At 62.5% G+C, this 858,730-nt stretch carries 761 protein-coding genes, 5 tRNA genes, 2 other RNA genes, 85 pseudogenes and 2 riboswitches (1 of these 855 running past the window's edge); of the genes and pseudogenes, 403 read left to right on the plus strand and 450 right to left on the minus strand.

What is annotated here, in order from left to right; genetic code table 11:
* The 14 genes and pseudogenes from ACFXS9_RS25390 to ACFXS9_RS25455 form a co-directional block, all read right to left on the minus strand.
* Window positions 1-690, minus strand: partial view of an amino acid ABC transporter ATP-binding protein gene (locus ACFXS9_RS25390; RefSeq protein ID WP_392693279.1) — the 5' portion only. The gene continues 66 nt to the left of window position 1, outside the view; 690 of the gene's 756 nt are visible here — the first part of the coding sequence; its start codon is at window positions 688-690; its stop codon lies beyond the left edge, outside the window.
* Between the two features lie 2 nt (window positions 691-692).
* Window positions 693-1,361 (minus strand): amino acid ABC transporter permease, encoded by a 669-nt coding sequence (locus ACFXS9_RS25395; protein WP_392693282.1) that lies wholly within the window; start codon window positions 1,359-1,361, stop codon window positions 693-695.
* A gap of 8 nt (window positions 1,362-1,369) precedes the next feature.
* Window positions 1,370-2,053: an amino acid ABC transporter permease gene (locus tag ACFXS9_RS25400; RefSeq protein WP_392693285.1), complete on the minus strand. Its 684-nt coding sequence runs from the start codon at window positions 2,051-2,053 to the stop codon at window positions 1,370-1,372.
* A gap of 10 nt (window positions 2,054-2,063) precedes the next feature.
* A complete protein-coding gene (locus ACFXS9_RS25405) occupies window positions 2,064-2,963 on the minus strand; it encodes an NAD(P)-dependent oxidoreductase (protein ID WP_392693287.1) in 900 nt (299 codons plus the stop codon).
* A 46-nt stretch (window positions 2,964-3,009) separates the two neighbouring features.
* Window positions 3,010-3,687, minus strand: coding sequence for a FadR/GntR family transcriptional regulator (locus ACFXS9_RS25410; protein ID WP_392693290.1), 678 nt, complete (start codon window positions 3,685-3,687; stop codon window positions 3,010-3,012).
* Window positions 3,688-3,883: 196 nt separating this feature from the next.
* A complete protein-coding gene (locus tag ACFXS9_RS25415) occupies window positions 3,884-4,231 on the minus strand; it encodes a RidA family protein (protein ID WP_392693293.1) in 348 nt (115 codons plus the stop codon).
* Between the two features lie 18 nt (window positions 4,232-4,249).
* The gene (locus ACFXS9_RS25420) at window positions 4,250-5,371 is read right to left on the minus strand and encodes an NAD(P)/FAD-dependent oxidoreductase (protein ID WP_392693296.1); all 1,122 of its coding nucleotides are present in this window, start codon (window positions 5,369-5,371) and stop codon (window positions 4,250-4,252) included.
* A pseudogene (locus ACFXS9_RS25425) lies at window positions 5,368-6,784 on the minus strand (NAD(P)/FAD-dependent oxidoreductase). The gene ACFXS9_RS25420 and the pseudogene ACFXS9_RS25425 overlap by 4 nt, the downstream one beginning before the upstream one ends.
* Window positions 6,781-7,077, minus strand: coding sequence for a (2Fe-2S)-binding protein (locus ACFXS9_RS25430; protein ID WP_392693299.1), 297 nt, complete (start codon window positions 7,075-7,077; stop codon window positions 6,781-6,783). The pseudogene ACFXS9_RS25425 and the gene ACFXS9_RS25430 overlap by 4 nt, the downstream one beginning before the upstream one ends.
* Window positions 7,078-7,123: 46 nt before the next feature.
* Window positions 7,124-8,264: pseudogene (locus ACFXS9_RS25435) on the minus strand (NAD(P)/FAD-dependent oxidoreductase).
* A gap of 8 nt (window positions 8,265-8,272) precedes the next feature.
* Complete coding sequence (locus tag ACFXS9_RS25440) at window positions 8,273-9,079, minus strand: ABC transporter permease (protein ID WP_392693302.1); 807 nt, start codon at window positions 9,077-9,079, stop codon at window positions 8,273-8,275.
* Window positions 9,076-9,984, minus strand: coding sequence for an ABC transporter permease (locus tag ACFXS9_RS25445; protein ID WP_392693305.1), 909 nt, complete (start codon window positions 9,982-9,984; stop codon window positions 9,076-9,078). The genes ACFXS9_RS25440 and ACFXS9_RS25445 overlap by 4 nt, the downstream gene beginning before the upstream one ends.
* Complete coding sequence (locus tag ACFXS9_RS25450; RefSeq protein WP_392693308.1) at window positions 9,981-11,024, minus strand: ABC transporter ATP-binding protein; 1,044 nt, start codon at window positions 11,022-11,024, stop codon at window positions 9,981-9,983. Before ACFXS9_RS25450 ends, ACFXS9_RS25445 begins: the two co-directional genes overlap by 4 nt.
* Before the next feature lie 93 nt (window positions 11,025-11,117).
* Window positions 11,118-12,149: an ABC transporter substrate-binding protein gene (locus ACFXS9_RS25455; protein ID WP_392693311.1), complete on the minus strand. Its 1,032-nt coding sequence runs from the start codon at window positions 12,147-12,149 to the stop codon at window positions 11,118-11,120.
* A gap of 275 nt (window positions 12,150-12,424) precedes the next feature.
* Here ACFXS9_RS25455 and ACFXS9_RS25460 point away from each other — a divergent pair, with 275 nt between their 5' ends.
* Entirely contained in the window at window positions 12,425-13,342 is a 918-nt protein-coding gene (locus ACFXS9_RS25460) for a LysR substrate-binding domain-containing protein (protein WP_392693314.1), read from the plus strand.
* A 234-nt stretch (window positions 13,343-13,576) separates the two neighbouring features.
* The gene (locus ACFXS9_RS25465) at window positions 13,577-13,855 is read left to right on the plus strand and encodes a hypothetical protein (RefSeq protein ID WP_392693317.1); all 279 of its coding nucleotides are present in this window, start codon (window positions 13,577-13,579) and stop codon (window positions 13,853-13,855) included.
* On the opposite strand, the gene ACFXS9_RS25470 is transcribed toward ACFXS9_RS25465, so the two are convergent.
* On the minus strand, window positions 13,823-14,515 hold the full coding sequence (locus ACFXS9_RS25470) for a GntR family transcriptional regulator (RefSeq protein ID WP_392693320.1): 693 nt from the start codon (window positions 14,513-14,515) through the stop codon (window positions 13,823-13,825). The genes ACFXS9_RS25465 and ACFXS9_RS25470 overlap by 33 nt on opposite strands.
* A 112-nt stretch (window positions 14,516-14,627) precedes the next feature.
* Between ACFXS9_RS25470 and ACFXS9_RS25475 the strand changes: the two genes are divergently transcribed.
* The 6 genes from ACFXS9_RS25475 to ACFXS9_RS25500 are packed head-to-tail and all read left to right on the plus strand — an operon-like array spanning window position 14,628 to window position 20,848.
* The gene (locus tag ACFXS9_RS25475) at window positions 14,628-15,605 is read left to right on the plus strand and encodes a Bug family tripartite tricarboxylate transporter substrate binding protein (protein ID WP_392693323.1); all 978 of its coding nucleotides are present in this window, start codon (window positions 14,628-14,630) and stop codon (window positions 15,603-15,605) included.
* A gap of 54 nt (window positions 15,606-15,659) precedes the next feature.
* The gene (locus ACFXS9_RS25480) at window positions 15,660-16,799 is read left to right on the plus strand and encodes a mandelate racemase/muconate lactonizing enzyme family protein (protein WP_392693326.1); all 1,140 of its coding nucleotides are present in this window, start codon (window positions 15,660-15,662) and stop codon (window positions 16,797-16,799) included.
* A gap of 16 nt (window positions 16,800-16,815) precedes the next feature.
* Window positions 16,816-17,721 (plus strand): fumarylacetoacetate hydrolase family protein, encoded by a 906-nt coding sequence (locus ACFXS9_RS25485; RefSeq protein WP_392693328.1) that lies wholly within the window; start codon window positions 16,816-16,818, stop codon window positions 17,719-17,721.
* Window positions 17,714-18,673 (plus strand): NAD(P)-dependent oxidoreductase, encoded by a 960-nt coding sequence (locus tag ACFXS9_RS25490; RefSeq protein ID WP_392693330.1) that lies wholly within the window; start codon window positions 17,714-17,716, stop codon window positions 18,671-18,673. Before ACFXS9_RS25485 ends, ACFXS9_RS25490 begins: the two co-directional genes overlap by 8 nt.
* Window positions 18,674-18,681: 8 nt before the next feature.
* Window positions 18,682-19,821, plus strand: a complete 1,140-nt coding sequence (locus ACFXS9_RS25495; protein ID WP_392693333.1) for a mandelate racemase/muconate lactonizing enzyme family protein — start codon at window positions 18,682-18,684, stop codon at window positions 19,819-19,821.
* Complete coding sequence (locus ACFXS9_RS25500; RefSeq protein ID WP_392693335.1) at window positions 19,814-20,848, plus strand: Bug family tripartite tricarboxylate transporter substrate binding protein; 1,035 nt, start codon at window positions 19,814-19,816, stop codon at window positions 20,846-20,848. Before ACFXS9_RS25495 ends, ACFXS9_RS25500 begins: the two co-directional genes overlap by 8 nt.
* A 407-nt stretch (window positions 20,849-21,255) precedes the next feature.
* Here the strand turns inward: ACFXS9_RS25500 and ACFXS9_RS25505 are convergent, their stop codons facing one another.
* Entirely contained in the window at window positions 21,256-21,855 is a 600-nt protein-coding gene (locus ACFXS9_RS25505; protein ID WP_392693338.1) for a TetR/AcrR family transcriptional regulator, read from the minus strand.
* A gap of 202 nt (window positions 21,856-22,057) precedes the next feature.
* On the opposite strand from ACFXS9_RS25505, the gene ACFXS9_RS25510 reads away from it, so the two are divergent.
* Both ACFXS9_RS25510 and ACFXS9_RS25515 read left to right on the plus strand, forming a co-directional pair.
* Window positions 22,058-23,299, plus strand: coding sequence for an efflux RND transporter periplasmic adaptor subunit (locus ACFXS9_RS25510; protein WP_392693340.1), 1,242 nt, complete (start codon window positions 22,058-22,060; stop codon window positions 23,297-23,299).
* A 26-nt stretch (window positions 23,300-23,325) separates the two neighbouring features.
* Window positions 23,326-26,514: an efflux RND transporter permease subunit gene (locus ACFXS9_RS25515; RefSeq protein WP_392693343.1), complete on the plus strand. Its 3,189-nt coding sequence runs from the start codon at window positions 23,326-23,328 to the stop codon at window positions 26,512-26,514.
* Between the two features lie 620 nt (window positions 26,515-27,134).
* On the opposite strand, the gene ACFXS9_RS25520 is transcribed toward ACFXS9_RS25515, so the two are convergent.
* From ACFXS9_RS25520 to ACFXS9_RS25565, 10 genes are all read right to left on the minus strand, one after another.
* Window positions 27,135-29,249 carry an ATP-binding cassette domain-containing protein gene (locus tag ACFXS9_RS25520; RefSeq protein WP_392693345.1) on the minus strand — a complete coding sequence of 705 codons (2,115 nt, stop codon included), beginning with the start codon at window positions 29,247-29,249 and terminating at the stop codon, window positions 27,135-27,137.
* A complete protein-coding gene (locus tag ACFXS9_RS25525; protein ID WP_392693348.1) occupies window positions 29,246-30,352 on the minus strand; it encodes a hypothetical protein in 1,107 nt (368 codons plus the stop codon). The genes ACFXS9_RS25520 and ACFXS9_RS25525 overlap by 4 nt, the downstream gene beginning before the upstream one ends.
* Window positions 30,349-30,981: a peptidoglycan-binding protein gene (locus tag ACFXS9_RS25530; protein ID WP_392693351.1), complete on the minus strand. Its 633-nt coding sequence runs from the start codon at window positions 30,979-30,981 to the stop codon at window positions 30,349-30,351. The genes ACFXS9_RS25525 and ACFXS9_RS25530 overlap by 4 nt, the downstream gene beginning before the upstream one ends.
* A gap of 161 nt (window positions 30,982-31,142) precedes the next feature.
* Window positions 31,143-32,063 (minus strand): hypothetical protein, encoded by a 921-nt coding sequence (locus ACFXS9_RS25535; protein ID WP_392693353.1) that lies wholly within the window; start codon window positions 32,061-32,063, stop codon window positions 31,143-31,145.
* 1 nt (window position 32,064) lies between these two features.
* Window positions 32,065-32,364 carry a PepSY domain-containing protein gene (locus ACFXS9_RS25540; RefSeq protein ID WP_392693355.1) on the minus strand — a complete coding sequence of 100 codons (300 nt, stop codon included), beginning with the start codon at window positions 32,362-32,364 and terminating at the stop codon, window positions 32,065-32,067.
* A gap of 247 nt (window positions 32,365-32,611) precedes the next feature.
* The gene (locus ACFXS9_RS25545) at window positions 32,612-33,736 is read right to left on the minus strand and encodes a PepSY domain-containing protein (protein ID WP_392693358.1); all 1,125 of its coding nucleotides are present in this window, start codon (window positions 33,734-33,736) and stop codon (window positions 32,612-32,614) included.
* Window positions 33,737-33,836: 100 nt separating this feature from the next.
* Window positions 33,837-34,538 (minus strand): hypothetical protein, encoded by a 702-nt coding sequence (locus ACFXS9_RS25550; RefSeq protein ID WP_392693360.1) that lies wholly within the window; start codon window positions 34,536-34,538, stop codon window positions 33,837-33,839.
* A 1-nt stretch (window position 34,539) separates the two neighbouring features.
* Window positions 34,540-37,689 carry an efflux RND transporter permease subunit gene (locus tag ACFXS9_RS25555; protein ID WP_392693362.1) on the minus strand — a complete coding sequence of 1,050 codons (3,150 nt, stop codon included), beginning with the start codon at window positions 37,687-37,689 and terminating at the stop codon, window positions 34,540-34,542.
* Window positions 37,690-37,748: 59 nt separating this feature from the next.
* Entirely contained in the window at window positions 37,749-38,183 is a 435-nt protein-coding gene (locus tag ACFXS9_RS25560; RefSeq protein WP_057855784.1) for a hypothetical protein, read from the minus strand.
* Window positions 38,184-38,229: 46 nt separating this feature from the next.
* On the minus strand, window positions 38,230-41,355 hold the full coding sequence (locus tag ACFXS9_RS25565; protein WP_392693364.1) for an efflux RND transporter permease subunit: 3,126 nt from the start codon (window positions 41,353-41,355) through the stop codon (window positions 38,230-38,232).
* An 850-nt stretch (window positions 41,356-42,205) separates the two neighbouring features.
* Between ACFXS9_RS25565 and ACFXS9_RS25570 the strand changes: the two genes are divergently transcribed.
* Together ACFXS9_RS25570 and ACFXS9_RS25575 are read left to right on the plus strand one after the other, a co-directional pair.
* On the plus strand, window positions 42,206-43,906 hold the full coding sequence (locus ACFXS9_RS25570; RefSeq protein ID WP_392693367.1) for a hypothetical protein: 1,701 nt from the start codon (window positions 42,206-42,208) through the stop codon (window positions 43,904-43,906).
* Between the two features lie 227 nt (window positions 43,907-44,133).
* Window positions 44,134-44,433 carry a hypothetical protein gene (locus tag ACFXS9_RS25575; RefSeq protein ID WP_392693370.1) on the plus strand — a complete coding sequence of 100 codons (300 nt, stop codon included), beginning with the start codon at window positions 44,134-44,136 and terminating at the stop codon, window positions 44,431-44,433.
* A gap of 821 nt (window positions 44,434-45,254) precedes the next feature.
* Here the strand turns inward: ACFXS9_RS25575 and ACFXS9_RS25580 are convergent.
* Both ACFXS9_RS25580 and ACFXS9_RS25585 read right to left on the minus strand, forming a co-directional pair.
* On the minus strand, window positions 45,255-45,692 hold the full coding sequence (locus ACFXS9_RS25580) for a hypothetical protein (protein WP_392693373.1): 438 nt from the start codon (window positions 45,690-45,692) through the stop codon (window positions 45,255-45,257).
* A gap of 706 nt (window positions 45,693-46,398) precedes the next feature.
* Complete coding sequence (locus ACFXS9_RS25585) at window positions 46,399-46,824, minus strand: hypothetical protein (RefSeq protein ID WP_392700357.1); 426 nt, start codon at window positions 46,822-46,824, stop codon at window positions 46,399-46,401.
* A gap of 142 nt (window positions 46,825-46,966) precedes the next feature.
* On the opposite strand from ACFXS9_RS25585, the gene ACFXS9_RS25590 reads away from it, so the two are divergent.
* A complete protein-coding gene (locus ACFXS9_RS25590; RefSeq protein WP_392693376.1) occupies window positions 46,967-47,401 on the plus strand; it encodes a hypothetical protein in 435 nt (144 codons plus the stop codon).
* A 137-nt stretch (window positions 47,402-47,538) separates the two neighbouring features.
* Here ACFXS9_RS25590 and ACFXS9_RS25595 read toward each other — a convergent pair whose 3' ends face one another.
* Window positions 47,539-48,501, minus strand: coding sequence for an IS110 family transposase (locus ACFXS9_RS25595; protein ID WP_392693378.1), 963 nt, complete (start codon window positions 48,499-48,501; stop codon window positions 47,539-47,541).
* A 257-nt stretch (window positions 48,502-48,758) separates the two neighbouring features.
* Between ACFXS9_RS25595 and ACFXS9_RS25600 the strand changes: the two genes are divergently transcribed.
* Window positions 48,759-49,208 (plus strand): hypothetical protein, encoded by a 450-nt coding sequence (locus ACFXS9_RS25600; RefSeq protein ID WP_392693381.1) that lies wholly within the window; start codon window positions 48,759-48,761, stop codon window positions 49,206-49,208.
* Between the two features lie 56 nt (window positions 49,209-49,264).
* On the opposite strand, the gene ACFXS9_RS25605 is transcribed toward ACFXS9_RS25600, so the two are convergent.
* From ACFXS9_RS25605 to ACFXS9_RS25655, 11 genes and pseudogenes are all read right to left on the minus strand, one after another.
* A tRNA-Lys gene (locus ACFXS9_RS25605) sits at window positions 49,265-49,354 on the minus strand.
* Window positions 49,355-50,136: 782 nt separating this feature from the next.
* A complete protein-coding gene (locus ACFXS9_RS25610) occupies window positions 50,137-50,457 on the minus strand; it encodes an NIPSNAP family protein (RefSeq protein ID WP_392693384.1) in 321 nt (106 codons plus the stop codon).
* An 18-nt stretch (window positions 50,458-50,475) separates the two neighbouring features.
* A complete protein-coding gene (locus ACFXS9_RS25615; RefSeq protein WP_392693387.1) occupies window positions 50,476-51,627 on the minus strand; it encodes an ABC transporter ATP-binding protein in 1,152 nt (383 codons plus the stop codon).
* A gap of 13 nt (window positions 51,628-51,640) precedes the next feature.
* Window positions 51,641-52,480, minus strand: coding sequence for a carbohydrate ABC transporter permease (locus ACFXS9_RS25620; protein ID WP_392693390.1), 840 nt, complete (start codon window positions 52,478-52,480; stop codon window positions 51,641-51,643).
* Entirely contained in the window at window positions 52,477-53,352 is an 876-nt protein-coding gene (locus ACFXS9_RS25625; RefSeq protein WP_392693392.1) for a carbohydrate ABC transporter permease, read from the minus strand. Before ACFXS9_RS25625 ends, ACFXS9_RS25620 begins: the two co-directional genes overlap by 4 nt.
* A gap of 107 nt (window positions 53,353-53,459) precedes the next feature.
* Window positions 53,460-54,824, minus strand: coding sequence for an ABC transporter substrate-binding protein (locus ACFXS9_RS25630; RefSeq protein WP_392693395.1), 1,365 nt, complete (start codon window positions 54,822-54,824; stop codon window positions 53,460-53,462).
* 965 nt (window positions 54,825-55,789) lie between these two features.
* On the minus strand, window positions 55,790-56,494 hold the full coding sequence (locus tag ACFXS9_RS25635) for an ABC transporter ATP-binding protein (RefSeq protein ID WP_392693397.1): 705 nt from the start codon (window positions 56,492-56,494) through the stop codon (window positions 55,790-55,792).
* Window positions 56,487-57,270: pseudogene (locus tag ACFXS9_RS25640) on the minus strand (ABC transporter ATP-binding protein). Before ACFXS9_RS25640 ends, ACFXS9_RS25635 begins: the two are co-directional and overlap by 8 nt.
* Window positions 57,267-58,214, minus strand: a complete 948-nt coding sequence (locus tag ACFXS9_RS25645; protein ID WP_392693399.1) for a branched-chain amino acid ABC transporter permease — start codon at window positions 58,212-58,214, stop codon at window positions 57,267-57,269. Before ACFXS9_RS25645 ends, ACFXS9_RS25640 begins: the two are co-directional and overlap by 4 nt.
* Window positions 58,214-59,086: a branched-chain amino acid ABC transporter permease gene (locus ACFXS9_RS25650; RefSeq protein WP_392693401.1), complete on the minus strand. Its 873-nt coding sequence runs from the start codon at window positions 59,084-59,086 to the stop codon at window positions 58,214-58,216. Before ACFXS9_RS25650 ends, ACFXS9_RS25645 begins: the two co-directional genes overlap by 1 nt.
* A 311-nt stretch (window positions 59,087-59,397) precedes the next feature.
* Window positions 59,398-60,547, minus strand: a pseudogene (locus ACFXS9_RS25655) (ABC transporter substrate-binding protein).
* A gap of 764 nt (window positions 60,548-61,311) precedes the next feature.
* Between ACFXS9_RS25655 and ACFXS9_RS25660 the strand changes: the two are divergent.
* On the plus strand, window positions 61,312-61,656 hold the full coding sequence (locus ACFXS9_RS25660) for a radical SAM protein (RefSeq protein ID WP_392693403.1): 345 nt from the start codon (window positions 61,312-61,314) through the stop codon (window positions 61,654-61,656).
* Window positions 61,554-62,156 (plus strand): AmmeMemoRadiSam system radical SAM enzyme, encoded by a 603-nt coding sequence (gene amrS, locus ACFXS9_RS25665; protein ID WP_392693405.1) that lies wholly within the window; start codon window positions 61,554-61,556, stop codon window positions 62,154-62,156. Before ACFXS9_RS25660 ends, amrS begins: the two co-directional genes overlap by 103 nt.
* Before the next feature lie 807 nt (window positions 62,157-62,963).
* Here the strand turns inward: amrS and ACFXS9_RS25670 are convergent.
* The 4 genes and pseudogenes from ACFXS9_RS25670 to ACFXS9_RS25685 form a co-directional block, all read right to left on the minus strand.
* A complete protein-coding gene (locus ACFXS9_RS25670) occupies window positions 62,964-63,920 on the minus strand; it encodes a hypothetical protein (RefSeq protein WP_392693408.1) in 957 nt (318 codons plus the stop codon).
* A 377-nt stretch (window positions 63,921-64,297) separates the two neighbouring features.
* Window positions 64,298-64,459, minus strand: a pseudogene (locus tag ACFXS9_RS25675) (haloacid dehalogenase type II); the annotation flags it as partial.
* Between the two features lie 179 nt (window positions 64,460-64,638).
* Window positions 64,639-65,174, minus strand: a pseudogene (locus ACFXS9_RS25680) (glutamate cyclase domain-containing protein).
* Window positions 65,158-65,484, minus strand: coding sequence for a glutamate cyclase domain-containing protein (locus ACFXS9_RS25685; protein WP_392693411.1), 327 nt, complete (start codon window positions 65,482-65,484; stop codon window positions 65,158-65,160). The pseudogene ACFXS9_RS25680 and the gene ACFXS9_RS25685 overlap by 17 nt, the downstream one beginning before the upstream one ends.
* 255 nt (window positions 65,485-65,739) lie before the next feature.
* Between ACFXS9_RS25685 and ACFXS9_RS25690 the strand changes: the two genes are divergently transcribed.
* Together ACFXS9_RS25690 and ACFXS9_RS25695 are read left to right on the plus strand one after the other, a co-directional pair.
* Window positions 65,740-65,886, plus strand: coding sequence for a hypothetical protein (locus ACFXS9_RS25690; protein ID WP_392693413.1), 147 nt, complete (start codon window positions 65,740-65,742; stop codon window positions 65,884-65,886).
* A 1,190-nt stretch (window positions 65,887-67,076) separates the two neighbouring features.
* Window positions 67,077-67,898: a universal stress protein gene (locus tag ACFXS9_RS25695; RefSeq protein ID WP_392693416.1), complete on the plus strand. Its 822-nt coding sequence runs from the start codon at window positions 67,077-67,079 to the stop codon at window positions 67,896-67,898.
* 138 nt (window positions 67,899-68,036) lie between these two features.
* On the opposite strand, the gene ACFXS9_RS25700 is transcribed toward ACFXS9_RS25695, so the two are convergent.
* Window positions 68,037-70,253 carry a hypothetical protein gene (locus ACFXS9_RS25700; RefSeq protein WP_392693418.1) on the minus strand — a complete coding sequence of 739 codons (2,217 nt, stop codon included), beginning with the start codon at window positions 70,251-70,253 and terminating at the stop codon, window positions 68,037-68,039.
* Between the two features lie 84 nt (window positions 70,254-70,337).
* Here ACFXS9_RS25700 and ACFXS9_RS25705 point away from each other — a divergent pair, with 84 nt between their 5' ends.
* Window positions 70,338-70,520, plus strand: coding sequence for a hypothetical protein (locus ACFXS9_RS25705; RefSeq protein ID WP_392693419.1), 183 nt, complete (start codon window positions 70,338-70,340; stop codon window positions 70,518-70,520).
* A gap of 148 nt (window positions 70,521-70,668) precedes the next feature.
* Here the strand turns inward: ACFXS9_RS25705 and ACFXS9_RS25710 are convergent, their stop codons facing one another.
* The 8 genes from ACFXS9_RS25710 to ACFXS9_RS25745 all read right to left on the minus strand — a co-directional run bounded on the left by ACFXS9_RS25710 (window position 70,669) and on the right by ACFXS9_RS25745 (window position 79,516).
* Entirely contained in the window at window positions 70,669-71,019 is a 351-nt protein-coding gene (locus ACFXS9_RS25710; RefSeq protein ID WP_392693420.1) for a hypothetical protein, read from the minus strand.
* A 51-nt stretch (window positions 71,020-71,070) separates the two neighbouring features.
* Window positions 71,071-72,219 carry a hypothetical protein gene (locus ACFXS9_RS25715; protein ID WP_392693423.1) on the minus strand — a complete coding sequence of 383 codons (1,149 nt, stop codon included), beginning with the start codon at window positions 72,217-72,219 and terminating at the stop codon, window positions 71,071-71,073.
* Window positions 72,220-72,276: 57 nt separating this feature from the next.
* Window positions 72,277-72,996 (minus strand): ABC transporter ATP-binding protein, encoded by a 720-nt coding sequence (locus ACFXS9_RS25720; RefSeq protein WP_392693425.1) that lies wholly within the window; start codon window positions 72,994-72,996, stop codon window positions 72,277-72,279.
* 2 nt (window positions 72,997-72,998) lie between these two features.
* On the minus strand, window positions 72,999-73,772 hold the full coding sequence (locus ACFXS9_RS25725) for an ABC transporter ATP-binding protein (RefSeq protein WP_392693428.1): 774 nt from the start codon (window positions 73,770-73,772) through the stop codon (window positions 72,999-73,001).
* Window positions 73,769-74,794 carry a branched-chain amino acid ABC transporter permease gene (locus ACFXS9_RS25730; protein WP_392693431.1) on the minus strand — a complete coding sequence of 342 codons (1,026 nt, stop codon included), beginning with the start codon at window positions 74,792-74,794 and terminating at the stop codon, window positions 73,769-73,771. The genes ACFXS9_RS25725 and ACFXS9_RS25730 overlap by 4 nt, the downstream gene beginning before the upstream one ends.
* Before the next feature lie 2 nt (window positions 74,795-74,796).
* Entirely contained in the window at window positions 74,797-75,687 is an 891-nt protein-coding gene (locus ACFXS9_RS25735; protein WP_334367048.1) for a branched-chain amino acid ABC transporter permease, read from the minus strand.
* A gap of 76 nt (window positions 75,688-75,763) precedes the next feature.
* Window positions 75,764-78,055 (minus strand): hypothetical protein, encoded by a 2,292-nt coding sequence (locus tag ACFXS9_RS25740; RefSeq protein ID WP_392693434.1) that lies wholly within the window; start codon window positions 78,053-78,055, stop codon window positions 75,764-75,766.
* Between the two features lie 84 nt (window positions 78,056-78,139).
* A complete protein-coding gene (locus ACFXS9_RS25745; RefSeq protein ID WP_392693437.1) occupies window positions 78,140-79,516 on the minus strand; it encodes an ABC transporter substrate-binding protein in 1,377 nt (458 codons plus the stop codon).
* A 331-nt stretch (window positions 79,517-79,847) separates the two neighbouring features.
* Between ACFXS9_RS25745 and ACFXS9_RS25750 the strand changes: the two are divergent.
* A pseudogene (locus ACFXS9_RS25750) lies at window positions 79,848-80,239 on the plus strand (helix-turn-helix domain-containing protein); the annotation flags it as partial.
* A 321-nt stretch (window positions 80,240-80,560) separates the two neighbouring features.
* On the plus strand, window positions 80,561-81,364 hold the full coding sequence (locus ACFXS9_RS25755) for a cyclic nucleotide-binding/CBS domain-containing protein (RefSeq protein ID WP_392700005.1): 804 nt from the start codon (window positions 80,561-80,563) through the stop codon (window positions 81,362-81,364).
* Here the strand turns inward: ACFXS9_RS25755 and ACFXS9_RS25760 are convergent.
* A pseudogene (locus ACFXS9_RS25760) lies at window positions 81,245-81,529 on the minus strand (hypothetical protein); the annotation flags it as partial. The gene ACFXS9_RS25755 and the pseudogene ACFXS9_RS25760 sit on opposite strands and share 120 nt — an antisense overlap.
* 206 nt (window positions 81,530-81,735) lie before the next feature.
* On the opposite strand from ACFXS9_RS25760, the pseudogene ACFXS9_RS25765 reads away from it, so the two are divergent.
* Window positions 81,736-82,056 (plus strand): annotated as a pseudogene (locus tag ACFXS9_RS25765) (response regulator); the annotation flags it as partial.
* A gap of 260 nt (window positions 82,057-82,316) precedes the next feature.
* Here ACFXS9_RS25765 and pyk read toward each other — a convergent pair.
* Together pyk and ACFXS9_RS25775 are read right to left on the minus strand one after the other, a co-directional pair.
* The gene (gene pyk / locus ACFXS9_RS25770; protein WP_392693439.1) at window positions 82,317-83,735 is read right to left on the minus strand and encodes a pyruvate kinase; all 1,419 of its coding nucleotides are present in this window, start codon (window positions 83,733-83,735) and stop codon (window positions 82,317-82,319) included.
* A gap of 88 nt (window positions 83,736-83,823) precedes the next feature.
* Window positions 83,824-84,981 carry a DeoR/GlpR family DNA-binding transcription regulator gene (locus ACFXS9_RS25775; protein ID WP_392693442.1) on the minus strand — a complete coding sequence of 386 codons (1,158 nt, stop codon included), beginning with the start codon at window positions 84,979-84,981 and terminating at the stop codon, window positions 83,824-83,826.
* On the opposite strand from ACFXS9_RS25775, the gene ACFXS9_RS25780 reads away from it, so the two are divergent.
* The 10 genes from ACFXS9_RS25780 (at window position 84,968) to ribB (ending at window position 95,577) form a co-directional block, all read left to right on the plus strand.
* Window positions 84,968-85,762 (plus strand): hypothetical protein, encoded by a 795-nt coding sequence (locus ACFXS9_RS25780; protein WP_392693444.1) that lies wholly within the window; start codon window positions 84,968-84,970, stop codon window positions 85,760-85,762. The two genes, ACFXS9_RS25775 and ACFXS9_RS25780, sit on opposite strands and share 14 nt — an antisense overlap.
* Window positions 85,763-85,846: 84 nt before the next feature.
* Window positions 85,847-86,428: a hypothetical protein gene (locus ACFXS9_RS25785; protein ID WP_392693446.1), complete on the plus strand. Its 582-nt coding sequence runs from the start codon at window positions 85,847-85,849 to the stop codon at window positions 86,426-86,428.
* A 100-nt stretch (window positions 86,429-86,528) separates the two neighbouring features.
* On the plus strand, window positions 86,529-87,284 hold the full coding sequence (locus tag ACFXS9_RS25790) for a transketolase (protein ID WP_392700007.1): 756 nt from the start codon (window positions 86,529-86,531) through the stop codon (window positions 87,282-87,284).
* Window positions 87,281-88,243 carry a transketolase family protein gene (locus ACFXS9_RS25795; RefSeq protein WP_392693448.1) on the plus strand — a complete coding sequence of 321 codons (963 nt, stop codon included), beginning with the start codon at window positions 87,281-87,283 and terminating at the stop codon, window positions 88,241-88,243. Before ACFXS9_RS25790 ends, ACFXS9_RS25795 begins: the two co-directional genes overlap by 4 nt.
* Complete coding sequence (locus ACFXS9_RS25800) at window positions 88,240-89,742, plus strand: FGGY family carbohydrate kinase (protein ID WP_392693451.1); 1,503 nt, start codon at window positions 88,240-88,242, stop codon at window positions 89,740-89,742. Before ACFXS9_RS25795 ends, ACFXS9_RS25800 begins: the two co-directional genes overlap by 4 nt.
* A gap of 88 nt (window positions 89,743-89,830) precedes the next feature.
* Window positions 89,831-91,066: an ABC transporter substrate-binding protein gene (locus ACFXS9_RS25805; protein WP_392693454.1), complete on the plus strand. Its 1,236-nt coding sequence runs from the start codon at window positions 89,831-89,833 to the stop codon at window positions 91,064-91,066.
* Between the two features lie 6 nt (window positions 91,067-91,072).
* On the plus strand, window positions 91,073-92,017 hold the full coding sequence (locus ACFXS9_RS25810; RefSeq protein ID WP_392693456.1) for a carbohydrate ABC transporter permease: 945 nt from the start codon (window positions 91,073-91,075) through the stop codon (window positions 92,015-92,017).
* Entirely contained in the window at window positions 92,014-92,880 is an 867-nt protein-coding gene (locus ACFXS9_RS25815) for a carbohydrate ABC transporter permease (RefSeq protein WP_392693459.1), read from the plus strand. The genes ACFXS9_RS25810 and ACFXS9_RS25815 overlap by 4 nt, the downstream gene beginning before the upstream one ends.
* A gap of 5 nt (window positions 92,881-92,885) precedes the next feature.
* Window positions 92,886-94,400, plus strand: a complete 1,515-nt coding sequence (locus ACFXS9_RS25820; protein WP_392693461.1) for a DUF5060 domain-containing protein — start codon at window positions 92,886-92,888, stop codon at window positions 94,398-94,400.
* Window positions 94,401-94,500: 100 nt separating this feature from the next.
* The gene (ribB, locus tag ACFXS9_RS25825) at window positions 94,501-95,577 is read left to right on the plus strand and encodes a 3,4-dihydroxy-2-butanone-4-phosphate synthase (RefSeq protein WP_392693464.1); all 1,077 of its coding nucleotides are present in this window, start codon (window positions 94,501-94,503) and stop codon (window positions 95,575-95,577) included.
* A 3-nt stretch (window positions 95,578-95,580) separates the two neighbouring features.
* Here ribB and ACFXS9_RS25830 read toward each other — a convergent pair whose 3' ends face one another.
* Window positions 95,581-95,907 carry a hypothetical protein gene (locus ACFXS9_RS25830; RefSeq protein WP_392693467.1) on the minus strand — a complete coding sequence of 109 codons (327 nt, stop codon included), beginning with the start codon at window positions 95,905-95,907 and terminating at the stop codon, window positions 95,581-95,583.
* An 832-nt stretch (window positions 95,908-96,739) separates the two neighbouring features.
* On the opposite strand from ACFXS9_RS25830, the gene ACFXS9_RS25835 reads away from it, so the two are divergent.
* The 3 genes from ACFXS9_RS25835 to ACFXS9_RS25845 all read left to right on the plus strand — a co-directional run bounded on the left by ACFXS9_RS25835 (window position 96,740) and on the right by ACFXS9_RS25845 (window position 99,535).
* The gene (locus ACFXS9_RS25835) at window positions 96,740-97,171 is read left to right on the plus strand and encodes a tyrosine-type recombinase/integrase (RefSeq protein WP_392693469.1); all 432 of its coding nucleotides are present in this window, start codon (window positions 96,740-96,742) and stop codon (window positions 97,169-97,171) included.
* A gap of 439 nt (window positions 97,172-97,610) precedes the next feature.
* A complete protein-coding gene (locus ACFXS9_RS25840; protein WP_392693472.1) occupies window positions 97,611-98,654 on the plus strand; it encodes an LLM class flavin-dependent oxidoreductase in 1,044 nt (347 codons plus the stop codon).
* Window positions 98,651-99,535 (plus strand): pirin family protein, encoded by an 885-nt coding sequence (locus ACFXS9_RS25845; protein WP_392693474.1) that lies wholly within the window; start codon window positions 98,651-98,653, stop codon window positions 99,533-99,535. Before ACFXS9_RS25840 ends, ACFXS9_RS25845 begins: the two co-directional genes overlap by 4 nt.
* 24 nt (window positions 99,536-99,559) lie before the next feature.
* On the opposite strand, the pseudogene ACFXS9_RS25850 reads toward ACFXS9_RS25845, so the two are convergent.
* Window positions 99,560-100,466 (minus strand): annotated as a pseudogene (locus tag ACFXS9_RS25850) (LysR family transcriptional regulator).
* A gap of 150 nt (window positions 100,467-100,616) precedes the next feature.
* On the opposite strand from ACFXS9_RS25850, the pseudogene ACFXS9_RS25855 reads away from it, so the two are divergent.
* The 3 genes and pseudogenes from ACFXS9_RS25855 (at window position 100,617) to ACFXS9_RS25865 (ending at window position 103,927) form a co-directional block, all read left to right on the plus strand.
* Window positions 100,617-101,247 (plus strand): annotated as a pseudogene (locus ACFXS9_RS25855) (isochorismatase family protein).
* 242 nt (window positions 101,248-101,489) lie between these two features.
* Window positions 101,490-102,383, plus strand: a pseudogene (locus ACFXS9_RS25860) (monovalent cation:proton antiporter-2 (CPA2) family protein); the annotation flags it as partial.
* Between the two features lie 716 nt (window positions 102,384-103,099).
* Window positions 103,100-103,927, plus strand: a complete 828-nt coding sequence (locus ACFXS9_RS25865; RefSeq protein ID WP_392693477.1) for a Crp/Fnr family transcriptional regulator — start codon at window positions 103,100-103,102, stop codon at window positions 103,925-103,927.
* A 389-nt stretch (window positions 103,928-104,316) separates the two neighbouring features.
* Here the strand turns inward: ACFXS9_RS25865 and ACFXS9_RS25870 are convergent, their stop codons facing one another.
* A complete protein-coding gene (locus tag ACFXS9_RS25870; RefSeq protein WP_392693480.1) occupies window positions 104,317-104,523 on the minus strand; it encodes a hypothetical protein in 207 nt (68 codons plus the stop codon).
* A gap of 260 nt (window positions 104,524-104,783) precedes the next feature.
* A complete protein-coding gene (locus tag ACFXS9_RS25875; protein WP_392693483.1) occupies window positions 104,784-104,918 on the minus strand; it encodes a hypothetical protein in 135 nt (44 codons plus the stop codon).
* Between the two features lie 463 nt (window positions 104,919-105,381).
* Here ACFXS9_RS25875 and ACFXS9_RS25880 point away from each other — a divergent pair, with 463 nt between their 5' ends.
* The 4 genes from ACFXS9_RS25880 to ACFXS9_RS25895 all read left to right on the plus strand — a co-directional run bounded on the left by ACFXS9_RS25880 (window position 105,382) and on the right by ACFXS9_RS25895 (window position 106,860).
* Window positions 105,382-105,651, plus strand: a complete 270-nt coding sequence (locus ACFXS9_RS25880; protein WP_392693485.1) for a hypothetical protein — start codon at window positions 105,382-105,384, stop codon at window positions 105,649-105,651.
* Complete coding sequence (locus ACFXS9_RS25885) at window positions 105,644-105,940, plus strand: hypothetical protein (protein ID WP_392693488.1); 297 nt, start codon at window positions 105,644-105,646, stop codon at window positions 105,938-105,940. The genes ACFXS9_RS25880 and ACFXS9_RS25885 overlap by 8 nt, the downstream gene beginning before the upstream one ends.
* A gap of 46 nt (window positions 105,941-105,986) precedes the next feature.
* Window positions 105,987-106,271 carry a DUF1488 domain-containing protein gene (locus ACFXS9_RS25890; protein WP_392693491.1) on the plus strand — a complete coding sequence of 95 codons (285 nt, stop codon included), beginning with the start codon at window positions 105,987-105,989 and terminating at the stop codon, window positions 106,269-106,271.
* 274 nt (window positions 106,272-106,545) lie between these two features.
* Window positions 106,546-106,860, plus strand: a complete 315-nt coding sequence (locus tag ACFXS9_RS25895; RefSeq protein ID WP_392693494.1) for a hypothetical protein — start codon at window positions 106,546-106,548, stop codon at window positions 106,858-106,860.
* A gap of 594 nt (window positions 106,861-107,454) precedes the next feature.
* On the opposite strand, the gene ACFXS9_RS25900 is transcribed toward ACFXS9_RS25895, so the two are convergent.
* Complete coding sequence (locus ACFXS9_RS25900) at window positions 107,455-107,739, minus strand: usg protein (RefSeq protein WP_392693497.1); 285 nt, start codon at window positions 107,737-107,739, stop codon at window positions 107,455-107,457.
* Between the two features lie 265 nt (window positions 107,740-108,004).
* Between ACFXS9_RS25900 and ACFXS9_RS25905 the strand changes: the two genes are divergently transcribed.
* The 3 genes and pseudogenes from ACFXS9_RS25905 to ACFXS9_RS25915 form a co-directional block, all read left to right on the plus strand.
* Entirely contained in the window at window positions 108,005-108,322 is a 318-nt protein-coding gene (locus tag ACFXS9_RS25905) for a co-chaperone GroES (RefSeq protein ID WP_165123483.1), read from the plus strand.
* A gap of 136 nt (window positions 108,323-108,458) precedes the next feature.
* Window positions 108,459-110,108 (plus strand): chaperonin GroEL, encoded by a 1,650-nt coding sequence (gene groL, locus ACFXS9_RS25910; RefSeq protein ID WP_392693500.1) that lies wholly within the window; start codon window positions 108,459-108,461, stop codon window positions 110,106-110,108.
* Window positions 110,109-110,172: 64 nt separating this feature from the next.
* Window positions 110,173-110,314: pseudogene (locus ACFXS9_RS25915) on the plus strand (nickel-responsive transcriptional regulator NikR); the annotation flags it as partial.
* Between the two features lie 236 nt (window positions 110,315-110,550).
* On the opposite strand, the gene ACFXS9_RS25920 reads toward ACFXS9_RS25915, so the two are convergent.
* From ACFXS9_RS25920 to ACFXS9_RS25930, 3 genes are all read right to left on the minus strand, one after another.
* Window positions 110,551-110,847: a hypothetical protein gene (locus ACFXS9_RS25920; RefSeq protein ID WP_392700008.1), complete on the minus strand. Its 297-nt coding sequence runs from the start codon at window positions 110,845-110,847 to the stop codon at window positions 110,551-110,553.
* A gap of 193 nt (window positions 110,848-111,040) precedes the next feature.
* Window positions 111,041-111,400: a hypothetical protein gene (locus tag ACFXS9_RS25925; RefSeq protein WP_392693502.1), complete on the minus strand. Its 360-nt coding sequence runs from the start codon at window positions 111,398-111,400 to the stop codon at window positions 111,041-111,043.
* 139 nt (window positions 111,401-111,539) lie between these two features.
* Complete coding sequence (locus ACFXS9_RS25930; protein ID WP_392700009.1) at window positions 111,540-111,806, minus strand: methyltransferase domain-containing protein; 267 nt, start codon at window positions 111,804-111,806, stop codon at window positions 111,540-111,542.
* A gap of 785 nt (window positions 111,807-112,591) precedes the next feature.
* On the opposite strand from ACFXS9_RS25930, the gene ACFXS9_RS25935 reads away from it, so the two are divergent.
* The 3 genes from ACFXS9_RS25935 to ACFXS9_RS25945 all read left to right on the plus strand — a co-directional run bounded on the left by ACFXS9_RS25935 (window position 112,592) and on the right by ACFXS9_RS25945 (window position 116,160).
* Window positions 112,592-113,575 carry a GlxA family transcriptional regulator gene (locus tag ACFXS9_RS25935; protein WP_392693505.1) on the plus strand — a complete coding sequence of 328 codons (984 nt, stop codon included), beginning with the start codon at window positions 112,592-112,594 and terminating at the stop codon, window positions 113,573-113,575.
* A gap of 23 nt (window positions 113,576-113,598) precedes the next feature.
* A complete protein-coding gene (locus tag ACFXS9_RS25940; RefSeq protein ID WP_392693508.1) occupies window positions 113,599-114,954 on the plus strand; it encodes an FAD-binding oxidoreductase in 1,356 nt (451 codons plus the stop codon).
* 78 nt (window positions 114,955-115,032) lie between these two features.
* Window positions 115,033-116,160 carry an FAD-dependent monooxygenase gene (locus ACFXS9_RS25945; protein WP_392693510.1) on the plus strand — a complete coding sequence of 376 codons (1,128 nt, stop codon included), beginning with the start codon at window positions 115,033-115,035 and terminating at the stop codon, window positions 116,158-116,160.
* Between the two features lie 157 nt (window positions 116,161-116,317).
* Here the strand turns inward: ACFXS9_RS25945 and ACFXS9_RS25950 are convergent.
* Window positions 116,318-116,878: pseudogene (locus ACFXS9_RS25950) on the minus strand (ArdC family protein); the annotation flags it as partial.
* A 414-nt stretch (window positions 116,879-117,292) separates the two neighbouring features.
* Window positions 117,293-117,475, minus strand: a complete 183-nt coding sequence (locus ACFXS9_RS25955; protein ID WP_392693512.1) for a hypothetical protein — start codon at window positions 117,473-117,475, stop codon at window positions 117,293-117,295.
* Window positions 117,476-118,165: 690 nt separating this feature from the next.
* Between ACFXS9_RS25955 and ACFXS9_RS25960 the strand changes: the two genes are divergently transcribed.
* Window positions 118,166-119,692, plus strand: coding sequence for a hypothetical protein (locus ACFXS9_RS25960; RefSeq protein ID WP_392693515.1), 1,527 nt, complete (start codon window positions 118,166-118,168; stop codon window positions 119,690-119,692).
* Window positions 119,693-120,082: 390 nt separating this feature from the next.
* On the opposite strand, the gene ACFXS9_RS25965 is transcribed toward ACFXS9_RS25960, so the two are convergent.
* The 10 genes from ACFXS9_RS25965 to ACFXS9_RS26010 all read right to left on the minus strand — a co-directional run bounded on the left by ACFXS9_RS25965 (window position 120,083) and on the right by ACFXS9_RS26010 (window position 132,297).
* Window positions 120,083-120,158: transfer RNA gene (locus ACFXS9_RS25965), tRNA-Lys, on the minus strand.
* 179 nt (window positions 120,159-120,337) lie between these two features.
* Window positions 120,338-120,919 carry a Spy/CpxP family protein refolding chaperone gene (locus ACFXS9_RS25970; protein ID WP_392693518.1) on the minus strand — a complete coding sequence of 194 codons (582 nt, stop codon included), beginning with the start codon at window positions 120,917-120,919 and terminating at the stop codon, window positions 120,338-120,340.
* Between the two features lie 130 nt (window positions 120,920-121,049).
* A complete protein-coding gene (locus ACFXS9_RS25975; RefSeq protein ID WP_392693520.1) occupies window positions 121,050-122,375 on the minus strand; it encodes a TRAP transporter large permease in 1,326 nt (441 codons plus the stop codon).
* Window positions 122,372-122,947 carry a TRAP transporter small permease gene (locus ACFXS9_RS25980; protein ID WP_057847073.1) on the minus strand — a complete coding sequence of 192 codons (576 nt, stop codon included), beginning with the start codon at window positions 122,945-122,947 and terminating at the stop codon, window positions 122,372-122,374. The genes ACFXS9_RS25975 and ACFXS9_RS25980 overlap by 4 nt, the downstream gene beginning before the upstream one ends.
* A 120-nt stretch (window positions 122,948-123,067) precedes the next feature.
* Window positions 123,068-124,069: a TRAP transporter substrate-binding protein gene (locus tag ACFXS9_RS25985; RefSeq protein WP_334369796.1), complete on the minus strand. Its 1,002-nt coding sequence runs from the start codon at window positions 124,067-124,069 to the stop codon at window positions 123,068-123,070.
* Between the two features lie 1,171 nt (window positions 124,070-125,240).
* Window positions 125,241-125,702 carry a DUF302 domain-containing protein gene (locus ACFXS9_RS25990; protein WP_392693523.1) on the minus strand — a complete coding sequence of 154 codons (462 nt, stop codon included), beginning with the start codon at window positions 125,700-125,702 and terminating at the stop codon, window positions 125,241-125,243.
* A 72-nt stretch (window positions 125,703-125,774) separates the two neighbouring features.
* The gene (locus ACFXS9_RS25995) at window positions 125,775-126,497 is read right to left on the minus strand and encodes a cytochrome c biogenesis CcdA family protein (RefSeq protein ID WP_392693526.1); all 723 of its coding nucleotides are present in this window, start codon (window positions 126,495-126,497) and stop codon (window positions 125,775-125,777) included.
* A 67-nt stretch (window positions 126,498-126,564) separates the two neighbouring features.
* Window positions 126,565-126,957: a thioredoxin family protein gene (locus tag ACFXS9_RS26000; protein ID WP_392693528.1), complete on the minus strand. Its 393-nt coding sequence runs from the start codon at window positions 126,955-126,957 to the stop codon at window positions 126,565-126,567.
* A gap of 270 nt (window positions 126,958-127,227) precedes the next feature.
* The gene (locus ACFXS9_RS26005; RefSeq protein ID WP_392693530.1) at window positions 127,228-130,572 is read right to left on the minus strand and encodes an AAA family ATPase; all 3,345 of its coding nucleotides are present in this window, start codon (window positions 130,570-130,572) and stop codon (window positions 127,228-127,230) included.
* Window positions 130,573-130,737: 165 nt separating this feature from the next.
* Window positions 130,738-132,297, minus strand: coding sequence for a 2-isopropylmalate synthase (locus ACFXS9_RS26010; protein ID WP_392693532.1), 1,560 nt, complete (start codon window positions 132,295-132,297; stop codon window positions 130,738-130,740).
* A gap of 457 nt (window positions 132,298-132,754) precedes the next feature.
* On the opposite strand from ACFXS9_RS26010, the gene ACFXS9_RS26015 reads away from it, so the two are divergent.
* Window positions 132,755-134,239, plus strand: a complete 1,485-nt coding sequence (locus ACFXS9_RS26015) for a CHAD domain-containing protein (RefSeq protein ID WP_392700012.1) — start codon at window positions 132,755-132,757, stop codon at window positions 134,237-134,239.
* Window positions 134,240-134,373: 134 nt separating this feature from the next.
* On the opposite strand, the gene ACFXS9_RS26020 is transcribed toward ACFXS9_RS26015, so the two are convergent.
* The 12 genes and pseudogenes from ACFXS9_RS26020 to ACFXS9_RS26075 form a co-directional block, all read right to left on the minus strand.
* Window positions 134,374-135,300 (minus strand): polyphosphate kinase 2 family protein, encoded by a 927-nt coding sequence (locus ACFXS9_RS26020; RefSeq protein ID WP_392693534.1) that lies wholly within the window; start codon window positions 135,298-135,300, stop codon window positions 134,374-134,376.
* Window positions 135,266-136,277 (minus strand): annotated as a pseudogene (locus ACFXS9_RS26025) (branched-chain amino acid ABC transporter permease). The gene ACFXS9_RS26020 and the pseudogene ACFXS9_RS26025 overlap by 35 nt, the downstream one beginning before the upstream one ends.
* Complete coding sequence (locus tag ACFXS9_RS26030; protein ID WP_392693537.1) at window positions 136,274-137,155, minus strand: branched-chain amino acid ABC transporter permease; 882 nt, start codon at window positions 137,153-137,155, stop codon at window positions 136,274-136,276. Before ACFXS9_RS26030 ends, ACFXS9_RS26025 begins: the two are co-directional and overlap by 4 nt.
* Window positions 137,156-137,167: 12 nt before the next feature.
* Window positions 137,168-137,872 (minus strand): ABC transporter ATP-binding protein, encoded by a 705-nt coding sequence (locus ACFXS9_RS26035; protein WP_334383380.1) that lies wholly within the window; start codon window positions 137,870-137,872, stop codon window positions 137,168-137,170.
* A 2-nt stretch (window positions 137,873-137,874) separates the two neighbouring features.
* Entirely contained in the window at window positions 137,875-138,111 is a 237-nt protein-coding gene (locus ACFXS9_RS26040; RefSeq protein WP_392693539.1) for a hypothetical protein, read from the minus strand.
* Window positions 138,042-138,641: an ATP-binding cassette domain-containing protein gene (locus ACFXS9_RS26045; protein ID WP_392693542.1), complete on the minus strand. Its 600-nt coding sequence runs from the start codon at window positions 138,639-138,641 to the stop codon at window positions 138,042-138,044. The genes ACFXS9_RS26040 and ACFXS9_RS26045 overlap by 70 nt, the downstream gene beginning before the upstream one ends.
* 33 nt (window positions 138,642-138,674) lie before the next feature.
* On the minus strand, window positions 138,675-139,985 hold the full coding sequence (locus ACFXS9_RS26050) for an ABC transporter substrate-binding protein (protein ID WP_392693544.1): 1,311 nt from the start codon (window positions 139,983-139,985) through the stop codon (window positions 138,675-138,677).
* Window positions 139,986-140,084: 99 nt separating this feature from the next.
* The gene (locus ACFXS9_RS26055) at window positions 140,085-140,801 is read right to left on the minus strand and encodes an NUDIX hydrolase (RefSeq protein ID WP_392693547.1); all 717 of its coding nucleotides are present in this window, start codon (window positions 140,799-140,801) and stop codon (window positions 140,085-140,087) included.
* 40 nt (window positions 140,802-140,841) lie between these two features.
* Window positions 140,842-141,870: an ABC transporter substrate-binding protein gene (locus tag ACFXS9_RS26060; RefSeq protein ID WP_392693550.1), complete on the minus strand. Its 1,029-nt coding sequence runs from the start codon at window positions 141,868-141,870 to the stop codon at window positions 140,842-140,844.
* Window positions 141,871-142,785: 915 nt separating this feature from the next.
* On the minus strand, window positions 142,786-143,103 hold the full coding sequence (locus tag ACFXS9_RS26065) for a hypothetical protein (protein WP_392693553.1): 318 nt from the start codon (window positions 143,101-143,103) through the stop codon (window positions 142,786-142,788).
* Between the two features lie 1,048 nt (window positions 143,104-144,151).
* Window positions 144,152-144,940, minus strand: a complete 789-nt coding sequence (locus ACFXS9_RS26070; RefSeq protein WP_392693555.1) for an ABC transporter permease — start codon at window positions 144,938-144,940, stop codon at window positions 144,152-144,154.
* Window positions 144,940-145,767 carry an ABC transporter ATP-binding protein gene (locus ACFXS9_RS26075; protein WP_392693558.1) on the minus strand — a complete coding sequence of 276 codons (828 nt, stop codon included), beginning with the start codon at window positions 145,765-145,767 and terminating at the stop codon, window positions 144,940-144,942. Before ACFXS9_RS26075 ends, ACFXS9_RS26070 begins: the two co-directional genes overlap by 1 nt.
* Window positions 145,768-145,931: 164 nt before the next feature.
* Between ACFXS9_RS26075 and ACFXS9_RS26080 the strand changes: the two genes are divergently transcribed.
* From ACFXS9_RS26080 to ACFXS9_RS26090, 3 genes are all read left to right on the plus strand, one after another.
* The gene (locus tag ACFXS9_RS26080) at window positions 145,932-146,201 is read left to right on the plus strand and encodes a hypothetical protein (protein ID WP_392693560.1); all 270 of its coding nucleotides are present in this window, start codon (window positions 145,932-145,934) and stop codon (window positions 146,199-146,201) included.
* A gap of 179 nt (window positions 146,202-146,380) precedes the next feature.
* Entirely contained in the window at window positions 146,381-147,169 is a 789-nt protein-coding gene (locus ACFXS9_RS26085; RefSeq protein WP_392693563.1) for an ATP-binding cassette domain-containing protein, read from the plus strand.
* The gene (locus ACFXS9_RS26090; RefSeq protein ID WP_392693566.1) at window positions 147,166-148,725 is read left to right on the plus strand and encodes an ABC transporter permease/substrate-binding protein; all 1,560 of its coding nucleotides are present in this window, start codon (window positions 147,166-147,168) and stop codon (window positions 148,723-148,725) included. Before ACFXS9_RS26085 ends, ACFXS9_RS26090 begins: the two co-directional genes overlap by 4 nt.
* Before the next feature lie 179 nt (window positions 148,726-148,904).
* On the opposite strand, the gene ACFXS9_RS26095 is transcribed toward ACFXS9_RS26090, so the two are convergent.
* The 3 genes from ACFXS9_RS26095 to ACFXS9_RS26105 form a co-directional block, all read right to left on the minus strand.
* Complete coding sequence (locus ACFXS9_RS26095) at window positions 148,905-150,635, minus strand: sulfatase-like hydrolase/transferase (protein WP_392693568.1); 1,731 nt, start codon at window positions 150,633-150,635, stop codon at window positions 148,905-148,907.
* A 33-nt stretch (window positions 150,636-150,668) separates the two neighbouring features.
* On the minus strand, window positions 150,669-152,378 hold the full coding sequence (locus tag ACFXS9_RS26100; protein WP_392700014.1) for a sulfatase-like hydrolase/transferase: 1,710 nt from the start codon (window positions 152,376-152,378) through the stop codon (window positions 150,669-150,671).
* A 180-nt stretch (window positions 152,379-152,558) separates the two neighbouring features.
* The gene (locus ACFXS9_RS26105) at window positions 152,559-153,257 is read right to left on the minus strand and encodes a TetR/AcrR family transcriptional regulator (RefSeq protein ID WP_392693571.1); all 699 of its coding nucleotides are present in this window, start codon (window positions 153,255-153,257) and stop codon (window positions 152,559-152,561) included.
* A 110-nt stretch (window positions 153,258-153,367) separates the two neighbouring features.
* On the opposite strand from ACFXS9_RS26105, the gene ACFXS9_RS26110 reads away from it, so the two are divergent.
* Window positions 153,368-153,985 (plus strand): hypothetical protein, encoded by a 618-nt coding sequence (locus ACFXS9_RS26110; protein WP_392693573.1) that lies wholly within the window; start codon window positions 153,368-153,370, stop codon window positions 153,983-153,985.
* Here the strand turns inward: ACFXS9_RS26110 and ACFXS9_RS26115 are convergent.
* Together ACFXS9_RS26115 and ACFXS9_RS26120 are read right to left on the minus strand one after the other, a co-directional pair.
* Window positions 153,982-154,221, minus strand: coding sequence for a hypothetical protein (locus ACFXS9_RS26115; RefSeq protein ID WP_392693576.1), 240 nt, complete (start codon window positions 154,219-154,221; stop codon window positions 153,982-153,984). The two genes, ACFXS9_RS26110 and ACFXS9_RS26115, sit on opposite strands and share 4 nt — an antisense overlap.
* A 19-nt stretch (window positions 154,222-154,240) precedes the next feature.
* Window positions 154,241-155,093 (minus strand): annotated as a pseudogene (locus tag ACFXS9_RS26120) (SDR family oxidoreductase).
* Between the two features lie 455 nt (window positions 155,094-155,548).
* Between ACFXS9_RS26120 and ACFXS9_RS26125 the strand changes: the two are divergent.
* A pseudogene (locus ACFXS9_RS26125) lies at window positions 155,549-155,938 on the plus strand (DUF2336 domain-containing protein); the annotation flags it as partial.
* Window positions 155,939-156,053: 115 nt separating this feature from the next.
* Window positions 156,054-156,656, plus strand: a complete 603-nt coding sequence (locus ACFXS9_RS26130) for a DUF2336 domain-containing protein (protein ID WP_392700016.1) — start codon at window positions 156,054-156,056, stop codon at window positions 156,654-156,656.
* Window positions 156,657-156,716: 60 nt separating this feature from the next.
* On the opposite strand, the gene ACFXS9_RS26135 is transcribed toward ACFXS9_RS26130, so the two are convergent.
* Window positions 156,717-157,553, minus strand: a complete 837-nt coding sequence (locus ACFXS9_RS26135; RefSeq protein ID WP_392693578.1) for a LysR family transcriptional regulator — start codon at window positions 157,551-157,553, stop codon at window positions 156,717-156,719.
* Window positions 157,554-157,654: 101 nt separating this feature from the next.
* Between ACFXS9_RS26135 and ACFXS9_RS26140 the strand changes: the two genes are divergently transcribed.
* Entirely contained in the window at window positions 157,655-158,110 is a 456-nt protein-coding gene (locus ACFXS9_RS26140) for a PaaI family thioesterase (protein ID WP_392693580.1), read from the plus strand.
* Between the two features lie 528 nt (window positions 158,111-158,638).
* Here the strand turns inward: ACFXS9_RS26140 and ilvC are convergent.
* The 8 genes from ilvC to miaA all read right to left on the minus strand — a co-directional run bounded on the left by ilvC (window position 158,639) and on the right by miaA (window position 166,835).
* Window positions 158,639-159,658 (minus strand): ketol-acid reductoisomerase, encoded by a 1,020-nt coding sequence (gene ilvC / locus ACFXS9_RS26145; protein WP_213287708.1) that lies wholly within the window; start codon window positions 159,656-159,658, stop codon window positions 158,639-158,641.
* A gap of 146 nt (window positions 159,659-159,804) precedes the next feature.
* Window positions 159,805-160,413, minus strand: a complete 609-nt coding sequence (locus tag ACFXS9_RS26150; RefSeq protein ID WP_392693582.1) for a LysE family translocator — start codon at window positions 160,411-160,413, stop codon at window positions 159,805-159,807.
* 7 nt (window positions 160,414-160,420) lie between these two features.
* A complete protein-coding gene (locus ACFXS9_RS26155) occupies window positions 160,421-161,311 on the minus strand; it encodes an EamA family transporter (RefSeq protein ID WP_392693585.1) in 891 nt (296 codons plus the stop codon).
* A gap of 6 nt (window positions 161,312-161,317) precedes the next feature.
* Entirely contained in the window at window positions 161,318-162,013 is a 696-nt protein-coding gene (locus ACFXS9_RS26160; RefSeq protein ID WP_392693588.1) for a class I SAM-dependent methyltransferase, read from the minus strand.
* A gap of 2 nt (window positions 162,014-162,015) precedes the next feature.
* Window positions 162,016-162,558, minus strand: coding sequence for an acetolactate synthase small subunit (ilvN, locus tag ACFXS9_RS26165; RefSeq protein ID WP_392693591.1), 543 nt, complete (start codon window positions 162,556-162,558; stop codon window positions 162,016-162,018).
* Between the two features lie 25 nt (window positions 162,559-162,583).
* Complete coding sequence (locus ACFXS9_RS26170; RefSeq protein WP_392693594.1) at window positions 162,584-163,570, minus strand: threonine dehydratase; 987 nt, start codon at window positions 163,568-163,570, stop codon at window positions 162,584-162,586.
* Between the two features lie 175 nt (window positions 163,571-163,745).
* Window positions 163,746-165,521, minus strand: coding sequence for an acetolactate synthase 3 large subunit (locus ACFXS9_RS26175; RefSeq protein WP_392693596.1), 1,776 nt, complete (start codon window positions 165,519-165,521; stop codon window positions 163,746-163,748).
* Between the two features lie 327 nt (window positions 165,522-165,848).
* Window positions 165,849-166,835 (minus strand): tRNA (adenosine(37)-N6)-dimethylallyltransferase MiaA, encoded by a 987-nt coding sequence (gene miaA / locus ACFXS9_RS26180; protein ID WP_392693599.1) that lies wholly within the window; start codon window positions 166,833-166,835, stop codon window positions 165,849-165,851.
* Between the two features lie 18 nt (window positions 166,836-166,853).
* On the opposite strand from miaA, the pseudogene serB reads away from it, so the two are divergent.
* The 3 genes and pseudogenes from serB to ACFXS9_RS26195 all read left to right on the plus strand — a co-directional run.
* Window positions 166,854-167,749, plus strand: a pseudogene (serB, locus tag ACFXS9_RS26185) (phosphoserine phosphatase SerB); the annotation flags it as partial.
* 13 nt (window positions 167,750-167,762) lie between these two features.
* Window positions 167,763-167,999 (plus strand): DUF4160 domain-containing protein, encoded by a 237-nt coding sequence (locus tag ACFXS9_RS26190; RefSeq protein ID WP_392693602.1) that lies wholly within the window; start codon window positions 167,763-167,765, stop codon window positions 167,997-167,999.
* Window positions 167,980-168,226: pseudogene (locus ACFXS9_RS26195) on the plus strand (DUF2442 domain-containing protein). Before ACFXS9_RS26190 ends, ACFXS9_RS26195 begins: the two are co-directional and overlap by 20 nt.
* 3 nt (window positions 168,227-168,229) lie before the next feature.
* On the opposite strand, the gene ACFXS9_RS26200 reads toward ACFXS9_RS26195, so the two are convergent.
* The 10 genes from ACFXS9_RS26200 to ACFXS9_RS26245 all read right to left on the minus strand — a co-directional run bounded on the left by ACFXS9_RS26200 (window position 168,230) and on the right by ACFXS9_RS26245 (window position 177,690).
* Window positions 168,230-169,738, minus strand: coding sequence for a Do family serine endopeptidase (locus ACFXS9_RS26200; protein ID WP_392693605.1), 1,509 nt, complete (start codon window positions 169,736-169,738; stop codon window positions 168,230-168,232).
* A gap of 280 nt (window positions 169,739-170,018) precedes the next feature.
* Complete coding sequence (locus ACFXS9_RS26205) at window positions 170,019-170,219, minus strand: DUF2065 domain-containing protein (RefSeq protein WP_028350308.1); 201 nt, start codon at window positions 170,217-170,219, stop codon at window positions 170,019-170,021.
* A gap of 97 nt (window positions 170,220-170,316) precedes the next feature.
* On the minus strand, window positions 170,317-171,225 hold the full coding sequence (gene hflC / locus ACFXS9_RS26210; protein WP_392693607.1) for a protease modulator HflC: 909 nt from the start codon (window positions 171,223-171,225) through the stop codon (window positions 170,317-170,319).
* On the minus strand, window positions 171,222-172,364 hold the full coding sequence (gene hflK / locus ACFXS9_RS26215) for an FtsH protease activity modulator HflK (protein ID WP_392693610.1): 1,143 nt from the start codon (window positions 172,362-172,364) through the stop codon (window positions 171,222-171,224). Before hflK ends, hflC begins: the two co-directional genes overlap by 4 nt.
* Window positions 172,365-172,535: 171 nt before the next feature.
* Window positions 172,536-173,048 (minus strand): dihydrofolate reductase, encoded by a 513-nt coding sequence (locus ACFXS9_RS26220; RefSeq protein WP_392693612.1) that lies wholly within the window; start codon window positions 173,046-173,048, stop codon window positions 172,536-172,538.
* On the minus strand, window positions 173,048-173,533 hold the full coding sequence (locus tag ACFXS9_RS26225) for a GNAT family N-acetyltransferase (protein ID WP_392693615.1): 486 nt from the start codon (window positions 173,531-173,533) through the stop codon (window positions 173,048-173,050). The genes ACFXS9_RS26220 and ACFXS9_RS26225 overlap by 1 nt, the downstream gene beginning before the upstream one ends.
* A 19-nt stretch (window positions 173,534-173,552) precedes the next feature.
* Window positions 173,553-174,347, minus strand: coding sequence for a thymidylate synthase (locus ACFXS9_RS26230; RefSeq protein WP_392693617.1), 795 nt, complete (start codon window positions 174,345-174,347; stop codon window positions 173,553-173,555).
* A gap of 170 nt (window positions 174,348-174,517) precedes the next feature.
* Window positions 174,518-175,501 (minus strand): tripartite tricarboxylate transporter substrate binding protein BugD, encoded by a 984-nt coding sequence (locus tag ACFXS9_RS26235; protein ID WP_392693619.1) that lies wholly within the window; start codon window positions 175,499-175,501, stop codon window positions 174,518-174,520.
* A 115-nt stretch (window positions 175,502-175,616) separates the two neighbouring features.
* Window positions 175,617-177,182, minus strand: a complete 1,566-nt coding sequence (locus ACFXS9_RS26240) for a tripartite tricarboxylate transporter permease (protein ID WP_392693622.1) — start codon at window positions 177,180-177,182, stop codon at window positions 175,617-175,619.
* A 7-nt stretch (window positions 177,183-177,189) separates the two neighbouring features.
* Window positions 177,190-177,690 carry a tripartite tricarboxylate transporter TctB family protein gene (locus ACFXS9_RS26245; protein ID WP_392693624.1) on the minus strand — a complete coding sequence of 167 codons (501 nt, stop codon included), beginning with the start codon at window positions 177,688-177,690 and terminating at the stop codon, window positions 177,190-177,192.
* A gap of 389 nt (window positions 177,691-178,079) precedes the next feature.
* Between ACFXS9_RS26245 and ssrA the strand changes: the two genes are divergently transcribed.
* The 5 genes from ssrA to ACFXS9_RS26270 all read left to right on the plus strand — a co-directional run bounded on the left by ssrA (window position 178,080) and on the right by ACFXS9_RS26270 (window position 181,288).
* Window positions 178,080-178,436, plus strand: a transfer-messenger RNA (tmRNA) gene (ssrA, locus tag ACFXS9_RS26250).
* Window positions 178,437-178,580: 144 nt separating this feature from the next.
* A complete protein-coding gene (locus ACFXS9_RS26255) occupies window positions 178,581-179,096 on the plus strand; it encodes an SspB family protein (protein ID WP_057846960.1) in 516 nt (171 codons plus the stop codon).
* 71 nt (window positions 179,097-179,167) lie between these two features.
* Window positions 179,168-180,583, plus strand: coding sequence for a class II fumarate hydratase (gene fumC, locus ACFXS9_RS26260; RefSeq protein ID WP_392693626.1), 1,416 nt, complete (start codon window positions 179,168-179,170; stop codon window positions 180,581-180,583).
* A 262-nt stretch (window positions 180,584-180,845) separates the two neighbouring features.
* Window positions 180,846-181,034, plus strand: a complete 189-nt coding sequence (locus tag ACFXS9_RS26265; RefSeq protein ID WP_392700017.1) for a DUF4169 family protein — start codon at window positions 180,846-180,848, stop codon at window positions 181,032-181,034.
* Window positions 181,031-181,288: a ribbon-helix-helix domain-containing protein gene (locus ACFXS9_RS26270; RefSeq protein ID WP_057846962.1), complete on the plus strand. Its 258-nt coding sequence runs from the start codon at window positions 181,031-181,033 to the stop codon at window positions 181,286-181,288. Before ACFXS9_RS26265 ends, ACFXS9_RS26270 begins: the two co-directional genes overlap by 4 nt.
* Window positions 181,289-181,340: 52 nt before the next feature.
* On the opposite strand, the gene ACFXS9_RS26275 is transcribed toward ACFXS9_RS26270, so the two are convergent.
* Window positions 181,341-181,919: a tetratricopeptide repeat protein gene (locus ACFXS9_RS26275; protein ID WP_392693629.1), complete on the minus strand. Its 579-nt coding sequence runs from the start codon at window positions 181,917-181,919 to the stop codon at window positions 181,341-181,343.
* Window positions 181,920-182,188: 269 nt separating this feature from the next.
* Here ACFXS9_RS26275 and ACFXS9_RS26280 point away from each other — a divergent pair.
* Window positions 182,189-182,563: pseudogene (locus ACFXS9_RS26280) on the plus strand (ATP-binding cassette domain-containing protein); the annotation flags it as partial.
* A 106-nt stretch (window positions 182,564-182,669) separates the two neighbouring features.
* Entirely contained in the window at window positions 182,670-183,767 is a 1,098-nt protein-coding gene (locus ACFXS9_RS26285; RefSeq protein WP_392693631.1) for an ATP-binding cassette domain-containing protein, read from the plus strand.
* Here ACFXS9_RS26285 and ACFXS9_RS26290 read toward each other — a convergent pair.
* Window positions 183,764-187,413: pseudogene (locus ACFXS9_RS26290) on the minus strand (AsmA-like C-terminal region-containing protein). The gene ACFXS9_RS26285 and the pseudogene ACFXS9_RS26290 sit on opposite strands and share 4 nt — an antisense overlap.
* A 166-nt stretch (window positions 187,414-187,579) precedes the next feature.
* On the minus strand, window positions 187,580-188,812 hold the full coding sequence (locus ACFXS9_RS26295; RefSeq protein ID WP_392693634.1) for a cytochrome P450: 1,233 nt from the start codon (window positions 188,810-188,812) through the stop codon (window positions 187,580-187,582).
* Between the two features lie 108 nt (window positions 188,813-188,920).
* Between ACFXS9_RS26295 and ACFXS9_RS26300 the strand changes: the two genes are divergently transcribed.
* Entirely contained in the window at window positions 188,921-189,532 is a 612-nt protein-coding gene (locus tag ACFXS9_RS26300) for a TetR/AcrR family transcriptional regulator (RefSeq protein ID WP_334418138.1), read from the plus strand.
* 10 nt (window positions 189,533-189,542) lie between these two features.
* Here the strand turns inward: ACFXS9_RS26300 and ACFXS9_RS26305 are convergent, their stop codons facing one another.
* Window positions 189,543-190,844 (minus strand): MFS transporter, encoded by a 1,302-nt coding sequence (locus tag ACFXS9_RS26305; RefSeq protein WP_392693637.1) that lies wholly within the window; start codon window positions 190,842-190,844, stop codon window positions 189,543-189,545.
* Between the two features lie 207 nt (window positions 190,845-191,051).
* On the opposite strand from ACFXS9_RS26305, the pseudogene ACFXS9_RS26310 reads away from it, so the two are divergent.
* The 4 genes and pseudogenes from ACFXS9_RS26310 to ACFXS9_RS26325 all read left to right on the plus strand — a co-directional run bounded on the left by ACFXS9_RS26310 (window position 191,052) and on the right by ACFXS9_RS26325 (window position 197,140).
* Window positions 191,052-192,667 (plus strand): annotated as a pseudogene (locus tag ACFXS9_RS26310) (ABC transporter substrate-binding protein).
* Window positions 192,668-192,899: 232 nt separating this feature from the next.
* Window positions 192,900-194,639 carry an adenylate/guanylate cyclase domain-containing protein gene (locus ACFXS9_RS26315; RefSeq protein WP_392693639.1) on the plus strand — a complete coding sequence of 580 codons (1,740 nt, stop codon included), beginning with the start codon at window positions 192,900-192,902 and terminating at the stop codon, window positions 194,637-194,639.
* A gap of 43 nt (window positions 194,640-194,682) precedes the next feature.
* Window positions 194,683-195,606, plus strand: coding sequence for a hypothetical protein (locus tag ACFXS9_RS26320; RefSeq protein WP_392693641.1), 924 nt, complete (start codon window positions 194,683-194,685; stop codon window positions 195,604-195,606).
* A 94-nt stretch (window positions 195,607-195,700) separates the two neighbouring features.
* Window positions 195,701-197,140: a S8 family serine peptidase gene (locus ACFXS9_RS26325; protein ID WP_392693644.1), complete on the plus strand. Its 1,440-nt coding sequence runs from the start codon at window positions 195,701-195,703 to the stop codon at window positions 197,138-197,140.
* An 80-nt stretch (window positions 197,141-197,220) separates the two neighbouring features.
* Here ACFXS9_RS26325 and ACFXS9_RS26330 read toward each other — a convergent pair whose 3' ends face one another.
* Window positions 197,221-198,210: a hydroxyacid dehydrogenase gene (locus tag ACFXS9_RS26330; RefSeq protein WP_392693646.1), complete on the minus strand. Its 990-nt coding sequence runs from the start codon at window positions 198,208-198,210 to the stop codon at window positions 197,221-197,223.
* A 103-nt stretch (window positions 198,211-198,313) separates the two neighbouring features.
* Window positions 198,314-200,356, minus strand: coding sequence for an adenylate/guanylate cyclase domain-containing protein (locus ACFXS9_RS26335; protein WP_392693648.1), 2,043 nt, complete (start codon window positions 200,354-200,356; stop codon window positions 198,314-198,316).
* A gap of 197 nt (window positions 200,357-200,553) precedes the next feature.
* Here ACFXS9_RS26335 and ACFXS9_RS26340 point away from each other — a divergent pair, with 197 nt between their 5' ends.
* The 10 genes and pseudogenes from ACFXS9_RS26340 to ACFXS9_RS26385 all read left to right on the plus strand — a co-directional run bounded on the left by ACFXS9_RS26340 (window position 200,554) and on the right by ACFXS9_RS26385 (window position 208,536).
* Window positions 200,554-201,285, plus strand: coding sequence for a cytochrome c biogenesis CcdA family protein (locus ACFXS9_RS26340; RefSeq protein WP_392693651.1), 732 nt, complete (start codon window positions 200,554-200,556; stop codon window positions 201,283-201,285).
* A 116-nt stretch (window positions 201,286-201,401) separates the two neighbouring features.
* The gene (locus ACFXS9_RS26345; protein WP_392693654.1) at window positions 201,402-201,866 is read left to right on the plus strand and encodes a DoxX family protein; all 465 of its coding nucleotides are present in this window, start codon (window positions 201,402-201,404) and stop codon (window positions 201,864-201,866) included.
* Between the two features lie 90 nt (window positions 201,867-201,956).
* Window positions 201,957-202,331: pseudogene (locus ACFXS9_RS26350) on the plus strand (DUF255 domain-containing protein); the annotation flags it as partial.
* A gap of 358 nt (window positions 202,332-202,689) precedes the next feature.
* Complete coding sequence (locus ACFXS9_RS26355; protein ID WP_392693657.1) at window positions 202,690-203,742, plus strand: beta-L-arabinofuranosidase domain-containing protein; 1,053 nt, start codon at window positions 202,690-202,692, stop codon at window positions 203,740-203,742.
* A 492-nt stretch (window positions 203,743-204,234) separates the two neighbouring features.
* Window positions 204,235-204,498, plus strand: a complete 264-nt coding sequence (locus ACFXS9_RS26360; RefSeq protein WP_197520947.1) for a hypothetical protein — start codon at window positions 204,235-204,237, stop codon at window positions 204,496-204,498.
* Between the two features lie 195 nt (window positions 204,499-204,693).
* Entirely contained in the window at window positions 204,694-204,951 is a 258-nt protein-coding gene (locus tag ACFXS9_RS26365) for a hypothetical protein (protein ID WP_057846977.1), read from the plus strand.
* A 111-nt stretch (window positions 204,952-205,062) separates the two neighbouring features.
* Complete coding sequence (locus ACFXS9_RS26370; RefSeq protein WP_392693660.1) at window positions 205,063-205,968, plus strand: DUF692 domain-containing protein; 906 nt, start codon at window positions 205,063-205,065, stop codon at window positions 205,966-205,968.
* Window positions 205,965-206,750: a putative DNA-binding domain-containing protein gene (locus tag ACFXS9_RS26375; protein WP_392693663.1), complete on the plus strand. Its 786-nt coding sequence runs from the start codon at window positions 205,965-205,967 to the stop codon at window positions 206,748-206,750. Before ACFXS9_RS26370 ends, ACFXS9_RS26375 begins: the two co-directional genes overlap by 4 nt.
* 17 nt (window positions 206,751-206,767) lie before the next feature.
* Entirely contained in the window at window positions 206,768-207,556 is a 789-nt protein-coding gene (locus ACFXS9_RS26380) for a creatininase family protein (RefSeq protein ID WP_392693665.1), read from the plus strand.
* A complete protein-coding gene (locus ACFXS9_RS26385) occupies window positions 207,553-208,536 on the plus strand; it encodes a hypothetical protein (protein WP_392693667.1) in 984 nt (327 codons plus the stop codon). The genes ACFXS9_RS26380 and ACFXS9_RS26385 overlap by 4 nt, the downstream gene beginning before the upstream one ends.
* 66 nt (window positions 208,537-208,602) lie before the next feature.
* Here ACFXS9_RS26385 and ACFXS9_RS26390 read toward each other — a convergent pair whose 3' ends face one another.
* Window positions 208,603-209,301, minus strand: a complete 699-nt coding sequence (locus ACFXS9_RS26390) for an outer membrane protein (protein ID WP_392693669.1) — start codon at window positions 209,299-209,301, stop codon at window positions 208,603-208,605.
* A gap of 224 nt (window positions 209,302-209,525) precedes the next feature.
* Window positions 209,526-210,920: an FAD-binding oxidoreductase gene (locus ACFXS9_RS26395; protein WP_392693672.1), complete on the minus strand. Its 1,395-nt coding sequence runs from the start codon at window positions 210,918-210,920 to the stop codon at window positions 209,526-209,528.
* A gap of 145 nt (window positions 210,921-211,065) precedes the next feature.
* Between ACFXS9_RS26395 and ACFXS9_RS26400 the strand changes: the two are divergent.
* Window positions 211,066-211,552 (plus strand): annotated as a pseudogene (locus ACFXS9_RS26400) (thioesterase family protein).
* 22 nt (window positions 211,553-211,574) lie between these two features.
* On the opposite strand, the gene ACFXS9_RS26405 reads toward ACFXS9_RS26400, so the two are convergent.
* Entirely contained in the window at window positions 211,575-213,110 is a 1,536-nt protein-coding gene (locus ACFXS9_RS26405; RefSeq protein ID WP_392693675.1) for a helix-turn-helix domain-containing protein, read from the minus strand.
* 159 nt (window positions 213,111-213,269) lie between these two features.
* Between ACFXS9_RS26405 and ACFXS9_RS26410 the strand changes: the two are divergent.
* Window positions 213,270-214,113 (plus strand): annotated as a pseudogene (locus ACFXS9_RS26410) (class I SAM-dependent methyltransferase).
* A 78-nt stretch (window positions 214,114-214,191) separates the two neighbouring features.
* A complete protein-coding gene (locus ACFXS9_RS26415) occupies window positions 214,192-215,046 on the plus strand; it encodes an alpha/beta fold hydrolase (RefSeq protein ID WP_392693678.1) in 855 nt (284 codons plus the stop codon).
* A 39-nt stretch (window positions 215,047-215,085) separates the two neighbouring features.
* On the opposite strand, the gene ACFXS9_RS26420 is transcribed toward ACFXS9_RS26415, so the two are convergent.
* A complete protein-coding gene (locus tag ACFXS9_RS26420; protein ID WP_065749588.1) occupies window positions 215,086-215,259 on the minus strand; it encodes a DUF1328 domain-containing protein in 174 nt (57 codons plus the stop codon).
* A gap of 289 nt (window positions 215,260-215,548) precedes the next feature.
* On the opposite strand from ACFXS9_RS26420, the gene ACFXS9_RS26425 reads away from it, so the two are divergent.
* The 4 genes and pseudogenes from ACFXS9_RS26425 (at window position 215,549) to ACFXS9_RS26440 (ending at window position 221,168) form a co-directional block, all read left to right on the plus strand.
* A complete protein-coding gene (locus tag ACFXS9_RS26425) occupies window positions 215,549-218,212 on the plus strand; it encodes an ATP-dependent helicase (protein ID WP_392693682.1) in 2,664 nt (887 codons plus the stop codon).
* A 120-nt stretch (window positions 218,213-218,332) separates the two neighbouring features.
* Window positions 218,333-219,266 (plus strand): annotated as a pseudogene (locus ACFXS9_RS26430) (ABC transporter ATP-binding protein).
* Window positions 219,263-220,024 carry an ABC transporter permease gene (locus ACFXS9_RS26435; RefSeq protein ID WP_392693685.1) on the plus strand — a complete coding sequence of 254 codons (762 nt, stop codon included), beginning with the start codon at window positions 219,263-219,265 and terminating at the stop codon, window positions 220,022-220,024. Before ACFXS9_RS26430 ends, ACFXS9_RS26435 begins: the two are co-directional and overlap by 4 nt.
* 355 nt (window positions 220,025-220,379) lie before the next feature.
* Entirely contained in the window at window positions 220,380-221,168 is a 789-nt protein-coding gene (locus tag ACFXS9_RS26440; RefSeq protein WP_392693688.1) for a L,D-transpeptidase, read from the plus strand.
* On the opposite strand, the gene ACFXS9_RS26445 is transcribed toward ACFXS9_RS26440, so the two are convergent.
* The 3 genes from ACFXS9_RS26445 to ACFXS9_RS26455 all read right to left on the minus strand — a co-directional run bounded on the left by ACFXS9_RS26445 (window position 221,165) and on the right by ACFXS9_RS26455 (window position 224,377).
* Window positions 221,165-221,623 (minus strand): DUF6691 family protein, encoded by a 459-nt coding sequence (locus tag ACFXS9_RS26445; RefSeq protein WP_392693691.1) that lies wholly within the window; start codon window positions 221,621-221,623, stop codon window positions 221,165-221,167. The genes ACFXS9_RS26440 and ACFXS9_RS26445 overlap by 4 nt on opposite strands.
* A 3-nt stretch (window positions 221,624-221,626) precedes the next feature.
* Window positions 221,627-222,052, minus strand: a complete 426-nt coding sequence (locus ACFXS9_RS26450) for a YeeE/YedE family protein (RefSeq protein WP_392693694.1) — start codon at window positions 222,050-222,052, stop codon at window positions 221,627-221,629.
* 63 nt (window positions 222,053-222,115) lie between these two features.
* A complete protein-coding gene (locus tag ACFXS9_RS26455; RefSeq protein ID WP_392693697.1) occupies window positions 222,116-224,377 on the minus strand; it encodes a fused MFS/spermidine synthase in 2,262 nt (753 codons plus the stop codon).
* Window positions 224,378-224,622: 245 nt separating this feature from the next.
* On the opposite strand from ACFXS9_RS26455, the gene ACFXS9_RS26460 reads away from it, so the two are divergent.
* On the plus strand, window positions 224,623-226,224 hold the full coding sequence (locus ACFXS9_RS26460) for a phytoene desaturase family protein (protein ID WP_392693700.1): 1,602 nt from the start codon (window positions 224,623-224,625) through the stop codon (window positions 226,222-226,224).
* A 246-nt stretch (window positions 226,225-226,470) separates the two neighbouring features.
* On the plus strand, window positions 226,471-227,361 hold the full coding sequence (locus tag ACFXS9_RS26465; RefSeq protein WP_392693702.1) for a 50S ribosomal protein L11 methyltransferase: 891 nt from the start codon (window positions 226,471-226,473) through the stop codon (window positions 227,359-227,361).
* Window positions 227,362-227,365: 4 nt separating this feature from the next.
* On the opposite strand, the gene ACFXS9_RS26470 is transcribed toward ACFXS9_RS26465, so the two are convergent.
* Window positions 227,366-227,554: a hypothetical protein gene (locus tag ACFXS9_RS26470; RefSeq protein ID WP_392693705.1), complete on the minus strand. Its 189-nt coding sequence runs from the start codon at window positions 227,552-227,554 to the stop codon at window positions 227,366-227,368.
* Between the two features lie 189 nt (window positions 227,555-227,743).
* Here ACFXS9_RS26470 and ACFXS9_RS26475 point away from each other — a divergent pair, with 189 nt between their 5' ends.
* The 3 genes and pseudogenes from ACFXS9_RS26475 (at window position 227,744) to ACFXS9_RS26485 (ending at window position 232,051) form a co-directional block, all read left to right on the plus strand.
* A complete protein-coding gene (locus ACFXS9_RS26475) occupies window positions 227,744-229,579 on the plus strand; it encodes an aminopeptidase P family protein (protein WP_392693707.1) in 1,836 nt (611 codons plus the stop codon).
* A 346-nt stretch (window positions 229,580-229,925) separates the two neighbouring features.
* A pseudogene (locus ACFXS9_RS26480) lies at window positions 229,926-231,207 on the plus strand (multidrug effflux MFS transporter).
* A 313-nt stretch (window positions 231,208-231,520) separates the two neighbouring features.
* Complete coding sequence (locus ACFXS9_RS26485; protein WP_392693710.1) at window positions 231,521-232,051, plus strand: WG repeat-containing protein; 531 nt, start codon at window positions 231,521-231,523, stop codon at window positions 232,049-232,051.
* Between the two features lie 19 nt (window positions 232,052-232,070).
* On the opposite strand, the gene ACFXS9_RS26490 is transcribed toward ACFXS9_RS26485, so the two are convergent.
* The 21 genes and pseudogenes from ACFXS9_RS26490 to rsmH form a co-directional block, all read right to left on the minus strand.
* A complete protein-coding gene (locus ACFXS9_RS26490) occupies window positions 232,071-232,253 on the minus strand; it encodes a DUF4291 family protein (RefSeq protein ID WP_392693713.1) in 183 nt (60 codons plus the stop codon).
* Window positions 232,254-234,404, minus strand: a complete 2,151-nt coding sequence (gene ligA, locus ACFXS9_RS26495; protein WP_392693716.1) for an NAD-dependent DNA ligase LigA — start codon at window positions 234,402-234,404, stop codon at window positions 232,254-232,256. It lies immediately after the preceding gene.
* Between the two features lie 207 nt (window positions 234,405-234,611).
* The gene (recN, locus tag ACFXS9_RS26500) at window positions 234,612-236,300 is read right to left on the minus strand and encodes a DNA repair protein RecN (protein ID WP_392693719.1); all 1,689 of its coding nucleotides are present in this window, start codon (window positions 236,298-236,300) and stop codon (window positions 234,612-234,614) included.
* Between the two features lie 179 nt (window positions 236,301-236,479).
* Window positions 236,480-237,389: pseudogene (locus ACFXS9_RS26505) on the minus strand (outer membrane protein assembly factor BamD).
* A gap of 375 nt (window positions 237,390-237,764) precedes the next feature.
* Window positions 237,765-238,724 (minus strand): UDP-3-O-acyl-N-acetylglucosamine deacetylase, encoded by a 960-nt coding sequence (gene lpxC / locus ACFXS9_RS26510; RefSeq protein ID WP_392693722.1) that lies wholly within the window; start codon window positions 238,722-238,724, stop codon window positions 237,765-237,767.
* A 350-nt stretch (window positions 238,725-239,074) separates the two neighbouring features.
* Window positions 239,075-240,832, minus strand: coding sequence for a cell division protein FtsZ (gene ftsZ, locus ACFXS9_RS26515; RefSeq protein ID WP_392700019.1), 1,758 nt, complete (start codon window positions 240,830-240,832; stop codon window positions 239,075-239,077).
* 114 nt (window positions 240,833-240,946) lie between these two features.
* Window positions 240,947-242,264 (minus strand): annotated as a pseudogene (gene ftsA, locus ACFXS9_RS26520) (cell division protein FtsA).
* Window positions 242,261-243,250 (minus strand): cell division protein FtsQ/DivIB, encoded by a 990-nt coding sequence (locus ACFXS9_RS26525; protein WP_392693725.1) that lies wholly within the window; start codon window positions 243,248-243,250, stop codon window positions 242,261-242,263. The pseudogene ftsA and the gene ACFXS9_RS26525 overlap by 4 nt, the downstream one beginning before the upstream one ends.
* Before the next feature lie 309 nt (window positions 243,251-243,559).
* Entirely contained in the window at window positions 243,560-244,552 is a 993-nt protein-coding gene (locus ACFXS9_RS26530) for a D-alanine--D-alanine ligase (protein ID WP_392693728.1), read from the minus strand.
* A gap of 51 nt (window positions 244,553-244,603) precedes the next feature.
* Window positions 244,604-245,525, minus strand: a pseudogene (gene murB, locus ACFXS9_RS26535) (UDP-N-acetylmuramate dehydrogenase).
* A 2-nt stretch (window positions 245,526-245,527) separates the two neighbouring features.
* Window positions 245,528-246,931 (minus strand): UDP-N-acetylmuramate--L-alanine ligase, encoded by a 1,404-nt coding sequence (gene murC, locus ACFXS9_RS26540; protein ID WP_392693731.1) that lies wholly within the window; start codon window positions 246,929-246,931, stop codon window positions 245,528-245,530.
* A gap of 176 nt (window positions 246,932-247,107) precedes the next feature.
* Window positions 247,108-248,208: an undecaprenyldiphospho-muramoylpentapeptide beta-N-acetylglucosaminyltransferase gene (murG, locus tag ACFXS9_RS26545; protein WP_392693734.1), complete on the minus strand. Its 1,101-nt coding sequence runs from the start codon at window positions 248,206-248,208 to the stop codon at window positions 247,108-247,110.
* Between the two features lie 38 nt (window positions 248,209-248,246).
* The gene (gene ftsW / locus ACFXS9_RS26550; protein WP_392693737.1) at window positions 248,247-249,398 is read right to left on the minus strand and encodes a putative lipid II flippase FtsW; all 1,152 of its coding nucleotides are present in this window, start codon (window positions 249,396-249,398) and stop codon (window positions 248,247-248,249) included.
* A gap of 139 nt (window positions 249,399-249,537) precedes the next feature.
* Window positions 249,538-250,986 carry a DUF5107 domain-containing protein gene (locus tag ACFXS9_RS26555; RefSeq protein WP_392693740.1) on the minus strand — a complete coding sequence of 483 codons (1,449 nt, stop codon included), beginning with the start codon at window positions 250,984-250,986 and terminating at the stop codon, window positions 249,538-249,540.
* Between the two features lie 107 nt (window positions 250,987-251,093).
* Window positions 251,094-252,494 carry a UDP-N-acetylmuramoyl-L-alanine--D-glutamate ligase gene (gene murD, locus ACFXS9_RS26560; protein ID WP_392693743.1) on the minus strand — a complete coding sequence of 467 codons (1,401 nt, stop codon included), beginning with the start codon at window positions 252,492-252,494 and terminating at the stop codon, window positions 251,094-251,096.
* A 4-nt stretch (window positions 252,495-252,498) separates the two neighbouring features.
* On the minus strand, window positions 252,499-253,605 hold the full coding sequence (mraY, locus tag ACFXS9_RS26565; RefSeq protein ID WP_057847013.1) for a phospho-N-acetylmuramoyl-pentapeptide-transferase: 1,107 nt from the start codon (window positions 253,603-253,605) through the stop codon (window positions 252,499-252,501).
* A 182-nt stretch (window positions 253,606-253,787) separates the two neighbouring features.
* The gene (gene murF, locus ACFXS9_RS26570; RefSeq protein WP_392693747.1) at window positions 253,788-255,170 is read right to left on the minus strand and encodes a UDP-N-acetylmuramoyl-tripeptide--D-alanyl-D-alanine ligase; all 1,383 of its coding nucleotides are present in this window, start codon (window positions 255,168-255,170) and stop codon (window positions 253,788-253,790) included.
* Window positions 255,167-256,624: a UDP-N-acetylmuramoyl-L-alanyl-D-glutamate--2,6-diaminopimelate ligase gene (locus ACFXS9_RS26575; protein ID WP_392693750.1), complete on the minus strand. Its 1,458-nt coding sequence runs from the start codon at window positions 256,622-256,624 to the stop codon at window positions 255,167-255,169. Before ACFXS9_RS26575 ends, murF begins: the two co-directional genes overlap by 4 nt.
* A gap of 47 nt (window positions 256,625-256,671) precedes the next feature.
* Window positions 256,672-258,422: pseudogene (locus ACFXS9_RS26580) on the minus strand (peptidoglycan D,D-transpeptidase FtsI family protein).
* Window positions 258,419-258,810: pseudogene (locus tag ACFXS9_RS26585) on the minus strand (hypothetical protein). The pseudogenes ACFXS9_RS26580 and ACFXS9_RS26585 overlap by 4 nt, the downstream one beginning before the upstream one ends.
* A gap of 2 nt (window positions 258,811-258,812) precedes the next feature.
* Window positions 258,813-259,806 (minus strand): annotated as a pseudogene (gene rsmH, locus ACFXS9_RS26590) (16S rRNA (cytosine(1402)-N(4))-methyltransferase RsmH).
* Window positions 259,807-260,270: 464 nt separating this feature from the next.
* Here rsmH and ACFXS9_RS26595 point away from each other — a divergent pair.
* Window positions 260,271-261,137 (plus strand): N-acetylmuramoyl-L-alanine amidase, encoded by an 867-nt coding sequence (locus ACFXS9_RS26595; protein WP_392693753.1) that lies wholly within the window; start codon window positions 260,271-260,273, stop codon window positions 261,135-261,137.
* A gap of 38 nt (window positions 261,138-261,175) precedes the next feature.
* Here the strand turns inward: ACFXS9_RS26595 and ACFXS9_RS26600 are convergent.
* From ACFXS9_RS26600 to ACFXS9_RS26610, 3 genes and pseudogenes are all read right to left on the minus strand, one after another.
* Window positions 261,176-262,416: pseudogene (locus ACFXS9_RS26600) on the minus strand (RNA polymerase sigma factor).
* Between the two features lie 14 nt (window positions 262,417-262,430).
* On the minus strand, window positions 262,431-262,781 hold the full coding sequence (locus tag ACFXS9_RS26605) for a YciI family protein (protein ID WP_334383444.1): 351 nt from the start codon (window positions 262,779-262,781) through the stop codon (window positions 262,431-262,433).
* A gap of 153 nt (window positions 262,782-262,934) precedes the next feature.
* Entirely contained in the window at window positions 262,935-263,366 is a 432-nt protein-coding gene (locus ACFXS9_RS26610) for a PAS domain S-box protein (RefSeq protein WP_392693757.1), read from the minus strand.
* Between the two features lie 133 nt (window positions 263,367-263,499).
* Between ACFXS9_RS26610 and rnpB the strand changes: the two genes are divergently transcribed.
* Window positions 263,500-263,922: RNase P RNA component class A (gene rnpB / locus ACFXS9_RS26615), an RNA gene on the plus strand.
* 72 nt (window positions 263,923-263,994) lie between these two features.
* Here rnpB and ACFXS9_RS26620 read toward each other — a convergent pair.
* The 3 genes from ACFXS9_RS26620 to ACFXS9_RS26630 form a co-directional block, all read right to left on the minus strand.
* On the minus strand, window positions 263,995-264,723 hold the full coding sequence (locus ACFXS9_RS26620) for an alpha/beta hydrolase (protein WP_392693760.1): 729 nt from the start codon (window positions 264,721-264,723) through the stop codon (window positions 263,995-263,997).
* A 99-nt stretch (window positions 264,724-264,822) separates the two neighbouring features.
* A complete protein-coding gene (locus ACFXS9_RS26625; RefSeq protein WP_392693763.1) occupies window positions 264,823-265,788 on the minus strand; it encodes an AraC family transcriptional regulator in 966 nt (321 codons plus the stop codon).
* A gap of 103 nt (window positions 265,789-265,891) precedes the next feature.
* Window positions 265,892-266,608, minus strand: coding sequence for an alpha/beta fold hydrolase (locus tag ACFXS9_RS26630; RefSeq protein WP_392693766.1), 717 nt, complete (start codon window positions 266,606-266,608; stop codon window positions 265,892-265,894).
* A 148-nt stretch (window positions 266,609-266,756) separates the two neighbouring features.
* On the opposite strand from ACFXS9_RS26630, the gene ACFXS9_RS26635 reads away from it, so the two are divergent.
* Window positions 266,757-267,500 carry a sulfite exporter TauE/SafE family protein gene (locus ACFXS9_RS26635; protein WP_392693769.1) on the plus strand — a complete coding sequence of 248 codons (744 nt, stop codon included), beginning with the start codon at window positions 266,757-266,759 and terminating at the stop codon, window positions 267,498-267,500.
* Window positions 267,501-267,572: 72 nt separating this feature from the next.
* A complete protein-coding gene (locus ACFXS9_RS26640) occupies window positions 267,573-268,505 on the plus strand; it encodes a DMT family transporter (RefSeq protein WP_392693772.1) in 933 nt (310 codons plus the stop codon).
* Here the strand turns inward: ACFXS9_RS26640 and ACFXS9_RS26645 are convergent.
* From ACFXS9_RS26645 to ACFXS9_RS26655, 3 genes are all read right to left on the minus strand, one after another.
* A complete protein-coding gene (locus ACFXS9_RS26645; RefSeq protein ID WP_392693775.1) occupies window positions 268,458-270,359 on the minus strand; it encodes an ABC transporter ATP-binding protein in 1,902 nt (633 codons plus the stop codon). The two genes, ACFXS9_RS26640 and ACFXS9_RS26645, sit on opposite strands and share 48 nt — an antisense overlap.
* A 330-nt stretch (window positions 270,360-270,689) precedes the next feature.
* Entirely contained in the window at window positions 270,690-272,273 is a 1,584-nt protein-coding gene (locus ACFXS9_RS26650; protein WP_392693778.1) for a DHA2 family efflux MFS transporter permease subunit, read from the minus strand.
* Between the two features lie 52 nt (window positions 272,274-272,325).
* Window positions 272,326-273,624, minus strand: a complete 1,299-nt coding sequence (locus ACFXS9_RS26655; protein ID WP_392693780.1) for an HlyD family secretion protein — start codon at window positions 273,622-273,624, stop codon at window positions 272,326-272,328.
* Window positions 273,625-273,815: 191 nt separating this feature from the next.
* Here ACFXS9_RS26655 and ACFXS9_RS26660 point away from each other — a divergent pair, with 191 nt between their 5' ends.
* Window positions 273,816-274,457, plus strand: a complete 642-nt coding sequence (locus ACFXS9_RS26660) for a TetR/AcrR family transcriptional regulator (RefSeq protein ID WP_392693782.1) — start codon at window positions 273,816-273,818, stop codon at window positions 274,455-274,457.
* 26 nt (window positions 274,458-274,483) lie between these two features.
* Here ACFXS9_RS26660 and ACFXS9_RS26665 read toward each other — a convergent pair whose 3' ends face one another.
* Window positions 274,484-276,751, minus strand: a complete 2,268-nt coding sequence (locus ACFXS9_RS26665) for a TonB-dependent siderophore receptor (protein ID WP_392693784.1) — start codon at window positions 276,749-276,751, stop codon at window positions 274,484-274,486.
* 640 nt (window positions 276,752-277,391) lie between these two features.
* Here ACFXS9_RS26665 and ACFXS9_RS26670 point away from each other — a divergent pair.
* From ACFXS9_RS26670 to ACFXS9_RS26690, 5 genes are all read left to right on the plus strand, one after another.
* Window positions 277,392-277,739, plus strand: a complete 348-nt coding sequence (locus ACFXS9_RS26670) for a hypothetical protein (RefSeq protein ID WP_392700021.1) — start codon at window positions 277,392-277,394, stop codon at window positions 277,737-277,739.
* 176 nt (window positions 277,740-277,915) lie between these two features.
* Window positions 277,916-278,266, plus strand: a complete 351-nt coding sequence (locus ACFXS9_RS26675) for a KTSC domain-containing protein (RefSeq protein ID WP_392693787.1) — start codon at window positions 277,916-277,918, stop codon at window positions 278,264-278,266.
* Between the two features lie 81 nt (window positions 278,267-278,347).
* Window positions 278,348-279,031, plus strand: coding sequence for a TetR/AcrR family transcriptional regulator (locus tag ACFXS9_RS26680; protein ID WP_392693790.1), 684 nt, complete (start codon window positions 278,348-278,350; stop codon window positions 279,029-279,031).
* Window positions 279,028-281,718: a molybdopterin-dependent oxidoreductase gene (locus tag ACFXS9_RS26685; RefSeq protein ID WP_392693792.1), complete on the plus strand. Its 2,691-nt coding sequence runs from the start codon at window positions 279,028-279,030 to the stop codon at window positions 281,716-281,718. The genes ACFXS9_RS26680 and ACFXS9_RS26685 overlap by 4 nt, the downstream gene beginning before the upstream one ends.
* Window positions 281,715-282,638 (plus strand): FAD binding domain-containing protein, encoded by a 924-nt coding sequence (locus ACFXS9_RS26690; RefSeq protein WP_392693794.1) that lies wholly within the window; start codon window positions 281,715-281,717, stop codon window positions 282,636-282,638. The genes ACFXS9_RS26685 and ACFXS9_RS26690 overlap by 4 nt, the downstream gene beginning before the upstream one ends.
* 115 nt (window positions 282,639-282,753) lie before the next feature.
* Here ACFXS9_RS26690 and ACFXS9_RS26695 read toward each other — a convergent pair whose 3' ends face one another.
* Window positions 282,754-283,995 (minus strand): extensin family protein, encoded by a 1,242-nt coding sequence (locus ACFXS9_RS26695; RefSeq protein ID WP_392693796.1) that lies wholly within the window; start codon window positions 283,993-283,995, stop codon window positions 282,754-282,756.
* Between the two features lie 354 nt (window positions 283,996-284,349).
* A complete protein-coding gene (locus tag ACFXS9_RS26700; protein WP_392693798.1) occupies window positions 284,350-285,186 on the minus strand; it encodes a DUF2147 domain-containing protein in 837 nt (278 codons plus the stop codon).
* 291 nt (window positions 285,187-285,477) lie between these two features.
* Here ACFXS9_RS26700 and ACFXS9_RS26705 point away from each other — a divergent pair, with 291 nt between their 5' ends.
* Window positions 285,478-286,218 carry a DUF2147 domain-containing protein gene (locus ACFXS9_RS26705; protein WP_392693800.1) on the plus strand — a complete coding sequence of 247 codons (741 nt, stop codon included), beginning with the start codon at window positions 285,478-285,480 and terminating at the stop codon, window positions 286,216-286,218.
* Between the two features lie 172 nt (window positions 286,219-286,390).
* Here the strand turns inward: ACFXS9_RS26705 and ACFXS9_RS26710 are convergent, their stop codons facing one another.
* Both ACFXS9_RS26710 and asd read right to left on the minus strand, forming a co-directional pair.
* On the minus strand, window positions 286,391-286,903 hold the full coding sequence (locus ACFXS9_RS26710) for an NUDIX hydrolase (RefSeq protein ID WP_392693803.1): 513 nt from the start codon (window positions 286,901-286,903) through the stop codon (window positions 286,391-286,393).
* Between the two features lie 74 nt (window positions 286,904-286,977).
* Window positions 286,978-287,847, minus strand: coding sequence for an archaetidylserine decarboxylase (gene asd / locus ACFXS9_RS26715; protein ID WP_392700023.1), 870 nt, complete (start codon window positions 287,845-287,847; stop codon window positions 286,978-286,980).
* Window positions 287,848-287,881: 34 nt separating this feature from the next.
* On the opposite strand from asd, the gene ACFXS9_RS26720 reads away from it, so the two are divergent.
* Window positions 287,882-289,543: an aminotransferase class III-fold pyridoxal phosphate-dependent enzyme gene (locus ACFXS9_RS26720; protein ID WP_392693805.1), complete on the plus strand. Its 1,662-nt coding sequence runs from the start codon at window positions 287,882-287,884 to the stop codon at window positions 289,541-289,543.
* 208 nt (window positions 289,544-289,751) lie between these two features.
* Here ACFXS9_RS26720 and ACFXS9_RS26725 read toward each other — a convergent pair whose 3' ends face one another.
* The 3 genes from ACFXS9_RS26725 to ACFXS9_RS26735 all read right to left on the minus strand — a co-directional run bounded on the left by ACFXS9_RS26725 (window position 289,752) and on the right by ACFXS9_RS26735 (window position 292,294).
* Window positions 289,752-290,369, minus strand: coding sequence for a hypothetical protein (locus tag ACFXS9_RS26725; RefSeq protein ID WP_065749647.1), 618 nt, complete (start codon window positions 290,367-290,369; stop codon window positions 289,752-289,754).
* A gap of 120 nt (window positions 290,370-290,489) precedes the next feature.
* The gene (locus ACFXS9_RS26730; RefSeq protein WP_065749648.1) at window positions 290,490-291,179 is read right to left on the minus strand and encodes a class I SAM-dependent methyltransferase; all 690 of its coding nucleotides are present in this window, start codon (window positions 291,177-291,179) and stop codon (window positions 290,490-290,492) included.
* A gap of 59 nt (window positions 291,180-291,238) precedes the next feature.
* On the minus strand, window positions 291,239-292,294 hold the full coding sequence (locus ACFXS9_RS26735) for a glycosyltransferase family 4 protein (RefSeq protein WP_392693808.1): 1,056 nt from the start codon (window positions 292,292-292,294) through the stop codon (window positions 291,239-291,241).
* A gap of 130 nt (window positions 292,295-292,424) precedes the next feature.
* Here ACFXS9_RS26735 and ACFXS9_RS26740 point away from each other — a divergent pair, with 130 nt between their 5' ends.
* Window positions 292,425-293,825 carry a TAXI family TRAP transporter solute-binding subunit gene (locus ACFXS9_RS26740; protein ID WP_392693811.1) on the plus strand — a complete coding sequence of 467 codons (1,401 nt, stop codon included), beginning with the start codon at window positions 292,425-292,427 and terminating at the stop codon, window positions 293,823-293,825.
* 167 nt (window positions 293,826-293,992) lie between these two features.
* Entirely contained in the window at window positions 293,993-294,169 is a 177-nt protein-coding gene (locus ACFXS9_RS26745; protein WP_392693814.1) for a hypothetical protein, read from the plus strand.
* Between the two features lie 354 nt (window positions 294,170-294,523).
* On the opposite strand, the gene ACFXS9_RS26750 is transcribed toward ACFXS9_RS26745, so the two are convergent.
* Entirely contained in the window at window positions 294,524-294,730 is a 207-nt protein-coding gene (locus ACFXS9_RS26750) for a hypothetical protein (protein WP_392693815.1), read from the minus strand.
* 492 nt (window positions 294,731-295,222) lie between these two features.
* Between ACFXS9_RS26750 and ACFXS9_RS26755 the strand changes: the two genes are divergently transcribed.
* The 3 genes from ACFXS9_RS26755 (at window position 295,223) to ACFXS9_RS26765 (ending at window position 298,509) form a co-directional block, all read left to right on the plus strand.
* On the plus strand, window positions 295,223-295,402 hold the full coding sequence (locus tag ACFXS9_RS26755; protein ID WP_213287814.1) for a hypothetical protein: 180 nt from the start codon (window positions 295,223-295,225) through the stop codon (window positions 295,400-295,402).
* A 716-nt stretch (window positions 295,403-296,118) separates the two neighbouring features.
* Entirely contained in the window at window positions 296,119-296,793 is a 675-nt protein-coding gene (locus ACFXS9_RS26760; RefSeq protein ID WP_392693818.1) for a L,D-transpeptidase, read from the plus strand.
* A 147-nt stretch (window positions 296,794-296,940) separates the two neighbouring features.
* Window positions 296,941-298,509 (plus strand): DUF4403 family protein, encoded by a 1,569-nt coding sequence (locus tag ACFXS9_RS26765; RefSeq protein ID WP_392693821.1) that lies wholly within the window; start codon window positions 296,941-296,943, stop codon window positions 298,507-298,509.
* A gap of 186 nt (window positions 298,510-298,695) precedes the next feature.
* On the opposite strand, the gene ACFXS9_RS26770 is transcribed toward ACFXS9_RS26765, so the two are convergent.
* The 4 genes from ACFXS9_RS26770 to ACFXS9_RS26785 form a co-directional block, all read right to left on the minus strand.
* On the minus strand, window positions 298,696-298,911 hold the full coding sequence (locus ACFXS9_RS26770; protein WP_392693823.1) for a dodecin family protein: 216 nt from the start codon (window positions 298,909-298,911) through the stop codon (window positions 298,696-298,698).
* A gap of 197 nt (window positions 298,912-299,108) precedes the next feature.
* Window positions 299,109-299,651 (minus strand): PRC-barrel domain-containing protein, encoded by a 543-nt coding sequence (locus ACFXS9_RS26775; protein ID WP_392693826.1) that lies wholly within the window; start codon window positions 299,649-299,651, stop codon window positions 299,109-299,111.
* Between the two features lie 96 nt (window positions 299,652-299,747).
* Window positions 299,748-300,125: a PRC-barrel domain-containing protein gene (locus ACFXS9_RS26780; protein WP_392693828.1), complete on the minus strand. Its 378-nt coding sequence runs from the start codon at window positions 300,123-300,125 to the stop codon at window positions 299,748-299,750.
* Window positions 300,126-300,288: 163 nt separating this feature from the next.
* The gene (locus ACFXS9_RS26785) at window positions 300,289-300,483 is read right to left on the minus strand and encodes a hypothetical protein (RefSeq protein WP_057854958.1); all 195 of its coding nucleotides are present in this window, start codon (window positions 300,481-300,483) and stop codon (window positions 300,289-300,291) included.
* A 351-nt stretch (window positions 300,484-300,834) separates the two neighbouring features.
* On the opposite strand from ACFXS9_RS26785, the gene ACFXS9_RS26790 reads away from it, so the two are divergent.
* The 10 genes from ACFXS9_RS26790 (at window position 300,835) to ACFXS9_RS26835 (ending at window position 310,058) form a co-directional block, all read left to right on the plus strand.
* Window positions 300,835-301,368, plus strand: coding sequence for a transglycosylase SLT domain-containing protein (locus ACFXS9_RS26790; RefSeq protein WP_392693830.1), 534 nt, complete (start codon window positions 300,835-300,837; stop codon window positions 301,366-301,368).
* 215 nt (window positions 301,369-301,583) lie between these two features.
* A riboswitch (TPP riboswitch) is annotated at window positions 301,584-301,730 on the plus strand.
* Complete coding sequence (locus tag ACFXS9_RS26795) at window positions 301,718-302,731, plus strand: FAD-dependent oxidoreductase (protein ID WP_392693833.1); 1,014 nt, start codon at window positions 301,718-301,720, stop codon at window positions 302,729-302,731. (Overlaps the previous riboswitch by 13 nt.)
* Window positions 302,722-302,919 (plus strand): sulfur carrier protein ThiS, encoded by a 198-nt coding sequence (gene thiS / locus ACFXS9_RS26800; protein WP_028349567.1) that lies wholly within the window; start codon window positions 302,722-302,724, stop codon window positions 302,917-302,919. Before ACFXS9_RS26795 ends, thiS begins: the two co-directional genes overlap by 10 nt.
* Window positions 302,920-303,087: 168 nt before the next feature.
* Complete coding sequence (locus ACFXS9_RS26805; RefSeq protein WP_392693835.1) at window positions 303,088-303,870, plus strand: thiazole synthase; 783 nt, start codon at window positions 303,088-303,090, stop codon at window positions 303,868-303,870.
* Window positions 303,857-304,465, plus strand: a complete 609-nt coding sequence (locus ACFXS9_RS26810; RefSeq protein WP_392693837.1) for a thiamine phosphate synthase — start codon at window positions 303,857-303,859, stop codon at window positions 304,463-304,465. The genes ACFXS9_RS26805 and ACFXS9_RS26810 overlap by 14 nt, the downstream gene beginning before the upstream one ends.
* Before the next feature lie 141 nt (window positions 304,466-304,606).
* A complete protein-coding gene (gene thiC, locus ACFXS9_RS26815; protein ID WP_392693839.1) occupies window positions 304,607-306,505 on the plus strand; it encodes a phosphomethylpyrimidine synthase ThiC in 1,899 nt (632 codons plus the stop codon).
* A gap of 24 nt (window positions 306,506-306,529) precedes the next feature.
* Window positions 306,530-306,928 carry a hypothetical protein gene (locus ACFXS9_RS26820; protein ID WP_392693842.1) on the plus strand — a complete coding sequence of 133 codons (399 nt, stop codon included), beginning with the start codon at window positions 306,530-306,532 and terminating at the stop codon, window positions 306,926-306,928.
* A gap of 275 nt (window positions 306,929-307,203) precedes the next feature.
* Complete coding sequence (locus tag ACFXS9_RS26825) at window positions 307,204-307,437, plus strand: helix-turn-helix domain-containing protein (protein WP_392700025.1); 234 nt, start codon at window positions 307,204-307,206, stop codon at window positions 307,435-307,437.
* A 229-nt stretch (window positions 307,438-307,666) separates the two neighbouring features.
* Window positions 307,667-308,134 carry a hypothetical protein gene (locus ACFXS9_RS26830; RefSeq protein WP_392693844.1) on the plus strand — a complete coding sequence of 156 codons (468 nt, stop codon included), beginning with the start codon at window positions 307,667-307,669 and terminating at the stop codon, window positions 308,132-308,134.
* Window positions 308,135-308,636: 502 nt separating this feature from the next.
* On the plus strand, window positions 308,637-310,058 hold the full coding sequence (locus ACFXS9_RS26835) for a tyrosine-type recombinase/integrase (RefSeq protein WP_392693846.1): 1,422 nt from the start codon (window positions 308,637-308,639) through the stop codon (window positions 310,056-310,058).
* A 159-nt stretch (window positions 310,059-310,217) separates the two neighbouring features.
* Here the strand turns inward: ACFXS9_RS26835 and ACFXS9_RS26840 are convergent, their stop codons facing one another.
* The gene (locus ACFXS9_RS26840) at window positions 310,218-310,502 is read right to left on the minus strand and encodes a helix-turn-helix transcriptional regulator (protein ID WP_392693848.1); all 285 of its coding nucleotides are present in this window, start codon (window positions 310,500-310,502) and stop codon (window positions 310,218-310,220) included.
* Between the two features lie 169 nt (window positions 310,503-310,671).
* Between ACFXS9_RS26840 and ACFXS9_RS26845 the strand changes: the two genes are divergently transcribed.
* From ACFXS9_RS26845 to ACFXS9_RS26890, 10 genes are all read left to right on the plus strand, one after another.
* Window positions 310,672-311,379 (plus strand): hypothetical protein, encoded by a 708-nt coding sequence (locus ACFXS9_RS26845; RefSeq protein WP_392693851.1) that lies wholly within the window; start codon window positions 310,672-310,674, stop codon window positions 311,377-311,379.
* Between the two features lie 68 nt (window positions 311,380-311,447).
* Complete coding sequence (locus tag ACFXS9_RS26850) at window positions 311,448-311,690, plus strand: hypothetical protein (protein WP_392693853.1); 243 nt, start codon at window positions 311,448-311,450, stop codon at window positions 311,688-311,690.
* 102 nt (window positions 311,691-311,792) lie between these two features.
* Window positions 311,793-312,494, plus strand: coding sequence for a hypothetical protein (locus tag ACFXS9_RS26855; RefSeq protein ID WP_392693856.1), 702 nt, complete (start codon window positions 311,793-311,795; stop codon window positions 312,492-312,494).
* 91 nt (window positions 312,495-312,585) lie between these two features.
* Window positions 312,586-314,685 carry an AAA family ATPase gene (locus tag ACFXS9_RS26860; protein WP_392693859.1) on the plus strand — a complete coding sequence of 700 codons (2,100 nt, stop codon included), beginning with the start codon at window positions 312,586-312,588 and terminating at the stop codon, window positions 314,683-314,685.
* 321 nt (window positions 314,686-315,006) lie between these two features.
* Window positions 315,007-315,492: a hypothetical protein gene (locus ACFXS9_RS26865; RefSeq protein WP_392693861.1), complete on the plus strand. Its 486-nt coding sequence runs from the start codon at window positions 315,007-315,009 to the stop codon at window positions 315,490-315,492.
* A 38-nt stretch (window positions 315,493-315,530) separates the two neighbouring features.
* Window positions 315,531-315,698 carry a hypothetical protein gene (locus ACFXS9_RS26870; RefSeq protein ID WP_392693864.1) on the plus strand — a complete coding sequence of 56 codons (168 nt, stop codon included), beginning with the start codon at window positions 315,531-315,533 and terminating at the stop codon, window positions 315,696-315,698.
* Window positions 315,699-315,707: 9 nt separating this feature from the next.
* Window positions 315,708-316,094 (plus strand): hypothetical protein, encoded by a 387-nt coding sequence (locus ACFXS9_RS26875; protein ID WP_392693867.1) that lies wholly within the window; start codon window positions 315,708-315,710, stop codon window positions 316,092-316,094.
* Between the two features lie 268 nt (window positions 316,095-316,362).
* Window positions 316,363-317,166 carry a hypothetical protein gene (locus ACFXS9_RS26880; protein WP_392693869.1) on the plus strand — a complete coding sequence of 268 codons (804 nt, stop codon included), beginning with the start codon at window positions 316,363-316,365 and terminating at the stop codon, window positions 317,164-317,166.
* Entirely contained in the window at window positions 317,163-317,408 is a 246-nt protein-coding gene (locus ACFXS9_RS26885; protein ID WP_392693872.1) for a hypothetical protein, read from the plus strand. Before ACFXS9_RS26880 ends, ACFXS9_RS26885 begins: the two co-directional genes overlap by 4 nt.
* Window positions 317,401-318,195, plus strand: coding sequence for a hypothetical protein (locus tag ACFXS9_RS26890; protein ID WP_392693874.1), 795 nt, complete (start codon window positions 317,401-317,403; stop codon window positions 318,193-318,195). Before ACFXS9_RS26885 ends, ACFXS9_RS26890 begins: the two co-directional genes overlap by 8 nt.
* Before the next feature lie 333 nt (window positions 318,196-318,528).
* Here the strand turns inward: ACFXS9_RS26890 and ACFXS9_RS26895 are convergent, their stop codons facing one another.
* The gene (locus tag ACFXS9_RS26895) at window positions 318,529-318,759 is read right to left on the minus strand and encodes a hypothetical protein (RefSeq protein ID WP_392693877.1); all 231 of its coding nucleotides are present in this window, start codon (window positions 318,757-318,759) and stop codon (window positions 318,529-318,531) included.
* An 85-nt stretch (window positions 318,760-318,844) separates the two neighbouring features.
* On the opposite strand from ACFXS9_RS26895, the gene ACFXS9_RS26900 reads away from it, so the two are divergent.
* Together ACFXS9_RS26900 and ACFXS9_RS26905 are read left to right on the plus strand one after the other, a co-directional pair.
* A complete protein-coding gene (locus ACFXS9_RS26900; RefSeq protein ID WP_392693879.1) occupies window positions 318,845-319,846 on the plus strand; it encodes a hypothetical protein in 1,002 nt (333 codons plus the stop codon).
* A 114-nt stretch (window positions 319,847-319,960) separates the two neighbouring features.
* Window positions 319,961-320,143 (plus strand): hypothetical protein, encoded by a 183-nt coding sequence (locus tag ACFXS9_RS26905; protein ID WP_392700027.1) that lies wholly within the window; start codon window positions 319,961-319,963, stop codon window positions 320,141-320,143.
* 187 nt (window positions 320,144-320,330) lie between these two features.
* Here ACFXS9_RS26905 and ACFXS9_RS26910 read toward each other — a convergent pair whose 3' ends face one another.
* Window positions 320,331-320,576 carry a hypothetical protein gene (locus ACFXS9_RS26910; protein WP_392693882.1) on the minus strand — a complete coding sequence of 82 codons (246 nt, stop codon included), beginning with the start codon at window positions 320,574-320,576 and terminating at the stop codon, window positions 320,331-320,333.
* Window positions 320,577-320,644: 68 nt separating this feature from the next.
* Here ACFXS9_RS26910 and ACFXS9_RS26915 point away from each other — a divergent pair, with 68 nt between their 5' ends.
* On the plus strand, window positions 320,645-320,794 hold the full coding sequence (locus ACFXS9_RS26915) for a hypothetical protein (RefSeq protein WP_392693884.1): 150 nt from the start codon (window positions 320,645-320,647) through the stop codon (window positions 320,792-320,794).
* 141 nt (window positions 320,795-320,935) lie between these two features.
* Here the strand turns inward: ACFXS9_RS26915 and ACFXS9_RS26920 are convergent, their stop codons facing one another.
* A complete protein-coding gene (locus ACFXS9_RS26920) occupies window positions 320,936-321,112 on the minus strand; it encodes a hypothetical protein (RefSeq protein ID WP_392693887.1) in 177 nt (58 codons plus the stop codon).
* Window positions 321,113-321,721: 609 nt separating this feature from the next.
* Here ACFXS9_RS26920 and ACFXS9_RS26925 point away from each other — a divergent pair.
* Window positions 321,722-321,949 carry a hypothetical protein gene (locus tag ACFXS9_RS26925; RefSeq protein ID WP_392693889.1) on the plus strand — a complete coding sequence of 76 codons (228 nt, stop codon included), beginning with the start codon at window positions 321,722-321,724 and terminating at the stop codon, window positions 321,947-321,949.
* A 101-nt stretch (window positions 321,950-322,050) separates the two neighbouring features.
* Here ACFXS9_RS26925 and ACFXS9_RS26930 read toward each other — a convergent pair.
* Window positions 322,051-322,509, minus strand: a pseudogene (locus ACFXS9_RS26930) (SOS response-associated peptidase family protein); the annotation flags it as partial.
* A gap of 41 nt (window positions 322,510-322,550) precedes the next feature.
* Here ACFXS9_RS26930 and ACFXS9_RS26935 point away from each other — a divergent pair.
* The 3 genes from ACFXS9_RS26935 to ACFXS9_RS26945 all read left to right on the plus strand — a co-directional run bounded on the left by ACFXS9_RS26935 (window position 322,551) and on the right by ACFXS9_RS26945 (window position 323,761).
* Window positions 322,551-322,844: a hypothetical protein gene (locus ACFXS9_RS26935; protein ID WP_392693892.1), complete on the plus strand. Its 294-nt coding sequence runs from the start codon at window positions 322,551-322,553 to the stop codon at window positions 322,842-322,844.
* A 323-nt stretch (window positions 322,845-323,167) separates the two neighbouring features.
* On the plus strand, window positions 323,168-323,335 hold the full coding sequence (locus tag ACFXS9_RS26940; protein ID WP_392693895.1) for a hypothetical protein: 168 nt from the start codon (window positions 323,168-323,170) through the stop codon (window positions 323,333-323,335).
* A gap of 117 nt (window positions 323,336-323,452) precedes the next feature.
* Complete coding sequence (locus tag ACFXS9_RS26945; RefSeq protein WP_392693897.1) at window positions 323,453-323,761, plus strand: hypothetical protein; 309 nt, start codon at window positions 323,453-323,455, stop codon at window positions 323,759-323,761.
* Between the two features lie 18 nt (window positions 323,762-323,779).
* Here ACFXS9_RS26945 and ACFXS9_RS26950 read toward each other — a convergent pair whose 3' ends face one another.
* Window positions 323,780-324,445 carry an SOS response-associated peptidase gene (locus ACFXS9_RS26950; protein ID WP_392693899.1) on the minus strand — a complete coding sequence of 222 codons (666 nt, stop codon included), beginning with the start codon at window positions 324,443-324,445 and terminating at the stop codon, window positions 323,780-323,782.
* Between the two features lie 969 nt (window positions 324,446-325,414).
* On the opposite strand from ACFXS9_RS26950, the gene ACFXS9_RS26955 reads away from it, so the two are divergent.
* From ACFXS9_RS26955 to ACFXS9_RS26975, 5 genes are all read left to right on the plus strand, one after another.
* Window positions 325,415-325,726 carry a DNA -binding domain-containing protein gene (locus ACFXS9_RS26955; protein WP_392700029.1) on the plus strand — a complete coding sequence of 104 codons (312 nt, stop codon included), beginning with the start codon at window positions 325,415-325,417 and terminating at the stop codon, window positions 325,724-325,726.
* Between the two features lie 407 nt (window positions 325,727-326,133).
* Complete coding sequence (locus tag ACFXS9_RS26960; protein WP_392700031.1) at window positions 326,134-326,397, plus strand: DNA -binding domain-containing protein; 264 nt, start codon at window positions 326,134-326,136, stop codon at window positions 326,395-326,397.
* A 197-nt stretch (window positions 326,398-326,594) separates the two neighbouring features.
* Complete coding sequence (locus ACFXS9_RS26965) at window positions 326,595-326,747, plus strand: phage head-tail joining protein (RefSeq protein WP_392700033.1); 153 nt, start codon at window positions 326,595-326,597, stop codon at window positions 326,745-326,747.
* 309 nt (window positions 326,748-327,056) lie between these two features.
* On the plus strand, window positions 327,057-327,869 hold the full coding sequence (locus ACFXS9_RS26970) for a helix-turn-helix domain-containing protein (protein ID WP_392693902.1): 813 nt from the start codon (window positions 327,057-327,059) through the stop codon (window positions 327,867-327,869).
* A 71-nt stretch (window positions 327,870-327,940) separates the two neighbouring features.
* Entirely contained in the window at window positions 327,941-328,759 is an 819-nt protein-coding gene (locus ACFXS9_RS26975) for a 3'-5' exonuclease (protein WP_392693905.1), read from the plus strand.
* Here ACFXS9_RS26975 and ACFXS9_RS26980 read toward each other — a convergent pair.
* On the minus strand, window positions 328,750-329,013 hold the full coding sequence (locus ACFXS9_RS26980) for a hypothetical protein (protein WP_392693907.1): 264 nt from the start codon (window positions 329,011-329,013) through the stop codon (window positions 328,750-328,752). The genes ACFXS9_RS26975 and ACFXS9_RS26980 overlap by 10 nt on opposite strands.
* A 1,043-nt stretch (window positions 329,014-330,056) precedes the next feature.
* Between ACFXS9_RS26980 and ACFXS9_RS26985 the strand changes: the two genes are divergently transcribed.
* On the plus strand, window positions 330,057-330,680 hold the full coding sequence (locus ACFXS9_RS26985) for an SPFH domain-containing protein (RefSeq protein ID WP_392693910.1): 624 nt from the start codon (window positions 330,057-330,059) through the stop codon (window positions 330,678-330,680).
* A gap of 216 nt (window positions 330,681-330,896) precedes the next feature.
* Window positions 330,897-331,997: an alkene reductase gene (locus ACFXS9_RS26990; RefSeq protein ID WP_392700035.1), complete on the plus strand. Its 1,101-nt coding sequence runs from the start codon at window positions 330,897-330,899 to the stop codon at window positions 331,995-331,997.
* A gap of 209 nt (window positions 331,998-332,206) precedes the next feature.
* On the opposite strand, the gene ACFXS9_RS26995 is transcribed toward ACFXS9_RS26990, so the two are convergent.
* The 8 genes from ACFXS9_RS26995 to ACFXS9_RS27030 all read right to left on the minus strand — a co-directional run bounded on the left by ACFXS9_RS26995 (window position 332,207) and on the right by ACFXS9_RS27030 (window position 340,466).
* Entirely contained in the window at window positions 332,207-333,949 is a 1,743-nt protein-coding gene (locus ACFXS9_RS26995; protein WP_392700037.1) for an ABC transporter substrate-binding protein, read from the minus strand.
* A 129-nt stretch (window positions 333,950-334,078) separates the two neighbouring features.
* A complete protein-coding gene (locus ACFXS9_RS27000; RefSeq protein ID WP_392693912.1) occupies window positions 334,079-334,405 on the minus strand; it encodes a DUF2160 domain-containing protein in 327 nt (108 codons plus the stop codon).
* 2 nt (window positions 334,406-334,407) lie between these two features.
* Window positions 334,408-335,214, minus strand: coding sequence for a carbohydrate ABC transporter permease (locus ACFXS9_RS27005; protein WP_334369965.1), 807 nt, complete (start codon window positions 335,212-335,214; stop codon window positions 334,408-334,410).
* Window positions 335,214-336,116, minus strand: coding sequence for a carbohydrate ABC transporter permease (locus ACFXS9_RS27010; protein ID WP_392693914.1), 903 nt, complete (start codon window positions 336,114-336,116; stop codon window positions 335,214-335,216). Before ACFXS9_RS27010 ends, ACFXS9_RS27005 begins: the two co-directional genes overlap by 1 nt.
* Window positions 336,116-337,201 carry an ABC transporter ATP-binding protein gene (locus tag ACFXS9_RS27015; protein ID WP_213287831.1) on the minus strand — a complete coding sequence of 362 codons (1,086 nt, stop codon included), beginning with the start codon at window positions 337,199-337,201 and terminating at the stop codon, window positions 336,116-336,118. The genes ACFXS9_RS27010 and ACFXS9_RS27015 overlap by 1 nt, the downstream gene beginning before the upstream one ends.
* A gap of 12 nt (window positions 337,202-337,213) precedes the next feature.
* Window positions 337,214-338,353: an ABC transporter ATP-binding protein gene (locus ACFXS9_RS27020; protein ID WP_392693917.1), complete on the minus strand. Its 1,140-nt coding sequence runs from the start codon at window positions 338,351-338,353 to the stop codon at window positions 337,214-337,216.
* The gene (gene glpD, locus ACFXS9_RS27025; protein ID WP_392693919.1) at window positions 338,350-339,897 is read right to left on the minus strand and encodes a glycerol-3-phosphate dehydrogenase; all 1,548 of its coding nucleotides are present in this window, start codon (window positions 339,895-339,897) and stop codon (window positions 338,350-338,352) included. Before glpD ends, ACFXS9_RS27020 begins: the two co-directional genes overlap by 4 nt.
* 185 nt (window positions 339,898-340,082) lie before the next feature.
* Window positions 340,083-340,466: a RidA family protein gene (locus ACFXS9_RS27030; protein WP_392693922.1), complete on the minus strand. Its 384-nt coding sequence runs from the start codon at window positions 340,464-340,466 to the stop codon at window positions 340,083-340,085.
* Between the two features lie 129 nt (window positions 340,467-340,595).
* On the opposite strand from ACFXS9_RS27030, the gene ACFXS9_RS27035 reads away from it, so the two are divergent.
* Window positions 340,596-341,189 carry a LysR family transcriptional regulator gene (locus ACFXS9_RS27035; RefSeq protein WP_392693925.1) on the plus strand — a complete coding sequence of 198 codons (594 nt, stop codon included), beginning with the start codon at window positions 340,596-340,598 and terminating at the stop codon, window positions 341,187-341,189.
* A gap of 84 nt (window positions 341,190-341,273) precedes the next feature.
* Here ACFXS9_RS27035 and ACFXS9_RS27040 read toward each other — a convergent pair whose 3' ends face one another.
* Complete coding sequence (locus tag ACFXS9_RS27040) at window positions 341,274-342,200, minus strand: DMT family transporter (RefSeq protein WP_392693927.1); 927 nt, start codon at window positions 342,198-342,200, stop codon at window positions 341,274-341,276.
* Window positions 342,201-342,288: 88 nt separating this feature from the next.
* On the opposite strand from ACFXS9_RS27040, the gene ACFXS9_RS27045 reads away from it, so the two are divergent.
* Entirely contained in the window at window positions 342,289-342,894 is a 606-nt protein-coding gene (locus ACFXS9_RS27045; RefSeq protein ID WP_392693930.1) for a CGNR zinc finger domain-containing protein, read from the plus strand.
* On the opposite strand, the gene ACFXS9_RS27050 is transcribed toward ACFXS9_RS27045, so the two are convergent.
* Window positions 342,891-343,733, minus strand: coding sequence for a DeoR/GlpR family DNA-binding transcription regulator (locus tag ACFXS9_RS27050; RefSeq protein ID WP_392693932.1), 843 nt, complete (start codon window positions 343,731-343,733; stop codon window positions 342,891-342,893). The genes ACFXS9_RS27045 and ACFXS9_RS27050 overlap by 4 nt on opposite strands.
* 236 nt (window positions 343,734-343,969) lie before the next feature.
* Between ACFXS9_RS27050 and ACFXS9_RS27055 the strand changes: the two genes are divergently transcribed.
* Window positions 343,970-344,425, plus strand: coding sequence for a nuclear transport factor 2 family protein (locus ACFXS9_RS27055; RefSeq protein ID WP_392693935.1), 456 nt, complete (start codon window positions 343,970-343,972; stop codon window positions 344,423-344,425).
* Window positions 344,426-344,449: 24 nt separating this feature from the next.
* On the opposite strand, the gene ACFXS9_RS27060 is transcribed toward ACFXS9_RS27055, so the two are convergent.
* Window positions 344,450-344,638, minus strand: coding sequence for a hypothetical protein (locus ACFXS9_RS27060; protein WP_392693938.1), 189 nt, complete (start codon window positions 344,636-344,638; stop codon window positions 344,450-344,452).
* Between the two features lie 143 nt (window positions 344,639-344,781).
* Between ACFXS9_RS27060 and ACFXS9_RS27065 the strand changes: the two are divergent.
* Window positions 344,782-345,081 (plus strand): annotated as a pseudogene (locus ACFXS9_RS27065) (glycine zipper domain-containing protein); the annotation flags it as partial.
* A gap of 138 nt (window positions 345,082-345,219) precedes the next feature.
* On the opposite strand, the gene ACFXS9_RS27070 reads toward ACFXS9_RS27065, so the two are convergent.
* The 6 genes and pseudogenes from ACFXS9_RS27070 to ACFXS9_RS27095 form a co-directional block, all read right to left on the minus strand.
* Window positions 345,220-345,570, minus strand: coding sequence for an acyl-CoA thioesterase (locus ACFXS9_RS27070; protein ID WP_141686447.1), 351 nt, complete (start codon window positions 345,568-345,570; stop codon window positions 345,220-345,222).
* Between the two features lie 74 nt (window positions 345,571-345,644).
* Window positions 345,645-347,740, minus strand: a pseudogene (locus ACFXS9_RS27075) (3-hydroxyacyl-CoA dehydrogenase NAD-binding domain-containing protein).
* 2 nt (window positions 347,741-347,742) lie between these two features.
* Window positions 347,743-349,026 (minus strand): acetyl-CoA C-acetyltransferase, encoded by a 1,284-nt coding sequence (locus tag ACFXS9_RS27080; RefSeq protein ID WP_392693941.1) that lies wholly within the window; start codon window positions 349,024-349,026, stop codon window positions 347,743-347,745.
* Window positions 349,026-351,293 (minus strand): acyl-CoA dehydrogenase, encoded by a 2,268-nt coding sequence (locus ACFXS9_RS27085; RefSeq protein WP_392693944.1) that lies wholly within the window; start codon window positions 351,291-351,293, stop codon window positions 349,026-349,028. The genes ACFXS9_RS27080 and ACFXS9_RS27085 overlap by 1 nt, the downstream gene beginning before the upstream one ends.
* 252 nt (window positions 351,294-351,545) lie before the next feature.
* A complete protein-coding gene (locus ACFXS9_RS27090) occupies window positions 351,546-351,812 on the minus strand; it encodes a hypothetical protein (protein ID WP_392693947.1) in 267 nt (88 codons plus the stop codon).
* A gap of 264 nt (window positions 351,813-352,076) precedes the next feature.
* On the minus strand, window positions 352,077-353,318 hold the full coding sequence (locus ACFXS9_RS27095; RefSeq protein WP_392693949.1) for an SMP-30/gluconolactonase/LRE family protein: 1,242 nt from the start codon (window positions 353,316-353,318) through the stop codon (window positions 352,077-352,079).
* Between the two features lie 281 nt (window positions 353,319-353,599).
* Here ACFXS9_RS27095 and ACFXS9_RS27100 point away from each other — a divergent pair.
* Window positions 353,600-354,876, plus strand: a pseudogene (locus ACFXS9_RS27100) (serine hydrolase domain-containing protein); the annotation flags it as partial.
* Between the two features lie 42 nt (window positions 354,877-354,918).
* Here the strand turns inward: ACFXS9_RS27100 and ACFXS9_RS27105 are convergent.
* The 9 genes and pseudogenes from ACFXS9_RS27105 to ACFXS9_RS27145 all read right to left on the minus strand — a co-directional run bounded on the left by ACFXS9_RS27105 (window position 354,919) and on the right by ACFXS9_RS27145 (window position 364,919).
* Complete coding sequence (locus tag ACFXS9_RS27105) at window positions 354,919-355,695, minus strand: potassium channel family protein (protein WP_392693951.1); 777 nt, start codon at window positions 355,693-355,695, stop codon at window positions 354,919-354,921.
* Between the two features lie 88 nt (window positions 355,696-355,783).
* Complete coding sequence (locus ACFXS9_RS27110; protein ID WP_392693953.1) at window positions 355,784-356,776, minus strand: L,D-transpeptidase family protein; 993 nt, start codon at window positions 356,774-356,776, stop codon at window positions 355,784-355,786.
* 108 nt (window positions 356,777-356,884) lie between these two features.
* Window positions 356,885-357,517 (minus strand): flavin reductase family protein, encoded by a 633-nt coding sequence (locus ACFXS9_RS27115; RefSeq protein ID WP_392693955.1) that lies wholly within the window; start codon window positions 357,515-357,517, stop codon window positions 356,885-356,887.
* Between the two features lie 181 nt (window positions 357,518-357,698).
* A complete protein-coding gene (locus tag ACFXS9_RS27120; RefSeq protein ID WP_392693957.1) occupies window positions 357,699-358,307 on the minus strand; it encodes a TetR/AcrR family transcriptional regulator in 609 nt (202 codons plus the stop codon).
* 19 nt (window positions 358,308-358,326) lie between these two features.
* A complete protein-coding gene (locus tag ACFXS9_RS27125; RefSeq protein WP_392693959.1) occupies window positions 358,327-361,479 on the minus strand; it encodes an efflux RND transporter permease subunit in 3,153 nt (1,050 codons plus the stop codon).
* A gap of 31 nt (window positions 361,480-361,510) precedes the next feature.
* Window positions 361,511-362,616, minus strand: a pseudogene (locus ACFXS9_RS27130) (efflux RND transporter periplasmic adaptor subunit).
* Between the two features lie 268 nt (window positions 362,617-362,884).
* Complete coding sequence (locus ACFXS9_RS27135) at window positions 362,885-363,370, minus strand: hypothetical protein (RefSeq protein ID WP_392693961.1); 486 nt, start codon at window positions 363,368-363,370, stop codon at window positions 362,885-362,887.
* 68 nt (window positions 363,371-363,438) lie between these two features.
* Window positions 363,439-364,611 carry a winged helix-turn-helix domain-containing protein gene (locus ACFXS9_RS27140; RefSeq protein WP_392693963.1) on the minus strand — a complete coding sequence of 391 codons (1,173 nt, stop codon included), beginning with the start codon at window positions 364,609-364,611 and terminating at the stop codon, window positions 363,439-363,441.
* Window positions 364,612-364,688: 77 nt separating this feature from the next.
* Window positions 364,689-364,919 (minus strand): hypothetical protein, encoded by a 231-nt coding sequence (locus tag ACFXS9_RS27145; RefSeq protein ID WP_028349533.1) that lies wholly within the window; start codon window positions 364,917-364,919, stop codon window positions 364,689-364,691.
* A 467-nt stretch (window positions 364,920-365,386) separates the two neighbouring features.
* Here ACFXS9_RS27145 and ACFXS9_RS27150 point away from each other — a divergent pair, with 467 nt between their 5' ends.
* Entirely contained in the window at window positions 365,387-366,019 is a 633-nt protein-coding gene (locus ACFXS9_RS27150) for an OmpA family protein (protein ID WP_392693965.1), read from the plus strand.
* Between the two features lie 89 nt (window positions 366,020-366,108).
* Here ACFXS9_RS27150 and ACFXS9_RS27155 read toward each other — a convergent pair whose 3' ends face one another.
* From ACFXS9_RS27155 to ggt (ACFXS9_RS27185), 7 genes are all read right to left on the minus strand, one after another.
* Window positions 366,109-367,317 (minus strand): phospholipid carrier-dependent glycosyltransferase, encoded by a 1,209-nt coding sequence (locus tag ACFXS9_RS27155; protein ID WP_392693968.1) that lies wholly within the window; start codon window positions 367,315-367,317, stop codon window positions 366,109-366,111.
* 530 nt (window positions 367,318-367,847) lie between these two features.
* Window positions 367,848-368,279: a VOC family protein gene (locus tag ACFXS9_RS27160; protein WP_392693971.1), complete on the minus strand. Its 432-nt coding sequence runs from the start codon at window positions 368,277-368,279 to the stop codon at window positions 367,848-367,850.
* A 128-nt stretch (window positions 368,280-368,407) separates the two neighbouring features.
* A complete protein-coding gene (locus ACFXS9_RS27165; RefSeq protein ID WP_392693974.1) occupies window positions 368,408-369,145 on the minus strand; it encodes an enoyl-CoA hydratase/isomerase family protein in 738 nt (245 codons plus the stop codon).
* 44 nt (window positions 369,146-369,189) lie between these two features.
* Window positions 369,190-369,705 carry a cupin domain-containing protein gene (locus tag ACFXS9_RS27170; RefSeq protein ID WP_028349528.1) on the minus strand — a complete coding sequence of 172 codons (516 nt, stop codon included), beginning with the start codon at window positions 369,703-369,705 and terminating at the stop codon, window positions 369,190-369,192.
* A gap of 124 nt (window positions 369,706-369,829) precedes the next feature.
* Complete coding sequence (locus tag ACFXS9_RS27175; protein WP_392693977.1) at window positions 369,830-370,810, minus strand: D-2-hydroxyacid dehydrogenase family protein; 981 nt, start codon at window positions 370,808-370,810, stop codon at window positions 369,830-369,832.
* A 26-nt stretch (window positions 370,811-370,836) separates the two neighbouring features.
* Window positions 370,837-371,250 carry an FKBP-type peptidyl-prolyl cis-trans isomerase gene (locus tag ACFXS9_RS27180; protein ID WP_249734171.1) on the minus strand — a complete coding sequence of 138 codons (414 nt, stop codon included), beginning with the start codon at window positions 371,248-371,250 and terminating at the stop codon, window positions 370,837-370,839.
* A gap of 84 nt (window positions 371,251-371,334) precedes the next feature.
* Window positions 371,335-372,921 (minus strand): gamma-glutamyltransferase, encoded by a 1,587-nt coding sequence (gene ggt, locus ACFXS9_RS27185; RefSeq protein ID WP_392693979.1) that lies wholly within the window; start codon window positions 372,919-372,921, stop codon window positions 371,335-371,337.
* 192 nt (window positions 372,922-373,113) lie between these two features.
* Here ggt (ACFXS9_RS27185) and ACFXS9_RS27190 point away from each other — a divergent pair, with 192 nt between their 5' ends.
* On the plus strand, window positions 373,114-373,866 hold the full coding sequence (locus ACFXS9_RS27190) for a rhodanese-related sulfurtransferase (protein WP_392693982.1): 753 nt from the start codon (window positions 373,114-373,116) through the stop codon (window positions 373,864-373,866).
* Window positions 373,850-374,074 (plus strand): SlyX family protein, encoded by a 225-nt coding sequence (locus tag ACFXS9_RS27195; RefSeq protein ID WP_392693985.1) that lies wholly within the window; start codon window positions 373,850-373,852, stop codon window positions 374,072-374,074. Before ACFXS9_RS27190 ends, ACFXS9_RS27195 begins: the two co-directional genes overlap by 17 nt.
* 70 nt (window positions 374,075-374,144) lie before the next feature.
* Here the strand turns inward: ACFXS9_RS27195 and ACFXS9_RS27200 are convergent, their stop codons facing one another.
* Entirely contained in the window at window positions 374,145-374,366 is a 222-nt protein-coding gene (locus ACFXS9_RS27200; RefSeq protein ID WP_392693987.1) for a hypothetical protein, read from the minus strand.
* Between the two features lie 132 nt (window positions 374,367-374,498).
* Here ACFXS9_RS27200 and hemE point away from each other — a divergent pair, with 132 nt between their 5' ends.
* Window positions 374,499-375,545, plus strand: a complete 1,047-nt coding sequence (gene hemE, locus ACFXS9_RS27205) for a uroporphyrinogen decarboxylase (RefSeq protein WP_392693990.1) — start codon at window positions 374,499-374,501, stop codon at window positions 375,543-375,545.
* 161 nt (window positions 375,546-375,706) lie between these two features.
* Here the strand turns inward: hemE and ACFXS9_RS27210 are convergent, their stop codons facing one another.
* The 3 genes from ACFXS9_RS27210 to ACFXS9_RS27220 all read right to left on the minus strand — a co-directional run bounded on the left by ACFXS9_RS27210 (window position 375,707) and on the right by ACFXS9_RS27220 (window position 378,637).
* Window positions 375,707-377,320 (minus strand): GMC family oxidoreductase, encoded by a 1,614-nt coding sequence (locus ACFXS9_RS27210; protein ID WP_392693993.1) that lies wholly within the window; start codon window positions 377,318-377,320, stop codon window positions 375,707-375,709.
* Between the two features lie 106 nt (window positions 377,321-377,426).
* Window positions 377,427-378,200, minus strand: coding sequence for an enoyl-CoA hydratase (locus ACFXS9_RS27215; RefSeq protein ID WP_392693995.1), 774 nt, complete (start codon window positions 378,198-378,200; stop codon window positions 377,427-377,429).
* The gene (locus ACFXS9_RS27220; RefSeq protein WP_392693997.1) at window positions 378,197-378,637 is read right to left on the minus strand and encodes a MarR family winged helix-turn-helix transcriptional regulator; all 441 of its coding nucleotides are present in this window, start codon (window positions 378,635-378,637) and stop codon (window positions 378,197-378,199) included. The genes ACFXS9_RS27215 and ACFXS9_RS27220 overlap by 4 nt, the downstream gene beginning before the upstream one ends.
* Before the next feature lie 211 nt (window positions 378,638-378,848).
* Between ACFXS9_RS27220 and ACFXS9_RS27225 the strand changes: the two genes are divergently transcribed.
* Genes ACFXS9_RS27225 through ACFXS9_RS27260 form a run of 8 tightly spaced genes read left to right on the plus strand, consistent with a single transcriptional unit; the run spans window position 378,849 to window position 385,572 of the window.
* Window positions 378,849-379,577, plus strand: a complete 729-nt coding sequence (locus ACFXS9_RS27225; RefSeq protein ID WP_392694000.1) for a GntR family transcriptional regulator — start codon at window positions 378,849-378,851, stop codon at window positions 379,575-379,577.
* 52 nt (window positions 379,578-379,629) lie between these two features.
* The gene (locus tag ACFXS9_RS27230; protein WP_392694002.1) at window positions 379,630-380,601 is read left to right on the plus strand and encodes an ABC transporter substrate-binding protein; all 972 of its coding nucleotides are present in this window, start codon (window positions 379,630-379,632) and stop codon (window positions 380,599-380,601) included.
* A gap of 10 nt (window positions 380,602-380,611) precedes the next feature.
* A complete protein-coding gene (locus ACFXS9_RS27235; RefSeq protein WP_392694005.1) occupies window positions 380,612-381,367 on the plus strand; it encodes an ABC transporter permease in 756 nt (251 codons plus the stop codon).
* Window positions 381,346-382,143, plus strand: a complete 798-nt coding sequence (locus tag ACFXS9_RS27240; RefSeq protein ID WP_392694007.1) for an ABC transporter ATP-binding protein — start codon at window positions 381,346-381,348, stop codon at window positions 382,141-382,143. The genes ACFXS9_RS27235 and ACFXS9_RS27240 overlap by 22 nt, the downstream gene beginning before the upstream one ends.
* Window positions 382,144-382,150: 7 nt before the next feature.
* The gene (locus ACFXS9_RS27245) at window positions 382,151-382,951 is read left to right on the plus strand and encodes an ABC transporter permease (protein WP_392694010.1); all 801 of its coding nucleotides are present in this window, start codon (window positions 382,151-382,153) and stop codon (window positions 382,949-382,951) included.
* Between the two features lie 12 nt (window positions 382,952-382,963).
* Window positions 382,964-383,629: a polysaccharide deacetylase family protein gene (locus ACFXS9_RS27250; protein ID WP_392694013.1), complete on the plus strand. Its 666-nt coding sequence runs from the start codon at window positions 382,964-382,966 to the stop codon at window positions 383,627-383,629.
* Window positions 383,626-384,495: a fumarylacetoacetate hydrolase family protein gene (locus ACFXS9_RS27255; protein WP_392694016.1), complete on the plus strand. Its 870-nt coding sequence runs from the start codon at window positions 383,626-383,628 to the stop codon at window positions 384,493-384,495. Before ACFXS9_RS27250 ends, ACFXS9_RS27255 begins: the two co-directional genes overlap by 4 nt.
* Window positions 384,496-384,531: 36 nt before the next feature.
* Entirely contained in the window at window positions 384,532-385,572 is a 1,041-nt protein-coding gene (locus ACFXS9_RS27260; protein WP_392694019.1) for a uroporphyrinogen decarboxylase family protein, read from the plus strand.
* On the opposite strand, the gene ACFXS9_RS27265 is transcribed toward ACFXS9_RS27260, so the two are convergent.
* From ACFXS9_RS27265 to ACFXS9_RS27275, 3 genes are all read right to left on the minus strand, one after another.
* The gene (locus ACFXS9_RS27265; protein ID WP_392694022.1) at window positions 385,569-386,177 is read right to left on the minus strand and encodes a nuclear transport factor 2 family protein; all 609 of its coding nucleotides are present in this window, start codon (window positions 386,175-386,177) and stop codon (window positions 385,569-385,571) included. The two genes, ACFXS9_RS27260 and ACFXS9_RS27265, sit on opposite strands and share 4 nt — an antisense overlap.
* An 80-nt stretch (window positions 386,178-386,257) precedes the next feature.
* Window positions 386,258-386,527, minus strand: a complete 270-nt coding sequence (locus ACFXS9_RS27270) for a hypothetical protein (protein ID WP_392694024.1) — start codon at window positions 386,525-386,527, stop codon at window positions 386,258-386,260.
* Window positions 386,524-387,177 carry a DUF2778 domain-containing protein gene (locus tag ACFXS9_RS27275; protein WP_392694027.1) on the minus strand — a complete coding sequence of 218 codons (654 nt, stop codon included), beginning with the start codon at window positions 387,175-387,177 and terminating at the stop codon, window positions 386,524-386,526. The genes ACFXS9_RS27270 and ACFXS9_RS27275 overlap by 4 nt, the downstream gene beginning before the upstream one ends.
* A gap of 117 nt (window positions 387,178-387,294) precedes the next feature.
* On the opposite strand from ACFXS9_RS27275, the gene ACFXS9_RS27280 reads away from it, so the two are divergent.
* Complete coding sequence (locus ACFXS9_RS27280; RefSeq protein ID WP_392694030.1) at window positions 387,295-387,564, plus strand: hypothetical protein; 270 nt, start codon at window positions 387,295-387,297, stop codon at window positions 387,562-387,564.
* A 147-nt stretch (window positions 387,565-387,711) separates the two neighbouring features.
* Here ACFXS9_RS27280 and ACFXS9_RS27285 read toward each other — a convergent pair whose 3' ends face one another.
* The 5 genes from ACFXS9_RS27285 to ACFXS9_RS27305 all read right to left on the minus strand — a co-directional run bounded on the left by ACFXS9_RS27285 (window position 387,712) and on the right by ACFXS9_RS27305 (window position 391,016).
* On the minus strand, window positions 387,712-388,137 hold the full coding sequence (locus tag ACFXS9_RS27285; protein WP_392694033.1) for a DOPA 4,5-dioxygenase family protein: 426 nt from the start codon (window positions 388,135-388,137) through the stop codon (window positions 387,712-387,714).
* Window positions 388,138-388,201: 64 nt separating this feature from the next.
* Window positions 388,202-388,762 carry a carboxymuconolactone decarboxylase family protein gene (locus ACFXS9_RS27290; protein WP_392694036.1) on the minus strand — a complete coding sequence of 187 codons (561 nt, stop codon included), beginning with the start codon at window positions 388,760-388,762 and terminating at the stop codon, window positions 388,202-388,204.
* Between the two features lie 94 nt (window positions 388,763-388,856).
* Complete coding sequence (locus tag ACFXS9_RS27295; RefSeq protein ID WP_392700039.1) at window positions 388,857-389,381, minus strand: VOC family protein; 525 nt, start codon at window positions 389,379-389,381, stop codon at window positions 388,857-388,859.
* 144 nt (window positions 389,382-389,525) lie between these two features.
* Window positions 389,526-390,746 (minus strand): cytochrome P450, encoded by a 1,221-nt coding sequence (locus ACFXS9_RS27300; RefSeq protein ID WP_392694039.1) that lies wholly within the window; start codon window positions 390,744-390,746, stop codon window positions 389,526-389,528.
* A 60-nt stretch (window positions 390,747-390,806) separates the two neighbouring features.
* Window positions 390,807-391,016, minus strand: a complete 210-nt coding sequence (locus tag ACFXS9_RS27305; protein ID WP_028349502.1) for a ferredoxin — start codon at window positions 391,014-391,016, stop codon at window positions 390,807-390,809.
* A 152-nt stretch (window positions 391,017-391,168) separates the two neighbouring features.
* Here ACFXS9_RS27305 and ACFXS9_RS27310 point away from each other — a divergent pair, with 152 nt between their 5' ends.
* From ACFXS9_RS27310 to ACFXS9_RS27320, 3 genes are all read left to right on the plus strand, one after another.
* On the plus strand, window positions 391,169-391,807 hold the full coding sequence (locus ACFXS9_RS27310) for a TetR/AcrR family transcriptional regulator (protein WP_057844106.1): 639 nt from the start codon (window positions 391,169-391,171) through the stop codon (window positions 391,805-391,807).
* Complete coding sequence (gene nhaA, locus ACFXS9_RS27315; protein ID WP_392694043.1) at window positions 391,804-393,009, plus strand: Na+/H+ antiporter NhaA; 1,206 nt, start codon at window positions 391,804-391,806, stop codon at window positions 393,007-393,009. The genes ACFXS9_RS27310 and nhaA overlap by 4 nt, the downstream gene beginning before the upstream one ends.
* A 193-nt stretch (window positions 393,010-393,202) precedes the next feature.
* Window positions 393,203-394,057, plus strand: a complete 855-nt coding sequence (locus ACFXS9_RS27320) for a hypothetical protein (RefSeq protein WP_392694046.1) — start codon at window positions 393,203-393,205, stop codon at window positions 394,055-394,057.
* A gap of 85 nt (window positions 394,058-394,142) precedes the next feature.
* Here ACFXS9_RS27320 and ACFXS9_RS27325 read toward each other — a convergent pair whose 3' ends face one another.
* The 3 genes and pseudogenes from ACFXS9_RS27325 to nirB form a co-directional block, all read right to left on the minus strand.
* The gene (locus ACFXS9_RS27325) at window positions 394,143-396,800 is read right to left on the minus strand and encodes a molybdopterin-dependent oxidoreductase (RefSeq protein WP_392694048.1); all 2,658 of its coding nucleotides are present in this window, start codon (window positions 396,798-396,800) and stop codon (window positions 394,143-394,145) included.
* A 12-nt stretch (window positions 396,801-396,812) separates the two neighbouring features.
* The gene (gene nirD, locus ACFXS9_RS27330; protein ID WP_392694051.1) at window positions 396,813-397,148 is read right to left on the minus strand and encodes a nitrite reductase small subunit NirD; all 336 of its coding nucleotides are present in this window, start codon (window positions 397,146-397,148) and stop codon (window positions 396,813-396,815) included.
* A pseudogene (nirB, locus tag ACFXS9_RS27335) lies at window positions 397,145-399,604 on the minus strand (nitrite reductase large subunit NirB). Before nirB ends, nirD begins: the two are co-directional and overlap by 4 nt.
* Before the next feature lie 651 nt (window positions 399,605-400,255).
* Between nirB and ACFXS9_RS27340 the strand changes: the two are divergent.
* The 4 genes and pseudogenes from ACFXS9_RS27340 to ACFXS9_RS27355 form a co-directional block, all read left to right on the plus strand.
* Window positions 400,256-401,311, plus strand: a complete 1,056-nt coding sequence (locus ACFXS9_RS27340; RefSeq protein ID WP_392694053.1) for a nitrate/nitrite transporter — start codon at window positions 400,256-400,258, stop codon at window positions 401,309-401,311.
* Window positions 401,311-401,514: a hypothetical protein gene (locus ACFXS9_RS27345; RefSeq protein ID WP_392694056.1), complete on the plus strand. Its 204-nt coding sequence runs from the start codon at window positions 401,311-401,313 to the stop codon at window positions 401,512-401,514. Before ACFXS9_RS27340 ends, ACFXS9_RS27345 begins: the two co-directional genes overlap by 1 nt.
* Before the next feature lie 33 nt (window positions 401,515-401,547).
* Window positions 401,548-401,829, plus strand: coding sequence for a hypothetical protein (locus tag ACFXS9_RS27350; RefSeq protein WP_392694059.1), 282 nt, complete (start codon window positions 401,548-401,550; stop codon window positions 401,827-401,829).
* Window positions 401,735-403,024 (plus strand): annotated as a pseudogene (locus ACFXS9_RS27355) (protein kinase); the annotation flags it as partial. The gene ACFXS9_RS27350 and the pseudogene ACFXS9_RS27355, both read left to right, overlap by 95 nt.
* A gap of 306 nt (window positions 403,025-403,330) precedes the next feature.
* Here ACFXS9_RS27355 and ACFXS9_RS27360 read toward each other — a convergent pair.
* Both ACFXS9_RS27360 and ald read right to left on the minus strand, forming a co-directional pair.
* The gene (locus tag ACFXS9_RS27360) at window positions 403,331-404,767 is read right to left on the minus strand and encodes an NAD-dependent succinate-semialdehyde dehydrogenase (protein ID WP_057844112.1); all 1,437 of its coding nucleotides are present in this window, start codon (window positions 404,765-404,767) and stop codon (window positions 403,331-403,333) included.
* A gap of 301 nt (window positions 404,768-405,068) precedes the next feature.
* Window positions 405,069-406,168 (minus strand): annotated as a pseudogene (gene ald, locus ACFXS9_RS27365) (alanine dehydrogenase).
* Window positions 406,169-406,311: 143 nt separating this feature from the next.
* Here ald and ACFXS9_RS27370 point away from each other — a divergent pair.
* The gene (locus ACFXS9_RS27370) at window positions 406,312-406,785 is read left to right on the plus strand and encodes an Lrp/AsnC family transcriptional regulator (RefSeq protein WP_245309210.1); all 474 of its coding nucleotides are present in this window, start codon (window positions 406,312-406,314) and stop codon (window positions 406,783-406,785) included.
* A gap of 214 nt (window positions 406,786-406,999) precedes the next feature.
* Window positions 407,000-407,182 carry a hypothetical protein gene (locus tag ACFXS9_RS27375; RefSeq protein WP_392694063.1) on the plus strand — a complete coding sequence of 61 codons (183 nt, stop codon included), beginning with the start codon at window positions 407,000-407,002 and terminating at the stop codon, window positions 407,180-407,182.
* Between the two features lie 45 nt (window positions 407,183-407,227).
* Here the strand turns inward: ACFXS9_RS27375 and ACFXS9_RS27380 are convergent, their stop codons facing one another.
* Window positions 407,228-408,154: an SDR family NAD(P)-dependent oxidoreductase gene (locus tag ACFXS9_RS27380; protein WP_392694066.1), complete on the minus strand. Its 927-nt coding sequence runs from the start codon at window positions 408,152-408,154 to the stop codon at window positions 407,228-407,230.
* Window positions 408,155-408,247: 93 nt separating this feature from the next.
* On the opposite strand from ACFXS9_RS27380, the gene ACFXS9_RS27385 reads away from it, so the two are divergent.
* Window positions 408,248-408,688 carry a CBS domain-containing protein gene (locus tag ACFXS9_RS27385; protein WP_392694069.1) on the plus strand — a complete coding sequence of 147 codons (441 nt, stop codon included), beginning with the start codon at window positions 408,248-408,250 and terminating at the stop codon, window positions 408,686-408,688.
* Between the two features lie 95 nt (window positions 408,689-408,783).
* Here ACFXS9_RS27385 and ACFXS9_RS27390 read toward each other — a convergent pair whose 3' ends face one another.
* Window positions 408,784-409,248 (minus strand): YbhB/YbcL family Raf kinase inhibitor-like protein, encoded by a 465-nt coding sequence (locus ACFXS9_RS27390; protein ID WP_392694072.1) that lies wholly within the window; start codon window positions 409,246-409,248, stop codon window positions 408,784-408,786.
* 247 nt (window positions 409,249-409,495) lie between these two features.
* On the opposite strand from ACFXS9_RS27390, the gene ACFXS9_RS27395 reads away from it, so the two are divergent.
* Window positions 409,496-410,830 carry an erythromycin esterase family protein gene (locus ACFXS9_RS27395; protein ID WP_392694075.1) on the plus strand — a complete coding sequence of 445 codons (1,335 nt, stop codon included), beginning with the start codon at window positions 409,496-409,498 and terminating at the stop codon, window positions 410,828-410,830.
* Between the two features lie 2 nt (window positions 410,831-410,832).
* Window positions 410,833-412,167, plus strand: a complete 1,335-nt coding sequence (locus ACFXS9_RS27400) for a phosphoribosyltransferase family protein (protein ID WP_392694077.1) — start codon at window positions 410,833-410,835, stop codon at window positions 412,165-412,167.
* A 60-nt stretch (window positions 412,168-412,227) separates the two neighbouring features.
* Here ACFXS9_RS27400 and greA read toward each other — a convergent pair whose 3' ends face one another.
* Window positions 412,228-412,734, minus strand: a complete 507-nt coding sequence (gene greA, locus ACFXS9_RS27405; RefSeq protein ID WP_392694080.1) for a transcription elongation factor GreA — start codon at window positions 412,732-412,734, stop codon at window positions 412,228-412,230.
* An 869-nt stretch (window positions 412,735-413,603) separates the two neighbouring features.
* Here greA and ACFXS9_RS27410 point away from each other — a divergent pair.
* Window positions 413,604-413,837 (plus strand): DUF1127 domain-containing protein, encoded by a 234-nt coding sequence (locus tag ACFXS9_RS27410; RefSeq protein WP_392694083.1) that lies wholly within the window; start codon window positions 413,604-413,606, stop codon window positions 413,835-413,837.
* Complete coding sequence (locus ACFXS9_RS27415; RefSeq protein ID WP_392694085.1) at window positions 413,834-414,463, plus strand: LysE family translocator; 630 nt, start codon at window positions 413,834-413,836, stop codon at window positions 414,461-414,463. Before ACFXS9_RS27410 ends, ACFXS9_RS27415 begins: the two co-directional genes overlap by 4 nt.
* 920 nt (window positions 414,464-415,383) lie before the next feature.
* Here the strand turns inward: ACFXS9_RS27415 and ACFXS9_RS27420 are convergent.
* Together ACFXS9_RS27420 and ACFXS9_RS27425 are read right to left on the minus strand one after the other, a co-directional pair.
* Window positions 415,384-416,088 (minus strand): S1C family serine protease, encoded by a 705-nt coding sequence (locus ACFXS9_RS27420; protein WP_392694088.1) that lies wholly within the window; start codon window positions 416,086-416,088, stop codon window positions 415,384-415,386.
* 7 nt (window positions 416,089-416,095) lie between these two features.
* The gene (locus ACFXS9_RS27425) at window positions 416,096-416,617 is read right to left on the minus strand and encodes a trypsin-like peptidase domain-containing protein (protein WP_392694090.1); all 522 of its coding nucleotides are present in this window, start codon (window positions 416,615-416,617) and stop codon (window positions 416,096-416,098) included.
* Window positions 416,618-417,031: 414 nt separating this feature from the next.
* On the opposite strand from ACFXS9_RS27425, the gene ACFXS9_RS27430 reads away from it, so the two are divergent.
* Window positions 417,032-417,316 carry a hypothetical protein gene (locus ACFXS9_RS27430; RefSeq protein WP_392694092.1) on the plus strand — a complete coding sequence of 95 codons (285 nt, stop codon included), beginning with the start codon at window positions 417,032-417,034 and terminating at the stop codon, window positions 417,314-417,316.
* A 302-nt stretch (window positions 417,317-417,618) separates the two neighbouring features.
* Here the strand turns inward: ACFXS9_RS27430 and ACFXS9_RS27435 are convergent.
* The 7 genes and pseudogenes from ACFXS9_RS27435 to ACFXS9_RS27465 all read right to left on the minus strand — a co-directional run bounded on the left by ACFXS9_RS27435 (window position 417,619) and on the right by ACFXS9_RS27465 (window position 421,734).
* A pseudogene (locus ACFXS9_RS27435) lies at window positions 417,619-418,190 on the minus strand (hypothetical protein).
* Window positions 418,180-418,476, minus strand: a complete 297-nt coding sequence (locus tag ACFXS9_RS27440) for a hypothetical protein (RefSeq protein WP_392694095.1) — start codon at window positions 418,474-418,476, stop codon at window positions 418,180-418,182. Before ACFXS9_RS27440 ends, ACFXS9_RS27435 begins: the two are co-directional and overlap by 11 nt.
* Window positions 418,477-418,672: 196 nt before the next feature.
* Window positions 418,673-418,749 (minus strand) — tRNA-Met (locus ACFXS9_RS27445).
* 116 nt (window positions 418,750-418,865) lie between these two features.
* Window positions 418,866-419,251: pseudogene (locus tag ACFXS9_RS27450) on the minus strand (hypothetical protein).
* A 92-nt stretch (window positions 419,252-419,343) separates the two neighbouring features.
* A pseudogene (locus tag ACFXS9_RS27455) lies at window positions 419,344-419,984 on the minus strand (class I SAM-dependent methyltransferase).
* A gap of 21 nt (window positions 419,985-420,005) precedes the next feature.
* Window positions 420,006-421,204, minus strand: a pseudogene (gene mnmA, locus ACFXS9_RS27460) (tRNA 2-thiouridine(34) synthase MnmA).
* A gap of 254 nt (window positions 421,205-421,458) precedes the next feature.
* On the minus strand, window positions 421,459-421,734 hold the full coding sequence (locus tag ACFXS9_RS27465) for a hypothetical protein (RefSeq protein WP_392694098.1): 276 nt from the start codon (window positions 421,732-421,734) through the stop codon (window positions 421,459-421,461).
* A gap of 317 nt (window positions 421,735-422,051) precedes the next feature.
* Between ACFXS9_RS27465 and ACFXS9_RS27470 the strand changes: the two genes are divergently transcribed.
* From ACFXS9_RS27470 to ACFXS9_RS27505, 8 genes are all read left to right on the plus strand, one after another.
* Window positions 422,052-423,227: a flagellar hook-length control protein FliK gene (locus tag ACFXS9_RS27470; RefSeq protein ID WP_392694100.1), complete on the plus strand. Its 1,176-nt coding sequence runs from the start codon at window positions 422,052-422,054 to the stop codon at window positions 423,225-423,227.
* 10 nt (window positions 423,228-423,237) lie between these two features.
* Entirely contained in the window at window positions 423,238-423,936 is a 699-nt protein-coding gene (locus ACFXS9_RS27475; protein WP_392694103.1) for a flagellar hook assembly protein FlgD, read from the plus strand.
* A gap of 206 nt (window positions 423,937-424,142) precedes the next feature.
* Window positions 424,143-424,418, plus strand: a complete 276-nt coding sequence (locus ACFXS9_RS27480) for a DUF1153 domain-containing protein (RefSeq protein WP_002714638.1) — start codon at window positions 424,143-424,145, stop codon at window positions 424,416-424,418.
* A 173-nt stretch (window positions 424,419-424,591) separates the two neighbouring features.
* The gene (fliF, locus tag ACFXS9_RS27485) at window positions 424,592-426,220 is read left to right on the plus strand and encodes a flagellar basal-body MS-ring/collar protein FliF (RefSeq protein ID WP_392694126.1); all 1,629 of its coding nucleotides are present in this window, start codon (window positions 424,592-424,594) and stop codon (window positions 426,218-426,220) included.
* A gap of 1 nt (window position 426,221) precedes the next feature.
* A complete protein-coding gene (fliG, locus tag ACFXS9_RS27490; RefSeq protein ID WP_392694128.1) occupies window positions 426,222-427,307 on the plus strand; it encodes a flagellar motor switch protein FliG in 1,086 nt (361 codons plus the stop codon).
* Entirely contained in the window at window positions 427,307-427,933 is a 627-nt protein-coding gene (locus ACFXS9_RS27495; protein WP_392694130.1) for a FliH/SctL family protein, read from the plus strand. Before fliG ends, ACFXS9_RS27495 begins: the two co-directional genes overlap by 1 nt.
* A gap of 19 nt (window positions 427,934-427,952) precedes the next feature.
* Window positions 427,953-428,303 carry a flagellar motor switch protein FliN gene (gene fliN / locus ACFXS9_RS27500; protein ID WP_057847186.1) on the plus strand — a complete coding sequence of 117 codons (351 nt, stop codon included), beginning with the start codon at window positions 427,953-427,955 and terminating at the stop codon, window positions 428,301-428,303.
* Window positions 428,304-428,356: 53 nt separating this feature from the next.
* A complete protein-coding gene (locus tag ACFXS9_RS27505) occupies window positions 428,357-429,736 on the plus strand; it encodes a sigma-54 interaction domain-containing protein (protein ID WP_392694132.1) in 1,380 nt (459 codons plus the stop codon).
* Between the two features lie 84 nt (window positions 429,737-429,820).
* On the opposite strand, the gene ACFXS9_RS27510 is transcribed toward ACFXS9_RS27505, so the two are convergent.
* From ACFXS9_RS27510 to ACFXS9_RS27540, 7 genes and pseudogenes are all read right to left on the minus strand, one after another.
* Complete coding sequence (locus tag ACFXS9_RS27510) at window positions 429,821-430,000, minus strand: hypothetical protein (protein WP_392694135.1); 180 nt, start codon at window positions 429,998-430,000, stop codon at window positions 429,821-429,823.
* A gap of 65 nt (window positions 430,001-430,065) precedes the next feature.
* Window positions 430,066-430,650, minus strand: coding sequence for a flavin reductase family protein (locus tag ACFXS9_RS27515; protein ID WP_392694137.1), 585 nt, complete (start codon window positions 430,648-430,650; stop codon window positions 430,066-430,068).
* Window positions 430,651-430,657: 7 nt separating this feature from the next.
* Window positions 430,658-431,503 (minus strand): ATP-binding cassette domain-containing protein, encoded by an 846-nt coding sequence (locus tag ACFXS9_RS27520; protein WP_392694139.1) that lies wholly within the window; start codon window positions 431,501-431,503, stop codon window positions 430,658-430,660.
* A gap of 7 nt (window positions 431,504-431,510) precedes the next feature.
* Window positions 431,511-432,318: pseudogene (locus ACFXS9_RS27525) on the minus strand (ABC transporter permease subunit).
* On the minus strand, window positions 432,315-433,481 hold the full coding sequence (ssuD, locus tag ACFXS9_RS27530) for an FMNH2-dependent alkanesulfonate monooxygenase (RefSeq protein WP_392694140.1): 1,167 nt from the start codon (window positions 433,479-433,481) through the stop codon (window positions 432,315-432,317). The pseudogene ACFXS9_RS27525 and the gene ssuD overlap by 4 nt, the downstream one beginning before the upstream one ends.
* On the minus strand, window positions 433,478-434,431 hold the full coding sequence (locus ACFXS9_RS27535) for a sulfonate ABC transporter substrate-binding protein (RefSeq protein WP_392694141.1): 954 nt from the start codon (window positions 434,429-434,431) through the stop codon (window positions 433,478-433,480). The genes ssuD and ACFXS9_RS27535 overlap by 4 nt, the downstream gene beginning before the upstream one ends.
* A 24-nt stretch (window positions 434,432-434,455) precedes the next feature.
* A complete protein-coding gene (locus tag ACFXS9_RS27540) occupies window positions 434,456-435,406 on the minus strand; it encodes a sulfonate ABC transporter substrate-binding protein (protein WP_392694144.1) in 951 nt (316 codons plus the stop codon).
* 539 nt (window positions 435,407-435,945) lie between these two features.
* Here ACFXS9_RS27540 and ACFXS9_RS27545 point away from each other — a divergent pair.
* Window positions 435,946-436,923, plus strand: coding sequence for an ABC transporter substrate-binding protein (locus ACFXS9_RS27545; RefSeq protein WP_392700041.1), 978 nt, complete (start codon window positions 435,946-435,948; stop codon window positions 436,921-436,923).
* Window positions 436,924-436,984: 61 nt separating this feature from the next.
* On the opposite strand, the gene ACFXS9_RS27550 is transcribed toward ACFXS9_RS27545, so the two are convergent.
* Window positions 436,985-438,193, minus strand: a complete 1,209-nt coding sequence (locus ACFXS9_RS27550; RefSeq protein ID WP_392694146.1) for an LLM class flavin-dependent oxidoreductase — start codon at window positions 438,191-438,193, stop codon at window positions 436,985-436,987.
* Between the two features lie 198 nt (window positions 438,194-438,391).
* Here ACFXS9_RS27550 and ACFXS9_RS27555 point away from each other — a divergent pair, with 198 nt between their 5' ends.
* Window positions 438,392-439,507 carry an ATP-dependent RecD-like DNA helicase gene (locus tag ACFXS9_RS27555; RefSeq protein ID WP_392694149.1) on the plus strand — a complete coding sequence of 372 codons (1,116 nt, stop codon included), beginning with the start codon at window positions 438,392-438,394 and terminating at the stop codon, window positions 439,505-439,507.
* Window positions 439,508-439,608: 101 nt separating this feature from the next.
* Here ACFXS9_RS27555 and ACFXS9_RS27560 read toward each other — a convergent pair whose 3' ends face one another.
* On the minus strand, window positions 439,609-439,839 hold the full coding sequence (locus tag ACFXS9_RS27560; RefSeq protein ID WP_392694152.1) for a caspase family protein: 231 nt from the start codon (window positions 439,837-439,839) through the stop codon (window positions 439,609-439,611).
* Entirely contained in the window at window positions 439,799-441,301 is a 1,503-nt protein-coding gene (locus ACFXS9_RS27565) for a tetratricopeptide repeat protein (RefSeq protein WP_392694155.1), read from the minus strand. The genes ACFXS9_RS27560 and ACFXS9_RS27565 overlap by 41 nt, the downstream gene beginning before the upstream one ends.
* 260 nt (window positions 441,302-441,561) lie before the next feature.
* On the opposite strand from ACFXS9_RS27565, the gene msrA reads away from it, so the two are divergent.
* The 4 genes from msrA to ACFXS9_RS27585 all read left to right on the plus strand — a co-directional run bounded on the left by msrA (window position 441,562) and on the right by ACFXS9_RS27585 (window position 443,636).
* Complete coding sequence (msrA, locus tag ACFXS9_RS27570) at window positions 441,562-442,281, plus strand: peptide-methionine (S)-S-oxide reductase MsrA (protein ID WP_392694157.1); 720 nt, start codon at window positions 441,562-441,564, stop codon at window positions 442,279-442,281.
* 9 nt (window positions 442,282-442,290) lie between these two features.
* On the plus strand, window positions 442,291-442,701 hold the full coding sequence (gene msrB, locus ACFXS9_RS27575) for a peptide-methionine (R)-S-oxide reductase MsrB (protein WP_392694160.1): 411 nt from the start codon (window positions 442,291-442,293) through the stop codon (window positions 442,699-442,701).
* Between the two features lie 245 nt (window positions 442,702-442,946).
* Window positions 442,947-443,111, plus strand: coding sequence for a DUF3309 family protein (locus tag ACFXS9_RS27580; RefSeq protein WP_392694163.1), 165 nt, complete (start codon window positions 442,947-442,949; stop codon window positions 443,109-443,111).
* Window positions 443,112-443,354: 243 nt separating this feature from the next.
* Entirely contained in the window at window positions 443,355-443,636 is a 282-nt protein-coding gene (locus ACFXS9_RS27585) for a hypothetical protein (protein ID WP_057842144.1), read from the plus strand.
* 69 nt (window positions 443,637-443,705) lie between these two features.
* On the opposite strand, the gene ACFXS9_RS27590 is transcribed toward ACFXS9_RS27585, so the two are convergent.
* Complete coding sequence (locus tag ACFXS9_RS27590) at window positions 443,706-444,242, minus strand: DUF4112 domain-containing protein (RefSeq protein ID WP_213287941.1); 537 nt, start codon at window positions 444,240-444,242, stop codon at window positions 443,706-443,708.
* Window positions 444,243-444,520: 278 nt separating this feature from the next.
* Here ACFXS9_RS27590 and ACFXS9_RS27595 point away from each other — a divergent pair, with 278 nt between their 5' ends.
* The 4 genes from ACFXS9_RS27595 (at window position 444,521) to ACFXS9_RS27610 (ending at window position 445,804) form a co-directional block, all read left to right on the plus strand.
* Window positions 444,521-444,718 (plus strand): hypothetical protein, encoded by a 198-nt coding sequence (locus ACFXS9_RS27595; RefSeq protein ID WP_392694166.1) that lies wholly within the window; start codon window positions 444,521-444,523, stop codon window positions 444,716-444,718.
* Between the two features lie 14 nt (window positions 444,719-444,732).
* Window positions 444,733-444,933 (plus strand): hypothetical protein, encoded by a 201-nt coding sequence (locus tag ACFXS9_RS27600; RefSeq protein WP_334370061.1) that lies wholly within the window; start codon window positions 444,733-444,735, stop codon window positions 444,931-444,933.
* Window positions 444,934-445,282: 349 nt separating this feature from the next.
* Window positions 445,283-445,516, plus strand: coding sequence for a hypothetical protein (locus tag ACFXS9_RS27605; protein ID WP_392694169.1), 234 nt, complete (start codon window positions 445,283-445,285; stop codon window positions 445,514-445,516).
* A 9-nt stretch (window positions 445,517-445,525) separates the two neighbouring features.
* Complete coding sequence (locus tag ACFXS9_RS27610; protein ID WP_392694172.1) at window positions 445,526-445,804, plus strand: DUF6719 family protein; 279 nt, start codon at window positions 445,526-445,528, stop codon at window positions 445,802-445,804.
* A gap of 20 nt (window positions 445,805-445,824) precedes the next feature.
* On the opposite strand, the gene ACFXS9_RS27615 is transcribed toward ACFXS9_RS27610, so the two are convergent.
* From ACFXS9_RS27615 to ACFXS9_RS27625, 3 genes are all read right to left on the minus strand, one after another.
* On the minus strand, window positions 445,825-446,478 hold the full coding sequence (locus tag ACFXS9_RS27615) for a response regulator (RefSeq protein ID WP_392694175.1): 654 nt from the start codon (window positions 446,476-446,478) through the stop codon (window positions 445,825-445,827).
* Window positions 446,475-448,568, minus strand: coding sequence for an ATP-binding protein (locus ACFXS9_RS27620; RefSeq protein WP_392694177.1), 2,094 nt, complete (start codon window positions 448,566-448,568; stop codon window positions 446,475-446,477). The genes ACFXS9_RS27615 and ACFXS9_RS27620 overlap by 4 nt, the downstream gene beginning before the upstream one ends.
* Window positions 448,569-448,730: 162 nt before the next feature.
* Window positions 448,731-449,153: a DUF5413 family protein gene (locus ACFXS9_RS27625; RefSeq protein WP_392694180.1), complete on the minus strand. Its 423-nt coding sequence runs from the start codon at window positions 449,151-449,153 to the stop codon at window positions 448,731-448,733.
* Between the two features lie 402 nt (window positions 449,154-449,555).
* Here ACFXS9_RS27625 and ACFXS9_RS27630 point away from each other — a divergent pair, with 402 nt between their 5' ends.
* From ACFXS9_RS27630 to ACFXS9_RS27640, 3 genes are read left to right on the plus strand one after another with little or no spacing between them, the layout of a single operon-like run.
* On the plus strand, window positions 449,556-450,626 hold the full coding sequence (locus ACFXS9_RS27630) for a glycosyltransferase (RefSeq protein ID WP_392694182.1): 1,071 nt from the start codon (window positions 449,556-449,558) through the stop codon (window positions 450,624-450,626).
* The gene (locus ACFXS9_RS27635) at window positions 450,607-450,795 is read left to right on the plus strand and encodes a hypothetical protein (protein WP_392694185.1); all 189 of its coding nucleotides are present in this window, start codon (window positions 450,607-450,609) and stop codon (window positions 450,793-450,795) included. Before ACFXS9_RS27630 ends, ACFXS9_RS27635 begins: the two co-directional genes overlap by 20 nt.
* 32 nt (window positions 450,796-450,827) lie before the next feature.
* Window positions 450,828-451,877 (plus strand): glycosyltransferase family 4 protein, encoded by a 1,050-nt coding sequence (locus ACFXS9_RS27640; RefSeq protein WP_392694188.1) that lies wholly within the window; start codon window positions 450,828-450,830, stop codon window positions 451,875-451,877.
* 60 nt (window positions 451,878-451,937) lie between these two features.
* On the opposite strand, the gene ACFXS9_RS27645 is transcribed toward ACFXS9_RS27640, so the two are convergent.
* Window positions 451,938-453,059 carry a DUF2336 domain-containing protein gene (locus tag ACFXS9_RS27645; RefSeq protein WP_392694190.1) on the minus strand — a complete coding sequence of 374 codons (1,122 nt, stop codon included), beginning with the start codon at window positions 453,057-453,059 and terminating at the stop codon, window positions 451,938-451,940.
* 355 nt (window positions 453,060-453,414) lie between these two features.
* Here ACFXS9_RS27645 and ACFXS9_RS27650 point away from each other — a divergent pair, with 355 nt between their 5' ends.
* Together ACFXS9_RS27650 and ACFXS9_RS27655 are read left to right on the plus strand one after the other, a co-directional pair.
* Window positions 453,415-453,768: a hypothetical protein gene (locus tag ACFXS9_RS27650; protein ID WP_392694193.1), complete on the plus strand. Its 354-nt coding sequence runs from the start codon at window positions 453,415-453,417 to the stop codon at window positions 453,766-453,768.
* Between the two features lie 192 nt (window positions 453,769-453,960).
* Entirely contained in the window at window positions 453,961-454,089 is a 129-nt protein-coding gene (locus tag ACFXS9_RS27655; RefSeq protein ID WP_392694196.1) for a hypothetical protein, read from the plus strand.
* 122 nt (window positions 454,090-454,211) lie between these two features.
* Here ACFXS9_RS27655 and ACFXS9_RS27660 read toward each other — a convergent pair.
* Window positions 454,212-455,836: pseudogene (locus ACFXS9_RS27660) on the minus strand (hypothetical protein).
* Between the two features lie 37 nt (window positions 455,837-455,873).
* Entirely contained in the window at window positions 455,874-457,166 is a 1,293-nt protein-coding gene (locus ACFXS9_RS27665) for an adenylosuccinate synthase (protein ID WP_392694199.1), read from the minus strand.
* 291 nt (window positions 457,167-457,457) lie between these two features.
* Here ACFXS9_RS27665 and ybaK point away from each other — a divergent pair, with 291 nt between their 5' ends.
* The gene (gene ybaK / locus ACFXS9_RS27670) at window positions 457,458-457,931 is read left to right on the plus strand and encodes a Cys-tRNA(Pro) deacylase (protein ID WP_392694201.1); all 474 of its coding nucleotides are present in this window, start codon (window positions 457,458-457,460) and stop codon (window positions 457,929-457,931) included.
* 24 nt (window positions 457,932-457,955) lie between these two features.
* Here the strand turns inward: ybaK and ACFXS9_RS27675 are convergent, their stop codons facing one another.
* Complete coding sequence (locus tag ACFXS9_RS27675) at window positions 457,956-458,147, minus strand: hypothetical protein (RefSeq protein WP_392694203.1); 192 nt, start codon at window positions 458,145-458,147, stop codon at window positions 457,956-457,958.
* Between the two features lie 359 nt (window positions 458,148-458,506).
* Between ACFXS9_RS27675 and ACFXS9_RS27680 the strand changes: the two genes are divergently transcribed.
* The 6 genes from ACFXS9_RS27680 (at window position 458,507) to ACFXS9_RS27705 (ending at window position 463,720) form a co-directional block, all read left to right on the plus strand.
* Complete coding sequence (locus tag ACFXS9_RS27680) at window positions 458,507-459,436, plus strand: DMT family transporter (protein WP_392694206.1); 930 nt, start codon at window positions 458,507-458,509, stop codon at window positions 459,434-459,436.
* Window positions 459,437-459,714: 278 nt separating this feature from the next.
* Window positions 459,715-460,368, plus strand: coding sequence for a glycerophosphodiester phosphodiesterase (locus tag ACFXS9_RS27685; RefSeq protein ID WP_392694209.1), 654 nt, complete (start codon window positions 459,715-459,717; stop codon window positions 460,366-460,368).
* A 276-nt stretch (window positions 460,369-460,644) separates the two neighbouring features.
* Window positions 460,645-461,460 carry an MlaD family protein gene (locus tag ACFXS9_RS27690; RefSeq protein WP_392694212.1) on the plus strand — a complete coding sequence of 272 codons (816 nt, stop codon included), beginning with the start codon at window positions 460,645-460,647 and terminating at the stop codon, window positions 461,458-461,460.
* A gap of 104 nt (window positions 461,461-461,564) precedes the next feature.
* Window positions 461,565-462,719 carry an alpha-hydroxy acid oxidase gene (locus ACFXS9_RS27695; RefSeq protein WP_392700043.1) on the plus strand — a complete coding sequence of 385 codons (1,155 nt, stop codon included), beginning with the start codon at window positions 461,565-461,567 and terminating at the stop codon, window positions 462,717-462,719.
* A gap of 233 nt (window positions 462,720-462,952) precedes the next feature.
* Window positions 462,953-463,090 (plus strand): hypothetical protein, encoded by a 138-nt coding sequence (locus ACFXS9_RS27700; protein ID WP_392694215.1) that lies wholly within the window; start codon window positions 462,953-462,955, stop codon window positions 463,088-463,090.
* Between the two features lie 441 nt (window positions 463,091-463,531).
* Window positions 463,532-463,720, plus strand: a complete 189-nt coding sequence (locus ACFXS9_RS27705) for a hypothetical protein (protein WP_392694218.1) — start codon at window positions 463,532-463,534, stop codon at window positions 463,718-463,720.
* Between the two features lie 190 nt (window positions 463,721-463,910).
* Here ACFXS9_RS27705 and ACFXS9_RS27710 read toward each other — a convergent pair whose 3' ends face one another.
* Window positions 463,911-465,113: an alpha/beta hydrolase family esterase gene (locus tag ACFXS9_RS27710; RefSeq protein WP_392700045.1), complete on the minus strand. Its 1,203-nt coding sequence runs from the start codon at window positions 465,111-465,113 to the stop codon at window positions 463,911-463,913.
* Between the two features lie 5 nt (window positions 465,114-465,118).
* On the minus strand, window positions 465,119-465,538 hold the full coding sequence (locus ACFXS9_RS27715; RefSeq protein WP_392694220.1) for a CopG family transcriptional regulator: 420 nt from the start codon (window positions 465,536-465,538) through the stop codon (window positions 465,119-465,121).
* A 119-nt stretch (window positions 465,539-465,657) separates the two neighbouring features.
* Between ACFXS9_RS27715 and ACFXS9_RS27720 the strand changes: the two genes are divergently transcribed.
* Window positions 465,658-466,557 carry an alpha/beta fold hydrolase gene (locus ACFXS9_RS27720; RefSeq protein ID WP_392694223.1) on the plus strand — a complete coding sequence of 300 codons (900 nt, stop codon included), beginning with the start codon at window positions 465,658-465,660 and terminating at the stop codon, window positions 466,555-466,557.
* A 234-nt stretch (window positions 466,558-466,791) separates the two neighbouring features.
* Here ACFXS9_RS27720 and ACFXS9_RS27725 read toward each other — a convergent pair whose 3' ends face one another.
* The 4 genes and pseudogenes from ACFXS9_RS27725 to ACFXS9_RS27740 all read right to left on the minus strand — a co-directional run bounded on the left by ACFXS9_RS27725 (window position 466,792) and on the right by ACFXS9_RS27740 (window position 469,630).
* A complete protein-coding gene (locus tag ACFXS9_RS27725; RefSeq protein WP_392694226.1) occupies window positions 466,792-467,019 on the minus strand; it encodes a hypothetical protein in 228 nt (75 codons plus the stop codon).
* Between the two features lie 290 nt (window positions 467,020-467,309).
* Window positions 467,310-467,900 (minus strand): amino acid synthesis family protein, encoded by a 591-nt coding sequence (locus tag ACFXS9_RS27730; protein WP_392694228.1) that lies wholly within the window; start codon window positions 467,898-467,900, stop codon window positions 467,310-467,312.
* Window positions 467,900-468,767: pseudogene (locus tag ACFXS9_RS27735) on the minus strand (fumarylacetoacetate hydrolase family protein). Before ACFXS9_RS27735 ends, ACFXS9_RS27730 begins: the two are co-directional and overlap by 1 nt.
* A 161-nt stretch (window positions 468,768-468,928) precedes the next feature.
* Complete coding sequence (locus tag ACFXS9_RS27740; RefSeq protein ID WP_392694231.1) at window positions 468,929-469,630, minus strand: GntR family transcriptional regulator; 702 nt, start codon at window positions 469,628-469,630, stop codon at window positions 468,929-468,931.
* 97 nt (window positions 469,631-469,727) lie between these two features.
* Between ACFXS9_RS27740 and ACFXS9_RS27745 the strand changes: the two genes are divergently transcribed.
* The 6 genes from ACFXS9_RS27745 to ACFXS9_RS27770 all read left to right on the plus strand — a co-directional run bounded on the left by ACFXS9_RS27745 (window position 469,728) and on the right by ACFXS9_RS27770 (window position 475,151).
* Window positions 469,728-470,738, plus strand: a complete 1,011-nt coding sequence (locus tag ACFXS9_RS27745) for a zinc-dependent alcohol dehydrogenase family protein (protein ID WP_392694233.1) — start codon at window positions 469,728-469,730, stop codon at window positions 470,736-470,738.
* Window positions 470,739-470,790: 52 nt separating this feature from the next.
* Window positions 470,791-471,699, plus strand: coding sequence for a VOC family protein (locus ACFXS9_RS27750; RefSeq protein WP_392694235.1), 909 nt, complete (start codon window positions 470,791-470,793; stop codon window positions 471,697-471,699).
* A gap of 65 nt (window positions 471,700-471,764) precedes the next feature.
* A complete protein-coding gene (locus ACFXS9_RS27755; protein WP_392694237.1) occupies window positions 471,765-472,595 on the plus strand; it encodes a tripartite tricarboxylate transporter substrate-binding protein in 831 nt (276 codons plus the stop codon).
* 26 nt (window positions 472,596-472,621) lie between these two features.
* Window positions 472,622-472,774, plus strand: coding sequence for a hypothetical protein (locus ACFXS9_RS27760; protein ID WP_392694240.1), 153 nt, complete (start codon window positions 472,622-472,624; stop codon window positions 472,772-472,774).
* Between the two features lie 253 nt (window positions 472,775-473,027).
* On the plus strand, window positions 473,028-473,963 hold the full coding sequence (locus tag ACFXS9_RS27765; protein ID WP_392694243.1) for a DMT family transporter: 936 nt from the start codon (window positions 473,028-473,030) through the stop codon (window positions 473,961-473,963).
* Between the two features lie 261 nt (window positions 473,964-474,224).
* Window positions 474,225-475,151, plus strand: a complete 927-nt coding sequence (locus tag ACFXS9_RS27770; RefSeq protein ID WP_392700047.1) for a Bug family tripartite tricarboxylate transporter substrate binding protein — start codon at window positions 474,225-474,227, stop codon at window positions 475,149-475,151.
* Window positions 475,152-475,309: 158 nt separating this feature from the next.
* Here ACFXS9_RS27770 and ACFXS9_RS27775 read toward each other — a convergent pair whose 3' ends face one another.
* Window positions 475,310-476,995, minus strand: a complete 1,686-nt coding sequence (locus tag ACFXS9_RS27775) for a methyl-accepting chemotaxis protein (RefSeq protein WP_392694245.1) — start codon at window positions 476,993-476,995, stop codon at window positions 475,310-475,312.
* A gap of 254 nt (window positions 476,996-477,249) precedes the next feature.
* On the opposite strand from ACFXS9_RS27775, the gene ACFXS9_RS27780 reads away from it, so the two are divergent.
* The 4 genes from ACFXS9_RS27780 (at window position 477,250) to ACFXS9_RS27795 (ending at window position 481,716) form a co-directional block, all read left to right on the plus strand.
* A complete protein-coding gene (locus ACFXS9_RS27780; protein WP_065743479.1) occupies window positions 477,250-478,293 on the plus strand; it encodes a C-terminal binding protein in 1,044 nt (347 codons plus the stop codon).
* 75 nt (window positions 478,294-478,368) lie between these two features.
* Window positions 478,369-479,715 (plus strand): ABC transporter substrate-binding protein, encoded by a 1,347-nt coding sequence (locus tag ACFXS9_RS27785; RefSeq protein WP_392694248.1) that lies wholly within the window; start codon window positions 478,369-478,371, stop codon window positions 479,713-479,715.
* A gap of 155 nt (window positions 479,716-479,870) precedes the next feature.
* On the plus strand, window positions 479,871-480,827 hold the full coding sequence (locus tag ACFXS9_RS27790; protein ID WP_392694251.1) for a carbohydrate ABC transporter permease: 957 nt from the start codon (window positions 479,871-479,873) through the stop codon (window positions 480,825-480,827).
* A gap of 46 nt (window positions 480,828-480,873) precedes the next feature.
* Window positions 480,874-481,716 carry a carbohydrate ABC transporter permease gene (locus ACFXS9_RS27795; RefSeq protein WP_375293180.1) on the plus strand — a complete coding sequence of 281 codons (843 nt, stop codon included), beginning with the start codon at window positions 480,874-480,876 and terminating at the stop codon, window positions 481,714-481,716.
* Here ACFXS9_RS27795 and ACFXS9_RS27800 read toward each other — a convergent pair whose 3' ends face one another.
* The 6 genes from ACFXS9_RS27800 to ACFXS9_RS27825 form a co-directional block, all read right to left on the minus strand.
* Window positions 481,717-482,550, minus strand: a complete 834-nt coding sequence (locus ACFXS9_RS27800) for a TonB family protein (RefSeq protein ID WP_392694254.1) — start codon at window positions 482,548-482,550, stop codon at window positions 481,717-481,719.
* 5 nt (window positions 482,551-482,555) lie between these two features.
* The gene (gene exbD, locus ACFXS9_RS27805; RefSeq protein ID WP_392694256.1) at window positions 482,556-482,996 is read right to left on the minus strand and encodes a TonB system transport protein ExbD; all 441 of its coding nucleotides are present in this window, start codon (window positions 482,994-482,996) and stop codon (window positions 482,556-482,558) included.
* Between the two features lie 3 nt (window positions 482,997-482,999).
* The gene (gene exbB, locus ACFXS9_RS27810) at window positions 483,000-483,782 is read right to left on the minus strand and encodes a tonB-system energizer ExbB (protein WP_392694259.1); all 783 of its coding nucleotides are present in this window, start codon (window positions 483,780-483,782) and stop codon (window positions 483,000-483,002) included.
* Window positions 483,783-483,813: 31 nt separating this feature from the next.
* Window positions 483,814-484,329 carry a heme utilization cystosolic carrier protein HutX gene (hutX, locus tag ACFXS9_RS27815; protein WP_392694261.1) on the minus strand — a complete coding sequence of 172 codons (516 nt, stop codon included), beginning with the start codon at window positions 484,327-484,329 and terminating at the stop codon, window positions 483,814-483,816.
* Between the two features lie 13 nt (window positions 484,330-484,342).
* Window positions 484,343-484,678 carry an antibiotic biosynthesis monooxygenase family protein gene (locus ACFXS9_RS27820; RefSeq protein ID WP_392694265.1) on the minus strand — a complete coding sequence of 112 codons (336 nt, stop codon included), beginning with the start codon at window positions 484,676-484,678 and terminating at the stop codon, window positions 484,343-484,345.
* A 136-nt stretch (window positions 484,679-484,814) separates the two neighbouring features.
* A complete protein-coding gene (locus ACFXS9_RS27825) occupies window positions 484,815-487,184 on the minus strand; it encodes a TonB-dependent hemoglobin/transferrin/lactoferrin family receptor (protein WP_392694267.1) in 2,370 nt (789 codons plus the stop codon).
* Between the two features lie 262 nt (window positions 487,185-487,446).
* Here ACFXS9_RS27825 and hemP point away from each other — a divergent pair, with 262 nt between their 5' ends.
* From hemP to ACFXS9_RS27850, 5 genes are all read left to right on the plus strand, one after another.
* A complete protein-coding gene (gene hemP, locus ACFXS9_RS27830; protein ID WP_028349405.1) occupies window positions 487,447-487,653 on the plus strand; it encodes a hemin uptake protein HemP in 207 nt (68 codons plus the stop codon).
* 19 nt (window positions 487,654-487,672) lie between these two features.
* Entirely contained in the window at window positions 487,673-488,623 is a 951-nt protein-coding gene (locus ACFXS9_RS27835; protein ID WP_392694271.1) for a hemin ABC transporter substrate-binding protein, read from the plus strand.
* Entirely contained in the window at window positions 488,620-489,711 is a 1,092-nt protein-coding gene (locus tag ACFXS9_RS27840; RefSeq protein ID WP_392694273.1) for a FecCD family ABC transporter permease, read from the plus strand. The genes ACFXS9_RS27835 and ACFXS9_RS27840 overlap by 4 nt, the downstream gene beginning before the upstream one ends.
* On the plus strand, window positions 489,708-490,508 hold the full coding sequence (locus ACFXS9_RS27845) for a heme ABC transporter ATP-binding protein (protein WP_392694276.1): 801 nt from the start codon (window positions 489,708-489,710) through the stop codon (window positions 490,506-490,508). The genes ACFXS9_RS27840 and ACFXS9_RS27845 overlap by 4 nt, the downstream gene beginning before the upstream one ends.
* Before the next feature lie 114 nt (window positions 490,509-490,622).
* A complete protein-coding gene (locus tag ACFXS9_RS27850; RefSeq protein ID WP_392694277.1) occupies window positions 490,623-491,975 on the plus strand; it encodes an esterase-like activity of phytase family protein in 1,353 nt (450 codons plus the stop codon).
* A 147-nt stretch (window positions 491,976-492,122) separates the two neighbouring features.
* On the opposite strand, the gene ACFXS9_RS27855 is transcribed toward ACFXS9_RS27850, so the two are convergent.
* From ACFXS9_RS27855 to ACFXS9_RS27905, 11 genes and pseudogenes are all read right to left on the minus strand, one after another.
* Window positions 492,123-493,781, minus strand: a complete 1,659-nt coding sequence (locus tag ACFXS9_RS27855; protein WP_392694279.1) for a mucoidy inhibitor MuiA family protein — start codon at window positions 493,779-493,781, stop codon at window positions 492,123-492,125.
* Window positions 493,782-493,939: 158 nt separating this feature from the next.
* Complete coding sequence (serA, locus tag ACFXS9_RS27860) at window positions 493,940-495,529, minus strand: phosphoglycerate dehydrogenase (protein ID WP_392694281.1); 1,590 nt, start codon at window positions 495,527-495,529, stop codon at window positions 493,940-493,942.
* 138 nt (window positions 495,530-495,667) lie between these two features.
* Window positions 495,668-496,841: pseudogene (locus tag ACFXS9_RS27865) on the minus strand (phosphoserine transaminase).
* An 80-nt stretch (window positions 496,842-496,921) separates the two neighbouring features.
* Complete coding sequence (locus ACFXS9_RS27870) at window positions 496,922-497,116, minus strand: hypothetical protein (RefSeq protein WP_392694284.1); 195 nt, start codon at window positions 497,114-497,116, stop codon at window positions 496,922-496,924.
* Between the two features lie 257 nt (window positions 497,117-497,373).
* Window positions 497,374-497,844, minus strand: coding sequence for a GNAT family N-acetyltransferase (locus ACFXS9_RS27875; protein WP_392694286.1), 471 nt, complete (start codon window positions 497,842-497,844; stop codon window positions 497,374-497,376).
* Window positions 497,845-497,861: 17 nt separating this feature from the next.
* Window positions 497,862-498,452 (minus strand): glutathione S-transferase family protein, encoded by a 591-nt coding sequence (locus ACFXS9_RS27880; protein WP_392694288.1) that lies wholly within the window; start codon window positions 498,450-498,452, stop codon window positions 497,862-497,864.
* Window positions 498,453-498,533: 81 nt separating this feature from the next.
* Window positions 498,534-499,349 (minus strand): outer membrane protein, encoded by an 816-nt coding sequence (locus ACFXS9_RS27885; RefSeq protein WP_392694292.1) that lies wholly within the window; start codon window positions 499,347-499,349, stop codon window positions 498,534-498,536.
* Between the two features lie 213 nt (window positions 499,350-499,562).
* A complete protein-coding gene (locus ACFXS9_RS27890) occupies window positions 499,563-500,393 on the minus strand; it encodes an outer membrane protein (protein ID WP_392694295.1) in 831 nt (276 codons plus the stop codon).
* A gap of 290 nt (window positions 500,394-500,683) precedes the next feature.
* Window positions 500,684-501,943 carry an MFS transporter gene (locus ACFXS9_RS27895; protein WP_392694298.1) on the minus strand — a complete coding sequence of 420 codons (1,260 nt, stop codon included), beginning with the start codon at window positions 501,941-501,943 and terminating at the stop codon, window positions 500,684-500,686.
* 145 nt (window positions 501,944-502,088) lie between these two features.
* Complete coding sequence (gene glmM / locus ACFXS9_RS27900; RefSeq protein ID WP_392700049.1) at window positions 502,089-503,435, minus strand: phosphoglucosamine mutase; 1,347 nt, start codon at window positions 503,433-503,435, stop codon at window positions 502,089-502,091.
* A 210-nt stretch (window positions 503,436-503,645) separates the two neighbouring features.
* Entirely contained in the window at window positions 503,646-503,825 is a 180-nt protein-coding gene (locus ACFXS9_RS27905; RefSeq protein WP_392694301.1) for a hypothetical protein, read from the minus strand.
* Between the two features lie 104 nt (window positions 503,826-503,929).
* Here ACFXS9_RS27905 and ACFXS9_RS27910 point away from each other — a divergent pair, with 104 nt between their 5' ends.
* Window positions 503,930-505,066 carry an L-lactate dehydrogenase gene (locus ACFXS9_RS27910; RefSeq protein WP_392694303.1) on the plus strand — a complete coding sequence of 379 codons (1,137 nt, stop codon included), beginning with the start codon at window positions 503,930-503,932 and terminating at the stop codon, window positions 505,064-505,066.
* A gap of 168 nt (window positions 505,067-505,234) precedes the next feature.
* On the opposite strand, the gene ACFXS9_RS27915 is transcribed toward ACFXS9_RS27910, so the two are convergent.
* The 6 genes from ACFXS9_RS27915 to ACFXS9_RS27940 all read right to left on the minus strand — a co-directional run bounded on the left by ACFXS9_RS27915 (window position 505,235) and on the right by ACFXS9_RS27940 (window position 511,969).
* Window positions 505,235-505,861, minus strand: a complete 627-nt coding sequence (locus ACFXS9_RS27915; RefSeq protein WP_392694305.1) for a hypothetical protein — start codon at window positions 505,859-505,861, stop codon at window positions 505,235-505,237.
* A gap of 128 nt (window positions 505,862-505,989) precedes the next feature.
* On the minus strand, window positions 505,990-506,799 hold the full coding sequence (locus ACFXS9_RS27920; protein ID WP_392700051.1) for a shikimate dehydrogenase: 810 nt from the start codon (window positions 506,797-506,799) through the stop codon (window positions 505,990-505,992).
* A gap of 154 nt (window positions 506,800-506,953) precedes the next feature.
* A complete protein-coding gene (locus tag ACFXS9_RS27925; RefSeq protein WP_392694307.1) occupies window positions 506,954-509,002 on the minus strand; it encodes an elongation factor G in 2,049 nt (682 codons plus the stop codon).
* Window positions 509,003-509,237: 235 nt separating this feature from the next.
* On the minus strand, window positions 509,238-509,717 hold the full coding sequence (locus ACFXS9_RS27930; RefSeq protein ID WP_392694310.1) for a DUF992 domain-containing protein: 480 nt from the start codon (window positions 509,715-509,717) through the stop codon (window positions 509,238-509,240).
* A 314-nt stretch (window positions 509,718-510,031) separates the two neighbouring features.
* Window positions 510,032-510,550 carry a DUF992 domain-containing protein gene (locus tag ACFXS9_RS27935; protein WP_392694313.1) on the minus strand — a complete coding sequence of 173 codons (519 nt, stop codon included), beginning with the start codon at window positions 510,548-510,550 and terminating at the stop codon, window positions 510,032-510,034.
* Between the two features lie 216 nt (window positions 510,551-510,766).
* The gene (locus tag ACFXS9_RS27940) at window positions 510,767-511,969 is read right to left on the minus strand and encodes a pyridoxal phosphate-dependent aminotransferase (RefSeq protein ID WP_057842306.1); all 1,203 of its coding nucleotides are present in this window, start codon (window positions 511,967-511,969) and stop codon (window positions 510,767-510,769) included.
* A 192-nt stretch (window positions 511,970-512,161) separates the two neighbouring features.
* Between ACFXS9_RS27940 and ACFXS9_RS27945 the strand changes: the two genes are divergently transcribed.
* From ACFXS9_RS27945 to ACFXS9_RS27960, 4 genes are all read left to right on the plus strand, one after another.
* A complete protein-coding gene (locus ACFXS9_RS27945) occupies window positions 512,162-513,391 on the plus strand; it encodes a glycosyltransferase family 87 protein (RefSeq protein ID WP_392694316.1) in 1,230 nt (409 codons plus the stop codon).
* Between the two features lie 201 nt (window positions 513,392-513,592).
* A complete protein-coding gene (locus ACFXS9_RS27950) occupies window positions 513,593-514,246 on the plus strand; it encodes a glutathione S-transferase family protein (RefSeq protein ID WP_028350794.1) in 654 nt (217 codons plus the stop codon).
* A 191-nt stretch (window positions 514,247-514,437) separates the two neighbouring features.
* A complete protein-coding gene (locus ACFXS9_RS27955) occupies window positions 514,438-514,611 on the plus strand; it encodes a hypothetical protein (protein ID WP_176721808.1) in 174 nt (57 codons plus the stop codon).
* A gap of 71 nt (window positions 514,612-514,682) precedes the next feature.
* Window positions 514,683-515,843, plus strand: coding sequence for a PQQ-dependent sugar dehydrogenase (locus ACFXS9_RS27960; RefSeq protein ID WP_392694320.1), 1,161 nt, complete (start codon window positions 514,683-514,685; stop codon window positions 515,841-515,843).
* A gap of 24 nt (window positions 515,844-515,867) precedes the next feature.
* On the opposite strand, the gene ACFXS9_RS27965 is transcribed toward ACFXS9_RS27960, so the two are convergent.
* Window positions 515,868-516,218 carry a DMT family protein gene (locus tag ACFXS9_RS27965; protein ID WP_392694322.1) on the minus strand — a complete coding sequence of 117 codons (351 nt, stop codon included), beginning with the start codon at window positions 516,216-516,218 and terminating at the stop codon, window positions 515,868-515,870.
* 203 nt (window positions 516,219-516,421) lie between these two features.
* Here ACFXS9_RS27965 and ACFXS9_RS27970 point away from each other — a divergent pair, with 203 nt between their 5' ends.
* From ACFXS9_RS27970 to ACFXS9_RS27980, 3 genes are all read left to right on the plus strand, one after another.
* Window positions 516,422-517,234: a PAS-domain containing protein gene (locus tag ACFXS9_RS27970; protein WP_392694325.1), complete on the plus strand. Its 813-nt coding sequence runs from the start codon at window positions 516,422-516,424 to the stop codon at window positions 517,232-517,234.
* 89 nt (window positions 517,235-517,323) lie between these two features.
* Window positions 517,324-517,785 carry a GNAT family N-acetyltransferase gene (locus tag ACFXS9_RS27975; protein ID WP_392694328.1) on the plus strand — a complete coding sequence of 154 codons (462 nt, stop codon included), beginning with the start codon at window positions 517,324-517,326 and terminating at the stop codon, window positions 517,783-517,785.
* A 264-nt stretch (window positions 517,786-518,049) separates the two neighbouring features.
* Window positions 518,050-518,988: an aldo/keto reductase gene (locus ACFXS9_RS27980; protein ID WP_392694330.1), complete on the plus strand. Its 939-nt coding sequence runs from the start codon at window positions 518,050-518,052 to the stop codon at window positions 518,986-518,988.
* 142 nt (window positions 518,989-519,130) lie between these two features.
* On the opposite strand, the gene ACFXS9_RS27985 is transcribed toward ACFXS9_RS27980, so the two are convergent.
* Together ACFXS9_RS27985 and ACFXS9_RS27990 are read right to left on the minus strand one after the other, a co-directional pair.
* On the minus strand, window positions 519,131-520,375 hold the full coding sequence (locus ACFXS9_RS27985; RefSeq protein ID WP_392694333.1) for a DUF1501 domain-containing protein: 1,245 nt from the start codon (window positions 520,373-520,375) through the stop codon (window positions 519,131-519,133).
* On the minus strand, window positions 520,372-521,931 hold the full coding sequence (locus ACFXS9_RS27990; protein ID WP_392694336.1) for a DUF1800 domain-containing protein: 1,560 nt from the start codon (window positions 521,929-521,931) through the stop codon (window positions 520,372-520,374). Before ACFXS9_RS27990 ends, ACFXS9_RS27985 begins: the two co-directional genes overlap by 4 nt.
* 98 nt (window positions 521,932-522,029) lie before the next feature.
* Here ACFXS9_RS27990 and ACFXS9_RS27995 point away from each other — a divergent pair, with 98 nt between their 5' ends.
* The 5 genes and pseudogenes from ACFXS9_RS27995 (at window position 522,030) to ACFXS9_RS28015 (ending at window position 524,867) form a co-directional block, all read left to right on the plus strand.
* A complete protein-coding gene (locus tag ACFXS9_RS27995; RefSeq protein WP_392694338.1) occupies window positions 522,030-522,233 on the plus strand; it encodes a hypothetical protein in 204 nt (67 codons plus the stop codon).
* The gene (locus ACFXS9_RS28000; RefSeq protein ID WP_392694340.1) at window positions 522,230-522,916 is read left to right on the plus strand and encodes an HAD family hydrolase; all 687 of its coding nucleotides are present in this window, start codon (window positions 522,230-522,232) and stop codon (window positions 522,914-522,916) included. Before ACFXS9_RS27995 ends, ACFXS9_RS28000 begins: the two co-directional genes overlap by 4 nt.
* Before the next feature lie 25 nt (window positions 522,917-522,941).
* The gene (locus ACFXS9_RS28005) at window positions 522,942-523,259 is read left to right on the plus strand and encodes a hypothetical protein (protein ID WP_392694343.1); all 318 of its coding nucleotides are present in this window, start codon (window positions 522,942-522,944) and stop codon (window positions 523,257-523,259) included.
* A 1,014-nt stretch (window positions 523,260-524,273) separates the two neighbouring features.
* Window positions 524,274-524,468: pseudogene (locus ACFXS9_RS28010) on the plus strand (type II toxin-antitoxin system RelE/ParE family toxin); the annotation flags it as partial.
* A gap of 102 nt (window positions 524,469-524,570) precedes the next feature.
* A complete protein-coding gene (locus ACFXS9_RS28015; protein WP_392700052.1) occupies window positions 524,571-524,867 on the plus strand; it encodes an addiction module antidote protein in 297 nt (98 codons plus the stop codon).
* 200 nt (window positions 524,868-525,067) lie between these two features.
* Here the strand turns inward: ACFXS9_RS28015 and ACFXS9_RS28020 are convergent, their stop codons facing one another.
* The 6 genes from ACFXS9_RS28020 to ACFXS9_RS28045 form a co-directional block, all read right to left on the minus strand.
* Window positions 525,068-526,333 carry a hypothetical protein gene (locus ACFXS9_RS28020; protein ID WP_392694345.1) on the minus strand — a complete coding sequence of 422 codons (1,266 nt, stop codon included), beginning with the start codon at window positions 526,331-526,333 and terminating at the stop codon, window positions 525,068-525,070.
* 40 nt (window positions 526,334-526,373) lie between these two features.
* Complete coding sequence (gene uvrB, locus ACFXS9_RS28025) at window positions 526,374-529,091, minus strand: excinuclease ABC subunit UvrB (protein ID WP_392694348.1); 2,718 nt, start codon at window positions 529,089-529,091, stop codon at window positions 526,374-526,376.
* A gap of 356 nt (window positions 529,092-529,447) precedes the next feature.
* On the minus strand, window positions 529,448-529,639 hold the full coding sequence (locus ACFXS9_RS28030) for a hypothetical protein (protein ID WP_392694351.1): 192 nt from the start codon (window positions 529,637-529,639) through the stop codon (window positions 529,448-529,450).
* Between the two features lie 32 nt (window positions 529,640-529,671).
* The gene (locus tag ACFXS9_RS28035; RefSeq protein ID WP_392694354.1) at window positions 529,672-530,001 is read right to left on the minus strand and encodes a hypothetical protein; all 330 of its coding nucleotides are present in this window, start codon (window positions 529,999-530,001) and stop codon (window positions 529,672-529,674) included.
* Between the two features lie 147 nt (window positions 530,002-530,148).
* Window positions 530,149-531,369, minus strand: coding sequence for an NAD(P)-binding domain-containing protein (locus ACFXS9_RS28040; protein WP_392694356.1), 1,221 nt, complete (start codon window positions 531,367-531,369; stop codon window positions 530,149-530,151).
* A complete protein-coding gene (locus ACFXS9_RS28045) occupies window positions 531,359-532,264 on the minus strand; it encodes a LysR substrate-binding domain-containing protein (RefSeq protein WP_392694359.1) in 906 nt (301 codons plus the stop codon). The genes ACFXS9_RS28040 and ACFXS9_RS28045 overlap by 11 nt, the downstream gene beginning before the upstream one ends.
* Window positions 532,265-532,450: 186 nt before the next feature.
* On the opposite strand from ACFXS9_RS28045, the gene ACFXS9_RS28050 reads away from it, so the two are divergent.
* The 3 genes from ACFXS9_RS28050 to ACFXS9_RS28060 all read left to right on the plus strand — a co-directional run bounded on the left by ACFXS9_RS28050 (window position 532,451) and on the right by ACFXS9_RS28060 (window position 533,918).
* Complete coding sequence (locus ACFXS9_RS28050) at window positions 532,451-533,212, plus strand: TSUP family transporter (RefSeq protein WP_392694362.1); 762 nt, start codon at window positions 532,451-532,453, stop codon at window positions 533,210-533,212.
* 13 nt (window positions 533,213-533,225) lie between these two features.
* Entirely contained in the window at window positions 533,226-533,474 is a 249-nt protein-coding gene (locus ACFXS9_RS28055) for a hypothetical protein (RefSeq protein ID WP_392694364.1), read from the plus strand.
* Between the two features lie 165 nt (window positions 533,475-533,639).
* Entirely contained in the window at window positions 533,640-533,918 is a 279-nt protein-coding gene (locus ACFXS9_RS28060) for a hypothetical protein (protein WP_392694366.1), read from the plus strand.
* An 85-nt stretch (window positions 533,919-534,003) separates the two neighbouring features.
* Here the strand turns inward: ACFXS9_RS28060 and nhaD are convergent.
* A pseudogene (gene nhaD / locus ACFXS9_RS28065) lies at window positions 534,004-535,316 on the minus strand (sodium:proton antiporter NhaD).
* Window positions 535,317-535,741: 425 nt separating this feature from the next.
* Between nhaD and ACFXS9_RS28070 the strand changes: the two are divergent.
* A pseudogene (locus tag ACFXS9_RS28070) lies at window positions 535,742-537,354 on the plus strand (sensor histidine kinase).
* 7 nt (window positions 537,355-537,361) lie between these two features.
* On the plus strand, window positions 537,362-537,973 hold the full coding sequence (locus tag ACFXS9_RS28075) for a response regulator transcription factor (protein ID WP_392694369.1): 612 nt from the start codon (window positions 537,362-537,364) through the stop codon (window positions 537,971-537,973).
* Between the two features lie 157 nt (window positions 537,974-538,130).
* On the opposite strand, the gene ACFXS9_RS28080 is transcribed toward ACFXS9_RS28075, so the two are convergent.
* Entirely contained in the window at window positions 538,131-539,195 is a 1,065-nt protein-coding gene (locus tag ACFXS9_RS28080) for a universal stress protein (RefSeq protein ID WP_392694371.1), read from the minus strand.
* A 336-nt stretch (window positions 539,196-539,531) separates the two neighbouring features.
* Between ACFXS9_RS28080 and ACFXS9_RS28085 the strand changes: the two are divergent.
* The 3 genes and pseudogenes from ACFXS9_RS28085 to ACFXS9_RS28095 all read left to right on the plus strand — a co-directional run.
* Window positions 539,532-539,649: pseudogene (locus ACFXS9_RS28085) on the plus strand (IS5/IS1182 family transposase); the annotation flags it as partial.
* A 217-nt stretch (window positions 539,650-539,866) separates the two neighbouring features.
* Window positions 539,867-541,411, plus strand: coding sequence for a heme peroxidase family protein (locus ACFXS9_RS28090; protein ID WP_392694374.1), 1,545 nt, complete (start codon window positions 539,867-539,869; stop codon window positions 541,409-541,411).
* 230 nt (window positions 541,412-541,641) lie between these two features.
* A complete protein-coding gene (locus ACFXS9_RS28095; protein WP_392694377.1) occupies window positions 541,642-542,334 on the plus strand; it encodes a glutathione S-transferase family protein in 693 nt (230 codons plus the stop codon).
* Here ACFXS9_RS28095 and ACFXS9_RS28100 read toward each other — a convergent pair whose 3' ends face one another.
* Window positions 542,335-543,126, minus strand: a complete 792-nt coding sequence (locus tag ACFXS9_RS28100) for a crotonase/enoyl-CoA hydratase family protein (RefSeq protein WP_392694379.1) — start codon at window positions 543,124-543,126, stop codon at window positions 542,335-542,337.
* 89 nt (window positions 543,127-543,215) lie between these two features.
* On the opposite strand from ACFXS9_RS28100, the gene ACFXS9_RS28105 reads away from it, so the two are divergent.
* Complete coding sequence (locus ACFXS9_RS28105) at window positions 543,216-543,824, plus strand: TetR/AcrR family transcriptional regulator (RefSeq protein WP_392694382.1); 609 nt, start codon at window positions 543,216-543,218, stop codon at window positions 543,822-543,824.
* Window positions 543,825-544,112: 288 nt separating this feature from the next.
* Here the strand turns inward: ACFXS9_RS28105 and ACFXS9_RS28110 are convergent, their stop codons facing one another.
* A complete protein-coding gene (locus ACFXS9_RS28110; protein WP_392694385.1) occupies window positions 544,113-544,961 on the minus strand; it encodes a metal-dependent phosphohydrolase in 849 nt (282 codons plus the stop codon).
* Between the two features lie 374 nt (window positions 544,962-545,335).
* On the opposite strand from ACFXS9_RS28110, the gene ACFXS9_RS28115 reads away from it, so the two are divergent.
* From ACFXS9_RS28115 to ACFXS9_RS28140, 6 genes are all read left to right on the plus strand, one after another.
* The gene (locus ACFXS9_RS28115) at window positions 545,336-545,512 is read left to right on the plus strand and encodes a hypothetical protein (protein ID WP_392694388.1); all 177 of its coding nucleotides are present in this window, start codon (window positions 545,336-545,338) and stop codon (window positions 545,510-545,512) included.
* 224 nt (window positions 545,513-545,736) lie between these two features.
* Window positions 545,737-546,186 carry a nuclear transport factor 2 family protein gene (locus tag ACFXS9_RS28120; protein WP_392694391.1) on the plus strand — a complete coding sequence of 150 codons (450 nt, stop codon included), beginning with the start codon at window positions 545,737-545,739 and terminating at the stop codon, window positions 546,184-546,186.
* A gap of 402 nt (window positions 546,187-546,588) precedes the next feature.
* Entirely contained in the window at window positions 546,589-547,023 is a 435-nt protein-coding gene (locus tag ACFXS9_RS28125) for a nuclear transport factor 2 family protein (RefSeq protein WP_392694393.1), read from the plus strand.
* Between the two features lie 264 nt (window positions 547,024-547,287).
* On the plus strand, window positions 547,288-548,190 hold the full coding sequence (locus ACFXS9_RS28130; protein ID WP_392694395.1) for a hypothetical protein: 903 nt from the start codon (window positions 547,288-547,290) through the stop codon (window positions 548,188-548,190).
* A gap of 211 nt (window positions 548,191-548,401) precedes the next feature.
* Window positions 548,402-548,791 carry a hypothetical protein gene (locus tag ACFXS9_RS28135; protein ID WP_392700053.1) on the plus strand — a complete coding sequence of 130 codons (390 nt, stop codon included), beginning with the start codon at window positions 548,402-548,404 and terminating at the stop codon, window positions 548,789-548,791.
* 156 nt (window positions 548,792-548,947) lie between these two features.
* On the plus strand, window positions 548,948-549,085 hold the full coding sequence (locus ACFXS9_RS28140; RefSeq protein WP_392694398.1) for a hypothetical protein: 138 nt from the start codon (window positions 548,948-548,950) through the stop codon (window positions 549,083-549,085).
* A 42-nt stretch (window positions 549,086-549,127) separates the two neighbouring features.
* Here the strand turns inward: ACFXS9_RS28140 and ACFXS9_RS28145 are convergent, their stop codons facing one another.
* From ACFXS9_RS28145 to ACFXS9_RS28155, 3 genes are all read right to left on the minus strand, one after another.
* Entirely contained in the window at window positions 549,128-549,271 is a 144-nt protein-coding gene (locus ACFXS9_RS28145) for a hypothetical protein (RefSeq protein ID WP_197427265.1), read from the minus strand.
* Between the two features lie 142 nt (window positions 549,272-549,413).
* A complete protein-coding gene (locus ACFXS9_RS28150) occupies window positions 549,414-549,893 on the minus strand; it encodes a MaoC family dehydratase (RefSeq protein WP_392694401.1) in 480 nt (159 codons plus the stop codon).
* 2 nt (window positions 549,894-549,895) lie between these two features.
* A complete protein-coding gene (locus tag ACFXS9_RS28155) occupies window positions 549,896-550,357 on the minus strand; it encodes a MaoC family dehydratase (protein WP_392694404.1) in 462 nt (153 codons plus the stop codon).
* A 202-nt stretch (window positions 550,358-550,559) separates the two neighbouring features.
* Here ACFXS9_RS28155 and ACFXS9_RS28160 point away from each other — a divergent pair, with 202 nt between their 5' ends.
* A complete protein-coding gene (locus tag ACFXS9_RS28160; RefSeq protein ID WP_334383591.1) occupies window positions 550,560-550,853 on the plus strand; it encodes a DUF4282 domain-containing protein in 294 nt (97 codons plus the stop codon).
* A gap of 94 nt (window positions 550,854-550,947) precedes the next feature.
* Here ACFXS9_RS28160 and ychF read toward each other — a convergent pair.
* The 4 genes and pseudogenes from ychF to ACFXS9_RS28180 all read right to left on the minus strand — a co-directional run bounded on the left by ychF (window position 550,948) and on the right by ACFXS9_RS28180 (window position 553,913).
* Window positions 550,948-552,044: pseudogene (gene ychF / locus ACFXS9_RS28165) on the minus strand (redox-regulated ATPase YchF).
* Between the two features lie 39 nt (window positions 552,045-552,083).
* Window positions 552,084-552,689, minus strand: a complete 606-nt coding sequence (gene pth / locus ACFXS9_RS28170; RefSeq protein WP_392694407.1) for an aminoacyl-tRNA hydrolase — start codon at window positions 552,687-552,689, stop codon at window positions 552,084-552,086.
* Between the two features lie 21 nt (window positions 552,690-552,710).
* Window positions 552,711-553,432: pseudogene (locus tag ACFXS9_RS28175) on the minus strand (50S ribosomal protein L25/general stress protein Ctc).
* Between the two features lie 190 nt (window positions 553,433-553,622).
* Window positions 553,623-553,913 carry an accessory factor UbiK family protein gene (locus ACFXS9_RS28180; RefSeq protein ID WP_057842235.1) on the minus strand — a complete coding sequence of 97 codons (291 nt, stop codon included), beginning with the start codon at window positions 553,911-553,913 and terminating at the stop codon, window positions 553,623-553,625.
* A 197-nt stretch (window positions 553,914-554,110) separates the two neighbouring features.
* On the opposite strand from ACFXS9_RS28180, the gene ACFXS9_RS28185 reads away from it, so the two are divergent.
* The 4 genes from ACFXS9_RS28185 to pgeF are packed head-to-tail and all read left to right on the plus strand — an operon-like array spanning window position 554,111 to window position 557,597.
* Complete coding sequence (locus ACFXS9_RS28185; RefSeq protein ID WP_392694410.1) at window positions 554,111-554,845, plus strand: dienelactone hydrolase family protein; 735 nt, start codon at window positions 554,111-554,113, stop codon at window positions 554,843-554,845.
* Between the two features lie 12 nt (window positions 554,846-554,857).
* Window positions 554,858-555,703 carry a prolipoprotein diacylglyceryl transferase gene (lgt, locus tag ACFXS9_RS28190; protein WP_392694413.1) on the plus strand — a complete coding sequence of 282 codons (846 nt, stop codon included), beginning with the start codon at window positions 554,858-554,860 and terminating at the stop codon, window positions 555,701-555,703.
* Between the two features lie 8 nt (window positions 555,704-555,711).
* Window positions 555,712-556,833, plus strand: a complete 1,122-nt coding sequence (locus tag ACFXS9_RS28195; protein ID WP_392694415.1) for a class I SAM-dependent methyltransferase — start codon at window positions 555,712-555,714, stop codon at window positions 556,831-556,833.
* Window positions 556,830-557,597 (plus strand): peptidoglycan editing factor PgeF, encoded by a 768-nt coding sequence (pgeF, locus tag ACFXS9_RS28200; protein ID WP_392694418.1) that lies wholly within the window; start codon window positions 556,830-556,832, stop codon window positions 557,595-557,597. Before ACFXS9_RS28195 ends, pgeF begins: the two co-directional genes overlap by 4 nt.
* A 3-nt stretch (window positions 557,598-557,600) precedes the next feature.
* Here pgeF and ACFXS9_RS28205 read toward each other — a convergent pair whose 3' ends face one another.
* Window positions 557,601-557,798, minus strand: a complete 198-nt coding sequence (locus ACFXS9_RS28205; RefSeq protein WP_392694421.1) for a zinc-binding dehydrogenase — start codon at window positions 557,796-557,798, stop codon at window positions 557,601-557,603.
* A 91-nt stretch (window positions 557,799-557,889) separates the two neighbouring features.
* Between ACFXS9_RS28205 and ACFXS9_RS28210 the strand changes: the two genes are divergently transcribed.
* Window positions 557,890-558,465, plus strand: coding sequence for a hypothetical protein (locus tag ACFXS9_RS28210; protein ID WP_392700054.1), 576 nt, complete (start codon window positions 557,890-557,892; stop codon window positions 558,463-558,465).
* A gap of 171 nt (window positions 558,466-558,636) precedes the next feature.
* The gene (locus tag ACFXS9_RS28215) at window positions 558,637-559,590 is read left to right on the plus strand and encodes a ribose-phosphate pyrophosphokinase (protein WP_392694424.1); all 954 of its coding nucleotides are present in this window, start codon (window positions 558,637-558,639) and stop codon (window positions 559,588-559,590) included.
* A 111-nt stretch (window positions 559,591-559,701) separates the two neighbouring features.
* On the opposite strand, the gene ACFXS9_RS28220 is transcribed toward ACFXS9_RS28215, so the two are convergent.
* On the minus strand, window positions 559,702-560,517 hold the full coding sequence (locus ACFXS9_RS28220) for an SDR family NAD(P)-dependent oxidoreductase (RefSeq protein ID WP_392694427.1): 816 nt from the start codon (window positions 560,515-560,517) through the stop codon (window positions 559,702-559,704).
* A gap of 147 nt (window positions 560,518-560,664) precedes the next feature.
* Complete coding sequence (locus tag ACFXS9_RS28225; protein WP_247511783.1) at window positions 560,665-561,243, minus strand: 6,7-dimethyl-8-ribityllumazine synthase; 579 nt, start codon at window positions 561,241-561,243, stop codon at window positions 560,665-560,667.
* A 77-nt stretch (window positions 561,244-561,320) separates the two neighbouring features.
* Window positions 561,321-561,473: riboswitch (FMN riboswitch) on the minus strand.
* 245 nt (window positions 561,474-561,718) lie between these two features.
* On the opposite strand from ACFXS9_RS28225, the gene ACFXS9_RS28230 reads away from it, so the two are divergent.
* Window positions 561,719-562,636, plus strand: a complete 918-nt coding sequence (locus ACFXS9_RS28230) for a Bug family tripartite tricarboxylate transporter substrate binding protein (protein WP_392694430.1) — start codon at window positions 561,719-561,721, stop codon at window positions 562,634-562,636.
* A 78-nt stretch (window positions 562,637-562,714) separates the two neighbouring features.
* Here ACFXS9_RS28230 and ACFXS9_RS28235 read toward each other — a convergent pair whose 3' ends face one another.
* Entirely contained in the window at window positions 562,715-563,539 is an 825-nt protein-coding gene (locus ACFXS9_RS28235; protein ID WP_392694433.1) for an LON peptidase substrate-binding domain-containing protein, read from the minus strand.
* Window positions 563,540-564,097: 558 nt separating this feature from the next.
* Between ACFXS9_RS28235 and ACFXS9_RS28240 the strand changes: the two genes are divergently transcribed.
* From ACFXS9_RS28240 to proC, 3 genes are all read left to right on the plus strand, one after another.
* On the plus strand, window positions 564,098-564,343 hold the full coding sequence (locus ACFXS9_RS28240) for a YbjN domain-containing protein (protein WP_392694436.1): 246 nt from the start codon (window positions 564,098-564,100) through the stop codon (window positions 564,341-564,343).
* Entirely contained in the window at window positions 564,229-564,597 is a 369-nt protein-coding gene (locus ACFXS9_RS28245; RefSeq protein WP_392700056.1) for a YbjN domain-containing protein, read from the plus strand. Before ACFXS9_RS28240 ends, ACFXS9_RS28245 begins: the two co-directional genes overlap by 115 nt.
* Window positions 564,598-564,780: 183 nt before the next feature.
* Window positions 564,781-565,602, plus strand: coding sequence for a pyrroline-5-carboxylate reductase (proC, locus tag ACFXS9_RS28250; RefSeq protein ID WP_392694439.1), 822 nt, complete (start codon window positions 564,781-564,783; stop codon window positions 565,600-565,602).
* A gap of 77 nt (window positions 565,603-565,679) precedes the next feature.
* Here the strand turns inward: proC and ACFXS9_RS28255 are convergent, their stop codons facing one another.
* The 4 genes from ACFXS9_RS28255 to ACFXS9_RS28270 form a co-directional block, all read right to left on the minus strand.
* Complete coding sequence (locus tag ACFXS9_RS28255; protein ID WP_392694441.1) at window positions 565,680-566,075, minus strand: thioesterase family protein; 396 nt, start codon at window positions 566,073-566,075, stop codon at window positions 565,680-565,682.
* Between the two features lie 159 nt (window positions 566,076-566,234).
* On the minus strand, window positions 566,235-566,438 hold the full coding sequence (locus ACFXS9_RS28260) for a tautomerase family protein (protein ID WP_171710092.1): 204 nt from the start codon (window positions 566,436-566,438) through the stop codon (window positions 566,235-566,237).
* A 121-nt stretch (window positions 566,439-566,559) separates the two neighbouring features.
* Window positions 566,560-568,074, minus strand: coding sequence for a histidine--tRNA ligase (gene hisS, locus ACFXS9_RS28265; RefSeq protein ID WP_392694444.1), 1,515 nt, complete (start codon window positions 568,072-568,074; stop codon window positions 566,560-566,562).
* A 120-nt stretch (window positions 568,075-568,194) separates the two neighbouring features.
* Window positions 568,195-569,271, minus strand: a complete 1,077-nt coding sequence (locus ACFXS9_RS28270) for a branched-chain amino acid aminotransferase (RefSeq protein ID WP_392694447.1) — start codon at window positions 569,269-569,271, stop codon at window positions 568,195-568,197.
* A 347-nt stretch (window positions 569,272-569,618) separates the two neighbouring features.
* Between ACFXS9_RS28270 and ACFXS9_RS28275 the strand changes: the two genes are divergently transcribed.
* The 3 genes from ACFXS9_RS28275 to ACFXS9_RS28285 are packed head-to-tail and all read left to right on the plus strand — an operon-like array spanning window position 569,619 to window position 572,298.
* On the plus strand, window positions 569,619-570,167 hold the full coding sequence (locus ACFXS9_RS28275; protein WP_392694450.1) for a MarR family winged helix-turn-helix transcriptional regulator: 549 nt from the start codon (window positions 569,619-569,621) through the stop codon (window positions 570,165-570,167).
* Entirely contained in the window at window positions 570,164-570,904 is a 741-nt protein-coding gene (locus ACFXS9_RS28280) for a response regulator (RefSeq protein WP_392694452.1), read from the plus strand. The genes ACFXS9_RS28275 and ACFXS9_RS28280 overlap by 4 nt, the downstream gene beginning before the upstream one ends.
* A gap of 8 nt (window positions 570,905-570,912) precedes the next feature.
* Window positions 570,913-572,298 carry an ATP-binding protein gene (locus tag ACFXS9_RS28285; protein ID WP_392694455.1) on the plus strand — a complete coding sequence of 462 codons (1,386 nt, stop codon included), beginning with the start codon at window positions 570,913-570,915 and terminating at the stop codon, window positions 572,296-572,298.
* A gap of 149 nt (window positions 572,299-572,447) precedes the next feature.
* On the opposite strand, the gene ACFXS9_RS28290 is transcribed toward ACFXS9_RS28285, so the two are convergent.
* Window positions 572,448-572,990, minus strand: coding sequence for a DUF3617 domain-containing protein (locus tag ACFXS9_RS28290; protein ID WP_392694458.1), 543 nt, complete (start codon window positions 572,988-572,990; stop codon window positions 572,448-572,450).
* A gap of 102 nt (window positions 572,991-573,092) precedes the next feature.
* Window positions 573,093-573,398, minus strand: a complete 306-nt coding sequence (locus ACFXS9_RS28295; protein WP_392694461.1) for a hypothetical protein — start codon at window positions 573,396-573,398, stop codon at window positions 573,093-573,095.
* A 166-nt stretch (window positions 573,399-573,564) separates the two neighbouring features.
* On the opposite strand from ACFXS9_RS28295, the gene ACFXS9_RS28300 reads away from it, so the two are divergent.
* From ACFXS9_RS28300 to ACFXS9_RS28315, 4 genes and pseudogenes are all read left to right on the plus strand, one after another.
* Window positions 573,565-574,026, plus strand: coding sequence for a hypothetical protein (locus ACFXS9_RS28300; RefSeq protein WP_392694464.1), 462 nt, complete (start codon window positions 573,565-573,567; stop codon window positions 574,024-574,026).
* Window positions 574,027-574,149: 123 nt separating this feature from the next.
* Complete coding sequence (locus tag ACFXS9_RS28305; RefSeq protein ID WP_392694467.1) at window positions 574,150-574,842, plus strand: ribonuclease T; 693 nt, start codon at window positions 574,150-574,152, stop codon at window positions 574,840-574,842.
* A gap of 243 nt (window positions 574,843-575,085) precedes the next feature.
* Window positions 575,086-575,947: pseudogene (locus ACFXS9_RS28310) on the plus strand (23S rRNA (adenine(2030)-N(6))-methyltransferase RlmJ).
* A 262-nt stretch (window positions 575,948-576,209) separates the two neighbouring features.
* Window positions 576,210-576,425, plus strand: coding sequence for a cold-shock protein (locus ACFXS9_RS28315; protein ID WP_028350729.1), 216 nt, complete (start codon window positions 576,210-576,212; stop codon window positions 576,423-576,425).
* 170 nt (window positions 576,426-576,595) lie between these two features.
* Here ACFXS9_RS28315 and ACFXS9_RS28320 read toward each other — a convergent pair whose 3' ends face one another.
* On the minus strand, window positions 576,596-577,216 hold the full coding sequence (locus ACFXS9_RS28320; protein ID WP_392694471.1) for an outer membrane protein: 621 nt from the start codon (window positions 577,214-577,216) through the stop codon (window positions 576,596-576,598).
* Between the two features lie 222 nt (window positions 577,217-577,438).
* Here ACFXS9_RS28320 and uvrC point away from each other — a divergent pair, with 222 nt between their 5' ends.
* From uvrC to ACFXS9_RS28365, 9 genes are all read left to right on the plus strand, one after another.
* Window positions 577,439-579,505, plus strand: a complete 2,067-nt coding sequence (gene uvrC, locus ACFXS9_RS28325) for an excinuclease ABC subunit UvrC (protein ID WP_392694474.1) — start codon at window positions 577,439-577,441, stop codon at window positions 579,503-579,505.
* A 102-nt stretch (window positions 579,506-579,607) separates the two neighbouring features.
* The gene (gene pgsA, locus ACFXS9_RS28330) at window positions 579,608-580,222 is read left to right on the plus strand and encodes a CDP-diacylglycerol--glycerol-3-phosphate 3-phosphatidyltransferase (RefSeq protein WP_334417845.1); all 615 of its coding nucleotides are present in this window, start codon (window positions 579,608-579,610) and stop codon (window positions 580,220-580,222) included.
* Window positions 580,219-580,470 (plus strand): molybdopterin converting factor subunit 1, encoded by a 252-nt coding sequence (moaD, locus tag ACFXS9_RS28335; RefSeq protein ID WP_392694478.1) that lies wholly within the window; start codon window positions 580,219-580,221, stop codon window positions 580,468-580,470. Before pgsA ends, moaD begins: the two co-directional genes overlap by 4 nt.
* 6 nt (window positions 580,471-580,476) lie before the next feature.
* Window positions 580,477-580,944, plus strand: coding sequence for a molybdenum cofactor biosynthesis protein MoaE (locus ACFXS9_RS28340; protein ID WP_392694481.1), 468 nt, complete (start codon window positions 580,477-580,479; stop codon window positions 580,942-580,944).
* Entirely contained in the window at window positions 580,944-581,909 is a 966-nt protein-coding gene (gene prmB, locus ACFXS9_RS28345; protein WP_392694484.1) for a 50S ribosomal protein L3 N(5)-glutamine methyltransferase, read from the plus strand. The genes ACFXS9_RS28340 and prmB overlap by 1 nt, the downstream gene beginning before the upstream one ends.
* 104 nt (window positions 581,910-582,013) lie before the next feature.
* Complete coding sequence (locus ACFXS9_RS28350; protein WP_392694486.1) at window positions 582,014-583,360, plus strand: aspartate aminotransferase family protein; 1,347 nt, start codon at window positions 582,014-582,016, stop codon at window positions 583,358-583,360.
* Between the two features lie 102 nt (window positions 583,361-583,462).
* Window positions 583,463-584,044: a phage holin family protein gene (locus ACFXS9_RS28355; protein ID WP_392694489.1), complete on the plus strand. Its 582-nt coding sequence runs from the start codon at window positions 583,463-583,465 to the stop codon at window positions 584,042-584,044.
* A 188-nt stretch (window positions 584,045-584,232) separates the two neighbouring features.
* The gene (locus ACFXS9_RS28360; protein WP_392694492.1) at window positions 584,233-585,699 is read left to right on the plus strand and encodes an EAL domain-containing protein; all 1,467 of its coding nucleotides are present in this window, start codon (window positions 584,233-584,235) and stop codon (window positions 585,697-585,699) included.
* Window positions 585,700-585,714: 15 nt separating this feature from the next.
* A complete protein-coding gene (locus ACFXS9_RS28365; RefSeq protein WP_392694495.1) occupies window positions 585,715-586,569 on the plus strand; it encodes a TIGR01459 family HAD-type hydrolase in 855 nt (284 codons plus the stop codon).
* 167 nt (window positions 586,570-586,736) lie between these two features.
* Here ACFXS9_RS28365 and ACFXS9_RS28370 read toward each other — a convergent pair whose 3' ends face one another.
* The gene (locus ACFXS9_RS28370; protein ID WP_028350718.1) at window positions 586,737-587,132 is read right to left on the minus strand and encodes a response regulator; all 396 of its coding nucleotides are present in this window, start codon (window positions 587,130-587,132) and stop codon (window positions 586,737-586,739) included.
* A 484-nt stretch (window positions 587,133-587,616) separates the two neighbouring features.
* Between ACFXS9_RS28370 and ACFXS9_RS28375 the strand changes: the two genes are divergently transcribed.
* The 6 genes from ACFXS9_RS28375 to ACFXS9_RS28400 all read left to right on the plus strand — a co-directional run bounded on the left by ACFXS9_RS28375 (window position 587,617) and on the right by ACFXS9_RS28400 (window position 596,091).
* Window positions 587,617-587,775, plus strand: a complete 159-nt coding sequence (locus ACFXS9_RS28375; protein WP_392694498.1) for a hypothetical protein — start codon at window positions 587,617-587,619, stop codon at window positions 587,773-587,775.
* Window positions 587,776-587,955: 180 nt separating this feature from the next.
* Window positions 587,956-590,799 carry a peroxidase family protein gene (locus tag ACFXS9_RS28380; protein WP_392694501.1) on the plus strand — a complete coding sequence of 948 codons (2,844 nt, stop codon included), beginning with the start codon at window positions 587,956-587,958 and terminating at the stop codon, window positions 590,797-590,799.
* 185 nt (window positions 590,800-590,984) lie between these two features.
* The gene (locus tag ACFXS9_RS28385; RefSeq protein WP_392694504.1) at window positions 590,985-591,251 is read left to right on the plus strand and encodes a hypothetical protein; all 267 of its coding nucleotides are present in this window, start codon (window positions 590,985-590,987) and stop codon (window positions 591,249-591,251) included.
* A gap of 1,099 nt (window positions 591,252-592,350) precedes the next feature.
* Entirely contained in the window at window positions 592,351-592,659 is a 309-nt protein-coding gene (locus ACFXS9_RS28390; protein ID WP_392694506.1) for a hypothetical protein, read from the plus strand.
* A gap of 1,909 nt (window positions 592,660-594,568) precedes the next feature.
* Window positions 594,569-595,540: a bifunctional riboflavin kinase/FAD synthetase gene (locus tag ACFXS9_RS28395; protein WP_392694508.1), complete on the plus strand. Its 972-nt coding sequence runs from the start codon at window positions 594,569-594,571 to the stop codon at window positions 595,538-595,540.
* Window positions 595,537-596,091 carry a sugar O-acetyltransferase gene (locus tag ACFXS9_RS28400; RefSeq protein ID WP_392694511.1) on the plus strand — a complete coding sequence of 185 codons (555 nt, stop codon included), beginning with the start codon at window positions 595,537-595,539 and terminating at the stop codon, window positions 596,089-596,091. The genes ACFXS9_RS28395 and ACFXS9_RS28400 overlap by 4 nt, the downstream gene beginning before the upstream one ends.
* Window positions 596,092-596,191: 100 nt before the next feature.
* Here ACFXS9_RS28400 and ACFXS9_RS28405 read toward each other — a convergent pair whose 3' ends face one another.
* Complete coding sequence (locus tag ACFXS9_RS28405) at window positions 596,192-596,551, minus strand: RES family NAD+ phosphorylase (protein WP_392694514.1); 360 nt, start codon at window positions 596,549-596,551, stop codon at window positions 596,192-596,194.
* 9 nt (window positions 596,552-596,560) lie between these two features.
* Window positions 596,561-596,905 carry an antitoxin Xre/MbcA/ParS toxin-binding domain-containing protein gene (locus ACFXS9_RS28410; protein ID WP_392694516.1) on the minus strand — a complete coding sequence of 115 codons (345 nt, stop codon included), beginning with the start codon at window positions 596,903-596,905 and terminating at the stop codon, window positions 596,561-596,563.
* A gap of 247 nt (window positions 596,906-597,152) precedes the next feature.
* Between ACFXS9_RS28410 and ileS the strand changes: the two are divergent.
* The 6 genes and pseudogenes from ileS to arfB form a co-directional block, all read left to right on the plus strand.
* A pseudogene (ileS, locus tag ACFXS9_RS28415) lies at window positions 597,153-600,170 on the plus strand (isoleucine--tRNA ligase); the annotation flags it as partial.
* 561 nt (window positions 600,171-600,731) lie between these two features.
* Window positions 600,732-601,229, plus strand: a complete 498-nt coding sequence (gene lspA, locus ACFXS9_RS28420) for a signal peptidase II (RefSeq protein ID WP_392700058.1) — start codon at window positions 600,732-600,734, stop codon at window positions 601,227-601,229.
* Window positions 601,230-601,322: 93 nt separating this feature from the next.
* Window positions 601,323-602,036 (plus strand): hypothetical protein, encoded by a 714-nt coding sequence (locus tag ACFXS9_RS28425; RefSeq protein ID WP_392694519.1) that lies wholly within the window; start codon window positions 601,323-601,325, stop codon window positions 602,034-602,036.
* Window positions 602,037-602,199: 163 nt separating this feature from the next.
* A complete protein-coding gene (locus tag ACFXS9_RS28430; protein ID WP_392694522.1) occupies window positions 602,200-603,591 on the plus strand; it encodes a M16 family metallopeptidase in 1,392 nt (463 codons plus the stop codon).
* Window positions 603,513-604,958: a M16 family metallopeptidase gene (locus tag ACFXS9_RS28435; protein ID WP_392694525.1), complete on the plus strand. Its 1,446-nt coding sequence runs from the start codon at window positions 603,513-603,515 to the stop codon at window positions 604,956-604,958. The genes ACFXS9_RS28430 and ACFXS9_RS28435 overlap by 79 nt, the downstream gene beginning before the upstream one ends.
* 141 nt (window positions 604,959-605,099) lie before the next feature.
* A complete protein-coding gene (arfB, locus tag ACFXS9_RS28440; protein WP_392700060.1) occupies window positions 605,100-605,516 on the plus strand; it encodes an alternative ribosome rescue aminoacyl-tRNA hydrolase ArfB in 417 nt (138 codons plus the stop codon).
* A gap of 18 nt (window positions 605,517-605,534) precedes the next feature.
* On the opposite strand, the gene ACFXS9_RS28445 is transcribed toward arfB, so the two are convergent.
* From ACFXS9_RS28445 to ACFXS9_RS28455, 3 genes are all read right to left on the minus strand, one after another.
* Window positions 605,535-606,068: an RNA polymerase sigma factor gene (locus ACFXS9_RS28445; protein ID WP_392694527.1), complete on the minus strand. Its 534-nt coding sequence runs from the start codon at window positions 606,066-606,068 to the stop codon at window positions 605,535-605,537.
* On the minus strand, window positions 606,065-606,271 hold the full coding sequence (locus ACFXS9_RS28450) for a DUF2892 domain-containing protein (RefSeq protein WP_392694530.1): 207 nt from the start codon (window positions 606,269-606,271) through the stop codon (window positions 606,065-606,067). The genes ACFXS9_RS28445 and ACFXS9_RS28450 overlap by 4 nt, the downstream gene beginning before the upstream one ends.
* 175 nt (window positions 606,272-606,446) lie before the next feature.
* A complete protein-coding gene (locus ACFXS9_RS28455; protein WP_392694532.1) occupies window positions 606,447-606,737 on the minus strand; it encodes a hypothetical protein in 291 nt (96 codons plus the stop codon).
* 304 nt (window positions 606,738-607,041) lie between these two features.
* On the opposite strand from ACFXS9_RS28455, the pseudogene mutL reads away from it, so the two are divergent.
* Window positions 607,042-608,848 (plus strand): annotated as a pseudogene (gene mutL / locus ACFXS9_RS28460) (DNA mismatch repair endonuclease MutL).
* 150 nt (window positions 608,849-608,998) lie between these two features.
* Here the strand turns inward: mutL and rsmD are convergent.
* Together rsmD and ACFXS9_RS28470 are read right to left on the minus strand one after the other, a co-directional pair.
* Window positions 608,999-609,554 (minus strand): annotated as a pseudogene (rsmD, locus tag ACFXS9_RS28465) (16S rRNA (guanine(966)-N(2))-methyltransferase RsmD).
* Between the two features lie 7 nt (window positions 609,555-609,561).
* A pseudogene (locus ACFXS9_RS28470) lies at window positions 609,562-611,654 on the minus strand (pseudouridine synthase).
* Window positions 611,655-611,807: 153 nt separating this feature from the next.
* On the opposite strand from ACFXS9_RS28470, the gene ACFXS9_RS28475 reads away from it, so the two are divergent.
* Entirely contained in the window at window positions 611,808-612,266 is a 459-nt protein-coding gene (locus ACFXS9_RS28475; protein WP_247509412.1) for a nucleoside deaminase, read from the plus strand.
* Between the two features lie 112 nt (window positions 612,267-612,378).
* On the opposite strand, the pseudogene ACFXS9_RS28480 reads toward ACFXS9_RS28475, so the two are convergent.
* Window positions 612,379-613,283, minus strand: a pseudogene (locus ACFXS9_RS28480) (alpha/beta fold hydrolase).
* Between the two features lie 123 nt (window positions 613,284-613,406).
* On the opposite strand from ACFXS9_RS28480, the gene ACFXS9_RS28485 reads away from it, so the two are divergent.
* Entirely contained in the window at window positions 613,407-614,639 is a 1,233-nt protein-coding gene (locus ACFXS9_RS28485) for an acyl-CoA dehydrogenase family protein (RefSeq protein ID WP_392694535.1), read from the plus strand.
* Between the two features lie 131 nt (window positions 614,640-614,770).
* Here ACFXS9_RS28485 and purD read toward each other — a convergent pair whose 3' ends face one another.
* Complete coding sequence (gene purD, locus ACFXS9_RS28490) at window positions 614,771-616,048, minus strand: phosphoribosylamine--glycine ligase (RefSeq protein ID WP_392694537.1); 1,278 nt, start codon at window positions 616,046-616,048, stop codon at window positions 614,771-614,773.
* A gap of 169 nt (window positions 616,049-616,217) precedes the next feature.
* On the opposite strand from purD, the pseudogene xseA reads away from it, so the two are divergent.
* Window positions 616,218-617,836 (plus strand): annotated as a pseudogene (gene xseA, locus ACFXS9_RS28495) (exodeoxyribonuclease VII large subunit).
* On the opposite strand, the gene ACFXS9_RS28500 reads toward xseA, so the two are convergent.
* Window positions 617,833-618,666, minus strand: coding sequence for a dienelactone hydrolase family protein (locus ACFXS9_RS28500; protein WP_392694540.1), 834 nt, complete (start codon window positions 618,664-618,666; stop codon window positions 617,833-617,835). The pseudogene xseA and the gene ACFXS9_RS28500 overlap by 4 nt on opposite strands.
* A 184-nt stretch (window positions 618,667-618,850) precedes the next feature.
* On the opposite strand from ACFXS9_RS28500, the gene ACFXS9_RS28505 reads away from it, so the two are divergent.
* Window positions 618,851-619,078 (plus strand): DUF2093 domain-containing protein, encoded by a 228-nt coding sequence (locus ACFXS9_RS28505; RefSeq protein WP_057842324.1) that lies wholly within the window; start codon window positions 618,851-618,853, stop codon window positions 619,076-619,078.
* Here the strand turns inward: ACFXS9_RS28505 and lpxK are convergent.
* From lpxK to ACFXS9_RS28535, 6 genes and pseudogenes are all read right to left on the minus strand, one after another.
* Window positions 619,075-620,070 carry a tetraacyldisaccharide 4'-kinase gene (lpxK, locus tag ACFXS9_RS28510; RefSeq protein ID WP_392694543.1) on the minus strand — a complete coding sequence of 332 codons (996 nt, stop codon included), beginning with the start codon at window positions 620,068-620,070 and terminating at the stop codon, window positions 619,075-619,077. The two genes, ACFXS9_RS28505 and lpxK, sit on opposite strands and share 4 nt — an antisense overlap.
* Window positions 620,063-621,348 (minus strand): annotated as a pseudogene (locus ACFXS9_RS28515) (3-deoxy-D-manno-octulosonic acid transferase). Before ACFXS9_RS28515 ends, lpxK begins: the two are co-directional and overlap by 8 nt.
* Window positions 621,349-621,358: 10 nt before the next feature.
* Window positions 621,359-622,072: a lysophospholipid acyltransferase family protein gene (locus tag ACFXS9_RS28520; RefSeq protein ID WP_065743587.1), complete on the minus strand. Its 714-nt coding sequence runs from the start codon at window positions 622,070-622,072 to the stop codon at window positions 621,359-621,361.
* Window positions 622,069-622,317: a DUF4170 domain-containing protein gene (locus ACFXS9_RS28525; protein ID WP_392694547.1), complete on the minus strand. Its 249-nt coding sequence runs from the start codon at window positions 622,315-622,317 to the stop codon at window positions 622,069-622,071. The genes ACFXS9_RS28520 and ACFXS9_RS28525 overlap by 4 nt, the downstream gene beginning before the upstream one ends.
* Window positions 622,318-622,410: 93 nt before the next feature.
* Window positions 622,411-623,221: pseudogene (locus tag ACFXS9_RS28530) on the minus strand (inositol monophosphatase family protein).
* Window positions 623,208-624,608, minus strand: a complete 1,401-nt coding sequence (locus ACFXS9_RS28535) for a TldD/PmbA family protein (protein ID WP_392694550.1) — start codon at window positions 624,606-624,608, stop codon at window positions 623,208-623,210. Before ACFXS9_RS28535 ends, ACFXS9_RS28530 begins: the two are co-directional and overlap by 14 nt.
* A gap of 274 nt (window positions 624,609-624,882) precedes the next feature.
* Here ACFXS9_RS28535 and ACFXS9_RS28540 point away from each other — a divergent pair.
* Window positions 624,883-625,408: pseudogene (locus ACFXS9_RS28540) on the plus strand (DUF6101 family protein).
* Between the two features lie 195 nt (window positions 625,409-625,603).
* Here the strand turns inward: ACFXS9_RS28540 and ubiA are convergent.
* Together ubiA and ACFXS9_RS28550 are read right to left on the minus strand one after the other, a co-directional pair.
* Window positions 625,604-626,534, minus strand: a pseudogene (gene ubiA / locus ACFXS9_RS28545) (4-hydroxybenzoate octaprenyltransferase).
* Between the two features lie 10 nt (window positions 626,535-626,544).
* On the minus strand, window positions 626,545-627,198 hold the full coding sequence (locus tag ACFXS9_RS28550) for a hypothetical protein (protein WP_392700062.1): 654 nt from the start codon (window positions 627,196-627,198) through the stop codon (window positions 626,545-626,547).
* A 209-nt stretch (window positions 627,199-627,407) separates the two neighbouring features.
* On the opposite strand from ACFXS9_RS28550, the pseudogene ACFXS9_RS28555 reads away from it, so the two are divergent.
* From ACFXS9_RS28555 to ACFXS9_RS28580, 6 genes and pseudogenes are all read left to right on the plus strand, one after another.
* Window positions 627,408-628,159: pseudogene (locus tag ACFXS9_RS28555) on the plus strand (16S rRNA (uracil(1498)-N(3))-methyltransferase).
* Window positions 628,160-628,326: 167 nt separating this feature from the next.
* Window positions 628,327-629,492 (plus strand): annotated as a pseudogene (locus ACFXS9_RS28560) (ATP phosphoribosyltransferase regulatory subunit).
* Complete coding sequence (hisG, locus tag ACFXS9_RS28565) at window positions 629,489-630,466, plus strand: ATP phosphoribosyltransferase (RefSeq protein WP_392694553.1); 978 nt, start codon at window positions 629,489-629,491, stop codon at window positions 630,464-630,466. Before ACFXS9_RS28560 ends, hisG begins: the two are co-directional and overlap by 4 nt.
* 75 nt (window positions 630,467-630,541) lie before the next feature.
* On the plus strand, window positions 630,542-631,588 hold the full coding sequence (locus ACFXS9_RS28570) for a glycosyltransferase family 2 protein (RefSeq protein ID WP_392694556.1): 1,047 nt from the start codon (window positions 630,542-630,544) through the stop codon (window positions 631,586-631,588).
* Window positions 631,585-632,429 (plus strand): annotated as a pseudogene (locus ACFXS9_RS28575) (ChbG/HpnK family deacetylase). Before ACFXS9_RS28570 ends, ACFXS9_RS28575 begins: the two are co-directional and overlap by 4 nt.
* Window positions 632,430-632,561: 132 nt before the next feature.
* A pseudogene (locus tag ACFXS9_RS28580) lies at window positions 632,562-633,369 on the plus strand (DUF2076 domain-containing protein).
* Between the two features lie 220 nt (window positions 633,370-633,589).
* On the opposite strand, the gene ACFXS9_RS28585 reads toward ACFXS9_RS28580, so the two are convergent.
* Window positions 633,590-634,384 carry a L,D-transpeptidase gene (locus ACFXS9_RS28585; RefSeq protein WP_392694559.1) on the minus strand — a complete coding sequence of 265 codons (795 nt, stop codon included), beginning with the start codon at window positions 634,382-634,384 and terminating at the stop codon, window positions 633,590-633,592.
* A 309-nt stretch (window positions 634,385-634,693) separates the two neighbouring features.
* Here ACFXS9_RS28585 and ACFXS9_RS28590 point away from each other — a divergent pair, with 309 nt between their 5' ends.
* Window positions 634,694-635,464 carry a protein phosphatase CheZ gene (locus tag ACFXS9_RS28590; RefSeq protein ID WP_065743599.1) on the plus strand — a complete coding sequence of 257 codons (771 nt, stop codon included), beginning with the start codon at window positions 634,694-634,696 and terminating at the stop codon, window positions 635,462-635,464.
* A gap of 137 nt (window positions 635,465-635,601) precedes the next feature.
* Here the strand turns inward: ACFXS9_RS28590 and ACFXS9_RS28595 are convergent, their stop codons facing one another.
* Window positions 635,602-636,108, minus strand: a complete 507-nt coding sequence (locus ACFXS9_RS28595; RefSeq protein WP_392694562.1) for a hypothetical protein — start codon at window positions 636,106-636,108, stop codon at window positions 635,602-635,604.
* Window positions 636,109-636,442: 334 nt separating this feature from the next.
* Here ACFXS9_RS28595 and groES point away from each other — a divergent pair, with 334 nt between their 5' ends.
* From groES to ACFXS9_RS28610, 3 genes are all read left to right on the plus strand, one after another.
* Window positions 636,443-636,739: a co-chaperone GroES gene (gene groES, locus ACFXS9_RS28600; RefSeq protein ID WP_065731467.1), complete on the plus strand. Its 297-nt coding sequence runs from the start codon at window positions 636,443-636,445 to the stop codon at window positions 636,737-636,739.
* A 307-nt stretch (window positions 636,740-637,046) separates the two neighbouring features.
* Entirely contained in the window at window positions 637,047-638,693 is a 1,647-nt protein-coding gene (gene groL / locus ACFXS9_RS28605) for a chaperonin GroEL (protein WP_392694565.1), read from the plus strand.
* A 347-nt stretch (window positions 638,694-639,040) separates the two neighbouring features.
* Complete coding sequence (locus tag ACFXS9_RS28610; RefSeq protein WP_392694568.1) at window positions 639,041-640,240, plus strand: hypothetical protein; 1,200 nt, start codon at window positions 639,041-639,043, stop codon at window positions 640,238-640,240.
* Between the two features lie 114 nt (window positions 640,241-640,354).
* Here ACFXS9_RS28610 and ACFXS9_RS28615 read toward each other — a convergent pair whose 3' ends face one another.
* Both ACFXS9_RS28615 and ACFXS9_RS28620 read right to left on the minus strand, forming a co-directional pair.
* Window positions 640,355-640,825, minus strand: coding sequence for an SgcJ/EcaC family oxidoreductase (locus tag ACFXS9_RS28615; protein WP_334366714.1), 471 nt, complete (start codon window positions 640,823-640,825; stop codon window positions 640,355-640,357).
* 66 nt (window positions 640,826-640,891) lie between these two features.
* Complete coding sequence (locus ACFXS9_RS28620; RefSeq protein WP_392694571.1) at window positions 640,892-641,350, minus strand: cupin domain-containing protein; 459 nt, start codon at window positions 641,348-641,350, stop codon at window positions 640,892-640,894.
* A gap of 330 nt (window positions 641,351-641,680) precedes the next feature.
* Here ACFXS9_RS28620 and ACFXS9_RS28625 point away from each other — a divergent pair, with 330 nt between their 5' ends.
* Window positions 641,681-642,364 carry a hypothetical protein gene (locus ACFXS9_RS28625; protein WP_392694573.1) on the plus strand — a complete coding sequence of 228 codons (684 nt, stop codon included), beginning with the start codon at window positions 641,681-641,683 and terminating at the stop codon, window positions 642,362-642,364.
* Between the two features lie 13 nt (window positions 642,365-642,377).
* On the opposite strand, the gene ACFXS9_RS28630 is transcribed toward ACFXS9_RS28625, so the two are convergent.
* Complete coding sequence (locus ACFXS9_RS28630; protein ID WP_392694576.1) at window positions 642,378-642,791, minus strand: META domain-containing protein; 414 nt, start codon at window positions 642,789-642,791, stop codon at window positions 642,378-642,380.
* A 160-nt stretch (window positions 642,792-642,951) separates the two neighbouring features.
* Between ACFXS9_RS28630 and ACFXS9_RS28635 the strand changes: the two genes are divergently transcribed.
* Window positions 642,952-644,709 carry an adenylate/guanylate cyclase domain-containing protein gene (locus ACFXS9_RS28635; protein ID WP_392694578.1) on the plus strand — a complete coding sequence of 586 codons (1,758 nt, stop codon included), beginning with the start codon at window positions 642,952-642,954 and terminating at the stop codon, window positions 644,707-644,709.
* Between the two features lie 263 nt (window positions 644,710-644,972).
* Here ACFXS9_RS28635 and ACFXS9_RS28640 read toward each other — a convergent pair.
* Window positions 644,973-645,203 (minus strand): annotated as a pseudogene (locus tag ACFXS9_RS28640) (L-lactate permease); the annotation flags it as partial.
* Window positions 645,204-645,520: 317 nt separating this feature from the next.
* On the opposite strand from ACFXS9_RS28640, the pseudogene ACFXS9_RS28645 reads away from it, so the two are divergent.
* Window positions 645,521-647,262: pseudogene (locus ACFXS9_RS28645) on the plus strand (ABC transporter ATP-binding protein/permease).
* 12 nt (window positions 647,263-647,274) lie between these two features.
* Here the strand turns inward: ACFXS9_RS28645 and ACFXS9_RS28650 are convergent.
* The 6 genes from ACFXS9_RS28650 to ACFXS9_RS28675 form a co-directional block, all read right to left on the minus strand.
* Window positions 647,275-647,799, minus strand: coding sequence for an HPP family protein (locus tag ACFXS9_RS28650; protein ID WP_392694581.1), 525 nt, complete (start codon window positions 647,797-647,799; stop codon window positions 647,275-647,277).
* 67 nt (window positions 647,800-647,866) lie between these two features.
* Window positions 647,867-648,874 carry a TorF family putative porin gene (locus ACFXS9_RS28655; protein WP_392694584.1) on the minus strand — a complete coding sequence of 336 codons (1,008 nt, stop codon included), beginning with the start codon at window positions 648,872-648,874 and terminating at the stop codon, window positions 647,867-647,869.
* A 411-nt stretch (window positions 648,875-649,285) separates the two neighbouring features.
* Window positions 649,286-649,648 (minus strand): histone, encoded by a 363-nt coding sequence (locus tag ACFXS9_RS28660; RefSeq protein WP_392694587.1) that lies wholly within the window; start codon window positions 649,646-649,648, stop codon window positions 649,286-649,288.
* 219 nt (window positions 649,649-649,867) lie between these two features.
* Complete coding sequence (glcF, locus tag ACFXS9_RS28665; protein ID WP_392694589.1) at window positions 649,868-651,178, minus strand: glycolate oxidase subunit GlcF; 1,311 nt, start codon at window positions 651,176-651,178, stop codon at window positions 649,868-649,870.
* Window positions 651,175-652,413 (minus strand): FAD-binding protein, encoded by a 1,239-nt coding sequence (locus ACFXS9_RS28670; RefSeq protein WP_392694591.1) that lies wholly within the window; start codon window positions 652,411-652,413, stop codon window positions 651,175-651,177. Before ACFXS9_RS28670 ends, glcF begins: the two co-directional genes overlap by 4 nt.
* Before the next feature lie 308 nt (window positions 652,414-652,721).
* Window positions 652,722-654,215, minus strand: a complete 1,494-nt coding sequence (locus tag ACFXS9_RS28675) for an FAD-linked oxidase C-terminal domain-containing protein (RefSeq protein WP_392694594.1) — start codon at window positions 654,213-654,215, stop codon at window positions 652,722-652,724.
* A gap of 225 nt (window positions 654,216-654,440) precedes the next feature.
* On the opposite strand from ACFXS9_RS28675, the pseudogene cycA reads away from it, so the two are divergent.
* Window positions 654,441-654,832 (plus strand): annotated as a pseudogene (gene cycA / locus ACFXS9_RS28680) (cytochrome c-550 CycA).
* Between the two features lie 285 nt (window positions 654,833-655,117).
* Here cycA and ACFXS9_RS28685 read toward each other — a convergent pair.
* Both ACFXS9_RS28685 and ACFXS9_RS28690 read right to left on the minus strand, forming a co-directional pair.
* Window positions 655,118-655,411 carry an antibiotic biosynthesis monooxygenase gene (locus ACFXS9_RS28685; protein ID WP_392694597.1) on the minus strand — a complete coding sequence of 98 codons (294 nt, stop codon included), beginning with the start codon at window positions 655,409-655,411 and terminating at the stop codon, window positions 655,118-655,120.
* Window positions 655,412-655,538: 127 nt separating this feature from the next.
* Window positions 655,539-656,504, minus strand: a complete 966-nt coding sequence (locus tag ACFXS9_RS28690; RefSeq protein WP_392694600.1) for an alpha/beta fold hydrolase — start codon at window positions 656,502-656,504, stop codon at window positions 655,539-655,541.
* A gap of 263 nt (window positions 656,505-656,767) precedes the next feature.
* Here ACFXS9_RS28690 and ACFXS9_RS28695 point away from each other — a divergent pair, with 263 nt between their 5' ends.
* Entirely contained in the window at window positions 656,768-656,947 is a 180-nt protein-coding gene (locus tag ACFXS9_RS28695) for a hypothetical protein (RefSeq protein WP_028351545.1), read from the plus strand.
* Between the two features lie 221 nt (window positions 656,948-657,168).
* Here ACFXS9_RS28695 and ACFXS9_RS28700 read toward each other — a convergent pair whose 3' ends face one another.
* From ACFXS9_RS28700 to ACFXS9_RS28715, 4 genes are all read right to left on the minus strand, one after another.
* A complete protein-coding gene (locus ACFXS9_RS28700) occupies window positions 657,169-657,768 on the minus strand; it encodes a tetratricopeptide repeat protein (RefSeq protein ID WP_392694604.1) in 600 nt (199 codons plus the stop codon).
* A gap of 148 nt (window positions 657,769-657,916) precedes the next feature.
* The gene (gene ykgO / locus ACFXS9_RS28705; RefSeq protein WP_002718645.1) at window positions 657,917-658,042 is read right to left on the minus strand and encodes a type B 50S ribosomal protein L36; all 126 of its coding nucleotides are present in this window, start codon (window positions 658,040-658,042) and stop codon (window positions 657,917-657,919) included.
* Between the two features lie 256 nt (window positions 658,043-658,298).
* The gene (locus tag ACFXS9_RS28710) at window positions 658,299-658,748 is read right to left on the minus strand and encodes a MaoC family dehydratase (protein WP_392694606.1); all 450 of its coding nucleotides are present in this window, start codon (window positions 658,746-658,748) and stop codon (window positions 658,299-658,301) included.
* Window positions 658,749-658,762: 14 nt separating this feature from the next.
* Window positions 658,763-659,239 (minus strand): MaoC family dehydratase, encoded by a 477-nt coding sequence (locus ACFXS9_RS28715; protein WP_392694609.1) that lies wholly within the window; start codon window positions 659,237-659,239, stop codon window positions 658,763-658,765.
* Window positions 659,240-659,346: 107 nt separating this feature from the next.
* Here ACFXS9_RS28715 and ACFXS9_RS28720 point away from each other — a divergent pair, with 107 nt between their 5' ends.
* The 3 genes from ACFXS9_RS28720 (at window position 659,347) to ACFXS9_RS28730 (ending at window position 661,576) form a co-directional block, all read left to right on the plus strand.
* Entirely contained in the window at window positions 659,347-660,231 is an 885-nt protein-coding gene (locus ACFXS9_RS28720) for an amidohydrolase family protein (RefSeq protein ID WP_057841450.1), read from the plus strand.
* Window positions 660,232-660,342: 111 nt separating this feature from the next.
* Window positions 660,343-661,089 (plus strand): haloacid dehalogenase type II, encoded by a 747-nt coding sequence (locus tag ACFXS9_RS28725; RefSeq protein WP_392694613.1) that lies wholly within the window; start codon window positions 660,343-660,345, stop codon window positions 661,087-661,089.
* Window position 661,090: 1 nt separating this feature from the next.
* Complete coding sequence (locus ACFXS9_RS28730; protein WP_392694615.1) at window positions 661,091-661,576, plus strand: YbaK/EbsC family protein; 486 nt, start codon at window positions 661,091-661,093, stop codon at window positions 661,574-661,576.
* Here ACFXS9_RS28730 and ACFXS9_RS28735 read toward each other — a convergent pair.
* The 8 genes from ACFXS9_RS28735 to ACFXS9_RS28770 form a co-directional block, all read right to left on the minus strand.
* Entirely contained in the window at window positions 661,573-661,944 is a 372-nt protein-coding gene (locus ACFXS9_RS28735) for a hypothetical protein (protein WP_392694617.1), read from the minus strand. The two genes, ACFXS9_RS28730 and ACFXS9_RS28735, sit on opposite strands and share 4 nt — an antisense overlap.
* Before the next feature lie 125 nt (window positions 661,945-662,069).
* Complete coding sequence (locus ACFXS9_RS28740) at window positions 662,070-663,059, minus strand: tripartite tricarboxylate transporter substrate binding protein (protein ID WP_392694619.1); 990 nt, start codon at window positions 663,057-663,059, stop codon at window positions 662,070-662,072.
* Window positions 663,060-663,249: 190 nt separating this feature from the next.
* Window positions 663,250-664,626, minus strand: a complete 1,377-nt coding sequence (locus ACFXS9_RS28745; RefSeq protein WP_392694622.1) for an FAD-dependent oxidoreductase — start codon at window positions 664,624-664,626, stop codon at window positions 663,250-663,252.
* A gap of 37 nt (window positions 664,627-664,663) precedes the next feature.
* Window positions 664,664-664,912, minus strand: coding sequence for an oleate hydratase (locus ACFXS9_RS28750; protein WP_392694625.1), 249 nt, complete (start codon window positions 664,910-664,912; stop codon window positions 664,664-664,666).
* A gap of 22 nt (window positions 664,913-664,934) precedes the next feature.
* Complete coding sequence (locus ACFXS9_RS28755) at window positions 664,935-668,330, minus strand: ATP-binding protein (protein ID WP_392694628.1); 3,396 nt, start codon at window positions 668,328-668,330, stop codon at window positions 664,935-664,937.
* Between the two features lie 143 nt (window positions 668,331-668,473).
* Entirely contained in the window at window positions 668,474-668,932 is a 459-nt protein-coding gene (locus ACFXS9_RS28760) for a polyprenyl synthetase family protein (protein ID WP_392694631.1), read from the minus strand.
* A gap of 35 nt (window positions 668,933-668,967) precedes the next feature.
* Window positions 668,968-669,426, minus strand: coding sequence for a polyprenyl synthetase family protein (locus ACFXS9_RS28765; protein ID WP_392694634.1), 459 nt, complete (start codon window positions 669,424-669,426; stop codon window positions 668,968-668,970).
* A 741-nt stretch (window positions 669,427-670,167) separates the two neighbouring features.
* Complete coding sequence (locus ACFXS9_RS28770) at window positions 670,168-671,079, minus strand: LysR family transcriptional regulator (protein ID WP_392694637.1); 912 nt, start codon at window positions 671,077-671,079, stop codon at window positions 670,168-670,170.
* 115 nt (window positions 671,080-671,194) lie between these two features.
* On the opposite strand from ACFXS9_RS28770, the gene ACFXS9_RS28775 reads away from it, so the two are divergent.
* The 3 genes from ACFXS9_RS28775 (at window position 671,195) to wrbA (ending at window position 673,497) form a co-directional block, all read left to right on the plus strand.
* On the plus strand, window positions 671,195-671,947 hold the full coding sequence (locus ACFXS9_RS28775; protein ID WP_392694640.1) for an SDR family NAD(P)-dependent oxidoreductase: 753 nt from the start codon (window positions 671,195-671,197) through the stop codon (window positions 671,945-671,947).
* Window positions 671,948-672,021: 74 nt separating this feature from the next.
* Window positions 672,022-672,720: a pirin family protein gene (locus ACFXS9_RS28780; protein ID WP_392694643.1), complete on the plus strand. Its 699-nt coding sequence runs from the start codon at window positions 672,022-672,024 to the stop codon at window positions 672,718-672,720.
* Between the two features lie 177 nt (window positions 672,721-672,897).
* Entirely contained in the window at window positions 672,898-673,497 is a 600-nt protein-coding gene (wrbA, locus tag ACFXS9_RS28785) for an NAD(P)H:quinone oxidoreductase (protein ID WP_392694646.1), read from the plus strand.
* A 131-nt stretch (window positions 673,498-673,628) separates the two neighbouring features.
* On the opposite strand, the gene ACFXS9_RS28790 is transcribed toward wrbA, so the two are convergent.
* From ACFXS9_RS28790 to ACFXS9_RS28805, 4 genes are all read right to left on the minus strand, one after another.
* Window positions 673,629-673,820 carry a hypothetical protein gene (locus ACFXS9_RS28790; protein WP_334366689.1) on the minus strand — a complete coding sequence of 64 codons (192 nt, stop codon included), beginning with the start codon at window positions 673,818-673,820 and terminating at the stop codon, window positions 673,629-673,631.
* 168 nt (window positions 673,821-673,988) lie between these two features.
* Window positions 673,989-675,005: a glycosyltransferase family 2 protein gene (locus ACFXS9_RS28795; protein ID WP_392700063.1), complete on the minus strand. Its 1,017-nt coding sequence runs from the start codon at window positions 675,003-675,005 to the stop codon at window positions 673,989-673,991.
* A 133-nt stretch (window positions 675,006-675,138) separates the two neighbouring features.
* Window positions 675,139-675,996, minus strand: a complete 858-nt coding sequence (locus ACFXS9_RS28800; RefSeq protein WP_392694649.1) for an IS3 family transposase — start codon at window positions 675,994-675,996, stop codon at window positions 675,139-675,141.
* Window positions 675,993-676,394, minus strand: coding sequence for a transposase (locus ACFXS9_RS28805; protein ID WP_392694652.1), 402 nt, complete (start codon window positions 676,392-676,394; stop codon window positions 675,993-675,995). Before ACFXS9_RS28805 ends, ACFXS9_RS28800 begins: the two co-directional genes overlap by 4 nt.
* A 317-nt stretch (window positions 676,395-676,711) precedes the next feature.
* On the opposite strand from ACFXS9_RS28805, the gene galE reads away from it, so the two are divergent.
* The 3 genes from galE (at window position 676,712) to ACFXS9_RS28820 (ending at window position 678,483) form a co-directional block, all read left to right on the plus strand.
* Window positions 676,712-677,722, plus strand: a complete 1,011-nt coding sequence (gene galE / locus ACFXS9_RS28810; RefSeq protein WP_392694655.1) for a UDP-glucose 4-epimerase GalE — start codon at window positions 676,712-676,714, stop codon at window positions 677,720-677,722.
* A gap of 122 nt (window positions 677,723-677,844) precedes the next feature.
* On the plus strand, window positions 677,845-678,084 hold the full coding sequence (locus tag ACFXS9_RS28815; protein WP_057841461.1) for a DUF2171 domain-containing protein: 240 nt from the start codon (window positions 677,845-677,847) through the stop codon (window positions 678,082-678,084).
* Between the two features lie 60 nt (window positions 678,085-678,144).
* Window positions 678,145-678,483 carry a hypothetical protein gene (locus tag ACFXS9_RS28820; RefSeq protein WP_392694657.1) on the plus strand — a complete coding sequence of 113 codons (339 nt, stop codon included), beginning with the start codon at window positions 678,145-678,147 and terminating at the stop codon, window positions 678,481-678,483.
* On the opposite strand, the gene ACFXS9_RS28825 is transcribed toward ACFXS9_RS28820, so the two are convergent.
* Window positions 678,457-682,545: a GAF domain-containing protein gene (locus tag ACFXS9_RS28825; RefSeq protein WP_392694660.1), complete on the minus strand. Its 4,089-nt coding sequence runs from the start codon at window positions 682,543-682,545 to the stop codon at window positions 678,457-678,459. The two genes, ACFXS9_RS28820 and ACFXS9_RS28825, sit on opposite strands and share 27 nt — an antisense overlap.
* Window positions 682,546-682,924: 379 nt before the next feature.
* On the opposite strand from ACFXS9_RS28825, the gene ACFXS9_RS28830 reads away from it, so the two are divergent.
* The 5 genes from ACFXS9_RS28830 (at window position 682,925) to ACFXS9_RS28850 (ending at window position 686,274) form a co-directional block, all read left to right on the plus strand.
* The gene (locus tag ACFXS9_RS28830; protein WP_392694663.1) at window positions 682,925-683,098 is read left to right on the plus strand and encodes a hypothetical protein; all 174 of its coding nucleotides are present in this window, start codon (window positions 682,925-682,927) and stop codon (window positions 683,096-683,098) included.
* Between the two features lie 31 nt (window positions 683,099-683,129).
* Window positions 683,130-684,497, plus strand: coding sequence for an LLM class flavin-dependent oxidoreductase (locus tag ACFXS9_RS28835; RefSeq protein WP_392694666.1), 1,368 nt, complete (start codon window positions 683,130-683,132; stop codon window positions 684,495-684,497).
* 14 nt (window positions 684,498-684,511) lie between these two features.
* Entirely contained in the window at window positions 684,512-685,297 is a 786-nt protein-coding gene (locus ACFXS9_RS28840) for a fumarylacetoacetate hydrolase family protein (RefSeq protein WP_392694669.1), read from the plus strand.
* 86 nt (window positions 685,298-685,383) lie between these two features.
* Window positions 685,384-685,845, plus strand: coding sequence for a carboxymuconolactone decarboxylase family protein (locus ACFXS9_RS28845; protein WP_392694671.1), 462 nt, complete (start codon window positions 685,384-685,386; stop codon window positions 685,843-685,845).
* A 21-nt stretch (window positions 685,846-685,866) separates the two neighbouring features.
* Window positions 685,867-686,274 (plus strand): cupin domain-containing protein, encoded by a 408-nt coding sequence (locus ACFXS9_RS28850; protein WP_392700065.1) that lies wholly within the window; start codon window positions 685,867-685,869, stop codon window positions 686,272-686,274.
* Between the two features lie 39 nt (window positions 686,275-686,313).
* Here ACFXS9_RS28850 and ACFXS9_RS28855 read toward each other — a convergent pair whose 3' ends face one another.
* From ACFXS9_RS28855 to ACFXS9_RS28885, 7 genes and pseudogenes are all read right to left on the minus strand, one after another.
* A complete protein-coding gene (locus ACFXS9_RS28855) occupies window positions 686,314-687,171 on the minus strand; it encodes a D-amino-acid transaminase (RefSeq protein WP_065743676.1) in 858 nt (285 codons plus the stop codon).
* A gap of 156 nt (window positions 687,172-687,327) precedes the next feature.
* Window positions 687,328-688,059 carry an amino acid ABC transporter ATP-binding protein gene (locus ACFXS9_RS28860; protein ID WP_057841598.1) on the minus strand — a complete coding sequence of 244 codons (732 nt, stop codon included), beginning with the start codon at window positions 688,057-688,059 and terminating at the stop codon, window positions 687,328-687,330.
* Between the two features lie 64 nt (window positions 688,060-688,123).
* Window positions 688,124-688,816 carry an amino acid ABC transporter permease gene (locus ACFXS9_RS28865; RefSeq protein WP_392694675.1) on the minus strand — a complete coding sequence of 231 codons (693 nt, stop codon included), beginning with the start codon at window positions 688,814-688,816 and terminating at the stop codon, window positions 688,124-688,126.
* A gap of 2 nt (window positions 688,817-688,818) precedes the next feature.
* Window positions 688,819-689,550 (minus strand): amino acid ABC transporter permease, encoded by a 732-nt coding sequence (locus ACFXS9_RS28870; protein ID WP_392694678.1) that lies wholly within the window; start codon window positions 689,548-689,550, stop codon window positions 688,819-688,821.
* Between the two features lie 252 nt (window positions 689,551-689,802).
* Window positions 689,803-690,714, minus strand: a complete 912-nt coding sequence (locus ACFXS9_RS28875; protein WP_392694680.1) for an amino acid ABC transporter substrate-binding protein — start codon at window positions 690,712-690,714, stop codon at window positions 689,803-689,805.
* A gap of 43 nt (window positions 690,715-690,757) precedes the next feature.
* Complete coding sequence (locus ACFXS9_RS28880) at window positions 690,758-691,528, minus strand: substrate-binding domain-containing protein (protein WP_392700067.1); 771 nt, start codon at window positions 691,526-691,528, stop codon at window positions 690,758-690,760.
* Window positions 691,529-691,624: 96 nt separating this feature from the next.
* A pseudogene (locus ACFXS9_RS28885) lies at window positions 691,625-691,867 on the minus strand (LysR family transcriptional regulator); the annotation flags it as partial.
* Window positions 691,868-692,169: 302 nt separating this feature from the next.
* On the opposite strand from ACFXS9_RS28885, the gene ACFXS9_RS28890 reads away from it, so the two are divergent.
* The 4 genes from ACFXS9_RS28890 (at window position 692,170) to ACFXS9_RS28905 (ending at window position 696,806) form a co-directional block, all read left to right on the plus strand.
* Window positions 692,170-693,429: an FAD-dependent oxidoreductase gene (locus tag ACFXS9_RS28890; protein ID WP_392694682.1), complete on the plus strand. Its 1,260-nt coding sequence runs from the start codon at window positions 692,170-692,172 to the stop codon at window positions 693,427-693,429.
* A 271-nt stretch (window positions 693,430-693,700) separates the two neighbouring features.
* Window positions 693,701-694,669: a Bug family tripartite tricarboxylate transporter substrate binding protein gene (locus tag ACFXS9_RS28895; RefSeq protein WP_392694685.1), complete on the plus strand. Its 969-nt coding sequence runs from the start codon at window positions 693,701-693,703 to the stop codon at window positions 694,667-694,669.
* Between the two features lie 141 nt (window positions 694,670-694,810).
* Window positions 694,811-695,290, plus strand: coding sequence for a tripartite tricarboxylate transporter TctB family protein (locus ACFXS9_RS28900; protein WP_392694688.1), 480 nt, complete (start codon window positions 694,811-694,813; stop codon window positions 695,288-695,290).
* A 7-nt stretch (window positions 695,291-695,297) separates the two neighbouring features.
* Entirely contained in the window at window positions 695,298-696,806 is a 1,509-nt protein-coding gene (locus ACFXS9_RS28905; protein WP_392694691.1) for a tripartite tricarboxylate transporter permease, read from the plus strand.
* Window positions 696,807-696,840: 34 nt separating this feature from the next.
* On the opposite strand, the gene ACFXS9_RS28910 is transcribed toward ACFXS9_RS28905, so the two are convergent.
* Together ACFXS9_RS28910 and ACFXS9_RS28915 are read right to left on the minus strand one after the other, a co-directional pair.
* Window positions 696,841-697,494, minus strand: a complete 654-nt coding sequence (locus tag ACFXS9_RS28910) for a protein-L-isoaspartate O-methyltransferase (protein WP_392694693.1) — start codon at window positions 697,492-697,494, stop codon at window positions 696,841-696,843.
* Between the two features lie 425 nt (window positions 697,495-697,919).
* A complete protein-coding gene (locus ACFXS9_RS28915; RefSeq protein WP_392694695.1) occupies window positions 697,920-699,305 on the minus strand; it encodes a M20 family metallopeptidase in 1,386 nt (461 codons plus the stop codon).
* Between the two features lie 186 nt (window positions 699,306-699,491).
* Between ACFXS9_RS28915 and ACFXS9_RS28920 the strand changes: the two genes are divergently transcribed.
* Window positions 699,492-700,874: an LLM class flavin-dependent oxidoreductase gene (locus tag ACFXS9_RS28920; RefSeq protein ID WP_392694698.1), complete on the plus strand. Its 1,383-nt coding sequence runs from the start codon at window positions 699,492-699,494 to the stop codon at window positions 700,872-700,874.
* Between the two features lie 93 nt (window positions 700,875-700,967).
* Here ACFXS9_RS28920 and ACFXS9_RS28925 read toward each other — a convergent pair whose 3' ends face one another.
* On the minus strand, window positions 700,968-702,632 hold the full coding sequence (locus tag ACFXS9_RS28925) for a thiamine pyrophosphate-binding protein (protein WP_392694700.1): 1,665 nt from the start codon (window positions 702,630-702,632) through the stop codon (window positions 700,968-700,970).
* A gap of 610 nt (window positions 702,633-703,242) precedes the next feature.
* On the opposite strand from ACFXS9_RS28925, the gene ACFXS9_RS28930 reads away from it, so the two are divergent.
* The gene (locus tag ACFXS9_RS28930) at window positions 703,243-703,734 is read left to right on the plus strand and encodes a peptidoglycan-binding domain-containing protein (protein ID WP_057852028.1); all 492 of its coding nucleotides are present in this window, start codon (window positions 703,243-703,245) and stop codon (window positions 703,732-703,734) included.
* 334 nt (window positions 703,735-704,068) lie between these two features.
* Here the strand turns inward: ACFXS9_RS28930 and ACFXS9_RS28935 are convergent.
* Both ACFXS9_RS28935 and ACFXS9_RS28940 read right to left on the minus strand, forming a co-directional pair.
* Window positions 704,069-704,832, minus strand: a protein-coding gene (locus ACFXS9_RS28935; RefSeq protein ID WP_392694703.1) for an IS5 family transposase whose coding sequence is annotated in 2 segments (ribosomal slippage) — window positions 704,069-704,494 and window positions 704,497-704,832 — 762 coding nt in all. Because the reading frame shifts where the segments join, the coding sequence is not laid out codon by codon here.
* A 185-nt stretch (window positions 704,833-705,017) separates the two neighbouring features.
* Window positions 705,018-705,881: an alpha/beta fold hydrolase gene (locus tag ACFXS9_RS28940; RefSeq protein ID WP_392694706.1), complete on the minus strand. Its 864-nt coding sequence runs from the start codon at window positions 705,879-705,881 to the stop codon at window positions 705,018-705,020.
* 212 nt (window positions 705,882-706,093) lie between these two features.
* Here ACFXS9_RS28940 and ACFXS9_RS28945 point away from each other — a divergent pair, with 212 nt between their 5' ends.
* Window positions 706,094-707,845 carry a winged helix-turn-helix domain-containing tetratricopeptide repeat protein gene (locus ACFXS9_RS28945; RefSeq protein ID WP_392694709.1) on the plus strand — a complete coding sequence of 584 codons (1,752 nt, stop codon included), beginning with the start codon at window positions 706,094-706,096 and terminating at the stop codon, window positions 707,843-707,845.
* Between the two features lie 270 nt (window positions 707,846-708,115).
* Here the strand turns inward: ACFXS9_RS28945 and ACFXS9_RS28950 are convergent, their stop codons facing one another.
* Window positions 708,116-709,528 (minus strand): winged helix-turn-helix domain-containing protein, encoded by a 1,413-nt coding sequence (locus ACFXS9_RS28950; protein WP_392694711.1) that lies wholly within the window; start codon window positions 709,526-709,528, stop codon window positions 708,116-708,118.
* A gap of 173 nt (window positions 709,529-709,701) precedes the next feature.
* Between ACFXS9_RS28950 and ACFXS9_RS28955 the strand changes: the two genes are divergently transcribed.
* Both ACFXS9_RS28955 and ACFXS9_RS28960 read left to right on the plus strand, forming a co-directional pair.
* Window positions 709,702-709,941: a DUF1127 domain-containing protein gene (locus tag ACFXS9_RS28955; protein ID WP_392694713.1), complete on the plus strand. Its 240-nt coding sequence runs from the start codon at window positions 709,702-709,704 to the stop codon at window positions 709,939-709,941.
* Between the two features lie 248 nt (window positions 709,942-710,189).
* Window positions 710,190-711,005 carry a class I SAM-dependent methyltransferase gene (locus tag ACFXS9_RS28960; RefSeq protein WP_392694716.1) on the plus strand — a complete coding sequence of 272 codons (816 nt, stop codon included), beginning with the start codon at window positions 710,190-710,192 and terminating at the stop codon, window positions 711,003-711,005.
* A gap of 230 nt (window positions 711,006-711,235) precedes the next feature.
* On the opposite strand, the gene ACFXS9_RS28965 is transcribed toward ACFXS9_RS28960, so the two are convergent.
* From ACFXS9_RS28965 to ACFXS9_RS28975, 3 genes are all read right to left on the minus strand, one after another.
* Window positions 711,236-711,748, minus strand: a complete 513-nt coding sequence (locus tag ACFXS9_RS28965) for a GFA family protein (protein WP_392694718.1) — start codon at window positions 711,746-711,748, stop codon at window positions 711,236-711,238.
* Window positions 711,749-711,893: 145 nt separating this feature from the next.
* Complete coding sequence (locus ACFXS9_RS28970; RefSeq protein ID WP_392694720.1) at window positions 711,894-713,018, minus strand: alkene reductase; 1,125 nt, start codon at window positions 713,016-713,018, stop codon at window positions 711,894-711,896.
* 374 nt (window positions 713,019-713,392) lie between these two features.
* Window positions 713,393-714,889 (minus strand): aldehyde dehydrogenase family protein, encoded by a 1,497-nt coding sequence (locus ACFXS9_RS28975; protein WP_392694722.1) that lies wholly within the window; start codon window positions 714,887-714,889, stop codon window positions 713,393-713,395.
* Window positions 714,890-715,081: 192 nt separating this feature from the next.
* Here ACFXS9_RS28975 and ACFXS9_RS28980 point away from each other — a divergent pair, with 192 nt between their 5' ends.
* On the plus strand, window positions 715,082-715,933 hold the full coding sequence (locus ACFXS9_RS28980; RefSeq protein ID WP_392694725.1) for an SDR family NAD(P)-dependent oxidoreductase: 852 nt from the start codon (window positions 715,082-715,084) through the stop codon (window positions 715,931-715,933).
* 208 nt (window positions 715,934-716,141) lie between these two features.
* Window positions 716,142-717,412, plus strand: a pseudogene (locus tag ACFXS9_RS28985) (IS701 family transposase).
* Window positions 717,413-717,570: 158 nt separating this feature from the next.
* Here the strand turns inward: ACFXS9_RS28985 and ACFXS9_RS28990 are convergent.
* The 7 genes from ACFXS9_RS28990 to ACFXS9_RS29020 all read right to left on the minus strand — a co-directional run bounded on the left by ACFXS9_RS28990 (window position 717,571) and on the right by ACFXS9_RS29020 (window position 722,662).
* Window positions 717,571-717,777 (minus strand): hypothetical protein, encoded by a 207-nt coding sequence (locus ACFXS9_RS28990; protein ID WP_392694728.1) that lies wholly within the window; start codon window positions 717,775-717,777, stop codon window positions 717,571-717,573.
* Between the two features lie 94 nt (window positions 717,778-717,871).
* On the minus strand, window positions 717,872-719,071 hold the full coding sequence (locus ACFXS9_RS28995) for a hypothetical protein (RefSeq protein ID WP_392700069.1): 1,200 nt from the start codon (window positions 719,069-719,071) through the stop codon (window positions 717,872-717,874).
* A gap of 11 nt (window positions 719,072-719,082) precedes the next feature.
* A complete protein-coding gene (locus tag ACFXS9_RS29000) occupies window positions 719,083-720,123 on the minus strand; it encodes a hypothetical protein (RefSeq protein WP_392694733.1) in 1,041 nt (346 codons plus the stop codon).
* Window positions 720,124-720,351: 228 nt separating this feature from the next.
* Window positions 720,352-720,627: a YiaA/YiaB family inner membrane protein gene (locus ACFXS9_RS29005; RefSeq protein WP_392694736.1), complete on the minus strand. Its 276-nt coding sequence runs from the start codon at window positions 720,625-720,627 to the stop codon at window positions 720,352-720,354.
* Window positions 720,628-721,081: 454 nt separating this feature from the next.
* Window positions 721,082-721,498 carry a hypothetical protein gene (locus ACFXS9_RS29010; RefSeq protein WP_392694739.1) on the minus strand — a complete coding sequence of 139 codons (417 nt, stop codon included), beginning with the start codon at window positions 721,496-721,498 and terminating at the stop codon, window positions 721,082-721,084.
* A 150-nt stretch (window positions 721,499-721,648) separates the two neighbouring features.
* Window positions 721,649-721,924, minus strand: coding sequence for a YiaA/YiaB family inner membrane protein (locus tag ACFXS9_RS29015; RefSeq protein ID WP_057841492.1), 276 nt, complete (start codon window positions 721,922-721,924; stop codon window positions 721,649-721,651).
* Between the two features lie 42 nt (window positions 721,925-721,966).
* On the minus strand, window positions 721,967-722,662 hold the full coding sequence (locus ACFXS9_RS29020; protein WP_392694742.1) for a PspA/IM30 family protein: 696 nt from the start codon (window positions 722,660-722,662) through the stop codon (window positions 721,967-721,969).
* Window positions 722,663-722,764: 102 nt separating this feature from the next.
* Between ACFXS9_RS29020 and ACFXS9_RS29025 the strand changes: the two genes are divergently transcribed.
* From ACFXS9_RS29025 to ACFXS9_RS29050, 6 genes and pseudogenes are all read left to right on the plus strand, one after another.
* Window positions 722,765-723,403, plus strand: coding sequence for a TetR/AcrR family transcriptional regulator (locus ACFXS9_RS29025; RefSeq protein WP_392694744.1), 639 nt, complete (start codon window positions 722,765-722,767; stop codon window positions 723,401-723,403).
* A gap of 59 nt (window positions 723,404-723,462) precedes the next feature.
* Window positions 723,463-725,175 (plus strand): FAD-dependent oxidoreductase, encoded by a 1,713-nt coding sequence (locus ACFXS9_RS29030; RefSeq protein WP_392694746.1) that lies wholly within the window; start codon window positions 723,463-723,465, stop codon window positions 725,173-725,175.
* Window positions 725,176-725,241: 66 nt separating this feature from the next.
* Complete coding sequence (locus tag ACFXS9_RS29035; RefSeq protein ID WP_392694749.1) at window positions 725,242-725,712, plus strand: hypothetical protein; 471 nt, start codon at window positions 725,242-725,244, stop codon at window positions 725,710-725,712.
* A 120-nt stretch (window positions 725,713-725,832) separates the two neighbouring features.
* Window positions 725,833-727,341: a glucan biosynthesis protein G gene (locus ACFXS9_RS29040; RefSeq protein ID WP_392694752.1), complete on the plus strand. Its 1,509-nt coding sequence runs from the start codon at window positions 725,833-725,835 to the stop codon at window positions 727,339-727,341.
* Window positions 727,329-729,474 (plus strand): annotated as a pseudogene (gene mdoH / locus ACFXS9_RS29045) (glucans biosynthesis glucosyltransferase MdoH). The gene ACFXS9_RS29040 and the pseudogene mdoH overlap by 13 nt, the downstream one beginning before the upstream one ends.
* Before the next feature lie 130 nt (window positions 729,475-729,604).
* Window positions 729,605-731,368 (plus strand): adenylate/guanylate cyclase domain-containing protein, encoded by a 1,764-nt coding sequence (locus tag ACFXS9_RS29050; RefSeq protein WP_392694755.1) that lies wholly within the window; start codon window positions 729,605-729,607, stop codon window positions 731,366-731,368.
* A gap of 340 nt (window positions 731,369-731,708) precedes the next feature.
* Here ACFXS9_RS29050 and ACFXS9_RS29055 read toward each other — a convergent pair.
* Both ACFXS9_RS29055 and cpdR read right to left on the minus strand, forming a co-directional pair.
* Window positions 731,709-731,783, minus strand: a tRNA-Val gene (locus ACFXS9_RS29055).
* A 134-nt stretch (window positions 731,784-731,917) separates the two neighbouring features.
* Window positions 731,918-732,277 carry a cell cycle two-component system response regulator CpdR gene (gene cpdR, locus ACFXS9_RS29060; RefSeq protein ID WP_392694758.1) on the minus strand — a complete coding sequence of 120 codons (360 nt, stop codon included), beginning with the start codon at window positions 732,275-732,277 and terminating at the stop codon, window positions 731,918-731,920.
* Here cpdR and ACFXS9_RS29065 point away from each other — a divergent pair.
* The 4 genes and pseudogenes from ACFXS9_RS29065 to ACFXS9_RS29080 all read left to right on the plus strand — a co-directional run bounded on the left by ACFXS9_RS29065 (window position 732,276) and on the right by ACFXS9_RS29080 (window position 736,042).
* The gene (locus ACFXS9_RS29065; protein ID WP_392694760.1) at window positions 732,276-732,548 is read left to right on the plus strand and encodes a hypothetical protein; all 273 of its coding nucleotides are present in this window, start codon (window positions 732,276-732,278) and stop codon (window positions 732,546-732,548) included. The genes cpdR and ACFXS9_RS29065 overlap by 2 nt on opposite strands.
* Window positions 732,549-732,596: 48 nt before the next feature.
* Window positions 732,597-733,483, plus strand: a pseudogene (locus ACFXS9_RS29070) (N-formylglutamate amidohydrolase).
* A gap of 663 nt (window positions 733,484-734,146) precedes the next feature.
* The gene (gene hisN / locus ACFXS9_RS29075) at window positions 734,147-734,926 is read left to right on the plus strand and encodes a histidinol-phosphatase (RefSeq protein ID WP_392694762.1); all 780 of its coding nucleotides are present in this window, start codon (window positions 734,147-734,149) and stop codon (window positions 734,924-734,926) included.
* Between the two features lie 147 nt (window positions 734,927-735,073).
* Window positions 735,074-736,042, plus strand: coding sequence for a Bug family tripartite tricarboxylate transporter substrate binding protein (locus tag ACFXS9_RS29080; protein WP_392694765.1), 969 nt, complete (start codon window positions 735,074-735,076; stop codon window positions 736,040-736,042).
* A gap of 45 nt (window positions 736,043-736,087) precedes the next feature.
* Here the strand turns inward: ACFXS9_RS29080 and ACFXS9_RS29085 are convergent, their stop codons facing one another.
* Window positions 736,088-736,981, minus strand: coding sequence for a LysR substrate-binding domain-containing protein (locus tag ACFXS9_RS29085; RefSeq protein ID WP_392694767.1), 894 nt, complete (start codon window positions 736,979-736,981; stop codon window positions 736,088-736,090).
* Between the two features lie 185 nt (window positions 736,982-737,166).
* On the opposite strand from ACFXS9_RS29085, the gene ACFXS9_RS29090 reads away from it, so the two are divergent.
* Window positions 737,167-737,919, plus strand: a complete 753-nt coding sequence (locus ACFXS9_RS29090) for a sulfite exporter TauE/SafE family protein (RefSeq protein WP_392694770.1) — start codon at window positions 737,167-737,169, stop codon at window positions 737,917-737,919.
* Between the two features lie 4 nt (window positions 737,920-737,923).
* Here the strand turns inward: ACFXS9_RS29090 and ACFXS9_RS29095 are convergent, their stop codons facing one another.
* Complete coding sequence (locus tag ACFXS9_RS29095) at window positions 737,924-738,574, minus strand: LysE family translocator (protein WP_392700070.1); 651 nt, start codon at window positions 738,572-738,574, stop codon at window positions 737,924-737,926.
* Window positions 738,575-738,772: 198 nt separating this feature from the next.
* Here ACFXS9_RS29095 and ACFXS9_RS29100 point away from each other — a divergent pair.
* Window positions 738,773-740,583: pseudogene (locus tag ACFXS9_RS29100) on the plus strand (tetratricopeptide repeat protein).
* Window positions 740,584-740,740: 157 nt separating this feature from the next.
* A complete protein-coding gene (locus ACFXS9_RS29105; protein WP_392694772.1) occupies window positions 740,741-741,412 on the plus strand; it encodes a hypothetical protein in 672 nt (223 codons plus the stop codon).
* 34 nt (window positions 741,413-741,446) lie between these two features.
* Here ACFXS9_RS29105 and ACFXS9_RS29110 read toward each other — a convergent pair whose 3' ends face one another.
* Both ACFXS9_RS29110 and ACFXS9_RS29115 read right to left on the minus strand, forming a co-directional pair.
* Window positions 741,447-741,857 carry a GFA family protein gene (locus tag ACFXS9_RS29110; RefSeq protein ID WP_392694774.1) on the minus strand — a complete coding sequence of 137 codons (411 nt, stop codon included), beginning with the start codon at window positions 741,855-741,857 and terminating at the stop codon, window positions 741,447-741,449.
* A gap of 77 nt (window positions 741,858-741,934) precedes the next feature.
* Entirely contained in the window at window positions 741,935-742,882 is a 948-nt protein-coding gene (locus tag ACFXS9_RS29115) for an alpha/beta fold hydrolase (RefSeq protein ID WP_392694777.1), read from the minus strand.
* A gap of 248 nt (window positions 742,883-743,130) precedes the next feature.
* On the opposite strand from ACFXS9_RS29115, the gene ACFXS9_RS29120 reads away from it, so the two are divergent.
* Together ACFXS9_RS29120 and ACFXS9_RS29125 are read left to right on the plus strand one after the other, a co-directional pair.
* The gene (locus tag ACFXS9_RS29120; protein ID WP_028350462.1) at window positions 743,131-743,598 is read left to right on the plus strand and encodes an Hsp20 family protein; all 468 of its coding nucleotides are present in this window, start codon (window positions 743,131-743,133) and stop codon (window positions 743,596-743,598) included.
* A gap of 259 nt (window positions 743,599-743,857) precedes the next feature.
* Window positions 743,858-744,632: pseudogene (locus ACFXS9_RS29125) on the plus strand (alpha/beta fold hydrolase).
* 180 nt (window positions 744,633-744,812) lie between these two features.
* On the opposite strand, the gene ACFXS9_RS29130 reads toward ACFXS9_RS29125, so the two are convergent.
* Window positions 744,813-745,553 carry a hypothetical protein gene (locus ACFXS9_RS29130; protein WP_392700072.1) on the minus strand — a complete coding sequence of 247 codons (741 nt, stop codon included), beginning with the start codon at window positions 745,551-745,553 and terminating at the stop codon, window positions 744,813-744,815.
* 480 nt (window positions 745,554-746,033) lie between these two features.
* Here ACFXS9_RS29130 and gltB point away from each other — a divergent pair.
* Window positions 746,034-750,766, plus strand: a pseudogene (gene gltB, locus ACFXS9_RS29135) (glutamate synthase large subunit).
* A gap of 150 nt (window positions 750,767-750,916) precedes the next feature.
* Window positions 750,917-752,374 carry a glutamate synthase subunit beta gene (locus tag ACFXS9_RS29140; protein WP_392694779.1) on the plus strand — a complete coding sequence of 486 codons (1,458 nt, stop codon included), beginning with the start codon at window positions 750,917-750,919 and terminating at the stop codon, window positions 752,372-752,374.
* Window positions 752,375-752,585: 211 nt separating this feature from the next.
* Here the strand turns inward: ACFXS9_RS29140 and ACFXS9_RS29145 are convergent, their stop codons facing one another.
* Window positions 752,586-754,289, minus strand: coding sequence for an outer membrane beta-barrel protein (locus tag ACFXS9_RS29145; RefSeq protein WP_392694782.1), 1,704 nt, complete (start codon window positions 754,287-754,289; stop codon window positions 752,586-752,588).
* 194 nt (window positions 754,290-754,483) lie between these two features.
* Here ACFXS9_RS29145 and ACFXS9_RS29150 point away from each other — a divergent pair, with 194 nt between their 5' ends.
* Window positions 754,484-755,503 carry an SIS domain-containing protein gene (locus ACFXS9_RS29150; RefSeq protein WP_392694785.1) on the plus strand — a complete coding sequence of 340 codons (1,020 nt, stop codon included), beginning with the start codon at window positions 754,484-754,486 and terminating at the stop codon, window positions 755,501-755,503.
* 102 nt (window positions 755,504-755,605) lie between these two features.
* On the opposite strand, the gene ACFXS9_RS29155 is transcribed toward ACFXS9_RS29150, so the two are convergent.
* The 4 genes from ACFXS9_RS29155 to hemH form a co-directional block, all read right to left on the minus strand.
* Entirely contained in the window at window positions 755,606-756,157 is a 552-nt protein-coding gene (locus tag ACFXS9_RS29155; protein WP_392694787.1) for a carboxymuconolactone decarboxylase family protein, read from the minus strand.
* 75 nt (window positions 756,158-756,232) lie between these two features.
* Window positions 756,233-756,679, minus strand: a complete 447-nt coding sequence (locus ACFXS9_RS29160; RefSeq protein ID WP_392694789.1) for an NfeD family protein — start codon at window positions 756,677-756,679, stop codon at window positions 756,233-756,235.
* 36 nt (window positions 756,680-756,715) lie between these two features.
* Window positions 756,716-757,717, minus strand: coding sequence for an SPFH domain-containing protein (locus ACFXS9_RS29165; RefSeq protein ID WP_392694791.1), 1,002 nt, complete (start codon window positions 757,715-757,717; stop codon window positions 756,716-756,718).
* Between the two features lie 173 nt (window positions 757,718-757,890).
* A complete protein-coding gene (gene hemH, locus ACFXS9_RS29170) occupies window positions 757,891-758,925 on the minus strand; it encodes a ferrochelatase (RefSeq protein WP_392694795.1) in 1,035 nt (344 codons plus the stop codon).
* A 101-nt stretch (window positions 758,926-759,026) separates the two neighbouring features.
* On the opposite strand from hemH, the gene ACFXS9_RS29175 reads away from it, so the two are divergent.
* The gene (locus ACFXS9_RS29175; RefSeq protein ID WP_392694798.1) at window positions 759,027-759,425 is read left to right on the plus strand and encodes an MAPEG family protein; all 399 of its coding nucleotides are present in this window, start codon (window positions 759,027-759,029) and stop codon (window positions 759,423-759,425) included.
* A gap of 809 nt (window positions 759,426-760,234) precedes the next feature.
* Here ACFXS9_RS29175 and ACFXS9_RS29180 read toward each other — a convergent pair.
* From ACFXS9_RS29180 to ACFXS9_RS29195, 4 genes are all read right to left on the minus strand, one after another.
* Window positions 760,235-760,669: an acyl-CoA thioesterase gene (locus ACFXS9_RS29180; RefSeq protein ID WP_392694801.1), complete on the minus strand. Its 435-nt coding sequence runs from the start codon at window positions 760,667-760,669 to the stop codon at window positions 760,235-760,237.
* Between the two features lie 268 nt (window positions 760,670-760,937).
* Window positions 760,938-761,927 (minus strand): nickel/cobalt transporter, encoded by a 990-nt coding sequence (locus ACFXS9_RS29185; RefSeq protein WP_392700073.1) that lies wholly within the window; start codon window positions 761,925-761,927, stop codon window positions 760,938-760,940.
* 95 nt (window positions 761,928-762,022) lie between these two features.
* Entirely contained in the window at window positions 762,023-762,661 is a 639-nt protein-coding gene (locus ACFXS9_RS29190) for a DUF1007 family protein (protein ID WP_392700074.1), read from the minus strand.
* Between the two features lie 139 nt (window positions 762,662-762,800).
* Window positions 762,801-764,891 (minus strand): M3 family metallopeptidase, encoded by a 2,091-nt coding sequence (locus tag ACFXS9_RS29195; protein ID WP_392694803.1) that lies wholly within the window; start codon window positions 764,889-764,891, stop codon window positions 762,801-762,803.
* Window positions 764,892-765,067: 176 nt separating this feature from the next.
* On the opposite strand from ACFXS9_RS29195, the gene ACFXS9_RS29200 reads away from it, so the two are divergent.
* From ACFXS9_RS29200 to ACFXS9_RS29230, 7 genes and pseudogenes are all read left to right on the plus strand, one after another.
* On the plus strand, window positions 765,068-765,328 hold the full coding sequence (locus ACFXS9_RS29200; protein WP_392694806.1) for a hypothetical protein: 261 nt from the start codon (window positions 765,068-765,070) through the stop codon (window positions 765,326-765,328).
* Window positions 765,329-765,984: 656 nt separating this feature from the next.
* Window positions 765,985-767,126: pseudogene (locus tag ACFXS9_RS29205) on the plus strand (type III PLP-dependent enzyme).
* Window positions 767,127-767,242: 116 nt separating this feature from the next.
* Complete coding sequence (locus tag ACFXS9_RS29210; RefSeq protein WP_392694809.1) at window positions 767,243-767,848, plus strand: GNAT family N-acetyltransferase; 606 nt, start codon at window positions 767,243-767,245, stop codon at window positions 767,846-767,848.
* Between the two features lie 4 nt (window positions 767,849-767,852).
* A complete protein-coding gene (locus ACFXS9_RS29215) occupies window positions 767,853-768,008 on the plus strand; it encodes a hypothetical protein (protein ID WP_392694811.1) in 156 nt (51 codons plus the stop codon).
* 97 nt (window positions 768,009-768,105) lie between these two features.
* Window positions 768,106-768,495: a RidA family protein gene (locus tag ACFXS9_RS29220; RefSeq protein WP_392694813.1), complete on the plus strand. Its 390-nt coding sequence runs from the start codon at window positions 768,106-768,108 to the stop codon at window positions 768,493-768,495.
* A gap of 40 nt (window positions 768,496-768,535) precedes the next feature.
* Window positions 768,536-769,966, plus strand: coding sequence for a homospermidine synthase (locus tag ACFXS9_RS29225; protein WP_392694815.1), 1,431 nt, complete (start codon window positions 768,536-768,538; stop codon window positions 769,964-769,966).
* Window positions 769,967-770,170: 204 nt separating this feature from the next.
* The gene (locus ACFXS9_RS29230; RefSeq protein ID WP_392694817.1) at window positions 770,171-770,398 is read left to right on the plus strand and encodes a hypothetical protein; all 228 of its coding nucleotides are present in this window, start codon (window positions 770,171-770,173) and stop codon (window positions 770,396-770,398) included.
* A gap of 19 nt (window positions 770,399-770,417) precedes the next feature.
* Here ACFXS9_RS29230 and ACFXS9_RS29235 read toward each other — a convergent pair whose 3' ends face one another.
* The 8 genes and pseudogenes from ACFXS9_RS29235 to ACFXS9_RS29270 form a co-directional block, all read right to left on the minus strand.
* Window positions 770,418-771,158, minus strand: coding sequence for an acetoacetate decarboxylase (locus ACFXS9_RS29235; RefSeq protein ID WP_392694819.1), 741 nt, complete (start codon window positions 771,156-771,158; stop codon window positions 770,418-770,420).
* Window positions 771,159-771,257: 99 nt separating this feature from the next.
* Complete coding sequence (locus ACFXS9_RS29240) at window positions 771,258-771,995, minus strand: ABC transporter ATP-binding protein (RefSeq protein WP_392694822.1); 738 nt, start codon at window positions 771,993-771,995, stop codon at window positions 771,258-771,260.
* Window positions 771,985-772,719, minus strand: a complete 735-nt coding sequence (locus ACFXS9_RS29245; protein WP_392694824.1) for an ABC transporter ATP-binding protein — start codon at window positions 772,717-772,719, stop codon at window positions 771,985-771,987. The genes ACFXS9_RS29240 and ACFXS9_RS29245 overlap by 11 nt, the downstream gene beginning before the upstream one ends.
* A 130-nt stretch (window positions 772,720-772,849) precedes the next feature.
* Window positions 772,850-773,680, minus strand: a pseudogene (locus tag ACFXS9_RS29250) (branched-chain amino acid ABC transporter permease); the annotation flags it as partial.
* Entirely contained in the window at window positions 773,677-774,543 is an 867-nt protein-coding gene (locus tag ACFXS9_RS29255) for a branched-chain amino acid ABC transporter permease (protein ID WP_392700075.1), read from the minus strand. The pseudogene ACFXS9_RS29250 and the gene ACFXS9_RS29255, both read right to left, overlap by 4 nt.
* 51 nt (window positions 774,544-774,594) lie before the next feature.
* Window positions 774,595-775,839, minus strand: coding sequence for an amino acid ABC transporter substrate-binding protein (locus ACFXS9_RS29260; RefSeq protein ID WP_392694826.1), 1,245 nt, complete (start codon window positions 775,837-775,839; stop codon window positions 774,595-774,597).
* A gap of 90 nt (window positions 775,840-775,929) precedes the next feature.
* Complete coding sequence (locus tag ACFXS9_RS29265) at window positions 775,930-776,871, minus strand: dioxygenase (RefSeq protein ID WP_392694829.1); 942 nt, start codon at window positions 776,869-776,871, stop codon at window positions 775,930-775,932.
* Between the two features lie 231 nt (window positions 776,872-777,102).
* Window positions 777,103-777,414 (minus strand): hypothetical protein, encoded by a 312-nt coding sequence (locus ACFXS9_RS29270; protein ID WP_392694832.1) that lies wholly within the window; start codon window positions 777,412-777,414, stop codon window positions 777,103-777,105.
* A 265-nt stretch (window positions 777,415-777,679) separates the two neighbouring features.
* Between ACFXS9_RS29270 and ACFXS9_RS29275 the strand changes: the two genes are divergently transcribed.
* Window positions 777,680-778,570 (plus strand): SDR family NAD(P)-dependent oxidoreductase, encoded by an 891-nt coding sequence (locus tag ACFXS9_RS29275; RefSeq protein ID WP_392694835.1) that lies wholly within the window; start codon window positions 777,680-777,682, stop codon window positions 778,568-778,570.
* Window positions 778,571-778,736: 166 nt separating this feature from the next.
* On the opposite strand, the gene ACFXS9_RS29280 is transcribed toward ACFXS9_RS29275, so the two are convergent.
* From ACFXS9_RS29280 to ACFXS9_RS29325, 10 genes are all read right to left on the minus strand, one after another.
* Window positions 778,737-779,741 carry a WD40 repeat domain-containing protein gene (locus ACFXS9_RS29280; RefSeq protein WP_392694838.1) on the minus strand — a complete coding sequence of 335 codons (1,005 nt, stop codon included), beginning with the start codon at window positions 779,739-779,741 and terminating at the stop codon, window positions 778,737-778,739.
* A 10-nt stretch (window positions 779,742-779,751) separates the two neighbouring features.
* Complete coding sequence (locus ACFXS9_RS29285) at window positions 779,752-780,804, minus strand: CobW family GTP-binding protein (protein WP_392694841.1); 1,053 nt, start codon at window positions 780,802-780,804, stop codon at window positions 779,752-779,754.
* A gap of 54 nt (window positions 780,805-780,858) precedes the next feature.
* The gene (locus tag ACFXS9_RS29290) at window positions 780,859-781,728 is read right to left on the minus strand and encodes a metal ABC transporter substrate-binding protein (protein WP_392694844.1); all 870 of its coding nucleotides are present in this window, start codon (window positions 781,726-781,728) and stop codon (window positions 780,859-780,861) included.
* Window positions 781,729-781,730: 2 nt separating this feature from the next.
* Window positions 781,731-782,600 (minus strand): metal ABC transporter permease, encoded by an 870-nt coding sequence (locus ACFXS9_RS29295; protein ID WP_213289001.1) that lies wholly within the window; start codon window positions 782,598-782,600, stop codon window positions 781,731-781,733.
* Window positions 782,600-783,355 (minus strand): metal ABC transporter ATP-binding protein, encoded by a 756-nt coding sequence (locus ACFXS9_RS29300; RefSeq protein ID WP_392694847.1) that lies wholly within the window; start codon window positions 783,353-783,355, stop codon window positions 782,600-782,602. The genes ACFXS9_RS29295 and ACFXS9_RS29300 overlap by 1 nt, the downstream gene beginning before the upstream one ends.
* 2 nt (window positions 783,356-783,357) lie before the next feature.
* Window positions 783,358-783,543, minus strand: a complete 186-nt coding sequence (locus ACFXS9_RS29305) for a hypothetical protein (RefSeq protein WP_392694850.1) — start codon at window positions 783,541-783,543, stop codon at window positions 783,358-783,360.
* Window positions 783,544-783,690: 147 nt separating this feature from the next.
* The gene (locus ACFXS9_RS29310) at window positions 783,691-784,131 is read right to left on the minus strand and encodes a hypothetical protein (protein ID WP_065743836.1); all 441 of its coding nucleotides are present in this window, start codon (window positions 784,129-784,131) and stop codon (window positions 783,691-783,693) included.
* 59 nt (window positions 784,132-784,190) lie between these two features.
* Complete coding sequence (locus tag ACFXS9_RS29315; RefSeq protein WP_392694853.1) at window positions 784,191-784,784, minus strand: permease; 594 nt, start codon at window positions 784,782-784,784, stop codon at window positions 784,191-784,193.
* A 147-nt stretch (window positions 784,785-784,931) separates the two neighbouring features.
* Entirely contained in the window at window positions 784,932-785,318 is a 387-nt protein-coding gene (gene crcB, locus ACFXS9_RS29320) for a fluoride efflux transporter CrcB (RefSeq protein ID WP_392694855.1), read from the minus strand.
* 204 nt (window positions 785,319-785,522) lie between these two features.
* The gene (locus tag ACFXS9_RS29325) at window positions 785,523-786,125 is read right to left on the minus strand and encodes a superoxide dismutase (RefSeq protein WP_065743750.1); all 603 of its coding nucleotides are present in this window, start codon (window positions 786,123-786,125) and stop codon (window positions 785,523-785,525) included.
* 179 nt (window positions 786,126-786,304) lie between these two features.
* Between ACFXS9_RS29325 and ACFXS9_RS29330 the strand changes: the two genes are divergently transcribed.
* The 3 genes from ACFXS9_RS29330 (at window position 786,305) to ACFXS9_RS29340 (ending at window position 788,837) form a co-directional block, all read left to right on the plus strand.
* Complete coding sequence (locus ACFXS9_RS29330; protein WP_392694858.1) at window positions 786,305-786,844, plus strand: GNAT family N-acetyltransferase; 540 nt, start codon at window positions 786,305-786,307, stop codon at window positions 786,842-786,844.
* An 84-nt stretch (window positions 786,845-786,928) separates the two neighbouring features.
* A complete protein-coding gene (locus ACFXS9_RS29335; protein WP_392694861.1) occupies window positions 786,929-788,311 on the plus strand; it encodes an MATE family efflux transporter in 1,383 nt (460 codons plus the stop codon).
* 82 nt (window positions 788,312-788,393) lie between these two features.
* On the plus strand, window positions 788,394-788,837 hold the full coding sequence (locus ACFXS9_RS29340; protein WP_392694864.1) for a DUF2147 domain-containing protein: 444 nt from the start codon (window positions 788,394-788,396) through the stop codon (window positions 788,835-788,837).
* A gap of 88 nt (window positions 788,838-788,925) precedes the next feature.
* Here the strand turns inward: ACFXS9_RS29340 and ACFXS9_RS29345 are convergent.
* The 5 genes and pseudogenes from ACFXS9_RS29345 to ACFXS9_RS29365 form a co-directional block, all read right to left on the minus strand.
* Window positions 788,926-790,078, minus strand: a pseudogene (locus ACFXS9_RS29345) (DUF3095 domain-containing protein).
* Between the two features lie 89 nt (window positions 790,079-790,167).
* Window positions 790,168-792,036: a molecular chaperone HtpG gene (gene htpG / locus ACFXS9_RS29350; RefSeq protein WP_392694867.1), complete on the minus strand. Its 1,869-nt coding sequence runs from the start codon at window positions 792,034-792,036 to the stop codon at window positions 790,168-790,170.
* A 104-nt stretch (window positions 792,037-792,140) separates the two neighbouring features.
* Entirely contained in the window at window positions 792,141-793,646 is a 1,506-nt protein-coding gene (locus ACFXS9_RS29355) for an HlyD family type I secretion periplasmic adaptor subunit (protein ID WP_392694870.1), read from the minus strand.
* A gap of 2 nt (window positions 793,647-793,648) precedes the next feature.
* A complete protein-coding gene (locus tag ACFXS9_RS29360) occupies window positions 793,649-794,110 on the minus strand; it encodes a hypothetical protein (RefSeq protein ID WP_392694872.1) in 462 nt (153 codons plus the stop codon).
* Window positions 794,107-795,816, minus strand: a complete 1,710-nt coding sequence (locus ACFXS9_RS29365; protein ID WP_392700078.1) for a type I secretion system permease/ATPase — start codon at window positions 795,814-795,816, stop codon at window positions 794,107-794,109. Before ACFXS9_RS29365 ends, ACFXS9_RS29360 begins: the two co-directional genes overlap by 4 nt.
* Window positions 795,817-796,377: 561 nt before the next feature.
* On the opposite strand from ACFXS9_RS29365, the gene ACFXS9_RS29370 reads away from it, so the two are divergent.
* The 3 genes from ACFXS9_RS29370 to ACFXS9_RS29380 all read left to right on the plus strand — a co-directional run bounded on the left by ACFXS9_RS29370 (window position 796,378) and on the right by ACFXS9_RS29380 (window position 801,055).
* Entirely contained in the window at window positions 796,378-797,859 is a 1,482-nt protein-coding gene (locus tag ACFXS9_RS29370; protein WP_392694875.1) for a hypothetical protein, read from the plus strand.
* Window positions 797,860-798,121: 262 nt separating this feature from the next.
* Window positions 798,122-799,999, plus strand: coding sequence for an ethylbenzene dehydrogenase-related protein (locus ACFXS9_RS29375; RefSeq protein ID WP_392694877.1), 1,878 nt, complete (start codon window positions 798,122-798,124; stop codon window positions 799,997-799,999).
* Window positions 800,000-801,055 carry a 2Fe-2S iron-sulfur cluster-binding protein gene (locus tag ACFXS9_RS29380; protein ID WP_392694880.1) on the plus strand — a complete coding sequence of 352 codons (1,056 nt, stop codon included), beginning with the start codon at window positions 800,000-800,002 and terminating at the stop codon, window positions 801,053-801,055.
* Between the two features lie 55 nt (window positions 801,056-801,110).
* Here ACFXS9_RS29380 and ACFXS9_RS29385 read toward each other — a convergent pair whose 3' ends face one another.
* The 3 genes from ACFXS9_RS29385 to ACFXS9_RS29395 all read right to left on the minus strand — a co-directional run bounded on the left by ACFXS9_RS29385 (window position 801,111) and on the right by ACFXS9_RS29395 (window position 805,698).
* The gene (locus tag ACFXS9_RS29385) at window positions 801,111-801,917 is read right to left on the minus strand and encodes an MBL fold metallo-hydrolase (protein ID WP_392694883.1); all 807 of its coding nucleotides are present in this window, start codon (window positions 801,915-801,917) and stop codon (window positions 801,111-801,113) included.
* A gap of 73 nt (window positions 801,918-801,990) precedes the next feature.
* A complete protein-coding gene (ggt, locus tag ACFXS9_RS29390) occupies window positions 801,991-803,610 on the minus strand; it encodes a gamma-glutamyltransferase (RefSeq protein ID WP_392694886.1) in 1,620 nt (539 codons plus the stop codon).
* A 108-nt stretch (window positions 803,611-803,718) separates the two neighbouring features.
* Window positions 803,719-805,698: a primary-amine oxidase gene (locus tag ACFXS9_RS29395; protein WP_392694888.1), complete on the minus strand. Its 1,980-nt coding sequence runs from the start codon at window positions 805,696-805,698 to the stop codon at window positions 803,719-803,721.
* Window positions 805,699-805,850: 152 nt separating this feature from the next.
* On the opposite strand from ACFXS9_RS29395, the gene ACFXS9_RS29400 reads away from it, so the two are divergent.
* Window positions 805,851-806,795, plus strand: coding sequence for a helix-turn-helix domain-containing protein (locus tag ACFXS9_RS29400; protein ID WP_392694891.1), 945 nt, complete (start codon window positions 805,851-805,853; stop codon window positions 806,793-806,795).
* On the opposite strand, the gene ACFXS9_RS29405 is transcribed toward ACFXS9_RS29400, so the two are convergent.
* The 5 genes from ACFXS9_RS29405 to ACFXS9_RS29425 form a co-directional block, all read right to left on the minus strand.
* On the minus strand, window positions 806,792-807,835 hold the full coding sequence (locus tag ACFXS9_RS29405) for an NAD-dependent epimerase (RefSeq protein WP_392700079.1): 1,044 nt from the start codon (window positions 807,833-807,835) through the stop codon (window positions 806,792-806,794). The genes ACFXS9_RS29400 and ACFXS9_RS29405 overlap by 4 nt on opposite strands.
* 46 nt (window positions 807,836-807,881) lie before the next feature.
* The gene (locus ACFXS9_RS29410) at window positions 807,882-809,201 is read right to left on the minus strand and encodes a UDP-glucose dehydrogenase family protein (RefSeq protein ID WP_392694894.1); all 1,320 of its coding nucleotides are present in this window, start codon (window positions 809,199-809,201) and stop codon (window positions 807,882-807,884) included.
* 68 nt (window positions 809,202-809,269) lie between these two features.
* Complete coding sequence (locus tag ACFXS9_RS29415; RefSeq protein ID WP_392694897.1) at window positions 809,270-810,058, minus strand: FkbM family methyltransferase; 789 nt, start codon at window positions 810,056-810,058, stop codon at window positions 809,270-809,272.
* Between the two features lie 87 nt (window positions 810,059-810,145).
* Window positions 810,146-811,579, minus strand: coding sequence for a mannose-1-phosphate guanylyltransferase/mannose-6-phosphate isomerase (locus tag ACFXS9_RS29420; RefSeq protein WP_392700080.1), 1,434 nt, complete (start codon window positions 811,577-811,579; stop codon window positions 810,146-810,148).
* Window positions 811,580-811,618: 39 nt separating this feature from the next.
* Window positions 811,619-812,383, minus strand: coding sequence for a sugar transferase (locus ACFXS9_RS29425; RefSeq protein WP_392694900.1), 765 nt, complete (start codon window positions 812,381-812,383; stop codon window positions 811,619-811,621).
* A 539-nt stretch (window positions 812,384-812,922) separates the two neighbouring features.
* Here ACFXS9_RS29425 and ACFXS9_RS29430 point away from each other — a divergent pair.
* The 10 genes from ACFXS9_RS29430 to ACFXS9_RS29475 all read left to right on the plus strand — a co-directional run bounded on the left by ACFXS9_RS29430 (window position 812,923) and on the right by ACFXS9_RS29475 (window position 824,700).
* Window positions 812,923-813,066: a hypothetical protein gene (locus ACFXS9_RS29430; protein ID WP_392694903.1), complete on the plus strand. Its 144-nt coding sequence runs from the start codon at window positions 812,923-812,925 to the stop codon at window positions 813,064-813,066.
* Between the two features lie 80 nt (window positions 813,067-813,146).
* Window positions 813,147-813,881, plus strand: a complete 735-nt coding sequence (locus ACFXS9_RS29435) for a metallophosphoesterase family protein (protein ID WP_392694906.1) — start codon at window positions 813,147-813,149, stop codon at window positions 813,879-813,881.
* Window positions 813,882-814,008: 127 nt separating this feature from the next.
* Window positions 814,009-814,596, plus strand: coding sequence for a polysaccharide biosynthesis/export family protein (locus ACFXS9_RS29440; RefSeq protein ID WP_392694909.1), 588 nt, complete (start codon window positions 814,009-814,011; stop codon window positions 814,594-814,596).
* A gap of 362 nt (window positions 814,597-814,958) precedes the next feature.
* Window positions 814,959-816,314, plus strand: a complete 1,356-nt coding sequence (locus tag ACFXS9_RS29445; RefSeq protein WP_392694911.1) for an outer membrane beta-barrel protein — start codon at window positions 814,959-814,961, stop codon at window positions 816,312-816,314.
* The gene (locus tag ACFXS9_RS29450) at window positions 816,295-818,616 is read left to right on the plus strand and encodes an AAA family ATPase (RefSeq protein ID WP_392694914.1); all 2,322 of its coding nucleotides are present in this window, start codon (window positions 816,295-816,297) and stop codon (window positions 818,614-818,616) included. The genes ACFXS9_RS29445 and ACFXS9_RS29450 overlap by 20 nt, the downstream gene beginning before the upstream one ends.
* A 71-nt stretch (window positions 818,617-818,687) precedes the next feature.
* On the plus strand, window positions 818,688-820,013 hold the full coding sequence (locus ACFXS9_RS29455) for a VpsF family polysaccharide biosynthesis protein (protein WP_392694917.1): 1,326 nt from the start codon (window positions 818,688-818,690) through the stop codon (window positions 820,011-820,013).
* A gap of 19 nt (window positions 820,014-820,032) precedes the next feature.
* Window positions 820,033-821,106, plus strand: a complete 1,074-nt coding sequence (locus ACFXS9_RS29460) for a glycosyltransferase (RefSeq protein ID WP_392694919.1) — start codon at window positions 820,033-820,035, stop codon at window positions 821,104-821,106.
* On the plus strand, window positions 821,099-822,205 hold the full coding sequence (locus ACFXS9_RS29465) for an acyltransferase family protein (protein WP_392694922.1): 1,107 nt from the start codon (window positions 821,099-821,101) through the stop codon (window positions 822,203-822,205). Before ACFXS9_RS29460 ends, ACFXS9_RS29465 begins: the two co-directional genes overlap by 8 nt.
* Window positions 822,202-823,257 (plus strand): acyltransferase family protein, encoded by a 1,056-nt coding sequence (locus ACFXS9_RS29470; RefSeq protein WP_392694924.1) that lies wholly within the window; start codon window positions 822,202-822,204, stop codon window positions 823,255-823,257. The genes ACFXS9_RS29465 and ACFXS9_RS29470 overlap by 4 nt, the downstream gene beginning before the upstream one ends.
* Window positions 823,258-823,260: 3 nt before the next feature.
* Window positions 823,261-824,700: a lipopolysaccharide biosynthesis protein gene (locus ACFXS9_RS29475; RefSeq protein WP_392694927.1), complete on the plus strand. Its 1,440-nt coding sequence runs from the start codon at window positions 823,261-823,263 to the stop codon at window positions 824,698-824,700.
* Window positions 824,701-824,721: 21 nt separating this feature from the next.
* Here ACFXS9_RS29475 and ACFXS9_RS29480 read toward each other — a convergent pair whose 3' ends face one another.
* Window positions 824,722-825,822: an endo-1,4-beta-xylanase gene (locus ACFXS9_RS29480; RefSeq protein ID WP_392694930.1), complete on the minus strand. Its 1,101-nt coding sequence runs from the start codon at window positions 825,820-825,822 to the stop codon at window positions 824,722-824,724.
* Window positions 825,823-826,025: 203 nt separating this feature from the next.
* Here ACFXS9_RS29480 and ACFXS9_RS29485 point away from each other — a divergent pair, with 203 nt between their 5' ends.
* Genes ACFXS9_RS29485 through ACFXS9_RS29505 form a run of 5 tightly spaced genes read left to right on the plus strand, consistent with a single transcriptional unit; the run spans window position 826,026 to window position 829,695 of the window.
* Window positions 826,026-826,820 (plus strand): WecB/TagA/CpsF family glycosyltransferase, encoded by a 795-nt coding sequence (locus ACFXS9_RS29485; RefSeq protein ID WP_392694933.1) that lies wholly within the window; start codon window positions 826,026-826,028, stop codon window positions 826,818-826,820.
* Window positions 826,817-828,094 (plus strand): glycosyltransferase, encoded by a 1,278-nt coding sequence (locus ACFXS9_RS29490; protein WP_392694935.1) that lies wholly within the window; start codon window positions 826,817-826,819, stop codon window positions 828,092-828,094. The genes ACFXS9_RS29485 and ACFXS9_RS29490 overlap by 4 nt, the downstream gene beginning before the upstream one ends.
* Before the next feature lie 10 nt (window positions 828,095-828,104).
* Window positions 828,105-828,701, plus strand: a complete 597-nt coding sequence (locus tag ACFXS9_RS29495; RefSeq protein ID WP_392694938.1) for a glycosyltransferase family 4 protein — start codon at window positions 828,105-828,107, stop codon at window positions 828,699-828,701.
* Complete coding sequence (locus ACFXS9_RS29500) at window positions 828,701-829,285, plus strand: glycosyltransferase family 4 protein (protein WP_392700082.1); 585 nt, start codon at window positions 828,701-828,703, stop codon at window positions 829,283-829,285. The genes ACFXS9_RS29495 and ACFXS9_RS29500 overlap by 1 nt, the downstream gene beginning before the upstream one ends.
* Window positions 829,282-829,695, plus strand: a complete 414-nt coding sequence (locus tag ACFXS9_RS29505; protein WP_392694941.1) for a hypothetical protein — start codon at window positions 829,282-829,284, stop codon at window positions 829,693-829,695. The genes ACFXS9_RS29500 and ACFXS9_RS29505 overlap by 4 nt, the downstream gene beginning before the upstream one ends.
* A gap of 36 nt (window positions 829,696-829,731) precedes the next feature.
* On the opposite strand, the gene ACFXS9_RS29510 is transcribed toward ACFXS9_RS29505, so the two are convergent.
* Both ACFXS9_RS29510 and ACFXS9_RS29515 read right to left on the minus strand, forming a co-directional pair.
* Entirely contained in the window at window positions 829,732-830,553 is an 822-nt protein-coding gene (locus ACFXS9_RS29510) for a class I SAM-dependent methyltransferase (RefSeq protein ID WP_392694944.1), read from the minus strand.
* A 452-nt stretch (window positions 830,554-831,005) separates the two neighbouring features.
* The gene (locus ACFXS9_RS29515) at window positions 831,006-833,219 is read right to left on the minus strand and encodes a glycoside hydrolase family 113 (protein ID WP_392694946.1); all 2,214 of its coding nucleotides are present in this window, start codon (window positions 833,217-833,219) and stop codon (window positions 831,006-831,008) included.
* A 386-nt stretch (window positions 833,220-833,605) separates the two neighbouring features.
* Between ACFXS9_RS29515 and ACFXS9_RS29520 the strand changes: the two genes are divergently transcribed.
* Window positions 833,606-834,511 (plus strand): amino acid ABC transporter substrate-binding protein, encoded by a 906-nt coding sequence (locus ACFXS9_RS29520; RefSeq protein ID WP_392694948.1) that lies wholly within the window; start codon window positions 833,606-833,608, stop codon window positions 834,509-834,511.
* Window positions 834,512-834,550: 39 nt separating this feature from the next.
* On the opposite strand, the gene ACFXS9_RS29525 is transcribed toward ACFXS9_RS29520, so the two are convergent.
* From ACFXS9_RS29525 to ACFXS9_RS29540, 4 genes are all read right to left on the minus strand, one after another.
* Complete coding sequence (locus tag ACFXS9_RS29525) at window positions 834,551-835,144, minus strand: uracil-DNA glycosylase family protein (RefSeq protein ID WP_392694950.1); 594 nt, start codon at window positions 835,142-835,144, stop codon at window positions 834,551-834,553.
* 46 nt (window positions 835,145-835,190) lie between these two features.
* Window positions 835,191-836,033: a universal stress protein gene (locus ACFXS9_RS29530; protein ID WP_392694952.1), complete on the minus strand. Its 843-nt coding sequence runs from the start codon at window positions 836,031-836,033 to the stop codon at window positions 835,191-835,193.
* Between the two features lie 177 nt (window positions 836,034-836,210).
* Window positions 836,211-836,471, minus strand: coding sequence for a DUF4167 domain-containing protein (locus ACFXS9_RS29535; RefSeq protein WP_392694954.1), 261 nt, complete (start codon window positions 836,469-836,471; stop codon window positions 836,211-836,213).
* A gap of 1,003 nt (window positions 836,472-837,474) precedes the next feature.
* Window positions 837,475-837,551 (minus strand) — tRNA-Met (locus tag ACFXS9_RS29540).
* A 328-nt stretch (window positions 837,552-837,879) separates the two neighbouring features.
* On the opposite strand from ACFXS9_RS29540, the gene ACFXS9_RS29545 reads away from it, so the two are divergent.
* From ACFXS9_RS29545 to ACFXS9_RS29555, 3 genes are all read left to right on the plus strand, one after another.
* Window positions 837,880-839,487 (plus strand): GMC family oxidoreductase, encoded by a 1,608-nt coding sequence (locus ACFXS9_RS29545; RefSeq protein WP_392700084.1) that lies wholly within the window; start codon window positions 837,880-837,882, stop codon window positions 839,485-839,487.
* Window positions 839,488-839,711: 224 nt separating this feature from the next.
* The gene (locus ACFXS9_RS29550) at window positions 839,712-840,494 is read left to right on the plus strand and encodes an SDR family oxidoreductase (RefSeq protein WP_392694956.1); all 783 of its coding nucleotides are present in this window, start codon (window positions 839,712-839,714) and stop codon (window positions 840,492-840,494) included.
* Window positions 840,491-841,489, plus strand: a complete 999-nt coding sequence (locus ACFXS9_RS29555) for an NADPH:quinone reductase (RefSeq protein WP_392694958.1) — start codon at window positions 840,491-840,493, stop codon at window positions 841,487-841,489. The genes ACFXS9_RS29550 and ACFXS9_RS29555 overlap by 4 nt, the downstream gene beginning before the upstream one ends.
* Here ACFXS9_RS29555 and ACFXS9_RS29560 read toward each other — a convergent pair.
* Window positions 841,452-841,906: pseudogene (locus ACFXS9_RS29560) on the minus strand (DUF3775 domain-containing protein). The gene ACFXS9_RS29555 and the pseudogene ACFXS9_RS29560 sit on opposite strands and share 38 nt — an antisense overlap.
* A 117-nt stretch (window positions 841,907-842,023) precedes the next feature.
* Between ACFXS9_RS29560 and ACFXS9_RS29565 the strand changes: the two are divergent.
* The 6 genes from ACFXS9_RS29565 to ACFXS9_RS29590 all read left to right on the plus strand — a co-directional run bounded on the left by ACFXS9_RS29565 (window position 842,024) and on the right by ACFXS9_RS29590 (window position 846,758).
* The gene (locus ACFXS9_RS29565) at window positions 842,024-842,875 is read left to right on the plus strand and encodes an MBL fold metallo-hydrolase (protein ID WP_392694961.1); all 852 of its coding nucleotides are present in this window, start codon (window positions 842,024-842,026) and stop codon (window positions 842,873-842,875) included.
* A 256-nt stretch (window positions 842,876-843,131) separates the two neighbouring features.
* Complete coding sequence (locus tag ACFXS9_RS29570; RefSeq protein ID WP_392694963.1) at window positions 843,132-843,974, plus strand: fumarylacetoacetate hydrolase family protein; 843 nt, start codon at window positions 843,132-843,134, stop codon at window positions 843,972-843,974.
* A gap of 180 nt (window positions 843,975-844,154) precedes the next feature.
* Window positions 844,155-844,769, plus strand: coding sequence for a glutathione S-transferase family protein (locus tag ACFXS9_RS29575; RefSeq protein WP_392694966.1), 615 nt, complete (start codon window positions 844,155-844,157; stop codon window positions 844,767-844,769).
* A 23-nt stretch (window positions 844,770-844,792) separates the two neighbouring features.
* Window positions 844,793-845,092, plus strand: a complete 300-nt coding sequence (locus ACFXS9_RS29580) for a hypothetical protein (protein WP_392694968.1) — start codon at window positions 844,793-844,795, stop codon at window positions 845,090-845,092.
* The gene (locus ACFXS9_RS29585) at window positions 845,089-845,958 is read left to right on the plus strand and encodes an MBL fold metallo-hydrolase (RefSeq protein WP_392694971.1); all 870 of its coding nucleotides are present in this window, start codon (window positions 845,089-845,091) and stop codon (window positions 845,956-845,958) included. The genes ACFXS9_RS29580 and ACFXS9_RS29585 overlap by 4 nt, the downstream gene beginning before the upstream one ends.
* A complete protein-coding gene (locus ACFXS9_RS29590; protein WP_392694974.1) occupies window positions 845,955-846,758 on the plus strand; it encodes an enoyl-CoA hydratase/isomerase family protein in 804 nt (267 codons plus the stop codon). Before ACFXS9_RS29585 ends, ACFXS9_RS29590 begins: the two co-directional genes overlap by 4 nt.
* Window positions 846,759-846,765: 7 nt before the next feature.
* Here ACFXS9_RS29590 and ACFXS9_RS29595 read toward each other — a convergent pair whose 3' ends face one another.
* Entirely contained in the window at window positions 846,766-847,308 is a 543-nt protein-coding gene (locus ACFXS9_RS29595; protein WP_392694977.1) for a methylated-DNA--[protein]-cysteine S-methyltransferase, read from the minus strand.
* A 201-nt stretch (window positions 847,309-847,509) separates the two neighbouring features.
* Here ACFXS9_RS29595 and ACFXS9_RS29600 point away from each other — a divergent pair, with 201 nt between their 5' ends.
* A complete protein-coding gene (locus tag ACFXS9_RS29600; RefSeq protein ID WP_392694980.1) occupies window positions 847,510-848,334 on the plus strand; it encodes an alpha/beta fold hydrolase in 825 nt (274 codons plus the stop codon).
* 5 nt (window positions 848,335-848,339) lie between these two features.
* A complete protein-coding gene (locus ACFXS9_RS29605) occupies window positions 848,340-849,164 on the plus strand; it encodes an alpha/beta fold hydrolase (RefSeq protein WP_392694983.1) in 825 nt (274 codons plus the stop codon).
* A gap of 15 nt (window positions 849,165-849,179) precedes the next feature.
* Here the strand turns inward: ACFXS9_RS29605 and ACFXS9_RS29610 are convergent, their stop codons facing one another.
* On the minus strand, window positions 849,180-850,853 hold the full coding sequence (locus ACFXS9_RS29610; RefSeq protein ID WP_392694986.1) for an adenylate/guanylate cyclase domain-containing protein: 1,674 nt from the start codon (window positions 850,851-850,853) through the stop codon (window positions 849,180-849,182).
* Window positions 850,854-851,077: 224 nt separating this feature from the next.
* A complete protein-coding gene (locus ACFXS9_RS29615; protein WP_392700085.1) occupies window positions 851,078-851,533 on the minus strand; it encodes a carboxymuconolactone decarboxylase family protein in 456 nt (151 codons plus the stop codon).
* A 117-nt stretch (window positions 851,534-851,650) separates the two neighbouring features.
* Here ACFXS9_RS29615 and ACFXS9_RS29620 point away from each other — a divergent pair, with 117 nt between their 5' ends.
* The gene (locus tag ACFXS9_RS29620) at window positions 851,651-852,508 is read left to right on the plus strand and encodes a sigma-70 family RNA polymerase sigma factor (protein ID WP_392694989.1); all 858 of its coding nucleotides are present in this window, start codon (window positions 851,651-851,653) and stop codon (window positions 852,506-852,508) included.
* Here the strand turns inward: ACFXS9_RS29620 and ACFXS9_RS29625 are convergent.
* Window positions 852,501-853,319 carry a class I SAM-dependent methyltransferase gene (locus ACFXS9_RS29625; RefSeq protein ID WP_392694994.1) on the minus strand — a complete coding sequence of 273 codons (819 nt, stop codon included), beginning with the start codon at window positions 853,317-853,319 and terminating at the stop codon, window positions 852,501-852,503. The two genes, ACFXS9_RS29620 and ACFXS9_RS29625, sit on opposite strands and share 8 nt — an antisense overlap.
* 145 nt (window positions 853,320-853,464) lie before the next feature.
* On the opposite strand from ACFXS9_RS29625, the gene ACFXS9_RS29630 reads away from it, so the two are divergent.
* The 4 genes from ACFXS9_RS29630 to ACFXS9_RS29645 all read left to right on the plus strand — a co-directional run bounded on the left by ACFXS9_RS29630 (window position 853,465) and on the right by ACFXS9_RS29645 (window position 858,029).
* On the plus strand, window positions 853,465-854,139 hold the full coding sequence (locus tag ACFXS9_RS29630; protein ID WP_392694997.1) for a GntR family transcriptional regulator: 675 nt from the start codon (window positions 853,465-853,467) through the stop codon (window positions 854,137-854,139).
* A gap of 136 nt (window positions 854,140-854,275) precedes the next feature.
* Window positions 854,276-855,076 (plus strand): phytanoyl-CoA dioxygenase family protein, encoded by an 801-nt coding sequence (locus ACFXS9_RS29635; protein ID WP_392695000.1) that lies wholly within the window; start codon window positions 854,276-854,278, stop codon window positions 855,074-855,076.
* Window positions 855,077-855,232: 156 nt separating this feature from the next.
* Entirely contained in the window at window positions 855,233-856,546 is a 1,314-nt protein-coding gene (locus tag ACFXS9_RS29640; RefSeq protein ID WP_392695002.1) for an NAD(P)H-dependent oxidoreductase, read from the plus strand.
* 394 nt (window positions 856,547-856,940) lie between these two features.
* Window positions 856,941-858,029 (plus strand): TRAP transporter substrate-binding protein, encoded by a 1,089-nt coding sequence (locus ACFXS9_RS29645; protein WP_057841585.1) that lies wholly within the window; start codon window positions 856,941-856,943, stop codon window positions 858,027-858,029.
* 79 nt (window positions 858,030-858,108) lie between these two features.
* On the opposite strand, the gene ACFXS9_RS29650 is transcribed toward ACFXS9_RS29645, so the two are convergent.
* Window positions 858,109-858,717: a hypothetical protein gene (locus ACFXS9_RS29650; protein ID WP_392695005.1), complete on the minus strand. Its 609-nt coding sequence runs from the start codon at window positions 858,715-858,717 to the stop codon at window positions 858,109-858,111.
* Between the last annotated feature and the right edge of the window lie 13 nt (window positions 858,718-858,730).

Raw genomic sequence — 858,730 nt, forward strand, 5'->3', positions numbered from 1 at the left:
CGAGGCAGGCCCGGTTTCGTGAACTTTGCCGCGATGCATGAAGACGATCCGATCGGCGATGCTCCTTGCAAATCCCATTTCATGCGTGACCATCACCATGGTCATGCCATCGGCTGCGAGCTGTTCGATCACCTTCAGGACTTCGCCGGTCAGTTCGGGATCGAGCGCCGACGTCACCTCGTCGAACAGCATGACCTTGGGCTGCATGGCGAGCGAACGCGCGATGGCGGCGCGTTGCTGCTGACCACCGGATAGTTGCTCCGGATAGGCGTAAATCTTCTCTTCGAGACCGACCTGCGCCAGCACCTTGTGCGCCAGCGCTTTCGCTTCGGACAGACCTATTCGTTTCACCGAGCAAGGCGCCAGCGTGATGTTCTGCTCGATCGTGAGATGCGGAAACAGGTTGTAGCTCTGGAATACGATGCCGACATCCTGTCGCAGACCCCGCAGATCGACGTCTGGACGATCAACCCTGCGTCCGCAGACGGTGATCTCGCCGCCGTCGACCTTCTCGAACCGGTCGATGCAGCGTAGCGCGGTGCTCTTGCCAGAACCCGACCTGCCAATAATGGCAAGGACCTCGCCGCGCTCGACGGCAAAGCTCACGCCATCGAGCACCTTCAACGTGCCAAAGCTCTTTTGCACGTCGCGGAGCGACACGATGGGTGCGGAAGGCGCGGTTTGCTTCATGTTCAGGCCGGAGCGAGGTGAGTCCTGCCACGTCCCATCCGCCGCTCCAGCTTCTGGCTGAACAGGGACAGGGGATAGCACATGGCGAAATAGACGGCGGCGATGATGGCGTAGACGATGAATGGCTCGAACAGCGAGTTGTTGACGATCTGTCCTGAGCGCATCAGTTCGACGAAACCGACGACCGAAGCGAGTGAAGTGTTCTTGACGATCTGCACCATGAAACCGACGGTGGGCGGCGTCGCGATGCGGATCGCCTGCGGCAGGATCACCTTCATCATGCGCTGGGTTCGGCTCAGCGCCAAGCCTTCGGCCGCTTCCCATTGCGGTTTTGGAACGGACTGGATCGAGCCACGCCAGATCTCGCCGAGATAGGCGGCGACATAGAGGGTGAGCGAAGCGCCGGCGGCAGCAAGCGGCGACATCTTGAGGCCAATTGCTGCCAGTCCAAAATAGCCGAGGAACAGGATGACGAGGAGCGGCGTGCCCTGGATCAGTTGCACATAGGCGGCGCTGAGAAGTCGCACCGACTTGATTGGAGAGATGCGCGCGAGCGCGACCACGAAGCCGACGATACCGCCACCAACGAGCGCGATCAGGGAAAGCCCGATCGTCCATAGCGCGCCGTGGCCGAGGAAAAGCAGGTGGTTGATATTGAGATGTCCGCCCATGCCCTACCTCACAACGGCGTGCCAAGTTGGCGCTGGCGCGGAAACAGGACCAGGCCGAGCCCCCAGAAGCCCGCGCGCAGGACCAGCGACAGCAGAATGTAGAGCACGGCGACGATAATGTAGGTCTCGAACGCTCGATAGGTATCCGACTGGATGTAGTTGGCCACGGCCGTCAATTCCTCGGCTGATATCTGCGAGCAGACCGACGAGGCGAGCATCAACAGGACGAATTGGCTGGTCAGCGCCGGATAGACCTTCTCCACTGCGGGCAGCAGGATGATGTGCCAATAGATCTGGAAGCGCGAAAGGGCGAGCCCTTCGGCCGCCTCGATCTGCCCACGTGGGATGGCTTCGAAACCCGCACGCATAATCTCGGCAGTGTAGGCGCCGACATTGATCGTCAGGGCAACCACCGCAACGGTGAAGGCTGACAGCTTCAGTCCGATGCTGGCAAATCCGAAATAGACCAGGAATATCTGGACCAGCAGCGGCGTATTGCGGATGGCTTCCACGTAGACTTTGCAGATGCGGGCAATCAGCCGGCTATGGGTTCCGCGCCCTACGGCCGCAAGCGTGCCGAGAAGCGCGCCGGAAACCGTTGCGAGGAGCGCGAGTTCGAGCGTCAGAACGGCGCCTTCGAGAAAGTTCGGCCACCGTTCCAGCACCGCGGGAAAGTCGAGTTCGATGCTCATCGCGACAGGATCATCCAGTGCTCTGATTGGTCATGCGGTCGTAGACACGAAACAGGGCTTGATTGCCGTTCGCGCCTTCGCCGTGCGCCCGCGCGTCGACATATTGGCTGGTGACGAGTGCAGTTCCGGGCAGTGGCACGTTCAGTGCCTGCGCATGCTCGTGCACCAGCCTGAGGTCCTTGAGCATCAGGTCGATCCGAAAGCCGGCGCCAACGTCGCCTTCGATCATCGCCGGACCGAGCTTGTCCAACATCCAGGACGAGGCTGAGCCGCCCAACAGGACCCGGCGAAGCAAGTCCAGATCGACGCCGGAGGCGCGCCCCAAAGCGAGCGCTTCGCAAATTGCCTGGATGTTGATGCCGCAAATCAGTTGATTGCAGAGCTTGACCGTTTGTCCAGCGCCGGAAGCGCCGACATGCGTGATGGTGGTGCCCATCGCCCTAAAGAACGGTTCGGCCTTGTCGAAGGCTTCCGCTTCGCCGCCGGCCATGATCGACAGCGCCGCATTCTTGGCGCCGAGAGGGCCGCCGGACACCGGTGCATCGATGAAGCTGACGCCGGCCTGTCTCAGATCGCCATGGATGCGGCGGGCCGCGACCGGCGAGATCGTGCTCATATCCACGATGAGATTGCCGGGAGGCGGAAATTTCAAAAGGCCGTTCTCGCCATAGACCACCGCCTCGACATCGGGCGTGTCAGGCAGCATCGTGATGACGATGTCGGCATCACGCGCGGCGTCTGCCGCATGCTGCGCACGGGCGGCGCCGGCCTTCGCGACGTCTGCGACGGCGGCCTCGTTGAGGTCGAAGGCACGGACCGAGTATCCTGCCTTCAGCAGGTTGCGGACCATTTCCCGGCCCATCGTGCCAATGCCGATGAAGCCAACGCTTCCCTTGCCGTCCCGTCCCATCTATTCGCTCTCGTCTTATTGTTGTTCGATCGCGTTGCAGTCAGCGCTACGCCTTTCGGACATCGGTCCCGCCGACCAGCGCACGCCTGCGGTATTCATCGCCGATCTCGAAATGCTTTCGCAGCGTCGCATCGGCTCGTTCCGGATCACGTGCGACAACAGCTTCGAAGATGCGCCTGTGGTCGTCGACCAGATACGTCTTCATCGAAGGAAATGACTGCACGAGCTCGCGGCGGCTGCGATGCGAATGCGTCAGGAGCCCCGCCAACGAATTGTGAAGGACGGTCAGGGTTTCCGAATGTGAGGCGAGCACGATCGTGCGGTGAAATTCGAAGTCGGCCATGCCGCCCGCATCGGCCTCGTCGATCGTCGCTTCGATTTGCGCGAGCGCCCGCTGCAGACGTTCGAAATCGGCAATGCCGGCGCGCTCACAGGCGAGCCTGATCGCTTGGCACTCGATCGCGACGCGGGCCTGCATCACGTCGTCGAGCATGTCCGCCTGCTGGGCGAGCGCGAAGGTGAAGAAGTCATTGAGGACCGAAACGTCCGGCCGCGTCACAACGGTGCCGATGCGGTCGCGTATTTCGACGATGCCGAGCACGGTTAGCGCGCGCAACGCTTCGCGAACGATCGGTCGGCTGACACCAAGCTGACTTGCGAGTTCGCGTTCGGAGATCAGGCGGTCGCCGGGCTTGAGCGACCCTGCGAGCAGGCGCTCCCGCAAGAAGGCAAAAACCTTCTCGAATCCTTGTCTCCCTCGGCGGGCCGCGTGAGTTCCATCCCCGGTCCTATTGATCTGACCTTGGTCAGACCAGTAGGATGACCAGACCCTGGGCGTCAAGTCCTTTAATGGCGCAGCGGTACGGGCCTGGGCTATGGAGACGGAGGTCGGTCAGAAACGGGCATGCAGTCGTCAGGGCTCAGCCCTTCGCTGCGGTGACCACCACTTCGACCAAGGCGCCGCCGCCAAGATCGGCCACACCGACCGTTGCCCGCGCCGGCAGATCATCGCCGAAGAATTCAGTCCAGGCCGCGTCCATCTCCTTTTTCTTGGAGAGATCCGTCACGAAGATCGAGGCGCTGACGACGCGGGATACATCCGTTCCCGCTTCCTTCAGATAACCCGCAATCTTGCCGAGGATGTTGCGGGTCTGCTCGCCCATCGACACGCTGGTGTTGTCGGCAATCGTGCCGCCGACGAATACAAACCCGCTGGCTTCGACCGCGCGGTGCATGATCGGCGTGCGGATATTGCGGATGATGTTCATGATGTCCTCATCTTGGTTTTAGGGTGAGAAGGGATGAAAGCGGTCGATGCTGAGATCGCCGATCCGCGTCTGGGTGCCGCCGCTGACGACGAGTTCCGTCATCACGGCGCCAGCGCCGGGGCCAAGTTGGAAGCCGTGCAGCGAAAAGCCGAACTGATGAAAGAGTCCCGGATGGCGTCCACTCGGACCGAGTACAGGTAGCTCATCGCGCGTCCGCGCCTCGATGCCGGCCCAGGCGCGCACGATGGTGGCGCTGCGCATCACGGGGAAGAGCTCGAACACGGTACGTGCGCTCACGGCCAGACTGCGCCAGTCCAGCACGGTTTCATTTCGGTCCTGGTGCGGTGTCGCCAGATGCCCGCCGCCGATCAGCACGGTACCGTTGGCGAACTGTTTGAAGGAGAGTTTGCGGCCCCGCAGGATCACCACCGGATCGATGAAATGCGGCACGCGGGAAGTGATCATCAGCATCGGCGCCACCGTCTCAACCGGCACCGGCTCACCAAGCGCAGCGGCAATCCGGCCGGCCCATGCCCCGGCAGCATTGACGAGCACCGGCGCCGCATAGGTATTGGCGCCGACATCCACCCGCCACAGCCCGTCTTGCTTTCGAATGTTGGTCGCTGCCACACCTTCACAGACGGTTGCGCCGAGCGCGGCTGCCTTGCGGCGGAAGGCGGTGGTGGTTCTGGCTGGTTCGGCCGCGCCGTCGCGCCGCGACACCACGCCGCCAGGGCAGCTCTCGGCCACTGCCGGCACCAGCCGTCGCAGCTCCGGCCCATCGATCAGCTCCTCGTGGGTGAAGCCGAGCGCGTTCAGCTCGGCGACGCGCGCGCGACACGCATCGAATTCGGCGTCGTTTTCGGCGACCAGCACCTGGCCGTGACTTTCGAAGCCGCAGGCGTCGTCGACCAGTTCTTCGATCCGTTCCCAGATTCCCATCGAGCGGATCGCGAGCGGGATCTCGGCGATATGCCTTGCGAGTTGACGAACGCCGCCGGCATTCACGCCTGAGGCATGGCGGCCCGCATAATCTTTCTCGATCAGCGCCGGCTTCATGCCCGCGAGGCACACGTGAAGCGCGGTCGAGCATCCGTGGATGCCGCCACCGACGATGATGGCATCCGCGAGCTTCGTCATCCGCGCACCACCGCGTTGACGTCGGCCTCTGTCTTCGGCACCCCCGCTAACTCGGCGAGCGTGATCGGCTTGACCGGTGCGCGAAGCCGGTAATAGCCGATCTCCTGAGGTCTTGCCGCGGGCCTGCGCCATCAGTTCGGTGACGGTCAGACCGCAGAGCCGGCCCTGGCAGGGCCCCATGCCGGTGCGGCGATAAGCCTTGAGCTGGTTGGGACCGGTCGCACCGATCGCGACGGCATCGAGAACGTCCTTGGCCGTGACCTCCTCGCAGCGACAGACGATGGTGTCTCCTGAAGGGACGCGGAACTGCCGGGCCGGGCGGAATAGCGTGTCGAGGAAGGCACGACCGCGCTCGGCTTGGGCCAGCGCTGCCCTGAAGGTTGCCATCGGCGGGGGCTTGGTAGCAGCGGCGGGCGCCAGCGCTTCCACCGAAGCCCGTGCAGCGATACGGCCACGAACAACAGCGGCTTCGGCGCCGCCGATCCCGGCACCATCGCCAGCGATCGCGATGCCCTCGACCGATGTGTTACCGTCCTGATCGAGAACCGGCGACCAGCAGAGCTGCAAGTCGTCCCAACCGTGCTCGACCCCGGCCGCCATCGCAAGATTGACGTTTGGCACCACGCCGTGGTGAAGCAGCAACAACTCAGCCGGAATCGTCTCGTGTCGGCCGCCGACCGCATAGGTCACGGTTGCGAGCTGGCCGTCACCAGAGGCAACGAGTTCGTTCACTCCAGTGACTACTGGCACTTTCGCCCGCACTTCCCGCATCATGGCAAGGCCCTTAGCGAAATAGGGCGAGGTCATGAAGGCGAAGGCGTGGGGCAGCGCGGCAAAATAGTTTCGACGCTCGGTCGTATCGAGAACGCGGTCGATGCGGCCGCCAAGCCGCAGGATCTGCGCCGCGAGCAACCAAAGCAGCGGTCCCTGGCCGGCGATCACCGTCCGCCCATCCGGCACTAGCCCTGAGGACTTTAGCATCGTCTGCGCGGCGCCTGCGGTCATCACCCCAGGAAGGGTCCAGCCGGGAATCGGAAACGGTCGTTCAAGCGCACCCGTCGCCAGAATTACACGACGCGCCTTGACGAAGGACGACACGCCGCCGACCGACACACCGACCTCGAGATTCCGGTCAAGGCTCCAGACTGTTGCGCGCTGGATGATCTCGGCACTGCTCGATCGCACTGCGTCGACAGGGTCCGCGCCCGCCCAATAGTCGACGCCGAGGTAGTCGCGTTCGGTCACCGGGGTCGAGGTGATGGCGCGCCAGACCTGACCGCCGGGACCGGCATTCTCGTCGAGCAGCAGCGTCGACAGGCCGGCCTCGGCCGTGGTCCCAGCGGCGGCGAGCCCAGCCGGCCCTGCCCCGATGACCACGACGTCATAGCTATCGCGCTTGGGCGTAGCATTCATCGGCCGATCTCCCTCTTGCCCTTCTGGATCTCGATCTGCATGCCCTCGGCAACAGGCACCAGGCAGCCTTGGCGATTGCCGACACCATCGATCGTGACGAGGCAGTCGAAGCACACGCCCATCATGCAATAGGGCAAGCGCGGCGCGCCGCTCACTGCGGTCGCGCGGCGCACGTCACGGCCGCAAGCGAGCAGCGCAGCGGAAACCGTATCGCCCTCGCGCGCCTCGACAACGGCACCGTCCACGACGATGTGCACCGGTCTTCTATCGTCCTGATCGGATCGTTTGAACATTGCAATGCCTCTTCGCCGCTTCTCTCGCGTTCGGGTCGTGTCGATGTCAGTAGTAGCCGCTGCCTGTCGCAGCATGGTTCGCGTCGAAGCGGCGGGCCGAGAATGCGCCGACAAGTTCGGGCTCGAGCGCGCCTTGCGCCACCATCCGGGCAATCTCGAAGGCGTGGTTGGAGGCGAGCGTGACGCCGGAATGACAGCAGGTGACGAAAGCGCCCGGCGCGCTCTCCGACTGATCGTAGATCGGAAAGCCGTCCTGCGGCATCACGCGGATGCCGGACCAGGTCCGCACGACGTTCAGCCGGGCCAGATGAGGAAACATGCGCTGCGCGCGATCCGCCATCACGGCGCTCACCGAATGGTTCAGCGTGCGATCGTCGAGCTGATCTTCCTTGCTGTCGCCAATCATCACCGTGCCCTCATCGGTCTGGCGAATGGTGGTCAGCGGATGCGGCAGGAACGGCATGGTGCGCTCGGTCACCACGATCTGGCCGCGGGTCGGTCCCATCGGCGCCGACAGACCGACCATCGGTGCCAGCGATTGGTTGGCGTTGCCGGCGGAGAGCACGACCTTGCCGGCGCGGATCTCCCCCTGCGGTGTCGACAACCGGAATTCCCCGTCGCTCCGGACGATCGCCGAGACCGGCCGCTCAGGAAAATAGTCGACGCCGAACAACTTCAGCCCGGTGTGGAAGGCGCGGAAAGTGCGCAGTGAATTCACATGCCCGTCCAGCGGGCAGAAGCTGCCGCCCGATACCTCGGGGCCGATTAGCGGCAGCATCTTTCTGACCTCCGACGCCGAGAGCATCTCCATCTTGTAGTCAGCCGCGCCCACCTGATTGTGCATGCGCGTGACAAGCTGCGCGCGCTGGGCGAACTCGTCCTCGCCCAGGGTCAGGTGAAAGCCGCCATTCTGCTGCAGGGCGACGTCAAGCCCGGTCTGATCTTTCAATTCGGCAGCGAGCTTGCTCCAGGTTTCGGACGCCCGCACCGTCCAGCCGGTGTAGGCCGGCATCCCTAGCCCCTTGCTCTGCACCCAGACGAGCGCGAAGTTGGCCCGTGAGGCGCGCTTGGCGATGTCGCCTTCGTCGAGGACGACGACCTTTTTGGCCGAGCCGGCCAAGACCCCAGGCAATAGCGGAGCCGAGCAGGCCGCCGCCCACGACAGCGACGTCATATTCCTTTGGCATGGCTTCTCCTAGCGCCCTGGATCGCTCTTGCCGGCGAGTACGCGCTCGAGGCCGTAGAAGCGGTCGAGCAGGATCAGGGCGGTCATGGTGATCGCGATCACGCTGGCCGAGACCGAGGTCACCAGCGGATCGATGTTGTCCTGAATGTACAGGAACATGCGAACGGGCAGCGTCTCGGTCCCTGGCGTGGCCAGGAAAACGGTCATGGTCAAATCGTCGAAGGACTGAATGAAGGCCAGCGCCCAGCCGCTGATGACGCCTGGCAAGATCAGCGGCAAGGTCACGCGGCGAAACAACGTCCAACCGCCGGCGCCGAGCGAGACCGCCGCCATCTCGACAGAACGGTCCATGCCGGTTGCCGCGGCCAGCGTCAGCCGCAATGCGAACGGGAATACCACCACGACATGGGCGATGAGCAGGCCTGCGAAACTGCCGCCGATGCCGATCGCCGTGAAAAAGCGCAGGAAGGCGATGCCGAGCACGACATGCGGGATCATCAACGGCGACAGGAACAACGCTGCGACGGCGTCGCGACCTCGAAAACTGTAACGGGCGATCGCAAGCGCCGCCGGCACCGCAAACAGGAGCGCCACCAACGAGGACAGCGCACCTAAGCCGAGGCTTACCCAGAAGGCATGGACGAACTCGGGATAGCTCGCGATCTTCCTGAACCAGCGTAGCGAAAAACTGGTCGTGGGCAGCGACAGGTAGCCCTCGGGCGTGAAAGCGACGAGGCAGACCACCACGATCGGCGCCAGCATGACGACAACGAAGATCGTATGGAAGATGAGCGCGAGCGGACCGTTCGTCCTCATCGGAACACCTCGGCATAGCGTCGCTCGATCAGCGCATTGCTGCCGACGACGATCAGCACAAGCGCTACCAGCAGCAGGACCGCTACCGCTGCGCCGAGCGGCCAGTCCAGGGTGTTGAGAAACTCGTCATAAGCGAGCGTCGCCGCGACCTTGAGCCGGCGGCCCCCAATGATGGCGGGCGTCGCAAAAGCGCTGGCGGAAAGCGAGAAAACGATGATCGCGCCCGACAACACGCCCGGCATGATCTGCGGCAGAACGATGCGGCGAATGATCGTGAACGGGTTGGCACCGAGCGACAGGGCCGCGTTCTCGATTTGCGGGTCGAGGCGCTGCAGCGCGGTCCAGACCGACAGCACCATGAACGGCATCATCACATGCGCGAGTGCGATGACCATGCCGGTCTCGGTGAACATGAAGGGCAGCGGGGAGCCGATCAGCCCAAGCGACATCAGAAGCTTGTTGACGAGGCCATTGTTGCCGCCGAACAGCAGCGCCCAACCCAGCGTGCGCGCCACCACAGAGATCAGCAATGGACCAAGGATCACGAGCAGGAAAAAGCTCTTCCAGCGTCCGCTCATGCGGTTCAGGATGTAAGCCTCCGGCGCGCCGAGCAATGCGGTGATCAGCGTCGTCAGCAGTGCGATGCGGAAGGTCCGCCAGAACATCTCGGCAAAATAGGGATCGGTCGCGACTTCAATCCAGTTCTTGAGGATGAAGACCGGCTCGATGCCCTTGTACTGGCCCCAGTCGTGGAATGAGAGCATCACCGTCATGGCGAGCGGGATCACCAGGACACCGACGAACAGCATCAGCGCCGGCGCGGTCAGCGCCCATGGCGCGTGCCTGTCACGCGCGTCCACCGTCGCCGCAGTTCTCGCGGGAGTAATGTCGATGGCCGTGCTCATGCGGCACCTCCGGCGCTGCGCAGACTCATGTCTTCCGGCCGCCAGGCGAGCCGAACGGCCTCGCCCTCGGCGGGCTGCGGCTGGCCGTCGTTTTGGCGGATTACAATCACAGAGCCGCATTCGCTCTCGCACTGGAACAGCCAGTGATTGCCTTGGAAGATGCGGGTGGCAATCTTTGCCGCGAGTCCCGCGTCGCCGAAGCCGATCCGCTCGGGGCGGATGCTGACCGTAACCGGACCCGCGAGGCCAGCCGGTGCTGGCGCGCTCCAGGAGCCGGCGGTCAGTCGCCGTGGAGTAGCGGTAACGTCAATCGTCGCGGCGAAATCATTTGTCTTGCCGAGAAACTGGGACACGAAGGCCGAGGCCGGCCGCTCATACGTCTCCTGCGGTGTGCCGATCTGCTCGATGCGGCCCTGGTTCATCACCACGATCCGGTCGGACAGCGACATCGCCTCGTTCTGGTCGTGGGTGACGAGGATAGTGGTAGTGCCAAGATTGCGCTGGATCTGGCGCAGCTCGATCTGCATGTCCTCGCGCAACTTGGCGTCCAGATTAGATAGCGGCTCATCGAGGAGCAGCACGCTCGGCCGGATCACGAGCGCCCGGGCGAGCGCCACGCGCTGCTGCTGGCCGCCGGACATCCGCCGCGGAAAACGCTCCTCGTAACCGGCGAGTCCGACCATCGCCAGCGCGGCGCGGACCCGCTCGCGGCACTCGGCCCGCGCCACACGCCGCATCTCGAGGCCAAAGGCGACGTTCTCCGCCGCAGTCATATGCGGAAACAGCGCATAGCTCTGGAATACGATCCCGAGCCCGCGCTTTGCCGGCGGCACAGCGGTCAGGTCGCGTCCCTCGAGCCGGATCCCGCCACGCGAGGGATGGAGGAAACCTGCGATCATCTGCAGCGTCGTGGTCTTTCCGCAACCCGACGGACCGAGGAAGGAGACGAACTCGCCCTTGCCAACCCTGAGACTGAAGTCATCGACGACAGCCTGCGGGCCGAACTGTTTTGCAACACGGTCGAGTTCAAGAAAGGACATGAATGCTTCCGGGGCTACTAGCAAAGATCGATGGTAGACCTGCGGCGCTGCGTGGAAGCGCCAAAGTCCCGCCCGCCGGCGTCGAGCCTCAGCTCAGCGCTCGACCTCGCGATTCCACCGCTTGGTCCATTCTTCGCGCTTGTCGTTGATGATCGCCCAGTCTGGCGTATAGAGCTTTGCCGCGCGCTCGCCGATCGGCGCCATCTTGCCGAGCTCCGGCGGCACCACGACCGACTTCAGCACCGGGCCGTAGCCGTAATCCTTCAGCAACACGAGCTGTGTTTTCGGCTCGAGCAGCGTCTTGATGAATGCCGAGGCGAGCGGTGACGCGTTGGGCTTGGTGATCGGACAGGCGGTCGTCAGCAGCGTGGCCGCACCTTCCTTCGGATAGACGAAGTCGACGGGGAAGCCGGTGTTGGCAAAGCTCTGGACGCGAGCCGAACCCCACACGGCCAACACGGCTTGGCCGGACTGGAACAGTTCGGTCATCTTGCCTGGCGAGGGCTCATAAGCCAGCACATTGGGATTGACATCAGTCTTGATAATCTTAAAGCCGGCATCGGCGTTGGCTTCGCTGCCACTGTTCATCTTCGCAAGCATCAGCAACGTGTGCAGACCATACGTATTGTTGATGGGCGGAATGACGAGCTGCTTCTGGTACTTTGGATCCTTGAGATCGTTCCAAGAGGTCGGCGGCGCCCAGCCTTTCTCCGCGAAGACTTTGGTGTTGTACATCAGACCGGTCGCGACCAGACCAATGCCAACCGCGCGGTCGTCCTTGAAGCGCGCGGCCTCGTAGAGATCGGCAGGCAGGCCTTCGATCTTGCCGCAGAAGCCAAGCTGGATTGCCTGGTACATCGGACCGTCATCGACGATCGCCACATCGATCTGCTGGTTGCCCTTCTGAGCTTGTAACTTGGCAAGCGTATCTGTCGAGTTGCCGGCGACGTATTCGACCTTGACGCCGTTGCTCTGCTCGAAGCCCGGGATGACCTCGTCGCGGATCGTCTTCTCGAAGGAGCCGCCATAACCCGCGACATAGAGCGTCTTCTGCTGCGCCAAAAGCGGTGACGGGGCTAAGGCGAGGGTCGCGAGGGTCGCTGTCACAAGGCCGAGCTGCTTCATGTGAATCAATCTCCAATACCGTGCGAGGTGCACCCGGCGCGCAACCCCAATTCGACCGGCTCTAGTCCCCCTCCTCCGAGCAAAGCGCATGCATTCGCTCGTCGGCCTCGCGGCACGACGTGACGTCGCACCGCGCGGGAAATTTTGGGCGTCCGGGTCGCTGCCCAAAAAACTGGCTTTATCCAGCTCTGATGAAAAAGATCGCAGATCACCGCTTTCGCCGTCAATTAATAATGGCACCATCTGCATACCGAAATGTTATGGACGGAGCAGAGATGGCGCGGATCAATTCGCGGCAGGTCGAAGCCTTCCGCGCGATGATGCTGACGGGCAGCGTGACGGAGGCGGCAAAACTGATAGCCGTGACCCAACCGGCGGTAAGCCGGCTGTTGCGCGACTTTCAGGCGCTTCTCAAGATGAAGCTGTTCGAGAGACGCGGCAGCGGCCTTGTGCCGACGGCCGCCGCAACCGCGCTCTATATGGAAGTCGAACGCTCCTTCGTTGGACTCGAACGCATCACCGCGGCCGCTGAAGAGATCCGTAGCCGCCGGACCGGCACGCTGCGGATTGCAGCCCTGCCGGCCCTGTCCAACGGCTACCTGCCGCGGCTGGCTGGCGGTTTCCTGAAGGAGCGGCCGAACCTTAACCTGTCATTTTTCGGCGTCATCTCGCCGATCGTGATCGATTGGGTTTTGAACCATCAGTGCGACATCGGCTTTGCCGAGGTACCGATCGCTCATTCCGGTCTACCGTGCGTGCGATTGCCGGCGCCGGCTCGTGTTGCAATTCTTCCCGCCGGACACCGACTCGCGGCCAAGGCGACGCTGCAGCCACGCGATTTCGAAGGAGAGACCTTCGTGTCCCTGACGGCGGGATCGACCGGCCGCCATCTGATCGACCAAGCCTTCAATCGCGACGACGTCCGCCGAATTCTTCGAGTCGAGACCAGCCTGTCCGAAATCATGTGCGGGTTGGTCTCATCCGGCATCGGCGTGGCGATCTGCGATCCGTTTACGGCGCAGGAGTTCGAGGGCCGCGGCGTCGTGGCGCGCCCTTTTTCGCCGCGGATCGATTTCGAGTTCGCTGCAGTATTTCCGCCGCAGCGCAGTCCCTCACCTGTTGCCTTGGATTTGGTGGAGGTCATGCGGCAGGCGCTTGGCGAGTTGAGCAGGCTGCCCGTCGCCAAAAACTGATGGCGGTAGGGAGCCGAACGCCACTCAGCCTTTTGCGTCGCCATTGTCATCACGTTTGCTCCGCTCGTATATTGACCTGTACTTTGTGAGTACGGTCAACGGCAGATGGACCCAGTTCCCGCCCCGACTGCCGTGTGTCCGCGACTTTTCGAGATCTGGAGACGCCTTAGTGGCTCGTCTTCTTTCGATTGCGGGGATTGGCAACGCTAATATACGAGCGATCGCCGCTTAGCGTTGCCGGCTGAATGGCTTCCTCAAGCGGAGCGCGACGCCGCCTATGACAACAATGCGGCGGTAAAGAGCAGCGCAGCGCTGATCGCCGAACGAAGCCAGGCGTCCGAAACGCTGCGCGCCAGCCGCAAGTCCTTTCTAGCCATTTCGCGGAAATTCAACCGTGAGCACAATTTCGGCGCCGCCGCCATCGGCTCAACGGTTCTGAACGTCGGCAAGAGTTTCCAAGGCAAGCCTAGCGGCAAGCGACTAGACGGACGGGCGCCTCAACTGCCCCGTTGAATCTGCAAGACCGCCAAGATAGTGCGCGGCTTCGCTGATGTCGGCGACGATCTCACGCTCTGCGCCAGCCGCGTCACCCGCCATGATCGCCTTCAGCGCCGCGGTGTGATGATCCCACCCCTTCAAGAGCACGACATATTCGGGGATCACAAAGGACAGCACCGGGCCACAGCGCAGCCACATGTTCTCGATGGTCTCGACCAGCAGCGGGATGCCCGACATCGCGTAAATTCCGAAATGAAATTTTCGGTGATGCTCGAGATAACTTTCGAGCTTTCGCGCCTGGATCAGTGACTGCATTGTCGCAAGCCGCTCCTCAAGCCGGCGCAACGTGGCGTCGTCATGCCGCTGCAACGCGGCTTCGCGCGCCGCGCGTCCTTCGAGCGCGCAGCGCACCACCGTCAGATCCGCGAGCTCCTTGCGAGACAGGTTCGGCACGATCGCCGAATTGCGCGGTCCCTGCTGCAGTACGCCTTGCGCCACCAGGCGTGTGACGGCGTCGCGCACCGGTGTGATCGAAGTCCCGAAACTTTCGGCCAGTGCGCGCAAGGTCAGGACCGTGCCGGGCTCGAACTGCCCGGCCAGCAGCGCATCCCGCAACTGCGCGTGCGCCAGATCCCACAGCGGCTCACGCTCGATTCGTTTCAATGCCGTCGTCATCGGACGCTCGCTATCCCAGCGCGCGGCATGGCGCAAATTGACCTCTCAGCGAGGCGTATTGACCGGTCCATGTTGTTTGTTATAACAAACAACAAAACGGGAGGAAACAAAAATGCTCAAGTCCACCGCGATTATTCTGGCGTGCGCCATCGCCGCGTTCCCGGCCACCGCCGCCCAAGCCAAAACCACCTATCCGGCACGGGACATCACCTTCGTCGTGCCCTGGAATGCCGGCGGCTCGAACGACGTCGCGATCCGGGCCCTCGATCCGATCCTGCGCGAGCATGGCATCAAGCTCGTGATCGAGAACGTGGCCGGCGCCACCGGCACGATCGGCATGCGGCGGGTGGCGACCGCAGCCCCCGACGGCTACACGATCGGCATGGGCACGAGTTCGACGCTGGCGCTGATCGCGCAGGGCAAGACGCCGCTCACCAATGCGCAATTCACCCACATCGCCCGCGTCTCGACCGATCCGTTGATGTTGCTGGTGCCAACCAAGGCGGAGCAGAAATCCCTCGACGACTTCATCAAGCTCATGAAGGACAACCCCGACAAGGTGACGATCGGCACGCCCGGCAACTACAACCTCAACCACATTTTCGCGTCGATGACGGCGCGCGCCGCAGGCGTCAACTATGTCAACGTGCCCTACACCGGCGGATCGAAGGTGGTTGCCGACCTGCTCGGCGGACACGTCGCATCAGGCGTGCTCAAGCCGTCGGAAACCCTCGGACAAATCCAGGAAGGTCTGCTCAAGCCGATCGGCATCTTCGCGAACGAGCGGCTGGAGATGTTTCCGGATGTACCGACCTTCAAGGACCGGGGATACGACGTCTTCCCCTTCGGCCCCGTCGTCCAGATGGCCTATGTGGTTGCGCCGGCCAACCTGCCCGCCGATGTCAAGACCAAGCTCATCACCGCCTTCCGCGCGGCGATCCAAGATCCGCGCTTCAAGGAATTTTCCAAGAAGAACGCGTTCCTCGTCGATGACCTCACCGGCGAAGCCCTGACCAAGGAAGTCGACAGCGTCGCCAACGCGCTCGGCACCGTGGCGGCGCAGGTCTTCCCGAAGGACCAGAAAGAATAAGCGGCGACATCCCCGCCCTCCCGCTCCCTGCATCCCAGACAAAAGGCCACGCGCTTGCCCATCAAGAAAATCACCTGTCACCTCGTTGCAGCGCCGGTGCAGCGACCGTTCACTTCCTCGCGCGGCTGGCTCTACAAGACCCGCGGCACCTGCCTGGTCGAGATCGAAACCGACGATGGCATCGTCGGCTGGGGCGAATGCTACGGCCCCTCTGCCGTCGCCAAGGCCTTCATCGACACCCAGCTCGCGCCGCGCGTGATCGGCCGCGATCCGTTCGACATCGAGGTGATCTGGGAAGACCTCTATAACCGGATCAAGGACTACGGCCCGAAGGGCATGTCGATCGCCGCCATCAGCGGCATCGACATCGCGCTGTGGGACATCGTCGGCAAGGCCTGCAACAAGCCGGTTCACAAACTGATCGGCGGCGCGTTCCGCACCGAAGTCGATGCCTACGCCACAGGACTCTACTTCACCGACATGGACCGGCTGGTCGACGAGGCCGTCGAGGAAGCATCGGGCTATGTCAGGCAAGGCTTCAAGGCGATCAAGATGAAGATAGGCCTCGGCTCGATCAACCGCGATCTCGATCGCGTCAAGGCGGTGCGTGATGCCATTGGCCCCGACGTCAAACTGATGGTCGACGCCAATCATTGCCTGACCGTTCCGGCTGCGATCCGGCTTGGCCGCAAGCTGGAAGAACTCGATATCGAGTGGTTCGAGGAGCCGATCTCGCCGGAGGACATCGATGGGTATGTCGAGGTGTCGCGCGCGCTCGACATGGCGGTGGCAGGCGGCGAGAACGAATTCACCCGCTGGGGTTTTCGCGACGCTATCGTGCGCAAGGCGATGGACATCGTACAGCCAGACGTCTGCGCTGCCGGAGGCATCACCGAATGCAAGAAGATCGCGGCGCTTGCCTCGACGCATGGCGTCGAATGCGTGCCGCACGCGTGGGGCTCAGCGGTCGGTCTCGCCGCCACCATCCACTTCCTGGCGTCCATTCCGAACCTGCCGCCAAGCCTGTTTCCAACGCCGCCGATGCTGGAATTCGAGCAGGAGGAAAATCCGTTCCGCGATCATCTGGCCGTCGAGCCAATCCGCCAGATCAAGGGCACGATTGCGGTCCCGAACGGCGCAGGCCTCGGCATCGAGATCGATCGCGGCGTGATCGACCGCTATCGCATCGCCTGAACAGGTTGTTACAAGCATGAAATTCGTCAGCTTCAGCGAGCAGGGTTTTGTCCGCGCCGGCGTGCTGCTTGGGAATGGCGCCGGCGGGAACGACCAGATCGTCGATCTCGCGCATCCGTCGATGCGCGCGGCGCTGCGAGGCACGGCGCCGCAGATGCTGGCCTTGATCGAGGCCGGCCTCCCCGGCGCCGTCGAAAGCATCCGCGTGCACGGCCTGGCAGAGGCCGCAAAGCTTCCCATCACCTCCGTCACGCTGACGGCGCCGCTGCCCGAGCCACGACGTATCTTCGGCATTGCGCACAACTACCGCGACGCGCTGGCGGAGCGAGGTATGCCGCCGCCGGATAAACCGGTGCTGTTCATGAAAGCGCCGCGAACGATTACCGGAACCGGACAGCCCGTGGTTCTGCCGGCGGGAATCGGCAGCGTCACCTATGAAGCCGAACTTGCTGCCGTGATCGGGACCCGCGCCGAGTGTATCGGCAAGGACCGCGCGCTCGATCATGTCGTTGCCTATGGCTGCTTCAACGACATCAGCGCCAGCGCGATCATCAAGGCGGACGGCCATTTCGACCGCGGCAAGAATTTTGCGACGTTTGGGCCGTTTGGGCCGTATCTCGCCTCACGCGACGAAGTGAAGGACCCTCATGCGCTGGCCGTGTCGCTGAAAGTCGACGGCCGTGTGCTGCAGTCCGGTTCGACGCGGGACATGCTGTTCGACGTCGCCGATCTCGTCTCCTATCTGTCTGGGCTGCAGGCGCTCGAGCCCGGCGACATCATCGCCACCGGCACACCGGCCGGTGTGGCCGCCCTGCACAAGCCGCCGGCGTGGCTCAAGCCAGGCTCTACTGTCGAAGTCGAGGTCGAAAGCCTTGGCCGGCTGCGAAATCCGATTATCGAGGGACCTGCGCCAGATGCCTGACAAACCGATCGTCCTGCTGACCAATGCGATGCATCCCGACGGCGAAGCGATCCTCGCGCCGCATGTCCGCCTGATCGTCCCGCCCGACGCACGGCCGGAGACCTTGCGCGAATGGGCCAGGGATGCCGACGGCATCATCGTGCGCGCCAAGCTGCCGGACGACATCGTCGATCATGCGCCGCGCCTGAAGGGCATCGTCCGTCACGGCGTCGGCCTCGACTTCATCCCGGTTGCCGCCGCCACCGCGCGCGGCATCGCGGTGGCCAACCTGCCGGGAAGCAACACCAGCGCGGTGGCCGAATATGTGATGTCGGCCTTGATGCATCTGCGCCGGCCGCTGCAGCGGGTGGACGGACGCCTGCGCAGCGAAGGCTGGGCCGCTTCGCGCGCCACCGCCGACGGCCTGACCGAACTGAGTGGCTCGGTGCTCGGCATCGTCGGTGTCGGCACGATCGGCCGTCGGATTGCGAATATCGCACGCGACGGTTTCGGGATAACGGTCCTCGGCACCTCCCGCAAGAGATCGCTGCCCGCCGGCATCGAGGAAGTCTCGCTTCAAGACCTGTTCGCACGCAGCGATGCGATCGCGGTCTGCTGCGCGCTGACCGACGAAACCCGGGGCTTGGTCAGCCGCGAGCTTATCGCCCGGATGCGCCCGTCAGCCGTGCTGGTGAACGTCTCGCGCGGCGCCGTGATCGAGACGCCTGCCCTCATCGATGCGCTGCAATCGCAAAAGATCGGCGGTGCGGCGCTCGACGTGTTCGACGTTCAACCACTACCGTCGAACGACGCGCTGTTCGATTGTCCGAACCTGCTGCTGACGCCGCATACCGCGGGGATCACCGCCACGAGCGGCCGCGCGATGGCGGTCGGCTCGGCCGAGGAAATGCTTCGTATCCTGCGCGGCGAGCAGCTGCTCAATCTTGTCAATCCCGCCTACAGGGCGGCATGAGGTCCAACATGCGCATTACATCGATCAAGGCGGTCCCGATCTCCTACCGCGTACCGGAGGGACAGAACGTCAGGCTGGGCATCGGCCGCGCCGTGAAGCGCGACGCGGTGCTGGTGAAGGTCACCACCGACGAAGGCCTGACCGGATGGGGCGAGGCCCATCACGGCCGCTGCCCAGGCGCGATCGCCAAACTGATCGACACCACAATCTCGGAACTCGCCGTCGGCATGGATGCGATGAACGTCGTCGGTGTCTGGCAGCGCGTCTACCAGATGCAATTGGCGAGTCACGGCATGGGATATGCCGCCGCGATGGCCTTGAGCGGCCTCGATCTTGCTCTGTGGGATATCAGGGCCAAGGCCGCGGGCTGGCCGCTCTACAAACTGCTCGGTGGCGCTTCAAAACCGATCAAGGCCTATGCGGGCGGCATTTCGCTCGGCTGGCAGGAGCCGCAATCGCTTGCGCAGGAAGCCCTCGGCTATGTCGCGCAAGGATATCGGGCGATCAAGCTTCGCGTCGGCGACACTCCCCGCGACGATGTCGCCCGCGCAACCGCCGTCCGCGCAGCGGTCGGAGACGCCATCGAGGTCCTGGTGGACGCCAACACCGGCTACACCGTCGATGACGTGCGCCGGGTGATGCCGGCCTATGAGGAACTGCAGATCGGATGGCTCGAAGAACCATTCCCGGCGCAGGACTATCGCTCTTACCAGACGGCTGCATCGCTCGGCACCACGCCGCTGGCGGCCGGCGAGAATCACTACACCCGCTTCGAGTTCACACGCCTGATCGAAGACCGCGCCGTGAGCTTCGTGCAGCCGGACCTGTCCAAGACCGGCGGCGTCACCGAGGCGATCCGGATCGCCGGCATGGCCTACGCGTGGAAGCTGTCGTTCAATCCGCACACCTCGGCAACCGGCATCAACATGGCCGCGACCATCAACGTGCTCGCGGCCGTCGACCTCCCCGGATACTTCGAGGGCGATGTCGCCAGGCACAACCCGTTCCGCGACGAGGTCGGCGGCATCCCCTACACGCTCGACGCCGACGGACGCGTCAAGCCGTCGGAAACACCCGGGCTTGGCGTCGAGATCGATGAAGCCTTCATCAACGCCCATCCACTGATCGACGGACCTTGCTATGTCTGAAACGCAGCGGGCTGAAGTTACATCGAGCGCACTCCGTCTTGTTCACTTCGCCTGCCGCGCTCTCGTCGTTCTCCTCCTCGGCGGCGCCGCCGCATCGGCGCAGACCGCCCCAACACCGGCCGATCCGGACAATTACCCGAACCGGACCATCCGCTACATCGTTCCCTACCCGCCCGGCGGATTCAACGACACGCTGGCGCGGATCGTATCGCAAAAGCTCGGGGAAGCCTGGGGAGTTCCGGTCGTGGTCGAGAACCGACCGGGCGGCGGCACGCTGATCGCTACCGAAGCTGTCGCCAAGGCCGCGCCCGACGGTTACACCCTGCTCGGCGTCGCGTTTCCGTTCGGCGCCAATCCCAGCATCTACAAGAATCTCCCCTACGATACGGTGAAGGACTTCACGGCGCTGATCTTCGCGGGTCAGACGCAGAATCTCCTTGTCATGAGGCCCTCGATGCCGATCAATTCTGTCAAGGAGTTGATCGACTACGCCAGGAAGAATCCGGGCAAGGTCAGCTACGGCTCTACCGGCATCGGCTCGTCCAACCATCTCTCGATGGAATTGTTCAAGAGCATGGCCGGGATCGACATCGTGCACGTCCCCTACAAAGGCAGCGCGCCGATGGTGAACGATCTGCTCGGCGGGCACATCGATACCGCCTTCGACAACACGCCGAACGTATTGCCCCAGGTCAAGGCCGACAAACTGCGCGCGCTTGGCGTCAGCAGCAAGGCGCGCTCGGCGCTCGCCGCAAACGTACCGACGGTGGCGGAGGCCGGCGTTCCCGGATACGAAGTCACCGTGTGGTTCGGCATCGTCGGGCCCGCAGGCATGCGGCCGGAGATCGTACAAGAGCTGAATGCCGAGATGAACGCGATCTTCAAAATGGACGATGTGAAGCGCCGTTTCGTGGACCAGGGTGTCGAACCCGTCGGCGGAACGCCATCACAGTTCGCGGATCATATTCGCGCCGAGATCCAGAAATGGGCCAAGGTTGTAAAGGATGCCAACATTCAGCCGGAGTGAGTCTTGCATTGCGGCTCTGCATCGAAGGCGCAAGATCCTCGCCGATATCCTTGGGTCTGCGCGGACTTCAGATCGAAGGACATAGCTGTAGTGCGCCCACCAATATTGAACTCGAGAGGACAATGGGAGTAGCAGGCAATAGCCCCTGCGTGCCGAACGCAGTGCACGTGTTCTAAGTCATTGATCTTTCTCGCGTGACGGTCGATATCGCCCCGTTTTGTTCACGGTCATTTCACCCAATTCGTTGCGATTTCGTTGCGGCGGTTCTTAACGAGAACGGCGCTCGCTGGGAACACTTGGATCTTCGGAGACTTGGTGTGCTTCCTCGGACGCGGGGTAAGGTCCACCTCTCTTCCTCAGGTAACCCTCGTCCGTCGCGCAGTTCGGCTCGGCAAGAAGATGACCTCTCACGTTGTCGACTGTTCTTCGAAAACTTTGACGGATACGTTCGCCACTTGTCGCAACGCTTCGCGATCGGCGCCTGATGACGCCATCACGCCCATGCCGGCGGACACCGCCGAAAGATAGCGCGCCAGCGCGGCAGCGTCGGCGGTCTGCTTCAGATCGCCCTCCTTCTTCGCCCTGGCGAAGCGTTCGCGTAGCTGATCCTCGGTCAGTGCACGGCGCGCTGCGAGCTCGAAGGGAACGTTCTCCGAACCGGTACCGCAGGCAAGGCCGCCTTGCACGAGCAGGCAACCGGGCGGATTGTCAGGATCGGTCTGGATGTCCGCGGTCTCCATGAGCATCCGCTCCGCGACGTCGCGGGCGGTCGGCGCGCTCAAAACCCCCTCCATCCAGGCCGCGCGTTTGGCCGTGTACCTGTCGAGGGCAGCCTTCAGGAGACCTTCCTTATTTCCAAATGCCGCATAGAGGCTCGGCGGGTTAATGCCCATCGCCTCGGTAAGCTGGGCAACGGTCGCGCCCTCATAGCCATGTCTCCAGAAGACTTCCATCGCCTGATCCAATGCGGCATCGGCGTCGAATTCTCTCGGGCGTCCCATGGCCATTCGCGTTACTCCCTTGAGGCCGACGCCGTTTTCCGCTCGGCGTTCAATCCTCTAACCTTCTGATTTATCGTGGTTCTTTTATTTGATTTCCAGTCTTTCGGCTTGCGACATAAGATTTTCGTAGTGTGCAGTACATAAGTATCTTGCGGACCGCCGTCCAGCTCCACATCTGTAGCGAACACTACATTTATGGAGCGCGCAAATGCCCCCATCCGCCAATACCTCCCGTTCCGGTCGATTCCGACGCGTTGTCGGCGGCGTTGCCATTATCGGCGTCCTCGCGGCGGCCGGTTCGATCGCGAGCGGCCGCTATTTTCACGCGGCGAGGGCGACCACAGGGACCGCACCCGAACAGGCCGTCTCCGTCACGATCGCGGTGATCGAGCCGCGTCGGACCGCGCTGTGGGATGACTTCTCTGGACGTCTCGAAGCCGTCAACCGCGTCGAGCTCCGCCCACGCGTCGCTGGCGCAATCCTGTCGGCCAACTTTGCCGAGGGCGCGTTGGTGAAAGCTGGCGATGTCCTGTTCAAGATTGATCCCGCGCCCTACGCCGCCGAAGTGGATAAGGCCAGCGCGCAGCTCGAGGCAGCAAAAGCGCGTGCGATCTTCACTGCGAGCGAAGTCGAGCGCGGCGCGCAGCTCGTCGGCAACGCCGTCGTCACGCGGCGCGATTTCGATCAGCGCGAGAACGCCAATCGCGAAGCGATCGCCAATGTGAAGGCGGCCGAGGCGACGCTGCAGACTGCAAAGCTCAATCTGAACTACACCGAGGTCCGCGCACCCGTCGATGGCCGCGTCGGCAAGATCGAGGTGACCGTCGGAAATCTCGTGGCCGCAGGGACTGCCTCCCCGGTCCTGACCTCTCTTGTCTCTGTCAACCCGATCTATGCGAGTTTCGATGCGGACGAAGAGATCGTGCTGCGGGCGCTGAATTCCATTGCAGATAGTTCCGGCAAGCGCGGCAATCTTGATCAGATACCCGTCGAGATGACCACCTCCGGCGGCACATCGGCCAAAGGCCATATCCAGTTGATCGACAATCAGGTCAATGGCCAGAGCGGCACGATACGCGTCCGCGCGGTATTCCAGAACGAGGATGGCCGCCTCATCCCCGGCCAGTTCGCGCGGGTGCGGATGGGCCAGCCGCAGCAACAGACGCTGGTGATGATCGACGAGCGAGCCATCGGCACCGACCAAGATAAGAAGTTCGTTATGGTGGTCAGCGACGACAACCGCGCGGTCTATCGCGGAATAACGCTCGGCGGCGCCGTCGACGGGCTCCGCATCGTGACGGGTGGCCTAAAATCCGGTGACCGCATCGTCGTGAATGGCCTACAGCGGGTACGCCCGGGCGCGCTCCTGAAGACCGAAATGGCGGAGATGGGCTCGCGCGGCCCACAGCAAGCATCGAACGACAGCAACCAGCAAATCGTGCAGCGCTAACTACCCGCAGCGCTTGGGGCATAGCAATGAAACTCTCAAAGTTCTTCATCGATCGGCCGATCTTTGCCGGCGTGCTTTCGATCGTGATCTTCCTGGCCGGCCTAATCTCGCTCTTTGCCATGCCGATCTCGGAGTATCCGGACGTCGTGCCGCCCTCCGTGGTGGTGCGCGCGACTTACCCCGGCGCCAATCCGAAGGTGATCGCGGAGACAGTGGCAACGCCGATCGAGGAGCAAATCAACGGCGTCGAGAACATGCTCTATATGAGCAGCCAGGCAACCACCGACGGGGCGATGACACTGACAGTGACGTTCCGCCTCGGCACCGATCCTGACAAGGCGACACAGCTTGTGCAGAACCGCGTGCAGCAGGCCGAGCCGCGCCTGCCGGCGGTAGTTCGCCAGCTCGGCATTATCACCAAGAAGAGCTCGCCCGACCTCACCATGGTCGTGCACCTGCTGTCGCCAAATAACCGCTACGACATGACCTATCTCCGCAACTACGCGGTGCTGAACGTCAAGGACCGCCTTGCGCGGATCGACGGCGTCGGTGATGTTCAGCTCTACGGTGCCGGCGACTACTCGATGCGCGTCTGGGTCGACCCGCAGAAGGTCGCCGAGCACGGCCTGACCGCAAGCGACATCGTGAGGGCGATCCAGGCGCAGAACGTCGAGGCGGCCGCCGGCGTGGTCGGCTCCTCGCCGAGCGTCAAGGGCATCGACCTTCAGATGTCGGTCAACGCCGAAGGTCGGCTCGCGAGTGAAGAACAGTTCGGCGACATCGTGGTCAAGACCGGTTCGCGTGGCGAGGTGGTGCGGCTGCGCGACGTCGCGCGCATCGAATTAGGTGCGTCCGAATACGGCCTGCGCTCGCTGCTCGACAACAAACAGGCGGTGGCGATCCCGATCTTCCAGGCACCCGGCTCCAACGCGCTCCAGATCTCCGACCACGTCCGCGCCACCATGGCCGAGATCAAGAAGAACATGCCCGAGGGCGTATCCTACCAGATCGTCTACGACCCCACGCAGTTCGTGCGCTCGTCGATCGAGGCGGTGATCCACACGCTGCTGGAAGCGATCGCGCTGGTAGTACTGGTGGTCATCCTGTTCCTCCAAACCTGGCGGGCTTCCATCATTCCGCTCCTGGCCGTGCCAGTGTCGATCGTCGGCACATTCGCCGTGATGTACGTGTTCGGTTTCTCCATTAATGCACTCAGCCTGTTCGGCCTGGTGCTCGCGATCGGCATCGTCGTCGACGACGCTATCGTCGTGGTCGAGAACGTCGAGCGCAACATCGAGGCCGGGCTGTCTCCGCGAGACGCGACCTACCAGGCAATGCGGGAGGTCTCCGGCCCCATCATCGCGATCGCACTGGTCTTGATTGCCGTATTCGTTCCCCTCGCCTTCATCTCCGGCCTCACCGGGCAATTCTACAAGCAGTTCGCGCTGACGATCGCGATCTCGACCGTGATCTCCGCGGTCAACTCCCTGACGCTGTCGCCGGCATTGTCTGCGTTGCTGCTCAAGGGCCACAATGAGCCCAAGGACAGGCTGACCCTCATTCTGGAAAAAGGGCTCGGCTGGTTCTTCCGCGGCTTCAACCGCACCTTCGCGCGCGCCTCGGAAAATTATAGCGGCAGCGTGTCCAAAGTGATCTCCGGCAAGGCGGCGGTGATGGGCGTCTATCTGCTCCTGATCGGCCTGACCGCCCTGCTTTTCCAGCAGGTGCCGAGCGGCTTCGTCCCAGGTCAGGACAAGCAGTACCTCGTCGGCTTCGCACGCCTGCCCGACGGCGCCACGCTCGATCGCACCGAAGAGGTCATCCGCAAGATGAGCGACATTGCGCTGACGCAGCCCGGCGTCGAGAGCTCGGTGGCGTTTCCCGGCCTGTCGATCTCCGGTTTCACCAACTCCTCCAACGCCGGAATCGTGTTCTCTACCTTGAAGCCGTTCGACGAGCGCAAGGATCCCGCGCTGAGTGGCCACGCGATCGCGGCGGAGCTGAACAAGAAGTATGCCGAGATCCAGGAGTCCTTCATCGCCATGTTCCCGCCGCCGCCGGTCAACGGGCTCGGCACCATCGGCGGCTTCAAGCTCCAGATCGAGGACCGCGCGGGCCTCGGCTATGACGCGCTGAACGAGGCGACCAACGCGTTCATGGCCGCGATGCAGAAGGCGCCGGAAATCGCCGGCGTCTTCTCGAGCTTCCAGGTCAACGTGCCACAGTTGTTCGCCGACATTGACCGCACCAAGGCCTTGCAGCTCGGCGTGCCCGTGACAGAGGTCTTCAACACGCTGCAGATCTATCTGGGCTCGTACTACGTCAACGACTTCAATAAATTTGGCCGTACCTATTCGGTCCGTGTGCAAGCCGACGCGCCGTTCCGCGCGCGGGCCGACGACATCAGGCAATTGAAGGTGCGCTCGTCTTCCGGCGACATGATCCCGCTCTCGGCGCTCTTGAAGATCCGCCAGAGCGCCGGGCCTGAACGCGCGATCCGTTACAACGGTTTCTTGTCCTCCGACGTCAACGCCGCGGCAGCGCCCGGTTATTCCTCCGGCCAGGCTCAGGAAGCGGCCACGCGCATCGCCGCCGAAGTGCTACCGCCTGGCTTCGCTTTTGAATGGACCGACCTGACCTATCAGGAGTTCATCGCCGGCAACTCCGGCATCTGGGTTTTTCCACTCGCGATCCTCCTCGTGTTCCTGGTGCTGGCTGCGCTCTATGAGAGCCTGACCCTGCCCCTGTCGATCATCATGATCGTGCCAATGGGGTTGCTTGCCGCGATGTTCGGCGTCTGGATGTCGAAGGGCGACAATAACGTCTTCACCCAGATCGGATTGATCGTGCTGGTAGGATTGTCTGCCAAGAACGCGATCCTTATCGTCGAATTCGCGCGCGAACTGGAGTTCGCAGGTCGTTCGCCGATCCGGGCAGCGATCGAGGCAAGCCGCCTGCGGCTGCGTCCGATCCTGATGACCTCGATGGCATTCATCATGGGCGTCTTGCCCCTTGTGCTCTCGACCGGTGCCGGTTCGGAAATGCGCCGAGCCATGGGTGTCGCCGTCTTCTCTGGCATGATTGGCGTCACGGTGTTTGGCCTGTTCCTGACACCCGTGTTCTACGTTCTGTTGCGCACCGTCACGGGACTGAAGCCACTGACCAACCATTCCGCCAGTGTAGCGACCGGTCATGCGCCGGAGCCCGGTCGCTAATGCGGGGCACTCTGATCGAACGACGGGCAGTGGCTGGCCGCGGCCAAACGTCGAGCGCCCATAGGCCGAGGAACGCACGCGAGCCGCGGCCATTCGGCGCGGGGCAGAACGAGCCCCGCACGATCGACGAATAGATCAATCTCGACGAGTACGACCGGGCGTGTGTGCTCGCAATACGGCTTGCGACCATGCGGTGAGCGGCATTTCCAAACGCGCCAAAAAATTTGGAGGGAATGGAGTTGCTTACATAACGAACTCAGCAGCTTAAGGCTGGGGCGGGAGGGATCGAACCTCCGAATGGCGGAATCAAAATCAACTTGATTATCCAACGATTTCAAGGCGCATTTTGAAAAAAGGGCACGAAACACTATCCGTTTTCAATAGCTTGGTAGGCGTTTCCAAATAAGAAAGCAGCCCTCGCACAGAAGATCAGCCCAGAAAACCTGATGTAGCGAGGCTGCAGCCGCGTCGACTCCGAAGTGACACTCCAGTACGCAAACTTTTATGGAGCCGTTAATCAAAAGACATTCTGTTCTCCTTCCGCCGACGCGATCTATCTCGCCTCGGACGCGGTCAAAAGCAGCACGAGACGACAACAATCTTCCAGTCTGGCTGGCGCGTCATGGAAGTCGAGATGGCCTGCTAAACGGCAGGTTCGCGTTGCATGGTGGACAGAGGAATGCTCGGTCTTGTCGTCCTGCAGTCTTTTTCGGACGGGTGTTTGGAAGATGTGATCCCGTGCTCCGCATGCGGATGTAGGTCATTCGTGTCGAAACGCTTCGGCTGGCTCGAGCGCGGCGGCGCGCGAGGCGGGATAGACGCCGGACAGCAAACCGATCACTCCGCCTACGGCCGGAGCAAGCAAGGGAGCGATTGGGTCGAGCACCGGCGTCCAGACCTGATACGCCGAGACACCCACCACGATCAGCACGCCGACACTGGATCCGAGCAGTCCCCCCACGACGCCCATGGACGCGCTCGATGAGGAACTGTGAAGCGATGTGGCGACGAGTAGCGCCAATGGCGCGGCGCAGTCCAATCTCCGCCGTCCGCTCCATTACCCCCACCAGGGTGATATTTGCGATCCCGAGCGCGCCGACGACAAGCGACAGGCCGCCCAGCAGCAGGAACATCATATTGAGATCGGTTTGCACGTCATCGCGTACGCGACGCGGCTCCTGCGGCAGTTGCACGCGAAGCGTGCGCGGATCGTCCGGCCGCAGCGCCGCCCGCGCCTGCAGTGCGATCAGAGAAGCCGCACCGATCTTCGTCTCCACGACCACCATGCCGGGCCCGAATAGACTGAAATGCCGTCGCGCCGTGCCCTCGGGAATGATGACCGAACCAAGCAGTTCCGGCTTTCGCACCACATCACGGAGGATACCGATCACCAGATAGAGCTCGTCGCCGACATAGATCGCTGGCAGCCGCTCGACCCCAGCGATGCCCAGGCGACGCGCGGCATCGGGACCGAGGATCGCAACGCGCTCGGCGCGGGCAGAATGCCCCCCGTCGATAAACCGCCCCGAGGCGAGGTCGGCGCGCACCGCGCGGAACAAATCCGGCGAGGCGGCGCGCACCGCCAGTTTGAATGCGGTCTGATTGGCGGGATCCACCACCGGCGAGGCGCTGACGAGCATATCGTGGACATTGACGTCGCTGAGCAGGCCCGCGGCCACGACACCGTTCAGCCGGACCAGCCGTTCCGGCGCGTCCCATGGAATGGCGCGCGGATCAATCGTGCCGGTCGCCATTCCCGGCCGCGCCGTGATGAACAATTCCGTGGCTGCCAGTTGATCGAACTGACTGATGATGCGGTTACCGGCGGTTCGCGTCAGACCGATGGTGGCGACCAGCGCCGACATGCCGATCACGATGCCAAGCACCGTGAGCGCCATACGGGCCGGACGCGCGATCGCCCCGGCGATCGCCTCGGAGAGAAGATCGCGCATCGTGATCCCCGAAGCGACAATGCGCGCCCTGGATGGAGGCGGCAACGCCGTCTCGCTTCCACCAAACAGCTGGCCATCCTTCATGTTGACCCTGCGCGAGCCCCGGCATGCAACGTTTTCGTCGTGCGTGACGACGACAATCGTCATGCCATCCTTGTTGAGCTCGGAGAAGAAATCCAGGATCGACTCGGTGTTCTTGGAATCAAGATTCCCGGTCGGCTCGTCGCACAAGAGCAGGCTCGGTGATCCCATCAGAGCGCGGGCGATCGCCACCCGCTGACGTTCGCCGCCGGACAATTTGGAAGGCGGGAAATTTGCGCGATGCTCGAGGCCAACGCGGCGAATTTCCTCCATCGCCCGCTCGCGTCGCCCGCGCCCGGTGTGCCGGCGGTATACTTCCGCCAGCATGACGTTCTCGAGGACAGTGCGATAGGGCAGCAGGTGGAATGACTGAAAGATGAATCCAACGCGGCGGCTGCGCAGCCCGGCCCGCTCATTCTCGCTCAGCTTCGTCGTTTCGATACCATCAAAAACGTACTGTCCGCTGGTTGGCCGGTCGAGGCAACCGAGGATATTCAACAGCGTGGATTTCCCCGAGCCGGACGGACCGGTTATCGACAGCCATTCGCCGCGCCGCAACACGAGGTTGACATCGATCAATGCGTCGACAGCGGGATCGGTCCCGAATTGCTTGCACACTTTACGAAGGTCAAGGACATGGTCGGCTTCGACAGAAGCCGTCTTGATCGGCACCTCTGGCCGGATGTCCTCCATGAGCTTCATTTGACCGCCGCCGGCTCGGCCGTTTTATAGCCCACCACCACGAGTTGACCGGGCGCAAGTTGCCCATCGGGTGTGTTGACCTCGACATAGCCGCCCGTCGAAAGCCCCGGCTGCACGGTGACGTACTCCTGCTTGCCGCCGCGATCGACCAGTACGCGCGATGTTCCGTCGGCGGCAAGCGAGACCGCGCTGGTCGGCACCGCGGTGACCGCGCCCTTCGACGTTTCGATCGGGATAGTCAGCCGGACCGAAAACCCTGCCAGGAGCACAGGCGTGGTCTCCACCTTGACCCCGAGATAGAAGTGGTAACCGTCCACGCCGCGCGTGCCGGGTGTGGTCGCCACCGTCTCAACTACGCCGGTCGCCTTGATCCCAAGGGCCTGCTCGTCGATCGCAACTTTCATCCCGGGCTTCACCAACGGCGCGGCTTCAAGTGGCAGTTGCGAGTCGATGCTTAGCTGGTTATCGGTCACGCTCATAACCGGCCCGGAAGCATTGGCCGCGACCGTGGCGGTCACCTCGTGGACGCGAACCGGGAGCGACGGGATGAACACCACTTCGTCCGCTGGCACCTGCACCCCAAGCTTCGCGCGCGCGGCCGTGAACTCGGCGTTCAGCCGCTGTGCTCGTTCGCTCGCGACCCTGACGTCAAATTCAGCGAGTTCTTGCTGTTCCAGCGCTGCGCGCACGCTGCGCTCGCCTTCGAGGCGGGCCGCCTTCACGGCGCCCTCGGCGACCCGGATCCGTTCCTCGGCCAGCGCGGCCTCGCGCGCCGCGGTCTGAATCGCCAAATCGGCTTCCATCTTTGCCTTGCGCTGCGCGGCACGCGCCACTTTCAGCTTGGCCTCGGCCGCAGCACGCGCCGTTTCGGTCTGGCGCGGATCAAGAACGATCAGGGCACGATCGGCCATTTGCGTGGCGACATCGGCGCTGGCCGCGGTCGCCGAATGCGCGGCCCGCGCGCGTTCGGCTTCAAGCGCAAGCGATTTTCCGGCGCGCGCGTCCGCCAGCTGACGGTTGTCGCCAACGCGTGCCGCGCTGTCGAGAGAAGCCTGGCGCGTGTTCTGCTCCGCGATGGCCCGTGCAGCGGCGACCGCTTTCACCGCTGTTTCGCGCGTGGCCTCGGCCGCAAGCTGGGCGCGCGCGGCATCCGACCACCTCGCTCGAGCGCCGCGACGGCAGCGCGCTGCTCGCGGGTCGGTACGTACGGATCCCACCCGGCCCTCTTATACATGCGCTCGACCGCGGCGGATGTCTTCTCATCGTAATTGCCATCGACCGTGCCCGGATCGAAGCCAAGGCGAGCCAGGGCTTCTTCGAGTTGGCGGACGTCACCGCCGCTGGTTCCGGGCGCCATGTCGCGAAAAGCCGGTACCGCGCCGATGAGGACAAAGACCGGACGGCCGGATGCGGATAGAATCACCTCGCCTTCCCCAAAGTTCGTATTGGGTCGGGGTAACGACGAGATCAGTCCGGCGCCGCCCTTGACCGTGGAAGGCGCGATAGAAATCGGCTGCGGCAGCCCGAAGCGGACGGTGCCGCGGGTGACGACATCGGAACTCAATATCCGCGACTCCACGGGCACGAGAATCGCGGATGGCTCGGGGGCCGCCGTGCGCGCCGCGACCTCTGCCGGCGACTGGATCCTGGAGCCCATGTACCAGGCGCCAATCGCCATGCCGCCGACCACGCCCAGAATGGCCCAGAGAACGTTTACGCGCTTTGCGACCATGCCGTAGTCCCTCCCACCACCGACAGCGTGCGGGCCATCTTCGCAGGAAGCGTTGCGTCTGCCTTCGTCATGCGATGCGCTGCCAGGAAAGGAGATTACTCATAGGCGCCGATCGGGGAAAGTACGCAAGTGTACATCCTAAAGTGTACATCCTAACTGGTCTATTGCACCTTCCTGGAGAACAGCTCCTCCTGGATGCGCTCCTCGACCGGAGCCAACACCTCCTCCTGCATTTTGAAACTCCTGGCCGCGACCAGGCGCTCGTAATCCTGCAGTTTCCGTAGAGCGGCCTTCTGGTCCTGCGACATTTTGGAAACCAATAGCTTGCCACCCTCGGTCAGCGCGCTGAGCCGGTTCCGCAGGTCCGGTTCGATTTCGTCTGGATGGCCGTATTCGAAGCCGGCCTTCTTCATCTCCCGCTGCCAGAATCCAAGCGCGGCCTTCATCCGCGGATCCTTGTTGATCAGTGCATCCTGGGGATTGTAGTGGGTAGCCTTTAGCTGATCGGGTTTGAAAGTTTCAGCCAAAGCCTTGCGCGTGCAACCGCCGGTACGCGACAAATCCTCGATTTCCAGAGCGACCGCGAGGGTGTTGCTCACGTCATCTCCGAGCAACGCGCGATTGTAAGCGACCTGGTCTGCGGGGGAAAGCTTGCGGAAAATTTGCACATTGCGCTCGCCGAGACCGACGCGGGCGGGGCTGTAGCCGGTGGCGAGCTGAGGCGGCAGACCCGTGTAGAAGGTGGAGACGCCAAAGCCATGACGACTGACGAACTCCTCCTCACTAAGGCCTGGAAGATTTTTGTCCGCCGACATGCCCGCCCGCACCGTTTTGTGGTCGGCCGCGATGTACTGGAAGCCTTGTTCGCGCATGCAGCGGGCGATCAGTTCCTCAGTTTTCTCGATCGCCTGAACCAGTTCGCGCGGCGACAAGCCGAATTCCTCGGTGCCGAGGCCCTTCGGTGCCTGCGCCTGCGCCGCCGCTGTCGCTGGCGCGAGCAGGACGGCGAACAGGCCCATGTAAATTGCCCTCTTCATGGCGCTATCCTTTCCAATAACGAACCTCGTATCCAGCCGGTACATGTCAGTCCGTCCCGACAATCTTTCCGGTCTCGATATCGACGAAGACGTCCTTCTCGCCCTGCTCCGGTGATTGGATCTCGATCACGTAGACATTCTTGCCGCGCTTTTTCTCGATCGCCACGTCGGTGACTTCGCCGGGGATGCGTTCAAGCGCAATCTTCTTCGCCTGTTCTTCCGTGATCTTTGCCGCGGGCTGCGCACGCTCTTTCGAAGGGCCCGGTTGCTGCGCCTGCACGACGGCCACGGCTGGCGCAACAAGAAGAAGGCTGGCGAACAGGCACCAGTGGATCGTCCTCTTCATGGCGGTGTCCTTTCCGATCAAGAACCACATGAAATTCGTGTTCGGTTGTCCGCTGTCAGAATGTCCACGGACGCGCGTCTTTCTCGCCGTATTCGCTGGACGTTGCCTCCATCGCCATCTGTTGGCCGTTCGCTGAAGGCATCTGCAAGTCGGTGGAGCTGGTCTCGTCGCCGGTCAATCACCAGCGACGAGGGGCGCAGCTTTCGTATGCTCAGCACTCCACGGCCGTGGACGACGCGAACAACGGTTACTTATCCGTGCCCACCACCTTTCCCGATCCGATGTCAACGAAGACATCGGTTTCCACTCCGTCCTTTGCGGCAATGATCTCCACGGCGTAGACATTGTGTTTGCCGTATCGCTCGATCTTCATCGACGTGACCTTGCCTGGGACTTCCTTGAGTGCGGTTTGCGTCGCCTCCGACGAGCTGACTTTTGCAACCGGCGGCACAGTCTGCTTCCGAGGCTCCCGATGGTGTTTTCCAAAGCTCGCTATGTCCGTGCCGGGCAATGCGTCGGACGCAACCAGTTCACCATCCGAGGTGTCCTTGACGAGTCCCACTCCAGGGCACCACCACTTGTCCGTGATATCGGATGGATTGGTGAGGCTATACTCGCGTGTTCTCACACAATCCTTAAAGGTCCCGGCGGGAACGGTTATTGTGATCCCATCTTCCATGTTTTCCGTATAGCCATACGCCTCGGCCTCGTGCCCGTCGAAGATGTATTTGTCACCGACGGCAAAGCTCCCAGGCATCAGCAAGCCGGGCTCGGCGATACCGTTGCCATCAGGGTCGCCGACACGCCAGGTCCCGGCAAAGACCTTGCGTCCTACCTGGTCTATCTCCCAGCTCACTTCGCCGAACGTGTACATAGCGTTTGTTGCCTTATCCACGCAGAACCAGTTTTCCGCCCGCTGGTCCAATACGCCGTCGTAGAATTCCTCTTCCTGGACGACGCCACATTCGAACTTGCCAATACCCGGAACATCAAACGGTTCGGTCTTGTCGAGAACCTGGACTTCTATCCGTAAGAGTCCATGTGGATGGTTTGGATGCTCCATGATGTATCGAAAGCCTGGCCTCATCGGAAAATAGAGCGGGTGGTGTCCACTTGGGACCAGGTTTTCCGCCTTCAAGTTCCAGTCTTTGAGTGAGGAAAAATCGACCCGGGCGCCGCTCTGGGTGCGCCCTGGCTGATCCTTGAATTCCCGCGCCACAGCGCTGTCGCCATGCCAAGTGCCGCCGGCGAGCACGAGCCCGGCCGCGGTCAGAACCGTGGCCGTCGTGAGGGCGGCACGCCAGCGGGCGAGCGGGCCAGATCGCCAGCTCGTCGGCTTCATCTGTTTATCCAACGTCTGCTTGTCTAACATTGCGACCTCCCTAGAATTTGGGCGGTGGGTCCGACCCAAGGGCCGCCCAGGGTTAGTTGACGAACGGAAAGAAAGCACCGACGCTTCGGGTGGAACTGACTCATCGCGCCCTCGCAGTGGTGAAGCCGGCTTCGATGAAGGACCAATTGCCGTCCTTGGCGACGGTCCCGATCGCGAATTTGTAGGTCTGGCCGGCGCGCAAGAACCCTGCAGGTACCGTGAAGGATTTGGCCGAACCGGGCAGCAGTGCCCGGATCTCGTAGACCGAACCGGTTTGCTCGATAACGATGGCGCAGCCCTCGATCCCCTCCGGCACAGACCAGCGCAGGGTCAGCGCGGTGGCGGGCACGTCTTTCTGATCAGGCCGCGGATATTCGAATCCGGCAGGCTTTGGGAACACGTGACTCAACTGCGCCTCACCGCGCAGGCTTTCCCCTTTGGTCGTCGTCCCCTCAAAACGATATGCGCCCGCCGGGAAATCAGCGCGTACGATCCTATCGTCGTCGGGCTCTGGCGATTCGAGCGTGAGGCTGCGGATTCCCAGCTTCGAGTCCGGCGTTTTCAGCTCGATCACCGTACGCGCGCCCGGCGCCGATACCTTCAACGCAGCCAGGCCATCGTCCCCGCCGGTTGCCTCGAAACGAATTTCGGCATCGTGATCCTGTATATTGCGTTCGAGATGGACGGAGAGCTTTTCAAAGCGGCCATCCTCGGCCGCGGCTCCTGTCACCGGATACGCAAGAGCAGACAACGTCGCAGCGGCGGCGACAATCCAACCATTGTGGCGACGTACGGCTTTCATATCACGCGCTCCCGGATACTGGTGCCGGAACCGCCAGACGATCCGTCGACAGGCCCGTGCCGCGGCCGAAACGGAGATAAAATGCGGGTAAAATAAACAGGTTTAGGAGCGTCGATGTCACGAGGCCGCCCAGAATGACGACCGCCATCGGATATTCGATCTCGTGGCCCGGCAGGTCGCCGAAAATCACCAGCGGCAGAATCGCCAGCCCGGCGGCGCCGGTCGTCATCAGGATCGGCCGCAACCGCTCGCTCGCGCCGCGAAGCACGAGGTTCATGCCGAACGCCTCTCCCTCATGGCGTTCCAGATACTGGAAGTGGTTGATCATGATTATCCCGTTGCGGGCGGCGATGCCAAGCACGGTCAGGAAACCGATCAACGAGCCAAGAGAAATTACGCCGCCCGCGAGCCACGCCGCGAGGACGCCGCCCACCAGCGCCGAAGGAAGGGTGAGGAAACTGAGCGCGGCCAGACGCCAGCTATCGAAAGACTGTCGCAGAAGTATGAATATGCCGGCGAGCGCCAACAGGGCAAACAGTTGCAGCCGCTCGCGGGTGGCGCGCAGTTCCGCATACTCGCCTTGCAGCACCGCGTAATAGCCAAGTGGAAACGCCATCTTCTGCAGGCGCGACTGCACCTCCACGGCGACGGCGCCGAGATCGTGGCCCCGGACATTCGCCTGCACGTCGATCCGACGGGAGCTTGCCTCGCGCTTGATGGCATTTGGTGTCGGCTGAATGCTGACATCGGCCACCTCGGACAGCCGGACGCGCTGCCCGGTCGGCGTGTCAATCAACATGTCGCGGACCGATTCCATGCTGTGGCGGGCTTCCGGCGCGGTCCACACCTGCACGTCGTAGGTGCGTCCCTGGATGAAAATGTCGCCGACCTCGGTTCCGGCCATCAGTGACGCGGAGGCACGCCGGACATCACCCGGCTTCAGACCGTGGCGTTGTGCCTCGTCCAGCTTAACCGTCACCTGAATGTGCGGCACTTCGACCATCAACTCCTTGTGCAGGTTGACGAGGCCCGGAGTGTCCGCGAGTGCAGCGCGAACCTCCTCCGCCTTGTCCCTCAGTACCTCCAGATCCGGGCCGAAGATGCGGACGACGATCGCCTCGCCAGCCCCGGTCAGGACCTCGCGAATGCGTTCCTTCAGATAGGTCTGCACATCGCGGTAGAGGCCGGGATAGCCGTCCACCATTTCCTCGACCTTGGCATAGGTCTTGTCGTAGTCGGCGTCTTTGCTGATGCTGATCCAGTTCTCCCCGAAATGGACGCCGTAGACCTCATCGGCGGCGAAGGCCTGGCCAATATGGGCGCCGAAATTGCGTACACCCGGAATGGCGCGCAGTTCCCTGCTCGCGCGGGTCGTGATGCGCAGCATCTCGGGCAGCGACGTGTCGGGGGTGGTGACCCAGTGCATCAGGAAGTCGCGCTCCTTGAACGAAGGCAGCAGCGAGTGACCGAGCAGTGGCCAAACGCAGATCCCCACGAGCGTCACGACACCGACGGCGACATAGGCCGCGCGCGGCGTTCGAGTGGCCCGTTCCAGCAAGGGCGCGTAGCGGCGCTGCAGCCAGACGATTACCGGCGATTCGCGCCCTTCGAGCCGCGCGTTACGCAGCAGGAGGAGACAGAGCGCCGGCGTCACCGTCATCGCCACGACGAGCGAGGCTGCAATCGCGAGCACATAGGCCGTAATCAGCGGCTTGAAGAACGATCCAGTCAGGCCTTCCATGAACAGCACGGGCGCGACCGCGACGACCACGATGAGCGTAGCGTAGACGATCGGCGCCCGCACCTCGAGCGAAGCGTCCAGAATGATGCGCGCGGTGCTCCGCGCATCGCCCGCTCGCCGCGCGAGACGCAGGCGTCGCATGATGTTCTCGACGTCGATGATCGCGTCGTCGACGACGATCCCCAACGCGATCACGAAGCCCGCCAGCATCATCGTGTTGACGGTGGCGCCGGCCTGGAACAGGACGAGGCCCGCCGCGAGCAGCGACAGCGGAATGGCGACGATGCAGACGATCGCGGTGCGCAATTCGTAAAGGAAGATGAATATGATTCCCACGACCAGCACGCAGCCTAGCAATAACGCCCACGACAGATTGGCGATCGAGTCCTCGACGAAAGTCGCTGGCCGGAAGATTGTCGTGTCGATCTCAACCCCTGGAAGGCCGGGCTTCATCCTCTCCAACGCCTCCTCCACCCCGCGGGTGACGGCGAGCGTGTTGCCCCAGGGGAATTTTTCGACGATGAGCATGAGGCCCGGGCCGTCGTTGATAACGGCATCGCCAATCATGCCCTGCGGCGCGTAGACAAGATTGGCCACGTCGCTCAGCAATAGCGGCGGCTTCCCGGCCGGCTTGGTCACCGGCACCTTGGCCAGCGTCTCCGGCGTAACGCCGACGCCGACGAAGCGAAGTTGAAAGCGCTGATTGGGTGTTTCGACGAAGCCGCCGGTGCCGATATGCGCGCCGCGCGCATAGCGCAGCAGGCCAACGTCGAGGGCATCGGAAACCGCCTCCTGCACCTGGTCGAGCGTAACGTCCACCTCGGCCAAGCGCTTCGGATCAACCATGACCTGAAGCATCTTGAGCTGCTCGCCCCAGATCGCGACGTTCGCAACGCCGGGAACGCCGAGCAACCGCTGCCGGATGGTCCAGTAGGCGAGCATCGACAAGTCCATCACGGACTTGTCCTTTGAGGTAATGCCGACCTTCATGATCCGGCTGGTCGAGGACAATGGCGGCATCATGAAGGGCGGCGAGGCCCATGTCGGCAGGGTCTTGCTCGCGAGCGCCATCCGCTCGCTGACCAGTTGCCGCGCGCGGATTTCGTCGGCACCCGGCTTGAAGATCAGCAGGATCGACGACAGTTGCGGCACCGACTTCGACCGCATCACGTCGACGCCAGGGACGCCGTTGAGCGCGTTTTCCAGCGGCACCGAGACAAGTTGCTCAACTTCGGCGGATGAAAGCCCAAGACAGATGGTCTGGATCTCGACCCGCGGCGGCGCGAATTCCGGGAATACATCCACTGGCACGTCGCGCAGGCGCGCCAGGCCAAACCAGATCAGCACCACGCCGAGGGCGAGGACGAGATAACGAAAGCGCAGACTAGAGCCAATAATCAGCCTCATCATCGGAAAACATCCTCCCACTCGGGCCGAAGCCGCTGTGGAAAAACAATTTCGACGCGCAGCTAGTGACCTACCTTCACCTCTGTTCCGAAGACCTCCGGCACTCCCGCCGCAAGCACCTTCGTGCCGGCAGGTGGCCCGTCAGTCAGGTACACGTTGTCGCCCTTGATGGTATCGATCACCACCGCGCCGCGAACGAAGGTCAACGGATCGGCGCTGATATAGACCCACGTCTTTCCGGTCAGATCGTAGAGAACAGATGCGTATGGCACGATCCGGCGACCCGACGGATCGGCGCGCACCTCGTCAATGAGGATGCCGAGCCGTTCCGCCGCTTTTGGGGTGAGCGTGATCTTTTTGATCTTTGCGTCATTCGTGGCCTCGACCCGCGCGGGCGCGCTCTTCTTGACGTCCGACTCCGCGGCCGCGGCTGAGACACACGACGCGGCGAGGCAGGCGGTGGACGCCGCGACCATCAATACGCTGAAGCGCGCCATGAGATGTTTCTCCTTTTCACAACGTTCGAAGTGAAGCGCGCGGCGGTCATGACGCGGTCTCCATTTCAAGATCGAGCCGGTCGGCCGTCCAGCCGGCGCCGAACCGCAGGTAAAGCGCCGGCAGCACGAACAACGTTCCGAGCGTCATGGTAACGACGCCGCCCAAGACCGAGAGCGCGAGCGGGTGCGCGATTTCGAGTCCGGCGACATCACCCATGATCGCGAACGGAAGCACCAGCGCGAACGCTGTCACCGATGACGCGATGATGCTCGGGAACTGTTCCTGAACGCCGCGACGTACCAGCGTTTCGCCGAACGGCTCACCCTCGTTCAATTGCAGATGCTGGAAATGGGCGACCAGGCCGATGCCCTGCCGCACCATCAGTGCGAGCACCGCTGCCAGACCCAGCAGAGACCCAAGCGAGAAGTCACCGTCATTGATTGCGGTGGTAGCAAGACCGCCGAGTGCAGCGACCGGTACGCCGAGCAGCGACAGGGCGCTGAGTGTCCAACTGCGGAGCACCGCCTGCGTCAGCAGGAACATCAACACCGCCGCCGCCGCCATGTAGCTGTATATCGATCGCAGAGAAGCCCGCTGCTCCTTGTATTCGCCGAGCACCTCGGCACGGTGCTCGAACGGAAATGCGATCTGTTTGACATTCCTGGCGACATCGTCCGCCACATCGCCGAGCGCCCGCTCGTCCACTTTCGCGGACACATCGATACGACGCGAGGACCCCTGCCGCTGGATGATGCTGGTGGCCGGCGCGATGCGGACGTCCGCAACCTGAGCCAGGCGAACCTGAGACCCACTCTCGCTGTTGATCATCAGGTTCCGCACGTCATCGATGTTGTCGCGCAACTCCGGGCGCCCCCAGACAACCACGTCGAAAACCTTCTGGTCCTCGAAAAGCGCACCGACGGTGATGCCGCCGACCATCGCGGAGGTCGCCCTGCGGATGTCGCCCGGCTTCAGGCCGTAACCGGCCGCGCGATCGACATCGACCTTGACTTCGATCGAGGGTTCTTCGACCTGTAATTCGACCCTAGGATTTTCAATGCCGGGGATCTTCGCCATCAATGCGCGGATTTCCTCCGCCTTGGCACGAATGATCTCAAGGCTGTTGCCATAGACACGGACCGTGAGGCTATCCGGGTCACCGGTGAGCGCCTCGCGCAGCTTCGTGGACAGGTACGTCCCAAGCTTGCCGCGCATCCCGGGATAGGCGGTGATGGCAGCTTCGACGGCATCGACCGTTGTTTCGCGATCGGCCTTCGGATCGATGTTGACCCACACGTGCCCTGCATTGACGTCCGTCGCGCGTTCGCAGTTACAAAGCACCGCCCGTCCGAGATTGGCGAAGGCGTTCTGCACTCCGGGGATCTGCCGCAGGTCGCGGATCAGGTTCTCGGTCGATCGGGTCATCGCCTGCAGCGAGGTGCCGGGCGGGCCCTGCCATTCGATCAGCAAATCCGTCTCTCTGAAGCTCGGCACCATGTTGCGCTCGAGCGGGCTCCAGAGCGCGAAGCACGCGATCGCCGCCACGACGCAGGCGCCGACGCAAGCGAGCGGAGCATGGATGACGCGGCCGACAACCGAATCGAAAGGCCTGGCCAATCTATTGGTCACCCAACCGCCCGTCGGGGTCAGCGGAGCATTAGCAAGCAACACCGCGGCCAGCGCGGGGGTCACCATCAACGCCACCAGCATCGAGATGGACACGGCGGCGATATAGGCCCAGGCCATCGGCGCGAAGAACGCGGCGGACCGGCTCTGCATGAACAGAACGGGCAGCACCGCGAGCACGACGATCAGCGACGCGTACAGCATAGGTCGACGCGTTTCCAGCATCGCACGGACGACGACCATGAAGCCGGACCGACCGTCGCGTTGCGGCGCACGCAATCGGTGCAGCACATTTTCGACGTCGATAATACTGTCATGCACTATCACGCCGGACGCCATTAGCAGGCCGCCGACGACTATCATGCTGAGCGGGATTCCGGCGGCCTTTAACAGCAGTTCAGCACAAACGAATGACAATGATATCGCAGCCAGGGCGATAACTGCGGTCCTCCAGCTACTCATCAGAAGGACAAGCACGACGGCAGCCAGGATGATCGAAATGATCACGGCCTTACCCAGATTGCTGGTCGCGCGTTCGATGAAGCTCGCGGGATGGTAGATGGTCGTATTGATCTCGATACCGGGCAGCCCGGGCTTCAGCTCGTTGAGCGCGCGCTCAACGCCGCGAGTCACGTCCAACGTGTTGAAGCCGGGGAACTTCTCGATCGCCACCATCAGGCCGGGGTTTTCGCCGACGATGGCGTCTCCGATCAGCGCCTGATGCCCCTCCACGAGATAGGCGACTTCGCCGACGCTCGTGGTCGTGCCGCTGAGCGGCACCTTGGCGAAGGTACCCACGGTGGAGATCGGCAGCTGGTGACGGATGCTGAGCCGCTGGTTCGGCGTTTCGATGAAGCCGCCGGTGCCGGGCGTGGATGAGTTCAGGTAGGTGAGCGGCGAGGACCACACCGCCTCACCGGTCGTCTTGATCACCTGATCGAGCTTGACGCCCTTCTTGTTCAGATTTCGGGCATCGACAAGCACCTGCACCTGCCGCTCGCGCTGACCCCATATCGACACATTCGCTACACCCGGAACTCCGGCGAGACGCGGCGCGATATTCCAGCGCGCCTGAACGGACATGTCGATTAGCGAGACGGATTTCGAGCTCAGGCCGATGTTCATCACCCGGCTGGCCGAGGAGACCGGCTGAAGCATGGTCGGAGGGCTGGAGACGTTCGGCAGCGCATGCGCCTGCGTCAGCCGTTCCTGCACCATCTGGCGCGCTTTCATCAGATCGGTGCCGGGCGCGAAGATCATTTCGATCGTCGAAAGTCCCGCCATCGATTCCGACTGGATGACCTGAAGCCACGGCACGCCGTTGAGCAGGTCCGCCTCCAGCGGCACGGTAATCAGCGATTCAACCTCGGCGCTGGAGAGGCCAAGCGATTCAGTCTTCACGGTGAGCGAGGGCAGCGCCAATTCGGCGATGACGTCGAGCGGCTTGTTTCTGACGTCGATGGCGCCGACGATAAGCAGGCCCGAGGCGGCGACTACAATGAGGGTGCGCAAACGCACGCTAGAGGAAATGAGCCACGCCAACATTTCGACGCCCCCCCTCCCTTTGACCTCTAGTTGTATTTGACCTCTAGTTGAAATCGAACTCCTGAGTGGGCCCGTTGAATGCGGGATTTTCTGACCGCTGTGTCGCTCGTAGAGGCAACACAATTGTTCCCCCACTATTATTCCCCACGAGTCCGAATTCTTTGTCGGCCTTGCGCCGACTTTATTTCGGTCGTGCTAACGCCATAGTGAGGCTTCGCCGTAATCAAACTTCCGCAATGCTGCCTTTCGTGGACCAGACTGAGGACCAGATCAAAGCGAGTGGAAATTTTAAGTTGATGTTCTTGTGGGCACAATCCACCCATTTGGATTACATGCGGGTTCCAAATTGGGTCACGCGTGTTTACGCACTTACGCACTTTAGGGGGCTTTAGGTGGCAAAAACCCTACGGCCACTTGAAGTTGCCTGACAGCCGACGAGGCTGTTTGCAGCTCCTGCGTGTAATCTAGATACATCACTTTAGATATACCACTTCGTGGCGCTTGCGTAATTCGTCATCCGCGTCACTCTTATTCCAACATTGCTGGGGGGCTCCGGCAATTATTTGCTCCGTGCTGTTGAGTGGGGCTTTTGTCTGCAATCGGGTTGACGGATGAAACGCCGTTGAGACAATCTGATCTCCAGTGCGGAATTGCTATGAACGAGTTAGTTCGACCACGTGAGTGACGTCGAACTGCGGTAGTGATGGGGCCGCGCATGATCAGGGGTAAGCGGAATGAGCGCGTCGCCGGATCCGGGCGACGGTGGCACGCTGCAGAAACTGGCATCGTAAAGTCAACTGCGCACAGTTGGCGCTGCGACTACTCCCGGTACCCGCTGGCCTTTGGCGCTGTGCCGGCATTGTTCAGCCTCATGCTGTTTGTCCCTTCTTATGCCGCCGCCGCGGAGAGCGAGGACGTGGCAGCTCTCCGGCGCATGCTCGGGGAGCTAAAGGCGGAGAACCGCAAACTTTCCGAACGTCTCGGTGCCCTGGAGGGCGCGTCGGCGACGCGGCGTGTCAAGCCCGCTCCGGCGCAGCAACGTCCGGCACCTACCGCGACTATGGCGGCAGCCGCGCCCACGGTTGTTGTGGCGCCGCCCGTCGCTCCGCCCGCTCTGCCCGAGCCGGATTTGTCCGAAGCCGCAGCGAAGAGGCCGCTTAACGCGCGTATAAGAGATCTGGAGATCGGATGGGCGGCGAACGAGAACGCGACGCGCCAGATCATCCGGGACTCGCTCTCGAAGACCGGACCGAAGATCAATAACTTCCTCACGCTGAGCGGCGTGGTTGAAGGCCTGGCCTCGCGGACCGGCTCATTCACCGGCCCTACCCAGGAAAACCTGTCGCTGGGTACGGCAGAGCTCGATTTCGATATCAAGCTGAGCGACTGGTTGACCGGCGCTCTGGTTCTCCACTTCGACAGCGGCACTGGCGCGATATTCCCGACCGGGAATCAACCAGTGGTGCCGGCCAACATCGCTGGCGTAGGCGTGGATCGCTTCACGCTTGATCGGACTCACGTTACAGTTGGCGATCTGATGCAATTCCCGATCGCGGCCCGCTTCGGCGTGGAGGTTTTGCATTTCGGTACGTCTACGGGCGTGGCACGCCTGGATACGCTATCGATCGGCACTCCGCTGACAACCGAGGTGTTTGAAAACCGTCAGACGGCGGGAGGCCTGGAATTCGCATGGCCAACTCCACCGCGGCAGCCGCCGCCGGCACCCGTCGTTGTTCCACGCGTAAGTCCGTTGGTCGTCGCACCGGCGGTGAGACAACTCATGGGTTGGCTCGGCTACACCCCGCTGCCTGAGCGTCCGTTCCGGCCTACGCCAGTCACATTCCCCTTTGACCCGGCGCCCTTCTACGGCTCAGTCATGACCTACAAAGGCAGCGACAGCATCATACCCGGCCGAACGAAAATCGACGATTACAACGTCAGCCTCGGTTACCGGACAAGGGGCCATTGCGGCGTGCCGTATGACCAGTTGACGGATTCGCTGATTTGTCCATGGACCCTTGACTTCCATGTCGACTATAGCAGCTCCGTTTTCGAAAGCAGATTTCTGCATTCGTCTTATCTCCCGTTCCTGAGCCAGATCGGGCAGATTCCCGGAATGGCCGCGAGCCTCAAAACCAGTTTCGGCCCGTTCGCGTTCGTGGGCGAGGTGAATACAGCAATTCAGGACGCCAGGTTTGTCGATGGGTTCGGCATTGCGAGGAGCATGATGCCGATGACCTGGCAGGCCTCGATTGCCTACCAGTTCGACTGGAATCCGTGGGTACAGGAGATCGGCGCGCAAGGTGATTACATCTCGGTGGGATACTCCGGCAGCAAAGACATGGCCGGTGTGTCGATCTTGCAAAACGGCGTGCCAACCCGGATCGGATTCGTCCCGCAACACCGGCTCTTCCTTACCGGAGGCGAGTGGGTGATGGACGGGCTGAAGGTGGCCGTGGAATATTCAGCCAACTGGGACTATCCGGTGAGCGCCGGCGGGACAGGCAAAGTCGCGCATGGTTGGTTCGGATTGCTCCAGCTTAATTTCTGATCCGTCTTCGCCCAGCACTATAAGGACCTGCGTGCCGAGATCCCGGAAGCGATTGAGAATATCCCCCGGGGACGAGCAAGCCGCGTTAGTAGCAACGCGGCTGGTCGCGTTTAGCAGGCCTGCGCGCGGGCAACACCGATCTCATCGCCCGGATGTTCGAGGCCAAGGTTGAATCCCGGTACGCCGCGTCAGAGATCGATTGACTCGCCCAACCGAAGGAGAACTCCATGAAGGCCATCGCACTGGGCGCAATCGGTGCCGCGCTGCTCGCGTCCGCCGCTTCCGCCGCGCCCCTCAATGCGACGACGATCGGGTCCGCCGAAGTCTCCGGCGTCGATCAGGTCGGTCTGGTCTGCAACGAGTATTATGGACGCTGCTGGCGGACCCGAGGACCGCGCTATGTCCTGCGCTATTACTATGACCCCAGCTACTTCCCTGGCCGCGGCTACAACTACTACGCTGGCCCCGGCTACTACGATCGCAGCTACGGCTACGGCAGACCAAGGTTCATCATTCGCGGCTGGTAGCCAGCAAGAAGGACCACTCTCCGGTGCGAGCCCTTCTTACGGACAGTCGCTTCCAGACCTCCGGCAGAACGAGATAGCAAGGATCGCCCACACCGCGGTCGAGTTGCCGCCGATGCAGAGGGCGGATGCCTTCCGGCTCGGCAAATGTTCACTTATGATTTCATTGACGAGAGCAACCCTGTTCGCGTGATCGACGTGTTTGTCGATGCTCTCGATTTGGCTGAGATGCGCTTTGAGGGGACTGCGTCACTTGCATCGGCGACGAATAGGTGGCGAGCGAAATTGCGACATCTCTCTTCAAGAGGCAGCGGAATCGCCCCTTTCCAAATGAAGCAGTGAAGAAGGCGATTTTGATAAGCAATATCAACTGGCTGGGGCGGGAGGGATCGAACCTCCGAATGGCGGAATCAAAATCCGCTTGATTATTCTGCGATTTCAAGGCGCATTTGGAAAACGCTCTCTAGTAATTACCCAATGCTTGGCACCCATTTCCAAATGAAATGTTGAAAGGCCGCGATTTTCCGGGTCGGGCAAAGCCAACAATATCGCGGAAGCTCGAAATGTTATCGTGCGACGTAGGCTTTGTCCTCCGAAGGCAATCGTCACAAGTTCGAATCGTGTTGGCACGCCATTTCCAGCTTACCATGTCGCAGTTGGGCTGGTCTTGGTCACGGATTGGTCATTCCGAATTCCATCCGCCGAAGTGAGCCGGCCTTGGCGAGCACCGCCTTGCCGAAGACACGCTCTAGGTGGAGGCATCGGCGAACACGCAACGCCATTGGCGATGCTCGCACTGCAATCCGCCTCGTTGCAGGCGTCGTCTAGGCCTGTGTCGCGAGCGCTTGCTTCAGCGTCTTCGTCACCGGCAGATGGAACGGCAGATCGGTGTTTGTGTGGTGCCAGGCCATCGGAACCCTAATGTCGGTAGGAATGCGCTGCCGCGAGTTGAACTCTCCGAAGCCGTCGAGCGCACCCATGATGTCAATGACCTCGCTGAACTGCCGTGGCATGGCGATGCGCGCGCTGACCGTCACGACACGCGTGACCTTCGCCAGCCGGCCAACCCGGTCAGCGTCTGCGCCGCGCACCTCGAAGAGCGCTTCGGAAACGACGAGGTTGCCCTTTGAGTGCCCGATTAGCAGACCCGGCTCAAATCTCGTGATAAGCGAGACAAGCGTCTTCACGTCGAGACTGCGCCGAACCGTACCGAGCGTGTTGCCCCCTGTGGTCCCGATGAGCGTCTGCTGGCTCGGGCGCACTGGCCGTGTCAGGTCGTCTAGCCCACTCGAAGACGTGCCGCACCGAGTTCAACTGCCCGAAAAGGAAAAAGCCGCCTACCGCCTCTGTCATTAGATCCGATAGACCGTAGCCGGATACGACCGCGAGCACCGGCACACCGAGCGCATCGGCGGCGTTGCGCGCGAAAGCCGCCGCACCGAGAGCCGAGCTCCCGACCCCCCGCGACGGCGATCGCCGCGGGGGGCATGGTTGCCGCATCTGATCGGGCGAACTCGTCCATGTCCGCCCAGCTTTCGAGGAGACCCGAATCCGTCGGCCCCACCCTCAATATAGAACCCTCGCGTGCATAGCGGAGCGCAAGTCCGCTTGCCTCCTCGGGCGTCAGAACGCCGAGATCATAAAAGAAGTAGTCGAGGATGGCGTTGCGCTGTCGAAAGCCCTCGAGGCCAATTTCGCGAGCTGGTGCTGGCGCGATCACCTGTTTCGGCAGGCTGAAATTCCGCACGACCTGCGTATTCTGCGCCGGCATCACCGAGTTCGGCCTTCATTGTGTGAGAGGCCTCCCTGGCACTTTGCGATACGGCCCCTGCCCGGGCACTCCGATCAGCCTTCAGGCTGTCACTGACTTCGCCGACCTACCCGTCCTCAAGGTTGGATTTGGCCAGCGCCCCGGCCAGCGCGGCCCCGATGGCGAGGCCGACCGCACCAAGCACCAATGGCTGGTTTTCAAGCAGATCGGAAAGCGACGATTGCGCCTGCGTCGAACGTCGCGTCTTTGGCAACAAAGAAGCGAACAAGATTCGCGCCATAGAACCAGTGGATCGAGGAAGTATTGATGTCGACGGCCGCCGTCGGTGCCGCTGTCCCTATGACCCAGCGCACCATGTGGGAGCTGCGAACGTCTGGAGTGATTTCGTTGCCGTAAAGCCATTGCGGATAGGCCGTGAGCCCCATTTGCCAGCGGAAACGGCAGTTGATAAGGCGAATGGAGTGACGCGACGGCGGCGATCGAGCGTGAGCCCCAGTGATCTTGCCGTCGAGATTGGTGATTGCAGCAATCATCGCCGGCCAAGTCTGAGCTGGCGAATGTTCATCGGGAAGGCGGCACGCTTTGACGGAGGCGACGATCTCTTCAGCCTGGTTCTCCGGCACTATCAAATGCCGCGCGCGACGACTCGATCGCAGTCCGGTTCTCCATAGCCCAGCCGCTCAGAACTCTTAGAGGCTCAATGAGCGATCGACCGAGCGGAGTAAGGAGATCGACCACAAGACACAGCGTCTCTACGAGCAAGGCTTGTCGCTGTTCGCCAACCACAGGCTGAAGGATGGCACACGGGCTGGCTCGAAGCAGATCTCGGATTTCACGAGGGGTTTCGTGGACGCGGTGTATGCGAAGTTGCTCGTCGTCGAGGAAAAGGACGCAGATGGCAACATCGTAAGGCGAGAGCGCCGCCGCTTCGCGAACGCCGCGATGGTCGCCTACCGGCGGGCGTGGTTCGTCGGTCAGCGCGCCGAAGAAAAGAAGGTCCCAGCTATCAATCCATTCTCGCGCATGGGGCTGAAGGCGCGGGCGCCCGGTCAAGCGGTGCGCGACACGCCGACAGCGACCTGGGAAGAACTCGTCGCATTCCGGGCCGCCGCGAAGGGCCTTGGGTATAGCTCGGTCGCGACAGCCTCGCTTGTAACCTGGGAATGGCTGCAGCGGGAAGCAACTGTATTTTTGAAGTAGCCCGGTGATCGGCTGGCCTCAAGGCTGGCGCTGCGCGCCACCGCCTCCGGCGGCTGACGGCCTTGACCCCATCCGCTCACCGGTCTGTTGGGCCTGCAGGCGCTCGGCTGAATGCCGAGCGCGGGCTGGCACGCTCGTTAACCCACCGCATAGCGACTGGCATCCCATTTCTCGCGGCGCGCGATCATGATGTTAAGAATGACGATCAGCTTGCGCATGCAGGCGACCAGGGCAACTTTTGGCTTTTTGCCCTTGGCGATCAGGCGGCGATAGAAAGTCTTTAGCACCGGGTTGTGCCGGGTCGCAGCTCCCATGCAAGCCATGTAGAACAGATTGCGGACCTTGCGGCGTCCACCCTTGATCTGGCGCTCGCCCTGCCGTTTGCCGCTATCGTCATCGTACGGCGCGACGCCCAGCAAGGCGGAGATGGCCTCGTTGCTCACCTGGCCCAATTCCGGCATGGCTGCAATGAGGCCGGCCGAGGTGATCTTGCCAAGTCCCGGCACGCTCTCGATGATCTCGGCGGTTTCGGCAAAGTGCGGGCTGGCCTTGGTCAGGGCTGCGATCACAGCCTCAAGCTTGGCAACTTCGAGGGCGATCGCCTTCAAGAGCCGCTCATGCATTTTCTGCACCGGGATCGGCACGGTGTGCTCGCACCTGTTTTGCATCTGGGTCTGCTGCTCCAGCAGAGCCTGACGCGCATTGACGATCTGGACAAGCTCCTCGCGTGCCGCGTCATAGGCTTGGCCCCGAGCTTCGTCAAAGGTCTCGGCGAACCAGGCGATCATCTCCGCATCGATCGCATCGTTCTTGGCGAGCCGCCCGGCCGATTGGGCGAAGCTGCGCACCCGCTTCGGGTCGACGATCCGGACTTCGATGCGGGCCTCACGCAGTGCCTTGGCCCAGTCCCGTTCGTAGCCACCGGAAGCCTCCATGACTGCCTTGCCGACCTTGTGTTTGCGAAGCCAGCGGGTCAGTGCGCGCTGCCCCTCCGCGGTGCTCGGGAACGTCTGCCGTTGAGACAACGAGCGAATGCACGCATCCACCTTGTCCTTGGCCACATCGATACCGACGACAACGACCTCATTTTGTGCCATCATCCACTCCCTTCCTTGCTCGGTCCGGGCTCGAAGCCCATGCAACTGTTCGGGTTGAGGAAGACACCGGATCTGTCCCTCGCTCCCCGACAGGCTCTCAAGGCCTTTGAGCACGAACGGGCTCAGATCCAGCGACGGGCGGTTGGTCAGAACCGCCCGTTCGCACATTCTGGCAGATTTTGCGGACACAAGAGCTCGTCCTCGGCGCCTTCGAGGTCGCTCATTATCGACCGAAGGAGCGCCCGAACAGCGTAAGGATCATGCACCCCAAGAACGGCGAGGAAGCGTGGTGGCCGTTGTTCGATGAGGGCGGCGAAGCGCTCTTTCCGGAGCTGATGGCCGAACTCGACGAAATCAAGAAGACGACGGTCTCAGGTCTCGTTTTCCGGCGGGATCACGCGCACCGTAGATCTCGCACGCCACTGCCCTGGATCACCGAAAAGAAAGATCTTCGCTATCTGCGTGACGTGGTGAACGAAATCATCCGGTCCGCCGGTCTCCGAGAAGAACTGTCGTTCACCTCGTTCCGCCATGGTGGCTTTACAGAGGGAGCCGACAGCGACCTCACGGACGCTGAATTGCGCGCAGCCGGGCGGCACCGCTCCTCGAGGCAGCTCCCGACATATGCCAAGCGCACGCGCAAACAGCTAATTTCGGGCACGAAGAAGCGTCGCGAGGAGCGAACAAAGGCAGCCGGTTTGTCGGAATAGCCGCTGACCGCCTGTCGGAACGGCTCTCACGAGAGTCCCCAAGCTATTGAAAAGCTTGGTGGGCGCACCAGGGCTCGAACCTGGGACCCGCTGATTAAGAATCAGCCACGGGTTAAGAACAATCAATGACTTGCCGGTCGCACCCCTGGGCTTATCCGGCCGAAAATGGGTATCCGTCGCACGACCATAGTCCTCGGTTGCACTGGCTGTTATCGGAGCGGTCGGAACATTTATCCCCGGGGGAATCTTGCCATCTAAGTCGGGCCGAATATTACTCTCGCGATCCAAGTGGGGGAAGTCGCGGAACGCAACCACCGATACCGACATTCGCTGATGGTGGCGGTTTGAGGCGCTTGACGCGGACGCTCGAACTTCGGAAGCGGAATCAAAATCCGCTGAATAGGTGAGTAAAATCAATGAGCCTTCTGAATTTTCCTCTTCCGTTCGCACCTTGATAGCATTGGTGAATTTCCCGCGTTCCGGATGCCGCAGCCTGATATTGCACGAGCGATCGGACGAACGCCGCGGAGCAGTCCGGGAAGCGGCCCTATGATCTCGAATGGCTTCCGTTGGGATCGGCCCCGCGCCCGCCGCTCAGTAGACCGACTTCCGACTTCCAGGACAGCGGTTCCGGCGATCACAGCTCCTGGGATACTATGTCCCACTTAGCGGTGAGCTGTCGGGGGTTCGAGTCAGTGGTCCGCTACATCGCGAAACCCACCGTGCTGGAAGCACTGTTTTCTTACCGGAGGGCAGCTTAGCTCGCTACATGACGCCTTGATAGTCCGTCGAAAACCGCCGTTGGTTCGCGATCCGTCGCCGCCGGCGCCGAGCAAGCGCAGAGCGATACTCCACCCTTAATGCACGATATGAGTGCCGGTTTCGCCGCGCAACGCGGGCACCGCGTGATCGAGAATGATGGCTGTGATCACTTGATGGGTGAGAAGCTGACTGGCACCACGATCTTGTCCTCCTGGTAGAGCAGCGCCCCTAGTTCTTCGTTGCGCCGAAGAAACTCCTGCCAGTCGGGGTCGATGGCCATAGCCGCCCGGCGGCGCTGCCGCTCTTCAAGCGTATCGAAGCCCCAGAGGTGCACGACCTGGTTCAGCGGGCCGATCTCGGTTTGAAAGAAGCCGAGCAAGTTGCCGAGGTGTCGAAGCTGGACCGGCAAGCCGAATTCCTCATAGAGCTTGAGCCATTTGCCAAGTTTCAGGGGATGCATCGTGTAGGTGCGATGATCAATGACCATAGGATGTCCTCGCGATAGTCAGACGGCGAGCCGGTGCGCATGTTCCGGTGCCGCGGCGTCGCTTTCCAGCGGCGGCACCACGCGTTCGGTCTGGGGATCGATCAGGTGCATATGCCGAAGCTGCGCGCATAACCGTAAAGGCTCGCCGGCGCCGCGCACGCGGCCAGCGTCGCCGATAGCATTATGGGTGGCGCCAGCGAGCGTGAAGGTGATCAGGCTTGTGGCCCCCATCGGCTCGATGACGTCGACCACGCCATCCAGAAACTGGCAATCGTCATCTGGCGGCTCGGCACGGTCGGTGAGATGCTCGGGGCGCAAGCCAATCTCAACTTCAGCGCCCGCATAGGCGCGATAAGAGGCGAACCGGTCGCGTGGCAAAGCGATCGCAGCGCCGTTGCGCAGTTCAGCTCTCAATTCGCCCTTTTCGAGAACAAGTCGCGCCGCGATGAAGTTCATTTTTGGCGAGCCGATGAAGCCCGCCACAAACTTGTTCACCGGCGCCCGATAAACCGACATGGGATCGTCGACTTGCTCGATGCGCCCGCTGCGCATAACGACAATCTTGTCAGCCAGCGTCATCGCTTCGATCTGATCGTGCGTGACATAGACGACGGTGGTCTTGAGGCGCTGATGAATGCGCTTGATCTCGATCCGCATCTGAGCCCGCAATGCGGCATCGAGATTGCTCAGGGGTTCGTCTAACAGGAAGGCACGCGGCTCGCGCACGAGGGCACGACCCATCGCCACCCGTTGGCGCTGTCCACCCGAAAGTTGCCGCGGTTTGCGATCGAGCAAGGATTCGATCCCCAGCGTTGTCGCCGCCCGCTGCACCAGGCGTTCGCGCTCCGCCCGTGGAACGCCCTTCATTTTGAGGCCGAAGGCGAGATTGCTGCGCACTGTCATGTGCGGATAAAGCGCGTATGACTGGAACACCATCGCGATGTCGCGATCTTTCGGCGCCAGATGCTCCACCGCCTTGCCGTCGAAACGAATCGAACCCTCGCTGACGTCCTCCAGCCCGGCGATCATCCGCAGTGTCGTTGTCTTTCCGCAGCCCGAAGGACCAACGAGGACCGCAAACTCGCCCTCCGCGATGACGAGGTCGATGCCATGGATCACCGGGACACTGCCGAAGCGCTTTGTCAGTCTTTCAAGCCGGATCTCGGTCATGCGTTTGCGGTCCCTAGCCTTTCACGCCGCCACCGCCCCAGCCGGCGACGAGAAACTTCTGAATGTAAGAGAACACGATCACGACGGGAACAATCACCAGCATCCCGCTGGCCATGATCATTCCCCAATCGATGACGCTGGAATTGTAGAGATCGGCAATGCCAATCGGCAGCGTCTTCAATTCGTCGGAGGTGATCAGGATGCGAACGAAGATATAGTCGTTCCAGGCGAGGATGAACGTAAAGATGCCTGTCGCGATAATGCCCGGCAGTGCCATCGGAAGAACGACGTACAGAACAGCACGTCCACGATCGGCGCCATCAGTCAGCGCCGCCTCTTCCAGGTCAAGCGGGATACTCTGGAAGAAAGTACGCAACATCCATAACGCAAACGGCATGCTGAATGCCGTGTATCCGAGAACAAGGGCCAGATGGGTATTGGCTATGCCGAAATAGCGCACCATCACATAGAACGGAATGATGATCATGATGGGCGCGAACATGTAGGTGAACAGTATTGTCGCCGCCAGCGTCTCGCGGCCGCGGAAGCGGAAACGTGTCAGGCTGTACGCGCCGGGCGTGGCCAGGGCGAGCGTCAACAGCACCGTTGCGGACGCGACAACGACGCTGTTGCGGAAATAGTCGAGGAAGCGCGTCTCCTCAAACAGCCGCGCGATATTGGATAGCGTCGCCTGTTCGGGGAAGAAGCGCGGCGGCCAGTAGAACACCTCTTGCGACGGCTTGAATGCGGTCGCCGCCATCCATGCGAACGGGAAAGCTGTGAACAACAGCAACGCGATGATGGCCAGGGCGAGCGAAAAGCGCTGCAAAAAAAGCGCGGAACGGCGATTCATAGCTGTTCCTCTCGCCTGAACATCATGAAATAGACGGCAGCGAAGACCACCAGCAGCAAGAACATGACCACCGAGGCAGCCGCTCCCGTGCCCGCTTCATAGTAATGGAAGGCGCGCAGATAAGCGTAAACCGGCAAGGTGCGGATATATTTTTCCGCGCCGCCACCCTGGGTCATCAGCCAAACGGTGTCGAATTTGGTGAACATCCAGATCGTGCGAAGCAGCACGACGATGAAGAGAACCGATGCCAATTGCGGCAGCGTCACGTAAAGAAAGCGGCTCAATGGGCCCGCTCCGTCCACACGCGCCGCTTCATAGAGCTCGGTTGGAATGGTCTGCAGGCGCGCCAGGACCGCGAGAACGACAAAGGGAAAGAACTGCCATACCGAGATCAGGATCAGGGACGTCATGATGTAAGTGCGGCCCATCCAGTTGATCGGCTCGCCAGTCAGGCCGAGCTTCACCATGCCGTAATTGACGAGGCCGAACTGGTTGTTGAGCAGCCATTTCCAGAGGATCACCGCCACGACAGTCGGGATCACGTACGGGAAGAGGACGATCCCGCGCACCAGACTGCGCCCGGGGAAGTACTGATTGAGAGCGAGCGCCGCCCCTACGCCGATAATGATTTGGAGCGTAATCGTCGAAACCGAATAGACGACGCCGCGCCAGACGCTCTCGCTGAACTCAGGATCGGCGAGCAGGAACCAGTAGTTCTCCAGGCCGGCCCAGCTCTGCTGGGGAAAGAACGAATGCTTGTGATGCAGGCTCAGCCAAACCCCGTATAGGACAGGATAGAGTGTCAGCCCCGCCAGCAGGAGCATCGCCGGCAGCAGGAGCAGAATGCCAAGTCTCGCTTGGGAGGTCTGCACGCTGGCCGTTCGTCTGCGGTGGGGCGAATGCATGATGTGTAACTCAAAAGCGCGAGGCAGCGGCGGGTGGCGCCTTCGCCCCCCGCGCTTCCGGCCTCACGCGTGCTTCACCACTTGGCGTAGCCGGCTTTCTTGATCAGCGCCTCGGCACGAGTCTGCGCCTTGGCTGCGGCTTCTTCCGGTTTCTTTCCTTCCACTGCTGTTTCGAGCACCATGTCGCGGATGATGCCGGATCCGAGAACCTGCATCAGGTAAGGTTTGGTATTCAGGTCCTCGTATTCCACGACCAATGTCGGCCTGGCGAGATCGCCGTCGAGCGCCTCTTGCTGCACTTGCAGCCAGCCGCCCCAGCGCTTCACCATCGGGATTTCCTTATAAGCAGCCGACTGTCGAAGCGATTTGGTGATCGGGAAGAAGTGGATCGGCACCGACTTGATGTACTCGATATAGTTGTCGTCCCTATAGAAGTACTTCAGGAATTCCTTGGCGGCTTCCGGATTCTTCGAGCCCTTGAACAGCATCCAGGGCTCCTCATCGACTTGGACAGCGGGCTTGTTGCCGCTCGGTCCGACTGGCTTCATCCAGACATCGAAGTGATCTGTATTCTGCATCTCCTTGGGAACGTATTTCTCGATCAGCGACGCGCCGCGGCCATAGCCCTGGAACATCATTGCCGCCTTCTGGCCGTACATATTCGCGAACGTGTCGAGATAGCCGTGACCTTCCCATCCCGGCGGCAGCGCCGTGGTGAGCTCTTTCCAGAAATTCAGCAGCTCGATCATTTTCTTGTCGGTGAACAGCGGCTTGTTCTTGTCATCGAAGAGTTGACCGCCATTGGCCGCGATCAGCTCGCCAATGAGGATGTTGATGAATAAGTTGTCGCCCGGAATGGTGAGACCGTACACGTCCGGTTTGCCATCGTCGTTGGTGTCCATTGTCAGCGCTTTCGCGTTCGCGATGAGGTCGGACCAGGTCTTGGGTGCTTTCAAACCTTTTTGCTTTGCCCAATCGGCACGATAGATCAGCAGTGATGTACCGGCGGCATGAACGAGACCATAATATTTGCCGTCAGCTCTGCACACCTGCTTGATCTGATCCCAGACATTGCTCTCGCCAATGGCCTTCACCACGTCGTCGAGCGGCAGCAGCAGACCCTGTTGCTGCAGCGCTGTGCAAGTGATGGGTTGACCGTGTGAGAGCTCGGGTGGAGCGCCGGCGGCGAGTGCGGCCTGTATCTTTGGCTCCAGGTCGCCCCAGGCCAATGCTTCGGCCTCGATCTTGATGTCCGGATGCGCCTTCTCGAAGCGCCCGACGATCTCCGCCACCGCTTTCACCGAGGCCGGGTCGGTCTCGGTATGCCAAACCCGCACAACCTTGGTCTGGGCGACCGCCGCACCTGCCACAGTTCCCGCGAACAGAATGGCGCAGGTCACGCTCAGAGCCAGTTGTCGAACGCTTTCAATGCCCTGCATTGTCTCCTCCCATTTCTTTTCGGCAATGACGCTGCCCGTGCGGCCATCGGCGTTTCTGGTGCCGGTCTCGCCTGCGAGTGGACGGCTTGAACCACTTCGCATGCTCATCGTCGGTCTTGCCTCTGTTGACGACGATGTTAGGCGCCGGTCCTCAATCGGCGTGGCGCGCTTTTGGCCGCAATCAGCGTCAGCGTTCCGCGCTTCCGGCTGCGCGAGGATCGGCAGAATGTCTACGTGCGGCCCTGGGGCTGCAGAGCTGCGGGTGCTCCCAGCGTGATAATAGAGCATAGCACAGCGTATTGAGGTTCGTTGTGCCGAACGAAGTCCGGCCTTGCCGGATGACGCGGTGTCGCGGTGCACCAAGCTTCCTGCAATGGGCGGGCCATGCAAGCGATTTAGGGTCAGGAGAGCTGACCAATGCGTGACGACGACAACCGACTGGATTCGTTTGTCCGCTATCTTGCTTTAGAGGGGCGGCGCGCTGTTAGGAACGGTCACCCCGTTTGCGGCCCCCTTTGAGGGGCCTTAAACCTCTTCCATAGGCCATGGAAGAGGAGGATGAAGGTAAGGGCTTGCGCCCTCGGGGCCTTGGATAACCGACCCCGCACGATGTCATCTCCCGATTGCTGAAAGGCTCTGAGCGAGGAAAGTTCGCTCGGAGCCTTTGCACGTCCGCCGCCCCCTCAGCTACGGAATTCAATCTCGTCAGCTCGGCCTCGGTGATGGCGATCTCGCCCTCTATTTGTTTGATCGACAAGTTTGCTCGCGCGCCGACGGCTAATCGACGAACCCATTGCAACCGTGCTCGTCGCCTGTCGCGGCGCATGAGTTGGCTCCTGGCCCATATTCGAACGGCACTTTGATCGCCGCGAACTCCGCTCTTGGACTGCCTGCTGACGCGGATCCTCGACTAGGCTTGCCGATCACTAACTCTCCCGCACATTTCCACGCACGAAAGGTCCGCTTCAATCCGCGCCGAGATATGCCGCCTTGACCTTGGGATCGGACAACAGCACCGAGGCCGCGCCGGTCGAGGCGATGCGGCCGGTCTCGAGCACGTAGCCACGGTCGGCGATTTCGAGCGCGGCGGTGGCGTTCTGTTCGACCAAGAGCACGGTGATGCCGCTCGCCTTCAGCGACACGATGGCGGCGAGGATCTGGTCGACGAGAATGGGCGACAGCCCCAGCGACGGCTCGTCGAGCAACAGCAGTTTGGGTTTTCCCATTAGCGCGCGGCCGATCGCCAGCATCTGCTGCTGACCGCCGGACAGCCCGCCGGCGGCGAGGTGGCGCTTCTCGCGCAGCAGCGGAAACATCGCAAACACCCGCTCGCGGTCGCTCTCGATCTCGCCGTCGCGCCGCATGTAGGCGCCGAGCCGCAGATTGTCCTCGACGCTCAGGGGGCCGAACACCTGCCGCCCCTCCGGCGACTGCGTCATGCCGCGCTCCACCCGCCGGTGCGGCGACAGCTTGTCGACGCGCGTGCCGAAAAAGCGGATTTCGCCGCCGGTAATCGGCTGCACGCCCGACAGCGCGCGCAACAGCGTGGTCTTGCCGGCGCCGTTGGAACCGATCAGCGCCACCACCTCGCCTGTACGCACCTCGAGGCTGACGCCCTTCAGCACCTCGATGCGACCGTAAGCGCTGTGTAGGTTCGAAACCTCAAGCACGTGCCGCCCTCCTCGCCCCGTGTTTGCCCAGATAGGCCTCCAGCACCGCCGGATTGTCGCGCACTTCGCGCGGCGTACCTTCTGTCAGCGGCCGGCCGCGCTCCAGCACCAAGATCCGGTCAGAAATCTTCATCACCAGCTTCATGTCGTGCTCGACCAGCACCACCGCGATGCCTTTTGCAGCAATCCGACGCACCAGCTGATCGATCTCTTCAGTTTCCACTGCGTTGCAGCCGGCCGCCGGCTCGTCGAGCAGCAGCACGCGCGGCTCGGCGGCGAGCGCGCGGGCGATTTCGAGCCGCTTACAGGCGCCGTACGGCAGCGATCCGGCAAATTGATCGGCGCTGCCACGCAGGCCCACACCGTCGAGCAGCGCCAGCGCCACCTCGCGTGTTGAGCGGTTCTGCCGCGTCACCGACGGCAGCCGGAACAGGTCGGCGAACAGTTTGCAGGTTTCGCGCAAATGCCGCCCGACCATCACGTTCTCGGCGGCGGTCATGCGTTGGAAAATCTGCAGGTTCTGGAAGGTGCGCGACAGGCCGCGGGCGGCGAGCATGTCGGGAGCAAGGCCAGTGGCGTCCTCACCCATCAGCTCGACGCGCCCTTGATCCGCCTCGTGAGAGACCCGACACCACATTGAACAACGTGGTCTTGCCTGCGCCGTTCGGCCCGATGATGGAGAGAATCTGGCCCGCATCGACAGCGAAGCTGACGCCGTCGATGGCTTTGACGCCGCCGAACGAAATTCCGATGTTGCTGGCAGCCAGGATCGTCATGCGCGCTCCCGCCTTGCCAGCCATTTCGACGCGGTGGGCACGATGCCGTCGCGCATGAAGATCATCGACACGATGATGATCAGGCCGAGCAGCACATGCTCATACTCCTGGAACACCGTCAGCACCTGCGGCAGCGTGATCAGGACAGCGGCGCCGACGATGCTGCCGACCACCGAGCCGAGCCCGCCCAGCACCACCATGGTGACGAGCTCGACCGAGTGCAGGAAGCCGGCCTGATCCGGATTGATGAAGCCGTTCATCATGGCGAGCATGGAACCCGCCAGCGACGCATAGACCGCCGCAATAACGAAGGCCTGCAGCTTGAAGCGGGCGACGTCGATGCCGGCGACGCGCGCGGCGACTTCGCTATCGTGCAAAGCGCGAAAGGCGCGGCCGGTCGGCGTCTCGCCGAGATTGAGTGCGATCCAGGTGCCGACGACCAGCACGCTGCCGGAGATCCAGTACCAGGTGCTCGATCCGCTGGCGCGCCATCCGAACAGCGACAATTTTGCCACCGCCATGCCGTCCGGCCCGCCGGTCCAGCGGCTTTCGGTGGTGATCACCAGCGCCACCAGCACGCCGAGGCCGAGCGTCGCGATCGCGAGGTAATGCCCTTTCAGGCGCAGGACCGGACGGCCGACTAGCCAGGCCGACGCTGCCGAGATCACCGCGCCGATGAGCAGCGCACCCCACGACGGCAGGCCGAGATGCGCCGGCCCGATCGCAACCGCATAGGCACCGATGCCGAAGAACCCGGCGTGCCCGAGGCTGACCTGACCCGCCTGCCCCATCAGGATGTTGAGGCCGATCGCCGCGAACGCCGACACCCACACCAGCGATGCGACGCGAAAGTAATAGCTGGACGGAAACAGCAGCGGCAGCACGACCACGATCGCGGCCAGCACGATCAGCGTCACACTGCGATGGCCGAACCATGCCGGCATCAGACCCTCTCCACCACGCGCCGCCCGAACAGGCCCTGCGGCATGGCGAACAGCACGACGAGAATGACGATGAAGGCGAACGCATCCTTGTAGGTCGAGCTGATGTAGCCTGCCCCGAACGCCTCGAGCAGGCCGAGCAGGAGCCCGCCCGCCACCGCGCCGAGCGGATTGCCCATGCCGCCGAGCATCGCCGCAGCAAACCCTTTCAGCGCGAGTAGCGTACCGACATCATAGCTCGTCAGGGTGATCGGCGTGATCAGGATGCCGGCGATGGCGCCGATGGCCGCCGATCCGCCGAACGCCAAGGCCATCACCGTTGCGGTGTTGATCCCGACGAGGCGTGCCGCCAGCCGGTTCGCCGCGGTGGCGAGCACCGCCTTGCCGAGCACAGTGCGTTCAAGAAACGCGTACAGCAACAGGACGATCACCGCGGTGCCGCCGAGCACCCAGAAACTCTGCGGCTGCACCGCGGCGCCGAACAAATTGACCGGTGTGTCGCCGGAGAACGACGGCAGCTTGTGGAATTGCTTGTCGAAAAGGATTTGCGCCGCGCCGCGCAGCAGGATCGAAGCGCCTATGGTGATAATGATCAAAGTGACGGCGGAGGCGCCGCGCGCCGGCTCGATCGCAAGCCAATACAGCAGAAGTCCGACGGCAACGGCGGCGACAATTGCAATGAGCGCCGCGAGCGGTAGCGGAACGCCGGCGGCGGCAACAAACACTGTCACCATGCCGCCCAGCATGACGAACTCACCCTGCGCGAAATTGATCACGTCGGAGGCGTTGTAGACCAGCGTGAAGCCGAGCGCGACCAGCGCATAGACCGCGCCCACGGTCAGCCCCGACATCAGGAATTGGAAAAATTCGGCCATGACCCTCAGCGGCTCGCGTTGCCGCGCATTCAAGCATTGCGGTGGCCTCATCCTTCGAGACGGCGCTTCGTGCCTCCTCAGGATGAGGGTCTGGTGTCATATTTTCTGCGTCATACGCGGGCTTGCCCCGCGTATCCGTTTCTTGCAGCGCGCATCTGTCTTCTTGAATAAAGATGGATTGCCGGATCAAGTCCGGAAATGACGCACCAAATGCAGCGCGCTCCTTATTCCCTTATGGTGAAGCGCGCGGCGCGGCCGCGCGTCTCGAACCATGAAGCCGTTAGCCCTGGAGTCTCGAACGCGATCATGCTTCAGGTCCCCGGCGCCAGCAGGCTCCAGTCGCCGCCCTTGATTTCGAGCGTGCGGAACGCCGAGAGATCGAGCCCGAGGTGGTCGGTAGGCGACATGTTAACCACGCCGCCGGTGCCGACAAATCCCTTGGTCTTCTCGATTTCGTCGCGCAGCTTTTTTCGGGTCGGTCGAATTCGCCCGCTTCATGGCCTCGACCAAGATGAAGAGGCCGTCATAGGCATGGCCGCCGAAGGTCGAGACCGGCTGCTTCGTGGTGTCTTCATAGGTCTTCTTATAGTCGACCACGACCTTCTTCTGCGGATCGCTGTCCGGCAGCTTGTCACCGACAAGCAGCGCCGCGGCCGGCAGGCGCACGCCTTCGGCCGCCGGGCCTGCGAGCTCGATGAAGCTCTTCGAGGCCACGCCATGGCTCTGATAGAGCGGCGTCGCGGTCATGCCGAGCTGGGCGTAGTTGCGGGTCACGATCGCCGGGCCCTGGCCGAAGCCGGCATTGACCACCGCCTGGATCCCGGCGGTATTCTTGATCTTGGTCAGCTGCGCGGTCATGTCGCTGTCGCGCGGACCGTAGGTCTCTTCGGTGATGATCTGGATGCCGTAGTTCGGCGCCACCTTGGTGCACTGCGCCCGCATCGACGTGCTAAAGCCTTCAGTGCCGGAGATCATGGCGATCTTCGTCAGGTTGCGCTGCTTCAGGTTCTCGAAGATTTTTTCGCAGGCCATCCTGTCGGTGTGCGGCGTCTTGAAAACATACTTGCGGACCGGCTCGATGATTTCGATCGCGCCGCCGAGCGAAATCAGCGGCACCTGCGCTTCCTCGAACACCGGAATCATCGCCATGGTGGTGCCGGTGGTCGATCCGCCCACCATCGCCACGACTTTATCGTCCTCGATCAGCCGGGTGGCAAAGGTGCGTGCCTTGTTGGCGTCGCCGCCGTCGTCATAGATCACGAGCTCGATCTTCTTGCCGCCGACGCCGCCGGTGCTGTTGATCTTGTCGACGTACATCCGCAGCGTCTTGTCCTCCGGCTCGCCGAGGAACGAGGCTGGGCCGGTGATCGAGAGGATCGAACCGATCTTGATGGTCTGCTGCGCAAATGCGGGATGGCACAGCGCCAAGCCGAGCGCGCCGGCCGCAACAAGATGTTTCATGGCTGATAGCGGCGTCATGAATTCCTCCTGGTTTCGGGGCGCTCGTTTTTGCAAATGGCTTGCCCGGCGCATCCATTCGAGGGACGAGCGGCTTCCCTCCTCAATATAATATAATTGATCGAACGGATCAGCGCCGTCAGAAACTACTACGGTGGGCCGACGTATTTCCTTACGTCAACGGCCGGCCTCTTCGCCGGCAGCTCGGGATGTTCGCGCTTCAGTCGCTTCGCCGGCTTCATTCCCATCAGCAACTGAATTCACGAAAGGGATATATTCATTTTACCACCACGCGCGGTGCGCGCGAAGTGCCTACTCGATTGCACCTGCCCGGAGACGAACGACGCAGGTGCACCGCGCACACTGCGGCGCAGCAATTCATGAACTCATTAGTGAAGTTAGTGGTTCGATCTGAGCGCTGATTTCGCCAAGCAAAGCTTGATCGGCCTGCGAAGACGTTGTTCATCGGACATCGATCCGCCCGTGCAGGCGGCGCGCGGGGGAGAAGGCTTGCGCCACTGGCACGGAGGAACGTCGCCCGCGTGGGGGGCAATAATGCTGCAGCGGCGGGAGCGCTCTTGGACCTCAGCGGCCGAGATTGTCGACGGTTCGGCTTACGGTCTCCGCCGATCAGGAATAGAATGAACCAATGTCCGCGGGCGCTCGTGCCCCCGTAGGCGGGCCGGCTAGACGGCCGCTCCTCGGGGTTCTGTGTCGATCCAATAGAGAAGAAGCCACTGAACCACTATCTGCCCGGCACTCCCGTGGTGTCGTTCGGTACCGCAGGGTGCAACCTGACCTGCAAATTCTGCCAGAACTGGGACATCTCCAAGGCGCGAGAACTCGACCGGCTCCAGGACGCGGCCTCGCCGGAAGATATTGTCGAGGCCGCGATTGCCACGGGCTCGCGTTCCATCGCCTACACCTACAATGACCCCGTCATCTTCCTCGAATATGCCGTGGATGTTGCAAGGGTGGCGCGCCGGCGCGGGAGGAGCTTTACGCCTTCATGGACGCCGCCAATGTCGACCTCAAGGCGTTCACCGAGACGTTCTACAAGCGGCTGTGCACCGGCCATCTCGGCGCCGTCCTCGAAACGCTCGAGTATCTGAAGAACAAGACGAAGGTCTGGTTCGAGATCACAACGCTGCTGATCCCGGGTCACAATGACAGCCCGGAGGAGGTGAAAAAGCTGAGCGAATGGGTGATGACAAGGCTAGGACCTGACGTGCCGTTGCATTTCACCGCCTTCCACCCCGACTACAAGATGCTGGATCTGCCCCGTACGCCGGCCCTCACCCTGACGAGGGCTCGCGATATCGCCCGCGAGGTCGGGCTGCAGTTCGTCTACACCGGGAATGTCCATGATGAGACGGGCCAAAGCACGTACTGCCCGGGCTGCAGTGAGCGGATCATCGGCCAAGATTGGTATGAAATTACCACTTGGCGGCTCACCGGCGACGGTCGCTGCGGCATTTGCTCCTCCGCGATCCCCGGCTTGTTCGAGGCACGCCCGGGCAGTTGGGGGCGGCGGCGCGTCCCGATCCGGATCGGCAGCCGGCATGCGGATGTTGCAGGATCTTTGATAGGGGGCGGCGTGCAGCGACTCTAATCCTCGTCGCAAGCCTTTAAACTCCTTCCAATTTCCGATCATGTGAAGGGTTTCGGATGCCGGCCGCTTGAAGGACGGCGCCGCGAGTTCGGCGGCCGGCGTCCGAAAGCCTCCACAGGAGGAAACCGCGCTGGGGGGACGTAGGATGGTGCCGCGTGCGCGAGCTAAGTCGCGGCGCACCCGCAAACAACCTTCAGACGATCAGGAAGATCGCCCATGGGGATTTAATGTTCCGTGGCATCCGTACTTTCAATGGCTTGGCCGTAGCAAAAATAACACACCACACAATCTAGACGTGAGTTCACCGATGTTTGGATCGCGGAGGCAAACTAATCTCTCGCGACCTGGAAAGCCCGGAGCTATGTGAGCCGAAACTGTTTCGAGCTGCTCGTCAAGAGCATCACCGCATTTGTAATTCTGCTTGCATCGAGATCCTGGACTGGGTGCAATTAGCGACAGTGCGCACAATCGCGATCGAGAGTGCCCGGGGTTCGAGTTGGCTCTTGTGCAATGGTTGGTGCTCCGCCACGAACTCAAGAGTAGCACGTCTTCAATCATGGGATCATCGCGCGCAACGGGCAATTGCCCCGCTCGTCCGGATGCCTTGTCGCCTATTGCTTCGCCGTGGCGTCTGCCGCAGCGTCCTACCGCGCGAGCGGTTTAGTCCATTGCCCCCAAGCGGACGTTCCGCGCCAGTTAGTGCATACAGTTGGCGTCACCCCTGAGCTGCTCCAATAGCGCCTTGGCTTCCTTCAGAACCGGCGTGTCGAGGCCTTCGGCGAACCCAGCCGTAGATCGGCTACCTGGCTATGCTGCCGCGGGTCTCATCTTCCGATTGGCTTCCAGCCTTCGATCGACCAGTGCCACTATAGCATCGAGGGCGGGGTGCCTCATGCCCTTCTGCTTCGCGGCAAGTTGAACGAGCTTGTCCGCGCGCTCGATATTCGAGGCACCGTTGTTCAGGGCGCGGGCGGCAGAGGCGGGACGCGACAGGCTCTCCGCCGCCGCCGCGTACCTTTCGAAAGGCACCAATTCGTCACGCGAGGCACCAATCTTGACACATACGTCGAGCACGAAATCGTAGATGGAGCGCGACGCTTCCAGATCCGAATGAACGGCCTCCCGGGCGGTCCGCATTCCGTCCTCGGTTATGCACCGGTAGTTCCCGGCCATCAGCATGGCCCACTTGGCCAAGGGTACGAAGATCGAGTCATAGAACCGCAACTTCACCGGCAATTGTATCCTGCCCTCGGGAGCATCGAAGCGCGCGGCATCGATCTCCTTTTCCAACCGCCGCACGATCTCGTTCCCCTTCTCGAATTCCTCCCAGACTTCCGGCGCCGTATAAGCGGGCTTAAGCAGTTCGGAATCTATCCCAGGAACGCGCCTCATATAGGCAAACGGCGGCATGTTCATGATCGACATACACGGCACCCGCGATGTCGCCACAGCGTTCATAAGCTCCCGCACTCCGGGCGATCCATATTGGGGCTCCTGCATCGCAAGGCCGATGAGATCATATTCGCGAGGATCGACGTCCGTCGCTCTCGCGGCCGACACTCGGCCGGGCAGCTTGCGTGAATCGAGCTCGATGGGTTCGCTCCGGCCTCGGATCGGAATCCGAACACGAAACCCTTCGGAATTGATCAGATCTGCCTCGGTCGGAAGACAGACAAGTTTCACCGAATGCGCGCCGAGCAGAATCTTCGACGCGAGCAACGAACCGTATGAAGCGCCTAGGATGAGAATGTTGTATGTCGACATCGTCGGGTTTCCTTTGAGATCTTAGCTCGGATTCATCGCGGCCTGCTTTGTGCAAGCGGCCGGCTCGATGCCGCCGGTGCGGTGACGACATGCGGCACATCCGGCCGAACCGTGGCGACTGCAGCTGCGCCGGCCGACCGGATTCCTGGACCCCGAGGCGAACAGTACGGTCCAGTTGGCGGTTGGATCAACCCGCCAGCCTAACATCCCTACAGAAACGATGCCCGCGAAGCCGATACTCATTGATGACGTACGGCTGGTGACGCCTACCCGGGTACGGACGACCGTTTTTCGACAAGCGCCGAGAATCCGCGCACGCGATAATCCGGCGTCAAGCCGAGCTCATCCCTTTGCATGCGAAGCGCCTTGAACATCGTCTTGTTCATTATCCGCTCGAAGACCTTGGTGTCGTACTTCAGGCCTAGCGTCCTCAACGTATAGACCAGCGAGTCGCGGGTGACGACGGAAAAATCCTCGTAACGGCGCATCAGCGAGCGGTGCCAGGTATATCCGAGCTGCTTGGGCCGCCATTTCGCCGTACAGGGAAGGCTTCGTCCGGAGGGAGTCGCCGATCGGAGGCTCTCAAGGCGAACAGCTTCGCCCTTGATCGCTAGAATGGCCTATCAGCTTCAAGGTGATCAGCGCGCCTGCAACGCCACCACGGCGGAGATCTCTTCAAGAAGAGCCGCGTGCTGCTCCCAGGGTATGCTGTCGACACTCATCTGCGGTCGCCCGGGATTATCGACCGGCTGTCATCGACCGCCTGCCCGGTTTCCACCGCCGCCGAAAGGAGACGGTGATCCATATCGCGATCGAAATAACGCAGGAGAGCATCCCGCAACGCTGGCTTCGTGCAGGCCATTGCAGCAAGGAGCCCATACCCTCCCCAGTTCGACACGCCGGCGACGATGAACGAATCGACTGGAGTCGTCGCTGCGATCACCTTGCCATTGGGAATTCCGCTTTCGATGATTTCCTTGGGCAAGGATCCCATCCCAATCTCATTGCCCCGTCCCCGATGCGGATCGTGTACCAGCGACGCTTCTCGGCGGGGTCGCTAAAGAGAAGATGGAGCGGCCCTGTTTCGCGCGACATGTCCCATCCGTGCTCCCGGTGGGGCTTTCCATCCGAAGCCGGAGAAACCCGCTCTATTGCGATCAAGTGAGTGATCGGCCGATCGCCTACCTCTAGGTACTGCCGCAGGCGGAGAACCGAACTCTCCGTCGTCGACACGACCTCAAGATTGACGGGCATCGGCAGCGCATCGACCACGGCCCATACCGCCTTCACACGGTGTGTCGGTAATGACCGTTACCGGGATGCCCGCATTTGCGACGCCCGCGGCCAGCTGGGCCATTCCGCCGAGCCCGTCCGTTTCTGGAGAAGGCGGCTCCGCGTGCTGGATATAGAAGCCGGTAACGATGCCGACATGCGCGTTGGGCGTGTTCATGATGGCCTCTGCGGCGCGGGCAAGATTGCCTTTTGTCCACTCGGTCATCTGGCCGATATCGCGTTTGACTTTGCGCCCGATGATCGCCTCGATCCGGGCTATCGACTCGTTCACTGTATCCACCTCGACTTGCCTTCTCGAAGGTGCCGAGTTGGTATTGCTGGGTTTTTCCGGTCGCCTACACGATAACAGACCTGTTTGGAGAACAGCGTCCTCGCTCTGTTGCTTAGGAAAATCGCTCCCGGGAAACTAGGCCATCCTCTCCTGGGATGCCGAAAGCGAACAGGTCGACCTGCTCGCCGAGCTTTCCTTCGATTTATCGCGGAAGCCTGAGGGTCTGCTGCTGCTCGAGAGAGGAAGGCCTCAGACTTGGGCGTGCTCATCCTGTTCGACGGTGACAAGGAAGGTTCGCCTACTCCCGTGACCTGCAGCCAGGATAAGGTCATGATTGGTATCCGGGTCATTGACGCGCCAGCGATTAATGGCATCGGTCCTTCAGCTCCGTTCGCGTACTGAGCACAAACACCCGAATTTCCGAATGTGCCTACCCCTGGAGCTCATCCAAGGATAGTTCGTCAGGTTCGTGTTGGCTTCCGGGGATGGAATAGATCTTCGACGGACTGTTTCGGGTCGTTGATCCGAGAGCGGTCCTTGCGATCATTCTTCTGTGCTTCGAGCTTCTGCAGGAAACGGAACGCGGCGATCGGGTCGCGTGCCCCGATCAGCCGTGCTTGGTCATGCCGAAACCCTTTTGGCCGCTATGCATCATTTGATCACCAACGAAAGCTGTGCGGCTCATTTCCTGCACCCTGGAGTCGCCACCGGCGCCGACCTTCATGCGGTTCGCCGAAAGCACGATCAGAGAGAAAGGATAGCCCTGATCGTCAAAAGGCGCGAGGCCGGCACGGTCGGTTCGCGAGAGCAAAATGCTGCAGTGCGGCGCGCGGGGCCAGTTCGCCGCGCACGCCTGCGGACCTGTCGGGCCACGCGATCATCTTGAGGCCGGTCAGTGTGAGCACGAACTGGTCTTCCGAAAGGGCGGCACGACTGCGTCGGTTCGCGTTGAAGGCCGTCTTAGAATTGCAGGATCGCTGGTTGCTTTCGCGTGAATTGATGCGGTCCCCCACGTCGCTACGGGCGGTACGCGCTAGCGGCGCTGAGAGATTTCGTCCCCTTCGGCCCAAGGTGAGTTCTTCAACAATATCTGCCAGAAGCGAACATGAATTCCGCTGCCCCGATCATGGTCGGTGCGGCCAAACTTCCCGGCCCCACCCCACCCTCGCGCAGTTCTAGGCAACGATCCTCACCGGCATCAGGTTCACCGAAAATTACCGCCAATCTGGAAAATGTGTTCTCGCTTGAAGTTGCTCTTTGCGCAGCCCCGCAACACTTGCTGCTACACCTTCGCGCGAGAGGTCTTGCTGGTATCAAAGAACCACGATCGCGATTTCATCACTGGTGGTATGATCGCTGGCATCACCCGGTCGCCTGAAGACCTGATGGGAAGGGTAGTGCTTGAAGTCTCAGCCTGACCGTCATCTGGTGGCGGCCGGATGAGGAGTGTCTCGATAGCGTGCAGCGTGGACCCGCTTGCCCTTTACTCGAACCGGCACGCAGCTCCCGGGACGCGGGAATGGTGCACCAGTCGGGGAAGATAGACACTGGAATCAGTGTAGTTGCCTAATCACCTAACTGGAGGCATACACATGATCAAAGATATTCTTGTCAACCTGTCTTACGGGACATCGCAAGATGGCGTTTCCAATTACGCTGTATCGGTTGCGGAGACATTCGGCGCACACATCATGGGGACCGCCTTCTATCCGGCAGTGGTCGGTGGCGTTGACCTGTCGGCCAACTTTATTCGAGCCCAGCAAGCTGAAGCCCGAGAACACGCAGAGTCCGTGGCCACCGCGTTTGACGAGGCGACGCGTCGCGCCGGTGTTTCAGCCGAAACGCGCAGGATTGAAGCTGACATTGGCGACGTACCAAGCCAGTTTGCGCATATCGCAAGACGATTCGATCTTTCCGTCATTGGCCAATTTGAAAGGGACCGGGATCATCGAACCACGAATATCGTTATTGAGGCGGCGCTGTTCGAATCCGGAAGGCCGGTGCTCATCGTTCCTTTTATTCAGAAGGATCGCCTCAAACTCGATCATGTCATGGTGTGCTGGGATGGCAGCCGGGCAGCCGCGCGAGCGATCGCCGATGCCATGCCGTTTCTTACCCGCTCCGGCAAGACGAGTATTGTTGTTGCGGACACTCAGAGCGCCAAAAGCGCAGACCTTCCGGGTGCGGATATCGCGACCCATCTGTCCCGTCACGGAGTAAACGCCACGATTGAGCGCATTCCCGTCAGCAGGATCGACGTTTCAAATGCGATCCTGTCATATGCAGCCGATGCAGGTGCCGATCTCATTGTCATGGGCGGGTACGGGCATTCCCGGCTGCGGGAATTTATTCTCGGCGGGACGACACGCGGTATGCTTGCCTCGATGACTAAACCGACATTGATGTCGCACTGATCGGATATTCCTTGTTAAACCGACGGACATCAATGTGTGTCGAGACACGTCGCAAAATGTCGGGGTACCGCCGAAAGTTTCCCCAATTGACGGCCCGACCACCAGATTCCGGGAGAACCAATCCTTACGACCATGCCATCATCGATCGGATGCAATGACGACAGGAATACGGCGGATATCCGGGTTCATGACATTGCCGTTGACCGCGATGACAGCAAGCATGGTGTACTGGCCGGCCGGCAGCCGGCCGCCCAGATCGATCCGGAATGTCGCGTCGTCGCCGAGCAACGCGACATCGGCGAGCACGACTCGATCCTTGTCATCGATCACCACATAGCGACACTCCGGTGCGGCACGATTGCGCACGACGGGTGCGATCAACGGCAATGGCGTCCGCGCCAGGCGATAGCTTCGCTGGAATCTATCGATGATCTCGATCTCGCCCGAGAGCGTGACGCGGTCGCCATTCCATTCCACCCTGGTGACATAGCCGTGCCGCGGGATCGCGTAGGCGTCGTATGATCCCACGCCCAGCGGGTAGGTCAGATCCCGGAAAGCCTCGAGCGCGACATTGTCGGCCGACCATTTCTTCAGCCGGTACGGTCCATTGGTGACCAGGAAATGGCCGTGCTCGCGGTAGAAGGCCACGAGCGCCGCCCATCGCTTGCGCGCCTCGTCCGCAGTCACCAAGGATCGCAACGAGGCGGGGCGGTATGCGTCGCGCTCGAATGCCTCGACCAACGACACGAGCTTACGTTTGAGTTCATCAGAGCGGACCAGATCGAGCCACTCGATATTGCGGCGCAAGGCCTCTCCTTGCGAGAACGCCGCCCAGCCGCGGCTGACGGCCTCCTCCATGAGCGCGACAAGATGCCAGGGCAGCGTGCTCCAGGGCGGCGCCGCCAGAGCGTCCCGGTCCAAATTCTCAGACGCGATCGTCACATAGACGTCGACGAGCAACAGCTCGCGAACGAAGCTGATGTCGCCGACGCGGAACGTCTTTGAGGCGGTGTCCGTGCCCGCCACCCGCAATCCAGCTAGTGACTGGCGAAGGGGTGCGGTTGCCGCGTCGACGACGGGGTCGTAATGCCCCTCATCGCCCTCGCGGCGAACGCCCCACCGATACGCGAACATATAAGCATAGAGCAGATCGGCGACGGTCGTGCGTGAGCCGTCGTGAAAAGCCGAACCGAGCACACGGTAGGTCAATTTCGCGGCAGCAGACGTCCCCGGCCCGACCGACTGCAGCCGGCCGTCTCCCGGCTCAGGCAACACCGCGTCAGGAGGGACATCGATCGCCTCCGTCACGGCGGACGGCGGGGCGGATTCGCGCTGCTCGACGATGGGCTCCGCGGTGATGGACAGACCAACAAAGGTGTAGACGACCATGAGCGCAGTCAGCGGAACCTGCGAGCGCAGCGCGGCACCGCGCTCCGCTGTCACTCGGATCGCCTTGGTGTGGGCGAGATAGACCGCCGTGACATGCCCCGTCACAATAGCGACGACCGCCGCGTACCAGGCAAAGCGCGAGCCGATGATCGCGATATCAACGCGGTAGCCGGCCGTGCCGAAGAGATTCCAGCCCTTGCCGAACGGATCGGACGCGAGCGGCACGATGTACTGGCCCTGGATCAGCAGGAACACCAGGTAATGCGCCACGTGATAGCCGATGGCGATCGGGACGAGCGTCAGTGCGAAGCTGCGGGCAAGCTGCAGCGGCGAGCGGGCCATAAGCGTCGCCATGATCGCGCAGATCGCCAGGTAGGCGCCGAGGAACAAAAGCCAGAACCCTACGAGGCCGGCCGTCTTGATCGCGACCGAGTCGTGCGCGCCCAAGCCGGGGAGCGTGGCACGAAGCCAGCTTTCGAGGTTCGACCATGTCGAGGTGCCGATGAGCCCGTCATAAAGCACGGTCGAGAGCAGGAGCAACACGAACGCCATCATGGACGTCGAGACGGGTTCGTCGCCTAGCAGCCCCGCCCCGAATGGCCGAAGCAACAACTGCCGCACTTGCGGCTGAACCTTCGCCTGAGTCGGCGCGAAACGGGCGAAGGTGCCAAACACGATGGTGAACACCTCGCCGTGCTGCAGCCAGATGTCACGACCGAACACGAGCATTCCGATCAAGGTGAGGATCGAATACGCGGCGGCGAAACCAGCGATGTGGGCCGGCACGGCGGGGCTTGGGTAAACAAGCTCTATCCACGCAAAGGCGAGCAGCAGCAAGCACGCCGGCCAGACACCGAGCGCCGGCTGGTACGGCAGCCGTCGCGACAGTTCGGTGCCGGCGGCTAGCCGATAGAGCTGCTCCGCCCCTTCGAACAACGTTCGCCACGGATTGATCAGCCGCCACAAGTCTCCAGCGAAGGCCGATACATAGGCAAGGCCGACCCAGAAGATGATCCACACAAGCGTTGGCGCAATGTTGCGGTATGGATTTTGATCGCCGATGAACCCGGCGAGCACCGTGACAATGAATACGCCAAGCGCGACGAGCCGGAGCAAGAGAACAACACCTGGCAATGCGATCAGCCGGCCGGGTGCGGTGGCGAGCAGATCGACATGCGGGCCGCGACGGGTGGCCGGGGCATGACGAACGAACAGCCCGAAGACGACGAATGACAATCCGACCGCAGCGGCAGCTCCGAAAAGATAGAGCGAAAGCGGCAGCGGCAGGTCATAGCGCTGGCCGAAGCCGTGGGCGGCAGCAGGTGCCGCAGTGCCAAGAGCGATACACGCCGCTGCTGCAAGCGTCGGCAACACGGCGGCGCTACCGCGGATAGACCTCGATAAGGACAAGCGGTGGCTCATGATGGGAGGGGTTACCTGCGCGCTCGCGCGCATCATGGAGGTGGATAGGGAAGCGTCCGGTCGCGCGCGCCGTAAACTTCATTTCGGCAATCGCGCCAGCCTCGACTTTCCGCTCGATGTCATAGCCGTGCAGATGCAGGGTCAATGGCTGGTCGGTGGCCCAGCGTAGCCTGACCACGTCGCGCTGTTTGACGCGGATCAGGCGCATGTTCTGCGCCACCTGCCCGCGCTCGATCTTGAGGTCGAACGTCAGCTCCGCGGCTTGCACGCCCACGCTCGACGCGAGCGCACCCGCCATTGGCAGCAGCATGCGCCGGCGCAGTATAAGCGGAATTCGCAGCATGGACTTGCTCCGACGCATTCATCGACGCGGCTTGGACTCGACATCAGAGATGCGGTTGAACACCCAGTTCTCGTCATATGGCGACGGCACGGCTGCCGGGTCGCCGAGCGCGAACCACATCAGGCGGCCGAACGGGTCGGTAAAGCCTGCGATCGGATTCCACGCTGCCTGCGCCCGCCCGTCGACCCCAAGCGCGAGCCAGCCATTCCAGGGAAAATCCTTGAGCTTCACTGTGCGGATGAACATCGGCGAGTTGAAGCCTTCGTGGGCGTCGTACGCGACGTTCTCAATGCCAGCCGAGAACTCGGAATTGAAGTGTTCCCGCTTGACGGTGTAACCAGCGACGGTCTTGCGGCAGCCGCCCACCAGCGCGCCGACGAGGTCGCGCTCCAGATTGATGCGCTCGACAGCGCCGTCATAGTCGCCGGCCCGCAGGCGCTCGACATCGGATTCGATGCGACGCCGCCGCGCGGGATCGACAATTGCATCCACGAGCAGCCGATAGGCGGCAAACCAGCCGGTCCTGACCCAGCGCGGACCAAGCCAGCCGTTTAGCGCCACGCTCGCCGAGGCCACGAGGTCGTCGGCGCTCACCTGATTGATCGCGACATCCCAGTCGAATTCGCCGGCCTGCCATTCGGCACGAACGAGGCTTCTTGCCAGCGCGCCTACGGTCTTCACCTTCAACTCACCGACGATGGCGCCGGTTGCGTCAGTAGGGTTGCTGAGAAGGCGCGCCTTTGCGGCCGCAGCCAGATCGACGTGGTTGAGAAAATCGCCGTGAAACGGCGTGACCGGATAGGGATGCAGGATCAACTTGCCGGCCTTGCCGCCGATCTCGCGGATTACGGCCCGGGTAAGTGCACAGATGGACGCCTCGTCCCTCGCCAGCGGCGATACCGGATTCACACGAACAATCACGAACGAGCCGTGCGACTCGACAGCACTGATGGTCTCGGGAATCGCACCAGCAAATCGCGGCGTGCCGCCAACATAAGCATGCATCTTGCCGTCGCGAAGGAGGTCCGCCGCTCGCTCGGACGCCACGGTCGCGATCTCGATCTCATGGGGATAATAGGACGGATAGACCGGCAGCTCGTGGCCGCTGCGGGCCACGGTGATCGCGATGGACGTCATCGCGGCGATGAGGAGGCTGCGTCTGGTCATTGCGCCATCCGGAACGTTCAGACACTGCGTTTCGCAGTCGTGTCGGCTTGCGCACAGCTAGCCGCGCAACGCCTTCATCACTTTTTCGTCGGCGAGCGCTTCCCTCGGCGACCCGTGGAAGATGATCTCGCCACGGTCGATGGCATAGAGCCGGTCGCCGATGCGCGTCGCCGCACCCAGATTCGATTCCGCCATGAGGATGGAAACGCCCATCGCCTTGATCATCGTGACTGCCTCGGCAAAGCGATTGACTACGACCGGGGCCAGGCCCTCGAAGGCTTCGTCGAGCAACAACAGCGAAGGCGACAGCATCATGGCGCGCGCGATCGCCACCATCTTGCGCTGACCGCCGCTAAGGTGCAAGCCTTGACGCTGCAGCAGGTTCTGCACTTCGGGAAAGAGGCTGAACGTCTGGGCTTCGGGGTCTACCCGCTGACCGCCGTTACGGCGCTTGGCGACCTCATCGCCGAGCCAGCGGCTGATCATCAGGTTCTCGCTCACCGACAAATCGGGAAACACCCCGCAATCCTCGGGCGAATAGCCGATGCCACGTTTCGCCCGCTCGTGCGGCGGGAGCCTTGTCACGTCCTCGTCATCGAACAGGATCTGTCCGGTCCGGACGGGAAGAAATCCCATTATGCTCTCGATCGTGGTGGTCTTGCCCGCTCCGTTGCGCCCGACGAGGCACACCACCTCCTCCTTGTCGACGCGCAGCGACACGCCGTTGAGGATGTGGGCCGGGCCGCGGTAGGTATCGATCGCATTGACATCGAGCACGATCAATCCTTTCGTGAAAAGGCGTCGGCACCCAAAGAGCCGATCAGGATCATCGCGACCTGCTCATTCTTCCTGATCTCGGCGGGGGTGCCTTGGGCGAGAATCGCGCCCTGGTGCATCACGACGAGGCGATCGGAATATTTGAACACGACGTCCATGTCGTGCTCGATCACCACGGCTGTTATGCCCTCGCCGCGCACGACCGAAGCGATCGTGTCCATGATCTGGCCCTTGTCGCGCGTGCTCACCCCGCTCGTGGGCTCGTCGAGGAATAGGAGCTTGGGTCGCAGCGCATAGGCGAGCGCTACGTCGAGCAGCTTGCGCTCGCCTTGCGCGAGGCCGCGCGCAAGCTCGTTGCGCTTGCCGGCGAGCCCGAATTGGTCAAGCACCGCGTCGGCTTCCCGCGTCACCTCGCTGTCGCGGCGGGCGAGCGCCGCAATATTGCGGGTCTTGCCTTCGCGGGAAAAGATCGCCAGCGCGACATTGTCGAAGGCGGTGAGGTCGTCGAACAGATTCACGAGCTGGAAGCTGCGCGCAATTCCTGCCTTGACGCGCTGGGTCACCGAGGCGTTGCTAACGTCGTGGCCCTGGAAGATGATTTTTCCGGAATCGGCGCTGTAATATGCGCTCACTATGTTGCAGAACGAAGTCTTGCCGGCACCATTGGGGCCGACCAGCGAAATAAACTCGCCCTCCTCAATGGTCAGATTGACGTCGTCGACAGCATGCGTATCGCCGAAGTACTTCTTGAGATGGACCGTCTCGAGGAGGCTCATGAGGTCCTCCTGGTAAACCTGGCCGCAAGGCGCGCGGCCGTCCCCACGATGCCCGACGGTAGCGCTAACACCAGGACCACTAGCACTACGCCGAGCAGGAGCTGCCAATATTCCGTGCTCGCCACCGCATAGGTCTTGAGATAGTTGAACACCACAGCCCCGACGATCGGCCCGGTGAACGTCCGAAACCCGCCGAGCACGCTCATGAACACGATCTCGCCCGAGAACGGCCAATAAAGGATGTCGGGCGTGGTCAGCCCATTGAGCGGAACCCAGAGGATGCCGGCAAGGCCCGTGAACGCGCCCGATATGACGAACGCGATCCAGCGGTAGCGCCGCACAGATATGCCGATAAAGCTCGCGCGCGTCTCGTTGTCGCGAATTGCCTGCAGCGCTTTGCCGAACGGCGAATGCACGATGACCCACATGACAACCGTCGCAAGCGCGAACAGTCCAAGTACATAATAATAATAGGCGAAAACGAAGCGTTGGAACGAGCCGGGGCCGGCGAAGTTGACGAGACCGCCGAGCAGCGTGAGCTTGGCATAGGCGACGCGGATGCCGTCGGTGCCGCCGGTCACCCAGAAGAACTTGAAGGCAAGGCTCCACAACACCTGCGACAATGCCAGTGTCAGGATGCCGAAGAAGATGCGCGTGTGCCGTACGCACACGAACCCGAACAGCGCGGAGATGAGCAGCGTGCCCAGGAGCCCGCCGACGATGCAGAGCTCCATGGATTGCGCGCCGAGGTCGCGTACGACGAACGCAACCGTATAGGCGCCGGCGCCGAAATAGGCAGAATGGCCGAACGACAGGAGTCCAGTATAGCCGAGCAGCAGATTGAAGCCGAGCGCCGCGATGGCCATGATCAGGCCGTAGGTGAGCAGCACCGTCTGGTAAGGATCCACCAAATTCGGCAGCACCGCGAGCATAAGGAGTATTGCGATCGCAACTACGGCCGGCCGCCAACCAGACGGGCCAGTGCTCGTGATCACGCCCTTTTTTGCGACGGCGAGGCTCATCGTCATGCCCTCCCAAACAGTCCGGTCGGGCGAATGAGCAAGACCGCGGTCGCGATCAGGTAGAGCACGGCAAGCTCGATCTCGGGGAAGAACTGGATGCCGGCGGTGCGGACGAGGCTGACGATCAATGCACCGACCAGTGCGCCTTCGAGGCTCCCGAGCCCACCGATCACCACGACAACGAACGCCAAGATTAGGGCCTCAATGCCCATGCCGAGCACGGCGGCCTGCGCCGGCACCACGACCGCGCCGCCCAACCCGGCCATGAAGCAGCCGATGGCGAAGGCTTGCACGTAGACACGGCTGACATTGAGCCCGAGCGCTGCGGCCATGCGCCGATCCTGCGAAGTGGCGCGCAGGATGATGCCGAATTTGGTGCGGTAGATGATCCACCACAGGCCGAGAGCGGCGATCAGTCCAATGGCGATGACGAACAGGTTGTACGTCGGATAGAGCAGCCGGCCGATCGGGATGCTGCCCATGTGATCCATGATCGATCCGGCCGTGAGCGGCGTGCCGCCGAACAGGAATCTCATGGCGTCTTCGAGGATCATGAGCAGGCCGAACGTGATCAGCAGATGGTACTCCTCCGTCCGTCGGTAAAGCGGACGCAGCAGCGTGGGCTCGATCACCGCGCCCACACCCGCAATCGCGACGGCGCCGACAGGCAGCAGGAGCAGGAGGCCGGCAAGGCCGAGCGTGCCGCTCGCCGCATGGCCGACCGCGCCGCCGACGACCCAGGCCGAGACGTAGGCACCGAGCGCATAGAGCGCCCCATGGGCGAGATTGACGATGCGCATGACACCATAGATGAGGCTCAGGCCTGCGGCGATCAGAAACAAAACCGCAGCATAGAAGAATGAATTGAGCAATTGGATGATGAAGATCGTCACCGTTCTTCCTCACGCGATCTGCGGCGTCTCAGATCTCCTCACGCGAACTGCGGCGCCTCGGATTCCCTCCACTGTCTCAGTTACTCCGAAAGTCCATGCGGCCGATGGTCGGATTGATCGTGTTGCCGTCGAGAAAGATGGCCGTGAAGACTGTGTAATTGCCTGCCGGAAGATTCGGCGGCAGCGACACGGCAAAGCGTCCGTCGCCTTCCCGGCTCGCGCCCCCGGCTGCGACCACCATGCCATTCTCGCCGAGGAGAACGTACCGTGCCACCGGCCGGATCGGCAGCATCTCGCGCAGCGTGTCGCGCTTGAGCGCCACGCGAACGATGCGGCGATCGCGCTGCTGCTTGAGCGCGATCTCGGCGTCGGCCGTCACCAGAATGCGATTGCCGATGTGCTCGACCCGCGTCACAAACGCCTTGGCTGGATAGGCATAGAAGTCGAACGTACCAAGGCCAACCGGATATGTGAAATCGCGAATGACGTCGAATGTGTAGACGTCAGGCGAGAAGCTCCTAAGCCGGTAGGGACCATTGGTCACGAGCAAGTGGTTGTTGGCTTCGACGAATTGATCGAGCGCCTGCCAGCGTTCGGTCGCGGCTTGCGCGTTCACCAGGCTTTCGAGCGCCGCCGGTCGGTAGCCGGCCGCGGCGAATTCCTTGATCAACGCGCGCAGCTTGTCGCGCTGTGCAGGATCGCGCGCGAGGTCGAGCCACGGCAAATTGCGACGCTTGGCCTCGCTTTGCGAGAAAGCCGCGATTTCGCGCTCGACGGCGGCTTCCATCAGCGCCAGCACGTGCCACGGCACCGAGCTCCACGGTGGCGCCACCAGCGCATCCTCATGCTCGTCGGTCGGGATGGCGTCGACATAGACCTCCACGATTGGCGAGCGATAGGTAAAGACGAGATCAGCGATCGGGAGCTTCGATTCCTCCACGCGAATGACGCGGACACCCTTGAGGCGGTCCCGCATCAGGCTGGTCGCGGCGGAAACCTCGGCATCGAAGATCGCGGTGGTCGGCGAGCTACCCCATCGGTACGCAAAGGCGTAAGGGTAGATCAGGTCGGCGGTCTCCATTTCGCTGCCGTCCTGGAATGACGCTGCCAGAACGCGGTAGACGACTTTGGTCATTGCGCTCGCGGCGGCGCCGATCGGAACGAGCCGCCCGGTGCCGGGCTCCGGCACCAGGGCATCGGCGGGGACACGGATGGATTGCCGCGTCGATTGCTCCGTAGGCCGAACCTCCGCGCGATTGGGAGCCCACAGACTGTTGTATGGAACGGCCAGAAACGCATCGTCGCCGACGATCGCCCACACCAGCCGGCCGGGCGCGTCAGTGAACCCGGCAACCGGGTTCCAGGCTGCGGTCGCGCGGATGTCAATGCCCAGTCGGAGCCAGCCGTTCCACGGCAGATCCTTGAGCTTGAGCGTCCGCAGGACGACGGCTGAGTTGAATCCGAACTGCGAGTCGACCGCTATATTTTCGATCCCGTTGGAGAAGTCGTCGCTGTAGAACTCGCGCCGGAGCCGATAGCCAATCACCGCGCGGTCGCAACCGTGGGTCAGCTCCGTTATCAGGTCGCGTGTGATGTTGAGCCGCTCGGCCTGGTCCCTGTAGTCCGCCTCGACTAGCTGCCCATAGAGTTCGTCGGCATGTTTACGATCGGCCGCGCCGCTGACGGCAGGCTGCAGCAGGTGATAGGCCTGGAACCAGCCCTCCTTGATCCAGGGCGGTGCTGGCCAGGCATTAAAGCCGACGTTGGCGGCGCGCAGCACTTCGCTGACGGCCACCTCGTCGAAGCGGACGTCCCAGTTCGTCGGATGCAGTGCAAGTCGGTGAAGCACCATGTCCTCGCTGCCGGTGTTTTGCGCGCGCACGGCTAGCGAGGCACCCCCGTCTGCAGCAGCCCCCACGGTGGGCTTCGTGTCTGCGCCACGATCAACGTGACCGATGTAGTCCGCATGGTACGGTGTGATCGGGTAGCGGTGCGGAACCACGTCCGGATGCGACACCAGAGCATTCGCGGCATTTTCGATCGTGCGACAGCGCGCTTCACGCCCCTGCGCGCGCTGTGGATTGACGCTCACGGTGATGAATGAGCGCAGTGAAGCGACTGACTTGAGGTGCGACGGCGCCTCTCCTGAAAACTGCGGGGCGGCGCCGAGATGGGCGTGCAGCGGGTCCTTGGCGTTGCTGAATTCGCGGGCCGCCGCTCCGGGATCGAGCGGCTCGATACGGATTTCCTGCGGGTAGAACGAGGGATAGTACGGCACCTCATGCCCGGCCTGCGCCGCCGGTACGGTGGTGCACAGCAGCATCGCTGCGAGCGTGCCGCTTTGCATGAGGTGTCTGCGCACGGACATCACGACCCTCGAGGCAACGCCGGCCTTGCAACAAACCGACCACGCCCTCGCGGAACGAAGGCATGGTTGGTTGATGGGCAAGCTTCAGGCCACCTGTGGCCAAGTCTCCTTGATCCAATTGTAGGTCGCAGTCGGATCGTTGTGCGAGGTGCCCGGCTTCGGCCAGTTCGGCGGCGCCGTGATGTTGCGGATCGGGATCGTGATCATCCTGCCCGGATCGAGGATCTGGAACGGGTACTCGGCCACGTTCTTGCTGAAGCCGGTCACCGCGTCCTTGTAGCCCTGGTGATTGTCGGGCCGGATATAGAGATAGCCCGCCGCGGTCTCGAAATACATGCCTTCGAGCTGGCTGATGATCGCCTCTTCGTCCGGCCAGCCGCCGACGAGCCTGTTCGCTTTCTCGACCGCGGTACGGTACATATGAAGCGTGTGGTACGCGCCATCCGACTGGAAGTTTGGATACTCGTTCCAGCGCTTGAAATACTTCTCCACGAAGGTCTTGTTGGCCGGCCAGCGATTTCCCGGCGGAAAGGTGAAGTAGTAGTTGGAGTGGACGCCAGCGATGACACCTTCCGGGTGATCCTTGCCGATGGCGTGCGGCGCTACGCCGAAGGCGATCGTGCTCGCGAACTTGGCATTATTGAACATGCCATAGCGCAGCGCTTGTTTGTAAAGCGCCACGTAGTCGCCGCCCCACACCGACGACACGATCAGGTCGGGGTTCGACGACATCGTCTTTGTGATATGCGCTGTGAAGTCGGTCGTGCCGAGCTTCGGCCACCCTTCCGACACGACCTCGGCGCCGGGCACCATCTTCTTGTAGGCGATCATGAAATGGTCGAAGGCGTTGCGACCGTAAGAGTAGTCGGGATGGATATGGGCGATCTTCTTTGCGGTCGGCCAAGTCTGCGCCGCCGCGACCGCGCAGGTCACGCCGTCGGCCGACTGGATGTTGGTGATGCGGAACGCGAACTTCGGGTTCGGCACCGCCTTGTCCCACAAGAAGTCGGTGCAACCGTCAACGAAGATGGTGAGCAGACCGAGCTCCTCGGCGACCGGTCCGAGCGCGGGGGTATTGCCGCTCGATATGACGCCGGTGAACATGTCGATCTTCTCGGAGAGCTTCATGCGGCGAAGCTCTTTGACGTTGGCGTCGGTGCCGGCGTTCTCGTCCGCCGTGATGGTCTCGATCTTGCGCTTGCCGAGAATGCCGCCCTGCGCATTGATCTCCTCGGCGGCCAGGATATGGCCCTTGAGGGAGGGATCTCCGAGCACCGCGGCGGGGCCAGTGAGGAAGGTCATATGACCGAACTTGAGCGGGGTGGAGGGAATATTTCCCTTGGGTGGCCCGCCGACCTGCGCCACGGCCGGAGCTATCGGTGGCACTGAAGTTGCCGCCGTCGCCCCTACCATAATACCAAGGCTATTCAGGAAATTTCTGCGATTCACTTGCTGCGTCATGGACCGTCCTCCCTGTCGAGGGTCGGGTGCGACGCTCCCGCCACGCGCGGAGCACACATCTCCGGCCGCTTCGTGGCTTGTTACAACATGCTAGTCCCGCGGCGCCTCCGAGTAAATCAGCTTCCGCCGACTCTGAGCGCAGTCGGCTGTCGCTCCGGGCCGTGGCTAGGGCCCGGGTTTGTAGGCAAAGGTCATGTGACAACAAATCGCGCCGACGATCGGCGGTTGCCGCTTGTTGTGTGAATCGGCGCCCAGCACTAATCCTGCAGATGCGAAGTCGATCAAGCACTTAGGGCGCCGATCAGCGTCCGGACCCCCACACCGGATAACACGGCGCCAGATCGGTGCGTTCCATCTGCCCGGCCACGTGTTTGGCCTCGATGCCGGCTCGACCCATCGCCTGACGGCCGAAGGGATCGCGGATACGACCGTCCGGCTGGTCAAGCGCCGCAGCTTAGAGGCCGCCGCTGGATCGAACGTGCAGGTTGCTCACAACCTCTGGACCATGACCGCAGGCGATCTCCGGCACGCCGAAGACCCTATGCTGCTTCTTGGTGCAAGACCGCGATGGAAAAGGTTGCGACTTTCCTGCTCGAAATGGATCGCCGGCTCGCCAAGACCGGCATGATGGCCCTGCCGATGTGCCGCCGCGATATCGGCGACTATCTCGGTCTGACGCTCGAAACCGCGTCGCGCGCGCTTTCTCAACTCAGCGACCAGGGGGAGAATTTTGATCAGCGAACTTTCGTCGGCGGGTTGTTGCCGCTGCTTGGGCGTGAAGCTGGATCTTTGTCCGCCGGACAGTTGACTCATCTGGGGTCTCCAACCCGGAGGCTACGATACCAAGCGCGGCGCGATTAGCTCGCGGACAGCACCATACGGTCTGTCACACATCGTGGGATGTCGCCGACGTTGTACTTGCGCTTGCGAAAGCAATGAGAATACCGTCCGGCGTGAGATGGAAGCCTGGAGCATGTGGGTCCGCGGAGCAAGCCACCCTTGAGTACGCAAACCGGGATCTTCCGGCGCCTCGTACGCGACCATATGCGACCGCCGCCTGTTCGTGTTGCACCGAGCACGACGGTGGGCGAGGTCGTAAGCCTGATGACGGCGACGCCCGCGTCCTGTGCTGTCGTCATCGATGGTGCGGGCCGCCCCAGGGGCATCGTGACGGAACAGGACGTCGTGCGCCGGATCGCGTGGCGTACGGAGCCCGATCAAGGCGTCGAGTCGGTGATGACGTCGCCGGTCGTCGTGACGGGGGCCGACGACTACCTTTTCCAGGCCGTCGCCTTGATGCGCCGTAGCAAGCTTCGGCATGTTCCCGTCGTGGACTGGAGCGGAGCGATGATCGGCATGCTCGCCCTGGACGAAGCGCTCGCCTCTTTGTCGAGCGAGAGTATGTCGCTCATCGAGCAGCTCACGCACGAGGAGAGCGTCGAGGGCCTGCACCTCGTAAAGGAGGCGCAGGCCCAGCTTGCCAGCGCACTGTTGGACAACAACGTTCCGGCGCCGGAGGTGCAGTCGCTGCTCACGGAAATCAACAACGATATCCATCGGCGTGTCTTGAGACTAGTCGACGGAATGCGCCCGCGTAGCGTCCGACCTTGCGATCGCAAGACTCGCCCGCAATTCGTCCACCGCCGCTCTTTGCTTCGACATCGCCGCGACCGTAAGATCCCGAGCGAGTCGCGCCAGTACCTGCCCCTTTGCGACGACATGGCCCTCATCGACCGCGATCTCGGTCACAGTCAAGCCGCCGACCTCCGAGCTGACCGATATCTCACGCCAGGCGACGACGTTTCCGGTGGCGGTAATGGTCCTGGTGAGCTCAGATTTCTCGACTGATGCGGCGATCACCGTCATTGCCGCGGACGGGTCCTGCCCATGGGCAGCAGAATGGAGAAACAGGAAGGCCGCGATGGCAGCGATCCTCATGCGCCTGCGTTCGGTAACGGCAATCATTCTGCACCTTCCTCTGCGCTCTCTGTCAGCCGGAATCTTGTTTCGCATTTCGGCGATCGGCCGGCAGACGTCCGGTTAGAACGATAGCTTTGCTCGGGTAGAACAATTCGTGTCGAAGTGTCTCGGCGGGAAGCCGATTCATGTCGAAATATTGCTGGATCGACTGGAAGCCGCAATTCGTTACGAATCGTGGCTTCCATCGATCCCACTTCTCTGTAGAACATGCTTTCCGCAGCCATCCACGAACGACGGCCATGAGTGAACAAACGCCACAAATTCTTGTGGTCGACGACGATCCCGAGATTCGAAAACTGCTCGCCCGCTATGTCGAGGGACAGGCATTCCGTGTTCTGCTGGCATCGAGCTGCAGCGAACTCCGCGAGCGCCTGACAACCGATCGGATCGATCTTGTCGTTCTGGACGTGATGCTGCCGGACGGGTCTGGTCTTGATGCATGCAGAGACCTGCGGGCGAAACGGAACACCATCCCGGTCATTCTTCTGACGGCCCTCAAGGAAGATGTCGATCGTATCCTTGGTCTCGAGATGGGAGCCGACGACTATCTCGGTAACCCGATCGAACGGTTCTTCAACAAGATCAAGCAATGTCGGCGTATCGCGACCCGATATGACAAGCTCGCAGCCAACTACCTGGCGTTCGCCAAACTCGCATCAATCCGCATTTGGCTACGCGCTAATGAGTCCACGCCTAGCTGTTGAGTGAACACGTGCCGCACCATCTTTCGAAAGCGGAGGGTCACGCTTTCGGATCGTGTCGCCTGCGCTAGCTTGATGTCAACTTGACACATGCATTCGCGAGACCCGATTGCGACGCGCTATTTTGTGATCGCAACAACCCGAAGGTTGTTTGTCGTACCAGCCTGTCCGAAGGGTATGCCGGCGACCACGACGAGTAGGTCCCTGCTCGCTGCAAACTTTTCTTCGCACGCGAATGTGGTCGCGCGCTGAACCATCTCCTCGTAGCTCTGCACGTCCTCGGACAGCACGCTATGTGCACCCCAAAGCAGACAGAGGCGACGGGACACCTCGCGGCTCGGAGTGATTGCCAGGATCGGCAAGCTCGGCCGCTTGCGGGCGACGCGGGCGGCTGTGGTTCCGCTCGACGTATACGCGACGATCGCCGCGGCGTGGACGACCGAGGCGAGGTCTGCCGCGGCGGTGGCGACTGCATGCGGCGGCGTCTGCTCTTCGCTGGGCTGCGTCGCCTCGACGATCGAGCGGTACATCTTGTGCTGCTCGGTGCTCCCGATGATGCGATCCATCATCGCGACCGTCTCGCGCGGATAGCGGCCTGTGGCAGATTCTGCCGACAGCATCACAGCATCCGCGCCATCGTAAATGGCGGTTGCGACGTCGGAGACTTCGGCGCGTGTGGGCGTGGGCGCCGCGACCATGGAGTCCAGCATCTGAGTTGCGACGATGACAGGCTTTACGGCCAGGCGGCACGCGCGGACCAGTTCCTTCTGGCGGCCGGGCACATCCTCATCTGGAATTTCAACGCCGAGATCGCCGCGCGCCACCATGATGGCGTCGCAGAGCTGGATGATATCGTCGATCCGCTCGAGAGCTGCGGGCTTCTCGATCTTGGCCATCAGGCCGGCACGGTCGCCGATCAGGCTTCGCGCCTCGATGACATCGGACGGCTTCTGCACGAAGGACAATGCGATCCAGTCCACGCCGAGCTTGAGACCGAACTCGAGATCGGCGCGGTCCTTTGTCGTCAGCGGCGAAAGATCGAGTACTGTTCCCGGCAGATTGACGCCCTTGTGGTTCGAGATCGAGCCCCCGACGATGACTATGGCGTCGATAAAATCGTCGCCGACACCCGCGACGCGGACGCGAACCCTGCCGTCGTCGATCAGCAAATCGTGGCCAGGGGCGACGGCTGCAAAGATCTCCTCATGCGGCAGCGGAATGGATGTCCGGTCGCCCTCCGATCCGGTCAGGACGAAACGGATCGTCTCCCCAGCTTCAACCGCAATCTTGCCACCGCGCAAGGCGCCGACGCGGATCTTCGGGCCTTGCAGGTCCATCAGGATGCCGATCGGCCGCTTGACGTCCTGCTCCAGCTTGCGGATCGCCGCATGAACCCTGGCGTGATCATCCTGTGTCCCGTGGCTGAAGTTCAGGCGAAATGTATCGACACCCGCGAGAAATAGCTCCTTCAGCATATCCGGGGAAGAGCTGGCGGGGCCAACGGTTGCAACAATCTTGGCTCGTCGATGACGACGCATGGTTCACCTCGATCTTTCCGTGGGGGTTTCTCGGTCAACCTGCTTCAAGCAGATCAATTGCGGAGTGTCCGATCATGAACGCACCCGATCATGAAGCGATTATGATCTTGATACCCAACCGCTCGATCGCTTTTGCATCCGCGTCGGCAAGACCATCGTCGGTGATGAAGGCATGGATCAAATCGAGTCCACCGAGCCGGGTGAAAGAATTCCTATTTACTTTGGTGGAATCAGCGACGAGATAGACCTCATTCGAAGCCTTGATCATCGCTTGCTTGATCGGCAAGTCGGCGAAACTGGGATAGGTCAGGCCCGCTTCCACGGAAACACCGGCGGTAGCCAAGAAGAGCTTCGACGCGAAGATGTTCTCCAGATACTGCGCGGACTTTTCGCCGCTCAGCGATAGAGTCGGCGCCTTAAAGTGGCCACCAGGCATGTGGACTTCGAAGGAAGGAATGGCGCCGAGCGTGAGAGCAATATTGAGCGCGTTGGTGATGACCGTCAGGCTTTCCCGCTCGGTTAGATGATTGGCGACCTCCGTCGTCGTCGATCCGGCGTCCAAGATGATCGTCTCATGATCGTGAACTAGGCCAGCCGCGACTTTACCGATCTTTCGCTTCCGATCCATATTGGCAAGATGTTGAAGAGATAAGGTCTGCACCTGGTGCGGAACAGAATTCAAATAAGCGCCGCCGTGGTCGCGAGTTATAAATCCATCCTGTTCCAGGCGTTCGAGGTCCTGTCGTACAGTAACTTCTGAGACACCGAAGGCCGCGCTTAGGTCCCGCACCCTGGCGCTGCCTTCCTCCTGAAGCCATTCGAGAATCTTCGATCGGCGAGGCTCTGCAAGCAGGGCGCTACGAGGTTCCGCAGCGTCGCCCGATGCAGTTCGCCGCACCGCCTTCGGCGGCGTCCGCCCGCTCGCAGACAACTTTGTCCTACCCGCCATCGCTCTTTTTTCCCAGGAAACGAAGGATTTAGCCGCGTTTTCGCCGATTCGAATCCACGCCGGCCACCGGCCAGTGTCTGTCGGAGTGGGCAATTCGAGGACGGCAGAGTCATCGTAGAGATAGCCCGGTTGAGGCCTTCGGCCAAGCGTCATCGGAAAATAAAAGAACAAAATCGAAGAAATTCGAAAGCCAATATTGACGAAATGTAAGAATTCGTGCTTCTGTTCGACAAAATACGAAACAATCGGCGCTGGGATTTCCCGCCTCGAAGGGAGGAACCCGATGCGAGCCTTCAAGAAGCCCGTCACGCTCGGCCTGGTCGTTGGCAGCAGGCTCTTCTTTAACGGCGCTCCGGCCCTTGCGGCCCGCGAGCAGGCCGTTGCCCAGCTCGAAAAGCTTGGGATTGCGGTCAAAACCTTAGCTGCCGACGCTACCGACAACGGTGCTGTTCAGTCGCGCAAGGATGCAGCGCTTTATGGCGACTTTTTCCGGTCCCACCGGGATGACATCGACGGTCTTGTATTCCTGTTGCCGAATTTTGGAGACGAGGTGGCGGTCGCCGAATGCGTCTCCCGTGCCGCCCTCAATGTTCCGATCCTGCTGCAAGCGAGCAACGACGAAGTCGACAAGGTCGACGTCCAGCACCGGCGCGACGCCTTCTGCGGCAAGATCTCGGTCACCAACAACTTTTATCAGTACGGAATCCGCTTCACTGATACATCGCTTCACACGCTCGATGTCGATGGTGAGGTCTTCGGTGGGGATCTCGCCCGCTTCGCCGCAGTCTGCCGCACCGTTCGTGGACTGAAAAATGCGCGCATTGGCGCGATCGGCGCTCGTACGCCGCCGTTTCACACGATGCGTTACAGCGAAAAGCTGCTGCAGGCGTCTGGCATCACCGTCGTGACTGTCGATCTATCCGAAATCATTGCCGCAGCGTCGACGACGCTCTCGGAAGCCGATAGCGACGTCAAGGCGAAACTCGATGAGATCTTCGCTTACGGATCGATCCCCAAGACCATCAAGCGCGAGAACATTGCGAAGCAGGCCTGCTTTTCGATCGCTGTCGACCGCTAGATCGAGGAAAACGGATGCGACGCGTCCTCGATCCAGTGCTGGCGCAGCATTCAGGACAATTTCGGCTGCGCGTCTTGTCTTTCCATGAGCATGATGGGCGAGAAGCTCATGCCGAGCGCCTGCGAGGTCGACGTGATGGGCGCGATCTCCATGTACGCGCTCGCGCTTGCCTCCAAGGCTCCGCCAGCCATTCTCGACTGGAACAACAATTACGGCAGCGAGCGAGACAAGTGCGTCTGCACGCACTGCGGCAATTTTCCGAAGAGCTTCATCGGTGACACCCCAGAGATCTCCAATCTGGACGTACTCGGCGAGGTGATCGGTCGCGAGAAATGCTTCGGAGCCGTCAAGGGCAAGGTCAAGTCGGGTCCTATGACCTTCTGCCGGCTCTCGACGGACGATCGTCACGGCACGATCAAGGCTTACGTCGGAGAAGGGGCTTTTACGGACGATCCTTTCCCGATGGATGGTGGGATTGCGGTCACCACGGTTCCGAATCTGCGGTCCTTGCTGAGCTTCATTTCCCGCAACGGCTTCGAGCATCACGTCGCGATGGTGCGCGGCAAGCATGCCGCCATCGTCGAGGAGGCGATCGTCAATTATCTCGATTGGCCGCTTTATCGCCATGAACGGCCTGAGCCGGCCACCTCGCTTCTGGTTCGCTGAGCACCAGCACGATTTTCGGAGATTTTACGTGTCTACTTCTCATCCTCTCGCGGAATTGACGATTGCAAAGGCCCGTCAGATCCGGCGTCGTGCGCTCGGAATGGTCTACCGCGCCAAGCAGGGCCATCCGGGCGGCGATATGTCGGTCGCCGACATCCTGGCAACGCTCTATTTCGGCGTGCTTCGTCTCGATCCCGCCAGCCCCAACGATCCGAAGCGCGATCGCTTCATCCTGAGCAAGGGCCATTGCACCGGCGCACTCTATGCGACCCTGGCTGAGAAAGGCTTCTTTCCCGTCGAACAGCTCGACACGTATATGCAGCCGCTTTCGCGTCTGAACGGCCACCCCAATCGCAACTCCACGCCTGGCGTTGAGACCAACACGGGACCGCTCGGCCACGGCATGCCCGTCGCGGTTGGCGCCGCCATCGCCGGTCAGATCGACAACGCTGACTACCGCGTCTTCGTCGTGGTCGGCGACGGCGAGTTGCAGGAAGGGAGCAATTGGGAGGCGGCTCTCACAGCCGGTCACCGCAAGCTTGCCAACCTCACGCTTGTCGTGGATCGCAATGGCTTGCAGCAGGGCGCGCGCACAGAGGACACGGCCGCACTCGAGCCGCTGGCCGACAAATGGCGCGCCTTCGGCTGGGAGGTCGTCGAGGTCGACGGGCACGACCACGACGCCCTCCTGTCGATCTTCACCGCTCCCGCAACCGGAAGAACAAGACCTCTCTGCGTGCTCGCCCGGACGCACAAGGGGCAAGGAGTTTCGTTCATGCGCGATCAGGTTTCCTGGCATCACGGCGTTCCCAATCAAGCCCAGTACGAACTCGCACTTCAGGAGATTGGCCAATGAGCTCAGAAACCGCGGTGGCCGATCGTTACGATTGTCGAGAAGCGTTCGCGAAGACGATCGAAGCTCTGGCGGAGAATGACGAGCGGATCGTCGCGGTCGTCAACGACAGCGTCGGTTCCAGTAAATTGGTCGCCTTCCAGAAGCGATTTCCAAACCGCCTGATCAATGTCGGTATCGCGGAGCAGACCATGGTGGGCGTGGGAGCTGGCCTGGCAAATGGCGGCAAAGTGCCCTTCGTCTCCGGGGCGTCCTGCTTTCTGACGGCGCGTGCGCTCGAGCAGATCAAGGCGGACGTCGCCTACACAAACACCAACGTCAAGCTTTGCGGGATGTCGAGCGGCGTCGCCTATGGCGAACTCGGCCCGACGCACCACTCGATCGAGGATTTCGCGTGGCTGCGGCTTCTTCCGAATCTGACCATCATCGCACCTTCCGATCGTTGGGAGACCGAACAGGCCGTCAAGGTAGCGGCGGCCACCGAAGGGCCGTTCTTTCTCCGCATCAGCCGGATGCCCGTGCCCGATCTTGTTCGCCCCGCTGGCGCGGTCTTCCGTGCCGGAGCCGCCGAAACCATGAGGCATGGTCGGGATGCCGCGATCATCGCCAATGGCGTCATGGTCTCGCGCGCCATTGAAGCGGCGAACCAGCTCCTCGCGTTTGGGCTCGATGTTCGTGTCGTCAACATGGCTTCGGTCGCCCCGCTCGACGTGGAGGCGATCCGATCCGCGGCCGAAACCGGTGCGATCGTCACCGCAGAAGAGCATTCGGTGCGCGGCGGGCTTGGTGGCGCTGTGGCCGAAGTGGTGGCGACCTCATGTCCTTGCCGTCTGCGCATCCTGGGATTCCCCGGCTTTTTGCCGACCGGCTCTCCCGAATTCCTGCTGGAACGCTACGGTCTGACCGCAGACGGCATCGCTGCAGCGGTCCGTGAAACCTTCGAGGCGAGAAAAGCCGCATGACATCGGTTGTCCTCGCCATCGACCAGGGCACGACGAACACCAAGGCGCTCCTCATCGACGCTTCGGGTACGATTGTCGCACGCGCCTCGGTGCCGGTGGCGGTGACTCATCCCAAGCCGGGTTGGGCCGAACAGTCGGGCGAGGCGATCTGGCGATCGGTTCAGGCGGCGGTCAGCGAGTGTTTGACGATCCGGCCCGACGTCAAGCTCGCGTCCATCGGTATTACGAACCAGCGGGAATCCGTGTTGCTCTGGGATCGCAAGACCGGCGAGGCGCTGGGTCCTTGCGTTACCTGGCAATGCCGACGCTCGGCCGAGCGACTTGCGTCGCTGCGCCGCCCCGATGTGGAGGCGCTCGTAGCAAGCAAGACCGGGCTTGGCCTCGACCCGCTCTTTTCCGCCGCAAAGATTGGCTGGCTGCTCGATAACGTCCCCGACGCGCGGGATCGCGCGAAGGCCGGTAAAGTCTGCGCCGGGACCATCGACTCCTGGCTTCTTTCCAAACTCACCGGCGGCGTGGTGCACGCCACCGATTTCAGCAATGCATCTCGCACGCAGCTCTTCGACATCCAGCGACTGTGCTGGGACGAAGAACTTGGCCGGCTGTTCGATGCGCCGATCGAGCTGCTGCCGGAGACCTTGCCTTCTGACAGCGCCTTCGGCGTGACGATCTCCCAAGGCGCGATACCCCAAGGAGTGACCGTCGGTGCGATGATGGGGGATTCGCACGCGGCGTTGTATGGCCACGGCATTCGCGCGCCGGGAGCTGTGAAGGCTACCTATGGCACCGGCTCCTCGCTGATGACGCTCACCGAGCGGCCCATCATGTCGCGCAATGGCCTCTCGTCGACGATTGCGTGGGGTGCTGGCGGAAATGTCGCCTATGCTGTCGAGGGTAACATTTCGGTCTCGGGGCAAGCCGCAGCGTTTGCGACGTCGTTGCTCGGGTTACCTGACGAAGCTGCGTTGGCGCAGTTGGCGCAGACGGTGGATTCCAGCGATGGCGTCTTCTTCGTACCCGCCCTTGCGGGTCTTGGAGCCCCGCATTGGCGTGCCGACGTCCGGGGTCTGTTCACCGGCATGTCGCTCTCGACGCGGCCCGCACACTTCGCGCGAGCTACCCTGGAGGCCATCGCCTTGCAGATCCATGATGTTTTCGTTGCGATGCAGGCCGATCGCGGCATGCAGCTATCCGCCTTGTCGGCCGACGGTGGCGCTTCGCACAACGACCTCCTCATGCAGATTCAATCCGATGTTCTGCAAAGGCCCGTTCGTCGGAGCCGAGTGGCCGAACTCAGCGCGATCGGCGCCGGGATAATGGCCGGAATCCGCGTGGATCTCTGGAGTGAAGAGCACGCTCTCTCTCGATTGATCACGGAGGCCGATGTTTTCGCTCCGGGAACGGGAGAGGATCGGCGTGACCGGTTGGTTGCAGGATGGCGATCGGCAATCGACCAGGCCATCGCCGGCACCCGCGAAACAGAAAGGCGCGATGCGTGAGAGCTTGCCCTCGTCGCGGCGGGCGGGAAGCGGTCGAGCAGATCAAGAAAGGCGTTTTCCGAAGAAACTAAATCAACAGGAGGAGACTATGCGAACTTTCAAGTTTGGAATGGCTGCGGTCGGTGTTCTTACGTCTCTGATGACGGCGAGCGTAAGCGCGGAAGAGTTGGTGATTTGGACACGCACGAATGGCGTAGCCGAAGATAAGGCGTTGAAGCAGATCTTCTCGCAATTCGAGGCGGCCAACCCGGGCGTTACCATCAAAATGGAGACGCGTTCGGTTGATGAGCACAAGTCTGCTCTTCGCATCGCCGCTGCGTCGAAGGCCGGCCCCGACATCTACTACATGTGGGCAGGTCCCGGTCTCGGCGGCGAGTTCGTGAAGGCCGGAATGAGTGCGCCGGTCGACGAATACTACGCCAAGTACAAATGGAGCGATCGGCTTCGTCCGTTGGCCGACGCCTACACAACGCTCTATCCGCCGAACAGGCACGGCGTACCGTACCAGTTGAATGGAGAAGCGCTTTACTACAACAAGGAGCTGTTCAAGAAGGCCGGCATCACGCAGCCGCCGCAGTCCTACGACGACCTTCTGGCCGCCGCCGGCAAGCTTAAGCAGGCCGGCATCCCCGCAATTGCATTTGGCGGCAGCGTGAATTGGCACGTCATGCGCCTGATGGACGTTCTGCTCGAGACGAAATGCGGCGCTAAAACGCACGATGCGCTCAAGGCAATGACGGTGAAATGGAGCGAGACCGCGTGCGCGACCGACTCCTTCAACGAGTTCCATAAGTGGACGAGCGAATACACCCTGAAGCCCTTTATGAGCTACGACCAGACTCAGGCACGCAAGCTGTTCGAGGCCAACCGCGCTGCGATGATGCTGGAAGGCGATTGGATGGCGAACCAACTGCGCACGGAGACGAAGACCCCTCAGGATTACGGCGTCTTTCCGTTTCCGACCGGCACCGGGCGTCTCTACGGTTTCGGCGTGAACTACTACATCAATCCAAAGGGGAAGAAGGACCTCGCCGCGAAGTTCATGGACTATTTCGTCTCCGACAAGGTTCAGCAAGAGAACCTGGGATCGTTCGGACCGCTGGGTGTCAACAAGAACGTAGTGCCGAAGAACCCGGACGACTTCGACAAGGCGTGGTTCGAACTGTTCGACAAATACAAATCGAGCTTCGTCAACGGAGACCAGGGCTTTCCGTTGGACGTAACGACCGAATATTTTCGGGTCATTAACGCGATAGCGAGCGACACGCTGGAGCCCGGCAAGGCGGCTGCGACGTTGCAGTCATTCATCGACAAGAGAGGCTGAACTGTGGTGTCCGTCACGTCAAATAAGGCCTATCCGTTCAAGCGGAGTTGGCGGGATGGACTAACGTCGCCGCAGGCGCAGGGCTGGATACTGCTCGCGCCTGCGCTCGCGATCTACCTCGGGTTCGCGATGTACCCAATGGTCGAGGTGTTCGTTCTGAGTTTCCAGAAGTGGAATGGGCTTTCACCCACGCGTCCATTCGTGGGCTTTGCGAATTATGTGTTCATCTTCAGGGACGACCCCGTCTTCTGGATGGCGTTGCGCAACACCGTAAATTGGACGGCGCTCGCCGTCGTGATTCCGCCGTTCATCGGCTTCCTTCTTGCCTTGGCGTTGAACCAGGCGCTGCCCGGACGGAACGCACTCCGAGCGGTGTTCTACCTGCCGGTCGTGATCGCGCCGATTGCGGTCGCAACGATGTGGAAGTGGATGTACGACCCGTTTTTCGGGTTGTTCAACACACTCCTGACCGATCTTGGACTTCATTGGCTCATCGCCGACTGGCTGGGCGACAGACGGGTCGCGCTCTACTCGATCTTCGCCGGATACGTCTGGCAGCACGCTGGATTTTCGATGGTCCTGTTCCTCGCCGGGCTACAGGGCGTCTCGGATTCCTTGATCGAGGCAGCGCGGATGGACGGCGCGACCCGATTTCAAGTGCTCAGATACATAATTCTTCCGGCCCTCCGCACGACGACCACGGTCGTGATCGTGCTCTCCTTCATCCAGTCGTTGCGGGCGTTCGACATCGTCTATGGCATGACGCTCGGAGGGCCTGCTCAATCGACCCAGATGCTGGCCTTGTGGGCTTTCACACAATCGATGCAGATCCACGATTTCGGAAGAGGATCTGCAGTGGCGGTCGTGCTGCTTTTGATCACGATAGCGATCATCGTTCCATATCTCCTGTGGAGGGCAAGGATCGACAGGATGCAAGGAAGAAGCGCATGAGTGCCGGCGCATCTCCGTTCAGGCAAATGGGCAGCGATCGGGTGGATCCGGTACTGGTCATGCTGTGGATCGTGCTGATAGTTCTGGCGGCCATTTGGATCGCGCCGGCCGTATTCATCGTGTCGACTTCTCTGAAGTCAACACAGGAGGTGATGAGCGGCAGTGCATTCGCGGCTCCGACCGAATTTTACTGGCAGAATTACGCCTCGGCTTGGGAAAGAGGTCGGTTCAGCACCACATTCCTCAATAGCGTCATCGTTACCTTTGTGAAGGTCCCTATTGGTTTGGCCTTCTCGGCGATGGCCGCCTATACTCTCGCGCGGGTGCGCCTCCCCGGCAAAAAACCACTCTTTGCGATGTTCGTATTCGGAACGATGCTGCCCTTTCAGGTCATGCTCGCGCCGCTCTTCTCCGTTGTGAACAGCATCGGCGCGATCAATACCTTCATCGGTCTGTGGCTTCCGTATATCGCGTTTGGCGTGCCGTATCAGGTCTTCATTCTGCACGGGTTCTTCAAAGAGGTACCCGAAGAGTTGAGCGAAGCGGCGATCGTGGACGGCGCGTCGCATTTCACGATCTTCCGGCAGATATTCCTGCCGATCTCCCTACCCGTCCTCGCAGCCCTTTTCATTCTTGATTTCGTGGCGACCTGGAACGAGTTCGCGATGGCGCTCGTGATCCTGCTCAACAACAAGAATTGGACGCTGCCGCTGGCGCTCATGGGATTTCAGGGCGAGTTCGGCAGCGACTACGGACCGCTCAACGCAGCCATCGTCACGACCGTCGTGCCGGCGGTCGTCGTCTATCTGATCTTTCAACGCTATTTCGTCGGTGGGCTGACCGCCGGCGCCGTCAAGGAGTGAGCGTGATGCCTCAAGTCGCCCTGTGGGACGTTTTCGAATTCGAGTTGGAAGGAACGGATCTTCCCAATCCGTTCATCGACGCGTCATTAAGCGCCGTATTCTCGTTGGGCAACAGGAAAGTGATTGCGAAGGGGTTCTACGATGGGGATCGGACGTGGCGAATTCGATTTATGCCGGACACCGAAGGCGAGTGGCGGTTTGTTACGGAGTCAAACCAGCCAGAACTGAATGGTAGCGAGGGTTCCTTCGTGTGTGGACCTGCGCGGCCGGGCTTCCATGGACCGGTGCGGGTCAGAAATCAGTTTCACTTCGCTCACGCGGACGGAACACCGTATTTCCCGTTCGGCACGACCTGCTATGCCTGGACGCATCAGCCTCTCTCGATGCAGGACCAAACTCTGGATACCCTTCGTCATACGCGGTTCAATAAAATCCGCATGGGCGTATTCCCAAAGCACTACATCTACAACGATAATGAGCCGCTGATGCCGATGTTCGAGGTCGGTGACGACGGCAAGGAGGATTTCGACCGTCCCAACCTCTCTGCCTTCCGTCATCTCGATGCGCAGGTTTCGAAACTCCGAGAGATGGGCGTCGAGGCGGACATCATCCTGTTCCATCCCTACGACCGCTGGGGCTACTGCGCGATGGGCGAGGAGCGCGATACGCGGTATCTCCGCTACGTCGTGGCGCGTCTATCGGCCTATTCCAACGTTTGGTGGTCGCTCGCGAACGAATATGACTTTCTGCTTGACGCTAAGCCGGTCGAATACTGGGACCGCCTGTTCCATGTCGTGGAGGAGTGCGATCCCAATCGGCATGTGAAGTCGATCCACAACGGCAATCCAAGCATGAACTTCGACCACCGGAAGCCCTGGGTCGATCACGTATGCATCCAGAACTGGGACGTGAAGCGAACGGCTACCTGGCGCGATACTTGGGGGAAGCCGGTCATCAACGACGAGCCCGAGTACGAAGGCGACATTCCGCGGCCGTGGGGCAATATATCGGCGCAGGAACTAGTCAACCGCTTCTGGATCACGGTGATGCGGGGCGGCTACGCCGGTCACGGCGAAGCATTCATGCATCCGGAGGATTTGCTGTGGTGGGCGAAGGGTGGCGTGCTCCGTGGCGAAAGCTGGAAACGGATCGGATTCTTGCGCGATCTGCTCGAGCAGGACGTGAAGCGAGGCCTCACGCCGTACACGCCCGCGAATTCCCGCGGGGAATTCAACCGCGTTTCCGGCGCTCACGACGGCGGCGTCAGATACCTGTATTTTGGAGAGCATCAGCCTCGCGAATGGGCGGTCGGGCTACCGATGGAGGACGGCGATTACGACATCGATCTGATCGATACCTGGGAGATGACCATCACGCCCTTGGAGAAGGCGCCACTTCCGGTCTCGCCGGCTCTGCGTGGTCACCTCGGCGTCGTGCACAATGCTGAGCCGGAGGCAGCCTTCGGAATCCGCTTGCCCGGAAAGCCATGGCAGGCAGTCCGAGTGCGCACCCGAAAGTAGCACCGCGAGGGCTCCTGGGCGCGATGGGCTGGCCATTGCGCCCTTCCACGTTCTGGTCCATACCGCCCTTTCCTATCGAAATCCGAAGGCAGTATGGAAGATGGCGCATTCAATTCCCGAAGTACTGAAAGCTTTTGGCGCTGGTGAAATCGTGGTCGTGACCGACGACGACAACCGCGAGGGCGAGGGCGATTTGATCGTCGCTGCGTCGCTTTGTACTGGTGAGAAGATGGCCTTCATCGTTCGGCACACTTCGGGCATTGTGTGCGCACCTGTCACCAGCGAAGACGCCCGTCGGCTCCGTCTGGACCCGATGGTAGCGCACAATGATTCCAATTATTCGACGGCGTTCACGGTTTCGATCGATTACAAGCCGGGCATGACCACGGGCATCTCGGCCGAAGAGCGCACCGCATCGTGTCGCGCACTCGTCAATTCAAATGTCGGTCCCAACGATTTTGCTCGACCAGGCCACATTTTCCCGCTCATTGCTCGGGATGGCGGCGTATTGTTGCGCTCCGGTCATACCGAAGCGGCCATCGATCTCTGCAGGTTGTCGGGCCTACCGTTGGTCGGTGTTCTCAGCGAGCTGATGAACGATGACGGCACCGTCATGAAGGGCGCACAAGTAACTGCCTTTGCCGAGAAGCACAATCTTAAGCATGTGACGATTGCGGACATGATCGCCTACCGTCAGGCGCGAGAGAAGCTCATCGAGAGGGTGTCGTCATTCACGGTAGACAGCCCAATCGGTCCGCTTGAAGGGCATGCCTACCGTTCGCCGTTCGACTCGATTTATCATCTTGCCTTGGTTTACGGAAATATCGGCGACGGTAGGAACGTGCTGACCCGCTTCCACAAACCTAACATTGTGAAGGATCTCTTCAGAGGCCCGCAAAGGGTGCTGAAAGCTCTGGAGCACTTTGAGAAACGGAAATCCGGCGTGCTGGTATATCTCCGAGATGGGGCTGCTGGTGTCCCGGTCGAACCCCTGGCGGATCAAACTTCGGCGGATGCCGATCGGAATAGACAATGGCGGGAGGTCGGCGTTGGTGCGCAAATTCTACGTGATCTGGGCGTCTCTTCGATCTGCAACCTTTCCTCATCCATCCATGAGTACAAAGGTCTTTCCGGATTCGGTATTGAAATAATGGGAAGCGAGCCTTTTGAAGGCTAAAGGCTATTGCAATCCATGCCGCACGAATACAGCGCTAGGAACGAGCGCCCGGATTTTGCGGCTCAATGCCCGGGTCAGCACGTCCTTTACGTAGGTCGAGGCTAAGCGACCATCGACCGGTCGGTTGACGCCGCTTACCCAGTGCGCCGCGTCGCTGGTGAGAAAGGCGACCGCCGGTGCGATCTCGTCGCTGAGCATGCGGGCCACGGGTGCCGGCACCATCATTTCCATCGGCGCAACCGCGTCGCACCGGGTGAGCCAAGAACGGCCGCATTCGCTCCGGACCTTGTCGGTGCGGATCGTGAAGGGCTTGCCGATCAGTCGCAGCATCTGGCGGGTGAGGCGGCTGGCGCTTGAGGCGCAGTGGACGCCAGGCCGTAGCCATTATCTATCGCATCCCAGCCGGCCTGTTTGACGCAGTCAGCGTATTCTGCGCCGGCATCACCGAGTTCGGCCTTCATTGTGTGAGAGGCCTCCCTGGCACTTTGTGACACGGCCCCTTCCCTCACGCGTGACTTCGAGCGTCGCAAGCGTGATCGGCAGCTTGAAGCGCCGGCGTCCCGAACCCAGTTATCGCGCCGCATAGTACTGAAAAATCGAGAGTTCTGGCTTCATTCGACGCCGGTTATATCCGTTCGTTCCTGACGTAGTCGGGGTCATTCCGGGGTTGGCACTTGATGCAGAAATAGGTTTTCGACCAAAGCATTTCGGTTGATTGCGGGGCATGCAACCATCTCAAATTGCTTTTCAGGCGGTTGCTTAAGCGGTTGGAGTTGCCCTCCGAAAGCAGAGGTCACACGTTCGAATCGTGTCACGTGTCTCCCTTTCCGCGCTGTCTAAAATCGATGGCGGAGAGGGAGGGATTGCCGCGCCGATCACAGAAAGTCAATAAAATCAGGCATTTCTTGCAAGCCCGATGAGGTCGTGTGTACCAGTCTTGTGCCCCAGGGTCGAGTGGTATGGGGGCTTCGCAACCTGCCCTATGCCGTCGCTGCTCCAGTCAAGGTTCATTCGCCACTGTCGTTCAAGACTTGAGCTTAACCCTGCGCAGGTTGAGCTCTAACTGGGGCTCGTTTACTCCAAGAAGCCACCGTTGCTTCCTAAGCACGTCTGGTCGATCCGGACGAAACTCCAGATCGAGGGCCGTGCTCGCGATCTGGCCATGTTCAATTTGGCAATCGACAGCAAGCTTCGCGGCTGTGACGTCGTCGCAATCCGGGTCGAGGACGTAGCCGCTGGCGGATACACGGCGGATCGCGCGACAGTGCGGCAAAAGAAAACCGGGCGGCCTGTCAGATTTGAATTGAGCAAGCAGACCCGCTTGGCTGTCGATGATTATCCTAAAGGCCACCGGGGCAAACGATCTGGCGAGTTCTTGTTCACCGGCCATCGCGGCCCTGCCCGTAGCATGACAACCCGCCAGTATGCCCGCCTCGTCTCCGAGTGGATCGGCAGCGTAGGTCTCGACCCGAGGCTTTTTGAGACGCATTCCCTGCGCCGCACTAAAGCGACCTTGATCTATCGGCGGACGGGCAATCTGAGGGCTGTCCAGCTCTTGGTCGGTCATCGCTCGAGAACCCGGAAGAGTGGTTAGACCCTGCAACGCCGCTCGAAGCGATTAAGCCGTTGACGTGAATGAATACCGCGCGCCATCAATCCCGCCGTAAATTATGTCCGGGAGAAGACATCGAAAAGATCGAGTCTCCGCCTTAAGCCGTTCCGTGGCGCAGATCACGATTGCGAGAGGCGAAAGCGATGCCGGACATGGTTGGTTGCGGGACCTCGTGACCTCCAACCATGGCAGAGATTAATCGAGACGCGGTGTGTCTCGAGGGCGCCTGAGACCGCCGCTGCCGGCTGTTCCGCATTCTGCGACACAGCTTGTCAGCTTTCGGGACTACGGCCCGGTCAGCCGGAACCTTACGATCATACTTTATAGGACAACGGAGATGATGCCGCGTCGAGGCGCGCGTACGACGGACGCGCCCGCCGGAGGCCCAGCTGCAAGGAAGAATGAGGATCAAGGGACTTTGATGGAAATCGGTATAGACAGCTTCGCAGCAATCCTCCCTGATCCAGTAACGGGAACGCTGCCTTCGGCAACAGATCGCGTGGCCAGACTCATCGAGGAGGTCGAGGTTGCCGACCGGGTCGGGCTCGATGTTTTCGGGATCGGCGAACATCACCGCGCTGAATTCCTTGATTCCGCTCCGACGGTCATTCTGGCCGCCGTCGCCGCCCGCACCAGCCAGATCAGGCTGACAAGCGCGGTGACGGTCCTGAGCGCGGCTGATCCGGTCCGTGTCTTTCAGGAGTTCGCGACCCTTGATCTCATCGCCAAAGGCCGTGCTGAAATCGTGGTCGGCAGAGGCTCGTTCGTCGAGGCCTTTCCGCTGTTCGGCATGAACACGCGGGACTATGACGACCTGTTCGCCGAGAAGCTGGACCTTCTGCTGAAGCTTGGCGAGAAGACCCATGTCAAATGGAAAGGTCGTTTCCGCCCGGCGCTTGACATTCAGGGCGTCTATCCGCGGCCACATCAGCCGCGACTGCCTATCTGGGTTGGTGTCGGCGGTACGCCGCAGTCTTTTGCCCGCGCAGGCGCGCTGGGACTTCCGCTCATGGTTGCGATCATCGGCGGCAGCTTCGACCGCTTCCGCCCGCTCGTCGACCTTTATCGCGATACCGGCATCCGCGCCGGGCACAGCCCGGACAAGCTCACGGTGGGTGTGCATGCGATGGGTTTTGTCGGGGAGACCACGACGGCTGCCAAGGACGCATTCTTTCCAGGCTGGGCTCATCTGACGACGAAGATCGGCCGCGAACGCGGCTGGATACCGCCAACGCGCGAGCAATTCGAGCAGATGGCAAATCCGGGAGGCGCCTTTTTGATCGGTGATCCGGCAACAGTCGCTGCCAAGATGCGGCATGCGAGTGAAGTGCTTGGCGGCGTCTCGCGCATCACCTTCCAGATGAGCACTGCATCGCTTGAGACGGCAGCGATGAAGCGGTCGATCGAACTGCTCGGCATTGAAGTGGCACCTATTATTCGCGCGACGCATGGAAAGAAACAATGATTGAACTTTTGATTGAGCAGCGCCGCAGAAATCTCGGCGGCGGTATGAGCGTCGGTCGCGTGCTGCCGTTTGCGAAGCGCAGAATGGTCGGGCCGTTCATCTTCTTCGACCATATCGGCCCGCTGGACCTTGTGGCAGGAATTGACCGCAGTGTTGATGTGCGGCCGCATCCGCACATTGGCCTGTCCACCGTCACCTACCTGTTCTCCGGCGAAATCATGCACCGCGACAGTCTGGGCTATGCGCAGGCTATCCGGCCGCAGGAAGTCAACTGGATGACGGCTGGCAGCGGCATCACCCACAGCGAACGTCTCGAGAAGGCACGGGCCATTGGCGATCATCTGCACGGCATACAGGCCTGGGTCGCGCTGCCGACCGCTGATGAAGAGAGCGCGCCATCCTTTACTCACTATGAGGGCAACGATCTGCCTTCATGGAGCGACGGGGGCGTTCACGGGCAACTCATCGCGGGTAGCGCTTATGGCCTCACCGCAAGCGCGCGGACACACTCGCCGCTTTTCTACGTCCACCTGGAACTGGAGGCACGCGCAACGGCGGAGATTCCGTCCGCCTTTAGCGAACGAGCGGTGTATGTGGCAAAAGGCGAAGTTGAGATCGGAGGTGAGCGTTTGGTCGCGGGGCAAATGGCCGTCCTGAAACAGGGTGCTTCTTCCGTTAGTGCGACGCAGCCTTCAACAGTGATGGTGCTTGGCGGCGAGCCGGTGGGCGAGCGTTTCCTCTACTGGAATTTCGTTTCCTCATCCCAGGACCGGCTTCGTCAGGCGAGCGCGGACTGGAAGGCCGGTCGCATGAAGCTCCCTGATGCTGACGATCAGGAGTTCATTCCATTGCCTGAAGGCGATCCGGCCAAGCCTTCATAGGACCATTCAGCCCACCGGACCTCATTATTTTGCTTCGCACTTCTCGGCCCCGGCCACGTCCGGAGCATTCTCAAAGCACTCGATCATCATCTCGGTGAGCACACGTATCTTGCGCGTCGGATGCTGCCCGGGTGGCCGCACGACATAAATACCTGCCGGAGGAATCGGGTAGCGGGTCATCACAGGGACGAGCGCGCCTGACTCGAGATGTTCTTTCATCAATCCATCAGGAAGAGCCGCAATTCCACGGCCTGCCACTGCTGCGGCAGTGAGGGCAATGCCGTTGTCAGCCTTGAATCGGCCTTGCGGATTGATTGCGATGATCTTATCGCCGTCGGACACCTGCCACGTTTCAGTGCCTTGCATAAGGGCCTGATGCGTAAGGAGTTCGTCGGGCGTCTCTGGTGACCCATGCGCCTTGATGTAGTCCGGACTAGCGACCAGTCGACCGTAGATCGGCCCGACGCGACGTGCGAGCAAATTAGAATCCGGCAGATGGCCAACACGGACACCGCAATCGAATCCCTCTGCAATCAGATCGACAAAACGATCGCTGTAGGACGCGTGTATGTGCAATCCGGGGTGGCGCCGCGCCATCTCCGCAAATATAGGCGCAAAGTGGATCGGGCCGAACGAGAGCGGTGCGGCGATGCGTAATCGTCCGCGAAGGTCACCGGCCGGCATGACCGCTTCCTTCGCAACATCGATTTCAGCGCAGACCCTGGCTGCATAATCGCGAAACGTAGTACCGGCCTCGGTGAGGGCGGCACCACGCGTTGTGCGCGAAAGCAACTGGATCCCGAGGTCTGCTTCAAGGCGAGCGAGCCGCCGGCTAACGATCGACTTGGAAACGCCAAGCCGGTGGGGCGGCCGGCGTTATTCCGCCGGCGTCGGCAACCTCCACGAATGTACGCAAATCTTCGGTGTCCAATGACGCGACCCACACTAGTGTTCCTGATTCTGCGACACGGTGTGACGCATAACGGTTCTACCGTAGCGCAAATGGCACTGGCAACATCTATCACTCATATCGTCGCACATGACGAATGCCTCTCGTAACGCTGACAACAGAAGGATTCTTATGACATTTCGCAACGGCCTCGACTCACTGCTTCGTCCTCAAGACTCGGTGCTCGTTCTGATCGATCATCAGCCGTATCAACTGACAAATTTAAACAGCCATGATCCGCACGCCGTGGTCAACAACGCGGCGGCGTTGGCCAAGGCTGCCAAGGCTTTTGGTGTTCCCACAATCCTCACAAGCGTCATCGCGGAACGGGGCGGTCTTATCTTTCCGCACATTACTGATGTCTTCCCCGGCCAGGAAGTGATCGACCGCACCTTCATCAACACATGGGAAGACAAGAAGGTCGTTGAGCCGCAAGCAACTGATCATCGCTGGTCTGTGGACCGAAATCTGCGTCGCAATGCCGGTTATCCAGGCATTGGGCGAAGGGTGGGACGTCACGGTCATCACTGATGCATCGGGCGGTACCTCGGTGGAAGCTCATCAGGTGGCTATCCAGCGCATGATTGCAGCGGGCGCGAATATGATGACCTGGCTGGCTTTGGCGGCGGAATGGCAACGCGACTGGGCCCGGACCAAAACAGCCGGCAAGATGACGGACATTCTTATTCAGCACAGTGCAGGCAGTGGCATTGCCTATCTGTGGGAGCAGCAATTGCTCAAGACACCTGTACCGAAGAGCTGACGACGAAGAAAAAGGAACGTGATGCTGTCGATAAATCGTCTTGGCAATCAAGGCGTTCGGAGGAGCGTTCCTGAAACTGCAACACAGTGTCACAAATATAGGGCTATCGCAGCCTATTCGGCGGCCACACAACAGCAATGAAGGGATCGCGGCGCCGCCGGGCGCCGCGATCGACCTAATTCCCAACAGCGCCGCAGAGGAAACAATGACGCCTGCAACCATTTTGCTTCGACGTCAGCTAGATGGCTGAGGCGGACCTGGGGCAGACGATCGGACCGGCGGTCGTCCTGATGGCGGCGGCCGTCGTTGCAGTACCGCTTTTTCGCAGGCTCGGGCTTGGATCGGTGCAGGGCTATTTTGCAGCTGGCGTATTCGTTGGCCCGTCGGTCCTCGGGTTTTTCACCGACACCAACTCCATTTTGCATTTTTCGGAACTTGGCGTGGTGATGTTCCTGTTCGTGATCGGACTGGAGTTACGCCCGCAGAAGCTCTGGACGATGCGTGGCCAGATTTTTGGTCTCGGTCTCGTCCAGGTTGCCGCAGCCATTGCGGTTGTTGCGACGACGAGCACTCTGGTGTTCGACCTTTCCGCCCCGGCCGCCTTCATTGCCGGATCAGGTTTCGTCCTTTCCTCGACCGCCGTCATCATGTCGGTCCTGCAGGAGCGCGGCGAGATTTCAGGCCCGGGAGGCCAGCAATCGGTCGCAATCCTTCTGTTCGAGGACTTGATGATCGTGCCCCTGCTGGCGGTCGTCGCTTTCCTTTCCCCGTTGTCGCACGAGCAGGCGCGCATCAGCGATGTCGCGATAGCACTCGGCGCGCTGCTGCTGTTAGGCGTATCACGCTGGCTCCTGAACCCCTTCTTCGCACTGCTGGCAAAGGCACGGGCCCGCGAAGTCATGACAGCCGGCGCGCTGCTGGTGGTTTTCGGTGCAGCGCTGCTGATGGATGCTGCCCGCCTCTCTATGGCGATGGGGACTTTCCTCGCCGGGGTGATGCTCTCGAGTTCGAGTTACCGTCACCAGATCGAGAGCGATGTCGAGCCATTCCGTGGTCTGCTCATGGGATTGTTTTTCCTCGCTGTTGGCATGTCGCTCAATCTCTCGGTCGTAGCGGCAGAGTGGCAACTGCTATTGGGCCGGAGGCAGATAGATGGGAACGCCCGGCGCGAGCTCAAACCAGGGCTGTCCGAGTTGGAGTTGAAAGCCGAGCCGCCATGCTGTCCACTGCGTCGCGGCCCACATCGTGATCAGCACGATAGTCAAGACCAGGGCGACCTGGCCCCAAAGTATTCTGGTTGCGGACATGGGATCGAATATCAAATGAGTCCGTAATCCTCAGACAAGCCATCCTGCCGTTTGCGAGTATTTTCGGATATCCAGGCGAGCAGATTGGTGCGTCAGTCGCCGAGCGTCGTAGAAATCGCAGCCCGCACGTATCGCGAAAGGTGTGAAAGCGGACTTAGCCCTGGCATCGGGCGAGATAGTTGTCCCCCTGTCGCCTGCCGGTGGCCTGGGACGCAGCGCTTAGCTTCCTTGCGGTCGGCAGGTTGATCGGGCAGCTCCAACAGACTGGCGGCGTGAAGCAAAGCTCGCCGACAATCGAAGAGCTGATGTCGGCTTCACTTCCAGTAGCGGACAGTCCAACAGAGTGTTGGAATGTCCGCTTCGTGCCAGGAACGGACATCGGAGATGCCTTCGAGACTACGCGCCAGGCTCTAGAATTCAGGGTCGATGAGCGGGAAAAATGCTGAAAAAGTTGACGATTTTCCCCAATAATTCTGCCAAATATTGGCGTTTCGACTTCGAGGTTTACCCGACGAATTCCGACGGCTTTGCGCGGGGAGTATCTGATGAACTCGAGCAGCAACGCAGATTTTTCGACAATACTAAACCGCATTCTTGATACGGCGGCGGACAATCTCAGGATCGCAAAGATTCTGGTTCAAATGGGTCTCGATCCCAACAACATCACCTACGATGCCCTACTCAACCGGCTGCTAGAAATTGTGCTGGCCAACATCACGCTTGCCAATATGTTCGCTGTGATTGGTGCCACCTTTCTTGTAGCTACGTTGCTGATGCATACAATGGTGCCGCTGCGCATCGCGAACATGGTCGGCTGTACATTCTTCGTCGTCTTTGGCGCGCTCTCCGGAAGCGTCGGGACTTTTATCCTGTATCTGCTTTTCCTGCCGATCAATGCAATTCGCCTCCGCCAAATGCTCAAACTGATCAAGAGGGCACGCATAGCCACAGAGGGCGATACCTCATTGGAATGGCTCAAACCTTTCATGACCGAGCGCAAATATCGCAAGGGCGACAAATTGTGCAGCAAGGGCGATGCAGCCAACGAAATGTTTTTGATCATCACCGGAAAATTCCTGGTCACCGAATTCAGCGTAGAGCTTCCGCCTGGAAGTCTGATGGGCGAGCTTGGCTTCCTGACGCCGAAAAATCGACGGACGGCGACGATCGAGTGCATCGAGGGCGGCGATGTGCTGACAATTGAGTATGATAAGTTGCTGGAGATTTACTTTCAAAATCCGGAATTTGGTTATTACTTCCTCATCCTCACCAGTCACCGCCTGCTGGAGAATAATGCAAAGCTTGAAGAAATCATCGCACAGAACAAAATCGCACCGCCGATTGCAGTCGCGAGCGGTACGGTTGAACTTTAGAGGATGCTGAGCGAACAAGCCGATGTCCGCTAATCTGATGGTCCGGCCGTGCTCCTGCCCCGCCCGCGATACGCTTTGCAGCGGCGGCCAAATGCTCTCGATGTCGCAAATGGGTCATTCGCGTCGATCCCGACGGCATCCCAGCACGTCTCCTTTAGCGCCGCCAACGGACATCAGCCCATGGCCCGCGTAAAGGTGCCAGGATCGGCCATCCCGAAGCGGTCGGCAAACGGCCCAAAGCAATTGCTTGATTATTATCAAGCGGCCGGCAGGAACTCACATCCCGATCCAGCTACTTGTACGCGACCGCACCGCCCGACAGGCCCGCCAGCGAGAGGAATCTTGAAGTCTCGAAATTCGGCCTGCGGGACGCACAATGCGTTGCACGATCACCGATCAAGGTTGGGAACCCATTCCTCCGCGGTTGAGTCCCAATGATGGGTGTCGTCGAAGTGTTTCCAAAGTGGCCGCCTTGGTTTGCTTTCACCCTTCTCCCGTTCTGCGTTCAGCGCGCTGAGTTGGACGACGAGCGCCCCAGCCATCATCACCCATTCGCGAGCGCTATATCGGGAGTTCCATTTGATTGTCGCGAGCATCGGATGCCTCCTTCAAAGTAAGAAGCCTTTGCCATCTTAGCCCGGGCCAAGAACACAGGGATGTAAAGTACTTCACAGTCAGCCAACATCTTCGGCATAGCCGCGGGCGATCCTATCAGGTCATGCGTCTGGCGGGGCTGCCAGAGGGCTAAGTGTCCCAGATCATGTCCTCTCTAACCGGACATCATCGGCGAGGTCGGGCAGGTCCGAAAAGTGCCAATAGCAGCCAATCGTTGAGAGATTGACCGGTTCAACCGGAGCTATTTCTTTCTCCCTGGCATGAAGCTCGGCTGCCAGGTCGCGGCCTTTTGGCTGGGCGCCGCGGCGATGACCTTGACCTTTTCTTTCTTGGGCTTCTTGGCTTCGCGGTTGCCTCGTTGCTGGCTTTTGGCCATGGCAGTCTCCTCCTATTTTTCCGCCGCCGTGACGCGGCCGAGATTTTCGCGGGCCCCTTCATGGTTGTCACTGACCCGGTATTTCAGTTTAGGCATGGGGGACGGCCACCGCGATCACCACCATTGCAAGCAGCAGCGGGATCATGACGGGCGGTACAATCCACTCGGCCAGGCGAAACTGCCGCAAGGGGATGCTCCTCCGCTTTGTGGCGGGAGCGCGCGCGGCCCTCAGTCACCGGTGGATGCCGTGGGAAACGCGGTGATGGCTGACCCTACGCTGACGTTCCAGCAATAGCGAACGCCAAAACGCTTCGCGCCGGCCGCGGCAAGAGCGCGCAGGAAGCGACAAGGAACTGCCTCCATTCGCCGCGCGGCAAGAAAGCGATGGCTATTGTGGCGGAGGGGGCGCATGCTCCTCTGCGGGCAGCGCCGGCGCCGGCACTTTTGCGAAAGGCAGGCGCGCATGACCATCCGTTCCCGACGTGAAGTCGTCACCTTCAAACATCCGTTCCGGATCAGGGGCATCGATCGCCTGTTGCCCGCCGGCGCCTACGAGGTCGTCACCGATGAGGAGACGATCGAGGGCCTTTCGTTCGCGGCGTTCCGCCGCGTCGCCACCATGATCAAGGTGCCGGCGGAAGGCTCGCGCGGGTTGGCGATGGAGGTGGTCTCGATCGGCCCGGTCGATTTGTCGGACGCGCAGCGCATCTACGCGAGCATATCCGATGGCTGACGAACCGCTCGACCTTGACAGCCATCGCGGCATGGCGGCGCAGAGAGCGACTGACATCCGCCGCGCGGTGGCGGAAGTCGAGACCCATGCGCGGGAGTTGCGCGAACGGCGGACCGAGATCGAAGATCACCTGCTGGCGTTTCCCGCCGCGTCGTGGCCGGAGGCGGCCGCCAAGGCGCGCTACGTCCTGAAGCTGTATGTCGCAGGACTGGCGCCGGAAGACACAAGGCATCGCGACCTCGTCGCGGCCATCCTCGAGGACTTTGTCCGGCTCACTGAGCAGGGCTGAGGCAAACGACGGCTGCGATCGCGGCGCCGCGTCTAAGGAGTAGGACATGACGCTCACGCACGGACGCTTCATCAGTTACGAATACGACAGGATGGTGGTCCTGTTCTCGATGCTCGACGGCAACAAGGAGATTCCTTGCGCGGTCTCGACCTCCGCCATGGATGACATGGAAGGTGTGGTGCGAGCGAAAGCGAGCCCGCGCGAGGCTCAGTTCATGCGGCTGCGCGAGCGCATCGAAGCCTGCGCCAACGGCAAATATCAGGCGACCGAGTTCGAGGGCACGCCGCCCGGAATTGTCCTGTGCAGCATTGAGTTCCGAAAGCTGCGATAAAACCGCGCGGCTCGCGGCGACACATGGGGAAGTGCTGCCGTCGGGGTTAGCGACCGCTCCATGTGCTCGGCAGCACGCAAACGAACGCCCGCTGGCAGATCCGCTTGAGGCGGTTCATCTACATCGTCTCCCACAGCGGACGCGAAAGTTTCTAAGAGCTTCGGACTAGCCATAGGGTGGCTCAAGCCCTATATTATTAGTATCATTGATCGTAAAACGGCTTCAGTGACCGAGAGACCGTACCGTGCTCCCGCCGCCCAACAGGAGGGAGCCCATGAGTTCGATCATCTATCCATTGCATTTTCAGCGAAGGTTCGAGAGCCGCTGGGCTTCCAGAATGGCCAGCGAGCCGCGCCGCTCTCCATCACGAGGGACCAATACCTGCAGCTGCGGACAACTTGTCACTGCCCCGGTCAGTTCAACCTATTTGCCCACGGGGGTTGTCAACGAATGGCGGTGTTCGGCTTGCGGCAACAACTGGGAGACGATTGCTGATCCCGGCGTGGGCTCAACGAGCCAGCTCAATGAGCCATTGGCCAGCCTTGTGCTCGGCAGAGGCAGCGCGGCGGTGACAGAAGCCGCCCCATAAAGGCGGCTCTGACACATCGGCGAAAGAGCAGCGATTCGCACGGCTCGACCTGAAGCAAGGAGGCTCTTGTGAAAGGCAATATATTCAACAGCAAGGGTATTCACGTCGGCGCTATAGTGGGTCGAGAAATTTTCGACCGTAATGGTACGAAGCTATATGACCTCAAAGGGATCAACATCTACCGGCTGCCGAGTTGATTAGTCATCTAAATGACGCGAGCGGTTCGGACAAGCGGCTCGATAAAGCGACCGACCGCTTGTTCACGTAGTCTCCCCCAGGCGCGGACTGTGGATGCACGAGAGCACCACGCCGAATGTCCGATGGGGGTCATTTGCGTCTATTTGACCGGGCCACGGCGACTTCCGGTCTACCCCGGCGAACGGACATTGTCAGAATAGACGGGCATGTCTCAAAGGTTGCCAGATTCGGACTCATGCACCGCAACAAACAACTTAAATTATTCGATCACGTCGTTGGCGCCGGCGAACAGAAAATGCGGGCTTGTGATCTCGCTAAATTGGCCCGCGTGAAGAGCGTAAATTTCCCGAAAGCACATAAGCGACAGAGATCACCCCAAAGCTCTGCGCCCTCGCGTTAATGCAGGCGGAAGACACCGTCCACGGCGCGTAGTTCGGCAGGCTTGATCAGGTTGGAGTGCGCGACGGTGACCGCAAACAGCGGACCTTCGAGCTTTGTTTCCCAAAAAACGAGGAAATCCTTCAACGCCGGGAAATCCGGAAACATATCGTAGTCCTGCCAGACGTAAGTTTGCAGCAGCCAACGCCGATCCGGACGGCGATAAACGATTTCCGCTGTTGTCAGTCCGTAGCCTAAGACCCGCTTCCTGAAATCCTTGGAAACAGCATCTTTCTCGACCATGCCAACCTCCAGCCCAACTGAAGAGTAATGCGTGATTCTCAATTCGCCAGAAAGGAAAACGTTCAATAGGTCATAGCAATCAACGCGCTAGCAGCATGTTACTTCACTGCTAGCAGTTGCCCCTCCTCCGAGAAACTCAAGTCGCAGTGAAACATCGTGGGCCGAAGCCCTTGCGCCCCAGTGTCACTAGCTTATGTGAAGAGCGGCTAGCACTCGCGCATTGCGACTGCCAATCCAGAAAATCACAAAAGCCAAGGAGGACCGCATGAAATTCCGTCCGCTCCACGACCGTGTCGTGGTCAAACGCATCGATGCCGAAGATAAAACCGCAGGCGGCATCATCATTCCGGACAGTGCCAAGGAAAAGCCCTCGCAGGGCGAAATCGTCGCCGTGGGCCCGGGTGGCCGTGACGAAGCTGGCAAGCTGATCCCGATCGACCTCAAGGTCGGCGACCGCGTGCTGTTCGGCAAGTGGTCGGGCACCGAGGTCAAGATCGATGGCCAGGAGCTGTTGATCATGAAGGAAAGCGACATCATGGGCGTCCTAACCGACGTTCCGGCTGCCAAGAAGAAGGCCGCCTAACCGCACCCGCTCCCTCATCCTGAGGAACCGGCGCAGCCGGCATCTCGAAGGATGAGCTCCAAGCTCAACTCATCTCATCCTTCGAGACGCCCTCCGGGCTCCTCCGGATGAGGATCAGTTTCAAACGGAGATCATTATGTCAGCCAAAGAAGTCAAATTCGGCGTCGACGCCCGCGACAGGATGTTGCGCGGCGTTGAAATTCTCAACAACGCGGTCAAGGTGACGCTCGGCCCCAAGGGCCGCAACGTCGTGCTCGACAAGTCGTTCGGCGCTCCCCGCATCACCAAGGACGGCGTCACCGTCGCCAAGGAAATCGAACTCGACGACAAGTTCGAGAACATGGGCGCGCAGATGGTGCGCGAAGTCGCCTCGAAGTCCGCCGACGCTGCCGGCGACGGCACCACCACCGCGACCGTGCTCGCAGCTGCGATCGTCCGTGAAGGCGCAAAGTCCGTTGCCGCCGGCATGAACCCGATGGATCTGAAGCGTGGTATCGACATGGCGGTGGAAGCCGTAGTCGCCGACCTCGTCAAGAATTCCAAAGAGGTCACCTCGAACGAGGAAATCGCCCAGGTCGGCACCATCTCTGCCAACGGCGACGCCGAGATCGGCAAGTTCCTCTCCGATGCCATGAAGAAGGTCGGCAACGAGGGCGTCATCACGGTTGAAGAAGCCAAGTCGCTCGAGACCGAACTCGAGGTCGTCGAGGGCATGCAGTTCGATCGCGGCTACATCTCTCCCTACTTCGTCACCAACGCCGACAAGATGCGCGTTGAAATGGAAGATGCCTACGTCCTCATCAACGAAAAGAAGCTATCTCAGTTGAATGAATTGCTACCCTTGCTCGAAGCCGTGGTGCAGAGCGGCAAGCCGCTTGTAATTATAGCGGAAGACGTCGAAGGCGAAGCGCTTGCCACCCTCGTCGTCAACCGTCTACGCGGTGGTCTGAAGGTTGCTGCCGTGAAGGCTCCGGGCTTCGGCGATCGCCGGAAGGCCATGCTGCAGGACATCGCCGTTCTGACCGGTGGTCAGGCGATCTCGGAAGATCTCGGTATCAAGCTCGAGAACGTCACGCTGCAGATGCTCGGCCGCGCCAAGAAGGTGATGATCGACAAGGAAAACACCACGATCGTCAGCGGCGCCGGCAAGAAGGCCGACATCGAGGCGCGCGTGCAACAGATCAAGGCGCAGATCGATGAAACCACCTCGGACTACGACCGCGAAAAGCTGCAGGAGCGTCTGGCCAAGCTCGCAGGCGGCGTCGCGGTGATCCGCGTCGGCGGCGCGACCGAAGTTGAGGTGAGGGAGCGCAAGGATCGCGTGGATGACGCGATGCATGCGACCCGTGCAGCGGTTGAAGAAGGCATCGTGCCGGGCGGCGGCGTCGCCCTGCTGCGCGCCTCCCAGCATCTCAAGGGACTTCGCACCAAGAACGACGACCAAAAGACCGGCGTCGAAATCGTCCGCAAGGCGTTGTCGTATCCAGCCCGCCAAATCGCCATCAATGCTGGCGAAGACGGCTCGGTCATCGTCGGCAAGATCCTCGAGAAGGATCAATATTCCTACGGCTTCGACTCGCAGACCGGCGAATACGTCAACCTGATCTCCAAGGGCATCATCGACCCGACCAAGGTGGTTCGTGTGGCAATCCAGAACGCAGCGTCCGTCGCCGCTCTCCTGATCACCACGGAAGCCATGGTGGCCGAAGTGCCGAAGAAGAACGCCGGCGGTGGCGGCATGCCTCCGGGCGGCGGCATGGGTGGCATGGGAGGTATGGACTTCTAATTCCAACCGTTCAGAGCACAACAATAAGAAAGGCCCGGCAGCATGCTGGGCCTTTCTGCATTAGCTATACGTCCATCTCGACGACGATAGCTGCATGGAGGTGACCGCTCTCAAGGGATCAGGCGGAGACGTGCAGGACTTCGCCGATCATATTAGCCGCGCGTGGCGTCCGCTATGGCCGCGTGGCAATGATCCCAACCTCGGCTAAGAACAAAGCGCCCCCGAACGCACACTTGACGAGCGAGACGCCGGTGGTCCCATGTCCGTTCCGGGTCCAACAGGCGACATCGCGCGTGCACTCCTCTGGACAATTTCTGAGTGAAGACTTTGCCTTCACGAGTAACGGTCAAAGTGAACACGACTTTCCTTATTGGCGAGCGCAACGGCCGCCCTCTCGACGCCGTGCTTGCGCACGTAGCGGATGAGTAGCCTTTACGAACAACTACGCATCAGGTTCTATATTCACCAAAACTTCCCCGGCGATGATTTCGGGGTCTCCAAGATTAAGGTCAAACAGGCTTGCTTGAACAAACTCTAGTACTTTATCGTTCGCCGCATTGGCGCTTTCGCGCTCCTCGAATATCATCACAGCGACACCGACGCCCTCGCCCCCATCCAGTACATAATAAGATCTGAATCCGTGCGATTCCCTTAGGATCTGACCGATGCCGCTTTTGGCGCGGCGGGCAGCATCCGCAACCGAACGAACCTTGGTGTACTTTCGAATGAATATGTACATCAGGCCACCCATGCGTCTCAGTTCCAGCCCCCACGCATCAAAGCATATCGGGCCGCTGCTGGACTAGGGCCTACTTCCGAGATGGATCAATCGCGTCGTTTTGGTCGTCGGCCGACTACTTCAGGTCTTCCCCTGGAAACGGACATCGTCAGGGTCGTCTGCCATGTCTCAAAGGTGCCAAAGGCGGAAGTGATCAGCCAGTAGCATGCCCAGTAGCTACGTATGCTTCTTGGCGGAAGGAAAACCCGCCGCCCTCCAGCATTGCGCGATCTGAAAAGCTTGCGGTCTGCAAGGCAATCGTCTTGATCGCCGCCTGACGATCAGCCTCGTCTCGGTTACTCAATAGGGCCGCCATAGGCGTGGCGAGAAGTTGGAAGCTCACGTAGCCCAGCACCGACGGAAATGCGATCAGCTGCACCACGGTCTGGACTTCGACTTTGGCAAATCCCGCCTCAATTAACAGCTCTCGAAGCTCGTCCGGCGCGTTGAAGGAATGTTCGCCGCGTTTGACCTTGGATGCATTCAGCCCAAGGACGCGATCCAGTGCCAACACGAATGCGTTCGCACCCGGAGTTCGTTCTATCGGACTATAGACGCTGAGCGCGACGCGACCCGATGGCGACAGCATCCGGCGCATTTCGCGGAGAGCGCGGCCCTGATCCGGAAAAACTGCAATCCCAGCTGACAAAGAGCTAGGTCAAATTTGCGGCCGGGAATGGCAGATCGAGCGCGCTACCCTCGATCCAATCTATTGGCGCTCCCTCGCTTACTAGCGTCCGGGCAACCGCCAACATCCCCTTGTTCAGGTCCAAGCCGGTGACGTGTCCGTGCAGTAAGCGCCGGCTTGCCGAACGGGCGACAACCCCGGTTCCGCAGGCGACGTCGAGTACCTCTTCTTCGGCACTGGGCTGGGCTCGACCGACGAGATCATCTGCCCATTTTGCCGTAATCGCTGGCACCAAGTATTTTTCGTAAAGCTCTGGCGCACTACCGTCGAGTTGCGGCTCCTGCTTGCCCGCTTATAGCATCAGCATTCGCCGATTTCTGCTGTGGGTCATGTGTGGACGACGCCCGCGTTGCAAGAAGAATCTGACGTGCAGCTTGCGGTCGGGTGCAAGTCATGTGTCCGGCCTGTTTGCGCGGTACCATGACCGCTGGGCCCTGATGTAAATCCGCGGATCGGGTCCCAATCATTCGCACGGGCTTTGACGCCCATGACCCAGAAGCGGGTTTTCCCAATCGACGGCTCGACCGTTTCGCATCACGCCATCATCACCCTCGCAATTTGGTTGTCTTGCTCCGCTGTCGCCTCATCCTCTCATTGCCAAGCCTCTTCAGGCGGCGGCGGCAAGCTCCGGCGCTCGATAGTATCCTCCCTTGGCCACGATCGCCCAAGCGATGCATGCCACCTTGTTGGCAACCGCAACGGCGACGAACTTGGCCGGCTTCCGGTGATTCGTTGTTGAACGATCACCCTTTGACACATTCGATGTCGGGAGCGGGCGTCGTCCACCACATCATTCGCGTCGGGTTGACGGTACACCGACCACTTCCGTGGGCAAATCCAGGAACAGTGCCAGTAGCGGCATGGTGCGCAAGGGCCGATTCAGTTCGGCGTCAACCACCTTGCCCATTTCCCTCATTGTTCCCGTTGGCAGAATCCGTGGAGTGGTTGTCATTGCTGACATGGGTCCGAGATGCGATAAAGAGCTTCCGGCGAGTATCCCGGAGACAGGAGGCGGCGATGGCTACGCCGCGTGTGGTAGTGGTCGCGATGCCCTGCAACGAGGTCGTTGACGTGGGTGGCATCCTCGACATCTTCTATGCCGTCAACGAGCATGCCAGCCATAGCGGTGCATCCGACGCGGGCTACACCGTCGAGGTGGTGTCGCCGGTCGAGACTGTCTGTGCCTGGCCGGGGCTGCGGATCGTCGTCGATCGGTCGTACCGCGCCGTCCGTGGTCCCGTCGACACTCTGATCGTCACCGGGGTCGACGGGCCCGACGACGCGAGGCGCGACCCGGAGCTCGTGCGCTGGCTGGCGCGCATGGCACCGCGGACCCGGCGAGTGGTCGGGCTCTGTACGGGATCGTTCGTCCTGGCTGAGGCGGGGCTCCTGGAGGGCCGCAGTGCGACGACGCACTGGGCCTTTTGCGGCGAGCTGGCGCGGCGCTTTCCTGGCGTCAGAGTCCAGCCGAATCCCATCTACGTTCGGGACGGCAGTGTCTACACATCAGCCGGCGCCACGGCGGGCATTGATCTCGTGCTGGCGCTAGTGGAGGAGGACTTTGGCCGTCGCGTGGCCCTGGCAGTGGCCCAGTGGATGGTCATCTTCCTCAAGCGGCCGGGAGGCCAGGCGCAGTTCAGCGTCCAGCTCTCCACGCAGATGGCTGATCGCCAGCCGCTCCGCGACATGCAGGCCTGGGTCCTCGACCATCCCGGCGCCGACCTCTCCGTGGAAGCGCTCGCGCGTCGGGTGAACATGAGCCCGCGCAACTTCTTCCGCGTGTTCGTGCGCGAGGTGGGCATGACGCCGGGGTGTTTCGTGGAGCGCGTGCGCGTGGAGGCGGCCCGGCGGCTCCTTGAGGAGACATCGCGCGGTGTTCCGGACGTCGCGACCACGTGCGGGTTCGGGAGCCAGGAAACGATGCGCGTGGCCTTTCGGCGAACGCTGGACGTGAGCCCGAAGGGCTACCGGAGCCGCTTCCGCACGACCGCCGTGTCGTAAGAGATTCTCAAAGGAAAACAAAGATGATCAAGCAATGCGCGCTCGACGACTTCCGCTCCAAGCTTCGTGGCGATATCCTGCTTCCCCAGGACGCCGACTACGACGCTACCCGTCGGATCTTCAACGCCATGATCGACCGGCGGCCAGCCCTGATCGCCCGCTGTGCGAGCGCGGCCGATGTGGTCGCCTGCATCGGGTTCAAGCGGGCGGAGGCGCTCGAGATCTCCGTGCGGGGCGGTGGGCACAACGTGTCCGGCAAAGCGGTGTGCGACGGCGGGCTGATGATCGATCTCTCGCGGATGAAGGGCTGCCGCGTCGATCCCTTGAGGCGGAGGGTCCGCGCTGAGGCGGGCTTGACCCTCGCAGACCTCGACCGCGACTGTCAGGCTTTCGGCCTAGCCACGCCCACCGGCATTGTCTCCCCAACCGGGATCGCCGGTCTGACCCTGGGCGGCGGCATCGGGTGGCTCGGAGGCAAGCACGGTCTGTCGTGCGACAATCTTGAATCCGTCGACATCGTGACCGCGGACGGCCGCCTGCTGGTCGCCGCCCCCACCGAACATCCCGACCTCTTCTGGGCGGTGCGCGGCGGGGGTGCCAACCTCGGCGTGGTCACCTCCTTCGAGTACCGCCTGCACGAGGTTGGACCCGTGGTGGGCGGTGGAATCGCGTGGCCGCTTGCCCGCGCTAAGCACGTGCTGCCCTTCTACGACGAGTTCGCGCGCGCCTGCCCGGACGAGCTGAGCCTCAACGCCGGGTTCTTCACCGTGGAAGACGGTACCAAGGTGGTCGGCGTCAAGGTCGCGTGGATCGGTCCGCTAGACGTCGGTGAGCGGCTGCTCAAGCCGCTGCGGTCACTTGACAGTCCGGTCGCCGACGGCATCGCCCCCATGGGCTTCGTGGATTTGCAGCGGGGCGGTGATGGCGCGTTTCCACGCGGTCGCCGGCATTACTGGAAGGCGAGCTTCCTCCGCCGTCTCGAGCAGGGCGCGATCGACGTGCTGGTCGAGTTTACGGCCACCTGCCCCTCGCCGTACACACAGGTCGGTCTCCAGCAGATGCACGGGCAGGCGGCGCGGGTGTCCCCGACAGAGACGGCGTTCGCGCATCGTCACGACCAGTGGGACTGTCTCATTCTGACGCAGTGGGACGATGCCGCCGACGACGAGCGCAACATTCGCTGGACGCGCGAGCTGCACGCCGCACTGCGGCCGTGGGTGGAGGACGCGGTGTACGTGAACAACCTCGGTGACGACGAGGCCGACCGCGTTCGCTCCGCCTACGGCGCGAACTTCGACCGGCTCGTGGCCGTCAAGGCGAAGTACGACCCGGACAACTTCTTCAGAGGCAACCAGAACGTCGCGGAACATCGCATCTGATGCACGAGAAGCACGCATTGGCCTACAAGGCAGCAGTCCAGTCCTTCCTGGCACGCACCGTCAGCTGAGGCACGACTCATGGCCAAAGTCGAGCGCGTGCTGATTGTCGGTGGCGGACTGGCAGGCGTGGCGCTGATGATCGCCCTGCGTCAGCGGGGGCTGTCGGCCGCCATCGTCGAGCGGGGGAGCGACCGGACCGCGCCCGGCACCGGTCTGTACCTCATCGGTAGCGCGACGCGCGCCCTGCAGGCCCTGGGAGTCGCCGACGACGTTGCACGCAACGGCTGCGTCATCCGCACGCAACGCTTGTTCAACCATCGAGGCACGCGCCTCGCCTCGATCGACGCCGGAGCATTCTGGGAGCCATGCGGCCCATGTTTCGGGATCGCGCGCAGCGATCTGCACAAGCTGCTCACGCAACAGGCGGCAGGCTCGCACATTCGACTCGGCGTGACGGTGCAATCGCTTCGGCAGCATGAGGATCACGTCCGGGTTCAGCTGAGCGACGGCTCCTGCGAAACCTACGACCTCGTCGTGGGCGCGGACGGCATCCGGTCGTCCATTCGGCAATTGGAGTACGGAGACTTGGGCGTCGAGTTTCGCGGCCAGGTGGGATGGCGTTTCATTGTTCGTCGGCCGCCGGGTCTCGAAGGCTGGACGGTGTTTCTCGGCCCGCAGTCCGCATTCTTGATGCTGCCAATCGGCAATGAACTGGCATACTGCTACGCGGACAAGGCCAGTGCCCGGTCCATCCATGATCCTGCGCAAAGGAGCATCGAAAGACTCCGTGAAAATTTCGCCGCCTTCGCCAGTCCGATTCCCGAGGTTCTTGCCCGGCTCGAGCCAGCCGACCCGATCCATTTCTCGGCCATCGAGGAGGTCGCGCACCCCTGCTATGGCCAAGGACGCGTCGTGCTGATCGGCGATGCAGCCCATGCGATGTCGCCCAACATGGCGTGCGGCGCGGCGATGGCCTTCGAGGATGCACTGGTCCTGGCTGAGATTGTTTCGCGCGCGGGCGCCGCATCGGAAGTCGTCCCCGAGTTCGTCCGCAGGCGATCGGCGCGCGTGGGCTGGGTGCACCAACAGACCGATCGCCGAGACCATCTGCGCAGTCTTCCTCCGGTGATGCGCGACGTGTTCGTGCGCCTGCTGTCGGGCCGGCTTTACAGGGCCAACTATCGGCCGCTGCTGGCTCTTCCATAACCCATGAGATGCCTCCTCCCGCGAAGGAAGCGCAAGACCTCGCCCGAGCGCCGTGCAGCCCAGCTACTTGATTGGTCGGAAATCTTTGCACCTGGACACTTCGCCCCTGATGGTTTTTCTTCTGATGCAGGTCACTATCACCTAGCGGCGGCGTATCATAGAAGGCGCGATTGCCGCCAATGCGGAAGTCGATCCCGGTCGCCTTGATCAGGTATTCCACCTGTGGCTCGATCAGGCCTGGAGGCGGAGGCGGCGCCGTCGTTGCGATCTCCGAAGGCAAGTCGGCGCACTGATCCGTGTTGAAGACCGTGAAGCGCTTGAGGAATGGAATGGCCTGCGCTTCCTCACCGTTTTCGCTCGCGCGCCGCTTTTCCTCGGCCGGCACAAAGCGGTCGGCATAGACGACGGTGGTACCGCGCTCGCCCTTGCGGACGTGTCCGCCAAGCGACAGCGCCTGGCGGAAGGTAAGCCAGCTCTGACCGGTGAAACCGTGTTCGATGGCAGCCCCCCAGAGGATTAGAACGTTGATGCCGCTATATTGACGGCCGGTCGCGGCGCTTTTCGGCATGGCCAAAGAAGCCTTCGCCGCCGCGGTGCCCCAGGGCTGCACCCACGGCACTCGGCCGGCCTCAAGTTCAGCGATGATCTTATTGGTGATTTCGTCATAAAGGCTTGTCCGATCCTCACCGGTGCGCGCCCGAAGATAGTGTCTGGACATCGCGGATCTCCGCGACGGGCGCCGCGAGCCTCTCTCGCAGCCTGTAACCCGTCACTGCAAAACCCGCGCGACACTCTTACTCTCAGGCTCTAAGTGAGAGAATGCCAAATCTGCGACGCGGCCTGCCCTTCTGTCCCATGCCTCATGGAACTCGGCCTTGAGGTGCCTAGGGCCGCAGGCCCCGACCAGGCGTGCGCCAAGGGCGCATCGCCTCAACGGAAAATGGCACCCGCAGGAGCGTGAGCATAGCGACGCCGAAGGCGGCACGCGGGACCGAGTGCAGCGACGAGACCGGTTAAGAGGGTACCCGGGAACGGGGCAGTGATAGCGACGCCGGCATACTCCATGACGGCGGGCCAGCCCGATGCGGCGGAAGCCGCACGCGCAGGCGGAAGAATCCGCTAGTCGGAGGAACTAGATTTCTTCGCGCGCATTCGTCTGCGCGTCATAGATCCTGATCTGAAGCATGGGAAAACGTTTCTTCAGCTCTTCTCCACCCGTCCTGGCGCCGTCTCTGGTCGTAAATTCGGCTTTGAGTCGGCCGTCCACTTCAAGCGCGTAACCAGATGCCGGCAATTCATGGGTGGCTGCAACCATTTCATTCCCATTGTGCAGCAAGGTGGTTGGGAATGATGAGGTAGCGTGAGTCGCCCAAACCACGCTAGAGTCACCTGTGCAACTGTGGTGATCGGCCATCGCACGTTGTGGATTGGGTCAACTTCTCCTTACTTATCTCTTCTTCATAAACGCGGCGCGACGTGACGGCGCCGCTTGCATCCTGATTGCATTCCAAATTAGCCGAATTCCCTACGATTGGTGCGTGCGCTTTTCAACGTCGTTCTTGTCCGCTTCCATGTTCCATCGGCTTCGGTCAAAGGAGGAAAAAGTGACGCGGCGATGTGGACTTATGCATTTGCGCCCGCCGAATAGTCCACAGAGGTTGGCGCCCCCCTATTCTTCGACCGAGGTTGCGATGGCGATAGGCGTCTCACTGGACACTTTCTATCGCACGCGCCAAATCCGGCACGAGCGCGACGGCTTGCCAGCGCCGATTAGCGAACGCGGGCCACTTAAATGGGAACGTACTGGCTTTGACGCCTGGTTGACTCGGCATCACCCTATGCGGCCGAAGACGATCGCTAATGACACATTCGCGCCACCGCAGGCAGTTAGCGATGAAGAACATCGCGAGCGGCTGAGAACGGCCTATGGGGATCATGGTGCTTGACATTCAAGGTCGTGCTAGATTCCAATGAGTGCCTTCTTACTTCGGCACCGAGGCCTTCTATGGCCGATCCGAAATTTCCCTATGTGAAGTGGCGAGATGGTCGCCCGCGTTCATCGCATGGCGCTTATGCCAGGGCACTCGGCTTCGTGGACGCCGATCTGCGCCATCCTCCCTGCGATGAAAAGGGCCGCCCAGTCGGCGCGTGGTTCAACCTTCAGGAAGCCTCCGATTTTTCCGACAAACGAAGATCGGAGATCGAGGCGGCGCGCCGCGCTGGCAAGCTGCCAAAAAAGGTTACGGTTCGGAAGCGCGCCACGATCGAGGATCTTCTGGACGATTGGAGCAGATCGTCCGAGTTCAAGGCGTTATCGATCGCCTCGCAATCGTCCTATCGCAAGTGCATCTCCGCCATCCTCTACCGGCCGCAGACGCGCGAGGCAGCTGCGAAGATGCGTGCCGAAATCCGTGCAGCGAAGTTGCTTGGCGTGGCCGAGCCAGCGCGCGAGCTCGAGGTGATCGCGACCGCGACACCGTCGTCGATCGGCAAGCCGGAGCTCCGAGCGTTCTACAACTATGCGAAATCGGTACGCGGCCATCATATGGCTCTCGCGATGATCGCGACGCTCTCAGCAGCATTCACTTGGGGCCAGGAGAGCATCCTGTGGCGCCTCGGATCCAACCCGAGAGAGGGCATGGAGTTCGACCATCCAGACGGCCGCATCGTACTGGTCGCGATGCGGGAATTTTCCGCGTGGGTTGCCGCAGCCGATGCGATCGAACGGGCCTCTATCGGCGACAGCTTCTATCTCGCGCTGTTCACCGGCCAGCGCCAAACCGACCGTCTGATCATGCGTGACGAGGGTGACGTCGAAGGACGGCACGCGTTTCGGCAAAGCAAGACTGGCGAACTTGTCGACATCAAGGAGGCACCACAGCTCAGCGCACGGCTCAATGCCTCGCGCGCGCGAATAAAGGCGCTCAAGCTGCGGCTTAAGCTCGAGAAGGTGCCGCTCGAACTCGTCATCAGCGAGGACAATGGCGAGCCTTATGATGAGAGCACCTATCGCCATTGGGTATCGACCGCGCGCGCTGTCGCCGTGTTCGGCTTTCTCGCACGCAATACTGTACGCCAGGCGGTCGTCCGCGCGGAGCGACTGACCACCGAACTGATCAGAACAGTCGACACCCTGTTCGCGCCTTTCCCACTCGATGAAGAGAACAAGGCGAAGCGCGCCCGCGCGGTCGATCAGCGCGCGCGCGTGTTGGCGGAATGGCTGGATGCGCAGGCGGCGCGCGACAGCAATGGAGATGAGGCGGCATGGCGCCTGAAGCCGTGCCCGTCGCTGATGTTCGTCAATGGCGCCGGCGAACTCGACCAGAAACACGACCAGGACCTGCGCGATACCTGCGTAATGCTGCTCGATCGCGCAGGCTGCGACCTGCTGACGATCTGCGACATCACCGGGCACTCGTACCGAAGCGCGCAGACCATCGTGAAGCATTACCGTGCCCGCAACGCCGATCGCGCCGATGCCGGCATCGACCGACTGGAATTGCAGGTGCGCAAGGAAGGGATGAAAGGCTGATCGCCGACGGCCGAATCTCCTTTCGGCGGCGGCTTGCAGCCGTGCGAAGATGCTGTGGTGCTTAGCGTAGCAATATTCGGAATCCTCGGTGATGACGAACGCCATCTCGTCGATCGCCGATCGCCTTATCGAGCGCCATCAACGCCTCGCAACGCGGCCCGATCCCAGACTGGGGGCGCTCTGAGTGTAATTCCGAAGCCGGCTCGTCTGGTCCAAGCACACCCGACGGTGCGCGTCGCCCGCTTCTTCATAGGTGCCGACAAGAACGTTAAGAGGACTCCATCAACTCGTCGCACGGCGTGCGACGTGCGATCACAAAAAGCGTCGCACGTTCCCGTTTTGGTCAGCACTATATCCGGGAAAAAGTGTTGAATTCTCAGCGAGATGGCTTGGTGGGCGCACCAGGGCTCGAACCTGGGACCCGCTGATTAAGAGTCAGCTGCTCTACCAACTGAGCTATGCGCCCGGATATTTTAAGTCCGGCAAGCCTTCGCGAGAGGGCGTCGTTTAGCAAAGCGATCCCGGGATGTCCAGCAAGCTGGACGGAGTTTTCCCGGGGCTTTGGCTGAGCGCCGGAACGGCGAAAAGCCGCTGGATTTCAGCGGCTTCTGCCCATGTTCGGATCTGGCGCCGATCAGGGCCGCCTCAGAGCCGTTCGGGGCCGCCCCGGTCCGGGCCGCCGTCCCGGTCATACCTGTTCCGGTCATAGTCGCGATGGCGATCGAAGTCGCGGTCTCTGCCCATTTCGCGCTCGAACCGGTGATGGCGCCAGCCTTCCCCACCCCCGAACCTGTCCATACGGGTCAGGACGGCAAGCCGGCGTTTCTGGCTGTCATCCAACGTCTTGTAGAGCGGGTCGGCCGCGTCCGCGATCTTCTTCATCGCGGTAGCCGTTGCCGACATGGTCTCGGCGCGCTCACGCAGCCGCGTCACCGGATCGTCCGGCTTCTGCTGGGTGGAATCGTCCCGCATCCGCGCATTGGCACGATCGATTCTGAGCTTGGCGAGCTCCCGGACCGCGGCCTCGACCGGCGGCCACAGCTTTTCCTGGTCGGCCGTCAATTTGAGACCGGCATGGACGGCCGCGATCCGCGCGTCGGCATACGCCGCCCGATCCTCCGGGCTCATCCGCATATGGCCGTAGCCCCAATGGCGGTGCTGGGCATAGACGGCGGTCGAGCCGGCGATGGCAAGGACCGCGACGGCGGCGATGGTGAATTTCCTCATGCGAACCTCCTTGAAAGGTTGCATGAAGATGAGCCTGCGTCAGTCGGCGTTCAACTTAAGGATTGGCAAGGGACGCTTCCCTTACCAAGATGTAATGTGACACCGTTTGATCCACCGCAATGCGATATTGCTAGAGCATCCCCAACGCACGCGGCAGCCACAACGAGAGCTCCGGCACGTAGGTGACGATGCCGAGGAAGATCAGCATGGTCAAAAGCCATGGCCACACCGCGATCGTCAGTTCGGTGATGCCCATCTTGGCGATGCCAGAGGCGACGTAAAGGTTGAGCCCAACCGGCGGATGGCACATGCCGACCTCCATGTTGACGACCATCAGGATACCCAGATGCACCGGATGGATGCCGAGCTTGACCGCCACCGGAAACAGGATCGGTGCCATGATCAGCACGATCGAGGACGGCTCCATGAAGTTGCCGGCGAGCAGCAGCAGCACGTTGACGATAAGCAGGAAGATGATCCAGTTGACGCCGACCGAGGTGATCCAGTTTGCGATGTGCTGCGGAATGTTTTCGTTCGCCATCAGGAATGAGAACAGCACCGCATTGGTGATGATGTAGAGGATCATCGCGCTCATATTGGCCGAGCCGAGCAGCACCTTCGGCACGTCCTTGAGCGACATGTCGCGATAAACAAACACCGCAATCACAAAGGCATAGACCGCGCTGATCGCGGCCGCCTCCGTCGGTGTGAAAATGCCTGCATAGATGCCGCCGAGCACGATCACGATCAGCAGCAATCCCCACATGCACTTGCGGAACGCCGCGAAGCGCTCGCCCCAGCTCGCGCGCTGCAGCCGCGGATAGTCGTTCCTCCAGGCGCGGTAGAAGGTGGTCAATCCAAGCAGCGACGCCAGCATCATGCCGGGGATGACGCCGGCCATGAACATCTGGCCCACGGACGCCGACGATACCCGCTGGCCGGCGGGATCGAGCGCGATGCTGCCGCCGGTCGCCACGCAATAGATCACCATCACGATCGAGGGCGGGATCAGGATACCGAGCGCGCCTGATGTCGTGATGACGCCGGCGCCAAAGCGTTTCGGGAATCCCTGCTTGACCATCGCCGGCAGCATGATCGCGCCGATCGCGATCACCGTCGCGGGCGAGGATCCGGACACAGCGGCGAACAGCGCACAGGCCATGACGCCGGCAAGCCCCAGGCCGCCATACCAGTGCCCGACCATGGTGGTCGCGAAATTGATCATGCGTCTGGCGACGCCTCCATGGGTCAGGAAGTTGCCAGCGAGAATGAAGAACGGGATAGCCATGATCTCGAAATTGTCGATGCCGGTGAACAGCTTCAGCGCCACCGACTCGGTCGGCACATTCGTCATCGTGTAGATGACGGTGAGCACTGTCAGACCCAGCGCGATCGAGATCGGCATGCCGGTCAGCATCAGCAGGATCAGCAGTCCGAAGATGATGAAGGAGGTCATCGGGTCACCTCCGCGACGCCGGCACCGGGCGCATCGACGTCGACGCCCTCGACATGGGCATGGTCATGGTGCGGAAGTTCGCCGGTGAAGAAGTAATGATACGCGACCTGCAGGAAGCGGAAGCACATCAGGTAGGAGCCGAGCGGAATACAGAGGTAGACGAACCAGCTCGGGATCTCGAGGTCCGGCGACACCTGGTCGGTGTGGTAAAGCCCGTAGACGAAATGCGCGCCCATGGTGCCGATGACGGCGGTGAAGAAGGCCCCGCAAAGCAGCCCGAACAGCACGATCGCGTTCTTCCAGGGCGACCTGACCTGGTTGACCACGACGTCGACGCCGACATGGATACCGGTGCGGACGCCATAGGCGGCGCCGAACTTGGCGACCCACACGAACATGTAGATGCAGAGCTCCTGTGCCCAGGACAGGTTGATCGGGAACAGGATCGGAAACAGGAAGGGAACGCCGAGCAGATAGCGATGGCAGACGGCGAGGAAGATGATGAAGGTCGCGAGCGCCATCAGCGTCGCGATCAATATCTCCTCAAGCCGATCGAGGATGCGAAGCAGTATCAATGTCCCCCCTTCAGGTCAGGCTTTTGCGACGCCTCACCTTCCTTCGCGGCCGTGTGTTGCCGAGCCCCGACATACAAGGGCTTCCGTGCCTTGGCACGGAAGCCCGACAACATCGTTTCAGTTGGTTGCGCCTTTGGCTTCCTTCATGAACTCGTCAATCACCCCCTGGCCGACACGGCCGGCGACGTCCTTGTAGACTGACTCCATCGCCTTGCGCATGGCTGAGTCCTGCTCCGGCGTCAGCTTGATGATCTCGCTCTTGCCGGTCTTGACGATCTCGGCGAGCGCGTCGTCGTTTTCCTTCTGCGACTGACCGTTGCCATAGGCGGTGGCTTCCTTCATCGCCTTCTCGCACTGGGCGCGGATGTCAGCCGGCAGGCCATCCCAGAACTTCTTGTTCACGACCACGATGTAGCCGATATAGCCGTGATTGGTGTTGGTGATGTACTTCTGCACCTCGTGCATCTTCTGGGTATAGATGTTCGACCAGGTGTTCTCCTGCCCGTCGACGACGCCCGTCTGCAGCGCCTGGTAGACTTCCGAGAACGCCATCACCTGCGGGACCACGCCGAGGCCACGGAACTGGGCTTCCAGAACCTTCGAGGACTGGATGCGGAATTTCAGGCCGCGATAGTCGGCCGGCGAAATGAGCTTCTTGTTGGCGCTCATCTGCTTGAAGCCGTTATCCCAGTAGGCGAGACCGGTCATGCCCTTCGGCTCGAGCAGCTTGAGCAGCCTGGTACCCAGCGGTCCATCGGTGACCTTACGCACCGTGGCGAGGTCGGGCAGGATGTAGGGAAGATCGAACACCTCGAATTCCTTGACGCCGATCGGGCCGAACTTGGCGTTCGAGGGCGCCAGCATCTGCACCGCGCCGAGCTGCAGCGCCTCCAGCTCTTCCTTGTCCTTGTAGAGTTGCGAGTTCGGATAGACTTCGACCTTGACCTTGCCGTTGGTGTATTTCTCGGCCAGTTCCTTGAATTTCTCCGCCGCGAGCCCCTTCGGCGTGTTGGTCGCCACCACGTGGCTGAATTTGATCACGATCGGCGACTGCGCCGCGGCCGGTCCGATCAGAGTCAACGCCGCGATCGATGCCGCAGCCAAGATCAATTTGCGCATGTATCCTCCCAGACTTTTTGCAGAACGCGAATGAGACGTTCCGAGCTTGCATGCCAGTTGCATCAATACAGACAAGCCTGCCGAATTGCCATTGCCCGTTAGCAGGGGCCCTACCGCCGGATTTGCTGCGCTGCAAAATTCGACCAGTACCGGTGGTGAAAGATCGTGCCGAACCTAAGCAGGCCGCGTCCAATAAACCTTCGCTATGTCTGGTTTCCTCGGAACGAAAGGCTTGGCAGAGATTCTCGCCGCAGACGGTGAAGGACGAATTCCATCCACTCGTCGTCCCTGCCTCCGTGCGCAATCGCGCACTCGGCGCAGGGACCATAACCACCGTCGCCAATCGTTTTAGGAAAGTCGTCGACCATCGCGGCAAGACACCATCCGCCGCGGCGTATGGGTCTCCCGATGTGCAATTGCACATCTGAGATCGCGCTCGCAACGCTCGCTTGTCCAGGACGACGGGCCCATGATTCAATTTTCAAACAGCAAACACACATTCGCGATCTCGCGACGCATTGCGCCCGAGGTTTTCATCTTCTTTTGCCCCTCTGAAGATAGAAGGGCGCAGGGAAGACCGGGTGCTTGCCGCACCCGCGGTCTCGTGTGCAAGTGCGCAAAGCAAAAGCGCACACGAGCATACAGGTACAGCGGGAGCATCCCGGCCTTCCCTGCGCAATGGCCTTACGGCTTACTTCGTGCTCTTCCCGGAGAACGGCTCTTTTGCCTCCGTCGCCCCCGAGAAGCTTTGCTTCCAAAGGGCTTAACGCCAGCACCGCGGCGCCCGAACCACACGAGTTCGCCGTACGCTTCCTGCGCCTACGTCTTGCGCATTCCGCGTCCATCGCATCTCACCGCGCGTTCGTGACGATCGCGAGCGCCCCTCATCTGCGGTGAGACGGGCGGAGTTATGCGGCTGATTTGCCCCTCGTGTTAAGCGGAATATTTTTGATTCTTTCTGATTCCTGGGCTTGACACCATTTCTGAAAATCAGAAGTGATTTGCCCGTCGTGCCAATTGGTCGCGGACGTGCAATTGAAATTCCGCTTGCGCACGGCGCGAAGCAGTTTGCAGGTCGTAGTATCAGCCGCGGGCGTGATCCGAGCAGTGTTGCCACAACCATGCACTGATGAAGACTACGCTCCGCCAATGCGTGCGTCGGAGCCGGTATCTATTTCGTCGCCTCGTCCGTGATGTCGTTCAGAACCTTCGTAAACGCCGCGTAGTTGGGCGGGGTCTCCAGTCCATGCCGCGGATAGATTGTCTTATACAGATAGTCGGCTGAGTTATAAGACAGCCATACCTTGCCCTGGTCATCCTCCCAAACAAGCGCCTTCGGAGGATTGTCGATCGCCAGCAACGGCGTCTTCGCCATTACCGGCGTGCCGAGTTTCGGATTGCCGAAGATGAGTACCGTGCGCGGGCGCATATCGATGCCGAACTTCTTTCCCGCAGCGGCGTGGTCGATCTCGGTGAACACAATGAAACCTGCGCCCTCCCTTGATTTGACGGCCGCCTCAAACCGCGAAATCGTATCCTTCACCGAATGGTTGCTCGACTTCGTAATGATACCGTCATCCGCGAAAGCGGGGGTTACAAACAGGAGTGTCAAGAAAGCGACAATGAGTCTCATCGGACTTCTCCTAACTGGGTTTCCAATTTCAGGTAACCGGCACCACCCTTTGTATGCAACTCGCCGACGGGTCTAGAACCGCGTGGTCAAGTTAGTCAGCCATTCCGGCGAAACATCGACCAGGAATGCTTCGAGCGCCTTGTCCGCTCCCGAGATGACGAGCATGCCTGCGACGAGCAGCAAAAGACCGAGCGCAGATTTCATTCCGCTACCCGCAGCCAGCAATCGGCCGCGCCAGCGCGCCATCGCTTCCCGGGAAAGCCATCCCAACCCCAGCAATGGCAACGCCGCGCCGATGCCAAACGCGAGCATTGTCAGTGCCACCTGACCAAGATCCTTGCCCTGGGCGGCCAGCAACGACGCGGCGCCAAGCGTCGGCCCTACGCAAGGACTCCATACGGCGCCCAGCAGGACCCCGATCCAAAACTGTCCGGCTACACCGCTTGCGCGGCTCGTTGCCAGCCTGCTGTCGGCCCAATTTCCGATCGGGCCCGCTGCAACCGCGATCTGCGCCTGTAGCCGCGGAGCGACGAGCACGATGCCGACAAGCATGATCAGCATCGCCGCGACATAGCGCAGCCGGTCGGCATCCAATCCGATCGAGTGGCCGACCGTCGCCAGAAATAACCCGATGCCGGCAAACGAGAGGCACAACCCGGCAGCAAGCGCCAAAGGTCCGTGACGATGGCTCGATGCCGCGGTAGCCAGCACGATTGGAAGTATCGGGAGCACGCAAGGTGAAAGGATCGAGAGAATTCCTGCGAGAAACGCCAGAACTGCACCGCCGATCGTCATCGCCGCTTCCCCATCTCCAAGTCGCCTTTGCTCGAAGTCACCTTTGCCGGCACGCTCGACGACGAAGTCAGACGGCTTTTCCGACCATGGCGAAGATCGAATTCCGCTTGGTATCGCCGACCGAGCGGGCCGCTTCCTTGTCGCCCTTGAAGGCAATCAGCGTCGATTGCGCACGGACGCCGAACCGATTGAGCAGGTCCTTCTGGCTATCGAAATCGATGACGAAGTAGACGAGATCCTTAAACCTTGGATCAGCCCTCAGATCGCTCAGGATCGGGGCCTGCGCTTTGCAAGTCGGGCACCACGGCGCATGAACCGCAATCAGAATTGGCTTGCCGGCCTTCTGGGCCGCGGCGAACGCCTTGGCATCGAACGCATGCGCGCCCTCCGCGAAAACCGGCGAAGCGGCGAGCGTTCCGGCAGCGAGCACGGCTCCGAGCATTAATCTGCGGGTCAGCATGGTATTCTCCTTGTTGATCTGGATGAGTTTCGTTTCGGAGGCCGCAGATGTTACTTGTGCGCTGCAGCGGCCTGGGCTTCGCAGGGTTCCCAACTGGAGGTTCGAGGCAACCGCGGCAAAGGTTAGCGGCCTAGCGGAAAATTCTTATCCGTCGTCGCCGGACGGGCGGGTGTATCCAGACCGGGCATCGGGTCTGGAGAACAAGCCTTCAGGATGCCGGCGGCGCGTGCGGTCATCGAACGGTCCTGATGGATGGACACCACAGGAGCGTTACCGGAGCGCATCAAGCAGCGCCTTGGCCTCCCGCAGATCGGGAGTATCGAAACCTTCCGTGAACCAGCCATAGACCGGCGCGAGGAGATCATGGGACTGCCGCGGCTTGCCCTGATCACGCCATAGCCGGGCCAAGCTGGCGGTAGTGCGCAGCTCCAGGGCCCTGGCGCTCTGGCGCCTCGCCACGTCAAGCGCACGCCGAAAGCACGCTTCGGCTTCGATCCCGTCGCCGCCTCGCCTCGCCACCGTCAGTTCCCCAATCAAGCGATAGATTTCCGCCTCCCATCGCCGCTCGCCTGTCTCCTCGACAGCGGCCGCAGCTTCGGCCAGCGCATTCAATCCTTGCTCGATTTCTCCGGCGCGCGCCGAAGCTTCAGCCAGCAGCGCGAGATAAAAGGGCCGACGGATGCGCACGCCCGTCTGCCCAACGGCCGCGAGACCTTCACGAATCTCCGCGATCCCTTCCACAGCCTGACCGCGTACCGCTATCGCCCAGCCCCGAAAGATTCTCCCAGCCGCCTCCAAGTGCGGTGCGATGCCGTGCTCGGCGCACACCGCGACCGCGGCTTCCGCTTGCTCCCGGGCCGGCTCGGCTTCGCGCCGATGCTGGTAGATCATCGCTGCGAACACCAGGGCGAGAACAAGGCTAAAAGGATGCGACAGCTCCCGCGCCATGCTCACCGCTTCGCGCGCAGCGGCAAGCGCCTGCTCGGGGAAGCCAAGCGGCCACAGCGTGGCAGCCTCGGTGTATCGGTTGCAGACAGCCGCGTCGTGGCTGCCATAGAGGAATTTATGGGCACGGTACGCGTCCGGCCTATAGAGCGCCAATCCCGCCTCGAGATGCGCCCTGCACGCGGTCAGATCCGGGAGATTGAGAAGGGTTGTCCATGCGGCATGATGCGCCTGCAGGAGGAGCGCCGGATCTGTGCTCTGCCGCGCGAGTGCGAACAGCTCGTCCAGCAGATCGCGAGCCGTCTTAAACTCGCAGCGTTGCTGGTAAACGAGCCACAACCCCCAGCTCACGGTAAAGAGCTGCGCCACATCGCCGGCTTGCCGGCATAGGTCACGGGCACGCAGGTAGACTTGCTCCACCTCCGGTGCCGACCAGCTCTTGGTGCTGATCAGCACCGGCGCAAGCACGAGCTGCAGGTCGAGTTCGCGGCGGGCACGTTCCGCAGGCTCGGCGACCCGATCGATGAGCATCAGCCCCTTGCGGAGATGGGCGATCGCCTCCGCGTGTGCCGAGCGCTCGGCCGCGCGCTGGCCAGCCTTGCGCCAGTAGGTAACAGCGTCTTCCGTGAGGTCAGCCTCGGTGAAGTGGTGCGCCAGCACCTCTGGCTGGGTAGCCGCAATGTCCGGGAAGTTCCCCTCGAGCGCCCGGGCAATGCGCGCGTGCAGCGCCTGCCGCTTGCCGCGCAGCAACGTGCCATAGGCGGTGTCCTGAACGAGGGCATGCTTGAAGCTGTAAGCCGATGAGCCACGGCGGAAAATCAGTTGCGACGCGGCGAGCTGTTCAAGGGCCGACTGCAAGGGCACCTCCGGCAGCGGCGACACGGTCCGTATCAGATCGTCGGTGAACTCCCGGCCAATGGCGGCGCCGCTCTGGGCGACTTCTTTGGCTTCCGGACTGAGACGGTCGAGACGGGCGAGGAGCGAGGCGTGCAGGGTAGCTGGGACGGCGAGTGCACCCGGTGAGGTTCGCGAAAGCACGGCCTTGGCGTCCCCTTCGGCTCCCGCTTCTAGCACAGCCTTGGTCAGTTCCTCCACAAACAGCGGCACGCCGTCCGTGCGGTCGATGATCTCGTGGAGGACCGCGCTGGGCAGCACCTTGTCGCCAACCACCCGCTGTACGAGGGCCGCGGTGTCACGCCGGTTCAAGCGGCCGAGCGCCAGCATCGTGACGTGCGGCTGGCCGATCCACGGTGGCAAGAACTCCGGTCGGAAGGTGAGGAGTAGCAACACCGGCAGTTGCTGCACGCGATCGACCGCCACTTGCAGGAGCTCGAGCGAGGTCGGGTCGATCCAGTGCACATCTTCGAAGACCCACAGCACGGGATTGCGCCGAGACAGATCCTCCACTTGCCGGAGCAGCGCCTGGAGCGTGCGCTCCTTCTTCGCAGGCGGACTGAGCGATACCGGGCAGTAGCGGTCGGCGGGCAATGATAGCAGCTCGGCCAATAGCGGCATGGATTCGGTAGCGGTCGCTGAGGCCGTTAACAGCGCCTCGATTTTGTCGAGCCTGACCGCCGGTGGGTCGTCCCTGGTGAACCCGGCCGCCCGCTCCAGTTGCTTGATGACGGGGTACAGCGCGCTGCCCTGGTGGTGCGGCGAGCAGAAGCAGCGCAAGCGCGAGTACCGTTCGGCTTGCAGCTTCTCCTGGAGGGCCGCCACCAGTCGCGATTTCCCGACCCCGGGCTCCGCTGAGAGCAGCACCACCTGCCCCTCCCCAGAGGTCGCGCGCTGCCACCGGCGCAGCAGCAGTTCGAGCTCTTCCTCGCGGCCGACCAGTGGCGTCAGGCCGGCCGAATGGAAGGCTTCAAACCGGCTCTCGACGGCGCTCGACCGGAGCACCTGATAGGCTTGCACCGGCTGCGGAAAGCCTTTCATCGCGACCGTTCCGAGATCGCGGTACTCGAAAAGATCGCCCAGCAGGTGACGCGTCATGGGACCCACGACGATGGTGTTCGGCTCGCCAAGTGCCTGCAGGCGCGCCGCGAGGTTGGGCGTCTCACCCACCACGGCGCGTTCCAGTGCCTCGCCCGAGCCAGTGAGATCGCCGACCACGACCAGCCCTGTCCCGATGCCGATGCGGACCCGAAGACGCTCGGATGTTTGCAGTTGGTCGACGGCGTCGATGAGCGCCAAACCGGCGCGCACCGCTCGCTCGGCATCGTCCTCATGCGCCTGCGGGTAACCGAAATAAAGCAGTACGCCGTCGCCCATGTACTTCGCGACGAAACCGTCGAAGCGGGCGACCGTCTCAGCGACGCAGCGGTGATAGACGCCAATCACCTCACGCAGGTCCTCGGGGTCAAGACCAGCCGATAGCGCGGTCGAGCCGACGAGGTCGCAGAACATCACGGTGAGCTGCCGCCGTTCGGCCGAAGAGACCGCGCTCAAGCTTGGTGCCGGCGCGGCGCTCGAGTCTCCGGATGCTGAGGGCTTTGGCAGGCAAGCGGCCGCTTTCAATAGCTTCTTGCGCTGGCCAAGCGAGAGACCGAGCTTCTCCAGGTCCGCCTCACTCAGCTCAGGCAGGATATTGAGATCGACGTCGTTCGTCCGCAACACGGGTGCGAGTTGCACCAGGCCAAGCGGCACCAGCCAGCGCTCCAGCTCGTCCACGGCCTTTCTCCTGGCTGGTGTGGACTCTACCAGATCGAGCGTGTGCTCCAAAGTAACTTTGCCGGCTGCAGGGGCTCCAAAAGAAGCCGGCTCGGCCTCAGGCCGATAGTTCCGGGGCCGGTCTTTTGGACCGTCCCGGAATGGCGGAGGTGTGGTGTGGAACGTTCAGCCTGCCGCCGCCGCCGGCATGTCGCGCTGGCGCTTCATGACGATTTTGTTGAGCGCGCCGAGATAGGCCTTTGCGGAAGCGACCAGCGTATCCGGATCGGCGGCGCGCGCCGTCATCGAGCGGCCCTCGTGCGAGAGCCGCACCGAGACTTCGGCTTGCGCGTCGGTGCCTTCGGTGACGGCATGGACCTGGTACAGCTCCAGCTTTGCTTCGTGCGGCACCAGCGCCTTGATGCAGTTGAACACCGCATCGACCGGGCCGTTGCCTTCGGCCTCCTCGATCCTGATCTGGCCGTCGACGTCGAGCTTCATGGTGGCGCGCTGCGGACCATGGGTGCCGGCGATCACCGTCAGCGAGGTGAGCTTGATGCGATCGTGCGAAGCCGCCATTTCCTCGTCGACCAGCGCCTCGATGTCCTCGTCGTAGATGTCCTTCTTGCGGTCGGCCAGCGCCTTCATCCGCGCAAAGGCATCTTCGAGCTGGTTCGGGCCGAGCTTGTAGCCCATCTCTTCCAGCTTGTGCACAAACGCATGTCGTCCGGAATGCTTGCCGAGCACCAGCGAGGACTGCTTTAGGCCGACCATCTCGGGCCGCATGATCTCGTAGGTGGAGGCGTCCTTCAGCACGCCGTCCTGATGGATACCGCTTTCGTGCGCGAACGCGTTACGGCCGACGATCGCCTTGTTGTACTGCACCGGGAACGAGGTCGCCGCCGATACCAGCTTCGAGGCGCGCGTCAACTGCGTGGTGTCGATCTTGTTCCACCACGGAAACTTGTCGTTGCGCACGTTGATCGCCATCACGATCTCTTCGAGCGCAGCGTTGCCCGCGCGCTCGCCGATGCCGTTGACGGTGCATTCGACCTGGCGCGCGCCGCCGGCGATGCCGGCCAGCGAGTTCGCTACCGCCATGCCGAGGTCGTTATGGCAGTGGACGGAGAAGATCGCCTTGTCGGAATTCGGCACCCGCTCGATCAGCGTCTTCATGAAGTGGGTGTATTCCTCCGGCACGGTGTAGCCGACGGTGTCAGGGATATTGACCGTGGTGGCGCCGGCCTTGATGACGGCTTCGACGATCCGGCAGAGGAAATCCATCTCGCTGCGGGTGCCGTCCTCGGCCGACCATTCGACGTCGTCGATCTGGTTGCGGGCGCGGCTGACGTTGGCAATCGAGAGCTCGACCACCTGCTCCGGCGTCATGTTCAATTTCACCCGCATATGCAACGGCGAGGTCGCGATCACGGTGTGGACGCGGCCGCGCTTTGCAAACTTCACCGCTTCGGCGCAGCGATCGATGTCCTTGGGATGCGCGCGCGACAGGCCGGCGATCACGGCGTTCTTGGAGCGGCGGGCAATCTCGCTGACCGCCTGAAAGTCGCCTTCCGACGTGATCGGGAAGCCCGCCTCGATGACGTCGACACCCATGTCGTCGAGCATTTCGGCGACCTCGAGCTTTTCCTCGAACGTCATGGTCGCGCCCGGGCACTGCTCGCCATCGCGCAAGGTGGTGTCGAAAATAACGACGCGGTCCTTCTCGGACTTATTCGCTGATGTCATATGCTGAATTCCTTTTGGATCGTAGCGCCATCTCGCATGGACGCTGAAGGGTCTGGTGATCTCGCTCAAAACCCCTGAGTGCCCAGGCGCAAACGCCCAGACGGCCCTCAGGGGCCGATAAGAAGCAGAAGCCCGCCAAGAAGCAGGGTGGGCGCGGACGCAGCCGGAAGCGCAGGGGCAGCCTTGGCCGCTCCACCCCGAACCCCGTACCTCTCGCTGCGAATCAGCATTGCCAGACCCTTAGGACGCTCAAATCTCGGCCAAAACCATTGACGGTTCGTTGCCGGGACGGCGTTCCGGGGTTGTTCTAGACGAGAATTGCCGCCCGCCGCAATGCCAAAAAGAGGGTCAGAAACGGTGACCTAACGGCCAGGCATCCGGAAGCGCTTTCCGGCGTTACCAGCCTGTAGCGTCAGGCGAGCACCAAATGGCCGTCGAGACTGAAATTAAATTCCAGATGCCGCAGCGCAATCTCGGGGCATCTTCAAGATTGGCGGTGCGCGGCTGCAAAATTGGCAAGCACTCGGAGAGCGATCTGCTGTCGACCTACTTCGACACTCCGAAGCAGAAGCTGAAGCGGCATGGACTTCTGCTCCGGATAAGGCGAGCGAACGGCAAGCACGTTCAAACGATCAAGAAGACGTCCGGCGTTCAGTTCAGCCGCGGCGAGTGGGAAACCGAAATAGGAGGTCGTAGGCCCGATCTCGGCAAGGCGAACGGCACTCCACTTCAGGAGCTTGCTTCGAAGAAGCTGCGGCGCAAGCTGAAGCCGATCTTTGAGACCTCGGTGCATCGCATCACCTTGCCGGTCCGCACCAAGCGGAGCGAATTGGAACTGGCCATTGATCGCGGCAGAATCATCGCGGCAGGGCATACGAGGCGCATCGAGGAGATCGAACTCGAATTGAAAAGCGGACCGGCAACGGATCTGTTTCGCGTCGCGAAAGCTCTGGAGCGAAAGCTGGCGGCCGAGCTCTGTTTGAGAGCGAAGGCAGATCGGGGGTACGATCTCGTCAATGGCAACAGCACTCAAGCTGTCTTTGCCGAGCCGATCGAGCTTGACAGGCGGATGAGCGCAATCGAGGGTTTCCAGGCCATCGCCCGCTCCGCCCTTCATCATTTTTCCGGAAACGCCGATGCCGTCCGTAACCTTGATCCGGAAGGCGTGCATCAGATGCGCGTGGGCTTGCGCCGCTTGCGCGCAGCCATCTCGCTGTTTTCGAAGGCGTTGCCGGTGGCGAAGACCGAAGAGATCAGGACGGAGCTCAGGTGGCTGACAAACGAACTTGCGCCCGCCCGCGAGCTCCACGTCTTCCTGGAGGAGAGGATTGGCCCTGTCGCCCGCGAAATAGTACCGCAGCGGGGCGGCAAAGCTATCGCGAAGCAATTTGCCGATAAACGCGCTGAGGCGCTCGAGCAAGCCAGGAAGGCTGTCAATTCGCCGCGATGCCGCGCGCTGCTCGTCGATGTGCTCGAGTGGATCGAGGCGCAGCACAGCCGCACAAACGGCGCCAACAGCGAACTTGGCGAATTTGCTGCAGAGCTCCTGGATCGGCGCATCCGGAAAGCACAGAAGGACGGCGGAAAGCTGCAAGCGATGACGGCCCACGAGCGGCACAAGTTCCGGATCAGGATGAAGAAGATCAGGTACGCAGCCGAGTTCTTCGAAAGCCTATTCCGCAGCAAAGGCGAGCGAAAGACGCTCGCACGTCTATCGAAACATGCGAAGAAGATTCAGGATGCGCTGGGCTCGCTCAACGACTTCATTGCGGACCGAAAGATGGCGGCAGAGGCCGCGCTCCAGGCCTCACCGCAAGACAGGCGCGCCCGCGCCTTTGTTTCAGGCATTATCGTTGGCCGCGAGGATGAGCAGGCAAGGCCGCTCATGCAAGCGGCTGCAAAAGAACTGCGGGCGCTTCGCCATCTGTCCGCACTTGGCTGATACTTTTGGGGAAACGGCGGAGTGACCTGGCGGCCACGGCCGATCCCGTAGCCCGAGCTGTGAGGGAAGTACCGGCGGCAGGTTTCCCTCCCCCTAGCGGTGCTCATCTCACGCAGGATGTGATGAGCGCAGCTCTACGCACCCTGCTTTTTGGCCCCACCCTCCGCAAGCAGCGCCTCGCGCACTTTGGCGAATTCGCTGCGGTCGGCCTTGTCGACCTTTGGAAAATGCAGATCGAGTCTGTCGAGCGCGCTAACGATGGTCGAGCCGATCACGACGCGGGCGAACCATTTGTGGTCGGCGGGGACGACGATCCAGGGCGCTGCCTGCGAGGCGGTGTGGCGGATCATATCCTGGTAGGCGGCCTGGTATTTCGCCCACAGCGCGCGCTCGCCGATATCGGCCATCGAAAACTTCCAGTTCTTGGCGGGCTCTTCCAGCCGTTCGAGGAAGCGTTCGCGCTGCTCTTCCTTCGATACGTTCAGGAAAAACTTCAGGATCACGGTGCCGTTGCGCGCCAGGTAGCGCTCGATCGCGGAGATGTCTTCGAAGCGCTCCTTCCAGATGTTTTTGGTTACGAGTTGCGGCGGCAACTTCTGCCTGTCGAGAATTTCCTGGTGCACCCGCACCACCAGGCATTCCTCATAATAAGAGCGGTTGAAGATGCCGATCCGGCCGCGCTCCGGCAGCGCGACCATGCTGCGCCACAGGAAATCGTGGTCGAGTTCCTTGGCCGACGGCTGCTTGAACGAAGTGACCTCGCAGCCCTGCGGGTTGACGCCCTCGAACACGCTCTTGATCGCGCTGTCCTTGCCGGCGGCGTCCATGCCCTGGAAGATCAGCAGCAGCGACCAGCGGTCCTGGGCGTAAAGCTTTTCCTGGAAGTCGTTCAGTCGCCTACGATTGGCCTCGATGATCCTGGTCGCCCCCTCCTTGTCGAGACCGCCCCTCTCGTTGGTCTTGTGCGACTTCAGGTGAAAGTCGCCCGTTCCGTCGTAGCGGAACGGGACCACATAGGTTTTTAGTTCATCTGCCAGCGATGGCTGCGACTTCTTGCTCATGTGGTCTTGGGCTTCTTCGGTTGCGCCTTCAGTTTGTCAAGGACGCTACCAAGAATGCCCTTGGGCAGGAAGATGATGAAGACCACAAGCAAAACGCCGTAGACCAGGTTGTCCCAGCCGACCGCCTTGGTACCGAAACCGATCCGCAGCCCTTCCGCGAGCAGGATGGTGATGATGGCGCCGATCGTCGGTCCGAGCGAGACATAGAGCCCGCCGACGATGACGGCGAACACCATCTGCAGCGACACCGCAATGCCGCTGACCGTGTCCGGCGAGATGAACATCTGGTACTGGCAGTACAGCGCGCCGGCGAGCGCGGTCATCAAGGCGGAGATCAGCGTGATCTTGAGCTTTTCGGCTGTCACGTTGACGCCGGCCGCAGCCGCCGCGTCCTCGTCCTCCGAGATCGCCTCCATGGCGTAGCGGCTCATGCTGCGGTCGACCCAGCGCCAGATCAGAAGGCCCACCACCCAGACGCCGAGCGCGATCAGATACCACGTCGTCTTGTCGTCGAACTGCAGCGCCAGCAGCCCCTGGCCGCTGGGCGCGCGGTTCGGCGTGTAACCGAGCGAACCGCCGGTGTAATCACGCGTCGCGGTGATGACCTGCAGCACGATACCGGACAGCGCCAGCGTCACCAGCACGAAATAGTGCCCGGTGATGCGGAAGCGGAAGCAGGGATAGGCGACCACCAGCGCCAGCAAGCCCGCCGCCACCATGCTGAGCGGAATGCCGATCCAGGGCGTGATGTCGAGGTGGTTCCACAACAGCGCCGTGACATAGGCGCCGACGCCCATGAAGCCGCCATGGCCCAGCGACACCAGCCCGAAGCGGCCCATGATCGACCACGAAGTGTAGGCGAACGACCAGATCAGGATCAGCACCAGGATGTGCAGGTGATAAGGCTCACGATAGACGAAAGGCAGCGCGATCAGCGCAGCCAGTCCAACGGCCCAGGCGGTGTAGCGGGAATTCACGAGCGCCTCGCCAAAAGGCCCGCGGGCCGGATGAACATCATGACGATGAAGAAGGCAAAGGCCAGCACGTAACCCCATTCGAGGTCGGAGTACAGGCCGCCCAGCGAAATGATCTGGGCGAATACGAACGCCGCAATGAAACCGCCGACGAAATTGCCGAGCCCGCCGAGCACGCAGATCAAGAACGTGATCGGCCCAAACGACAGCCCGACGAACGGATGCACGTCATACTGCAGCACCAGCAGGCAGGCGGCGAGGCCGGCGAGCGCGCCGCCGAGCGCCGAGGTGATGAGATAGATACGCTTGGTATCGACCCCCATCAGCGACATGATCTGGCGATCCTGCGCAACGGCGCGGATCGCCGTGCCGGTATAGGTGCGCTTCATGAAGAAGTAGATCGCCAGCATGCCGAGCAAGGCGGCGACGAAGGCGAGCAGCCGCGAATAGCTGAAATGCATGTCGCCGATCGCCAGCACCGGCAGGCGGATACCGAGGTTGCGGAAATCGATGCCGAAAGCGACCGTGGCAAAGCTCTGCAGGATGAACAGCACGCCGCCGGTCGCGAGCAACTGGTTGATCGGCGGCGCGGTGAGCAGCGGCGCGATGACAATGTAATGCAGCAGCGCGCCAAGGGCTGCAACCAACAGGATCGCGAGTGGCGCTGCGACCCAATACGGCAGGCCGAACACCTGTACCATGTAGTACATGCCGTACATGCCGATCATGACCAGCTCGGCGTAGCAGATCCATGTGACGTCGATGACGCCGAAGATCAGATTGAGCCCGAGCGCCAAGAGCGCCAGCACGCCGCCGAGCAGGATGCCGTTGACCACGGCTTCCAGCAGATAGATGTCGAAGGTGTCGAGGAATGCCTGCATGCTCGCTTTGCCCTAAACGCCCAAATATGCCTGCTTGATCGTGTCGGTCTTCATCATCTCTTCCGACGTGCCGGACGCGCGGATGGTGCCGGCCTCCAGCAGGTACGCGCGATCGACCACCTTCAGTACCTGCTGCACGTTCTGCTCGACGATCAGAACCGTCAGCCCGCCCGAGCGAATTCGCTTCACCAGCTCGAACACCTGCTGCACCACGACAGGCGCGAGCCCTGCCGAGGGCTCGTCGAGCAGGAGCAATTTCGGATCCGACATCAGCGCGCGGCCGATCGCGCACATCTGCTGCTCGCCGCCCGACAGGGTGCCGGCCATCTGGCTGCGCCGCTCCTTCATGCGCGGAAACAGGTCGAACACGAATTCGAGCCGCTCGGCGTATTTGGCGCGCGCGCCCGGCATGTAGGCGCCCATCTTCAGATTGTCGTCGACGGTGAGCCGTGGAAACAGCCGGCGGTTCTCCGGCACGTGCGCAATGCCAAGGTCGACGATGCGATGCGCCGGCGTCGCCACGACGTCGCGCCCTTCCATCGTGATCGAACCTTCGGTGGGGCGGATCAGGCCCGAGATCACGCGCATCAGCGTGGTCTTGCCGGCGCCGTTCGGGCCGATCACGCCAACCGCCTCGCCAGCCCTGACCTCGAGATTGATGCCGAACAGCGCCTGGAAGCTGCCGTAACCCGCGTCGAGCGATCTGAGTTCGAGCATACTTACACCCCTGCCCGACGGCGCGCTTCCGCCGCCGCGGCCTGGCTCGAATCCGCATCCGTCCCGAGATAGACCTCGATCACCCGCGGGTCGCTCGCCACCGCGCTCGGCAGGCCTTCCGAAATCTTCTCGCCGTGATCGAGCACCATCACGCGATCGACCACCCGCATCAACACGCCCATGATGTGCTCGACCCAGATGATGGTGATGCCGAGCTCGTCGCGGATCTTGCGCAGCATGTCGGCGGCCTGATCCATCTCGTGCTCGTCGAGCCCGCCGAGGCTTTCGTCGGCGAGCAGAAGTTTCGGCCCGGTGGCGAGCGCCTTGGCGAGTTCGAGTTTTTCAGGCCGGCGGCACCTAAGCCATCGACGCCGGCGTGGCGGCTGGTCGGCAGGCCGACCATGGCCAGCGCGCGTTCGGCGGCCTCATCCGCGCGGGCGCGGCTGTGGCTGCCCTGGCCGTAATAGCCCGCGAGCGCCACATTCTCGAATATCGTGAGCCGGTGAAACGGCCGCGGGATCTGGAAGGTGCGGCCGATGCCGCCGTTGATAATGCGGTGCGGCGCCTTGCCCGCGATCTCCGTTCCGTTGAACACAATCGATCCCGCCGTCGGGATCAGCGTGCCCGACAGCATGTTGAAGATCGTGCTCTTGCCGGAGCCGTTCGGGCCGATCAGGCCGAGAATCTCGCCCTGCTCGACCCGGAACGACACGTTGTTAACAGCGGTGAAGCCGCCGAAGCGTTTCACCAATCCGTCTACCGTCAGCACTCCAGAACCTCCGCTTAGCCGTTTGCCCGGCTCTTACTGGTTGCTGAACGTGGTTCCCTTCGGCAGCGGCAGCACGGCCTCGCGCTGCGCCTGGCTCTTCGGCCACACCACATACGACTTATCGTCAACATACTGGATGACAACAGGGAACGAGCGTTCGTTCTGGCCGGCCATCTGGGTGCCCTCGCCGTGGAACTTGACGCCGAAGCCCAGCATGGTGCCGCCTTCGGGAATATCGGTCTCGAGCGCTGCCTTGCGCAACGCATCGGGATCGACGCCGCCATATTTCTTGATGGCGCGCGGCAGCACCTCGGTCAAAAATAGATAGGTGTTGGATGCCGCCATGCCGACATGCGCGGAGCGAATCGCGACGCCCGGCTTGGCCTTGTCGAACTCCTCGCCGACCATCTTGATGACGGGCGGCAGCTTCGGATCCATCGATTTCTGGTTGGCGAGCCAGATCGAGATCGGGTCGGTGTTGAAGACATAGTTGACGTCGGAGCCCAGACCTTCCTTCAGCTTCTCGTAGACGCCATAGCCCGCGCCGTGGCCGACGAGAGCAGCGAATTTCAGGCCCTGCTCGCGCGCCTGGCGGCCGAACAGGGTGATGTCGGGGTTGTAGCCGGTGTGGAAGACCACGTCGGGCCGGGCGCGCTTCAGTTTCGTCACCAACGAAGAAAGATCCGGCGCCGTGGCAGAATAGCCTTCCTTCAGCACGACGTTGAAGCCGGCCTTCTTGGCGCCGACCTCGTTGCCCTTCGAGACGTCGACGCCGTAGGCGCCGTCCTCGTGGATGATGGCAACGCGCAGATCCTTCGGCTCCTTGCCGAGCTTCGCCTTGGAATTCTGTGCGATGAAATCCATCGTCATCATGCCGAACTGGTCGCCGGAGGCTTGCGGCCGGAATACGTATTTGAAGTTCTTGTCGGCCAGCACCGCGGATGAGATGCAGGTCGTGATCCACATGAAGTTCTTGAGCTGCTCGACGCGCGCGGCCACCGGCACGCATTGCGCCGAGGAGAAGAAGCCGAGCAGCATGTTGACCTTTTCCTGCTCGATCAGCCGCACCGCCTCGTTGATCGCGACGTCGGGCTTGCTCTGGGCGTCGGCATAAACCGCTTCGACCTTGTAACCCTCGACGCCGGTCTTGGCGTACTGGTCGAGCATGATCTTGGCGCCGATATATTGCAGCTCCGAACCGCCGCCGGCGAGCGGGCCGGTCAGGTCGTAGATGACGCCGATCTTGATTTTCTTTTCCTGAGCCTCGGCGGAAATCGCCATCCCCAGCACCGCGATTGCGGCAGACAGTCCGACGAGAAGGCGTGCAGCTTTGCGCCCCGGCATGAAATTCTCCCTGGATTATTTTTTGTGCACTGCATTTTCTTGTTCTTGGTTGGCGCCTATCACATTGGTAGCGCGACCAGATGTCAAGCGCATTGCGCGTCATGGCCGGGAAGCGAGCTGCGCCTCGATGAACGCCGTGACAAAACGCGGCATTGCCGAATTCAGATCGCGCGCGCTGCGCACGACGTGAATGGCCGACAGTTCCGGTTGACGCTGCGAGGCGAGGTTGCGCTCGATCCGCTCGCGTAGATCGTCGCCCGGCATGTTGACGCGCAGGACGCGGATCATCGCGAGCGTAGGCCCGGTGTAGAAGCAATACCAATGCGGCTCGCTGTCGTATTCGCCGGGGGCAAGGCCGGTCTCTTCCTCGAGCTCGCGCGTGACGCTGCCGGATATATCGACCGCGCCGTCCCTGATATCGTCGAGGTCCGGCGTGCCTGACGGAAAATAGATGCGCCCGGCATTCGCCGTGTGCGGGCCCATCTCGCCGAGCACAAGGGCGCCATCGGCGCAGAGTAGCGCGCCCATGCCGAAACCGTTGAACACGCTCGCGTCGGGAAAGCCCCAGTCGCGCCAGGCCAGAAAACTGGCGAAGTCGGTTTCGAAATAGCTGGCGCTCAAACGGTCGCCTGAGAACACCGGGTTGCGCCCGAGCAGGACGCGGCCGTTCCACAATGTAGGCTTTTCGCGCTGTTTCTCGGAAAAATGCGCATCGATGTCCGCGCGCCGCGCTTCCGCGAACGGCCACGCCCACGTTTCGACCACAAGATCGAGCCTGCTGACGCGATGAAGGGCCGGAGGCCTCGTGCCATTCATCGCTTCACATCGCTCGATTTCACGCCGATCCTATCCCTTTTCACTTCGGATTGGCGCCCGTGGTTTTCCTGGCCTGCTCGACATATTTGTTGGTGTACGTCTTGGTCACGTCGATATTGGCTTTCGCCACCTCGGGCGAGCCTTCGCTGAACACGGCGAGCACCGCGTCGGCGCCCTTCGGGTCCATCAAACCGGTTTGCGAGTACATCGGGATCGTGTTCTTCAGCGCGGCGAGATAGAGCGCCTTGTCCTTGCCGACCATTCCCTCCGGCATCTTCGCCATGATCTCTTCCGGCGAATGCGAATGGATCCAGTTGAGCGTATTGACGATCGCGTTGGTGAGTGCCTGCACTTCCTTCTCGTGCGACTTGATCCAGGCCGTCGTGGTGTAGAGCGCACCGCCCGGATACTCGCCGCCGAACACGGCCAGCGTGTCCTTTTGCGAGCGGGTGTCGGCCAGTATCTTCAAATCCGGATAGCTGCCTTGCAAAACGGTGACGGACGGATCGAGCATCACGGCGGCGTCGATCTGGCCCTGCTGCATCGCCGCCACCGCGGTGGCCCCTAAGCCGACGCCGATCACCGCGGCGCTGGTCGGATCGAGGCCGTTCTTCTTCAACAGATATTTTAAGAAGAAATCGGTCGAGGAGCCCGGCGCGCTGACGCCGACCTTCTTGCCGGCCAGATCCTTGATTGATTTGATCTCGCTGGTGTGCGCGGGCGACACGACAAGCACCAGGCCGGGATAGCGGTCGTAGATCACGAAGGACTGCAGCTCCTGCTTCTTGGCAGCCAGGTTGACGCAATGGTCGAAATAGCCCGAAACCACGTCGGCGCTGCCGCCAAGCACCGCTTTCAGCGCGTCCGAGCCGCCCTTGAGGTCGACCAGTTCGACCGCCACGCCCGCCTTTTCATATTCGCCGAGCTGTTTGGCCAGCACCGTCGGCAGGTAGCACAGGCAGGCGCCGCCGCCGATCGCGATGGTGACCTTGCTTTGCGCTGCGGCAAATCCCGAGGTCAGTGTGAGCGCCAGCAGCGAAGCGGCCAGCCGGCCGAACAGTTTCTTCATGTGTTCCTCCATTCGTTGGCGGCAAGATAGAGCAGCGCAACCGCGTTGAGAAGGCGCCGCCGTTCCGGACGGACGCCCCCTCCTCCGTCAATTGCGAGGAGTGACAGCGACGAAGCAATCCAGATTGATTGATGTGGCTTACCGGACGTCCACTATGCCCGGATAGCGACCAAATTCCGCATCCCGGCGGAATGACGCGATGTGCCACAAGCCGACATAGGCCGTTGAGGGCCAGATGGCCTTTAGCAAATCTCGGCCTGCAGGATGGCTGGGCCATTCTAAACAATCGACGGGTCGCGTAATTCGGAAGGACTTGAAGTCCAAGGATGATGCGCGGAGCTACATCAACACTGTCTTGCGTTCGCAAGTGGTCGGTCGCTGAATGCTGAAGCTTTGCGACGACAGCACGCCGGCCATTGATACCATTGCCGGCGGGGCTGTGAACGGTCATCTTCGGCTTGATGCCCTTATTGATCAGGGCTGCTCTATATTGCCGGGATGGCGCCATGACCGCACAGGGTATTGGCCGCCACGATACATACGTCCCTCACCACGATAATCCCGCCCAGCTCCGTGCGGATAGCAACGTCCATCTCTATCATTGAAATCGTAACCGTGCGGACACTGGCCACTGCCCGGGCCACGGAATTGAGCTTGATGAATCAAAGAACCGCTGTCTGCAACGGATGGCGCCGTGTGCACGAGCATTGCGGCAAAAACTATGAGGGTACCTCGAAGCAACATGTTCGTCCTCCCAGTTTACCCACGATGCAAGCAGGTTAAGAAGAACGACACTTGTTCCGATTTGTTCCATCGCCCCGGCGGCAGCAAAGATGCAGATACTGAATATGGAGACTACATGATCAAGCTTACTGCCAAGCAAGCATCGTTCTGCAGGGAATACGGCACGCGCTATTAGATGACAGCACGGCGATGAGCGCGATCAAATTTTCGCCGATCGTCGATCGCGATCCAAGCACAAAGCCATGCCAGACCTAACGGCACGATCTCAAAGAGGAAGAGCTTCGGATACAATTTATCTTCGCGCAGCCAGCCAAACACGACTAGGTGCACCAAGAAAAACCATAGCGGAGGCAAGAACGCCAGCACCGAAAATAAGACCGCGCCGTTTCTGAAAAGTCCTCGTCCGAATTTCAACGCTGTTATCGCCGGCAACGTGCTGACGCAGGCAATGCCTAGGTACACTGACAAAATCACGAAAGAGCGCAACATGGAGACGTTCCGGCCTCAGTCCAGCTAATGAGGTTTGTAGTCAAGTCCGGTAAACGGAGCATGTTTTTCGTGTGCTCTCGACTAAACTACGATTAAGAGATTGTTTACCTTGGTGGATCGCTGAATAGCCCGCAGAAGTCCGCTACGGGTCAATTGCGTCATTTGGTCGTCGGCCGACTGCTTCCGGCCTTCCACTGGAAACGGACATCGTCAGGGTTGGTCGCCATGCATCAAAGGTGCCAAACAGCAGACTTCGACAGACCACCACGGAAGCGAGCCCAACGCGGTCGCCTGATCAGTCGCTCAGTCTGCCAAGAACCCACGTTCGGTTGAAGAACGGCTCGGCTCGGCCCGTACAGACGGAAATAGTCGAACCAGGATCTTGCCCGGGATCATGGCCACCAAATCGCGCGAGATTAGCCGCAGCGTCGCGACCAGCGCTACATGTCAACGCTAACTGATCCGCAGGGCTTGAACGTTTGGAGCGAGCGCCCGTGCAAGCACCCCTCATGTTTCTGGGCGTAGGCAAGCACGCCCATGACAATCAAAGCTAGCACGACCAATCCGGCTACTAAGTTCTGCGCCATGGCTGCCACTCCAGGTGAACTCATGAACAATGGCGACCGGCGCGGATCGTGGGGATTAACGCCGGGCAGCGCTCCCTCTCGAGGCTATTCCCTAACAGCCGACGTGACTACGGCTTAATCGTGTTCGCCTCGGGCCAGAGGCCGACATCGGGAGGAGGCTGGCGTACGGCCGCGCAGTCAGGCCTGGGCACGTTTAGTGCGGCAGCGCTTGCGCAGAAGGCCAAAGTCGTTCGTGAACCACGGGAGAAAATTCGGAGCATTAGCTGATTCACGGGAGCCATTGCGGCTTGATGGCGCTGCCGGGGATGTGATTCAAACTCGCAACTGGGGCCCTCGAATCAGGCGCTACGAACTCAGTGTTTATCAATGGACCGCCATCAAACGATGCTGCCAAACAAGCCGCGCGGCGTTCGACGCGTAAATGACCGTCGCGTGCTCAAGGCATCTTGACGGCAAGAGCGCTAGCCCCTGCCCTCCGCCGCCGCCGGCCGCCACACCAGAAGCCGCCGCTCGACCAGCGTCACGCCGAAGTCGATCAGGATGACGAAGGCGGACAGCACGAACATGCCAGCGAACACGGCCGCGACGTCGAACACGCCTTCGGCCTGCTGGATCAGGTAGCCGAGACCGGCCGCCGATCCCAGATATTCGCCGACCACCGCACCGACCACGGCAAAGCCGACCGCCGTGTGCAGCGAGGAGAACATCCACGAAAGCGCCGACGGCCAGTAGACGTGCCGCGTCAACTGCCGCTCGCTCATGCCGAGCATACGGCCATTGTCGAGCACGGTGTTCGAGACTTCCTTGACGCCCTGATAGACGTTGAAGAACACGATGAAGAACACCAGCGTCACGCCGAGCGCGACCTTGGACCAGATGCCGAGCCCCAGCCACAGCGTGAAGATCGGCGCCAGCACCACGCGCGGCAGCGCGTTGATCATCTTCACATAGGGATCGAACACCGCAGCGACGCGCGGCTGGCGTGCGAACCAGAAGCCGACCAGGACGCCAGCGACCGAGCCGATCACGAAGGCGAGAATCGATTCCCAGAGCGTGATAATCAGGTGCTTCCAGATCACGCCGGAGGAAAACCATTTGACGATCTGGCTGCCGACATCGATCGGGTTGGAAAAGAAGAACGGCGGTAGCAGGATTTTACCGAACACCGGCACCGTGGTGAGGAACTGCCACACCGCCAGGGCTACGACGGCGACCAGCAATTGCAATAGGAGCAGCGTCGAGCGGGACATCAGCCTGCCTCCGCACTTCGCGTGGATTGTACGTAGCCCTTCATCACTTCGTCCTTCAACACGCTCCAGATCTCCCGGTGCAGTTCGTGAAAGTCCTTCTCCATGCGGACTTCCGAAATATCGCGCGGCCGCGGCAGTTTTACCCGCCAGTCGCCGATGATGCGCGCGCTTGGCCCTGCCGACATGATCACGACGCGATCGGCCAGCGCGATCGCCTCTTCGAGATCGTGGGTCACAAACAGCACCGCCTTGCGGTCGGCGTTCCATAATTCGAGCAGCAGATTACCCATGATCTGCCTTGTCTGGGCGTCGAGCGGACCGAACGGCTCATCCATCAGCAATATTTTTGGATCACGTATCAGGACCTGCGCCAGACCGACGCGCTTGCGCTGTCCGCCGGAGAGCATGTGCGGATAGCGGTTGGCGAAGGCGCCGAGTCCGACCGACGTCAGCCAACCCTGCGCGCGCTGCAGCGCCTGTTCGCGCGGCGCGCCCTTGATCTCGAGCCCGATGGCGACGTTGTCGAGTGCGGTCTTCCAGGGAAACAGCGCATCGGCCTGGAAGAGATAGCCGGCCTCGCGGTTCAACCCGGTCAGCGGCTGGTCGAAGATTCTTACCGATCCCGCCGCCGGCCTCAAAAGCCCGGCTGCAACGTTAAGCAATGTCGATTTTCCGCAACCCGTCGGCCCCACGATGGCGACGAACTCGCCATCGGCGACGGACAAATTGGCCTTCTCCACGGCCGTATAGACGCGGTCGCCGGCCACGCGAAACGCCACCGTCGCATCGCCAAGCGCGACCGCTGCCGGCTGTGCGGTATCCGCCATGTTTTCTTCCCCAAAAGATTTGAACGGATGCCTTAGCCGCTACAAAGGATAAGTTCAACGCGGCGCTGCAACGCGGATCGGTCGCCCCAACATGCCTTCCAGAAGGGTACAGGTTGCTGCAAACTGCATAAGTAGCCTGCGATTCGTAGATGTCTTGGGGAGCCATGAACGAGACTTTGATATCCGCCTGCACCATGTTTCTCGTTCCGGCAACGCTTTTGTTTGGCGCTTTAGGTGTCGCGAACTCGTCCTTTCTCAAGATGCTCGTCTGCCTGCTTGGTCTAGGCACGGCAGGACTGTGGCTCTACCGGATATGGTGGTGGACCAACCTGTCTTTGATTGATCGCAGAACGGCACTTGGTCTTGCTGGCATGTATGCGGGCGCGTGGGTGGTGACATTCCTGGTGCAGTTGAAGAATGTATTCTCCCGCTGACTGAATCCGTATTGCTGAAAATCCTGTCAGTTTGAAGATAGGGGACCGGGCAAACCGTCGACCATCTCGAACCAATTGCTTCACAACAATGGGGGACTTGAAGTCCCACATTCGCGACCGGGCCATTTATCGGCTATCACTATACCCTTCAGGAACCGCCAAGGTTGGGACCGCGCCGAATGCCCGCCACGCCACTGATCGCCTATGCGCATGTCGGCAAGACGTTCGACGCCGGCCGCGTGGTGGCCGTCGACGACGTCTCGCTCGACGTCGCCGAGGGCGAACTCCTCGCCATCGTCGGTGGCTCCGGCTCGGGCAAGACCACGCTATTGCGGCTCGCCAATCGCCTGATCGAGGCTGACTCTGGCACCATCACGGTCGAAGGCGAGGATGTCCGCAACGTCGATCCGATCCTGTTGCGGCGGCGGATCGGCTATGTCTTTCAGAGCGGCGGGTTGTTTCCGCATCTGACCGTCGCCGGCAATATCGGCATCACGCCAAAGCTGCTTGGCACGCGGCCTGCCGAGATTTCCGTGCGGGTGGATGAACTGCTCGAACTTGTCAGGCTCGACCGCACGCCATATCGCGACCGGCTGCCGCATGAACTCTCCGGCGGCCAGCGCCAGCGCGTCGGCGTGGCGCGGGCGCTCGCCGCACGCCCGCGCATCATGCTGATGGACGAGCCGTTCGGCGCGCTCGACCCCTTGACCCGCGACGCGCTCGGCGACGATTTTCGCGAGTTGCACAAGAAACTTGGCCTGACCACCGTCATGATCACGCATGACATGACGGAAGCGATCCTGCTCGCCGATCGCATCGCGATCATGTGCGACGGGCGGCTGTTGGCGCAGGGCACGCCGGCCGAGCTTTCCAAATCCGACGACGCTTACGTCGGCGAACTCCTGCGCACCCCACGGCGGCAGGCCGAGCGGCTGAGTGCATTGCTTCCTCGCGAGGGTGCGGCATGAGCATCTTCGCCGATCCGCGCTGGGGCGAGGCGCTGGGCCATTTGCCCGATTATCTCGGCAACCACGTCCGCGTCAGCGTCGCCGCGCTGGTGCTGGGGTTACTCGTCAGCCTGCCGCTCGCGATCATCGCACGCCATCGGCCGGTGATGCGCGGCGGGCTGCTCGGGCTTGCCAGCATCGTGCAGACGGTGCCGGGGCTGGCGCTGCTGGCGCTATTCTATCCGCTGCTCCTGGCGCTCGCGGCGTTGTCGCTGTCATGGTTCGGCGTCAGTTTTTCCGCGTTCGGATTTTTGCCCGCGGTGCTGGCGCTGGCGCTCTATTCGATGCTGCCGGTGCTGCGCAACACCATCACCGGGCTGCAGGGCGTCGACGCTGCAATCCTGGAAGCGGCGCAGGGCGTCGGCATGACGCCGCGGCAATCGCTGTTCACGGTGGAATTGCCGCTGGCGCTGCCGGTGATGATGGCAGGCATCCGAACTTCGGCCGTCTGGGTGATCGGCACCGCGACGCTGTCAACGCCGATCGGCCAGACCAGCCTCGGCAATTACATCTTTGCAGGGCTGCAGACCCAGAACTGGGTGTTCGTGCTGTTCGGCTGCCTGGCCGCCGCGGTGCTGGCGCTCGCGGTCGATCAGTTGCTGGCGCTGATCGAAGGCGGCTTGCGCAACCGCAGCCGTTTTCGCGCGACACTGGGCAGCGTCGGCATTGCGGCGCTCGTCGCAGCCACGCTGACGCCTAACCTGGTGCGGCCGCAGACGAACTACATCATCGGAGCCAAGACTTTTGCCGAGCAGTACGTCCTGTCGGCCTTGATGTCGCAGCGGCTGAAGGAGACTGGGCTTTCGGCAACGACGCGCGAAGGTCTCGGCTCCAACGTGATCTTCGAAGCGTTGGCGGCTGATGATATCGACTTCTACATCGACTATTCCGGCACGCTGTGGGCCAACCAGTTTCACCGCACCGACATCAAGCCGCGTCAGGAGCTCGTGGCCGAGCTGAAGACGATACTAGCGAAGCAGAACATCACACTGCTCGGCGAACTCGGTTTCGAGAACGCCTATGCACTGGTGATGCCGCGCAAGCGCGCCGAGCAGTTGGGTATCCGCACCGTCGCCGATCTCGCCTTGCGCGCCGCAAACATGTCGATCGCCGGCGACTATGAATTCTTCTCGCGGCCCGAATGGGCCGCGCTACGCAGGGCCTACGGCCTGTCGTTCCGCGGCCAACGTCAGATGCAGCCGGACTTCATGTATGCGGCGGTCGCCTCCGGCGAAGTCGACGTCATCGCCGGCTACACCAGCGACGGGCTGATCGCGAAATACGATCTGGTGGTGCTCGGCGATCCCAGGCACGCAATCCCGCCCTATGATGCGATCGTGCTGCTCGCGCCGAAGCGCGCCAGTGACGAGGCCTTGCGCAAGGCGCTGGCCCCGCTGCTCGGCAGGATCGACATCGCCACCATGCGCGAAGCAAACCTGCGCGCATCCGGCAACGACGCCGCGAGTTCACCGGATGCGGTAGCGCAGTGGCTGTGGGAGAAGGTGGGGAAGAGGTGACTCGCTGTCATTGCTGTGTGCAACGGGGGTTGCTCGCCGCGGATTGGGGAGGAGATTTGCGTAATATGCGCGGCTCGTTCGGCGAATAGATGGTGGGGACGCGGAGCCTGTCATCGGGCGCGCATTTGCGCGACCCGGTGGCTTTGCCACCCTACGAGACCTCGCCATAACGGCGAACGTCAAAGCCCCTTGATCATGCCGGCGTCGATCAGAAGCCGGTTGAACCGGCGCGCCTCCGCGCCTTTCCTGCAGTCATAGAAGGCTCCCTTGCAGCGGAGCATGATGCTCTTCTGCTCTGCAAAGGTCGGATCGAGCGGGATGCCGGCGGCTTCCTGCAGCACGAGGGGGATGTACGCCGCGTCGAGCGTTTCGAGTGCCGATGACAGGTTGCGCGGCTGATAGTTGATGCCGTCGATAGCATAGTAGGTGGAGAAGTAGCGTGGATCGGCGGCCATCACCCGTTTCGCCAGCGTCGCCTGATCGATCCCGGGCTCCAGCATCTTTTGCGAGATCGCCGGCTGGTGATCGCCGAAACGCAGCACCAGGAATGACTGGTCCGGATAGTCGCGCTTCAGCCGCGCGGTGAATTCGCGATAGTCGTTGGCCGTCATGGTCTGGCGGCGAATGTATTCATCGACCTCCGCCGTGTTGCCCGGCGGCGTCCAGCCCGGCGGCGTCAGATCGGGCCGGTAGACGTCGGTCCAGGGAAAATGGTTGGCCGTGAGGTAGACGAACATGAAGACCGGCGCCTGCTGAGGCTGCTCGCGCGCAAACACCTTTAGCGCCTGATCGAAATAGAACTTGTCGGGCTGCATGTCCTGGTTCACGCCCATATCCGCCATGTCGACGAAATGGCCGACGCCGGCTCCCTTCTGGAAGGTGCGCGCGCCAAGGAAGTTGCCGTAGGTCGGATAGAGCGAGAAGGTCTTGTACCCGCAGTTCCGCAGCGCCTGTGGCAGTCCACGGGTCACGCGACCCGCGGTTATCCTCGTCACGTAGAACTTGAGATCGCCGAACGACCGCGCCGAGAGGCCCGTCAGCACGTTGAACTCGGTGTACCAGGTCGGACCGCCGGTTGCCTCCGCCATCATGGTGCGCTGCTTGCCGTCGATGGACTTGAAGTAGTCGGCATATCCCGCCGGCACCTTGATGCCTGGTGCGGACGTGATGTCGAAGCTCGACTCGTCGAGCAGCATGATAATGTGCGGCCGCTTTGCGTCGGCATCGCAGGCCGCGTCAGGCGGCAGCGCCGAAAGGCCGGCGGCGTGCGCTTCCCGTCCGAGGCGAAGCGGGGCGGTTGCCGGCGGATCGGCGTCGATCCATCCCGTCGAAGCCAGCCGCGACACCGCCACCACGCCCGAGCGCGCGAGACTGGAAATGTGGTTGATGCCCTGGAACGGTTCCCACGGCTGCTCGGGACATGCGACCGACATCGCCGATATCGATGCAATGCTGGCGGCCAGACCGATCAACGCCAGGCGTCGCCGCACCCGGAACGGATCGAAACGCCAGACCAGCCACAACAGCGGCACGGCAACGATCCCCGCCATGATCAACTGCGTCTGCAATCGCGGAAACACCGAGAGCAGAAACGAAAACGTATCACGGTCGACGATCAGGAAGTCGAGGAACGTCAGGGTGAGCTGCAGGATGCCGAATTTGAAGCGTGACAGCTCGATCAGGATCACGATGAGCGTCACTGCAATCGCTGCACAGATGCCGGGCCGCTGCAGCACGAGCAGCAGGAAGCAGTTCACGAAAACCCACGCCAGCATGGCCAGCGTGATCGCAAACGGCCCGTATTCGCTGGTGAGCAGGACCACGAGCCCCGCCAGATGGACGGCGATAATCAGGCCAGCCGGAACAAAGAACCGGGCGCCGCGCGATTCCGCGCGGATGCTTTCGCTCATTCCCCGTTCAGCGCCGGCCGACATGTCTCGTCTCTAGAGCCCTTTGATGAATCCTGCGTCGATCAATAACCGGTTGAACCTGCGCGCCTCGGCGCCATCCTTGCAGGCATAGAATACACCCTTGCAGCGGAGCATGATGTTCTTTTGCTCCTTGAACGAGGGGTCGAGCGGAATGCCGGCGGCCTCCTGGATCACCAGCGGCAGATACGGCGCGTCGATCGTGTCCATGATCGCGGAACTCTTCACCGGCTCGAAGTTGACGGCGTCGATCGCGTAATAGGTGGTGAAGTAGCGCGGGTCGTGGGTATCGAACTTGTGGGCGACCCTGGCTTCATCCAGGCCGGGATCGAGCAGGTTCGAGGAAAATTCCGGCTGATGGTCGCCGTAGCGGACGATCAGGAATGGCTGCGCCGGGAATTTCTTTTTCAGGCTGGCGATGAACGCCGCATAATCCCCGGCGCTCAATGTCTGGCGGCGCAGATATTCGTCGACGACGGGCTCGTTGCCGGGCGCGCGCCAGGACGGCAGCAGGTCGGGGCGGAATTTGGTTTGCCAGGGGAAATGGTTGGCGGCGAGATAGACGAACGTGAACAGCGGCGTGTTGGCCGGCTGCTCGGCGATCAGATTCACGGCCTTGTCGTAGAAGAAGCTGTCGGGCTCGATGCCCTTCGCGCCGAGCGCGCGTGCGTCATAAAAGTGCTGGATGCCGGTGGAGGTCTGGAAGCCACGCGCGCCCATGAAGGCGCCGTAGGCCGGGTAGAGCGAGATGGTGTTGTAGCCACAGCGGCGCAGCGCCAGCGGCAATCCGCGCTCGACCCGGCCCGAGGCGATGCGGGTGACGAAATAGGAGAAGCGGCCGAACGACCGCGACGACAGGCCGGCGAGCACGTTGTACTCGGCCATCCAGCTTGCGCCGCCGCTGCTCTCGGCCATGAACTTGCGCTCGCGGCCGTCAAAGGACTTGAAATGGCTGCCATAGCCCGGCGGCACCTTGACGCCGGCGGCCTGGCGGATGTCGAAGCTCGACTCGTCATGGATCATGATGATGTGCGGGCGGCGACCGGCCACATGACAGGAATCGACCAGCGGCACCTTCAGCCGCTCGGCGATCACGGCTTCCGATTCCATAAAGCCGTAATTGACGAAGTCGGAAACCGCGGTCACGCCCGAGCGGGCGAATTTGGAGAGATAGCCGTCGTCGTAATAGCCGCGCCAGGCTTCATCGGGCCAGACAGCGGAATAACCGGCCAGGCTTGCGAGACAGGCCAGCAGGCCGGCACTGGCCGGCAGGCGGCGGATGCGGAACGGATCGAGCCACCACAGCGCATACATCAGCGGCAGGATGACAAGGGATGCGCCGACCACGCTCCAGCGCAAGTTCGGAAAGATCGTGAACAGATACGCCGCGGTGTCGCGGTCGATCACCATCAGGTCGACGAAGTTCGCGGTCATTTGCACCACGTCGTGCTTGAGCCGCGACAGCAGCACCAGGACCACGACCAGCGTGAGCGACAGCGCGCCCGACAGCGCCGGACGCCGCAACAGCGCAATGAAGAAGAAGTTCAGGACGCCCCAGGCCAGCGCAAAGCCCATGCGGCCGCCGAAATCGGTTTCGGTGTGCAGCAGGAGCGCCAGCGCCGATATGTGCGGTGCAGCAACGGCGGAAAGGCGCCAGAAACCGATCGCGGCAAGCCCGGCGGCAAGGGTGGTAGCGGAGGGCCCTGGATTTGGCGCGGGCGCCATGGGGGAACGCAACATGACCCGGCGCAATGCAAAGCCTTGGCTGGCGACGACCAGGAGACGCACGACCCATCCGGAACCTGAGCCGCGTCACAAAAACGTAGTGGAATCGTCATGAACAGGCAATGAATTTGCCCTCGGGCGGACGTTTGCCGGCAGTCGTACGGCCGTTGAGCGCCATGATCAGGCCGGCCGTGGCCGGCTGGCTATCCCCTCGATAAAAAGATCCAGCACCGCCTCGGCGGTCCGCTCGGCCTCGGGGCCGGCCACGCCCCAGCGCGGAAAATGGCCGTCGATATTCATCCGGGCAAAACCATAGACCAGCGCCCGGCCGGCGATCTGAACCTGCTTGAGGTCGGCGCTGCGGAGCTGGCCCGCCGCAAAGGCTTCGGCCAGCGTTTGCTCGGTCAGCGCGATCAGTTCGGCATTGTCGCTGGAGATGGCGGCCGCCTGGTCGTGATCGAACAAGCGGCGGCTGGAAATGATTTCGAAATGGGTTGGGTTGCGCATCGCCCAGCGCAGATACGCGAGCCCGAGGCAGCGAAAGCGGCCCAGCGGATTACCGGCCGGTGCCGCGGCAAGCGCTGTCTCGATCTCGGCCCGGAACCGCCGCTGTGCCTCTTCCGCCACCGCCTGGATCAGGGCGTCGCGGCTTGGAAAATGCCGGAACGGCGCCCCCGGCGATACGCCGGCCCGGCGGGCGGCCTCCCGGACGCTGACCGCCTCCGCCCCGCCCTCGCCAACCAGTTGCAGCGCGGCGTCGATCAGGACGCGCCGGAGGTCGCCATGGTGATAGGGTCTTGGCGCGGCCGCACGCGCGGCGCGGCGGCGCGGCTTGGCGGTGGAGGATTTTGCGACGGAAGGCTTGGCTGACGGCCGCATGCCCTCTCCTACCATCACCAGGTCGTGAATGTAAGCATTGATTACACGGATTGACCTGATCCGTACAGCCAATGTAACTGGTGATTACATCAGCGGCCGGGGAGCAAAACATGCCGACACATCAAAAATGGTTCGAAGGCTGGCGGCTGTTCGCCCTGCTCGCGCTGACGCTGCTGGCCATGAGCATCTGGATCGCCGGCATGCGCGGCTTCGAGGTCGACGGCGTGCGGATGGTGATCCGCTTCACCGCGCGCACCTCGCTGTTGCTGTTCTGCCTCGCCTTCTCGGCCGCCGCCCTGGCGCTGTTATGGCCGAACGCCTCGACGCGGTGGCTGCGCCGCAATCGCCGCTATGTCGGCGTCAGCTTTGCAGCCTCGCACGCCATCCATGCAGTCGCCATCTTGGCCTTCGCCGTGATGGACCCGGTAGGCTATGCCGCGGCGACCTCGATCGCGTCCTACATTTTCGGCGGCATTGGCTATGCCTTCATCGTCGCGATGGCCGCGACCTCGTTCGACCGCACGGCCGCGGCGATCGGCGCACGCGCCTGGCGCCGGCTGCATCTCGTGGGCGGCTACTACCTGCTGTTCCAGTTCATGGTGTCGTTCGGCAAGCGGATTCCCGACATGCCGCTCTACGCGCTGTTCCTCATTCCACTCGTGGCGGTGTTCGCGCTGCGGATGATCGCGATGGCGCCGCGTGCCCAGGCGCCGGCACGGGCGGGCTAGTCGTCCTTCAGGTAAAACTTCCGTCCGAGCCGGCGGTGCACTGACATGACGGCGCGGTCGACGTCGCTGATCAGGCTGTCGCCGAGAACGACGTTGGGGATTTCCCAGTTCCGCCCCTCGCGGATATTGGGAAGCGCGCGCACGGCGGGGACGGACGCCGTTTCGCATCCCGGTTGGCTGCGAAGCGCCGCGTCGGCGATTTGCGTCAGCTCGGCTCTGTTCTTTCCCGTCGTCACTGGTGGCCGGTGCCTTTGCTCATCTTTGCGGCGTCAGCCCGAGGCGCTTGGCGACGATCCGGTCGAGGGTGCGCTTGGGCAACACCGCCGCCATGAACTGCCGCATCGGATCCGGCGCGATGACATAGCGCACCTTGGGATTGGGCCGCGTCAACGCTTCGAACACCTTCTCGGCGATCATCTCGGCCGGCAATCCGTTCGCACCGAGCTGCAACATGAAGGCGCGGATTTTCTCCAGCGCCGGGAAATACGGCGAGTTTTTGTAGGCGGAGATATCGACCTCTTCGGCCTTGCTCCAGATCGGCGTCTTGACCGCGCCCGGCGCAATGATGATGACGTCGATCCCGAACAGCATCAGTTCGCGGCGCAGGCTCTCCGACAGCCCCTCGATGGCGTGCTTGGAGGCGGAATAGGCCGAGGTCAGCGGATTGCCGTTCCTGCCGGCGACCGAGGAGATCATCACGATCCGCCCCTTCGGCCCCTTCAGGGCAGGATCGGAGGCCGAGCAGCGGCCCGAATGCCTGGGTCGCAATGATCGGGCCGATGAAATTGACCTCCATCTGGCGACGGAATTCGTCGGCGGCGAGTTCGAGCACGGGACCTGCGACCGCAATGCCGGCATTGTTGACGAGGCCGGCGAGCGTTTCGCCGCTGAGGGCGCCCCGGACCTCGCGCGCCGCCGCCAGCACCGCCGCTTCATCGGTGACATCGAAGATCAGCGGCGTGAAGTTCGTCCCGAACTCACGCTTGAGGCGGTCGGCATCGGCCTGCTTGCGCACGCTGCCGAACACGCGGAAGCCGCGGTCGAGCAAGAGCTTCGCACTGGCCCAGCCGATGCCGGTGGACGCGCCGGTGATGACAACAGATCTCATGACCTAAGCCCTTGTAAGAGGTTTAATGAAGTTCGTCGTGAAGGAATGCTTAAGCGCCGGCTCCATGGGCCTCCTCCGCGGGGTGCAGCCAGCCTTGACGGCGTCTTGTTCGGCAGATTGCTATTCGAATTTCCCGGGAACGGTTTGGTGAGGATAGCAGCCGGACCGGAATACCGGAAGCGGCGGCAGATGGCCGATCCGGCTCAACATCGGCGATTTATCGCGCGAAATCGCGGCATACGTCCCGATCGGATTGGTAAAGCAATTCGGAACGCAGAATTTGCAATGCGCAGGCCCTGCTTCGGCGTGCGTCTGTCCGCGACAAGCGGCCGATGCATTGCCCAATTCAGATGCAGTCGATCTGTATTCTACTGGGTCCCCGCCTTTAACGCAGGTGTAAGGCTCGGTTGGCCATTGTGGGCGCGAACCCTTCAACAACAGACAGGCTGCCCACAATGGTGCAACAGCCGGCGCACTCGATCATTGCCGAACTTGAAGATGCCGTCAGAGGCGGTTCATCCGCCAAGCGGGTGGAGACCCTGCGGCAGGTCACCGATCTCTTCCTCCATGACGGAGAACGCCTCAGCGACGACCAGGTCAAGGTCTTCGACGACGTGCTCTGCCTCCTGATCGCGCGCGTCGAGACGCGGGCGAAGGCCGAACTTTCCAAGCGGCTGGCGCCGCTCGACTACGCTCCGTTCGAAGTCATCCACCACCTCGCCTGGGACGACGAGATCGAGGTCGCCGGCAACGTGCTGGCCCATTCCAGCCGGCTCGGCACCGATGTGCTGGTCGAGATCGCCAGCAGCAAAGGACAGGATCACCTGCTCGCCATTTCCGGCCGCGCCGAACTGCCCGCGGCAGTGACCGACGTCATCGTCGACCGCGGCGAAGGCCAGGTGATCCGCAAAGCTCGCCAACAATGCCGGCGCCAAGTTTTCCGACCAGGGCTATTCCACCATCGTCGCCCGCGCCGGCGCCGACGACGAACTGGTCGAAATCCTCGGCCTTCGCGCCGATTTCCCGGCAAAGTTCATTGCGGACCTGCTGCGCCGCGCCAAGGACGCGGTTCGCGCCCGGCTTTTGGCCATCGCGCCGCCCGCGCTCCAGGAAGAGATCAAGCGGGTCCTGAACGAGGTCGCGCGCGAGGCACCGCCTCCGAGCCGCAGCTTCGGCGTTGCCGAGGAGCTCGTGAAGCTGATGAAGGGGCTGAACGAGCTCGACGATGCGGCGGTGTACAAATTCGCTGAAACGAACAAGTTCGACGAAGTGACGGTCGCACTTGCCGTCCTCAACGACATGCCGATCGAAATGACGGCGAAGCTGATGGAAGGGCCGCGCGCCGACCTGATCCTGATTCCCTGCCGCTCGGCGCGGCTGAATTGGCCGACGGTCGAGTCGATCCTGCGCAACCGGCCGGTCAAGCCTCCGATCAGCGAGCAGACGCTGGAGATCGCGCAACGCGATTTCCGCAAGCTGTCGATGGAGACGGCCCAGCGCACCGTCCGCTTCTGGCAGTTGCACAACAAGATCGAGAAAGAACCGATCATCCGGACGCATTGAGCGGTCGAATTGGGTCTTGCCTGTGCGCCGTGGTCGCGGCGCGCGCACGGTCCGAACCGGTCACCGGCCATACAGCGCGCGATCCAGCCAGCCGTCGGCGCCGCCTCGGACCCATTCAAAGCCGAGCCGCCGGGGTAAATCGACACCCTCGGGGCGAAGCATCCGCACCTCGGGATGCTCGAAACTATCCGGCATCAGACAGAAGCCGAGACCCGCCGCCACCATCGCGAGCGCCCGCGCATCGCTGTCCGTCTCGGCGACGACCTTCGGCCGCACCTTCCAGGCATCGAGAATGCGCGACGCCGACTGCAATTGCTCGCAATGTATGCGCACGATCAGGGGCTGGCCCGCCAGTATCTCAGGCGAGACTGGCCCGCGCGGAAATGAACGCGCCGAAACGGCCAGCGCCTGCCGATCCGCCGCCAATTCCAACTGCCGGTGGCCGCGTGCGGCCGATCCGAGCGCCGTCAGGACGACATCGTAGCGGCCATTGGCAAGCCGCTGCCGCAGCTTGGCGAGGGGCGCATCTTCGGTCCGCCACGACCGCCCCGGCTCGATTGCCCGCAACCGCTCAATGCATTGCGCCACGAATGCCGGCGCAATCGTCGGCAGAATTCCAAGCCGCAGCGGCCTGCCCGACGGCCTGCCGCCGGACGCCGCCTTGAGCCGTTCAGCCTGGCGCAAAATCGCCCGCGAGGTCTCCAGCACCTCTTCGCCCCTCGGCGTGAGCTTCACGCCACGCGCATGACGCTCCAGCAGTGCAGATCCCAGCTCGGCTTCAAGGGAGGCTATCGCGGCCGACAGCGTCGGCTGCGTGACGAAGGCACGGCGCGCGCCGGCGCTGAAGCTGCCCGCTTCGGCGACAGCCACGAAATACCTGATCTGCTTGAAGTCCATCCATAGAGGATATCTATAGCTCGATATCAGAGCAATCGCGATTGCCTAAGCCTCTCGCTGGTCCGAGCATGGCGCCGGTCAATGCAGCCGGGAGAGGATCGATGGATCATCCGAAACCGCAGATATCTGCGTACGATGCGATCCGCGAACTGGTCGAACGGGTCACCTATGCGCCCGGCTATACCAAGGCCGTCGGCACCAGGGTCGAGCACGCGGAACCCGGCCATGTCGTGATGTCGCTCACGAAAGGCGATGGTCTCGTGCAGGCGAACGGCTTCTTTCATGGGGGCGTCATCGCCGGGCTGGCGGACCATGCCGGCGGCGGGGCGGTCACCACGGCCATGCCGCCCGGCCGGTTCGCGGTGACCGTCAACCTCCAAGTCAGCTATCTGGCCCCGGCAAAGGGGGAGTCGCTGATCGCGCGCGCCCGCGCAATCCAGGTCGGAAGCACGATTGGCGTGGCGCATGTCGACGTGGCGTCGCTGGCCGACGGGACGGAGACGCCATGCGCGATGGCGATCGTGACGCTACGCGGCGTCGACTTCCCCGCCAAATAAAAGCCACGCTAGGTTGGAGACTGCGGTGCGTTCCGGTGACGGAACGTTGGTAGCTTTGGGAGACCGTGTGAGGGCCGGCTGATCCGGCACATGAAATGTTCGCAATGGCGAAAGTCGCCGCTGGCACTGCTATCTAGCGAACGCTATCTCGTTTGACGGACGAGAATGCACATTAAGCAACGGTGCTTCGACTCGGTAAACGCTGACGTTTCCGTCGCTAATGTAATTGTTGAGCTGCGCCCTGCCGAAGAATGTGGATGAAGCGTCAGTTCTTCGTTTGGGTTCTGCTGGTGCGCTCGGTGCTGCGCAGTGAAGGATGTGCTTGAAGCATCGATCCTTCAAGAAACGGCGAGACCGCTGTTGCGATCTCGCCGGATATAGCCGAGTAAGTTTTAAGATTTGGTGTTTAAGTACCAGCCCCTCCTCCTTAGGAGCCTGCGAAGCAGGCGCCTCGAAGGATGAAAGGCCGCTTGTGGCCTCATGGTTGAGACAGCGCTTGCGCGCCTCCTCAGCATGAGGGTCAGGCACTCAGTTCTTGGTCTTGTCGACCAGCGCGCCTTTCTTGATCCACGGCATCATGTCGCGGAGCTTGGCGCCGACTTCCTCGATCGGGTGCTGGGCGAGCTTGGCGCGGGTCGCCTTGAACGAGGTCTGGTTGACCTTGTTCTCCAGCATCCAGTCGCGGGCGAACTTGCCGGACTGGATGTCGTTGAGCACCCGCTTCATCTCCTTCTTGGTCTCGTCGGTGACGATGCGCGGGCCGGTGACGTATTCGCCGTACTCGGCGGTGTTGGAGATCGAGTAGTTCATGTTGGCGATGCCGCCTTCATAGATCAGGTCGACGATCAGCTTCACCTCGTGCAGGCACTCGAAATAGGCCATCTCCGGCGCGTAGCCGGCTTCGACCAGCGTCTCGTAGCCGCCCTTGATCAGTTCGACCAGGCCGCCGCAGAGCACCACCTGCTCGCCGAACAGGTCGGTCTCGCACTCTTCCTTGAAGGTGGTCTCGATGATGCCGGCGCGGCCGCCGCCGATCGCCGAGGCATAGCTCAAGCCCAGGTCATGGGCATTGCCGGAGACGTCCTTGGCGATCGCGATCAGGCAGGGCACGCCGCCGCCGCGCTGATATTCCGAGCGCACGGTATGGCCGGGGCCCTTCGGGGCGATCATCAGCACGTCGAGGTCGGCGCGGGGATCGAGCAGGTTGAAATGGACGTTGAGGCCGTGCGCGAATACGAGCGCCGCGCCCTTCTTCATGTTGTCGTGCAGGTGCTCGCGGTAGATGTCGCCCTGCAGTTCGTCCGGGGTCAGCATCATCACGAGGTCGGCCCATTTGGCGGCCTCGGCCACTTCCATCACCTTGAAGCCAGCCGCTTCCGCCTTCTTGGCAGAGGCCGAGCCCTTGCGGAGCGCAATCGCCACTTCCTTGACGCCAGAGTCCTTCAGGTTCAGCGCATGGGCGTGGCCCTGGCTGCCATAGCCGACGATGACGACCTTTTTGCCCTTGATCAGGTTCAGGTCGGCGTCGCGATCGTAATAAACACGCATGGTCGTTTCCTCAATCGATGGCCAAAAAGGGCCGGTTAATCAGGCATTTGGACAGGTGGGACCGCCGGTCGCCCGCGAATTTCCGGCGTTGTCTAGAGCATTTTCCCTCGAAGGGGAAATCCGTTTATGCATGGCGCGGCGCGGCATCATGCGTCCATGAAGACCGGGTAGAGCGAAGCCAGGAGCAGCACCGCCATCACGATATTGAAGGCGCGCACCGCCCGGCGGGAGGTCAGGATCGGCCGCAGCGCGGTCCCGAACAGGGCCCAGGCAGTGCAGGACAGGATGCCCAGGAGCAGGCTTAAGCCGACCTGGATCGCGATATTCCAGGGATAGGCGGCGATCGCCGCATAAGCGGTGATGGTGCCGATTACCATGACCCAGCCCTTGGCGTTGACCCACTGGAACATCGCCGCGCCCCAGAACGTCATCGGGCGGCCTTCGCGACGCTTGTCCTGATCCGCGGACGGCGGCTCGGACATCGCAATCGCCCAGGCCAGATAGATCAGGTAGGCCACGCCGGCATATTTCAGGATGGTCTGCAGCACCGGATAGGCGATGAAGATGGTCCCGAGCCCGAGACCAACCGCGCCGACCATGAAGGCAAAACCGACCGTGATTCCCATGATGTGCGGGATGGTTGGGCGAAAGCCGTAGGTGAGCCCCGACGACAGCAGCATGATGTTGTTCGGCCCCGGCGTGAAGAACATCACGGTGGCGAACATGATGAAGGCGATCAGCAGCGATTGCGACATGGGGGCCTCATGCGATCTTTGGCAGAACTTGTTTTTCTGAAGCCTTGGTAGGTTTGGACAGCAACATGACGGCGATGCCGCCGACCACGGTGACCATGCCGGCAAGCCGTAGCGGCCCAAAGGTTTCGCCGAACACGACGGTCGATGCAGCGGAACCAACGAACGGCACCAACAGCGCGAACGGCACAACCTGCGCCGCCGGATAATCCCGCAGCAGCCGGCCCCACAGCCAGTAGGCGATACTGGTTGAGATACCACCCAGGCCGATCATGCACATCAGGCCGGTCAGCGACATGTGGGTCAGCGCATACCAGGTCGGCTGCGGGCCGTTGCTGACCAGCGTCAGCGCAAACAGCGGAACCGCGGCAACCAGACACAGCCACGCGAACAGGTCGAACATCGGCACGCCCTGCGCATGCCGCAGCAGCAGGTTGCCGGCCGCGAAGCTGAGCGGCGAGATCATCAATATTGCGAAGGCGCTGACGCTGAAATCGTAGCCGACGGTGCCGCAGATCATCAGCAGGCCTGCGGTGGCGACAGCAATGCCGACCGTCTGCCCCGCGCTCGGCCGCTCGCGAAACAACAGCGCGGCAAAGCCGATCGTGAACAGCGCCTGGCTCTGCACGATCACGCTGGAGAGACCGACTGGAACGCCGCGCGCAATGGCAAAGGCCTGCGCGAGAAACTGGCCGAGGAACAGCGTGAAGCTGATCGCGACCAGCACCGTCCAGGAAACCTTGGGCCGCGCCACGAACAGGCAGGGCAAGGCCGCGATGGAAAAGCGCAGCGTCGTCATCAATTCCGGCGAAAACTCGTCGAGCGCGATCCGGCTGGCCACGAAAGCAAGCCCCCAGATCACCGCTACCAGCACGGCGATGCAAACATCGGCCGGTTTCATTTTTTTCTAGCTCTGTTGATCCGGCTTTGGTTTGCGCAGGATATAAGTGCCGTGCAGCGGCGCGTGGTAGTCGACCGATTCCAGCGTGAAGCCGATATCGGTCAGCATGCGCTCGATCACCCAGCCGAAGGTCGAGTACTCGTCGCGCATATGGGTGACCACGCCTTCGCGCTGGAAATCGTGGTTCTTGATGGTGAAATCGGCCCACTGCTCGACATCGCGCTCGGTGCCGTCGGGCATGCTGACGAATACAATGTCGCGCAGGTAGAAATTCGCGCCGGGCTTCAGCGCGGCATAGATCCTTGCCAGCGCCACCGCCTTCCAGAAGTCCGGCAGATGGTGCAGCGTGAATTCGCTGACGATCAGGTCGTAGGAATCCGGCTGGTAGGCAAAGCTCAATAGGCCTGCCGGCTGGGTGCGGATCGCTACCTTGCGGTCGCGGGCCTGGATATTGGCGAGCGCCAGCATCGCCGGCGAAATATCTATTGCGTCGACCTCGGCCCCCATCAACGCCGCTTCGCAGGCCAGTACACCGTTGCCGCAACCGATATCGGCCACGCGCCAGCCGCGCTGCACGCCGAGCATGGTGAGCGCAGCCCGTGCGCGCTCGTCGCTGTCGTCGTGCCGGTCGTAGATCGAGGCGACCGCCGAATCGAGCCCGAGCCGCCGCCTTTGAGTGTAATACCAGTCCCGCGCCAGCATGTTCACATCCCCTCAGGCCCGCGCCCGATCGCGGCAACGCCAGTGCGCGACACCTCGACAAGGCCGAGTGGACGCATCAGGTCGATAAATTGGCTGATCTTGGATGAATTGCCTGTGATCTCGAACACAAAACTCTCGGTCGTGGCGTCGATCACGCGGGCACGGAATGCGTCCGCCAACCGCAGCGCCTCGACCCGGCTGTCGCCGCGGCCACGCACCTTCACCATGGCGAGTTCCCGCTCGATCGAGCGGCCGGTAATCGTCATGTCGACGACGCGGTAGACCGGGATCATGCGGTCGAGTTGGTGCTTGATCTGCTCGATCACCGTCGGCGTGCCCGTCGTGACGATGGTGATGCGCGAGAGATGTTTGTGGCTCTCGGTCTCGGAGACGGTGAGACTTTCGATGTTGTAGCCGCGCCCCGAAAACAGGCCGATCACGCGCGCGAGCACGCCGGGCTCGTTCTGCACCAGCACCGAGAGCGTATGCGTCTCGTTGGGATCGTGGCGCTCTTCCAGGAAGTAGGCGGATGCGGGCTGGTTCATTGAGGTCCCCTTACATGTCCTCTCGTCACACCATCGCCCGTTGGGCGGCTGTAGCGGCATCGGTGCCGATCCATTTTCGAAACAGATCGAAATCGATATTGCCGCCGCTCAGGATCAGTCCGACCCGCTTGCCGGCGAGCTTCTGCTTTTCCTGCAGCGCGGCGGCCAGCGGGGCTGCGCCGGCGCCTTCGGCGAGGTTGTGCGTGTCGGTCCAGTAGGCGCGGACGGCGGCTGCGACCTCGTCGTCGGTCACCTGCACCATGCGCGCGGCGCCCTTGCGGATGATGGCGAATGCATCCGGATCGGGAATGCGCGTCGCCATGCCGTCCGCCAGCGTGTTGCTGGTTTCGGTGGTCACCACCGTGCCAGCCGCAAACGACAGTGCGTAGGACGGCGCTTCGGTCGACTGCACGCCGACGATTTCGGTTTTCAGCCCGAGCAGATCGCGCGCCATGATGCAGCCGGAGATGCCCGAGCCCTGCCCGATCGGCACATAGAGAATGTCGAGATCGGGCGCCGTCCGGAACAGTTCGAGCGCGTAGGTCGCGACGCCGAGCACCAGATCCGGATGGAACGACGGCACCATATGAAGGCCGGCGAACTGGGCACGGCGCTGGGCTTCTTCGGCGGCCGCCTGAAAATCCTCGCCATGCTCGACCAGTTCGGCGCCGAACGCGCGCATGGCGCGGTTCTTCTCCACCGAATTGCCCTTCGGCACGTAAATCACCGCCGGCACGCCGTGGCGCGAAGCCGCGAACGCGAGGCTCTGGCCGTGATTGCCGCGGGTGGCGGAAATGATCCCTGATATGTTCGGCCGCTCCCGCTTCAGGCGGTCGAGGTAGACCAGCCCACCGCGCACCTTGAACGCGCCGATCGGCGTGTGGTTCTCGTGCTTGACCACGACGCGTGTCCCCAGCCGTTCGCTGAGAAGCGGCCAGGCATGCGCCGGCGTTTGCGGCACCGCCTGCCCCACAATCTCATGTGCGCGTTCGAGCTCGGCGAGGTCAAACATGGGTTCTCGTCAACCTTCTCTCTTTTTGTCATCCCCGCGAAGGCGGGGATCCAGTATTCCAGAGGCGCTCGAGATCAGCGGAGACGTCCCAGCGTACTGGATCGCCCGGTCGAGCCGGGCGACGACAGCGGAATTTTTGTCTCGCGTCCTCATACCGAATCTTTGTCCCGCGTCCTCACACCAGCGCCTTGCCGCCGGCAAACGCCGCGGCGGTGGCTTCATCGGTTGCTTCCGCCGGCAGCAGCATTTCGTTGTGCGCCTTGCCGGACGGAATCATCGGGAAGCAGTTTTCCAGCGCGGCGACGCGGCAATCGAACAGCACCGGACGCTTGACCTTGATCATCTCCTTGAGCGCACCGTCGAGATCGCCGGGCTTGATCGCCTGGATGCCGACGCAGCCGAACGCATCGGCGAGCTTGACGAAATCCGGCAGCGCCTCGGAGTAAGAATGCGACAGCCGGTTGCCATGCAGGAGCTGCTGCCACTGCCGCACCATGCCCATGTACTGGTTGTTCAGGATGAAGATCTTGATCGGCAGCTCAAACTGAACCGCCGTCGACATCTCCTGCATCGTCATCTGCACCGAGGCATCGCCGGCGATGTCGATCACGAGGCTGTCGGGATGCGCGACCTGCACGCCGAGCGCTGCCGGCAGGCCATAGCCCATGGTGCCGAGACCTCCCGACGTCATCCAGCGATGCGGCTCCTCAAAACCGAAGAACTGCGCCGCCCACATCTGGTGCTGGCCGACCTCGGTGGTGATGTAGGTGTCATGGCCGCGCGTCGCCTCGAACAGCTTCTGAATGGCGTATTGCGGCAGGATGACGTCGTTGCTCTTCTTGTAGGCGAGCGAATTGCGCGCGCGCCAGGTGGCGATCTCCTGCCACCAGCTCTTGATGTCGGGCTTCTTCGCCTCCGCCCTGAACACCTGCAGCAGGTCGCCGAGCGCATTGCCGGCGTCGCCGATGATCGGCACGTCGACGCGGATGTTCTTGTTGATCGAGGAAGGATCTATATCAATGTGGATCTTCTTCGAACCCGGCGAGAACGCGTCAGTCCGGCCGGTGATGCGGTCGTCGAAGCGGGCGCCGACGCACAGCATGACGTCGCAACCATGCATCGTCATGTTGGCTTCGTAGGTGCCGTGCATGCCCAGCATGCCGAGCCAGTTCTTCCCCGTGGCCGGATAGGCGCCGAGGCCCATCAGTGTCGAGGTGATCGGAAAGCCGGTGACCTCGACCAGCTCGCGCAACAGCTTCGACGCCTCGGGTCCGGAATTGATGACACCGCCGCCGGAATAGATCACCGGGCGCTTGGCGGCAGCCAATAGCGCCACCGCTTTTCGGATCTGTGCCGCATCGCCTTTCACCCGCGGGGTATAGGACACATGCACGTCGGACTTGCGCGGCGGATGATAGGTGCCGACCGCAAACTGCACGTCCTTGGGCACGTCGACCACGACGGGTCCGGGACGGCCCGTGGTCGCAACGTAAAACGCCTCGTGCAGCACCTTGGCCAGATCGTTGACGTCGCGCACCAGCCAGTTGTGCTTGGTGCAGGGACGGGTGATGCCGACAGTGTCGCATTCCTGGAACGCGTCGTTGCCGATCAGATGGGTGGGGACCTGGCCGGTGATGCACACCAGCGGGATCGAATCCATCAGCGCATCCGTCAGCGGCGTCACCATGTTGGTGGCGCCTGGGCCTGACGTCACCAGCACCACGCCCGGCTTGCCGGTCGAGCGCGCGTAGCCCTCGGCGGCATGGCCTGCGCCCTGCTCGTGCCGTACCAAAATGTGCTCGACGTCGCTCTGCTGGAAAATCTCGTCATAGATCGGAAGCACCGCGCCGCCGGGATAGCCGAAGATGTGCTGGACGCCGTGATCGATGAGCGCGCGCACGATCATCGCGGCGCCGGTCATCTGATTGGAGTCGTTGCTCTTGTCGGTCATGGTCTGCTCCGGATGCGCTTGTCGGCGCGGCTTCTTTCGGTTGTCTGTTTTGGGAAATAAAAAAGGGCCCGAGAGGCCCCATGCACACCGCCTGAATTTGGATGGCCGCTAGCCATCCCCGGCGGTGTGCCTGGGTACGACGACGATAAGGATTTTGGTAATAATGTTACGCATTTTGCGGCTCGGACTTCCCAAAGGTTGCGCGGGTTATACCGTTCGGCCCCCGGAAGTCAAGGGACGCACGCTCTCGGCGCGATTTAGGCAGTGTAGCGGTGTTCCGGGCATTCGGCGAGGGGGAATTTTATGCGTGCAGCCATGCGAGCGTCGTTAGTCTGACGTCATTCCGGGATGGTCCGAAGGACCAGACCCGGAATCTCGAGATTCCGGGTTCGCATCTTCGATGCGCCCCGAAATGACGGTGCCAACCCACCCCCTCGCCGCCTCCGGCGTCACCCATTCGAACTCCGGCAGTTGATGCCGAAACCAGGTAAATTGCCGTTTTGCATAATGGCGGGTGTCGGCGCGGCCGGTTTCGGCGGCCTCCTCGCGCGTGATTTCACCCCCGAGGTGCCGGATCAGCGCCGGCACGCCATGGGCCTTCATCGCCGGCAGCAGGGGATCGAGCTTTCGGGCGGCGAGCGCTGCGACCTCGTCCAGCGCACCGGCGGCCAGCATCGCGCCGAATCGCGCATCGATCCGCGCGTATAGTTTTTCACGCTCAGGCGCCAGGAACAGCGCCGACACCTCGCTCCGAGGCAACAGCGGCGGCAGGCCCTCGCGATGCCAGTCCGGCAGCGCGCGGCCGGTGGCTTCCACGACTTCCAGGGCGCGGGCAATCCGGGTGCGGTCGCGCGGCTTCAGGCGCTCGGCGGAGACGGAATCGCGCCGCGCCAGTTCAGTGTGCAGCGCTTCGACGCCGTCGCGTTCCAGCCGCGTCCGAACGGCATCGCGAACCTCGGCGGGGATCGGCGGCACGGCGGAGAGACCGCGGGTCAACGCCTTGAAATAGAGGCCGGAGCCGCCGACGAAGATCGGCAGCCGCTTTTCCGCGCGCGCCTCTGCGAGCACCTTTCCAGCATCCGTCACCCACGCTCCGGCCGAGAAATTGACCGATGCGTCGACATGGCCGTAGAGCCGGTGCGGCACGCGCGCCTCCTCCTCCGGCGTCGGCCGCGCCGTGATGATGCGGAGATCGCGGTAGACCTGCATCGAATCGGTGTTGATGACGACGCCGCCGGTCTTTTGGGCCAATTCGAGCGCCAGGGCCGACTTGCCGCTGGCGGTCGGCCCTGCGATAAGCACGGCCTTGCTCAATCTAGCTGATACGCCTGCATGTCCCTGGTCGCCACCCTCATCTGCAATCCGGCCAACCCGGCGCTTGACACCACCGTCGTCGACGGCGCGCTGGCCGTTCTCCCTCGCCGGGAACGGCGCAATGGCTGTTCGACGAAGTGGCAGTCGACATTCCCTTTGACAGCCAGGTCAAGAGCCCGGACGAGATCAAAGCGATCGAAGCTCGCCTGCAACAGGCGCGCGGTGACCTGCCGATCGACATCGTCGTGCAGCCTGCCGCGTTCAGGCGCAAGAAGCTTTTTCTCGCCGACATGGACTCCACCATGATCGGCCAGGAATGCATCGACGAGCTGGCCGATTTCGCCGGGCTGAAGGCGCATGTCGCAGGCATCACCGAGCGCGCGATGCGCGGCGAGATCGAGTTCGAGCCGGCGCTGCGCGAGCGTGTCGCGCTCCTGAAGGACCTGCCGGTCAGCGTGGTCGATGAAGTCCTGGCAAAGCGCATCACGCCGACACCGGGAGGCCGCGAGCTGGTTTCCACCATGCGCGCCAACGGGGCCTGGACCTGCCTGATCTCCGGCGGCTTCACGCTGTTCACCAATGCGGTCGCGGCCAAGATCGGCTTCCAGGAAAACCGCGCCAATGAGTTGAAGGTGCTGGACGGCAAATTCAGCGGCGAGGTTGCCGAGCCGATCCTCGGCCGCGCCGCCAAACTGGCTACGCTGATCGAGCTTCGCGAATCCTTCGACCTCGACGAGATCGATACGCTGGTGGCCGGCGACGGCGCCAATGACCTCGGCATGATCCAGGCGGCGGGCCTTGGCGTCGCCTATCACGCCAAGCCGGCGGTGGCCGCCGCGGCCGCCGCGCGGATCGACTACGGCGATCTCACCGCGCTGTTGTACGCGCAGGGCTACCGGCGCGAGGAGTTTGTGGGGGATAGGCCAAATGCCCACCGTTTTGCGCTGGGGACCCTACCGCGCGTTCTTCTACTCGAACGAGCGCAACGAGCCGCCGCATATCCATGTCCGATCCGGCGACTACGAAGCCAAATGCTGGCTGCACGACCTATCAGTAGCGGTCAACGCGGGATTTCCTGCCCATGAAATCGGCGCTATTATCCGTCACTTGAGAACGCAACGCGATCTCCTCGAAGGCAAATGGCATGAGTACTTTGGAAATTGATGTCGGCGATATCAGGCCGGTCTCGGTTGCCTTCACCGCCGACGAACTCGTCGTGACCCTGGCGGACGGTCGCAAGATTGCGACGCCGCTAGCATGGTACCCACGTCTCCGCGATGCCAGCGCGGCAGCGCGGAAACTTCGAGCTCATGGCGATGGGCATTCACTGGCCGGAGCTCGACGAAGACCTCGGTATCGCCGGGATGCTCCGCGGCCGCCCGGCGACTTGAGCCCTACTGCACGCCGAGTGCCACGAACCGCAATTCGCCCTCGCCGTTCGACACCAATAGCAGCACCGATTTCTTGCCATCCTTCTTGAGCTGATCGACGCGCTTCTTGATGTCGGCGGCGCTGGCGACCGCTTCCTGCGCCACCTCGACGATGACGTCGCCGGCGGAGAGCCGCTTGTCGGCGGCGTCGGAAGAGCCGTCGACACCGGTGATGATGACGCCTTTCACGCTCTCCTTGATCTTGTACTTCGTACGCAGGTCCTTGCTCAGCGCGGCAAGATCGAGGCCGAGCGCCTTTTGCGTCACCGGCTTCTCGACAGGGTCTTCCTTGGTCTTGGCAGCAGCCTGCTGCACCTTTTCAGTATCCTCGAGGCGGCCGAGCGTAACCTTGCGGGTTTCCTCGTTGCCCTTGCGGATGATGACCACGTCGACTTCCTTGCCGACGGCGGTATCGGCGACGACGCGGGAGAGATCCTTCGGGTCCTTGACGTCCTTGCCGTCGAACTTGACGACGACGTCGCCGGGCTCGATGCCGGCAGGCTTGGCCGGCCCCTTGTCGTCGATGCCGGCGACCAGCGCGCCGCGGGCGGGCTTGATGTTGAGGCTTTCGGCGATCTCCTCGGTGACCTGCTGGATCCGCACGCCGAGCCAGCCGCGGCGCAATTCGCCGAACTGCCGGAGCTGATCAACTACGGCGGCCACTGTCTTCGACGGCACCGCGAAGCCGAGGCCGATCGAACCGCCGGTCGGCGAAATGATCAGCGTGTTGACGCCGACCACTTCGCCTTCGAGGTTGAACAGCGGCCCGCCGGAATTGCCGCGGTTGATGGAGGCATCGGTCTGGATGTAGCTGTCGTACGGCCCCTGGCTGATGTCGCGGTTGCGCGCCGACACGATGCCGGCCGTAACCGAGCCGCCGAGGCTGAACGGATTGCCGATCGCAATCACCCATTCGCCGAGCCGCAGCTTGTCGGAATCGCCGAACTTCACCGCGGTCACCGGCTTCACCGGCTTGAACTTCAAGACCGCAATGTCGGTCTTCTTGTCGACGCCGACCAGTTCGGCCTTGATCTTGGTGCCGTCGTTCATGATCAGGTTGATCTCGTCGGCATCCGCGATGACGTGATTGTTGGTGACGACGACGCCGGCAGCATCGACGATGAAACCGGAGCCGAGCGAATTGGTCTTGCGCGGCGGCTGCATTTCGCCGCTCTTGTCCCCGCCCTTGGGCACGGCGCCGCGCCGGTTCTTGAAGAAGTCGTCAAAAAATTCCTCGAACGGCGAGCCCGGCGGCAATTGCGGCATCGCATCCCTGCCGCCGCCCTTGACCTCCACGCTCTGCGAGGTCGAGATATTGACGACGGAATCGATCACCTTCTCGGCAATGTCGGCGATACCGTCCGGCCCGCGCGCGCTGGCCGGCACTGAAGCCAGCATGCTGGCGGCACCGAGCGAGATCGCAATCCCCATCAGGCGCAGGCGACTGGTCAAGGCGGGTTTGGCACCGGTCATGTCGGATCGTCTCCAAAGGCTCAGATTTGGGCCCACAGTGCGCCCGAATGGGTCCTAGGCGCAAGCATCTGCGCCTGACATTCCGGCGAAAAACGGGCGGCTCGCGGCTCACGATTTCGTTGGCGCCAGAGCTAGTTGCGGCCGTTGATTACCGTCATTCCGGGGCGCGAAGCGATTCTCCGATGTGCATTGCACGTCTGGAGAATCTTGAGATCCGCCGATGCGCCATTGCGCATCTGAGGACTGGTCCTTCGGACCATCCCGGGATGACGGAGGAACCTTACCGCCGCACGAACCAGATCAGAAGCAGGCCGACGACCGCCGAGACGATGCCGACGATCCGCAGGATATTGTCCGGCGTCGCCAATGCGCTTTTCATCGCCCGGCGCATCCAGGCCGGGCTGGCTGCAAACATCAGGCCTTCGAGCACAAAGAGGATGCCTACACCGATGAGGAAGTCGGCGAACGCAATGGACCTCATCGGATGGCATCCCCCCGCTATTCAAGCGCCTTTTGCTTTTGTGCCGGCGAAGCGGCCCCCGCTTCGCCGTAACCTGCGTAGTGTGCGGGCCGGCCGCTTAAGGCTTCGGCGCCGCAGCCGCGGCGGCCGCCGGCGGGTGGCCCGACGGATTGGCGAAGAAGCGGAAGAACTCGGAATCGGGCCGCAGCAGGAAACGGGTATCGTTGGAGCGGAGCCCGGTCTCATAGGCCGACATCGAACGATAGAAGGCGAAGAACTCCGCATCCCTGCCATAGGCCTCGGCGAACAGCCGGTTGCGTTCGGCGTCGCCCACGCCGCGCGTCTGCTCGGCGGTCGAATTGGCCTCCGCGACGATGACGGTGGCCTCGCGATCGGCCTTAGAGCGGATCTCCTGCGACTTCTGGCCGCCCTGGGCGCGGAACTCCGCCGCCTCGCGCTGCCGCTCGGTCTGCATGCGCTGATAGACCGCCTGGCTGTTGGCCTCCGGCAGATCGGCGCGGCGGATACGCACGTCGACCACCTGAATGCCGTACTGATCGGCCTCCCTGTCGAGTTGGTCGCGGATGCGCGTCATCAGGCCCTCGCGTTCGTCGCGCACCACATTGATGAAGTTGACCTCGCCCAGCACGCGGCGCAGTGCCGAGTTCAACAGCGTGGTGAGCTGGATGTTGGCGGCCTGGATCGAGCCGATGCTCTGATAGAAGCGCAGCGGGTTCTTGATCCGGTAGCGGGCGAAGGCGTCGACGACGAGCCTCTTCTGGTCCGAAGCAATGACTTCCTGCGATGGATTTTCCAGATCGAGTATGCGCTTGTCGATGCTGATGACGGTGTCGATGAACGGCGCCTTGAAGTTCAGGCCCGGCTCGGACACGACGTCAACGGGCCGGCCGAGCCGGACCACGAGCGCCTGCTCGGTCTGCGACACCGTAAAGATCGAGCTGTAGCCCACGATCACCACGGCGAACAGCAGGATCAGGGTGACAATACCTGTAACAGGGGACCTCATCGCGAGCCTCCCTGCTGCTGCTGCTGACCAGCCGTCGGCGGAGGACGGCGCGGCGTCAATTCACTGAGCGGCAGATACGGCACGATGCTCTGTGCCGAGTTGCCGCCGTCATAGACCAGCTTCTCGGATCCGCCGAGAATCCGCTCCATCGTCTCCAGATAAATTCGCTGCCGCGTCACGTCCTTGGCCTTGTTGTATTCCTCGAACACCTTCGTGAAGCGCGCGCTCTGGCCCTTGGCCTCGGCGATCGCCTGTTCCCTGTAGCCTTCGGCGACCTGCAGGATCTGCGCAGCGCGGCCGCGGGCGTCGGGGATGACGCGGTTGGCGTAGGTCTGCGCCTCGTTCTGCAGCCGCTCGAAGTCGGCTCGCGCGGCCTGCACGTCGCGGAACGAGTCGATCACTTGCGCGGGCGGGTCGACCTTCTGCATCTGCACCTGCGTGATCAGAACGCCGGATCCGTACGTATCCAGCGTCTTCTGCATCAGCTCGTGGACGGCCTGCTCGGTCAGATTGCGGGCGCCGGTGAGGATCGGCTGGATCTGCGAACGCCCGATTACCTCGCGCATCGCGCTTTCGGCCACCGCCTTCACGGTGCCTTCGGGATTCTGGATGTTGAAGAGGAAATTGCCGACGCCGTTGGGCTTGATCCGCCACAGCACCGTGAAGTCGACGTCGACGATGTTCTCGTCGCCGGTCAGCATCAGGCTTTCTTCCGGCACGTCCCGCATGGTGCGGCCGCGCCGCGCCGGGTCGTCGATCAGGCTCATGCCGATCGAAAGGGTGGAGACGCGCAGCGCCTTCGGCAGCAGCACGGTTTCTATCGGATAGGGCAGATGATAGTTCAACCCGGGTTCCACGGTGCGTACATGCTTGCCGAAGCGCAAGACGACGCCGAGTTCTTCCGACTGCACGCGGAAGAATCCGGACAATCCCCAGATCACCAGCGCGCCGGCCAGCACCAGCGCGATGCCCATGCCGCTGAAATAGCCGCCCGGCAGAAGCTGCTGCAGCTTATCCTGACCGCGCCGCAGCAGATCCTCAAGATCAGGTGGCCTCGGCCCGCCCGACTGCGGACCCGACCCCCACGGTCCCTTCGGACCCGGGCCCCATGGACCCCCACCTTGATTCTTCCACGGCATGCAAACTCTCCTCCGCGAAGGCCCGGGTCCGCCTGTTTTGGGCAGGATGCCCGGCCTCGCCTATCAGCCCGGCTTTATAGGGGAGCAACCGGGCCCTTACAACGCAAGCTTCCTGCACCAAGCAGCTATGCCTGACGCCATAATTGTCAATGTAAACATTGGTTAGCGAGGTTAACTCTGTCGGCGCCGACGAAATGTCACATAGGAGAAATCGACGCTATCGTCCGGACCGGCCGGATTCCGCACGCGCGCCACCTCTTCCCATGCGGTTGCATCGACTGCCGGGAAACGCGTATCGCCGTCGGGCCGGGCATGCACCTCGGTAATCTCCAGACGATCGGCGCTGTCCATCCATTGCGCGTAGATTTCCGCACCGCCGATCACGGCAATCTCAGTGGCGAAACGTCGCAGCGCATCGCCGGTGGCGATCGCCTTCGCATCGGCGAAGGAATGGGTAACCACTACGCCATCGGCGCGAAAACCAGCGTCGCGGGTGACGACGATATTGGTCCGTCCGGGAAGCGGCCGGCCGATCGAGACGAAGGTCTTGCGGCCCATGACGACAGGTTTACCCGAGGTCAGCGCCTTGAAGCGCGCCATGTCGGATTTCAGCCGCCACGGAATGGCACCCCTGGCTCCGATCACGCCGTTCTCGGCGGCAGCGACGACGAGAACTATTTCCATTACCGCTCCCCTTGCGCCAGCGCCGCGAGCGCCGGACCGCCGACCCGGCACACCGTCCACTCGTCCATCAAGACCGCGCCGAGCGACTTATAGAATTCAATCGACGGCGTGTTCCAGTCGAGCACCGCCCATTGCAAGCGCGACCAGCCGTTTACCACGCATTCCTTCGCGAGATGCACCAGCAGCGCCTTGCCAATTCCCTTTCCGCGCAGCGCCGGGCGAACGAACAGATCTTCCAGATAGATGCCGGAGCGACCGCTGAAGGTTGAAAAATTCCCGAACCAGACCGCGAAGCCGGCCGGCTCTCCGTCCCACTCGGCGATCTCGCAGAACAGGCGCGGAGTGGCGCCGAACAGCGCCGCATCGATACCGGCCTCGGTCGCTTCCACTTCGTGCAGCAGCTTTTCATATTCGGCGAGTTCGCGAACGAAGGACAGGACAAGTCCTGCTTCGCCCGGGCGCGCGCGGCGGATCGTCAGCGACATCAGATGCTCACACCGCTGGTCATATAGCCACTTCGGCCTTGATGTGCGGGTGCGGATCGTAGCCTTCGAGCGCGAAATCCTCGTAGCGGAACGCGAAGATATCCTTCACGTCAGGATTGATCTTCATGACCGGCAACGGCCGCGTCGGCCGCGTCAGTTGCAGCCGCGCCTGCTCGAGGTGGTTGGAGTAGAGATGCGCGTCACCCAGCGAGTGCACGAAGTCACCGGGCTTCAGCCCGGTCACCTGCGCCACCATCATCGTCAGCAACGAATAGGACGCGATGTTGAAGGGCACGCCGAGGAACACATCGGCCGAGCGCTGATAAAGCTGGCAGGAGAGCTTGCCGTTCGCGACATAGAACTGAAACAGGCAGTGGCAGGGCGGCAGCGCCATCTTGTCGACGTCGGCCGGATTCCAGGCGGTCACGATCAGCCGCCGTGAATCCGGGTTGCGCTTGATCATGTCGATGACGTTGGAAATCTGGTCGATGCTGCGCCCGTCCGGCGCCGGCCACGAACGCCATTGCGATCCGTAGACCGGGCCGAGATCGCCGTTTGCGTCGGCCCATTCATCCCAGATCGAAACGCCGTGATCCCTGAGATATTTGATGTTGGTGTCGCCGGCCAGGAACCAGAGCAATTCATGCACGATCGCCTTCAGGGGCAGGCGCTTGGTGGTCAGCATCGGAAAACCGGCCGAGAGATTGAACCGCATCTGATGACCGAAGATCGACAGCGTGCCGGTGCCGGTGCGGTCGTGCTTCTCCGCGCCGTCTGAGAGGATCCGTTCGAGCAGGTCGCGATACTGGTCCATGACTGGTGCTTCAGGCCTTTGTCGGAACGGCGAATTTAGCGACCAGACATCCGATCGACACGCCGATTCGGCTTCGCGCACCGATTATACCCGGAAAAATGATCATCCCGCCGCAAACGACAAGGGGCGGAACCCGCGTCCCGCCCCTCGCCCCGTCTCGTTTGGGTGGCCTAATTCAGCGGCTTAACCACCGCCGTCCACTTGGTGATCTCATTCTTCACCAGCGCACCCAGCGCGGCAGGGGTTCGATCGGCGGCAGGGGGAATCACGCTGCCGAGTTCGAGCAGGCGCTTGCGTACATTCTCGTCGTCGAGCGCCTTGACCACCGCGGCGTTCAACTTGGCGACGACATCCGGGGGCGTTCCCTTGGGCGCGAAGATCGCGTTCCATGCCTGGGCCTGGAAGGCCGGCAGACCGGCCTCGGCGGTGGTGGGAACATTGGGCAGCGACGGATTACGCTCCGGCGTCGCCACGGCATAGGCCTTGATGGTGCCGCCGTTGATCTGTGGCACGGCATTGACGATCTGGTCGCACATGTAGTCGACCTGACCGGCCACCAGCGCGTTCATCGCCGGACCGGTGCCATTGAAGGGAACGCCGATCGGCTTGACGCCGAGCACCGAGTTCAGCAGTTCGCACGATACGTTCGAGACCGAGCCGACGCCGGCATGCGCCGCGTTGACCTTGGCCTCGTTCGCCTTGACGTAGGCGATGAATTCCTTGAGGTCCTTTGGCGCAAAATCCTTGCGCGCCAGGATCAGGATCGGCGTGCCAGCGAGCAGTCCGACCGGCTCGAAATCCTTCTCCGGATGATAGGCCAGCTTGGGATAGAGCGGCACGGAAGCTGCATGCGTTCCCATATGCCCTGTGATCAGCGTATAGCCGTCATTGGCAGCCTTCGAGGCGCGCGTGGTGGCGGTAGTGCCGCCGGCACCGACCACGTTCTCGATGATGATGGTTTGACCGAGCGTCTGCGCCATATGGCCGGTGACGATGCGCGCGATGACATCGGTCGGACCGCCTGCTGCGAACGGCACGATCATGGTAATGTTGCGCGTTGGATAAGCTTGAGCCTGCGCTTGGGAAGAGAGAAACCCCAGTCCGGCAAGCGCGGCCAAGCAAGCGCTCGCAAGCGATCGACCGTAGCAATTCATTTTTGATCTCCTCCCGAAATCGTTGCAATGCCGAGCCCGCCGGCCGGCATATTCCATGGCATAGAAAATTAGCCCGAAGTCGACCAGACTTCGGGCTGCGGCGCACCGACGCAGGTCAGTTCTCCGATTCCACAAACACCTCGTCGCGCTTCTTACGCAGCGACGGCAGCACCGCAAGAACCAGCAACGCCGCTGCAATCGCCATCAGGATCGCCGACAATGGGCGCGTCAGGAAGACAGACCAGTCACCGCGTGAAATCAGGAGTGCGCGGCGCAGGTTTTCTTCCATCAGCGGCCCGAGCACCATCCCGAGCAGCAACGGCGCCGGCTCGAAATCGTGCTTGATCAGCCAGTAGCCGACCAATCCGAACGCACCAGCGATCATGACGTCGGTTGGCGCGTTGTTCACGGAGTAGATGCCGATACAGCAGAAAACCACGATCGAAGGGAACATCAGCCGGTAAGGCACCCGCAACAGCCGTACCCAAATGCCCACCAAAGGCAGGTTGATGATCAACAGCATCAGGTTGCCGACCCACATCGAGGCAATCATGCCCCACACCAGGTCCGGTTGTTTCTGCATCACCTGGGGACCGGGCACGATGCCGTGAATCGTCATTGCGCCGACCATCAGCGCCATCACCGCGTTCGGCGGAATACCAAGCGTCAGCAATGGAATGAACGAAGTCTGGGCTGCGGCATTGTTGGCACTCTCGGGCGCTGCCACGCCGCGGATTTCGCCATGACCGAACTTCGAGGGATCTTTCGCGACCTTCTTCTCAAGCGTGTATGCCGCGAATGATGCGATCACGGCGCCGCCGCCCGGCAGAATGCCGAGAATCGATCCGAGCACGGTGCCGCGCAGGATCGCAGGGGCCGTCTCCTTGAGATCCCTCCGCGTCGGCATCAGTCCCGACACCTTCTCCTGGACCAGCTTGCGATCGGTTTCGCCGCCGGCATCGAGATTGCGAATGATCTCTGCAAAGCCAAACAAGCCCATCGCCAGCGTGGCGAAACCAAGACCGTCAGCCAGTTCGGGAATGTTGAAGGCCATGCGAGACGCGCCGGTCTCGATGTCGGAGCCGACCATCGAAAGCAGCAGGCCGAGCACGATCATCGCGATCGCCTTCAGCACCGAGCCTTTCGCGAGCACAACCGCGAAGATCAGGCCGAGCACCATCAGCGAGAAGTATTCGGCAGGTCCGAACGCCAGCGCGATCCTGGTGAGCGGCGCGCCCAGCAGGGCAATCAGCACGGTCGCGACGCAGCCGGCGAAGAACGATCCGATCGCGGCGATCGCGAGCGCCGGACCGGCGCGGCCTCTTTTCGCCATCTGGAAGCCGTCAAGCGCGGTGACCACCGAGCCGGCCTCACCTGGAATATTGACCAGGATCGACGTGGTCGAGCCGCCATATTGCGCACCGTAGTAGATGCCTGCCAGCATGATCAGTGCGCCTACCGGGGGCAGGCCAAAGGTGATCGGCAGCAGCATGGCCACCGTAGCGATGGTGCCGATGCCGGGCAGCACGCCAACCAGCGTACCGACCAGTGCGCCGATCAGGCACAGCAGAATATTGACCGGGATCGGAATGGAAATTCCGCCAAGGAAAGCGGGTGTCCACTGCACGAACTGGAAAACGACGCCGAAGCCGAGTCCAAGATTTGAGAAGATATCTCCCATCGCGCCCTCACCGGATCATGAAAGTCGGCAGGAGCTGCAACGGCAGTCCGAGCGCGTATGGAAACAGCAGGCTGCAAAACGCCGTCAGGCAGACGGCAACGATCAGCGTCTCCGTCCACTTGGTTTCCGGTGACCCGCATGCCGCGATCAAGAAGGCGGCCATGGCGGCAAAGATCATTCCCATGGGTCTGATCGTGAAGGCAAACGTCAAAATCGCGATCGTCACGAAAAACGGTCCCCGCCAATGGTATTTCGCGAGATGGGGACCTTCGGTGACAACGCCGACGACGGTAATGAGGGCGCCTAGTCCCAGCAGCAAAAATCCGAACATCCGCGGCGCGGTGCCGGCGCCGAACGAAAATCCGCGCATGCCCTGCAGGTCGCTCGACGCCCAGAGGGCGAACGCGGCAATCGCCATCAAGGCAATTCCGCCGACAAACTCCTGCGGGTTGCGAACCCATTTCGGCATGATGGATTTGACCGGCGCATGGCCCGGCGTAGCATTCATGGATATCTCTCCTCCCCAAGACAGGCTTCTCGCCCGTTTGCTTGGATAACCTGGATACTTGTCCCGGAAACTGCCTAGCGACTTTCCTCAGACAACGCCAGCAAAACCCAAAGCACTCCAGCGCCGACGGTAAACGGGCCGGCCAAAGCCGCCATCAGACCCACAGATCGCAACTTTTGCGGTCGGAGCACTGCAGCACACGCGAGTGAATTGCCGATCACGTTACGATCCGCGCGGGGCGAGCGCCGGGATGGCGGCGAACAGCGCATAGTTCGTGCAATGAATGTGGCGGCACATTTTTGGAATCATCGAATCCATGGCGAAACCGCAACTGGACGATAGCAAACCGAAAGTGAGGTGCCATGTTCCCCTCCTGTTCAGCGCCCTTGGCCCTGTTTTTCTCCGAACCTGCACCCTATATTGGGGGTGCCGGTTCGCCGGCTATGGAAATAAATGACCGTCGCAATAAACCATTCGGACCCGGGGGCAGTACCCGGCGCCTCCACCCAAGCCCACCCACCCGTGGTGGGTTTCGGCGGGGGCGAACCAGGATCGACGAGGGCGTAAAGGACGAGTTTTTTCCCGGTATTGTTCCGCCGTTATCGGGCTATGCAATAGTTGCAAACGACAACTATGCTCCGGTTGCTCAGGCTGCGTAACGCAGTTTGAAAGACCGATCTAAAGTCCTAGCGGGTTAAGCTCCGCTAGGCGGGGTTCGGAGGCACCTGGCAACAGAAGCCTCCACTTAATTCTTTTCATTTCCGGCCGACGGGAGCCGTTGCTGCAAATTCGATCCGTCGCGCCTGCTGACCTGCGGCGCCCGCCGGGGTAGCATAGGGGCAAAGGGGCGAGTCGGGGGACCGGCGGCCATAAAACCTGACAGGACGACCATGGCGACCGATCACATCCGTTATGACGTGCTGGCGCGCGACGCGCTGCGCGGAGTGCTGCGCCGCGTGCTGGCTGACGCGGCCGAACACGGCCTGCCCGGCGAGCATCATTTCTTCATCACCTTCCTGTCCACCGCCGACGGCGTGAAGCTGTCGCCGCGGCTGTTGGCGCAATATCCGGAAGAGATGACGATCATCCTGCAGCATCAGTTCTGGGATCTGGTGGTGACGGAAGATCGTTTCGAAGTCGGCCTGTCGTTCGGCGGCATCCCCGAGCGGCTGGTGGTGCCGTTCGCGGCGATCAAGAGCTTCCTCGATCCGTCGGTGCAGTTCGGCCTGCAATTCGAGCCGTCGGAAACGGTGGCAGAGGCGCCCGCGGCGAAGGTGCCGGCGGTTTCCGCGCCGTCCGCCCTGCCCGTCGCCGCGCCGGAGCCCGCCGCGGAAATCGAGGATGAACCGGCAAAGACGAGCGAAGGCGCTGAAGTGGTGCGACTAGATCGTTTCCGCAAGAAATAATCTAAGCGCGAGAAACTCCGCTACGCTGTAGTGTACGCGTTCCGCCCTTTCGCGGCGCAACGGACATACGCATGGCTCGAGCAAAAACATCCGGAAACAAATCTACTCGTAGCGAGACCGACAGCTTCGGTCCGATCGACGTTCCCGCCGACCGCTATTGGGGCGCGCAAACCGAGCGCTCGCGACAGAATTTCAAGATCGGTCAGGACCGCATGCCGATCGCGATCGTCCATGCACTCGGTATCGTCAAGCTCGCCGCCGCCCAAACCAACCGGGAGCTCGGACTGCTCGATGCACGCAGAGCCAGCGCCATCATCCGCGCCGCACGCGAGGTGATCGAAGGCAAGCTCGACGATCACTTCCCGCTGGTCGTCTGGCAGACCGGCTCAGGCACCCAGACCAACATGAATCTCAACGAGGTGATCGCCAACCGCGCCAACCAAATGCTGGGCGGCGAACTCGGCGCCAAGAAACCGGTTCACCCCAACGACCACGTCAACATGAGTCAGTCGTCGAACGATTCATTCCCGACGGCGATGCATATCGCTGCCGCCGGACGCATCGTCGCCGACCTGATTCCGGCGCTTGACGAGTTGCATCGCGAATTGCGCAAGAAGGAAAAGGCGTTCGCCAAAATCGTCAAGATCGGGAGAACCCACACCCAGGACGCAACGCCGTTGACGCTGGGGCAGGAATTTTCGGGCTACGCCGCGCAGGTCGAAAGCGGGATCGCGCGGCTGCGAGCCGCGGTGAAGGAGCTGTTCCCGTTGGCGCAAGGCGGCACCGCGGTTGGAACCGGTCTCAACTCGAAGCCGAAATTTGCAAAACTGTTCGCCAGGCATGTCGCCAAAATCACAAGGCTGCCCTTCACCAGCGCACCGAACAAGTTCGAGGCGCTGGCTTGCAACGACGCCTATGTGCTGGTGCATGGCGCGATCAATTCGATGGCGACCGGTCTGTTCAAGATCGCCAATGACATTCGCCTGTTGGGTTCGGGCCCGCGTTCCGGTCTCGGAGAATTGATCCTGCCGGAAAACGAACCGGGCTCGTCGATCATGCCCGGCAAGGTCAACCCTACCCAGTGCGAAGCGATGACGATGGTCTGCTGTCAGGTGTTCGGCAACCAGACCGCCGTCACCGTCGCCGGCAGCCAGGGGCATTTCGAATTGAATGTTTACAAACCCGTATTAGCATATTGTATGATCCATTCCATTCAACTGCTGTCGGACGCGGCGCGCTCGTTCACCGAACATTGCGTGGTGGGCATCCGCGCCGACGAAAAGCGAATCCGCGAATTGATGGAGCGCTCGCTGATGCTGGTCACCGCACTGGCTCCCAAGATCGGATACGACGACGCGGCGAAGGTCGCCAAATCGGCACACGCGCGCGGCACGACTTTGAAGGAAGAGGCTGTGCGCCTCGGGTTTGTGGACGCCGCCGAATTCGAACGCCTGGTGCAGCCGGACAAAATGACACAGCCGGGCTGATCGCCCCCGGGAAACTACGGATGAGAGATATAAATTATGGATGATACCCGAAGAATGAGGTGGATCATCTATCGCCGTTGTGTTGACGCATGGTAGGAGCAGGAATTATTCGATTTTTCGCAGAGCGAAATGTATTTTTGATGCTATCAGAGCCGGCAGACGGGGATTCCTGAATGACCATCAAATTTGCTTGCGCACGATGCGACGTTTTTCCGCCCCATGAATCATCATGTCTTCGAGTCGCCGGATGATGGAGGCGAGCATGGGAGACGTGATTAATCTGAAGCGATTCAAGAAGCGTACCGAACGGGAACAATCGGCAAAGCAAGCCGATGCCAACCGCGCACGCTTTGGCCGGACCAAGATCGAACGCACGCTCGATGAACGTCGCAAGGATCGCGCCGGCGATCTTCTGGACCAGCACAAGCTCGAGGACGGAGACGCATCATGAAGTCGCCCGTCGTCAAACGTTCGATCGTCGTTGCCGGTCACAAGACCAGCGTCAGCCTCGAAGAAGCTTTCTGGAACGGGATGAAGGAAATCTCGGGCCTGCGCAACATGACGCTGTCCGAACTGGTCGGCGAGATCGACAGCAATCGCCAGCAGGGCAACCTGTCCTCGGCGATCCGCCTCTTCGTGCTCGACTATTTCCGTACCCGCGCCATGCCGGCCGCCACGCCGGACGCGCCGCGGCCGCAGGCGTAGGCCTCGATCAGGCGAGCGCGTCGCAACGCACCCGCCCTGTTACGTCATAAGCTCAATAAACGAGTCCGGTGCCGGGCGGCTTTTCGAGCGCCGCGGCCAGCGATCGATACTCCTCACAAGCCGTGCCGCAAATCGCCGCGATCCGCGTCAGATGATACGACGCCTGATCGCGATTGCCCTGCTCGACCTGCCACAGGCCGTAATACTGCCAGGTCAGCACGTGGTTCGGATCCGCCTTCAACGCGCGCTCGTACCAAGCCTGCGACAGCCTGTAGTCGCCGAGCTTGCGATAGGAATAGCCGATCAGATTAGCAACGTCAGCGCTATCGTCACGGCCGAGCGCCTTTAGCTGCTCGATGGCCCCAGCAAAGTCGTTGCGCTCATAGATCGTCGCATGCGCGGTGCGGTACCCCTGCCGAAACGCATCATCGTCGGCGCTCGACTGTTTGGGGGCCTTCTTCTTCGACTTCGAGGTCGATTTGGGAGCGGATCTGGTGTCCGGCGGCGGCGGCGGGCTGGCCGAAGGCGGGTCACCGCCGCCTCCTGCGGCAAAGGCCGGAACGGATGGCGGCGATGCGATCACAGCCATTGAAAACAACGTTAGCGTAGCGAGCTTGATTGCCGACTTCATATGCAAACCTCCGGGTTTCCTGCGTGAGCGCATCCATGGTCCAGCCGGAGGTAGAGACCCCGCCGCGAATGAAGTATTCCCGCCAGGCCGCGCGCAAACCGTTTGCACGCTGGCTGGACGAACGACGGCAATACGTATCTAATTGACGGTCGTTGCCGACGGAACCCGGCGAAAACCGGCTGAAGAAGCGTAGAGACCCCTGGAGAGAGAAATGGACATCGCAAAGCTGACCGCGCCTCGCGACCTCAGTCCATTTTCGGAAGCTCTCCATGCCTGCCTTTCTCGTTCTGGATTCCATTTGCCTCGCCACGCCTGACGGACGCCCGCTGTTCGACGGATTGACGCTCGCCATAGGGCGCGAGCGCACCGGGCTTGTCGGCCGCAATGGCTGCGGCAAATCCTCATTGCTGCGCCTGATTGCGGGCGAGATCGAACCTGCAGGCGGATCGCTGCAACGCATCGGCTCGATCGGCATGCTCGCTCAACTGACTGACGAACGGCTGACGACCGACGAAGCGCTCGGCGTCGCCGGCGACCTCGCCCGCCTGCGCCGGCTCGAACGCGGCGAAGGATCGCTTGATGACGCGACGGAAGCGGATTGGACGCTGGAAGCGCGAATACAGGCGGCGCTGGTCGAGGCCGGACTGCCGTCGCTGCCGCTCGATCGCCCGATCGTCTCCTTGAGCGGCGGCGAGCGAACGCGGGGTGGCGCTGGCGCGGCTTTTGATAGAGGCACCGGATCTGCTGCTATTGGACGAGCCGACCAACAATCTCGATGCCGACGGAAGGCAGGCCGTGGCGCAGATGCTCGAACGCTGGCAGGGCGGCGTGCTCGTCGCCAGCCACGACCGCACGCTGCTCGAACGCGTCGACCGCATCGTCGAACTGACGCCGGTCGGCGTCACCCTGTTCGGCGGCGCGTGGCCGGAGTTTGCAAAGGCGCGTGAGGCGGCGCGGGCCCGCGCCGCCGATGACCTCGACCGCGCCTCGGATGCCTTACGCAATACCGAGCGCGCAGTGCAGAAGGCGCGGGAAAAGAAGGCGCGCCGCGACAAGGCCGGCCGCGCCTGGCGCGCCAAGGGCATCGAGGACAAGATGTTCATGGACCGCGAGAAGGAGCGCGCCGAGAACAGCGCCGCGCGCGAAAGCGGGCTTGCCAGCCGCCTGCTCGGCGAGCGCACTGAAGCGCTGGAAATGGCCAAGGCGCACGTCGAGATCCTGACGCCGCTTTCGATCGATCTACCGCGCACCCATCTGCCCGGCGGCCGCGAACTCGTCGCCTTGAAAGACGTTGTGATGGCCTTTGGGGAGCGTCATCTGTTCGGACCGCTGTCGTTCGGGGTTCGCGGACCCGAGCGGATCGCCATCCGCGGCGCCAACGGTTCTGGCAAGACCACCTTGTTCCGCCTGCTCACCGGTGAGCTGAACCCCGCGAGCGGTGACATCGGCCGCCTCACCGACCGTATTGCCGTGCTCGATCAGCATGTCGGCCTGCTCGATCCCGGCTTAAGCATTCTCGACAATCTGCGGCGCCTCAATCCGGAACTATCGGCCAACGCGGCGCACGCCGCCCTGGCGCGGTTTGCGTTCCGTAACAAGGCCGCGCTGCAGATCGCGGCGACGCTGAGCGGCGGCGAGCGGCTGCGCGCGGGTTTGGCCTGCGTATTCGCGCGACCGCAGCCGCCTCTGCTCCTGCTGCTGGATGAGCCGACCAACCATCTCGATCTCGCCTCGATCGAGGAGCTCGAGGGTGCACTAAAAGGATTCGACGGCGCGCTGATCGCGATCAGCCACGACGAGGCGTTTCTGAAGGCGATCGGGATTAACCGGGAGATTGCGCTCGGCTAATTGGAGCGCGGCGGTGGATTGGCGAGCTGCGGTGTCAGCGCAAGCGGCGGGCGCGGCTTCGGCTTGGCGGCGCCGGGCGCCGGCCGGACGTCGATCGGCGGCGGCAGCGGCGCAACCTGCGGCTGGCCTGCGACAGGCGCCGGCGGCGCATTGACGACCGGCGGACGCGGCGCGGTCATCTTCTTCGCCGGAGGTCGCCGTGGGTCGCGCCCTTTGGCGCGACGACCGGCGCGCTCGGCACCGCCTCCGGAATCGGCAACTGCCCCTCCGTAGGCAGCACGATTGGCGGCGGCGACGGCGGCGGCGGCTCGCCGCGCTCGATGGCATCGAGCCTTCGCGTTTCGTGATCGATCGCACGCACCGCCAGCCACGAAGACAACGGGGCAACGTCGACGCTGCGGCTCAGCGCATCGGGCGTCCCTACGGCAAGCAGTTGAATCTCCGGACGCCCGGTCGTCATCGTCAGCGAAAGGGCGGCGCGGATATCGGCCTGATCGGCGGCGATATCGTATCCGCCGGATACAATGGCCCGCACGCCATTGCCGTCCAGCGTCGTCGCGCCGACGCGAAGCCGGCCGTCCCTGATGGTGAACGGGATTTGCGCCGAAGGCACCGCAAGCGCGCCGGCCGGAAGAGCGGATTCGACGATCTGCTTCAATCGGACGTCGTCCTTGGCCTGCCCGTTGTCATTGGCGCGCACCGCCACCTCGAAAGCGCGCGGATCGAGGCCTGATATCCTGGCCGCGTCCAGCGTCAGCGTTCCGCTGCCGGACAGCGCGCCCGCCAGCGCCGAGGCGCTGCGGCCCTGGGTTGTTAGCGTCACCTGCATCGACGCGCGGCCGGAAGGCATCGCGAGATTGCGATAGCGTAGCGTCGCGCCGTCGACACCGGAAAGCTGGACGCTCGCGTTCAAGGCAATTCCGTGCGCGCCCAGCCTTGCATCGATCGTGGCCGTGACATCGCCGCCGCCGATCTTGCCTTTGATGGCATCGAAGGTCAGCGACTTGCCGTCGCTCTTGATCACCCCGCTCACCGGCTGCAATTCGCTTCCGCCTGGAAGCAGGCCGCGCAACGCCTGAAACGCGATGCTGCCGCGCCAACCCTTCGCAATCCCGGGGCCGAGCGGCTCGGTGGCATCGTGTCCGGCGGCGCCGACCGCCAGGGCAAGAGCCGGCGTCAGCGCGAGCTGGTCGGCGCCGATCTCACCCTCGATCTCCTTCTCCTCGCCGAGCGTCACAGCCACGCGGCCGCGCAGGCGCGAACCGCCGACGCTGCTGTCGAGATCGTCGAAGGTGAGCTTGTTGCCGGTGAGCTGTACGCGCGAGGACAGGCCGATGTCCTGCGCCAGCGTATCCGCCGGTTTGAGATCGAGCAGCGGGGCGAAATCGGCGCTGCGAACTTTCAGGCCGAGAACGGCCTTTGCCTCCGGCGCCCATGGTTCGGCGGAGCCTTCCGCTTCGGCATCGAGTCCCGTTCCCGAGATCTTTGCCTTGAGCCGCAACGGCGCACCCCACGCACCCGTCGCGGTGCTCTCGAATTGCGCGGGACCATCGCCCACCGTGATGGCGCGATCGAAGCCGAGCAATGCCAGCAAGGTGCGTCCCTGCTCCGACGACAATTTCGAATCGATCCAGACCTCGCTGCGCTGGAGCGCGGCCAGATCGATGCCCTGGATCGCCGCGACGGCGGGTCTGGCGGTGATCGTGCTGGTGCCCTTGAGCAGCGGCGAGTCGAGTTCGGCCGTGGCGCGCGCCTGGACGCGATCGGACGGTCCGGCATTTTTGGTGAGATCGAGCGCCAGTTTCAGGCGCGCCGGACCCGGGCTCGTCCCCATCGCACTGAGCCGCGCGGCCAGCGGCGGTGAAAAGGGGAACGATCAGGCCGGTCAGCCGGCCGAGCGAGGCGGCGCTCGAATTGAGCGCGAACCATCCGGTCGCGTTGACGCGGTCGAAATTGCCCGCGCCGTCCAGCGTCACGCTTTCAAGCTCGCCGATCTTCAACTGCTCGAGCGATATCTTCGCCGGCGAGTAAGCCAGCCTGGCGAGCAACGGAGATAGCTCCTGGCCGGCGGAGGTGGCGCGGCCGATATCGAGCGAGAGCTTCCCCTCGTCCGGCCACTCGCCTTGCGGGCCTACAAGCGACCGCGCAAAGGCCGTGGCGGCATCCAGATCGAGACGCGCCGCTTTCAGTTCGGCATCGATCCGGGAGCCGTGATCGGCTTGCCGGTGCGACACCGCCACCCGTCCCTCCACCGTGCCGCCATCGATGTCGGCCTTCATGGTGTCGATGGCAAAGCCTTCGGGCGCCACGGTGATGTCGCCGCGCAGGCGAAGCGGCTTCTGGCTGCGATAGGCGGTATCGCCGCGGCCCTGCAGCCAGGTCAAGAGCGCGTCGGGATCGGAGGATCTCGACGCTGAGCGCGGCCTTGAAGCGGTCCGGCACAGCGCTCTTCGCGCCGGCCTCGCTGAGCGAAACCCTGGTCGCGCCGGGCGCGCGGAACTCCAGCCTGTGGACACGCCAGGATTTGGCATCGCCTTCGAGCTCGGCAGCGATGTCCTGCAATGGGCGCCCGCCGAGCATGACCTGCTCGGAGGCGAGTTCGATTTGCGCTGGGATCGGCAGATGCGGAATGACGGAGCTGAGCGCCTGCAGCGCCGGCAGCGCGCGAGCCGGCTCAGTCGAATTGTCTTTGCCATTTTCCTTGGCAACGAACCTGTCGGCATCGAGCTGACGTGCCGATAGCGCAGCGCGCAACAGCGGCGTCGCACCGAAACGGATGTCGCCGCTGCCTGCAAGCTTCAGGGCGCGCTCCTCGGCGCCATAGGTCACTTCGACCTGTTCGAGCCGCGCCGCCGAATAGTCGGACTTGATCTTCGCCGCGATACGCCACGGTGGATCGTTGCCCTTGCCCTTCGGGCCGGGAGGAGCGACGAGCGTTATCGCGCCTTCAAACCGCGGCGCGCGGGAATCGAAGTTCAGCAGGCCGTCGAGATCGATGGCGAGCGAGCGCTGGCCCGGATCGATATTGAGATGAACGCGGGTGCCGTTGCCCTCGGGACCCTGCCCCGAGGAGACCCGAAACGGATAGCGCGTGCCCGACAGCATGAAATTGCCGTCGCCGCGGATCGAACCGGCCAGCGAACGCACGTCGCCGCTGAAAGCGATGTCGTTCAGTTCGAGCGTAGAGCGGCTGACCGCATCATGCAGGGCGATGCGGCCGGTCAGATTGACCCGATCGATCGCCAGTGAACCCAGGTTGAACGCCCTGGTCGATGCCGGCCAGTCGATCCGTCCTCTGGAATCGAGGCCGAGATCGAGCGACATGCGGTTGATCGTCAATTCGGTGGCGCGCACCTCGCCGCGCATCAGCGAGCCCAGGCTGAATTCCACGTCGAGCTTGTCGGCACGAACCTTGCCAAGGTCGTTGACGCCGCCGACCACGACCGAGTGCAGTTGCAGCGACGGCGCCGGCAATAGGCGTGCGTCGAGCTTGCCGCCGACGCGCACCGGCGCGCCGATGATCTCGGCTCGCCTCCGCCTCGAATTGCGGCCGGAACTGGTTCCAGTCGATGAAATACGGCCCGACCAGCGCGGCGATCAGCGCAATGATAAAGGCGATTGCCAGGCCGAGCAGCGTCGTCTGCACGGTGTCTCCTCTTGAACGGCCCCGGCGTAGGCCACGCCACGTCGAACCCGGCCCCGGAGCAGCCCGGAATATAGAGAGAAGTACGGCGAAGTCACAGCGGCATGCTGACAGGAGCCGCCCAGCTCCGGATCGGCGGAGCCAAGGGCAAAAACCGCCCGTCGGGGCGTCACCAGCTCGCCGGCAGGCGCTTCAGGCCGCGCAGCACGAAGGTCGGCCGCCATTCCGCATTGACAGCGTCATCGAGCCGCAGGTCCGGTAGCCGGCGCAACAGGGTCGAGATCGCGATCTCGGCCTCGATCCGCGCCAACTGGGCCCCGAGGCAGAAGTGGATGCCCCCGCCGAACGATAGCGGTTTCACGTTGGGCCGGGTGATATCCAGCCGCTCCGGGTTATCAGGATAGACCGCCGGGTCGTGGTTGGCCGAGCCGAGCAGGCAAAGCACGCTCTCGCCCTTCGGGATGCGCTTTCCGCCTAAATCGTCGATATCCTCCAGCGCCACCCGGCCGGTCAACTGCACCGAGGAATCGTAGCGCAGGAACTCCTCGATGGCGTTGGTGATCAGTTCGGGCCTCGCCTTGAGCAGCGCGAGCTGGTCTGGATTGCGATGCAGCGCCAGCAAGCCGTTGCCGATCAGGTTGACGGTGGTCTCGTGGCCGGCGCCGAACAGCAGGATGATATTGGCGGTCAGTTCCTCATTGGTAAGCTTGCTGCCGTCTTCCTCGGCCTGCACCAGTTGGGTGATCAGGTCGTCGCCCGGGCTTTTGCGCCTGAGATCGAACAGTTGCTGGAAATACATCGCGGCCAGCGCGTTGCTGGAGTTACCCTGCTTGATCTCCTCCGGCGACAGCGGCACCGGATCGAGCAGGCGTCCGCCGTCGCGTGAACCCGTATAAAACGCCTCACGATGGTCCTCAGGGATACCGAGCATGTCGCAGATGATGGTGACCGGCAGGCGGAACGCGAAATCCTCGATCAGGTCCATCTGCCCCTGCGGGATGATGCGATCCAGCGTCTCGTCGACGACCTGCTGGATGCGCGGGCGCATGTCCTCGACCCGGCGCGCGGTAAAGGCCTTCACCACCAGTCCGCGCAAGCGGGTGTGGTCCGGCGGATCCTGCTGCAGCATCCAGTGGCTCATGCTGCGGAACACCGGCTCGTCCATGATCTTGGGGCCGTAGCGGCGGACGGTGCGCTCGACATAATCCTTGCCGAACCGCTTGTCGCGCATGACGAGGCTGACCTCGGCATGACGGCTTGCGACATACATCCCTAGCGGCGTCAGATGCACGGGATCGGTGGTGCGCATCCGCTCGTAATGCGGATAGGGGTTGCGAATGAATTCCGGGGCCAGCGGATTGAACAACGGCGCGCTACTGGCAGCCTGAACATGCTCGTTCATGGTGACCTCCTGCTGGCTGTGCGCCATTCAGCGCGTTTTTCCCGGGACCGATCGGTCGAAATTCGATACATCATTGTATTGAGTTGCATTTTCGCCTAAACTGGACAGATGTCAAGAGTGCGAACCAGACCCACAAGGGACGACACCCGCGAAAAGCTGTTCGAGGCGGCGGCGCGCGTGTTCGAGGAACAGGGCATTGGCGGCGCCAGCATCGAGGCGATTGCGGCGGCGGCCGGCTTCACGCGCGGGGCATTTTATTCGAACTTCAAGAGCAAGGACGAACTGATCATCGCTATGCTCGAGGATCACGTCGAGCAATCGATCGGACGCATCCGCGATCTGCTCGAGCGGCACAAGAACCTCGCCGACTTCATCGATGCGCTCAAGACCATGAATAGAAGCCAGCAGGATCCGCTCGGCCGCTCTCCCCTGCTGCACATGGAAATGATCCTGTTCGTGGCACGCGCCGAAAAGCGCCGGCCCGAACTTGCCAAGCGGCTGCGCGCCCGGCGAAAGCTGGTCACCGACATCATCGAGACCACGGCCAGGAACAGCGGCAGAACAACTATTCTCAATCCGCCATGGGCCGGCGCGCTGGTGCTGGCGCTGGAGGACGGCTTTCGTCTGCACCGCCTGATCGATCCAGAGACCACGCCGCCCGACAGCTTTTTTCGCGCCATCGGCGACCTGCAACGAGCGATGGGAATTTCATCGGCATGAGACGTTGCGGCTACGCCTGGTCGTGCTTGATTGGCGCCTTGTGCATTTGTCCCGCGACCGCCCTCACCTTGCCCGGCGATGCCTGCCAGATCGCCACCGCCGACAGGATGCTGACGGCAATGCCGAGCGCAAAGGCGAGCGTATAGCTGCCTGAAAGATCGTACAGCAGCCCGGTCGCCCATGGGCCCGCCGCACCTCCGGCCAGCGCCGCCAGCATGATGGTGCCGAAGATGCTGCCGTATTGCTTGCCCTGAAAGATTTCCAGCACCACCGCGCCCATGATCGAGGTCAGGCCATAGCCGAGCGCGCCCTGCGTGAAGATCATGAGATAGACCAAAGGCAGCACCGGCGCGAACTTCAAGGCGATCAGCGCGGCGAAGCAGATCGCAAAGCCGGCACAGCTTATCGCCCAGATCCATTCGCGGCCGATCCGGTCGGAGAGATGCCCGAGCCAGATCTGGCCCGGGATGCCGAGCAGGCTGACGACGCCGAGCGCCCATACCGCGACGTTGGCACTGAAGCCGATGTCGAGCAGGTATTTGGTCTGGTGCACCTGCACCGCGTACCAGACATACAGGCCACCGAAATAGCCGAGCGAAATCCACCAGAATCGCGCGGTGCGCAGCGCGCGGCGCAGTGTCCAGTCGGTGGCGGCCCAGACGGGATCGACGACGTTCGAGCGAGGCGCGGCCGATGTGGCCGACGGTGCCGCGTCGCCATCCGGCAACAGCCCGATATCCTCGGGCCGTTTCCGCAGCAGCAGGTTGATCGGCGCGAGCACGGCGAGCACCAGAATACCCATCGCGGTGCAGGCGGTGCGCCAGCCTGTCTGCTCGATCATGTGCTGCACCCACGGCAGCAAGGTCACCGAGCCGATGCCGACGCCGGCAAAGGCGAGCCCCATGGCGAGCCCGCGGCGGCGGATGAACCAGTTCGGCAGAAACAGCGATTGGCCGGAATAGCCGAGGCACACGCTGCCCGCGCCGACCAGCACGCCGATGGTGAGATAGAGATGCCAGGGCTGCGTCGTGAGCGGCGCCAGCAACAACCCGCCGCCCATCAGCGCAACGCCGAGCTCCATCACCGCACGCGGCCCGAGGCGATCCATCATGCGGCCGATCAGCGGGCTGATGCCGCCGGAAACCAAAAAGCCGAACGAAAACGCGCCCGCCGTGACGCCGCGATCCCATCCGAACTCGCCAATGATCGGCGGAAAGAACAGCGAGAACGCCGTCCGCGCATTGACGCCGATCGCCATGGTGACGAACGTCACCACAACGATCAGCCAGCCGTAGAAGAAGGGGAGATGCATGGGGGCAATTCTTTTGGCGCAAATGGAGGGGTTCGGCTCTTTGATAAGGCCGTGACCGGAAAACACTCAATGGTTATCCTACGTTCCGCCGGAGCGTAGCCCCCTGAGTTATGCACTATCATGAACTTGACGCTAGATGGACCTTGGTGGCTGACACCGCACGATGCTAATTAATCGGGATGGGCCAGACCCTGCGGGCTAGCATGCATGCATTCTCGGAGAGGTAACATGCTGTTTCGTCCTACCGTTTTTGCCTTGGCGGTCATTCTGTTTTCCGGGGGGCCCGGATCGACGCAGACTTTGCGATACGCCAATCAGGGAGACCTGAAGTCGCTCGATCCGTACACGCTCAATGAAGTCACAACCCTCGCCCATCTGGGCCACATCTATGAAGGACTGATAGCTCGCGATAAGAACTTAGAGATAGTTCCTGCTTTGGCGGAGAGCTGGGAAACGCCAGAGCCAACCAGATGGCGTTTTCACTTACGCCGCGGTGTGAAATTCCATAACGGCGACGACTTCAAAGCCGACGACGTCGTATTTTCGGCGAATCGAGTCCGGGCCAAGGGCTCCAACATGCAAACCCGCATGCCAGCGGAAGCCAAGGCAATAAAGGTCGACGACCACACCGTCGATTTTGTGCTGACAACCCCCGATCCCATTTTGATCACTCAATGGGCGGCTTGGTACATCATGAATAAGAAATGGGCGGAGGCGAACAACTCGTCGGACCCAACGCCGGCCTCCGCTACATCGCCAAGCTACGCATCGCTGCACGCAAACGGCACCGGGCCGTTCGTGGTAGAGAGCCACCAGCCTGGCGTCCGTACTGTGTTCAAGCGGAATCCGAACTGGTGGCGCAAACCTGTCGAGCATAACCTGGAGGAAATTGTCTTTACCCCGATCAAGTCTGACGCCACCCGCGTCGCGGCCCTACTCGCCAACAATGTGGACGTGATCGAACCGGTGCCGCTGCAGGACATCGACCGCATCAAAGCGAGCCCCAATGCTGGTGTGATTACCGGACCTGAGTTGCGCACGATCTTCCTGGGAATGGATCAGCACCGCGAAGAGCTGCTGTTCTCGAACGTGAAGGGCAAGAACCCATTCAAGGACATTCGTGTCCGTGAAGCCATGTTCAGGGCAATCGACGTCAATTTAATCAAGACACGTGTGATGCGCAACACGTCAAGGCCATCCACATTGATGATAGCGCCCGAGTTGTTCAAACTATCGGATGATTTCGTTCGTCCGTCGTTCGATCCAGAGCGTTCCAAAAGATTACTCGGCGAAGCCGGCTACCCGGACGGTTTCGAGGTGGGAATGGATTGCCCGAATGATCGCTACGTTAACGACGCTGATATCTGCCAGTCCGTGGTTGGCATGCTGGCGCGTGTAGGAGTGAAGGTCACTCTTTTGGCGCAACCCAAACAGCATTTCTTTGCCAAGGTGCTGAAGCAGGGGGCTTCAAAACATCATTCTATCTGTTCGGATGGGTTCCTACGACACTAGATGCCAACAGCGTGCTCTATGACCTTATGGGCTGCCGGGACAATCCGTCGAGCTCGCGCGGTGAAGCCAACCTTGGCGGCTATTGCAACAAGAAAGTTGATGAGTTGGCCGACAGGATGCGGGTCGAAATGAACGAGAACAAACGTAACGAGCTTGCCAAGCAGGCTTTCCAGATCGTTCTCGACGACTACGGCTACATACCGCTCCATCAGCAGCCACTGGCTTGGGGTGTGTCAAAAAAAATCAAACTGACCCCACGCGCCGACAACCAAGTGCTTCTGTATTGGGCACGAAGGGTTAGCAACGACTAGGAAGGGAACGGGTGACGCGCCCGGTCACCGTCGCGAGAAACTTCAAGAACGACATATTGCAAGGGTGCTGGAAAGCTGGCAGGCTATTAGCCTACGTTATGAGTCTGTGAAAGCGTAACGATAAAACCCGGGGGCAGTTATGCCACTTCCGGCGGAATTCGAGGCGAATACTTCTTCCCACGTTCTGCCTCCGCATGAGGAAGACGCCGTCGAAGTCCGGATTAGCCGACGGTTGGCAGCCGTCGCGTTCGTAGACGTCGTTGGCTACACCGCTTTGATGGCAAGCGATGAAAGTCATACGCACCTCCGATGGATGAAAATACTCAACGAGGTAATCCGTCCTCGTATCTCGCAATATCGTGGCAGGCTGGTCAAATTGACCGGCGATGGTGTCCTCGCCGAATTTTCCAGTGCTCTTGATGCGGTCGAATGGGCACAAGACATCCAACGATTGGTTCCGTCCGTTCAAATCGAGCGCAGCGGACAACCCCCGTCAATCGCCCTGCGCATCGCAATCAACGTGGGAGACATCATAGTCACTGAATCCGACATCTACGGGGACGGTGTAAATGTGGCTGCAAGGTTGCAGGAGCACGCCGAGCCCGGCGGCGTATTGTTGTCCGAGTCCGTGTATGATGTGGTGCGCGGCACTGTTGGCAGGTTCACGCGTGAGCTCGGCTATCTCAAACTCAAGAACCTGGAAAAACCAGTACGAGCTTATGCAGTCAGTGTAGACGCGCCGACGATCGTCGTTCCGAGTCGTCGCCATCGCGAGAGCCTCCCCTCGATAGCTGTTCTGCCGCTACAGAATCTTGGCGGTGATCCCGCAGATGACTATTTTGCCGATGGTATAGTTGAGGACATTATTGTTTCTCTAGCCGGCTTACGCGAACTTTTCGTGATCTCGCGTGCTTCGACCATCAAGTACCGCGGCAGTAACCCCGATCCTCGCGAGGTCGGCCAGTCTCTCGGTGCGCGCTACATTGTCTTTGGCAGCGTTCGTCGATCCGAGCGTTTAGTCCGGGTTTCGATCCAGGCATGCGACTCCGAAACGATGGAGACGCTATGGGGTGACGCGGTGGAAGTTGCCCCCGGCGAGCTGTTCGATCTTCAGGATCACATCGTCCGGAAGATAGTTGCCGGCATTGCGCCAAAGGTCCGCAACAGCGAACTACGCAACGCGATGCGGAAAAAGCCGGAAAGCTTCACCGCATATGACTACGCGCTCAGGGGCATACAGATTATCAACAGCCTCGACAAACAGACATTCCTGAAAGCGCGTGAATTCCTGAACAAGGCGATTGCCGAGGATCAACAGTTCGCCATGCCCGTCGCATGGGCGGCGCGGTGGCATAGCATGTACGTCGGTCAAGGCTGGTCCCCCAACCCGAACGAGGATGCGGCCAGCGCCGCTCAACTAGCCGCACGAGCGATAGAGCTGGATGGACAGAACGCGCTTGCCCTAGCCACTTTCGGTCACGTGAAGTCGTTTCTGTTTCATGAATACGATGGCGCGATGATATACCTTGATCGAGCGCTCGCTGCATGCCCCAACCACGCGGTTGCATGGATACTATCCAGCGCCACATTGAGCTATATTGGGGAGGCGGAGCAGGCAATCAGACGCGCAGAGCATGGTTTACGCCTTTCGCCGTTCGACCAGAATCTTTTCTACTTTTACATGTTTCTGAACCTCGCATACTACGCCAAGGGCGACTTTCGAGAGGCCGTGAAGTGGGGAAGGATGTCCTTTGAAGAGAACGCCTTGTACACTGCCAATCATAGAGTTTTGATCGCGGGCCTGGTTGGCCTGGGCCAAATGGAAGAAGCGCGTGAAGTCGCGGCCAAGCTGATTGAGTTAGAGCCGGAGTTTCGGTTGAAAACCTATGAAAGGACCCGGCAACCCTTTCGTCATGAACAGATCAAAGAGCGATTCATGCAGCATTTGAGAGCGGCTGGACTCCCGGAATGACCTGAGAGCGAAAATCAGCCGAGTGCAACGGGGGAGAAATGACATGAGATCATTTGGACCGGCTGACGGTGCTGATGGTGCAGACGGCGCAGATGGCGCCGACGGCGCAGATGGCGCGAATGCTTCAAGGCTAGGCATCGAGAAACCATCATTGATCCGGCCTATTGGCGTTTCACCGGCTCTAGCCAAGCTCGCAAACGAGAATTGGTTCAGGGGCAATAGATGGCCGCCTGCGGATCTTGCTGCACCATTCGCGAATACCGCTGCCGTGCGCTTCCCACCGAACGCATGGAGTGCGTTCCATTTGTCGATCGTTGTGCTCAGTGAATTTGTTCGAGTGCCGGGCTGGGATCAGTTCAACCTTCAGGCTGCGGAGCCTATTCCCGCGGGGGCAGCGCTGCAAGCTGAACTAAATGAGCTTCACGAGTTGGTGGACTATCGCCCGGGAGTCATGTCTGAGGCTTTGGCCCAGCGCGATAATATCTCCGTGTATTGGGCTGGCCTGCTGATGTATAATAAGTCTTCGCATCCTGCGACTTACTTGTTGACCCAAATCGCTCTACGTGTGGGCCAATTTCAGGCGATGCACTATAAATTCAATCCGGGCGGAGGGCTCCAGCCTCGGCCGCGTCCCTCTCAACTTTCACCTTCGCTGATGCCTCCGATCGATATCCCGGGCCACGCATCCTATCCAAGCGGGCACGCTACAGAATCGTACTTGTTGGCGGGCATCCTTGCGCGAGTCATGCCTGTTGCAGCTAGTACCGAAACAACCATCGGCGACCGTGATAGCACTCCGCTGCGGCGCCTTGCCGAGAGAGTGGCGCGCAACAGGGAAGTGTTGGGCCTGCATTATCCCTCCGATAGCCGGGCCGGAAAATTCCTCGGCGATCAATCTTTGACACTTCTGCTTAACTGCCCAACCGTTCTGCCTCTTATTATCGCTGCTAACGCGGAATGGCAGTGATTTCTCGCAAGCTACATTGCGACCTCCGGGTTCACTTGAGTACGGAGTCTTTCGGTGACGATGTCGATCGTTCAAAGCATAAGGAGCGACTGATATGATTCGGCAGGTAATCGTGGCCCGTCGCAGCGACTTTTCGAGTGCACTACCAGACGGGAGTGCGGCAAAGACCGACAGCTCAGGAGATGAAGAGCTATTTTTGAAGGTAAATGCGCTTCTGCGCAAACTGCTGGGTAATTACACGGGGCCATTAAGTATTCTTGGAATTCCTTTATTGGATTGGCAGGTTCAGCTCACGGACACACCGCGAGAGCTGCCGGTCCTCGAACAATTAGTTATTTCGATAGGTATTCCGGATTTGGAAGGTATTCCGGATTTGGACGGTTTGAACGAATTCCGTAAGGCGGTAGAGGACGCGAATAATACCGCACGCGATCAGGGAAAGCCCGAGCCTTTTTTCGGCGTGGGCGCCGATCTTCATCTCGCTGAATCAGAATATTTCTGTCCCGCAAACGTCGATCAGATTCTGTTCGGCGACAGAAATGCCGCCGCGTTGCTTACGAGATCCGGCGGCCTGGCGCAGCGGGGTTTAACCGGACGCGGTGTCAACATTGTTGTTATTGATCAAGGTTTTGACGCAGCGATGGTTCGGAACTTTGGCGGAGGGTTTGTCAACGGGACCGTCTGGCCAGGTACGACTACACGCGGTCATGGCTTGATGTTGGTTCGGAACATCGTCGATGCTGCGCCCGATGCAACGTTTTATGACGTACCGCTCATTCCGCCGAGAATTAGCAATGTGACGGGTTTCATTGGCAGCGCTTTGCATGTTTTTTATCAGCTAAAACTGCTCATCGAGTTCTTGCGTCAGTTGTCCATTCCTCCGTGGGACGGACCTTGGGTGCTTGTAAATGCTTGGTCGATTTTCGACCGCTCCACTGAGGCGCCGCCTGGCGATTACACAGAAAGACCAGGTCATCCACTCAACGCGGTCGTGGACGCGACGGTAGACGATTTGATCGATATCGTTTTTGCAGCTGGGAACTGCGGGCAGTTCTGTCCTGACCGACGCTGTGGAAAGCGCGACATTGGTCCTGGTAGCAGCATCTTTGGCGCAAATTCGCACCCGAGAGTGCTGACTACAGGAGCAGTTAGGACGGATGCTCGGTGGTTGGGAAATTCGTCGCAAGGACACGGACAGCTGTTACTTTCTCGGTGGAAGCCAGATCTGTGTGCTCCGAGTTCCTTTCGTGAGGTCGGCGATGCGTCCCTTGGTAATCTAGATGGAGCATTCGTTGGCAACACCGGGTCCCCTTATGTTGCAAGCACTGGCACATCGGCCGCCTGCGGATTGGCTGCGGGCATTGTCGCGGCAATTCGCAGCGGATGGGACCAAAGAATCCTTCACCCTGATGATTTGAAGCAAGCGCTCAACGACAATGCGCGCAAGACTGAAGGTCCAGGATGGAATGAGCGTCTCGGACACGGAATTATCGACGTGGAAGCCACTTTGCTAGCCTTAGAATCGAACGCATAGCAGAGAATTCGACAAGATCTATCGCGGATCCATCGTGACGGTCGTTCAAGGGGCGGGCGAGATCACAGCGGCGGCAGTAGTCACCGCTTCGTTACAGGACTCCGCTTCCAACGCTCGGCATTGACCCCGCCGGCCGGTACCTTGCCCGCAACAATGTCCTCCACCTGCCGCACCGTCTCCAGCGACTGGCTCTCGATCGCCGGCGGCGTCAGGCCGCCGATATGCGGGGTTGCGATGACGTTCGGTAGGCTTGCGAGCTCCGGCGACGGCATCTGGTCCAGCGCGCGGCCGACATCCATTGCGGCGCCGGCGATGCGGTTCTCGCGGAGCGCCGCTGACAACGCCGCCTCGTCGACGAGATTGCCGCGCGACAGGTTGATGAAGAAGGCGTGCGGCTGCATGCGGGCCAGCGCCGCCTGCCCGATCAGATTCTCTGTTTGCTCGTTGGCGACCGCGAGGCAGACGATGTAGTCGGAACGATCAAGCAGTTCGTCGAGCGGTACATGCCGGATCGCGGCATCGCTGACGGTCGCAAAGGGATCGGCGACCATGATCTCCATGCCCAACACCTTGGCGATGTCAGCCAGGTAACGGCCGATGCTGCCATAGCCGATGATGCCGAGGCGGCTGCCGGCCAACTGCCGGCCCATGATGACCTCCGGCTTGCGGCCGGCATGGTAGTCGGCGGTCGCACGTGAAACCCCGCGCGACAGATCGACCATGAAGCCGAGCGCGAGTTCGGCGACCGATTGAATGAAGCCGGGTCCGGCGCGTGTGACCAGAACGCCGGCGGCCGAAGCGGCTTCGACGTCGACGTTGCGGATGTCGACGGCGCAACGAACGAAGGCGCGCAAGTTCGGCAGCGCTGGAAATATCTCGCCCGGCCCCGCGGTGAGCCGGTCCGCCACGATGATATCGACATCGCGGGCGGCCTCGATCAAGCCGGCGGCATCGAGCGCGTCGCTTGCTTCATGCAGTTTCACCTGCGCGACGGCCTGCAGCCCGGCAAGACTACGGTCGCCGTAGTACTGGGCGCGCGACTGCGGCGTATGGGTCAACAGCACTTTCAACGCGGAACGGCTTCCCTATCGATCGCTGGCGAATGCAGCGTGAAGGCCGGCACATCTATGGCCAAACCGCCCCCGCAAGGCAAGGCGGCAAAGCCGCGTCGGGCTACTTGGTCCGCGCCACCGTCGTTCCGTCCCAATCTTCGCCGGCCGGATTTTCGAGCTGCTGCCTGCAGCGCTCGATCATTGTCACTGAGGCTGCATCGTGCTCGCGGATTTCCAGCACCTTCTCGAATGCGCCCATCGCAGCCGAGAAATCCCGCGCGCGCCAGGCGGCAAGGCCGGCCTCGTACGAAGCCACCCAGGCGGGTGCGCCGATATCGCCGGCCATATCAAGCAATTCATAGATCTGCAAACCACCCGCACGGCCATAGACCGCCAGCCGGTCGAGTTCGCGAACCACGATGCTCTTCCCGGCGAGCCTTCGCGTTTCGGGGCCGATGATGATCGTGGAGCCGTACACTTTGTTGGTGCTCTCCAGCCGGCTCGCAATATTCACGGCATCGCCGATCACGGTGTAGTTCAGCCGCACCTCCGATCCGATATTGCCGACCAGCATGTCGCCGGAATTGATGCCGATGCGGATCCTGACCGGCTGGCCGTAGTCGTCGACGAGACCTGCCTCTTCCACCGCGCGCCGGCACGCCAAGGCCGCCCGGCAGCAATCGACGGCATGATCGGGGTTGGGCGACGGCGCGCCCCAGAACGCCATCACGGCGTCGCCGATGAATTTGTCGATGGTGCCGTTCTGGTTTTGAATCTGCGCCGAGACGCAATCGAAATAGCGCGACAGCAGCGGGATGATGCGGTCGCCGAGCCGCTCCGATATGCCGGTGAAGCCGGCCAGATCGATGAACATCACGCTCATCGGCCGCACCGCGCCGCCAAGCCGCGCGCCGTTGCCGTCGCTGATCAGCCGTTTGACCAGATCGGCCGGAATGTATTTTCCGAAAGCGGCGAGCCCCTGCGCCATGTCGCTGATCGCGCCCGACAGGTTTCCGATCTCGGCCAGCCGCGACGGATGCCGCTGCACCTTGTCGAGGTCGAAACGCTCGACATGCCTGATCTCGTTCACCACCTTGATCAGGGGAGCTGCGATCAGGCGCTGGGCGAGCCACGCCGACAACAGCCCGGCAAAAACGATCAGGACCGCAAGCCCGATCAGCAGGTTTCGGATCGTCATCTGGACGGGTCCGAGAAATTCCGATTCCGGCACCACCGTCACCAGCGACCAACCCGGAAACGATATCGGCGTGATCACGGCCTGATAGGCCTTGCCGTCCCGCGTCACCGTCGTGTTGAACGGCTGGCCCTCGCCGGGTTCATAGGCGCTACCGGCGTTTCGGATCGCATCGACCGCGACCGGAAACAGCGGGTGATCGGTCTTCAGTGCCACCAGTTCGCTGGCATCAGGATCGGGCGAGGCCACCACCTTGCCGTCCCGCTCGAGAATGAAGGCGCCCGCGGATTTCCCGACCGTGAGCTGCGACAGAAAATTCGAGACGCGGGTCAGCTCAATGATGATCGCAACGACGCCGGCCGGTTTGTGATCGATTTCGATCGGGGCAGAAAAGGCCGCCGCCAGCCGCTCCCCGCGCGGATGCGTCGTCAGCGTCGACCAGTGTTCGTCGTTGGTCTCTTTGGCGACCCGAAACCATTCCTGCTCGATCACGGAATAGTCGGTGTCTTCGAACCAGCTCGCCTTGAGCCGAAGATCGTTACCGACGAATTCGTAGCGATTGATGCGCAAATTGCGGTCGGGCGTGATTTCGAGCATTTCGATGACGTTGTCGCCGAGCTTGTGCCCGGCAAAGAACGAGCCGTCTGGCCATCCGAATGCCACCCAGGATATCGTCGGTTGCGACAGCAACTGCGAGCGGAAAACGATCTCGCGTTTTCGGGCGTCGCGCGGGTCGAACACTTTTTCGGCCAGCAGCGTTCGCACCGACAGCATCGACGACCGCGCCTCTGAAGTGACCGACTGCAGTTCGTCGCTGACCGCGGATACGATCTGGTCGTTGATGGTGTTGGCGAGCGTCTGGCTGACCTGATGGGCGGTACGCCACCACAAAAGATGCACGCCGACGGCACTGACGACGATCGACGTCAGCACGAGGGCGGAAATGGCGGTGCGGATGCCGAGGCGCATGCGGGGTCTCGTTGACGGTCTGATTACCGCAATACGGGACCATACCAGCGTCTGTTTCGCCGGCGAGGCAATTTCGGCGCCCCGGACACGGCTCTGTGACCGCAGTTGAGCCGTAATGGCGACGAAACTTATCGATTGCCTGTTCCGTACAAGCGAAGACGGCGCTATGCCTTGCGGCAGTTCTCGAAGGTCATGCGATGCACGATGTTTCCATCCCGGCGGCCCTGATTGCCGGTCTCGTCAGCTTTCTGTCTCCCTGCGTGCTGCCGCTGGTGCCGCCCTATCTGATCTATCTCACCGGCGCGACCATCGAGCAGGTTGCCAATGCCGGACCGACGCAGGCATCAAAGCGCGCGGTGATGGCGTCGGCACTGATGTTCGTGCTGGGCTTTTCCACCGTCTTCGTGGCGCTTGGCGCCAGCGCCTCGCTGATCGGCGGCCTGATCCGCGCCTGGTCGGCGGAGCTCTCGATCGTGGCCGGCATCGTGATCATCATCATGGGCCTGCACTTCCTCGGCCTGACCCGGATCGGACTGTTGATGCGCGAGGGGCGGATGCCGATGCCGAAACCGGTCGGCCTCTGGGGCGCCTATGCCATGGGGCTCGCCTTCGCCTTCGGCTGGACTCCCTGCATCGGCCCCATTCTGGCGGCGATCCTGTCGATTGCGGCCGCCGAGGCCACCGTCACCAAGGGCGCCGGCCTGCTCGCGGTCTATTCGGCCGGGCTCGGAATCCCGTTCCTGCTGGCAGCCTTCATGATCGAGCAGTTCTCCTCGCTGTTTGCGCGGATGAAGCGGCACCTCGCCAAGGTCGAGCATGCCATGGGGATCCTGATGGTGATCACCGGCATCGGCTTCCTGACCGGCGCCGTCACCAACGTCAGCATTTGGCTGCTGGAGACTTTCCCCGCCCTGCAAAATTTCGGCTGAGGCCCCCGTAACGAGCGGGCCGGCGCCAACGAAACTCCTGTCAGGACCAGACTGCTGCCAACGCGGCCGCGACGTGACCGCAGGTCGCGGCGTCACGAAATCTCAAGGGGAGTCGCATGTATTCCATCGTCAATCTGCTCGTCCTGCTGCCCGCGCAGATCGCCTCGCACTTTTCCTGGGCCGGCCCCCTGATCATGCGGCTCATCGTCGGTTACACCTTCATGCTGGCCGGCTGGGGCAAGCTCAATCATCTGGCGCAGGTCACCGAAAACTTTATCGGCTGGGGCATCCCATTCCCCAACATCCTCACCCCCTTTGTCGCCGGCGTCGAATTTTTCGGCGGTGCCATGCTGATCCTCGGCCTGTTCACGCGAATCCCGGCCGCGATGCTGGCGGTGATCATGATTGTCGCCATCAAGTCGGCCAAATGGGGCGATGTCGACTCGCTGGAGACACTGCTCGGTTTTGAGGAAGCTGCCTACTTCGCCGGCTTCATGTGGCTTGCGATTGCCGGCCCAGGCGCGGCGTCACTGGACCGGCTGCTGCTGAATGCCAGCGGTCAGCCCAAAGCTTCAACCTGACACTCACAATCCCGTGACATCGGCCAATGCTTGAGCCCTGATCTCGCTGGCTGCGTAGCTGGAGAAAACGCCACGCTTCCGGGAGCCGCCATGAAACTCGTCCGCCTTGCCGCCTTCGCACTTGCCGCGCTAGTGGCATCGCCGTCGTTTGCTTCGGACGGGCCCAAATGGAGCGACTGGAGCGACGATCTGTTCGCCCGCGCGCAGGCCGAACAGCGTTTCGTCATCCTCGATCTCGAGGCCGTGTGGTGCCACTGGTGCCACGTGATGGAGAAGACGACCTACGCCAATCCCGAGGTCAGGGAATTGCTCGCCGCGAAGTATCTGCCGGTGCGGGTCGATCAGGACGCCAATCCCGATCTGTCGAGCCGCTATGGCGACTGGGGCTGGCCGGCGACCATCGTGTTCGGCCCCGACGGCACCGAGATCGCCAAGATCAGGGGCTATATCGAGCCGGAGCGCATGCAGGCGCTGCTCAAGGCGATCATCGACGATCCCACGCCCGGACCATCGGTCGGCGAAGCTTTTGAGGTGAAGCCGTCGACTTTCGCCTTCCTGGACAAGGAACAGCGCGCTGCGCTGATGAAGGATGTCGACGAAGCCTATGAGGAAAAACTCGGCGGCTGGGGCGAGAACCAGAAATACATTGACGCCGACAGCATGGACCTTGCGATCACCCGCGCCGAGTCCGGCGACGCCATGGCGGCCAAGCGCGCCCGGCAGACGCTCGATGCCGCCATCGCGCTGATCGATCCGGTCTGGGGCGGCGTGTACCAATATTCCGAAGCGGGCTCCTGGACGCACGCGCATTTCGAAAAAGATCATGTCGTTCCAGGCGCAATATCTCCGGCAATACAGCCAGGCCTATGCGCTGTGGAAGGATCCGAAATATCTTGCTGCCGCACGCAACATCGAACGCTATCTCGCGGCGTTTCTCAAGAGTCCGGACGGCGCGTTCTATGTCAGCCAGGATGCCGATCTCGACCACGACATCAACGGACACACATACTACGCGCTGTCCGACGGCGAGCGGCGCAAGCTCGGCATGCCGCGCATCGACAAAAACCTGTATGCGCGCGAAAACGGCTGGGCAATCTCGGGGCTTTCGGCCTACTACAACGTCACCAACGATCCGAAGGTGCTGGCGATCGCTGAGCGCGCGGCGAAATGGGTGATCGACAACCGCGCGCTCCCCGATGGCGGCTTCCGGCACGGTGAAAAGGATCGCGGCGGGCCATTCATCGGCGACACGCTGGCGATGGGCCAGGCCTTCCTCGATCTCTATGCCGCCACGGGAAACCGCGACTGGCTCACCTCGGCAGGGAAGGCCGGCGATTTCATCGCGACCTTCCACGATGAGGCCGGCGGCTTCGTGACCTCGAAGACGGCGGAAGGCAAAACCGGTGTGCTCGCCAGGCCCGCCAAGCTGATCGACGATCAGGTGCAGGTCGTCAGATTCATGAACCTGCTCAACCGCTACTTCGGCAACGACGCCTATCGCGAAGAGGCCGCGCACGCGATGCGTTACCTCGCCAGCGCCTCGGCCGGAATGATGCGTCCCCTGCCCGGCGTTCTGCTCGCCGACGAAGAACTCGCGGTTGAGCCCACGCACATGACGATCGTCGGACACAAGGACGACGCCCGCGCGAAAGACCTGCATGCGCTGGCTCGCGCGCTGCCGGCCCGCTACAAGCGTCTGGAGTGGCTCGATCTGCGCGAGGGCAAGCTGCCCAACCCCGACGTCGAATATCCCGATCTCGGCGAACCGGCGGCGTTCGCCTGCAGCAATCGCATCTGCTCGTTTCCGTCCTTCAACGCCGAGGAGTTGCGGGCCACGGTCGCGCAGATGGCGAAGCTGAAGCCTGTGCGGAGCTGAAGCATGAATGAAATTGGATCTGATTGTCCAACGAAGAAGGTGCGCTCCCTCTCCCGCTTGCGAGGGAGGGTTGGGGTGGGGGTGTCTCCGCAGGCGACCTGCCCGAGTGGAGAGAGCCCCCACCCGGCGCTTCGCGCCGACCTCCCCGCAAGCGGGAGAGGTAAGCGGGTCTGCGGCCAACTCATCTAACCAAAAATCATCATGCTGTAGTTGAACCAAATCGCTTGATGCAGTGCAACCAACCGCCGATATTCCCGCTGAGCAATCGCGCGACAAAAAAGAAAATTTTCTTTTGAAACTCTGTAACCAAATCGCCCCATCCCCCGTAGCTGGTTTCGGATGAGCACTCAAATCACGGAGACCTGACGTCCTCCGGCAAGCCACCGCGATCTGATGCCATCCCTCCCTTGCGTCAGCGGGGTCTGTGATCGAACGATCAACAGGTCTCACGGCGTTACTTTTTGTCTTCAAACAATCATCGAGGAGATCGTCATGAAGTTGAATTCCAAATCCGGCGCGACGCTCGCCGCTGCCGCCGCCACCCTGTTCCTCGCCGGCTCGGTGGTGTCGACGGTATCGACGCCTGCGAACGCCGCCCAGGGCAAGTGCATGGCCGGCAATGCCTGCAAGGGCCAGAGCGCCTGCAAGGGCGCGGCCAACGCCTGCAAGGGCCAGAACGCCTGCAAGGGTCAAGGCTTCTCGGCGACCTCCGAGAAGGCTTGCGCCGCCATGGGCGCCAAGTTCGTCAAGGGTTGATCGTTCCGATCAGGTGCAACGAGGGCCCGGCGCTTGCCGGACCCTCGTTGTTTCGACCCTGCGGTTAAATTAAAGTCGGCCTCGCGTGTAACTAAATCCAGACCCGCCACGTAGCTATCTCCGGGTGCAGTTTGTCGGCCGGAACTGTCGCGGCTTGCGGGCGATGCACCCTCACACTTCCTTTGGAGGATACAAATGAAGATGACCTCGAAGTCCGGCGCCACCCTCGCTGCCGCTGCAGCCACCCTGTTCCTGGCCGGCGCCACCGTGTCGACCGTGGCCTATGCCGCCGGCGAAGGTAAGTGCGTCGGCGCCAATGCCTGCAAGGGCCAGAGCGCTTGCAAGGGCGCCAGCAATGCCTGCAAGGGCCAGAACGCCTGCAAGGGGCAGGGCTTCTCGGCCATGACCAAGGAAAAGTGCGACGCCGCCAAGGGCAAGTATATGCCGTCTTAAGTCGCGGTCCGATCGAGGCCCGGTGTAGGCCGGGCCTCGCATCCATGCTAGGTTGACGGTGCAGTTTGGGACACGCCGCCGCACTTACGGCGCCGTTCGAGCGGAGACGAGATGAACGTCGCAAGCCGATTGCCAGATACTTCGGCGGCTGCGCTTGCAGACCGCCCGGTGACATCGGCCAAGCCGCTCTTCCTCGGCTTCGGTCTCGGCCTGCGCCACCAGCACTACGACGAAATCCTGAGCGGCAATCCGCCGATCGACTGGTTCGAGGTGATCAGCGAAAACTACATGTTGCCCGGCGGCCAGCCGCTGCGCACGCTCGACCGGATATGCGAACGCTACCCCGTGGTGATGCATGGCGTGTCGATGTCGATCGCCTCCACCGCCCCGCCGAACTTCGAATATCTGCAGGCTCTGAAGGATCTCGCCCGGCGCGTCGAGCCGAAATGGGTATCGGACCATCTGTGCTGGACCGGCGTGCACGGCAAGAACCTGCATGATTTGCTGCCGATCCCCTACACCAGGGAAGCGCTCGATCACGTCGTCAGCCGCGTCCAACTGGTGCAGGATTTTCTCGGCCGCGCCATCGTGCTCGAGAACGTCTCGACCTACGTGCAGTTCAGCAATTCCGAAATGACGGAATGGGAATTCCTCTCCGAGTTGTCGCGCCGCTCCGGATGCTGGCTCCTGTTCGACGTCAACAATGTCTATGTCAGCGCCTTCAACCACGGCTACGATCCCATGACTTTCCTCAACGGCATTCCGGCGGATCGCGTGGTGCAGTTTCACGTGGCCGGCCACAGCCACATGGGCACCCATATCATCGACACCCACGACCATCCGGTGTGCGAGGATGTCTGGGATCTCTATGCCGCGGCGTTGAAGCGTTTTGGCCGCGTCTCGACCATGATCGAGCGCGACGACAACATCCCGCCGCTCGACGAATTGTTGCTTGAGGTTGTCAGGACACGTGAGATGGCCGAGAAAATCTTGCCGAGGTGCACGCAGGCGGAATGAGCGATTTTGCGCGACAGCAAGCCGAGTTTCAGCGCGGCATCCTTGATGGCGACGATACGGTGCTGGCTGAAATCCTCGACAGCCCGCGCGAGAAGCGCGAAACGCTATTCGGCGTCTATCGCTACGCCTACGGTTCGCGGCTGGTCGAGGCAATGCGCAACGACCACGAACTGCTGCACCTTTATCTCGGCGACGAAATGTTCGACGAGATGGGGTATGCTTATGTCAAGGCGCGGCCATCAGCGCATCCGAACCTGCGCTGGTTCTCGCATGGCCTGCCGGAGTTTTTGAAATCGGCGAAGCCCTACTCGGACCATCCCGTACTGTCGGATCTGGCCGCGCTGGAAAAGGCGCTCAACGACGCCTTCGACGCCGCGGAAAGCAAGGTGGTCGAACTGGCCGACATGGCGCGCTTTGCGCCCGAGGCATGGTCGGGCCTGAGGTTTCTGCCGCATCCCAGTGCCTTCAGGCTCGATCTTGCAACCAATGCGGCTGCGATCTGGCTCGCGCTCAAGAACGACGAAACGCCGCCCGACGCGACCGCACTGGAGCAGCCGGCGCATCTTCTGATCTGGCGTCAGGACGTCACGCCGATGTTCCGCGAGCTTTCGGCGGAAGAGGCGATGATGTGGGATGAGGCCGCGAACGGCATTCCGTTCGGCGTGCTCTGCGAAATGCTCGCGACCTATGACGACCCCGACAGCGCGGCAGGCCGCGGCGCCGGCTATCTGCACGGTTGGATCACGGCGGGACTTTTGACGGATGTTTCCGTCGGCTCATGAAGAGGAGCGCTCGGCGAATGGGAACGGACACCGATCGCCACTTCATCGAGCGCATGCACTGGGACGAAGTCGCGCGGCGCATCGGTAGCGGTGCGGTGGCCATATTGCCAATCGGCGCCGCCGCCAAGCAGCACGGCTTCCACCTCCCGCTCAACACCGACCGCATCCAGGCCGAATGGCTCGCGGCCAGGATGGCGGAAAAGATCGACGCGCTGATCTGGCCGACGCTGACCTACGGCCATTATCCCGCCTTCGTCGAATATGCCGGCAGCAGCAGCCTGTCGATTTCGACCTTCGAGGCGCTGGTGCGCGAGATTGCGGGGCAGATTCTCGCCGGCGGAATTCCAAAGCTCTTGGTGCTCAATACCGGAATCAGCACGTTAGCCCCGGTCGATCGCGCACTGGCGCGCCTCGACAGCGAGCGGATCAGGCATCTGTGGATCCACGAGGGTCCGCGCTATCCGCGCGTGGCGAAGCAATTGGCCGAACAGAGCCATGGCAGCCATGCGGATGAACTGGAAACGTCGCTGATGCTGGCGCTGGCACCGCATCTGGTCGACATGACGCGCGCCGAAGCCAGCCCCGCCCGGAACCAGGAGACGCCGGGCGCACTGACGCCGTCGGATCCGTACTCACCAAATTACAGCCGCTCCGGCAGCTATGGCGATCCGACACGGGCGACATCGGCCAAGGGCGAAGCCTTGCTCGCCGCCATGCTCGGCGATCTCCACGAACAGGCCGCTTCGTTCATCGCGCAACGCCCAGGTGAGGAGCGGTCGGCCGCGGCCCAAACCGTGCTGCGATGAAAGCCGCCAGTGCATTTCGCTGGACCGTGGCCGCCGTGATCGTCACGACGTTGGCAAGCGCCATTTCGTTCCGCGCCGATGCGCAATCGGAATATATGCGCGACCGGATGCCCTACGACGCTTTCGACCGGCTGCCCAAAACCGATATTGAAGTGCCCGGCGGCATCATCCATGCCGCGTTCGCGCCGGGCGACTTCATGCTGCCCAGGGAAAAACTGCTCGACTGGATCAGGATGTCGGCCCGGGCCGTGACGACCTATTACGGGCGATTTCCCGTCAACTCGCTCCGGCTGCTCTTGGTGCCGGTGGATGGAGGCCGCATTCGCGGCGGCACGACGTGGGGCTATCGCGGCGCCGCCATTCGCATTCCGCTCGGCCGCGATTCAAGCGAGGATGTGCTGCGCCGCGACTGGGTGATGGTGCACGAGATGGTGCATACCGCCCTGCCCGACATGCCCGACCGCTACGCGTGGCTCTCGGAAGGATTGGCGGTCTATGTCGAGCCGGTCGCGCGGGTGCAGGCCGGAGACCTCAGCGCGCGGGAAATCTGGCAGGCGATGATGCGCGACATGCCGAAGGGGCTGCCGCAGGCCGGCGACCAGGGACTCGACAACACTGGCACCTGGGGGCGGAAGTATTGGGGCGGCGCGATGTTCTGCCTGCTTGCCGACATCGAGATCCGCAAGGCCACCAATAATCGCCTCGGCCTGCAGGACGCGATGCGCGGCGTACTCGCCGCTGGCGGCAATCATGAGCAGGACTGGCCGATCGAGCGCATTCTTGCAACCGCCGACAAGGCCGTCGGCGTCGACGTGCTGACCCGGCTTCACAACGAGATGGGGCCGAAGCCGGTAACGCCCGATCTCGCGGCGCTGTGGCGCGACCTCGGATTGAGGCGGGTTGGCGAAGATCTCGAGTTCGATGACACCGCGCCACTCGCAGCAATCCGCAAGGCGATCACCGCGCCGCCCGCACGATAAGACGCATGGAGAAGCGCGACAAGATGATCCGGCAGCCGACGCCGCCGGACCATTCTGAGCGAAGCATTAGAACCGATAACTGGCGCCCACGCGCACGAAGTGCATCTCGTTGCGGAATTCAGCCCGGGTGCGGTCCCGGCTGGACAGCGTGGCGCTGCCGTAATCGGCATAGAGATATTCACCGCGCGCGACCAGATGCTTGGTGAAAGCATACTCGATGCCCGCGCCTGCGATCAGCCCGGCCTTGACCTGTTCGTCCCAGATCGCCTGCTCCAGCGTGTCACACCCTCTCTGAACCGTATAGCGATAGCCGTTGCTGATGCTGGCCACGCCGACACCGACCGCACCAAAGGCGAGCAGGCGGTCGAACGCGTAGCCGGCGCGCAGGCGAGCGGAGCCGAACGCGCCGAATCTCGATAGCAACGCACTGTCGCCAAAGACGAGTTCGTCCTTTGACGAGGTGGACTTGCCCCAATCGAATTCGGCGCCGATGACAAAGCGGTTGACGAACTGATAGTTGTAGCCGCCGTAAACGCCGACGGCGAAGCCGCTCGCCTGTCCCTCCGCATGGCGGCACGCACCGTTTCGGCAGTAATCGGCAGCCCACGCCGCATACGCACCGCCGCCATAAACGCCCGCATAGAATCCGGTCCAGTTGTAGTGAGGCGAAGGCAGGTCCGGAATTCGGATTTCGGCAGCCTTCGCCGCCGGACCTGCCAGTAAAAAGCCATACGCGGCAACAATCTCCCAGGAAAGAAAACGCATTTAGCGCACCTCATCACGCACACACGCAACACATGTTGCGGAACCAAGCAGAAGAGGGCAGTTCAGGCGCGATGATGTTTAAGTCTGGCGGCGCGGTGTTGAAACGAGGCTATGTTTGGAACCAAACTTAGACGGCCGCCACAATATACAACCCTTGAGCGAACAACGTCGTTGCAGGCTTTCGCCCGCTACCAGCGGTTTCAACATGAAGGTGGCGGGCGCGTCTAGTTCACCGGCACGATCTTGCCGGGATTGAAAATGTTCTGCGGATCGAGCGCCTGCTTCAGCGCGCGCATGGCGTCGATCGCCTCGGGGCCGAGCTCGGCCTTGAGGTATTTTTGCTTGCCCTGCCCGATACCGTGCTCGCCGGTGCAGGTGCCGCCCATCGACTGCGCGCGTTCGACCAGGCGATGCATGAACTCTTCGCCGCGCGCCATTTCTTCCTTGTTGTCGACGTCGCAAACCAGCGAGCAGTGAAAGTTGCCGTCGCCGACATGGCCGACGATCGGCGACAGCAGGTTCAGCCGTTTCAGGTCCTCCTCGGTCTCGGTGACGCAATCCGCAAGCCGTGAAATCGGCACGCAGACGTCGGTGGCCACCACGCCCGCGCCGGGCCGCAGCGCCTTGACAGACCAATAGGCGTCATGCCGCGCCTGCCAAAGTTTTGTGCGGTCCTCGGGCTTGGTCGTCCAGGTGAAATCCCCGCCGCCGCATTCCTTGGCGATCTCGCCAAAATTCCTGGACTGTTCGGCGACCTCGACCTCGCTGCCGTGGAATTCCAATAGCAGCAACGGCGTCTCCGGCAGGGTCAGCTTGGAATAGGCGTTGCAGGCGCGTACCTGCTCGGCGTTGAGCAGCTCGATCCGCGCCAATGGAATGCCGGTCTGGATGGCCAGGATCGTGGCCTGGCAGGCGCCGCGCACCGTCTCGAACGAGCAGGCGGCGGCCGCGATCGTCTCGGGAATGCCGCGCAGCTTGATGGTGAGTTCGGAGATGATGCCAAGCGTACCCTCGGCGCCGACGAACAGATGCGTCAGATCGTAGCCGGCCGCGGATTTCTTCGCCCGCGTCCCCGTCGTGATGATCTCCCCGTCGCCGCGCACCACTTTCAGCGCCAGCACGTTCTCGCGCATGGTGCCGTAGCGCACCGCATTGGTGCCGGACGCCCGCGTCGCGGTCATGCCGCCGAGCGAAGCATCGGCGCCCGGATCGATCGGAAAGAACAATCCCTGGTCGCGCAGGTGCTCGTTCAGCGCCTTGCGGGTGACGCCAGGCTGGATCACGCAGTCTAGATCCTCCGCGTGAACTTCGAGAATCCGGTTCATGTCGCGCAGATCGATGCAGATGCCGCCCGCCGGCGCATTGACCTGGCCCTCCAGCGAGGTGCCGGTTCCAAAGGCGATCACGGGCACGCGGTGCTTGGCGCAGATCCGCACCACGTCCTGGATGTCGGCGGTTTCCTGCGCCATCACCACCGCGTCGGGCGGCTGGGTCGGCAGCCAGGTGGTGGTATGGGCATGCTGCTCGCGCACCGCCTGCGAGGTGATCAGCCGGTTGCCGAACCGCGCCGCCAGCGCCTCCACGGCGCTTGCCAAAGCCTGCGGTTCCGGCCGCTTCATACTACCCGATATCGTCGTCGCCACGCCAATTCCTCCCGAATTTGAGCGGACCGTGGCAAAGGATATAAGGGGGGTCAAGAGACCCGAAAAAACAAAGGGATGGATGATGACGACCAGTGCTGCCGACGAGGATAATTTGACGGATATGCCGCTGCCTTCAGTCCCGTTCCGTTCCTCGGTGATGCAGATCGAGCCGCAATGGATCGACTATAACGGCCACCTCAATATGGCCTATTACAACGTGATGATGGATCGCGCGATCGACCAGATGTGGCTGCAGCTCGGGATCGGACCCACCTACATGAAGGAGCGCCACGGCTCCACCTTCACCGCCGAAGCCCATGTTCGCTATTTGCGCGAGATCCACCTCGGCGATCCCGTCCAGATTTCCGTATATCTGTTGGCTGCGGACGAAAAACGCCTGCATACGTTCGAGGAACTGCGGCACGCGACCGAAGGCTGGCTTTCCGCCACCTCGGAAAACATGACGCTCCATATGGATATGAAGGAGCGGAAAGTGGCCCCGTTCCCGCCGGACATCCGCGCCCGCATCCAGGCGGTGGTCGTCGCACACGCCGCAGTCCCCCCGGCCTGTGGGTATCGGCCGCAAGGTCGCCATGCCTTCGAAATGATGCCTTCGAAATAGCGCCGCGTTCAGGCCGGCAGACCTGCCTCCTGCAGGGTTCCGACCACCAGATCACGGTAATCCTGCGGTAGCGGCGGCATACCCCGCTGCACCTCCGACACCGTGAGATCAGGATAGTGGTGACGCAGCGCCCCGAGACTGCGTCGGGCCTGCGGCCTTTGCCCGGCGAGCACGTGGGCCGGGCATAGCGTTCGATGCACCCAGCTTGCGGAAGGATGCTCGGCCAACGCCCGCTCTTGCCAGTACGCCGCCTCGGCATATTGGCCGGCCTTGAAATGAGCACAGCCGATCCCGACCATGCTGTTGAAGGCAAGCGGATCGTGTGGCGCCAGATCGAGCGCAATCTTCAAACGCTCGATCGCGGATTCCGGCTCGCCCTTATAGACGTCGATCCATCCGCTGCGGCTCCACGCCCAGACCGATCCACCGTCGACGGCGAGCGCCTTGCGGATGACCAGGTCCGCAGTATCGAGCTCCCCAAGCAACGTCAGCGCATTGCCGAGCACGGCAAGCACGGTGGCGTCGCCGTAAAGGGCCTGAGCCCGACGCGCCAGTTCGAGACTTCGGGACCTCTCTTCCACTGGCGCGGACGTGAAATGATAGACCGCGCGCTGAACATACGCCCAGGCCGCCAGCGCAGTGGCGAGCGGATGGGTGGGGTCCTGGTCCATCGCGCGCTCCAGCAATTCAAGCGCGCGGGCATTGCCGTCGGCATCGAGAGCGACAACGCCCGGCATCGCACGCAGCGCGAGATCGTGCGCGCTGAGGCCGGCCGCCGGCTTGTGCTGCGCGCGATCGATCTCGGCAAGGCGCAAACCTGACTGAAGCATCGCGGCGATCCTGATCGCGAGATGTTCCCCGGTAGAGGTTTCGTCGCGCAAGATATTGTTGGTACGGTGCGCCCAAATCTGACAACCGGTTTCGCTGTCGATCAGACGGAAGATCAGGCGCGCCTGTGCGCCCGATCCCCGGATCGTGCCGGTCAGATGGTAGCGTGCGGTCCTCGACCGGCTTGCCACCGAAATCCCTGCGCGGCTCAGAGCAACGAGAAGGTCATCGGCGATATCGGCTGCGATCTCCTTATACTCCGCAGCCGTTTCGATCGGCCCAAACGCCAGCATGGGCCGATCGCGCCGCGATACGAATAGCGAAGGCATCGCGCAGAGCGCGTCGGTGAGCACCTCCTGCCGCTTCAGCGTCTGCGACGGCGTTTCGCCATAGCGGCGGCGATACTCGATTGAAAACCGCCCGAAATGCGGAAAGCCGGAGCGCAGCGCCACGTCCATGATCTTGATATCAGGCGTACCCTGCAACAGCTCGCGACGGGCGCATTCGAGCCCGATCTCGCGAAGTGCAGCGCGCGGGGTCTTGCCGACGAAGCTAAGGAACTGCCGCTGCAGGGTTCTGCCGGATACACCGCCGATCGCGGCAAGCTCCGTCAGCCGCCAACCATGGCCGACATTGGCACGCATCGCGTCCAGCGCACGCCTGACGCCGCGCGGCAGCGCCGATGTCGCCGATGAAACGTTCTGGCCAGCAATCATCCGCAACTCCGAAGCCCCCTGGTGGTGTGTCCCGGGAATAGCGGAAAGGTTCACGTTCCGGATAGGCGTGTCGCGAACTGGATAGGCATCCGGCGGGCCCGGGGATTAAGCCGGCAGCACGCTGAAATCGGCAAATTCACCCGCTCAAAGGAGTAGAACATGGCTACATCCGCTGCCGCCCAAGCCCTGCAACCCGGCCAGATCGATCTTTCCGCCCTGAAAACCAAGCAACACGGCGCTTGGTCGTCCGGCGACTACGCCGTCGTCGGCACCACGCTGCAGATCGTCGGCGAAGAGCTGTGCGAGGCGCTCGACCTCCGGGCCGGCCAGAAGGTGCTCGACGTCGCTGCCGGAAACGGCAATGCGACGCTTGCCGCGGCGCGCCGCTGGTGCGACGTCGTTTCGACCGATTATGTACCGAGCCTGCTCGACCGCGGCCGGTCGCGTGCCTCGGCCGAAGGCCTGTTAGTCGAGTTCAAGGAAGCGGACGCGGAAGCGCTGGACTTCGGCGATGCGACCTTCGACGCGGTGCTCTCGACCTTCGGCGTCATGTTTACGCCGGACCAGGACCCGCGCGGCATCCGAACTTTTGCGGGTTTGCAAGAGCGGCGGCAAGATCGGTCTCGCCAACTGGACGCCGGAGGGCTTTATCGGGCAATTGTTCAAGACGCTCGGCAAATATTTGCCGCCGCCGGCGGGCGCGAAATCGCCTGCGCTGTGGGGTACCCAGGCGCGCATCACCGAGATGTTTGGAACGTCGGCCGCCTCCATCAAGGCCGAGAAGCGTCACTTCACGTTCCGCTACCGCTCGCCGATGCATTTTCTCGACGTGTTCAGGAATTACTACGGCCCGACGCTGAAAGCCTTTGCCGAACTTGATGAAACCAACCAGCGCCGCCTCGCCGATGACATCCTCGCGCTGATCGCGTCGATGAACCGCGCCGAGGATGGCACCATGGTGCTGCCGAGCGAGTATCTGGAAATCGTCATCGTCAAGCGCTGACGAAATCTGATCGTAAGACAGCGGCGGCCTGCGAAGGCCGCCGCTGGTTCGTAGCGTTCACGAGGAGCTTGGCCCGAGATGATTTTTGAGAGCCGTGGACCCATCGATTATCACGAAACCGGAACCGGCCCGACCGTCGTGCTGGTGCCGGGATCGTGCAGCACCGGCGCCGCCTGGCGGCCCGTCATGGCGCATTGGCCGAACCGGTTCCGTTGCGTGACAACCAGCCTGTTGGGCTATGGCGGCACGGCCGAGCGTCGCACTTCAGGCAATTCAGACATCGCGCATGAGAGTGAAATCATCGAGGCGGTGATCCACCGCGCAGGCGGCCCAGTGCATCTCGTTGGTCATTCCTTTGGCGGATTAGCCGCGCTTGCGGTCGCTCTGCGGCGGCGCGTTCCCCTGCTCAGCCTGACCATTGCCGAAGCTCCCGCCATGGAAATCCTGCGGGAAGCCGGAGAGATGACCCACTATGAAGCTTTCCGAAAGATGTCCGGCACTTATTCCGATGCCTTCAAGCGCGGCGAAACCGACGCGATCGCACGGATGATCGATTTCTATGGTGGCGCAGGCACGTTCGCTGCATGGCCTCAGCGCGTGCGCGACTACGCAGTCGAAACGACACCGGCGAATTTGCTGGACTGGGAATCAGCTTATGGTTTCCGCCTCACGCCCGCGTTGCTGGCGAGCGTTGCGGTGTCCACGCTTGTCATTTGGGGAAAAGACAGTCATCCGGCCGCAAGTCGGGCAAACGATGTGCTGGGCCGTTGCATCCCGAATGCCGTCCGCGCGACGATCGCCGGAGCGGCTCATTTCATGATTGCGACCCATTCGAAGCAATTCGCGGAACTGGTAGCCTGTCACGTCGGGCAGTCCAGTCTTGACCCATCCAGTCTTGGCCCATCCACGCTCGCACCGGCCGCCGCGCGCTAATTTGCGCGCGGCGCGATAGCTCGAAATTGTGCCGGCCTGCTAGACGTTGCTTCGGCCGCGCACCAGTCCGACCACCGCCGAGACCAGAAACAGGATCACGGCAATGAAGAAGATCGCCTTCGCGATTTCGACGGAGGCGCCGGCTATACCGCCGAAGCCCAAAACGCCCGCGATCAACGCGATGATCAGAAATGTAAGGACCCAGCTCAGCATGATACGACCTCGATTGGCTGTCGCTATCTCGATGGCGGCGGCTGAGCGTCACGCATCGACTGCAGGACCAATCCGGGTCGGTAATGTTGGTTCCGGCCGGCGGAATCGCGAAATTTGACCATTTCGGCGGAACAAAATCGCCGCAAAGCCGCGAAATCAGGCCGACAATCGCGACCGGATAAAACCTGTCAAAACGGCCGGACAGGCCCTATATGGCCCTTGATCCCTGCTATGAAGGCTCCCCTGTACCGCCTCACGGTGCCATCGTGGGGCCAAGACGATTCGAGAAATGACCGAGCCGAGCAAACTGCCCCATCACGGCGTCCCCGAGCACCAGCCTGCGGCTGGCGGCATCGCCGCGCGTGCGCGGGCCGCCGCTGGTCCGCAATATCTCAACGGGCTCAATCCCGAGCAGCGCGAGGCGGTCGAGGCGCTGGATGGGCCGGTTCTGGTGCTGGCGGGCGCAGGCACCGGCAAGACCCGCGTGCTGACCACGCGAATCGCCCATATCCTGAGCCAGGGCCGCGCGCGGCCGCATGAAATCCTCTCGGTGACTTTCACCAACAAGGCCGCGCGCGAGATGAAGCTCCGCCTCGGCCAGATGCTCGGCCAGGCCGTCGAAGGCATGCCGTGGCTTGGCACCTTCCACTCGATCGGCGGACGCATCCTCCGCATCCACGCCGAACTGGTACAGCTCAAATCCAATTTCACCGTGCTCGACGTCGACGATCAGGTCCGCTTGCTCAAGCAGCTCCTGCAGGCCGAGAACATCGACGACAAGCGCTGGCCGGCGCGCATGCTGGCCGGGCTGATCGACGGCTGGAAGAACCGTGGGCTGGCGCCCAGCCAGGTGCCGTCGGGGGAAGCCGCGATGTTCGGCAATGGCAAGGGCGGCAAGCTCTACGCCAGCTATCAGGAGCGGCTGAAAATCCTCAACGCCGCCGATTTCGGCGATCTGCTTCTCGAGAACATCCGGTTGTTTCGCGAAAACCCTGATGTGCTCAGGCAATACCAGAACCGCTTCAAGTTCATTCTGGTCGACGAGTATCAGGACACCAACGTCGCGCAGTATCTATGGCTTCGGCTGCTGTCGCAGGCGCCGTCGCGACCGGGCGTGCCGCTGTCGGCCATCATTCCGGGTGACCCAACCTCGCCCCGCTTGCGGGGAGAGCATAGTCGGCCTTCGGCCGACGTCCTTGAAGAACGCCGTGGCGAAGCCACGGCTACGGCGCAGAGCGCGCCGGGTGAGGGGGACTCTCCGCAGACTGAGCTCGCGGAGACGGCCCCTCACCCCAACCCTCTCCCCGTGAAGGACGGGGAGAGGGAGAGGACCGCCCCCTCCCCCAAAAACATCTGCTGCGTCGGCGACGACGACCAGTCGATCTATGGCTGGCGCGGCGCGGAAGTCGACAACATCCTGCGCTTCGAGCACGATTTTCCCGGCGCAAAAGTCATCCGCCTTGAACGCAACTACCGCTCCACCGGCCACATCCTCGCCGCAGCTTCCCATCTGATCGCGCACAACGAAGGTCGGCTCGGCAAGACGCTGCGCACCGAGGATGTCGACGGCGAGAAGGTCACCGTCACAGGTTCCTGGGATTCGGAAGAGGAAGCCCGCGCCATCGGCGAGGAGATCGAGGAGTTGCAGCGCGCCGGCGAAAACCTCAACGAGGTCGCGATCCTGGTGCGGGCCTCGTTCCAGATGCGCGAATTCGAAGATCGTTTTGTGACGCTCGGCCTGCCCTATCGCGTGATCGGCGGTCCGCGATTCTACGAGCGCGCCGAAATACGCGATGCGCTGGCCTATCTGCGCGTGATCAATTCGCCCGCCGACGACCTTGCCTTCGAACGCATCGTTAATGTCCCGAAGCGCGGGCTTGGCGACGCCACCGTGCAGTTGCTGCACGACCACGCCCGCAAGCGGCGCATGCCGCTGTTCGAAGCCGCGCGCGCCGTGGTCGAAACCGACGAATTGAAGCCGAAGGCGCGTGGCGCGCTGCGCGACCTCATCCTGCAGTTCGACCGCTGGCGCGCCCAGCGCGAGGTGACCGCGCACACCGAGCTCGCCGAAATCGTCCTGGACGAGAGCGGCTATACCGAGATGTGGCAGAAGGACCGCTCGGCCGACGCCGCGGGCCGGCTGGACAACTTGAAAGAACTGGTACGCTCGATGGAAGAGTTCGAGAACCTGCAAGGATTCCTCGAACACATCTCGCTGGTGATGGACCGCGACGGCGACGCCAGTGATGAAGCGGTGTCGCTGATGACGCTGCATTCGGCCAAGGGGCTCGAATTCGACAACGTGTTCCTGCCCGGCTGGGAGGAAGGCCTGTTTCCGAGCCAGCGCACGCTCGACGAACAAGGCCGTGCCGGCCTCGAGGAAGAGCGCCGCCTCGCCCATGTCGGGCTGACGCGCGCCCGTCGCCGCGCCAAACTCTATTTCGCCACCAACCGCCGCATCCACGGCACCTGGTCGACCACGATCCCGTCGCGCTTCCTCGACGAACTGCCGTCGGCCAATGTGGAGATCACCGAGTCCAAGGGCGGCTCCGGCTGGGGCGGCGCCGGCGGCTACGGCCCCTCGCGCTTCGACAATGTCGAATCCTTCGGCTCCAGCTACACGACGCCAGGCTGGCAGCGCGCGCAGGCCAATCGCAACCGCAGCCAGGGCGGCCGCAGCGGTCAGGCCCGCGGCGGTTTTGAGGAAAGCCAATCGTCGTTTTCCGGCGGCTTCTCCCGCAACAAGCGCGGCCCGATCGTAATCGAGGGCGAGCTGGTCGCGAAATCCACCGGCACGGTTTCAGAATTCTCGCTGGCCGATCGCGTCTTCCACCAGAAGTTCGGCTATGGCCACGTGGTGAAGATCGACGGCAACAAGCTGACGATCGCGTTCGAGAAGGCGGGCGAGAAGAAGGTGGTCGATAGTTTCGTGGAGCGGGTGCAAGGGCGATAATTTTTTCCCACGCGATTGCATAAGTAGCACAGCGTTCCTATCTCCCGGTTCCCACCCCTTCCCCGTCTCGAGCCGGCCGAAGCGCCGCTTCGACGCGGCCAAATTCCGTTTCAGATTGCCATGCTAGCGCCACCTCCCATCATATCCGTCTCAAACCTGTCAAAGACCTACGGCTCCGGCTTCAAGGCGCTGAACAACGTCAATCTGGACATCAAGCGCGGTGAGATCTTCGCTCTGCTCGGGCCGAACGGCGCGGGCAAGACCACGCTGATCAGCATCATCTGCGGCATCGCCAACTTGAGCGAGGGCCGCGTCTCCGTTGGCGGGCATGACATCAATAGCGACTATCGCGCGGCGAGGTCGCTGATCGGCCTGGTGCCGCAGGAACTGCACACGGATTCTGTTTGAAACCGTATGGGCGACCGTCAGCTTCAGCCGCGGCCTGTTCGGCAAACCGAAAAACCCGGCGCATATCGAAAAGGTGCTGAAGGACCTGTCGCTGTGGGACAAGAAGGATTCCAAGATCATCACGCTCTCCGGCGGCATGAAGCGCCGCGTGATGATCGCAAAAGCGCTGTCGCACGAACCGCAGATCCTGTTCCTGGACGAGCCGACCGCGGGCGTCGACGTCGAATTGCGCAAGGGGATGTGGGACGTGGTGCGCGGCCTGCAGGCCTCCGGCGTCACCATCATACTGACCACGCATTATATCCAGGAAGCCGAGGAGATGGCCGACCGGATCGGCGTCATCAACAAGGGCGAGATCATCCTGGTCGAGGACAAGGCCGGGCTCATGCAGAAGCTCGGCAAGAAGCAATTGACGCTGCATCTGCAGCAGAAGATCGACGCCCTTCCGCCCGCCCTCGCGCCCTACAAGCTTCACCTCTCCGAGGATGGCCGGCTGCTGACCTATGATTACGATACCAAGGGCGAGCGCACCGGGATCACCAGCCTGCTGAGCGACCTCCGCAATGCCGGCATCCACATCTCCGACCTCGATACCACCCAGTCTTCCCTCGAAGACATCTTCGTCAGCCTGGTGAGGGCGCCATGAATTACCGTGCGATCCGCGCCATCTATCTGTTCGAAATGGCGCGCACCTGGCGCACGCTGCTGCAGAGCATCGTCTCGCCTGTGGTTTCCACCTCGCTTTATTTCGTGGTGTTCGGCGCCGCGATCGGCTCGCGCATCACCGAGGTCGAGGGCGTCAGCTACGGCACTTTCATCGTGCCCGGCCTCGTCATGCTGTCGGTGCTGACCCAGAGCATCGCCAACGCCTCGTTCGGAATTTATTTTCCGAAATTCGTCGGCACCATCTACGAAATATTGTCGGCGCCTGTTTCCTATATCGAAATCGTGATCGGCTATGTCGGTGCGGCCGCGACCAAATCCATCATCCTCGGCTTGATCATCATGGCGACCGCCGCGCTGTTCGTGCCGCTGCACATCCAACATCCCCTGTGGATGCTCGCCTTCCTGGTGCTGACGGCGGTAACGTTTAGCCTGTTCGGCTTCATCATCGGCATCTGGGCCGACGGGTTCGAAAAGCTGCAGATGATCCCGATGCTGGTGGTGACGCCGCTGACATTTCTCGGCGGCAGTTTTTACTCGGTCAACATGCTGCCGTCCGGCTGGCGCACCATCACGCTGCTCAATCCAGTCGTATACCTGATCTCGGGCTTCCGCTGGAGTTTTTACGAGATCGCCGACGTCAGCGTAGGATTAAGCCTCGGCATGACGCTCGGCTTCCTCGCCATCTGCATGGTGCTGGTGTGGTGGATCTTCAGGACCGGGTACCGGCTGAAGAATTGACGCGTAGTGTCATTCCGGGGCGGCTCGCAGAGCCGAACTATGGTGCGCAATTGCGCACCTGAGAATCTCGAGATTCCCCGATGCGCAATTGCGCATCTGAGGTCTGGTCCTAACGGACCATCCCGGAATGACGGCCTCCAACTCTGTCGATGACAAGACCGCGCAGCGCGCAGCCGCTCGCGAAAATGTCAGCACTTTGCCGCCGATTGCGCCGTGCTGTGGCCTTGTTTGCGCCGTGGGACGCGTTAACGATTGCGGACGCAGGCCACTGGAACCAGTGCCGGTTTCCGGGCATATTGGATGCCGGGGACGGAGAGCCAGCGCTTGATACAGGGGCCTGGAGGCCAAAGGTAAAATGCGTTCCTTCCTCGTTGCCGTCACCGCCCTGACGCTGTTCGCCTCGGGCACCGCCCAAGCCAAAGTCGCCATAACAGTCGACAAGGACAACCAGCAGATGACCGTCGCCGTCGACGGCGTCGAGCGTTACCGCTGGCCAGTGTCTTCGGGTCTTCCCTCCTATGAGACTCCGAACGGCAGCTTCCGCGCCTTCCGGATGGAAGAGGACCATTACTCCAAGGAATTCGACGACGCGCCGATGCCGCATTCGATCTTCTTCACCAAGATCGGCCATGCCATCCACGGCACCGATTCCGTGAGCCGTCTCGGCAGCCCGGCCTCGCATGGCTGCGTACGGCTGTCGCGCGAGAATGCCGCGAAGCTGTGGGATCTGGTGAAGCAGGAAGGCGTGCTCAACACCACGGTGACGTTGACCGGCTCCTCCCAAGTCGCGCTCGCACGCAATCCGCGGCAGCGCTCCAACACGGCCGTCGCGCGTCGCGCGCCGCTGCCGCAATACGAGCAGCAACACGACGCCGCCGGCGATCCCGTCGTGATCACACCGCCGCAGCAGCGCGCCGCACCCGTGGCGCGGGCCGACGACGGCTACATCTATCCGGCCGACGGATCGTCCAACGAAGCGCGATACCCCGCGCCTGGCCGCCGCGTCTACGACACCCAGGCCTATCAGCAGCAACAGCCGCAATATTACGATAACCGCGGCTATGCGCCGGCGCCGCAAGGTTACTACTACCAGCCGCGGCAGCAATATTATCAGCAGCGCGGGCTGTACAACTATCAGGACTAGCCGTCCGTCGCGCTCGCGAGCAAGCGCTCGCGCTGCGCCGCCAGCCGCGACTGTCGCCAAGCGTCGTGAGCAATCATCCCTGCCGCCATCGCGGCGACGAAGACGATGATTCCGGGCGACAACGTCGCCAGGCTTTCCAGCGCCGGCCCCGGGCATAACCCGACGAGGCCCCAGCCGATTCCAAACAGCCCCGCGCCTGCGACCAGCGGCAGATCGATTCCCGATTTGCCCGGCCGAAAATATTGCCCGGCAAACCACGGCCGCGCGCTGCGGTCAGCCAACATGAAACCGGGCATCGACACAGCCAGCGCCGCGGCCATCACCACCGCGAGACTCGGATCCCACGCGCCGAAGATATCCAGAAAGCCAAGGACCTTCGTTGGCTGCACCATGCCCGAAATCAACAGGCCCGCGCCGAAGACCAGGCCGCACAACAAGGGAGCGATGATCCACATGGCTCAGCCTCCCAACGCATGATGGGTGATCGCGACGGTGACAACCGCCGTCACCATGAAGACGATCGTGGCGGCGATCGAGCGCAGCGACAGCCGCCCTATGCCGCAGATACCGTGACCGGAGGTGCAGCCGCCGCCGAGCCGCGTACCGAAGCCGACCAGCAGGCCCGCCACGACAATAACAGCCCAGCTCGATGGCAACTTGGGTTGCGCCATTCCGTAACCGATCAGGCCGGCGAGGATGGGCGCCAGAATGAGCCCGGCGACGAAGGCGATACGCCAGCCCTTGTCCTCGCCGCGCAAATTCAACAGGCCACTGAAGATACCGCTGATCCCGGCGATCCGGCCAGTCGACAGCATCAGCAACACGGCAGAAAGCCCGATCAGGGCGCCGCCGATTGCGGCCGATACGGGAGTGAAATTGGCCATCGTCGCTCCATCTGTTCAGGGCAGACCATGAACATAGGCGCACCCTGCCCGGCTGCAACTCGCCTATTCCTCGCCTTTTCTAAGCCGCCGCCACACCGCACCCAGCACATTGGAATAATCGTCGGTCCAGACCCGCTGGTTTTCCCTGGCTTCCGTCAGCGCCCATTGCTCTGACGATGCCAGCTTGCCGACGTCGGTCTCCTCCCTCGCCGAGACCACGACCGAGGTCGAGAAGATGTATTCACTGTCGCGCCCGGAATCCTCGCTGTAGACCCAGCTCTTCAAGTCGTTGGCATCGGCGATGCCGACGACCACGCTCGACAGCTCCAGATGCCGGTTGGAGACGTGCATCGCCACGGCGCCCTGCGGCGCCAGCTTGGACTTGTAGATTTCCATCGCCTCTTCGGTCGCCAGGTGAACCGGGATCGCATCCGACGAATAGGCGTCGACGATGATCAGGTCATAGACGCCGTCGGGCTCGCGCGCGAAGGTGAGCCGCGCATCGCCGATCACCGGCTGCATGTTCGGTTCGCAGACCTGGATATAGGTAAAATACTTTGGGTCGCGCGCGGTATCGACCATCGTCTGGTCGATCTCAAAGAATTTCCATTCCTCGCCGGGCTCCGAGGCGCAGGCCAGCGTGCCGGAGCCGAGCCCGATCACGGCCACGCGCAGCGGCGCGCCCTTGCGTTCCCGGATCGCCGTGATCGCCTGCCCGATCCCGCCGTCCCTGTAGTAGTAGGTGATCGGCTCCGGCTGGCCGGTAACCGGCGTGCCGTCGTCGTTCTTGAATTTCTCGGCGCCGTGGATCGTGGTGCCGTGCATCAGCACGTGATACTGGCCGTTCGGCGTCACCACGATCTTGTGGACGCCGAAGAAACTGCGCACCGTCTCGACCCGCCCGTCGTCGGAAGGATAGGCGCGCAGCAATACCAGCGCCACCACGACGGTCGCAAAGATCTTCCAGCGGTTGGCGTTGAGCGCCAGTGCCAGCAGCGCGGCCAGCACTCCGACTGCGCCGATCACCCACACGCGATGATCTTCGATCCAGTTGAACGTTTTGCCCGTCGACCAGGCCGGCGCCATCAACGCCACCGCCAGCACCGCAAGGAACGGCCAGTACCACGCGCTCCAGCGCGGCAGCCGTTCGCCGCCGGTCGGGCGGCACAGCGCCGCGAGCGCCAGCAGGATCGGGTACTCCGCGACCCATGAGAAGGTGAACGGCGCGATCAGGCCGGCAAAGAGGCCGCCGACCATGCCGCCGAACGACAGCGCGACATAGAAGCCGGTGAGATACTTCGCCGCCGGGCGCGTGCGCGCCAGTTCGCCGTGACAAGCCATCGCAATCACGAAGAAGCAGAACTGGTGCCCGCCGAGCGTCAGCAGCAGATTCTGTTCGCCGCCGAACGCGAGCAGCACCACGATGCCGGCGATCGCCAGCGGCTGCGCCAGCAACATCCATTTGTGCGGCAATAGCGGGCGCGACTGGAAGACGAGCACCCAGGTGAGGAGATAGAGTGACAACGGCAGCACCCACAATAGCGGCGCTGCGGCGACGTCGGTGGAAATATGGGCCGTCACTGCGATCAGCAGCCCCGACGGCACGGCCGCGAGGAATATCCAGCGGGCGCGCAAGATCCATGACGGCGCCGGCACGTCGCGATCGTCGGGCGCCAAGTTCAGTTCCGCCGCCCTCACTGGCGAGCGCAGCAGCAACACGCCGCAGATGGCAATCAGCACGATCAACAGGCCATAGCCGCCGGTCCAGATCAGGTTCTGCATGCGCAGGGTGAACATCGGCTCCAGCAGCACCGGATAGGACAACAGCGCCAGGAAACTGCCGACATTCGAGGAAGCGTAGAGGAAGTACGGATCGGGACCGTTGGGGTGGCCGGTGCGGACGAACCAGGCCTGCAGCAGCGGGTTGTTGGCCGCGAGCGCGAAGAACGGCAGGCCGATCGAAACCGCAAACAAGCCGAGCAGCCAGAGCGCATAGCCTGAATTCGGCGGATCGCCCCACCCGCTCGCGATCGACAGCGGCATCGTCAGCATCGCAACTGCGAGCAGCGCGAGATGAACCGCCACGGGAATCGTGCGATTACGCGCCTGCATCAAAAAATGCGCATAGGCATAGCCGCCGAGCAGCAGCGACTGGAAGAACACCATCGCCACCGACCAAACCGCCGGCGAGCCGCCGAGCCGCGGCAGCACCATCTTGGTGAACAGGGGTTGCACCGAAAACAACAACAACGCGCTGACGAAGATCGCAGCGGTATAGACGGTCAGCACCAGCCGGTTTCGCGAGGCAGACGGTTCAGAAATCATGAAAGCTCCGGCTTGAACCCGGCGGGAGCCGGCGGCGAGCATTCCGGCAGGTTGTGCCGGAAGCGCAGATAGAGCATATGGCAACATGACGGGCAATGCGGGATGAGATGTCGTTCCGGGGGCGATGCAAAGCATCGAACCCCAATGTGCAATTGCACATTGTGGAACCTCGAGATTCCGGGTCTTGTCCTTCGGACAATCCCGGAATGACGGGTTCAAACTAATCAAACCTTCTTGAAGCGGACATGAGCGAAACCGAAATCGTCATCATCGGTGCGGGGCATAACGGCCTCACCTGCGCGGCCTATCTCGCGATGGCCGGCCTGCGCGTGAAAGTGGTCGAGCGCCGCAAGGCGGTCGGCGGCGCCGCGGTGACCGAGGAATTCCATCCCGGTTTCCGCAATTCGGTGGCCGCCTATACCGTCAGCCTGCTCAACCCGCAGATCATCGCCGATCTGAGACTCGCCGAACACGGCCTGCGCATCGTCGAGCGCCGCGCGCAGAATTTTCTGCCCGCCCCCGACGGCAGCTATCTCCTGACCGGCGAGGGCCGCACCCGGCAATCGGTTGCTAAACTCAGCGAGCGCGATGCCGTCACGATCGAGGCCTTCTCGCGCGAACTGGAAGCCATCGCCGACGTGCTGCGACAATTCGTGCTGCGCGCGCCGCCGAACCTCGTCGAGGGCTTTGGGATCGGCGCGATCCGCGAGGCCTTCAACGCCGTCGGCACGGCCGGCATCCTGCGCAAGCTTTCGCTCGAACAGCAGCGCAGCCTGCTCGACCTGTTCACACGCTCGGCCGGCGAAATGCTGGACGAGCGCTTCGAGAGCGACCTGGTGAAGGCGCTGTTCGGCTTCGACGCCATCGTCGGCAATTACGCCAGCCCCTACGCCGCCGGCTCCGCCTATGTGATGCTGCACCATGCGTTCGGCGAGGTGAACGGCAAGAAGGGCGTTTGGGGCCACGCGATCGGCGGCATGGGCGCGATCACTCAAGCCATGGCGCGCGCGGCCCGCGGCTACGGCGCCGAGATCGAAACGGACGCCGGCGTGCGCGAGGTGATCGTCGAGGGCGGGCGCGCCGCAGGCGTCGTGCTCGACAATGGCGCGACCATCCGTGCCAAATACGTCGTCTCCGGCGTCAATCCGAAATTGCTGTATACGCGGCTGGTGCCTTCGGGCGCGCTGGCGCCGGAATTCCTCGAGCGCATCGCGCGCTGGCGCAACGCATCCGGCACGTTCCGGATGAATGTCGCGCTGAACGCGCTACCTTCCTTCACCGCCCTGCCCGGCGCCGGCGATCACCTCACCGCCGGCATCATTCTCGCACCCAGCCTCGGTTACATGGATCGCGCCTGGCAGGACGCGCGCAGCCATGGCTGGAGCCGCGAGCCGGTGGTGGAAATACTGATCCCCTCGACGCTCGACGACTCCCTTGCACCGGAGGGCCGGCATGTCGCGAGCCTGTTCTGCCAGCACGTCGCGCCGGAATTGCCGGATGGAAAGTCATGGGACGATCACCGCGAGGAGGTCGCCGACCTCATGATCGCGACGGTGGACAAGTTCGCGCCGGGCTTTGGCACAAGCGTGATCGGCCGTCAGGTGCTGTCGCCGCTCGATCTCGAGCGCCAGTTCGGCCTGCTCGGCGGCGACATCTTTCATGGGGCGCTGACGCTCAATCAATTGTTCTCGGCACGGCCGATGCTAGGTCATGCCGATTATCGCGGGCCGCTGAAGGGCCTCTACCATTGCGGCTCGGGCGCGCATCCCGGCGGCGGCGTCACCGGCGCCCCCGGCCACAACGCCGCGAAGGTGATCCTGGGCGATCACCGCGCCCTGTTCGGATAGGCAGAACGCAGTGGACAATATGGGATAAAGCCGGTGGGCAACGACGGGAGAAGCCTGTGGATTACTTGTTGATAACCCCGCGGCACGGCTGTGGAAGACATCGGTATGCTTCCGTCGATAACGGGTTGGCAACTTCCCCGCTCGGCTGTGGATAGGCGGTGGAGAGACACGACATGAAACTTGCTCAAATTTGAACGAAACGCCCATTCCCGATCATATCCTTCCCCGCTTTCGCCAGGTTCTTCAATGACTTCCCTCGCCTCCACACATCGCGTCCATTTTGCCGTCGGCGACGAGCACACAGCCAAGGGCGTCGTCGACGCCCTGACCGAAGTTTTCTTTGAGGGACAGGCCGCAATCGCCGCGTTCGAACGGCCGGATGGCCGATGGGACGTCACGGTGCATTTTGGCGAGCCGCCCGATCAGCCCCTGGTCCGCGAACTCGTTGCCAATGCGGCCGGCGCGGAAATCGCCGCGGGCGTCGCCTTCGATACGGTCGAGGCCAAGGATTGGGTCAAGGCCAGCCTTGAGGACCTCGTTCCCGTACCGGCCGGACGCTTTGTGGTCCACGGCCAGCATGACCGCGACAGGATCTCGCCCAACAAGCTCGGCATCGAGATCGAGGCGGCGCTGGCTTTCGGCACCGGCCATCATGGCACCACGCGCGGCTGCCTTCTGTTGCTCGATCATGTCCTGAAAGCCTGGCGCCCGCGGCGCGTGCTCGATCTCGGCACCGGCACCGGCGTGCTGGCGATTGCGGCGGCGAAAGCGCTGCACGAAAAGATACTGGCCAGCGATATCGATCCGCCCTCGGTGCAGGTCGCGCGCGACAATGCGCGGCTGAACGTATCGGGACATCTGGTGCGGGCGGTTCGCGCCACCGGCTTCTCGGCGCCGCAATTTGCGCAAGCCGCGCCGTTCGATCTGGTGCTGGCGAATATTCTGGCCAATCCGCTGCGGCAATTGGCGGGGCCGATGGCGCGGCATCTGGCGCCGTCCGCGCTGGTCATTCTCTCGGGGCTGCTGACGCATCAGGCGCCCGCCGTCATCGCCGCCTATCGCGTCCGTGGGCTGGTTCCCGTAAGGCATCTGCGCATCGACGGCTGGAGCAGCCTCCTGCTGCGCAAGGTGAGCTGAAATTCTAATCCGCTGGTCTGTGCCGGTTGCGGGCGACCGCGCCCTTCTCGCGCTTCAACGACCGCTTGACGCGTGCTTCCGCGAACCGGTCGAGGATCTGGACGATGACGCCACGCTGCTTCTTGTTGGCGACGGGCGGCGCGGGGCCGCGACGTTCCGGCGGTGAAATCTTCTCAAACGTGAAAGCAGGCATGGTGTATCCCCTCTTCGTTGAGTTGAAACACTCCTGGAGCTTCTCCCGGTATCTTGAGCTGAGCGGCTACACCGCAATCCGCTCCGTCCGACTAGCGCGGACCGACATATTGAAGCACAGATTATGCCAAATTGTGGCGGAGACTGCCGCATTGCGGACCGCTCCACCCAACCCTAAAGTGACCAGGCGATGTTCGAAGCCCATTTCCAGACATTCGAAGAACCCGAAGGCGGCGTGGCGCTGACTGCGCGGCTGGCCCGCTTCCGCGAGGAGCTGGCGCGGCGGAAGTTGACGGGATTCGTGGTTCCGCGCGCCGATCAGCAACAGAACGAATATGTCCCGGCCTCCGAAGAGCGGCTGGCCTGGCTGAGCGGCTTCACTGGTTCGGCAGGCATGGCGATCGTCCTGACGCGCGATGCCGCGGTTTTCGTCGATGGCCGTTATACGCTGCAGGCCGCCAAGCAGGTCGACCGCAAGGCCTGGCAAATCGAGCCGCTGGCCGATCCGCCGCCGGAGCAGTGGCTGACCAAGCACCTTGCGGCCGGCGACCGCCTCGGTTTCGACCCATGGCTGCACACTTCGGCGGCAGCCGAGCGTCTGGCCGCCGCCTGCACCAAGGCGGGGGCGGAACTGATTGCGGTCGAAACCAACCCGCTGGATTCGATCTGGACCGAGCGCCCGGCCCCGCCGCTCGGCCGCGTCACCACTCACGGCGTGCAGTTTTCCGGCGAGATCGAAGCCGAAAAACTCAAGCGCATCCGGCTGGAGATCAACAAGCTCGGCGTCGACGCGCTGGTGCTGTCGGACAGCCACGCGGTGGCCTGGACCTTCAACATCCGCGGCGCCGACGTCTCGCACACGCCGCTGCCCTTGTCCTACGCGCTGGTGCCGAAGGACGGCCGCCCCACCATCTTCATCGACCATCGCAAGCTGTCCAACCTGACGCGCGACCATCTCGAACAATCCGCCGATGTCCGGGAGCCCGACGCGCTGGTGCCCGATCTGACTGAGCTTGCGCGCAGCGGCGCCGCGATCGCGCTTGACAGCGCCACCGCCGCGGACGCGCTGAGCCGGCTGATCGCAGGCGCCGGCGGAAAACCGGTACGCGGCAACGATCCGGTGAGCCTGTTGAAGGCGGTGAAGAATATCACCGAGATCGAGGGCACGCGGACCGCGCACCAGCGCGACGCGGTGGCGCTGGCACGCTTCCTCGCCTGGATCGACCGCGAGGCGCCGTCGGGCGCGTTGACGGAGATCGATACCGTCGAGGCGCTGGAAACGTTCCGCCGCCAGACCTGCGCGCTGAAGGATGTCTCGTTTCCGACCATCGCCGGCACCGGGCCGAACGGCGCCATCGTGCATTACCGCGTCACCCGCAAGAGCAACCGGCGAATTTCGCCCGGCGATCTGCTGCTGATCGATTCCGGCGCGCAATATGAAGACGGCACCACCGACGTCACCCGCACCATCGCAATCGGCAATCCAACCGACGAAATGCGCGATCGTTTCACCCGCGTGCTGCGTGGGCACATCGCGATTACACGCGCGGTGTTTCCGGACGGCACCACCGGCGCGCAGATCGACTCCTTTGCGCGGCAATTTTTGTGGCAGGCCGGCCTCGATTTCGAGCACGGCACCGGCCACGGCGTCGGCAGCTATCTCTCGGTGCATGAAGGCCCGGCGCGCATCTCGAAACTCGGCACCACGCCCTTGAAGCGCGGCATGATCCTCTCCAACGAGCCTGGCTACTACAAGACCGACGCCTATGGCATCCGGATCGAGAACCTCGAACTCGTCATCGGCACCGATGTACCCGGCGCCGAGAAGCCGGTGAACGCGTTCGAGACGCTGACGCTGGCGCCGATCGACCGCCGCCTGATCGACGTGAACATGTTGAGCGCAACCGAGCTGAAGTGGCTCAACGACTACCACGAGCGCGTCAACCGCGCGGTGCGTCCGCACCTCGACGACAATGCCACGAAGCTGTGGCTGGACGAGGCGACGGCAGCGCTGCTGCCGCTTTAATCACTGCTGCCTCAAGCGGCCATAGGATGGGTGGAGCGCAGCGATACCCATCAATGCCAGTGCACGTGGTGAGACGATGGGTATCGCTGCACTCCACCCGTCCTACTTTCCACCAGTCGCCCCGGCGACGGCGGAGGATCCGGTACGCCGAGGCCCACCCTCTACAGCGATACGGCGTGGGCGCCGGACACAAAAACCGCGAAAACAACCCCATGCAAAGTAGACTCCGGCGGTCCAGCCTCCTGCCCGCCTCCCCAATTCAGCATGGCCGCATGCCAAAACATCCCTGTTCGCGCTGAGCCATCTGGTTAAGAGTCCGATCCAAGCAAAACAGGATCTGAACTGAATGCACGGCGTCGTGGGCAAGCCGCCCGGCGCGACGGACAATCATGCCGTCGTGACATCGAAAATCATGCTGCTGATGCTGGTGGCGATGACCGGCGTCGCGCCGATCTCGCTCTACATGCTGGTGCCGGCGCTGCCCGTGCTGGCGACGACGTTCGGTGGCGACATCTCGGTCGCGCAGATGACGGTGTCGCTCTACATGGTCGGCATCGCCTGTTCGCAGCTCGTCATGGGGCCGCTGTCGGACAAGTTCGGCCGCCGGCCGGTGCTGCTCGCAGGCCTTGCGCTCATGGTGGCGGCCAGCGCCGGCTGCTCGCTGGCGCAGACGCTGCCGCAACTGATCGCCGCGCGCTTCCTGCAGGCACTCGGCGGCGCGACCGGCATGGTGGTGAGCCGCGCCATCATCCGCGACCTCTACAGCCGCGACCGCATCAGCTCCATGATCAGCCTCGTGATCGCCGTCATGATGATGGCGCAGATGCTCAGCGCGCTGGTCGGCGGCCTCCTGGAGACCGCGTTCGGCTGGCGCGCCATTTTCTATTTCATCACGGCGGCTTCGCTCAGCGTCGCGGTCCTGATCGCGCTGGCGCTGCCCGAGACGCGCGCCGAACGCAGCGAGAGCAGCAGCTTCCGCGGCGACGTCGGCAAGCTGATGCGCAACCGCGCCTTCATCGGCTATGTGCTGTGCCAGGTGCTGGCTTCCCAGATCATTTTCATGTTCGCCGGCGGCGGGCCTTACATCGTGGTGACGCAGATGGGCCGAACCACGGCCGGAATATGGCGCGTGGTTCGCGACGACGGGATTTGCCTATCTGATCGGCAATGTGTTCTGCGTCCGTTTCGCGCCGCGGCATTCGCTGGAGAAGCTGATCTGGTTCGGGCTGGCGGTGCAATTCGGCGGCGCCCTCCTGAACCTCGCCTTGAGCATTGCGGGGATCAACCAGGCGCCGCTCTGGCTGTTCGGCACCCAGATGATCGTGATGGTCGCGAACGCCTTCGTCATGAACAACGCCGCGGCCGGCGCCATCAGCGCGCGTCCCGAGGCCGCCGGCACCGCCTCCGGCGCGATGGGCTTTCTGCAACAGGGCATCGGCGCGCTGGTCTCGCAATTCGGCGCCTATCTCGGCGGCCACTCCACGACCACGCTGCCGTTGACGGCGGCGATCTTCGCACTCTCGATCGCGTGTATCTCGGCGATGTTTTTCATCGTGCCGCGGCGGAAGGTCGTGGCCAGCGAGGAATTGGTGAAAAAGGCGGAGGAGGAAGAATCGGGGATGTTGTAGTCGCTGTCATTCCGTGGCGGCTCGAAGAGCCGAACCCGGAATTTCGAGATTCCGGGTCTGATCCTTCGGACCATCCCGGAATGACAGCGCTTAATACGATCGCGCGGTGCTTCAGCCCTCATTGCGAGCGCAGCGAAGCAATCCACCTCGTCTCGCAAAGAAAAATCAGTCCATTACGTTCTTACGCCGCAATGGATTGCTTCACTCGCAATGACGGCTGAATACAACCTGCCTCCTGCGAGCGTGCATCATGCCTGATTTTCTCAAGATCGTTGCGCTCGGCGTGCTGCTTGCACTTTCGTCCAAGCCGGTCATGGCGATCGACCAGGCGCCGGTCTTCGATTGCTGGGAGACCGAGCGCACGTTCAAGCAATGCGCGGTGACGGGCCCCGACGGGCGGCCGCGTTTGCAGCGATCTTATCTGGCTCGGCTTGGATATGACCGGGATGGGCTGGCCTCCGTCTTGTTGTTCAATGGGACTGACAAACGAAAAGCCCAATGGTTCTACGTTCGACGTGGCGTCATCCCTGTGCCGGTTGAATCAATGGACAACGGCCCGGACTATTTCGAGGATGGTCTCGCGCGATCGCGTGTCGGCGGGAAGATTGGGTACATCGACCGCAAACTCAATCTCATCATCCCGGCGGCGTATGACGGAGCCTATCCATTCAAGGATGGAGTTGCTGTTGTCTGCACGGACTGCAGGCTTGTCTTTGACAGCACTGTCACTGAAGGCGAGCGTAGCTGGTACGAGGGCGGGCAATGGGGACGCATCGACCGCAAGGGGCGCGTGGTTTCACCCTTTCGGCCGTGGGAGAAAGGTAAGCCCCTCGAATTCAACTGACGGCCGAGCTCTTGTGATTTTATCCGAAAGCCGAATCGTAGGGCCGCTCGACCGGCAATCTTGCCCGAGCCTGATCCAATTCATTGCGCCTGACCAAATCGCAAATCGCGCGCGCGCCGTCCGTAATGTCGGTGATCTTCCGTATCCATTGGTTGACGTAGAGGGAGACCGCCTCTGCACACAAAATAACATGAATGGCCACTCACTCCCCAATCAGCTTCAACCACTCATCTTCCGTCAACACCGGCACGCCGTGCTTCTTGGCTTCCGCGAGTTTTGAACCCGCGCCGGGCCCGGCGACAACGTAGTCCGTTTTCTTCGACACCGAACCGGTGGCCTTGGCGCCCAGCCGCTCGGCGGTGGCCTTGGCTTCGTCCCGCGTCATCTTTTCCAGCGAGCCGGTGAACACCACGGTCTTGCCGGCGACGGCCGAATTGCTCTTGGGCTTTTCGGCGTCAATGATCTCGCTGAGCTCCTCGACCAGCCGCTCGACGATGCCGCGGTTATGGCTTTCGCCGAAATAGGCGGCGACGCTCTTGATCACGGTGTCGCCGATCTGGTCGAGCGCATCCATCTCGGCGATGGTGTCCTCGTCGCCCTTGGCGACCTTGAGGCAGGCATCGTGGAAGGCGTCCCACGAGCCGTAGCCGCGCGCCAGCGCCAGCGCCGTGGTCTCGCCGACATGGCGCATGCCGAGGGCGTAGATGAAGCGCTCCAACGAAATGCGGCGGCGGTTCTCGATCGCGGCGAACAGGTTGCGCACCGAAGTTTCGCCATAGCCCTCGATCTCTTCGAGCTTCAGCCTGGCGTTGCGTTTCGGCAGCGTGAAGATGTCGGCCGGCTCCCGCACCCATTCGCGGTCGAAGAAGTATTGGAGCTGCTTCTCGCCGAGCCCGTCGATATCGAACGCCCGGCGCGACACGAACAGTTTCAGATGCTCGATCTTCTGGAACGGACAGGCGAACTCGCCGGTACAGCGGGCGCGCGAGCCTTCCTCGCCGGTTGCCGTCTCCTCGCGCACCACGTCGGTATGCAGCGGGCACGGGCACTTCTTCGGGAAGTGAAATTCCTTGGCGCCTCTCGGCCGCTTGTCGATCACGACGTCGACCACCTGCGGGATCACGTCGCCGGCGCGCTGGATCACGACGGTGTCGCCGAGCCTGATGTCGCGGCCCTCGCGCAACACTTCGCCCTTGTTGCCGATACCCTTGATGTAGTCCTCATTGTGCAGCGTGACGTTTTGCACGATCACGCCACCGACTCCGACCGGCTCCAGCTTGCCGACCGGCGTGAACGAGCCGGTGCGCCCGACCTGGATCTCGATGTCGCGCAGCACCGTCATGGCCCGCTCGGCCGGGAATTTGTGCGCGACGGCCCAGCGCGGCGTGCGCGAGACGAAGCCGAGCCGCTCCTGCCAATCGATACGGTCGATCTTGTAGACGACGCCGTCGATGTCGTAGTCGAGCTCGCCGCGCTGCTCCTCGATCTCGTGATGGAACGCGATCAAGTGCTCGACGGAGTGACAGAGTTTGGTCAGCGGATTGGTCTTGAAGCCGCAGCGCTCGAACCAGTGGATCATGCCGGTTTGAGTCTTTTCGGGCATCGCGCTCATCTGGCCCCAGGAATAGGCGAAGAAGCCGAGCGGGCGCGAGGCGGTGATGGAGGGGTCCTTCTGACGCAGCGAGCCAGCAGCCGAATTGCGCGGGTTTGCGAAAATGGTATCGCCTGCGGCCTTCTGGCGCTCGTTCAGCGCAAGGAACGCCTTCTTGGTCATGTAGACCTCGCCGCGCACCTCGCAGACATCAGGAACGTTGCGGCCTTTCAGCTTCTGCGGCACGTCTTCAAGCGTGCGGATATTTGCGGTGACGTCTTCGCCTTCCGCGCCGTCGCCACGGGTAGCGGCGGTGACGAGTTCGCCACCCTCATAGCGCAGCGACATCGATAGCCCATCGATCTTCGGCTCGGCGGAAAAGTTGATCTTGTCGTCGCTGAGTTTGAGGAAGCGCTCGATGCGGCCGACGAAGTCGAGCACGTCCTGTTCGGCGAAGGCGTTGTCCAGCGACAGCATCGGCACCGCATGGCGGACTTTCCTGAAGCGCCCCGATGGCGTTGCGCCGATCTTTTGCGATGGCGATTCCGCTGTAACGAGCTCGGGAAACCGCTTCTCGATCGCGTTGAAGCGCTGCCGCAAGGCGTCGTATTCGGCATCGCTGATGCTGGGCGCATCTTCCTGATAATAGCGCTTGTCGTGCCCTTCGAGCTCCAGCGCCAGCCGCATGTGTTCCACCTTGGCCTGCGCCTTGGTGAGCTTTCCGACGTCGGTGGGAGTTTTTGTTTTTGCTGTCTTGGCCATGGGTGTTGAATACGACGAAAGGAAGCCTAGAGGCAAAGTCGATCGCAGGTGCCGTGCCCCCGATGCGGCGCAGCGCCATAAGCGCGTTTACGCGCGTCTTCGACGCGCTATTGGCGGTGCGCTGCTGATCCGGGGCCCACGCCGGTGTGGGTCCCGGCTCTGCGGAACAGCACGAAGAGCGCTGCACCGCGTCCGGGACACGAGAAATCAGGCCGTCGCCGCCCTTAACAGCCGTTCCGCCGCCGCCCTCGCCTCGGCGGTGATCTCCGCCCCCGCCAGCATGCGGGCGATTTCCTCGCGGCGGTGGTCGGCGGCGAGCGCGTTGACGCGGGTGGCGACGCGCTTGCCCTTGTCGAGCGCGTCCTTGGAAATCAAAAGATGCTGGTTCGCCCTTGCGGCAACCTGCGGCGCGTGCGTCACCGCCATCACCTGGACCTGGCCGGCGAGCCGCGACAACCGCGCGCCGATCGCATCCGCCACCGCGCCGCCGACGCCGGTATCGATTTCATCGAACACCAGCGTGGGCGCCGAGCCGCGATCGGACAGCACCACCTTGAGCGCCAGCAGGAACCGCGACAGCTCTCCGCCGGAGGCGACCTTCATCAACGGTCCCGGCTTTGTCCCCGGATTGGTCTGGACCCAGAACTCGACGCGGTCGATGCCCTGCGGCCCCGGTGACTTCGCATCGGTGTCGACCTGCGTCATGAATTTCGCGCGCTCAAGTTTCAGCGGCGCGAGTTCGGCGTTGACGGCCTTGTTGAGTTTTTCGGCGGATTTGCTGCGGGCCGCCGACAGCTTCGCCGCCGCCGCGCCGTAGCGCTGGTCGGCCTCGGCAGCCGCGGCTTCCAGCTTCTTCAGCCGATCCGCACCGGCGTCGATCAATGCGACATCGGAGACGAATTTGGCGGCGAGTGCCGCCAGCCCATCGACCGGCGTGGAATATTTGCGCGAGGCGGCGCGCAGCGCAAACAGCCGCTCCTCGATCCGCTCCAGCTCGGCCGGATCGAAATCGGCCGCAACCAGCGCGGCGCTGAGATGCTGGTCGGCCTCTTCCAGCGCGTTGATCGCAATGTCGATCGCCTTCACCGCCGGCTCGACCAGCGTCGGCGAATTGGCGGCGCGGCGCTCGAGGCGGCGCACGGCCGCTGCCAGCGCCGGCACCGGCGAGTTGTGGCCGCCGACCGCCTCCTGCGCCTCGCGCAGGTCGCTGGCGATCTTCTCGCCCTGCATCATGGTGGTGCGGCGTTCGGCGAGCGCGGTCTCCTCGCCGTCCTTCGGCTTCAACGCCTTGAGCTCGTCGGCGGCGTGGCGCAAATAATCCGCCTCGCGCGCGGCGCGTTCCATGCTGGCGCGATGCTCATCGAGTGCCTGGTTGGCGGTGCGCCGCGCCTCCCACAGCGTCTCCAGCGCGGCGACTTCTTTCTCCAGCCCGGCAAAGGCATCGAGCAACTGCCGGTGCGTCGAGGCGTCGACCAGCGCGCGCTCGTCATGCTGGCCGTGAATTTCGACCAGCGCCGCGCCGACCGCCTTCAGGGTCTGCACGCTGATCGACTGGTCATTGATGAAGGCGCGGGTGCGGCCGTCGGCGAGCTGGACGCGGCGAAGAATCATTTCGCAAGAATCTTGAAAACTCGCGTCGTCGAGGCCGTTCTTGGAAAGGATCCTTGTCGCGGGATGGCCCTTGGGAACGTCGAAGGTGGCGGTCACCTGGCCCTGCTCTGCGCCATGGCGAACCAGGCCCGCATCACCGCGGCCGCCGAGCGCCAGCGCGAAGGCATCGAGCAGGATGGATTTGCCCGCGCCGGTTTCGCCGGTCAGCACAGCGAGGCCACGGGAGAATTCGATATCGAGCCGTTCGATCAGGACGATGTCGCGGATCGACAGACGCGCCAGCATGCGAAGTCAATTCCTAGTGGTCCGGTTCTAACATTCGCTCCCCGCTGGGGAGCCACTTTTGCGAATGTTAGAATCAAAAGGACCACTAGCAAATATCAAGCTGGTAGTGGAGCTTTATGGATTTGACATTCGCTTCACGAAGTCGCGGCAAGTATCGAGCGAATGTCAAATCCGCTCCACTACCCGAGACCCAACTTCTTGAAGGCCCTGGAAATATAGGACCCCTTGTTCTCGCTCGGCTCGAGACCGCCCGACTTTACAAGATTATAGGCGTCCTTGTACCAGCGGCTGTCAGGAAAATTGTGCCCAAGTACGGCTGCCGCCGTCTGCGCCTCGCCGACGATGCCGATCGCCATATAGGCCTCGGTGAGCCGCGCCAGCGCTTCCTCGACATGCCGCGTGGTCTGGTAGCGGGTGACCACGGTCTTGAAGCGGTTGATGGCGGCGGTGTAGTCGCGCCGTTCCATGTAATAGCGGCCGACGTCCATTTCCTTGCCGGCGAGCTGGTCGCGCGCGCCTTCGAGCTTGGCCTTGGCGGAGTTGGAGTATTCCGAGGTCGGATATTTGCGAATCACCTCTTCCAGCGCCGCGATCGCCTTTTTCGGTGCGGCCCTGGTCGCGAGAGATGTCCGGGATCTGGTCATAATGCGAGGCCGCGATCAGATATTGCGCGTAAGCCGCATCGGGGCTGCCGGGATGCAGTGTGACGTAACGCGTCGCTGCGCCGATGCAGCTATCGTAATCGCCGGCATTGTAGAAGGAGTAGGCCGACATCAGGAGCGATTTGCGCGCCCAGTCCGAATAAGGATGCTGGCGATCGACCTCCTCGAATTTCTTCGATGCCGCCTTGTTATCCTTGCGCTGGTTCATCAGGTACAAGCCCTCATTGTAGAGCTTGTCCGCCGGCTCCTCGTTGAAGGTATCGTCCTTGGCGGTGAACTTGTCCCACAGCGCGCCGGTGCCGCAGCCGCTCAAGGGAATGGCGAGCGCAATCAGGCCAGCCGCCAGCCGCAGCGACCGTGCGGCGCGAGCGAGGCTGGAGCGCCCGAGTGATTTGCCTGATTCGAGCGTCATACGCTGTGCCGACATGGAATCTGTGACCTGACGCCTTTGATGCGGTTGATGACTGAGCCCGCCCGTCCATGAACCGCGGTCATGGATGCCATATTCCCCGTGCCCCAAATTTCTTGAGCCCCAAATTCCTCGAGCCCAGCGTGTTTGGTGCCCAATTCTTCAAGGCCCAATTCTCCGAGGTCCAATTCTTCAATTGCGCTTGTGGTGCAACCGCAGGCCTCTGTAGCCGAAAATTGGTCCTCGACCAACCGAATACGCAGCCAATTCGCCCGGATTAAGGCGGCGGAACGGCGTCCTTATCAGTTGTGGTTACTACGGAAAACGCATGTGGGCGGCCCGAAAAGTCCGGCGTTCGGAAAGCCAAAAATCAACAGATTCCGCAAGCTAAAGTCAGGAAACGTCCGGACCATAGGCCGGGGCGATCATGCCGCCCACCATGCCTGCGCCGGCCTCGACATGGGCGCGGGGACGGCGTGCCGGTTCGGCCTCGACCACCCGCCAGGCGCTGCGATCGGCCAGCAGGGCGGTCAGCACGGCGTGGTTCAGCTTGTGGCCGCCACGTACCGAACGGTAGGCGCCGAGCAGCGGCAGACCAGCCAGGGTCAAATCACCGACCGCATCCAGCGCCTTGTGGCGGGCGCACTCATCGCTGAAGCGCAGCCCTTCGGTGTTGAGCAGGCGGGCTTCGTCGAACACCACCGTGTTCTCAAACGAGGCGCCACGCGCATAACCGGCGCTCCAGAGTCGCGCGACGTTGTTCATGAAGCCAAAAGTCCGGGCGCGGGAAATCTCGCGGCGGAAACTTTCGGGGCTTAGATCGATGGAATATTTCTGGCAGCCGATCATGGCGTTGTCGAAGGCGATCTCGACCTCGACGCGGAACCCGTTGCCATGCGGGCGCAATTCGCCAAAGCTGTCGCCGATCGCGACCTGCACAGGCTTCAGCACCTGAATGAAGCGGCGGGACGCCGACTGGGTGACGATGCCGGCTTGGTCGATAGCCGCAACGAAAGCCGCCGCGCTGCCGTCCATGATCGGAACTTCGGGGCCGTCGACTTCGATGATGGCGTTGTCGACACCCATGCCGCGCAGGGCAGCAAGGACGTGTTCGGCGGTGGAAACCAGCGGCCCCTCGCGGTCGCCAAGAACGGTAGCAAGGTCGGTGGCGGTTACGGAGGCGGCTACTGCGGGAACCTCGCGGTCGGCCTCATCCAGCCCGGTACGGACAAAAACAAAACCCGCATCCACAGGAGCAGGTCCAAGCGTAAGGCTGACAGGTAATCCGGAATGAACGCCAACGCCCGTTACGGTGGCTTGCGACCGAAGCGCGGTTTGGCGGCTGAATTTCATCGATAACTGCCCACTACCCGACTTAACCCAAAGACGGGAACCGCGCGCTAGCGCCGATTCGCGTTCTAGGCATCCCCAAGTCACGGCAGACCATAGTCATTGCCCTAAGGTGCACAACTCACGCTTCTTTACGGATTGTTACCCTATCTCTGCCGCATTCGCGCCAAGGGTTAACCAAACTCCGATACGGCCAGACGCTGTCCGAGCTTCGGTATCGGATCACGAAATGAACAATTAATCATTTAAAATCAGTTGGTTGGCCAGCCCGCTGAATCTCGGCACAAGCCAAAGAGAAGGGCCCCGACTATTCCAGCCGGGGCCCTTTGGATCACCTCGATTGTAACAAAAGCTCAGTTGGCTTGGCGTCGGAGGAAGGCCGGGATATCAAGATGGTCGTCGCCCTGTGGCCCCGGCGCAACAGGTGCCGGGCGGCCGTGGGCGTCCAGACCCTGCGGCGCCGGGCGCTTTGCATACTCCGATACCGGCTCGTGATTCGCCACTTGCTGGGCGACGGTGCGCTGCGGCTTGCGTTCGGGCAGCGGCGCCATCGACGGGCCGGAGGCACGTGCCGCGATCGGCGGCTCGGTCTCTTCGTCGCGGCGGCCGAGGCCGACATTGGCGAGCCGCTGCAACAGCGACAGCCGCGTCTTCTGCGGATGCTCCTCCTCAGGCTCGCCGCGGGCGTGCCGGATCTCGGCCTGGGCGGGCATCGGGAGGTCCTCGAACTTCGGCATCCGCGGCGTGCGGGCCGGCGGACGTTCGGCCGCCTGCGGGATGAAGGTTTCGGGCGCCGGCGCCTCCGGCTCGACGCGGGCGGCCTCCTTGTGATCCGGGAACAGCGTCGGCTTTTGTGCGATCGGGCGAACCGTGACGTCTCCATAGGAGGCTGGCTGGATCGGAGCCTGTTGCGGCGTCTCAACCGCCGCAGCAATCGCGGCAAGAGCTGCTCGCTCGACGTTGCCGCGCTGCGCCGGCGCGGCGGCAGGTGCCGCCGCCTGCGGCGCAGCCGCCGGCTCGAGCTTCTGGGCGCGTTCGGCCAGGCGCGCATTGTCGGCGCGCAGGCGAGCGGTCAGTTCGGCCAGCCGGTTGTCCGGCGAAGCGGTGATGGGAGTGGCGGTGGTGGCAGACGTGGTGCCGGTGGCACCGGTGCCCGCGTTGCGCGCAATCTGCGACTGGTCGATGCCGGTGGCGACCACGGAGACGCGGATGATGCCGTCGAGCGATTCGTCGAAGGTGGCGCCGACGATGATGTTGGCGTCCTGGTCGACCTCCTCGCGAATCCGCGTCGCGGCTTCGTCGACTTCGAACAGCGTGAGGTCCTTGCCACCGGTGATCGAGATCAACAGGCCGCGCGCCCCCTTCATCGAGCTGTCATCGATCAGCGGGTTGGCGATCGCGGCTTCGGCCGCGGTCAGCGCGCGCTTCTCGCCGGTCGCCTCGCCGGTGCCCATCATCGCCTTGCCCATTTCCCTCATCACCGCCCTTACGTCGGCGAAGTCGAGATTGATCAGGCCTTCCTTCACCATGAGATCGGTGATGCAGGCGACACCCGAATAGAGCACCTGGTCGGCCATCGCGAAGGCGTCGGCGAAGGTGGTCTTTTCGTTGGCGACCCGGAACAGGTTCTGGTTCGGGATGATCAAAAGCGTATCGACCACCTTGTGCAGCTCGGCGATGCCGGACTCGGCGGTGCGCATGCGGCGCTGGCCTTCGAAATGGAACGGCTTTGTGACGACGCCGACGGTGAGAATGCCCATGTCGCGCGCGGTCTTGGCAATCACCGGAGCGGCGCCGGTGCCGGTGCCGCCGCCCATGCCGGCGGTGACGAACACCATGTTGGCGCCCGAGAGATGGTCGCGCAGCTCGTCGATCACTTCCTGCGCCGCCGCCGCGCCGACATCAGGCTGGGACCCCGCGCCGAGGCCCTGCGTCACCTGGGTGCCCATCTGCACGATGCGCTGGGCCTTCGACATCGTCAGCGCCTGCGCGTCGGTGTTGGCGACGACGAAATCGACCCCCTGCAACCCGGCAGTGATCATGTTGTTGACGGCATTGCCGCCTGCTCCACCGACGCCGAAGACGGTAATCCGCGGTTTCAGCTCACTGATGTCAGGGGGGTCAGATTGAGTGCCATGGTTGCCTCTCTTACGACGCGCGCGTTGGTTCGCCCCGGCCGGCGGCCGCGGGATTTGGTGAAAATCGTTTGGTCACAGGACCGGTCATCAGAAGCCCTCCCGAAGCCATCGTCCGACCTTGCCAAAATAGCCGTCTGTCCCTGTCTTGAGCTGCCGCGTATGCCGCGGTTCGACGTGTTCAAGATGAGCGTATTGCGGATAGACCAGGAGGCCGGTGGGAACCGCGAACGAGGCGCTCTTGGCCTCGTTGGGCAGCCGGCCGAAACCGAGCGGGCGGCCGATCCGGACCGGCCGGTTGAGAATGCGCGTGGCGAGTTCGACGGTGCCGGTGAGCTGGGAAGCCCCGCCGCTCAACACAACCCGCGCCCTCGGCTCTGCCGCAAGGGGAATCCGCGAGCCGGTCCCGGACCATTTCAAAAATCTCCTCGGCGCGATGCCGGACGATGTTGGCAATCGTGGCGCGCGAGACGATCTGCGGGGCATCGTGTTCCTCGCCCGCCGTCGGTACAGACATCAGCTCGCGCGCGTCGGACCCGCCGGTCAGCACGGTGCCATATAACGTCTTGATTCGCTCGGCATCCGCAATGCATGCGCCGACGCCGCGTGCAAGATCCATTGTCACGTGCTGGCCGCCGAGCGCAAATCCGCTCGCGTGCACGAAGCGGCCGCCGGAATAAGTCGCAATCGTGGTCGATCCGGCCCCCATTTCGACCACGGCGGCGCCGAGATCGGCCTCGTCGTCGGTCAACACGGACAGGCCTGCGACATAAGGACCTCGCCGCCATGGCCTCGACGTTGAGGTGGCAGCGCTCGACCACCAGCATCAGGTTACGGGCGACGGTGGCGTCCGCCGTCACGACTTGCATGTCGACGCCGAACTGGCGCGCAACCATGCCGCGGGGGTCGCGGATGCCCTTGACGCCGTCCAGCGCGTAGCCGACGGGGAGCGCATGCAGCACCGTGCGGCCCTCGCCGGTGGCATGGCGCATGCCGGTGGAGGTCACCCGGGTGACGTCATCAGAGGTGACCGAGCCGCCTCTGATATCGGCGGCGGCCTCAACAAGCTGTCCTGCAGCCGGCCGCCGGAAACCGACAGCAATATTGATTCAACGCGGACCTTGGCCATGCGCTCGGCCAGCGCCACCGCCTGCCGCACCGCCTGCTCGCATTCGGCGAGATCGACCACGGCGCCCGCCTTGACGCCGCGCGACTGGATCTGGCTGTAGCCGATCAGTTCCACCGCATGGGTGCGGCCGCGCAGCGCGTCGCTCGGCGGCGACGGCTTGAGCCGCGCGATCATGCAGGCGATCTTGCTGGTGCCGACATCGAGCGAAGCCACCAGCGCCGTGCGCTTGTGGTCGACAGGACGTGTCTTCGGGGTCTGGTTGCGATCGAGGCCGGTCATGCTGAATCACCGGCCTTCTTCTTGGTCTTCTTGTCCTTGAACAGTTCTTCGCGGGCCTTGGCCGCCTCTTCCGACAATTGCACCGTCAGCCGGTCCGGCAGGCGCATGTCGACGGCGACGATGTCGCGCGAGAACAGCCTGTCCTCCTTGTCGAGCTTGCTCAACATGGCAAGCGCGTTGCCGACGTCGTTCTCCGGCAGGCGAATGTCGAGGCCGTCCTTCAGCCGCAAATTCCAGCGCCGTTCGCCGACCAGGATTGCAGCCTTGGTCACCGAGCGGACCTGCGGATAGCGGTCGAGCAGCGCGAGGAAATCACGGGCCCTGACATCGGCGCCCTTGCCCACAACCAGTGGCAGCGTCACGAAGCGGCGCGACACATAGGGTTCCAGCACCGCGCCGTCCTCGGAGATCACGGACAGCTTGCCGTCCTGCTGCCACAGCGCGAACGCCGTGCGCTCGACGATGTCGATCTGCAACTGGCCAGGATAAAGCTTCAGGATGGTCGCCTCTGATATCCAGGGGTTGGCCTTGAGCTTGTCGCGCACGGTGGCCGCGTCGAGAAACAACAGCGAGGAGCGGCCACTGACGCCGCCGATCGCGAGCACCTCGTCCTGGCTCAATTGCTTGCGGCCGTTGATGGCAACCTCGGTGATGCGGAAACCGGCTGAATTGGCCAGCGCATTGCGGGTATCGCTGAGCGCAACCATGAATTCGTCAACGTGACCGCCCTTGACGATGCCGAGGCCAGCGCTGCCGAGCAGCATCAGCACGGTCAAGGCAATGCCGGTACGATTCGGCAAATAGCGTTCGACCATAAGGACCAGGCGATTCGGCGGTTCGCGATCGATTATGGGCTTCGCCGGGACGCGGGCGCGACGGCCCAGCCGCTCGCGCAGCAGCACGACCGCTCCAATAGCGGCTGCTTTCAGGTCAGCCTGGGGCCCCACCGATCTCACCGACCGCGTGAGGCGTCCTGCACCATCCATTGCACGAGCCTGTCCAAGTGTTGTTCCCGCAAGCTTTTTTGCGGGTCCTGGCCCAGATGACGTCTCGGCGTTGCCGGACTTAAGTGCTGACCTGAAGTCGGAACAGCGCACCCCGGCAGCCAAGCGCCACATGCGCCGCCAGCGTTAACCTTCGTTCTTCCTGGTAAACAAAGTGTAAAAACGGGGGCTGGTGATGCGCTTTGACCCGTCTTTTGAGTGGTTTGCCGGACAATTCTTAGGATTTTAGCAACATTTCTCGTGGCGAGGTTAGTTCCGGGTTAACGGCCTGTTAACGGGCCGTCCGGCCGGTCACGCCCGCTCCCGGCTGCGGCGTTCGGCCAAGGCGATCTGATCCCGCAGGAAATCCGGAAACTCGATCCCCTGGGCCTTGAGCGCCTTCGGGTAGAGCGAGGCCGCAGTCAGCCCCGGCAAGGTATTGGTTTCGAGGTAAACCGGCCCGTTCGCCGAGACGATGAAGTCGGTCCGGGAATAGCCGCTGCAGGAGAGCGCTTTGTGCGCCCGCAGCGCCTGGTCCTGCAGTTGCGCAGTGATATCAGGGGAAAAGCGCCCCGGGCAGATCTCCTGAGTCGATTTGAGCAGATATTTGGCCGTGTAGTCGAAGGTGCCCTCCCCCGGGACAATCTCGATCGGCGGCAGCGACATCAACGCACCATCCGACTGCTCCAGCACGCCGCAAGTTGCTTCGACGCCCGCGATGAAGGGCTCGATCAGATATTCTTCGATTCTAGCGGCGTTGCGGACCGCGACCAGGTCCTGCTTGGCGTTGACGAAGATCAGGCCGTAGCTCGAACCGTCTCGCGCTGGTTTAGCAATCAGCCTGCCATATTCGGCAAAGGCAGCGTCAAGATTTTCCAGGGGTACGCCGGCCGGAGCCGCGACACCGGCAATCGCCGCAAACCGTTTCGCAGCGACCTTGTCAAAGGCGAGGTTCGACGATGCCGAGCCGGACCCGGTGAAGGGAATGCCGCGCATTTCGCACATCGCCTGCAGTTCGCCGTTCTCGGCACGGCCGCCGTGGAGCCCGAGCACCAGCACACGGTCTTCCGCGGTCGCCTTGTCGAGCGCCGCTTCCAGCGCGATACCGCAATTGCCCGGCTTGAATTCATCCTCGAAGGGACGCGAATGCTCGAGCAGCGCCTTCGAACTGACCTCGTGAACGGTGTCTGCCACATGCCAGAACCAGAGATCGGCTTCCGGCAACGCGCGGTGCAGCGCCTGCGCGGTCGCCACCGAAACCAGCCGCTCTTTATTGGTGCCGCCAAAGAGAATGGTCGTTCCCATCAGCCTTTACCTATCCGTCATTCCGGGGCGATGCGGAGCATCGACCGGAATCTATGCGGAAATCCCGATCCGCTTGATTTCCCAGTGCAGCTCTATGCCAGAATTCGCTTTAACCCGCTCGCGCACGGTTTCGCCCAGCGTTTCAATATCATGCCCGGTGGCGTTGCCGGTATTGATGAGGAAATTGCAGTGCATTTCCGAGACCTGCGCCCCGCCGACGCGAAGCCCGCGGCAACCGGCGGCGTCGATCAGTTTCCACGCGCTGTTGCCGGGCGGATTCTTGAAGGTGGAGCCACCGGTCTTTTTCGCGAATCGGCTGCGCGGTTTCGCGATGGCTCTGCACCTCGTTCATCCGGGCGCGAATGGCTTCGGCGTCCGTGATCTGCCCGCGAAAGCGCGCGGAGGTGAAAATGACTGATGGATCGACGCCGCTGTTGCGGTAGACGAACTTCATGTCGGCATTGGAGAAAACATGCTTTGTGCCGTCGCGGCCGATGCCGATCGCCTCGACCAGCACATCCTTGGTCTCGCTTCCGTTGGCACCGGCATTCATCCGCAAGGCGCCGCCGATGGTGCCGGGAATGCCGAAGAAGAATTCCATGCCGCCGATATTGGCGGCCGCCGCCGTTTCCGCCACGCGCTTGTCGAGCGCAGCCGTTCCCGCGCTCACGATATCGCCCGCGGCCCTGGTCTCGCCAAACCCCCGCGGCGACAGCCGGATCACCACGCCCGGCATACCGCCGTCGCGCACGATCAAATTGGAGCCGACGCCGACCACATAGACCGGCAATTCCTTCGGAAGCAGCTTTAAGAAATACGCGAGATCGTCTTCATCCGCCGGCGTGAACAACATTTGCGCCGGCCCGCCGACGCGAAACCAGGTCAACTCGGCGAGCGACTGGTTAGCCAACAGCCGCCCGCGCAATTGCGGCATCGCGGCTTTCAGATCGGAGGTGAGGTCGGGAAATGCCACTGTTACCCCAACGCCTTCAATTCGCCGGGCAGCGCGTAGGCCCATTGCGTGATGTTGCCGGCTCCTAAGCAGACGACGAGGTCGCCGGGGTTGGCGATGCCGCGGACGACTTTTGCGAGTTCCGTCGAACTCGGCAGCGGGATCACTTCACGATGGCCATGCGCGCGCAGGCCGAGCACAAAATGGTCGCGGTCGATGCCTTCGATCGGCGCCTCGCCGGCCGGATAGACCTCGGCGACGATGACCGCATCGGCATCGTTGAAGCAGGTACAGAACTCCTCGAACAGCGACTGCAGGCGGGTGAACCGGTGTGGCTGCACCACGGCGATGATCTTGCCGCCATAGGAATCGCGCGCAGCCTTCAACACTGCAGCGATCTCGACGGGGTGATGGCCATAGTCGTCGATCACGGTGACGCCGTTCCACTCGCCGGTGCGGGTGAAGCGGCGCTTGACGCCGCCGAATGCCGCGATTGCCTTGCGGATCGCTTCGTCGGAGATGCCGAGCTCGTGCGCCACCGCGATCGCTGCGGTCGCATTCGACGCGTTGTGCCGGCCCGGCATCGGCAACACGATGTCCGTTATCTCGTGCGTGGCCTCCGTCTTGCGGTTGCGGATGGCAACCTTGAACTTCGATCCGCCGGCGATCGGCGTCAGGTCCATCAGCCGCGCATCGGCCTGCGGGTTTTCACCGTAGGTGATGATGCGGCGATCCTCGATCCGGCCGACGATGCTCTGCACCACCGGGTGATCGATGCACATTACCGCAAAGCCGTAGAACGGCACGTTCTCGACGAAATTGCGGAACGCGTCCTGGATCGCCTCGAAAGTCTTGAAGTGATCGAGATGCTCAGGATCGACATTAGTGACGATGGCGACGTCGGTCGGCAGTTTCAAAAACGTGCCGTCGCTCTCGTCGGCTTCCACCACCATCCAATCGCCCGCTCCCAGCCGCGCATTGGTGCCATAGGCGTTGATGATGCCGCCATTGATCACGGTCGGGTCGAGATTGCCGCCATCGAGCAGCGCGGCGACCATCGATGTCGTCGTTGTCTTGCCATGGGTGCCGGCAATCGCGACGCAGCTTTTCAGCCGCATCAGCTCGGCCAGCATTTCGGCGCGACGCACCACCGGGATGCGCTGCGCGCGGGCCGCCATCAGCTCGGGATTGTCGCGCTTGATCGCGGTCGAGACCACGACCACATCGGCGCCGTCGACATTCTCGGCCTTGTGGCCGACCGAGACCTTGACGCCCTTCTCCCGCAGCCGCGCGACATTGCCGCTTTCGGAAGCGTCCGAGCCCTGCACGGTGTAGCCGAGATTGACCAGCACTTCGGCGATGCCGCTCATGCCGATGCCGCCGATCCCGACGAAGTGAATGGGTCCGATCTCGCGCGGCAGTCTCATGGGCTTGTCCTTGGCCGTCGTCGCCCGCCTTGTGCGCAATTGCGCATTGGGCGGGTCGATCCGATATTCCGCGAAGCCAGTATTCCTAAGAGCCAAGGCTCAAATCAGGCGCCGCGGCATACTGGATGCCCCGCTTTCGCGGGGCATGACAAGCGCTTTTTGAGCCGACGTGGACGTCAAATTCCCGCCGTTTTCATCACCAGATCGGCCAGCCGTTCCGCGGCATCGAGCCGGCCGACCTGGCGGGCGGCGGCGGCCATCGCGGTCAGCCGGGCGGGCTCGGCGGCAAAGGCAGAAATTTCGGCGGCCAGCCGGTCGGAGGTGAATTCTCCTTGCGGAATCCGCAAAGCGCCGTCCACCTTCGCCAATACGCCGGCATTGGCGAACTGGTCCTGGTCGATCGCCCCTGGCAATGGCACCAAAATCGAGGGCCGGCCGATCGCGGCGAGTTCCGCCACGGTGCCGGCGCCGGAGCGCGAGACCACGAGATGGCTGGACGCCAGCCGCGCCGGCAGGTCGGTAAAGAACGGCGCAAGCTCGGCCTTGATCTTGAGCCGGTCATAGATCGCTCGCACCCGCGCCATGTCTTCCTCGCGCACCTGCTGCGTCAGGACGATGCGGCTCCACAGCACCGGCTCGAGCCGTTCGATCGCACCCGGCACGATGTCGCTCATCACCCGCGCGCCCTGGCTGCCGCCGACCACCAGCAAGCGCAGCGGCCCGTTCGGTTCCGGAGTCGCAAACGGCTGCGCGGCGGCGGCAAGAATCGCCGGGCGCATCGGCGTGCCGACCGTGGTGGTCTTTCCCGCGAGCGAGGGATCGCGATCGAGCACGCCGGGTAGCGAGGTCGCGATCGCATTGACGCGCCTGGAGAGAAAACGGTTGGCGCGGCCGAGCACGGCGTTGGCATCATGAATGATGCCGGGCACGCCGAGCAGCCGTGCCGCGATCAAGGGCGGCAGCGTCGGATAGCCGCCGAAGCCGACCACGGCCGCGGGCTTCAGCCGCCGCACCAGGTTGAGCGCCACGCCCGTTCCGTAGCCGAGCATGATAATGGTGCGCGCCAGCGACAACGGATTACGGCCGCGCACGGTCTCGCTCGGCACCACGTCGATATTGTCGCGGGTAAAGAGCCCGCTATAGCGCAGCGCGCGAGCGTCAGTCGCAAGCCGCACGCGCAAGCCCCGCTTGATGAGCTCAACCGCGAGCGCCTCAGCGGGAAACAAATGGCCGCCGGTGCCGCCGGCAGCCAGCAGAATGAGGGGCGTGTTGTCCATGGCTTCAAATAGCCGACGCCGCAGCGCTAGTCACGCCCTCAGGCGTAGCCGCGCGCCACGCCGGCCGCGTTCATCGATTCCACTTCGGTGCGCGGGCGCTGCCGTGTCAGCGCCAGCATCATGCCGACGCCATAGGCCAGCGAAATGATCGACGAGCCGCCATAGGAGATGAAGGGCAGCGTCATGCCCTTGGCGGGGATCAGTTGCAGATTGACCGCCATGTTGATGGCAGCCTGCATCCCGAACAGGATCGCAAGTCCCGACGCCGCAAAGCGCGAGAACATGTCCTCGCTCGCGTAGGCCCGCGTCAGCGTGCGGATCACGACGAAGGCGAACAGCCCAACCAGCGCCAAGCACAGGATGATGCCGAATTCTTCCGCCGCCACCGCGAACACGAAGTCGGTGTGGCTGTCCGGCAGGCTGCGCTTGGCGATGCCTTCGCCGGGGCCGAGCCCGAACCAGCCGCCGTTCCAGAAAGCTTCCATCGCCATGTCGACCTGAAAAGTGTCGCCGGATGCCGGATTCAGGAAGCGCCTGATGCGGCCCGCAACGTGCGGAACCAGCAGATAGGCGCTGAACAACCCGGCCATCGCGACGCCGGCAAGGCCGGCCACCCAGATCATCCGCATGCCTGCGATGAAGAACAGCGCGCCCCACACCATCAGGATCAGCATGGTCTGGCCGAAATCCGGCTCCATCACCAGAAGCGCCACCAGCGTCAGCAGCAGCGCCATCGCCATCGAGGTCGCCGGCATTTCCGGCCGCTTGGTCGATTCCGCAAACAGCCATGCCGCCATCACGACGAAGGCGGGCTTGGCGGATTCGGAGGCCTGGATGTTGACGCCGAGCAGCGTGATCCAGCGCCGCGATCCCTTCACCTCCGCACCGAAGACGAGCGTCACGACGATCAAGAGAACGCTCACCACGAACACCAATAACGCAAGACGGCGGATCTGCCTGGGCGGCAGGAACGATACCCCAATCAGCACCAGGAGAGACGGCAGCAGGAACAGCATGTGCCGGCTGAAGAAGTGGAACGGATCAAGCCCGATCCGCGTCGCCACCGGCGGGCTCGCCGCCAGCGAGAGAATTACGCCACCCAGCATCAGCGCCATGATCGCGCCAAGCAGCAGCTTATCCACGGTCCACCACCAGTCCGAAAACGGGGTGCGTTGGTCACGGGCGAGCATGGGCGTCCCCAAAATGGCAGAGGTAACGCCCATTGGTGGCGCAGGATGGTTTATGGGGGTTAATGAGATGGGTAACTTTTGAGAGATCCGGCAGCGCCACGTAGGATGGGTGGAGCGAAGCGATACCCATCCAGTCAAATTACTTCATTTTTGTCTCGGCCGCGATCAGCTCTTTGCCGTCCATGGTCGTGATCGTCAGCCGCACCTGATCGCCGCTGCCGCCGGCAGGAAGCGGCGCAGAAATGCGATTTCCGTTCTTCGGGTCGGCTGTCACGGCGCCGTTGAACAACATCGCATCGCCGCGCTTCAAGGTTACGCGCAAAGGCGTGGCCGGTTCGATACTGAAGAACTGAAGATTCACTTCAGAAGCCATGGCTGAGAAATTGATCAGGATACTCTCGTTCGCATGCGTGACGTTGCTCATGCCGACGATCGGGCTGTAGGTCTCCGTAACAGACATTTCGCCCCGTGCGGGAAGCTTGGCGCGGTGGAAAAACTGGTCCGACACGCCCGCCCACAATTCGACGTAAGGCCGAGCTTCGCTCGGGCCCTTGCGTGCGTCGGTTTCGTTCGTGAACGACGGAAATCCCCACGTCCACATCTTCAGGCCGCGCGTGACCCTATTGTCCGCGATGCGGATGATCCCCTCCTCGTTGTCGTGATTGATCACACCCCAGAAGTTCCCGCCCTGCATATCGGGCGCCGCGTACGCGATGCCCATTGTTGGCCAGTTCTTGAAGTAGCGCAGTTTTTCGAAACGGCTCTTGCCCGGACCCAAACTCTCCTCGCCATCGGACAGATTGCTCGACCAGCCGGGCGTACTGTAGCTCTCTATCGGCGCGATGATTTCTGCGCCGCCGGTCGTCTTGGGGTTGTTCGGGTCCGATCCCGGCGCGAGCGTCGTGCACGTCCAGTATTCGTAATCGACCGCTTTCGGTTGCGGATTTTTCAGGACCACGCGCGCATCGAGCGCAGCGCGGTCCGCTTTCAGCGTGACGTAGTAAGTCGCTTCGATACCCGTCGATGCCTTGAGAAACTGCGTTGGTGCCGCCGAATACGCAAAATCATCCTTGAGCGACATCGATACCGTCACTTCGCCGGCACTTTCCCGTTCCACCTTGAAATCCCACGGCTTCAGCCATGTCTTGCCGTGCTCGGGATCGGGAAATGTGGGGAAGATGCCGCCATACACCATCAGCCAGTCGTAATAGAAAACGCCGGCCTTCATCCCGTAGGGCACGCCTACTTCGGTGCGATAAAGTTGTTCGTGGCCGGTCGGCTTGTAAATGATGGACAGAATGCGTCCGCCAAATTCGGGCAAGAGCGTTACCTTCAGATAACGATTCTCGAGCACGTAGGTCTTGAACGTGCGAGCGACGATGGTCTTCTTGTCGAGCGACCCGCTGACGAAACCGTTCTCCGCAGAGGTTGCGTACTGGACGGTGCTCCACGAAATCGTCGACTCGCTGAGAGACACTCCGTCGGACGCCAGCGCAGCGGCACCTACCACGCCATGAAACGCAACGATCACCGATAGGACTGCAACCGCGAAGCTGATACGGCGATGCGAGCGAGTATGGATTGCCATTTACGCCGCCCTCGAATGCGCGGGGTGTAGGATGGGTAGAGCGCAAGCGAAACCCATCAATCCGGTCGGGCAGCGATGGGTTTCGCTACGCTCTACCCATCCTACAATTAAACCACCGGCTTCACGCCGGGCATCGCCGTCACCAGATCGCGGAATGCGGCACCTCGGATTTCGAAATTGCGGTACTGGTCGAACGAGGCGCAGGCCGGCGACAACAGCACCACGGGATCGACGAGCCCTGACGCTTCGGCGTCGCGAGCGGCGTTGGCCACTGCCACATCGAGCGTCTCCGAAATCTCGTGCGGCACGCGCTCGCCCAGCGTTCCCGCAAACTCCTGCGCGGCCTCGCCGATCAGATAGGCTTTTCGGATGCGCGGAAAGTATTCGGCGAGCCCCGTGATGCCGCCCTGCTTCGGCTTGCCGCCGGCGATCCAGAAGATGTCGGCGAAGGACGACAGCGCATGCGCGGCGGCGTCGGCATTGGTGCCCTTGGAGTCGTTGACGAACAGCACGTTGCCACGGCGGCCGACCTGCTCCATGCGGTGCGCCAGCCCCGGAAAGCTGCGCAGACCGTTTTGCAGGGTATCGATGGAGATGCCCATCGCCAGCGCGCAGGCCGAAGCGCATGCCGCATTCTGCGCGTTGTGCAGGCCGCGCAGCGAACCGATGCCGCCCAGCCTTGCGATCTCGTTGCGCGCGCCGCCGGAGGCCTGCACGACGGTTTCGCGCTCGACATAGACGCCGTCGGGCAAAGGATTCCTCACAGAGATCCGCACCACGCGTTTTCCCGCCTGGTCGAGGCGATCGGCGATGTTGCGGCACCAGATGTCGTCGACGCCGACGATGGAGGTGCCCTGCGGCTGCACGCCGGCAACCAGCCGCGCCTTCACGGCGGCATAGTTTTCCAGCGTGCCGTGGCGATCGATATGGTCTTCGCTGACATTGAGGAGAATGCCGACGGAGGGATCGAGCGAGGGCGCGAGGTCGATCTGATAAGACGACATCTCGACGACGTGCACACGTCCCATCCGCGGCGGCTCCAGCGAGAGGATCGCGGTGCCGATATTGCCGCCCATCTGGGTATCGTAGCCCGCGACATCAATCAGATGCGCGATCAGCGCCGTCGTGGTGGACTTGCCGTTGGTGCCGGTGATGGCGACGAATGGCGCATCCGGCGCGTGACGGCGGCGCTCCCTGCAAAACAGTTCGATGTCGCCGATCACCTCAATGCCGGCCTGCTGCGCCATCAGCACGGACCAATGCGGCGCCGGATGCGTCAGCGGCGCGCCGGGGGTGAGGACCAGGGCCGAGAAATTCGACCACGACACCGTGCGCAGATCGGCCGTGGTGAAACCGGCGTGCGCCGCCTTGGCGACATTGTCGGCGCTGTCGTCGCCCGCGATCACTTCCGCGCCGCCGGCCTTGAGCGCGTGGCAGCTCGCCAGGCCCGAACCGCCGAGGCCGAAGACGGCGACCGTCTTGCCTGCGAAGGAAGTGATGGGAATCAAGCGATCACCGCAGCTTCAGCGTGGAGAGGCCGGCGAGTGCCAGCATCACCGAGATGATCCAGAACCGGATCACGATCTGCGGCTCTGTCCAGCCCTTCTGCTCGAAATGGTGATGCAGCGGCGCCATCCGGAACACGCGTTTTCCGGTCAGCTTGAACGAGGCCACCTGCACGATCACGGAGACGGCTTCCAGCACGAACAACCCGCCGATCACGGCGAGCACGATCTCGTGCTTCACCGCAACCGCCGTGGCGCCGAGCATGCCGCCGAGCGCGAGCGAGCCGGTATCGCCCATGAAGATCGAGGCCGGCGGCGCGTTGAACCAGAGGAAGCCGAGGCCCGCGCCAAGCACCGCGCCGCACAGCACCGCGAGCTCGCCGGTGCCGGCGACGTAGCGGATCTGCAGATAGTCCGAGAACACCGCGTTGCCGGTCAAATACGAGATCATACCGAAACTGGCGGCGGCGATCATGACGGGCACGATCGCAAGCCCGTCGAGACCGTCGGTCAGGTTCACCGCGTTGCCGGCGCCAACGATGACGAAGGCGCCGAAGATCACGAAGAACCAGCCGAAATTGATCACGACGTCCTTCAGGAAGGGCACCGCGAGCGAGGTCGACGTCGCATCGCGGCCGAGCCGCACCAGCGCGTAGCAGGCCGCGAGCGCAATCACCGCTTCGATCAAAAGCCGCAGCTTGCCGGCAAAGCCGCTATGGCTCTGTTTGGTCACCTTCAGATAGTCGTCGTAAAATCCGACGAAGCCGAAGCCGAGCGTCACCGCGAGCACGATCCAGACATAGGGGTTGAGCGGATTGGCCCACAAGAGCGTCGCCACCACGAGGCCCGACAGGATCATCAGCCCGCCCATCGTCGGCGTGCCCTTCTTGGAGATCAGATGCGACTGCGGGCCGTCGGTGCGGATCGGCTGGCCCTTGCCCTGCCTGAGCCGCAAGTGATCGATGATCCAGGGCCCGAACAGGAAGACGAACAGCGCGCCCGTCACCATCGCCCCGCCGGTGCGGAAGGTGATGTAGCGAAACACGTTGAAGAAGCCGCGGAAGATGCCGAAACCGGGAACAGTATTGGAAAGCTCGATCAGCCAGTAAAACATTCAGGTAGGCCCTATCACGGCTTGGTTGCGCCGCCTTTGGCGGCAAGCGCTCCGGGGACGCGTTCGTTCCGGGAATGCCTTGATAATCGTTTTCATCCTCAAACCAAGCAAATCTTGGTCATGCATGGGGTATTGACGAATCGCCTCTCGCGGAAGCAACGGGCGCCGCCGGGCGCGCCAGTTTACGCCTTTGCTTGCAAGGCGGCCAGCAGCCTCGGCACAAACTTGTTCACCCAGAACATTTTTTTGCTGCCCTTGACCACCACGACGTCGCCGTCCCGCAGCAATGCGGCGATTTGTTGGGGATCTAGCGTCGTCGGATCTTCGTGCCAGCCAAGCGCCCGCTCTGCCGGTACGAGGTCGTACAGATGGCGCATCAGTGGGCCGACGCAGTAGATGCCGTCGAGGCCCGGCAGGTCCTTCGCGAGTTTCTCGTGATAGGCCGGCGCATCGGCGCCCAATTCCAGCATGTCGCCGAGAATGGCAATGCGCCGGCCTGATTTCACCGGCCGCGCCTTCAGGCTGCCGAGCGCGGCCACCATGCTGGCCGGGTTGCCGTTGAAACTGTCATCGATCACGGTGACGCCGTGGGCCTTCTGCTCCACGCCGCGGCCGGTCATGATACCGACATCGCCGAGTTCCTTCGCCAGCGCCGCCGGATCGAGCCCCGCGGCATGGATCGACGCCAGCGCGGCCAACGCGTTCTGCAGACGATGCGGCGCACCGGGCGTCAGGCCGAATTCGATGCGGCTGCCGTTCACCTGCGCGGCGACGTTCCAGCTCTCGCCTTCCGGCGTATGCCTCAACGCGTGAATATCCGAACCTTCGCCGAAGCGAACGACCTTGCCGTTCCATTCCGGCGCCGCCACGTCTTCAGGCAACACCAGCACGCCATCTTTCGGCAGACCCTGCGCGATGCTCACCTTCTCGCGCCGGATCGCCTCCAGACTGCCAAGCTTTTCCAGATGCACTGGCTGCACGTTCACCACCAGCGCGACCGTCGGTTTTGTCAGCTCGCTCAACCGCGCGATCTCGCCGGTCTGGTTCATGCCCATCTCGACCACCCACACGCTCGCTCGCGGGCTGGCGTTGCACAGCGTCAGCGGCACGCCCCAGAAATTGTTGAAGCTGCTCGGGCTGGCATAGGCATTCGGATAGGCGGCAAGGAATTCCTTGGTGCTGGTCTTGCCCGCGCTGCCGGTGAGCCCGATCACCGGGCCGGCAAAGCGCGCCCGCGCGGCGCGCGCCAGCGCCCACAGGCCATCGATCAGCGTATCCTTGACGATCAACTGCGGAACGCGGACGCCGTCGATGGCGTGCGGGACGATCATCGCCACCGCACCGGCCGCCTCGGCCTTGTCGGCGAATTCCCAGCCGTCGCGCGCGCTGGCAAAACTGGAGATGAAGCCGCCGCTCGGGATGCCGCTCAACGCCACGAACAGGCTTCCGGGCTTCACCAGCCGGCTGTCCTGCGTGACGAAGTCAATCGGCGTGTCGGGGTACTCGCCTGACAGCCCCAGCGCGCGCGCAACCTCGGCAATCGTCCACAATGGAGTCGCGCTCATGCCATCCTCGCTGCGAGCGCGGCCGCCACCGCCTCGTGATCGCTGAACGGCAAAACCTTGTCGCCGACGATCTGGCCGGTCTCGTGCCCCTTGCCGGCGATCAGCAATGCATCGCCAGGCTGCAGCGCCGCAATCCCCGCCCGGATCGCTTCCGCGCGATCGCCGATGTCGGTTGCGCCCTTCGCCGCCGCCAGAATGGCAGCGCGGATTGCAGCCGGATTTTCGCTGCGCGGATTATCGTCGGTAACGATGACCTGATCGGCATTCTCGGCCGCGATCGCGCCCATGATGGGACGCTTGCCGGCGTCGCGGTCGCCGCCGGCGCCGAAGATCACGACGAGCTTGCGCTTCGCGTAAGGCCGCAGCGCCCGCAGCGCCTTGGCCAGCGCATCCGGCTTGTGCGCGTAATCGACGAAGATCGGCGCGCCATTATGCTCGCCGACCCGCTCCAGCCGTCCCTTGGCGCCTTCGAGATGCTCGAGCGCCTCGAACACCTCAGCCGGCTCGCTGCCGGTGGCGATCGCGAGTCCTGCGGCGACCAGTGCATTCTCGATCTGGAATTCGCCGACCAGCGGCAGCTTGATCGTGTAGTTGCGCCCGCGATGCGTCAGCGCCAGATCTTGCGCAAAGCCTTCGACGGTCGCACCAACAAGGCGGATGCCTTCGCCGGCGCCATCTGCGTTGCCGCCGACGGCGATGATCCGCAAGCCCCGCGCCTGCGCCGCCTCGATCACTTGCTGCGAACAATCATGATCGGCCGAAATCACGGCCGCGCCATCCGGCATGATCAGATCGCGGAACAGTCGCAGCTTGGCAGCAAGGTAATGCCCCTCATCCGGATGGTAATCCATATGGTCGCGCGAGAGATTGGTGAAGCCGCCGGCGGCGATGCGCACGCCGTCGAGCCGGAACTGATCGAGCCCGTGCGAGGAGGCCTCGAAAGCCAGATGCGTCACGCCATCGCCCGCAATCTCGTCGAGTTGCCTGTGCAGCGCAATCGGATCCGGCGTCGTCAGCGAGCCGTAGACCGTGCGCTTTTGCGACACCAGACCGATGGTGCCGATGCTGGCAGAAGCGTGGCCGAGCCGCTCCCAGATCTGGCGCGTGAACGCCGCGACCGACGTCTTGCCGCTGGTCCCGGTCACCGCCGCGATGGTCGCGGGCTGACGCGGATAAAATCTCGCCGCCGCCAGCGCCAGCGCACGGCGCGGGTTCGGCGTGACGACGAAGGGAACGCGGGCGTCCGAAGAGACACGCTCGCCGGCTACCGCAACGGCACCCGCCTTGACCGCGGAATCAATGAAGCGCGCGCCGTCGGTTTTGGTCCCTGCGAGCGCGAAGAACAGATCACCGGGCTTCACCGCGCGGCTGTCGACGCTAAGGCCTTTCACATCGACAGCTTCCGCCTGCGGCTCGATCGCAGCGTCATCGCTGAAGAGGTCGCGAAGTTTCATCTTGTTCCAGTCCGGCCCGGCGCGTCTCGCGCGCGTGACAGTACGCCTTACTGGGTTGTCTTCGATGCTGCAAGAATAAGGCGGTCGGACGGCGGCAGGTCGAAGCGCGGTTCAATGCCCAGGAGTGGGCCGATGCGGGCAATCACCTTGCCGCCGGTCGGCACCGCGTTCCAGCCCGAGGTGATGAAGCCATGGGTTTCCGGCAGCGCCTTCGGCTCGTCCAGCATGACCAGCAACTGATACTGCGGATTGTCAGCCGGGATGATCGCGGTGAAGGAATTGAGCACCTGTTTCTTGGAATAGCGGCCGTTGACCACCTTTTCCGAGGTGCCGGTCTTGCCGCCGATATAGTAGCCCTTCACGTCGGCCTTCTTGGCGGTTCCGATCTCGGCGTTCAGCCGCATCAGATAGCGCATCTTCTCGGAGGTTTCGGTTCGGAGCACCTTCTTGGCGATGGCCCGCGCCTCCTCTTCCGACCGCTTGAGGAAGGTCGGGGAATCAGGAGACCGCCATTGATGCAGGCATTGATGCCCATCACCGCCTGCAGCGGCGCCACCGCGATGCCATGGCCGAAGGAAGCTGTGATGGTGTTGAGCTCGGTCCAGCGCTTCGGCACGATTGGGGATGCGCTCTCCGGCAGCTCGGTGCGCAGCCGGTCCATCTGCCCGAGCTTTTTCAGGAATGCCTTGTGGGCTTCCACGCCTTGCGCCAGCGCGATCTTGGCCGCGCCGACGTTGGAGGAGAAGGTGAACACTTCCGACAGCGTGATCGCGCGGCCGACCGGATGGGTGTCGTGAATGGTGAACTTGCCGAACTTCAGCGTGCCACGCCCGTCATAGAGCGTGTTGAGGTTGGCCTTGCCGGAATCCAGCGCCATCGCCAGTGTCAGCGCCTTGAAGGTCGAGCCCATTTCGAACACGCCCGTGGTCAGGCGGTTGATGCGCTCAGGATCGTGCGCTTCTTTCGGATTGTTCGGATCGAAATCCGGCAGCGACACCAGGGCTACGATCTCGCCGGTCCTGACATTGGAGACGAGGCCGGAAGCTGCCTTGGCCTTGTACTTCTCTTTCGCCTTCAACAATTCGTCGCGCAGCGCGTGCTCGACGCGCAGGTCGATCGACAGTTCCACCGGCTTTTGCAGCCGATCGGTGGCGAAGCCGGCGCGGTGCAGGTCGGCCAGACCGTTATTGTCCAGCCACTTCTCCATCCCGGCGATGCCCGCGTTGTCGATGTTGACGAGGCCGATCAGATGCGCGACCGCGGCGCCGGTCGGATAGACGCGCTTGTTCTCGCGCAGGAAACCGATGCCGGGAATGCCGAGCTTGTGAATGTCGTGCTGCTGTTTTGGCGTGATCTCGCGTTTCAGCCACACAAATCCCTTGCGCGACGACAGGCGCGTGCGCGCCTCCGCGGTGTCGAGGTCCGGCAGCGCCGCGGTCAAGAGTTCGATTGCCTCGTCCTTGTCGATGATGCGCCTGGGCTCGCCGAACAGGCTCGGCGCCTTGACGTCGGTCGCCAGCACCTCGCCGTTGCGATCGACGATGTCGGGCCGCGCGGTTGCAATCGCGTCCTGCGAGGCGGCGCGGCGGCCGCCGTGGCTGTCGGCGCCGATGGCGAACATCACCAGACGTCCGGCCAGCACCGCATAGATCGCCGCAAACAGCAGGATCGCAAGGCCCACCCGCGCCCGCGCCTTGACGGCGCGGTCGACGTTGCGCCCATAGAGCAGGCTGCGGATCAGCCGCCGCCGCCACGGTTCCGCGGGCCTCCTGAGGTTGGCAAGCGCGCGGCCGGTCATTGCCGATCTCCTGGTGCGGACACGGAGCCGGTTGTGGGCGGCGCCTCGGCGGCAGCCTCGATGGTGTTGATCATCGCGCCGATCGGATCGGGTGCACCAGGCCGAGCAAAGCCGGCGGCCGTTCCGGCAAGTTCTTCAGTTGGTCATACTGCGTGGCGACCAGCGGCTTCAGGCTGAGATGGCGCTCGGCAAGTCCCTGCAGCCGCAGCGGCGCATCGAGCTTGGCCCATTCCGCGCGCAGCGCCGCAATCGCATCGCGCTGCTCGCGTATCTCGGCGTTCAGCCGCAGCACACGCTCGACGCGCGCGGTCGATTCCATCTTGATCCGGTAGACATAGGCGGCTGCGAACACCAGCACGGCGATGACGAGGAAGTGGATGATCCGCATGATCAGCCTCCCCTCATCACGTCGGCAAGCGTAGGCCACGCCGGCAGGCGGCCTGCTGCATGCGCCGGCGCGGCGGTGCGCTCGGCAGCGCGCAGTTTCGCCGAACGCGCGCGGATTGGCGGCAAGCTCGGCTTCACCGGGGGTAACCGGACGCTTCGTCAGGATCTGAAAACTCGGCGCCGCCTGCGCCACTTCGGGCAAATGCCGCGAACCGCCGCCAGCCTTGCCGCGCGCGTTGAAAAAATCCTTGACGATGCGGTCTTCCAGCGAATGAAACGACACGACCGCCAACCGCCCGCCGGGCTTCAGTACGCGCTCCGCCGCCGCCAGCGCGAGATGCAGTTCGTCGAGCTCGGCGTTGACGAAGATCCGCAAGCCCTGGAACGTCCGCGTCGCCGGGTGAATCTCGTTGGGCTTTGAGCGAACCACCCTGCCGACGATATCGGCCAGTTGTTGGGTGGTCGTAATCGGCGCCTCTTTCCGCGCCGCCACGATGGCGCGCGCCACGCCGCGGGAATGGCGCTCTTCGCCAAAGATGTAGATGATGTTGGCGAGATCGCTCTCGGAGGCCTTCGCCACCACATCGGCCGCCGTCGGCCCGTCGTGGCCCATCCGCATGTCGAGCGGGCCGCCGAGCCGGAACGAGAAACCACGCTCGGCCTGATCGAGTTGCATCGAGGAAACGCCGACGTCCATCACGACGCCGTCCACGGCAGGCACACCTTGCGCCGCGCAGATTTCCGCCAGGTTGGAGAATCGGTCCTCGACCAGGGTCAGCCGGCCGCCGGACTGCTCGACCAGGTCGAAGCCGCCGGCCACCGCCGACCGGTCGCGGTCGATGCCGATGACCTGTGTTCCCGGGATATCGAGAATCGCGCGGCTGTAGCCGCCGGCGCCGAAGGTCGCGTCGACATAGACCCCGCCGTCCCGGGGATCGAGCATCTCGACCGCCTCGCGGCCGAGCACCGAGATGTGGCGCGGCGCAGCCGGGGTCATGCGCCGTCCTCTGGCGTTTTCCAGTCTGCAGTACGAAAACTGGACGCGAACGGGCCCATTGCGCCTCAAATCTCTGCGCTTCGCCAGGCTTTTCCGGCCAAATGGCCGCGAACAGGTGGGATTGCCACCCCTAGCCCGGCCCCGCGACCCCTCATTTCCAGACGGAATTTGCTGGGTTGCCATGGCATTTTCGAGCGTGAAAGAGGGCCTCGGCCGTCCCCAACCCGGTTCGGCTATTCATCACTTAGTAACGGCACTTAGCGTTAAGAAAGCGTTGATGGTCGGCCGCGGGTTTTCCGCGCTTTCGAGACCTGAAAAAGGGTGATGCGCCTCGCCCACACCTGGTCAAAATACGAGAGGGAACTCGGCCGCCGCATTGCGCGGGCACGCGGTAAATGAATAGTAAACGATATTGCCGTTTGAACACGATGTTGCCGCTCTGCCGCCCGGTTTGGGTTTAAAAAATGGCTTCTGGTTCGTTCACACCTGCTGGTATTGATTCGAGGCGTCAACGCGCCCTTCCCGTTCCCAGGGCCAACGCCGACATGAAGATCTTTACCCCGGATTCCTCGATCGCATCCGACGTCATCCCGTCGCCGAACTATGGCGACCGCAACAACGGCCGCGTCGCCGATATGATCCTGCTGCACTACACCGGCATGCCGGATGTGAAAGGCGCGATCGCCCAGCTCTGCACCCCCGGCACTGACGTCTCAGCCCATTACATCGTGCTGGAGGACGGCCGCATCGTGCAGTGCGTGCCGGAAGCCAAGCGTGCCTGGCACGCTGGCGTATCCTCCTGGGCCGGCGAGGAAGACATCAATTCCTGCTCGATCGGCGTTGAGATCATCAATAGCGGCCACGACTGGGGCTATCCGGATTTCCCGTCGCGCCAGATCGCCGCCGTAATCGCGCTGTGCCGCGGCATCATGCTCCGCCGCAAGATACCCGCCCATCGCGTGCTTGCGCACTCCGACGTCGCGCCGGCGCGCAAGAAGGATCCCGGCGAAAAATTCCCGTGGCACTTGCTGGCGAACTCCGGTGTCGGCCATTGGGTGCAGCCGGCGCCGATCGTGCGCGGCGAAACGCTCAAGCTCGGCAGCATCTCAGACGGCGTCGCCAACATGCAGGCGGCGCTCGCCAAATACGGCTACAACATCCCGACCCACGGCAAGTTCGACGGCCCGACCATGGAAGTGGTCACCGCGTTCCAGCGCCACTTCCGCCCTGCGCGCGTCGACGGCATCGCCGATCACTCGACCATGAGCACGCTGCACGCGCTATTGGCGAGCCTGCCGGCGGAGGCGATGACGACGGTGGCGGCGAGGTAGTTCTCTCCGTCATCGCAATGACGGAATGATCTCCGGTCTCACCCCAACTCCGCGATCCGCCGCGCATAATATCGCCGCGCAGCGGCTCAAGCTGCGTTGCCGCGGTCGCGGCCAGATAGGCTTCGCGCGCCGCATCGCGCTGGTGCAGCCGGCGCAGCAGATCGGCGCGCACGGCCGGCAGCAGTTCATAACCTTTCAGTCCGCCCCGCGCCTCCAGCGCATCGACCAGATCGAGCGCGCGTGCCGGGCCGTCGACCATCGCGATAGCAGCGGCGTGGTTGAGTTCAATCACCGGCGACGGGCTGATCCGCAGTAGCACTTCATACAGCCCCGCTATCTGCGGCCAATCGGTATCTTCATAGCTCGGCGCCCGCGCATGCAATGCGGCGATTGCCGCCTGCACCGCGTAGGATTGCGGCCGCCCCGGTATCCGCAACGCATCCTCCACCAGCGCCAAGCCCTCGGCGATCTGGCGCTGGTCCCACAGGCTGCGGTCCTGCTCTTCCAGCAGCACGATGTCGCCGCCGGCGGTCTCGCGGCCGTCGCGGCGGGCATCGTGCAACAGCATCAGGGCGAGCAACCCCTTGATCTCGCCACGCGCTGGCATCAGCGCATCGAGCAACCTCGCCAGCCGGATTGCCTCGCGCGCCAGATCCGGCCGCATCAGATCCGCGCCGGAGGTGGCGGCATAGCCTTCGGTGAAGACGAGATAGATCACGGCGAGCACGCCGCGCAAGCGCGGCTCCAGCGCCTCGCGTTCCGGAACCTCATAGGGAATGCCGGCTAGGCGAATCTTCTGCTTGGCACGCAGCAGACGCTGCGCCATCGCTTCCTCGCTGGCCAGAAATGCGCGCGCGACCTCGGCCGTGGTAAGGCCGCATACCGTTTTGAGCGTCAGCGCGACCTGCACTTCGATAGCAAAGGACGGATGGCAGCAAGTAAAGATCAGCCGCAACATGTCGTCGTCGACGACCCCGGCGTCGGATGGCTCGCACGGCTCGGACGCATTCAGCAGCAACTCATGCGTCAATTCCTGCTGCTTGCCGCGGAACGCGATGTTGCGCCTGACGCGATCGACCGCCTTGTTGCGACCGACATTGACCAGCCACGCACGTGGATTGGACGGCAGGCCGGCGGCGGGCCAGCGTTCCAGCGCCACTGCAAACGCATCCTGCAAGGCATCCTCGGCCAGATCGAAATCGCCGACGAGGCGGATCAGCGTGGACAGCGCCCGCCCCGCCTCGTCGCGAAAGATTCTTTCGATCTCGCGTGGTGTCATGCCATCGCTGGACGTCAATCATAGACCATGATCGGCCTGACCTCGATCGAACCAACCCTGGCGGTGGGAATTCTGGCGGCAATGCCCAGCGCCTCATCGAGATCCTTGGCCTCGACCAGATAATAACCGCCGAGCTGCTCGCGCGTCTCCGCAAACGGACCGTCCGTCGTCAACATCTTGCCGTCGCGAACGCGCACGGTTGTCGCGGTCGCCGTCATTTGCAGGGCGTCGCCGGCCTTGAAGTTGCCGCTCTGGATGATGGATTGGGTGAATGCGCGGTATTCCGCCGTCTGCTTCTGGAGCTCGGAAGCGTCCATCTTTGCCTGCTCGGCTTCGTTTCGATAGATCAACAACAGATACTGCATCTTTGAAACTCCTTCTGATCGGCTGGATCGCCGACACCCAGTCGAATGGGTTTCCCGCAAAACGACATCGTCACGGAAATTTATTTTTGGCGGTAGGGCGGCCCGTTCCGGGAAGCCGGGATATAGGAAACATGAACATTTGCCACCGGATATTCAGGACTTCCCGCCGGCCTCCGCAAGCTTCCGCCTCAGTTCTCTGACTTCCTCAAACCGCTTCGTCACGTCTCGCATGACCGCCACGATGCCTGCGACCTCCTGCGACTCGTCTCGCAGCAGCACAATGGTGAACTCGACCGAGATCCGCCGGCCGTCCTTGGTCAGGCCGGGCACCGACAACAAATCGCCGTGGCCGTAGCGGCTCGTTCCCGTCTCCACGGTGTGCCGAAAGCCGGCCCAGTGCCGCGCCCGCAAATTTTCGGGGATGATCAGGTCGAGCGACTGGCCGGTGGCTTCCGCAGCCGTGAAGCCGAATATCCGCTCCGCGCCGGGATTCCAGAATGTGATGCGCCCATCGCGATCGGTCGCAATGATCGCATCGGAGGCGCTGTGCAGCAGAGCTTCGCCAAGACCGGAAGGAATGTTCATCGCTCGGATCCAGAAATCGAACCGACTGGCATCAAATGCCGCGCTGTCGCGCATGTCAAAATTACGCTGACGGAACCGGATTAACCATCGCCATCCCTTGACGCCGCGCCGCCGAGCCCCCATTCGTAAGGCGTCAGTCGGCCGGACGGCCGCTCCCGCTACGGTCGAAAGGCTGCGGGGGAGGAAAGTCCGGGCTCCATCGACATGCGGTGCCGGATAACGTCCGGCGGGGGTAACCCCAGGGAAAGTGCCACAGAGAACGAACCGCCCTCCTTTGCCTTCGGGCTTCGGAGGGTAAGGGTGAAAAGGTGCGGTAAGAGCGCACCGCGTCTCCGGCAACGGAAGCGGCATGGCAAACCCCACCGGGAGCAAAACCGAATAGGGACGGCAACGCGGGCTGTTCGCGAAAGCGATAACGCTGCAGGGCTATGTCAGGCTCGCCGTCCGGGTAGGTTGCTCGAGGCCATGTGCGAGCATGGTCCCAGAGGAATGGCCGTCACGTACCACTCGAAAGAATGGTGCCCTACAGAACCCGGCTTACAGGCTGGCTGATATCTTATGAATGAGGGGCTCGGCGCGAACACGCCGGGCCCCTCGCCCATTTTGTTTGACGTCGCGCGTACCACTCTCAGTCGCGCCCCGCCTCCCCGATCGCCTGCGCCAGCCGCGCGGGGTTGCTGAAGAACATCTCATGGCTGCCGTTGCATTCGACCAGTCGGAACAGCCCCAGCCGCTCCGACAAGCGCGGGTGCCATGGCAGGCCGTGCGGCAGGGCAATGTCCTGCCGGCAATTGACATAGGATTTGCCGATCGGCAGCTCTGCCAGTGGACGCTTCAGCGCGATCTTGTCGGTGAACGTCTTGTACGGATGCAGGTTGAGCCTGCCATAGGCCGACTTTGCCAGTTCGAGATCGGCATCGTTGATGAAGGCATCGCGCCAGATTTCGAACGGCAGCATCACGGCGTTGTTGTTGGCAGCGGCCACAGCATCGAACAGGCCGATATAGTGCGGCGGCACCATGTCGTTGAGGCACTGCCCATCCAAGGGCACGAAGGCATTGACGTAGACGAGGCGCTTGATCCTGTCCGTCAAACGGTCGGCGACGCCCGAGATCACCATCCCTCCATAGGAGTGGCCGACCAGCCTGACGTCGCGCAGATTGTTCGCTTCGATGTAAGTGACGACGGACGAGATCGCCTGTTCGAGGCCTGTTTTCTCGCGATCGTCATCCTTGTTGTTGCCGGCGACCGTCGGGCAATGCACGACATGGCCGCTTTTGCGAAGATGTTCGGCCACCGCTTCCATCTCGGCACCAGTGTGCCACGCGCCGTGAACAAGAACGTAAATGTCTGACATTCCGTCTCCCCCTGATTTTTTGGAGATCAGACATTGATGGGGACGGCTATTCCCGGATGGCCGGATTCGGCCACCATCATCGCCTAATTGCGCCAACCTCTAGCGCTGCTGCCGGAAGGCGCCCGGCGTCATGCTGAGATATCTGCGGCATTGGCGGATGAAGTGGGACGGATCAGAAAAGCCGACCCGCAGCCCGATCCCGCCGACGCTGATGCGATCGAACCGCGGCTCGCTCAGCATCCTACGCGCCGCCGCCATGCGGCAATCGTTGAGCAACCCGCTGAACGTCAGGCCCGCTTTGTTGAGACAGCGATGTAGGGTTCGTTCCGAGACACGCAGATGTGCGGCGACGGTCGCAGCCGTCATCCCGGGTTCGGCATAGCGCAGCCGGATGACGCGGCCGATCTGGTCCAACAGCTTCGCGGCATCGCGTTGCTCGGAGGGCGCGGTCGGAATCTCGCTTCCGGATGCGAGCGCCAGCAGCGCTCCGAGTTGGTCGGTCAGAACCTGGGCAGGCAAGGGTCGCTCGATCGCCAGTTGCGGCGTCAACTGGCAAGCAAACGCGCTGAGCGCCGCGCCCCAGCCGGCGCGTCCGTCGATGCGCCGCCCGATGCGTCGCTCCGGATCGGTGATCCAGGATTCGACCCACGCGATCGGCAGCTCCAGTGATAGCGTGTTCGAGGTCAGCGGGAAGTTGAACTCGTAGCAGCGCCGCGAATCCAGCAGCACGAGATCACCGGGCTGCAGGCGCGACGCGTGGCCGTTCTGCATGGCGGTCCAGTCATTGTCGGTCTTGCACAGCAGGTAATAGTAGTTCGACGCGCTGCGCGCGAGGCTGGCTTTCCTGCGGTAGACGTGCTGCGCCGAGCCCTCGACGCGGTTGATACCGATCGTGTCGAGTTGCCCGCGCTGAACGGAGCAATCAAATCCCGACCGCACCGGCGTCGTAATGTCCATTTCAAGAAAGCATTCGCAGACGGCGCCGATCCAATAGTCGAGGCGCCGTTCCGGTTCGACCAGGCCGGTCGACCATGTCTCGATGACTGAAGTCGTTCTGGCCGCCATGGCCCTGCCCTCTGCGATCGATGTCGACCCCCGTTGGCTAGCTTGTTGGGCGGATGGTGGAGAGTCAATCCGCCGGCAACATCCCGTGGATGGGGTAACGGGACTACGCCACGATCTTCTGCAACAGCGCCATCAGCGCCTCCGGCGCGGTGACGTTCGGCGAATGGCTGGCGTCGATCTCGTAGTAGCTCCAGGCTGGATCGCCTTTTGTCATCCTGGCGAACGGTCCGAACGTATCGGCGGGCGTGATCCGCGTGGCGTAGATGTAGCTGCGTGGCAGGGTCAGCGCGCCGCCCTGCAGCTTGAGCCTGGTCTCAAAACACTTGATCGGCATGTCGACACGGCGCGCGCTGAGCCATTCGACGTCGGCAGGCGAGGTATCCGGCGGCGTCGGGTTCGGCGGCACGCGCCAGCCGTCACCGCTCTTCGAAAGCTCCAGCATCCGCGCCCGCCCCGTCTCGTTCAAATCGAGCAGCGACTGACCGTCCTGCGGCACGAAAGCGTCGATATAGATGAGCTGCTTGACCTTATCATGGGCGCGGTCGGCGACGCCGGTCGCGACCATGCCGCCGTAGCTGTGGCCGATCAGCACGAAGTCGCGCAGGTCTTCATATCTGATGACGGCAAGTACGTCTTCGATATGCGAATTGAGATCGATCCCCGGATGCGCCAGATGCGCGCGCTCGCCGAGACCGCTATAGGTCGGCGTGACCAGGCGATGCCCGGCGGCCTGCATCAGCGGATGCATCTTCTTCCAGGCCCAGCCCGCGGACCACGCGCCGTGACAGACGAGGAAGGTTTTTGGAGAGGTCGAGCTCATTGGGAGGTTTCCACCAGGTTATTGTTGAAGGCGTGGATTGCGATAGTACCTGCTCGTCGCCTCGTGTAAACGTCGGCGCAAATTCAACGTGGTCATTCCGGGGCGATGCAAAGCATCGAACCCGGAATGACGGGAGGGAATATTAAGAGTGGAATTAGCCACCTACGTCATCCTGCTTGTCGGCGCGCTCGCTGGCGGTTTTGTCTCCGGACTTTCCGGTTTCGGCACGGCGCTGATGGCGCTGGGGATCTGGCTTTATATCTTGCCGCCGGCCATTGCCGTGCCGCTGGTCCTGATCTGCTCGGTGAGCTCGCAGATCTCGACGCTGCCGTCGATGTGGAAAGTTCTCGACTTCAAGCTGGCGTGGCCGTTCGTCGCCGGCGGTCTTGTCGGCATGCCGATCGGGGCGCTGCTGGTCGCGCGCGCCGACCCGCAGAACTTCAAGCTCAGCGTCGGCGTGATGCTGCTGGTATTTCCCACTGCACTCTATTTCATCCGCAAGCCGATGGCCTTCCGCTTCGGCGGCCGGCCGGCAGACGCAGCCGTCGGATTTGCCGGCGGCATCCTCGGCGGCCTCGCCGGCCTGTCGGGCCCGCTGCCGACCCTGTGGGCCAGCATCCGCGGCTGGACCAAGAACCAGCGCCGCGGCGTCTTCCAGATCTTCAATGGCAGCGTGCTCGGCGCCGCGCTCATCCTGCAGATCGCCAGCGGCTTCGTTAAACTGGACGTGTTCTGGCTGGCGATACTGGCGCTGCCCGGCACGCTGATCGGCGCACGTCTTGGCATGCGCACCTATCACGCCCTGAATGACCGAAACTTCTACGACGTCGTGCTGGCTCTGCTGTTTCTTTCCGGGGTCGGATTGGTGTGGAGCAGCATTGCTCCGAGATAGGCGCGCATAGCCGCCATGTGCTCCGAGTAGATTGCTGTACGCTGACCTGCAAAGCGGCTAACCAATCGCGTCATGAGCTCCCCTGCTTCGCGCGAGCGCCTCGGCCTGTTGCTGGGCTTCATCGGCATGGCGATCTTCGGCGGTACGCTGCCGGCGACGCGGATCGCGGTTGCGGAAATTGATCCGATTGCACTGACCGCGCTGCGCACTGCGATCGCCGGGCTGTGCTCGCTGGCGCTCCTTCTCGTGTTACGCCGACCGCTGCCGCCCCGCGCGCTGTGGCTGCAACTGATCATTGCGATGCTTTGCGTCGCGATCCTGTTTCCGCTGTTGATGTCGATGGGCATGCAGAGGGTCGACGCCTCGCATGGCGGCGTGGTGCTGGGCGTACTGCCGATCGCCACCGCGCTGGTCGCCGTCGCCATCACCCATGAGCGGCCGCGGCCGCTGTTCTGGATCGCTTCCGTGGCCGGCGCCGCGCTGGTGATCGCATTCGCATTGCGGCAAGGCGGCGGCGCGCTCGTCGGCGGAGACTTATTCCTGTTCGCATCGGTCGCCGTCGCCGCGATCGGCTACGCATTCTCCGGCCGGCTCACCTCACAAATGCCGGGCTGGGAGGTCATAAGCTGGATTCTGGTGATGGCGCTGCCGCTCTCGATTCCGGCAGCCGTGCTGACCATGCCCGCCGATATCACCCACATCGCGCTGAAACCCTGGCTCGGGCTGCTCTATGTCGCATTGTTCTCGCAATGGATCGGGTTCTTCGCGTGGAACGCAGGGCTCGCGATGGGCGGCATCGCGCGGGTTTCGCAGATCCAGTTGCTGCAACCCTTCGTCACCTTTGCGCTCGCGGCGTTCTTCAACGGCGAGACCATCACGCTGCAGATCCTGCTGTTCGCTGCCGCCGTCGTGGTGACGGTCGCCATTTCGACACGCACGCGGGCCAAGCCGGCGCCCTCACCGACGCAGCGAAATCGCGAGCCGCCTCAGCTCGCGGCGTCCTGATCGAAACCAGCGCGTCGCGCGAGCGTCGATAGGGTTCGCAACAATGTGGCTCTCCTCCGCCGCCGAAATGCGGCTGAACTCGGTGGCCTGCAGCTCGAACAGCCCGCGATAGATGCCGCCGGGGCGCGCCGTCAGCGCCGCATGCGTGCCCTGCTCGACGATCTCGCCGCGGTCGAACACCAGGATGCGGTCGAGGCTGCGCACCGTCGACAACCGGTGCGCGATCACGATCGAGGTGCGCCCCTTCATCAGCCGCTCCATCGCCTGCTGGATCAGGCCCTCTGACTCTGAATCGAGGCTGGAGGTTGCCTCGTCCAGGATCAGCACCGGCGCGTCCGCCAGGAACGCGCGTGCCAGCGCGACGCGCTGCCGTTCGCCGCCCGACAGCTTGACGCCGCGCTCGCCGACCAGCGTGCCGTAGCCCTTCGGCAGCCGCAGGATGAAGTCATGCGCGTTGGCGAGCCGCGCCGCCTGCTCGATCGCAGCCATGCTGGCGCCCGGCCGGCCATAGGCGATGTTCTCGGCCAGCGTGCGGTGAAACAGGATAGGCTCCTGCTGCACGATCGCGATCTGGCTGCGCAGCGATTGCTGCGTGGCTTTCGCGACATCCTGACCGTCAATCAGGATTTTTCCGCCGCCGATATCGTAGAGCCGTTGTACCAGCTTGACGAAGGTGGTCTTGCCGGAGCCGGAGCGGCCGACCAGGCCGACCCGTTCGCCGGCGCGGATCTCCACCGACAGTCCGTCATACAGCGGCGCGCGGTGGCCGCCGTAATGGAACGTCACGTCGTCGAACACGATGCGGCCGCCCTGGATGTCGATCGGCTTTGCATCCGGCGCATCGGCGATGCCGATCGGCTCGTCGTGAATCGCGACCAGCTCCTCCATGTCGTTGACCGAACGCTGCAGGTTGTTGATGTGCATGCCGACGTCACGCAGATAAGCATGAATGATGTAGTAGCTGGTCAGCACATAGGTGACGTCGCCCGGCGTGGCGCGGCCGGCGATCCACAGCAGGATCGCCCCGCCGATCACCGAGCCGCGAAAGCACAACAGCACCGCAAGTTGCGCCGTCGAGGTGTAGTTATAGCGGTACCACGTCCGGCGCACGCGCGTGCGCCAGCGTCCGACGACGCCGGCCAGCCGCGCATCCTCGCGCGCTTCCGCGCCGAAGGACTTTACTACCGCGTTGCAGGTCAAGGCATCTGCCAGCGTGCCGCCGACCTTGGTGTCCCAGGCGTTGGAGACCCGCGCGGCCGGTGCGATGTAGTTCACCGAGAACGCCATCGTCATCGAGACATAGATCACGGTTCCGACCGCAATGACCGCACCTAACACCGGCCAGTGCAGCCCGAGCAGGATCATCGAGCCGACCAGCACCAATAGCGACGGCAGCAGCGCCATCAAGATGGTGTCGTTGAGCAGGTCGAGCGCCCACATGCCGCGCGTGATCTTGCGCACGGTCGAGCCGGCAAACGAGTTGGCGTGCCAGTCGGTCGAGAAGCGCTGCACGCGCGCGAAAGCGTCGCGCGACACGTCTGACATGGTCGTGAGCGTGAACGGCACGATCGCCTGGAGGCCGGTCAGGCGCAGGATCATCGATATGAGGCCGAGCGCGACGATCGCGCCGAAGGCTGCGAACGCAGCCTGGCGCGCGCCCGGGTCGGAGGCGCCCAGCGTCAGCGCATCGACCAGCCGGCCCGAGAAGATCGGCATGAACAGGTCGGCCGCGGTTGCTCCCAGCAGGCCGCCGGTTACGACGGCGGCACGGCCGGGCTGCTGCAGCCAGTGGCGGAACACGAACGGGATCACCACGCGTATCGCCGCGGGACGTTTGTCTGTTTGAACGGTCATGGCATCATCCGGCTGCGCGAAAGGCGCATGCCGGCTCCATCTGGGTTTGACGCGCGGGCAGCCTCGGGCCGAACGCATGCGTCGTTGAAAACTGTCGTTAAGTCGTTGGGAAGTTTGGAAAGATCGGGCGTTAGGCCCGATCAGGGCCGGCGAAGATCGCGCTCAGCGACGCGACCGAAAAACCAGCACGAGCACCGGACGCGAGGGCGCGATCTGCGAATACATCGAAATCATGCAAATCTCCCCGGCTCGAGCGACAATGCGCAGCTTATAAATGCATCGCGGGTGATTTGCAACATGACAAGGGCGTGATCAGCGTTGTCTCGCCGCTTAATGCGCGTCGCCGCCGAGCGCCGCTGCTGAAGGCTTTTCCAGAACCATCACCAGCAGGCTCAGGGCGAAATAGAACACCGCCAGCATGAAGAAGGCGTCGCCATAACCCATCACGACCGCCTGACGGTGCACGATCTGCGACAATTGCTTCAGCGCCATCAGCGCGGAATCGCCCATGCCCTGCAGGCGCTGGGTGAACATGTTGAGGGTATCGACCGCGGCGGCGTTGCCCCAGGTGACGCGGTCGTGCAGGCGCGAGATGTGGAGGTCGGTGCGCTGGTTCAGCACCTGGTTGATGACGGCAAGGCCCACCGCACCGCCGAGATTGCGCGTCAGGTTGAACAGGCCCGAGGCGTTCTTCACCCGCTCCGGCGCCAGCGTCCCGAGCGCGATCGTGTTGGTCGGCACTATCACCAGCATCAAGCCGGCTCCGCGCAAAATCTGCGGCAGCAGCAATTCGTAAAAATCATACTCTTTCGTCATCCAGGTCATCTGGTACGAGCCGAGCGCGAACAGCACCAGACCGATCGCGATCAAATAGCGCACGTCGTATTTCGCCATCAGCCGCCCCACGATCGGGGCGGTGAGGAACATGGCGATACCAGAGACGAACATGGTCTCACCGATCATCATCGGGCTGTAGCCGCGCACTTCGGCGAGGTAACGCGGATACATGTAGGTGAGCCCGTAAAGGCCGATGCCGACGCAGAACGAGATCAGGCAGCAGAGGCTGAAATTGCGGTCGGCGAAGGTCCTGAGGTCGACGATCGGCTCTCGCACGCTGAGCACGCGCCAGAAGAAGGCGATCGCCGAGATCGCACAGATCGCCGCGCACACCGCAACCGAGGTGTCTTCCAGCCATTGCGACTGCGGCCCCTCTTCCAGCACATATTCGAGCGTGCCGAGGAAGCCGGCCATGAACAGCAGGCCCCACCAGTCGAAATGCTCGAGCAGCGCGAAATTCGGCTTGTCAAAATCGCACAGCGCCCACACGCCGATGGTGATGCCGATGCCGGGAACGATGTTGATGAAGAACAGCCAGTGCCATGACATCGTGTCTGTAATGAAACCACCGACTGTCGGCCCGATCGTCGGCGCCAGTGTCGCGACCAGGCCGATGATCGGAGCGACGATATGGATTTTCGAACGCGGGAACACCGTATAGGCGGATGCGAACACGGTCGGGATCATGCCCGCGCCCAAAAAACCCTGGATCGCGCGCCACACGATCATCTGCTCGATTGTCGAGGCAAAACCGCAGAACAAGCTTGCGACGGTGAAGCCGGAAGCGGAAATCGCAAACAGCAAACGTGTGCCGAACGCGCGCGACAGGAAGCCGGATAGTGGGATCGCGATCACCTCGGCGATCAGGTACGAGGTCTGTACCCACGATACTTCGCTGGAGCTGGCCGAAAGGCCGGCTTGTATCTGCTGCAGCGACGCCGAGACGACCTGGATGTCCAGGATCGACATGAACATCCCGAACACCATGAAGAGAAACGCAAACAGCCGTCGCGGCGGGATGCGCTCGTCGACTGCTGTGTTCATCAGCGAGGGCGATGCGGTGGTGGCGTCGGCCATGATCAGCTCGGCACAGGCGCCGGGCGTTTCGCCCGGAGCTCGAGGAAATAAATTATTGCGGTTGAACCGTCGCGGGCGCGTCGAGATCGGCTTCGCTGTCCGCGTCGGCCGCGCCCTCGCGGGTGTCGACGGTGGTGTAGACCGACATGCCGGCGCGCAGCAGGTTCTGCTTCGCGACTTCCTTCGGCACGCGAATACGAACCGGCAGCCGCTGCACGATCTTGGTGAAATTGCCGGTGGCGTTGTCCGGCGGCAGCAACGTGAACACCGATCCCGCCGCCGGTGAAATGCTGTCGACCACGCCGGCGAACTTGCGGTGACCGTAGGCGTCGACCGAGATCTTCACCGGCTGGCCGGGACGGATGCGCTTGAGCTGGGTTTCCTTGTAATTGGCGTCGATGAAGACGTCGTTGAGCGGCACCACATTGGCGAGCCGCTGCCCGGCCTGGATGAAATCGCCGGCATTGACGAGCCGATTCGAGAAGGTGCCGTCGACGGGCGCGCGCACCGAGGTGAAGGCAAGGTCGCGCTCCGCCTTGGCAAGCTGGCTCTGCAATTCCACGAGCTGCGCGCGCGCCTCGGCCTGCTGCGCCTTCGTCACCTCGACATTGTCGCGCGCGGCGTCATGGGCTGCCTGCGCCGATTTCACCGCGGCGAGGCTCTGGTCGCGGCCGGCCTCGGAGACCTCGAAGGCGGCGCGTGAGGCAAAGCCCTTGGTGCTCAGCGCCTGCTGGCGATCGAAGTCGAGGCCGGCGCGCTTCATCGCCGCTTCCGCGGAAGCGAGCTGCGCCCTTGTCTGCTCGACGGCGCTTTCGAGCGCCGTGACCTGACGGCCGATGCGGTCGATGGTGGCCTGCTGGGTCGCGATCTTGCTGCGCGCGGCTTCCACCGCGATGCGATAGTCGCCGTCGTCGATCCTGAAGATCACGTCGCCGGCGCGAACGAGCGAATTGTCGCGAGGCAGGATAGCCGCGACATGGCCCGATACCCGGGCGCCCAGCGTGGTGTTATTGGCGCGAACGTAAGCGTCGTCCGTCGAGACATAGAAGCGTCCGACGAGAACGAAGTAGACTCCATAAGCGGCGGCCGCGAGCGCGAGCAAGCCGAGCACGCCGATCATGACGAACTTGCGCTTGCCCGGTTTCGCCGCCGATGCATCGACGGACGCCACGGCCGGCTTTTCGGTTGCGGGAGCGCCGGGCGGCTCCGCGGGATGACGCCTGGTTTCTTCCGCGACGTAAGTCCGCAACTGATCGGCGAGCTGAGAACTGGCCTCAGGCGCGGCTTCGTCCTCAGCCCCGTCCGGTTCGGCGCGAACGACGCGTGCGGCCTGGTCTCTCGCTGCGGCCATTAACGGGGCCTCCCCATTTCAAAATGTCGCGATGCATGAAGCCACGAAACCGGCCGCATTGGCGCCTTTAGTTCCAAAATACCATTGACCGAACGGTTCGGTCAAGCTAGATTGCTACCATACTGACCATAAAGCGAGAAGCGACCTCCCGCTATATCCCGGGTTGAATTCCTTCGCGAGAGGATAAACCAATGGTTGCATCCACAGCAAACACGCTTCATCCGTTAGGCGAGGAGGAGAGTTCGAAGCGCCGCCAGATTTTGGACGGCGCGCGACAGGTGTTCATGGATCTGGGCTTTGATGGGGCCAGCATGAACGAGATCGCGCGGTCGGCCGGCGTCTCCAAAGGCACGCTTTATGTTTACTTCGCCGACAAGAGCCGGCTGTTCGAGGCCATCGTCGAGGACGAAGCGCTCGAAAAAAGCAAGATTGAATACAATCTCGATCCCAAACGCGATGTCGAAACCACGCTGCGCGAATTCGGCCGAACCTATATCGGTTCGATCTGCCGGCCGGGCGGCGGTTCGTCGATCCGCACGGTCATGGCAATCGCCGAACGGATGCCGGAGGTCGGGCGCCAGTTCTACGAGAACGTACTGGCAAAGACGATCAGGCGCCTCGCCGAGTACCTACAGTCGCATGTCCGGTCGAACGATCTTGCGATCGACGATTGCGGCCTCGCCGCCGCGCAATTCCTGCAGATGTGCCAGGCGACGCTGTTTCTGCCGTTCGTGTTTCAGGCCGAGCCGGCGCCGTCGGCGGAGCGCATCGCGCAGGTGGTGGACAGCGCGACGCGGATGTTTCTGACAATGTATCGGGCGAAGCCGGCGTAGAGCGGCCTCCCCTTTCCCATCACGTCCTAAAACCTGTACGTCGCGCTTCCCAGCACGGTGCGGCCGATGCCGAAGAAGCAGTCGCCGCGGGCGAGGCAGGTGGTGACATGGCGCTTGTCGGCAAGGTTGCTGGCGTTGACCTGAAAACGCCACGGGCCGGTCTCGTAGCGGATCATCGCGTCGAACAGTGTGTAATCAGGCGTCTGGAGTTTGTCGGCGCCGTCCCAGGATTCGCCGATGTAGCGCACGCCGCCGCCGATCGTGACGCCCTGCAGACCGAGCGCGGTGAGACGGTACTTCGCCCATAGCGAGGCCTGGTGTTCGGGAACGGTTTCGACACGCTTGCCGGCATTGTCGCCGCTTTCAATCACCGCGTTGAGATAGGAATAGGCGCCGATCAGATCGAGGTCCGGCGTCACACGGCTGATCACCTCGAGCTCGGCGCCGCGAATGCGTACCTGCCCGGTTTGGACCGAGAGCAGAGCGCCGTCGGGACTGCTTGCCAGCCGGTTCTTCTCGGTGGTGTCGAAGATCGCACCGTTGATCGCCGTGCCGGGCATTGGATTGTACTTGAAGCCCAGCTCCACCATTTCGCCCTGCTGCGCCTTGCAGGTGCCGCCGACGCAGATGCCGGAGCCGAAGATCGGAGTGAAGGATTGCGCATAGGTGACATAGGGCGTCAGGCCGAACGGCAATTCGTACATCAGTCCCGCGCGGCCGGTGGTCGCCCTGGTGTCCTCACTCGGCGATCCCTGCACATTATTGCCGACGAAATCCTGACGAACGCCGAGAACGGCCAGCCACGGTCCGAGTCGCATCTGGTCCTGCGCATAAAGCCCAAGCTGGCTTTGCCGCAGGTCAGGCTCGGGCGAAAGCACTGGTGGGGTCACAGCCGTATAAACCGGGGCGTAGAGATCGAACGGTGTGGTGTCGTAGCCTGAGCCGGATCGCGCGCGCTCCTTGAGAATGCGGTAGTCGAGGCCGACCAGCGCCTTATGGAGCACCGGGCCGGTGCCGAATTTCAGCTCGACATTGCTGTCCGAGGTCAAACTATCCTTGCTGGTTTCGCGGCTGGAGATAAACCGCTCCACGGTGCGCCGCGTTGGATCGAGAAACGGAAAATTCGGATTTGGCGGATCGTACGGATCGCCATAGACGTTCGGATAGGCCAACCTGTAAATGCCTTCGACATGCGCGAAGCGAACGTTCTGCCGGATCTTCACGGCGTTGTTGACGCTATGCTCGAACAGGCTGGAGACCGCGCCGGTCTCGGTCTGGTACTTCTCGAAGTTCGGATCGCTGGCAAAGCGCCGCACCGGGATCAGGCCGTTCGGCCCGGGATACAGCGTGCCCTCATGCGGCAGGAATGCCGTGGAAACGCCGCTGCTGTCCTTCTGATAGGTGCCGAGCACCGTCCAGCTGGTGTTGTTGGTCGGCCGCCAGGTGAGCGACGGCGCCAGTACGATGCGGTCGTCCGGCACGTAATCGGTTTGCGTGCCGCTGTCGCGGAATACGCCGATGAACCGATACAGCCACTCGCCGTCCTTGGTCAGCTTGCCGGTCGAATCGAGCTGCACCTGCTTGCGGTTGAAACTCCCGAACTGCACGCCGATTTCGTTGAAGCTTTCCGCCTGCGGACGCTTCGAGATCAGGTTCAACAGGCCGGCCGTCGAGGTGTCGCCATAGAGCACCGATGCCGGGCCGCGCAGCACCTCGATGCGCGAGAGCGTGTAGGGCTCGGGCCGCCATTCGTTGAACTGCCACGTGTTCACCATGCGGGTGCCGTCGAGATAGATGTTTGGATCCTGGCCGCGAATGCGCGGATAGTCGCCGCGCGAATCCGGGCCATAGGCGTCGGCAAACACGCCGGGCACGTAGCGCAGCGATTCCTGCACGGTGACCGCGCCCTGGTCGGTGACGCGGTCGGCGGTAACCACCGTGATCGATTGCGGCGTTTCACGCAGCGGCGTGTCGGTCTTGGTGCCGGTGCCGCTCTGGTTGGCGAGATAGCCGCGCACCGGGCCGGTCCCCGTTTCCGCGCGCGCTCCTGCTGCAGCCGCGGCATCTGAAGTCACCGCCCCGCGCTGGGCCGTGCGACGGCTCGCTGCCGATGCGGCTTGCCGTCTGGATGCGGGACGCGACCGCGCGGCCTGCGGACGTGAGGGCTGGTCGACGACGACAGCCGGCAATTCGCGCGTGGACGATTGAGCTTCCGCCGGCGTTACGTCAATCATCGCGGCGAGCATCGGCAGCGCGGCGCCGAGCCATCCCGCGGTCTTCAAACTTGCAGTCATTTCCAGTCCTCATCGCTTCGCGCGGGACCAGTAACAAGCGTGACCACTGCGATGAAGTGCGAGAAAGATACAACGGCGGGTCAATCACGCGTTTAGAATTAGTATTGCTCCAGTCTGCTCGAATAACGGTCATCAAAGAGGATTTAGAATTAGTCTTGATCTAAGCAAACAATGTAGCAGTTGTGGAGGAATTGGCGATATGTGGCTTTCGCGCGAGTACGCTGGATGCATCGTTGTTGTCGCCATCAACCGATGAAACAACGAGCGAGCGAATCGCCCATCATGCTGTGGCGCGCGCAGGAACCGGCCAAGGGGACAAATGATGTGGTCGCGCGTCACGATCGCGCCAACAAGAAGGCGGTGGCCTGGGAACCAAAGTCCGCTGGATAGTTTATCCCCGCTTTCCCGCTCGGAGGGTAGGGATGATGTCCGTAAAGAGCGCACTTCTTTGGACGACCGGCGTTCCGCTATCGATCATTCTGCTGCTCGCACTCTTCTTGCATCCCGGCTGACGCGTCGTTAGCGACGCCAGATGCGGGGCTCTTTGGCATGAGCGCCGCCCGCCGCCACGTCAACCGGCGCGGGACTTCGGTGCAGCCCGCCAGAACGGCGGGAGCACCATCACACGCTGGGGGTATTGATGACGACGGGTTGCCCATCCCTGACTGGTCTCTATCACAAACTGCGCGACGCCTGGTCGGCGGAGACGAGCAGCCAGTGGCGTCCCGACAATCCCGCTGCGGGACAATGCTCGGTGACAGCGCTGGTGGTGCAAGCCCAACTGGGCGGCGAAATTCTGAAAACCGACGTCAACGGCGCCTGGCACTTCTACAATGAGATCGACGGGCGGCGCGTCGATTTCACGATGAGCCAGTTCGACAGCCCAATCGGGTATGATGACCTGCCAAGCAACCGGCGGGAGGCGCTCGATGATACCTCCATGAAGCAATATGAATTGCTTTTAGGGCGGATTCGATCAGTTGACTGACCTTGCGGAACCGGTCACGCGTGTCCCGGGCGCGGTGCAGCGCGCAGCGCTGCGTCGCAGAACCGGGACCCATTATCGCGCGGCAGGGTAGTAGGCCCCGGCTCTGCGGCGCACCACTTCGTGGCGCACCGCGTCCCGGGGCATGAAGCCATCGCGGTGAAGAATGTTGACGCCAGATGACCCGCATCGCCTTCATTCTCGTCTTGCTCTTCACCGCGCCATGGGAGGAAGCCGAGATCGTTGAGGTGAAGGATCGCGGCCCGGTCGATTTGGCGCCGTTTAATTGTCAGGGCGTCACCCGCAGCAGCGTCATCAGCCGGGTCTGCTACGACCGCGAGAGCCGGCACTTGCTGGTCGAGCGCCGCGCGGCCTATCATCAATATTGCAACGTGCCGCAGGACGTGCGCGATGCGCTCCTGAACGCGCCATCGATGGGCCGGTACTTCCACGCAACCGTTGAGACGGCCGCGCGCGAAGGCAACCGGCCTTACGACTGCCGGCCCGGCAAAGCGCCGTCATATCAGTGACGTCCCGCCTGCCCATTGTGGGCCGCGTGTCCTCGCGCCTCCGTGATTTGACAATTCATCTACTTTTGTCAAATTCGTCAAATGGCCCCGCGCACCCGCATTCTCGATGCCGCGATGCTGGTGTTTCGCCGGCACGGTTTTCGGCGCTCGTCGATCGAACAGGCGGCGGAAGCCGCCGGGCTGACGCGGCAGGCGCTCTACCATCATTTCAAATCCAAGGAAGCGCTGTTTCGCGCCGTCATCGAACGGCTGCATGAGGAAGCGCTCGCCGCCGAAATCGCCGCGGCAGGCGCCGCCGAGAAGCAAGGCGGCAGCCTCGCCGATATTCTCGTCGCATCGGTCTCCGCCAAGCTCGGGCAATTGGCCGCTTCGCTCGACGGCTCGCCGCATGTCGAGGAGCTATTCTCCGAGCATCTCCTGCAGGCGCGCGACCTCTATCAGAAATATGCCGCCGCCTATGCGGATCAGCTCGACACGACGATCACACGCGTTTGCCGCAAGCAGGGCCTCGCTCTCAACGCCGGCATGACGCCACGCGATCTTGCGCGATGCGTCGAGATGGCGGTCAACGGCGCCAAATCCGCCTACCCCGCGATGCAGCCGGCCGGCCCCTTCCTGAAGGATCTGGAAATCATGTTGCGCACGCTGATCGCCGGGGCCGTCGGCCCGGCGAAGCCGCCGCGCGGGGCCAAACCGAAGCCAGCCAAGAAAACCGACCAGAAAGCCGACAAGAAATCCACCCGCAAACCTGGAGATCGCAGATGAGCACCATGACGATCAACGGCAAGCTCGCTTCCCTCCCCGACGATCCCGATGCGCTGCTGGTCGACGTCGTGCGCGATGCGCTCGACCTCACCGGCACCAAGCTTGTGTGCGGGGCCGGCGTCTGCGGCGCCTGTACGGTGCTGGTCGACGGCGAGCCTGCCGTGAGTTGCCTGATGCCGGCTCGATCAGCCGCGGATCGAAACGTGACCACGGTCGAAGGCATCGGCGCGGAAAAACTTCACCCGGTGCAGAAGGCCTTCATGGCGCACGACGCCCTGCAATGCGGTTTCTGCACGCCGGGCTTCATCGTCGAGGCCGCGGCGTTTCACGATTCCTGGCGCGCGGCGAAGGGAACGGCGGTACCGTCGCGCGAGGAAATCGGCGCGGCGCTGTCGGGACATCTCTGCCGCTGCGGCGCCTATGACGGCATCTTCCGCGCCGTGGCCGACGCCTGCGCCGGCCGCTTCGACGGCGAGGAGTTCGTTCCGCCGCGCATGGAAGCCCGTGACAAGGTGACGGGATCGGCGAAGTATACCGTCGACATCCATCATGACGGCCAGCTCGAAGGCTTGATCCTGCGCTCGCCGTTCGCGCATGCGCGCATCGGTGAGCTCGATCTCACCGCCGCCCGCGCCATGCTGGGTGTGAGCGCGGCGATCTCGCTGCTCGGCGACGACCGGATCGTTCGCTTCGTCGGCGAACCGATCGCGGCGGTCGCGGCCAGAGATCGCAAGACGGCGCTCGCCGCCATCGCTGCCATCAACCTCGTAAGCGAACGCCTGCCGTCGGTGATCGGGCTCGATGAAGCGCGCAGGCCCGATGCGCCCGTCGTGTTCGAAAAATCCACGCGCAAGAAGGCCGGCAACGTCTCCGAAGGCGCCGGTGCGCCGGCTACCTGGAAAGGCAACATCCGCGGTCCCTCGGCAGCGTTCTCCAAGAAGCCGAAGAAGGTGCGAAGCTGGATCGACAGCGCGCGCTCGGCGAACAGCCCGCTGCTGGTGGAGGGCACCTTCCGCACCGGCACGCAACAGCATGCCTGCCTCGAGCCGCATGCGGCGGTCGCGCGTTTCGAAGACGACCGGCTCACCGTGCATGTCTCGACGCAAGCCGTGTTTCACCTGATGGAGCTGATCGCCAAGCGCTACAAGCTCGACCACGACAAGGTGCGCGTGATTGCCGATCATGTCGGCGGCGGCTTTGGTTCGAAGGCTGCGCTTGGCGTGGAAACTACCACCGCGATCGAACTGGCACGCGAGGCCAAGGCGCCGGTGCGCGTTGCCTACGATCGGCACGAGGAGCTTTCGGTCACCGGTTATCGACCGGCGGCGGAGATGAAGGTTGCACTGCTGCCGTCCGACCAGGGTGAATTGAAGGCGCTCTCGTTCATCGCTTATGCCGATACAGGAGCTGCGACCAATTCAACCATCGCGGCACTGGCGCGCCTGATTTATCCGGCGGAAGGAAAGGAGCTCGCCGATTTCGACGTCATCAGCAATTTGCCGGCTGGTGCGCCCTTCCGCGGTCCCGGCGGGCCGCCGATGGCGTTTGCGTTGGAGCAGGCGATCGATGAAGCGGCGGTGCGCATGAATATCGATCCGATTGCGCTGCGCAAGCGCTGGGATCCCGATCCCAACCGCCAGCGGCTCTACGATTGGGCTTCGAGCCTCGAGGTCTGGCGCAACCGCAAGCCGGTCGTCGCGCAAAGCGGACGTTATCGCCGCGGCGTCGGCGTCGCCACCGGCTACTGGCTCTATCTGTGGCAGCCCGGCTCCAAGGTCGAAGTAGCTGTGAAGGGCGGACGCCTGATCGCGAGTACCGCGACGCAGGATATCGGCACCGGCACCCGCACCGTGATCGCCAGTACACTCGCACGCGAGTTCGGGCTGGAGCCGCATGAGGTCGAGGTCCGGATCGGCGATTCAAAGCTGCCGGAAGGGCCGGGCTCGGGCGGCAGCCGTGTCACGGCTTCCGTGATCCCGCCGATGCTGCTGGCGATCGAGCAGTTGAAAGCCGCGATCCAGCAGAACGCAAAACGGCAGCCGGTCCCCGGCTCCAACGCGCCGTGGCGCGAAATGCTCGCAGCGTCACCCGACCTCGCCGTATCAGGCGTGCGGCCGGAAGATTCCAGGCAGATGGCGCCGGGCATCCAGTCGCCGCTCAAGCAGGCCGGCTTCATGGGTTGGATCTTCGGCTGGATGATGCGGCGCTTCTCCAATCTTGCGATCGGTGCCGGCGTGCCGAGTTCGGTGCAAGTTGTCGAAGTCGAAATCGATACCTGGCTCGGCCATGTCAGCGTCGTCAACGTCCACACCGGCATCGCGGTCGGCAAGATCGCAGCGCCGGCCCTGGCGCGAAGCCAGGCCACCGGCGCAGTCATTCAAGGCATCGGCTACGCGCTCTATGAAGCACGCGAGGTCGATTCCCGCACCGGCGACGTGCTCAGCGGCGGCATGGAGGACTATCGCATTCCCGGCATTGCGGACACGCCCATGATCGACGTGCATTTCGACCAGCGCGGATTCGATCACGTGCTCGGCGGCAGTGTCGGCATCGGCGAGGTCGCAACCGTGCCGACTTCGCCCGCGGTCGCCAATGCCATTCACCACGCGACAGGCGTTCGGCTGACCGAGTTGCCGATCCGCCCCGACCGTCTCGTCGCTGCGCTCAAAAGGAGGGCCGCCGCATGACAGCATCAGCCATGACTTCGACGCAAGCCGGCGAATTCCGCGCCGCCGGCACCGACCTCTCCGAGCGGCGCCGCAGCGGCGTCTCGACGAGGCCGTTGATCGATATTGCCGCCGCACCAGACATGATCGGGATGCATTGGGGCGCCGATGGCAGTTTGCGCCTCGGCGCCTTGACCACCATTGCCGCCATCGCCGCCGATGCACGCGTCTCTGCGGCGTATCCGGGCATCGCCGCATCCGCGCAAGGGTTGGCAACGCCGCAGGTCCGTCACTTCGCCACCCTCGGCGGCAATCTCGCGCAACGTTCGCGCTGCTGGTATTATCGAAATCCGCACATCGCCTGTCTCAGGAAGGGCGGACCGGATTGTCCCGCGCGGTCCGGCAATCATCTCTACCACGTCGCGTTCGACCTCGGCCCCTGCGTGGCGCCGCACCCCTCGACGATGGCCGCGGCACTGCTTGCCTATGATGCGAAAGTGATGACCGATCAACGGAGCGCCCTGACGATCGGCGAGCTCCTCGGCGACGGCCGCAACGGCGGCTCCGACAACGCGCTGCAGCCGGGCGAGATGATCAGGAGCATCGAGCTTTCTTCACCGCTGCAAGGCGAGCGCGCGCTCTACAAGCGCGCGATCAGCCGCACCCATGCCGAATGGCCGCTGGTCGAAGTCTGCGCCCGCGCCGTGGTAAAGGACGGCGCATTCCAGTTCGTCCGCCTGGCCGCCGGCGGCATCGCCCCGGTGCCGCTACGGCTCGCGGCTGCGGAAGCGGCGGTGCAGGGCAACGCGGCCAGCGCAGCGAATATCGCTAGCGCCGCCGAGCAGGCGACGGCAGGCGCCAAGCCGCTGCCGATGACGGGCTACAAGCTCGATCTGCTGAAGGGCGTAGTGCGGGATTTGCTGGAGAAGATTGCAGAGTGAGCGTGAAGACCTCGTAGGATAGGTAGAGCGAAGCGAAACCCATCGTTGCGCACGCCGGCATTGATGGGTATCGCTTCGCTCCACCCATCCAACGCGTTGGGCAGTTCGCTCAACGCTAATGATGATCCTCGTGCTCGTCTTCCTCGTTGACCTTGCTGCGGCCCCCGAACCAGCGCGACCAGGGTTTTTTGCTGCTGAGCGAGCCCGTCGAATACGGATCGCGCGACGCGTAAGGGTTACGCTGGGCGCGCGCGGCGACCTGTTCGCCTGATACCGCGGCGGGCTGACAGATGGTGCGGCGGGAAGGACGGCGCATCAGGTCGACGTGAATGTGATCCTCGTGGTGGGAGTTGGAGCCCGGCGCCAGCACGGTGTTGAACTGCTGACAGGCGGCCGCCTGCACGTCGCGCAGAAAACCCTGCTCTTCCGGCACGCCGCGCCAGCCGCCCTTGACCGTGATGCGCCTGCCGTCGGCAAGCGTGAAGGCTGCGATGTCGAGCGCATTGCCGAACGCGTGCTCGGAAATATGCGCATGCGGATTGCCGTTCATGCCGCGGCAGGAATAAGCGGAGATCTGCTTGATCTCGACGACGCGCACGCCGAACCAGCGCATCGCCGCCGGCTGCACGGAATCGGTGAGCCAGCGGTCGAGCGCGGAGACGATCGGACACGCCAGCGTCGCCGCCGGCTTCATCGAGACCTGACCGAAGGCACTGACGGAATTGCCTTGCGCAGGACCGAGCCGCGGCGCAGCCGGCGATGGCGAATGGGATGGCGGATACGGCGCAGAAGACGGCGCGGTGTAACGGTCGCGCGGTGGATAGGATGGTGGCGCCGCATAACCGCCGCCGTGCGGCGTCGGCACGCCTTCGGGCGGCAGATCGATATCATCCTGCTGCGAGGCGACACCCGGCGCGGAGAGCGAGATCGGACCGTTCGACGGCGCGGCGTAGTTCGGCTGGCGCGGCGCCGGATCCGGATAGTTTCCTGAATGGCTCCCAGAATAGTTCCCTTGGGGCGGAGTCGCCGCCGGGGCGCGCGCGATCGGCCAGCGCGGCTGATTGCCGATATTGGCGGGCGGCCGCAGGCTTTGGTCGGCAAAGCCGAAAGAGGTGATGTTTTCGCCGAGCGCCGCCACTTTCAGCGGATATTCCGCGCCGCACACGCCGGGACCGGAGATCGGATCGATCCGGACCAGCTCGGGGCTCTCCTTGACCGCGCCGGACTTCAGGCATGCGACCTCGGCCTCGGTACGCCACGGTTCGCGCTCGGCGGACTGAAAAAATCCGCGGCCACAACCCGCTAGCGAGACGAGGACGAAGGAGCCGACGAGATACAAACGAACTCCGCGCGTCATCCCGCGCACGTTCAACCAATTTATTTAAAGACTCTTCAACATGTTGATTTAACGATTTTTTTACCACGTTCGCGGGGCCGCCGGCGGTGGAGAGTCCGTGGATGGACAGCGGCGCTGACTTTTGGGTTGGGAACGCTTTGCTAACCTTAAGTGTTAGGTGCGGGCAGACGTGAACCCAGGGAGCCTTCCCAATGGATTTCGTAAGTCCTCTCGTCAGCAGACTTGGCGTTGTAACCGCGTATGTTGCAATCGCCTTCGTCGGCGCGATTGTGCTTGGCTTGTTCTAGACTTCCGCGTCCAGACAATGGATCCGAACGCCCGGTGACCAAGTCACCGGGCGTTTTCGCGAGCCATTCACGAGCGCGGGTCGGCAGACACCATCACCAGGCCGTCGGCGCGGCGCATGATGCGGCTCCAATTGTTACCGGAGCAGTAGAAGCGGAGAAGCGCACAGGCCTCGACGCGAAGCGTATTGCCCCCCGTCATCGACATCGTGCCGTAATACGTCTCGCCGCTGTCCTGGCTGTAGACGCGGCCGGTCCATTGCCTTTCCGCCTTCGGCTTCATGTTGATCAGGATAGCCTCACCCTTCTCGTTCGACGATGAATTGAGCACATAGCCGCATAGCGCACCGCCGCATTCTCCGATCCGCACCCTTCCCTTGCCTTCGGTCTGCCAGTCGCCGATCGGCGAATCCGATGGTTCATCCTCGGCCTGACGCGAGACGCGTTCAGCCTGTAGCGCAGGCCGCACAGTTACGACCGGTTTCGCAGGCGGTGGCGGCGGCGGCAACGCAATCGAAGCCTGCTGAGCCGGCGGGGGCGCAGGCGGCGGAGTTGGCGGAGGCGGCGGCGCCGCGACGATTTGCGTCATCGATGCGGCCGGGGTGTAGACGGCCGGCGGTGGTGCGGTGACGATGGTCTTGGGGGCCGCCGCTGGCGCCGCAGGCGGCGAAACCGTCTGTGGTGCAGGCTTCGCCGGCACGGCCCCATCGCGATCATCGTCATGGCGGTCGCGTTTGTGGCGCCAGTTGAGGCTTCTGGAAACCGACGTCGAGGCACAGGACGTCGAACGGCAGTGCCTGGAGGATTCGACGTGCACCCGATGGCCGCCGATCTTGAATGAAATCGCGCCGGCATGGGCTGAAGAACCAAGCAGCATCAGCAAGGCGAGAAAACAAAGCTGTTTCATCGAAGCCTCCCGCGGGTGATCGCGGAAAAACTAGTCGCGGGGAACTTCGGCTGGATGTGATTTGAATCACCGAGCCACTTCGGCGCTGCCCAGCGCGTTTTCAAGCGAAGTGGACGCCGGTTCGCGTCAAGAAAGCGCATCAAAACAAGAATCTAGAGCCCGGTTCTGATTCAATCAGAACCGAAAAGGCTCTAGCGCTTCGTGATCTGCATCACAGAACGCGTCCCCGCGCCCGCGTAGGGTCTGCCCACATTCACCGCCACCCGCTCACAGGCCGCTCAGGAGGCTCTCATGAAGAAGCTGTACATCCTCGCCGCATTGTTGATGGCCACCACCTCGGCGCATGCGGGCGGCATTACCCTCCAGATCAACGGCGAGCGCATTCGTGTCGAATCGCCGCGCAACTGCAACGCCATTTCCTGCATCAAGATTACCGCGCCCGGCTATAACGGCACGCTCGGCAATATCGACCTCAAAGGGCTGGGCTCGAAGAGCAAGGACGACGATGAGGTCGTCGCGACCGCGCCGGCCAAACCCGCGACACCCGCTCCTGCACCCGCCCAGGCGGCCGCGCCGCAGCCTGCGGCTCCCGCGGCACCACCTGCAACGCCTGCGCCCGCTCAAACCACCGTCGCGGCCGCAACACCGGCGCAAACCGAAGTCGCACCGCCCGCTCCGCCTCCGCCCGCCCCGGTCGCCGCCGCGCCCGCGCCTGCATCGCAGCCGGCCGCGGCCGCAGCGCCCGCTACCGACTCGCCGATCGGCGTCTGGGCGACGGAAGAGAACAAGGGCAACGTGCGCATCGAGCAATGCGGCGGCAATCTGTGCGGCTATTCCGTCAACACCGGCGAAAGGATCCTGATCAACATGAAGCCGCAGGGCAGCAAGTGGACCGGCCGGATTCACGATCCCGACAGCGGCCGCAACTACGACTCGACGATCGCGCTGAAGGGTACCAGCTCACTGCGCGTCCAGGGCTGCGCCTTCGGCGGCATGTTCTGCGGCGGCCAGACCTGGAAACGCGTGAGCTGATACCAATCGTTAACCACGCTCGTCATTCCCGGACGTGGTGCGACACGAAGTGGTGCACCGCAGAGCCGGGGTCCACTATCTGCCGAGGCTTGGGTTCCGGTTCGGCGACGCAGCGCTGCCGGACGATGCTTCGCATCGCCGGGAGCGCGCTGCATCGCGCCCGCGACAAGAGTTAGCGGAACAACCGAAGCAGATTCTGAAGAAAGCCTACGCGCCCAGCCTTGGGCACCTCGACAGGCTGCGCGGCTATCGGCAACGCCACGCCGTCCGCACCATTTGCCGCCGCCATTGCGATCGGCCCGACATTTTCCAGAAACGCGCGCTCATAGCCGCGCGACAGCCGTTCGACGGCCTCAGTGAGCGGCAGCCAGTCCACCGCCTTCACGTCGCGCATCGGTACGCGCGTGGGCAGATCACCCGCCTCCATGCGCCAGTAATGCACCACCTTGGCGCCGCCGCGCGATTCATAGGCCAGCGTGCCCAGAAATTCATGCACGGCAACGTCGTGCCCGGTTTCTTCCATCACCTCGCGTTCGGCAGCGGCGCGCGGCGTCTCGCCGTCGTCGAGCTTGCCCTTTGGCAAGACCCATTCATTGCGCTTGCGCAGGCGCACCACGGCGATCAGCGGCGGCTCCGCCTGCCGCAACACGATTCCTCCCGCCGCCATGACAGGCGCTCTCGCCATCTATCTCTTCCCGCGTTTTCGCAACTGCGACTGCGACCGCGAGGATATAGAGGCAATAGCCCGGAGAATCGAGATTAAACCTGCGGCTTTCGCAACAGTCGTTCACCGGCGCGGATGCGCCCACCCTCCGCGACGTTGTCGCAAAATTCGAAGTTCTCCGGCGCCAGCACGATAATGGTCGAGCCGTGCTCGAACCAGCCGAGCTCGTCGCCCTTGCGCACGGCCGCATCGCAGGGAAACACCATCGGTCCCCTGCTCTGTGCATTGAGCGTGCGATCCAGGAAATGCAACCGGATGCTGGCGACCAGAATCGCCGCGACCGGCACCAGCGTCAGTGCCTCGCCGGACGGCAGCCGTGCCTGCAGTAGCGCCCGCTCGTTCTTGCAGAACAGACGCTCGACCCGCTTCAACGCAATCGGATTGACGTTCCAGACGTCGCCATGGATGAACGTCACCTTCTCGATCCGGCAATCATACGGCGCATGAAAACGGTGATACATGCTGGACGTCAGCCTGAGCGTCAGGAAGCGGCCGTTGCGATGACTTTCCACCAGCGCGGGATCGCCGAGCAAATCCAGCAGCGAATAAGGCGCACCCTTGATCTGGAACAGCTCGGTATCGGCGATCTTGCCGAACGCGCCGATGATGCCGTCGGAAGGACTGGCCACAACCGATGGATCGGGATCTGCCGGCCGCAGCCCCGGGCGCAGCTCGCGCGTAAAACAATCGTGCAGGCTCTTGAATTCGGTCTTCCTCGCTTCCGACAAATCGAGATCGGAAAACAGCCGCCAGCAGCCAATCGAGGCATCGCGCACGAGCGGATTTTCGATCTTGCTGAACCAGCCCATGAAGCGGGTCAGCGCCGCCCGCGGGATGCGGTTGGTCAAAAGGAAGTTGAGGTCTTCCTGCTGGGTGAAGCGGGCGATCAGGCGCCGGATTGTCATCAATCTGTCAGCAGGATTGGCTAGCGCTTCAGGCATGGATTCGTCCCTTCCGATTCTCTCGCTGTCCGCCGCTGCGGTCGCTAGCGCCGCGGCAGTGTTCCCCAAATTGCAAGCGCGGCTGGCGCTGTCGCGCGCCAAACATCGCTCGCTGACCGGACATTCCAAAATGTCCAAGATGGTCGCGCGGCTGGTGCCGCATTACGAATTCGATATCGACGATTTCTTCGCGTCCGACGGCGCACCCAGCGATGTCGCCATGCAGCGGCAGGACGCCTTCTTCCGGCTCGCCTGCCTCTACGAGGAGCGCTACGCCAAGGGCCGGCAGATGACGGCCGAGGCCGCGACGCACATCTCCGACCTGCAGTTTACGGAAACCTACCGGGTGCCGTTCCAGTACAGCCGGCTGGTGCGCGAAAATCTCGGCACCGGCGCCTTCATGCAGTCTTCGGCCGGCGTCACCGTCACCGATGCCGACGGCAACATCTTCTACGACCTGACCGGCTCCTACGGCGTCAACATTTTCGGCAATGATTTTTACAAGGAGTGCATCACGGAAGCCGAAAAGCGCGCCCGCGCGCTGGGCCCTGTGCTCGGCCCCTATCACCCCGTCATCACCGACAACGTCCGCCGGCTGTGCGAGATTTCCGGCCTCGACGAAGTCTCGTTCCACATGTCCGGCACCGAAGCCGTCATGCAGGCGGTGCGGCTGGCGCGCTACCACACCAAGCGCACGCATCTGGTCCGTTTCGCCGGCGCCTATCACGGCTGGTGGGGCGACGTGCAGCCCGGCGTCGGCAATCCGGTTTCGCCGCACGAGACCTATACGCTCGCCGATATGTCGGAGCGCACGCTGCATGTGCTGCGCACGCGCAAGGACATCGCCTGCGTGCTGGTCAATCCCTTGCAGGCATTGCATCCGAACGCCAACGCGCCGGGCGATTCCGCACTCGTCGACAGTTCGCGGAAAGGCGCGTTCGATCGTGCGGCCTACACCGACTGGCTGAAGAAATTGCGCGAGGTCTGCACCGAGCGCGGCATCGTGCTGATCTTCGACGAAGTCTTCGTCGGCTTCCGCCTCGCCGCCGGCGGAGCCCAGGAATATTTCGGCGTCCGCGCCGACATGGTGACCTACGGCAAGAGCCTCGCCGGCGGCCTCCCCGTCGGCGTGGTCTGCGGCGCCGAGGACTTGATGCGGCGCTTCCGCGACGATCGCCCCGCCGACGTCTGCTTTGCCCGCGGCACCTTCAATTCGCATCCCTACGTGATGACGGCGATGGACGAATTCCTCAGCCGCCTCGCCAGCCCGAACTTCAATGCCGTCTACCAGGGACTCGACGAGACCTGGAACGGCCGCGCCAAAACGTTGAACGAGCGGCTGGCCGCGCAGGATCTGCCGGTCCGCGTCAGCAACATCTCCTCGATCTGGATGGTGCAATATACCGAGCCATCCCGCTATAACTGGATGCTGCAATACTACCTGCGCGCCGAAGGGCTGGCGCTGAGCTGGGTCGGCACCGGCCGGCTGATCTTCAGCCTCAACTACACGGATGCGGATTTCAATGAAGTCGCCGACCGCTTCGTCGCAGCGGCCGAGAAGATGAAGCGCGATGGCTGGTGGTGGCATGATGCTTCGCTGACCAACAAGGATATCAAGCGGCGGATTCTGAGAGAGATGCTGCGGAAGAAGTTCGGATAGTCTGCGCGCGTCAGCATTCGTCATGGTCGGATACCGGCCCCACCCGTCATTGCGAGGAGCATAGCGACGAAGCAATCCATCTATCCCCGTACGGAAAAGTGGATTGCTTCGCTTCGCTCGCAATGACAATCTCTCAACTGCCGCTCAAGAACGTAGATGGCCGGGACAAGCCCGGCCATGACGCCTTCGCTGGATCAAGCCGCAACAATCACGCGTGCTTGACGTGCTTCTCCAGACCCGGATCGATCAGCTCGCCCTTCATGAGAGCCAGCGGCGCCTTGTAGTACAGCTTCAGGTCGCTGAAGGGGTCGGTGAGGATCTTGGTCATCCAGACCAAACCGGTCTCGACGTCGCGGATGAAAAACAGATGGACGGTGCGGAACAACAGCCCGCCGATGCCGACCGCAAGCCAGATCTTGGCGACCTGCCGCATGAAGTCCGCAGACGACGTCCACGGCGTGAACAGGCCGAACAAGGTCGGGTCGAGATACAGGACCAGTGGCGATAGCGCCCAGATCGTCATCAGCACGACCTTGCGCTGCAGATTGTAGCCGACCTTGATCTCCTCCTTGTGCTCGTGGGTCGCCTGGTTGACGTGGTCATAGCCGCGCGGCTCGAAGAAGAAGTGACCGGCCTGCCGCGTCGTCATTGACACCAGCCAGCCGACCAGCGCCGACACCACGGGATCGAAGAACAGCATGGCATAAGCGAACAGGAAGCTCGCCGCGCTGACGAAGTGCAGCGACTGGTTGATGCGGCTGTGATGATAGTAGCGATGGTCGTCCCAGCGCTGGGTACGCAGTTCCTGCAGAAAGTTCTTGATCATGTTCTCCCCCAAATTCCGATGGGATCGGTCTACTGAGATTCGATGTCCGGCATGTGACATCATGATAATGACATGTGACAGTTCGCAGCGGCGCGATGGCGCAACGGCGATCAGGGCGCGTCAGGCAGCCGCGGCGACGTCGATTTTCCGAAAGCGCACCAGCGAGAAATGGCCGAGCGGCGGCACTAGGCGGCGCTCCGCCAGCTCCATGCCGCGCGCGCCCGCCAGCCATTGCGCATAGCGCGACCAGGCGAACTCGGCGGTGCGGAAGCCGAGCGGACGCACCACCGGCTGCAGCCGCTGCTCGATGAAGCGGCGCATCCCGGCGTCGGCGCTGACGCGGGTGAGGATGATGAGTTCGCCGCCCGGCCGCAGCACGCGGGCGAATTCGTCGAGCGCCTTTTCGGGGTTCGGCACCGCGGTGACGACATATTGCGCCATCACGACGTCGAAACAATCGTCGGGGAATTCGAGGTTTTCGGCGTCCATGACGGCGAGGCCCTCAACGTTCTTCAGGCCGAGTTCATCGACGCGCTTCTTCGCCTTTTGCAGCATCGCTTCCGAAATGTCGGTGCCGAAGATGCGCAGATGCGGCGCGTATAGCGGCAGCGAAATGCCGGTGCCAACGCCGACCTCGAGCACGCGGCCGCCGATCTTGTTGGTCGCCTGGATCGCCGCCTTGCGGCCCTTGCTGAACACGCCCCCGAACACGAGGTCGTAAACCGGCGCCCAGCGATCATACGCCTGCTCGACCGTTTCGCGGTCGAAATCCAGGGATCTGGTACCGTCAAGCTTGATGATGTCTGCCATGGTTAGTTCTGCCTTCTCGTCTCACGCGTATGACTTGTGTTGATGGTCGAACTTTTCGGTTAGCCCTGCACGGCGCTCGCGGCAGGCGCCCGGCGCACCGGCCGCAACACGCGACTCGGCTGCAGCGCGGTCAGATTGCCGAGGAACTGCCGCGCGCTGTTTTCCCAGGAGCGCGCCAGCGCAAAATTCCGGCAGGCCTCGCGCGACATCGGCAGCGCGCGCAAGCACGCGCTGCGTAGATCGGTGTCGAGCGCGCCGATCGGATGATCGGCAATGACGTCCTTCGGCCCGGTGACCGGGAATGCCGCGACCGGCGTGCCGCAGGCCAATGCCTCGAGCTGCACGACGCCGAACGTGTCGGTAAGGCTCGGAAACACGAAGACGTCGGCGGCGGCGAGATGCGCGGTCAACTCCGCGCCCTTCTTCTCGCCGAGGAAAACCGCGTCGGGATATTTTTGCGCGAGCTGCGCCTTCTGCGGTCCGTCGCCGACGACCACTTTCGATCCCGGCAGGTCGAGCGACAGAAACGCATCGAGATTCTTTTCCACCGCAACGCGGCCCATCGTCATGAAGATCGGCCGCGGCAGATCGAGCGCCGCCCGCGTATGCGGGTTGAACAATTCGGTGTCGACGCCGCGCGTCCAGAAGCCAAGTTTCCGAAAGCCCCGCGCGGCAAGTTCCTGCCGCAGCGATTCGGTGGCGACCATGACCGTGGAAGACGCGGCATGAAAGTGCCGCAGCACCGCATAGCCGACGGCGACCGGCAGCCCGGTGCGGACGGCGATATATTCGGGAAAGCGCGTCGTATAGGACGTGGTGAACGAAAGCTTGCGGCGCCGGCAATAGGCGCGCACCATCCAGCCGATCGGCCCCTCGGTTGCGATATGGATGGCGTCGGGCGCCGCCTCTTCGATCCGTCGCGCGATCTCGCGCCGGTTCGGCAGCGCGACGCGCAAGCCAGGATAGGTCGGCACGCCGAGGGAAGGAAATCCGTCTGGGGTGAGGAAGCTGATATCGGCATCGAGCGCCGAGGCGCTGCGCGCCAGCGACGTCAGCGTGCGGACGACACCGTTCACCTGCGGATGCCACGCATCGGTCGCAATCAATATCTTCATGTCCCGGACCCGAGATTAATGATTCTCAAATCCGACGTTCAGCCATGGATATTTCAAGCGTATGACGTCATCGATATGTAAGGATGTTTTTAAGTCCCCTCCACGCATTTTCGTGTAACGTGACAGCGAGATGACAGACCACAACGACAATTCTGTGCGATCCCGCCGCCGACGGAAGCGGAAGAGCTATGCGCTTCTGATCCTTGCCGCCGGCCTGCTCGCGTTCGGCGTCGCCGCGGGCACGCTGTATTACGTGCTGCGGCCGACGACGCTGCGGATTGCAGTCGGCCCTGCCGGCAGCGACGACCAGAAGCTGGTCCAGTTGATGGCGCAGACATTTGCGCGCGAGGGCAGCTCGGTGCGATTGGCGCCGATCACGACGGAAGGGGCGGTGGAGAGCATCGGCCTGTTCACGGACGGCAAGGCCGATCTCGCCGTCGCCCGCGGCGACCTGAACCTGCCGACGAATGCCGAGTCGGTTGCCATCCTGCGCAAGAATGTCGTCGTGCTGTGGGCCCCTTCCGGCCTTCCCGCCAAGGGCTCGAAGAAGCAGCCCACGCCCAAGATCAAGAGTCTCGATGAACTGGCCGGTCACCGTGTCGGCGTGATCGGGCGGACGCAGGCCAATGTCGCGCTGTTGCGCAGTATTCTAAAAGAGTCCGGCATCAATCCCGACAAGGTCACGATCAGCCAGTTCGCCACCAATCAGCTCGGTGAAATGGCGAAAGATCAGTCGGTCGACGCCTTCATGGCGGTCGGCCCGCTCAAGAGCAAGATCACCGTGGATGCGATCGCGGCCACGGCTGCTGCCCGCGGCGAGCCGAAATTCCTGCCGATCGAGGTTTCCGACGCGATCGCCAAGAAAAATCCGATCTACGAATCCGAGGAAATTCCCGCCAGCATCTTCGGCTCTTCGCCGCAGCGGCCGGAAGACAAGGTCGACACCGTTGCCGTCAACCACCTGATCATCGCGCCGAAGTCATTGTCGGATACGGCGGTCGCCGCCTTCGCCCGCCAACTCTTCACCAACCGCCAGCAGCTCGCGCGTGAATTGCCGACCGCCTCCCAGATCGAAAAGCCCGATACCGAAAAGGACGCAGCGCTGCCGGCGCATGCGGGCGCAGCCGCCTATATCGACGGCAACGAACGAACGTTCCTCGAAAAATACACCGACTACATCTGGTTCGCGGTGCTGATCCTGTCGGGCCTGGGCTCCGCCGGCGCCTGGTTCAAGCACTACTGGAACAGGAACGAACGCGAGCAATACACCGCCCATCGCGATCATCTGCTTGAGTTGATTTCCAGGGCGAGGAAGGCCGAAACGCCGGACGAGCTGGCCGAGATGCAAGCCGCGGCCGATGGCATGTTGCGCGAGGCGCTCGATTGCTACGACGACGGCACCGTCGAGGAAAGTGACCTCTCGGTCATCGCCCTCGCGCTCGAACAATTCCACCATGCGGTCGCCGACCGCCGTGCGGTCCTTGCCACCGGCCAAGCCGGCATGCCGCGAATGCGCGCTGGCCAGGCTTGATTGGTTAGGTGGGCATTTCCCCTTCGATTTAGATTTGCCGGCGCCGGACGTAATGCAGCGCTCTTACTTCTTTCCCTTCTCGAATGTCCGCCCCGACCTAACATTTGTTAGGTCAGCCGCCTGTTCTCCGTGCCACCGTCACGGAAAATTAAGACAGGCAGGGGACAATGAAGGATTATCAAACCCATTTGGAGAAGCTGCGCAAAGACGCGGCCGAATGCGCGCTTGTCAGGGACTTGGCTACCGACAAAGCGAAGCGCGAGATGTTCGACCAGCTTGCGCGGCATCTGGATCAACTAGCCGACGAGGTTGAGCGGGCCATGAATGCTCGAAAGACCGGCTAAAGGTAGTGGTGCGAGTATGCGGGCAAAAACGCTACTCGTTCTACTGGTTGTCACGGCGCTAGGGGCTTACATTGTAGGCCGCCACAGCAGTCCCGTGAACGACGCGGCAGGCGCGCAGCCGCAGCCTCCCGTGGCCAAGCCCGTTGCCTTAGCGGGCCCTGTATCACCGCCTTTGCCACGACCGAGACCCAAGCGCCCCTAACAATCCGTTCCACACCATCAAGGCCCTAGCCGAGAAGGCTACGCCTGATCGAAAGTTACAGGCAAAGGCAGGCGTCGCTTGCTGATCAAGCACGCGCATGTACGTGATGACGTGCTCCTCGTCATGCTCAGTGAGGGCTGGTCCTGTTGGCGCTACGTCAGCGAGCGCCTGAAGCTATGTGGCGCCTGAGAACCACTCGGATGCGGATGCCTGAAGAAGGCATCAAGGCTCACAGGTTCGCCGCTGTCTTGCCAAAGCAGCTTTTGACCGAGGCTAGCCGCCACCGCGATGCGGTGGTGCCCGCCGACCAACGTGCCGTCATGCGTTGCCTTGGCGATGATCTCACCGGTCTCGTTCACGATGTTTCTCATAGCCGAATAGCCCTGTCAGGATCGACTTCTGCCATTCAGCAATCAACTCGCGGCTTTCATGTCCGTTCCTATGCCCGCAATGGTGCGCAGCCGCCCAGTCATCGCCGCGGAAGCGGATCGCCTCCTATTGGGACGATCGGGAGCATGAGGGCGAGAGAACCCAGCTCGCCCTGGCCTCGGCTGGTGAGGGTAGAAGCCAGCGGTTATCAGCGGGTAGCCCTAGAACGCACCGGCTCTATGACGGCTGCATGACACAGGGATGTCGCAAATGCTGGCCGATCCTCGTTTTCAACATGAGTAAAACGTGGAGATCGATGTTACGCCGCGTGCGTGGAGAAGAGCACCTTTTGCTGCGCCAGTAATTCACGCGCGGCAACTGCCTAGATACTGCCATTTGTACTTGCTCTCTTCCCTTACTGACCGCGCGCCATCAAGCCGCGATCCTCCCTCACATCAGTCCGTTCGAAGAGGACCCCAACATTGAGCCAACGCACCGTTGGAATGCCGGAATTCAATGAATTGATCGATATGGCGCGGTTGCTGGTGAACTTGTGGGAAGCCGCGCAACGGCTGCCCGAAGGATCAGAGCGGCGGGAAGCATTCAGACAGATCAGTGGCTTCCAGAGGCGGGTGGCGGCATTGGTTACACGCGCCCTTTAGGCTTTCAGGGATGGGAGAAGGTGGCATAGGCGGCCTATGGCCGCCGTCTCTTAGAACGCCGATGCTTTGCATCGGCTATGGCGCCGGATGAAGGTGTTGCCTCCCAGAGATGAGCTCGCGGAGAGAACCCCTCGCCCGTTTCGAATGAGCTGACGCGCCGCGGATGCGCGCCTACCAGACCTCATTAGATTTGGCTGCGCCGCGCGCTCGTCCCGCTGGTTGGCGTCAGCGCCAATGGCGGCGATGATGACGATGGCCCCAATAGTGACGATGTCCCGCTCGTCGCCAGCCATAGCTCGTGTAGGGATTACCTGGCCCGTAATTCTGGCAATTTGCGTTCGGATAAAACTGGGCGCACCTCCCCGGATTGGGAATCACGTGCTGCGCCGATGCCGGATTGGCAGGAATGGATAAGAGTAACAAGGCAACGGCGCCAAATAAAAGCGTTGGTTTCGTCATGGCGGTCTCGCTTGTCTCTGGACTGCGACGCCAACGGCGCCAAATCCCAGGAGTTCCGATTTGAACCCATTGAAGCCCGACCTACGCGAGCAGATTGCGCCCGGCACGCCCACGGCCCGTCAATGAAACCTTAACGAAACAATTCCCTAACGCCACGAAACCATTTTGGCGATTTCGTGCAAATGTCCTGAAACGGTTCATCGGTACAGGTTTCCCCAACGACGCGCCGAACTGGTGCGACAAACAGGGGGACGATCATGTCCAATTCATTGATACTGAGCCGCTTCGCGGCCGCCGCTTTTGGCGCGCTGGCGATTGGCGCTACCGCATTTTCCACGCCCGCCACTGCGGCCCCGCTGCCGCTGTTTCCGTTTTTCCTGCCGCAGATCGAAGCGGCTCCGCCGCCGGTTGCGGCTGCACCCCAGGAGGAAGAGCGCTTCGAGCTGCCGGCACGCCTGCGCCGCCAGGTCGTGAACTACTACACCCGCGAGGCGCCGGGCACGATCATCATCGATACTCCCAACACCTATCTCTACCTCGTGCTCGGCAACGGCCAGGCGATGCGCTACGGCATCGGCATCGGCCGCGACGGCTTCACCTGGTCGGGCACCCAGACCATCACCCGCAAGGCCGAATGGCCGGCCTGGACCCCGCCCCCGCAAATGATTGCCCGCCAGCCCTATCTGCCGCGCCACATGGCGGGCGGCCCCGGCAACCCGCTCGGCGCCCGCGCGATGTATCTCGGCGGCACCATCTATCGCATCCACGGCACCAACGACCCCTCGACGATCGGAAGTCGCGTCTCCTCGGGCTGCCTCCGCCTCACCAACGAAGACGTCAAGGACCTCTATTCGCGGGTCAGCGTCGGCACCAAGGTGATCGTGCTGCCGATGACGGATCGCCGCGCCGATCTCGGCCGGACCATCCGCTGAGGCATTAGCTTTTCTTAATGCGAGAAGCGGCCCTGGCGTTCGCCGGGGCCGTTTTGCGTTGACCTGAGGTCGCGGCAATGTGCAGTGGCGTCCCCCTCGCCACCCCTGTAAAACGTCGTGGGGCGATTCATTGGGGTCCGGGGGACGATGCGTCTGCCGATGCGGGTCAAGACCATTGCGATCGCGCTTGCGGTCCTCATCGTGTCGTTTGCCGTCAGCCTGAAGGTGATGGACTTCGTCACGCCCCGCGCCACGAACAGCGCGCCCGCGCTCGCCGAATTGCCGCCGCTGCCGCCGGCCGCGCGCGCATCTACGGTGATGGCGCCGGTTGCGGTTGCGCTGTCGGCGATCCGCGATGCCGCCGATCGCGGCGCGCCGCGCACTTTCGCCGGCAAGGCCGACAATCCGATTTCGCAGATCCTGCAAAACGCCGACATCGGCTGGACCGCCTCGCGCGGGCCGATCGTAGCTACCGGCGCGCAGGACGTGCTGTCGCTGGCGACGCCGTTGACGGGCACACTGAACGTAACCGGCTCGCTGTCGGCGAAGGCGACGGGTGCGGTTGGCGAAGCACTCGGAAGCCTGCTCGGCGGCAACGTCTCCAAGCAGATCGGCAGCGTGAACATCAAGAACCTCAACGCCAGCGCCGAGATCAAGGGCAACGTCGTCATATCGGCGCGACCACAGATCGCCGCGAACTGGCGCATCGAGCCTAATCTCGCAGCGCAGGTCAATCTCGGCGACACCAGCCTCAGCGTGGCCGGCGCGCGCGTCAACGTGCCAGCGCAGGTGAAGCCGTTGATCGACCAGAACGTTGCCGAGCAAATCGCGCTGGTGCAGGCGCGCATGCGCAACGATCCGACCTTGGAACGGAACGCGCGGGTGCAGTGGGCCAAGGCCTGCCGTTCGATTCCGCTGCAGGGCACGACAGCCGGTTCGACGATGCCGGCGCTGTGGCTGGAATTGCGCCCCACCCGGGCGGTTGCCGCGCAGCCGCGCGTCGATGCTTCGAACCTGACACTGACGCTCGGCATCGAGGCCGAGACCCGGATCACACCGAGCGAAACCAAGCCGACCTGCCCGTTCCCCGCTACGATCGCCATGGTGCCACCGACGCCGGGACGGGTCGCGATCGGCGTGCCCATCGACATGTCGTTTACCGAGATCAACAAGATCGTGGAGGCGCAGTTCGCCGGGAAGACTTTTCCTGAAGACGGTTCGGGCGCGGTCGACGTCACCGTCAAGCGCGCCACCGTGGCCGCTTCCGGCGACCGCCTGCTGATCTCGCTTCTGGTCAGCGCCAGGGAAAAGACGAGCTTCTTGGGCCTCGACGGCGAGGCCAATGTGCATATCTGGGGCAAGCCGGTGCTCGATCAGGGCGAGCAGACGCTGCGGCTGACCGACATCGAACTCGCCATCGAGTCGGAGGCTGCCTTCGGGCTGTTGGGCGCCGCGGCGCGCGCGGCCATCCCGCACTTGCAGAGGACGCTGGCGGAGAAGGCTGTCGTCGACCTCAAGCCATTCGCCGGCAACGTACAGAAGAAGATTGCAGCAGCGATCGCCGATCTTCAGAAAAACGAGGACGGCCTGCGGGTCTCGGCCGAAATCAGCAAGCTGCGGCTCGCCGGCATCGCCTTCGATTCCAAAACGCTGCGCGTGATCGCCGAAGCGGAAGGCGCCATCAATGTCTACGTCAGCGCGCTGCCGGCGCTGTGATGTTGCAAATTGTAGGGTGGGCAAAGCGCAGCGTGCCCACCATCGCCAGCACAGTCTTGGATGGTGGGCACGGCGCAAGCGCCTTTGCCTATCCTACAAAGCGCAGCGTACCCACCATCACCAGCACAGTCTTGGATGGTGGGCACACCGCAAGCGCCTTTGCCTATCCTACAAAGCCACGCCCGACTACGAACCCTCGAACTTGAATGAGACTTTCAGCTTGGCGCGGTAGGCTTCCACCTTGCCTTGGGCATCAAGCTGCAAGTCTAGCTGGACCACTTCGGCAACACGAAGGTCCCGCAGGGTTTCTCCGGCGCGGCTGACCGCGCTAGCGGCGGCCTTCTCCCAGGAATCGCTGCTGGTGCCGATCAGCTCGATGACCTTGTAAACGCTGTCCGCCATGTCGTCCTCCCGTTGACGCAGGATCCATGCAAGGCAGAAGGCAGATGCTCCTGCCGCGATACAACCTATCATCGGGAAATGCGCGCAGATAGGCTGCGCTGCACCATTGCGCGAACGGGCATTTCCAAAATCAAATGGCCGGGCGGCATCACGCCGTCCGGCCATTTTGAGGAAGCCTGGTGTTTAAGACCGCGGCCTCATTCGGTCGAGTACTTGAACTCCGGCATCGCCTTGAGCTGATCCTTCGTCGCGCTGAATACGGCGTGATCCGGATACCACGGATTCTTCTTCGGTGCGGCAGGCGCCGTCGCAGCACCCGTCGTGCCGCCCGTGCCTCCGCCTGCGCCTGTGCGTGCCCCACCTGAAGCGGGCGCGGTCGCGGTGCCGGTGTAGGCAACCGGCTCATCAACGAACTTCACCTTGTCGATGGGCACCGCAACCAGGTGCTCGCCGACGCCGAGGAAGCCGCCGACACCGATCACGGCTGCTTTGATATCGCCGCTCTTGTCGGTCAGGAGATCGTTGATCGAGCCGAGGCTTTCGTTGCTATCGTTATACACGTTCAGGCCGACCATCTTGGAAGCCCGCCAGGTACCCTTGAACGACGAGGTATCGGTTGCAGCCGCAGGCGCGGCTGTCTTGGCGCTGTCAGTCGTTGCCGAAGGACTTTGCTGCGCAAAAGCTACACTCGCCAGCAACGCGGACGCCGCGATGCCGGCAACGGCAGTTTTCGTTAACATATCCGTTCTCCTCAGTTCAGAAACGCTTTGAGGAAAACCCGGCACTTCAACAAGTGTTCCACGCGTTTTCGCATGAAACACGCCGATCCGAGCGCATCAGAAGCCGCCCCAGTAAGGCGGCATACGGTAATAGCGATGCAGCTCGGCTTCCTTTGCGCGATCGCCCCAGTCGAAATCCTTGTCCGCACGGAATGACGGCGCGCGCCTCAACTCTTCATCGTCGATGTCGAGTTCGTAGGCTTCGAACTTCGTGTTGTAGCGAAGCCGTCCCCAGGGCAGCGGAATCAGATTGGCTCCGATGCCCAGAAACCCGCCAAAACTCAGGATTGCATACGATACTTTACCAGTGACCTTGTCGATCATCAGCCGTTCGATGTGGCCGATCATGTCGCCGTTCGGCCGGCGCACCGCGGTCCCCTCGACGCGGTCGCTCGCGATCAACTGATGCGGCTTGGCCATGACATCGCTTGCCATCGGACCCTCCACTATCAAGGAAGAATCAACGTGGCTGCGTCCGGCTGGTTCCGCTCTACGACAACCAGCCTGTCCTATTCAGAAATGGCGAAATGCGGTGCTTTCGGGCAGCGCCCGCCCGGCGATGCCGATCTCGTAGCGTAGAATGAAGCAGCGTGTGCTGTCAGGCCGCGAGCGCGTCGGGATCCGCTTCCTCGTAAATCGCGATCGCTTCGAAGCGATAGTCGCAGGCGCGGCAGAACCAGAGGAAGGATGTACGGCCCGGGCTGCTCTCCACCCAATCCGGTCTCGGGATCGGCTTGCCGCACTGGGCACAGGGATTTCCGCGAGGCAGATAGCTGGAGTCGAGTCGAGCCATAACGCATCTCCCTAGACTTCGGACGTCGTAACGACGTCTCGCTTTTTAAAATGTTATTGAATGAGACAGGTTTGCTGTCGGAATGAATTGGTTTTTGTCCCGGCGTCTTCTTTACACCTTGACTGCGTCTTTTGCACGACATTCCTTGCGCGTCCGCATGACGCAGATTCGCGTCGCTCGATGCGATGCATCGCACCCACAACGTAAGCGTCGCGCTGGACGTGTTCGTTACACTTGCATCAGGCTGCGAACATCTCGCCGTGATGTCGTCGGTTTTTCGCCACATCTTGGCCCGCCGGTGGAACTAATCGAAAGCGCCACTTCACGCGTCCATCCGGCGAGATCATTTTTATGAAAAGTTTTCCGAAGTTTGTCTGGCTCGCCGCGATCGCCGCGCTGTTCGTTTCATCAGGTGCAAGCGCGCAGAGCCGCACCCAGTATGAGAGCATGGTCGCAAGCCACGCCGCCGCCAACAACGTGCCGGAAGCGCTGGTGCACCGGGTGATCGTGCGCGAGAGCAAGTATCACCCGAACCTGGTCGGACGCGGCGGCACCATCGGGTTGATGCAGATCAAGCTGCCGACCGCGCGCGGCCTCGGCTACACCGGTGACGCCGCGGGCCTGCGCGATCCCGACACCAATCTCGCCTGGGGCATCAAATATCTCGCCGGCGCCTATCGCGCCGCGGGCGGCGATCACAGCCGCGCCGTACGTTATTATGCGAGCGGCTATTATTACGCCGCAAAGCGTTACGCTGCAAAACGCCAGCGGCCGGAGAAGCCGCTGCAGATCGCGCCCGTGCTGGCGAGCGGTGCCACGCCGAAAATCGTCGCCAGCCCGGTCGGAACGCCGGCTGACGCGAACGCGCTGCAGGCGGCAAAATAATTCGCGCAAGTCCCGGACGCGGAGCAGCGCGCTTGCGCTGCTCCGCAGAGCCGGGACCCATGCAAGCCGATCTGGGCCCCAGCTCAGCAGCGCAACGCTGGCGTTGCGCTGCGTCCGGGGGACGAACGCAGTGCAAGTTCCTTCCGAAATGACCTTCATGGCCGGGCTTGACGAGCGGGTGTTGGTTGACACCTCCGCCCAACCGCCTACATTAGCCCTGTTCCGAGGGGTGCTCCGATGAGGAGCTGAGATACCGCAAGCTTGGGCAGTTCTACTTCTCCAAAGTAGAGGTCTGGGACCGCGGTGACCCTTTGAACCTGATCCGGGTCATGCCGGCGAAGGGACAGGGATGTACCAGAAGTCAGATCTGCGGGGGGATTCTCCCGTCTCCATCATCGGCGCGGGCATTGCCGGCGCGTGGCAGGCGCTGCTGTTCGCACAGGCCGGCCACGCCGTCACTTTGTACGAGCGCAGTGACGCCGATATGACGCTCTCCACCAGCCACTGGGCCGGCGGCATGCTGGCGCCCTATTGCGAGGCAGAGACCTCCGAGCCCGTGATCGGCCGGCTCGGCTTCCGCTCCCTCGATTTGTGGCGCGAACTCTTTCCCGGCACCCCGTTCAACGGATCGCTGGTGGTGGCGCATGCGCGCGACCGCGCCGATTTCGAGCGTTTTGCCAAGCTCACCACCGGCCATGTCAGGCTCGACGCAGGCGGCGTCGGCGAGCTCGAACCCTCGCTCGACGGCCGTTTTCGCGACGGCCTGTTCTATGCCCATGAGGGTCATGTCGAGCCGCGCAAGGTGCTGCCCGAGCTGCATGCGCGCATCGAAGCCGCCGGAGGCACGATCAAGTTCGATTGCGACATCAGTGCGGAAGATCTCGACGGCATCGTGATCGACTGCCGCGGACTCTCGGCGCGCGACGAGCAGCCGGAGCTGCGCGGCGTCAAGGGCGAGATGATCATTATCGAGACCAGCGAAGTCGAGCTGTCGCGCCCGGTGCGGCTGATCCATCCGCGCTGGCCGCTCTACGTCATCCCGCGCGGCGACGGCAAATTCATGCTGGGCGCGACCTCGATCGAGGCCGAGGACACCGGCGTCAGCGTGCGCTCGGCGCTGGAACTGCTCGGCGCGGCCTATGCCGTGCATCCGGCCTTTGCCGAAGCGCGCATCGTCGAGTTCGGCTCGGGGCTGCGTCCCGCCTTCCCCGACAACCTGCCGCGGATCACGGTTCGCAAGAACAAGATCGCGGTCAACGGCCTTTACCGCCACGGCTTTCTTTTGGCGCCGGCGCTGGCCGAGCTGACGCTCGCCTACGTGCAGCGCGGCCAGATCGACAATGAGGTGATGCGATGCGTGTGACCATCAACGGCGAACAGCGCGAGATCGCTTCGGAGCGCGTCGACGCGCTGCTCTCCGAGCTCGAATACGAGGGCACGCATTTCGCGATCGCGGTGAATTACGACGTGCTGCCGAAAAGCCGCTGGGCGGAGACCGCGCTGAAGGCGGGCGACGAAATCGAGATCATCACCCCACGGCAGGGAGGGTGATGATGAACGCGCCTCGCACTCAACTGTCATCGCCCGGCTTGACCGGGCGACCCAGCACGCCGCGACTTCTCGGCTTAATTGCGGGCTTCCCGGCGTACTGGATCCCCGCCTTCGCGGGGACGACGAGTGGTGGGCGCGATGACGAGTTGTGGAACGGACACTGACACCATGCTGAACTTCTACGGCAAAACCTTCTCCTCACGCCTGCTGATCGGTACCGCGCTCTATCCCTCGCCGGCCATCATGCAGGAGGCGATCCGCGCCTCTGGCGCCAACATCGTCACGGTGTCGCTGCGGCGCGAGGCCGCCGGCGGCAAGACCGGGGATGCATTCTGGTCGCTGATCCGCGAGCTCGATGTCACCGTGCTGCCGAACACCGCCGGCTGCCGCAGCGTGCGCGAGGCGGTGACCACCGCAAAGCTGGCGCGCGAATTGTTCGGTACGCCCTGGATCAAGCTCGAAGTGATCGCCGACAACGACACGCTGCAGCCCGACGTGGTCGGCCTGGTCGAAGCCGCCGGAATCCTGATCAAGGACGGCTTTGAGGTGTTCCCCTATTGCACCGAGGATCTTTCGGTGGCCATGCGGCTGGTCGAAACGGGGTGCAAGGTCGTGATGCCCTGGGCCGCGCCGATCGGCAGCGCCAAGGGCATCACCAACCGCGATGCGCTAAAACTGATGCGCGAGCGCCTGCCCGACATCACGCTGGTGGTCGATGCCGGCATCGGCGCGCCCTCGCATGCCGCCCACGCCCTCGAACTCGGCTACGACGCCGTGCTGCTCAACACCGCGGTGGCAAAAGCTACCGATCCCGTCGCGATGGCGAAGGCGTTTCGATCAGGCGTCGAAGCCGGCCGTACCGCCTATGAAGCCGGCCTCATGGAAGCCCGCGACTTCGCCTCGCCCTCCACCCCTGTGATCGGGACACCGTTCTGGCATGCCGTATCCTGATCGATTTTACCCCGTGGTCGACAGCGTCGCCTGGGTGGCGCGGCTTGCGCTGCTCGGCGCCGGCACTATCCAGTTGCGCGCCAAGGATCTCGACGACGCCGGGGCGCTGCAGATCGTGACCGACGCGCTGGAGGTCATCAAGGGCACCGACGCCAAACTCGTCGTCAACGACTACTGGCGCGCGGCGATCGTCGCCGGCGCAAAGCACCTGCATCTCGGCCAGGAAGATCTGGTTGACGCCGACCTCAACGAAATCCGCAAAGCAGGGCTGACGCTCGGCATCTCCACCCACGACGACGAGGAGTTGGCGACCGCGCTTGCCGCCAAACCGGACTACGTCGCGCTCGGTCCGATTTTCCCGACCACGCTGAAATCGATGCGTTTTGCGCCGCAGGGCATTCCAAAGATCACCGAATGGAAAAAGCGCATCGGCAACATCCCGCTGGTTGCGATCGGCGGCATCAAGTTCGAGCAGTCAGCCGAAATCTACGCCGCCGGCGCCGACTCGATCGCCGTCGTCAGCGACGTCACCCAGAACGCCGACCCGGATGCAAGGGTGCGGCAGTGGCTGGGCCAAAGCGCGGAGGCCGCGTGATGAATTTGCGAGAAACCACAGCCGTCATTGCGAGGAGCGCAGCGACGAAGCAATCCACATCTCCGCTTGCGGCGCTATGGATTGCTTCGCTGCGCTCGCAATGACGGAGAAAACAATCAGAGATAAAACGGAGGATACAGTATGAACATTCGCTCCAATCCCGACACCACCCTGCCCGCCGTCACCACGGGCCCGCTTCCCTCGTCGCGCAAAATCTTTTCAACCCCCGACGCCGCGCCCGATCTCCGCGTACCCTTGCGCGAGATCATCCTCAGCGAAGGTGCGGGTGAACCGAATCTGCCGGTTTACGACACCTCCGGCCCCTATACCGACCCCTCCGTCGTGATCGACGTCAACGCCGGTCTCCCCCGCAACCGCCTCGCCTGGGTGAAGGAGCGCGGCGGCGTCGAGGAATATGCGGGCCGCGAGATCAAGCCGGAAGACAACGGCAATGTCGGCGCTTCGCACGCCGCAAAGGCCTTTACGGCACACCACAAGCCGATCCGCGGCCTCGACGGCCACAAGATCACCCAGCTCGAGTTTGCCCGCGCCGGCATCATCACCAAGGAGATGATCTACGTCGCCGAGCGCGAAAACCTCGGCCGCAAAAAGCAGCTCGAGCGCGCAGAAGCCGCACTTGCCGACGGCGAAAGCTTTGGCGCTGAGGTCCCCGCCTTCATCACGCCGGAGTTCGTCCGCAGCGAGATCGCGCGCGGCCGCGCGATCATTCCCTCGAACATCAACCACGCCGAACTCGAGCCGATGATTATCGGCCGCAACTTCCTGACCAAGATCAACGCCAATATCGGCAACTCCGCCGTCACCTCCTCGGTGGAAGAGGAAGTCGACAAGATGGTATGGGCGATCCGCTGGGGCGCCGACACCGTGATGGACCTCTCGACGGGGCGTAACATCCACACGACGCGGGAATGGATCTTGCGCAACTCGCCGGTGCCGATCGGCACCGTGCCGATCTACCAGGCTCTGGAGAAGTGCGAAGGCGATCCCGTCAAGCTGACCTGGGAGCTCTACAAGGACACGCTGATCGAGCAGTGCGAACAGGGCGTCGACTATTTTACGATCCACGCCGGCGTCCGCCTGCCCTATATCCATCTCACCGCCAACCGCGTCACCGGCATCGTGTCGCGCGGCGGCTCGATCATGGCGAAGTGGTGCCTGGCGCATCACAAGGAAAGCTTCCTCTACACGCATTTCGACGAGATCTGCGACCTCATGCGCAAGTATGACGTCTCGTTCTCGCTCGGCGATGGCCTGCGCCCCGGCTCGATTGCCGACGCCAACGACCGCGCGCAATTCGCGGAGCTCGAGACGCTCGGCGAACTGACGAAGATCGCATGGGACAAGGGTTGCCAGGTGATGATTGAAGGCCCCGGCCACGTGCCGATGCACAAGATCAAGATCAACATGGACAAGCAGCTCAAGGAATGCGGCGAAGCCCCGTTCTATACGCTTGGGCCGCTGACGACAGACATCGCGCCGGGCTACGACCACATCACCTCAGGCATTGGCGCCGCCATGATCGGCTGGTTCGGCTGCGCTATGCTCTGCTACGTCACGCCAAAGGAGCATCTGGGCCTCCCCGACCGCAACGACGTCAAGACCGGCGTCATCACCTACAAGATCGCCGCCCACGCCTCTGACTTGGCCAAGGGACACCCGGCCGCCCAGCTCCGCGACGACGCACTCTCCCGCGCCCGCTTCGACTTCCGCTGGACCGACCAGTTCAACCTCGGCCTCGATCCCGACACGGCAAAGAGCTTCCACGACGAGACGCTGCCGAAGGAAGCCCACAAGGTCGCCCACTTCTGCTCGATGTGCGGCCCGAAGTTCTGCTCGATGAAGATAACGCAGGACGTCCGGGATTATGCGGCGACGCTGAACGACCCGGCGAGTGTGGGGATGTCGGTGAGCGGCACGATCGAGGATGGGATGGCGAAGATGTCGCAGAAGTTCAAGGAGATGGGAAGCGATCTCTATCTGGATGCGGAGAAGGTGAAGGAGAGCAATCGGGTGTTGTGAGGCTGCGCACTCACCTAGACCGCAATGACCGACAGTCTGACCGGTGTCTGGGACGGCACCTTTGTTCAGCGACAGGTTGGAATGGTCACGTTTCTTGCGACGCTCATCGAGTCCGGTGGCGCGCTCGCAGGAAATGTGACCGAACCCTGCACGGTGCCCGGTTGCCCGATCAGCACCCACAGTGCTTCGATTGCGGGTCATCGATCCGGCAGCGCCGTCGCGTTCGTCAAACGTTACGAGCCACCCGGCCACGGCTATGGCACCGTCTCCTATGAGGGCGTCGTCAATGCCGAGGCGACGGAAATCGACGGGCGCTGGAAGCTGCCGGGCACAAGACTTTCAGGAACATTTCTGATGGTCCGTTCGAGCAGGCCTGCGGAAGCAGTCGTGGCCGAAGAACGGACCAAGGAGCCGGCGCGGTAGCGAGCGGCAAGCGTAGGCCGGATGAGCGTAGCGACATCCGGGAATCAGTCCTGCATATCGCTGCGCTCATGCGGGCTACCTCTCCTCTCCGCGTCGGTTACCGATGCGGACGCAGCCCATTAATCTTCCGTTAACCATTCGCGTCCACGCTTCCCTGCGGCAGGGGGAGTGTGATTCCTGATGTTTCTGCTCCGCGTTCCGGAGCAGGCGTCGATCGGGAGGTGTTGATGCCCCGGGAGTATGAAGACGTCTACCTTGGCGTGGACTGTGTCGCCATGCCCGAGATTCCGCTGCCGGATTCTCAGACCCTTTCACCCCACGAGATTGTGCCAATGCTGATCGGCTCCACGGTCGAGGCGATCGAGCGCGAGCTCGTGCTGCAGACATTGGCGCGCTGCCACGGCAACCGCACCCACGCCGCGCGCGTGCTCGGACTCTCGGTGCGCACAATGCGCAACAAGATCCGGCAGTATGCGACTGATGGCGCCAACGTTCCCGCGCACAGCTAGGTCGAGCAGCGCGTAGCGTCGGCAAAGCGGACCTGTCGTGCCGTAGCTCGAAGAGCGAAGGCGGAAGCGACATCCGAGGTTCACGCCGTCCCGCACATCGCGGAGCCTGTCATCGGGCGCGCATTCGCGTGGCCCGCTGGCCATGTGGGCTACGGCCCTTGCGCTTGAGGAAAGCGCGCTTCCGCGTCTATTCTATCCGGCACCGCTGCGAGCACAAGTGAGGTTCGAGATGGCCGGAACGGACACCTTCATCTTTCGGGCGGCGCTCCAGGGCCGCGCGTCGATCTATCGGGACATTGAGATCGACCCGGCAAAGTCGCTGTACGTGCTGGCCGAAGCCATCGTCTCCTCGTTCGATTTCGATTTCGACCACGCGTTCGGCTTCTATACCGGGCTCACTCCAGCCAAGATGCACAAGACATTTCCCAAATACGAGCTGTTTGTGGATATGGGCGATGCCGATCCAGGGGTGCTCGGCGTCAAGAAGACCAGAATATCGCAGGCCTTTCCCGAAGTCGGGCACACAATGCTATTTCTGTTCGACTATGGCGACGGCTGGCTCTTCCGGGTAACCCTGCGCACAATCGGAAAGAAGAGTCCCGAGGTCCGGTACCCGCACATCGTCGCGACGCGTGGCGAGGCTCCTGCGCAATACCCCGACGATGATGAGGACCTCGACGACCGGCCAAGCTTTTGAATCAATCCCCTCACCGGTGAAAAAATACGGTTTGAAAAATAACAGAAACCGCAGCGGCGGTCGGCAATCCTTCCGCCCTGGCTCAAAGCGCTGCGCCGGAAACGCAATTCCTGTGCAGGTCTGCGACATTTCAACACGACGGGCAAATCAATTCTGATTTTCCGAAATCGTGTCAAGCCCAGGAATCAAAAATATTCCGCTTTCGTTCTCACCCAAATCAGTCGCATAAATCCGCCCGTCTCACGGCGAATGAGGGGCGTCGGCCATCGTCACGAACGCGCGGTGAGATGCGATGGACGCGGAAGGCGCGTTATGGACGATGCGCGCACAAAGCGTACGGCGAAGTCGTGTGGTCTCTATTTTGGCACTTGGCGAAACTAGCTGAAACTAACAAAACCCTTTGAAACAAGGGGCTTAAGCCCCATGCTACAGCGGGATGTTTCAGCGGGCTTCGTCAAATCTAGGGCCGGGCCCTAGTCCCACCGTAGGAGCCAAAAAGCAGATGACGACCACCAACAGCATCACCGTCGAACCCGCCACCTCAACTGCGACACATGCGTCGCATTCGACACGCGCCCACCGCAGCAGCATCATCCTCACAAACCGGATGTGCGAGAAGCGCGTCACCGAGCGCACGAAGATTTACGATCGCAAGTGCCCCGGCCTCTATGTCAGCATCATTCCGGCTGGCACCGCGACCTTCAATTTCAAATTCACCGATCCGGCCGCCGGCAAGCAGCGCAGCGTCGTGCTTGGCGTCTACAATCCCGAGACCTTCACCGTTGATGACGCACGCAGCCAAGTTTACGGCCTAAAGGCGCTGGGTACGGCGGCGCTGGTCGAACAGGTACGCCAGAGCAAGGCCGCCAAAGGCAAGCACGGCAAGACGGTCGCTGAGATCATCGAGCTGCGGATCGACTGGATCAAGGCGAAGGAACTGAAAGCCGATGGCGAGATGCGACCCCGGATCGAGTGCTGGTCCAACTTCGCCAGCTATCTGCGGCGCTTAGTCAAGCCGAAGCTCGGCCATAAGATCGCCAGCGACGTGACGCGGGACGATATCGCGGAACTGTCCAACGACATTCTGGAAGGCAAATATGGCAAGCCGTCCGTCAGCAACGCCCGCCATATGCGCCGCGCCGTGTCGGCGATGTACAAATGGGCCGGGGAAGCCGGACGCAATTTTGTCCCGGAAACCTGCCGCCCGTGCGTCAACCTGCCGAAACTGCCTAAAGAGCATGAACGTGAGCGGGTGCTGAGCGAAGACGAGATAAGGACGCTCTGGCACGGCCTCGACCGCGAAGATTTGCCGTGGGATCGAACCGTCCGGCTGGCGATCAAGTTCGAGTTGATCACGATGCTGCGGTCGAAGGAATTGCTCGGCGCACGTCGCGACGAGTTGATCGGTCTCGATAGTGATACGCCGTTGTTGCGTGTCCCGGCCAAGCGGGTCAAGAAGCGCCGGGTGATCGAGCAGCCATTGAGTGATCTCGCGATCGAGATCATCAAGGAAGCACTCGCCAGCGACGACCAGCAATTCGTTTTCGAAAGCCCGGTCTATCCCGGCCAGCCGATCCACCGTATTGCGATGGCTACCGCGTTGCGCGGCACCAAGCATGAGAAGAACAAGGACAAGTCGAAGAAGCCGGGTCTCTGCGAATTGCTCGGGCTGAAGCCGTTCACGCCGCATGACCTGCGTCGCACGGCCGCGACGCTGGCCGGTGAACTCGGCTTTAGCGAAGCCGCGATTGCGAAATGTCTGGATCATCAGGTGTCAAAGGATGACGGCGAGAAGGTTGCCCGCGTGACCGGCGTCTATGTTCGCAGCAAGCGGATGGACCAGAAGCGTGCCGTGCTCGACGGCATCGCAAGCGAGTTGCGGCGGATCATCGGCAAGCAGGATCGGCTGCGGCTCGCAGCCTGATCATGATCCCAAATGAAAAGGCCCGGCCAGTGCGAAGCTGGCCGGGCTTTATTTTTGAAACACGGTGGAACGCGCCATTTGGCCGCTGATGGCTTCTTGCATCGCCCGGTATTGCATCGCCCGGTATCTCAAGACGACGACCACGCACGCGGCTGCGGCTCAGGCGGCGGACCGCTTGCGACGCCCCTTGCCTCGCCCACGGTTCGGATTGAATTCGTCAACGGTGTTCTGCCAAGCGATGATTTCATCTTCGAACCAAACCCTGCGGTTCGGGCTGATGTAGGTCGATCGCGGAAATCGGCCCGCCTTCTCCATGCGGAACAGGGTGGTGCGGCCGACCGGGACGATCTCCAACACTTGTTTTTCATTCAGCATGCGTCGAGGCCCGGCTTTGCCCGGGCTGGCGTCCTCCGTTTCGGCTTCCTCTCTCCTTGCAGTGGTCATCGCGAACTCCGGGGTGTTTCTCGGAGTATTGTCCGGCTTCGCCTATTCTGCGAAGGTTACGCGCGCCCGCGACTTCGTCCCGGCGTGTAACCCTGTCAGCCTAGCCTTGCGCGCGCCCTATTGTTTCTGCATGGCTCTAGCGATAGCTCCCACCGCTCAAGGTCTCGCTATGGCCCATGACGAACCCGCCGACAGGTCTGGCTATTCCATCCACGGTTGGCGATTGTCAGCGGCCATATTCAAGAAGCCGGAGCAGATCGCCGACGTTGTGAAACGCTTCGGCCCGCAACGCCCGTCTGCGCTTCGGGAAATCATCCAAAAACTAGATGTGATCGTCACCGACTATCGGATCGCGCGCAAGAAACGGCCGCTTAAATTCGAAGATGCCGAGCCTATCTTGCAGCAGTTCGAAAATTCGCTGCTCAAGGTCAAAGAGCAGTGGCTCGTTCAGCTAAGTCCAATGCACGACGCCTTCATCGCGCTAAGGATGCGGATGGTCCCGCCTAGCGAGCGAAAACGAGAAAGCCGGGCGGCGATGACCTCGATCGACCTTGAACTGGTGGCGACAACCCTGCTCAATATAACCGGCCGACTGCGCGATCCGAAACAATATGCTGCCGCACATCATCAGCCGGGTGGTAAGTCTTTTGAACGCGCGTTCCTGTGGGAGCCGCTCTTGCGGCTGATGAAGGAACACCACGCGAAGCCGGGCCAGCACGGGTCCTTCTTCGGGGCAGCCAAGGCTCTGCACCTTGCTATCGGGATCGCTCCGCCGCCGGAAGGCACTATCAAAAAAATGTTGCATGACTTGAGGCAGGGCGCGCGCTCGAAGCGGGGCAAGGGTTACGCCACCGCCAAGGAACGTCCGAACGCGTAACCTTTACGTTCAGCAGCAACCGACAGACCTTCTCGGGCACGTTCAACAACCGAAGGAGCTGTCCGGAAATGATCATCCCGACGCGGTCGGAAGCCAATCGCGCTGTTCGCCGTTTGCTGCAGTCCACCAAAAAGTCCAAGGCAGAACGTCTCGGATATCGCGTTTCCGAGTGGTCCGAGATGACCGGCACGAGCCGTCAGACCACTTGGCGCGCGATTAGGAACGGCACACTCAGGACGGTGACCTATTGCGGGATCACGTTGATCCCTGACAGCGAGCGCGTTCGCCTCGGCTTCGATGTCACCACCTGAAAATTGTATGCGACGCCCGGCTCGCGGCCGGGCGCTTTGCATCGCAACTTCTCGATGAACCATTTGCAGTTGGCCGCCAAACCAACTTCTAAGGAAACTACGATGGACAACATTATACCCGAGGTTGGTTGCTCCGAGCAACCGACAAAACTCGACCAGATCGTCACGGATGCGCAAGCAGCTTGGGCGCGCCTCAACAATTCTCATGCTTGGGCCGATTGGGTGCTGGTCGCCACCGCTTTGGCTGCCGGTCGTGGTGAAGCAATGCTCATGGCTGGGACTAACAAACCGTCCGGCCCGAAATTCAAGAGGGAAATTAACAGGTGGCTAAAGGAAAAGAACCTCGACGCCATCGATAAGACCACTCGGTCAAGGGCGATCGAATGCTTTGAGCATCTCGCCGATATTGAAAAGTGGCGCGCGACACTCCCGGTTAGCGAGCGCCTCGCACTCAATCACCCAACCACAGTCCTTCGGCATTGGAAGCGCAAGACGATCGTGCCCGATCCGAACGCCGTCAAGAAGGTTTCGATCAGAGAGAAGCTAAATGCAACCATCGCCGAGCTTGAAGAGCAAAACTTCCGCATGCGGAAGGAAATAGAACGCGGCGGTGGTGATCTGTGGACGCACGATGATACGGCGAAAGACATCGCCCTCGTGATCTCTTCGCAGTTTAGCCACTCGAAGATCAGCGACATTGCCCGCGAACTTGCAAAACTTGCTCGTGAAAAATCCGGCGAAGCGAAGGCTCGGCAGGTTGGCCAGGTATGCCGCAACGGAACTCCGCCCTCGGACGTGCGGTGATGGGCAATACCGATCTCAGCGATCTGCGCACCGCCTTGATACACCGCGCCGCTGTCCTCATGCGGGGTTTTGATCAGTCAGGCGCACGGCCATGAACGCGCAATCAAAAATCCTAGCTCCGATTGCCGACGTGATCAGCGAGTTCTTTTACACGCTGTTCGCGCCGAATTTCTCGCATGCATTCCCAGAAGCGTGGATTGAGGTCGTCTGCATCCGACCTGACAAAAAGATCGCATGGCGTTTTTTCTCTGCGCACGACCTTAAGCCGGTCATCGAATACGTCGTAAAGATGAATTCGGGTGGGTGCAACATTTACACGGGCGCTGCCCTGCGTCACGGCGAGAAGCCGAATAAAGGACGCGCCGGAAAAGAGCATTTCTGCGCCGCCTCGCACTTCTGGATCGATTGCGACGACGCTGGAGTTTACGAACGCGCCATTGCTACTTGCAAGGAACACAGCCTTGAGCCGGTCATGGCGCACATCACAGGCACCGCCCCGCACACCCGTGGGCAGATTTGGTTCAAGAGCGCCCAGCCGATCACCGACACGGCAGAGCTGGAGACCGGGCTCACCGCTCTGCGCGACCTATTTGACGGCGATCATGTACAGAATGCCGATCGCATCATGCGCGTTCCGGGCACGGTCAGTTTTCCGTCGCCGGACAAAGTTGCGCGCGGCTACGTCGTCGAATTGACGACGCTACAGACTGCTCGCGATGCGCCGACCTATCCGGTCGAGGCATTGTGCAATCTGCGACCATTAAAAAGTACTCACAAAACTCCCAGTACCGACACTGGTTCGCGCGGAAAAAGCTACGCTGACGCCGATCTCTATCAGCAGCACGCTGATCGAATGGCTGGAGAAATGGGCCGCCTCACCGATGCGGATATAGATGCTCGGCTGGCAAGGCACGCCAATGGCGTAGGCGAAAACTGGCACAACGATCTGCTCGCCGTCACTGACGAAATGCTGAAGCGCGGCTGCGACACATATACCATCCGCCGCGCGATTGCGTATGCCTGCAAAAACGGAATGGACGACCGCGACATCGGTCCTCTGATCGACAAGCGATGGCTTGCGTCGATGGAGGAAGGGATTAAGGCGCAGCGCGAGGCTAGAGCCGAAAAGAAGTTTGCAGGTGCCGCGCTGTCGCTCACCTTTTTCGGCGAATTCGAGGAGAAAGCCAAGAAGCGGCCGATCCTGAAGGGGTTCCTGAACAGGGGCGAGAATTCCGCCCTGATAGGCCCGCCGAAGTCCCTGAAGTCCGGTCTAATGAGCGAGATCGCACTGCACTGTGCTGCTGGTATAGATTGGCGCGGTCACCCCGCTAGTGAACGTTGCGGCGTAGTAATCTTCGCACTTGAGCGCGCTGACCTCTACAGGCGGCGGCTCGATGCTTACCGGGTGCGCGACGGGTTCAAGGAGAAGCTCCCGATTGCTGTTGCGGGAACGGTGATCGACTTACTCAATCCGAAATGTACCGAACTGATTGTCGCCACGGTCCGCGAAGCCGAAAAGAAGTTTGGCTGCGCCGTCGGGCTGATCGTGATCGATACTTTTTCGAAGGGTATCGCAGCGGGCGGCGGCGATGAGGACAAGGCCAAGGACCAGAACCGGGTCGCGGCCAACCTGCGCCGGGTGCAAGGGGTCATCGACGTGCACATCGCCTGCGTCGGACACACTGGCAAGGACGAGAGCCGTGGCGCCCGGGGAAGCAATGCTCACCTCGGTGACATCGACTTGATGATCCAGATCAGCGGGGAAAAGATCAAGTTCGCCAAGGTGACGGCCGCAAACGATCAGCCCGAACGAGTGGTGGCCCAATTTCAGGCCGAGCTAGTCGAAGTGGGCGTGGACGAAGACGGCGAAGTGGAGACCGTATCGATTGTCTCAAACGAGGAAGTTTCGAGCGCCGAACCTGGCGGGGGCAAACTTTCCGATGCCCAGCAGGCGGCTCTGGAGCAGCTGTGGGAATGCATCGCAGATGGCGAAACCGCGTCACGCCCCAACGATGTGCACGTTCCCCCGGGCGCGAAGGGGGTCAAACTCACCACATGGAGAAGCCGCCTGATAGCAAGGGCAATCATCAATCCCGAGGGTAACCCTTACGAGCAATTTAAGCGCATTCACCTGAAGCTGGCAAAGCTGAAGAAGATCGGAATTTGGGGAGAGTTCGTATGGCCGACTTAGCTGGTCTCACGATCTCACAGCCCCTCACATTGGCTCACAACGGAGCTGCTTGTGAGATTGCCTTTCAACGTCTCACTCACACACCCCCTCTCTATAGAGGGGTGTGTGATGTGAGACTGAGGTGGTCGGTGCAGAAGGATATGTTGCGCGCGCCTCGCGGGCACGATCTGGTGCCTGCAAGCAGGGATCACACGGCGCAGGTTTGCGCGGGGGTCCCTGTGGATAGCCGCCCTAGGGCGGGTGCGCACTCGGCCCTAGCCAAAACTAAGTGCCAGACCGCTATAGCCCGCATTTTTCTTTGTGTTGTTTGGAGGTGAAACCATGCACGAGTACACGATCGGCAAATGCGCCGAGATGATCGAGAAGGATCGCGCGACGCTCGTGCGCATCTTGCGCAAGGTGCCGCCCGACGCAGGCACGGCATCGCGCCCACTTTACCGGCTCGGCACGGTCGTGAAAGCGCTGATCGCCTATGAGACCAAGCCGGACGGCCGTCACGGCAACAGGGATGAGGCCCGACTTGCCGCCGAGCGCGCCCGGCTCGCGAAGGCGCAGGCTGACGCGGTCGAACTGAAGAACAAAAGCGCTCGCCGCGAAAACGTCCCCGTCTCCATCGTCAAGAAGAGCTTGGAAAACGTCTTCTCGGTTTTTCGCGAGCGTTGCTTGTCGATCCCGGGAAAAGTCGCAGCGTCTTGCGAGATGCGCTCGCGCGGCGAGGTCGAAAAGATAGTGCGCGATGAGATTTATGAAGCATTGGAGGAGCTTTCGAGGCCGATCTTGCCGGTCGATGGGCCGTGCCCCCGGTGACAAACCCACGACTGATGATGCCGAGGAAGGGGCGCACCATGATTAAGGACCGTAGGCAGCACGGCGAAAGCGTAGCCGGTTTCCGTGTTTGCGAGAACGGCGATGTCGAGCTGCTTGGCGATGCGGAGGTTGAGACGATTGTCGAGCGCGGCCTTCGCGAGGCCCTCGAACAGCTTCGGCCGCCGCACCGGCCGTCCCTGCACTGAGGGCGGTCGATGATTGATCAGAAGCGTATGATCGCCCAGCTCCTGCACATGCTTGCGGAGCTGGGTTGGACGCCGCCGAACGGCGATGTTGTCGATCTCATCCTCAAGGGCGAGCTGTTGAGCCTTGAACAGGCGGCTGACGTCACCGAATGCTCTGATGAAAAAATCAGAAAAGCATGCGTGGCAGCAGCCGCGACGAAACGCCCGCTGGGGATCAATTTTGCGGGCCGCTGGTTCGTTGGCAGAGAGCGCCTGCTTGACGACATTGAACAGGGCAAGATTGACCGGCGTCGCGGAAGCGAAGCGCGGCTGCGGGCCGAGCAGCGAGCGAAAAAGTATGAAAGCTGGGCGCACCCGCAGGCACCACCAAAACTTCCTGAGCGAGCTGCAGGATAGGCTCGGCCATGCGCCGATTGGCGTGCGCCACAACTATAGTCGATATAATGGCCCGCGTGAGGCGCGCGCCACAGCTTCAGCCTTCGCAACTCACGTGCGCCGCGCTACCCTGAGAGTATGAAATTATTCAAGAAGCAAACCTCCATGGAAAAATTGCAAAAGCTCCTCGCGGAGCGGCGGTCGCGCGCTGCTGCGCTGTCTGCTCAGCGCGCGGCTGCGGAAGCGGCTTTGGCGAAGGCGACGGCGGCCCATCAATCACATCTGATCGATGGCGACTACGCTGACGAAAAAGGTCAGCGCCAAGCTGCATGACGAAGTAGTTGCTTGCACTTTGAGGGTCAGCGGCTTCGACGCGCCGCTTGCAGGACTGCACGCCCAGATCGCCGATTTGGAGAAGAACATTGCCGACGAACAGGCCGCCATCGAGCGCACAGCGGCTGCCGATAAGCTCGCGCAACAGGTTGCTGTCATCGAGACGGCGCTTCCAAAGCTCATGAGAGCAAGCAGCGCGCTCACTGAAGCGCTATCGGCGCTTAGCCATTGGAATTTCGAGTGCGACCAGATGAAGACCTACATCATCAATACAACGGCGCAGATCGAGCTTGCTTCTGGGCTCTCACTAGCCGAGCTGCGAGCGACCGTGGATAGGATAAGGACCGGTGATGCGCCGATACCGTGCGAGCCGGATGCCGAGCCGATTACGATCGTCGAACCGCCGCCGGAAACGATGACGGTCTGGTTGGTCCGGTCCGTCAAGTTCCGCGACCATACGGGCGTAGTACGACACGCTCGGCAATACGATGATGCCCAAATGCCACTTGAGACCGCGCAACTCGCCCTGCGTCTAAGTGTTGCGATGCCTTTAACCGATCCCCGGCGACGCAATTTGAAAGGTGCTCGCGGTGGCGACTACGTCGATCCGCGCGCGCCTGATATCGTCGATCTCGATGCGGACACCGCCAAGATGCCCAACGTCAACGTCGATAGCTCGGTTCTGGCGGCGGCTGTTTTTAAGGTCATCGATCGTTCCGCAGAAAACCGAAACCTTGAAATTGCGGTGCCGCGACGATGAGCACGAAAATCGGCCCTCCGGGCTGGCAGCCGCATGCGATCGTCTCGCGCCTCGACGGTTTCGTCAGTGTGAATGGTCGCGTGCCCGACTTCATCACCAACATGATGGCGACAACTGAAGCGCGGACCAACAATCGTTCGATCGCAGCTATTCGCGCGCGCATGCTTGCGCGCCAGCGTGTGCACGATCGCTCGTCTAGAAGATTGGACAAGCGCTCTGCCAAGGAACGCCGCTATGACTGAGAATTCGGACGAACCGATCGAGGAGGCAACAGCGTGCGGTTCGTCGGATAGCGGCCAGCTCGCGAGTTCGGCGAGCTGGCATCATGATGACGAAGTTGATGATGGCTACGACGATCTGCTCGCATCGATCGGGCGCACCGAGGATCAGGACCGACGCATTGCGGTCCATGAGCTTTCGCATTTCTTCATAAACCGCCTTCTCGGTACGAGCAGCATCAGCGAGGTGACGATTGATCCTGCTGGGGATTACGAGGGGCTATGTCGTGGCGCTAGGCGGTCGGCGTTCACCAAGGAAGGTGTTGTCGGCGCAGACGCTGCGGACATTCGGAAAATATTACAGCCCATCATGCCGGAGCCGGGGCAGGATCGCACACCTAAGGCAGATGTCTTTCAGAGTGTTCTCGATGCCTGCACCGAGTTGATGGCGGGCGAAGTCGGCGAAGGCATGTTCTTCGACGAGCCCTGCTTTGCTTCTGACGATCGGCGTCAGGCGATTGAACTAGCATCGTTAGTATGCCGGTCTCCCGAAGCCATCGAACAGTTTCTGTCATTCTGTGAGCGTCAAGCGTTCGACCTCTTATCCGAACACGTGACCGTGCTGATGTCGATGCAGATTATTCTGCGGATGCACAGGACGATGTCCGGTAGCGAGCTAGACGAAGCGATCGCGAGCGTGCTGGCGCATCAAGCATTGGCTCGTGAACGTCACCGTCGGGAGCAGTGGCAACGCACTGTCGAGCGAGCGGCGGCGTTTGAGCGTCAGCACGTGATCGTCAGGACGAGGTAAATTAGCTCCAGCTAAGATCGCCTCGGCAGCCGCTTCCGGGGGCTTCCTCGTCTTTTGGTGACAATTCTTGTCGGGACTATGCGTACAATGCTTCGTATCTTTGTTGCTTCCGTTGCATTGGTGGCGATCACGATTGTGCTGCTGCTCCACGCGACACATCATGGTGCGCATGCAATCTCTCCGACGCATTGCGGCTTTTGGACTGAAATGGAGGAAGGGCTGTCGTGTCGCTAGTCTGCCGAGGTGGCCCTTGGGCGCCTTGTTGACCTGCCTTGTTGACCTGCAGAGGCAGCCTTCCGATGAGCCTGTCGGGGGGCGAGCGGACTTAGAACTCTAAGCGGCGCGTTCCTTGTCCGACTGTTCCTCCACGGCGGTCGCGGTTTCTTCCAACCCCTTTTCGTAATTGCCCGCGAACCTCTCGATATTGTCGGCCCACATCCTCAACATAGAGACCTGAAAGTGCACAATTGGCTTCAAGGCGTTCATGCCGATTGCTGTGGCGGCGGTGATGCGCCTTTCTTGGTCGCGCGCGAAGTGGTTTGCTTCATGTATCTTGTCAGCCATGCTGTTCGCTCCTTCCGCGCTGGTGTTGTGCTCCAAAAGCTGTGTCGGCTTACGCGCCGCGCGATTCTAAACACGTAGCCAAGGCATGATCTGCTGCGCGTCTCGCATCTCGGTCTTCATGCAATTCGTCCAATTTTTTCAGGTAAGCGACCGCCGCTATTTGCAAGGGACCGAAATCGTATTCGCCGGTATCACAAAGGCTGCTGATGTAGCGGTAGAGGGCAGCACGCCTCTCGTCGTTTTCGCTCACACCGCTGTGGAGCAGCAAGTAGTTCCGCCAAGCGAATGCGCACGCACCTTCTACGGCATTAGAAGTCATGGGCGCCTCCCAAGCCAAAGAAAGTCTGACGAGCCGTTTCGTTCCGCGAATTTCCTCAGATGTAATGCTGTTCCGTTACTGCGCCGCAAGGTATTTGCGCGCACTCTTATAGCATCGGTGGTGATAGGAGCGATCACTTCCCCTGATTGTTCGAGATTTCCGAGAACTGCGCAAGAATGCCCGCTTTCCGGCGGGCTTCTTTGTGAGTTGAGTTATTGCCAAGGCGTACCCAAGCCATGCCGGGGTTCATTAAGACCCAGCTTGCAACCTGTCCAAGAGGACACCATGGGATTTTCGAAGGCCGAACGCCAGCAGCTGTTTCGCGAGAAGTGCGCCAAGGAATTGACGGAGAAGCTGGCGACGCTGGAAGCCGGTCTGAAGTCCGACGCGTACCTGATCGAGGCGCGGCAGGAGTTAGCCGAGGCGCGGCAGGAGATCGAGAGGCTGCGCAGGGACAACAGAAGACTGGCTGCCGAGCTAAAAGGGTGGTTCATCAAGCTCGGAGAGGAAATCGATCGTCTGCGCAGACGCGATTTCGATTTGTGCGAGACGATTGATCTTCTGAAGGCCCGCAAGGGGATCATATCGATTGCGGCGTTCAAGAAGATCCGGAGCTGCCTGCATCCCGATCGTGTTCAGGACGACGATCTGAAAAAACGGTTTGAAGAAGCGTTCAACATCTTCTCCGAGTTGGAGATGTACGCGGTCGATCCGAAGCAGATCGCCGACAAAGGCTCGGCGACGCATCAGGCTTCGCACACGGTCTAAAGAGGCCGTCAAGAGTCCATTGCCTATGAGCGACATGTCGTCACCTCAACTCTGAGGACCTGGTCTACATGGGGCAAGGTCGGGACCGGATGGTCTCGCACTGTCTCAAGCCGGATCAGGAAGCAACTCGACACCGTGATCAGTCCCAAGTCCAAGCTAACCAAACCCATCACAAAACCCAAAGCCACATGGGTCGAACCGAAATTCTTCGCCGACGTTGAGTATCGCGACATCACATCGGAAGGTCTACTGCGTGCCAGCTCGTTCAAGGGACTTTTTCGGGATGATAAATCCTGATTGTCGCACCTGCTTCGGAGTAGGATGTGTATGTGAAAATCATCCCAAGCGGGCTTGGAGCGACGAGCTGGGGTGCCAGTGTGGGGCGGGCATGCCGTGCGAGTGCGTTAGTGCCGACGGGCTTGATGAGCCTGACATCAGTCAAGTCCTCGAAGCCCCGTCAACTCGCCATTAGCGCCGCCTTGGTCTAATCAGCGATCTCTTTCTTCCTGAGGGACTGCCCTGAAGCAGCCAACTGCTTCGCTGCGACGTATCCGGCTTCAGTGAGCCTGCTCAGGGTGACGTCACCGCGATTGGCACATTCGATTATTTTTCCGGCGATGATCCGACGGGCCCGGTGTTGCTCGCTGCCAGTCGGAAGAAGTAGACACGCACGATCAAGGGCCACTTCCATATTAGCTATCGTTTGACCATCGAAGACATCAGTGATCATGTAATCCTCCCTTGCGACCTGCTTTACTTTGGCGATCTAAGGCCGGGGGATTTCAACCACTCATTTAGGTGCGCAGCCGTATCTATCTGGCGGACCTTCAGCAACAAGTCGTCACGTTCCTTTCCCGGCTCAAACTGACGCGCCTGCGCCTTGAACTTGGCTGCTGCTTCAGCAAGCTGATCTTCAAACGAGTGCGGCTGAACGATTTCGTTTCATGACGCGGCACATAAGGTGCGGGACGCCGATCAATCTTGAATATGGTCATGGATGCTGTCTGTCTGTCTGATGCCCTACATAGCGAAATTAACTCGGTTAAGACCGGCTGCTGCCACTGCCGCGCCCGCCTGAGAGACCCACGGCTAGCGGGCCTTTGAAGCCATCATTGCTCGCTCAATCTCATCGGCTAGCTGATCCAGATGGCGCGCAAGCCGGTCGAACAATTCACGCTTCGCTTTGTGAGTAGCCAAATCCCTGACAATCGCACATTCAGCCGCGTCATTCCGCAGCTTCTCCAGATGGATTTGATAATCTTTCATTGTCCCCTGCGTGTCTTAATTCTCATGGCGCTTACAGTGCGCGCTCGCTTTCCTCTCCGGCCGCCTGCTAATATTAGCGCCCCTCTCTTCACCTCTCTGTCTACTATCGTACAGACGTTGCCAGATTTTCCCGATTATATAGAGAGCGCTAGACTGGTACCCGCTACCCTGTCTGGCTAATTGGAATGGGAATACTACGATGGCCTCGGCGCGATCACGCGCTGGGGCCATTTTTCTTCACGTCGGTCAGCTTGGTGCATCCGGTGAGGTTCTTCGAGCCGTGCATTCTCGTAAGATCTGCAGATCTGCTTCTTTCTGGCGGACTAGCTCGCGTAGAGTTGCGAGCTCCGCAAATTGTCGGACTAGGTCAGCGTTATCTATGTCCAGTTGATACAGGTATTGGCTTGGAATTTGGACAGTCGCCCTCATCACTCCCTCCCACGGAGCTTGCACGCAGTGGTCGAAGAATACCGTTGGCGCGCGGAGAAGTTCCTAATCATTGCCATTTTTTCCCGATAGGCCCGGGAACTCTAGTGGAACCAACGAATTGCTTTTGCGCGAGGAATAAAGCGTGAGATGATCGTTAGCTGATTGAAAAGAGGGGTCGCTATGAACCATCGCGAGCAACAAGAGATTGAGGATCGGCGTAATTTTCTAAAGTCAGCGGGAAGATTTGCAGCGGTGACGCCTCCCGCAATCACGCTACTGCTATCGACTTCTCTAACCTCTGATGCAATCGCCGCGTCTGGCTTGCACGGCGGGCCGAATGGTAACAATGGCTATGGCAATAGGGGCGGCGACGGCAGCCCAAACGGCAAGGATGACAAGTATCGCTGATCCACTTCGTATGAATTAATATCGTAAGCTCGGCCAGCGTGGTTGCGTCGAGCCGCCGCTAAGCCAGCCCCAGCGGCGGCTCTTCTCATTACGCAGGCATACACATTGTCTTCCTTGTCGGCGCCACGGGCGACGATCCTGATCGCATCGTCCGGCAACGGCCGCTGCAGCGCCTTAGCTTCATCCCACGGCGCACGCATCCAAATGTCGCGCTCCTCTTCAGTGAGCAAGATGACCGGCATGGCTTTCGAGTGGATCGGTTCGACGATGGCGTTCGACGAGGTGGTGAGAAATCCATAAACCAGATGTGGCCCCGGGACCGGCTTCGATTTCGTGCCACGATCGCCCTTGAACTCGGTCCAGATGCCCGCGAAGCAGGTCAGCGGCCGGTCATCATTGAGCGCGAACCAGACTACGTCCTTTTTCTTCGTCTCAGGGTTCGGCTCCGGCGCATACTCAGCGAAGCTATTGAACGGCACTAGGCAACGGTTTTCCGACAGTAACGTCGTCGTCATTGGTGCGCGGCTCGACACGCCTGCGCTGGCCTTCAGCCAAACCATCGATGCACTTGGGGTCATGTGCTGGCTGTGGCCCCGAGCGAATGATGCAGAAGATCAATAATGCAGGCATCGATGAGGTTGCGGACGACAAGCATGCCCTCAATGAGCAGCAGCGCGAGGAGAAGGAAGCGCAGATCATGGCCGATGCGCTGCTGATCGAGCGCAGCGAGTGTGCGCTGATCTGGGCCGCCGAAAGTAAGGGTGAGGTGCTCGACTTCAGGGGCGACACGACAGTTCAGGCGGTGCTCGGGCTTACTTTGGTCCAACGACCGCGCGCTAACCCCTCGGGCACTTCGCCTGAGCATGCTTTCAACATCATCGGCGCGCGGCGGTGACAGATCGTGCTGCCGGGGGCTGCTGCCTGCATCTTCCCCGGCATTGCGCGAGGCGCGAGGGCGTTTCGAGCATTGTCCGCCCTCGCGCCACCTCTATTCACAGAACACGCCCAGCCGGGAAACCTGATGCCCGGCAGCACGTCAGCGCGGCCACCTCGCTCGCGCAGGGTGTGCCGCCCGTCCCAACCGCGACGGTCACGATGGCTGATGAACGCCGCGCAGGACGGGGGTGAGCAGGCCGCCCTCGTCCGTGCAATGTTCGCACTTCCTCAAGTCGATGACATCGCTGGGTTATTGACCGTTGCGAGGGGGTGCCAGAATGGTTGATCCATATCAACGCCATCGCTCGTCTGCCGCCAACGATGGCGCATGGCATTTCACCTAAGACGGACTTCCATTATCGAAGTAGCCGGGATCGTGACGGTCATTTTGAGCGTGGCTCTGGTCGCCTGCGTTCTGATTTCCATTTTGGCGACATCATGAAGGGCTAACGCCAATCCTCTTCACGCTCCCGGCCAGTTCGGCTGGACCGCATTAGGAACGATGTCAATTATCCTGCGTAGGGGCGGCGACGAAGCGCTGCCCCGTCAACGCCAAGGGAGGGGACTATGCCGATTTCGATTTCTGCGATTGTCGTGGGAACTCATCTTGTCGTCGCAGCGGCCGATGGAGTACCTGCGTTCGACATCTCCCGAAGCTGCAAACTTGACGTGGCGGCAACGACCGGCCCTTCAGTCGATCAGTCCCTCAAGAACTGTGTGAGCGATGAAAACAGGGCTCGGCAAGAATTGGTGAGCCAGTGGCCCAAATTCTCGGCCTCCAGCAAGGCGCAATGCATTCCGCTGGAGGGTATCGGCGGCGATCCGAGCTATGTGAGCCTTTTGACCTGCCTGCAAATGTATTTATGGGACCGATGACGGCGATGTTCGGACGTGTCATGCTGCCGCCGCGCGATCCTCCTTGTCCGCCCCACGCATGACGACCCTGAGCGCATCGTCCGGCAATGGCCGCTGTAACGACTTAGCTTCATCCCATGGGGCGCGCATCCAGACGTCGCGCTCTTCATCGGTCGTCAGGATCACCGGCATCGCCTTGGGATGGATCGGCTCAACGATAGCGTTAGGCGATGTTGTGAGAAAGCCGTACACGTTGTGCGGTCCCGGTACCGGCTTCGATTTCGTGCCACGATCGCCCTTGAACTCGGTCCAGATGCCCGCAAAGCAGGTTAGCGGCCGATCGTCGTCGATTGCGAACCAAACGACGTCCTTTTTCTTGGTCTCAGGGTTCGGCTCCGGCGCGTATTCGGCGAAGCTGTTGAATGGCACTAGGCAACGGCTTTCCGGCTTCAGCCATCCTCGCCAATGCGGCGACGACGTGTTGCGGATATTGGTTACCGGCGGCCCGCCGTTGCGTGGTGGCGGCGGCATACCCCAACGCATCAGGATCAACTCGCGCTCAGTGCCAGCATTGCGGATGACTGGTGCCGGATAATCAGGAAACACGCCCGGCATCGGGGCAAGGTTGCCGACGTAGCGGTTCATCACGCGGAAGAGGGCTCGGATGGCTTCTTGGTTGGTGGTGATGCTGTAGAGATTGCACATGATAGCAGCGTTACTGCTGATCCTTAGGAGTGGCCCCGCCCGCCGTGTCGGGGACCGGTGTCGGACTAGATTCTTCGGCAGGCGTACCTGTTCTTAGCGCCGGGATCTCCGTGCATTCGCCCGCCCAGAGCTTCGTTCCTTTGACCGTTCCGACGAGCTTGCAACCAACGGGCGCCCTAGGCTTTACCTGAACGAGCGGCTTCGCGCCGACGGTCGGCCGCTTTGCCGGTTTTGCACCTTGAGCTAGTGCAAGTGTGGGAATGAGCAATAAAGCGAAACAAAGCGCTGTCCTCATAACGTGGTTCCACTTCTTCAAGAAGGCGCGCGTCCGCAAAAATCAACTTACCAACTTGTTGGCGCGCGCCAGATCCTCCAGTGCGTCGGAAAAATCAAAATCGGCTCATCGGCCCAAGCATTGTACCACCCGCCCAATTTTAGACGGCATGGAAAACCCAATGGCATAATGCCAGTCTTATTAAGTTCGCCAACTTCCAAATCGCAATCTTCCGGTGCGAGTTGGATCGGTAGCCACCGCAGAGACCGACACGACATCCCTGAGAGCCTAAGGGGCGCGTGAAATAAATGCCGCCACCCGCCTTTGGAAGCTACCAATCTGTCTGAACGCATCCTGCCGCTCTGATCTCTCAGGAAGGCGTTGCGCGGCTTCCCATAGGCTCGCTAACAACCTCGTCAAGTCTTTCAATTCATCGGCCTCGGGCATTCCAACTGTGCGTCGGCTCAACGTTAAGTCCTCATTGTACGAACGGATAAGTGTACGTGCGGGGGCCGCGCGGCGAGTAAAGGAAGAGAGCAAGTGCAGGCAGTATCGATGCCGCGCGGAAGCACTGACGCGGCAGTAGGTGCTCTCTTTACAAGCGTCGCGTAGCACCGATATCCGTCTCCTACTCATGTCGAATACGAGGATCAGCCAGCGGTGGCGGCATACGTTGTGCGTCATTGGGAATAGCTATCCTTTCTCACGCGTTTAGGCAAAAAGCGAGGGCCCGTATGAAAGAGCCGCAACTCAATCCGCAAGTCGCTGATCTAGCTCCTGCCGGTCCGACGCTCACCATGTACGACGAGGAGCACATGATCACGTACATGCGCGTGCTTGATGCTGATCAACAAGGCGCTGACTGGCGTGATGTCTCTCGGATTGTGCTGCACATCGACCCAGACACTGCGGCCGACCGCGCGCGGCGTGCGTTCGAAAGCCATCTCTCGCGTGCCAGATGGATGACGGAGCAAGGTTATCGCCATCTGTTGCGAAGCGGCTCCTGATCATCGCCACGCCTGCGGCACGCGCCGTTACAAGCCGCCAGACAGCGCGCGGTAAGGGCAAATGCTCTCTCAGGTGCAGCGGATATTGACGACGATCAGCTAGTCATGATGAGCATCTTTAGCTCGCTCACCTCGTACGTAAGCTCGTTCATTCTCTTACGCAGACGTCTTGTCTCTCGGATCTGCAGGAAGATGGAGACAATCAGTACGGCAACCACAAAAACAGTGATGGGATCGTCAAATAACCGAACAGCAGCATCCTCTAACATTTTCGCCTCCCCCGGAGACCTAATCTTTTAAGCCTACGTCATTCGTGTCTGGCGGTCCAGTACGGCCAGATTGTTGAGCTTCACAGAGCCGGGATTGCTGTTCATAGTTTTGGGCATTTGGGTCGCAACCTTCTTGCACTGGCACGGCTCTTTTTCGGACGCGGAGAAACCCCAGCCGCACCAGCCCTCACCGAGTATGACGAGCAGCACATGATCACGTACATGCGCTTGCTTGATGCTGATCAACAAGGCGCGGACTGGCGTGATATCTCTCGGATCGTGCTGCGCATCGACCCAGATAACGAGGCCGACCGCGCGCGGCTGGCGTTCGAAAGCCACCTCTCGCGTGCCAGATGGATGACGGAGCAAGGTTATCGCCATCTGTTGCGAAGCGGCTTTTGATTATCGCAACGCCTGCCTTTGCCTATAGCTTTCGATCATCGTAGGCGTTACGTCGGTAGGGTAGCAGAGCGGCGCAGGTCAGACTTGATCATGGTGTGGGCGCCATCGAGCACCGCGGCCTCGTCACGAACGCGGGCGCCTAACCATGGCCGACATCGCCGAGCTGCAGGCTCAACTCGCCGAGCTGAAGCGCGCGGATTGGAGCGGCGCGCGCTCGGTTTCAATACGAGGGCAAGAGTGTCACCTACGGCACCGCCGACGAAATGCGCAGCGCGATCGCCAGCCTTGAGGCAGAGCTTGGCTTGTCGCGACCGGTGGTCGGCGTAGTTCGCAGCACAAAAGGCTACTGATGCGCGATTTGTGTCGCGCATCCCAAGAGATCAAGCGCAGCAAGCCTCTGAGGGCTATGCGGCCAGTCCAATAACGGAAAGCTGACCTCCCGCGCGGCGCTTGGAATTCATTTCGTCGGGGCAAGGTTGGCGGGGCCGCAAACAATCACGATAGACGCCAAGCTTGCAACCGGGAGCCGCCCGACCACGCGCGCGGCGCATAATTCCCCCTGTCATGAAAATTCCGCAGCGAGCCTCACAAAATCCCCAGATAATTCCGCTATTTTTTCCGCATTTTTGGGACCATAACTCTCCGCATCGGAGGTCCAGATGGCTAAGATCAAAGTACACCCACGCCCCGGCGCCCTCTCGGAGCTGCTGAAAACGAAAGGGATGACGAAAATGGACGCGAAGGAGAAGACGCAGGTTGATCGGAAGACCTTGTCGAAGATCGACCGCGGCGAGGAGGTGAAGCTGGAGACGCTCCAGCGGGTGGTGAACAAGCTGCAGGTGACGGAGGAGTACTTTCGTCATCCTCCAGTGTCACAGGAAACCGACAAGGGAGACGACCCGGAGCCGGGAACCATCCTGCTACGCAAGCTCGATGCATCGCGCCTGCATGATCTTGTTGAAGGCACCGAATGCTTCAAGTGGCACCTGAATGCCAAGGTTCGGGACGACGATGCGCGAAAGTTTCTGGAGGACTTCGAAGAAGCCGCCGAGAAATTTCGGAAACAAAACGCGTTCGTCTTCGATGATGAAAGTCATTCCCTTCGGCTCCAGCTCGATCGCCTTAAGACTGCGGACGACATGGCCGCCCGTTTGGAGCGTCTCGCGGAGCACCGCCTTGCGCTACTTGGGGGCGGCCACCTGTTCTGGGAATGCTCAGTCGAAGAGCATAGCTATGAAGACGTGAGATGGCAGACTGCCAACTACCGATCTTCCTATCTCGTCCATCTGTCGATCGAGCCGCTTGGCACGCAATCGCGGCGAGTGCACATCTATGTCGGAGAAACGCCTCCATTGTTCGCTCCTTCCGACCGCAGATACGATGTCTTTGTAAACGGCAGGCAGCTTCCGAAAATTGGCGACGGCGACGTCCCATCGCCTCGAACCCTTGAAGACGGCGACATCCCGTTCTGACAGCCCTCTTCTTAGCTTGCTTCTAGCTCCCATTCAGGGAGCGCCGTCGCGCGCCTACCAAGGAAAAAATCATGGAACACGATCGCATTATTTGTTTGGATATCGAGACAATCCCAGACCGCACGCTTATTCCCGAATGGGATGAGGGAAAGTTTCCGCCTAAGCCTATCTGGCATCGGATCGTCGCGATCTCCTTCGTTGAGGCGCGTATCGAATACGATAAGGGACTTCCAGTGAGCTACGCGGTTGAGTGTTGCCGATCTGGCGGTGATGCAGATTGGGACGAACAGCGCCTTCTCTCGAAATTTTGGCGGTACTTCGCCGAGCGGGCGCCGCGAGTGATTACTTGGAACGGCAAAGGTTTCGACCTTCCAGTGCTTCGTGCTCGCGCGATGATCTACGGCATCTCGGCGCATAGCTGGTACCAGCGAGGTTCGAAGTGGGACAACTACATGCAGCGCTTTGCTCCTGACTGGCATTGTGACTTGATGGAGCAACTCTCGGATTATAAGGCGTGTTCGTCGATGAGCTTGGACGATGTAGCACTAGCTCTCGGACTTCCCGGCAAGATCGGAGGCCATGGATCAGAGGTCGAGGCGATGGTCCGGCGCGGCGAGATCGACAACGTGCGCGCGTACTGCGAAGGCGACTGTCTCAACCTTTTCGTTTTGTACGTTCGTTGGGCGCTCCTAAGCGGCAGGATCGATCCGGCGGGCCACAATGCATCTCTTCAAAGTCTCATCGAGTGCTTGGAGAATGAAAGGGAGACGCGCTCACATTTCGGCGCATTCCTCGATCGCTGGCGTGCGACGTCTCGACCTGTGCCCATGTTCGTGCCGGGCGCTGAACCGGCAGCAAGCTCCGCAAACGGCGCCGGGTATCAGTCATAGCCCTCTAGTGTGCCCAGAAACTTGAACTCCCGCCGAAGCTCGCGCTCGATCAGTCCTAAGTCATCGCCGAATTTGGCTTCATCTATTTTGCGGATCGCCTCTAGCACCGACTGGCAGGCTTCTTCGACGTGGGCGATCTTCTGCGCGAAGGCGTGCCGCTCGATGCTCCACTCGCCCGGACGCGCGCCGCGCCCGCTCGTGAGCTTCTTATAGATTTCATCGACGCGCTTGTTGTCCTGTTTTGCCATCAGCATTCCCCGACCTGCAGCCGCCGACGGTCATGATCGACCCGCTGGGAAAGCGTAGTCCTGTTCATCGACTGATGGGCAAGTTGTTCGGCTGTATCCACAGCCCGCGATCTGTCACCTTTTGCGCTTCGAAATGAAATCGTCGGGCATTTCGGGCACGGCTTCAGGATCGGTCGGATCGACTTGATTGCACACCGGGCAAGGGGCGCCGGCCCCGCCGCAGCCGCAGGACCTTGCCAAGGCCGGTCTGGATGGTTTTCACAAACCCACCGGCAGTTGTCGCATCGTGGGCAGAACTTCATCGTTCATGATCTAGGGCCCAGCCGGGCCCGGCCAGCGAAAACCTCCAAAATCTCCGGGAAAAACGCCATTGACGTCAAGTCGTGTGGTTCTGGCGTCGCGGTGCTGGCGTTAAGCTGCGTGAAATATTTGCGCAGCGACGGAGGCAAAAGAGCCGTTCTCCGGGAAGAGCACGAAGTAAGCCGTAAAGCCATTGCGCAGGGAAGGCCGGGATGCTCCCGCTGCACCTGTATGCTCGTGTGCGTGTTCTTTATGCGCACCTGCACACGAGACCGCGGGTGCAGCAAGCACCCGGTCTTCCCTGCGCCCTCTGTACTTCAAGAGGGACAACAGAAGATGCAAGCCTCGGGTGCAATGCGCCGCGAGAATGCAGATGCGCACCCTCGTCGCTGTTTGAAAAATTGAATTGGAAACGCGCCCCACGTCGTCCCTGCGAACGCAGGGACCCATAACCACGAATGCAAGTTGTGACGCGGAGCTAGAGCCGCTATCCCGCCGACAACGACGAGCAGTGGCTATGGGTCCCTGCGAACGCATGCTTTCGCAGGGACGACGGGGAAAGGCCGGCAATCCGGCGTCATGATGCGCCGATCGGAAATCGAAATGGCGGGGAAGAGTCCGGATCTTTTTTCGATTAATCATTCTACTTCAGATAGCAATGACTTATTTTCGACGCAGGAAGAGCCAAGAGAAGAGCTGATATCGCGGTATCCGCCAACGAGATAAAAACGCGGCAGGGAAGGATAAAAGTGGGTGAACTTCTGGGCTCTATCGTTTTTTCTTTGATTGTAATCGTTCTAATCGCCGGCGCATGGAGCTGGATTTCGACGCTGTTCAGGAAAGGCGTCATGGCGCTGCTCGGCTTCGATCGGGTCTGCGTGCAGCAGTTCGAAACTGTGCTGCTCTACCGGAACGGGCGTTTTGAAAAGGCCCTGATGCCCGGCCGGCACCGGATCCGGGCCGGCAGCCGCCAATTGGCGCGGATCGATTTGCGCTCCGAAGTGTTTCGGTTCACGCAAGGCGCGGTGTCCGCCGACCGCTTTGCGGTCAACCTCGTCTACGTCGTCCGGACAAAAATCGTCGATCCCAGGGCCGCTTTCGAAAGCACCCAGAACTACCGGGACGAGATATTCATCCGCCTGCAATCGGTTGCGAAAGCGGTGTGCAGCCGAAAGTCCCGCCTGGAAATTCAGATGGATCACCAGAGTTTTGGCAACAGCGCCCAGAAGGCTGCCAGCCAGGTGCTTCGCTCGATCGGTTGCGAATGCCTGACGTTCGAGCTGCTGCAGGTGGACTCCACCGGACCCGTCGCGGAGCTGGACAATCGACGCATGGGATTTGCGGCGCACCACAGCATGATGAAGGAAGCCTGAACCACTGTGATCCGGCACCGTAGGGAGATTGCCTATGCTGCGCCGATGCCGATTTCGAAACGATTATCCTACGCCGGCGCGCAAACGGTACGGCTCGACACCGGCGCGGCCGGTACCGTGCGCAGCTCGTCTGCGCGAGCCGAATGGCTCTGGCATTGCGAAACTGCCCGTAATGCCCAACTCTTCTTTATCATCATCCATTCGGACATCCTCGACATGAGCCAGACCAGACTGTTCGAGCCCTTCAAGCTTGGCCCGACTACATTGCCGAACCGCCTCGTGATGGCTCCGCTGACCCGCAACCGCGCGGTACCGCCCGGCATGGTGCCAAGCCCGCTCGCGGTCGACTATTACGGCCAGCGCGCCTCCGCCGGATTGCTCATCACCGAAGCGAGCCAGGTTTCGCAGCAGGGCCAGGGTTATCAGGATACGCCCGGCATCTATTCGAAGGAGCAGGTCGAAGGCTGGCGCAAGGTCACGGACCGCGTGCATGAAAAAGGCGGGCGCATCTTCATCCAGATCTGGCATGTCGGCCGCATCTCGCACACCACGCTGCAGCCCGGCGGCGGCAAGCCGGTGGCGCCGTCGGCGATCCACGCCAAGGGCAAGACATTTGTGAACGGCATCTTCACCGAGATATCCGAACCGCGCGCGCTGGAGCTATCGGAAATTCCAGGAATCATCGACGACTTCAAGCGCGGCACCGAGAACGCGCTGGCTGCCGGCTTTGACGGCGTCGAGATCCACGGCGCCAACGGCTACCTGCTCGACCAGTTCGCCAAGGACGGCACCAACAAGCGCACCGATGCTTACGGCGGAGGAATCGAGAACCGCGCAAAGCTGATGCTGGAAGTGTCGCAGGCGGTGGCCGCGATCGCAGGCCCCGAGCGCACCGGCATCCGCATCTCGCCGGTAACGCCGGCCAACGATGTGTCCGATAGCAATCCGCAGCCGCTGTTCGATCATATCGTGGATGGACTCGGCGCGCTGAAGCTGAGCTACATCCACGTCATCGAAGGCGCGACCGGCGGCCCGCGCGATATCGCGCCGTTCGATTACGCGTCCTTGCGCAAGCGCTTTGGCGGAGCCTATGTCGCCAACAACGGCTACGACTTCGACCTCGCGACGAAAGTGCTCGAAGCCGGCGCCGCCGACCTGATCGCATTCGGCAAGCCGTTCATCTCGAATCCCGATCTGGTCGAGCGGCTGAAGAAGGGCGCGCCGCTGAATGAGTGGGACAAGGCGACGTTCTACGGCGGCGGCGCCAAGGGATACACGGATTATCCGACGCTGGCGACGGCGCAAGCGGCGGAGTGATTTGATCCACCACAATGAGTCGTCATGCCCCGCGAAGGCGGGGCATCCAGTAACCGCCGGCGTCAGCGATAGAACCGAGAGGCCGCTGCGTACTGGATCGTCCGCCTTCGCGGACGATGACGACGGAGTAAAAAAGCGTCGACAGCGAACGGGAAAAAGGCCGGGATCGCTCCCGGCCTTTCGTCTGCATCACTCGTAACGCACGAAGCTTACTTCGCCTCCGCCCGCTTCGGCGGCGTCGCCGGCCACGACTTGATCAGCGCGTCGTAGTCGACCGTCTCGCCCTTCGGCTTCTCGTTCGCCAGCTTGCGCTGTGGCGCGATGGTCTTGTCTTTCTCGGCCTTGGCGAACCAGAACTCGGCGGTCTCCTTCTTGTTCAGCTTCGGCCCGCACTCCTTCTGCACGCCACTCTTCTCGAGGCGTTCGAGCACCGAGTCCTGGGCTGCGGCCAGCGCATCCATCGCGGCTTGCGGCGTCTTCGCACCGGACGACGCGTCGCCGATGTTCTGCCACCACAATTGCGCGAGCTTCGGATAGTCAGGTACGTTGTTGCCGGTCGGGGTCCACTGCACGCGCGCGGGCGAGCGGTAGAACTCGATCAGGCCGCCGAGCTTCGGCGCGCGCTCGGTGAACGACTTGTCCCAGATGTCGGATTCACGCACGAACGTGAGGCCGACATGGCTCTTCTTCAAGCTGACCGTCTTGGAGTTGATGAACTGCAGATAGAGCCAGGCCGCCTTGCGGCGATCGGGCGGCGTCGACTTCAGCAGTGTCGCAGAGCCGGCGTCCTGGTAGCCGAGCTTCATGCCCTCTTTCCAGTACGAGCCGTGCGGCGAAGGCGCCATGCGCCACTTCGGCGTGCCGTCCGCGTTCACGACCGCAATACCCGGCTTCACCATGTCGGCGGTGAAGGCGGTGTACCAGAAGATCTGCTGGGCGATGTTGCCCTGCGCCGGCACTGGACCTGCTTCGGAGAAGGTCATGCCTTGCGCCTGGGGCGGAGCATACTTCTTCATCCAGTCGAGGTATTTGGTGATCGAATAGACCGCCGCCGGGCCGTTGGTGTCGCCGCCGCGCTCAACCGACGAGCCGACCGGACGGCAGCCTTCCATGCGGATGCCCCATTCGTCGACCGGCAGGCCGTTCGGGATGCCCTTGTCGCCGTTACCGGCCATCGACAGCCAGGCGTCGGTGAAACGCCAGCCGAGCGAAGGATCCTTCTTGCCATAGTCCATGTGGCCATAGACCTTGACGCCGTTGATCTCCTTGATGTCGTTGGTGAAGAACTCGGCGATGTCTTCATAGGCCGACCAGTTCACGGGAACGCCGAGCTCGTAGCCATACTTGGCCTTGAACTTGGCCTTGTATTCCGGATTGGAGAACCAGTCGTAACGGAACCAATACAGGTTCGCGAACTGCTGGTCGGGCAACTGATAGAGCTTGCCGTCCGGGCCCGTGGTGAAGGATTTGCCGATGAAGTCATTGACGTCGAGCTGCGGGTTGGTGACGTCCTTGCCCTCGCCGGTCATGTAGTCCGACAGGATCACGGTCTGGCCGTAGCGGACGTGGGTGCCGATCAGGTCCGAATCGTTGATCCAGCCGTCATAGACGTTCTTGCCGGACTGCATCTGGGTCTGCAGCTTTTCGACGACGTCGCCTTCCTGGATCAGGTCGTGCTTGACCTTGATCCCGGTGATCTCGGTGAAGGCTTTCGCCAGCGTGCGCGCTTCATACTCATGCGTCGTGATTGTTTCCGACACGACGTTGATTTCCATGCCCTTGAAGGGCTCGGCGGCCTTGGCGAACCATTGCAGCTCCTTCATCTGGTCCGCCTTCGACAGCGTCGAGGGCTGGAACTCGCTGTCGATCCACCTTTGATTGACGGCGTCGTCCGCCCGCGCAGGTGCGGCAATGGTCACGGATGCGGCGATCAGCGCAGCCGCGCTGGTCATCGTCAGAAAGCTCTCCTTGGTCAAGGGACCGTTTCTTCCTCTCAAGCGTCGCATGTTGGATCCTCCGGTTGCAGCGACAAACACATATTCAGGCCCGGGTTGATCCCGGATCTGTCTTTTTCCGCCGTTTCAGACCGTGCGAAAGATCGCAACGGCCGAAACGAGCGAAATCAGGGTTGCGAGCCACAGGCTCGAAATCTCGACGCCCTCCCCGATCGGCAGCGTCGCGATCGGGTCGGTGCCGGCAAAGGCGATCCACAACAGATGGATAACGGCGGCAAGCACCAGCGAAATGAACAGCCGGTCGCCGCGCGTGGTCGGAATGCGCAGGATGCCGACGCGCTCGGCTTCGGGATAGGCGATCCCAAGCCATGTCATCACGCCGAGCGTCAGCGCCAGCATCACGAAGAAGATCGCAGTCGGCAGCGTCCAGGCCATCCATGCGATGTTTTCCATGGCTACACCCTGCCCAGCGCAAAACCGCGCGCGATGTAGTTGCGGACGAACCAGATCACCAAGGCACCGGGGATGATGGTGAGCACGCCGGCCGCCGCCAGTAGCCCCCAATCCATGCCCGCGGCTGAGACCGTGCGGGTCATGATCGCGGAGATCGGTTTGGCGTTGACCGACGTCAAGGTACGCGCCAGCAGCAATTCGACCCAGGAGAACATGAAGCAGAAGAATGCGGCGACGCCGATACCGCTCGCGATCAGCGGCACCAGGATCTTGACGAAGAAGCGCGGGAACGAATAGCCGTCGAGGAATGCGGTCTCGTCGATCTCGCGCGGCACGCCCGAGACGAAGCCTTCGAGAATCCAGACCGCGAGCGGCACATTGAAGATGCAGTGCGCCAGCGCGACCGCCCATGGCGTATCGAACAGATTGATCGCCGAGTAGAGATTGAAGAACGGCAGCGCGAACACCGCGGCCGGCGCCATGCGGTTCGACAACAGCCAGAAGAACAGATGCTTGTCGCCGAGGAAGCGGTAGCGCGAGAAGCCATAGGCGGCCGGCAGCGCCACCGCGATCGAGATCACGGTGTTGATGATCACGTATGTCAGCGAGTTGATGTAGCCGGAATACCAGCTCTCATCGGTGAAGATGCGCCTGTAGTTTTCCAGCGTAGGCTGGTGCGGCCAAAGCGTCATCGTGGTGACGATCTCGGCATTGGTCTTGAAGCTCATGTTGACGAGCCAGTAGATCGGCAACAGCAGGAAAATCAAAAACAGCGAGATGATGAGGCGGCGGCCGGGAATCGAATGCATCACGCGCCTCCCTGCTTGGCGGGACGCTCGGTCCCGACATTGGTCATGACGGTGTAGAATACCCAGCACACGATCAGGATGATCAAATTGTAGACGAGCGAGAGAGCGGCAGCCTTGCCGAGGTCGAACTGCCCGAGCGCGATCTTGACCAGTTCGATCGAAACGAAGGTGGTCGAGTTGCCCGGACCGCCGCCGGTCACCACGAACGGCTCGGTGTAGATCATGAAACTGTCCATGAAGCGCAGCAGCACGGCGATCAGCAGCACGCGGTTCATTTTCGGCAATTGGATCGCCTTGAACACCGCCCAGCGCGAGGCGCCGTCGATCTGAGCCGCCTGGTAATACGCGTCCGGGATCGACTTCAGCCCGGCATAGCACAGCAGCGCGACGAGGCTGGTCCAGTGCCACACGTCCATCACGATGACGGTCGCCCAGGCATCGAACTCGTTGGAAACGTAGTTATAGTCGAAGCCGAGGCTGTTGAGCGTATAGCCGAGCAGGCCGATATCGGGCCGGCCGAAAATCTGCCAGATCGTGCCGACCACGTTCCACGGAATGAGCAGCGGCAAAGCGAGGATCACAAGACATACGGCAACGGTCCAGCCCTCGCGCGGCATCGACAGCGCCACCACGATGCCGAGCGGCACCTCGATCGCCAGGATGATGGCGGAGAACAAGAGATTGCGGCCGAGCGAAGCCAGAAAGCGGCCGCCGAGATCGGTCGAGGGATCGAGCAGCTCCTTGAACCAGCCGACGCCGTTCCAGAAGAACTGGTTGTTGCCGAACGTGTCCTGCATCGAATAGTTCACCACCGTCATCAGCGGCAGAATCGCGGAGAACGCGACCACCGCGAATACCGGTAGCACCAGGAACCAGGCTTTTTGGTTGACGATCTTGTCCATCAGGCAACCCCCTCGACCAGACGGCTGTCGGCATAGACGTGAACATGCGCGGGATCGAACACCAGCCCGACCATGTTGTCGGGCACGGAGAATCCGGGCGGCACGCGCGCGGCAAACTTGGCGTCGCCGATGCGAACGCGGGCAAAGCGGGCGCGACCAAGATCGTCGATCCGTTCGATCGCGGCCGATAACAGGCCTGACGCGGGAGCGGCAATATTGACGAACTCCGGGCGCACGCCGATTTCGATTTTCGCACCCGCCGGCAGCACGCCGTAATTGCGGTGCAGGCCGATGATGTGGCCGTCGATCCGCGCCTCATGCCCGCTCACGACAGCCGGCACAATGTTCATGCCGGGCGAGCCGATGAAGTAACCCACGAATGTATGCGCGGGCTTGTCAAACAGTTCGGCCGGCGTGCCGCTCTGCACCACGCGGCCGTCATGCATGACCACCACCGTATCGGCAAAAGTCAGCGCCTCGGTCTGGTCATGGGTGACGTAGATCATCGTGAGATCGAGCTCGCGATGCAGCGCCTTCAACTTCGAGCGCAACTGCCACTTCAATTCAGGATCGATCACCGTCAGCGGCTCGTCGAATAGTACGGCGGCAACATCGGAACGGACGAGGCCGCGGCCGAGCGAAATCTTCTGCTTGGCGTCCGCGGTCAGGCGCGTCGCCTTGCGGTCGAGATAGAACGTCAGATCGAGGAGATCGGCGATCTGCCTCACCCGCGCCTCGACCTCGGCCTTCGGCACGCCGCGGTTCTGCAGTGGGAATGCGAGGTTCTGCCCGACCGTCATCGTGTCGTAGATCACCGGAAACTGGAACACCTGCGCGATGTTGCGCTTCTGGGTTGACAGCGGCGTGATATCGGCGCCGTCGAACAGGATTTTTCCGCGCGAGGGCGTGACGATGCCGGAGATCAGATTGAGCAGCGTGGTCTTGCCGCAGCCAGAGGGGCCGAGCAGCGCGTAGGCCCCGCCCTGCCGCCAGGTCATGGTCACCGGCTTCAACGCAAAGGATTCGGGCGCAGCGTCATTGCCGCCGTAGGAATGCGCGAGATCGACGAGGTCAATGCGTGCCATATCGCATCTCCCTCACATGCTCTTGGCTTTTGATGCGTTCTCTCCTTGCGAAACGCTATGCATTTCGCTTGAAAACGCGATGGCTGGCGCTGCGACCAGGCGATCGGCGGCGTCGAACACGAAAACATTGTCGGGATCGAGCACGGCATCGAGCGTCTGGCCGGGCTCATATTCATGCACGCCCGGCAGCACCGCAACCCAGTTGGAAGCGTCGCGGTTGAGATGCACGAAACTTTCCGAGCCGGTGATCTCGGTCACGGTGACGGTGGCGTGAAACGCGTGGCGACCGGCGATGCCGTTCGCCACTTCGAGCTGGTGGGCGCGAAAGCCGACGCGGTAGGGGCCGTCGGAAAGCTGCGCATAGAGCCCGGTGGCCGGCGCCTGGATGCCACCGGCATATGCGACCTGCCCGTTCTTCTTCTCTATACCGACGATGTTGAGCGGCGGATCTGAGAATACCTGTGCGACCCGCAGCGTATCGGGACGGCGATAGACTTGCGATGTATTGCCGGCCTGAAGCACCTGGCCTTCCCACATGCACACCGTGTTGCCGCCGAGCAGCAGCGCCTCCGAGGGCTCAGTCGTGGCATAGACGAAGATCGCACCCGACGCCTCGAAGATGCGCGGCAGTTCGGTGCGCAGCTCCTCGCGGAGCTTGTAATCGAGATTGGCGAGTGGCTCATCGAGCAGCACGAGGTCGGCGCCCTTGACCAGCGCACGCGCGATCGCGGTGCGCTGCTGTTGGCCGCCGGACAATTGCAGCGGCGTGCGCTTCAGAAAAGGCTCGAGCCTGAGGAGTTTTGCCGCCTCCTGCACGCGCCGGTCGATCTCCTCGCGCGGCCGGCCCTGCACGCGCAGGGGCGAGGCGATGTTCTCGTAGACCGTCAGCGAGGGATAATTGATGAATTGCTGATAGACCATCGCAACCGAGCGCTGCCGCACGTCGGCGCCGGTGACGTCGTTGCCGTCGACCAGCACCCGGCCGGTTGACGGCTTGTCGAGACCGGCGAGCAGCCGCATGATCGAGGTCTTGCCCGACAACGTCGGCCCGAGCAGCACGCTCAGCGTGCCGCGCTCCAGCATCAGCGAGACGTCGCGAATGGTCGCCATGCCATCCACGGTTCGCGTGACGTGTTCGAGCGTGACGCTCATGTCCGCCCTCCCGCTTCGCGCAAGGTACGTTCACCGGAGGCGGCGCTGTTGGCCTTGATCCATTCGTCAAGCACGGCGATTTCATCGGCCGACAGCCGCAAGCCGAGTTTAGACCTTCGCCACACCACGTCTTCGGCGCTGCAAGCCCACTCGGTCGAAATCAGGTACCGGACCTCGCTTTCGGTCAAGGTAGCGCCAAACGCCTGGCCTAGATCGGCCAATGATTTCGCATTGCCGAGCAATTTTGTCGCACGCGTGCCATAGGCATGCGCGAGCCGGCCAGCATGCGCCGAGGTGAGGAACGGATACTTCCGCGTCAGTTCCGCCGTCAGCGCAGCGACCGCGGAAACATCCATGTTGCCGCCAGGCAGTGGCGCCTTGCCTGTCCAGCCCTCTTTCGCTTTGTCGCTGCTCAAATATGGCGAAAGCCGTTCCAGCGCCTCTTCGGCGAGCCGCCGATAGGTTGTGATCTTGCCGCCGTAGATCGACAACAGCGGCGCACCGCCGGGCGTATCGAGTTCGAACACGTAATCGCGGGTCGCGGCCCTGGCCTCGCTGGCGCCGTCATCATAGAGCGGGCGGACGCCGGAATAAGTCCAGACCACATCCGCGGGCAGCACCGGCTTCTTCAGATACTCACTGGCGGAGGCGCAGAGATATTGAATCTCCTCAGGGCTGGCTTTCACCTTGGCCGGGTCGCCGTCGTAGTCGCGATCAGTGGTGCCGATCAGCGTAAAGTCGTCCTGGTAGGGGATGACGAAGATGATGCGGCCGTCGGCATTCTGGAACATGTAGGCGCGGTCGTGCTCATATAGCTTGCGCACCACGATGTGGGAGCCCTGCACCAGCCGCACCTTTGCTCGCGCGTTGACGCCTGAACCCGACGACAGCACCTGCTCGACCCACGGGCCGCCGGCATTGACCAGCGCGCGCGCCTGGATGGTGGTGCGCTCGCCGCTGATCGTGTTCTCTACGGTGACCTGCCAGATGCCGTCGACCTGCCGGATCTCGACCGCGCGCGAGCGGGTGTGGATTTCGGCGCCGCGATCGGCTGCGTCGCGTGCGGTGAGCACGACCAGGCGCGCGTCATCGACGAAGCAATCGGAATATTCGAAACCGCGCTTGTAACGGTTGGCGATCAAGGGTTTGCCCACCTCGTCATGGACCAGATCGACCGAGCGCGTCGGCGGCAGGAGATGACGGCCACCGATATGGTCGTACAGGAACAACCCTAGCCTAAGCAGCCAGGCCGGCCGCAAGCCAGCGTGGTGCGGCAAAACGAAACGCAAGGGTCTGATAATGTGAGGCGCGATCTGCCACAGGACTTCGCGCTCGATTAGCGCCTCGCGGACCAGGCGGAACTCGTAATATTCGAGGTAGCGTAAGCCCCCATGCACCAGCTTGGTCGACCAGGACGACGTTCCGCTCGCCAAGTCGTTCATTTCACAAAGGAAAACGGAATTGCCCCGGCCTGCGGCATCGCGCGCGATGCCGCAGCCGTTGATGCCGCCTCCGATAATGGCGAGGTCAAATATCCGATCCAACGAAACGCTTCCCCGGCGATCGCCTCTTCACTTCGGCGATTTTGCTTTCGGATGGGAGTTAATCACAAAGAAAAACGAAAGCAAGGCGAAAGCGGGGAACCGGGCTCCCTACTTGAGGGTAAGTTCAGGTTTGGCCCGGCACAGGCCCGTACCACGGGCTCAGACCGAGGCGCATGGTTTCGGTATCAGCCCGCAGCCACGGCCTCGACTTCGAGAAGCCACGCCTCGTCGAAGATGCCAGCGATAACCACCGTCAGCGCTGTTTCCCGTCCACCAAGTACCTCGTTTCGCACGGAGCGATTGACGAGGGCGTAGCGCCGGTCGGCAAGGTAGGTCCGGTGCATGACCAGATTGTCGAGGGTCATGCCGGCTGCCTTGAGCTGAGCCTCGACGTTTCGCCAGGCGAGCCTGCACTGCGCTTCAAAGCCCTCAGGGACGGTGCCGTCGACGTCAAGCGGGATCTGGCCACTTACAAAAAGCAGACGCGTGTGACCGCTGACCTCTAGCGCCTGGCTGTAGCCAGTCGTCGGCACGGTTACTGTTTCGGCATTGATGCGTCGGATGTGCATTAGGTTTCTCCTGTCATCGAACAACCATCTCGTGCACCGCTGCACTCGTCGCGCACAAACCATTTTTCCTGGACAGTTGAGTTAGATTTTCTAATCTGCGCGCGCCTAACGCCTATGGATGGAATCCTGGTGAGCTACAGACTGCCTCCGCTCAACGGACTGCGAGCCTTCGAGGCTGCCGGCCGTCATCTCAGCTTCAAACTGGCTGCGCAGGAGCTTTCGGTAACGCCGGGCGCCGTCAGCCAGCAGATCAAGCATCTGGAGCAGATCCTGGGGATTCCTCTGTTTCAGCGCATGCCCCGCGGCCTCACGCTCACCGGCCATGGCGAGGCAATGCTGCCCACCATCAGCGATGCCTTCGAGCGCATGTCGGCGGCTGCGGATGCTGTCGCGCGCACATTGCCGACAAAGGCGTTGCGGCTTGGTGTCTCTCCGAACTTGACAGACGACCCGCATGGCCTGTTGGCGAAACTTGCGAACACAGAACGGTCGCCGGACTATGTTCTGATAACCTCGACCGATGATGTCACGAACCTCTTAAGTGGCGCGCTGGATGCGATCCTGCGTCCGGGACCGGGCCCCTACCCGGGAATGCATGCGGAGGTGCTGAACCTGCACCAGGCTTTCTCACCCCATGCACAGGCTTCTCTTGTCGTTTGGCCCGGCCTCGCCAAGTGTCGGGAGTTCCTGAAAACGAGATCGCTGCTCGGCTCGCCCGGATAATCGCGCGCTACTTCAGCCGCACCACGGTCGAAGCGGGCTCGCCGCCGGAATCCACCTCGATGCCGCGGTGGCTGCAGATGCTGCCTACGCAGAATCCGAGTAGGCCCGGCGCGGCAGCGGTCCGCCGCTCACGACGTAAACGCCGGCCGAGATCGACGCGATAGCAATCCAGTCCAGCATCGCAGGCCATTCGCCGAGAACAGGTATGGCCATCACCGCCGTCATGGCCGGACATAGTGCGGCGAAGGCGGCCCCGCTCGAAGCGCCGAGCAGTCTGACCGCACGCCCGTACAAAACCAGAGAAACAATCGCCGTCAGAACGCCCTGCACAAATGCCTGAAGAGCAACGTCACCCAAAGACGCCCTGCCAAGGCTTGCGCCCTCCGCAAGAAAGTAGACGGGGACATAGAGCATCAAGGCACCGACCGCGGCGATGCCTGCCGCATGCAATCCATCAAGCCGCGCCCGCCGCATCGCCACCGTGTAGCAGGCCCAGGCAAACGCGGAGGCAAGGAACAGCGCGTGTCCCGTTGTCTGCTTCGGATCGACCGCCCCGGCCGTGCCCCATGCGATGCCGGCGATGCCCATCACGATCAGCGCGAAGCCGATCTTTTTCGCGCCCGTGAACGCCTCGCGCAGGAAGGCCGCAGCCAGAACGGCAACCGCCAGCGGCATCACTCCGGGAAACAGGGCACCGGCATGGGCCGCAGGGGCGAACAGCAGACCGGCGTTGGCGAGCAGCACGGGAGCGCCACCGCCAAGCACGATTGCCGCCAATCCGATCAAGCCCAAGCGTTCGAACGCGAGACCCTTCTGCAGCACATAAGGCAGCAGGAGCACGCCGGCCACGCCGAAACGAAGCGCCGCGATGTCCCACGGCGTAAGGCTCGTCTTTAGCCCGAGCCGAGCCACAACAATCCAACCCGACCAGATACTTACGGCCGCGAGTCCGTGGAGAGCCCCGCGAACGTAATTCCCGGGCACGCGCCGATCGGCGGCCAACTCGGACATGATCTACTTCCATCAAGACCGCAGGGATGATAACCTGAATAACGCATTTTAGTGGTTACGCCAGAACGAGCCACCGAACAAGGACGAGATGAACAACCGCGGCGATGGTTTCGAATGGAGTGGCGGACATCCAGCCCTCGATTTCGTGAATACGCTGGATGAGCGGCCCTCTGACGAGCCGATCGAAAATCTTGCGACTTACCATGACCTGGTACGGTTCGCTGAATTGGCTGGACTTATCGAGCCACCGATTGTTAAGCCGCTGCTGCGGCTGCGTGGTCTGGCGCCCGGTCGCATCGTGAAAGGCGCGCGCAGGCTTCGCGAGCACCTTCACGACATCCTGGCAGCGAAAGTCTCTGGACGGCCGACGCGGCAGCCGGACCTGGATGCCCTCTCTGCCGCGATCAAGGCCGCCCACGCTGCCCGAGCGCTGGTCGGTTCGCGGTCGGCAGGATTGGTCAGATACCGCTGGTGTTCGCCACGGACACCCGAAATTCCGCTGCATGCCTGCGCGCTGGCGATCGAATCTCTACTCGTCGATGAGGAGCGCACGAGAATCCGAAAATGCGCTGCCGCTGATTGCGATGTCTACTACCTCGACACGAGCAAGAGCCAGCGCCGGCAATGGTGCAGCATGATCGGGTGCGGCAATCGCGAAAAACAGCGGCGACGGCGCGCCGCGGCCAGAAACTAGCGCAAGCGGATAGGCGCGGCGGTCGTGGCCGCGGCAGGCTCAGTAGCAGGATCGTCGATATCCGCCGCCAGCTTGTCCATCGCCTGAACCACCTCGATGCCGCGATGGCTGCAGATACTGGCAAGACCCGCCGGCAACGGCGCGTCAGTCACAAAGGTCTGGATCTGACTGAGATGGGCGATGCGCACCGGCGCGCTGCGACGGAGTTTTGTCGAATCCGCGACCAGCATGACGCTGCGGGCGTTGGCAATGATCGCTTGCGCCGCCTGCACTTCGCGATAGTCGAAATCCAAGAGCGCGCCCTCCTCGTCGATCGCAGACGCCCCGATGATGGCGTAGTCGACCTTGAACTGGCCGATCAGGCTGATCGCGGTCGAGCCGATCACCGCGCCGTCGGCACGGCGCACAGCGCCGCCCGCCACGATCACCTCGATACGCGGATGCCGGTACAAAAGCATCGCGACGTTGAGGTTGTTGGTGATCACCAACAAATCCTCATGCGAGGTCAGCGCGCTCGCGACTTCTTCCGTCGTGGTGCCAATGTTGATGAACAGCGAGCAGCCGTTCGGAATCCGCGATGCAGCGGCCACGCCGATCGCCCGCTTTTCCTCTGCCGCCACGAAGCGCCGCGCCTCATAGGCGAGGTTCTCCACGCCGGAGGCAATAATGGCGCCGCCATGGATGCGCGTCAGCGAGCGCTGGTCGCAGAGGTCGTTGAGGTCTTTTCGGATGGTCTGCGCCGAAACCTCAAACCGCTTGGCGAGATCTTCCACCATCACCCGGCCAAAGGCGCGGGCAATGTTGAGGATTTCAGTCTGACGATGGGACAATCCGGCCATGGCAGCACCCCTGAAGAACAGACTTGGGCACAAAGATGCCGTTATGGTGCGGCTGATTAGGAGCGCGGTCAACGAGGGAGATCGGCCGCAAAGGCGTTTGGCAGGGCGAAACAACAGATCCTGGTTAAGGCGACCGCCGCCCGAAGCCGTGCGAGCCGCACATGTGCCCGGCGGCTCGATAAAGCAATTTGTGGCTGTAACACTGTTATCACAACCAGAAACGAATGGAGGAAACCATGAAGATCGATCGCCGTCAGTTCGCCTTGCCCGTACTCGCACTTGGGCTTGGGGTTGGATTCATGAGCGTGGTCCCCGCTTTTGCCGGCGCGGACGAGGATGCCATCGCGAAGAACGTCGAAGCTTTTCGTGCAGCGCAGGCGGCCGGCAATGCCGAGGGGATCGCCCCGCTCTGCGCGGAAGAACTCAGCTACAGCCACTCCAGCGGATCTGTCGACGACAAGGCGGCACTGCTGGCCGGGGTCAAGAATGCGAAATACAAATGGACCTCGCTTGAATACAAGAACCCCACGATCCGTGTCGTCGGCCCGGCGGCCATCGTGCGCTTCAACTTCGTCGGCGAGCAGGAGTTCACCGACGGCAAGAAGACGCCGCAGAACCTGCACATCCTGATGAACTGGCAGAAACAGGGCTCGGACTGGAAGCTGCTGTCGCGGTCGGCCACCAAGCTCTGACCGCCGGAAGACCGGCGCTGGCGGTTACGCCGCCAGCGTCATCCCACTGACGAGACGGTTGGCCGCACGCTCGGCCTCGCGCGCGTTGCGAAATATCTGTCCTTCCAACTGGTTGAAACGGTGCGAGGCGGCGAAGAACTGATAGCCGCCGGGAGCGCGCACGATAATCCCTGCCGGCTGCGAGCCGACTTCGATGATGTAGGTGTCCGACATGGCCCAGCCTCAGATTTATTCCGGGCCTACAACGGGTTGTACGGGCAATTGTTCCTGCTTCCGCCGTTGCGCCGCAAGGCCAACCTATGCCAAAGCTGGTCCGGAACACGCTAGCGAATCGTTCAAATGGCCGGAGAACTGACATGATACCGAAATTCGCGCTCTCGATGCTGGTCGCCCTTGCCGCTTGCGCGCCGCTCCAGGAGGCGGCGGCGCAGGAAAGCACGCTCGGCGGCGCACTGTTCGGCGGCGCGGCGGGCGCGATTGTCGGCGGCGCGCTCGGTGGCGGCCGCGGTGCAGCGGTTGGCGCGATCGTCGGGGCGACGACGGGTGCTGCGATCGGCGCCCAGGGCGAGCCACGGCCCGGCGGCTATCGCTGGTATCAGGGCGGCTGCTACGTGGAGCAGCCCGGCGGGTGGCAGGAAGTTTCGCCGCGCTATTGCGGCGTCCAGGCGCAGTACGCACCGCCGCCGCCCCGGTACTACGACGACACGCCGCGCTGCATGCGCTCGCAGACTTATGACCCGCGCCGCGGCACCTTCATCGGCCGTGACGGCTACGAGCGTCCCTGCCCGTAAGATTTAGGTCTTGATGACGCCGTCCGGACTGACCGGCTGCGGACGGCCGTTGTCGTCGATCGAGACGTAGGTGAAGTTGCCGTCGGTCACCAGGATCTGTTGCAACTCCTTGCGGCGCACGACCCAGGCTTCGAGATGCACCGTGATCGAGGTACGCCCGACCCGCACCAGATTGGCGTAGACTGAAACGAGGTCGCCGACATAGACGGCCTTGCGGAAATTCATCGCCTCGATCGCGACCGTCACCGTGCGCGATTTCGCGATCTTGGAAGCGAACACGCCGCCGCCGATATCCATCTGGCTCAAGAGCCAGCCGCCGAAGATGTCGCCATTGGCGTTGGTGTCGGCCGGCATCGCCAGGGTGCGAATGCAGAGATCACCGCGGGTCTCGCTCTCGGTCGAGACCGGCGCATGCAGACGGGGTTCGTTCACTTGAAATTCTCCCAACCAGCATCCGGCGCAAATCTTCCACCGAATTTTTCCGTAAGCGCCCGCAGCGTCGAGACCACGTTCTCAATCCCTCGGGTTCGTGCATAGTTCAGGGGACCGCCGCGGAACGGCGCGTAGCCGGTGCCGAAGATGACGGCGCCGTCGACCGCGTCGGCATCGTCGACGATGGCTTCGCGCAAGCAGGCGACACAGACATTCGACATCGGCAGGATCAGCCTGTCGATCATTTCCGCCGAGGGTTCCGATGTCGCGGGCAGGCCTGATGAGGTATCGGCCTTGTCGCCCTTCCAGGTGTAAAAGCCCTTGCCCGACTTACGGCCGAGTTCGCCTCTGGCGACCTTCTCACGCAACCAGGCCGGCGTCGGCGGAAGCGCGTCACCGAACTTCGAGCGCAGCATGTCGCCGACGTCGAGACAGATGTCGAGGCCGACCTGGTCGGCGAGTTCGATCGGCCCCATCGGCATGCCGAATTTTTTCGCGGCGGCGTCGATGACCGTCTTATCGATCTTCTCGTCCAGCATCAGCATCGCTTCCAGCATGTAGGGCGTCAGCGCGCGGTTGACGAGGAAGCCGGGCGACGACTTTACGGGCAGCGGCAACCGGTCGATGGCGCCGACGAAGGCGAGCGCTTCCCTCAAGAGTTGCGCGTCGGTGCCGTCATGGCTGACGACTTCGACGAGCTGCAGCCGCGATACCGGATTGAAGAAGTGCAGCCCGAGAAGCCGCTCGGGTTTTTGCAGCGTGGTGCGCAGGTCCTGCAGCGGAATGCTCGACGTGTTGGTGGCGAGGATTGCGCCGGGCTTCATCTTCGGTTCGAGGTCGGCATAGACCTTCTGCTTCAGCTCCAGCTTTTCCGGCACCGCCTCGATGATGAGATCGGCGTTGCGGACGCCCTCGGCCTGCATGTCCGGCATCAGCCGGTCCAGCGCATCGCGCACGGCAGTCCGCTTGCGCAGGATCTTGCCGTAGAGATCGGCGGCGCGCTTGATCGCCCCTGCGATCGGCTCCGGCTTCATGTCGGCGAGCGTCACCCGCAAATCCTGGCCGGCGCACCAGGCGGCGATGTCGCCACCCATGGCGCCGGCGCCGATGACGTGAACATGCTCGATCCTGTTGCCGGATCCCGCGAGCTTCTTCATCTGCTCGCGCAGGAAGAACACGCGGATCAGGTTCTGCGCGGTCGGCGTCACCATCAGTCTGGCGAAAGATGCTTTCTCCGCATTCAGCATCGCCCGCCGGTCGCCGCCGTGCCTTTCCCAGAGATCGATCAGCGCATAGGGCGCGGGATAATGCTCCTCGCGCGCCGCCTTGCCGGCCTCGCGGCGCATGCGCGAGGCGAGGAAGCCCCGGGCGAAGCCGAGGCTGAGCAGATTATTCAGCGGCCCGGGCTTCGCGCGCTTTAAGCGGCCGGACACCGCGTCCCTCACGGCATTCAAGACATGCCGCTCCTGCGTCACGGCATCGACCAGCCCGAGCGATTTTGCGCGGCGGGCGTCGATGGTCTTGCCGGTCAGCATCAGCGGCATCGCCTGCATCGGATTGACAAGCTGCGTGAAGCGCACGGTGCCGCCGAGACCGGGGTGCAGGCCGAGCATCACCTCGGGGAAGCCAAACCGCGCGTCCTCGATCGCGATCCGCATCTGACAGGCCAGCGCCACTTCGAGGCCGCCGCCGAGGCAGAAGCCGTGGATCACGGCCACGCTCGGAACGCGCAGGGCTTCGAGCCGGTCGATCACGGCATGGGCGCGGCCGATCTCGGCCTCGACTGCCGCCACATCGGTGGCGCCACGAAAGGCGTTGACGTCGGCGCCGGCGATGAAGCCGGATTTTTGGCAGAGCGGATGACGAGACCGGTGGGCCGCGCGGTTTCCAGCTCGGACAACACCTTGCTGAGCTCCTCGATCAGATCGGCGGACAGCGTGTTGGCGCTGGTGCCTTCGCGATCGAACAAGAGCCAGGCGACGCCGTCGCCATCGCGGGTCAGCCTGAAATTCTTGTACGGGCCCTCAGCGTCAGGCTTCGGCCCGAGTTCGAGCACGCGATCGCCGAGAACGTTCATGATCTGGCTATCCATGCTCACACCGTCTCTATCAACATCGCGCCGCCCTGCCCGCCGCCGATACATTCGGTGGCGATGCCGCGCCTGGTGCCCAATCGCTTCATGGCGTTGACCAAATGCAGCACGATGCGGTTGCCGCTGCAGCCTACGGGATGGCCGAGGCTGATCGCGCCGCCATCGACGTTCAACTTTGTCTGATCGAGCTCGCCCGCCGCGCCATCAAGGCCGAGAATCTCCTTGCAGAATTTTTCGTCGTTCCAGGCGGCGAGGCAGCCCAGCACCTGCGTCGCAAACGCCTCGTTCAATTCCCAGCTCTCGATATCCGAAAGCGTCAGCTTGTTGCGCTTGAGAAGCTCCGTCGCCGACAGCACCGGCCCCAGGCCCATGATGCCGGGATCGAGCGCCGACCACTGGCTGTCGAGGATGACCGCCTTCGGCGTCAGGCCGTGCTTGGCGACGGCCTCTTCGGAAGCCAGGATCACCCAGGACGCGCCATCCGTGATCTGCGAGGAATTGCCGGCGGTGACCTTACCCCAGGGACGCTCGAACACCGGCCTCAGCTTTGCCAAGCTCTCCGGTGTCGAGTCCGGCCGCACGCCGTCGTCGTGATCGTAGAACTTTCCGTCGCGCGCGAATGCGGTCTCTACTTCATCTTTGAGCCAGCCCTGCGATTGCGCCTTTGCGAGTCGCTTGTGGCTTTCGGCGGCATAGGCATCCGATTGCGCGCGGGTGATGCCGAAGAGATGGCCGACCACCTCGGCGGTCTGACCCATATTGAGTTCGGTGATGGGATCGGTCAGGCCGCGCTCAAGCCCAATGATCGGCTTGAAATAGCCGGGCTTCACTTTCAGCGCCGCCATGACTTTCGCGCCGATGCCTTTTGCCCCTGCAAGCCCTGCGAACCAGCGCACGCCCTGTTGCGGCCAGACCAGCGGGGCATGGCTCAGCGCTTCGGCGCCGCCGGCCAGGATCAGGTCGGAGACGCCCTCGCGGATGTAACGATAGCCGGTGTCGATCGACTGCATGCCGGAGCCGCAATTGATCTGCACGGTGAAGGCGACCATCTTCTCGCCCATGCCGAGCCGGAGCGCGGCGACACGGGCCGGATTCATCTCGTCGGCGATGACGTTGACGCAGCCGAGAATGACCTGATCGAACGCCGATGGCGCAAAGGGTTGCCGCGCCATCAGCGGACGCCCGCATTGAACGGCGAGATCAACCGGCGTGAAGGGCCCCGGGCCGGAGCGCGCTTTCAGGAACGGCGTCCGGCTGCCGTCGACGATAAAGACCGGTCGCGCCATCAGCTTGCTGCCCTCTGTTCACCCAGTTCCTGGAAGAACTGATGCACGTCAGCCCCCTTGCTGTAAATCGGCGACAACGCCTCGGGCGCGAAATCGTCGACCTCGATCACCTTGGCAACGGCTTCATGTGCAGCCTGCAGCTTCTCGCCCTGGGCCTGAGTGATGACACCCTTCTTCACCGCCTCTCTCCAGTCATGCAGCCGCGCGGCGCGCATCTGCTTTGCGACGTCGTCCGCAGCCGCCACCAGCCGGAACGCCTTCTCCAGCCGCGCGATGCCGCCATCATCATCGACGGCTGACAGACCGGAGGTGAGCCGGTCGCGCGCCGCCGATGGCTCCAGCACGAGCTGCGCACATTGATGCACGATGCGGTCGGAGGGGCCGAGCACGCGCGCACCGAACGGCTGGATCAGGAATTTCAGGATCACCGCCACGAACCGGTTCGGCAGATTGGCCAGAGTTTCCGCAAAGCGGTTCTCGATGGTCTTGAAGCCGCTCGCCATGCACCATTCGAGCGCAGCGAAATCTTCCTTCTGCCGTCCCTCGTCCTGCCAGCGTTTCAGCGCGGCGGACAGCAGATACAGTTCGGACAGAATGTCGCCGAACCGGGCCGAGAGCATTTCCTTGCGTTTGAGCGCGCCGCCAAGCGTCAACAGCGCCATGTCGGCGCACAGCGCGAAGCCTGCGGAGTAGCGCGAGAGCTGGCGGTAGAACCGCGTCGCCTCGGCGGCATCGGGCGCTGGCGCAAACAGGCCGAAGGTCCAGCTTCGGCCCCAGGCACGGAACATGGTCTTGAAGCTGTGGCCGACATGACTCCAGAATGCCTTGTCGAAGGCTTCCAAGCCCTTAGGCCGGTCGGCTTCACCCAGCGCATTCATTTCGTCGAGCAGGAATGGATGAGCGCGGATCGCACCTTGCCCGAACACGATGAGATTTCGCGTGAGGATATTGGCGCCTTCAACGGTGATGCCGACCGGCACCGCGCGATAGAGGCTGCCCATGTAGTTCTGCGGTCCGTCGATCACGGCCTTGCCGCCATGGATATCCATGGCGTCGTCGATCACGATCCGCATCCGCTCGGTGGCGTGCAGCTTCATGATGCCGGAGATGACGGCGGGATGATGCCCCTGGTTGAGCGCGGCGCAGGTCAGCCGCCGCGCGGCATCGAGCAGATAGGCGGTGCCGGCGATGCGCGCGAGCGGCTCCTCGATGCCTTCGAACTTGCCGATGGAGATACCGAACTGCTCCCGGATGCGGGCATAGGCGCCGGTGGTGCGTGCCGCATACGCCGCCCCCGCGGCGGACAGCGACGGCAGCGAGATGCCGCGGCCGGCGGCGAGCGCCGTCATCAGCATCTTCCAGCCCTGCCCGAACCGCTCCTGCCCGCCGATGATGTAATCCATCGGGATGAAGACATCGCGACCCCAGTTCGGACCGTTCTGGAACATCTGCATCGCCGGCAGATGGCGGCGGCCGATCTCGACGCCGGGCAGATGGGTCGGGATCAGGGCGACAGTAATGCCGAGTTCTTCCTGCTGGCCCACGAGATGATCGGGATCATAGGCCTTGAAGGCGAGACCGAGCAGCGTCGCGACAGGACCGAGCGTGATGTAGCGCTTGTGCCAGTTCAGGCGCAGGCCGATGACTTCCTTGCCTTCGAAATTTCCCTTGCAGATGATCCCGGTGTCGACCATCGAGGCCGCGTCCGAGCCGGCTTCCGGGCTGGTCAGGCCGAAGCAAGGAATGTCGGCGCCTTCGGCGAGCCGCGGCAGCCATCTATCCTGCTGCTCCTTGGTACCGAAGCGCATCAACAACTCGCCCGGGCCGAGCGAATTCGGCACCATCACGGTGACGGCTGCGGTCAGCGAGCGCGACGATAGCTTTCGCACCACTTCCGAATGCGCATAAGGCGAGAAGCCGAGCCCGCCAAACTCCTTCGGAATGATCATGCCGAAGAACTTGTGGCGCTTGATGAAGGACCATACCTCCGGTGGAAGATCGCGCCATTCCCAATTGATCTTCCATTCGTCGAGCATGGTGCAAAGCTCGTCGACGGGGCCGTTGAGAAAGGCGTTTTCCTCTTCAGTCAGCGTCGCCGGCGCGACAGCCAGCAATTTCGACCAGTCCGGATTACCGGTGAAGAGATCGGCGTCCCACCAGACGTCGCCCGCCTCCAGCGCCTCGCGCTCGGTATCGGACATCGCGGGCATCGCGCCGCGCGCGAAAGCGAAGATCGGTTTGCTAATGAAATCGCGGCGGAAGCTCATGGCGACCTCCTCATGATCGGGGCGCGACGTCTCGCCTCACCTATACCAAACATGGGTTCATCCTAGCTGAAAAGCACGGGTTTCGGAGACACTTCGCATCGGGAAATGAAGCGAAACTGAACTCGGAGATAACGGCAGAGGCCCGGACCCGTTCCAAAATGCCTGCATTATCCGGCGTTTAGAGACCGGCAACGTTGCCGGATGGATGCCGCTCGGGAGTGCCCACCGGTCTCAACCGCGGGCACGCCGGTGTTATGAATCACGCTTGTTGCGGCGTCGCTCATTGGGGACGAACACGGCAAATACTTCCCTGACGCGGACGGCAGGCGTGACATCGCGGGTAAAGCGAAGCTCGGCGGTCGCTTGGGTTTCTGCCACGCGAGGCGCGTAAAGCGCGCTCCCGTACAACGATCCATCGAAGCGCAAATTGCTTTCGTCGTCGGTGAGGTAAGCGTTCGAAACAAACAGGAATACGAGCAGTGTCGATCCTACGACGGTAAAATATTTGAGTATGGGCATTTGGTGGACGAGCCTCCCTTCTTGCGAAGAAGGTGGACCGTTCGCAATAAACGCTCAGTTTAACCGTGCCCAACTTTTGCCGGAGCGGTTGGTTGACGGTTGCCAATTTGCAGCAAATTTTAATGAATCGCCCTCTCGTCATTCCGGGACTCGCGAAGCGAGAGCCCAGAATCCATTTAGCATCGACCTCTGCGGCTCCATGGATTCCGGGCCTGCGCCCAAGTGGGCGCATCCCGGAATGACGCGGTGAGCAAGGCTAGCCGGTCAGCCCGGTCCGGCACCCTGCGTTGCCGTGTACACGGCGTAGAGCGACTGGCTCGCGGCCATGAACAGGCGGTTGCGCTTGGGGCCGCCGAAGCAGATGTTGCCGCACACTTCGGGCAAGCGGATGCGGCCGATCAGCTTGCCCTCCGGGGACCATACCGTCACGCCGCTGTAGCCAACGGCACGGCCGGCATTGCTGGAGCACCAGACATTGCCGTTGACGTCACAGCGCACGCCGTCCGGTCCGCACTTCACGCCATCGACCATGAAATCGCTGAATCGCTTGTGGTTGGTCAGCTTGTTGTCGGTGCCGACGTCGAACACGAACATGTCGCCCTTGCCGCCCGGACCGGTGTCGCCCGGCCCCTTGCCGGTAGAGGCGACATACAGCTTTTTGTAGTCGGGCGAAAAGCAGAGGCCGTTGGGATCGGGCACCTGTTCCTCGGTCACGACGAGGTCGACACGGCCGGACGGATCGATGCGATAGCAGTTGGTCGGCAGTTCGCGCTTGCCCGGCACGAAGCCTGCCGGCTGACCGATCCGCGGATTGAGCTGGCCGGCAGGATTGCTCGGCCCACCCGCGACGTCAGGCTCACCCTCATAGAGAATGCCGCCATAGGGCGGATCGGTGAACCAGTAGCTGCCGTCCGGATGCGCGACGACGTCGTTCGGCGAGTTCAGCTTCTTGCCGTTGTAGGAATCAGCCAGCACGGTCGCGGTGCCGTCGTGCTCATAGCGCACGACGCGCCGGGTGAGATGCTCGCAGGAAAGCTGTCGTCCCTGAAAATCGAACGAGTTGCCGTTACTGTTGTTGGACGGCGTACGGAAGACGCTGACATGACCGTCATCCTCCGACCATCGCATCTGCCTGTTATTGGGAATGTCGCTCCACAGGAGATAACGTCCCTGCGCGCTCCAGGCGGGGCCTTCGGCCCACAACAGACCGGTGTAGAGGCGTTTGATCGCCGTATTGGGCTGGGCGAGATTGTTGAAGGATGGATCGACGGCGATGATGTCGGGGTCCCAGAAATAGGTGGTGGGGGCACCGCGCGGACTGAAATCGCGCGGCGGGCTGGTGACTGTTGACGGAGGCGCCACCGGACCGGTCTGGGCCAGCGCACCGCTGACTCCTGCCACCGTCGCGCCAGCGCAGGCGGCCAAGCCGTGGACAAGCGTTCGTCGTGAAATCGTCACTTCTGGATCGCGCTGCTGTTCTGGATCGCGCCGCTCCTGGCGTGTCATCGCATCCTCCCAATCTGTTCGCCGGCCGTTGATCCGACCTGGCAACCTGAGGTTAACCAAGTCCGCACCTGGTTACGAGAGCTTCGATTCTGCTCTCTGCTCAAGCTTGCAGCCGAAAATGGCATCACCTCGTCCAATGCATGTCTGTCAGGAGGCTGCGCCCATCATCGCGCTTGGGGCAATTGCCCAAGTGGCGACAAGGTGCGCAACATGCTAGTCATTCGGCAACTGGTCGAATTCTCCGGCAAATCAATCGGTCCGCGGGGCAAATCAAAATGAAGATGCCGACCCGGCAGATATGGCATTGCACGGCGGGAGCTAGCGCCAAACGACTTTTTGCTGCGGTCCTGTTATTGGCGATCTCGACTGACATAGCCGCGGCCAACGAGGCGGCCACAGTCCCCGCGCCGTCTCCGAGCAAGCTCGAACGCATCACTGAATTTTTCAACAATGAAGTTGCGAACGGGAAGTTGCCGGGCGCCGTCGTATTGATTCAGCAACACGGCAGGCCGGTCTATCTGAAATGTTTCGGCGTTCAGGACGTCGAGACCAAGGCTCCGATGACATCAGATACGATCTTTGCGCTTCATTCCATGACGAAGCCGATCACCAGTGTCGCGGCGATGATGCTGATCGACGCAGGCAAGCTCTCGCCCGCCGATCCCGCGTCCAAATTCATTCCGGGGTTTGCTGACGCGAAGGTAGTTGTCGGTTCTGACACTGTTGACGGCAAGAACGTTTTGACGCTTGTCCCGGCAGATCGGCCGGTGACCATCATGGATCTACTACGCCATACGTCGGGCATCACGTACGATTACATCGGCGGCAAGCTGATCATGAAGGCCTATTCGGGATCGGGCCTTTTCGATGGGCGTTACGATAACAAGGTGTTTGCCGATCGCATCGCCAGATTGCCCCTGGCACGACAACCCGGCACGCTTTGGCGTTACGGACATTCAACCGACGTCCTCGGACGCATCATCGAGATCGTATCCGGGCAGACACTCTATCAGTTTGAAAAGCAGCACATCTTCGATCCGCTTGGCATGACCAGCACGAAATTCGTGCTGGAAAGTGCCGACGAACGCGCGCGGATGGCGGAGCCGCTGCCAAGCGGTACCATCCTGAAACTTGCGGAGGCTGAACGCCGTGCCCATCCGAATGGGAATCCGGCGGCGGCGGGTTGGTCTCGACGCTGAACGACTATGCCCGTTTTGCGCAGATGATCCTTAACGGCGGGCAACTCGATGGCAAACGCTTCCTTAGCCCGGCCGCATTCAAGTCGATGACGTCAGACCATATCGGGCCCGGCTCCGGCGTCGCGCGGGATTATTACTACTTTCCCGGAGATGGCTTTGGCTACGGCTATGGTTTTGCCGTGCGCACCGATCCGGGAAATGCCAAACCGCCGCCGCCAGGTTCGATCGGCGAACTCAAATGGGATAGTGGCAGCGGCACTTATTTCGGTGTCGACCCGAAGCTGGACATGATCTACATCCTGCTGGAGCAGACCCAGAACGAACGTGGACGCATCACACCCGCGTTCAAGAAGCTGGTTACGACGCGTTTGCCACGGACGAATGATCCGGTGGCAGCCGCGCTACGTCAAACCTTCGTCGGGAATATTCAACACCGTACCGCAGGCCTTGCAGTGAACCGCATCGCTGTCATGGCGCTGTAATCCGCAGGCGGGACAAGCAAACCGCACCTTGTTGGGCGAGAGCAGCGCGCGGGCAAGATTGAAAAACAGGGTGACTCCGAAAATCATGATGACGACCGAGATCATGCGGCCGACAGTCCCGGGCAGGGTGATGTCGCCAAAGCCGGTCGTCGTCAGCGCCGTGACGGTGAAATAGAGCGCGTCTGCATAGTTCGATATCTGAGGGTTACGGAATTTTTGCGTCTCATAGACGATCGCGGTCATCACGAAGATGAAGACCGCCAGATTGGTCACCGCAAAGATCACCTCCTCGTTGCGCCGGAAGAATGAACTGTCCTGGCGCAGCCTCACCAGCATCTGATAGTCGCGCAGCAGCCGCAGCGTTCGCAGGATCCGCAGAAAACCACCGGCCTCTCCGGCCAGCGGCGCCAGGAATGAAATGATCGCGACGACATCCGTCCATGTCGAGAAGCGTGTGAACTCAAGCATTCGATGCCGGCTGACGAGCAGCCGCGCTGAAAAATCCGCCAGGATCACAATGCCGAACAGGACATCGAGTATTTCAGTGATATCGTTGGAGGGGAAAAACGACGTCGCGATGATGAACAGGACGGTTACGATGTCGAACACCAGCAGTGCATAGCGAAAACGAACGCCTTCCGGTGTTGCACCCTCGTAGAGCTTTCGGACATTGTTCTGGAGCGAGGCAAATGACATGGCGCATATTCACCGCTCACATGCGTCATTGCAAATGTGTTGGTGGCGACCATGAAAAATTGCGTACCAGCCCTCCTCCCACCAGACGTCACTTCCTGTTGGCCGCCTCGCGCTCGATGAAAGCAACCTCCACGCCCTTCTTCAGTAGCCTGGCCAGCTTGTCGGCGTCCCAATTGGTGAGACGCACGCAGCCGTGAGATTCCGCCTTGCTTACCTTCGACGGATTGGCCGTGCCGTGAATGCCGTAGCCTTCCGCGGAAAGTCCAATCCACTGCGTTCCGACGGGGTTGTTCGGCCCGGGTTTGATCGTGAAGGCGCGCCTGGATCTGACTTCCTTGAATTTATAATCCGGGTTGTAGCGGTAGTACGGGCGGGCATCTATCGAGATCACCTTGAGCACGCCGCTCGGGGTCGGCTTTTCTTCGCTTCCGACGGTTGCGGGAAAGAAGGCGATCAGGTCGGAATTCGCGAACGCCTTGACGGTCTGGGAGCTCTTGTCGACCTCGACGCGGGTTGCAATTGGTTTCGTCTCTTTCGCCATCACATTGATCACCGAGATCGTCTGGTCGACCTCGTCGAGTTTCTTGCCGGGGTTGAGGGCCGCGAGCAGCGCCTCGCTCATGTGAAATTTTTCGGCGATGGCCTCGCGCGGGCTGGTGTAACTAAGCGCCTTCAGCCGTTTCATGTCTTCCATCCTGGCGGGGAGTTCCTTGAGGAACGGTCCCTTCACGTCTGCCGCTGCGATCTTGTAGTCGACGATGATGGCATCCGCGCTCGTCGCGATCAAAGCGCCCCAGATCTCCGGGGTCAGCGGCTGCTTGTTGACGATGAGGCCTTTGGCTTCGGCGAACGCCCGCAAGGCTTTCTGGGCGTTCTCGCCGAGCTTGCCGTCGATCTCGCCTGGCGAGAAATTAGCGCGGTCGAGCAGCACCTGAGCCTTGACGACAATGGGATCGATCTTGCCGTTGGCCGGCGGCTTGCCCCTGAACTCCGCGTTGTTGATCGCTGCCGCATCGGGGCCTGCGAGGGCCGGCTGGACAAGGCAGGCGAGCACGGTCAGCCCGGCAAACAAGCGGATCATCGGCAATCTCCGAAATACCGACGATAAGCATTTCGGCGCGTCGGAGTTCCCTGTTGCCGTGGGGCGCGCCTGCGCGCGACCCGTTGGCTCCATCCGCTCTACATTCGCTTAATCCGGCCGGATCATCTCGAACATGTTTTCCGGCTTGATCTCGAAATAGTCGCCGCGGCGGCCGGCGCGGACGATCGGATGGGCGAGGCCGGTCTGGTAGACGCCATCCTTGATGAAGGCCTTGTCGATGTGGACGGCGACGACTTCGCCGAGCGTCAGCCAGGCCTGCGCCTTTTCGCCATCCTTGCCCTGCAACTGGATGATCTGCGTCAGTTTGCATTCGAAGGCAACGGGGCTTTCCGCTACCCGGGGCACGTTGACGAGCTTGCATGATGCGGCCGTAAGGCCTGCGAGTTTGAACTCATCGACTTCAGGGGCAACGTGGGCCGCCGTCGCGTTCATATGCTTCGCCAGATCCATCGTGGCGAGATTCCAGACGAACTCGCCGGTCTCCTGGATATTGCCCGCGCTGTCTTTCCAGTTGGTGGAGGAAAAGCCGATAATCGGCGGGTGATAGCAGAAGGCGTTGAAGAAGCTGTAAGGCGCCAGATTGACGTTGCCCTTGCCATCGCGTGAGGAAATCCACCCGATCGGGCGCGGCGCAATGATGGCGTTGAAGGGGTCGTGCTTGAGGCCGTGGCCGTTCTTCGGCTCATAGAAATGCAGGTCTTTTGGGCTCTTGGCGTCCATTCCGGCTCGTCCTTCTTCGTCATTGCCTGCGACAAACGCGAAGCGTTTGCGCTAGGGAGCGCTTGCGACGAAGCAATCCACGTCACGGCACGCGGCGCGATGGATTGCTTCCGCCTTCGCTAAAGCTACGGCGGACATGTCGCTTCGCTCGCAATGACGGTGGAGTCAAGTGGCGAAGAGCTCAATTCGCCTTGGCACGTGGCGACAACCCCGCAATGACGAAATCGATCATTTCGTCGATCGTCGGGCCGGGCTTGGTGGCGCATTGCGCGATCATCTGCGGGTGGAAGAACCGCATCATCGCGGTGCAGGCGCAAAGCGAGGCGAGCTGCAAATCGGCAACCTCGAACTCGCCGGAGGCGGCGCCCTGCCCGATCACTTGGCCGATGGTCCGGGCAATCATCTCCATATGAGCGACGCAGACGCCCCAGTCCTCCTGCATCGCGATCTCGACCATCTCATGCAGCTTGGAATCGCCGACATAGCGCTCGGTGTTCATGCGATTGATGGTCTTCATCATGTCGCGCAGACGGACTGCCGCGGGTCCGGGCGTCGACGCGATCCGTTGCGCCTCGACCTCGACCTCGCCCATCAGGGTCCGCGCCACGCCCTCGTGAATCGCCTTCTTCAGATCGAAGAAGCGATAGACGTTGGCGGGGCTCATCCGCAATTCCTTGGCGATGTCGGCGACCGTCGTCTTTTGGTAGCCGATCTGCCTGAACAGACGCTCCGCCACCACGAGGATCTTCTCGCGGGTGTCAGTCTCGATGTGGTCCGAAATCAGCGTCATGTCAGCTCTCAATGTTCAATTATTCTGCGGCGTCGGCAAGCGGAATTGCGTGCGGACCCTTGGGATGCGCCTTGGCCTGATGTTGCGCCGCAAGATCGGGCTGCTCGGCCTGACCGCTTTCGTCCAGGCTCTTCCTGAACCACAGGGCGTAAAGGCCCGGCAGGTACAGCAAGGTCAGGAAGGTTGCAACGAACAAGCCGCCCATGATGGTGATCGCCATCGGCCCCCAGAAGGCGGAGCGCGACAGCGGGATCATAGCCAGGATCGCCGCCAGCGCCGTCAGCACCACCGGCCGGGCGCGCCGGACGGTGGCTTCGACGATGGCTTCCCTCCGCGTCAGGCCCTGGGAAACGTCGGCTTCGATCTGATCGACCAGGATGACGGCGTTGCGCATGATCATGCCGGCCAGCGCGATCAGTCCGAGCAGCGCCACGAAGCCGAACGGCTGGTTGGCAATGTTGAGGCCGAGCGAGGCGCCGACGATGCCGAGCGGCGCGGTCAGGAACACCAGGATCAGGCGCGAGAAGCTCTGCAACTGGATCATCAGCAGGGTGAGCATCACCAGCGCCATCAGCGGAAACAGCAGGGCGATCGAGGCGTTGCCCTTTTCGGATTCCTCGAATGCGCCGCCGGGCTCGATCCGGTAGGCCGGCTCGAGATGATCGCGGATTTCCTTCAGCTTCGGCCAGATCTGGTTGGTGACGTCGGGCGCCTGCACGCCGTCCACGACGTCGGTGCGCACCGTGATCGCCATATCGCGGTTGCGCCGCCACATGATCGGCTCCTCATGGGAATATTCGATCCTGGCAATCTGCTGCAGCGGCACGGCGACGCCGTTGCGCGACGTCACGGTCAGTTCGCCGACGCGGCCGAGGTCGAGCCGTTCGGACGGCACCGCGCGCGCGACCACGCCCACCTTCTCGATGCCGTCGCGGATGGTGGTAACCGGTGCACCCGAGATCAGCATGGCGAGCGCCTGCGAGACGTCCTGCGGGGTGAGGCCGAGCGCCCTCGCCCGGTCCTGATCGACCACGAGCTTCAAGTAAGGCGACTGTTCGTTCCAGTCGAGCTGCGGCTCCGTGACATTGGGATTTTGCTTCATGACATCGCGGACCTTGTAGGCGATGTCGCGCACGGTGTTGGGATCGGGGCCGATCACGCGGAACTGGACCGGGAAACCGACCGGCGGACCGAAATTGAAGCGATCGATGCGCACGCGCGCTTCGGACAGGTCGCCCGCGGCGACCGCCTTCTCCAGCCGCGCCTTGATCCGCTCGCGCGCCTCGACGTCCTTGGAGACGATCACGATCTCGGCAAAGGCCTCGTTGGGCAGTTGCGGATTGAGGCCGAGCCAGAAGCGTGGCGAGCCCTGACCGACATAGGCGGTGTAGGTCGCGATATCCTTGTCGTCCTTCAAGAGCGCTTCGGCCTTCTTGACGGACTTTTCCGTGACGTTGAAGGCGGTGCCTTCCGGCAGCCGTAGCTGCAGGAACAGCTCGGGCCGTTCGGAAAGCGGGAAGAATTGCTGCTGCACGTTGCCGAACCCGACGATCGACAGCGCGAACACGCCGACGGTCGCCGCCACTACCTTGATACGGTGGTCGACGCACCACTGCACCACGGCGCGCAGGCCCCGATACATCCGCGTCTCGTAGATCGCGTGCGGATCGTGGTTGTGGTGCACGGCAATATTAGGCAGCAGCTTGACGCCGAGATAAGGCGTGAAGATTACCGCCACGAACCAGGACGCGACCAGCGAGATCGCCACGATCCAGAAGATGCCGCCGGCATATTCGCCGACCGCCGAATTGGCAAAGCCGATGGGGAGGAAGCCAGCGGCCGTGACCAGCGTCCCCGTGAGCATCGGAAACGCAGTTGATTCCCAGGCAAAGGACGCCGCGCGGACGCGGTCCCAGCCCTGTTCCATTTTTACCACCATCATCTCCACCGCGATGATGGCGTCGTCGACCAACAGGCCGAGCGCGATGATCAGCGCGCCGAGCGTGATGCGGTGCAGGTCGATCGACATTGCGTTCATGACGATGAACACGATCGCGAGCACCAGCGGCACCGACATGGCGACCACGATTCCCGTGCGCCAGCCGAGCGCGACGAACGACACGAACAGCACGATCGCCAGCGCCTCGATGAAGGAATGAACGAACTCGCCGACGGCGCGCTCGACCACCTTTGGCTGGTCGGCGATTTGCTCGATCTCGATGCCCTGCGGCACCGCCTTCATGAAATCGTTAGTCGCCTTCTCGACTTCCTTGCCGAGTTCGAGGATGTTGGCGCCCTTGGTGGTGACGACGCCGATGCCGATCGCAGGCTTGCCTTCCTGGCGGGCGACGAAGGTCGGGGGATCGACGAAGCCGTGGGTGACGGTCGCGATATCGCCGAGCCGGAACACGCGGCCGTTGCTTTCGACCGGGGTCTCCGCGACTGCCTTGGCGCCATCGAGTGCGCCGGTGACGCGCAGCGGCACGCGCTGCGAAGAAGTTTCCACCGTGCCAGCGGGCGTGACGTTGTTCTGCTTGGCGAGCAGATCGAATAGCGCCTGCGGCGTGATGCCGAGCGTTGCGAGCTTGGCGTGGGAGAATTCGACGAAAATGCGCTCGTCCTGGGTGCCGTAGAGATTGACCTTGGTGACGCCGGAAACCTTCAACAGGCGCTGACGCATGCCTTCGGCGGCCTTCTTCAATTGCGCGTAGTCGGCGCCGTCGCCGGTCATCATGTAGAGAATGGAATCGACGTCGGAAAATTCGTCGTTGACGTTCGGCCCGAGCAGGCCCGCGGGCAACTGGCCCTGGACATCGGCGAGCTTCTTGCGCAACAGATAAAACAGATAGGGCACGTCCTTCGGCGGCGTCAGATCCTTGAAGGTGACCTGCAGCGCCGTGAACGCCGGCTTGGAATAGGTCTGCACCTTCTCGAAGAACGGCAATTCCTGCAGCTTCTTCTCGATGGGGTCGGCCACCTGGGTCTGCATTTCCTGCGCGGTCGCGCCCGGCCAGATCGCAGAAACGTTCACCACCTTCACGGTGAAGAACGGGTCCTCGGCGCGGCCGAGCCGCTGGTAGGAGAAGAAGCCAGCGACGCCGAGCGCGATCATCAGGAACAGGATCAGGGTCGGATGGCTCACGGCCCAGCCCGAAAGATTGAAGCGCTTCATGTCACTCTCCAACTTCGAAATCTATTTGGGGCTAGAACGACAGCGACGAGACCACCCGGACCTTCTGGGCCGGATCGAGCTTCTGCACGCCGAGCGCAACCACCTTGGCGCCCTCGTTGACGCCGCCTGCGATGACGACGGAGTTGCTGTCGTAGGATTTCACGATGACCGGCTTCAGGGTTACCGCGCCGGAATCGTCGACGATATAGAGCGAGGGATTGCTGCCCTGGCTGAACAGCGCCGAGAGCGGCAGTTTTGCCACGCGCTCGCTGGCGGCATCGGCAAGCGTCAGTGTGGCGGTCATGCCAAGCGAGACTTTGTCGTCGGCATCCGGCAGTGAGAATTTGGCCAGATAGGTCCGCGTCGCCGGATCGGCGGAAGGCGCGATCTCGCGCAGCTTCGCGGTGTATTTCCGCTCCAGATCCGACCACAGCGTCACGGTGGCGGAGCCCGACTTGGCGCGGCCGACCAGCGTCTCGGGAATCGCGACCACGGCTTCCTTTTCGCCAAAGCGCGCGACGCGGACCGCAGTCTGGCCGGAGGCGACGACCTGGCCGGGATCGATCAGGGTCGCGGTGACGACGCCGCGGCTATCGGCCAGCAGCGTCGCATAAGACAGAGAATTCTTGGTGAGTTCGACCTGCCGCTCGGCGCGATTAAGGCGTGCGCGCGCTTCATCGGCGGCGGCGCGGCTCGATCCATCTGCGCATCCGTGGTCCAGCCCTTGGCGCGCAGATCCTTGGCGCGCTGCTCGGCGGCGCCGGCCTGCGCCAGCACGCCGGTGGCAGCGCGGAATTCGGCCTCGGCCTGCTCGGCCTGCAGCTTCAGATCGACCTCATCGAGCGTGGCGAGCGGCTGGCCGACATCCACGGTCTGGCCAACCTCGACCAGACGCCGGGCAACCTTGCCGGGGACGCGAAAGCCCATGTCGGTCTCGATCCGGGGACGGATCGTGCCAACGAAACTGCGTTCCGGTGTCTCGGCCGCATAGTGCACGGTGGCAACCAGAACCGGGCGCCCAGGAGCGGCCTTTTCGGCCGCCTTCTCGTTGCAGCCGGCCAGCACGAACACCGCAAACGCCAAGAAAGCTCCTGTCAAGAGCCTGTAATAGCTAGAGAAAATGGACCGGGCGAACATTGAACTCTCCATCGCGGAAACTGATGAAGAGTATTGATTGGCGAATGACGAATGTCAATATTCGTCAGCAATCATCAATTCGTGAAAACGGGTGAGGTTATTCGTGAAGACGGATGGGTAAGAGGCAATTGCTTCCCACGGAATTGCCTCCGGACCAGCCCGCTCTTAGCCCGGCACAGCGGAACTCAGGAAGCCTCGCGCCGAACGCCGGGCTGGAGCAGTCCTTCATCTGGCCATGCGGCTTTCGCCTCGCCCGCCACCCCGTGCATCAGGCACGTCGAGCTTTCTTGCGAGACTTCTTTGCGGTGGCCTTCTTCGCGCTTCTCGCGGCCTTGCTCGCCGGCCTTGATTTCTGGCTGCTCGATTTCCTTGCGGCCGACCTTTTCGCCGTCTTCTTGGCGCTCTGCGCCTGTGCGGTTCGAGTCTTGGCGGCTGCAGTTCGAGTCTTCGCAGTCCGAGACTTCGCACGTCGAGACTTGGCAGCTCCGGCTTTCCTGGCCCTCCCCACCGGCGCGCTGCGCCGTTGTTTCGTTGTGCGCTTCCGCCGTGCGGGCGCAGCTGCGGTCGGCGGCACCATCAGCGGATCGGACACGAGACCATCGGCAGCAAGCGGCACGTAGGCCGCCGCGCGTTCGTCGGCCTTCAACCCCGGCTCGTCGGCTTTCAGCGCCTGGTTGGCAGCTTCCGTTGCGGTTTTCGCAATCTCCTTCACCGTGTCGGTGAATTTTTCCAGAACCGATTTGTCCTTGCCCATGTCGCCCTCCCGGGCTGCGACCCATGGAACTAACCGATGAGGCGGAGTCGGGTTCCCGAACGCAAACGCTACTCCCCCAACTGAAAGCGCTCGAAGCGATCCAGCTCTTCCTCGATGCGCCGCTTGTAGTCCTTGCGCGCCGCCCTCACCGCGCCCTTGCCGACCCAGCTCCATTTCTGCATCAAGAGTTTCTTGTTCTGGCGGTCGGTTTTGAGATCGATGGCGGCGACGATGTCTTCGCCGACCAGCACCGGCAGCGCGAAATAGCCGAATAGGCGCTTCTCCTTCGGCACATAGGCCTCGAAACGGTGGCCGTAGTCAAAGAACAGCTCGGTACGCTTGCGCTGGATGATCAGTGGGTCGAACGGCGAGAGGATGTGCACCGGGCCCTCGCTTATATCCGCCGTCCCATTCGCCTCCAGCAGTTCCGGCCGCGCCCAGTGCTCCTGCTTGCCTGCGCCTTCGAGCGCGACCGGCACCAGTTCCTTGCGCCGTACCCGCGCCTCGATCAGGCGCCGCACCGCGGGCTTGCTCGGCGCGTCGAGATGACAGACGGAATCCAGGCTGACGACGCCTTGGGAGCGAAGCGCGCGGTCGAGCAGGTAGGCGGTGATCTCCGCCGAGGGAGCCGGCCTTGGCAGCTTGTCCCAACCGAAATGCCGCGTCATCAACTCATAGGTCTTGAGCATGCCGGTACGTTCGGAGATCGTCACCTCGCCGGTGTAGAAGGCAAGCTGCAGCGCCCGTTTCGACGGTTTTCGGCTCTGCCACAGATGCTCTTTCTCGGTCAGGATGTCATCCTCGATGTCGCGGATGGTGAGCGCGCCGTCGCGCCGCAACAGCCGCATCACCTTGCGGGTGTCCTCCGGCTTGACGGAGGCAAACCATGGGTGGCCTTCGCGCCGATGCTCTCGCATCGCCGGAACGAAGAAGCGAAAATCCTTCGCCGGCACATAGGACAGGGCGTGGGTCCAGTATTCGAACACGCTCTTGTCGACGCTCTGCGCCTGGCGCAGGTCGGCGCGGGCGTAAGCCGGGATGCGGCTATAGAGAATGTGGTGATGGCAGCGCTCGATGACGTGGATGGTGTCGATCTGGACATAGCCGAGATGGTCCACTGCGGCCGCGACCGCCTGCGGTCCGGCGCCGAAAGGTTCGCTGGTGTCGAGCCGTTGAGCGTGCAGCCAGATTCGCCGGGCTTCCAGCTTGGTCAGGGGATGGGATTTAGTCGTGCGGGGCATCGCACGGCAATGTAGCGGGATTCGCGCGTGTGGGCAGTCCCGGGTTCCCTGCCGCCGCCTCGCGGCGCGAACTCACCTTACCGCTTCTGCTGCTCTCCGACGCTGCCGGTTGCGATCTCGGCCTCGCAGGAGGCGCGGCCGGGCTGGGGCGCATGGCATTTGTAGACATGACCGGTGAGGCGATCGACCAGCCACGCGCTCTCTTCCGTCGGGCTTTCGAACCCGACATAGCGGCTGCCGAGCGCGTTGAGCAGCGTCGAGAGCAAGATTGCAGCGGCGATCATCGCCGCGCCGATCAGTGTTGGCATTGAACTTCCGGAACCGGCTGGCTCCGATGCGCTGCTGCGATGACCCAGATACTCACGCTGACGTTTGACCGACTGTAACACTCGCCCCGCCCGTTTGGTTGCCCCGAACGAATTCTTCTTCAGATTTTTCTGTGAGTAGTTTTTGCTAGGCGCGCATCTGGCCGATTTGTTGTCCACAGATCGGCGCTGGCGCGACGAGCCGCTTTTTTCTTTTTCCGAAGTCAGCGGCGGGAAGCGATGGAGCGGCCGGTTATCCGGCGAAGCGTCGTTGCCACCTGCTCGGACCGTTCCGTCACGACAGCGTAGCTAGCGCCGCGACCTCCGGCGTCACCGGCCTCGACTTCGACATCAGGCAGCCTTTACCAATGTGATTTGAATCACATTGCCTACTTTGAACCCGTCTTATCGTCGCAGCATCAAAACGCATGCACGCCAGTTTGCAGGCGTTAACAGTGAGGATTACGACAATGACCCGCTTTCTCTCGATCACGACTATCGGCGCCGCGCTGTCGATGACGGCGGGGCTGGCCGTCGCCGGCGATACCGTCTCGGCCGACAAGATCCTGGACGCTCTGAAGCCGAAGCCGGGCGCGACCCGCGGCCTTTCGACCGGCCCGCAGCAGCCGGTGGATGCTGCCGCAAAGGCCAAGGAAGTCGGCTTCGTCGACACCCTACGTAACCGCAAGACCCGGTCGCTGTCGCTCGGCGAGCGCCAGGAAATCGCGGAACTTGCCGCGAGCAAACCGAAGATCGATCTCGAAATTCAGTTCGACTACAATTCGGCCGACATCAGCAAGAACTCGGTTTCCGCTGTGCAGGAACTCGGCAAGGCGCTCTCCGATTCGAGCCTGAAGGGTTCGACCTTCGTGGTCGCCGGGCACACCGATGCGATCGGCAGCGAGGCCTACAACCAGGATCTTTCCGAGCGCCGTGCCGATACAATCAAGAGGTACCTGACCGAGAAGTACGGCATCGCCGGTTCCAATCTCGTGACGGTCGGTTACGGCGAGACCAAGCCGAAGGATGCGAACGCGCCGATGGACCCTACCAACCGCCGCGTTCAGGTCGTCAACATGGATAGCAAAACCGCCTCCAAGTGAGGTTTTGAAAGATGAGGTCTTGAAAGCCGATCCGCCTGCCGCCAGCGGCAGGCGGATTTTCCATTGGCTAAACAGCGCGAATGGCCGCTTCAAATCCAGTTCTGGAAGATCATCAGGCGGCTGAACGTCGCCATCGAAGTACCTATGAACGCGGCCGATATCGGCAACATTGCGGCAAAGCCGGCAAAGCCGATTGCGACATAGGCCCATAGCACCCAACCGGGCATGCTGCCGCGTTTCAAAGCATACACCAGTGCAAGGCTCGCTGTGGTCGCCGCCGGCAGATAGTAATAGATGAAGCCGAGCGTTCGCGGCAGCAATGCCCATGCGAGGTATGGGCCGAAATAGAAAGCCAGTATCAGGAAGGCATCGACGCGCCGCGTCACGATCCAGTCGCGCAGGCAGATCGCGACCGCAATCAGTGCCGGCCACAGGATCAGAGGATTGCCGAGGAAGACCACGGCGGCGATATGGTCTTCGTCGATCTTGTCGAAGAGATACCAGACCGGGCGCATCAGGAGCGGCCAGGACGGCCATGAACTCATGTAGGTGTGGCCTGCAATCGCACTCGTCGTGTTATCGTTGAAGATGCGCCGTTGCGCCTGCAGAATATCCGAAACCGACAATCCATAGAGCGGAATGAAAGTGGCAAGATAAACGACGGCCGGAACCAGTACGAAGCAGACGGCGAAATGCCAGGCCTTGAAACCGGGCCACATATCGGGCCGGTACCAATCTTCCGGCCGGGCATCCGCGAAGTGAGTGCGCCAGCTTTGCATCAGGCCGATCACGGCGACGATGGAGATGCAGACTGCGAGCGCGAACAGCCCGCTCCATTTGCAGCCGACCGACAGGCCAAAGCCGATCCCGGCAAGCGCGAACCACAGATGCGGCCGCTCTCTTCGAAAGCCATGCATGAATGCCGCGATGGCGAACAGGCCGAAAGCGAGCGCAAAAATATCCAGCATCGCGATCCGCGACTGCACGAACAGCATCTGATTGAAAAAGGCGAGCAGGCTCGCCGCAATCGCCGGGCTCTGGGCGGCGAACAGCGCCAGGCCGCACAGATACACCGCAACAACGGCGAGCGATCCGAACAGCACGGCCGGATAGCGCCAGCCCAGCGGTCCGTCGCCTAATGAATGGATCGACAGGGCGATGAACTGCTTGGCGAGCGGTGGATGCATCGGGTTGAGCATCGGCTCTCGCATCACCGGCTCAAGCATCTGCCGCGCCGCCGGGACGTAATGCACCTCGTCGAAATAGAATTTTTCCGGTGCGGTGACGCCGATCAGCATCGCGAGGTGCGCGAGAACAAAAGAAGTCCCGCGGTGACGCCCGTGCGCATCATCGAATCGGACAGAACAGAAAATGATCGGGTTGCTGGCTTCACGGACGATCTGTCACAGAATTCAGGGACGAGATGACATTGCGGCGAAATCGAGTGTGATGGCTCCGGATTTTTAAGTCCATTGCATTGAACGCGTTTTCGATTTCGCAATTACTAGCCCCGCAGGCAAGTAAGCCGCGCGAGTGACAATTCTGCCACATCGAACGCGCGTGCGATCCGGTGCGATGTCGGGATAATCGACCGGCTTTAAATGAATTTCTGTAACTGCTTTTGTTCGCGGTCTGCGGTCGGCATGGTTGTAGCTCCAGCGCACGCGCAAACGCGCGTCGGCGAAGCGGCCGTCGTCACGCGATGAAGTCTAACAGAGGTGTGGGGTGGGCAAAGGCGCGAGCGCTGTGCCCATCATCTCTCGGTAGATCGCGAACGTAATGGTGGGCACGCTATCGCTTTGCCCACCCTACGATTCCTGCGTTCATATCAGGCCGCGGCCGTGTCGGATTGCGCAGCGGTTGCGGCCGCGACATCCATCCACATCACTTCCCAATGGTGGCCATCGGGATCTTCAAAACTGCGGCCGTACATGAAGCCGTAATCCTGCTTCGGGCCCGGATCGGCACCGCCGCCTGCGCCCTGCGCCTTGCTGACCATGTCATCCACCGCCTCGCGGCTGTCGGCAGAAAGGCAGATCAGAACCTGGCTGGTGGCCTTGGCGTCGGCAATCTTCTTCGGGGTGAACTGGCGGTATTTGTCGTGCGTCAGCAGCATGACGTAGATGGTTTCTGAGAAGACCATGCAGGACGCCGTGTCATCGCTGAATTGCGGATTCTTTTCGCCGCCGATCGCCTGGTAGAAGGCGGTCGAGCGGGCGAGATCGCTGACAGGCAGGTTGACGAAAATCATTTTAGCCATGATGGGCTCCTTTTCGCGGGGTTCGGACCTAGGACGAACGGACGGAGATAAGTCCGACATCCCGTTTCAGATTATTTTTCTGGCGGCGAGTTGGCGCGCGTTCACTGGAACCCGGCGGCGAATGGCCGCTACCTGCCCTTGAAGTCAGGCTTGCGCTTTTCCGCAAACGCCTTGACGCCCTCTTTAAGGTCGTCGCTGTCGCGCACGACATCCAGCAGCCGGCGTACCTCGGCGACCGTCTCCAGTGGCCCCTTCGGCATTGCATCGCGGGCGAGCTTCTTGAGAGCCCGAACCACCAGCGGCGCGTTGGCGGCGATTTTTGCGGCCATCTCCTGGGCCAGCACGACATGCCGCCCCTTCGGCGCGACCTTGTTGATGAAGCCAATCTGATAGGCCCGCTCCGCCGACATTTCCTCACCGACCAGCAGGAATTCCATGGCGATCTTGTGCGGCATGCGCGCCATCACCGAGGAGACGCCGCCGGCGGTGGTGCCGATCTTGCCCTCGGGGTAGATGAAGCGCGTCGCCTCCGAGGCCACGCACATGTCGGCCATCTGCACCAGCACGAAGGCACCGCCGACGACCCATCCCGAGGTCGCGGCAATGACCGGCTTGTCCAGCTCAACGCCCAAGCCGGGCACAGCATGCCACATGTTGACAGGGAGATCGTTGACGTCGGCGCCGACCGAGAAATACGCCTCCTCCGACGAGGCGAGCGCCGCCACGCGATCGTCGCTGTCGTGAAAACGCTGCCAGGCCTGCCGCAGTTCGTCGCACAAGGCGTTGTTGAGCGCGTTATGCGAGGATCTACGATCCATGGTGATGGTGGCGACGTGGCCCGTGCTCTCGTAGCGAACAAGTGTCATGGGATTCTCTCAAGCGGCGGCGATGCCAGGTAACGTTGCAATCGTCACTTCTTCTCGGCGGGATCGCGGTGCACGGGATCGACCCACAGCACGGTCTCCGGCTTTTCCACCGGCTCGATGTCGAGATTGATCGCCACCGCCTCGCCGTCAGAGCGCACCAGCACGCATTCCAGGACCTCGTCGCGGCTGGCATTGATCTCCTGGTGCGGCACGTAGGGCGGCACGAAGATGAAATCGCCGGGGCCGGCCTCGGCGGTGAACTGCAGATGTTCGCCCCAGCGCATCCGCGCCTTGCCCTTCACGACATAGATGATGCTTTCGAGATGGCCGTGGTGATGCGCGCCTGTCTTGGCGTCGGGCCGGATCGTCACCGTGCCCGCCCACAATTTCTGCGCACCGACGCGGGCGAAATTGATCGCGGCCTTGCGATCCATGCCCGCGGTCGAGGGCACGTTGGGATCGAGCTGATTACCGGGAATCACGCGGACGCCGTCATGCTTCCAGCGCTCGTCGTGATCGTGGGAGTGATGTGAATGGGTGTGGTCATGCGTGCCGGTCATTGGGCGCCTTCTCGAAATATCGTTTGTCCCGAACGGTATCGAAATCCGGGGCCGCAAACCAGAAGATTAAGGGAGCCGGCGGCGCATGGGCGTCCCGGTTTTCGTCATGGCCGGGCACACCCGCCTAACGCCGTCTGGACATCACATCCGGATTGACGACATTCATCGGTGTTCCGGCGGCATAGGCAACGATCTGATCGAAAATATCCGTGAACTGGATTTCGTATTCGTCGCGCGAGACGTAGCCGAGATGCGGTGTGCAGACCACGTTGTCCATGTTCAGGAGTGGATCGTTGACGTCGCGGAGCGGCTCTTTTTCGTAGACGTCCACCGCCGCCATGCCAGGTCTTCCGGCGCGCAGGGCGCTGACCAGCGCGTTCGGTTCGATCAGCGGCGCACGGCTGGTGTTGACCAGAAGCGCCGACGGCTTCATGCGCGCCAAGTCTTCTGCTTTCACGATGCCGCGCGTGGCATCGACGAGCCGCATGTGCAGCGAAAGCACGTCGCATCGTTCGAAGAAATCAGCCTTGCTTGCGGCAGTCTGGTATCCGTCGGCGCGGGCCTTCGCCATCGCCGGTTCGCGTGCCCATACCAGCACGTTCATGCCGAACGTCTTGCCGTAGCCCGCGACAACGGCACCGATCCGTCCATAGCCATAAATGCCGAGCGTCTTGCCACGCAGCGTGTGGCCGACGCCGATCTGCCATTTGCCGGCCTTGAGCGCCGCCATCTGCTGCGGAATGGCGCGCATCGCCGCCAGGATCAGGCCCCAGGTAAATTCGGCGGTCGCATAGGACGGCGTATCGGCATGCTGGCTCGACGACACGACGATGCCGAGCCGGGTGCAGGTATCGATGTCGATGTGGGGATAGACGCTGCGCTGGCTGATCAGTTTCAGCTTCGGCAAGCGTTCCAGCAGCGGTGTCCGGATCTGCGTGCGCTCGCGGATTAGCACGAGCGCTTCGGTATCGCGCAGGCGCTCCACCAGCGCATCGATATCCTGGACGTGATCGTTCCAGATGGTGACGTCGTGTCCGGCCAGCTTGCCGAAACAATCGAGGGTGCGCAGCGTGTCGAAATAGTCGTCGAGGATCGAGACCTTCACGATGCGCTCCCTCGTTCGGTGTGCGGCTACTTCACCGCCAGCAATTCGACGTCGAACATCAGCGTCGCATTAGGCGGAATGACGCCGCCGGCACCCCGCGCGCCGTAACCGAGCGCGGGCGGAATGATCAGCGTGCGCTTGCCGCCGACGTTCATCGATGCGACGCCTTCGTCCCAGCCGGCGATCACCTGGCGCTGGCCGATCTTGAACTCGAACGGCTCGTTACGGTCGACGGAGGAATCGAACTTCTTGCCCTTCTGGCCGTTCTCGTAGAGCCAGCCGGTGTAATGCATGACGCAGGTCTGGCCGGTCTTGGGCGAGGCGCCGGTGCCGACCTTGCTGTCGATGATCTGCAAGCCTGAAGCTGTGGTCATGGGTTTTCCTGCGGTCTGGGCCGCTGCCATCCTGATGGCAGCGGGCGTTGAAACCGCGGCTGCCATGGCGGCAAATGCGGTTCGGAAGATCGTGCGTCGCGAGAAGCGCATCTGTTGACCTCTTTCTGGATAGACGGAGCTTCTAGACGCTCAATAGCCTAGCGCGCAACCGTCCTTGCGGGGATCGGAACCGCCGGTCAGCGTGCCCTTATCCCAGTCGATCCAGATCGCCTGGCCGCCGCCGAGCGGACCGACCACGCTGGTGGTCTTGTGGCCGATCTTCTTCAGGCCTTCGACGATCTCGGCCGGCACGCTGTCCTCGAGCTGGTAGACGCCTTCGTAGTGCAGGCCGCGCGGCATATCGATGGCTTCCTGCACATCGCAGCCATAGTCCAGCATATTGGTCAGCACATGGGTCTGTCCCGCCGGCTGATACTGGCCGCCCATCACCCCGAACGGCATCACCGCGCGGCCGTTCTTGGTCGCGAGCGACGGGATGATGGTGTGCAGCGGCCGCTTGCCCGGCGCGATGCAGTTGGGATGACCGGGCTGAATCCGGAAGCCGCCGGCGCGGTTCTGCAGGAGGATGCCGGTCTTATTGGAAACGATCGCCGAACCGAAGGAATGCGCGATCGAATTGATGAACGAGCAGACGTTGCGGTCCTTGTCGACCACGGTGATGTAGACGGTGGATGGATTCATCGGCGGCGCGACGTTCGGCAGATCAAGCAGCCGATCCATCCGGATGTCCTTGATGTGCTCGTCGGCGAATTCCTTGGCGAGGATTCCGGCGACATCGACATGAACATGCTGCGGATCGGCGACGTGCTGCTCTCGCATCATGTAGGCGATGCGCGCGGCTTCCGCCTCCAGATGGAAACGCTCGACGCTGAGCGGCGCGAACTTCGTCAGATCGAAGCGGGAAAGGATATTCAGCATCACCAGCATGGTGATGCCAGGACCGTTTGGCGGGCACTGCCAGACATCGTGGCCTTTGTACATCGTGCCGATCGGCGATGTCGTCTCGGTCGAATGTGCGGCGAAATCTTCCAGCGTGTGCAGGCCGCCGATGCCGCGCAAGGTCTCGACCATGTCCTCGGCGATCTCGCCGGTATAAAAGGCGTCGCGGCCATTCTTGGCGATCGCACGCAGGGTCTTGCCCAGTTCGGGCTGGTGGATCACATCGCCGGCAACCGCGGGCTTGCCGTGCGGCAGCAGATAGCGCTCGGTGTTGGTGCCGTTCTTCAGCTTGTCGAACTGGTTCTTCCAGTCGAAAGCAATACGGGGCGCGACGACGTAGCCTTCCTCGGCAGCCTTGATCGCGGGCTGCAGAAGCGTGTCGAGTCCCATCTTGCCGTGGTCGCGCAGGATCGTCTCCCAGGCGTCGATCGCGCCGGGAATGCTCACCGCATGCGCCGAGGTCAGCGGTACCGAATGGATCTTGCGTTCGAGGTACCATTCGGCCTTGGCCGCCATCGGCGCGCGGCCGGAGCCATTATAGGCGACGATCTTGCCCTCGCCCTTGGGTTGGATCAGCGCGAAGCAATCGCCCCCGATACCGGTCGATTGCGGCTCGATGACGCCGAGCAGCGCGCAAGCCGCGACCGCGGCGTCCGCCGCCGTGCCACCCGCCCGCATCACGTCGATTGCGGCCAATGCGGCCTCCGGATGCGACGTTGCCACCATCGCGTTCTGGGCATGGACCGTCGAGCGGCCGGCGAAATGGAAATTCCTCATCGCGAGTGCTTTCTTTTCAGCGTTTCTTGAGCATCCCGCGGGAGCATCGGGCGGGTTTACAGACGGTTCTTTGGCATATTCATCCCCGGCAGGGCAATGGTTGGCATGCCAATGGGACGTCAGGGGCAATGCGCGGAATATGCAGGGCTTTACGGGGTTTCCCCTGCGCGGCCCGCCTGATAAACGATCGCCATGCCGCTCAAGGTCGCCGCCTTCTATCAATTCGCCGCGCTGCCGGACTTCCGGGAGTTGCGCGAACCGCTGCGCTCGTTTGCTGCAGGCCTCGGGCTGAAGGGCAGCGTGCTGCTGGCGCATGAGGGCATCAACGGCACGGTTGCGGGCGGCGATGCGAGCGTCGACGCGTTCGTCGGCGAATTGCAGCACGGCGCGCTTTTCGGCGGGCGGCTCAGCAATCTCGAACTCAAGTTTTCGACCGCTTCCGAGATGCCGTTTCGGCGGCTGAAGGTCCGGCTGAAGAAGGAAATCGTTACGCTCGGAGATACGGCGGCCGATCCGACGCGCCAGGTCGGCACCTATGTCGAGCCGTCAGACTGGAACGAACTGATTGCAGCCCCCGACACGCTGATCATCGACACCCGCAATGCGTTCGAAGTGGCGATGGGGACGTTCGAAGGCGCCATCGACCCCGGCATCAAGAGCTTTGGCCAGTTCAAGGAATTCGCCGCACAGAAGCTCGATCCGGCGAAGCACAAGAAGATTGCGATGTTCTGCACCGGCGGTATCCGATGCGAGAAGGCCAGCGCCTATCTGCTGGCGCACGGATTTGACGAAGTCTATCATCTCAAGGGCGGCATCCTCCGCTACCTCGAAGGCGTACCGGAGAATGAAAGCCGCTGGCGCGGCGAATGCTTCGTGTTCGACGAACGCGTGGCGCTGGGCCACGGCCTGCGGCAGCGACGAGGGAACGATGGCGCGCACGAATGACGTCACCGCACTGAGCGAGCGCCTCGACGCACTGGAAATACGGGCGACGTTCCAGGATGAGACGATCGAGGTGCTGAATCACACGATTACCGCACAGTGGCACCAGATCGATTCCTTGACGCGCCAATTGGCTGAACTGAAGGAGCGCCTGCGGGAAGCCGAGAGCAATTTCCCCGGCCCGGCGAACGAGCCGCCGCCGCATTATTGAAGTACAAGCAGAAACGGCCTCCCCTTGGAGAGACCGTTTGCCACGCGAAACAATTCGCGCCATTTTTGCATTAGCGGAAGGCGGCGCGAACCTTGTGCCACAGCGATGGATTCGCATGTTCGTGATCGGCTTTCGACGGCGCCGGTTGCGCAGCGCTCACGGGGTCCGATGCCGGAAACGTGTCGACCAGCCCGGCCTCGAGTCTTTCATGGATTTCTCGGTCGGCCTTCAGCGCTTCGCGGGGATCGTCGGCGTGCTTGTCATGCGCAGCAGGATTGAACTTCTGGGCCATAGGAACCTCCATGAGTGAGATAACGGCCCTGTTTTACGCCGGTTCCACGTTTGCCCTCGCTATCCGTCCTTGGCCTCAAGGGAACCTGCGTGTATCAGAGGCGCATCAGCCGCGCCCGCAGGAATCCACGTTTTGTCTCAGAAATCCGTCGTGAAACCTTTTGTCGAAGTGCTCTCCGGCCGCAGGCAGCAGGTGCCGCCGGTGTGGATGATGCGACAGGCCGGCCGCTATCTGCCGGAGTATCGCGAGCTGCGCGCCAAGGCGGGAAGCTTTCTCGATTTGTGCTTCACGCCGGAATATGCCGCCGAGGTAACGCTGCAACCGATCCGCCGTTTCAACTTCGATGCGGCGATCATTTTTTCCGACATTCTCGTCATCCCCTACGCACTCGGCCGCTCCGTGCGCTTCGAGGCCGGCGAAGGTCCGCGGCTCGATCCGCTAGATACCCCCGAGCATGTCGCGGCGCTCGCGCGCCACGCCGATTTCGGCAAGCTCGAACCGGTCTATGAAGCGTTACGTCGCGTCAAGCGCGAGCTCGCACCTGACATCGCGCTGATCGGCTTCTGCGGCGCGCCCTGGACGGTCGCAACCTACATGGTTGCAGGACAGGGCACGCCGGACCAGGCGCCGGCGCGGATGATGGCATACCGTCATCCCGAGGCGTTCGCTGAAATCATCGATGTGCTGGTGGAGAATTCGATCGAGTATCTGCTGGGCCAGCTCAAGGCCGGCGCCGACTGCTTGCAGATCTTCGACACTTGGGCCGGCGTGCTGCCGCCGCGCGAATTCGAGCGCTGGTCGATCGAGCCGGCGAAGCGCATCGTTGCCGGCGTGCGCGCGCACGTGCCGGATGCCAAGATCATCGGCTTTCCGCGCGGCGCCGGCGCGCTGCTGCCGGCCTATGTGGAGGCAACGGGCGTCAACGCGGTCAGCATCGACTGGGCGGCCGAGCCTTCCATGATCCGTGAGCGCGTGCAGAACCGTGTCGCCGTGCAGGGCAATCTCGATCCGCTGGCGTTGATCGCAGGCGGCGCCGCGCTCGACCGCGCCGTCGACGATGTGCTGGCGAACTACGCGCAAGGACGGCTGATCTTCAACCTCGGCCACGGCATCCAGCCGGAAACGCCGATCGCCCATGTCGAGCAGATGCTCAAGCGGGTGCGGGAATATAAGGGCTAACAAGGGTCATACCCGCGAAGGCGGATCCAGTAATCGCCGGCCTCAGTTTGAATCGAGATGCCACGGCGTACTGGATCATCCGCCGGAGCCTGTCATCGGGCGCGCATTCGCGCGACCCGTTGGCGGATGATGACAGCAGTGTTTGCCGCTGGCGCTGTTGCCTACCGCGCGTCCTCCAGAATCATGTCGGACGCCTTCTCGGCGATCATGATGGTCGGCGCGTTGGTATTGCCGGACATCAGGTCCGGCATGATCGACGCATCGACCACACGCAGTCCCTCGATGCCGCGCACGCGCAAGCGCTGGTCGACGACCGCGAGCGCATCGCTGCCCATCCGGCAGGTCGAGGTCGGGTGATAGACCGTGCTGCCGGTGCGGCGGCAGAAATCCAGCAGTTCGTCGTCGCTCTGCACCTTCGAACCCGGATCGACTTCTGAGACCGCGTAAGGCTTCAGCGCGGGGGCTGCGAGAATCTTGCGCAGGATGCGGATGCCGTCGATGAAAGCGCGGCGATCGGTTTCGGTGGCGAGGTAATTGATGCGGATTTCCGGCGGTTGGGAAGGATCGGCGCTCCTGATGCGCAGCGAGCCGCGGCTCTCCGGGCGCAACTGGCAGACCGACGCCGTGAAGCCGGAAAGCGCATGCAGCTTCTCGCCCATCTTGTCGGTCGAGAACGGCAGGAAGTGAATCTGAATGTCGGGCGACGCCAGCCGTGGACTGGTCTTGAAGAAAGCGCCTGACGTGCCGGCCGCGATCGTCAGCGGCCCCTTGCGCAAGGCGGCGTACTGAATGCCCGCCATCATCGTCCGGATCGGATTATTAACGACATCGTTGAGCGTGCACTTTTGCGCACAGCGGGTGATCAGGCGGACCTGCATGTGGTCCTGCAGATCGTTGCCGACGCCGGGCGCGTCGAGCACGATCTCGATGCCGTGCTGCTTCAACAGATCCGCCGGTCCGACGCCGGAGAGCTGCAGCAGTTGCGGCGAGTTGTATGCGCCGCTGGAGACCAGAATTTCCTTGCGCGCCCGCACCGTGCGTTCGCGGCCTTCCTGCTTGTACTCGACCGCCTTGGCGCGGCGTCCTTCGAACAGGATGCGCTGCGCCAGCGCGGAAGTCTCGATGTGCAGGTTAGGTCGCTTCCTGGCGGGACGAAGATACGAGAACGCCGTGCTGGCGCGTCGCCCGCGCCGCGTCGTCGTCTGGAAAAATCCCGCGCCCTCCTGCGTGGCGCCGTTGAAATCGGGATTGGTTGGAATACCGGTCTCGGCCGCAGCGGTCACAAAGGCTTCCGACAGGGGATCGTGATGCCGCCAGTCGGACACCGGCAGCGGGCCGCCGGTGCCGTGATATTTGTCCGCTCCGCGCTGCTGGTTCTCGGCCTTCCTGAAATAGGGCAGCACGTCGTCATAGCCCCAGCCGGCGTTGCCGCGCTGCCCCCACCGATCGTAATCCTCATGCTGGCCGCGCACATAGAGCAGGCCGTTGATGGAACTGGAGCCGCCGAGCACCTTGCCGCGCGGCTGGAACACCCGCCTCCCGTTCAATCCCGGTTCCGGCTCGGTCTGGTACATCCAGTTGACGGATTTTTCCTTGAACAGTTTGCCGTAGCCGAGCGGCACGTGGATCCAGAGATTGGTGTCCTTCGGACCGGCCTCCAGCAACAGGACGGAGTACTTGCCGTCGGCCGTCAATCGATTGGCAAGCACGCATCCGGCCGATCCGGCGCCGACGATGACGTAGTCGAATTCGGAAGTGTCATTGTTCTTGTTCATTTGTTTCCCCCGCGGGCGGCCCAAAGAGGTAACTGGGCCGCCACGGGCGGTCAATTGCCTCGCCGTCGCAGGCAAGAAAAACGATCTTCAATGCAGCCGGCGCCGGCTAGCTTGCCAGTTTCAAAAAGTCCGGCGGCCGGCGCTCGGCGAACGCAACGAAAGCCTCACGCGCCTCCATCGTCTTCAGGCGAGCCGCGAACTGCTCGCTCTCGGCCTTGATCTGCGCCATCAGAAGCTCCGGATTGCGCATCAGCCGTTTGGTCGTGCTGACAGCGCCCGCCGGCTGTTTTGCCAACCGGGACGCGAAAGTCTTCGCTTCCGCATCGAGCTTGTCGAGCGGCACCACGCGGTTGGCAAGTCCCCAGGCGAATGCGGATTTTGCATCGACCGCCTCGCCGAGCGCGAACATCTCGAAGGCGCGGGCATAGCCGATGCGAAGCGGCATCAGCAGGCTGGAGGCGGCTTCCGGCACCAGCGCCAGATTAACGAACGGCGTCGACAACAGCGCATTCTCGGCCAGCACGACCAGATCGCAGTGCAAGAGCATCGTGGTGCCGATGCCGACGGCGCGTCCCTGAACGGCTGCGACCAGGGGGCGGCTCGAATGTGCAAGCGCCTGCAGGAAGCGGCCGACATGGCGCTCGCCCTGAAGTGCGCCGGTCGCAATGGCTGCAAACTCGCCGACGTCGTTGCCGGCGGTGAACATGTCGCCCTCGCCGCGGATCAGCAGCACGCGGACGGATGAATCCGTCTCGGCGGCTTCGATCGCGTCCGCAAGCGCGCCGTACATCGCATTCGTCAGCGCGTTCTTCTTGTCGGGGCGAGCCATCGTCAGGCTCAAAATCCCGTCGCTCTTCTCGATCTTGATGTGCTCGGTCATTCGTCTTCTCCTTTGGGAAATCTGCTCTGCATGGTGGCAAGCCAGCGCGCAACGACATCGATCTCGGCGTCGGTAAACCCTTCCGTGAGTCGCGCGTTGACCTCGGCGAGCCCGGCTTTCGACTGCGCCATCGCCGCGCGGCCAGCCGGCGTTAGCCAGAGACGCCAGGCACGCCCGTCATCCGGATCGGCCCGCCGCTCGATCAGGTTCGCCGCCGTCATCCGGTCCACCAATCCGCTGATCCCGGGTGGTCCAAGATCGAGGGCCGCACCCGCCTCGCCCATCAGGGCGCCGTCGCGCTGGCCCAGGACGAAGAGCAGGCCGGACTGCGCGGCGGTCACGCCGGCGTGCGGGGACCGCGCCGCCATCCAGCGCTGCAGCCGGCGCTGCGCGACGTTGAGCAGGAACACGAGCCGGTGCTCGCGACGCGAACTCATATCGATGAGATCAATTTATTTCGCATGCGAACTATCTAAAGCAAAATGCAGGAAGGTTGTCACGATGAATTTGATCGGGCTCATCGCGAGATACTCGGGGTTCGTCGGCTTGAAGCGAACGACGGGTAAGAAAATCAAGCGTTGACAGCGGTTTATCTAAAAAATCGATTTTCGATTGACGATCTCACCTGCTCTCGCCAAGCTGCCCGCCATGAGCAGTATCGGGTTGAGCTTTGGTGAGCGCCTCGCCGACGAGCGGCCGCGAAGCCTGACGTCCGCCGTTCAGGAACGGCTGCGCGCGGATATTCTCTCGACCCGGCTGCTACCCGGCCAGAAGCTGCATATCGCCGGTCTCGCCAAACAGTTTTCGGTCAGCCTCGCCGCGGTGCGCGAAGCGCTGTCGCGGCTGGTCGCGGACGGGTTGGTGCAGGCATCCGACCAGCGCGGCTTTCGTGTCAGCCCGGTATCATCAGCCGACCTCAGGGACGTGACCCAGACGCGCGTCGATATCGAAGGTCTGGCGCTGCGCCGTTCGATCGAGCGTGGCGATGCGGCATGGCTTGCCTCGGTCGAGAAGTCTTTTGCTGCGCTCTGCGCCGTCCCCCACACCTATCCCGACGATCCGACGCATCACTATGAAGAATGGGTGGTCCGGCACCGCGTCTTCCACCGGACACTCGTGAACGCTTGCGGCTCGCAATGGTTGCTGGGCTTTCGCGACGTCCTGCACGAGCAGAGCGAACGCTATCGAAGGCTTGCGATCCGGCGCAACACTGAACACACACGCGACGTCGAGGCCGAACACGCGGCAATCGTGCGTGCCGTGCTCAAGCGCGATGCCGATGCCGCGGTCGCGGCGCTCTCTAAGCACTTCATGACGACCATGCACCTCGTCGAGCTCGCTACACCCAAAACCTTCGGAGGTGGCGACCCCGCCTGATCGACCGTTCGAAGACCAAATCAAATCAAGAAAAGCAGAGGGAAACGTCACCATGAGAATCACGCGACGCTACATATTGGGAACGATTGCGGCCGCCACCGTGCTTGGCGCATCAAGCATGGCGCAAGCTGCCGATACCGTCCGCATCGGGCTTCCGACAAAAACCTACTGGCCGACGACGATCGCGGAAACCGCGGTGCGCCAAAAACTGTTCGAGAAGGAAGGCATCACGGCTGAACTCACGATCTATCGCGGCGGCGCCGAGACCTTCGAGGCGATGGCGGCGGGCGCCGCCGACGTGATCCTCGACGCGACATCGCTGGTATCGGCCGGGCGCAAGAAGGGCGTGAATTCCAAGGTGCTCGCGAGCGCCGCAACGGGTTATTACGGCTGGCAGTTGATGACGCTTTCGAAATCGACGCTTGGGGTAAAGGACCTGAACGGCAAGAAGGTCGCCATCACCTCCGCAGGCTCCGGCTCCGACCTGCTGGCGTTGTGGACCCAGCAGGACAAGAAGATCGAATTCACCCGCGTTCCCGTCGGCGGCGGCGGCCTGGTGCCGAACCTGCTCGCCGGTAACGTCGACGCGGCCGTCGTCTATTCGCCGCTGAGCTTCCAGATCTCAAAATCAGGGGAAGCGCGCACCATCCTCGACTTCTCCAAGGAGGTGCCGCCGAATCTCGCCGCCGGCTGGATCGCGCTCGACAAATACGTGCAGGACAAGCCGCACCTCGTACAGAAGACGCTGAATGCGCTCTATGGCGCACTGATGTACATGCGCGCCAACAAGGACGCCTCCGTCAAGCTGATCACCGAACTCTATGAAATTCCCGCCGAGATCGCGGCGCTGGAATATGAGAACACGATCATGAAGCTGGAAACCGACGGCAGCATGGACGGGCCGAAAATTCCGGAGCAGCTCCAGCTCGCGCTCGACATGGCCAAGGCCGGCGGCATGAAGGACCTTGGGCCGGCCGCGGAAATTATCTCGACGCAGTTCAAGCCGGTTCCGACCAAGTTCTGAGACAAGCGCGATGCAAAGCGGGCTAGCGGTAAAGGCGGCGCGGGTTGCCATTGTGGTGGCGCTGTTTGCGATATGGGAAATCCTGTCACGGACCGGCATCGTCAATCCGCGCCTGCTTCCCTCCGCCTCCGATACGCTGTCAACGCTTGGCGAGCTCTTGCAGCGCGCGAGCGTGCGCAAGGATCTGGCGGTGACCGCAACCGAGGTGGTGACCGCATTCGCCCTCGCCGTTCCCGTCGGCGCACTGATCGGCTTCCTGATCGCGGAGAACCGCTATTTTGCCGAGGTGGCAAAGCCGCTGCTGTTCTTCGCCTTCAGCATTCCGAAGTCGATCTTCCTGCCGATGTTCATCCTGGTGTTCGGGGTCGGCTTTTCGCAGAAGGTGGGCTTCGGTTTCTTCTCGACGATCTTCATCGTGATCATGTCGACCACGACGGCGGTAGAGTCGGTCAAGATTGAGCATTTGACGGTCGCCCGCTCCTATGGCGCGACACCTGTTCAGACCGCGTTCCGCGTCTACCTGCCGAGCATGCTTCCCGTCCTGCTGGAAGCGCTGCGGATCTCGATGATCTTCAACCTTACCGGCGTCATTCTCGCCGAAATGTACGCCTCGCGCGACGGCATCGGGCACCAGATTGCGACTTGGGGCGAGAACTTCCAGATGAAGCAATTGCTGGCCGGCGTGGTGATGATCGCCGCCGTCGCGATTGCCTTCAATGAACTGGTCAGATGGGTGGAAACACGATGCAGCCATTGGCGAACATAACCCCACTGAAGCCGGCCGGCGCGATCGAAGTCCGCAATGTCGGGCAAATCTTCAAGACCACGACGCAGGACGTCGTCGCGCTGGAGGACGTCTCGCTCGATGTCAAACCGGGCCGCTTCGTGGTGCTGGTCGGCCCGAGCGGCTGCGGCAAGTCGACGCTTTTGATGATGATGGCGGGTTTGCGCCAGCAGACCTCCGGCACCATCACCGTCAGCGGCGCGCCGATCCCCGAGCCCGATCCGAACCGGGTCGGCGTGGTGTTTCAGGAAGCCAGCCTGTTCCCCTGGCTGACGGCGGAAGAAAACGTCGAGTTTCCGCTGGCGCTGCGCGGCGTCACAAAAGGCGATCGCCGCGCTAGAGCGCAGGACGCCTTGAAACTTGTGGGCCTCGAAGGCTTCGGCAAGCGCCATCCACACGAGTTGTCTGGCGGGATGAAGCAGCGCGTCTCGATTGCGCGCGGCCTGGTGCAGGATCCGCCGGTGCTGCTGATGGACGAGCCGTTCGCGGCGCTCGACGAACAGACCCGCATGACCATGGGCGACGAGCTGCTGCGGATCTGGGCGGCGACCGGCAAGACGGTGGTATTCGTGACCCATAGCTTGACGGAAGCGGTCTATCTCGCCGACGAGGTGATCGTGATGTCGCCGCGCCCTGGCCGCATCGTCGATCACCTGCAGGTCTCGCTGCCCCGCCCACGCACCTATGAGATGCTGAGCGGCGACACGTTCGGCAGTCTGCGCGACCGCATCTGGCGGCACATCCGTAAATCGGCGTGAGGCTGGCATGAGCGCGGCAACACTTCGCAGATTGATCGTGATCGGCCTGATTGTGCTGTGGGAAATCCTGCCGCGTGCCGGCTTCATTCCGGAACTGTTTCTGCCGTCGCTGTCCTCGACGCTCGCGGCCGGATGGAACGAGGCTGGCGAATACGGCCACGCCCTTGCCGTCACGCTCTACGAGGTTGCGATCTCGATGGCGTTCGCCTGCGGCGGCGGTATCCTGCTCGGCGCCATCGTCGGCAGCCTGCCGCGGCCGCGCATCCTGATCATGCCGATGGTCTCGAGCCTCTATGCGGTGCCGCTGGTCATCCTCTATCCCGTATTCACGGTCTGGCTCGGCATTGGCTCGGAATCCAAGATCGCGTTCGCTTCGATCTATGGTTTTCTGCCGACGATGCTGGCGACTGCCGCAGGCATCCAGACCATCGATCCGCAGTTGCTGCTGGCCGCCCGCAGCATGGGCGCGACGCTGAGCCAGCGGCTGGTTCGCGTCATCATTCCAGCGGCGATCCCAACTGTGTTGTCGGGGCTGCGCGTCGGCGGCGCGCTTGTGATCGTCGGCGTGGTGGTGTCGGAAATGCTGATCTCGTCGGCGGGCATCGGCTATCTGATCTCGCGCTACCGCACTATCCTCGATAGCCCGCACGTCTTCGCCGGCGTATTGCTGGTTCTGGCGATGGCGATCGCCTTCAATGCCGCCATCAAATGGATCGAGCGTAAGGCCGCGATCTGGCAGACCGGCACGCGCGCCGGGCAAGACGCCGCCGGCGAAGTCGCGCCCGCTGCCCTGCAGCCTGCGACCTGACGGAGTGTGAGCGTGTTCGACCTGACGCTGACATTCGACAACGGTCCCGAGCCCGGTGTCACGCCGCGCGTGCTCGATACCTTGCGCGAGCGCGGCATCAAGACGACGTTCTTCGTGATCGGCGAAAAGCTCTCCGATCCCGAACGCCGCCGGCTGGCGGCGCGCGCGCATGATGAAGGTCACTGGATCGGCAATCACACCTTTACGCACGCCGTTCCGCTCGGGCAGCAACGCGATCCGAACGCGGCACAAAGCGAGATCGGCCGGACGCAGGACGCGATCGGCGACCTCGCCCACGCGCAGCGCTGGTTCAGGCCGTTCGGCGGCGGCGGCAATCTCGATCGGCGGCTGTTGAAGCCCTCCGTGGTCGACTACCTCATCCGCAACAGGCATAGCTGCGTGCTCTGGAATGCGATCCCGCGCGACTGGGACGATCCTGATGGCTGGGTCGACCGAGCCCTCGACCTGTGCCGCTCGCAGCCGTGGAGCCTGATGGTGCTGCACGATCTGCCTGGCGGCGCCATGGATCACCTCGAGCGCTTTCTCGACCGAGCAGAGAAAGCCGGCGCGCGCTTCCACCAGGACTTTCCGCCCGACTGCGTCCCGATCCGGTCGGGCGAGATCGTGCTGCCCATCCAGCCCTACGTTTCCAACATCGAAGAGAGTGTCAAAACATGAGGATCGCGAGTTTCAAGGCAGGTCAAACGGCAACCTACGGCCTGGTCACGAACGCAGGCATTATCGACGCCGGAAAACGGCTTAAGCCTTATCCAACCCTGAAGTCGCTGCTCGCCAACGGATTGCTCGACGAACTGAAAGCGCTGCAGGGTGAGCGCCCCGATTACGCATTGGCCGAAATCGAGCTGCTGCCGACCGTACCCGACCCGGACAAGATCTTCTGCATCGGCGTCAACTACGCCACGCACCTTGCCGAAAGCGGCCATCCCACGCCGCCGCACCCGATGATCTTCACGCGTTTCGCCAATAGCCAGGTCGGCGGCGGCCAGCCGATGATCCGGCCGCTGGAATCCGAACGCTTCGACTATGAGGGCGAGATGGCCGTCATCATCGGCAAGGCCGGCCGCCGGATTTCGCGGGAAGAGGCGCTGGCGCATGTTGCGGGTTATGCCTGCTACAATGACGGAAGCATCCGCGACTGGCAGCGCCACACCTCGCAGTTCGCGCCTGGAAAGAATTTTGTCGGCACCGGCGCATTCGGACCGTGGATGGTTACCACGGACGAAATCCCTGATATCAGCAAGCAGACCATTGCGACCCGCCTCAACGGCGTCGAAGTGCAGGCCGCGCCGATCTCGGACCTCGTGTTCGATGTCCCTGCCCTGATCGCCTACTGCTCGACCTTCACCGAACTGGTTCCGGGCGACGTCATCGTCACCGGCACCACCGGCGGCGTCGGCGCCTATCGCACGCCGCCGCTGTGGATGAAGGATGGCGACGTGGTCGAGGTCGAAGTATCCGGCATCGGCGTGCTGCGCAATCCGGTCAAGGATGAGGTTTCGGCCGCTGCGACACGTGCGGCTTGATATGAGAGGAACAACAATAAGAGCATGGAGGTACTGATGAACCTGCCGAAACATCTTCTGCCGACCACCGTCGTTGGCAGCTACCCGCAGCCGGAATGGCTGGTCGATCGCGCGATGTTGTCAAAGGTGGTGCCGCGCACACGCCTGCACGCGATGTGGCGACTGCCTGCGGAGCACCTGGAAGAAGCGCAAGACGACGCCACCATCGTTGCGATCAGGGACATGGAGCGCGCCGGCATCGATATCGTGACCGACGGCGAAATCCGCCGCGAGAGCTATTCCAATCGCTTCGCCACCGCGCTTGAAGGCATCGATGACGAGAATCCGGCGATGATCACCTCGCGCAGCGGACACGAAACGCCGGTGCCGCGTGTGGTCGGCCCGGTAAAACGCCGCGGCCCGGTCGAGCTGCACGACATGGAATTTCTGCGGGAGAACACCGACCGCGCGGCCAAGATCACCCTGCCCGGCCCGTTCACGATGAGCCAGCAGGCGAAGAACGAGTACTATAAGGACGACGAGGAGCTGGCGATGGCATTTGCCGAAGCCGTCAACGCCGAAGCGCTCGATTTGCAAAAGGCCGGCGCTGACGTGATCCAGCTCGACGAGCCCTGGGTGCGCAACAACCCGGACCTTGCCCGCCGCTACGCTGTGAAGGCGATCAACCGCGCCCTGCAAGGCATCACCGTACCGACCGTGGTGCATCTGTGCTTCGGCTATGCCGCGGTCGTCCCTGGCTCGACCAAGCCGGCCGGCTATTCCTTCCTTGCTGAACTTGCCGACACCAGTGCCGAGCAGATTTCGATCGAGGCTGCGCAGCCGAAACTCGATCTCGGCGTGCTCAAGGACCTGTCGTCGAAGAAGATCATGCTTGGCGTGCTCGACCTCGGTAATCCCGAGATCAGATCTGCCGATGTGGTGGCCGGCCGCATCCGCAACGGCCTCAAGCACGTCGCCGCCGACCGGCTGGTCATCGCACCCGATTGCGGCATGAAATACATGCCGCGCCATGTCGCGTTTGGAAAATTGAAGGCGATGTGCGACGCCGCAGCGACGGTGCGCAAGGAGATCAGTTAGAGCGGCCTGCCCTGCAGCCACGCCGCACCGCGCGCATACAGGGCCTCGACCTCGGGTCCCTTGAGGCCGGGCATGTCGCGCTTGACCGTGTAGCCGATGCGGGTCTGCAAATAAGCGAGATGGCGGTAGCCCGGCGGGAATTGCTCGAGGAGAGCCTTGTCCAGCACCGGGGCCGTGCCCGGCGTGACGGGGTCCATGCGGTCCTTCTCATAGATCGGCTGGCGCAGCACGATGCCCCAGCGTCCCTCCCGCTTTTCGAGGAAGTCGTAGAATCTCCCGGTACAGAGCACGTCGCACAGCACGCCCTCGACCTCGGCACGCTGCGAGATCGTCATTTTGGTCTGCGCAATCGCGCGATTTCCCGCCAAGTCGACCGAGATGCCGCCAAGAAAATGCAGAATGCTGACGCCCTTGGCCCAGGCCTGCTTGCTGATTTCGATGAACTGGTCGCCGGTGCCCTGCGTCCAGGTCGCCATCATGCGGCCGTCCGGGTGCCAGACCGTGCGGAAACGCTCCCAGTCTCCGGCATCGCGCCAGATTGCCCAGTTCTGCAACAATTCCCGGATCAGGCGATCGTCTTCAATTTCGGCGTGACTTAAGGGCATGCGAGCATTCCATTGGGACATATTTTCTCAGGCGTCCACGAGACATAACCGTGGGGGCTTCCACGGACAGGCCGGCGCCTTCACAACAGCTTCGCGCGGACGAACAGCGCACGCAAGGCGTCGGTCGCCTGCACGGTCAGCATCGCGTTATCAGCGGCGCCCTGCAGTGCCTGCACGGCGTCGGCATGCAGCGCGCGGAATTCGATCCATTCGATCGAGGAGAGATTGGTAATGAAGCGATAGGCCTGGCCGACGGTGGCGATCGACACCGTCCTGCCGTTCAGGCTGATCTTGAAGAGCGCCCGTAGCGGGGTATCTGAATCGGCGGCATCGCCCGCAACTGCGGTCATGACGGAGATGGCGAACGCCGCGACGCGGTGAGGCCTTCGCGCAGACTTGGCACGACGACGAGCCGCTTGACCTCGCCGTTCCGGTAGGCCTGCAGGAACCTGTCGTAGTCCTTGATCGAGACGCAGCCGTTGGAATCACCGTTCGGCCCGAGCAGGTAGCTGTGCACGAGCAGGCCCGTTCGCCCGTGCATTTCGTTCTCGCCGATCGGGGTCATGCGCAGCGCCGCGACACCGTGAAACAGTTTCTCGCGCGGCTTCAAATCGTAGATGTTGGGCGGGGTCGCGCCGACCATGCGCTGGTCGACATGTGCCGGATTGTCCATCAGGTTGCCCAGCCCTGAGTGTGCCTCGAGCTTGGTGCCGCTCGGCAGGTAAACGGCGCGGGCCGAAATGTCGTAGACGGCGGTCTGACTGTCATAGCCCAGCGCCGCCAGATCCTTGCGCTCGCTGAGCAACCCATCCCCCGGCGTCAGCGAGGCCAGCGAGAAGCGCATCGGCACCAGATCGGCAAGCTTGTCGAACATGGTGCGGTTGTCGGACGAGACCGGCGGCGGATCGCTTTTCGCCGACTGAAGGTTGGCCAGGACCGGCCGGGATCTCGGGAGCGGGATGGCCGCTTCGACCGTCGGGGCCGGCGGCGGAGGCTGCACGTTCTCCTCACGCGATTGCTCCTCGCGCGATTGTCCGCCCAACAGGATTTCGATGTACGCGAACTCCGCATCGAAGTCCGCGCGCTGCGGGCGGGGGCGGCACGCCAGGGATAGTTGATGGCCAGCGAACGCCGCACCGAGGCGTGGCCGAAGCGCTCGTCGAACGAGGATGTGCTGCCGACATTCGCGGATGCGGGCTTGACAAAGCCGACCACATCGAAATCGGTCACCCAGGCAGCCAACCCCAATGCCATGGCGAGCGCCGCCGTGCCGAATGCCATCTCACGGAGCAATCGGGTACCGCGGCTTGACGCAAGCCCGGCTGCGCTGGTCTTGGCTCTATCCATTCGTCCCCGGATCGGCGCTTCGGAATTGAATGATTCCTAAGGGATTCACCGAATAAGTCCCACCATAATGCAGATCAAAGTAAGGCATAATCGAGACAATCGCTCACGGCTATCATGACCGGCCGAATTCACAGGTTCAAGCCTCGTATTGGTAAACGGGCCGGGGTTTTCGCCAGCAGAGCCGCGCTCAAGGCCGGAGAATTGGATTGGTATTCGGTGCCGGCGCCTCTTCCATCTCGGCGTCCTCCGGCAGCTTATCGCCATGTACGGCCAGCGCCGGCCCGATCCAGACCGGATCGGCCAGGTGATCCCGGCGCGGATTGGTCGTATTCGGATGGATCAGAACGCTCAGATTGCCATGGTTGAGCATCAGCCAAGGCACCAGTTCGGGGAATATCTCGCGGGCAAAGGCGACCTGGTACATGGCCTGATCATGCGGGCCGACCTTGACGTCGTGCCACCGTCCGAGCGTGACCGAAAAGCGCTCGCCGATCCACGTGCGCAGTTGCTCGGCCTCGGCCCGCGTAGTCGCCGGATCGTAGTAGATGTGGGCGTGATAGCTGGCGATTTCGCCTAGTGGTCGCGGACCGCTCGAACCGGGCTCACCTGTCATCCCTGTGCTCCACACCATCGTTGGACCCGGCCGATGATCGCTGCAACCGGGGGCGTGGTCAATGTCAGCCCGTTCGCTTCTGGCCGCCCTCGAAGACGGTCATCCCAGCGGCGGGGTCGAGATCAACCTCGGTCGCTTCCGTCAGCCGCGCCATCGTCATGTAGAAGCCGATCGCGAGGATCGATTCGACGATCTCCTGCTCGCTGAAATGCCTGCGCATGTCGGCAAAGACCGGTTCAGCGACGCGCACGTTCTCGATCACTTCCCGGCCGAACGCCAGCAGCGCCTGTTCGGCGGCATTGAAGGCGGCGTCCTCGTATTTGCCGTGTTCGATGCAGTCAATCTGCCGCTGGGTAACGCCGACGCCGAGCGCGATCGGAACATGCTGCCGCCACTCATATTCGCCGCGCTCCCATTGCGCGACCTGAAGAATCAGCAATTCGCGATTGACGTGGCTGAGCTTCTGGCGGTGCAGGATCGAATTGGCGAACCGCATGGCCGGAATGAAATTGGCCTCTGCATGCGCCATCATCCGGAAGATGTTCAATACGACCGGCATCCGATCGAACGACGCGCGCACATCGCCGCTGGTTGTCGCCGGATCGATCAGGGGAAGTCTGGCCATTCGCCTCTCCTCGCGCTTGCCGTTCTTGTTGTCGTTGCGGACGCTTCCGCGCTCTGATCGTAACTTACTTCACGGTTGTCGGATCGCGCATCGCTCAGCGGCCGCCGACTTCGCGGATCGGATCGGAGCCGTCCCAATCGGTGGCAACCCGGCGGATGTGCTCGAAGAAGCTTCCCTTGCTTCCGCTGATGTCTGAAATCTCCACCACGGTGCCGGGATGAGCTTGGGTATCGAAATAGGCGAAACGGCCTTTTTCACCGCCGATCTGGCCCTCGTGTCCCACTTTATAGCCAAGCGACAGCGCGCGGTCGTAGAGGGTCTGATATTCGCGGGTCCAGTACGACATGTGCTGCAAGCCTTCGCGGCCGGAGTCGAGAAACTCCTTGTACATCGAGGGCGCGTCGTTGCGCTGCTGGATCAGCTCGATCTGGAGATCGCCGGAATTGGCGAGCGCTACGCTCATCTCCATGGCGGAGTCCTGCCCGCGGTGGCGGAAGTAATCGGTCTTGACCCTGTCGATATAGTACCAGGGCCCGACGCCCATCACATTGACCCAATGATCCAGGGCAGCGCGGATATCGCGGACGACATATCCGTTCTGGCAGACTGCACCAAAGATTACGGCTCATCACGACCTCCCGTCTGCTGCCGGCGCCGCGAGTCACACCGTTCGTATGGAGAGAGCCCCCACCCGGACCGCATCTATGATGCGATCCGACCTCCCCCGCAAGCGGGAGAGGTGAAGCCCGCGCCCGTATTGCACTCAGTTCGTCTTCCCGAACAGCAGGGGCAACTGACGCGGGCCGCGAACGGTGCCTTCCGACCACGTGACCTTGCCGGCCGGGTCGAGCCTGAAATCCGGAATCCGCTTCAGCCATTCCTCGATCGCAACCGTCATTTCCATGCGGGCGAGGTTGGAGCCGACGCAGCGGTGAATACCGAGGCCGAACGCGGCGTGGCGATTCTCCTTGCGGTCGATGACCACCTTGTCGGCATCGGGGAACATGGCGGGATCGCGGTTGGCGGCCGGGAACGACAGCAGCACCATGTTGCCCGGCTTGACCGGACAGCCACTGACCGTGGTCTCCTTCATCACCTCACGTGCCATCGTCACCGGAGAGTAGGCGCGCAGCAATTCCTCAACGGCGAGCGGCATCAGCTCCGGCTCCTTGACGAGGCGCTCGCGGTCCGCGGGCGTTTTCGCCAGATGCCACAGCGAGGAGCCGATCGCGCTCCAGGTGGTGTCGATGCCGGCGATCAACAGCAGCCGCAGCGAACCCAGCACATGTTCGTCCGTGATCGGATTTCCGTCCTTGTCCTTTGCCTTCATCAAGGTCGAGATCAGATCGTCGGTCGGATTCTTCTTGCGCTGCTCGAGGTGGCCGGCGAAATAGCCGGTCATATCCTTCACCGCCTCCATCAGCGCGTTGTCGTCCTTGATGCCGAGTTCGAGGATGCCGTGAATCCATTTGATGAAGAGATCGCCGTCCTTCTCGGGAATCCCTAGCATGTGCGCGATGGCGCGCACCGGAATGTGCTTGGTGTAGCGGGCGGCGGCGTCGCATTTGCCGTCGGCAATGAATTCGTCGATCAGCTCGTTGCAGATCGCGCGGACCCGCGGCTCCAGCTTCTTCATCGCGTCCGGGGTGAAAGGCGGCAGCAGAATTTGCTTGGCCGGCTTGTGCTCGGGCGGATCGGAGGTGATCGGCGGCGCGCGGGCCGTAATCTCCGGGCGAACGTCGCGCACGATCACACGTCGGGACGAAAAGTGCTCGGTGTCGTAGGCGATTTCCTTCACCGCCTGGTACGTGGTCGGCATGTAACAGCCGAGAAACCGGTCGGTATGAACGACCGGCGAAGCCGCGCGCAGCTCTTCCCAGATCGGAAACGGATCTTCCGTCCACACCGGGTCGGTATGGTCGAAATCGTTGATCCAGTCGGTGACTGGCGGATGCTCGGGCATGATGCTGGCGGAATCGGACATCGGAGCAATTCCTCTGCTTGGTTCGTTCAGATCGTGATGGATGAAAGATCCGCGACCGGATTATTCTTCGGTCACCTCGATGGCAATTTCCGGACAGTTGCTCTGGGCGAGCCAGGCCTTGTCTTCCAGGCCCGCAGGCACAGAACCGTCGCCTGTTTCGTGCGCGTTGCCGAATTCGTCGAGGTCGAACAGTTCGGGGGCCAGTGATTTACAGCGCGCGTGTCCCTGGCATTTGTCCTGGTCGACGCGGACCTTCAGCTTTGCAGCCATCGCAGCGTTCCCCTCTTTGTGGCGCGCATTGTCTCGCGCTGCCTTTCGTCGGCGCAGCGGCACAGATCCGCCGCAGCACCGCGAAGTTATATCGTATTACATTCGCGTTGCCGTTGTGCTGTCAAGGCAAAAGTTATAGATCATGGAACTGAATGTCGCCACGACCCGCACGTAAAGCGCTGAATGCCTACCACCATGGGGATCTACGTGATGCCCTGGTTCAGGCCGCGTTGCACGAAGTGGAACTAGGCGGTCCCGAAGCGATTAGCATCAGCGCGCTGGCCAAGAAACTCGGCGTCTCGCAGCCGGCGCCCTACAAGCATTTTGCCGATCGCGAGACGCTGCTGACGGCTGTGACGGCCGAAGCCTTCCGCCAGTTCAGCGCCATGATGCGTGCGGCGCTTGAAAAGCCGTCGAAACAGTCGAAGCTGTCGCGCTTCGCGCAGCTCACGCTTGATTTCGGCCTGCGCCGCAACGGCATCTATCGCCTGATGTTCGCGTCTCGAACCATGGCATGCGCGCCGAAAGGCAGCGAGCTGCATAGTGCCGCAATGGAGACCTTCGAGCTTCTGGTAGAGGCGCTGGAGGCGCCCGCTGTAGAGCTGTTGCGCGAGCGGAGCGCTCTGAAGATCTGGGCCTCACTACACGGCGTGGTCATGCTCGCCGAACAGGGATTGCTCACCGGCCAGGCTGCCCATGTCAGCCGGGAAGAACTGGTCGAGGACATCGTGGCGGAAACCAAGCTCGCGCTGTCCGTTGCCATCGAGAAGGCCGGCAAGGCTGGTTCATGACGGCCAAAGCTCCGACGGCCAAGGCTCCGACGGCCGAACTTCACACTGCCGACAATACCGACCTTTATGGCGGCATCGCGCTTGGCATCGCCGCAGCCGCAGCGCTCATCATCGCTAACTCGCCGCTCGGGCCGCAGTATCAGGCGCTGTTGCATACCACCGGCGAGGTGCGGATCGGATCGATCGGACTGAGCAAGACGCTCGAACACTGGATCAACGACGGCTTGATGGCGGTGTTCTTTCTGCTGGTCGGCCTCGAGATCAAGCGCGAGGCGATCGAGGGTGCGCTGGCGAGCCCGAAGAAAGCGGCATTGCCCGTGATCGCCGCGTTCGGCGGCTTTGTCACACCGGCCGCCATTTTTGCCGCGATCAACTGGGGCGATGCCGAGGCGTTGCGCGGCTGGGCCATACCTGCAGCCACCGACATTGCCTTTGCGCTCGGCGTCTGCGCCATGCTGGGACGCAAGGTACCGGCCTCGCTGAAGACTTTTCTGTTGGCGCTGGCGATCATCGACGACCTCATGGCTATCATCGTCATCGCGATGTTCTATGCTGCCGACCTTTCGGTTCTGGCGCTGGGGCTCGGCGCACTCGGCATCGCTGCGCTCGTGGTCCTCAACCTGCTCGATGTGCGAAGGCCCGCATTCTATCTGATCGCCGGCCTTTTCACCTGGGTCTGCGTGCTCAAGTCCGGCGTGCATGCGACACTTGCCGGTGTCGCTGTCGGCTTCGCGATGCCGCTCACCCGGCATGATGGCCACAGCCTGCTCGAGGACACCGAACATGCACTCAAGCCGTGGGTCAGTTTCGCCATCGTACCGCTCTTTGCCTTCGCCAATGCAGGCGTATCGTTTCATGGGCTGACCTTGGAAAAGCTGACAGGGCCGATACCACTTGGGATCATTGCAGGGCTGTTCATCGGCAAGCAGATCGGCGTCTTCGGCGCCTCGCTGCTCGCCGTCAGGCTGGGCCTCGCTGCCATGCCGGACGGAGCCACGACGACGAAGTTCTATGCCACGGCCATCCTGACCGGCATCGGTTTCACCATGAGCCTATTCATCGGAACGCTCGCCTTCGACGACGAAATCGTCCTCGCGCAGGTCCGCCTCGGCGTTCTCTTGGCGTCGGTGCTGTCCGGCATCGTCGCCGCGCTGCTTTTTGCGGCCATCGGCCGATCAAACGACGTTCCGGCTTCCCGATAGGGCGGAGCAAACGCGCCACACCCCCATGAGATCGACGCCCGGATGGCAGCCGCTGCTTGTATTCGCCCTGGGCAAATGATCTAGCTTGTCCAGTCAAGGGCAACGCCGGTTGAGCACGAGTTTCACCAGATCCACTGCACCGCGCCGTCTGAAACTCGCGCTAGCGCGATCCGTCAGAAGCGTAGCGCTCGGCATGCTGGTGTCGTTTTGCGTTACGGGCCTTGCGCTTGGAAAAGACGAAGACGACGGTGAGGAGGATGCGGCCAAGGCCAAACCAGCCCTGCCGAACTTCTACCTCGATATGAGAACCATCTACTCGACGCTGCCCGCCGGCTCGCTCTCGATCGGATTCAGCGCGCCTCCGTTGTTATCGAGGCTGGCGAACCTTTCCTCGCTCCGAACCCTTACCTCGCCGTCCAGCCAAAGCGTCTCGGTCGACCTGCCCTTGACCGTCGATGTCAACGATCGGCTCTCGGTCTATGGCGGGGTCAGTGGAGCCACCTCGCAGGCGGGTACCGATCCCTGGACGACGTTCTCGATCTACGCCTTCACCGTCGGATTTCAGGCCGACCTCTATCAGCAGAACGGCGGAACGTTCCCGACCATCACCATCCAGGCCAACGCGACGCGATCGATTTCGGACGCGCCGCTGGCCACGACGGCCTACAACACCATCCTCGAGGCGGGCTACGCGCTGGACCCGGACGAGACGCGCGGGTTGCTGGCGGGGATGCAATACACCAGGGTTCTGGTCGATACCCCGTTCGCCCGCGTCAGTCCCGACGTCATGGGCTATGTCGGCGGCTATTATCAGTGGGACGACAACTGGAAGTTCACCGGCCGTTTCGGCGTGCAGCACTTCGGCGGCGCGCAGCTTCTGAACCTGACGCCGTTTCCCGCGTTCACGCAGCCGATCGTGCGGTTCGACCTCGACCGCATGGATGACGACGACAACAGGCTGTTCGGCATCACCGCGCAGATCGCCTGGACGCCGAAGCCATCGTATCAGCTAACGCTGCGAACGCCGCTCTACGCGATCAAGAACTAGCGGCGACCTTACGGCAAGCGCAGCCGAGGCCGATATCCGGCAACAGGCGTTTGAAGGATCGGAACCGCCTACGGTCACGCTACTCTCACGCCGGGTGCGGATCCCGCACAGCCGCGCCGCGCAATAGCTTGCCGATCTCCGGCTTGCAGGCACCGCAATTGGTGCCGGCCTTCAGGCGTCGGCCGACGTCGTCGACACTGGCCGCCCCCTTTTGGATTTCGGCCGCGATTTGGTGCTGCCCGACGCCGAAACACGAGCAGACGATGGGTCCGACGTCCTGAGCGGCATCGAGCGGCTGCCCCGTCAGCAGCGACATCCGCGCACTCGGTGACAATTCCTGTTCCGCGAACAGGCCGGAGAGCCACGACCGAGAAACCAGCCTGTGATCGGGTGCGATGAACACGCAACCCTCCAGCCGGCCGTCGCGAACAGCGGCGTAGCGGAAGCGGCCAACTTTCGGATCGCGATAGGCGATCCACTCGATGTCGTGCCCGACGCGGAGTTGCGCCCGCGCCCAATCGCGCCAGCTCGGCGGCCGCTCGTCGCCGGCAAGCTCCATCCGCCAGCAGGTCCCTGATAGCCCACCGACCCAATAACCCGCGGCGGGACGCTCGATCTCCTGGCGGCTGAGGATGAAGGCATGCCATTTCGGCGAGTAAGCGGCCGCCTTGACCGGTGTGTGCTTGGACTCTGGCTGTCCGGAGATCGGATCGGTCGCCGGATTGACCAGCGTGTTGACCCGGCCCTCGCCGGCATACTCGCCATTCCAGTGCATCGGCACGAACACGCAGCCGCGCCGCTGCTCGGCGGTGACGACGACGCGCGCCACCATCTCGCCCCACGGGCTGGTCAGCCGCGCAAGCCCGCCATTCTCCACGCCGGCCATGCGCGCGTCATCGGGATGGAATTCGGCATGCGGCTCGAAAACATGCGCCAGCAGTCGCGGCGATTTCCCGGTCCGCGTCATGGTGTGCCATTGATCGCGGACCCGCCCGGTATTGAGCACCAGCGGATAGTCGCGGCTGGTCGCGTTGACGGCTGCGCGCGGCGTCACCGGCACGAAACGGGCTTTGCGGTCGGCAGTGAAGAATTCGCGCGTTTCGAACATCCGCGGCGTGCCGGTCGGATATTCCCGCGTCACTGGCCATTGGATCGGAGTAAGCGCATCGTAAGCGCGGTCGTCGAGCGTGTTCAGGGCGGACAGGTCGAAATCGCGCGTCCCGTTATTCTCGAAACTCGAAAGCCCGGCGTGCTCGCGGAAGATCGCCGCAGCGCTCGGATAGTCGAACCCCGAAAAGCCCATGCGCCGGGCGACGTCGCAGACGGTCCGCCAATCGGCCCTTGCAGCGCCGGGCGCCGGCAGGAACGATCGCTGCCTGGAAATGCGGCGCTCGGAGTTGGTGACGGTGCCGTCCTTTTCGCCCCAGGTGAGCGCCGGCAGCAATACGTGAGCGTGACGCGTGGTGTCGGTATGCCGCATGCAATCGGACACGACGACGAGTTCGCATGCCTCGAGCGCGCGGCGCACGCGATCGGCATCCGGCAGGCTGACCAGCGGATTGGTGGACATGATCCAGACCGCCTTGATGCGCCGATCGGCAATCGCGTCGAACATGTCGATGGCCTTGAGGCCCTGCTTGTCCGCGATCACGGGCGATTGCCAGAAGCGTTGAACGATGTCGCGGTGCTGCGGGTTCTCGATCTCCATATGGGCAGCAAGCTGGTTGGCCAGCCCGCCGACTTCCCGGCCGCCCATGGCGTTGGGTTGTCCGGTCAGCGAGAACGGCCCCATACCGGGCCGCCCGATGCGGCCGGTCAACAAATGACAGTTGATGATCGAATTGACCTTGTCGACGCCGCTGCTCGACTGGTTGATACCTTGCGAATAGAGCGTGACGACCCGCTCGGTTTTGGCAAACCAGTCGAAGAACAACGCCACTGCGCCCTCGCCCAGCCCACAGATGTCGGCCGTCTGTGCGACCGTCTGGCCGGCGACCTGCCGCAGCGCGGCTTCGGCGCCGGTGGTGAAGCCATCCACGAATGCGCGATCGATGGCGTTGCGCGATGCAAGATGCGCGAGCAACCCGTTGAACAGCACGGAGTCGCTGCCCGAGCGAAGCGGCAGGTGCAGATCGGCGCCGTCACATGTCGCGGTCCGCCGCGGGTCGATCACGACGATGCGGCACGCGGGGTTGCTGGCCTTGGCCGCCACCATGCGCTGGTAGAGGATCGGATGGCACCAGGCGGCATTGGAGCCGACGAGGACCAGGAGATCGGCGGTCTCGAGATCCTCATAACAGCCCGGAACGGTGTCGCTGCCGAACGCACGCTTGTGGCCCGCCACGCTCGAGGCCATGCACAGCCGCGAGTTGGTGTCGATGTTGGCAGTGCCGATGAAGCCCTTGGCGAGCTTATTAATGACGTAATAGTCTTCGGTGAGAATCTGGCCGGAGACATAGAACGCGATCGAATCCGGTCCATGCTCGCGGATGATTCTGCCAAATCCCTCCGCGACATGGTCGAGCGCCGTATCCCAGTTCGTTTCCCGCCCATTGACCACAGGCGCAAGCAGCCGCCCCTCGAGGCCGATGGTCTCGGCGAGCGCCGAGCCCTTCGCGCACAGCCGCCCGAAATTGGCGGGATGAAGCGGATCGCCCCGGACGGTCACGGCGCCGGCGGGATCTCTGTCAGCGACAACGCCGCAGCCGACCCCGCAATACGGACAGGTTGTCTTCACTGCCACGGGCGATCACCCTCACTCGGCGGGAACAACCGCTGCCGTTTGGACGCTAAGCCAGACCATGCCGTTCTCCACCTTGGTCGGATGCGCGCGCGTGCATCCCTCGTCCGGCGCGACCGCCATGCCGCTTCCGAGCTCGATGACGAAATTGTGCAGCGGACAGGTGACGCGCTTGTTGTGGACGATGCCTTGCGACAACGGTCCGCCCTTGTGCGGACAGCGGTCGTCGAGCGCGAACACCTCGTCCTCGCTGGTCCGGAATACCGCAATGTCGCCGGAGGCCGTCCTCACGACGCGCGAGCCGAGAACGGGAATGTCGTTCAACGCCCCGATTTCGATCCATTTGGTCATGCGAGTTCGAGCTCCGCCAGCGGGGTGAATTCGTTACGGTCGACGCCGCGCTGGGCGCGCGCCGCCCAGGGATCGCTCTGCGAGAATTGCTGCGAATGGGCGAAGCGGCTGAACAGCGCCTTGCGGTTGGCGACATCGTCGACCACCTGCTTGCGGATCGCATCGAGGCCGACCCGATCGCACCACTTGTACATGCGCTCCAGATACCAGCCCTGTTCGCGATAAAGCTGCGTCAGGGCGGCGATGATTTCGAGCGTCTCCTCCTCCGTCGCTGCCTTGGCCAGGAATTCGGTTCCCTTGATGTGAAGACCGGCAGCGCCGGCGAAATGGATCTCGAATCCGGAATCGACGCAGACGACGCCGACGTCCTTGCAAGTCGCTTCCGCGCAGTTGCGCGGACAACCGGAGACCGCGAGTTTCACCTTGGCCGGCGTCCACGAGCCCCACATGAACTTTTCGAGCTTGATGCCGAGGCCGGTCGATCCTGCGTGCCGAAACGGCACCATTCCGATCCGACACAGGTCTTCACCGTGCGCAATCCCTTGGCATAGGCATGTCCCGACACCATGCCTGCATTGTTGAGATCGGCCCAGACCGCGGGCAGGTCCTCCTTCTTCACGCCCAGAAGATCGATGCGCTGTCCGCCGGTCACCTTGACGGTCGGAATCTTGAACTTGTCCGCGACGTCGGCAATGGCGCGCAATTCATGCGGCGTCGTGACGCCGCCCCACATCCGCGGCACGACAGAGTACGTTCCGTCCTTCTGGATATTGGCGTGGACGCGCTCGTTGATATAGCGCGACTGCTGATCGTCGCGATACTCGCCGGGCCAGGTAGCGAGCAGATAATAGTTCAGGGCAGGCCGGCAGGAGTGGCATCCGTTCGGCGTCTTCCAGTCCATGAACTTCATGACATCGGGGATGGTCTTCAATCCATTCTCGACGATGACACGGCGCGCGTCATCGTGGCTGTGATCGGTGCACGCGCACATCGGCTTGACCTTCGGCGCCGCCGAATAGTCGCCGCCGAGCGTGAAAGCGAGAACCTGCTCGACCAGACCGGTACAGGAGCCACATGACGACGACGCCTTGGTGTGGGCACGCACGTCGTCGATCGTGAAGAGTTTCTTTTCGCTGATTGCCTTGACGATCGTTCCCTTGCAGACGCCGTTGCATCCGCAGATTTCCGTATCATCGCTCATGGCAGCGACCGAGTTCTTGCCGCTATGGCCGCCGTCGCCGAGATTGGCGGCGCCGAACACCAGCCGCTCGCGCATCTGCGAAACGTCGGTGCCGTCGCGCAGATGCTGGAAGTACCACGGGCCGTCGATGGTATCGCCATAGAGCACCGCGCCGACGATCTTCTTGTCGCGCAGGATGATGCGCTTGTAGACGCCGCGGGAGGCGTCCTGCATGACGATCTCTTCCTTGTCCGCACCCGGCGCGAAGTCGCCGGCGGAGAACAGGTCGATCCCGGTCACCTTCAGTTTGGTCGAAACCACCGACCCGTCATAGGTGGCGAAACCCTTCATGGCGAGGTGGTTGGCGCAGACCTTGGCCTGGTCGAACAAGGGAGCCACGAGCCCGTAGGTCTGGCGCCGGTGCTGCACGCATTCGCCGACGGCGTAGATCTCGCCCGTCGTAGGTCTGCATGGTGTCGGAGACCACGATGCCGCGCTCGCAATAGAGGCCTGCCTTGCGCGCCAACTCCACGTTCGGGCGGATGCCGACCGCCATCACGACCAGATCCGCAGGGATCTCCTCACCGTCGGCGAAGCGCACACCGGTTACGCGATCCTCGCCGAGAATCGCCTCCGTTTGCGCCGGCATCTTGAACACCATGCCGCGCTCTTCCAGCGACTTACGCAGCAATCCGCCCGCGACCTGATCGAGCTGGCGCTCCATCAGCGTGTCGAGCAGATGCACGACGGTGACGTTCATGCCGCGCTTCATCAGGCCGTTGGCCGCTTCGAGGCCGAGCAGACCGCCGCCGATCACGACGGCGTTCTTGAAGCTCGTCGAGGCCTGAACCATATGCTCGACGTCTTGAATGTCGCGAAAGCCGATGACGCCCCGGAGATCCTTGCCCGGAAGCGGCAACATGATCGGGTTCGAGCCGGTGGCGATCAGCAGGCGATCGTAGGGTACCCGCGCGCCCTCTCTCGTCACGACTTCGCAGGTACGCCGATCGATCATCTCGATCATCTCGCCCTTGCGCAGCGTGATCCCGTTGTCCTCGTACCACTGCTCCGTGTTGAGCATGATGTCGTCGACGGTCTTCTCGCCGGCAAGCACGGGCGACAGCAGAATCCGGTTGTAGTTGCCGTATGGCTCGGAGCCGAACACGGTGATGTCATAGAGATGGGGCGCACGGTCCAGCAGCAATTCTACCGTGCGGATGCCGGCCATGCCGTTGCCGATCACCACCAACTTCGGCTTGTTTACTTTGTCGAGCATGCTCTGCCTTCTAATCCAGGTTCCGATGGCTCCGCTCGCCGACGCAACTCTGCATCGTCGATTGGCGAGAATTATTGATGATTGAGGAGCGCCCATCGGCGGGCAGAGTATCGTCGACTATGACGATCGATATCTTGCGTATTCAAGAGACGTGCCAACGCCGAACCCGCAATTCTTCGGGCGCAACACAGCGCTTCAGCCGATAAATCGTGAACTGGCTGCACCTTCGCGTGCATGGATGCCCAAAAAATCACCCGTAAGGGCTATCCATTGTGCACAACCCGAATACTTCACCGTGACTCGATGGCAATGTGCCCGTGGAAACAGCACGGCGCCGACGGGCGGGTTTCAGGAGAGCCTTCGCCGTTAATACTTCGCACAGCATAATAAAGCACCACACTGCACGTTCGAGCGGCTGGTTTTGCCAACAAACGGAGCAGCGGCCGCATTCGCGGCTGTTTGGGCGCACCTGGCAAGGTACTGCAAATACACGCTAAGTGGCGCGGTTGTTTGTCTGGCACGTGAATTGCTGACACTGAGACCTAGAGTGCGTCTCAACGACGAGCCGACTCGCTTCCCAAATCCGTCTCCTTGTGCCGAGATCACCGCGCGGCCCGCGCGGTATCACAGGCCGCTGTTCGAGGCTGCTCGATGAAGTTTGCTGAATTCAAGAAGGCCGGCCATTGGCCCACGCTACTCGCCGCCTTTCTCTATTTCGACATAAGCTTCATGGCTTGGGTCGCGCTTAGTCCGTTGATCGTCTACATCGTGCATGACATGAACCTGGCCGTCGACGAGAAGTTCACGCTCGTTGCCATTCCGGTCCTGGCCGGCGCGTTGCTGCGGGTTCCTATGGGCCTTCTCGCCGATCTGTTCGGCGCCAAGCGGACTGGAATTGTCGCGCAACTCGTCGTCATCGCCGCGACGGCATGGGTCTGCTATTTCGGCCTCCCGAGCAAGCTGTCAGTGGAAATCTTCGGTCTCGCGCTCGGCATCGGCGGCGCCTCGTTCGCGGTAGCGCTGCCGCAGGCGAGCCGCTGGTATCCGCCGCAATATCAGGGCGTGGTGATGGGGATCGCCGGCGCCGGCAACATGGGTGTCGTACTCGACACGATGTTCGCGCCGACGATTGCCGAGCTTTGGGGCTGGCAAGCCGTGTTCGGCGTGCTGCTCGTTCCGATGGTGCTGATCCTCGCCTACTACGCCTATGCCGCCAAGGACGCGCCCGGAGAGCGCAAACCGATCTCGCTGAAGGCTTATGGCACGTTGCTGCGCGATCCCGACAGCCGCTGGTTCATGTTCTTCTACTTCATCACCTTCGGCGGCTTCGTCGGACTGGCCAATGCGTTGCCGCTGTATTTCACCGTGCAATATCACGTATCAGGCGTCGCGGCGGGTCTGCTGGTTTCCTTGATCGTCGCTTTCGGTTCGGGTTTCCGCCCGGTCGGCGGCCTGATCGCCGACCGCATCGGCGGCATCCGTTCATTGTCGATGTTCTTTGGCGTCGTCGTGGCGGCGTATCTCGTCATCGCCTTCATGCCGGAGGGGCCGGCCGCGCCAGCGGCTGCGGGTTGGGCGCTCACCGAAATGCCGCGGATCGCCTGGATGTCGGTGCTGCTGTTCTCGATCGAGTCCTCGCGCTCGGCATGGGTAATGGCGCCGTGTTTCAGCTCATTCCGCTCCGCTTCCGGCAGGAGATCGGCCTGATGACCGGCATGGTCGGTTGCGCCGGAGGCATCGGCGGCTTCTTCCTTGCCAAGGCCCTCGGCGTCGCCAAGGGAATGACCGGCGGCTTCGGCGCGGGCTTCCTGTTTTTCGGCTTGCTGGCGTTGCTTGGTTTCCTCGGACTTGCCATGGTCAAGGTGCGCTGGCGCACCACATGGGGCGCCGCATCGGGAGCGCGGGTCTGACGGCGCGCGCTGCCAAATTGACAGGTCGCGCGGGTGACAATCGGTTCGCAGCGGAATCTCGGGGTTCGTGTCGGCTTCGTCAGCGAAACCGGCAGGCGCTCCGCCAATGAGGATTATGTCGGGACCTGTCTCGGTCGGTCTGGTGTAAGCAACCGCGACATCGTCGCCGCCGTCGCTGACGGTGTCGGCGGATACAAGGGCGGACGCGAAGCCGCTGAGCTTGCGGTTCGTTGCTTCATCGACGCCTATTACTCCCCTCCCCGAGACGCTCGGCGTACGCCGCCGGGCGTCGCGCTCGCTGGAAGCCGCCAATAGCTGGATCTATACGCAAGGCCGCACCGATCCTCGCCTCAGCGGCATGAGTTGCGCCTTCTCGTCGATCATCCTGTCGCGGCGCCTTTGCCACATCATTCACATCGGCGATACCCGCGCCTATCGCCTGAGCGAGGGGCGGCTGGAGCGGCTGACCACCGACCACATCGCCGGACGCGGCGATCTGGCTCACCTGCTCAACCGCGCCATCGGCTTCGAGGATTTTGCCCGCTTCGACTACGCGACCGTCGGGTTGCGGCAGCACGACAGGCTGCTGATCTGCAGCGACGGCGTCCATGGCGTACTCGCCGATCACCGCCTGCAGCTACTATTGAGCGAGCGCACCTCGCCGGAAGAATCCGCTCGCGCGCTCGTCGACGCGGCGCTGGATGCCGGTTCCACCGACAACATGACCGCGCTCGTGCTCGATGTCGTCGACCTGCCCCCCGCCGACCGGGACGAGCTCACTCACTCGATCGCGACGCTTCCGATTCTGGATTTGCCTGCGACGGGCGATGTGATCGATGATTTCACGCTCGGCGAAATACTGTCGGACGGCCGCTACAGCCGATTGTTCAAGGCGATCGACGAGCGGCAGGGCCGGGAGGTCGTGCTGAAGTTTCCGCATCCGCGGGTTGCCAGTGAGGGTTCCTATCGCCTCGCCTTCGTCCGCGAGGCATGGGTCGCGGCCCGCGTGCGTAGCCTTTGGATCGGAGAGATCATCGAACTGCCTGCCGAACGGCAGACTCGCCTCTATTCGGTGATGCCACTCTACGAGGGCGAGACGCTGGAGCAGCGCCTCAATCGTTCGCCGCAGCTTTCGCTGGCCGAAGGCGTCGGCATCGCCACCAAGCTGGCGCGCGCGGTTGCGACCCTGCACCGGGCCGGCATCATCCATCGCGACATCAAGCCCGACAACGTGATCCTGTTGAAGGGCGGCGGATTGCGGCTGGTCGATCTCGGCGTTGCGCGCGTGCCGTTGCTCGAGGACTTCCCGGCTGAGGATATTCCGGGCACGGCGAGCTACATGGCGCCGGAGTTGTTCGGCGGGCGGCCAGGCGACGAGTTTTCCGATCTCTATGCGCTCGGCGTCACCGTGTACCGGATGTTCACTGCGGCCTATCCCTACGGCGAAATCGAACCGTTCTCGCGGCCTCGCTTCGGCAAGCCAGCCTACCTCTCGCGCTATCGCCCCGATCTGCCGGCTTGGCTGGACGCGGTGGTCGGCAAGGCGCTCAACGTCGATCGTGCACAACGCTACGGCGACGTCATCGAATTCTCGCACGAGCTCGAAAACGGCGCGATGTGGGCAAAGCCCGCCGTCACGTCACGGCGCTCTCTTTACGAGCGCGACCCGCTGGTGTTCTGGAAGAGCCTGTCGGCGGGCCTGATCGTGCTCGTTATCCTCCTGCTTGCATGGATCGTAAAAGTTAGCCCGACGCTCGGGTGGAGCGTCGGGCCATATCATGAGCGAAGCAAACAGGGCTGGCTTCGCCAGCCTGGTTCACACCCCGGTCTGGGTGATGAACTTGGTATTGAAATAGCCCTCCATCGCCTCGGTGCCGCCTTCCGAGCCGTAGCCGGAATCCTTGACGCCACCGAACGGTACTTCGGGCAGGGCCAGACCAAAACTGTTGATCGAGACCATGCCGGCTTCGATCGCCGCGCCGATCGCGGTCGCCGTCTTGGTCGAGCTGGTAAAGGCGTAGGACGCGAGACCGAACGGCAAGCGGTTGGCCTCCTCGGCCACCTCGTCGAAGGTGGAGAACCGCGAGATCAGCGCCAGCGGCCCGAACGGCTCCTCGTTCATGGCGCGCGCGTCCTTCGGCACGTCGCTGACGACCGTCGGCTCGAAGAAGTAGCCCTTGTTGCCGACGCGGTGCCCCCCGGTCTCGAGCTTGGCGCCCTTGCCGACCGCATCCTGCACCATACCCTCGATGGCGGTGACGCGGCGCGGATTGGCGAGCGAGCCCATCTTCGAGTCAGGATCGAGACCATTGCCGACCTTCATCGACTTGGCGCCTTCGACGAACTTGTCGACGAATTCACGGAACACGTCGTCCTGCACCAGCATGCGCGTCGGCGAGATGCAGACCTGGCCGGCATTGCGGTATTTCGCCGCCGCCAGAATCTTCGCCGCCGACGACACGTCGGCGTCCTTGAACACGATGGCCGGCGCGTGGCCGCCCAGCTCCATGGTGGCGCGCTTCATGTGCAGGCCCGCCAAGGCCGAGAGCTGCTTGCCCACAACGGTGGAGCCGGTGAAGGAAATCTTGCGGATCACCGGATGCGGAATGAGATATTCCGAAATCTCCGACGGCACGCCATAGACCAGGTTGATGACGCCGTCAGGCACGCCCGCATCGACGAACGCCTTGATCAGTTGCGCAGGCGAGGCCGGCGTTTCCTCGGGCGCCTTGACGATGATCGAACAGCCGGCCGCGAGCCCCGCGGAGAGCTTGCGAACCACCTGGTTGATCGGGAAATTCCACGGCGTAAACGCCGCGACCGGGCCGACCGGCTCCTTGACGGCGATCTGGTAGATGCCGGGGCCGCGCGCCGGGATCACCCGGCCATAGGCGCGCTTGGCTTCTTCGGCGAACCACTCGATGACGTCGGCGGCGGCCATGGCCTCCATCTTGGCCTCGGCCAGCGTCTTGCCCTGTTCCATCGTCAACAGCGGCGCGATCTCGTCATTGCGCTCGCGCATGATCGCGGCCGCCTTGCGCATGATCTTGCAGCGGTCGAACGGCGCCACCGCGCGCCAGACCTTAAAACCCTTGGCGGCGGCTTCCAGCGCCTCATCAAGATCGGCACGATCGGCATGCGCAACGGTGCCGATCGTCTCCTCGGTTGCCGGGTTGAGCACGGCGATGGTCCTGCCCGACTGGCTCGGACGCCATTTGCCGTTGATGAAGAGTTGGGTATTCGAATATGCCACGAGACTTTCTCCCTGAGCTTATTAGTCGCCAAATGGCGCGCGCGGCGGAAATCAGGCGCCTATATGATGGAAGCCCGATCGAATTGCAAAGCCGATTCAAGGGTGTGGCCGCGCGGCCGACGCATGGCGCCTCCACGGCCCGCTCCATTTCGGGACTCAGATCGCTTCGAACCTCGGCTGCTGGATGAGCGCCGCAAAATCCGGCTATCGCGTCACGCCACCGACCAGCAGGAAAACTGCCTTGCCGGCTTGCGACCGGAAGGCCACCCCACAGCGGGCGGCCAGCGTCACGCCGCCAAAATCATTTCGGTGCCGCTGCAGGCAAATTCTGGCTGTCGGCGACCGCGCGATTGGTGATCTGTCCGCGGTGCACGTTGAGCCCGGCGCGCAGATGCGGATCCTCGATCAGCGCGCGGATGCCCTTTTCAGCCAGTGCAAGGCCGAACGGCAGCGTGGCATTGTTGAGCGCATGGCTCGACGTCACCGGCACCGCGCCCGGCATGTTGGCGACGCAATAGTGCACGATCTCGTCGACGAGATAGGTCGGCGCCTGATGGGTCGTCGGCCGCGACGTCTCGAAGCAGCCGCCCTGGTCGATCGCAACGTCGACCAGTACGGCACGGTATTTCATGCGGCCGAGATGCGCGCGCGAGACGAGCTTCGGCGCACTGGCGCCCGGCACCAGCACAGCGCCGATGACGACGTCGGCCGCAATGACCTCCTCTTCGATCGCTTCCAGCGTTGCATAGCGCGTGCGCACGCGCCCCAGGAACATCTCGTCAAGAACGCGAAGGCGCGGCAGCGAGCGGTCCAGGATAACGATGTCGGCGCCGAGCCCTGCGGCCATCCGCGCAGCATGCGTGCCGACCACGCCACCGCCGATCACCGCGATCCTGCTTGGCGCCACGCCGGGCACCCCGCCGATCAGCTTGCCCATTCCGTCCGCTGATTTCCGCAAGGCCGCGCCCGCTGCCTCGATCGCCAACCGTCCCGCCACTTCGCTCATCGGCGCAAGCAAGGAAGCCCTCCATGGGCGTCGGTCACCGTCTCGTAAGCGATCGCCGTGCAGCCGGATGCCAGAAGCCCCTTGGTCTGCGCCGCATCCGGCGCAAGGTGCAAATAGGTAAAGAGGATCTGATTGTCGCGAAGCTGGCGCCATTCGCTCGGCTGCGGCTCCTTGACCTTGACCACCATGTCGGCGGTGGCGAAGATTTCCGCGGCCGTATCCACGATTGCAGCGCCGGCCGAACGGTAGACGTCATCGCTTGCGCCAATGCCGATCCCGGCGCCCTGCTCGACGATCACCTCGTGTCCCCGCGTCACATACTCCCGCACCGAAGCCGGCGTCAGGCCCACCCGATATTCCTCGACCTTGATTTCCTTGGGCACACCGATCCGCATGGGCTTGCTCCTGCATTCGAGGCCATCTGGCCGCACATAAAAGTACTGCTGAGTCGGCAACGCTTCTCGGCGAATTGCGGCTTGCTGGGAGCGAGTTGCGCATATATTCTGCACGATAAGCCAATTATTTAGTGATTTATCGCGTGAATGAACTGGATCGCATTGATTATCGGATTCTGAGCGAGCTACTCGCTGACGCCCGAGCGAGCCAGATCGAGCTTGCCGAAAAGGTCGGACTATCGCCGACAGCCTGCGCGCGCCGCATCCGCCAACTCGAGGAAGGTGGGATTATCAGGGGCTATCGCGCCGATCTCGAGCCGACTGCGCTCGGGCTCGTCACGACCGTCGTCGTCACCATCACGCTGGAAAAACAGAGCGAGGATTACCTGGCCGCATTCGAGGCGGCGATCGCCCGCTGTCCGGATGTCGTGTCCTGTCACTTGATGTCGGGCAGCGACGATTATCACTTGCAGGTCATCGCACGCGACATCGCGGACTTCGAGCGCATCCACAAGCAACATCTTTCACGGATGCCCGGGGTTGCGCGCATCCACTCGAGCTTTGCGATGCGCGAGGTGGTGCGCAGGGCCATCCCGGAGACGGCATTGCGGCGCTAGCCTCTTCGATCAACGCAATCGGCACATCCAGCCTACCAACGCATAGATGCGACGGCGAAGCGCCAGTCGTTTTCAGCGTCGTCCGGTGACCGGCGCGTTGCGTCCCGACGCTGCCGACCGGACCAGGCGCGACTTGACAGGACGCTAATCCACGGTATGTTACGTTATAACATAACCACCTCAAACCAATGATGCCTTCCGACGAGGACCCTGCATGGGCGAAGTCATTCGGCTTGTTCCGAAGCCAGAGCTTGAGCGGGCTCGCTTAATTCGAGAGGCCCGCGCAATATACGACAGCATATTTCCGTCGACGGATGCGGTCAGCCAGCACGCGGATGATCGCCTCGACCAAGGGATGCAATCGGGCAGAAAGGGCCGGGCCGTACCGGTGCGCTGACCAGCAGCGACTCGATCGCGACCGGCATTCTGCTCGCAGCTTCTTCTAGTGTATGCGATTCTCGACAGGCTTGCCCTTGAGGCCGTCGTGCGAGTGCCTGAGATCGAGCGTCGGCTTGGGTTGCTCCCTCACAAAGCTCTGCACCATCTCCCCCGGGCCGCCCTTCGCAATCGTGGTGCCGCCGTCAGCAAATATCAGCGCCCCTGTTACGAAGCTCGCCTCATCCGACGCAGCGAACGCAAAGACATTGGCCATCTCCTCCGGGGTGCCGCGCCGACCGAGCACAGTACCGGCAAGAGTCTGCTTCTCCATCTGCTCGTTCATCGGCCCGGTCTCCTTGTGCGTCCAGGCCGTATCGATAGGGCCAGGGCACACACAGAGGGCGCGCACGCCGTGCTTGCCCTGTTCATAGGCCACGCCGCGCATGAAAGCGTGAAGGAAGCCCTTTGAACCACCGTAGGGCGCCGCCGTTGGCTCACCCACTTCGCCGGCCTCTGATCCCGTCGAAATCACGACACCCCGCGAGCGCTTCAGATGCGGCAGCGCAAACTTCGTCATCAGGAATGCAGATCGGACATTGTTACGCACGATGTAGTCGAACATCTCGACCGAATGATCCTGGCATTCGGCAATTTCGGGAAAGACGCCGGCATTGTTGATCAAGATGTCGAGCCTGCCGAATGCGTCGATCGCCAGGGCGATGCAGGCTTGCGCATCCACCTCGTCTGCAACATCGCCAAGAAAGGGTTCGGCCACGCCGCCGCGCGCCCGGATGGCATGGACGACATCCTCCACCGGATCGGTAGGCAGTCCGGCAACAATGACTTTCGCACCTTCTCGCGCAAATTTATGGGCGATAGCTTCGCCGATTCCGTCGCCGCACCTGTCACGATTGATGATTTTCCGTTCAACCGTCCCGCCATCGTCATCCGCTCCGCTTTGCTCTGGTCCAAGCGTTGAACACACTCGCATGCGCGATGTTCCACACCTCGATTTCCGGTCGATAGAGGGAACGTCCGCTTGCAAATTTCGTTGGCCGCCTATCAGGCAAAGAGGAGGCTCTAGATGAAAGTTTGCGATGCCATGACCACGACCGTGCAGCTCTGCACTCCGCAGGACAGCATCAGGGATGCAGCCGAGGCGATGGCGGCGCTCAATATCGGGCTGTTGCCCGTGGCTGAAAATGACCGGTTGGTGGGAATGATCTCCGACCGTGATATTGCGACGCGCGGCATGGCGATGGGCCGAAGTCCGGATGCGCCGGTGCGCGACGTCATGACAGCGGATGTCAAATACTGCTTCGAAGACCAGGATATCGATGAAGTCACTCGCAACATGGCCGATATCCAGGTGCGGCGGTTGCCGGTGCTCACTCGAAACAAGCGGCTGGTCGGCATCATTGCGCTCGGCGATATCGCGGTTTCCAAGCCGGGTGACGGCGCCGCTACCGCGCTGCATGGGATTTCGCGGCCGAGCGGCCAACATGCGGGCGCGGTCACCGGCTGAGGCATGATGCAAACAGAAGGAACAGAGCGCCGAGCGGGAGCGGGCATGCCACAGGCGCACCCCGACACCCGCTCGTTCCATGCAACGCGTCGCCGCTACCTGCGGTACGTCCCGACGAGTTCAGCCTGGCCGATCACGTGCTTCTCGGCTGCTTTCCAGATGTCGACCACCGGCATGCTCGGCGAACGCGATAGCTCGTCGACATCCAAAGCCGCCAGCTTGAAGTGATAGTGATGCGTACCATGACCCTTGGGCGGCGCCGGCCCGCCATAGCCTAGTTCGCCGAAATCGTTCACGCCTTTGCCGAGACGCTCCGTCTTTGGTCCGTGACCGATGGCTTCCGGCAGCATCGTCCGCTCACCCATGATGTTGTAGATGCCCCAATGCCGAAACGTGCCGGACGGTGCATCCGGGTCCTCAACGATAAGGGCGAAGCTCTTCGTACCGGGCGGGGGATCCGACCATTGAAGCGGCGGAGACACATTCTGGCCGTCGGAAGTGTATTTGACCGGAATCGGCTGGTCGTCGTCGAATGCAGGACTCGTCAACTTGAACACCATATGCAGACTCCCGTGCTCATGGAATGCGAAAGGTCGCAGCGGCGGGTTCGCTCGGTCCTCCGGGGTGCAACCACGCGCCCTGCCGGTCGATTCCGCCGATACGAAGGAACGTCGGACCGGCGCTTGAGTTGCTTCAACAAGGCACGCTGATCGGCGTTTCCCGCGTGCGCTCAGGACGATCCCTGCAAGCCGCGCGTCGGTACGCCGATGCTGGACAGGCGCAGCAACCATCTAGGGAACCCGGCGCATGGCCCTTTCACCGGAAGCCGAACAAGTTCGAGAGAGGACCAATCGCGAGTTGATCAATCTCCTGCACGAGGCAGGCGAGCATCTTCCGGCTCCGGAGCAGGACGATTTCGCGTTCTATTTCGACCGGTTCGGCCCCGCGAAAATCGTGATGCTCGGCGAAGCGACACATGGCACCTCAGAATTCTATCGGGCACGTGCCGCCATCACGCGCCAGTTGATCGAACACCACGGCTTCAACATTGTCGCGGTCGAGGCCGATTGGCCGGACGCAGCAGTGCTCGATCACCTCGTGCGGCAACTGCCATCCGAGCCGCCCAAGGAGCGGCCGTTCGAACGTTTTCCGACCTGGATGTGGCGCAATATCGAAGTGAAGCAATTCATCGATTATCTGCGCTTCCACAACGACGCGTGCGCTGCGGACCGGAGAGTCGAGTTCCGGGGGCTCGACGTCTACAGCCTCAACAGCTCCATTGCCGCTGTCATCGCGTATCTCGAAGGCATCGACCCGGAACGCGCCCGCGCGGCGCGTGAACGCTATTCGTGCCTGACGCCGTGGCAGGCAGACCCTGCCGGTTACGGACGCGCCGTGCTGTCCGGCCGCGACAGTTGCGAAGACGAGGTGGTGGCTCAATTGCGCGAGGTTCTGTCGCACCGGCTTTCGCATAAAGACGGCGGCGAGGCCTTCTTCAATGCCGCGCAGAATGCCCGGATCGTGCGCGCGGCCGAGCAGTATTACCGCATCATGTATCGCGGCTCGACCGAGTCGTGGAACCTGCGCGATCGTCACATGTTCGACACGCTGCAATACGTGATGCAGGAACGCGGGCCGCAGGCGAAGGCGGTGGTCTGGGCCCACAACTCCCACATCGGCAACGCCGCGGCAACTTCGATGGGTTGGGGCGGCGAATTCAATATCGGCGAGCTTGTCCGCAACGCCTATGGCGACGAGGCTGTCCTGATCGGCTTCGGCACGGATCGCGGCACAGTGGCCGCGGCCTCCGATTGGGGCGGCGACATGGAGATCAAGTCGGTTCGGCCGGCGCGCGAGGATAGCTATGAATACCTGTTCCGCCGCACAGGTCTGGCGCGATCACTGACCGATCTGCGGCCGCCCGGCCGAGGCGAGCTGCGCGACAGGCTGACCGGTCCGAGACTGGAGCGAGCCATTGGCGTCATCTATCGACCCGAGACGGAGCTCCTCAGCCACTACTTCGAGGCGGTATTGCCCGAACAGTTCGACGCGTTCGTCTGGTTCGAAGATACCAAGGCGGTGACACCGCTTGCGACACGAGCCGTAGCGGGCGCGGCAGAGACCTATCCCTTTGGGTTCTGATCATGGCGAGTGCACGGGAACAGCTCAGCGAAGTCCTGGTCGGTCCGCAAAACCTTGCGGGTATTTTGGGCGTGCCTCACGATGCGGCCGGCATCGTCATTTTTGCGCATGGCAGCGGCAGCGGCCGTCTAAGCCCACGCAACAACCAGGTCGCAGCGGCTCTCCGTGAGGCCGGATTTGCCACGCTGCTGCTTGATCTCCTCAGCCCGGAGGAGGAGCGGGACCGCGGCAACGTATTCGATATCCCGCTGTTGGCATCACGGCTTGCAGACGCCGCGGACTGGACCCGCAACAGGCCGGAGCTCGCGAAGTTTCCGATTGGCTATTTCGGCGCAAGCACCGGTGCAGCGGCCGCGCTGGTCGCGGCTGCCGACCGACAAAACGTCGCTGCGGTGGTTTCGCGCGGCGGTCGCCCGGATTTGGCCGGCAATGCGCTGCACGCCGTCAGGGCGCCGACGCTGCTGATCGTTGGCGGAGCCGACCTACCGGTGATTCCGCTCAACCGTTCGGCTTTTGCGGAGCTCTCTTGCGAGAAGGACCTCGTGATCGTGCCGAAGGCGACGCATTTGTTCGAAGAACCCGGCGCGCTCGACCAGGTGACGCAATATGCCACGCGCTGGTTCCGCCAATTCCTGGCGTCGCCCCTCTCCGAAGAGGTGATCGACGCCGATACGGTTTTCGCCGACCGGCGAGACGCCGGACGCCGGCTGGCGTCGGCGCTCATGAAGTTCAGGGACAAGGACGCGGTCGTGCTTGCGCTGCCGCGCGGCGGCGTTCCTGTTGCATTCGAGATTGCGCAAGCGCTGCACGCCACGCTCGACGTAGCGCTCGTGCGCAAGATCGGCGCGCCGGGTCATGAGGAGCTCGGGCTCGGTGCGGTCGTCGATGGCGCCCATCCGCAGGTCGTGCTCAATGAGGACATCGTTCGCGAGATCCAGCCGGGCGCGGCCTACCTGGAAGCTGAGACTGCCCGCCAGCTTGTCGAAATCGAACGTCAACGGCGCCTTTACCGCGACGGTGATCCACCGCCAGAGATTGCCGGCCGTACGACCATTGTCGTCGACGACGGCATCGCCACCGGCGGAAGCGTGAAAGCCGTGCTGAGAGCGCTCGCAAGGGTGAAGCCGGGTCGTCTCGTTCTTGCGGTGCCGGTCGCGCCACGCGATCTGCTCGACGAGCTGAGTGCGGAGGCAGACGAGATCATTTGCCTCAAGAGCCCCGATCCGTTCTTTGCGGTCGGTATGCACTACAGGGATTTCGGCCAGACTTCGGATCAGGAAGTTACCGAGCTGTTGCATCGTTCAAAGGCGAGCAGACCGAACCAGGCGCGTGCGTGACGATCGCGATAACAATATCCGATGCGATGCTGTGCCGGCCCCGAAGATCGAGCCGCCGTTTCACACCTGCTCGCGCCTTTTTCGCTTTGCCTCAAACCACTCCACTTGTCGGACCCCGAAAGCCTTGCCGCCGCCTGGCGTCTCGACGGCCACGGTTTCCCCTTTGCTCTTTCCGATTAACGCCCTGGCGATCGGTGAAGTTATCGAAATCTTCCCCTTGCTCGCGTCGGCTTCCGGTTCGCCGACGAGCTGCCAGACCCGCTTCTCTCCGGTGTCCTCATCAATCAGCGTCACCGTGGCGCCAAACTTGATGGTATTGCCGGAAAGCTTGGATACGTCGACGATATCGGCACGCGCGAGTTTGTCTTCCAACTCAGCAATTCGAGTGTCGTTGACACTTTGCTCTGCAAGCGCAACCTGATATTCCGAATTCTCAACCAGATTTGGATCGTCGGCGATCGCCTGCTGAATTCGCTGGACAAGATCGGGCCGCTCGACGCGGATGCGGTGCCTCAGTTCATCTGCAAGGGCCGCGTAGCCCGCGGCCGTCATGGGAAATTTTGTCATCGCGACTCTTATACCGAGTTAATCGACGAAGCATGCATTCAGACGTTCACGCCACACGCCCACCAGCGGTCGCACGGTTGGGAACGCCGTGCGAGGATACGGGTTCCAATTCCAGTGAGATTGCCGGCTTCCCATAATGCGGGCGCCACGGCCCTGACCCGCCGCGCGGCTCTGCCAGCCGGTGAACGCTCGCTCGCGGAACCTGCGGAGCGGTCTGATGGAACGTTCACCTTTATGTAAGGTTGCCGGTCCAATGCGAAGGGAAAGGCTCGGGACTGTGGCTTTTCATGTCTGGTCGTGAACAGCGTCGGTTGATGATATCGATGCGATTGCATCACGAGCCTTCGATCTCGGCGTTACCATTCAATCCTTCCCGCTGGAGAGAGCCTCAGGCCGGCATCATGCTGGGATATGGGGCGATCGAAACGGCGCAGATTGCCGAAGGGCTGAGGCGGCTGCGAAGTTGCTTCGATGAACGCGTGTCGCGACGCTCGAAAGCAGCGTGAGCGACGCGCTCAGACAATCCGACAAATACAGTCCTGAGGCCTGAATTGGACTGATTGACGATCCGCGGATTGGACCTTCCGTCATACCGCTTCGCTTTCTAATGTTGGGCCGCTGACGCGCGCGGCGTCAGATAGCTGCGCCGATATTGACCAGACGGCGAGCTACGCGGAACGCGATGCGACCGTGCGCGGGCACGCCCGCCACGACGATGGCCGCTTGCGTTGAGAACCGCATGCACATCTTGACCGCCGACCATGGCTCGTCATCGCACGACTATGTGAGAGGTGAATAAGCTCACACGCCAACAACGCGGATGCCGATAGTTCTATCCGCCAACTTCTGCGATATCAGGAGAACTCATCATGTCCGTTATCGTCAATTCGCTCATGAGTTGGAAGGAAGCCGCGCACGGAACCGCGGCGTCCAGCCATCGTCGACTTGGATGGGGATTACGGTTCCTACACTGGTGCATCCAGTGTTCGGAGCGGTCGCGGCAGCGACAAGCCCTGGCGGAGCTCGATGACCACTTTCTCAAGGACATCGGCAAGACGCGGCAAGAGGCCATGGCCGAAGCAGCCAAGCCGTCCTGGAAATGACGCCGTTCATCGCGGACTTGCTGCCGGCGGTGGCGCTGGGCTTGTGCGTCGCTATCCCGTTCGGTCCGATTGGCTTGATGTGCGTGCAGCGGACGCTGGCATTCGGAACCTGGACAGGAGTTGCGAGCGGCATGGGTGCGGCAACAGCCCACGGCATGTTCAGTTGCCTGGCCGCCGTGAGCGGGACCGTGTTAACGCAGAAGATGCTCCCCCTGCAGACGCCGCTGCGCATCACCGCAGGGATCGTGCTGGTCTTGATGGGCCTCAGGACCATTCTCGTGTCCACGCGCACGGCGCACAGCGCAGCATGCGCAGACGCGACATGCGGGGATTTGCTTTCGGCCTATACATCGACCCTGTTGATCGCCGCCGCCAACCCGATGACGATACTGCCGTACCTGGGTGTCGCGTCTGCGCTGGAAACCGGCAACCCGCTGGTCATGGATCGCGCGCTGGTGACGTCAATCGGTGTGATGCTGGGCTGTGCATCCTGGTATCTCTTCCTCGCCCTCAGCACGAACGCCATGTTTCGGAGCTTGCAGAAAACCGTGCTGGATTGGCTCAACAGGCTCGCCGGGATCCTCCTGATAGCTTTGGGAGCTTCGCTATGCGCCCGCATCGTCTGATGGCGACAGCAGACATCCACTGCGCACCACCTTGGCGGCGCCGCCGCCGCGCTCCCAACTACAAAATATGGAAAACAACCCCATGCAAAGTAGCAATAGTCGCTGGCATGATACCTTGAGCGATTCCGCGAACACTTGACACGTCGGGCAAATCAGCGGCACTACTCCATCATCGCGCAGACTAGCTATGGGCCTGCTGCAACGTCGCCCTTCGTCGCGATTGCACACAAAATCCTTTTGACAATTGAAAGTCGCCGCAACGAGCCATCGCCTGCGCGTTGCCGAACCGCGCGTTTCCGGCCCGCGCCGAGGAATATCGACATGAACACCGCTCCGGACCTCAATCTGCCGACGGCGACGGCCGCAATTCTAACTAGGACAGCCCCCGAACTGACGACCGCCGGTTCTGCTCTGCCGTCAACGGCTTCCCGTCGATCTCGCGCTGTGCAGGAAGCTGCAGCACCGTTGCGCTCTGACCGGGACGCAGCTTTGTGAGAAGCACGATCTTGCCGTTCGCAAATTCCAGTGCGTCATGGTGCGAATTGGTTCCCCGATTGATTTGCCGAAAACGCGCGAGCCGCGCCCCAATGCTCCCGAACCGCATTTGCGGGAAGAGCTTCGCAAACGGGTGATCGCATAGAGCGTCCTCGCTGAAAGCAAGTTCGGTGCCTGGCAAGAGGCATACAGCGGTGTCTGGCTCTCCGATCGCGGAGAACCCGCGTGTCACCGTATTGGGGAATTCGCCCGTTAGCAGCACGTCTCCCGCTCTTGCGGGACGCGATTGGATGGCATGCAGGCTGTAGTCACACATCAAGACGCTCCACTTTGATTCTTCCGACGTGTATCCGTCCGGCTCCTTCGAACTTCTCGCGGGCCAAGATTTCGCGAGCTGCTCCGAACGCCAGCTATCTTGGATTTTCCTATCTTGGATTTTCCCTTGGGCTTGCCGCGGACGCATTGGGTTCATTCGGCTGCTGACCCAAGGTCACGTTCAATGAGCTCTCTTTTCCTTGCCGAAGCACCGTGAGCTGGGTCGAAGAGCCCGGCGCCATCGCACCGACTTTCCTGGTTAGCTCGTTGGCGTTCTTGACTGACTCACCACCGACCGATGTGATCACGTCTCCGCTTCGCAATCCGGCTTTCGCAGCGGGACTATTGTCTTGAACCATTGCCACGATCGCACCGCGGAGATTGCTCAGTCCGAGGCCGTCGGCAAGTTCAGGAGTGACCGATTGAACTTTGGTCCCGATCCATCCGCGCGTGACCGCGCCCTTCTCCTTTAGCTGCGGTATCACCGCCTTGACCGTATCGGCCGGGACCGCAAAAGCAACGCCCACTGAGCCTTGGGAGGGCGAAAAGATCATGCTGTTGACCCCGATGACATCGCCTCGGGCATTGAAGCTCGGACCGCCAGCATCGCCGCTGTTGATTGCCGCATCGATTTGGATGAAATCCTTCGCTGAACCAACCTCGATGTCGCGCTCGCGCGCTGAAATGATACCGGCCGTCACGGTACCTCCCATCGCAAGCGGATTCCCGGCGGTAAGCACCCAATCACCCACGCGCGGCGGCTGGTCAGAGAGCTTCACGTAGCTGAAGTCCGTGCGTCCGTCGACTTTGATCAAGGCGATATCACTCCACGAGTCCCTTCCTGATGACTCTTGCCGAATAGGCCTGGTTGTCGCTGGTTCGGATCTCGGCCGTGTCGTTGCCTTCCACGACGTGACTGCTGGTCACGGCATAACCGTCCGGAGAGATGAAGAAGCCTGATCCAGCATTGGTCAGTTCGAGTGTTTCCAGTGCCTTCCCTCGATCAGACGCATCCGGATCCGCCCCTGGAATCTCCCGTTTCGGAGCGCGCTGTTCAGGCGCACCAAATTTGCGCGTCGCTGTCGCTTTGGAACGCACCCCAATCACGGCCGGTTGAACTTTTTCGGCGAGATCGGCGAAATCGCCGGGCCCACTACCATCTTCAGTACCAGCAACCCGATCGATCGCCGGCCTGCCCACGAAGGAAGCCTTGCCCGGAGAATTTACCGTTGCCTGCGCGATATTCGCGATCACGGGAATCGCGAAGACGGTCATCCCGCCCATCATCGACGCCCGGCGCCAGCTCAAAACCAAATTTCCACGAGCCAAATTTCCATGAGCCATGTGCGCTTCCATCGGCTTTTGTCATCGCCTCACCGCGGTTTTGACGTCAGACGCCGGCACTTTAGCTCGCCGTCAGTTCCTGCGAGAGGCGCTCAGACGCTCGCGGCAATGTGGGCCCAACAATCTGCCGCGCCGGCAGTTCCACTCGGGCCCACCGAGGATAAGGAAGTCATCCCAAATGCGGCAAACCGCCGATGATTGATCGCCTCGCCACCGAAACCCCGCATGGAAAATCCGACATGGCTCCCAACGTGACCTTCCGTGCGGTCGCAGTTCCATCAGGAAGCGTGCGCTCGGCTCCACTATCATCCGTTCGCAGAGGCGTTAAATGAACTTGCGGCGAGCCTTCGCAACTTTCTCTGAACCGCCGTGCCATGTTAGCATGAATCTATGCAACGACGGTGAGAGCAGGCTGTGATCAAGGTCGAGCGAGCCGGCGAAGGCGATCCACTCGAATTCGAAGTGATCGTCCGTGTGGGAAACGGCGAGACTCGCCATCACGTCACGATGGCAAGAGATACTTGCGAACGGCTGACGATGGGCGCGCACAGGCCCGAGCGCTGCATCGAGGCGGCGTTCCAATTCCTGCTTGATCGCGAACCCCAAGGATCGATCCTGCGGCGTTTCGACATCACCGTGATCTCCCGTTACTTTCCCGAGTTCGAGCGCGAGCTGCCACGCTACCTCTCTCAATCCTGATTCGGCCGCCATATTCGGCAGGGAGAGCAATTGGCCATGCTGGTCTGCGAAAGCGCGCGGAGATCGAGCGCTCGTCGCGAAATCGCATGATCTCGTGAGCGCTCGGGCCATCCGATTCCGCAAAGGTCGCGATTACGCGGTCGCAGAAGCCGCGCTGCTCCTCCCAATCGAGATCGCTGCCCTGGATAGCGAAATAGTCAGAGACCAACCTGCTTATGGGCTACTTTGGGGCTATCCGACCTATCGTGTGGAATGACGCGCGTGCGCCGTGGCCAGTCTTCTGAGCGACTGCGGGCGTTGGCTCACGCCTGCCGATACAGAATGATCGGAACTTCCGGAGCAAGTTGGTTCAGGAAGTCGAAGTCGCCGACATTCCCTGTCAATACGCTGGCACCAAAACCCCGCGCCTGAAGATAGACGAGCGCATCGTTGAGGTATTTCCGCTTATGACCGCCCCCTTGGGCGCGCCGCTGAGACGAACGAGCTCGCCCGCAAGCATTCCCGCTTCGCCCCACATCGCCGTGTCCGGAGCTTGCAAGCGATGCCGCGGGATGTCCTCGATCACACGCCGTACCGTTTGCAGAATCCCACTCGTTGAGGGGTGAGCCGGATCGAGCCGCCCGAACACATGCGTCAGGTCGGCAAGGCAGACGGCCGAGTGGTGGCAGACGCGATATGTCAGCAATTCATCGACGGCGTCCGGCGTACGTGCCTGCAAGACGTCGAGGTAAACGCTGGTATCGAGAATCAGCGCGCCGCCGATGAGCGGCGCGTCGGATGCCCAGGCAAGCTCGGAATCTGACCGTCGCGTCAACCGCTCCAAACGGTTGTGCGGCTTCAGCCTCCGCAACGTTCCCTGGAGATCAAATGGCAAGATCGATATCTGCCGGGACGCTTCCCTTGCGCCGAACAAGACGCGCGCCGAAATCGTCTTCGAGTGCCAAACGCGACAACGCGAGCTCTAGAAGTTCGGTATCGGAAGACACGTGAGCCCGCTTCTTTGCCGCTTCGATCAGGCCTGCCGGCACGCGGCCGGACAAGCGCGTGTTCTTGGCCTCACCGAGCAGCCCGACGGCGCGTGCCTGCTCGAGCACGAGCCGGTTGCGCTTAAGCGCAATGTGCTCGTCGGTCGTCTTCGACGTGCGGGTTCGCATAACCATGACACCTCCAGCGTTGAACAAAATATGACAATTGTTCAACGTTTTGGAAGATCTGAAACGAGGGGTTGTCCGGCGATCGGTGCGACCATCGCGCACGCGCTCGCGGCTACAACATCAGCCGGCGGCTTGGCCCCGACCCGGCGCGCGAGGTTCATTGGCGTAGGCGATCGTAGAAAGTCGTAGAAAATCGCAGAATTGGTAGCGGGAGAGGGACTCGAACCCCCGACCCCAGGATTATGATTCCCGTGCTCTAACCAGCTGAGCTACCCCGCCACGGCATCGCGGTGGCGGCAGGCAATGCCGCGGTCGCGAACGCGCGGCATATAAGGAGCGGGTCGACGCCCTGTCAAGCAAAGCGAGCCGTCCGGCCAAGCATCTGCAAAATTGCGCTATTTCGGCCGGATTGACGGATCGCCGCCGGGACTGCCGGGTGGCGGAATCACCGGCGTCTTGCCATCTTCCGGCGTGGGCGCATGGATTTCGGGATCAACGCCCGGGGGCGGACACAATACGCCCTCCGAACGGGCCAGTTTGTCGCCGAGCGGCTCGGTCCGCTGACCGGTGGTCGTTCCTTCCGCGCCTTCCCCTCCGGAACCGTCGCGCCGGAATTCGGCGCCGGCTGCATCGGGGCGCAATTGACATTGGCGGCGCGGTCGGGCGATGGCGGTGCGGTCTGGGCGGGCGGCGTCGTAGGGCTGGGCGGAGCCTGCGCGCCCGCCATGCTCGTAGCCGCCATCAACACACATGAAAGAAGAAGTGCCCGGTGCATTGCCATACCGGGAAAACGGTCCGCGCACGCGGAGGTTCCGCAGTTAGTTCGCCGCTTTTTTGTTTGACGCGTTTTCTTGAGCGAAAACGCTATGCGCTTCACGATTTCCGAAAACGGATCAGTGAAAAATGTCCCATCGGCGGCATCGGCCGCCGCTCGGTCAAGGTGACGCCGCCATGTTTGGCGGCCCAGTTGGTCAGGCGCTCCCACGGAAATTCCGGCCGCCAGCCCAGCCGCCGCGCCAGCGGCGCGAACGCCAGTTCGAACGCGCGGCGCGGGCCGGTTTCGGCGCCGATGTGATTGACCAGGATGAGTTCGCCGCCGGGCTTCAGCACGCGGATGAAATCATCCAGCGTGCGTTCCGGATCCGGCACCGCCGTGATGACATATTGCGCCACCACCGCATCGAAGAACGAATCCGGAAACGCCAGGTTCTTGGCGTCCATCACCGCGAGCGCTTCGACATTGGTCAGGCCGAACTCGCGCACGCGCTTGAGCGCCCGCCGCAGCATTGGCTCGGAAATGTCGACCGCCGCACAATTTCGTGTTGCGCGAATATTCAGACAGCGACAGCCCGGTACCGACGCCGACGTCGAGAACACGTCCGCCGATCTTGTCAGCTTCAGCGATGGTCGATCGGCGGCCCTCGTCGAACACCTTGCCGAAAACCAGATCGTAGACCGGCGCCCAGCGCCCATAAGCTTTTTTCGACCCCCTCGCGGTCGATGTCCCCAGCCATTTCCCCTGCCCCGATTTTTTCTTAAGTGCGCATCACCTCGGCGAGCGGCGCGGCCTTTTCCTGCGCCCCTCCCCTCGTCACCGGATGGCGTGCGGTCGCGCTCTTGATGAATCCGCCGCCGAGCACGCGCGCCTGTCCCGCAGGCGCATCGTAGAATACGCAGGCCTGGCCGGGCGATACGCCCTCCTCGCCGGCAACGAGTTCGACCTCATAACCGCCATCGACCGCGCGCAGCCAGGCCGGCTGCGGCGCGCGTGTCGATCGCACGCGCACGAACGTCTCGATGCCGTCGCCAATGACGTGGTCGAGCAGCCCGTCGCCGATCCAGTTGACGTCGCGCAGCAGGATGCGATCCATCCGCAACGCCTCGCGCGGTCCCACCACGACGCGGCGGCTGGTTGCATCGAGCTTGACGACATAGAGCGGCGCGCCGGCGGCAATGCCCAGTCCCTTGCGCTGGCCGACGGTAAAATGAACGATCCCTTGATGGCGGCCGATTGTACGGCCCTCGAGATCGACGATGTCGCCGGGCTCGATCGCGCCGGGCTTGAGGCGGCCGATGACGTCGGTGTAGCGCCCGGTCGGCACGAAGCAGATGTCCTGGCTGTCCTGCTTTTCGGCGACTTCGAGGCCGAAGCGGCGCGCCAGCTCGCGCGTCTGCGGCTTGGTCATGTCGCCGAGCGGAAAGCGTAAGTAATCGAGCTGCTCGCGCGTGGTCGCGAACAGGAAATAGCTCTGGTCGCGATCGGAATCCGCGGCGCAGACCAGCGCGCGCGATCCGTCGGCAAGGCGGCGCGAGGCGACATAGTGTCCGGTCGCGAGCGCCTGCGCGCCGAGTTCACGCGCGGTCGCCAGGAGATCGCGAAACTTGATCGAGCGGTTGCACTCGATGCAGGGCACCGGCGTTTCGCCGAGCGCGTAGCTGTCGGCGAAATTGTCGATCACGGATTCGCGGAAGCGGCTCTCGTAGTCGAGCACGTAATGCGGAATGCCGATCCGCTCCGCCACGTTGCGGGCGTCGTGGATGTCCCGTCCCGCGCAGCAGGCCCCTTGCGATGGGTGGCAGCGCCGTGGTCGTAAAGCTGCAGCGTGATCCCGACCACGTCATAGCCTTCGGACTTCAGCAAGGCGGCCGTCACCGAGGAATCGACGCCGCCGGACATGGCGACCACGATCCGTGTGTCCTGCGGACGGCCTTCGAGATCCAAACTGTTTCGCATGCCAGGGGTCATCGACTTCAATCGCGAACGCGCCACGGCGGTTCGCGGCCAGGGTTTAAAAAGCCTTTATGTATAAGGCCTTACGGCATCATTCGGCCATACCGGGCCGGATCGGACTTAGCTCTTTAATATAGGCCGTATTCCCGTGAAGCAATCAGCCGATCGCCATTTTGGAGCTTGTCAAGGACGGCAAATCTTGCCGCCGGGCAGAAAAGGCGGCCGTGGTCACGCTCTCGAATCCGGACGCTATCCTATTAAGTATTTGAAATCACATAATATTTTTTACCACGGCGGCTGGCCCGGTCCTTGCTGAATGGTAGCCGAGAGCTCAGCGCGAGGGTTACCGTGGTTAGTGTCACGTCAGAAGTATCGGCAAATGCATCTTTCCAGAACGCGGCGGCGAGGTCCGCCCGGCCGGATCCGATCCGCCCGCCGGAAACGACAGCTTCGCGGCGCTGGTCGATAGCAACACGGCCGCGAGCCACAACGACCGCGCGCAGGACGCAGCGCGCCGCGCCGACGACGCGCAATCAGCTTCCGACAACCGTTCGCGCGACAGCGCCGCCGCATCCGACAAGGCCGACAAGGCCGCGCGCAACGATTCGAATAATCGCGACGCCGCAGCCAAGATGCGCGACGACAAGACACGGGACGACAAGACACGCGACGCCGGCAAGGTCGACACCAACGCCGATGCCGAGACCAAGTCCGCAAAGACCGGTCGCGCCAAATCGAAGTCCGACGCACCGAAGTCGAGAAGGCGTCGTCCGAGGAAGCGACGCAGGCGTCTTCCGGCAACGCCTCACCAGCGACCGATCAGACTGAACTGGCGCAGGATGGAACGGCCGTGGTAACGGCCGACACGATTGCCGCCGCCATGCCTGCTGCCGCAACGCCACCGGCGACGACGGCCTCCGCCGCACCCGCGACCGATAAGGCGACCGCGCCGCTTGCCATCGCGGCGGCTGCGATTGCAGCATCCGCTTCGCTCGCCGCCGAGAGCGCGCCAGCCAGTCCCGCCGGTGAAAGCGCCGAAGCGACCGCCACCGCGACCGCGAACGCTGCGCAGGGAGACGGTACCAAGACCAATGCGCAGGGCATCGGCCAAGCCGTCAGCGCGCAGGCCACATCCGCCGACCCGTCCGTCACAACCGGCATCGCTCAGGCCGCTTCGGTGGTCGCAGCGACTCCCGCCGCCACCAAATCGGCCGTGCCGCTCAAGAGCCCGGATCTCGCCCGAAAAAGCGCCACGACGGCAGTCGAGCAGGTCAAACCCGCCGACGCCATCGCAACTGCAGCGCCTGCCGCTGATACCGTCGTGCCCGCCGTCGTGCCGCCGATCGAAGCCGCAGGCAAGTTGAACACCGAGAATGGCATCGCGGAGACCGTGAAGGCCGACGCCTCGGGCAATTCCATCGCGCCGTCGGCCGCCAACGCCAACGCGCATTTTGCCGCCCCAGATGTCGTCGGCCAGACGCCGGTCAACGGGTCCGGCAGCGGCCTGCAGGCCGCCGGCACGATCCAGACGCAGCAACCGGCCGCTTCCACCACGACGGCGGCTGCCGCTACCCAACTCACCGCGACGGCAGCGACAAGCGCGGCGGTGCCGGTGAGCGGGCTTGCGATGGAAATCGCCGCTTCTGCCAGGAGCGGCAAGACCCGCTTCGAAATCCGGCTCGATCCCGCTGAACTCGGCCGCATCGACGTCCGCATCGATATCGATCGCCACGGTCAGGTGACGTCGCATCTGACCGTCGAACGGCCGGAAACGCTGTCGATGCTGCGTCAGGACGCCAACCAGTTGCAGCGCGCGCTCGACAACGCCGGCCTCTCGACCGGCAACGGCGGCCTGCAGTTCAGCCTGCGCGACCAGTCTTCGCAGGGCCAGAACGACGGCAACCAATCCAATCCCAACGCACATCGCCTGGTGGTGAGCGAGGAAGACAACGTTCCGGCCGTGGTCGCCGGCCGCAGCTATGGCCGCATGCTCGGTGCGAGCGGCGGCGTCGATATCAGGGTTTAAGGAGATCGCCATGGCAGTCGATGCAGCAACCATGCCGACAACGGTCGTCTCGGCGCCGGGAACCGGCACTGCGACGAGCAACAACACCGCGTCGGAGAAGACGACGGGAATCGCGGATAATTTCCAGACCTTCCTGACGCTGCTGACCACGCAGTTGCAGCACCAGAACCCGCTCGATCCGCTCGACACCAACCAGTTCACCCAGCAGCTCGTGCAGTTCGCCGGCATCGAGCAACAGCTCAAGCAGAACGAGCAGTTGAAGGCGCTGGTGGAAATCGAAAAGAGCGCGCAGGCAACGCAGGCGCTGGTCTATGTCGGCAACATGGTCGCCGTCGACGGCAGCAAGGCGCAGTTCGACAAATCTGCGACCTGGAATTTCAATTCCGAGAAAGACACCAGCGCGACGATCACGATCACCAATTCGGCGGGACAGACGGCCTATACCGGCAACTATACGCTGAAGAAGGGCGGCTCCAGTTTCGTCTGGGACGGCAAGGGCAATGACGGCGTGCAGTGGCCGGCCGGCACTTACACCTTGACCGCCACGGGCAAGGACAGTTCGGGCAACAACGTCGCGATCTCCACCGAAGTCCAGGGCATTGTCGACTCGGTCGATCTCAGCGCCTCTCCGCCGCTGCTGTCGATCGGCGGCCAGAGCTACACCACCGACAAGATCAAGCGCGTGGTCCGTCCGACTACCTCCAGCTAGCCTTCACCGCTCGCATCGTTTGATCCGCCACTTCCGGTCCGGCAATCCCTGATTGTACGCAAAAGCGTCACAGGGAACCCGGTGCCGGCATATTTTCCATCATTTTCAAGGAGATTCGTATTGAAGTCGTGGGCTTAGGCAATTTTTAAGCCGGCAGGCGTAGGTTGTCATGGTGAGTTCAGTGGTTGAGAGTTTGTGAGTACGCCATGACAGAACCCCATCGCCCGAGGGTGAAATACGTCATCGGGCCTGACGGCAGTCCGTTAACAATTGCTGACCTGCCCGCGCCAGGCACCAAACGGTGGGTGATCCGCCGCAAAGCCGAAGTTGTCGCTGCGGTCCGCGGCGGTCTGCTCTCCCTCGAGGAGGCCTGCAGCCGCTATACGCTGACCGTCGATGAATTCCTGTCCTGGCAGTTTTCCATCGATCAGCATGGCCTGGCAGGCTTGCGGACCACCCGGATCCAGCAATATCGCCAGTAAACTCTCCCGGACCGAAAAAGATTTGATGAAAACCGGCTTCGTTTTACGAAGCCGGTTTTTTTCATGCCGGGAACCATTCGCGGCGGCTTTAAGGGTTGTTAACCATATGGAAACCATCCCCTAGGCAATAATTGCCCAGTCGGTCCCTCGGGCCGAATCCCTGGGGGCGGTTGGTGCAAAGTCTCGTTGCTTTCCTGAAAGGCCTGGGCGCAGCGCGGCTGATGGCCATGGTTGCGGTAACGACCGCGCTGATCGGCTTCTTCGCCTTCGTCATCATGCGCGTCACCACGCCGCAGATGACCACCCTGTTCACCGACCTCTCCTTTGAAGATTCCTCCAGCATCATCAAGGATCTTGAACGCCAGGCCATTCCCTTCGAGCTGCGCAACGAAGGCGCGGTCATCATGGTCCCGAAGGACAAGGTCACGCGGCTGCGGATGAAGCTGGCCGAAAGCAACCTGCCCAAGGGCGGTGGCGTCGGCTACGAGATTTTCGACAAGTCCGACGCGCTGGGCACCACGAGCTTCGTCCAGAACATCAACCATCTGCGCGCGCTGGAGGGCGAACTTGCCCGCACCATCCGCGCCATCGACCGCATCCAGGCCGCCCGCGTCCATCTGGTGCTGCCGGAACGGCCGTTGTTCGCCCGCGAGGCGCCGGAGCCGTCGGCTTCGATCGTGGTGCGGGTGCGCGGCAGCCTCGAACCCCCGCAGATCCGCGCTATCCGTCACGTCGTCGCCTCCGCCGTCAACGGGCTGAAGCCACAGCGGGTGTCGATCGTCGACGAAGCCGGCCGGTTGCTGGCCGACGGCGCCGGCAAGGACCCCGAGATCGCCGTCGGCGACGAGCGCCGCACCGCCTTCGAGAAGCGCATGCGCAACGAAGTCGAGGCGATCGTCTCCTCGGTGGTGGGCCAGGGCCGCGCCCGCGTCCAGCTCACCGCCGACTTCGACTACAACAAGGTCACCCAGACTTCCGACAAGTTCGATCCCGAGGGCCGCGTACTGCGCTCCACCCAGACCCGCGAGGAATCTTCCCTCACTGCCGAGAACAACGGCCAGGTAACGGTCAACAACGAACTGCCCGGCAATCAAACCAACACCACCGGGCCTGCGGCCCGCGACCAGAGCAAGAAGAGCGAAGAGACCAACAACTACGAGATTTCCCGCACCACCAAGACCGAGGTCACCGAGGCCGGACGGGTCAACCGGATCTCGGTCGCGGTGCTGGTCGACGGCGCCTACACCAAGAACGAAAAAGGCGAAATGGTCTATCAGGACCGCAGCAAGGAGCAGCTCGACCGCATCGCCACGCTGGTGCGCTCGGCGATCGGCTTCGACCAGAAGCGGGGCGATCAGGTCGAGGTCGTCAATCTCCGCTTTGCCGAAGCGCCCTCCGTGCCACCGGTCGTCGAGCCGGGCGGGCTGCTCGGCATGCTGCAGTTCACCAAGGACGACGTCATGTATGTCATCGAGCTCGGTGTCATGATGCTGCTCGGCCTCGTGGTGCTGTTCCTGGTGATCCGCCCGCTGGTCAAGCGCATCCTGGCCGCCGAAGTCGTTCCCGCGCCGACCGAACCGGCGCTCGCATTAATCGAGGGCAGCGGTCCAAACGGAGAACTCGGGCCCAATCAGGCCTTGATCGCCGGCACCAGCGGCACCGCCCAGTTGATCGACGTCGCGCAGGTCCAGGGCCAGGTCCACGCCCAGGCCGTGCACAGGGTCGGCGAACTGGCCGAACGTAATCCGAACGAGACCGCCTCCATTGTTCGCCAATGGTTGAGCGAACCCGCCGAGAGCTGACATGGCCGCCGTACCGCAAACCTCAAACGCCAACGACATCACCACCGTCATCTCGGCGCTGGCGAGCCGTCAGAGCAACCGGCCCAAGGGCAAGCCGTTGAGCGGCCCGAAGCGCGCCGCCATCCTGATGCTGGCGCTGGGCGAGCAATATGGCGGCAAGGTGTGGTCGCTGCTGGACGACGACGAGGTGCGCGAACTGTCGATCCACATGTCGACGCTCGGCACCGTCGAGGCCGATGTCGTGGAAGACCTGCTGCTCGAATTCGTCTCGCGGATGTCGGCCTCCGGCGCCCTGATGGGCACCTTCGACGCCACCGAACGGCTGTTGCAGCAGTATCTGCCCTCCGAGCGCGTCACCGGCATCATGGATGAAATTCGCGGCCCCGCCGGCCGCAACATGTGGGAGAAGCTTTCCAACGTGCAGGAAGAGGTGCTCGCCAACTACCTCAAGAACGAATACCCGCAGACCATCGCGGTGGTGTTGTCGAAGCTGAAGCCCGAGCACGCCGCGCGCGTGCTGGCGATCCTGCCCGAGGACCTCGCGCTCGATGTGGTCGGCCGCATGCTGAAGATGGAAGCCGTCCAGAAAGAAGTCATCGAGCGCGTCGAGCAGACGCTGCGCACCGAATTCATGTCCAACCTGTCGCAGACCCGCCGCCGCGACGCCCACGAGGTGATGGCGGAAATCTTCAACAATTTCGACCGCCAGACCGAGACTCGCTTCATCACCTCGCTGGAAGAGGAGAACCGCGAATCCGCCGAGCGCATCAAGGCGCTGATGTTCACCTTTGACGACCTGATCAAGCTCGATTCCGCCTCGGCCCAGACGCTGATGCGCAACGTCGACAAGGACAAGCTCGGCATCGCGCTCAAGAGCGCCAATGAGGAGGTGCGCGCCTTCTTCCTCGGCAACATGTCCTCGCGCGCCGGCAAGATGCTGCTGGACGACATGGCCGCGATGGGACCAGTGCGGCTGCGCGATGTCGACGAGGCACAGGCGCTGCTCGTCAACCTCGCCAAGGATATGGCCGCCAGGGGCGAAATCACCCTGACCAAGAACCGCGCCGACGACGAGCTGGTGTACTGATGGCCGCGCCCGCAAAATTCCTGTTCGACACCGACTTCGCAGCGCCCGACAGGACGCGCGAGCGTGCCGCCACGGCCGCCGAGATCGCGCAGAAGGTCGCGGAGGCCGAAGCACGTGGCTACCGCGCCGGCTATGAAGCAGCCCAGCACGAGGCCAAAGTCGAGAGTGACCGCCGCTCGGCGCTGGCGCTGGAAGAGATCGGCATCGCCATCAGGGGCATCGCCACGCGTTTCTCCGGCATCGAGGCCAGGATGGAAACCGAGGCTGTCGATGTCGCGGTCGCGGTGGCACGCAAGCTATGTAGCGAACTGATCGGCCGCGAACCGCTCGGCGAGATCATGGCGCTGGTCAGCGACTGCTTCTCGCATCTGGTCGCGACCCCGCATCTCGTCGTCCGCATCAACGACCAGCTCTACGAGGCCGCCCGTGAGAAGATCGAACGCCAGGCGGCCCAAAGCGGCTTCGAGGGCCGGCTCGTGATCCTGGCCGAACCCGGCATCGCCACCGGCGACTGCCGGATCGAATGGGCCGACGGCGGCGTCGTGCTGGAGCGCGCGGCCATCGAAGCGAAGATCAGCGAACTCGTCGGACGCTATCTGGCGTCCCGCGATCAGGCCGCAATGTGAAGGCCATGAGGACTGAACCATGAGTGACACCGACGCACAGGTACCGCTACCCGATCTCAACGCCGCGGATGCGCCGCCGGTCGACGATCTCGCCTACAACGAGGACGAACAGGCCTCGCGCATCGCAGCCGACCTCGAGGCCGTATTCGACGTGCCCGTGCAGGTCTCGGCCGTGCTCGGCCGCTCCAAGATGGACGTCGGCGAGCTGTTGAAGCTCGGACCGGGCACCGTGCTCGAACTCGACCGCCGCGTCGGCGAAGCCATCGACATCTACGTCAACAACCGCCTGGTGGCGCGTGGCGAAGTCGTGCTGGTCGAAGACAAGCTCGGCGTGACCATGACGGAAATCATCAAGGCGGAACGCAACTAACAATTTTGGCGATACGCGCGCGTGAGGCGCGAACAGACGGACAGGAGACAGAAATGCGGCTTCTCATCGTTGGCACATTGAAGGGCCAGCTCACGACCGCCACCAAGATCGCGATGCAAAACGGGGCTTCGGTGACCCATGCCGAGGCGATCGAACAGGCGATGGCCGTGCTGCGCGGCGGCAAGGGTGCCGACCTGCTGCTGGTCGACGTCGCCCTCGACATCCGCGACCTGGTGATGCGGCTGGAAGCCGAACATATTCACGTGCCGATCGTGGCCTGCGGCATCTCCAACGATGCCCGCGCCGCGGTCGCCGCGATCCACGCCGGCGCCAAGGAATACATCCCGCTGCCGCCGGATCCGGAACTGATCGCCGCCGTGCTCGCTGCCGTCGCCAATGATTCACGCGATCTGGTTTATCGCGATGAAGCCATGGGCAAGGTGATCAAGCTGGCGCAGCAGATCGCGGGCTCCGACGCCTCCGTGATGATCACCGGCGAATCCGGAACCGGCAAGGAAGTGCTGGCGCGCTATGTCCACACCCGCTCGACCCGCGCCAAGCGGCCGTTCATCTCGATCAATTGCGCGGCGATACCCGAGCACCTGCTGGAATCCGAACTGTTCGGCCACGAGAAGGGCGCCTTCACCGGCGCAGTCGCCCGCCGCATCGGCAAGTTCGAGGAAGCCACTGGCGGCACGCTGCTGCTCGACGAAATCTCGGAAATGGACGTGCGGCTGCAATCCAAACTGTTGCGCGCGATCCAGGAACGCGTGATCGACCGTGTCGGCGGCACCAAGCCGGTGCCGGTCGACATCCGCATCATCGCGACCTCGAACCGCAATCTCGCAGACGCCGTGCGCGAAGGCTCCTTCCGCGAGGATCTGCTGTTCCGCCTCAACGTCGTCAACCTGAAGATCCCGCCGCTGCGCGACCGCCCGGCGGACATCCTCGAGCTGGCGCAGCACTTTGCCAAGAAATACGCCGACGCCAACGGCGTGCCGCTGCGCCCCATTTCCGCCGATGCGCGGCGGGTGCTGACATCAAACCGCTGGCAGGGCAACGTTCGCGAGCTGGAAAACACCATCCACCGTTCGGTGCTGATGGCGCAAGGGGACGAGATTGGACCTGAGGCCATCCTGACCCCCGATGGCGACCGCCTCGACCTCGCCAAGACCGCGCCTGCCGTGGCCCACGCCACCTTTGCCGCCGAACAGGTGACCCGCGCCCTCGTCGGCCGCACCGTCGCCGACGTGGAACGCGACCTGATCCTGGAGACGCTGAAGCACTGCCTCGGCAACCGCACCCATGCCGCCAACATCCTCGGCATCTCGATCCGCACGCTGCGCAACAAGCTGAACGAATATGCCGACGGCGGGATACCGATTACGCCGGCGGGATCGGGCGACAGCCAGCGGTTTGTCGTGGCGGGGTAGCACAGATCCCTCCGCCGTCATTGCGAGGAGCGCAAGCGGCGAAGCAATCCAGCTAGCCGTTCTGCCGCAGCATGGATTGCTTCGCTACGCTCGCAATGCCGTGGAAAGCGCGGAATAACTCGGCGCATCCGGCTTGCGGAAAATGTGGATGGGATCGCCGGGCTGCAGGTCGCGCCCGGTAAAGACAGCATAGGCATACAGCGCCAGATACGCGATCGCGAGCGCGCCGACGCTGTAAAAAATCCAGGTCCCGATCCGCTTCATCGCAAACTTCTAGAATGCCGGCCGATCAAAGACCAGCCCGCCGACCCGGAACTTTGCCAGTTTCGTCAGAACTTTCGCATCGCCCGCGATGCCGGCACGCTGACTTCTGCGAGCTTGAGCGCGTCCTCATCCCGATCGATGGCGACATACTGGCCCTGCCAATAGGCCAGCGCCGCGGTGCGCTCCGACACTGCGATGTCAAGCACACGGCCGATGACGATCGCATGCGAGTGCCTCTCGATGATATCTTCGACCGCACAGTCGATCGCCGCGAGCGCGCCTGCCAGCAGTGGAACCCCGGAGACCCGCTTGGTCCACCCGGCTCCGGCGAAACGATCGGCGCCTTTAAGGCCCTCCTGGCCGGCGAACCGCTCGGCGATATCGATCTGGTCAGGCGTCAGGATGTTGACGCCGAAGAAGCCGTACCGCCTCACCAGTGGCCATGACGATGCCTCGCGGCTGATACTGACGATCAAGGCTGGCGGATCGACCGATAGCGACGACACCGAGGTGACCGTCATGCCCGAAATATCCCAGCCCAGCCCAGCGGTGATGACGCTGACGCCGCCCGTCAAGCGGCGCATGGCGTTGCGAAAATCATCTGAGGAGACTTCGTGATCGATCAAAACGCTGCGAACAACGGAGTTCATGGCCACCTCACAGCTCGGAAGTATCTTCAGTACCTTGCAGCAGATTTTTCAGGATAGAGCCTTCCAGTGCGGCAAGTTCCGCCGAGCCGCGCCGCCTCGGGCGTGGAATATCGACGTCGATGTCGTGGGCGATGCCGCCATTCTCGATCACCAGAACGCGGTCGGCCAGTGCCACGGCCTCCGACACGTCATGCGTCACCAGGATCGCGGTAAAGCCCTGGTCGTGCCAGACCCGTTCGAGCAATCGCTGCATCGATATCCGCGTCAGCGCGTCGAGCGCGCCAAGCGGCTCGTCGAAGGCCAGTACGCGCGGATGGCTGACCAACGCGCGGGCCAGCGCGACGCGCTGCCGCTGTCCGCCGGACAGCACCGCCGGCCATTGCGCCCGTTTGTCGCCGAGACCGACTTCGACGAGTGCGCTTTCCGCCCGCGCCTGCGCATCCGCCGACGACCGTTCGCGGCCCAGTCCGACTTCGACATTCGACAGCACCCGCGCCCAAGGCAGCAACCGTGGCTCCTGAAACATGACGCGGATATCTTCAGCGCGCGCCTCCTCGCCGAAGTCAATGCCGCCAGCGGTCGCTGTCTCCAGTCCCGCGATCAGCCGCAGCAACGTGCTCTTGCCGCAGCCGCTGCGGCCGACGATGGCGACGAACTGGCCGGGTGGAATGTGCAGGTCGATGCCGCGCAATACCTCGTTGTCGCCGAAGGATTTGCGCAAGCCACGGATGGTTAGCGAAAGGCCACGAGACGCAGTTCTCGGCCTGCGGCGCGCGAACCGCGCCTGCTCGATGATCTCGGCGCGGCTCAAAGGCTCGGCATCCGACAGACGGAAATGAAGGCCTTCTTGCATGATATCCTCAGTGTTTCTGGAAGGCTGGATGCCAGGAGAGCGTCAGCCGCTCCAGCGCGCGCGAGGCGCTGTCGGCGAGCTTTCCGAGCAAGGCATAGATCAGGATCGAGAGGACCACGACGTCGATCAACATGAACTCGCGCGCCTGCATCGCCATGTAACCAAGGCCCGAAGAAGCGGCGATGGTTTCCGCCACGATCAGGGTCAGCCACATGATGCCGAGCGCGAAGCGCAGACCGACGAAAATCGATGGCAGCGCGCTCGGGAAGATCACCCGCCGGAACAACTCGCCGTCGCTCATGCCGTAGATACGGCCCATCTCGATCAATTGCGGATCGACCGTGCGGATGCCGTGCAGCGTATTCAGATAGATCGGGAAGAACACGCCGAGCGCGACCAGGAACAGCTTTGCGGATTCTGTCGATGCCGAACCACAGGATGACCAGCGGGATCAGCGCCAGATGGGGGATGTTGCGCACCATCTGCAGTGTCGTGTCGGTGAGTCTGCTGGAAATTTGCGACAAGCCATTCGCCAAGCCAAACGCGAAGCCGATGCTACCTCCGATCAGGAAGCCGACGCTGGCGCGCCAGAAGCTGACCCAGATGTTGCGCGCAAGCTCACCCGACAGCGCGAGCTTCCAGCCCGCCAGCGCGACGTCGCTCGGCGCCGGCAACACCCGCGCCGAGACGAAACCGGTGACGCAGGCGGCCTGCCAGATCAGAATGGCCGCGAGCGGCACAATCCAAGGAACCAAGCCGTCCACGCGTGGCAGTTTTGGCGCGCGAACGCGGGGAAGACTGTCGATGAGACTCATGATTGCGACACCTGCTTTTGCGGCCGGTATTCATTGCCGATGGTTTCGCCGAACGGCCCGGTGTTGACGCGGATCGGTGTGACGTTGGTCGCTTTGTCCAGCGGCAGCAGCGGAAACACCAGTTCGGCAAATCGATAGGCTTCCTCCAGATGCGGATAGCCGGACATGATGAAGGTATCGATGCCGATATCCTGATACTCCCTGATCCGCGCCGCCACCGTCTCGGGGTCGCCGACCAGCGCGGTGCCCGCGCCGCCGCGCACCAGGCCGACGCCGGCCCAGAGATTGGGGCTGATTTCCAGCTTGTCGCGGCGGCCGCCATGCAGTTGCGCCATACGCTGCTGACCGACCGAATCCATTCGCGCGAAGATCTTCTGCGCTGAGGCGACCGTCTCGTCGCTCACGTGCTGGATCAGCTCATCCGCCGCCTTCCATGCCGCCGCATTGGTCTCGCGCACGATCACATGCAGGCGGATGCCGAACGATAGCTTGCGGCCTCGGCTAGCTGCCACTGCTCTCACGCGGCTGACCTTTTCGGCGACCTGCGCCGGCGGCTCGCCCCAGGTCAAATATTTGTCGACGGTGTCGACGGCAACGTCGATGCCGGCATCGGACGATCCGCCAAAATAGAGCGGCGGCCGCGGCGATTGCACCGGCTGGAACAGCAGGCGGCCGTCCTCGATGCGGATGTGCTTGCCGTCGACGTTGACGGTATTCCCCGCCAGCAGGTCGCTGTAGACGTTGAGAAACTCGCGCGTTACCGCGTACCGTTCGTCGTGCGGCAGGAAGATGCCGTCGCCCTTGTTCTCAATCGGGTCACCGCCGGTGACGACATTGATCAGCAGACGTCCGTTCGACACCCGATCGAGCGTTGCGGTCATGCGAGCTGCAACGCTCGGCGACTGCAAGCCGGGTCGCACCGCCACGAGATAACGCAAGCGCTCGGTCCAAGGCGCGACAGCCGAAGCCACCACCCAGGAATCCTCGCAGCTCCGCCCGGTCGGCAGCAAGACGCCGAAATAGCCGAGTTGATCGGCCGCCTGCGCGATCTGGCGCAGGTAGTTGAAGCTCACCTCGCGTCCACCGGTCGTGGTGCCGAGATAGCGACCATCGCCATGCGTCGGCAGGAACCAAAGGATATTGGCGGTGGGTTGCGCGCTCACGATCCGGACCTCCGTGCCACGTCAGAAATCTTGATTTGTTTGGGAATGAGGCCGAGGGCGAAGAACGTGTCGGCGACTTGTTGCTGGTCGGCGACCACGCTTTCGGTGATCGGCTTGATGCCGTAGGACTGCCGTTTCAGTGCAACTTCGACGACCGGAACCGAAAGCCCGATCGCGGGCGCGAGCTGCTCGGCGACAGCATGGATGTCGCCCTTCGCCCAGTCGTCGACTTCGCTCAGTTGAGCCAACACGAGATCGACGATCTTCGGATCGCTCTCCACGAACTTCTTTGACGAGAAGTAGAACTGGTAATTCGAAACAATGCCGGTGCCGTCGGCGAGCGTGCGCGCACCTGTAGCGGCCTCGGCTGCCGCCTGGAATGGATCCCAGATCACCCAGGCATCAACCGCGCCGCGTTCGAACGCCGCGCGCGCGTCGGCTGGCGCCAGAAACACGGGCTCGATCTCGGAATATTTGACACCAGCCTTCTCCAGCGCCTTCACCAGGAGATAGTGAACGTTGGAGCCCTTGTTCAGCGCGACCTTCCTGCCTTTCAGGTCGGCCACCGCGTTCAATTTGCTGTCCTTCGGCACCAGGATCGCCTCGCCTTTCGGCGCCGGGGGCTCATAGGCGACGTACTGGACCGGCGCGCCTGCAGCCTGCGCGAAGATCGGCGGCGCTTCGCCGGTGTTGCCGAAGTCGATTGCGCCGACATTGAGTGCTTCGAGCAGCGGCGGACCGGAGGGAAACTCCGTCCATACCACCTTGTAGCCGGCGGTCTTCAGTTTCTCCTCGAGCGTCCCCTTGCTCTTGAGCAGGACAAGCTTGCCGTATTTCTGGAAGCCGATGCGGACCACCTTGTCCTGGCCGTAGGAAACACCGACTGTAGCGGCGACCATGCTGATCGACAGCACGGCACTGGCGATCCAGCGTTTGAGCAAACGCGTCATGAGTTACGTCCTCTGTTAGGGAATTCAGCTTTGCATATGGCGCCAGACGATATCGCGCACAGCGATCTGCTTTGGGATCAGCCCGAGCTTGTGGAAACGATCGGCAACGGCCTGCTGCGTCGTGACGATCTCGTCGGTCACGGGGCCGATCAGGAAGGATGCGCGGTTGGCAGCGACGGTTTGAACCTCGAGCGGCACGCCCGTGATCGCTGCGAGCGCGCTGGCGACGTCGGCGCGATTTGCCTCAGCCCAGCGGGCCGCTTCGGCCAGACCGTCGATCACCTCGCGGGTTTCTCGCACATGAGTGTTCGCGAAATCGCGGTTGGCCAGATAGAACGAATTGGTCTTGGCGACCTCATGGGCGTTGATCAGGATCCGCCCGTTCTGGCGCTTCTCGCCGATCGCAAAATATGGATCCCAGACCGCCCACGCCTCGATACTGCCGTTGGCGAATGCCGGCCCTGCGTCAGGCGGCGTCAGATAGACCGGCGTGATATCCTCATAGGTCAGTCCGGCTTTTTCGAGCGTGGCGATCACCACGTTGTGCGCGCTACTGCCTTTGGTAAACCCGATGCGCTTGCCTTTCAGGTCAGAAATGCTGCGGATGCTGGAGTTGGCAGGAACGAGAATGCCCTGTCCGTTGGTGATCCGTGATCCCGCGACATAGACGATATTGGCGTTCGCGGCCTGCGCGAAGATCGGCGGCGTATCGCCGACGGCACCCAGATCGACGCTGCCGATGCTCATGGCCTCCAGCAATGGCGGCCCCGACGTGAACTCGATCCACTTGATGCCGATCTGTTTGCTGCCGAAGCGTTTCTCCAGCAGGGCCTGCTGCCGTGCGATCACCAGCACGCCGGTCTTCTGGTAGCCGATCTTGATTTCCTTCAGCGGCGTTTGCGCACGCGCTTCCGACGACAGCGATGCGGCCGCCCCTGCAGCAAGCGACAGTTTAAGGAACTCACGACGCTTCATCACAATCTCCTGAACGATCGCTTCTTCGCGATGCGATACAGAAATGATGATGGCGCTTCGACTGAGTGTCGAGTGCTCTGCAAAAATAGCAATGAGAGCACTGCGCGCTTGGTGTGACGCGACAGGTTTATTGCCGGATCGCAATGTGGCGTGACGCATTTTTCTTTGTTATCGCGTGATGCACACCTTCTAGTCACACATCATTCAGTTCGCACGACGTCGTGATGGCAGCGACGCTGAGTGCTGAATGTAAACGCCTGAGAATATTTCGCCTGCGATCCAAGTCCGACATAGCAAGATTGCACTCGCAGGACACTGACAACGAATTGCGGTTTTATCGGCGCGATCTGCTCTCGCGCGACATCAGCAGACAAGTTTCGTCATGGCTTGCAGGTCGAGACGTTCGTTGCACGCCGGGTAGAATCTTCAGTCAGCCATTTCATTGACTGCGATGCCGCTGCTCGTAGGCTTTAGTGCATCGCTGATTGCGGTCCACGCAATGTGGCGGATGAAATGGGAAAGACAACAATATGAGTGCAATCAAACTTGAATCGCGCGCCTTGGCGCGTCTTCGCCGCATCGGCGCAATATTGTTCGGCGCAGCTCTCAGCGCAGCGATTGCGGCATCGGCGCTTGCGGCCGATACAGTGACGCTGCGCGTCGGCGACCAGAAAGGCGGCAATCGTTCCCTGCTGGAAATTTCCGGCTTTGCAAAGGATTTGCCATACAAGATCGAATGGTCGGAATTTCCTGCTGCCGCGCCGATCCTAGAGGCGCTCAACGCAGGCGCGCTCGATGTCGGCTACACCGGCGATCTCTCGTTCCTGACTGTGTATGCGGCCGGCGCCCCGATCAAGGCGATCGGCGGCACCCGCTCCGACGCCAGGACGCAGGCGATCCTCGTCCGTCGGGATTCGCCGATCAAGTCTGTTGCCGACCTCAAAGGCAAACGCCTTGCCGGCACGCGCGGCGGCTGGGGTCAGTTCCTGATCGATGCAACGCTGGAGAAGGCCGGATACAAGATCGAGGATGCGACCTTTGCACCGCTTGGGCCGGTGGATGCGAAGATCGCGCTGGTCGCTGGCTCGATCGACGCATGGGCCGTGTGGGAGCCCTACGTGTCCTATGCGACGCTCAAGGACAATGCGCGGATCATTGCCAACGGCGAAGGCCTGACACCGACCGTCACTTTCATCGTGGCCTCCGATAGCGCCATCGCCACCAAGCGCGCCGCCGTGCAGGATCTCGTGCAGCGTCTCAACAAGGCCCGGCTATGGTCGCTGGATCACTTGCCTGAATACGCGAAGAACACCGCGGAACTCACCAGGCTTCCCGAAGACGTGCTGCTGAGCGCCTACAAGGCGCAACGCACCAGCCCGATCGTAATCGACGAAAGCATCGTCAAGGAAGTTCAGGAAGCATCCGACCGCGCCACTCGCTACGGGATCCTGGCGAAGAAGCTCGACGTCAACATGGCGGTTGACCGCAGCTTTACGGCGGCTGCAAGTTCGAACTGACGCTACGGGCGCGGTGCGATCCCCTCATCTTACCGCGCCCGGTTCGCCATCCGCCCAACCGCTATCCCGCCGCCACCTTCTGCGCCGGCGCAACGTTAATCGCCAGCTTGCCGTAGCGATCCGTAAAGGCCTCGGTGTCGATCTCCTCGAGCTGGATCGCCCCGCTTATCACGCCCTGCTTCCAGGCGTCATGTTCGGGGTCGTTCTGGAACTCGGGCATCACCTCTTTGGCGAACAGTTCCAGCGACTCGCAGATGTGCTCATGGGTATTCTTGCCCGCCTGATTGAGCAGGATCACCTGGTCGATGTGGGAAGAGCGGAAACGTCTTAGCTTTTTGCGGATGGTTTCCGGCGACCCGATCAGGCCGCCGCGCAGCGCAGCCTCCTGCGCCTCGGGATTTTCACGCTTCCATTTGTTGTACTCGTCCCACATGTTGACGGTGCCGGGGTCGGGACGCTGGCGGTTCTGCGAGGCGCCGTAGTAGCGCAGCGCGAACTGGAAGAAGGTGGCGCCGTCGGCACGCGCCCGCGCCTCTTCATCGGTCCTGGCGCACATGAAGAACGAGACCAGCGCCATGTTCGGATTGATCTCGTAGTTCGCGAGTTTCTTCAGCCGCTTGGTGATCGCATTGTAATAGGCATGCACCCAGGCATGCGCCGCTTCCGCGCTGACGAACTGGAAGCCGAGCGCGCCAAAACCGTTCTGGCCGGCGCGTTCGATGGTCGGGAGCTGCGAGCACGCCATCCACAGCGGCGGATGCGGCTTCTGAACGGGCTTAGGCACCACATTGCGCAGGGGGATGTCGAAATACTTGCCGTGATGCTCGGTGCCGACCTTGGTGAACATCGGGAAGATCGCCTGAACCGCCTCCTCGAACACCTCGCGCTTGGTCTCCATGTCGCGGCCGAACGGCGTCAGCTCGGTGATGGAGGCACTCTCGCCCATGCCGAATTCGCATCTGCCGTTGCTGAGCAAATCAAGCACCGCGACCCGCTCGGCGACGCGCGCGGGATGGTTGGTCGTGAGCTGGAAAATGCCGTGGCCAAGCCGGATATTTTTGGTGCGCTGGCTGGCGGCGGCGAGAAAGGATTCCGGCGCGGGGGAGTGCGAATATTCTTCCAGGAAATGATGTTCGACCACCCAGGCGTAGTCATAGCCGAGCCGGTCGGCGGTCTCGAGTTGCGTCAGCGCATTTTGGTAGAGCCGGAGCTCATCGCCCTCTTCCCAGGGGCGCGGCAGTTGCAGCTCGTAAAAGATGCCGAATTTCATGACGCCTCCCAAGACGGTTTGTTCAAGGCCGTCTGTTGTTTTCGGGCAGTGTATTCTCCGCAAATCGCAAGTCTAGCCTTGGTCGCGAAATGGCAATTCCGCGTCACGGAAGTTGTCTTGCATGGAACGCGCGAATGGTTAGCTTTACAGTCCGTTGAGTCGCGGCCTTCCGCCCGCTCTTCTCTCCATCTGGACCCCATGACCATTTTTACGCCGCATCAGGATTCCGCGCTGAAGGCCGTCGCCGAATGGCTGAAGGCCAAGCCTGGCCGCAACGGCACGCCGCCGGTGTTCCGCCTGTTCGGCTATGCCGGCACCGGCAAGACCACATTGGCGCGGCACATCGCCGAGGGCGTCGACGGCGAGGTGAAATATGCCGCCTTCACCGGCAAGGCGGCGCTGGTGATGCGCAACAAGGGTTGCGACAATGCCTCCACCATCCACTCGCTGATCTATCGCGCCAAGGAATCCGGCGTCGAGCAGCCGAGCTTTGAATTGTGGGACGACGCGCCGGCTTCGAAGGCAAAGCTGATCGTGATCGACGAATGTTCGATGGTCGACGCCGAACTCGGCCGCGACCTGATGTCGTTCGACTGTCCTCTGCTCGTGCTCGGCGACCCCGCGCAGTTGCCGCCGATCCAGGGCGGCGGCTTCTTCACCAATTGCGATCCCGATGCGATGCTGACGGAGGTGCACCGGCAGGCGCAGGACGATCCGATCGTGCGGATGTCGATGGACATTCGCGAGGGCCGCGAGCTCGAAATCGGCCGCCACGGCGAGAGTGAAGTGGTGCCGCGCAGCGAGCTCGATCCCGACCGCGTCATGAGTGCCGACCAGGTGCTGGTCGGCCGCAACAACACCCGCCGCGCCTACAACATGCGGATACGGCAGAAGCAGAGCATCGAGGATCCCCTGCCGGTCGCCGGCGACAAGCTGGTCTGCCTGCGCAACAACCGCAAGAAGGGCCTGTTCAACGGCGGGCTATGGCGGGTGAAGTCGCGCACCCAACCGCGATCGAAATCACAGATATTGAGCATGCGACTGTCGCCCGACGAAGAGTTCGGCCACAAGGTCACCAAGGTCTCGGTGCGACACGATTGCTTCCAGGGCGGCATCGAGGCAATCCCGTGGGAGCAGCGCAAGCCCTATGACGAGTTCGACTATGGCTACGTGCTCACCGTGCACAAATCGCAGGGCTCGCAATGGGACGACGTCGTGCTGTTCGACGAGAGTTTTGCATTTCAGGACAGCCGGGCACGGTGGCTCTACACCGGCATCACGCGGGCGGCGAAGCGGCTGAGCGTGGTGGTGTGAGGATTTTGCCGTCATTGCGAGCGAAGCGAAGCAATCCATAGCGCCGCATGCGGCAGCATGGATTGCTTCGTCGCTGGCGCTTCTCGCAATGACGGGTGTGGCTACCTCCCCGCCACGAAGTAGAAATCCTCACGCCCCGGCAGCGAGCCGTAGGTGAACGGCTGTTGCGTGCGGTTGGTCGCCTTCCAGACATCATCACGGACGATGTCGAACAGCTTGCGTACCTCAACCTTCGGCTCCTTGATGACGCGCGCGAGGACAGTGGCAAATGGGCTGTTGAGGGAATCGCCGTCAAGCGCGGTCTCGCCGTGCTTGGCGGCGTAGACCACCATGAAGCCGGCTTCCGGCTCGATGTTGGAGAAGCCGCGGTTGACCAATTTTAGCGAAATCGTCCGCTGCATGGTCTTTTTCGAAGGGATTGTCGCGGCAGGCATCGAGCATCACCAGCCGCAGCTTTCGCGCGCCGGCGACCGCGGCGATCACCTGCTCGAGCGCGACCGCCTGCGTCTCCGCATCGCTGTCCGTCTTCAGCCTGGCATCGACCGGGATCAGGTAATTCACGCCGCCGATCTCCATGCCGTGACCGGCATAATAAACGACGGCCCAGTCCGCCTTTTCGGCCTCCAGGCCGAATTCGTGCAGGGCGGCGAAGAATTTGTCCCTGGTGAGATCGGGCGCCAGCGTCACCGTGGCAAAGCCGAGTTCGCGAAAGGTCGATGCGATCAGTTTGGCGTCGCGCGGCGGATTATCCAGCGGGGCGGCATTCTTGTAGGCGCCGTTACCGACGATCAGCGCGACCTTGCGCGGCCCCGCCGGTTGTGACGTCGACGGCGCGGCGGTGCCCAGCAAGGCTTCCAGCCGCTCCTTCGCGATCCCGCGCGCAAGCGTAGTATCGATGTCCTCGCGTCTTGCCGCGACGGCGTTGGCCGCCGAGCGATAGTCGGCGCGGGCGGCGGCAAGGTTGCGGCGTTTCTCGAAAAGCTGCCCGCGGCCGACATAGGCGCGGACGTAGTTCGGATTGATCTTGAGCACCTGGTTGTAGTCGTTGAGCGCGGCATCGAGGTTGCCCTTGCCGAGATAGGCATTGGCACGGCTGGTCAGCGCGTAAACGTTGCTCGGCGACTTGGCCAGCGCCGCATTGCAGTCAGCGAGCGCGTCATCGAACCTGCCCATGCTGGTGTAGGTAACGCACCGGTAGGCCGGAACATGGGGACCATCGGGATTGACCTTTTGCGCCTCGGCATAGTCGGCGAGCGAGGCCTCGTACAGCTTCATCAATCCTTGCAGGCGGCCCCGGTTGTAGTGGTGCAGATAGCGGCTCTGGTCATTGAAGATATGTTTGACCGCCAGGTTGAACTCATCGAGCGCCCGCTGCAGCTCTCCCCGGCGCATGAAGATGACGCCGCGGTTGTTGTAGGCACTGCCGAAGCTCGGGCGCAACTGCAGGCACAGATCGTAGTCGGCGAGCGCGCGCTCGTCGTCGCCCTTGTGGCTGTAGGCAATGCCGCGTGCGTTGATGACGTTGATATTCTGCGGCGCGATCTCGTGGGAGGCGGTGAACGCCGCGATCGCGCCGTCGTAATCGCGCTTCTTCACCAGGGCATCGCCGCGATACCAGAAGGCGGCTGCCCTGGAGGTCCCCGTGATCTTCTCGTCGGCAATCACGCTTTCGCAGGCGGCGAGCCGGGCAGCCGGTTCCGCCGAGTTATTTCGGCAGGTTTCGACATCGCCGGCAGCCCGCGCGGGGCCGGCGGCGACAAGCAAGACGAGACCCGGCAACAAGGCCCGCAACATCGGCGAACGCTCCGGCGCATGGATTTTTGGTCGCGGCGCGCGACCACCGATTCATTGTGGAAAGACAGGCCCGCACTGGTCAAGTGACGGAGATCACCCCTCCAAATACTTGGGCAGATGGTCCTATTCACGAACTCGTGTGGCGCACCCCGTAACAATCCGCAGCCATCGCCGTATGTTGGGCATCGGCGATAATTGAGCCGATTGCGAAACGCCGGTCTCGATCTAGACTGCATCAACCAACGCCGAAAGAGGAAACCATGTCCCCTCGCCATTTCAGCCGCCTGTCGCTCGCCGCTGCCGCCATCGGCACGCTGGCCGTCGCGGCCTTCGCCGCCGCGCCTTCGCGCGCCTCGGAAGCCGCCGTCGTCATTCCGGCCCCTGCCGTCGACGTTCAGGCTGCCGACGGCATCCAGACCGCCGTGATCGCCGGCGGCTGCTTCTGGGGCGTGCAGGGCGTGTACCAGCACACCGCCGGCGTGCTCAACGCGGTGAGCGGCTATTCCGGCGGCAGCAAGATGACCGCGAACTACACCATGATCGGCACCGGCACGACGGGACACGCCGAGGCGGTTGAGATCAAGTACGATCCGAAGAAGATCAGCTATGGCAAGATCCTGCAGATCTTCTTCTCGGTCGTGCACGACCCGACGCAATTGAACCGCCAGGGCCCGGACATCGGCACGCAATATCGCTCGGCGATCTTCACCACCAATGACGAGCAGAAGAAGGTGGCGGAGGCCTATATCGCCCAGCTCAACGCCGCCAAGGTCTACAAGAAGCCGATTGTGACCAAGGTCGGCCCGCTGCAGGCGTTCTATCCGGCGGAAGACTATCACCAGGACTACCTGACGCTGCACCCGAACCAGCCCTATATTGTCTTCAACGACATCCCGAAGATCGAGAATCTGAAGAAGATCTTTGCGGAGAACTACGTCGAGCAGCCGACGCTGGTGCGCAACGCGAAGGCTACCAATTAAGGAGGGCAAATGTCCGATACCAAGACATCCGGCAAGGTCGTCAAGAGCGAGGCCGAATGGCGCAAGGAACTGACGCCGATGCAGTACGCCGTGCTGCGCGAGAAGGCGACCGAGCGGCCGTTCTCGGGCGAATATGAGCACGAGCACCGCAAGGGCACCTATACCTGCGCCGGCTGCGGCCAGACGCTGTTCGAATCCGATGCCAAGTTCGATTCCGGATGCGGCTGGCCGAGCTTTACGCAGCCTGCAGTGGGCGGCCATATCGATGAAGAGCGCGATTTCAGCCACGGCATGATCCGCACCGAAGTGCTGTGCTCGAAATGCAATGGCCATCTCGGCCACGTCTTCAACGACGGCCCCGGCCCGACCGGCCTGCGCTACTGCATCAACTCGGCGGCGCTTAAGCTGCAGCCGAAATAAGCTCCGATCCGTTCCGGTCGACGAGACGAAGAAGTGACGACGTCGTCGCCATTCTCCGATGCGCAATTGCGCATCGGGGAATCTCAGGTGCGCAATTGCGCCCTATGGTTCGCGTCTTCGACGCGCCCCGGAATGACAGGTGTCCCCTCTCCATTTCGGTGGATCGACCAAGGACTCGCGGCCCGCGATATGCTTTGATCCGGGCCGCGGGCGTCGTTTTCCGCGGGCCTCGGGGGGAGCAAGCGATGTCGCTGGGAACGCTACTCGTCATCATCCTGATTATTTTCCTGCTGGGCGGCTTTTCCGGCCGTTTCGGCGGCTATGGCTATGGCGGGGGCCATTCCGCGATGGGGCTCGGTGGCGTGATTTTAATCGTGCTTCTCATCCTGCTCCTGCTCGGCAAGCTGTAAGCCAGGGAACCCATTGAAGTAACGGAACCCATTGAAATAACTTGATTTAATTTACGCATCCCGCAGCCATGCGTGGATTCATCATCACCCCCGATGTCGGGCTTCAGGGGTCGCATTTTCGTCAAAGAAGCTTATATTGGATAGCGAAATGACGTGCACGGCGTGGCCCGCCACTGTGGCCCACCGTCATCCAATCCCCATTGCTCATACGAAAAGAGCCGAAAAAGATTGAGGTCACCGTCCATGCGTCCATTCAGCTACAACACCGCCGCCGAACTGTTTCCCGCCGCGATCCGCAAGAAGAAGCGGGCCGGGTTTGCCTATCGGCGTTTTGGCACCGCGGCGGAAGCGGTTCGCTTCGCGATCGAGGAGCTGCCTGCGGACTCGCTGAATGGCGCCTATCTCCAGGTCGAGGAAGCCCGCTTTGACCAGAGCGGCATCCGCTCGCTCTATGAAAGCGAGGCGTTCCCGCTGCCGCGCCGTCCGCGCCCGGCCGCAACCGACGACAAGGCCGACGCGGCGTAAGGCTTCCACTTTCTCAAACAGCGCGCCCCCGGAAATCATTTCGGGGGCGTTTTTCTTTAGCGCGTTTCCTTAGCGCGGCTGCTTATCGAGCCAGCGCTTGAGCATGCGGACATTGCGTACGTTGGCGCGGAACATGACGTCGAAGGCGTCGCCCGCGACCGGCACCAGGCCAACCGCGCCGTCAACCGCAACATTGGCAAGCATCCGCGCCGTGATGTGCCAGGGGGCGCCAAGCGCGCGTGCCTCGCGCACCACCCACAGCGAAATCGCCGTCGTAATGATGTCGCCGACCACCGGGATCAGGCCGATCAGCCCGTCGATGCCGTAGCGGAAATTGGTGCCGGGCACGATGAAGGCGACATCCAGCAATTTGGCGATGGCATCGAGCCTCGCGATCCGCTGCTCGCGCGTCAACTCGCCGAACGGATTGGCGGCGGAATGACCGAAGTCGAACCGCATTCCCTCGAACCGCGTATGCAGGTTCGGCTCGGGAAGTTCGCGCCCCTCCTGGTCTATGACCGGCCCACGTCCGGGCGCGCGCGTCCGGGACGATGGTCCGGAACGCGAACGGGGCGGCGTAAAGATATCGTCGTCTGGCATGGCCATCAGATGGTAACGCGAATGCGAGGCGCAAGTTGCGTCATGCGGTCGCTGCTTTGCGTGGGTCGGATCCGAAAGGTCAGCGCTGTCATCCCGCCAACGGATCTGGAGTGGCGGGCACGACGCAGATGCGCCTTTGCTCGTGACGGGCTTTTCCTGACATCCCCGAACGAAGCATGATTCTAATATGCCTTGGTTGCGCGCGAGGCAGGTGGAATGCGCGCAGCGGGTCGACCCGCCATTGAGACGCCTTCGGACAAATCAACGGCACGAAGTGAAGACAGATGAAGAAATTCGTCCAGCTCGCAACTGGTTTGTTTCTCGCACTGGGAAGTGCGGCGATCGTAGCCTACGCGATCGCGCACCTCGCGCAACATAGCCTGGGCTTTCCCCGATCCATACTTCGAGAGCAGGCGCTGATCTGCGCGGCCATTCTCTTTGGCCTCGTCACGATCGAGTTCCTCGCAAGCCGAGAGAAATAGCAGGGTAGCCGACGATGAGGATCATAGACCTGGCTGTCGCCGTCATCTTCTTTATCGCGAGCGCCGGCGTGACCGCACTCCTGATGGCCGTGTTCATTCACTACGGATTGGGAGTCCCTCCGGCGGCATTGAGAATGAATGCCCTCATCTCGGCCGGCGCCCTCAGCGTTGTGCTCCTGGTAGCAATGGCGGGGGCTCACGAGAGCGAGGACTAGTTCGCGGACAACGGGAAACGGGGGCTGGAATGTTCAGTGGCAGGACAACCGATAATCGACCTTTGGCGTATTGCGTTCCATGCTCGGAAAGGACGCCGCACCGATACGAACGATGGGGCGTCAACCGACGTCTCACATCGAAAGCCATCTGCCTGGTCTGCAACAATGATTCGCGCGGCGGCGCGGGTCACAACAGCGCCGCCGAAATCGCATCCGCAAAAGTAGGCCCAGTGTGAGCATCACTGTGATTGACAGGTTTTTCCTGACGCGCCGGCACAGGATTGCACTCTAGGATGGCGGTCATTCGTGGGAGGCGCCGCGTGCGCAATCGGAACGAGGAGCAGGAAGGGTGGGTCGAACCAAACGCAAACTGATCAAGCTGTCTCGGGCCAAGCTGCTGCATGAGCGGGCCGTCTTTTGCAGATGTCTGGCGATTGGCGCGGCCGATCCAGGATTTGCCGAAAAACTTCAGATACTGGCCGACGAATATGAGGCCGAGGCCGCGCAGGCAGCACTACAAGCGAGCCCGCAGGCTGGACTCGGCGAGGCCCTCAACGCCCAGCCGCAGCATCAGACAGGTTGACGGATTCCAGTGCAGACCAATGAAGGTACGAAGGATTTCCTGCAAGATGGCAGGCTGGGGTGGTTCCTGACGGCTTTGTTCATCGTCCAGCCGTGCATAGCCCAGAAGCTCCATTCTTACGAACCGCTGATGATGGATCCATACTCCACCATCTACGTCGATGATGGCTCCTGTTCGGCTGGCAAGGTCTTGAAGGTACAGGGCGCAGCGAAGAATCATCGCCGGAAAAAGAGCTGCGTGCCGCTGAGTGATCTGCAGCCCGGCACGCGCTCCGGATCGGCAAAGTAGCCGACTGCGAGACAAAGCGCTCAGTTTGGAGCAGCGAGCCAGCCCCGCCTGATGCCGTAGCGGACGATATCCGCGCGGCTGTGCAGGCCCTTCTTTTCCGATGCTCGCGCCTTGTAGGTCTCGACGCTTTTGACGCTCACCTCCAGCTCGCCGGCGATTTGCTTGTTGCTGAACCCTTGAGCGACCAGCTTGAGCACATCCTCTTCGCGCCGGCTGAGTTCGCCGCCATCGCCGTTATCGGCCGACGTCAGTTCGGGAGCGCTCTTTGACGCCTTGTCGGCGATAGCGGGATCGAGGTAGATGGCGCCCTCGTTGACGGCCCTGATCGCGCGAAGCAGCTCGTCTCCGGCGGATCGCTTCAGGAGATATCCCCGTGCGCCAGCTTCGAGTGCCGGATGAATATAGGCGCGGTCTTCATGCACGGTCAGCGCAATGATCTTTACCGCCGGGCACCGCTTGCTCAGCCGGCGCGCGAGTTCCAGGCCGCTGATGTCGGGCAGCGAAAGGTCGATCACCGCAATGTCGGGGGAGCATTCGCAAATGGCTTTCAGTCCCGTTGTCCCCGTATTCGCCTCGCCGACGAGTTCGACCTCGGGCACGCCTTGTAACAGCGCGCGTATGCCGGCGAGCACGACCGGATGGTCATCGACAAGCGCGATGCGAATGGGCGTCATGCGCCGGTCTCCTGCACTTCCATCTCCTGCACTTCCAGGGGGATCTGGACAAAGATCGTGCTGCCTTTTCCTGGCGCGGATTCCACCGCGATCGTGCCGCCGAGCAGCGCGACGCGCTCCTTCATGCCGGAGAGGCCAAGTCCGGACGGTTGACCGCCGCCCATCGCATTGCGGTTGACGCTTTCCGGATCGAAGCCAACGCCGTCATCCTCGAGAACAAGCGCCAGCCCGTCCGATTTCTTCTCGAGCACGATACTGACCTTGCTGGCGCTGGCGTGCTTCAGGACGTTGGTCAATCCCTCCTGGACCAGTCGATACAGCACCGCCGCGACATCGGGAGGCAGCGAATTGTCCCGCCCGAACGTCTGGATATCGATGCGAACGCCATAACGCTCCTGCCACTCCGCGACGTAGGCTTCGATCGCCTTGAAGATTCCGAGGTCGTCGATCGCGGTCGGCCGCAGGTCCGACGCGGTGCGGTGAATGTCCCGGCCGATCTGCGCAGCAAGCTGTTCCAGCCATCGCACCTGCTCGGCGGCTGCTTCCGGGTTGCTGCCTTTCGCCAATCCCTGTTCAAGCGCCTTGAGGCCGAGCGACAATCCCGTCACCGTTTGGCCGATCTGATCGTGCAGTTCTCGCGAAATCCGGCGCTGCTCCTCTTCCTGGGCCGAAGCCAGGCGACGAAGCAAGTGAGAACGCTCGGCCTCCGCGCGCTTGAGGATATCGATGTCGGCAAGCACGCCATGAATCACATGACGCCGGTTAGGCGGACCTTCCGCCCTGCCTGCGGCACGCAACCAATATTCGCCGCGATCGTCGGATTGTACCGGAAATTCGACGCTGCCTGATTTGCCGCTTTCGAGACAAGCGCCGCCGAACGAGGCCAGAGCCGCGCGGTGCGCTGGTTCGAGCAACGCAAAGATCCGGTCCGCGGACCATCTGGTTTCGCCCGATCGGGCGCTCGGCAAACCCAGCAATGCGCCAAAGCGGCTGCAACCGCTGAACTCGTTTGCGGTCAGATCCCAGCGCCATGTACCGAGTTCGGCGGCATCGATGGCAAGCGCGCCGCGTTTTTCGCTGTCCAGCAGCGCTGCGGCCGACTGAAGCGCCTCCATGCGACGCCGCTGCGCGATCTCGCGGGCGATCACCAGTCCAAGCGCGATGGCGAGCCCGACACTCGCCGCCGTTCCTCCGAACAGCAGCCGCAACGAGCGGGATACGGGAGCATTCAGTTCAACGACTGGAACGCCCACGTGGACCGACCATCCTTCCGTTCCCGCCAAGCCGCGATGGACGGTTTCGACATCCATTCCCTCCCGTGTCTGGGTGCGCAGCGAATTCGAGCCGCCGCGGGCAATGGCTTCCTGCACCGCGGGCGTCTTTGCGCTTGCACTGACGGCTCCGGCATCAGGCGTTCGCGCGACAATCTCGTCCTTGGCGTCAATGACGGTGCCGGCCCATCCGGCGGGCAGACCGGCCTGACCAAGAATGGTACCGATCTGATCGGGCAACAGCCCGACGGTCAGGACGTAGCGAAGTTCGCCCTCTCGAACAACCGGCACACGCAGTGCCACGAGCCGCTTGCCGATGGAGGCCTGGTACGGCCCCAGCCCGCCAAGGACCGGCTTACGTGTGCGGAGCACGGCGTCGAAGCTTTCGCTGTCAGTCACCGGCCCGAGCGGCGCGCCGAGCGGCCGCAATACGTTGAGGACCTGTTCCTGGTCCGGCTTGGTCAGGAAGGCAGTCTCCCACAGCGGACGGGCGGCGACTATTCGTTTCGCCTCGCGATAGAAGTCGCCCAAATTGCCATCGTCGAGCGCGGCCGAGCTTGCAAGCGTCTCCGCGACCTGTATTTCGTGGGCAATTTCGCCCTCGATCCGGTGCGCCACTTGCGTCAGCGCCTCGGTGGCGGCTTGGCGGGCGTAGCTCCGTTCCTGGTCGGCGGTGATATAGGCCATCCATCCCCCGAGCAGCAGGACCGGAATGGCGGCCGTCAGAACCAGCGCGGTGAAAAGCCAGACGGCTTCCTTGCTTCGGCCCGAACCGGAGGAGAGCCTGTTACTTAACTCCGCGATCATGGACGCGCGCATGCTGGTTCGCCGCCGAAAACTGACAACGCCGTGGGCTCCCTTTACGTTGCATTCCCCGATCGGACCAGCCTGACATTCGTCTGCCAAGCGTCAACTTGACGGCTGAGGTCAGGTAATTCCTGACGTTCGGCCGGCGGAACGAACATGGCGCGCGGGGGTGAATTACGTCGAATGCACTGGCTGCGGCTCGTCCACGTATCGGTGCGCGAGCCACGACGCCAGCACCGCAGGCACCATGGCGACCATGCCGTAGAGCAGAAACTGCACCACGCCGGTATCCGGTCCGCGCGAACCATAAAGCAGTTCTGACGCAGCAAATCCGATGGCGCCCACGATCAGGATTCGCGCCATGAAAGGAATGCGCTTGACGTGACAGAGAATGTCGTCGATGGCGCCAATCATCAGCGCAGGCACGATGCCGAACAGATAGCTGTATTGCAGCGTCTTGGCGAACGCGCCAAGGAATTTCCCGATCTCCGACCAGTTGGTATCGGTCCAGTAGCCCGAGGCCACCGTGGTCGCGAACAGCATCAGGAATCCGCCGACGAACGGGCCGATAGCTCCGAAGATCAGATAGCGTTTCATGGAACTGCCTCCTGGCGCTGGTTACCCAATACAGCAGCTCAAGGGCCAAGTAAATTTGTCCGGTCCACCTTCCCGTTGCGCGAGAATTGCCGATAGCACCAGCATCTCAATCCGGCTGCGCCGAGGGGCGGATGAATGAATGTTCAGCAATATGAAAACGGCTGGACGCAAGCCTGAGGCAACTTCCACACGCTTTCGGACTTATTGCGAATGGGAAAAAGTGGCAGATGTGGACGGGAGCCTTAGCCTGTAACGGCCGGTCGGTTGGAAAGTTGTCAGGCCAGCAGGTTCCCGCTCGCAGATGGCGCTGAGGCCTGCGATCGCGAACTGCCGAGATTTGGAGCGCGTGAAGCGGCATTGCCGCAATGCAAGAACTCTAGAAGAACCACCGAGGCGACTTCGATGTCCACGCTCACTTCCGCCGTTCAACGGTCCACTCTCGGGCTTCATACGCTCGAACAGTACGAGCCGCTCATCGGCGCTGCGACGGTCGAACGCATCGCGGCGAAGGCGGATCGGGTGCGCACGATGCGCGTCGCCCATATCAGTTCGACATTCTACGGCGGAGGCGTCACCGAACTGCTCACACCGCTCACGCTTATGATGAATGCGACCGGCATCGAAACCGACTGGCATTTGATTCAGGGAACGCCGGGCTTCTTTGGCTGCACGAAGAAACTGCACAATACGCTGCAGGGCACCAGCCTGGAGTTTTCCGACGCTGAAAAGACGATCTACGAAGAGGTCGTGTTCGAAAATGCCACGCGGCTTCATCTTGACGACTGCGACGCCGTCATCGTGCATGATCCTCAGCCTCTGCCACTCATCACGCATTTTTCCGATCGGGAAATGCCGTGGCTCTGGCAATGTCACGTCGATCTGTCGTCGCCACACGCCTCGGTATGGACCTATCTACGCCAGTTCATCGAACAATATAACGCAACGATCTTTTCGCTGCCCGAATACGGCCAGGATCTCCAGGTCGGTCAGCATTTCGTCACCCCGGCGATTGATCCGTTCTCGGCGAAGAACCGGGAGATGTCCGACCGCGAGAGACGGGAATTCCTCGGCAACTATAAAATTCCGACAGATCGTCCCTTGGTAACGCAGATTTCCAGGTTCGATCGGTGGAAAGACCCGATGGGCGTGATTGAGGCTTTCCGCAAGGCGAGAGAGCAGGTCGACTGCACGCTCGTGCTCGTCGGCAATAATGCCTCTGACGATCCCGAGGGCGGACAAATCCTCGAGACGATCGAGAGCGTCGCCGATGAAGGCATCATTGTTCTCAGCGTCGACGATCCAACCCTGGTGAACGCACTGCAGCGCTCTGCCGCCGTGGTCCTGCAGAAGTCGATCCGCGAAGGCTTTGGTCTCACGGTCGCCGAGGCAATGTGGAAGGGCGCCGCCGTCATCGGCGGCGACGTCGAGGCATTCGGCACCAGATCAAGGACGGATGGAACGGATTTCTGGTGAGCACGCCCGATCAGGCGGCGGCGAGAATGGTCGAGCTCTTGAGGAATCGAATTTGCGGGAGGAGCTCGGTGCGCGTGCGAAAGAAAGCGTACGGCAGAACTTTCTGATGAGCCGACTATTAGAGGATTGGCTCGACCTGCTGTCCAAATACGAACGGCCGGTGGTTTGACGGTTTGGTTCGATCTCGATGGTAGAAAGCCCATGCGGATTGCCCAGATAGCGCCTCTGGCCGAAAGCGTCCCTCCCAAGCTTTACGGCGGCACCGAGCGCGTGGTGGCGTGGCTGATCGATGAGCTGGTGAGCCTCGGACATGAGGTGACATTGTTTGCCAGCGGGGACTCGGCAACGTCAGCCCGGCTTCATGCGGTTTGGCCTCGGGCGCTTCGCCTTGGCCGCCCGCGGACCGACCCGATGGTTGCCCAGACGGCGTTATTGGAAGCGGTAGCCCGCAATGCGACCGAGTTCGATATCATTCACGCGCATATCGATTGGCTGCACCTGCCACTCCTGAGCCGGCTCGGCGTTCCGTTTCTAACCACCTGCCACGGGCGCATGGACTTGCCTGGCTTTCCGGACGTGGTCCGCAGCTTTCCCGACGCGCCGTTCGTTTCGATATCGGACAATCAGCGCGTTGACCTGAGCGAGGCCAATTGGATCGGCACCATTTACCATGGCTTGCCGGCCGACCTGTTTCGACCTTCGTTCGAGGCCGGCTCCTACCTTGCCTTCCTGGGCCGGCTGACGGCGGAGAAAGGACCGGAAGCCGCCATCCGGATCGCGCGCGCTGCCAAAATGCCGCTTCGTATCGCCGCAAAGGTCCCGCGCGGCGATAGAAGCTACTTCAAGGAACAGCTCGAGCCGCAGATCGATGGCGAGCAGGTGCAGCTCACGGGTGAGGTCAATGATGACGCGAAGCGGCAATTTCTGGCAGGCGCTGCGGCGCTGTTGTTTCCCATCGATTGGCCGGAGCCGTTCGGGCTCGTCATGATCGAGGCCATGGCGTGCGGCACGCCCGTCATCGCGTTCAGGTCAGGCTCGGTGCCCGAAGTCATCGACAACGGCATTACCGGGTTTGTCGTAGCGGATGAAACAGAAGCGGTCGAAGCGATCGGAAGGCTCGCCGAACTCGATCGAAGCCAGGTGCGCGGGCATTTCGAGAAGAGGTTCACCGCCAGGCGCATGGCGGAAGAATATCTTCGCCATTACACAGCACTGGCTCGCGACCGCGCCAATGAAGCCATTCCGGCATGAGGCGGTGCTGGTGGATATGGACGAGCTACATGCGAACCCGACGTGCTCGTCGTCTGTAAGCTACCTTCGGCCGGCCGCCGCTACAGCCGCCACGGGCTCGCTCTTCTTCCCAAGGATCCGGTCGGAGCCGAAACGAATGGTCCACTGCGCCACCGACAGCAGTAGCGATTCATAGATCGCCACGCACTGCTCGAGTTCCCGGTCGGTGGATGGCGGACAGTTCGGACGGTTGCGGACGATCATCGTCGTTGTCGACCAGCTCAGCAGCGCCGCCTTGCACGCGACGATCAGGCCGTATACCCGGTCGGGCTCGAGCAAGGGTTCGATGGCCTCGATCTTGACGTCGGCCTTCAGGGCGAGCGCTGCGACGACGTGGGTGTATTCACCCCGCACCGCAAACCGGTTCACGATCAGATCGTTGAGCTTGCCCGTGCGATTGAGCGCGACGACTTCGCTTTGCGCCTGGCTATAATCAATCGCCTTCCGGGCCGCGTCGCCCTGTCCGGCAGCCCCGGCAGAACCTTGGGTTTTCTTCCGCGCAACAGGTCGCGACGCCGTCAAGAACCGCGCGCGGACCACGTCGGCAACTTTGCCCAGAAGCTCCCGAAGCAGACTGCCGGGAATGTCCAATCGAAGCCCGAGCTTTTCCGCGAGGACTTCGTCACGCTCGGCCCGCCCCACCAGCGTCGCGTAACCGCATTCGGAGAAACGCGCGCCGGCGTTGCGCGCGAGCGCGTTTGAGACGTGGACGTCGCCAAATCGCATCAGCGCGTCGGTCAGGGCCTCATTGAGGATCTTTCTGTCCGATATTGCCAGCAAATGCTGCTGGCTGCGGCTTTTGACGATTTCAAGGAGGTCGGCTTCGGACAGGCAGTTGGAGCATCGGAGAACCGGTGCCGCCAGCAAGTGGTTTTCGTGAAATGCAAGCTTGCGGATGGTCTGGCGCGGGGCGCGGTCGATGGTGGAAAGGGCCTCGCTGAGCTGGACCACGGTTTTCGCGTCCACCCGCTCGATCAGGTGGGCGAGAACGCCATCGACGGCAGCGATCTGCGATTCACCGAGACGATCGACATTGGACAGGAACAGGTCCGTCACTTCCCCGAAAATCCGGGCATCGTGCTCGGGCCCCTCCTTTTCGGCGCCATTCAATTCCGCGCGCAAATTCGGCGATGCAGCCGGCATGGCTATGCCGCCTCCGGCCGGGTCGTGCCAGCTCGCCGCGTCACCTTACGGTCCACCGCACGGATGGCCGGCATCTTCGTGAATCCATCGGCAGCGGCATGAACGCGCATTTGAGTGCCATTCGACAGGCTGGTCTCGGCAGCCTTTTTCACTTCAACGACAGCAATGAGGCGGGTGCGAGCAATATCCGCTGATCGTACTCAGCCTTCCCTAACGGGTGGTTGTTGCGGAACGCTGATTTTGCGCATTTTTACGGAGTTTTGGGCAGGTGAAGGCAGGCCCGGCCATCTGCCGGGCGTTGGGGCCCAAGCAGCATCGGCTCTGGCAGACCTCACCGGGATAACCGAAGTCGTGGTTGCCGTTCGCCGGCCTGTTCGATCACGACGGCGTCCGGAAGACCCGCATCTGTTCCTTCTCCGGAACCATCAGGCTGGACACACAACAAGCGCAGCGCAAAACCGAGTCGTTCTCGCTTTCGCGCTTCGCTCGACGTGGCGCGCACGCAACAGTCTTGAGAAGTGTTGGCGTGAGCCATTGCAGCTTCGCAGCGAGCCATTGCAGCTTCGCGGCATTGGCGCATAATTCGCTTGGGGCCGCGCAGCACTTTTTCGATTCGGACATCGGCAGAAATCGAGCAACCACACCGGGTGAGTTCCCGGTGATGGACGACGTGTGCGGCAGCGCAAACCGCGTGCAGCGCCCCCAATGAAGAGCGGCCAGCACCGCACGCAACCCTGCACGCAACCCTTGGGGAACGGCTCAATGACTATCCATCGTACAAGCAAGATCGCGCTTCTCTTCGCCATCGCCTTTGCGGCGACCGCACTTTCCGCACGCCCAAGCCTCGCCTTCTCGGAGGCGCAGCAGATGTGCACCGGCGATGCCATGCGGCTATGCGGCCATGAAGTCCCTAACGTCCAGCGAGATCACCGCCTGCATGGTCAGGAACCGCGCGCATGTCAGCCCGGGCTGCCGCGCCGTGATGGAGCGCGAAGGCGCCGCACGGCGACGAGCCGCCGCCTCCCAGTGACCGGTCGCTTCAGTTGACGACGAATGCAAAACGGCCTCAGCGGGAGCAATGCTGAGGCCGTATCACGTTGGAATCTTCGGCTACGCCGCGACGATCGATTTCCTGGCGAGATCACCTCGAGCTCAGGAGCGCATCTTGAGCTCGCAACAGCTACTCCCCCACAGCGCGAAGGCGTCGTTGAACGCGCGTTCGCCCGGTGAGCCCTTTTCGATCGCGATGATGGCGCGGCGCTGGTTGACGTAGACCAGCGGCACGTCGAACCAGGAGCGCTCCTTGAGGAGCTGCAAGTTGCGGGCGCGGTCGGAATCGACATTGGAGAGGCCGACCAGGAAGAAGCCGTCGGTCACTTTCACGGCGAGACCAGCCAGCGGCGTGCCGCGCGCCTGCTCGTTGGACTTCATCAAAATGCCCGGCACGTTGCCGACGCCGCCGCCGGAAAAATCCTGCGGCAGGATGAAGGTCAATTCCGCGGTGTGGCTCGCCGGCAGCGAGGTATCGGTGTTACGGCGGAACGACATCGTCATCTTGAACTTGCGGTCGGGAATCTCGATGTCGGCGCGCACGGCAACGTCCGGCTTCTGATTGCCGGTCGCCTTGATCGGTTCGGTGCGCCAGATCACCGAGCCGACATATTGCTTGCCCTTGGGATCGGACGGATCCTCGTCATACAGCACGACGCGCTGCGCCACGGGTGCCACGTTCTCGCTCGACGACGGCTGGCCAACGCGGTCGGAATCTTCGGGCGCGACTGCGGCGCGGCCGGATCCTTCGGCGCTTCCACCACAGATGAGGATTTGAACAGGCCGCTCACGGCTGTCACGACCGACTTGCCCCAGAGGATGCCGGCGCCGACCAGAATGAGCACGATGCCGACCGCAATGGCGCTCTTGAACGGAAATGCCGCGCCTGCGCGCTTCTTCGGCGGCTCGCGGTCGCGGTCCTGCGACAGCCGCGGACGGTCGCGCAGCGGCGGCGGCGCGTAGCGGTCGGCTTCCGCCTGCGATTCGTCATACGAATACGGCACCTCGGGATCGGCGCCGCGGTCTTCCATGCTCGGCTCAAGCCGGTCGAATTCCGGCGAGGGCGACGGCACGTTGGCATAGGTCTTCCGCGCGTTGCGGTTGGCTTGCGCCGCGGCACGGCCAAGATCGTCGGCGTCGGCTGCGATGTCGCGGAAGCCGCGCATGCCGGGCGGCTGTGGTGGCGTCGGCGGACCACCATTGTCCGGGCCGCGACGGGGGCCGCGCTCGCGAGGCGGCGGTGGCGGCAGGCCAGCATCCTGCGTCGGAATCTGCGGCGGCTGCGGGCGCGGCGCGCCGGGCGGTGGCGCATCGGCGCGCAGATTGCGCGGCGGGCGTGGCTCCTCGCCAAGCGGTGGACGGCCATCGCGCGAGGGGCCTTGAGAAGGCGGACGCGGGCGCGGCGTACCCGGCGGCGCGGCAGCCGCTTCCGGTGGGCGGGCATTGGCGCGGCGGAAGGCATCGCCGCCGCGCGCAGCCGCGCCACCGCCGGGCCGCGAAGCCTCGCGGGCGCGCTGGGCGGCTTCCGATTCGACCTTGCGCACGGCCTCTTCCAGCGACAGCCGCTCGCGGGTGATTTCGGATTCGGAAAGCGGCGGCTGAACGCTGCGCAACTGCGCAATCAGCGCGGTGCGCGCCCGCTCATAGAGCGCACGGCGGCTCTCACCTGGAGCATTGGGGTCCAGGCCGGCGATAGCGCGTGCGATCAGCGGGTAATAATCAGCCATTTCTCTTCAATACTGCAGCCCCGGCGGTAACATCCCGTTAAGCCTCAAACGGGTTCTGCACCAGGATAGTATCCTCGCGTTCGGGGCTGGTGGAAAGCAATGCGATCGGACAACCCACGAGTTCCTCTACCCGGCGGACATATTTAATGGCCTGGGCCGGCAGATCCGCCCAGGAGCGGGCATTGGCGGTCGGCTCTTTCCAGCCCTCGATGGTTTCGTAGACCGGCACCACCCGGGCCTGGGCGCCCTCGCCCGCCGGCAGATGGTCGATTTCCTTGCCGTCCAGCATATAGCCGGTGCAGACCTCGATGGTGTCGAAGCCGTCGAGAATATCGAGCTTTGTAAGCGCCAGACCCGTGATGCCGCAAGTGCGGACTGTCTGCCGCACCAGGGCGGCGTCGAACCAGCCGCAGCGGCGCGGGCGGCCGGTATTGGTGCCGAACTCGCGGCCCCGCTCGCCGATCTTGCGGCCGATCTCGTTGTCCTGCTCGGTCGGGAACGGGCCCTGGCCGACGCGGGTCGTATAGGCCTTGCAGATGCCGAGCACGTAGCCGACCGCACTCGCGCCCATGCCGGTGCCGGTCGCCGCTTGCGCCGCCACCGTGTTGGACGAGGTGACGTAGGGATAGGTGCCGTGATCGACATCGAGCAGCGCACCCTGCGCGCCTTCAAACAGGATGCGCTTGCCCTCGCGACGCTTGAGATCCAGCAGCCGCCACACCGTCTCCGCATAGGGCAACAGCTTGGGCGCCAGCGCAGTAAGCTCTTTCAGAATGCCGTTGCCGTCGATCTCCTCGAGATTGAGCCCGCGGCGCAGCGCGTTGTGATGCGCCAGCAGCCGGTCGATCTTGTGCGGCAGCGTGTCGAGGTCGGCCAAGTCCATCAGGCGAATCGCGCGGCGGCCGACCTTGTCCTCATAGGCCGGGCCGATGCCGCGGCGCGTGGTACCGATCGCGGTGGCCGTGTTGGCGGATTCGCGGAGCGCATCGAGCTCGCGGTGCAGCGGCAGGATCAACGTGACGTTCTCGGCAATGCGCAGGTTTTCCGGACCGACGGCGACGCCCTGGCCCCTCAGCCGCACCACCTCGTCGAGGAAGGCTTGCGGATCGAACACCACGCCATTGCCGATCACGGCAAGCTTCGACGGCCGCAGCACGCCGGACGGCAGCAGCGCGAGCTTGTAGGTCTCGCCATTGATGACGAGCGTGTGACCGGCATTATGGCCGCCCTGGAAGCGCACGACGATATCGGCCTGCTCCGACAACCAGTCGACGATCTTGCCCTTCCCCTCGTCGCCCCACTGGGCGCCGACGACGACAACATTGGCCATTTTTAAGGTGTTCCCTGCAAATCTCTTGGTTCCAGCATGATTTCACCGGCGAACCGGTACTTGTGTTTCCGGACCATGCTCTAAGCTCACCCAGCCAAAAATCACGGCCGGGGCCGCTCGCGTGCAGGGCGCCCCACCGGATAAAGGAAGCGGCCGATCTAGGCAAGCAAGAAGGCGGCTTTAAGGGGGCCTTAGAAGGGCTCCAACCCATTGATATCCCCGTAAAATCCTGGGCCTCCCGGCCTGGCACGGGCGAGAAAGGCATTAATGTTCGGCAATGATGGAATGGCCATGTCCAAAACCACCCGTGCGACGCTAGCACTGGAAAAACTCGGCGTGAAATTCGCCCTGCACGCTTACGACTACGACCCCGATGCAGCGAGCATCGGGCTGCAGGCGGCGAAAGCGCTCGGCGTGCTGCCCGCGCGCGTGCTGAAGACACTGATGGCCGAGGTCGACGGCAAGCCGGTCTGCGCCGTGGTGCCGTCGGACTGCGAGGTCAGCATGAAAAAGCTCGCGACCGCGTTCGGCGCCAAGGCGGCGAAGATGATGCGGCCGGCGGATGCCGAACGGCTGACCGGTTATCATGTCGGCGGCATCTCGCCGTTCGGACAGAAGAAGCGCGTGCCGGTCGCGATCGAAGAAGCCGCGCTCGGCCATACCAGCGTATTCCTCAATGGCGGCCAGCGCGGCCTGCAGGTCGAACTCGATCCCAACGACGCCGTGAAGGCTGCGGGCGCAATCGCGCGCGCGCTCGTGGCGTGAGCGGCCTTCGCCGCGGCGGGGGCCCTATTTGGTGAGTTTGGGCTGCGTCTGCGCCCACAGCATCGCCTCGATGATGGCCTGGCGCAGTTTCGGGCGCTGCTCTTCATCGCATTCGATGAACGCCAGAATGGAATTGGCGCGAACGGCAAACTGGTGACGTGTTTCGGCTTCGGCTTCTTCGGCCGACATCGGCTTGTTCAAGGAATGACCCATCATCTGCAATCTGCAAAAATTCGATGTCACGGACAGACGAAACGCTTGAGAGCGGAATAGCCTGCAAACCGCGGTCCCAACGATCGAACGAACGCTTAATACTGGAAGCAGCCCGGAATAACTCACTGCATGCGCCCCCGAAAAACAAACCAAGGTTGGGTCACATGAATCAATCGTCCTTTGATTGCATATTTGCCTGCCCGCTGGCAACCCCGAACAGCCAGCAAGACGCGCTGCATGGTCGCGATGCATCTGCACCATTGATGGGCGGCGCAAATCGGTGTCTGTGACCGGGGCCGGGCCACATTCCGGCCCGGCGTCGATCGCCGGGCGGGCCGCAGCACCATGAACCGGTCCTTCGAATGTCGGCTACCGAACAGACTTCACCCGCACGATCCGGGAACTGGCTCGCCAATCAGCCTTATCTGCTGCTCAGCATCACCGCGCTGTGCTGGGCCGGCAACGCCATCGTCGGGCGGCTGGCCGCCGGCCACATTCCGCCGGTGACACTGTCGTTCCTGCGCTGGTCGTTCGCGTTCCTGATCATCCTGCCGTTTGCCTGGAAGCATCTCGTCAAGGACTGGGCTGCGATCCGCGGCCGGCTCGGCATCATGGTCGTGCTCTCGATCACCGGCATCGGCGCCTTCAACACGCTGCAATACTGGGCGCTCGAGCACACCCAGGCGCTGAACACGCTGTTGTTGCAGTCGGCGGGACCGCTGGTGGTCGCGGTGTGGTCGCTCGTGCTGCTCGGCGTGCGGCTGACGCTGGCGCAGGCGGCCGGCGTCCTGCTCTCGATGGCCGGCGTGCTGGTGATCATCCTGCACGGCGATCTCACAACGCTGTCGAAGATCGACTTCAATGTCGGCGACCTGATTTTCCTGGTCGCGCTCGCGATCTTCGGGGTCTATTCGGTGCTGTCGCTGAAGCGCCCCGACATTCATGGTCTGTCGTTCGTCGCCTTCACCTTCGGGGCCGGCGCGGCCTGTCTGATTCCGTTGTTCATCTGGGAATTGTTCGCGCGGCCGCTGATGCAGATCGACGCGGCGAACCTCTTGACGCTCGCCTACGTCGCCCTGTTCCCCTCGACGATCGCCTATCTCTGCTTCAATCGCGGCGTGCAGATGATCGGCGCCAACCGCGCAGCTCCATTCTTTCACGTGGTACCGGTGTTCGGCACCGTCATGTCGATCATCTTCCTCGGCGAGCATCCGCAGGCGTTCCACTTCATCGGCTTTGCGCTCGTGCTGACGGGGGTGTTTGTCGCGTCACGAAAGCCTCAAACTGCCTAGAACGTGCACTACGGCCGACACACGTCTTGAGCGCAGGTGGATGCCCGCAAATGACCCGAATGCGAAGTCCGGTGGGCTCTGAGATTGTCGGCTTGTAGGGGTAGGCCGGAAGCGACTGTCCGACTTTCCGAACGGCGCTTTTGCCCCAAAGCCGGCTGTTTCGGTGACGTCGCCTCTTGGCCCGACGCCAATCATGGGTCAACGTCGGGGCCGCGGATTGACATTTCTCTCTGCGGGGAGATTGCATGGCGCGCGCAGCTTGCTGTACGGACCTCGTCATGAAGCTTATTGCGCACCGTGGATGGTCCGCGGGTCCGGGTGAGAACTCGCTCGCGGCGTTCGCACGTGCCGCCCGTGACGGCAGAATATCTGGCGTCGAATTCGACGTCTGCCTTGCAGCGGATTCCGACACATTGGTGGTGTCACACGACCCGCCGCCTCATGTCGAGAATGCGCTTACCCTCGATGCGGCACTGTCGCTTCTTTCACCAACTGACCTTGACCTGTTTGTGGAGGTGAAGGAGACGGGACTTGCCTCTAGAGTCATCGAGAGGCTGGTTGCCAGCAACGTAGCCCGTCGCTCAGTCGTATTTGCCTTTGCCGCCGTCGCAAGATCCTTTCCGTGGGAGGGTGCGCGACCGGTGCGCCTGGGCATCATCGTTAAATACCCGTGGAACCTGAATCGTGCGGTGCGCAGGTATGCGCCGGATGTCCTCCTGCTCGGCTGGGACGCGCGCGCTTGGACGCGAGTCGCTTTTCGCGCCTGGTGGTCCGTTTTTTCACTTGAGCAGCTTGCGCGACGCCACCACGTGCCGGTTGTGGTAGGAATCGTGCAACGCATGGACGACCTTCATTGGCTCTCGCGGCAGCGCCTCTACGGGGTGGTTGCCGACATCGGTCGCACTATCGGCCGCAGCGCCAGACCTGATTAGGCCGGCGTTCGTCGCCCGTGAACCATTCGAAAGCGGCTGACAAATCGGCCTGATCTGGCGTGGGAAACCGGCTCTTCCGGTAACGTCGTCTTCTGGCCCCAAGCCCGACATGCCGGCAGGCTGTGCCAATGTCTGCTCCCGAGGGAAAGGCGGAATCGCAACCCTGTATCGGTACAGCCGATTTATGGGCACACGTCGCAGTTCCGGGTGGTTCGCGGCGGTGACTTGGCGTCATAAAACCGTTATCTGTTTGGCCCGCTTCGTTTAGGCATTTCGATGAAAGTCCGCGCCAGCAATCTGATGATCGGCACCCTGACCCTGGCCCTGATCGCCGGGTCGCTCGGTGCGTGGCTCAGCTATCAGAGGCTCGCCGGGATCAAGCAGAAGGTGCCGTTCCGCGTGATCTTCGAAGGCTCGGCCTCCGGCCTGCGCAACGGCGGCAGCGTGAATTTCGCCGGCATCCGGATCGGCGAAGTGGTGTCGCTGAAGCTCGACCATCCGCGCCGCGTGGTCGCGCTCACCATGATCGACGGCAATACACCGGTGAAGAGCGACACCCAGGTCGGCCTCGAATTTCAGGGACTGACGGGAATCGCCGCGATCTCGTTCACCGGCGGCTCCGATGAGGCGCCGCCGCCGTCCAAGGGCGCGGACGGCATTCCGGAGCTCACCGCCGATCCGGAAGGAACGCTCAACACCCAGGAAAAAATCCGCGTGGCGCTGCGCAACGTCGACCGCGTGGTTGCCGACAACGAAGTGGCGATCAAGGATACCTTGCGGAATTTCGAGACGTTCACCGCCTCGCTTTCACATAATGGCGCAAAGATCACGTCCATCATCGCGACCGCCGAATCCGGCATCGGCGCAGTCGACGGCGCAATGGACAAGACCAGGGATTTCCTCGGCAGCCTCGCCAGCGACAAATATGGCGGCGAACTGCTGCCTACCGTGATTTCGCTGCGCGAGCTGATCGAAAGTTTCGACAAGAAGTCCGGGCGGGTGATCGCCGAGACGCGAAAAATGCTCGGCGACGTCAGCGAATCCGTCAACAAGGCCGGCCAGAAATTTGGCGGGCCGCCTCCTCGCCGCTAAGCTGCCGTTCGCATAACAACCAAAAAATGGAACGCCCCGACGTGCTCGACAAATCCGCAAGCTTGACTGCGCCGCCTCCGACCGTGACCCGCACCGGGAGCGCAGTGCCGCGGGCTTTGCAAAAATATCTTTCGCTCGACGATTTCGAACCCGTGGCGCGGCGGCGCATTCCAAAATTTCTCTACGGCTATATTTCCGGTGGCGCCGAGACCGATGCCGCGCTGCGCGACAACCGCAAAGCCTTCGACGAATACGGTTTCGTGCCGCGCGTGCTGAACGACGTCTCCGGCCGCGACCAGACCACGACGCTGTTCGGCAAGGCCTACGCGGCGCCGTTCGGCATTCCGCCGATGGGCTCTTCGGCGCTATGCGCCTACCGCGGCGACATCGTGCTGACGCAGGCCGCCAGGTGCGAGAACGTTCCGATGATCTTGAGCGCCTCCTCGCTGATCACGCTGGAGGATGTCCGCGCCGCCAATCAGGCCGCGTGGTATCAGGCCTATCTCGCCGGCTTGCCCGAGCGGATCGAGCCGCTGGTCGATCGCGTGGCGGCGGCCGGCTACGACACCTTCGTCGTCACCGCCGACGTGCCGGTGCCGCCGAACCGCGAGAACAACATCCGCAATGGTTTTCAGGTGCCACTTGCGATCACGCCGCGCGTGTTCTGGGACACGGTCACGCATCCGCACTGGCTGTTCGGCACTTGGGCGCGCACCGTGATGAACCACGGCATGCCGCATTTCGAGAACATGGACGCGCAGCGCGGCCCGCCGGTGCTGGCGAAAAACCTGATGCGCAACATCGGCGCCCGCGACCAGCTCGCCTGGAAGCATGTCGAATTGATCCGCAAGAAGTGGAAGGGCAAGCTCGTCATCAAGGGCCTGGTCTCGCCGGCCGATGCTAGAATCGCGCGCGAGAGCGGCGTCGACGGCGTGATGCTCTCCAACCATGGCGGCCGCCAGCTCGATTACACGATCTCCGGCCTGCGCACGCTGCCGGAGATCGCGGCTGAAGCCAAGGGCATGACGATCATGGTCGATGGCGGCATCCGCCGCGGCACCGACGTGATCAAGGCGCTCGCGCTCGGCGCCCATTTCGTCTGGGTCGGCCGCCCCTTCCTCTATGCCGCGATCGCCGGCGGCCAAGCCGGCGTGCAGCGCGCGATCCGGCTTCTGAAAGCCGAGATCGACCGCGACCTCGCGCTATTGGGCATCCGCTCGATCAGCGAGATCACGCCGGATCTGGTGCGGAAATTCTAGCCCGATTCTGATTAAAGGGCGTGAATAACCCATAAATTCAGACTGGTCAGTGGACGTCCGCTTAGGCGCGCAGTCCGGACTCAAGTCAGACATCGCCGGGTCCGGAAAGTGCCCGGAAGCAGACCTAGCGCTCTCGCACATTCGCTATGGGTCGAGCGCAGGCTGCGGCAAATGCCGGCCCAGTCGACATCGAGCCGGAGCACAAACCGGCCCGGCTACTCTGGCTCAGAGCCATGGACACCGAAGCGGCGCGAGCGCTACCGGAAGCCGAGGCCAGGCAAGAAGAAGATTATGACGCTTTCCGTGATCACACGCGCGGCGCGGAACGGTCGAATTTAGCGCAGAGCGCATTAGGCGATCCGCAGCAATAATATAAGTGCCGATTATCTTCTTTGGAACGGCCGATCGCGAGACGCGTTTCGCGGGATAGCTCGGTGCTGTTCCCACAGACAACTCCATACCCATGGGGATGAAGGGGGCAAGACTGCAGATGACACCCTCGTCCCAAACCGACGCGGAGAGGTTCCGTAAGGAAGCTGAGGAATGCCGTGAGCTGGCGGAGAAGGCCATGAGCCCTCTGGATAAGGAGGCTTGGGTGCGCCTTGCGGAGGATTGGCTGAAGCTTGCGCAAGAGGCGGAACGGGGCACCAGGTTTGGACGGACGAGATGATCCGGCTTACGTCACGGACAAGGCGGGCTTTACACGTTAACATTTGATTTGGTGGACGACGGTCTCTTCTCGATAAGATCGAGATCGAGGCGACGATTTCTTACGACTGGCCAGCAAGGACCTGTCGTCAGGAGAAATCGCGATGACCGTCAAAGAGCTCATAATTCGACTGCAGGCGCTTCCCAACCAGGATGCGCTTGTAATTTTTGCTAGCGGCAATGCAAACGAGTGGCTGGTAGCCACTGGCGTCGTTGAACGCGGTATTTCACCGTCACCTGCAAACCCGGATTTTGTCGTACCAGGCAACGATCCTGGCGTGGAGATCATCTAGCCGCTTCTCCTTCCAATAAAACACGGAAGAGGCAGCCCTGAGTACTCGGCCACCGAGGTCCAGCTAACAAGTCCAACCACACCGCTAAGTCCTGTAACACTGTCTGCTCTGAGTATGTCCGCTTTGCCTCAATGAGCTGACATTGTTGGCTCGACCCGTCATTTCCGAAAGTGCCGCGAGCGGGCTGACCCTAACCTGATTGCTGTGGGAGCGAATGCTCGAGGAAAAAACGCAGCATTTCCCTTGCTGCGTCCGGTCCTTTCGGATCAGTGTAGGAGCCGACAGGGTTGCCTCCGGACCATGCGTGACCAGCTCCGTGGATATCCCAATGCTCCAATATTCCGCGCCCATTCGCGTCGCTAAGGATCGTGCGGGTATAGGCATGCCCTCCAGGTACCTGGCCACGAACAACCTTCTTTTGCAGGTTCATCGCTTTCGCAGACTGTGCAAGAATTTGATCGCTGTTGTTGGGATGCACGGTAGTGTCGCAATCGCCGTGAAAAACAATGGTTGGGACGGGTGGCCTGTCACATAAAGTAACCCTATGACTGGCTCCGCCACCTTGTCGCATGGCGACCAACGCAGATGGAAGATCAATAGCGGCCCCGCAGGCAAGGCCTGAATGTACGCCGATCGCTGCGTACAGATCCTTATAGGTATTTCCCATGATCGCAGCAGCGGCAGCTCCGGCCGATAGTCCACCAACATAGACACGATTTGGATCGATCGAAAAGTCGTGCATGACTTGGCGAGTGATGCCCGCGATAAGCGAGGGTTCACCTTTGCCCCGCTGCTGGTCGGCTGGGCGAAACCAGTTCCAGCATTTCGCCTGGTTTGCCTCGCTGCGCTGGGCCGGATAGACCACAAAGCAAGATTGTTCTTCAGCGATGAAGTTCATCCTCGTACCAGCGGCGAAATCGTCTGGGAATTGAGTGCAGCCGTGTAGCATCACGATCAAAGGAAGCGATTGGTCCTGATAGCGGCTGGGGATGAAAAGCTTGTAGGCACGGCTTCCCGCCGGATTGCTGTAGGTTCCTTCGATGAACCTTGTTCCGTCAGGCACGATATCTAACGGGGAAAGCGGCTTGCGCTCAATCACAGCTCGCAAGTTGAACCCAGGGCGCTGCCTTGTGCGATCGAGAAACTCGCGGAGCATGCGAGGTTCAGCGGATGGAGGCCGCGCCAAGTCTGGGCTATCGTTCTCCTCAATAGCATTGGCCTTCGCGTCAATGATTGACGGCTCTTGTCCAATAAGTGCGGGCTGACCGGTGCGCGATGTTGGCTCTGGCGCGCTTTCGCCGCGCAGCATCCGTTGCAGCAGCGCCGTGGCCTCGACGAGTCGGCCAGCGCGCGTGAGGCGTGTGGCTTCTCCAACCATGTCCTGTCTGAGCATCGCGTTCACCGCGTTCTATCGGCGAGGGCGGCCTTGACCGCCGGACTGGCCTGCAAAGCGCCCAGCACGCAGACCGATGCAATCGCGGCGCGAGCAAGCTCGGGCGTGACATCTTGAGCGATGCTGGCAAGGCCCAAAACGTTGATGTGCAGCATTTCCCCCACTCGCTGCGCCGCTTCGAGATCCGCTCGGCTGAAGTGCCTCAGACCCAGATCCAGACTTTTTCGGGTCGTTGACTGTTTGACGACGTCCGCGTGACGTTCCAGCTGGTTGCGGATTGCCGTTCGAATGAAATCGGTACGGTTCGAGTAGAAACCTTCCTGAACCATCAGGTCGACCTGACCAAGATCGACATAGCCGAGATTGATCGTGATTTTTTCGCTTTCCGGGGGCTTTGGCCGGAGTTCGCGGACGTTGCTCGTCATGGCCTGGCTCCATCCTTGTGCCATCTGTCTGGATGGTATATGGATGCTAGGGCGGCCTGTCAACGGGACGGAACGCTGGTGGGTTCTCGAATTTGAAGTGCATCCCGGGGCGCGAGACGATGTTTCCGATTTTTTCGGTTAGCGACGCCTTTAGAAGGGCAGTTGGCGAAATGCTGGAAAGTGCGGGCTACGGGCCGCATGAAACGGCATGGGACCGCGTTGCGCATCCCGATTTCCGACTGCGCCGCTACGCACAGTCGGCGGCGAACCCTTCGTCAGCCTTGATTGTACCCGCCCCGATCAAGCGGGCCTACATATTCGACCTCTTGCCGGACGTGAGCGTGGTGCGGCGTCTCATCCAGGCGGGATCTGCCGTCTACCTGTACGAATGGCCAGAGGAACAGGATGGCAAGTCGGACCTTGAATCCAGCATACGCTCACTCAGCCTTGCAGCTGAAATGATCGCGACCGAGCATCGCGGCCCATCCATCCTCGTTGGGCACTCTCTTGGTGGGACCCTTGCCGCGATCACCTCGGCTATTGAGCCGCACCTGGTCAGCAAACTCGTGCTTGTTGAAGCTCCCCTAAAATTCGGCGAACAGACCGGAGCGCTAGGGCCGATTGTGCTGTCTTCGCCAACAGCGCCGCTCGGTGCTGTTCCGGGAAGTCTGCTCGATCTGGCGAGCGTTGTCGCGGCACCGGAAGAATTCGTTATCGGGCGTTATAGCGATAGCTGCACCAGCTTGCTGGATCCGGAAGCGCTGGCAATCCATGTTGCCGTCATTCGTTGGAGTCTGGACGAGTTCGCGCCCAGCGGCCAACTGATCCGAGATGTAATCCAGCTGCTCTACCGTGAAGACCGATCTCGCGCGCAACGAGCTTCATTTGCTTGGGCGGGATGCCCGATCCGACTCGCTGGCCAAAATACCTGTCGCGGCAATTGTCGATCATGCAAGCCGAGTGGTCCCATCCTTGTCCGTTTTAGGAGCGTTGAAGAACCCTTCGATATTTTCGTATGAGCGAGAAATCGGAGTGGCGCTTCAGCACGTGGGACCACTTGTGGGCAGGCAGGCGCATCGAAAAATCTGGCCTAAGGTAATTGATTGGATGCGCGGGCCGACCTAAGGGCAAATTGTCGATTGCCGCTTTGCTTCGACAGCGGACGTCGCTCAGGATCAACGTCAGGTCGGCTTGGTGCCAGTAGTGGACTTGAAGGCCCGCAACCTCGATGTCCGCGATGGGGTGCAATACTCTCAATCGCGCGTTTGCTCGCGCTGGCGTTGAAAAACAAAGAACATCATGCCGTTCACAACAAAAACACCGCAGATAACGAAGGCCGCGTATTCACCGGGAAGCTGAAAAAACATCATAACGAAGGTTAGGGCGATTGCCCATGCGCCGTTAATCATGCTTGGCTTGAACAGCGCTCCATGAGTTGGGACACCCGCGAACCAGTCGCTCAAGAAGTACCACAGACTCATACGGCCCTCATTCTGGCAAGCTACAACGGATGGACCCGCTTCCGTAAGTCTAATGAAACTAAGCGTGCATTAACCGGGCCGCACAACCCGCCAACTCAACATGGGTCACGTTGTCGCTGGCGGTTGCGGCCTTCATTCGGCTCTGATTTCGCGCGGGCCAACGTCTGGTTTGGGTCATTCGCGTCGATTTTGGCGATCCGCAACATGTCCGGTCAGTAGGCAATCTCAGCAATTCTGGCTGTCCGGTTTTATCGGTTGAAGGCATCGGTTTGGGCGAGAAAACGCTGCGCTCACCGCTGCCCGTCGTGCACCGAAATCTGATCCACCGAGAGCCCACCGATGCGCGCGTGCGTCCGGCCGCCGGTCGCCATCACCAGTCCAAACACGATCTCGTCGCGCCGCGGCGCGTCCCAGATCGTCATCTCGGCGGTGCCGAAATGGCTGCGGACGTAAGCCGCCTCGATATGGCCGAGCGGGACCATCAGCCGCGCGCCAATCGCGCCGACGGTCTTGGCGGCGGGCACGATCGCCTTGGCCTGCGCGATCACTTCGCGGATCGCAGCGCCACCCGCCTCGTGCCAGACCGCGCCGTGCTCGAGCTCGCCGTCGCCGCCGACGATCGCACCCTTGCCATAGGCTTCGACAACGTCCTTGCCGCCCAGCCGCTCGCACAACGTCCGCGCCAGTTGCCGGCCGAGATCGCGCAAGCCGGCCTGAAACGGCATCAGGTCCGGCTCGTAGCGGCCGGCATGGGGATTGTTGATCACGGCAAGCGCGGTGCCGATCAATAGCGGCTGTGTCCGGCGCGGCCCGCGCTCGTGCCAGACTTCTTCGATCGAGACTTGCGTCTTCCTGATGTCGTAGACTGTCCTTTGGGCCATCACCGCGCGGCCTCATCGATCACGGGGTTACGCAGCACGCCGATCTTCTCCACCTCGACCTCGACGACGTCGCCGGGCACCAGGAACATCGGCGGCTTGCGCGTAAAACCGACACCAGCCGGGGTACCAGTGGCGATGACGTCGCCCGGCATCAGATCGAAGATTTCGGAGGCGTAGTTGATCAGCCGCGGAATCGAGAAGATCAGGAACGAGGTGTCGGACTTCTGTACCGTCTTGCCGTTGATGCGGGTCTCGAGCTTCAGCTTGGTCGGATCGGGCAATTCGTCCGTCGTCACCATCCACGGCCCGAACGGCCCGGTGCCGACAAAATTCTTGCCGGCCGCGATCTGTTGCGCATGCATCTGATAGTCGCGGACGCTGACGTCGTTGTAGATCGAATAGCCGGCGACATGGGCCATGGCGTCGGCCTCCGAGATATAGCGGCCGGGCTTGCCGATGATGACGGCGAGCTCGCCCTCCCAATCGAGATGCGTCGACACTTTCGGCCGGATCACCGGCGCGTCGTGCCCGACCTGAGAACGCCACACCCGCAGGAAGATCGGCGGAAACGCCGTGATCTCACGCTTCATGCCGTGGGCCACCGCCTCTTGATGATGGTCGAGATAGTTGCGCACGGCACAGACGATCTTTTTCGGGACGCGGGATCACCGGAAGGTATTTGACGTCGGCGAGCTTCAGGTCGGGCTTGTGGCCGGCCACGAGACGATCGCGCTTCTCGAAATCGGGGCTTGCGATGAAGTCCTGCAGCGTGGCGTGGGGCAGCTTGCTGCCGAGGTCGACCACGCCATCGGCGACGATCGCTCCCCAGGTCTCCCTGCCATTGTTCAGAAATGAAAGCAGCCGCATGGGACGTGTATCCTTCTCGGTTGGGACAGGCTGATTGACTGGAATTTCGTCAGGAGCGACTATTTTCGAAAATCTTGCCGAACGCAACCAAAATCCGCTGCCTGGGCGGCATCCACCGAGAACTTTATGAGGGAAGGCCGCTGCCAACCGGCCGCAGGCGATCAGCCGGCGCTGATCACGCCGGAAGCGTATTTTGCGACGTTGTTGGAGGTGGTCTGGATGTGGCTGGCGATCAGATTGCACGCCTGATCGGCGTTGCGCCCGATCGCGGCCTGCATCAGCGCGCGATGCTCGCCGGCCTTGTCGCGCGGGTGCGGCCGGAACATGGCCGACAGATTACGGTAGCGCTCGGCGCGGTCGAACAGCGAGTTTCGTACAGCAAGCAGCGTCGGCGATCCCGATGCCGAGACCAGCGCCTCATGGAACTGGCGGTGCGCCGCCTTCCATTCGGTATTGCTTGCGTAATCTTCCGGCGCCCGCTCCTCGATCCTGGCGAGCCGGTGAAGTGACGAGATAACCCTTATTTCCCAGTCGTCGTCGCCCTTCTCGATCGAGCGTCGCATCAGATCGACCTCGATCAGGATGCGGGCATGCGTCAGGTCGTGCAGGTCCTCGAGCGTCACCGGCGCGACCTTGTAGCCGCGCTGCTCCTCGGCGACGACAAGCCCCTCCGCCGCCAGCGACGTCAAGGCCTCGCGCAGCGTCGTGAAGCTGGCGCCGAACGACAGGCGCAGCGCATCGAACTTCAGCGATTCATTCGGCTTGAGCTGGCAGGTGACGATCTCGTTTCGCAGCCGGTGTGCAATGTCGGAGGCGAGCGTCTTGCCGAATTCCTTGCGCGCCTTGAGGGCTGTCGTTGTCATTGATTCTCTCGCGACCCCGAAGCCCGCGATCCTAATCAAAAAGAATCCCGTTGCAATGATTTTCGTAATGAGACATATTTTCGAAAATAGGTAAAAATTGAGGAGCCGCTCGGATGAAGGCTGTACTGGTGCATCGCCCTGGAGGTCGGAGGCGCTCGACTATGTCGAGGTGCCGATGCCGGCGCTGGGCGAGCGGGACGTTCTGATCCGCGCCCAAGCCTTCGGCGTCGGCCAGCCCGACAAGCTGATCCGCAGCGGCGTCTACAAATGGATGCCGCCGCTGCCGGCCAATCCCGGCAATGATGTCGCCGGAATCCTGGAAGCCGTGGGTGCGCAGGTGAGCGGGCTAGCCGTCGGCCAGCGGGTGCTCCTGAGTGCGCGCGACCTCGCCCAGCGTGGCGGCTGCTACGCCGAATATGTTGCAGCGCCTGCGGACGCGGTGCATGTACTGCCCGAGAACGTCGCGTTCGAGGAGGCAGTGTGCCTGCCGAACTACCAGGTCGCCTGGGCACTGCTGCACAATTGCGGCTCCGCTACGCCGCCCCACTCGGCCCTCGTCATCGGCGCGGCCGGCGGGGTCGGCACGTCGCTGGTGCAACTCGCAAAACTCGCTGGGATGAAGGTGATCGGCACCGTCTCCACGCCGGAGAAGGCCACCTTCGCGCGAAAGATGGGGGCGGACGAGATCATCCATTATCGCGACGAGGACGTGGTCGCCCGCACCCGTGCGCTGACCGGCGGACGCGGCGTCAGTCTCGTCCTCGATCACGTCTGCGGCCCCGAATTCTATTCCTATCTCGGCGCGCTCGATAAATGGGGCACCATCGTCTCCTACAACGCGTTTGCCGGACTGCCGACGGAAAACCTGATGGGCGAGATGCGGAAATATCTCGACATCTGCCCGGCGATCCGCTGCTTTTCCTTTCACATCTACGATAACGACCGCGCGGGTCGGCGCGACATCATGCGAAAGGTGATCGGCTATCTCGCCGATGGCGCGATCTGCCCGTCGATTTTCAAGCGCCTCAAGCTCTCCGAAGTTCGCGCCGCGCATGAACTGCTCGATTCCGGTGCGGCGTTCGGCAAGATCGTGATGACCCCGGATTGAGCTGAATGCCCGCACAGCCCAAACATTCTGCCTGAATTCAAGAGGTCACGAGATGATCAAGGTCAAGCGGCTGCGCCACGTCACTTTCACCAGTCCGAACATCGAGGCGCAGCTCGACTACTACCAGTCCATCATCGGGCTCGGCATCATCCAGCGCAGCGACGGCCGGATCCTGCTCGGCACCGAGTCCGACGAGCTGACACTGGTTCTCGAACGCGGCGCGGCCTCGCAATTGACTTCCATCGCCTATGAAGTTGCGCCCAACCTCGATCCGGCTGACCTGCAGAAATCGCTGGCAAACCTCGGCATCAAATCGGAGATCAGGAGCGACACCGCGCCGGGAATAGCGAAGGCACTCGTCTTCGACGATCCGGACGGACACCGGATCGAAGTGTTTTCCAGATGGGAGTTCTGCAAGGCCGTCGAGCCGATCCGCGGTCTTGCCGTCGCCAAGCTTGGCCACGTCGCGCTCCATACGCCCGATCCCGAGCGAACAGCCAAATTCTTCGGCGACGTTCTCGGCTTCCGCATCTCCGACCGCATCGAGGAAAATTTCGTCTTCATGCGCTGCGGCCCCGAACATCATGCGATGAATTTTGCCCGCGGTACCGACGGCCGTCTGCATCATCTCGCCTTCGAGCTGCGCGACGCCTCACACATGCATCAGGCCTGCGACCTCCTCGGCCGCAACGAGTTTCAGATTCTCTGGGGACCGGTGCGGCATGGACCCGGCCACAACGTGGCGGTCTACCATTACAACCCCGATGGTTACTTGATCGAGCTCTATTACAGCATGGATCTGATGCTCGACGAAGAGCTCGGCTATTTCGAGCCGCGTCCCTGGCACCACGATCGTCCGCAGCGGCCGAAGACCTGGATCGGGTTGCCGCGCGACGTCTGGGGCGTCGGCCCGGCCAAGGAGGCGAGCGAATTTTCTCCGGCGATGCGCGGCGTGAAGTAATCGCGCACGCCGCCACCAGCCGGAACTGACATTCAAAAAAGCAAAACACCAGGGGTGAAACACAAATGGCTCGATCGTTGAACGTCCTGCGCGGACGGTTGCTTGCCCTGCGCTGCTGCATCGCTGCCGCAGCGCTTAGCCTCACCTGCCTGGCGCCTTCCATTGCTGCCGCGCAGACGTATCCCAACCGGCCGATCCGGCTGCTGCACGGCTTTGCGGCGGGCGGCGCCGCCGACACCATGGCGCGCATCGTCTCGGACGGACTTTCCAAGCGCCTGGGGCAGGCGGTGGTGGTGGAAGCCAAGCCTGGCGCCGGCGGCAATCTCGCTGCGGACGCGGTCGCCAAATCCGCGCCGGATGGCTACACGATCGGCCTCGTCACGGGCGCACATGCGATCTCGGGCGCGCTGTACAAGCAGCTCGCCTATAGCCCGATCGACAGTTTCGATATGTTGTCGACGATGGTCTACTACGCGCTGGTGATTGCGGTTCGCGCCGACCATCAGGCGAAGACACTGGCGGACCTGATTGCGATGGCGAAAGCCAAGCCCGATGCCCTGAGCTACGGCTCGGTCGGTTTCGGCAGCACGCATCATCTCGCGGGCGAGCTGTTGAACGTCACCGCCGGCACCAAGATGGTGCACGTCCCCTATCGCGGCGATTCACTAACCGTCACCTCGCTGCTCGCCGGAGATGTTCCCGTGATCGTCGGGACAACCGTGCTGCTCGCAGGCCAGATCGAAAGCGGCGCCATTCGCGGCCTCGCCGTCACCTCGCCCGCGCGCACCAAATTGCTGCCGAACGTGCCTTCCGTACAGGAAGCCGGCGTTGCGGGCTTCGACGTTCGCACCTGGGCCGGGCTGGTGGCTCCAAGGGCACGCCGCCCGATATCGTGAAGCGGCTGAACACGGAGATCCAGTCGATGCTGGCCGACCCCGCAACGAAGACGGCGCTGGAGACGGCAACCGGCGGCGAGGTCCGCGGCAGCACGCCGGAGCAAATGCGCGCGCTGATCACGTCGGAGATCGACAAGTGGTCGAAGGTCATCAGCGACGCAGGTATCCCGCGCATTTGAGGGGATTGCGCCGGGGTTGGCGGAAAGCTCTGAGGCACCGCGCTCTCAACGACAAAACTGTCGTCACCCGCGAAAGCGGGTGATCCAGTACCCCAGAGACGTTCGCAGTCAATCGAGAAGCCGCAGCGTACTGGATACCCCGCTTTCGCGGAGTATGACAGCGGGGTGCTTCCTGCAGTGCCGGTCGCATTGTAGCATTGCGCGTGCGGGACTTGTCGTGCGGCGGAATTTTCGCCCTACTCGCCTCGCGACCATGACCAAGCCCGCACCAGTGCCGCCTGCCTTCCATCCGGTCCGGTGGCTGAACAACCAGCCCTATCTGCTATTGAGCCTGACTTCGCTGTTCTGGGCCGGCAACATCGTGCTGGCGCGCCATGTCGCCGGGCACGTACCGCCGTTGACGCTGTCCTGCGTCCGCTGGATCGGCACCTTTCTGATCCTGCTGCCGTTCGCCTGGCCTCATTTGAAGCGGGACTGGGCGGTGCTGCGCGCGCATCTGCCGATGATGCTGTTCCTGTCGCTGGTCGGATTTGCCTACAACAATGCGATCTCCTACTGGGCCCTGCAATATACCGAGGCGCTGAACGCGCTATTGATCCAGTCGGCGGGGCCGTTGTTTGTTGCGCTGTGGTCGCTGGCGCTGTTCGGCGTCCGCCTGACCGGTGCGCAGCTTGCCGGCATCACTATCTCGCTTGCCGGCGTCCTGACCATCATCCTGCGCGGCGATTTCGGCGCGCTCGCCGGCATCAGCTTCAACCGCGGCGACCTGATGTTTGCGAGCTCGCTGGTGTCGTTCGGATTGTATTCGGCGCTGATCCCGCGCCGCCCGGTGACGCACGCGCTATCGCTGATTTCATTCACCACCTGCTGCGGCGCGCTGATGCTGGTGCCGTTCTCGATCTGGGAATTCTCGACCGGCGCGACGCTGAAATTCGACATGATCTCGATGGCGACGCTCGGCTATGCCGTGATCTTTCCCTCGACGCTGGCGTACCTGTTCTTCAACCGCGGGCTGGCGCTGATCGGGCCCAATCGTGCCGCGCCGTTCTTCCACCTGGTGCCGGTGTTCGGCTCGGCGATGGCGATCCTGCTGCTCGGCGAGCAGTTGCGGTTATTCCATCTCGTGGGCTATGCGCTGGTGCTGGCCGGCGTGGTGATCGCTTCAAGGCGGGCTTCGGCAAAGGCATGAACTCTCGTGTCCCGGACGCGGTGCAGCGCTACGTCAGCGCTGCTCCGCAGAGCCGGGACCGAGCGCAATGGGCCCCGGTTCAGCGTCGCATCATTTTATGATGCGCCGTGCCCGGGGCACGCGTGACGTGTTATCGGCTTCCACTTTCGATCCCGGCAGGCTAGCTTGCCGGCCATTTCAACAGAAGAACAAACCCGAGGAAACAACTATATGTTCGCGTTATTGAAGCGGTATCGGCCTGTCGCCGCAGCGGCTCCCCTGATGCTGGCGATGATCGCCACGGCTGCCGCGCAGGCCCCGTACCCGAACCGCAACATCACGCTGGTGCTGCCGTTCGCGGCCGGCAGCGGCACCGATACCACCACGCGCATCATTTCGAAGGAGCTCGGCACCGCGCTTGGGGTCGGGATCGTGATCGAAAACAAGCCGGGCGCCAACGGCTCGCTCGCGGCAAGCCAGGTGGCCCGCTCCGCGCCGGACGGCTACACGCTGATGGTGTCGACCAACACACCGCATTCGGCGAATCCCTATTTGATGAAGAACATGACTTACGACCCGGTGAAGGACTTTACGCCGATCGCGCGCAGCGGCGACCTCCCGTTCATGTTGGTGATCCACCCGGATATTCCGGCGAACTCGGTGGCCGAACTGATTGCGTTGGCGAAGAAGGAGCCGGGCAAGTATTCCTATGCCAGCGGCAGCTCGGCTGCGATCGTCTCCGGCGCAACGTTTGCCCGCCTCGCCGGCATTGATTTGCTTCACGTTCCCTACAAGAGCTCACCGCCCGCCTTGACCGACCTGATCGCCGGCCGCGTCTCCATGATGTTCATCGACGTCCCGACGGGCCTGCCGCACGTTAACGCCAAGGCGCTGAAGGCGCTGGCGGTCACCACCAAGCAGCGCTCGGCATTGTTGCCCGATCTCCCGACCATGAACGACACGGTAAAGGGTTTCGACATCACCTCGTGGCAAGGCTATTTCGGCCCGGCGAACATGCCGAAGGATGTCGTCACCAGGCTAAACGCGGAGATCCGCAAGGTCGTCGAGCGGCCCGACATCAAGAGCCAGCTCGCCGAGCGCGGCATGGAAGCATTCTCCGGAACGCCGGAAGAGTTCGACGCCTTCGTGAAGGAGCAGCTCAAGGTGTGGGAGAAGCTGATTGAGGGCGCGGGAATCGAGAAGCAGTAAAGGCGAACTCGCCGTCATTGCGGTTCTCGTGTTCCGGACGCGGTGCAGCACCTCTTGGTGATGCACCGCAGAGCCGGGACCCACGGCGCGATGGACCCCGGATCAGCAGCGCATCACTTCGTGCTGCGCAGCGTCCGGGGAACGCGATCGTGTGAAATCTACGCCACGCGCACCTTGCCCAAGAACTCGTCCACTGCGCTGCGCAGCATGCCGGACTGGGTGTCGAGTTCACGGGCGCTCGCCAGCACTTCGGATGCTGCCTTGCCGGTTGCGGCCGCAGCGGTGCTGACGCCGCCGATATGGGCCGAGATCTCGTTCGATCCGGCCGCCACCGACTGAATGTTGCGGGCGATTTCGCGGGTGGCGCCGCCCTGCTGCTCGACGGCGGTCGAGATCGAGACGGTGATCTCGCTCATCTGCGCAATGGTTTCGGTGATGCCGCCGATCGAGGCCACGGCCTCGCTGGTGGACGCCTGCATGGCCGCGACCTGCGAGGAGATTTCCTCGGTCGCCTTCGCAGTCTGGTTGGCGAGCGCCTTCACTTCCGACGCCACCACCGCAAAGCCGCGCCCGGAATCGCCGGCGCGCGCCGCTTCGATGGTGGCGTTCAGCGCGAGCAGGTTGGTTTGGGCTGCGATCGAGTGGATCAGCTTGACCACCTCGCCGATCTTCTCGGCGCCGGTCGAGAGCGCGCCGACGGTGGCGTTGGTACGCTCGGCGTCGCTGACCGCCTTGGCGGCGATCTCGCTGGAGCGCGTCACCTGCCGGGAAATCTCGGTAACCGAACTGGAGAGCTCTTCGGCGGCGGATGCCACCGTGCCGACATTGTCGGACGAACGCTGCGACGCCGCGCCGACGGTCGCCGCGCGTGCGCTGGCGTCGCTCGCGGTCGTGGTCATGGATTGCGCCGTGCTCTGCATGCCGGCGGCCGCCGTCGAAACCGAGCGGACGATGCCGGTCACGCTGCGTTCGAAGTCGCTGGCGATACTTTCCATCGCCGCCCGCCGTTCGGCCTCGGCGCGCGCCTGCACCACAGCTTCTTTCTGCTCGAGCCCGCGGATGCGCACCGCATTGTCCTTGAAGATCTGCACGGTCGCGGCCATCGCGCCGATCTCGTCGCCGCGGCCGATGCCGGGAATTTCACCGTCGAGCCGGCCCTCGGCGAGGTCCTGCATGCGGGCGCCAAGCTGACCGAGCGGCTTCGAGATACTTCGGCCGATCATCCAGGCAATGCTGCCGGCAACCAGCGCGATGCCGAGAATGGCAAGCCCGAGCACTGCCGCGATCGGCTTCATCTTGGCGTCGAGGTCGTCGAGATAGGCGCCGGTGCCGACGAACATGTTCCAGCCCGGGATCGGAACCGCGTAGGAGAATTTGCGGATCAACTCGTCTTGTCCGGGTTTGCGGAATTCATAGCGCAGCATGATTTCGCCGTTCGCCGCGATGCCGTCGCGTAGCTCACGCACCAGCTTTCGGCCACCGGTGTCGATGTCCATGCGGTTCTGGCCGATCTGGCTGGGAACCGGGGCCAGCACGGCGACGCCATCCATCGTGTAGGCGAACACGTAGCCGTTGCCGTTGTCGAAGGTCAGCGTATTGCCGCGCTTGCTGAACTCGGCAATCGCGGCCTCCTTGGTCATCTGGCCGGCGGCAACCTGCTTCTGCAGGCCGAGTGCCATGTTGCGCGCCATGTCGACGATCGCCTTGGTCTGCTCGATCCGCGCATTGAGCATCTCACGCTGCATCAAATAGCCCGCGAGCACACCGGCGACGCAGAGGCCGAGCAGGGTCACGCCCACCAAAATGCCGAGCTTGGGTGTGATCTTGAGATTGGTCAGCTTCACGGGGATCTCCGGAAATAGGCGCGTGGCACGCGATTGGCCGATTGATTCGGCGCACAATATCGTGAGACCCTTTAGCGCTTTGTTACGAAGGCCAGCGGAAATCCCGCAGAAAACCGTGCTGCCGATCCAGCAGCAACCGACGATTGTAGCAGAAGCAAGTCAAGTCGCGTAAAAGGTGAAAAGTACGTCAACGATGAAAGTGGCGGCGCCCGCCGCCTCAAACCAACACCGAAAAATAAAATCGGGAGCAGGAAATGCCGAAATTCAGGGTGGTGACGCCGAAGGGCGCGAGCTTCACGGTCGCCGGCGGCGGCTATGACTATGAGAAGGAAGCGCTCGATCCGATCGGGGCGGAAATCATCGAGGCGCCGGCCAACGAGGCGGAATTCATCGCCGCCGCAAAAACCGCAGACGCGATCTACGCCAAGGGCATGCCGATTACCAAAGCCGTCATCGACGCGCTCGAAAATTGCAAGGTGATCACGCTCGGCAGCGTCGGCGTCGACAGCGTCGACGTCAAGGCCGCCACCGCTCGCGGCATTCCTGTCACCAACATTCCCGACACCTTCATCGAGGAGGTCGCCGACCACGCCATGATGCTGCTGCTGGCGGGCTTTCGGCGGCTGGTCGAGCAGGACAAGATGGCGCGCACCGGCCGCTGGTCCGAGGGCCGGCCTGCGCTGTTGAAGATCCCCCGGCTGATGGGCCAGACGCTCGGCTTCATCTCGTTCGGCCGTGTGGCGCGCGCCGTTGCCAAGCGCGCCGCGCCCTTCGGCCTGCGCATGATGGCCTATGACCCGTTCATCCAGGAAACGCTGATGTACGACCACGGCGTGATCCCGGCGACGCTGTCCGAGGTGCTGTCGCAGTCGGACTTCGTCTCAATGCATGCGCCGGCCCGGCCGGAGGTGCACCACATGCTGACCGAGAAGCATTTCCGCCAGATGAAAAATTCTGCCATCTTCATCAATACCGGCCGCGGCGCCACGGTGGACGAGGAAGCGCTGATCAAGGCGTTGCAGGAGGGCTGGATCGCGCACGCCGCCCTCGACGTGCTGGAAAAGGAGCCGCCGTCGCACAACAATCCGATACTTTCGATGGAAAACGTCACCCTGACCGCCCATGTGGCGTCGGCCTCGGCACGTTTTGACGAGGCGCGCAAGCGCCGCGTGGGCTACGAATTGTCACTGGTCCTTTCCGGCATGTGGCCGGTAAGCTGTGTCAATCCGTCGGTGCTGCAAAACACCTCGCTCCGCCGCTGGCAACCCGTCAGCATGGATCGCGGCCCGAACAGCTAGCGCCGGCAAAGAAGCGTTTCGAACGACAGGGTTCACCGGCGATTCAACGCCAGGAACCGATACAGGGAGAGCACCATGAGGAACGACATCACCCGTCGCGATGCGTTGGCTTTGGGCGCCTCGGCAGCGGCTCTGGCCGTGACCGGCGCTTCGGCGCAGACTACATCGCCAATCAAAGCCGCTGACGTCCCGCCCCCCAAGTTCGCAATCGAAAAAGGCGCATCCCTGCGCATGCTGCGCCCGGTGCGCTTCGTGCAAGCCGACGAGGACGTGTTCCGCGCCAACGCGGCCAAGTTCACCAAGGACACCGGCATCGAGGTCAAGGTCGACTTCGTCGGCTGGGAAGACATCAGCCAGCAGACTGCGGTGACCTCGAATTCCGGCGCCGGCCCGGATATCATCATCGGCTTCTCCGATGCGCCGCACATCTATGTCGACAAGCTGGTCGAACTGAACGACGTCGCCGATTATCTCGGCAAGCGCTACGGCGGCTGGCTGCCGCTGGCGCAGACGTACGGCAAGCGCAGCAAGAGCGACAAATGGATCGGATTGCCGTTCGGCGCCACCGCCGGCCCGCTGATCTACCGCAAATCGGTGCTGCAATCGATCGGCTACGATAAGGTGCCAGAAGACCATGCCGGAATTCTCGACCTGTGCCGCAAGCTGCAGAAGGCCGGCAAGCCGGCCGGCTTCGCGCTGGGCAATGCCAAGGGCGACGGCAACGGTTTTGCCAACTGGGCGCTGTGGTCGCACAACGCTTCGCTGCTCGATGAAGAGGGTAATATCATCATCAACAGCAAGGAGACCATCGAAGCGCTGAAGTGGGTCAAGGAGCTGTACCCAACCTTCATCGCCGGCACATCGTCGTGGAACGACGTTAGCAACAACCGCGCCTACTCCTCGCAGGAAATATCGCTGACCGCCAACGGCGTCTCGCTGTACTTCTCGCTGAAGAACGATCCGGCGACCAAGGCGATTGCCGAGGACAGCGAGCATCAACTGCTGCCGAAGGGCCTCGCCAAGGTCTCGCCGATGGCCGGCCTGACGCTGAACGCGATGCTGTTCAAGCACAGCGCCTATCCCAATGCCGCAAAGGCGTTCCTGCAATTCATGATGGAAAAGGAACAGTACGAGCCGTGGCTCAACGCCAACTCCGGCTACTGGTCGCAGCCGCTTGCCGCCTATACCGACGCCGCGGTCTGGTCCAGCGATCCCAAGGTCTCGATCTTCAAAAACACCATGCAGAGCACCTACTACGATGGCTACAAGGGGCCGATTTCGACCGCAACCGGTGCGGTCAGCGCCGACTACGTGCTGATTCAGATGTGCGCCGCGGTCGCGACAGGTGCCCAGACGCCGGAGGCCGCCGCCGCGGAGGCGGAGCAGCGTGCGAAGCGGTACTTCCGGCGCCAGGGGCGGTAAGCCGCAGAACCGTGGATCCTGATTAACCGTCATTGCGAGCGAAGCGAAGCAATCCATAGCGCCACAAAGGAAGAATGGATTGCTTCGTCGCTTCGCTCCCTTGCACAAACGCTTCGCGTTTGTTGCAGGCAATGACGACGGTGGATAAACATTCAATGTCCGTAACCACTCTACCATCGCGCGGCGTGGCGCTCCGGCAACCGAACTGGATCGCGCGCCTGTTCGACTACAAGCCGTTCCTGATCGTGATGTGCCTTGCGCCGGCGATTGGGCTGCTGACGGTGTTCCTCACCTACCCGCTCGGTCTCGGCGTCTGGCTCGCCTTCACCGACACCACGATCGGCCAGAGCGGCATCTTCATTGGCCTGGAGAACTTTCAGTATCTGCTGAAGGATTCGCTGTGGTGGAACGCGGTGTTCTACAGCGTCTTCTACACGGGAATAGCGACCATCGGGAAATTCGCGCTCGGCTTCTGGCTGGCGCTCCTGCTCAACAACCACTTCCCGCTCAAGAGCCTGTTGCGCGCCATCGTGCTGTTGCCGTGGATCGTGCCGACGGTCCTGTCGGCGCTGGCGTTCTGGTGGATCTACGATCCGCAGTTCTCGATCATCTCCTATCTGCTGGTCGATGTGCTGCACATCCGCTCGACCAACATCGACTTCCTCGGCACGCCCTGGCCGGCGCGCTTCTCGCTGATCGCCGCCAACATCTGGCGCGGCATTCCGTTCGTGGCGATCTCGCTCCTGGCGGGCCTGCAGACCATCTCACCCTCGCTCTATGAAGCCGCGATGCTGGATGGCGCCACCGCCTGGCAGCGCTTCCGCTACATCACCCTCCCAATGATGATGCCGATTCTGGCGATCGTGATGACGTTCTCGATCATCTTCACTTTTACCGACTTCCAGCTCGTCTATGCCATCACCCGCGGCGGTCCGGTCAATTCCACGCACCTGCTGGCGACGCTGGCGTTCCAGCGCGGCATCGCCGGCGGTGAGCTTGGCGAGGGTGCAGCGATCGCGGTCTCGATGATCCCGTTCCTCGTGTTCGCGACGTTGTTCAGCTACTTCGGCCTGGCGCGCCGCAAATGGCAGCAGGGAGAAGCCAATGACTGACGCGGCAGCCCAATCCACCAACGTCGCCAGCGCCACGCCGGACACCATGGCATGGGATTCGCGCGCGCGGCGGGTGATGATGATCTACCTGCCGCTGGCCTGCTTCGTGCTGATCCTGCTGTTCCCGTTCTACTGGATGGCGATCACGTCGTTCAAGCCGAACGCAGAGCTCTTGAACTACAAGCAGCACAATCCGTTCTGGATCTCCTCGCCGACGCTGGCCCACATCAAGCATCTCTTGTTCGACACCGCCTATCCGACCTGGCTCAAGACCACGATGTTCGTGGCGATCGGCTCCACCTTCCTGTCGCTGTTCGCTTCGACGCTCGCGGCTTACGCGATCGAGCGCTTGCGCTTCCGCGGCAGCCCCTATGTGGGCCTCGGCATCTATCTCGCCTATCTGGTGCCGCCCTCGATCCTGTTCATTCCGCTAGCCACCGTGATCGTGCAGTTCGGCCTGTTCGACTCACCGATGGCGCTGATCCTGGTGTATCCGACCTTCCTGGTGCCGTTCTGCACCTGGCTATTGATCGGCTATTTCAAGTCGATCCCCTATGAGCTCGAGGAATGCGCGCTGGTCGATGGCGCCACACGGCTGCAGATCCTGCGCCGGATCACGCTGCCGCTCGCCGTGCCCGGCCTGATCTCGGCCGGCATCTTCTCCTTCACGCTGTCCTGGAACGAATTCATCTACGCACTCGCCTTCATCCAGAGTGGCGCCAACAAGACGGTGCCGGTCGCGATCCTGACCGAGCTCGTCACCGGCGATGTCTACCAGTGGGGCGCGCTGATGGCCGGCTCGCTGCTCGGCTCGCTGCCAGTCGCGTTGTTTTATTCGCTGTTCGTGGATTACTACGTCTCGTCGCTGACAGGCGCGGTGAAGGAGTAACTAGCGAAGCCCAAACGACACCGGCATGGTGAAGCTCATCGAAGCCTGCTTCATGTCGGGCGGAAACGGCGGGAATGGTTGGGCCCGACGAAGCGTCGCCAGACTCTCTGCATCGAGCGCCGCATGGCCGGTTGATCCGACCAATTTGCTCGCCGTCACCTGACCGCTGCGACTCAGGGTGAAATTCACCCGGCCAACGCCCTGTTTGCCAGCGGCCTTGGCCTCCGGCGGATATTGCTTGAAGCGACGCAGATGGACGAGGACGAGCTGGTTGTAGGAAGCAACAGCCGCTGCTGACGCGCCAGAGCTGACCGCCGACGCAGCCGGTGCCTGACGCTCGGCCCGAGGGGAAGCCGTTGTGCGCGGCGCGGGCGGAGCCTCCGTCGGCTTCTTTGCCTCCGCACGCACGACCTTTGGCTTCACCGGAGCTGGCTTTTTCTCGGGCTCGACCTTGGCGGGCTCGGGCTTCGGCGGGGTCGGCTCGGTCTTCTGCTCCGGCGGGGCAACGACCTCCGGCTTCTCCTGTGGCGGTGTCGGCGCAATCTGTTCCGGCACGACCTCTTGCTGCGCCGCCTCGGGCGGCGGCGACGCGTCGGCCTGCTGCATCACCGGTCCTGGCGCGAGATCCATCGGTGTCGGCTGCGGCGCGGAAGAGACCGGCGCCATGTCGACCATGATCGCCGGCATCGAGACGCCGGGCGTGGGCCGCTGCGTCGCCCAGTTCACCGCCAATGCGATCAGCGCGGCATGCGCTGCCGCGATCGCAAATGCCGATGCACCCCAGCGCCGGACGACGGCCTGATCGGAGACGTCATGCAGGGCGAACGCGTTCATGGCGCTTAGCTTCGGCCGTCGAGGCCGACCAGCGCGATCTTGAGATAGCCGGCGTTGCGCAACAGGTTCATCACCTCCATCAGGTCGCCATAGCTGACGGCCTTGTCGGCACGAAGAAAGATGCGCTCGTCCTTTTTCCCCTGTGTGGCGCTATCGAGCGTAGAGGTCAGCGCATCGCGCGCAATGACGTCCTCGCCGACCGCGACCGACAGGTCCGGCTTCACGGTGACGAACACCGGCTTGTCCGGGCGCGGCGACGGCTCGACCGCGCTGGCCGGGAGATCGATGCCGAGATCGACAGTTGCGAGCGGGGCTGCAACCATGAAGATGATCAGCAGCACCAGCATCACGTCGATGAACGGCGTGACGTTGATCTCGTGATTCTCGACAAGATCGTCACCGCCGCGCGCGCGTCCGCCGACAACATGTCCGAGCTTCGCGCCCATTGCCTACTCCGCAGCGCGCGCCAGGCGGAACGAACCGCGGTCGCCCTCGCGGCTGATCAGGAGCAGCACCAGCGCCGAGGCATCGCCGAGCAGCGCACGATGGGCTGAAATCGTGCGGGTGAGATGGTTGTAGATCACGACCGCCGGGATCGCCGCGACCAGACCGAGCGCGGTCGCGAGCAATGCCTCCGCAATGCCGGGCGCGACCACGGCGAGGTTGGTGGTCTTGGCTTCGGAAATGCCGATGAACGAATTCATGATGCCCCAGACCGTGCCGAACAGGCCGACGAACGGCGCGGTGGCGCCGATGGTGGCGAGCACGCCGGTGCCGCGCGCGATCTGCCTGGACATCGCAGCCTCAACCCGCTCAAGCCGCAGCGCGACCCGTTCCTTGAGGCCGTCGTCGAAATGACCGCCGGAAAGACTGGCCTCGCGCGCGGCGGACTGGATGATCTGCGCCACGGCATCGTTGCCGCCGCGGGTTTCCTGCTCGGCCTTGGCCAGCACCGTATCGGTTTCCAGCATGCCGAGGCGCCGCCTGGCGGTCGCCGTCTTGCGGCCGATTTCGATGGTCTTGGCCAGCCAGATCGTCCACGTCACCAGCGAGGCGAAGGCTAAGCCCACCATGACCGCCTGCACGACCACGTCCGCATTCACGAACATATTCCAGGGCGACAGGTTGCGCGGCAGCAGCGCGACATCGGTAGCGGCGAGCGCCGCACTCGGCAATGCAGCCACGCCGGCCGCGCCACACCAACGGATCATAACGTCCACTGTACGCTGCATGATCGTCTCCCGGGCTGACAATGCGGATCGGTTACGCCGCGCGGGCAGGCGCGATCCTTTCCGCCAACGCATGAAAGCGCTGCAACTGGTCGCTGCGCAGCGCACGCTGCTCGTCGCGGCCGACAAACACCTTGAACATGATGCCGCCGTCGACGTTGATGAACGCGATGAAGGCCGACGACTTGCCCATGAAGGGCCGCTCGACAAAAGCGATCGCCGCGCAGCGCTCGTGCCGGAGATGGCCGTGCAGCCCCTTCGGCTGCATCAGGTTGAAGTAGCCGCGGCCGATCTCGCCGGCGGGGATGGCGCCGGTGAATTCGAAGATCGCATCGTCGGTGTGGACGATCAGCGTCACCTCGCCCCATTGCGCGACGTCGGCCATCGCGGCGGGGAATTCGCCGCCGGGGCCGAGGCGCACCATCGTGTTGGGTAGCGCTTCGAGCACGGCGCGCGGCGTGACGTTGCGGTCCCGCGCCACATCCTCGATCACCGCACCCGGATTCTCCGCCATATAGGCCTTGAGGTCGGCAAGGTCCGTGCTCAGCATGGCACCCTCCCCGTCAAGCGGCGGCGCTGGATTTGCGCTCGCTCAGGATCACCTCGAATCCTTCGAACTTGGGATGGCCGAGGTAGAGGCTTTCGCCGGTCTTGTTGTCGGCGCGGGCATGCGCGCGGCGGAACTCTTCCGATTTGGTCCAGGCTTCGAACGCCGCCTTGTCGACCCAGACCGTATGCGACGAATACAGCGTGTGATCCTCGGCGACAGGCCCCTTGAGCAGGTGAAACTCGACGAAGCCGGCCATGTTGCTGAGATAGGACTCGCGCGAGCGCCAGACATCCTCGAAGGCCGCTTCAGAGCCAATCTTCACCTGGAACCGGTTCATCGCGATAAACATTTGAAATCTCCTTAGCTTAGTTGCTGGGGTACGCCTGGCGTACCGCCTGAGTTGGTTGGAAACATGGATGCACCGAAGCCGAGCTGGAGCATCAGCGCGGCCCGGTGCAACTTTGTTGGTTTGTCAGCTCGTCGAACTACACTCCGCCAAAGTGAATCTTCAATCCGGCCTTGTAGACTCTACCCGGTCCTGGACTGGACCACAGCACGTCGTTTTGGTTGGTGCCGTCGGTCGAACTGCCGGGGATGGCATAGGGCCGATAGTACTGATTCAAGAGATTGTCGATCGAGGCCGTGAAAACAACGTCCTTGGTCGCGTTCCAGGTCAGGTACAAATTGACCAGTTCATAGCCGGTTGCGGGCAGATAGCCGGCTGGCACATCGTTGTTGGGTCCGAGCGAGGACCACTGCGCCGCCAGCACCAGCCTGCGATCGAGCAGACGCACGCCACCAGTCGTGGTGATCTTGCGCGGGGTGATCGTCGCGAGCCCGACATTGGTGGCGACGTTCTTGCCCTGCATCAGATGACCTGAGAACCCGACATACCACAGGCCGGTGTCGTAGGCGGTCTCCCACTCGAAGCCTTCGATCCGGGCATGCGCGATGTTCTGATACTGGTAGAACTGGCTGAACAGTCCGGGGACCGCAACCAGGATGGCTGGTCTTGGGGGAGAGGCGACGAGGTCGATATAGCCGTCGACGTCATTGCGGAAGACATTGAACTTGCCGCGGAAGCTGTCGCCGGCCGCGAACACATCGTTGTACTTGAGATTGACGCCGACTTCCTTGTTCTTGCCGACCTCCGGTCTCAGGTTCGGATTGGACAGGAAACAGAACAGGCCGGCAGTGCCGCCCGGGCACGGGAAGAGCGGGGGACCACCGCCGGTGGCATGCGCGCCGGCGATCAACGTCTCGGTAATCGCGGGCGCGCGGTAGCCTTCGGCATAGCTGGCATACGGCGTGAAGCCGGGCACCGGCGTCACGCCGACCGTGAACTTCGGCGAGAACCGGTCGCCGCCGCCGCCGGTCGCAACAAATGGCGAGTGAAGATCGTAACGATCGTAGCGAATCGCGCTGACGGCCTCGAACCAGGTCGAATAGTTCTGCTTCAACTGCGCAAATCCACCGGACACAGTGCGAAGGCCGCTGGGCGTAGTGATGTTGGAATTGCCGCGGCTGTCGAAGGTTTTCACGTCATCCTGAAACGCATCGACGCCGAGCGTCACAGCGTTGCGCCAATCGCCAACGTTGAACCTCGTCGTGTTGTTGACGTCGATCCCGAGCGTGTCGAGCACATAGCCGCGCTTGTCGCCGACGCAGCCCGAGATGTTGTTGCCGAAGCTGCCGTTGCCGCAAAAGGCCGCGCCAGCGGCGGTAGCGCTGTTATGATAGACCTTGGTCTGGTCGTTGTCGGTGCGGTTGCCGTAGAGCGACAAATTCCAGTCCCACAGATTGTCGTCCGGCCTGCTGTATTTCCAGGTCAGCGTTCCCGTGTAGTTCTTGGCGTCGGACGCATAGACCGATGACCCCTGGAAGAGCGCGCGCTGCGCCGCGGTCAGCACTGGCCCGCGATTGAATTGCCCGATGCTGTACTGGTAATCCTGGAATATGGCACCGAACTTGACCTCGTGCCCGTCAGCAGGGCGCACCGTCACCTTCATCAGGCCGGCGGCAATATCATTGCCGGTGTTGCCGATCTCGGTGCCGTTGCCGTCCTTGTAGTTGCCCTGCGTGCGGTAGACCGCGCCGCCAAAAACATCCACGTTGGGATCGGCGCGCACGCCGCCGAAGATCGAGCCGAGGCCGCGAGCGTTGTTGGTACCGCCGGAGCCGGTCATGTCGACGCCCCAGCGTTCGCCTGGACGCACCACGTCGTCGATGTCCTTGGTGCGGAACGAGACCACGCCGCCGATCGCGCCAGAGCCATAGATGTTCGCGGTCGGGCCGCGGACTATATCGACGCCGCCGACGAGTTCGGGATCGAGGAAGAACGAGCCGTTGGCGTTGTGGCCGGTGCGCTGGTAGTTCTGCCGCGCGCCGTCGACGACCACGGCAACGCGGCCGAAATCCTGCAGGCCGCGAATGTTGATGACGGTCGAGGGATCGTCGCCGCGCTCCTGGAACGACACACCGGGCACATTGTAAAAGATGTCGGACAGCCGGTTCGGCTGCAGGCCCTGAATCTGTTCGAGCGTCACCACGCTGACCGGCGCCAGCGCGTCGATCGCGCGCTCCTCGGTCTTCGACGCCACGACCGTAAGCGTATCCAGCGACTGCACCGGCGCGGCTCCAATCTGCGCCCGCGCATTCATCGCCGGCGCCGTTGCCTGCTGCTCCTGCGGCGGCTTCGCCGGCTTGCGCCGCGACTGCTTCTGCCGCTCGGACGCGCCGCTTGCGGCCTGCGTACCCGCCGTCTGCGCGTTGCCGGCTTCCCCGACCAGCAATGCAATTGAAAACACCGACGCACCCAACAAGAGGGCGCGCGAAATCCTAGCCCCGTCAGCCATACAACCCCAGCCCCGATATCTGTTCTTTTGGGTCTGGCTGGCGGGCGCTACGCGTAACTTGCGAGCTGCTTGCTGGCTGCCACATTCAGGATGCAGGCATTATGCCAACATCGCATCATGCTTGGTTACGTGGCGGTTTCCGGGCGGTCAAGAACCGCATTCGGCACTTTATATCAATTGTAAAGTGCAGCGGTTGGATTGCGGCCCCGCCCAACTATACAAGCGTAGATCGATCGAATTTTTCGGGGCACCAAAGCACAAAATGTCCGCGACAACAGGAGACAAGCTCGGAGCCGCCCGGACGCAAGCCGGCAATCCCGCTTCCGCAGCCAGATCGCTGGCCATCAGCGGCAACCGGATCGACAGCCGCGAACTGTTCGCCACCGAGCGCGAAATCATCATCGCGCATGGCGAGGAGCATTACCGTCTGCGGCTGACGTCGCAGAACAAGCTGATCCTGACGAAGTGACCTACCTGGTGAACCGGAAATGACAGTTTGTCGCACGCTCGCAGTGTCGGCCGCCGTGGGCTGTTTCCTGCTCGGTGGCGTCGCGCTCGCTGCGGGCGTTACGGTGCATGATGCCCGTGATCGCGTCGTCACGATCGCAGACCCCGCGCGGATTGTCTCGATCGGCGGCGCGATCACGGAAATTCTCTATGCGCTCGGTTTCGAGGACCGTCTCGTCGGCGTCGATTCGACCAGCCTCTATCCCGCCGCGGCGCGCGAGAAACCGGATGTCGGCTACATGCGCCAGCTCTCGGCCGAGGGCGTGCTCGGGCTCAACCCCTCCCTGGTGCTGGCAGCGCAAGGGTCCGGGCCGAAGGAAACCATCGACGTGCTGGAAGCCGCCAAGGTGCCGCTGGTGCTGGTGCCCGAAACCTTTTCGGAAGCAGGCCTGCTCGACAAGATCAGGCTGGTCGGCCACGCCATGGACGCGGACAAGCGCGCCGAATGCCTGACAGCGGCAGTGTCGGACGATCTGGCGCAACTGCGCGAGCTCCGCGCCAAGGTAACGAAGCCGGTGCGCGTGATGTTCGTGATGTCGCTGTTGAACGGCCGGGCGATGGCCGCCGGAAAGAACACCGCGGCAAACGAGATCATCGCGCTTGCCGGCGGCGTCAACGCCATCGACAGCTATGAAGGCTACAAGATCGTCAATGACGAGGCGATCGTCGCGGCGAAGCCCGACGTGGTGCTCTCGATCCAGCGCAGCAAGGACTCGCTGGACGCCGAAGCCGTATACGTCCATCCGGCCTTCGCGCTGACGCCGGCTGCGGCCAACAAGGCCTTCATCTCGATGGAAGGCCTTTATCTGCTCGGCTTCGGGCCGCGCACGGCGGCCGCCGCCCGCGATCTTTCGATCAAGCTCTATCCGGCGCTGGCGCCGCAGGCCGAGGAATTCAAGCCTGCGGCACTCACCGCCGATTGCCGGAAATGACCGTCCTGACCGAGGGTAGCGCCAAGCGCCGCAGCGGATACGCGTTGCGCCCTCCGGCCTCACTGACCCTCATCGGCCTGTTCGCCGCGCTGGCCGGCGCAGCGCTGATCGCGCTGACGGTTGGCGCCGCCGGAATTCCGCTGGCGCGGCTGCCGGCCGCGCTCGGCCTGTGGGCTGACGCCGCGGCTGGTCCAAGCCTCGCGCGCGACCAGCTCGTGCTGTGGTCGATCCGGATTCCACGGATCGGCGCGGCCGCGATGATCGGAGCGCTGCTCGCGGCATCGGGCACCATCATGCAGGGGCTGTTCCGCAACCCCCTCGCCGACCCCGCACTGGTCGGCGTTTCCTCCGGCGGCGCGCTGGCGGCGGCGGCTGCGATCGTCTTCACCGACAGCCAGATCGGCCAGAACTTCCGCTTCATGCAGCATCAGTTGCTGCCGATCGCAGCGTTCGCCGGTTCGCTCGCGACCACCGTCATTCTTTATTCGATCGCGAGCCGCTCCGGGCGGACATCGATTGCGACTTTTCTGCTGGCCGGCATTGCCATCGCCGCGATCGCCAACGCCGGCATCGGGCTCCTCGTGTTCATCGCCGACGATCGCCAGTTGCGCGACATCACGTTCTGGCTATTGGGCTCGCTGAGTGGCGCGACCTGGCCCAAGCTCGCCACACTGGCGCCGGTGCTGGGATGTGCCGCGATCGCCTGCCTCTCGATCGCGCGCGGGCTCGACGTGCTGGTGCTGGGCGAGGCCGAGGCGTTCCATAGCGGCGTCGACGTCGAGCGGCTGAAGCGGATTTCGATCGTGCTGGTGTCGGCGATGACGGGCGTGGCGGTTTCGGTCTGCGGCGTCGTCGGCTTTATCGGCATCGTGGTGCCGCATCTGTTGCGGCTGGTGATCGGGCCGGCGCACCGGTTGCTGCTGCCCGCTTCCATGCTGCTGGGCGCGGTGCTGCTGGTGGGCGCCGATACGCTGGCCCGCACCATCGTGGCGCCCGCGGAAATGCCGATCGGCATCCTGACCGCAGCAATCGGCGCGCCGTTCTTTCTGGCGATGCTGCTCCGCCAGCGCGGGCTGGTTTCGCTATGACCGCCATTCTCGAAGCACAGTCGGTTTCAATGGTCGTTGGCGGCGCCACGCTGGTCGATGGCATCGATCTTTGCGTCGCCCCCGGCGAGATGGTCGCGATCGTCGGCCCCAACGGCGCCGGCAAATCGACGCTGCTGCGGATGCTGTCAGGCGATCTCCGCCCGACGCGCGGCCAGATCAGGCTGAAGCAGCGCGACATCCAAAGCTATCCGCCGCGCCTTCTCGCTTTCCACCGCGCGATGCTGTCGCAGCATGTCAACGTCACCTTCCCGTTCACGGTCGAGGAGATCGTCCATATGGGCGCGGGTGACGCTGGTCGCCCCGCCGCGCAGCGGCTGGTCGATGCGGCACTCGGCGAGGTCGATCTGGCGCATTTCAGCCAACGGCAATTGCCGACGCTCTCCGGCGGCGAACAGCAGCGCGCGCATTTCGCCCGCGTGCTGGTGCAGCTCGCCTGCGGCGAGGCGCAGCATGGTCCGGGCCTCTTGCTGCTGGACGAGCCGACCTCGAGCCTCGACATGCGCCACCAGATCGACCTGGTGGAAACCGCGAAGCGGCGCGCGCAGAACGGCACGGCCGTTATCGCCGTGCTGCATGACCTCAATCTCGCCATGCGGTTCGCCGACCGCATCGTGCTCTTGCATCGGGGTAAGCTCGCCGTCGATGGCGGCCGCAGCGATGCGATCACGGCCGAGACCATCCGCCGGATCTTTGAGGTCGATGTGAAGATTGACTATACCGACGCCGGCGTGCCGTTCCTGCTGCCGCAGACCATGCGGCCGGCTGCAGCGCAGTAGCGCCTGAACCGCGGCTTTATCCAACGCCGTTACGCGGCTTTCACAAAACTGTCAGCCGGCTGTAACAGCCGCTGCGCAAGACACACCGCATCGCCATTCAACAGGAGATCCGCCATGCGCGTGTCATTGCTCTGCTCCGTCGCTTCCATGTTTCTGGCCGGCGCCGCCTTCGCCCAAGGCGAAGGCGAGTTTCCCGCCACGCTGAAGGGCCACGCCGTGCTGCCGGCGCAAACCTTTATCGACGCGCCCGCTGATGCGCCTGACGATCTCAAGACATCGGGCAAATACACCACCGGCCGCCGCGTCGACGCTGTGGGCACTGTGATGGGCAAGTCCTACGAACGCCCGACCGGCGTTTCGCTGCCGTTCAAGGGCCAGCCGCTGCAGGGCCATTCCGGCATCAAGGTGATGCCGGACGGCTCGTTCTGGGTGCTCACCGACAACGGCATGGGCTCGCGCTACAACTCGGCGGACTCCATGCTCTATCTCAACCGGCACAAGATCGACTGGGCGAGCGGCAAGATCGAGCGGCAGGAAACCGTCTTCCTGCACGACCCCGACAAGAAGGTGCCGTTCCGCATCCTCCATGAGGACACCGCCAAGCGCTATCTCACCGGCGCGGATTTCGACACCGAAGGTTTTCAGATCATCGGCGACACCTTTTGGATCGGCGACGAGTTCGGGCCCTACGTGCTGAAGGCCGACAAGACCGGCAAGGTCCTGGCGGTGTTCGAAACCGCCGCCGACGGCAAGCCGGTGCGCTCGCCCGATCATTGGTCGGTGCGGTCGCCGGCCGCTCCAGGCGCCAGCTACACCACCGTCAACCTCCGCCGCTCCAAGGGCTATGAAGGCTTTGCCGCCTCGAAGGACGGCAAGTTCCTCTATGGCCTGCTCGAGGGCCCGCTGTGGAATGCCGAGAAGAAGGACGTTGAAAAAGTCGACGGCAAGGAAGCCGCGCGAATCCTCGAATTCGACGTCGCGGCCGAAAAATTCACCGGCCGCTATTGGCACTATGTGTTCGAGCAGAACGGCCACGCCATCGGCGATTTCAACATGATCGACGCCTCAAACGGCCTGATCATCGAGCGCGACAATGGCGAAGGCACCCCCGACAAGGCCTGCCCGGCCGGCCAGCGCGGCGAGAACTGTTTTGCGGACCTCGCCAAATTCAAGCGCGTCTACAAGGTCGACCTCTCCGACGCCAATGTCGGCAAGCCGGTGCGCAAGATCGCCTATGTCGACCTGATGAAGATCAAGGATCCCGACAAGAAGGCGCGCAAACCGCTCAATGACGGCGTGCTGACCTTTCCGTTCTTCACCATCGAGAACGTCGAGCGCGTCGACGAGGCGCATATCATCGTCGGCAACGACAACAATCTGCCATTCTCGTCGAGCCGCGATCCCAACAAGGCCGACGACAACGAGTTCGTGCTGCTGGAGGTGGGGGAGTTCTTGAAGCCGAAGTAGGTCATCTCCCTCTCCCCGCCCTTCGCGGGGAGAGGGTCGGGGTGAGGGGCTCTCTATCCGCGTACTTGCTGCTGACTGAGTCTGCCGAAGCAGCCCCTCACCCCTGCCCTCTCCCCGTGAAGAACGGGGAGAGGGAGAGGCGCAACCTCAGCCCGCCGGCACCATCACCACGCCCTTGTCCCTGGGCCAGCGTATGCGCCACGCGAAGTTGATGTCCCTCACCTCGCCCGGCTTGGCCTCGAACGCCCATTCCAGCACGCCGCGTCTGTCGCGAATGTTGCTTGCGGTCGGCGGCGTCGTGGACGACAGCATTTCGACCTGGATTTCCTCGTTCTCGCTAACCGGCAACTGATCCTCGATCGCGATCCGGATTGGGAAATCATGGCCGTTGCGCACGGTGGTCTTGAACGCGCGCTCGTCGGTCTTCGACGTCGTCACGATCAGGCCGGCCGATCCCTCGTTGCGCTTGAGAACCGCGCGTTCGATCTTGATCTTGTCGTCGGCGCCGAAGCCGAGCCGCACGGTCTCGTCCTTGGCCGCGGCGGCCATCTGCCCGCGGCCGACAAAGACGCCGTCGCGGTAGATAGAGACGCGTCCCGGCAATAGCGGCGCGTCCTCATTCTGCTTGAAGCTCGCTTCGAGGAATGCGGTCGGGTCTTTCACCGGCGCGGCGCGGACCGCGAGATCGGGCGCGAGCGTTACGCTAGAGACGCGCAGGCTCTTGGCGCCTTCGCTGGCACCGAGGCTGACGCGGCCGGGAATTTTGAACACCACCTGGAAGCCGCTGACATCGGCCACGGCCTGCTGTTCGTCGGCACGTTCGGCGAGGGATTCCGCCACCTTCGCGGCAGCCGCTGGCGCCGAACGGAACCTATTATCCATCGCGCCGCTGACGGCCCCCTGAGGCCGCGGCGGTTGCGGGTACTGCACGATCAGCGGATTGAGTTCGGGCGCGCTGCCGCCGCGCGCGGTTCGCACGGTCGACACACTGAGCGCGACGTTCGACCAGTCCTCGCCGGTGGCCTGCGTGATTTCGGCGCGGCGCACCAGTTCGAGCGCGGGCTTGCGGTCTTTCGCGCCGGTATCGAGACGGGCATCATAGAGCGGCGTCCAGCGCGCACTGCGCACCGCATAGGTCACCCGCAGCGTCGCCTTGGTCGCGGCAGCCGCCGCGAGCTCGATCCGCACTTCCAGCTTGCTCGGCGGCTTCTGCGCCTTGTCCTGCTCGAGGCGCGCGATTTCACGGTCGAGGTCGCGCTGCTTGCGCTCGGCATCGCGGATCGCGGCCTCGGTGCTGGCGACTTCTTCGCCAACCGCGGCAAAGGCCGCGCGCCACTCGGATACCGGCCGCGCCTCGCCTTTGTCGCCGATCCCGACCGGCGCGATATCCGCAAATCGCTCGGCGAATTTGCGCCGCGCTCTCGCCGCATCGATTGCGCCCTGCAGGTTGACGCGCTCGTCCTTCAGCGCCTCGATGCGCTTGTCGAGTTCGGGCAAATTTACTGGCGGCGCCGCGCGCGGCGACTTGGCGTCGATCGCGCCGATCGTGAGCTTTGCGCCGGCCTCACCCTCGACCCGCAGCGACGTGGGGTCGAGTGTCAGTGGAAGATCCTTGAGAACAGCGGAATTTTCACCGGCCGGCAGATCCAGCGTGACGAGGCGCGTCACGCTGGCGCCGTCGGGATAGACGGTGACAGCATCCACCGCCGAGCTCGCGGCGATGTCGGAGGCCTGCGCCTCACCGGCGGCAAGCGCCGTCAGAACGACGAGGCTCGTCGTCAAAAAGCTGTTCGCAATCAATCGCATGGATACCCTCCTGAACCGCCCGCCGGATGGCGGCGGACAAACAACGCCCACCACTCCCGGTCATGAGACGCAGCGAGGAAGGAATCGGTTCGATCGGGATTTTCGCCGCGGCAGCACCGCGGCGAAGGACCCTCCCCGGAAGGAAGGGGATGCGCGTCTTAAAACGCCAGCGCCTTGGCCTGCTTCACCTGCGGCAGCGCTTGCACCTTGGCAAGCACGTCGGCCGGCACGGGGCCGTCGATCTCGACCAGCGCGATGGCGTCGCCACCCTGCTTGACGCGGCCGAGATGGAAGGTGGCGATGTTGATCTTGGCGTCACCGAGCAGGCTGGCGAAGCTGCCGATGAAGCCGGGCTTGTCCTCGTTGGTGACATAGATCATCGACTTGCCGAACTCGGCATCGACCCGGATGCCCTTGATGTCGACCAGCCGCGGCTTGCCGTCGTGATAGACGGTGCCGGAGACGGAACGCTCCTGCCGTTCGGTGGTGACGGTCACCGTGATCAGGCTTTCGTAATCGCTCTGCGCCGCGCGTACGATCTCGTCGACCACCATGCCGCGCTCCTTCGCGACGACCGGCGCGGAGACCACGTTGACCTCGCCCAGCATCGGGCGCAGCAGGCCCGACAGCACCGCCGAGGTGATCGCCTTGATCTTCATCTCGGCGACGTGTCCCTCATAGGTGATCTCTGTCTTGAGGATGCCGCTCTCAGTGAGCTGGCCCGCGAACGAGCCGAGCTTCTCGGCGAGCTCGATGAACGGCTTCAGCTTCGGCGCTTCCTCCGCCGTGATCGACGGGAAGTTCACCGCGTTCGAGATCGCGCCGGTGAGAAGATAGTCCGACATCTGCTCGGCGACCTGCAGCGCGACGTTCTCCTGCGCTTCGGTGGTAGAGGCGCCGAGATGCGGCGTGCAGATCACGTTGGGATGGCCGAACAGCACGTTCTTGGTGGCGGGCTCCTCGACGAAGACGTCGAAGGCGGCGCCGGCAACATGCTTGGAATCCAGCGCATCGAGCAACGCCCGCTCGTCGACCAAACCGCCGCGCGCGCAGTTGATGATGCGCACGCCCTTCTTCATCTTGGCGAGCGCCGCCGCGTCGATGATGTTCCTGGTCTTCTCGGTCAGCGGCGTGTGCAGCGTGATGAAGTCGGCGCGCCTCAGCAATTCGTCGAGCTCGACCTTCTCGACGCCGATATCCTTGGCGCGCTCCGGCGACAGGAACGGATCGAACGCGACGACCTTCATTTTCAGGCCGAGCGCGCGGTCGGCGGCGATCGAGCCGATATTGCCGCAGCCGACCACCCCTAACGTCTTGCCGGTGATCTCGACGCCCATGAAGCGGTTCTTCTCCCACTTGCCGGCCTGGGTCGAGGCGTCGGCCTGCGGAATTTCACGCGCCAGCGCCAGCATCAAGGTGATCGCGTGTTCAGCGGTCGTGATCGAGTTGCCGAACGGCGTGTTCATCACGATGATGCCCTTGGCGGTCGCCGCGGGAATCTCGACATTGTCGACGCCGATCCCGGCACGGCCGATCACCTTGAGCTTCTTGGCCTTGTCGATGATCTTGGCGGTGGCCTTCGTCGCCGAGCGGATCGCCAGGCCATCGTAATCGCCAATGATCTCGGCGAGCTTGTCCTTGTCCTTGCCGAGATTGGGCTGGAAGTCGACCTCGATGCCGCGATCTTTGAAGATCTGGACGGCGGCGGGAGATAGCGCGTCGGAAATGAGAACTTTGGGTTTGGTCATCTGAATGTTTCCTTCAGGAAATCGATCGTCGTCCCGGCCGAAGCGCCTCTTGGCGCGTAGAGCCGGGACCCATACTCCGTGCTGGTGGTTGGGTCCCGGCTCGCGCTCCGCTTGGCCGGGACGACGGCTAAACAGGAACTAAGCCGCCTTTGGCAGCGCGGCCTTGGTCTCGGCAAACGCCCAGTCGATCCACTGCGTCAGCAGCGCGACGTCGGAGGCCTCCACCGTGGCACCGCACCAGATCCGCAGGCCCGCGGGCGCATCGCGGTAATAGGCGAAGTCGTAACCGGCGGCTTCCTTCTCCACCAGCGCAACCAGCTTCTTGGAGAACTCGGCCTGCGCGTCCGCGGTCAGTGAGGTGATCGCGGGATCGACGAACTTCAGGCACACCGAAGTGTTGGAGCGGATCGATGCATCCTTGGCCAGGAAGTCGATCCACGGCGTTTTCGCCTTCCAGTCCGACAGCACCTTGGTGTTGGCGTCGGCGCGCGCGATCAGGGCCTTGAGGCCGCCGATCGATTTCGCCCAGTTCAAGGCATCGAGATAGTCCTCGACGCACAGCATCGACGGCGTGTTGATGGTCTCGCCCTCGAAGATGCCCTGGTTGAGCTTGCCGCCCTTGGTAAGGCGGAAAATCTTCGGCAGCGGCCAGGCCGGCTTATAGGTCTCGAGCCGCTCCACCGCGCGCGGTGAGAGGATCAGCATGCCGTGCGCGGCCTCGCCGCCCAGCGCCTTCTGCCAGGAGAATGTCACCACATCGAGTTTTGCGAAATCGAGTGCTTGCGCAAACGCAGCCGATGTCGCGTCGCAAATCGTGAGGCCCTGGCGGTCCGCGCTGATCCAGTCGGCGTTCGGCACGCGCACGCCCGAAGTCGTGCCGTTCCAGGTGAAGACGATGTCGGAAGCCGGATCGGCCTTGCTCAAATCGGGAAGATCGCCATAGCCGGCGTGCAGCTTGGTGACGTCCTTGAGCTTCAATTCCTTGACGATGTCGCTGACCCAGCCCCTCGCCGAAGGATTCCCAGGCGATCGTGGTGACGGGGCGCGCACCGAGCAGCGACCACAACGCCATTTCGACCGCGCCGGTGTCGGACGCCGGCACGATGCCGATCTTGTAGTCGGCCGGCACTTCCAGCACTTCGCGCGTCAAATCGATCGCGAGCTTGAGCCGCGCTTTACCGATCTTCGCGCGGTGCGAGCGGCCGAGGGCTGCGTCCTTGAGATTTTGGGGATTCCAGCCGGGGCGCTTGGCACAGGGGCCGGAGGAAAAATGCGGCACGTTCGGCCGCGAAGCGGGCTTCGCTACGGTCATGAATCTATCCTTCCAGATAGTAAGCCTCCCGTTGGGGGGAGGTGTCCCGCCGCGGTCATTAGGGGAATCGGGCCCGATCGTCAAGAAGCTTCGGGCGCTTCACGCTCGATTGATGGCTCCTCGTCCACGCAGGGAGCCGGCTCCTGCTGCAGAAGTTCGGCGGCATCGGTGACCAGTTTGGCGGCCTCTTGCCGGCTCGAGACCTTCAAAATGCTGATGTCCCCGGCCTGCACGACATATTCGCTTCCGATCCGGACAATCGAATATTTTTTCATTGGAAATCCCCAAGCTGCCCAAAGCCCCATGGGAGAGCCCGGCATAGCGGAGACGTTCCGGTCCGTAAAATCACGGACGCATGCGTAGTTTATCGGTTGTTAACCGGATCGCACAGCCACGACTACCTCAGGCATTCGTCGCAAGCACGCTTCAACCGCGGTTGGCTGATCTTTATTCTGACGCGTTTTCCTTGCGCGAACCGGATGCCATCCCGCATCAAGTGCGGGACAGGCCTCGCTCGAAAACGCTGCGGCGATCAAAATCGCAAGGTCATGCCGATATGGCTGCGCGCAAAGCCGAGCCGCTCGTAAAACCGCTGCGCGTCGACACGGGTGTGATGCGTCAGCAATTCGACCAGTCTGCATTCCCTCGCGCGCGCTTCCACAACCGCCCACTGCACCATCTGCTCGCCGATGCCGCGGCTGCGGCAGTGGCTGGCGACGCGGACATCCTCCATCAGGCCACGCGATGCGCCCTGCGAACTCAGCCCGGGCAGAATGCATAGCTGCAGGCAACCGACCACGGCGCCTTCGCCGTCCTCGGCGACGACGAGAAGGATGTTCGGGTCGAGCTGCAGCCTTTCAAATGCCGTGAAATAGGATTGCGGCAGTGGGTCTTCGATCCGCTCACGCGCACCGCCGAGCGGATCGTCCGCCAGCATGGCGATGATGGTGCCGACGTCCTCGCGGCGCGCGGGGCGGATGGTGACCTCTGGGATGGCAGACATGACGATTTCCGGTGAAGTCAGCGCGCCGATGGCAGGCCGAGAAATTGTTCGGTCTCGGCGATCCAGCGGCGCACTGCGGCATAGCCGTCGAGATGAAAGCCGCCTTCGTGCGCCACGCGTGTATAGGCCAGGAGCGAGACGTCGGCGAGCGTAACGGCCTCGCCGACCAGGAACGGCGTCAGCGCAAGCTGGTGCTCCATCCGCGCCAGCGCCGCGTAGCCGCGCTTGACCTTTTCAGGGTCGAGATCGGAGGCCGGCTTCTTCAGGTAGAACATCTGGAAGCGGCAGACGGCGATGTAGGGCTCGTGACTGTATTGTTCCCAGAACAGCCACTCGTCCATCTTCGCTTCCGCGAACGCGTCCTGCGGAATGAGACGAGAACCGCGGGCGAGATAGCGGATGATGGCGTTGGACTGCGCCAGCGTGCGGCCGTCGTCGAGTTCGATCGTCGGTACCTGGCCGGCGCCATTGCGCTTGAGAAATTCCGCCGTCCGCGTCTCGCCCTTGAGCGTATCGACCGCCATCCAGGTGTAGGGCAGCGCGAGATGGTCGCACACCCACTTCACCTTCAGGCAATTGCCGGAATTGGTATCGCCGTAGACCTTCATGCGCCGCCCTCGTTAGGGCGATAGTGCAACAGGCGGCGGCAATTCTGTCAACGGCGCCGGAGCGGCGCCGCCGTGGCGGGATCAGAATTTGTAGCCGAGGCCGGCGCGGACCGTGTTGATGCTGGTGTCGACCGAAGAGGCAAAGCGCACATATTCCCATTCCGCGCGCAAGAACAGGCCCGCTATCAGCATCACTTCGGTGCCGAGACCGAACGAATAGCCGTAGATCAAATGGCTGTACTGGCCGTCGGCCGCGCTGACATCGAATGGTACGTTCTGGAATCCCGGCGCGGCGGCCGGATTGACCTGAGTTCCGTAAACACGCGCGCTACGAATGATGTCGGCTTGCCCCAGCGCGATGCCGGCAAACATATAAGGGAGGAACGAGCCATACGCATAGCCGCCGCGGACCCGAAGCGTTCCCATGTCGGAAATATTCATCTGCGCTGCCCCTTCATAGGTCGCGCCAACCGTGTACCCGGAAGGAAGCGTGAAGATCCGCGACATCCTGCCGGTGTGCGAACCCCCAAACTTGCCGTGCGTGTAATTCAATTCAACGCCCACGACGACGTCGGTCCACTGGAAGTTGTAACCGACAAATCCGCCGAACCCCTCTCCATGGGCCGAAACTTTTCCCATGATCGGCCACTCCGATATTCGCTGGACGCTCTCCATCTCCGTGCCGTCCAAGAGGCGCGCCGCGATGGTCCTCGTCGAATTCGCAAAATTCATGTTGGAAGTGCCATAGGCAGCATGTCCGCCGATGTAGCCGCCTTGCCAGTTCACAGTGCTGGTGCTCAGCCCGTCGGTGAAGCTGCCACGCAGAGCTGGCATGTCAGCCGCCTGCGCACCGCTTACCGCTCCACACATCACCGTCACCAACAAAAAACGACGCATCGCAACGCTCCATCGGAAAACTCTGAACTTGGCGCTGATCATCGCCTGTTAACCTTAACCAATGGTTGTCGCGCCTTCCGATTGGCGCAATCTCGCCGAAAAGCAGGCAAACATTTTTTCGCGGTCGCAGCTCTGCATCGCGATCCGTCAAAAGCAAACGGCGCGGGAAGAGCTCCCGCGCCGTCTGCAAATGTTAACGAATGAAGGTCGCGATTAACCTTTGCGGATCAGCGGCGGCGGTGCGTAGACCTGCGGGCTGGTGAGATCCCAACGCACGCCGAGCTTGACGTCATGCGAGGTGATGTCCTTGATCTTGATCGACGATGCACCTGAGATGCTGTTGTCGAACGCACGGTAGTTGCCGGGGGCTGCATCGCCGAGATTCATGTAGCTGTAGGCGAGTTCGACGGTAAACCCTGGAGTGACATTGTAGGCGAGACCGGCATGGGCCGCCCAGGCCAAATTCCACTTCCCATTGTCGGCGAAGTAGGTAACGCTGTTGGTCAGGGCGCCTGCGGTGTAGCGAACGCCGTCGTCGCGGAAGCCGCTGAGCTTGTTGTACGACCCACCGACACCGGCGCCGATGAACGGCGTGATGCACCACCAGGTTCCGAGGTCGACATAGGCATTGGCCATGACAACCCACTCGGATTTGCTGCCGGTGTAGTTGTTGACTCCGATGTCGTCGAGCCCGAGGACGACTGTATCCGAGCCGTGTAGGTTGGCGCGACCGCGGTATTGGCCGATCACGTCCGCACGGAACCAGTTGTTGAAGCGATAGCCGACACCGAGGTCGAACAGCATCGAGCTGTCGAAGCCGAGACCCACCGTCGTGGTTGGGAAGGTCTGCGCAGTCAAGCTGTCGATCCTCTTCGCGCTCTGATTGGTCATGCCGATATCGCCGCGCAGATACCAGCCGCCGAAATCCTCGACCACCGGGGCCGGAGCGTACGGAGGGGGCGCAATCGCCATGTCGGCAGCAAACGCCGCCTGAGACAACAAAGTGGCCGCACCGGCGGCAATGAAAGACTTAACGCTACGCATGGGGTCGTCCTTTTGTCCGGTGAGGCTGACTGCAAAGGGCCCCACTTCAAAAATCCACGGACGGACGATGGCATTAAATGCTTAAACGGCGCTTAACCCTAATTTTTAAGGTTGACAATCTCTGACTTTTTTCACGGCGGCGCTTGCGACGCGAGTCTCGATGCATCTGCACCATGACACATGAGGTGAAAGCGCCATACACCCTAACGATGTATTGAGAATCCGCGTGCTGGCCGCGCCGTTAAGACTTTGTTGATGCGGCGAGCTACGCCCTCGCCTCGCCGGTAACGTTAGCGCACGTGCTTTGGCATCTTCGGCAGGAACACCGCAAGCAGGCCGAGCGCGGGCAGGAATGCGCAGAGGTGATAGACGAAGGCAATGCCGGTGTGGTCGGCAAGCTTGCCGAGCACCGCCGCGCCAAGTCCGCCGATGCCGAAGGCGACGCCGAAGAACACGCCGGAGATCATTCCGAAGCGATGCGGCATCAGTTCCTGCGCGAACACGATGATCGACGACGTCGCCGACGAAATGATCAAGCCGATGATCACCGTCAGCACCGCGCTGCCGACGAGGCCGGCATAGGGTAGCGCAAGGGTGAACGGCAGCGCGCCGAGGATCGAGAACCAGATCACGTATTTGCGCCCGAAGCGATCGCCGAGCGGCCCGCCGAAAAATGCGCCCGCCGCATTGGCGGCAAGAAACAGGAACAGGTAGAGCTGGGCTGCCTGCGTCGACACCTGAAACTTTTCGATCAGATAGAAGATGTAGTAGCTCGACAGGCTCGACACGTAGAGCTGCTTGGAGAACAACAGCGCAACCAGCACCGCGAGCGCGATTCTGACGCGCCGGGAATCCGGCAGGTCCGGATGACGTTCCACCGCCGCCGCTTTCTTCGTCGTGATCTGCGGCTTGTACCAAACGCCGATCCGCCACAGGATCACGATCGCCAGAAACGCGATCGACGAGAACCAGGCGATCGAGGGCTGGCCGAACGGCACCACGATCAGCGCCGCCAGCACTGGTCCCATCGACGTGCCGAAACTGCCGCCGAGCTGAAACACCGATTGCGCGAAGCCGTAGCGCCCGCCGGAAGCCAGCCGCGCGATCCGCGCCGATTCTGGGTGAAACACCGCAGACCCCAATCCGACCAGCGCCGCCGCGATCAGGATGATCGGATAGAGATGCGCGACGCTGAGCAACAGCAAGCCGAAGAACGTAAAGCCCATGCCTGTCGCAAGCGAGAACGGCTGCGCCTTCTTGTCGGTGAAGTGCCCGACGACAGGCTGCAGCAGCGACGCGGTGAACTGGAACGCCAGCGTGATCATGCCGATCTGCGCGTAGTCGAGCGCGTAGGCGTCCTTCAGGATCGGATAGACGGACGCAATCAACGACTGCATGGTGTCGTTGAGGAAATGCGAGAAGCTGATGCCGGCAAGCACGATGTAGGCCGGCCCTGCCACCGCCGCTTTCGCGGCAAGCCCCGGGGCCGCGTCCGACACGACCACCGGCGCGGTCGCGGTTTCCTCAGTTACGATGACGGGCTTGTTCAACGGCGCATTCCCGAAAAGGATTTGCTGACGCAATGCCGCGTTTTACGCCGCGCTCCCGGTTGCGACCAGCAGCAATAGCCGATAGCTGCGATGCGCTCCTGCGCACCGCCGATCAGCAATCACGCGTCCTTTGGATAAAGCGTGCTTATGCCGCGGCGGCATGGCCGAGCGCGTTGACGATCTGGTCGACGACTTCCTCGACCAGGAGGCGGTCGTCGCCCTCGCCCATCACGCGGATCACAGGCTCGGTGCCGGACGAACGCACCAGCAGCCGGCCGTGGCCGTTGAGGCGATTCTCGCCGTCCAGGATCGCCGATTTCACCTCGGCGTGGTCGAGCGGCTTGCCGGAGCGATAGCGTACGTTCTTCAGGATCTGCGGCAGCGGATCGAAGCGATGGCAGACCTCCGACACCGGGCGGCGCAGCTTTTGCACCACGGCCAGCACCTGCAGCGCTGCGACGAAGCCGTCGCCTGTCGTGGCGTAGTCGGAGAGTATGATATGGCCCGATGGCTCGCCGCCGAGATTGTAGCCCTGCGACAGCATCTGCTCGAGCACGTAGCGGTCGCCGACTGGCGTGCGCACCATGCCGAGGCCCTGCCCCTCCAGGAAGCGCTCAAGCCCGAGATTCGACATCACGGTGGCGACGATGCCGGGCTTGGCGAGACGGCCGTCTTCCTTCCAGCTTTGCGCGATCACCGCGAGCAACTGGTCGCCGTCGACGACGTGGCCGCGCTCGTCGACCAGGATGACGCGATCGGCGTCGCCATCGAGCGCAATGCCGATATCGGCGCGCATCTCGCGCACTTTCCTGGCGAGCGCCTCCGGCGAGGTCGAGCCGCATTCCTTGTTGATGTTAAAGCCGTCGGGTTCGACGCCGATCGCGATGACATCGGCGCCCAATTCCCACAGCGCTTCCGGCACCACCTTGTAGGCCGCGCCGTGCGCGCAATCGATCACGACGCGCAGGCCGTCGAGCGAGAGCTCGCGCGGCAACGTGCGCTTGGCGAATTCGATGTAGCGGTCGTGGACGCCGTCGATGCGGCGGGCGCGCCCGAGACTCGCGCTCTGCGCCAAGCGACGGTCGATCGGCTCGTCGAGCAGTTGCTCGATCTGCTTCTCGACGTCGTCGGACAGTTTGAAGCCCTGCGGACCGAACAGCTTGATGCCGTTGTCCTCGAACAGGTTGTGCGACGCTGAAATCATCACGCCGAGATCGGCACGCATCGACTTGGTCAGCATCGCGACCGCCGGCGTCGGCATCGGGCCGAGCAGCAGCACGTCCATGCCGACCGAGGTAAATCCAGCCACCATGGCGTACTCGATCATGTAGCCGGAGAGCCGCGTATCCTTGCCGATCACGACGCGGTGGCGGTGATCGCCACGCTGAAACACCAAGCCAGCCGCCTGCCCCACCTTGAGCGCGAGCTCCGGCGTGATCAAACCATTGGCGCGGCCCCGAATTCCGTCGGTACCGAAATATTTGCGGCTCATGTGACCCCCAGCCATTCCAGGTCTTCTTGAGGCCATCACGGCCACGAATCCCCGAACGCTCCATCATAGCGTGCTGGGGGTTATAATCCTTCGCCCGCCAAAATGGCTTCAAAAAATATGATGAATCATTACGGCCATTGGCGGCCAAAAGGCAATATAACTATTTGTTATATCTGGATATTCACGCCAGGCAGCCATCGGCCTGCCGGCTCAGCCGCGCCGTTTGACGTGCTGGTCGCCTTTCGAAGGCGGCGGCTGGGTGACATTGACCGGGTCGGATGCCGGAAAGGTCTCTTCCAGCCCCTCATCCAGGGCGTCGTCGAGCCGGCGCTTTTCCTCGCGATCGGCCGGGCCGGTCTCGACGGGGGCGGCTTTGCGCGGTCCGGTCATGGGATGTCCTCCCGGGAATGGCGCCACGAGATGCGATTTGGCCGGCCATCCAACCATGCTAGATGACGACGCAGCGAAGAAGTTCAAGAAGGGCCGGGACGTCCATGAAGCATATCACCTGCATTGAGGATCTGCGCCAGTTGCACAAGCGCAGGGTTCCCAAGGCGTTTTTCGACTACGCCGACCGCGGCTCCTACACCGAGGACACGCTGCGGGCCAATTCCGAGGATCTGCAGCAGATCAAGTTCCGCCAGCGCGTCCTGGTCGATGTCTCCAAGCGCGATCTCTCCACGACGATCCTCGGCGAGCCGGCCGCGATGCCCTTGATTCTTGCCCCGGTCGGCCTGCTCGGCATGCAGCATGGCGACGGCGAAATTCATGCCTGCCGCGCCGCGCAGGCCGCCGGCATTCCCTTCACCCAGAGCACGATGTCGATCTGTTCGATCGAGGATATCGCAGCCAGCGTCGACAAGCCGTTCTGGTTCCAACTCTACGTGATGAAGGACCGCGGCTTCATCAAATCGCTGATCGAGCGCGCAATTGCGGCGAAATGCTCGGCGCTGGTGCTGACCGTCGATTTGCAGGTGATCGGCCAGCGCCACCAGGACATCAAGAACGGCATGACGGTGCCGCCGGAATGGTCGCTGTCGAAGCTGCTCGATTTCGCCAGCAAGCCGTCATGGGTCGCGGGCGTGCTGCGCGGCAAGCGCCGCACCTTCGGCAACATTGTCGGCCACGTCAAAGGCACCGAGGATCTCACCAAACTCTCGGAATGGACCGCCTCGCAGTTCGATACTTCGCTGAACTGGAAGGACATCGACTGGATTCGCTCGATCTGGCCGGGCAAGCTGATCCTCAAAGGCATTCTCGACGTCGAGGACGCCGAGATCGCGACCAAGACTGGTGCGCAGGCGATCGTGGTCTCCAACCATGGCGGCCGCCAGCTCGACGGCGCGCCGTCGTCGATCGAGGTGCTGCCGGAAATCGTCGATACCGTCGGCTCGAAGATGGAAATCATGTTCGACGGCGGCATCCGCTCCGGCCAGGACGTGGTGCGCGCGCTCGCGCTCGGCGCCAAATCCTGCATGATCGGCCGCGCCTATGCCTATGGCTTAGGAGCCGGCGGCGAAGCCGGCGTCGCCAAAGCGCTCGACATCCTGGCTAAGGAAATGCTCACCACGATGGGGCTGTGCGGCGTCAATACGATTGCCGAGATCGACGATCGCGTGCTGGCGGTTTGATCCCGCCACAAATACGAACACCTCGACATGGGTCCCTGCGAACGCAGGGACCCATACGCCGCGGCCCTTCGGTTAAGCGATGTGGTAAACACCTTACATCCACAATAAACAATTGTGGTTATGGGTCCCTTGGTTCGCGGGGACGACGGGTGGATGGAGCGACGCGACTCACATCGGCGGCGTGATCCCGTCACGGCCGACATTGACGCGCGCGGCTTCGAGCGTGCCGTCATCCTTCTTCACCGCGCCGAAGATGATGATCTTGGCGCCCGGCTTCAGCTCGGATTTGTCGCCGGCGACGAAGGTGACAACAGGCGTATCCGGCGGCACCACGACTTTCTTTTCGCCGTCTTTGTATTTGACCAAAATATTCTGCCCGTCGGTGCCCTTCACCGTCTGGGCGACGGTGGCGTTGGTCATGGTCGAGTTCGGGCGCTGGTCCCAGGGCCGAAAGCCTTCGGCCGCGCCGCGCTGGTTCTCCGGGAAGATATGCACCGCGACCGCCTTCTGGGTACCGTCCGGCTCCGGCATGCCGGTGACGCCGATATAGGAGCCTTCCTTGATCTCGGACAGCGCGGTCTTCGCCACGCCGAACACGGCGACATTGTCGGTGAGACGGACCTTCATGTCGGCGCCCTCGCGCGACTTGATCGACAGCATGGACCCGTCGACGGCCTCGATGGTGCCGCGAATGCGGACCGTCGGTGGCTGCTGTGCCAGGGCCTCCGCTGCAAACAGAGCGACAAGGCTCAGCGAGGCCGCAAGCATCCGCGGCCATGATGAAGATTTCGACATGATGTTCCTCCCAAAGTTGGATCGGCGCCCAATCCAACGCCAACACCGGGAGGAAATGCCTATTCCACGGCTGGCGCCCCGCCTACCGATCATCAAGGCGTGATCGGGTTCAGGCGCGCCAGCGCCGATCATGTATTCGTGAGATCGGCTTCGACGAGCGCACGAAGCTCCGGCGTCACCTCGGGGCGCCGTCCGAACCACAGTTCGAATCCCCGCACCGCCTGATGCAAGAGCATGCCGAGCCCGTCGGCCGTCTTCAGCCCGCGCGCGCGTGCAGCGGTCAGCAGCGGCGTGTCGAGCGGCACATAAACGAGATCGGCGACGACGGCGCGTGACGGCAGCCGGCCGACATCGAGTTCGAGCGGCGGCTGCCCCTTCATGCCGAGCGAGGTGGTATTCACCAGAAGCCCGGCGCGCGGCAGGAGATCGCCGAGCGCATCCCACGCCACGGGCAACACGCTCGCGCCGAACTGATCCGCCAACGCGCTCGCGCGCGCCATGGTGCGATTGACGAGATGAATGCGCTTGATGCCGCGTTCACGCAGGCCAAACACGACGGCGCGTGACGAACCGCCGGCGCCCAGCACCAGCGCATCCTCGCACTTGTCCCAGCCGCCGGCGCAGGCGTCGAGATTGTTGATAAAGCCTTCGACGTCGGTATTGGTCGAGCACAATTCGCCGTCTGCGAACCACAGCGTGTTGGCGGCGCCGACTGCGCGGGCGCGCTCGTCCGGCTTCGACAGCGCCAGCGCGCGCTCCTTGTGCGGAATGGTGACGTTGGCGCCGACAAAGCCGCGCAGCGACAGGCGGAAGATGAAATCCTTGAACTCATCAGGTGGCACCGCCTCGATGACGTAACCGCCCTCGATGCCCAGCGTCCGCAGCCAGTAATGATGGATCAACGGCGAGCGCGAATGCGCGGCCGGCCATCCGATCAGGCACGCGGCGGGGGTTTAGGCACGGCAATAGCCTCCTCCAAAGACGTCGATGGCCGGGGTAAACCCGGCCACGAATATCAATTTATCTTCCGCTTAAATGAGTCAAGCCGCGCACCGGCGGCCGCAGCCGGAGCTGCGGCGGCCGGCCGCACAGCTACGCCGCGACGCGATGCGCGGCGATGATCTGGTCGGCGGCACGGCCGGTGACCTCGGCCATGCGGTCGAACTGGCGGGTGAACCCGCCGGCGCCGGCGGTGGCCGAGCGCAACTCCACGATCAGATCGCCGATCTCCGCCTCCGGCATGGTGGCGCGGACGCAGTCCCATCCCGGCCAGCCCTCGCGGGTATCGAAGCCGAGAATCTGGCCGCGTCGCGCCGACAGGATCGCGTTGATCTTTGCCGTCGCTTCCGTCGGGCAGACGATCTCCACCATGTGGATCGGCTCCAGCAGCACCGGCTGGCACTGCGGCAGCGCCTCGGTCATGCCGATACGGGCCGCGGTGCGGAACGCGAGATCGGACGAATCGACGCTGTGATAGGAGCCGTCGATGAGCGTGATCTCAACATCGATGACGGGAAAACCGAGCGGACCCTTGGCGAGGCCGTCGACCACGCCCTCTTCCACCGCGCCGATATAATTTTTCGGCACTGCGCCGCCGACCACTTTTTCGTGGAACTCAAAGCCCGAGCCGCGCGGCATCGGTTTGATTTCCAGCACCACGTCACCGAACTGGCCATGGCCGCCGGATTGCTTCTTGTGGCGGCCGCGCTGGGTGATCGGCTTGCGGATGGTCTCCTGATAGCCGATCGCCGGCGGCTGCGATTTGACGTTGACGCCAAAGCGCTCACGCAGCCGCTCGAGCGCGACGCGCAGATGCATCTCGCCCTGCCCCCACAGCACGATATCGTGGGTGCGCTGGTTCTGGATCATCGTCAGCGACGGATCTTCCTCGTTCAGTCGCAACAGCGACTGGCCCAGCTTGACGTCGTCCTTGCGATCGGCCGCCGACAGCGACATCGCCAGCACCGGCGGTGTCGGCGCGATCTGCACCAGTGCCGCCGGCGCGGTCTTGCCGCTGGACAGCGTGTCGCCGGTCTTGATCGCGTCGAGCTTGCCGAGCGCGATCGTCTCGCCGGCTTCCGCCGCGGCACGCTTGGTATCGTGCGCGCCGTTGACCGCGAGAATGCCGGACACCCGTCCGGCTTCGCCGGAGGAGGATTGCAGCGTCGCGCCGTCATCGAGATGGCCGGCGAGCAGCCGCGTCAGCGACAGCTTGCCGCCGTGCTGCAGATGCAGCGTCTTGAACACATAGGCCAGCGCCTCCTTCTGCGACGATGCGCCGAGGCGTTTCGCCGTTTCAACAACGCCGGGCGCTTCATGGCGCAGCGCCTTCATCAGCCGCAGCACGCCGTTTTCGCGGCTCGCAGCGCCCAGCAGCACCGGACAGATCAGCCCTTCGCGCAACTCGCGGGCGAGATCGTCGAACACCGCGTCGCGCGGCGGCTGGATGTCCTCCAGCAACTGCTCCATCAACGCGTCGTCGTGGTCGGCGAGCTTTTCAAGCATCGAGAAGCGCGCTTCCTTCTCGCGGTCGAGATCGCCGCCTTGCAGCGCGATCACTTCGGAAGGCTTGTGCTCGCGATAAACAAAGGCGCGCTCCAGCGCGAGATCGACAAAGCCTTCGATCAACTCGCCGTTCCAGATCGGAATCTGCCGCAGCACCAGCGGCACGCGCGAGGCCGGCTGCAGGGTTGCCAGCGTTTCGCGGATGCGCTTGTTGGCGCGGTCGATCTTGTTCAAAAACAGAAAACGCGGAATGCCGAGCTCTTCCAGCTCGCGCAGGATGATCTGCAGTTGCGGCAGCTTCTTCTCGTCCGCCTCGCAGACCACGACCGCAGCGTCGACCGCGGGCAACGCGGCGCGCATGTCATGCGCGAACTCGACCGAGCCGGGGCAATCGATAAAGGTGTAACTGTCGCCCATGAAGGTGGTGGTGGCGGCGCTTAAGCCTACGCCCATCTTGTGATGGCGCGCTTCGGGGCTGGCATCGCCGACGGAAGTTCCGGCATCGACGCTGCCGGCACTTTTAATGGCGCCCGTTCGCGCCAGTATTGCTTCTAGAAGTGTGGTTTTACCGCTCTGGAAAGGGCCCACCAGTGCAATGCACCGTGGACCTTGGGGACTTCTGACGTCTTGTCCCATTGCCGCCTCCCTGTTTTGGAGCTCGGCCCGTGATTGGGTCGGCGACCTCTGATGCTCCGCCTGTCGCAACGATTTGGCAAGCGGGAAAACGTCGCTGCGGTGCGAGGTGGGGTGCGCCTGTCCACTCGCCGTAAGAACGGAAGTGAAGGAAGGTCCGTGCTGTAGGTATTGCCGAGCACTTGAAGGTGAAACGAAGCTTGCTCCCTCTCCCCGTAACAACCTGGAGAGGAGAACACTACCGCCCCGGCCTGAGTTCCAAACTTTCCAATCCGGCAGCAATGCTGACGCCAACCTGACCTTGCAGGCTGAGCGGCTGCAGTGCGATCGAATTCGCGGAGCCACCGACCAGCACGTTGCCGCCGACGCCTACGCCTAGCGTCGCGCTGCCCTGCGCGCCGACATAATCGCCTGAAAGGCCGCCCGGCCCGAGCCGCGCGACAGGCGCGAACACGCCCCAGGCCAGCGCCGATTCCTGGGTGATGCCGAGATCGAGTCCGACTTTGCGGATGGTGGCGACATAGCGATCTTCCGGCATCCCTTCTGCGCGCAGCACGCAGCCGAGGTGAGTGACGGAACCGACGACGAAACCGACGCTGGCGCCGCCGCGACACTCCAGCACGCCGACCTGCACGCGCTGCCCCTGCTGCGCATTGGCGCCGATGGATGAAGCCAGCGTAGCGAGAACGGCAGCGGCGAGGATGAAGAAACGACGCATGAAGTAAGCTCCGGCTGAAAAACGGTGATGCGAGCAGAGAATTAAGAACAAGGCCGTGCCCGCGGCGCTCGCCGTTCTATGCCACAACATCGCAGGCCGTGCCAGATTGGCGGGAGCTGAAGGCGAGCCGTCTCCATTCGCTCGTCATTCCGGGGCGATGCGCAGCATCGAACTAGGGTATGCAATTGCATACCCGAGAATCTCGAGATTCTCAGGTGCGCAATTGCGCACCATAGTTCGTCGCTCCGCGCCGCCCCGGAATGACATCAACAAAAAGGCCCGCTTGCGCGGGCCTTTTCCTTAACGTGTCATGCTCAGCCGCGGTGACGATGGCGGCGATGGCCTTGGCGTCGCGGACCGTTGCCGTAGAACGGTTGCAGCTCGAGGCCGGCGATGCCGGCGGCGACGTTCAATCCGGTCTGGCCTTGCAGGCTGATCGGCTGCAGCGCATAGGCATTCGCCGGACCACCCACCAGGAAGTTGCCGCCGCCGCCGACGCCGATCGATGCATTGGCGCCGACGCCACCATAGCTGCCGGCGAGTTCGCCGCGCCCGAGCCGACTGTTCGGCGCACTAACTGCCCACGACAACTGGGTCTGCTCGGTGACGCCGAGATCGAGACCGATGCGCTGCACCTTGGCGATGTAGGGCTCAGGTCGGCGGCCTTCGCTGCGGAACACGCATTCGAGGCTCGTCACCGAACCGACCACGAAGCCGACATTCTGGCCGCCCTGGCATTGCAGGATGCCGGCGCGAACCGGCGGCGCCGCGTCAGCGCTTGCGATCGGCGCGATCAGTGCCGCCGCGGCGAATGTCAATGTCAGGAGTCGCATGTGTCCCAGTCTCCGCATGTTGATGAACAAATTTAGCGGAGCGGACAGGATGGAAGTGCCGTGTCGAAAACATGGCGCTTCATCAAGAAGCCGTCAAAACATTGCGTGTTCGTTCACGCGCGATGTGATTTGACGGTCGTCCTTTGACGCGATTGCTGGTTGCGAGCCGCGGCCAGCCCCGCATCAACCGCGGAGCGGGCTTGCGCGGCGAAACGCTTATCTCAAATTGCCGCAGAAGCGCTGGATGCGCTTGCAGGCGTCTTCAAGGTCGGAGGTCTTGGTCGCGTAAGAGATCCGGAACGCCGGGCCGAGGCCAAACGCGGAACCCTGCACGACGGCGACGCCTTCGCTCTCCAGCAATTCCGTGACGAAATCCTCGTCATTGGCAATCACCTTGCCCGAAGGCGAGGTCTTGCCGATGGTGCCGGCGCAGGACGGATAGACGTAGAACGCACCTTCCGGCCGCGGGCATTCGATGCCCTTGGCCTGGTTCAGCATCGAGACCACGAGGTCGCGGCGCTCCTTGAACATCTTGTTATGCACCGGGATGAAATCCTGCGGACCGTTCAACGCTTCGACGGACGCCCACTGCGCGATCGACGACGGGTTCGAGGTCGATTGCGACTGAATGGTCGCCATCGCCTTGATTAGGTCGGCCGGACCGCCGGCGTAACCGATGCGCCAGCCGGTCATGCAATAGGCCTTCGACACGCCGTTCACCGTCAGCGTGCGCTCGTAGAGTTTCGGCTCAACCTGCGCCGGCGTGGCAAACTGGAAGTCGTCGTAGACCAGGTGCTCGTACATGTCGTCGGTCATCACCCAGACATGCGGATGCTTCACCAGCACGTCGGTGATCGCCTTGAGTTCGGCGCGCGTGTACGCGGCACCGGTCGGGTTCGACGGCGAGCACAGGATGATCCATTTGGTCTTCGGCGTGATCGCCTTTTCCAGATCCTCGGGCCGCAGCTTGAAGCCGCTCGACGCCGGGCACACGACGGGGACCGACTCGCCGCCGGCCAGCGCGACCATTTCCGGATAGCTGACCCAGTACGGCGCCGGGATGATCACCTCGTCGCCGGGATTAAGGGTTGCCATCAGCGCATTGTAGAGCACCTGCTTGCCGCCGGTGCCGACGATGATCTGGTTCGGCTTGTAGGTCAGGCCGTTCTCGCGCTGGAACTTGTTGATGATGGCTTCCTTCAGCTCGGGAATGCCGCCGACATCGGTGTACTTGGTCTTGCCGGCCTCGATGGCGCGGATCGCCGCCAGCTTGATGTTGGCAGGCGTGTCGAAGTCCGGCTCGCCGGCGCCGAGGCCGATGACGTTGCGGCCCGCCGCTTTCAGCGCGCGCGCTTTGTCCGTGACCGCGATGGTCGCGGACGGCTTCACACGGGCGAGCGAGGCAGACAGGAAGGGCATCATCATCTCCTGGCAAACGTCGTGACTTCTGAAATTCACGACTCTTTTTGATGGGAACGCCGCACCCTAAGGCGCAGGGCGCTGCATCGCAAGAAGCTTGGCCAAATAACGGCGAACTTTAGGGAACGTTAAAGCTGGCTCGGTACGGTCGGAGCAATGTCGGCGCAATAATCGTAAAAATTCCGCGGTGAAATGACTCATATCTGGCAAGGGTTGCGATCCGGCGAGTGGCTGACGGCTTCGCGCATGCGCGCCTACAGCCTGATCCTGCTCGGCCTCTCGGTCCTGATCTTCGCCGGGTGGATCGCTGTTTCCGACGGCCTCATTGACCGCACGGGCCAGCCGATCGGAACCGATTTTTCGAACGTCTACGCGGCAGGATCGCTGACCTGGCAGGGCCGCGCCGCGGACGCCTATGCGCCCGCGCTCCAGCACGCGGCAGAGATGGCGGTGTTCGATGGCCGCGACGTGCCGTTCTATGGCTGGCACTATCCGCCGTTCTTCTTTGCGATCGCCGTTCTGGTCGCCGCCCTTCCCTATGCCGGGGGACTGGCGCTCTGGCTGGTCGCCAGTTTTGCCGCCTACCTCGCAACGATCCGCGCCATCCTGCCGCGTCAGGAAACGTTGCTGGTCGCCGCCGCCTTCCCCGCCGTGCTCGTCAATGTCGGCCATGGCCAGAATGGATTTCTCACAGCAGCCCTGCTCGGCGGCGCGCTGCACTGGCTCGACCGGCGGCCATGGCTTGCCGGCGTGCTGATCGGCCTGCTCGCCTACAAGCCGCAATTCGGCGTGCTGATTCCGATCGCGCTTCTGGCGGGCGGGCGCTGGCGCACCATCGGCGCCGCCGCCGCAACCGTCGTCGCGCTGGTCGTGGTCAGCTTCGCGACGCTCGGCAGCGGCATCTGGCATGCCTTTGCCGATTCCATGAACTTCACGCAGACGGTCGTGCTCGAGCAGGGCGGCACCGGCTGGCACAAAATCCAGTCGATCTTCTCGGCCGTCCGCACATGGGGCGCGAACGTGCCGACAGCCTATGCGGCGCAGGCTTCGTTGTTCGCCTTGCTCGCCGCCAGCCTCGCCTGGCTGTGGCACAGCGATGCCGCCTTCGAGCTCAAGGCGGCGGCGCTGGCGCAGGGCAGCCTGCTCGCAACACCCTATGTGCTCGATTACGACCTCGTGGTGCTCGCGGTCGCGATCGCATTCTTTGCGCGGCACGGGCTGAACAACGGCTTTCGCGATTTCGAGATCAGCCTGCTCGCCGCGGCCTGGATCGTGCCGCTGCTCTCGCGCAGCATCGCTGGCGTCAGCTACATACCCCTGGGCCTGTTCGTGGAGCTGGCCTTCTATGCGCTCATATTGCGGCGCGCGGCCCTCGACCGTGCGAGCCATGCGCTTGGTGCTGTCAGCGTCGCGCAAGCGTGATCTTTGTTGTTCCGGCGTGTTGATAGAATCATTCTGCGCGTGTGCAGTGCGGTAGAGGTTTTCGACTTTTTCCATTCCGCGGGACTTGCGACGCAGTGATATCGGCATCATTGTTTAGCCGCGTTGCGGTGCGAACCGCTGACAGCGCGGGCGCGCAACTGCGGTGTGCGTGCTTCCTCGATCGGGGTGAAATCCAGGACGATGTACAAGCTCTATTCGATGCAGCGCTCCGGCAACAGCTACAAGGTCCGCCTTGCGCTGGCGCTGCTCAACGCGCCCTATGAGGCGATCGAAATCGACATTCTCCGTGGCGAAAGCCGCACGCCGGAGTTTCTGGAGAAGAATCCGAGCGGACAGGTGCCGCTGTTGGAGGTCGCCGAAGGACGCTACCTCGCCGAGTCCAACGCCATTCTCTGGTATGTCTGCGGCGGCACGTCGCTGGCGCCGGAGTCGCGGGTCGAGCGCGCCGAAGCACTGCAATGGATGTTCTTCGAACAGCACGCGCTGGAGCCCAATATCGGCGCCGCTTATTTCTGGCTGTCGCTGGTCAAGGGCGGCCGCGACCTGCAGACCCATGCGCTTGAGGACTGGATGGAGCGCGGCTATGCCGCACTCCAGGTGATGGAAAACCATCTCAAGACCCGCGCCTATTTCGCGGCCGGACAACTCACGGTCGCCGATATCGCGCTGTACGGCTACACCCATGTCGCCGACCGCTGCGACTACGACCTCGCGACCTTCCCCGCCATCCGCGCCTGGCTGCGGCGGGTCGAACAGACCCCCGGTTTCGTAACGATGGACTGGCGCCCGGAAACCGAGGTCGACGATCAGGCCGACATCGCCGCCGGCGCATAGCTACCCTCGCCCTTCTCACTTTCGCGCGAGCGCCCCGCCAAAAGTTAACAATAGCGGGCATAACGTTAACCTTTGCCGCGATTCCGCCATTTTCAGCCTCTGGTCGCCGCAATGTTGCCGGTGATCGCTGCAAGATTTTCCCGACGTCGTGAGTCGCGGGTGATTCGTCCCGCGTTACAAGGATTTAGACTATGATGCGGTCACCCGGCGCGGTCGGCTTCGAGAGCAGCCGCGCGCCCGTCGCTTCTTCCCGGTTGCTTGGTGCCATCGCCACCTCGCTCGCGATCGGCACGCTATCGCTTTGCCTCGTGGTCACCCTGACGGTTTTGTCGATCAAGGCCACCGTCGCGATGCCCATTCCGTGACAGGTCCGGCCTTTTTGTTTGCATCATTGGACTAGCGAAGCGCGATGATCAGCATCGCGATGTAGACCAACATGAAGACACCCGTCGGCCTTGTGACCGTCGCCTTGACGGTAGCGATCCTGCTCGCCGTCTCCTTCCTGATCGCCACCGGCACGCGCGGCGAAGAGCCGGCGTTCGACTCGTCGGCGGGCGAACTCGAGGTTCGCACCATTGCAAGGGGCCTCGTCAATCCGTGGGCGCTGGCATTCCTGCCCAATGGAACGATGCTGGTGACCGAGCGTCCCGGCCGCATGCGCCTCGTCAGCGCGGAGGGCCAGGTCTCGCCGCCGCTCAAGGGCGTGCCTGACGTGTGGGCCTCAGGCCAGGGCGGCCTGCACGATGTCGTCACCGACAAATCCTTTGCACAGAACCGGACCATCTATTTCTGTTACGCCGAACGGACCTCGGGTGGCGGCCGCACCACGGCCGCGCGCGCGAAACTGAGCGACGACAATGGCCGTCTCGACGAGGTCAAGATCATCTTCCGCCAGCAGGGCCCGCTATCGTCAGGCAATCACTATGGCTGCCGCATCGCGCAGGCCGACGACGGCAATCTGTTCGTGGCGCTCGGCGATCACTTCACCCATCGCGACCAGGCGCAGAATCTCGGCAATCATCTCGGCAAGCTGATCCGGATCGCGCCCGACGGATCGGTGCCCCCAGGCAATCCGTTCACCGGCCGCGCTGATGCCAAGCCCGAAATCTGGAGTTACGGGCACCGCAACGTGCAGGCGCTCGCGATCAACCCGGCGAGCGGCGAGCCCTGGGAAATCGAGCACGGACCGCGCGGCGGCGACGAGGTCAATCTCGTCGGCAAGGGCAAGAACTACGGCTGGCCGGTGATCGGCTACGGCATCGATTATTCCGGCGCGAAGATCCACGAGAGCACGGCCAAGGATGGCATGGAGCAGCCGCTCAAATATTGGGTGCCATCGATCGCGCCGTCAGGCATGGCCTTCTACACCGGAAAGCTGTTTCCGAAATGGAACGGCAACCTGTTTACCGGCGCGCTGCGCAGCGCGATGCTGGTGCGGCTGACGCTGAACGGTAACGCGGTGACGTCGGAGGAACGCCTGCTGCAGAACCTGCACGAGCGTATCAGGGACGTCCGTCAGGGGCCGGACGGCGCACTGTGGCTGCTCACAGATAGTTCGAACGGACGGGTCTTGCGGGTGGCGCCGGCCTCGAAGTAACGATACCTCTGAACAAAAACACGCTCACCATTTGTGGAAGATCAGAAACGCACCGATCGCGATGAAGAGAAAGCCGAGCGCGTGATTCCACGCCAACGGCTCCTTCAGATAGAGCGCCGAGAAGCAGGCGAACACCACCAGCGTGATCACCTCCTGCATGGTCTTGAGCTGCGCCGCCGAGTACACCGCGCTGCCCCAGCGGTTTGCCGGCACCGCCAGCCAGTATTCGATGAAGGCGATCCCCCAGCTCGCCAGCACCACCATTGGCAATGGGCTTTCCTTGAATTTCAGATGGCCGTACCAGGCAAAGGTCATGAAGATGTTGGAAGCAAACAGCATCAGGATCGGCAGCAGCGTCGGCGAAACGGTGGGCATCAATGTCCTCTTGCAAAAATGTCGAGCAGCTCAAAGGTCGGGTGCGGTACCACGTTCCTCAACTCGATATCATTTGATTTCAAAAATGCGAAAGTCTTACGCATGCGCGCAACGCTCTCTTAGGACTGGCGGCAGAAAGGCGTGCACAATCGCAACAATCAGGCATGCTCGCGTCTTATTCCCGGCAAGTAGCGAGAACGGGCATGCAGTTAGACTGGCGCGCAATCTCCGGTCCGGCTCTCACGACAGCGACGGCGACGATCGCCTTCGTTGTCGACCGACACTTCGTTGCAGTCCCCAATCCCGCGCCGCTATTCGTCTGCATCGTCGCCTTTGCCGCTTCCATCAGCGGCATCGTCTCCGGCATGGCCAGCGCCATCATAGCGGTGGCGTCGTCAGCGCTGTTCTTCCTCAACCACCGCGCTACGCCCGGTTACGACATGTCCGACCTGGCGCGCATGCTGCTGCTGGCGGCGACCGCCGGCGGTACCGCGCTGATCACCGGCTTGTTGCGAAAAAGATGGGTCGATGCGTTCGCGTGGGAGAAGAAGCATCACGCTACCGCGGACCGCCTGTCGGCCGCGCTCGATCAGGTCGACATCGGCATCGTGCTGCTTGATTCCGCCACCCGCGCCGAATTCATCAACCGCGCGTTCCGCGATTATTTCAAGCTGTCCGACGAGCAGGCCGACAGCAAGCCTCCCTTCATTGCGCTGATGTATCACGGCCGCGACACCGGCGCCTGGCAACTGCCGGAGGACGAGTTGAGCGCCTTCATCGCCAAGCGCACCGAGATGATACGAACAGGCGATTCCACGCCGATCAACCTCGATCTCGCGGATGGACAGGTGCTGCGCTTCATCTGCACGGCGCTTCCCGACGGCGGACGGATGCTGAGCTACACGCCGGTCACCGACCTCGTTCGCCACACCGACGATCCCGGCAGCGCGGAGTATTATCGCGCGCTGCGCAGCGGCCATCGCAGCCTCGCGAGGCACCTCGGCGCCGCCGAGTAGCGAAGCGATAAGTTGATCGTCTGCTGTCACATCGGTATTAATCAACAGACATCCCTCCTTCCCGCGTCTTAACCAAAACGGAATCGCGCATGCCCGGCGACCTCACTATCCGCTTCGTCACCCGCCAGGACTACGCGCAATGGCTTCCGCTATGGGACGGCTACAACGCCTTCTATGGCCGTTCGGACGCGACCGCGCTGGCGCCCGAGATCACGGCGATGACATGGGCGCGCTTCTTTGATGCCTATGAGCCGGTGCATGCGCTGGTGGCCGAGAGCGGCGGCGAGCTGCTCGGGCTGACGCATTATCTGTTTCACCGCTCTACGACCATGATCGAGCCGAACTGCTATCTGCAGGATCTGTTCACGAGCGCTGCCTCGCGCTGCAAGGGCGTCGGCCGTGCGCTCATCGATGGCGTATACGAGCAGGCCAGGCGCGCAGGATGTTCCCGCGTCTATTGGCAAACGCACGAGACCAACCACACCGCGATGCAGCTCTACGACAAGGTGGCGGACCGCTCCGGCTTCATCGTGTACCGGAAGATGCTCTGAGGCACGGCTTTCGGCTGCCTGTGGATAAGTTCTGCCGTCACGCGCGCGTAACAAAGCGCAGCTAGCCTGCCCCTGCGTCTGATCAGGCCCCCCGTCTCAGATCACGCGCCCCAGCGGTCCCCGTCAGTCGCCGCGTCTGACCGGGGCCGCATCTTTTTGTGCCGCATGGCTGCCAAGCGCGGACGCTGGCCCCGCTTTTCTTGCAGGCCGAAGCCACGCACGCCACAATGCGCCCTCCTCCCGCTTTTCCTACAGGATCGATCCATGCAAATTCGCAACCTCGGCGGCTCCGGCCTGCGTGTTTCCGCCGTCGGCCTCGGCTGCAACAATTTCGGCCAGCGCACCGATCTGGAGACCTCGCGCAAGGTCATCCACAAGGCGATCGACCTCGGCATCACCCTGTTCGACACCGCCGACATCTATGCGGGCATGGGCGGCTCCGAGACCGTGCTCGGCACCGTGCTCGGTGACCGCCGCAAGGATATCGTGCTGGCGACGAAATACGCGAAACCGATGGCGACCGACGGCACCAGGCAGGGCGCCTCGCGCCGCTACATCATGTCCGCAGTCGAGGCCAGCCTGAAGCGGCTGAAGACCGACTACATCGATCTCTACCAGCAGCATGAGTACGATCCCCTGACGCCGATGGAAGAGACGCTGCGCGCGCTCGACGATCTCGTGCGCCAAGGCAAGGTCCGCTACATCGGCAATTCGAACTTCCCGGCCTGGCGCATCGCGGAAGCAGAAATGATGGCGCGGCAGATGAACGTCAACCGCTTCGTCTCCTGTCAGGATGAGTACAGCCTCGTGGTGCGCGGCATCGAGAAAGATTTGCTGCCGGCGGCGCAGGAATACAAGCTCGGCCTGCTGCCGTTCTTCCCGCTGGCGAGCGGCCTTCTCACCGGCAAGTACAAGCGCGGCACTGATGCCCCCGCCGATACCCGCTTCGCCAAGGCGCCGGCGCTGAAGGACCGCTACGTCACAGCGCGCAACGAGGACATCGTCGAAAAGCTCCAGGCGTTCGCGCTGGAGCGCGGCCACACCATGCTCGAACTCGCCTTCTCCTGGCTGGCCCAGCGCCCGCAAGTCGCAAGCGTCATCGCCGGCGCCACCCGCGTCGAGCAGGTCGAGCAGAACGTGAAGGCGATCGGCTGGACCTTGAGCGCAGAGGAGATGGCGGAGGTGGATCGGATTACGAAGTAGGTTGCCGTCGTCTCTGCGAACGCAGGGACCATACCGCGTGATCCGTCGATGACGCGCGGTGGCCGACACCGTAGCACACCACGAAGACCTGCGGTTATGGATCCCTGCGTTCGCAGGGACGACACTGCCGTTGAGGCTAGCGCTAGGCCACCAATCCCTGCATCGGCTTCACCTTGGCGCTCTCCGGGAACACGCTGTCCGCCAACACCTTCTCAGCCAGCCCGAACTGATCCTTCAGTACGCCTTTCATGACCGCGCGCAGATCGGTGGTCGGCGCGAGGTCGCGGCCCTGATGGAGGCTCGCCGGCTTCAGCCCCGGCCAGTCCGCGATCACCCGCCCGCCGTTCACCGCGCCACCGGCGAGCAACGCGACGGTGGCAGTGCCGTGATCCGTGCCTTGCGTGCCGTTGATGCGCGCGGTGCGGCCGAACTCGGTGGCGACGACGATCACCGTGTCGCGCCAGCGCGGCCCCAGCGCGGTTTCGAATTCGGCGAGTGCGCCGTCGAGGCCGCCGAGCAGTTGCGACAGCCGGCCGACCGGGCCGCCTTCATTGGCATGCGTGTCCCAGCCGTCGAAGGCGAGCGCGCCGATCCGCGGACCATTGTCAGCCGCCATCAATCGGGCCGCGCCGCGCGCCGCCAGCCGCATCGCGGCTACGCCGCCGGTGCCGGGCTTCGGCTTCATGTCGTCACCCTGCGCGGCCCTGTCGAGCGCGAGGCCCTGCTTCAGCGCCGAGCCCAGCGCGGCGTCGCGGTGCTGATAGAGGTCGAGCAGCCGCATCGCGGTATCCTCGCTGGCCTGCGGCAATGCGAGCGGTGCCCAGCCGACGGTCGGCGCCGCGCCGCGCAACACCAGCGGCGTGATCGGGCCGACTGCGAGCCCGCTCGTCACCCGCTCGCCCTTCGGCAGGCCTTCCAGCGCGCGGTTGAGCCAGCCGGACTGCACCCGGCCGGGGCCGGCAAAACCGCTTTCGAGCACGTCCTGCCCGTCGAAATGCGAACGGTCGCGATAGGGCGTCGCCACCGCGTGGATCACCGCGGCCTGCTTCTCGCGATACATCCGCGAAAATTCCGGCATCGCCGGATGCAGTGAGAAGAAATTGTCGAGCGGCAGCGCCGCGTTCGGCCCGCTCGACGACAGCGCGATCGCGCCGTGCAGGCCGGCATAGTCAGGGTCGCCTGTTGGAGCGACGGTGGCGAGCCCGTCGAGTGCGCCGCGCAGGATCACGAGCACCAGCCGCGGATCGCCGCCGTCGGCCGCGCGCGCGAATCTCGGCAGGTAGGCCCACGCTGCAAAGGAGGCGCCGCCGAGCAGCACGGCCCGCCGCGTCGTCGGCGATGATCGCAGGTCCTCGCAGCAACCCGTTGTCGTTTCCATGGACGTCATCTCCTCTGGAATTCCGGCGACATCAACAACAGCGCCAGCGCCTGCTGCCGCGATTCCGCGCGCTCGATGGTCCGCCGCGTCTCCACCGATGCCGTATCGGCGGCCGCGAGCTCGAGCAGATCGCGCGGATCGACGCCCTCGGCGAGCCTCGATGCAATCTGCGCGGAGATATCGAGGCGCAGTTTCATGCCCTCCGGCGCCAGCCATGCAGCGTTGGTGTCGGGAAAGCCGTTCGGCCCGGCCGGCGACCATAATGGTTGACCGAGCGCATTCAGGCCGGCGAGATAGCGCCCGGGATCGTTCGGAATTTGCGCCAGCAGCCGGCCCGCCGCGACAAGAAATTCGTAAGGCGAGCGGATCTTGGTGAGCGGCGCGCTCCAGGCCTCGTCGGAATCGACCAGTGCCAGCGCCAGCGCCTTGAGATCGCCGTGGGTTTTCGTGAAGACATCGGCGAGCCGCGCCACCAATGCCTGTGGCGGATCGTCCGATACGAAATGGCGCGCGAATTTGGTCGCGATGAATTTCGCCGTCGAAGGATGCCGCGCGATATCCGCCAGCACCGCCTCGCCCTGCGCCACGCCTTCGGCATCGTAGACCTTGCCCATCACCCGCTGCGCGCCCGGCTGGTGCGCATTGGCATTGAACACGAAGGTGCCGGGCGGGCCGAGCTGGCCCAGCCTTCCCGCATAGGTCCAGCCCGTGATGACGTTCGCCAGCGACGTCACGTCGTCCTGCGAATAGCCACCGCCGACGCCGAGCGTATGCAACTCAAGTATCTCGCGCGCGAGGTTTTCGTTCAGTCCGCGGTTGCGGTTTTTCCCGGCGCGCGAATCCGGGCCCAGCGATTGCTGGTTGTCGAGGAAGAACAGCATCGCCGGATGCTGCTCGACCGCCTTCAGCATGTCGGCGAAGCGTCCGAGCACGTGCGGCCGGATCGCCTCGCGCTCGAACGAGCCGGCCCACATCCGCGCCGGCCCGCCCTTGTTGGCGGAAATGCAGAAATGATCTGACCAGAACACGACAAGCCGCTCGGCAAATCCGCCATCGGCGATGACGGCGCGCTGCAACCGCGCCAGCGCCTCGGCGCGAAAGGTTTTCTGGATGATGTTGAGCGGTTGTGGCGCAGGCTTTGGCGCATTGGGCTGCATCGCTTCCGCCGGTGCCATCGCGCCGGGATTCTCCGCCGGCTTGGCCTCTGGCTCCCGGGGTGACTCCTTTGGCGCCATCTCCATGGCGATGCCGTTGAGCGACAGGTTTCGCCGCTGGCCCTCGGGCCGTGGCGACGCGCCTTCGCCTGCAGCCGGCGGCGCGGCCGATTTGGCGGCGTCGCGAGCCTGCTGGATTTCGAACTGATAGTCGAACACCGCCTTGCCGAGCGCGGCCGTCGACTGCAGCCCCGGCCCTTCGAGCAGCACGCGATTGGGACGGCCGAGTTCCGCCTTGACGAAACCGCGCGGATCGGACGCGGCGTTGAGTACATCGCCGGATGCCCCGCCGCGCGCGCCGAAGCCGAAGCGATTGAGCGCAACGAGGGCTGCTTGCGAATCGCGGGCCATCGGATTTCCCTTAGAATTTCCCAGGCGTATAGTGGTGAAGTATAACGCGCCTCAGTGTGAACCCGGGATTAATTCCGCGTCAGGATTCAGCCTCGTTGATGACAGATCGTTTGGAAAATGCGCGCTCGCGCCGCCTCGCCTGCGCAGGCTGCGGCAACGAATTCGGCTGCAACCTGTCCGGCCCCTGCTGGTGCAACGACGAGATGTTCCGCCTGCCGATGCCGGCGGACGGTAGCGATTGTCTCTGCCCGGAGTGCCTCCGCAAACTCGCCAGCCAGCGCGCCGGCGCGGGTGCGGCATGATCGGAAAATGGAACGTCAGCGCCGTCTTGCTCGACATGGACGGCACGCTGCTCGACACCGAGCGGGTCTATTTCGACAGCCTGGTCGCAGCGCTCACCGCGCATGGCTACACCGACGACGCCGTAACCCTGTGCCAGGCGATGGTGGGCCTGCCCGGTCCGGAGTGCGAGGCCCTGCTGCAAGCGCGCTACGGGGATGGCTTTCCGCTTGCGGAGGTCAGCCGTGCCTTCGTCAGCAACCGCAATGAAATTCTCGGCGCAGGCCTGCCGCTGAAGAGCGGCGCGATCGAACTCCTGGATGCGCTGCGGGCGGCCGAATGTCCGATGGCGATCGTCACCTCCTCGTCGCTGCGCACGGCGAATGCGCATCTTGAGCTCGCGGGTATCCGCCACCGTTTCGAAACGCTGCTGACCCGCGACGACGTCGTCCGCGGCAAGCCCAATCCCGACCTCTATCTGCTCGCAGCATCGCGGTTCGGCCTGAAGCCGGAGGCTTGCGTGGCCGTGGAGGATTCCAACCACGGCGTGACCGCCGCGCATGCCGCGGGCGCGATCACCATCATGGTGCCCGACATGGTGACGCCGACCGAAGAGTCGCGTGCGCGATGCGCGGCGGTGGTGCCGGATCTGAATGCGGTGCTGGCAATACTGCGCGAGCGTGGCGCGTTAACGCGAAGCCGCTAGCAGCCGTCATCGCGAGCAACGCAACTTGTCCGCCGAAGCCTTGGCGAAGGCGGAAGCCGCTAGCCGTAGCGCCGCAAGCGGAGGCATGGATTGCGCCGCCGTTCCCCGCGGAACGATTTCACCAAAGCCAGCGTTGTCTTTTTCTGTTGATAGCGGAGACCATGATGACAAAGACCGCGCCTCCGATTCCCCGGACAATCGGAGCCCCAAGGGCCCGGGCAGCGCGCCCCGCGTGCCGCTCGACACCACCAAAGGCCATCGCGACGACGAGAAGAACAACATTCGCGAACAGGGCGCGCACGGCAATCTGACGCAGAACACCAGCCACCGGCGGTCGGGGTGAGAGGCGAGGCGTTGTCGTCCCTGCGAACGCAGGGACCCATACCGCGCGATGCCTCGATAAGGCTGTGTAGCAGATGTCCTTCGCAAAACCTCTGTCGGTGGTTATGGGTCCCTGCGTTCGCAGGGACGACAATGAGTGTGTGCCGCGCGCTCGGATCTGAATTTCAAACAGCCGTCACCCGCGAAGGGCGACCCAGAACCGTAGGATGGGTGGAGCGAAGCGATACCCATCATCGTGACCAATGCTGTGTCCGATGGGTTTCGCTACGCTCTACCCATCCTACAAGAAGACACGCCTTCGCATTCCCGCGGCGCGAAGCGCCCGAGATCATGCGGTCGGCGATGCCCTCGAAATCGAAGAGGGCGCAGGGAAAGCCGGGTGCCCAAAACACCCGCAGTCGTGCGCAAAAATGCACACGGCGGACTGCAGGTGCGCCGGAACACCCGGCCTTCCCTGCGCAATGGTTTTACGGCTTATACCGCGCTCTCCTCGGAGCCGAATTCCTTTGGCCTCCGTCGCTGACGGATTGACGATCAATCGAGACCCGGTTGTGTCAGATCAATCTCCGCCAGCTTGACACCAGCAACGGGTGCCAGGACCACACGGCTTTGCCGTCCGCGGCTTCCTCGACCAGAATGTTTCGATCGGCCCGTATGCTGCCAAACCGAAGTCCTGGTTGAAGCGTTTAAGCGCCGGTCGTCTGCGCGCCGTTCTTTTCGCTCACAGGCCAAGGCCCGCCCTGCGATCAACTTGCGCGCCTGACGCTGCCGCGTCCATCGCCTCCCGCGCCCAACGTCCGTGACGATCGCGATACGCCCCTCTAGCGGGTGCGGGATGGCGGGAGTTGTAGGAGTGATTTGGGGTAATCGCGAAGCAGTTTATTTTTGCAGCGAGGACTGGACCAAGCCATGCCTGATTTGCCCTGCGGGCATCGCAATCGGTAGTAGTGCACTCGTGAAATTCGACTAACAACCTCCTGTTGACGAGAAACGCGTTGTAGCGTATACGCTACATATGCCGACGATCAAGAGAACGGATGAATTCTCAAGCTGGCTCAGAAACCTGCGGGACATTCGAGCCCGAGCGAAGGTGATTTCAAGGGTCGAACGTCTCAGCCTCGGTAATCCCGGTGATGTTGCCCCGGTTGGCGATGGGATCAGCGAGATGAGACTACATTACGGACCGGGATACAGGGTTTATTACATTCAGCGCGGTGAAGAGATCGTCGTTCTGCTGTGTGCCGGAGACAAGAGTTCGCAGGATCGGACATCAGGATGGCCAAGAAATTGGCGAGTGAGCTGGAGGACTGAAATGGCCAAGGCAAAACCGTTCGATGCAGCCGAATATCTCGACAGTCCCGAGATGATCGCGGCTTACCTCAACGAAGCAATCGAAACCGAGGACGCATCTGCAATTGCCGTTGCTATCGGCACGGTCGCTCGCGCGCGCGGAATGAGTGCGGTTGCAGAAAAAGCCGGACTCTCGCGTGAGAATTTGTACCGGGCGCTAGGTGGAGAAGCGAAGCCGGAATTCGCCACGGTCATCAAGGTGCTTCACGCGCTCGGCATCGATCTGGTGGCACAGCCTCAGGGGTCGAAGGCGGCGTAGGTTGATCTTTATGGCATGCTAACGCCTTAACTCGCGCGAACCTTTCAAAGCGCTCTCAGGATCAGTTACGAACCGCTGTTCTTCTACGCGCGCCAGTCGTTTGCGGAGAAGCTTTCAATGCCCCGCGCAGGCGATGGTGACGCCGCAGTCGTTCACGAATATGCTGATGCGGTGATGAGCGGGAGCTAAGGAGCAGCAGATCATTCACTGCTAGTAGAGAACAAGGGCGCAAGAATGTGAACTGGCCCAAACCGGCACCGCTTGTTGTCGAACCCTTTCAGATGACCGGCAGCATTCGCCATCCTCCTATCCCTCCCTTGATGGCGCACCTGTTGGTGACCCAATTCCGAATCGCTCGTGAACACAAGAGACGAAACGTGGTTGCGTCGGTCGTTTGTGAACGCATGTCGGGCTATCATTTCAAAAAAAGCATTTGCCCAATTGGGATCATCATCAATTTGACGTGGTTCCAAGCCTTGCAGATGAAGCCACAGTAGAGCAGGTCGCTGCTTGCTAAACTGTCGTTCGCAAGTAGTGCTCACGAGTTTCATAATCTTCTTGGTTTGTTGATTTGGTCTCATTGGGATCAAGTTGCAGAAGATCAACTCCTCACTGCGACGTATGAAATAGCCATAGTCGCCCTCGCGAGTGCGAATGGCACTGAAAGTCTTCTGTAGCCATTCTTCATTCTGAACATCTGGAAATCGCGCAAAAAATTCGTCGAGCGAGCTGGTCTCAACACGGACGCGCAGAAAATCGGAGTCAAAATCCTCCATCTTGTCATAACTGTTCAATACACGATGCTTGATGACATCAACGCCGCCGGCATGTTCAGTCTGACCCGGCAATTCTATCTTCACAGTAGTTAGGCAGAGAGGGTTGCGAGATTGCAATTCGCGGCTCAGACGAGTCATCAAGCGGGTAGCAAATTCGTACGACGCGCCGAGTCCAATTTCCGGCGATAAGCATTTGCTCTCTACCTCGACTTCGATCCCCGCGCGCACGGCAACAAAATCAGGCCCGGGATCGCCGCAGAAACCAAAGCGCGTAATGTGCCATCCAAATTCAATCAGGTTTTGCGCAGTTCTGAACTCATGATCCAGGTGACATAAACGCCCGTTAGGAAGAACTTCTGATATAATCCTACGCCGAAAGATCCGAGCCTGATCGTCGGAAAGATGGCGCTTAAGTTGAATGCAGGCAGAAACGAACGAATATGCGTCGTAAACAGTTTTGTCTTTCGGATACCACAGCTTTCGCGTTGATCTCCATCTTCGTAGCGCCGAACTTAGCCCATACTCGATGGAAAAGAGACGTGGTGCAATTTCCTTGAATGCTGACCAATCATCCAGGGATTTGTGTTTCCGTTCTAAGGCTTCGCAAAGTGTGGAGAAGCCGATCCATTCAATAAATGCTTTCCATGCACTTTCTGCGCTTGTTCGCGTGAATGTGGTTTCTAGTTTCACCGCGTAAATTGACCTCGCCCCGGTTACGCTTGACGACGACTCACCGCTTCTTCCACCCGCCGCGATGCCCCGGCGCGCCGCCGGTCGATCGCGGCGCGGGCCCGAACTCCGGCCCCGACTGCCGCGAATCCGTGGGCTGGAAGATTTTGCTGCCGCTGCTGGACTCCGGCTTGCGCGGTTTGGCGCGGCTGGGGCGGTAGGGCAAGGATTCCGGGCCGTGCATTTCGTCGAGATGGGGTTTGTGGACTTTGGAGGAGGAAGCACCGCCGCTGCGGCTCACCCCGCCCCGACCGCCTGCGGCGGTCGACCCTCCCCCTCCAGGGGAGGGTGAAGAGGCGCTGCGCTTCTTCATTGCTGATGTCGGCAAATTCGCGGCCTCGCCGTATTTCTTCGTCCCGGCATAGGCGCCCGCTTTGCCCTGTACGGCGCGCTGTTTTGCGGTGGGGTCGTCGACCACGGCCATCTCCGTTGCGCGCAGGCGCTTGACTTCGTCGCGGAGTCTGGCGGCTTCCTCGAAGTTCAGATCGGCGGCGGCTTCGCGCATGCGGGTTTCGAGGTCGTTCAGCACGGCCTCGAAATTGTGACCGATCGAGATGACGTCGTCCGCCATGCCGCCGTCGCCGATCTCGACCAGCACGTGATCGCGCTCGTAGACGGAGTTGAGGATGTCGCCGATCGACTTCTTCACGCTCTCCGGCGTGATGCCGTTGGCGGTGTTGTATTCGACCTGCTTTTCGCGGCGGCGGTTGGTTTCGGCGATGGCGCGCTCCATCGAGCCGGTCATCTGGTCGGCGTAGAGGATCACCTTGCCGTCGACGTTACGCGCGGCGCGGCCGATGGTCTGGATCAGCGAGGTCTCGCTGCGCAGAAAACCTTCCTTGTCGGCGTCGAGGATCGCGACCAGCGCGCATTCGGGAATATCGAGGCCTTCGCGCAACAGGTTGATGCCGACCAGCGCGTCGAACGCGCCGAGGCGCAAGTCCCGGATGATCTCGATGCGCTCGATCGTGTCGATATCGCTGTGCATGTAGCGCACGCGAATGCCCTGCTCGTGCAGGTACTCGGTGAGGTCTTCCGCCATGCGCTTTGTGAGTACCGTGATCAGCGAGCGGTAGCCGGCGGCGGCGGTCGCGCGCACCTCGCCGACGAGATCGTCGACCTGCGTGCGCGCCGGGCGAATGTCGACCGGCGGATCGATCAAGCCGGTGGGACGGATCACCTGCTCGACGAACACGCCGCCGCTTTCGTTCAGCTCCCAGCCGCCGGGCGTCGCCGACACGGCGACCGATTGCGGGCGCATCATGTCCCATTCCTCGAACCGCAGCGGGCGGTTGTCCATGCAGGAGGGCAGCCTGAAGCCGTATTCGGCGAGCGTCGCCTTGCGCCGGAAATCGCCGCGGAACATGCCGCCGATCTGCGGCACGGTGACGTGGCTTTCGTCGGCGAACACCAGCGCGTTGTCGGGCACGTATTCGAACAGCGTCGGCGGCGGCTCGCCGGGGCGGCGCCCGGTGAGGTAGCGCGAATAATTTTCGATGCCGGCGCAGCTTCCGGTCGCCTCCATCATTTCGAGGTCGAAGGTGGTGCGTTGCTCCAGCCGCTGCGCTTCCAAGAGGCGCCCCTGGTTGTTGAGCTCATCGAGCCGCAGCTTCAGTTCACTCTTGATCGACTTGATCGCCTGCACCAGCGTCGGGCGCGGCGTCACATAGTGCGAGTTGGCGTAGATCTTGATGAATTCGAGATCGTCCTGCTTGTGGCCGGTGAGCGGATCGAACTCCTCGATATTCTCGACGGTGTCGCCGAACAGGTTCACGCGCCAGGCGCGGTCCTCATAGTGCGCCGGGAAGATGTCGATGACGTCGCCGCGGACACGAAAGGTGCCGCGGGTGAAGTCGGCCTGCGTGCGCTTGTACTGCAGCGCGACGAGGTCGGCGATCAACTGCCGCTGGTCGATGCGCTCGCCCTTCTTCAGCGCAAAGGTCATCGCGGTGTAGGTCTCGACCGAGCCGATACCGTAGATGCACGACACGGACGCCACGATGATGACGTCGTCGCGCTCGAGCAGCGCGCGCGTCGCCGAATGGCGCATACGGTCGATCTGCTCGTTGATGGACGAGTCCTTTTCGATGTAGGTGTCGGTGCGCGGGACGTAAGCCTCGGGCTGGTAGTAATCGTAATAGGAGACGAAATACTCGACCGCGTTGTCGGGAAAGAAATTCTTGAACTCGCCATAGAGCTGCGCGGCCAGCGTCTTGTTCGGCGCGAGAATCAGGGCCGGGCGCTGCGTCGCCTCGATCACCTTGGCCATGGTGTAGGTTTTTCCGGAGCCGGTGACGCCGAGCAGCACCTGGGTGCGGTCGTTGCGGTTGATGCCTTCGACCAGTTCGGCGATCGCGGTCGGCTGGTCGCCCTTCGGCTGGTATTCGGATTTGATCTCGAAGCGCACGCCGCCTTCGGATTTTTCCGGGCGCGGCGGCCGGTGCGGCGTCCAAACCTTGAGCTGGCCGTTATCGCCGCGAAATTCGGGACGGCCATCGCGGATCAGGCTTTCCAGCGCATCGGCGGTGGCCTTTACGCCGAGCGCTTCCATCTTGTTGCGCGGTGGGCGAGCGAGGGCTTCCTCGTCGTCTTCCGCGGTCGGCAGGCCGAGCTGGCGCGCGAGTTCGGGGTCGAGGGTCGGGATGGTGGCCGCGGTGCCGTAGTTGGCTTGGGGGGATCTCGCCGAGGCCGCGGCCGGCATCGCGTGTTGCGAGGTCATCGCCCGTCCCCTTTGTCGAAGCGCGAGCGCGATGCGCCGCCGCCTCGCCGCCGGCGCGACGATCCCAGGAATTGTCGGGCGGAGGCTGCAGGCCAGTGCCTGAACCCGTGCCGGCATCGCCGCGGTTGATCGCGGGATTGAGCAGTTCCGCCAGCGCCGGTCCGATTGGTTGCACCTCGGGCCGGTGTGCCTTGGATTTCGGGGTTTTGCCTGATTTTCGGGGAGCGTCTGGTTTCTTCGCCATGCGGCGAATATGGGACGAGTCAGCCGGTGAGAAAAGGGCAAATGGCAGCGCGAAAGCGCGCGCTTCCACCTGTCAGCAGATGTCAGCAATGGCGATTCGGAACCGCCGCGCCTTACGCCGTCAGCGGGGCCGTCGAGGCATTGACGATCTCCAGATGGATCCCGCCGCAGCGCGTGCATCGCATGGTCCAGTATTCGGCGCCGGCACGGCCGGGAATGATACGCAGCACCGCGAGCGATGCGCTGCAATCCGGGCAGCTCGAAAGCGCCGGCGTCGCGTGCAGGGTCTGTTCGGGCAGGGGCAAAGAGATGCGGCCGGCAGTTCCGCCGGTCGTGCTTACGGATTCGCGAACCGCGGCATGAAACGATCGATATGGGCTTTCGCATCCGCAATCGCCGCTTTCGGATCCGACCAGGCGAAGCCGACTTCGAGGGTCGGAAACGCCATGCCATCGATCACCACCGGCTCCTGGTCGGCCCGTTGAATCCTGGCGTGCCATAGCCCTCTCCCTGCTTCGAACGACTGAATTTCAAAGCCGCCATAGATCATGGCGCGTCCCCCGGAATTGCGCATGGCGCGAACAGAGCACGGCGCGGCGGAGGCAGATGTGAAGGGGTTCACATGTCGCGGAGTTTTTTGCGTTCCCCGGATGCTGCGCAGCGCCAACAGCGCGTTCACGCGCGTCTTCGACGCGCCATGCCTTGCGGTGTGATGCGCTGCTGTTCCGGGGTCCTCGGTTCGGTGAGGGCGGCAGGTCCCGGCTCTGCAGCGCAGCGTTGCACGCTGCGCCGCGTCCGGGACACGAGAGAGTGCTCAGCGTCGAGAAGCAATATGATCCGCGAGCACTACGGCATCGTCGCCGACGCCTGACAGGAACGAGGAGTTCATCTTCGACAGCCATTGCAGGCCGAGGAAGTACAGGCCGGATACAGCTGAGATGCCGTTGCGGTGAACCGCTTCGCCGCGGGCGTCGAGGACCGGAATATCGATCCAGCCGAAATCGACGCCGTAGCCAGTCGCCCAGATGATCGAAGAGATGCCCTCCGCGGCGAGGTCGAGGCGCGTGAGCGGCGCGGTGACGCAAGGCGGGTCGGGAAGCGTCGCACGGGCGCCGGGCTCTTCCGGCAGCTCCAGGCGGCGCCGTTTCACATATTCATCGACGGTGTCGAGGAAGGTGGTGAAGGCGATGTCGCCGTCGCCAAGGCTTTTGTCGAGGCCAGGTGCGATGTCGAGCACGCCGCCATCGGCGGCGTCGAGACGTCCGAGCAAAATCATGCCGCGGGCGGCGAAGTCGCGGAAATCGATGCTGCGGCCGCCATAGGCGCCCGAAATCACCGGACCGAGGCGCGCTTGCCCGCGCTCCTCCGGGGTGATCTGGTCGAACTGCATTTCGGCGAGCCACCAGATCAGGTCGCGGCTGCGGTAGCGGCGCGGCAGGCGGCGATGCCGTCCGACCGAGAGATAGACGCGCCGGCCGGCCTGCAACAATTCCTCGGCGATCTGCGCGCCGGACGCGCCGGCGCCGGCCACCAGCACCGCGCCCGGCGGAAGCTGTTCGGGATTCCTGTAGTCGGCGGCACGCACCTGAAACACCGGATAATCGCGCAACAGGTCCGGGATGACGCTGCGCTGATAGGGTCCGGTGGCGACGACGACATTGTCAGCTTCGATCGTGCCATCCGCGGTCTCGGCGATAAAGCGCCCGCCGTCGCGCTGCGACAGCCGCGTCACCGCGACGCCGCAGCGGATCGGCGGCGCGACGAAATCCGCATAGGCCTCGATAAATTTGATGATGGTGGCCGTATCTGAAAACCCATCCGGGTCGCTGTGCGGAAACGGAAAGTCCGGCAGCCGCACCGACCAGTTCGGAAACTGGAATATCAATCCGTCCCAGCGTTCGCTGCGCCAGCGTTCGGCGATCCGGTGGCGCTCGAGCACCAGATGCGACAGTCCGCGCTGCTTGAGGCGGTGGCTCATCACGAGGCCGGCCTGGCCGCCGCCTATCACCAGCGTTTCGATCTTCTCATCCGGCATGTCTGTGGCCCCTGCGGCGCGTGGCGGGCTCCGCTGCCGCGCGAACGATCCAGCGCCGGAACGCGGCGAAATCGCGCTGCCCGGTGCTGAAGCCGCGATAAACCAGATACCAGCGCATGCCTTTCGGCACACTTAACGCAAACGGCGCGACCAGCCGGCCGGCCGCAAGGTCATCGTCAATATAGGGGCGGATGCCCATGGCGATGCCAAGGCCGTCGACGGCGGCCTGCAGCGCCTGGCCGTAAAACTCGAACTCCGGCCCGCGGGCGCTGATGCGAGCGGTGCTGGCGGCCTCGAGCCATGACGGCCAGTCGTCGGGCGAATGCGCCACCCGCAGCAGCGTCGGCCCCTTCAGGTCGCCGGGACGTTTGAGCGCGCCCGCAAGGCGCGGCGCGCAGACTGGGAGCAGATCGGCCGCAAACAACGGCTCGGCGATCAGGCCGGGCCATTCGCCGTCACCGAGCTTGATGCCACAGCTCCAGTCCTCGCCGAAGGGCACGGCGGCGCCGCCGGTGGTGATGCGGACGTCGATATCGGGTTCTTCCTTGCGGAAGTCCGCCAGCCGCGGGATCAGCCATTTCATCGCAAAAGTCGGCCCGACGCCGATGGTCAGCACGCGCACGCTTGCAGGTGCCGTCACCTGCGCGGTCAGGCTCGCCAGCGCGTCGAAGATCGGTGTCAGCCCGTTCTGGTAGGCGCGGCCGGCGGCGGTGGTCACGAGACGGTTGGCCCTGCGCTCGAACAGCGCCACGCCCAGCCGCTCTTCCAACAGATGCACCATCCGGCTGACGGCGGCGGCGGAAACGTTGAGCTCGGTCCCGGCGGCGGCGAAGCTGCCGGTGCGCGCTGCCGCTTCGAACGCCTTGATGCCGTTGAGAAAGAGCAGCCGCCGCACATGACCCTCAGGAAAACTGATGCCAGGGCAAGATAACTCGGTTTGCGTAGCTGCGACAAGCGAGGCACAAGAATGGGTAGCCTTGGGTTGAATCGGTGCGGCCGGTAACCTCGCCCGGTTCTTCGCGGCGAGGGGGAGCAGAGACAGCGCCCTCGCCTCAACCTGAGTCTTGCGCCGGAGAGTTTCGTGACGCCGCTGATGATCGCAGCCCTAGGTGTGCTGATGGTGGCCACCGCGTTCCTGTCCGGCCTGTTCGGCATGGCCGGCGGGATGATCCTGATCGGCGTGCTGTTGATGCTGATGCCGCTGCCGACCGCGATGGTGCTGCACGCGATCACGCAGATGGCTTCCAATGGCTGGCGCGCGTTTCTGTGGCGGGCGCATATCCGCTGGCGGCCGGTGTTCGTCTATCTGATCGGCTGCGCGCTGGCGCTCGGCCTCTGGTCGCTGACCCGCTACGTGCCGGACAAGCCGATTGCATTGCTGTTGCTCGGGGCCACGCCGTTCATGGCGCGGCTGATGCCGAAGAACCTCAAGCCGAACCCGGACAGCATCTGGCAGGGCTCGTTCTACGGCTTCATCTGCATGGGCCTGATGCTGATGACCGGCGTCTCCGGTCCCTTAATGGACACGTTCTTTCTCGGCGGCAATTTCGGCCGCCGCGAGGTGGTCGCCACCAAGGCAACCTGCCAGGTCGTCAGCCATCTCACCAAACTGATCTATTTCGGCGGCATCATCGACCAGGCCGCGACGCTCGATCCCGTGCTGGCTGCAGTTGCGATCGCGGCCTCGATGCTCGGCACCACACTGGCGCGCCGGATTCTTGAGGCGATGAGCGACGCGCAGTTTCGTACCTGGGCCAACCGGCTGATTACGACGGTGGCCGGCTATTACATTCTCTACGGAAGCTGGCTGCTGCTGGTTCGCGGCTCGACTGCTTCCTTCTGAAGGGAGAGGCCTGATGTCGGATGCTGCAGATCCACTGGTGCTCGACTTCGTCGAATGGGTCGCCCGCGAGCCGCGGAATTACGCAGAAGTGGTCGCGGCCTGGCGGACCTCCTGTCCGCGCCTGACGATCTGGGAAGACGCTTCCGATCGCGGCTACGTCGTGCGCAAAACCATCGCCGGAACCGGACTGATGGTGACCGTCACCGCATCAGGCGAAAAGCTGCTGCGCGAGCACGGCCGCATCGGCGCGCCGCAACGCTGATCTCGCGTCACGATGGGCTGGGGATTCCGCCCTATCCCGGATATCCATCCCCAGGACGCATAGGCAATATCGCCGAATCATGGCCAGAATCGCCGTGCAAAATGCCCAACTTTTGCCGGGCCCGGGCGTTGTCAAACCGCAGGAATCATTGTTTCGGAGACGATTGTGGACACCACACTGAAATTGAAGCCGCGCCCAACCAACGTGGCGTTGATCGCCTGGCAGTTCACCGGACAGCCGCTGCACGAATGGCCGAGCTGGGTGCAATCCAGTTGCTCATTGCAGCGAAGCGAGGATGGTCACCTCGAGCTTCGACATGAGCGGCAAAGCGGGACGCAGATCGTGTATCTGCAGGAGTGGCTGGTGCGCGATCTCGATGGCGGCGTGTGTTTTTACACCGACGCGGAGCTGCGCAGAGAGTTCGACGTCGCATCCAGTCAGTGAACCCAATAAATAGCTGCCCGCGGCCATATCCCCGAGGCAATCGGACCGCACTTGACGAGTAGCAGGCGTTCCACACTGCGCCACGCTACATGAGCGCGGCGTTGATCCACAGATGCGTGAGGATGCTTGCCACGTATCCGAGCCCAATGGCCCAGGTCCATCGAAGATGGTTGATAAACGTGTAGTGGTTGCGCAGCGGTCCCATCAGCGCCACGCCCGCCGCCGTGCCGATAGACACGAGGCTCCCCCCGACACCGGTGCTCAGCGTGACGAGCATCCACTGACCGCTCGACATATCCGGGTTCATGGTGAGCACGGCGAACATCAGTGGGATGTTGTCGAACGCCGCGCCCAGCACGCCGATCGCGATGTTGGCGACGGTCGGTCCCAGGTCGCCATAGAGATAATTCGACAACTGCGCGAGGTAGCCGGCGACGCCAAGTCCGGCGACGGCGAAGATGACGCCGAAGAAGAACAGCAGCGTGTCCCACTCCAGGCGCCTGATCTCCCGCAAGGAGTCGAACGCCATGTCCTGGTCGTCATGGCGGCGACCGATCTGCTGGAGGATATAGCTGTACATTTGCAGGTATCCGAGACCCAGCATCATCCCGAGCGCGGGCGGCAAACTGAAAAAGCTCTTGAACGAAACGGCGGTCGCGATGGTGGCCGCGAACAGCCCGACCACAACGGCCGCGCCGTGCTTGAGTCTCCTCGTTTCGCTTACCGGCTCCGGCATTCCTTTCGGCACACTGAAATGCATGAGCGCCGCCGGCACGAGGAAGTTCACCAGCGCCGGAAGGAAGAGGTGGAAGAACTCCAGGAATTCCAGCTTGCCTTTCTGCCAGACCATCAGCGAGGTGATGTCGCCGAATGGCGAGATGACGCCGCCGGCATTGGCGGCCACCACGATGACAATGCAACCTATAACGATGAACTGGTAGCTGCCGACCCCGACGGCCACCACCACGGCGCCCATGACGAGCGCCGTGGTCAGGTTGTCGATAATGGGGCCGAAGACAAACGCAAGCCCCCGATCAGCCAGAAAAGCTGCCGATAAGAGAGCTTCCTGCTGGCGAGCTTGGCCCTCACCGCGGCGAAGACGCGCCGCTCCTGCATCGTGTTCACATACGTGATCGCCACCACGAGGAACAGCATCAACTCGCCATAGTCGAGGATCACATGCTTAGCGGCGGCTTCGAGCGCGGCGCTCTGACCATGTGCGGCGTAGACAACGCCGAGAAGCGCCCAGATGAGGCCCGCCGCCAGCATGACGGGTTTCGACTTGCGCAGTTGAATGACTTCCTCGACGGCCACGAATCCGTAGGCGACGAAGAAGATCAGGAGCGACAGATAGCCGACGGGATGCTGCGTCAGGTCGATGCGCGCGCCCGCGTCCATGGCATGGAGCGGGCGCGGGAGCGGACAGGAGCAAGACAACTACTGGAACGGCCAGCATCCACAGCCGTCTGGCAAAACGCACCATCGTCAGCCCCTGTCGACGAAAGTCGAGCGCCATTAACTTGCGGCTTTCCACTATTGGGTTTGAGTAAGGCAAGCCCTGTTCCCGTCGCGAGGATCGTGCCTGCTGGAGACAAAGGCGTAGCATGCCACGGCGCGACATGCGCCCAGTGCTGCGTAGGGAATAGTACCCACGGACTTACGGCGAGTACTACCTACGCGCTTGCGTATGGAGTGAAGGAGGATGCATTCTCGCTGGAGCAGAAAATCGTCCGGCTGGCGACGGAGGAACTACATTGGGCGACGTCGACCGCAGATCAGGTAGTGCGACTGCGGGGTTGCGCTGGAGTGCTGGTTGGCTGCGCGTGCTGGCGCCGACGCAGTATGCCCTGATCGGCGGCGTTTTCACGGCCGCCTATCTCGGGCTCGAATGGCTCACGCGCGTCCATGAACTCGAAGGCCTCGGCATCACGCTGTGGAATCCGGTGAAGGCGCTGAGCCTCGGCCTGTTGCTGCTCAAAGGCGTCGCTTATGCGCCGGTGCTGTTTCTGGCGGCATTGCTGGTCGATCTCTTCATCTACGGGGCGGCCAAGAGCGTCACTTCTACTATTGCGACGAGCGCGGTTGTTGCGCTCGGTTATGCGGCGCTCGCCGCAGGTCTCACGCGAGGCCTCGGCTTTTCGGTTGGACGGTCCGACCTGCGCAATGTGATTGCGCTGCTGGTGACGGTGCCGGTAGGGACATTCGTCATAGCCTGCCTCTATTGCGGCTTTCTCGTTTGGTTCGACGACCTGCCGGCGAGGCAGTACTGGGAAGCGGTGCTGCATCTTTGGGTCGGGGACACCGTCGGTATCGTCATCATCCTCCCCGTCGCGATGGCCGCGTCCGCGTCAGTCCAACGTCTGGGTGGTGAGACAAGTCCCGCCGTGCTGCTGATCTACTCAGGAGCCTTTCTGGCGGCGGTCCTGGTCGCGTTGTGGCTGATCTTCTCTTTCGAGGGAGCCCAAGAATACCATTTCTTCTATCTGCTGTTCCTCCCGGTAAGCTGGATCGCGATGCGCGCCGGCTTTTCGGGAGCCGCGGCCGGCGTATGTGTCGTCCATCTGCTGCTGCTGGCTTTCATCAGCTGGGGCGGCTATCCCGCGAGCACTTTCATGGGCTACCAGCTCCTGGTGCTGGCGCTCGCCTTCAACGGGTTGCTGCTCGGCGCCGTCGTCGACGAGCGCCGCAGATCGGATGAACTGCTGCGCGAGCAGCACGCCGAGGTGGCACGCATGACGAGGCATGCGACGGCCGGTGCGATGGGCGTTTCATTGGCGCACCAGATCAGCCAGCCGCTGTCGAACGTCGCCATGTACCTTCACGTCGGCAGGCAGCTTTTGGCTGACAAGCCTACCGATCCGGCGCCGATTGCGGCGTCGCTTGAAAAGGCAACAGGACAGCTGCGGCACGCGAAAGACATCCTTGAGCGTCTGAGGGATTTCGTCTCGCGCGGCACGCTGAGGCCAGCTCCCACCGACCTCGGCGCCCTGACGCGGAAGGTGGTGGCACTAGCCGAGGATGACGCAAGGGCGCACGGGGTATCGGTGCGGCTCGAGGCGGCGTCCGTGCCGCCGGTCACGGTCGATGCGCTTCAGCTCGAGCAGACGCTGATCAACGTGATCAACAACGCCATCGACGCCGCCGCGGAAGCGGGCCGGGCACCGGGCTCAGTTACCGTTCGCGTGGCAACGGTAGACAAGGGGGTGCGGATCGAGATCGAGGACAACGGCCGGGCGTCTCCGAAGTTGTGGCCAAGCACCTGTTCGAGCCGTTCGTCACGACAAAGCCGGGCGGCATGGGGCTCGGGCTGGCGCTGTCGCGCGAGCTGATCGAGGCACATGGAGGGACGATCGATTGGGAGCGCGTCCGGCCGGATGGCGGCGCGCTGTTCACGATTGAGCTTCCCCTGAGCCCGGAGGTTGGCCATGGGGCATAAGCACGTCGTGCACGTCATCGACGATGAAGCCGATGTCTGCGAAGCCCTCAAAGTGCTGTTGCATACGGCGGGGATGGAAGCGCGCACCTATGCCTCGGCCGAAGAGTTCCTCGCGGAAGTCAGGCTGAGCACGCCGTTGTGTTTGCTGGTCGACGTGCGCTTGCCGGGAATGAGCGGGTTGGATCTCGTGCGGCAGCTGCAACAGGGGCCGGTGCGCCCGGTGGTGGTCATGATCACTGGCCATGGCGATGTGCCGCTTGCCGTCAAGGCCATGCGGGCGGGCGCATTGCACTTTCTTGAGAAGCCGTTCGAGCCGGCGGAGCTGCTTCAGACTCTGGAAGAAGCGCACCAGCGCGTCAGCGAAATGGCTGCCGAGGAAGCAACGTTTGCGGCTATCGAGGCTAGCTACCGCTCGCTCACGCCTCGCGAACAGGAGGTGATGGCGCTTCTGGCTGAAGGGATGCCGACGAAGTTGCTCGCTACAAAACTCGGGATCAGCACCCGGACAGCCGAGCATCATCGCGCAGCGGTGCTGAAGAAGATGGGTGCGCGGACGGTGTCGCACCTCGCCCGCATGAGCATGAGCCTGCAGTCGCGGAATACGCTGATCCGGTCATAGGTAGTCATCACAAATTCAGGGCAGAGGCGGTCGCCGTACTCTCGCATCGAGGCGCCGCTTTCTGCATGCGGCCTGCGACGTCCCCGCCCAATGGAGTTGGTCGTTCGATGGAAACGAACCATTGTGAATGCAACTCCGCACAGACAGCATACTCTGATTAGGTCTCGATCGCTGCGCTCGGTTTTCGGATAACGAGGGCATCGCAAGGTACGTCGTCCATGATCGCTTTTGCGACGCTCCCTAGAAATATCTCGAAGAAGGCACTCCGCCGGTGCGTACCAAGCACTAACAGGTCCACCTCTTTGTCTCGCACATAGTCGCGCAACAGAAGATTTGGTGCGCCATCCTCAATCAGCACATGCGGCTGTTGCAAGCCGGGCACTGATTTGTCCACTCCTGTCAAAAACGCTCGCACCTGCTCCTCGACTTCCATGCGATATTGTCGATGCAACGCTGATTCAGTTATCAGTCCGGACGGTGGGCGGTACGCGTGAAAGATTGTTAACCTTTGTCCGGAGAAAAAGCGGGCGGCTGTTTCCAGGGCATAACGTGAGGAATCGGAGAGGTCGGTAGCGAAAACAATATTTTCGTACGGCCTGCGAGGACGGTCCTTCACAACAAGGAGCGGCAGCCGAGACCGACGAAATAGTCGATCCGCGGTCCGGCCCAATACGAAATGTCCGAGCGACTCGTCTCTTCCGACGCCGATTGCAATCAGGTCGCAATTTTCGGCGCCGGCACTGCACAGAATGGCTTGTGCGGGATTTCCTTCGGCGATTCGTACGGTTGGACGGGCCGGAAGTGCGTCGACATCGGCTAGGAGGTGTTTTCTGGCAATATCACGGGGATCGGGCGGGCGTCTCCACGACGGCAGTCCTGCTGCATCGGGGATGCTCAGGCCGCGATCTTCAACTACATGCAAGACGATTAGCGACGATTGCCACTGTTTTGCAAGCATGGCCGCTCGGTAGAGCGCGCGGTCACAGCGGGCACTAAGATCCGTCGCTAAGAGAATCTTTTTAGCTGGCCCGCTGATCCGGCGTGGCGCGTTCACACCGCCCTGCTCCTGCCGCTCGGGACGTGCCAATTCGTTTGGGCTTTCAGCGGCGCGCCTTGACGTTCCGCTGCGTGCGATGTGGGCAAGTTGCATATTCTTTACCGTAGCGGGAGCCTCGGACATGTCGCCTTCCGGCACCTCAATTTTCGAGATCTTTACGCGCACTTTCGTTGTTCGATCCACCGCCCCGTCATGAGCTATTCACAGTGCTTGCGCGGAGAGGATCGTATCTGTTGGGGATAGGACGTAGCACGCCGCGGCGCGACGTGCGCCCAGTTCCGCGTAGGGATTAATGCTTGCGGGATTATGGCGAGAACTACCTACGCCCTTGCGTACGACGTGAAGGAGGCAATGGTGATCGCTGATCGCGGCTATGATGCAGACTGGATCAAGGTGCTCGTCAACGAGCAAGGCGCACGGCGCATGGGTCAACATCCCTCTGAAGCGCTATCGCAAAGACCCCGTCTGCTTCAGCCCGCCCCTATGTCGTGCGCGCATCTGGTGAATAGGTTCTTCAATCGGATCAAGCATTGTCGACGCATCCCCGCTCGCTACGACAAGCTTGCGGCCAACTACCTCGCGTTTGGTGCAGTTGGCATACATCAGCCTGTGGTTACGCGTTTATGAGTTCACGCACCTAGTCAGTGAAGCTGCTCACACAAATCGAAAAATAAACCGCTGGCACCGCGCTCCGATTGGCCACAATCTGGAGATGGGTTTTGCTGACTGAACCCTTTCGAGGGGTATCGCTCGAATTTTACCTGAACCTTTCCTTACCTGAACAGCGCGACACACCGGTACCCCTCTTCTCCCAACATTTGCGATTGGAGGAAGTGATGGCAACTCAAGTGAATGTCCAGCCCGGCCATGGCAAAGCTGGCCGCCAACCGACCCGACAGTTTCTCGATTCGCTTTCCGGACATGACGATCCCGGAATGTTCGGACGGATGTTTCCGAATCTCGAACCGCTCGCCGTCGACGACGCGCCGCTGCAGGAGCTTGCCGACGCGATGAAGGATTCCAACCCCGGTGATGCCGCCGGCAACAACACCAAGATCCCGGCGGGCTTCACCTATCTCGGCCAGTTTGTCGATCACGACATCACGCTCGATCTCACCTCGTTCGGCGACAAGGAAGCCGACCCGACGGCGGTCGAAAACTTCCGCACGCCGGCACTCGATCTCGACAGCGTCTACGGTCTCGGTCCGGACGGCAGCCGGCAGCTTTATGCGCGCAATCCCGGCGACGCCGACGGCAAGTCGCCCGGTCCGAAACTGCTGATCGGCAAGACCATCAGCGTTGACGATGTAACCATCACGCCGCGCAACGACCTGCCGCGCAACCCGGAAGGCTTCGCGTTGATCGGCGACCATCGCAATGACGAGAATCTCGTGGTTGCCCAGACGCACCTGGCGATGCTGAAGTTTCACAACAAGGTCTGCGACCATCTTGCTGCGTCCGGGGTGCCGGCCGGCGAGATATTCACGCAAGCGCGCCAGACGGTGACCTGGCATTATCAATGGATGGTGCTGCATGATTTCGTGGAGCGCATCACCGAGAAGGGCATCGTCGCCAAGATCCTCGATCAGGGCCGCCGCTTCTACCGCTTCAGGAAGACGCCCTACATGCCGGTCGAGTTTTCCGCGGCGGCGTACCGCTTCGGCCATAGCATGGTGCGCGAGGTCTACAGCCACAACCGCAAGTTCACGCCGGGCGGCGGCATTCCCGCAACGCTCGATCTGCTGTTCAGGTTCACCGGCCTGTCGGGCGGCATCATCGGCGATCTCGCGCCTGATCCGGTGCAGCCGCCGCTGCCGATACCGGTGCTCTCCAGCAACTGGATCATCGACTGGCGCCGCTATCACGAGGTGCTGGCGGCCAATCCTCCCAATGTGCGGCTCAATCCGTCGCGGAAGATCGATCCGTTCCTGATACCGCAGTTGCACGAGCTGCCGGGCGGTGGCGGTAGCCTGCCGTTCCGCAATCTCAAGCGCGGCGTCATGCTGGGGCTGCCGTCGGGACAGGATGTCGCCAAGGCGATGAAGATCAAGAATCCGCTCACCCCGGCTGAGATCGCGAGTGGCGCGGACGGCGCCGCGGCGAAGAAGCACGGCCTGCACGAGCACACACCGCTCTGGTACTACATCCTCAAGGAGGCCGAACAGCGCGGCGGCGGCGAAAAGCTCGGACCGGTGGGCGCTACGATCGTGGCCGAAGTGTTCGTCGGCCTGGTCCACGGTGACCGTCAATCGTATTTGTGGCTAAAGGGCAAGAACTGGAAGCCGACGCTGCCGTCCAAGACAAAGGGCGAATTCACCATGGCCGATCTTTTGAGATTCGTCGGTGATATCAGCCCGATCGACGGCATCTCGACGGTCTAGGCCTTTTTGGCGCTACGTCTCCGGACTCTCCTGCGATTGCGCAGACGCCAAGCTGCGCAATCGCTGAAATTCCAGAGGTTTTCACAGGTGAATTCCGCCTCCACCGTCATTGCGAGCGAAAGCGAAGCAATCCATGCCTCCGCTTGCGGCGAGATGGATTGCTTCGTCGCTTGCGCTCCTCGCAATGACGGGAGCTTGCGCGCTGGCTGCTGTTCGCACAAAATAGCGCCATGTCCCTCAAACTCTACGAACTCGTCGGTACCGATCCATCCCGTCCGTTCAGCCCATTCTGCTGGCGAACGCGGATGGCGCTGGCGCATAAGGGGCTGTCGGCGGAGACGATTCCCTGGTGCTTCACCGAGAAAAGCGCGATCGCGCCGCATGGCTCGGAGAAGGTGCCGGTGCTGCTCGACGGCGACAGCGCGGTCGTCGATTCCTGGACCATCGCCAACTATCTCGAAGACAAATATCCGGACCGGCCGTCGCTGTTCGGCGGCGAGGGTGGCCGCGCCATGGCGCGGATGCTGAACTGGTGGGGCGACGGCGTGATCGGCGGCATGTTTCCACTCATCATCGCCGACATCCCGCTCAACCTGAAGCCGGAGGATGCCGCCTACTTCCGCGCGTCGCGCGAGGCGCGCTTTTGCAAGAAGCTGGAAGACATCATGGCCGGCCGCGACAAGGCGGTCGAAGGTTTTCGCAAAAGCCTCGATCCGCTGCGGCTGACATTGCGGACGCAGCCGTACCTCGGCGGCACGGCGGCGAACTATGCGGACTATATCGTGTTCGGCGCGTTCCAGTGGGCGCGCGTGGTCAGCCCGTTCAAGCTGCTGATGGAGGACGATCCGGTCCATGCCTGGCGCGAGCGGCTGCTCGACGCGTTCGATGGGTTAGCACGCAAATCGCCGAGTTATCACGCTTAATCAGCGACCGGCATAGTTCGGCCGTCGGCGTTCAATCCACGCGGCGATGCCTTCGCCGAGATCGTGGCTTGGCACGAGCGCGGCGAACTGCTCGCTCTCGACCTGCAACCCTTCGCCGATGCCCATGTTCAATCCGCGCGTGACGGCGGTGATGATACCGCCGACCGCGAGCGGCGAGTGCCTGATGATGCGTTCCGCCAGCTCGCGCGCGGCTGGCAGCAATTCCTCATGTGGCACCACCATGTTGACCAGGCCGATCTCCAGCGACCGTTGTGGCGAGAAAGCGCCGCCGGTCAGCAACAATTCAAGCGCGCGCTTGCGCCCGGCGAGGCGCGGCAGCCGTTGGGTGCCGCCAAAAGTGGGCGGCATGCCGAGATTGATTTCCGGCTTGGCGAAACGCGCGCGCTCGCTGGCGACGGCGAGGTGAACGGCTTCGGTGATCTCACAGCCTCCGCCGAACGCCAGCCCGTTGACCGCCGCGATCACCGGTTTCTTGAACGCTTCAAGCCGAGCGGTCATGGCCTGTCCGCGCCGGACAAAGTCCCGCACCGCCGCATTTGGACCGCGGCGAACGCTGTTCGAGAATTCGTGGATATCGGCGCCCGCGGAAAAGGCGCGTTCGCCGGCGCCGGTCAGGATGACCGCGCGGACGCTGGCGTCGGTTTCGACCCCGTCGAGCGTCGCCATTAGACAGTCGATCAACGCGTAGTTCAGCGCATTAAGCTTGTCGGGCCGGTTGAGCGTGACCAGCGCGATCCCGTCGGTGATTTCGGTCAGAATGGGCTCGGACATCTCCAGGTCTCCGCAGGCGTTGATGTGTTGCACGCACCGTAGAAGACGATCCGAATTGTGTATATTCACTGGATAGTATACATAAGGGCATGGCACGATCCGGCGTCCCGACGCGCGAACGCATCATCTCGGCGGCGAACGCGCTGTTCTACAATGACGGCATTCGCGGCGTGAGCGTCGACGCCGTCGCTGCGAAGGCCGGCGTTACCAAGCGCACGCTGTATTACCATTTCAGGAGCAAGGACGATCTGGTAGCGGCGTATCTCGCCGGCCGCGACCAGCCCAATCTGGCATTGTTCCGGCAATGGTTCGGCGAGAAGGATGACGGCTTGCCGGCGCAGGTCGAACGCGTCTTTCGCAATCTCGCCCGCTCGGCGCGGCATCCGAAATGGAAGGGCTGCGGTTTCCTGCGCACGTCTGCCGAACTCGCCAACATGCCCGGTCATCCCGCGATGAAGATCGGCGCCGCGCACAAGAAGAGGTTCGAGGAATGGCTGCGCGTGACGTTTGCGGCCGAGGGGATCGCCGATCCCTTGCGGCTCGCACGGCAAATCCTGCTGCTGCTCGACGGCTCATTCGCCGTTGTGCTGCTGCATCGCGATCCCTCCTACATGGAAACCGCCGGTCAGGCCGCACATGCGCTGGTCGAGGCAGCGCTCGCAGGCCGCGCGAAGCCGCCGTCGCGGCGGGCGCGCTAGCTCTCCGTCATTGCGAGGAGCCAACGGGTCGCACGAATGCGCGCCCGATGACAGGCTCCGCGACGAAGCCATCCATGCCGCCGCTTGTGGTGCGATGGATTGCTTCGCTTCGCTCGCAATGACGGTTACAACAAAGCGGCTTCGAACTGCCATCGCGTCCGCAGCCCTTCCTGGGCGGCACGGCAGCAACTATGCGGACTATATCGTGTTAGCGCGCAATTCGCCGAGCTATCACGGCTAGCGCAGGCGGACGGCACTCTCGATCCACGCGGAGCGAGCACGCCATTATCACGGCTGCGGGCCGGACAGGTTCATTTCGCGCTCGGCCCGGAAAACGTTGCTGTGCAGGTTTGCGATCCATTGCCGTCCACTCGACGTGACATTGAGATAGCGTATTGCGGTCTGGATCTGCGGGGCGACGTTGTTCCAATAGAATTGCGGATATTTGTAAACGACGTCTGCCGGCGTCTGGTAGCCGAGCGTCTTGTTCATGCCGACTTCTTCGAATTCGTAGAACAGCGCATTGGCTTTTTTCAGGTAGTTGGGGTCGCCGAGCTGCCCGATAAGGTCGGCCGCGCGCAGCAACAGGCCCTCCTCTTCGATTAGCTCGTCGTTTGACGATGAATCAACATAGGGAAATCGCGTATACTCGATTGCCCTGGCGATCCGGCTCGCATCGACCTCGTCGGCGGTGTCGAGCCGCTCGAAGACGAACAGCTTCGAGCGGTCCACATGGTAGGCTCCCAGCGCGGCATCGGATGAACCTCGTGCCAGGCGAACGGTACGGCCGCTGAGATCTGCGACATAGGAATCTCCGTCATCTCCCTGAACAATTCCGCGAACGTATCCAATGTCGTGGGTGAGGCACGCCACGATGAAATTGGCGTAGTCGTCTGGCGTCGTGTGCCGCAGCATCCCCCGACCCATCAGGATATCGTGGCCGGCAAGGGTCACGAGCATGGTGTGTTCGATGTTATGATAGAGGGCATCGCTGTTGCCGATGCATTCCAGTGTGAGCCTGGCTGCATAGGGGAGAAATTCAGCCAGCCGGGCTTGGGAGGAGCCAAACCTGCTCCGGGTATCAGAAGCCAGAAACGACCCCAAGGCTTGCGCCACCAGTTCCGGGATTGTGATCATCTGAGCACCGCGTCTCATGTGCGACGTTGGCGCCGGCATGATAGCACATTGCCGTGCTTTCCGGTGGCAAATGTCTGCTCTCGCCACCAGCAGACGCGATCCAAATCTGTATCAGGTGCACTGCACTCAAAGCGCCCGTTGATCGCTGAGAGCCGGTGCTCCTCAGCGCGCCTCTTTCCGGATAGCCGGCCGGGAGGCTTTGCCTCGCTTGAGAATGATTGACGTTTCCCGAGACAAACGACCAGGCAATGATTGCCGGAGCGTCCGCGCAATCGCCGAGGCTGTAAATTAGTTCTATCCAATAACGATGTTAGCCGTGACGTAAAATGAAGGCGTAAGCTGATCCCCTTGGTGGCCGTTAGGGGAGACGCGTCATGACCGACCTCGAAGCCAAATTGGAGCGGTTCGAGACTCTCGCTGCCGAATGCGATTTGATCGGCAAGTTGACGTCGGATGGGGCGAAGCGCGAGCTATACCTGCGCCTCGGCTTGCATTACCGCCAACTGGCCGACGACATCCGGACGGCGATCGCAACCAAAGACGCCGCTTAGCCGGCCGGACAGGAGCGGTAGCAATATCCTGGCCTGGCGCTGCGCAGCGCGGCCCGATGACAGGCTCCGCGCGTCTTCGCCGTCGTCGCATCGCGGGCGGCAGTGAACCTTTGGAAACCACCACGTCACATACTGTAGGTTGCTTTTGCTGATTGGTCCCTCCGCCCTTCCTTTCACGATGGACCGGGCCGCAGAGCCGGATCGAACCCGGACGGGGTGGACGAATGACCGAGGAATCTCATCGTCAGCGCGTACTGGATTTCCTCAACATCCTGTATTCCGGCGACGTCGAAGGTGCGCTGGCGCGCTGCACCGACGACATCGAGTCGCTCGCCAACGCCCCGATCGACATCCTGCCGCATATGGGCCATCGCCGCGGCAAAGCCGAAATGCGCGAGATGTGGAACGCCGTCCGCGCCCGCTATTCTGAACTGCGCTGCGAGGTGCCGATCCTGGTCGTCGAGGGCGACAAGGCGGCCGCGTTCATCCGCGTGTTCTTCCGCAAGAGCATCAACCAGCGCATGGTGCAGTTCGACATCGCCGGCTTCTACACGCTGCGCGACGGCAAGATCAGCCAGATCAGGGAAATCATCGACACATTCGATCTGGTCCAGCAACTGCTCGAACGCGACGTCGCCGCGATCCTGACCGGTAGAAAGCCGGAGCCGATTTAGCGGCAGTTGTCATTCCGAGTGCGGTCGTCATTCCGGGATGGTCCGAACGACCAGGCCTCAGATGTGCAATTGCACATCGGGGAATCTCGAGATTCTCAGGTGCGCAATTGCGCACCATAGTTCGCACTTGGTGCGCCCCGGAATGACGAGCCTTCAGTTTCATTCCGTGCCATTGAACCTCATCGCCTCCGCCGCGGACACACACCACAAGGATTTTTCCGACCGATAATGCGGCCAAAACAGTCGCATTTGTGCATTGCAAAAACGACAATTGTGTTCTGATGAAACTGCTCTATTTCTGGCTGCAACGGTGAAGTTCGGCATTTCGGCCCCGGCGTCGATGGAGACGCACGGTTGGGCGCGATTGCCGTTTTGAAATCCAGTTTTTAGGACCAAATCAAAATGACAGAGCATAGTCTCTGGCGTTTTTCGCGCGCGTTGCATCGTGCGATCAATGAACGCCAGCCCGCCGACCTCGAAGCCCTGCTCGACGAGGAGGTCGAGTGGGCGATCTATGGACCGATCGATATGTATCCGTTCTTCGGCCAGCGCCGCGGCAAGGCGGCCGTAATGGAGGTGATCCGGCAGATCGCGGACAATTTCCGCGTCCACCGCTTCGACCGCGAATCGATCATGCTGGGAGTGGATACGGCCGCCTCGATGATGCGCTATTCGTTGACCGCGCTGGATTCGAACAAGCCGATCAGCCTCCGCATCGCCCATTTCGCCCAGTTCAGGACCGGCCGCCTGACCAGCTTGCGCGTGCTGGTCGACACCTTCGATCTGATCGAGCAGACCGTGGGCTATCCGATTCACCTGCCGCGGATGGCGGTGTAACGGCTGCACCTCTTCGTCATGCCCGGGCGAAAGCGCGAAGCGCGTCTTCGCGCTGGATGACCCGGGGCATCCACGTCCTTTGTTCACCAGCCCCGACAAGAACGTGGATGGCCGGGAGCGCAGGCAAGTGTACGTAGTCTGCGCAAGGCAGACTACTACGCCCGGCCATGACGACCACCTGCAAGCACACACCGTCATAATTTCGCACCAAAACAAACGCATTCTTGGCGCGACTTGGAATGCGGGCGGGCAATGATTCCGAAAATGCGATTTGGCTGGGCGCGGCTGCCAATGCTGGTGGCCGGCGTAAGTTTGGCTTCGATATTGGCTGTGGCGGCACAAACGCCGCCGACCGACGACGAGCCGGAGATGCAGGAGGCTGAAGAAGCCGAGGCCGCTCCCAGCGTCAACGATGCCGACATCATGAAGGACATCGACGTCGAAAAGCTCGACTGGAGCCAGCTCAACGTCGATGCATCGACCCTGACCTTTCAGGCGCCGAAGGGAGGCAATTCGTCGAAAGGCGCTGCCAGCGCCGATGCCTCATGGTCCGCCAATGAAAGACCGAACGGCACCTCCGCGGTATCGGTCAAGCAATCCATCTCGCCGTTCTGGGATGCGCGGATCGGCGCCGACATGACGGTCGCGCGGCAAGGCACGGTGACGACGTCCGAACTGCTCTCGGAAAAACTTGCCAATGGTGGCAGCTTGCCGCAATCGTCCGGCACCGCGTGGGCTGCGATTACCGCCCCAGGCGTTGGCTCGATTTGGGACACAACCGCGGTCGAGGCCCGGGTCGATCCCGGATCCGAGCAGAGCAAGCTCGGCACATCCTTGAGCAAGTCGCTGCCGATCAGCGAGCAGTATTCGTTGACCCTGAAGAACGACTACAACCTGATCCAGCAAGGCATCGTGCCGGTGCCCGGCATCGTCGGCCATCCAGCACACAGCTACGAGACCGACCAGTCAGCAAAGCTCAGCATTGCCGAAACCGGCACCAGCTTTATCGCCGGCCAGACGCTATCGACATCCGACGACAAGTGGCTGCGCAAGGTCGGCGCCGAGCAGAAGCTGTTCGACGGCGTCACCATCTCGGGCTCGATCGGCGAAACGCCCTCGGGTGCCGCCAACAAGAGCCTCAGCGCGGGCTTCAGGCGCAGCTGGTGAGGGCCGAAATCGTCCCAATTTGACCCGCTTTCCGATATCGAGGGTACCGCCCCAGAGAATGAACCATCATTGCCGCAGATTGGCCAAGATGCGGACAAAATCGGCGGGACAGATGAGACCCGCTCCACTTCGTCGTGCGGGGGACGTCCGCGCTCGCCTGAAAGCGAAACAGAGGAATAGCCGATGAACGCCACCATTCGTTCCGAACAAGCTGATCCGAGATCCGGAAGTCGACGGCGATCTCGCCGCCGTATCCGAAGTCGAAGCCGGCATCCGCGATTTCGTTCGCAACGATATCGCCTATCTGCGTCGGCCCGCGGTGGCCCCGGACACCGTGCCGATCGACGCCAATGCCGAAGCGACCGTCAACAACGTCAACTCGCTGATCCAGCGCGTCGCCGGTACTTCGCTGGCGGAAATCGAGAAGCTGATTTCCGAACTCGAAAGCCTCCGCGACTTGCTCCATGCCGAAGGCCAGCGCGTCCAGCGCGAGATCTCCGGCTATGCGCAGCTCAGCCAGGCGGCGATGAAGTCGACGCGCATGATTGCCGACAACGTCACGCAGTGGAAGCGCGCCGCCGACGGCCTGCGCAACGCCTGATCTGATCGTTGCAAAAATCTAACACTCCGCCGCGTTCCGTACGGGAGCGCGGCGGTTTTGTTTGGCTGTGTTCGATCTGAACTTTATAAGCACGGTCGCGTCCAAGGACGGATGTCGTCACTTGGCGGCAGGCACCTTTTTGGGGACACACCGGCGATGCAAAACGTTCAGCCAGACAACATGGATCCAATGCCGTTGCGGCAATCGTCGCATAGCATGGGCACGCTCGTGATCCGCTTCGTCGGATTGCTGACGCTTGCGGTCGTGGCAATGACGTTGATCTGGAGCCGCTGAATCTTTTTCGAGATTCGGCGTCTATGCTTGCTCGATCCGCAACTACTGGCGGACGAACGCGGTGTCCTCGATCGTGTAAACGCCGTCGGCATAGGATTTCACCACCATCGTGGCGGTGAGCATCACCGCCATCGTGACGGTTGCGAAGACAAAGCCGACGAATTTCAGGCCGCTGCGATCTGCCATTTTCATCCCCTCGGTACTTCCCCTGAGACGCATTTGGCAGGCAGAAAGTTCAAAATGCGTTAGCAAAAAAACGGTTTCGTGGAGTCGTGGATTACGAAGCCCTAACGAAACAATTGGCTAACCATGTTTCGCCGGACGGCTATTAACCGGCATTCCGTCGCGGCACGAACGCGGTGGCGAGGAACGAGAACACGACTTCGTCGCGCTGGTTGGTGCCGGTGTTGCGGGCCTGCAGGATGCCCCATTCGGGACGCTTCTCCGAGGTCCGCTTGGTTTCGACCTGGTTGGAAAAGCTGACGGTATCGCCCGCCAACACTGGCCTGACCCAGCGCAGTTCACGAAAACCCGGCGACGGCCCCCACACCGCGACCTTCTCACCCCGTGCGGCGGCCTCGGCAGTCAATCGCTTGCCGTCGGCGACCAGGAGTTTCATGCACACCGCCGCAACGTGCCAGCCCGATGCGGCCAGCCCCCCGAACAGGGATTTGCGCCCCTCTTCCTCATCGAGGTGAAAGCGCTGCGGATCGAACTGCGCGGCAAACCGCTTAATGTCTTCGGCCGTGAAGGTGAACGAGCCAAACTCGCGCCGCGCGCCGATCTCGATGTCCTCGAAGAAACGCATCGCTACTCCGCTCCTGCTTCAAGGCGCCGGCGCACGATCATCGGGGACTCCATCTCGCACAGTACGACCCCGGCCGCGTTGCGGATCGTACTCTTGAGGGTCACGATACCGGTCTCGGGCCGGCTTTTCGAAATCCTGGCCTCCGCAACGTCGACATCCAGCGTCAGGTCATCGCCCGGGCGCAGCGGCGACAGCCAGCGCATTTCGTTGACACCGGGCGAGCCGAGCGAGGCGGTGCGGCCGATAAACCCGTCGAACAGCATTCGCATCACGAGGGAGCTGAGATGCCAGCCCGAACCGGACAGCCCCTTCAGCATCGATGCGTTGGCGGCAGCTTCGTCCAGATGCATCGGCTGCGGGTCGTATTCGGCGGCAAACGCCAAAATCTCCTCGCGCGTGACGTGGCGCGGTCCGAACGTGCCGAAATGGCCGGGCGTGAAGTCTTCGAAGGTCAGCGTTGTCATCGATTGACGATTTGGATTGAGGATTGTGGTGGGAAGCCCGATTGTGGCCGTTATTTGCAGCAATCTCAACCCGCCCACCCGCATGGCTCGTTCGCCACGGGCGAGTACCGTCGCCGGCGCTCGCCCCGGCTTGCCCGAAGCAGTTTTCGAGGCTAGCCCTGTGTCATCTGGGATCAGGCTTTGAGTCGCCGGAGAACCATCGATGCTCGATTTTCAGGATCTATTTCAGTGGGACCGCTTCATCACGCCCACGATCATCAAGACTTTCTATTGGTTGGTTATCGGCTTGATCATACTGTTCGGTATCGCCGGCATTTTGTCGAGCTTGTCCGTCATGGCAATCAGTCCCTTCTACGGATTTGTCCTACTGTTGGCCTCGATCGCCGGCGTCGTGGTCGGCGTGGTGTTTTCGCGCATCGCCGCCGAATTCATCCTGATCGTCTTCCGCATCAACGAGCATCTCGGCGCGATCCGCGACCAGGGCGGGATGCGGTAGGCTTGTCATTCCGGGGCGATGCGCAGCATCGAACCCGGAATCTCGAGATCCCGGGTCTGGTGCTTGCGCACCATCCCGGAATGACCACGAACAATCAGGTATTAAACCTGAAATGCATCACGTCGCCGTCGGCGACGACATATTCCTTGCCTTCCAGGCGGAGCTTGCCGGCGTCGCGGGCGCCGGCTTCGCCGTTCAGCGCGACGTAATCGGCATAGGCGATGGTCTCGGCCCGGATAAAGCCCTTTTCGAAATCGGTATGGATCACGCCGGCCGCCGCCGGCGCCTTGGTGCCGCGGTGGATGGTCCAGGCGCGGGCTTCCTTGGGGCCTACGGTGAAATAGGTGATGAGATCGAGCAACTGGTAGCCGGCGCGGATCAGGCGGTCGAGGCCGGCCTCTTCCAGCCCGAGCGTCTCGAGAAATTCGGCGCGCTCCTCGCGTGACAGGGTCGCGATCTCGGATTCGATCTTGGCCGAGATCACCACCGCGACCGCGCCTTCCTTCCTGGCGTGCTCGAACACCTGTTTTGAGAAGCTGTTGCCGTCCTTGGCCGACCCTTCCTCGACGTTGCAGACATAAAGCACCGGCTTCGATGTCAAGAGGCCCAGCATGTCGAAGGCGCGCTCTTCCTCCGGCTTGCGCTCCAGAAACCGCGCCGGTTTGCCCTCGCGCAGCAGCACCAGGGCGCGGTTGACGAGGTCGAGCGCTTCCTTGGCGTCCTTGTCGTTGCCCTTGGCCTTCTTCGCCAGATTGTCGACCCGCTTCTCCAGGCTGTCGAGGTCGGCGAGCATCAGTTCGGTTTCGATGGTCTCGATGTCGGCCAACGGCGCAATCTTGCCTTCGACATGGGTGATGTCGGATCTTCGAAACACCGCACCACATGCGCGACCGCGTCGACCTCGCGGATGGTGGCGAGGAACTGGTTGCCGAGGCCTTCGCCCTTGGATGCGCCGCGCACGAGCCCTGCGATATCGACGAAGGTCAGCCGCGTCGGGATGATCTGCGCCGAGCCTGCGATCGCCGACAGCTTGTCGAGCCTGGGATCAGGCACGGCGACTTCGCCGACATTCGGCTCGATGGTGCAGAATGGATAATTCGCCGCCTGCGCCGCTGCCGTCTCGGTCAGCGCGTTGAACAGCGTCGACTTGCCGACATTGGGCAGGCCAACGATACCGCATTTGAATCCCATAATGTGTCCTGAAGTTCGTTGCTGACGGTCGACGACGCATCACGCCGCGCCATCATCACCCTTGTCGAAAAATCCCTTAGCCTGCAGCGCTAGATGCACCTTGTTCTGGAACGAGGAGTCGTGCCCTGTCGCCAGCAGGCCCGCATTCTCGGCCACCGCCGAGCACAGGGCTTCCACCCAGGCGCGGTCGCTCTTGGCGAAATCCGAGAGCACGTGGCCGTGCACCAGCTCCTTGATGCCGGGATGGCCGATCCCGAGCCGCACCCGGCGATATTCGTTGCCGATATGCGAGGTGATCGAGCGCAGCCCGTTGTGGCCGGCGATACCACCGCCGACTTTGACGCGGACTTTCGCCCGCGGCAGTTCGAGCTCGTCCTGAAACACGGTGATGTCGGAGGCGCCGAGCTTGAAAAAGTTCGCGGCTTCCTGAACCGCGCGCCCGGACTCGTTCATGTAGGTGGTCGGCCGAAGCAGAACGACCTTCTCGCGATCGAGCGTGCCTTCGGATGTCTCGCCCTGAAAACGGCGGCGCCACGGTGCGAAACCGTGACGCCGCGCAATTTCATCGACGGCCATGAACCCGATGTTGTGCCGGTTGTTCGCGTATTTCGAACCGGGGTTACCTAAGCCAACAAACAGGCGCATGACGCGGCATCCTGCCGCTGCTTACTTCTTCTTGTCGCCACCAGCCGGCGCCTTCGCGCCAGCCGCCGGAGCGGCAGCTCCCGCCGCAGGCGCGGCAGCAGCAGCCGGAGCGGCACCCGCCGCCGGAGCAGCCGTGCCGGCAGCCGCAGCAGCCGCGGCGGCCTTCTGTTCTTCGGCGTAGCCGGACGGCGGCACGATGGTCACCAGCGTCGCATCTTCGCGCGACAGCGCCTTCACGCCTGTCGGGAGCTTGATGTCGGAGAGATGCAGCGAGTAGCTGATTTCCAGCGCGCCGGCATCGGCTTCGAGGTACTGCGGGATGTTGTCGACCGAGCATTCGAGGTCGACGGTATGGGTAACGATGTTTATGGTGCCGCCGCGCTTGACGCCGGGCGAGGTTTCGCCGTTCACGACGTGCAGCGGCACGCTGACGCGGATGGTCGCGCCTTCGCCGAGCCGCAGGAAGTCGACATGAATCGGGAAGTCCTTCACCGGATCGAGGTGGAAGTCGCGCGGAATCACGCGGTGCTTCTTACCTTCCAGATCGATGTCGAACAGCGTGGTCAGGAAGCGGCCGGCCAGGATGCGCTGGCGCAGTTCCTTGTCGTCGACCGAGATGGTCACGGGGGCTGGTTGTTGCCGTAGATCACTCCGGGCACTCTCCCGGCGCGACGCTCTGCCCGGGCGGCCCCCTTGCCGCTCTGCGGACGCGCGGTCGCCTTCAATTCCTTGACGGTCGCCATCGTGTTAAGTCCTTGTTTTCTAAAAAGTTAAAGGCCGCATCGCGGCCCGTCGGCGTCCCACAGCAAGCCTCCAGGGGTGCGGGGGCTGCGGACGTGGCGGGCTTTTAGCCCCAAAGGGGCGAAATGACAAGGAAATGAAGGGATTTTTCTTGGTTGTTACCCCCCTGGAGGGGTGGGTTGGACAATCCCCCTACCCGTCCGCCATGCTGCCGGCATCCGGCGTGGCCGGTGCAATGCCGAGCTTGGCTTCCAGAGCAGCAATCCGGCTCTTCAGTGCCTCATTCTCCTCGCGCGCCAGGCGGGCCATGTCCTTGACCACATCGAACTCCTCGCGCTTGACGACATCGAGATCGCGCAGGATGCGCTCGGCCTGGCTGCGCATAACCGTATCGACCTCGCGCTTGACGCCCTGGGCGGCACCGGCGGCGTCGTTCATCAAGCGGCCGATCTCGTCGAAAAACCGATTGCTGGTCTGGGTCATCTGAAACGCTCCGGTCGCTGCAAATTGATCGTCACGACGAGACAATGGCAATCCCAAGGGAAGCATTCAAGGGAAACGTTCAAGAGCGCGGTTCAACGCCAACGTGACGGCCGTTCGCCTTGTCATGCTGCAGTTTCCTTGCAATCGTATCGAACAGCCAGCCTGACACCAGAATCACAACACAAAAAGCAGCGCCCATGATCGACCAGCAGATCGATATTGCGACCAAGGACGGCAAGACCACGACCTTCATCACCCACCCTGAGCGCGGCGGCCCCTTCCCGGTCATCATCTTCTACATGGACGCACCGGCGATCCGCGAGGAACTGCGCGACATGGCGCGGCGGCTCGGCACGTCGGGCTATTACGTGATGCTGCCCAACCTGTATTACCGGTCCGGCGTCATGGAGTTGGGGCCGATACCGCCTGATCCGGAAGCGCCCGAGCGCAAGCGGATGTCCGGCTTCATGAACTCCATCAATATTCCCATGGTGATGGAGGATACCAAGGCGCTGCTCGCTTATGCGGAGACGCAACCTGCCGCAAATACCAAGATCGTCGGCACCGTCGGCTACTGCATGAGCGGCCGCTACGCGGTCAACGCGGCAACGCATTTTCCGGATCGTGTGAAGGCGGCGGCTTCGATCTACGGTACCCATCTCGCGACCGACCAGCCCGACAGCCCGCATCTGGCTGCATCGAAGACCAAGGCAGAGCTGTATTTTGCGTGCGCGGAGACCGACATCTATGCGCCGCAGGAGATCATCGACAAGGTGAAGCAGGCAATGGAAGGCACGAAGAACGAGGTCGAGATCTATCCTGGCACCCATCACGGCTTCGCTTTCCCGAAGCGGCCGGTCTATCACCGCGACGCTGCCGAGCGGCACTGGGAGCGTCTGCTGGCGCTCTATCGCCGCAACCTCGCGCAATAGACCTCCCGCCCGATGCCGCTTCTCACCATAGCGTTTCCGGAAATCGATCCGGTCGCCATCTCGATCGGACCGTTCGCGATCCGATGGTATGCGCTGGCCTATATCAGCGGCATCGTGCTCGGATGGATCTATGCGCGCGCGCTGATCAGGAGAGAGAAATTATGGGGCGGGCCGGCGCCGATCGCACCCGTGCAGCTCGACGACTTCATTCTCTGGGTGACGATCGGCATCATCGTCGGCGGCCGCACCGGCTACGTGCTGTTCTACAATCCGGCCTTCTTCATCCAGAATCCGGTGGCGATTCTCAAACTCTGGGAAGGCGGCATGTCCTTCCATGGCGGCTTTCTCGGCTGCGTCGCCGCGGTGATGCTGTTTGCGCGCATGAACAATATCTCCATCCTGTCGCTCGGCGACATCACGACCGCCGTCGCTCCGATCGGAATATTCCTCGGGCGGCTCGCCAACTTCATCAAAGGCGAGTTGTGGGGGCGTGAGGCGGATGCCAGCGTGCCCTGGAGAATGGTCTTTCCCGACGACCCGCTTCAACTTTTCCGCCATCCAAGCCAGCTCTACGAGGCGGCGCTTGAGGGTTTCCTGTTGTTCGCGGTGCTGGCGGTGATGGTCCGGATGGGCGCGCTGAAGCGGCCGGGCCTGATCCTAGGCAGCTTCATTGCGATTTATGGTCTTGCGCGCATTGCCAGCGAATTCTTCCGCGAGCCCGATCCCCAGCTCGGATTTTTGTGGGGCGGGCTAACCATGGGTATGCTGTTGTCGGTACCGATGATCATTGCCGGAGCCATCCTGATCATGGTGGCATGGCGCCGCGAGACGCCGCAGCATATAGAGAAGTCGATTTAAGGTAGGCCGTGACCGAATTTTCGCCGTTACAGACGGAGATCCACAAGCTGATCAGATCGTCAGGCCCGATGCCGGTCTGGCGGTACATGGAACTGTGCCTGATGCATCCCGAGCACGGCTACTACGTGTCGCGCGATCCATTGGGCCGTGAGGGCGATTTCACCACCGCGCCCGAGGTCAGCCAGATGTTCGGCGAACTGCTCGGGCTATGGACGGCCTCGGTCTGGAAGGCGATCGGTTCGCCGCCGATGCTGCGGCTGGTCGAGCTCGGCCCCGGCCGCGGCACCATGATGGCGGACGCGCTCCGCGCGGTCCGGGTGCTGCCGCCGCTCGATCAATCGATCCAGATCCATCTCGTCGAGATCAATCCGGTGCTGCGCGAGAAGCAGCAGGCAACGCTATCCGGCGCGCGCAACATCACCTGGCATGACAGTATCGACGACGTGCCCGAGGGCCCCGCGGTGATTCTCGCCAACGAATATTTCGACGTGCTGCCGATCCATCAGGTGGTCAAGCGCGAAACCGGCTGGCACGAGCGCGTCGTCAACCTCGATGCCAATGGCAAGCTGGTATTCGCCGCCGCGGATGACCCGATCCCGCGCTTCGAGGTGTTGCTGCCGCCGCTGGTGCGCGCGGCCCCGATCGGCGCCGTGTTCGAGTGGCGGCCGGATAGCGAGATGATGAAGATCGCGGCGCGGGTGCGCGACCAGGACGGCGCGGCGCTGATCATCGATTACGGACATTTGCGCAGCGACGCCGGCGATACCTTCCAGGCGATCGCCCGGCACAGTTTTGCCGATCCCCTGAAAAATCCCGGACAGGCCGACGTCACCGCCCATGTCGATTTCCAGGCGCTGGCGCGCGCGGCGGAAGACGTCGGCGCGCGCGTTCATGGCCCGGTGACGCAGGGTGAATTCCTCAAGCGGCTCGGCATCGAAACCCGGGCGGTCACGCTGATGGCAAAAACCACGCCGGAAGTTTCCGCCGATATTTCCGCCGCGCTCAAGCGCCTGACCGACTCTGGCCGCGGCGGCATGGGATCGATGTTCAAGGTGCTTGCGGTGACCGAACCAAATCTCACCTCGGTCGCAGGCCTCAGCGACGAACCGCCGGGAGACGAAAAAGCATGACGTTCGGATCGTCGCTGCTCGCAGCCATTCCCGGGCTACGCCACGCGTTCTTCACCCGCGAAGGCGGGGTATCCGGTGGAATTTACGAAGGACTCAACGGCGGCCTCGGCTCCAATGACGATCCGGCCAATGTGGCGGAAAATCGCCGCCGGATGGCCGAGCAGATGGGGGTTACGCCCGAGCACTTGCTCAGCGCGCACCAGATCCACTCGCCCGACGCCGTGGTCGCGACCGGACCATGGCAGGGCGACAAGCCGCGCGCCGACGCGCTCGTCACCCGCACGGAAGGCATCGCGATCGGCGTCACCGCCGCAGATTGCGGGCCGATCCTGTTCGCCGATCCGGCCGCTCGCGTGATCGGCGCTGCGCACGCCGGCTGGAAGGGCGCGCTGACCGGCGTGCTGGAATCCACGATCGAGGCGATGGAAAAACTCGGCGCCGACCGCTCCCGCATCGTCGCCGCCATCGGCCCGCTGATCCGCCAGCATTCCTACGAGGTCAGCAGCGAATTCGTCGAACGGTTCCTGGATGCCGACGCGGAGAATGCAATGTTCTTCATTCCCTCGGTTCGATCAGGACATTCGATGTTCGACCTCGCCGGCTTCATCCGCATGCGGCTGGAGAATGCCGGCATCCTGATGATCGACGATCTCGGCGTCGACACCTATTCCGACGAGCGTTTTTATAGCTACCGCCGCTCGGTGCATCGGAAGGAGCCGGACTACGGCCGCCACGTTCACGCGATCGCGCTGGCGAGCGAGTAATTCCTACTTCACCCGCAGCACCACCTTTCCGCGCGCCCGGCGGGCTTCCAGGTAGGTGAGCGCCGCCGGCAATTGCTCGAAGGCAAATTCGCGATCGAGGACAAAGGCTCGCATGGATGATCCTGCGGAGTTGTCGAATTCTGGCAACAAGAAGGAGAGACGGGACGAGCCGGACGCAATCTTTTTGGCGAGCTTATCCACGCGCTGCCCTAGACCTTAACACATTTTAACGATATCGCAGGGAGCAATGAGGAACACCTTGATTGCTTCGTGCCTGCAAGCCCCGCGCGCCATGATTGCCGCGGCGCTGCTTGTCGTTTCTTGCGCGCTCGGTGGCTGTGCCGGCGGCGGCGCGGCCAGCGGCTCGTATGCGATGGCACCGAGCGCAGGCGGCGGTCCCACCGTGGCGTTCGAATCGATCGACGGTCCGCCGCCGCAGGTGTTCGACCGGATGGTCAGCGTGCTCGATAGCGAATCGAAGCTCCGAAACCTGTCGATCGTTTCGCGCGAGGGCGGAGCATCCTACCGCGTGCGCAGCTATCTGTCGGCGCAGGTGGTTCGCGGCAAGACCGTGATCGCCTGGGTCTGGGACGTCTACGACAACAACCAGCAGCGTGCGCTGCGGCTTTCCGGCGAAGAACCCGCCGGCAAGGCTGGCCGCGACGCCTGGGCGGCGGCCGATGATCTCGTGTTGCGGAAAATCGCGCAGGCCGGCCTCAGCGGTCTGTCCGGCATGGTCAACGGAAGTCCGGATGCAGCGCCTGCGCCGGCCCCGGAGCGCCGCGGTCCCGCGGTCGCGAGTGCGGAACAAACAGTACCCGCCCAGGATGCGGGTGGCGTCAGGGCGCTCAGTTTCAGCGCCCAATAAACAGCCCTGCAAAAGTCCCCTATCGGCCGATTTTTGACCGGGAAAACGACATCAACGGGTTGCCAGCCGAGCCACCCGCCTGATATCTCCTCGCTCACAAAACGCGCCGGTTCCCGAGGACTTCTCGATATGCTGAACGTCGTATCCAGCAAGGCGCGAGGAGAAGCGTTGATGGCGGCCAAGAACGGCTCGATCAAGCTGGTCGCTGGCAATTCCAACCCCGCGCTGGCCCAGGAAATCGCGAACTGGCTGCATCTGCCGCTGACCAAGGCGGTGGTCCGGCGCTTTGCGGACATGGAAATCTTCGTCGAAATCCAGGAAAACGTCCGCGGTTCGGACGTCTACATCATCCAGTCGACGTCGTTTCCGGCCAACGACCACCTGATGGAACTTCTGATCATCACCGACGCGCTGCGCCGGGCTTCCGCGCGCCGCATCACCGCGGTCATCCCCTATTTCGGCTACGCCCGCCAGGACCGCAAGGTCGGCTCGCGCGCACCGATTTCCGCCAAGCTGGTCGCCAACCTGATTACGCACGCCGGCGTCGACCGCGTCATGACGCTCGATCTTCACGCCGCCCAGATCCAGGGTTTCTTCGATATTCCGGTCGACAACCTCTTCGCCTCGCCGGTCATGGTGCGCGACATCAAGGAACGCTTCGACCTCGGCAATGTCATGGTGGTATCGCCTGACGTCGGCGGCGTGGTGCGCGCCCGCGGACTGGCCAAGCGCATCAACACCCCGCTCGCCATCATCGACAAGCGCCGCGAACGCGCCGGCGAATCCGAGGTCATGAACGTGATCGGCGACTGCGCCGGCTACACCTGCATTCTGATCGACGACATCATCGATTCGGGCGGCACGCTGGTGAACGCGGCCGACGCCCTGATCGCCAACGGCGCCAAGGAGGTCTACGCCTATATCAGCCACGGCGTGCTCTCCGGCGGCGCTGCCGCGCGCATCGCCTCGTCGAAAATGAAAGAGCTCGTGATCACCGATTCGATCCTGCCGACGGAAGCGGTCAACAAGGCCGCCAACATCCGAACGCTGTCGATCGCGCCCTTGATCGCCGAGGCGATCAGCCGCACCGCCTCGGAAGAATCGGTATCGAGCCTGTTCGACTGAGTTGTCGCTTGTAGGGTGGGCAAAGCGCAGCGTGCCCACCATTCAGGTTCACGTTCGAGGAGAGATGGTGGGCACGCTTCGCTTTGCCCACCCTACGGCCCTACCGCGCCCTCATTCAAATCCCGGTCGCGGCACCAAGTTCATCAACATATTGGCGTAACCGCCATCGACCATGATCTCGTCGCCATTGACGTAGGAGGCGCGGTCGCTGGCGAGGAACAGGATCGCATCGGCCATGTCCTGCGGCATGCCGATCCGCCGCAACGGCACCACTGCGGCGCGGCGCTCGGTGACGCCGGGCGTATCGTAGAACGCCTGGCTCATCGGCGTGATCACCATGCCGGGACTGACGACATTGCTGCGGATGCCGTGCGGCCCCCATTCATTGGCGAGCTGCCGCGACAGCATGATAACGCCGGCCTTGCTGACGCTGTAGGCGCCGCTCTGCCCCTGCGCGTTGCTGCCGGCGATCGAAGCCACGTGAACCAGACTGCCGCGGCCAAGCGCGCGCATCTGCCGACCGAACACCTGCGCGCAGAGGAAGTAGCCGGTCAGGTTGACGGACAAAACGGCGTTCCATTCGGCAAGCAACAAGGTGTCGAGTGTACCCGGACGCAGTACCGCGGCGGTGTTGACCAGCACGTTGCATGGCCCCAGCGATTTCTCGATCGACGCGGCCGCGGCGGTGACACTCTCGACATCCGTCGTATCGCAGCGCGCGATGACATGATCGGCGCCGAGCTTGCCGAGCTCGGCGCGCGTTATCTCAAGGCCACGTTCATCGAGATCGATCGCGGCCACGCGGGCGCCGGCCTGGGCAAAACTGAGAGCAACGGCGCGGCCGATCCCACCTCTCCCGCCCGTCACCGCGCAAACGCGGCCTGACAGGCCGAGCCAATCGGAAGATTCCTGCGAGCTGTTGACCATCGATGACTCCAATCGAAAGATTATTCGTCATCAGGGCGCGCGAATGCGCGCTCGATGCCAGGCTCCGCGAAGCAATCCATCGAACCGCAAAGAAGGATGGATTGCTTCGTTGCTTCGTCACTTCGTTCCTCGCAATGACGGGTTGAGCTACCCCCCAATCCCCGCCGCGACCTGGCCACGCAGCCGCTCCAGGCTGTGCAGCGTGTTGGCGCAGGCTTCCGCGACCTCGATGCCCTTGATGACAAAATGTTTGCGGAAGAATTCGTGGTGCACGGCGCTTTCGTGGAATTGCTGCGGCGTCAGCACCGCCGAGAATACCGGCACTTCGGTCCTGAGTTGCACGTCCATCAGCGCCTTGATCACGGTGTCGGCGACGAATTCGTGGCGATAGATGCCGCCGTCGACCACGAGGCCTGCGGCCACGATCGCGGTGTAGCGCCGCGTCTTGGCGAGCAGTTGCGCATGCAGCGGTATTTCGAAAGAGCCCGGCACCTCGAACAGATCGACCTGCGCGCGCGTGATATGGCGCGCTTCGATCTCTTCGAGGAAGGCAATGCGGCATTCCTCGACCACGTCGCGGTGCCACGACGACTGCACGAAGGCGATGCGCTGCGGCTTGACGAAACGCGGATGCACCGGCGCCGGCGGACGCTCGGGCACGTCAGGAACGTGATGGGCTTCGGCTGCTTGGGATTGGACTTCAGGCTCTTGCAACATCTGATTCATGGCTTTCCTCTTTCAGGACCAGAATCAGGGCATACGGAACGACGCCAGCCCACGCACAAAACTGCGAGGCCGCCGCAAACCGTTCTCTTTCATCCGGACTGTAACCGTCGGCTTCGGAATCACACCGAATCTGCTGACCCTTCTGCTCAGGCGAGAAGAAGGCGCTCGCGGGCTTGGGCTACGTCACCCTTACCGCCGGTGGGGATTTTCACCCCGCCCTGAGAACATCGGCCGCCCGGAATGGACGACCTGCCGAAGAATATGACCAAGGCCGGGGCGGCAGCAAGCGTCTTTGGCATGGGGAATCGGCATGTCCCCATGCCGCCGGAACAGGGCATGTGGCCTGCCGGATCGCTGTCTTTACTCAAACAGCGGCAATTGAGATAGGCTTGCCAAGAACAGGGGGACGCTCAGCACGAAAATTCTTCGCCGGAATTTCCTCAAGCTGGCCGGCGCACTCATCGCCGCGCCCACCTTGCCGCGACTGGCGTCCGCGCTCGATTATCCGACGCGACCGACGAAGATCGTGGCCGGCTTCGCTGCAGGGGGCGGCGTCGATATCACGGCGCGGCTGATCGGCCAGTGGCTGGCCGACCATCTCAAGCAACCCTTCGTCGTCGAGAACCGCACCGGCGCCGGCGGCAATATCGGCACCGAGGCGGTCGTGAATGCGGCGCCCGACGGCTACACGCTGTTGCTGGCGACGGTGCCAAACGCGGTGAACGCCTCGCTCTACGAAAAGCTCAGTTTCAATTTCGTCCGCGACATTGCGCCGGTGGCCGGCGTCATTCGCGTGCCGATGGTGGTGCTGGTGCACCCCGCGGTACCGGCGCAGACCTTGGCCGAATTCGTCGCCTACGCCAAAGCCAATCCCGGAAAGGTCAACATGGCCTCCGCCGGCAGCGGCAGCGCGCCGCACATGGCGGGCGAGCTGTTCAAGATGATGACCGGCGTCGACATGGTCCATGTCCCCTATCGCGGCCAGGGGCCGGCAATGACGGATCTGATCAGCGGCCAGGTGCAGATCCTGTTTGCGGCCGCGCCCGGTACCGCCGATCACATCAAGACCGGCAAGCTGCGCGCGCTCGCGGTGACGACCGCCACGCGCATGGCGGAGTTGCCGGAGGTTCCGACCGTGGGCGATGTCGTGGCAGGCTATGAAGCCAGCCAGTGGTACGGCTTCGCGGCGCCGAAGAACACGCCGGCCGAGATCGTCGCCAAGCTCAACAAGGAGATCAACGCGGCGATCGCCGATCCCGGCATGAAGGCCCGGCTTGCCGCCATCGGCGGCGAGCCGATGCCGGGCTCGCCTGCCGATTTCGGCAGACTGATCGCAGACGAGACCGAGAAATGGGGCAAGGTCGTCCGCGCAGGCGGCCTCAAGCCGGAGTGAGGCGAGCCTGCGAACGGTCCGGGAGATACCGATGCACGGCGAAACATTCACGAATCCGAAAGCGCTCCCGCCCGTTCTTCAAGCTGCCTGTTGACCGGCTTTCAGCAACTCGAGAATCTTCTCAAGCCGCGTGACCACATCGCAGGTTTCCAGGAGTTGCTGCCGCTGCTCGATCCCGACGGACAGCAATGGCACAACGGAATCGGCCAGCATTCCCGGGTCGTCGATGCTGGGCAGCCGCAGGCGCGCCTGAAGCGGCTTTGGCAGCGATGTATGATCGAGATTCGCATAGACCCGGTAGGCTTCGATGACGGCTCCGCACAGGGCAGTGGCATCCGCCGTCCGGCCGCGGCTCTCCACGCATGGCGCAATCTCCGCTGCCAAAAATTCTTCCTCCTTGCGCCTGACGACCAAAGCGCGTTCGAGGCCGGATACAAAGGCCTTGAGAGTGCCGTCCGGCAGCGCAACGCAATGGATCACGTCTGCGGTTGTACCCACCGAGTAAAGCGCATCCAGCGCCGGATCGTCGTCGCCGGAGCGCTGCTGCGTAAGCACGAGAACTCGGCGATCGGTCGCCAGAGCGCGTTCGATCGCGCGCTTCGTCTTGTCGCGCCCGACAAAGATCGGCGCAAACATTTGCGGAAACAGAACGAGGTCCCGCATCGGCACGATCGGAATCACCGGCCGCGCCGGCGTCGCCTTCAAGCCGGTGGCCGGCCACGGCGTCTCCGATGAAGCCGGCTGGCTCGCTTGAATCTTCGCAGCCAGAAAATTCCAGTCCGGAAAGCCGAGCGTCCTCGCGACCAGTTCGAGGCTCTCGCTGTGGGTTAAGGAAACGGATTTGGCCTTCAGGGCCTCGCGCAGGGTGTGCGCCATAGCCTTTGCATCGCGGAAATCGCGCATGGGATATTCCTCTGCATTGGCGAACGAGAAAATGTCAGGCGCTTGCGTTACTGACTCGTTCGCTTGGGCAAAGGGTGCCTGAAGCGGCTCGATACATTCACCGTACCCTCGACAGGGCGCAAGCGGCGGGTCGTATCCACCCGAACGAAAATATGCGCCCCGGCCCGCGCGGCTGTCAATTACACAGCTTCAGTATGTGCCGTCTCCGCGCCAGGCCGAGAAAGCGAGACGATGCCGGGAAAATTAACCACAAATTAACCATTGTGGCAGACCTGCCCAATTTCCTACCGCGCCTTGGACTCCGTGGCGCTCGAATCCGATTCCGGTTTGTTCTCAAATTAATAGGTATGATCGCGTTCAACTGTGGACGACGCCGCTTTGGCCTGTGGACGGACTCAGGGGTCGGTTGCGCGGATTCCGCAAATCACATCACTTGAACTCGGCAGGCCCCGGGATGATCCGCGAACGGGGGATTGCAGTCGGCGGCGCCGCATCAGTTCAACGCGTGCCGTCCCTTGGGTGCGTATCAGAAGAATTCAAAAACAGGGTCGAGACGGCATGTCCCTCCTCGAAGGCATTATTGATTCCCGGAACAACCCGCTCGCGGCCGTCGAGGACATCGCCGCCGAAAACAATTGGGCGTTCGAGCGCTCCGGGGAAGACGAAGTCACGATCGTCTCCAAGGGGAACTGGACCGACTACCAGCTCTCCTTCACCTGGATGGCGGAGATCGAGGCGCTGCACCTGGCCTCCGCGTTCGACATGAAGATTCCCCCGCACGCCGCGCGGAAGTGCAGCGGCTGATCGCGGCGATCAACGAACAATTATGGGTCGGCCATTTCGACATCTGGAACCATACCGGCATGATCATGTACCGGCAGGCGCTGGTGCTGCCGGGCGGGCTGACCGCCTCGACCGCGCAATGCGAGGTCATGCTGGCCGGCGCCATCCACGCCTGCGAGCGCTATTACCCCGCGTTCCAGTTCGTGGTCTGGGCGGGAAAGAGCGCCGCGGAAGCCATGAGCGCGGCGATGTTCGATACCGAGGGCGAGGCGTAGTTAGTCAGTTCGGTGCGGCACCTCCACGCGCACGGCGTCGTCCCTGCGAACGCAGGGACCCATACTCCGTGACCTCAGGGCCCAAGAAAACTGCTTGTGGCCCCTTCTGAGCTTTACTAAAACCGCCGGTGGTTATGGGTCCCTGCGTTCGCAGGGACGACGGATGCACCTGTGGTGGCACCTATGGCTAATACCAACACACTCCAAAATCTCCGCGGCACCATTGCGCTGGCTGGCGCCGGCAAGATGGGCGGTGCGATGCTGAGCGGCTGGCTGGCCGGCGGGCTCGACGCAAGCCGCGTGATCGTGATCGAGCCGCAGCCATCCGCTGAGATCGGCGCGCTGGCGGCGCAAGGCGTCCGCCTCAATCCGAAGGACGCGGGTACAGTCGATACGCTGGTGATGGCGGTGAAGCCGCAGACGTTCCGCGAAGCGGGGCCGGCGCTGAAGTCATTCGTCGGAGCGAACACGCTCGTCGTCTCGATCATGGCGGGCACGACGATTGCGGCACTTGAAGAAGTCTGCGGCGGCATGGTGGTTCGCGCGATGCCGAACACGCCGGCTGCGATCGGCCGCGGCATTACGGTTGCGGTCGCGGCGAAAAATGTCAGCGCCGCGCAACGCGCCACGGCCGACGCGCTGCTGCGCGCCACCGGCTCAGTCGAATGGGTCGAGGACGAAAGCCTGATGGATGCGGTGACGGCCGTGTCCGGCTCCGGCCCGGCCTACGTGTTCCTGCTCACCGAAGAGCTCGCGCGCGCCGGCGTCGAGGCCGGCCTGCCGGCCGAGCTTGCGACGAAGCTCGCGCGCGAAACCGTCGCCGGCTCCGGCGAATTGCTGCACCGCTCGGAACTTGCTTCGGCCACGCTGCGCCAGAACGTTACCTCACCCGGCGGCACCACCGCGGCCGCGCTGGAAGTGTTGATGGCCAACGACGGCCTGCAGCCGCTGATGATCCGCGCGATCGCCGCAGCGACGAAGCGCTCGAAGGAATTGGCGAAGTAGTGGAATCGTAGGGTGGGCAAAGCGCCAGCGTGCCCACCATTACGAGCACGGTGCCAGCCTACGCACCGAGTCCGCTGCTACTTCCCTGCAAGCCTTTTTGTAAACGTCTCGACATTGACGAGGCCGCGGGCGTGGCGGCCGTCGCCTATTTTGCGCTCGCCTTCGAAGGCTTCGACCTCGAAGCGGATCACGCGGCGCTCGATGGCTACGACCTTTGCCGTGACGCGTACCGTCGCGCCGACCAGCGAGGCGCCGAGATGGCGGATATCGACCTCGGTGCCAACCGTGATCCAGCCCGGCTGAAGATGGCCTCTGATGGCATCACTCGACGCCATCTCCATTTCCAGGATCATCATCGGCGTTGCATAGACCATCGGCATGCCAGGGACGAAATGCCCGACCGTGCGCTCGGGCGGCACGACCAGCGTCCGTTCCGCGCTCATGCCGATCTTGATGAAGTCGCGTGCGTCCATGGGGATTCCTGATGCGCAAACAACTCCCGCTGTCGTCCCGGCGAACGCCGGGACCCGTAACCACAAATCTACGTGGCCCGGCCGAGCTGGGGCTCCAGCTTGCTCCAACAACAACGTCGGTGGTTATGGGTCCCTGCGTTCGCAGGGACGACGGGAGAGCTACTTCTTCGCCGCTGCAGCGCGCTCGACGAACGTCTTGCCGCCCTTCATCTTGTGGGTGAGCGGCGCCTCGTTGATCTGGATCACGACAGCTTCCGCATCGACGCCGAGGTTCTTCACCAGCGCCTGGGTGATGTCGCGCATCATGCCGACTTTCTGTTCTTCGGTCCGGCCGGCGGCCATGCTGATGGTGATCTCAGGCATTCTCGTCTCTCCCTTTTTGTTTCCGTCATGGCCGGATCTGTGCCGGCCATCGACGACCTTTTCTATCAAACAAGACGTCGATGCCCGGGACAAGCCCGGGCATGACGCCGGGAACGAATGGCTATCCCCACTTGACGTCATGGCGCGCGAGCACCTCGCGCACTTTGGCGACGATCTCGCCCTCAGCGCAGGAAAACTGCGCCGGACGAGTCTCGCGCCATTCCTGGTTGGAGGCGATCGCGGCTGCCGCCCTGGCGCCTTCGATCAGATCCTTGATCTGAATTTCGCCGCGCTCCTTTTCATCCGAACCCTGGATGATGACGCAAGGCGAATTGCGGCGGTCGGCATATTTGAGCTGGTTGCCCATGTTCTTGGGATTGCCGAGATAGAGCTCAGCGCGGATGTTCGCGTTGCGAAGCTCGGCGACCATTTTCTGGTAATCGGCGACGCGGTCGCGATCGAACACGGTGACCACGACCGGGCCGAAGTCGGGCCGCGTGTCGAGCTTACCCAGCATCGTCAGCGCCGCCTGTAACCGCGACACGCCGATGGAAAATCCCGTCGCCGGCACCGGCTCGCCGCGGAAGCGCGAGACGAGACCGTCGTAGCGGCCACCGCCGCCGACCGAGCCGAAGCGGACGGGGCGGCCTTTTTCGTCCTTGGTTTCGAGGGTGAGTTCGACCTCGTAGACGGGTCCGGTGTAGTATTCGAGGCCGCGCACGACAGAAGTGTCAATAAGGACGCGACCGTCGCCATAACCCGAAGCCATCGTAATATCAAAAATCTGGCTGAGTTCTTTCAGACCTTCGCTACCAGATGTGCTGCCTTTCTCGTTAAAGACATTTTCGAGCCTTTGAAAAAAGCTTTTGTCATTCGCATCGGCTCCACCGTGCATGAATGCAAAAACGGTCTCCGCGTCAGAGGCAGATATTCCGGCGCCTTTTGTGAAATCGCCGGATTCGTCCTTACGGCCCTCGCCTAGCAACTCGCGCACACCCTGTTCGCCAAGCCGATCGAGCTTGTCGATCGCCCTTAGCACCGTAAGCCTACGTCCCGCATTCTCCTCACCGCCAAGCCCGATGCTCTCCATCACCCCGTCGAGCACCTTGCGGTTATTCACTTTCACCAGATAGGAGCCGCGGGGAATGCCCAGCGCTTCCATCGTATCCGCCGCCATCATGCACATCTCGGCGTCCGCCGCCGGCGAGGCCGAGCCCACCGTGTCGGCATCGAACTGCATGAACTGGCGGAAGCGGCCGGGGCCTGGCTTCTCGTTGCGATAGACGTAACCCGCGCGGTAGCTGCGATACGGCTTCGGCAGCGCGTCGAAATTCTCCGCCACATAGCGCGCCAGCGGCGCGGTCAGATCGTAGCGCAGCGAGATCCACTGCTCGTCATCGTCCTGGAACGAGAACACGCCCTCGTTTGGCCGGTCCTGGTCGGGCAGGAATTTGCCGAGCGCGTCGGTGAACTCCATTGCCGGCGTTTCCACCGGCTCAAAACCGTAGCGCTCGTAGACCTCGCGGATCTTCTCGACCATCTGGCGCGTGGCCGCAATCGCGGCCGGGCCACGGTCCTCGAGCCCGCGCGGCAGCCGCGCCTTCAGTTTCTGCGGTTTTTTGGGTTTTTCAGCCATGGCGGCTAGGTACCAGCCGAGCCACGGCAGGGCAACCCGGGCCAGTGCACCCTCTTCCCTTGCGGGAGAGGGGTGCCGCTTGCTCCGCTGCCAGACGAATGCGATGACGCCCGCCGCCCGTCACAGCACCTTTCTGATCCAGTCGTGCGGGTCCGCTGCGCGACCGTACTGGATATCGACGAGCTTCTTGCGCAGCCCCATGGCGACAGGGCCGGCTATGCCGCCATTGATCAGAAAATCGCCGCTCGCGGAGCACACCTTGCCGATCGGCGAGATGACGGCCGCGGTGCCGCAGGCGAACGCCTCTTTCAGCTTTCCGCTGGCGGCATCCGCGCGCCACTGCTCGATCGTGTAGGCCTCCTCGCGCACGACCGTGCCGGAATCCTTCGCGAGCGCAATGATCGAATCGCGGGTGATGCCCGGCAGGATGGTGCCGAGCGGCGGCGTCGAGAGCGAGCCGTCGTCGAACACGAAGAAGACATTCATGCCGCCAAGCTCCTCGATGTAGCGGCGTTCGATCGCGTCGAGGAAAACGACCTGATCGCAGCCGTGCTCGATGGCCTCGGCCTGCGCGCGCAGGCTCGCGGCGTAATTGCCGCCGCACTTGACGGCCCCGGTGCCGCCGATCGCGGCACGCGTGTAATTCTCCGACACCCAGATCGACACCGGCGCAGGTCCGCCCTTGAAGTAGGAGCCGACCGGCGAGGCGATGACGGCGAAGATGTATTCCGCCGATGGCTTCACGCCGAGGAAGATCTCGCTCGCGATCATGAAGGGCCGCAAGTAGAGACTGCCCTCGCCGCCCGGTATCCAGGCGCTGTCGATGCGCACGAGCTGCTCGACCGCTTCGATGAAGATAGCTTCGGGCAGCGGCGCCATGGCCATGCGCTCAGCCGAACTGTTAAAGCGCCTTGCGTTGGCGTCGGGGCGGAACAGATTCACCCCGTTGTCGCGCTTGTAGGCCTTGAGGCCTTCGAAAATCTCCTGCGCGTAGTGCAGGACGGCTGTCGCCGGATCGAGCGGAAAATTCGCGCGGGCCTCGACCCGCGCGTCATGCCAGCCGTTGGCCTGATTGTAGCGGACGATGGCCATGTGATCGGTGAAAATCCGGCCGAAGCCCGGGTCCACGAGCTTGGCCGCGCGCTCCCTCTCAGGGGTTGGATTCGCCGCAGGCCGGATTTCGAATTTCAAACTCATTCCCCTTTGCCCTTGCCCCTTTGCCCTTGCTTCCCGCTATTGGAATTCGGCGCCCATTTTGGCGCCGGCATGCGTCTTCCGGGCCTTCACAGGTCTGGACTTCACCATCACCGGCCTTGCGGCCGGCTTCCGTCGCCGTCATGTCGGTCGAGGACATGCTTTTGCGGGATGCCGAAGTCCAGTATGTTTGCCGAAATGCCGCTCGACAATCGCACGGTAATCCATTTGCGGCCGTTGCCGCCATCACTGGCTTTTTTCCGGCTGCCTGACACGTCACCAGGTTCGAAACGACCTAAAGTTTCGTCGTGGCTGGAAGTTTTGTAACATTGAACCCAAGATATGTCAACATGACTGACATAAATTTCTCAAAGGGCTCCGTAGCCACCGATTCGCAGGGGGCCGCCAGCCCTGCCCCGCGGGCTGGCGAATTTCGCTGGGACATTATCGAGCTGCTGTTCTTCGCCTATCGCGACTTCGTCGGCGACGCCGACCATGAGCTCGAGGCTTTCGGGTTCGGCCGCGCCCATCACCGCGTGATGCATTTCGTCTACCGCTACCCCGGCCTCAAGGTCGCCGACCTCCTGGACGTGTTGCGGATCACCAAGCAGTCGCTTGGCCGGGTGCTCAAGCAGTTGCTCGATGAGGGCTACATTGTCCAGAAGACCGGCAATAACGACCGCCGGCAGCGCCTTCTTTACGCCACCCCGAAGGGCGAAGCGTTGGTGGCAAAGCTCGCAGGGCTTCAGACCGATCGCATCACCCGCGCGCTCCGGGACATCAATCCCGAAGGCGTCGCCGCGATCAGCGAGTTCCTGCGCGCGATGATCGATCGCGACGACCCCGACAAGGTGTTGGAGGCGATCTTCGGGATCGGCAGCAAGAAGCCAAGGGAGTGATCGTGCCGCAAGGAGCAACCATCGCTGCAGCCACCACGCCCGCGCCGCGGCAACTGGCCGATGACGCCCCTCATCTGCTCTTGGTCGACGACGACCGCCGTATCCGCGATCTGCTGTCGCGGTTTCTGACCGGCGAGGGCTATCGCGTCACCACCGCCTCGAGCGCGAGCGATGCGCGCGCAAAACTGCTCGGCCTGCATTTCGACCTCCTGATCCTCGACGTCATGATGCCCGGCGAAACCGGCTTCGACCTGGCGCGATTCATTCGCACCTCCTCCTCGGTGCCGATCATCATGCTGACGGCCCGCCACGAGGCGGAGGCGCGGATCGAGGGCCTGCAGATCGGCGCCGACGATTATGTGGCGAAGCCGTTCGAGCCGCGCGAGCTGATCTTGAGGATCGGCAATATCCTCAAGCGCTCTGCGCCGCCGCCGGTGGAGGCGCTGGAGCAGATCGCGTTCGGCCCTTACATTTTCCATCTCGATCGCGGCGAACTACGCCAGGGCGAGGAGATCATTCACTTGACCGACCGCGAGCGCGAAATGCTGCGCATTTTGGCCGCCAGTCCCGGCGAAACGGTGCCGCGCGCGGCGCTGACCGGCGGCGGCACGGTGAACGAGCGCGCCGTCGACGTGCAGATCAACCGCCTGCGGCGCAAGATCGAGCGCGATCCCGCCAATCCGCTGTTCCTGCAGGCGGCGCGCGGCATCGGCTATCGCCTGGTGGCGTCGCCCTGAGCCAGCTCATGAGCACGCTCGACACCGGCCTGACGTTCATCCGCAACGCGTCGCAACGCGTCTCCAGGGCCAATGGCTGGATGGGCAACGCGTTCAAGAGCTGGATGCCGACCGGCCTCTACGCCCGCGCGCTCCTGATCATGATCGTTCCGATGGTGATCCTGCAAACGGTCGTGGCGTTCGTGTTCATGGAGCGGCACTGGAACACGGTGACGCGACGCCTGTCGGCCGCCGTGGTGCAGGACATCGCCAGCCTGATCGATGTCTACAAATTCTATCCGCAGGACAAGGACCGCGCGCAATTGCGCCGCGTCGGGCAACGATTGCAGCTCGTGGTCGATTTCCTTCCGGTCGGCGATCTGCCGCAGCCCGGGCCAAAACCGTTCTTCTCGCTGCTCGACCAGACCTTGTCGGTGCAGCTCGGTCGCCAGATCGGCCGTCCGTTCTGGATCGATACCGTCGGCAAGTCCAATCTGGTCGAAATCCGCATCCAGCTCGACGATGCCGTGATGCGCGTGTTCGCACAGCGTAGCGCCGCCTATGCCTCCAATTCGGAGATTTTCATCTTCTGGATGCTCGGTACCTCCTCGATCCTGCTGATCGTCGCGGTGCTGTTCCTGCGCAACCAGATCAGGCCGATCCTGCGGCTGGCGGACGCCGCCGAAAGTTTCGGCAAGGGCCGCGAGGTGCCGAATTTCCGTCCGCGCGGCGCGCGGGAGGTGCGGCAAGCGGCACAGGCATTCCTGGAGATGAAGGCCCGCGTCGAACGCTCGATCGATCAGCGCACCGCGATGCTGGCCGGCGTCAGCCACGATTTGCGCACCATCCTGACCCGCTTCAAGCTCGAACTGGCGCTGATCGGCGACAGTCCCGAAGTCGACGGCATGCGCAAGGACGTCGACGAAATGTCCGGCATGCTCGAGGCCTATCTCGCCTTCGCGCGCGGCGACAGCGGCGAGATCGCGCAGCCGACCGATATGGCGATGGCGCTGGAGGAGTTGCGCAGCGACGCCGAACGCCACGGCCATACCGCAACCGTGACGTTCCACGGCCTGCCGGTGGTGACGGTGAAGCCGGCCTCGTTCAAGCGCTGCATCGCCAACCTCGTTTCCAATGCGGCGCGCCACGCCAACACGGTCGCCATCACCGGCCACCGCGATCACCGCTACCTGACGGTGACGGTCGACGACGACGGGCCGGGCATTCCGGTCAACATGCGCGAGGAAGTGTTCAAGCCGTTCCTGCGGCTCGACGATGCCCGCAACCAGGATGAGGGCGGCACGGGCCTCGGCCTCGCCATTGCCCGCGACATCGCCCGCTCGCACGGCGGCGACATCACGCTCGGCGACAGCCCGATGGGCGGCCTGCGCGCGGCGGTGAGGGTGCCGGTGTAGGCAGGATAGACGGGACGTTGTCGTCCCGGCCTTGAGCCGGGACCCATACGCCGCGGCCCGCGGAAAGGGCACAAGGGAAGACGGCTTCCTTCGCCATGAGCAACGGTGGTTGGGTCCCTGCGTTCGCAGGGACGACAAATTCTGCTTCGTTACTTCGCCGGCTGCTTCGGGATCAGCGCCTTTAGCTTTTGCATGTCCTTGATGTTCATCTTCATGCCGCCAGGCATCATGATGTCGCCGGGCTTCTGGTCGGCCTTGCAGGCGCCGACCCATTTGGCCTCGATCGTGGAAGTGGAATCGTGCGCGCCGGCCCGGCCACCCTCGCTATGCGAGGTCGATTTCACGGTGTAGGCGGAGTTGAAGTCGCCGGTGATCTCGGCCTTTGATTTGACCGTCACGCCGGCGATGCCGCAGACCGAATCGGTGACATAGCCGGTCGCCGTCTTCAGGATCTCCTGCTTCGAGCAGATCTCCTTGGCCACCGGCGACATTGCGGTGCTCATGTCCTTGTCCGTGGTCTCGTCGGTGCATTGGTGCATCGTCATCTCGGGTGACGGCGAGCCTGTGCTCACCACCTTCATCTCCCACAGGCCGGCCTTGCGCACCGGCAACTCCACGGCGATAGCGCCGCTTGCCGGCAACAGAGCAAGCACACCAACGGCCGAACAAGATACAAGAAGCAGTCGTCTCATGCGTGGCTCCCGCTGAATTCTTCCAGAGATCGTCATCGCGAAGTGAACACACGCTCCGCGTGGCGAAAACATGTCCGGCCGAAAAACAGGTAGCGGCAGCGCTCAGTAAAGCGTGCGCAGCGGCCGCTCAGCGGCGCCATAGGGCACCCAGCGACAGGCAAAGGAGACGTAGCCGCCGTAATTGGGCTGTACGCCGAGGAATTTCACCACCTTGCCGTAACGGGCGCAGTGGTCGACGGCGAGTTGGCGGGCGTCGGCCTGCGTCGCGAGCGTATAGGCGATGATGCCGCCGGTGTCGTTGCCCTTGAACGGTGGCACCGTGTCGATATCCCACCAGTGCGCCTGCGCCGGCGCCGCCGCCAGCATCCCGCCCATGGCAATCAGGCTCGCGGCCACAATTCTTCGCATCGCAGACTCCATTTCGCTCGAACCGCACCATAGTGTGCGCCGATGGCCGTGAAAAGAATGCTTGCGGCACGAGGCGGACTTGGCTGTCAGGTGTTGCCGCGCTGCACTTGACCTTGTCAGGGCTTCGCGGCACCGTCCCGTGCGTTGGCTTACCGGCGGATTCCCCATGCGCAATTTGTTCAAGTCCTTGAGAGCACTCGGTCCGACGGCGGCGGCGCTCGCCCTGCTGGCCTCCGGCCACGCCGCCCAGGCCGCCAATCCCTTGGAATTGAATTTCTGGCTGTCAGGCCCGCGCTATGACGGCGGCGTTGCCGAATGCGAACGGGCGCTGTCGACCATCGCGTACCAATTCCGGGAGAAGGAGGGCAAGTTCTGGAATTCGGCGCTGACCATCACCGGCTTTGGCCGGATCCAGGAAACCGCATTCCGGCCCTGGCAATCCGACAACATTCCGCGTCGCTTTTGCAGCGGCGATGTGATGCTGAGCGACGGCAAGATGCGCAGCGTGCACTACTCGATCATCGAGGATGGCGGCTTTGCCGGCTTCGGCCAGGGCGTCGAATGGTGCGTGACCGGGCTTGACCGCAACTGGGCCTATAGCCCCGGCTGCAGGGCCGCGCGGCCCTGATCGCCCTGAAATCCGGCAAACGACCCGGCTGACTCGGGCCAACTCTGCGGTCAATCCAATTTTGTTCTTGAAATGTTCCGGCTCCCTGCTAGGCTCCTGGTAGTCGAGTAGAGGGGGCGTTCGATGCACCGGTCCATCATTATTTCGCGGATTATTTCACGGCTTCTGATTTCGCTGGCTCTTGTTGTCGCCTTGGCCGGGACAGCGCCCGCGCAGGACCGCCGGCAGAACGCGCCGGGCGAATTCGATTTTTATGTCCTGGCTCTGTCCTGGTCGCCCTCCTTCTGCGAGGCGGCGGCTGAGCGCGGCAATAGCGGGCGTTCACAGACCCAGTGCAGCCGCCCCTATTCCTTCGTGGTTCACGGCCTGTGGCCGCAATATGAGCGCGGCTTTCCCGAATATTGCCAACGACCCTCGCCGCGGCTCGATCGCAACATCATGACCTCGATGCTGGACCTGATGCCGGCGCCCGGACTGATCTTCAACGAGTGGGACAAGCACGGCACCTGTTCGGGCCTTGGCGCGCGAGCCTACTTCGAGACCACCCGGAAAGCGCGTGCGGCGGTAAAGATTCCCGAGGAATTCCTGCAATTGTCGGAGCAGAAGACCATCGCCCCCGGCGATCTCGAAGAGGCCTTTATCAAGATCAACCCGGGCTTGAGCAGTTCGGCGATTTCGGTGACCTGCTCGAGCCGGCGCCTGAGCGAGGTGCGGGTCTGCCTGAGCAAGGACATGCAATTCCGCGCCTGCGACGAAATCGACCGCCGCGCCTGCCGGCGTGACGAGGTGGTGATGCCGCCGGTACGGGGCGGCTGAAGACCCGCTTACCGTCATGCCAGGCATGGCGGCTCGCTTTGCGCAGACTGCTCGAAGTTGTCTGCGTTCCCGGTCATCCACGGCTTATCGTCATCTGCAAGACACGTGGATGGCCGGGACCTATCTGCACCAAAACGTGGTCGGCATTTCGGCCCTGCCCGTGAGGCGTTTCGCGAAGCAGGACAAGCCCGGCCCCGACGAGTAGAAGACAATACGTCTTCTCCAATTGGTCGGCCGATTGCCATGAACTACCGACACGCCTTTCACGCCGGCGGCTTTGCCGATGTCATCAAGCACATCGTGTTGGTACGCATGCTGACCTATCTGCAGGAAAAAGCAGGCCCCGTTTCGCGTCATCGACACCCATGCCGGCGCCGGGCGCTATGATCTCACGGCTGAGGAGGCGCGCCGCGGCGGCGAATGGCTGACCGGCATTGCGCGGGTAATGCAGGCGCGGTTCTCGGAAAGCGCGCTGCCGCTGGTGACCCCGTATCTCGATATCATCAGGGCATTCAACGCGCCGGGCCGGCTCGAGGCCTATCCCGGATCGCCCCTGATCGCCCGCGCGCTGCTGCGGCCGCAGGACCGCCTCACGGCCTGTGAAATCGAGCCCAATGCCCGCAGGCAATTGATCGATGCGCTGCGTCGCGACAGCCAGGCGCGGGTGGTCGATCTCGACGGCTGGACGGCGTTGCCGGCCTTCGTGCCTCCCAACGAGCGGCGCGGTCTGGTGCTGATCGACCCCGCATTCGAGCAAAAGGACGAATTCGAGCGGCTGGCCGGCGGCTTCGCCGAAGCCTACGCGAAGTGGCCGACCGGCAGCTATCTGATCTGGTATCCGGTGAAGAGCCGGCGGGCCACCGACACGCTGGCACGGCTCGTCGCAAGCGCTGCCGCGGCCAGCAGGCCGGCCGGGAAATGTCTGCGTCTTGAATTCAGCGTTGCGCCGCAGGAGCCGGGCGGCCCCCTCGCCTCCACCGGCCTGCTGATCGTCAATCCGCCGTGGACGCTGGCCGGTGAGTTGAAGACAATACTACCCGAGCTCGAAAAACCGCTCGGCCAGGGCGGGGCCGGCCGGTTCAGGCTGGAAACGCCCAAGCCGTGAGCCTCGGCGCGGCCGGTGGAAAGTGCGAGATCGCCGTAGGCAATTTACGCGAAACCGTATTATGCTCAGTCCGTTGGGACTGGCTTTACGTTCCGCTTCCGCGAATGGTTGCGGCGGAGTGATCAAGGCCGAACAAAATCCGGGTCGATCGGCGGCGTGAATCCGATCGGTTCAGGTGGCCAGGCTTCCGGCAGCGAATGTCCGGTCGGCCGATACGCGAGGTGCGCGTAACGGCAGAGCAATACGGGGGAGGAGTTTCCCGATGGCCATGACTGGAACAGTCAAGTTCTTCAATGGAGAACGCGGCTACGGCTTCATCAAGCCCGATGACGGCGGCCGCGATGTGTTCGTGCACATCACCGCTGTCGAGCGGGCCGGATTGAAGGATTTGACTGAAGGGCAGCGCATTACGTTCGAGGTCGAGCCGGACAAGAAGGGCAAAGGCCCCAAGGCGGTCAACCTGGTGATTTCATCGTGAGCTGACGCTCGCGCTGAACGCGGACTGAATTCTTGCTGCGAAGATCGCGCTGGGCATGGCGTCGCCGTCCACAGCGTTGAGATTTGCAATGCCCGCGGCCTGAAGGCAAAAAAATCCCGGCGACTTACTGCCGCCGGGAGGTGGTCGCCGCAAGTTTCTTTTTTTCTTGGCTAGAAGCGCCAGTTCACGCCGGCCCGTATCAGGCCGAACCGGTAACCGTTCGACGCACCCGTAATAACGAAGTTGCTGTTAGCCAGATCGACATAGAGATATTCGATCTTGGCGCTCCAGTTCGGCGCGAGTCCCACTTCGGCGCCGGCGCCGAGCGTCCAGCCCAAATTGGTATGAGATTCCGTCAGGCCAAAGGTAGTAGCGCGCAGCTCGCCGAAGGCGAGACCGCCGGTGCCGAAGAACAAGACGTTGGTGAACGCGTAGCCGGCGCGGCCGCGAACCGTGCCGAACCAGGGATTGGAAAATTTCCATGGCGCGAAGGTTTCTTCGGCGCCGGTCGCCTGGATGTCGCCTTCGAGACCGAACACCCACGGTCCGCCGTTCTGCCAATTGTAGCCGGCCTGAACGCCGCCGACGAAACCGGACGGCTTGGCCGGATTGTTTGCGACCGAACCCCAGGCATAGCCGATGTTGGCGCCAAGGTAGGGACCGGCCCAGCTATCGGGACGGAACAGCGACTGGTTGACCGTATTGGGCGATCCGTAGAAGTCTGCTGCCTGCGCCGACATGGTCCAGCCAGCGGCGACCAGCGCCAGCGCGCCCGACACAACCCTGCTCATCACGCACCCCACGCAACTGCCGCAACCAAGCCTGGCGGGAGATCGGCCTGGTTACGGAACCCCACCTTTTCTGCTAAGATTTATCGAGAATTTTAAGTTAAAGGGGTTGTTAAGCCGGGTTACCCGCCGCCCATCATTCTTAAGGATCCGTTACCGGCGCCCCTTCGGCAACGCGCGCCGCGAGCGCTGGCGATGCCGCCTCGCAGCGCTTAGTTTAGGGCCATGGATCACGATTCTACCGACCATCCGAAGCCTCCGAGCAGGGCGCGGCGGGGTTCCCAGCCGGATTTGCCGCCACCGGACCAGACCGCGGCCGATGTCGATCCCGCAACTTCCGCTGCCGAGGAGGACGACGAGGCGCGGCTGCCGGAAGCGCCCGAGGAACCCGCTGATGCGATTGCCGAAGGCCCGCTGGCAATCGGCCACGCAGCCATCGAAAACGCTGTGCGACTGGCGCCGACCTCTCCCGGCGTCTACCGCATGCTCAATACCGCCAGCGACGTGCTCTACGTCGGCAAGGCGAAGAACGTTCGCAAGCGGCTTGCCTCCTATGCCCGCGCCAACGCGCCATTGCCGGCGCGCATCCTGCGGATGATCGCGGCGACCGTCACGGTCGAGATCGTTTCCACCACGACCGAGACCGAAGCGCTGCTGCTGGAAGCCAACCTGATCAAGCAGCTACGGCCACGCTTCAACGTGCAGCTACGCGACGACAAATCGTTCCCCTACATCCTGATCACAGGCGACCATTGGGCGCCGCAGATCCTCAAGCATCGCGGCGCGCAAACCAGGCCCGGACGATATTTCGGGCCGTTCGCATCCGCCGGCGCCGTTAACCGCACCATCACGGCGCTGCAGCGCGCGTTTCTGATCCGCTCCTGCACCGACGGCTTTTTCGAAAGCCGCACGCGGCCCTGCCTGCTGTACCAGATCCGCCGCTGCTCCGGGCCCTGCACCCGCGAGATCGACTTCCCCGGCTATGGCGAGCTGGTGCGCGAGGCGACCGATTTCCTGTCCGGCCGCAGCCATGCGGTGAAGGAGCTGCTCGCAGCCGAGATGGAGAAGGCATCGAACGAGCTCGAATTCGAGACCGCGGCACTCTATCGCGATCGTCTCGCCGCTCTGTCGGCGATCCAATCGCAGCAGGGCATCAATCCCCGCACCGTGGAAGAGGCCGACGTGTTCGCCATCCATCAGGAAGGCGGCTATTACTGCGTGGAAGTGTTCTTCTTCCGCACCGGCCAGAACTGGGGCAACCGCGCCTATTTTCCGCGCGCGGAGAAGTCGTTCACGCCGCAGGAAGTCCTGGCCTCGTTCCTCGCGCAATTCTACGACGACAAGCCGCCGCCGAAACTCATTTTGCTGTCGCATGAGATCGAGGAATGCGCGCTGCTGGCCGACGCCCTATGCGTGAAGGCTGGCTACAAGGTCGAAATCTCGGTGCCGAAGCGCGGCGAGAAAAAGGAACTGGTCACGCATGCGCTGACCAATGCGCGCGAGGCGCTTGGCCGCAAGCTCGCCGATACCGCGACGCAGAGCCGGCTCTTGGAAGCGATGGCCGCCACGCTCGGGCTGCCGCAGGTGCCGAAGCGCATCGAGGTCTACGACAACAGTCACATCCAGGGCACCAACGCGGTCGGCGCAATGATCGTGGCGGGACCGGATGGCTTTATCAAAAACCAGTATCGCAAGTTCAACATCAAGTCCGAGGGACTGACGCCCGGCGACGACTACGCGATGATGCGCGAAGTGCTGGAACGGCGCTTCAAGCGGCTGTTGAAGCCGCCGGAGGGCGATGCGGCCAAGGCCAAGGCCGACGATGACTCGTTTCCGCAATGGCCCGACCTCGTAATCATCGATGGCGGCCGGGGACAGCTCAACGCCGTCAGAGAAATTTTCCAGGGCCTGGGACTGACGCAGGTCTCCCTGATGGCCGTGGCAAAAGGCCCGGACCGCGATGCCGGGCGCGAGACCCTGTTCATGCCGGATCGCGAAGCCATCAAGCTCGAACCACGCGATCCCGTGCTGTATTTCATCCAGCGGCTGCGCGACGAGGCGCATCGCTTCGTGATCGGCTCGCACCGCAAACTGCGGAAAAAGGACATCCGGGAAGCGGGCTTGCAGGAAATCCCGGGCATCGGCCCGTCACGCAAACGTGCTTTGCTCCATCACTTCGGAACACTGAAGGAGATCGAGCGGGCCTCGATCGCGGACCTCGGCAAGGTTCCAGGCGTTAGCGCCGAGAGCGCCCGCAAGATCTTTGAATTTTTCCATGCACAGGCGGGTTAAGGGGACTTCATGTCGAGAGGCATGTCATTTGGGCGTCGCCTGCGACAGATGATCTAAATCCGCACGGTTGACCTTCACGCTCCAGCGGTATTGGTAAGACGGATGAACATCGCGACAACCAGGGGACAGGCCAAGACCCTGTCCCTGCCGAATATTCTAACCTACGCCCGTATCGCCGCCATTCCGGTGGTGGTCGGCTGCGTTTTCGCCCAATCCATCCAGGACGGCCCGCTGTGGCTGCGCTGGGTAGCGCTGGCGGTCTTCCTCGCCGCCGCCGTGACTGATTACCTTGATGGCTACTATGCGCGAATTTGGGACCAGCAATCCGCCTTTGGCCGGATGCTCGATCCGATCGCCGACAAGCTCCTGGTAGCGTCCTGCCTCTTGATGCTGGCCGCCGATAGCAGCATCCATGGCTGGACCCTGTGGGCCGCCATCGTGATCCTGTGCCGCGAGATCCTGGTCTCGGGCTTGAGGGAATATCTCGCGGCGTTGCGGGTCAGCGTACCCGTGACCAAGCTGGCCAAATGGAAGACCACGATCCAACTGGTTGCAATCGGTTTCCTGATCGCGGGCGAGGCAGGTGAGCAGCTCCTGCCTGCGACCACCCTGATCGGGATCATCCTGTTGTGGATGTCGGCGCTCTTCACGATCTACACCGGCTGGGACTATTTCCGCGCCGGCATCCATCACCTCATCAAGGAGGATGAGGGATGAGGGTCAAATATTTCGCCTGGGTGCGTGAGCGGGTCGGCGTCGCGGAAGAAACCGTCGAGCCACCGGCCGACGTGCGCACGGTGAGCGATCTGATCGGCTGGCTTTCCAGCCGCGGCGAGGCTTACGCCCATGCCTTCGAAAAGCCGAAGGTGATCCGGGCTGCGATCGACCAGGCCCATGTCAAGCCGGATGCCGTGATATCCGGCGCGCGCGAGATTGCGTTCTTCCCGCCGATGACCGGCGGCTGACTTACTATGTCCGTCACCGCGACCATTCGCATCCAGGAAGCGGATTTCGACGCTGCGCAGGAGATAGCGGCGCTCACCAAAAGCCGCACCGATATCGGCGCGGTCGTTACCTTTAGCGGCATCTGCCGCGGCAGCGAGAACGGCGAGCCGATCGCAGCCCTGACGCTCGAGCACTATCCCGGCATGGCCGAAGCCGAGATCGGGCGCCACGCCGACGAGGCGCTTTCGCGCTGGCCCTTGCAGGGCCTCACCATCATTCACCGGTTCGGCCGCATCGCACCGGGCGAGAACATCGTGCTCGTGGTGACCGCCTCGCCGCATCGTCAGGCGGCCTTCGAAGCGGCGGAATTCCTGATGGATTATCTGAAGACCAACGCGCCGTTCTGGAAGCGCGAGGAAAGCGAAAAAGGCGCGAACTGGATCGAAGCGCGCGATCATGACGACGCCGCAGCCGCGCGCTGGACCAAGTCCTGATGGCCAAGCGCACCAAGCCGGCGGCGAAGCGCGGCCAGACCACATCGAACCTTCCCAAGGTCGGCGCAGGAGAATTGCTGACGCTGCTCGACTTCGCCCGCTATGCCGTCAGCCGCTTCGTCGAGGCCAAACTGGTACTTGCGCACGGCACCACCGATCCGCTTGCCGAAGCCGCATTCCTGGTCTGCGAAGCGCTGCACCTGCACCCCGACCAGTTCGAGACGTTCGCGACCGCGCGCGTCACCGCCGCCGAAGGCAAGAAGATCCTCGATCTGATCGCGCGCCGCGTCACCACGCGAAAGCCCGCCGCCTATCTCGTCAACAAGATCTACATGCGCGGCCTGCCCTTTTACGTCGACGAGCGCACCATCGTGCCGCGCTCCTTCATCGGCGAATTGCTGGACCAGCACTTCGGGCGCGACGGCGATGACGAGGCGGGCTCGCTGATCTCGGATCCTGACACGGTGGAAAGCGTGCTCGATCTCTGCACCGGCTCGGGCTGTCTTGCCATCCTGGCCAGCCGGAATTTTCCGAATGCGGCGATCGACGCCGTGGATATCTCCAAGGATGCGCTCGAAGTCGCCGCGCGCAATGTCGGCGATTACGGGCTTCAGGACAGGCTCACGCTGTACCGCGGCGATCTGTTCACGCCGCTGGGGGACAAGCGCTACGACCTCATCATTTCCAATCCGCCCTATGTCGATGCGGATGGCATGGCCGGCCTGCCGCGCGAATGCCGTGCCGAACCGAAACTCGCCTTCGATGGCGGCTCCGATGGGCTCGACATTGTCAGGCGCATCCTCGACGAGGCAGCCGCGCACCTGACGCCGCAGGGCGGACTGTTATGCGAGATCGGCCGCTGCCGCCCGCAACTGGAAGCCGCCTATCCGCAACTGCCGCTGCTCTGGCTGGACACCGAGGATTCCGAGGGCGAAGTATTCTGGATCGCGGCGACCGATCTCTGAACTGTCCGATTGCGCGAAAAATATCACGTCGTGGTGGCGTTCCCGTGTCGCGACGAAACTGATACCTTGGGGCAAATCCGACGTTCAAGCTGAAGAGGCCGCCCATGCTGGACAAGAGCCCCCGCCCCACCCCCGTCAACGTTCCGAACGATCTCGCCGCGCACTGGATGCCGTTCACCGCGAACCGCGCGTTCAAGAAGAACCCGCGGCTGCTCGCCGGCGCGAAAGACATGCACTACTTCACCGTCGACGGTCGCAAGATCATCGACGGTGCCTCGGGCATGTGGTGCACCAATGCCGGACACGGCCGCACCGAGATTTCGTCGGCGATCGCCAAGCAGGCCGAGGCGCTGGACTACGCGCCGCCGTTCCAGTTCGGCATCCCGCAGGCCTTCGAACTTGCGAGCCGCATCGCCGAGCTGGCGCCCGATGGGCTCGACCACGTGTTCTTCTGCAACTCCGGCTCGGAGGCGGCCGACACCGCGCTGAAGATCGCGCTGGCCTATCACCAGATCAACGGCCAGGGCAGCCGCATCCGCCTGATCGGCCGCGAGCGCGGCTATCACGGGGTCGGCTTCGGCGGCACCGCCGTCGGCGGCATCGTCGGCAACCGAAAACTGTTCGGCTCGCTGCTCACCGGCGTCGACCATCTGCCGGCGACCTATGACCGCGAGAAGCAGGCGTTCAGCAAGGGCGAGCCGGAATATGGCGCGCATTTCGCCGACGAGCTCGAACGGCTCGTTAACCTGCACGGCGCCAACACCATCGCTGCCGTGATCGTCGAGCCGATGGCCGGCTCGACCGGCGTGCTCCCGGCACCGAAGGGCTATCTCAAGCGGCTGCGCGAGATCACCCAGAAGCACGGCATCTTGCTGATCTTCGACGAGGTCATCACCGGCTATGGCCGGCTCGGCTTTGCCTTTGCCGCCGAGCGCTACGGCGTCACGCCCGACATGCTGACCTTCGCCAAGGGTGTCACCAATGGCGCCGCGCCGATGGGCGGCGTGCTGGTGCGCGACACCATCCACGATGCCTTCATGAGCGGCCCGGAACATGTGACCGAGCTGGCCCATGGCTACACCTATTCCGCGCACCCGCTGGCCTGCGCCGCGGCTCTTGCTACCCTCGACATCTATCGCGACGAAAAGCTGTTCGAGCGCGCGCGTGAACTCGAGCCGAAATTCGCCGACGCCGTGATGTCGCTGCGCAACGAGCCGGGCGTCGTGGATATCCGCACCATCGGCTTGACCGCCGGCATCGATCTCGCACCGCAGGCCGATGCGCCGGGCAAGCGCGGCTTTGCCGGGCTCAACAGCGCCTTCCACGAAAACGACCTGATGCTGCGGGTGGCCGGCGATACGCTGGCGCTGACGCCGCCTCTGATCATCACCGAAGACCAGATCGGCGAGATTGTGGACAAGGTCGCCAAGGTGATCCGAGCGACGGCGTAGTCGCCAGCATCGGCTCTGACCGGGTAGGAACATTCGAAACGACCCCGCGTTCATTACCTTTGGCGGAGGCGATCCTGCCTCCGCCAGCGGAGGATTGCGGAAATGCTCGCACCTTCGAGCGGCTTGCTGCGCGCCGGGATCGCACTGAAGCTGAATCAGGTCAAGCTGGCGACGCGGTCGTATTTGCGCGATCGGACCCATCAGGCGACGGGAACGATGACTTCCTATGCCATCGCCGCGGGCCTGTTCGCAGCAGCGGGCATTTTCCTGATCGCCGCCTGCCTGGTCGGCATGACCGCGCTGTTTCGCTGGATCGAGATCCATTACGGGCCGTTTTGGGCCTTCGGCGCTATCGGCGCATTGCTCGCGACAATCGCCGCGATTTGCGCCGGGCTCGCCGCCGCCAAACTCAGACAAAGGCCGCCGCAGTTTCCTTCGCTTACAAGCCGCCTGCGCGTGGCGATCAAGGCCAGTCCGATTGAACCGGACCAGATCGAAGCGACGCGGGACACCGCCAGGTCAATTCTGCAGGCGCCCTCGGCAGCTCCCACGCGCGACCGTGCTCGGCGCCGATCCCCGGGGAGGGACACCAGGCATCTGCAGGCCGGTCTTATCCTGATGGCGACATTATTGGGCCTGGCGGCGACGCGACGGCGATGGCATGCGCGGCACTCGGACGTTTGACGGCGCAACGGCGCTGGCTATTGCACCGCTTTGATCGCAGGTTCCGACCGTGTTCAAAGAACACTAGCTCTGCGAATCAACATTGATGCTAAGGTTGCGCCGCTGGGGAATGCGCAAGTCAGACGATGCCTGAAACTTCCGTGTTTTCCCGGGGAGCACAGTTCGGACCTGAAGGCGTAGCGCGCGACATGATTCGCATTTCGACGATTTTCATCGCCATCTGCATGGTGCTGGTTGCAGCCTCGCTCGGCCTCGTCCTGCATACGGTGGCGGGCTTCAACGGCACCGAATCCGCGATCGTGGCGCTCACCGCGCTGACCTTCCTGATCCTTTACAACGCCGTGTCGATGCGGCTGCGCGACCGCTCCGACGTCGGCGGTCAGATCGCCGATCTTTCCCGTGGCACCGCCGACCTCGCCCGTCAGGTCGCCGAATTCGGCCGCCGGCTCGCCGCCGTCGAGAGCCGCCTGGTGTCGGCGAACTCCGCAAGCTCCGACCGCATCCAGGCGGTGGTCGGCGAAATCAACGAGCTCGGCGTCCTGGTCAAGCAACTGGCGGTCTCGGTGGCGGGCCATGAGGATCTATTGGCCCAGGGTGCGGCGGCGCCCCCCGCCCCGGCCGACCGCCCGGATCCCGAACCTCCGAGCGAACCGGCAGTCGCCGCGGAGCAAGCCGCGCCGATCGCCGCCAGGCCCGCACCGGCCGCCGCGAGGCCGGCAGCGGCTGCAATTGCCGCGGAAGCCGCTCCGCCCTCACGCAACCAGCCGCAACTGCTTGCCGCGGTGAAGAACGCCGTCGAGGAAAACCGGCTCGACATCTACCTGCAGCCGATGGTGACGCTGCCGCAGCGCAAGGTGCGCTTCTACGAGGCGGTGACGCGGCTGCGCGACGACAGGGATCAGATCCTCGCCGCCGATGATTTCATCCCCACCGCAGAAGCCGGCGGGCTGATCGGCAAAATCGATCACATGGTGATGCTGCGCTGTATCCAGGTGTTGCGCCGCCTGATGGTGCGCAACAAGGACGTCGGCGTGTTCTGCAACGTTTCTGCGGCGACGCTCGGCAATGCCGCCAATTTCGCGCAATGCCTCGACTTCCTGGAGGCCAATCGGGCGCTGGCGCCCTCCTTCGTGCTCGAATTCAAGCAGGCGACGTTCCGCAATCTCCGCCCGACCGAAATCGAAAATCTCGCCGCGCTGTCGCAGCGTGGTTACCGCTTCTCGATCGACCATGTCACCGACTTGCGGATCGAGCCGCGCGACCTCGCCGATCGCGGCGTCCGTTTCATCAAGGTGCCCGCGGCATTGCTGCTCGATCCCAAGCAGAGCTCGACCTCGGACATCCACCCTTCCGATCTTTCCGACCTGCTCGGCCGTTTCGGCATCGACCTGATCGCCGAGAAGATCGAGGGCGAGCGCGCGGTGGTGGACCTGCTCGACTATGACGTGCGGTTTGGACAGGGCTTTCTGTTTGCACCGCCGCGGCCGTTGCGGCCCGAGGGGGCATCTGCTACCGGCGGGGCGACAGCGAACAAGGAATCCAGCAGCCCCAATGGCCCCAGCAACCCCATCCCCATGGCCAGCCAGGCCGCGGAGCCCCCGATGCGCGCGACCGGCAATGCCGCGTTGGCGCGCCGTGCCGCGGGACCGGGCTAACAGGCTTCCGACATCATGACCTCATTGCACTTCGTCGAGCGGCTACGCGACCTCGTGGATGGCGTCGAGGTCATCCTGTCCGATATCTGGGGCGTGGTGCACAACGGGCTGGAGTCCTTCCCCGAAGCCTGCGAGGCGCTGCACACCTGCCGCCAGCGCGGAGCTACCGTCATCCTGATCACCAACGCGCCGCGGCCGGCCGATTCCGTGCAGCGGCAATTGCGCAAGCTCGGTGTCGCCGACGAAACCTACGACGCCATTGTCTCTTCCGGGGACCTGACCCGGAGTTTCGTCGCCGATCATCCCGGCAAGAAGATATTCTGGATCGGTCCGGAACGGGACTCCTCGATCCACCGCGGGCTCGACGCCGTGATGGCGCCGCTGGAGCAGGCCGACTACATCATCTGCACCGGCCTGTTCGACGATGAAACCGAATCGGCGGAAGACTATCGCGCGATGCTGCTGCAGGCGCGCGAGCACAAACTGCCGCTGGTCTGCGCCAACCCCGACATCGTGGTCGAACGCGGCGACCGGCTGATCTATTGCGCCGGCGCGATCGCCGAGCTTTATCGCGAACTCGGCGGCGAGGCGATCTTCTACGGCAAGCCGCACCGGCCGATCTACGAGCGCGCGATGGCGCTCGCCGCCGAGCGCCGCGGCCATTCGGCACTGCTCGACCGCGTGCTGGCCATTGGAGATTCGGTGCGGACCGATCTCACCGGCGCGCACGGCTTCGGAATCGATTGTCTTTTCCTCACCCGCGGCATCCATTCGGAAGAATTCGAGGGCATCGACCAACTCGATCCGGCCTCGGTGAAGGAGCTGTTCGGTCACCCGCCCCGCGCGCTGATGCGGGAGCTGCGGTGGTAGGTGCATCGCTGCACCGGACTCAAAATTGCGAAAACAACCCCATGCAAAGTAGGAATGGGCCTTACATGATCCGAAAACGCAAGGCCTGGCAGGGCTCATGAGAGCGCAGCATGCCCGGGATTGGGCCGGGCATCACGAGAATTGGAGCGAGCTGGAGACCAGGCGCCTTACGCCGTCGCCATGTCCGGGAAGACCGCCTCGATCTTGGTCTTCAGTGTCGCCGCGTTGAACGGCTTGACGATGTAATTGTTCACGCCGGCCTTCTTGGCGGCGATCACGTTCTCGGTCTTGGATTCCGCCGTGATCATGATGAAGGGCGTGGTGGCGAGATTGGGGTCGGCACGGACTTCCTTGAGCAGGTCGTAGCCGGTCATCGGCTCCATGTTCCAGTCCGAGATCACCAGTCCGTATTTCTTGCTGCGCATCTTGTTCAGCGCGGCCGAGCCGTCGCTGGCGTCGTCGATGTTGTCGAAGCCGAGCTGCTTCAAAAGATTTCGGATGATGCGGATCATGGTGCTGTAGTCATCAACCACCAGAACCGGCATGGACAAATCAACCGCCATCTTTTCCCCCACTCAACGCTTTACGCCACAAGATACCGACAGGCCTGCGCGACCCGCAGTCCTCCCTAAATGTCTAACATCGGCCGTTAAACAGCCCGTTAACGCAGAAGGCTTTTCGAAGGCTTCCGATTAGGTCAAGTTATGGCAGAAAACGCCCTGAAAACAAAAGGTTGAGGCGCATGTAAGCATTCGGGACCTTTCGGTTCCATTAAGCCCAAACGCCTCGGTTCCCTAGCTAGGGCCTAGTCGGGAAGATGCTCCAATGAACACCATCACAGTTCGTCGTCGCGCCGCCAAACAAGCATCGGAACTCGCGATGTCGGCTCATCGGGGTAAAGCGGAAGTCGCAGCGGTCCGGCCAAACCGACGCGAATGACCCGACTCGGACCTCCCGCGATGTCCGCTTTCGCGCCGCTATCGGCGGACCTTTAATTATCTCGACCCACCACCGAAGTTCGCCGACATTTTTCAGTCAACGGAAATCATGTTCTGGTCGGTCACGGTCTACGACATCGACACGCGCTCGCAGATGCGGATCTATCTCGGCGACCGCGCCGCATCGAGCCTGAAGCCATCGACGCGATGTCCCAGGCGCTATCGGAAGAAGCCTGCGAGTGCGGCTATGACGTGGCGACTTCTATGAAACGTTGCGGACCGCGTCGGCGTCGGTTGCTGCCAAATATGTGGCTGCCTGTGCGCGATAAAGCTTTCATCCTTTCGCATTCTCATCTCTAAAGCGCCACAGAGTGGGCTCCCGCTCCCAGCCTGCATGCCTTCGCAGAGGCGTCCGGAATTCCACAGCTCGGAAATCAGGGAGACGGACATGCAACTCATTCGAGCAGACCTCGATTTCATTCTCGCGCAAATTCGCTCCGCCGAAACCGGCGCACCTTTGGAAAACCCTTCTGTTCCGTTTGGGCTGCGGACGGTTGACGGCACGAACAACAGCGTGGTGCCAGGCCAGTCGGATTTCGGCGCCGCGGATCGCGTGTTCCCGCGGATGACCGATCCTGTGTTCCGCGAAGCGGACCTCGCGACGTCCTACTCCCAGACCACCGGTACAGTGATCGACCCCCAACCGCGGATCATCAGCAATGCGATTGCCGACCAGAATGCGAACAGCAACCCGGCGGCCGCCGCAGTCGACAGCGATGGCGACGGGGTTATTCCGAACGTCGATTCCGATGGCGCGGCGCCGTTCAATCAGTGGTTCACGTTCTTCGGCCAGTTCTTCGACCATGGCCTGGATTTAGTGAACAAGGGCGAGAGCGGGACGGTGTTCATTCCACTGCAGCCGGACGACCCTCTCTACGTTGAAGGTAGCCCGACTAATTTCATGGTGTTGACGCGTGCGACTAACCTGGCCGGGGCAGACGGGATCGTAGGGACTTCGGACGATATCCACGAGCACACTAACCAGACGACACCGTTCATTGATCAGAACCAGACGTACACGTCGCATCCGTCACACCAGGTTTTTCTGCGCGAGTACGCGCCTGACGCCAACGGCAATCCGGTAGCCACCGGGCGTCTGCTCGAAGGCGTCAATGGCGGCCTGGCAACATGGGCTGACGTCAAGGCGCAATCGAGGGAGCTACTCGGCATCGATCTGACCGATGCCGATGCGACCAACATTCCCCTGCTGGCAACCGACGCTTATGGGCGCTTCTTGGGCGGAACTCATGGATACGCCCAACTCGTGATGCCCGGCGTTGATGGCGTTGCGGGGACGCCCGACGACATCCTGATAGAAGGCAACCCCGCCAATCCCATCAGCACCACCGGGGCGGTCCGCACCGGACACGCCTTTCTGAACGACATTGCCCATGATGCCGTTCCGACCGGCAAGGTCGCGGACGGCGACACGGAGGTCAGCCTCTCGAACCTTGACGGGTCGGATACGAGCGGCAACTACGACAATGAGTTGCTCGATGCCCACTACATCACCGGCGACGGACGCGGGAATGAGAATATCGGCCTGACCGCTGTTCATCACGTTTTCCACGCGGAACACAACCGGCTGATCGGGCACCTGAAGGAGGTGATCCTGGCCGAAGTGGACACCGATCCAGCATTCGTGAGCCAGTGGCTGAAGCCGGGAGCGGATATCTCCGACGGCATCCAAGAGAGTGACTGGAATGGCGAGCACCTCTTCCAGGCCGCCAGATTTGCGACCGAGATGCAATACCAGCATATTGTCTTCGAGGACTTTGCACGTCGCATCCAGCCGAACATCGATGAATTCGAGGCGCACGACGTCACCATCGATCCCGCGATCGTGGCCGAGTTCGCGCACACGGTCTATCGGTTCGGGCACTCGCTGCTGCGCGAGACCGTTGACCGTCTGGATGCCGACGGCAACGTGGTCGACGCCAATGCGGAGGTAGCGGGCGATCAGCAGCTCAGCCTAATTGACGCCTTCCTCAACCCGCTCGCCTATGCGGAGCGTGGCGCCGACGGCGATGCTGCAGCGGAAATTGTGCGCGGAGCAACGCGCGAAGTCGCCAACAGCGTCGACGAATTCGTTACCGGTGCGCTGCGCAACAATCTTCTCGGTTTGCCTCTGGACCTTGCGACTATAAACCTCGCGCGCGGCCGTGACACCGGCGCGGCACCGCTCAACAGTGTCCGCGAGCAGTTCTACGCAGCAACCGGAGATCCCGATCTCAAGCCATATGCGAGCTGGGCGGAATTCGGGGACGGCATTAAGCACCCAGAGTCTCTTGTGAACTTCATTGCAGCGTACGGCGTTCATCCGTTGCTCGCTGATGCCGCCACGGTGGCGGAGAAACGTGACGCTGCCGTCACGCTTGTCTATGGGACGGCGGATGACCCGACCACGGAGGCAGACGAGAGCGTTGGCCCGGACACTGATTTTCTCAACGGCACTGGAGCCTTCGCTGGCGTCGAGACTGGTCTCAATGACGTTGATCTGTGGATCGGGGGCCTGGCGGAGAAGCCGCTGGCGTCGGGCGGGCTGCTGGGCTCGACCTTCAACTTCGTGTTCGAGACTCAGATGGAAAATTTGCAGAATGGTGACCGCTTTTACTACCTGTCGCGGTTGGAAGGTACGAATTTCCTAAATCAGCTCGAGGGCACCTCATTCTCCGAGCTGGTGATGCGCAACACTGATACCACTCACCTTCCCTTCGACGTCTTCGCGGTGCCCACCTACACGATCGAAGCCGGCGACCCGTCAACCTATCCGGTCGACGCTGCCGGAAATCCATTGGTGATGACCAACCAAGGAGGCAGGCTAGGGTTTCTTAGCGACGATCACGTCGTGATCGGCGGCACCGACCGGACGGACAGGATTCAGTCCGGCGCCGGGGACGATACGCTCTGGGGCGACGGTGGCAACGATGTCCTCGACGGCGCCCTCGGCAACGATGCCGTGATCGGTGGCGACGGCAACGACCGCCTGACCGGCGGCGACGGCGACGACTTCGTCAACGGCGCCGCCGGAAACGACGAGGTAGGGGGCGGCGCAGGCTCCGATCTGCTCGTCGGCCTGGAGGGCCGCGATCGCATCAAAGCCGGCGATGGCGACGACGAGGTCTTCGGGGGCCTCGGCAATGATCAGATCTTTGGAGGCGCCGGCAACGACGAGCTGCTGGGGAACGAGGGCGATGACTGGATGAAGGGGGGCAGGGCGACGACCACCTAATCGGTGATAACGGCAATCCGTTCGGCGAGCCGCTCCCGGACACGGACACGGCCCTATTCTCGGGTAGGGCAAAGAACTACACGATCGATCATAATGCCGATGGCTCAATCACGGTCACCGACAAGGTCGGCGCCGAGGGCACGGACACGCTGCAGAATATCGAACGCCTGCAATTTGCTGATAAGATGATTTTGGCAGACGGCTCAGCTGAAGCGACCGGCGGTGACGGTGCCGACACCTTTGTGTTCAACTTTGACGCTCTCAAGGGTGAACACAACACCGCAACCATCACTGATTTTGCGAAAGTGGACAAGCTGCAACTTTTGAACGACGTTTACGTCAAAGTATCCTCCGACCATCACGGCGGAACGCTGCTGCAAGTCGGCGACGACGACACCATCGATTTGCTGGACGTAAAGCCGAATGGATTGCACCATCGAGACTGGACATAAGACCAAATGCTGCGTCGCTCTAAGTGGGCGGCGCAGCACTGCTCAATTTGTGAGATGATTCACCATTTTCTTACAAGGGACCAACAGTGTCGCGTCCAGCGCGGTGATCTAGGCAGCGATGATCATAGCGTCAGAATTGCGATCCCGCTGGTCGATAATGTCTGCGTTAGTCAATTTCGGACCTCAGCTGATTCCTTTGCCGCCTGACCGAGGAGACATTTACTTTTGCCATCGGCCTCCCAGCGATTCAGACCTCTTCATCGTGCGAGAGGAATACGCGCCGCTGCACACCGCGCCATCGACCCCGGGGGTTCGTTATCAAGCAGATGACGACACCCCGACGTATACCAGCCAGCAGTCATCGCGTGCCCAGCGAGCGGTTTCGGGTAGACCATTCCGCCAAGTGGCGCCACATCCCCAGCTGCGTGCCCACTCGCTGGCATCACGCTTATGGTGGCCACATATCTTGGTTGCCGAACGGACCCGGATCGGTAGGTGCACGCCGACGACGTATTGAACAAGGCACCATTTGCACTCGTCTGTGGTGCATGAGTCCGTAAGTGGCACCTTTGAGACATGCCGATGGACGCTGAAAATGTCTGCTTATCGGGGTGGACCGGAAGTTGTTGGCGCATTGTCAAAATGACGAGATTGACCCGTAACGGACATCCGATCTGAATGACCTCCGACGCTGACCCGTCACGTTCCTCAACACCGCAAGTGAGGAAGCATAGCGATCCAAAATTACACGTCAGCAAAGGCACCATGTTGAGTCGCACGGGATCTTTTGCAACTGTTTCCCTGTTAGGGTAGCTTAACACCGGCGGAGTTTTCACGCAGCCTCGACAAGCGGACGTTATTCATTAGGCGTTGGGCCGGAAACGGCGTAGCGTTGTTGCCGCGGTGAAGCGATTAGCGCGTCTGCGAGCTGCCAAAAACGGGCGACGCACCGAAGTCTCCGCTTCCATCAATGGCAGCCTACGCACAGATCTATTTGAAAAATTGATTCACGAATCGCATCGTGAAACTGCGCGGGGACGCCGTCTGCTGTTTGCGTCGTGCCCAGCACGCGACTTTTCAGAAAAAATAGGGAGCCAAAATGACAGAGCTTCGAATTGATGCAGGCAAAGTAGAACGAATAATCACGCAAATCTTGCGCGACGAAAAGGGCATATCTTCAGCCGATGCAGCCGCCGTGGCTGCAAGTATTTGTCGGCGGCTTACGACGGCGACGCCGACGAGCCCATCATTGGATCGCTATCGGATCATTTCGAGAGAGCCTCCAGATGGCGACGATTTCGCGATTGCAGTGGCCAAAAAGCTTACTGATGGGAAGAGTGAGCTTTGGAACGCGAGCGAACTTTGGGAGCTTGTTTACAATCAAGGTCGCCATCTTCGGGCGAATTAGTCACAGACCAAGTTCAATGCCTGCTACTGCTCGGGTCCAATTGCCCGAAGCATCACCCACCGGCCGCAACGCGTCGACTTGCTCGCGATGTAGCTCCAAGCGTTGGCCTGCATTGCTGCACTCCAGCACGGTAATGCCTTCGCGCAAGCGCACCACGACCCGAACATCAGGCTGCAAGCGCTTCCAGCAAGTGTGCAATAACTGCGGTGGCGGTCAGCCGCGGAGGCGTCGTTCCGTTCATCCTGAGGTTCACGGCGAAATTTTTCAGAACCTCCAGATAACAAAAACAAAACAGGGTGGTGTGTATCGGCAACCTGGGCATGCGTATGATTAAACGGAAATTTGGTGGGGTGCCAGGATGGGTGGCTGAACTGCCGATATGCCCCAAAGAAACGGCCCCAGCTTTGGGGGCTGGGGTCAACCGCTGGGGCCGTCCTTGTCTTACCCGGTTAGGGCTTCTCCGCATCCCGCCCTGGGCAATGCACGAAATTTGCGCTTATTTTCCCCCGCAGTCTGTACGGAACCCGACAGACTCCTAAGCGACCGCAGCCTACCCTAAGGACATTCGCAATGCGCCAAGGGGAGGGGGAGCGCATGCCTGACGCGCGACATCGGCCGATTTGCCCGAGTTGCCAACGTTCCATGACGCTTGAACTTCAACCTAGCGGCATGCCGCCACGTACATTCCAGTGTCTGGAATGCGAGCGGCCCGACCCTCTGGGGTCGTCGGTGATTGCCGGCATCATGAAGGCGCTGCAGCCACCCAAATAGCTCATTCGGCCTTAAAAACAAAAGAACGGCCCCAGCCGAGGGCGCGATGGGGCTAGGACCGTCCAGGTCGGTGAATGCCTCGGCGGGAGACACCCACCCGACTATCCAAAGAGCTCTACCGCGCCAAAGGTCCGGCCTTAGCTTGCCTCCAGTTCCAGCTCCACAAGCAATCTGAACAAATATTCAGAAAAACGCAGGAACGACATCCTCGTCCGTGACTTTGTCCGCTATCCGACATTGGTGTCGGTTTTTTCTGGGAGAGATGTTATGCGAAAGTCGCCTGTTGACATCGACTCCCAGCATAGTCTCGCGATCGTCAAAGTAATCGGTGAACGACTACGCGCGTCATTAAACGAAGATCGAGAGTTGCCGGCGAGATTCCGAGAGCAGATCGAACGGCTCCGGCAATCAGAAATCGAGGCGCTGGCAGCGAACCTTGCTAGAACGACTAGCGGAAATCCGGTGGTAGGAAAAAGATCGTCGCGTGGTGACAAATCCTAATTGTCAATCTGTCACGGCATCGGGTGGGTTTGCGAAAATCACCCTGAGCAGGCGTGGGATAAAGAAATCGGCTGCGACTGCGGGCCGGTATGCCCTGCAAATGCAATTCGGGTGAAGAGCCAGATGTCAGCGAAGTCATTGAAGAGAGTCCACCGACGCGTCACTAAATGATGCAGCCCCGATGCGAGGGACCGGGGCTGCACAACACTCTCTCCTCACCAAGTCTCATTGGAGAAGCTACCCGTTATCGGCGGTGCCTTGATCCACCAGAACGGGCCATATTTTCCAGGATACGCGAGGCCATATAACTGGTCGCGAATCTGTTGAACGGTCGAATGACTTACTACCTTCAGGCGTTGCGTGCTTCGATCCATCTCGGCGAAAACAACCCAAATCGGCGCTCGCCAAATCAACGGTTAAGCCACCAAAAACGACATCGCCACCAAGCCGAATAATGCTCAGTGGCGGTGCGCTAGAACTGGAAATTGCAATGCCCCAGTATCGGTAGGTCGTCACGGACCGTGGTTCGGTTCACTTGTTGATCCTTGATCCACGGCGCGGGACCCGCCCGGCTTGACTTCGACGGCGGCGCCGCGTCACCGTCCGGCCGCCTTCACCGAGACCAAGAATCCCTGAAATGACAACTGGTTTTACCGTTATCCGAGACGCCACCCCTGCCGCCGACATCCCCCGCGGGGCGGTGGTCGCGATGGGCAATTTCGACGGCGTCCATCTGGGCCATCGGGCCGTGATTGACGCGGCCTTGCGGATGGGCCGCGCCCACGGCAAGCCGGCCTTTGCCGTCACTTTCGAGCCGCATCCGCGCAGCTTTTTCAGCCCGAACAGCCCCCAGTTCCGGCTCTCCGACGAGACCAACAAGCTGCGGCTGCTGGCCGGAACGGGGCTTGACGGCGCGGTCGTGATGACCTTCGACAAGACCCGCGCCGGAACCTCGGCGCAAGATTTCATTCACCATGACCTGATCGGGCGGCTCGGCGTCAGCGGCATTGCCGTCGGCTACGATTTTCATTTCGGCAAGGGCCGGGCCGGCTCGCCGAGCCTGTTGGTCAGCGAAGGGCCGCGGCTCGGCATCGAGGTCGACGTCCAGGCCCATGTCGATATCGAGGAGCGGCCGGTGTCCTCCAGCGCGATCCGCATGGCGCTGGCGGAGGGCCAGATCGACGAAGCCACCGCCATGCTGGGCGGGCCGTGGTTCGTCAGCGGCGCGGTGATCCATGGCGAGAAGCGCGGCCGTGACCTCGGATACCCCACCGCCAATATCCGCCTCGACAAGAATTGCAGCCTGAAACACGGCATCTATGCGGTGCGGGTCGGCCGCGGCACCGAGCGCTTCGACGCCGTCGCAAGCTTCGGCCGCCGCCCGACCTTCGACAACGGCGCCCCGCTGTTGGAAGTGTTCCTGTTCGACTTCGAGGGCAACCTCTACGGCTCGGTGCTCGATATCGCCTTCATCGGCTTCATCCGGGACGAACTAAAATTCGACTCGATCGACGCGTTGATCCGGCAGATGGACGACGACAGCGCGCGCGCCCGCGCGCGGCTGGCTGCCGCCCCGGATGCTTTTCCCAAGCTTGGAGTGATCGGTTGAGCAAGACCGAAAAGCAGAAGATGTTGGCCGGCGAACTCTATCGCCCTGGCGATCCCGAGCTGCAGGCGGATGCCGCCGCCAACAAGGCCTGGCTCGCGCGCTACAATGCGGCGCTGGCTGCGCCTGTGTCCGAGCGGCATGCGCTGCTATCGGCCCATTTCGGCCATGTCGGCACCGGCGCTGTGATCCGTCCGCCGTTCTTTTGCGACTATGGCTACAATATCCGGCTCGGCGATGAGGTGTTTCTCAACTTCAATTGCGTCATCCTCGACGTGGTCAAGGTGACGATTGGCGACCGCACCCAGATCGGACCGGCGACGCAAATCTACGCCGCCGACCACCCGCGCGACGCCGAAACGCGGCGAACCGGCCTCGAATTCGGCCGTCCGGTGCGAATCGGCAGCGATGTCTGGATCGGCGGCGGCGCCATCATCCTCCCCGGCGTCACAATCGGCGACGGCGCCGTGATCGGCGCCGGCAGCGTGGTCACGCGGGATGTCGGCCCGGGCGTCATCGTCGCGGGAAACCCGGCCAGGCCGCGTCTGAAATGAGCGGCTTGACCGCTAGCTTTTCAGGGAAGCAATCGAGGATCGAACGGCGCTCTGATGATTTCTGCCACTGCAATCTTCGCGGCGTCCGGATGCTCAGGATTCAGAAGGTAGTTGCTGCCTTTTGGGCTAATTGCCGACGGCACCGAAGTAAGGCGCTCGTTGCGCGATCAAGCCATCGATCTCCGATTTCTCTGCTCGTCAACGTCCGCGCGCGCCAGTCCGGCGGCAACTCGGTATCGATCATTCCAATGGCAATGTCGTCGGGAGCAACGATACGCAGCAATTGGTAGCTAGCCGGAATCAGATCGCGGTCCATATGAACCAGCATCTCGAGCAAGGCGCTCGACGAATGATCGGCGAGATAGATGATGCGGCGGCCCTGTGAGTGCCATCGCCCCGCAGCCCGCAAGCCCCCGATCCCGGAAAGATCGGCGTAGTTCGAAATGCGCCAAAGCTCCATTTTGCGAGCTCAGGCAAAAATTCCGTGATCGATCCGTTCGAGCATCTCCCGGACGACTGCCGCGCCCAGTTCATCCTTCAAGAGATCAAGCGGCTTTTGGCCGGAAAGCGAGGCATTCGACCGCGTTAACCAAGCCTCGGCCTTTTCCCCGTCACCGAAAACGCGTTCGGCGAGTGCTCTGATATCAAGAAGCCGAACCAACACCTCGGGTTCAGGACTGCCTACGAGCGAAACAATCTCACTCGAAAACCCCGGCAATTCCTGCACGGCCTGCAAAAGAATCCCGTTGTTCAGGTCTCCATGCCTCCGAAGCTCCTTCAGCTCTTCCAAAACCTCGGCAGCCGATGCGCTCATGAAATTCTCTCCATCCATCAATAAATTAGCGTCTCCAGAGGAAACCGCAACTGCACCTGGGCCCAATATCTCGGCCTTTGCGATTTCCGCGGCCCCCTGCTATGGAAAGCCCCATGTTTGCGCGGCGCACCATCAGCATTAGCGGCCCGGCTTCCGCCTGAGCTTTGGCTCGGCGCAAGACCGGGATTTCCTGTTCACCCCGCGATATCCGCTTTTCAGCGCCGTCTTCGAGCCAACCAGAGCATTCATGTCCCAACAGCCGCAAAAGTCCGACGTCACAGATTATTCGAAAACCCTGTTCCTGCCGCAGACGGAATTCCCGATGCGCGCCGGCCTGCCGCAGCGCGAGCCGGAGATCCTCAAGTACTGGAACGAGATCGACCTCTACGGAAAGCTGCGCGAGAGCGCGCAGGGCCGTGCCAAATTCGTGCTGCACGACGGGCCGCCCTACGCCAACGGCAACATCCATATCGGCCACGCGCTGAACAAGATCCTCAAGGACGTCGTGACCAAGAGCCAGCAGATGCTCGGCTTCGATTCCAACTACGTGCCGGGCTGGGATTGTCACGGCCTGCCGATCGAATGGAAGATCGAGGAAGAGAACTACCGCTCCAAGGGCAAGCCGAAGCCGGACTTCCGCGACTCCACCGCGATGGTGGCGTTCCGCAAGGAGTGCCGCGCCTATGCGACGCACTGGCTCAACGTACAGCGTGAGGAGTTCAAGCGGCTCGGCATCATCGGCGATTGGGACCACCCCTACGCCACCATGAGCTATCCGGCCGAAGCCCAGATCGCGCGCGAATTGATGAAGTTCGCCGCCAACGGCACGCTCTATCGCGGCTCCAAGCCCGTGATGTGGAGCGTGGTCGAGAAGACCGCGCTGGCCGAAGCCGAGGTCGAGTACGAGGACTACACCTCCGACATGGTCTGGGTGAAGTTTCCGGTCACCTCGCCGGCGCATGGCGCGCTGGCCGAGGCTTCCGTGGTGATCTGGACCACGACGCCGTGGACGCTGCCCGGCAACCGCGCCATCTCGTTCTCGCCGAAGATCGCCTACGGCCTCTACAAGGTCACCGATGCGCCTGCCGACAATTGGGCGAAGACCGGCGATCTCCTGATCCTCGCCGATGCGCTCGCAGCAGAAGTGTTCAAGCAGGCGCGCGTCACCGCCTATGAGAAGGTGCGCGACCTGCCCGGCGACACGCTCGACGCCGTGGAATGTGCCCATCCGTTGAAGGGATTTAGCGGTGGCTACGAGTTCATGGTGCCGCTGTTGCCCGGCGACCATGTCACCGACGACACCGGTACCGGCTTCGTCCATACCGCACCGGGCCATGGCCGCGAGGACTTCGACGTCTGGACGGCAAATGCGCGTGAACTCGATCAACGCGGCATCAACACCGCCATCCCCTACACCGTCGACGAGAACGGTGCTTTCACCGATCACGCTCCTGGCCTCACCGGCAGGCGCGTCATCAACGACAAGGGCGAGAAGGGCGACGCCAACGATGCCGTCATCAAGGCGCTGGTCGAGGCCGGCAAGCTCCTGGCGCGCGGGCGGCTCAAGCATCAGTATCCGCATTCCTGGCGCTCGAAGAAGCCGGTGATCTTCCGCAACACGCCGCAATGGTTCATCGCGATGGATAAAACAATCACTCCAAACAAGCTGGTTTGGGGCGATGGTGTGAATACCCCAATGACGTTCGCCGGCGATGACACTTTGCGGAACCGAGCTCTGCAAGCGATCTCGGTGACGCAATGGGTACCGCCCGCCGGCCAGAACCGCATCAACGGCATGATCGAGAGCCGCCCGGACTGGGTGATCTCGCGCCAGCGCGCCTGGGGCGTGCCGATCGCCGTGTTCGTGCGCGAGAAGGGCGACGGCTCCGCCGAAATCCTGCAGGACGACATCGTCAACCAGCGCATCGTCGAAGCCTTCATGGAGGAAGGCGCCGACGCCTGGTACATGGACGGCGCACGTGAACGTTTCCTGGGCGAACGCGCCGGCGAAGACTGGAAAAAGATCGACGACATCCTGGACGTCTGGTTCGACTCCGGCTCGACGCACGCCTTCGTGCTGGAGGACCGCCAGAATTTTCCAAGCCTCGGCAACATCGTCCGCAAGGTCGATGGCGGCGAGGATACCGTGATGTACCTGGAAGGCAGCGACCAGCATCGCGGCTGGTTTCATTCCTCGCTGCTGGAAAGCGCGGGCACCCGCGGCCGCGCGCCCTATGACGTCGTGCTCACCCACGGCTTCACGCTGGACGAGAACGGCCGCAAGATGTCGAAATCGCTCGGCAACACCGTCGAGCCGCAGAAGGTGATGAAGGATTCCGGCGCGGATATCCTGCGGCTGTGGGTCTCCGCCACCGACTATGCCGACGACCAGCGCATCGGACCGGAGATCCTCAAGAACACCATCGAGACCTACCGCAAACTGCGCAACTCGATCCGCTGGATGCTCGGCACGCTGCATCATTTCAACCCGGCCGACGCGGTCGCCCATGGCGATATGCCCGAGTTGGAACGCTTGATGCTGCACGAACTGGCGAAACGTGCGACAATCGTGCGCCAGGCCTATGCCGAGTTCGACTACAAGACTGTGGTCGCGACGCTGGCGGCGTTCATGAACAGCGAATTGTCGGCGTTCTATTTCGATATCCGCAAGGACACGCTCTATTGCGATCCGCCGTCCTCGGTGGCGCGCAAGGCGGCGCTGACCGCGATCGACATCATCTGCGATGCCATCCTGCGCTGGCTGGCGCCGGTGCTCAGCTTCACGACCGAAGAGGCGTGGCGGATGTACAAGCCGGACGCGGAAGCTTCGGTGCACCTGACGCTGTTCCCGGAAGGTTTTGACCAGTTCCGCGACGAGAAGCTCGCCGCGAAGTGGGAAACCATTCGCGACGTGCGCCGTGTCGTCACCGGCGCGCTCGAAGTCGAACGCGCGGCCAAGAACATCGGCTCGTCGCTCGAAGCCTCGCCGCTCGTCTATGTGTCGGACAAGAATATCTTCAACACGCTTTTCGACGTCGATCTGGCCGAAGTCTGCATCACTTCGAACGCCATGGTGACCAATGACGATGCGCCGGCCAGCGCATTCAGCCTCGCCGACGTGCCCGGCGTCGCCGTCGTGGTCGAAAGGGCCGTCGGCACCAAATGCGCGCGGTCGTGGAAGATCCTGCCCACGGTTGGCGATGACGCCGAGTATCCCGACGTCTCTCCACGCGACGCGCAAGCCTTGCGCGAATGGAAGGCGCTTGCCGAAGGCCATAAGCCGGCCAATGCAGCCGTAGCGGCTGCCGAGCCTGTCGCCCCTGTCGCGTTGGTCGAACAGCAACCTGTAGAACAACCGCAACAAGCGGAGGAAGCGCCGGAGCAGGCCGGTTCAGGAAAGGTGACGGCGGACACGACTGCCAAGAAGGTCAGAGCCAGGAAGAGTTTGGAAACCGCGGAGGCCGAGCGCGCCAAGAGCGAGGCGAAAGCCAAGAGCGCCCCCGAACCCAAGGCCGAAGTCAAGAAATCAGAACCCAAGAAGGCTGCAGCCAGGAAGGCCTCAACGAAGAAAGCCAAGGCCAACAAAACCAAGACCAACAAAACCTCGGCCAAGAAAGCCAAAGCCAAGAAAGCGAAGGTCAGGAAAGCCGCCAAATCCAAAAAAGCTGCTTCGGCAACGAAGGCGGCCAAGAAGGGGGCTAAGAAGAAAGCGGTGAAGAAGGCGGACAAAAAGACTGCCAAGAAGGCGGGAAGAAAGTCGTCTGCGACCGCGTCGAAAAAGAAGAAAAAGAAGAAGGCGAGATAAGTGTCCGGCAAGGAGCGCTTCGTGACCCCTCACCTTCGCGCCGGCATGGTTGCCGCGGTCGTGACGCTGGTGATCGACCAGGCCTCGAAGCTTTGGCTGCTCTACGTGTTCGACCTCGCCCATCGCGGCGCGGTCAGGGTCACGCCGTTCTTCGATCTGGTGCTGGCCTGGAACGTCGGCATCAGCTTTGGCTGGTTCCAGAGCGATAATCAGTTCGCCCAGCTCGCGCTGATGGCGATCAAGGCGATTGCGGTGATCGTGCTGGGGATCTGGATGGCACGCTCCAGCACGCGTCTCGCGACGCTGGCGCTCGGCCTGATCATCGGCGGCGCGGCCGGCAACGGCATCGACCGATTCGTCCACGGCGCGGTGGTCGATTTCGCCCTGTTCCACATCGAGATCGGGGGAAAAACCTTCAATTGGTATGTGTTTAACCTTGCGGATGTGGCCATTGTTGCCGGGGTGGCAGCCCTATTGTATGACTCGTTCCTGGGGGTACCCGCCGCAAAAGCGCCCTGATCCCGGCCGATACGACCCGTGCGGTCTGGAGCCGTTAGGCCCCTTAAGCTCGGCCCCCCGCGTGTTGCAGAAATTGTGAATGGGAACAGCGCGATGCGCGAGACCGAAGCCCGCTTCTGGATGATGCAGACCAGCTCGCTGACCCGGGCGCTGCGGTTCGCCGCCATCGCCCTCGGCATAGGTCTCGTGATGGCCGCTGGCCCCGTGCGCGCGGCTGACGACGAGGACGAAGACGACAAGACCTTCGAGGAAAAGATCATCGAAGGCATCATGCGCGGCCTCGGCGGCACCAACATGGAAAATCGCGGCATCGACTACCGCGAGCGCTCCCCGCTGGTCGTTCCACCCAAGCTCGATTTGCCGCCGCCGGCCGCGGCCGCAGCCGACGCGAAGGCGCCGAACTGGCCAAAGGACCCCGACGAGCAGCGCCGCAAGGCGGCCATCGCCGCGCGCAAGAAAGAGAACAAGGACCCGCGTGAGGCGTCCCGCATCCTGACGCCGGCCGAACTCGCGGTGGGCAAGACCGCGGCACCCTCCCGCAAGGACAACGATCCGGTGCAGCCCGGCACCACGAACTACAATCCGATCCTGAGCCCGTCGCAGCTCGGCTATAACGGCGGCTTCAGCGGCCTGTTCGGTGGCAGCAAGACCGAGACGGCTCCCTTCAAGGGTGAGCCGACGCGGGAATCGCTGACCCAGCCTCCGCCCGGCTACCAGACGCCGTCATCAAATTTTGCTTACGGCACGGGACCAAAGGAATCGCTGAACAAGGAATATAATCCGGCCCAGGGCAAGTATGGCGAATAGTTAAGCCTATCTCTCGCCTTCGTGACGATGGACGATACGGGCGCGGTGTACGATGCCGCGGCATTGATCCCGAACGGTTTTGTCGGGTTACTTCTAACATTTGCGCGGATTCGTTTCGCAGGGCCGGTAACCAGCTTTGCGGAATTTTAGCGCCAGATAGGTCATGATGTCCTCACACCGTCTTGCCGTTTCTCTCGCTATAGCCCTCATCTCGACGTTTGCTTTCTCCGCCGGCAGCGCACTCGCCCAGACCACGGTCACGTCGGAACGTCCGGCCAGCTTCACCCTCGACAACGGCCTGCAAGTCGTCGTGATCCCGGATCACCGCACGCCCGTCGTCACGCAGATGATCTGGTACAAGGTCGGCTCCGCCGACGAGACGCCCGGCAAATCCGGACTGGCGCACTTCCTCGAACATCTGATGTTCAAGGGGACCGCGAAACATCCCGCCGGTGAATTTTCGCAGACCGTGCTGCGGATCGGCGGCAACGAGAACGCCTTCACCTCGCTCGATTACACCGGCTATTTCCAGCGCGTGCCGCGCGAGCAGTTGGCGAAAATGATGGAATTCGAGGCCGACCGCATGACCGGCCTCATCCTCAAGGATGAGAACGTGCTTCCCGAGCGCGATGTCGTGCTCGAGGAATTCAACATGCGGGTCGCCAACAATCCGGACGCCCGGCTCACCGAGCAGATCATGGCGGCGCTGTATCTCAACCATCCCTATGGCCGCCCTGTGATCGGCTGGCGCCAGGAAATCGAGAAGCTCGACCGCGAGGATGCGCTGGCGTTCTACAAGCGCTTCTACGCGCCGAACAACGCGATCCTGGTGATCGCGGGCGACGTCGATGCCAAGGAAGTCCAGGCGATGGTCGAGAAGGCCTATGGCGGCATCCCGGCGCAGCCGGCCATTTCCGCGCAACGAATCCGCCCGCAGGAGCCGGTGCCGGCGGCACCGCGCACGGTGACGCTGTCCGATCCGCGCGTCGAACAGACCAGCCTGCGGCGCTATTATCTCGTCCCCTCTTCCACGACGGCAGCGGCCGGCGAAGGACCGGCGCTCGACGTGCTCGCGCAACTGATGGGCGGCGGCTCCAACTCCTATCTCTATCGCGCACTGGTAATCGACCGTCAGCTCGCGATCAGCGCCGGTGCCGGTTACCAGGGCACCGCGCTGGATCCCTCGCAGTTCTCGATCTCGGTTTCGCCAAAGCCCGGCGTGGAATTTTCGCAAATCGAGCAGGTGATCGACGGCGTGATCGCGGAGGTCATCCAGAACCCGGCCCGCGCCGAGGATCTCGAGCGGGTCAAGACCCAGTTGATTGCGGAAGCGATCTACGCCCAGGACAACCAGGCGACGCTGGCGCGCTGGTATGGCGGCGCGCTGACCACGGGGCTTTCCATCGACGACATCAGGAGCTGGCCGGACCGGATTCGCGCCGTCACCGCCGAGCAGGTCCGCGACGCCGCGCAGAAATGGCTCGACAAGAAACGCTCGGTGACTGGCTATCTGATCAAGGATACCGCGCAAAAACGCGAGGAGAAGCGCTCGTGATCCGTTTTTCGATTCCCGCGCAGCGGCTGGCATCCGCCCTGATCGCCGGCGCCATCCTGCTGTTGCTGGCGGCGAGCCCGTCGCACGCCGCAGCCAAGATCCAGCGGCTGGTCTCGCCTGGCGGCATCGAGGCCTGGTTCGTGCAGGACGCCACCGTGCCGCTGATAGCGATGGAATACGCCTTCGCCGGCGGCGCCGCCCAGGACCCGGCCGGCAAGTCCGGCGTCGGCAACATGGTCGCCAGCCTGCTCGATGAAGGCTCCGGCGATCTCGATTCCAAAACCTTCCACGAGCGCCTCGAGCGCCGCGCCATCGAGCTGAGCTTCTCGTCGACCCGGGATTATTTCCGCGGCTCGCTGCGCATGCTCAAGGACAACAAGGACGAGGCTTTCGGCCTGCTCCATCTGGCGCTGACCTCGCCGCATTTCGACGCCGTCGACGTCGAACGCATTCGCGCGCAGGTGCTCTCCGGGCTGCGCCGCGACACCACCAACCCGAATTCGCTGGCGAGCCGTAAATTCCTGGAACTCGCCTTTGGTGATCATCCCTACAGCCGACAGGCCAACGGCACGCTCGACAGCGTGCCGAAGATCGATGTCGCCGACATGAAGGATTACGTCCGCCGCGTGATCGCGAAGGATAACTTGCGGATCGCCGTGGTCGGCGATGTCGATGCCGACACGCTCGGCAAGCTCCTGGACAAGACGTTCGGCGGACTGCCGGCCAAGGCCAGCCTCACGCCGATCGCCGAGGTCGAGGCCACCAAGCCGCCGCAGCGCGCGTTCGTGCCGCTCGACGTGCCGCAGACCGTGGTGACGTTCGGCGGCCCCGGCATTCGCCGCCAAGATCCGAATTTCATGGCCGCCTATGTCGTGAACCACATCCTCGGCGGCGGCGGGTTGTCATCGCGGCTCTACAGGGAGGTGCGCGAAAAGCGCGGCCTTGCCTATTCCGTTTATGAATCCCTGCTCTGGATGGATCGCTCGGCGCTGTTCATCGGCAATACCGGCACCCGTGCCGACCGCGCCGGTGAGACGGTGGACGCGATCGAGAAGGAAATCCGCCGCATCGCCGAGGAAGGCCCGACCCAGAAGGAGCTGGACGAGGCCAAGTCGTACCTCAAGGGCTCGCAGATGCTGGCGCTCGACACCTCTTCGAAGCTGGCGCAGGCCCTGCTGCAATACCAGCTCGACAAGCTGCCGATCGACTACATCGAGAAGCGCAATGCCCTCGTCGACGCGGTCACGCTGGACGACGCCAAGAAGGCGGCGCAGAAGCTGTGGGGCCAGGGCCTGCTCACCGTGATCGTCGGCCGCGCCCCGCAAGCCGCCGCGCAGCCCGCCGCGGCGCCGCCGAGAGCGAACTAGGCCTCCCCTTTCTCAGTCATGGCCGGGCTTGTCCCGGCCATCCACGTTTTCTATACGCTGATAAGTCGTGGATGCCCGGGACATCTGGCGCGAAGACGCGCTTCGCGCTATTGCCCGGGCATGACGACCTTTGGTGCCGCCATGCTGCGGGTTTCCCGCGATCTCACGATTGACGAAAACGACATCGAGATCGGCTTCGTCCGCGCCTCCGGCCCGGGTGGGCAGAACGTCAACAAGCTCGCGACCGCAGCGCAGCTCCGTTTCGACACACGCAAGATCGCGCTGCCGGAGGATGCGGCCGCACGGCTGGTGCGGCTCGCCGGCCAACGCATGACCAAGGAGGGCGTGATCGTGATCCACGCCCAGCGCTTCCGTACCCAGGAGCGCAACCGGGCCGACGCCATCGATCGCCTGCTCGAATTGATGCGCGAGGCCCTGATCCGCCCGACGCCGCGCCGGCCGACCAAGCCGACCTTCGGATCGAAGCAGCGGCGGCTGGAAGGCAAGAAACGGCGCAGCGACGTCAAGGCGAAGCGCACGGCGCGCTTTGACGATTGAACCGCCGATCACGACGTCTCAATCGCGGATCAGATATTCCCGGATCATCAATCGCGCGCGGTGGATGCGCGCCTTGACGCTTTCGCGTGTCAGCCCAAGAACACCAGCGATCTCGTCGATCGACAATTCCTCGATATCGCGCAGCAGGATCACCTCGCGATAGTGGTCGGGCAGCGACTGGATGGCGCGGGAAAGATCGATGCGAATGTCTTCCGGCGCAAGATGCGCCAGGCGCGCCTCCGCAGCGTCGGCCGCTGCCTCCGTGCCCCCCGCTGCCCGGCGCAGCAAGCGAAGGCAAGCGCGGCGCGCCACTGCAAACAGCCACGCCGAAAACGACGTCACCGCGCGCAACGTGCCGACCCGCCGATACAACAGCAACAGCGTTTCCTGAACCGCATCGTCGATATCGGCCGCGCGGCAATTGCGTGCGGCATAGCGGCGGATATCCGGCTGAGCTAGCGCGATCAGCGACACCAACGCCTCGGTGTCGCCGCCGCGGGCGGCCTCGATCAGCGAAGGATTGAAGCGCCCCGCTCGGACCAACACGCTCATGATGAGGGAAGCCTGCGGCCGACCATGGCGCACATCGGACAAAAGCCGAAAAATCCGGTCGCGATTGCGACCGCGCCGGTGGCCGCGATCAGGTAGCCGGCCGTCGTGCCGGGCATGCCGAGCAGCCCATAAGCGATCATCACAGCGCCCCCGATCGTCCGCATCGCCCGCTCCCAACCCGGCAAATTCTTGCGATAGAACATAACAGCTCCCTTTGATTGCGCGAAAGAACGTCAGCGCGTTCTCGTCAGATAGAGCCGCCGGGCCGAGCTTTCGGTTCGCGGTTCGCCGGTCGAGGCACAAAAAAACTCCGGCCGCCGCACGGCGGAGTTCCGTTGGAGAGCAACCCGTCGGAGGAGGCGGGTTTCCTCCAGGCATTTAGCGGCTGCTTGCTGGAGGGGTCGCCGCTCCGCCCGTGCCCTTGGGCGGCGCTGCGCTACCGCCCGCTCCGACGGTGCCTTTCGCACCCGGCTTGGCGCCTGCCCTCTGGCCCGCAGCGCCCGCCGGCGCGTCTTCGTCCATGCTGCCCGCCGCGCCGCCCTGCATCTGGGTCGTGCCCTTTGCTCCGCCGCGGATCTGGGTGTCGGATGAGGCGCCTTGCGCCAGCACCGGACCGGCAAGCAGAGCCGAGATTGCAACCGCGATCGCCGAGGTTTTCACTAGCTTCATCCATTTCTCCAAGGTTTTGTCGAACGACAAACAGTTCGGCTTCTTCAAGCACCGTTCACAACCCGAACATGTTCATCGCCGGATCAGTCGTTATCCGCGAACGGTGCGCTCACCATGCAAGCCGCGCGATGTGGTGATCGTGCAGGGATTTCGAGGTCATTTTGCAGATCCTTGGCCACATGCAGACCGCATATTCGGCGCCTCCGCAGCATCCGGAAAGTTCCGTAAAAATATTTTGAACACATGCATTTGACTCGGTAGCCGCGTAAAATCGACATCCAGCCTCGAATCGATCCGAGACCTCATGCCCGTCCGCCAACTCCCCGAACAGGTCGTCAACCGCATCGCCGCCGGCGAAGTGGTCGAACGTCCCGCGAGCGTGGTGAAGGAGCTGGTCGAAAACGCCATCGACGCCGGCGCCAGCCGCGTCGACATTTTCACCGATGGCGGCGGCAGGCGGCGGATCGGCATCACCGACGACGGCAGCGGAATGACCCATAGCGATCTCACGCTCGCCGTCGACCGCCACGCCACCTCCAAGCTCGACGACGAGGATCTGTTACGCATTCGCACGCTGGGCTTTCGGGGCGAGGCCCTGCCCTCGATCGGCGCCGTGGCGAAGCTCGGTATCACCACGCGCCACGCCAGCGAGCCTCATGCCTGGTCGCTGTCGGTCGAAGGCGGCCTGAAATCGCAGATCATGCCGGCCGCGCTGTCGCAAGGCACCCGCGTCGAGGTCAGCGATCTCTTTTACGCAACGCCCGCCCGGCTGAAATTCCTCAAGACCGACCGCACCGAAGCCGAGGCGATCCGCGAAGTGGTGCGGCGCCTCGCGATGGCGCGGCCGGATATCGCTTTCACATTGGCCGGCGAGGAACGCGCGCCGGTGACCTGGGCCGCAGCGCTGCCGGGCGCGGCGGGCCGGTTGACGCGGCTCGGCGACATCTTGGGTCACGATTTCCGCTCTTGCGCGATCGAAGTGCACTCCGAGCGCGAAGGCGTCGTGGCCGAAGGCTTTGCCGCCGCCCCCTCGCTGACCCGCGCCAATGCGCTCGGGCAATATCTGTTCGTCAACGGCCGCCCGGTCCGCGACAAGCTCATCCTCGGCGCGGTGCGCGCGGCCTATTCCGACTATCTGCCGCGTGACCGGCATCCGGTCGTCGCGCTGTTCGTCACGCTGGCGCCGCAGGAGGTCGACGCCAACGTGCATCCGGCCAAGACCGAGGTGCGGTTTCGCAACGCCGGGCTCGTGCGCGCGCTGATCGTGCATGCGCTGAAGGAGGGCCTTGCTCGCGAGGGCAGGCGCACCGCTGCCAATACCGACGGTGCGGCGCTGTCGGCGTTTCGTCCGTCCTTTGCGCCGCGCCCGACCAACTGGGACTGGCGGAGTTCGCCGGCCTATCCGGTCAGGCCTTCGTTCGAAGGCGCGGCGGCAACGGCGCTCGCCGAAGCCGGGCAAGCCGCATTCGATGTCGGCGCGCCAACCGCCGACGTGCGCTTCGAGGCGCAGCCCTCCGCCGACCTGCTCGACCGTCCGCTCGGCGCGGCGCGGACGCAAATCCACGAGACCTATATCGTCTCGCAAACCCGCGACGGCCTGATTGTCGTGGATCAGCACGCCGCCCATGAGCGCATTGTCTACGAAAAGCTGAAGGCGTCGCTGGCGAAGAACGGCGTGCAGCGGCAGATTCTTCTGATCCCCGAGATCGTCGAACTCGATGAGGCGACCGTCGAGAAGCTGCTGGCGCGCGCCGAGGAACTCGCCTCCTTCGGCCTTGCGATCGAGATCCTTCGGCCCCGGCGCGGTGGCGGTGCGCGAGACGCCGTCACTGCTCGGCAAGACCAACGCCGCGGCGCTGTTGCGTGATCTCGCCGAGCACATGGCCGAATGGGACGAGGCGCTGCCCCTGGAGCGCCGCCTGATGCATGTCGCGGCCACCATGGCCTGCCACGGTTCGGTCCGCGCCGGGAGACGCCTCAAGCCGGAAGAGATGAACGCGCTTCTGCGCGAGATGGAAGACACGCCGAACTCCGGCCAGTGCAACCACGGCCGCCCGACCTACGTGGAGTTGAAGTTGAGCGATATCGAGAAGCTGTTTGGGCGGCGGTAGGAGTAGCGCTTCCGCACATTCAATGTCGTCGCCCGCGAAGGCGGGCGATCCAGTATTCCAGGGATACCAACAATAGAGCCGAGAAGCCGCGACGTACTGGATCGCCCGGTCAAGCCGGGCGACGACAGTTGTGGTTACGGAAGCAGCGCGTCATCTGCTCCGCAAAAACACGAACTCCGTATCGTCATACGCCCGCCGTTCGATCTCCTCGAAGCCCTCGGGCGCTGCGAACGCCGCATCCTTCGATTCCTCCACGACCAGCAGCGCCCCCGCCGTCAGCCAACCGCCATCGCGCAGCGAGGCCAGTGCCTTCTCCGCAAGCCCCTTGCCATAGGGCGGATCGAGGAACACCAGCGAGAACGGCTCGACCGGATGCGCCGGGCCGAGATTGGTGGCGTCGCGGCGATAGACTTTTGTCACGCCGCCCAGCCCCAGCGCCTCGACATTGTTGCGCAACAGCAGCGCGCGCTTCGGCGCCGTTGTCGACGAACAGCGTGAAGCTGGCTCCGCGCGACACCGCTTCGATGCCGAGCGCACCGGTGCCGGCGAACAGGTCAAGCACGCGCGCGCCTTCGATCGGGTCGTCGTAAGCGTGGATCAGGATGTTGAACACGGACTCGCGCAAGCGATCCGCCGTCGGGCGAATGTCCCGCGAGGAGGGCGAGGCGATATTACGGCCCTTCAATCGTCCGCCGACGACACGCATAGCCCAACTACTCGTCCCGCGGCTTCAGATCGCGCTTGCCGTGATAGCCGCGTCGCGGGCGGCGCGGCGGGCCGTAGCCGTTGGCCTCGTCCTCGTTGCGCGCGCGGGCTTCCTCGCTGCCGGTGCGCTGCACCAGCACGCGGCGGCCCTTGCGGTCGGCGATCAGCGCGCTCTTGCCCGCCGGCTTGAACGGCTTCTTGCCGCGCGCTGCGTCGTCCTCACTATCGGATTTCTCGCCCGGCATCGGCCGGTTGAAATCCGCGCCCGCGAGTGCAGCGATCTTCTCACCGAGCTGCTCGCGCAGCACACGGGTCTTGACCTCCTCGACCTGGCCCTCGGCCAGTTCGCCGAGCTGGAACGGTCCGTAGGAGACGCGGATCAGGCGGTTCACCTCGAGGCCGAGATGCGCCATGACGTTGCGGACCTCGCGGTTCTTGCCTTCGCGGATCGCGAACACCAGCCAGACGTTGGCGCCCTGGTCGCGCTCCAGCGTTGCATCGATCGAGCCGTACTTGACGCCGTCGACCTCGACGCCCTGCTTCAGTTCATCGAGCTGCGCCTGCGTGACCTCGCCGTGGGCGCGCACGCGATAACGCCTGAGCCAGCCGGTGTCGGGCAGTTCGAGCGCGCGTGCCAGGCCACCGTCATTGGTCAGCAGCAGCAGCCCCTCGGTGTTGAAATCGAGCCGGCCGACCGAGATGAGCCGCGGCAGGCCTTCCGGCAGGTTGTCGAACACGGTCGGCCGCCCTTCGGGATCGGCATGCGTGGTCATCAGCCCGCGCGGCTTGTGATACATGAACAGTCGCGTGCGCTCGCGCGGAGGCAACACCTTGCCATCGACGGCGATCACGTCATTGGCGGTGACGTCGAGCGCCGGCGAATTGATGACGCGGCCGTTGACGGTGACGCGGCCCTGCGTGATCCATTCCTCGGCATCGCGGCGCGAGGCCAGGCCTGCGCGGGCGACCACCTTGGCGATGCGCTCTCCGGCCTTCTTCGGCTTCGGCTCCGCGCGCGGCGCGCGCTTATCGAAATCGGTCGGGCGCTCGCGATACGCGCCACGGCCCCCGAAGGCAGGACGCTTTGCGAAGATCCTGCTGTCGTCTTCATTGTCGCGACGCGGACGGTCGTCGCGCGATTCGCTGCGCGGATGCTCCTGCCAATCGGTGCGGCCCTCCCCGGGTCGCCCTTGCGATCCCGGTGCTGGCGGGGACGGTCGAACTTCGGGCGATCATCGCGCGAACGCGAAAACCGCGGACGCTCGTCGCCGCCGCGATCATCGCGCGACCGGTCAAAGCGCGGCTTGTCGAAGCTGCGCCCGCCTTCGCGTGAGGGGCGGGCACCACGCCCTCCCCGATCATCGCGCTTCTGCCAGGGCTTCTCGTCACCCCGCTCGGGACGATCGCCAAAATCCTTGCGTGGACCGCGCGAAAATCGCTTCTCGCCATCGCGCGGCGGACGATCAGCATAGGGCCGATCACCACGCGGACGGTCGCCGTCTTTGCGGAAACCTTCTCCGCGTGGCGTGTAAGGCCGCTTGTCGCCAAATTTCCTGTCGGAGGAACGCCCGGCCGGACGCGCCTCGTCACGATCCCCAGGATCGCGCTTGCGATCCCTAGGGGCGCCCTCGCGATCCCTGCGCGGCGGGCGATCATCGCGATCATAGCTCGGCCGCTCGCCACGCGGCTTGAACGATCGCTTGTCGCCATCGCGATCCTCGCGCGCGCGAAAGTCCTTCCGCGGGCCACGGTCTGGACGGTCGCCACGGGGGCGGTCGTCCCGGCTGAAGCGCTGCGGCCGATCGCCAAAATCCCGGCGCGGCGGCCGATCATCGTCGCGGCGGAAGGAAGCACCTTCCCGCTTGCCGGCGTAAGGCTTCTTGCCGAACGATTTTGCCCCCTCGGATTTCGCGGCATAGGGACGCCGCTCACCGCCGCGCTCGTCGCCATCTCTGGCGCCAAAGCCGCGCTTGGCAAACTTCTTCTCAGGCCCCCGTGCCGCTCCCGAGCGGCCCTTGCCTCCGCCGGCGCGGCCCTGGCCGCCCCCGGGACGGTCCCGCCGGCCGCGGGAATCGTTGTTTTTGTCATTATCGCGGGGCATGAATGTTCTCTTGGGTCCGAATAAAATGGCCATCAGGCGGATCACGATGGGCTGTCATAGCGATAACGCGCGCGCACTTCGCTCAAGGCGCATTCTCACGCAAAACCGGCATCCACGTTTGCTGAAGGCGGCCCTCATAGCAGGTTTATTCCAATGATACGAGGCATGACTGCCCCTTCTTTCATGGATTTGGCGCTGAAAACGGCCGAAAACGCCGGAAAGGCCGGCGAAGTTCCGATCGGCTGCGTGATTGTGCGGGATTACGAGGTGATCGCCACCGCCGGCAACCGCACGCTGACCGACCGTGATCCGACCGCGCACGCCGAAATATTGGCGATCCGGCAGGCGGCCGAGGCCATCGGCACCGAGCGGCTGGTCGATTGCGACCTCTACGTCACGCTGGAGCCCTGCACGATGTGCGCCGGCGCGATTTCGTTTGCGCGGATCCGGCGGCTCTATTACGGCGCCGCCGATCCCAAGGGCGGCGCGGTGGATTCCGGCGTGCGCTTCTTCGCGCAGCCGACCTGCCATCACGTGCCGGAGGTTTACTCGGCGGTCGGTGAGACCGAGGCGGCAGCGCTGCTCAAGGAGTTCTTCAAGGTGAGACGGTAGGCCACCGCCGTCATTGCGAGCGAAGCGAAGCAATCCATCGCGCGGCATAACGGATAGATGGATTGCTTCGTCGCTCCGCTCCTCGCAATGACGTGGAGAGGTTCGCGTCAACTCACGCCGCCGTAAAAAACTCCCGCAACAATTTCGCCGTCACGTCCGGATTCTCTTCCGTCAAAAAATGCCCGGAATCCACCGGCGCCCCCTCCACGTTCGTCGCCCATTTCTTCCACGCATCGAGCGGCGTCGTTGCAGCGGGCGCGACGCCGGCATCGCCCCACAGCGCCAGCATTGGAATCGTGATCTTCTTTCCGGCGTCGACATCGGCCTTGTCGATTTCATAGTCGGCATAGGCACCGGCGCGGTAGTCCTCGCACATCGCATGCACGCGGGCGGGATCGCGGAATGGCGCGAGATAATGTTCCAGCGCGCGCGGATCGATCGCGTCGAGCGTCTTCGATTTGGTCTGGCTCGCCATCTTGTACTTGAGGAAAAATTCTCCGTTGTCGGCGATCAGCGTTTCCGGCAGCGGATAGGGCTGCGCCAGAAACGCCCAGTGATAGATCTCAGCGCCGAAAGCCGGTTCAACTTCTCCCAATAGTCATAGGTCGGTGCGATATCGAGCACCGCGAGCTTCGATAGCCGGCCGGGATGATCGAGCGCCAGCCGGTATGACACGCGGCCGCCGCGGTCGTGTCCGGCGAGCGCGAAATGCACATGGCCGAGTTGCTCCATCGCCTCCACCATCGCCTGCGCCATCGCGCGCTTGGTGTAGGGCGTATGGTTCTCATCGCTGCGGGGCATGTCCGACCAGCCATAACCGGGCAGGTCGGCGATGATCAGTGTGAACCTGTCGGCCAGTTGCGGCGCGACTTGGTGCCACATCACATGTGTCGACGAAAACCCGTGCAGCAGCAATAGCGGCGGTCCCTTGCCGCCGACACGGGCGAAAATGCGGCCCGACGAGGTGTTGATCCATTCGGCCGCGTATCCGGGAAACAGATCGGCAAGATCGGGCATGGGCACTCCTTCGTGGGCTGCAGCACTTGCTTCAAACTTTGTTTGCCGTTGCCGCTGGCAGACCGCAGGTTTATGCCATCCCTCAAGTCAGACCAAGAGCAACAAGACGCGAGGAAACCAGCGATGTCGATCGATTTCGAAATCCCGTCTGAGGCCAAGGCGATCCGCGAGAAGGTCCGCAAATGGGTGCAGGAGGAATGCATCCCCGCGGAGAAGGAACTCGACACCAAGCCGCTCGCTGAGGTGCTCGGCCCGCTCCGCGCCAAGGCCCGGGCGCGCGGCCTGTGGTGCCCGTGGGTGCCGAAGGAATATGGCGGCATGGGCCTCGGCCCGCTCGCCAACGCGCTGGTGCAGATGGAGCTCGGCGAGAGCATGCTGGGCGCACTGTCGATGAACACGCAGGGTCCCGACGACGCCTCGATGATGACGATCCTGGCCCACGGCACGGAATATCAGAAGGAGAAGTTCCTTAAACCCCTGCTCAACGGCGACAAGCGCATCTGCTTCTCGATGACGGAAAAGGCCGCCGGCGCCGACGCCACCGGCATGCAAACCACGGCAGTCAAGGACGGCAACGAGAACTACGTCCTGAACGGCGAGAAGTGGTTTTCCTCCTCCGCCAGCGTGGCCGACATGGCGCTGGTGATGGCCAAGACCGATCCGAACGCGCCACGGCACAAGCAGTATTCGACCTTCATCGTGGAGTTGCCGAATCCCGGCTACAAGATCAAGCGCAACGTCGCCAACATGGCGATCGAGGGGCCGCATGACGATGTGCTCCACGGCGGGCACTCCGAGATCGAGATCAGGGATCTGAAGGTGCCGGCCGACAACCTGCTCGGCGGTGAAGGCAATGGTTTCGCCATGGGCCAGCACCGCCTCGCCTACGGCCGGCTACGGCACGGCATGCACAACGTCGCCAAGGCGCAACGCGCGCTCGACATGGCAGTCGCCCATGTCACCAAGCGCTCGACCTTCGGCAAATTGCTCGCCGACCGGCAGGCGGTGCAGTTCATGCTCGCCGATTGCGCCAGCGAACTCTACATTGGCCGCCTGATGCTGCTGCACATCGCCTACAAGGCGGAAAAAGGCCTCGACATCCAGCAGGAGAACTCGATCGCAAAGATCTTCCATGCGCACATGGTGCACAAGGTGATCGACACCGCGATCCAGCTCCATGGCGCACTTGGCTTCAGCCAGGATACGCCGCTGGCGAAATGGTACACCCAGGTGCGCTCGCAGCGGCTGGTCGATGGTCCGGATGAAGTACACAAGTGGAAGATCGGCAAGAACGTCATCAAGGCGTTCCGCGAGCACGGCACCACGGCAAGCGCGGCGGGCGGGGATTTGTTGTAGCCATCGTCATTGCGAGCCACCCGGTCGGCGCAAAGCGCCGCCGGATGACAGGCTCCGCGAAGCAATCCACTTCTCCGCGCAGGGATAGATGGATTGCTTCGTCGCTTCGCTCCTCGCAATGACGGAAGCGGTCAGCCCCTCTCCGCCTCCACCGCCTGCCAGGCGATGTCACGACGGCAAAAACCATCCGGCCATTGGATGCGATCGACGGCCTGATAGGCACGCTCTCTCGCCTCAGTGACGGTCTTCCCTATCGCGCAGACGTTCAGCACGCGGCCGCCATTGGCGACAATGCCACCGTCCTTTGCCACCGTACCGGCATGGAAGATTTCGACGCCGTCGATCTTGGCCGCGTCATCGAGTCCATCGATGCGCGTGCCCTTCTTGTAGTCGCCGGGATAACCCTTCGCCGCCATCACCACCGTCAGAGCAGGCTCGGGATACCAACGCAGGTCGAAATGCTTCAGTTCTCCGTCACAGGCGGCCAGAAACGCCGGCACGATGTCCGACATCATTCGCAGCATCAGCACCTGGCACTCGGGGTCGCCAAAGCGGACGTTGTATTCGAACAGTTTTGGCCCCTGCTCGGTCAGCATTACGCCGGCGTAGAGCACGCCGCGAAACGGCATGCCGCGCTTCTTCATCCCCGCAACCGTCGGCAGGATGATCCGCGCCATGATCTGGTCGTGAATTTCAGGCGTCACGAACGGCGTCGGCGAATAGGCGCCCATGCCGCCGGTGTTCGGCCCCTCGTCGTGATCGAACACCCGCTTGTGGTCCTGCGCCGAAGCGAGCGGGATCGCGGTCTCGCCGTCGCACAGCGCGAAGAAGCTGATCTCGCGGCCGGCGAGGAATTCCTCGATCACGACTTCCGTTCCCGCCGCACCGAACGCACCGTCGAACATCATGGCGATGGCAGCTTCCGCCTCAGCCAAAGTCTTCGCTACCACGACGCCCTTGCCGGCGGCCAACCCATCGGCCTTGACCACGATCGGCGCGCCCTGCGTGCGCACATAGGCGAGAGCGTCGGCCGCATTGTCAAAACGACGATAGGCGCCAGTCGGAATATCGAATTCGCGGCACAGGTCCTTCGTAAATCCCTTGGAGCCCTCGAGTTGCGCCGCCTGCCTGCTTGGACCGAACGCCTTGATGCCGGCTTTCGCGAGATCGTCGACGATCCCGGCGGCAAGCGGCGTCTCCGGGCCGACCACGACGAGATCCACGGCGTTCGTTTTGCAGAACTCGATCACCGCGCCATGATTCGCCACGTCGAGCGCGACGCATTCAGCTTCGCGCGCGATGCCGGCATTGCCCGGCGCACACCACAATTTGGTCAGCAGCGGGGAAGCGGCGATCTTCCACGCCAGAGCGTGTTCGCGGCCGCCGGAACCGAGCAGGAGAATGTTCATTCGGAGTGCAGCCAAGTGGAGGGGTTGCCGGCCATTGCGCGACGGTTTAGCACGGCAGGAGCCCGCCGCAACAACGTGTCCATTCCCGTGTGGATATGTGCCCTGGCTCCCCCAACATGGCCTCGGCACCTTGCGGAAGCGCCGGAAAAGGCCGATTCTACGCCCTGATATGCCAGCAGATAACCTGATCAACGCGCCCGAATTCACCGTCTCGGAACTCTCCTCCGCGCTGAAGCGGACGGTCGAGGACCGCTTTGGCCATGTCCGCGTCCGCGGCGAAATCTCCGGTTTCCGCGGGCCGCATTCCTCGGGTCATTGCTATTTCGCGCTGAAGGACGAGAGCGCCAAGATCGAGGCGGTGATCTGGAAGTTCGCCCATGCCCGGATGCGCTTCAAGCCGCAGGAGGGGCTTGAGGTCATCGCCACCGGCAAGCTCACGACTTATCCAAACTCCTCGAAATATCAGATCGTCATCGACTCGCTGGAGCCTGCCGGCATCGGCGCGCTGATGGCGCTGATGGAGGAGCGCAAGCGGAAGCTGGCCGCCGAGGGCCTGTTCGACGAGGCGCGCAAGCAATTGCTGCCGTGGCTGCCGGAAGTGATCGGGGTCGTCACCTCGCCGACGGGCGCGGTTATCGAGACATCCTGCATCGGCTGCAGGACCGTTTTCCCCGCCGCGTGCTGGTATGGCCGGTGAAGGTGCAGGGCGACGGCTCGGCCGAGCAGGTTGCGGCGGCCATCCGCGGCTTCAACGCGCTACCCGAGACCGGACGAATCCCGCGGCCCGATCTCCTCATCGTCGCGCGCGGCGGCGGCTCGCTGGAGGATCTGTGGTCGTTCAACGAGGAGATCGTGGTTCGCGCTGCCGCCGACAGCACGATCCCGCTGATCTCGGCCGTTGGCCACGAGACCGATATCACGCTGATCGATTTCGCCGCCGACAAGCGCGCGCCGACGCCGACGGCGGCGGCCGAAATGGCCGTTCCCGTGCGCAGCGAATTGTTCGCCGAGGTGGAAAGCCTGGCGCGCCGCACCATGGTGTGCTGGCAGCGCGGCCAGGAGAGCCGCCGCAACGAATTGCGCGCCGCCGCCCGCGCGCTGCCGAGCTTGAGCGAACTGCTCGCGATCCCCAGGCAGCGGCTGGATCACCTCGGCGCCGCCCTGCCCCGCGCATTGAAGGCCAATACGCACGCCCATCACCGCCGCTTTTCGCATCTCAGCGCCGGCCTGACGCTAAAGGTGCTGCGCGGACAGGTCGCGCAGGCCAGCCATCGTCTTACGGTGTCGGGCGAGCGGATCAGGCTGTCCGCCCGCGCCCTGCTGCGCAACCGGCGCGACCGTTTTGCCGGGCTGGAGGTCAGGCTCAAGGCATCAAAACTCTCCAACGCCCAGGCCCAACGCAACGCCATCGCACGCGACCGCGAACGGACGCAACGGCTGGCCGAGCGCGCCCGCCGCGCGCTTGAGACCACGATGCAGCGGCTCGACGCCCGGGTCGCCCATAGCGGGCAGTTATTGTCGGCGCTGTCCTATCGCGGCGTGCTCGCACGCGGCTTTGCGCTGGTGCGCGACGAGCACGGCCACGCCGTCCATGCCGCCGCCGCGGTCGGGCCGAGCGCACGTCTCTCAGTCGAATTCGCCGACGGCCGCGTGGGCGTCACCGCGGATGCCGATCGCCCGGCCGCGACAACCACCACCACCGGTCCTGCCAAACCGGCTCCGCGCGAGACGAAGCCCGCCGCGCCGAAGCGCGTGCCAAAGCCGGTCGATCAGGGAAGCCTGTTTTAGCGCGCCAGCCACTCCGTGACGCGCTGTTGCGCATCCTTGCGCGCATCCGCATCAGTGCCGATATGGCCGTGTTCGGGCAATGCCGCGTCGGCGCCCGCGATCGCCCTCAGCGGAAGGTTGGCGCGGTCGAAATCGTGAGCCGCCCCGGGATAGACCACGATTCGCGCCAGCGCGCTGCGGCCGCGGGCACCCTCCACCATCTGGCGGCAAGCCTGTGGCGAACTGATGTCGTCCTTCGCGCCAATCAACAGCAGCGTCGGCACCCGCGTGCTCCAGCCGAGGCCGGAGGAGATCCGGCAGTCCGGATAGAACGCGATGGCCGAGCGGAAATCCGGGTCAGTCCCGCGCGAAGATGATTGCGGGCGTACCGCCCACAGCACCGCGCTGGCGCCGTTGGCCCATCCAATCAGGCTGATGCGGTCACGCGCGACCCAGGGCTGCTGCAACAGCCATTGCCGCGACGCGTTGACATCGGCCACCCGCTCGCGGCGGGCAAGCACGCGGCGCTCGTTGACGCGGCATTGCGGGTCGAGCTCGCGCGAACCGTAACTGTCCGGCAACAGCACGGCATGGCCGGACTTCAGGAGCTGTTCCGCCCAGTCACGGTAGCGCGGCAGCACCGGCTCGGATTGCCCGCTCAATCCACCGCAGCCATGCAGCGCTATAACCGTGGGAAATGGGCCGTCACCATCAGGCTTATAGAGCTGCGCGTGCAGGGTCAGTCCGGTCGCCGGGATATCGACCTGGCGCGGGGCCGGCAACGGCGCGGCGCCGGCCGTGCAGGCCGCAGCAAGGAGCGTCAGGAATAGCGTTGCTGACAACAGGCGCATCGGTCTCCGTCGGATCGGTATGACGCTGCGGGCGCGATGAAATTCACGCTATCATGCAGGGGACGCAAAATCATCACAAGTAGGTCAGTTTGCGGGGCGGACAGTACGACCTATTTATGATAGATCGAATCCGGGAAATACACTTAAGGCCAGCCTGCGGGCCGGCCCATCGGAGAGTTTGACGGTGCTCAATAAGTTCGGCCCCTCGGGCCATGGCGAAGCGCAGGTGCAATATCTGGACGGCGATTTCCGTGTGATCTCGCCCGGAACCTATGTGCGCTGCGCCGTCACCGACGTGCGGATTCCGCTCGACGAATTGAAGTACTGGAGCGTCGATCTGCAGGAGGCCTATTCGGTTCCGGGCGCCGTGCTGCAGCGGCACTTTCCCGGCGCGCTGAAGACGCAGGGCTAAGATCGCTTCTCGCGCGCCTTGAATAGCCGGTCGGCGACGAATTTTCGCAGGCGCGCAGGATCGTCGAACTCCAGCGTTACCGCGAACGGCACGATGTGCTGCCGATCGCGCAGCCGCGCCAGATCCTTTTCCGTCGTCACCAATGTCAGCCCGTCGCGCTCGGCCTCGGTAACCAAGCCTTCGATCTCAGTCTGCGAATACGGATGATGATCGGCGAAGGCCTGCTGCCTGACGACATTGATGCCGCTTGAGCGCAGCGTGTTGAAGAATCGCACGGGATCGCCGATGCCGGCAAATGCCAGCACGCGCTTGCCCCGAAGCGCGGCGACCGGCGCGTCATCCGGCTTCAGATGCGCGCGCAGTACCGGCTTGCCCTGTGCGGCAATCTCGGCGGCCACCGGCTCGGCAGCGCTGCCGTTGCCGACAATGATCAGCGCGTCGGTGCGCGCCAGTTGCGGCCGCAGCGGCGCGCGCAGCGGGCCGGCGGGAAACACCTGCCCGTTGCCAAGTCCGCGTTCGCTGTCGATCACGATCAGGGAGGCGTCCTTGACAATCGACGGATTCTGGAAACCGTCGTCCATCAGGATCACGGTCGCGCCTTGCGAGCGCGCCAGCGGCACGCCCTCGGCGCGTTTGCGCGACACCACGACCGGCAGATGGCCTGCCAGCATCAGCGGTTCGTCGCCGACATCGGCCGCCGCATGCCGCTCAGGATCGACCCGGACCGGCCCGCGCAATTCGCCACCATAGCCGCGGCTCAGCACGACCGGCGTCTCGCCGAGGCCGCGCATGAGCTTCGCCAGCGCCAGCACGGTCGGCGTCTTGCCGGCGCCGCCGACGTTGTAATTGCCGACGCAGAGCACTGGAATGCCGGCATTCAATCCCTTGCGCTGCAGGCGCTGTGCGGCGATGGCGCCATAGAGCGCGGCGAGCGGTTTCAACAGATGCGAGTTGAGCGAGGACGGGCCGTGCCAGAAGCCCGGCTCACGCATTGCCGGTTCCCATCTCGATCCGCAACTGCAGCAGATACGGCTCGAGCGCAGAGAGCGTTCGCTCCAGCGCGCCGCCGAGCTGACCGACCACGCGCTCGGATGCGGTGAGCACGGCTTCGCGCGCCCTGGGATCGGCGAGCATCTGCCCGAACTGCTTGACCAGCGCTTCCTGCGTATCGGCCCGCCGCGCACCGCCGGCTGAATCGAGGGCTTCATAGACGTCGGTGAAGTTGAAGACGTGAGGGCCGTGGACGATCGAGGCGCCGAGCTTGATCGCCTCGATCGGATTCTGCCCGCCATGCTCGACCAGCGATCCGCCCATGAACACGATCGGCGCAAGCCTGTAGAACAGTCCCAGTTCGCCCATGGTGTCGGCGACATAGATGTCGGTCGTGGCGGTAGGTAAGTCCTCATGCGAGCGCAAAGTCGGATTGAGGCCGGAAGCTGCGATCATGCGCGCGATGGCCTCGCCGCGATCGGGGTGCCGCGGCACGATCACCGTCAGCAGCCCCGGGAAGAATCCGGCGAGCGTCCGGTGGGTTGCCGTCACGATTTCTTCTTCGCCCGGATGCGTGGAGGCCGCGACCACCACCGGGCGGCCGCGCGTCATCGACATCAGCATATCCAGCTTGTCGGCGTCGGCCGGCGGCGCGGGAACGTCGAGCTTGAGATTTCCCGTGACCATGACGTTGCGGCTGCCCAGCGCGGCAAACCGATCCGCATCGGTCTGCGACTGCGCCAGGCAGATGTCGAACTTGTCGAGCAGCGCCGAAATGGTGCCGGCAACCCGGCGCCAGCGCGGAAACGAGCGCTGCGACATCCGTCCATTGATCAGCACCATCGGCAGCCGCCGCGCGGCACTCGACAGGATCAGGTTCGGCCACAGATCGGACTCGATGAACAGCGCCAGCGACGGACGCCAATGATCGAGGAATCGCGCGACGTAGCGCGGCGAGTCGTAGGGGACATATTGATGGATGACGTCAGGGGGAACCGCTTGGCGACGATCGCAGCCGAAGTCACCGTGCCCGACGTCAGGAGGATGCGCAGGTCCAAGGCCCGCAGCCGCTCGATCAGCGCAGCCGCCGCCAGCACTTCGCCGACGCTGGCGCCGTGAATCCACACCAGAGGCCCTGCGGGGCGAACATCGGCGCTCATGCCGCGGCGTTCGCCGACCCGCGCCGGGTCTTCCTTGCCGAGCTTCAAGCGCCGGTTGATGACGGCAGGCGACAACGGAACCATCACGGAGGACAGTTTCCGGTAGACGCGCAACGTCATCGGCAGTGGATCAGCCAAGAGCTGCCTCCGGACGCCCGACAGCCGCGTAGGCGCGTCGAGTCGCTTCGTTCAGCAAAGCTTCTACCTGAAGGCGCAGCTTTTCCATAGTCTCGGAGTCGGCGTCCGGCGGCACGTATATATGTTCAATGCCTACCACGGCACCGCGCCCGAATGGCAAATTGATGGTGGTGGAGTCCCAGTTTTTCAACCGGATGAACCGGCTGGTCACCATCGCAAAGGGCATGATCGGCCGGCCAGACTCCCGCGCCAGCATGATAATGCCAAGCCCGACCACCCGCGCGCGCTTCGGCACGTCGGCGGTGGTAGCGACGTTCCATTTGTCTTCCAGCGCCTGCAGCATCTCGCGGAACGCGCCGACGCCGCCCTTGCGGTGGAAGGCGCCACTGTGATCGCCGGAGCCCCTGATGGTTCCGATGCCGAGCCGCTCGGCGGCGATGGCGTTGAACTCGCCGTCGCGGTGTCGCGAGATCAGGACCTTGGCGCGGTGGCTCTCCTTGGTCTTGATGAACGGCGTCATGAAATGCTGGCCGTGCCAGAACGCGAAGATCGCCGGCATCTCCGGCTCGACGATGTCGTAGATGTTGGCGGGGTCGTAGCTGAAGCGGTTGGTCAGCCAAACCAGCCGCAAATATTCGGCCGCAAGCACACCCAGCGCGCGCTGAACCCAGGTGCTGCGCAGCAAATCGCGAAGGAGGCGTTTCAACTGGAGGACTTCGTTTCTTGACCTGGGTCGAGCAGCCGGTGGAGGTGAACCACGAAGTAGCGCATGTGGGCGTTGTCCACGGTCTGCTGCGCCTTCGCCTTCCAGGCCGCGTAAGCGGATGCGTAATTGGGGTAGACGCCGACGATGTCGACCTGGTCGAGGTCCTTGAACGTGACGTGTTCGAGATCGGTCAACTCGCCGCCGATGACGAGGTGCAGCAATTGCTGCGGGGCACTATCTGGCATGATGGTCTTTCCTAACGAGGTGCCCGGCGAGCAAGATCGACAATGTGAATCGCGGTATGAACGGGATGATTTGTGGCACGGAATTCGACCGATTCAGGGCAGCCGACGATCCCGGAAATGCTCGACAATGCGCGCATGCCGATCGTGTCCCGCCGCTACAAGCACCCCGTGCACCACCTCCCGGCGATTATACTCAATCGCATCCCCCGAGAGCGCGGTCATTCTACCATTCGCTTCCTGCACGATCAAATTCGCCGCGGCAAGATCCCAATCGCGGCTCTGGCCGCCTGCAAAAGCGGCATCGAGACTGCCATCGGCGACCCGGCACAGCCGCAGCGCCAGCGATCCGATCTCGCGGATGCAGCGTGATGTCGTCCGGTGACGAACTCAGCCGCTGCACCAGCGGCTTTGGGCCGGCCATGCGGGAAAAATCGAGCTCCGTTCCTGCGGATGCACGGACCCGCTTTTCGTTCAGCATGGTGCCCGTGCCGCGCATTGCGAAGAAGAATTCGTCGCTGGCGGGCGCGAACACCGCCGCCAGTACCGGCGTTGAACCCGAAACCAGCGCCACGCTCACGCACCAGTCTTCACGATGCGCGAGATAGGCACGGGTACCGTCGATCGGATCGACGATCCAGACCAGTTCCTTGCCGAGCCGCGTGTCGTCATCGACGCTTTCCTCGGACAGCCAGCCATAATCCGGCGTCGCCGCGCGCAGCCGCCGTTCGACGAGGTCGTTGACGGCGATATCGGCCTCGGAAACCGGCGAGGAAGCGCCTTTGGTCCAGTTCTTCAATTCGGTGCGAAACAGCGACAGAGCCAGCGCGCCAGCCTCGCGCACGGTGTCCTTCAGCAGCGCGGCATCACGCGCCCAGATCCGGTCGGCGGTATCAGCGTCCGCCAAGCGTCAGGCCCTCGATGCGCAGCGTCGGCGCGTTGACGCCGTAGCGGAATTCCAGGTCGTTGGCCGGAACGAGCGACTTGAACATCGCCAACAGGTGGCCGGCGATCGTCACCTCGCTGACGGGGTAAGTGAGCTCGCCGTTCTCGATCCAGAAGCCGGAGGCGCCGCGGCTGTAATCGCCGGTCACGCCGTTGACGCCGGAGCCGATCAGGTCGGTGACGTAAAAGCCCTGCTTGATGTCGGAGATCAGTTCCTTCGGCGTCATCGCGCCGGGTTCGAGATGCAGATTGTACGACCCCGGCGACGGCGACGAGGAGACGCCGCGATGGGCATGTCCGGTCGTGACCATCCCGAGCTCGCGCGCGGTGGCGCAGTCCAGCAGCCAGGTGGTCAGCACGCCCTCATCGATGAGCGCGAGCTTCTTCACTCTGACGCCCTCGGCGTCAAAAGTCTGCGAGCGCAATCCGCGCACGCGTAAGGGGTCGTCGATGATGCGGATGTTCTTCGAAAACAACTGCTCGCCGAGCTTGTCCTTGAGGAAGCTGGTCTTGCGCGCAATCGAAGCGCCGTTGATGGCGCCGACGAGATGACCGACCAGCGACCCCGAGGCCCTGGGATCGTAGACGACCGGCACCTTGCAGGTCTCGACCTTGCGCGGATTGGAACGCGCCACGGTACGCTCGCCTGCCCTGCGGCCGACGCTCTCGGGAGAATCGAGGTCGGACGCATGCGGGGCCGAGGTGAAGTCGTAATCGCGCTCCATGCTGGTGCCTTCGCCGGAGATCGCGGTCACCGAGATGCCGTGGCTGGAGCGCAAATATGAGCCGTGGAAGCCCGTCGAGGTCACCAGCACCATGCCGCCGATGCCGCTCGAGGCAGACGCGCCGCTCGACTTGGTCACGCCCTTGACTGCCAGAGCTGCGGCTTCCGCTTCGCAGGCACGCCGCTCCAGTTCGCTCGTGGTCGGAATATTGCGGTCGAGCAGATCGAGCTCGGCGAACTCGCGCGCGAGCAGCGAGGGATCGGCGAGACCGACATATTTGTCGTCGGGCGCGACACGGGCCATTGCGACCGCCCGCTCGGCGAGCCTGGCGACGCCATCGCCGGAAATATCGTTGGTCGAGACCACCGCCTGGCGTTGGCCGACCAGCACGCGCAATCCGACGTCGTCGCCTTCGGAACGCTCGGATTCTTCGACCCGGCCATCGCGCACCTCGACGCCTTGCGAAACCCCGCGCACCGCGACCGCGTCGGCGGCATCCGCGCCGGCACGCTTGGCGGCCTCGACCAGCCGCTGCGCCAGCACCGAGAGCGCCGATTGATCGAACAGGTCGGAAGTTGCGGGAGCCTTCGAAAGCGGCGAAGCCGTGGATGGTGAAGAGTTCACAAACAAAATCCCTGACATTGAAGGGGTCGGACGCCGGCCGGCAAGGCCCCTGAGATGTGCCTGATTCACAGGGATTTCAAGCATTTTGCGACGCCAAATACCAAACATTTTCGGCATCTGCGCAAGGTCTCGTCAATCATGTGAGCCAAGGTCTTGTCAATCATGCTGGCGGGTGACGTTGGGTTAACCAGGCTTTTTAAGGCGAAACGGAAATCGCTCGGCTAAGGTCTCGCGTATCGACCGGGAACATAATCCCGGCGGGGAGATGAGAGCCGTGAGGCGTCAAACAGCAACAAGCGGGATCAATCCCGCCGGGTCGAGCCGTTCACTGCGGCTCGACCCTCTTTCTCTGCCGCTCAGCTTCCATGCGCACGACACCCGTGCGGACGGCGGCGTGCGCAGGATCGAACTTCACCGCGAGCGCGTCGTGCTGCACCGTGCCGTCAAGGGCATGCGGATGGCGATCAACGTCCGCGTCAGCGATTTTCTCGGCGTTGCGCTGCGTGGTCTCGACGACGACGCACAGATGCTGGTGCTGGCGCATCGCGACCCGTCCCTGAACATTCCTTTGTGTGAGCTCCGACGACGAGGAGATCGCCTCCGCCTGGCAGATGTGGAGCGACATCTTCGCGCTGCCGCTGTTGGCGGAAGAGAGCAGCCGCGACCCGGCCGCCCGCCGCCGCCGCCACAACGCCATCCGCGCCCGCCGCCCGAAATTCCTGGTGCGCCGCCGGCTCGGCAATCTCGGCAACACCGAGACCGTTCATCACGACGAGCGCGAGATCATCGCGCGGGATTAACCTCGTCATCGCTCCTGCAGGATGAGTGAGGCGCTCCTCATCGCTGTCGTCCCTGCGGAACGCAGGGACCCATACTCCGCGGCAGCAATTATTGAGCGCGCGGGTCGACGATCTTCTTCAACAACGAAAGCCTGTGGTTATGGGTCCCTGCTCCCGTGCGCAATTGCGCACTAGGCAGGGACGACGAAGGATACACTACGCGCGCATCACTGCGTCCACGAGCAATCCCGCAAACAGCAATAGCCCCGCGTCGCGATTCGACTTGAACAGGCGGAGGCACAGTGCAGGGGCGCTTATGTCGAGCGTCCTTACCTGCCAGGCCAGATGCGCGGCAAACGCGATCAGGCCGATCCATGCCGGCCAGCGTGCGCCGCCTCAGCACCAGCGCGACGCCAATGAGCACCACCGCGAGCGAATAAAGCACCGCGAGCGCCCGATGGGTGCGCGCACCGAACAGGCGCGCCGTCGACTTGATGCCGATCAGCGCGTCGTCCTCGGTGTCCTGATGGGCGTAGATCGTGTCGTAGCCGATCACCCAGGCGATCGAGCCGGCGTAGAGCACGAGCGCGGTGAGATCGATGCGGCCGAGCGTGACCGCGAACCCCATCAGCGCCCCCCAGGAGAACGCCAGCCCCAGCACGACCTGCGGCCACCAGGTGATGCGTTTCATGAAGGGATAGACCGCGACGATAACGAGCGAGGCGACACCGGTCAGGATTGCAAAGCGGTTGAACTGCAAGAGCACCGCAAGCCCGATCAGCGCCTGCAGGACCAAAAAGGCGAACGCCTGCGCCACGCTGATCTGGCCCGCGGGCAGCGGCCGCGACCGCGTGCGCTCGACGCTGGCGTCGAGGTCGCGGTCGGTGATGTCGTTCCAGGCGCAGCCGGCGCCGCGCATGACGAAGGCGCCGATGAAGAACAGCGCGATCACGAGCGGCAATTGCGAGATGTCGCGCGCGACGCCGGCGGCCAGCGCCGCCGACCACCCGCACGGCATCAACAACAGCCACGAGCCGATCGGACGGTCGTAACGGGAAAGCCGCAAGTAAGGCCGCGACCAGGGCGGCGCACGCGTGTCGACCCAGTTGCCGGTCGCATCGGCAACGCGGGTAGACGCGTCGCTCATCGGATCGCGGTCATCGCTGGAGAACGTTGCCGTTCAGCGTATCGAAGGTGCTGCCGCCCTTCCTGACCGTCTGCGCCTCGGGGAGCGCTGCGGAGGAGCCGAGCACCTCGCTCAGGCTCGGGCCGGCCGGTCGCTGCGTCCGCGCCTGTTCCGCCACCCCGCAAACCTGCTTCTGCATCTTCTCGGTGTTCTTGTGGCCGTTCCTGAGCTGGTCGGCGATCTGCGGCGGAATTCCGCACTTGGCCGAGTTGGTCTGGACATACTCGATCATCTTCAATTCGGCCTTGCCGAAATTTCCGATCAGCTTGCAGGCCTCATCCGGTGGCGCCTTGCGGTCGCTCGCGGCCTTGATCAGCTTGCCGCGCCGCTCGGCTTCCTCGCGCAGCGGGACAAAGCCCTGCATGCAGGCGTCCGCCGAACCGCTGGCCTGTGGCGGCGGGCCGCTGAATCCTCTGGAAACCGGGGCAGCGCCCTGCGACGGAAACGGCGAGGGTGCGCCGACCGCGGCCGATGGCGCCGCGCCATTCACCGGCGGAAACGGCGAATTCGCAGGCGCGGCGCTCTGGTTCGGCAACGGCGCCGGGAACGCGCCCTGCGCGAAGGCTTGGCCCGCGTGAACGGTCACGACGGCAGCGGTCAGCGGCACAATCAGGCGGCGGATCATCAAGGCGGTATCTCCGGCTAGGTCCAGGCAACCCCAGCGTCTTCGAAAACGAAGCGGATTTGCGGTGGGCACTTTTTACGATTCCTGCCGACGCTTAACAACCCGTTGATTGGGGCAGCAGCGCGGCGCAAGGGCGCCCCGGAAGTTAAAAATAGCGTCCGGATTCTAGCGCTTTAGGCTAAAAACGGCGCGGACACGGAATATTACGGATGCCTGACCTCGATTTTCGCGCCCCGCGCCTGTTCGTCGACGCCCCTTGCGGGAGGGCGAAAGAATCGCGCTGGAGCGCAACCAGAGCAATTATCTGGGCAATGTGCTTAGGCTCGCGGCCGGCGAAACCATTTTGGTGTTCAACGGCCGCGACGGCGAGTGGCAGGCAGCAATCGAGGGCCGCAAGCGGCCCGATGGCTTGAGCATCGTCGCGCAGACGCGGCCGCAGGACCGCCTGCCCGACATCGCCTATGTCTTTGCGCCGCTGAAACACGCGCGCCTCGACTACATGGTGCAGAAGGCGGTCGAGATGGGAGCCTCAAGCCTGCAGCCGGTGCTGACGCGGCATACCCAGGTCTCGCGGGTGAACGGCGAGCGGATGCGCGCCAACGTCATCGAGGCCGCCGAGCAATGCGGAATCCTGAGCCTTGCGCACGTTGCCGAGCCGATCGCGCTCGACCGCTTTCTCGACAAGCGCGAAGCCAGCCGCCTGCTGGTGTTCTGCGACGAGGCGGCTGACATCGGCAATCCCATCGAGGCGCTGCAACAGGGGTTAACCGCGGCTGAGGGGATCGACGTTCTGATCGGCCCCGAGGGCGGATTTGCCGAGCAAGAGCGGGCGCTCTTGCTGCGGCAGCCCAGGAGGCTGCGGCTGTCTCTGGGGCCACGCATCCTGCGCGCGGATACCGCTGGTGTCGCCGCGCTGACCCTGGTGCAGGCCACGCTCGGCGACTGGCAGGGGCCGGGATAGCCGGTGGAGGGCCAACCGGGCGAGACATCGCCCATTAATTCAGTTGGCCAATCCCTGTCGAAACGCCGCCCCGGCCATGCTAAGGCCTGCGCCAATGAGCCGCCCGGAACCCCCGGGGACCCCAAACGAACCCTGGAACCCGGTTTTTCCGGATATTTGGACGCAAAATGACCGCGACCGCTGCCGTCAGAGGTGCTGCCGGGTCCGCCGCCTGGGCGGACGCGCTGCTATTGTCGTTTGCACAAGGCGGCTACGTCCAAGCTCACCCGGATATCCTGCAGCCGGCGGAGCCATTCCTCGATCTCTCCGGCGAGGACATCCGCAAGAGCCTGTACCTGACCACCGACCCCTCCGGCGAGGAACTCGCCTGCGCCCCGACCTCACCATTCCGGTGGCGCGGGACTATCTCGCCTCGGGACGCGCCGGCCAGCCGGCGGGCTTCAGCTATCTCGGGCCGGTGTTCCGCTATCGCGGCGGCCGTCCCAGCGAATTTTTGCAGGCCGGCATCGAGTCCTTCGGCCGGCAGGACCGCGCCGCGGCGGATGCCGAAATGCTGGCGCTGGCGCTGGGAGCGACCTCGGCGTTCGGATTGAAGGATGTCGAAATCCGCACCGGCGACGTCGCGCTGTTCACCGCGCTGATCGACGCGCTCGATCTCTATCCGGTGTGGCGGCGGCGGCTGATCAAGGATTTCAACCGCAAGGTCAGCCTCGCCGAGGACATCGAACGGCTGACGCTTGCGACTGCGCGCGGCCGCAACGAATATGAGGGCGTGCTGGCGGCGCTCGCCGGCTCCGATCGCAAGGCGGCGCTGGCGCTGGTCACTGACCTGATGTCGATCGCCGGCACCACCAATGTCGGCGGACGCACGGTTGACGAAATCGCCGATCGGTTCCTCGAACAATCGACGCTGAAGGGCGGCGCACTGCCGCGCGACGCGCTCGATACCATCAAGCGCTTCCTGGCGATTGCCGGCGATCCCGATGAATCGGTGGCGCAACTGCGCGCGCTGGCATCAGATGCCAAGCTCGATCTGACCGCGGCGATCGACCAGCTCGAAAGCCGCGTCGGCTTCATGGCCGCGCGCGGCATCGACACCAAGCTGACGCGCTTCTCCACCTCGTTCGGGCGCGGGCTCGATTATTACACCGGCTTTGAATTCGAACTGCATGCCAGGGGTAATGACGTCGAGCCGCTGGTTGCTGGCGGGCGCTACGATGGCCTGATGACGCAACTCGGCTCGGCCTCGCCGATCCCAGCGGTCGGATTCTCGGTGTGGATCGAAGCGCTGACGCAGCTCGGCCAGTCCAACGCGCAAGGGAGCGCCGCATGACCGTTCCCTTCGTCCTCGCCGTTCCCTCCAAAGGCCGCCTGCAGGAAAATACCGAGGCATTTTTCACGCGCGCGGGGCTTGCGCTGGCAAAACCGCGCGGCGCGCGCGACTATCGCGGCACCCTTACAGGCCTCGACAATGTCGAGATCGCCTATCTCTCAGCGAGCGAAATCGCTTCGCAGCTCGCGCGCGGCATGGTGCATCTCGGAGTCACCGGCGAGGATCTGTTGCGCGAAAGCATCCCCGATGCCGACAAACGCGTGCTGCTGATCGACAGCCTAGGCTTCGGCAGCGCCAATGTCGTCGTCGCCGTGCCGCAGGCCTGGATCGACGTCCGCACCATGGCCGATCTCGACGACGTCACAACCGGCTTCCGCGCCCAGCATAACCGGCGGATGCGGATCGCGACCAAGTACATCAACCTGACGCGCAACTTCTTCGCCGCTCACGGCGTGGTCGACTATCGCATCGTCGAAAGCGCCGGCGCCACCGAAGGCGCGCCCGCCGTCGGCACCGCCGAGATGATCGTCGACATCACGACGACAGGCGCGACGCTCGCCGCCAACGGGCTGAAGGTGCTCGACGACGGCGTGATTTTGCGTAGCCAGGCCAACCTCGTGGCCTCCCGCGATGCCGACTGGTCGGCTGAAGCCCGCGAGACCGCGCGCGTCATCCTCGATCACATCGCAGCTCGAGCCCGGGCCAGCAAATATCGCGAGGTGCGCACCCGTTTCGCCGGCTGCAACGAGGCGTTGCTTAACGAGGCGCATAACCGCTTTGGTGTGGTGGCGCCGTTCGGCGGGCCTACCTCGTCCGGCATGCTCACGCTGCACTGCCCGCCGATGCATCTTTACGCGCTTGGCAGTTTCCTGCGCGAGCACGGCGCCGACACGGTCTCGATTGCCTCGCTCGACTATGTGCTCGACCGCGAAAACCCGCTATTTGCCAGGCTTGAGACGTTCCTGCGGCAATAAGGCTGCCGTTTCGTTCATCGTTGCGACAGCTACCGGCGGGTAGCATATACGGTTGATTAATCTGGGACCTGATCGATGACGCTCGGCTCTGACGTTTCCCGCCTGACGACGACCGCAGCCAGCGCGGCGGCGAAAGGCTTGTCGATTGTCCTGCCGCTGTACAACGAGGCGGCAGGGCTCGCTTTGCTGCACGAGCGATTGATCGGGCTCGCCAAGACGCTGAAGGCGCGCTACGGCCTCGTATGCGAAGTGGTCTATGTCGACGACGGCAGCGCCGACAACACACTGGCGATCGCGCGTTCGCTTGCCGCCGATGCGCTCGACGTACAGGTCGTCTCGCTATCGCGCAATTTCGGCAAGGAGGCGGCGCTGATGGCGGGGCTCGACCATGCCCGCCGCGGCGCCATCCTGTTCATGGATGGCGATGGCCAACATCCGCCGAGCCTGGTCGAAAAGCTCGTCGCGCACTGGATCGATGACGGCTACGACGTCGTCTACACGGCGAAGGCGCATCGCGACAATGAATCGTTCCTGCGCCGCCAGGCCGTGCGTGGCTTCTACGCGCTGATCAATTGGGGCGCGCGGCAGAAGATCCCCGAGGACGCCGGCGACTTTCGCCTGCTGTCGCCGCGTGCGGCGGCCGCGCTGCGGCAGCTTCCGGAGCGCAACCGCTTCTTCAAGGGCCTGTCGAACTGGATCGGTTTCCGCCAGATCCGCGTCGACTACGAGCCGGCGCCGCGCGCGCACGGCGTCACCACGTTCAGCCCGGGCCGGCTGATCGGCCTGTCGATCGAGGGATTGACCTCGTTCTCGGTCGCGCCGCTGCGCTTTGCCAGCCTGCTCGGCGTGCTGCTCGCCATCAGCGCCTTCCTGTTCGGCCTCACCATTCTCTGGGAGGTCTGGACCACCGGCAAGCAGGTCCCCGGCTATCCCTCGCTGATGATCGGCATGATGACGATCGGCGGCGTGCAGCTCATCATGATCGGCATTGTCGGCGAATATATCGGCAAGATCCTCTCCGAGCTGAAGGCGCGTCCGATCTACTTCGTCGCCGAGCACAACGAGAAGCGTGCCGATAGCGAGACGGCGGCCAGCGCCACCGAACGGACCGCCGCCGAATGAACGATGCCGCGCCGCTGCGCCGGATCTGGCTATGCGCCGACGATTACGGGCTGGCCGAAGGCGTCAACCGCGCCATCCGCGATTTGATCGGCCGCGGCCGTCTCAATGCTGCCTCGGTGATGGTGGTCGGCGCCGCGATCGGGCGCACCGAAGTCGCCGCATTGCAGGAAGTTGCGGCGGCGAGCCCGCGCTGCGCGATCGGACTGCATGCGACGCTGACTGCGCCGTTTCGCCCGCTGACGATGCACTTCAGGCCGGTCGACGGCGGCTTGTTCCTGCCGTTTCCGAAACTGCTGCGCGCGGGCCTGCTGCGGCGGCTCGATTCCGAAATGATCGAAGACGAACTCGCAGCCCAGCTTGCAGCTTTCAAGGACCTGTTCGGCCGCGCACCCGATTTCGTTGACGGCCATCAGCACGCGCAACTCTTCCTGGGGTACGCGACGCTTTTCTGCGCGCGGTCAAGGAGGCGGCCCCGAGCGCCTGGGTTCGCCAGGGCGGACGCCTCAAGCCGTTGGGCCAACTGCTCGGCGCGCCGAAGGCTCTGGTGCTCGACGTTCTCAGCGCGCAATTTCGCAAGCGCGCCGTTCATGCGAAGATCCCGTTCAACCCCGCCTTCGCCGGCGCCTATGATTTTTCGAAAGAGCCCGATTTCGGCGTGCTGATGGGACAGTTCCTCGAAGGGCTGCCGGAAGGCGGGCTCGTGATGTGCCACCCCGGCTTTGTCGACGAAACGCTCGAGGGCCTCGATCCCCTGACCACCCAGCGCGAGGCGGAACACGCATTTCTGGCAAGCGACCGATTCCCGGCATTGCTGGCGGCTAATAAAGTCACATTGAGTTGACAGATATCTGCGAAAGCCGCTTGGCGTTTTGTCGCATACCAAAATTTAATTCGGTCGCCCACTACTTGCGACACAAAGCCTTCCTTACATCCTTGGGCGCGTCGATCACGATTCGACGCGAGGGAGAGGGCCATGACACCGCAAGAACGCCAACTGATTGACGATCTTTTCGACCGGCTCGCCAGGCTGGAGAGCGCCAAGCGCGATCCGGAGGCCATGTCCGCAATCATGGAGGGCCTGCGCAACGCGCCCAACGCGGTCTATGCGCTGGTGCAAACCGCGCTTGTGCAGGACGAGGCACTGAAGCGCGCCGACATGCGCATCCAGGAATTGGAAGCGGCGGCGGGCCAGCAAACCCAACCCGGCGGCTTCCTCGACTCGATGCGCGACGCGATCTTCGGGCAGAATCAGCAGCACGGCCAAAACCAGGGCTCCGTGCCCAACGTTCGTGCGCCCGACATGGGCGGCCGCCCGACCTGGAACAGCGGCCAAGTGCTGCAGCAGACGCCGCCGCCCGGACAATATAACCAGCCGGCCTACGGCCAGCCCTATGGCGCGCAGCAGCCGCAGCAAGGCGGCGGAGGCGGCTCATTCCTCGGCACGGCGGCGGCAGCCGCAGCCGGCGTGGTCGGCGGATCGCTGTTGCTCAACAGCATTCGAGGGATGATGGGCGGCGGCAATCATCAAGCGTTCGGCGACACGGCGAACCACAGCGGCGGCGTCGAAGACCGCAGGCCGTGGGGCGATCAGTCCGGCGGCGATCTCGCGCGCGAGGCCGGAATCAACGACATCGGGTCGTCGAGCCGACGCGCCGACAACAATGATGACAGTGGTTCGCGGCAGGGATCTTGATCAAGCCTCGCACGACGAGGACAACGACATGGATCATGATGCCGACGGCTTTGACGGCGACGACGGCGGTGACAGCGATTACGCCTGACGCGCGTCGGACCTGAAAAAGAAAAGCGGCCGCCCCCGATCAGGCGGCCGTTTCGATTCCAGTTCGCCGTCGTCCCGGACAAGCGAAGCGCGATCCGGGACCCATACTCCGCGGCTCTGATTGTTTAGCGCGATGGCCGACGACTTTCTTCAGCATCGACGATCGGTGGTTATGGGTCCCTGCGTTCGCAGGGACGACACCGTGTTGTTGCGACACGAAACTAGATCACCACCACTTTCGCGCCGACGCCGACGCGGCCGTAGAGATCGATCACGTCCTCATTGCGCATGCGGATGCAGCCGGACGAGACATTGGTGCCGATGGTCCAGGGCTCGTTGGAGCCGTGGATGCGATAGAGCGACGACCCCAGATACATCGCGCGCGCGCCGAGCGGATTTTGCGGGCCGCCTTCCATGTGCCGCGGCAGATCGGGGCGGCGCGCCAGCATTTCCGGTGGTGGCGTCCAGGCCGGCCATTCCTTCTTCGCCGAGATCGTCTTGACGCCCGACCAGGTGAAGCCAGGACGGCCGACGCCAACGCCGTAGCGCAGCGCCTTGCCGTCGCCCTGCACCAGGAACAGGAACTTGTTCGGGGTGTCGATCACGATGGTGCCCGGGCTTTCCTTGCCGTGATAGTCGACCACCTGCTTTTCATATTTCGGATCGATCCGGTGCTGCGCGGGGTCGAATGCTTCGTCCTCCTCGCGCCGCATCGACTGCTGCGGATCCATCGGCGGCAGCAACGCGCGCCGCCCGCCATAGCCATAATCCGGCTGCTGCTGATAGGCCGGCGCTTGTTGGTAGCGCCCGCCCTGCGGCGCATCGCCGAACAGGAATTCGATGAAGCCGCCGCCCATGTTGGAGCGTTCGGCAGAAGCCATGCGCACCGGCGCCGGTTGGCGGGCGTAGATCACGGTGGGATCAGTTGATGAGGAGGCGTCGATCGCTGCAGCCTCACTGGCGAAGCAAAGGCAAGACACGCTCGCGAAGAGCGCAACAAGGATTTTTCCGGACATCGACGTACTCTGTACTGTTCGTCACTGTGAGGGGCGGCTGGGCAATGGCGCGATGAACGCCGCTGCGCGATCAATACAGATCAAAACCTAATCGGTTTGGTAAACAGAAGCCGCGTTTCGATTCACCACGTCGGCAAGCGCGCCCGGATTTGTCCGGTAGCGTTTATTTTGCGTGAACGCGGGCCCCTCATGGTTAATCAGTGGTGTGCGGCGGCGGGCAAAGCGCCAACGCGCGATATTGCGCCGTGAACCTGACGTTAAATCGCCATGGTTTAAAACACGCGGGCAATGAAGGGGTGGGAAAAACTCATGTCGGTAAATCGCAAACGTTTTCGTATCGAAGCCATTCTGGGCGATGCGCCAATTGTCATGCCTACAGAAGGCGGCGAGATCGGCCCGATGCATCGCGAGATCATGGCCGAGCTGCGCGCGATCCGGTCACAGATGGCCGGCTTCGGCCACGCCCGCGCCGCTTCGACCGAGAGCGCGGACATTATCCGCGAAGTCGCCGAGTCCCACGCGCTTCTGGAAACCTATCGCGCGCAGATCGAGCAGTGCGAGAAGCTGAAGGTCGAGCTCGACCTCATTCACGACGCCATCAACCGCACCAAGCGCGAAATCGCCACCCTGCACGGCAAGAGCTTTGACGGCCAGGAAATGGCCAAGGTGAACGGCGAGCTCGGCGCCGTCGTCGGCGGTACCGAACAGGCCACCCAGCAGATTCTGGAAGCCACCGAAGCGATCGACCAGGCGGCGACCGCGCTTTCCAAGAACATTTCTCCGGACCAGCAGAAGCTGCTCAGCGAAGATATCCAGGAACGCGTCGTCTCGATCTTCGAGGCCTGCAATTTCCAGGACCTCACCGGCCAGCGCATCAGCAAGGTGATGAACACGATGAAGTTCATCGAACAGCACATCGTCGAGATGATGGAAATCTGGGGTGGCGTCGATGCCATCAAGGCGCACGCACCCCCGATCGTCGATACCCGCGAAGGCGATGCCAAGCTGCTCAACGGCCCGAAGATGGACGGCGACGACGGTCACGCCTCGCAGAACGACATCGACGCATTGTTCGATTGATCGGTCTGGTTAACGCGCGCTAAACAAAACGCCGGCAGCAATGCCGGCGTTTTTTGTTGTTTCCACGATCGTCATTGCGAGCGAAGCGAAGCAATCCATTCCTCCGCTTGCGGTGCGATGGATTGCTTCCGTGGGCCTCACGCCCGCGGCGCGCAGCGGACATAGACCATGTTGCCGTAACGGACCGCGGCATCCTTTTCGATGAAACGGGTCACCAGCACACGGCCGTCGAACGAGACGATCTCGCGGTCCTGTTCGCCGCCGGCCGGGCCGGGCGGGCCGATATAGTTCTTGCCGCTCGGGCTGCCTTTGAGGCGCAGTTCCTGCGGCGTCGCCTGATCGGCCAGATGCATGACCACGCCACCATTGGCGCCGGCGCCGATCACGTAGGGCTGCTTGCACTGCCCGCGCGCCGCCGCTTCGGTGCGGGCGCGGTCATTGGGATTCTGAAACGAGGCAAGGCCCCAGCGGCCGACGATCTCGTCGGCGCGGACGGTTGCCGGCATTTCTGGCGCGACTTCGGGCTCGGGCGGCGGACTGGATGACAGCGACGGCAGGCTCGTGCTGCACGCCGCCAGCAAGATCGAAAGCGCCGACGCGATCGCCAGATTGGCAACCGTACGCGCATTACGTGAGCTGATCATCGCATTCCCCCGAGCAATCACTTGGCCGCTCCCGTCAAGCAGCCAACCGCAAAAAGCCTGCCGGAGCAATGACGTCATGACGCCACTGCACCGATTTGGTTTCCGAAGCACCATCCTATATTGGCCTCACCAAGGCTTTAATCTCCTTGTTTGCTTGACAGGAACAGCGCCAAGACATATTCCCCGGCCCCACGTTTAGCACTCAAATACAACGATTGCTAAGGGTTGTGCTGCCCCGCCCCGGGGCGGCGACGAATACCGGCATTCCGAGCCATTTTCGAGTGGTACAGACCCGAAACCTAAGCCTCCCAGAGGAACTTCAAGAGGAGACGTCATGGCTAAAACCAAATTCCGTCCACTGCACGACCGCGTCGTGGTCAAGCGCATCGATGCCGAAGAGAAGACCAAGGGCGGCATCATCATTCCCGACAGCGCCAAGGAAAAGCCGTCGCAGGGCGAAGTCACCGCGGTGGGCCCGGGCGGCCGCGACGAGGCCGGCAAGCTGATTCCGATCGACGTCAAGGTCGGCGACCGCGTGCTGTTCGGCAAATGGTCGGGCACCGAGGTCAAGCTCGATGGCGAGGAACTCCTGATCATGAAGGAGTCCGACATCATGGGCGTGCTGACTTAAACCGCACCGATAGCCGTCGCGCGCAGTCGTCGGCGCAGTCACTTCTTCCCTTCTCCCATCGAAGTCGGATTTATCCGACTTCGACAAAGTAAGATGCCCAACTCGGGTAAACCCGAGTTGGGGTGGGAGAAGGTGGCGCGCAAAGCGCGCCGGATGAGGGGTCTCCATCCGCGGAGACAAACCTCTCACCCGTCTCGAATGAGCTCTCGCTCATTCGATCCACCCTCTCCCACAAGGGGAGAGGGGAAGAACGCCCGGCGATGACAGGCGGCAAGCAACCGTACCCATCCATTCAGGAGTCCAAACAATGGCTGCCAAAGACGTTAAATTTTCCGGCGACGCCCGCGACCGCATGCTTCGCGGCGTCGACGTTCTCGCCAACGCGGTGAAGGTGACGCTCGGTCCGAAGGGCCGCAACGTCGTGATCGAGAAGAGCTTCGGCGCTCCCCGCATCACCAAGGACGGCGTCACTGTCGCCAAGGAAATCGAGCTCGAGGACAAATTCGAGAACATGGGCGCGCAGATGCTGCGCGAAGTCGCCTCCAAGACCAACGACACCGCGGGCGATGGCACCACCACCGCCACCGTGCTCGCGCAGGCGATCGTGCGCGAGGGCGGCAAGGCGGTCGCCGCCGGCATGAACCCGATGGACCTGAAGCGCGGCATCGACATCGCGGTTCTCGCGGTGGTCAAGGACCTCGAGAAGCGCGCCAAGCCGGTCGCCGCCTCCTCCGAGGTCGCCCAGATCGGCACCATCTCGGCCAATGGCGACACCGCGATCGGCAAGATGATCGCGCAGGCGATGCAGAAGGTCGGCAATGAAGGCGTGATCACGGTCGAGGAAAACAAGTCGCTCGAGACCGAAGTGGACATCGTCGAGGGCATGAAGTTCGACCGCGGCTACCTGTCGCCCTACTTCATCACCAACGCCGAGAAGATGACCGCCGAGCTGGAAGACGTCTACGTCCTCTTGCACGAGAAGAAGCTGTCCGGCCTGCAGTCGATGCTGCCGGTGCTGGAGGCCGTGGTGCAGTCCGGTCGTCCGCTCCTGATCATCGCCGAGGACGTCGAGGGCGAGGCGCTGGCGACGCTGGTGGTCAACCGCCTGCGCGGCGGACTGAAGGTCGCCGCCGTCAAGGCGCCGGGTTTTGGCGATCGCCGCAAGGCGATGCTGGAAGATATCGCGATCCTGACCGGCGGTCAGCTCATCTCCGATGAACTCGGCATGAAGCTCGAAAGCGTCACCATCAACATGCTCGGCCGCGCCGGCAAGGTGGTGATCGACAAGGAGAACACCACGATCGTCAAGGGCGCCGGCAAGAAGAAGGACATCGAGGCTCGCGTCACCCAGATCAAGTCGCAGATCGAGGAGACCACCTCGGACTACGACCGCGAGAAGCTGCAGGAGCGCCTTGCAAAGCTCGCCGGCGGCGTCGCGGTGATCAAGGTCGGCGGCGCGACCGAGGTCGAGGTCAAGGAGAAGAAGGACCGCGTCGAGGACGCCCTCAACGCGACCCGCGCGGCGGTGCAGGAAGGCATCGTGCCGGGCGGCGGCGTGGCGCTGCTCCGCGCCAAGAAGGCGGTCGGCCGCATCAACAACGACAATTCCGACGTTCAGGCCGGCATCAACATCGTGCTGAAGGCGCTGGAAGCCCCGGTTCGCCAGATCTCGGAAAACGCCGGCGTCGAAGGCTCGATCGTGGTCGGCAAGATCCTCGAGAACAAGTCGGAGACGTTCGGCTTCGACGCCCAGACCGAGGAATATGTCGACATGGTCGACAAGGGCATCATCGATCCGGCCAAGGTGGTGCGCACCGCGCTGCAGGACGCTTCGTCGGTGGCCGGCCTTTTGGTGACCACCGAAGCCATGGTCGCCGAACTGCCGAAGGAGCCCGCCCCGGCGATGCCCGGCGGTGGCGGCGGCATGGGTGGAATGGGCCGCATGGGGTTCTGAGACCGTCCGCATTCACCCAATCAGATCGAAGGCCGCCTCCGGGCGGCCTTCTTTTTGCGATGACACGCTCGCGCAACACAGGTTATCCGCGGTCATGTGGGCACAATGGCAGGGTTCCCTCCCCCTTGCGGGGTAGGGAGCCCGACCGCCGGTGCGTCCCTGACTAGTGGATGACGCGCGCAAAATGCGAAGCCGCAGAAACCAGTTTCTTGTCGGGCAAGTCTGTCGCCTATGCTGCATCAAAGCGGTGAGCGGAACAACGCCTCCTCTCGGCCTTCTTTTTGGCTGAAGACGTCGAGGTTTGCTGATAGGACGTCACCGACCTAAATCGTTCTGGGAATTTTCTCATGCGCGTGCTCGTGTTCTGCCTGCTCGGTCTGGCGATCTGCTCCCCGAATTTCGCTATCGCTCAGATGAAACTTCCATCCAAGACGGCGCCGGGCGCGACCGAGACACGCTATTTCACTGCGATCGACGGGCTGATGGACGGCAATGCCGATGTCATTCTGAAGGAAACCCGTCAGGGCAAGAACGTCACCGCTGCTACCCTCGACGTCTGCTACCCCGCCGCGAAGGGTGCCGACCGAAAGGACCGCTTCGTCGCCAACCTCGCCGTCAGCGGCCAGAACCTGACCGGCACCACGCAGAGCCTCGGTGACAAGCTGCCGGTTACCGTCAAGCTCTTGCGCAAGCCTGTCGGCGACACCTTCGAATTCCGCGGCCAGATCACGATCGGCCAGACTGTGACCGAAGTGACCTCGACCGACAATTCCGATCTCAGCGAGAAGGAATTTCTGGACAACCAGACCAGCGACGACGGCATCACGCCGGCGCCGAAGGATTTTACCGACGTCTCGCCCGAAGCGATCGGCGTGCGGGTCAAGCTCGACGCCGCGCTGGATTTCCTCAAGAGCTTGAAGGGAGAGGCCGTCGAGGTCGGGCTTTCCAGCCTTTCGATCTCCTGCGATGCGCTGCGCGCCGGCGAGCAGACCATCAACCTCACGGCCGATCCGGAGCGCGCCACGGCGCTGATCGCGAAGGCCAAGGCGGCACCAGGCGTGGTCGCCGCGGGATGGACCAGCGGCAGCATCGAAATGGACCGCACCATCCGCTTTGCCGCAGCCGAGTGGCGCGACGGCGACAAGATCAACAGGGACAAGATCGCGTCCGCCATTTCAGGCGTGCTCGCGAAAACGCTTGCCGCCAAGGCCGCGGGCGCCGAGTGGGACGCCAACACCGGAAAACTGACGCTGAGCTTCAAGCGGCCGAGCCCGATCTATCCCGCGCTCGCGCTGACCGAAACTGTCGAGGTCACCGCGCTGGTCTCGCCGGACAAGCCCGGCGCCACCGATCGGCTGATGCTGTGGATCTCGAGCCCGGTGATCACGACCGCAGATGAAGGCGCCGGTGCGAAACTGAACTTGTCGGAGGAATCCACGGGCGACGAGGAAGGCGGCGAACCGAAGGACGACAATGGCTCGCTCGAAGCGCTGGCGAAAGAGTTCAAGGGCCAACGCTGGGACGCCGACAAGTCGGTGTGGAAGTAGGGTGGTGCCGAGTATCAGAAGTGCGTGACGGTATTAACCGCTTCACGCCCCAGTAACGATGATTTCGCGCCGTAGCTGAGCCTCTACGGGCGTCACCGCGCGAAAACTAGCCGGCTACCTCGAGGTTGATGGCATGGCCGAGGAATGGTGGTCGACGATCAGCCAACGCTGGCCGTTCTTGACATAGGTGAAGCTGTAGCGCGCGGGCAAGGTCTTCGTCTCGCCATCCTTCACATAAGAAAACGTGTAGTAGCCGGTATTGACCGCTGCATTCCCGTACACTCGGATGAGTTGATCGCCGAAGGTTACCTTGAGGCTGGGCAGAACCTTGAAGGCGCCCACGAAATAGTCTCGTAGCGCCGCCCGGTCGGAGCGCACGGTCGGCGACAGTGTGCCCCAGAGCACGGCATCGTCCGAATAGAGCGGCAACACCTTTTCGGGATCGCCTTCGCCAAGAGCCTGCCCCCATCCCGAAGTCGCCGCCGCCACTTCTGCTTTCGGCTCGGCCAAGGCGCTGGAGCCAAACGACAACACCACCATGCACAGGGCAAGTGCTGCGCTCGCCAATTTTGGAGAAGATTGCATGACATCCTCCCTTGTGAATACCGTGCAGACAAGTCTCCGCTTGAGACGGCCCTGCAATGCAAGCGGCTATTGTTTGCGCGGATCGTCAGCCGGATTGATGTAATCGATGCCACCAGGGCCGATAAATTGGACTTGAAGTATCCCTTCGTCGTTTCCGGTCCAGGCGTAGTGCGGGTGTCTTGCGGGGTACACCCATAGCGAGCCTGGCTTCAGGAGATCACCCTTCTTTTCGAATTTTTCACCATGGCTGCTGCCGACGTCACCGCTTATAACGGTAACAACTTCGGAATAGGGATGCGTATGCGGAGGCATCTGGAAGTTAGGTGGAAACTTGATGCGCAAGACAACGACCTCGCCCGCTTTCGTCGGATCACCGACCAGGGTCGCAATCTGAACGCCCTTCGGAAAGGCTGGATTATCCTTCCAGGTGAGCGTATCGGGCATCACCCGGACCTCAGTATTTTGGGCCGTTGCCGGAATGGAGAGCGCAATCAAACCGGTCGCCGCTAGCAGCAACTTTTTCATGCGAGTTCCTCCCAAGCTGTATGCAGCAAGAGACGCAAATCGCAATGGGCGGTCAGTTATGGGGACTGGAGTGAAGCCTCGCGCCACAATGTTGCGTGCGTCACACGAGAAAAACTACATCATCAGCGAAGGGCGAACCACAAGTCAGAGATGCTGACTTAATAGGTTGCCAAAGAGGTCGGTCTCCGCTTTGGGTTCTTCGCGTCGTACGGTTCGACGCCGCCAATGACCCAGACGAACATCTTTCGCTGCAGCACTTCGTTCGCCAGGTTGTTAAGACTCGATTCAGTTTAAAGGAACATCATCGGCTAGCTGAACCTGGGTCACACCATGCAAGACCGCGAGCCGAGTACCGTTGAAAGCATCTTGTCGGGGAATGTGGTTGACGGCCGAGGGCCGGAGCAGCCGGCGGGTTCGTGGGATTTTCTCGTGCCCGATCGCGATGACGTATTGGTGGTGCGGGAGTCATTTCGCGACCGGGCGCGCAACATGTTGCTGGTCACCGCGGCCGTGGCGGCAAGCTTTGGGTTGGGATGGGCCGGCGGCCTGAGTTGGCCCGAATTGGCAGGCACGCTCGGCCTTGAAACTGTTGCGCAAGCGCCCGTGCCGCGCATTGCTGAAGCACGGTCGAGCGGCAAGGTTGAGGGCACCCGGAAGACCGCATCCACCTCAGACTCGCCCACCGTCGTCGGAAGCATTCCCAAGCCGTCCGCCGTGTTGTCGGCCGGTGCACGTCCGTCTGCCGGCCCGGCCTCCCAGGCAAGTGTGGGCCCCTCGGCGATTGCGATGCGGCCGCAGCCTTTGGTGGCGGCGCCGGAAACCAAGCCGACGACCATTTCCGGCTGGACGGTTGTCGATGTTCGGGATGGCACCGCCGTTCTCGAAGGTCCCGATGGTATCAGGATGGCCGCGCGCGGCGACACCATTCCCGGCATCGGACGCGTCGAATCGATCGTGCGCTGGGGCGGACGCTGGGTCGTTGCCACCGCCAGCGGCTTGATCGCGACGCCCTGACTGAACTTTCGACCTAGTTCGTGTTGATGCGGAAGCGCAGCGTCTTTGCGCCGATGAACGACACGAAATCGCCCTGCCGCTTCCAGGTGCCGGCCTCGGCCAGTGCTGCGATCAGTTCGTCATCTTGTTGCGCGCGATCCGGCGGACAAGTGCGGTTCTCCATCGCGCCGGGAACGAAGATTACGGTATTGCCAGCCACCGAGAACTGGCCCTTGCCGCCCTTGCACCAGAGTTCGAGCACCACTTCGCCCTTGTCGCCGATCTCGAGATTGGGAATCCGCTTCGACCCGCGCTGACGATCCACGTCGAGTGTCATTTCCGAGCCGAACGGAAAACCGTTCTCGGCCCTGACCGGGCTGAGATGAAGTGCGGCGGTGATCAGCAGAATCGATGCCGCCGGCTTCGACATGCGTGCGAATGAAATCATGCTACCTCTCAAACATCCAACACCGCGCGCCCTTCTATTGAACAACGATGTGATTGGCTAGGGCGGCGCGCCAAAACCCGACCTCCGCTCCCGCCGCCCCTAAAGCAGATGGCGGAATAGCCCGATCGGTCGTACAGTATGCCGTGGTTGGATTGTGGCCATGGTGCAAGAGCGGCCAGTCCGGGTCGAGCGCAGGCTGTCGGCGATTTTGGCCGCCGACGTGGCCGGCTATTCGCGCCTTATGCACAACGACGAAGAGGCAACGCACGCCAGACTGACAACGCTCCTCGCGGGTAGCGTCGAGCCCGCAATTGCTGAACACGGTGGCCGGATCGTGAAAAATACCGGCGATGGGCTCCTGGCGGAGTTTCCGAGCGCGGTCGAAGCGGTTCGAGCTGCTGTACAGTTCCAGGCCCGCATCAAGGACCTTACAATCGATGACGTGGAAGATAACCGCATCGCTTTTCGCGTGGGCATCAATATCGGCGACGTGATCGTCGAACCACATGACATTTTTGGAGATGGCGTCAACATTGCGGCTCGGCTCGAGAGCATCGCAGAGCCCGGCGGCATCTGCATCTCGTCTTCTGCCTACGATCACGTCCAAGGCAAGGTCCGGGCTGAATTCGCCGATCTGGGCGAACAAAACCTCAAGAATATTGCGCGTCCGGTTCGGGTTTTCCGAGTCATAAACGGTGCAGTCCCACGAAAATCTACGCAATCACGCCCCGACAAGCCCTCGATTGCGGTGCTGCCCTTCCAGAATCTCAGTGCCGACCCCGAGCAGGAGTATTTGGCAGACGGCGTCGTGGAAGATATCACGATTGCGCTGTCGCTCTTCCGTTGGCTGTTTGTGATCGCGCGAAACTCAAGTTTCACCTACAAGGGCCGGACGCTCGATGTAAGGCAAGTCGGTCGCGAACTTGGAGTACGCTACGTCCTCGAAGGTAGCGTGCGCAAGGCGGGCAACCGCATTCGTATCGCGGGCCAACTGATCGACACCGAAACTAGGGCACATCTCTGGGCGGGCCGATTTGAGGGTGCGCTCGAAGATATGTTTGATCTCCAGGACCACGTCACCGAGAGCGTCGTGGGTGCGATCGCCCCCAAGCTGCAGCGTGAGGATATCAAGCGGGCCAACCGTAAACCAACGGAAAATTTGGCAGCCTATGACTACTACCTGCGCGGACTGGCCAGGCATCATCGGGGGTCGATGGAGACAAATCAAGAGGCTCTCCAGCTCTACTGCAAAGCGATCGAAGTCGATCCCAAGCTGGCTTGTGCTTACGGTATGGCAGCATGGTGCTACATTCAGCGAAAGGCGCGCGGTTGGATGATTGAACATGTACAGGAAAGCGCCGAAGCTACCAGGCTTGCCCGGAAAGCAGTGCATTTGGGTAACGACGACCCGGTTGCATTGTGTATGGGCAGCTATGCTCTTGCTTTCATAGCGCACGAGTTCGACACAGCCGCGGCGTTCATGGATCGGGGACTGACAGTCAATCCGAACTATGCGACAGGGTGGATACTTAGCGCGTGGTTGAGGGTATGGAGAGGCGAGCCTGACCTGGCACTTGAACACGCCGCGCATGCCTTGCGTCTAAGTCCGCTCGATCCCGGAAGCACGCACGGAGCCGCGGCTTATGCTCATTTTCTGTCAGGTGATTACGAAATGGCATCATCCTGTGCCGAATCGTCGATGCGCGACAATCCAGTTCTCCTGCTACCAGTATGCGTATATGCGGCAAGCAATGCGCTTGCTGCACGGCTTGAACCTGCACAGAAAGGCGTGGAACTGGCGCTGAAACACAATCCCGGTCTGCGCATTTCGAGCCTGAGAGACCTGGCAGCGTTCCGCCGAGATCAGGACTTCGCCATGTTTACCGACGGTTTGCGAAAAGCTGGACTTCCAGAGTGAATGTGAACGCGACTGAATAAGCCGAAATTCGAACCGGCGAGGCGTCTGTTCTGATGATTCCCAAATGCCCCTCCGACGAAAAATCCCGGCGGCGCCGGCCGCGGAGATTTTGGCTGGCCCTCGATGGCAGGCTTATTTCAGCACCAGCATCGTGAACGGATAGACGTAGGCCTGCAGCGTCACCAGGGCGTCGACGAGGCAGGCCAGCACGATTGAATGCAGGAAGACGTAGCGAAAGATCGAGCCATGACGCCGAGCGCGTAGGGATCGAGGCCGGTCACGACGCGAGGCAGCGAGGCGCGGATCGACATGCCGGCCGGCATGGTGAAGATGCCTGTCGTGATGATGTTCGCGGCGATCAGCGCAATGATGGCCGCGAGATGCGCCTTGACCTTGCCGCTGGCAATCAGCACCAACAGCGTGGCAACAGGCACGGCAGCGGCGATCGTCGACAATGCCGTGTTGCCAAGCGGATTATAGATTTGATCCCACATTGCAGGTCTCCCCACATTTGTTATTGGCGAGCCGGCTGGTGTTATTGGCGAGCCGGCTGGCGTGGGCAGCGGCCACGTGTTGAGCGATGGGTGGGGAATGGCCTTGCTTGGCGTGGTTTGGGCTGGGTTGGCGTCGCCAACACTCAAAACCTCGCGAAGTTCAATGGCCGCCGCCCCCTCGCCGTCCCAGCCATGCTAGGGTCTAGCCGAGGGCTGCGACAAGCCGTCGCAGGCAGCTCACTGCATAACCTTAGTGGTGGAGCCTGATTCCTCCATTTCTTCAGGGCCTTAAGCCCCATCCCGGAGACGGCAATCCTGTGAAAAACCTCCGCTCGACGCTCGCCGCCGTATGGCGCATCTCCGCGCCCTATTTCCGTTCCGAAGACAAATGGGCCGGCCGTGGCTTGCTGGCCGCGGTCATCGTGATCGAGCTTGCGATCGTCGGCATCAACGTCCTGATCAATCAATGGAATGCCCGCTTCTACAACGCGCTGCAGGATCGCAACTGGGACTCCTTCGTCAGCGAGATCATCTATTTCTGCGTCGTTGTCAGCATCTTTGTCGTGCTGGCGGTCTATCAGCTCTATCTCAATCAATGGCTGCAGATCCGCTGGCGGCGCTGGATGACCGCGCAATATCTCGGTGACTGGCTGCATCAGGCCAACCATTATCGGATGCAGCTTCAGGGCGACGCGGCCGACAACCCCGACCAGCGCATGACCGACGACGTCAAGCTGTTCGTCGATCGCACCCTCAACATTGGCCTGGGATTGCTGAACTCGATCGTTACGCTGGCATCCTTTGTCGGCATACTCTGGGCCCTTTCGAACGCCGCGCCGCTGCATCTATTTGGTCAGGACTTCGCGATCCCAGGCTACCTGGTCTGGGGCGCATTGGTCTATTCGGTGCTCGGCACCATCCTGACGCATCTGATCGGCTGGCCGCTGGTGGGCCTCGATTTCCGGCAGCAGCAATATGAAGCGGATTTTCGGTTCAACCTAGTGCGCGTGCGCGAAAATTCCGAGCAGATCGCGCTGCTGCATGGTGAGCAGGCCGAGCGTGAGCGCCTGCTCGTTCGCTTCGGACGCGTGGTGGAGAACTGGCTCGGCATCATGAGCCGGACCAAGAAGATTACGGCATTCACGGCGAGCTACAATCAGGCTTCAGTGGTCTTCCCCTACGTGCTGGTGGCACCGGCCTATTTCGCCGAGAAGATTCAGCTCGGCGGCATGATGCAAACCGCATCGGCGTTCTCCAACGTGCAGGGCGCGCTGTCGTTCTTCATCACCATCTATCGCCAGTTGGCCGAGTGGCAGGCCGTGGTCAACCGTCTCGACGGGTTCGAGGCTGGGATAGTGGCGGCGGACGAACTGGCAACCCGCAGCGAACGAATTCACGTCGTCAGGGCGGGCGAAGGCGCCATCGATCTGAAGCGGCTGACGCTGCGTCTGCCGAACGGAACGCCGCTGGTGAACGCGGACCGGTTCAGCTTGCGCAAAGGCGAGCGCACGCTGGTCACCGGCCCGTCCGGCTCCGGCAAATCCACGCTGTTCCGCGCCATCGCCGGCATCTGGCCGTTCGGCTCCGGCTCGATCGCCGTGCCCGCCGGGGCCACATTGATGATGCTGCCGCAGCGGCCGTATTTCCCGACCGGGACGCTACGGGCGGCGGTCGAATATCCGGCCAAGGAAGGCGCGTTCACGCCTGCACAGATCAGCCAGACACTCGAATTGGTCGGGCTGCCGAAGCTCGCGTCGCAACTCGATGAACACGGGCACTGGAATCGGACGCTTTCGCTCGGCGAGCAGCAGCGACTTGGATTGGCGCGGGCGCTGTTGCATGTGCCGCAATACCTGTTCCTCGACGAGGCGACGGCGTCGCTCGACGAACCTTCGAGGCGGCGCTGTATCGCCTGCTCGAGGCCAAATTGCCGGCGACCACGATCGTCTCGATCGGCCATCGTTCGACGCTCGATGTCTTCCATGATCGCAATGTCGTGCTTGCCCGAGCGGGAGATGGCTTCGCGCTTCAGGACAGCAAGAGCGCCGCGGCGTCGTAGCCGTAGCACGGATCATCCCTTCGCTACAGCCAGCGCCGCGGCCATGGCTGGCGGCGCACCCAGCGGTGCCAGAGATAGGAGAAGGCGGTCAACAGCAGCGCGCCGGCCAGCACCGGCGCGAGCAGGAATGTCCAGGGCAGATTGCCTGAGACCACCAGCAGCGGGGTTGATGCCTGCCGGCGGGTGAAAGGTCCCGGTGACGTACATCGCCAGAATCGAAAGGCCGACGGCAGCGGCCGCTGCCCAGGCCTGCGGTCCCGTCAGCTTCAGCACGATCAGGCCGACCAGTGCCGACACCACATGACCGCCGATCAGGGCGCGCGGCTGCGCCGGCGCCACGTCAGGCGATCCGATCACCAGCACGATCGAGGTGGCGAACGGAATCACCGCGAGCGGATAATGCGCGGCGAACGAAAACCACTCCATGACGCCGATGGCAATCGCGCCGCCGAGGCCTGCGACCGCGCCGGCCAGAACGTTGCGGTGATCGTTGCGGGAGATCGCCCGATACGCTGCGCACCGCCAACCCCGTTTCATCTGCGCTACCCAAAAGAAAAGGGGCGGCAGATCGCTCTGCCGCCCCCTCTTCCTCGACAGGAAGATCTTACTTCAGGTTGGTCATCGCGGTCAGGTCAGCCGAGAGCTTGACGATGCCGGCGGCACCGCACCAGTTCGAACCGACACCGGTCGGATTGATCGGAGTGACGAACGTACCCTGGTTGACGGCAAGGTTGCCGCGGGCCGAGAAGTCGCTGGTGAAGGCGTTGCAATCACCCTTCGACAGGTCGGTGTCGGAGTAACGGAAGTCGAGTGTGAACACCTTGTAGGTGAAGCCGATGCCGATGTTCCAGGTGTTGTAGTCGGCATAGTTGATGCCGTTCGGGAACGCAGCCACGCCATAGAAGGAGTCGGAGGTGCCCAGCCACTGGCGGCCGAACTCGCCCGACACGTACATGCCGATGCCGCTGGCGCCGAACCAGGTGCTCGGCGCGATCGCCTTGCCGACGATCGAGGCGTAGGTGCCTTCCGCGCCGCTGTTGAGGAAGCTCGGCGTATAATAGGCGTTGCCGCCCAGCGAGAAATTGTCGTTGAAGGTGTAGTTCACCTTGCCATAGACCTCGAAGAAGCTGAGGTCCTTCTTGATGACGTTGCCGTTGATCAGGGCATTCGTCTGGCATTCGAGGCTGAGCGGGACGCCGGCCGTGTCAGTTGCCGCACCGTAGTGGCAGGTGCCACCCGGATACATGTAGCCCCAAGCACCGACGTCGAAGGCGAAGGCACCCAATGTCGCGCGGACACCGCCGTAAGCGTCAACTTCAGCCGCGGCACGGTTGGGGAAGGAGATGCTCGCAGCGCCGAGGCCAACATAGAGCTGGACGTCCTTGGTGACGTTGAAGCGCGGCTCGAAATAGGCGTTGACTGAGGGCTTGTGATTGGACTGGGTGATTCCGCGGAAGATGTAGTCGTTGGTGATCCCGGCGCCGAAGGCGATATCCCAGGGATCGAACGCGACCGGCGGCGGCGCCTTGACGGCCTTCACCCGCATATCCGCAGCGAGAGCCGAACCGGACACCATTGCCAGCGCCGTTGCTAACAAAGCCACTTTCTTCATATCGATCCCCATCACCCTTCTTGACAGTCCGGCTCCGGCGCCCCCGGGCAAGCGATAACCAACTGCGGCCAAATGTCTTAACGTGGTCACAGAGTGGGCCGCGGCGTCATGGTCGTGAAGCAAAAAAGTCAAGCACGTGCCGCCTTTTTAGGCGTTTGGGCCATTTCCAGAAATGTTCTGGGCGTGTGTTGCATTCTCACAACAATTTCAGGGGTCCCCGGCTTGGCTGGCAGCGCTCGGAACCGAAAAAGGCGGCACCGGTGGCACACCGGAAACCAGCTCTCACGAATCAACCTCCCCGTGAAAATGCCGCTTCGGTCGCTTCACCAGTCCTTTCGGCAGCCCCAACGAAAAAGGCCGCAGCGGGTGGGACGCTGCGGCCTCTCAAAATATCCGGTCTCGGCGAGCGAGCTAGTGCTGATCGCCGCCGTTGGAGGAGCCCGATCCCCATGACGGGTTGGACGGCTCCGGAGAAGCCCAGCTCGGCGCAGGCGCCGGTTCGGGCTCCGTCATCGCCGGCTGCGGCTGGGGAGCGGCGGGCTTGGCAGCCGCCTTCCTTTTCTTGGCCGGGCTCTTCTTTGCAGCCTTTTTCGGTGCGGCGGCCTTTGACTTCTTGGCCGCCTTCTTGGCGGATTTCTTCGCCGACTTCTTGGCGCCCTTCTTCGCTGATTTCTTGGCAGCCTTCTTCGCCGACTTCTTGGCGGACTTCTTCTTCGCCGCTACGGCCTTTTTGGCCTTCTTGGCCTTCTTCGCCTTCTTACTCTTCTTCGCCATCGTGGTCCTCCTGTTGCGCTTGTCCATGCTGTCGAGCGCTTCGATAATCCGCAGGCTAGACCGGGGCGACACTTCGTCGAAGTGCCCTCCCGCTCCATCCTTGTCTGGGCATGATCTCCGGGCGAGACGCTTGGCGCGCCTGTCCCGAAGAAAACCGGATGCCGATCCGCTGTCGAGACGCGGAGCAGGCTTTCCGGATCATGCCCAAGGGCCGATCGATCAATTCAATCCTGGCCTGGGACCTCCCGTCGCCCAATCGAGAAGCTCAATCGTGTGCACCACAGGAACTGACGTACCGCCGGCAATTTGCACCATGCACCCAATATTGCCCGCAGCGATCATGTCCGGTTTGACTGTCGCAATGTTGGCGACCTTTCGATCGCGCAACCTGCTCGCAATGTCAGGCTGGAGAATGTTGTAGGTCCCCGCCGAACCGCAACACAAATGGCTCTCAGGCACATCTTTCACCACGAATCCATTCTTGGAAAGCAATTCTTTCGGAAGGCCTGTGATTTTCTGTCCATGCTGCAGCGAACAGGCCGAGTGATAGGCCACCGTTACGTCGCCTTTCTGGCTCGATGGCATGAGCGCGATGCCGGCGAGATACTCTGTGATATCCTTTGCCAGCGCAGAGATTTGCGCTGCGGGGCCAGCGAAATCGCCATCCTCGCGCAGCATGAAACCATAATCCTTGATGACCGTGCCGCAGCCCGACGCCGTGATCAGGATGGCGTCGAGGCCGCCTTGTTCCGCCTCCTTTTTCCACAGCGTGATGTTGACGCGGGCCCGCGCCAGCGCGTCGCCGTCCTGCCCGAGGTGATGGGTGAGCGCGCCGCAGCATTGCTCGTCCCTGACCAGCACGACCTCGATGCCGTGGCGCGTCAGGAGATTGATGGCGGCCTGGTTGATCCGTGGCGCCAGCACCTGCTGGGCACAGCCCTGCAATAGTGCTACCCGCCCGCGCTTCTCGCCCTGGGCCGGAAACACGCTGCCGCCCGAGGGGCCCGGCGGGGGAAGGCGTTTCGGCGCGAGCGCCAGCATCGCCTTGACCCGCCGCATCAGCCCGGGGGTCGCGGCTACCTTCGCCGGCAGCAGGGCCGCGAACGGGCGGGCGAGCCGCGCCATGATCATGCTGGCGCGAAACAGCTCTGGCCGCGGCAGCACCAGCGCCAGCACCGCGCGCAAGGCCCGCTCGGTCAACGGCCGCGAATAGTCGCGCTCGATCCGCACCCGCGCCTGATCGACCAGGTGCATGTAATGCACACCGGACGGACACGTCGTCATGCAAGCCAGGCAGGAAAGGCAGCGGTCGATATGCTTGACCACCTCCGCCGTCGGCGGCTTGTCCTTTTCCAGCATCTCCTTGATCAGGTAGATGCGCCCGCGCGGGCTATCGAGCTCGTCGCCGAGCAGGACGTAGGTCGGACAGGTCGCGGTGCAGAAGCCGCAATGCACACAGGCCCGCAGGATCTTGTCGGCTTCGGCGATATCGGGATCGGCGAGTTGGGCCAGTGAGAATTCGGTTTTCATGACGCTGATACCCTCACCATTCGGCCGCGGTTGAGGATGATCTTCGGATCGAAGCTGTGGCGCACGCGCTCGCTCAGCGCGGCGACGCCTCCGGATTGCGGATGGAAGACGTCGACATTTCGCCTGGTCTCTTCGGACGCGCGGATGAGCGAGGCGTGGCCGCCGGCCGCCTCGACACGCTGACGCACCATCGCCGCTTGCGCGTCCGGCTTGGGCGGCAAGGCCGCCCAGATCAGGCCGCCGCCCCAATCATAGATCACGTCACCCCCGGTCTCGCGCGCCAGCGCCTGCCCGAGCGCGCCGCCGGATGCCGGCGGACAAACGATCCGCCACACCGGCCAGGCGCCGAGCGCGCCGCTTGCGGCGAAAGGTTCGACGTCGCGGATCGCGCTCCAGAGTGTCGCCGAGGCAGCGTCCTCAAGCATTTCCACTGACCCGAACGGCGCAAGCGTTTTGCCCAGCGAAGTGGCGCGATCCGCGACCGAAGCTGCGATGCCTTCGAGGCGCAATAGCGTGACCGCCCGCCCCTGAGAGGCAAAATCCGCAAGCGCGCCGGTCGCAGGGCGGAACGCCGAATTCGGCAGGTGCGCCGCGCCCGAGACGTCAAACGGCGAGCCGAGTGCTGTGGTCATCGCCCGGTTCGCGGCCACGTCGTCGAGGCCTGCGAGCACCAGCGTGCGCTCGCTCTCAGGCTTCGGCATCACCTTCAGCGTGACCTCGGTCATGACAGCGAGCGTGCCCCACGACCCCGTCAAGAGCTTGCAGAGATCGTAGCCGGTGACGTTCTTCACCACCCGTCCGCCGGTCTTGAAGCTGTCGCCGAAGCCGGACACCGCATGCGCGCCCAGCAGGTGATCGCGGGCGCCGCCGGCCTTGATGCGACGCGGGCCGGCGAGACCCGAGCCGATCATGCCGCCGATGGTACCGTTGCCGGATACGCCTGTCAGTGCCGACGTATCGATCGGCTCGAAGGCGAATTGCTGGTTCTTGGAATCGATCAGCGACTGCACGTCGGCGAGCGGGGCGCCGGCCTGCACCGTGATGATCAGCTCGTTCGGCTCATAGGCGCTGACGGCGTTCAGCGCCGACACATCGAGCACGGCATTGGTCGCCATCGGCTGGCCGATGCCGCGCTTGGTGCCATGGCCGACGATCTCAAGCGGCTGCTCGCCGGCGATCGCCGCCCGCACCACCTCCTCGACGTCCTTGGCGTCACGTACTTTCAGCGTGTCCACGGCGCACCTGATTTGCACGCGCTGAAACGCGCTCTTCGCATCTCCTCGTCAGCGCCCGGAGGGCGTGAGAGCCCCCTGGCCGCAGACGCGCTTTACCTCTCCCGCTTGCGGGGAGGCGTAGGCCACCTTCGGTGGTTGTCCTCTGAGACGCCGAGGCAAAGCCTCGGCTTTGGCGAAGCGCCGGGTGGGGGTTCTCTCCACTCGGGCAGTGTCGCCCGCGGAGACACCCCCACCCCGCCCCTCCCCGCAAGCGGGAGAGGGAGCGCACCTTATCCGTGGTCGCAATCAACTCCAATTTCATCATGCTTTTAAAATCTCGGGATGTCCGGAAACGCCAGTCTGCCGGCGTGCACGTGCATGCGGCCGAGTTCGGCGCAGCGATGCAGCGTCGGGAACACTTTTCCGGGGTTGAGCAGGCCCTGCGCGTCGAAGGCGCATTTCAGGCGCTGCTGCTGGTTGAGGTCTACTTCCGAAAACATCTCGCCCATCAAATCGCGCTTCTCGATGCCGACGCCATGCTCGCCGGTGAGCACGCCGCCGAATTCGACGCAGGCCCGCAGGATGTCGGCACCGAAGGCTTCCGCCCGCTCGATCTCGCCAGGCTTGTTGGCGTCGTAAAGGATCAAGGGATGCAGATTGCCGTCGCCGGCGTGAAACACATTGGCGACGCGCAGATCGTATTTCACCGAGAGGTCGCGGATGCGCGCGAGCGCCTTCGGCAGCGCGCCGCGCGGAATCGTGCCGTCCATGCAGAGATAGTCGGGCGATATCCGCCCCACCGCCGGAAACGCCGCCTTGCGGCCGGCCCAGAACAGATTGCGCTCGGCCTCCGACGTCGAAATCTGGCAACTCGTCGAGCCGCAACCTTGCGCGATCGCCTCGACCCGCTTGATCAACTCGTCGACTTCCACGCCCGGACCATCGAGCTCGATGATCAGAAGCGCCTCGACATCGAGCGGATAGCCGGCGTGAACAAAAGCCTCGGCGGCGTGGATCGCCGGCTTGTCCATCATCTCCATGCCGCCGGGAATGATGCCGGCGCCGATGATGTCAGCGACGCATTTGCCGGCGGCCTCGACCTCGGCGAAGCCGACCATCAGGGCGCGGGCCGTCTCCGGCTTCTGCAGGATCCGCACCGTGATCTCGGTGATGACGCCGAGCAGGCCCTCCGAGCCGGTGATGATGCCCATCAAATCGTAGCCGGAATTTTCGGCGGCCTTGCCGCCGATGCGCAGTATCTCGCCGGACATCAGCACGATCTCGCAGCCCAGCACGTTGTTGGTGGTCATGCCGTATTTCAGGCAATGCACGCCGCCGGAATTCTCCGCGACATTGCCGCCGATCGAGCAGGCGATCTGCGACGAGGGATCGGGCGCGTAATAGAAACCGGCATGCGCCACCGCCTGGCTGATGGCGAGGTTGGTGACGCCGGGTTCGGTGACCACCACGCGGTTGTCGAAATCAATCTCGCGGATGCGCTTGAACTTGCCCAAGCCCAGCAGCACGCCGTCCACGAGCGGCAGCGCGCCGCCTGACAGTGACGTGCCGGAGCCGCGCGGCACCACCTTGATGCCCTGTTCGAAGCAGTATTTGAGAACTCTGGATACCTGCTCCGTAGTATCGGGCAGCACCACGACCATCGGCGGCTGCCGGTAGGCGGTGAGACCATCGGACTCATAGGCCAGCATCTCGGCCGCACTGTCGATCACGCCCTCGCCGGGCACGATCGCGCGAAGAGCAGCGACGATGGCATCCCGGCGTTCCAGAACCGCCTGATCGGAAGCCGGCATCATGATGGCCATGCGAATCCTCCAGGCCCGGCGAATAACGATTTGTGGTGGTAAATCAAGCACGTCTGCCAAGGTTTGGGTAGGCTATCCGAAGGTTGGATTGCCACGCTTCAAACGATCAGTTCTCTCTGGGACAAGTCGGCAATGGTGAAACCTGTCAAAGTTTCGTGGCTTGTCCAATCCAAGCGGGCCTGCCACAAGAAATCCGCCTCTCTGGGAAGAAACGAAGAGCACCACATGAAAATATCGACTTTGAGCGCGCTGGTCGTCGTTACCTCATTGGCCGCGTCATCGGGCGCGCTGGCGCAGGACGTCGCCGCGGGCAAGACCTCGTTCAACAAATGCCTGGCCTGCCATGCGATCGGCGAGGGCGCCAAGAACAAGGTCGGCCCGGTACTGAACGGGCTCGATGGCCGCAAGTCCGGCACCATCGAGGGCTATTCCTATTCGGAAGCCAACAAGAATTCCGGCATCACCTGGGGCAAGGATGTGTTCCTCGAATACATCAAGGATCCCAAGGCGAAGATCCCGGCACCAAGATGATCTTCGCCGGCATCAAGAACGAGAAAGAAGCCGGCGACCTCTGGGCCTATGTCTCCTCGTTCGAAAAGGACGGGAAGCAGAAGTGAGAGCTTTGCTAGCGATTTGAGTCCAGCGTCTCGCGCCGTCTCACCCTCCCCTGGAGGGGGAGGGTCGGCTCACATGGAGCGCAGCGAAATGTGAGACGGGGTGGGGTGATCTCTCCACTCGGTAACTGTTGGCTGTGGAGAGACCGTCACCCCACCCCCGCCGCTGCGCGGCGACCCTCCCCCTCCAGGGGAGGGTGAAGTACAACGTCCTCCGGTCGGCCTTCCGCTTGTTCGCTTTGGCTGAGAAGCCCTGCTCTGATTGAGAGAGCTCCAACGCTCGCCCCGTCAAGCCAGCGTGTGCACGATCACCGGTCCGGCCGTCGCGGTGGCCGGTCCGGTCAGCAACGGCGCCAGGTCGTGCTCGATCCACGCCAGCGCGCGCTTGTTGGATTCCTCCGCGGCCGCATAGTTGTTGAACAGGCTGATCGCGATCACCGTATCGTCGGGCGCATAGACCACATAGTAGGCCATGAAGCCCTCGACGCCGCTGATGACGGGAATCGCGCCCTCCTTGATTCTGCGTGTCAGCTCTTCGGCCTTGCCGGGCTTGGCCTTGCCCTGACGAATGGCGGCGTACATGGGGGCTCTCCTCGAAGGTAAGCTGCCCGATATCGCAACTTTTAAGCTTCATCCCTCGCGGGACGAGCAGCGGAATCCCGCGCGCGTTGATCGTATCTCATCCAATGCCGTCAGGCCACGCGCACGCTCAAGGCGCCGCTGCGGCCGCCACACTCGGCGGCAATGCGCCGATCATCGCCTCGATTTCGGCGACGACGAGATCGGGAACCGCATTCTGAATCATGTGACCGACGCCCGGCAGCACGATCAATTTCGCGTTCGGGGCGGCGGCCGCGAACGGCCGTGAGTGGATATTGGTCGACACCGTCTTGTCGGCGTCGCCGGTGATGATGGTGACGGGCGCCTTGATCTCGCCGTAGCGCGGCGCCTGTTCGGCCACCGCCGCTTTCAGCGTCACCAGATCGCGCGCATTGGCAATGAATTCGCGCGGCCGCAGCAACAGCGGCGTGGCGGTGTTTTTGACAAAACCGTCCGGCATGGTCTGCGGCAGGAACACGCCCCGCGCGCCCGAATCCGCCAGCAGCATTCCGAGCGGCAGCGTGATGGTGTAGGCGAACAGCGGGCCGACCACCGGCGTGGCGATCAGTTTGTTGTAGCGCCCGACGCCGCCGGGCCAGGGATAGGCCACCGGCGCGAGCATCACCAAACCGGCGACAGAATGCGGGTAGTCCAGCGCGATACGCGCCCCCAACGCGCCGGCCCAGGAATGCACCACGAAGATCGCTCGGCCGACGCCGAGCTTGGTCAGCGCCTCCTCGATCATGCGGGCCTGAATTTGGGGCGTGGAGTCCTGAGCGCGGGCGCGGGTGCTCCAGCCATGCCCGGGACGGTCGATCAGGATCACGCGGTGCTTTCCCGCAAGCCGCTCCCCGACCGGCTGCCGCATCACTTCCAGATTGGAACTGGCGCCGTGGAGCATCACGACCGGCGGCCCTGCCGCATCGCGCGGGCCGATATCGAGGATATGCAGGGCTCCGCCCGCCACCTCGACCATCCGGCCCTGGGCCGGATGGGCCCGTTCGCTGAGAAAAACGCCGGCTTGCGTGGCCAGCGCCAGCACCGCCAGCGCCGCCACTAGAATCACCACTATCATCGAGCGTTTCCGGCCGATTTTCTGCACCAGCGAGCTACGGCCCGGATCAGCGCGGGTTTCGGAGACTGTCCACAGGGGGCCGAACCTGTGGATAGCGGGGTCATACTGACGTCATCGGCAAGTTTGTACAGTGTCGTTGCCACTTTTGCCATGTGTGCGCGTGCCTGATTGGGGGGTAGCCAGGCGCTTGCACTGTACCCAACATCCACAGGAACAGCGGCGCTCACTACAAATTGTTCCAGCGTATCATCGGAGGACTACCCATGATTTCCGACGCAAGCGAAGCCGCCATCGATCAGATCGTAGCGAGTTGCAATGGCGACATCCGCGGCGCACTCAAGGCGCTGCTGCGGGTCAACGAGCAGCTTGAGACGGAGTTGGCGCAAATCTACGCGGCGGTAGGCCTCGACGGTCTGGCCCGCGGCAGCAACGCCGTACACTAGGTCTTGTGAGAGGTCCTGTGAGCCGACGCGTTTTCCAAGGCGCAAAAGGGCTCAATAGCACTCTGGTTGGTGCTCGTTTTCCGGCGTCTCTGCGGGCGGCTCGTCGACCGCCAGCTAGCAGCAGTTGGCTTGCTCTGTCATGCAGTCAGCCAATAACAGCGCGCACGCGGCGCGACGTTCCTGCCTGCTGCAGCGGGAAATCAGGATTAAACCGCGAAAGTTCAGATATCGCGGCCTTCGACCTTTTCGGTCAGCGTCTTGACCAGTTCCGGCACCTTCTCGAGATGCGGATTGACGGCCAGCGCCTTGCGGAAGGCTTCCAGCGCGCGCTTTTCGTCGCCGATCTCCTGCATGATCATGCCGAGCCCGGCCAGCGCGCCGAAATGCCGGGGCTCGCGGATCAGCACCTGCCGAATGTCCTCGAGCGAACGGGTGTAGTCGTTCTTCAGGTAATACAGCGTGGCGCGACGATTCCATGCCTCGACATAGTCGGGACGCAGCTTGACGAGAGAATCCAGTAGTTTTAGCGCAACGTCGGTCTTCTGTGCATCCATCGCGGCCTTGGCGCGCAGCATCAACAGCGCAGCCGTGTCACTCGGCGTCTGCATCCACTGCGCCCAGATCCGCGCCTCGACGTGTTTGGCGCTGGCTTCATCGGGGGCAGCTTTCAGGGCACCGAACAGGAAGTCCAGCCCGCGGGTACGATCCGCACCAACCTTCGGAAGCTTGCTCGGCGCTTCCGGCAACTTCTTCTCGGATTTCGGTGGAGGAATGACCCTGGGGTCGTTCTGGGCAAACGCAGCGGCTGGCACGGCCGTCATGACAGCGGCGAGGACCACGATCCGGCAGTTACGGGCGCCTGGGAATCTCAAAACCATGAAGCAAGTCTAGACGCGCAAAATCGCGCCGCAAAGCAGCAGATCGTCAAAGACCCGTGAAGCGAAGAAAAAGCCGGCTGGGCCGCCAAGATTAACCTTGGCGGGCCTTGAAGCGGCGCTGCACCTTGTTGATCACGTAGACCCGGCCCTTGCGGCGGACCAGACGGTTGTTGCGGTGGCGGCCGCGCAGCGATTTCAAGGAGTTACGGACCTTCATGGGACAATCCTGATGCTTTGAAAGGCCGTGTTGGAGGCCCGAACCTGAGCTACCCGAAAGTGGCAAAATGGGATTAATCCCGAAAAGCGGCCAACCGCCCGGGACGGGGCGGTTTCTAAGCAGCGCAGGCTCGGATGTCAATCCAGATGCGCCGTTTTCGGGCCCATCTGTCCCGTTCCGGACCTAACGCGGGCAGATCGATGCCCGGCGTTCCGACCGGTACCGAATCGACTGGCCTCCCGAAGAACTCTCCGGATCACTGGCAGAACAGGTCGCGCGGGAACTCGACCAGGGCCTCGCCGGTCGCGACCTTTTCACCCGTCTGGTTCTTCACCACCACATCGATCATCACCCAACGGGATTTTTCGGTCACCTGCTTGGCCTTGATGATTCCGGTAGGCTGGATGGTGTCGCCCGGCCGGACCGGCTTGACCCATCGCGTCTCGAGCCGGCGGTGGATCGCGCCTGCAGGATAGGCCCAGTCGGTGATCATGCGCGAGATCAGGCCAAAATTGTTCATGCCGTGCATGATGATGCCGCCGAAATTGGTCTTGCCGAAACTGCCCTTCATGTACTCGTCGTCGAGATGCAGCGGGTTGTAGTCGAGCGAGGCGTCGCAAAACAGTCGGATGGATTCGCGGCTGACCGCGAAGGTGGGGCCGTCGATGGCATCGCCGGCTCTGAGCTTTTCGAACGTCGTGGTCATCGCAACCTCCCCGCTCACATCGGCCGAATCGTCCAGCCACGGCCGGAACAGATTACGTCGCCCTTCTGATTAAGGAACATGTTGTCGTGCACCACGAACAGCCGCTCGCGCTTGATGAACTTGTCGAGCGCGCGGGCCTGCAAGGTGATGACGTCGCCCGGCCTGGCCGGAATGTTGTAGCTCCAGGACTGCCCTGCATTGACGGTGCCCGGCGAGCGCATCCAGTCATCCGCCGGCGTGCATGAGAACATCAGGAGGATGTGGATCGAGGGCGGCGCGATCAACCCGCCGTAGCGCGTGGTCTTCGCATAGGCCTCGTCGAAATAGATCGGATGAGTTTCGCCGACCGATTTGCAGTACAGCTCGATCGCCTCTTTGGTCAGCGTGTAGGGGATGGTCTTGCGCGGCTCGCCGGGAACGATGTCGTCCCAGACCTTTCTCAAGTTGGCGTCTTTCCAGAAATCGGTCTCGAAGGCCTGCGTTTGGGCCATGCCGCGCTCCCTTATTTTCCGTCTTTTGTTTCTGCCGCCTTGCGGAATTCGTTATATAGTATAATCAATTTTCCAGACCCAAAAATCAAGCCGGTGGAAACCCTAAGATGACCAAGCTCAAGCTGCCCGATATCGAGAAAGTCGTCGCGATCGACATCCACACCCATGCGGAAGAACCCTGCGGGTTGCATGGCGACGACGGCTATGACGATTTTCAGGAGCGCATGGCCGAATACTTCAAATCGCCGCACAAGCATCCGCCGACCGTGCCGGAGACCGCGGCCTATTACCGCTCGAAGAACATCGCAGCCGTGATCTTCCCGGTCGATGCCGAGCGCGAGACCGGCTTTCGCCGCTACAACAATTACGAGATGCTGGAAGTCGCCTCCGACCATCTCGACGTTTTGATCCCGTTCGTCTCGATCGATCCGCACAAGGGCAAGTTAGGGGTGCGCGAGGCGCGCAAGCTGATCGAGGAATACGGCGTCCGCGGCTTCAAATTCCATCCGACCATGCAGGGCTTTTACGCCAACGACCGCATGGCCTATCCGCTTTACGAAGCCATCAACGACGGCGGCGCGATCGCATTGTTTCACACCGGGCAGACTGGCGTAGGTTCCGGCATGCCCGGCGGCATGGGGATGCGCCTAAAATATTCCAACCCGATGTACATGGACGATGTCGCGGCTGACTTCCCCGACCTCAAAATCATCCTCGCGCACCCCTCGTTCCCCTGGCAGGAAGAGGCGCTATCGGTCGCGACCCACAAGCCCAACGTCTATATCGACCTCTCCGGCTGGTCGCCGAAATATTTCCCGCCGATCCTGGTGCGCTACATCAACTCGATTCTGCAGGACAAAATGCTGTTCGGCTCGGACTGGCCGGTGATCACGCCAGACCGCTGGCTGGCGGATTTCGCCAAGCTCGAGATCCGCGAGGAGATCAGGCCCAAGGTGATGAAAGCCAACGCAAGGAAGATTTTGGGCATCTAAAGGAGTATGATCGGCGGCACACTTGCGAGGGGTTCCATGACGAGCTTCGCCAGAATTGCCGCCCTCCCCGCTGCGCTTGCCTTGGCGCGAGGCGGAAAAAGAGAAACGATCGTGACCATCAAAGCCGTTGTCTTCGACGCCTATGGCACGCTTTACGACGTCCAGTCGGTGGCTGACGTCACCGAGGACGCGTTTCCGGGCTATGGCGAAATCATCACCCAGGTCTGGCGCATCAAGCAGCTCGAATATACCTGGCTGCGCTCGCTGATGCAGCGCTATCAGGATTTCTCCGAGGTGACGCGCGACTCGCTCGCCTACACGCTTGCCAGCCTCGGGCTGCAGTATGACGACGAGACTTTCGCGCGCATCATCGATAGATATCTGCATCTCGATCTCTATCCGGATGCGCTTGCGGCATTGTCGGCAATGAAGGATCGCAAGCTCGCGATCCTGTCCAACGGCAGTCCTGATATGCTGGGCGCGCTGGTGCAGAACAGCGGGCTCGACCGGCTGCTCGATGCGGTCATCAGCGTCGACGCCAAGAAGATTTTCAAGCCAAGCCCCGAAGTCTACATGCTGATCGAGGAAGTGCTGCACGTGCCGCCTGCCGAGGTGCTGTTCATCTCCTCCAATCCCTGGGACGCCTGCGGCGCCAAGGCGTTCGGGCTTCACGTCGCCTGGATCGAGCGGGTGACGCCGGAAGCGATGGCGCTGGCCTGCCTCGAAAGCGAGACGCTGCCGCCCTTGACGATGTTCAAGATCTTGCGCACCCAGATGGATGAGCTGGGATTTGAGCCCGATCATCGCATCCATAGCCTCTCCGAACTGCCCGCACTGGTGTCCGCCCAAAGGTCCTGAAATGAGTCTTGAGTCCGTCCGCGCCTTCTTCGCAGAAAAGGCGCCCGATATCTCCGTGATCGAATCCCAGATGAGTTCGGCCACTGTCGCGCTAGCCGCCGAAGCCTATGGCGTCGAGCCGGCGCGGATCGCCAAGACGCTGTCCTTGCGGGTAGGCGACCGCGTGGTGCTGATCGTGGCGGCCGGAACGTCGCGGATGGACAACAAGAAGGTGAAGGCGCTGTTCGGGGGAAAGCCGAAAATGCTCGGTCTCGAGGAGGTCGCCGAGATCACCGGGCACGAGGTCGGCGGCGTCTGTCCGTTCGGGCTGAAGACGCCGCTGCCGGTCTATTGCGACGTGTCGCTGAAGGCGTTCGACATCGTAGTGCCCGCCGCAGGCTCAACCCACAGCGCGGTGAAGATCACGCCTGCGCGCATGGCCGAACTGACGTCGGCCGAATGGGTCGACGTCTGCGAACTCAGGCCTGCGTCGGAAGCGGCGGCCTAATCGTATTCCTCATAATAGGGCGGAGGCTGCATCGGCCGCGGCCGTACCGCCGGCGGCGGCCCTGGCTGCGGGGCGCGGGCACGTGGCGTGTTTTGCTGCAGCCCGCGTGACGGTGGCTGCTGCGCGTCGGCCTGCGATTCGAACACCGCGCGACAGTTACTTGAGAGCTGCGGCGTGTTGTGCCGCAGACATGCCACGATCCGGTTGACGTCCGGGATCTGGTCGCCGCAGAGCCGCCAGACGTCGGGCGTGCAGGCCATCTGCTGTTCCCAGGTTCCGCGATATTCCTGCGAGAAGGCGGGAACGGCAGCGCCAGTTCCGCCGCCGATCGCGAGGGCGAGTGCAAGGACGATCCGCTGCGTTTGCATGGACAGGTCCCCTTCCTTTTAATTTTCACAGGCGCGGAAGCTCCGCGCGGCGACGGCACTAAGCCTGTCGAATGAATGCGGCCACGCGACGTTAGTGCGAACAAAAAAATGTGAAGCGGGTTCCGCTACTCCACCTTGCCGATCTTCTTCACCGCCGCGACCAGCCGCGCGCTGTCCTCCGCGACGAATTTTGCAAATTCCGGCGCGTCCAGGTAGGCGACGGGGCTGCCGGCGGTCTCATAGGTCTTGACCACCTCGGGCGCCCTCGCGGCTTCCGCCATCGCTTCGCGCAGCCGCGTCATGATCGGCGCCGGCAATGCGCGTTGCGCAAATAGTCCCGCCCAGATGTAGAACTCGACATCCTTGTAACCGAGTTCCTTGAAGGTAGGCAGATCGGGGAAACTCTTGATGCGCTCGGCGCCCCAATTGGCGAGCACGCGCATCTTGCCGTCATCGACCTGCTGCTTCAGCGTGCCCGGCGCCGACGCCACCGCCTGCACGGTGCCGCTCAAGAGCGCGGTCAGGGCCGGCCCTGCGCCGCGGAACGGCACGTGCAGCAATTTGATGCCGGCGCTCGCGGCAAACATCTCCATCGCCACGTGCAGCGTGCCGTAGGGACCGGACGAGCCGTAGGGAATTTGCCCGGGACGTTTTTTGGCGTCGTCGACGAACTCCTGCAGCGTCTTCCACGGCGCGGACGCCGGCACCGCCAGCAGCGTCGGATCGGCGAGCACGCGCGCGATCGGCGCGAACTGCGATACTTCATATGCCACCGGGCGATCGAACAGACGGTCGGCTTCCGGCAGCACCGCAAGCGAGGACAGCGTCATCAACAGTGTGTGCCCGTCAGGCTCGGCACGCGCCGCCGCCGCGTTGCCGACCGATCCGCCACCGCCGCCGGCGCGGTTGTCGACGATCACGGGCTTTCCGAGGATCCGCTCCAGCGCCTGCGCGATCGGCCGCGCCGCGAGATCGGCCTGCCCGCCGGGCGGAAACGGCACGATCATGGTGATGTTGCGCGAGGGATATGGACCTTGCGCCAAGGCGGCGTTGGAGAGCACAGCTGGCGCGAGCGGCAGCACGGCAGCGGCCTTGAGAACTTGGCGGCGGTTCATGGGTAAGGCCTCCGGATTATTGTCGTTATTGGAGACAGCCTAGCCGATACAGAGCACGTCACGATAGTGCGTCTCGTCCCACCCGCCCCTATGGACCGCAAAATCTGCAATAGTGAGATTTAGGCCTCACCCGAACAGTCTTTCGGCTGAACCTCACAATGACAATCCAGCACCTCCGGCCCCAGGAAATCTATCGATTTCGGCTTTCGATCAATTCGTTGCAGAATGACCAAACCTTGGCACCTGCCGCGTAGGGTGCAAGAAGGATTTTAAGCGGCCAGAAGGTTGAATGCGGATGTCTCTTTGGCGCAACGATTCTGATCGGGGCGCCAATGCCGTCTCGCTGGCGAACAAGCTCTGCCGCCTGAAGGCCGCTAACCACAGCTCCCTCCAAACAGACTACATCAATATCATTCTTGCAAAAGTCTCCCGCGAGAAACAAATTCCGTATCTTTGTTTGAGATTCCGGTCTCCATTTCCAGCTTCCGACATCGTTTATGAAAAGCTCGCGACCAGAGTTCCTGTCCAACTCAAGAAGCTCTATCTCTATTTCATTCTGTTCAAACGGGACGAACCGACGGAACTCATGCAGTATGTGGTCCAGCGTTGTCATCGGATGATCGATTGAGAGCGTGGACGGTTGTTGGTTCCAGACTCTGTCAGCGGTGAAACCACTTGGTGCGGAAAGATTGCCCAGAGGCCGCGAATCCGATGCAACGATATTCAGGTAAGTATTCGTTGATCCGGTCCATAAGCTTGAGTTGCTTACAAAGCTCAGTTTGAAGTTCGAATTTAGCAGCACCACGGGTTCGGGAGGGAGGACTGCATGCATCGCTCCAAGCCGTTGCGAAAACCGTCGATTGAGGTGTAGGTGAATGGATGCCATCGGAACGCTGACAAGCTTCTCACATTCTCCCAGTTGAGGGTTGCGATTCAAGACAGCCGCAGAAAGCAATTTGGAGAGAGCTTCGTGCGGAATCGCCAAAATCAAAGGTCCCTCAATGTTGACTAATTCGAGCTCAGGCGCTTGTCCGCCAAGGAAGTCTCTGCGGACCTGTCTCCAAGTAAACTCGCTAAGACTCGGATCAAAGCCCTTGCACCTCTCAAAACACACGCCCGAGATGTTTCCGTCCTGATTCAACTGCAAGGTATGAGCTTGATAGTTGAAATTGATTTTCACACCCAGCGATTCAAGCTTTGACTTCAGGGGACCCAAGAATTTGTTGAACGAATCTCCGATGAGGGCCCAGTACAAAGGTGTCGGGCAATAGGCGCCATACTCTAGGAATGTCTGGAAGCTCTTCGCTGACGTCAGATAGCTGGCTATCGCGAACGTCTTGGCCAAGTATTCGTCGTACATTCCAACGCTGGCTTCAGTTGCATACGGCTTTGTGGCGGCGAACGCGTTTACGGAGATCAAGTCACGATATCGATCCTGCTTCATCGGCGTACCGAGTAAATCGATTACCGAATACATGTAGAGAAACATGTCGGGAACTGACAAAACGCCGGAAAGCAAGTTTTGCGGAATTGTACTTGGAGCGCCGAAGTTCACGAGCTCCGTCATCTTTGGAAAGTCCCCCGCTCGAAGGAATTTCACGCGCTCAAGCGGCATGAAGTCTTTTTCTCGCGCCGATAGCATCGGCTATATCGAAGAAGTTGTGATACCAGTTCAGAAACATATGGTAACTGTGTTCATGAAAGGATCCTGAGCCCTTCCACTCCACGGCTCTAAACTTTCCTCCCACAAAGCTATTACTTTCAAAGATGGTAACTTCGTAGCCCCGTTGCGCCAAATGCAGGGCTGCGGTCAAGCCGGCAATCCCGGCCCCTACAATGGTGACCTTTGGCATATCTCACCTTATAAAAGTTGGTTCACTGGATTTGACTAGTCGGCCTCGCGGCACCGGGACTCACGTACTGGCATTCCTTCAATAATGCGTGCGCTTGGATCAAATGTTCCGTGACGAATTCCGATCCGTCGAACTGATTGCACAGCGGCTCGAGCAGGACTTTGCATCCAACAAAGTTGCCTTCTTCAAGTAGCGGACGTGCCATGGAAACCGCTGCTAATAACTCCCACGTCTTTGCTCGTTGTTTTCTCGCGATCTGGAGAGCCCTCGATAGGCATTTCTTAGCCTCTTCTTTTCTCTGAAGAGATGCGAGCAAGACGCCCTTTACTCGGAACAGGTCTGAATAGGCAAATTTCTCTCCAGAACGCCTTGCATAGTTCAGGGCCCGTTCGACACAAGCCAACCCGTGCCCTGGAAGATCAATTTTGCCGTAAAGTTCTGCGACGATGCCGAGCATGGACGAAGTGCCCATGCGGTTGCCAGCTTGTCGATATTCTTCAAAAACGTCCTGGGTCTGCCTGAGCATTTCCTCCGTCGGATTCTCGATCGAAAGGGCCATCGCGCGAAAGTTCGCGGCGTTAGACTCCAGAAAGCCGAAGCCCTGCTCTTGGGCAATCGTAATCGCGCTCTCTGCAAACGAGCGCATCCTGCTGGCATTTCGGCCGAGACTGTGAAAGATGCAGCTAATGGTCAGCGCGTAAGTGTAATCGAAAGGACGGTCAATAGCACTCTGACGCTGTTCTTCATCCAACTTAACCGCAAGTCGGTGCTCGCCTACACACCAGTAGGACAGTGCAGCACCCCGCAGCGCCTGCAGGCGACGGTCCGTTCCAAACGTTTTCTGCAGCGCTTCACTAGCGTGCTGATGATGGTAGCGCAACGCCTCGTCCTTGTGAGCGATGGCGTCGATAAAGTTTCCGCCATAAAACTCGTATATCGCCAAGGCTGAATGAGCCACATGACGGAGGTCGTCGTCATCAGCAAGCTCGGCTAGGCCTAGAACGCGTTTGCCGCCATCTATCGATTTTTGTATCTCGCCTCGAAGGAGAAAGTACGTTGTTAATGCCCATTCCAAGGGCACTTCATCTTTCCTACTTCCCACCTGCTTTGCAAGAAAGAGTGCGCGCTCATACTGGTTCTTAACTGACTGATCGGCCCACCCTTTACCGAAGATGCAAACTCGACCTAGCGCGCTTCTGAAGCTCAGCTCTTGTGCGTCCCGCTCCCTAGAGGGCGGTAGAGATTCCAAGAGCCTGAGACCTCTATGTAAGTATGCGGTGGCCTCTTGCAATGCGGATCGATCGATAGCCGACCTTGCTGCAGCGAGAATGTAAGGGACGGCTGCCTGCATATGGTTTGCATTCTCGTAGTGAAGGCCGAGAACTCCGGGTTCTTGTTGGCAAGCGGACGGAAACTGTGATTCCAGTGCCTGCGCGCATTTCAAATGCAGTTGCTGCCGCTTTTGCCTCAAGATCATGGAATAAGCCGTCGCTTGTATGAGAGCGTGCTTAAACGAGTATTCTACGTCGGTTGCTTTTCCAACCAGATGAAGCAGTCGCTCTTGAAGCAACTCATCCAAGGATTTGTTGAGTTTCTGTTCTTCGATTCCAGTGACCGCCAGAAGCTGCCGATAAGAAAATCGTCGACCGATGACCGCGCAGACTTGGATCAACTCCTTTGCTTCGGCAGATGCGCGATCGATTCGTGCAAGCAGCGATTCTTGTAGGCTGGAAGGAATGTTGCTGCCGCTTGAGTCAAGATGTTCTAACGACAGAGTTGGTCCTGCTGATGGGCGGCTCCTAAGAACAGCAGCTGTAAGCTCCTCGATATAAAGAGGATTGCCATCTGAGCGCTCAACGAGCTTCAAAACCAGGTCATCCGCCAGCCATGTGTCGGATGCGAACGTACGGACAAACTGCGCGGCTTCTGATTTCGTCAATCGGTCTAGTATTACGTGCTCTGCGTTGGTCCATGGCACCGAGAAATCCGATCTTGATGTGCAGATTATCAAGATCGAATGCCTCGGGGCCTCGTCTATCAGCAGGTCTAGAAACTCTGCGGTTGTAGGATCCATCCAATGGAGATCCTCGAATACAATCAGAACAGGATTGCCCTCCGCAAGTGTAATGAAAAATTTGATTATGAATGCATTGAGCATCATTCTGCGCCGCTTAAGCCTTGCAGCAATAGGAATGTCTTGTGTGGCTCCGCCTTCCTTTGAAGCCCCCAAATGAGTGCCGAGCAACGTAATCACTTCAGAGTCCTGCGTGCCGTCGGCCTTAAACAGACACGCTAGCTTTCTCATAATATCTTCAGGCGTATCCTGGTCGGATAATCCCGCTAGCCGTGCGATCGACCTCATAACAGGATAGAGCGGGACATCTTTGTGCAGTGGCGAGCATTGAAATAGGACGCTTTCGTGCTCCGCCAGTGATGAATGTGCTTCGTCACACAGGCGGGACTTGCCAATGCCAGGCTCGCCGGTGAGTACGGCTACTCTGCCATGTCCTGCCTTTGCGTCTTCCCAAAGCCCTCGTATGAATTCGAGCTCTGAACGCCTGCCAATTAATGGTGTGAGCCCAGCCGCCCTCCGTACGTCGAAGTTCAACGGGAGGCCACGAGGGCCAATGACCCGATGCAGCTGGACAAGCGCATTAAAGCCTTTTAGTCGCCTTCTGCCTGCATCCACGCACACGAACTTGTGGCGAATAAGTCGGTGTGTTTCGGATGAAACGATTATCGCGTCGGGAGGGCTGGAGGTTTGCAGTCGTGCTGCAAGGCTGGGAAGCTCGCCGAATACTTCGTGAACCAACAGACTTGTTCGTCGAATGACGTTGGCGACCACAACATCGCCGGTTGCAATACCCACATGCACCTGGATAGGTGTCCTCGCCGGATTGGATATGGCTTTCACCGATTTGATGATTTCGAGGGCGGCCACAACAGCACGTTCCGCATCCTGCTCGTGAGACTCGGGCCAACCAAAATACGCGCTTATGCCATCGCCGAGGTCTTTTGCTATGCAGCCGCCGAATCGCTTCACGATGCTGCCGCAGATTTCGTGGAAAGAATTCAGTAGTCGCGCAAGATCCTCCGGATCCAATCGACGAGCAAGCGTAGTAGAATCAACGATATCAACGAAGAGAATGGTTACTATTCGGCGCTCAGCGGCCCTAAGTTGAGTGTCTTCATAGATCGAGGAGCCGGGCTCGTCCTGCGGCGTGATCGATCGGGGCGAGTCCTGTTGTGTCCGGACGAAGGCGAGCATTTGCTTCCGGTGCTCGCTGGGAATACCGATCGCTTCAAGATCAGTTTCAGTCAAGGAGCTTAGCTTATCGCAACTGATCCCATGATCCAGAAATACGCGCGAGTGCTGAACCAGCCCCAGTGTCGCAAGCCAAGCTCTGATGTCGCTCATCTCTCAACCCTCATTTTATCGGGAGAGAACGTTAACGTGTACCTCTACGCCATCGCTGAGTAATCAGTCCGCAAAGTCAGCATGTTGAGCTCGCATCCAAGTCAACGTTCAGAACATTATCTAAAGGCTCCAATCCGCTGAGATCATCGGCGTGACAAACCCCGTGTGTAGTCGACTAACGCGAGTAGGACCTGAGGATATGAAGAATTCTTGGTTGCTTCACGGCGCGCATCGGCAGCTATTTGGTCGAGAATCTGTTCGGCCTCAGGTAAGGCCGCCTGAAATGCAGTAGCAAGTTCTTCGCGCCTTCGTTGGTCTGATGCGCAAAAGATGGCAGAGATTTTGGGATCTCTGATCGCGATGGCAGCAGGAAGCGTCAATATGCCGTCCCGTATGTCGTCATCACCTCCGCCGCCCAACGCCTCGACTCCTCTAACATCAGCTACGTCATCGCAGCCATGGTAGAGCATGCCTAACAAATTACCATAACGCCTCAGGGCTTCTCCGCCACTTCCAAGACAAGCACAAGCTTCGAACATGGATCCCGTATCTTCGCGGGCAATCTGCCGCCAATCCTCGAGTCCCAGTGGTTGGCTGCGCACTCTCCACTGGAAACACTCCGCTACGCCGAGGCGCCCTATGAGCTCAGACAAAGCGCAATTGAACCTGGCCGTGAACGAACAATTCGATATGCTTCGGAGACGATATAACCCGCGGTCATTAGCGCGGGCAGTAATCCAAACTTGCAGTGCAGGGTTAATTTGCCGCGGCGATATTCTGATTTGTCCAAGATGTCGTCTATAATCAGAGTCATATTGTGAATGAGCTCTATGACCAAAGCCGATGTTTGCTCCTCGGCACCGATGGGTTTATTGTTCATAGCGCTGAAGCAGGCAAAAACTGTAACAGGCCTGAAGTACTTTGATTTGCCTGTAAATTGCCATTTCAAACAATCGTCCATTTCCTGGTTGCGTTCATCAACCCATCGGGCAATGGACGATTGTAGCTGTTTCAGTTCTGCCGCAAAGCCAAGCGCGGTGCCAATTTCTGCGTCCGCTGCCGCAAACTCCGCCTCGGTATCCGATTTGGGTGACAACGTACCTCCCCCTACGATTTTGCTTTCCAACGTCGCTTGTAAGGGCCTTCAGAAGCGCTTGCCCGGGTGGCTAGACCTCGCGTGCTGCTTTGCAGCTCTTGAAGCTTGGCTTGCAGATGTCGGCATTCCTCAGATGCTATTTCGACAATCTCGCCCAAGGAGCTTCTGGCTTCGTCGATCATACGAAGGTGCTGAGGCAGGTCCCGCGGCTCTGAAGGCTTGCTTTGGCCTAGCAGCCTTACTTGTGCTCTAGCCAGTCTGTGAGTCGCTCTTAACGTAAACCTTGCGCTGCTAAGGAGGCATTGCAGGTGTGCACCCGCCAAAATGACTCCAGCCTTGAAAATAGGGTCTGTTTCAATCTGAAAATGATTCAACCTTCGAGCGGTTGAGAGGCCAAAGCTATCCTTTTTCAGCGAATCTTCATCAACCACAGTCATTACCGTCGTCTCCTCATCGGGAGCGGTTGGCTCTCCAATTTAAATTCGAAGACACGAAAAGTTTGACCAGCTTGATCTCGGTCCGCAACAAAAGCAACCATGGAATGTATTCCGCTAGCGCTTTCGTCCCGTTCTGACACCCCGAAAATGGGCGCCGAACGAGAGGGCCGATATTTTCTCGGTAGTGATCCGCGGTTGATTGCTCTTTGAGTTTCTTGAGATTCGCCGTTCGGGAAAATCCCTTTACTTTCAATAAGCCAACGCGTCCGAAGGGCGTAGCTGGATGCATGCTGTGCGCGGCGGCCTACTTCCGTCTCTTCGCTTTCGCAAAATGTTTTGCCAGAAACTCCGCCAGCACTTCGACGCGCGCAGGCCTTGGGCCACCGGGCGGCGTCACCAGGTGCACCGCGCCTTCGGGCTGGTGCCAGCCTTTCAGGATCACTTCGACCTCGCCGGAGGCAATGGCGTCGCCGACAATGAAGTCCGGCAAATCGGCGATGCCGAGGCCGGCGGTGACGGACGGCAACAGCGCCTCGCCATTGTTGACGCGGAGCTGGCCTGCGGGCCGCACGCTGGCCTCCTCGCCAGACGCATTGGTGTAGTGCCAGACGCCGGCTGTCGAGAGATAGGCGTAGCCGAAGCATTTATGCTCCGCCAGATGCATCGGATGCGTCGGCCTGCCATGGCGCTTGAGATAGGACGGCGCCGCGACCGTGTAGCGCGGCATCGCGCAGAGCCGTCGCGCTATCAGCGACGAGTCCGGCAGGCGCGCGATGCGCAGGCCGGCATCGAAACCTTCGCCGATCAGATCAACCGTCGCGTCGCTCAGGTGAAGATCGATCGAGACTTCCGGGAAGGCTGTGAGAAATTCTGGCAAGATCGGCGCAACGGCTTTCACGCCGAACGTCATCGGCACCGCGAGCCGCACCAATCCGCGCGGCGCCATCGATTGCGACAAGGCTTCGTTCTCGGCGTCCTCGCCGTCGGCGAGCAGGCGCGCGGCGCGCTCGGCGAGCCTTTGCCCGGCATCGGTCAGCGCCAGCCGCCGCGAGGTGCGGTTGAACAGCCGAGCGCCGAGCCGCTGCTCCAGCCGGCTGACGGCCTTCGACACCGTGGCCTTGGACAGCGCCAGCTCGGTCGCGGCTGCCGCAAACGACCGTAATTCCACGACTTTTGCAAAAATCGCCAACGCCTCGAAATCCGGGAGCTTGGACATTCGGATCACCTCCAAGGCCGTTTTTAGAAACAATGAGTTTCAATAGTTTCTATTTCTATACCACGGCGGGAGGCATATCCAATGGCCATCGGAATTCGAGCAACGGAGAAATCCAATGACCAAGAAGCTCTCAGGCAAGGTAGCCCTCGTCACCGGCGGTTCGCGCGGCATCGGCGCGGCGTCTGCGCGCGCCCTCGCCGCCGAGGGTGCCAATGTCGCCATCAGCTACGTCGCTTCTCCCGACAAGGCCGAGGCCGTCGTCGCCGAGCTGAAGGCCAAGGGCGTCAACGCCCGCGCTTATAAGGCCGATCAGGCATCCTCTGCCGATGTCGACCAACTGGTGAAGAACGTCGTGAAGGATTTTGGCCGGCTCGACATCCTCGTCAACAACGCCGGCGTTGCTGTCGGCGGCGCGGTCGATGATCCCAATGCCGATACTGCGGCATTGGCCCGGCAGAGTGCCGTGAACGTCGATGGTGTCATCACCGCGATCCGCGCGGCGGCGAAGCTGATGGGCGAAGGCGGCCGCATCGTCACGATCGGCTCCGATATCGCGACCCGCGCCTCATTCCCTGGCCTTGCCGATTACGCCGCCACCAAGGCTGCCGTCGTCGGCTACACCAAGGGCGCGGCGCGCGACCTCGGCACACGCGGCATCACTGTCAACGTGCTGCAGCCGGGATCGATCGACACCGACTTGAATCCGGACGACGACCGCGACTTCGCCGACCTCCAGCGCAAGCAGCACGCGCTGCAGCGCTTCGGAAAGCCGGAAGAGATCGCAGCCGGCGTGGTCTTCCTCGCGAGCCCTGAAGCGTCGTTCGTGACTGGCACGGTGCTCAATGTCGATGGCGGCTTCGGCGCGTAACTCAAATCCAGCGCGGCCGGGCGCATGCGGCCCGGCCATTTAATTCAAAAAACTTTCAACGAAAGGAATATCCCATGATCGAACTCAGACCATTTGCAAAACTCGCCAGCGCCGATCACGGCTGGCTGAAGGCAAAACATCACTTCTCGTTCGGCAGCCATTACGACCTCGACAATATGGGCCACGGCGCGTTGCGGGTGTGGAACGATGACGAGATCGCGCCGAACACCGGCTTTCCCGCCCATCCCCACGCCAACATGGAAATCATCACCTATGTCCGCGAAGGCGCGATCACGCACCAGGACTCGCTCGGCAACAAGGGCCGGACCGAAGCCGGCGACGTGCAGGTGATGAGCGCCGGGAGCGGCATTCGTCACTCCGAGTACAATCTGGAGCCGAGCAAGACCAAGATCTTCCAGATCTGGATCGAGCCGACGACGAGAGGTGGCCAGCCGACCTGGGGCGCCAAACCGTTTCCGAAGTCGGATCGCTCCGGCAAGCTCGTCACCATCGCCAGCGGCATTGCCGGCGACAGGGATGCGCTGCCGATCCGCGCCGATGCGCGGGTGCTCGCCACCACGCTGAAGGCGGGCGAGAGCGCGGCGTACGAGCCGGCGAAGGCGCGTCACCTCTATCTCGTGCCGGCGGCCGGCAGCGTCGAAGTCAACGGCGTGCGCGTCAATGCCCGTGACGGTGCTGCGATCCGCGACGAGGCGAAGCTGACGATTACCGCGCTGGAAGATTCCGAACTGGTGCTGGTCGACGCCGCGTAGCGCAATCACCGCTCGTCATGCCGGGCAGAAGCGCGAAGCGCGTCTTCGCGCTAGATGACCCGGGCATCCATCCTTCTTCGCGAGACTCCTTGCGAAGGCGATGGATTGCCGGGTCAAACCCGGCAATGACACCCAAAAATCAACAACACACATTTACGAACCCAAAGGACAACCACCATGGCCAAAGTACTCGTGCTCTATTATTCCGCTTACGGTCACATCGAGGCGATGGCGAATGCCGTAGCCGAAGGCGCGCGCAAGGCCGGCGCCACCGTCGACATCAAGCGCGTGCCGGAGCTCGTGCCTGAAGCGGTCGCCAGGGCCTCGCATTACAAGCTCGATCAGGCCGCGCCGATCGCAAAAATCGAGGACCTCGCCAATTACGACGCGATCGTCATCGGCACCGGCACTCGCTTCGGCCGTATGACGTCGCAGATGGCGAACTTCCTCGACCAGGCCGGTGGCCTCTGGGCCAAGGGCGCGCTCCACGGCAAGGTCGGCGGTGCCTTTACCGCAACGGCAACCCAGCATGGCGGGCAGGAAACCACGCTGTTTTCGATCATCACCAATCTCTTGCACTTCGGCATGACGGTCGTCGGCCTGAACTACGGCTTTGCCGGCCAGATGAAGCTCGACGAAATCACCGGCGGCGCGCCCTATGGCGCCACCACGATCACCGGCGGCGACGGCAGCCGTCAGCCGAGCGAAAACGAACTCGCCGGCGCGCGTTATCAGGGGCGCGTGATCGCGGAGACCGCGAACAAGCTGCATGGCTGATGCGACGATCGCTCAGTGCTGTAGGGTGGGCAAAGGCGCACTTCGCGCCGTGCCCACCATCACAGGTGTCGAGATCGAGAATGGTGGGCACGCTTCGCTTTGCGAAACTTTGCCCACCCTACGAACTGCCACTAATGCCGCAGTTGCGGCTTCATAATGGTCTGGCGAACTTCGGCGCCGCAATCGGCGCATTCATAGGTGAAGTCAATTTTGGCCTGGCTCCAATGCGGTTCGACGTCGCGCACATACATCGGAAGTCCGACACAGCTCGGACAAAGGACGAAACCCGGCTCAATGCCATCATGATGAATATAGGCTGGCATGTTGGCTCTCCCCACGGCAGTAATTCACGAGTAGCCCATCACCCGAAGCGCAGCATACGCGCGCGCGGCCAAGCCGATCATCAACTCTCGCGAACACACGATGAACGGCTGCATATTCCTGGCACGTGTTGCAGATTTGCACGCCAGTTCCCGTGCGGCAACAATGTGTCAGCTCTTGTAGGGCTGCGGCTCGAGGCCGAACGCGGCCAGCAGGCTGCCGATCGCCACCGTGACGGGATGCATGGCAATGGTCCACTCACGCTCGGTGAAGACTGCGTGCACGGCATAGCCGAGCGAAAGCGGCAAGGCAGCCAGCAGTTTGGCCGTCAGCTTCGCCCGCAACCCGAACGTCGGCGTCGCCTTGCGCTGGACGTGATAATTGATGGCCCCGATCTGGAGGCCCCACATCGCCAGCCATTTCAGGCTGGTCCGGCTTTGCGGCACGGTCGCGCTGATCGCGGCTTCGGCCGCCCAATGAAACCGCAAGCCGAGTCTCTTACAGCGGTAGAAAAAATCGGTGTCTCCGCCGCCGAGAAAATTGAAACAGAGGTCGAATGCCGGCATGCCCAACCGATCAAACACCGCGCGCCGGATCAGGCAATTGCCGGAGCGATAGATAACCGGCACTGGACCTGAGGCGTCGTAGGCCGGTGCAAAAGCGGGATGGCGCCGCAGCCCACGCTTCCGTTCGTCGTCGAATTCAGGGAATACCGGCCCGCCGACGATGTCAGCGCCGGTCGCCTCCGCAGTCCCGACCATCTGCTCCAGCCAGTCCGGCGAAGCGATTTCGTCATCGTCGATCATCAGGAAGCTGGTTGCCAGCGGGAACATCTGCAGCGCCGTCTCGAAGGCGGCATTGATCGCATAGCAATTTCCCTGCCGCGGCTCGATCACGCACAGGCCTGCGAATTTCCCCGACGCGAGGTATTCGGCGGCAACCGGCACGCTCGCGCTCCGCGATGCATCGTTCTCCACCATCACGACGGCGAAGCGGCGGCTGGTGCGCTGAACGGCAAGCGACTGCAGCGTCCGGCGCAGGTATTTGGGACGGCGAAAACAGGGGATACAAACTACCGTTTCGATTCCTGGATCGAGCGCCGGTGAAGCCGCCACCAGCGCACGCAGAGCCCTGACCGCCGGATCAGGCCGGCCCATCCTGATATCGCCGATCGAGCTCTCTGCCATGAAAGTCTGGTCGTTCACGAATATGTCTCATCGTCTCGAAACGGGATTGCCGGATTAATTCCGGGACACTTCTGGACTGCACCCCTGGAATGAGACACGATAATTTCTGTGACAGTGCGGTTGCCATGATGCGTTATCGTGCTTTGTTTTGCGCGAACGCGGTTTCGAACTCAAGCGGTGATTGGTATCCGAGCGCCGAGTGCAGCCGATCTTTGTTGTAGACCTCTGCGATGAAGCCATTGATGCGACGGCGGGCGTCTCTGATGTCAGCGAAGGCCCTGCCGTTGATCTCCTCCATCTTCAGCGTCTTCATGAAGCTTTCGGCCTTGGCGTTGTCGAAGGGATTGCCCGGCCTGCTCATGCTGATGGTGATGTCGTATTCAGCGAGCCTCTGGCGATAGGCGATGGAGGCGTATTGCACGCCGCGATCGGAGTGATGGATCAGGCTGCCGGATTGCGGCTTTCGGGCTTCGAGGGCTGTGTCCAGCGCGGCGATGGCGAGCGAGGCATCGAGCGTGTTCTCCAAAGCCCAGCCGACGGCTTTGCGCGAGAAGGCGTCGAGAATGACGGCAAGATAGACGAAGGCTCTGGCGAGATGCACATAGGTGATGTCGGCGACCCAGATCTGATCCGGCGCCGACGGCACGAGGCCGCGCACCAGATTGGGCACGATGAGAAAGGCCGAAGGCCTCTCAGCAGGTGGCTTCAGGAACGGTGCCTTGCGCTGGGCCAGGAGATTGTCCTCGCGCATAAGCCGCTGTATTTTCTTGCCATTCACCACCATGCCCTGCCGCCTGAGGGTCGCTGTCACCCGCCGATAGCCATAGAAGCGGTGCTTGAGACAGATTCGCTGGATCATATCGCGCAACTCGCACTCACCGGCTTCATCGTCGCGTCCGGCAAGGTGCCGGTAATAGGTCGCGCGCGGCAGGCCTGCGAGCCTGCACAGGTGCTGCACATCGGCGTGCGACCCGGCGGCCTCGAGCGTCATGGCTTCGATGACTTCGATGATGCGGATGCGGGTTTGCCTTGCGTTGCCGGCCGCTCCATTGCGCGCAAGGCTTTTCGAAAAAAATCGATATCCATCTGCTGGCGGCCCACCAGCCGTTCAAGCTCGGCGATGCGCGCGTTCGCCCGGGCGAGTGCAGAGCGCTTGTTTGCCTCCGGCTGCAACGGCTTGAGCTTGCGGGGACCAGGCTTCGGCCCGCGCTTGCGGTTCAGCCCCTCAGGCCCATGGGCCTTCCACGCCTTGATCCAGTCATGAAGGAGCTTGCGCGATATCCCAAGCTCGCGGGCCACAGGCAGAACGCCTTCGCCACCTTCCGCACGCTTGATCGCCTTCAATTTGTACGCCGTCGGATACTGACGGTTCTTTGCGCTTGCTGCCACAGGTCATCCTCAAAATGAGCCTGTCATAGAAATTATCGTGTCTCATTCCAGGGGTGCAGTCCACTTCCGTCTCGATAAAGCCGCTCGCTCAGGGATTATCCCGTCCTTGCGGACGTAACGCGCACGGTGGTGCAAAAACCGATCCGGCAGCGAAACGTGACGCACCGAATTCCGGCGACGGTTAATGGATGGGGTTAATCCGCGCATCTGGCTGGAGCCGCGCCGCCCCTTCTGGCGCTATTGACCACCAATCCGCGAGCGCCTTATCTGTTGCTGAACAGGAGCCGATCGAGAGACATCGGCGGGGCACAAAACCGATGAGCAGCCGTCCAACCATTCTCGTCACCGGCGGTGCGGGCTATATCGGCTCGCATTGCTGCAGGGCGTTGGATCAGGCGGGCTACCAGCCCGTCGTCTACGACAATCTTTCGACCGGCCATCGCAGCTTTGCGGCGGGCACGCTGGTGGTCGGCGACATCGCCGACAGGGCGACGCTGGCGCGGACCTTTGCCGAGCATGACATCGCGGCGGTCATGCACTTCGCTGCGTCGAGCCTGGTCGGCGAATCCGTTGCCGATCCGCAGAAATACTACGTCAACAATCTCGCCGGCACGCTGTCGCTGCTCGAGACCATGCGCGCCGCCGGCTGCAACCGCCTGGTGTTTTCATCGACCGGCGCAGTCTATGGCAACGCCGACAGCAACGCACTGCGCGAGGATTATCCCAGCGCGCCGATCAACCCCTACGGCGCCTCGAAATGGATGATCGAGCGCGTGCTGGCGGATTATCGCATAGCCTATGGCTTCGGCTCGTTCGCACTGCGCTACTTCAACGCCGCTGGCGCCGACCCTGCCGGCGGCATCGGCGAATTGCGCGAGGTGGAAACCCACCTCATCCCCCGCGCGATGATGGCGCTGCAGGGACACGTGCCCGATTTCGCCGTGTTCGGTGACGATTACGACACACCCGACGGGACGGCGATCCGCGACTACATCCACGTGACCGATCTGGCGGCTGCCCACGTGCTTGCGCTCGAGCTTCTGCTGCAGGGGCATACCGGCGGAGCCTTCAATCTCGGCACCGGCAACGGCTTTTCGGTGCGCGAAATCCTCGCGGCGATCGCCGCCGAGACCGGCCGCGAAGTCCCGCATGTCGTCAAGCCCCGCCGACCAGGCGATCCAACCTATCTGGTCGCCGATCCCTCCGCCGCACGCGCGACGTTGAACTTCCGTCCCGCCCATTCGGATCTGGCCACGATCATCCGTACCGCCTGGGCCTGGCACAAGAAGGCTCACCCGCTGAAGACGGGTGCGCCTGGTCGCGATTGATCATGGGCGAAGGTCCGCCGACCTCAACGGCGGAAGAAGAGAAGTAACCCCGACATCGCCGCAGGCAACTATTCTGGGTGCGGCGCGTTTTTATGTTCTCAACCAGCTTAGGGATGTAGAACATGGCTGTTACCGCGCAGATCAAGGAACACATGGACGTCATCTCGTCGGACAGGAAGACGGTCGGAAAGGTCGATCATCTGGAAGGACCCGACAAGATCAAGCTGACCAAGCAGAGCTCGCCTGATGGTGAGCATCACCACTTCATTCCGGTGTCATGGGTTGATCACGTCGATCAGCACGTGCATCTCAATAAATCGGGCGCGGATGTGACCGCGCACTGGCAGCACGGCCGGCAGTGACCGGCTGACACGCATTGCGCCGCGTGCGGATGTGGATATCATCTGATGACAGGAGATGAGATGCATCCGGCGGCGCGATTGCAGTTCGAACGCTTGATCGGCGAGTATGCACGCTGGCGGGCTGTTCCCGAAACCGAACGATCGCCCGCCCCGGCATGGTGGTGGGGACCGGCGATGGAGTTGCGCAGTGCGCCGCAATCCTTGCCGGCGGAATGGTGTGCCGAGCTTGGCCTGCCCAACCAGGCGACATATGCCGCCGCGGCAGAACTCCTCCTCAAAGCCATCGCGGGACAGACGACCCTGCCCTGGCCCGACGACTTTCCTCGCAAGGCTTCGGACACCAAGCTCGCGCGTGAGCTGCACCCGCAGCCGTCAGACGACGGTGCGTTCCAACCCTGACCCGGCTTCCGGCTGCAGCGGCGGCGAGGCGAGCCGCGGTTCGGCCCGGAGCAGATCAGCCATCTGCTTTGCAGGCAGCGGCTTGGAGAACAGAAATCCCTGCATCTCGTCGCAGGCGTGATTGCGCAGAAACACCTCCTGCTCGACGGTCTCGACACCCTCCGCAATGACGGTCATGCCAAGCGCCTTGCCCATGCTGATGATCGCCTGCGCAATGGCCTGGTCTTCGGAATCGACAGGCAGGTCGCGAATGAAAGAGCGATCGATCTTGATGGTATCGATCGGGAACTGCTTCATCAGCGACATCGACGAATAGCCGGTCCCGAAATCGTCGATCGCAAGCCGAATGCCGCGGCTCTGGATCGCGTCGAGCACCTTGATCGCGCGCGAGACATTCCGCATCACCATGCTTTCGGTGACTTCAAGCTGCAGCAGAACCGGCGACATGCCGCTTGCCAAAAGCGCCTCGTCGACATCATGCAACAGATGCGGATCGGCGAATTGCCGCGGCGACAGGTTGACCGCCATCGTCACCGGCCGCAGGCCACGGCGCTGCCAGGCCATGTTCTGCGCGCAGGCTTCCTTGAGCACCCAGCAGCCGATCGGAACGATCAGGCCGGTTTCTTCGGCGAGGGGGATGAATTGTCCCGGGGAGACGGTGCCGAGTTCGGGGTGTACCCAGCGCAGTAGCGCCTCGACGCCGGTGATCTGGCCGCTCGCCATGTCGATCTTCGGCTGATAATGCAGCGAGAACTGGTCGCGTTCCAGCGCGCGGCGAAGCGCGCTTTCCAGCGTCAGCCGCTCGATCGACTGTGTCTTGATCTCCTTGGTAAAGAAGCGAAAGCCGTTCTTGCCGTCCTCCTTGGCGAGATACATCGCCATGTCGGCGTTCTTGGTCAGCGTTTGCACGTCGGTGCCGTCGGACGGATACATCGCGATCCCGATCGAAGCGGTGGTGTGGCATTCGTGACCGCTGAGCTGCAGCGGCTGGCCCAATACGGAGAGAAGCCCGCCGGCTATGCGCTCCACCTCGTGACGCTCGGCCGCCTCCTCCAGAATGACCACGAACTCGTCGCCGCCGAGCCGCGCCACGATATCGCTCGAGCGCAGCGCACGGCGCAGCCTGTCGCCGATTTCCACCAGCAGCATGTCGCCGGCGTCATGCCCCAGCGAATCGTTAATGACCTTGAACCTGTCGAGGTCGATGAACAGCAGCGCAAACTGCCGCTGGTAGCGCGCGGCGGCGTCGATCGCACGGCGAAGCATGCCGTTGAACATTTCCCGGTTCGGCAGGTTGGTCAGGCTGTCGTGCGACGCCAGGTACTCGATCCGCTCGTCCGCGCGGGTCTTTTCATCCGCGCGGTCGAAATTCTCCAGCGCAAAGGACACGTTGTCGACGAGCCGCTGCAACAACTCGGCAAATTCGAGCGTGAACGTATCCTTCTCGAGCGACATGAACGACATCACGCCGACGGCTTTCCCATGCACCAGCAGGGGGAATGAAGCGCCGGAATTCGTCCCATCAAGACGCGCGCTGTGATGAAACGCCTCGGTATTGGGGTCCGCGAGGTAATCGTTGATGATGCAGGCCCGCTGCGAACGGATCGCCTGACCGCACAGCCCACGTCCCTCCGGGTGGGCCTCACTGGCCGATATCTTTGCCAGACGTGCGCTGAGGGCAGTCGGACCGGCGGCAGCGACAACGTCGAGATAGTCGCTGTCGGGTTTCGTCAACACGATGGAAGTCAGGGTAAACTTGCCGCCGTCGGCCGCGGCCTCGCACACCAGATCGAACAGTTCCGCCCGCGACGTCGCGCGGATGATCGCCTCATTGGTCGCGCTCAGCGCCGCCAGCATGCGCGTCAGGCGCTCCTTCTGGATTTCGGTCCTCGCCTTGTCGTCGGCGCGGTCGAAATTCTCCAGCGCGAAAGATACGTTGTCGGCCAATCGCTGCAGCAGTTCCGAAAATTCGGGAGTGAAAGTGTCCTTGTCCAAGGACATGTAAATCATGACGCCAACTGGCTCGTCATGCACCAGGAGGGGAAAGGCGGCGCCCGACTGAGCTCCATAGCTACCTACAACGGCCTGGAAGGCGGCAACGCGCTGGTCGCTAACATAATCATTGGTGATGCATGGACGCCTGGTTCGGAACGCCGTTCCGCTGAGCCCACGTCCCTCGGGACGGCTTTCATCCGTCGACAACCTGACGTGCCGCGTCGTCTCGGCTGCCGGGCCGGAGGCGGCCACGATCCCGAGAAGGTCGCTGCCCGGAGTTGCCATTGCAATGGTGGCCGACGTGAACCTGCCGCCATTTGCTGCAGCTTCGCACACGAGATCAAAGAGCTCCGTGCGGGACTTGGCCCGCATGATGGCTTCGTTGGTCCTGCTCAAAGCAGCGAACATTCGCGTCAGGCGCTCTTTCTGACTTTCGGTCCTCGCCTTCTCGTCCGCACGGTCGAAATTTTCCAACGCGAACGACACATTCTCCGTGAGCCGCTGCAACAACTCGGCAAATTCGGGCGTGAACGTGTCTTTCTCGGACGAGATGAAGAACATCACGCCGACGGGCTGACCGGAAACGAGCAGCGGAAACGCAGCGCCCGACATAGCACCGTCGCTGTGAATGAACTGACGAAATGCCGATCCTCGCGGATCGGACCGAAAGTCGTTTGCGATGCAAGCTCGCCTGGAGCGGAACGCATTGCCGCAGAGACCGCGCCCTTCAGGCAGATCCGCGTTGGTCGAGACCTTGACCCGCCGCATGTTGTTTGCCGTCGGCCCTGCAACGGCCACCAGATCGATATCGTAGCTGTCGGGGCGGGCCAACAGGATACTGGTCGAGTTGAACCGTCCGCCGTTTGCGGCAGCTTCGCACACCAGTTCGAACAGCTCGGCCCGCGACGTCGCGCGGACGATAGCTTCGTTGGTCGCACTGAGCGCCGCCAGCATGCGCGCCAGACGTTCTTTCTGGGCGTCGGCCCGCGCCTTCTCGCTGGCGCGCTCGAAGTTTTCCAGCGCGAAGGAGACGTTTTCCGCAATCCGCGCCATCAGCGCGACGATCTCTTCGTCCTCTGCCCACAGCTTTCCGACGAAGAACAGCAGCACGCCGATACTCTCATCCGCCTTGATCAGGGGAGCGGCGACGCAGGCGGTAACGCCCGTCTCGCGGGCGGCCTGATGCCAGGGCTGTCCCTGTGTCGAACTGAGGATGTTGTTGTTGACGGCCGGCTGCTGTGTCCGGAATGCCTTGCCGCAGACGCCCGTTCCGTACGGGTTGCCCGCGTCGATCGAGAACGGCGCTCGCATGATCTGTTCGACGATTGTGCCTGTCCCGGCGACCGGCTTCAGCCAGACCGAGTCCGGCTCTGCGAGCAGGACCAGCGTGGCCGCGGATTTGCCGCTGTATACCGCGGCGTCGCAAACGCGCTGATAGAGATCCTGTTCGGTCTTGGCGCGAAGAATGGCTTCGTTGGTCGCGCTGATGGCGCCGAACATCCGGTTCAACCGCCGCATCGCACGCTCGCCGTTCTTGCGCGCGGCTTCATGGTCGAAATTGTCGAGCGCAAACGAAATGTTTGCCGAGACGCGCTCCAGCATCGATACGAGCTGCGCGTCGATCGAGTGCGCCTCGCGCCGCGAGACCAGCAACACGCCGACGCTCTGGCCATTGCAGATCAGCGGCAGCGCTGCCGCCGCGCCCACCTGGTTGGCCCTGGCGCTCTCGCGCCAAGCCAGCGAGCGCGGATCGTTCAGGAAATCATTGCTGACGCATACCCGCCGGTCGCGAAACGCGTGTCCGGCAACCCCGGACCCCTCTGGCGTACCGGCCACGATCGAAATGTTGATGCTGCGCAGGCGCGGCACGTCATCGCCGCAGCCGGCGGCGAAGCGCAGGAGATTGGTTTCGCTCTCCAGCAGGAAGACCGAAACAGCCAGGAAGTCGCCGACCGAGAATGCGGCTTCGCAGACCTTCGCATACAGTTCTTCGGGCGATTTGGCGTACAGAATCGCTTCGTTGGTCGCATTCAACGCCGCGAGTGTGCGCGCGATGTCGGTCTTCACCTTCCCCAAGCTCCCTGACGGCAGCGCCGGGCTGCCCCTTGTGGATTTTATGCGTGCAACAGGCCTAAATGCGCGTTATTGGCGGCGGGAGTTGCGATTCAGAGTAAACGTCAGACCAACGGTGAACGACGCTGCTCCGGAGAACTACGGCCCATTCACGATTTGTCAGCCATGCCGCCGGCGCGCGCCGGCCGGGATGCGGGACCTGCTGCAGCAATCTTCGAATTTTGCAGGATGACAATCCTGATACGTGAGGGCCGTGCTGACGGCATGGCTAACAGGATATTTCCACGCTTGCCCTGCCGCGGGCGCTTTGAGAGCATGCCGGTACCAAGCACGACCCGCGGTTCGCGCGGGCGCTCAAGGTGAGGAAACTCCCATGCCGATGGTCCAGGCCGACCGTCTCACGCGAATCGGCGCGGCTCTGCTTAGGGCCGCCGGTGCAACTGAAGAGGAAGCCGGCGCGGTCGCCGTCGGCTGCATCAACGCCAATCTCGCCGGCCATGCTCGCACGGGGGATCGCAAGCTCATCGCTGAGCTCGACCTGAAATGAAATCCAGACCAGTCCGCACAAGGAGAACGGCATGACACGGCAAATGGCGCTGGTCGGATTTTTGCAGGCGCAGAACTGCACCAACCTGCCGAGTTCATGGCGGCACCCGGAATCGCGCGACGATCCGATGTCGGCCGACTACTACCAGGAGATCGCCCGGATCCTAGAAGCCGGCAAATTCCACATGGCATTTTTCGACGACCGCCTGGCGATGCCCGACCGCTACGGCAACGATCATGCCCACACCGTCGAATACGGCATCCGCTGCGTGAAGATGGACCCGCTGATCGTGCTGACCACGATGGGCATGGTCACGACGAAGCTCGGCCTAGGGTCGACCTGCTCGACCACCTATTACGAACCGTTCGACGTCGCACGCCGCTTCGCTACCCTCGACCTGATGTCAGGCGGGCGCGCGGGCTGGAACGTCGTTACCTCGCTCAATGACGGCGAGGCCCACAACATGGGCAAGGACGCCCATCTCGAACATGATTTCCGCTACGATCGCGCGGACGAGTTCATGGAAGTCGTGCTCGGCCATTGGGACACCTGGGAAGACGGCTCCTTGATCACGGACAAGAAGAGCGGCCGCTTCGCCGATCCGGCCAAGGTGAAGCGGCTCGACCACAAGGGACAATTCTTCAAGTCGCGCGGGCCGTTCACCGTGCCCCGCTCGGAGCAGGGCCATCCCGTCATCATCCAGGCCGGCGCGTCCGGTCGCGGCCAGCGCTTTGCCGGGCGATGGGGCGAGGTGATCTTCACCGCGGCGCGCAATGTGGCCGCCGCCAAGGAAGGCTATGCGGCGGTCCGCAACGAAGCGGCGAAGGCCGGCCGCGATCCCGACCAGATGTTTCTCTGCAACCTCACCACCCCCGTCTGCGGCGCGACCAAGGCCGAGGCTGAGGACAAGATGGCCGTCATCAACAAGCTGCCGCTGGAAATCGATGCACTGTCGCTGCTCGCGGAAGCGCTGAACTTCGACTTCGCCGCCAAGCCGCTCGATGAGCCGCTGACATCGGAAGAGCTCAAGAGCATGCAGGGCATCCTCGGCATTCGCGACGGCGTGCTGAAGGCATCAGCCAAGACCAATCCCAGCGCGCGCGACTTCGTCACCTTCTCCGGCCGCGGCCAGGTGCAGGACGCGATCGTCGGCGGCCCGAAGGAGATCGCGGACAAACTCGAAGAGATGTTCGTCGAGCGCGGCTGCGACGGCTTTGTCATCGCGGCCACTATCGTGCCGGGCTCCTACGCCGACTTCGTCAAGCATGTGGTGCCGGAATTGCAGCGCCGCGGCCTGTTTCACAAGGACTATGCCGGCAAGACCCTGCGCGACAATCTCGGCCTGAAGCGGCCTGCCGCCGGCGCCTGGAAAACCCGGCCGCGGGTTGCCGCCGAATAAGAAAAGGAAGAATCATGCGTTGGCTCAAATTCACCGCCGCCGGCAGGACATCCTGGGGCATTGTCGAGGGTGAGCGCGTGATCGCCGTCGATGGCGATCCGTTCGGCGAATGGCAGCGCGGAACGCAGTCGCATGCGCTGAAGGACGTCAAGATCGAGGTGCCGCTGATCCCGCGCACCTTCTATTGCGTCGGGCTGAATTATCTCAAACACCTCAAGGAAGCCGCCGACAAGGCCGGCACGGCGCCGAACGTGCCCGACCGGCCCGAGATCGGCTATCGCGCGCAGAACGCGCTGATCGCCCATCATGAGGATGTAGTGATCCCCGCGAGCGCGACCGAGAAGATTCATTACGAGGGCGAACTGGTGGTCGTCATCGGCAAGAAGGCAAAACACCTCACCGAAGCCAACGCGATGGATTGCGTGTTCGGCTATACGATCGGCAACGACGTCAGCGAGCGCACCTGGCAGAAGGCCGACCGCAGTCTGTGGCGCTCCAAGAATGCCGACACCTTCAAGCCGATGGGCCCGTGGATCGAAACCGACGTCGAACTCGACAGGATGGAAACCGTGATCCGCGTCAACGGCAAGGAGACCGGCCGCTTCCGCACCAACGACATGATCTTCGGCATCGTGCCGTTCCTCGTCGAACTCTCCAAATATTTCACGCTGTCGCCGGGCGACGTGATCTGGATGGGCACCGACGGCGCCTCGCCGGATTTGAAAGCCGGCGATGTCGTCGAGATCGACATCACCGGCATCGGAACGTTGCGGAACAGGCTTGTGAAGGAGAAGGTCTAACGTCGTCAGAAATTAGGACAGACAGGCGGTCAGCGTACACTGAAACAACCGCTCAAATTGAAAGCGTCGCAGAGAAGGAGAATCGCATGAAGCCCCGGATCAATTACTACCAGGCCGCGCCAGAGACCATCAAAGCGCTTGTCGCGCTGGAGGCCCAGATCGCCGCTTCAGGTCTTGAAAAGTCGCTGATCGAACTGGTGAAGACACGCGCCTCGCAGATCAACGGCTGCGCGTACTGCATCAACATGCACACCCAGGACGCCCGCAAGCTCGGCGAGACCGAGCAACGGCTGTATCTGTTGAGTGCATGGCACGAGTCGCCGCTCTACACCGACCGTGAACGCGCGGCGTTGGCCTGGACCGACGCGCTGACGCTGATTGCTGAAACGCATGCCCCTGACGATCTCTACGAAGACGTGCGCGCCCACTTCTCGGAAGCGGAGACGGTCAATCTGACCATGCTGATCGGGGCCATCAATGCTTGGAACCGGTTGGCGATCGCTTTTCGCGCGGTGCACCCGGTCAAGGCAAAGGCGGCAGTGGCGTAAAGCGAGGAGGCCAATATGAAATTGACGATGCATCATGTCGCGGCAGCGGCCGTGGTTGCGCTGGCAATCGTCGGCATACCCACAGCCCATGCCGAAGGCGACAAGGTAACGCCGGTTCGTTCAGAGAAACTTCCCAACGTGCCCGGCAAGAGCCTGACGGCCGTCGTGGTCAACTACGCGCCGGGCGGCAAGTCGGCCAGCCATCATCACGCCGGCAGCGTGTTCGCCTATGTGCTGTCGGGCAGCATCCGGTCAGAAAATTCGGCGACCGGCCCGGCGCGCGTCTACAAAGCGGGCGAAAGCTTCTTTGAGCCACCCGGCAGCGAGCACCTCGTCAGCGAGAATGCGAGCACGACGGAGCCTGCAAGCCTGCTCGCGGTTTTCGTTGCCGACGATGGCGCGCAACTGACGACGTTCGGCAAGAAGTGAGACGGACGAGCCGCGGCCCCGTCGCGGCCCTTCCGATCATCATACCGCCGTCGCCTTGGCGAACTCCACATAGATCTCGCGCAGGCGGTTGGTCATCGGGCCGGGCTTGCCGTCGGCGACCTTCTTGCCGTCAATCGACACCACGGCCTGTACGAACAGACTGGCGCTGGTAACGAAGGCTTCCTTGGCGGCCAGCGCTTCCTCGACGGAAAATGCCCTCTCCTCGACGCGGAGCTGGCGTTCTTCGGCCAGCGCGACGACGGCCTTGCGGGTGCAGCCGGGCAGGATCTCGCTGCCGTTCTGCCGCGTCACGATTACGTCGTCCTGGGTCAGGATGAAGCATGACGATGAGCCGCCCTCGGTCACCTTGCCGTCCTCGATCATCCAGGCCTCGCCGGCGCCAGCCACCGCCGCAGCCTGCTTGGCCAACACCTGCGCCAACAGCGCGACGCTCTTGATATCGCGGCGGGCCCAGCGCAGGTCCGGCACGGTGATCACGTTGATGCCGGTCTTGGCCGACGGCGCGTTGATGATGTCCTTGGTGGAGGTGAACATGATCAACGTCGGCTTTACGTTCTTCGGAAACGCAAAATCGCGCCCGGTGTCGGCGCCGCGCGTTACTTCCAGATAAACCATGCCGTTGACGAGATCGTTGCGCGCGACCAGCTCCTTCTGGATCTCCTGGATGCGCGCCGTCGTCTCCGGCAGCGCCAGTTCGATCTCGCCGACCGAGCGCTCCAGCCGCGCCAGGTGCGAGGCGTTGTCGATCAATTTTCCGTCCAGCACGGCGGCGACTTCATAGATGCCGTCGGCAAACAGGAATCCGCGGTCGAGGATCGAGACCTTCGCCTCTGAAAGCGGGACAAACGAGCCGTTGACGTAAGCGATCTGTTCCAAAATAGAGTCTCCTAAAAGATAGCGATACCGCCGCGGCGGACGTTATAGGTAACCGTCATTGCGAGGAGCGCAAGCGACGAAGCAATCCATTCCTCCACTTGCGGTACCATGGATTGCTTCGCTTCGCTCGCAATGACGCGGATGGGCCGCAGCATCCTAATGCGATAGAATCTTCGACAAGAACTTCTGCGCGCGTTCGCTGCGCGGGCTGCCGAAGAAATCCGTCTTCAGCGCGTCCTCGACGATCTCGCCCTTGTCCATGAAGATCACGCGGTGCGCAACCTTGCTGGCAAAGCCCATTTCGTGGGTAACGACCATCATGGTCATGCCTTCATGGGCAAGATCGACCATCACGTCGAGCACTTCGCTGATCATCTCGGGATCGAGGGCCGAGGTCGGCTCATCGAACAACATCGCGATCGGATCCATGGCGAGCGCCCGCGCGATCGCAACGCGCTGCTGCTGACCGCCGGACAGTTCAGCCGGATATTTGTTCGCGTGCACCGTCAAGCCGACGCGCTCGAGCAGCTTCTGGCCCTTGGCCATCGCCTCGTCATGCGAGCGGCCGAGCACCTTCTCCTGCGCCAGGCACAGATTCTCGATGATGCGCAGATGCGGAAACAGCTCGAAGTGCTGGAACACCATGCCGACGCGCGCGCGCAGTTTCGGCAAATCGGTCTTGGGATCGTTGACCTTGATGCCGTCGAGAATGATCTGGCCTTCCTGAAACGGTTCAAGCGCGTTGACGCATTTGATCAGCGTCGACTTTCCCGAGCCCGACGGGCCGCACACCACCACCACCTCGCCCTTGGCGACGCTGGTGGTGCAGTCCTTCAGCACCTGGAAACTCGGCCCGTACCATTTATTGACGTGGCTGATTTCGATCATGAACCCATCCTTTTGAGCATGATCTTCTCGGAAAACCGGTTTCCACTTTTCCGGATCATGCTCGCTACCGAACAATAGCAATGCGTGCCTGCAGGCGCCGGACGCCATAGGACGCGACACAGGAAATCACGAAATAGACCGCGGCCGCGAACAGATACATCTCGACCAGCCGGCCGTCGCGCTGCGCCACCTTGCTGGCGGCGCCCAGGAAATCCGGGATCGACAGCACATAGACCAGCGAAGTGTCCTGGAACAGCACGATGGTCTGAGTCAGCAGCACCGGCAGCATGTTACGAAACGCCTGCGGCAGCACGACATAGCGCATGGACTGGCTGTAGGTCAGGCCGAGCGCGCTCGCCGCAGCCGGCTGCCCTTTGGAAATCGACTGGATGCCGGCGCGCATGATCTCGGAGAAATACGCCGCCTCGAACATGATGAAGGTGACGAGAGACGAGGTGAACGCGCCAACGCGAATGGGGCGCGATGCGCCGGTCAGCCACTGGCCGATATAAGGCACCAGGAAATAGAACCAGAAGATCACCAACACCAGCGGCAGCGAGCGCATGAAGTCGACATAGAGCCCGGCGATGCTGCCGAGCAGCTTGTAGCCGGACAACCGCATCAGCGCGATCAGCGTACCGAAGACCAGGCCGCCCAGCGCCGACAACCCGGTCAGCATCAGCGTAAAGCTCATGCCGTCGAGGAACAGGTAAGGCAGCGAGCGGCGGATGACATCGAAATCGAGATTGTCGAACATCGCTATTTCCCCGTGATATAGCCGGGGATCGCCAGGCTGCGTTCGAGGAAGCGCATGCCGGTGACGACGACGATGTTGATCGCGAGATACATCACGGTCGCGGCGGTGAAGGCCTCGAACACCTGGAACGAGAATTCCTGCATTGCCCGCGCCTGGCCGGTCAGTTCGATCAGGCCGATGGTGATCGCAACGGACGTATTCTTGATGGTGTTGAGGAATTCGGACGTGAGCGGCGGCAGGATGATGCGGAACGCGATCGGCAGCAGCACGTAGCGATAGCCCTGCGCCGTGGTCAGCCCGAGCGCGGTCGCGGCATTCTTCTGTCCACGCGGCAGCGAGGCGATGCCTGCGGCCAATTGCACGGCGACACGCGCCGACATGAACAACCCGACCCCGATCGCCGCCGTCCAGAATGGCGCATTGGGAATCTGCTTGAGCCACAGCCCTGCGCCGCGCGGCAGTAGTTCCGGCAGCACGAAGAACCAGAGGAATAGCTGCACCAGCAGCGGCATGTTGCGGAAGAATTCGACATAGCCAAAGCCGATCCAGGACGCGGTTCTCGACGGCAGCGAGCGCAGGATGCCGATGATCGTGCCGAAAAATAGCGCGATGACCCAGGCCAGCAGCGCCGTCTGGATGGTCAGCAGCAGTCCCGCCACCAACATGTCGAGATAGGTCCCCGCCCCTGTCGGGTTCGGCTCGAAAAAGATATGCCAGTTCCAGTTATAGTTCACGCTGCACCTTGTCCCCGAAAGTGCCGGTAAAGCTCTTGGTCATGACTGCGTATGCAAATGTCCGGCCATTCTTTGCTTTCAAAAAATGGCCGGACTTGCCGGTTGGAAGCCCCTCATCCTGAGGAGCCGCGCATTGCGCGGCGTCTCGAAGGATGAAGGCCCAACTGCGGCCTCATGGGTTCGCCCGGCGATGCGAGCATCGTCCGGAGACGGCGCTGGCGCGCCGCCTCACCATGAGGGTCAACGCATCACTTACTTATACGAATCCGGATCCGGCGAGTCCGACGGTTTGGCGAACTGGTTCTTCAGCTCGGCGCTGATCGGCGAGTTGAGGTTCAGCCCCTTGGGCGGGATCTTCTGCGTGAACCACTTGTCGTAGATCTTCTGGCCCTCGCCGCCGGTATAGAGCGCCGCCGTCGCCGCATCGACCACCTTCTTGAAGGCCGGATCATCCTTGCGCAGCATGATGCCGTAGGGCTCGGGCTTGGAGAACGCATCCTTGGAGATGACGTAATCGCCCGGCGCCTTCGAGCCGGCAACCAGGCTCGCGAGCAGGATGTCGTCCATCACGAAGGCCACGGCGCGATCGGTCTCGACCATCAGGAATGCCTCGGCGTGATCCTTCGCCGGGATAATATTGACGTTGAGGCTGCGCGCCGCGTTGGCTTCGGTGAGCTGCTTGATATTGGTGGTGCCGGCGGTCGAGACCACCGGCTTGCCCTTCAGATCGTCGATCGAATTGATCTTGCTCGCCTTCTTGGTGACGTAGCGGCTCGCGGTCAGGAAGTGGGTGTTGGTGTAGGAAATCTGCTTCTGGCGCTCGGCATTGTTCGTGGTCGAGCCGCATTCGAGATCGATCGTGCCGTTGGCGAGCAGCGGGATGCGGGTCGACGACGTCACCGGGTTGAGCTTGACCTCGAGCTTGTCGAGCTTGAGCTCCTTCTTCACGGCATCGACGATCTTGTAGCAGATGTCCATGGCGTAGCCGATCGGCTTCTGGTTGTCGTCGAGATAGGAGAACGGAATCGACGAGTCGCGGTAGCCGAGCGTGATGGCGCCGGTGTCCTTGATGTTCTTCAGCGTCCCGGTGAGTTCCTGGGCCGTTGCCGGTCCGGCGCACAACGCACCCGCGACCAGACAGCCGATAATATGACGGTGTTTCACGTAACTTCTCCCTCCAAAGGTTTCAGATGATTGCTCATCCACCCTAACTCAGCAACTTGCCGGGCCGTTTGGCCGGCGGTCTCGAACCTGTCTTGGCAAGACCCTTGGCAAGACCTTTGGCAAGACCGCCTCCGGCGTGCCCGGCACTATGCCTGCACAATTCGGACCAAAACAGATTTAGCGCCCGTTGGCCATCATGCATTCGGCCCCTGAATGCGACTAAAGACAAAGGCAACGCCCATTTGTCGCCGCCGATCGGGACCAGCCGCTTCCGGCCGGAAGCCGCCACAGTCCCCTCCGTTAACCAAGCCACACCGCGTCCGCTGAGCGCCATCCCGCACAGCACGTCCGACATGTCGCTTTCAATGACCCGCACGCCGAAAATGGGGGCGGTCTCCAGGATGAGATCGACCAGCCGGGCAAAATAGACGCCGGGCGAATACATCAAAAGGGGGACCGGATGCGACGCCCGGCCGGGCAGCGACGCGCCGCCCTTCGCCATCAGCGCCTCGCTGGCATAGGGCCGCAGGAATTCGGTGCCGAGCGTGACGCGTTCGTAGCGGTCCGGATCGAGATGGATCGGCTGCTGGGCGTGGTGGTAGCAGATCATCAGGTCCACGTTGTCGGAGACAAGCGAGGTGACGAGATCGTGGATGTTGCCGACAACCACCGAGCAGCTCAACCGCCGCTCCTGTGACCAGGCCGGCCACCAATGCGGCAGCCGGGCGGTGGCCATCGCGAACGGCAGGGCAATGCGGATATGTTCGTTGCGGCGAAGCGGCTTGCCGCCAAGTTCGACGCGGCTGTCGAGCATCTGCCGCAGCAACTCGCCGGCATGCTCGCGAAAGCGCTCGCCTTGCGGCGTGAGCTGCGTCGGGTACACGCTGCGGTCGATCAGGTCGAAACCGAGCCAGGCTTCGAGCGATTTGATCCGTCGGCTGAACGCGGCTTGGGACGTGTTTCGTTTCTCGGCGGCGCGGGTGAAATTGCCGGTCTCGGCCACCATCAGGAAATCCTGAAGCCAGCGAAGCTCCATCATGCGCCCCGCTTTGCAGGCGATCGCGGCGCCGCCGCCACGATAGCCGCTCTTGGGCAACGCATGGCTGCGGACGCCAACCGGCGCTGGTTCTCGATGGCAAATGTGAAGTTCCATGCCGGCAAACGTAGCGGGTCGCCCCGCGGGATGACCAATGCAAGCTTTGCATTGCCCCCGCTCGCCTTCGCTTCTGCGGCAGTCCCCGTCGATTCTCGCCCGCCCATGTCAGCCGTTCCGCATTCGCCCATGATCGCATCTTCCTTAACCTGCCACGCCGCTGGCGCGTTATGCAAATTTTGCATCATGCAGACTTGGCATCAATGGCGGCGTTCGGCGGCCTTAAACTTGGTGAGCGACAACCCTTCGTCCGATCGCTTCTCACGCCTCGGTCGAATGATCACCAGGATGAAACCTCGAAAATGAAAATCTGCGTACTGGGCGCCGGTGTCATCGGTCTGACGACCGCATGGTGCCTTGCTGAGGCCGGACACGACGTCATCATCGTCGACCGGCATGCCTCCACCGCGAAAGACGCCAGCGCAGCCAATGGCGGCCAGCTCTCGTACGCGTTCGTGGCGCCGCTGGCGTCTCCGGCAACACTCAGGAAGCTGCCGTCGCTGCTGCTGTCGCCGGCTTCGCCCATGCGCATCCGCGCTGGCCTCGATCCGGCCTTGATTTCCTGGGGCGCGCGCTTCCTGCTCGCTTGCCGGCCGGCAGCCGTGCGCGAGACCATTGCAGCGCAACTTGCGCTCGCCGCCTTGAGCCGGAGCGAGCTGGCGCGGCTGACGCAAAGCCTGATGCTCTCATTCGGATTGCGAACGGCCGGCAAGCTCGTGGTGTTCCGAAGCCGGAGCGAATTCGATAGTGCGCGACGCGCGGTCACCGCAAACGGTGGCGACGACGGCCAACAGGTGTTGACGCCGGCGGAATGCCTGGCGCTGGAGCCTGCGCTCAGACTTGACGCGCACGAATTCGCGGGCGGCATCTTTACGGCCGCCGAGCAGGTCGGAGATTGCGCGGCCTTTTGCGCAGGACTGACGTTCCGCCTGCGGAGGCAGCGCAACGTCGAATGGATACTCGGTACCGAAGTTGCCGGGCCGGTTCGCTCCGGCGGCCGGCTGGTCGCCGTCGACACCGGCAAGGGACACGTGCAGGCAGACCATTTCGTTTTGTGCATGGGCGCGGCATCGGGCGCTTTTGCGAAAGCGTGCGGATTCTATCTGCCGATCTATCCGCTCAAAGGCTACAGCATCACGCTTTCACCGGCGCCAGAGGCGCGCCTCCTTCGGCACAGCGTCACGGACATGGAACGCAAGCTGGTATTTGCGCCGCTCGCGCGCGACGGGCACACAGCCATACGGGTTGCCGGCATCGCCGATCTCGAAAGCGATACCACGATCGATGCAGGGCGCGTCGAAGTCCTGCGCCGCGCCTCCGCCGAGCTGCTTGGGATCGACGCAGCCGGCGACATCGAGCCCTGGTGCGGGCTTCGTCCCATGACGCCCGACAGCCGGCCGATCATCGGCTGGTCGCCGCTTGACGGCCTCTTCATCAATTCAGGACACGGCATGCTCGGCTGGACGCTGGCGTGCGGCAGCGCGCGGCTGACGGCGGACTTGATCGGTTGCAAGCCCCCGGTCACCGCGACCGGAGCGTTTGCCCTGCGCCGCGCCGCCTAACGAGCGGTGACGTTGCGAACGAGTGGGCCGACAATCCAGGCTAGTCATCATTGCCCGAATTCGCATGGTGCGGCGGCGGCCAAATTCCGTAGTCCGGGATGCCGCGGCAGGGCGATCATCGCGGGCGTCGTTTCCAGCTTGTTGCGACGGGGACGGCGCGAGCCTCCCAGCCACCAACACGCTTTTCTTCCTGGGCGAATTCAGGGATGATCGAGCCCGGGAAGAAACAAGCGGCTCTCGCGTCAAGAGAAGCTGCAGGGGAGTGTTGCTTATGTTCAGACGTAGCCATTTGGCGACCGCCATTGCTGCCTTCATGCTGATATCCGCAGCCGCCGGCGCGCAAGAATATCCCACCAAGCCGATTACGCTGATCGTCCCGTGGCCGGCGGGCGGTTCGACCGACATCTCGATGCGCGCGATCGCCGAGAGCGCTTCGAAGGTTCTGGGACAGCCGATCGCAATCGACAACAAGGCCGGCGGCTCCGGCACCGTCGGGCCTGCCACTATGGCGGCAGGCGCCAAGCCCGACGGTTACACCATCGCACAGATTCCGATCACGGTGTTTCGGCTGCCGCTGATGCAGGAAGTCTCGTGGGATCCGGCCAAGGACTTCACCTACATCGTTCACCTCACCGGCTACACGTTCGGTGTCACCACCAGCGCCGAGTCGCCATTCAAGACCTGGCAGGATGTGATCGACTACGCCAAGCAGAATCCCGGCAAGGTGACCTATGCGACGCCGGGTGCCGGCACGTCGCTGCATATCGGCATGGAGCAGATTGCCTCGATGGCGGGAATCAAACTGACGCAGGTGCCGTTCAAGGGCGGCGCGGAGACCAATGCCGCGGTGCTGGGGCAGCACACCATGCTGCAGGCGGACTCGACCGGCTGGCGCCCTTTGGTCGACGCCGGCAAGCTGCGGCTTCTGATGGTGTGGACCTCGGCGCGCTCGCCGAACTATCCAAACGTGCCGACGCTGAAGGAACTCGGCTATCCCATGGTCTATGACTCGCCTTTCGGCATCGCCGGACCGAAGGGGATGGACCCGAAGATCGTCGCCAAGCTGCACGACGCCTTCAAGAAGGCGCTGGAAGATCCCGCCGTGATCGCCACGCTCGCCAAATTCGACATGGTGCCGAACTACAGGAATACCGAGGATTACAAGAAGTTCGTCGTCGAAGTGACGGAATCCGAGCGCAAGGTGATCGACAGGCTCGGGCTGGCGAAGAAGACGAACTGATCACCGCCATGTCCCGGGCGCGATGCAGCGCGCCAGCGCTGCTTCGCAGAACCGGGACCCATATCGCCGAAAAATCGTGGGCCCCGGCTCTGCAACGCACCGCTTCGCGCTGCGTCCGGGGAACGGCTGAAAGAGTAATCGATGAGTAATGACGTCAAGTTCCGCCTCAACAATTCCGAACTGTGGGGCGGGCTGATCGGGCTCGCGCTTGGCGGCTTCGTGGTCTGGTCCGGGCTCAAGCTCAAGCTCGGTACCATCAACGATCCCGGGGCGGGTTACGTCCTGTTCTATACCGGCATCCTGATGTGCCTGTTCGCCGCAACGATCATCATCGCGGCGCTCAGCGAGGGCGGGCCGACCTTCGGTTCGCGTTGGCAGAACACCCGCTGGACAAAGCCGGTGATCGTCATCGCCTGCCTCGCCTCGTTCGCCTTTGCGCTCAATCCGCTCGGCTTCCTGCTGTCGTCGATCCCGCTGATGGTACTGCTGTTGCGGCTGGTCGACCCCGTGCGCTGGCAATTGACCATTCCGATCGCACTGTTGGTGCCGCTCGGCATGTGGTGGATCCTTAAACGCCTGCTGCTGATCCAATTGCCCTCGGGCATCTTCGAAATCGGCTGATCGCACCATGGACACGCTCATCAACGTCGCGCATGGCTTCGGCGTCGCCCTTCAGCCAATCAATCTGATCTATTGTTTCATCGGCGTCTTCATCGGAACGCTGGTCGGCGTGCTGCCCGGCATAGGCCCGATCTCGGCGATGTCGCTGTTGCTGCCGATCACGCTGTCGGGCACGCCGGAGTCGGGCATCATCATGATGGCCGGCATCTACTACGGTTCGATGTATGGCGGCTCGACCACCTCGATCCTGGTCAACATTCCCGGCGAGGCCGCTTCCGTCGTCACCTGTATCGACGGGCACCAGATGGCGAAACAAGGTCGCGCTGGTCCTGCGCTCGGCATCGCCGCGTTCGGCTCGTTCATCGCCGGCACCTTCGCGCTGATCGCGCTGATGCTGGTGGCGCCGAAGCTCGCCAGCGTCGCGATCGCGTTCGGGCCGGCCGAGTATTTCAGCCTGATGGTGCTCGGCGTCGTGGTGCTCACCTTCCTGACGCAGGGCTCGATGGCGAAGGCGCTGCTGATGGCCTGCACCGGCGTTGTGCTCGGCCTGATCGGTCTCGACAGCATTACCGCGCAACCGCGCCTGACCTTCGGCCGGATCGAGCTGATCGACGGCATTGGCCTCGTCCCGGTCGTCATGGGCCTGTTCGGTGTCGCCGAGGTGCTGCTCAACACTGAACAAATCATCAAACGCGACATCATCAACACGAAGATCACGCACCTGCTGCCGAGCAAAGCAGACTGGAAGGCCAGCGCGGGCCCGATGTCGCGCGGAACGATCATGGGATTTCTGCTCGGCATCCTGCCGGGCGGCGGCGCGGTGATCTCTTCCTTTGCGTCCTATGCTCTGGAGAAGCGACTGTCCAAAACGCCGGAGCGGTTCGGCAACGGCGCGATCGAGGGCGTGGCGGGACCCGAAGCCGCCAACAACGCCGCCGCCGGCGGCGCCTTCATTCCGCTGATGACGCTCGGCATTCCGCCGAATGTGGTAATGGCGCTGTTGCTCGGCGCCTTCGTCATTCACGGCCTGCAGCCTGGGCCCTTGATGATCACGCAGAACCCCGGCCTGTTCTGGGGCATCGTCGCCAGCATGTATATCGGCAATCTGATGCTGCTGGTGCTGAACCTGCCGATGATCGGCATGTGGGTACAGCTCCTCAAGCTGCCCTACAACATCCTGTTCCCGCTGATCATCCTGTTCACCATCATCGGCGTCTATTGCTCAAGCAACAACGTGTTCGACGTCTATGTGATGATCGCGTTCGGCATCATCGGGTATTTCATGCGCAAGCTCGGCTACGAGCCGGCGCCGTTGGTACTGGCCTTCGTGCTGGGACCGATGCTGGAGAACAATCTGCGCAAGTCGCTGATCCTCTCCCAGGGCAATCTGATGACGTTCGTCGAGCGGCCGATCTCGGCCGCCTGCCTTCTGCTTGCGGTCGTGCTGCTGGTCGGCCCGCTGCTGCCGGCGCTGCGCAAGAAGCGCGAACTGGTCGCGCTGGATGAAGAGGTGTGAGCGGCTGGAGCAGTGCCGCCGCGTGCACCTGCCGCTAGTCGCCCGCTTGTTCCGCCGCTTCGCGGCATGATAGGCACCAACCATCCTCGTGTAGCCAGCAATTCTCCTCTTGTTCATGAGGATCGCTGCGCAGCGACTTGACGCCGGCGCCGTGATCACGCGCTAACGCTTCACCGAGCCGCTTACTTACCTCAGCATCGCGTGCACCCGCGAATTCATAGAATAGAACCCGACACAAGAACCGCGCGCTGAACTTGTCAGCGCGAACGCGCGTGACCAGCAACATGCCGCCGAAACCTTCAGTTGGCGTCATGGGAAACAATAGGCGCCCGCCAGGCTTCAATGCGTCCAGCCAGGCCGGAAGCGGATGCGTCGCTCCAGCACTGGCGACGATCACGTCCGCGGGCGTGAGAGGATGACCGGCGCCGTCGCCATTCGCGACCATGACCTGCGGCCATGGTGCCAGGGCCGCACGCGCCAGCCCTGCTAGTCGCGGCTCGATTTCGATCGCCTCCACGGCGCCATCACGACCGACCAGTTCGGCCAGGATGGCAGTGTAATAGCCCGTGCCGCAACCGAGATGCACCACATGTTCGTTGGCCACGATATCAAGCTTGTCGAACACGAAAGCCCAAAGGCTGGGCTGGCCGTTGTTGAGCCTGCGGCTTTCGTCGAGCGCGATCAGCACATCGTGATAAACGTGACATGGATCGTCATCGGGTGTGGTTCGATAGTCCGCCATGTTCCAGAAGCTTTTGATCCGCCAAGGCCCGGGGCCGACGAACCCCTCACGCGGCACGGCCGCAAAGGCCGCCTTCGCCGCGGCTGAGCGCATATCGGCGACAAACCAGAGGTCTTCTGCATAGTGTCGGCGCTGGGCTTCTACGGAATCGGACATCAGGGCCTCTCAACCATGGGGTGAGCGGCCAGCGTAGCACATCAAGGATGCAGCCGCTGTAGCCTCATCACACTCTTGCTCGCCCGGATTGAGCTGTGGCCTGTCTGTTAGTGATGCATCCGGGCTTGTCCCGGGCGTCCACGTTCTTGTCACCCGCGCAAGGGCGTGGATGGCCGGGACGAGCCCGGCCATGACGCAAGGTGAGGCATTTTCGTTCAGGCCTTGCGCTTCATCTCGCCGAGATCCCAGAAGATCCCCGCCATGATTGCCAGCGCTTCCTCAGTCACCGGCAGCAGGATGTGCTCGTCCGGCGCATGCTGCGAGCAGCCAGGGTAGGAATGCGGCACCCAGATCGTCGGCAGGCCAAGCCCCTCGGCGAACACATCGTTGGGCAGCGAGCCGCCAAAGTTCGGCAGGATCGCCGGCGACTTGCCGGTGGTCTCCCTGATCGAGTTCGCCGTCCAATTCACCCAGGGGCTGTCGACATCGGTGCGCGAGGCGGCGAAACGTTGCGTGCCGCTGACTTCCACCATCGGAAAGCCGTTGGCGTGCAAATGCGTGCGCACGGCGTCAATGACCTCTTCGTATTTGGTGCCGACGACGAAGCGGAGCTGCAGCACGGCATTGGCGTGTCCGGGAATGGCGTTGGCCGGCTTCTCGATACTGCCCGACGATATCGCCAGCACTTCCAGCGTATTCCAGGCAAACAGCCGCTCTGCCGGCGATAGCCCCTCCTCGCCCCAGTCGGGCGCCAGCGCCGGCTCGTCCGCGGTCGGCTCGATCCTCACATCCGCAAGCGCCGCGCGGACGGCATTCGAGATCCGCGGCGGTTTGAGCGCGTCGAGCTTCATCCGGCCCTTGCCGTCGACGAGGCTCGCAATGGCGTTGCAAAGGATCGTCGCGGGATTGGCGAGCACGCCGCCCCAATTGCCCGAATGGTGGCCGCCTTCGCGCAAGTTGACATCGAGATGAATGCGGTTGCCGCCGCGGCAGCCGAGAAAGATCGTCGGCCGATCGGCCGAGAGCCGCGGCCCGTCGGACGCCAGGAACAGATCGGCCTTCAGCGCCTCGCGATGGGTTTCGCACACCTGCCGCAGATCGGGCGAACCGATCTCCTCGCCGGTCTCGATGATGAACTTGGCGTTGAAGCCGAGCCTACCACCGCGGGTCTCGCGAACCGCGCGCAACGCCGCAAGGTTGATGCTGTGCTGGCCCTTATTGTCGGCGGTGCCGCGGCCATAGACGCGTTCGCCCTTGGTCGTGATCTGCCACGGATCGAGATTGTCGCGCCATTCACCTTCCATGCCGTCGACGACGTCACCATGGCCGTAGGTGAGCACGGTCGGCAGAGAGGGATCCTCACGATAATCCGCCAGCAGATAGGGGCCTTTGCCGGTCGGCGATTCGATCAGGCGGGTGGAGAAGTCGAGCGCGGCGAAGGCCGGCTGGAGGTCGTCCACGAGATAGGCGCGCAACGCCTCGCCGCTGCCGGGATTCTGGCTTTCGGTCCGATATCCAACTCTGCGGCCGAGCTCGGCGAGAAACGCGCCGGAATGAAGATGCTCGCGTACCCGCGCAACCGCGTCGGCTCTATCAGCCATGTTTCTTTCCTTTGTTCGCAAACGTGTTGGGGCCGCAACCTATCGGGATAAGCCGCCCGCTGGAAGTGGCAGGGCCCGTCGAATGGGCCTTGCTAAACGCAGCGGGGATGCAACAATTTCAGGCAACAGCCCGGCGTTTAACCGGGGCAAATGCGCAAGGGAACTGCGCGCTGCGAGGTTCGCGTCATGACAAAACAAATCCGGCTGAATGCCTTCGCCATGAACTGCGTGGCGCATCAATCGCCGGGGCTCTGGACCCATCCGCGCGACCGCACGCTGGACTATAACCGCCTGCCCTATTGGCTCGATCTGGCGAAGAGGCTGGAGCGCGGCCGGTTCGACGGACTTTTCCTCGCCGACGTGCTCGGCGTCTATGACGTCTTCGGCAACAGCCCGGACGCTGCGCTGCGCAATGCCGCGCAGACGCCGGCCAACGAGCCTCTGATGCTGATCCCGGCGATGGCGGCGGTGACGCAGAATCTCGGCTTCGGCGTCACCAGCAATCTCTCTTTCGAGCCGCCCTACCCGTTTGCGCGGAGAATGTCGACGCTCGATCATCTCACGGAGGGACGCGTCGGATGGAACGTGGTGACCGGCTATCTCGACAGCGCCGCCCGCGGCGCCGGCAAGGACAAGCAGACGGCGCATGACGACCGCTACGACATTGCGGACGAATATATGGAGCTGGTCTACAAGCTCTGGGAAGGAAGCTGGGAGGACGACGCCGTGCTGCGCGACCGCGCGCGCGGGATTTTTGCCGATCCTTCCAAGGTGCATCGCATCCAGCACGAGGGCCGCAACTACCGGCTCAACGCCATCCATCTTAGCGAGCCGTCGCCACAGCGGACGCCGGTGCTGTACCAGGCCGGCACCTCCCCGCGCGGTCGAAAGTTCGCTGCCCAACATGCCGAATGCGTGTTCATGTCGGGCCCGTCGGCCAAGATCATCGGGCCGCGGGTTGCCGCGATCCGCGCGCTGGCGCAGGAGATCGGCCGCAATCCGGCTGAAATCCTGATGTTCTCCATGATGACGATCATTCTCGGCCGCACCGAGGCAGAGGCGAAAGCGAAATACGCCGACTATCGGGCGCACATCGCGACGGAGGGCGCGCTGGCCTTGATGTCGGGCTGGATGGGCGTCGATTTCTCGAGCTACGACCTCGACCAGGAAGTGCGCCACGTCCAGAACGACGCCGGCCGCACTGCGCTCGACAACGTCACCCGCGCCGATCCCGACCGGGTCTGGACCGTGCGCGAAGTCGTCGAGCATGTCGGCATCGGCGGCGCGGGGCCGGTCGCGGTCGGCACGCCCGAGAAGGTTGCCGACGATATCGAGGCCTGGTTCGAGCAGACCGACGTCGACGGCCTCAACGTCGCGTTCGCCACCTCGCCCGGTGATTTCGAGGATATTGCGGATATGCTGGTGCCCGAACTGACAAAGCGTGGGCGGTACAAGAGCGAGTACGCGAAGGGGACGCTGCGCGAGAAGCTGTTCGGCACAGGCCGCGCCCGGCTGACGGAGCAGCATCCGGCGGCGAGATTTCGCCCGCATGTGCAAGCGGCGGAGTAGCGGTCCGTCGTTCCGGGATGGTCCGAAGGACCAGACCCGGAACCTCGAGATTCCGGGTTCGATGCTTCGCATCGCCCCGGAATGACAAGCCACTCAATTCACCGAATTGCTGACGACGACCTCGATCAGCTTCGCGCCGGGGCGGCTGAAGGCTGACGACAATACGGACTTCAATTGAGAAGGATCGGTCACCTTCGTCGCTTCCAGACCGAGCGATTTCGCAACACCGGTGAAATCCACCGGGGGATCCACAAAATCCATGCCGACGTAATGATCGTCGCCGTGGAAGGCGAGCAGCCGCTGCTTGATGATGCGGTAGCCGCCATTGTTGACGATGACGAACGTCAGCGGCAGCTTGTGGTTTGCGGCCGTCCACAGCGACTGGATCGAGTACATCGAGCTGCCGTCGCCGGAATAACAGACCACTGGCCGCTGCGGATTGGCGAGGCTGACACCGACAGACGCCGGCAGTCCCCAGCCGATGCCACCGGAGGCCAGCGCGTGATAGCCGTAGCGGTCGCGGTGCGGACGCAGCGCGATGATCTGCCGCGCCGAAGTCAATCCTTCGTCGACCAGGATGGCGTTGTCGGGCATCGCTTCGACCACCTGCAGCGCCAGCCAGTCGGGATCGATCGGCGAAGTCTCGGCATGTCTCGCAATCTGTTCGACCAGCGGCTTGCGCCGCGCCGTCCAGTTCTTCGCGGCGAGTGCGTCCAATCCTTGGCTCGCGCGTGCCTGGAGCGCGCTGCCGCCGGCGGCCTTTAGAGCCGGGACCAGGGCGCGCAAGGTTTCCCGCACATTGGCCTTGAGCGCGATGTCGGCGCCGTAATTCCTGGCGAGGTCGTGGTCGACCAGGCCGATCTGCACGATCGACAGCCCGTCCGGCAACGGGTCGACTTCGCTGTAGACCGACATCCGCAAGGGATCGCCGCCGAGCGCGATGATGAGATCGTATGGCGACAGCGCGTCACGGGCGATCTTCTGAATGCGCGCCAGCGCACCCATGAAGCACGGGCTTTCCGACAGGAAATGGGCGCCATAGGGCGTCGACGACTGGTAGGCCGGGCAACCCAGCGTTTCCGCGAGTTGAGCGGCCTCCTGCAACGCATCGCTTTTCACGATCTCGTCGCCAACAATGATCACCGGCCGCTCTGCCTTGAGAATCCGCGCGGTGAGCGCCTGCAACGATTCCTCCGATGGTTTGACGCGCGTATCGACGCGGGTCGAGCGGCCAAGCTCGATGCCGGCCTCGGAATTGAGGATGTCGCCCGGCAGCGAGATAAACACCGGCCCCGTCGGTGGCGTGGTCGCGATCTTGGCGGCGCGGCGCACGATCCGCGGCAGGTCCTCCAGCCGCGTCACCTCCACCGCCCACTTGACCAAGGGAGCAGCCATCTGCACCAGCGGACCATAAAGCACCGGCTCCGTCAGGCCGTGGCCCTGCTCCTGCTGGCCGGCGGTCAGGATCAGCGGCGTGCCGGTGAAGCTGGCGTTGTAGAGCGAGCCCATCGCGTTGCCGAGGCCGGGCGCGACATGGACGTTGCAGGCGACGAGCTTGCCGGAGGCGCGGCTGAAGCCGTCGGCCATGGCGACGACCAGGCTTTCCTGCATCGCCATCACATAGGTGAGGTCGGGATGGTCCTTCAGCGCGTGCATGATCGGCAGTTCGGTGGTGCCGGGATTGCCAAACAGATGCGTAATGCCCTCATCCTTTAGCAGCGCCAGGAATGCCGAACGGCCGGTGATCTTGTTCTTCATTTTTCCTCCCGCCCGCCGCTTCCTTGACGAGCGGGGTGGAGGGAGATGACCAAACTTGGCGCGCGTAAGCAATGGATCGCGGTCATGGCTGCTCTGCACAGGCATTTTCCGTGTCCCCGACGCCGTGCAGCGCGGCAGCGGTACAGCGCGGGACCGGACAAAAAAAGCGAAAACAACCCCATGCAAAGTAGAATGGGACCCGGCTCGCAGCCCTCAGGCAGCTTGCGTCCGAGGCACGAGATGGCCCGTCGTCACGGCCTCATCCCGCTCTAGGCCGTTTACTCATTAAGCGACTGACTGATGTCCGCTCAACCCTCAACAGCGGCGGAATAGCGGACACAGCCCGATGTCGCAGAAGTGCCAGAAGCTGACCTTGGCGGCGCTGGCTCTAGACGTCTCTAAGCTCCAAGGGCGATGCGCCGATCCCATGCCCCCGCGTGCAATGCGGCGTAACAATCGGCGCGAGGCTAGGGAACCGTGTGCCGCGGGCAACAGTTACCCCCGCGACGAAGCGGAGTGGCGCCGTCGGACGTTGATAGTTCAGGACGGCGCGGTGTATCTTTACTTTCTAGACCGAACGATCGGCAGACTTGAGGGCGAAGGAAAAGTCATGCGCGCCTTGATCCTAGCATTGTGTATCCTAGCGATCGTCGACAGCGCGCACTTTGCTAAGGCTGGTCTGAGCAGCACGCCTCGCGAAACGTTGGCACCCGCCGAAACGACAATAGCTACCGACGAAGCGACTCAGGAGACCGAGGAACAGATCGGCCTCACCAAGGCAAAGCGTCGTGGAGTGCAACGTGGGCTAACCAAGCTCGGGTTCAAGACCAAGGTCAATGGGAAGTTCGACGAATCGACTCGCGCCGTCATCGCGCGCTGGCAGGAGGAGCACGGCTACCCTACGACTGGCTTCCTCAACGCCGCCCAGCACAGGGTACTAACGGACGCCGCGGCAGAGGCTAGCAAATCTGGTCATCAAGACCGTCGTCGCGCTGGGAGCCGCACTCGCCATTCGCGTGGTGTCGGCGGTCCAATCGGCGCGATCGGCGGCGCGGTGCACGGCGTTGTGGGGGGTGTGGTGGGCGGACTATTCCGCAGGTGACTCGTCCAGCCTCAAGATAGTTGGAAATACGCCTAAGCAGGCTAGCACTTTGTTGGACGGCTGTGACGATCGAATCGCCTAGGGCGAACTCAGGGCATGCGCGTGGCTAGAGGCCGGAGGGTGATGTCGGAGATGGGTCAAGAACGACAAAGCTCAGGGTGAGCATAATAGGTCCGCTTTCGGGTGCATAGCGTCCGACCCGCTCCTTGGCGGGCCACATTGAGCCGGACTGTCTTGCCGTGATTCAAGCCCCTTATCGCCTTCGTCCAGCTCGCATCCATCCGGCTATGGATGGCTGCGCGTAGTGGGTCCACGCTCTAGGTAGTGTGGACACTTATCGCATCCATAAGATGATTGCTGCGAGAGTGACGACGGCACGGTAATTTCGGGCGGTCTTTTCGAAGCGGGTTGCGACGCGGCGGAATTGCTTGAGCTTGGAGAAGCAGCATTCCACGAGATGGCGCTGGGCATAGAGGTGCTTGTCGAGCGGATATTTGAGTGCACGTGACGGGTTGTTGGGGATGACGGCGAGCGCGCCTTTGGCAGCGATGGCCTGGCGCAAGTGATCGGCGTCATAGGCCGTATCAGCCATGACGACCTCGGCGGGTAATCCCTCGATCAATGCGGCGGCTTGCGGTGCATCGCCCTTCTGGCCTGCGGTAAGCGTGAATCGCACAGGACATCCCAAGCCGCGAACGGCCAGGTGTATCTTGGTGCTCAGGCCGCCGCGCGAGCGGTCAAGCGCCTGATCTTCAGACCCCCTTTTTTCGCCCCGGCGGCGTGCTGATGCGCCCGGACGATGGTGGAATCGACGATCAGATACTCGAAGTCCGGATCATCGGACATTGCCTCGAATATCCGCCACCAAACACCCTTGATGCTCCATCGACTGAAGCGCCGGAACACGCTGTTCCAATCCCCGAAGGCTTCCGGAAGATCACGCCAAGGAGCGCCCGTACGCACGATCCAAAGCACCCCTTCCACAAACATCCGGTTGTCGCGCCCGGTGGAGCCCTTCTGGTCAGGCCGACCTATAATCAGGGGAGCCATCCGCTCCCAAGCCGCGTCGCTCAAAACCAAACGATCCATCACACCCAAGGCCGCCTCCCAAAAAGCAGCCTTGAATCTGATTTGCTCCTAAAAGGGAATCCTTAGAGTCCACACCACTTAGGCCGTGTGCTCATTAAGCGACTGACTGATGTCCGCTCAACCCTCAACAGCGGCGGAGTAGCGGACATAGCCCGATGTCGCAGAAGGGCCAAGCGGAAACGATGGCCGGTGATCTAGACGGCACGGCCGAGGGATCCTAGTCCGAACGGAGAGGCGATGGATAGGCTGCTCCAGGCCAGCGCTTCCGTCTTCGCGACGTGATCACCAATTCGTTCCGCCAATTCAGCGTAGTGTGTGGCCAACATGAAATGGCCTGCCTGCGGAATCGTGCATTGCGAAGCATTCGCGAGTGCTCCGCTCAGGATTTCCGCAGTGCGACGCAGCGACTGCGTACTGCTCTCGCTGCGGATGACGAGGCTCGGAAGCAGGATGTTGGCGAAAGCCGAAAGGCGCGGATCGAACTCCGAACGCATGTCCAAAACATGAGTCGCAGTCGCCTCGACAATATTTTGTCGCATCTGGCACGGCAGGGCATCGAAGCTTCCCTCACCGCTGAGATAGTCGACCACCTGACGCGCCGCCTCCTTATCTCCGCTTTCGAACGCCCGGAAATAATTTTCGCGCATCGCGATGAACCTATCATGCAGCGCAAGCTCGCTCTGCTGGCGTAGCAAGCCGAAGGCGACCGGCTCGATCAAGGTCAGGCTCATGAGCGGGAGCAGTCCGCACAAGGCGACGTCGAGGCACGCCAACGCTCCAAAAGAATGCCCGACGAGATGCACGGGACCACCGGCATGGCGGATCACGGCTTCAATGGTCTCCGCCTGCCGGTCGATCGACGTATCGGCACTCGTGCGCCAGTCCCTCGTGTCGCCATAACCCGGAAGGCTTGTCGTTACCGTTCGGAAGCGGCTCCGCAGTACCTCGATGACACCGCGCCAAGCCGCGCCGGTCGCCCAGGAGCCCGGCACGAACACGATGGTCGGTCCGGAGCCATCTTCAACATAGTCAATTCGGCCGTGCCTATCCTGCAGCACCTGTATCTCCTCGCGGGTTCATACTGACGACACCAACGTCTCTCAGCTCGAAGTCACTGAGCGCGGAAAGCTCCACCCTTCCCTTGCTGCGACGGAAGATCGCCGATGCAACGCGGGACAGACACTGGCGCCATTGCTGCTGCGAACGACTAGACGTGCCGCGCGAAGCGCATGCCTCGGGCTGCTGCGCCAGCGTTGTTGTAGGAGAGGCCGTGTTCATCGCCATGACTGCCGGTCTCGAGGGATTGGCCCCGGCAAGAATGCGCGAAGCGCGATTGCAACACTTTACAGACCGCTTACATTTTCATTACCGGCGGCTGACTTCGCGCACCGCCCGCGTGCCAGGCTGTGTTACGTTCACCCAGATCAAGGAAACGGGCTGCCAGATGCGCTATATGTTTGAGGATTTCGCGCTCGACGCCGACAAGCGGGAGCTGCACAGGGGCACCGATGCTGTCTCGGTGACACCGCAGGCGTTTGACGTGCTTCTCTACTTGATCCGCAACCGGGAGCGTGTGGTCAGCAAGGACGATTTGATATCCGCAATATGGGGTGGCCGAATTGTCTCGGATGCAGCGCTTGCGACCCGCCTTAACGCAGCGCGCGCTGCGATCGGCGATGCCGGCGATGAACAGCGCCTCATCAAGACGCTGCAAAAGAAGGGATTTCGTTTCATTGGCAGCGTGCGGGAAATCGACAAACCCGATACGGACATCGGCTCGAGCCCCGCCGTTCAGCCGCCGGCAAACATCCCCGGCCTTCCCGACAAACCGTCGATTGCCGTGCTCCCGTTCGAGAACCTGTCAGGCGACCCGGAACAGGAATACTTTGCAGACGGACTGGTCGACGACATCACCACGGCGCTTTCGCGTTTCAGGGTGTTGTTTGTCATCGCACGCAACTCGTCATTCACCTACAAGGGCAAGGCAGTTGACATCAAGCAGGCGGGACAACAACTCGGCGCGCGATACGTGCTCGAAGGCAGCGTGCGAAAGGCAGGCACGCGCCTGCGGATCAGCGGGCAACTCATCGATGCCGCGAACGGGGCGTACCTCTGGGCCGACCAGTTCGACGGCACCTTGGAAGACATTTTCGATCTGCAGGACAACGTGACCCAGCAGGTGGTCGGTGCCATCGCCCCGGAAGTCGACCGTGCTGAGATAGAGCGGGCGAGCCGAAGGCCGCTCGGCAACATCGACGCGGTGACGGCCTATTACCGTGGCCTGCCCAATATCGGCTTTCCTACCAGCGCGGAGAGCAACGATGCCGCCTTGAGGCATTTCGAGACCGCAATTGCGCTTGACCCGAATTTTGTGCCCGCCTACGGCGGCGCTGCCGGCTGTATTGGTTGGCGATGGGGCAACAAATGGCCCGGCGACATCGCTGAAGACAGGGCCAAGCTTCTAAGTTTTGCGGGACGCCTGAAGGAACTGGGCTCGGACGACGCCACTGCACTAAGCTTTGTCGGATTCAATCTTTTCTGGATAGGGCTTGACTTCGACGCGGGGCTCGAAATCATCGAGCGCGCCGTCCAATCGAATGCAAATTGCGCACGCGCGGTCCAAAGCCGCGGGCTTGTGCGGGGCTGGTATGGGGAATCGGACTCTGCTGCTGCTGATCTGGAGCGAGCCATGCGGCTGAGCCCACGCGATCCCTTCAGCTACAATGCAATGCTGGGTCTAGCGCTTGCTCATCATAACGGCGGCAGGCACGCGGAAGCAGCCGCGTGGACGGACAGGGCGCTGCGAGCGTTTCCTCCGTCGTTTCTCGTCGGAAAACAGCAGTCGATCCTGTGTTACGTAGGCGCAGGAAGATTGGAAGATGCACGAAAATTGATGGCCGAATGCCTGCGTCTGGTTCCTACATGGCGGCGTTCAACGACCGTCCCGCCGCAATGGTATAGATCAACCAAACTCCGAGCCGAGATCCTGGAGGCATTTATTTCGGCGGGACTGCCGGAATAGTAGACGCGTGGGCCGCGGGCACTACCGCCGGGACGGCAGGAGTCTTGTTCAGCACGTCTGCTAAGAGTCCAATTGCAGACATTGCGTCTCGCGCTCGATCCCCTCGTCCGCACAAGCGATCACGGACTTACTCTGGCATCCCGCCTTGCGAAGGCCCTCAATCAACAGCTTCGCGTTTGATTGCCCGCCCCGCGCGATGAATGCCGAGATTGTAAAGGCGGGATCAACCGCAAGCACACTCGCCGCCGCCTCACGGGCGTCAGCCTCACGTCAGAGATGGGCAAAAGCGGATGCTAGATAGCGGTAAGCCACTAGATCGGAGGGGTTCTGACGAAGGGCTTTCCTCCCTGCGGCGACGGCCTCGTCAAATCGACGAAGCTCAACAAGGGCACTCCCCATCCCAGCAAACAGCAGGTGTAGCCGCGGATCTACCGGGCTCATGCGAATGGCCCGTTCAAAGCTGCGGATCGCTTCTTCCGGCAGCCCTGCAATTCTATAGACTTGGCCTCTGCAACTCCATGCCACAAATGAATTTGGGTTTAGCGCAACCGCCCGGTCAGCCAATTCAATCTCAGTTTCACAATCACCGACCATGAAGGCCGATGTCGCCGCAGCCAGCGCCAGCGCATCTGGATCATCATCGTCAATGCTCAATGCCAAGCGAAGAAGCCGAACCGCTTCGTTGCGTTCGAATTGGGGATCGATAGCATAGCCCCACAGGACGTTTCGCAAGTGACAGGCACCTGCGAGTGCCGCGACAAAGCCGAACCGCGGGTCTAGCCTTAAAGCCCGATGCGCCAGCCTGATCGCCTCGGCATTCCCTTCGCGGGTCGTCAGGTAATACTGCTGCATAGCACGGAGATAGAAGTCATAGGCGGTGAGGTTATCTGGTCGCCGCCGCGTCGCCAATCCTATTTCCGTTTGAAGCAACTTTGGCTGAATGGCTGAGACAACCGCGACCGTGACTTCGTCCTGCAGAGCGAAAACATCCGTCAGGTCGCGCTCGAACCTGTCCGCCCAGATGAGCGCCGCGGTAACCGCGTCAATCAACTGCCCTGCGATGCGAACTTTCCCCGCCGCCTTGCGCACAGATCCCTCAAGGACGTAGCGCACGCCAAGCCTGCGTCCGACTTCCTTGATGTCTACAGCTTTGCCTTTGAAGGTGAAGCTCGAATTGCGCGCGATCACGAACAACCATTTGAACCGCGAAAGAGCAGTAGTGATCTCTTCCACCATTCCGTCCGCGAAGTACTCCTGCTCGGGATCGCCGCTCATGTTCTCGAACGGCAGCACGGCGATAGAGGTTTTATCGGGCAGCGCGAGGGTAGTTTCTGGTTCTACCATTTTGTCAGGGACTGCCGGGCTATCGTCCCCTTCTTCCCGGACAGGTCCGATGAAACGAAAGCCCTTCCGCGGCAACGTCTTGATGAGGCGCTGTTCCTCCCCAGTGTCGCTAACCGCGCCCCGGGCGACATTCAGGCGGGTTGTCAGCGCTGCATCCGACACGCTGCGCCCGTTCCAGATGGCGGTGATGAGTTCGTCTTTGCTGACGACGCGCTCCCGGTTGCGGATCAGGTAGTCTAGCAGGTCAAAGACTTGTGGCGCCACGGGGACAACATTCGCGCCGTGATATAGCTCGCGACGATCGGGATCTAAGGCGTAGTCCTCGAAGAGATAGCGCAAGCTGCGAAATTCCCTAGATCAGAGGCCCCGGTCACCGGCTGGCGCTTTGGCCCGGTGGAAATCGCAAGAATAAGCTGCCGGTGAGGAAAATGTAAGCTGCCGGTCAAGCACGCCTGAATATCTCCTGGCACCCTCCTAGCCGGTGGAAAACATCGTCTGGAGGAGACACCGCCATGAGCACGACCTACAGCACAACGTGGCTGGAACGGACATCCGCATCAACACGGTACGCCTCTAGCCTCATCTGGAAATACTGGGATGCCTATCAGGAGAGGCGCGCGCGCCGGAAAATGCATGCCGCCTTGTCTGACCTAAGTGACAGGGAGCTGATGGATATTGGCACTACGCGCGGCGAGATCGACTACGTTGTATCGAACCGAGATTTCGACCCGCGGGTACGCGGAATGTTATGATGCTCTGATCTGGCGCCCACCGGGCAGCGGGAATTGGAGGAGACGACCAGATACACCCATTCCGAGCGGCGACTCGACTTGCGGTATGGGCCGCAAGCGGCGGTCGAAGGATCGCTGATGCGAAGTCCGGACTGCCCAATACCAGACCAGTCACAGGCGACGAAGTCTGTCGGCTAGGGGCCACCAGAGACCTCGCCATCCCGACGGAGACCTGTTTCGCCTAGCGCGCATCTGTTAGCCTAAGCCCCATGACCGAGCACATTGAAATCAACCTGCAGAACTGGGAAGAGCGCGCGGCGATTCACGCCCGGGACGCGACCGGCGAGTACATACTTGATCGGTTTCGCGCAGGCGAGGATTCGCTTTATGCCATAGAGGCAGCCGAACTTGGCGATGTTTCCGGAAAGCGCGTGCTGCATCTGCAGTGCCATATTGGGCGAGACACACTCTGTCTGGCGCGGCGCGGAGCGATCGTCACTGGGCTCGATTTCTCGAATTCCGCGCTAAATGTCGCGAGGCGTTTGTCCGACGAGACCGGCCTCAAGGCTGACTTCGTGCAAGGGACGGTAGATCAAGCACCGGATTTGGCGCCGGGCCCGTTCGATCTGGTCTTCACGACCTGGGGAACTATTTGCTGGCTACCCGACATGGCGGTTTGGGCGAAGGTCATCGCCTCCGTGCTGGCACCGGGGGGCGAGCTTTACTTTGCGGACGCTCATCCAGCATTCAGTGTGCTGGAGGACTCTAGCGGAAGGCTGGTACCGACGTACGATTTCCAGACGCCTGCTGACAGGCCGCTGCAGTTCGTCAATGAGACAACGTACACTGGCGACCCGACAATCTTGTCGCATCAATCAACGCGCGAGTGGATTCACTCGCTGTCAGCAGTTCTCGGCGGGTTGATCGAAGCCGGACTGACGATAACGATGTTTCGCGAGCACGAGGTTTTGCCCTGGCGCGGTTTGCCGATCTTGGTGCCCGCGTCTGGCGGACTGTGGCGTCTTCCAGACGGATACCCGCGAATTCCGCTGTCGTATTCGTTGAGGGCGAGAAAGAGCGCGTAAATCGACCCCGCGGCAATCGACCAGACGGCTCGCGAAATGTCGCCTTCGGGTCAAGAACGACAAAGCTCAGGGTGAGCATAATAACTCCGCTTTCGGGTGCATAGCGTCCGACCCGCTCCTTGGCGGGTCACATTGAGCCGGACTGTCTTGCCGTGATTCAAGGCCCTTATCGCCTTCGTCCAGCTCGCATGCATCCGGCTATGGCTGGCTGCGCGTAGTGGGTCCACGCTCTAGACCATCCCTTCACGGTCCGCGCGCTTCTTCTTTTTCGAGCGCTGCCAGACCACGCCGGGATATCCCTTCAGTGGCACCAGCGGCTCGCCGGTATAGGCCCATTCCTGCAATTCCTCGATCGCGATGTGATAGAGCGGCTGGCGGCCGGTGCGGCCGGAGAACAGCGCGCGGGGGATGTTGACCATGTGCGGCGAGCGCGGACGCTCATAGACGACAGGCGTGCCGCAATTGGAGCAAAAACTGCGTACCGTCTTGGTGGCCTCGTCCTCGTATCGCGTGAGACTGGCCTTGCCCTTGGTAATGCGAAAGCGCTTGCGCCAGCTTCCGACATAGGTCGCGTACGCCGCGCCATGGGCCCGGCGGCTGGCCGGCGAATGATCGTGCCAGGCCCAGCGCGCCGGCACGTCGATCTCGAAGGCGACCTTGCCGCACAGGCATTGGCCCGCGGCGGGTTTGCCGAGTGAGACGGCCTTGGTTTTCTTTTGCTCCAGTTCGGTTTCAGGAAACATTTTTCGGGTCCTGCTCTCACACTCCGTCATTGCGAGGAGCGGAGCGACGAAGCAATCCATCCATCCGCTTGTTGAGGCATGGATTGCTTCCGCCTACGCCAAGGCTTCGGCGGACAAGTCGCTTCGCTCGCAATGACGGAGTGGTTCACGCCTGCTCCAGCTCGTTGTGCTCCGGATAATCCGTATAGCCTGTCACATCGCCGCCGTAGAACGTCGCGCGGTTATAGGGCGTCAGCGGGAAGCCGCGCTGCAGCCTGCGCGGCAGGTCCGGATTCGAAATGAAGATGCGGCCGAAAGCGACCGCGTCGGCATGGCCATTCCTGATCGCCGCATCGGCGGTCTCGCCGGTGAAGCCGCCGGCCGTGATCAGCACGCCCTTCCAGATCGGGCGGAACAGCACCATCGCCGACGGCACGTTCTGGTGGTTGACCTCGGCGCGGCCGGCGCCGGAGGAGCGCGGCTCGATGAAATGCAGGTAGGCGAGGCCAAGCGGATTGAGCTGTTCGACGGCATATGTGTAGAGCGGCATCGGGTCCGGCTCGCCGCTGCCGTTGGCGACACCATAAGGCGACAGCCGCACGCCGACGCGGTCGGCTCCCCATACCTCGACCACGGCCTTGGTCACCTCCATCAGGAAGCGCACGCGGTTCGGGATCGAGCCGCCATACTGATCGGTGCGCAGATTGGTGTGCGACTGCAGGAACTGCTCGATCAGGTAGCCATTGGCGCCGTGCACCTCGACGCCGTCGAAGCCGGCGGCAAGCGCGTTCTTCGCGGCCTGACGATAGGCGTCGATCACGCCCGGAATTTCCGATGTCTCAAGCGCACGCGGCGTCTCGTAGGGCACCGCCTTGCCGTCTGCCGTGCCCGTCTTCAGGTCGGCGATCGGCACCGCCGATGGCGCGACCGGCAACACGCCGCCCGGCTGGAAGGAGGAATGCGAGACGCGCCCGACATGCCAGAGCTGCAGGAAAATGATTCCGCCCTTGGCGTGAACGGCATCGACCACCTCGCGCCAGCCTTCGATCTGCGCTTCCGTATAGATTCCGGGAACGCCGGGGCTGCCGAAGCCCGTCGCCATCACGGGCGAGGCTTCGGCGATGAGCAATCCGCCCGGCGTCGCGCGCTGCGCATAATATTCCGCATTCAGCGGCCGCGGCGCGAGGCTCGGCTTCGCCGCTCGCATCCGCGTCAACGGCGCCAACGCGAGACGATGATTGAGCCGATAGGGGCCGACCTTGAGCGGCGAGAACAACGATGGATAATTCATGTCTCTTCCAGAATGTTGATACGGATGTAACCGCTTCAGCTTGTTCGTAAAGGTTTCGGACGCAACGTGTAGCCTCGAGGCGAGCGAGCACATCTTCCATGCAAAAACCGAACGGCAAGCCGCTTCGTTCGCTCGGCGTCTGTGGCGCTGCTCAAGGAGATCGGACGGCCCAGGAGAGCGGCCAGCCGATAAAAAGAAAGTGATGGCTCGAAGTCGCCGCGGGCTCTCTTCGCCTCTCCCGCTTGCAGGGGAGGTCGGATCGCATTGAATAATGCGATCCGGGTGGGGGCTCTCTCCACATTATGACTTGCGGAGAGAGCCCCCACCCCAGCCCTCCCCGCAAGCGGGAGAGGGAGCGCAATCCCCACGCGGCGCTAGGCCGTCTTGATCCAGACCGCCTTGACGTTGAGATATTCCTCGACGTGCTGCTTGCCGGACTCGCGGCCGTAACCGCTCATCTTGTAACCGCCGAACGGCACGGCCGGGTCCATCGCCTGATAGCAGTTCACCCAGACCGAGCCAGCGCGCAGCGCCTTCGCGACCTGGTGCGCCTTGCTGACATTGGTGGTCCAGACGCCGCTGCCCAAGCCGAAGGTGGTCGCATTGGCGCGCTTGACCAGTTCGTCGGTATCCTTGAAGGAGATCGCCGAGATCACCGGGCCGAAGATTTCCTCCTGCGCGATCCGCATATTGTCCTGCACGTTGGCGAACACGGTCGGCTGCACGAAGAAGCCCTTGGAGAGCGCGCCTTCGGTCAGGCGGCCGCCGCCGGCCACTGCTTTAGCGCCTTCCTTCTGGCCGATGTCCAGGTAACCGGCGACGCGGTCCATCTGCTGCTGCGAGACCAACGGCCCGATCTGCGTGCCCGGATCGAGGCCGTTACCGACCTGCAGCTTCTTGCCGAATTCGGCGACACGGCCGACGAATTCGTCATAGACTTTCTCTTCGACGAACAGCCGCGTACCTGCGCTGCAGATCTGCCCGGAATTGGCAAACACCGCCATCGCGGCGCCCGGCACCGCCGCGTCAAGATCGGCATCGGCGAACACGATGTCGGGTGACTTGCCGCCGAGTTCGAGCGACACGCGCTTGAGGTTGCCGGCGGAGGCGCGGATGATCGATTGCCCCGTGACGTGCGAGCCGGTGAAGGCGACCTTGTCGACGTCGGGATGCGACGCCAGCGCCGCGCCGGCGGTCTCGCCATAGCCGGGCACGACGTTGACGACGCCAGGCGGGACGCCGGCTTCCATGCAGAGCTCGGCGAGCCGCAGCGAGGTCAGCGGCGCTTCCTCGGCGGGCTTCAACACGACGGTGCAGCCGGTTGCAATCGCGGGACCGATCTTCCAGACGGTCGCGGCGAGCGGGCCGTTCCAGGGGATGATCGCCCCGACCACCCCGACCGGCTCCTTCAACGTGTAAGAGAAGATATCGCCGGGCAACGAGTTCTCGATGGTCTCGCCGTGCAGCGCCGTCGCCTGCCCGGCGTAATAGCGGAGCATGCCGAGCACGCGCAGCTTGTTGCCGCGGGTGCGGCTGATCGGCGCGCCCATGTCCATCGTGTCGAGCTGCGACAGCTCCTCGAAATTCTTCTCGACGAGATCGGCAAGCTTCAGCAACAGGCCCTGCCGCTCATACGGCTTGACCTTGCTCCATGGTCCCTCGAAGGCGCGGCGGGCCGCCGACACGGCGCGGTTGATGTCCTCCGCGTCACCTTCGGCGACGGTCGCGAGCAATTCGCCGGTCGCCGGATTGTGGGTCTCGAACTGCTTGCCGGAGGCGGCGTCGACCCACTGGCCGTCGATCAGCATCCTCTTGTAGGAACCATCCGCGTAAGGATGGCGCGTGATCGGAATTGCCTGCGTGACAGCCATGTTTACACTCCCTTGATATCGGTTGGAATCCTATGCCGCTATGTTTGCGGATCTATAGCGGTGGCATGAAACCGTACTGCGGCCGGATGATCGCGGAAAGCGGCCGATGCGAAGACCTCCCATGCCCGTTCGTCCATGGTAGTCTAAGGTGTCAACCTGCGAATACATACCTCATCTGTCCGGAGAATGACGATGCCCCATCCTGCGATGTCGCCAAATCATGTTGCCGTGATCACGGGTGGCGCCTCCGGCATCGGACTCGCCGCCGCGATGCGTTTGGCCGGCGTTGGCATGAAGGTGTGCATCGCCGACATCGGCGCCGAGCGCCTCGCCGAGGCCGCGGCCAGACTGGCAGCCGTCGCCAAAGGCGGCGCGGCCGACATCATGACGGCATCGGTCGACGTCAGCTGTTTCGATGAGGTCGCGGGCCTGGAAGCCGCGGTGCAAAAACGGTTCGGCGGCACCGACATCCTGATGAACAATGCCGGCATTGGCCCCGACAGCAACAGTTTTGGTCCGCTGGAGAACTGGCAGCGCATTCTCGCGGTGAACCTGTGGGGCGTCATTCACGGCACGCAAGTTTTCGTACCTCACATGGTCGAACGCGGACGGCCCGGCCTCGTGATCAACACCGGCTCCAAGCAAGGCATCACGACGCCGCCCGGCAATCCCGCCTACAACGTCTCGAAGGCCGGCGTGAAAGCGCAGACAGAAGCGCTGCAGCACGAATTGCGGAACCTGCCGGGCTGCAAGATCAGCGCGCATCTGATGATCCCCGGCCACGTCTTCACTCCCCTGACCGCGCGCGGCCGCACCGAGAAGCCGCCCGGCGCCTGGACGCCGGAGCAAACGATCGATTTCATGATCGAACGCATCGACGCCGGCGACTTTTACATCCTCTGTCCGGACAACGACGTGCCACGGCAACTCGACGAGCGGCGCATGCTGTGGGCGATTGGCGATATCGTGGAGAACCGCCCCGCACTATCGCGTTGGCATCCGGATTACGCGGAGGTGTTCGCCAGGTTTGTGAAGGGGGAGTAGCCGGACGGTGGAATCGTAGGGTGGGCAAAGCCAACGGGTCGCGCAACGCGCGCCCGATGACAGGCTCCGCGTGCCCACCATCGCGAGCGCGGCATTAAAATGGTGGACACGTCGCTATGCTCCTTTGTCCTACTGAGTCAAACGGTCGCGGGCGATAAGGTGGAAGAATCAGATAGTTGCGAGATTCAAGCCTAGCGTGGAGGCTAAGATGAATCTCGACATCCGCTTTGCGTCCTACGTTGAGGAACTTGCGAGCGCGATGGGTCACGCGGATCGGGCTCGACCGCTGCGCGACTACTGCACCGGGCTGATCCTGCCGGGCGAGCGCAAGAGCGTAGAGCCGATGGCGGCGCGGACCGATCCTGCGCGTGTCTCGGCGCAGCACCAGTCGTTGCTGCATTTTGTCGGTGCCGGCGGTTGGTCGGACGAGAAGGTGTTGGCCAAGGTCAGCGAACTGGTGGTGCCGGCAATCACGAAGCACGGGCCGATCAAGGTCTGGATCATCGACGACACCGGCATCCCGAAGAAGGGCCAACATTCGGTTGGGGTGAAGCCGCAGTATTGCGGGCAGCTTGGCAAGGAAGCCAATTGCCAAGTGGCAGTGTCGCTATCGATTGCGAACCACTTTGCCAGCTTGCCGGTCGGGTATCGGCTCTATTTGCCGAAAGAGTGGGCCGAGGATCGCGCGCGTCGGGATCGGGCCGGCGTGCCTGAGAACATCCGCTTCAAGACCAAACAGCAGATTGCGCTCGAGTTGATCCAACGGGCGCACGCGGCGGGCCTTCCGCTTGGGGTGCTGTTGATGGACCTCGACTACGGCCGTGACTCGCGATTGCGCACGAGCGTGTCTGCCCTGGGATTGAGCTATGTGGTGGGCATTCAGCCGAACGTGGTGATGTGGGCGCCTGGCACCGGTCCGAAGCGGCCCGACAAATCGCTCAACAATAACGGCCGACGCAATGAGCCCGATCTGATCTCGGCCAAAGAAGTGGTGCGTGCTCTACCCAGGCACGCCTGGCGCACGATCCGCTGGCGCGAAGGCTCGGCCAATTGGCTGTCCTCGCGCTTTGCACGGGTGCGCGTACGCGTCGGGTACAATGGTGCAATCCCCGGGCAGGTCGCAGAGGAGTGGCTGCTGATCGAGTGGCCGGAGGGCGAAACCCAGCTCAGCAAATACAAATACTGGCTCTCCACACTGCCGGCAGAGATCAGCTTCCGCCAGCTCGTCGATATCACCAAGATGCGCTGGCGGATCGAGCGCGACTATCAGGAGCTCAAGCAGGAGGTCGGGCTTGGGCACTACGAAGGGCGCGGATGGCGCGGCTTCCATCACCACGCCACGCTATGCGTCGCGGCTTACGGATTCTTGGTCCGCGAGCGGGCCGCGATTCCCCCTCAGGACTTCCTTCCTCCGCGCTGCTCTCGACGTCTGCGGTACCCGACGGTTATCGACCCCGCGGATCCGCCCTTGCGGCCTGAACGCCACATTCCAAACTCGATCGCGACTATGCGCGTGCGCTTGATCAAGGCGCTCGTAGACCACCTCCCGCGATGTCCCTGTTGCGGAAACACTACCGTTCGTTATCGCAGATGGCACATGTGACGCAGTAGGATTTGCCCACCCTACAAACCGAGCGCTACAGCGTTACCTGCTTGTCGCCGCATTGCTTGCAGGCGTATTTGACGCGGGTCGCACCCTTCTCGGCTTGGACGCGGTTCGGCGCGCCGCATTTGCCGCAGACCGCCTCGATCCTGGTCTGTCCTTGCTTCACGACGATGTTTTTCTTTTCCATCGTCTCGCGGATCAGGCGCTCGGCCTCCTCACGCATCGCTTGCTTCGACATTGGGCTGCCTCGTCATGAACCCGCTACGGCGGCGGTCTTATCACAGTCGCAACACGTTTCGTAAGCCGGGCGTGAAAAATCGTGGGACTGAATATCACGTCGCCTCCGGCGTCAGCGCCAGCAGGCGCCGCAGCAGGGCAAGCGCGGTTTCCGTGGCCGGATCGGCCGAAATCACGGGAACTGCTAGTGTGATGACGTCGACCGGATCGTGCGATAGCACGATGAGGTGCGTTGCGCTGTTGGCTGCCAGCAGCGATACCACGCGTTCGACGGCCGGATCGGACGATGTCAGGCCCCACGGCGCATCGGGCCGGCGCAGCACCCGCCGGGTCGAGAGAAAATCGCGCAGCAGTTGCGGATCGAAACTCGAGAGTTCGCTCTCCCGATAACGCCGGGCACTCTCGAAGATTGGATGACGCGCGAGTTCCGCGATCAGCGCGTCGCGCGTTCTGGCTGGCGAGGCCGCGACGGAGTTGAGAACACCGGGCACCTGGGATTCAAAGTGGGCGCGCAGCGCGTCCACCATCAGTCCGATGGTGAGAACGCCCGCGATCGCAATCGCGCAGAATCGCATGACCTGCGCCGCATCGGCATCCGGCGCGACAAACGCCGCGGCAATACCGAGAAGGGCCGAACTCGACAGCCGCAATGCCGTCATCATCAACGCCTGACGCTGCGTCTCTGCGCCGCGTTCCGCGATCAATATCGCGGCAACGACGAGCAATGCTCCCAATGCCCCGAGCCTGACCGGGATATCCGGAAACAGCACCCTGAAATCGGTGATGATGAAGGGAATGACCAAGATCGCGCCGACGGCGAGACGGCCAACGATGCGATTCTCCGATACCATCAGCGTGGCGCGGTCGCGGGTCGCCAGCAACCAGGCGCAGATGGCGAAGCTGCCAAGCTGAAACAACGCGAGCAGGATCGCGACGGGCACTGCGAGGGTTTCCAACCCGGCAGCGCCGGCGAGACCGAGCGCGATGCCGCCGCTCAGAAGCGCGATCTTGGCCGGGCGCGGGGCATGGCGCCGCAAGATACCTTCGGTGACGATCAATGCACCGAGCGGGATCAGCCCGGCCGGAATTGCCGACAGGTTGTTGAGCCCCGCGCTGCCGCTCCACCACGCGGTGCCCCGCACCAGGAACAGCAGCGCGATAATACCAAGCGCGACCAGAAGACGCCGCGTCAGCGGGCCCTTGGGATCGCGCCGATGCAGCGTGATCATGGCGACGCCAAGCCCGATCGCGCCGCAGAGATTGACGATGGAATCGGCGATCATGCCAGATGTCATTTCACCTGGTGTCATCGGCCGTTCCCTCGCCACGGCCGCAAGTTGCCGAACGGACGCGTATCGTCGAGCCAGTAAACCACCGGCAGTATCAGCCGCTGCAACGCCAGCACGGCGGAGGCTGCGAGCAGCGCCGGCAATGAACCGGCCGGCACATCCCGCTGGACGTAGCGGCGGGCACCGGCAAGGTCGATGCGGCCGAGCTGCAGGACGTCGTCGCCCCTGGCATAGTCGAGCTCGCGCGCGCACCAGGCGTTATATTGTTCGTCGCGATGTTTGGGCGCGGCTTCGAATGTCTTCTTCAGCGCGTCCGAACCGCCGGTATAGGCATTGGTGATGACAAACCGCGCCTCGTCAAACCCGGCATCCTCACCCACGCCGAACACGGCGCGATGACGGGACATGATGCCGCGTGCCAGTTGCAGATGCGCAAAGCTCTGGCGTGAATCCGGATGGGGCGACGGAAAGACATCCGAAAAGGTCTGGCTGACCATGCCGACCACCGACGGAACCTGGGTGACGTTCGAGATCCATTTCGGACGCAGTCCGTCACGGGCAAACAGAACGAGCGCCGTCAGGCCGTACAGCACCCAGGAGAGCCCTTGCCCCCGCTCATCGGGATCGACCATGACCAGGCCGAGATGCGTGACCTCCACCGGCTCGCCGTCGAGCTCGACCTTCATGACCGACAGCGCATTGAAGGCAATCGGCCGGCCCGTTGCTTCCTCTGAGATCAGCGTGACGATGGCGCGCGACAGCCGCTCGCGCTCGCCAGAGAATATTCCGTAAGTGAGATTCTCCTTCGGCAGAGTCTTGGCCGCCACGACGCGCAATTGAGAGACCAGCTCGTCGAGTTCGGCTTCGGAAAGCGACAGGCCGGGGGCTTCGACGATCTGCGTGACCAGCCCGGTATGGGTGCGCAGGGTGAGATCGATGGTGGGCTGGCGCAGTGCCTTCAGCCAAAAGAGGCCATATCCGCCCAGACGCGTAGCGGCGGAGCGCACCTGCCCCAAGGCGTGACGGATCGCCGAATTGTCGCTCGAGAAAAACGCCATGCCACTTGCCCGCACTCGGTCCGGATTTGTGCGCCCGGCCCGTTAAGGAGCCATGAGTGCAACACGTTACGGTAGCAGGAAGGTAAACGATGTGTTGGTGAGGTCAAACATTCTGCTAGGCAGGCAAACGGCGAATGCCAAAGCATCCGCCGCCCGCCTCGCCAGCGCCGCGTCACAGGTTACGCGGCCTTGGAAATTATAAATCTTTGAAATTACGAAGCCGCGGAATTACGAACCTTTGGAAACTTCCATCAGCAGCCGTTCGGCTTTGGTATCCTCGATGCGGTTCACAAAGCGGCTGCTCTCGTGCACGTCACGCACCGTCTTGGTCAAGGTGACGCAGGACTGAATCAGCATCACGATGCCCATCGCAAGGTAGCCCTTGATCCAGAGATCAACGGGGAGAAAGTAGACGCCGATCGCGACCAGGAAGGCCGAGGCACCGAACGAAGCGTAGGTGAAAGTGACCCAGGCGTTGCTGTGATGCTGGATATTTTGATTCATGGCGCCATCCTGTTGACGAGGGTATGACAATCGAAGATCGCAGACCGGTTGCGCCTGTTTCGCGCAGTCATTACGCAACCTTCACCCGCCCCGCATTTCTGCGGCCGCGTCGGTTAATGAGCAATCACCACAGCACCTTCAGGTTGTGGCAGGGTAAATGATTGTTTGAATGACTAGGTTAGTCGCCAGACATGATAAGGCCGAGCTTTGCGACACAAAGGCCAAGACAGGCAGCTCCGAGGACGAGAGCAAGGCTGGAGAAACTGAAGCTGCCTGTCAAAAATAAAACGCACATCCATAGGGCTCCGAGTACCGCCCAAACCATTGTCAGTGCTCCCGCAAGGCACAGAAGCCAGCCAAGCTTTCTTGTTAGCCAGATCAGGGGTTCACTCGCTTCCTTTTTGGGTGGTGGGTTCATCCTCATCACAGGTTACGCGGTCCGCACATCGGTTCTTCACGCGCAGGCCGGTTCAGTCGAATGCCCTTGCCGGTCGATCGCATTTGACAACAGCGAGCACACGCCCATCGGCAGCACCAGGAAAAGACCCGCGCAGAGCGTGCCATTCATGATCTCTGGCGGCACTGGCCTTGAGAACATCATCGTGAACAAGGTGAGAAACAGGCCGCTGGCCAAAGCCGCGCCGATAACTGCGGTCAGAGGCGCCCTCAAGGGCGCCGGCATGGCGGGCGCAAGATACCAGTCCACGAGCCCGGTGATCGCCGATACAGGCAAGGTGAGCAGAAAGGACGCTGTTGTGCATAGTGCAACGAAAGCGTCGTCGATCCGACCCGCGATGGCAACAGCAACCATCCACACCGCAAGCGCGACCAGCGAGGGCCCCAGCAGAAGAAACATCACGGTTCGTTTCATTGAAGTCGATCCTTGCTTTGAGTCTTCCGACGTGACGCCGGACAGCAGCGATTTCTAATCTGGCGCTATGGCCGCCGACGGACGGCAGATGCCGAGGCACCCGCCATCCGCCTTCGCAAGCACCGCGTCACAGGTTACGCGGCCTTGAAATCAAGCAGCCTTGGAAACTTCCATTAGCAGCCGCTCGGCCTTGGCATCTTCGATGCGGTTCACCAGCTTGCCGCTCTCGTGCATGTCGCGCACGGTCTTGGTCAGGGTGACGCAGGACTGCACCAGCATGACGATGCCCATTGCGAGATAGCCCTTGATCCAGAGATCGAGCGGCAGGAAGAACACGCCGACGGCGACCATGAAGGCCGAGGCAGCAAACGAAACATAGGTGAAGGTAACCCAGGCACCGCTGTGGGGTTGGACGTTCTGGTTCATGATAATCTCCTGTTGATATGGGTTAATCGATCAAGTTCAGCATCAGGCAGCTTGCGTGCGTTTGGCGTTCAGCCGCGCGAGCACGTCGTCCGCGGTTGATTTCAGGCGTGGCCCAAAGCCCTGTTCGGCGAGCTTCTCGGCGGTCGCCTGCGGTCCGGTGGCGGCATCGAGTTCGACCAGGGCGTCGGCGGCGGCCTGGGCCTCGATCTGGCGCTCACGCAGCCGCTTCAGCGTGTTCTCCGCTTCCGGCAGCGTGGATTCGTAAGGGCGCGCGGCTTCGACGCCGCCCCTTCGCAGCGCGCGAACTGCTTCTGACGCGCGGGCGATGCGGCGGCCACGATCGAGCTCGGTGATCCGCGCCTCGGCACTGGCGACCTGGCGCTTCATGCGCGTGATTTCAGACGCAAACAGCGTCCGCGCGGTCATCGCGGCATCGCGGTCGGCCTCGAGATTGGCGATTGCCTGCGCCGCTTCGCGGGCGAGATCTTCCCTTCCGCCATCGAGTGCGGCGGTGGCGCGGACTTCGAGATCTGCGATGCGGGCATTGGTGGCGTCGAGACGGCGACCCTCCTGCTGGTCGCCCGCGATCGCCAGCGCCAGCGAGCGCTTGGAACGTTCGACCGCCGCGGCGGCATCGCGCATCTGCTGGTCGAGAATGAGCAGCGCCGCACGATCTTCCAGTTCTTCTCCCGCGGCAGCCACGCTGCCCCGGAAAAGCGTCAAAACAGTTTTGAACATTGGTAGCTCCCTGTGTTATGAGCATTGCTCATGAAATGGTTGTAGCAGCACCGTGAGCGTTGCTCAAGAATTATTTTGAACGTCGCTCAAGATCGGAGGACGATGTCTAAGGCACTGGAAAGACGAGCCAAGCTCCGGGAATCCCTGATCGAAGCGGCGGAGCGACGGATTGCCGCAGGGGGTCTGGCGGGTCTGAAAACGCGCGATCTGGCGCGGGACATCAGCATCGCCAACGGTGCGGTCTACAATCTCGTCGAAGACGTGGACGAACTGATCCTGCGCGTGGGGTCGCACACGCTGGCGCGGCTCGACGCCACGCTCACGTCTGCCGAAGCCGAAGGGCCGCCCTCGCCTCGTGAGACGCTGGTCCGCATCGCGGTCGCCTATTGCGATTTCGCCGCCGAAAATCTCGAACTGTGGCGCGCGCTGTTCGAGCATCGCATGGCGCCGGGCAAGTCGGTGCCGGAATGGGCGATCAGCGAACAGATGGACCTGTTCCGCCACATCTATCAGCCGCTGGCCGCGCTGTTTCCACAACGAACGCAGGGCGAACTAGGCGTGACGGCACGCAGTCTTTTCTCTGCCGTGCACGGCATGGTGCTGCTAGGGCTCGAGCAAAAACTAATCGCGGTGCCGGTCGAGGCGTTGCGCAAGGAGATTGCGACCATCGTGGGTGCGATGATCGATGGGCTGACACTTCCCATCGTCCCGGGCAAGCGAAGCGCGACCCCGCGCGATTGACAGGCCAATCCATCCCCATCCAATGTCCGTTCGAAGAATGGAAACACAAGGCGGATCGCGTGGCTGGCAACGAACAAGAGACTTACGAATGCGACGCGCTGGTGGTGGGCTCTGGTTGTGCCGGGATGTCGGCAGCGGTCACCGCGGGACATCACGGGCTCAACGTTCTCATCGTCGAAAAGGAGCCGCGCTTCGGCGGCACCACCGCCCGTTCCGGCGGCTGGCTATGGATTCCCGGCACTTCGCTGGCGAAGGCGTGGGGCATCGAGGAAAGCCCGGACCAGGCGCGAACCTATCTGCGCCACGAAGCCGGCAACAGTTTTGATGCCGCGCGCGTCGATGCATTTCTTTCCGCCGGTCCCGAGGCGGTGGACTTTTTCACCAGCGAGACGGCCGTGCAGTTCGACATGCCGCTGACCTTTCCGGATTACCACGCGGAGTCCCCCGGCGGCGCGCAGGGCGGTCGCTCGATGGTAACGCGGCCGTTCGACGGTCGCGAACTGGGCCAGCATATTAATGATCTCGGCAATCCCCTCCCCGAACTCACCGTGTTCGGCATGATGCTGGGCTCCGGCAAGGAGATCATCCATTTCATGCGGGCGACCAGATCGCTGACTTCGGCGGTCTACGTCGCAAAACGCCTGTCGAAGCATTTGATGGACGTGATGCGCCACGGCCGCGGCATGACCTTGACCAACGGCAATGCGCTGGCCGGGCGGCTGGCGAAATCCGCGTTTGACCTGAAAATTCCGTTGTGGCTGTCCTCGCCGGTGCATGAACTGATCGTCGAGGATGGCGCGGTGCGGGGCGCGGTCGTCGAACGCAAGGGAAAGCTGGTGCGCATCATCGCCAGGCGCGGCGTGGTGCTCGCCTGCGGCGGCTTTCCGCATGATGCGGCGAGGCGCAAGACGATGTTTCCGCACGCGCCCACCGGCGCCGAACATTTTTCGCCGGGCCCCGTCGGCAACACCGGCGACGGATTGCGGCTGGCAGAGACCGCCGGCGGCCGCATCGAGGATACGCTGCCGAACGCGGCTGCCTGGGTGCCGGTCTCCATCACCGAGCGCAAGGACGGCTCCAAGGGCGTGATGCCGCATTTCATCGACCGCGCGAAACCCGGCGTCATCGCGGTGATGCGCGACGGCAGGCGCTTTGCCAATGAAGGCAACTCGTATCATGACTTCGTGCAGGCAATGGTGAAGGCTGCAAAGCCCGGCGAGGAGATCACTGCGTTCCTGGTGTGCGATCACCGCGCGCTGCGAAAATACGGCCTCGGCTGCGTGCCGCCGTTTCCGATGCCGCTACGCCATCATCTCGCCACCGGCTACCTCAAGCGCGGCGCAACACTGGCTGAACTGGCTGATAGAACCGGCATCGACCGACAGGGGCTCGAAGCGACGATCGCCGAGTTCAACGCCTCGGCCGCGGAGGGGCGCGATCCCGCGTTTGGCAAAGGATCGCGCGCCTATAACCGCTACCAGGGCGATGCGCTGCACGGGCCGAACCCCTGCGTCGCGCCGATCAAGGACGGACCGTACTATGCGATCAAGCTGGTGGTCGGCGATCTCGGCACCTATGCCGGCATCAAGACCGATGCGCATGCCCGCGCGCTCGACGAACACGGCCAGCCGATCACTGGCCTCTACGCCGCCGGCAACGACATGGCGAGCATCATGGGCGGCAACTATCCCGGTGCCGGTATCACGCTGGGCCCCGCGCTGACGTTTGGATACATCGCGGGGAAGCATATCGCAGGCGGGGCTGCGCTCTAGAAATGTCCGGAGCTGGAACGAACCTCGATGGAATCGATTGTCTCGAATCGAACCGGAGATCGTTCCATGCGTGTGCTGCACTTTTGCGCTGCCATCGTCGCTTTGAGCTTCGTTCCCATCCTCGCCTTTGCCGGCGACACCGAATGGCGGCGATACGAGATCGCGAGCACCGGGACCAGCGTCGACATGCCGGTCTCGATCTTCAGCGTCGACGCCGGACCGCCGGAAGGCGGCACAGGACGGCGCTTCTTCACCGACGACCGCCGCGCCGACCTGACGGTGCAATCCGTTCCCAATCCCGGCAACGATTCGCCCGCCACGTTCCTGGCCAAGATGCGGCCGCCTGCCGGCATCATCTATAAGCGGATCACATCTGATTTCTTCGTTGTGTCCAGCATTCGCAAGGACCGGATCTGGTACAACCGCTGCAACCGCGGCAACGGCACCCTCGACTGCGTGCTGATCAATTATCCCGTCTCCGAAAAACGCCAGTGGGACAACGTGGTCACGCGGATAAGCCATACGCTACGAAGCTAGCGCGCTCGTGACCGGATCTTAGGCAATCGGGAAAAAACAGCAGTTCTATTCCGGCGCGGGGAACCGTCCGATATGCACTGCGTTGCCGATGGTCCGCATCAGTAACCGCGAGGTTGTTTCGTGAATCGCAGGGATTTCCTCGCTGTTTCCGCTTTGCCATTGGCAACTGGCATAGCGCCCGGGCTTTTGCCCGCCGCCCATGCCCAGCCTGCGCCGTTCGATCGATCCATCGTCCGGCAAATGGCGCGCGACCTCGCAAGCAAAGCCTACAAGGCGCCAAGCGAGAAGCTGCCCGACAATCTTGCAAATCTCGATTACGACCGGTATCGGGCGATCCGGTTCTTGCCGGACCGCGCGCTATGGCGCGGCGAAAAATTACCGTTCGAGGTCCAGTTTTTTCATCGCGGATTTTTCTACAAAAACCGGGTCGACCTCTTCGAGGTGAAGGACGGCCAGGCGGCACCGATCGCCTACCGGCCCGACCTGTTTTCATTCGGCGAGTTGGCGCCGCCCGGCCCGGCAGTCGATCTCGGCTTTGCCGGCTTTCGGCTTCATGCGCCGATCAACAAGCCGGACTATTATGACGAGGTTTGCGTCTTTCTCGGCGCAAGCTATTTCCGCGCCGTTGCCAAGGGACAATTGTACGGTCTTTCGGCGCGGGGGCTCGCCATCAACACTGGCGAAGCCAAGGGCGAAGAATTTCCGTTCTTCAAGACGTTCTGGATCGAGAAGCCGGCGCCGGGCGCCAACTCCATCGTTGTGCACGCCTTGCTCGACAGCGAGAGCGCCGCCGCGGCCTACCGTTTCACCATTCGTCCCGGCGACACCACCGTGTTCGACGTCGAAATGGCGATCTATCCGCGCGTCGATCTGCAACAAGCCGGCCTCGCGCCGATGACCAGCATGTTCTTCTTTGGACCGAACGACCGCAAGGACGTCGAAGACTTCCGTCCGTCGGTGCATGATTCGGACGGCCTGGCGGTTTTCAACGGCCGCGGCGAGGAGCTTTGGCGGCCGCTGCACAACCCGCGCGACCTTCAGGTCTCTTCGTTTGGCGATCTCAACCCACGCGGCTTCGGCCTGATGCAGCGTCAGAAGGATTTTTCCGCCTACCAGGACCTGGAATCGAATTTCGAGCGCCGGCCAAGCCTGTGGGCGGAGCCGATCGGCGATTGGGGCGAAGGCGAGGTGAAGCTGCTGGAAATCCCGACCAAGGAAGAGATTCACGACAACATCGCATTGTTCTGGCGCCCCAAAGCGGCGTTGCCGGCCAAAGGCGAACACACCTACACCTATCGTTTGCACTGGGGGCCGGATACTCCAAAGCCAGCCTCACTGGCGCGATTTTCCCGGACTGGGATCGGCACACGAGGCGACAACGCTACACTCTTCGTGCTCGACGTGACCGGCGAACGGCTGAAATCGGTCGATCCGAAAAACTTGCGCGGTGTCGTGACGGCCGAGAAGGCGAAGATTCAGAACATCGTTACCCAGCCGAACCCGGCGACAGGCGGCTGGCGATTGAGCTTCGAGTTGTTGAAGGAAAAGACCCCGGTCGAACTCCGCGCATCGCTCATGCAGAACGAGGAGGCGGTATCGGAGGTCTGGGTTTATCGATGGACACCTTGACGAAACCCGGCGGCTCGCCCGGAAGGCGGGATATCCCGCCGACCGAATTCCTTCCTCCGGAATCGCCGACGGATATGACGGTGCAGGCGTTGCGGCGGTTTGAGCCGCCGCCAGCGCCCGATTTTGCGCCGCTGTGGATCCGGCGCGCCTTCGTTCTGACCGGCACCGCGATCCTGACCGCGGCAGGCTGTTATGAGATGTACCGGGTGCTCCGGGTCGGCGGTGTCACGGTCCTGGAGTCGATCATCCTTGCGCTGTTCGTGCTGTTGTTTGCATGGATCGCCTTCTCCTTCATGTCGGCGCTTGGCGGTTTCTTCGTGCTGCTGATGAGAAGGAAGGACGAGCTCGGCATCGACGCCAGTGCGCCTCTGCCCGCGATACGCAGCCGCACCGCGATGCTGCTGCCGACTTATAATGAGGACCCCTATCGCGTGCTGGCGAGATTGCGCGCGATCTATGAATCGGTCGAGCAGACCCGACACGGCGCGCAGTTCGACTGGTTCGTGCTGAGCGACACCACCGACACCGCGATCTGGATCGCCGAGGAAAAAATGTTTTCTCAAGCTTCGGCAGGACGTCGGCAGATCAGCCGCAATCTTCTATCGCCACCGCCCCGAGAACACCGCGCGCAAGTCGGGCAATATCGAGGAATGGGTCAGGCGGTTCGGCTCCAAATATGAATGCATGCTGATCCTGGACGCCGACAGCTTGATGACAGGCGACAGCATCGTTCGGCTCGTCGCCGCGATGGAGGCGCATCCGAAGGCCGCGCTGATTCAGACGCTACCGGTCATCGTCAATGCAAGATCGCTGTTCGCGCGCTGGCAGCAATTCGCAGGCCGCCTGTACGGTCCGATGCTGGCCGCGGGGATCGCATGGTGGCATGGCTCGGAAGGCAATTACTGGGGCCACAACGCCATCATTCGCGTCCGCGCCTTTGCACAACATGCAGGCCTACCCGCACTCAGCGGACGCAAGCCGTTCGGCGGGCATATCATGAGCCATGACTTCATCGAAGCGGCGCTGATGCGACGCGGCGGCTGGGCCATCCACATGGCGCCGACGCTCCGCGGCAGCTACGAGGAATCTCCGCCCACGCTTTCAGATTTTGCCGCGCGTGACCGTCGCTGGTGCCAGGGCAATCTGCAGCATCTGGCGCTGCTGCCGACCCGCGGCTTTCACTGGGTCTCGCGGCTTCATCTGCTGACGGGGATCGGGTCATATCTCACCGCGCCGCTCTGGCTGATCTTTCTTGTTTTCGGAATCCTGGTCTCGTTGCAAGCGCAGTTCGTACGGCCCGAATATTTTCCGAAAGGATATTCGTTGTTTCCGCAATGGCCGGCGCAGGATCCGGTCCTGGCAGCATGGGTATTTGCCGGCACGATGGGAATGCTGATCGTGCCGAAGCTGCTGGCCTTCATCGTGCTCCTTGCCGATCGCGACACGCGCAGGAAGTTCGGCGGCGGCCTGCTGGTGCTTGGCGGCATCGGGGCCGAGACAATCCTTTCCGGTCTGACCGCGCCCGTCATGATGATCTTCCAGTCGTCCGCTGTCGGCGAAATCCTGTTCGGGCGCGATGCAGGATGGCAGGTTCAGCGCCGGGACGACGGCGCAGTCGCGCAGCGCGACATCGTCAGCACCTATTCGGTGCCGACATTGATTGGCATCGCCATGGCCATCAGCGCCTACGCCGTCTCGCTGTCGTTGCTGCTGTGGATGACGCCGGTGATCCTCGGTCTGTTGCTCTCCATTCCGATCGCGATGCTGTCGTCGTCACCGGGTGCAAACCGCAAGTCCGGATTGTTCAGGACCCCCGAGCAGACGGCGCCGCCGCCGGTGCTGGCACGCGCCAATGAGTTGGCTAGCGCGCCGCATTCGTCGCTCCCCTGCCCGCTGCGCGAATTGCTCGACGATGCTCGCCTGCTCGAAGCACACCTGAACAACCTCTCCGGACAAAAGCCGCGGAAGCGCGGCGACGTCGATCCGCATCTCGCGATCGCGCGCGCGAAGATCGAGGATGCCGAAACGTTCGAGGAGGCGGCGGGGTTTCTGAGCCCGCGCGAGAAGTTCGCGGTGCTCAATGCGCCGACGGTTCTTACAGGCTTGTTGGCGCTGCCCGATCATCGAGCGTGAGACGAGCCCCTTCGAAATTCTACCTCATCATTGCAATCTAGAGTGGGTGATCGACTGGGATGGGTCTGGCGGCCGTCCAGTCTTGGCCGGCACGGCAAATCTGCTAGACTGCCTGCCAGCGAGGCGAAAAATGGAAACGCCCGGACCCGAGCGAAGGCTCGCAGCAATCCTTGCCGCCGACATGGTCGGTTTTAGCCGGCTGATGGAGGTCGACGAGGCAGGGACACTCGCACGCCTGAAGACCCATCGGCTTGAGCTCATTGATCCGGTCATCGCCAAGAATCGCGGTCGCATTATCAAGACTACCGGCGATGGCCTGCTGGTCGAATTCCAGAGTGTTGCCGACGCAGTGCTGTGCGCCGCCGAGGTCCAGCGCAGGATGATGCGGCGCAATGCCGACGTGTCGCCGGCGCGGTGGATTCAGTTCCGCATCGGCATCAATCTGGGCGACGTCATCATCGAGGAAAACGACATTTTTGGCGACGGCGTCAATGTCGCGGCGCGGCTCGAGGTGCTCGCCGAGCCGGGCGGCATATGCGTCTCGGGGGCGGTGCGCGATCAAGTCGGTGATCGGCTCGACGAGATCGCATTTGAGGATCTCGGCGAGCAGAGCGTCAAGAATATCAGCCGCCCGATCCACGTCTTTCGGGTGCGGCTTGAGCCGGCAACCGCAGCGGCCGAGAGTGGCAAGGATAGCTCGGCGGCGACGTCCGCTACCAGAAAGCCGTCCATCGCTGTGCTTCCGCTGGTCAACATGAGCGGCGATCCGGAGCAGGAATTCTTTGCCGACGGCCTCACCGAGGACATCATCACCGAACTGTCGCGCTTCCGCGACCTTCTCGTCATCTCGCGGAACTCGACCTTCGTGCATAAGGGCAAAGCCGTAAAGGTGCAGGAGGTCGCACGCGAACTCGACGTCGAGTATGTCCTGGAGGGCAGCGTACGCAAGGTCGGCGATCGCGTCCGTGTCACCGTGCAGTTGATCGACGCGCAAACCGATCGGCATGTCTGGGCCGAACGCTATGACCGAAAGCTCGAGGATATCTTCGCCATCCAGGATGAGGTGACAGGGGCGATCGTTGCCACGCTTCCCGGCCGCGTCGAGGCCGCCACGCAGGAACGGGCAAAGCGCAAGCGGCCGGACAGCATGGCGGCCTATGAATGCGTGCTCGCCGCCAAAGTCCTGCACCACCGCTCACGACGTGAAGACAATGCGCAGGCCCAGATCTTGCTCGACCGCGCCATCGCGCTCGATCCGAATTATGCGCACGCCCACGCCTGGAAGGCGTGCGTGCTGGGCCAGACCTGGGTCTACGGATGGTGCGAAGATCGCGACGCCACCTTCCAGCAGGTGGCTGACGAGTTGCAGATTGCGCTGGCGCTCGATGACAATGACAGCGACGTTCACCGCATCCTGGCCGCGGTGAACCTGACGCGCGACGATCATGACAGGGCGGCCTACCATCAGGAGCGGGCACTCGCGCTCAATCCCAACTACGATATCGTCGTGGTGCAGCAGGGCGAGTTTCTAACCTGGCTGGGGCGGCCGGAAGAAGGGATCGACTGGATCAGGAAGGCAATGCGCCTCAACCCGTTCCACCCCGAGCGGTTCTGGAGCCACCTCGGTCGCGCGTATTATTGCGCGGAGAAATATGCCGAAGCCGCAGAGGCGTTCGCGCGGATCACGCGGCCCGACTTCACCCATCACGCCTTCCTCGCCGCCATCTTCGCGCAGATGGGCGACGCCGTTGCGGCCGGCGCGCATGCCGCAGAGGTGGTCAAGCTTGAACCGGGTTTTTCGGTGGCCGCCTATCTCGCGACCCAGCACTACAAGCAGGAGGCCGACCGGGCGCGTCATGAGGCCGGCCTGCTCAAGGCGGGGTTACCGGCGTGAGTTTGCGACTAGCAGCGTCTTCGCTTTCACTTTGTTCAAGCTGCGCCGGACACGCCTCGACCTGACGGTCTCCGCGTGCCTTGCCGAGCCGTAGCTTGCGAAAAAGACTGGTTACGGATGGAGCCCGGCTTCGCCCTTCGGGCTACGCCGCGGCAGCCTTCGCTTGCTTCGCTACGATAGGGCTGAGTATGGCTTGCCGAGCCGTAGCTTGCGAAAATGATTGGTTACGGATGGAGCCCGGCTTCGCCCTTCGGGCTGCGCCGCGGCAGCCTTCGCTTGCTTCGCTACGATAGGGCTGAGTATGGCTTGCCGAGCCGTAGCTTGCGAAGCAAGCGAAGGCTGGTGGGCGCGACAGGGATCGAACCTGTGACCCCTACCATGTCAAGGTAGTGCTCTCCCGCTGAGCTACGCGCCCCGGAATGGGATGACCTGTCATCCCGCTCCAGCTTTATTCGTATTGGGTGGGGTCCGTATATCGGCTCCAAAGCGCCCGGGCAAGGATGCTCGGGACTAATTTCTGGTGCCTTTTCGAACGAAATAGCCGCCGAATCAGGCCGCCAGCATCTTGTTCACTTCGCTGACCAGTTCGCGGAGGTGAACGGGCTTGGCCAGCACCTTGGCGTTCTTGGGCGCCTCCAGATCGGAATTCAGGGCGACCGCGGCAAAGCCGGTGATGAACATGATTTTGATGTCGGGGTCGAGTTCCGAGGCGCGGCGCGCCAGCTCGATGCCGTCCATTTCGGGCATCACGATATCGGTCAGCAGCATCTCGAACGGCTCCTCGCGCAGCCGCTGATAGGCCGACATGCCGTTGTCGTGGGGCGAGACCTGAAACCCGGCGTTTTCCAGCGCCTTGACCAGGAAACGTCGCATGTCGTTGTCGTCTTCGGCGAGGAGGATCTTGTGCATGGCGGTCAGTCGTCGAACCTGGCTTGGAGGATCATTGCGCCCACTAAGCCCGACAGAGGGTAAATTTCGGGTGAAAGGTAACGGCTTCTTGGCAGCAGCGGGCGGCGCTATTTCTGTAGCTGCGCGCATCAGGATCGATCAAGGCGGCGCTTTTCAGGCGATTGCGACACCTTCCAGGAGAACCGTGGCTTTTTTCGCTTGGCAGAATGATTACGATTACGGACAATGCATCCTTACAATACCCGCCCTTCCGGCAGAATCGGTCGCATGACCGGCCGGCCGAAGGGAAATGCGGACATTCAAGGGACGGCGCCCGACGATGACCCAGTTTGATGGCGAACTGTCGCCTCCCTTCGAGATCGTGGAGCCGCAGCGCTGGCGGGCGCCGATCATCTTCAACTCGCCCCATTCGGGCTCGGTCTACCCGTCCGAATTCCTCAACGCCTCCCGGATCGACCTTGCCGCGCTGCGCCGGTCGAGGATTCGTTCATGGACGAATTGATCGGCGGTCTGAGCGACCAGGGCTTTCCGACGGTTCGGGTCAATTTCCCCCGCTCCTATGTCGACGTTAACCGCGAGCCCTATGAACTCGATCCGCGGATGTTCACCGGCCGCCTGCCGAGCTTTGCCAATACCCGCTCGATGCGGGTGGCCGGCGGCCTCGGCACCATCCCGCGCGTCGTCGGCGACGGGCAGGAAATCTATCGCGAACGGCTTTCCGTCGATGACGCGCTGGGGCGGATCGAGGCGCTCTACAAGCCGTACCACCGCGCGTTACGGCGGCTGATCAACAAGGCCCATCAGGCGTTCGGGACCGTGATCCTGGTCGATTGTCACTCGATGCCGTCGGTCGGCGTGTCCAGAGACGAGCCACGGCGGCCCGATATCGTGATCGGCGATCGCTACGGCACCAGTTGCGCGAGCCTTTTGCCCGATGTCGTCGAGCACATCATGAGCGGGCTCGGCTATTCGATCGGCCGCAACAAGCCCTATGCCGGCGGCTTCATTACCGAGCACTACGGCAACCCTGCGAGCGGCCTGCATACCGTGCAGCTCGAACTCAACCGCGCGATCTACATGGATGAGCGGCGCAGGGAGCGCAGCCCGCGCTTTGCCCAGGTGGTCACTGATTTCGCGATGCTGGCGGACGCGCTGGCACAGGTGCCGCTCGGCGACCTCGGCCCGTTCCAGGCGGCGGCGGAATGACGCTTCGTCATTCCGGGGCACGCGAAGCGTGAACTATGGTGCGCAATTGCGCACCTGAGAATCTCGAGATTCCGTATCGCCGCTGCGCGACGTCCGGAATGACGTGCACCCAGAAAGAAAAAAGGGCCGCTTGAATGAACAAGCGGCCCAAGTCTAGGGAGGAAACGCCCAAGGAGGGCAGCGATAGCGCGAGGCGCTACCGCACCGCAACAATATGCGACCGCGCTGCACAAAAGGCAAGAGTTTTCGGATCGCTTTCGGTGCAAACCGGGTCCACTCCGGCGAATCGGCAACACCGGCGTATCTGGTCTTTAGTTCAATTATATCAATGACTTAGATATGTAGTCGCGTCAGTTCCGTGCTTACTGCAGTGCTGGTATGCCAAAACTCGCGACTTCGTGATGGCCGGGCTAACCAAAAATCCACGCCTGAAACGAAGCCTTTCTGAAAGCGATTCGAAAGTCCGTGCGCAAGACGAATGGGAATAACGTGCCGTTGGCGATGCGCGGCAGCTCGGATTGGGCTAGAGCTTCGGTTCTGATTGAATCAGAACCGAAGCTCTAGCTTTTATTTTGACGCGTTTTCTTCACGCGAACCGGTATCCACTTCGCTCGAAAACGCTATGGGCAAGAGGCGGCATTTCTAATGCGGTAAGGGACAGCCGTGACGGTCATCGATTTTACAGCGTTTATCGGGCGCCTTGCTACCGCTTCGGGCGAGACCATCCTGCCGTTCTTCCGAACCTCACTCTCGATCGACAACAAGAGCGCCAGCGATTTCGATCCGGTCACCGAGGCCGACCGCGCCGCCGAGGCCGTCATGCGCCGGCTGATCAAGGCCAATTTCCCCCAGCACGGCATCGTCGGCGAGGAATTCGGCAACGAGCGCGAGGATGCCGACTATGTCTGGGTGCTTGATCCGATCGACGGCACCAAATCCTTCATCGCGGGATTTCCGATCTGGGGCACCCTGATCGCGCTCTTGCACAAGGGCACGCCGGTGTTCGGCATGATGCACCAGCCCTATATCGGCGAGCGGTTTTCCGGCGATAGCGGCTCGGCGCATTATTCCGGGCCATCCGGCGAGCGCCGGCTGACGGTGCGCCGCTGCGCATCGCTGAAGGAGGCGACCTCCTTCACCACCAGTCCGCTGCTGATGAACGCCGCCGACCGCGAGATCTTCGGCCGGGTCGAAAATGCGGTGAAGCTGTCGCGCTATGGCGGCGACTGCTATTCCTACTGCATGCTGGCGGCCGGCCATCTCGACCTCGTGGTCGAGACCGAACTCAAGCCCTATGACATCGCGGCATTGATCCCGATCGTCACCGGGGCCGGCGGTGTCGTAACCAATTGGGAGGGCGGACCGGCCCAGCGCGGCGGCCGCATCGTCGCCGCCGGCGATGCCCGGGTGCACGAGGCCACGCTGAAGTTGCTGAATAGCTAGAGACGGCCACACCCAGCGTTTGGTAAGGCGCGCGCGTACCGACGAACTGCTGCTTCGCTCCCGGTGCAATCGCGGAACCTTGCATTGAGCGCTTCATCGCGTACGATGCCCGAACACGCACGTCAGATGCGGGATCGGGGAGCACTCATGAGACCGCTGAGCAAGCTGCTTGCCGGACTGGCGCTGCTATTGTTGCCGACGCTGGCCTCAGCGCAGGATTTCCCGAACAAACCGATCAAGCTGATCGTGCCGTTCCCGGCCGGCGGTCCCAACGACATCATCGCGCGGCTGGTCGGCCAGCGCATGTCCGAAATCACAAAGCAGCCGATCGTGATCGACAATCGCGGCGGCCAGGGCGGCGTGCTCGGCACGGACGCGGTCGCAAAGGCAGCCCCCGACGGCTACGCGATCGGAATCGTGAGCGCGAGCGCGCTGGTCATCAACCCGGCGATGGAAAAGGTGCCCTACGACGTCGCGAAGGATTTTGCGCCGGTCACGCTGGTGACGACAGTGCCGGAGATGCTGGTCGTCGCCAGCAACGTGCCCGCCGGCGACATGAAGGAACTGATCGCGCTCGCCAAGGCACAGCCCGGGAAACTCAATTTCGCATCCGCCGGTGTCGGCGGCATGCCGCACCTCGCCGGTGAGCTGCTCAAGCAGACAGCCGGAATCGACATCGTGCACGTGCCCTACCGGGGCGCCGCGCCTGCTATCAACGATCTGCTCGGCCAGCAGGTGCAGATGGCGTTCCTCGATCTGCCGGTACTGCTGCCGCATATCAAGGCAGGCAGCCTGCGCCCGATTGCCCTTGGCGCGCCAAAACGTGCGTCCACCTCACCCGATGTGCCGACCACTGCCGAGGTCGGCATGCCCGATCTCCTGATCGAAAACTGGTACGGCATGATCGCGCCGGCCGGAGTGCCCGAGGCGATCGTCGCCACCCTGAACCGCGTCGCCAACGAGGCGATGAACGATCCGCAGGTGAAGCAGAAGCTTGCAGATCAGGGCCTGACGGTCGCCGGCAACACGCCGGGGCATTTTCGCGACTACATCGGAACCGAGGCCCAAAAGTGGGAGCGTGTCATCAAGGCTGCCGGCCTCGCCACCGGCAAGTAACGCCGGGCTTCCCCAGACCGTCAGCATTCACGCTCCCTCGCATGTTCAGCGTGGCGCAGATTTGCGCAGGTGCTCGGCCAATTGCTGCGCGGGCTTGGGCAGCGCCCGAAAGCTCCGGGCGCAGATCACCAGCCGCCGGTTGGCCCAGGAGTCCCGGATCCTGATGACATTGATCTTCATCGATCGCGCGCATCGCTTCGCCGCGACTTCAGGCATCACGCCAATCCCGATGCCGGCGGCGACCATCTGACCAATCGCATCGAAACTGTTCAACCGCGCACGAAAGCGCAGCCGCGCGCCGAGACGCGCGGCGTGTCCGCTGACATGGGCGTGCAGCGCGATCGAACTGATCAAGCCGACGAAATCGCGTTCCACCACTTCGGCGAAATCGACCTGCCGCCGATTAGCCAGTTCGTCATTCCGCGCGGCAACCAGCACCAGCCGATCCTCGCTGAACGGCATCCGCTCGATATTGTCTGCAAGCGCGTGTTCGGCGGCAAGCCCGAGATCGGCGGCACCGATGACGATGGCGCGGGCAATGTCGCTGCTTTCGCGTTCCTCGACGTCGATCGAAATGTGAGGATGTGCGGCCAGAAAGGCAGCCAACGTCTTCGGCAGATATTCCGAAAGCCCCGACGTGTTGGCGACGAAACGGACGGTGGCCTTCATGCCGCGGGCAAAGTCGGCCAGATCGCCGCGCATGGTCTCGATGTTGTGGAGCACGATCCTGGCATGGTCGAGCAGGCTTTCGCCGGCCGGCGTCAACTCGACGCCGCGGCGGCCGCGCCTCAGCAGCGAAACACCGAGTGCTTCTTCCAGGCCCTTGATCCGCTCACTCGCCGACGCCAGCGCGAGATGGACCCGATGCGCGCCATTGGTAATGCTGCGGGTCTCGGCGACCGCGATGAAGAGCTGAAGATCGACCAGATCGAAACGCATGGGGATTCCTTGTGGACCCGTCATTGCGAGTGCAGCGAAGCAATCCATTCTTTCTTAGCGCCGCGAGATGGATTGCTTCGCTGCGCTCGCAATGACGGAGAATAGCATCAGCCTTCGCCCTAGCCGAAGGCTGTCTCCGTAATCTCCAGATTGTGCCTGATACGCCGATAGGTCAATGTCCGCCCATGTTCGATTCCATGCTCATTCTTATCGCCGCAGCCTTCCTGCTGGCCGGTTTCATCAAGGGCGTGATCGGGCTCGGCCTGCCGACGGTATCGATGGGCCTGCTCGCGGTGACGATGCCGCCGGCGCAGGCGATTGCGATCGTGATCGTGCCGGCGATCGTTACCAATATCTGGCAGACTTTTGGCGGCCCGTATTTGCGCGACATCATGCGGCGGCTGTGGCCGCTGATGGCCGGCACCGTCGCCGGCATCTGGCTAAATGCGGGACTGTTGACCGGCCCCTACGCGCCCTATGGCACCGTCGTTCTCGGCACGCTGCTGGTGATCTATGCGATCCTCGGTCTCAGCAAGCTCCACTTCAAGGTTGCGCGCCGCGACGAGAAATGGATCGGCGGCATCGTCGGCCTGATCACCGGCGTGGTGTCGGCCGCGACCGGCGTTCAGATATTTCCGTCGATGCCTTATATGCAGGCGATCGGCATGGAGAAAGACGAACTGGTGCAGGCGCTCGGCGTGTTCTTCACCGTCGCCACGATAGCGCTCGCCTTCAGCCTCACCACCACCGGCCTGTTGACGGCGGCAACCGCGCTGCCGGGCGCGGTCGCGATGGCGGCGTCCTTTGCCGGCATGTTCATCGGACAGGCGGTGCGGACGCGGATGCATCCGGACGTATTCCGCCGCTGGTTCCTGATCGCGATGATCTTTCTCGGGCTCTATATCGCCGGCAACGCGCTCGTGAAAATACACGGCTGAGGCGTCAGCGCGCCTCCAGCATCGCCACGCGGATACCGAGATAGACGAACAGCCCGCCGAGTGCGCGGTTGATCCAGGCTACCGCGCCGGCCGATTGCCGGATACGGCCCGCGGCCCGGGCCGCGAAGGCGGCGATGCAAAAGCACCACAACGTGCCGCTGGTGATGAAGATCAGGCCGAGTACCAGGAACGCCAGGGTCTTGTGGGCAGACTCCGCGGCCACGAACTGCGGCAGGAACGCCAGAAAGAACAGCGCCACCTTCGGATTGAGCACGTTGGTCAGGGCGCCCTGCCAGAATACGCGGGCAAGCGATGTCTCGCTGCCTGCCGAGCCATTGCCTGCCACTCCCGCCTCCGCCAGCGGGCGCGAACGCGACAGCAGCATCTGGACACCGGTAAACAGCAGATAGGCGGCGCCGACCCATTTCAGGACCGCAAAGGCCGCGGACGACGCCATCAACAGCGCCGACAGGCCGATGGCGGCGCCGAAGACGTGAATGAGGCAGCCGGCACTGATTCCGGTCGCCGCCGCCGCCCCGCCGCGCCATCCGAACTGGATGCTGCGACCGATAATGTAGGCCGTGTCCGGCCCCGGGGTGATGTTGAGCAGCAGGCCCGAGAGGATGAATAGCCAGACTTGGTGAATGCCGAGCATCTCTGTCATCATTTGACGGTTCCCTGGGCGCCCCACGGCCCTATTGCGCACATGCCAATCCCTTAGGGATTGCAGTACTATCATGAGCAAATCGGGCTTCCACCGGATTGCGCATATTTTATAAACATTGGAATTGGTTGGCTGACCGCGTAGTGGTTATCCTGCCCGTTCGGGTGTCATTGAGGATATAGTGGGGATATGGAAAGACGCCTGGCAGCCATCGTCTGCGCTGACGTCGCCGGCTACTCCCGAATGATGGGAGCCGACGAGGCGGGGACGCACGCCACGTTCAAGGCCCATCGAAGCGCGATCTATCCGATCATCCTCAATCATGGCGGCCGTCTGGTGAAGAACACCGGCGACGGCTTCCTCCTGGAATTTCCCTCTATCGTCGGCGCCATCGAGGCCGCGGTCGCGATGCAGATGGTGATGGCGGAACGCAACGAGCACCTGCCCGCCGATCGCGCCATGCAGTTTCGCATGGGCATCCACATGGGCGACGTGATGGCCGACGAAGACGAGGTGTTCGGCGACGACGTCAACATCGCGGTCCGCCTCGAATCGGTCGCCGCCCCCGGCGGCGTGGCGGTTTCGGGCAAGGCCTGTCATGAAGCGGGCAAGCGCCTCAGCGTCACATTCGTCGACGCCGGTCCCTACCGGTTCAAGAACATCGAGGAGCCGATCCATGTCTGGACCTGGCAGCCCGGGGGTATCGACAGCAGCCCGGCCCGTAAAGCCGAGTCCGAGATATCGGCCACGAACCTGCCTGCCCAATATCGCACCGCGATCGTGGGCGTGCTGCCGTTCACGAATTTGAGCGAAAGCGCGGACGAGTATTTTTCCGACGGGCTGACCGAGGACCTGATCCACGCGCTATCACTGCAATCGTTCTATCGGGTGCTGGGCCGGAACTCGACGTTCTCGTTCAAGGGCAAGAACGTGAGCACGCGCCTGATCGCACGCGAGATCGATGCCACCTACCTGATCCAGGGCTCGGTCCGGCGTGCCGCCAACAAAGTTCGTGTCACCGCCGAGCTGATCGCTCCCGAAACCGGCGAGCAATTGTGGACCGGCCGGTTCGACCGCGATATGGGCGACCTGTTCGCAATGCAGGACGAACTCACCACCAGCCTGTCGGCAGCAATCGCGGCCGAAATCTACCGGGCGGAAGCCTCCGCCCCGTCCCGCTCCTCATCGAACGACATCACCGCTTGGGATCGTTTCCTGAAAGGGCTGTCCCACTACTACCTGCACAGCAAGGCGGACTACGAAACCGCGATCAGCCTGTTCAAGGAAGCCATCGCACTCGATCCGACGCTGTCGATCGCGCGCGCCTATCTCGCTACCATTCTGACTCAGGGTGTCCACTTCGGATGGATCAAGAGCACGCGCGAATTATGGGACTCCGCAATGGAACTCGCGGTGAGCAGCGTCCGACTCGATCCCGTTCGTCCTTTGCGTTTCAGATTCTGGGCTATCTGCACGCGCAGGAGGGTCACTTCGAGGCGGCGATGGATGCCGCCAAGCGGGCGGTAGGGCTTAACCCATACGACATGGGCGCCCGCGGCGTGCTCGGCGTATGTCATCTCGTGAACGGAGAACACCGGCAGGCGATCGAACTGTTTACGATGGCGGCGCAGCAGGGCAACAACGACCCCAGATATCAATGGGCGGCAGTAAACGCATTCAGCCACTATATGCTCGGACAATATGATGCTTCGCTGTCGTGGGCGCGCGAGGCCTTGTACACCAATCCCAATCACCTTCAGGCACTCGCGATCCGGGCGGCAGCCCTGGCTCAATTGGGCCGGACTGCGGAAGCGGCAAACGCTGCCGAAGTTTTGCTGAGCAACTATCCCGGCCTGACCGTCGACCGGCACTTGCGTAATTTCCGCTGGAAGCTGCCGGGCGATATTGCCCATTACCGCGACGGCCTTGTGAAGGCCGGCATCCCCTTCACCAGATTGACCCTTGTCGAATCCTCGCCAAAGCTTGCCGCAGATTCCTGAGCGTGTGTGAGCCGGTCGGTTGACACGGCGTCGAATTCCGCCAAAACTTGCCACACCCTGAAGTAGCGCCCCGCCGAATTTTCTTTTCAAAACCGTCATCCGCTCCGCGTCGGTGACAGACCATTTTTCATATTCGGCGCCTTTGAGGACTTGAGCCATGTCGGACCAACGCATTGCCACCGCCCCGGGCGCTGCGCCTGCCGGGCAGTTACCCGTTTCGCCCAATAATCCCTGCCCGTTCCTGCGCGCATTGGTCGCCAACGGCTATGTCGGCGGCCACGTCGTGCCGCTCTCGCAACTCTCCGAAATGATCGGATTGGCCAGCGGCGAAACCGGCTCGGCCCAAAAAGGGGTGCGGCGGAAAGCCTGGATGGTCGCCGTCATTGCCAACGGCCTCGGGCCGCTGCGCGTATTCAAGAGCGCAACGTCCGGCGCCGTGCTCGACGAGTTGCGCAACGGCCCGCTCGACAAGCATGGCGGCGGTTCACGCATTCTCGACGCCGAAGCAAACGTCCATGAAGACCAGATCGAACGGCTCGCCAGCTTCGGCAGGGACTGCAAAGATCCCGCTGGAGGCATCGAGATCGGGCTGACGGCGAAGGAGATCGAGGCCTTCATGGCAGACAATATCAAGCGCGACGGCGATGCCGCGCGCTGGTACTTCCCGATCCTGATGAAGGGCGAGTGGCCGGTCCTATTGAAAATCCTCGGCAAGGGCGAAGGCGAGGCACGCTACCTCAGCGTCGCCGAGGTCAGGACGCTGTTCGTCGAGAAGCGGCTGCCGGAACGGATCACGGCACGGCTGCCGAAGCCAGCGGCCGGAAGATAACTGCCGAAGGCGGGTGCGGCCTGCCACCCATTCGCTACGGCTGCGGCCCGTAGCCCGGAACCCATTTTTCGTACTGGGGCAAGTCGTCCTGAATCGTCCACCAGGGCGCACGTGACGACGTAAATACGTGTAGACGCGGCCGAACATTGGGATCGTCGTCGAAAAGACCGGCGGGGATACTGACCGTCTCCAGATAACTTGCCTTGCCTGGCGTCAGGCAGCCGCAGATCTTGCAACGATACCGGAAACTGCCTGGCTCGGATTCATAGCGTACGGTCATGTCCTCGCCGGCCGAAAATCGAAACTTGTCAACTTCGACGTGAGCGTACGTTGCGAATGCCGCGCCGGTAAGCTTGCGGCAATTGGCACAATGGCAGTGTGTGATCGATCGTACCTTATCGACTTCAAACCTGACGGCACCGCATAGGCAGCTTCCACGAATCATAACGGCATTCTCCAGACCCAAAGTACCGCCAGCGCGGTTCGCGTCCCGATTGAACCGGCTTAAATCGCGGCAAGCAACTATTTGAACAGCGGCGTGCCCGGCACGAACGCATCGAACGCAGCCCAGAATTGCGCGCGGTAGCGGTCCTGCTCCTGCAGGATCTCGTGCTTGGAGCCTGCGATCACCAAATGCGAGCCGGCGCGTAAGTGATAGGCGAATTCCTCGATCGCCGCCGTTGAAACGATGGTGTCGTTGCTGGCGGCCAGCATCAGGATCGGCTGGCGGATTTCGGACGGGTAGTTCATGCCGCGAAAGGTATTCATTGCCTTGAACGCGGTGTCGGCCCACGCCACCGTCGGCGAGCCGATGCCCAGCGTCGGGTCTTCTTCCAGGATCGCGGCGTTGCGGGCGTAGCGCACGGGATCGCTGGTGAAGGGGTTGTTGATGAAAGATTCCGTGCCGGTCAGCGCATCGCTGCCGCCGGGCACGTAGCGGCCGCCCTGCCCCATCAGCCGCATGATCCGAAGCAGCGCCCGGGTCGGAAACGACGTCGTGCGCCCTGGCAGGTCGATCATCGGCGCCGACAGCACCATGCGGTCGAACCAGCGTTTTCCCGCATGCGCCACCCGCAGCATGACCGCGCCGCCCATCGAATGCGCCAGCGCGAAATACGGCGGCGGACAATCCGGCAGCACCACCTGCTGCACGAAGGTCTCGACGTCCACTTCGAAATCGGAGAAGTCGCGGACATAGCCTTTGCGCGGATCACGCAGGCGGCGCGAGGAATGCCCCTGGCCACGCCAGTCGATCATCGCCACCGCAAAGCCGCGATCGCGCAAGTCACGCACCGTCTCGAAATATTTCTCGATCTGCTCGCTGCGCCCGGTGAAGACGCAGACCGTGCCCTTGCGCCCCGCCGGCGGCGCCCAGCGCGCGAACCTCAGTTCCGCGCCGTCGGGCGTCTTGATGGTGCCCGAGACGACGTCCTCCGGAACCGGATTGGCGGGAATGGAGACGAGCGTCATGACGGGAACCGAGTAGGTGAAAAGGGCTAAAAATCAAGGCGGGAGCGTAAAAAAGGGCCTGTTTCGCCTCTCTTGAACGCCGTTTCACCCCTCCCATATCACTTCTGTGCAGGCCACTGCCAGTGTTTCGGAACCAAACCCAAGGCTCCAAAAAAGCCAAGGCTCCAAAAACTGAGGCTGCACAGGACTAAAGCCCGGCCCGATGGCGGGCGGGTAATTGCAACAGTCGCTCAATGGAGGACTATCCTATGCGTACCTACGATCTTACCCCGTTTTATCGTTCCACCGTCGGCTTCGACCGCTTCTTCAACCTGCTCGATCAGGTGACCTCCGACGGCAGCCCCGGTTATCCGCCCTACAACATCGAGCGCACCGGTGAGAACGCCTACCGCATCAGCGTTGCGGTTTCCGGCTTCTCGCAGGGAGAACTTTCGATCGTCGCGAAGGAAAACACGCTGACGATCAAGGGCGAGAAAACCGCCAACGAGAACGGCAAGGACAAATCCGAAGTGCTCTACCGCGGCATCGCCGCACGCGCCTTCGAGCGCGTCTTCCAGCTTGCCGATTTCGTGCAGGTGAAGAACGCCTCGCTCGAGAACGGCCTGCTCCACGTCGATCTCGTCCGCGAGATCCCCGAGGCCAAGAAGCCGCGCAGCATTCCGATCAATTCGGGCGCGCAGGCCCCGCAGGTGGTCGACGCTTCCGTCGCCGCGTAACACGGTAGGTTCAGCCGGTATTGGCTGAACGCGAAAACGCCCCGGGGAGACCGGGGCGTTTTTTTGTACGCGCATCACGAAGACGGCGCAATCCGGCTCCGCTCATTAACAGCGAATTTAGATGATGTCCGCTTCCGCGACGACTACTTGACCGCGCGCCCCCGATATCGGCGGCACCTGACGCGTAACATTTCAAGTTCGGCGACGTACTCACTTTGCACCCAGCACTTCAACAGACGTATCCAATCAGGAGAGATCGATGGCGAAGTTACAGATTGTTGCGGCGCTCGCCGCCAGTGTGTTTGCAGGATCGTTTGGCGTACTCACCACGCCGGCGCAGGCCGCGGCACCGGTCAAAGTGAAAAATGTCGTGCTGGTGCACGGCTCCTGGGCCGACGGATCGAGCTGGTCGAAAGTCATTCCGCGGCTGCAGGCAGCGGGACTTCACGTGACTGCCGTGCAGAATCCGCTGACCTCGCTGGAAGATTCCGTGGCCGCAACGCGCGGCGCACTGGCGCAGCAGGATGGCCCGACCGTGCTGGTGGCGCATTCCTGGGGCGGCACCGTCATCAGTGAACTCGGCACCGACCCGAAGGTCACGGGGCTGGTCTATATCGCGGCGCGCGCCCGATGCGGGTGAGGACTTCGTCGCGCTCTCGCAGAAATTTCCGGCCGGCCCCGCGCGGGCCGGCGTTCAGGAGCATGACGGCTTCACCAAATTGTCCGAGGACGCCTTCCTGAAGTACTTCGCAAACGGCGTCGACTCCAAGACCGCGAAAGTTCTGTACGCAGTGCAATGGCCGACCGCGGCTTCCATTTTCGCCGGCCGCACCACCGCAGCCGCCTGGCACAGCAAGCCGAGCTGGTACGCCGTGTCGAAGCAGGACTACACCATCAATCCCGATCTCGAGCGGTATCTCGCCAAGCGCATGAATGCCACGACGGTCGAACTGGACGCCGGCCACCTGTCGCTGGTCTCTCAGGCCGACAAGGTCGCCGATCTGATCCTGGCCGCCGCCGGCCAGCACGAATAGCGCATCGCAATGAAAAACGCCCCGGAAAGACCGGGGCGTTTCTTGTGGCTATCGTCCTGCGAACGCAGGGACCAATACCGCGTGATCTATCAGATAGGCGATATGGCAGACGCCCTTCGCAAAACGACCGCTGGTGGTTATGGGTCCCTGCGTTCGCAGGGACGACGTTACTCCAGAGAGTTACTCCAGCCCCTGCACGTCAGGCATCGCCTGCGTCGGCGCAATCTGCGGCGCGGGCTTGGCCGGGACCGAACCCGTCACCGCCGGCGACGCCGCGGCCTGAGCTTCGGTCGGCTTCGGCGCGGGCGCTGCAGCCTGCTTGACCGGCGCCGGTGCAGGTTTGGCGGCGACCGGACTGGCTTTCGGCATCGGCACCGCGCGGCTCGCGACATGGGAGGCCGGCCGCTGCGGCCGCGGCGCGGCCTGGACATTGGCCGGGGTGGCCGGCGCATGGGCCTGCGGCGGCGGAGCTCCCGGCGTTGCCGGAAGCGCGCTGTGCTCTTCGTAGAAATTGTCGCCCATCCGGTAGGACGGCACAAAACGGATGATCCGGCCGTTGCGTGCGTCGATCACCAGCCGGCCGTCCTCGCCGCCGCGGTCGAGCGCCGCAATCGTGTAAACGAAGCCGCGCAGCCTTGGGATACCGAGCGGCGAGAATCCGTTGTCGCGCAGCACGGAATAGACTTCCGTCGACGGCAACAGTCCCGGACCGTATCCATACTGCGGCACGGCTCCGTAGCGCGGCCCGGGCTCGTCGTACGGCCCGGGAACCGGCTGCGGTGCCACCGCATAGGGAGCCTCGAAATCCGATGCCGCCCTGTATGGCGAGCGCCCGATCTCATAAGGCCCGGGCACCTGCGCCTGCGCGCCGCCCACAAGAAGGACCAGTCCCGCCGCCAAAGATCCCGTGAACAACTTCATCACCGAAAGCTCCTGTAAACCCCGCAGCCTCCGGACCGTAGCCGGAGCATTTTGCTCACTCGCCGACGGCCCAGGGCGAATTTCATTTCGAAATCCGGCGGTCCTTGGGCCGGATCGGGGCGCCGCTGCCGCAAAACTCCAGCGGCCGGCTTTTCCCCAGGGCCGCCAAGCGCCGATCCGCATGCGGGCGAGGACTTTCACGCGCTTGTGTGATAAAGAAAAATTTGGCATGGTCGAAGTTAGGACAGTATCACTGTCTCAATTGCGGAGCCGTCCCGGCACAGGGATTGCAACGAAACCGTGGCGACACGAGCTCCAGGGCAGTGCAGGCAAGGCCGTTCCTCAGGGACGTTGAACGCCCAAGCCTGAATTTAAGAAATTGCGGCTCGCGGCGGACGAGCGGTGGCCCGGTGGGTGCCGCAAGCGTCCAAGGTGCGCCGAGGATGCGGTGAGGCCCTTAGCCTTTTTGAGAGGAATGAGATGAGCGGGTCGGAATTCGAGCGCGAAAACATCGTGACAGAAACCCTGTCGGCGACCGCGGCTTCGAAACCGGCCGACATTGCGCGCGAGCATGACTGGCGCCCGCCGGCCGAGGGCCTGTACGACCTCGGCATGGAGAAGGATTCCTGCGGCGTCGGCTTCATCGCCAACATCAAGGGCCGCAAGTCGCATCAGATCGTCTCCGACGCGATCAGCATTCTCTGCAACCTCGAACATCGCGGCGCGGTCGGCGCCGATCCGCGCGCCGGCGACGGTGCCGGCATTCTGGTGCAGATTCCGCACGCGTTCTTTGCGCGCAAGACCGCCGAGCTCGGCTTCAAGCTGCCGGAGCCCGGCCACTACGCGATCGGCGCGCTGTTCATGCCGAAGGAGACGGCGTGGCGAAAGGTGATCCAGAGCATCATCGCCGAACAGATCAAGGAAGAGGGCCTCGTGCTGCTCGGCTGGCGCGATGTGCCGTCCGACAACGCTTCGCTCGGCGAAACCGTCAAGCCGACCGAACCCTACCACATACAGGTCTTCATCGGCCGCAACGGCACGGCAAAGACCGAGGACGAGTTCGAGCGCAGGCTCTACATCCTGCGCAAGTCGATCTCGCAGGCGATCTACCAGCGTCGCGACCGCGGGCTCGCCGGCTATTACCCGGTCTCGCTGTCGTGCCGCACCGTGATCTACAAGGGCATGTTCCTCGCCGACCAGCTCGGCAAGTACTATCCCGATCTGCACGAAGAGGATTTCGAGAGCGCGCTGGCGCTGGTGCATCAGCGCTTCTCGACCAATACCTTCCCGACCTGGTCGCTGGCGCATCCGTACCGGATGATCGCCCATAACGGCGAAATCAACACGCTGCGCGGCAACGTCAACTGGATGGCGGCGCGGCAGGCTTCCGTTCACTCGAAGCTCTACGGCAAGGACATCAGCCGCCTCTGGCCGATCTCCTACGAAGGCCAGAGCGACACCGCCTGCTTCGATAACGCACTCGAATTCCTGGTGCAGGGCGGCTACTCGCTGCCGCACGCGGTCATGATGATGATTCCGGAAGCGTGGGCCGGCAATCCCCTGATGGATGAGCAGCGCCGCGCCTTCTACGAATATCACGCCGCGCTGATGGAGCCGTGGGACGGCCCCGCCGCGATCGCGTTCACCGATGGCCGCCAGATCGGCGCCACGCTCGACCGCAACGGGCTCCGTCCCGCACGCTATCTCGTCACCAGGGACGACCGCATCGTGATGGCGTCCGAAATGGGCGTGCTGAAGATCCCGGAGGATGAGATCGTCACCAAGTGGCGGCTGCAACCCGGCAAGATGCTTTTAGTCGACCTCGAACAGGGACGCCTCATTCCCGACGGCGAGATCAAGGCGACGCTGGCCAAGAGCCACCCGTACAGCGACTGGCTGCATCGCACCCAGCTCGTGCTGGAGGAATTGCCCGATGCGCCCGTCAAGGGCATGCGTTCGAACCTGCCGCTGCTCGACCGGCAGCAGGCGTTCGGCTATTCGCAGGAAGACATCAACATCCTGATGACGCCGATGGCGGCCACCGGCGAGGAAGCCGCCGGCTCGATGGGCAACGATACGCCGATCTCTGCTCTGTCGGACCGGCCCAAGCCGCTGTTCACCTATTTCAAGCAGAACTTCGCGCAGGTCACCAACCCGCCGATCGACCCGATCCGCGAGGAACTCGTCATGAGCCTCGTCTCGATCATCGGGCCGCGGCCGAACCTGTTCGACCTGCAGGGTATGGCCTCGACCAAGCGCCTCGAGGTGCGCCAGCCGATCCTGACCGATGCGGACCTGGAGAAGATCCGCTCGATCTCCGATGTCGCTGATACCCATTTCAAGTCGCGCACGCTCGACACCACCTTCCATGCCGGCTTCGGCGCGGCGGGGATGGAGCAGGTGCTCGACGAACTCTGCGCGCGCGCCGAGGGCGCGGTGCGCGAAGGCGTCAACATCATCATCCTGTCCGACCGCATGGCGGGCACGGACCGGATTCCGATCCCCTCGCTGCTCGCCTGCGCCGCCGTGCATCACCATCTGATCCGCACCGGCCTGCGCACCTCGGTCGGCATCGTCGTCGAATCCGGCGAGCCGCGCGAGGTGCACCATTTCGCATGCCTGGCCGGCTACGGCGCCGAGGCGATTAATCCGTATCTGGCGTTCGAGACCATCATCGCGATGAAGGACCGCCTGCCGGGCGCGCTCGACGACTATGAAATCGTCAAGCGCTACATCAAGTCGATCGGCAAGGGCCTGCTCAAGGTGATGTCCAAGATGGGCATCTCGACCTACCAGTCCTATTGCGGCGCGCAGATTTTTGACGCCGTCGGGCTGAAGGCCGACTTCGTCGCCAAGTATTTTGCCGGCACCCACACCCGCATCGAGGGCGTGGGCCTGGTCGAAATCGCCGAGGAAACGGTGCGGCGCCATACGGACGCGTTCGGAGACGCGCAGGTCTACAAGACCGCGCTCGATGTCGGCGGCGAATACGCCTACCGCACCCGCGGCGAGGACCACGCCTGGACGGCCGAGTCCGTCTCAGCGCTGCAGCATGCCGTGCGCGGCAACTCGCAGGACCGCTATCGCGCGTTCGCAAAAATCCTCAACGAGCAATCGGAGCGGCTGTTGACGCTGCGCGGCCTGTTCCGGATCAAGACCGCCGAGGACGAGAAGCGCAAGCCGGTGAAGCTCGACCAGGTCGAGCCGGCCTCCGAAATCGTCAAGCGTTTCGCCACGGGCGCGATGAGCTTCGGCTCGATCTCGCGTGAAGCGCACACCACGCTCGCGATCGCGATGAACCGAATCGGCGGCAAGTCGAATACCGGTGAAGGCGGCGAAGAGGCCGATCGCTTCAAGCCGATGCCTAACGGCGATTCCATGCGCTCGGCGATCAAGCAGGTCGCCTCGGGCCGTTTCGGCGTGACGACGGAATATCTCGTCAACTCCGACATGATGCAGATCAAGATGGCCCAGGGCGCCAAGCCCGGTGAAGGCGGCCAATTGCCTGGCCACAAGGTCGACGCGACGATCGCGCGCGTGCGACATTCGACCCCCGGCGTTGGCCTGATCTCGCCGCCGCCGCATCACGACATCTATTCGATCGAGGATCTGGCGCAGCTCATCTACGACCTCAAGAACGTCAATCCGGACGGTCAGGTCTCGGTCAAGCTGGTTTCCGAAATCGGCGTCGGCACGGTGGCCGCGGGCGTTGCCAAGGCGCGCGCCGACCATGTCACCATTGCGGGCTTCGAAGGCGGCACCGGCGCCTCCCCCTCACCTCGATCAAGCATGCCGGCAGTCCGTGGGAGATCGGCCTTGCCGAAACGCATCAGACGCTGGTGCGCGAGCGGCTGCGCAGCCGCATCGTGGTCCAGGTCGACGGCGGCTTCCGCACCGGGCGTGACGTCGTGATTGGCGCGCTTCTCGGCGCCGACGAGTTCGGCTTCGCCACCGCGCCGCTGATCGCGGCCGGCTGCATCATGATGCGCAAGTGCCATCTCAACACCTGCCCGGTCGGCGTCGCGACCCAGGATCCGGTGCTGCGCAAGCGCTTCACCGGCCAGCCCGAGCACGTCATCAATTATTTCTTCTTCGTCGCCGAGGAAGTCCGCGAGATCATGGCGCAGCTCGGCTACAGCAAATTCGACGAAATGGTCGGCCAGACCCAGATGCTCGACCAGTCGACGCTGGTGGCGCACTGGAAGGCCAAGGGGCTCGATTTCTCAAAACTCTTCGTCCGCCAGAAGGAAGAGAAGGGCCAGAAGATCTATCACGCCGAAGCCCAGAACCATCATCTGGAGAAGGTGCTCGACCGCCGCCTGATCGAGAAGGCGCAGGCCGCGCTCGACCGCGGCGCCCCGGTGAAAATCGAGGAAGAGATCAACAACACCGACCGCTCCGCCGGCGCGATGCTGTCCGGAGCCGTGGCGAAGATCTACGGCCATGCCGGGCTGCCGCATGACACCATTCATGTCAGCCTGAAGGGCACGGCAGGCCAGGCGTTCGGCGCGTGGCTGGCCAAGGGCGTCACCTTCGAGCTCGAGGGCGAAGGCAACGATTATGTCGGCAAGGGCCTGTCGGGCGGCCGGATCGTCGTCAAGCCGCCGCGGAATTCCGGCATCGTGCCGGAGGAGTCCATCATCGTCGGCAATACGGTGATGTACGGTGCGATCGAGGGCGAATGCTACTTCCGCGGCATCGCCGGCGAACGCTTTGCGGTGCGCAACTCCGGCGCTATCGCGGTCGTCGAAGGCGCCGGCGATCATTGCTGCGAATACATGACCGGCGGCATCGTCGTGGTGCTGGGCAAGACCGGCCGCAACTTCGCAGCCGGCATGTCCGGCGGCATCGCCTATGTGCTCGACGAGGCCGGCGACTTCGCAAAGCTTTGCAACATGGCGATGGTCGAGCTGGAGCCGGTGCTCTCGGAAGAGATGATCAACCAGAACACCTATCACCACACCGGCGATCTCGAAGCGCATGGCCGGGTCGACGTGTTCCAGAACCTGCTCGAGTCCGACATCGAGCGGCTGCACGTGCTGATCACGCGCCACGCCAAACTGGCTGGGTCGAAGAAGGCCGCCGAGATCCTCGCGAACTGGAAAGTCTGGCTGCCTAAATTCCGCAAGGTGATGCCGGTGGAATACCGCCGCGCGCTGAAGGAATTGAAGGTCGACGCCGACGCCGAGCCGAAAATCGCGATCGGGGCTTAGTTACACCAGCCCGTCATTGCGAGCGCAGCGAAGCAATCCATAGCGCCACAAGCCGAACCATGGATTGCTTCGCGGCTCACGCTCCTCGCAATGACGGAGGGTGACGGAAACAGACAGATGCGAACGAGAGATGCAGGGGCATCAGGTTTAATGGGCAAGATCACAGGTTTTCTCGAGATCGACCGGAACGAACGCAAGTATGCGCCGGTCGCCGAGCGGTTGAAGCATTATCGCGAATTCGTCATTCCCTTGAGCGAGAAGGACACCCGCGACCAGGCCGCGCGGTGCATGAACTGCGGCATCCCCTATTGCCACGGCACCGGCTCGGTGGCGCCGGGCACGCCGGGCTGCCCGGTCAATAACCAGATCCCCGATTTCAACGACCTCGTTTATCAGGGCAACTGGGAAGAAGCCTCGCGCAACCTGCACTCGACCAACAATTTCCCGGAGTTCACCGGCCGCATCTGCCCGGCGCCGTGCGAGGCATCCTGCACGCTCAACATCGACGACAACCCGGTCACCATCAAGACGATCGAATGCGCGATCGTCGACCGCGCCTGGGACAATGGCTGGCTGAAGCCGGAAGTCGCGCCAGCCAAGACCGGCAAGAAGGTCGCGATCGTCGGCTCCGGACCTGCAGGCCTTGCGGCCGCGCAGCAGCTCGCGCGCGCCGGCCATGACGTCCATGTCTACGAGAAGTTCGCCAAGGCCGGCGGATTGCTTCGTTACGGCATTCCCGACTTCAAGATGGAAAAGCACATCATCGACCGCCGCGTGGCGCAGATGGAAGCCGAGGGCGTGACGTTCCATTACGGCGTCCATATAGGCGGCACCTCACAAGGCGCGATCGATCCGCGCGAGCTGCTCAACCAGTATGACGCGGTAGCCTTGACCGGCGGCGCCGAAGCCGGCCGCGATCTGCCGATCCCCGGCCGCGATCTCGACGGCATCCATTTTGCGATGGACTTCCTGCCGCAGCAGAACCGCCGCGTCTCCTCCGAGCCGCTCGGCGACGTCAAGGATATCCTGGCCGGCGGCAAGCATGTCGTCGTGATCGGCGGTGGCGACACTGGCTCCGACTGCATCGGAACCTCGTTCCGGCAGGGTGCGAGGTCCGTGACTCAGCTCGAAATCATGCCGGCGCCGCCCGAGCACGAGAACAAGGGCGTGACCTGGCCGAACTGGCCATTGAAGATGCGGACCTCGTCGAGCCAGGCCGAAGGCGCGAGCCGCGAATACGCCGTGCTGACGCAAAAATTCTCGGGCGTCGACGGCAAGGTGCAAAAGCTGCACTGCGTGAAGGTCGACGACAAGTTCAAGCCGATTGCAGGCACCGAATTCGAGCTCGAAGCGCAGCTCGTGCTGCTCGCCATGGGCTTCGTGCACCCGGTGCACGAAGGCATGCTGAAGACGCTGGGCGTCGACCTCGACCAGCGCGGCAACGTCCGCGCCAACATGGCCGACTACAAGACCTCGCTGCCGAACGTCTTCTCCGCCGGCGACATGCGCCGCGGGCAATCGCTGGTGGTGTGGGCGATCCGTGAGGGCCGGCTGTGCGCCCGGGCGATCGATCAGTATTTGATGGGGACGACGACGCTGCCGCGGTGAGGCAGCTTTGTCCTACCCCTACATGCAATCACGTTGGCGATGATGTCGTGTCCCGGACGCGGTGCAGCGTGTCCCGGCGATGCGAAGCATCGTCCGGTACGCTGCTCCGCAGAGCCGGGACCTATCGCGCCACCTGCATGGACCCCGGATCAGCAGCGCATCACTTCGTGCTGCGCAGCATCCGGGGAACGCACCCGGAGATCCAGACGCTTCAGTGCTGCAATCTCACCCCCAGCATCACCACCGTCGACGCCGTGCTATTCCCCTGCAAATTCGAATCCAGCCAGTCGCGCCGGAGCGTGCCCCTGAGCCAGACGTTGCGGTTCATCTTGTAGATGGCTTCGCCCGACACGGCGTAGATCTTGTCACGCCTCGGATTGCCCTGGTAGTCGAGCGAGCCCCAGGTGAATTTGCCGATCGCGGTCAGCCAGCGGCGGAAGTCGTGGTCGACTTCGACGGTGTAGACATGCGTCAGGACGCCCGACGTGCCTGGCAGCGTGGTCTCCGTGATCGTGGTGTCGGAATAGAATTTTGCCGTCGTCAGCGGCGTTGCGGTCCAGACCAGCGAGGACGAGACGAGCAGGCCTTCCAGGCGATCGAGCCTCGGATCGACATAGTCGCGCATGGCGTAGCCGACGGCGATTTCGCCGGTCAATAGCCGCGAGAATTCGAAGCTGGTGCCGCCCTTGACGTAGCCGCCACTGGAATCGCGCGCAAATCCGCTGCGGTCGAGCCTGACGTCATGCACGCGGCTGTCGCCCTGCACTTCCACGAACGGCTTTATGCCCGGCTTCAAATCATAGCTGGCGCGGCCGACGCCGCCGTACTGGCTAAAATTGCGGTCGTCGTTGGTCGTTGAGGTGCCGTCGGTGAGCTTTGAATTGGTGTAGTCGGTGCGGTCGACGGTGGCACCGGCGGAAACCTGCAGCCGGTTGAAGCTCTGGTCGACCCCGATAGTGGTGCCCAGTGTAGTGTAGATCGGATATCTGGCGAGGCCGGCCTGCACGTTCGGGCTGCCGGGATTGTCCGTCGAGACGAACAGGCGTCCCTGCGCGGTCAGCCTCGTATCGCGGCTGACATCGAGCCGGCCGTCGACATGGCCGATGAAGTTGGGCCGGTCGACATCGAGCGGCGCCGACAGCGGCGTGCCGTCCGCGTTCGGCGTGAGATTGCTGCCGTAGCCGGTGAAGGAGCCGCGGAGATCGGCCACCAGCGCATGACGCTCCCAGTCGGAGACCGCCAAAAATTCCGGCGCGATCACATAGAACGGCTTGCCTTGCGCCGGGGCGAGCCGGCCGGGATTGGTGTCGTAGCCGCCCGAGAATTCGACCGCGGACTTGATCAGGAAGCTGCCGGCGTAGTCGCCGACCGCGCCGAACGGATCGTCATCGATCCTGAGACGCTTGCGCGGCGGCTGTCCCACGACCGTGCCCGCAATCGCCGGTGGGATCGGGGTTTTGTGCGCTGATTCCGATGGGGCAATCGACAGCCGCAGCCGCGTGTTCGACGCAATCGGCGGCGGCGGACTGCCGGGTCCGACCGGCGGCTTCTGCGTCGCCTGCCCCGGATAATATTTCGGCTTCTTGCGCTTGCGGTTCAGCGGATCGTAGCCGATGTCGGCTGCGCCGCTCGCGGCCGGCAGACCGTATTTCGGGATCTGTCCGATTCGCGACGGCGCGGGCTTGTCGCTTTCTTGCAGCTTCGGGCTGTTGAGGGGATCGTTCACCTCTGCCGCCGTCCGGCGCAGCGGCGAATCTGGCGGCAGCATCTGACTGGCGCGCCTTGCGCTGAACAGGTCCGACGTGAGCGTTTGCGCTCGCGTCGCGGTTCCGGTCAGGACGAACAGCGCAAGGCACGGCAAGGCTGCGCGGAAGAGGCGCGCGCGGCCGCTCCGGCCCGATACTGGCCCCGCCATCACGATAAAATATACCCCAACAAAAACAGATACTTGGTGGACGAACGCCGAACGCTCGCGGAACACGTCGTTAATGGAGTTAAAACAATTATGGTTAATGAGCCGTTGAGGGCGGCAGCCCCGCGTCGCTTCGCCGAACAGCCCATGCTATGCAGGGGTTCGGGGTGCGAAGCCCCTCCTTCCCTGGGACAGACATGGCCAATCCGAATCCGCTGATGGTAGAATCGTCCGGCTCTGAACCCGCTGATGCCGCCGTCCAATCGGCGCTGCGCACGCTCGATGCCGAGGGCGGCGGCATAGCCGCGATCGCGGCGGCGCTGCAGTCCGACCTTCGCGCACCCTTTGTCGCCGCCGTCGATCTGATCCGAAACGCCAAGGGACGGCTGATCGTCACCGGGCTCGGCAAGTCGGGCCATATCGGCCGCAAGATCGCCGCGACCTTCGCCTCCACCGGCACGCCCGCCTTCTTCGTCCATGCGGCCGAAGCGAGCCATGGCGACCTCGGCATGATCACGCCGGACGATGTCATCCTGGCGCTATCGTGGTCCGGCGAGCAGCCGGAAATGAAGAATCTGATCACCTATGCCAAGCGCTTCCGCATTCCCGTGATCGCCATGACGGCGGAGCGCGAATCTTCCCTCGCCAAGGCGGCCGGCATCGCGCTGACGCTGCCGAAGGCGCGCGAGGCCTGCCCGCACAATCTCGCGCCGACCACTTCTTCCCTGATGATGCTGGCGCTCGGCGACGCGCTGGCGATCGCATTGCTGGAAGGCCGCGGCTTTACCTCGGTCGATTTCAGCGTGCTGCATCCCGGCGGCAAGCTCGGCGCACTCCTGAAATACACCCGCGACCTCATGCATACCGGCGAGGCGGTGCCGCTGAAGCCGCTCGGCACCAAGATGTCCGAGGCGCTGGTCGAGATGACGTCCAAGGGCTTTGGCTGTGTCGGCATTATCGACGGCCGCGGACACATCGTCGGCATCGTCACCGACGGCGACCTGCGCCGGCACATGGACATGGGGCCGCGGCTCATGTCGGCCACCGTCGACGAGGTGATGACGAGGAATCCGAAGACGATCGACCGCGACGTGCTGGCCGGCGAAGCGCTGGAGATCCTCAACTCCTCGAAGATCACGACGCTGATCGTGACCGAGGCCAATAAGCCGATCGGCATCGTGCACCTGCACGATTTCCTGCGCGCGGGCGTGGCGTAACTTAACTCCCGACCTTTCCCCGTCATTGCGAGCGGAGCGAAGCAATCCACCTATCCGTTATGCCGCGAGATGGATTGCTTCGCTCCGCTCGCAATGACGGGGTTAGGCCTTCGGAAACCGCGCCACCTTCTCCTCCAGCGGCAGCGCCAGTCCGTTCGCGAGATACGAGACGGTGCGGTAGAATCCGCACAGCAGGATGATCTCGAATATTTTCGCGTCGTAATGCGCCGACAGCGCCGCGAATTCGGCGTCATCAAGCGTGGCGCGCTCGTGCAGCGCATCGACCGCGGCGATCAGGGCCTGCTCTGCCGGCGACCAACATGCGTCGGTGGCGGCGCCGAGCACGGTGGCGCGGACCTGCTCTTCCGTCAGATGCGCGGCTTCCGCGAACGTCGTGACATGCACGCCCCATTCGTACTCGCAGCCCGTTCGCGCGCAGGTGCGGTCGATGACGATCTCACGCTCCCGCAAACTGAGCGGCCCGCGATCCAGCAGGCTGCCGGCGCGGAATTTCTCCCAGGCCCGCGCGTTGCCCGCCATGACGCGAAACAGCACCAGCGGCGGCGCGCCGCGCATGATGCGGTCGAACTGCCCGGCAATGTCAGGTGCATAAGGCGGCTCAAGTGGCGCGATGCGCGGCACGGCTTGTGACACGGCCAACCTCCATTGCTACTAATACAGTAGCAATGCTACACTTTTTATAGCATAGTGCAAGGAGATGACGGAAAGCTAAGCCATCGCCACCGTCAGGCTGGCGCCATCGGCCTGCACCACCTTGACCCGGCTGCCGGCCGGCGCGTCAGGGCCGGCGACGCGCCAGATCGTGTCGTCGATCCGCACGGTGCCGGTGCCGCCGACGATCGGCTTTTCCAGCGTGAATTCCCGGCCGATCAGCGCCTTGGTCCGGTTGTTGAGAAACGGGTTGCTCAGGCTGCGGCTTCCCTCGCTGCGCGCAAAGTGCCGCCATGCCGGTACCGCGGCAACCGCGAATACCGCAAACATCAGGAATTGCGTCTGCCAGGACGGGCTGATCGCAAACGACACGAGCCCGACCAACAGCGCCGCGAGCCCGAGCCAGAACATGAAGACACCCGGCGCGAGCAATTCCAGCGCCATCAGGACGAAGCCGAAGATCAGCCAGTTCCAGGTGCCCAACGTCGAAAATATCTCGGCCATGACACGAACCTCTAATCAATCTTCCAGATCAAGCTCTTACCGCTGCGGCGCAACCGGCGGCGGGGTGGGACCGGTGTTCGGCACCGACGATGTCCGTCGTGCGGCGGCCGCAGCAGAAGCGGCACTTTCGCCAAACGTCGCCTTGGCGATCTCGCCGATGCCGGCGAGCGAGGACAGCACGCTGGTGGCTTCCAGCGGGATCATCAGGATCTTCTGGTTCGGCGAATCCGCGAATTGTCCGAACGCCTTGATGTACTTGTCGGCGATAAAATAGTTCAGTGCTGCGACATCGCCCTTGGCGATCGATTCGGAGACCATCTGCGTCGCCTTGGCTTCCGCCTCCGCCAGGCGCTCGCGCGCTTCGGCGTCGCGGAATGCGGCTTCGCGGCGGCCTTCGGCCTGCAAAATCTGACCCTGTTTGGCGCCTTCCGCGCGCAGGATTTCCGACTGGCGCTGGCCCTCGGCCTGCAGAATGTCGGCGCGCTTGACGCGCTCGGCCTTCATCTGCCGGCCCATCGCCTCGACCAGGTCGGCCGGCGGCACGATGTCCTTGATCTCGATGCGGTTGACCTTGAGCCCCCATGGCGAGACGGCCGCATCGACCACGCGCAGCAACCGCTCGTTGATCTCGTCGCGATGCGACAGCACCTGGTCGAGATCCATCGAGCCCATCACCGAGCGGATGTTGGTCATGGTCAAGACGATGATGGCTTGCTCGAGATTGGCGACCTCGTAGCTCGCTTTCGCGGCGTCGAACACCTGGAAGAACGCGACGCCATCCACCGTCACGGTGGCGTTGTCCTTGGTGATCACCTCCTGCTCGGGAATGTTGATCACCTGCTCCATCATGTTCATCTTGCGGCCGACGCGGTCGAAATAGGGAATGATGAGGTTCAACCCCGGCGACAGCGTGCGGGTGTATTTGCCGAACCGCTCGATGGTCCAATCATAGCCCTGCGGCACCGTTTTGACGCCCGCGAACAATGTGGCAATGACAAGTAGAACAAAGGCAATCGCGAAAATGTCGAAGCCACTCATAAAGTCCCTCCAAGGCCGGCAAGGTGCGTTGCCCGGCGCGATCTCTCATTTGTCTGCAACGGCGCGGCGCCGGTTCAGCCGGCGATTCTCAGTTTATGGTTATATAGCTAGGGAATAGTTTGCGGGCCACCAGATGTTCTTGGGCTCCGAACGGCGAGTTGGTTGTGAGGTGGTTAAATCCAGCCTTGAAGTTCGCGCAAAACGAGTTGGCGGATGACATCCATGCCGGGCTCGCTGTCGTTCAGGCAGGGAATTGCGGAAAACTGCTCGCCGCCGTTGTGCCTGAAAATCTCGGCGTTTTCCTGCGCGATCTCCTCCAGCGTCTCCAGGCAATCGGCGGAGAAGCCGGGCGTCACCACCACAATGCGTTTCACGCCATCTTTCGCCAATTTTTCGATGGTCTTGTCGGTGTAGGGCTGCAGCCACTCGTCGGTGCCGAAGCGCGATTGAAATGTCAGGACCAGTCTGGAGGGATCAAGGCCCAACCGCTTGCGCAAGCTTTCCGTCGTTGCGACGCACTGCGCGTAATAGGGATCGCCCTTGTCGACATATTTCTGCGGCATGCCGTGAAACGACGCCACGATCAGTTCGGGCTGGAACGGCAGAGCCGCCAGATGTTCTGACATCGAGACGGCGAGCGCTTCGATGTAATCGGGATTGTCATAATAAGGCGGACTCACCCGCAGCGTCGGCTGCGCCCGCATGTCGGCGAGCGCGCGAAACACCTCGTCGCAGACCGTCGCCGAGGTCGCCGCGGAATATTGCGGATAGAGCGGCACCACCAGCAGACGATCGCAGCCTTGCGCAGCCAGGGCATCGATCCGCGAGCGGATCGACGGATTGCCGTAGCGCATCGCCCAATCGACCACGACGTGCTCGCGATCGGCGATCGCCGCCGCGAGCTTGTCGGCCTGCGACCGGGTGATGGTCTTGAGCGGGGATTCGCCTCTCTCGGCATTCCAGATCTTCTGGTAGTCGCGCGCCTTTCGACTGGGACGCACCCGCAGAATGATGCCGTTGAGGATCGCTTTCCAGACGAGGCCCTGATCCTCGATCACGCGGGGGTCGGAGAGGAATTCCTTCAGATAGACCCGCACCCCCTGGGCATCGGCGGTATCGGGCGTACCGAGATTGACCAGCAGCACGCCGATGCGTTGCTCCAGGGCTGCCGGCGCCGTTGCATTTCTGGGGGGAACGACCGCGGTCATGATTTCGATGGCTTCGCGCTTTGCACCATCCTTGTCAAGATAACCGCCGGTTCGCTACGCTTCCCAACTGGCGGCTGGGCGCGTGTGCGCGGGGAGGAACCATGACGATCGCCGAATGGTGCGTTTTCGGAACGGTGCTGCTGTATCTTCTGACGATCGCATCGGTCAAATGGGCCGCCTACGGCCGTTTCGACAATGCCAAGCCGCGCGATCCCGCCTTCTACCAGGACCCGATCCGCGCCCGCGCACTTGGCGCGCATCAAAACGGCATCGAAGCCTTTCCGTTCTTTGCAGTCGCCGTGCTGCTGGCGGAGTTTCGGCTCGGGCCGCAGCGGCTGATCGACGAACTCGCGATTCTGTTCGTGATCGTGCGGATCGCCTATGTCTTCACCTATCTCGGCAACCGCCCGACGCTGCGCTCGATCCTCTGGAGCCTCGGCTTCGCGATCAATATCGCGATCTTCTTTCTGCCGGCGATCAAGGGATATTTGCCGGTGTGAGGTTGGCTTATCGCCGATGAATTGCTGTCGTCCCTGCGAAAGCAGGGACCCATAACCACCGCCGTTAATTGTCGAAGGAAAGTCGATAACCATCTTGCCAAGATAATATCCGCCGCGGCGTATGGGTCTCCCGATGTGCAATTGCACATCTGAGATCGCGCTCGCTTCGCTCGCTTGTCCGGGACGACCGAGATGGGAGTAGTCGCGAGACATACATAAATCCGCATTCTCGCGACGCATTGCGCCCGAGGTTTGCTATTCACTTCCGCCCGCTTGTTCAGAGGGCGCAGGGAAGACCGGGTGCTGGCTGCACCCGCGGTCTCGTGTGCAAGTGCGCAAAGCAAAAGCGCACACGAGCATACAGGTACAGCGGGAGCATCCCGGCCTTCCCTGCGCAATGGCTTTACGGCTTACTTCGTGCTCTTCCCGGAGAACGGCTCTTTTGCCTCCGTCGCTGCGCAAATAGTTTCACGCAGCTTAGCGCCAGCACCGCGGCGCCCGAACCACACGACTTCGCCGTACGCTTCCTGCGCGTACGTCTAGCGCGCATTCAGCGTCCACCGCATCTCACCGCACGTTCGTGACGATCGCGAAGCGCCCCTCAATCGGGTGAGACGGGCGGAGTTATGCGACTGATTTGGGTAAGAACGAAAGCGGAATATTTTTGATTCCTGGGCTTGACACGATTTCGGAAAATCAGAAGTGATTTGCCCATCGTGTTACCTTGCCCATGCACCGTGCTCGATGGTGGGCACGGCGCTAGCGCGCCTTTGTTTGCCCACCCTGTACGATGTCGACGACGACTTGGCTCAGCCCAAGTGCCGCTCCCGCGTCGCGATCAGGTCCCGGATATCCTTCGATATCGGGACCGGACGATGCGTCTTCTGATCGGTGTTGACCCAGACGCTCTCGCCGGTCACGAGCGCATCACCGCCGCCTTTCAGAAAAATCGCGAGTTCGAAGGTGAGGCTCGAATTGCCGATCCGCGCCACCCGCGCGCCGACGTCGAGCTCCCAGTCGAACCGGACCGGCGCCTTGTATTCGATGACGGATTTGACGACGTGGAAATCGACGCCGGATTTCTTGGCATCGGCATATTGATCGTAGCCGAGCGCGCGAAAATATTCGGTGATGGTGGGGTCGAAATAGGTCAGGTAATGCGCGTTGAAGACGACGCCCTGGCCGTCGATTTCGGAGTAGCGCACCCGGAACGGGTGGAAGAACCAGAATTGCTCGCGTGACATGGGATTCCCGACTTTGCGTGTTCAGGCGCTTGAATAGCGCAGCGAACCAATTTCATAAAGCCGGCAACTTGCGTTACCGAAATGGAGTTCCGGAATCCATGGCGGTAGATTGTCATCCCTGCGAACGCAGGGACCCATACGCCGTGCCGCAAGTTTTGAGAGGCCCTGTTCGACGGCTTTCGTCCACCAACTTAATCCTGTGGTTATGGGTCCCTGCGCCGAGTGCGCGATTGCGCACGGAGGCAGGGACGACAGTTCGTAGCGTGGATCACAAACACGTCGCGCGTTCGGCGGCGAGGTAGCCGAACAACAGGCCCAAACCGAACAGCAGCACCAGGCCGGCGGCGCCGAATTCGATGCCGCGCATGATCAGCGCGCCGCCGCCCTCGCGGCCAGCGCTCAGCCGCTTTGCCAGACCTTTCGCCGATACGGCGATCACGGCGATGGTGGCGACCGTGATCGCGGTGCCGAGGCCCATCACGAAGGTCGCGGCGATACCGGCCAGGAACAGGCCCTGCGCCAGCGAAAACACCAGCACCAGGATGGCACCCGAGCAGGGCCGCATGCCCACGGCAAAGATCGTTCCCAAGCCGCGCCGCCAGCCGCCCGGACCGGCGAGTTGGTCCGGTGTCGGCCCGTGCGAATGGCCGCAATGCTCGTCATGAACATGGTCATGACCATGGCCGTGATGATCGCCGTGATCATGATGATGGTGATGATGATGGGCGTGGCCGTGGTCATGACCGTAATGATGAGCCGTGGCCGATGCCATCGCCAGTTCCGGCTTCGCCTGCAGCGCGCGCATAAAGCCGCCGCCCTTGGTCCATACCAGCCGGGCGCCGAACGCTGCGATCAGCGCGTAGCTGACGACCTCGATCGCCTTCTCCGCAGAGCACATCGTCTTGGCGGTGGAAGAGAGCAGCCAGGCGAAGACGGCCACGATCGCGACCGCCACCAACGCCTGCAAGAACGCCGAGGCGAACGACAGCACGATGCCGCGCCGCGCCGTTTCCTCATTGGCGACGAGGTAGGACGAGATCACCGCCTTGCCGTGGCCGGGGCCGGCGGCATGAAAAATGCCGTAAGCGAAGGAAATTCCAAGCAGCGTCCAGACTGCGCTGCCGTCCGATTTCGCCGCGCGGATGGTGGCGGACATTTCGCGGTAGAATTCGGATTGCTTGGCCAAAATCCATCCGATCACGCCGCCGACCTGCGGCTCAGCCGCGGGACGTGGACCACCGAACGGATTCTGCGCCATCAGCGCATGCAAGGCGGCGTCGAAAATCACGACGGCCGCGATCGCCGCGGCCGTCGTTGCGATAGCTCGCGCGAGGCCCGTGGGGAGGATCCGCCTCACGGACAGTTCACCGTGATCTTGTTGGCGAACATCGCGCCATAGTTGGAATTGTCGCCGTTCATGAAGTTCTGCTCATTCAGGCGCTGGGTGTTGGCGGTCTCATCGTTCGGCCGCTGGAATTGCATCTGGCAGGCGGCGGGCGCGCCGATCAGCTTGATCGGATCCTTGTCTTCGAACTTGAAGTCGATGAAGTAGGAGGGGTCGAACACTTCCAGCGCCAACTGCTTCGAGGTCACCGGCGCCTTCAGCGGCAGCACGAAATGCAGCGTCAGCGCGCTATCCTTGTATTCGAGGTAATAGTCGATCGGCTCCTCGAACTTCGCCTTCTTGCCGTCGGCCTTGGCGAAGGTGAAATAGGCGAAGTCCTTCAGCGACTCGACATTGGTCTGCGCCAGCGGCGCCAGTTCCTCGCGGGTGTAGACGCTCTTGGTCTTGGTCGCGACACCCTGCAGCGCGTAGGTCGAGAACATGTCATCGAACGTCCAGGCGTGACGCACACCCGTCATCGCGCCGTCGGGTGCGTAGACCACCTCGCTCCTGGCGGTGATCCAGACATGGGGATGGGCCTGCGCGGACGATGCGCCGGCTGACCACGCGACGATCAGGCTCAACAATCCGAACAGGGCACGCAAAATGTCGTCCCTGCGAACGCAGTGACCCAGACGCCGTGTCGCTTGTTTTTGGCAGTGTGGCAAAAGTTTTTCCCTCACAACGAACACCAGGGGTTATGGGTCCCTGCGTTCGCAGGGACGACGAGGAGGCGGCGCCGGCTAATCAGGCCGCCGGCGTTGCTTCGAGCAGGCCGCGACGGCGCAACAGCGCGTCGGCCTCCGGCTCGCGGCCGCGGAAGGCGACATAGGCGTCCTCGGGGTTACGCGAGCCGCCCGACGAATAGATGTCGTCGTGCAGGCGTTTTGCCACCGCGGGATCGAAGATGTCGCCGGCCTCCTCGAACGCGCCGAAGGCGTCGGCGTCCATCACTTCCGACCACATGTAGCTGTAGTAGCCCGATGCGTAATGATCGCCGGAGAAGATGTGGCCGAATTGGGTCGGCCGGTGCCGTAGCGCGATTTCGGCGGGCATGCCGATCTTCTCCAGCTCCGCCTTTTCGAACGCCGCGACGTCGCGGCTGGCAGCGGCCGGCTGGGTATGGAATTCGAGATCGACCAGCGCCGAGGAGACGAACTCCACGGTGGCAAAGCCCTGGTTGAATTTTCGCGCGGCGAGGAAGCGCTGCAGCAGGTCGTCCGGCAGCGGCTCGCCAGTCTGGTAGTGCCTGGCGAACTGCCGCAGCACCTGCGGCTGCTCCTGCCAATGCTCGTAGAGCTGCGAGGGCAGCTCGACGAAATCGGTGAACACCGATGTCCCCGACAGCGAGGGATAAGTCACATCGGACAGCATGCCGTGCAGGCCGTGGCCGAACTCGTGGAACAGGGTGCGCGCGTCGTCCGGCGACAGCAGCGACGGCTGGCCGTCCGCGCCCTTGGCGAAATTGCAAACGTTGATGATCAGCGGGGCGACGTCGACGTCGAGCTTCTGCTGGTCGCGCAGCGAGGTCATCCAGGCGCCGGAGCGCTTTGAGGGCCTGGCGAAATAATCGCCATAGAACAGCGCCTTGTGCTTGCCGGCGGCGTCCTTGACCTCCCAGACCCGGACATCCGGATGCCAGACCGGAATGTCCTTGCGCTCGGAGAAGGTGATCCCGAACAGGCGGGTGGCGCAGTCGAAGGCGGCCGCGATCATGTGGTCAAGCACCAGATAGGGCTTTATCGCCGCGTCGTCGAAATCGGCCCGCCGCTGCCGCAGCTTTTCGGCGTAGTAGCGCCAGTCCCACGGAGCCAGCGCGAAGTTGCCGCCCTCCTCCGCGATCAGCGCCTGCAGCGCGTCGCGGTCGGCGAGCGCCTGGGCCCGGGCGGGCTTCCAGACCCGCTCCAGGAGGCTGCGCACCGCCTCCGGCGTCTTGGCCATGGAATCCTCCAGCCGGTAGGCGGCGTAGGTCGGAAAGCCCATGATCTTGGCGGCCTCCTCGCGGAGCGCGAGGATCTCGACGATGGTGGCATTGTTGTCGTTGGCGTTGCCATTGTCGCCGCGCGCGGTGAAGGCCTTGAAGACCTTCTCGCGCAGGTCGCGGCGGGCGGAGCTCTTCAGGAACGGCTCGACCGAGGAGCGCGACAGCGTCACAATCGCCTTGCCCGCCATGCCGCGCTCTTCAGCGGCGGCCTTGGCCGCGGCGATGAAGGCCTCCGGAAGGCCGTCACGATCGTCCTCGCCGAGCTCCATGAACCAGTCCTGCTCGTCGCCGAGCAGATGGTGGCTGAACGCGGTGCCGAGCTGGGCCAGCCGCTCGTTGATCTCGGCCCGGCGCTTCTTGGCGACCTCGTCGAGTCCGGCGCCGGCGCGGTAGAAGTTGGTGTAGGTGCGCTCCAGAAGCCGCATCTGTTCGCCGGTCAGGCCGAGCGTGGCGCGGTTCTCGTGCAGCAGCGCAATGCGGCCGAACAGCACCGCGTTCATCATGATCGGGTTCCAGTGCCGCGCCATCCGCAAGGAGACTTCCGTGTCGATTTCCAGGATCGCCGGATTGGAGTGCGCCGAGACCAGGTCGTAGAACACGGCAGAGACCTTCGCGAGCAGCTTGCCCGAGCGCTCCAGCGCCGTGATGGTGTTGGCGAAGTCCGGCACCGTGGGATCATGGGTGATCGCCGCGATCTCGGCGGCGTGATCGGCAAAGGCCTGCTCGAAGGCGGGCAGGAAATGTTCCGGCTGGATCTCGCTGAAGGGCGGTGTCTCGAACGGCGTCTGCCACGGCCGGAGCAGCGGGTTTTCGCCAGCTTCCGAAGGGGCCGCCGTCTGCAGGGTTTCTGACATCACAATTCCCGTTTTTGCCTCGTTTTCTTTGGCTGAAACCGCTACCGATTTCGCGCGAAAACGCTCCAGAAGATGCGGCAATCTATAGCACGCGATGCGGCATTTTTGGGCCTTTTGTGCTTGATAGCGAGGGCCTTTTCGGAGAGATTGCGCCCCCGAGAAACAGGACCTTTTTCATGAGCCCACAGCCCGCCTCCACATCCTCCCGCCAGATCGTCTGGCCGAGCGTCATCACCGTCATTTCGGCGGCGATCCTGATCGGCGCGGAAGTGTTCGGCGCAGCGTTTGCCGGCGGCTGGGCACTCGCGATCCTGTTCGATCTCAACGACACCAGCGCACACATTCTCCAGGCGGTGCTGTTCGGCATCGGCGTGATGGTCATGGTGGCGTTCATCCGCGGCGCACAGCGCATCGAGCCATTCTCCAAGCGCGCCTGACGCGCATTCAAGAAAGCGCTGCGGCACAGGCGCTGAAGCATTCATCGCCTGCCTGAGAAAATCTTAACTTCCATTCATGTTTGTCGTGAGCCGTGCGCGCTGCGAACGCTTTCGTAAGCACACGTCGGGGAAATTTGTCCCCAGCCTAAAAAAATTCTTGCGCAGCAGAATCAAAAGTCTTATTTCCAGCCTTGCCCAATTTCGCACGTGCCTGTGGTCGTGTGTCAGTCGGTAGGTATCCGGACAAGAGGCCGGACAGCCGCCAAGGGATGAAGAACCGAGGGTCGCTCCTGTTCGAGTGGCCAGCATCTCTCTCAAGAGATGCCGTTGAAGGTCCCTCCATCCTTTGCAACCGTGACTGGCAGCCGGAGGCGAACCGGCGCACCCCGCTCTCAACGGGGGACGCGACTTAAAGCAACGACGGATCGGGCTTTTTTGGTCTCTACCGGCATTCCACCGCCGGCGCGGGCTACTGAAAAGGCTTGTCCTTCATTGCCAGGTGAGCGGGCGGGAAAATTCCCAACCAATCCACGGCAGCACAATTCGGTTCTTGAGTTCGAGGCTTCGTCGCGTCTCCATCGTGCGACAACGCCAAAGCACTCACGTCCGAGATCAAATTTGAACGGGACCCGTCGCTGGGCCGTTTGGAGGGTGCTATGACCGAACGTATTCAGGAATTCCTGCGTAACCGCCGCAGCGAGGGCCAGGACACTGAGCCGTGCCTCGTCGTCGACCTCGAAGTCGTGCGCGACAACTACCAGACCTTTGCCAAGGCGCTGCCGGACAGCCGCGTGTTCTACGCGGTGAAGGCCAATCCGGCCCCCGAAGTGCTGTCGCTGCTCGCCTCCATGGGCTCCTGCTTCGACACCGCAACCGTTGCCGAAATCGAAATGGCGATGGCTGCCGGTGCGACGCCGGACCGCATCTCCTTTGGCAACACGATCAAGAAGGAGCGCGACATCGCGCGCGCCTTCGCGCTCGGCATTCGCCTGTTTGCGGTCGACTGCGCCGCCGAAGTCGAGAAGATCCGCGCGCTGCTCCCGGCGCAAAAGTGTTCTGCCGCATCCTCTATGACTGCGCCGGCGCCGAATGGCCGCTGTCGCGGAAGTTCGGCTGCGACCCGGAGATGGCGGTCGAGGTGCTCGACCTCGCCAAGCGTCTGGGGCTGGAGCCGGTCGGCATCTCGTTCCATGTCGGCTCTCAGCAGCGCAAGGTGAAGGCGTGGGACCGCGCGCTGGCGATGGCCTCGACGGTGTTCCGGGACTGCGCGGAGCGCGGGATCAACCTGTCCATGGTCAACATGGGCGGCGGCTTCCCGACCAAGTACCTCAAGGACGTTCCTCCGGTCCTGCAATACGGCCGGTCGATCTTCCGTGCGCTGCGCAAGCACTTCGGCAACCAGATCCCGGAGACCATCATCGAGCCGGGCCGCGGCATGGTCGGCAACGCCGGCATCATCGAGACCGAAGTCGTCCTGATCTCCAGGAAGAGCGACGAGGACGAGGTGCGCTGGGTGTATCTCGACATCGGTAAGTTCGGCGGGCTCGCCGAGACGATGGACGAGTCGATCCGCTACGCCATCCGCACGCCGCACGACGGCGCGGAGATGACGCCGTGCGTGCTCGCAGGCCCCACCTGCGATAGCGCCGACGTGCTGTACGAGAAGATGCCGTACCCGCTTCCGGTGACGCTCGAGATTGGCGACAAGCTGCTGATCGAAGGCACCGGGGCCTACACGTCGACTTACTCGTCGGTGGCGTTCAACGGCATCCCGCCGCTGCGGACCTACCACATCTGACGCCTCGTTAGAGGCTCGAATAACGGGAGCCGGTGCGCCGGCTCCCTCCCCTGCACATCCGAATTCAAGACAACGCTTCGCGGCTCGCCTGCCGTTGGAGCGGGGACTGACGTGCCATGACTGCTTTGCGGAAGACCCCTGCTGCCCTCATCTCCGATGCCGCTCCGTTCGCGATCCGCAGCGAGCGGGCCTCGGACGTCGCCGCGCGTGAGGCGCTGCTGGATGCCTGCTTTGGCGAAAACCGCCATATGCGCGCCTGCCAGCGCCTGCGCGACGGACGCGCGCCCGCCGAAGGCCTCAGCCTTTCGGCTGTGAGCAAGGGCCGGCTGGTCGGTACGTTGCGGTTGTGGCACGTCAGCGCCGGGGGCATCCCGGCGCTCATGCTCGGCCCGCTGGCGGTGGAGGCTTCCTCCCGCCAGCTCGGGGTCGGGGCTACGCTGATGGACCACGCGCTCGCGGCGGCGAAGGCGCGTGGCCATCGCGCGGTAGTCCTGCTGGGCGATGCGCCGTACTACGCCCGCTTCGGCTTCTCGGCCGCGAAGACCGGCGAGCTGTCGCTGCCGGGCGCCTTCGAGCGCGACCGGCTGCTCGGCCTGGAGTTTTGCGAAGGCGCGCTCGACGGCGCCTGCGGCATGATCGTTCCGACCGGTGCACGCTTGCCGAAAACAAAGGCAGTGCGGGCCAGGAAGACGAAGACCTTGCTCCTGCCGCGCGTGGCCTAAGGCCATGCCGGCAAACCTCCCCGTGCGCCCGCGCTGGCGCAGCGCCGTCACGACCGTCCTCCTGGTCATGATCTCGGTCATGATCGTCAGGGACATTCTCGTGCGTCGCTGGAGCGGCGGCGCGCCGCCGGCCTCCGACTTCACCCGGCACTCACGGTGACCTCGCCAGGGGTTGCGCGCGCCGGGGAAAAGCCCTTAAACCGCGCCCATCCCGCCGCCGGATCATTCCCAGGATCGTTCCCAAGATCGAGGTTCCGATGCCCCGCCGCCTGATTTCCACCGGCTCGCCGTTCGAGAAGACCGCCGGCTACAGCCGCGCCGTCATCGACGGCGATTTCGCCTTCGTCGCCGGCACCACCGGCTACGACTACGCCACCATGACGATGCCGGCGGATGTCACGAGCCAGTCACGGAACTGCTTCAGGACCATCGAGGCCGCCCTGAAAGAGGGCGGCTTCGCGATGGCCGATATTGTCCGCGCCACCTACTACATCACCGACCTCGCAGATGCGGACGCCTTCTTTGCGGTCTGCGGCGAGGTATTTGGCGAGATCCGCCCGGCCACAACGCTCCTCGTCGTCGCCGGGCTCTACAAGCCCGAGATGAAGATCGAGATCGAAGTGACGGCCAAGCGCCGCACCGCCTGATCCCTCCATTCCCACGAATTCTATTTCCGGAGACGAACTGATGAACGCGCTCGCAAAAATTCACGCGAAAGTCACTGGCCCCATCGTGATGATCGGCTTCGGTTCGATCGGCAAGGGCACGCTGCCCTTGATCGAGCGCCATTTCGACTATGACAAGTCGCGCTTCGTCATCATCGATCCGCATGAGGATGGCGAGCTCGCCAAGAAACACGGCGTGCGCTTCATCAATCAAGCCGTGACCCGCGACAATTATCGCGAGTTCCTGATCCCGCTGCTTACCGAGGGCGGCGGCCAGGGATTCTGCGTCAACCTGTCCGTCGACACCTCCTCGGTCGACATCATGACCATGTGCCGGGAGATCGGCGCGCTCTACATCGATACCGTGGTGGAGCCCTGGGCGGGTTTCTATTTCGACAAGAACATCGGTCCCGAAAAGCGCTCCAACTACGCCCTGCGCGAGACCTTGCTCGCCGCCAAGCACAAGAGTCCGGGCGGCACGACCGCTGTCTCCACCTGCGGTGCCAATCCCGGCATGGTATCCTGGTTCGTCAAGCAGGCGCTGCTCGACATCGCCCGCGACACCAACACGCCCTTCAACGAGCCGAAGAGCCGCGAGGGTTGGGGTCAGCTCGCGCAGAAGCTCGGCGTCAAAGGCATCCACATCGCCGAGCGCGACACCCAGCGCTCCAGGAATCCGAAGCCGATGAATGTGTTCGTCAACACCTGGTCGGTGGAAGGGTTCGTGTCCGAGGGCATGCAGCCGGCCGAGCTCGGCTGGGGCACGCATGAAAAATGGATGCCGGATAACGGCCGCCAGCATACCGAAGGCTGCGGTGCGGCGATCTATCTGCTGCAGCCGGGCGCCAACACCCGCGTGCGTTCATGGTGCCCGACGCCGGGGCCGCAATACGGCTTCCTCGTCACCCACAACGAGTCGATCTCGATTGCGGACTATTTCACGCTACGCGATGGCAACGAGGTGATCTATCGCCCGACCTGCCACTACGCCTACCACCCAGCCAACGACGCCGTGCTGTCGCTGCACGAGATTTTCGGCGCGACCGGCAAGATGCAGCCGAGCTGGCACATTCTGGACGAGCACGAGGTCGTCGACGGCATCGACGAGCTCGGCGTGCTGCTCTACGGCCACGGCAAGAACGCCTATTGGTACGGCTCGCAACTCTCGATCGAGGAGACCCGCCTCGTCGCGCCCTACCAGAACGCGACCGGCATGCAGGTGTCCTCGGCGGTGCTGGCCGGTATGGTATGGGCGCTGGAGAATCCCACCGCCGGGATCGTCGAGGCCGACGAAATGGATTTCCGCCGCTGCCTCGAAATTCAGATGCCGTATCTCGGCCCGGTGAAAGGCTTTTACACCGACTGGACGCCGCTGTCGGACCGGCCCGGCCTGTTCCCGGAGGATATCGACACGTCGGATCCCTGGCAGTTCAGGAACGTGCTGGTGCGGTAGCACCGCAACACAGGCGCTGCGGCTCCCGCTGCAGCGCACATTGTTCTTCCACGGCCTCGACCGGCGTAGAACTACGCACGGAAACCCGGCGCCGTGTAAACAGTCGATTAATCCAATCGCGCCATCCTGAAGGGTGAATTTCTGCGAGGGCCCTTGGGCCGTCGCCGCAGCTTTTGAGCGACGGCTCCAGTTGGAGCGACCAACATGCGCAGCATCATTGCCATCGTGCTGTCGGCGGCGGCACTGGCGTCGTGCACGCCCGAGAGCGGCAGCAATGCTGACGTCACGGGCTCGACCGACAATTGCGCGCGCAAGCTCTACAGCCAGTACAATCCCAAGGACAAGAAGCAGTGCGTCGCGGTGTGCATCGCCTGCGAGCGCGGCGTGGTGACGACCTGCTCGACCGCCTGCACGCTCCGGGGCGCGATCTGATCGTGCGGCGGCTCGCCCTTCACTTCCCCATGTAATCGAACGCGACCGTTCCGAGGCCGAGCGTCAGATCGGCCTTGAAATGCAGCGCGGAAACCACTTCGCGCACCGGGAGCCGCGCGACGTCGGCGAGCGCATGCGGGAAAAGGCCGAGCGCCGCGGGGCCGGTCCAGGCCTCCTTCAGCGTGATGTCTTCGAGATAATAGCGCACCAGCTCGCAAATCCGTGGGCTCCCGTCGACATGCGGGATGATCTTGAGCATGAAGTTCGGCGCCTTCATCGCCTTGAGCACCGCGTCGTGATCGACCGGGCGGTGCTTGTAGCCCATGGTGGCGGAGGCGCACAGCACCGAGCCGTAATGCAGCGTGCCGACAAGCACATCGCTCTCGACGGCGAGCTTCGGCGAGGCCAGTTTCTTGGGAAATCCCCAGAGCTCACGGCCGCCGGCGATCGGCCCCTCGTCGTCCAGATACATCGAATGAACGTAGATGCCCTCCTCGCCCTTGAAACGAACCGGGATGACCTGGCCGGTCTCGGTGTAATCGCCGAAGCCGGTCGAGTCAGGCATGCGGATGAATTCGTATTTGACGACGGCCTCCGCGACTTCGAGCGGCTCGGGCACCACGGCGGCAAGCGCCTCAGGGTCGGTACGATAGGTGATGACGAAAAATTCGCGGTTGAAGAAACGGTACGGTCCCGGCGGGAACGACGGGTTGGTCAGCGGCATCGAATAGGCGGTTCGCCTGACGTCATCGATCTTCATCGCTTGCCCCTTTTGTCATCTGCACTGAGATTATGGAGCAGACGATGACAGCGAGCGAGGCTGAAGAATCGGCACAACGTCACGATGCCGTCATAACAGTCAGACGACGCCGCCGAGATAGAGCCGCTTGACGATATCGTTGGCCTTCAATTCATCGACCGACTGCGCAGCCACCGCGATCTCGCCGTGAACGATGATGTAGCCGCGGTCGGCGATCCGGATCGCCTGGTTGAAATTCTGCTCCGCCATCAGCACCGTCAGACCGACGCGCTGCTTGAGCTCGCCGATCTTGGCAATGGTCTGCGACACGAGTAGCGGCGACAGCCCGACCGACGGCTCGTCGATCAAGAGCAGCCGCGGCGACGACATCAGCGCGCGCGCAATCGCCAGCATCTGCTGCTGTCCGCCGGACATGGTGCCGGCGAGCTGGCTGCGCCGCTCCTTCAGCACCGGAAAGGTGTCGAAGACGAGCGCGAGATTCTGCTGGATGGCGTTGCGGGCCATTTTCCTGAATGCGCCGAGCATCAGGTTTTCCGTCACCGTCAGCTTGGGAAACAGCCGCCGCCCCTCCGGCACCAGCGCCACGCCGAGATCGACGATCGCCTCGGGCGAGAGCTTTGTGAGGTCATGCGCCACGCCGTCGATCGACAGCGCAAGCCGGCCGCTATCCGGGCGCACCAGGCCCATGACGCACTTCATCAGCGTGCTCTTGCCGTTGCCGTTGGTGCCGAGCAACGCCACCGTCTCGCCGGCCTCGACATGCAGCGTGACGCCGCGCAGCGCCTTGACGGCCCCGTAGCCGGCATCGAGGCCTTCGATGGCAAGGCTAAGTGCCAAGATAGGCCTCCTGCACCCGCTTGTTGGCCATCACCTCGCTGGGCGAGCCGAGCGCGATGATTCTTCCGGCGTCGAGACACATCACCCGCTCCGAAAAGCGCATCACCGCCTGCATGATATGCTCGATCATGATGATGGTGATGTCTTCCTCGCCAAGGCTGATCAGGAGGTCGAGCACCTCGTCGACCTCGGAAGACGACAGCCCGGCCATCGCCTCGTCGGAAATCAGAAGCTTCGGCCGCACCGCCATCGCGCGCGCAAGCTCCATCTTGCGCAGTTCGACCTGGCTCAGCGTATCGCTCGGAGCGTCCGCCTTCGAGGCAAGCCCCATCCGCGTCAGGATCGACATCGCGGCCTCTTCCTCCGGAAGATTGGAAGTGGCGGCGGTGAAGTCGAGCCCGACCATGAGGTTTTCGAGCACCGTCATGCTCTTGAACGGCCGTGGAATCTGGAAGCTGCGGGCGATGCCGCGGCGCGCGCGTAAGTGCGGCGGCAATTGGGTGATGTCCTCGCCGCAAAAAATCACGTTGCCGGCCTGCGGGCGCAGCGCGCCCGAAATGCAGTTGATCAGCGTCGTCTTGCCCGAGCCGTTCGGCCCGATCAGGCCGAACCGTTCGCCTTGCCGGATATCGACGCTGATATTGTCGAGCGCGGTGAAGCCGCCGAAGGTCTTTGTCAGAGTCCCCACCTGCAGCAGGGGTGCATCGGCGGCTGCTGTATTCATTGCTTGCCCCCGCGCGCAGACGATAGCGCGGCCGCAACAGCCCGATGATGCCCTTCGGCGCGCCGACCACGAACAGCACCAGCATGATGCCGAGCACCAGCACGTTGACCTCCGAGGAGATGGTCACCGCGAGAAGCTGTTGCGTCGAGCCGAGCAGGATGGCCCCTAACACCGGGCCGATCCAGTGCGCGGTGCCGCCGATCAACGCCATTGCCAACGCCGAGACCGAGTAGCTCAGGTTGAACGCCGAGGATGGATCGGCATATTGCAGGTACATCGCGGCGGGCGCGCCGGCCGCGGAGATCAGCGCGCCCGAGATCATGCAGGCGATCAGTTTCAGCTTCAGGGTCGGCACACCGGTGCATTCGGCGGCGAGCTCGTCGTCCCTGAGCGCCTGCAGGCCGCGGCCGATCCGGGAATTCTGGACGTAGCGCGCGATCGCAATGGCGATGACGACCAGGACGGCCTGCACGAAAAACAGCATCTTCACATAGCTGTCGAACGGCGCCGTCACCGGCGGCCGCTGGATCTGGATGCCGGCCGCGCCGCCGACGAACCGCCAGTTCATCACAAAGGTCTCGATGATGATCGCTAGCGCAATCGTGGCGATCGAGAAGAAGATGCCGCGCATCCGCAAAGTGAGAAGGCCAACGCCAAAACCGAGCGTCATGCCGACGACGGCGGCGGCTGCGATCTGCACCACGAGCGGCGCGCCTGTCGCCTTGAACAGCGCTACCGCCGTGTAGACCCCGACGCCGAAAAAGGCGTTGGTGCCGAAATTGACGTAACCGGCGTAGCCGCCGAGGATGCTCCAGGCAACCGCAAGCGCGATGAACTGCAGGATGACATAGCCGGCAAAAAACGGATACTCGTTGCGGACGATCTGCGTCATCGACAGCACGGCGACCAGGAAGACGGCGACGGCGGCCCAGAATGCGATGCTGTGGCTGCGCTTGTTCATCGGCCGAGCAGACCTTGCGGCCGGACGGCGAGCACGCCGAGCAGCATTGCGAACGAGATCGCCGGCGCCCAGGAGGCACCGAACAACGTCAGCACGATGGATTCGGCGACGCCGAGGATGATGGCGGCAATCAGCGTGCCGCTGATGCTGCCGAGCCCGGCCATGACGACGACGCAGAAGGTCCGCCCGATATAGGCGCGATCGAGCGTCGGCTCGACCGGCGCCACGATGATCAGGAGCGCGCCGGCGATGCCGAGCACGGCGGTGGCGATGCCGAAGGCAAATTGCTTGATGCGGACCGGATTGGCGCCCATCAGCCGCAGCGCCTCCTCGTCCTGCGCGACCGCGCGGATCGCGCGGCCCATGAAGGTTTTCGACAGATACACAGCAAGCAGCACCGTCAGCGCCAGCGCCACTACGAACGCCACCAGTTGCCGGATCGGTATCCGAAACTCGCCGAACCGCCACGACTTGCCGATATAGGTCGCGGAAACCGAGCGCTGGTCGACGCCGAATTGCAGGATGATCAGCACCTCGATGATGAAGGCGATGCCGAAGAAGAACGCGATGCCGCGGACGGCGGCATCGCTGCCGCGCCGCTCGAAGGTTTCGTAATAAACGCGGTAGGCCAGCAGGCCGAACACGAAGAACAGCGGCGTGATGGCGAGGCCCGCCAGCAACGGGTCGATGTCATAGCTCTCGTTGAGCTGGTACACGCCATAGGACGCCAGCACCAGGAACGCCGGATGCGCGACGTGGGGAACGTCGAGCAAGCCGAACGAGACGGACAGGCCGACGCTGACGGCTGCATAGAAACAGCCGAGCAGCACGCCGAGCACTACTGCTCCAAGCAGCAGGTCCATCGAAAACAATTCAAGTCCCCCCTTGGCCCTGAGCCGGAAAAGCCACGAGGCCTAATTTCGGGCAGCCTCGAAGGGAGCGATGAGCTCTCCGGTTTTCAATTTATCAGGAAATAGAATCACCTGCTTGCCGGAGGAGCGGAACTGTTCGATATCCTTGTCCTTTACGCCGCGGAACTGGGCCTGCAGTGTCGCGGTTTCCTTGCGCTCGCCATCGGCCGAAAACGCGATCGGCCCGACGATGGTCTTGTGCTCGTTCTCGCGCAGGTATTTGGCGATGCCCTTCTGGTCGAGCGACTTGGTCGCGCCGACCGCCGCCTCGATCATCTGGCCCATCGCATAGCCGAACGGCGCCAGATAGTAGCCGAGCGGATCGACCTTGGCCTCGACGGCGCGCTTGGTGTACTTGTCGAAAAATTCCTTGGTGCCGTCAAAATACATGCTCTTTTCCGGCAGCCAGGTATTGTAATTCACGACGCCGTTGAGCAGCGAGCCGAGGTTCGACATCACAGCGGCAAATTGCAGGCCGACCATGCCGCCGCCGAAAATCTTGACGCTGTCGCCGATCCCGATCTCGTTCACGGCACGCAGGATGCCGGCCGAATCCGGCGGATAGGACGCGACATAGACGATGTCGGGCTTGGCCGCCTTCAACGCGCGAATGATGGACGAAAATTCCACCGTGTTCGGCGGGTAGACCTGGTCGAAAACGATCGGCATGTTGCGCTTCTTGGCGACGTCCCGCGCGGTAAGCGCGAGGTTCTGCGCGAATTCCTGATCCGCCGTTAACAGCGCCATGTTCTTGCCGCCGGCCTTTTGCGCCAGGTCGAGGAACGAAGCCGCCCAGCTATCGGCCGGCCCCCAGGGTGCATTGTTGAACCACATGTCGTGACCGACCTTGCTGTTCACCTGGAATGAGAAATTTCCCATCAGCAGGAGGCCGCGCTGCTTGACGAACGGCATGATCGGCGCGGTCGGTACCGTCGCATAGGGCGCGAACAGCAGGTCGACCTTGTCGACATCGACCAGCTTGGCGTAGATCGCGGGCGTCTCCGATGCGCTCGACTTGTCGTCATAGACGACCAGTTCGACCTTGCGGCCGAGCAGCCCACCCTTGGCATTGACGTCGTCGCGCCAGATCTCGATGCCGAGCAACGACGCCTTGCCGCCGCCAGCGAGGCCGCCGGTCTGCGGCATCGACATGCCGATCTTGATCGGCGGCTGCTGGGCAAGAGCGCTCGATCCGTGCCCTACCACCGCGACGGCCATTGCGCCGCCCAGGAATGTTCTGCGTTTCATCGATTCCCCCTTATGTCGTTTATGTCATTGCATTCTGCGTCCGCCGGATCTTCGCCCGGCTGCGGTGAAGTGGATCGCGTCAGTCTCGGGCTAGCCGCCGGCACCCGCCGGGGCATGTTCGCTTTTGGCTTGTTTCATGATCGCCGACGGATCGGCGCCGACGCGCCCGCTGGTCTTGTCGGCGGCGCTTTCGCGCGACAACCGCATGTCGAAGCGGATGCTCGGCATGCCCTTGATCGGGCAGTCCGGATCATTGGCCACGACGTCGACGGCAAGATCGCCGGACGAGCCGAACACGACATCATCGGCCAGATGAGGATCGTCACGCAGATAGAGCGCCGTGACCAGTTCGCGATAGCCGGAGGCGCCGACCAGGAAGTGAATATGTGCCGGCCGCATGCCATGCCGCGCCTGCGCCTTCACCATCGCGCCGACCGGGCCATCCATCGGGATCGAATAGCCGAGCGGCTTGACGGTGCGCAGCACATAGAGGCCATCGGCATCGGTGGCGAACACACCGCGGTAATCGACCGAGGTCGCGCTGGCCTGGATGTCATAGAGGCCATCAGCGCCGGTCTGCCAGATCGAGACGGTGGCGCCCGCGACCGGTTTGCCCGCGGCATCGGTGACGCGGCCATACAACACGTACTCGCTGCCGGGCTTCGGGTTCTTGGCGATCGAACTGCCGGCTGCAAGCGTCGGCGTGGCCTCGCGGTAGAACGGGCCGAGCAGGCTGGTGTGGGTGGCTTCCTCGAGCGCGGTCGCGTCGTGCAGTCCGTTGACGAGCGCCGAGAGGCCGAGCGTGTCGGACAGCAGGATGAATTCCTGCCGTTCCGGCGAACACATCTTGCCGGCGGCAGTCATGAATTCGATGCCCTTGATCCATTCCGCGGGCGTCAGGTTGACCTCGCGGGCGAAGGCATGGAGATGTTTTACCGCCGACGCCATGATCTCCTTCAGGCGAGGGTCTGGCGTCGTCGCCATCTGGTCGAGCACGGCGTCCGTGATCGTTTCCGGCGTTAACTCACGCATGCGTCACTCCCTGAGCTGCCGGCCGTTATTCGACCTACCGGCTGTTTTGCAGCAAGCCTAACCGCTTGTTGGGGATCAACACAAGGCGTTCGAAGGCGAGGCGCGCGCCCTCTCCTGCGAATTGATACGGGCGAATAGGTCACATGGCCCACACATTCGCGCATCAAACGAGCGCGGCAGGGCCTCAGCCCACGATTTTGCGATTGCACAATCGGCGCAACGGCAGGGGGATCATTTTTCCTTTTCGCGGATCGGCGGCGCGGTCTTCTCTGCCGGCGCCGGCGGCAGCGCGGGCTGAGCGCCCGACTTCTGCGCATCTGGGTCTGGACGGGCCGGCTGCGGCGGAATGTCTGATGGCCTTTGCCCGGTCGTGCCGGGTTCGGACGGCGCGGGCGGCGCAGGCGGTTTGGTTTCCGCGTCGGGCGTCGATTGCGTCGGCGGTGTCGCCTGCGCGACGTGCTGTGAATCGCGCGCAACGATCTCGGTCAGCGACAGCGCCGAAATGATTAGCCCGACCGCGATCAGCGTGGACGCGCCCAGCATTTCCCTTCGGTATTTGCGTAGACGGGCATCGGCCGGCATATCGTTCGACCCACAAATGGTTCGTGGGCTCAACGGCCGGCAAGGCGCATAGTTCCGCGGGGAACCTGTTTGGTAGCCAGTCCGGGACGCCTAGAATTCGGAAGATACAGATCTTAAGCCGTGTTTCCGATTGAGTTACCGCCCATTTCTTCGCCAGAGCCACGCATAAGGCTCCGGGCCGCGACTGGCGGCGCCCCAAGGAAAAAACGCGGAAGAGGATAGCGAAATGACTGAACGAATTTCGTTAGCAGGGAAGGTCGCGGTTGTGACTGGAGCAGGCCGCGGGCTGGGGCGGGCACACGTCGAACTTCTCGCCGAACGCGGTGCCCGGGTCGTGGTTAACGACCTGGGGACCGACGTATCGGGGTTCGGGAAGGACTCCACGATAGCGGAACAGGTGGCCGACCTCATTCGGTCCCGTGGCGGCGAGGCAATCGCGAACGACAGCGATGTTTCCACCCCTGAAGGTGGCAGTGACCTGATCACGACGACCATCGAGCATTTCGGGAGAATAGACCTTCTCGTGAACAACGCTGGTATCCTCGGAAGCCAGCTATTCGAGGACGCCACCCTTGACGATTTCGATCACTATTGGCGCGTGCACCTCGGCGGGCCGGTCAACGCGGTGAAGGCTGCCTGGCCGTATATGGTCGCACAGCGCTATGGGAAGATCATTCTCACGACGTCAGTCAGCGGGCTGTTCGGACTACGTGGCCAAGCCACCTATGCGGCGGCCAAGTGCGCAGTAGTCGGATTGATGCGCATTCTTGCACTAGAAGGCGCTGAGCACGGGATTCTCGTGAACACCATTTCGCCAATCGCGTACACGAGGATGCACCCGGCCGCAGGATCGCGCTTGTCTGAAGCAGATGGAAGAGCCGCCATGCCGGTTGAGGCCGTTGCGCCAGCGATCGTCTGGCTGGCAAGCGATAGTTGTTCGGAGACGAACCGCATCTACAATGTGGGAGCCGGAGCAGTTCAACGTATCGCTATCGTCATGGGACCTGGCTTCTACGATCCACATCTGACCCCCGAGAGCATCGCCGAGAACTACGCAAAGGTCGAATCGATCGAGGGCTTCTCCGAACCTGGTCCGTTCGAGCCCAGTGGGGCGTAGACACAGACACCTGCAACGGCGAAACGATGAGACGTCGATTGGTGGTTACAGCGGCAAACGACGAGTGCTCGCGACTCTCCTACTCAGCAATGTCGTCGGGCCAGCCGCTCATGCAACTCGGCTCGGGTGACGCAACGGGCACGGACCGGTGTCAGGCGGTCGTTTTCTAGAATTCCAGCATCCCGGCGTCGCCGTCCTCGGTGCCGAAGGCCAGCAACGTGCCCTTCGCGTTCCAGGCCAGCGCCGAGACCGGCTCGCTGCCGTTGCGGCGCACCAGAATTTCCGCGCCGTCCTCGAGCCGCACGATCAGCACGGTGCCGTCACTATAGCCTGCGGCCATGATGTCCTGCTTCGGATGACAGGCCACCATGGAAACGCGCGCCTGCAGCGGCGCCAGCATCGCAGGCTCCTTGCCCATCGGACCGTCCTTGCTGGCGAACGGCCAGATGATCACGCTGTCCGCACCCGACGTGGCGAGCCCCTTGCCGCCCGCGCTCCACGACATAGAGCGGACGCGGCCGGGATAGCCGCTCATCCGCATGTGCCTGTTATCGGCAAGCCGCCAGCCATGCAGCGCCGGCTCATGCATCGCGGTGACCAGGAATTTGTTGTCGGGGCTGAAGGTGACGGCGAGATGCGAGCCGGCCCATTCCAAAAATTCCGGCTTCGCCGCCATGTTGGGAAACCACAGCGTCACGCCATTGTAGTGGGCGACCGCCACGCGCAGGCCCTTTGGCGCGAAGGCGAGGCCGCCGACGGTCGACGGCGCGTCAAAAGTCTTTTCCTCGCCCTTGCCGCTGCGGACGAACGCCGTCTTGCCAGCCGACCAGGCAAACGCGCCATCGGAATGCAGCGCGACATTGTCGATCCAGCGCCGTTTGGCGTCGGTCGCAAGCACCGACGTCTCACTCTTTGCATTCAATGCAACGAGCTTACCGTCGTCGCCACCGGTGACGACACGCTTGCCATCGGACGCGGTGCAGAGGATGGCGCCGCCGTGCACGACCACATGGGAGATTTCTCCGGTGGCATCGGCGATTGCGACTTTTTCCTCGGCACAGACGAAGGCGGCGCGCTCGCCGAGGAAATGCAGGGCGGAGACGGGAGCACCGACCGCGACGGATTTCACGCGGTCGGTCAGGGATGCAATGGTGAGCTGTTCGGAAGACATGATTTCCGTCTCACGCAGCAATGCAGCTTTCGAAACCTTCGCGGATCGTCTTTTCCGGCAACTCGCGGCCGATAAAGACGACGCGGCTTTCGCGCGGCTCGCCTTCCTTCCACTTCCGCTGATGATCGCCTTCCAGCATCATGTGCACACCCTGGAACACATAACGGTCGTCGTCGTCGGTGAAGGAGAGGACGCCCTTCGAGCGCAGGATCTTCTGGCCCTCGGTGGCGACGAGGTTTTGCAGCCACGGCATGAATTTGGTCGGGTCGAGCGGCTTGTCCGACCGCAGCGACAGCGATTGCATGTCCTCGTCGTGGTAGTGCTTCAATCCGCCATGGCTGTGGCTGTGATCGTTGTGATGATGGCCATGATGGTGATCATGATCGTGATGGTGATGATCCTCGCCGGCGTCGAGGAATTCCGGCTCGATCTCCAGAATGCGATCGAGATCGAACGCGCCGCGCTCCAGCACGTCCGATAGCGCGACCTTGCATCGCTCGGTGCGATGCAGCTTTGCATATGGATTGATGCCGCGAATTCGGGCCTCGACTTCAGCCAATTCCGGTTTGGAGACGAGATCGGTCTTGTTCAGCACGATGACGTCGGCAAACGCAATCTGGTTCTTGGCTTCCGGCGCATCCTTGAGACGATCGCTCAGCCATTTGGCGTCCGCCACGGTGACGACCGCATCGAGCCGCGCGTTCTTCTGGACGTCTTCGTCGACGAAGAAGGTTTGCGCCACCGGTGCCGGATCGGCGAGCCCCGTGGTCTCGACGATGATGGCGTCGAACTTGCCCTTGCGCTTCATCAGGCCGTCCATGATGCGGACGAGGTCGCCGCGCACGGTGCAGCAGATGCAGCCATTGTTCATCTCGAACACTTCCTCATCGGCGCCGATGATGAGGTCGTTGTCGATGCCGATCTCGCCGAACTCGTTGACAATGACGGCGTACTTCTTGCCGTGGTTTTCCGACAGGATGCGGTTGAGCAGCGTGGTCTTGCCGGCGCCGAGATAGCCCGTCAGCACGGTCACTGGAATTTTTTGGGACGAAAGTTCAGACATAATGGCTCCGGAGCGGAAATGGTTTTGCGCACCGGCAGCAGGGAGGCCCCTGCCCTATGGGCTCAGCGCGCTGGTCAGGGCCTTTATATTGTGCCTGACCATCGCAATGTAAGTGGGAGAATCACCCTTTTCGCCGGTCAAGCTGTCGGAATAGAGCGTTCCGCCGACCCTGGCACCGGTCTCGGCCGATATCCGGCTCATCAGGCGGGGATCGCTGATATTTTCGAGAAAAACTGCCGGTATTTTGGTCGCCCTGATCTGGGTGATGATCTTTGCGACATCGCGGGCACTGGCCTCGGATTCGGTCGATACGCCGACCGGCGCAATGAATTCGATGCCATAGGCAGCGGCGAAGTAACCGAACGCGCCGTGGGTCGAGATCACCTTGCGGCGGCCTTCCGGAATTTTGGCGACCGTCTCGCGCACTTCGCGATCCAGTGCATCGAGTTGCGCCAGATAGGCGCCGGCGTTGGACTTGAAGATTTCGGCACTGGCGGAATCGGCGGCCACCAGCGCGTCGCGGATATTGGCCACGTAGATCTTGGCGTTGGCGACCGATTGCCAGGCATGCGGATCGGCTACCGAGCCGAGCTTGAGCGGCGTAATGCCGGTAGTCGCGGTTACGACGGTCGCCTTTCCGCCGGCGGATTTGACGAGCCGCGACAACCAGCCCTCGAACCCAAGACCATTGACGAACACAAGCTTTGCACCCGCAACCCGTTTGGCATCCGAGGGCGCCGGCACATAAACATGCGCATCGCCGTCGGGCCCGACCAGCGTCGTGACCTCGACACGATCGCCGCCGACCTGGCGGACGAAATCGCCGATGATTGAGAAGCTCGCAACGACGTTGAGGCGATCCTCGGCGCGGGCCGGGCCTGCGACCGCGAGCATGGCGAGAGCGATAAGCCAGTACCGGATCATGACTACGCCTCGAGATGACGGCCGGGAAACATCTGCCGGACCAGACCGCTGACAGGGCCGAACAACAGCGATGCGACGTACAGCACCGCCGCGATCAGGATGACCGCGGGGCCTGAGGGAATTTTGGTCTGAAACGACAGCACCAGTCCGGCATAGCCCGAGACAATCGCGCTCGCCACCGCGATGCAGATCATGCCGGTGATGTCGCGCGACCAGAACCGGGCGATGCCGGCGGGCAGGATCATCAGGCCGACGCCGAGCAAGGTGCCGAGCGCATGAAAGCCGTTGACCAGGTTGATGACGACCAGCGCCAGGAACGCCAGATGCGCGGGCGCGCCGGCGCGAGAGACGGTGCGCAGGAACACCGGATCGACGCATTCGATCACGAGGGGGCGGTAGATTACCGCCATCACCAAGAGTGTAATCGTGGCGTTGAAGGCGATTACCAGCAGCGTCTGGTCGTCCATCGCGAGGATGTTGCCGAACAGCACGTGCAGCAAGTCGATATTGGTGCCCTTGATGGAGACGATGGTAACGCCAAGCGCCAGCGACACCAGATAGAAGGTCGCGAGCGAAGCGTCTTCCTTCAGCTCGGTGTTGCGCGCAACGAGGCCGGCGAGCAGCGCGACCGTGAAGCCCGCGATCAATCCGCCCGTCGTCATCGCGAATAGATTCAACCCCGAGACCAGGAAACCGATCGCAGCGCCCGGCAGGATCGCATGCGCCATGGCGTCACCGACCAGGCTCATCCGCCGCAGCATCAGGAACACGCCGATCGGCGCGGCGCCTAGCGCAAGCGCGATCACGGCGGCGAGCGCGCGGCGCATGAACTCGAATTCGATGAAGGGCGCGAACAGCGCGTCGTACAGCATCAGGCCGCCCGTGATGGCATATCGGCGGCGCAAGCTGCGGCGCTGTCGTCGAAGGCTTCGCACATCTTCATCGCCACGAGCAGGTTTTCCGGTGTCAGCACTTCGGCGGTCGGTCCCCACGCAACCGGCCCGCGCGCCAGCAGCAGGGTTTCGGGGAAGTGGCTTCGCACCATCTCGAGGTCGTGCAGCGCCGCCAGCACGGTGCGCCCCTCGCCATGCCAGCGCCTGACCAGCGCGATCAGGTCCGCCGAGGTTTTTGCATCGATGGCGTTGAACGGCTCATCCAAAACGATGAGGCGCAGATCCTGCAGCAGCACCCGCGCAAACAGCATGCGCTGCATCTGCCCGCCGGACAGCGTGCCGATCGCGCGGTTTTCGAAACCGTTGAGCCCGACCGCGGCGAGCGCCGCCAGGATCTTCTCGCGCGCGGCCTTGCCGACGCCGCCGAACGGACCCGTCGAACGCCACAGCCCGCTGCCGACGAAATCAAATACCGAGATCGGAAAGCTGCGGTCGATGTCGACGCTCTGCGGCAGATAGGCGATGTCCCTGCTATCGAGACCGCCGAGACCAATCGCGCCGGACAGCGGCTTGAGGATGCCGGCCACTCCCCGGAACAGCGTCGACTTGCCGGCGCCGTTCGGCCCGATCACCGCCATCAGCGCGCCCGGCGCGACCTCGCCGTTGAGGTGATGGACCGCCGGATGCCGGTCGTAGCCGAGCGTGACGTTTCGAAACTTTATCTGCGCGGTCATGCTCACCTCATCGCCACCAGGACAACGGCCCACAGAGCGACGCTGACGGCGAGCGCTGCGGCAAGGCGGGCTGACACAGTCATCCGCAGAATCGACCAGGGCGCGGCCTGCGCCGGATGCGGCGTCGCCGGGCCGTGGCTGTGGGGGTGAGCGTGATGCGCGTGGTCGTGGGAGTGGGTGTGAGGCATAGATCGACGTTATAATATAACATTACGGGAGTCCACGAGGGGCATGACCGAGGACCAATATTCTCCAATGCCCCTGCTATTCTCCAATACCCCTGCCCGTCATGTCCCGCGAAATGGGCATCCAGAGCCCGATTCCGGTTCAAGCCCTCACGGCTTCCCGATCACCATCGCGATCGCGGCCGCCAGAAACGGAAACGGCACCGAGACCGCGGCGCGAAACCAGACGAAGCGGGCCGGCATGAAGGGAATTTCCCAGAGGATCATGCGCTGAAAGGCGAACAGTGCCCAGGCGACGACATAGGCGATCACCTGCGGCGGGCCGCCGCCGACTTTCAATGCCACCGCGCCGATCGAAAAGCCGACCACCGGGCCTCCGGGCGTCGCCGCACCCGCAATCACCGCAGTCAGCACGCCGAGCCAGCCGCTGTCAGGGCCGAGCCAGCCGGTGATGACTTCGGGCGGAATGACGGCGGCGATGTAACCCGAGCCGATCACGCCGAGTGCAATGCGCGGCACGATGTTGATGAAGTCCATCGAGCCTTCGCGCACCGACGACACAAGCACGACGCGGCCGCGCCGCCAGGCCATGAAGCCGAGAATCGCGACCGAGCCCCACAACGTGATGTCGATGATCAGCGCAGACGCCGTCACGACGGCTCGCCCTTCGGATACGTCCGCACGAAGACGACGCGGCCGAGCCAGCCTGCCAGCACCGGGATCGGCAGCGAGATCACGATGCGCCACAGCGTGAAGTCGGTGCCGAGAATCGGCAGCTCCCAGGCGACCGCGCGGCCGTAGCCGATCAGCATCCAGCTCACGACCATGGCGATGGTGGCGCCGAAATCGGCGCCGACGGTGAGCAAGACCGCCGCCACCGGATAGGCGGTGAACGGGCCGCCCGGCAGGATCGCGCCGAATGCCGTTCCGATCAAAAGTCCCTTCAGACCCGATTCCGGGCCGAGCGATCGCGAGACTTTGTCGTGCGGCAGAATTTCCGCGATGAATCCGCCGAGCAGGCAGCCGGCCAGCACGCGCGGGATGATTTCGCCGAACAGCAGGAGATCGTGCGTGAAAATACTGAGCACGCCGTCAATGCCGTCGCGCCGCCACACCAGCGCAACGCAGATCGCGACGAGCACGCCGATCACGATCATCGACCAGCCGACCGGCTTGCGAGCACGCCGGGGTTTTGGCTCGGCGTCGTCGGCTGGCGCCGGGTCTGTTGGCGGAGGTTCTGACAAGGCTGTGGGGTTTGGCGGGTGAAGCTAGTCCATCCTGCTTAGTCCCGCGCGTGTGGCGAAGCAAACGGAAGCTCGCGCGATACCCATGCGCTTCTCAGGGACGCCCATGCGAGGACATCACGCGGCCCGTTTCGTATGGCGGTTGGTTCAGGTGAACTGACGCACCAGTGCGAGACCGCCGAACAGCCCGGCAATCGAAAGCATGACGGAGCCAATCACGTAAAGCGCCGCGAGCCCAAGCTCGCCGCGCTCGTAGAGCAGCGCCGCATCGAGCGAATAGGCCGAGAACGTGGTGTAGCCGCCGAGGACGCCGGTCATCAAAAACAGCCGCCAGGGCTGCGAGCCCTCGCCCTTGAAGGCGAGATAACCCGCGATCAGTCCCATCGCGGTCGAGCCTGATATGTTGATGATGAAGGTGCCCCAGGGAAAGCTGGTGCCGAGGCAGCGGGCGCAGGTGAGATTGATGAAATGACGCAGCGTCGCGCCAAGGCCGCCGCCGAAAAAGACCAACAGATAGCTTGTCGCGTTACCCACTATTGCCCCGGTGTTCACCCTCCCCTGGAGGGGGAGGGTCGACGCGAATGAAATGAGCGGCGGGGTGGGGTGAAGGTCTATCCACTCGGAAAGTGTTCGAGCTGAGAGATCACCCCGCCCCGGTTCGCATTCCGCTTCGCTGCATGCGAACCGACCCTCCCCTTCCAGGGGAGGGTGAAACGGCGGCGCTAGCGCGCCTGGTCGTTACGCTCCGGCCTTGCCGAACAGCTCGTCGACGTAGTCCCAGTTGATCAGGTTATCGCAGAACGCCTTGAGATAGTCGGGACGGCGGTTGCGATAGTCGATGTAGTAGGAGTGCTCCCAGACGTCGCAGCCGAGAATCGGCGTCGCGCCGTAGACCAGCGGGCTTTCGCCATTCGCGGTCTTGGAGATTTCGAGCTTGCCGTTCTTGACCGACAGCCAGCACCAGCCGGAGCCGAACTGGCCGACGCCGGCGGCGGCGAAATCGGCCTTGAACTTCTCGAGGCCGCCGAGGTCTTCGGTGATCTTCTTCTCCAGGCGGCCCGGCAGCTTGCTGCCGCCGCCATTCGGTTTCATCCAGTTCCAGAAATGCAGGTGGTTGTAGTGCTGGCCGGCATTGTTGAACACGGCCGGATTCTTGCCGAACGAACCCTTGACGATCTCCTCCAGGGACTTGCCTTCGAATTCAGTCCCCTTGATCGCGTTGTTTCCGTTGGTCACGTAAGCCTGGTGATGCTTGTCGTGGTGGTATTCCAGCGTTTCCTTGGACATGTGGGGCGCAAGGGCGTCGTGGGAATAGGGAAGATTGGGCAGCGTGAAGGTCATGGGGTGATGTCCGAGCTGATGGGAGACGTGGTGGTCTAACGGGAACTCTTATAGAAGGTTCCATTGCGCATAAACACCGCAATTTGGCAAGAACGGGGAGGCCTCCGGTAACGCCGCGTCCCGCGTCCAGCGTATGACAGGCATGGCAGTCGCAAGCATCGGCGCGGTATGGTGATGAAATGAGCATCGAGATCGACGTCCTGAACGGGGACTCCTCATGGCCGCGCGCCGAACCGCTGATGCAGGCGGTATGGCCGCGCCATGTCGTCGAAAAATTGTCCTGGGGTCACGTCAAATGGGCTCATGCCGACCTGCGCGTGCTGATTGACGCACCCGAGGACGCGGAGAGGCCGGGGCTGGCCTGCCATGTCGGCATCTATTTCCGCACCGCGACCTGGGACGGTCGCAAGGTCCAGATCGGCGGCATCGGCGGCGTCTCGACGCGGGAGGATTGCCGGGGACGCGGCTATGCCACGCTGGCGCTCAACGCCGCGATCAGGACCCTGCGCGATCACGAAGCGGTGCGGTTTGCGATGTTGTTCTGCGAGCCGCACAATGAAGCGTTCTATCAGGCGCGCGGCTGGCATGCGTTCAACGGCGAGGTCTATGCCGAGCAGCCGGAGGCACGAATTCACTTCGAGGCCATGGCGCCGTTCGTGTTCGATTTCACGCGCAAGCCACGCGATGGAATAATCGACCTATGCGGCCTGCCATGGTGACCCCTGCGCAGGGCGCGGTTGGCTTGCACGCGGGCGGCCGGATAATATGTCATCCATAATTTATTCGTTTGGATGACATGACGCATGACCATTGACGCCCCGCTCGACATGCGTCCCACTGCCGTTCCGCCCGCGCCGGCCAACGGCCTGCTCACCTCGCCGATCCTGCCGACACTGCTGACACTTGCGCTGCCCAACGCGATCGCCATGGTCGGCACGACGCTGGTTGCGGTCGCCGAGACCTTGTATATCGGCCGGCTCGGCACCGAGCCGCTCGCCGGCATCGCGCTGGTATTTCCATTCGTCATGCTGACGCAAATGATGTCGGCGGGCGCGATGGGCGGCGGCGTTTCCTCAGCCATCAGCCGCGCGCTCGGCGCCGGCGACCGCGACCGCGCGGCGACATTGGCCCTGCATGCGGCGATGATCGGCGCCTGTGCCGGGCTCTTTTTCACGGCGATGATGCTGGCCTTCGGCCACGCGTTTTACGCGCTGCTCGGCGGACGCGGCGGCGTGCTCGAACAGGCCATGCAATATTCGAACGTGCTGTTCTCCGGCGCGATCGCGATCTGGCTGGTCAACACGCTGGCCTCCGTGGTGCGCGGCACCGGCGATATGCGGATTCCATCGATAGCGCTGATCGGCATCGCGCTGGTGCAGATCGCCGTTGGCGGCGCGCTGGGCCTTGGGCTGTTCGGACTGCCCGGGCTCGGCATGCGTGGCGTTGCCGCAGGCCAGCTCGCCGCTTTTACACTGGGGGCTATCTTCCTCGTCTGGCACCTCGTCAGCGGCCGCAGCCGGCTGACGCTGAACTTCAACGGCTTCAAATTCCAACGCGACATGTTCTTCGACATTCTCAGGGTCGGGGCAGTGTCCTGCCTGTCGCCGCTGCAAACCGTGCTGACGGTGTTGATCTTCACCAAAATTCTGGCCGGCTATGGCACCGAGACGCTGGCCGGCTATGGCATGGGCTCGCGGCTGGAATTCCTGTTGACACCGATCGCCTTCGCATTCGGCGTCGCCTCGGTGCCGATGGTCGGCATGGCCATTGGCGCGGGCCTCGTGACGCGCGCCCGGCAGGTGGCGTGGACCGCGGGCGCTGCGGCGGGCATCACCGTCGGCGCTATCGGACTGATTGTCGCCGCAAAGCCGTCGCTCTGGGTTTCGATGTTCACCGGCGATCCCGGCGTCACCGCCGCCGCCAATGCCTATTTCACCTGGGCAGGCCCGGCCTTCGCGTTTTTCGGGATCGGCGTCAGTCTCTATTTCTCTTCGCAAGGTGCTGCGAAGGTCGGCGGTCCCGTGATGGCCGGCACCGCAAGGTTGCTGATCGTCGGGGGCGGCGGCTGGTGGCTGGCCTCCATGGGCGCGCCGGCATCGGCCTTGTTCGCCCTGGTCGGCGCAGCGATGGTCGTCTACGGCCTCGGCACGGCGCTGTCGATCCGACTGACCCGCTGGGGCGAATGATAACGGCAAGTTGCGCTCAATCCGACGTTGCACAAATCTGATTTGTTGCTATGCAGGCCTGCTTTTTCGTAAGGAATGATTCATGGCTTGCAGAACGGCTTTCATCATCGCGATCTCAGCGGCATTGCTGGCCGCGCCATCCGCCTTCGCGCAAGGCGCCAGCGAGCCAACCGGCGTCTGGCTGACCCAGGCGGGCGATGCCAGGGTCAAGATCAGCAAATGCGGCGGTGGAATTTGCGGCGTGATCGTCGCTTTGAAGGAGCCGATCGATCAGGCCACCGGCAAGCCTCAGGTCGATGACAAAAATCCGAACCCGGCCCTGAAGCAGCGGCCGATGATCGGCCTTCCCCTGTTCAGCGGCATGAGCCCCAGCGGTCCCAACAAATGGTCGGGCCAGATCTACAATGCCGATGACGGCGGCACCTACGCCAGCAGCGTCTCGGTAACAGGCGCAGACACCCTAAAGGTCGAAGGCTGCGTCGGCGCGCTCTGCGGCGGCGAGAACTGGACCCGGGTCGGGCGCTAGCGATTTCAAGCAACGCTCTTGGAGAGATGGTGGGCACGGCTCGAACGCGCCTTTGCCGACCCTACGGATCTTCACTTGCGGTAGCGCCCTACGCCGCCATCGCCTTCAGCGCTGACGCCGCCGACGCGTAGCCGCCGCGGGCGCCGTCGATGAAGTGGACGTGATCGCTGCGCATCACCGAGGGCGCGAAGCAGGTCATCATCGCGGCGTCCTGCCGGTGCAGGCCGTAGCGCACGATCCTGGCTGACGCCGCCTTTGCCAGAATCTCCGTTAGCGCCCGTTCGAGCTCGACCGTGCAATCGAGGATCATCCGCAGGCCATCGTCATATTTGCGGAAGTCGGAATTCTCCACCACCTGCTGCACGTAGTTCTTCGGCACGAAATTGCCGACCTTGATGCCGAACCGCATCACCACATAGGCCCAGAGCGTGACGGCGAGCACGACGGTGCGCCGCTTCAACAGCGGCCCGCCGCGCGCGGCGCGCGCCTCATATTCGACGCCGGCCGGCGGCCAGCGCAGCGGTGGCCCATCCGGCGGCACCGGCCGGCCCGCATCCGGGCTCTGCTCGACCAGTTTGATGACGTCCTCGATCACCTTGCGGAAGGCGTGCGGATCGGCGCCCTTGGCCGGGACCACCAGCACCGACACAATGAGTCCGCGGGAGGAAGGAATTTCCTCGAACCGGCACGACAGCCCGGACAGATCGGGCTGCGTTCCCGGCTTCGCCGGCGGGACCGCGAATTCGCCCCGTTTCATCGCGGCATCCGCCCATCCCAGCCCGCCGCCGGAAAACATCGCATAGGACAGATTGGACGACGGCCCGAAGCGGGCGACTTTGATATCGAGGCCCTGCGCCCGAATGTCCTTCACCGGCACCAGCGCCACCCGCATCATCAGATCGAGATCGGCGCTGACCCAGGCCGCGGTCGCCGCCAGCGCCTCGCGCGCGCGAAAGATCGGCCGGGGACACCGCAAAGCTCGCACCATCGCCGCCGAACACGAACGGAAACTCGCGGCCATCAAGCGCATTGGTCACGGCCGCGATCACGGCGGCGCCGGCCATGTTGACCGCCTTGTAGCGCTGATTGGCGATCGCCCTGGTCGACTCGACGATGTCGGCGACACCGACGGTCCAGTCGTCCGGCAACGGCGTATACAGCGCCGGGTCCATCAGGCTGCCGAAGCCGCGAAAGACCGGAATCGCGCCATAGAAAATGTCGGTGCCATCAGACGTCGTCATGGCGATCTGCGCTACCCCGAGTTCGTTCGCGCCTTTCCTACTAGATACGGCCAGTCTTGGAATTCGGTTCAAACAGGCGACCGAATGTCCTACCCCTTTACGATCCCCCGCAGCACCAACTGGTTGAGCCGGTTGGCAAACGCCGCCGGATCTTCCGGCAGTTCGCCGTCGAGGATCTGCGCCTGCTCCAACAGCAGGAACGACAGATCCCTGGCCGCGTCCTTGTCGCCGGCAATCGCCGCGACCAAAGGATGGCGCATGTTGATCTCGAGGATCGGCTTGGTGGTCGGCCCCTTGTTCTGCATTGCGAGCAGCCGCTCGAGCATGCGGTCCTGTGCGCCGCCGCCGGCGACGAGGCACGACGCGCTCGAGGTCAGCCGCTGCGAGGCGCGCACGTCGGAGACGCGCTCGCCTAGTGCGTCCTTGACCAGCGCGATCGTCGTGGCTTCATCGGCGCCGCCTTCGTCTTTCTTGTCCTCGGCCTTTTCATCCAACAGCGGGATCAGTCCGAAATCGATATCGCCCTGGCTCAAGGATTTTAGCGGCTTGCCGCCGAAATCGAGCGACGCGGAGGTCCAGAACGCGTCGACCGGATCGGTCAGCAGCAGCACCTCGATGCCGCGGGCAGTTGCGGATTCGAGTTTCGGATTCGACTTCAGCCGTTCGACGCTCTCGCCGGTGAGATAATAGATGTCGGTCTGGTTCGGCTTGAGGTCCTCGACATATTGCTTGAGCGAACGCCCCTCGCCCTTTGTCGTGGTGAAGCGCGACAATGCGAGCAGCTTCTCGCGGCGCTCAAAGTCCTCCCAGATGCCTTCCTTGATCACAGGGCCGAACGCATCCCAGATTTTTGCGAACGCTTCCGGCTCCTTTTCGCCGAGGCTTTCCAGCTCCGATATCACGCGGCCGGTAACGGCCTTTCGGATCTGCGCGAGCTGCGGATTGTTTTGCAGCATCTCGCGCGAGATGTTGAGCGGCAAATCTTCGCTGTCGATCACGCCGCGGATGAAGCGCAGATAGGCCGGCAGGAGATCGGCGTCGTCGGCGATGAAGATGCGGCGGACATAGAGCTTGACCTTGCCCTTGCGCGCTTGGTCGAACAGGTCGAACGGCTTTGTCGACGGCGCAAACAGCAGCACCGCGTAGGACTGCCGGCCTTCGGCGCGATAATGCAGCGTCATCGCCGGTTCGTCGAATGCGCCGGCGACCTGCTGATAGGCCTGCTTGTAGTCCTCCGGCTTGAGCTCCGATTTCGGCCGCTGCCATAGCGCGCTGGCCGAATTGATCTGGCGCGGCTCGCCCTCCTCCGGCACCAGTTCGATCGGAAACTGGATGTTGTCGGACCAGGCGCGGACGACACGTTCGATCTCGTAGGTCTCGAGATATTTTGATGCCTCTTTCTTCAGGTGCAGGACGATCTCGGTGCCGCGGGTGACGCGCGTGGCGTCTTCATCGCTGGCTTGAGCGATTTCGAATCCGCTGCCGCCGGAGGACGACCAGACGAAGACCTGATCGGAACCGGCACGGCGGCTGGTAACGACAATGCGCTCGGCAACCATGAACGCTGCATAGAAGCCGACGCCGAACTGGCCGATCAGGTTGGCGCCGTCTTTGGCCTCGGTGAGGCGCGAAAGAAACGACTTTGTGCCGGAGCGCGCGATGGTGCCGAGATTGTCGATCAGCTCCTGCCGGTCCATGCCGATGCCGCTGTCGACGACGCTAAGCGTATTGGCCTTCTTGTCCGGCGCGATACGGATCTTGGGCGGCGCGCCGTCGGCAATCAGCTCGGGCGCCGATATCGCCTCATAGCGCAGCTTGTCGCAGGCGTCAGATGCATTCGAGATCAGCTCGCGCAGGAAGATTTCGGTCTCCGAATAGACCGAGTGCACCATCAGGTTCAGAAGCTCGGCGACCTCGGCCTGGAACGGCTGGGATTCGGGGGCAGTGGTGGTCGTCATACGGGGCTCGCAATGCAAACAGGGCAGGACGGGAAGCCCTGATATAACGATGCCATCTGGGGTGGCAAGATTTGCGACGACGCGCCAAAAGCCTGTTTGCCCCCTTACCGCTCGACGAACGCGCGCTGGAACTGATCCAGAATCGGCTTGAAAAGGTAGCTGAGCATGGTCCGGCTGCCGGTCTGCATGAATACTTCCGCAGGCATGCCCGAGACGAGCTGCAGCCCGGCGAGCAGCCGGCGCTCCTCTTCCGGCAGCATGATCCGGACCGTGAAATAGGATGTGCCGGTCTGCTGGTCGCGGGTGGTGTCGGGCGAGACGTACGACACCTGACCGATCAATTGCGGCGTCACCCGCTGGTTGAAGGCCGAGAACCGAACGAAAGCCTGCTGGCCCTTGCGCACCTGATCGATATCGTTCGGCTGCAACCGCGCCTCAATCTGCAGATCGTCCGAATCAGGCACCACCTCCATGATGGTGTCGCCGGGGCGAATGACGCCGCCGATGGTGTGCGCGTTGAGCTGATGGATCACGCCCGACGTCGGCGCGCGCATCTCGATGCGCTCGAGCACGTCGCGCGCGGCGACGGCGCGCTCGCTGAGTTCGGCTTCCTTGCCTTGCGCCTCGCCGAGCTCCTTGACGACTTCCGTCCGTACGTCCTGGTCGAGCCTGACCATCTGAAGCTTCGCCTCGTCAACCTTGGTTTTGGTCTCGGCGATCGTGGAGAGCAACTGGCCGCGTTCTCCTTCGATTCTGGCACTCTCGCGCTGCAAGGCCGTGAGCCGCGCGATCGGCACGAGACGCTTGTCGAAGAGCTCCTGCACTCCCGTGAGCTCACCGGTGATCAGTTCCAGTTGCTTGGCCTTGGACGCGACCTGCGCTTCGAGGCCGACGATCTCTTCGCCAAGCTGCGACACCTTGCTCTGCAACAGCTCCCTTTGGCTCTCGCGTGCGGTCACCCGAGCCCTGAACAGCGAGGCTTCGGAGGCCAGCACTGTCTTGACGTTGCCGTCGTCCAGCCGGGTCGATAGTTCGGGCGGTATTGCCGGTTTGGGCAGACCGTCGCGCTCGGCGACCAGCCGCGAGATTTTCGCCCGCACCTCATCGAGCTGCTTGCTCACGACCTGAAGGCTGGCCTGCGCCTGCGTCGAGTCCAGCCGCAGCAAGAGATCGCCGGCGTTGACCCGCATGCCATTATTGACCGCGATCTGTGCGACCACACCGCCGGTCGGATGCTGGATGGTCTTGACGTTGGACTGCACCACCAGATTACCCGGCACCACGACGGCGCCCGACAAGGGCGCGAACGCCATCCACCCGCCTGCCAGCCCGCCGACGACCAGCAGCACCCGCAGCCCGGTGCGCAACTCGTTCTCGTAGGCGCGCGCCGCCCGCAGCACGATGCTCTCGCCGGGCGCCACATCCGCCGATGCATCGCGATTGGCAAGGAATGCAACGCCTGCGGTCACGCCGTTGCGGACCACCCGCGTCACCGAACGCTCGCGCGGCACGGCGCCCGCAGGGGCCGGCGGCGCCAATTGGGGAGCCTCGATGCGAGGCGGCTCCCGCCGGTCGTTGATCTGCAAAAGCTCCGGTCTCGACCTCGGCATGTTCATGAGCGACGGATCGTCCGGCGCGATGATCGGACCGCGCGCCTGCCGTTCCTTCGGCCCCGAATTGGCCGCCCGGCCGCGGGGCTAGCCGTCCGTGGCGGCGGCATAAACTGCGGCTCACGCGCAGCGCGTCCACTGCGCGCCGGCGGCGGCTCGGCATCGAGGCTGTCGGACTGCGATCCAAAAGGGCCGAGCCACGCATCGAGCACGCGACTCATCTTGCCCTTTTTCCGCCGCTTCGGCCGGGCCGGACGCCGCGCGCCCTGACGTGGTTCGTCATTCGCCGGACGACGAAGCGGCGGCCGCTGCTGCTGCTGATTGTCCTGTTCGAATGCCTGCCGCAATCGCTGCAGTTCGAGAATCAGCGCCTGGCCTTGCGGCGCAGCGGCCTCGGCATCCGTTCCTTCGAACCGGCTCCGCACCACTCTTTCGTCGGCATGGACGTGATCAAAATTCTTCATGACGAAACACTCTCGGCAAGTGATGCGCGCTGCTCTGCCTTGGCCTGCGGCGCGGGCTGCGGCGGCGCGCCCTTGCCGTTGGCGTTGCGAACGCGCGCGAATACCTCTTCGCTCGGGCCGAACGCGATCGCCTTGCCCTCATAGAGCACCATCGTCATATCAAGCGCGGAAAGCGCGCTCGGGCGGTGCGAGATGACGACGACGATGGATTTGTTCTGGCGCATGATGGCGATGGCGCGGGTCAAGGCGTTCTCACCGTCGGCATCCAGATTGGCGTTGGGCTCGTCGAGAACGATCAGAAACGGATCGCCGAATACCGCTCGCGCCAGGCCAACGCGCTGCTTCTGTCCGGCCGACAGCGAGATGCCGCCCGCCCCTATTCGCGTCGCATAACCTTCCGGCAGGCGCAGGATGATGTCATGGACGCCGGCGATCTGGGCAGCCTTGAGGATGGCGTCGGAAGTTGCGTGTTCGTCGAAACGGCAGATGTTCTCCGCTACCGTGCCGTCAAACAAGCCGACGTCCTGCGGCAGATAGCCGATGTGCCGGCCGAGATCCTCGTTGCGCCATTGATCGAGGGAGGCGCCGTCAAGCCGCACCGCGCCGCGATGCGCCGGCCAGATTCCGACCAACGCCTTGGAAAGCGAGGTCTTGCCCGACGCGCTGGCGCCGAGCAGCGCCAGCCCCGCGCCGGCCTTGAGCGAAAACGTAACGCCAGACACGATCGGCATGTCGAAACCAGGCGCCGCCACCGCGAGGTTCTGCACGGACAATTCGCGGCAGGGACGTGGCAGCATGACCGGCGGCGCCGGAGGCGGTGCGGTCGCCTTGCATATGTCGCGCAGACGGGCGAGGCCCTGGCGGGCGGCGGCCAATTGCTTCCAGGTGCCGAGCGCGATTTCAACCGGTGCGAGCGCGCGCCCCATCAGGATTGAAGACGCGATCATGACGCCACCCGACGCCTTGTCGACCACGACGAGATAGGCGCCGATACCGAGCATTCCCGATTGCAGAATGTAGCGCAGCACCTTCGCGGCCGAGCCGAGATTGGCATAGACGTCGGTGGCGCGGATGTTTTCCTGCAGGTAGCGCTCGTTGGCCTGCGACCAGCGCGCCGTCAAGCGGTCCGTCATGCCGAGCGCGCGGACGATTTCCGCGTTGCGCTGCGTCGCATCCGCCAGTACCTGGCGCTGCGCGTTCATGTCCATCGCCGCCTTGGCCGAATTGCGCGAGATCCGCTCGGTCAGCAAGGTCATCGCAATGATCGCCGCAGTACCCAGCAGCGCCGTGAAGCCGATCGCGGGGTGAAACAGAAACAGCCCGATCAGAAAGACCGGGATCCACGGCATGTCCAGGAATGCCGTCGGCCCCATGCCCGACATGAAGGTGCGCACCTGGTCGAGATCGCGCAGCGGCTGCTGCATCAGGACCGGCTTGACGCCGCGCAGCGGCAAGGCGGCGAGCGCCGAATGGATTGCGCCTTGCAGGCCGGCATCGAACAGCGTTGCGACCCGGCACAGCATCCGCGACCGCATCGCGTCGAAATATCCCTGCACCAGATAGGCGAACAGCACCATCAGGGATAGGCCGAACAGGGTCGCGAGGTTACGGCTCGGAATCACCCGATCGTACACCTGCAACATATAGAGTGGGCCCGACAGCATCAGGATGTTGATGACGCCGCTGAATACGGCGACGCCGATCATGCGGCGCGCACTGGCGCGCAACGCATTCGTGACGGGATCGTCGCCGGCCAGCGTCGAACGCAGGCCCGACACTGCGCGGAGCGCCGACGCTGCCCGCGCTCGGTCCTGCGTCTGACCCTGAGCGATACTCATTGAACTGCCCTACGACCCGCTCGATCGGGTCTCCCTGCAGGTCTCCTTGACGCGCGATGCGGACCATTTTTCGGCAGGAATGCGACGAATGCCGATTGTTCAAGTTCGCCCGTGGGTAGAACGGTGGCAAACGCTCGGTTGTTGCCGCAACGGCGTGCACACCTCCGGCCAAGACGCCGGCACCGAAAACCCGGCGCACCAGACAAGGGCAGCGATGCCTTCTCGCGCGCGCTTCATTCGCCGTTTTCGCGCATGGCGTGCGTCATGGATTCGTCCGTCTATCACCTTGCTTCGGCGCTCATTGGTCGCTGTGTCGGCCGAATGACGCCATGAAGCTAAATGATCCTTCACCATGCGCGACGTCCCGCCCCCTGGCGGATGGCCGCGCCTACGCGTCAATGGATTCGACTGGACAGCAGGGGACGAACAATGGCTCGCTTGGCTCACGGGGATCAGCCCGACGCTGATCTCGATCTTCCGATCGATGAAGTCGCCAGCCCGCCAGTCGCTCCGGCTTCCCCGTCCACGACACCGCTCGAAGAACCGCCGCTGGCCAGCCAAACGACGTCACGGCCTGTCGGTTCGAATTTCTCCGACCTCGGCTCAACCTTCAACGGCACGGCTCGCGCGCCGGTGGATGCCCCGCAGCAAAGCGCGTTCGGCAACGGTGCCCAAGCAGCCGGCAGCATTGCACACCACACCAACGATCTCACCGCCATGCAGAACAATCTGCTGGCCGAGCTCAATACAGGCCAGTTTTCCGGCGCCGCGCTCGGCCATGTTCAGGCGATCCTGTCCGACATCACCAGCGCCATTTCGGCGGCCAACGCCTCGGTGAGCGCGGCAGGCTCGTTCGGCAACGCCGCTGGCGCAGAACAAGCGCTTCGCGTCAGCCAACTCAGCGTCATCAATGCCGTCAGTACCGATCCCGTGCTGGCTAATCCGGCGCCGCCCGCGCCGCTGCCCACTGCCCCCGCCGCCACGGCGCCTCACAATCTCGCGGAGATCGGCGCGATCTTCGACGACGTGGCCAGTCAGATCCTTGGCGGGGTCAATGACGGTAACCGGGCGCAGATCACCGACGACATCAATGCTGTGATATCGGACATGCAGGCGCTGATGACCGCCAACCCGGAACTGTTCGACGGGCTGACCGGCGTCCATGCCGATGAGATCGTGCAGCAACTCCAACTCGAGCTCGTCTATATCAACGACCCCGGGATAAGCCCCACGGCGGCACAGGCCAGCGTCGACAACATCATCGACATCATCGACATCATCCAGAGCGATGCCAATCTGGCTGATATGGCAACGCAAGACGGCATCGGCGACCTTTCGCCGCTTCCGGATGACACCTCGCCGGCTCCGAAATATCTCGACAATGATGTGCAGACGGCGTTCCTGGCCAATTTCATTGCGCAGTCCAATTCGCTTGGAAAGCAAGCCGTCGACCTCGTGGGAAGCCAAGACAGCGAGGCGATCGCCGCGCTGATCGGCGATCTCAGGGCCTTCGAGAAGGGCGTCACCGATTTCGACGCGGACCTGGGCGGCATCCTCGGCGCCGAGATTGCCGCGATGATCAAGGGATTGCAGACCGGCAACGCGACGCTGGTCGTCGCTGCCGCGGACCAGATGCACGGCAATGCGGCCGATGCCGGCGGCAACAATATCCCTGTTACCGGCGGCACCTACAATCCGGACGGCTTGACGGTCGCCGAGGTGCTGGGGACGCCGGTCGCCGAAACGCCGGCGATGGCCGCGGCGGCTAGCCTGGACGTGCAACAAGTCGCAGCCCCCACCATCAGCGAGCCGGTGATTGTTGCGACTGCCGACGTGGAGATCTGGGGCGCGGACCAAGCCAATTCGGACATGCCCGAATTGGCACATCATTTACATCATATGTGGGGATAGCGGCGCGCAGCGCGACCTCCAGCGACCCGACACGTCGGGAACGCTGGAGGCCGATACATCAAACAAGAAGCGCGTTCGCCGATCCGGCTCACGCGGCGGGCGCAAAAGAGCTCTTCACCGGCCAATGCCCGCAAAGAACGATCTTGGACGATGGCCTCACCGACGGCTTTGAGGACCATTGCTAGTACGGCAGCGACATCGGCGGTTGGCGGGATCGGCGCCGACAGTTGCTGTTCGGTAAGTGAAGTAGCGGGGCGTATGTGTGCGGCAGCGTAAGACGGACTATGGGACCATCATTCTACACTGGACGTTCGTGGCCGCATTCGCCGTTGCGCTCGTCACCGGCTTACGCATTGCGACGGAATCGCCCGACCGCACCTGGATCAACTGGTTCGACGCCGTGCTGCCGCGCGACAGCGTATGGATCGCGCATATGCAGGCGGCCGTCGTCCTGGCCGCCGTGGCGATCGGCTACGTCGTCTACATGCTCCGCTCCGGCCTTGGACGCCGCGTTCAGCTCGACAAGGTTCGCCTGCGCGGATTGTTCGGCCGCGGACAGGCCAGGTTGAGCGCCGTGATTGCCCTGATGTACTGGATTTTCTTCGTCGCGATGTTCGGTTTGCTGGTCAGCGGCGGCGCGCTCTATTTCGGCTTCTACTCCGGCTACGACGTGGCGATGCTGCATTGGGTGGGGACCTGGGTGATCCTCGCCTTTGTCGCCCTTCATGTCCTGACCCAATACAAAAGCGGCGGCATCTCGCAACTACTGCGCATCTTTCGTCCCGCCCCGCTGCCGGCGCCGCCGCCGCGGCTCGATGCGGTCGAGCTCTTAGGACTGCTGGCCGAGCGATCGGCGCGCCCGCTGGAATCCGAAGACCCACCGCCCGAGGTTTCATCGCATTCACTGCAGCCCCGCGCAGAGGCGCGCCACGATCGGACGCGTGAGCCGGATCCGGCGCCGCGATCCCATGCCGGGCCTTCGAGATCGCGAAACCCGACGCTACAGGCCAATCCGTTCCTCGTGGCGGCCGCTGCTGCGATCACCGGCGCTTCGCTCCTCGTGGCTACCGATCGGCTGGCGGTGGATAGTGTTCAGATTCGCCGCATCAATTCCGCCGACGCGCCGGTCCTCGACGGCGACACCTCCGATCGGGCCTGGCGCGGCGTCAGGCCGTTCTCGCTATTGACCGGAGAAGGTGGAAATTTCGACGGCAAGGGCGAAACCAGAATCGGAATTCGCGCGGTGCATGACGGCACCTATGCCTATTTCCTCTTCACCTGGGAGGATTCGACGCGCTCGCTAAAGCACCTGCCGCTCGTCAAGCAGGCCGATGGATGGCACCTGCTTCATGCCGGCTTTCAGCTTGGTGACGAGCATCAGTACAACGAAGACAAGTTTTCGGTGCTGCTGACCACGTCGGATGTCACGCTGGCGGGCGGGCGAACCTTTCATCCCGGGCCGCAGCCGGTCGCCGGCGCGCCGGCCACCATGAGCGGCCGCGGACTGCATTACACGGCATCCGGCTATGCCGATGTCTGGCAGTGGAAGGCCACGAGCGGCGCGACCGGATGGATGGACGATACGCATTTCGGGCCGCCGCTCGACCCGACCCCGATGCAGGCGGCAAACGTCGTTCCGTACAAGGGCGGCTTCGCGCCCGACCCGGGCACGGCAAACTACCGGGACAATTTCACCGTCGAGGCCGACACGTCAGGCGGTCCGCGCCGCAGCCGGCTGATCGCTCCGCTGCGCCTTCCCAAAGTCGTCGCCGACACGACGACCGCGATGGGAGATATCGACCTCGATCCCAATCACGGCGAAAGCGACGGCGCGCGATGGTTCATGACCGAGCAGGATTCCGTGCCGTATTCGACCAACGTCGACGCCCGCATCCCAACGGGGACCGTGATTCCGGGCGTCATACTGGACGGCGAATTTTCAGGCGACCGCGCCGACATCAGAAGCGCAGCCCGCTGGGCTTCCGGCCACTGGGCGATCGAGGTGAAGCGTCGGCTCGACACCACAAGCCAATTCGACGTGCCGATCAAGACCGGCATCTTCATGCGGGTCGCCGCTTTCGACCACAGCCAGATCAGACATACACGGCACGTCCGTCCTATTCGTATCGAGGTGGAATAAATGTCAAGGATTTGCAAAGTCACTGTTAACAACGAGCCGCATTTGGCCAATCGCGGCGAGCTTCTGCTCGACTGGGCGTTGATGAATGGGGTCGATCTTCCGCATGATTGCCGTTCCGGGATTTGCGGCGCCTGCCGCGTACGGCTCGTCGACGGCCAGGTATTCGGCGGCCATAGCCGGGGCGACGACATGATCCATGCCTGCCAGGCCAGAATCGTTTCCGATCTCGAAATTGCGATCGAGGCGGCTCCCGAGCCGGTGGCACTGTCGGCGGAAGTGGCGCAGACCGTTCAACTCGCGCCCGACGTGGTGGGTGTCGACATCGAGCTGCCGAAGCCCCTCGATTATCTCCCCGGCCAGTACTCCAAGCTGCAGTTTCAGGGATTCCCGGCAAGGTCCTACAGCCCGACCTATCCGCTCGAAGGCCGGCCCCACGATCGCATCCTGCACTTTCACATCCGAAAGGTCGCGGACGGGCTGGTATCCTCGGCACTCGGCCAGGACATCCGCGCCGGACATCGTGTCAAGCTGACAGGGCCGTACGGCCGCGCCTTCTTCAGGCAGGGCCATTCGGGCCGCATCGTTCTCGTCGCCAGCGGCACCGGTTTCGCCCCTATGTGGTCGGTCGCGGTCGCCGCGATCATGGAGCAGCCGCAGCGCGAAATGGTCTTCGTGGTGGCGGCCCGGAGCATCCGTTCGCTCTACATGCACGCGGCGCTGTGCCGGCTGGCCCTGTTTCCCAACGTCACGCTGATTCCGACGGTATCGGAGCCGCAAAATATCTCGCATGCCGTTCGCAGCGGTCGGCCGACCGATCATTTGCCAAAACTCACGCCTGATGACGTGGTCTACACCGCGGGCGCGCCGGCAATGACCGATGCAGTGGCGCGGATTGCGAAGGCTGCGGGCGCCCGATGCTACACCGATCCCTTCGTGCAGGAGCCGCGGACGGTGGAGCAGGCCGGCCTGATGTCGCGTCTCACCGGCTGGCTCAGCGAACCGAAGAGCGCCATCCCGTTGCAGCCGGCGCAAAGGGCGGCGCCGATGCCCCCGTAGCGTGTCCGCGGTTGGCGCGGGTAACCGCTAGCCGGCCGCGGGATTGCCGTCGCTTTCAGCCGGAGATCGCTGCGATATATCGCTGAACGGACATTTCGAACGCCGTCTTGGCATTGCCTTCGATGTTGCGGCCCCACCATGCCCCATAGATGCGGTCGAACGCCAACGGCTCGACTGCGCGTGCGATCCGGCGCACGGCTGCGGCATTGAGCGGGATGTAGTTCGGATAGCTGTACATGAAGCTGAGCGAGTGGCGGTCCATCGCCACCATCGCCACGTCCCCGGTGAGCAATGCGCCCTGCCCTTGTGCGCCGGCGCGCCAATGCATCACCGTGGCACCGGCAAAATGTCCGCCGGTCCGCACCAACAGAATATCGTCCGAAAGCCGATGGCTGTCGCCGGTCCACGGCACGATGGCCGGATGCGGCCGCGTGACGAAGGCGCGGTCGTCGCCATGCAAATAGACGGGCACGCCGCCGAACGCCTCGCTCCAGTCGGCGACCGCGCCATAGTAATGCGGGTGCGAAACGGCAATCGCCTTCAGACCGCCGAGCGAGCGGACGTAATCGATGGCCTCGCCGGTCGCCAGCGGCACGCAATCCCACATCACGCAGCCATCCGCTTCGCGCACGAGTAGCGCGCGCTGTCCGATCGCAAAACTCGGCTTGAGCCCGATGCCGGGAATGCCGAGATCGTCACGCCAGACCAGCTTGTGATGCTGTGCCAGCTTCTCGCGGGTGAGCCACGCCTGTCCCTTCCAGTTCACATATTGCCGCTCGTCCTCGCAGACCGGGCACGCGGCCGGCGGCGCAGTACTTTCGGGAAACTGGGCGCCACATTGTTCGCAGGTCCATAGCGGCATCGGCATCACTCCTGTTGGAAGGAGTGGTAACGCATAGCGGCACGGCTGGCCAATGCGAGGCGCGGATCAACAATTAGTAACCGATCGCCGCGCCATCGCTGCGCGGATCGGAACCGCCGCTCAGCACGCCGTTCCGCCGGTCGATGGTAATGCCATGCGCATGGCCTGCCATTTCGTTCCAGGCGTCCCAGCGGTTGATGGTGTGACCGCGCTGTGCGAGCGCATCGATCGTATCTGTAGGGAACCGTCCCTCGATATGCAGCGTGTCGCGCGCCTCGCCGAGCGCGAAGCGGCCGGACAGAAATCGCGGCATCTCGATCGCTTCCTGGATGTCGAGACCGAAATCGACCATGGCGGAATAAAGCTGGAGCTGGATCTGCGGCTGGCCATCCGCGCCCATACAGCCGAGCACGCTCCAGAGCTTGCCGTCGCGTTTGGCCATCGAGGCGATCAGCGTATGCAGCGGGACCTTGCCGGGCTCGAGGCGATTGGGATGATTGCGGTCCAGCGTGAAATACGCGCCGCGATTTTGCAGGATGACGCCAGTGCTTCCCGCGACCACACAGGCGCCGAACGCGCCATACAGGCTTTGAATCAGCGACGCTGCGTTGCCGTCACGATCGACAGCGGCGACATAGACCGTGTCGCCGGCGAGGCTGCCGAAGGACGGCACCATGTCCCATTTCAATGCCGACCTCCCGTCGATCAGCCGGCCGCGCAGGTGCGCGTATGCCTTCGATATCAGCCGCTCGACCGGCACCTCGACAAAGGAAGGATCGGCGAGCATCTGATCGCGGTCGTGATAGGCAATCTGCTTGGCCTGCACCATAAGATGCAGATGATCGGCCCCGAGGAAATCCTTTCGATGCAGTTCGTGCGGCTCGAGGAGGTTGAGCATCTCGAGCACGGTAAAGCCCTGCGTCGGCGGCGGCGTGTTGAAGACGGTGACGTCGCGGTAGCGGCCAGCAAGCGGCTCGCCCCAGATCGCCATTTGCCGGCCGAAATCGGCCAGCCGAAACAGGCCGCCTTTCTCCGAAAAGCGCGCCATCTCAGCCGCGACATCCCCTTGATAAAAGCCCGACCATCCACCATCCGCGATCGATTGAAGCGTGCGGGCAAGGTTTGCATTGGTGAGCTTTGCGCCTGGCCGCGCTGCCGCCCCTTGCGGAAAGAACAGCGCGGCGGCCTCGCGATCTCCAAGCAGATCATCGCGCATCATCTCGATGAAGCTTGCAAGGCGGCCGGTGACCGGAAAGCCGTCGCGAGCATAGCCGATGGCGCTCTCGAGCACGCGCCGCAGAGGCAATCGCCCATGGACATTGTGCGCCTCGATCCAGCTCGCCACGGCGCCCGGCACCGTGAGCGTCGCCGGCACGATTCCCCGCAGCGGGATTTCCTTCAACCCTCGCTGCTCGATCGACGAAAGCGTAGCAGCGGCTGCCGCCTTGCCGCCGCCACTGAGGTAGCGGATCTCGCCGCTGGCGCCGTCGTGAACGAGCCAGAACGCGTCCCCGCCGATACCGGTCATGTGCGGATAGACAACAGCGAGCACCGCGCTCGTCGCAATCGCGGCATCGATGGCGGAGCCGCCGGCGCGGAGCACGTCAATGCCGGCCGTGGATGCCAGCGAATGCGGCGACGTCACCATGCCGTTCGACGCAAGCGTCACCGGTCGGCCGGTCCGAATGTCCAATTCAAGCCTCCGAATATGCCGAGCCGTCAGACGGCGGTCACGCGCGAATTCGCCCGGTCATGCATGGTCAGTCTCCTTGCTTGAGGAAAAAGAGCGAACCTGCGGACGTCAGCCGCAGCATGAACCCTTGTCACGGTTGTCCCGGCTGGCAGCGTTCCGGTCGGGCGGCAGGTCCATCGCCGGGTTCTCCGCAAAGAAGCCGTTCGGCTTCAGCGTGAAGCCGACATATTCGACCGGCATCACCGGAAAATCCTCAGGTCTGCAGACATGCATCGCCCCAAAACTGTGCCAGACCACGATATCCTGGTTTTCGATGGTGCGGTTCTGGGCGACATACTTCGGCAGACCGTCGCCGCCGGCATGCTGGTTCGGAAACTCGCCGCTCGCGTAGCGCTCGTCGGGCGCATAGCGCGTCACCCAGACGTGCTTGGTTGCAAATCCGCCGCGCGAGGTCATGTAACAGCCCTCCTGCGCCAGCATCGCGGGCGCACTGTGCGCTATCAGCTTGTACGATGTCGGACCGCCGACGCTATTCGTTCTGTTGGGGTTGCTGATCTTCCAGTACCGCCCGGTCCGCCCGTCGGCTTCTCGGGCCGCGTCGCGCTCGCGCGAGAGCGTTCGGGCCGTGACATCGAACACGTTGCCGTATGGGTTGTCCGTACCCCACGGTCGCGGGCGGAACTCGTGCTCGGTTACGGTGTTGCCTTCGCCGTCGAGCATCATGTGCAGGCGGGCATTGAAGAAGTGCTGATGGGTTGGGCCGCCGAGACTCTCGGCGACCATGCCGCCCCACGGGTAGTCCTTGCCTGCCGCGATCGCGGCAGTCTGGATGATGCCGGTCAGTTTGACTTCGAGCTGGATCGTGCCGTCCTGATAAAAGTACCAGAAGAAGCCGTAGTCGTAGTTTCCGACTGTGGTGAAGAAGGAGATGACGAGGCGGCGCGATCGGCGGACCTCAAACGTCTCGTTGCGGAACTCATAATGCTTCCAGAGGATTCCGTAGTCCTCTTCATGCAGGCAGATCGCGTTCTTCATGATGCTGGGCTCGCCGTAATCGTCGGCGACCGGCACATCGAAATAATTGATATGGCCGAGGCAGTCGCAGCCGAGTTCGAGCGCGTTGGCGAGCTTGCCCAATCCATACTCGCCGGCATCGAAGGCGCATTTCCAGAAATGGTTCGCGGTCGGATCGGCATAGGGCACGATCATGTCGGTGACGCTGGCTCGATAAATGATCGGCCGTTCGCGCGCACCGTCGCGGAAGGAGATCTGGTGCAGCACGAGGCCCTCGCGCGCGGTCCAGCCGACGCGGAACGACCAGTTTTGCCAACTGACCTTCCAGCCCTCGACCGTAAAGCTCGGGCCGTCCTTCTGCACGATGTCGAGCGGCTTGACGTCCTTGCGCGTTTGCGGGATCGACGCCCGGTCGTAGTTGCGCGACTTTTTCGGGATCGGAATAATGTCGGGCTCGTCGACTAGATGGACGATCCTGTTCTCGATCAGGTCAACCAGCGCGACCACGCCCTCGATCGGATGCGCATAGCCGTTGTCCTTAAGATCCCTACGCCAGTAGGACACGGCGCTGACCAGCCTGCGGCCCTTCTCCACCTCGCGGTCGAAATAGCCGGCCGAGAACGGATCGACCTGAACCAGCTCGATGTCCTTGTCATCGAGACCGCGCCGCTTCATCGCGCGCCGCCAGTCCGCATCGGCCTTGACGATGTCGCCGACCTTGAACACCTCCTCGATGGTAATCGGCGGCTGGCCGTAAGGATGGGCCTTGGTCGAATACTCCTGCCACGCGATCACGGACTTTGATTCAAGGTCCACGGTGGCGACATGCGTCGCGCCGGTCTTGCAGTCGAACAGGGTAGCGGCGGCCCGCCGTGGCAGCACAACGCCCGGCTTCCAGCCGAGGACGTCGGACTTGGCGGGCTCTTCGAGTTGCACATGGGTAAATCGCGCATGGGGCCCGAGTCTCTTCTCTTTCTTCAATATTTCGGACGCCAGTGCGACTTCGGCCTCGCTGAGCGGGTCGAGCGGATGATCGGCATCTGTGCCGACGACGGATGGCTTTGTAGGTATCATATCGGACCGAGTTCCCATGGACTGGTCGCAGGTTACGGCGGTCCGAGCGGTGCGTCTTGAATGAACCTGCCACGTCCGGCGCTGGTTCGGCCCTTGCCAGAGCCACCAATCCTGCGCGACGCTGGGGTTCATCAACCGGATGTCGTCACGCGATGCCGATCAGCGTCTCCACCGATCCGATCCGTCCGACGGAGCGTCAGGCCTTCTGGACTGAGGCGATCTGCCGGTCTTTCGCCAATATCGAGACCAAGCCGCTCGGCTCCACCGTCGTCAGCGGCCACTTCGAGTTCGTCGAGATCGGCGATGCCAAGCTCGTGCGCTTCGACAGCAGTCCGCAATGCTACACCCGCGATGCCAGGCTGGTGAGCCGGGCCGGCTCGGACGAATTCATGTTCGATTTTCAGCGGCGCGGGCGCAGCGCGATGATGCAAGCCGGCAACGAGGGCACGATCGATCCGGGATATGGCGTGCTCTATGACGCGCGGCGTCCGTTCGAGGACCGGCTATTCGGCCCCGAACAGCGCGCGGAACTGCTGATCGCAACCGTCCCCGCCGCGCCGCTGTTGCGGTCCATTCCCAGCGCGGAGCGATTATGCGCCAAGCCTGTGCCGCTATCCGGGACTGTTGCGCGTTCGATTGCCGCGATGGTTCGCAACGCGATTTCCTTGCCCGATACGCCGGGGCGACAGGAGGAGCCAGACATCGTCGCCTTCCTGTCGGCTCTGCTGCGTCTTGCCGCAGGCGCCAGTCATCAACTCAGCCGTCCCAACCTGTTTTGCCTGATCGATACCTATCTGAGGGCCAATATCGCCGCTGTCCGGCCAGTGCCGGCGCTCGCCGCCGAATTCGGCATCTCGGAGCGGACCTTCCATCGCATCTTCTCCGACCGCGACACCACGTTCGAACGACATGTCCTTCATCTGCGGGTCGAGCTGTTGCGCAACCTGCTGCGGCAGGCTTCGCTGGCCAACATTTCGATCGCAAGATTGGCGCATCAGTGCGGGTTTGCCGATGCCGCTCATGCTGCACGCGCGTTCAAGAACAAGCATGGCATCACGCCGCGGGACTTTCGCGCAAGCGTCCTGGTTCGGTTCTAGGATGCGGCTATCGCCTGGCTAGTTTCGTGGTAGCTGCGATACCAGGCCGCAAACCGCTGGATGCCGTCCTCGATCGGGGTTGCCGGGCGAAAGCCGACGTCGCGCACGAGGTCATCGACATCGGCATAGGTGGTCGGCACGTCGCCCGGCTGCATCGGCAGCAGTTCCTTGTTGGCTTTGCGGCCCAGCTCCCGCTCGAGGATATCGAGTACGAGCATCAATTCCTGCGGCTTGTTGTTGCCGACATTGTAGATGCGCCAAGGGGCGATGCTCGATCCCGGGTCCTGAATTCCTTCCAGCCCGGGCCCGGGCTGCCCGACCTGCGGCGCGCGATCGATCAGGCGGACCAGAGCCTCTGTCACGTCGTCGATATAGGTGAAGTCGCGAAGCATCCGCCCGCCATTGAACAGCTTGACCGGATTGCCGCGGACGATCGCGTCCGCAAACACGAACAGCGCCATGTCGGGCCGATACCACGGGCCGTACACCGTGAAGAAGCGCAAGCCGGTGCACGGAATTCCGTAAAGGTGGCTGTACGAATGAGCCATCAATTCGTTGGCCTTCTTGCTCGCGGCATAAAGGCTGATCGGGTGATCGACATTGTCATGCACCGAGAAGGGCAACTTCCTGTTGGCCCCGTACACGGACGATGAGGATGCGAACAGCAAATGACGGCAGCCATGGTGCCGGCATCCTTCCAGGACATTGGTGAAGCCGACCAGATTGGCGTCGACATAAGCGTGCGGATCCTGCAGCGAGTAGCGCACACCTGCTTGCGCGGCCAGATGGATGACGACGGGAAACCGATGGCGCGCGAACAGCGCCGGTATCGCGACGCGATCCGCCACGTCCAGCTCTTCAAACTGAAAACGCGAATCGTTGCGCAGGATCGCGAGCCGGGCCGCCTTCAGTTGCGGATCGTAGTATGAATTGAGGTTGTCGAGCCCGACCACGCGATGGCCCGACTGCAGCAAGCGTTGCGCCACGTGAAATCCGATGAAGCCCGCGGCTCCCGTTACCAGAATTGCTTGATCCGGCATCATGCGTGCATCCTCCACCAGCCGATGTCATGACGGCTCATGCTTGTCAGTACGCCACCGATTTCGGCCGCCCCACGCCGCAGTACAGAAAGCCGTTCCGCCTCACCTCCTCCGGAGAGTAGATGTTGCGCAGATCGACAATGACGGGACAGGCCATGATGGTGGACAATTCCTTGAGATCCAGCGCCCGGAACTGCTCCCATTCCGTGACGATGACGAGCGCGTGGCATCCTTTCGCACAACGATAGGCGCTGTCGCAGAAGGTAACGTTCTCGAACACCTTCTTCGCCTGCTCCATGCCGACGGGATCGAAAACACGCACCTCGGCTCCCATGTCCTGCAGCGCGGTGATCAGCGGAATCGACGGCGCATCGCGCATATCGTCGGTATCCGGCTTGAACGTTACGCCGAGCACCGCAATGGATTTGCCCCGGATGTTGCCGCCGAACGCATTCGCGACCTTGCGCGCCATCGCCCGCTTGCGCTGGTCGTTGACGGCGACCACCGTTTCGACGATGCGCACCGGCGCTTCATTGTCCTGGCCGGTCTTGATCAGCGCCATCGCGTCCTTTGGAAAGCAGGAGCCGCCGAAGCCTGGCCCCGCATGCAGGAATTTCTGGCCGATCCGGTTGTCGAGGCCGATCCCGCGCGCGACTTCCTGCACATTGGCGCCGACCTTCTCGGCGAGATCGGCAATCTCGTTGATGAAGGCGATCTTGGTAGCGAGAAAGGAGTTGGCGGCGTATTTCGTCAACTCGGCGGTGCGACGATCGGTATAGAGGATTGGGGACGCGTTGAGGTGAAGCGGCCGGTACACCTCGGCCATCACGCTGCGGGCGCGCGCGTCGTCCGTTCCGATCACGATCCGGTCGGGATGCTTGAAGTCGCGGATCGCCGCCCCTTCGCGCAGGAATTCGGGATTGGAAACGACAGCAACTTTGGCGGTGGGATTTTCTTCGCGGATGATGCGCTCGACCTCGTCGCCGGTCCCGACCGGGACTGTCGACTTGGTGACTACCACCGCCTGGTCGGGAAGCACGCCGGCAATCTCGCGCGCCGCCGCATAGACATAGGAAAGATCGGCATGGCCATCGCCGCGGCGTGACGGCGTGCCGACCGCGATGAACACCGCTTCCGCACCGCTGACGGCCGATTTCAGATCGCTCGAGAATGAAAGGCGGCCTTGGCCAACGTTTCGCGCCACCAGTTCGGCCAATCCAGGTTCGTGGATCGGCATCTCCCCGTTGTTGAGGCTCGCAACCTTCTCCGCATTGCTGTCGATACAGACGACCTGATGGCCAAAATCGGAAAAGCACGCCCCTGACACCAGCCCGACATAGCCGGCGCCAATCATCGCTATATGCATTACGGTTCCTGTCTGAAAAGCCGCGCGGCCCAAAGGCCGCGCCGGCGGGAAGGCGATGAAACGACGAGCTAGCTGCTCAATATCGATTCGCCGTCGAGATGACGGGGAAAGAAGAAGAAGTTGTTGACGTAGAACTGTCCGTTCTTGCGGCCGCCGTCCGGCCGCAGCGCATCGGCATCCTGAAGTCTTCGGGAATCGAACTGTTCCACTCCAATCACGTCGTTGTCCTTCAGAAAGAACCCCCGATAGGATTTGTTCCGAAAGAATTCGAACACCAAGCGGGTCGCCTCGGCGCGATGGCGGTCCTCCGCCTCCACCAGGAATACCGGCTGGCAGCGCTCCAGAAGCTCGACGGCGCCGTTCAGCACATTCAACTCGTGGCCTTCGACGTCGATCTTTACGAACGCCACGTCCTGGTCGATGACAGCGTCGAGCCGCGCGATCGGCACATGGGCGGAAACGAGCTTCGCCGAAGAATCGGCTCGCGCCTCCAGCGAGGCAAGGCCGTAGACTAAGCCATCTTCGCCTTGCGGGATGAACAGCTCGGCATCGCCATCATGATCCGACAGCGCGATCTCGTGAACGCTCACATTGCGCGCCGAGGTTCGGCGCAACAACCTCGCCATCTGCCGCGAAGGCTCGAAAGCATGAACCTGCCGGGAAAGGCGCGCCAGCCGCCGCGTGTAGAGGCCGCAGTTTGCGCCGACGTCGACCGTCACCGCGTCGTCGGGAATGACCTTGTCGAGATACGACAGTTCCCGCTCCGCCGATTTGGGGCGCTTCATGAAGTGCCATTGCAGCCATATCGAGGGAAACGCATCCTTCACCAGCTCCTTGACGTGTTGTTTTGTGTTCATTGCTGCCTCCCTTGACGTAGCGCGCGCACGCCTCGTTGCGGCGTGCCTCGCCCTCGATGCGGATGCTGCCTCCCACCCCACCACACCTCAAACGCGGTCATAGATATCCTGCACGCGAACGATGTCGTCCTCCCCGAGATAGGCGCCTGACTGGACTTCGATCAGGTTGAGGGGAACCTTTCCGGGATTCTCCAGACGATGCATGCATCCCAAGGGTACGAAGATCGACTCGTTCTCGCGCAGCAGGATTTCCTCGTCGTCGCGCGTAACGATTGCGGTGCCGTTCACCACGACCCAATGTTCGGCGCGATGATAATGTTTCTGCAGCGACAGCTTGGCGCCGGGATTTACGGTGATGCGCTTGACCTGAAACCGCTCCCCGGCATGGATCGATTGATAGTATCCCCAGGGGCGATGGACGCTGTGGGTCTGTGTTGCCGAGCGATGGCCGTTTGCCTTGAGGCGCTCCACCAGTTTTCCGACATCCTGGTCGCGTTTCCGGCTGGTCACCAGCACCACGTCCGGCGACGTGGCGATGACGAGATCCTCGACGCCGAGCGCCGCGACCAGTTGCCCGTCGCCGCGCACGTAACAGCCCGAAGCATCTTCCACTACCGCATCGCCAATCACGACATTGCCAGACGTATCCTTCTCCGCCATCGACCACAGCGCCGACCAGCTTCCGACATCGCTCCAGTCGAACGTGGCGGGAACCACCACAGCATTGTCGGTCTTCTCCATGATCGCATAGTCCATCGAGATGCTCGGACAGGCCTCGAAAGCGCGCTCATCGAGCCGGAGAAAATCAAGGTCGCGGGTTGCGCCCGTCAGCGCCTTGCGACAGGCGGCCAGGACCTCGGGTGCCCGGTGCGCCAATTCGTCGATGAACTGACGCGCCGGCAGCAGAAATATCCCGCTGTTCCAGACATGCTCGTCGCAGGCCAGCAAGCGCTCGACCGTCACCAGATCCGGCTTCTCGACGAAGCTGGCGACGTTACGAATCGGAGAAGCGGCTTCCAGCTCATCGCCCATCCGGATATAGCCGAATCCGGTCGCTGCCGACGAAGGCCGCACGCCGAACAGGACGAATCGGCCGTAGCGCGCCGCCGTGATGCCCGTCGATATGGCGGCGCGAAACGCGGCGTGATCCCGCACCCAGTGGTCGACCGGCATCGCCAGTATCACCGCGTCGGGATCGGCTTCGCTGGCGAGCAGGGCAGCAACCGCAACCGCAGGAGCCGTGTTTCTTCCGAACGGCTCGAGCACGATGGTCGGACGGTCGACGCCGACCGCGCGCAACTGCTCGCCGATCGCAAAACGATGCTCGGCGTTTGCGACCACCATCGGGTCGGTAAACAGCGAGCGATCGTCGACCCGTAGCGCCGTTTGCTGCAGCAGGGTGTTCTCGCCGAGCAACGAGAGCAGTTGCTTGGGATAGGTTTCGCGCGAAAGCGGCCACAGCCGCGAGCCGGCGCCACCGGACAGGAGAACGGGTACGATACGGCCGCGCGGCTCGATCATCGGCATTGCATGGTCCTTCGATATTGCGACGGTGGTCGGTCAGAATCCGCTTCCGGACAGGAATTCTTTGCGGATCGTGCGGATGATAATCATGATGTCCATGCGCAGCGACCACCTCTCGATATAAACGAGATCGTAATCGATCCGCGAAACCGCAGGACCGAACTCGGCCGTGCTTCCCCTGCAGCCGCTGACTTGTGCGAGCCCAGTAATGCCCGGCCGCGCCGTATGCCGCTGAAAATAATAAGGCACGAGGTGTTCGTAGGGCAGATCTGCGGCCAGCATTCCCGGCACGTGCGGCCGCGGCCCAACCAGCGACATATCGCCCTTGATCACGTTGATCAGTTGCGGAATTTCGTCGAGGCTGGTCTTGCGCAGAATTCGCCCCACCGGCGTCACGCGCGCGTCGCCCTGAACCGTCTGCTTTACGCCGCGCACATCACCCGCATCCGCGCGCATGGTACGGAACTTGTAGATCTTGAAGCGACGGTTGCGATAGCCGTATCGATACTGGAAGAACAGCACCGGGCCCGGCGACGTCAGCTTTATCGCAACCGCGATGACGATCAGGAGCGGCGCGAAGAACAGCAATGCACCGCTTGCCGCAGCAATATCGAACACACGCTTTGCAATCGACGAGGATGGCTCGTTTCGCGCCCTTCGGCGCGAGCGCCGGCGGGCTCGATACGCGCCATGCGTACCGCCGCCGGCAAACTCGACAGGACGGACTGATATCTCAGTTCGCTCTCTTCGGATCGGCGCAACGTTGCTCCGATCGAAGTTGGCTGTCACGATGGAGGCCATGACTCTCCTCTCTCTGCGGGAACCGGACTGTGAATTAAGCGCGTGGAGTTACTCGACCGCGAGCGCGACGACTTCGCAGCAGCGAACGTCCGCACTTTCGCGGTCGCTAAGACTTTCCAGAATTTTGAGCGAAGTTTGGCGCAAATGCGAAAGCGGTGCCGCACCACCGCGGAACTAATCGTTAACGAGATTTGTGCGACGCGATATTCCGATTTGTTCGGAGATGCTTAGTCTCGATTTGCTTGGTTAATGAGCTGCGCGTGAATCGAGGCTGCCATGCATAATCGAAAAGTGCGGAACAAATTCCATTGTTCGATTCTCGATGAATGTAGCGTCGCTGCACGGGCAACAAATGCCTGTCTCGTCGTTGTTTTGATCGAGTTTGTTAATCGAAAGCCAAGCGATCCTCTGCAGCCTGACGAGTAGTAGTGATTAGGGCGCACGGGCTGGTGCGGTGGTCGCAACGTTTGGAAAGAACACAGAGACGGCAGCGATTCGCGAGCCGTCCACCTTGCGGAACGCTTCCAGGGGAGGCGCCCATGATGGCCGAACGTCTGCACAGCCGTGCGCTGGTGCCGCACGGCACATTGTCGCCCGATCGCAGGCTGAGGAACCGCATCATCATCGCGAACGCAGTTGCGTGGATTGCGATCGTGATCCTGATCTGCCTGCTCTTTTTCTAGCCCTAATACTTGTGGCTGCATCTCGGCGCATGGTGTCATGGATTGACCGCCGCGCGGTTCCATGATCGACATCTCACATTATGCACCGATCGCCCGCGGCACCTTCGCGCTCCGTTAACGCTTCAGCGCCTGCCGATAGACGCATCTACGCGGTCGGCGACATTCATGGGCGTGCCGACCTGCTGAGCGAGATCATTGCACGCATCGACGATGACATAAGGCGTAGACCGATCGCGCATACGGTCGAGGTCTATCTCGGCGATTACGTTGACCGCGGACCGCACTCCAGGGCCGTGATCGATCTGCTGACGGTCCGACTCGTTGCCAATCATGCTGTATGTCTACGCGGCAACCACGAGGCCGTGATGGAAGGGTTCCTTCAGGATCCGGCCATCCTGCAGTATTGGCTGCAGCTAGGCGGCATGCAGACGCTTGCGTCGTATGGCGTTGAACTACATGACGAAACCGCCACGGCGAGCGAGGTGCATCGCCGCTTTCTCGACGCGTTTCCGCGTGCACACCAACTGTTCATGCAGTGCTTGCGCAATCAATTCAGGTGCGGCGATTTCCTGTTCGTGCACGCCGGCATTCGTCCGGATGTCCCGATCGAGCATCAGGATCCCAACGATCTGATTTGGATTCGCGATGCGTTCCTGGACTCTACGCGGGATCACGAACAATTCATCGTGCACGGCCATACGCCAGTGCCGCATCCGGATATCAGGCATAACCGAATCAACATCGATACTGCTGCGTGGCGGACGGGAACGTTGACCTGCATTGCGATCGAAGGATCGGCGATTCTCTTTCTGTGACACGTATGCAACGTTTCGTTAACGCGTGCGCGCATATTGGGCACGTGGAACTTCGTCATCACATTCTTTCGCCGTTTTTGCTTCCTTATCATCCGCGGCTGTTACGTGCATTCATGGAGATGCAGCCATGCAGCAACGGTCGTCCAGCGCCGGCCCGACGCTTCCCTTTCTTCTCTTCGTCCTTGTAGTCGCCGGCATCAGTGCCGGATTTTCGATTCGTGCTTCAGCACAAACGCCACCATCCGCATCGTCTGCGGACCGTTACGTTCTTGGTCCGAACGATCGAATCAGGCTGAAGGTCTACGGCGAACCTGACATCACCGGCGAGTATGAAATCGACAATGGCGGTCAAGTTTCGATTCCGCTCGCCGGTCACATCAAGGCTGCAGGCGCCACGACGCGGCAGCTTGAGAAAGCGATAGCATCCGCGCTTGCAAAGGGAATCGTGCGCGATCCGCGCGTCAACGTCGAGATCGCGCAGTATCGCCCGTACTACATCCTCGGCGAAGTGAAGAAGAGCGGCGAATATCCATACCGCAATGGGTTGACCGTCATGGACGCGATCGCAAGCGCCGGCGGATTCACGTACCGCGCCAACGAAAACAAGGTCTATCTCCGCCGTGCAGGTGCCGGTGCGGAAGAGACCCACCCTCTCGATGCTCCCGTTCCGGTCTACCCCGGCGACAACATTAGGGTTCCGGAACGCTACTTCTAGCGTTTCGGAATTGCAGATGAGGTGATGCCGCTCATGAGCGGATGATGGCGCATGTTGCGCCGTTGTCACAGTTCGCATTTTGCACATGCGAAATATTTTGCGACGCGAGGAAAACTTTTTCCGGCAAGGCGCGTTGCAAGCGAGCGCATCACTTCAATCTCACAGCTCAAAAACCTTGCGCCCGCGTACCGAGTATGAGGCCTGCCGTTCTTATGCGCAGTCGACGATCATTATTTGAGCGATGGGCCTCGCCCGATAAGTGTTCGCCGCCTTCGCGTTCCCGCAAGGGATGGGTGATGGGATTCGAGTCTGCATCGCAGAACACGTCTGAGGGAAGCGGAGAGCGATCGCGCTCCACAGGCGTGTCCGGCCGATGCCGCTTCCACCTGTTGCCCGCTACGGCGGCAGCCATCCTGCTCGGTCTCGGATCGTCCGCAAATGCACAAGCCATTCCGTGGACCAGCGGAGAGTTCGCTTCACCCTGGAACGCGCAGAAAATCTTTGAACCGTCATCGCTGCCGGACAGGACCGATCCGGACAACCGCGAAGAGATACCGCCCGAGGACATGCCGGTGAAAAAGCGACAACAGCCAGGCTATGAGCCCGTCGGCATTCGCTCCGGCTCCTGGATGTTCAACCCGTCGCTGACGGCCGGTACCTTTTACGACAGCAACGTCTTTGCGTCGAATACCGCGCCGCGTTCCGACATCGCGGCAGTGATCGAGCCGACGCTGCGCGCGCGTTCGCTATGGGGGCGGCATGGCGTCGATCTGAAGCTGGATGCGCAGTCGACGGCTTATAGCCAGTTTTCGAGCCTGAACCAGACCAATGCCAGCCTGAAGGGCAATGGCTGGCTGGACATTACGAAAGACACGATGCTGCTGGGCAGCTTTCAGGTCGCACATCTGAACGAAGGCGTCGGCACGCTCACTTCCCCCGCTAACGCCATATCGCCGACGCCATACAATCTGATGTCCGGCGACGTCACGCTGCGCAAGGAATTCAACCGGCTCACGACCTCGGTCGGCTTCCGTACCGATTCCTACGACTACGGATCGACGCGCGCGCAGGACGGCACCATCATCAACCAGGACGCCCGCGACGGACAGATCTACGCGCTGCACAGCCGGATCGACTATGCGATTTCCTCCACGCTCGGCTGGTTCGGCGGCGTGGAAGGCAATCAGCGCGACATAAGGGGGACGCCAGGCCACACGCTGGACTCGCAAGGCTATCGCGCGCTGACCGGCGTCACGGTCGGCTTGAGCAATCTGGTGACCGGCGAGTTCGGCGCCGGCTATGTCCAGCAGCGCTTCGACGATCCGTCGATCGGCAACATCGAGGGTCCTTCCTACCGCGCGCGGCTGACGTGGCGGCCCACCCGTCTGCTCGACGTGCATTTCAATGCCGAGCAGCTCGTAACGCAGACCACCGACACCAGCGCCACCGGCGTGCTGGCGAATGCGGTTCAACTCGGCGTCGACTATGAACTGCGGCGCAACGTGATCGTATCGCTGGCGGGCGGTTACGAGAACGACCGGTTCTTCGGCCAGGTCCGCAAGGACAACGTGCTCACATCAGACACGCGGGTCAAATATCTCGTCAACCGCTTCGGCGCCGTTTCCGCCTACTACCGCTACACCAAGCGCGACAGCGACGTTCCCGTCTTCAGCTTCGACAAACACTTGGTAGGAATGAATGTTACAGCGCAATTCTGACCTGCCCTATGTGGTCCCCGACGAGCCTCAGGTTCGTCCCGCGGAAAGCTGGCAGTATCCGACCGTCGATCTGCGCGAGATGGGCCGCATCTTGCGCCGTCGCTACAGGCTGGTGGTATTGCCGGTCGCCATCCTGCTCGGGTTGGCGCTGACCTATCTGACGCTCACGACTACTTTATATACGGCGACGTCGACCGTGCTGGTCGATCCGCGCCGCGCCAATGTCGTCGAGACCAACCAGTCCGTGCTGTCGAATTTCGGCACCGACGATGCAACGATCGAAAGCCAGACGCTGCTGATTCAGTCGGTTGCGATCCTGGTGCGCGTCGTCGGCAAGCTGAAGCTGACGGAGGATGCGGAATTCAAACCCAAACCCGGCCTGCTCGATCCGGTCAGACGGCTGTTCAGCATGTTCAGCAGCAGCGGGCCAAGCGACGGTGCAAGCGCCGAAGATGCCGCCAGGGCGCGATCGGTCGAGATCCTTCAGAGACGGATGAAGGTAACAAGGCAGGGCACCACCTTCCTCGTCGACATCGCCGTCAATTCGGAATCGCCGCAGAAGGCCGCAACCATCGCAAATGCGGTGGCGGACGCCTATTTCGACGAGCAGGTCCGCGCCAAACACGACGCCACGCGTATTGCCGCGAATTGGCTCAACGGCCAGATCGACGAGTTGAAGTCGCGAGTCGTTGCGTCCGAGAAAGCGGTCGAGGATTATCGTTCGGCCAACAACCTGATGGTCTCGCAGGGCGTAACCCTCAACGACCAGCAGCTCACCGACCTCAACAACAAGCTGATCGCCGCGCGCGTGCAAACGGCGGAGGCGCGGGCAAAGTACGAGCAGGTCCAGGACATCGCGAAATCAGGCGGCGATCCCGGCGGCATCAACGCAGCCATTTCCTCGGAAATGATCACCAAACTGCGCACGCAATATGCCGACATCGCCAAGAACGAAGCGGATCTGTCCAGCAAGTACGGCACGCGTCATCCCCTCGTCGCCAATGTGCGGGCGCAGCGCCGCGACACCCAGAAGCTGATCAACGACGAAATCCGACGGATACTGGAGAGCACGAAGCACGACTATGACGTCGCGCGTTCCCGCGAAACGTCCCTGCAGCAGAGCCTGGACCAGCTCCAGGGCGTGTCCACTTCCTCCGGCCAGGCGCAGGTACGCTTACGCGAACTGCAGCGCGAGGCCGAAGCCAGCCGCACACTCTACGAATCTTATCTGGCACGCTCCAAGGAAACCACCGCGCAAGAGAGCCTGGAGATGCCGGATTCCCGGATCGTGACCAAAGCCAGCATCCCGATCAGGCCGTCGTCACCCAAGACGATGCTGATCCTGGGGCTTGCCCTGATGCTCGGGCTCGGGGCGGGCAGCGTGCTGGCCTTCCTCACCGACTATCTTGACGGCCGCGTCAAGACACTCGAACAGGCCGAATCCATTGCGGGTGTCCCGGCCCTTGCCGCGGTTCCGTTGATCGGTACGCGAGAGCTGGCCCGTCTTGCGCGGCGCGGACGCAGCGAACTGGACAGCTACGATCCGAAGACCACGAAACTGCTGCCGCCGGCGTTGCAGCCGCCTTTGACGCGTTACGCGATTGACGAGCCTGGCACGTTCTTCGCGGAGGCCATCCGCGCGGTCCGCCTGTCGCTGCAACGGACGATGCGCTCGCAGCCGGTGAAGGTCGTGCAGGTCACCTCGGCACTCGACAGCGAAGGCAAAACCACGCTTGCCATCAACCTGGCGCAGTCGCTGGCGACCCTTGGCATCCGAACGCTGCTCATCGATGGGGACCTCCGCAATCCACAAGTGACCCGTTCCCTGTGTCCGCGCGCCGACGCCGGACTGCTGGAAGTCGCGATCGGACACGTCGCGCCGGAACACGCCGTCCTCGTGGATCAAAGCACCGGGCTCTCTGTGTTGCCGTCGACCAGGATCAAGCAGGTCGAGTTCATCACCGAACTGATGTTCTCCGACCGGATCGTCGACGTGCTCGATTATTTCCGCCACCGCTACGAACTGATCGTGATCGATTCGCCGCCGCTCGTGCCCCTGGTCGATGGCCGCGCGCTCGCCGAACTGGCCGATCGCATCATCCTGGCGCTCGCGTGGGACCAGACCCCCCGCGAGGTGCTGTCCCATGCCATGGACCTGCTGTCCCCCGTCAGCGACCGGATCATGGGAACGGTACTGACCCGCGTCGATCTCAGCCGCCTGCAATTCTATGACTATTACCGCAGCTCGGCCTACCTGAAGCCATACGGCACCGCGGGCCTGCATGCCGGAGCGGCCCGGTGAGAGCGCGCGGACCGCTAAATGGATCGGCCGGTGTCGCACGGGTGCGTCCTCGTCACCTTGCTTCACCGGCAATGCGGGCAGCTTCCCCCAGCGGTGGGCGCGTCGCGAATGCCGACGCGTTCATCGAACGGATCGCGACCGGCTTGATGCTGCTGGCCGTCATGGTGACATTCACGCTCTCGTCCTCTGTGCTGACCAACTGGAAAATCCACTATCTGACGGCGGGCGGAAATTTTTACGAAAAGCTGCATCCGGCAACCTATTTCACGTTGCTGGCACTCTCCCTGCTACTGATGCGCAGTCGAGGACCGGTCGGCGAGATCAACCGGATTTTTTCCGATTCGAAGCTGCTGCTGGCCTATCTGCTCTGCTGGCTGTTTCTGCTGATCCAGGTGATCGTGCTCGAACGCCCGTTCACGGTCATCATCGACACGTTTCTGCTGCCGATCCTGATCGCGATGGTGATGTGGCAGTTGTCGCCCGCGCAAAGGCACCCGCTTGCCTGGGCCATTCACCTCACGATCCTGCTGAACGTCGTACTCGGATACTACGAATATTTCTCCGGGCATCGGCTGATCCCGCTGACGCTCGGCGACGTCGTAGTGATGGGAGAATGGCGCTCAGCGGCGCTGCTGGGTCATCCGCTCACGGCATCCGGCGTCGTCGGCGCCTACGTGCTCGCGCTGGTGCTCCGTCCGGCGATCTGCCCGCCGCTCCTGGTACGGCTGCCGCTGATCGCATTCTGCCTGGCGTCACTGATGGCCTTTGGCGGCCGGACGTCGCTGGTCACGGTGCTGGCGATGATCGGGCTGGTCGGAGGCTTTGAAGCGATCCGCCTGATACAGGGAAAGCGAACGCAGCTTCCCGCGGCCATTCTCGCCATCTGCGTGCTGTTTGCCGCCGGCGCCATCGTCTTCGCCGCACTCGACCTCGGCATTTTCGACAAGATGCTGCTGCGCTTCTCCTCAGACAAGGGCAGCGCGCTCGCGCGCTTCGCCACGTTCGACCTACTCTCGCATTTCGATTGGCACGAGCTGATCCTCGGCCCCAATCCGGTCCGGGTGAATGCGCTGCAGTCGCAGCTCGGCCTCAACTACGGCATCGAGAACTTCTGGATTTCCGCCATCGTCCAGTTCGGCCTCATCCATACCGTCGTTCTGACCATCGGACTGATCTGCTTCTTCGTCGAATTGCTGCGCCGTTCGAGCGCCGCCGTATGGGCCATCGTGCTGCTGATCATCGTCATCGCCGCGAGTTCAGTAAGTTTCTCGTCGAAGAACATTCAGCTCGCGCAGTTCGTGATCCTCATTTCGGTCCTGCTGCCGCGCGAGCAGCGGCGCATCGCCGCGCCCCCGCGAGTCCGCGCGCCTGTCACCTACCGGTCCGTTCCGGCATAACTTTGGGATTCCCTTTCCTATGGCCATCTACGTCGACAACACCCATCTCGGACGCCACGTCACCGGTCTCGAACGCATTACGCTGGAGCTGTTCTCCGCCGCAGCGCTTGCGCCGCTAGATGTCGTGCCGGTGACGGCGAAGGGTCTTCGCCAGATGCTGACGACGCAGACCCTGGGCCTCCCGATGCGGCTCGCCGCTTCGTCCTCGATCCTGCTCTGTCCCGGCTTTCCGCCCAGCCCGCTGCTGCGGCCATTCGCATCGCGGGTGCTACCCTATATCCACGATGATTTCCTGATCACGCGGCGCTCCGAGCTCAACATGCGGGCGCGGCTTTACATGGCCGGCCCCTTCAAGCTCGCGCTGCGCCACTATCCGCGCTTTCTGGCCAACTCCGGCGATACCAGGCGCAAACTTGCCGCGCATTGCCGGTCGGACGCCGAAGTGACGCTCTATCGTCCCGCGGTGCGCAATGTGTTCGGCCTCGACCCCGGACAGCGCGGCGAACGGAGCGCGCGGCCCCAACCGCTGCGGCTGATCGCGCTGGGCACGGTCGAGCCACGCAAGAATTTTACAGCGGCGGCGAAAATCCTCGACGCTCTGCGCATGCAGGGATTTCCCGACGCTACGCTGGATATCGTCGGAAGGCCGGGATGGGGCACCGACTGGCAAGCCCTCGAGAAGCAGCCGGGCGTCAAGCTGCACGGATATCAGTCCGCCGACCGCGTCAATCAATTGCTTGACGCCGCCGACCTGTTCATCTGCACCTCCCATGACGAAGGCCTGGGATTGCCGCTGCTGGAAGCGCAATATGCCGGCCTGCCGATCATCGCCCCCGATGCCTCCATCTTTCGCGAGGTGCTCGGCGAGTCGGGAGTTTACATCGATACCGCAGATCTCGCTTCGGCGGCCGCGCGGATCGCGGCTACGCTCTCGAACGAGGACTGGCGCGCCCGATACGTGGTGCAGGCACTAGGGAATCTGGCACGCTGGAACGATCTGGCCCGCGGCGATCGCGAAAACGTCATCAGCCTGATTGCCCGCCTTGCTCAACTCCAGGGCAGCGCTGCTTCGGAGTACCGCCGCCTTGCATGACACCAGCGCCACAAGGCACCAGGATGGATTGCGGATCATCGCGGCCGGCGCCGTGGTGATCCTTCACTATTCCGATTACTTCAAGGACTTGCCCATCGGCCGTTTCATGGTCGCGCACGCCTGGCATTTCAATCTGTTCGTGGACCTGTTCTTTGTGGTCTCCGGCTTTGTCATCGCCCGTCAATATTTTGGGCGCGTCGACGATGCCGCATCGATCGGCCGCTTCCTGTGGCGTCGCCTCGCCCGCATCTATCCGCTGCATCTCGCTACGCTCGCTTTCTATGTGGCGCTTGCCGGCGCGCTCCATTTCGGCGCCGCCCGGACGGACAACCCGGCCCGTTATCCGCTTTCCGACCTGCCCGCGCAGTTCCTGCTGCTTCACGCGTTCATTGGCGAGCGCTTGACGTTCAACTTCCCGAGTTGGTCGCTCTCGGCGGAGATGTTTTGTTATCTGCTTTTTCCGCTGGTCGCGCTGATTGCGCAACGCCGCAAGGAGGCACTCGTTGCGCTCGTGGTCCTTGCCGCTCTCGCCAATTCCCTTTGGGCATCGGCTGCCGGAACAGCGCCGTGGGCCGACTGGATCAACCAAGGCGGCGCCTTCAGAGCGCTGCCTGCCTTCAACCTCGGCGTGGCCTGCTATCTGTTTCGCGACCGGATCGCGCGTTGGCCCGCGATGCCGGGCGCCCTAGCGGCGTCGCTAGCGGCGTTTATCGTACTCGGTTCCCTGCTGCCGACGATGACCGCGCTGCTTGCGATCTACGCCATCGCGATACTTGCTATTCAGGTGGACTGCGCCGGGCGTGAGACGCTGCTGTCGCGGCTCGGCTTCGATCGCTGGTCGGCGCTGACCTATTCCTGTTACATGCTGCATATTCCGGTCGCGACCGTCGTCATCACCCTTGGATCGCGCGTGCTTTCCTTATCGCAGCATGAACGGCTGATTCTGGCGCCGGTGGCGATCATCGTTCTTGCATTTGCGAGCGTCGTCTCGCTGCGCACGTTCGAAACGCCGCTGCGGCGATATCTGACCGAAGTTTACGACCGCCGCGCGCTCAAACACGTGCCGTCTCCAGCGATCTCGCGGCAGGAGGGCACATGATGACGGTCGTCGAACGCGTATCAGCAAGCCCGCCATCTCTGAGCGTCTCGCGCGCAACGGCCCAAAGTCGCGATGGCGTCGTCGACACCATGCGCGGCATCGCCATTTTGATGGTGATCGGCATCCATTCGCTGCCGCAGCCGCTCGACGCGACCTGGGTAAAATCACTTGATGCAGTGCTACGGCCCTGCGTGCCGGTGTTCCTGTTCGCTTCCGGATATCTCACGGCGCTTTCCGGCCGGGTCCCGCTGACAAAGCGGTTAAAGGCAGCCCTGGTCCCTTACGCGATCGCGTTCGCCGCCGCCTACGTCTACATGGCCCTGCATAATCCGGCGATGGACCATCGTATCGGAACGACCCTCGCCCGGTTCGGGCTGGGATATGTGTTCGTCTACTACTACGTCTTTGTCTATGTCTGCTGCACGCTCGGTCTGTGGCTCGTTTTTGCGGCCGGCGGGGACGGACAAACCGCTTCAAGGCAACGGATCACCACGCTGTTGCTGCTTTCGATCGGCTGCGGTTTGCTTACCGGCAGTTATTTGGATCCAGCCATGTCGAGGCTCGGAGCGTCGGACACGCTGCTCGACGAAATCCGCACGCGCGACATTCCGTTCTGGTTCTCGTTTGCCGCGCTTGGCGCGCTGACCGCGATGTTCAGAGACCTGCTCGAGCAGGATATGCGCCGCGCGCTCCTAGGCGCCATGCTGGCTGCCTATTTGTTCTATGCCGCCGTGCGCATTCTCAACCTCGGCGACGCCGCCACTTACGATCTGACCGCCTTCTTCCTCTATGCGGCCCTGTTCTGCGTTTCGCTGTTCGCCATCCAGCCGAAGTCCCCGCTACTGGGATGGATCGGCTCAGGCAGCTACTTCATCTATCTCTGGCACATCTTCATTGTGATGGCGCTGCGCGATCATACAGCGCTGCGCCAGCTCGGCGGCGTCGCCAGCTTTGCCGTTTCCTCCGGCCTGACGGCCCTCGTCTCTACCGCGGCGCTGCTCGCCGTACGGCAGCTCGCCTCGCCCCGAATCTGTCGCTGGCTGGGGGCTTGAGCGATGCTCCTGAAGCACACTTTGCTCTATCTGCCCGCGCAATTCGTCGGACCGCTGTTCCAGCTTCTGGCGATGATCGTATGGACGCATGTCGTCGACGAGCACACGCTCGGCGTCATCACGCTGATTACGGCCACGCACGAATTGCTGCAGATCGGCTTTCTCGCCTGGTGGTCGCAGTTTGCGTTGCGTTTCCTCGGACGGTACCAGGACGTCAACGACGCGCCACGCTTCTATCGCACCGAAAACGCGGTCTTGCTGGCGTCCCTCGCGTTGCAAAGCGCGGCCGTCGTCGGAATTCTGCATCTGGTCATCGCGCCCGGAGCCGGAACCGGCCTTCTGCTGGCCGCCATCGCCTATGTGATAACCCGCTCGCTCAACCTCTATATCGGTGAACGCGCCCGCGCGCGGCAGCAAATACGCGTCTACACGATCCAGCAGGTGTTCGGACCATCCGTCGGATTTGTCGTGGGCCTGGTGTTGATCAAGCTGCTTGGCCAATCCCCGGATTCGCCACTTGCGGGTTACGCGGCCGCGCAACTGACGGCTGCGCTCATCGTCCTGCCCTGGATCGGCTGGGGTCACCGCTTGTGGCCGATCGACCGGGAGATCGTGGTCCACGCCCTGCGCTACGGCATTCCGCTGATCATCGGCGGCGCGCTCGGCTGGGTCGGCCTCAATGCATCGCGCTTCATCGTCAACGAAATGTCCGGAGTGGCCGCCGCCGGTCTGTTCGCCGTCGGCTACGGCCTCGGCCAGCGGGCCGCGGCGGTCGCGGCCATGCTGGTGACGGCGGCGGCGTTCCCGCTGGCGGTGAAAAGCATGGAGCAACACGGCGACCAGGCCGGAATGCGCCAGCTCGCCAACAACAGCGCTCTCCTTGTGGCAATCCTGGCGCCAAGCCTCGCCGGCATCATCATACTGAGGAACGAGATCGTGCATCTCCTGATCGCCGCGCCGTTCCAAGCGGTGACGCTCGCCATCCTGCCGCTTTCCACGCTCGCCGGCGCAATCCGCAACCTGCGCGCCCATTTCGGCGACCAGGTCTTTCTCCTGCAAAACCGCACGCGCTGGATGATGGCCATTGCCGCAATCGACGCGTCGATGACCGTGGTGTTGAGCGTCTTGTTCCTGCCGCGATGGGGACTGCCCGGCGTCGCCGGCGCCACGGTGCTGGCGGCACTGGCCGCCGCCACCGTGAGTTTTTCAATCGGATTTACACGATTTGGCCTGCGCCTTCCGGTCGGCCATCTCGTGCGCATCGCATTGGCCACCATCGCCATGGCGGCCGTGCTGCGGATATTTCCGGAGGCCCGGACGACCCCGATTCTGGCGGCCCACATTGCGGCAGGCGCGGCCACCTATTTCGCAGCGCTTGCCCTGCTCTATGCACCGTCGCTGGTGAGGATGCTTCGGCCGCGCCCGCAGCATTCAGGGGCGTGAGCGCATTTCGACGATCGGCGCCTACGACTTTCTGGCATTCTCGAACGCGCGCGCCATCGCGAACCAAAGCGGCTTCTTCTGCATCGACGAATCGAACGGAAGCGGCCGAGGCAGCCGACGCGCGAGCGGATCCTTCTTCTTCGCCGCGTCGGTATAGAACGAGTAGTTATCGGCAAGTTCCCACGCGATCACCATTTTGACGGCCGGCACCCGAAGCGCGTTGGTCAGGAACTTCTCCGCCGTCTCGGCGATCATGGCATCGCGCGCTGCGATGTCGTCCGGAAACGTGTCGTCGCGCACGTCGAACTCGGTCAGATAGATATCGACGCCACGTCCGGCGAGCGCGTGAAGGAATTCGGCAAAGCGTCCGGGATCGTGCGGGTAGCGAGGCTGCAGGTGACTCTGCAATCCAACGGCATGCAGCGGCACGCCGGCATGCTTCAGTTCGTCGACAAGCTGCAGCAGGCCGCGACGAACCGCGAGGCCGACGTCGTCGTCGCGTTCGCTCTGCGCCTCGTTGAGAACCAGCTTTGTCTTTCGGTCGATCCTCGCTACGCGCTCGAAGGCACGGCGCACATAGCCGGTGCCGAATGTGTCGTACCACGGACCGAGCCGATAGCCGCCGGGCGCCTTGTGCCCAGGCCAGAACGGCTCGTTGACAACATCCCATGAATGCAATTTGCCTACATAGCGGGCAGCCACTTCGTCGATATAGGAATCGAAGAACCTCTCACGTTCGGCACCACTCATGCTCTTGATCCATTGCGGAACCCATTCGTTCCAGATCAGGCAGTGACCGCGCATCGGAATGTTGTGACTCGCACAAAATTGCAGCAGACGATCTGCACTCTCGAATCGCTTCGGCCCCGGTTGCGGCGCGATGGTTCCCATTTTCATTGCAATGTCCGTCGTAACGATGCGCACCTGCGTCTGATACAGCTCGCGATACGCAAGATCCTTGTCGATCACCGGACCAGCAGCCGCACCGAACACGATTCCGTTACGAGCCGCGATGACGCCGAGACTCTGCGCAGGCCGCGCGGCGAATGCTTCCTTCCCGCACGAAGCAACGCTTGCTCCTGCGATGAGAGCAAGCGCATCTCGCCTCGACCACTGCTGCATAGCTGATCTCCATCATGTGAATGATTCGTCGCGATGTCTCGTCCTTCGCAACGCGGCATCGCCATCGTTGCGTCGCATTAGTTCGATTTCGTGACGAATGTCCGTCGAGAAAATTTTCGGCACGCAGTTCCCGCCGCGAAGCACGCGTCTGTCGATCGTCCCCACGAGTGCGTCTCTCGATTACATCATCAACAGGAGTCGATATGTTGGAACCACCAGCGCAGTTGCAGCCGGGCCTCACTGTCGATGGGATAACGATCAATGTCCCCTCGCTTCCGGAAGCCGTGTCTTCGATCGTGTCGGCCGCGCAACATGGCGACAACTTCAGCGTCTGCACGCTCAATCTCGACCACGTCGTCCAGCTTCAACACCACGCCAATTTTCGCGCGGCCTATCGTCGTGCCCGATTTGTCACCGCCGACGGGTTCCCCATTGTCGTGCTGAGCCGCCTCATGGGCGTGCCAATCGAACGCACGACCGGCGCCGATCTCGTCGAGCCTGTTTGCGCGGAAGCCCGCAAGAAAGGACTCTCAGTCTTTCTGTTAGGGGCGAACGATCTCACGCTCAAGACAACGGCACGGCGGTTGTCGGAACGATTCAAGGGATTGCAAATCGCGGGATGCTTTGCGCCGGGAGCAGGTTTTGATCCCTATTCCAGCGAAGCCGATGCTGCGATCGAACGCATCCGAGCCTCGGGCGCCAGAATTTGCTTCGTCGCGCTGGGTGCGCCACGGCAGGAGCTGTTCGCGGCGCGATGCCTCGACGAGCTGAACGGAACCGGCGTGTTGTGCATCGGAGCCGCACTCGATTTCATCGCCGGCACGCAAGACCGCGCACCGTCCATCGCGCGCAAAACCGGGCTGGAATGGGCGTGGCGCATGCTGCGCGAGCCGCGCCGGCTCGGCCCCCGCTATATAAAATGCATGACGGTCGTTCCGCGCCTCGTTGCGCGAACCATTCCGCAAATCGTCCAGGCACGCATGAGGAAAGCGGCATGACTTCAACATTGACCCTGGCGCTACGGGCGCGAAACGCCAACCGGATCAAGCCACGTTACCAGATCTGCCTGATCCACCCGTTCGACCCGCGCGGCCAAAAGGTGGGCGGCCTCGAAACATACATTCGTGACTTCATTACATTCCATCCGACCGACACCGACATCCTCTTCATCGGCGTCGACTCGACGGGCGAGCTGGAGCTCGGCAAGCTTCACCGGATGACGTTCCGAGGCCGCGGCTTCGACTTCCTGCCGATCCTGCACTATTCGGACCAGCAGGCGCGCGAAGCGGCCCGCAGCGTCCGCACCTCGCTGACCGGGCAATTCTTCATGGCACTGCTCCGCCACTTCGGCCCGATCGCAAGGCTGATCCGCGCCAGGCGGTGCTCGGTCGATCTGCGGCGGGTGGAATTTTCCTGGTTGCCGGCGATCCTGCGGCTGCCGTTCGTGCAGATGCTTCACGGCGAGGGCGCGCCGAAGCTGCAAATGGATCCGCTGCTGCGGAAATACGCCTTCGTCCACAATACCGGCGAGCGGTTTGCCGTCGCCATGAGCGAGAAATTTCTCTGCGTCAATCCGTTCATCACCGAGCGGTTGCAGCGGACCTATCCGCGCCGCAAGGACAAGATCGATACGCTCTGGACATGGGTCAACACGGATATCTTCAAGCCGCAACTCTGGCCGCTGAATTCGTCGCCGTTCCAGATCGTGTTCGCCGGCCGGCTCGATGAATTCAAGGATCCACCGCTGATGTTTCGCACGATCGACCGCCTACGGCGGCGATCGAACGGCGACGTACGGTTTCACTATATCGGCACCAGCGACCCGCACCGGTTCGAAGAGTTCGCCGCGATCGAAGACATCACCGTCCGCCACGGCTTCAAAGACGCCGCCGGCATGGCGGAGACGCTGGCAAGTGCGCATGCCGGCATCCTGACATCAGAATTCGAAGGCATGCCGCGCTGCGTGCTCGAGACCCTTGCGGTCGGCCGGCCGGTTGTCGCCATGCACCTGCCGCAGCTCGAACCCGTGATCCATTCCGGCGTCAGCGGCTATCTGGTGGCGCGAAGCGACAGCCGCGACGACATGGCCGATGCGCTCGCGCAGCGGTTCGTCGACGTCCGGAATGCCATCGACGCGGGCACGATGAACCCGGTACAAATCGCCGACTCCATTCGGGCGTTCACTCCGGGCACACAGCTTGCGCGAGTCTTCCGCTATCATCAGGAAATTCAGGATGCCCGCGGACTTGCCGCCGCGGCGCCGACTTACTGAGGGCGCCGGGTTGAACATCCTTCTGTTGACCAGCGAGTTCGCCCCCGCGATGGGAGGAATTGGGACTTACGCGCGCGAAATTGCGGCGGCGGCGAGCCGGCTCGGCGCCAAGGTCACCGTGGTGGCGCCGGACTACGCACGGCAGACTGCGGACGACGACCGGTCCCTGCCCTTCGAGGTCGTCCGCTACAGCGGCGGCCTCCACTCCATGCGCGACATGCCGCGCAAGATCATGCTGGCACGCCGCGGCGTCCGCGGCGACCGATATGACGTGGTCCATGCCGCCGATTGGCCGTTCTTCATTCCGGTTGCGCTTTCGAGATGGCGAACGCAGGCGCGGGTATTGATGACGGTGCATGGTACCGAGATCAACGAAACGCAGACGCCGCTGAAGCGCATGGCGATCCGCGGCGCCGGCGTGTTCGGACCGCGGACGGAGATCATCGCCAACAGCGGTTTTACCGAGACGCTGTTCCGCGAGCGGTTTGCCGTCGACCCGCGCCAGATCAGCGCGATCAGTCTCGGCGTATCGGAGTTCTGGTTCGGCGGACGACGGACGCGCCGGGAGATCGCCTGGCCCATCGTCTGCCGGAAGACCGGCTGGTGATGATCACGGTCGCGCGCATCACGCGCCGCAAGGGACATCATCTGACGCTTGCCGCGCTATCGCAGCTTCCGGACGAGCTGCGCCATCGCATCACGTGGCTCGTGATCGGCCCGGACGGCGAAGCCGATTATGTCGATGCTCTGCGGCGCGACGCCGAAGCGGCGGCCTGCGACATTCGTTTCCTCGGCCCGCAATCGAACGAAGACATCCGCGATCTCTATGCGGCCTCGGATTTCTTTTGCCTGACGGGTCTCTCCGACACGACCGGCCGGGTGGAGGGATTTGGATTGGTCTATCTCGAGGCCGGGGCCGCCGGCCTGCCAAGCGTCGCGACCGAGGTCGGCGGCGTGCCTGACGCCGTGCTCGCCGACGAGACTGGAATTCTCGTGCCGCCGTCGACCGAGAGCATATCGCAGGCGATTGCAGAGCTGGCCGCCGATCGGAATCTGCGCGCCATTCTCGCGGCAGGCGCATCCTCCCATGCCCGCGCCCTTTCATGGGAACGATGCGCGGCGACAACCTATGGCCTGCCCTACACCGGCAAGCCGGCATCTGCAGACCGCGCCATCGGAATAACGGCATGAAGCTGCTGGTCGCGACCGCGATGCTGCTGACGCTCGCAAGCGGTGCAGCGCGGGCGGACAACGAGAACTGCCGCAAGAGCCGCGAGTATCTCCTGGGAACGCCCGGCGGGGACCTGTCCCTGACGCCGCAGGCCTATAACGACCTGTTCAAGATCTGCGTCGCGGCATCAACCATGCCCAACGTGAAGGATGCGTATATCCTGCGCGATGGCGGCATCGCCGTGGTCCCCAAACAGGACAGCGTTTCAGCGACGGCAGCCACGCTGGCTCAGTTCTGCGAAGCGTATCCTCGCGGCGTGCTCCGCTTCATCACCGGCAAGGAAAAGCTTTCGATCCGCTCCGTTACCGACGTCGCACGGATGTCATCGACCTCGTCCACGCCATGCAAGAAGATTAAAGGCGTTTCCTAAAGGCGTCTCCTAGAGTCGCGCGCCATCGGTCGAAACTCACTTCTGGCGGTTGTAGTAGTCCGGCATGTCATGCGGATCCATCGCCTGTTCGGCTCTGCGCCCCAGAAAGAAGAAGCCGCTGGCGGCGTCTGCTGCGGCCCGTCCGCGACCGAACGCATCGAGATATCTGATCCAGAAGAACGGCAGCACGATCAGGCGTGACAGCTTGTTGCCCGCGCCGAGCGCTCGCGCGAAATAGCGAATTGACCATTCAAGCGCCACACCGGCGCCGCCGACCGGTCCGGCGTTGATCTCGGAAAATCGCCTGAACAGCCAGCGGTGACCGCTCTGCGTGAAACGCGAGAAGTCATAGGCCCGCTCGTGCACCTGCTGCATGAATGGCGTCTCCGCATAGACCAGGCCTTCCAGCCGCAGCACCCGATGCAGCTCGGCAACGACCGTCGCGGGCTCCAGCACATGTTCCAGCACCGCCTGCACCCAGACGCCGTCGAACACGCCGTCTTCGAAGGGAAGGCTGTGGGCGTCAGCCACCAGTACCGTGTGCGGCGACGCGTAGACGTCGGTGCCGACAAGCTCGATGGAATCGTCCCGGTAGAGTTCGTCAGCGCCCAAACCGACCGTCCCGCCTCCGACAACGAGTACAACCGGCCGCCTCGACTCCCGCTTCAACAGCTCGATGAACGTTGCGCTGTTGGCGACCGCAACCGGATTGCCTCCAAAGGTAAGGCGATGCAGCCGCGATCCAAGGGAACGGCGACCGACGTCCCGCTGCAGCGCCGAGCCATTCTCGGCCTCGTACATCCTGCGTTCAAAAATGCTGGCTGCGAAATCGATCAGCACCGGCTGCGCGCCGATCATCGGAAACCCGGCTCTGCTATAATCGCAGGCACGGTTCGAGCAGGTTGGCTGTGACCACACGTTCCGCAGCGGCGACGAGCAGCGAGGACAGCGAAGACGCTTTTTCCAGTGCGCGGGTTCCGTATTCGCTACCGAATGATCGACGGCAGAAAGCTGCAAAGAAGGACCTCATATGTGATTTCTTCTGCCCTGCCCCGCTCGCAATCGATGCTATTTCGAATGCAATGACAGCGCAACAATGCGGGACCGGGAACAATTCGGATGGTTGCAATTGGATGTCGCAGGAAGCTGCAGCCAGATGCCACCGTGAGGGCTTGCGAGAACGCAACGCACAAACCCGCCCGCTGTTTCGAACAAATTTTAGGATTCGTCGAAAGCCTTGCAGCCGGCTCGTTTCGCGTCGCCTGGTTGGCGAGATTGGCCTCAGCCGACGAACCCCGGCATCTGCCCGATCAGGTGAAGAGCAGGTGGTCCCATATCAGGTGCGTACCGCCGCTGAGCGCGACATCATGACCGGGATCAATCTGGATCACGCGGTCCCCGATTGCCTCCCCTGCCTTGAAATCCCTTGCTACATCCCTTGCCACATCAGGTCTGACCATCTCGTTGAAAATGAACGGATCGCGGCTTGCGCTGTTCAGGACGTCGCTCACAGCCCTCGAGGTCAATGTGACTCGAGCCTCACCGGTGTTCCCGATAGGTAAGCCGTCGTGATTGTCAAAGGTGAACCGATCGCAGGTCCAATCGAAAAACGGCCTCAAGAACCCAAGGAGGCGTCCCTCCGCGTGAGGGCTGATACATTCGACCGTATCATCGCCATCGACCGGTGGCGGAGAGGCGGAGTTGCCATCGGTCGCCGGCATTTTCAGCGTGCTGCCGGAGCTCTGCGCCAGACTGGCGAGCAGCCCGCTGGCGTCGACGACGCCGTCGGCGAACTGCAGGAATTCGAGACCTGTGAGATGGTCGGTGCCGTCGCGGCCCGCGACTCGGTCGTCCACCACCAGTTGGCCGTCGACAATCGAGATGTCGTAGTCGCGCTCGTTGCCGGAAAAATTCGCCGTATCGACGCCCTCTCCACCCTCGATGATGTCATTGCCAGCACCGGCCGTGATGAGATCGTTACCCGCGCCGCCATCAATCACGTCGCTGTCCGTCGCCGCGCCGGAAAGCCAATCCTGGTGGTTGGTCATGTCGACATGGATATTGTGGACGTAGAGATCGAACGTGCCGGGCGAGCTTGCATTGGCGGCGTCGGCCGGCGCCAGCGCGACGCCGTTGATCAGCAAATCCTTGATATGCAGCGCCCGTCCCGGTGTGGCGTTTGCCAGGTTGATGTCGATGGAGGCGATCGGGCCGAAATCGACGAAGCTAATCGTGAAGGTCTGGTATTCAGATGGATCCGCGGCCGGCTTGAATTCCATTAATCCGGATACCGGCTCGCCGTTCAACTTGATTTGGGCCTGCGCGCCAACGCCGCCAACCGCGGAGCCATAGCCCACGAGGGTAATCGTTGTTACCGCCAGTTTGCCGCTGCTTGCGGGCCCGCCGACAATGACATCCGCACCGGCACCGCCATGGATGATGTCATCGCCCAGCCCGGCATTGATCGTGTCATCCCCGCGGCCGAGGTCGATCAGGTCGGCGACGGCCGATCCCCTTATCGCAAGATCGGGCACGGCCCCGTCGCCATGAAAATACTGCGAGACGATCGCTTCGGCCGGCTTTCCCATGACGGAATAGCCCGTGCCCGAAAATTGATTATTGAGGTCCCATTGCCAGAGCTCGACGCCCTTGAACCAACTGCCGCCATGGGCGGTCCAGACCTGGAAGAAGGCACTGAAGGCGTCCGCCTGCTCCAGCAAATCAACCGTACCATTGCTCGTCCACGATCCCGGAGAGATCGCGGTACCATCGATGCTGCGATAGCCGACCTCGGTCATCAGCAGCGGCTTGTCGTATTTGGTCGCGAGCGAGTGGAGAAAATCGACCGGTGATTTGTAGTCGAACGCTGCCGCGTAATAGGGATTGACCGGAACGGCAGTCCACGCGTCGACCAGGTCCCGCACGGTTGGCGCATTGCTGACCGTCAATGGCGGATAGGTGTTGACGCCGATGGTGTCGAGCTGATCCCAGAAGCTGACATGCGAGGCCTCGTCGGTCGCCGCTGCGTAGGTCAGTTCGCCGTGATAGACCGCGCGGACGGCCGCAATGAGATCGATCCAGTAGCCGCGATACGGCTCGCCGGATAGGCTGCTCATCTCGTTGCCGATCGCGAACATCTCCACGCCACCGGCCTGCGCGATGGTAGCGAGGTGCACGATCTCGGCCTTGTAGGACGCGAAAAAGCCCGCGACATCCGCCGGTGCCAGGCTGGATACCCTGGTTCCGTTCAACGTCGAGAGCGCGGCCTTGAACAGCACCGACAGGCCGGCATCATGCGCGGCGCGAAAGCCTGACAAGAGGCTGGCGTCGCTTTCGGTCTTGGCAGGTTCGGCAAAGACCGCGTTGGACGTTCCGGTCTGTGTCCATATCCGCGCCGTGGGCTCGATCGAATTCGATCCGAGCGACGCGATCTTTTGAAATGCCTGCCTGGCCGAGACGCTTGAGAACTGTCCGTTCCATTCGGACAATGCGCCAAAACCCTGAACTTCGAAAATACTCGCCACCCGCGCACCCCGCCCTGTGCGACGGATAGCGCGAGGGATTAACATTCAGCTTAAGATGACTTCGGATTTGTACGGAGCGGCCCTCGCTTTTTTTCGCGTGCTTCACGCGCTGAATGATCGCACGCCAAGTTCCGACGCGCGGAACTTCACGTAGGCTTGCCCGTCAAGCGCTGCGGTTCACCATTTCCATTTCGAACGTGCAAGCGCTGCGCGGCTACTCATGGAGCCGCCAATAGGCGTCCGCGTTGAGCGCGACCGGACGACATGCGGCTCGCCGATAAAATTGGGTGATAGCTGCTAGAAGCAACCTTTGATACCTCACGAGAACAATGTCGGCTAAGACTGGGGTCCTGACAAGAACTGCCGATGTCCATGGAGCGAAGACGATGCGCCTGTCTGCGGCGATGATTGCGGCTGCCCTGATAGCCGTGCCTGCAAATGCAAGCGAACTGACCGGAACGCTCCAGAAGATCAAGGAGACGAACAGGATCATCCTCGGCATTCAGGAAGCTTCGGTGCCATTCAGCTATCTGGACGGCGATCAAAAGGCGATTGGATATGCCGTCGACATCTGCATGAGGATCGTCGACGCGGTCAAACGCGAACTCAACGTCTCGACTGTTGCCGTCGAAACGCTTGCCGTCACGTCATCCAATCGCATTCCGCTCATGATGAATGGGACAGTCGACCTTGTCTGCTCTTCCACCACCAACAACGCGGAGCGGCAGCGCCAGGTGACGTTCACAAATTCGCATTTCCTGTCGGCAACGCGTTTTGCCGCGAGAAAGTCCGACAACATCGCGACGATCGACCATCTGAAAGGCAAGCCCGTTGTTGCCATATCCGGCTCGACCAACATGGTGCAGCTTAACCAGGTCAATAGCACGCGAAATCTCGGCATCGCAGTGCTGGCCGCCAAAGATCAGGCGGAGGCTTTTCTCATGCTGGAGACGGGACGCGCCGCCGCCTACGTCCTCGATGACGTGCAACTCGCCGTCGCGATCGCGCGATCAAAGGATCCGTCCGCCTACATGATCAGCGAGGAGGCCCTGTCCAGGGCCGAACCTTACGGGATCATGCTGCGCAAGGACGATGCACCGTTCAAGACCGTGGCCGACCGAGCGACCGCGGATCTATACAGAAGCCCGGAGATCGAATCGATCTACAGGAAGTGGTTCGAATCGCCGGTGCCACCCAACAGCCTCAATTTCAAGACTCCGATGTCGGCGGTCTTGCGCAAGGCATTCGCGCATCCGTCGGACAACCCAGACCCGGCGAGCTACGAGCGCTGAGGACCCGCGGCAAGCATGACACAACCCGCTGAACAGCCTTTAACCATCGGGAGAATGCTGCCTGCTTCGAGCGCCATTTGAGTACATTGCCGATACTTTCCAGGCTCGGCGCAGATCAGCGACCATCTCACGCCAAGCGTCGCCGCTCGACCCGCCGAAGCGGCGGACGTAGGCCGGGTGAAAAGTGACTTGCAGGGGACGGCCATCAAATTGGAGCTTTGCCTTGCGCGACGCTCGGATCGAACGCGACGCCCTGAATAGGCGAGCCGCCGTGCTGCCGAGCGCAACGACTACGCGCGGATTGGAGCGCCGGATGTCCGTCAGTACCGCGGCGCCGTAATGATTGATTTCCTCGATAGTTGGAGCGCGATTGCGCAGCTTGGATTTTTTCGTGCGTTCTATAGGCCGAAATGGAATCGCGTTGGCCAAACGCAGTTGTCTAAGGTCGACCCGAGCCTGGTCGAGCAGTTGGCGCAACGCGCAGCCGGACGGCCCGACAAAAGGCCTGCCCTGCTCAGCTTCTTCGGCGCCAGGTGCCTCGCCAACCAAGTATAGCCGCGGTTGCCGGAAGAGACCCTCGGGCGCTACCCGGCGCTGATCGAGTCGCTTGTTGATAGTGCTTGTCTCGGCCATCGGCGTCTACACTCGCCAAAGCATGGTGGAGCTCTAGCATCGGCCTTTAATGCGACATCAGTACCGGAACGGTCATCGTGTCGAGAATGCCGCGCGTCACGCCCCCGAGGAAGAACTCGCGCAGCCGCGAATGGCCGAAGCCGCCCATTACGATAAGGTCGGCCGATAGATCTGCCGCGTGCGACAGGATTACGTTTGTGACATCGGCCCCATCGGCGGTGAGCGCTTTGGTGCTGGTTTTCAAGTCGTGGCGCGCCAAGTGTCTGCCAACGGCCGCCAGGGATTCTTCGGCTTCCCGACGCCTATTGCCTACGTTGATCACCTCGATCGACTTCGCGCGCTCCAATAACGGCATTGAGTCCGCGAGCGCCCGCGCGGCAGTGCGGCTTCCGTCCCAGCAGACCAGAATGCAGCCGAGCTTGATGCCGTCCTTTTGGATACTGGGTACGACGACGATAGGCCGTCCGGATTCGAACATCGCTGCTTCGGCGGCAAGACCCGTTGAGGTCGTCACTCCGGGCTCGGTCTGCGCAACGATGGCAAGATCGAACGTCCGAGCAATACGGCCAAACGTCCTTGGGATTCCTTCAATGCTGGTCTCGACCATCTGCGCCTCGGCAGGAAGATGAGCCTGCGCCGCTGCCTGTTTGAATCTTTCGATGGCCCCGTTTGCCGCCCTGGCGCTCTCTTCGCGCAGGGAATCGATTAGGTCTGCCGGAACAGCCTCCATGCCGCCGGCCACAATCGCTGGGGAGTGACACATTGCGATCCCTGTAATCTGGGCGTCGAACATCCTGGCGACGGATATCGCGTACGCTGCTGCAGGATCGCGAGAGTTACCGGTCGCCAAGTTGACGACAATATCTCGAATCACGGCCAGCCTCCTCATGATGAGCTGCCCTTGTGGGGCGAAGGGCTTGCGAGTTCGTTCGTGTAAAGCGGCCGCTCAAAATGAAGAACTCCGCGCGGCCCGCATTAGTTCCGAGCGCTAAGGCCCGTGGAGCGGTCCCGCCGAGAGCAGAACACGCCCGTCCTCAGGTTTCGCGATGGTAGAAGGATTGCTCCATCATCCGGTGTGTCCCAGCCGCTGCTTGGGCAAAATTGCCGGCTGCGGCGAGAGCCGCCCTCCGTGCGCCTCTTCGTGCATCGACCGCAAATAATGTTCGGCGTGCTGAAGATAATTTTCCGCTGCGATCAGATCTCCCTTCAGCGCTTCAGCGCGGGCCAACTCTACGTAGCGCTCGTAATTCCTTTGCGCGTTCTGAGACTGCCTCGGGAGGCGGGTCCTGACGACTTTGCTTTTCCGTAACCGTGTTCTTCTCGCCATTGTGCTAGCTGTAAAATTGATCTGCGGCGCAAGGCTATCGCCGACGACGTGTTCTGGTCCGGGCTGCCTTTTTGGCTACCGCAGAGCGCTGCGCCGGGCCTTTGGTCTTTACGGCCTTCCGAGCCGCCGCTGAGCGGGCCGCGGCGGAGCGACGCGAGGCGGCGCTTCGTGCTTGTTTCGACAGTGCCGCACGCGACGCCGTGCCGCGTGGTTCACGCTTGAGGGTCTGCGATACAGCACGTGAAACGCGCGGCCGGCGTCGGGGCTTTCGCTTGCCCTGGCCTGCCTCATAGGCGTACTCGGCGCTTTTGCGGGTCCTTGCCTTGGCCTTGCCCTTTGCCGGCGGACGGAGCGGAACGCCCGCACGCCTCGCCTTGGACAGGCCAATTGCAATCGCCTGCTGTGGCGATCTCGCTCCATGTTGGCCGCGGCGGACTTTGCGAGATCTCCTCATGCACAAACTCGCCCGCCTGGGTGGTTGGCGATTTGCCCGCGCGTTTGTCCCGTCTGGCCTTCTGCACTGTTTTTCGCTCTGGCATGATCGTCTCCAATTGGTGGTGCATCGCCCCGCGAAACGGCTTTGCCAGTGGCCGTTCTCTCAAGACACTAACGTCCGACCGCGGGAAATGGTCCCGCAGGTGCGGCCAGGCGAGTTCCTCACCAGCACCAATCATGACCCGGTCTGCCGGAGGGAGTGAGATCAGCCGCAGGACCGGCAACCATCCAGTCGTCCAGCGGATCGTCGGACCCCCGATTCATCAAGCGCACGAATCCGATGTGGCGGCACGGATCGCCAATGCCGGCATTTGTGTCCTGCGGGGGCAACAGCTTCCGCATCACCTATCGCAGATCGTTCTGCGCCCTGGGCCCCATAGCGGCGAAATGCACGCGACGCTGTACGGCGAGTTGGGCACGATCTTGGGCTGGATGGTCCGTCAGGACAGTGGAAAGTCCACCAAAACGAAAACTCCCGCAGCGTCAGCTACGGGAGTGTCGGTATCGTTGGTTGCGGGGGCAAGATTTGAACTTGCGACCTTCAGGTTATGAGCCTGACGAGCTACCGGGCTGCTCCACCCCGCGTTAAACCGTTGCACTGCCTTCGAGAAACCGGACCCGACGTGAAAGCCGGCCAACGCGTGGTTGCGCCGATCGATCCCGTCCGGAGGCTTCCTGAGAAGGCGACCCGGGCAAGGCCATCGGGTGCGAGGGGTATGTATCAACGTCACCCCGCTTTGGAAAGGGGCAAGAAGGGGCTTTTGCAGATTTTATGACAGCAAAAACGAGGGGTTGGAGCGCCAAAACCGGCCTTTGGAACCGCTCTTGCCATAAACGCCGCAAAAGCGGAGTTTTGCGCCCAAGCCGCGGCCCATCAGGTCGCCAGAACAATAATCCGGGAGGGGGCATGGGCGTGACCGATATCTTCGATTTCGTGGTGGTGGGTGGCGGCTCCGGTGGCTGCACGGTGGCCGGCCGGCTGTCGGACGATTCGAAGACGTCGGTGGCGCTACTCGATGCCGGCGGCAGGAATGACAATTGGGTGGTCACGACGCCGTTCGCACTCGTGCTGATGGTCGCAGGCAACGTCAACAACTGGGCCTTCAGCACCGTGCCGCAGAAGGGCCTCAACGGTCGCATCGGCTATCAGCCGCGCGGCAAGGGGCTCGGCGGATCGTCAGCGATCAACGCGATGGTCTATATCCGCGGCCACCGCGCCGACTATGATCAATGGGCCTCGCTCGGCAATACCGGCTGGTCGTTCGCCGACGTGCTGCCTTACTTCAAGCGCGCCGAAGACAATGCCGATTTTGACGGCGAGTACCACGGCAAGGGCGGCCCCCTCGCGGTCAACAAGTCGCGCACCGGCAATCCGGTGCAGCAGATTTTTCTGCAGGCGGCGCAGGAAGCGCAGTTTCGCCTGCGCGAGGATTTCAACGCCGACGAACACGAAGGCCTCGGCATCTATCAACTGACGCAGAGGAACGGCGAGCGCTGCAGCGCCGCGCGCGCCTATATCCACCCGCACATGGGACGCCGCGCCAATCTGCGTGTCGAGACCCATGCCCACGCCACCCGCCTACTCTTCGAAGGCAAGCGCGCGGTCGGCGTCGAATACCGGCAGGGCAAGGAGCTGAAGCAAATCCGCGCCCGGCGCGAGGTGATCCTCTCCGCCGGCGCGTTCCAGACCCCGCATCTCCTGATGCTGTCGGGCATTGGCGACAGTATCGAGCTTGCAAAGCACGGCGTCGCCACCGTGCACCACCTGCCCGGCGTCGGACAAAACCTGCAGGACCACCCGGATTTCGTGTTCGGCTACATGTCTGACAATCCCCACTTTAACGGCATTTCACTTAAAGCGCTGCCGCGACTGCTGCGGGCCATCCGACAGTATCGCCGCGAACGCACAGGGCCGATGACGTCGAATTTCGCCGAATGCGGCGGCTTCCTGAAAACCCGACCCGATCTCGACATCCCGGACATCCAGCTTCATTTCGGCATGGCGATGGCCGACGATCACGGCCGCAAGCGCCATCGCGGCACCGGCTTCTCCTGCCATGTCTGCCTGCTGCGGCCGAAGAGCCGCGGCAGCGTTTCGCTGCTCGGCGCCGATCCATTTGCGCCGCCGCTGATCGATCCGAATTTCTTCGGTGACGCGGACGACCTGGAAGCCATGGTCGCCGGCTTCAAGACCACGCGCCGGCTGATGGAGACGCCGGCGCTGCGCGCGTTGCAGAAGAAGGAGATGTTCACGGAAGGCGTGCATAGCGACGACGACATCCGCGACGTGTTGCGCGCCCGCGTCGACACCGTCTATCACCCGGTCGGCACTGCCAAGATGGGCGTCAACGATCCCATGGCCGTGGTCGATCCGAAGCTGAAAGTGTACGGCGTCAGCGGATTGCGCGTGGTCGATGCGTCGATCATGCCGACCCTGATCGGCGGCAACACCAATGCACCGACGATCATGATCGGGGAAAAGGCCGCCGACATGATAAGAGCGGGGATGCGGGCGGGTTGAAGACCCCGTCATTGCGAGGAGCGCCAGCGACGAAGCCGTGAGGTGGATTGCTTCGCTTCGCTCGCAATGACGTGGAGAGGGCAGGACATGCTCGGATACAGCCGATTTCCGGGATCGCAATATGCAATATCAGCAGGCTCGGCGGCTTATCAGCGGCGCGCGACTTGGCTAGAGTGGCCGCATCGGACTACAACAACATCACCTGACGCAACGGGAGAGAAAAAGTGGATCTTGGGATCAAAGGCCGCCGTGCCATCGTCTGCGCATCGAGCAAGGGCTTGGGCCGCGCCTGCGCCATGGCGCTGGCCAATGAGGGCGTGCATGTCACGCTGACCGCGCGCGGCGCGGAGGCGCTGAAAAAGGCGGCCGACGACATCCGCAACGCCAATCCCGGCGTCACGGTAACCGAGATTGTCGGCGACATCACGACGCCCGCCGGCCGCGAAGCCGTGCTGAAGGCCTGTCCCGAACCGGACATCCTGATCAACAATGCCGGCGGCCCGCCGCCCGGCGATTTCCGCAACTGGACCCGCGACGACTGGATCAAGGCGATCGACGCCAACATGCTGACGCCGATCGAACTGATCAAGGCGACGGTGGACGGCATGATGGCACGGAAATTTGGCCGCATCGTCAATATCACCTCGGCCGCGGTGAAGGCGCCGATCGACATATTGGGGCTTTCCAACGGCGCGCGCGCCGGACTCACCGGCTTCATCGCTGGACTGTCGCGCAAGACCGTGATCAGCAACGTCACCATCAATGCGCTGCTGCCGGGTCCGTTCGACACCGACCGCCTGCGCGGTGTGGGGAAAGCAGAAGCCGAGAAGCGCGGCATCCCGCCGGACCAAGTGTTTGCCGAGCGCGCCAAGCAAAATCCAGCCGGGCGGTTCGGCGATCCGGACGAGTTCGGCTACGCCTGCGCCTTCCTGTGCGGCGCCAAGGCCGGCTTCATCACCGGCCAGAACATCCTGCTCGACGGCGGCGCTTTCCCCGGCACGTTATGAAGGCAGTCTGGTACGAGCGAACCGGGCCAGCACAGGAAGTGCTGGCCTATGGCGAGATGCCGACGCCGGTGGCCGGCCCGGGCGAAGTCCGGGTGCGGCTGGAGGCGTCCGGCGTCAATCCCGCCGATGTCGGCCGCCGCGGCGGCCGGCCGATGGAATATCCGCGCGTCATTCCCAACAGCGATGGCGCCGGCATCATCGATCAGGTCGGCGACGGCGTCACGCGGCTCAAGATCGGCCAGCGGGTCTGGCTGTTCAACGGCCAGCGCAATGGCCGCGCGTTCGGCACCGCGGCTGAATATATTGCGCTCGCCGAACATCTGGTGACACCGCTGCCGGACAATCTGTCGTTTGCCGAAGGCGCCACGCTGGGCATTCCCGGCATGACGGCATGGTGCTGTCTCTATTGCGACGGTCCGATCGTGGGGCAGACCGTGCTCGTCACCGGCGGTGCCGGCGCGGTTGGCCACTATGCCGTGCAGCTCGCCAAATGGGGTGGTGCCAAGGTGATCGCGACCGTTAGTTCGGCAGCCAAGGCCGAGCAGGCACGTCTCGCCGGCGCCGACCTCGTCGTCAACTACAAGACGGATGACGTTGTTGCGAAGGCGATGGCCTTCACTGGGCAGCGCGGCGTCGACCGCGTCATCGATGTCGATTTCGGCGGCAATCTTGCGACCACGCTGAAACTGATGGGCGTGAATTCGACGATTGCGGTCTATGCCACCAACGGCAACCGCACGCCGGTCGTACCAATGCGCGAATTGATGGAGAAATGCATCGCGGTCCGCGCGCTCGTGCTGTTTGCGCTGCCGCCGCCGCTGCTGGCGGCCGCGCAAGCCGACATCACGAAATGGCTGTCGGCAGGCCGGCGCATCCACAACGTCGCCGCGCAGTTTGCACTCTCGGACACAGCACTGGCGCACCTTGCAGTGGAGAAAGGCGACAAGCTGGGCACCGTTATCGTGGATTGCGCTCGTCTTCTTCCCGCGCGCTGACGCTAGAGGAATCGGCCGTCGTTCGCTCTTCATTCCAGGTAAGGCCGAACTCGTCGAGCCCCTGCGCCAGCAAATCTCCAAGCATCGGCTCGCCGAGAAGATAGCGCGCGGTGTCGCGGTCTCGCTGGCCAGCCGCTTCCGCACGTAGATCCTCCCATTCCTCGATGGTGGCGTCGCCGCGCCCCAGCCGCATCAGGGCGACGAGAGCGACCCCTCGTCCTCGGAAAGCGAGTTGATGAGGCCGGTGATCTCGCGGACGACCGGATCTTTTCCGTTGTCCTGCAGCACGTCGATCATGTCGTCATCGCCCGCATTCGACCCTGAATCCGGATCGGATGCCCCTTCCTTGACGTCGAACTGCCGGGCTTTCTCTATCAGATAGCCGATTTTTTCGGGCGAAATCGTGAGTTCTGGCATCGCATGTTCCTCATACGGGCTATGCGATAACGCCGAACGCTGTCGGATGATCCATTGCACCGGCAGATGGAAACCCGCATCCTCGCCCGAACAACCAGAAACGAGAGGACGCGCCGGATGCGCTGGAACGTGGGCAGGGTCAGGATCACGAGAGTTGTCGAAATGGAGACTGTCGGCAGCACCCGTTTCATTCTTCCGCTCGCGACCAACGAGGAAATCCAGAAACTGCCTTGGCTGATCCCGCAATTTGCGACCGAGGAAGGCCGGCTGAAATTGTCGATCCATTCGTTCCTGGTCGAGACTCCCTCGCGCCGGATCATCGTCGATACCGGCCTCGGCAACGACAAGCAGGGCCGCAATGTGCCGACCTGGAACAACCGAAAGCACCCGTTCCTCGACACGCTGACAGCGGCGGGCTTCCCGCCCGACAGTATCGATACCGTGCTGTGCACGCACCTGCATGTCGACCATGTCGGCTGGAACACGAAACTCATCGACGGCAAATGGGTGCCGACCTTCGCCAATGCCCGATATGTGTTCGGCAGAGGCGAATATGAGCACTGGCGCGACCACAGCGATGCGCCGGATAAGCTCGCCGTGTTCGACGATTCCGTGAAGCCGATCGCCGACGCCGGCAAATCCGAGCTCGTCGCCAGCGATGCCAGATTGACGGATGAAATCACGCTGATCCCGACCCCCGGCCACAGTCCCGGCCATATGAGCGTCCACATCAAGTCGGACGGCGAGGAAGCCCTGCTGACGGGGGACATCGCCCATCATCCGTGCCAGATGGCGCATCTCGACTGGTCCTCGACCGCCGATTCCGATCCCCGGCAAGCGGCCGAAACCCGCCGCGAACTGTTTTCGCGCTTCGCCGACACGCCGACGCTCGTGATTGGCGGGCACTTCAATGCCGGTAACATCAAGCGCGATGGCGACGCTTTCCGGTTCGTGGCGCTGAATCCATAGGGTGGGCAAGGCCAGCGGGTCGCGCGAATGCGCGCCCAGCGACGAGCGCAAGGGCGCTCGCGGAGTGATGACAGGCTCCGCGTGCCCACCAGATACTCCCGCTGGCGATAGACGATGGGCACGGCGCAAGGGCGCCTTTGCCCACCCTACCCTGCGCTTTCGGCAGTTGAATTTCCTGCGCCGCTGTTCCAAGAAGCGTCTGAAGTTTGCGGAAATCCCCCGAAATCCTCAAGAAAACCCCGCAGGGAGCGATAAAATGAAGCTTGTTCGTTACGGTGCCAAGGGTGCGGAAAAGCCCGGCCTGATCGATAAATCCGGCCAGTTGCGCGATCTTTCCGCCCACGTCAGGGATCTCGACGGGGATGCCTATGCGCCGGCCTCGCTGGCCAAGCTGGCGGCGCTGGATACCTCCAAGCTTCCCGCCGTCGACGGCAAGCAGCGCCTGGGCGCGCCGGTCACCGGCATCTCGAAGTTCGTCGCGATCGGCCTGAACTACAGCGACCACGCCAAGGAGACGGGATCGCCGATCCCGACCGAGCCGATCTTCTTCATCAAGGCCAACACCTCGCTGTCGGGCCCGAACGACGCAATCGAGAAGCCGCGTGGGTCCACCAAGCTTGACTGGGAAGTCGAGATCGCCGCCATCATCGGCACCCGCGCCAAATATGTCTCGGAGGCCGACGCGCTCGACCACATCGCCGGCTACTGCGTCTGCAACGACGTCTCCGAGCGCAATTTCCAGATCGAGCGGCTCGGTCAGTGGACCAAAGGCAAATCGCACGACACGTTCGGCCCGCTCGGCCCGTGGCTGGTCACCAAGGACGAAATCCCCGACGTGCAGAAGCTGTCGATGTGGCTCGATGTCAACGGCAAGCGTTGCCAGACCGGATCGACCTCGACCATGATCTTCTCGATGGCGAAGTGCATTTCCTACGTCTCGCAGTTCATGACGCTGTTGCCGGGCGATATCGTCACTACCGGCACCCCGCCCGGCGTCGGCCTCGGCATGAAGCCGCCGACCTTCCTCAACGTCGGCGACGTCGTCACCCTCGGCATCGAAGGGCTCGGCGAGCAGCGCCAGGAAATCATCGCGGCGTGAGCCTGCACACGTACCAACCGCCGTCATTGCCTGCGACAAACGCAAAGCGTTTGTGCAAGGGAGCGACAGCGACGAAGCAATCCATCCTTCCAGACGCTCGGAGGCAATGGATTGCTTCGCTTCGCTCGCAATGACGGAGGGTCCAGTTCCCAATGTGCTCAGCCTTAAGAGGCTTCTTTCATGAAACTCACCTTCTCTCCCGCCTCGCCGTTCGCCCGAAAAGTCCGGATTGCCGCGATCGAGACCGGCCTGATCGACAAAATCGAATTAACCCCGGCCACTGTCGCTCCGGGTCAACCCAATGAAGAGTATTCGAAGATCACGCCGCTGAAGAAACTGCCGGTGCTGATCCTCGACAATGGCGACGTGATCCTCGATTCCTACGTCATCGTCGAATATCTCGACGAGCTCGCTGGCGGCGGCAAGCTGATCCCCGCATCCGGGCTTGAGCGATGGAAGGTGAAGAGCGACCATTCCCTGCTGCAGGGCATGCTCGATTCCATGCTGCTGTGCCGCTACGAAAAGATGGTGAGGCCGGAAGGGCTGCGCTGGGACGCCTGGCATGACGACCATTGGAATCGCGCGTGGGCCGGCATGGCGCGGTTCGAGAACAAGCCCGACGTACTGTCCGGTCCGTTCAACATTGCGCAGATCGGCCTGGTTTGCGTGCTCGGCTATGCCGACTTCCGCTTTGCCGATTGCGGCTGGCGCAAGGCCTATCCGAAGCTCGACGCTTTCCATCAGAGGATGATGGAACGGCCGTCGGTGAACATCTCGGTGCCGCCGCCGGCGTAACCAAAAACGACGGAGACGGCAGCATGCGCGAGGTTGGCAGAAAATTGCGGCACCTCGGCTTCGCTGCCGTTTTCGCGCTCGCCGCATCCGGCGCATCCGCCCAGCTACAGGAATTCTCCGCCGGCCAGCGCAATCTCGCCTGCAGACCAGCCGCGACTGGCGACGGTTGGCTGACTGCTGGCGACCGGCAAATCGTTTCGGTCAAATGGATCGAGCAATCAGTCACGCCGCGTTTTCGGGCGATCGGTTATTTCGGCGACCTGCCAACTTCATTATTCCTTACGTCCGGGACAACGCGCGACAATTCAGCAGGAAAACCATGAGCCTCAAACTCACCGTCGGCGACCTCACCATTCACCGCATCATCGAGCAGGAAACCACCTTCCTGCCGGCGCTGGAGATGCTGCCGGGGCTGACGCCGGAGATTCTGGCGGAACACCGCCCGTGGATGCAAAAGGCCGGCGCGCTCGACGACAAGGACGTGCTGATCCTGTGTTTCCAGTCTTACGTCGTGACGACGCCACACCACACCATTTTGATTGATAGCTGCATCGGCAACGACAAGCCACGGCCGCAGCGTCCGAAATGGAACATGAAGACCGACGACACCTATATGCGCGGTCTCGCCGCGGCCGGCTTCTCCGTCGAAGACATCGACTACGTCATGTGTACGCATCTGCATGTCGACCATGTCGGCTGGAACACGCGGCTCGACAATGGCCGCTGGGTGCCGACCTTCCCGAAAGCGCGCTACGTGTTCGACAAGACCGAATTCGACTACTGGACCGAGACGCACGCGAAAACGCCGGTGCCGCCGTTTGGCGATAGCGTGCTGCCGGTCGTCGAGGCCAAACAGGCCGAAATCGTCCGCAGCGATTTTGCGATCGGCGATCACACCCGCATCCTGCCGACGCCGGGCCACACGCCCGGCCATGTCGCCTTCACCTTCGGTCGGGCCAAGGATGACGCCGTGTTCTCGGGTGACCTGATACATTCGCCGCTGCAAACGCGCTATCCGGAACTATCCATGAAATTCGATGTCGACCAGGCACAAGCGGCGAAGACGCGGCGCGGTTTCCTGGAACGTTACTGCGACACCGATACGCTGTGCTGTACCGCGCATTTCCCGTCGCCTTCGGTCGGGAAGATCCGGCGCGCCGGCAACGGATTCTCCTGCGAGGCTATATGAGTTCCGACCCATCCGCTTTCGAGACGCTTTCGCTTCAGCCGGTGGACGAGCACGTGACTATCGTCCGGCTCAATCGGCCGAACGCTTCCAACGCGCTCAATACCCAGATGGGTCGCGACCTCATGCGCTATTTCGAGGAGGTCGCGCTCGATTCCAGGAGCCTGCGCTGCATCGTGCTGACCGGCGCCGGTGACAAGGCGTTCTGCGCCGGCGGCGACCTGAAGGAACGGCGCGGCATGACGGACGAGGCGTGGACGCGCCAGCATGTCATTTTCGAGCGCATGGTTCGGGCGCTGATCGACTGCCCCGTCCCGATCATCGGCGCCGTCAACGGCGCGGCCTATGGCGGCGGTTGCGAGATCGCAGGCTGTTGCGATTTCCTCTACGCCGCCGAAAGCGCGCGCTTCGCGCTGACCGAGGTGACACTCGGCATCATGCCGGGTGGCGGCGGCACGCAGACCCTGCCGCGCGCCGTCGGCGAGCGCCGCGCCAAGGAGCTGATCCTGACCGGCAAGCCGTTTACTTCGGCGGAAGCACGGGACTGGGGTTTTGTGAACGAAGTGTTTCCGCTGTCCGAACTATTGCCGTCGGCGCTGGCGACGGCCTCGCGGATCGCCCGCAACGCGCCGATCTCCGTCCGGCAGGCAAAGCTCTCGATCCATCGGGGCCTGCAATTATCCCTGCGGGACGGCCTCGCGCTCGAGATCGAGGCCTATAACCGCATGGTGCCGACGGAAGATCGCCGCGAGGGCGTGCTGGCCTTCAACGAGAAGCGGCCGCCCAATTTCAAGGGCCGGTGAAGACCCCTTAATCGAACAGGCTCGGCGTGTGGTTCACCGCCGCGCCTTCGATCTCCAGCATCTTGAGCTTCGTCACCACCCCACCATTGGCGGAGAAGCCGCCGGGCTTGTTGCCCGCCGCCAGCACCCGATGACACGGCACCACGATCGGACAGGGGTTGCGCCCGAGCGCCTGACCGACGTCGCGCGACAGCTCCACTCCGCCCAGCTTCTTGGCGATATCGCCATAGGTCATGGTTTTGCCCGGCGGTATCGTACGCGCGATGTCGTAGACGCCGCGGTTGAATTCGGGGACTCCGTCGAGATCGAGCACGACGTCGGCGAGATCGTTCGGCTTGCCTTCGAGCAGTTCGACAATGCCGTCGATCGCGGCCTGCACCTTTGCCGGCGGCGGCGTCTCGATCAGGTCGCCATGGCGCTGCTGCAAGCGGGTGCGGGTCTTCTTCTCATCGCCCATCGGCAATTGTACCGAGGTAATGCCGCGCTCGCCCCAGACGATGCCGCAACGACCGATCGCGGTGTCGAATATCGTAAAATGGTGCCCGGTCATGACTGGCTCCATATTCTCCTGTTCAGTGCCACCCAGCTTTCCTCTCAGGCTCAAATCTAGGCTTGGAGATTATTGCTATCCACCCGAATCCCGGGGGAACTTGACGGCATGAACAACTTCCGCTGATCTGGGGCTCCCGCCGACGGCTTACAATGGCCCTTCCAATGGCTCCTCGCCTGCTTCCAATTCCACGAGCTTCGTATGCAGATCCTTCACGTCAACGGCTATGATATGGCCTATCTCGATGTCGGCCACGGCGCCGGCAATGGCCCGCCGCTGGTGTGCGTGCATGGCTCGCTGTGCGATTTCCGGATCTGGTCGTCGGTGCTGGGACCGCTGACGCGCAAGCACCGCGTGATCGCGCCATCGCTGCGGCATTTCTTCCCGGAGCATTGGGACGGTGTCGGCGACACCTATTCGATCGCCCAGCATGTCGAGGACGTGATCGCCTTCATCGAAAAGCTGGACACAAGGCCAGTCGACCTGATGGGCCACTCCCGCGGCGGGCACATCTGTTTTCGCGTCGCGCAGCGGCGGCCTGACTTGTTGCGCAAGCTGATCCTCGCCGAGCCCGGGGGCGAACTCGACGCCACGCTCGATCCCGCCTACAAGCCCGGCCCCTCGCCGCTGGCCGCTCAGATCGCGGCCTCCGCGGAGGCAATCGTCAAAGGCGACATCGACGGCGGCCTGCAGATCTTCTTGGATGCGCTGGAAGGGCCCGGCGCCTGGAAGCGCCTGCCGGCGACGCCGAAGCAGCTTTTGCGCGACAACGCCACGACGCTGATCGGGCAGATGGGCGACCATCGACCGCCCTTCTCCAAAGCGGATGCGGAAGCGATCACGACGCCGACGCTGTTCATCGGCGGCGCCAACACCAAGGGTACGTTGCCAAAGGTGCTCAATGCCTTGGCCGCCAACGTCAGGGGATCGCGCGTTGAGATGATCCCGGGGGCCACGCATCCGATGTTCGAACAGGCGCCGCAAAAATATTGCGAAATCGTGCTGTCGTATCTCGCGGAGGATTGATCGCGATGCAGACCTTGAACGTCAACGGCTACGACATGGCCTATCTCGATGTCGGCCCAGGCGCTGCCAACAACCCGCCACTGGTTCTCGTGCACGGCACGCTCGGCGATTTCCGCACCTGGAACGCCGTGCTGGGGCCGCTGTCGAAACGGCACCGCGTGATTTCGCTGAGCCTGCGGCGGTTCTTTCCGGAACATTGGGACGGCGTCGGCAACGACTATCTGATGGCGCAGCACGTCGCCGACGTCATCGGCTTCATCGAAAAGCTCGATGCCGGGCCGGTCGATCTGATCGGCCATTCCCGCGGCGGCCACATTGGATTCCGGGTGGCGCAGGCGCGGGCTGATTTATTGCGCAAGGCCGTCCTTGCCGAACCGGGCGGCGATCTCGAGCCTGCGCTGCAGCCGAGCAGTCCACCTCCTGGCCCCGTGCCGCTGGGCCCGCGCATTCCGGTCGCGGCCGAGATGGTGCGCAACGGTGACATCGACGGCGCGCTGGCGCTGTTCGTCGATGGCATCGACGGCGAAGGCGCATGGGCGCGATGGCCGGCGGTGGCGCGGCAGCAATTGCGCGACAATATCCATACGCTGCTCGGTCAGGTCGGCGAAAACCGCAAGCCATTCCTGAAGAGCGAAGCGGAGGCGATCAGGACACCGATGCTGCTGATCGGCGGCGGCGACACCAGGGGCGCGCTGGCGGTGAACTGGCGCGTGCTGGCCGAACATATTCCGGGCGCGCAGACAGCGGTGATCCCGGGCACACGCCATTGGATGTTCGAACACGCGCCGCAGGAATTTTGCAACGTCGTACTGGAGTTTCTCGCGGCGTAGGCCGGCAGCCAGCCGCTACTTCTGATCCAGCCGCCACGCGCCATCCCAATCGGCGGCCGGCGGATTGGCCTGAAAGTTCTCAACACGTTGGGCCATCGCTTTGGATGGCCCATCGCCGGGGACCGCCTCGAGCGCCGCCTGGAAGGCCCGGCGCGCATCATCCCAGCGGCGCGTCCGATAGGCCGTGAGGCCCTCGGCGTACCGCGCCAGCAGTGCAAGTTGCTTCTCGGTCAACTCGCCCGCGCGCCCGATGATCTCGAACACCGTTTCGGGACGGGTCTGGCCTGCGACGACCAGCCGGTCAATCTCGCGCGATTCCACCGCATCGCCGGCCGCCGTGATCGTAGCCTCGGAAACCAGCGAGTGGCTCCCGTAGATCTTGTTGACGTTCTCCAGGCGCGACGCCAGATTCACCGCGTCTCCCATCACCGTGTAGCTCATCATGAACTCCGAGCCGATGCTGCCGACCAGCACCTCGCCGGTGGCGATGCCGATACGCACTTCGCAGTCGCTTGGCACGGTTCGCACGCCAAGCAATTCGGGCAGTTCGGTGCGCAGCGCGGTGCCACGATCAGCCATCTCGACGGCGGCAAGGCAGGCCAGCCGCGCCTGTTCGCCATGCTCGGTAAACGGAGGCCCCCAATAGGCCATGATCGCATCGCCGATATACTTGTCGATGATGCCGCGATGGCTGCGGATCGGCCCCGACATCGTCGAGAGATAGTGGTTCATCACCTTGACGAGGCCCTGCGGCGTCGTGCCCTCGCTCAGGCTGGTAAAGCCCTTCATGTCGCAGAACAGCACAGTCATCACCCGCCGCTCACCGTCGCTCGCAGTCAGCGACTGCGAGGCGATCAAGCCTTCTACGACGCGCGGATCGACATAGCGGCCGAACGTTTCGCGCAATCGCTCCTTGTAGCGCAATTGCTCGACCATGTTGTTGAAGGCCGTCGTGAGCTGGCCGATTTCGTCCCGCGTGGTGACGTCGATGGACCCATCGAGCAGGCCGGCCTCAACGGCGCGGGTACCGTCCAAGAGCCGCCGGACCGGGCGGGTAATGCCGGTAGAGACGAAGAACGCGAACGTCAGTCCGAGAATGGCCGCAAGCATCGTCACGATCGCAGAGATGACAATCGCGCGCTGCTGATCCCGCATCGTCACGGCCGCGTCGCTACGGACCTGCTCCAGCATGTCGTGTCGGATTTCCTCAATCTTGCGATTGAATTCGTCGCGGAGCGCATCGGTCCGAACAAGGCTAGCCCGCACCTCGGGCATGTTGCCGGAATCGAGCTGCGGCCAGATCCGCTTATGCTCTTCGTCCAGATAACGGCGAAGGTCGCTCGTTATGGTCTCGATCCGATTTTCGATCCGTCCGAGCTTGGCGTCGTCGGAGACGGTGGTCGGATCATCAATGATTGCAATGATCAGGGCGCGTGCGGCCTGCGCCTCCTGGTCGATCTCCCGCCCTTTCGCCTCATAGATGGTTTGCTGATCTGCAAAGGCGGTCTCGTCCGGCGGCGTTTGTATCTTGATGAACACCATCCGGCGAACCGCCACCGCCTGCTCCAGGGAGCGGACGTTCATCCGCGCCAGATGCCCATATGCTTCGACATATTTTGTCGTCAGCTCATCGAGCTGATGCGCAATTTTTCGCGTCATCACCGTCGACAGCGCCGAGATGATCACCATCAAAGAGATCAGCCCGATGGCGATGCCGAGGATTCTGCTTGCGGATGGTCGGTCGCAGCATCGAGGTATATTCTAGAACCAGGGACATGTCGGGAAACGGATGAAGGCAACAAAAAGCGAAAGCCCAGCCGATCCGGCCGGGCTTGATGTTTAGCGCGCGCCGGTGAATTAAGCACGTTCCGGCGCGTTAAAATTGACGATAGTTTTGGGGATTCCGTCCCCCGCTACACCTTCCAGACGCCCACAGGCTGACGCACGGCTACATTGAGCCTGTTCCAGACATTGATGTTGGCGATCGCCAGAATCAACGCCGAGAGCTCCGCCTCGTCGAAATGCTTGTCGGCCTCACTCCAGACCTCGTCCGGCACCGGATCGGCGCGGTCGCTGATCCGTGTCAGCGCTTCCGTCAACGCCAGGGCCGCGCGCTCGGCTTCGGTGAAATAGGGCGTGTCGCGCCAGGCGGCCACCGCGAACAGCCTCTCGCCGGTCTCGCCGGCCCTGCCGGCGAGTTTTGAATGCATGTCGACACAGACGCTGCAGCCGTTGATCTGGCTCGCCCGCAGGTGCACCAGTTCGAGCAGCTTTTCCGGCAGGCTGTTCTTGGTCAGGTCGCCCAGCGCGTGCAGCGCCTTCATGGCGTCGGGAACGACCATGACGGGATGATTCATTCGGGCTTGCATCATTTTGCGCTCCATATGGTTGGTTCTGTTTTTGACGCGGCGGCGCCGATTTGCTGTCACATCGGCGCGCTTTCGTTCGTCATCACCATGACGGAACGCGACATGGGAATGTGACCGATGGACGAGAAAAAGTTTCTGGCTGAGAAATTCGAGGCCAACCGACCCCATCTGCGGGCGGTGGCCTACCGCATGCTGGGTTCGACCAGCGAGGTCGATGATGCCGTGCAGGAAACCTGGCTGCGGCTGAGCCGTTCCGATACCAGCGCGGTCGAAAACCTCGGGGGGTGGCTGACCACGGTTGTCGCCCGCGTCTGCCTCGACATGCTGCGCTCGCGCAAATCGCGGCGCGAGGAACCAATGGGTCCGCACGTGCCGGAACCTGTCGCCGATGACCAGCATGGGCGGGACGCAGAGATGGCCGACTCCGTCGGCGCGGCGCTGCTGGTGGTGCTGGAAACGCTCGCGCCCGCGGAGCGGCTTGCATTCGTGCTGCACGACATGTTCGCCGTGCCGTTCGAGGAGATCGCGCCCATCGTCGGCCGCACGCCTGCCGCGGCACGGCAACTGGCCAGCCGTGCCCGGCGCCGGGTGCAGGGCACGCCGCCGCCGGATCCCGACTTTGCCCGGCAGAAAACCATCGTCGAGGCCTTCATCAAGGCTTCACGCGAGGGCGACTTCGAAGGGCTGCTCGCGGTGCTCGATCCCGACGTGGTGTTCCGCGCCGATTCCGCCGCGCAGCGACTGGGCTCGTTCGCGGAAATCCGTGGCGCTGCCGCGGTCGCCGAAGTCTTCAAAGGACGCGCACAAGCCGCCAAGCCGGCGCTGGTCGACGGTGCGTTGGCGCTCGCCGTCATTCTCGGCGGGGAACTGCGCATCGTGGTGCGGCTGACGATCAGTGGCGACAGGATATCGGCGGTGGAAGCAGTGGCCGATGCCGAGCGGATCGAACAGTTCGACGTAAACCTGCTCACATGAGCGGCGTCATTTTTGTTGCGGAGAACACGATCGCTTGAACCGGCATCCGGCCGGGATCGCCGAATTCGCGGCGAAACGCCTGTGCCATCGCGTCGACGATCTGGTCCGGATCGACGCCGCCGCGCGCCTGGACCTGATCGATCAGCGGATTGCCGCGGACGGCTGCCCGCGCGAAAGTCGCGACATCAGGGAGTTCTCTTACCTGCCTGATCACGGCAATGCCGATGTCGCCGAAGCCAGCCGTGATCAGCATCTCCTTGATCGGATCGATCTGGTGGCAGGAGAACGGCACGTTGTAAAACTGCGGCGGGTCGGTCGCGAAGAAACGGCCCGCCACTTCATGCGCGATCCGGCCGAACGGATTGTAGCGGTGAGAGTCCCAAACGCTGAGCACGTAGCGGCCGCCGGGCGCGAGCACACGATAGGCCTCGGAGAAGGATTTTGGCTTGTCCGGAAAGAACATTAGCCCGAACTGACAAACGATCGCATCGAAGCTTGCATCGGCGAAGGGAAGCGCGACCGCATCGGCAGGCTGGAAGGCGACCTGCTCGCCGGACTGAAACTTGGCGCGGGCAATATCGAGCATCGGCGGATTGAAATCGGTCGCCGTAAGCTGGGTATCGGCCGGCAACGCATCGCGTAACTTGCGCGTGACAATGCCGGTACCAGCCGCCGTCTCCAGGACCCGCGCCGGGCAGCCAGCCGCGACGCGTTGCGCGATGTCGGCGGCATATTCGACGAAAATGACCGGTCCGAGGCCCTGATCGTAATAGTGCGGGATGCTGCCCGTGAAACTCGCGGCGTTGTCCATGAACATCCTCCGATCACGCGCCCCATCGAAGTATAGGCTGCCGGGCATCCGACAACTGTGAGTCTCCCCACAAGCCCTTGACTCAGTCGGGGTCGGTCGCTAACTTTGAATTCGGAATTCCGTATTCCAAAATGGACGGCCCGGCATGATCCCACTGGATCCGCTTCCCAACCTGATCGACCAGGTCTATGCCCGGATCCTCGAGGCGATCACCGATCGTTCGCTGCCGCCCGGGCATCGCATCCGGCAGAACGAGCTTGCGGAAAAGCTCGGCGTATCGCGCCAGCCGGTGTCCCATGCGCTGCATCTGCTGCATCGGCAGGGGCTCGTCGCCGAAAGCGGCCGCCGCGGGTTTGAAGTCACCCGGCTCGATCCGGAACGGATCCGCCAGCTCTACGAAGTGCGGGGCGCCATCGACGCGCTGGCGGCAAAGCTCGCGGCTGGGCGGGCGAGAGCCGATGCTTCCGGGCGTATGCAGCTCGAGGCGGCGCTGCAGGCCGGGCGGAGCATCGGCAAAGACACGCCGCTTTCGCGGCTGATCGCCCTCGACGTCGATTTTCACAGCGCCGTCTATCGCCTCGCGGGTAATCCGGCGATCGAGGAAATGATCGCGCCGCAATGGCCGCATATGCGCCGCTCGATGGCGACGGTGCTGGCGGAGCTCGATTACCGCGAACGCGCCTGGGAAGAGCATGAGGCGATCGCCGCACAGATTCTCACCGGCAACGCCAGGGCGGCGGAGGCCGCGGCGCTGGCGCATGCGCAGACGGCCGGGCGGATGACTGAAGAGAGACTGAGGGCGACGGATAAGGCGGCGTAATCGAGGCGCCGTCATTCCGGGATGGTCCGAAGGACCAGACCCGGAATCTCGAGATTCTCAGGTGCAATTGCGCACCACAATTCGATGCTTCGCATCGCCCCGGAATGACAAACCAAAAACCAAAGGAGGAAACACCATGAAACTGACGCCACAGCAGATCGAATTCTTCAACCGCGAAGGCTGGCTGTTCCTGCCGGAGTTGTTCAGCCCGGAGGAAGTGGATTATCTCGCCCGCGAGGCCGTCAGCATCTACGACGCCAACCGACCCGAGGTGTGGCGCGAGAAGAGCGGCGCGCCGCGCACCGCCTTTGCCGCGCATCTCTACAACGAGGCGTTCGGCGCTCTCGGCGCGCATCCACGCATGATCGAGCCGATCGAGCAGATCTTCGGTGAGAAGGTCTACATGCATCAATTCAAGATCAACGCCAAAGCCGCCTTCACCGGTGATGTCTGGCAGTGGCATCAGGATTACGGCACCTGGAAACGCGACGACGGCATGCCGGAGCCGCGCGCGATGAACATCGCGATCTTCCTGGACGAGGTAATGCCGATCAACGGCCCGTTGATGCTGGTGCCGAAGAGCCAGCACGCCGGCGACCTCAAGGCCTCGCATGACCTGGAAACGACGTCCTATCCGCTGTGGACCCTGGATGAGGAGACTGTCACGCGGCTGGTGCAGGAAGGCGGCATCGTCGCGCCCACCGGCAAGGCCGGCGGCATGCTGATGTTCCACGGCAATCTGGTGCACGGATCAAGCGGCAACATTACGCCCTACCCGCGCAAGATCGTCTACCTGACGCTGAATGCGGTCTCGAACTACATCCGCACGCCGACGCGGCCCGACTACATCGCGCATCGCGATTTTAAGCCGATCCAGACCGTCGACGATGACGCGCTGCTGCGGCTCGCGCGTGCGCATCGGCAAGCGGCGGAGTAAAGCTTTCGTGCCCCGGACGCAGCGCAGCGCGAAGCGGTGCGCTGCTGAGCCGGGGCACGCTCCACCCGCGCCTTCCCCATGGGTCCCGGCTCTGCGGAGCAGCACTACGTGCGGCACCGCGTCCGGGACACGTTTCAAACAGAGAGCCCGATCTCCATGAACCTTCACCACCTTCTCAACGCCCGCCTGGCGGCCGGCAAGCCGGTTCGCGTCGCGCTGATCGGTGCCGGAAAATTCGGCTCGATGTTCTTGTCGCAGGTACCGCATACGCCGGGACTCGAAGTGCCCGTCATCATCGACATCGATCGCGATCGCGCCCGCGAAGCCTGCCGCACCGTCGGTTGGGATCAGACGCGGATCGCGCGGACGGTCTTCACCGACGACGGCGCGCGCGCGATCGCCGATAGCGCAGTGGACGTCGTGGTGGAAGCTACCGGTAACCCGGCCGTCGGCATTAGGCATGCCCGCGCGGCCATTGCGGCGGGCAAGCATGTCGTGATGGTCAATGTCGAGGCCGACGTGCTGGCCGGGCCACTACTGGCGCAGGAAGCGCGCAAGGCTGGCGTGGTCTATTCGCTGGCCTATGGCGACCAGCCGGCGTTGACGGCAGAGATGGTGGACTGGGCGCGCGCGACGGGCTTTCGCGTCGTCGCCGCCGGCAAGGGCACCAAATATCTGCCCGCCTATCACGACGTGACACCGGACGGCGTCTGGCAGCATTACGGGCTGACGGCGGGCGAAGCACAATCGGCCGGCATGAACCCGCAGATGTTCAACTCGTTCCTGGACGGCACCAAGTCCGCGATCGAAATGGCGGCGATCGCCAACGCGACCGGACTGGACGTGCCGTCGGACGGTTTGCTGTTTCCACCTTGCGGCGTCGACGATCTGCCGCATGTGATGCGGCCACGTGATAAGGGCGGCGTGCTGGAGAAGGCCGGTCTTGCGGAAGTCGTCTCTTCGCTGGAGCGCGACGGCCGTCCCGTATTCCGGGATCTGCGCTGGGGCGTCTATGTCGTGCTGGAAGCGCCGAACGATTACGCTGCCGATTGCTTCAGGCAATATGGGCTGAAGACCGACGCATCAGGCCGATATGCGGCGATGTACAAGCCGTATCATCTGATCGGACTTGAGCTGAATATCTCCATCCTCTCGGCCGCGCTACGCAACGAGCCGACCGGTCAGCCGCATGATTTTCGCGGCGACGTCGCGGCGGTAGCAAAACGCGATCTGCGCGCCGGCGAAATGCTCGACGGCGAAGGCGGCTACACCGTGTGGGGCAAGTTGATGCCGGCATCGAAAAGCCTCGCCGCCGGTGCGCTGCCGATCGGACTTGCCCACCGCGTCAAGCTGAAGAACGACGTCGCCCATGGCGAGGTAGTGCGCTGGAGCGATGTCGAGGTCGATGAAAACAGCGACACCATCAAGACACGCAGGGCGATGGAAGCGGTGTTCTCCACGAGACGATGATCACGCGGCGCGCGTCGGAAACAAGCTGCAGCCAGAAATTCCGCTGCGCTACGCATGCAAATGATGGACGCTGTCTTGCGCTGTCCCTGGGCGCCTGCGCGGCGGAATTACCGCAATGCGGCAATCCGACTAACCAGTACTGCACTTGGGCCGCTCGATATTCAGGCAGCTCTTCGCACTTGCGGCCAAACCAGAACGCTTGATTATCAATCACCAATTCGTCATCCTGCCTTCAGGTCCATAAAGCCGGGAAAATTGATTGCATCACCAAGAGCCTAGGTTTCAGGGCCCACATTCCTAGACAACAGTCCGGCACCGCCCATCGGAAAACCAGAGAAGACGACGTTAGATCGTTGTCCCTTGGTCGGTCTCGACGATAACAAAGGGGAGACAAATGAAACGTCGTGATTTCTTGAAGGTGGGCGGCGTCGGTCTTGCCGCGAGTGCGGTTGCCGCGCCAGCGATTGCGCAGTCCAACCCGGAGATAAAGTGGCGCTACACGGCAAGCTGGCCGAAGGCACTCGATACGCTGTATGGCGGCTGCGAATATTTCGCCAAGCGGGTTGCCGAAATCACCGACAACAAATTCCAAATTCAGGCGTTCGCGGCCGGCGAAATCGTGCCCGGTCTGCAGGTGCTCGACGCCGTCTCGAACGGCACGGTCGAGATGGGCAACACCGCGCTTTATTACTATTGGGGCAAGAACCCGGCCTTCACCTTCGGCACGTCGCTGCCGTTCGGCCTCAACACACGCTCGCATATTTCCTGGCTGCGCTTCGGCGGCGGCATGGACATGCTCAACGACCTCTTGAAGGAGTATGGCTGCATCGGCCAGCCGACCGGCTCTACCGGCGCGCAGATGGGTGGCTGGTTCCGGAAAGAGATCAAGTCGATGGATGACTTCCGGGGCCTCAAATTCCGCGTCGGCGGTTTCGCCGGCACCATCATCGCCAAGGTCGGCGGCGTGCCGCAGCAGATCGCGGGCGGCGACATCTATCCGGCGCTTGAAAAGGGCACCATCGATGCGGCCGAGTGGGTCGGCCCCTACGACGACGAGAAGCTCGGCTTCGTGAAGGTCGCGAAGTACTACTATTATCCGGGCTGGTGGGAAGGCACCGGCCAGGGCCACAACATCATGAACCTCGAAAAATTCAACGCGCTGCCGAAGCATTACCAGGCCGCGATCGAGACCGCGTCCTACGATACGTTCACCTGGGTCACCGGCAAATACGACTACGTCAATCCGCCGGCATTGAAGCGGCTGTTGGCTGCGGGTGCGATCCTCAGACCGTTCCCACAGGAAGTGCTGGAAGCCTGCTACAATGCCGCCAACGGCATCTACGCGGATCTCGCCAAGAACAACCCGCACTTCAACAAGATGTATACGAGCCTGTCGGCGTTCCGTAACGAATCGCTGGCATGGAATCAGGTGGCTGAGCTGAGCTACGACAGCTTCATGATGCGGATGCGCACCCGCACCTGAGGCGCACCAAGGCTGACAAAAACAAAAAAGGCCCCGGAGATTTCTTCTCCGGGGCTTTCGTTGAACCAGTGGCTAGCGACTATTCTTCGCCCTCGCCGAGCGCCTCGGCGAGCTTGTCGTAGTATTTCGCAACGAGATCGATGTTGCCCTTGTTCTCGATTGCCGGCGGCGGCGACTTCAGCGCCTCATTGAGATCGGCCAGCACTTCCTTCTTGTCCTTGGCCGACATCTTCTTGTCGGCTTTGACCTGGGCAATCTGCGCTTTGAGCACAGCTTCGGCTCCGACGAACTTCTTCGTCGCAGGATCGAAGCCGCCGAGCACCAGGCTGATGTTGTCGATCACGGTGTTGTATTCCTCGTAGCTGGCAAAGCCGTTCTTTTTGGCGACGGCGTCGAGTTGCGCGTCGATCTTCGGATCGGGCTTCGCATTGTCGGGAATCTTGTCGGTGATGGCGTCAACGTCCTTTTGCGCCGCCAGCACGCTCTCGATCTGCTTGTCGGTCAGCGCGATCTGCTTGACGGCGGGGACCTCCTGCTGGGCAGGCGGCGGCGCGGCCTGGGCAGGAGCCTGCTTCGGCGGCGCCTGCTTGGCCTGCGCCAGCACCTCGCCGCTGGAAATGGCCGATAAGGCGAGCGCGAGACAGGCAGTGCTCAAGGCAACGGCGGCGGGGCGAAAGATCTCACGCATGGGACGCTCCTTT

The sequence above is a fragment of the Bradyrhizobium sp. RDI18 genome (assembly GCF_043203335.1).
In the GTDB taxonomy this organism is placed as follows: domain Bacteria; phylum Pseudomonadota; class Alphaproteobacteria; order Rhizobiales; family Xanthobacteraceae; genus Bradyrhizobium; species Bradyrhizobium retamae.

Coding starts and splice junctions, on each gene's coding strand:
- ACFXS9_RS25395 (WP_392693282.1), bottom strand. CDS start 1,361: ATGGGCGGACATCTCAATATCAACCACCTGCTTTTCCTCGGCCACGGC.
- ACFXS9_RS25400 (WP_392693285.1), bottom strand. CDS start 2,053: ATGAGCATCGAACTCGACTTTCCCGCGGTGCTGGAACGGTGGCCGAAC.
- ACFXS9_RS25405 (WP_392693287.1), bottom strand. CDS start 2,963: ATGGGACGGGACGGCAAGGGAAGCGTTGGCTTCATCGGCATTGGCACG.
- ACFXS9_RS25415 (WP_392693293.1), bottom strand. CDS start 4,231: ATGAACATCATCCGCAATATCCGCACGCCGATCATGCACCGCGCGGTC.
- ACFXS9_RS25420 (WP_392693296.1), bottom strand. CDS start 5,371: ATGACGAAGCTCGCGGATGCCATCATCGTCGGTGGCGGCATCCACGGA.
- ACFXS9_RS25430 (WP_392693299.1), bottom strand. CDS start 7,077: ATGTTCAAACGATCCGATCAGGACGATAGAAGACCGGTGCACATCGTC.
- ACFXS9_RS25440 (WP_392693302.1), bottom strand. CDS start 9,079: ATGAGGACGAACGGTCCGCTCGCGCTCATCTTCCATACGATCTTCGTT.
- ACFXS9_RS25445 (WP_392693305.1), bottom strand. CDS start 9,984: ATGAGCACGGCCATCGACATTACTCCCGCGAGAACTGCGGCGACGGTG.
- ACFXS9_RS25450 (WP_392693308.1), bottom strand. CDS start 11,024: ATGTCCTTTCTTGAACTCGACCGTGTTGCAAAACAGTTCGGCCCGCAG.
- ACFXS9_RS25455 (WP_392693311.1), bottom strand. CDS start 12,149: ATGAAGCAGCTCGGCCTTGTGACAGCGACCCTCGCGACCCTCGCCTTA.
- ACFXS9_RS25460 (WP_392693314.1), top strand. CDS start 12,425: ATGGCGCGGATCAATTCGCGGCAGGTCGAAGCCTTCCGCGCGATGATG.
- ACFXS9_RS25470 (WP_392693320.1), bottom strand. CDS start 14,515: ATGACGACGGCATTGAAACGAATCGAGCGTGAGCCGCTGTGGGATCTG.
- ACFXS9_RS25475 (WP_392693323.1), top strand. CDS start 14,628: ATGCTCAAGTCCACCGCGATTATTCTGGCGTGCGCCATCGCCGCGTTC.
- ACFXS9_RS25485 (WP_392693328.1), top strand. CDS start 16,816: ATGAAATTCGTCAGCTTCAGCGAGCAGGGTTTTGTCCGCGCCGGCGTG.
- ACFXS9_RS25490 (WP_392693330.1), top strand. CDS start 17,714: ATGCCTGACAAACCGATCGTCCTGCTGACCAATGCGATGCATCCCGAC.
- ACFXS9_RS25495 (WP_392693333.1), top strand. CDS start 18,682: ATGCGCATTACATCGATCAAGGCGGTCCCGATCTCCTACCGCGTACCG.
- ACFXS9_RS25500 (WP_392693335.1), top strand. CDS start 19,814: ATGTCTGAAACGCAGCGGGCTGAAGTTACATCGAGCGCACTCCGTCTT.
- ACFXS9_RS25505 (WP_392693338.1), bottom strand. CDS start 21,855: ATGGCCATGGGACGCCCGAGAGAATTCGACGCCGATGCCGCATTGGAT.
- ACFXS9_RS25510 (WP_392693340.1), top strand. CDS start 22,058: ATGCCCCCATCCGCCAATACCTCCCGTTCCGGTCGATTCCGACGCGTT.
- ACFXS9_RS25515 (WP_392693343.1), top strand. CDS start 23,326: ATGAAACTCTCAAAGTTCTTCATCGATCGGCCGATCTTTGCCGGCGTG.
- ACFXS9_RS25520 (WP_392693345.1), bottom strand. CDS start 29,249: ATGAAGCTCATGGAGGACATCCGGCCAGAGGTGCCGATCAAGACGGCT.
- ACFXS9_RS25530 (WP_392693351.1), bottom strand. CDS start 30,981: ATGGTCGCAAAGCGCGTAAACGTTCTCTGGGCCATTCTGGGCGTGGTC.
- ACFXS9_RS25535 (WP_392693353.1), bottom strand. CDS start 32,063: ATGTACCGGCTGGATACGAGGTTCGTTATTGGAAAGGATAGCGCCATG.
- ACFXS9_RS25540 (WP_392693355.1), bottom strand. CDS start 32,364: ATGAAGAGGACGATCCACTGGTGCCTGTTCGCCAGCCTTCTTCTTGTT.
- ACFXS9_RS25545 (WP_392693358.1), bottom strand. CDS start 33,736: ATGTTAGACAAGCAGACGTTGGATAAACAGATGAAGCCGACGAGCTGG.
- ACFXS9_RS25550 (WP_392693360.1), bottom strand. CDS start 34,538: ATGAAAGCCGTACGTCGCCACAATGGTTGGATTGTCGCCGCCGCTGCG.
- ACFXS9_RS25555 (WP_392693362.1), bottom strand. CDS start 37,689: ATGATGAGGCTGATTATTGGCTCTAGTCTGCGCTTTCGTTATCTCGTC.
- ACFXS9_RS25560 (WP_057855784.1), bottom strand. CDS start 38,183: ATGGCGCGCTTCAGCGTATTGATGGTCGCGGCGTCCACCGCCTGCCTC.
- ACFXS9_RS25565 (WP_392693364.1), bottom strand. CDS start 41,355: ATGTTGGCGTGGCTCATTTCCTCTAGCGTGCGTTTGCGCACCCTCATT.
- ACFXS9_RS25575 (WP_392693370.1), top strand. CDS start 44,134: ATGAAGGCCATCGCACTGGGCGCAATCGGTGCCGCGCTGCTCGCGTCC.
- ACFXS9_RS25595 (WP_392693378.1), bottom strand. CDS start 48,501: ATGATGGCACAAAATGAGGTCGTTGTCGTCGGTATCGATGTGGCCAAG.
- ACFXS9_RS25600 (WP_392693381.1), top strand. CDS start 48,759: ATGCACCCCAAGAACGGCGAGGAAGCGTGGTGGCCGTTGTTCGATGAG.
- ACFXS9_RS25610 (WP_392693384.1), bottom strand. CDS start 50,457: ATGGTCATTGATCATCGCACCTACACGATGCATCCCCTGAAACTTGGC.
- ACFXS9_RS25615 (WP_392693387.1), bottom strand. CDS start 51,627: ATGACCGAGATCCGGCTTGAAAGACTGACAAAGCGCTTCGGCAGTGTC.
- ACFXS9_RS25620 (WP_392693390.1), bottom strand. CDS start 52,480: ATGAATCGCCGTTCCGCGCTTTTTTTGCAGCGCTTTTCGCTCGCCCTG.
- ACFXS9_RS25630 (WP_392693395.1), bottom strand. CDS start 54,824: ATGCAGGGCATTGAAAGCGTTCGACAACTGGCTCTGAGCGTGACCTGC.
- ACFXS9_RS25645 (WP_392693399.1), bottom strand. CDS start 58,214: ATGCCGGCATGGTTCGGCCATCGCAGTGTGACGCTGATCGTGCTGGCC.
- ACFXS9_RS25650 (WP_392693401.1), bottom strand. CDS start 59,086: ATGGCCGAATTTTTCCAATTCCTGATGTCGGGGCTGACCGTGGGCGCG.
- amrS (WP_392693405.1), top strand. CDS start 61,554: ATGGACGCCGCCAATGTCGACCTCAAGGCGTTCACCGAGACGTTCTAC.
- ACFXS9_RS25670 (WP_392693408.1), bottom strand. CDS start 63,920: ATGTCGACATACAACATTCTCATCCTAGGCGCTTCATACGGTTCGTTG.
- ACFXS9_RS25695 (WP_392693416.1), top strand. CDS start 67,077: ATGATCAAAGATATTCTTGTCAACCTGTCTTACGGGACATCGCAAGAT.
- ACFXS9_RS25710 (WP_392693420.1), bottom strand. CDS start 71,019: ATGCTGCTGCCAATGGCGGGTGCGCTCGCGTCGAGCGTGGGCGTGCAA.
- ACFXS9_RS25715 (WP_392693423.1), bottom strand. CDS start 72,219: ATGACCAGACGCAGCCTCCTCATCGCCGCGATGACGTCCATCGCGATC.
- ACFXS9_RS25725 (WP_392693428.1), bottom strand. CDS start 73,772: ATGAGCCTCCTCGAGACGGTCCATCTCAAGAAGTACTTCGGCGATACG.
- ACFXS9_RS25730 (WP_392693431.1), bottom strand. CDS start 74,794: ATGAGCCTCGCCGTCGCAAAAAAGGGCGTGATCACGAGCACTGGCCCG.
- ACFXS9_RS25740 (WP_392693434.1), bottom strand. CDS start 78,055: ATGTCCGTGCGCAGACACCTCATGCAAAGCGGCACGCTCGCAGCGATG.
- ACFXS9_RS25745 (WP_392693437.1), bottom strand. CDS start 79,516: ATGACGCAGCAAGTGAATCGCAGAAATTTCCTGAATAGCCTTGGTATT.
- ACFXS9_RS25755 (WP_392700005.1), top strand. CDS start 80,561: ATGCGACCGCCGCCTGTTCGTGTTGCACCGAGCACGACGGTGGGCGAG.
- pyk (WP_392693439.1), bottom strand. CDS start 83,735: ATGCGTCGTCATCGACGAGCCAAGATTGTTGCAACCGTTGGCCCCGCC.
- ACFXS9_RS25780 (WP_392693444.1), top strand. CDS start 84,968: ATGCGAGCCTTCAAGAAGCCCGTCACGCTCGGCCTGGTCGTTGGCAGC.
- ACFXS9_RS25785 (WP_392693446.1), top strand. CDS start 85,847: ATGAGCATGATGGGCGAGAAGCTCATGCCGAGCGCCTGCGAGGTCGAC.
- ACFXS9_RS25790 (WP_392700007.1), top strand. CDS start 86,529: ATGGTCTACCGCGCCAAGCAGGGCCATCCGGGCGGCGATATGTCGGTC.
- ACFXS9_RS25795 (WP_392693448.1), top strand. CDS start 87,281: ATGAGCTCAGAAACCGCGGTGGCCGATCGTTACGATTGTCGAGAAGCG.
- ACFXS9_RS25800 (WP_392693451.1), top strand. CDS start 88,240: ATGACATCGGTTGTCCTCGCCATCGACCAGGGCACGACGAACACCAAG.
- ACFXS9_RS25805 (WP_392693454.1), top strand. CDS start 89,831: ATGCGAACTTTCAAGTTTGGAATGGCTGCGGTCGGTGTTCTTACGTCT.
- ACFXS9_RS25815 (WP_392693459.1), top strand. CDS start 92,014: ATGAGTGCCGGCGCATCTCCGTTCAGGCAAATGGGCAGCGATCGGGTG.
- ACFXS9_RS25820 (WP_392693461.1), top strand. CDS start 92,886: ATGCCTCAAGTCGCCCTGTGGGACGTTTTCGAATTCGAGTTGGAAGGA.
- ribB (WP_392693464.1), top strand. CDS start 94,501: ATGGCGCATTCAATTCCCGAAGTACTGAAAGCTTTTGGCGCTGGTGAA.
- ACFXS9_RS25830 (WP_392693467.1), bottom strand. CDS start 95,907: ATGCTGCGACTGATCGGCAAGCCCTTCACGATCCGCACCGACAAGGTC.
- ACFXS9_RS25835 (WP_392693469.1), top strand. CDS start 96,740: ATGTTCAATTTGGCAATCGACAGCAAGCTTCGCGGCTGTGACGTCGTC.
- ACFXS9_RS25840 (WP_392693472.1), top strand. CDS start 97,611: ATGGAAATCGGTATAGACAGCTTCGCAGCAATCCTCCCTGATCCAGTA.
- ACFXS9_RS25845 (WP_392693474.1), top strand. CDS start 98,651: ATGATTGAACTTTTGATTGAGCAGCGCCGCAGAAATCTCGGCGGCGGT.
- ACFXS9_RS25865 (WP_392693477.1), top strand. CDS start 103,100: ATGAACTCGAGCAGCAACGCAGATTTTTCGACAATACTAAACCGCATT.
- ACFXS9_RS25870 (WP_392693480.1), bottom strand. CDS start 104,523: ATGCTCGCGACAATCAAATGGAACTCCCGATATAGCGCTCGCGAATGG.
- ACFXS9_RS25875 (WP_392693483.1), bottom strand. CDS start 104,918: ATGGCCAAAAGCCAGCAACGAGGCAACCGCGAAGCCAAGAAGCCCAAG.
- ACFXS9_RS25880 (WP_392693485.1), top strand. CDS start 105,382: ATGACCATCCGTTCCCGACGTGAAGTCGTCACCTTCAAACATCCGTTC.
- ACFXS9_RS25885 (WP_392693488.1), top strand. CDS start 105,644: ATGGCTGACGAACCGCTCGACCTTGACAGCCATCGCGGCATGGCGGCG.
- ACFXS9_RS25890 (WP_392693491.1), top strand. CDS start 105,987: ATGACGCTCACGCACGGACGCTTCATCAGTTACGAATACGACAGGATG.
- ACFXS9_RS25895 (WP_392693494.1), top strand. CDS start 106,546: ATGAGTTCGATCATCTATCCATTGCATTTTCAGCGAAGGTTCGAGAGC.
- ACFXS9_RS25900 (WP_392693497.1), bottom strand. CDS start 107,739: ATGGTCGAGAAAGATGCTGTTTCCAAGGATTTCAGGAAGCGGGTCTTA.
- ACFXS9_RS25905 (WP_165123483.1), top strand. CDS start 108,005: ATGAAATTCCGTCCGCTCCACGACCGTGTCGTGGTCAAACGCATCGAT.
- groL (WP_392693500.1), top strand. CDS start 108,459: ATGTCAGCCAAAGAAGTCAAATTCGGCGTCGACGCCCGCGACAGGATG.
- ACFXS9_RS25920 (WP_392700008.1), bottom strand. CDS start 110,847: ATGTACATATTCATTCGAAAGTACACCAAGGTTCGTTCGGTTGCGGAT.
- ACFXS9_RS25935 (WP_392693505.1), top strand. CDS start 112,592: ATGGCTACGCCGCGTGTGGTAGTGGTCGCGATGCCCTGCAACGAGGTC.
- ACFXS9_RS25940 (WP_392693508.1), top strand. CDS start 113,599: ATGATCAAGCAATGCGCGCTCGACGACTTCCGCTCCAAGCTTCGTGGC.
- ACFXS9_RS25945 (WP_392693510.1), top strand. CDS start 115,033: ATGGCCAAAGTCGAGCGCGTGCTGATTGTCGGTGGCGGACTGGCAGGC.
- ACFXS9_RS25955 (WP_392693512.1), bottom strand. CDS start 117,475: ATGGTTGCAGCCACCCATGAATTGCCGGCATCTGGTTACGCGCTTGAA.
- ACFXS9_RS25960 (WP_392693515.1), top strand. CDS start 118,166: ATGGCCGATCCGAAATTTCCCTATGTGAAGTGGCGAGATGGTCGCCCG.
- ACFXS9_RS25970 (WP_392693518.1), bottom strand. CDS start 120,919: ATGAGGAAATTCACCATCGCCGCCGTCGCGGTCCTTGCCATCGCCGGC.
- ACFXS9_RS25975 (WP_392693520.1), bottom strand. CDS start 122,375: ATGACCTCCTTCATCATCTTCGGACTGCTGATCCTGCTGATGCTGACC.
- ACFXS9_RS25985 (WP_334369796.1), bottom strand. CDS start 124,069: ATGCGCAAATTGATCTTGGCTGCGGCATCGATCGCGGCGTTGACTCTG.
- ACFXS9_RS25990 (WP_392693523.1), bottom strand. CDS start 125,702: ATGAGACTCATTGTCGCTTTCTTGACACTCCTGTTTGTAACCCCCGCT.
- ACFXS9_RS25995 (WP_392693526.1), bottom strand. CDS start 126,497: ATGACGATCGGCGGTGCAGTTCTGGCGTTTCTCGCAGGAATTCTCTCG.
- ACFXS9_RS26000 (WP_392693528.1), bottom strand. CDS start 126,957: ATGCTGACCCGCAGATTAATGCTCGGAGCCGTGCTCGCTGCCGGAACG.
- ACFXS9_RS26010 (WP_392693532.1), bottom strand. CDS start 132,297: ATGACATCAGCGAATAAGTCCGAGAAGGACCGCGTCGTTATTTTCGAC.
- ACFXS9_RS26015 (WP_392700012.1), top strand. CDS start 132,755: ATGCCGCAGCGCAATCTCGGGGCATCTTCAAGATTGGCGGTGCGCGGC.
- ACFXS9_RS26020 (WP_392693534.1), bottom strand. CDS start 135,300: ATGAGCAAGAAGTCGCAGCCATCGCTGGCAGATGAACTAAAAACCTAT.
- ACFXS9_RS26030 (WP_392693537.1), bottom strand. CDS start 137,155: ATGCAGGCATTCCTCGACACCTTCGACATCTATCTGCTGGAAGCCGTG.
- ACFXS9_RS26035 (WP_334383380.1), bottom strand. CDS start 137,872: ATGCTCGAACTCAGATCGCTCGACGCGGGTTACGGCAGCTTCCAGGCG.
- ACFXS9_RS26040 (WP_392693539.1), bottom strand. CDS start 138,111: ATGCTGCGCAAGATCCGCGACGAGCTCGGCATCACCATCATCTGGGTC.
- ACFXS9_RS26050 (WP_392693544.1), bottom strand. CDS start 139,985: ATGCCGGGGCGCAAAGCTGCACGCCTTCTCGTCGGACTGTCTGCCGCA.
- ACFXS9_RS26055 (WP_392693547.1), bottom strand. CDS start 140,801: ATGAATGGCACGAGGCCTCCGGCCCTTCATCGCGTCAGCAGGCTCGAT.
- ACFXS9_RS26060 (WP_392693550.1), bottom strand. CDS start 141,870: ATGAAGAAACTGTTCGGCCGGCTGGCCGCTTCGCTGCTGGCGCTCACA.
- ACFXS9_RS26065 (WP_392693553.1), bottom strand. CDS start 143,103: ATGTTGCGCTCTTTCGTGATTTTGTCAGTGTACCTAGGCATTGCCTGC.
- ACFXS9_RS26070 (WP_392693555.1), bottom strand. CDS start 144,940: ATGTCCCGCTCGACGCTGCTCCTATTGCAATTGCTGGTCGCCGTCGTA.
- ACFXS9_RS26075 (WP_392693558.1), bottom strand. CDS start 145,767: ATGGCGGATACCGCACAGCCGGCAGCGGTCGCGCTTGGCGATGCGACG.
- ACFXS9_RS26080 (WP_392693560.1), top strand. CDS start 145,932: ATGAACGAGACTTTGATATCCGCCTGCACCATGTTTCTCGTTCCGGCA.
- ACFXS9_RS26085 (WP_392693563.1), top strand. CDS start 146,381: ATGCCCGCCACGCCACTGATCGCCTATGCGCATGTCGGCAAGACGTTC.
- ACFXS9_RS26090 (WP_392693566.1), top strand. CDS start 147,166: ATGAGCATCTTCGCCGATCCGCGCTGGGGCGAGGCGCTGGGCCATTTG.
- ACFXS9_RS26095 (WP_392693568.1), bottom strand. CDS start 150,635: ATGAGCGAAAGCATCCGCGCGGAATCGCGCGGCGCCCGGTTCTTTGTT.
- ACFXS9_RS26100 (WP_392700014.1), bottom strand. CDS start 152,378: ATGGCGCCCGCGCCAAATCCAGGGCCCTCCGCTACCACCCTTGCCGCC.
- ACFXS9_RS26105 (WP_392693571.1), bottom strand. CDS start 153,257: ATGCGGCCGTCAGCCAAGCCTTCCGTCGCAAAATCCTCCACCGCCAAG.
- ACFXS9_RS26110 (WP_392693573.1), top strand. CDS start 153,368: ATGCCGACACATCAAAAATGGTTCGAAGGCTGGCGGCTGTTCGCCCTG.
- ACFXS9_RS26135 (WP_392693578.1), bottom strand. CDS start 157,553: ATGGACTTCAAGCAGATCAGGTATTTCGTGGCTGTCGCCGAAGCGGGC.
- ACFXS9_RS26140 (WP_392693580.1), top strand. CDS start 157,655: ATGGATCATCCGAAACCGCAGATATCTGCGTACGATGCGATCCGCGAA.
- ilvC (WP_213287708.1), bottom strand. CDS start 159,658: ATGCGTGTTTATTACGATCGCGACGCCGACCTGAACCTGATCAAGGGC.
- ACFXS9_RS26150 (WP_392693582.1), bottom strand. CDS start 160,413: ATGTCGCAATCGCTGCTGATCGCCTTCATCATGTTCGCCACCGTGATG.
- ACFXS9_RS26155 (WP_392693585.1), bottom strand. CDS start 161,311: ATGAAACCGGCCGATGTTTGCATCGCCGTGCTGGTAGCGGTGATCTGG.
- ACFXS9_RS26160 (WP_392693588.1), bottom strand. CDS start 162,013: ATGCTGGCGCGGGACTGGTATTACACTCAAAGGCGGCGGCTCGGGCTC.
- ilvN (WP_392693591.1), bottom strand. CDS start 162,558: ATGAACCAGCCCGCATCCGCCTACTTCCTGGAAGAGCGCCACGATCCC.
- ACFXS9_RS26170 (WP_392693594.1), bottom strand. CDS start 163,570: ATGTTTGACCTCGCCGAGCTCGAACGCGCACATGAGATTGTGGGGCAG.
- ACFXS9_RS26175 (WP_392693596.1), bottom strand. CDS start 165,521: ATGACCGACAAGAGCAACGACTCCAATCAGATGACCGGCGCCGCGATG.
- ACFXS9_RS26190 (WP_392693602.1), top strand. CDS start 167,763: ATGCCCACCGTTTTGCGCTGGGGACCCTACCGCGCGTTCTTCTACTCG.
- ACFXS9_RS26200 (WP_392693605.1), bottom strand. CDS start 169,738: ATGACCGGTGCCAAACCCGCCTTGACCAGTCGCCTGCGCCTGATGGGG.
- ACFXS9_RS26205 (WP_028350308.1), bottom strand. CDS start 170,219: ATGAGGTCCATTGCGTTCGCCGACTTCCTCATCGGTGTAGGCATCCTC.
- hflC (WP_392693607.1), bottom strand. CDS start 171,225: ATGAGGTCCCCTGTTACAGGTATTGTCACCCTGATCCTGCTGTTCGCC.
- hflK (WP_392693610.1), bottom strand. CDS start 172,364: ATGCCGTGGAAGAATCAAGGTGGGGGTCCATGGGGCCCGGGTCCGAAG.
- ACFXS9_RS26220 (WP_392693612.1), bottom strand. CDS start 173,048: ATGGAAATAGTTCTCGTCGTCGCTGCCGCCGAGAACGGCGTGATCGGA.
- ACFXS9_RS26225 (WP_392693615.1), bottom strand. CDS start 173,533: ATGTCGCTGACGATCCGCCGCGCGCGCCCGGGCGAAGCAGGACTTGTC.
- ACFXS9_RS26230 (WP_392693617.1), bottom strand. CDS start 174,347: ATGGACCAGTATCGCGACCTGCTCGAACGGATCCTCTCAGACGGCGCG.
- ACFXS9_RS26235 (WP_392693619.1), bottom strand. CDS start 175,501: ATGAATTGCTACGGTCGATCGCTTGCGAGCGCTTGCTTGGCCGCGCTT.
- ACFXS9_RS26240 (WP_392693622.1), bottom strand. CDS start 177,182: ATGGGAGATATCTTCTCAAATCTTGGACTCGGCTTCGGCGTCGTTTTC.
- ACFXS9_RS26245 (WP_392693624.1), bottom strand. CDS start 177,690: ATGAATGCTACGCCGGGCCATGCGCCGGTCAAATCCATCATGCCGAAA.
- ACFXS9_RS26255 (WP_057846960.1), top strand. CDS start 178,581: ATGGCGACCGATCACATCCGTTATGACGTGCTGGCGCGCGACGCGCTG.
- fumC (WP_392693626.1), top strand. CDS start 179,168: ATGGCTCGAGCAAAAACATCCGGAAACAAATCTACTCGTAGCGAGACC.
- ACFXS9_RS26265 (WP_392700017.1), top strand. CDS start 180,846: ATGGGAGACGTGATTAATCTGAAGCGATTCAAGAAGCGTACCGAACGG.
- ACFXS9_RS26270 (WP_057846962.1), top strand. CDS start 181,031: ATGAAGTCGCCCGTCGTCAAACGTTCGATCGTCGTTGCCGGTCACAAG.
- ACFXS9_RS26275 (WP_392693629.1), bottom strand. CDS start 181,919: ATGAAGTCGGCAATCAAGCTCGCTACGCTAACGTTGTTTTCAATGGCT.
- ACFXS9_RS26295 (WP_392693634.1), bottom strand. CDS start 188,812: ATGAACGAGCATGTTCAGGCTGCCAGTAGCGCGCCGTTGTTCAATCCG.
- ACFXS9_RS26300 (WP_334418138.1), top strand. CDS start 188,921: ATGTCAAGAGTGCGAACCAGACCCACAAGGGACGACACCCGCGAAAAG.
- ACFXS9_RS26305 (WP_392693637.1), bottom strand. CDS start 190,844: ATGCATCTCCCCTTCTTCTACGGCTGGCTGATCGTTGTGGTGACGTTC.
- ACFXS9_RS26320 (WP_392693641.1), top strand. CDS start 194,683: ATGAGATCATTTGGACCGGCTGACGGTGCTGATGGTGCAGACGGCGCA.
- ACFXS9_RS26325 (WP_392693644.1), top strand. CDS start 195,701: ATGATTCGGCAGGTAATCGTGGCCCGTCGCAGCGACTTTTCGAGTGCA.
- ACFXS9_RS26335 (WP_392693648.1), bottom strand. CDS start 200,356: ATGCGCCTCGGCATCCGCACCGCCATTTCCGCCCTCGTGCTGACGTCG.
- ACFXS9_RS26340 (WP_392693651.1), top strand. CDS start 200,554: ATGCACGATGTTTCCATCCCGGCGGCCCTGATTGCCGGTCTCGTCAGC.
- ACFXS9_RS26345 (WP_392693654.1), top strand. CDS start 201,402: ATGTATTCCATCGTCAATCTGCTCGTCCTGCTGCCCGCGCAGATCGCC.
- ACFXS9_RS26355 (WP_392693657.1), top strand. CDS start 202,690: ATGTCGTTCCAGGCGCAATATCTCCGGCAATACAGCCAGGCCTATGCG.
- ACFXS9_RS26360 (WP_197520947.1), top strand. CDS start 204,235: ATGAAGTTGAATTCCAAATCCGGCGCGACGCTCGCCGCTGCCGCCGCC.
- ACFXS9_RS26365 (WP_057846977.1), top strand. CDS start 204,694: ATGAAGATGACCTCGAAGTCCGGCGCCACCCTCGCTGCCGCTGCAGCC.
- ACFXS9_RS26370 (WP_392693660.1), top strand. CDS start 205,063: ATGAACGTCGCAAGCCGATTGCCAGATACTTCGGCGGCTGCGCTTGCA.
- ACFXS9_RS26375 (WP_392693663.1), top strand. CDS start 205,965: ATGAGCGATTTTGCGCGACAGCAAGCCGAGTTTCAGCGCGGCATCCTT.
- ACFXS9_RS26380 (WP_392693665.1), top strand. CDS start 206,768: ATGGGAACGGACACCGATCGCCACTTCATCGAGCGCATGCACTGGGAC.
- ACFXS9_RS26385 (WP_392693667.1), top strand. CDS start 207,553: ATGAAAGCCGCCAGTGCATTTCGCTGGACCGTGGCCGCCGTGATCGTC.
- ACFXS9_RS26390 (WP_392693669.1), bottom strand. CDS start 209,301: ATGCGTTTTCTTTCCTGGGAGATTGTTGCCGCGTATGGCTTTTTACTG.
- ACFXS9_RS26395 (WP_392693672.1), bottom strand. CDS start 210,920: ATGAAGCGGCCGGAACCGCAGGCTTTGGCAAGCGCCGTGGAGGCGCTG.
- ACFXS9_RS26405 (WP_392693675.1), bottom strand. CDS start 213,110: ATGATTGCTGGCCAGAACGTTTCATCGGCGACATCGGCGCTGCCGCGC.
- ACFXS9_RS26415 (WP_392693678.1), top strand. CDS start 214,192: ATGATTTTTGAGAGCCGTGGACCCATCGATTATCACGAAACCGGAACC.
- ACFXS9_RS26420 (WP_065749588.1), bottom strand. CDS start 215,259: ATGCTGAGCTGGGTCCTTACATTTCTGATCATCGCGTTGATCGCGGGC.
- ACFXS9_RS26425 (WP_392693682.1), top strand. CDS start 215,549: ATGACCGAGCCGAGCAAACTGCCCCATCACGGCGTCCCCGAGCACCAG.
- ACFXS9_RS26435 (WP_392693685.1), top strand. CDS start 219,263: ATGAATTACCGTGCGATCCGCGCCATCTATCTGTTCGAAATGGCGCGC.
- ACFXS9_RS26440 (WP_392693688.1), top strand. CDS start 220,380: ATGCGTTCCTTCCTCGTTGCCGTCACCGCCCTGACGCTGTTCGCCTCG.
- ACFXS9_RS26445 (WP_392693691.1), bottom strand. CDS start 221,623: ATGTGGATCATCGCTCCCTTGTTGTGCGGCCTGGTCTTCGGCGCGGGC.
- ACFXS9_RS26450 (WP_392693694.1), bottom strand. CDS start 222,052: ATGGCCAATTTCACTCCCGTATCGGCCGCAATCGGCGGCGCCCTGATC.
- ACFXS9_RS26455 (WP_392693697.1), bottom strand. CDS start 224,377: ATGATTTCTGAACCGTCTGCCTCGCGAAACCGGCTGGTGCTGACCGTC.
- ACFXS9_RS26460 (WP_392693700.1), top strand. CDS start 224,623: ATGAGCGAAACCGAAATCGTCATCATCGGTGCGGGGCATAACGGCCTC.
- ACFXS9_RS26465 (WP_392693702.1), top strand. CDS start 226,471: ATGACTTCCCTCGCCTCCACACATCGCGTCCATTTTGCCGTCGGCGAC.
- ACFXS9_RS26470 (WP_392693705.1), bottom strand. CDS start 227,554: ATGCCTGCTTTCACGTTTGAGAAGATTTCACCGCCGGAACGTCGCGGC.
- ACFXS9_RS26475 (WP_392693707.1), top strand. CDS start 227,744: ATGTTCGAAGCCCATTTCCAGACATTCGAAGAACCCGAAGGCGGCGTG.
- ACFXS9_RS26485 (WP_392693710.1), top strand. CDS start 231,521: ATGGCGATCGACCAGGCGCCGGTCTTCGATTGCTGGGAGACCGAGCGC.
- ligA (WP_392693716.1), bottom strand. CDS start 234,404: ATGGCCAAGACAGCAAAAACAAAAACTCCCACCGACGTCGGAAAGCTC.
- recN (WP_392693719.1), bottom strand. CDS start 236,300: ATGCTGGCGCGTCTGTCGATCCGCGACATCGTCCTGATCGAACGGCTC.
- lpxC (WP_392693722.1), bottom strand. CDS start 238,724: ATGAAATTCAGCCGCCAAACCGCGCTTCGGTCGCAAGCCACCGTAACG.
- ACFXS9_RS26525 (WP_392693725.1), bottom strand. CDS start 243,250: ATGGATGGTGCAGGACGCCTCACGCGGTCGGTGAGATCGGTGGGGCCC.
- ACFXS9_RS26530 (WP_392693728.1), bottom strand. CDS start 244,552: ATGGGAACGACCATTCTCTTTGGCGGCACCAATAAAGAGCGGCTGGTT.
- murC (WP_392693731.1), bottom strand. CDS start 246,931: ATGAGACTGCCGCGCGAGATCGGACCCATTCACTTCGTCGGGATCGGC.
- murG (WP_392693734.1), bottom strand. CDS start 248,208: ATGGACAACACGCCCCTCATTCTGCTGGCTGCCGGCGGCACCGGCGGC.
- ftsW (WP_392693737.1), bottom strand. CDS start 249,398: ATGCTCGCCCGTGACCAACGCACCCCGTTTTCGGACTGGTGGTGGACC.
- ACFXS9_RS26555 (WP_392693740.1), bottom strand. CDS start 250,986: ATGGCAATCCATACTCGCTCGCATCGCCGTATCAGCTTCGCGGTTGCA.
- mraY (WP_057847013.1), bottom strand. CDS start 253,605: ATGTTTTACTGGCTGATCGAGCTTTCCAATACTGTTCCCGGTTTCGGC.
- murF (WP_392693747.1), bottom strand. CDS start 255,170: ATGAGCGCGACTCCATTGTGGACGATTGCCGAGGTTGCGCGCGCGCTG.
- ACFXS9_RS26575 (WP_392693750.1), bottom strand. CDS start 256,624: ATGAAACTTCGCGACCTCTTCAGCGATGACGCTGCGATCGAGCCGCAG.
- ACFXS9_RS26595 (WP_392693753.1), top strand. CDS start 260,271: ATGGCTTCTGGTTCGTTCACACCTGCTGGTATTGATTCGAGGCGTCAA.
- ACFXS9_RS26605 (WP_334383444.1), bottom strand. CDS start 262,781: ATGCAGTATCTGTTGTTGATCTATCGAAACGAAGCCGAGCAGGCAAAG.
- ACFXS9_RS26610 (WP_392693757.1), bottom strand. CDS start 263,366: ATGAACATTCCTTCCGGTCTTGGCGAAGCTCTGCTGCACAGCGCCTCC.
- ACFXS9_RS26620 (WP_392693760.1), bottom strand. CDS start 264,723: ATGTCAGACATTTACGTTCTTGTTCACGGCGCGTGGCACACTGGTGCC.
- ACFXS9_RS26625 (WP_392693763.1), bottom strand. CDS start 265,788: ATGGCGGCCAGAACGACTTCAGTCATCGAGACATGGTCGACCGGCCTG.
- ACFXS9_RS26630 (WP_392693766.1), bottom strand. CDS start 266,608: ATGAGCTCGACCTCTCCAAAAACCTTCCTCGTCTGTCACGGCGCGTGG.
- ACFXS9_RS26640 (WP_392693772.1), top strand. CDS start 267,573: ATGAGCTCCCCTGCTTCGCGCGAGCGCCTCGGCCTGTTGCTGGGCTTC.
- ACFXS9_RS26645 (WP_392693775.1), bottom strand. CDS start 270,359: ATGACCGTTCAAACAGACAAACGTCCCGCGGCGATACGCGTGGTGATC.
- ACFXS9_RS26650 (WP_392693778.1), bottom strand. CDS start 272,273: ATGGCCGACGCCACCACCGCATCGCCCTCGCTGATGAACACAGCAGTC.
- ACFXS9_RS26655 (WP_392693780.1), bottom strand. CDS start 273,624: ATGGCCGCAGCGAGAGACCAGGCCGCACGCGTCGTTCGCGCCGAACCG.
- ACFXS9_RS26660 (WP_392693782.1), top strand. CDS start 273,816: ATGGTTGCATCCACAGCAAACACGCTTCATCCGTTAGGCGAGGAGGAG.
- ACFXS9_RS26665 (WP_392693784.1), bottom strand. CDS start 276,751: ATGACTGCAAGTTTGAAGACCGCGGGATGGCTCGGCGCCGCGCTGCCG.
- ACFXS9_RS26670 (WP_392700021.1), top strand. CDS start 277,392: ATGACGACGGGTTGCCCATCCCTGACTGGTCTCTATCACAAACTGCGC.
- ACFXS9_RS26675 (WP_392693787.1), top strand. CDS start 277,916: ATGACCCGCATCGCCTTCATTCTCGTCTTGCTCTTCACCGCGCCATGG.
- ACFXS9_RS26680 (WP_392693790.1), top strand. CDS start 278,348: ATGGCCCCGCGCACCCGCATTCTCGATGCCGCGATGCTGGTGTTTCGC.
- ACFXS9_RS26685 (WP_392693792.1), top strand. CDS start 279,028: ATGAGCACCATGACGATCAACGGCAAGCTCGCTTCCCTCCCCGACGAT.
- ACFXS9_RS26690 (WP_392693794.1), top strand. CDS start 281,715: ATGACAGCATCAGCCATGACTTCGACGCAAGCCGGCGAATTCCGCGCC.
- ACFXS9_RS26695 (WP_392693796.1), bottom strand. CDS start 283,995: ATGACGCGCGGAGTTCGTTTGTATCTCGTCGGCTCCTTCGTCCTCGTC.
- ACFXS9_RS26700 (WP_392693798.1), bottom strand. CDS start 285,186: ATGAAACAGCTTTGTTTTCTCGCCTTGCTGATGCTGCTTGGTTCTTCA.
- ACFXS9_RS26705 (WP_392693800.1), top strand. CDS start 285,478: ATGAAGAAGCTGTACATCCTCGCCGCATTGTTGATGGCCACCACCTCG.
- ACFXS9_RS26710 (WP_392693803.1), bottom strand. CDS start 286,903: ATGGCGAGAGCGCCTGTCATGGCGGCGGGAGGAATCGTGTTGCGGCAG.
- asd (WP_392700023.1), bottom strand. CDS start 287,847: ATGACAATCCGGCGCCTGATCGCCCGCTTCACCCAGCAGGAAGACCTC.
- ACFXS9_RS26720 (WP_392693805.1), top strand. CDS start 287,882: ATGGATTCGTCCCTTCCGATTCTCTCGCTGTCCGCCGCTGCGGTCGCT.
- ACFXS9_RS26725 (WP_065749647.1), bottom strand. CDS start 290,369: ATGATCAAGAACTTTCTGCAGGAACTGCGTACCCAGCGCTGGGACGAC.
- ACFXS9_RS26730 (WP_065749648.1), bottom strand. CDS start 291,179: ATGGCAGACATCATCAAGCTTGACGGTACCAGATCCCTGGATTTCGAC.
- ACFXS9_RS26735 (WP_392693808.1), bottom strand. CDS start 292,294: ATGAAGATATTGATTGCGACCGATGCGTGGCATCCGCAGGTGAACGGT.
- ACFXS9_RS26740 (WP_392693811.1), top strand. CDS start 292,425: ATGACAGACCACAACGACAATTCTGTGCGATCCCGCCGCCGACGGAAG.
- ACFXS9_RS26745 (WP_392693814.1), top strand. CDS start 293,993: ATGAAGGATTATCAAACCCATTTGGAGAAGCTGCGCAAAGACGCGGCC.
- ACFXS9_RS26760 (WP_392693818.1), top strand. CDS start 296,119: ATGTCCAATTCATTGATACTGAGCCGCTTCGCGGCCGCCGCTTTTGGC.
- ACFXS9_RS26765 (WP_392693821.1), top strand. CDS start 296,941: ATGCGTCTGCCGATGCGGGTCAAGACCATTGCGATCGCGCTTGCGGTC.
- ACFXS9_RS26770 (WP_392693823.1), bottom strand. CDS start 298,911: ATGGCGGACAGCGTTTACAAGGTCATCGAGCTGATCGGCACCAGCAGC.
- ACFXS9_RS26775 (WP_392693826.1), bottom strand. CDS start 299,651: ATGTTAACGAAAACTGCCGTTGCCGGCATCGCGGCGTCCGCGTTGCTG.
- ACFXS9_RS26780 (WP_392693828.1), bottom strand. CDS start 300,125: ATGGCAAGCGATGTCATGGCCAAGCCGCATCAGTTGATCGCGAGCGAC.
- ACFXS9_RS26785 (WP_057854958.1), bottom strand. CDS start 300,483: ATGGCTCGACTCGACTCCAGCTATCTGCCTCGCGGAAATCCCTGTGCC.
- ACFXS9_RS26790 (WP_392693830.1), top strand. CDS start 300,835: ATGAAAAGTTTTCCGAAGTTTGTCTGGCTCGCCGCGATCGCCGCGCTG.
- ACFXS9_RS26795 (WP_392693833.1), top strand. CDS start 301,718: ATGTACCAGAAGTCAGATCTGCGGGGGGATTCTCCCGTCTCCATCATC.
- thiS (WP_028349567.1), top strand. CDS start 302,722: ATGCGTGTGACCATCAACGGCGAACAGCGCGAGATCGCTTCGGAGCGC.
- ACFXS9_RS26805 (WP_392693835.1), top strand. CDS start 303,088: ATGCTGAACTTCTACGGCAAAACCTTCTCCTCACGCCTGCTGATCGGT.
- ACFXS9_RS26810 (WP_392693837.1), top strand. CDS start 303,857: ATGCCGTATCCTGATCGATTTTACCCCGTGGTCGACAGCGTCGCCTGG.
- thiC (WP_392693839.1), top strand. CDS start 304,607: ATGAACATTCGCTCCAATCCCGACACCACCCTGCCCGCCGTCACCACG.
- ACFXS9_RS26820 (WP_392693842.1), top strand. CDS start 306,530: ATGACCGACAGTCTGACCGGTGTCTGGGACGGCACCTTTGTTCAGCGA.
- ACFXS9_RS26825 (WP_392700025.1), top strand. CDS start 307,204: ATGCCCGAGATTCCGCTGCCGGATTCTCAGACCCTTTCACCCCACGAG.
- ACFXS9_RS26830 (WP_392693844.1), top strand. CDS start 307,667: ATGGCCGGAACGGACACCTTCATCTTTCGGGCGGCGCTCCAGGGCCGC.
- ACFXS9_RS26835 (WP_392693846.1), top strand. CDS start 308,637: ATGACGACCACCAACAGCATCACCGTCGAACCCGCCACCTCAACTGCG.
- ACFXS9_RS26840 (WP_392693848.1), bottom strand. CDS start 310,502: ATGACCACTGCAAGGAGAGAGGAAGCCGAAACGGAGGACGCCAGCCCG.
- ACFXS9_RS26845 (WP_392693851.1), top strand. CDS start 310,672: ATGGCCCATGACGAACCCGCCGACAGGTCTGGCTATTCCATCCACGGT.
- ACFXS9_RS26850 (WP_392693853.1), top strand. CDS start 311,448: ATGATCATCCCGACGCGGTCGGAAGCCAATCGCGCTGTTCGCCGTTTG.
- ACFXS9_RS26855 (WP_392693856.1), top strand. CDS start 311,793: ATGGACAACATTATACCCGAGGTTGGTTGCTCCGAGCAACCGACAAAA.
- ACFXS9_RS26860 (WP_392693859.1), top strand. CDS start 312,586: ATGAACGCGCAATCAAAAATCCTAGCTCCGATTGCCGACGTGATCAGC.
- ACFXS9_RS26865 (WP_392693861.1), top strand. CDS start 315,007: ATGCACGAGTACACGATCGGCAAATGCGCCGAGATGATCGAGAAGGAT.
- ACFXS9_RS26870 (WP_392693864.1), top strand. CDS start 315,531: ATGATTAAGGACCGTAGGCAGCACGGCGAAAGCGTAGCCGGTTTCCGT.
- ACFXS9_RS26875 (WP_392693867.1), top strand. CDS start 315,708: ATGATTGATCAGAAGCGTATGATCGCCCAGCTCCTGCACATGCTTGCG.
- ACFXS9_RS26880 (WP_392693869.1), top strand. CDS start 316,363: ATGGCGACTACGCTGACGAAAAAGGTCAGCGCCAAGCTGCATGACGAA.
- ACFXS9_RS26885 (WP_392693872.1), top strand. CDS start 317,163: ATGAGCACGAAAATCGGCCCTCCGGGCTGGCAGCCGCATGCGATCGTC.
- ACFXS9_RS26890 (WP_392693874.1), top strand. CDS start 317,401: ATGACTGAGAATTCGGACGAACCGATCGAGGAGGCAACAGCGTGCGGT.
- ACFXS9_RS26895 (WP_392693877.1), bottom strand. CDS start 318,759: ATGGCTGACAAGATACATGAAGCAAACCACTTCGCGCGCGACCAAGAA.
- ACFXS9_RS26900 (WP_392693879.1), top strand. CDS start 318,845: ATGATCTGCTGCGCGTCTCGCATCTCGGTCTTCATGCAATTCGTCCAA.
- ACFXS9_RS26910 (WP_392693882.1), bottom strand. CDS start 320,576: ATGATCACTGATGTCTTCGATGGTCAAACGATAGCTAATATGGAAGTG.
- ACFXS9_RS26920 (WP_392693887.1), bottom strand. CDS start 321,112: ATGAAAGATTATCAAATCCATCTGGAGAAGCTGCGGAATGACGCGGCT.
- ACFXS9_RS26925 (WP_392693889.1), top strand. CDS start 321,722: ATGAACCATCGCGAGCAACAAGAGATTGAGGATCGGCGTAATTTTCTA.
- ACFXS9_RS26935 (WP_392693892.1), top strand. CDS start 322,551: ATGATGCAGAAGATCAATAATGCAGGCATCGATGAGGTTGCGGACGAC.
- ACFXS9_RS26945 (WP_392693897.1), top strand. CDS start 323,453: ATGCCGATTTCGATTTCTGCGATTGTCGTGGGAACTCATCTTGTCGTC.
- ACFXS9_RS26950 (WP_392693899.1), bottom strand. CDS start 324,445: ATGTGCAATCTCTACAGCATCACCACCAACCAAGAAGCCATCCGAGCC.
- ACFXS9_RS26970 (WP_392693902.1), top strand. CDS start 327,057: ATGGCTAAGATCAAAGTACACCCACGCCCCGGCGCCCTCTCGGAGCTG.
- ACFXS9_RS26975 (WP_392693905.1), top strand. CDS start 327,941: ATGGAACACGATCGCATTATTTGTTTGGATATCGAGACAATCCCAGAC.
- ACFXS9_RS26980 (WP_392693907.1), bottom strand. CDS start 329,013: ATGCTGATGGCAAAACAGGACAACAAGCGCGTCGATGAAATCTATAAG.
- ACFXS9_RS26990 (WP_392700035.1), top strand. CDS start 330,897: ATGAGCCAGACCAGACTGTTCGAGCCCTTCAAGCTTGGCCCGACTACA.
- ACFXS9_RS26995 (WP_392700037.1), bottom strand. CDS start 333,949: ATGACCAGCGCGGCTGCGCTGATCGCCGCATCCGTGACCATTGCCGCA.
- ACFXS9_RS27000 (WP_392693912.1), bottom strand. CDS start 334,405: ATGGAAAACATCGCATGGATGGCCTGGACGCTGCCGACTGCGATCTTC.
- ACFXS9_RS27005 (WP_334369965.1), bottom strand. CDS start 335,214: ATGCATTCGATTCCCGGCCGCCGCCTCATCATCTCGCTGTTTTTGATT.
- ACFXS9_RS27010 (WP_392693914.1), bottom strand. CDS start 336,116: ATGGACAAGATCGTCAACCAAAAAGCCTGGTTCCTGGTGCTACCGGTA.
- ACFXS9_RS27015 (WP_213287831.1), bottom strand. CDS start 337,201: ATGGCACGCATTGACCTCGTCGATCTCGCGCATTCCTACGGCGGCAAT.
- ACFXS9_RS27020 (WP_392693917.1), bottom strand. CDS start 338,353: ATGAGCGTCACGCTCGAACACGTCACGCGAACCGTGGATGGCATGGCG.
- ACFXS9_RS27030 (WP_392693922.1), bottom strand. CDS start 340,466: ATGCACATCCGACGCATCAATGCCGAAACAGTAACCGTGCCGACGACT.
- ACFXS9_RS27040 (WP_392693927.1), bottom strand. CDS start 342,200: ATGTCCGAGTTGGCCGCCGATCGGCGCGTGCCCGGGAATTACGTTCGC.
- ACFXS9_RS27045 (WP_392693930.1), top strand. CDS start 342,289: ATGAACAACCGCGGCGATGGTTTCGAATGGAGTGGCGGACATCCAGCC.
- ACFXS9_RS27050 (WP_392693932.1), bottom strand. CDS start 343,733: ATGGCCGGATTGTCCCATCGTCAGACTGAAATCCTCAACATTGCCCGC.
- ACFXS9_RS27055 (WP_392693935.1), top strand. CDS start 343,970: ATGAAGATCGATCGCCGTCAGTTCGCCTTGCCCGTACTCGCACTTGGG.
- ACFXS9_RS27060 (WP_392693938.1), bottom strand. CDS start 344,638: ATGTCGGACACCTACATCATCGAAGTCGGCTCGCAGCCGGCAGGGATT.
- ACFXS9_RS27070 (WP_141686447.1), bottom strand. CDS start 345,570: ATGCCGGCCGACACCAACGCCAATGGCGACATCTTCGGCGGCTGGCTC.
- ACFXS9_RS27080 (WP_392693941.1), bottom strand. CDS start 349,026: ATGGCGCGACCGGTCTTTATCGTCGACGGCAGCCGGACGCCGTTCCTG.
- ACFXS9_RS27085 (WP_392693944.1), bottom strand. CDS start 351,293: ATGAGCTTCCGCCGCGATTTCATTAGCAAACCGATCTTCGCTTTCGCG.
- ACFXS9_RS27090 (WP_392693947.1), bottom strand. CDS start 351,812: ATGCCCATACTCAAATATTTTACCGTCGTAGGATCGACACTGCTCGTA.
- ACFXS9_RS27095 (WP_392693949.1), bottom strand. CDS start 353,318: ATGACACGCCAGGAGCGGCGCGATCCAGAACAGCAGCGCGATCCAGAA.
- ACFXS9_RS27105 (WP_392693951.1), bottom strand. CDS start 355,695: ATGTCATTTGCCTCGCTCCAGAACAATGTCCGAAAGCTCTACGAGGGT.
- ACFXS9_RS27110 (WP_392693953.1), bottom strand. CDS start 356,776: ATGATCCGCTTGTTTGCCGGGCTGACCGTGCTCGCCTGCCTTGTCCAG.
- ACFXS9_RS27115 (WP_392693955.1), bottom strand. CDS start 357,517: ATGGACGCCAAGAGCCCAAAAGACCTGCATTTCTATGAGCCGAAGAAC.
- ACFXS9_RS27120 (WP_392693957.1), bottom strand. CDS start 358,307: ATGACGCTGATTTCGGACCACATCGAGACTGACACCCGCGAGAAGATC.
- ACFXS9_RS27125 (WP_392693959.1), bottom strand. CDS start 361,479: ATGAAGCGCTTCAATCTTTCGGGCTGGGCCGTGAGCCATCCGACCCTG.
- ACFXS9_RS27135 (WP_392693961.1), bottom strand. CDS start 363,370: ATGGGCAAGGACAAATCGGTTCTGGAAAAATTCACCGACACGGTGAAG.
- ACFXS9_RS27140 (WP_392693963.1), bottom strand. CDS start 364,611: ATGCCCCGCACGACTAAATCCCATCCCCTGACCAAGCTGGAAGCCCGG.
- ACFXS9_RS27145 (WP_028349533.1), bottom strand. CDS start 364,919: ATGCCAACACTGATCGGCGCGGCGATGATCGCCGCTGCAATCTTGCTC.
- ACFXS9_RS27150 (WP_392693965.1), top strand. CDS start 365,387: ATGACCCGCTTTCTCTCGATCACGACTATCGGCGCCGCGCTGTCGATG.
- ACFXS9_RS27155 (WP_392693968.1), bottom strand. CDS start 367,317: ATGCTGATCGGCGTCACCGCACCGGAAAAATTCTATTTCGACGAGGTG.
- ACFXS9_RS27160 (WP_392693971.1), bottom strand. CDS start 368,279: ATGGCTAAAATGATTTTCGTCAACCTGCCTGTCAGCGATCTCGCCCGC.
- ACFXS9_RS27165 (WP_392693974.1), bottom strand. CDS start 369,145: ATGACACTTGTTCGCTACGAGAGCACGGGCCACGTCGCCACCATCACC.
- ACFXS9_RS27170 (WP_028349528.1), bottom strand. CDS start 369,705: ATGACCGGCACGCATGACCACACCCATTCACATCACTCCCACGATCAC.
- ACFXS9_RS27180 (WP_249734171.1), bottom strand. CDS start 371,250: ATGGCAGCCGCGGTTTCAACGCCCGCTGCCATCAGGATGGCAGCGGCC.
- ggt (WP_392693979.1), bottom strand. CDS start 372,921: ATGAGGAATTTCCATTTCGCCGGCCGCTCGACGGTCCATGCCCAGAAC.
- ACFXS9_RS27190 (WP_392693982.1), top strand. CDS start 373,114: ATGCCGCTCAAGGTCGCCGCCTTCTATCAATTCGCCGCGCTGCCGGAC.
- ACFXS9_RS27195 (WP_392693985.1), top strand. CDS start 373,850: ATGGCGCGCACGAATGACGTCACCGCACTGAGCGAGCGCCTCGACGCA.
- ACFXS9_RS27200 (WP_392693987.1), bottom strand. CDS start 374,366: ATGGCCCAGAAGTTCAATCCTGCTGCGCATGACAAGCACGCCGACGAT.
- ACFXS9_RS27210 (WP_392693993.1), bottom strand. CDS start 377,320: ATGAACAAGAACAATGACACTTCCGAATTCGACTACGTCATCGTCGGC.
- ACFXS9_RS27215 (WP_392693995.1), bottom strand. CDS start 378,200: ATGACCGAGCACATCAAGATCGAGAAGAGCGACGGGATTTTGAGCCTG.
- ACFXS9_RS27220 (WP_392693997.1), bottom strand. CDS start 378,637: ATGAGTTCGCGTCGCGAGCACCGGCTCGTGTTCCTGCTCAACGTCGCG.
- ACFXS9_RS27225 (WP_392694000.1), top strand. CDS start 378,849: ATGAGCAGTATCGGGTTGAGCTTTGGTGAGCGCCTCGCCGACGAGCGG.
- ACFXS9_RS27230 (WP_392694002.1), top strand. CDS start 379,630: ATGAGAATCACGCGACGCTACATATTGGGAACGATTGCGGCCGCCACC.
- ACFXS9_RS27235 (WP_392694005.1), top strand. CDS start 380,612: ATGCAAAGCGGGCTAGCGGTAAAGGCGGCGCGGGTTGCCATTGTGGTG.
- ACFXS9_RS27240 (WP_392694007.1), top strand. CDS start 381,346: ATGCAGCCATTGGCGAACATAACCCCACTGAAGCCGGCCGGCGCGATC.
- ACFXS9_RS27245 (WP_392694010.1), top strand. CDS start 382,151: ATGAGCGCGGCAACACTTCGCAGATTGATCGTGATCGGCCTGATTGTG.
- ACFXS9_RS27255 (WP_392694016.1), top strand. CDS start 383,626: ATGAGGATCGCGAGTTTCAAGGCAGGTCAAACGGCAACCTACGGCCTG.
- ACFXS9_RS27260 (WP_392694019.1), top strand. CDS start 384,532: ATGAACCTGCCGAAACATCTTCTGCCGACCACCGTCGTTGGCAGCTAC.
- ACFXS9_RS27265 (WP_392694022.1), bottom strand. CDS start 386,177: ATGCCCTTAAGTCACGCCGAAATTGAAGACGATCGCCTGATCCGGGAA.
- ACFXS9_RS27270 (WP_392694024.1), bottom strand. CDS start 386,527: ATGACCGCAGTTGCGGGCGATGCCGCCGATTCAGATACCCCGCTACGG.
- ACFXS9_RS27280 (WP_392694030.1), top strand. CDS start 387,295: ATGGCCAGCGAACGCCGCACCGAGGCGTGGCCGAAGCGCTCGTCGAAC.
- ACFXS9_RS27285 (WP_392694033.1), bottom strand. CDS start 388,137: ATGACAGGTGAGCCCGGTTCGAGCGGTCCGCGACCACTAGGCGAAATC.
- ACFXS9_RS27290 (WP_392694036.1), bottom strand. CDS start 388,762: ATGGCCAGACTTCCCCTGATCGATCCGGCGACAACCAGCGGCGATGTG.
- ACFXS9_RS27300 (WP_392694039.1), bottom strand. CDS start 390,746: ATGTCCGATTCCGCCAGCATCATGCCCGAGCATCCGCCAGTCACCGAC.
- ACFXS9_RS27305 (WP_028349502.1), bottom strand. CDS start 391,016: ATGGCTGCAAAGCTGAAGGTCCGCGTCGACCAGGACAAATGCCAGGGA.
- ACFXS9_RS27310 (WP_057844106.1), top strand. CDS start 391,169: ATGTCGCCACGACCCGCACGTAAAGCGCTGAATGCCTACCACCATGGG.
- nhaA (WP_392694043.1), top strand. CDS start 391,804: ATGACGGCCAAAGCTCCGACGGCCAAGGCTCCGACGGCCGAACTTCAC.
- ACFXS9_RS27320 (WP_392694046.1), top strand. CDS start 393,203: ATGCTGGTGTCGTTTTGCGTTACGGGCCTTGCGCTTGGAAAAGACGAA.
- nirD (WP_392694051.1), bottom strand. CDS start 397,148: ATGACCAAATGGATCGAAATCGGGGCGTTGAACGACATTCCCGTTCTC.
- ACFXS9_RS27340 (WP_392694053.1), top strand. CDS start 400,256: ATGAAGTTTGCTGAATTCAAGAAGGCCGGCCATTGGCCCACGCTACTC.
- ACFXS9_RS27345 (WP_392694056.1), top strand. CDS start 401,311: ATGACCGGCATGGTCGGTTGCGCCGGAGGCATCGGCGGCTTCTTCCTT.
- ACFXS9_RS27375 (WP_392694063.1), top strand. CDS start 407,000: ATGGGCGAAGTCATTCGGCTTGTTCCGAAGCCAGAGCTTGAGCGGGCT.
- ACFXS9_RS27380 (WP_392694066.1), bottom strand. CDS start 408,154: ATGCGAGTGTGTTCAACGCTTGGACCAGAGCAAAGCGGAGCGGATGAC.
- ACFXS9_RS27385 (WP_392694069.1), top strand. CDS start 408,248: ATGAAAGTTTGCGATGCCATGACCACGACCGTGCAGCTCTGCACTCCG.
- ACFXS9_RS27390 (WP_392694072.1), bottom strand. CDS start 409,248: ATGGTGTTCAAGTTGACGAGTCCTGCATTCGACGACGACCAGCCGATT.
- ACFXS9_RS27395 (WP_392694075.1), top strand. CDS start 409,496: ATGGCCCTTTCACCGGAAGCCGAACAAGTTCGAGAGAGGACCAATCGC.
- ACFXS9_RS27400 (WP_392694077.1), top strand. CDS start 410,833: ATGGCGAGTGCACGGGAACAGCTCAGCGAAGTCCTGGTCGGTCCGCAA.
- greA (WP_392694080.1), bottom strand. CDS start 412,734: ATGACAAAATTTCCCATGACGGCCGCGGGCTACGCGGCCCTTGCAGAT.
- ACFXS9_RS27410 (WP_392694083.1), top strand. CDS start 413,604: ATGTCCGTTATCGTCAATTCGCTCATGAGTTGGAAGGAAGCCGCGCAC.
- ACFXS9_RS27415 (WP_392694085.1), top strand. CDS start 413,834: ATGACGCCGTTCATCGCGGACTTGCTGCCGGCGGTGGCGCTGGGCTTG.
- ACFXS9_RS27425 (WP_392694090.1), bottom strand. CDS start 416,617: ATGGCTCATGGAAATTTGGCTCGTGGAAATTTGGTTTTGAGCTGGCGC.
- ACFXS9_RS27440 (WP_392694095.1), bottom strand. CDS start 418,476: ATGGTTATGCGAACCCGCACGTCGAAGACGACCGACGAGCACATTGCG.
- ACFXS9_RS27475 (WP_392694103.1), top strand. CDS start 423,238: ATGGCAGTCGATGCAGCAACCATGCCGACAACGGTCGTCTCGGCGCCG.
- ACFXS9_RS27480 (WP_002714638.1), top strand. CDS start 424,143: ATGACAGAACCCCATCGCCCGAGGGTGAAATACGTCATCGGGCCTGAC.
- fliG (WP_392694128.1), top strand. CDS start 426,222: ATGGCCGCCGTACCGCAAACCTCAAACGCCAACGACATCACCACCGTC.
- ACFXS9_RS27495 (WP_392694130.1), top strand. CDS start 427,307: ATGGCCGCGCCCGCAAAATTCCTGTTCGACACCGACTTCGCAGCGCCC.
- fliN (WP_057847186.1), top strand. CDS start 427,953: ATGAGTGACACCGACGCACAGGTACCGCTACCCGATCTCAACGCCGCG.
- ACFXS9_RS27505 (WP_392694132.1), top strand. CDS start 428,357: ATGCGGCTTCTCATCGTTGGCACATTGAAGGGCCAGCTCACGACCGCC.
- ACFXS9_RS27510 (WP_392694135.1), bottom strand. CDS start 430,000: ATGAAGCGGATCGGGACCTGGATTTTTTACAGCGTCGGCGCGCTCGCG.
- ACFXS9_RS27515 (WP_392694137.1), bottom strand. CDS start 430,650: ATGAACTCCGTTGTTCGCAGCGTTTTGATCGATCACGAAGTCTCCTCA.
- ACFXS9_RS27520 (WP_392694139.1), bottom strand. CDS start 431,503: ATGCAAGAAGGCCTTCATTTCCGTCTGTCGGATGCCGAGCCTTTGAGC.
- ACFXS9_RS27535 (WP_392694141.1), bottom strand. CDS start 434,431: ATGACGCGTTTGCTCAAACGCTGGATCGCCAGTGCCGTGCTGTCGATC.
- ACFXS9_RS27540 (WP_392694144.1), bottom strand. CDS start 435,406: ATGAAGCGTCGTGAGTTCCTTAAACTGTCGCTTGCTGCAGGGGCGGCC.
- ACFXS9_RS27550 (WP_392694146.1), bottom strand. CDS start 438,193: ATGAAATTCGGCATCTTTTACGAGCTGCAACTGCCGCGCCCCTGGGAA.
- ACFXS9_RS27555 (WP_392694149.1), top strand. CDS start 438,392: ATGACCATTTTTACGCCGCATCAGGATTCCGCGCTGAAGGCCGTCGCC.
- ACFXS9_RS27560 (WP_392694152.1), bottom strand. CDS start 439,839: ATGGTGGTCTACGCCGCCAAGCACGGCGAGACCGCGCTTGACGGCGAT.
- ACFXS9_RS27565 (WP_392694155.1), bottom strand. CDS start 441,301: ATGTTGCGGGCCTTGTTGCCGGGTCTCGTCTTGCTTGTCGCCGCCGGC.
- msrA (WP_392694157.1), top strand. CDS start 441,562: ATGTCCCCTCGCCATTTCAGCCGCCTGTCGCTCGCCGCTGCCGCCATC.
- msrB (WP_392694160.1), top strand. CDS start 442,291: ATGTCCGATACCAAGACATCCGGCAAGGTCGTCAAGAGCGAGGCCGAA.
- ACFXS9_RS27580 (WP_392694163.1), top strand. CDS start 442,947: ATGTCGCTGGGAACGCTACTCGTCATCATCCTGATTATTTTCCTGCTG.
- ACFXS9_RS27585 (WP_057842144.1), top strand. CDS start 443,355: ATGCGTCCATTCAGCTACAACACCGCCGCCGAACTGTTTCCCGCCGCG.
- ACFXS9_RS27590 (WP_213287941.1), bottom strand. CDS start 444,242: ATGGCCATGCCAGACGACGATATCTTTACGCCGCCCCGTTCGCGTTCC.
- ACFXS9_RS27595 (WP_392694166.1), top strand. CDS start 444,521: ATGAAGAAATTCGTCCAGCTCGCAACTGGTTTGTTTCTCGCACTGGGA.
- ACFXS9_RS27600 (WP_334370061.1), top strand. CDS start 444,733: ATGAGGATCATAGACCTGGCTGTCGCCGTCATCTTCTTTATCGCGAGC.
- ACFXS9_RS27615 (WP_392694175.1), bottom strand. CDS start 446,478: ATGACGCCCATTCGCATCGCGCTTGTCGATGACCATCCGGTCGTGCTC.
- ACFXS9_RS27620 (WP_392694177.1), bottom strand. CDS start 448,568: ATGCGCGCGTCCATGATCGCGGAGTTAAGTAACAGGCTCTCCTCCGGT.
- ACFXS9_RS27625 (WP_392694180.1), bottom strand. CDS start 449,153: ATGAAACGCTATCTGATCTTCGGAGCTATCGGCCCGTTCGTCGGCGGA.
- ACFXS9_RS27630 (WP_392694182.1), top strand. CDS start 449,556: ATGTCCACGCTCACTTCCGCCGTTCAACGGTCCACTCTCGGGCTTCAT.
- ACFXS9_RS27635 (WP_392694185.1), top strand. CDS start 450,607: ATGGAACGGATTTCTGGTGAGCACGCCCGATCAGGCGGCGGCGAGAAT.
- ACFXS9_RS27640 (WP_392694188.1), top strand. CDS start 450,828: ATGCGGATTGCCCAGATAGCGCCTCTGGCCGAAAGCGTCCCTCCCAAG.
- ACFXS9_RS27645 (WP_392694190.1), bottom strand. CDS start 453,059: ATGCCGGCTGCATCGCCGAATTTGCGCGCGGAATTGAATGGCGCCGAA.
- ACFXS9_RS27655 (WP_392694196.1), top strand. CDS start 453,961: ATGAAGTCCCTAACGTCCAGCGAGATCACCGCCTGCATGGTCAGGAAC.
- ACFXS9_RS27665 (WP_392694199.1), bottom strand. CDS start 457,166: ATGGCCAATGTTGTCGTCGTCGGCGCCCAGTGGGGCGACGAGGGGAAG.
- ybaK (WP_392694201.1), top strand. CDS start 457,458: ATGTCCAAAACCACCCGTGCGACGCTAGCACTGGAAAAACTCGGCGTG.
- ACFXS9_RS27675 (WP_392694203.1), bottom strand. CDS start 458,147: ATGATGGGTCATTCCTTGAACAAGCCGATGTCGGCCGAAGAAGCCGAA.
- ACFXS9_RS27680 (WP_392694206.1), top strand. CDS start 458,507: ATGTCGGCTACCGAACAGACTTCACCCGCACGATCCGGGAACTGGCTC.
- ACFXS9_RS27685 (WP_392694209.1), top strand. CDS start 459,715: ATGAAGCTTATTGCGCACCGTGGATGGTCCGCGGGTCCGGGTGAGAAC.
- ACFXS9_RS27690 (WP_392694212.1), top strand. CDS start 460,645: ATGAAAGTCCGCGCCAGCAATCTGATGATCGGCACCCTGACCCTGGCC.
- ACFXS9_RS27700 (WP_392694215.1), top strand. CDS start 462,953: ATGGACACCGAAGCGGCGCGAGCGCTACCGGAAGCCGAGGCCAGGCAA.
- ACFXS9_RS27705 (WP_392694218.1), top strand. CDS start 463,532: ATGACCGTCAAAGAGCTCATAATTCGACTGCAGGCGCTTCCCAACCAG.
- ACFXS9_RS27710 (WP_392700045.1), bottom strand. CDS start 465,113: ATGCTCAGACAGGACATGGTTGGAGAAGCCACACGCCTCACGCGCGCT.
- ACFXS9_RS27715 (WP_392694220.1), bottom strand. CDS start 465,538: ATGACGAGCAACGTCCGCGAACTCCGGCCAAAGCCCCCGGAAAGCGAA.
- ACFXS9_RS27720 (WP_392694223.1), top strand. CDS start 465,658: ATGTTTCCGATTTTTTCGGTTAGCGACGCCTTTAGAAGGGCAGTTGGC.
- ACFXS9_RS27725 (WP_392694226.1), bottom strand. CDS start 467,019: ATGAGTCTGTGGTACTTCTTGAGCGACTGGTTCGCGGGTGTCCCAACT.
- ACFXS9_RS27730 (WP_392694228.1), bottom strand. CDS start 467,900: ATGGCCCAAAGGACAGTCTACGACATCAGGAAGACGCAAGTCTCGATC.
- ACFXS9_RS27740 (WP_392694231.1), bottom strand. CDS start 469,630: ATGACAACGACAGCCCTCAAGGCGCGCAAGGAATTCGGCAAGACGCTC.
- ACFXS9_RS27750 (WP_392694235.1), top strand. CDS start 470,791: ATGATCAAGGTCAAGCGGCTGCGCCACGTCACTTTCACCAGTCCGAAC.
- ACFXS9_RS27755 (WP_392694237.1), top strand. CDS start 471,765: ATGGCTCGATCGTTGAACGTCCTGCGCGGACGGTTGCTTGCCCTGCGC.
- ACFXS9_RS27760 (WP_392694240.1), top strand. CDS start 472,622: ATGCTGGCCGACCCCGCAACGAAGACGGCGCTGGAGACGGCAACCGGC.
- ACFXS9_RS27765 (WP_392694243.1), top strand. CDS start 473,028: ATGACCAAGCCCGCACCAGTGCCGCCTGCCTTCCATCCGGTCCGGTGG.
- ACFXS9_RS27770 (WP_392700047.1), top strand. CDS start 474,225: ATGCTGGCGATGATCGCCACGGCTGCCGCGCAGGCCCCGTACCCGAAC.
- ACFXS9_RS27780 (WP_065743479.1), top strand. CDS start 477,250: ATGCCGAAATTCAGGGTGGTGACGCCGAAGGGCGCGAGCTTCACGGTC.
- ACFXS9_RS27785 (WP_392694248.1), top strand. CDS start 478,369: ATGAGGAACGACATCACCCGTCGCGATGCGTTGGCTTTGGGCGCCTCG.
- ACFXS9_RS27790 (WP_392694251.1), top strand. CDS start 479,871: ATGTCCGTAACCACTCTACCATCGCGCGGCGTGGCGCTCCGGCAACCG.
- ACFXS9_RS27795 (WP_375293180.1), top strand. CDS start 480,874: ATGGCATGGGATTCGCGCGCGCGGCGGGTGATGATGATCTACCTGCCG.
- ACFXS9_RS27800 (WP_392694254.1), bottom strand. CDS start 482,550: ATGAACGCGTTCGCCCTGCATGACGTCTCCGATCAGGCCGTCGTCCGG.
- exbD (WP_392694256.1), bottom strand. CDS start 482,996: ATGGGCGCGAAGCTCGGACATGTTGTCGGCGGACGCGCGCGCGGCGGT.
- exbB (WP_392694259.1), bottom strand. CDS start 483,782: ATGCAGCGTACAGTGGACGTTATGATCCGTTGGTGTGGCGCGGCCGGC.
- hutX (WP_392694261.1), bottom strand. CDS start 484,329: ATGCTGAGCACGGACCTTGCCGACCTCAAGGCCTATATGGCGGAGAAT.
- ACFXS9_RS27820 (WP_392694265.1), bottom strand. CDS start 484,678: ATGTTTATCGCGATGAACCGGTTCCAGGTGAAGATTGGCTCTGAAGCG.
- ACFXS9_RS27825 (WP_392694267.1), bottom strand. CDS start 487,184: ATGGCTGACGGGGCTAGGATTTCGCGCGCCCTCTTGTTGGGTGCGTCG.
- hemP (WP_028349405.1), top strand. CDS start 487,447: ATGTCCGCGACAACAGGAGACAAGCTCGGAGCCGCCCGGACGCAAGCC.
- ACFXS9_RS27835 (WP_392694271.1), top strand. CDS start 487,673: ATGACAGTTTGTCGCACGCTCGCAGTGTCGGCCGCCGTGGGCTGTTTC.
- ACFXS9_RS27840 (WP_392694273.1), top strand. CDS start 488,620: ATGACCGTCCTGACCGAGGGTAGCGCCAAGCGCCGCAGCGGATACGCG.
- ACFXS9_RS27845 (WP_392694276.1), top strand. CDS start 489,708: ATGACCGCCATTCTCGAAGCACAGTCGGTTTCAATGGTCGTTGGCGGC.
- ACFXS9_RS27850 (WP_392694277.1), top strand. CDS start 490,623: ATGCGCGTGTCATTGCTCTGCTCCGTCGCTTCCATGTTTCTGGCCGGC.
- ACFXS9_RS27855 (WP_392694279.1), bottom strand. CDS start 493,781: ATGCGATTGATTGCGAACAGCTTTTTGACGACGAGCCTCGTCGTTCTG.
- serA (WP_392694281.1), bottom strand. CDS start 495,529: ATGACCAAACCCAAAGTTCTCATTTCCGACGCGCTATCTCCCGCCGCC.
- ACFXS9_RS27870 (WP_392694284.1), bottom strand. CDS start 497,116: ATGAAAAAATATTCGATTGTCCGGATCGGAAGCGAATATGTCGTGCAG.
- ACFXS9_RS27875 (WP_392694286.1), bottom strand. CDS start 497,844: ATGTCTGCCATCCCAGAGGTCACCATCCGCCCCGCGCGCCGCGAGGAC.
- ACFXS9_RS27880 (WP_392694288.1), bottom strand. CDS start 498,452: ATGAAGGTCTACGGCGATACCAATTCCGGCAATTGCCTGAAGGTGAAG.
- ACFXS9_RS27885 (WP_392694292.1), bottom strand. CDS start 499,349: ATGCGTCGTTTTTTGTTGGTGACGGTGATGTGTGGAGCGGTAAGCGGT.
- ACFXS9_RS27890 (WP_392694295.1), bottom strand. CDS start 500,393: ATGCGTAGCGTTAAGTCTTTCATTGCCGCCGGTGCGGCCACTTTGTTG.
- glmM (WP_392700049.1), bottom strand. CDS start 503,435: ATGAGCCGCAAATATTTCGGTACCGACGGAATTCGGGGCCGCGCCAAT.
- ACFXS9_RS27905 (WP_392694301.1), bottom strand. CDS start 503,825: ATGACCGGACCGCGCAAAGCCGCCCCCGTCGAGACCGGCCCGGCCGAT.
- ACFXS9_RS27910 (WP_392694303.1), top strand. CDS start 503,930: ATGAAGCATATCACCTGCATTGAGGATCTGCGCCAGTTGCACAAGCGC.
- ACFXS9_RS27915 (WP_392694305.1), bottom strand. CDS start 505,861: ATGTCGAAATCTTCATCATGGCCGCGGATGCTTGCGGCCTCGCTGAGC.
- ACFXS9_RS27925 (WP_392694307.1), bottom strand. CDS start 509,002: ATGGGACAAGACGTCAGAAGTCCCCAAGGTCCACGGTGCATTGCACTG.
- ACFXS9_RS27930 (WP_392694310.1), bottom strand. CDS start 509,717: ATGCGTCGTTTCTTCATCCTCGCCGCTGCCGTTCTCGCTACGCTGGCT.
- ACFXS9_RS27935 (WP_392694313.1), bottom strand. CDS start 510,550: ATGCGACTCCTGACATTGACATTCGCCGCGGCGGCACTGATCGCGCCG.
- ACFXS9_RS27940 (WP_057842306.1), bottom strand. CDS start 511,969: ATGCCCTTCCTGTCTGCCTCGCTCGCCCGTGTGAAGCCGTCCGCGACC.
- ACFXS9_RS27945 (WP_392694316.1), top strand. CDS start 512,162: ATGACTCATATCTGGCAAGGGTTGCGATCCGGCGAGTGGCTGACGGCT.
- ACFXS9_RS27950 (WP_028350794.1), top strand. CDS start 513,593: ATGTACAAGCTCTATTCGATGCAGCGCTCCGGCAACAGCTACAAGGTC.
- ACFXS9_RS27955 (WP_176721808.1), top strand. CDS start 514,438: ATGATGCGGTCACCCGGCGCGGTCGGCTTCGAGAGCAGCCGCGCGCCC.
- ACFXS9_RS27960 (WP_392694320.1), top strand. CDS start 514,683: ATGAAGACACCCGTCGGCCTTGTGACCGTCGCCTTGACGGTAGCGATC.
- ACFXS9_RS27965 (WP_392694322.1), bottom strand. CDS start 516,218: ATGCCCACCGTTTCGCCGACGCTGCTGCCGATCCTGATGCTGTTTGCT.
- ACFXS9_RS27970 (WP_392694325.1), top strand. CDS start 516,422: ATGCAGTTAGACTGGCGCGCAATCTCCGGTCCGGCTCTCACGACAGCG.
- ACFXS9_RS27975 (WP_392694328.1), top strand. CDS start 517,324: ATGCCCGGCGACCTCACTATCCGCTTCGTCACCCGCCAGGACTACGCG.
- ACFXS9_RS27980 (WP_392694330.1), top strand. CDS start 518,050: ATGCAAATTCGCAACCTCGGCGGCTCCGGCCTGCGTGTTTCCGCCGTC.
- ACFXS9_RS27985 (WP_392694333.1), bottom strand. CDS start 520,375: ATGACGTCCATGGAAACGACAACGGGTTGCTGCGAGGACCTGCGATCA.
- ACFXS9_RS27990 (WP_392694336.1), bottom strand. CDS start 521,931: ATGGCCCGCGATTCGCAAGCAGCCCTCGTTGCGCTCAATCGCTTCGGC.
- ACFXS9_RS27995 (WP_392694338.1), top strand. CDS start 522,030: ATGACAGATCGTTTGGAAAATGCGCGCTCGCGCCGCCTCGCCTGCGCA.
- ACFXS9_RS28000 (WP_392694340.1), top strand. CDS start 522,230: ATGATCGGAAAATGGAACGTCAGCGCCGTCTTGCTCGACATGGACGGC.
- ACFXS9_RS28015 (WP_392700052.1), top strand. CDS start 524,571: ATGGCCAAGGCAAAACCGTTCGATGCAGCCGAATATCTCGACAGTCCC.
- uvrB (WP_392694348.1), bottom strand. CDS start 529,091: ATGACCTCGCAACACGCGATGCCGGCCGCGGCCTCGGCGAGATCCCCC.
- ACFXS9_RS28040 (WP_392694356.1), bottom strand. CDS start 531,369: ATGCCGGATGAGAAGATCGAAACGCTGGTGATAGGCGGCGGCCAGGCC.
- ACFXS9_RS28055 (WP_392694364.1), top strand. CDS start 533,226: ATGTCGGATGCTGCAGATCCACTGGTGCTCGACTTCGTCGAATGGGTC.
- ACFXS9_RS28090 (WP_392694374.1), top strand. CDS start 539,867: ATGGCAACTCAAGTGAATGTCCAGCCCGGCCATGGCAAAGCTGGCCGC.
- ACFXS9_RS28095 (WP_392694377.1), top strand. CDS start 541,642: ATGTCCCTCAAACTCTACGAACTCGTCGGTACCGATCCATCCCGTCCG.
- ACFXS9_RS28100 (WP_392694379.1), bottom strand. CDS start 543,126: ATGTCCGAGCCCATTCTGACCGAAATCACCGACGGGATCGCGCTGGTC.
- ACFXS9_RS28105 (WP_392694382.1), top strand. CDS start 543,216: ATGGCACGATCCGGCGTCCCGACGCGCGAACGCATCATCTCGGCGGCG.
- ACFXS9_RS28110 (WP_392694385.1), bottom strand. CDS start 544,961: ATGATCACAATCCCGGAACTGGTGGCGCAAGCCTTGGGGTCGTTTCTG.
- ACFXS9_RS28115 (WP_392694388.1), top strand. CDS start 545,336: ATGACCGACCTCGAAGCCAAATTGGAGCGGTTCGAGACTCTCGCTGCC.
- ACFXS9_RS28120 (WP_392694391.1), top strand. CDS start 545,737: ATGACCGAGGAATCTCATCGTCAGCGCGTACTGGATTTCCTCAACATC.
- ACFXS9_RS28125 (WP_392694393.1), top strand. CDS start 546,589: ATGACAGAGCATAGTCTCTGGCGTTTTTCGCGCGCGTTGCATCGTGCG.
- ACFXS9_RS28130 (WP_392694395.1), top strand. CDS start 547,288: ATGCGATTTGGCTGGGCGCGGCTGCCAATGCTGGTGGCCGGCGTAAGT.
- ACFXS9_RS28140 (WP_392694398.1), top strand. CDS start 548,948: ATGCAAAACGTTCAGCCAGACAACATGGATCCAATGCCGTTGCGGCAA.
- ACFXS9_RS28145 (WP_197427265.1), bottom strand. CDS start 549,271: ATGGCAGATCGCAGCGGCCTGAAATTCGTCGGCTTTGTCTTCGCAACC.
- ACFXS9_RS28150 (WP_392694401.1), bottom strand. CDS start 549,893: ATGCGTTTCTTCGAGGACATCGAGATCGGCGCGCGGCGCGAGTTTGGC.
- ACFXS9_RS28155 (WP_392694404.1), bottom strand. CDS start 550,357: ATGACAACGCTGACCTTCGAAGACTTCACGCCCGGCCATTTCGGCACG.
- ACFXS9_RS28160 (WP_334383591.1), top strand. CDS start 550,560: ATGCTCGATTTTCAGGATCTATTTCAGTGGGACCGCTTCATCACGCCC.
- pth (WP_392694407.1), bottom strand. CDS start 552,689: ATGCGCCTGTTTGTTGGCTTAGGTAACCCCGGTTCGAAATACGCGAAC.
- ACFXS9_RS28180 (WP_057842235.1), bottom strand. CDS start 553,913: ATGACCCAGACCAGCAATCGGTTTTTCGACGAGATCGGCCGCTTGATG.
- ACFXS9_RS28185 (WP_392694410.1), top strand. CDS start 554,111: ATGATCGACCAGCAGATCGATATTGCGACCAAGGACGGCAAGACCACG.
- lgt (WP_392694413.1), top strand. CDS start 554,858: ATGCCGCTTCTCACCATAGCGTTTCCGGAAATCGATCCGGTCGCCATC.
- pgeF (WP_392694418.1), top strand. CDS start 556,830: ATGACGTTCGGATCGTCGCTGCTCGCAGCCATTCCCGGGCTACGCCAC.
- ACFXS9_RS28210 (WP_392700054.1), top strand. CDS start 557,890: ATGATTGCCGCGGCGCTGCTTGTCGTTTCTTGCGCGCTCGGTGGCTGT.
- ACFXS9_RS28215 (WP_392694424.1), top strand. CDS start 558,637: ATGGCGGCCAAGAACGGCTCGATCAAGCTGGTCGCTGGCAATTCCAAC.
- ACFXS9_RS28220 (WP_392694427.1), bottom strand. CDS start 560,517: ATGGTCAACAGCTCGCAGGAATCTTCCGATTGGCTCGGCCTGTCAGGC.
- ACFXS9_RS28225 (WP_247511783.1), bottom strand. CDS start 561,243: ATGAATCAGATGTTGCAAGAGCCTGAAGTCCAATCCCAAGCAGCCGAA.
- ACFXS9_RS28235 (WP_392694433.1), bottom strand. CDS start 563,539: ATGCGCGATTTCCGCGATGCAAAGGCTATGGCGCACACCCTGCGCGAG.
- ACFXS9_RS28240 (WP_392694436.1), top strand. CDS start 564,098: ATGTCCCTCCTCGAAGGCATTATTGATTCCCGGAACAACCCGCTCGCG.
- proC (WP_392694439.1), top strand. CDS start 564,781: ATGGCTAATACCAACACACTCCAAAATCTCCGCGGCACCATTGCGCTG.
- ACFXS9_RS28255 (WP_392694441.1), bottom strand. CDS start 566,075: ATGGACGCACGCGACTTCATCAAGATCGGCATGAGCGCGGAACGGACG.
- ACFXS9_RS28260 (WP_171710092.1), bottom strand. CDS start 566,438: ATGCCTGAGATCACCATCAGCATGGCCGCCGGCCGGACCGAAGAACAG.
- hisS (WP_392694444.1), bottom strand. CDS start 568,074: ATGGCTGAAAAACCCAAAAAACCGCAGAAACTGAAGGCGCGGCTGCCG.
- ACFXS9_RS28270 (WP_392694447.1), bottom strand. CDS start 569,271: ATGAGTTTGAAATTCGAAATCCGGCCTGCGGCGAATCCAACCCCTGAG.
- ACFXS9_RS28275 (WP_392694450.1), top strand. CDS start 569,619: ATGACTGACATAAATTTCTCAAAGGGCTCCGTAGCCACCGATTCGCAG.
- ACFXS9_RS28285 (WP_392694455.1), top strand. CDS start 570,913: ATGAGCACGCTCGACACCGGCCTGACGTTCATCCGCAACGCGTCGCAA.
- ACFXS9_RS28290 (WP_392694458.1), bottom strand. CDS start 572,990: ATGAGACGACTGCTTCTTGTATCTTGTTCGGCCGTTGGTGTGCTTGCT.
- ACFXS9_RS28295 (WP_392694461.1), bottom strand. CDS start 573,398: ATGCGAAGAATTGTGGCCGCGAGCCTGATTGCCATGGGCGGGATGCTG.
- ACFXS9_RS28300 (WP_392694464.1), top strand. CDS start 573,565: ATGCGCAATTTGTTCAAGTCCTTGAGAGCACTCGGTCCGACGGCGGCG.
- ACFXS9_RS28305 (WP_392694467.1), top strand. CDS start 574,150: ATGCACCGGTCCATCATTATTTCGCGGATTATTTCACGGCTTCTGATT.
- ACFXS9_RS28315 (WP_028350729.1), top strand. CDS start 576,210: ATGGCCATGACTGGAACAGTCAAGTTCTTCAATGGAGAACGCGGCTAC.
- ACFXS9_RS28320 (WP_392694471.1), bottom strand. CDS start 577,216: ATGAGCAGGGTTGTGTCGGGCGCGCTGGCGCTGGTCGCCGCTGGCTGG.
- uvrC (WP_392694474.1), top strand. CDS start 577,439: ATGGATCACGATTCTACCGACCATCCGAAGCCTCCGAGCAGGGCGCGG.
- pgsA (WP_334417845.1), top strand. CDS start 579,608: ATGAACATCGCGACAACCAGGGGACAGGCCAAGACCCTGTCCCTGCCG.
- moaD (WP_392694478.1), top strand. CDS start 580,219: ATGAGGGTCAAATATTTCGCCTGGGTGCGTGAGCGGGTCGGCGTCGCG.
- ACFXS9_RS28340 (WP_392694481.1), top strand. CDS start 580,477: ATGTCCGTCACCGCGACCATTCGCATCCAGGAAGCGGATTTCGACGCT.
- prmB (WP_392694484.1), top strand. CDS start 580,944: ATGGCCAAGCGCACCAAGCCGGCGGCGAAGCGCGGCCAGACCACATCG.
- ACFXS9_RS28350 (WP_392694486.1), top strand. CDS start 582,014: ATGCTGGACAAGAGCCCCCGCCCCACCCCCGTCAACGTTCCGAACGAT.
- ACFXS9_RS28355 (WP_392694489.1), top strand. CDS start 583,463: ATGCTCGCACCTTCGAGCGGCTTGCTGCGCGCCGGGATCGCACTGAAG.
- ACFXS9_RS28360 (WP_392694492.1), top strand. CDS start 584,233: ATGATTCGCATTTCGACGATTTTCATCGCCATCTGCATGGTGCTGGTT.
- ACFXS9_RS28365 (WP_392694495.1), top strand. CDS start 585,715: ATGACCTCATTGCACTTCGTCGAGCGGCTACGCGACCTCGTGGATGGC.
- ACFXS9_RS28370 (WP_028350718.1), bottom strand. CDS start 587,132: ATGGCGGTTGATTTGTCCATGCCGGTTCTGGTGGTTGATGACTACAGC.
- ACFXS9_RS28375 (WP_392694498.1), top strand. CDS start 587,617: ATGTTCTGGTCGGTCACGGTCTACGACATCGACACGCGCTCGCAGATG.
- ACFXS9_RS28380 (WP_392694501.1), top strand. CDS start 587,956: ATGCAACTCATTCGAGCAGACCTCGATTTCATTCTCGCGCAAATTCGC.
- ACFXS9_RS28385 (WP_392694504.1), top strand. CDS start 590,985: ATGATTTTGGCAGACGGCTCAGCTGAAGCGACCGGCGGTGACGGTGCC.
- ACFXS9_RS28390 (WP_392694506.1), top strand. CDS start 592,351: ATGACAGAGCTTCGAATTGATGCAGGCAAAGTAGAACGAATAATCACG.
- ACFXS9_RS28395 (WP_392694508.1), top strand. CDS start 594,569: ATGACAACTGGTTTTACCGTTATCCGAGACGCCACCCCTGCCGCCGAC.
- ACFXS9_RS28405 (WP_392694514.1), bottom strand. CDS start 596,551: ATGGAGCTTTGGCGCATTTCGAACTACGCCGATCTTTCCGGGATCGGG.
- ACFXS9_RS28410 (WP_392694516.1), bottom strand. CDS start 596,905: ATGAGCGCATCGGCTGCCGAGGTTTTGGAAGAGCTGAAGGAGCTTCGG.
- ACFXS9_RS28425 (WP_392694519.1), top strand. CDS start 601,323: ATGCGCGAGACCGAAGCCCGCTTCTGGATGATGCAGACCAGCTCGCTG.
- ACFXS9_RS28430 (WP_392694522.1), top strand. CDS start 602,200: ATGATGTCCTCACACCGTCTTGCCGTTTCTCTCGCTATAGCCCTCATC.
- ACFXS9_RS28435 (WP_392694525.1), top strand. CDS start 603,513: ATGGCTCGACAAGAAACGCTCGGTGACTGGCTATCTGATCAAGGATAC.
- arfB (WP_392700060.1), top strand. CDS start 605,100: ATGCTGCGGGTTTCCCGCGATCTCACGATTGACGAAAACGACATCGAG.
- ACFXS9_RS28445 (WP_392694527.1), bottom strand. CDS start 606,068: ATGAGCGTGTTGGTCCGAGCGGGGCGCTTCAATCCTTCGCTGATCGAG.
- ACFXS9_RS28450 (WP_392694530.1), bottom strand. CDS start 606,271: ATGTTCTATCGCAAGAATTTGCCGGGTTGGGAGCGGGCGATGCGGACG.
- ACFXS9_RS28455 (WP_392694532.1), bottom strand. CDS start 606,737: ATGAAGCTAGTGAAAACCTCGGCGATCGCGGTTGCAATCTCGGCTCTG.
- ACFXS9_RS28475 (WP_247509412.1), top strand. CDS start 611,808: ATGATACGAGGCATGACTGCCCCTTCTTTCATGGATTTGGCGCTGAAA.
- ACFXS9_RS28485 (WP_392694535.1), top strand. CDS start 613,407: ATGTCGATCGATTTCGAAATCCCGTCTGAGGCCAAGGCGATCCGCGAG.
- purD (WP_392694537.1), bottom strand. CDS start 616,048: ATGAACATTCTCCTGCTCGGTTCCGGCGGCCGCGAACACGCTCTGGCG.
- ACFXS9_RS28500 (WP_392694540.1), bottom strand. CDS start 618,666: ATGCGCCTGTTGTCAGCAACGCTATTCCTGACGCTCCTTGCTGCGGCC.
- lpxK (WP_392694543.1), bottom strand. CDS start 620,070: ATGCGTGAGCCGGGCTTCTGGCACGGCCCGTCCTCGCTCAACTCGCAT.
- ACFXS9_RS28525 (WP_392694547.1), bottom strand. CDS start 622,317: ATGCCAGATAGTGCCCCGCAGCAATTGCTGCACCTCGTCATCGGCGGC.
- ACFXS9_RS28550 (WP_392700062.1), bottom strand. CDS start 627,198: ATGATCCGCCGCCTGATTGTGCCGCTGACCGCTGCCGTCGTGACCGTT.
- hisG (WP_392694553.1), top strand. CDS start 629,489: ATGACCGTTCCCTTCGTCCTCGCCGTTCCCTCCAAAGGCCGCCTGCAG.
- ACFXS9_RS28570 (WP_392694556.1), top strand. CDS start 630,542: ATGACGCTCGGCTCTGACGTTTCCCGCCTGACGACGACCGCAGCCAGC.
- ACFXS9_RS28585 (WP_392694559.1), bottom strand. CDS start 634,384: ATGTCCGGAAAAATCCTTGTTGCGCTCTTCGCGAGCGTGTCTTGCCTT.
- ACFXS9_RS28590 (WP_065743599.1), top strand. CDS start 634,694: ATGTCGGTAAATCGCAAACGTTTTCGTATCGAAGCCATTCTGGGCGAT.
- ACFXS9_RS28595 (WP_392694562.1), bottom strand. CDS start 636,108: ATGATCAGCTCACGTAATGCGCGTACGGTTGCCAATCTGGCGATCGCG.
- groES (WP_065731467.1), top strand. CDS start 636,443: ATGGCTAAAACCAAATTCCGTCCACTGCACGACCGCGTCGTGGTCAAG.
- groL (WP_392694565.1), top strand. CDS start 637,047: ATGGCTGCCAAAGACGTTAAATTTTCCGGCGACGCCCGCGACCGCATG.
- ACFXS9_RS28610 (WP_392694568.1), top strand. CDS start 639,041: ATGCGCGTGCTCGTGTTCTGCCTGCTCGGTCTGGCGATCTGCTCCCCG.
- ACFXS9_RS28615 (WP_334366714.1), bottom strand. CDS start 640,825: ATGCAATCTTCTCCAAAATTGGCGAGCGCAGCACTTGCCCTGTGCATG.
- ACFXS9_RS28620 (WP_392694571.1), bottom strand. CDS start 641,350: ATGAAAAAGTTGCTGCTAGCGGCGACCGGTTTGATTGCGCTCTCCATT.
- ACFXS9_RS28625 (WP_392694573.1), top strand. CDS start 641,681: ATGCAAGACCGCGAGCCGAGTACCGTTGAAAGCATCTTGTCGGGGAAT.
- ACFXS9_RS28630 (WP_392694576.1), bottom strand. CDS start 642,791: ATGATTTCATTCGCACGCATGTCGAAGCCGGCGGCATCGATTCTGCTG.
- ACFXS9_RS28635 (WP_392694578.1), top strand. CDS start 642,952: ATGGTGCAAGAGCGGCCAGTCCGGGTCGAGCGCAGGCTGTCGGCGATT.
- ACFXS9_RS28650 (WP_392694581.1), bottom strand. CDS start 647,799: ATGAAACGGGGTTGGCGGTGCGCAGCGTATCGGGCGATCTCCCGCAAC.
- ACFXS9_RS28655 (WP_392694584.1), bottom strand. CDS start 648,874: ATGAAGAAAGTGGCTTTGTTAGCAACGGCGCTGGCAATGGTGTCCGGT.
- ACFXS9_RS28660 (WP_392694587.1), bottom strand. CDS start 649,648: ATGGCGAAGAAGAGTAAGAAGGCGAAGAAGGCCAAGAAGGCCAAAAAG.
- glcF (WP_392694589.1), bottom strand. CDS start 651,178: ATGAAAACCGAATTCTCACTGGCCCAACTCGCCGATCCCGATATCGCC.
- ACFXS9_RS28675 (WP_392694594.1), bottom strand. CDS start 654,215: ATGGCCATCATGATGCCGGCTTCCGATCAGGCGGTTCTGGAACGCCGG.
- ACFXS9_RS28685 (WP_392694597.1), bottom strand. CDS start 655,411: ATGTACGCCGCCATTCGTCAGGGCAAGGCCAAGCCCGGCAAGGCCGAA.
- ACFXS9_RS28690 (WP_392694600.1), bottom strand. CDS start 656,504: ATGATAGTGGTGATTCTAGTGGCGGCGCTGGCGGTGCTGGCGCTGGCC.
- ACFXS9_RS28695 (WP_028351545.1), top strand. CDS start 656,768: ATGATTTCCGACGCAAGCGAAGCCGCCATCGATCAGATCGTAGCGAGT.
- ACFXS9_RS28700 (WP_392694604.1), bottom strand. CDS start 657,768: ATGACGGCCGTGCCAGCCGCTGCGTTTGCCCAGAACGACCCCAGGGTC.
- ykgO (WP_002718645.1), bottom strand. CDS start 658,042: ATGAAGGTCCGTAACTCCTTGAAATCGCTGCGCGGCCGCCACCGCAAC.
- ACFXS9_RS28710 (WP_392694606.1), bottom strand. CDS start 658,748: ATGACCACGACGTTCGAAAAGCTCAGAGCCGGCGATGCCATCGACGGC.
- ACFXS9_RS28715 (WP_392694609.1), bottom strand. CDS start 659,239: ATGGCCCAAACGCAGGCCTTCGAGACCGATTTCTGGAAAGACGCCAAC.
- ACFXS9_RS28720 (WP_057841450.1), top strand. CDS start 659,347: ATGACCAAGCTCAAGCTGCCCGATATCGAGAAAGTCGTCGCGATCGAC.
- ACFXS9_RS28730 (WP_392694615.1), top strand. CDS start 661,091: ATGAGTCTTGAGTCCGTCCGCGCCTTCTTCGCAGAAAAGGCGCCCGAT.
- ACFXS9_RS28735 (WP_392694617.1), bottom strand. CDS start 661,944: ATGCAAACGCAGCGGATCGTCCTTGCACTCGCCCTCGCGATCGGCGGC.
- ACFXS9_RS28740 (WP_392694619.1), bottom strand. CDS start 663,059: ATGAACCGCCGCCAAGTTCTCAAGGCCGCTGCCGTGCTGCCGCTCGCG.
- ACFXS9_RS28745 (WP_392694622.1), bottom strand. CDS start 664,626: ATGACGGAGCTCGTGAACTTCGGCGCTCCAAGTACAATTCCGCAAAAC.
- ACFXS9_RS28750 (WP_392694625.1), bottom strand. CDS start 664,912: ATGCCAAAGGTCACCATTGTAGGGGCCGGGATTGCCGGCTTGACCGCA.
- ACFXS9_RS28755 (WP_392694628.1), bottom strand. CDS start 668,330: ATGAGCGACATCAGAGCTTGGCTTGCGACACTGGGGCTGGTTCAGCAC.
- ACFXS9_RS28770 (WP_392694637.1), bottom strand. CDS start 671,079: ATGTCCAAGCTCCCGGATTTCGAGGCGTTGGCGATTTTTGCAAAAGTC.
- ACFXS9_RS28775 (WP_392694640.1), top strand. CDS start 671,195: ATGACCAAGAAGCTCTCAGGCAAGGTAGCCCTCGTCACCGGCGGTTCG.
- ACFXS9_RS28780 (WP_392694643.1), top strand. CDS start 672,022: ATGATCGAACTCAGACCATTTGCAAAACTCGCCAGCGCCGATCACGGC.
- wrbA (WP_392694646.1), top strand. CDS start 672,898: ATGGCCAAAGTACTCGTGCTCTATTATTCCGCTTACGGTCACATCGAG.
- ACFXS9_RS28790 (WP_334366689.1), bottom strand. CDS start 673,820: ATGCCAGCCTATATTCATCATGATGGCATTGAGCCGGGTTTCGTCCTT.
- ACFXS9_RS28795 (WP_392700063.1), bottom strand. CDS start 675,005: ATGGCAGAGAGCTCGATCGGCGATATCAGGATGGGCCGGCCTGATCCG.
- ACFXS9_RS28800 (WP_392694649.1), bottom strand. CDS start 675,996: ATGACGCTCGAGGCCGCCGGGTCGCACGCCGATGTGCAGCACCTGTGC.
- galE (WP_392694655.1), top strand. CDS start 676,712: ATGAGCAGCCGTCCAACCATTCTCGTCACCGGCGGTGCGGGCTATATC.
- ACFXS9_RS28815 (WP_057841461.1), top strand. CDS start 677,845: ATGGCTGTTACCGCGCAGATCAAGGAACACATGGACGTCATCTCGTCG.
- ACFXS9_RS28820 (WP_392694657.1), top strand. CDS start 678,145: ATGCATCCGGCGGCGCGATTGCAGTTCGAACGCTTGATCGGCGAGTAT.
- ACFXS9_RS28830 (WP_392694663.1), top strand. CDS start 682,925: ATGCCGATGGTCCAGGCCGACCGTCTCACGCGAATCGGCGCGGCTCTG.
- ACFXS9_RS28835 (WP_392694666.1), top strand. CDS start 683,130: ATGACACGGCAAATGGCGCTGGTCGGATTTTTGCAGGCGCAGAACTGC.
- ACFXS9_RS28840 (WP_392694669.1), top strand. CDS start 684,512: ATGCGTTGGCTCAAATTCACCGCCGCCGGCAGGACATCCTGGGGCATT.
- ACFXS9_RS28845 (WP_392694671.1), top strand. CDS start 685,384: ATGAAGCCCCGGATCAATTACTACCAGGCCGCGCCAGAGACCATCAAA.
- ACFXS9_RS28860 (WP_057841598.1), bottom strand. CDS start 688,059: ATGATCGAAATCAGCCACGTCAATAAATGGTACGGGCCGAGTTTCCAG.
- ACFXS9_RS28865 (WP_392694675.1), bottom strand. CDS start 688,816: ATGTTCGACAATCTCGATTTCGATGTCATCCGCCGCTCGCTGCCTTAC.
- ACFXS9_RS28880 (WP_392700067.1), bottom strand. CDS start 691,528: ATGCTCGACAGCCGCGTCGAACTTGGCGGCAAGCCGCTTCGCCGCAAC.
- ACFXS9_RS28890 (WP_392694682.1), top strand. CDS start 692,170: ATGAAAATCTGCGTACTGGGCGCCGGTGTCATCGGTCTGACGACCGCA.
- ACFXS9_RS28895 (WP_392694685.1), top strand. CDS start 693,701: ATGTTCAGACGTAGCCATTTGGCGACCGCCATTGCTGCCTTCATGCTG.
- ACFXS9_RS28900 (WP_392694688.1), top strand. CDS start 694,811: ATGAGTAATGACGTCAAGTTCCGCCTCAACAATTCCGAACTGTGGGGC.
- ACFXS9_RS28905 (WP_392694691.1), top strand. CDS start 695,298: ATGGACACGCTCATCAACGTCGCGCATGGCTTCGGCGTCGCCCTTCAG.
- ACFXS9_RS28915 (WP_392694695.1), bottom strand. CDS start 699,305: ATGGCTGATAGAGCCGACGCGGTTGCGCGGGTACGCGAGCATCTTCAT.
- ACFXS9_RS28920 (WP_392694698.1), top strand. CDS start 699,492: ATGACAAAACAAATCCGGCTGAATGCCTTCGCCATGAACTGCGTGGCG.
- ACFXS9_RS28925 (WP_392694700.1), bottom strand. CDS start 702,632: ATGAAGAACAAGATCACCGGCCGTTCGGCATTCCTGGCGCTGCTAAAG.
- ACFXS9_RS28930 (WP_057852028.1), top strand. CDS start 703,243: ATGCGCGCCTTGATCCTAGCATTGTGTATCCTAGCGATCGTCGACAGC.
- ACFXS9_RS28955 (WP_392694713.1), top strand. CDS start 709,702: ATGAGCACGACCTACAGCACAACGTGGCTGGAACGGACATCCGCATCA.
- ACFXS9_RS28960 (WP_392694716.1), top strand. CDS start 710,190: ATGACCGAGCACATTGAAATCAACCTGCAGAACTGGGAAGAGCGCGCG.
- ACFXS9_RS28965 (WP_392694718.1), bottom strand. CDS start 711,748: ATGTTTCCTGAAACCGAACTGGAGCAAAAGAAAACCAAGGCCGTCTCA.
- ACFXS9_RS28970 (WP_392694720.1), bottom strand. CDS start 713,018: ATGAATTATCCATCGTTGTTCTCGCCGCTCAAGGTCGGCCCCTATCGG.
- ACFXS9_RS28975 (WP_392694722.1), bottom strand. CDS start 714,889: ATGGCTGTCACGCAGGCAATTCCGATCACGCGCCATCCTTACGCGGAT.
- ACFXS9_RS28980 (WP_392694725.1), top strand. CDS start 715,082: ATGCCCCATCCTGCGATGTCGCCAAATCATGTTGCCGTGATCACGGGT.
- ACFXS9_RS28990 (WP_392694728.1), bottom strand. CDS start 717,777: ATGTCGAAGCAAGCGATGCGTGAGGAGGCCGAGCGCCTGATCCGCGAG.
- ACFXS9_RS28995 (WP_392700069.1), bottom strand. CDS start 719,071: ATGACATCTGGCATGATCGCCGATTCCATCGTCAATCTCTGCGGCGCG.
- ACFXS9_RS29000 (WP_392694733.1), bottom strand. CDS start 720,123: ATGGCGTTTTTCTCGAGCGACAATTCGGCGATCCGTCACGCCTTGGGG.
- ACFXS9_RS29005 (WP_392694736.1), bottom strand. CDS start 720,627: ATGAATCAAAATATCCAGCATCACAGCAACGCCTGGGTCACTTTCACC.
- ACFXS9_RS29010 (WP_392694739.1), bottom strand. CDS start 721,498: ATGAAACGAACCGTGATGTTTCTTCTGCTGGGGCCCTCGCTGGTCGCG.
- ACFXS9_RS29015 (WP_057841492.1), bottom strand. CDS start 721,924: ATGAACCAGAACGTCCAACCCCACAGCGGTGCCTGGGTTACCTTCACC.
- ACFXS9_RS29020 (WP_392694742.1), bottom strand. CDS start 722,662: ATGTTCAAAACTGTTTTGACGCTTTTCCGGGGCAGCGTGGCTGCCGCG.
- ACFXS9_RS29025 (WP_392694744.1), top strand. CDS start 722,765: ATGTCTAAGGCACTGGAAAGACGAGCCAAGCTCCGGGAATCCCTGATC.
- ACFXS9_RS29035 (WP_392694749.1), top strand. CDS start 725,242: ATGCGTGTGCTGCACTTTTGCGCTGCCATCGTCGCTTTGAGCTTCGTT.
- ACFXS9_RS29050 (WP_392694755.1), top strand. CDS start 729,605: ATGGAAACGCCCGGACCCGAGCGAAGGCTCGCAGCAATCCTTGCCGCC.
- ACFXS9_RS29065 (WP_392694760.1), top strand. CDS start 732,276: ATGGCGGTCAGTCGTCGAACCTGGCTTGGAGGATCATTGCGCCCACTA.
- cpdR (WP_392694758.1), bottom strand. CDS start 732,277: ATGCACAAGATCCTCCTCGCCGAAGACGACAACGACATGCGACGTTTC.
- ACFXS9_RS29080 (WP_392694765.1), top strand. CDS start 735,074: ATGAGACCGCTGAGCAAGCTGCTTGCCGGACTGGCGCTGCTATTGTTG.
- ACFXS9_RS29085 (WP_392694767.1), bottom strand. CDS start 736,981: ATGCGTTTCGATCTGGTCGATCTTCAGCTCTTCATCGCGGTCGCCGAG.
- ACFXS9_RS29090 (WP_392694770.1), top strand. CDS start 737,167: ATGTTCGATTCCATGCTCATTCTTATCGCCGCAGCCTTCCTGCTGGCC.
- ACFXS9_RS29095 (WP_392700070.1), bottom strand. CDS start 738,574: ATGCTCGGCATTCACCAAGTCTGGCTATTCATCCTCTCGGGCCTGCTG.
- ACFXS9_RS29105 (WP_392694772.1), top strand. CDS start 740,741: ATGTCGGACCAACGCATTGCCACCGCCCCGGGCGCTGCGCCTGCCGGG.
- ACFXS9_RS29110 (WP_392694774.1), bottom strand. CDS start 741,857: ATGATTCGTGGAAGCTGCCTATGCGGTGCCGTCAGGTTTGAAGTCGAT.
- ACFXS9_RS29115 (WP_392694777.1), bottom strand. CDS start 742,882: ATGACGCTCGTCTCCATTCCCGCCAATCCGGTTCCGGAGGACGTCGTC.
- ACFXS9_RS29120 (WP_028350462.1), top strand. CDS start 743,131: ATGCGTACCTACGATCTTACCCCGTTTTATCGTTCCACCGTCGGCTTC.
- ACFXS9_RS29130 (WP_392700072.1), bottom strand. CDS start 745,553: ATGAAGTTGTTCACGGGATCTTTGGCGGCGGGACTGGTCCTTCTTGTG.
- ACFXS9_RS29140 (WP_392694779.1), top strand. CDS start 750,917: ATGGGCAAGATCACAGGTTTTCTCGAGATCGACCGGAACGAACGCAAG.
- ACFXS9_RS29145 (WP_392694782.1), bottom strand. CDS start 754,289: ATGGCGGGGCCAGTATCGGGCCGGAGCGGCCGCGCGCGCCTCTTCCGC.
- ACFXS9_RS29150 (WP_392694785.1), top strand. CDS start 754,484: ATGGCCAATCCGAATCCGCTGATGGTAGAATCGTCCGGCTCTGAACCC.
- ACFXS9_RS29160 (WP_392694789.1), bottom strand. CDS start 756,679: ATGGCCGAGATATTTTCGACGTTGGGCACCTGGAACTGGCTGATCTTC.
- ACFXS9_RS29165 (WP_392694791.1), bottom strand. CDS start 757,717: ATGAGTGGCTTCGACATTTTCGCGATTGCCTTTGTTCTACTTGTCATT.
- hemH (WP_392694795.1), bottom strand. CDS start 758,925: ATGACCGCGGTCGTTCCCCCCAGAAATGCAACGGCGCCGGCAGCCCTG.
- ACFXS9_RS29175 (WP_392694798.1), top strand. CDS start 759,027: ATGACGATCGCCGAATGGTGCGTTTTCGGAACGGTGCTGCTGTATCTT.
- ACFXS9_RS29180 (WP_392694801.1), bottom strand. CDS start 760,669: ATGTCACGCGAGCAATTCTGGTTCTTCCACCCGTTCCGGGTGCGCTAC.
- ACFXS9_RS29185 (WP_392700073.1), bottom strand. CDS start 761,927: ATGGCGCAGAATCCGTTCGGTGGTCCACGTCCCGCGGCTGAGCCGCAG.
- ACFXS9_RS29195 (WP_392694803.1), bottom strand. CDS start 764,891: ATGTCAGAAACCCTGCAGACGGCGGCCCCTTCGGAAGCTGGCGAAAAC.
- ACFXS9_RS29200 (WP_392694806.1), top strand. CDS start 765,068: ATGAGCCCACAGCCCGCCTCCACATCCTCCCGCCAGATCGTCTGGCCG.
- ACFXS9_RS29210 (WP_392694809.1), top strand. CDS start 767,243: ATGACTGCTTTGCGGAAGACCCCTGCTGCCCTCATCTCCGATGCCGCT.
- ACFXS9_RS29215 (WP_392694811.1), top strand. CDS start 767,853: ATGCCGGCAAACCTCCCCGTGCGCCCGCGCTGGCGCAGCGCCGTCACG.
- ACFXS9_RS29220 (WP_392694813.1), top strand. CDS start 768,106: ATGCCCCGCCGCCTGATTTCCACCGGCTCGCCGTTCGAGAAGACCGCC.
- ACFXS9_RS29225 (WP_392694815.1), top strand. CDS start 768,536: ATGAACGCGCTCGCAAAAATTCACGCGAAAGTCACTGGCCCCATCGTG.
- ACFXS9_RS29230 (WP_392694817.1), top strand. CDS start 770,171: ATGCGCAGCATCATTGCCATCGTGCTGTCGGCGGCGGCACTGGCGTCG.
- ACFXS9_RS29235 (WP_392694819.1), bottom strand. CDS start 771,158: ATGAAGATCGATGACGTCAGGCGAACCGCCTATTCGATGCCGCTGACC.
- ACFXS9_RS29245 (WP_392694824.1), bottom strand. CDS start 772,719: ATGAATACAGCAGCCGCCGATGCACCCCTGCTGCAGGTGGGGACTCTG.
- ACFXS9_RS29255 (WP_392700075.1), bottom strand. CDS start 774,543: ATGGACCTGCTGCTTGGAGCAGTAGTGCTCGGCGTGCTGCTCGGCTGT.
- ACFXS9_RS29260 (WP_392694826.1), bottom strand. CDS start 775,839: ATGAAACGCAGAACATTCCTGGGCGGCGCAATGGCCGTCGCGGTGGTA.
- ACFXS9_RS29265 (WP_392694829.1), bottom strand. CDS start 776,871: ATGCGTGAGTTAACGCCGGAAACGATCACGGACGCCGTGCTCGACCAG.
- ACFXS9_RS29270 (WP_392694832.1), bottom strand. CDS start 777,414: ATGCTGGGCGCGTCCACGCTGATCGCGGTCGGGCTAATCATTTCGGCG.
- ACFXS9_RS29275 (WP_392694835.1), top strand. CDS start 777,680: ATGACTGAACGAATTTCGTTAGCAGGGAAGGTCGCGGTTGTGACTGGA.
- ACFXS9_RS29280 (WP_392694838.1), bottom strand. CDS start 779,741: ATGTCTTCCGAACAGCTCACCATTGCATCCCTGACCGACCGCGTGAAA.
- ACFXS9_RS29285 (WP_392694841.1), bottom strand. CDS start 780,804: ATGTCTGAACTTTCGTCCCAAAAAATTCCAGTGACCGTGCTGACGGGC.
- ACFXS9_RS29290 (WP_392694844.1), bottom strand. CDS start 781,728: ATGATCCGGTACTGGCTTATCGCTCTCGCCATGCTCGCGGTCGCAGGC.
- ACFXS9_RS29295 (WP_213289001.1), bottom strand. CDS start 782,600: ATGCTGTACGACGCGCTGTTCGCGCCCTTCATCGAATTCGAGTTCATG.
- ACFXS9_RS29300 (WP_392694847.1), bottom strand. CDS start 783,355: ATGACCGCGCAGATAAAGTTTCGAAACGTCACGCTCGGCTACGACCGG.
- ACFXS9_RS29305 (WP_392694850.1), bottom strand. CDS start 783,543: ATGCCTCACACCCACTCCCACGACCACGCGCATCACGCTCACCCCCAC.
- ACFXS9_RS29310 (WP_065743836.1), bottom strand. CDS start 784,131: ATGGCCTGGCGGCGCGGCCGCGTCGTGCTTGTGTCGTCGGTGCGCGAA.
- ACFXS9_RS29325 (WP_065743750.1), bottom strand. CDS start 786,125: ATGACCTTCACGCTGCCCAATCTTCCCTATTCCCACGACGCCCTTGCG.
- ACFXS9_RS29330 (WP_392694858.1), top strand. CDS start 786,305: ATGAGCATCGAGATCGACGTCCTGAACGGGGACTCCTCATGGCCGCGC.
- ACFXS9_RS29335 (WP_392694861.1), top strand. CDS start 786,929: ATGACCATTGACGCCCCGCTCGACATGCGTCCCACTGCCGTTCCGCCC.
- ACFXS9_RS29340 (WP_392694864.1), top strand. CDS start 788,394: ATGGCTTGCAGAACGGCTTTCATCATCGCGATCTCAGCGGCATTGCTG.
- htpG (WP_392694867.1), bottom strand. CDS start 792,036: ATGACGACCACCACTGCCCCCGAATCCCAGCCGTTCCAGGCCGAGGTC.
- ACFXS9_RS29355 (WP_392694870.1), bottom strand. CDS start 793,646: ATGCCGAGGTCGAGACCGGAGCTTTTGCAGATCAACGACCGGCGGGAG.
- ACFXS9_RS29360 (WP_392694872.1), bottom strand. CDS start 794,110: ATGAAGAATTTTGATCACGTCCATGCCGACGAAAGAGTGGTGCGGAGC.
- ACFXS9_RS29365 (WP_392700078.1), bottom strand. CDS start 795,816: ATGATCGGCGTCGCCGTATTCAGCGGCGTCATCAACATCCTGATGCTG.
- ACFXS9_RS29370 (WP_392694875.1), top strand. CDS start 796,378: ATGGCTCGCTTGGCTCACGGGGATCAGCCCGACGCTGATCTCGATCTT.
- ACFXS9_RS29380 (WP_392694880.1), top strand. CDS start 800,000: ATGTCAAGGATTTGCAAAGTCACTGTTAACAACGAGCCGCATTTGGCC.
- ACFXS9_RS29385 (WP_392694883.1), bottom strand. CDS start 801,917: ATGCCGCTATGGACCTGCGAACAATGTGGCGCCCAGTTTCCCGAAAGT.
- ACFXS9_RS29395 (WP_392694888.1), bottom strand. CDS start 805,698: ATGATACCTACAAAGCCATCCGTCGTCGGCACAGATGCCGATCATCCG.
- ACFXS9_RS29400 (WP_392694891.1), top strand. CDS start 805,851: ATGCCGATCAGCGTCTCCACCGATCCGATCCGTCCGACGGAGCGTCAG.
- ACFXS9_RS29405 (WP_392700079.1), bottom strand. CDS start 807,835: ATGCCGGATCAAGCAATTCTGGTAACGGGAGCCGCGGGCTTCATCGGA.
- ACFXS9_RS29410 (WP_392694894.1), bottom strand. CDS start 809,201: ATGCATATAGCGATGATTGGCGCCGGCTATGTCGGGCTGGTGTCAGGG.
- ACFXS9_RS29415 (WP_392694897.1), bottom strand. CDS start 810,058: ATGAACACAAAACAACACGTCAAGGAGCTGGTGAAGGATGCGTTTCCC.
- ACFXS9_RS29420 (WP_392700080.1), bottom strand. CDS start 811,579: ATGATCGAGCCGCGCGGCCGTATCGTACCCGTTCTCCTGTCCGGTGGC.
- ACFXS9_RS29425 (WP_392694900.1), bottom strand. CDS start 812,383: ATGGCCTCCATCGTGACAGCCAACTTCGATCGGAGCAACGTTGCGCCG.
- ACFXS9_RS29430 (WP_392694903.1), top strand. CDS start 812,923: ATGATGGCCGAACGTCTGCACAGCCGTGCGCTGGTGCCGCACGGCACA.
- ACFXS9_RS29435 (WP_392694906.1), top strand. CDS start 813,147: ATGCACCGATCGCCCGCGGCACCTTCGCGCTCCGTTAACGCTTCAGCG.
- ACFXS9_RS29440 (WP_392694909.1), top strand. CDS start 814,009: ATGCAGCAACGGTCGTCCAGCGCCGGCCCGACGCTTCCCTTTCTTCTC.
- ACFXS9_RS29450 (WP_392694914.1), top strand. CDS start 816,295: ATGTTACAGCGCAATTCTGACCTGCCCTATGTGGTCCCCGACGAGCCT.
- ACFXS9_RS29455 (WP_392694917.1), top strand. CDS start 818,688: ATGCGGGCAGCTTCCCCCAGCGGTGGGCGCGTCGCGAATGCCGACGCG.
- ACFXS9_RS29460 (WP_392694919.1), top strand. CDS start 820,033: ATGGCCATCTACGTCGACAACACCCATCTCGGACGCCACGTCACCGGT.
- ACFXS9_RS29470 (WP_392694924.1), top strand. CDS start 822,202: ATGATGACGGTCGTCGAACGCGTATCAGCAAGCCCGCCATCTCTGAGC.
- ACFXS9_RS29475 (WP_392694927.1), top strand. CDS start 823,261: ATGCTCCTGAAGCACACTTTGCTCTATCTGCCCGCGCAATTCGTCGGA.
- ACFXS9_RS29480 (WP_392694930.1), bottom strand. CDS start 825,822: ATGCAGCAGTGGTCGAGGCGAGATGCGCTTGCTCTCATCGCAGGAGCA.
- ACFXS9_RS29485 (WP_392694933.1), top strand. CDS start 826,026: ATGTTGGAACCACCAGCGCAGTTGCAGCCGGGCCTCACTGTCGATGGG.
- ACFXS9_RS29490 (WP_392694935.1), top strand. CDS start 826,817: ATGACTTCAACATTGACCCTGGCGCTACGGGCGCGAAACGCCAACCGG.
- ACFXS9_RS29500 (WP_392700082.1), top strand. CDS start 828,701: ATGATCACGGTCGCGCGCATCACGCGCCGCAAGGGACATCATCTGACG.
- ACFXS9_RS29505 (WP_392694941.1), top strand. CDS start 829,282: ATGAAGCTGCTGGTCGCGACCGCGATGCTGCTGACGCTCGCAAGCGGT.
- ACFXS9_RS29510 (WP_392694944.1), bottom strand. CDS start 830,553: ATGATCGGCGCGCAGCCGGTGCTGATCGATTTCGCAGCCAGCATTTTT.
- ACFXS9_RS29520 (WP_392694948.1), top strand. CDS start 833,606: ATGCGCCTGTCTGCGGCGATGATTGCGGCTGCCCTGATAGCCGTGCCT.
- ACFXS9_RS29525 (WP_392694950.1), bottom strand. CDS start 835,144: ATGGCCGAGACAAGCACTATCAACAAGCGACTCGATCAGCGCCGGGTA.
- ACFXS9_RS29530 (WP_392694952.1), bottom strand. CDS start 836,033: ATGAGGAGGCTGGCCGTGATTCGAGATATTGTCGTCAACTTGGCGACC.
- ACFXS9_RS29535 (WP_392694954.1), bottom strand. CDS start 836,471: ATGGCGAGAAGAACACGGTTACGGAAAAGCAAAGTCGTCAGGACCCGC.
- ACFXS9_RS29555 (WP_392694958.1), top strand. CDS start 840,491: ATGAAGGCAGTCTGGTACGAGCGAACCGGGCCAGCACAGGAAGTGCTG.
- ACFXS9_RS29565 (WP_392694961.1), top strand. CDS start 842,024: ATGCGCTGGAACGTGGGCAGGGTCAGGATCACGAGAGTTGTCGAAATG.
- ACFXS9_RS29570 (WP_392694963.1), top strand. CDS start 843,132: ATGAAGCTTGTTCGTTACGGTGCCAAGGGTGCGGAAAAGCCCGGCCTG.
- ACFXS9_RS29575 (WP_392694966.1), top strand. CDS start 844,155: ATGAAACTCACCTTCTCTCCCGCCTCGCCGTTCGCCCGAAAAGTCCGG.
- ACFXS9_RS29580 (WP_392694968.1), top strand. CDS start 844,793: ATGCGCGAGGTTGGCAGAAAATTGCGGCACCTCGGCTTCGCTGCCGTT.
- ACFXS9_RS29585 (WP_392694971.1), top strand. CDS start 845,089: ATGAGCCTCAAACTCACCGTCGGCGACCTCACCATTCACCGCATCATC.
- ACFXS9_RS29590 (WP_392694974.1), top strand. CDS start 845,955: ATGAGTTCCGACCCATCCGCTTTCGAGACGCTTTCGCTTCAGCCGGTG.
- ACFXS9_RS29595 (WP_392694977.1), bottom strand. CDS start 847,308: ATGACCGGGCACCATTTTACGATATTCGACACCGCGATCGGTCGTTGC.
- ACFXS9_RS29600 (WP_392694980.1), top strand. CDS start 847,510: ATGCAGATCCTTCACGTCAACGGCTATGATATGGCCTATCTCGATGTC.
- ACFXS9_RS29605 (WP_392694983.1), top strand. CDS start 848,340: ATGCAGACCTTGAACGTCAACGGCTACGACATGGCCTATCTCGATGTC.
- ACFXS9_RS29610 (WP_392694986.1), bottom strand. CDS start 850,853: ATGGTGATCATCTCGGCGCTGTCGACGGTGATGACGCGAAAAATTGCG.
- ACFXS9_RS29615 (WP_392700085.1), bottom strand. CDS start 851,533: ATGCAAGCCCGAATGAATCATCCCGTCATGGTCGTTCCCGACGCCATG.
- ACFXS9_RS29620 (WP_392694989.1), top strand. CDS start 851,651: ATGGACGAGAAAAAGTTTCTGGCTGAGAAATTCGAGGCCAACCGACCC.
- ACFXS9_RS29625 (WP_392694994.1), bottom strand. CDS start 853,319: ATGGACAACGCCGCGAGTTTCACGGGCAGCATCCCGCACTATTACGAT.
- ACFXS9_RS29630 (WP_392694997.1), top strand. CDS start 853,465: ATGATCCCACTGGATCCGCTTCCCAACCTGATCGACCAGGTCTATGCC.
- ACFXS9_RS29635 (WP_392695000.1), top strand. CDS start 854,276: ATGAAACTGACGCCACAGCAGATCGAATTCTTCAACCGCGAAGGCTGG.
- ACFXS9_RS29640 (WP_392695002.1), top strand. CDS start 855,233: ATGAACCTTCACCACCTTCTCAACGCCCGCCTGGCGGCCGGCAAGCCG.
- ACFXS9_RS29645 (WP_057841585.1), top strand. CDS start 856,941: ATGAAACGTCGTGATTTCTTGAAGGTGGGCGGCGTCGGTCTTGCCGCG.
- ACFXS9_RS29650 (WP_392695005.1), bottom strand. CDS start 858,717: ATGCGTGAGATCTTTCGCCCCGCCGCCGTTGCCTTGAGCACTGCCTGT.